This window comes from Salmonella sp. SA15303 (assembly GCF_029962125.1).
Classification (GTDB): Bacteria; Pseudomonadota; Gammaproteobacteria; order Enterobacterales; family Enterobacteriaceae; genus Salmonella; species Salmonella enterica.
The window spans coordinates 230,686-1,153,431 of sequence record NZ_CP123924.1 but is presented as its reverse complement, the minus strand read 5'-3'; the positions used below and the strand labels follow the sequence as shown (position 1 = coordinate 1,153,431).

Genomic DNA, 922,746 nt, shown 5'->3' with positions numbered 1-922,746 from the left:
AGTACCAATTACTTTATAACAAACAAGCAGATTATAAATATGTTTGCAATGGACATGACTTTACGTATATCACCATGATGGCCTTTCACTCAGAATTTTCCCGTGATAAGAATATAACTCAAGAAAAAGTTGAATCACATTTAAGAATAGCATACTCAGCAACTGCATTTCAAAGAACAAATATTTATAACGAACTTTCGGGCTTAATAGATAGCCATAATATTTAATAAATTACATTCAAAAAAAAATAGCGAAATACACCGTTTCAATACCGAAATGGTGTATTTTTCAGAAAAAAAACCACCTTCATTAAAATTAAATATAACCCATTGTTTTATTAAATAAAAACACGAGTGGATGAACAATCAATGCAAATAACCTCATATATTACCAGACAATATCAATGTACTTCCGGGGTTATTTTTCTTAAAACGGTGATACTGGAGGATCAATTCTGCAAGCTCATCGTCAACAGCATAAAAATACGCTTCCGGTACATCAAGCGCTGCTGCCAGCTTACAGACGAGTTTGAAATCGGGTGCATGGACTTCCTTTTCATACGAACTGATACGCGCGCTTGCGGATTCTTCATCCAGCCCAGCGAGTGCACCCAGTTCCGCTTGCGTCAGATCAGCCCTGACTCTTGAAATCTTTAATCTTTTACCAATCACGATTGCAATCCTGCACCTGAACATGCAGGAATTATCCCTCTCTGGGCAGCAACCATCTTCAGGCATTCCCTTACCTATTCATGTATTACTTGAATTTTGATTACATTTAGAGCAATATTCAAGAATTGCGTGATTTATCACGGTTAAAAAGAGAAAACCGATGAAAAAGTCAACAACCAAAGACTGGCACCCCGCCGACATCGTTGCCGCCTTACACAAGCGCGGTACCAGTCTGGCGAAGCTGTCGCGGGAAGCGGGACTGGCCTCGTCAACATTGTCGAATACCCTGACGCGCCCGTGGCCGAAAGGCGAGTGGCTGATTGCCATCGCGCTCGACATGCATCCATCAGAAATCTGGCCCGGCCGTTACCTCAATTCCAGTAACAAACGTGAACCCCGAAAACCGCTTCACCCGATGACAACAACCGACAACTCCGGGACATAACGACCCGCGCTGTGAGTGGCAGGACGCATTAACCAACGACACCTGACAGGAGAGTTGTTTATGCACACCGAACCACAACCATGCACCATCGCACCACTCGCAGGAGGCCGCCATGTTTCTGGTCTCCCTGGCTGAAGGCTTTATCCACCTGTTCCAGGCCGCAGGCAAAATCTTTCTCGACATGATGACCGGGCTTATCCCGATGCTCATCTGCCTGCTGCTGGCCATCAATTTCCTGATGAAGCTGGTCGGTACCGTCAGAATGGAGAAGGTCGCTGCCCTGCTCGGCCGCTCGCGCATTCTCACCTACGGCGTGTTGCCGGTGCTCGGCTGGTTCTTTATGAGCAGCCCCGGCGCGCTGACGCTCGGTAAGCTCTTACCTGAGAAGAGTAAACCCGGCTATGAAGATGCGCTCGGCACCACCGCCCATCCCCTCACCAGCCTGTTTCCCCACGTAGTGCCATCAGAGCTGTTTGTCTGGCTCGGCGTGGCTGCGGGGGTTAAGGCACTCGGTCTGCCCGTTACTTCACTGGCGCTGCGCTATATCGCCGCCGCCATGCTAATTGGCCTGATACGCGGGATTATCACCGAGTACCTGTTCCTGCGGCTCAGCAGGCGGGGGAATGCGCCATGATGATTTACTGCGCACGTATTACTGCCATCGGGCTGTTTGTCGCCGACGGCCTCACCGACAAGATGCTCATCACCTTCGACAGCAACGGGCCGAAGGACTGTCTCGATTACTCGCTGTCGCTGGAGCCGTCGTTCCGGGAAGAGAGCCTGATGATACTCCCCGGCGACCGCCTGCTGCTGGCAGGGCATGATTATCTGGTGACTGCCGTCGGCAAGGGGGTACAGCAGGCGCTGTTTGAACTCGGTCATCTGACGCTGGTGTTTGACGGTGACCTGAAGCCCTGCCACACCGGGGCGATTCATCTCTCCGGCCCGGTGCCGAAACTCCATGACCTGCACGGCAATCTGGTGATTGAGGAGGGACGGCCATGAACACGGTACTTATTCCTCCCGGTCCCGGCGGCTACGGTAAAGGGCTTTGGCTGCCCGTTGCCAGCGGCAAAAAGGTGCTGTCACTGACCGGGCGCGAGATTCATCCGGTGGCGATAGAAATCGGTGCGCTCACTGAATCGGAAGTGGTGAACGGCTTCTCCGATATCCCGCCTGATAACGACATCCTGTGCGTGGTGATTAACTGCGCCGGGTCCCTGCGCTGCGGCCTGTATCCGCAGAAGGGCATCCCGACCATCAATGTGCTGCCCACCTGGCGCGCGGGGCCGCTGGCGCAGTTTATTAGCGAGGATAACTACGTCTCCGGCGTGACGATAGAGCAACTGGTTCTGGTGGATACGGCCGAAGCGCCGGACGGTGAACCGGAGCCAGTGTCTGTCACGGCACCACGGATTATCACCACTCCGCCGCCTGCACGTGGCGCGGAAAAACTGGTTCGCATGGTCGAGCGTACCGGCACCGCCGTCGGACACGTTATCGCCCTGCTGTTTGCCGCCAGCCGTGAGGCGGTGGACGTGTCGCTGCGCAACGTTATCCCGTTTATGGCCTTTGTCTCACTGCTGATTGCCCTGGTGCAGGAAACCGCACTCGGCAGCCTGATTGCCCACGCCCTGACGCCGCTGGCGAACTCGCTGTGGGGACTGGTGCTGCTGTCGCTCATCTGCGGCATTCCGTTTCTCTCCCCGGTGCTCGGGCCGGGGGCAGCCATCTCGCAGGTCATCGGCGTGATGATTGGCACCCAGATTGGCGCGGGCGCGATATCCCCGGCCTTCGCCCTGCCCGCGCTGTTCGCCATCAACGTGCAGGTCGGCTGCGACTTCGTGCCGGTAGGTCTTTCGATGCAGGAGGCGAAGCCGGAGACCATCGCGAAGGGCGTCCCTGCCTTTCTGCTCTCACGTCAGTTAACGGGGCCGCTGGCGGTCATCATCGGCTGGCTGTTTTCCCTGGGCTTATTCTGAGGACATCATCATGAACAAAATCAGAGCCGCCGTGGTGGGTGCAGGTATCTACGGCAAACACCATATGAACGCGTACCGCCATAACCCGGACACCGTGCTGGTTGCCATCTGCGACACCGATACAGAACGTTGTGACGACCTTGCCATGGCGTACGGGATCCAGGGCTACACACGACTGGATCGGTTACTACAGCAGGAGGCTATTGATATCGTCTCGGTGGCGACACCGGATCCGTACCATACCGAATCCATCCTCACCGCCCTGCGCCACGGTCAGCATGTACTGGCGGAAAAACCGCTCGCCACCTCAGTACGCGAGTGTGAGCTTATCGTGGAGATGGCGCAGCAGCGGGACCTGCTGGTCGGCGTCGATTTCCACAAACGCTGGGACCCGGCAGTAATGCGCATTAAAGCCGAACTGGAAAATCCGGAGACCGGATGCATCCTGCGCGGCCATATCAGCATGGACGACGTGATAACGGTCCCGACGCAGTGGCTGAACTGGGCGGGCGCAAGCTCCCCGGTGTGGTTTCTCGGTTCCCACTGCTTTGACCTGGTGCGCCACCTCTCCGGGCAGGAGGTGGTATCGGTGTACGCCGTCGGACAGAAGCGGCTGATGGTCGAATGCGGCCTCGACACCTTCGACAGCGTGCAGAGCCTGCTGACAATGGCCGACGGCAGTTCGTGGGGGGTGGAAAACTCATGGGTGCTGCCGGAGGGCTTTCCGAAGGACAACGACGGGCGCATCGACATTCTCTGCGAGGCAACCTATATCCGCAGTACTTCCCAACATCGCGGGCTGGAAATCACCACGCCGGCCTTGACGCTCACGCCCAACAGCTATTTCATCAACTACCGCAACGGCGTTGCCAGCGGCTTTGGTATCGACCCGATCAATGATTTTGTGCGGGCGGTCAGACATAAAGCCCCCTACCCGGTCACCGCCGAAGACGGGCTGGCGGTGAGCAGGATCTGCGAGGCGGTACACCGCAGCCTTGAGAGCGGGAAACCTGAAGATGTTTAAACAAACGGCGCAGGGTAGCTCCCTGTGCCAGTTCCATATGATTTTGCTAATTCTACTTACTGGTCTATTCACTCGTCAGGCTTTGGCCCGCAGATATATTAATGTTTTCCATCCTGCCGCAACAAAACCCCACACACGATTGTACGTTTTTTAGTCATTAAGGTGAATAGCGGTATTTTATGGCTATGACCTTTTTCACCTTTCTGCCAATAGTATCATGCTAAACCTCTCATTTATGTTTATTGCGCCAATAATAGTCAACAAGTATTTCAAAAAAGTCCCAAGCAAATTATAATGCTGGAGTTTCATAATGTCCCTTTAAAAACCATTTTAAGAAGAGCTATTATGTCCCTCCCTACAAATTTTAATGATATTCTTCGTTTTTTTGAAAAAGATTACGATACAGCCAAAGAAGATAATGCTTTAAGTGCACGCGGCCAATTTCTGCAACTTTACCCCCTTAATCACCTAAAAAAAATGACGCTTGATGACTATGTCATCGGCAAAGGTACAGCTTCATTTTGTGCTTGTGTTGAAGTAAAAACCAGAACATGGGCAAATATGCAAGGTGCGACGGCGCTCAAATTTGGTATTTATTATGGAAAATCAAAATCAGATCCAACCGTCCGCTATCGTTTTACTCAGAAATTTGGCGATGATGATAGTACTAATAAAGAAGTTTTCGCTAATGTTAAAGACGCTTTACTAGACCTAATACAGTCAGGGAAAGAATTAGATTTTAGAGCGATTGACGAGAACCCCCTATCCCAAATGTTTAAGGCTAAAATATTGAGCCTTTACTTTCCAGAACACTTTATAAACATTTGCAGCAAAGATCATCTTAAAGAAATTGCTATGGAAATGGGTATAAAAGAGCAACAGTTTATTAGTAAATATCAACATTTGTTATTCAAGAAAAAACTAGAGCATAAAATCACCCGAAACTGGAGCAATCCAAAATATATGTCCTTCCTTTATGCCCAGTTCATACGTAAGGATCTTAGCAGCGCTCCTGCTGTGATAGTTAAAAAACCACAAAAAAGAAACCATCCCGAAGTCAATTTCGAAGAAATAACGGACAATCGTGATTTAATAGGCAAAAAAAGCGAAGAATATGCATTAAACTGGGAAAAAAACCGCCTAATCGGTCTCGGCTATTCAAAACTAGCTGAGGAAATAGATGATCGCCGTAATCGTCCAACTTATGGTTACGACTTTCTTTCTTTTAATGCCCCAGGTGATGAGCGATACATCGAAGTTAAATCAATTGGCCGGGATGGAAAAGAGGGAGCATTCCGTTTTTTCCTCTCAGGAAATGAACTCACCGTTTCTAATTTAAGTAACCACAGTAAAAACTATTATTTTTATCTTGTACAGTATGGGAAAGATGGAGAGCCATGCAATCTATATGTAAAACATGCTCAAGATCTTTACACTAATAGTGAAATGTCCCCTTGTGCTTACGTTGTTAGGTTCGATCTGGAAGAACCTGCTTAATAGTTTCGACAACCTCCGGCTCATAACTTTAAAAGTGTGAAATCAGGCGCAGAGTTCCCCCTGCGCCTTCACCTCAGTGATGCTGTAACAACACCTGTGAAATCTTCCTCGCTTCACCTGCCGGATCCGCCGCATGCGTGATCGCTGATCCCACAATCACTACATCCGGGCCTAACAGTGCGTAGTCCTTCACAGTCTGGCTACTGATACCGCCTGCCACGGCAATCCGGGCTTTCCGGCGCACCTTCAACATCGTTATCAAATCATCAATCGGTTTGCGCCCTGCTGCCTGCTGGTCGGTGCCTGTGTGTACCGCCAGCATATCTGCCCCCGCCTCCTCCAGCAGGCGGACTCGTGCGGGGAGATCGTCGACGCAGATCATATCCACCACCACCTGCTTTCCGGCCTCTTTTGCCGCGCGGATGCACGACTGGATCGTCAGCACGTCGGTCACACCTAACACCGTGACATAGTCTGCCCCGGCGTCGAAAAGCAGCTGCGATTCAAAATGGCCGCCATCCATAATTTTCGCATCCGCCAGTACTTCCTTATGCGGGTATTTTTCTTTAATGGCTTTAATCGCGTTCACGCCTTCCCGAATAAGAAAGGGTGTTCCCACTTCAATAATATCAACGTCATCAACCACCTTATCCATAAATACCATCGCTTCAGGCAGGGTTAACTCGTCCAGGGCAAGCTGTAATTTCATGTTGGTTTCCTTGTGTCGAATGACTATTCGAGGTTGGCGTGCAGCGCAAAGCCTTTGGTTAAGCGATATCCCGTCGACTGCGCCAGATTCACAATCATGGCGTCACCCAGCACCATGACCGCCTCTTCAAACAGGCTGCCGCCGGGCAGAATACCTTTCACATTCTCGGGTCCATCCGGCAGTTTGTCGGAATAAGCCGGGATCCTGACCGCCACCCCCGCCAGTTTCCCCAGCGTGGACTCGGGGAAAATGGTCAGCAAGGCCACAGTGCCACCCAGTTGCTTCGCTTTCGTTGCCACATTCACCAGCGAAGCCGTTTCACCCGATGCACTCGCCAGTAACAGCAGGTCGCCTTTTTGCAGCGCAGGCGTGACCACATCGCCGACAACATGCACCTTCAGGCCGATATGCATCAGGCGCATCGCAAAAGCTTTCAGCATCAACAGCGAACGCCCTGCGCCAAAAACAAATACCGCTTTCGCGTCAGCAATGGCCTGCTCCAGACGCGCCAGCGCAGCGCCATCAATCCGCGACATCGCCTGATTCAGGTCGCTACAGGCAACGCCTGCAACAGATTGCGTTTCCATCATGCGTCCTCCTGACAGAGCGGGAATAAATCATCCTCATACTGGAGCATCCCCATGATTTCCCGGACATAGTTATCGACATGCCCCAGAAAATGAAAACGTTCCGGTGCGGCGCGGTAGCGCTGGTAAAGCGGCATATCGAAGGTGATGCCAAGATGCGGGTTCTCTTTGACGGTGGCGAATTTGATGCGCGGAACACGCGGGTAGTAGTGATTCTTGCGCACGCAGAGCTGCCCGTTCTCCTCCACGATGTAGCAGGCCATACCGTGGTAAAACTGCACCGTGTCGTAGTGAACCGTACAGGGTTTATACGCCAGATTGCTGAACACCAGCGGCCCGTCGCCGATATTGATGGAGCAGTGGCCATAATTCGGCGGCACGATAATGCTCTGCCCCTCCTTCACGACGGCCACGATAAGATCGTCTACCACCAGCTCCTGCGGCGCGGCGGCAAAATCCGGCGACTTTTGCAGGATATACGCCGCCGTACCCTTAATTACTTCATACACCTCCGGATGGGTGTTGCGCCGCGTGTCGTTATAGCCGTGATAATGGCCACTGGTTTTCTTACGCTCCTTGCCAATCGTCCCCGGCATGATGATGGTGATGTCGTACTGATACTGGTCAGCAGCAAGCCGTTCCTGATCCTCCGCAAAGCTGAGACCGCGATAAACATCGTAAGCCGGTTCATTACGCAGCCCTTCGGTGAACTCCGGTAAAACCACCGCCATCTGCCCGGCGCTTTTGCGGCCAAAGCCGAGATAGTTTAGCGGCGGTTTCAGCGCCATTACGCCATCATCATCGAGATACAGCGGCAGGCCGCTGTGGTGTAGCTGTTTCATTTTTGCCCCCTGTATACACGTCATACTTCAAGTTGCTGCTACGTTGGCTGCGCGCCTTCATCCCGGTCACATAGTTATCTATGCTCCCGGGAACTCACGCGCTTGCCGCCTTGCTACAACTCGAATTATTTAGTGTATGGGTTCACAATGTCCGGAAACCGGATGCGCTTTAATCGCGCGGATCGCCTCTTTCAGCCGGTCGGATTTCATGCCAAAGACGCTCTGAATGTTGTTCCCGACCTCAACGACGCCCGCCGCGCCAAGCTGTTTCAGCAGCGCTTTGTCCACCAGCGTCTTATCCGTCACGTCAATGCGCAGACGTGACATGCAGGCTTCGATGCTGGTCATATTCCCCAATCCGCCATAGGCCAGAATGATGCCGCTCACCAGGTCGTTCTGTTCGCTTTCCTGCGCCACAGCGGTTTCTTCGACTTCACGGCCCGGCGTCAGCAAATTCCAGCGACGGATGGCAAAGGTAAACAGGACGTAGTACACCGCGCCCATCACCAGCCCGACCGGGAATACCATGTACCAGTGAGGCGCTCGCGGCAGAACGCCAAAGAAGAGATAGTCGATAAGCCCGCCGGAGAAAGAGAGCCCGATGTGCACGCTGAACCACTCCATCAGCAGGAACACCAGCCCCGCCAGGACGGCGTGAATGCCATACAGCACGGGTGCAACAAACAGGAAGGAGAACTCAATCGGCTCGGTGATACCGCAGACGATGGAAGTGATCGCGCCAGAGAGCATAATGCCCTTCACACGCGCTATGTTTTCCGGGCTGGCGCAGCGGTAGATCGCCAGCGCAATCGCCGGAATACAGAACATCTTGATCGGCGTCAGCCCGGCCATAAAGGTTCCGGCGGTAATCGGCACCTGATCTTTCAACTGGGCAAAGAAGATAAGCTGGTCGCCATGCACCACCTGCCCGGCTTTGTTCACGTACTCGCCAAACTGCAGCCAGAACGTCGGCCACCAGACATGGTTAAGACCAAACGGGATCAGCAGCCGCTCGACAAAACCGAACAGGAAGGCGGACACGCCCGGCCCCTGCACCGTCATGGTATTCGACAGGCCATTAATCAGATGCTGAACCGGCGGCCAGACCACCGCCATCACCAGCCCGACAAACAGCGCGGCGAAGGAGGTCACTATCGGCACAAATCGCTTGCCGGAGAAGAACTCCAGCCATGAAGGAAGCTGGATGCGGTAATAGCGTTTATACAGCCAGGCGGCGATAATCCCGATAATGATGCCGCCAAACACGCCGGTCTGCAGCGAAGGGATGCCCAGCACCATCGTGTAGTCACGCACCTGCGCCACCGATTCGGGCGTGATCCCCAGAAACTGGCCGATGGTGACGTTCATAATCAAAAACCCGGCGATCGCCGACAGCCCGGCAATGCCCTGATCGTCACTAAGTCCCACCGCCACGCCGACCGCAAACAGCAGCGGCAGGTTGGCGAAAATCGCACTGCCCGCTTCCGCCATCAGCTTCAGCACGTGAACCAGCCCGTCAGTGCCGAGAAACGGCAGGCTGGCGACAATATTGGGATCCTGAAAGCTAACACCAAAAGCCAGCAAAATACCGGCGGCAGGCAGCATGGCAATGGGGATCATTAACGATCGCCCGATGCTTTGTAACATTTGCAGAAGGTTGAATCTTTTCATCTCGATCTCCTGAGCGCGTCTTTATGACAGGGATTCGCACAACAGCAGGTTCTGCTCCGAACACCTTCAGTATCCGAACCCGAAATGATTAAAAAAACAGCAACCAAAGACGAAAGTTATTTCCGGTTTTCGCTTAAAACCGGAAAATTTATGAGGGCAATCACGCCAGATACCGTCAGAAAGGGATAAAAGAGGAAATCGCGTTCGGCGGGAGGCCATCATATGAGTATCTTCGAGGCGCATTTTCGCAGGCTGCACGCCCGCTACGGCGCAGGTCAGACGCACGAATTACAGATGCAGGAGATCGCCGCCATCTTCGGCTGTTCGGTGCGTAATTGTCGTATTGCGCTAAAAAAGATGCATCAGGAAAAATGGCTCGACTGGCAGCCCCAGCGCGGGCGCGGCAAGCGCTCACGGCTCCATCTGTTAACCTCGCCGGAAAAGCTGTTCAGCCAGAACGTCAATAAGCTGCTGGAGAAGCAGGATTACGGCAACGTGCTGCGGTTTATCGGCAACGACAAGTATCTGCTGGATCGCCTGAGCCTGTGGCGCTTTGGGGTACAGGATAAAAGCAGCGAAACGCGGGTACGCATCCCCTACTATCGCAATCTGGATCCGCTTAACCCACTCGTCCCCCTGCGGCGGACCGAACGCCACCTTCTGCGCCAGTGCCTGAGCGGACTGACGCGCTATGACGCCGTTCAGGGCAGGATCGTCCCCGATATCGCCCACTACTGGACCCATAACGAGGACTTTACCCGCTGGGAGTTCTGGCTAAAATCCACCGCCCGCTTTGCCGATGGCTGTGAGCTGGATGCCAGCGCCGTTCAGCGCTGCCTGCTCGCCGCCAGCCAGAGCCCGCAGTTCGCGCCGATTTTCAGCCCAATCAAAACCATTACCGCTGACGCCCCCTGGCATCTGGTAATTGAAACGCATCATCCGGTCAGACGGCTCGACTGCCTGCTCGCCACCCAGCCGACGATGCTGTTTGATTACCAGCACGGACACATCCGCTGTACCGGCGCTTTCCACCTGCAGGAGCACAGCGACAATTTTATAGTTTTGCGGCGCAATCAACACTGGCATCAGGCGCGCCCCGGACTGGATGAGATCACCATTTTCACCTGGGCTCCGGAGCATATCAGCATGAGCTTTATTCCCCTGCTGCGGGGCGAAGAGGTGCAGGATGACCGCCCGCTCAACGAGCGTAGTCTGGAGCAGAGCTGCTGCTTTGTGCTGCTCGACGGTGACGGTGCCTTTGCAGATGAGGCCGGAAGACGGTTTATCAATTACCTGCTGCAACCTGTCGAACTCCTCAGCCAGACGCAGCTTCCCGACGAATACGCACGCATCCTCTCTGTGGCTCAGGGTATGCTGCCGCAGTGGAATCACCGCCCGGTAGATTTTGGCGGGATCACAGCGCCGTTTAACCTGCGTCAGCCGGTTATTATCAGCACCTTTCAGCAACCGGAACTGGTGGAGCTTGCCGGAGCAATTCGCCGCCTGCTTGAACGCTGGCATATTCGCGCCGAAATACGGATCGACGCATTTGACCACTTTAACAACCAGCTGCGCCCTCCCGCGGATATCTGGCTCAGCAACTTTATGCTCGATACCCTTTCGGTTCCGGCATTTCTGGAATGGCTAGCTTCCACCGCGCTGTTTACACGACTGCCTGAATCCCAGCGACAAAACCTGAACGCGCTGTTACCGACGATTCTAAACAGCGACGATGAACAGGCGTTCGCTACCATTGCCGCCTTTTTCCATGAGATGACCCACCAGCGATATGTCATTCCTTTGCTGCATCACTGGATGGAATTTGCGACTGAGAAGTCATTTACCTGGCGGGATTTAAATACGCTGGGATGGCCGGATTTCAGCCAACTTTGGCTCGAATAATGCTACGCCCGCAAAAGCTCGCTAAAGGGCCTTTAAAGGCCTTTAAGGGTAAGGGAGATAAGTGCGCCATTGTGGCTGTCAATTCGTTTTGTTTAGCTCTTCCTGATTTTCTTCTTGCCTGGGAGAACTGGCATATTTTTTCGTTTCTGGATCCAGAGGAGCTGCGTCCGGCATCAGAGTAACATTCCGCATGGTGCGTTAGATCATTCTGCATACCCAATTCTGTTCGTTTAAGTATTTTAGGTACGGCTGAGATAGCGTGGTTTGAACCATCAGAACAATTAAAATCTACACCCGCAAAGGCTCGCTTTAGCGAGCCTTTGCGGGCGGCATTTCTGGATAATTATCCATGAAAGCCTCACCAGAGATGTAAAAGAATCCTTCCTGCCGCGGCATTCTCTGGACAATATTTTCCCAATCTTCTGATGCTCATGAAACCGCATACTGCATCATGATAATAAAGTTATTTATTATCAATGAATTATGCGGATTAAATCAGCTTGACCATCGCATCAACAATGCTATTTTTACGGTAACTGCCGCAGTCCTGGGACTGCACCCGAGACAGCCACGACCTTAGAGGACTGTGCCTGGCTGCTATGTCAGGTTGGTCAAGCCCTTAACCCCGCAAGCCGGACAATACGGCGGGGGCGTCTCTGACGCAGTCCGGTCGTTGTTGCTGCTATAACCTGTGCCAGTAAGAGGCAGGTTGGTACCGCCTCTTTAGACGGAGCGTATCTCTGCGCCAGTAAACAGGTTGCCTGAAACGGCGGCGCGTCACTTTGGAGGCGAAGCAAAACAAAGTGACGCCGACGCACACCGCTGCGCCAGCCGCCGTCTTATCAGGCTTATCGTTGTATTAACCCTCTGACGCCATCATTTCTGCGTCAAAAAGATAACAAGGAGGAATGAACAGTACCGGAGGCGGACCACGACGATCCGGGGGCATCCCTGCTGAGGCAGGCGGCCTGCACACCGTGCAGTACCGTACCCCACCATACCTCAACTCTCGCCTTCCGGCGCACCGGTATTGTTTAGCATGGCGCAGCTTTCGCTCTCCCATGCATTCCCCACGCGCCGGAAAATATTGCTACCGCATCAGGCGGAGGAGTCAGCATGTCGCGACTGGCGCAGGATATGAAAAAACTGGCGCACCGCGCAGGTGGCAGCCACAAAACCGTCCACGACCGCGAACAGATGGCGCAGCGTTTTGCCCGTCATTTGCTGGCGCAGAATATTCAGGTCACCAGCACCTGCCAGCTCAAAGCCAGACACATCGCGGGATATATTCATGAATGGCTGGCGCAGGGTATTTCTCTGCGAACGCTACAGAATGAGATGGCAATGGTGCGCTCTATTCTGGCTGAAGCCGGACGCACACAACTCAGCCAGTCAGAATTAATCAGCAACCAGTCGCTCGGTATCAGTGGTGCCAGCTGTGACGGGACGCACCGGGCCATTCCGGATGCACTTTACCATCAGGTACTGGACCGGGTTCATCATATCGACGCAGGCCTCGCAGCCAGCCTGCAACTGGCGCGGGTGATGGGGCTGCGCGGTCAGGAAGCAGTACAGTGCTGCCAGTCGCTGAAAACCTGGGATAAACAGCTGGAAAAAGGGGCTGAACGTCTGCCGGTGATCTTCGGCACCAAAGGCGGGCGACCACGCATGACACAGGTGACGGACCGGGAAGCGGTTCGTCAGGCAGTGAAAGAGGCGCTTGGGATTGCCGGGGAGCGTAACGGGCATCTCATTGACAAGCCGGATCTGAAATCTGCAATGGACTACTGGCACAACCATCTCCGCGATACCGGGCTGACGGGGGAATACTCTCCCCACTCCCTGCGCTATGCCTGGGCGCAGGATGCGATCCGCTATTACGAAGAGCAGGGTCTGAGCCATAAAGAGGCGCTGGCGGTAACTTCAACGGATCTGGGCCATGGTGATGGGCGGGGAATATATATTGAGCAGGTATACGGGTATACTGATTGAATCTCACTAATACAAGATGTTTCATTCCTTTTTGTATGTAAAAATTCATAACTACTTTAAAATTTTAAATGCACAATAAAAGTATAGATAGATAATGTGTACTGTTTCCATTTCACCGCACTTGAGTTTAAAATACCAAGATTCATCTAAAACCAAGATTGTGTCATGAAAATTTCATATTTAAAATCATCTCCGTCAATGATTGAAGTTTTAAAAAATAACTATGAAGCATTTATAATTCAAAACTATAAATTCAATCACTTAGGTTTATTTCATGACGAAGACAGTATTTATGCTGTAATACAGAATTACAAAGAATCTAATACTACGTTAGATGAAATACAAGAACTTTACAACTACAGATTTAAAACCGCAGGTGTTCCGGGACCAACGTTTACAGAAGAAGTAAAAGACAACTATATAAAAATAGATCTTAGAAATACATATGAAAAAGTAAGTTTATTTGGCCAACCATTTAACGCATTCGAATTTAATAATAACATACGCATAGCCATACCATCTAAATTTCATCCTTTTCATGTTGACATGAAGTGGTCCGACAACAGTTTTACATTTACCTTCAATAAAGAACTTACTCCTAATGATATTGATGAAATCATTTTAATATGTGAAAGCTTAGGTTTTTATGGTTATAAATACAATATTAAAACAGACCATGAACTACCTGATTATAATCATCAAATAAAGAAAAGTAATACACAAGGAAATCTTACATTAGTTGCGAGTCAATACCTTAGGAATAATCAACCTAAAGAAATCTTGGAGAAATATGAAGAGGATCAAGACTTTTGGACAGAAAAAAGAGCCAATATTTTTTCAGATGTCAATCTAACCAAGGATGAATGTCTTATTGATTCATTCAGAAAGAGTCAAAACAGATGCTTTGTCGATGCCAGTGTATTTCCACGAAATAACATAAGAGAATATATATCACTGTATGACACTGTAATCATTGCAATTCCATTAGCAGATTCACCCAATAGTCAGAGTTTTTATGACATTTTTAAAATAAGTAAGATTGAGCTGTTAGAGTTAGTTCGACGTGGACGTATAAAATTCGTCGCATTCCAAAATCTCCAGCGGTATGATTCAAATTTTTTGGCGGATGTTCTGTCTGTTGATCCAGAATGTGTATTATTTTCAAGAAGATTAGCCGCCGCGACATTATTAGCAATTAGAGAAAAAACAGGATTATTTGGATTCGCATTTGATAGCAGCACTCAATATAACTTATTGAAAGAATGCTACAATTCAAAAGTCGATGCACTTAAAATATTAGCAGAGTCGTTATCGGAAAATATAGCATTTTTTGAGTATGGCATAAATCAAAGAGGTGCATTGGGTATTAGTCAATTTTGTGGGGCAAGCTTTGCAGCCCAAATATATAAATCACGCGGTCGCGATTATGGTATTGAGCTAATGACAAGCGCAATGTCACTTGAGTTCTCACTAGGGCTAGGGGCACATCACTTTCCCTTTGAGCACACAGGTTATTCTGAGGTAAATGCCTGTAAAATCCTTAATGGCATATATAATGGAGTTCAGCAATCACAAAATGAACTTCGAGAAATGGAGATACAGACTTTACTATCAAATATTTTCACTATTAATAACGACATGAATGTTCTCGAGTTAGATGACATCTTAAGCAAATACAGTCGACGTATGATCCCACAAATATTACAAGAGTATGCCCATCTGACACCTGAAGAATTAAGCTTTAAGATATACTCTCTAAATAAAGATATTAAAGCAATTGAAAAGAGGAAGCAAAACTTGTCTATTTTAGACTTGTCAGGTTTTGCCCCAGTAGTTGCAGGGGCAGTAATGGAGTATAAGGGACTATCGGGAGCGGGTTATATTGCGTTGCTACCATGGATTTTCAAATTATTAAAAGTCACCACCAATAATTCAAAGATATTCAGCAATGAAATATTTAGTAATTTAGAAGCTTTAACTTTAAATACTCCAAGAAACACAATGTTGGTACATAAAATAAGACAAGACATGCCTAAATAGTACGTTTTAATTCGATGCATTATACTATTTGCACATCAACCAAGCCCATACGAATATATGGGCCATAACGATGCTTTCACAGGTATGGCCATTTATTTGGCAAATTTTAAATCAGATCGTTTAATCTTTTTTTCTAGTATAGCAACTATTTCTCTTAACTTTTTTATAAGTTCAATAATCGCCCTACATTGCATCCATCACAAATAAAATGAATTGAGAATGAGTTCATTGAAAAAATCTCATCAATTCATAATGTAATTTAGTGATCTTTTGAAGAATAACCCTCGATCTCTATAACAACTTCTAAAGTATACCCACCATTCTGGCTTGCAAAATCCTCTTTGGTAATAGACACATAGCGATTATCTTTCTTTATCATAACTGGGATCTTACTAAATAGCTCATTAATATTAAAGTCATCATCCCCTAATGCTTTTGATATTAATTCTTCCGCAAGCAATGAAATGGTATTTTTTGAACAATTTGATATGGGTGAATTATTTATATTAGCTCTTAACTTGAGTTTCTTAGCAGCATATTCATCTCCATATAAATAATATGCAACACTATCACGAAATAAACCATCATTACCAATCTCAATCATATGACTACATGATATCCAAGTATCAAAACTGAAATGATAATCATTGGTGTCAACTCCTTTTCCAACAAGAAAATCTTTGGCTAAGAATGGTGACCACCCATATTTATTATCTACTTCGGGTGGATTAGATTCGATTTTTTTCCGTAATTTTACGTCTTTTAAACTTGCCTTAATTCCTTCTTTCGTCTTAATTTCATTAATATGTATGTTTCTTACCCAGCGATTAAGAGCATCAAGATCTGTTCTAAAGAAGCAAATCGCTAATTTTTTTGCATAATTAAACAGAGCCTCATCGTCAAAATATATTTTTAATCCTAATAACTTAGTTTCATAAGCTTGATAAAGGTAAAGCATATAAATAAATGGCATAAACGAAAATGATAATAAAACTGGCGTCAGAAGTTCAGTAAGATTAGCCCAAGAAAACGTTACCGAAGGCGACATAATTGAAACAAAAAATGAATGGGCAAAATAAAATATAACGAAAACGCCTAGCACTACCTTTATCGTCGCTCCGATTTTTTCTGTTTCTTTTTTCGTATTAGCTACGACAGCCAGCAACCCTAAAAAAAGCATAATAGGGTATATTATAAACTCTATAGCAAAGGAAAAACTTTGTAGTTCAAGAATAAATGTAAGTAGAGCACTTAATCCAATCGTTTCTTTGATTTGTGATTTAAAATAATACTTACTGCTCTTTATTTTATGTGTTTCAAAGATTGTTACGAAAGCATATGTAATTACCCATACCAAAGTGGTCTTAAGATTATCTGTACTCCAAACACCAATTTCATAAAAAAGCACAATACAAATAGACGTCCAAACAACCGCAAATCCTAATACTGTCAAAATTTGTTTATGGAAAAATGTTTTGATAAGTTGATAAAAAGAATCTCTAATATCCTTTTTACACCAAAGCAGAGCAATGATTATTAACATCCATATAACAAAAGCATACTCTCTACTATTAATGTCCATTTAGTCACCATTACTCAGTTAAATTCATTTCAAAGTTACATTTTATCAAGCCTTTATCATTTTAAACTGAATTACGGTAGGCGTACCAACTTTGTATAAGATAGAATACAACAAGCTTCATGCTTCTTTTTTAGATAGTTTGTTGTTCGTGCCTATCGTACACTTTGCGACTGTTCGTTTTGCATCTATTCCAAGCATCAATCAATACAATAAATTTCAGCACCATAAAGATAATAATAAAAATCAACAAGATACGAAAACCCCTTCCATATCAACATCATCACCACCCTTTTTGCGCCTTCCCTTCCCCGCAAAAAATAAAAATCTCCAACAAACTCAACCATCTCCCCCACCAATTACAAGGACGCCAGCCACTTTTTAGTTGTTTGAAGTTCAATGAAGTCTACTAAGCCCGCACAGCACAAGCTCTGCGGGCTTTTTTACGTCTATTGTCGTCCAGTGAGAATTGCTGAGAACTACGAGTTATGGCACCCTGAATGAGACCCACTAAGAAGGGTCCAAAAATCGAGGGTCCCAAATGGCAAAAATCGCTAAGAAGCTCACTGACACTGAAATCAAAAGCACTAAGCCAGCCGATAAAGAAATCAACTTGTTTGACGGTGATGGTCTGATTCTACGAATCGCTCCTTTGGCGAAGGGAGGGAAGAAAAATTGGTATTTCAGATATGCAGTGCCTGTGACCAAAAAGCGAACTAAGGTGAGCTTAGGAACCTATCCTCATCTTACACTTGCCAAGGCACGAGCTTTACGTGATGAATACTTGTCGTTGCTTGCAAATGGTATAGACCCACTAGTTCATAACACCCAGAAAGCCAATGCCCTAAAAGATGCAACGGAACATACATTTCAAGCAGTAGCCAAGAAGTGGCTTGATGAGAAAGTCAAAACGTCAGGCATCTCCCGGGACCATGCTAACGACATCTGGCGAAGTCTTGAACGAAATATTTTCCCCGGTCTGGGTAATGTGCCAATCAATGAGATCCGTCCCAAGCTCTTAAAACAGCATCTTGATCCAATTGAACAACGAGGAGTACTGGAAACTTTGCGACGGCTCATTTCCAGGTTGAATGAAATCTTCCGTTGGGCGGCTACAGAAGAGCTGACCCGCAGATAATCTGGGCCAACGTTTCAGTAAGCCTAAAAAGCAGAATATGCCAGCCCTACCCCCCTCTGAACTCCCTCGTTTTCTGGCAGCACTGAACAATGCATCTGTCCGTTTAGAAACAAGACTACTGATTGAATGGCAATATAAACAGACCCGTTTTAGTTCCAGGCATTTTTTGAGATCCCGGTCAAATGATTGTGTTGCCGATATTCCTCCGGCGTCATATTGTTCAGTGATTCATGAGGGCGTTCACAGTTATATTCTGACACCCATCTTTCCGTGATTTCCCGCACTTCATTCAGCGTTCTGAACAGATAAAAATCGAGTATTTCTGTACAGTATGTTCGGTTAAAGCGCTCAATAAAAGCGTTCTGCGTCGGCTTACCCGGCTAAATAAATTCCAGTTTTACTGCATGTTGCTCTGCCCATTCAGCCAGTGCAAGTGAGATAAATTCCGGACCATTATCCATGCGTAGCATGACCGGATAGCCGCGATTTGCCGCGATCCTGTCGAGTACACGGACCACGCGCAAGGCTGGCAGATTCAGATCGATTTCAATCGACAATGCCTCACGGTTAAAGTCATCAACGACATTGAACGTGCGAAAACGACGGCCACAGACCAGGGCATCATGCATAAAATCGACAGACCAGCTCTGGTTCAGCGCTTCCGGCGTGGCCAGTGGCGAGGGGTTACGCACCGGCAGCCGTTGTTTGCCCTTACGGCGAAAATCCAGCTTCAGCAGACAATAAATACGGTGGATCCTTTTGTGATTCCACATGTATCCCTGCCGCCGCAGAACCTGAAAAAGCTTCGGAAAACCGTATCGTGGATACCGTTCAGCTGCCGCCTGCAATGCGGTAATAACGGGTTCGTCACGTGTGTTATCCGGACGGTAATGATAAACCGTTCTGCTCAGGTTCAGGCTCCGGCAGGCCTGACGGATACTGAGTCCGAATGCCGTTATCAGATGAGTGACCAGCTCACGCTTAAAGGCTGGTTTTAAAGCTTTTTTTCGATAACGTCTTTCAGCGCCCGGTTCTCAAGGCTCAGGTCGGCAAACATCTGTTTGAGGCGTCGGTTCTCGTCCTCAAGATCTTTTATCTTTTTAATATCAGAAGGTTCCACGCCGCCGTATCTGGACTTCCAGTTATAGTAGGTGGCTTCAGATATACCGGCCTCCCGGCAGGCATCTTTAACGGTTCGTCCGGCTTCAACCGATTTAATTACGGCAATGATCTGATGCTCGGTAAAACGGGCTTTACGCATAGCGATCTCCTTTGTTGGCAGATTGATTATGCCGGAGGATCTCTAAATGTGAATGGCACGATTATGCGGGATACTTACAATGGGGCGTGGAAAAGACTCTTAGGTAATTGTTGTCTGTTGTAGGACATAGCGGCAGGTTAAGCAGTGAAATTAGGAATAGTTAGCTTGGAGTTAGATGCAGACGTTCTTCAGATACTATTTCAGATTCAGTTCGTGCATGTCTGCAGTAACTTCTGCAATATTACCAGCAGACAGTGAGCAAATGTGTGTCTAGGCATAGAATCCGCATCTCCCCACGCCTGCGGGACAGTATCCAGAGCGGACTAAGTTACTTAGATATCTGGCTGGCAACGGAAACGGTGAGAACAATATAAAAATGCATTTATCAAATTTAAATAAAATGATTGCTTATTTTCCCATTACTAATGAGCGCCCAACAGGGCGCTTGTGAATCAGGTCAGATATGGCCGATCTTTACTGACATCAAACAAGTCCAAGAAAAATGTATCGCCTATCCGAATATTAGAACCAATCTTTACATTAGTAGAGTTGTTGCAGAAGAAATCAAAGTGATATCTTGGATGCACTTTACCCCTAGCATTTTTAAGATCATCGTCAAATCTGAAGTATCCGTGATCAACTAAAAGCAATGAAGAAATTGCATCACAATAATTTATTGCCTGCTGAATATCTCTATCAAAGTTATCACATAATTCTACAGCAATGGCCTCGTAAGAAAAGGAGCCATTACCGCAAGTAGCAATTACATTTCTGCATCGGGAAATAAATTCAGCATTAACAGGAAGAGCATAAGCATCATAATTAAAGCAGATATTGCTTTCATACTCGATTACCTGAAAAGGTAAGTTCATAGTAAAAAAACCATCTGTTTTTTTTACCAATATACGCTTATGTGTACCTGTGCTTATTAATAAATCGAAATCCTTTGTTTCTTTATTCCAGGACTCATGACATGTGTTTAATATCTCTGCGGTAACAAGCAGATTTTCTAGGTTAGAAAATGCATCCCTTACAGCACAAAACTTGTCAAGATATTCTGCTGGCACGTTATTGAAAAAGTAAAGGCTCATAGTTTTTTGTTCCTTTCATATTCTATTTCAATCAAGCCTTTAATGTATTCCCCGTCAGCATCATCATCTTCCGCAATTATCCTTTCGACTCGATCAGTTATTTTTGCTATTAGTCGAGGTGTAGACTTCTTGTCTGCGCAATAACTTTTAACCATCTGAGAAATTGAAACCGACTCATCTAGAACAATAAAATCTTTTTGACTTTGTATTTCTTCATCTGAAGGAAGCCTTACATCCATGTAGTTGTTTTCATTGAGAAAGTTCAGACCTTCGAGAATTGTAGGGATTGCCGGATTTTCATTATCATTATTTAAAACTAAGTGACTTTCTAAAAATGACCTCGCCATCATAGTGTAGAGTGCATTTCGAAAATTAGCTCTCTTCACCAGTTTCATGGCAAAACAAATAACAAATGGAAATTCAAGACCTTTTGCATTATTTATATTAGAAATAAAAAGTTTACCATCTTGCTTTGATTTTGTTTCATGTGAGATATTTGAATCCCACCCAAGCTGTTGTTTTACTTTTGATTTTAGCGAATGAATGTACTCATAAATATAACCACCGGCGTCAAGAAAAATAACAGCAATATCTCCTTGCTCTAAAGATGGATTGCGTTCCTTAATATCGATTATAATATCAACTATTTTATCTGGCCCATTATCTGTTCCTTCTAACAAATGAACAGCAGTACTTTTATGATTTTTGGGAATATCTTCAAAACGCCTCAAAGGGTCTCTTGATAAATGGACTCTATCTCCTACTTTTTTATATTTATACCCACAAGAATCCCATTCAGGCTCTTTTAACCAACGCAGAACAGGTTCCTCGTAGAGTCCCATTCCTAAGGCATGAGAAAACATCAAATTCTTAGGATCTGTGCGGTAGCATTTTTTAAGAACGATATCTGCTCGATTCACGTTATCGCTAATCGGCATGAAAATATTTTGGAAAACGTCACCTGCTACATATAATTTTTTAGAAGTAACCATTTCACAGAGATCAATGAAGCTTTGTGGGAAGTCTTGACTTTCGTCGATAAATACGTAATCAAGTGCCTTTTTATCAGCTCTCCCACTATTATTTATATCTGCAATGGCTTTCTTACATAGGGCATCAAAATCGCCATTACCAAATCCCCCAAATGGAATTTCGTAATAATGGCATATATATCTGTACATTCCAGAAAAAGGTTCTTTAGTCAAACCCCAAGAGTTGAAGCAAAAAAGTTTTGTACCCCATTCTATCTGTTTTTCGACTCGCATAAAATCGAAAAACTCAGGGATTCTGGTTCTCATTGTGGAAGCGAGAATTTTATTAAAGCAAGTAAATGCAATTCTAGAATCAGGGTTTTTTGAATAAATCTCTTTTAATTTGTGTAAAAGTAATTCAGTTTTACCTGAACCAGCTAATCCTTGTATTACACTCTTTTTTCCAAAGCCACTCTGGAAGACAAACTTTGTTTGATCCGTATCAAATAAAATAATTTTGGATTTTATTGTATCTAATAAATTATTTGCTTCAAGGTTAATTCTTGATGTGTCGTTAATACTACCAACAATAAGTGAGATAATTAAATCAATCACCCTACTTTCTTTAGTTTCGACTTCCAGTTTTTTGAAATCGATATCATTACGAGAAAGCGATTCAAATAAAATTTGCCACGATTTTTTCCTGCCGATCTTATCTCGATACTTGAATTTCTCCGCTAAATAAGAAACATCTTCGAGAAAATCTTCCTGATACTCCTCAAAAAGATCATCGTCATCCCCAAAATCTATAAAAAAAGGTTTTATACCAGAAGAAAATACTGCAATCGCTCGGTCATAATCATACTTTACATCCTCATTAGATAGAGGTCTGCAAAGAATATATGTTTGTTTTTTATGCTGCTCAGCATAGCTGTTTATTATTACATCAACACCAGCACTTTGAGCCAGAGCTAATGCATCCTGAGAGTAAAAGCAGTAGTTGGACATTAAACTTCCTCTTTAGCGGGTTGTCTACTCATTTCAAATTCTTAGTTGTGTGCTGTGCGAGCTAATGACTGTCTTTGTTCTGAATCATACTCTTTACACAGAAAAAAAACACTTTGCAGCTTCGTTAAGGTGGCTCGCGTTCCGATAAACTTTAGCCTGCTCTGCAATGTCGTATCGTAAGTTATTCGTTGGGATGAGAGGGTAAACCTACCTGATCTTACCCAGCAATAGTGGACACGCGACTAAGTGAGTAAACTCTCAAGTAAGAGGTGACTCACATGACAAAACCAGCATTAACCACCAAAAAGCCACGCAAGCAGCACACGCCTGAATTTCGTCAGGAAGCCCTGAAACTGGCTAAGCGCATTGGTGTTGCCGCTGCAGCCCGTGAGCTCAGCCTGTATAAATCACAGCTCCACAACTGGCGAAGCAAACAGCAAAATCAGCTCTCTTCTTCTGAACGCGAGCAGGAGATGTCCGCTGAGATCGCCCGTCTGAAACGTCAACTGGCAGAACGGGATGAGGAACTGGCCATTCTCCAGAAGGCCGCGACATACTTCGCGAAGCGCCTGAAATGAAGTATGTCTTCATCGAAAAACATCAGGCTGAGTTCAATATCAAAGCCATGTGCCGTGTATTTCAGGTTGCCCGTAGCGGCTGGTACGTCTGGCATCAGCGTCGTCATCAGATAAACCGGCGTCAGCGGTTCCGCCTTGTCTGTGATAACGTCGTCCGGGAAGCATTCAGTGACGCAAAACAACGCTATGGTGCGCCACGCCTGACGGATGAGCTTCGTGCTCAGGGTTACCAGTTCAACGTGAAAACCGTGGCGGCCAGCCTGCGTCGGCAGGGGCTGCGGGCGAAAGCCTCGCGCCGGTTCCGTCCGGTCAGTTACCGCAAACATGGTCTGCCAGTCTCAGAGAATCTGCTGAAGCAGGACTTTTACGCCAGCGGCCCGAATCAGAAGTGGGTGGGTGACATCACGTATCTTCGCACTGGTGAAGGCTGGCTTTATCTGGCCGTGGTTATCGATCTGTGGCCGCGGTCAGTCATTGGCTGGTCGATGTCCTCGCGGATGACAGCACAGCTTGCCTGCAATGCGTTACAGATGGCGCTGTGGCAGCGTAAATGTCCGGAAAATGTCATCGTGCATACAGACAGAGGCGGTCAGTACTGTTCAACGGATTACCAGAGCTTACTGAAACGCCATAATCTGCGGGGAAGTATGAGCGCCAGAGGTTGTTGTTACGACAATGCCTGTGCGGAAAGCTTCTTCCATACGCTGAGGGTGGAATGTATCCACGGAGAGGACTTTGTCAGCCGGGAAATAATGCGGACAGCAGTGTTTAATTATAGTGAGTGTGATTACAATCGGTGGCGTCGTCACAGTGCCTGTGGCGGTCTCAGTCCGGAACAATTTGAAAACCAGAACCTCGCTTAGGGTTGTGCCCATATTACGCGGGTAGGATCAAGCTTCCTTCAGTCTTTTGGGGATCATACCGTGCACCTTATAGGGATTTCACGGTAATATTTAGTAATGCTCAAGTTCTTTTATTTTTAGATTTCATAAAGATAGAAACCATAACATTAAAGGGGGGTACTAACACGACCAATTAACTTATTATGCACCTTTTCCACTGCACCCGTTTTCCCCCATATAGCTTCAGCATTGCATCAGCAAAGCTGTCATCCAGCGCGTAGAATTAACCTTCAGGCAAATTGAGAACTTCAGCAAATCGACAAACCAGTTCGAAGTGAGTTGGGTTATCAACCCACAAATAGCATTAAATTAGACACTATGTAAAACTTGGAACCCCTACAGTATCACAGAAGGCGTTGGCGTACCCATTGAGCCAAATTTGAGCCTTCATAAAAGGCCTGGTAAATTTTGGGATTATTGGGATCGATAGCTACGGCCTCTTACATCGCTTCAACTCGTTCGGCAAGCATGAATGAAGAGTAATCATCACCAGACGACAATAGTGTAACTGCCCTCTTTCCTGGACTGTTCCGGTATCCCAGGAGAAAGTACTTTATCAGTGTTCATCTCTCTTATGATGCCCGTGAACCCAAATGCGTCGCGGAACCTACTTTTACCTTCTTCTGACAAGAGCAAGAGTCTGGCACGATGAATACCTTCCATGACCTCCGTTCATTAGGTCCCCTCCGGTAGCCCCCTAAGTTTTACTTTTCTCACGGAATTTTTTATTACCGTAGGCGTTATTCAGCGTAGTCCGAAGACGTGATCCTGCTCACCCAGTCAAACATAACTTGCATATGATTGCCATTGGATGTCCTCACACCAACCTGACACGCATTTACGCCTGTCGTTTTGCCAGTCAAAACCTGTCCATACTTCATATAGATTTTGATACCGACTCCCTGTTTATAGCACTTATTGCAAATCGAGAAATAATCTCTTCTTGATGGAGTATATTGCTGAAGATTAAATCCGTCAGCCGGCACCAGCGAAAGATTAAAAGCGTCATTACCTGATAATTCTTCAAGAATTGCCAGAGACTCTAGTTTAACTTCAATGCGCTTATTTCCTTTAGGTTTATCCGAAGCCAGAATCAAATTTTCCTTCGGATTAAACTTCGCAATGTAGCCTGTGATTATCCGGGCATTATTACTCACCAATCGAACAGGGATATCATTAAAACGTAGAAATTGAACTCGACGAGCAAGCATAGAATAATCCCGCGGCCATATTTCAGCTTCTCGCCCGTAGGAAATATCATTTACAGCCATACATTCCATAAATATATATTCATCTATGCTAAATGAAAAAGCCCCGAATTCACGGGGCTGAATAAAACGAAATAAATTAACGTAACAGAGACAGCACGTTCTGCGGGACCTGGTTAGCCTGCGCCAGAACGGAAGTACCGGCCTGCTGCAGAATCTGCGCGCGAGACATGTTGGAAACTTCGGTCGCGTAGTCGGAATCTTCGATACGGCTACGCGCTTCAGACAGATTGTTTACGGTATTGCCCAGGTTGGTGATAGCAGAGTTGAAACGGTTTTGTACCGCACCCAGATCAGAGCGCAGCGCATCCACCTGCGCCAGCGCGGCATCAATTTTCTGCAGCGGGTTTTCGGTGGTTTTAGCGGCTGCTTCCGCCAGCTCTGGTTGTGCTTTGAAATCATGACCAGCGGCTTTGCTGGCATTGTAGGTTTTACCGTCGATAGTAACGACTTCGGTTTTACCGTCTACGCCACCCAGTTGGTTAGCCGCTGTTTTGGTAGTGCCGTCAGCAGCAGTATAACTTGTGGTTTTAGCTTTAATTGCTCCTGTCGCTTCATCGTAATCTGCGGCGTAATACTTATCGCCAGCTTTAAGCGCATAACCGCCTTCAATTGTCTTACCATTTTTATCGGTATAAGACATTTTGACCAACTCAGCGCCATTAGCATCGGTAGCGTCAACGCCGCCAGCAATTAAGGCATTTTTAGCATCTGCTGAAACAACTGCCGGTGTATCTTTTAACTCCTGTACTTCTGTTTTAGTTGTCGCACCAGCAGGCATTGTGGTTTTAGTTGCGCCAGCCGCAAGGGTTACTGTACCGTCAGTAGCAACGTTAACTTCATAATCGCCATTTTTGGCGGCATCAGCACCAGTAAAGCCACCAATAGTAACAAAGTACTTGTTATTATCTGCGTCAAATTTAACCGCACCACCGGTTACAGAAGCCGTACCATTCGTACCACCCGTAGCCGCTTTAATAGCTGCATCATCAAGACCCGATACATCCAGTGTAGTACCATTATTGGCATAAGCTTTCGTTGTTACTGCTGTATCTTTCACATCATACGCTTTCTGCACGTTCAGTGAGTCCAGACCCAGGGTCTGAGAGTTGATCTGCTTCAGATCGATATCGATAGTTTCACCGTCGTTGGCGCCAACCTGGATGGTCAGGGTGTTGTCCTGCGCCAGGACTTTCACGCCGTTGAACTGAGTCTGGCCGGATACACGGTCGATTTCGTTCAGGCGCTGGGTGATTTCAGCCTGGATGGAGTCGAGGTCAGACTGGGAGTTGGTGCTGTTAGCAGACTGAACCGCCAGTTCACGCACACGCTGCAGGTTGTTGTTGATTTCGTTCAGCGCGCCTTCAGTGGTCTGCGCAATGGAGATACCGTCGTTAGCGTTACGGGAAGCCTGAGTCAGACCTTTGATGTTCGCGGTGAAACGGTTAGCAATCGCCTGACCTGCCGCATCGTCTTTCGCGCTGTTGATACGCAGACCAGAAGACAGACGCTCGATAGCGGTGCCCAGTGCGGACTGGGATTTGTTCAGGTTATTCTGGGTCAGCAGCGACAGACTGTTAGTGTTGATTACTTGTGCCATAAAATTTTCCTTTTGGAAGGTTTTTGATAACCAATGTTATGCCAGGCTTACCTGTGTCATCCAGGTTATCGACACTTGAGGCATAAACTTTACTATTTTTTCTGTCCGTAATTGCTTACATCTAACATTTTGATTAAAAAGCCTTTCCAGGTGAATACTGTGTCTGGTAGTGTTTTGAGCGATGTCGTCTATAGCTGGATGTAACATAGGCCTTATCGTGAGCGCGTTACACTATATATGTTAATACGTTGAATTTTTTCTCTTTTTAATTAGATGCTGTCTTTTTTGTATACCCTTTCGGTTTATTTATGCCACACGCCTGTATTACAAAAATGTTATATCCATCCTGTTGTAATTTTTATTTTAATTCATTCGTTTTTTTATGCGGCTTGCCGGAAAATATCTGTATAAGGTAGATACGCCAATACCAAAAATAATAGCTAGTTGCTGCCGAGGATGGCCTTTCTCTAATAGCCGACTAATCTGTTCCTGTTCATGTTTGTTGATCGCCCGAGGGCGCCCTCCCAGTCGTCCTTGCGCTCTGGCGGCAGCCAGTCCGGCAAGGGTTCGCTCGACAATTAATTCTCGCTCCATCTCGGCCAGTGCTGACATTACATGAAAAAAGAATCGCCCCATCGCGCTACTGGTATCAATACTATCGGTTAAAGAATGGAAGTGAGCTCCACGTTCATGTAATTCTGATATTAACGCCACCAGGTTTTTCACGCTGCGGCCCAGTCTGTCTAATTTCCAGACGACAAGAGTATCGCCTTTATTTACATACTTTAACGCTCGTTTCAGGCCGGGGCGGTTTGCAATCTTGCCACTGATACGGTCCTCAAAAATGCGGTCACAATTTGCACTAGTAAGCGCATTACGCTGTAAATCGATATTTTGGTCAATTGTTGACACCCGAATATACCCAATAGTAGCCATGATTTTCTCCTTTACATCAGATAAGGAAGAATTTTAGTCGCTTTTCTCATGGAGGATTGCTTTATCAAAAACCTTGGTTTTCAAGAACCAATAAATCGTGTGGCTGATGCGCTATAAAAATCGCAGAGCGGTGACGATATTCCGCATAAGGAGCTGTTCGTTCGCAACATTCGAACGGTGACGTTAAAGCCGGTTTCATTGGCTAATGAAGACGAAGGGGACAAAATTCCTACAGAGTTGATACCACAGAGATAGTCCAGGCTCGCAGGTGATACGGGATTTAACGCCGGAAAGTCTGCACAGAACACGATCTGCCGCCGGACACCATTAAATTGCCCCGCAACGTGTTATCAATACTACTCCCTACGTTTCCCGTTACCTTGCTGTCGGTACGTTTACCTCATTGTCTGAAAGGTTATTTGCGAAGTTATCATTAATAATCCACGGGCGTCTGGTATGCGAATCCAGTTCCCCAATCCTGGCGCTTTGCCTGTGCGACCATACACGCGTAAATAAGCCTGAAACCAAACTTCACCGCTTAACGCTCTCATCTTTCCCGATTTTTACGCAAAAAATCATCACATGATCAAGTGTCATATTAGTTATTGCATTTTACAAATGATATTGGTAATTATTATCATTCTCATTAACGACTTGTTCGATTTATGACGTGGAGAGAGAGGATTTCTCATGCGTATTCTGTTTGTCGGTCCACCACTGTATGGACTGCTATACCCTGTGCTGTCTCTGGCGCAAGCGTTTCGTGTTAATGGCCATGAAGTACTGATTGCAAGCGGTGGCAAATTTGCACAGAAAGCAGCCGAAGCTGGGTTGGTGGTATTTGACGCTGCGCCTGGTTTCGATTCGGAAGCGGGTTATCGCCGTCAGGAGGCATTACGAAAAGAAAATAACATTGGAACAAAAATGGGGAACTTCTCATTCTTCAGCGAAGAGATGACTGACCCGCTGGTCGCGTTCGCCGGGCAGTGGCGACCAGATCTCATCGTCTACCCTCCCCTTGGGGTCGTTGGACCACTGATTGCCGCTAAGTATGACATTCCGGTAGTGATGCAAACCGTCGGCTTCGGTCATACGCCCTGGCACATCAAAGGCGTGACGAAATCACTTTCTAACGCCTACCGCCGCCATGGGGTCAGCGCGCCACCAAGAGATCTGGCGTGGATAGACGTCACACCGCCCAGCATGAGCATACTGCAAAATGACGGAGAGCCGGTTATCTCCATGCAATACGTCCCGTATAACGGCGGCGCCGTCTGGGAAGAATGGTGGGAACGTACACCTGATCGCAAGCGTCTTCTGGTCAGCCTCGGCACCGTCAAACCGATGGTGGATGGCCTGGATCTGATTTCCTGGGTAATGGATTCTGCCGGCGAAGTAGATGCCGAAATCATCCTGCATCTTCCGGCAAACGCCCGCTCGGATTTACGTTCACTGCCGCCGAATGTCCGTCTGGTCGACTGGCTTCCGATGGGCGTTTTCCTTAACGGCGCCGACGGTTTTATCCACCATGGCGGCGCAGGCAACACCCTGACGGCGCTGCATGCCGGCATTCCGCAGATAGTCTTTGGCCAGGGTGCCGACAGACCCGTCAATGCCCGCGCCGTGGTCGAGCGCGGATGCGGCATTATTCCCGGTAAGAGCGGGCTTACGAGCAGCATGATTAATACCTTCCTCGGTAATCGCGCGCTTCGCGAGGCGTCGCAGGAGGTCGCGGCGGAAATGGCGGCCCAGCCTTGCCCGACCGAGGTGGCAAAAAAACTGATCGCCATGCTGCAACACGGCTAACCGCGGCAGCGCAATGACAATATGGCGGCTGAACCCAGCGTGTGTCGCCATATCTCATCTTTCACCGATAAGGAGGCTTAATGCCCGCGACTCATTCCCCCATGCCCGCTCGTGCCTGGATAGTTCGCCTTGCCCGCGTGTGTTGGGAACGTAAAACACTGAGCATCATTGTCATCGTAGCATCAGTATCGACCATTTTACTGGCTGCGCTGACGCCGCTAATAACGCGTCAGGCCGTCAATGACGCGATAGCAGGCGATACGACCCACCTGCCGTTACTTGCCTGCGGCCTGCTGTTAATTGCCCTTTTTGATTTTATCGGGAATTACGTGCGCCGCGGCTATGCCGGAGAACTCTCGCTGTGGGTTCAGCATACGTTACGTAGCCGTGCGTTCGACAGTATTCAAAAACTGGACGGCGCAGGCCAGGACGCCTTGCGTACCGGGCAGGTCATTTCGCGTACCAACAGCGATCTTCAACAGGTACACACCTTGCTACAAATGTGCCCGGTGCCGCTGGCGGTACTCACTTACTATGTGGCCGGTATCGCGGTGATGCTATGGATGTCGCCATCCATGACGCTTATCGTGATTTGCGTACTGGCCGCCCTTGCCATTACCGCCCTGCGCGCCCGTCGCCGTGTTTTCGCGCAAACGGGGCTTGCCTCAGACCGGCTGGCGCACATGACGGAACATATGCGCGAAGTATTGGAACAGATCTCAGTGGTGAAGTCCTGCGTGGCGGAGTTGCGCGAAACGCGTTGGCTCGATGGTCAGTCGCGGCAGATGGTGCGGGTACGCATCGGCGCCGCTATCTCGCAGGCGATGCCGGGCGCAACCATGCTGGCGCTACCGGTGATAGGGCAAATCGTCCTGCTGTGCTATGGCGGCTGGTCGGTAATGAATGGGCGCATCGATCTGGGAACCTTCGTTGCGTTCGCGAGTTTTCTCGCTATGCTGACCGGCCCTACCCGCGTACTGGCATCGTTTTTGGTTATCGCACAGCGCACACAGGCGTCGGTGGAGCGCGTCTTCGCGCTTATCGACACGCGTTCTCGCATGGAAGACGGTACTGAGTCGGTTGAAGGTCAGATTATCGGGCTGGACGTGGAGAAGATGAGTTTCCACTACGACAACGGTAACCGTATCCTCAATGAGATCTCGTTTTCCATTCACGCCGGTGAAACCGTGGCAGTGGTTGGCGCCTCCGGCTCCGGAAAATCAACATTGCTGATGTTGCTGGCGCGCTTTTACGATCCCACCTCCGGCGGGGTGTGGCTCAACACCACTGCGGGTCAACAGAATATTCGCGACCTGAAACTGACGGCGCTTCGTCGTCGCGTTGGCGTAGTTTTTGAAGACGCGTTTCTGTTTGCCGGTACGGTGGCGGAAAACATCGCCTATGGGCACCCGCAAGCGACTCAGGACGACATTCGACGCGCCGCCGATGCCGCAGGCGCCAGCGGGTTCATCAATGCGCTACCGCAGGGGTTCAACACCCGACTGGCCGAACGCGGAAGCAACCTCTCCGGCGGCCAACGCCAGCGTATTGCGCTAGCCCGGGCACTGATTACCGCGCCGGAACTGCTGATTCTCGATGACACCACCTCGGCGGTCGATGCCGGTACTGAAGCGGAAATTAACACGGCTCTTGGTCGTTATGCCGATAATGAGCATATGCTGCTGGTGATTGCACGCCGCCGTTCAACACTGCAGTTAGCCGATCGGATCGTCGTGCTGGATAAAGGCCGCGTCGTGGATATCGGTACCCAGGCGGAGCTGGATGCAAGGTGTCCGACGTTTCGCTCGCTGATGAGCGGCGAGGGGGATTTTCTCGCCCTTGCCCCGGCAGAACAACGTACGCTATGGCCAACAACGCAGGCGGTAAAATCCGACGACGCGCATGAGCGCCAGACACCCGCCGGAAAAGGTTTTGTCGACCGGATGACGCGCGTTCCAGAACGCGCCGTACAGATGGCGCTGGCAGGCCACGGGCGTCAAGTCTCATCGCTGCTGACGCCAGTAGCCTGGATGTTCGTCATCGCCGCCCTGCTTATCGCGCTTGATTCCGCCGCAGGCGTTGGCGTGCTGGTGCTTTTGCAGCGCGGTATTGACTCAGGCGTTGCCGCAGGGGATATGTCGACTATTGGCATATGCGCCCTGCTCGCGCTGTGCCTGGTGGCGATCGGTTGGTGCTGCTATGCGCTGCAAACGATCTTCGCCGCCCGCGCGGCAGAGTCGGTACAGCATACGGTACGCTTACGCAGCTTCAGCCACCTGCTACGCCTGAGTCTTCCCTGGCACGAGAAGCACATCGACTCGCGTCTTACTCGCATGACCGTCGACGTTGATTCACTCGCCCGATTTCTGCAAAACGGTCTTGCCAGCGCGGCCACCAGCATCGTGACGATGGTCGCTATCGCCGCGGCAATGTTCTGGCTTGACCCCATTCTTGCGTTAACGGCATTAAGCGCCGTGCCTGTAGTGATGCTGGCGACGTGGATTTACCGCCGTTTGAGCTCGCCTGCCTACGCCCAGGCACGGCTGGAAATTGGTAAGGTGAATAGTACGCTTCAGGAAAAGGTCTCCGGTATGCGGGTAGTTCAGTCACACGGCCAACAACAGCAGGAAGCCGCCAGGCTACGGGCGTTATCAGACAACTTCCGCGCCACCCGCGTGCGGGCGCAAAAATACCTTGCCGTTTATTTTCCGTTCCTGACCTTCTGCACCGAGGCTGCCTATGCCGCCGTGCTTTTAATCGGGGCGAGCCGGGTCGCCGGAGGCGAAATGACGCCCGGGATACTGGCGGCGTTCTTCCTGCTACTGGGACAATTTTATGGCCCGGTACAGCAGTTGTCAGGCATTGTTGATTCCTGGCAGCAGGCGACCGCCAGCGGCAAACATATCAATGCGCTATTGGCGACTGAGGAAACGGAGAATATTGAACCGTCCTCCATAACACCTGGCACTGGCGCGCTACGTCTGGAGGCATTGACATTCCTCTATCCCGAAAAAACGCAACCTGTGCTTGATAATCTCTCGCTCATTATTCCGCCAGGAACGGTAGTCGCGGTGGTCGGACGTAGCGGCGCTGGCAAATCGACGCTGATCAAGCTGCTGGCCGGGCTCTACTCTCCCGGTAGCGGACAAATCCGTGTCGGTGAGCGCTTAATTGATGCCGCGTCGCTTAGTGATTATCGTCGCCAGACGGGGCTGGTCACTCAGGATGTCGCATTATTTAGCGGCGATATTGCCGAAAATATCCGCTATCCGCGGCCAGACAGCAGCGACACGGAGGTGGAGAGCGCGGCGCGACGGGCGGGACTCTTTGAAACTGTGCAACATCTGCCGCTGGGGTTTCGTACTCCGGTCAATAACGGCGGCACGGATCTGTCCGCGGGCCAGCGTCAGTTGATTGCCCTCGCCCGCGCCCACCTGGCGCAGGCGCATATTCTGCTGCTCGACGAGGCGACAGCGCGTATCGACCGTAGCGCCGAGGAGCGCTTAATGACCTCGCTGACCAGGGTGACGCATACCGAGAAACGCATCGCGCTTATCGTCGCGCACCGGCTGACCACCGCTCGCCGCTGCGATGTGATTGTCGTAATCGATAAAGGATGTATCGCTGAATATGGCAGCCATGAGCAGTTGATAGCGGCTCATGGCCTGTATGCTCGTCTGTGGCGGAACAGCATCGGCCAGACACGCGATACGCAAGGAGAGGTCATAGGATAGTTTTTATCGCCACGATTTACGCAAAAGAAAGCCCGCAAGCGGCTGTTCATGTAACAGCCGCTTTAGCTATTGATACTGACCGAAATATAAACGAGATGGAATACAAAGAATGAGACTGAGCCCGCCCGTCGCTCCTGTCGCTATACAGACCGCTACGCGCCTTCGCCGTCAACTCGCCGCCGGAAGCCAGGTTGACGCTTCTCACTTCTGGCGAGAAGCAAACTCGCTCGCACTGCCGCTGGTGACAGCCATTAACGGCGCAGACGATGAACGGGAAGTCACCTTCCTGTGGCGTGCCGCCTCTCCTCTGCGGGGGGTTTATGTTCGCCTGAACCGTGTCACCGATAAAGATAACGTGGCGAAAGGTATGATGACGCAACTGCCCACAACGGATATCTGGCATCTGACGCTTCGCTTACCGGCGTCCTACTGCGGTTCCTATACGATGGTCGAAATACCACCGGAAACCCCGGGCGAGACGGTGTTGCAGCTTGGAAGCCGTTTCGCCTCCCTTGTCGGGAAGGCGGATCCGCTGAACAGCGCGCCGGGAATAAATGTTCGGGGCAATGCGCAGGAATCCGTTCTGGCGCTGGATCATGCCCCGGCACAGGAGGAGTGGTCAGGCTGTCGCGCTTACGCCGGGCAGCTTTTCACCTCAGAGCATCGGCTCGCCGGACAACGTCGCCGTGTGCGGCTGTATCTTCCTGACGTTCCTGTCGTACAACCGCTGGGCTTGCTGGTACTCACGGATGGCGAGATCTGGTTCGACCATCTTGGGGTAAGCGCCGCCATTGACGCCGCCATCCGCAGCGGACGCATCGCGCCGGTGGCCGTACTCGGCATTGATAACATCAACGCGCGTGAACGCGTCGCAATACTCGGCGGTCGCCGCGAGCTGGTGCTCGACATTGCCGAACGCCTGCTGCCAACCCTTCGCGCCAAATACCCGGAACGGCGGTGGGCGGACCGTACACAAACGGTGCTGGCAGGGCAAAGCCTTGGCGGCGTGACCGCGCTGATGGCGGCCCGCCACGCGCCAGAGAGCTTCGGCCTGGTGCTGAGCCACTCCCCCTCAATGTGGTGGACGCCGGACAACCGCAACCGCCCGAACCATTTCAGCGCAGAAGAGCGCTCATGGGTCAGCGAACATGTGTTATCCGCGCCCTCGCCAGCCGTACGTACGCATCTGTGCGTGGGATCGCTGGAAGGTTCGACGGTCCCGCAGGTCAAACAGTTGCATGAAAAATTGCGCGCCGCCGGCGTCGAAAGCCATTACAGCGTGTACACCGGCGGTCACGATTATGCCTGGTGGCGCGGCGCGCTGATTGACGGATTACGTCTACTGCCCCGATAAAACTTCACCTGCCAAAAAGGAATAACATCCGATGTATGGTCGCCAGTACCACAACAAGCGCTATCGCATGGCGCTATTTTTAGTGAGTTTTTGTTTTAGCGCGCTGAGTTATGCGCAGCCGGATATGCAGCCATTAGGGCCGAATATCGCTGATAAAGGTTCGGGATATTACCATTTCAGGGTCAATGACTTTCAATCTGCCGATGGCGCAAGACATTACCGGGTATGGACCGCTATCCCCAATAAAGCCGCCCCGCCGTCGGGTTATCCTGTCTTATATATGCTGGACGGCAACGCAGTGATGGACAGACTGCCGGAGACGCTGCTCAAACAGCTGGCAGACCACTCGCCGCCGGTGATTGTAGCGATTGGCTATCAGACTAACCTGCCGTTTGATCTTAACGGCAGAGCTTATGACTATACGCCGGCGCCGGGAATCGATCGCGATGACAGTGAAAATAACCCGCGTTTTCATCGTAAAACCGGCGGCGGGCCAGCGTTCCGCCAGCTACTGGAGAGACATATCGCGCCGCAGGTGGAACAAGGAATAACCATCAACTCCGAACGGCGCGGGGTATGGGGACATTCTTATGGCGGCCTGTTCGTTTTAGACTCCTGGCTGTCGTCATCCTTCTTTCATATCTATTACAGCGCCAGCCCGTCACTCAGCAGGGATAACTTTGTCCTGTTGAATCGCCTTACGACAGTGAAGCCGTCGCTGTTCTGCCATAAAAAACTCATCATAATGGAAGGTTCAGCGTCGAATGGGGATAGCAGGCAACGCCAGATGGCCGAGCTCCTACAAAAAGTTCAGGAGACCGTGAGAACGCTTGAGAACAACGGCGTTAACGCGGCCCTGCAGCATTACCCGGGCCTGGGCCACGGGCCCATGTTTAACGCCTCTTTTCGCAGTGCATTGCTGGATATCAGTCGCGAACCGGCAAGCCAAAAACCACGCTGCCATTAACCCGCCGCCAGAATATGCCCGCCAGCGGCGGGCATAATCCATCAAAACGAGGCCGTCACACCGGCATAATAAGCCCGCCCCGGTTCGTTATAGGTATTTGCCCCTTCGGCGGAGCGATAGATCTGTTTATCGAAGATATTGCTGATACCGACATTAAGACGCAGGTTCTTATTGATATCGTAGTTAACGTTAGCGCCGACCAGTGAGTAAGCCCCCAGCGCTTTCCCGGACAATCCTTTGGTCTCTTCACTACGCGACTCCGCATGTGTTCGCGGTTTTTGCTTGCCGTATAACGTCCAGTTGACGTTAGCGGAGAGCGCGCTGGTGATAGTCCAGTCGAGGAAGGTATTCACCGTATATTTCGGGATTATCGATAAGGGATTGCCGGTATCTTTTTGCTCAGAAGCAATCATATAAGTCGCATTGGTATTCCAGTTCAGACGGTCCGGCATCAGCGGAACAGCCATGCTGGCTTCAATACCTTCAATCAGCGCTTTACCGCCGTTCTGCCACTGCAATACATAAGCGCCAGATGCGCTTCTGCCAATAATCTGATCACCTGCGACAATCTTATTCTGATAATCGTTACGGAAATACGTTACGCTTGCGTGATAATCGTCTACGGTAAATTCCAGCCCAATCTCTTTATTGATACTAATTTCAGGATCGAGGTTCTTATTACCAACCAGGTAACAGCCGCCCGACGTAATATCTTTTGGACAACCGTTGCCTTTCGAATAGAGTAAATACCCCTCACTGGTTTGATACAAGTTCGGAGCCTTAAAGGCACGGGCAATACCGGCTTTCACCTTGACGTATTCACCTAACTCCTGGGAAAGGTTAAGACTGGGACTAAAATTACTCCCGGATTCGCTCAAATAGTCAAAACGCAGACCCGGAATAATATTGGTACCGGCCATAGGTTCGATATTATCTTCAACGTACAGCGCACTGATTTCCGATTTATTTTTGCTGCTACGGTTAGCCGCCGAACCGGGAATCCCGGCGATATTGCTATCCTTAACCGTCAGACTGGTAGAGGAAGGATCGTTCAGCTCATCGCGGTTCCACTCCGCGCCGACGGTGAGCGTTTGCTCAAATAACCATATCACCGGGACATTCACCTCGCCGCTGGTGCGATACGAGGTCAGGCGGTTAGTGGTGAACGTCTGGTCGTTGGTAATACGCCCCTCGCCGCCGCCGGAGAGCCCCTCATTCATGCGGGTGTTATCGGTTTTTTCATAGTAGAACCCCAGGCGGCTTTGCCCCCAGTCCCAGATGCCGTTATGAGTTAGACCGTAATTCTGCCGGTACAGGCGATTGGTCTCCCGCCCGGACTGCGCCAGACTTTTGGTAACCGCGTTTGAAGTACTGTTTTGCGTATCGCCAGCATAAATATTCCCCTGCCGACTATATCCCGCTTCAAAATCAAGGATTTGCTGCGGGGTCATTTTCCATGAGAAGACGCTATTAATATCTTTATTGGTGACCCCCTCCCGTCCGGCGGCATTTTTGGTACCGGCGGAGGAGTTAATATCCCAGCTATCGGCATCGGTTCTGTTGAGATTACCGTACAGGCGCATCGTCAACGTATCACCAGCCAACGGACCGCTAAGGCTAAAGTTACCCCGCCGGGTGTCACCTTCTTTGCTGCTTTCCGGCTGGTTGGTATAGAGCGACAGCGAGCCGTGCCAGTCGTTAGTCGGACGTTTGGTGATGATATTCACCACCCCGCCAGCGGCACCGGAGCCATAGCGCGCGGCGGCGGGCCCACGGATCACTTCAATACGTTCTACCATCTCCGGCGGTACCCAGTTCGTATCGCCACGGGTGTCGCGTTCTCCGCGCCAGCTATAGCGAACCGAATTTCGCGACGTCACCGGCACGCCGTCAATCAGCACTAAGGTATTTTCCGGCCCCATACCACGAATATCAATTTGTCGGTTATTTCCGCGCGTCCCCGAGGCGCTATTGCCGGTAAGATTAACCCCAGGCATCTTACGAATAATATCGGCAAGATCGTTAACGGGAGGATTCTTTTGAATATCGTCACGAGTAATAATCGAAACGCCCGGCTGTTGCTTTAATACTTGCTCGGCGGTGGATTCAACCACCATCGTTTCGCCGTTGTCGTCAGTAGATTCTGCTGCTGATAATGGACTATTAACCCCTGTAGAAACCACGGTTATTAACCAGATGAACTTCTTAACTCTCATACCCATTCCCTAAATAATGTCTAAAGTAGCGCTGTTGCCCTCAAGCTCACATCCTTGCCAGGTTACGTCTATATAGTAATTATTATCATATGCTAATGATAATAATTATCATTCAATTAAGGAAAAGGCAATCTTTCGACCACAAAAATCTGGTAATAAAAAAACGGAAACGGGATTTTGCAATATGACTCTCTGTCCGGGCTCCGCTTTGCCAGTAAATCCGGGAAGGGGGGCAGAATGCGCCTACTGAACGGAGGTTTTACAAAACAGAAATAGATAAAATAAAACTATTTTTCAGATCGTTAATCACAAGAAACACCCAGGTAAGATGGTATAGCACGGTTCAGGGTTCACCGCCGCTTCCCTGCCGACGGCGAACCATTCTTACAGTTTGCCAGCGACTTTCCGTCTGGGTAATGGCGGGATCGGATACGATTGTAGCCATTCGATATTTGATGATGAAAGTGATGTTGGCACCAACATACAAAGCGCCTGGTAATATTTATCAGGCGCTTTGCAGACAGAAAACCATCAAACATCAGTTTCTCGTTCTCCAGGAACTACTGGAAAATATGGCAACCCACAGTTATTGGGTTTTACTGTCGGGTCTTGCCAGGGATTTTGTGTTACCCCCAGGTCTTTTAAAAGACCGCGTAACAGCACTAAATCCCTGGGTGTCATTTTTTGCTTTGGTTCACCCTCTTTAGGTGGACGAATATCCTCCTGACTAGTACATGTAACACAATAACCTTTTAACTCTATCCACTTAGGCTTAGGGGGGGCCTTAGGATCGGGAGGCGTCGAGCTGACAACGCACGAACAGGCACTTATACATCCAGGCATAGCGTTTTCCTTTTCAAACAATTCGCTTTAGTTGGAAGTTCTACTTGAGAAAATAGGAATGGTTATTCAGATATTTTTACCGTCGCATACTCCTGTAATAATAAAAGATACTGTAAATAATTTACTCTCAGCTACTATTCAGTAGCAGATTGTTATTCTTACATTGCTTTTATTTCAGATTTACGTCAAAAAGGGCTAAATATTTTCACTATAAAATTCGTTAAAGAGTGTTTGTGTGCTTGTAGACATTGTGGCGTCTTCAGTACGCAAATCGGTTAGTGTACAATCTTTAAAACAGGTATTGTTTAAATTAGCCTCAGCCAAATCAGCCCCGTCCAGGTTCGTAGAAATGAAACTCGCCTTTCGCAGGTTTGCCCGGGTTAAGACAGCGCCTTCCATAATTGCAGCCATTATAGTAGCACCCTGTAATGTCGCACCGCTCATATCAGCACGTATAAGGGTTGCGCCTGAAAGATTAGTGTGATCCATATTTGCACCGGAGCAATTACATTCTATCATGCTACAGCCTAACAGACTCGCGTGTTGTAAATTGGCGCCAGTAAGATTAGCGTGATCGAGGGTAGCGCCACACATAATGCTATCTTCCAGACAGGCGTTCTTGAAATTACTGTCGCCTAGTGATGTTCCCGATAGATTTGCGCCCTTAAAATTTGCACCTTCACAATCCGCCATAAACAGCACTGCCCCCTCTAAATTTGCGCCGCTTAAGTCTGCGTCACATAAATTTTCTGACGTCAGATTTGCTCCGGTAAGGACAGCGCCTTTAAGATTCATGCCTCCCTGGGCAGTTAATATTACAGAATCCTGAGGGAGAGAAAATTCGCATCTGAATAGTAAAGCTCGGCATATTTTTTCAAAAGAGGCAAGCGGAATTTCTCTTGTCTCAGAATGGTCGCCTTTACTGACTCGTACAATAACTTGTCCAGCTTCGTTATTCTCACCAGGAAGATTAAATTCGACACGACACCCATCCATATCATCCAGGATGATGTTTTCTGGCAACGGAGCACCTCTGTCAGGCATTGTACTTTTCAATGTCTCAGCCATAGTCTCTATCAATTCCTGATATTGTGTTTCATTTCTCCGACGTATCCCACCACAGGTAAAAAAGTTAATGATATATTCCAGAATGGTTTTGGGCGAGGTAGCTTGCCGCATAGCAGCAGAAGTCCCCGCGCCAAAAGCAGATTTAGCCATACCAGCCAGACTATCGAGTGAACGCTCCATATATTTTCTCCCAGAGACAGCAACACAGTGCATGATAAAATTTATCATATAGATTTGCATTTAGAGATAAGGTGAATACCCCCTTTACGTCTGGTTACATAATAACGTATCACGACGCGTTGCTGTCTGGCTTACACAATAGCAGCCAAATAAATATATTGGCTTATACTCGTCATACTTCAAGTTGCATGTGCTGCGGCCGCGTTCCCTCACCCCAGTCACTTACTTTAGTAAGCTCCTGGGGATTCGCTCGCTTGCCGCCTTCCTGCAACTCGAATTATTTAGAGTATATAACATCATTTAAAATAATAAACACGGCATTCGTTTTAATACTACGTTCTGGACTCATCCCACTCATTAGCAGAAAACCTATTAAAAAGCGTGTTCAGGCATTTTATTACCGCCATTGATAAACTGTTTAACAACATCGTCTGTACAGACCTTCTTCGTTGCCTTTACGTTTAACTCAATCAGGCTACCGTCTCGGTTATAAGTCTATCGAGTAGTAGAGCCGTAGTATGACGATGCAGCAAAGTGATATGGAAAGATATAATCCATTATTAATGTTAAAAGAAGTCATGGCGCAGACGCCTTATCGCCATAAACGCTGGGGAGAGCGTAAGTTTCGCTATAAATTTTTATTACGTTGCCTTATTAACCCCGTAACGACAATTAAATACTTCAATGAATTATGCCATCTGTCTCAGCCCAGAACGCTGATTATTCATCGTCCACTGTTGCCGGCAAAAATCCAGCGGCCCTATTTGTATACCGGGCTTAGCATACGTTGCCGGGCAAAAGCTATTCTGGAACACTACCAGTTCGTTCAGTCCTTTCCGGAAAGTAAAATTAAAAAGATCCTCCTGTCCGAGGAACAAATCTTACTCGCTCACCTGGAAGGAAAAAACGGTGCTCTGGTAGATATCTACTGCGGTCCCTGTGGCTATGACAGAGAAGGTGAACTGACATTAACGCTGTGCTTCAATGATACGCCGTTGGCACGTTTATCATTTTCCTTTATCCGCCATGAAGGGAAGCAAATAGCGCTGGTTGCCGGGTTACAAGGGCCCAGTAAACATATCGGCCCACAAGTCATACGTAACGCCACCAAAGATTGTTACGGTCTCTTTCCTAAACGGATGCTGTATGAAGCATTTGCGACATTGATGCAGGCCTGTAATGTCGACGAGATTTATGCGGTCAGTGAAAACAACCATGTTTATCGTCAACTCCGGTACTTATTCCAGAAGAAAAAAACTTTTGTGGCCAGCTATAGTGAATTCTGGGAGTCGCTAAACGGCGTTAAGAAAGGTGCCTTATATCATCTGCCATCACAGGTGATGCGTAAAGCGCCTGAAAGTATCCCCAGCAAAAAACGCGCAGAGTATCGGAAACGCTATCATATTCTGGATACAATAATACAAGAGGTCAACAGCCTCTCCCGGTAGAACTATTTCATACGCGGATGTGCAGATCCTGCTACCGTTCAGCGGATCTTTTGAAATCTGTATCGCTACTGGATGGTTAAATACAGAATGGCTTGCGAGTGAATAGCGCGGCATTAAACCGTCGCTTTCACTCATGTTATGATCAACATCTTAATCTTATTCCCTTCACCATAACGTCATCGATTAGCATGTTAACCATTAAATACAAGCTAAACATTTGTCACATTTTTATTTGGTTAAGCAAAAAAATAATACAAAATAGCATTTTCAGTAAGCTAAGTCAGGAGTTTTGGTGAAAATACAAGAAGTTAAGCGTATATTAACCCGCTGGCAACCGTCTTCCTTTTCCCTATACCGGGAGGTGTTTACGCAATACGGCGGTAGTATCAATATGCACCCAGATATTGTGGATTATTTCATGAAGCGCTATAACTGGCATTTTAAATTCTTCCACTATAAAGAAGATGATAAGATTAAAGGCGCCTACTTTATCTGTAATGATCAGAATATTGGTATCCTGACGCGCAGAACCTTCCCGCTATCTTCAGATGAGATACTTATTCCGATGGCGCCAGATTTACGCTGCTTCTTGCCCGATCGTACTAACCGACTTTCGGCGTTGCATCAGCCACAAATACGCAATGCCATATGGAAACTCGCCAGAAAGAAACAAAATTGTCTGGTCAAAGAAACGTTCTCTTCTAAGTTTGAAAAAACACGCCGTAATGAATATCAGCGGTTTCTTAAAAAAGGCGGAAGTGTAAAAAGCGTTGCTGATTGTTCTTCTGATGAACTGACTCATATTTTTATCGAGTTATTTCGGTCTCGTTTCGGCAATACTTCATCCTGCTATCCCGCTGATAACCTTGCCAACTTTTTTAGTCAACTGCATCACCTTCTGTTTGGGCATATTCTTTATATTGAAGGGATACCCTGTGCATTTGATATTGTACTGAAATCTGAAAGCCAGATGAACATCTACTTTGACGTATCTAATGGTGCAATTAAAAATGAGTGCAGGCCACTCAGTCCCGGCAGCATACTAATGTGGCTAAATATTAGCCGTGCCAGACATTACTGCCAGGAAAGACAAAAAAAATTGCTTTTTTCCATCGGCATACTAAAGCCTGAATGGGAATATAAGCGCATGTGGTCGACCCCCTATTTTACCGGAAAATCGATTTGCTAAAAAGAAAGCCTGGACGTAAATATGTTTTTTACGTCCAGATTTTTCATAAATCCTGATGAACTGATAAAAAACGAAAATTTAATCAGAATTTAAAAAATAAGTTAACCACCATATAATCATAATGACAATTACTCGAAATTCACTTACACTATACTCGGTTTTATGGAATTGATTAACACGGTATGTTACAGATAACGTGCTAAAAAGCGTGCAGCGGTTATACATTTTCATATGTGTGTGTCATTAACCTGGCGTCAGGAACAGATGATGATGACAACTACCCTTTTATCTCTTCTGGCCTGGCATACCGTCAGTAGATTAAAGGAGTAGCCTTGCTTTATGGCATTACAAAAATGCGGGTGGGGTCTATGCTCAATGTATACGTTATTTGTAACAACGCTCTTGTGCATAAACAATACGTTATTGCCAACAGCACTGAACGGGTACAGTGGTTCTTGCTGACAACAGGCTTAAAGATCGCCTTAACACGGGATACCTGATAACTGGATTATATTATGACACATGCAGACTGGCTGATTCTTGGGTATACAACTGTTATTATTATTTTTGGTATTGTATGTTATATCGGATTGCTTAAATTGATAACGAAAGGCAAGCATGAAAAATAACGCACTTACCGGGAAGAATATACTCTCAGGAGATAAAATGCTTCGGCAATGATATGACACCACTGCCGAAATGCTATTTTTAAAGAAATCAATCAGGTATTGAGGGTGATTTTATCATAGCCGCGCCAGCGATAATTCAACACCGAGAGCAGCCAGAATAGCACAAAAGCACCCACTACCCAGAAGCCCACATTCCCCATATGATCGTTAAGCGTGCTGACGGTCTGCCAAAATGTTCCGCTTAACTGTAACGCATCATCAATCAACCCCAGCGCCTCAAGCCCGCCAATCGCCAGCGCGACAATGACGGATGCGGCGGTAATGGTCATATTATAATAAAGCTTACGTAATGGATGCGAGAAAGCCCAACCGTAAGCGCCGACCATGACAAAGTTATCCAGGGAATCTACCAGCGCCATCCCGGCGGTAAACAGCACAGGAAAAATCATCATTGACCAGAGAGATAGCCCCTGGTTAGCTGCTGAAGCGGAAATGCCCAGCAACCCAACCTCGGTTGCGGTATCAAATCCCAGACCAAACAGAAAACCGACAAAATACATATGCCAACTGGAAGTGACCAAACGAAACGTACGCTGAAATATACGCGTCATCAGCCCGCCAGGTATCGCCTCGTCATGCGCCCTCACTGACTCGCCGCGGGTAACCGAGCGAAATTGCCGCCAGACGTTGAACAAAATAAACAGGTTAAGCAGGGCCATCGCCAGCAGAAAAAAAGCGGAAACAGCCGTACCAATCAACGAACCATATTGATGCAAAACATCAATACGATCGCGAAATGCCATCGACGTCACAACAATCGCCAGACATGCCAGAACGACAATGGTCGAATGACCCAATGAAAAAAACGCCCCCACGCCTAAAGGCGTTTTACCCTGCTGCATCAGTTTACGGGTGACGGTATCGATGGCTGCGATATGATCGGCATCAACCGCATGACGCAGCCCAAAGCTATACGCCAGTATGGCTGCGCTTAGCATGACGGCATGGTGATGAAAAACACAGAACGCCCAAATCCAGGCCAGGATGTTAACCCCGACAAGAAAGACGGTTAATGCTATTCCCCGTCGTTTAGTATGATTATTCATGCCCCTGCACCCACTATATTTTTAATTAACGCTACGGTTTGTAGGGGGAATGTATGATCATTTGATTAAAACGTCACACCTCAAGATGCGACTTTTTGTAAACGTGCTTTACCGCTGACACATTTGTCCGCATTACTGCGGAACAAGGCTTAAAAAGCGTATCCGAACGTATAACCCTCCCAACGCTTCGCTACGGGAAAAATGGGGATGAGTACGGTGCAGGCGTGCGATATCATTGACCAAAGCCAGACCAATGCCCGCCCCGGCCACATTTCCTACGTTATCGAGCCGGTGGAACGGCTGTAGCGCCAGATGGATGTGTTCATCATCGATGCCGGGACCGCTATCTTCGACAACCAGCGTCACGGCATCGCCATCCCGTTCAAGCCGCGCGGTGACGATGCCTTGCTCAGGCGTGTATTTCAGCGCATTATCCAGCAAGTTTCCGCATAGCTCGCTAAGCAGTACCTCATCCCCCTCGATCCACATCGCTTCCTGTTCGCCTTCGTAGCCCAGGTCGATATGTTTACTGCGCGCCTGCGCCAGACGGGTAAAACAGCCGCTCTGTACGATATCGTACAGATTCACCGGGGAAAAACGCCGCTCGCCCTGCTCTTTATGCTTTACCGCAGAAAGTTGCAACAATCTTTCCGTGAGCTGAATGGTGCTATCCAGCGTTACGCTCATCGCCTGCAGACTTTCGTACCAGTGATGAGGGTGCTGGCTGGCTAACGCCACCGCCGCCTGCGTTTTTAACACCGCCAGCGGCGTTTTTAACTGGTGAGAAGCATCGGCGCTAAAGCGTTCCTGCCGGGAGAGGATGCCGCGGAGCCTGTCAATGTAGCGATTAAACGCCACGATTAACAAGCGTGTTTCCGACCACGGCAGCAGTTCCGGCAGCGGCGTTAACAGACCCGGTTCGCGGCGTACCATTAATGACGAAAGTTGACGCATAGGGCGCAGGATCCGGCGTAATAACCAGCCAACCAGCACCAGGGTCAGCAACACCAGCAGACCCTGTGAGATCCAGGAAGAGAACAGCAGTTGGCCCGCCAGATAACGACGGGACTGCAGCGTCTCTGCGACATAAATCTCCGCCATGCCGATAATGCCGCCTTCGTTGACCGGCTGTAGCAAACGCGCCACGCGGATCGCCTCGCCGCGATACTCGGTATGATAGAACCACGCCAGCGCCGGATAAAGCCGGGTACGGGGCGTAGCGGGCGGCATGACGGGCAGATCGTCATAACCGGAAATGACCTTTCCGGAAGGGTCGACGACTTTGTAATAGAGTCGATCATTCATATTAAGCTCGAAGCTATCCAGCACCACCCAGGGCACGTTAACTTCCAGATGGTTATTGCGCACCACCAGCCGTTCCGATACCGTTCGCGCCGAGGAGAGCAACGTACGATCATAAGCCTGAGTGGCGGCCTGTAGCGCATTGACATAACTGTTAAACGCCGACAGCCCCCATAGCAGAATCAGCGGCAACCCCAGGAACAGTAAGAGTTGCAGGTACAACGATTGCGGCTTAACCCACTTCATCGCCGCGCTCCAGCACATAACCCAGGCCGCGCAGCGTCGTAATTCGTACATCGCTTCCCTGAAGTTTTTTACGCAGTCGATGAATATAAAGTTCAATGCTTTCAGGGCTTACCTCATCGTTCAGGCTGAACACCTGTTCAAAAAGCTGCTGACGCGAAACTGGTCGCGTTCGTCGGTACATCAATACGGTTAAGAGCGCCTGCTCACGCGGCGTCAGCGCTAACGGCTGCCCCTGTAACAGAAAATACCCTTCATCATGAAAGATCAATTCCCCCAGTTGCTGAACTTCATGAACCTGCCCAGCGCTGCGTCGGAGCAAGGCCCGTAAACGGGCATCCAGCTCTTCCAGTTCAAAGGGTTTCGGCAGATAGTCATCCGCGCCGACGTTGAGACCTTTTACGCGATCCGCCACCGCGCTTCGCGCCGTGAGCAGCAAAACGGGCAAGGTCTGACCGCGTTTACGCAGCCGTTGCACCACCTCCAGTCCATCCATTCCCGGCATATTGATATCCAGCACCGCCAGCGCGTACATTTCACTGTGCAGAAGATGGTCAGCCGCCAGGCCGTCAAATACGCAGTCCACGGCAAAGCCGTTTTGCACCAGCGCTTTCTCCAGCCAGTGAGCCAGCTCACGGTTATCTTCTGCCAATAAGAGACGCATATCACATCCTGTAAAGTTTCTGCCGCATTGAAAGGGAATTGAAAGGTTATTGTTTTAACAATCACGCAACCGAACTGCTACATGTCGGCTCACATAATCACAAAAATCTTCTTCCGAACCTGAAAAATCCGGACGTCCGGCGTGAGGATAAAAAATGAAAAAACAATTACTTCGTACCCTTACTGCAAGCATTTTATTAATGAGTACCTCTGTTCTGGCGCAGGAGGCGCCGTCGCGAACGGAATGTATCGCGCCAGCCAAACCTGGCGGCGGTTTCGACCTCACCTGTAAGCTGATTCAGGTGAGTTTGCTGGAGACTGGCGCTATCGAGAAACCCATGCGGGTAACGTATATGCCCGGCGGCGTCGGCGCTGTGGCCTATAACGCGATAGTCGCCCAACGCCCTGGCGAACCCGGGACTGTGGTCGCCTTTTCCGGCGGTTCGCTGCTCAACCTGTCGCAGGGGAAATTTGGTCGCTACGGCGTGGATGATGTGCGCTGGCTGGCAAGCGTGGGCACTGATTACGGCATGATCGCCGTGCGTGCGGATTCTCCGTGGAAAACGCTGAAAGATCTGATGACGGCGATGGAAAAAGATCCCAACAGCGTGGTCATTGGCGCTGGCGCCTCTATTGGCAGCCAGGACTGGATGAAGTCGGCATTGCTGGCGCAAAAGGCGAACGTCGACCCGCACAAGATGCGCTACGTTGCCTTTGAGGGCGGCGGCGAGCCGGTGACGGCATTAATGGGCAACCATGTTCAGGTTGTCTCCGGCGATCTCAGTGAAATGGTGCCTTATCTGGGCGGCGACAAAATCCGCGTGCTTGCCGTCTTTTCAGAAAATCGTCTGCCGGGCCAGCTTGCCAATATCCCTACCGCTAAAGAACAGGGCTACGACCTGGTGTGGCCGATTATTCGCGGCTTCTACGTCGGGCCCAAAGTCAGCGATGCCGATTACCAGTGGTGGGTGGATACCTTCAAGAAGCTCCAGCAAACCGACGAGTTTAAAAAGCAGCGCGATCTGCGCGGCCTGTTTGAGTTCGACATGACCGGCCAGCAGCTCGATGACTACGTGAAAAAACAGGTTACTGATTACCGTGAACAGGCGAAAGCCTTCGGACTCGCGAAATAATCGCGGAGGCAATGATGAGCGATCGTATCTTTGCGGGTATCTGGCTGTTGCTCTGTATCGCCGGGCTATTCATCGCCTGGCAGATCCAAAGCGAATACAGCTATGAACCCGTCGGCCCCCGCCCTTTTCCGCTGGGGATTATCGGCCTGATGGCGCTCTGCGCGCTGGCGCTGTTATTGCGCCATCCCGACACGGTGAGCTGGCCGCGCCGCCATGTTCTGCAAAAGCTAATTACCATGATCATCATCCTGTTGATGTATGCCTGGGGATTCGAATGGCTGGGTTTTCCCATCGCCACCGCGCTTCTCACCATGGTTATCGGGATGCTGTTCGGCGCCACGATTCCGGCGGCGGGTATCTCCGGCGCGGTATTGGGCATTCTGCTGTGGTATGCCTTTGACCGGCTGCTTGATGTCACCTTACCTCTCGGCGCCTGGCTGAGTTAACGGAGCAACGATGGATACCTGGATATATCTTTCTCAGGGCTTTGCGGTGGCGATGACGCCGGAAAACCTGGTTATCGCGTTGATTGGCTGCTTCGTGGGCACGATCGTCGGTCTGCTGCCGGGTCTGGGACCGATCAACGGCGTGGCAATCTTACTGCCGCTGGCCTTTGCGTTGCATCTGCCTGCGGAGTCGGCGCTAATTCTGCTGGCGACGGTGTACATTGGCTGTGAGTATGGCGGCAGGATCTCCTCCATATTGCTCAACGTCCCCGGCGATGCGGCGGCGATCATGACGGCGCTGGACGGTTACCCGATGGCGCAGCAAGGGAAAGGCGGCGTAGCGCTGTCGATTTCCGCAGTCAGCTCATTTTTCGGTTCATTAATCGCTATCGGCGGCATCATTCTGTTCGCCCCTTTACTGGCGCAATGGTCGCTGGCCTTTGGGCCGGCGGAATATTTCGCCTTAATGGTTTTTGCCATCGCCTGTCTTGGCAGCATGATGGCGCAAAACCCGCTTAAATCATTTCTGGCAGCGCTGATCGGTCTTGGCCTTGCGACCGTCGGCGTGGACGCCAACACCGGGGTTTATCGCTTTACCTTTGACAGCGTTCATCTTTCCGACGGCGTACAGTTTATCGTCGTGGTGATCGGCCTGTTCTCGGTATCAGAAATACTTTTAATGCTGGAACATACCAGCAGCGGGCAAACAATGGTCCGCAAAACGGGTCGAATGTTGTTCAACCTGAAAGAAGGCGCGCAGTGTATCGGCACCACCCTGCGTTCTTCGGTAATCGGCTTTTTTGTCGGCGTATTGCCCGGCGCCGGGGCGACCATTGCCAGCGCCATTACCTATATGACCGAGAAAAAACTCAGCGGCAACAGCGATAGCTTCGGCAAAGGGGATATTCGCGGCGTCGCGGCGCCGGAGGCGGCAAACAACGCCTCTGCCTGCGGCTCCTTCATCCCGATGCTGACGCTGGGCGTTCCCGGTTCCGGCACTACGGCAGTGATGATGGGGGCGCTGACGCTGTACAACATCACGCCAGGCCCGGCGATGTTCACCGAACAGCCGGATATCGTCTGGGGACTCATCGCTGCGCTGCTGATTGCGAACGTGATGCTGCTGATCATGAATATCCCGTTGATCGGTCTGTTCACCCGTATGCTCACCATTCCGCTGTGGTTCCTGGTACCCGCCATCGCTGCCGTATCGGCGGTAGGGGTGTATGCGGTACACAGCACCACCTTCGATCTGGTGCTGATGGTCGCGCTCGGCGTGTTAGGGTACATTTTACGTAAAATGCACTTCCCCATGTCACCGCTGATCCTGGGGTTCGTACTGGGGGAAATGCTGGAGCAGAACCTGCGTCGCGCACTCTCCATCAGTAACGGCAATATGGCGATTTTGTGGCAAAGCGGCGTTGCCAAAGCCCTGCTGATCATGGCGATCATGGTCATTGTCGTACCGCCAGTGTTACGTCTGCTCCGTAAACACAGCCGTAAACCGCAGGTTGACGCCGGTTAATTGACTGCTGAAATACGTTGTACTTGTCCGGCCTACGCGCTCATGTGTCAGGCCGGGCAACCCCGCCAGCATCACTTTCCCCATAACGCTCTCATTTTACACCCCTTCTTGCCGTTGTCAGGCTCGTGGCGCCGTTAACCTCACCCTTTGCATTGTTAAATATTTGTTGTTTTTGATCACAATAATTAAACAAAAGCGGTTATTTCATACGCGTTCCTGGAAAATGTCGATATTTTTAATTTATGGCTACGAAATGAGCATCGCCATGTCTCCCTGACCATCTACCGAGAGGAATGATTCTGATGAATGCACTGACTGCCGTAAAAGCGAACACAGATGATTTAGCCCAACGCCATACTGGTTTCACCCTTGCCCCTTCGGCGCAGTCGCCGCGCCTGCTGGCGTTAACGTTTACGGCGGATACCACAAAACAATTTCTTCATCAGGTTGCGCAGTGGCCGGTGCAGGCGCTGGAATACAAATCTTTCTTACGTTTTAAAATCGGCAAGATCCTCGACGATCTGTGCGGCAATCAGCTACAACCGCTGTTGATCAAAACGCTCCTCAACCGTGCACAAGGCGCGCTGTTGATCAGCGCCGAAGGGATCGATGATGTCGCACAGGCAGAAGAGATGGTCAAACTGGCGACGGCGGTGGCGCATCTTATTGGTCGCTCCAACTACGATGCGATGAGCGGCCAGTACTACGCGCGTTTCGTGGTCAAAAACGTCGACAACTCCGACAGTTATCTGCGCCAGCCCCACCGCGTAATGGAACTGCACAATGACGGTACCTATGTTGAGGAGGTGACCGACTACGTGCTGATGATGAAAATCGACGAACAGAATATGGAAGGCGGTAATTCGCTGTTGCTGCACCTTGATGACTGGGAACATCTGGAGTCGTTTTTTACCCATCCGCTGGCGCGTCGCGTCATGCGCTGGGCGGCGCCGCCAAGCAAAAATGTTAGCCATGACGTCTGGCACCCGGTGTTTGATGTCGACCAACAAGGCCGCCCGGTCATGCGTTATATCGACCAGTTCGTCCAGCCAAAAGACTTTGAAGAAGGCGTCTGGCTCAGCGAGCTTTCAGACGCGCTGGAAACCAGTCAAAACATCCTCTCCGTACCGGTACCGGTCGGCAAATTCCTGTTGATTAACAATCTGTTCTGGCTACATGGACGCGATCGTTTTACGCCGCATCCTGACTTGCGTCGCGAACTGATGCGCCAGCGCGGTTACTTCGCCTACGCCGCCAGCCATTATCAAACTCACCAATAAGCGCCACGGCGAAGGAATTACGCGGATGTATGATTTTGTGATTATCGGCGGCGGCATTATCGGCATGTCGACCGCCATGCAACTTATTGATGTCTACCCGGATGCGCGCATCGCGTTGCTGGAAAAAGAGTCCGCGCCAGCCTGCCACCAGACCGGGCATAACAGCGGCGTGATCCATGCCGGGGTGTACTACACGCCCGGCAGCCTCAAAGCGCAGTTTTGTCTGGCAGGCAATCAGGCGACCAAAACCTTTTGCGATCAAAACAACATCCGCTACGACACCTGCGGCAAAATGTTGGTCGCCACCTCGGAGCTGGAAATGGCGCGGATGCGCGCGCTATGGGAGCGGACGGCGGCCAACGGCTTAGAGCGCGAGTGGTTAAGCGCGGCGGAGCTGCGTGAACGCGAACCCAATATCATTGGCCTGGGCGGGATTTTTGTCCCTTCCAGCGGGATTGTCAGCTATCGCGATGTCGCGACGGCCATGGCGAACCGCTTTCAGGCCAAAGGCGGCGAGATCATCTACCATGCCGAGGTCAGCGCGCTAACAGAACATGCCGCTGGCGTTGTCATTCGCACCTCGCAAGGTCGGGAAATAGAAACCGCTACGCTTATCGGCTGTGCAGGACTGATGGCGGATCGGCTGGTCAAAATGCTGGGCGTGGAGCCCGGTTTTATTATCTGCCCTTTCCGCGGCGAGTACTTTCGTCTGGCCCCGCGACACAACCGGATCGTTAACCATTTGATCTACCCGATCCCCGATCCGGCAATGCCGTTTCTCGGCGTCCATCTTACCCGCATGATCGACGGCAGCGTTACGGTCGGGCCGAATGCGGTGCTGGCGCTTAAACGCGAAGGCTACCGTAAGCGCGACGTTTCCTTCACCGACACCCTGGAGATTTTCCGCTCCGCCGGCATTCGCCGCGTACTGCAAAACCATCTGCTTTCCGGACTGGGCGAGATGAAAAACTCGCTGTGCAAAAGCGGCTATTTGCGGCGAGTACAAAAGTATTGCCCCAGCCTGACCGTCAACGATCTCCAGCCCTGGCCGGCAGGCGTGCGGGCGCAGGCGGTTTCACCGGACGGCAAACTGATTGATGATTTTCTGTTTGTCACAACGCCGCGTTCCATTCACACCTGTAACGCCCCCTCCCCGGCGGCGACATCCGCGATACCTATCGGCGCGCATATCGTCAGCAAAGTTCAGGCGCTACGCGCAAGCCAGAGCAACCCCGGACGTACGCTGCGTGCGGCACGCAGCGTGGACGCATTACACGCCGCATTTACCCGTTAACCCTTCAGACAGGAAGCAATTATGCAACTTAACGACTCTACCCTGTTCCGCCAGCAGGCCTTTATCGATGGCGACTGGCGCGACGCGCGCGGCGGCGATGTCATCCCCGTGAGCAACCCCGCCAACGGGAAACCGCTTGGCAATGTGCCCAAAATGGGGGCGGAAGAGACGCGCGACGCCATCAACGCCGCCAATCGCGCCCTGCCCGCCTGGCGCGCGCTCACCGCCAAAGAGCGAGCCAATATCCTGCGTCGCTGGTTCAATCTGATGATGGAACATCAGGACGATTTGGCGCGTCTGATGACGCTGGAACAGGGTAAACCGCTGGCGGAAGCGAAAGGCGAAATTAGCTACGCCGCCTCGTTTATTGAATGGTTCGCCGAAGAGGGGAAGCGTATCTATGGCGACACGATTCCAGGCCATCAGGCCGATAAACGGCTGCTGGTGATTAAACAGCCCATCGGCGTCACCGCCGCGATTACCCCGTGGAACTTTCCCTCGGCAATGATCACCCGTAAAGCCGGCCCCGCGCTGGCCGCAGGCTGCACAATGGTACTCAAACCCGCCAGCCAGACGCCGTTTTCCGCGCTGGCGCTGGCGGAACTGGCCCAGCGCGCCGGAATTCCCGCAGGCGTATTTAACGTCGTTACCGGTTCGGCAGGCGATATCGGCGGCGAGCTGACCAGCAACCCGCTGGTACGCAAACTGTCGTTTACCGGCTCGACGGAGATTGGCCGCCAGCTAATGGAACAATGCGCCAAAGACATTAAAAAAGTGTCGCTGGAATTGGGCGGCAATGCGCCGTTTATCGTCTTTGACGATGCCGATCTGGATAAAGCCGTCGAAGGCGCGCTGGCTTCGAAGTTTCGCAACGCCGGGCAGACCTGTGTCTGCGCCAATAGATTGTATGTTCAGGACGGCGTTTACGATCGTTTTGCGGAAAAACTCAACCAGGCGGTAAATAAGCTCGCGGTCGGTGACGGCCTGCAAGCCGACGTCGCTATCGGGCCGCTGATTGATGAAAAAGCCGTGGCGAAAGTCCAGGAACATATCGCCGATGCGCTGGAAAAAGGCGCCCGCGTCATTACGGGCGGTGAAGCGCACAAATTGGGCGGCAACTTCTTTCAACCGACCATTCTGGCGGATGTTCCTGATAACGCGAAAGTCGCCAAAGAAGAGACATTCGGGCCGCTCGCGCCTCTGTTCCGCTTCAGCGACGAGGCGGACGTCATCAGGCAGGCTAACGATACCGAGTTCGGCCTGGCAGCCTATTTTTATGCACGCGATTTAAGCCGCGTTTTCCGCGTCGGCGAAGCGCTGGAATACGGCATCGTCGGTATTAATACCGGCATTATCTCCAACGAAGTCGCGCCTTTCGGCGGCATTAAGGCCTCCGGATTAGGCCGAGAAGGTTCCAAATACGGCATCGAAGATTATTTAGAAATCAAATATATGTGCATCGGCCTTTAACAGGAGAGTCGCTAATGAATACCAATAACGCTTTAATGCAGCGCCGTCATAACGCCGTTCCTCGCGGCGTGGGGCAGATTCACCCGATTTTCGCCGAGCGGGCGGAAAATTGTCGGGTGTGGGATGTCGAAGGCCGTGAGTATCTCGATTTCGCGGGCGGCATTGCCGTCCTGAACACCGGTCATTTACATCCGGGCATTGTTTCAGCGGTCGAAGCGCAGTTGAAGAAATTGTCCCATACCTGTTTTCAGGTGCTGGCCTATGAACCGTATCTGGCGTTGTGCGAACGCATGAACCAGAAGGTACCGGGCGATTTCGCCAAAAAAACGTTGCTGGTCACGACCGGTTCAGAAGCGGTTGAAAACGCGGTGAAAATCGCCCGCGCGGCGACAAAACGCAGCGGCGCTATCGCGTTTAGCGGCGCTTACCACGGTCGTACCCACTACACGCTCTCTCTGACCGGGAAAGTACACCCGTACTCTGCTGGTATGGGATTGATGCCAGGCCATGTCTACCGCGCGCTTTATCCTTGCCCGCTACACAACATCAGCGACGACGACGCGATCGCCAGCATTGAACGCATCTTTAAAAATGATGCCGCGCCGGAAGATATCGCCGCCATTATTATTGAGCCGGTACAGGGCGAAGGCGGATTTTACGCCGCCTCTCCCGCGTTTATGCAGCGACTGCGCGCGCTATGCGACCAACACGGCATTATGTTGATTGCCGACGAAGTGCAAAGCGGCGCGGGCCGGACCGGTACGCTGTTCGCCATGGAACAGATGGGCGTTGCGGCAGATATTACCACGTTTGCGAAATCGATCGCCGGCGGCTTTCCGCTGGCAGGCGTTACCGGCCGGGCAGACGTGATGGACGCTATCGCGCCGGGCGGGCTGGGCGGCACCTATGCCGGAAACCCGATTGCCTGCGCCGCCGCGCTGGCGGTACTGGACATTTTCGAGCAGGAAAATCTACTGCAAAAGGCGAATACGCTTGGCAAAACGCTGCGCGATGGCCTGATGGAGATAGCGGAAACGCACCGTGAGATTGGCGACGTGCGCGGACTGGGCGCCATGATCGCCATTGAGTTGTTCGAAAATGGCGACCCCGGCAAACCGAACGCGGCTCTGACCGCCGACATTGTGACCCGCGCCCGCGAGAAAGGGTTAATTCTGCTCTCCTGCGGTCCTTACTACAACATCTTGCGCATCCTCGTTCCACTCACTATTGAGGCCTCGCAGATTCGGCAAGGCCTGGAGATTATCGCCCAGTGCTTTGATGAGGCGAAACAAGCGTAATGTCCAATAAGCAGCGTCGGGTGGCGACGTAACTGTCTTATCCGGCCTACAAAAACCGTTTCGATTGTAGGCCGAATAAGCCAGGCGCCATCCGGTAAACGAGCGCAATAACAATAAAGAGGTTTTAGGATGGGGCAATTGTCAGAATCACATGCATTAGGGGGCGGGCTGAAATCACGCCACGTCACCATGTTATCGATCGCCGGCGTCATCGGCGCCAGCCTGTTTGTCGGTTCCAGCGTGGCGATTGCGGAGGCCGGCCCTGCGGTACTGCTGGCCTATCTGTTCGCAGGACTTTTAGTCGTCATGATTATGCGAATGCTGGCTGAAATGGCCGTCGCCACACCGGATACCGGATCTTTTTCCACCTATGCGGATAAAGCGATCGGCCCCTGGGCCGGGTATACCATCGGCTGGTTATACTGGTGGTTTTGGGTGCTGGTTATTCCGCTGGAGGCCAATATTGCCGCCATTATTCTGAATTCATGGATACCGGGTATTCCGGTATGGCTATTTTCATTAGTGATTACGCTTGCCTTAACCGGAAGCAATTTATTGAGCGTCAAAAATTACGGCGAGTTCGAATTCTGGCTGGCGCTATGTAAAGTAATTGCCATTCTGGCGTTTATCGCGCTGGGCGCGACGGCGATTAGCGGTTTTTATCCGTATGCTGAGGTAAGCGGTATCTCCCGGCTCTGGGATCACGGCGGTTTTATGCCTAACGGCTTCGGCGCGGTGTTAAGCGCCATGTTGATCACCATGTTCTCTTTTATGGGCGCGGAAATCGTTACTATTGCTGCCGCGGAATCCGATACGCCGGATAAACATATCGTACGCGCCACCAATTCTGTTATCTGGCGAATTTCCATCTTTTACCTGTGTTCCATTTTTGTGGTGGTGGCGCTGATCCCGTGGAATATGCCGGGTCTGAAAAGCGTAGGTTCGTACCGTTCGGTACTGGAGCTGCTTCATATTCCGCACGCAAAATTCATTATGGACTGCGTGATTTTATTGTCGGTGACCAGTTGTCTGAACTCCGCATTATATACCGCCTCCCGGATGCTCTATTCCCTTAGCCGCCGCGGCGATGCTCCTGCGATAATGGGAAAAACTAACCGTAGCAAAACGCCCTGGGTAGCGGTTCTCCTCTCTACCGGCGCGGCCTTTTTAACCGTTATCGTCAATTATTACGCCCCGGCAAAAGTGTTTAAATTTCTTATCGACAGTTCCGGCGCCATCGCGCTGCTGGTCTATCTGGTGATTGCGATTTCGCAATTGCGAATGCGTAAAATTCTGCTGGCGCAGGGCGGAGAAATTAAGCTGAAAATGTGGCTTTATCCGTGGCTCACCTGGCTGGTTATCGGCTTTATCTGCTTTGTCCTGGTGGTGATGCTATTTCGACCGGCACAGCAACTAGAAGTCATTTCAACGGGGCTGTTAGGGCTGGGCATAATAGGTACTGTCCCCATTATGTCTCGCTGGAAAAAACTGATAAGGTGGCAAAAAGCCCCCCTGCAAAACCTACGTTAGTTATTCCCGGCGTCAGCCGGGAAGCTTCTCAGGAGTAAAAGATGACCGCCCTTTCCCAACCGACGGCCATAGATGGCTATCGCTGGCTTAAAAATGACATTATTCGCGGCACTTATCAGCCGGATGAGAAACTGCGGATGAGTTTATTAACCGCCCGCTATGCGCTCGGCGTAGGGCCGCTGCGTGAGGCGCTGTCGCAACTGGTGGCGGAACGGCTGGTCACCGTGGTGAATCAAAAAGGCTATCGCGTGGCATCCATGTCAGAGGCGGAACTCCTCGATATTTTTGACGCGCGCGCCAATATGGAAGCGATGCTGGTACGCCTGGCGATTGAACGCGGCGATGATGCGTGGGAGGCGGAGATCCTGGCGCGAGCGCATATGCTCAGCAAACTGGAAGCCAGCGATGCCAGTGAACATATGCTCGATGAATGGGATCAGCGCCACCAGGCGTTCCATTCCGCCATTGTCGCCGGGTGCGGCTCCCACTATCTGCTACAGATGCGCGAACGCTTATTTGACCTGGCGGCCCGCTACCGCTTTATTTGGTTACGTGAAACCGTTCTGTCCGTCGAGATGCTGGAAGATAAACATATCCAGCATCACACGCTAACCGAAGCGATACTGGCGCGCGAGGCGGCACGCGCCAGCGAATTAATGCGTCAGCATTTGCTGACGCCGATTCCCATTATTCGCCAGGCGATGGCAGGGAAAATGTAGCCTGGCGCGACCTGATAGCCATTATTCTTCAGGAATACGCAACACTTGTCCCGGATATATTTTTTCCGGGCTTTTCAGCATCGGTTTATTTGCCTCGAAAATTTTATTATACAGATTGGCGTTACCATACACTTGCTTTGAAATAGCGCTCAGGGTGTCGCCTGATTTTACGGTATAAAACTGACTTTCAGCCGCCGGCGTCGTGGTTTTAACCTGATCGTCAACGCTGCTAATCCCGGCGATATTCCCCACGGCAACCAGAATTTTTTCTTTTGCCTCCTGACTCAGCCCATCACCCGTCACTGTCGCTTTTCCATCAGCTATTTGCACATTCACTTTGTCAGCGTCGGGTATTCCCGTTTTATTTAAATGTTCCTGGACTTTTTTCGCCTGATCGTCCTTATCATGATTAGCGGTTACCGCGTCCCAGAGTTTTTCACCTGCATCTTTTACAAAATTGAAAAGTCCCATATTCACCTCGCTTGTCAAAAATACACACAAAGAAAAGTGTAGCAGAGGGAATGAGGTTATCCTGATAAGCGGCGCTTATGCGCCGCCGGTGGCCGGTAATTAATGACGCATCTGAACCCAAAATGCGTGGATAAGCCCCGGAATATATCCGAGTAATGTCAGCAGGATATTAAGGATAAATGCCCAACCGAACCCTTTTCCTAAAAGTACGCCGAGCGGAGGCAAAATAATCGTAAATACAATTCTCCAGAAACCCATATACACTCCATACAAGCAAAATTAGTCATTGTTTAAAAAGAGATTTTATCTCTAAGCATAGTCAGTTTACCTGAGCCTGCCAGTCGCGCGCCGCGCTTTTACCCTCCTTTACGCTCTTTACGCTGGCATTAGGTTGATGTTTATTTTAGAATTAACTAAATTTAGAAAATACTTAAATAACTATGACAGAGCTTGAACAACTTCAGGCCAGCGCAGAACAGGCGGCGGCCCTGCTCAAAGCGATGAGCCACCCAAAAAGATTACTGATTTTATGTATGCTTTGCGGTTCGCCAAAAACCAGCGCAGGCGAACTGGCGCGCATTACCGGGCTAAGCCCCTCCGCGACGTCGCAACATCTGGCGCGGATGCGGGAAGAAGGGCTGATTGATAGTCAACGCGATGCCCAGCGCATTCACTATTTCATTAAAAATGAGGCGGTTAATACGATTATCGCCACGTTAAAGAATCTCTATTGTCCATAAGGAGGCACGATGTCCATTGGGATAGTTTCCCCCCGTGAGGCGCAAGCGCTGATAGCGCAAGGCGCGAAACTGATTGATGTGCGCGACGCCGATGAATATCTGCGCGAGCATATTCCACATGCGCAACTGGCGCCGCTCTCCCGGCTTGAACAGGGCGATTTGCCCGCCAACCTGCGAGCGGAACAGATTATTTTTCACTGTCAGTCAGGTAAACGAACCAGCAGCAATGCAGCAAAACTACAGGCCATTGCCGCCCCTGCTCAGGTCAGTCTACTGGAAGGCGGTATCGACGGATGGAAAGCGGCAGGATTGCCCGTCACAGAAGACAAATCGCAACCGTTGCCGCTGATGCGTCAGGTGCAAATCGCCGCCGGCGGGTTGGCGTTGCTTGGGGTTATTATGGGCTATACGGTCCACGGCGGCTTTTTCCTCATTAGCGGTTTTGTCGGGGCCGGGTTAATGCTGGCAGGCATGACCGGCTTCTGCGGAATGGCGCGACTACTGGAAAAAATGCCCTGGAATACCCGTACTCATTAAGCGGTACCTTCACCACGCGTCGGTAAGTGTGTAGTAGACTGAAGGCGGGTTTATACCATTGTTCAACAGGAGGGCGTGATGTTCACACCAGGCGATATCGTACAGCCCCGAATGGGTGGGCCGAAACTGAAAGTGATTGAAGTCAACGAGGATCATATTGTCGCGGTACAGGTCGGTAATGAACCGGGCGAAAAATTGATCCTCAAAGCGGCAGATGTCACCCCCTATTGCGAAGAGGGCGATTTTGGCGTGTGCTGATTTATCAAAATGAGCATGGCGCAACGTTCCCTGAGTCCCGGTTAATAGAGACAGGAAACGAAGCGCCATCTGTTAAAAGCTATCCGTGATTAGATTAAGAAATCATCCAGAGATTTCCCCGCCGCCAGCGCCTGGGCAATCGGTTTAGGCGTACGACCTTGTCCGGTCCAGGTTTTTTCTTCGCCATTGAAATCAGTAAAACGATATTTTGCCGGACGCGGCTGGCGCTTTTTAGCAGAACGCGGCATTGCTGAATCCATGGCAAATAACTCTTCCGGGTTAATACCGTCTGCTTTCATCAGCTCCAGAAAGGCATTAATTTTCTCCTGCTTCTCGGCAAGCTGGCGTTGCTGCAATTCTTCTTCTTCGCGTCTTTCTTTAGTGACAACCCTGAATTTTTCGAGCATTTCTTCAAGAACGTCAATGGAGAATTCGCGAGCCATAGCGCGCAGCGTGCGGATATTATTTAAGTTCTGTAACATCAAATTCATATCAATAAAAACCTTTTAACGCAGAAAACAAAAAACTATTACAGGCGGTATTGTATGCGATTGTTGATTATATTTCCAGATCCTAAAGTTCATACAGATATACACAGCATAACTCGATTAATTATATTAATCTGTTAACCAGAAGGTTATATTCATTACCCCCTGCGTGTTTCAGGTTATTCTGCCTACGGTATATCTGTAGGTTTCCCGTTTGGCTGTTTATAGCGTATTGCGTATCTCAGTAACCGCGGTGACCCTCACGGTGGCTGACCTTATACAGAAGTGAATATTTCAGCACAATAAGAGATTAACCATTCAAAAATCATCATCAGAGCTTTATGCTAAAAATCAGTCTGCAATGGCTATAATTATGCTGAGAAAAGTAGAGCGCGTGCCGTTAGCCGAGAATACATCGCATCTGACAACATTTGGAATGTGGCTGAAAATCGCCAGAAAAACAATGCATTATAATGCATTGATTTAAAAGTAATTAATGACTAACAACAACGAAAATCTCGCCGCGAGCAAAAAACACACAATCACAGAGTATTTTATCGACAAAAAGCCTATAAATAAAAATATTACACTAGTTGATAGTTATTATATAGGGATATACTCTATGCAAAGACAAAAGTGCTTTATGATTTCACTACCAACCATCACCTCATTCTGATCGATACGCTACAAGGAGCATTAACATGTTCTCTCCACAGTCACGCTTGCGTCATGCCGTAGCAGACACGTTTGCGATGGTTGTTTACTGTTCTGTTGTGAACATGTTGATCGAGATATTCCTCTCCGGAATGAGCTTTGAGCAGTCGCTTTCTTCCAGGCTGGTGGCGATACCTGTCAACATTTTGATTGCATGGCCATACGGCGTTTACCGCGATCTGATTATGCGCGTCGCGCGTAAGGCAAGCCCGGCGGGATGGGCCAAAAACCTGGCGGATGTATTGGCTTATGTCACCTTTCAGTCACCCGTTTATATTATCATCTTGCTGACCGTCGGTGCCGGCTGGCATCAGATAGTGGCCGCCGTGAGTTCAAACATTGTTGTTTCAATGTTAATGGGCGCGGTTTATGGCTACTTCCTGGATTATTGTCGCCGCCTGTTTAAAGTGAGCAGCTATCATCAGGCTAAGGCGTAAGTTAGCGTCGCGACTGGCATTGCCAGTCGCGCTTTTAGTCGGTTTTTTCGTCGCCAAAAAGCCCATTCAGATAACGTTCTAACGCTATTCGGGAGCTAAAGCCGTGGGGAATACCGTAATGTTCGTGGGTCTCGCCGCCTAAATAGAGCGGAAAGTTTTGGTAATGATCGCAGGTTTTAATATCCGAAGCCGGGTCAGCCAGTGATGAGCTACGGTCTTTTAATCTGGGGTGAATGATCAGCGCGGTACGCCCCATACGCGCCTCGCGGTTAACATAAACATAATTCTCGCCGCGTCGATAACCATACGTCTTATTCGTCACCACATCGACGGTAAACCCTGCCTTTTCCAGTACCCGCGCCACCTCGTCAGGTCGTAAATACATATTTTATCCTCATTCTCTTGTACTGCGGGCTTACCTTACCCGATAGCGCGTTATCAACGCTTTCAGAAAAGTCCAGAAACGCATGATATCGCCGTAACAAGCCTCAGCAGGTAAAAATATGAACTACACTGAAAGCTACATCGAAATCAATGGAGGATCATATGCTTAACAAACCGAACCGAAACGACGTCGATGATGGTGTTCAGGATATTCAGAATGATGTCAATCGATTAGCCGACAGTCTGGAAGATGTCCTTAAATCCTGGGGAAGCGATGCGAAAGACGAAGCCGAGGCTGCGCGACGTAAAGCACAGGCGTTGCTGAAAGAGACCCGGGCGCGGATGCAGGGTCGTACTCGCGTAAAACAAGCCGCCTGTGATGCGATGGGGTGCGCGGATACGTTTGTGCGTGAAAAACCCTGGTGTAGCGTAGGAACCGCCGCAGCGGTGGGGATTTTTATCGGGGCGCTGCTTAGCCTGCGTCGCTAACGACGTGCGCTGCCGGATGGCGACATACTTTATGGGGCCTGCATCATTGCCGCAGGCCCAGGTCGCGCCATTCGGCGAAACGGTTACTGTATCGCCTGTCGAAGCTGACATGCGACCTGTTTCGCCATGCCAGCGGAAGTAATATTGGTAAACGACAGTAAAATGCCCCCCTTTCCTGACGAAACCACTCGCCAACGGCTTAGCGCCTGTACCGCCAGTCCGGCCTGATTCGCTTTTGCTACCTGCGCTTTATCATCACCTTCAACCTCAATAACCAATTGAATACCGCCTTTCTGTAATGTCACGACAAATCCCTGTTCTGCCAGCGCCTCTTCAATCCATAACCGTCGCTGAGCATAATGTTGACGCATCTTTTTCAGATGCCGCCAGAAATGGCCATCACGGATAAAATCAGCCAGCGTGTGCTGCCATAACAACGGTACGCTACAGGGCATCAGCGACGCCTGCTGGCGGAAATGCTCAATCTGCTTTATCGGCACCACCAGCCAGGCGGTACGTAATGCCGGAAAGAGCGACTTACTGAACGTTCCGGCGTAAATCACTCGCTGCGGGGCATCCAGACTCTTGAGCGGCGGAAGTGGTTTACCGTGATAACGAAATTCGCTGTCGTAATCATCTTCAATAATCCAGGCCTGCACATTCGCCGCCCATGCCAGAAGTTGCCGTCGGCGAGTTAACGACAGCGCCACCCCCAACGGACTTTGGTGGGCGGGCGTCACCAATGCAAAGCGCCCCTGCGGGCAATCCCGCATCCCCGCCGCGACATTCAGCCCATCGGCATCGACCGGAATCGGCGCCAGCGTAATCCCCTCCTGCGTTATCACCGGGCGAATTAACGGAAAGCCGGGATCTTCCACCCACATGCTGTCTCCCGGCACAGACAATGTACGCAGGATTAGCCGCATAGAATCCGCATAACCGGAGGTAATAAATACCTGTTCCGGCAGACATTCAATGCTACGCGAAACCCGCAGGTAATCGACTATCGCCTGGCGCAAAATCGCCTCGCCGCAGACGTCGCCTAATGCCAGATCGAAGCATGTCTGCGTGCGCAACCGACGCCCCATTACTCGCGCCCACTTCTCGCGTGGAAAGAGATCCAGCGCCGGTAACCCCATCTGAAAGGGTTTCGGTTCCGGACTTTCTCCGGCAAAAACAGCGGGTATCGGCGGCGCCGTCTCAAACCGTAGAGCGTTGCTCACAAACGTGCCTGCCTGGCCACGTCGCTCCAGCCAGCCCTGCGCCACCAGCTCGCCATAGGCATTTTCCACCGTGGCGCGAGAAACGCCCAGTTCCTGCGCCCACGTCCTACTGGAAGGCAAACGCGTTCCGGGCGCGAGTTCTCCTTGCTCAATGGCCGTTTTTAACTGACGAGCGATGTGCTGATAGCGCGGCATATGGTCTGCTTTTTCTGTAAAAATATGGCTCTCTTTTACAGACCATTATAGTGCTACAGTGCTCGTCATCAACACGAGGAGAAACATGATGACAACGTTACGCCAACCCTATTATGAACTGAGCCCGGAGGTTTACAGCGCTCTGGTGCAGGCGAAAAACGCGTTGGAAAAGAGCACGCTTGACCCCACGCTGATGGAGCTGATTTACCTACGTGTTTCGCAAATAAATGGTTGTGCATTTTGCCTGGAGATGCACAGTAAAGCGCTGCGTAAGGCTGGCGTGAATCAAGCTAAATTAGATGCGCTGGCAGGATGGCGGGTAAGTCACCATTTCAGCGAGCAAGAGTGCGCGGCGTTAGCCTGGGCGGAATCGGTGACGCACATTGCTGAAACCCACGCCGAAGATAATATTTACCTGCCGCTGCTCGATCATTTCAGCGCGCGTGAAATCAGCGATCTGACCTTCGCCATCGGTTTAATGAACTGCTTTAACCGTCTGGCGATCGGTATGCGAATGTGACGCATTGTTGCCGGATGGCGCTGATGTCAGCCAACTCTGTTATGCGTGAACCTGCAGGCCGGATCGGGCGTTCACGCCGCCATCCGGCAAAAATTAGCCATGCCTCCCCTACCCCGCGGCGTTCATCAGCGGCGTTAAAATCAATCGAAAATTCCCATATCTTGTATGGTTGAATCTTAATTCAACTACATCTAGTATTTCCTGTATCAACACACGACAATCCGACGCGTTTCATCGCGCCGTTTTCTCATTTTAAATGGAAATACGAATCATGAGCATTACTATTTACACTCGCAATAACTGTGTTCAGTGCCACGCCACAAAGCGGGCGATGGAAAGCCGTGGATTTGAATTTGAGATGGTGAACGTCGATCTGGTGCCGGATGCAGCGGATACGCTCCGGGCGCAAGGATTTCGTCAATTACCGGTGGTGATGGCGGGCGATTTGAGCTGGTCTGGCTTCCGCCCGGACATGATTAACCGTCTGCACCCGACACCCCACGCGGCAAACGCATGAGCGCGCTCGTCTACTTCTCCAGCAGCTCTGAAAATACGCACCGCTTTATGCAGCGTCTGGGGCTGCCTGCCACGCGTATTCCGCTCAATGAGCGGGAGCGAATTCAGGTAGACGAACCGTACATTCTGGTTGTGCCGTCATACGGCGGCGGCGGGATGGCCGGTGCGGTGCCGCGACAGGTGATCCGCTTTTTAAATGATGAACACAACCGGGCGCGCATTCGCGGCGTTATCGCCTCCGGTAATCGCAATTTCGGCGATGCCTGGGGATGCGCTGGCGATGTGATAGCACAAAAATGCGGCGTCCCCTGGCTGTACCGCTTTGAGCTCATGGGCACACAACGCGACATCGATAATGTCCGAAAAGGAGTAAATGAATTTTGGCAACAACTACCCCGGAGCGCGTAATGCAGGAAACCATGGATTACCACGCCCTGAACGCGATGCTGAATCTTTACGATAAAGCAGGCCATATTCAGTTCGACAAGGACCAGCAGGCGATCGACGCCTTCTTTGCCACCCACGTCCGCCCGCATTCCGTGACGTTTGCCAGCCAGCATGAACGTCTGGGGACGCTGGTTCGGGAAGGGTATTACGATGACGCCGTCCTCGCGCGTTACGACCGCGCCTTCGTCCTTCGCCTGTTCGAGCACGCCCATGCCAGCGGCTTTCGCTTCCAGACGTTTCTTGGCGCCTGGAAGTTCTATACCAGTTACACGCTGAAAACCTTCGACGGCAAACGTTATCTGGAACACTTTGAAGATCGGGTGACAATGGTGGCGTTGACGCTGGCGCAGGGTGACGAAACGCTGGCCACCCAACTGACCGATGAAATGCTTTCTGGTCGCTTTCAGCCCGCTACCCCGACTTTTTTAAATTGCGGCAAACAGCAGCGTGGGGAACTGGTCTCCTGCTTCCTGCTCCGTATCGAAGACAACATGGAGTCGATCGGGCGGGCGGTGAATTCGGCGCTGCAACTCTCCAAACGCGGCGGCGGCGTCGCGTTTTTACTCTCCAATCTGCGCGAGGCGGGCGCGCCGATCAAACGCATTGAGAATCAGTCTTCCGGCGTGATCCCGGTGATGAAAATGCTGGAAGACGCGTTTTCGTATGCCAACCAACTTGGCGCGCGCCAGGGGGCCGGCGCGGTTTATCTCCATGCGCACCATCCGGATATTCTGCGTTTTCTGGATACCAAACGAGAAAACGCTGACGAAAAAATCCGGATCAAAACGCTCTCTCTCGGCGTGGTGATCCCGGATATCACCTTCCGGCTGGCGAAAGAAAACGCGCAAATGGCGCTCTTTTCGCCCTATGACATACAACGACGCTACGGCAAACCGTTTGGCGATATCGCCATTAGCGAACGGTACGATGAATTAATTGCCGATCCGCACGTGCGCAAAACCTATATTAACGCCCGTGACTTTTTTCAAACACTGGCGGAGATTCAGTTCGAATCCGGGTATCCCTACATCATGTTTGAAGATACGGTAAACCGCGCGAATCCCATTGCTGGTCGCATTAATATGAGCAACCTGTGCTCAGAAATTTTACAGGTCAATAGCGCTTCCCGTTACGACGATAACCTTGACTATACCCACATCGGGCATGACATCTCCTGCAATCTCGGCTCGCTGAATATCGCTCACGTCATGGATTCACCGGACATTGGCCGTACCGTAGAAACCGCTATTCGCGGCCTGACGGCGGTGTCGGACATGAGCCATATACGCAGCGTGCCCTCAATAGCCGCCGGTAATGCCGCCTCTCATGCCATCGGTCTGGGCCAGATGAATCTGCATGGCTATCTGGCGAGGGAAGGTATTGCCTACGGTTCGCCGGAGGCGTTGGATTTCACCAATCTCTATTTTTACACCATTACCTGGCATGCCGTGCATACTTCAATGCGGCTAGCCCGCGAACGCGGCAAAACCTTCGCCGGATTTGCGCAGTCGCGCTATGCCAGCGGCGACTATTTTACGCAGTATTTACAGGACGACTGGCAACCGAAAACAGCGAAAGTCAGGGCGCTATTTGCCCGCAGCGGCATTACGCTGCCCACACGAGAAATGTGGCTAAAGCTGCGCGACGATGTGATGCGCTATGGCATCTATAACCAAAATTTGCAGGCGGTGCCGCCGACCGGTTCGATTTCTTACATTAATCATGCGACCTCCAGCATTCATCCGATTGTGGCCAAAATTGAGATTCGCAAAGAGGGCAAAACCGGGCGTGTGTATTACCCCGCGCCGTTTATGACCAATGAAAACCTGGACATGTATCAGGATGCTTACGATATCGGTCCGGAAAAAATTATTGATACCTATGCCGAGGCCACGCGCCACGTCGATCAAGGGCTGTCGCTCACCCTGTTTTTCCCCGATACCGCCACGACCCGCGATATCAACAAGGCGCAGATCTATGCCTGGCGAAAAGGTATTAAGTCCCTGTATTACATCCGGCTTCGCCAGTTGGCGCTGGAAGGTACTGAAATTGAAGGCTGCGTATCCTGCGCGCTATAAGGAAAGCCATATGAAATTATCTCGTATTAGCGCCATCAACTGGAACAAGATCCAGGACGACAAAGATCTGGAGGTATGGAACCGGCTGACCAGTAACTTCTGGCTGCCGGAAAAAGTGCCGTTATCGAATGATATTCCGGCCTGGCAGACGCTGAGCGCCGCCGAACAGCAGCTCACCATTCGCGTGTTTACGGGACTTACGCTGCTCGACACTATCCAGAACATCGCAGGCGCGCCGTCGTTAATGGCAGATGCCATCACGCCGCATGAAGAGGCAGTGCTGTCGAACATCAGCTTTATGGAAGCGGTACACGCCCGCTCTTACAGTTCTATTTTCTCCACGCTGTGCCAGACGAAAGAGGTTGATGCCGCCTACGCCTGGAGCGAAGAAAACCCACCGCTTCAGCGTAAGGCGCAGATTATTTTAGCTCATTACGTCAGCGATGAACCGCTAAAGAAAAAGATTGCCAGCGTCTTTTTAGAGTCTTTTCTGTTCTATTCCGGCTTCTGGTTGCCGATGTATTTCTCCAGCCGCGGTAAGCTCACGAACACTGCCGACCTGATTCGTTTAATCATTCGCGATGAAGCGGTTCACGGTTATTATATTGGCTATAAGTATCAGATAGCGCTACAAAAACTATCGGCAATCGAGCGTGAAGAGTTAAAGCTTTTCGCGCTGGATTTGTTGATGGAACTGTACGACAACGAAATCCGCTACACAGAAGCGTTATATGCGGAAACCGGCTGGGTTAACGACGTCAAAGCCTTCTTGTGCTACAACGCCAATAAAGCCTTAATGAACCTGGGTTATGAGGCGTTATTTCCGCCGGAGATGGCAGACGTGAATCCCGCAATCCTTGCCGCGCTCTCGCCGAATGCCGACGAAAACCATGATTTCTTTTCCGGCTCAGGTTCATCTTATGTGATGGGGAAAACAGTCGAAACCGAAGACGAAGACTGGAATTTTTAACCTTACGGGCATGGGAAATAACGTTACATTTCCCATGCCTTTATTTCAAGCAATAGGGAGTCAAATCGCGCAAATATTACAACATGTCCTACACTCAATACGAGTGACATTATTCACCTGGATTCCCCCAATTCAGGTGGATTTTTGCTGGTTGTTCCAAAAAATATCTCTTCCTCCCCATTCGCGTTCAGCCCTTATATCATGGGAAATCACAGCCGATAGCACCTCGCAATATTCATGCCAGAAGCAAATTCAGGGTTGTCTCAGATTCTGAGTATGTTAGGGTAGAAAAAGGTAACTATTTCTATCAGGTAACATATCGACATAAGTAAATAACAGGAATCATTCTATTGCATGGCAATTAAATTAGAAGTGAAGAATCTGTATAAAATATTTGGAGAGCATCCGCAGCGTGCCTTCAAATATATTGAAAAGGGACTATCGAAAGAGCAAATACTGGAAAAAACGGGGCTATCGCTTGGCGTTAAAGACGCCAGTCTGGCCATTGAAGAAGGCGAGATATTTGTCATCATGGGATTATCCGGCTCGGGTAAATCCACAATGGTACGCCTTCTCAATCGCCTGATTGAACCCACCCGCGGACAGGTACTGATTGACGGCGTTGATATTGCCAAAATATCAGACGCTGAGCTTCGCGAGGTGCGCAGGAAAAAGATTGCGATGGTCTTCCAGTCATTTGCGCTCATGCCGCATATGACCGTGCTGGATAATACGGCATTCGGTATGGAATTAGCGGGCATCGCGGCGCAAGAGCGTCGCGAAAAAGCGCTGGACGCCTTGCGTCAGGTGGGGCTTGAGAATTACGCTCACGCCTACCCGGATGAACTTTCCGGTGGGATGCGTCAGCGTGTTGGGCTTGCCCGCGCGCTGGCAATCAACCCTGATATCTTATTAATGGATGAAGCGTTTTCCGCCCTCGATCCATTAATTCGTACCGAAATGCAGGATGAGCTGGTGAAATTACAGGCGAAACATCAGCGCACCATTGTCTTTATTTCCCACGATCTTGATGAGGCTATGCGTATTGGCGACAGGATTGCCATTATGCAAAATGGCGAGGTCGTACAGGTTGGTACGCCGGATGAGATCCTGAATAATCCGGCAAATGATTATGTCCGCACGTTCTTCCGTGGCGTGGATATTAGTCAGGTCTTTAGCGCCAAAGATATTGCCCGTCGCAGCCCGGTCGGATTAATTCGTAAAACGCCAGGTTTCGGTCCCCGTTCGGCACTGAAATTATTACAGGACGAAGACCGTGAATATGGTTACGTCATTGAGCGTGGCAATAAATTCGTGGGCGTCGTGTCCATCGACTCATTAAAAGCGGCATTAAGCCAGGCGCAAGGGATTGAAGCGGCGCTTATCGACGACCCTTTAGTCGTTGATGCGCAAACCCCACTCAGCGAGTTGCTCTCTCACGTCGGCCAGGCGCCCTGCGCGGTGCCGGTTGTCGATGAAGAACACCAGTATGTTGGCATTATTTCAAAACGTATGTTGCTACAGGCTTTAGATCGCGAGGGGGGTAACAATGGCTGATCAAACGAATCCGTGGGATACCGCACAGGTGGCCGATACTACGACGCAAACGGCTGATGCCTGGGGAACACCGGCAGGCGTAGCCACGGACGGCGGCAGTACCGACTGGTTGAACAGCGCGCCCGCGCCAGCCCCTGAACACTTTTCTCTTCTGGACCCGTTCCATAAGACGCTGATCCCGCTGGATAGCTGGGTCACAGAGGGAATCGACTGGGTCGTCACCCATTTCCGTCCCCTTTTTCAGGGGATTCGTGTGCCGGTGGATTACATCCTCAACGGCTTTCAGCAACTGCTGCTGGGAATGCCCGCCCCTGTGGCGATTATTCTCTTTGCGCTGATTGCCTGGCAGGTTTCCGGCGTGGGCATGGGGATCGCGACGCTGATATCGCTGATCGCCATCGGCGCGATCGGCGCCTGGTCGCAGGCGATGATTACCCTGGCGCTGGTATTGACCGCCCTGTTGTTCTGCGTCGTGATCGGATTACCGATGGGAATCTGGCTGGCGCGCAGCCCGCGCGCAGCCAAAATAGTTCGTCCGCTGCTGGATGCGATGCAGACCACGCCCGCGTTTGTCTATCTGGTGCCGATTGTCATGTTATTCGGCATCGGTAACGTGCCGGGCGTGGTGGTGACGATTATTTTTGCTCTACCGCCGATTGTACGCCTGACGATCCTGGGCATTAACCAGGTGCCTGCCGACTTAATTGAAGCGTCGCGCTCGTTCGGCGCCAGCCCGCGCCAAATGTTGTTCAAAGTGCAACTACCGCTGGCGATGCCCACCATTATGGCAGGCGTTAATCAGACGCTGATGCTGGCTCTCTCGATGGTCGTCATCGCCTCGATGATTGCGGTCGGCGGACTTGGCCAGATGGTACTACGCGGCATTGGTCGTCTTGATATGGGGCTGGCAACCGTCGGCGGCGTCGGCATTGTGATTCTTGCCATCATTCTGGACCGTCTGACGCAGGCCGTCGGGCGCGACTCGCGTAGCCGCGGTAACCGTCGCTGGTATACCACCGGTCCTGTTGGGCTAATCACCCGCCCTTTCGTTAAGTAACTCTCCTGACGCCCGGTGACATTGCGCTTACCGGGCTTACAACTCCCTACCATAATTAAAGGAACAACGATGCGACATACCGTGATATTTGCCTCAGCGTTTGCCACCCTTGTCACCGCCAGCGCTTTCGCTGCCGACCTGCCTGGCAAAGGCATTACCGTCCAACCTATCCAAAGCACGATTTCTGAAGAGACCTTCCAGACGTTACTGGTCAGTCGGGCGCTGGAAAAGTTGGGTTATACCGTAAATAAGCCGAGTGAAGTCGATTACAACGTAGGCTACACCTCCATCGCCTCTGGCGATGCGACGTTTACCGCCGTGAACTGGCAACCGCTGCATGATGATATGTATGCCGCAGCAGGCGGAGACAACAAGTTTTACCGCGAGGGCGTCTTCGTCTCCGGCGCTGCGCAGGGCTATCTGATCGATAAAAAAACCGCCGAGCAGTACAACATCACCAATATCGCTCAGCTAAAAGATCCGAAAATCGCCAAAATCTTCGATACTAATGGCGACGGAAAAGCGGACATGATGGGCTGCTCGCCGGGCTGGGGCTGCGAAGCCGTAATCAATCACCAGAATAAAGCGTTTGATTTGCAAAAAACCGTTGAGGTCAGCCACGGTAACTATGCGGCGATGATGGCTGATACCATTACCCGTTTTAAAGAAGGCAAGCCGGTGCTGTATTACACCTGGACCCCGTACTGGGTGAGCGATGTAATGAAGCCGGGTAAAGATGTCGTCTGGCTACAGGTGCCGTTCTCCTCCCTGCCAGGCGAACAGAAAAATATTGATACTAAACTGCCGAACGGCGCGAACTATGGGTTCCCGGTTAATACCATGCATATTGTCGCCAATAAGGCATGGGCGGAGAAAAATCCGGCGGCGGCGAAACTGTTCGCCATCATGAAGCTGCCGCTGGCGGATATCAACGCGCAGAACGCCATGATGCATGCCGGTAAATCGTCTGAAGCCGATGTTCAGGGCCACGTAGACGGCTGGATCAACGCCCACCAGCAGCAGTTTGACGGCTGGGTGAAAGAAGCGCTGGCCGCGCAGAAATAAGATCGTTTTTTATGCCGGATAAGGCGCAGTTCATGCGCCGCTATCCGGCCAACGCAATCTCTCCTCAAAGCGCACGATTCATCACGTCACCGTTCCCCTTTATTCATCAACATCCGCTATGATTGTTTTCCCAGGAAATAATTATCTGAATCACGATTACCATAATGACGAAACCCACTCATGAGCTTAGCCCGGCGCTGATCGTTTTAATGTCTGTGGCCACGGGTCTGGCGGTCGCCAGCAACTACTATGCCCAGCCGCTGCTTGATACCATCGCGCATCACTTTTCGCTTTCCGCCAGCTCCGCAGGGTTTATCGTTACCGCCGCGCAGTTGGGCTATGCCGCTGGCCTGTTGTTTCTGGTGCCGCTCGGCGACATGTTTGAACGCCGAACGCTGATTGTCTCCATGACGTTGCTGGCGGCTGGCGGAATGCTGATCACCGCCAGCAGTCAGTCGCTTAGCATGATGATACTCGGAACGGCCTTAACCGGACTGTTCTCCGTGGTGGCGCAGATTCTGGTTCCGCTGGCCGCCACACTTGCGACGCCCGCCACCCGCGGTAAAGTGGTCGGCACCATTATGAGCGGCCTGTTGCTGGGGATCCTGCTGGCGCGAACGGTCGCCGGACTGCTGGCAAACCTCGGCGGTTGGCGCACCGTATTTTGGGTAGCGTCGGCGCTGATGGCGCTGATGGCCGTCGCGTTATGGCGCGGACTGCCAAAGCTCAAATCCGACACCCATCTTAACTACCCGCAACTGTTGGGTTCTGTATTCAGCCTGTTTATTCACGATAAGCTGCTGCGTACCCGCGCACTGCTGGGCTGTCTGACCTTTGCTAATTTCAGCATCCTCTGGACATCAATGGCCTTTTTGCTCGCCGCGCCGCCGTTTAGCTACTCCGAGGGGATGATTGGCCTGTTTGGCCTGGCGGGGGCCGCCGGCGCTTTAGGCGCGCGTCCGGCTGGCGGATTTGCCGATAAAGGTAAATCTCACCTCACCACCACGTTCGGCTTACTGCTGCTGTTACTCTCCTGGCTGGCTATCTGGCTTGGGCACACCTCGGTACTGGCGCTGATTATTGGCATTCTGGTACTGGACCTCACCGTTCAGGGGGTACATATCACCAATCAGACGGTCATCTATCGTTTGCATCCGGATGCGCGTAACCGGCTCACCGCCGGCTATATGACCAGCTACTTTATCGGTGGCGCCGCGGGGTCGCTGATTTCCGCCTCCGCCTGGCAACATGCCGGCTGGGCCGGCGTTTGTCTGGCGGGTGTCACGGTAGCCTTACTTAATTTACTGGTCTGGTGGCGAGGTTTTCACCGACAGGAAGCCGTAAATTAAGCGGATAGTGAGCGTTTACCTTTGTTTAAGCTCCTTAGGGTGTTAAGGAGCTCCCCAGTCTGTTAAGGTTATGCTATTCATTTATCATGGTTATTTTTATACCGGTGAAGAATAATATAATTCTATGGAAAGCCCTGCATCCCCATCTGCTCCCAGGCCAATAGCGCCCGTTCAAGGATTCGAAGGTCGTTCACCGATAGCTATCCGTGATATTCCGGTGGCTTTTGCATCGGGTTGTAAGGCCGTTTACCCGGCTTTCGCCCCTCCCGCTTATCGTTCTCTCCTGATTTTTTCATGCAGGCACTCACGCTTTTCTCGTCATTCCTGGATTTGCCGCAGGCGGCGCTTTACCGGGCCCAATGTTCCCGCTGACGTCTCAGTCTGCGTATCATTGGTTGCTTTATAGCCTGAAAGAATGATTTTGTATTAATAATACATTTACTTTATTTGTCACTGTCGTTACTATATCGGCTGAAATTAATGAGGTCATGCCCAAATGGATAGTTCGTTTACGCCCATTGAACAAATGCTAAAATTTCGCGCCAGCCGTCACGAAGACTTTCCTTATCAGGAAATTCTTTTGACTCGTCTTTGTATGCACATGCAAGGCAAGCTCCTGGAAAACCGCAATAAGATGCTGAAGGCTCAAGGGATTAACGAGACGTTGTTTATGGCGTTGATTACGCTGGAGTCTCAGGAAAACCACAGTATTCAGCCGTCTGAATTAAGCTGCGCGCTGGGTTCATCTCGCACCAATGCGACACGCATTGCAGATGAGCTGGAAAAACGCGGCTGGATTGAGCGTCGTGAGAGCGATAACGACCGCCGTTGCCTGCATCTGCAATTAACGGAGAAAGGCCAGGCATTTTTGCAAGAAGTGCTTCCGCCTCAGCATCATTGTCTGCATCAACTCTGGTCATCACTTAGCACAGCCGAAAAAGATCAACTTGAGCACATCACTCGTAAACTCCTGACGCGTCTTGATCAAATGGAGCAGGAAGGCACTGTTCTTGAGGCGCTGCGCTAAAGCGCCGACCCGCTCAAAAATCCAGATTAATAACAGGAAAGCGGACAGGCCGGCACGCGTTACTGCTGGCCTTTCTGACAACAGGTCGGCTCAGCCGATGTGAATAATAAGATCGTGGAGAACAACATGAGCGCAAATGCGGAGATCCAAACCCCGCAGCAACCGGCTAAGAAGAAAGGCAAACGCAAAACAGCGCTGCTACTTCTTACCTTGCTCTTTGTTATTATTGCCGTGGCATATGGAATTTATTGGTTTTTAGTATTGCGTCATATTGAAGAGACAGATGATGCTTACGTGGCAGGGAACCAGGTTCAAATCATGGCGCAGGTGTCAGGCAGCGTGACGAAAGTCTGGGCTGATAACACCGACTTTGTAAAAGAGGGCGATGTTCTGGTCACGCTCGATCAGACTGACGCCAAACAAGCGTTTGAAAAAGCCAAAACGGCGCTGGCCTCCAGTGTGCGCCAGACGCACCAGTTGATGATTAACAGCAAGCAGTTGCAGGCGAATATCGACGTGCAAAAAACCGCCCTGGCGCAAGCGCAAAGCGACCTTAACCGTCGTGTGCCGCTGGGTAATGCCAATCTTATTGGCCGGGAAGAGCTGCAACACGCCCGCGATGCCGTCGCCAGCGCGCAGGCACAGCTGGATGTCGCCATTCAACAGTACAATGCCAACCAGGCAATGATACTCAACAGTAATCTGGAAGATCAGCCCGCGGTTCAACAAGCGGCGACCGAAGTGCGTAACGCCTGGCTGGCGCTGGAGCGTACTCGCATCGTCAGCCCAATGACTGGTTATGTCTCCCGCCGCGCCGTCCAGCCTGGCGCGCAAATCAGCCCCACCACGCCGCTGATGGCCGTGGTGCCTGCAACCGATCTGTGGGTGGACGCTAACTTTAAAGAAACCCAATTAGCGAATATGCGCATTGGGCAGCCAGTGACGGTGATTACTGATATTTATGGCGACGACGTAAAATACACCGGTAAAGTCGTCGGTCTGGATATGGGAACAGGCAGCGCCTTCTCCCTGCTGCCCGCGCAAAATGCGACGGGTAACTGGATTAAAGTGGTTCAACGTCTGCCGGTACGCGTCGAACTGGACGCCCGCCAGTTAGAACAACATCCGCTGCGTATTGGTTTATCGACGCTGGTCACCGTGGATACCGCTAATCGCGACGGTCAGGTACTGGCCAGCCAGGTACGAACGACGCCGGTTGCCGAAAGTAACGCACGCGAAATTAATCTCGCGCCGGTCAATAAACTGATCGACGACATCGTACAGGCTAACGCGGGTTAATCCTGAGGTGCGTGTGATGCAACAGCAAAAACCGCTGGAGGGCGCGCAGCTCGTCATCATGACGATCGCGCTGTCGCTGGCGACATTCATGCAGGTGCTGGACTCCACCATTGCCAACGTGGCGATTCCGACCATCGCCGGGAACCTGGGTTCTTCCCTAAGCCAGGGGACATGGGTTATCACCTCTTTCGGGGTGGCGAACGCTATCTCGATTCCCTTAACCGGCTGGCTGGCGAAACGTTTTGGCGAAGTCAAACTGTTCATGTGGTCGACGGTCGCCTTTGCCGCGGCCTCCTGGGCCTGTGGCGTATCCAGCAGCCTGAATATGCTGATCTTCTTCCGCGTGGTGCAGGGCGTGGTCGCCGGGCCGCTGATTCCGCTCTCGCAAAGCCTGTTGCTGAATAACTATCCGCCTGCAAAGCGCTCCATTGCGCTGGCGCTCTGGTCAATGACCGTCATTGTCGCGCCGATTTGCGGCCCGATTCTGGGGGGCTACATCAGTGATAATTACCACTGGGGATGGATTTTCTTCATCAACGTTCCGATTGGCATCGCCGTCGTCCTGATGACGTTACACACGCTGCGCGGACGTGAAACGCATACCGAACGGCGACGTATTGACGCCGTCGGGCTGGCGCTACTGGTGATTGGCATCGGCAGCCTGCAAATTATGCTCGATCGCGGTAAAGAGCTGGACTGGTTCTCCTCGCAGGAAATTATCATCCTGACCGTGGTCGCCGTCATCGCCATCAGTTTCCTGATCGTCTGGGAACTGACCGACGATCACCCTATCGTCGATCTTTCTCTTTTTAAATCGCGTAACTTCACGATTGGCTGCTTGTGCATCAGCCTTGCCTATATGCTCTATTTCGGCGCCATTGTTCTATTGCCGCAGCTTTTGCAAGAGGTGTACGGCTATACCGCAACGTGGGCAGGTCTGGCGTCAGCGCCAGTCGGTATTATTCCGGTAATTTTGTCGCCGATTATCGGACGCTTCGCGCATAAACTGGATATGCGCAGGCTGGTCACGTTCAGCTTCATTATGTACGCCGTCTGTTTTTACTGGCGCGCCTGGACGTTCGAACCGGGTATGGATTTCGGCGCTTCCGCATGGCCGCAGTTTATTCAGGGATTTGCCGTCGCCTGCTTCTTTATGCCGCTGACCACCATTACGCTCTCCGGGTTACCGCCAGAACGGCTGGCGGCGGCATCAAGCCTGTCGAACTTCACGCGAACGCTGGCAGGTTCCATCGGCACCTCGATTACCACCACTATGTGGACCGATCGTGAGTCGCTACACCATGCTCAGCTCACCGAGTCGGTTACGGCGTATAATCCAAACGCTCAGACTATGTACGATAAACTGGAAGGCTTAGGGATGACGCACCAACAGGCGTCAGGCTGGATAGCCCAGCAAATCACGAATCAGGGGCTGATTATTTCCGCCAACGAAATCTTCTGGATGTCGGCGGGGATCTTCCTGGTGCTGCTCGGCCTGGTGTGGTTCGCCAAACCGCCCTTCGGTGCGGGCGGCGGCGGTGGCGGCGCGCACTAACTATCTGATAAAAGGGATCTGCGGATCCCTTTTTTAGTAGACCAACAATCAGAAGAAATATTTGAATCTCAGACGCCCGCCGTAACGCGCATCTTCACTGTTATCGCCATTATTCGGATTGGCCTCTACCCATGAAGCATAGGCACCGAGGTAGATGTTAAAGTTTTTCATATCCATCACGTTGGGGAATAAATATGAGGCATGAATAGTGTGAATGTCATAATTGCCGGGATCGGTGACCCAGCAATCGTCCTCACAAACGGCATCGATATTGGTAGCATTAAAGGCTTCGATTTTGTTATGCGCATAGATATAACCCAGTTCAAATCGATGCCACAACGCATTCACCCCGGCGGTAAAATCTGTCTCATCGGTCGCGTCCATATAGGCGGTATTCAGGTTAATCACTGCGCCATCTTCCGGGTCAGTTTTTTGACCATTCCAGGTCATGGTAAAACCATAGCCCGTACGATCTGACTGATCGATCCACTTCCCATTCTCATAATAGCCATAGGCGTTGTTAACGACGTTACTTTCCATCGCTATCGCCGTTGAAAAACGCCCGTTTTGCCAGGCGATAACCGGACGGACGTAAGCCACGTTTTTATCGTTGCTTAAATCCATTCCGTGGTACTGCTTCTCGGTATATAACGTACTGCCATTTTCCAGCAATGTGTTAACTTCGAAATACCAGTTGTCGATGGTTTTACTCAGCAGGAAGTTACCCCCGCTGTCGCTACGTCCCCGTCCTTCTTTCATCATATAGATATAGCCGTAACCGTCACTGTAAAGATCGTTCGCTGTATTCCCCGAATATTCAATAAACGTATCCTGATTCAGCGGGAACATATCGTAGGCTTCAAAACGACCAACCTTAATTTTCCAGTCATTCTCACGACCAAAGAAGAAAACGGCATCATCAAGGTTCATTTTTCCGGTCAGGTCCGCCAGAGGCTGTACAGAGAATCCGGCAAAATTACCGTTGTCCAGCCGCTGGTAGCCATCAAAGCCCAGCAACAGGCGTCCGTTAATATCCCAGCGTTCATTGGTTCCCGGTGCCCAATCTTTATTCGCTGACGTTCTCGTCGATGTCAGACTACCGGAACGGCTTGCCGCATCCATATTAAATTCGACATCGCCATAGAACTTAATATCGCTGAATCCGGATAAAGTCAGCTTCGGCGGCGTTTTATCTGCTGCAATGGGCTCGGCGGACTGGACATTCACCGTCGGCGTAGCGGCGACCTGCTGCTGTTTCAACGAGCGAATTTGCGCCTCGGCATCGGATGCCCGTTTTTCAGCATTAACAACACGTTGCTCCAGTTCAGCCAGACGCTGCTCAATAGTGATATTATTCGCTGCCCAAAGGTTATGAGAAAAGCAAGCACCGATCATCAGCGCTAAATATTTAGCCTTCATTTTTTATCCCTTAAGTTTGATGTATACCAGATAAGATTTGCTAAAAACCCCATCGACCGGCTATTAGTAGAGTCTTGTTATTACCTGGATATCTGGCGCATTCCATTATGTTTTTCTATTAATTATTTATGATTTTTAGTTTATGTGATCAATACACTCTGGCATCGTGAGTTATCCGCCTTTTCTGTTTACCAGATCACATTTTATTATTTAACAGGCCAGGCATTACTTAATTTAAAATGTATTCTCGCCGCAAATATAATAAACGCAAATTATATTAAGCAATAAAAAACCCCGGCCATAAACCGGGGTTAATTTAAATACTGGAACCGCTTACAAATAAGACTAAATATGCAGTTCCTGCAGTTTTTCTTTCGGCAGCGCCAGCTCTTTATTGCTGTTCACGCGCACATCACGCTCCAGAATATGACGGGCAATGTCCTGCGCTTCACTGAGCGAGTGCATCTGATACGTACCGCACTGGTAAACGTTCAGCTCCGGGATCTGGTTTTGATCCTGCACTTTCAGCACATCCGCCATCGCCGCTTTCCAGGCGTCGGCAACACGCTGCTCGTCCGGCGTGCCAATCAGGCTCATGTAAAAGCCGGTGCGGCAGCCCATCGGCGAGATATCGATAATCTCAACGCCGTTACCGTTGAGGTGGTCGCGCATAAAGCCAGCAAACAGATGCTCAAGCGTATGAATCCCTTTTTCCGGCATCACTTCTTTGTTCGGAATGCAAAAACGCAGATCAAACACGGTGATTGCGTCGCCATGCGGGGTGTTCATCGTTTTTGCAACCCGGACCGCCGGCGCTTGCATCCGGGTATGATCGACTGCGAAGCTATCTAATAATGGCATTTAGTCACCTCCGATAATTTTTTAAAAATAAACTGAACTCTTTGTTCCGGGGCGAGTCTGAGTATATGAAAGACGCGCATTTGTTATCATCATCCCTGTTTTCAGCGATGAAATTTTGGCCACTCCGTGAGTGGCCTTTTTCTTTTGGGTCAGGCGTGTTTTGCAAGCCACGCGGCAAACGGCTCGGTATCCGCCGCCTCAATCTCCTGCTGACGACGTACTGAAGCGTCACGTTCAGCAATAAACTCTTCTTCCTGTAAAATCTCCAGCGGCTCTTCGCGTAACAGATTACGGTAAGCCTCACCGAACGCTTTCCCGGTGCCGCCAATGCCTTCATCAATCATAGACCGTAGGATCCGGGCGGAGAATGTCAGTTCAGGATTATCAAAGCAGGCGACCAACTCGTCACACACCTTTTGATACTCCTCTCCCCCGTGGATACTGTCCAGCGTTTGCGCCACGCGTTTCAGATCGCGGAAAAGATCTTTCCCGACTTTGGGCAGCGGGAACTGCGCAGTTTCACAGCCAATGCCTAACGTCAGGCCCGGCTTACGCCCTTCCAGAATAACGCGATTCCAGTTAGTACGCGTACATAACAGCTCATCGCTACTCATTTCCGGCGCATCGGCCAATACGCACCAGACCATAAACAGATCGAGGAAGCGCACCTGTTGCTCGTCTACGCCGATCGGTGAGAACGGATTAATATCGAGAGAACGAACTTCAATATACTCAATACCACCACGCAGAAGCGCGTCAGAAGGCGATTCGCCGCTGCGCGTCACGCGCTTGGGACGAATGGGCGCGTACAGCTCATTTTCAATTTGCAGAACGTTGCTGTTAATCTGTAGCCGCTTACCGTCTTTTTCCACACCAATCCGTGCGTACTCCTCGGAAGGGGTTTTAATCGCGCGCTTCAGACCTGCAACGTATTCATGCAAATCGTTAAACGTAATTCCGAGATTGCTTTGCGACTTATTGGTATAGCCCAAATCACTCAAACGCAGCGACGTCGCATACGGCAGGTAGTACATGCCGCAGTCCGTTTTTTCAAACGGTAATGTGGTTGGCTTTCCTTGCAGGAAAGAGGAACAAATGGCCGGAGACGCGCCAAACAGATAGGGGATGACCCAGCCAAAACGGTAATAGTTGCGAATCAGACGAAAATAGCCGGCAGAAATTTTTTCTTTTGCCGCTTCGCCTTCCGTAACGCCGCATTTCGCCTGCCAGAACGCCATCGGTAATGAAAAATTGTAATGTACGCCGGAGATGGTTTGCATCAAAGCGCCATAACGATTTTTCAGCCCTTCGCGATAGAGCGTCTTAAAACGCCCGGTATTGGATGTGCCGTACTGCGCCAGCTCTATGTCCTGCCCTTCCGCAATATAGCAGGGCATACTTAATGGCCACATCCGCTCATCGCCCAGTTTCCTGGCCGTATACCGATGGAGATCGCGCATAAAGGTGAGCATATGCTGGATATCGCCATCGACTGGCGTAATAAACTCCAGTAGGGCTTCCGCAAAATCTGTGGTAATCCATTTATGGGTCAGCGCTGAACCTAACGCTTCAGGATGACCTGTTGTCGCCAGCGTGCCATCAGCATTGACACGCAGCGTTTCGCGCTCTAACCCGCGCTGTATCCCCTTTAACGCCTGAGGATGTTTTTCCAGCCAGGCCAGAGCCTGTGATACGTCCGGGATCAAATTGACCTCCCGCCTGTCCAAATCGTTTTAATAAGCATAACTGTAATGGCGGCCATACATGCCAAACCTACAATTATTACCACCACATCATGCCCTGAACCGTCGCCGCTGCGAGCGCAACATAGCGCAGCGCCTTACCAAGACACAAAAAAAAGATCGTCCGCCCCCACGGGATGCGCATCCATCCCGCTAACAGGCACAACAAATCACCGATGACCGGCATCCAGCTTAATAATAGTGTGGCTGCGCCATAACGCTTTAGCCAGCCAGTCGCTTTTTCCTGCCAACGCGACGTTTTGCGCAGCGGAAAGAAACGCCCAAGAATAACGTTAGTTACCCCTCCAAGGCTATTACCCATTGTTGCTGTTAAGACTAAGACCCAGGGATGGCTGACGCCGGAGACCAGCATAGCAACCAAAACCACCTCAGAATTACCGGGTAACAGCGTCGCGCTGAGAAAACTACTGGCAAACAGAGACAGGAGCGACAGTCCGTCACTCACAATAGTCGGACATCCACGGCATCCATTCCCGCCGCCCGCGCCGCCTGTAAACCAAAATCGGCATCTTCAAATACCACGCACTGCGTCGGCATGACGCCCATCCGCTGGGCGCACAGTAGGAAGGTGTCAGGCGCAGGTTTGTGATGCTGTACGTGATCTGCCGCCACAACCGCATCAAAATAACGACGCAGCCCCAGATGCGCTAACAGGGCTTCCGCGATAGCGCTTTCGCTACCGGTACCGACCGACATGGGACGCCGCCCATGCCACGCTTTAACCACCTCAACCAGCGGCAGCGGTTCTACGCAGTCCAGCAGGATGCTTTTTACCGCGTCGGTTTTCTCACGCGCCAGTGACAGGGGATCAAGATCGGCATGGTTAAGCTCAATGATTGACTGGGCGATAAGCCAGGTTGGCGAACCGTTAAGCGCGACCATTGCCTGTTCATCAAAACGAAGACCATAGCGCCCCAAAACCTCACGCCACGCTTTGCGATGCGTGGGTTCGGTATCCAGGAGAGTACCGTCCATATCAAAAATCAAACCAGCATAACGTGCGTACATCGTGTTCTCGCAAACCGAATAACCAGACAGTACTTTATCGCAATTGGTTGATTTTGTCGCTAATAGAGATGAAGAGGTATATTCAGGATAAGGGGGAAAAGCGATTGCAGGGCAGTAACGTATCCGGGAGGATTACTCGCCCTTCGGGCCGTTGCTGATGCAACGTTATCCTTCTGATGCCAGCGGTGATTACCGCTATCTTATCTGCATCTTCATCGCTGAAAGTATGGAGAATATGGTGCATCCGGGAGGATTACTCGCCTTACGGCTCGCCCTTCGGGCCGTTGCTGACGCAACGTTATCCTTCCTGGTGCCAGCGGTGATTATAACTATCTTATCTGCATCTTCATCGCTGAAAGTACGGAGAATATGGTGCATCCGGGAGGATTCGAACCTCCGACCGCTCGGTTCGTAGCCGAGTACTCTATCCAGCTGAGCTACGGATGCATTGGAAATGATGTTTACTACAAGATTTGATGTCGCATTTACTGCCACACTAAATAAGATGGTGCATCCGGGAGGATTACTCGCCTTACGGCTCGCCCTTCGGGCCGTTGCTGACGCAACGTTATCCTTCCTGGTGCCAGCGGTGATTACCGCTATCTTATCCGTATCTTCATCACTGAAAGTACGGAGAATATGGTGCATCCGGGAGGATTCGAACCTCCGACCGCTCGGTTCGTAGCCGAGTACTCTATCCAGCTGAGCTACGGATGCATCGGAAAACTTGCTTTACTGCCGATATTGATACCGCGGTGAAAGCCGTATCAAGTAAGAGATGGTGCATCCGGGAGGATTCGAACCTCCGACCGCTCGGTTCGTAGCCGAGTACTCTATCCAGCTGAGCTACGGATGCATCGGGAAACTTACTTTACTGCAGATTTTGATACCGCGGTGAAAGCCGTATCAGGTAAGAGATGGTGCATCCGGGAGGATTCGAACCTCCGACCGCTCGGTTCGTAGCCGAGTACTCTATCCAGCTGAGCTACGGATGCAAATGGCGGTGAGGCGGGGATTCGAACCCCGGATGCAGCTTTTGACCGCATACTCCCTTAGCAGGGGAGCGCCTTCAGCCTCTCGGCCACCTCACCACACGCCTCTTACGAGTGCTTCGAAGAACTTGTTCTGCTCATCGTCGCTGCGTGGCGCACATATTACTTTCTGGGACTTATAAGTCAAACAATTTTTCCAGAGCTTTTATCGTTTGCACACTTCACGCTCAATTAGTCTGTAAAAAAGCCAAAAAGAGTGTTTTATCAACAGATAATTTGATGACACGCTGGCCGCCAAAAGCGCACCATATCAACAGTGAGGTTGAAAAAAGTCATGAAGGGACAACGCGGGCGAGCGAGAAGAGAGGCTGCGTCTCACCCGAAAAGTGAGACGCGAAAACCTTAGTAACTGGACTGCTGGGATTTTTCAGCCTGGATACGCTGGTAGATCTCTTCACGATGGACAGAAACTTCTTTCGGGGCGTTCACGCCAATACGCACCTGGTTGCCCTTCACCCCTAAAACTGTCACGGTGACCTCATCGCCAATCATGAGGGTCTCACCAACTCGACGAGTCAGAATCAGCATTCTTTGCTCCTTGAAAGATTAAAAGAGTCGGGTCTCTCTGTATCCCGGCATTATCCATCATATAACGCCAAAAAGTAAGCGATGACAAACACCTTAGGTGTAAGCAGTCATGGCATTACATTCTGTTAAACCTAAGTTTAGCCGATATACAAAACTTCAACCTGACTTTATCGTTGTCGATAGCGTTGACGTAAACGCCGCAGCACGGGCTGCGGCGCCAACGAACGCTTATAATTATTGCAATTTTGCGCTGACCCAGCCTTGTACACTGGCTAACGCTGCAGGCAGAGCTGCCGCATCCGTACCACCGGCTTGCGCCATGTCCGGACGACCGCCACCCTTACCGCCCACCTGCTGAGCGACCATCCCAATCAATTCCCCTGCTTTAACCCGGTCGGTCACATCCTTCGACACGCCCGCAATCAGAGAAACCTTACCTTCAACAACCGTTGCCAGTACGATAACGGTAGACCCCAGTTGATTTTTCAGATCATCAACCATGGTTCGCAGCATTTTCGGCTCAATACCAGCAAGCTCGCTAACCAGGAGCTTCACGCCGTTGAGATCGACCGCTTTACTGGAAAGATTTGCACTCTCCTGCGCTGCGGCCTGGTCCTTCAACTGCTGCAACTCTTTTTCCAGCTGACGTGTACGTTCCAGCACGGCACGCACTTTGTCGCCCAGATTCTGGCTGTCGCCCTTCAGCAGCTGCGCAATATCGTTTAAGCGATCGCTTTGCGCATGAACGGTGGCCATAGCGCCTTCACCGGTTACCGCCTCAATACGACGAATGCCCGCTGCGGTGCCGGACTCAGAGATAATACGGAATAGACCGATATCACCGGTACGACTGGCGTGAGTACCGCCGCACAGTTCAGTAGAGAAATCGCCCATGCTCAGAACGCGTACACGTTCGTCATATTTCTCGCCAAACAGCGCCATGGCCCCTTTCGCCTTCGCCGCGTCGAGATCCATGATGTTCGTTTCAATCGGCAGGTTGCGGCGAATTTGCGCATTCACCAAATCTTCAACCTCACGAATCTCCGACGGCTTCATCGCTTCATTGTGCGAGAAGTCGAAGCGCAGCACTTTATCGCTAACCAGCGAACCTTTCTGCGCAACGTGTGTCCCAAGCACCTGGCGCAACGCCGCGTGCATCAGGTGCGTGGCGGAGTGGTTCAGACGGATACGTGCGCGGCGCGCTTCATCTACGTCAGCCTGTACCGCATCGCCCACTTTCAGAGCGCCCGCAGACAATTTGCCGAGGTGACCAATCGCCTGACCATATTTTTGCGTGTCGTCCACAGCGAAAGTAAATCCAGCGCCTTTCAGCTCGCCTTTATCGCCAACCTGACCGCCTGATTCCGCATAGAATGGGGTCTGATCCAGCACGACAACCGCTTCCTGTCCCGCGTTAATCGCTTCAACCGCTTTACCATCGACAAACAGCGCAGTCACTTTGCCGTTCAGTTCCAGATGGTCATAACCTTTAAATTCAGAAGCGCTATCAACGCGGATCATCGCGTTGTAGTCCGCGCCAAAACCGCTAGCTTCGCGCGCGCGACGGCGTTGCTCTTCCATAGCGGCTTCAAAACCGGCTTCATCGACTTTGATGTTGCGCTCACGGCAGACGTCCGCCGTTAGATCGACCGGGAAACCATAAGTATCATACAGACGGAAAGCGGTTTCGCCGTCCAGGGTGTCGCCCTGCAATTTCGCCAGTTCTTCATCCAGCAGCGCCAGACCGCGCTCCAGCGTACGGGCGAACTGCTCTTCTTCCGTTTTCAGAACCTGTTCGACCTGCGCCTGCTGACGTTTCAACTCTTCGCCTGCGGAGCCCATTACCTCAATCAGCGGCCCAACCAGCTTGTAGAAGAAGGTCTCTTTCGCGCCCAGCATGTTGCCGTGACGAACCGCGCGACGAATAATGCGACGCAGCACATAGCCACGGTTTTCATTCGACGGCAGCACGCCATCGGCAACCAGGAATGCGCAAGAACGGATGTGGTCGGCGATAACGCGCAGCGATTTATTACCCAGATCGGTGGCGCCAGTGACTTTCGCTACCGCTTCAATCAACGTGCGGAACAGGTCGATGTCATAGTTAGAGTTAACGTGTTGCAGTACCGCGGCAATACGCTCCAGCCCCATACCGGTATCTACAGACGGTTTCGGCAATGGTTCCATCGTCCCGTCAGCCTGACGGTTGAACTGCATAAAGACGATGTTCCAGATCTCAATATAGCGATCGCCGTCTTCTTCCGGGCTTCCCGGAGGGCCGCCCCAGATGTGGTCGCCATGATCGTAGAAGATTTCGGTGCACGGACCGCAGGGACCGGTGTCGCCCATCTGCCAGAAGTTATCCGATGCGTATGGCGCGCCTTTATTGTCGCCGATACGGATAATACGCTCGCGCGGGATGCCGACTTCTTTTTCCCAGATCTCATAGGCTTCGTCGTCGGTTTCATAGACGGTGACCCATAAACGCTCTTTTGGCAGAGCAAACCAGTTTTCACCGGTCAGTAATTCCCATGCGAACTGAATGGCGTCGTGTTTGAAGTAATCGCCGAAGCTGAAGTTGCCCAGCATTTCGAAGAAAGTATGGTGACGTGCAGTGTATCCGACGTTTTCCAGATCGTTGTGTTTACCTCCCGCGCGTACGCAACGCTGGGAAGTGGTTGCACGGGAATAATTACGTTTATCGAGCCCAAGGAAAACATCCTTGAACTGGTTCATCCCGGCATTGGTAAACAACAGAGTGGGGTCATTGTTAGGCACCAGGGAACTGCTGGCAACTACCTGATGCCCTTTACTATGGAAAAAGTCGAGAAACGCCTGACGGATCTCAGCGGTGCTCTTGCTCATAATTATCCTGAAATCAAGCTACACTTCATCCTTCAGGCCGCCTCTGCGTTGGCTGCGAGTTTCCCGGTCACGCGTTCCCGAGGCTCACTTGCCGCTTTGATGCGGCTTGAATGATTTTGTGTATTTAAGGAATATTCGTCGCAGACGCTGTTCGCCGTTAAGCAACCCGCGTCCAGACGGAAAAAGTGGGAATAAGATAAGTTTTCTTTACCGGGAAGTAAAATCCCGTATGCGCTCAATCTGCAAAATTTCGCCATATTTGCTGGATATTGTCCATCAGATACCCGCGATAGAGCAAAAAGCGCTGTACCTTAACCTTTTCTGAAAAGTTTGAAGGGAGCGGCTCGCCATATTTGCGAACGGCCTGTTCACGTGCCATTTCACTCCAGTCAATTTCACATTCTCGCATCGCTTTTTCAGTCGATTCACGGGAAATGCCTTTCTGATTCAACTCCTGGCGAATACGCGCCGGGCCATAGCCTTTGCGGCTACGACTGGCGATAAAGCGCATCACGAAGCGCTCGTCATCAAGATAGTGATGTTCGTGGCACCAGGCGATCACGCGTTCATAATCGTCTGCCGTCGCATCAATCTCTTCCGGCCCATTTTTGCCCATCACCGGCGCGGAGAGTTTACGCCGTAATTCCTGCTCGCTGTGATCGCGGACAGCAAGAATACGTACCGCACGATCAAGGAGACGAGCATAAGCGGGACGGCGCGATGTGGGTTCACTCATAAAAAACCTTAACAGGGAGAAATGCCAAAAGGGCCGCATAAATGCAGCCCTTGATGGTAATTTAACGTTTTGCTGAATGGCGGCTTCGTTTTGCCCGCCCCACCATCACCTGATGATTAAAAATCTTCGTTGGTTTCTGCAACGCCTTCGCTATCGTCAACGGCGAAATCGGGCGTGGCATTCTGATTACTCAACAGTAATTCACGAACCCTTTTCTCGATCTCTTTCGCTGTCGCCGGGTTCTCTTTCAGCCAGGTAGTCGCGTTCGCTTTACCCTGGCCAATCTTCTCGCCGTTGTAGCTGTACCATGCGCCCGCTTTCTCGATCAGCTTCTCTTTCACGCCCAGGTCAACCAGTTCGCCATAGAAGTTGATGCCTTCACCGTAGAGGATCTGGAACTCGGCCTGCTTAAACGGCGCGGCGATTTTGTTTTTCACCACTTTCACACGCGTTTCGCTACCCACGACATTATCGCCCTCTTTCACCGCGCCAATACGACGGATATCAAGACGAACAGAGGCGTAGAATTTCAGCGCGTTACCGCCGGTGGTGGTTTCCGGGTTACCGAACATCACGCCAATCTTCATACGGATCTGGTTGATGAAAATCAACAGCGTGTTGGACTGTTTCAGGTTCCCCGCCAGCTTACGCATCGCCTGGCTCATCATACGCGCCGCGAGGCCCATGTGAGAGTCGCCGATTTCGCCTTCGATTTCCGCTTTCGGCGTTAGCGCCGCTACGGAGTCGACCACAATGACGTCCACCGCGCCTGAACGCGCCAGCGCGTCACAGATTTCCAGCGCCTGCTCGCCGGTATCCGGCTGAGAGCAGAGCAGGTTATCGATATCGACGCCCAGCTTGCGTGCGTAAACAGGGTCAAGCGCGTGTTCCGCATCGATAAACGCACAGGTTTTACCTTCACGCTGCGCAGCGGCAATCACCTGCAGCGTCAGGGTCGTTTTACCGGAAGATTCCGGCCCGTAAATTTCGACGATACGCCCCATCGGCAGACCGCCCGCACCGAGTGCGATGTCCAGTGAAAGCGAACCGGTGGAGATAGTTTCCACATCCATAGAACGGTCTTCACCCAGACGCATGATGGAGCCTTTACCAAATTGCTTTTCAATTTGGCCCAGTGCTGCCGCCAACGCTTTCTGTTTGTTTTCGTCGATAGCCATTATTACTCCTGTCATGCAACTTGGTATTGAACCGGATAGTGAATTCGTACTGTTGAAGCAATTATACTGTATGCTCATACAGTATCAAGTGTTTTGTAGAAATTGTTGCCACAGGGTTTGTAGCGCGTATGTCGTCGCCTGTCGACGCACCGATTCACGGTCGCCGCTGAAGCATTCCCGACGCGTAATCCCTTCTCCACTGACGCTGGCGAAAGCAAACCACACCGTACCAACCGGCTTTTCTTCACTGCCGCCATCCGGCCCGGCAATCCCGCTAATAGCGACAGCAAAATCGGCGCGAGCGGCCTTCAGCGCCCCGATCGCCATTTCGACCACTACGGGTTCGCTGACCGCGCCATGCTGCGCCAGAGTCTCTTCACGCACGCCAATCATCTGCGCTTTGGCTTCATTACTATAGGTGACAAAGCCGCGTTCAAACCAGGCGGAACTTCCGGCGATGTCGGTAATGGCTTTCGCCAGCCAGCCGCCGGTACAGGACTCTGCTGTCGTTACGGTCGCCCCGCGCGCTTTTAACGCCAGCCCGACCTGCTCGCTAAGCCGCATCAGTTCACTGTCAGTCATCATGACCTCTGTCAGTTAGAAATCCTGCCGCACAAGATAGCACTTTCTCACCAGAGATGGGGACGAGCTGTCGATTTTACGAGTCGGATTCCGAAAAAATGCCAGCAGGTTATTTATGCAGAATGAAAGAGGTAGCACTTGACTAAATAGCAGTACCATGTCGCTAAATTTACACGTACGGAGAGAAAGCAAGGATGTCACTCAAAAAAACGGAAAGCACACAGCACAAACTGAAACAAACCTGTCAACTACGGCTGTGGTTAATTGTGGGTGGAGTATGTTCATTAGGAATGGGAGTACTGAATATATTGTCGTCAGGCTATTTTGAACCGTATGACGGCGGTCAAATTATCTTAGGCCTGGGATGTCTGGGATATAGTCTGGCACTATCAAAGAAGATATCCCACTTGCAGGCAGAGAATCAGCCCAAAAAGCCATAATAATAGCGGAGGGGGTGCTCCCCTCCCTAAGCGTAAATTAGCGCACCCGCGCCAGCGCTACCGCCTGGCCCAGTTGCCAAACCGCCATCGCATAATGCGTGCTGTGGTTATATCGGGTAATTGTGTAGAAGTTCGGCAGGCCGTACCAGTACTGGTATCCCGTACCGATATCCAGACGCAGCAGGCTGGCTTCCTGATGATTGCCCAACGATTGCTGCGGCGTTAAGCCTGCGGCGGCAAGCTGAGAGATGCTGTATTTTGTTTTGAAACCATTCGCCAACCCAGGCGCCTGACCACTCGCCGGCACCGCAACCATATCGCCTTTCACCCAACCATGCGCCTTGAAATAGTTCGCCACGCTGCCGATGGCATCTACCGGATCCCACAAGTTAATGTGCCCATCACCATTGAAATCGACCGCATATTCTTTATAGGAAGATGGCATAAACTGGCCGTAGCCCATCGCGCCCGCAAAGGAACCTTTCAGATTGAGCGGATCGTCTTGCTCATCGCGCGCCATGAGCAGGAAGGTTTCCAGCTCGCCGGAGAAATATTCCGCCCGGCGCGGATAGTTAAATGACAGCGTCGCCAGCGCGTCCAGAATCCGCGTTTTCCCCATGATACGTCCCCAGCGGGTTTCCACGCCGATGATGCCCACGATGATCTCCGGCGGTACGCCGTATACCTGCCAGGCGCGGTTCAGCGCGTCTTCATACTGATTCCAGAACGCGACGCCGTTTTGCACGTTATCCGGCGTAATAAATTGTTTGCGGTAGCGCAACCAGGCGCCATTTGGTCCGGCGGGCGGCTGAGTGGTCGGCGCTTGTCTGTCCATCAGACGCAGGACGTAATCCAGTCTTTTAGACTGCGAGAGGATCTCTTGCAACTGCTGACGGTCGAAACCGTGTTTACTGACCATTTTATCAATGAACTGCTGCGCATTAGGGTTGTTGGCGAAGTCGCCGCCCATTTGCATGACGTTATGCTGCGGCTCAAGCAGAAAGCCGCCGGAAGGCGTGCCCGTCGTCGCTTGAGTCTCGGAAGATTTTGGCGTGCTGCTACAGGCAGCAAGCAATACGCAAAGTGGAAGTAACGCTACATAACGACGCTTGAACATGAGACATCCATTAAACAAATTCAGCCAGGGAGAAGTATGGTAAAGCATCCCCCGCCGCACAAGGAAGCGGCACAAGAGAATAAATCACCTTTCTCCTCTTTTCAGTTTGTATACGCTCCCTCACTCCCACAATCTTTCAATTTAAAATATTTTTCTTTTATTTTGCGATCACAATAACACTTTTAAATCTTTCAACATGATTACAATGAACAGGAAATTAGCAAGAAAACTAAAAACCCTACAGGAGAGAACAATGATCGAAACCATTACACATGGTGCGGAGTGGTTCATCGGGTTATTCCAGAAAGGCGGAGAGGTGTTTACCGGTATGGTGACAGGTATTCTTCCGCTACTGATAAGCCTGCTGGTTATCATGAATGCGCTCATCAATTTTATCGGCCAGCAGCGTATTGAGCGTTTTGCCCAACGTTGTGCCGGAAATCCGCTATCTCGTTACCTGCTTTTACCGTGTATCGGGACATTTGTTTTTTGTAATCCGATGACCCTGAGTTTGGGACGCTTTATGCCGGAGAAGTACAAGCCGAGCTATTACGCGGCGGCCTCCTATAGCTGTCACTCCATGAACGGTCTGTTTCCGCATATCAATCCCGGCGAACTGTTTGTTTATCTGGGGATCGCCAGCGGACTCACCACGTTAGGGCTTCCTCTCGGCCCGCTCGCGGTGAGCTATCTGCTGGTAGGTCTGGTGACGAACTTCTTCCGCGGTTGGGTCACCGATCTCACCACCGCTATTTTTGAGAAAAAAATGGGGATTCAACTTGAGCAGAAAGTTCATCTGACAGGAGCGGTATCATGACACGGGTTCGCATTGAGAAAGGCGCCGGCGGCTGGGGCGGCCCGCTTGAACTGGACGTTACGCCAGACAAAAAGATCGTCTATATCACAGCCGGTACGCGCCCGGCGATCGTCGACAAACTGGCGCAACTAACAGGCTGGCAAGCGGTGGACGGCTTTAAAGAAGGCGAACCGCCGGAAGCGGAGATCGGCGCGGCCATTATCGACTGCGGCGGTACGCTGCGCTGCGGTATCTATCCGAAACGCCGGATTCCAACCATTAATATTCACTCGACGGGTAAGTCCGGCCCACTGGCGCAGTATATTGTTGAGGATATTTATGTCTCCGGCGTAAAAGAAGAAAACATTACTCTTGTCGGCGAAACGCCTGCCAGTCCCCAGCCTGCCAAAACGACATTAGGACGTGACTACGACACCAGCAAAAAAATCACCGAGCAGAGCGACGGGCTGCTGGCAAAAGTCGGTATGGGAATGGGCTCCGCCGTGGCGGTACTGTTCCAGTCCGGTCGCGACACCATTGATACGGTCCTGAAAACAATCCTGCCGTTTATGGCGTTCGTTTCGGCGCTGATCGGCATCATTATGGCCTCAGGTCTTGGCGACTGGATCGCCCACGGCCTGGCGCCATTAGCCAGCCATCCACTGGGGCTGGTGACGCTGGCATTGATCTGCTCGTTCCCGCTGCTGTCGCCCTTTCTCGGCCCTGGCGCGGTTATCGCTCAGGTCATTGGCGTCCTGATCGGCGTTCAGATAGGCCTGGGCAATATCCCCCCGCATCTGGCGCTTCCCGCCCTGTTCGCGATTAACGCGCAGGCGGCCTGCGACTTTATCCCGGTCGGCCTGTCGCTGGCGGAAGCGAAACAAGACACCGTTCGCGTCGGCGTACCTTCTGTGCTGGTCGGACGCTTCCTGACTGGCGCGCCCACGGTACTTATCGCCTGGTTTGTTTCCGGCTTTATCTATCAATAAGAGGTTCAGACATGAGCGTGATTTATCAAACCACCATCACCCGTATCGGCCAGAGCGCGAAGGAAGCGCTCGGCGAACAGATGCTGATTACGTTTCGGGAAGGCGCGCCGGCGGATATCGAAGAATTTTGCTTCATCCATTGTCATGGCGAACTGACCGGCGCGCTGCAGCCTGGCGCGCGGTGTGAATTGGGTCAACATTGCTATCCGGTCACGGCGGTCGGCAGCGTAGCCGAGCAAAACCTGCGTGAACTGGGGCATATCACTTTGCGCTTCGATGGTCTGCGTGAAGCGGAATTTCCCGGCACCGTACACGTTGCGGGGCCTGTACCGGACGATATCGCGCCGGGCTGTATTTTGACGTTTGTCGCTTAAGGAGAAAAAACATGAATCAAGTTGCCGTTGTCATTGGCGGAGGCCAGACCCTGGGGGCATTCCTTTGCCGTGGGCTTGCAGAAGAAGGATACCGCGTGGCGGTCGTTGATATTCAAAGCGATAAAGCCGCGAATGTCGCCCAGGAAATTAACGCCGATTTTGGCGAAGGTATGGCGTACGGTTTTGGCGCCGACGCCACCAGCGAGCAGAGCGTGCTGGCGCTTTCCCGCGGCGTAGACGAGATTTTCGGGCGCGTCGATCTGCTGGTTTACAGCGCGGGTATCGCCAAAGCGGCGTTTATCAGCGATTTCCAGTTGGGCGATTTTGACCGCTCGCTACAGGTGAATCTGGTGGGCTATTTCCTCTGCGCCCGTGAGTTTTCCCGCCTGATGATCCGCGACGGCATTCAGGGGCGCATTATTCAGATTAACTCTAAATCCGGCAAAGTGGGCAGTAAACACAACTCCGGCTACAGCGCGGCGAAATTCGGCGGCGTGGGGTTAACCCAGTCTCTGGCGCTGGATCTGGCGGAATACGGCATTACCGTACACTCGTTGATGCTCGGCAACCTGTTGAAATCGCCGATGTTCCAGTCACTGCTGCCGCAATACGCCACTAAACTGGGCATTAAGCCCGATGAGGTGGAACAGTATTACATTGATAAAGTACCGCTCAAACGCGGGTGTGATTATCAGGATGTGCTGAACATGCTGTTATTTTATGCCAGCCCGAAAGCGTCTTATTGCACCGGGCAGTCGATCAACGTAACCGGCGGTCAAGTGATGTTCTGACCGTGAATTGCCGGATGGCGCCGTAGGCCGGATAAGACGGTTACGCGCCATCAGGCAAAACAACAGGAGCACATTATGGTTTCCACTCTGATTACCGTCGCCGTTATCGCCTGGTGTGCGCAGCTGGCGCTGGGCGGCTGGCAGATTTCCCGCTTTAATCGGGCTTTCGATAAACTTAGCCAACAGGGGCGGGTCGGCGTCGGGCGCTCCGGCGGGCGTTTTAAGCCCCGGGTGGTGGTTGCCGTGGCGCTGGACGAACAGCAGCGGGTGACGGACACTTTATTGATGAAAGGCCTTACGGTATTCGCCAGACCGGTTAAAATTGCCGCAATGCAAGGAAAACATTTGCATGAATTACAGCCTGATGTGATCTTTCCCCATGATTCGCTCGCGCAGAATGCACTATCATTGGCGCTTAAACTGAAACATGGGTAATTTCGTTGTGAATGCGTATAGCTTGCGAAATTATCATTTTGCAACCAATACCCTAAATAATTCGAGTTGCAGGAAGGCGGCGACGCAGCGAATCCCAGGAGCGTACATCAGTACGTGACCGGGGTGAGCGAGGAAAGCCAACGCACATGCAGCGTGAAGTATGACGGGTAAATACATAAGTCAGGGTAATCACGCCTATGAAACCTCGTCAGCGTCAGGCCGCGATTCTGGAGCACCTGCAAAAACAGGGAAAATGCTCGGTTGAAGAACTGGCCCAGTACTTTGACACGACAGGCACCACTATCCGTAAAGATCTGGTCATTCTGGAAAATGCCGGAACCGTCATCCGCACCTATGGCGGCGTGGTGTTGAATAAAGAAGAGTCCGATCCGCCTATTGATCACAAAACGCTTATCAACACCCACAAAAAAGCGCTGATAGCCGCAGCCGCTGTGAAATATATCCATGATGGCGATTCCATTATTCTGGACGCCGGAAGTACCGTGTTACAGATGGTGCCGTTGCTTTCGCGTTTTAGCAACATCACGGTGATGACCAACAGCCTCCATATTGTTAACGCGCTATCGGAACTGGACAACGAACAAACTATCCTGATGCCCGGCGGCACCTTCCGTAAAAAATCGGCGTCGTTTCACGGTCAACTGGCGGAAAACGCCTTTGAGCAATTCAGCTTTGATAAACTTTTCATGGGAACTGACGGTATTGACCTGAATGTCGGTGTGACCACGTTCAATGAGGTTTACACCGTCAGTAACGCAATGTGCAATGCAGCACGCGAGGTGATTCTGATGGCGGACTCCTCAAAATTTGGTCGTAAAAGCCCCAATGTGGTGTGCAGTCTGGAAACCGTCGACAAACTGATCACGGACGCGGGGATCGATCCGGCATTTCGTCAGGCGCTGGAAGCAAAAGGGATTGAAGTAATCATAACCGGAGAAAGCAATGAGTGATGCACTACTAAACGCGGGCCGTCAGACCTTAATGCTGGAGCTACAGGAAGCCAGCCGTCTGCCGGAGCGTCTGGGCGATGATTTTGTCCGCGCCGCCAATATCATTATTCACTGTGAAGGCAAAGTGATCGTTTCCGGTATTGGTAAATCAGGTCATATTGGTAAAAAAATCGCCGCGACGCTTGCCAGTACCGGTACTCCCGCTTTTTTTGTTCATCCGGCGGAAGCACTGCATGGCGATCTGGGGATGATTGAAAGCCGCGACGTGATGTTATTTATCTCCTATTCCGGCGGCGCAAAAGAACTCGACCTCATCATCCCGCGTCTGGAAGATAAATCCGTCGCGCTGCTGGCGATGACCGGTAAACTTCACTCTCCGCTGGGGCGAGCGGCAAAAGCCGTTCTGGATATTTCCGTCGAGCGTGAAGCCTGCCCGATGCATCTGGCGCCGACATCCAGTACCGTCAATACGCTGATGATGGGCGATGCGCTGGCGATGGCGGTCATGCAGGCGCGCGGTTTTAACGAAGAAGATTTCGCCCGTTCGCATCCGGCTGGCGCACTGGGCGCGCGTTTGCTCAATAATGTGCATCACCTGATGCGCCAGGGCGATGCAATACCGCAGGTGATGCTTGCCACCAGCGTGATGGATGCCATGCTGGAACTTAGCCGTACCGGGCTGGGGCTGGTGGCGGTTTGCGATGAGCAACATGTTGTGAAAGGCGTCTTTACCGACGGCGACCTGCGTCGCTGGCTGGTGGGCGGCGGCGCGCTCACCACGCCGGTAAGCGAAGCCATGACGCCCAACGGTATTACGCTCCAGGCGCAAAGCCGCGCCATTGACGCCAAAGAGCTCCTGATGAAACGCAAAATTACCGCCGCGCCAGTGGTCGATGAAAACGGCAAACTCACCGGCGCCATTAACCTGCAGGATTTCTACCAGGCGGGGATTATCTAATCCTTCAGTCCCAGACGCTTCGCCAGCCGATGCAGGTTGGCGACGTCGGTTTCCAGCGCCCGCGCGCTGGCCGCCCAGTTATGATTATTTTGCGCCAGCGCCTGGCGAATCATCTCTCGCTGGAAGTTCTCCGTCGATTCGCGCAAATTGCGGCAAGTCGGCAGCGCCAGAAAGCTTTCCGCAGGCGGCGCGGGTAAAACGTCCTCTGACAAGGCAAAATGCTGTGCCTCCAGTATCACCTCATCCCCTGCCCGGGTCGCTCTCGCCAGTACAACCGCACGGTGAATGGCATGTTCCAGCTCCCGGACGTTGCCCGGCCAGCCATAGTTGAGCAAATGGCGACGTGCGCCGGGACTCAGTACCACGCGGGACAGCCCCAGCCGCAGTCGGCACTGCTCGCAAAAATAGCCCGCCAGCAGCACCACATCATCGCCGCGCTCGCGCAGCGGCGGCACAAAGAGCGGGAAAACGCTCAGGCGATGGAACAGATCGGCGCGAAAACGCCCTGCCAGCACCTCTTCACGCAGGTCACGGTTGGTCGCCGCCAACACCCGCACGTCCACGCGCAGGCTACGATCGTCGCCGACGCGCTGAATATCGCCATACTGCAACACGCGAAGTAGCTTAGCCTGTAGCGCCAGCGACAGTTCGCCAATCTCATCCAGAAACAGCGTACCGTTATCCGCCATTTCGAACTTACCGCTACGATTACTGATAGCCCCGGTAAAAGCCCCTTTTACATGACCAAACAACTCGCTCTCCGCCACGCTTTCCGGCAGCGCGGCGCAGTTGAGATAGACCAGCGGATTAACCGCTCTGGGGGAGCCCTGGTGAATAGCTTTCGCCACCAGCTCTTTACCGGTCCCCGTTTCACCGCCGATCAGCACGTTAAGATCGGAGCCCGCCACAATCTCGATCTCTTTTTTCAACTGCGTCATCGCCGGCGACAGGCCGATCATGTGCGTCTCTTTTATCGGTTCAAACACGCCTGACGACCCCGGCAGCATGTTCTGGCTTTCCAGTTGTTCAATTAACAGCGCATTACTCAATGCCCCGGCGGCCAGCGCGGCGACAAGCCGTAGTTCTTCATCGCTAAATACCTCGAACTGCTCCGGCGTCATAGCATCAAGGGTCAGCGCACCGATGAGGTTCTGTCCGGCAAACAGCGGCAGACCAACACAGGCGTGGACTTTCAGGCTTTCCTGTCCGGGAATTAACCCGTCATACGGATCGGGTAAATCGCTATCAGCCGGAAAACGCACCACGTCCCCCGCGCGGGCGATGGCTTCCAGGCGCGGATGCCCTTCCAGGGTAAAACGTCTGCCGAGGACGTCCTGCGCCAGGCCATCAATCGCCAGTGGAATAAATTGTCGTGATTCATAGCGCAGCAGCGCCGAGGCGTCGCACGCCAGCACCTGACGCAGCGTAGTAATCAGCCGCTGAAAACGATCCTGATGCCCAATGCCGCGTTGTAACTCAATGGCGATGCCCGCCAATACCTCCACGGAAAAACTCATGGTTACCTCATTGTCATTTTGACAACCTATAGTGTCATATTGACAGCATCATTTATAGTCTTTTTGACTACATCAAAAATACAAAACAAATATAACTCAATACAAATCAATAAGATGAAAAGTTGGCACACTAGCTGCAATAAGCAAAACAACTTTTTGTAAACGTTGAATGAATTGAGGTGGTTATGTCTATTCTGGTTAAAAATAATATTCATTGGGTTGGCCAGCGCGACTGGGAAGTACGTGATTTTCACGGCACTGAATACAAAACGCTGCGCGGCAGCAGCTATAACAGCTATCTCATTCGTGAAGAAAAGAATGTGCTGATCGATACCGTCGATCATAAGTTTAGCCGTGAGTTTGTGCAAAACCTGCGCAGTGAAATCGACCTCGCGGATATCGACTACATCATCATTAACCATGCCGAAGAAGACCATGCAGGCGCGCTGACCGAACTGATGGCGCAGATCCCGGACACGCCTATCTACTGTACCGCCAACGCCATTGACTCTATCAACGGCCATCACCATCACCCGGAATGGAATTTTAAGGTGGTGAAAACCGGCGATACGCTGGATATCGGCAACGGCAAGCAGTTGATCTTCGTGGAAACGCCGATGCTGCACTGGCCGGACAGCATGATGACCTATATGACCGGCGACGCGGTGTTATTCAGCAACGACGCCTTTGGTCAGCACTACTGCGACGAGCGCCTGTTCAATGATGAAGTGGACCAAACTGAACTGTTTGAACAATGCCAGCGCTACTACGCCAATATCCTGACGCCGTTCAGCCGTCTGGTAACGCCAAAAATTACCGAAATCCTCGGCTTCAACCTGCCGGTGGATATGATTGCCACCTCACACGGCGTGGTATGGCGCGACAACCCAACGCAAATCGTGGAACTGTATCTGAAATGGGCGACAGATTATCAGGAAGATCGTATCACTATTTTCTACGATACCATGTCGAACAATACTCGCATGATGGCGGATGCCATCGCGCAGGGTATCAACGAAGTGGACCCCAACGTGGCGGTCAAAATCTTTAACGTCGCCCGCAGCGATAAAAATGAAATATTGACCAACGTCTTCCGTTCGAAAGGCGTGCTGGTCGGCACTTCTACCATGAACAACGTGATGATGCCGAAAATCGCTGGTCTGGTGGAAGAGATGACCGGCCTGCGCTTTCGCAACAAACGCGCCAGCGCCTTCGGTTCTCATGGCTGGAGCGGCGGCGCGGTGGATCGACTGTCCACGCGCTTACAGGATGCCGGTTTTGAAATGTCCCTGAGTCTGAAAGCGAAATGGCGTCCGGATCTGGATGCGCTGGAGTTGTGCCGTCAGCACGGTCGCGACATCGCGCGTCAGTGGGCGCTTGCTCCGCTGCCGGAAACCACACAGCAAATCGCGCCAGTCGAAGAAACCATAACCTGCACCGCCGCAGACCTCGGCCCCAAAATGCAATGCAGCGTATGCCAGTGGATTTACGACCCTGCGCTGGGCGAGCCGTTGCAGGATGTCGCGCCGGGTACGCCGTGGAACGACGTGCCGGATAACTTCCTGTGCCCGGAATGTTCATTAGGTAAAGACGTGTTCGACGTACTGGCGACGGAGGCAAAATGAGTCGGGGGATCATCATTATTGGGTCGGGCTTCGCCGCCCGTCAGCTCGTCAAAAATATTCGTAAACAAGATGCGCATGTGCCGTTAACCCTGATTGCGGCGGACAGCATGGATGAGTACAACAAGCCCGATCTCAGCCACGTTATCAGCCAGTCGCAGCGCGCCGATGATCTCACCCGCCAGTTAGCGGGGGAATTTGCTGAACAGTTTAATCTGCGACGGTTCCCGCATACCTGGGTTGCTGACATTGATGCCGATGCCCATGTGGTGAAAAGTCAGGATAAGCAGTGGCAGTACGACAAGCTGGTACTGGCGACCGGAGCGACAGCCTTTGTGCCGCCGATTGCAGGACGTGAGTTAATGCTTACTTTGAATAGCCAGCAGGAGTACCGCGCCTGTGAGACACAACTGCGCGACGCGCAGCGAGTGCTGATTGTCGGCGGCGGTCTCATTGGCAGTGAATTAGCGATGGATTTCTGCCGCGCCGGGAAAACGGTAACGCTGATGGATAACGCCGCCAGCCTTCTCGCCTCACTGATGCCACCGGAAGTGAGCAGTCGCTTACAGCATCACCTGACCGATATGGGGGTGCATCTGCTGCTGAAATCGCAGTTGCAAAAACTGGAGAAAACCGAAGCCGGTATCCGCGCTACGCTGGTAAGCCAGCATAGTATTGAGGTCGATGCGGTGATTGCCGCCACCGGCTTACGCCCGGAAACCGCTCTGGCGCGCCGCGCCGGAGTAGCCGTCAACCGCGGCGTCTGCGTGGATAGCTATCTACAGACCAGTCACCCGGATATTTATGCGATCGGCGATTGCGCGGAGATCAACGGTCAGGTGCTGCCCTTCCTGCAACCGATCCAGTTAAGCGCGATGTACCTGGCGAAAAATCTGCTCGGCGGCAACGCGCCGCTGAAGCTACCGGCGATGCTGGTCAAAGTCAAAACGCCGGAACTGCCGCTGCATCTGGCGGGAGAAACTCAGCGCCGCGATTTGAGCTGGCATATTACCGCAGAATCTGACGGTATGATTGCCAAAGGCATGAGCGGAGAAGGCCAACTACGCGCCTTTGTGGTGAGTGAAGACCGCATGAAAGAGGCCTTTGCACTGCTAAAAACGTTGTCGGTATAAGCCTGTGATGCCGGATGGCGCCGCTTCGCGTCTTATCCGGCCTACGAGTGAGCATCTGTTTACAGGCCGGATAAGGCGCAGCCGCCATCCGTCGCCCTACACTTCACTTAACGCTCGCGCTGCGGCAATCACGCCCTGTCCAAACGACAGCCCGCCGTCGCCCGCTGGTAACCGCTGCGGAAATAACAATTTAAAATCAGAAAGATAAAAGGCAAGACGCGCGCGAAGTAAGCGGTTGTGTATCACCCCGCCGCTGAAGACCAGAGTGGTTATCCCCCGCGCCGTAGCCTGCTGGCGCATTAGCGTGGCAAACCCGCACGCCAGCGCATCATGAAAAGCCCAGGCGCGTTGCGCAGGCGTGGCCTGCCAGTTCAACCATTGCCGCCAGAAAACGGCGACGTCCAGTTGAGCGCCGTTAAGCGGCATCGTTACCGGATGCTCAACGTTAGCGCATTGAGAGGCCAGCGCCTCCAGCGCGCAGGCGGCCTCGCCCTCATAGCTAAGCGATGCTGGCGCGCAGCGAAGCGCGGCAGCCACCGCGTCAAACAACCGCCCGCAGGAAGAGGCCAACGGGGCATTGACGCCGCGCTCAATGGCGCGCGCCAGGACATTCCAGTTTTGCTGTTGCAGCCCCGCTGTCTCCGGGTAATCCTGCCAGTCCGGCACAAAGCGCAGGCACTGCGCCAACAGATTACGCCACGGATGTTTGGCAGCCAGATCGCCTCCCGGCAGCGCCACGGCGGGTAAACCACCTAAATGTTCGCATTCGCGATAATTGACCCGCAAACATTCTCCGCCCCATAGCGCGCCATTCTCACCCATGCCGATACCGTCTACCGTCAGGGCAATCACCTCTCCGCCGTCCAGCGGCCAACCATGCTCGGCCAGGCAAGCCGCCGCATGGGCATGATGGTGTAACACCGTCTCTGTCGGCAGACGCATCTCACTGGCCCACTGACTGGAAACATAGCCCGGATGCGCATCACAGACGATACGCTCTGGCGTAAAATCGTAGATTGACTGGATCAGACGCAATGCCTCGCGCCACTGCGCCTGGATACCGTCATCGCTGAGATCGCCTAAATGTTGGCTGACAACCGCCTGTGCGCCGCGTACCAGACAGAACGTGTTTTTCAGATCCGCGCCCAGACAAAGTATCGGCGGCACATCGCGAAATCCGGGCGGCAACGCAATCGCGTCCGGCACGTATCCCCGCGAACGACGCAGCATTTCGCCGCTGTCGCGTACGACAGAGTCGTCCATGCGCTGTACAATGTCGCGATTGTGCAACAGAAAACCATCGGCAATATCGTGTAAATCGTCCAGCGCCTGTTCGTTGGTGATGGCGGGCGGTTTGCCGCTCAGGTTGCCGGATGTCATCACCAGCGGGTAATTGAGCTCCTGCAACAAGAGGTGTTGCAATGGGTTGGCTGGCAGCATCACACCCACCTCCGTAAGTCCTGGCGCGATGCCCTCACTCAGCGAAGGTACATACTGCTTATCCACCAGTACAATCGGGGCCGCTGGCGTGGTCAGCAGCGAACGCGCCGCGCTCGGCAGCGTTTGCGCCGTGGGCAACATCACCGCCAATGGTTTCGCCGGACGATGTTTACGCGCCCGCAGCATCGCCACTGCGTTAGCGTTGCGCGCATCGCAGGCCAGATGAAAACCACCCAGCCCTTTAACGGCAATAATGCCTCCGGCGTTCAGTTGGGCGACCGCCGCCTGCAAAGCCGCCTCTTTTTCCGCTCGTTCATGTTGGCTCCGCCACTCAAGATGCGGCCCGCATGACGGACAGGCAACGGGCTGGGCATGAAAACGGCGATCGTACGGATCGCGGTATTCGCTGTCGCATTCCGGACACAAGGGAAACGCCGCCATCACCGTAAATGGCCGGTCATAGGGCATAGCGCGAATAATGGTGAAGCGTGGTCCGCAGTGGGTGCAATTGATGAAAGGATAACGGTAGCGCCGCTCGCCTGGGGTATTCATCTCGGCAAGACATGCCGGGCAGGTCGCCGCATCCGGCACGATTTGCGTGTTCATCGAACCGCCTGCGCTCTGACGAATGGTGAAATCCGTCGGCGCGCGCTCCCATACCAACGACGCGTGTTCAACGCTGTCAATGCGCGCCAGCGGCGGGCAATCCTGATAGAGCGCGGCAATAAATTGCGACGGCTCTTCCAGCAGCCGAACGACGACGCCGTCGCCGTCATTACACACGTCGCCGTGTAATCGCAACTGCTGCGCCAGCTGCCAGACAAAAGGACGAAAACCGACGCCCTGTACTTTGCCCCGAATGCGTAGCTGTACGCCGGAAGGTGTGTCTATCGCCATCTTATTTTCCCGCCATCATCGAACCCGGATGCCTGATGGCGCGACGCTTATCAGGCCTACAACCGCACGGACCGTAGACCGGATAAGGCATTGATGCCGCCATCCGGCAATGCTTTGTGGCGTATTCTACGCGCAATCGCAGAAATCAGAAAAGCAGCGATGCCGTTGAATCCAGCGCCGCGCGACGGCGTTTTTCCGCGCTCAGCTGTTCAAGCTTATTGCGGTCCACGCAGATTAGGGCGTGCGTTGGGCAAGCGGCCATACAGGCCGGACCGGCTTCACGGTGGTGACACAGATCGCACTTGTTGGCTTCGGCTTTTTCGGCACGCACGTTCAGCCCCGCGCCGCTATTGCGAACCACCGGACGTACCACCACTTCCATGGCGCCGTAAGGACATGCCACTACGCAAGTTTTACAGCCAATGCAGCGTTCCTGCATCACATGAACAAAGCCTTTGTCACGGCTGATGGCGCCATTCGGGCAAACGTTGGCGCACGGCGCGTCTTCACACTGGCGACACAGCGTTGCCGTGGAAACGTTCACGCCTTTGATGACATGGATACGAGGTAAAAAGGTTTCAGGGGTCAGCGATGCGCAATCCTGATTTTCCTGATGGGATACGACGCAAGCCACTTCACAGGTACGGCAACCAATGCACTTACTCGCGTCTGCAATGATGAAACGGTTCATCAAATTCTCCAGCAATAACAGATGATGTGCCGATATATACACGAATCGTGCCAATTTTTATTTCATTGTTATTTAAGAATATTATTTCTATTTTCGTGAGCATTTACGTGTCATCGTCACAAGTGTCGATGACACGTAATGTCGCCAGTGGTGGTCAAGATTTGCAGTGATAGCCAGCCAACTCTGCACCGCAACTGGCATCAATCCTGATTAACGCCTGGCAATACGTTACCGCGTATTAAACAGCGCTGCGTAAGGGAAAGATCGTCCGTTTGCGGATTCCTTCCGGCAATAGGTTTGATAATTAATTTACGACCAGGATAGTGATTAAAACGGGTCAGCGCCGGATAACTCAACCGGCCAAACCAGCCGTGTACGCGCTGCCAGCGGGCGTCCTTCACCTGATATAAATTGGTTATCCAGTAGCCTGAGTCAAATTGCATATCCAACAGTTGCGTGCGCCCATTGCCCTGTAAATCAAGCAAATCATCAACGCCAGTATCGGTCGCGGTATAAAACCCCCACGGTTCAAAGACGCAGGGGCGGCCATTCTTGAGAAAGGTGAAAATGATGTATTGCGCGCTCGGCGCCAGGCCCAACCCAGGATTGCCCAACCAGATAACCAGATCCTGAATGCCGTTACGATCGAGGTCAGCGCGATAAAATTGCGCATTACCCGCCAAATTAATCAGCCTTCCAACCGGGACAACCCACGAATTACCGGCTCTGTCTTTTCCGCTAATCCGCCATTCGTTATCTTTTTTCGGCTCCGGCAGTAGCGTCACGCCACTGACTCCGACCTGGCGAAAGTGCCAGGTCTGGTCGGGCGATACAGAATAAGGCAGGGTCAACAGCGGCTTCAGCGCACGCTTTTGCGCATATTCACCGTCGCTCATCGGCAGGTAACCGACAACACCGGTGGCCAGTGCGCGTGCGGCGAGGCAGAGAAATAGCAGTCCGCTCCATACGATAATCTTCACGTCCTTCTTACAACCTTTGCCGTGTAACACAAATTCTCCCTAAATATGTGCGCATTTTACGCCTCCGGCGCTTCCAGCGCGGCAAATCCGCCGTTTCCCTGCCAGCCTTCCAGGCGCTGATAGACGATGTTTACCGCGTCCTTAATCGGTTGAGTCATCGGATAATAAAACCCGACGATATCCGGCTGGATACCAACAAAAATCACCTCCCCGACATCCTCTTTCAGCTGATCGATAAGGTAGTTGAGCGGCATATTGTGGGTGGTCATCATAAACATTTCGGCGATATCATCCGGATCGATGATGCGGATCTCGCCCGGATTAAGTCCCATATCGGTGGCGTCGACAATCAACAGACGCTGCGGGCGCAGTTCGCGAATCGCCACAATGTCGTTTTCCGGCGCGCTGCCGCCATCGATGACAACCCAGTTGCCCTTCGGCTGCGCCGCGCACATTTCCGCCAGTAACGGGCCTGCGCCGTCGTCGCCCATCATGCTGTTGCCGACACAGAGTAAAACGTCAGTCACGAAGCCTCCTCACCATCAGATAGATGGCGCTTTCCTGATGAATGTCATACAGCATACTGAGCATCAGTTTGCTCCATTCTTGCTGCTGCGGGGTCTGCGCGGCGCGCGCCTCATCAAACGCGCGCGCCAGCATTTGAACATGGTTGAAATCGATGACGATCTCGCCATACTTCGGCACGCCTTCCATTTTACGCCGGGCATCGCTACCGGCTTCCAGGGTGGCGATCCACGCCAGATACTCATCCCATGGGCAGGTGAGTGCGGCCTCCAGACAATCGATAACCCCCAGGTGGTGACCAATCGCCAGGCTGTAATAGACAACCTGCTGCGCCTCGGCAGGCGTCGCATCGTTCTCATCAATAAACTTACGGCTCAGTTGACTGAACACCACCTGTTCGCTCATCGGATACGCGCCTCTTCAACAACATGATTGAGATGGGTGACAATTTCGGTTAAACGCGGATCGTTTTCCGCTTCCAGCCAACGCGCCACTTGCTGCTCGCCCTGCCCCAACTGTGTCAGGTAATCATCGGCGATCTGACGACCATAGCGATAACCCGCCAGCCGGCGCGCCGCGCGATCCACCTTCACGCGCAGCGGCTGCACCATATCCGGATGCAGGATCTCTGCGGGCTGATCGTCCAGCTCACCCGGCGCGCGGGCGTGGATTTTCTGCTCCAGCAGGCCAAGCGCCATTGCAAATCCGTACAGCGTGGCGGCAGGCGTTGGCGGGCACCCCGGAATGTACACATCCACCGGGACGATTTTGTCGGTACCGCCCCAGACGCAGTAGAGATCATGGAAGATGCCGCCGCTGTTGCCGCAGGCGCCGTAAGAGATACAAATTTTCGGGTCCGGCGCCGACTGCCAGGCGCGCAGCGCCGGAGAGCGCATGGCGCGGGTCACCGCGCCGGTAAACAGCAGAATATCGGCATGACGCGGCGACGGTACTACTTTGATGCCGAAACGCTCGGCATCAAACAGCGGCGAAAGCGTCGCAAAGATTTCGATTTCACAGCCGTTACAGCCGCCGCAGTCCACGCGGTAAACGTATGCCGAACGCTTAATATTTTTCAGTAAAGACGCCTTCATGCTGGCGATGGATTCATCCACCGTCATCGGTACCGGAATGCCGTTGGCGTCACGCGGGCCTAATAAATTGCTCATTAGCTGACCTCTTTCATATGGCGAGTCAGTTCAATACGGTCGGACGGCACCAGGCATTTCTGACGCTTACAATCCGGGCAGGTCTCAAAGCTTTCGCGGTGGTTTTCCGCGCGGCTGTCGCCGTTGTGCGCAAGCAGCGCAATGGCGTAGTCGATCTCTTTCTGTACCGCGAAAGGACGATTGCACACGCGGCAGTTGCACAGCGCAAAGCGGGACTGTTGCAGGAAATCTTCTTTCTTCCACACCGCCAGTTCGTACTCTTGCGACAGTTTAATCGCCGCCGTCGGGCACACCTCTTCGCAGCGACCGCAGAAGATACAACGGCCAAGATTGAACTGCCACGCCAGCTCATTGGTCGCGAGATCGGTTTCCACCGTCAGCGCGTTCGACGGGCAGGCATTAACGCAGGCGGCGCAGCCGATGCACTGCTGCGGATTATGTTCCGGCTTGCCGCGGAAGTTTTTATCAACCGCAATCGGCTCCAGCGGATAAGACGAGGTCGCCGTGCCGGTTTTGATAACTTTTTTGATAAAGGTAAACATGGCGATTCCTTATTTCAGCGGCGAGTTTTTACGCTCAATGCTGTAGCGCTCAAGTTCTTTGTACGGCACGACTTTGCTCTTCTTCTTACGCACATCGACCACGGTCATCCGGTCGGTACAGGAGTAGCACGGGTCGAGGCTGCCGATAATCAGCGGCGCGTCGGAGACGGTGTTGCCGCGCAGCATATAGCGCAGCGTCGGCCAGTTGGCGTAGGTCGCCGCACGGCAGCGCCAGCGGTACAGCTTCTGGTTGTCGCCGGTCATGCTCCAGTGGATATCGTCACCACGCGGCGCTTCAGCGAAGCCGAGCGCAAAACGGTGCGGAATATAGGTAAAGCCTTCCACCATCAGCGGGCCGCCCGGCAGATTATCCAGACCGAAATCGATCATATTCAGCGAGGTGTAAACTTCGTTGATACGGACTTTCAGACGAGAAATCACATCGCAGCCCTGCTCGCTGTGCACTTCCATCGGCAGCAGGCCATAGCCCACAAACGGGTGGTCGGCGCGGGTGTCGCGGGCGTGACCGCTGGCGCGCACCATCGGGCCGACATTACTGAAGTCACGGGCAATTTCCGGGTCCAGACGGCCGATACCCACGGTACGCTGTTCCATATTCGGCGTGCTCAGCAGCATGTCCACCAGCTCCTGCACGTCACGACGCATCTGCTGCGCCAGTTGACGGGTCTGGATCATGTCCTCTTTGAGCAGATCGCGGCGAATCCCGCCGATCAGGTTCAGTCCGTAAGTTTTGCGCGCGCCGGTAAGGATCTCTGCCATTTTCATGGAGGTTTCACGCACGCGGAAGAACTGCATAAAGCCGGAGTCAAAACCGGTAAAGTGGCAGGCGAGGCCTAGGTTCAGCAGGTGCGAGTGCAGACGCTCCACTTCCAGCAGAATGGCGCGGATCATCTGCGCACGCTCCGGCACCTGAATGCCCATCGCGTTTTCCACGGAAGTGGTGTAGGCAGTGCTGTGCGCGAAGCCGCAGATACCACACACGCGATCCGACAGGAAGGTGACTTCGTTATAACCCATGCGGGTTTCCGCCAGTTTTTCCATACCACGGTGGACGTAGAACAGGCGGTAGTCGGCGTCGATAATGTTTTCGCCATCGACGAACAGACGGAAGTGGCCCGGTTCATCGGAGGTGACATGCAGCGGGCCAATCGGCACCACGTTATTTTTCTTGTCACCCAGCTCGTTAATGAACTCGTAGGTTTCCGCATCGGTGGTCGGCGCCGGGCGCTGACGATAATCCATACTGTCTTTACGCAGCGGATAGAGTTCATCCGGCCAGTCGTCCGGCAGCACCAGACGGCGCTCGTCCGGCAGACCGACCGGGATTAAACCGTACATGTCGCGTACTTCGCGCTCACCCCACACGGCAGCCGGCACGCGCGGCGTAACGGATGGGAATTCCAGCTTATTGGCATCCACTTCAACGCGAACGGTAATCCAGCACTTCGTGCCCTGCTCCATCGACAGCACGTAATAAACGGCATAGTGGCCGCACAACTGGCGTTCGTCATTACCGAACAGCACCGACAGCCACCCACCCTGCTGGTAGTAAAGAAACTCCACCACTTCCGGCAGATAGTTTACTTTCACCGTAATAGTCAGCTGATCTTTGGTCTGCCAGGCTTCGTCCAGCACGACGCCCGGAAACGCCTGGTGCAGCGCCGCAAGGTATTGTTGACCTAATTTTTCTTCAGACATGCTCAAACTCTCTTAAATCACGCCGCCAGCAAGGAGACGAAGGCTAAAAACGCAAACCCAAAACCGGCCCAGGTCACGCGTGAAGTGGCGCAAAAACGCAGTCGCGCCATGCTGTTTTCAAACAGGGCGATCACCAGTACGCCAACAATCAGCTTGACGACGGCAATCACCAGCGCCAGCAGCAGTCCGCCTGCGCTGAAGGTTTCCATCTGTCCCCACGGCAGAAACACGCCGACGAACATTTGCAACACCACCAGTTGTTTAAGGCTGATGCCCCATTTCAACACCGCAAAGCCGCTACCGCTGTATTCGGTCAACGGCCCTTCCTGCAACTCCTGCTCCGCTTCCGCCAGGTCGAACGGCAGCTTGCCCATTTCGATAAATGTGGCGAAGGTGCAGGCGCACAGCGCCAGAATCAGCGGAATACTGCGCGCGACAGGCCAGTGATAAATGGTATCGGCGATATTGCTGATATGAGTTGAACCCGCCACCTGCGCGGCGACCCACAGACCCAGCAGCAGAATCGGCTCCACCAGCACGCCGAGCATCGCTTCACGGCTGGCGCCGATCGCGGTGAACGGGCTGCCGGTATCCAGGCCTGCAATAGAGAAGAAGAAGCGCGCGATGGCGAACAGGTAAATCAGGGTGATTAAATCACCCAGTTGCGGCAACGGAGATCCAACGGTGACGACCGGCAGCGCGGTGGCGATAGTCAGCATCACGCCGACCATCACAAACGGCGTCAGGCGAAAAACCCAGCCAGAATCAGCGGGCGCAATACTCTGACGACCGAGCAGTTTGATAATGTCGCGGTACTCCTGCAACACGCCCGGCCCTCGGCGATTGTGTAGACGGGCGCGCACCACGCGAGTAATACCGGACAGCAATGGCGCAACGGCAAATAGCACCAGCGCCTGAATTAACGGATAAAACACACTCATTTTCAGGCTCCTCGTGAAACCACAATCACCACCAGCACCGCCAGCTCAATCAGCGCCAGACGACGGAACAGCACCGCGGCCGCCGCGTTCTGCCAGCCCGGAATCAACGATACCGGGTTGAGCCACTTACGCAGTTTGAGTACCGGGGCAAAGGCCTCTTTCACCGGCATGGCAAAACCGTGCGCGGTAATCACCATCGACTGCTCATGGTCGTAGCCGCACACCCAGGCCGCGCCGCGAGAACGCGACGGCAGACGGTTGCCTTTGAACATCGCCATAATGATGAACGGCAGTAGCGGACAGGCGACCAACAGCAGCGTGATCATCGGCTGCGATACGGTGGTGTGCGCGGTTTCCAGCGGCAACGGTACCGCAGTGGAAATCATCGGCAACAGCCACGGCGCGGCAACCCCGCCCAGTACACAGCAAATCGCCAATGCCACCACGCTGACGCCCATCAGGATCGGCGCGCAGCTGGCATTTTCAGCTTCCTTCGTGCGCGGCGCGCCAAGGAACGTCACGCCATACACTTTCGCCATACACATCACCGCCAGCGCGCCGGTAATCGCCAGGCCAACCGCCAGCAGCGGTCCTAACAGACGACCAACAAACGCACCGCTGTTGCCCAGTTTGAAGAAGGACTGATAAATCACCCACTCGCCGGCAAAGCCGTTCAGCGGCGGCAGCGCCGCCATCGCCATCAGACCGACCAGCATGGCGATAGAAATAACCGGCATCCGTTTACCAATACCGCCCAGTTTTTCGATATCGCGATGACCGGTACGGAACCAGATGCTGCCCGCGCCCAGAAACAGCACGCTTTTGAACAGGCTATGGTTCAGCAGGTGATAGAGCCCGCCGGTCAGACCCAGCGCGATCAGTACCGGCTGATTGAGAGCAATCCCGGTAACGCCTGCGCCCAGACCGAGCAAAATGATGCCGATATTTTCCAGCGTGTGATAGGCCAACAGGCGCTGAATGTTATGCTCCATCAGCGCGTACAGACCGCCGACAAAGGCGGTGATCATCCCTAGCACCAACAGCGCCACGCCCCACCACAGCGGCGCATTGCCGCCAAGCAGAGATAGCGTGAGGATACCCAGCAACCCGATTTTCATCACCACGGTCGAGAACAGCGCGGCGGCGGGAGCGCTGGCGTTGGCGTGCGCCTGCGGCACCCAACCGTGTAGCGGGATAATCCCGGCCAGCAGACCAAAACCGATAACGCCGAGCAGCCAGATATCGGAGCCCAGCGGCAGTTGCTGAGCGCGTTGATCCAGCAGCCCCAGATCCAGCGTGCCGTAGCGCTGCCACACCAGCCAACAGGCGATTGCCAGCAGCAGCGTACCGAGACGGCCCAGCGCAAACCACAGTTTGCCCTCTTTGCTACCGCCGGTGAGGAACACGGCGCAGAGCGCCATGATTTCCGCCATCACCACCATCGTCCCCAGATTACTGGCGACCACGGCGCAGACGGCTGCCGCCATCAGCAGGTTGATTAACAGCCCGTTGGCTTTTACCTGTGGATGGCGATGCCAGTCGATATTGAACAGGCTGACGAACAGACCGCACAGCCCCAGCGTAATCAGCCAGATAGCATTCAGCGGCGTAATTTGCAGCATGTGGCCGGTAAACGGCATCACGCCGCTAACCGTAACGGCGCTGGTCAGCGCGGTGAACCCCGCGCCTGCCGTACACAGGCTGCCGACCGCGCCGCCGATACCGGCAATCCAGCCGCTCAGCGCTTTATGAAACGAAAACAGAAACGCCAGAACGGCGGCGGCGGCAAACCACGCGACGCCGCTAGTAATCAGTGAAAGTGAACTCATTATGCATCCCCACTCTGAGCCTGCTGAAACAAGGTGAGATCGCCAAAATCGGTATTAAACGTCAGCTCACGTTTACGTTTGCTGGCGCGGGCGATATCCGTGTTCTCCACCAGGTGTAGCGCTTTAGTCGGGCACATCCGCACACAGGCCGGGCCTTGCTCGTCAAAGCTGCACAGGTCGCATTTCACCGCGATAGCGCGTACGCCCGGCACCCAGTCGAGCAACGTACTGACGCGCGCAGGCGCTGGCGGCGCGGGCGGCGCTTTCGGCGTATTGGCGTTCGCCGGAATATGCAGCGGACGGCTGCCGGAAAACTCAATAGCGCCAAACGGACAGGCAATACCACACAGTTTGCAGCTCACGCACAGGCTTTCATTAAGCTGGACAGCGCCGTCAACGCGATTAATCGCGTTAACCGGGCATACCGTGGCGCATGGCGCATCTTCACAGTGGTGACAAAGCTGCGGCGCAGATTCTTTTTCATTCAGCATCACTTTCAGGCGCGGCATTGACTGCAGGCCATGCTGGCGATGCGTCTCTGAACAGGCGGCCTCACAGGTGTGGCAGCCGATACAGAGAGTGGAGTCAGCAATTACAAAACGATTCACCAGGCATTCCTCAGGTGATTGTCATTTTTGACGAAAACATGCCGTTGAAATGTCATTTTCGACACTTATCGACACGCCCATCCCCAAAACATTCATGACATGGCGCAACGCCACATCGCGAATCAAAGCGGGCAACGCCTCAGGCTTATACCGCCGGGCTGTGTCCCTTTACCAATTGACGCAAATTAACCGGCGAGTTGGTTTCTACAGCGGTATAGAGGCTGTCGTAAACGCTGGCGATTTTTTCCAGATAGTGCTCCAGCACCTGCTCGCGATCGCGGTTGTTAACCCGTTCATCAACCTTGCCGTCGATATCGAGCTGCGCCTGTGCAATCAATTGTTTATCTTCGCCATCTTTGGTTTCAACGTAGTACTCAATGGTGTGGCTGTTAAAACCATCCGCCAACGCGACGTAAATACGAAAGTGCTCAAACAGGACAAAGCAAAGATCCCTTTCCGGCGCGCAGCTCATTGCGTGATGCAGGCGCGCTTTCGAGAGGGTGATCCCCTGAACCAGCGAGTTGCAGTAAATATGCCACTGGTCCTGTAGGCGACGATGCCGTTGCGCGATGTAATCGGCCTTTTCGCTTATTTCCCAAATAGTCATGTCAGGTTACCCGTTTAACAGAGATGCCTGCGTTAAGCATTTTCCATGCCAATTTTTAACTTATTGTTTTTAATGGCAGACGCGCACAGTTACTGCCGTTTCGACGCGGTGACGACATGTCATTTCGTCATCGTCGACATTAACCTGCCAGGGGATAAAAATATTGGCATAAATATTGCTTTACAGGGGCAACCACTACGGGAGGCGATATGCACGAAATCACCCTCTGCCAACGGGCACTGGAATTGATTGAACAACAGGCTTCAGCATACGGTGCAAAACGTGTGACAGCCGTCTGGATCAAAATTGGCGCATTTTCTTGCGTGGAAACCAGCGCTCTTTCCTTTTGTTTTGATCTGGTATGCCGCGGCACGATAGCAGAAGGTTGTAAACTGCACCTCGAAGAACAGGAAGCCGAATGCTGGTGTGAGCATTGTCAACAATATGTCACGTTGTTAACCCACCGTGTACGTCGTTGTCCGCAATGTCATAGCGATACGCTGCGAATTGTGGCCGATGACGGCTTACAAATTCGGCGCATAGAGATTGATGAAACTGAAGATTAATGCCGGATAGACGCTCGCGTCGCCATCCGGCAGAAAGCCTGTAACAAGAAAAAGATCAGGAGTAAGCGATGTGTACGACTTGCGGTTGCGCTGAAGGCAACCTTTATATAGAAGGCGATGAACATAATCCGCACTCAGCGTTTCGTAGCGCGCCCTTTGCCCCAGCGGCTCGCCCGGCGCTGAATATTACCGGCATTAAAACGCCTGACTTTGCCCCAAGTCAGACCGCAGAAGGCGATCTGCATTACGGCCACGGCGAAGCCGGAACCCACGCGCCTGGTATGAGTCAGCGGCGGATGCTTGAGGTTGAAATCGACGTGCTGGACAAAAATAATCGTCTGGCTGAGCGCAACCGCGCCCGTTTCGCCGCCCGCCAGCAACTGGTGCTCAACCTGGTGTCCAGCCCCGGGTCCGGTAAAACCACCTTGCTGACTGAAACGCTGATGAAATTGAAAGACCGTGTATCGTGCGCGGTGATTGAAGGCGACCAGCAGACAGTGAACGACGCCGCCCGCATCCGCGCTACCGGCACGCCCGCCATTCAGGTCAACACCGGTAAAGGCTGCCATCTTGACGCGCAAATGATCGCCGACGCCGCGCCGCGCCTGCCGCTGGATGACCATGGTATTCTGTTTATCGAAAACGTCGGTAATCTTGTCTGCCCGGCCAGCTTCGATCTGGGCGAAAAGCATAAAGTCGCAGTGCTTTCCGTGACCGAAGGTGAAGATAAGCCGCTGAAATATCCCCATATGTTTGCCGCTGCGTCGCTCATGCTGCTCAATAAAGTCGATCTGCTGCCCTACCTCAATTTTGACGTTGAGAAGTGCATCGCCAGCGCGCGTGAAGTGAACCCGGAGATTGAAATTATCCTGATTTCCGCCACCAGCGGCGAAGGCATGGATCAGTGGCTGGCCTGGCTGGAGGCGCAGCGATGTGCATAGGCGTTCCGGGTCAAATCCGCGCCATTGACGGCAATCAGGCAAAAGTTGACGTCTGCGGCATTCAGCGCGACGTCGATCTCACATTAGTCGGCAGTTGTGATGAAAACGGTCAGCCGCGTCTGGGTCAGTGGGTGCTGGTCCATGTCGGATTCGCCATGAGCGTCATTAACGAAGCGGAAGCGCGCGACACGCTCGACGCGCTACAAAATATGTTTGATGTTGAGCCGGACGTCGGCGCACTGCTGTATGGTGAGGAGAGATAATGCGTTTTGTTGACGAGTACCGTGCGCCGGAACAGGTAATGCAGCTCATTGAACACCTGCGTGAACGCGCCGCCCTTCTTCCTTACACTGCCGAACGACCGCTGCGCATTATGGAAGTCTGCGGGGGTCATACCCACGCGATTTTTAAATTTGGTCTCGATCAGTTACTGCCCGAAAACGTGGAGTTTATTCACGGCCCCGGTTGTCCGGTCTGCGTGCTGCCAATGGGACGCATCGACAGTTGCGTGGAAATCGCCAGCCATCCGGAGGTGATTTTCTGCACCTTTGGCGATGCCATGCGCGTGCCGGGGAAACAGGGTTCTCTGTTGCAGGCTAAAGCGCGCGGCGCGGATGTGCGTATTGTTTATTCTCCGATGGACGCGCTGAAGCTGGCGCAGGATAACCCGACCCGCAAAGTGGTATTTTTCGGGCTGGGCTTTGAAACCACCATGCCGACCACCGCCATCACGCTGCAGCAGGCAAAACAGCGTGACGTGCGAAACTTCTACTTTTTTTGCCAGCACATTACGCTGATCCCGACGCTGCGTAGCCTACTGGAGCAGCCGGACAACGGCATTGACGCCTTTCTTGCGCCAGGCCACGTCAGCATGGTCATCGGCACCGAGGCGTACCAGTTTATCGCCGCCGATTTTCATCGCCCGCTGGTGGTGGCTGGATTCGAACCGCTTGATCTACTGCAAGGCGTGGTCATGCTGGTTGAGCAGAAAATAGCGGCCCTAAGCCAGGTTGAAAATCAATACCGTCGCGTGGTGCCGGATGCCGGAAACATGCTGGCGCAGCAGGCCATTGCCGATGTGTTCTGCGTTAATGGCGATAGCGAGTGGCGCGGTCTGGGCGTGATTGAATCCTCCGGCGTCCACCTGACGCCGGAGTATCAGCGCTTTGACGCCGAAGCGCATTTCCGCCCAGCGCCGCAGCAGGTCTATGACGATCCGCGCGCCCGCTGCGGCGAAGTGCTGACCGGCAGATGCAAGCCGCATCAGTGCCCGCTATTTGGTAAAACATGTAATCCAGAGACCGCGTTCGGCGCGCTGATGGTCTCTTCCGAAGGCGCATGCGCCGCCTGGTATCAGTATCGTCAGCAGGAGTGTGAAGTTTGAACAATATACAACTCGCCCACGGCAGCGGCGGCCAGGCTATGCAACAGTTGATTAATAGCCTGTTTATGGAGGCCTTTGCCAACCCGTGGCTGGCGGAACAAGAAGATCAGGCGCGTCTGGAGCTGGCGCAGCTGACGGCGGAGGGCGACCGTCTGGCGTTTTCTACCGATAGCTATGTGATCGATCCGCTCTTTTTCCCCGGCGGCAATATCGGCAAACTGGCGATTTGCGGTACGGCGAACGACGTTGCGGTGAGCGGCGCGATCCCCCGCTATCTCTCCTGCGGCTTTATCCTTGAAGAAGGGCTGCCGATGGAGACGTTAAAAAGCGTGGTCAATAGCATGGCGGCGACCGCGCGGGAAGCGGATATCGCCATTGTAACCGGCGACACCAAAGTTGTGCAGCGCGGCGCGGCGGATAAATTATTTATCAACACTGCCGGCATGGGGGCGATTCCCGCCGATATTCGCTGGGGCGCGCAAACGCTGAGCGTTGGCGATGTGCTGTTAGTCAGCGGTACGCTTGGCGATCACGGCGCCACTATCCTCAACCTGCGTGAGCAACTGGGACTGGATGGCGAGCTGGCGAGCGACTGCGCAGTATTAACGCCGCTTATTCAGACGCTGCGTCATATTGACGGAGTGAAGGCATTGCGTGACGCCACGCGCGGCGGCGTGAATGCGGTCGCCCATGAGTTTGCGGCGTCCTGCGGTTACGGTATTGAATTGTCCGAATCCGCACTGCCGCTCAAACCTGCCGTGCGCGGCGTCTGCGAGCTGTTGGGGCTGGATGCCCTGAACTTTGCCAACGAAGGAAAACTGGTGATTGCCGTTGAACGGCAGGCCGCAGATCGGGCGTTGGCGGCATTACGCGCGCATCCGCTGGGACGTGATGCGGCGCTGATTGGCGAAGTCGTGGAACGCAAAGGCGTTCGCTTAGCCGGACTCTATGGCGTGAAGCGAACCCTTGATTTGCCACACGCCGAACCATTACCTCGTATATGCTAGCAGCCTGTTGACAGCATACTGTAAGCCGGATAAGACGCATTTGCGTCGACATCCGGCATTAACGCTGCATGAACGCCTGATGGCGCTTTGCTTATCAGGCCTACGGAGTGTGTGACCAGCGAGTTTGCGGTCAGCCATCCGGCAATAACTTACGACTTATACCTATAATTCATTTACCGTTTTCGCACCGTTTTGCGGTATTTTCCTGGAAAAGCAACATGTCGTATACACCCATGAGCGATCTTGGACAGCAAGGCTTGTTCGATATCACTCGTACCTTATTGCAGCAGCCCGATTTGGCGTCGCTCAGTGAAGCGCTTTCGCAACTGGTAAAGCGTTCAGCGCTCGCCGACAGCGCCGGCATTGTGCTATGGCAGGCGCAGTCGCAACGCGCACAATATTATGCGACGCGAGAAAATGGCCGTCCTGTTGAATATGAAGATGAAACCGTACTGGCGCACGGCCCGGTACGTCGCATCCTTTCTCGCCCCGATGCATTGCACTGTAATTTCCATGAGTTTACCGAAACCTGGCCGCAGCTTGCCGCGAGCGGCCTCTACCCTGAATTTGGTCATTACTGTCTGCTTCCTTTAGCCGCGGAGGGCCGTATTTTCGGCGGCTGCGAATTCATCCGTCAGGAAGATCGCCCCTGGAGTGAAAAGGAATATGACCGTCTGCATACGTTTACCCAAATTGTCGGCGTGGTCGCCGAGCAAATTCAAAACCGGGTAAACAATAACGTCGATTATGATCTGTTGTGCCGCGAACGCGATAACTTCCGTATTCTGGTTGCGATTACCAACGCCGTCCTGTCGCGTCTGGATATTGATGAACTGGTAAGCGAAGTCGCAAAAGAGATTCACCACTATTTCAATATCGACGCGATCAGCATCGTGTTGCGCAGCCATCGCAAAAATAAGCTGAATATCTACTCCACCCACTACCTTGATGAGCATCATCCGGCGCACGAACAGAGCGAAGTCGACGAAGCCGGCACGCTCACGGAGCGCGTCTTTAAAAGTAAAGAGATGCTGCTTATCAACCTCAACGAACGCGATCCGCTTGCCCCCTACGAACGCATGCTGTTCGATACCTGGGGCAATCAGATCCAGACGCTTTGCCTGCTGCCGTTGATGTCCGGCAAGACGATGCTTGGCGTGCTCAAACTGGCCCAGTGCGAAGAAAAAGTGTTTACCACCGCCAACCTCAAGCTGCTGCGTCAGATTGCCGAACGGGTAGCCATTGCCGTGGATAATGCGCTGGCCTATCAGGAAATCCACCGACTGAAGGAACGCCTGGTCGACGAAAACCTGGCGCTCACGGAACAGCTTAATAACGTCGACAGCGAGTTTGGCGAGATCATCGGACGCAGCGAAGCGATGTACAACGTGCTAAAGCAGGTTGAGATGGTGGCGCAGAGCGACAGTACCGTGCTGATTCTGGGCGAAACGGGAACCGGTAAAGAGTTGATTGCCCGCGCCATTCACAACCTGAGCGGACGTAGCGGGCGCAGGATGGTAAAGATGAACTGCGCCGCGATGCCGGCGGGGCTGCTGGAAAGCGATCTGTTTGGTCATGAGCGCGGCGCGTTTACCGGCGCCAGCGCGCAGCGGATTGGCCGTTTCGAGCTGGCGGATAAAAGCTCGCTGTTTCTGGATGAAGTGGGCGACATGCCGCTGGAGCTACAGCCTAAGCTGCTGCGCGTCCTTCAGGAGCAAGAGTTTGAACGTCTCGGCAGCAATAAACTGATCCAGACCGACGTGCGGCTGATCGCCGCGACTAACCGCGATCTGAAAAAAATGGTCGCCGATCGCGAATTCCGTAACGATCTCTACTATCGGCTGAATGTTTTTCCGATCCAGCTTCCTCCGTTGCGCGAACGTCCGGAAGATATTCCACTACTGGTCAAAGCGTTCACTTTCAAAATCGCCCGCCGAATGGGGCGTAATATCGACAGCATTCCCGCCGAAACGCTGCGCACGCTTAGCAGCATGGAATGGCCGGGGAACGTTCGCGAGCTGGAGAATGTCGTCGAGCGCGCCGTGCTGCTGACGCGCGGCAATGTGCTACAACTGTCGCTGCCGGATATTACCGCCGTAACGCCCGATACCTCGCCTGTTGCGACTGAAAGCGCCAAAGAAGGCGAAGATGAATATCAGCTTATTATACGCGTGCTGAAAGAGACCAATGGCGTAGTGGCTGGACCAAAAGGCGCGGCGCAGCGTCTGGGGCTTAAACGAACCACCCTGCTGTCGCGTATGAAGCGATTGGGTATTGATAAAGACGCGTTAGCGTAACGGGTTGCCGGATCTGATCCGGCCTGGAGATGATGCGCGCCGTAGGCCTGGCGCTTCCCCTTCACTTCTTGCGCTGATATTTTTCCGGCAATTCCGGAACGGGGCGCTTATCGTCGATAAGGTGCCGCACGGTCAGGACAGGATGCCGCCAAAGCATTCGCGGACCTGCCCAACGCATAATCTGCTTCATCTCCTCGCGTTTAGCCGGCTGATAGCAGTGCACCGGGCACTGCTTACAGGCGGGTTTTTCCTCGCCAAATACGCATTTATCAAGACGTTTTTGCGCGTAGGCGAACAGCGCGTCGTAATGCCCCTGCACCGTTGACGCCTGTGGGCACTGGCTTTCATACAGCGCGATCATTTTTTTGATCGTCAGTTTTTCACGAGCGATACGTTTACCAGGCATCGTGCTCTCTCCGAACATTAAGGTGTATTTATTTTACACCTTATCCCTCTTTAGCACTATCACTGCATATTGTCGCCATTTCGCAAATAAGAATTATTTTCATTTATCCATACCTTGTGCTATATAACATAGCAAAGGCTATATTCGATGATTAATTAACCACATTGTTGCGAGGGATACTATGACGAATCTACATCGTCTGAAAACACTCCTGATTGCCGGTATTGTCGCGATACTCGCGCTATCGCCAGCCTATGCAAAAGAGAAATTTAAAGTTATCACCACGTTTACCGTTATTGCCGACATGGCGAAAAACGTGGCGGGCGACGCAGCGGAAGTCAGCTCGATTACCAAACCCGGCGCTGAAATCCATGAGTATCAGCCAACGCCCGGCGATATTAAACGAGCGCAGGGGGCACAGCTTATCCTCGCGAATGGTCTGAACCTGGAGCGATGGTTCGCCCGCTTTTATCAGCACCTTTCCGGCGTGCCGGAAGTCGTCGTCTCCACCGGCGTCAAACCGATGGGCATTACCGAAGGCCCGTATAACGGTAAACCGAACCCGCACGCCTGGATGTCGGCAGAAAACGCGCTGATTTATGTCGATAACATTCGCGACGCCCTGGTGAAGTACGATCCGGATAATGCGCAGATCTATAAGCAAAATGCCGAACGCTATAAAGCGAAAATTCGCCAGATGGCCGATCCGTTGCGTGCCGAACTGGAAAAAATTCCCGCCGATCAGCGCTGGTTGGTCACCAGTGAAGGCGCGTTCTCTTACCTGGCGCGCGATAACGACATGAAAGAGCTTTATCTCTGGCCAATTAACGCCGATCAACAGGGGACGCCAAAACAGGTGCGTAAAGTGATTGATACCATTAAAAAGCACCATATTCCCGCCATCTTTAGCGAGAGTACGGTTTCCGATAAACCGGCCCGTCAGGTCGCGCGTGAATCCGGCGCGCATTATGGCGGCGTGCTGTATGTCGATTCTCTGAGCGCCGCTGACGGCCCTGTGCCAACCTATCTGGATCTGCTGCGCGTCACGACCGAAACCATCGTCAACGGCATTAACGACGGACTGAGGAGTCAACAATGAGTCAATCTGCGATTACCGTTGATCAAGTCACGGTGACGTATCGCAACGGTCATACCGCCCTACGGGACGCCACTTTTCAGGTGCCTGGCGGTTCAATCGCCGCGCTGGTAGGCGTAAATGGTTCCGGTAAGTCTACGTTATTTAAAGCGTTAATGGGCTTTGTGCATCTTGCGCAGGGCGATATCACTATCCTGCAACAGTCAGTCAACAAGGCACTGAAAAAAAACCTCATTGCTTATGTTCCGCAATCGGAAGAAGTGGACTGGTCATTTCCGGTGCTGGTAGAAGATGTGGTGATGATGGGACGCTACGGCCATATGGGCTGGCTACGCCGTCCCACTGCGCATGATCACGCCTGTGTTGACGCCGCGCTGGCGCGGGTGGATATGCAGGAGTATCGTCACAGGCAGATTGGCGAGCTGTCCGGCGGGCAGAAAAAACGTGTGTTTCTTGCCAGGGCCATCGCTCAGGATGGACAGGTGATCCTGCTGGATGAACCTTTTACCGGCGTGGATGTAAAAACCGAAGCGCGAATCATCGATCTACTGCGGGAACTGCGCGATGAAGGCCGCACGATGCTGGTCTCAACGCATAATCTCGGCTCCGTCACCGAGTTTTGCGACTATACGGTAATGATTAAAGGAACCGTACTGGCCAGCGGCCCTACCGAAACCACGTTTACCGCCGCGAATCTGGAACAGGCGTTTAGCGGCGTTCTACGTCATATCGCGTTAAGCGGAGGTGAAGAGCACATCATCACCGATGACGAGCGCCCCTTTATTTCCCGGCGCGTGGCCAGCGGAGGAAAATCGTCATGAACTGGCTTGTTGAGCCGTTTGGCTACCAGTATATGCTCAACGCGATGTGGGTCTCCGCGATGGTGGGCGGTCTGTGCGCGTTTCTCTCCTGCTATTTGATGCTCAAAGGCTGGTCGCTCATTGGCGATGCGCTATCTCACTCTATTGTGCCTGGCGTCGCTGGCGCCTGGATGTTAGGGCTGCCCTTCTCGCTCGGCGCGTTTCTTTCCGGCGGACTGGCGGCAGGCAGTATGCTCTTTCTTAACCAACGCTCACGCCTGAAAGAAGACGCGATTATCGGGCTTATCTTCTCCTCTTTTTTTGGCGTCGGCCTTTTTATGGTGTCGCTCAATCCGATGTCGGTGAATATCCAGACGATTATTCTCGGCAACGTGCTGGCGATCGCACCAGCGGATATTGCGCAACTGGCGATTATCGGCGCAGTCTCGCTGACGATTCTGCTGTTAAAGTGGAAAGATCTGATGGTCGTCTTTTTCGATGAAACCCATGCGCGTTCTATCGGGCTTAATCCGGGTCGACTAAAGCTGTTGTTTTTCACTCTATTGTCCGTCTCTACCGTGGCGGCCCTGCAAACCGTTGGGGCGTTCCTGGTGATCTGTCTCGTCGTCACGCCGGGCGCGACGGCCTGGTTACTCACCGACCGTTTTCCACGTCTGCTCATGATTGCCGTCGTGATTGGCAGCCTGACCAGTTTTCTGGGCGCATGGCTTAGCTACTGGCTGGATGGCGCCACGGGTGGAATTATTGTCGTCATGCAAACCTTACTGTTCATCACAGCCTTTATTTTCGCCCCGAAACACGGTCTGTTAGCCAACCGTCGACGCGCCCGCCTGCAGAAGGAGCCGACATGTTCTTAACAACGTTACTGGAACCCTTTCAGTTTGATTTTATGGTGAACGCCCTTATGGTTTCGGTCATTGTGGCGATTCCCTGCGCCTTACTGTCCGTGTTTTTAGTGTTAAAAGGCTGGGCGTTAATGGGCGATGCAATGAGTCATGCGGTATTCCCCGGGGTCGTGCTGGCATATATTGTGGGGATCCCCCTGGCGATTGGCGCTTTCATTGCCGGATTATTTTGCGCTATCGCCACCGGCTATCTGGACGATAACAGCCGCATCAAACGTGATACGGTGATGGGCATCGTCTTTTCCGGGATGTTTGGCGCAGGTCTGGTGCTCTATGTTTCTATTCAATCGGAAGTGCATCTGGATCACATCCTGTTTGGGGATATGCTGGGCGTATCGCTGGGGGATATCGTACAAACGTCAGTTATTGCACTGGGTATTGCGTTAATCATAGGGCTGAAATGGAAAGATCTCCTGCTACACGCTTTTGACCCGCACCAGGCGAAAGCCAGCGGGCTGAATACCACACTACTGCATTATGGCCTGCTATGTATGATTGCGCTGACTATCGTCGCCACGCTGAAATCGGTGGGCATTATTCTGTCAATCTCACTGCTTATCGCCCCCGGCGCAATTGCCATTTTGCTGACGCGACGCTTTGCGCGCGCGCTGGGATTAGCGGTGAGTCTGTCAGTTATTACCGCTTTTGCGGGCGTTTATCTGTCTTTTTATCTTGATAGCGCGCCAGCGCCGACCATCGTGGTATTATTTGCCATCGTGTTTATTGCGGCATTTATTTACGCAACATGGCGCGACAGGCGTAATGAAATCGTACCAGAGGCGCAAGGTTAACACTTTTTTGCCTGCTATTCAGGAAACATACGGTCATAATATAGAGTAGTCTTATGGCGCTGGAAGGATTTCCTCTGGCAGGCAACCTTATAATTTCATTACGGTTTAAGTAAAGACTTATATTCAGCTATCCTTTTTTTATGAGCGGATAGGTGATGCTGCCAACTTACTGATTTAGTGTATGATGGTGTTTTTGAGGTGCTCCAGTGGCTTCTGTTTCTATCAGCTGTCCCTCCTGTTCAGCTACTGACGGGGTGGTGCGTAACGGCAAAAGCACCGCCGGACATCAGCGCTATCTCTGCTCTCACTGCCGTAAAACATGGCAACTGCAGTTCACTTACACCGCTTCTCAACCCGGTACGCACCAGAAAATCATTGATATGGCCATGAATGGCGTTGGATGCCGGGCAACCGCCCGCATTATGGGCGTTGGCCTCAACACGATTTTCCGCCATTTAAAAAACTCAGGCCGCAGTCGGTAACCTCGCGCATACAGCCGGGCAGTGACGTCATCGTCTGCGCGGAAATGGACGAACAGTGGGGATACGTCGGGGCTAAATCGCGCCAGCGCTGGCTGTTTTACGCGTATGACAGGCTCCGGAAGACGGTTGTTGCGCACGTATTCGGTGAACGCACTATGGCGACGCTGGGGCGTCTTATGAGCCTGCTGTCACCCTTTGACGTGGTGATATGGATGACGGATGGCTGGCCGCTGTATGAATCCCGCCTGAAGGGAAAGCTGCACGTAATCAGCAAGCGATATACGCAGCGAATTGAGCGGCATAACCTGAATCTGAGGCAGCACCTGGCACGGCTGGGACGGAAGTCGCTGTCGTTCTCAAAATCGGTGGAGCTGCATGACAAAGTCATCGGGCATTATCTGAACATAAAACACTATCAATAAGTTGGAGTCATTACCGAGCGGATATAGAGAGTTTTTTATCGTTTAGCATAACGGCATTGTTATCGAATCGCTCATAAAGCGTTTCATTCTTTTTGTTTACTATACTGCTTCCCGCCGCCGGATTGGCCTCCACATATTCATTTAATCGTTGTGCGCCTTGAGTATGTTTGTAAAAACTCACCGGCAGATAGCGGTCTGCTTTATCGGACGGGAGAAAAGGTTCTTCACCACACAGACGTTCACAAATATTATCTTCATGAATTTTTACTAAGTTCATAAATTCAAGCTGAAGTTTTTTGGCGAGCGCCAGGCTAAAAATACCGCATTCAGAAGAGCTTCGTTGAATGTCCAGCTCGACCATAGCAAAATAACAATCAGGCAGTTGTTCACGTTCAAGAGCTGCTTTGGTCCTCAACGCCAGTAAAGCAGGTCCAAAAGCGCTACACGCTGCTGGTTCGAACAAAATCACCGATGTCTTTCCGTCCATAACTCTAAAATCGACGACTGAAATATGGATACCTGAACTTCCCATATTTACGAGAAATCGGGCAGATTCAACGCCTTCCATTCTGGTCTCCTTTATAGAGGAAACAAGCTCATGGACTGACATAACAAATTTAAGATTTAACTCTGGATACTTCTTATTGGCCTGTGCAACAAGAAAAGGCATCATTTCGAGATCGGTTTCCTCGTAACTGATATGAATCCAGCTGCCATCTATAATTTCACTTTCCAGACGCTCAACAATACAGGTCAATGCTTCGGTGTTTAGCTCCCCGCTGACGTCAGGCTGAGGCGATAAACTCGCCCCCATATTACGAGTCGTAGGACTTAGCATACTTTTCCCTCCACATGATAGCTCCTGCACCGAAAATATCATCTTTAACTTTTCAGATTCAATATATTGCCTGCAAAAATATGCCTCAATGATTGAGCCAGGCTACCAACCACCTCCGGATGATTATATATAAGAATTACTACTCAAAAAATCTTTTTTATAATAAAAGCTCAACACATGGTCATAAATGATAAAAAATATTTTAATTCATTCCTACCGCAATCGGTAACGCGCAATTATCGTCAGGTACAGCAGGGTTATGTGCAAAAGCAGTGCGCTGTAAATGCGCGTCTAGTTTCAGTCCCCGGAACAGCGATAGCGGTGAAGAGTCCATCCCCAAACGATACATAACCTTCTTACGATAAATACTGACGGTTTTTGTTCCCAGACCAAATTTTTTCGCCAGTTCAATTGCCGGATGTCCGGAGGATAATAATATCAGCAGCGCATATTTCGCCTGCGTGACACCGGGAGGTAGATTCCACCAGGCGTATTGATTGATATTAAACAATACCTCTTCCGGCGTCTCGCCGGCATTAAAAGCATACGTAGCAGCCACGGTTTTCTTTTGTGGCCTGTGGCAGAAACGCAGCCAGGCTTCCGGAAGACGGAGCTTCTCTCGCTCCGAGCGGATAGCGCAGGATAGTTCGTCTTTTAAAACATAATCCATAACGCCAAAATATTGCAGCACACAGCGATCGATATAATACAAGCGATCTGCCACTACCAAAACTTTACGGTTCTGCAACCGCGTCAGCAACGCATGAAAAAGATAAACATGCTCATGCGGGTTCAAAGCTAAAATCAGCCCGGCGTCCGGCATATCGGATAGGGAATGCAAAAGTGCAGTTAATGAGTTACACGTTTTAACGCACTTTTCCGGATATTTTTGCTTAAAAATAGACTGTAGGGCATAACAATTAGTCCAGTTAATACCGTATATAATTACATTTCTCATTTATTTATCCTTTTTTGAAAACTGACCACAGCTTCGGTAATGATTTTTCTTCCTGGGCGACTACTGCGCAAGTAGATAACGCCTTCTTACTACAAAGGTAATAAGACCAGATACGTTATTACATGCGCAATGTCGTTACCGAAATGAATTCCTTTTACAAATCTGATAATGATTAAATTTGCTGTTTTACTTTACTGTAATCTCTTAGAGTACAACGATTGCCCGGCGCCTGGTGGCCATGTATGTCTGACAATGAACGCTTTCGATTCCCTTTCATTAACTACATATCACTGGTGTAGCGATACTGAAATATACACTACGATTAAAAAAATATTTGGTATCTGTAACGCAAACAGATAGTAACGTTTAAAATAATTTCACAAATCAATGGTTCATTGTACGCATAAAGCTAAGCGGTGTAATCTTAAAATGCCGTTTAAAAATAGCGATAAAATAAGAAGGCGTATCATAGCCACACATCGTCGCGACTTGTGAAATATTTCCAGCCCCCATACGTAATAATTTTATAGCCTGATTCATACGAGCATCCAGGTATATTTTACTAAAACTCACCTCTTCAGCGGCCAGTTTTCGCTTCAGACTTGATACGCTCATAAACAGCTTTCCTGCCACCTCAGCCTGTGACCATTTGCGGGTGAGATCGCTGATAATAATGTTATAAACTTTCTCTTTTGTCGTAATTTTTATTGCTCGCTCAAGGAAATCAAACCCACCGGGCTTACGTACAAATGCCGATATAAGATACATCAATGAGAAATATGAATAATCATGATCATCAATACTCACATTACTACAAACCCGTGGACATGCCACACCATGCAAAATAGAGTCAAAAGTATCACTCATCCCTGGCAACAAGTCCGCATGAAAAAAATACTTTGGTTTCGTTTTTAATGATAGCTCTCGATCATTATAGTTTCTTGTACTGTAAAAAACTTTGTAGAATTTTTGCATTAAGTCATAGGAAACTTCCAGTGAAGAAAAATCAATATGCCCTTCTATTTCGCTCATACTAAGCGTGATTGTTTGATCTTTTTCCAATAAAAATAAACACGGCGCAGATCGTTCGATGAACTCCCCAAATTCGTTTTCAATTCGCAAACTGCCTTTATTAAGTTTAAACAATAAGCAGTTTGCGACATAATAGTCTCTTACGTCAGCTAATCCATTTATTAATGGAAATTTGTTCGGCTGTTGAAGGTGATTATTGCTAATGGCCTCAACTGATTTATTCATTGAAGGCAATACCATATTTTATCCTGTGTGCTATAAGGAACTCAAAATCGTTATATTCTTATAAACAAATAATTAAAACTCACAGAGATGATTTAAATCCGATTTTTTTATTATTATAGCCAATAATTACATTCCAACGCGCGTTCATTTCGTCACAAAAAGATACCCTTACAAACTTTATACACAATTTTGTAATGAAAGCTTACAATATTAATATAATCATTTCAGAATAAAACGACTGGCAGACATCTTAATAATCCATATACATCAATAAGATAGACACACTGGCATGGTGCATTTTCTGCATTATTTGCTGATATATACACCATACCTTATCACAAATCGCCAGCAATGGGGGTTCACCAGTCAATTGCCTCTTTGTTTTCCCCGCCCGATAAAATAATCTCCTGCATCCAGGAGGTCATTTGTGACTGTGCGTTCATTGAACCAACTAATACCCCGTTTAAAGCCTCATATAAATGGGTGCCCGGTTCAACTTTTGCTAACATGTTTTGTAGCATAGCCGTTTGCTGCTCAAAAGAAACAAAAGCCGAATCACCACTGTTAGGATCTTTGAAGGCATTCATCTCTTGATAAATGCTATCTTTAAGCGTTTCAGAAGAGGCTGACTCAGGAAGCGCCAAAAGTCGTTGGTAGAATGCATCATAAAGATCAACGTCGCCGCCATTGCTTAAAGGCGCGCTATCCATATTATTCAGCATAGCGGCCCTGGCACTCAACGAAACCACACCCGTCGCTTCAGTATCTGCTGTCGGGACCAAATAAGAAGTCGGAATCGTACCCGGTATCACCTTATAACCTCCGCTTGCGTTTTTGTCTTCCATTCATCAATAAGTGCGTTAATGGCGTTATCAGAAATTGTCCGGCAGTCTTGTGGAAGTTCATCAAGATGATGCTTAATGACGCCTACTGCCGTTTCAACAAATTGTTCAGGTGAAAATTCTGCGATCTGATCGCCGCAACTCATGATAAAGCGCTGTTCCTGGTGATATTTAAGATTAAAAGTGCCTGGCCAGTTCTCCATAAGCAACACCATCAGTTTTTGGTGATCTTTTTTCGCATTAACTGGCAGTGTTAAAAAAAGTTGCCCCTCAGGCTTATCGAAATCCCTTAGCCACTCATCCAGGACGGTTAAAAGCGTTTCGGGATGGTCGACCGCAGCTGAAAATAACTCGCGGGCATAAATCTGTATTTTTTCCATCCACTTCCAGGCCATTGTCTGATTATCAGTAAGATAAGCGGCGACCTGCTGTAACGCGTCTATCATTCCCTGCTCGTAACCTTCCTGATAGGCGTACATCCGCAAGGTCTTTGCCTCTTCTTCCGCCTCTCGCAAAATACGCTTAGCCCGTTGATGCGCCTGCTGTTCTAATCTTTCAATAGAGAAATAACGTTCCAGCGTTTTACGCTTTATCAGTATCCCCTCAACAGGCGAAAGCGGGGACGGTATTGGGATATTTTTGAGCATATTGTAAGGCCAGTAGCAAAATTGACATTTCTACAGCATCCTGCTTCAATGCCTCCTCAATAAATGGAGGAAAAAGCAAAGGAAAACGCTGTGCTAAAGATTCAGGTAAAAATTCATTTAGGGCATTTAACTGTGCATACCCGACGCTAAGTAAAAACCGGTGATTCGGCGCCTTATTGCAGACAGATAAACTTGTTCCCTGATGCATTGCCAAAAATGCTTGCGCCCAATCCGGCAGGCCAAGCAAGGCTCCCTGCCTTGCCAGATCGGCTCTCAGTTTATGGCAACCGAGTAAATACGCTACTTGCGGCAGTCGGCGCCACTGACGCAGCCACAGCTGCGTCAGTGAGTTTTGAATACACTCCTTTTCTCCGTTCTTAAGCCGCCATGCCGCCAGTATTAACTCATTTGCCGCCGCCCTGGCGGCGGGTCTGACAATCATTTCCGGCGCTATCTGCAACCGCTGAGGATGGATATACGATAACGGATCAAAAATGATTCTTTGCCAGATAATGGGTAATGGCTGCCTATTCATTTGACGATTTCGCCTTATCATCAGCCGTTATGCCTTTCTTATTGCGGGCATAATGGTTTTTGTAATACCAGACGCCAAAGCCTGCTGACATCACGGATAACAAAATAATCAAAACAATCCAACTGGTTGCAAAAGAATTACGTTTTACTGGTGTGCCGGGAGCCTGTAATTGGGCATCAGAACGTTCTGACAACACAACAGAAATGTTGTCATAATCCACATCGGCAAAACTATTCTTTAAGAAACGCTTGATATCGCTGATCTGATGCGCAAGCGGCGAACCTCGTTCATATACGGCTAATGCCGACAGATGAACAGGTTTTGGCGGGCGGCCATTTTCACCAGCATCAATATCATAACTAATATGGACCCTGGCGGAGAGCACGCCCTCCATCGTCTGTAATGACTGTTCCAGTCGCTGTTCAATAGCCGAATATAACCTGGCCTTTTCAGCTCGCGGAGACGATACCAGCGAATCCGCCGGGAACATCTGCGCTATTTCCACCCGTGGCCGGGGAGGAAGCTGATAAGTTTTAATCCAGTACACCGCAGCGGTAAAATCAGGCTCAGCAACGGTAATGCTATAGCCCAATTTTCCGCTATCAATTTTATTCGCCTCTATATTGTGCATTTGCAGAACGGCAATGACCTCATTAGCCTGTTCCTGGTCCAGTCCTTTTAAAAGATCCTTATCCTTACAGCCGGCAAGGGTCATTACCAGCAGAAAAGTATATAGATATCGACGAATCATGAGCGTAATAGCGTTTCAACAGCCCCGACTCCTTTACGAGTAAGGGTACTGACCATAGAAACATACAGGTTATAATCTGAAATCATCTCTTGCGAAATAGCCAGCTCTTTAGGATCCGTCACCAGATTAGGGTCCTCAATCCTGTTGGTAATCGTCTGTTTATCCACAGCCGTGGCAATCGCCGAACCAGAAAAAGCCTGGAGTAGCCGGTCATCCAGCGAGACAATGTCCGTTTCCATAGACCTGATATTGACCGCCTGCCCTATAACGGCATTCTCAGGGACAATAGTTGCAATCGACATAATCCACCTTATAACTGATTAACGGAAGTTCTGAATAATGGCAGCATCAATATCCTTAAAGACTTTTACCGTGTTCGATTGCGCGTTACGGTACAAGTTATATTCCGAGAGCTTACTCTGATACGCCGCCAGTAGCGCCGGATCGGAGGGTTTTGCTGCTAATTTATCCAGCGCCTCTGTTACCTGCGTTTGTAGATTATCAACGCCCGTATCAAATTTTGCTGAGACGTCATCCAGATAGCCTGACCAAGGTGTTGCCATAATGACTTCCTTATTTACGTTAAATTAAAGTGGGCTTGGGAAATACCAATGGCCTGGGCTCATTTTGATATAACCTTCCGCCCCGTACTGAAATGAGCGCCCCTTGAGCCAGTCATCTTTTAATTCGATCGCAAACTGCACATAGCGTCCTCCCCATGTGCGGTAATAGCTATCGACAAATTGACGGGCTCTGAGTATTTCTACATCATCGAGCGCCCCCTGAATAACAAACGTTACGCCCCCCTTATGATTCCTGCGGGAATAAGGTAACGCCTGCTGTTTTAGCCCCGCTTCCGCCTGGCCTGCTGCGGTAACATCGTCCATCAACGTGATGTTAACCGAATCCGCGTAAGGCATTAGCGCTCTCAGCTTTTGACTTAACACCTCGAGCTCTTTCTTGCTCATCGTGTTTCGCTGGCGGCTTAGCCAGAAAACGGGTTTACGCGGCTCATCGAAATGAATCCGATAATAAGCCAGCTGCGGATAATAGGTATCCAGCCAGATAGAGATACGCTTATTTTCTTCGTTTTCGTTAATCACTCGCGCATTTTTATCATAATCGCCCCTCGCTAAAACCTGACGAGCCCACAACGTATCTCTTTCATTTTGCGCAGCGACATAGAGCATTTTGTCCCGGCCTGGCAACACCTGAAAACGCTCCTTCTCCTGCCCCAATAACGAATCGAGCTCTGCGGCCTGCCGCTGCGGCGAGTTAAGTATCCATAACGTCCCCACAGTCCCAATTCCCAATATAAAAAACCCGGCCAGTGCTGCTACAATTCCGTTTTTAAAACGCGGCTCGTTCTTTTTTGCAGACGTTTCTAACTTCTCAGGCTGCTCGGGCACCCACGGCTCGCTTTCCGGGCGAATCAGGATAAGCAATTCACCGACCTGTATTGGCGTATTTAATTGCACCGAACGAGATTCAGAATTTCCTTCTTTCAGCTCATGGAGTATAATTTCGGTCGCATCCGTATCCACCTGGATTTCAAAATTTACTCCGCCATGGTCCAGCGGGATAAAAAAGCTATCGGCAGGTATATCAGGGAGTTGACCTGAAGCAGTGAGCGCATCACTCTGACCTACCACAAAGAGTGTTCGGCCTGTCAGCAATGGAAACTCACAGCCGTTCAGTGAGCTGTTAAGTAATCGAACTATGTATGGCCCTGGGCTTGTTATCGTCTTCTCTTTTGATGTTTCCATATATACTGTTAGCGATGTCTGTCGTTCTCGATAGCAGCAGATTACCGCACAGGACACAGGGATTCCTGATGAAAATAGAATGAAAAGTGAGAAATAAAATCAATTTATTCTGTATAATGCGTCTCAACACATATTAAAAGAACCATCATCCCCATTGGGGCTTAAACTACTGTAGATAAATTACCCAAATTTGGGTTCTTTTGGTGTAACAATCAGACCATTGCCAACACACGCTAATAAAGAGCATTTACAACTCAGATTTTTTCAGTAGGATACCAGTAAGGAACATTAAAATAACATCAACAAAGGGATAATATGGAAAATGTAACCTTTGTAAGTAATAGTCATCAGCGTCCTGCCGCAGATAACTTACAGAAATTAAAATCACTTTTGACAAATACCCGGCAGCAAATTAAAAGTCAGACTCAGCAGGTTACCATCAAAAATCTTTATGTAAGCAGTTTCACTTTAGTTTGCTTTCGGAGCGGTAAACTGACGATTAGCAATAATCACGATACGATTTACTGTGACGAACCTGGGATGTTGGTGCTCAAAAAAGAGCAGGTAGTTAACGTGACGCTTGAAGAGGTCAATGGCCACATGGATTTCGATATACTCGAGATACCGACGCAACGACTTGGCGCTCTCTATGCACTTATCCCAAACGAGCAGCAAACCAAAATGGCGGTACCCACAGAGAAAGCGCAGAAGATCTTCTATACGCCTGACTTTCCTGCCAGAAGAGAGGTATTTGAACATCTGAAAACGGCGTTCTCCTGTACGAAGGATACAAGCAAAGGTTGCAGTAACTGTAACAACAAAAGTTGTATTGAAAATGAAGAGTTAATTCCTTATTTTCTGCTGTTCCTGCTTACTGCTTTTCTCCGACTCCCGGAGAGTTATGAGATCATCCTTAGCTCGGCTCAGATAACGTTAAAGGAGCGCGTTTACAACATTATATCTTCGTCACCCAGTAGACAGTGGAAGCTTACGGATGTTGCCGATCATATATTTATGAGTACGTCAACGCTCAAACGGAAACTTGCAGAAGAAGGTACCAGCTTTAGCGACATCTACTTATCGGCAAGAATGAATCAGGCAGCAAAACTTTTACGCATAGGCAACCATAATGTTAATGCTGTAGCATTAAAATGTGGTTATGATAGCACGTCCTACTTCATTCAATGTTTCAAAAAATATTTTAAAACTACGCCATCGACATTCATAAAAATGGCGAACCATTAACATTTTTTGTATCTGTCACTTAAGTAAAGATTTTTATTAAAATTGTAATAATTTAAAATTCAGACTGCGCATTAACACGCTCTATCAGGATGGGAGGCTATTCAATATCATTGTTCTGTCCGGAAGACAGCTTATACTGATATCTATGGTAATTTAAAGTAAGGCTGATTATATAACACGATTTTTGTGAACTTGTCATCGCTATGATGACTGGTAAAACGATATTGCCTTATTCACAGCGTAAGAATTCGTCCAGATGACACTATCTCCTTCCGGCTTTAACCCTGTGGATTAAGGCCGGCATTTTATTCATATTTATACATCATCCGTTCCCTCTGAGAACTATTTGCCTGAACGGTTTATACCGAAACAGTCACGCTTGTTAGCTTTCTGCCAGGCATACCTCCTCTCTTCCTCCTGATATCGATATAATGCCTGGAGCCAGCCTGAGGATGATACTGCTCATAACCCTCCTGCCTTTTTGACGCTATAACTGAAGGGAGTAAAGAAAAGACGATATCATTATTTTGCAAAAAAATATAAAAATAAGCGCACCATTAAAAACAGTCTTTCATTTATATTTTGGAACCTAAGACAAATTACACTCTTAAACTTTCAACGAATGGTCATTTAGTGGAAATCTTCGAGAAAAATGGTTCTGATGGTGTAATTATCAGACCATTAACCATGAAGATATAATAAGCAGCATTTACACCCCAAAAAAATGCAGTAAGATAGCTACAAAACTAATCTCTATTGCAATGAGGCCAAGTTAAATATGTAAATATTTAGATGCCCGGCGCTGACTCTCTCTGCACCAGGATATACGGCAGCGTCCATTCGATAATCACAGTTAGTTATAACAATATTATTACCAACATGTCAGTTATTTAAAGCACAGGCATAAGCTAAATAATCAAATGTTAAAAACATATAAACCCGAGCCCGTAGAATATGACATTAAGCTCATAATAAAAGCTCAACCTGACCGTTAGTACTAACAGCAGAATTACTGAAACAGTAGATTCTATCCTAACGACTTGTATTAGTTATTATAACTTTTCACCCTGTAAGAGAATACACTATTATCATGCCACATTTTAATCCTGTTCCTGTATCGAATAAAAAATTCGTCTTTGATGATTTCATACTCAACATGGACGGCTCCCTGCTACGCTCAGAAAAGAAAGTCAATATTCCGCCAAAAGAATATGCCGTTCTGGTCATCCTGCTCGAAGCCGCCGGCGAGATTGTGAGTAAAAACACCTTACTGGACCAGGTATGGGGCGACGCGGAAGTTAACGAAGAATCTCTTACCCGCTGTATTTATGCCTTACGACGTATTCTGTCGGAAGATAAAGAGCATCGTTACATTGAAACACTGTACGGACAGGGCTATCGGTTTAATCGTCCGGTCGTAGTGGTGTCTCCGCCAGCGCCGCAACCTACGACTCATACATTGGCGATACTTCCTTTTCAGATGCAGGATCAGGTTCAATCCGAGAGTCTGCATTACTCTATCGTGAAGGGATTATCGCAGTATGCGCCCTTTGGCCTGAGCGTGCTGCCGGTGACCATTACGAAGAACTGCCGCAGTGTTAAGGATATTCTTGAGCTCATGGATCAATTACGCCCCGATTATTATATCTCCGGGCAGATGATACCCGATGGTAATGATAATATTGTACAGATTGAGATAGTTCGGGTTAAAGGTTATCACCTGCTGCACCAGGAAAGCATTAAGTTGATAGAACACCAACCCGCTTCTCTCTTGCAAAACAAAATTGCGAATCTTTTGCTCAGATGTATTCCCGGACTTCGCTGGGACACAAAGCAGATTAGCGAGCTAAATTCGATTGACAGTACTATGGTTTACTTACGCGGTAAGCATGAGTTAAATCAATACACCCCCTATAGCTTACAGCAAGCGCTTAAATTGCTGACTCAATGCGTTAACATGTCGCCAAACAGCATTGCGCCTTACTGTGCGCTGGCAGAATGCTACCTCAGCATGGCGCAAATGGGGATTTTTGATAAACAAAACGCTATGATCAAAGCTAAAGAACATGCGATTAAGGCGACAGAGCTGGACCACAATAATCCACAAGCTTTAGGATTACTGGGGCTAATTAATACGATTCACTCAGAATACATCGTCGGGAGTTTGCTATTCAAACAAGCTAACTTACTTTCGCCCATTTCTGCAGATATTAAATATTATTATGGCTGGAATCTTTTCATGGCTGGTCAGTTGGAGGAGGCCTTACAAACGATTAACGAGTGTTTAAAATTGGACCCAACGCGCGCAGCCGCAGGGATCACTAAGCTGTGGATTACCTATTATCATACCGGTATTGATGATGCTATACGTTTAGGCGATGAATTACGCTCACAACACCTGCAGGATAATCCAATATTATTAAGTATGCAGGTTATGTTTCTTTCGCTTAAAGGTAAACATGAACTGGCACGAAAATTAACTAAAGAAATATCCACGCAGGAAATAACAGGACTTATTGCTGTTAATCTTCTTTACGCTGAATATTGTCAGAATAGTGAGCGTGCCTTACCGACGATAAGAGAATTTCTGGAAAGTGAACAGCGTATAGATAATAATCCGGGATTATTACCGTTAGTGCTGGTTGCCCACGGCGAAGCTATTGCCGAGAAAATGTGGAATAAATTTAAAAACGAAGACAATATTTGGTTCAAAAGATGGAAACAGGATCCCCGCTTGATTAAATTACGGTAAAATCTGAGAGAGGAGATATGCATTATTTTTTTATCATCGTAATCTGGTTGCTTAGCATAAATACGGCATGGGCTGATTGCTGGCTTCAGGCTGAAAAAATGTTCAATATTGAATCCGAACTACTTTACGCTATCGCCCAGCAGGAATCGGCGATGAAACCTGGCGCCATTGGTCATAACCGAGATGGTTCAACCGATCTTGGCCTGATGCAAATTAACAGCTTCCATATGAAAAGGCTGAAAAAAATGGGGATTAGTGAAAAACAGTTGTTACAGGACCCCTGCATTTCTGTCATTGTGGGCGCCTCCATTTTATCAGATATGATGAAAATCTACGGTTATAGCTGGGAGGCCGTTGGCGCTTATAATGCCGGGACGTCGCCGAAACGATCGGATATAAGGAAACGTTATGCTAAAAAAATTTGGGAGAATTACAGAAAATTAAAAGGAATGTCAGCAGAAGAGAAAAACAAAAGACTTTCTATCGCGGCAAACAAATAATTATACAGAAATAGCTTACTTTCAGATAGTTCTAAAAGTAAGCTATGTTTTTATCAGCTTGCCGTCGTCATAAGCAACTGGGCTTGCATTGCTTTTAGTTGTACAAACTGTGAGGCGTCTTCCAGCATTCTATTGTTCCGTGAATCCCGGAAATCTGCACGTACCTGCTCCAGATTACTATGAGGATTATCCTTAAGTACAAGGGCCGCCGCCATCGTTCCGGTTCTTCCCACTCCGCCCAGACAATGAATCATCGGTAAATGCTTATCTGATGAACTACGCCCCGGCGCGCCATTTTGGTTACTATTTTTCACCCTATCCGCCAGGTATTCTAACTGATCCGTAGACGGTAACGGCTGGTGATCTGGCCAATTTTTCACATGCAATACCGGGATTGTATACCGCTTTTCCCCGCAGGACAGTTGCATATTGTATTGGTCTATCGCTTCTCCCTGACTGGCTGAGCTCACTTTTTGGCTGTTGGTATGCACCTCGCCAAAGGTGTAGCTCCCTCTGAAATAGGGTGGTAATTGTTTTGCCTGCATCTGATCTTCCGACGTTAACACCACCAGGCACGAGCATTCTTTTTCAAGAAGCATTTTCATATGCGCTTCCAGCGCATCCGGCGTATTTTTTGGGTACGAACCGGCTAATGCCACAGGCTTACCGTCAAAAGTTAACGTATTCACTGGCACAGGCATTCCATCGCTCAGTTTCACCTGGGTTTGCTGATTAATTGGAATGCTGCTGACCGCAAATCGTGCCAGGCCCAGTGTCGGTCCGCTCATCGTCTGTGGCATTGGCGCGCCGGCTTCTATTTTCTCAAGTTCAGCTGTAACATTTTTCAGTTCTTTAGCAATAACGTGAATTTTTTTTACAGCCTGGGTTAATTCATGAGTAGAGGCTTTATCAACCCACCTCTCAACCTCTCCTCCACAGGTTCCCCATTGTGAGAACCGGGCTACACCGACCTGAATATTTGTTAACGTTGTAACATAATCATTAAGTTGTTTAGCCTCTGGAATTTTATTTAAATTCTGTAAATTCGTCATTAATGAACGCAGCGGGCCGTTACCTGAAGCCATCTCCTGGAAGTTTTCTCGCAGGCTATTTCCATCCATTTGTTCCAGTTGCGGTAATGTTCTTTTAAGTCCCTTTAGCGCGATATCGAGTAAAGGTTGCTTACTTTCTGCTCCAACATCGTTATTTTTTTCTGCCACTTTTGTATCGCCGCCTTTTATGACTAAAGCGGCATTCCTGACACCAACATTATCCTTGCTCTTAATAAGGTTTATAAACCCTTCGTCAGCAGCTTTTACACACTCCGTGATCTGCACTGCTAAACGTTGGGTAAGGGGTTTGTTCATATTTATACGGGACATTAACAGTGCGTCATTAACCGCTGTTTCCCCATATTTTTCCGTTAGTGCATGGAGAAATGTCTGTAAAATCTTTTGGTCCTGTACTCTGATATTTTCCGTATGTTTTTGCACCACTTCAGTGTTTTTAAATAACGGCATTTTTCCAAGCCAGGTTAATACTTTTGACGAAAATTTTTCAGGCGCAACATATGCCTTATCAGTATTTTCCTTAGCAATATAAAGTCGGGCATCATTCGACACACCAACTTTTGAAAACGAAGACAACGTTAAATTATTCAATTTTCTCTCCTCATACTTTAGCATATTCCTGCAGTATGTTTTTGAGCGCTTCCTGCTGATTCACAAATGACTCAAGCTGCGATATAATATGGTAAGTATTTGTCAGATCGGTAATTGCATGTATAAGCAACAACGTCTCTGCGGCATCAATATACGCTAACGTACCTTCATTATTCGCAGCCAGTTCACCATTAATCACCATAATCTGCCGCCAGATAGAATCGCCACAAACAGGCGATAACGGTATAATCATACCGTTCAATAACCAGATATCATCTTTAGCTTCAATAGACGTAAAAATATCGCTATCGAGTAATAATAAGCACTGATTGTTGTCGTCAAAAGTGAGCGGTAAACCCAATTTCTCACCAATATTAGCGATAATATCCTGGTGTGCTTGCAATTTACTTTCCTCTTGAATTATATCTTTTATAAGATTGCTTCTTCAAATTTAATCTGGTTACACAATGTCTTGATACTTTTTCGCGCCCATCGCCGGGCGCAATATTTCTCTCCTTTAATCCAGTAGAATAGCCATTCACTACGCATCGGAACACATATCAGCAGCTCCTTCGGATCATTTTCAACATGACGTAACTTGCCTTTAATAACAAAACGCGAACTGTCAGCAATATCATCATATATTGCAGCCATACCTGAACCGGGTACTACATGTGTGATGATTTTCATAACAATTAATCTTATTCAATTGTTGTCAAGCGAGAGAAAAATACTACACCCTGGACTCAAGACTTTTTTTAACAACACGGCATATATCCGCAAAGGTCATCATATCAGGAAGATCGTTTTCATTGCAACTAATGTCAAACTCCTCACTAAGACCAAATACAATATCAATTAAATCCAATGAGTCAGCGTAAAGATCCTCAACCAGATGGGTCTGACCATTGATACTATCAACATCAACGGCAATACAAGAGGTGATCACTTTTTTGACTCTTGCTTCAATATCCATATTCATCGCATCTTTCCCGGTTAATTAACGCTGCATGTGCAAGCCATCAACGGTAGTAATAACCCGATCCACGCCAGGTTTATTCAGGTATGACTCGTAAGCCGGGCCAGCTCGCCAGCTACCGTCTCCGATAAGGCCGTCCAGCACATTACTTAACACATAGTCAGTTTCCCCTTTTAGCCTGGTCAGCCCCGCCTCTCTGGCAAACTGCAGTGCAATCTCAGCCAGTTTTTCTTTTTGTGGATGATGAGTAATGACCTCTTTGAGAGTCTCCATTTTCGCTTTCAATTCTGGGTGCTTGTCAATATCGCTACATTGCGCTTTCAACGCTGCACTCTTTATCGTGTCATTGGGTAATATTTCCGCACGCAAGCCGTCAAACGCTCTGCGTACAGGGAACGGTGTGGAGGTATCTGGCTCCAGGGCTTTACGTATCACACCCAAAAACGTCTCACGGGCGTCGAAATGCATTGAATGCATATTCGTAACGCTCGGTACTGTTGAGAGGAAACTATTTTGCTTAAACTTCAAACCAGAAAATGGGCCAGTCTTATCTGTCTGACTATTATCATTATCGGTCGTACCGGCTTTATTACCTGTAATTACCGTCGTGTCTGATTGTAAGGTATCGGTTTTAACATTCTCGACGCCAGCCAGTTGACTGGCAAGCGGCTTCACATTCACAATCTCTGCCGTCTGGCTTTGCTGTTTATTATCATCAACGCCGTGCACCGTGGCCTGTACCGGCTTGCCGATAATGCTCTTGCTGGTTACGCCATCGACTTCATCAAAAGAGGTTGTTTCACCCGTAGTGCCCTTTTCTGACGTGACCACCTTTCCATCTTTACTTTCGGATGAAGCGTTGGTCACAGCCTCTGCCGTCGCATGAGCCGTGACGTCAATTTTACCCGCGATGCCATGGTCAATTGCCCCTGTGCTGGCGCTGTGTGCCGTCTCCGTTTGATGCGTAGTCGAATCCACACGCGAATGACTATGACTTACGTTGCTGCTGTTAGTCGAATGGTGTGACTCGCCATTGCGTTGGCTGTTATCAATAAATGTTCGGCTATTATCAATCGTCTTCCGGCTATTATCATGGTTGCTATTATCGATATGGCGCTGGCTATTATCGACATGGCTTCGGCTATTGTTAATATGCTTACTGTTATCCACGCTATGGTTACTGCTATCAATATTAATATTGATATTAATACCCGTAGGTTCTGCTTTTTTCCCACCATCAGGTACTGGTCCAGCCGCAGGCTCCGGAATTTTAGGGTCAGGCAGTTTATCTGCAGGAATTTGTGCAAAAACATTACGTAGCAGCAGGGGTATCAACGTTTGCATTTCAAGGTGCCGGGCTTCCCGTCCTACGCTGGTACCCTGCTCTTGCGTTAATTTTTGGTGGCACATATCAAGCGCCTCAACAGCCTTCGCCGCCGCTTTGTCAACAAGGTGCGTAAGATTGCTGCGGGTTAACGGATCTAACGTACAGCCAAAGTTATGTTCAATGCAGCTGGCAATATAGGGCATCACCTCCTGCATAACAAGATTCGTCGATAATTTACTTAATTCACCGCCAGTGTTATTTTTGATAATATCTAACAGCTGCTTTTCCAGGTTTTCCAGCTTCGCTTCCGCTTTCTTTGTTTCTGGCAGCCATGGCCCAAAAGCTGACTTTTCTTTCAGGCCATCTTTTATGATTTGCGCGGTATACTCTGCCCCCACCTTCATCAGTAGCGTCTTCGCCTCAGGAGAATCACTGGTGGCGTTGAGCGCTGAACGAAAGAGCCCGGCAAACTCCATTATCGCTTTCTTACCGGCGACATTATTTGAATTGGTAAAAACTTCTTTTAACGCCTCAGCGTCTTTCCCGCATTTAAACAATGCATCCAGACTCGCCTGTTTGATCAGCGCGGGAAAATCTTCCAGTTGCGGGCCTTTAATTTCCCCTGACAGCGTCGCTGTGGCACTTTCTCTGACTGCGGAAAGATTCGCCGCAAGATTCGTGGCCTGCGTTTTGATCTCGGTCTGCATACCTGGCATTATGACGGGGGGCTGAGTCCTTACACTTGTAACCATTATTAATATCCTCTTCTGTTATCCTTGCAGGAAGCTTTTGGCGGTTTCCAGGCTGCTACTTATCGTACTGCTCAGCACTTTTACCAGGTTGTCGTACAATGAATTGGCATTGCTATATTTTTGCGTCAGCGTCTGTAATGTGGTTTTCATATTTTCTTCCTGCGCTTTAAAACCCGACTGCCAGGCTTGATATTTGGCGTTATCCATTTCGAGTTTTGAGTCTTTTCCCGGCGCGCCTAAACCATCAATATCCTGAACCATTTTTTGTAATGGCGTCAGATCAACGGTGACGACATAACCGGATCCATAAGATTTCAGGCAGCTATTCGGTAAATTCAATTCACTGAGCCACTGTCTCGCTTCCGCTTCAGTGGCTACTTTAACGCCGCTGCCTGACTGCGCTGGAAATAAAACGGTATTACTGTTTATTTGATTATATTTATTGACTAAACTGTTTAAATCATTTTTGAGTGAGGTAACATCTAGCTTAACGGTATTACCGTCCTTACCTGGTAATAACCAGCCTCCCATTTTGGAAAGAATATCACTGAAGGCCTGATAAAAATCGGTATAGACTGCGACAACGTTTTCATAAACGCCCAGATAGCTGTCACCTATCGCCGATATATTTTGGGAAACCATATCCCAAATCTCAGCATCAGAAATGGTTGTTCTCGGCTGCGCCATAGGCGAAGCGCTAAATAAGGCCGACGTCGGCGCAGAAAACGCGCTCCGCAGGTTCTCATTTTGTTCTGCGGATAATGACACGCCGGACTTCGCCAGCGCATTCAGGCTGCTGGTCAACTGCTGGCGCGCCAGCGTGCGCTCGTCATTATTCTCTTCAGAGATCGGTGGCGTTGACTGCAGCGTCTGCTGTGCCTGGTGGATTTTAGTAGCCGCCTGCGATAATGAAATGATATCTGTACCGCGATGTTCTGTGGTAGACGGTACCACGGCAGTCTCGACGTGCTCGCTCGCCGAGGGAGTCTGCGGCCGTTCGGCAACGATCCCCGGATGAGGAGAAGCGGAATAATTTTGAATATTAAGCATAATATCCCCAGTTCGCCATCAGGAGCGCGATTAAATCACACCCATGATGGCGTATAGATGACCTTTCAGATTAAGCGCGAATATTGCCTGCGATAGCAGCGAGTGCGGATGCTTTCGACTGGTTAATGCTCTCCATTGTTTTCAGCATTTCCTGAATCAGGCTGGTCGATTTACGTGAACTTTCACGGGCTTCGTCCGATGCGGTGCTGGCAACCCGGTTATTCACCTGGCTAATTTGCTGCTCGGAACGTTCCTGAGTAGCGGCGTACTGCCCGGACGCCCCTGCAATACCACCGACCGTGACCGAGTTCTTCATAATCAGATCGCCCGTCATCTGCATCTTGCGCGCATCGATTCGGGTCATATCCATGGTATTCTGCTCAAGACGAATATCGGATTCGACAGACTCAAGACGTTTCGACAGAATAGCCTGATGTTCAGGGGAGATTTGTTTATTACTGTCTTTAATACCCAGACTTTCCGTGGCGCTGGTTCCGGCATTAGATTTAAGCGTCGCATCATTAAGATTTTTCGTCGCATCGGTACCGGTTTTCTTCATATTTAACGATTTCAGAGAATCGACGCCTTCAGCACCGAGTTTGACGCTATTCTGCCCGTTCAGCACGTTTTTAATACTGTGGCTTTCAGTGGTCAGTTTATCGATCTTCGCGGCATTATGTTTAAGCGCGCCTCTTTCATTCTGCAGCCCCTTATATTCCAGTTTGGCGCCCACGCCAGTGATCCCCAACTGAAGCGCGCTCTGGGAAATACTACCGGACAACGCATTCATCCCTTCGCGCATCATGGAGCTTGCCGTCGTTTTAGCTGCATCAAAACTGACTAATGACAACTTACCAGACAGTTTGCTATCAGCCTGGTTCAACGTCAGCATTAACGTATTCGCGGCAGCCAACAGCGCAACGGCACTGGAAGACATTCCGCTAATATCAAAAAACTTTCCGACTTCTGCCTGCTGCTCGCGTAACTGGGTTTGCACAACCTCATTCGCTTTAGTCGTGACATTATTTGCCAGAGCATTCAAATCCTGATTCATGTCGGTATTTTGAATACTGGCTTTTAAAAAGGACGTGATCGTTCCGGGGGTTTGCGTTAATACCCCTGGCGCAGGCGCGCTCAGTGTAGGACTCAACCCCAGGTCACTGACTTTACTGCTGCTAATACCAATACTATTCAGAATATCTTTAGCGCTAACGGATTGCGAAGCTGTCTGTGAACTATTCTCAACAGAATGATTATTTAAATAAGCGGCGGGATTTATTCCCACATTACTAATTAACATATTTTTCTCCCTTTATTTTGGCAGTTTTTATGCGCGACTCTGGCGCAGAATAAAACGCGAAGCATCCGCATTTTGCTGTACCGCAGAAGACATGGCTTTTTGCAGTTCCGCCGTTACCTTCTGGTTTTCACCAAATATTTCTACGGATTGTTTAAGCCACTGCTGAATCTGATCCATGGCAAAACGGGCGAGCATAAAATCAGCAAGCGCCTCGCTGGCATTTTTAATAAATACGCCCTCGGCAACACCACCGGCTGACTGGGCTGCGGTATTCGTGACTTCCATGCCCAACGCCACTTTATTTAGGGTATTACCTACCAGCTCTTTACTTAAGGCATTCGTTTGCAGGCCCATCTTGCTACCCACATTACCCAGACCGCTAGTAATACGTTGCATCCCCTGGGTAAAGAGTTTGCTGCCGTTTTGCGCCAACTGTTTCAGCACGTTAGGCACCAACTTCTTAATCGTTTCGCCCATCATTTTGCTCAGCGCGTTACCCAGTTTCGCCGCCGCGCCTTTCCCGACAACTGCGACCACCACAATGACCGCCACCATGGCAATAGCGGCGACAATCGCACCAACAATGCTGCCGGCCATCTCTGCCGTTTTCTTATCGACGCCTAATCCTTCCAGCGCTTTGGTAATCGCCTTGCCAATCAGCTCCATTAACGGCTTCAGCACATGCTCCATAATCGGGTTTAGCGCCTGCTGAATAAACGACACTCCCGTCGCCGCCTTCACAATTTCATCGGCCACCATTACCGCAAGTCCCACCGCAGCCAGCGCCAGACTCGCCCCACCGGTAAAAACAGCGGCCACAACGCTGACAATGGTTAGCAGCGCGCCGAGGACTTTCCCGATACATCCCATAATGCGGTTCGTTTCCTCGGCTTTGCGCGTCTCTTCCTGGAATTCAGCCGATTTCTTTTCCATCTCCGCCTGACGCCCTTCCTGCAAGGCGTTGAAAAGCGCAAGATCGTTTTGCAGGCTTTCTTCCGTATTTTTGCCCACAATCTCAATAAACATGGCCATGAGCATAGTGAGGCGGGCGACATTTGACAGATTATCCTGCTCACCCTGGGAAACCTGATTCTGAGAGGCGGCATTAGCCGTTCCCTGGAATTTGGTCAGAATGTTATCCGCTTTCTCGGCTTTCGCTTTGGCGTCTGTGCCTGCTTTAACCGTCGCATCCGTGGCCTTATCTAAGGCCTCTTTCGCCTCTGTCGCTTCTTTTCCGGCCTGTTCTACCGCGGCTTCAGCTTGTGCATAGCCGGGGTCAGCCGGGTCCAGCGATTGCAATTTATTTTGCGCCTGCGTCAGTTTTTTGGTCGCAGCGTCATAAACACTCTTGGCGGTATCCGTCTTTTTGATACTGGCTTCATAGAGATCCGTCGCCTCCTGAGCCTCTCCCAGAGCCGTCTGGAATTCTTTCGATACCTGAATCCCCATCTCTTTTTGTGACTCAATCATCGCCTGCCATACCGCCAGACGAGACTCCAGTTGAGACAGCGAAACATCGCCCAGTAGGGTCATTAACTTGCCAAGCAGTAATGTCAATTGCCCTTCGCTGGAGAGTTTTTCCCGGGCGGCGTCCGTAGGCGGCTTTAGACCCACCGTATTAATAGCGCTCTCGCCGGACTTTGTTCCGGCTTTAAGGTCGCCCGCTTTCGTTGCCACCACATCTTTAAAAGCTTTATCCGCCGCTTTTAAAAAGTCCGTGTTCTTACGAACGCCTTCAAAAGCCGCCTCAGCGAGGCGCGGATTTTGGGTATATCCGCTACGGCTAATGCTACTTGCGTCATTTACCATAATTATTCCTTTTCTTGTTCACTGTGCTGCTCTGTCTCCGCCGTTTTTAGCGCCTCCAGATAGACCAACGCTTTTGCCCGCAGAGACTCATCTTCAGTACGTTCATTGACAAGTTCAAAACACTGTCTGGCTTTTGCTGCCTTACGCATTAATAATTGACACTGCCCGGTAAAAAAAACGGGGCGATAATCATTTTTAAGTAACGTAAACGCTACTGCATAAAGGTCACATGCTTTCTGAAATTGTTTTTTCAGTTGGCATACTGCCGCCAGTCCCATGGTGTAATCGGGATTGTAAAAATCATAAATGCATAAGAAACGAAAGAACGTCTCAGCTTCATCCAGTCGTCCCTGGTTATAAAACTCATAAGCATGAGCATATAAACCGTCCATCATATCTTGAGGGATCCCATGAACGTCTTTTAGCGTGGCGCCTTCACTAACGGCATCCCAAATCATTTCCGCAACACGTTCTTCGCTGACATTATTTTGATAATCCATTACTTACTCCTGTTATCTGTCACCGACTTTGTAGAACTTAACGACTGCGTTTATCTGATGCAGTTATTAAACCCCGACGGTGGTTAGTGAACATTCAAAAAACGCCCAATGAATACATCGCTACTGCCTTACGCGGCTCAATGCCGTACCTCGTTTTCTTGTGGCTGAATAACGTCTTTGCCCGCGTTTTCTACCTCTTCCAGCCAAACCAGAAGACGTAAAACTTCATCAATTTCTTCCAGACTCACCAGATCATAACGGCGATGGGTTTTGAAAAGACTGCGCGCCAGTTTGATATCGACGATCACAGGTACGCCAACCTTCTCCGCATAGGCGCGGACGGCCAGTGCGCGCTGATTCGTTTCATACACCGAGATCATCGGAATCGGCATCAATTCGGGTTTAAAATAAATCCCGATCGTAATATGCGTGGGGTTGGCAACAATCAGGCGTGAGTTTTCAATATCAGATTTCACCTGTTCAGACAGAATTTCCATATGAACTTCACGTCTTTTAGATTTAACCTCTGGGTTCCCTTCCTGCTCCTTCATTTCACGCTTCACTTCTTCCTTATCCATTTTCATATCTTTCATGGTCAGGAAATATTCCGCAATAGCATCCAATAATAAGACAATCAATGCGCAAGCAAGGCAAGTTAATACCAATGCGAGGAGAAGTTCACGCCAAATGACGGCAATACCTACAATATTGCCATTTAGCTGAGAAAAGATTTCAACCTTATATTTCTTCCAGCAAATGATGGCGGCCACCACAAAGGATGAGAGATACAGTAGGGTTTTGACCGTATCTTTAACCGTGCGCATACTAAAAAGTTTTTTTGCCCCTTCTACCGGGTTTAACGCCGATAAATTAGGCTTTAATGCTTCTGTCGCCAGCACAAAACCGGCCTGTAATAACGCCGGTAATGCGGAACACACTAAGCAGAGCAGCATAAATGGAATCAGATATTTTAACCCTATCCCAAAAACGGCCAAACTGTAGTCAGCCATGCTCTGATCAAAATTATCCGCAATAATGATCTTAATTATCCCCATAAACTCATTAAATGAGCCATACGACACCAGATAGGCAATTCCTCCCAGCGTCAGGCAGGCGATAATGAGATCTTTACTTTTAAATGACTGGCCTTTTTTAGCGGAGTCTTCCAGCCGTTTTTTAGTCGGTTTTTCTGTTTTATTCGAGGACATGCGTCGCCCCTCGCTCGTAAAACCAACTGCTTAACCCTGTGGCCTGGAAAGAGAGTCGCAGTACATTGTCCGGTAGTACCGGAGAGAAATAAAGCAGCATAATTAAAACGGCAATACCGCTTTTTACCGTCAGTGAAATCGCAAAAGCGTTCATTTGCGGAGCAAAGCGCGACAATAAACCCAGGAATACTTCTGACAGCAACAGCACTAATACCACCGGACTGGCCAGAACCAAGGCGTTTTGAGCCACCTGATTAATAAACGTTAATAGCGGCGGTAATGAAGGCGTGCACTCGTTCATCGGATCGCATAGCTGATAGCTTTTATTTAACACGTCAACCATCGTGACCAGACCGCCGTTTTGTAAATAAACGACAGCGGCAAACATATTCAGGAAATTAGCCATTTCCGAGGTATCAATACCGTTTGCCGGATCGATACTACTACTTAGCGTTGCCCCTCGCTGGTTATCGATAATACAACCCAGTGCATGCATAACCCAAAAAGGCCATGACAGCAGACAGCCCAGCATGACGCCTACCGCCGCTTCTTGCAGAACTAACGGGATCATCGCCACCGATAAAAACGGCGGCGCCTCGTTCAATGTATGCGGCCATACTCCCAATGCCACCAGGATGATAATGGCGTTTCTCGGCGCACCGCTTAATACCCCGCTATTCAAAAACGGCAGGAAGAAAAAAATCGGCGCCACGCGAGCAAACCCTAGCGCCGCAGACGCAACCAGGTGATGAATTTCAAAGTACAACGCGTAAAACATTTTTTACCCCTTAGCCAACGCCAGGAATATCACCTGACGCCCGTAAGAGAGTAAAACTTCGCCATACCAGCCAGACAGTAAAAACAAGCATAAACACACGCCAAGTAATTTAATGCCAAAAGGCAGCGTCTGTTCCTGTAATTGCGTTACCGTCTGGAATAACCCTACCAGGAGGCCGATAATCGTTGCGACAATCGTCGGCCACCCTGACAGGATCAAAACAAGATAGAGCGCCTTATTACCTGCAAACACTAAATCATCCATTTAACTATCCCGTCTCGTAATGATGTCATGTTGCAATGTCCATATACTGTAATATCAATCCCTTAGACAGTAAGGTCCAGCCATCAAGCGCGACAAAAAGCACCAGCTTAATAGGTGTAGATATCGTCACCGGACTCATCATCATCATCCCCAGCGCCAGTAGCACGCTGGATACCACCAGGTCGACGACGACAAAGGGCAAATAAAGATAAAAACCAATTTTAAACGCGCTTTTTATTTCGCTCAGCGCATAAGCAGGTAATAACGCAAATATTGAAGGTTTTTCAATTTCATCTTTGTCACGCTTTACCGTCTCGGTCTCTTCTCCATACTGACGCTTCAGTTGCGCGTTTTCAAAAAACTGAACTAACTCGCGATCTGAATATTTGATCAGATAATCGCGATAACCATCCAGACCTTCATCAACGTGTTTACTTAATGATGAAATATCATTAAAGGTGACATCTTCGTCCTCAAAATAGACGTAGGCATCATGCATTATGGGCCACATAACAAACATAGAAAGCAGCAATGCGACGCCGTTAAGCGTCATATTTGAAGGTATCTGCTGTAATCCCAGGGCGTTACGCACCATGACAAATACAATAGAAAATTTAACGAAACAGGTTCCTGACGCAATAATAAATGGCAACAGGGTGGAAAATGCCAGTAAGGCAATTAATGAGATATCATTCCCCATTACCAGACTCGCTCAGCCATTCATGGATCTCAACGCCTAAGGTGTCATTCATCTGTACCAGTTCGCCATTACCCAGCAAAACACCATTCGCCATAATTTCAACGTTAAGTTCAGCATTGGTCGGCAGTGATAATAGCTGTTGCTGCCCCATGGCTTCGAGTTCGGCGAGGGTAACGTTCTTACGATACAAAACAAATTCCAGTTTGACGGGCAATTGATTCAAGCCAGGCAGAGTTTCTGCAGTTTCAGTTGTATTATTTTCTTCTTCGATATGTTGAATATCTAACGTTTCCACAATAATTCCCCCTTCAACACGGTTGAAATGACCTAACTTTTTCGCGTAGCAATAAACTTCCGCACGGGAAGTACGAATCAGGAGTACATCTCCGATCCCGATTCGGCCCAGCAACGAACGCTGCGTATCACTGCTACCGATTACAAAGCGCAACGGCCAACGCAGCATTTTCGGCCTGCCGCCCCCGACTGCAGGCAGTTCAGGAAGATGCTCAAACCACAGGCCGCCCCGATCGCTCATAATGTGCAACAATTTCCCTTCCGGCAGCGCGCTTCCCGGTACGGGGTTCTCTACGCATAAACGCCGACAGGACAAATGCGGCACGGGCAACTCAAACGGTCGCTCTGTTGCAGCAAGCCAGGGAACGACCAGGTGCTCAGCGCCAGCAGAAACCGCCGCCCCAGCCAGAGCGGGAGAGACATGCTCAAGCCAGTCCCCAGGTTTAATCCAGGCCGACCACCGTTTTTCTGCATCGCTCAACCGAACCCACATTCCCTGTCGCGTCGGATATTCCAGCGTCGCTTCCCGGCCATGGCGCTGGCATTCTGTCGCGGTTTGCGCCAATAGCCATTCGCGACGATCAATCTGTCTCACACGCAATGACATCAGGCGTCATCCTCCTCGCCAGATTGCTGTCTGTGCTGTTGCTGCTGCGGATTTTGTTGATCGTCTCGCGTCAGGTGCCAGCGCTGGGGATTACCGTTTTGCCATTGATCATGCAAACGATGTTCAACCTGCGTATTTGACGGTATTAACGAAAACTCCCCTGCTTGCCGCGCCTGAATATTGACGGAATAGTCATTTCCCCAGCGCTGAAAACGGTAAGTCAGCGAGCTATCCTCTCCTTTCACGCCATCGGCAGTGGGAAAAATAGTCATCATCGGCTTTGATTGCGCCGCTAAAGGCATTTTTTCATCGCCGCCGGTTAATTGGCTAAGATCGGCGATAGTGGTTGGTTGCAGCGGAAGCTGAGAAACATCTTTAACCTTTTTATGATCTTTATCTTCAGGCTTACCGGTATTGGCTGCGGCCATTCGGGCAGGTGCGACATCCCGCGCCAGCGGCGCGCCCTCTTTACGAACGCCTTCGCCCGCGATGGCTTTATTATCCCCAGGCAATGCCTTGATATTATCGTCAGAGATTCCCGTGGCGTTATCGGTTACTTCACTAACGGATTCCACAGCTTTTAAATCAGCAGATAATTTTTTACCGCTTACGCTTTCTAACGGCCTATTTTTAGACGATAGCAACGCTGCGGATTTATCTACTTTGGCCTCCGCAGAGATCAAACCGACAGATTTTTCAGCAGTGACTTTCAACAGTTTTTCAGCAATCCTGAGTTCGCTTTTTCCGTTATGATGCAGACCAGAAACGTTGCCATTGTGATGTTCTGATTTCGCTGGCGCGCCATGTCGCCATGCCGCCAGTAATAACGGTAAAGCCGTTTCTTTATGCATTACGAAAGCATCGCCATAGTCGCGATCTTTTTTATCACCGGAATATTCTGTCTTATGTTTTTCCACCGCTTTTTTTAATGCTTCTGATAAACCGCCAACCTCATCCTGCTGCGGCAGTAAAATGTTCCCGGATGAACTGACAGCTGACACATCGCCCATTAAATTATCTCCTCTGACTCGGCCTCTTCCTGCTGTATCTCTCGCTGGATATAGAATCTTTTCTGACGGATTATCCAGCGTTGATAGTTCCCTTCTTTGCGCAACCAATATTTACTTTTTTTCTGAAACTCTTCCCTTTTCTTTTCCAGCTCGCTCCGTTTTTCCTGAATTTGTATAATCTGGAGTTCTAAATCTTTTATCTGCCGGCGAACAATAGACTGCTTACGTAATAACGTATAAATTTCCTCACGACTGAGCTGTCTGTTTTCTGCACGCAGCGTATCTAATAACAATTTCAGACCCGCTATTTGTTCAAGGATCGCCTCCTCCTCGGCCTGCAGCCCGCGGTCCTCATCCTGATAGCGAAGTAATATCGACTCACACTGTGAATGAAATACCGTACAGCGCCGCTGCAATACTTTAATTCTGGTCAGCGAATGCATTCATACCGCTCAACGTGTCATCAAAGGATGAATACTGCGCTACCGGCTGGCATAACCAGGCTTTCAGGCTATCCCGCATCTGCATCGCCCGATCGTTATCGATATTTTCGCCAGGACGATATTCTCCCAAGTCAATGAAAAGCTGGAGCTCTTCCAAACGCGTCATTAATTTACGCACGGCAGATGCCTGTTCAGCATGTGTCGGCGTCGTGACTTGTCCAAAAACGCGGCTTACGCTTTTCAGTACATCGATTGCCGGGTAATGTCCCTGCCCGGCCAGCTTTCTGCTCAGATACAGGTGACCGTCAAGGATAGAGCGAATTTCATCCGCCATCGGGTCCGCCTCTTCCTCGCTTTCCAGCAGTACCGTATAAAAGGCAGTAATGCTTCCCTCGCTGGTCGCCCCTGGGCGTTCCAGCAAGCGGGGCAAATTATCGAATACGGAGGCGGGATAACCTCGACGAGCCGGACGCTCTCCCGACGCCAGTGCCACGTCTCGCAAAGCACGCGCATAACGGGTCATGGAATCGATAAAAAGCACGACCCGTTTTCCCTGGTCGCGAAAATATTCCGCTACGGTTGTCGCCAGTTGCGCCGCATTGCAGCGATCGACCGAGGGGAAATCGGAAGTGGCAAAAACCAGCACGCATTTTTCTTTCTTATGCGAAGCGCGCAACATATCCACGAATTCAGTGACCTCACGGCCTCGTTCACCGATAAGACCGATAACAAAGACATCCGCCTCCGTTTGCTCGATCAGCATATGCATCAGCATGGTCTTACCGCATCCTGCGGAGGCAAAAATGCCCATTCGCTGGCCTACGCCACAGGTCAATAACCCGTCAATCGCGCGCACACCGGTAATCAGCGGTTCACGGACGCCAACGCGTGAAGCGTAAGACGGCGGTGCGACATCAATAACGCGTTCTTCGCTAATCGGCGCCACTTCAGGGGTAAAACGCTCAACGATTTTCCCTGTCGGATCCAACACCGCGCCTAATACCGAGTATCCCACCCACGCCGATAACGCACGTCCAGTGGGATAAAGCACGACATCGCGGCTCAGCCCCTGGGCATTGCCGATAAGGCTCAGCACGGTGCGTTCCCGCTGTAAGCCAACCACCTGCGCACGTGCAACAACCTGTTTTTGGTGCCAGCCACGGCGTATTTCACACAGTTCGCCAATGGCCACATCGCGCAATTCCGCCTCAATAATTGGGCCGGTTATTTTTTGTGGGTAGGCCAGATATTGCAGTAAACGAGGTGTTTTCATCTCATTAGCGACCGACTAAAAACTTCCAGATAGTTGTAAAACCCATTCAAGGCAGTAGAGAACTTTTCACCGTCAGATAAAAAATCCGGATGCACTAAGGCTTTAAGCGTTAGCTCCCCATTCTGCTCCCCCAGTAGTAATTGCCCGCCGCGGGCAAAATGGCATCCTTCCATTATGGTCATTAAGATTTCATAAGCCCGCTGTTGTAATACCACCATGCTGTCAGCACCCAATTGCGCCCAGATCCATACATCATCGTCCTTGACGCTGATACAGATACTTGGCAATGCAAATAAATCCAGAACAATTGTTGAATGGCTATCTATTCCTCCAATTAATGAAGGATCGCAACCACTTACTTCCAGTGCGGAACGAACTAATTCAGCGATATCCAAATGTTGCATAGATCTTTTCCTTAATTAAGCCCTTATATTGTTTTTATAACATTCACTGACTTGCTATCTGCTATCTCACCGAAAGATAAAACCTCCAGATCCGGAAAACGACCTTCAATCATTTTCTTAATAAATCGACGGACATCGACAGACGTAAGGAGGACAAGATCTTTATGTGCAATCAATAAATCATCCAACTTAAGTGTAATGAGATCCATCAAATTAGCGGAGGCTTCCGGGTCAAGGCTGAGGAAGGTACTGCCAGAGGTCTGACGGATCCCTTTGCGAATAACATCCTCAACTTCAGCAGATACCATTACTGCTCGTAATTCGCCGCCATTGGCGAATTTATGACAAATATAACGCGCCATTGCTCCACGAATATGCTCCACAAGGTTAATGACATCTTTTTCTCTTGGCGCCCACAATGCGAGCGCTTCCATAATTAACTTCATATTACGCACGGAAACACGTTCGCTTAACAAACGCTGCAAAACTTCAGATATACGTTGTACCGTGGCATGTCTGAGCACTTCTTTAAGTAAATCAGGAAATTTCGCTTCCAGTTGGTCCAGCATATGTTTTGTTTCCTGAATACCGAAATATTCATTGACGTTGCGCGCCAGCGTCACCGCCAGACAGTGGTAAAGCTCATCAAGCGCGTTCCGCAACACATAGCCAAGCTCCCGGAGTTTCTCCCCCTCTTCATGCGTTACCCAGAAATACTGACTGCTACCTTGCTGATGGATTGTTGGATTAATACCAAAGGACACGACTTCATCGGAATAATTTACCACTCGCATCAAATCAAAATAGACCGTAAATTGTTCAACACGGATCTCATTAATCAACAATACGATGCTGTTATCGTCCAGGCCCTCGCCATCGCGTAACAATACTTCCGGCAGGCGCACGCCATAATCAATAAAGAACTGACTACGTAGACGCTCCGCAAGTTGAGCTTTTTCCAGATCTTCACGCCGGCTCTTCGGCACAAGTAATATCAACGGTACGGTCTCTGTAGAGACTTTATCGAGATCGCCAATCAGTCCTAACGACGACCCTTCTTTTTCCTCAATACTGAGCGGCTGCTCGCCTTTGCTGGTTTTAGGTTTGGCGGCGCTACGTTTTGCTTCACGGAATTTAAAATAGAAGAGTACGCTTAAAACCACCGATAAAATAACAAAAACCGGCAGTGGGAATCCCGGCAGAGTTCCCATTGAAATGGTCAAAATAGCCGTAACAACCAATACAAATGGGTTGTTCAACAGCTGCGTCATGATATTCCGCCCCATATTATCGCTATCGCCATTTACGCGGGTCACGATAAAACCGGCACTAATCGCAATCAACAATGCGGGGATCTGGGCGACAAGACCATCACCAATGGTCAGCATGGTATAAGTAGACAGGGCGGAGGACAAATCCATACCATGGCGAGTCATCCCCACCGAAATACCGCCAATAAAGTTCACAAAGATAATAATGATGCCGGCAATAGCGTCACCTTTGATAAACTTCATCGCACCGTCAAAGGAACCGTAAAGCTGGCTTTCCCTTTCCAGTACGCTTCGCCGTTCGCGCGCGGCATCCGCATCAATAATACCGGCCTTCAAATCGGCATCAATACTCATCTGTTTACCGGGCATACCATCCAGAGAAAATCGGGCCGCGACTTCCGCGACACGTTCTGAACCTTTGGTAATAACGATAAACTGGACCACGGTGACAATAGAGAAGACAACAAAACCCACCGCCAGGCTATCGCCAATAACGAATTGCCCGAACGTGGCGATAATTTCACCGGCATCGGCTTCAATCAAGATAAGACGACTGGTACTGATCGATAATGCCAGACGAAAGAGCGTGGTAATTAACAGTACCGCAGGAAACGTTGAAAAACTGAGGATTCTGTCAATGTAGAACGACCCCATAAACACCAATATCGCCAGTACGATATTCAGTGCGATCAGGAAATCAACCAGATAGGTAGGTAATGGAATGACGAACATAGAAATGATCATCACCATTAGTACCAGAATCAGTAATTCAGGTCGTAAACGAGCACTGTTAAGTAGAGAAAGCAGCACTATAGGTATCCTGTTAATATTAAATTAAGACAGCTTTTCAATAGTACGACGCTGTTCTGCCATTTCATGCTTGTAGGCAATATCGGTCATACTACGTAACGCCATTAACAATTCTTCCTGCCAATATTCTTCATAAAAGAGTGAAGAGGGTATGGCTTTACATACTTGATAAAATATCTGCAAAAAGGATGCATGTTCTTTATGACTAAGCAATAACGCATTCAAACCTATAATATCGGCTAACAGCGAATCCACTTCATGTGGCTGTTGCAATAGCGAAAGCATCAGTAGTAACCACGACGACTCCTCCGCATTAAACGCTTTGGTAAACGAATACGACAACAATGTACTCACAAACAGTAGGTCAGCGGAGCGCAACATTTTAAGTTGCGTCAGGCGTCGTAAAAGCTGGCCAAACTCCAGGCGCGAACAGCTGGCGTCATTCGCGTCAATATCGGTTAATAGCGAACCCTCAATAAAATCCAGTACCACCAGTCGACGTTGATAGCCATAACTGGCTATCCAGTCAGAGTAAATCTCCACTTCATGTGATTCACTCTGGATAAATTGCCGATAGCTGGCGCGCAATAAGCCTGGTTTTAACGATAATGTTTTCCCAAAAAGCCGGGCCTTCAACGCACAATTAATCCCTGCCTTGAGGGTCTTCGGATCGGTTTGCTCTTCAACGTGCTTAAGTAACGACTCCAGCTTTTTCCGCACGATCTCTTCCAGGTCTTTACGACGAAGCAATTCGCGTAACACAAGGACTAAATCACTGGGGTCAGGAAATAAGCTACGCGCCTGACGTAAAAAATCTTCTAACGCGCCGCCATGTACGCTAATTAGCTTTAAGATTTGCTTCGCCTTCGGTAAAGCCTCATCCTCCAGCACGCGTTCAAAACTGTTAGATAAATTACTGGATTTTTTTTCATAATCGCGACGGTTACGAAATTGCGCCAGCGCCGCTGACATTTCGTCCGTCGACTGGACAAATTTTTGTACTTCCGCCCCTGGAGACGAATCCTCTGCGGCCTGTTGTATTTCCGCCTGTTGCGCATCAGTATGCTGGGTCGCATCCTGATGAGATGTCTGCCGGGACAATATTCTGGAAAATGAAATACCGGAGGTTGAGCCAGGAATCATTTAATTGCCTCCTGACCTCTATCCAGATAAACACGAACCCATTTCTGTAACTTATCGTCCCCACTCCAGGCACCGCTTTGCTTCAGAATATTGTTTACCGATTCGCTGGCATCCGGCGTTAACGGGTCGACAATTTCTTTTGGTTCAATCATGAACACACGAACAACATTACTTTTATTCTTACTGGAATAACGGAACAGGCTACCAATAAGCGGTAATTTGCCTAAAAACGGAATACTTTGGACAGTATCGGTATTTGCATCCCGTGTATAACCCCCGACCAGCAAACTTTTTCCGTGCGGCACTCTCGCAATAGTGCTAATTAACGTTCGCCCGACTTCGGGTAACGCATCTACGGAGGTGGTAGTATCAGATTGCGGCGTCTTATCGTTGCCATCTTCAATGTCCAGCGACATTTCTATCTGACCATCTGCGGAAAAACGGGGCAGCACTCGGATCATTGTTCCGTATGTTACATGCTCAAGCGCCACATTACGTTCCCCAATCAGCTTGGTGTAAAACGTTCTGTTGTTATCAAAAATAGCGGGAACATTTTCCTGAGTCAGTAATACCGGGCGCGAAACCACCGTCGCCTGTTTCTTCTCTTCTAACGCATTGACCGCGGCGATGAATCGACTGCCATCGAGGGTACTTATTGAAGACTGGTTTAATGACACGCCAAGTTTGTCCCCAATAGTTATGCTGCCGCTCCATGAAGTGCCCAAACGCTCCAGATCGCTTTTATTAAGATCGACAATCCACAGGGATAATTCTACGTGACGTTTGGCGACATCCAGCGCTTTAACCAGCATTTCGATAAAATGCACCTGCTCAGCCGTTCCCTTTACTAACAAACTGTTGGTATCCGGATAGGCCACGATTTTAATATTGCCCGCCGCGGCATTTTGCTTTAAAGCTTCCTGCAGACTCATGCCACCGGCATAATTTGCTGCTTTACCTTTTTCTCCATTCGCTGAAAACGCTGGCATCGCCGGGGGTTCGCTACTGACAATATTACCTAAGGGTTGCTCTTCTCCCTGCAATAACCTTTCAATGGCCGTAGCAATACCGGGAATAACCATTTTCTGATCGCGCAGATTATAGGTACGATCGCCCACGAAGGTATTGTTCAGACGCATCACCCCTATTTTCTGGCGTCCCAGCTCAATACCATCGTTTTGCTTGTCCATCATGGTGGCGGCGTTGACCACCATATCAACATAGACGGGTGGCCCTGAAACATAGAATGTTCCTTTACGGTTATCGCCACGTAGCGGGTAATTTTTGTTATATAAACCTGAGCGTTTTAGAAAATTGTTGAACTCATTGAGTGAGACGTTGCGTAAAGAAACCACGGCATTGCGCATTTCACTGGCGTCATAAATATAGATAGCCTGCCCATCGAAATACCAAATCAGCCCCAGTTGTAGGGAAAGCTTCTCCAGTAATGCGTTAGGATCGTGAAACTCAAAGTTGCCCGTAATTTTTTTTCGTGCCGCCATTTTGCTAACAATGACAGGCTCCTTTAGCTGTAGCGCCATGGCATCGAAAAATGTCCGCAGGCTATCGTCTTTCGCAACAAACCCACTTCCCGTTACAGGTATTTTTTCACTAGAATAACCAGGTGTAACCAGAACAAGCGCGGCACATGCCAGCACTCTGGCCAAAAGAATATGTGTCTTCATTTGTCTGCCAATTGAATAATATTTGATAATTTCCGCGGCGAAACGCCGATCAGCTCTTTGATCTCACTAGAAAAATGTGAAGGCGATGAGTAACCATGATTAACGGCTAATTGGGTGATGTTCTCGTGGCCTTCTACACTATTCAGCAGCGATTGCGCCATACGCCAGTTTCGTAATTCACTCTTCGCTTTTCCGCCCAACGCTCTGCTGCACAAACGACGAAAATGGGTATAAGAAACGCCATAGTCTTCTCCCAGCATTCTCATCGTGTTGCCGCTGGTTGACTGAGCGAGTAAATAGCCAACCAACCAGTAACTCTCGCTTTTTCGTAACAGCGCCAGTACCTTATTGAAGGCCGGAGAAGGCGTAATAATTTGCTGCAAAAACCAGTACTCGCAGCGTTTACGATCTTGCCAAATAGCGCGAAACTCAGGACTCAGCAAAACCCATTTATCGGATTCAGCATATGTCGTGTCCACTAATCCTGCGCCATCGATAAATGCCAGTAATTTGCTGAGTACTTCAATTTTTAACGGTCGAAAAACCAGGTCTCCTGATACTGGTGCGACAACGGCCTGCTCGCAAAAAAGCAGCGCGCCTTCCTGAATCAGGCAATTTTCATTGTGTCGGCTTTCAGAAAATGACATATGCAGCTTTTGCGCGGAACACGTCTGTATAAACCATGCTTCCGGGCTGCGGATTTTCCGCTTCTCTCCTTCTTTAAGTACTTCCTGCGTATTTAGCATAGTTGTCAGCACCAGTTAAAAATCATTTTAATATGTAAACAATACCGGGAGCGGGTGGCAAAATCCTGATGCAATCATTATGAAACTGATGCCGCCCGCTAATTAAATTGGCCAACTTGCACAGTGTTTGCTGATTTAAAATAGAAAATTAGCTCATAGTGTATAAATTCTGGCTTATTGTTCTGCAGCAGCAAAAATTCAGATATTGTCATCTGGATGGAGAATTAATTATTTATATCAGGAGTTTTTTTTGCTAGCATTCCTGAAACGCATTCGCCCCCTTATAACTATTGTCAGATAACGTTCTGACGGTTGTGTAAAAACATGGCGCCTCATTCTTCTGTAGTTGGAGTTAATATGAAAAAATTTTATAGCTGTCTTCCTGTCTTTTTACTGATCGGCTGTGCTCAGGTGCCCCTCCCTTCCTCCGTGAGCAAACCGGTACAGCAACCTGGCGCTCAGAAAGAGCAACTGGCCAACGCAAATAGTATTGATGAGTGTCAGTCTCTTCCGTATGTGCCGTCAGACCTTGCGAAGAATAAATCATTATCAAACCATAACGCTGATAATTCCGCATCAAAAAATAGCGCAATCAGCTCAAGCATTTTTTGCGAAAAATATAAACAAACCAAAGAACAGGCGCTCACCTTCTTCCAGGAACATCCACAATACATGCGTTCGAAAGAAGATGAAGAGCAACTCATGACCGAATTTAAAAAAGTTTTGCTTGAACCCGGAAGTAAGAATTTAAGCATATATCAGACGTTACTTGCTGCCCATGAAAGACTGCAAGCCTTATAAGGCCATATCACCGTTGGCTGAACTCATCATGATATAATTAAGACCATATTTTGCATTGCCACTTAATATCAATATAATTATTATAGCTATGGTCACTTTTACGGTTGGCCATTTGTCTCTTACGTTGCATTTATCAATCTGCTTTTTGATACAGCAGCACCTCGCTGCTGCTTTTTTTATTTGTGATAAAGAACGGCCTCCCAGACTTGGGAAATAGCCGAAACTTATACTGACAAACTATCGTCTCGTATATCGCGATAAACTGACATCCCCCTCCTGCCCCACATGTTGGCATTCTTACGATACCCCATCCACTTTTCGCGGATAACGCTCTTTTTACCCGTGACAGCGTATTGACGACCAGGCTAGTATAGCGGCAGAAACGTCCCGATGCCTGGAATGAATGGCAAACAGTCTATAAGGTGATTGAATGGATACGACAGAAGAACTAAACGGAACCTACTTCTACCACGGACAATCGAACCTGTCAGCAGGTGAACTATTTGATGTAATTTTCATTGAGCAATTTTGTGATGAACTTGGGATTGGCATTGAGTCAGGTGCTGCTATCCTCGCCGGGCAACCGTGGTTAAAAACCAGAACGAAACCGGGAGAGGCAATCAAAGGGACAAGTGTTATCTCCAGGTATGGGAGAATGCTTTTACGAAATGCACGAACTCCTTTTGGTATTAGAGTTCCTACACCCGTTGGTATAAGAATGCGAAAAACAAATAATCTTGCCGCAGTCATAGCACGATATGTTCCATGGTTAGGTTGGGTTGGTCTTGTGAATTCAATTTACCAGGTATCAAGGAGAACTCAGGCAAAATACAACCTAATAGCACGCCCTAAAGATCGTATACAATGGACATCCTTTTGATGGACACAATTCAGCAAGAGGTGTTAGCACTCTTCCGTGAAGAGATTCCCGGATATTTAGACAGCAATTGGAAAGAAATCCCATTAGAACTTGATTCTGATTTATTTGAAGCTCCAGGCGATGACCTGCATGAAGCTTTGGATAAATTTGAAAAAAAATTTAATGTAGATTTATCACAAGTTAAATGGTCGTGTTATTTCCCTTGGGAGAATACTCCACTGCTTACACGATGGTTTAAATTAAAACGGGAAGATGTAGAACGAACTCGTAAGCCTTTAACAATCAGAATGTTTTCTGAATCAGCGAAAGCTGGGAAATGGCTTTATGATTAATGAAAAATATGTCGAATTAATCAGGAGCTAATTACTATGAATTTTGTTAATCGATTAAAATTAAAAGTAGTAAATTTCATATACTTTTCAAATTAAAATAATGTGTTGTATCTACCTTTCGACCACCAGTAACTCTGACGCCATCCGTTTTAAATTGACCATTTGGTTCTGGTGGTATATCGCGAGTAGATATTTCTGAAGTGCTTGACTATTCACTCTTTTTTAGCCTGCATGTATGGTGGCGACGATGCTGTTACATAGGTACCGGTATATTACCAAATTGATTCTGCCAGATATCCCGCCTCACGTAGAGCATTCATAATTTTATTCGCTAATTCATACTGATATTCATACGAGGTATTCTCCATGGAAAATACCGTTAATTCATATTTATAATACAGCCAACCATCATTCTCATTTATCAACTTAGGATTACAGTCATAATTTCTTTCTATTGTAATCATTGTATTTTCGTATCTTAAATATAATAAGTTCACTTTTATTATGTCTGGAATCCCTTGGGATAAAAAATCAATTAACTCATATTTATCCAGATCAGACTCAACAACGATTGTGAATTCAGAGTTAACTTCTTCCATTATGGAACCTCAATATATGGGCCTCTATTAAACGGTGATGATTGTTTCATTACCGATACCTGTATTTTTGTTACATCATCCGGATGAAAGTGTAGGATATACATCCTCCCATATGCCACCTTCATCACCAGGGCCTAATGCACGCCGTTGAGCCTTTGTTGATTTTTAACCTTCTGATCTTACTCAGCAATAGTGGACACGCAACTAAGTGAGTAAACGCTCAAGCAAGAGGTGACTCACATGACAAAACCAGCATCAACCACCAATAAGCCACGCAAGCAGCACACGCCTGAAAGCCCTGAAACTGGCGGAACGCATTGGGGTGGCCGCTGCCACCAGCGAGCTTAACCTGTATAAATCACAGATCTACAGCTGGCGAAACTCAGCTCTCTTCTTCTGAACGTGAGCAGGAGATGTCCGCCGCTTAGGGTTGTGTCCCTATTACGCGGGTAGGATCAATCAAGCAGTTACGGCAAAAAAGAGAATCATGGATATATTTAGCAAACTCCCTGATGATACGTAATCAGTGAGATTAAAATAATGCAATCGCGATAAACCGAAGTTAATCCCCTGTTTAAAGACAGTGAGCGACCTTCTTGCCATGCCTGGACTATATCAGCCTCATATGTACGCCTTGAAAGCGTACAGATATGTATTATAATTGTACATATTGTTCATAAACAGGAGGATGAAAACCATGCCTCAGATAGCTATAGAATCTAACGAAAGGCTGTCGTTACGTGTATCGACGGATGCCAAAAAGTTGATAGTCCGCGCTGCGGCAATCCAGCAAACCAACCTGACGGATTTTGTGGTCAGTAACATACTACCTGTCGCACAGAAGATTGTTGATGCCGCCGAACGGGTATATCTGACGGAGCGCGATACTAAAATGATCATGGAAATTTTAGATAACCCGCCAGCGCCGAATGAAAAGCTTCTTGCCGCTGCTTTCGCCCTGCCGGACATGAAGAAATGATGTTTACAGACTGGCATGAGGCCGCGATAGGGAAAACCCACAATCGAATGAATTTTGATTGTGGGGATGCCGATCTGAACCAATTCCTGCAACGCCATGCACGACAAAATCATGAGAAAGGGACAACGAAAACCTATGTTGCGCTTGATAATTCGGATGTTACACGTATCCACGGCTTTTACTCAGTCAGTCCTGCATCACTGATATATGCACAGGTTCCCGGCGCAATCAGCAAAGGATTAGGGAGATACGATGTGCCGGTGTTTCGTCTGGGTCGTTTAGCCGTAGACAAATCTATGCAGGGGCAAGGGCTGGGAGCACAACTTTTGTTATCTGCCGGAAAGCGTTGCATACAGGCGGCTTTGCAGGTCGGTGGCGTAGCCCTACTTATTGATGCCAAAAATAAACAGGTCTGCGACTGGTACAAAGGATTTGGCGCAGTACCATTAAACGATCAACCCCTTTCCTTGTTGCTGTCGTTTAAAACGCTTTATGCTGCTTTATCTGCATCTGGTAGGTTATGACAACATGAGGCTTTGTTGAATAATTCAGAATCGGCCAACGATAAGGATACAGGACTCCCACCGGAGCACTCGTTATACGAGCCTGACGCTGGTCGGCATTGCCAACAACGTCATCCGGTTCAGCGCTTTGACCATCGCCATCGCTTCACCCACCTGCGCGTCATAGTTCCGCAGGCTCAGATGGCCGCCCAGCAAGGTTTTGATACGGAACATCGCTGTTTCCACTACTGAACGACGGTGATAGCCCACTTTCTTTTCCAGACCTCATTGCTGCCGCTCCGATGTTGATTTTAAACTTTTGCTTTGCCATCGGAACCCGATGCTGAAACGACAGTAACGATTAGATCCGCCAATCTCTTTATTCAACAAAGCCCCTTCGGGATAGAGCTTCCGCTGAGCGGGAAAGTATGCCTTTGCAATTAATCAATAAAGTGTTGCGCGAGAAATCGTGCATCTTTCAAGCACATCGTCTACTTTAATTAACCGATTCATAAAATATATATTATCTGTTCATTTCTAGCCTGTAGGATATTTTAATAACTGTATATTTTAAACAATAAAAATTAATATTGGCCTACTTTTTTGTTATAATACCAGACTCCAAAATTGTGCTATAGGAACATCATGGAATTAATTCGTTATGCTGACATCAACAGCGATCTCTATCGCCACATTTGGGTCGTTGGTGATATTCATGGATGTTACTCCTTATTGTTAACCAGACTGGCTCAATTAAATTTCTCTCCTGATACCGATCTCTTGATCTCCACTGGAGATAACATTGATCGAGGAAAAGAAAACCTTGAAACACTGAGACTGTTAAATACCCCATGGTTTATTTCTGTAGTGGGTAATCATGAAGCTATGGCGCTTGACGCTTTTGAAACACAGGATGGCAATTTCTGGTATGTAAACGGTGGTTACTGGTACGACTCGGTCACCGAAAAAGACAGGCAAGAAGCCACTGAGCTATTACTAACTTTTAAGCAGCGTCCTCACATCATAGAAGTTGAAACGTCCTCAAAGAAGTACGTGATTGCCCATGCCGATTATCCAGATGACAGCTACGATTATGGGAAGCAAGTTGATATTGATAGCGTTCTATGGTCACGCGATCGTCTGCTTGGTTCGTTACAGGGGAATATCCATCCAATACGCGGTGCGGATACTTTTATCTTCGGCCATATGATTGTTGACTACACAACAACATTCGCCAATCAAATCTACATTGACACCGGTTCTTTCTGTTCAGGCAATCTGTCTTTTTTTAAAATAAAGTAATCTGGAAATAGAATTATATAATATCAACCCTCCCTGCATTATGGGCAATGATATAGCCTTCAATAAGTACCATTGCCCATTCGTAATAGCGTCTAAATTTCGCGTTTTTCTGCCCATTTCAGCATTAAGATCGCAGGCCAAAAAAACGAAGCCGTAATCCGACGCAGGTAGTTACTCGATCGCCTGAGAAGAGTAAAGATCGCACAGCTCCAGATACCTATCGGAAGAAAACGCAATAACCGTGGTGGCGAAATGGATCGGCTTGCCTTCATGCAACACAATCTTGATTACAGTCTCGAGTTCGGAAGCATCCGTTTCCCTCTTAATTTTGTTGAAATTTCTCTTTGTTGCGAGCATGGTCTGAACTAATTGCCTGGCAGCTTGCCTTGTTTCGTCAATATTTGGAAAATCGAACACATTTCCAACTTTTACTTTCAAGACAGAACTTGGCTTCCTACCCTCACTGACATTACGATCTGACGAGGCTACTCTTCGCTGGATTACGTAGGTTTTTTTCGTCAAACTGGCTTTTACCCCGAAACCAGCAGGAGCTTCTCTGTGGTCATCGAAAACAGTGTAGAGTTTTTGAGCTGGGTTAGCTTCGAAAACGATTTTTCCAGAGCGACTGAGTGCAGGCTTAACATTGATACTTAACTTGTTGATAATGAAAGGCTGGCTGAGAGTTGTTTTCAAAGTATCACCCCTGTTGTAGTCCAGGAATGATGAGAATGTAACCTGTCACATTTTAGGCTACAGGTGAGCTACAAATTTATGGGTTTATGTGAGTTTATAAGGGTTTTACCTGGGGCCACATGAGCACTTGAAAGAATAAAAAAACGAGTAAAATCAATATGAATGAGTCATTTGATAAGGACTTCTCCAACCACACCCCGATGATGCAGCAGTATCTCAAGCTGAAAGCCCAGCATCCGGAGATCCTGCTCTTTTATCGTATGGGAGACTTTTACGAGCTGTTTTATGACGACGCAAAGCGTGCGTCGCAGTTGCTCGATATTTCGCTGACCAAACGCGGCGCATCGGCTGGCGAACCTATCCCTATGGCGGGTATCCCGCACCACGCCGTAGAAAACTACCTCGCGAAACTGGTCAATCAGGGCGAATCCGTCGCTATTTGCGAACAGATTGGCGATCCGGCCACCAGCAAAGGTCCCGTTGAACGTAAGGTCGTGCGTATCGTTACGCCTGGCACTATCAGCGATGAAGCCCTGTTACAGGAGCGTCAGGATAACCTGCTGGCGGCTATCTGGCAGGATGGTAAAGGTTACGGTTACGCCACGCTGGATATCAGCTCCGGGCGCTTTCGTCTGAGCGAACCCGCCGACCGTGAAACGATGGCCGCAGAGCTGCAGCGCACCAATCCCGCCGAACTGTTGTATGCCGAAGATTTTGCTGAAATGGCGTTAATAGAGGGACGCCGGGGTCTGCGCCGTCGCCCGTTGTGGGAGTTTGAGATTGATACCGCCCGCCAGCAGTTAAATCTGCAGTTCGGTACGCGGGATCTGGTCGGTTTCGGCGTCGAAAATGCCTCGCGTGGATTATGTGCGGCAGGCTGCCTGTTACAGTACGTAAAAGATACCCAGCGCACCTCCCTGCCGCATATTCGTTCCATTACGATGGAACGCCAGCAGGACAGCATCATTATGGATGCCGCGACCCGCCGCAATCTGGAAATTACCCAGAACCTGGCCGGTGGTGTCGAAAATACCCTCGCCGCGGTGCTTGACTGTACCGTGACGCCAATGGGTAGCCGAATGCTTAAACGCTGGCTGCATATGCCGGTACGAAATACCGACATATTACGTGAACGCCAGCAGACCATCGGCGCCTTGCAGGACACCGTCAGCGAACTGCAACCGGTGCTGCGTCAGGTCGGCGATTTGGAGCGTATCCTTGCGCGTCTGGCGCTGCGCACCGCGCGTCCGCGCGATCTCGCCCGAATGCGTCACGCCTTCCAGCAGCTGCCGGAATTGCACGCTCAGCTTGAAACCGTTGACAGCGCGCCGGTACAGGCGTTGCGTAAAAAAATGGGCGATTTCGCCGAGCTGCGCGACCTCCTGGAACGCGCCATTATTGACGCGCCGCCGGTACTGGTCCGCGACGGCGGCGTTATTGCGCCCGGCTACCATGAAGAGCTGGACGAATGGCGCGCGCTGGCGGACGGCGCCACCGATTATCTCGATCGTCTGGAAATTCGCGAGCGCGAGCGTACCGGGCTGGATACGCTGAAAGTCGGCTATAACGCGGTACATGGTTATTACATTCAGATTAGCCGTGGTCAAAGCCATCTGGCGCCCATCAATTATGTGCGTCGCCAGACGCTGAAAAATGCCGAACGCTACATTATTCCTGAGCTTAAAGAGTACGAAGATAAAGTTCTGACCTCGAAAGGCAAAGCGCTGGCGCTGGAAAAACAGCTATATGACGAATTGTTTGATCTGCTGTTGCCGCATCTGGCCGATTTACAGCAGAGCGCCAACGCGCTGGCGGAGCTGGATGTGCTGGTTAACCTGGCCGAACGCGCCTGGACGCTGAATTACACCTGCCCGACATTTACCGATAAACCCGGTATCCGTATTACCGAAGGTCGCCACCCGGTGGTTGAACAGGTACTGAATGAGCCGTTTATCGCTAACCCGCTCAATTTATCGCCGCAGCGCCGGATGTTGATCATTACCGGCCCCAATATGGGCGGTAAAAGTACCTATATGCGACAAACGGCATTGATTGCCCTGCTGGCCTATATCGGCAGTTACGTTCCGGCGCAAAACGTGGAAATCGGCCCCATCGACCGTATTTTTACCCGCGTCGGCGCAGCGGACGACCTGGCCTCCGGGCGTTCGACCTTTATGGTGGAGATGACCGAAACCGCGAACATTCTGCATAATGCCACGGAAAACAGTCTGGTATTGATGGATGAAATCGGGCGCGGTACCTCCACGTATGACGGGCTGTCGTTGGCCTGGGCCTGCGCGGAGAATCTCGCGAATAAGATTAAAGCGTTAACGCTGTTCGCTACCCACTACTTCGAGCTGACCCAATTACCGGAGAAAATGGAAGGCGTGGCGAACGTCCACCTGGATGCGCTGGAACACGGCGATACTATCGCGTTTATGCACAGCGTGCAGGACGGCGCGGCAAGTAAGAGCTATGGCCTGGCGGTCGCGGCGCTTGCGGGCGTCCCTAAAGAAGTCATCAAACGCGCGCGCCAGAAACTCCGCGAGCTGGAAAGCATCTCGCCCAATGCGGCGGCAACGCAGGTGGACGGCACGCAAATGTCGTTGCTTGCCGCCCCGGAGGAGACATCGCCTGCCGTTGAAGCGCTGGAGAATCTCGATCCGGACTCCCTGACGCCACGCCAGGCGCTGGAGTGGATCTATCGGCTGAAAAGTCTGGTGTAAACGTGTCAGACCCGATAGCGCCGCGCTATCGGGTCTGCGCGCCGGAACAGGCTTTTCAGGCTGTGACTGTCGTTTCGTGTAAATGACGCCAGACTATCCGTCCTCTTTCCCTTTTTAAAATGACCGTCGACCAGCGTACCGTCTCGGCCTGGCCCGGCAGTTGCTGTCGCTCACGATAACGCAGCGCGGCGCCTTCCGGCCACTCCGCCACAAGGTCAATGTGCTCAACCACGATAACCAGACCCGGGCGACACGCGCGCTGCGCCTGGAAAAAAGCGCCCAGCGCCGGATAATCCAGACAAACACCGCCTGGCGTTATCATCGTAAAATCAGCAGCGAAACGCGCTATCAACGCCTCCAGGCTACCCACCCCCTTACTAAGCCAGTTCTCAATCGCCGCATGGGCATGAATAATTTCTTCTTTATATGGATTCATGATCTTTCCTTTTTCAGGCACAGAAGCGCCTGTCTATTGTTTAGACAGACAGCGTAAATAAGGGGCAGCAGGGTGATACCGGCGGCGGCAATAAAGGTCCAGCGATAAGCAACCTCAAGCGACATAACGCGCTGGAGCGCATTTAACAGCAGCGTCAACAGCGTCGCGCCAAGGAAAAAGCTGATCTGACGATTAAGATTCCATAGCGCGCTGGCGTCAGGCATGTCCCGGCGAGCAATAGTCAGGAAAGCGCCACTCTGCGCGGTACTGCTGCACAAACTGCCGCCAGCGCCCATTAAGGCGAATATCATCATCAGTACACGGTGCGATGTCGCAGGCGTAACGTTAGTTAAAAGCAGTATCCCTGCGGCCTGAAGAAGACAGCCGACGATAATCAGCGGACGCGGCCCAAGCCGATTGAAGTAACGTCCGGTAAGCATAATGGCGACAAATGAAGCGATCGACCAGGGGATCATCAGCGACCCCGCCGCCGCAGGCGATAGCTGCGCGACGTTCTGTAGATAAAACATCCCGACCACGCTGATACCAATGAACATACCCGGCACACACAGATAGACGATCATGGCAAAACGCAGCAGCCTGTCCGTCAACAACGGCAGATGGAGCAATCTTGCTGACGCCATTGTCGTCGACGCGACATTCAGCCAACGATAAGCGAGCAATAAGGTGAGAACGGCCACCGGCAGCGTGGCAAAGAATATCCAGCGCCAGCCGCACGTTTCCACCAGCAGCCCGCCAATCGCAGGCGAACATGCCGGCGCCAGTAGCGCCACCATCATGACAACCGATGACACGCCAGCGCGTTCATGCGGTTTAAACTGTTGCCAGGTTAACGCCTGACCAACCGGGATCAATAAGCCACCGCCCGCCCCCTGCACAATACGCCAGAAAACAAGGCTGTGTAATGAATCGGCAAAACCTGCGGCAGCGGCGGCAACGCTAAACAGAATGAGCGAAAATATGATCAGCCGTCGTGCGCCGAGATAACGCGAAAGAAACGCGCTAAACGGAACGATCAGCGTTAATCCTGCGATATAACCGTTACTCACCCATGCCAGCGCCGATATGGACGTATGCAGATCCACGGACATCGCAGGAAAAGCCACGCTGGCAATAAACAGATTAATCAGATCAAGAAAGAAGCCGAGCAGGTAAACCACTGCCACTTTACTGCGATACGTCATTATGCATCCTCCGTCAGAGGCGCTAATGTAGCCGTCCGGAGAAAGCCAGATAAGTCCGCGCTTCAACGATATACTGTCAAAATAATTTTGACAGTAAAGGAGCTCGCCATGCTCAATTTGCAGCGTATGTCGCTGTTTATCGCCGTGGTAGATAGCGGCAGCTTCACGGCCGCCGCCGCCGCATCGGGCCAAACAAAAGCGGTAGTGAGTTTTAATATTCGGCAGCTTGAAAAAGAGCTTGGCGTAACGTTACTGCTACGTTCCACCCGACGATTGACGCTCACAGACGCCGGCGTCCTCTTTTACCAAAAAGGCGTGAATTTACTCAACGCAGCGAAAAATTTGCAGGATGAAGTGCGTGCCAGCCATAGTGGGCTGGGCGGCGAGTTACGTATTACCACTACGCCCGAGTTTGGCGAACAGGTGATCATTCCGTTACTGGCGCAGTTTAGTCAGCGCCATCCCGATCTCCGTATTCGGCATATGTCCTCATCACATCATGCCGATTTAATTGCCGAGCGCTTTGATGTGGCGATTCGGCTTGGCTCGCTGGCCGACTCCCGCTATCGCGCCGCGCTGATATCCCGCTTTACCATTCTGCCGGTCGCCGCGCCGCAGTGGCTCGCCCGCAACCCCGTGTCGTCGCTGGAGTCGTTGGCTCAGGCGGAATGGATTATTCATGAGCGATTACCTACGCCGCTACGGTGGACAGTAACGAGTAATCATGGCCAACACTCACGCCTGGAGATAAGCAAAGCCGGCAAAATTTCTGTCGACAGCGCGCGCTCGCTGATGGCCTTCGCTCTCGCGGGAAGCGGCGTCGCATTACTGCCGCAATGGTTAGTCAACACCGCACTGGAGGATGGAACGTTAATTCACGTGTTACCCGACTATCATTTTCCCCGTCAGGGCATTTATGCCGTTTACCCGGACGCCCGCCATGTATCGACAAAAGTACGCGCATTTATTGATTTTTTACGTTCGCAATGGGATTGCGGGGAGCACGCCCCATCATCGTAGCCAGTCCGGGAGCATTGCGCTCCCGGACGGATAATACTGTCTTAATCCTTAACTACCAGCTTGTCTTTGATCCCCTGCGCCTGCCAACGCACCCACAGCATAATTGCCGCCAGAACAACAATCGGCAGTAACGGATCGAGCCAACTACCGCCGGAACCGAACAGCAGGTTAATCAGCGCCACGCCGGTGCCGCCAATCGCCCAGGCAATGGTCGTCGGTACAGACCAAACCACCATCTGCTGTTTGACATCAGAGACGCCCATCATGCGGTTAACCACCCAGAACAGGCTATCGTTGAAGTAGCCGAAGAACAGCGACCCCATCGTTGCGGCCTGAGCGGCAAGCAACATATTGATGCCGGGGATCTGCGCCAGGATCGGCGCGGAAATCGAGGCGGCAGTGATCATCGCCACCGTCCCCGATCCCTGAATCAGGCGTACCAGCGTCGCCACGATAAACGGGATCAGGATCGGCGAGATCGGCAGGTTGGCAACCTGCTCCGCCAGCTGTTGCCCCGCGCCGCTGTCGCGCAGGATCGCGCCCAACGCGCCGCCAGCGCCCGTGACCAGTAAGATAATCCCGGCGCTTTGCAAGCCCTCTTCCAGACGCTCTGCGGTGGTATGTTTATCCATGCGCGGCACCAGCGTATACACCGCCAGCAGAACGCTGATGGCCAACGCGATCACCGGACTTCCCACAAAGTTGATTGCCTGTACCACCGGATGCGTCGCCAGGCCGGACCATCCTTCTACAGTGGCGAGGGTGGAACAGATAGCCTTCAGGAAGATCAGCACGATCGGCACCACAATAGGCAGCAGAGAGAGCGTCAGGCTCGGCAGCTCCTTTTGCTCTTTCTCTTTATTGTACTGCTCCAGCGCGGCATTGACTTCATCGGCGTTCAGCGTGCGCGGCACGAAATCAGGGTAGCGTTTATCCAGCCACTGCGCATAGAACACAATGCCGATCACACAGGGCACCGCCAGCGCCATCCCGGTCAATAACATTGCGCCGATGTCGACGTTAAAAATCCCGGCTACCCCCAGCGGACCGGGCGTCGGAGGTACCGTATGGTGAGTGACCACCAGCCCGCCCGCCAGCGCGACGCCCAGCGTCAGTAGCGAACGCTTACCGCTTTTCGCCAGCGCTTTCGCCACCGGATAAAGAATGACAAAAGCGGAATCGACGAAAATGGGGATGCTGACAATATAACCCGTGATCGCCAGCGCCCACTCTTCACGGCGTTTCCCCAGCCATTTGATAAAGCTCCAGGCGATACGCTCCGCCGCGCCGGAAACCTCCAGCAAGCGCCCCATCATTACGCCGAGACCAATCACCAGGCCAATGCTGCCCAGCGTCGTACCGAATCCGCTGGTGATGACAGAGAGCGTTTTATCAATGCCCATTCCCCCCAACAGACCGGCAATACAGGCCGCCGCCAGCATCGCGATCAGCGCATGAACACGGGTGCGTAACACCAGCCATACCAGCACGAAAACGGCAACGATCAGACCGATAATTGGGGTCGGTAAACTTGTCATGACCTCCCCTCCATATCATCTTGTCGAAAGCGTTCGATAATGTCATCGAAGCGTTTATCGGCGACAAAACCTAACGCCAGCGCACGCTGGTTATCGATACGTCCCGGCCAGGAGGCAACAATTTTCTCGACGCCTTCGTCGCGCTGATGCGTAACCCGATCGCGCGCCGCCTGGCCGCCCGCCTGACACAACGTTTCCAGCATCTCGCCCACGGTTACGCTGATCCCGGGTAAGTTGATGCTGCTCGCCTCGCCAGGCGCGGGTAACGTTGCGGCCAGCGACAGGTTATGGATCACCGTCGCCGGGCTGGAAATCCACAGCCGCAAACTTTCCGACACCGGGCAGACGGTCGTCTCGCCCTGCAACGGTTCACGAATAATCGCGCTGACAAAAGAAGAAGCGGCGCGGTTTGGTTTACCCGGGCGAACACAGATCGTCGGCAAACGCAGCGCCAGCCCATCCACATAGCCTTTGCGGGTATAGTCGTTGACCAACAGTTCACAGGCGGCCTTCTGCGCGCCATAAGACGAGCGCGGCGTGAGCGCGGTGGTATCGGTGACGCATTCCGGCAGCGTACCGCCATAAACGGCAAGCGAGCTGGAGAAGACAAAACGAATTTTCTGCGGTTGTCGACGACACGCCTCAAGTAACTGGCGGGTAAGATCCAGGTTAACTTTCCATCCCAGATCGAAATCGTCTTCCGCATGACTGCTGACAATCGCAGCGAGATGATAAACAACAGAGGTATTAGCGGTAATCACACTCTCCAGCACGCCCGGCTGGGTTAAGTCAGCCTCCAGGCAGCGTAAACGAGGGGAATCTGATAACCGTGCAGGCATTTTTAAATCAACAAGAAGCAGTTCGTTAAACGCCAGCGATGAGTTTAATAAGGCGCTTGCGAGTTTCTGGCCTAAAAAGCCGCCCCCGCCGGTAATGATAATCTGCATCCGGATGTCCTCTTTATTGCTGTGTAGGGTAGTTCAGGGTTAGCGCCAGGCGTTAAACCAGCCAAGCCCGTCCTGAGTGGTATTCCGTGGTTGGTATTCGCAGCCTATCCAGCCGCGATAACCTACGTCATCGAACAGCCGGAACAGCCATGGGTAGTTGATCTCGCCATCATCCGGTTCATGTCTGTCCGGTAGCGAGGCGATTTGTACATGGGCATAGCGGCCCGCATACTCGCGAATCAGGTGACTCAAATTGCCATCCACTTTTTGCGCGTGGAAAGTGTCGAGCTGGATGAACACATTCGGGCGGTCAACCTCTTCTGCGATGCCCAGCGCCTGATATTGGCTGGAAAAGAGGTAGCCGGGTTTAACGCCGGGACTCAGCGCTTCGATCAAAATACGTTTATCGTGGGCGGCAAACCGGTCGGCGGCATAACGCAAATTATCGATAAACGTGGCGCGATAACGTGCGCCATCAGCGCCATCCGGCACGACGCCCGCCATGATGTGAACCTGCTCGCATTCCAGCGCCAGAGCGTATTCCAGAGCCAGATCGATATCGGCGCGCGCGTCGTGTTCGCGCCCCGGTAGCGCGGCACGTCCCCATTCGCCCGCCGCGGTATCGCCCGCCGAAGTATTAAACAGCGCCAGCGTCAGATTATGACGCGATAGCTGGGCTTTAATCTCGCTGGCGGCAAAGTCATAGGGGAACAGAAACTCAACGGCCTGAAAACCGGCTTCAGCAGCGGCGGCAAAACGCTCGATAAACGGCGCTTCGGTAAACATCATCGACAAATTGGCGGCAAAACGCGGCATCGGGTTATCTCCTTAACTGCGCAATTTCTTCGGTGGTTAAATAACGAATCGGGCGTTCGCCAAGGATAAAAATCAGCTTTGCCGTCTCTTCCAGCTCCTCGGTATTATTAGCGGCTTCCTGCAAATTCTCCCCGCACACGACCGGCCCATGATTAGCCAGTAAAAAGGCCTGATGCCGGGCCGCCAGCGCAGCCAAATCGCGGGCAATTCGGTCATCCCCCGGGCGATAGTAGGGAACCAGCGGAATGTCGCCCATCCGCATCACCACATAGGGGGTAAACGGGCGAATCACATTTTGCGGGTCCAGCCCTTCGAGACAGGAAAGCGCCGTTGACCAGGTGCTGTGCAGATGTACCACGGCCTTGCAGCAAGGGTTATTGCGATACAACGCCAGATGAAAACGCACCTCTTTAGACGGTTTATCGCCGCTGAGCCATTCGCCCTGCGGGTCCACTTTGGATAGCCGCTGCGGGTCGAGATTACCCAGACACGAACCGGTGGGCGTCGCCAGAATATTGCCGTCCGGCAGTAACAGCGAGAGGTTGCCTGCCGAGCCGGTGGCATAGCCGCGCTGGAAAAACGAGGCGGCTATCCTGACCATCTCTTCTCGCAAAGCGTGCTCTTCTTTTGCCAGTATCGTCATACCTGAAACTCCCTTTGAGCGCGGATGAAAAAGGATTCATCGCCAAAATTACCTGACTTTAGCGCCAGCGAGACTGGCGCATGGAGCGCGTTGACCCACGGCACGCCGGGTGAAATGCACGGTCCGATGTGAAAACCGGTAATACCGAGGCTTTGTGTCACCACGCCCGAGGTTTCGCCGCCCGCCACAATAAACCGGGTGATACCGCCTTCCGCTAAGCGAGCAGCCAGCAGGGAAAAGAGCGCCTCTACCGCATGGCTGGCTTCGGTAGCGCCATATTGCTGCTGGATGGCGGCCAGCGCCTGCGTGGAGGCGGTGGCGCTAATCATTGGCGCCAGTTCGCTGTCCTGACTGAGCACCCACTGCGCCAGCGCTTCAGCGTAGGCCTCGCGCGTCTCGGATGACAGGCAGCGCGCCACATCAACGTCGCGTGTGGGAGCATGTTGTCGATAGAAAGCCACCTGCTGATTCGTCATTTGCGAACAGGAACCGGAAAGCACCACCGCGCGGCCGCTCAGCGGATAGCCTGCGGAACGGGCCTGAGAAACGCCGTGCTTCGCCCACTGACGCGCCAGCCCCATTGCCAGCCCGGAACCGCCGGTCACCAGCGGAGCATCACGCAAAACCTCGCCCTGGATTTCCAGGTGCCGCTCATTGAGCGCGTCAAGTACTGCGTAGCGATATCCTTCCTGCTGTAAACGCGACAGCGCCGCACGGGTCGCGGCAACGCCTTCATCAAGCGTCTGAGCTGGAATAACGCCGCAGCGCCCTTGCGCCTGCGCTTCCATCAGACGCGGCAGGTAGCTGTCGGTCATCGGATTGATTGGGTGGTGGCGCATACCGGACTCCGCCAGCAAGTGGTTCATGACAAACAGATAGCCCTGATAAACCGTGCGTCCGTTAACCGGCAGCGCGGGAGAAATCACGGTAAATGAGGTATCCAGCGCCACCATCAGCGCATCGGTGACCGGGCCGATATTGCCTTCGGCGGTACTATCGAAAGTCGAGCAATATTTGAAATAGACTTGCTGGCAGCCCTGTTTTTTCAGCCATACCAGCGCCGCCAGCGATTGTTTTATCGCCTCTTGCGCCGGGCATGAGCGGGTTTTCAGGCTGATAACCACCGCGTCGCACCCTTCCGGTTGCGTCCCGGTTGGGACATCATTGATCTGCACTGTCGGCATCCCGTTTTCGACCAGAAAACTGGCGATGTCGGTCGCGCCGGTAAAATCATCGGCAATGACGCCAATTTTTAACATGACGGCTCCTCAGGCGTGACGCCAGGCAGAGTAATCCCCGAGAAAATTTTGATCACAGCGCTGTCATCCTCTTTGCCATAACCGGCGTTACTGGCGCTGGTGAACATATTTAACGCCGTAGAGGCCAGCGGTAAGGGGAAGCGCAGCGCTTTCGCCGTGTCGGCAACCAGCCCCAAATCTTTGACAAAAATGTCGACGGCCGAACGCGGGGTATAGTCGCCGTCAACGACATGCTGCATACGGTTTTCAAACATCCAGGAGTTGCCGGCGGCATGGGTCACGACGTCATACATCACGTCCAGAGGAATACCGGCCCGCGCGGCCAGCGCCATCGCTTCGGCCGCCGCCGCAATATGCACGCCAGCCAGCAGTTGATGAATGATTTTGACGGTTGAGCCTGCGCCCGGCGTATCGCTGATGCGATAAACGTTGCTGGCAACGGCGTCCAGCACAGGCTTCAGGCGGGTAAACGCCGCCTCGCTCCCGGAGGCCATCACCGTCATTTCGCCCTGCGCCGCTTTTACTGCACCGCCGGAAACCGGCGCATCCAGCATGTTAAGATTCAATGCCGTCAACGCCGCGGCGATCTCTTGCGCGTCGGCGCTTGAGATCGTGGACGAAACCATCACCGCGCTTCCGGGTTTCATCAGATGGGCGACGCCATCCTCACCGAATAACACCTGTCTGACCTGGGCGGCATTGACGACCAGAATGACTAACGCATCCACGACGCCGGCGAACTCCCTGGCGCTGGCGGCAGCCCCACAAGCCCCTTCAGCGAGCAGATTCGCGCACGCTTGCGGGTTAAGATCGGCCCCCCATGTGGAAAGCCCGGCGCGCAGGCATGAACGCGCAGCGCCCATTCCCATTGAGCCAAGCCCCACAATGCCGACATGAAAATCGGTTCCTGTTGTCATTATCACTCCATGTTAATTTACGTGATATTATGTTTTGTTATGTGAATATAGGCGTTTTTGTAAACAATTGCGGTGAGTTGTTTCACAAAAAATAACAAAATGTGTTATTTTTTGTGAAGGCAATCCTCATAGAACTTCACACGCTGTGACGAGAAATCGCGTAAAATCGCGACAGGACTAAAGAAAGGAGCAGACGTTGATACCTACTGAGCGTCGACAAATCATTCTTGATATGGTAGCGGAGAAAGGCATCGTCAGTATCGCTGAACTGACCGAGCGCATGCATGTATCCCACATGACTATCCGCCGTGACTTACAAAAACTGGAGCAGCAAGGCGCGGTAATCCAGGTCTCTGGCGGCGTGCAATCATCGACTCGCGTGGCGCACGAACCCTCGCATCAGATCAAAACCGAACTGGCGACGCCGCAGAAAGCGGCAATTGGCAAACTGGCCGCCAGCCTGGTACAGCCAGAAAGCTGTATCTACCTTGATGCAGGTACGACCACGCTGGCGATTGCCAGGCAGCTGGTTACGATGAATAAACTTACGGTGGTGACGAATGATTTCGTTATCGCCGATTACCTGATGGACAATAGCAATTGCACAATTATTCACACTGGCGGGGCGGTATGCCGGGAAAACCGGTCGTGCGTCGGTGAAGCCGCGGCGACGCTTTTGCGCGGGCTGATGATTGACCAGGCCTTTATTTCCGCCTCTTCCTGGAGCGTGCGCGGTATTTCAACGCCGGCAGAAGATAAAGTCACGGTGAAACGGGCCGTCGCCAGCGCCAGCCGCCAAAAAATTCTGGTGTGCGACGCGACCAAATACGGCCAGGTCGCGACGTGGCTGGCGTTACCGCTGGCGGAATTCAACCAAATCGTCACCGATGACGGCCTGCCGGAAAGCGCAATTCGGGCGCTGGCCAAAGTGGATATCTCACTGCTGATGGCCAAACAATAGCGAAGCGGCGCAAGCCGCTTACGTCATCATCTTGCGTACCAGTTGCGTAAACTGTTCGCGTTCTTCAGCGCTCAGTCGCCCCAAAAACTCATCGTCAACGCGATCCCCCAGTGGTATCGCGGCGGTGAGCAACGTTTGGCCCTGAACGGTGAGATAGACAAAACGCCGACGTTTATCCAGCGGATCGTTTTCTCGTTTTACCAGCCCACGATTTTCCATCCGGCTTAACATCTCCGCCAGCGTCGCTTTAGTGCTGACCGCCGCTTCGGTCAGATCGACCTGTTCAATACCCGGATGTTCAGCAATAACGCGCATCACCGCATATTGAGGTTTGGTGAGCTCCGGTAGTTCATGCTGCCAGCGTGCGGTATGTTGCTGAAAAAGTTGGCGTAACAGATGAAACGCGGTGTTTCGTAACTCCATGAGCGCTCCGGATAAATTAACTTTTTCTATCATAACGACTTATGCACGGTTTTTTAATGACGAATGCTTTAGCTAAACGTGCGCAGGCGTCGGGAGCGATCTTGTCGCAAAGGCCGTGTGGGCGTATTTTGATCAAAATGTTCGTATACGAACGATATTTGAGGTAAGAAATGAGATTGATTGTGGGGATGACCGGTGCGACCGGCGCGCCGCTTGGCGTCGAGCTACTCCAGGCATTGCGGGCGATACCTGATGTTGAAACGCATCTGGTAATGTCAAAGTGGGCGAAAACCACTATTGAACTGGAGACGCCCTACACGCCCGCTGAGGTAGCCGCCCTGGCAGATTATTGTCATAGCCCGGCCGATCAGGCGGCGACCATTTCCTCCGGCTCATTTCGTACCGACGGCATGATTATTATCCCCTGCAGTATGAAAACACTGGCGGGGGTTCGCGCCGGCTATGCCGAGGGGCTGGTGGGACGCGCTGCCGATGTCGTGTTGAAAGAGGGTCGCAAGCTGGTGCTTGTGCCGCGGGAAATGCCGCTCAGCACGATTCATCTGGAAAACATGCTTGCGCTTTCTCGTATGGGGGTGGCGATAGTGCCGCCCATGCCCGCGTTCTACAACCTGCCGCAAACCGTTGACGATATTATCCAGCACATCGTAGCGCGCGTTCTCGACCAGTTTGGTCTGGAGCATACGCGCACGCGCCGCTGGCAAGGACTGCGACAGACAGCAAATTTTTCACAGGAGAATGGATAATGGCATTTGATGATTTGCGCAGTTTTTTACATGCGCTGGATCAGCAGGGACAACTGCTGAAAATCAGCGAGGAAGTGAATGCGGAGCCGGATCTCGCAGCCGCTGCCAACGCAACGGGACGCATCGGCGATGGCGCGCCCGCGCTGTGGTTTGACAATATTCGTGGTTTTACCGACGCCCGCGTGGCGATGAATACCATCGGTTCCTGGCAGAACCATGCCATCTCACTGGGTTTGCCGCCTAACACGCCGGTTAAAAAACAGATCGATGAATTTATTCGCCGCTGGGACAATTTTCCGGTAGCGCCGGAACGGCGGGCGAATCCGGGCTGGGCGGAAAATACCGTCGACGGCGACGCGATCAACCTGTTTGATATCCTGCCGCTGTTTCGTCTGAACGACGGCGACGGCGGATTCTATCTGGATAAAGCCTGTGTGGTATCACGCGATCCGCTCGATCCCGATAACTTCGGCAAGCAGAATGTCGGCATCTACCGCATGGAAGTTAAAGGCAAGCGTAAGCTGGGTCTGCAACCAGTGCCGATGCATGATATCGCATTGCACCTGCACAAAGCTGAAGAGCGCGGGGAAGATCTGCCGATTGCGATCACGTTGGGTAACGATCCGATCATTACCCTGATGGGCGCAACGCCGCTGAAATACGATCAGTCAGAGTATGAAATGGCAGGCGCGCTGCGTGAAAGCCCCTATCCTATCGCCACCGCGCCGCTGACCGGTTTTGATGTGCCGTGGGGATCTGAAGTCATTCTTGAAGGGGTCATCGAAAGCCGTAAACGTGAAATTGAAGGACCGTTCGGCGAATTTACCGGCCACTATTCCGGCGGTCGCAACATGACCGTGGTGCGTATCGATAAGGTCTCTTACCGCAGCAAACCCATTTTTGAATCGCTCTATTTGGGTATGCCGTGGACGGAAATCGACTACCTGATGGGGCCGGCGACCTGCGTGCCACTGTATCAACAGCTGAAAGCCGAATTTCCGGAAGTGCAGGCGGTAAACGCCATGTACACCCACGGCTTGCTGGCCATCATCTCGACCAAAAAACGCTACGGCGGCTTTGCCCGTGCGGTGGGCCTGCGAGCGATGACGACGCTGCACGGTCTGGGATATGTGAAGATGGTGATCATGGTCGATGAAGATGTCGATCCATTCAATCTGCCACAGGTGATGTGGGCGTTGTCGTCGAAAGTGAATCCGGCAGGCGATCTGGTACAGCTACCGAATATGTCCGTCCTGGAACTGGATCCGGGCTCAAGCCCGGCGGGGATTACCGACAAGCTGATCATTGACGCCACCACGCCGGTTGCGCCAGATAACCGTGGTCACTATAGCCAGCCGGTTGTTGATTTACCGGAAACTAAAGCCTGGGCTGAAAAGCTGACCGCCATGCTGGCCAACCGTAAATAAGGAGTAACCGATGATTTGCCCACGCTGTGCCGATGCACATATTGAACTCATGGCGACTTCGCCGGTAAAAGGAGTCTGGACGGTATATCAGTGTCAGCATTGTCTGTATACCTGGCGCGATACCGAACCGTTACGCCGTACCAGCCGCGAACACTATCCACAAGCGTTTCGCATGACGCAAAAAGATATTGATGACGCGCCAATGGTGCCGAGTATCCCGCCGCTGCTGGCAGAAGACAAACGGTAAAAAAAAGGCCAGTCGACAGACTGGCCTTTTTTTGACAAGGGTACTTACTCGCGGAACAGCGCTTCGATATTCAGCCCCTGCGTCTGCAGAATTTCGCGCAGACGGCGCAGGCCTTCAACCTGAATCTGACGAACACGTTCACGCGTAAGACCGATTTCACGGCCTACATCTTCCAGTGTCGCAGCTTCATATCCCAGCAGACCGAAACGGCGCGCCAGCACTTCACGCTGTTTGGCGTTCAGTTCGAACAACCATTTGACGATGCTCTGTTTCATATCGTCATCTTGCGTGGTGTCTTCCGGACCGTTCTCTTTTTCATCGGCCAGGATGTCCAGCAACGCTTTTTCGGAATCACCGCCCAGCGGGGTGTCTACCGAGGTAATGCGCTCGTTGAGACGAAGCATACGGCTGACGTCATCAACCGGTTTATCCAGTTGCTCTGCAATTTCTTCCGCACTCGGTTCGTGGTCCAGTTTATGCGACAACTCACGTGCGGTGCGCAGGTATACGTTCAGCTCTTTAACAATGTGAATCGGCAAGCGAATCGTACGGGTTTGGTTCATGATCGCCCGTTCGATTGTCTGGCGAATCCACCAGGTTGCGTATGTTGAGAAGCGGAACCCGCGTTCCGGGTCAAACTTCTCGACTGCACGGATAAGCCCCAGGTTGCCCTCTTCAATCAGGTCCAGCAACGCCAGTCCACGATTGCCATAACGGCGGGCAATTTTTACCACCAGACGCAGGTTACTCTCAATCATGCGACGGCGAGAAGCGACATCTCCACGCAGTGCGCGACGCGCAAAATAGACTTCTTCTTCGGCTGTTAACAGTGGTGAATACCCAATCTCACCAAGGTAAAGCTGAGTCGCGTCCAACACACGCTGTGTGGCCCCTTGCGATAACAGCTCTTCTTCAGCCAGGTCGTTATCACTGGGTTCCTCTTCACTCAAGGCTTTTTCGTCAAAAGCCTCTACTCCGTTCTCATCAAATTCCGCGTCTTCATTTAAATCATGAACTTTCAGCGTATTCTGACTCATAAGGTGGCTCCTACCCGTGATCCCTTGACGGAACTAGCAAGTCAAAGCCTGGTTCCGCCGCTTTATCGCTGCGGTAAATAACGCAGCGGGTTTACGGATTTCCCCTTGTAACGAATTTCAAAATGCAAGCGTGTAGAGCTGGTGCCGGTGCTACCCATAGTAGCGATTTTTTGCCCCGCCTTAACTTCCTGTTGTTCCCGGACCAGCATCGTATCATTATGGGCGTAGGCACTCAGGTAATCATCGTTATGTTTGATGATAATAAGATTACCGTAACCACGCAGTGCGTTACCGGCATATACGACGCGCCCATCAGCGGTTGCGACGATAGCCTGTCCCTTACTGCCTGCAATGTCGATCCCTTTATTGCCCCCTTCGGAAGCGCCAAAGTTTTCGATCACTTTGCCATCCGTCGGCCAGCGCCATGCGGAAATCGGCGCGCTGGTTGACGTACTGCTTGCATTTGGTTCGGTCGTGCTTACCGTTGGTGCCGTTACAGGCGCTGTGACAACCGTCCCAGCAGGCTTGTTGTTTGGCAACATTTTGTTAGCACTTTGTTCACCTGAGCCCTCAGAATACGTAATTGTTGGTTGAGACGCAACTGCAACGGTGGAATTTTGTGCAGACCTGGTCACAACTCCTTGCTGTGCTGCATCCGCCTGGGTGATCGCATTTCCGCCAGTAATTGGCGTACCGGATGCGTTACCAACTTGCAAAGTTTGCCCTACATTCAGGCTATACGGGGCAGAAATACTGTTTCTCTGGGCCAGATCGCGGAAATCGTTCCCGGTAATCCAGGCGATGTAAAAAAGCGTATCACCCTTTTTCACGGTGTAAGTACTGCCACCCGTATAGCTACCTTTCGGAATATTCCCATACTGGCGATTGTATACGATTCGCCCATTTTCCATCTGCACGGGTTGTTCCGTGACCGGTTGAGTTTGCATGGGCTGCGTTACAGGACGCTGAACGGGTTGAATTTGCGGCGCTTGTTGCGGCGTTTGTTGCGTCGTCGCGCCCATTTTTGGCGGCGGTGTGATCAACATCCCGGAATTGGTATTTGATGACGAACCACTGTCCACAGACGTGACCGGCGCCGGAGGGTTTGACGAACTGGTACAACCTGCCAGCCATAGTGAAACCAGTGATAGTGCCGCAATGCGACTAACGGTGAATTTTGGGCTTCCCGCGCTCATTTATCCCCCAGGAAAAAATTTGGTTAACAACCAGTGACGTAAGAACCGTGCAACGCATTAAGTGAACACGGGAAAATGTGTTCACGATACGCTTAACCCACCGGGAATAACCAGGAAAACTCCAGGTATTCGTTTCGGCTTCATCAGGCGTAAGAGTGGGTGTTTGCAGGGCAAACTAGGCCAGCTCTCCCTTGACTAACGGGACGAAGCGAACGGCCTCCACGGTATCGATAATAAATTCGCCGCCCCGGCGACGCACGCGTTTCAAAAACTGCTGCTCATCGCCCACGGGCAGAACAAGAATGCCGCCTTCATCCAACTGTGCCATGAGCGCGGTAGGAATTTCCGGCGGCGCGGCCGTCACAATGATAGCGTCAAATGGCGCACGCGCCTGCCAGCCTTGCCAGCCATCGCCATGACGGGTAGAAACATTATGTAAATCGAGCTGCTTCAGGCGGCGACGCGCCTGCCATTGCAGCCCCTTAATCCGCTCAACGGAGCAAACGTGATGTACCAGATGCGCCAGAATCGCCGTCTGATAGCCGGAACCGGTACCAATTTCCAGCACCCTGGATTGCGGCGTCAGTTCGAGCAGCTCCGTCATTCGCGCCACCATATAGGGCTGCGAAATCGTCTGACCCTGGCCTATCGGCAAAGCGATATTTTCCCAGGCCTTATGTTCAAACGCTTCATCAATAAATTTCTCGCGCGGCACTGCAGCAAGCGCATTAAGCACCTGCTCATCTCTGATGCCCTGCGCGCGCAATTGTTCAAGAAGAGCCTGTACACGTCCACTTACCATTGCGTGCCAACTCCCACGCTGTCTAACCAGTCTGAAACCACATCATGCGCGCTGTGCGCGGTTAAATCCACATGCAACGGCGTGACGGAGACGTAGCCTTCATCCACCGCCGCGAAATCGGTATCCGGCCCGGCATCGTATTTATCGCCCGGCGGGCCAATCCAGTACAATGTATTACCGCGCGGATCTTCCTGCGGGATTACTTTATCCGCTGGATGGCGGCTACCACAGCGAGTCACGCGAATGCCTTTAACCTGCGCTAACGGTAGATCCGGGACATTCACGTTGAGAATACGCCCGGTACGCAACGGCTCCCGGCTTAACCCTCGCAAAAGCGCGCAAGTCACGGCCGCAGCCGTATCATAATGCTGATAGCCGTTAAGGGAGACCGCTAATGCCGGAAAGCCGAGATGACGACCTTCCATCGCCGCGGCGACAGTACCGGAATAGATCACATCATCGCCCAGATTCGGACCCGCGTTAATACCGGAAACGACAATATCCGGACGCGGACGCATTAAGGCATTAACGCCCAGATAGACGCAATCGGTCGGCGTCCCCATCTGTACAGCGATATCGCCATTATCAAAGGTAAAAGTACGAAGCGAAGATTCCAGCGTGAGGGAATTAGACGCGCCGCTGCGGTTACGATCCGGGGCTACGACCTGTACATCAGCAAACTCACGCAGCGCTTTCGCCAGCGTTTGTATACCGGGCGCGTGAACCCCGTCATCGTTACTCAGCAATATGCGCATAATCACCCATTGTGTTGATCAGTTCCCTTACTACGCTGGTGGCAAAACTGCCTGCGGGCAGCCAGAAACGTAACTCGACGGTAACGTCATCCCACCAGTTCCAGCTTAATTGTTGCGGATAAAGCAGCATCGCTCTGCGCGACGCCTCTACTTTTTCGCGCAGCAACAGCGATTGCAACACCGTTTCCTGGGCAATGGCATCTTGCTCAAACGCCAGCGCCGCACGCTGTGTTCCCCACTCTCCGCTGCCCGGCAACAACGCTGTAATCATCAGCTCTTTTTCGTCTACCCGGCGCTGCAATTCAGGCAGTTCTTCAGATGTCGCGACGAACCAGCTTCCACGCCCCGCTAATTGTAGCGCATCGCCGTCAACAACTTGATTAAAGTCTGGTTTCTTCAGCCGCTGGTGAACAATTTGATTAAACAACGCGCTACGCGCCGCCGACAACCAAAAACTGCGTTTATTGCGATCGCGCACCGGCGCGTTACTTTGCGCCCAGCGCAGCGCGCCCTGCAAGTTGCTGCCGCCAATGCCGAATCGTTGTGCACCAAAATAGTTCGGCACGCCGCCATCGCGAATCGCCTGCAATCGTGTTTCGACATCGCGGCGATCGCTTATTTCACGCAACACCAGAGTAAAGGCATTGCCTTTCAGCGCGCCTAAACGCAGCTTACGCTTGTGACGCGCGTATTCCAGCACTTTACAACCTTCCAACTGAAAGGCGCTGAAATCGGGCATCTCTTTCCCCGGCACGCGCGCGCACAGCCACTGCTCGGTAACGGCGTGTTTATCTTTTTGCCCGGCAAAGCTCACTTCGCGAGCGTGAATTTTCAGGAATTTCGCCAGCGCGTCAGCGACAAAACGGGTATTGCAACCGTTTTTCAAAATACGCAGCAAAATGTGCTCGCCTTCACCATCCGGCGTAAAGCCTAAATCTTCAACCACCACAAAATCTTCCGGATTCGCTTTCAGCAATCCGCTACCTTGTGGTTTTCCGTGCAGCCAGGTGAGATTGTCAAACTCTGTCATTTCGCCGCCTTCATCAGCAACGCGACCGCTTCGCAGGCAATGCCTTCTCCGCGTCCGGTAAATCCGAGCTTTTCCGTCGTCGTCGCCTTCACGTTAACCTCATCCATATGGCAGCCGAGATCTTCGGCGATAAAGACGCGCATTTGCGGAATATGCGGCAGCATTTTCGGCGCCTGCGCAATAATGGTGACATCCACGTTGCCGAGGGTGTACCCCTTCGCCTGAATACGACGCCAGGCTTCACGCAGTAGTTCGCGGCTATCCGCTCCCTTAAATGCCGGATCGGTATCCGGGAAGAGCTTGCCGATATCGCCAAGCGCCGCCGCGCCCAGCAGCGCATCGGTCAGCGCATGTAACGCCACATCGCCATCGGAATGCGCCAATAGCCCTTTTTCATAAGGGATACGCACGCCGCCAATAATAATCGGCCCTTCTCCGCCAAACGCGTGTACGTCAAAACCGTGTCCAATTCGCATTATGCTTTCTCCTGGTGGATGGTTCGGGTCAGATAAAATTCCGCCAGCGCCAGATCTTCCGGACGGGTGACCTTGATATTATCCGCGCGACCTTCTACCAGCGCCGGATGAAAACCACAATATTCCAGCGCTGACGCTTCGTCGGTGATGGTCGCGCCTTCATTCAGCGCACGCGTCAGACAATCGTACAAGAGTTCGCGGGGGAAAAACTGCGGGGTGAGCGCGTGCCATAAATCGGCGCGCTCTACGGTATGGGCAATAGCGTTCTTCCCCGGTTCGCCGCGTTTCATGGTGTCGCGCACCGGACTGGCGAGGATACCGCCGACCCGGCTGTTTTCGCTGATAGCCAGCAACCGCGCAAGGTCATCCTGATGCAAACAGGGTCTTGCCGCGTCGTGCACCAGCACCCACTGCGCCTTTGCAACGGCCTGTAACCCGGCCAAAACGGAATCAGCGCGTTCGTTGCCGCCATCCACAACGGTGATTTGCGGATGATTCGCCAGCGGAAGTTGGGCAAAGCGATGATCGCCAGGGCTGATAGCAATAACAACGCGTGTCACCCGAGGATGCGCCAGCAGCGCATGAACTGAGTGCTCCAGAATGGTTTTATTACCGATTGAGAGATACTGCTTAGGACATTCTGTTTGCATTCGGCGGCCAAATCCGGCCGCCGGCACCACGGCGCAAACGTCCAATAAAGTGGCTGCCATGTTAAATCCCTGGATGGTTTATCGATGAGTTTGCCCCGCCGTTGCCGCGCGTTTTGAGGCGTCAGGCACCAGACGATAGAAGGTTTCGCCCGGTTTGGTCATGCTAAGTTCGTTGCGCGCGCGCTCCTCTATCGCTTCCTGGCCGCCATTGAGATCGTCAATTTCGGCAAAAAGCTGATCGTTACGCGCTTTAAGTTTGGCGTTTGTCGCCTGCTGCGCGACCACATCATCGTTGACGCGGCTATAGTCATGTATGCCGTTCTTACCGAACCACAGCGAGTACTGTAGCCAGACCAGTAAAGCCAGCAACAGCAGCGTTAGTTTACCCATCCTGCCCCCTGAAAAACGGCATCATCATCCCATAACGTCCTCTGTGACTCCACATTCAGGACGGGATTGCCGCGACAACGCCGGCAAATGTACCACATTTGCCGGATGTTACGTATACCCGAGTAAGGAGAACATAATCTCATTGTTGGTTACGGTTTGAATTATGACCGGAGGCGCAGTGATAACCCGTCTACCCTAATAGCCATATAAATAACGCGCCGAACAGCGCGCCTACGGCCAGTAGAGTAAACATGATGCTAAAAAGTATTTTGCCCTTTACCAGCAGATGCAACGCAATGCCGATAATCACCGATACCGGCATTAACGCGAGGAAAAAGGGCCAGGTATAGAGGAAAAAAAACAGCGTGTTAGGGCCATAAAGCAGAAAAGGGATCCCCAACGCCAGCAGCCATGACACAAAGCCGACCACCGCCCCCGGAAATGCACTGGTGGCGTCATCGTCGACCATGAAGGCGTCTGACCTTGTGAAAGTAATGTTATGGCTATTACGCATATTAAATCCTGTAACCTTGACCATACCGGGCATACAAGCCCGGTGGTGTCTCAGGATCTGATAATATCGCGCCGTCTCAGCAGGTCTAATAATTGGGAAACCAAATTTGTTACTAATTGTTCACCATTAAGATGAACCTGTGGCGAGTCAGGCGCTTCGTAAATGGCGTCGATGCCGGTAAAGTTACGCAACTCGCCCGCACGCGCTTTTTTATACAACCCTTTAGGATCGCGCTGTTCACAGATAGCCAGCGGCGTATTGACATAAATCTCGATAAAACGATCGTGGCCGACGCGCTCTTTTACCAGTTGCCGCTCGGCGCGGTGCGGAGAAATAAATGCCGTCAAAACAATCAGGCCGGCGTCCGCCATCAGGCTGGCCACTTCGCCTACCCGCCGGATATTCTCCTGGCGATCGGCATCGCTAAAGCCTAAATCACGGCACAAACCGTGGCGCACATTATCACCATCCAACAGGTAGGTACTGACGCCACGCTGATGTAACGCCTCTTCCAGCGCGCCGGCCACCGTTGATTTTCCCGAACCGGAGAGTCCGGTAAACCACAGCACCACGCCACGGTGGCCGTGGAGCTGTTCACGGGCGGCGACAGTAACGGGATGAGAGTGCCAGACCACGTTCTCATCATGCAGCGCCATGTTTATCTCCCAGCAAATCTCGGGCGTCCCAGTGCGGAAAATGACGGCGTACCAGCGCATTCAGCTCCAGCTCAAACGCACTGTATTCCACGGGCGGCGTCGCTCCGCGTTCATCCAGTTCCCGCACCATGCCAGCGCCCACGGTAACGTTAGAAAGTCGGTCGATAAAAATCAGCCCGCCCGTCACCGGATTTTGCTGATAAATATCCAGCGCGAGCGGCTCATCGAATGTCATCTCCACCAGACCAATACCGTTTAACGGCAGACTTTCGACGTCTCGTTGGGTCAGATTGTTGATATCAATCTGATAGCGAATAGCCTCGATACGCGCGCGGGTTTTCTTACCCGCAAGTTTAACGTCGTAGCTTTGGCCCGGCGCCAGCGGCTGTTCCGCCATCCATACCACGTCGATCGCAGCGTGCCGCGCAGGTGCCAGCGTCTCGTTTGCCGCCAGCAGCAGATCGCCGCGGCTAATATCAATGTCGTCGTTGAGTACCAGGGTAATGGCTTCGCCCGCACAGGCTTCTTCTTTGTCGCCATCAAAAGTAACGATACGCGCCACGCTGGATTCCACGCCGGACGGCAGCACTTTAATGCGCTCTCCGACTTTGACGCTACCAGACGCCAGAGTGCCGGCATACCCCCGAAAATCAAGATTTGGGCGATTAACGTATTGTACTGGAAAGCGCATCGGTTGACGGTCTACCGCACGCTGTATGTCTACCGTTTCCAGGACTTCCAACAGCGTCGGGCCGCTGTACCAGCGCATATTGGCGCTCTGCGCGGCGACATTATCCCCTTCCAGCGCCGAAAGCGGGACAAAGCGAATGTCCAGATCGCCCGGCAACTGTTCAGCAAAGGTCAGGTAATCTTCACGAATACGGGCGAAGGTCTCTTCGCGGTAGTCAACGAGATCCATTTTGTTGATTGCCACCACCAGGTGTTTGATCCCCAACAGAGTGGAGATAAAGCTATGGCGACGCGTCTGATCCAGCACGCCTTTACGCGCGTCGATCAGTAGGATCGCCAGATCGCAGGTGGACGCCCCGGTCGCCATATTACGAGTATATTGTTCATGGCCCGGCGTGTCGGCGATAATAAATTTTCGTCTTTCCGTGGAGAAATAGCGGTACGCGACGTCAATAGTAATGCCCTGCTCACGCTCGGCCTGTAGCCCATCTACCAGCAGCGCCAGATCGAGTTTTTCTCCCTGCGTGCCATGACGTTTACTGTCATTATGCAGAGAAGAGAGCTGATCTTCATAAATTTGCAGAGTATCGTGCAGCAAACGACCTATCAGCGTACTTTTACCGTCATCAACGCTGCCACAGGTTAAAAAACGCAGCAGGCTTTTGTGCTGTTGGGCAATCATCCAGGCTTCGACGCCGCCTTCATTGGCGATTTGTTGTGCAAGTATGGTGTTCATGGCGGCTCCTTAGAAATACCCCTGACGTTTTTTAAGCTCCATCGACCCCGCCTGATCGCGGTCAATCATCCTCCCCTGGCGCTCGCTGGTGGTAGAAACCAGCATCTCTTCGATAATTTCCGGCAGCGTTTGCGCGTGGGATTCCACCGCCCCGGTGAGCGGCCAACAGCCAAGTGTACGGAAGCGCACCATCCTTTTTTTGATGACTTCGCCAGGCTGGAGATCGATACGATCGTCATCCACCATCATCAACATGCCGTCACGTTCCAGAACCGGGCGTTCAGCAGCCAAATACAGCGGCACGATGTCGATGTTTTCCAGCCAGATGTATTGCCAGATATCCTGCTCTGTCCAGTTGGAGAGCGGGAAGACGCGTATACTTTCGCCTTTATTAATCTGACCGTTATAGTTACGCCACAACTCTGGCCGCTGATTTTTCGGGTCCCAGCGATGGAAACGGTCACGAAAGGAGTAAATACGTTCTTTCGCACGGGATTTTTCCTCATCGCGCCGTGCGCCGCCGAACGCGGCATCAAAACCGTACTTATTCAGCGCCTGCTTTAACCCTTCGGTTTTCATAATGTCGGTGTGTTTAGCGCTACCGTGAACGAACGGATTGATGCCCATCGCCACGCCTTCCGGATTTTTATGTACCAGCAATTCGCAGCCGTATGCGTTGGCGGTACGATCGCGAAAGGCGTACATCTCACGGAATTTCCAACCGGTATCAACGTGCAATAGCGGGAACGGCAACGTACCCGGATAAAACGCCTTACGCGCCAGATGCAGCATGACGCTGGAGTCTTTACCAATGGAGTACAGCATGACCGGATTAGCGAATTCCGCTGCCACTTCACGGATAATGTGGATACTTTCCGCCTCCAGTTGCCGCAGGTGGGTGAGTCGTTTTTGATCCATAACCGTTCCTTTGCAATACCGTTTTTTGCTAAACATTTCGATTACACGACTATAGGGAGCGCAGGAGAGTGAATGAAATGACGAATTGGAATGAGTAGTTCCTCAAAGGAATAACGCGGCCCAAAAACCAATATCAAAAAATGCTTAACGTACCGGATTGCCAGCATTTAGGAGCAAATGAAATTGTATTAACACGATCGCGGTTTCATACTAGCCACGTAAAATTTTGTTCTGTATTTAAGGACTCATTATGTTTTCCGCAACGCGCCGCTTTGCCGTCATTCTGGCGCTCGGCGTAGGCTTTATCCTTCCTGCACAAGCAGCATCACCAGGGCCTGGTGAAATAGCGAATACTCAGGCACGACATATCGCCACCTTTTTTCCCGGGAGAATGACGGGCTCCCCCGCCGAGATGTTGTCTGCCGATTATTTACGCCAACAATTTACCCAGATGGGATACCAAAGCGATATTCGAACGTTTAATAGCCGATTTATTTATACCACGAAGGATAATCGCAAAAACTGGCATAACGTGACGGGCAGTACGGTCATCGCCGCCCATGAAGGGCGCGTGCCGCAACAGATCATCATTATGGCGCATCTGGATACGTACGCTCCGCAGAGCGACGCTGATGTCGATGCCAATCTGGGCGGTTTAACGTTACAGGGAATGGATGATAATGCCGCGGGATTAGGCGTTATGCTGGAACTGGCGGCGCGTCTGAAAGATATACCGACCCATTACGGGATTCGTTTTATCGCCACCAGCGGGGAAGAAGAGGGAAAGCTAGGCGCGGAAAATTTACTCAAACGAATGAGTGACGCTGAGAAGAAAAATACGCTGCTGGTCATTAATCTCGATAACCTGATTGTTGGCGACAAGCTCTATTTTAATAGCGGGAAAAATACGCCGGAAGCGGTGCGTACACTGACCCGCGATCGGGCATTAGCGATTGCGCGCCGTTATGGCATCGCCGCCAACACCAATCCGGGACGCAATCCATCCTACCCCAAAGGAACGGGTTGCTGTAATGATGCGGAGGTTTTCGATAAAGCGGGAATATCTGTGCTTTCTGTTGAGGCGACGAACTGGAATCTGGGTAAAAAAGACGGATACCAGCAACGCGTGAAAAATGCCTCCTTCCCGAACGGTAATAGCTGGCACGACGTACGGCTTGATAATCAACAGCATATTGACAAGGCGCTGCCAGGGCGGATTGAGCGCCGTAGCCGCGATGTAGTGCGGATAATGCTGCCGTTGGTAAAAGAGCTGGCGAAGGCGGAAAAAACGTCCTGATATGCTGGTGAAACGTGTTTATCCCCGCTGGCGCGGGGAACATTTTTCAGCCCTTGTCGACTGCGGAACGCCCCTCGGTTTATCCCCGCTGGCGCGGGGAACACGCGAAATAGTGGGGAAAAACCCCTGGTTAACCCGGTTTATCCCCGCTGGCGCGGGAAACACTAGGCCTTGATACCATCGCTCGCACCTCGTCACGGTTTATCCCCGCTGGCGCGGGGAACACGTTTATTACTGCTTAGTTAATTAATGGGTTGCCGGTTTATCCCCGCTGGCGCGGGGAACACAGGCGAATAATCTCTAATAGTCTCAATTCGTTCGGTTTATCCCCGCTGGCGCGGGGAACACTAAATCTGGCGTCGAGACATTCGAAATAGTGCCGGTTTATCCCCGCTGGCGCGGGGAACACTCTTTTGATTTTGCTGCGATGTTATAACCAGACGGTTTATCCCCGCTGGCGCGGGGAACACTATCCACATATACCCGCAATCATATTCAAGAACGGTTTATCCCCGCTGGCGCGGGGAACACAATCACTGCGGGGGTATTTAGCGGAAACGGCTCGGTTTATCCCCGCTGGCGCGGGGAACACGATCGAGTAACGTGCGCTGGAACGCGTCGGCGCGGGGAACACAATTAAAGCCGAGGGTGGCACCGCGCCTTATTCGGTTTATCCCCGCTGGCGCGGGGAACACGCACCTCGAAACGGTTTTAAAACACTACCGTTTCGGTTTATCCCCGCTGGCGCGGGGAACACTGGACCGATGGGGCCAACATCGCCGAACGTGGCGGTTTATCCCCGCTGGCGCGGGGAACACGTTACGTTCGGTAAATGGAAAGCGGCGAATATCGGTTTATCCCCGCTGGCGCGGGGAACACCCAGAAAGTGCCGGTAGTGCCTGATGAACGACCGGTTTATCCCCGCTGGCGCGGGGAACACCGCGCCCACTTCCGTAAAATACAGATAATCCACGGTTTATCCCCGCTGGCGCGGGGAACACGGCAGCGGGCGAGGCAAACACATTCGGGGCGTCGGTTTATCCCCGCTGGCGCGGGGAACACGGTAATTTCTCATCTAACAGCCTGTACGCCTCAGGTTTATCCCCGCTGGCGCGGGGAACACTCTTTATCGTCAATGCGAAATTTTCCGCGACGCGGTTTATCCCCGCTGGCGCGGGGAACACTCCCATTCACCAACAACAATATCGCCCTGCAACGGTTTATCCCCGCTGGCGCGGGGAACACTCTCGGTCTCGGTCTCGGTCTCGGTAGTGACGCGGTTTATCCCCGCTGGCGCGGGGAACACACTTCCTTCAGTCTTAACGATAATCCGCAACGCGGTTTATCCCCGCTGGCGCGGGGAACACGCAAAATAGCGATGAGCTGGCTACGCCCACTGGCGGTTTATCCCCGCTGGCGCGGGGAACACAGCCGGCGCGAGCCTGGAGGGTTGAATAATGGCGGTTTATCCCCGCTGGCGCGGGGAACACCAATCTCGCATTCGTTACCCCACCTGCATTTTCGGTTTATCCCCGCTGGCGCGGGGAACACGAGGGGATAGGAGTTACGATCCAGCCTGGTTGCGGTTTATCCCCGCTGGCGCGGGGAACACGTGGTTGCAGACCAATCAGCCCGCCAGCGGTTCGGTTTATCCCCGCTGGCGCGGGGAACACCAGCACGAAAAATTATTTACTGTCGTTGCTCACGGTTTATCCCCGCTGGCGCGGGGAACACGAAGGTACGGGGAAAACAAAGATTACTCGTTCCGGTTTATCCCCGCTGGCGCGGGGAACACACTAAAACTATATATTTGTTCTAAAAGCCCTTTTTTACTACATAACAAACTACCAACGGTAAGATAACAATTCCTTATTATTAAAGAACATTCAACTTATTGATTTTCAACAGGAAGAAAAGAAACCAAACGCAGTCCATCCAAATCTACCGGAATACGTCTGTTTTCACCCCAGGTCTGGAACTCAAAACCAGACTCAGTATTTGTTGCCCAGGCCATTACTACGTTTCCGACTCCGCCAAGCTGTGTGATCTGTTGCCAAATCATTTCCCGAATACGCTTCGAGGTATCGCCAACATAAACACCTGCACGAACCTCGAGTAACCAGACGGCAAGACGTCCCCGCAGGCGCGGCGGTACGTTTTCCGTGACCACAACCACCATACTCATCAACCATGCCCCCGATGGCCGCTATCACCCAGTGATTCAGGTTCCGGTATTGCTGGCGGCAACATATCCGGCGCAGGCTGAGGTGGTTCAATTTCACCGGCAGCGAGCACCTCTTCGATCAGTGGGATCAATTTTCCGGTCAGCTTCGAACTGCGAAAAATATCACGGCAGGCCAGGCGCACTTCTTTATCAGGTTCCGCCGGGTGACGAGCAGCGATCTCAAATGCTTTGGGCACCACCGATTCAAATTTGATGATATCGGCAATGTCATAAACAAAAGAAAGCGGCTTACCACTATGGATAAAACCGATAGCTGGCGCATATCCCGCCGCCAGGATAGCCGCTTCTGAAATCCCGTACAGGCACGATGTCGCCGCGCTAATACATCGGTTGACGACATCCCCCTTCTCCCAGTCTTTCGGATCATAGTTACGACCATGCCACTTCACGCCATACTGCTTCGCCAGCAATGCATAGGTCGCCCGCACACGGGATCCTTCAATACCGCGCAGTTGCTCAACGGAACGACGGGCGGGCGGCGGTTCGCGAAAACGCAGTTCATACATTTTGCGCACCACCTTCAGCCGCAGGTCATCATCTAACGCCAGCTTTGCCTGATAAAGCAACTTATCGGCTCGTGCGCCGCCGGGTTGTCCGGAGGAATAAACCCGCACTCCCGCCTCGCCCACCCACACCAACAGCGTTCCCACCGTCGATGCCAGACGCACAGCCGCATGGGAAACCCGCGTTCCCGGTTCCAGCATGATACAAGCGACCGAACCAACGGGAATATGCGTGCGGATTCCCGTTTTATCGATCAGCACGAATGCCCCATCCAGCACGTCAATCTGACCGTACTGGAGGAAGATCATTGAGGTTCGATCTTTTAACGGGATCGGGTTGAGCGGCACGAACGTCACGCGTCGTCTCCAGGTTTGATCATCATCATTCCGCAGCCAAACGCCCGGCTTTTACCGAACCCCTGCGCCAGACGTTGCAGGAAAAGCGCGGGTTCGTTAATCACCAGCACGCCGGTATAGTCCACGCTGCTAAACTGAATCATCTGCCGATCTTTCCCGCGACGTATCTGCTGCTGCCGATAAGCATCAACGCTCGCCTCGCGCAGAGTAAAGCCATTTTGCTCCCCCTGGCGCGCCAACCACGTCAGCGCCGCCTGCTGCTGATAAGACCAAATATCCTGGCTATCACCCTGCGTTTTACGCTGGCGTTTCGCCTCCATCAGCAAATCGTGACGCTTGCCGTTTTTGCAAACCGTCGGATTGGCGCGCAGGTTAAACCGCAGCGTCTGCCCCGCGCTCAGCGTTGGCGCAAATGGGCGAGTCTGCACGTCAAAAATCGCGCTGGCGGCAGGCTGTTCCTGTGAGAGAACAAAAAAGCGAAACGCGCCCTGTAACTCTTCGCGGCGATAAAGAAACTGCCGTTCCTTGCTGCCGGGAAAGAGATCCCATAACCACTGGTGCATCACGTACTCGCCGCGCTCCACCAGATGCAAGAGCTGTGCCGGCGAAAGCTCGCTGGTGTGCAGCGTTATTCTTGAGAGATACACGCGTCCTCCTTGCGGAGCCACGGCCCCTGATTCACGCTACGTTCACCGAACAGCCATTGCTGGCGGCTCAACGGCATGTCGCGACGACGTAAAATTTTGCTCGCCGTTAAGCCATCGTGTTCACCTTCCCACCAGCATTCGTTCTGTAATCTGGGGAGAGGCAGTTTCAGCGCATTGAATTGATCCTGATACCAACGATATGCTTCACGCAGGACACCCGCCGCACTCCCTTCCAGCAGTTGCGGCGCAAGCGGCAACGCCAGAGGGTGACTTTTGCGCCCCAGATACAGCGGGAATACAGGATGTTGTAGCGACGTCTGAAGCTGCGCCAACGTGTAAGGCGCGTCCGGCGTCGCGCTGACAGCGATCATCCACCAGGCGTCGGTGTAGTAGTCGCGTCGGGAAATCAGCGCGCTCAGTAATTCAGGATCCTGCAACTCTTCACGGCGGCTGAAGTAACGTGCCTTACGTACCTCTTTCGGCATCTGCACCGTGTGATAATCCCGCGCCCAGCGCGGGTTGCCACTGGCGCACAGCAAAAATTGGTAATGACGATTGAAGGCGTTTAGCCGTTCCTCCTCATCGCGGCGAATTCCCAGCGCCGCAGCTAATAACCCCAACAGCGCCGAGCGCGAGGGTAGCTCATGGCTGTGGCGCACTTCGCCTGGCGCATCCACGCCCCAGGAGGCCATCGGCCCGTGAAGCTGAAAAACCAGATATTGGCTCATAAGCCGCCCCTTACGCGCAGATGAAGTCAAGCACGTCTTCCATGCTTCCCTGCTGATTCATCACGTCGAAACTGGCGGTATCAGTCCGCTGGCCATAAACCTTATTCATATTCTTATGCAGCGATGTAATACGCTTAACCGCAACGTTCAATTGGTCTGTACCGTTGATCGGTTCATAAAACGCGGCCGCCAGTGAACGTGGTTGGTCGGTGCCTTTTTCGGCCAGCGCCCACGAGGCATAGGCACGGCTGGCAAAGCTGTTCTGTTTGCCGGTCGGCGACACTTTCAGCGCCGCTTCAGTAAAGGCGCGCAGCGTTTTGTTTGCCAGTTCTTCATTGTCGTTCAGGTTTTTCACCAGCAGATCTTTGTCGATGCAGATATAGGTGTAAAACAGCGCGGAGCCAAAGCCGGTTTCGCCGAGATGGCCTGCGCCTGCATCTTCTGCCGATGCCTGGCGTAGGTCATCCACAGCGGTAAAGAAATCGTCTTCGATGATCGTTTCGCTGACGCCGAAGGCGTGGGCGACCTGGCAGGCGGCTTCCACGTTAAAATCAGTTTTCTTCGCTAACATCCGGCCAAACATGGCAATATCGACGGCCATGCGATCGTGACGTAACAGTTCTGCTTCCTCTTCTGTTGCCGGACGTTTTTCTTCTGCCAGACGGCGCGCCAGCGCTTTCACGGCCTCAAACTCAGCAGGGCTGATATGCACCAGTTGCTCGGTTTCAGCATTCGTCAACTCATCTTTGGGTTTCTTATCCTCTTTTACCTTGCCAAAGCAGTTGGCGATGTTCTTGACGTACTCAACCGCTTTTTTGGCGTCAATGCCGCTATCAACGAGGATTTGCGCCGCCTCACGAGCAATGCGACCAGTACGAATACCAATATGGCCAGCTAATGCCTGTTCAAATAACTCAGATGTACGCCAGGCGCGTTTCAGGCTCTGAGAGGAGATACGCAGACGTGTTGCTCCGCCAAGCACCACGGTTTTTGGCGCACCGGTATCATCACGGTTCAGGTTAGCGGCGGGGTAAGCGGTCAGTAAATGGAGCTGAATAAACGTTGTCATAAAGATATCCCTGTTAATCTTGTTCGTTATCGGTATCGCCATCGCCGGCCTGGTAGTATTCCAGCGCCCAGCGGATACGAAGAAATTCGGTTGGCCGCTGCTGGCGGCGATGGTGGTTCAGCAAGTCATTCTGCTCCTGGCACCAGCAGAAAATATCGTCTGCAAGAGAAAACAGGTTGACCGAACCATCTAACAGCTTCACCGCACGCCGTAACTGGCGCAGCAGTTCATCCGGCGTTTTTACCGCTAATAGGTGGGAGAAGCGTAATTTTGACATCACCGGAGTGTCGCCACCTTTCTTCTGTCCAAGCTGCGCAGCAAAACTCTTTTGCTCATCAATAAATTTGATATGTGCAGCCAGTGCCGCTGTGATTGCCAATGCAGTAACATTCCAGGGTGCTTTGTTTTTCCATAAAGAATGTGTTTGCATTAACAATGAATGAAGCCCCTCAGCCAAACAGGCATCATTCACCGTTTTACTACGTCGTAAGCTGGCACGTAATCCACGTTTTTCTTGTAGTTCCTCATGCCACTGACGCAAAGTGGCTTTATCATCTTTCGTCACAACACTCATTCAGCAGCCTCCTGTTTCTTTGCTTTGGCGGCTTTTGCACTTTGTTTTTCCGCCGATGTCGTAAAATATTTCTTGCGCGCGGTCATGATGCGTTCCAGATCGCTGCTCTCGTAGGGGTTGGTAAAGACGTGATCATCGAAGTAATGACGGGTAAACAGCCAAAGTTCTCTTTGCCATTTATTCAGCCTTTCGTCCGGCTTGTGGCCGTTTTCCAGATCGTGAATCAGGTTGAGAAAACGTCCCTGCGTCAGGTTCCAGAAATCAATGTCGATAAAACTGAAATCACCGCGAGCACCCTTCGCATCGGCAAACCAGGCCTCTTTGAGCGCGCTGCGAAGCAGGCTCAACAGGCGGGCCGCAGTTTGCACGGCCTTACGTAAATCAGGGATCAGACCTTCCGTCATCAGCAACGGGAAGTGATGCTCATACCAGCAGCGGATTTTCATATTGTCGAAATCCGCGCCAAAGCCCCAGATCCCCGCTTTAACGTCAGTCAGCGAGCGGGCGTTAAACACCTTGACTACCTGCGCGGGAGATTCGTAATTCGCTTCCGTCTGGTTGTTCTGACTTAATCCCAGCCAGTCGCGCCAGATAAGGCCGCCGGGCTGCGGTTTAACGGAAAAGAAGGCGTTTTGATCTTTTACCGGGGCGCGATAAGGCGTCAGCGGGTGCCGCCAGCCATCGTAGTTAACGCCGTAGTTCTTGACGGTCATAAAGCCAAGAAGCTCATCGCTTTCAGCGCCGCAAATATCGCAGCAACCTGACTGTAAGGTGGCAAAATCCAGGCGGATACGACGCGGCATCCCCCAGTACGCCTGGAGTTTATTGACCTGCTCCGGCGTGGTAACGGCATTCGCCTGCTCGCTGGTCCGCGTCGCGGCAAGCCACGGGAAAACGGTCGCATCACACTGGTCTGGTAAAGGCAGATCCGCAGTATCCTGCGGCATCACGTTGAGCCACAGCTTGCGCCAGAGCGGCGTTTGCCGCTCGCCCTGATATTCCTGCAATTCAACCAGCGTGGTCAGTGGCCCGCCGCCGCGCAGCCCGGTACGATAGCCTTTGCCGCCCGCAGGCGCGTTAAGCTGCAACGAGAACAGCGCCAGCGCCGCGCAGTGCGGACAAAAACGTTCCGTTACGCCGCGTTTGACAAAATGATCTTTATTGAACTTCGTGGTTTGCGCGCCAGGTATTTCCGGCAACAATGAGGCAATAGAGACTTTTTCGCCGCTTAACGGTTCAAAATCCTGCATAAAAGACGGCGTTTCCGCGCCAAACTGAAAAGCGTGTTCTAACGGTGCTAATGCCTTATGGAGCACATCGGCATGCAATCCATCAAACCAGATATCCTCCCAATTTTTGTATCTTTTCGGCGCGATACTGCATTGCAGCAATCCCAACAGAAACTGCCAAGCCGCTCCCTGTAAATCTGCTCGCGTTGCGGCGATGTCCACCACGTTTTCATCCGCCAGATCGACGGGGGCCAGCTTGCCCGTGGAACCGTCTTTGAAACGGACGGGGAGCCAGGGCGTTGTTAAAAGTGAAAAATTGTCCATATCTGTATTCGTTATTCCCCCATCATGCCAATCAATCCCTCATTCGCCGAATAACCACAAGCGGCAAAGTCCGTCACCACAATCACCGTGGCAAAATCCTTATCCTGATGCTGTTGCGCACACCACTTACGCAAGGGTTCGCCGTCTAATTTTTCAAACTCGTCTTTATGTTTATTCCACCAGCTCTGACGTACTCGCAGCACGCTCATCTCCCAGGCGTGTTCACCGCTGGCATAAGGGGTTACGACGCTATCCACGATTTTCGCCAGCCACAGCGTGACAGACTCTTCCGCCAGCCGCGTTGACATTTTCTCCGGTAAAGAATCGCTAATTTCAGCACAGTAGCCCGGCGCAAAGTTAAGCAGCATCTGGCCGGCAAATGCCCGGTCGCAATAAAATTTGCCTTCCTGCAATTGCTCGGTTTTTGCAAATCCAACCGGCATGTTGACATCCTCGCCGTAGACCGACTCAATCAACAATCGGGCAGATTGCGGCATCCGAATCGTCCCCTGCTCACGTAATATGCGCTGTGTCAGCCACATGCGCCCATGATCGGGATAGACATAGGCGCTGTTACGCATGGCGCTGGATAACCAGTTCTCTCGCGGCGCGTCATCCCACTCCGGAGCAAGAATGCGCAGCACTGGCGTCTCTCGCTCATCCTGCCCACTCTTTTTCACCAGACCGTTACGATCGCGAATATGACGCTGTAGTCGACCGGCCCGCTGAATTAATAAATCCACCGGCGCTAAATCAGAGATCATCTCATCGCAGTCAATATCCAGACTTTGTTCGATGACCTGCGTGGCGATAATGACCTTACCGGCACGTTGCGCGCCGCTCTGTTTGCCAAAGAGATTCAGCGTCTGTGACTCAATCCGCTGACGATCGTAAAAAGCAAAGCGACTATGGAAGAGTAAAAGGTTTTCCGTGACGACGACCTTACTCAGTTGAAGCTGGCGATAGATACGAATCGCATCATCAACGGAGTTACGTATCCAGGCGATACAGTTTCCTTTTTCCACTGCTTCACCTATACGTTCAAGACACGCCTCTTCACTATGTAGCCAGCCAATATCTACGCAACGCTCAACCTCTTTGCGTGTATCAACCCGCTGAGAAATCAGCTCTGTTTGTGTGACCTGAGTCAGCCAGGGATAATCGTCATGGCCTAGCAACGGCGCCTGCACACTACGCCTCACCCCACGGGAAAATGCCGCCACCAGCTTATCTCGCTGCTGCTGCGATAGCGTCGCAGATAACAGAATAGTGGCGTTGCCATTACTGGCCTGCCGTTCGATCAAACCTTCAAGTATTCGGGACATCCAGGCATCACAGGCATGGATCTCATCAGCCAGTAAGATCTTGTTGCTAAGACCCAGTAACCGCAGGTTGTTATGTTTAAATGGCATTACCGCCATCATCGCCTGATCCAACGTGCCTACGCCAACCTCCGCCAACAACGCTTTTTTATTGCTGTCGGCAAACCAGGCGGCGCATCCCTGACTATAAGGCTGCGCTTCATCGGGTTCTTCCGTACCAGAAAGAGTGACCGACCATATTGACTGATTGAAACGATCCATTAAGCGACGCGCGCTATGCGCCAGAATCAGGCTGGGACGGGAGTCCGGCTGATACAGCGCCAGCCAGGTGTTCGCCATACGTTCAAACATCGCGTTGGCTGTCGCCATTGTCGGCAGTCCAAAATAGAGTCCCTGCGCTTTACCTGCCGCCATCAGTCGATGAGCTAATATGAGCGCCGCCTCTGTTTTTCCGGCCCCGGTGACATCTTCAAGAATAAAGAGTTGGGCGCCATCCACGTTGATATCCAGCTCAAGCGCCTTTTGTTGTAACGGTGTGGGATGCTGAATAAAAGGGAAAAGCGTTTCTATGCCCGTAAAGGCAGACACATTCGCCGCTGAGGGAAATAGCGTGATGGCAGTTTGTGCTTTAGCGAGAGCTTGCTGCCAGTAGGTATCAACAGGCATTTTTTCCGCAGTACGCGGAAAATAACGGCTGGCAGAACCAGTCCAGTCAGCCAGTACAACCGCAGCGGAAATAAACCAGGAAAGTTGCTGAAATTGGTCGATACCCTCATCTTCATCCCAGGCTTCAGGCAAAGTAATTAAAGGAAAGAGCGCTTTTATTCTCAGAAGAAAATCTCTTGCCGCGTCTTTATCCTGCTGGCGAAAATGGTCCAGCTCCTGGATTGCCTCTGGAGGGCGTCCATGATGACCTGTAGTGACTGGCATCCAAAGCGCCATAACGCGCTTACTTTTACGAACTGAAAGCGAAGAAGGAGGAAACAATTCAGGGCATTCACTTAGCCAGGAGTTCCACAACATGTATCCCAGCGTGGTATGCGCGATTTTTTCATAATGCCGTGTAGGCTCATTAAAGATATTTAAAGCCTCATGACGGTATAGTTGCTGGAAGGAATGAGCAAACTTTCCAATATCATGCCAACATAAAATCCAGGCAAAAAATTGCGCCGCCTGCTCCTTATCCTGGATGCCTAATTTTTTTAGATAGTGGTCAATAAAATAAATATTATTTATCACCATCCAGTAACCCACAGCCGCAACATCTAAAGAATGCCAGCAAAGCAAATGGTAATCATCACCGCCGTCAGTTTCTCCTCGTCGAGACTTTCCCCAATAGTGATATATCGACACGTAAACTCCAGCATGTGGATAATAAAAGCACTCTACGCCTTTTTAATGGTCTTTTTTGTTGATATACCTCACAAAAATTGCACTTCCTGAGATTATATTTAAATATGCCCGCTCAATTTTATATATTCTTCAGAAATATTTACCCCACGAATAATTATTATAAATTTTTCCGCCTTTTTCTTCTGGAAGAAGCGCTCAAAGAGGCTTCCTCCAATGCCTTCTGCATAAACCAAAATTTAAAAAAAACGACCATTTGCGGCGAATCATCTACCTTTTGTCTGAATTATCGTCACCACAAAGGATTACCAACCATAAATGTGCTGTATTAATAATGTCGTTCAAATTCTCTCCTGTAGTAAACTTTATCTGTTTAATAAAAAAGAGAGAATTGAACGATATATTTTACTCCGGATATTGAATAATATAAATTTGAAGGAAAATATTATGCCAGTCACTTTAAGCTTCGGTAATCATCAAAATTATACGCTTAATGAAAGTCGGCTTGCTCATCTGTTAAGCGCAGATAAAGAAAAAGCAATCCATATGGGGGGTTGGGATAAAGTCCAGGATCATTTTAGAGCGGAAAAAAAGGACCATGCGCTGGAAGTGTTACACTCCATCATTCACGGGCAGGGCCGTGGTGAACCTGGAGAGATGGAAGTTAACGTAGAGGATATAAATAAAATTTACGCCTTTAAACGGCTACAACATCTGGCCTGCCCGGCTCATCAAGATCTGTTTACTATCAAGATGGACGCTTCTCAGACACAATTTTTACTTATGGTCGGCGACACGGTGATCAGCCAAAGCAATATTAAGGACATCCTTAATATATCAGATGATGCAGTGATAGAATCTATGAGTAGAGAGGAGAGACAATTATTTTTACAAATATGTGAGGTGATTGGTTCGAAGATGACCTGGCACCCGGAATTACTTCAGGAGTCGATTTCAACTCTACGAAAAGAAGTGACGGGAAATGCACAAATCAAAACGGCGGTTTATGAGATGATGCGTCCCGCAGAGGCTCCAGACCACCCGCTTGTCGAATGGCAGGACTCACTTACTGCAGATGAAAAATCAATGCTGGCCTGTATTAATGCCGGTAACTTTGAGCCTACGACTCAGTTTTGCAAAATAGGTTATCAGGAGGTACAAGGTGAAGTCGCTTTTAGCATGATGCATCCGTGCATCTCCTATTTACTACATAGCTATTCACCGTTTTCAGAGTTTAAACCAACAAATTCTGGTTTTTTAAAAAAACTTAATCAGGATTATAACGACTATCATGCAAAAAAAATGTTTATTGATGTAATTCTTGAAAAACTATATCTAACCCATGAACGTTCTTTGCACATTGGTAAAGATGGGTGCAGTCGTAATATATTACTGACATAAAGATAGTCAGTAATATAACCAATTTAAAATCCGGCTGCCTGCCGGATTTTTCATAGCAGCAAGTATAATCATACCGCGTAAGGACAATTACCCTTCATGCAGCCCGCACTCGCGCTTCAGCCCGAAGAAGCGTGTCTCTTCTTCCGCCATACCCGGCTCCCATTTGCGGGTGGTGTGCGTATCGCCCACCGACAGATAGCCCTGATCCCACAGCGGATGGTATTTCAGGCCATGCTTTTGCAGGTACTGGTAAACGGTGCGATTATCCCAGTCGATAATCGGTAGCACTTTAAACACGCCGCGCTGGATAGCGAGAACGGGTAAATGCGCGCGGCTGCCGGACTGCTCGCGACGCAGACCCGCAAACCACGTCTGCGCTTTCAGCTCTTTTAGCGCCCGGTTCATCGGCTCGACTTTGTTGATCTCATTGTATTTCTCAATGCCCTCAACGCCCTGCTCCCACAGCTTGCCGTAGCGCGCTTCCTGCCAGGCCGGACTTTCGCCCGCGCGGTAAACTTTCAGGTTGAGTTTGAGTTTGTCCGTTAGCTCATCAATAAACTGGTAGGTTTCCGGGAACAAATAGCCGGTATCGGTGAGGATCACCGGGATATCCGGGCGAATCTGGTTCACCAGGTGCAGGCTCACCGCCGCCTGGATGCCAAAGCTTGAGGAGAGCACGTATTCGCCGGGCAGATTTTCCAGCGCCCAGGCCACGCGTTCTTCGGCGCTCAGTTTTTCCAGTTGGGCGTTGGTTTCCGCCAGAGCCATTACGCGATCGACTTTTGGCAATTCATTCAATGCGTTGAGATCGAGTTGGGACATGAGTTCCTCACTGTTTGCCTTGCCTGATGGCGCTGTGCTTATCAGGCCTACACAGACGCCATCCGGCAATTCAGGTTATTCCCAGAAATCACGCGCGGGATCGAGCACCGGGCGAATGATGCCCGCACGCACCGTAAAGTCGCCGAAGCCTTCACCCGCTTCACGCTCTTTCGCCCAGCGCCCAATCAGTTCATCCAGCGAGGCCAGAATATCCGGCTCGGCGATATTTTCTTTATACATCCGTGGGATACGACTCCCGATGCGGTTGCCACCAAGATGCAGGTTATAACGACCAGGCGCTTTCCCTACTAAGCCAATTTCCGCCAGCATCGCGCGGCCACAGCCGTTCGGGCAGCCGGTCACGCGCATCACGATATGCTCATCAGGAATGCCGTGTTTTTCCAGAATCGCTTCCACTTTGTCCGTGAACGACGGCAGGAAACGCTCGGCTTCCGCCATTGCCAGCGGGCAGGTTGGGAACGACACGCAGGCCATTGAGTTTTCACGCTGCGGTTTCACCGCATTCATCAACCCGTGGTCGCGCGCCAGCGTCTCGATCTTCGCTTTCTGGCTTTCCGGCACGCTGGCAATAATCAGGTTCTGGTTAGCGGTGATACGGAACTCGCCCTGATGAATCTTCGCGATCTCCAGCAGGCCGGTTTTCAGCGGACGCCCCGGATAATCCAGGATACGGCCGTTCTCAATAAACAGCGTCAGGTGCCATTTATCATCAATGCCTTTCACCCAGCCAATCCTGTCGCCACGCCCGGTAAACTCATACGGGCGGATCGGCTCAAATTTGATCCCCGCGCGACGCTCGACTTCCGCTTTAAATGTCTCCAGTCCCACGCGCTCAAGGGTGTATTTGGTTTTGGCATTTTTCCTGTCGGTACGGTTACCCCAGTCGCGCTGCGTCGTCACTACCGCTTCGGCCACCGCCAGGGTGTGCTCCAGCGGCAGATAGCCAAACTCGCTGGCCGTACGAGCGTAGGTTTTCTTATTACCATGCTCAATAGACAGACCGCCGCCCACCAGCAGGTTAAAGCCGACCAGCTTGCCGTTCTCGGCAATCGCCACAAAGTTCATGTCGTTGGCGTGCAGATCGATATCATTTTGCGGCGGGATCACCACCGTGGTTTTAAATTTACGCGGCAGATAGGTCTGCCCGAGGATCGGTTCTTCATCGGTGGTCGCGACCTTCTCCTGATCGAGCCAGATCTCCGCATACGCACGGGTGCGCGGCAGCAGATGTTCGGAGATCTTCTTCGCCCATTCGTAGGCTTCAGCATGCAGCTGAGACTCGTACGGGTTAGAGGTACACAGCACGTTACGGTTCATGTCGTTGGCGGTTGCCAGCGCATCCAGCCCCACCGAGTGCAGCATCTGGTGCACCGGCTTAACGTTCTTCTTCAGAATGCCGTGGAACTGGAAGGTCTGGCGGTTGGTCAGACGGATACTGCCGTAAATCGTGTTATCCGCCGCGAATTTATCGATCGCCTGCCATTGCGTCGTAGTAATCACCCCGCCCGGCAGGCGGCAGCGCAGCAGCATCGCGTGGCGCGGCTCCAGCTTCTGCGCCGCACGCTCGGCGCGAATATCGCGGTCATCCTGCTGATACATGCCATGAAAGCGTATCAGCAGGAAGTTATCGCCTTTAAAACCGCCGGTGAGACCGTCGTTCAGATCTTCCGCAATGGTGCCGCGCAGATAGTTGCTTTCCAGCTTCATGCGCTCGGCATCGGACAGTTTACCTTCGACCACCAGTGGGCCTGGATGTTTTTCGCTCATTAGTAGACATCTCGCTGATAACGGCGCTCTACGCGCAGCTCACTTAAATATTCATCTGCCGATTCGAGGTCCATACCGCCGAATTCAGCGATCACTTCCAGCAATGCTTTTTCGACATCTGCGGCCATGCGCCTGGCGTCGCCGCAGACATAAATATGCGCGCCATCATTGATCCAGCGCCACAGCTCGGCGCCCTGTTCACGCAGCTTGTCTTGTACGTAAATTTTTTCTTTTTGATCGCGTGACCAGGCGAGATCGATACGGCTTAACACCCCCTCTTTCACGTAGCGCTGCCACTCCACCTGATAGAGGAAATCTTCGGTAAAGTGCGGGTTGCCGAAGAACAACCAGTTCTTACCTTCCACCCCTTCCGCCGCGCGCTGTTGCATAAAGGAGCGGAACGGCGCGATGCCGGTACCGGGGCCAATCATGATCACCGGCGTTTCCGGGTTAGCTGGCAGGCGGAAGTTATCGTTATGCTCAATAAAGACGCGAACTTCGCCCTCTTCTTCCACGCGGTCGGCGAGGAAGCTGGAAGCGCCACCGGCGCGGGCGCGGCCTTCAATGTCATAACGAACCACGCCAACGGTGATATGCACTTCGCTCTCCACTTCAGCCTGTGCGGAGGCGATGGAGTACAGACGCGGCGTTAGCGGACGCAGCAGGTCGATTAGCGCCTGAGCATCCAGCTGTGCCGGAGAGAAACGCACCATATCAACAATGGGCGTGGTCGCGGCGTAATGCTGGAGCTGCGCTTTGTCGCCCACTAATGGCAACAGCGACTCACTGCGCGTCAGGGTCGCGTAGTTCTCAACAATGTTGGCGGTATTCACCGTCAGCTCGAAGTGCCACTCCAGCGCTTCGGCGAGCGGCAGGGTTTTACCGTCAACCGTCACCGGCTCATCGCCCTTCAGCCACAGCAACTCAACCAGCTCCTTCACCAGAGCCGGATCGTTCTGATACCAGACGCCCAGCGCATCGCCCGGCTGATAGCGCAGGCCGGAGTCGCCTAAATCAATCTCAATATGACGCACATCTTTTTCCGAGTTGCGACCGGTGATTTTCTGATTCACGGAGAGGGTCGCGATCAGCGGCGCGTCTTTAGTATAGGGGCTGGTGTGGATGTCGTTTACCGCGCCAGTAGCGACGGATTGCGAAGGTGCCGCGACAGGTGCGCGAGACTTCAGAACATCAACCACGCGGGCGCGCCATTCGCTGGCAGCTGCCTGATATTCAACGTCAGCATCGACACGGTCGAGCAGACGTTCACCGCCCAGTTCCGCCAGTTTGCTGTCGAAATCTTTTCCGGACTGGCAGAAAAATTCATAAGAGGTGTCGCCGAGGCTAAACACGGCAAAAGCGGTGTTTTCCAGTTTCGGCGCTTTTTTGGAGAACAGGAATTTATGCAGCGCGACGGCCTCTTCCGGCGGCTCGCCTTCTCCCTGGGTGGACGTCACTATCACCAACAGTTTTTCACTGGCAATCTGTTTGAATTTGTAGTCGCCGGCGTTCACCAGTGTCACATTAAGGTTGGCCGCCAGCAGATCATCACGCAGCGCTTCCGCCACACGACGCGCATTGCCGGTTTGCGAAGCGGAGATAAGCGTAACCCGCGGCATCTTCCGCTCAGGAACAGGCGTGACGGCAACAGCGCCTGAGCGCGGGTTCAGTACGCCCCAAAAATAGCCGGAGACCCAGGCAAGCTGTTCGGGAGTAAGGTCGGTTGTCGCGGCCTGAAGGCGCGCCAGTTGCTCCGGATTAAGCGGAAGCAACCCAGTCAGTGGAGCCGGTGTCGTCATGCGTCGTTATGTTCCAGTAAGCAAAGCGGATCTATACACAAAATCATTCAAGTTCGCCGTAAGCTGATCGCGCCCCAGGAGCGTACATAAATACGTGACTGGGGTGAGTAAACGCAGTCAACACAGATGCGGCTTGAAAGATGAAATGTATAAGCGATAAATCCCAAACTGAGGATAAGGTTAACGGTGAGAGGAATAACAATTAAAGAAGGGTTGGAAATAACAAATAACCAAATGAACTAACCTGTTTTAGTTATCGTTATTAACGCCAAAATCGATTTTATAATTGATTGATAATTATTAAATTTTCTGGAAATTCTTAAATTAATTGCCCGTCACAAGGCGGAGAATGGTTTTAGTTAATGATAAAAAATGCGCTTTCCGGTACCCTACGGCGGTTTTTTTATTGCCTGAGAGTTCATCATGTCCACCACGTTGTATAAAGATTTCACCTTTGAAGCCGCTCACCGCCTGCCTCACGTGCCTGAAGGGCATAAGTGCGGCCGCCTGCACGGACACTCGTTTATGGTGCGTCTCGAAATTACCGGTGAAGTCGATCCGCATACCGGTTGGATTATGGATTTCGCGGATCTCAAAGCGGCGTTTAAACCGACTTACGATCGTCTTGATCACTACTATCTGAATGATATTCCAGGGCTGTCCAATCCCACCAGCGAAGTGCTGGCAAAATGGATTTGGGATCAGGTTAAGCCCGTCGTGCCGCTACTGAGCGCCGTGATGGTGAAAGAGACCTGTACAGCCGGCTGCGTCTATCGCGGCGAATAAGGTTTATTAACGCGTGGGCTGGATGTCAAATTGATTCCAGCCTATCCACACGACGTTTCATCAGTGAAAACAGTCCAGCGCGTGGTGTTAAAAGCGCAGTACATCACCGGTTGCAGGTGCGGTTATTTCCGGTAGCCACAACCGCCCCCAGGCCCCTGTACAGTGACAACCGCATAGTTTTTCAGGTTTATGTTCTTGCAGAAAGCGCCTGACTCGCCACAGCGTGAACGGTGATGCGCAGCGGAGATGAAATCCGCCGACAAGCGCGTAAATCCGCTTTATACCAGTAATATTCTGACAGTGCCGGACAATATTTGCGATCCCCCGATGCCCGCATCCCGTAATGATGACTAATCCTTTTGTCGATTGGTAAATCAGTACGCCCTCATCCAAAATAGAGTCCGGCTCCGCATCGTGGCCGCCAAAAATGCCGTAGGCTTCAGGCGCGACCACCGGTATTTCCCCTGACCAGATAAAGTTTTCGCCAATCGGCAGGGGGTCACGCGTGTACATCATTCGATAGCGTGAATAGTCCACCTCACACGACAATTTTTTTATTTTTCGGGTAATACCAAGAAAAGTCATTGCTGCATAACGTTCACGTGCAATATCGGGATGGCAGATGATTCGACTGCTATCAGGAAGCCACGGCACGCCGCCGCAATGATCGTAATGACCATGCGAAAGCACCACAGCAGACACATCGGACAGGTCGATCCCCATCGCCAACGCGTTTTGCATAAAACTGCCATCAGGGCCGGTATCGAACAAGATAGACGTAGACTCATCCTCGACCAACAGGCTTAACCCTGGCCGGACCTTCAACGATTTATCCGCTCCAGCTCCCTTATGATTTTCGAGCAATACCCTGATCCTTAACGCCATGGCCTTCTCCTGTCTAAAAGCCTCCCCGGGAAAACGCGGCCTTTTTACTTTACAGGTTTGTAGCTGCCATTACTGGTACACAGATTATGATTATGCAACGGCTATCCTTGTTGGCGCGGGGAACACATCTTCATATTGCGTGACGCTGCCGATGAACGCGGTTAATCCCCGCTGGCGCGGGGAACACTCTTTATCAGCTAACCATTTCCAGAACTCGTCCGGTTTATCCCTGCTGGCGCGGGGAACACTATAATATGAATTAATTTTTGCGCATAACCTGCGGTTTATCCCCGCTGGCGCGGGGAACACTGCCCGTTCTGCCTCTTCGCACTCTCGATCAACGGTTTATCCCCGCTGGCGCGGGGAACACTGCGTAATGGGCTACCTGAACTTCACATATCCCGGTTTATCCCCGCTAGCGCGGGGAACATATTAAGCGCGCAAAGTTTGGGTTAATTGGACACGGTTTATCCCCGCTGGCGCGGGGAACACCGTATTCGTCACACAGCCCCGTCCAGAAATGACGGTTTATCCCCGCTGGCACGGGGAACACTAACGAACTGAATAAAATGTCAGAAAGTGACGCGGCTTATCCCCGCTGGCGCGGGGAACACGCAGCTTAGCGACGAAATTAAAACCGAACTCACCGGTTTATCCCCGCTGGCGCGGGGAACACTGCCAGTGACTACAGAAGCGTCGCTATCGGGGCGGTTTATCCCCGCTGGCGCGGGGAACACACCGATAAACAACCGCATAGCCTCTTTCGTTTCGATTTATCCCTGCTGGCGCGGGGAACACTGCTCAATAACGTCGTAAATAGCGTAAGCTGGCGGTTTATCCCCGCTGGCGCGGGGAACACTATTTCGCCTTCGGCACTGACGTCACCGTCAACGGTTTATCCCCGCTGGCGCGGGGAACACGTCGCGTTCGTTGCCGGTATAGACCAGCGTCACGGTTTATCCCCGCTGGCGCGGGGAACACGTCGCGTTCGTTGCCGGTATAGACCAGCGTCACGGTTTATCCCCGCTGGCGCGGGGAACACATCGAATCGAAACCCCAGCCACAGAAATAATTCGGTTTATCCCCGCTGGCGCGGGGAACACATCGAATCGAAACCCCAGCCACAGAAATAATTCGGTTTATCCCCGCTGGCGCGGGGAACACGCTCATGTCAAACGCCATCAGCGTTCCGGCATCGGTTTATCCCCGCTAGCGCGGGGAACACAATCGCCAGCCTCGGAAATATTCCATCCTCCGCGGTTTATCCCCGCTGGCGCGGGGAACACAGGAACTAAACAGCCTGACCGTTGAGGATCTGCGGTTTATCCCCGCTGGCGCGGGGAACACACCGGACAAATCTTTTTTTTCCTGTTCCTGTTCGGTTTATCCCCGCTGGCGCGGGGAACACGGGCGGTCCCCGGCCTCAATACCGCGCTGACGCGGTTTATCCCCGCTGGCGCGGGGAACACTTGAGGTGCCGCTTGCCGTTCTTCTGTTTTTTCGGTTTATCCCCGCTGGCGCGGGGAACACGGGCACTATGAACGGATCGGCGCTGATGCCGGCGGTTTATCCCCGCTGGCGCGGGGAACACGGTAAAGCCACACCATTTTTTATTGACCTCGCCGGTTTATCCCCGCTGGCGCGGGGAACACCTAGGAGGCGTAATGAATACTACGTATCAAAACGGTTTATCCCCGCTGGCGCGGGGAACACGTGGTGGCCTCAAATAAATTCGAGCGCTGGAGCGGTTTATCCCCGCTGGCGCGGGGAACACTCGACGTGGACGAGGAGTTACTCAACCGCTGCCGGTTTATCCCCGCTGGCGCGGGGAACACAGCGCCACATGGCCCACCGGCACCACCCGATCCGGTTTATCCCCGCTGGCGCGGGGAACACAAATGACCAAATCAGAAATCTTCACCAAAGCCCGGTTTATCCCCGCTGGCGCGGGGAACACTAATGGCCACAGTAAGTCAAACGGTTCTGGAACGGTTTATCCCCGCTGGCGCGGGGAACACGAGTCCGGGGGTTATATAGTTATTTAATGAGCCGGTTTATCCCCGCTGGCGCGGGGAACACTCAACTGTCAGTTCGTCGTTAGCCAGTAATTCCGGTTTATCCCCGCTGGCGCGGGGAACACCTGAAAACGCATGGAATCCGGTATAAACAGTCCGGTTTATCCCCGCTGGCGCGGGGAACACGATGTAACTGATAGCGAAATATATTGGGATAACGGTTTATCCCCGCTGGTGCGGGGAACACGAAACGTAAACAGGGTAAGATACAACTCTGCACGGTTTATCCCCGCTGGCGCGGGGAACACTGTAAAGGGTGGTCTGGAAGGGGATCGGCAAACGGTTTATCCCCGCTGGCGCGGGGAACACACTAAACGGATATAATTGTTTATAAACTACTTTTTGTCAGCACCACATTCTACCAACATAATCGCAACAATTTAAATTATTAAAGAACAGCTAATTTGCTGATTTTGATGCAAAAAAGTTCATAGAATGATTTTTTCTTTAAATTTACCAAAATAGCGTGATCCGTGCATCGCTATGGAAAAATTTATCAGCGCTTTTATACACTCATCGAAATTCACATAGAGAAAATAAACAATGCAAGGTAATGGATGAGTCACAGACGGCATCGGCAGGCCGTCTGTAAGATTAGTAATGCATCAGGCGATATTTAAATATTTATGCGTTTGCATAGACAGCCGCCAGTTACGTGCAATACACGTTTCAATACACAGACGCGTCGCGTCTTCTTTCTGGCTAATGGGCTGCAAAGCAATCACACGCGGTTTATCATCGCTCAACGTGGCTAACAGTTCATCCAGCGCCTCAATATCACGAACTCGCCCAACGGGATGCTTGATTTCATTGGCGCGCTCCAGCGCCTGGGAAAGCACGTCATATCCCCCGCGCATATTCACTTTTGGTGAAACCGTGACCCAGGTGTTAGGCGTACAGCGCACTTCGTGCGTCCCGCTGGTTTCAATCTGACAACTAAAACCACTCTTTTCAAGCAGATCGGTGAGCGGCATGAGGTCGTGAATACAGGGTTCGCCACCGGTGATGACAACGTGACGCGCGGTATAGCCCTGACGATTAATTACTGCCAGCAAGTCTTCACTGCTCGCAGCACCCCATTTGTCGCTCTCTTTGGTTTTTGCCAGAATGCTGAACAGAGACACTTCCCGATCGCTCAGTTTATCCCAGGTATGCTTAGTATCACACCAGGCACAGCCGACCGGACATCCCTGTAAACGAATAAAAATAGCGGGGACGCCGGTAAAATAACCCTCGCCTTGTAGGGTCTGGAACATCTCGTTAATCGGGTACTGCATAGCGTTCTCTATTAAGGGGATAATCGTTAATTATTGCAGATTTCGTCTGCCCGGTCATGCACAGCGGCTGCGCTATTGAACAGATACAAAAAAACCCGCCGAAGCGGGTTTATACGTTAAGAGGTAAAAGCAGGATTACGCCTGGCCTTTGATCTCTTTACGACCGTTATACGGTGCTTTTTCGCCCAGAGCTTCTTCGATACGAATCAGCTGGTTGTATTTAGCAACACGGTCAGAACGGCTCATAGAACCGGTTTTGATCTGGCCTGCAGCGGTACCAACAGCCAGGTCAGCGATGGTAGCGTCTTCAGTTTCGCCAGAACGGTGAGAGATGACAGCAGTATAGCCAGCGTCTTTCGCCATCTTGATTGCAGCCAGAGTTTCGGTCAGAGAACCGATCTGGTTGAATTTGATCAGGATGGAGTTAGCGATGCCTTTCTCGATGCCTTCTTTCAGGATTTTGGTGTTGGTTACGAACAGGTCGTCACCAACCAGCTGGATTTTGTCGCCCAGTACTTTGGTCTGGTATGCAAAACCGTCCCAGTCAGACTCGTCCAGACCATCTTCGATGGAAACGATCGGGTACTGTTTGGTCAGTTCTTCCAGGAAGTGGGTGAATTCTTCGGAGGTGAACGCTTTGTTGCCTTCGCCAGCCAGAACGTATTTACCGTCTTTGTAGAATTCAGATGCTGCGCAGTCCATCGCCAGGGTGATGTCTTTACCCAGCTCGTAACCAGCCGCTTTAACCGCTTCAGCGATAACAGCCAGCGCTTCAGCGTTGGAACCCAGGTTCGGCGCATAGCCGCCTTCGTCACCCACAGCGGTGTTCATGCCTTTGCCTTTCAGCACTTTTGCCAGGTGATGGAAAACTTCAGAACCCATACGGATGGCTTCTTTAACCGTTTTCGCGCCAACCGGCTGGATCATGAATTCCTGGATGTCGACGTTGTTGTCAGCGTGCTCGCCGCCGTTGATGATGTTCATCATCGGAACCGGCATGGAGTATTTGCCCGGCGTGCCATTCAGTTCAGCAATGTGCTCGTACAGCGGCATACCTTTAGCGGCAGCAGCAGCTTTGGCGTTAGCCAGAGAGACAGCCAGAATGGCGTTTGCACCGAAGTTAGATTTGTTTTCAGTACCGTCCAGGTCGATCATGATTTTGTCGATGCCAGCCTGGTCTTTAGCGTCTTTGCCAAGAATAGCCTGAGCGATCGGGCCGTTAACCGCGCCAACAGCTTTGGTTACGCCTTTACCCAGGAAACGGGATTTGTCGCCATCGCGCAGTTCCAGCGCTTCGCGGGAACCAGTAGAAGCACCTGACGGAGCCGCCGCCATACCTACGAAACCACCTTCCAGGTGTACTTCAGCTTCAACAGTCGGGTTACCACGGGAGTCGATGATTTCACGACCGATGACTTTAACGATTTTGGACATTAGGTTTTCCTCAAGTCACTAGTTAAACTAAAACTTCAGACAAACGGTGCACCGCTGAGGGTGCACCGCCGTTCTAACTTTTTTACTTCGCCTGACGTTTCTGATGCTCGTTGGCGGCTTTAACAAAGCCAGCGAACAACGGATGTCCATCACGCGGCGTGGAAGTAAATTCCGGATGGAACTGACAGGCCACGAACCACGGATGATTCGGTACCTCAATGATCTCGACTAACTGATCATCACCGGAACGGCCTGCGACACGCAGACCCGCTGCTTCAATTTGTTTCAACAACATATTGTTGACTTCGTAACGATGGCGATGACGTTCAACAATCGTCGACGCGCCGTACAACTGACGTACCAGACTGTCATCGCTAAGCTGGCACTGCTGCGCGCCCAGGCGCATGGTGCCGCCCAGATCGCTTTTCTCGCTACGGACTTCAACGTTACCGTCTTCATCGCGCCACTCGGTAATTAACGCCACAACCGGGTACTTACAGTCTGGCACAAATTCCGTTGAGTTGGCGTTGTCCATGCCGGCCACGTTACGAGCGAACTCAATCAACGCAACCTGCATCCCCAAGCAAATGCCCAGATAAGGAATATTGTTTTCACGCGCATAGCGCGCAGTGGCGATTTTACCTTCAACGCCACGATAGCCGAAGCCGCCGGGGATCAGGATAGCGTCCAAATCTTTCAGAATTTCGACGCCGCGCGTTTCAACATCTTGCGAATCGATCAATTTGATGTTGACGGTAACGCGGTTTTTCAGACCACCGTGTTTCAGCGCTTCGATCACCGACTTATAGGCATCCGGCAGTTCAATATATTTGCCGACCATGCCGATAGTCACTTCGCCTGCCGGGTTCGCTTCTTCGTAAATGACCTGTTCCCATTCAGACAGGTTAGCTTCCGGACAGTTCAAGCTGAATCGTTTACAAATATAATCATCAAGCCCCTGAGATTTCAACAGGCCCGGAATTTTATAAATGGAATCGACATCTTTCATTGAAATAACGGCTTTTTCCGGCACATTACAGAACAATGCAATTTTTGCACGCTCGTTGGCAGGAACCGCGCGATCGGAACGACAAATCAGAATATCGGGCTGAATACCGATAGACAGCAGCTCTTTCACGGAGTGCTGAGTCGGTTTAGTTTTCACTTCGCCCGCAGCCGCCAGGTAAGGTACCAGCGTCAGGTGCATAAACAGCGCGTGTTCACGACCGATATCTACCGCCAATTGACGAATCGCCTCAAGAAACGGCAGCGATTCGATATCACCGACGGTACCGCCGATTTCCACCAGTACCACATCGTGGCCTTCGCCACCTTCCAGCACGCGCTCTTTAATCGCGTTAGTGATGTGAGGGATGACCTGTACGGTTGCGCCCAGATAGTCGCCACGGCGTTCTTTACGCAGAACGTCGGAGTAGATGCGGCCAGTCGTGAAGTTGTTGCGGCGAGACATCTTGGTGCGGATGAAACGCTCGTAGTGCCCCAGGTCCAGGTCGGTTTCAGCGCCGTCTTCAGTAACGAACACTTCCCCGTGTTGGATTGGGCTCATAGTACCCGGATCGACGTTGATGTACGGATCCAGTTTCATGATGGTCACGTTGAGACCACGGGCTTCCAGAATGGCTGCGAGGGAGGCTGCGGCAATGCCTTTACCCAGAGAGGATACGACCCCGCCGGTCACAAAAATATAGTTCGTTGTCATGCGGAACCTGAGAAGTTAGGTTTAAAAGACGATGGAATAACCAGGACGGGAAAGCAGTATACCCGAACATGACCTACGCCACAAACTTTCATTATTCCTCCTCTTCGTCAGGCTGACATTCACACAGGGAGGGAGAAAATAGCCCCTTTGAGGTAAATGTTTTTGACGTAAATCAAGCGCTTGTTATTTAAAAAATCACACAAATCGCTCTTGACCGCCTAAAACCTTTAGAGATCAATTTCCTGGCGTTTTACTTCCTGCCAAACTTCTTCCATTGTTTCCAGGTCCACCCCGGTCATTTCCAGGCCTCTGGCTGCGACAATACGTTCAACTTCGCGAAAACGACGTTCAAATTTATCGTTCGCTTTTTGCAAAGCGAGCTCCGCTTTCGTACCTAAATGACGCGCCATGTTGACCGTGGCAAAGAGCAAATCGCCCATTTCCTCTTCCAGTTTAGCCTGATCAACAACCGCCTGCCGCGCCTCGAACATCACCTCATCGATCTCTTCATAGACCTTATCGACGACCGGTCCCAGCGTCGTCCAGTCAAAGCCCACGTTTGAACACCGTTTCTGGATTTTTTGCGCGCGCATTAAGGCCGGGAAGCTGCGCGGAATATCGTCCAGCGCGGAATGCTGCGCTTTTTGCGCGCGCTCTTCCGTTTTGATTTGCTCCCAGCGAACTAATGCTTCTTCGCTATTATCCGCGGAAAGCTCGCCAAAAACATGCGGATGGCGGCGCTCCAGCTTGTCGCTGATGGCAGCGCAGATATCATTAAAATCGAAGCGGCCTTCTTCCTGCGCCATCTGCGCGTAAAACACCACCTGGAACAACAGGTCGCCCAGTTCGCCGCGCAAATCGTCAAAATCCTCACGCGCAATCGCATCCAGTACTTCATAGGTTTCTTCCAGCGTATAAGGCGCGATGCTGGCGAAGGTCTGCTCTTTATCCCACGGGCAGCCGTTTTCCGGGTCGCGCAGGCGCTGCATGAGGGTGAGAAGACGGTCAATTTGATGGTTAGTTGTCATGGTTTTTAATCGGTTGTAAATACCAGCGACAATTGTAACGTATTATTCTTAACCATTCACGCACAGAGACACTACGACAACGCCTATATAATAAAATATATTGTTAACAGGTGTTGAATGCTACCTTTCCCGTATAACTTTAAAATTATTAATCGATACACAACAATATAATAATCATATAACTAATTTATTAAAAAAACAGATATTTGCACCAGACGTTATAAATAACATCAATTAAGTAAAAAAATCATGCAAACACTATAAGCACCCCACCCAAAGAGCCTTCCCTTTCAAAAAAAAATAAATTATTTCACTTTTACGGAAAAACGAGTAGCATGCACGCCAGTTTAATATTCAAAAAAGACCGCTTTTTTGTTTTTTCTGGAACATACATGAAATAAATATATTGAAAGTATTACATATAATATTCTATGAGCAGGTACGATCATTCAGCTCATAAGAATATACTCATAGAAATGTAGAAATATAATATTTTTATTATGACCTATTTTTACCCAAAGCCCGCAGCATGGCTCTATGCCGCATATCCCTTGGTATACGCGTACAAAATGTTGCCATAAAACACGTTAATTAAGGATAACACGATGAAGTCATCTCATTTTTGTAAACTGGCAGTAACTGCATCTTTAGTTATGGGAATTGTCTCCGGCGCTCAAGCCGCGGGTAGCAACACAGCAAAGGTCACTTTCCTTGGTAATATTGTTGATTCCCCCTGCTCTCTCACACTTGTTTTTTAGATAAAAAGGCTATAACCAATTTACATGCTTACCAGCATCCTGATTCTGGCTCAGAATACGTATCACGATAACTTCCGTAACTGATTGTATAAAATAGATAATATGCCTTTTAAACGGTAAGGCATAAATGTATTCACCCAGTTCAGGTCGAGGCGTGCCAATGTTATTGGCACTCATAATGCTGAATATTTCTGATAGATGATTAATATATCGATCGGCCTGTATTTCGCCAAAATGCTGCCAGCCGTAATGCCAGATATTTTCCAGATCTTCACTGGCCTTTGGCGTTAATTTTACCATTCTCATCGGGTTTGATCATCCCTGTTTTGACCTTCCGTAAAAAGGCATCCTTTTCCCAGGCCTGCGGCTCTCCGCTGTTCAGACCTTCAGCCAGAAGTTCACGTAACGCCTGAAGTCGTGACTCGGCCTGTTTTTCCCTCAGCAGACGAAGAGACTCTCTGATCACTTCACTTTGTGTTCTGTAATCACCTGATTCTATGAGCGATTCAATAAACTCGCGCAGTTCATCGCCAAGATCAACGGTCATTGTTCTGGCCATAACAGCCTCCACTGTAAGTATAAATCTTACATAAGAGTACACCGGAAATGAAATGTACGTCAAAAACATACCCCATATCTCATGCTTATGGGGTTGCTAATGCGGCTTTGCTGAACGAGTAGCAAAGCCGCTACATGATTACTGTCTGGGGTTTACCCCCCGTGCAGTCGCCGTGCATCAATCACATCCGGCACCTGGTTCAGCTTACCGAGCACCCGGCCCAGCACCTGCAGGTTGTAGATCTCGATGGTCATATCAATGGTGGCGATCTGCTGTTTAATGTCGCTGCGGCTGGCGACGCCCAGCACGTTGACTTTTTCGTTAGCCAGAATGGTGGTGATATCGCGTAGCAAGCCGCTGCGATCGTTGGCCTGGACGCGCACCACCAGCGAATATCCCGCCGAGTAGCTCTCGCCCCATACCGCCTCTACGATCCGCTCCGGCGCATGGGAGCGCAGTTCCGCCAGCTGTTCGCAGTCGGCCCGGTGCACGGAAATCCCTCGCCCTTGAGTAATGAAGCCGACAATTTCATCCCCCGGAATCGGCTGGCAGCAGCGGGCGATGTGGTGCATCAAATTACCCACGCCTTCTACCACCACGCGCCCGTCGTCTTTACGACGATTTTGCGGCGCGTATGTTTTTTGCTGAAGCTGTTTCAGCGCCGCTGCATCCTGCTCCTCTGCACTCGGCTTATTGAACTGTGATTGCAGGAAATTCACCATCTGATTAAGACGGATATCGCCGCCGCCTATCGCCGCCAGCAACTCTTCCAGCTCATTAAAGTTGTAGCGCGGCAGCAGATGTTTTTCGGCCTCTTTCAGGCTAATCCCCAAATGCGCCAGCTCATCGTCGAGGATCTGCCGTCCAGCCTGGATATTTTTGTCACGATCCTGCTTGCGGAACCAGGCGTGAATTTTCGAGCGTCCGCGGCTGGTCGTCACATAGCCCAGGTTTGGATTCAGCCAGTCGCGGCTGGGATTCGGCTGCTTCTGAGTGATAATTTCAATTTGATCACCCATCTGCAACTGATAGGTGAATGGCACAATACGGCCGCCGATTTTAGCGCCAATGCAGCGGTGCCCAACATCGCTGTGGATGTGGTAAGCAAAATCGAGCGGCGTAGATCCGGCAGGCAAGTCAACCACGTCGCCTTTTGGCGTAAAAACGTAGACCCGATCGTCAAACACCTGGCTGCGCACTTCATCCAGCATTTCGCCGGAATCGGCCATCTCTTCCTGCCAGGCGATCAGCTTACGCAGCCACGCAATTCTGTCTTCATGACCGGAGCGCACGCCGCCGGACGCGGCGCCTTCTTTATACTTCCAGTGTGCCGCCACGCCCAGTTCGGCGTCTTCATGCATCTGTTTGGTACGGATCTGGATCTCAACGGTTTTACCGCCCGGTCCCAGGACCACGGTGTGGATAGACTGGTAACCGTTCGGTTTCGGGTTAGCGACATAATCATCGAATTCATCCGGCAGGTGACGATAGTGCGTATGCACTATCCCCAACGCGGCGTAGCAGTCCTGCAGACGTTCAGCGACAATACGCACGGCGCGCACGTCAAAGAGTTCATCAAACGCCAGATGCTTTTTCTGCATTTTGCGCCAGATGCTATAAATATGTTTTGGTCGTCCGTAGACCTCCGCCTGCACGCCTTCGTTTTTCATTTCGGCGCGCAGATGTCCAACAAACTCTTCGATGTAATGTTCGCGATCGAGACGGCGCTCATGCAGCAGTTTGGCGATGCGTTTGTATTCCGCCGGATGCAGGTAGCGGAAACAGTAGTCTTCCAGTTCCCACTTCAGTTGCCCGATGCCCAGACGATTGGCGAGCGGCGCATAGATGTTGGTACATTCTTTCGCCGCCAGCACGCGCTCATCTTCCGGCGCCTCTTTCACTTCGCGCAAATGAGCGATTCGCTCGGCCAGTTTGATCACCACGCAGCGGAAATCATCCACCATCGCCAATAACATTCGACGGACGTTATCAACCTGCTCCGAAGAAACAGAGTCGTTATGAGTGGCGTTTAGCTGACGGATCGCCGCCATATCGCGCACGCCATGAATCAGGGTAACGATAGATTTGCCGACGCTTTCGCGCAGTACATCTTCGCTGACTACGTTGGCGTCGGCCAGAGGGAACAGTAGCGCCGCCCGCAGCGTGTCGATATCCATACTCAGCGTGGAAAGAATTTCTACCATCTCCACGCCACGCCACAGCAACAGATCCGCATCCGGATGTCCTTGTGTCTGTTGCAGGCAATACGCCCAGGTTTCGGCTAAGCGCTCACACGACTGCTGGCTGGAAATTCCCAGGCTTGCGATCCACTTATTCGGATCAAATTCACCAGCTTTATTAATATGTGCACTTCTTACCGCGACCATCGTCCTCTCCTTAAGGGACCAGGCCTACCGAAGTCGGTAAGCCGGTAATCATTACATGCGCTCGAACAGAACCATTGATTCCAGATGTCCTGTGTGCGGGAACATGTCGAGCATCGCTAAACGCGTAACCTCATATCCCGCATTGACCAGCGCTTCACTATCGCGCGCCAGCGTCGCCGGGTTACAGGATACATAAACAATGCGAATAGGTTTTAATTTTATAATATGTCGCATCACTCCTGTAGCCCCCGCACGCGCAGGATCGAGTAAGACTTTGTCAAAGCCGTTTTTCGCCCACGGCTGCTTCGTGACATCTTCCTCCAGGTTCTCATGGAAGAATGTCACATTATGTAAACCATTGCGGATGGCGTTTTCACGGCCTTTTTCTACCAGCGCCGGAACGCCCTCAACCCCAATCACGCTTGCCGCGCGCGTTGCCAGCGGCAGCGTAAAATTCCCCATTCCGCAGAACAGATCCAGGACACGATCCTCGGCGCGCACATCAAGCCACTCCAGCGCGCGGGCGACCATTTGCTGGTTTACCGCCTCATTAACCTGAATAAAGTCTCGCGGACTGAAGGCTAAACGTAAGCCGTGCGAATCATACCAGGGCGCCTCGCCAGATACCGTTTCCAGTATCTCGCTAAACGGCGCCAGAAACAGAGACAATCCCTCAGAATGCGAAAAGCGTTCCAGTTTTTCTTTATCCGCCGCACTTAATGGCGCGGTATGGCGCAGAATCATCAGCGTACCGCTTCCCGCCTGTACCAGCTCAACATGCCCAAGATGTCGGGTGCCGTGTAAACTCGCCAGACACGCCCTGATTCGGGGCAGCAATGCTGCAAGCTGGGGCGCCAAAACGGGGCACTGTTCGACATTGACGATATCGCTGGAACCCGCTTTGCGAAATCCCATTTGCAGCGGTTTATCCGGCGGGCAATTCAGACTTAACCGCGCACGACGCCGATAACCCCAAGGCGCGCCGGCGATGATGTCATTCACCTCGTGTTTCATCAAACGCGCCAGCGCCGCGCTTTTGCTGCGTTGTTGCAGGGCGATGCTGACATGCTGTTGCTGACAACCGCCGCAGACGCCAAAATGCGGGCAGCGCGGCGTTTCTCGTTCCGGGCTATCATTCAAACGGCGCGAAACGCGTGCGCGGGCAAATTGCTTTTTATCTTCTGTAATAATGACTTCTGCGCTTTCCTCAGGCAATAAACCGGGGATAAACAGCGCTTTTCCGTTATGACGGGCTACGCCCTGACCAAATGAATCGAGGTCATTGACTTTAACGGTTATGATCTGACGCGTCGTCACGCGCCGTTTTGCAGAGTAGAATTGCGCCATCGACCAGCTTTTTCTCAATTTAACAGTGTGACCCTAATTGTCCCATAACGGAACTCCATGACCAACTACAGCCTGCGCGCACGCATGATGATTCTGATCCTGGCCCCGACCGTCCTGATAGGTTTGCTGCTCAGTATCTTTTTTGTAGTGCACCGCTATAACGACCTGCAGCGTCAACTGGAAGATGCCGGCGCCAGTATTATTGAACCGCTCGCCGTCTCCAGCGAATATGGTATGAACTTACAAAACCGGGAGTCTATCGGCCAACTTATCAGCGTCCTGCACCGCAGACACTCTGATATTGTGCGGGCGATTTCCGTTTATGACGATCATAACCGTCTGTTTGTAACGTCTAATTTCCATCTGGACCCCTCACAGATGCAGCTTCCCGCCGGAGCGCCGTTTCCACGTCGTCTGAGCGTTGATCGCCACGGCGATATTATGATTCTGCGCACCCCAATTATCTCGGAGAGCTATTCGCCGGACGAGTCAGCGATTGCTGACGCGAAAAATACCAAAAATATGCTGGGGTATGTGGCGCTTGAACTGGATCTCAAGTCGGTCAGGCTACAGCAATACAAAGAGATTTTTATCTCCAGCGTGATGATGCTTTTTTGTATTGGCATTGCGCTGATCTTTGGCTGGCGGCTTATGCGCGATGTCACCGGGCCTATCCGTAATATGGTGAATACCGTTGACCGCATTCGCCGCGGACAACTGGATAGCCGGGTGGAAGGATTTATGCTGGGCGAACTGGATATGCTGAAAAACGGCATTAATTCCATGGCGATGTCGCTTGCCGCCTATCACGAAGAGATGCAGCATAATATCGATCAGGCCACTTCGGACCTGCGTGAAACCCTTGAGCAGATGGAAATCCAAAACGTTGAGCTGGATCTGGCGAAAAAGCGTGCCCAGGAAGCGGCGCGTATTAAGTCGGAGTTCCTGGCGAACATGTCGCACGAACTGCGAACGCCGCTGAACGGCGTCATTGGCTTTACCCGCCTGACATTAAAAACGGAGCTGAATCCCACCCAGCGCGACCATCTGAACACCATTGAGCGTTCCGCGAATAATCTGCTGGCGATCATTAATGACGTGCTTGATTTCTCCAAGCTGGAAGCCGGTAAGCTCATTCTGGAAAGTATCCCTTTTCCACTGCGTAATACGCTGGATGAAGTGGTTACGCTGCTGGCTCACTCGTCGCATGATAAAGGGCTGGAGTTGACGTTAAATATTAAAAACGACGTCCCGGATAATGTGATTGGCGACCCGCTGCGCCTGCAACAGGTCATTACTAATCTGGTGGGTAATGCCATTAAGTTCACCGAGAGTGGCAATATCGACATTCTGGTAGAAAAGCGGGCGCTCAGTAACACCAAAGTACAGATTGAAGTGCAGATCCGCGATACGGGGATCGGCATTCCGGAACGCGACCAGTCGCGACTGTTTCAGGCGTTTCGCCAGGCCGATGCCAGTATTTCTCGCCGTCACGGCGGCACCGGGCTTGGGCTGGTGATTACGCAAAAGCTGGTCAACGAAATGGGCGGGGATATCTCTTTCCACAGCCAGCCTAATCGCGGCTCGACCTTCTGGTTTCATATTAATCTTGATCTTAACCCAAATGTCATTATTGACGGGCCGTCGACCGCGTGTCTGGCCGGGAAACGGCTGGCTTATGTCGAACCGAATGCTACCGCCGCGCAATGTACCCTGGATCTACTGAGCGACACGCCGGTGGAGGTGGTTTACAGCCCGACCTTCTCCGCGCTGCCGTTAGCGCACTACGATATTATGATTTTGAGCGTTCCGGTGACCTTCCGCGAGCCGCTCACCATGCAGCATGAACGTCTGGCGAAAGCAGCGTCAATGACGGACTTTCTACTGCTGGCGCTACCTTGCCATGCGCAAATTAACGCCGAAAAGCTGAAACAAGGAGGCGCGGCGGCCTGTCTGTTAAAACCATTGACGTCAACGCGCCTGTTGCCAGCGCTGACGGAATATTGCCAGTTGAATCACCATCCTGAACCGCTGCTAATGGATACCAGTAAAATCACCATGACGGTTATGGCGGTTGATGATAATCCCGCTAATCTGAAGCTTATCGGCGCGTTACTGGAAGATAAAGTCCAGCACGTAGAGCTTTGTGATAGCGGACATCAGGCGGTGGATCGGGCGAAACAAATGCAGTTTGATCTGATTTTGATGGATATTCAGATGCCGGATATGGACGGCATACGCGCCTGCGAATTGATTCACCAGCTTCCTCATCAGCAGCAAACACCGGTTATTGCCGTTACGGCACATGCGATGGCCGGGCAAAAAGAGAAGTTGCTCAGCGCGGGCATGAACGACTATCTGGCTAAACCGATAGAAGAAGAGAAGTTGCATAATCTGTTGCTGCGCTATAAACCTGGCGCCAACGTAGCAGCGCGCCTGATGGCGCCGGAACCAGCTGAATTTATCTTCAATCCGAATGCAACGCTCGACTGGCAGCTTGCGCTCCGCCAGGCTGCCGGTAAGCCCGATCTGGCGCGGGATATGCTGCAAATGCTGATTGATTTTCTGCCGGAAGTGCGCAACAAAATTGAAGAACAACTGGTGGGAGAAAATCCCAACGGCCTGGTCGATCTGGTCCATAAGCTACACGGGAGCTGCGGCTATAGCGGCGTACCGCGGATGAAGAACCTTTGCCAGCTTATTGAGCAACAGCTTCGCAGCGGCGTCCACGAAGAGGAGCTGGAGCCTGAGTTTCTGGAGCTGCTGGATGAGATGGATAATGTCGCGCGTGAAGCGAAGAAGATATTAGGCTGATATTCGCCGGATGGCGGCGTGACCGCCTTATCCGGCCTACAACTCAGCGTAACTGTTGCCCCGCTTTCAGCGTTGCAGCCACGTTGCGCGCGGTCATTCGTACGTTTTCACTCGCATTCTTCAGCGCGTCCTCCAGCGTGCAGATGGTATAAATCACGCTGAAAACCGCATCAAGCCCATGTTCATGAACCACGCTAACGTCCGCCGTCAGGCTACCCGCAATACCAATTACCGGCTTGTTATACCGTTTGGCGATGTTTGCCACGCCAATAGGGACTTTACCGTGAATGGTCTGGCTGTCGATGCGTCCCTCGCCGGTGATGACTAAATCAGCATCCGCAAGACACGCTTCCAGATGAAGCGCATCGGTGACAATCTCAATGCCACGCCGTAGCTGCGCGCCGCAAAACGCGTATAACGCCGCCCCCATGCCGCCTGCCGCGCCGCCGCCTGCCAGATCCAACACATCGACATGCAGATCGCGGGCAATCAAATGCGCATAGCGAGTCAATGCCGTATCCAGGCGTTCAATCATTTCCGGCGTTGCCCCTTTTTGCGGACCAAAAACCGCAGACGCGCCCTCTTTGCCGGTAAGGGGATTCGTGACATCGCAGGCGACCTCTATATGGCACGCCGACAAACGCTTATCCAGGCCGCTGATATCAATGCTGGCGAGTGTTTCCAGCCCAATGCCGCCTTGCGCAATATCATTGCCCTGCGCATCCCGTAGCCTGGCCCCCAGCGCCTGTACCATCCCCGCGCCGCCATCGTTGGTGGCGCTACCGCCGATACCAATAATGATATGCTCAACGCCCGCATCCAGCGCATGACGGATCAGCTCGCCGGTTCCCCATGACGTGGTCTTCAACGGATCGCGTTGCGCGGGCGGCACCTGCTCCAGCCCGCTGGCGGCCGCCATTTCAATGAACGCGGAACGCGCATCGCCGGAAAGCCCATAAAACGCATTGACGCGATGCCCCAACGGCCCGGTGACCTCAACATGCACGATTCGACCCGCCGTCGCTTCAACCATCGCTTCGACAGTACCTTCTCCGCCATCAGCCAGCGGCAATTTCAGGTAATCGGCGTCAGGCCAGATCTCGCGAAATCCTTGTTCAATGGCGGTCGCTACCTCAAGAGCACTCAAACTTTCCTTATACGAGTCTGGTGCGATCACTATTTTCATAAGTCGTCCTTACGCATGTTGATCCTGTTAAGCATACACCCAGAGAAGAACCGGTTCCTTACGGAACCGGCTCTGACTTAACGCACCATGCAAGGACGCTTATTATCAAACGTCCAGCCAGGAATTAAGTACTGCATTCCCATCGCGTCGTCACGCGCGCCTAAGCCATGTTTTTGATAGAGCTCATGCGCTTTCATCACCTGATCCATATCGAGCTCAACGCCCAGACCCGGTTTGGTCGGTACTTGCACCATGCCGCCTTTAATTTCAAACGGTTCTTTAGTCAGACGTTGGTTGCCTTCCTGCCAGATCCAGTGGGTATCGATCGCGGTGATCTTGCCCGGCGCCGCCGCGGCAACATGGGTAAACATCGCCAACGAAATATCAAAGTGGTTGTTAGAGTGCGAGCCCCAGGTCAGACCGAACTCATGGCACATTTGCGCCACGCGTACAGAGCCTTGCATAGTCCAGAAGTGCGGGTCCGCCAGCGGGATATCGACGGATTGCAGCGACAGCGTATGCCCCATTTGACGCCAGTCGGTCGCTATCATATTGGTGGCCGTCGGTAATCCGGTCGCGCGACGGAATTCCGCCATCACTTCACGACCAGAAAAACCCTGCTCCGCGCCGCACGGATCTTCTGCATAGGCCAGAGAACCTTTCAGGTATTTACCAATGCTGATCGCTTCGTTCAGCGACCAGGCACCGTTTGGATCGAGCGTAACGCGCGCTTGTGGGAAACGTTTCGCCAGCGCCACGATTGACTCGGCCTCTTCTTCGCCCGCCAGCACGCCGCCTTTCAGTTTGAAGTCGTTGAAGCCGTATTTTTCATAGGCAGCTTCCGCCAGACGCACTACCGTTTCCGGCGTCATCGCCTCTTCATGGCGCAGACGATACCAGTCGCATTGCTCATCCGGCTGGCTCTGATACGGCAGCGGCGTGGCCTTGCGATTGCCGACAAAGAACAGATAACCCAGCATTTCGACTTCGCTGCGCTGCTGACCGTCGCCTAACAGCGAAGCGACGTTGACGCCCAGGTGTTGGCCCAAAAGGTCAAGCATTGCCGCTTCAATGCCAGTCACCACATGGATAGTGGTACGGAGATCGAACGTTTGTAAGCCGCGTCCGCCCGCATCGCGATCGGCAAACTGGTTGCGAACGGCGGTCAGGACATTTTTATATTCACCCAGCGTTTTTCCCACCACCAGTGGGATCGCATCTTCCAGCGTTTTGCGAATTTTTTCGCCGCCCGGAATCTCGCCAACCCCGGTATGGCCGGAGTTATCTTTAATAATGACGATGTTGCGCGTGAAGAACGGGGCGTGCGCGCCGCTCAGGTTCATCAGCATACTGTCATGACCCGCAACCGGGATAACCTGCATTTCAGTCACTACAGGCGTCGTAAATTGAGTACTCATAACTGTGTCCTTATTCAGAATTAGTGACGACCAAAAACAGGGCGTTTGCGGTCAAAAGTCCAGCCGGGGATCAGGTATTGCATCGGGCCTGCATCATTACGCGCGCCGCCTGGCAGCTTTTTATACGCGTCATGCGCTTTTCGCACCTGTTCCCAGTCAAGCTCCACGCCCAGTCCTGGCGCATCCGGAACGGCAATTTTGCCGTTTTTAATTTCCAGCGGATTTTTAGTCAGGCGGCAATCGCCCTCCTGCCAGATCCAGTGCGTATCAATAGCGGTGGGTTTGCCTGGCGCCGCCGCGCCGACATGGGTAAACATCGCCAGTGAAATATCAAAATGGTTATTCGAATGGCAGCCCCAGGTTAGCCCCCAGTCATCATACAGTTGCGCCACGCGAACGGCGCCGGTGAGGGTCCAGAAATGCGGATCGGCAAGAGGAATGTCTACCGCGTTGAGCATCACCGCGTGTCCCATTTCACGCCAGTTGGTGGCAATCATATTGGTCGCTACCGGCAGTCCTGTCGCGCGGCGGAACTCCGCCATGACTTCACGACCAGAGAATCCTTGCTCCGCGCCGCACGGATCTTCCGCGTAGGTCAGTACATCATTCAGCCCTTTGCACAACGCAATGGCTTCATCCAGTAGCCAGGCGCCGTTCGGATCCACGGTAATACGCGCGTCCGGGAAGCGTTTTTTTAGCGCGCGAACAGTATCAATCTCTTGTTCGCCCGGCAGCACGCCGCCCTTGAGTTTAAAATCTTTAAAGCCGTAGCGATCCTGAGACGCTTCCGCCAGCCGCACGACCGCGTCGCTGTCCAGCGCTTCCTGATGACGCAGGCGATACCATTCATGACTGCCCGGCGTGCTTTCCAGATACGGCAGATCGGTTTTAGTGCGATCGCCAATATAGAAGAGATAGCCCAACACGGTGACGGCATCGCGCTGTTTACCGGGTCCTAACAGTTCACAGACCGGCACATTAAGCGCCTGCCCCAGTAGATCAAGCAGCGCCGCTTCCAAAGCTGCCACCGCGTTAACCCGCAGTTCAAACGTCCATGCGCCTTTACCAAAGGTGTCAAAATCAGCAGCCTGGTTGCCTTTATGCACCTGCTGCACCACTTTGTTCAGGCGGGCGACTTCCTGGCCTAATACCATCGGAATAGCATCGACCAGCGTCTGATAAATCACTTCTCCGCCCGGCGCCTCGCCGACGCCAGTATGCCCGGCGTTATCGGTGAGGATGACGATGTTACGGGTGAAGTACGCGTTATGCGCGCCGCCGATGTTGAGTAGCATACTGTCATGTCCGGCAACCGGAATGACCTTCATGTCCGTAATAACGGGACTGGATTGCGTTGTCATGATAATTGTCCTGCGACAGGTTTCAGTTCAATACGCTTAATATCGCCTACCAGCACCAGATAGCTGATGATGGCCACCAGGGCATGTACGCCGACATAGATCAACGCGCCGTTGAAGGAACCGGTGGTGCCAACGATGTAACCAATCGCGATTGGCGTCACAATACCGGAAATATTGCCGAACATATTAAACAAGCCGCCGGAAAGACCGCTGATCTCTTTCGGCGCGGTATCCGCCATTACTGCCCAGCCCAACGCGCCGATACCTTTACCGAAGAAGGCCAACGCCATAAAGCCGATGATCATCCATTCCACGTTCACATAGTTACAGAACACCATGACCATTGACAGCAACATCCCCAGCACAATCGGCGTCTTGCGCGCGATATTCAGGGAGCCGGTACGACGCATCAGCCAGTCGGAAATGATGCCGCCCAACACGCCGCCGATAAAGCCGCAGACCGCAGGAACCGAGGCGACAAAGCCCGCTTTGAGAATCGACATGCCGCGCGCCTGGACCAAATAGACCGGGAACCAGGTAATAAAGAAATAGGTCAATGCGTTAATACAGTACTGACCGATGTAAACGCCAATCATCATACGAGAGCCCAGCAGCTGTTTGATCTGGCCCCATTTGACGCTAAACGGTACTTTCGCTTTGGTGTCTTTCTGATCCATATTGATCAGCGCGCCGCCTTCTGCGATGTACTCCAACTCTTTCTTATTTACGCCCGGATGGTTATTTGGTTCATGGATAACTTTCAACCAGATAAAGCTGATGATGATCCCTAACCCGCCCATAAAGAAGAAGACATGCGACCAGCCCACTTCGTGCGTCAGCCAGCCCATAATCGGCGCGAAAATAACCGTGGCAAAGTATTGCGCGGAGTTAAAGATGGCCACCGCCGTTCCCCTCTCCTGCGCCGGGAACCAGGCTGCAACAATGCGACTGTTGCCCGGGAAAGAAGGCGATTCCGCCAGACCAACCAGGAAACGAAGCGTAAAGAGGGCGACAATAATGCCGAAACCACTAAAGATATCGACAAAACCCTGCAACAGGGTGAAGACTGACCAAATGAAAATAGACCAGAAATAGACGCGTTTGGAACCAAAGCGGTCCAGCAGCCAGCCGCCCGGGATCTGCCCGATAACATAGGCCCATGAAAAAGCAGAAAAAACATAGCCCATGCCTACCGGATCAAGGCCGATATCTTTGGCCATTTCTGAGCCGGCAATGGACAATGTGGCGCGGTCGCCGTAGTTGAAGGATGTGACGATAAACAGCATCACCACTATCCAGTAGCGGGCGTTCGTGCGTTTCTCCGCACTGCTCGCCGCGTGACTTAATGAACTCATTGTTGCACTCCTGAAATTTCGCGTTAGCTACGCTCACTCTGAACTGCACAACCGGTAGGGAATCAGAGATAACGTTTCCTTGTTGCAGCTTTTATTAGGTCGTTTGCTTTGCACGCTGCATGCTTTTATTCACTGGCAGGAGAAGTATAAAAAGCGCGCCACACACACTCACCGTGCAACAACACAGTATTTTGGCGATGAATTACGCCTGTTTATGGCAAAAGCCCAGGACAGTGGAAGCCACTTCACGGAAATGAAATCAGAAGGCGTCGGCGTCGACGCAGGAGGAGTAAAAAGAGAAGAATGTGAAACAGGTCGCTTGATTACATGAAAACGCCCGTAAAAAACTGCTGCTTTTGCGGGCATATGCACAAAGCTAACACGATTCAGTTACTTTACACTGTGTACAGGTCATGATTTTGCTTACTGGCAACGCAAGCAAACGAAAAGGTACCCTCCCGTAGGGGGGAGGGATTTACCTCAGGAAAGTAAAGTTCCCCAGTTTTCAACCCAGGGATTGGACTGGCTCTCCGGCTCCGGATGTTCGCTGGCGTCAATGAATAACATCTCCCCCACCCGCTGCGCGCTTTGCTCTTGCAACAGGGCATCAAACTGTTTGCCGCCATTACAGAAATTGGGGTAGCTGCTATCACCTAACGCAATCACCCCGTAACGCAGGTTTGGTTGAAAACCGACTGTATCTTTAATGCCGTGAAAGAGCGGCGCAATGCTATCCGGTAGATCGCCCTGCCCGGTCGTCGAGGTAACGACCAGCGCAACCTTATCCTGATATTGCTGCCAGTCGGACAGTTCAGGATCTTCAAACACGGTCGCGCTGTGGCCCTGTCTGGCGAGGATCGCTTCCGCTTCTTCCGCCACCAGCAGTGAGTTGCCATACATGGTCCCGACAAAAATACCAATTTCCGCCATTATGCGTATCTCCCTGAATTATGTCAGATGAGTCTCATCCTGCCGGGACGCCGCCGTAAACTCAACCCTTTCATTGTCAGGGAGAAGTCCACGCCAGCCAAACTGCGTCAGCGCCTGCATCCAGGTTTCATCCAACCCGGCCTGAATTATCAACGGCTGTCCGGTGAAGGGGTGCGTCAGTTCAAGACGACTGGCATGAAGCATCAGGCGACGACAGGCAAAATGCTCTGCGGCGCTGCGGTTTTGTCGCAAATCGCCATGTTTACTGTCGCCGATGATAGGATGACGCAGATGCGCCAGATGACGACGAAGCTGGTGCTTGCGTCCCGTTTTTGGTTCCAGCTCAACCAGGCCATAACGCGTGGTGGGATAACGCCCGGTCGGCACCGCCATTTCGACCGTCGCCAGCCCGCGATACTGCGTTACGGCCGGCTGGGGCGCTTTATCTTCGCGGGCGAATTTATCGGCAATTTTATCGCGCTCTTCCACCAGCGGATAATCCAGTACCGCGTCATCCATCAGCCAGCCGCGCACAATGGCATGGTAGCGTTTACGGATGTGGTGCTGCTCGAACTGCTGCGCCAGACGGCGTCCCGCTTCGCTGGACAGCCCCATTAACAGTACGCCCGACGTGGGCCTGTCGAGACGGTGGGCGGTAAAAACATGCTGGCCGATTTGGTCGCGCACCGTTTGCATGACCACGACTTTTTCGTCGCGATCCAGCCAGCTCCGGTGAACAAGCCAGCCTGCGGGTTTATTCACGGCAACCAGCCACGGGTCTTGATAGAGGATCTCCAGCATCAGGATTTATCGCGGGCGAATAGCGCATCCAGATCCTGCAAAACCGCCAGGATCGTCTCCCGCTGCGGATGATCCGCCGCCAGCGCCATTTCATAATAAGGGGCGACGGCAAACGCCTCGGGCAGCGGCTGCGCATTATCAAGTAGGGTATGCATACGTGGGATCAATACCCATTGCAGCCATTCCAGCGGTTCCATGGTATCCATAAAAAATGGTTGGGTGCTGGTAAACAGGTGCGCCTGCGGCGCATCCTGCCGCCAGTGGCGATGCTCGCGCAGCAGCGTTTCAAGCGTATGTAACTGCTGACGCACACGGTCATGAGTCGTCATGTTAAAAACCTCAATGATGAAAATCTGGCGCGAAGAATAACAAAAAAAAGGGAGCACTGTATAAACAGTGCTCCCGGTTCGTTTCGCAGCATTCCAGCTACTTTTCGTGCTCCCTGCTCATCCGTGACAACTTTTCCTGTGACCTTACGGCCTGTTCATCCTGAACGTTTGCATCCTGCGCACATCGCCCGATGTGATAGCTTCTTCCTGAAGCGTCCCTGGTCATCCAGACCCGCCGAACATCCTGATCGGCTCTCGTTCTCCGTCCTGGAGGTGTCCTTTAACGCATCCTGCGCTTTCCACTTTGCTTCATCCTGAAGCCTTTCCTTGTAACACCATCCTGGCGTGTCCTGCTGAAGCGTCATCATCCTGACGTTCGCTTCGTTGTACGACTCCCTGTCGACGAAGATAGAATCGCCTGTTTCACCTTGTCTTACAAGACGCTTACAGACAATACCTTAAGTAAATTTTCATATGAAAGTGCGCAAAAACATTTTAATTAGTTGTTTTATATAGACTTACATAAGAAAACGGGGCTCAGTATCCGCTGATATCCTGGCGATCTCCTACAGACTTTGTAAGAGATCTCTCACACCTGTTAGGGCAAACGATTACAGAAGAGGATTAAGTTGCGTAAGGAATTCCGCAAGCGTTGCGGCAAGAACGGTACGATTGCGGGTGCCCAGCGTTTCTTTAATCACCTCGCCGGACAGATTACAGACCGAAATGACCTCAAGCTCATTTTCCTGCGTCGCAATAAAAAGCGTGGGAGGAAGCTTGAGCCGCTTTTGCGTGACCAGGTGGCCTATCAGATTTTCCTGCACGCGCCGAAAGTCATCCTGACTCCAGGTTTGCAGTAGCGTAAGCTTTTCATCCGCAAACTGCGCGGGCATGTCGCCAGCAAACTGCGTGGTGTAAAACGCGTGGAGCGCAGGTTGTACCATAATATCAAAGGCGCGTTCAACCGCGTTTACATTTTCTTCGCCTTCAAAAGGTTGCGGCTGCCAGTAAACGGCATCGCGGGTTGAAGAAATAATGCACGGAGAAGGTACGCCATACAGTTCTTCGCTCAACGGCCAGCTACCGTGTTTTTCTTGCCACGCGTCGCAGTAACGCGTCGTAAAGGCTTTCAATGCCTGCGCTGTCAGTTCGTCCACCAGTTTCTCTCTTCATAAAAGCCAGGATACACTTGGCGCATAGTGTATCTGGTTTATGACGGTGAAACATGTCTTCTTATGAAAACCATCAGGCTCTTGATGGCCTGACTCTCGGAAAATCAACGGATTACCGGGACAATTATGACGCCAGCCTGCTGCAGGGCGTACCGCGCAGTTTGAATCGCGACCCGCTCGGATTAACAGCCGATAATTTGCCGTTCCACGGCGCGGATATCTGGACGTTGTATGAACTTTCCTGGCTTAACAGCCAGGGTCTTCCGCAGGTCGCCGTCGGGCATGTCGAACTGGATTACACCAGCGTTAATTTAATCGAATCCAAAAGCTTTAAACTGTATCTGAACAGCTTTAACCAGACGCGCTTTGACACCTGGGAGACGGTTCGCCAGACGCTGGAGCGCGATCTGCGCGCCTGCGCGCAGGGCAACGTTAGCGTGAGGCTTCATCGTCTTGATGAGCTGGAAGGACAGCCTGTCGCCCATTTCCACGGCGCCTGTATTGACGATCAGGATATCAGTATCGACAACTACCAGTTTACTACCGACTATCTGCAACATGCGGTCAGCGGCGAGAAGCAAGTAGAAGAGACGCTGGTCAGTCATCTGTTGAAATCCAACTGCCTGATCACCCACCAACCGGACTGGGGCTCGATACAAATTCAGTATCGCGGGCGCAAAATCGACAGGGAAAAACTGCTGCGTTATCTGGTCTCCTTCCGTCACCATAATGAATTTCACGAGCAGTGCGTAGAGCGTATTTTCAATGACATTCTGCGCTTCTGCCAGCCGGAAACGCTAAGCGTTTATGCGCGCTATACCCGCCGCGGCGGGCTGGACATTAATCCCTGGCGCAGCAATACCGATTTCGTGCCCGCCACGGGCAGGCTGGCGCGACAGTAATTTTTTTGTCAATTTTGCGTGCCGGATTGCGCATGTAAGGTTGTGAAAGGTCATCAGCCAGGGCTATTGTAATCAACAGGGAATGGCGTGTTGCGTCCCATAAGGAGTTTACTTGATTACACATATTAGCCCGCTTGGCTCAATGGATATGTTGTCGCAACTGGAAGTGGACATGCTGAAACGCACGGCCAGTAGCGACCTGTATCAACTGTTTCGTAACTGTTCACTTGCCGTTCTTAACTCCGGCAGCCTGACCGACAACAGCAAAGAGCTGCTGTCCCGCTTTGAAAATTTCGATATTAACGTACTGCGCCGCGAGCGCGGCGTGAAGCTGGAATTGATTAACCCGCCTGAAGACGCTTTTGTTGACGGGCGGATTATTCGTGCGCTACAGGCTAACCTGTTCGCGGTGCTGCGCGACATTCTCTTTGTGAATGGGCAGATCCACAATGCCGGCCGTTTCCAGCATCTGGATCTTGAAAGCTCAACACATATCACCAATCTGGTGTTCTCCATTTTGCGCAACGCCCGGGCGCTGCACGTCGGCGAAGCGCCAAACATGGTGGTATGCTGGGGCGGCCACTCAATTAACGAAAACGAGTACCTGTATGCCCGTCGCGTCGGCACGCAGTTGGGATTACGCGAGCTGAACATCTGCACCGGCTGCGGCCCTGGGGCGATGGAAGCCCCCATGAAGGGCGCGGCGGTCGGTCACGCACAGCAGCGCTATAAAGACAGCCGCTTTATCGGCATGACTGAACCTTCCATTATTGCGGCTGAACCGCCTAACCCGCTGGTGAACGAACTGATCATCATGCCGGATATCGAAAAACGCCTGGAAGCGTTCGTCCGTATCGCACACGGTATCATCATCTTCCCGGGCGGCGTGGGTACGGCGGAAGAGCTGCTTTATTTGCTGGGGATTCTGATGAATCCAGCCAATAAAAATCAGGTGCTGCCGCTGATCCTGACCGGACCAAAAGAGAGCGCCGATTACTTCCGCGTGCTGGATGAGTTTATTACCCATACGCTGGGCGAAGCGGCCCGCCGTCATTACCGCATCATCATTGACGATGCGGCGGAGGTAGCGCGGCTGATGAAGAAAGCGATGCCGCAAGTGAAAGAGAATCGCCGCGATACTGGCGACGCCTATAGTTTTAACTGGTCGATGCGTATTGCACCGGATCTGCAGGTGCCGTTTGAGCCGTCGCATGAGAATATGGCCAACCTGAAACTGTACCCGGATCAGCCGGTTGAGATTCTGGCGGCGGATCTGCGGCGCGCCTTCTCCGGTATTGTCGCGGGGAACGTGAAGGAGGTCGGGATACGCGCCATTGAAGCTAATGGTCCGTATAAAATCCACGGCGATCGAGAGATGATGCGTCGCATGGACGATCTGCTGCAGGGATTCGTCGCGCAGCATCGTATGAAATTGCCGGGTTCCGCCTACATCCCCTGTTACGAGATCTGCGCTTAACGCTTATGCCCGGTTGCCGCCAGCAGCCGGGCGCTTCTCCCATTCCTTTCATTGCGGTATGGCGATTCACGTATGCCTTCATTTTTTATGATGATCATCAGAGGCATAGCCCGCATTGTTTTATAAACACCATTTATAATTCACCATAAATAGATTGCCAGGCAAACGTTTACCTGACTCCTCTTACCGTGATTTATCGGTTCAAACTCTCATTCTTCGCAAGAATCCACTAAAAACCTTGATTTTTATAGTCAAACCTCCGTATCTTGCGCCCCAATCTTTCCGGCCTTATATCGTTAATGGTAGCCTTCGCGCCCGGAAATTCGTTATGACGTTTTTTTAATAGATTAATGGTCCAAATTTATCCATGTAAGAAGCGGATTATTGCATTTGAGATCGGGATCACTGATAGATTCATCACTTAAATGTATCTTTCCGCCCGAAAATTATTACGGCGAAAAATTATATAAAAAGCGTCCCTAAGCAGATTTCATTTTACGATCAGGTCTTTTTTCATTGGATTAGACCAGCAACCTGATTTTTAGCATCCTCCAGGAGAAATAGATGGAAACCACTCAGACCAGCACTATTGCTTCGATTGACTCTCGAAGCGCATGGCGCAAAACGGATACCATGTGGATGCTGGGCCTTTACGGCACGGCTATCGGCGCGGGCGTTCTGTTCCTGCCGATCAACGCAGGCGTCGGCGGCATGATTCCGCTCATCATCATGGCGATTCTCGCTTTCCCGATGACCTTTTTCGCACACCGTGGTTTAACCCGCTTCGTGCTGTCCGGTAAAAATCCGGGTGAAGACATCACTGAAGTCGTTGAGGAACACTTCGGTATCGGCGCAGGTAAACTGATTACCCTGCTTTACTTCTTCGCGATTTACCCCATCCTGCTGGTTTACAGCGTGGCGATTACTAATACCGTGGAAAGCTTCCTGACCCACCAGTTAGCGATTAATCCGCCGCCGCGGGCGATTCTTTCCCTGATCCTGATTGTTGGCATGATGACCATCGTGCGCTTCGGCGAGCAAATGATCGTTAAGGCGATGAGTATCCTGGTATTCCCGTTCGTCGCTGCGCTGATGCTGCTGGCCTTGTACCTGATCCCGCAGTGGAACGGCGCGGCGCTGGAAACTCTGTCCTTTGATTCCGCCGCGTCTACCGGTAACGGTCTGTGGATGACGCTGTGGCTGGCGATTCCGGTGATGGTTTTCTCTTTCAACCACTCCCCGATCATCTCCTCCTTCGCGGTTGCGAAGCGTGAAGAGTACGGTGAAGGCGCTGAGAAGAAATGTTCTAAAATTCTGGCCTTCGCCCACATCATGATGGTGCTGACCGTGATGTTCTTCGTCTTCAGCTGCGTGCTGAGCCTGACGCCGGCAGATCTGGCAGCGGCAAAAGAGCAGAACATCTCTATTCTGTCTTACCTGGCGAACCATTTTAACGCGCCGATCATCGCCTGGATGGCGCCGATCATTGCGATGATTGCTATCACCAAATCCTTCCTCGGCCACTACCTTGGCGCGCGTGAAGGCTTTAACGGGATGGTGATTAAATCGCTGCGTGGTAAAGGTAAATCCATCGAAATCAACAAACTGAATAAAATTACCGCGCTGTTCATGCTGGTCACCACCTGGATTGTGGCGACGCTGAACCCCAGCATCCTGGGCATGATTGAAACCCTGGGCGGCCCGATCATCGCGATGATTCTGTTCCTGATGCCGATGTATGCCATCCAGAAAGTACCGGCAATGCGTAAGTACAGCGGTCATATCAGCAACGTATTCGTTGTGATTATGGGCCTGATTGCCATCTCCGCTATTTTCTACTCACTGTTCAGCTAAGTCCTTTAGCGCCGCTTACCGCGGCGCTTCTCTATGATACAACCGCAATGGATGCCCTATGATTAGCGTATTCGATATTTTTAAAATCGGCATTGGCCCTTCCAGTTCTCACACCGTCGGACCAATGAAAGCAGGCAAGCAGTTCACGGACGATCTGATTGCCCGCCATATTCTTACAGATGTCACCCGCGTCGTGGTGGATGTCTACGGCTCTCTGTCATTGACGGGTAAAGGCCACCACACTGATATCGCCATTATTATGGGCCTGGCGGGGAATCTGCCGGACACCGTCGATATCGACGCCATTCCGTCCTTTATCCAGGATGTGAACACCCATGGGCGTTTACTACTGGCTAATGGGCAGCATGAAGTCGAATTTCCGGTCGATAAGTGCATGAATTTCCACGCCGACAACCTGTCTCTGCATGAGAACGGGATGCGTATTACCGCGCTGGCGGGCGATAAGGTGCTCTACAGCCAAACCTACTACTCCATCGGCGGCGGCTTTATCGTCGATGAAGAGCACTTTGGTTTGACGAATAGCGAACCCGTTAACGTACCGTACCCTTACAAAACCGCCGCGGATTTACAGCGCCACTGCCAGGAGACGGGTTTGTCGCTCTCCGGTCTGATGATGCAAAACGAACTGGCTCTGCACAGTAAAGAAGCGCTGGAGCAGCACTTCGCCAGGGTCTGGGAGGTAATGCGCAGCGGTATTGAGCGCGGTATCACCACCGAGGGCGTATTGCCGGGCAAACTGCGCGTTCCGCGTCGCGCGGCGGCGCTGCGTCGGGTGCTGGTCAGTCAGGATAAGACAACCACCGATCCGATGGCGGTCGTCGACTGGATCAATATGTTCGCTCTGGCGGTGAACGAAGAGAATGCCGCAGGCGGACGAGTAGTCACTGCCCCGACTAACGGCGCATGTGGTATTGTTCCGGCGGTGCTGGCGTACTATGACAAGTTTATCCGCGAAGTAAATGCTAACTCGCTTGCTCGCTATATGCTGGTCGCCAGCGCGATTGGCTCGCTGTATAAGATGAACGCCTCTATTTCCGGCGCCGAAGTGGGTTGTCAGGGAGAGGTCGGCGTGGCCTGTTCCATGGCGGCAGCGGGTCTGGCCGAGCTGCTGGGCGGTAGTCCGGCGCAGGTGTGTATCGCCGCAGAAATCGCCATGGAGCATAATCTGGGGTTAACTTGCGATCCGGTTGCCGGTCAGGTACAGGTTCCCTGCATTGAGCGTAACGCAATTGCTTCAGTCAAAGCGGTCAACGCCGCGCGTATGGCGCTGCGCCGTACCAGCGAACCGCGTGTATGCCTCGATAAAGTGATTGAGACCATGTACGAAACCGGTAAAGACATGAACGCTAAGTACCGCGAAACTTCGCGCGGCGGCCTGGCGATGAAGATCGTTACCTGCGATTAATTCTCAGCACATTTTAGGATCTGTAGGCCGGATAAGGCGCTCGCCGCCATCCGGCTTTTGTTGCCTGATGGCGCCTCGCTTATCAGGCCTACGGATAGCGCTATTTCGCAATGCTCGCCTCCCCCCGCCGTGAATGTTACCCTACGCGCAGGTTTGTAAGGGAGAACACCGTGGCTGCTCATCTGCTTATCGTCGACGCGCTCAATTTGATTCGCCGTATTCACGCCGTTCAGGGATCGCCCTGTGTGGAAACCTGCCAACACGCGCTCGATCAATTGATTATTCACAGCCAGCCAACCCATGCCGTAGCGGTATTTGATGACGACGCGCGCAGCAGCGGCTGGCGTCATCAGCGTTTGCCGGACTACAAAGCAGGACGTCCGCCGATGCCTGACGATTTACATAATGAAATGCCCGCCCTACGCGCCGCGTTTGAACAGCGCGGCGTACGCTGTTGGGCATCAGATGGTAACGAAGCGGACGATCTGGCGGCGACGCTGGCGCTAAAAGTTACCGAAGCCGGACACCAGGCAACCATTGTGTCAACCGATAAAGGCTATTGCCAGTTGCTCTCTCCGGGATTGCGCATTCGCGACTACTTCCAGAAACGCTGGCTGGACGCGCCGTTTATTGAAAAAGAGTTTGGCGTACTTCCCCGGCAGTTGCCGGATTACTGGGGTCTGGCAGGAATCAGTAGTTCGAAAGTCCCCGGCGTTGCCGGTATCGGCCCCAAAAGCGCGACCCAGCTATTGATTCAGTTTCAAAATCTGGAGGGAATTTACGCCCATCTGGACAAGGTGCCGGAAAAGTGGCGCAAAAAGCTTGAGACGCATAGAGAAATGGCATTTCTCTGCCGCGATATTGCACGTCTGCAAACCGATTTACATATCGACGGAAACTTACAGCAGCTACGGCTGGCGCGGTAGTTTTGTTGCCGGATGGCGGCGTGAACGCCTTATCCGGCCTACAGAACTGCACGAAATGTAGAGCGGATAAGCGCAGCGCCATCCGGCAAAATTACCAGGCGGTATGATACAGTTCGACAATGTCCGCCAGACTCGCTTCACGCGGATTGCCGCCCGTACAGACATCATCGAACGCCGCCTGCGCCAGCGCCGGGATATCCTCTTTTCGAACGCCGACATCACGCAAATGCAGCGGAATTCCCACATCGCGATTTAGCGCAAATACGGCTTCCACTGCGGCATTACGCGCCTCTTCAAGACTCAACCCTTCTACCTTCACCCCCATCGCCCGGGCGATATCACGGAATTTCTCGTTGGTAGACCCGGCATTAAAACGCATCACATGCGGAAGCAAAATAGCATTCGCGACGCCATGCGGCGTGTTGTAAAACGCGCCCAGCGGATGCGCCATCCCATGCACCAGCCCCAGCCCCACATTGGAAAACCCCATCCCGGCAACGTATTGCCCCAGCGCCATCGCCTCACCGGCCTCTTTTTCTCCGGCTACGGCGCCGCGCAGCGCGCCAGCAATAATCTCAATGGCTTTGATATGTAATGCATCCGTCAGCGCCCATGCGGCCCGGGTAATATAGCCTTCAATAGCATGGGTTAGCGCATCCACGCCCGTTGCCGCTTTCAGCGCGGGCGGCATACCGTCCATCATATCGGCATCGATAAATGCCGCCTGCGGAATATCATGTGGATCGACACAAACGAATTTGCGCCGTTTCTCTTCATCGGTAATCACATAATTGATAGTGACTTCCGCCGCGGTTCCCGCCGTTGTCGGGATCGCCATAATCGGCACGCTGGGTTTACGGGTCGGCGATAGCCCTTCCAGACTGCGCACATCGGCAAATTCCGGATTGTTACTGATAATACCGATCGCTTTGCAGGTATCCTGCGGAGAACCGCCGCCAATGGCGATGAGATAGTCCGCGCCACTTTGGGTAAAGACCTTAAGCCCTTCCTGGACAACGGAAATCGTAGGATTAGGGATCACGCCCGCATAGATCTCCCACGCCAGCCCTGCGGCATCCATTCTGCTTGTCACTTTATCGACCACACCGCATTGCACCAGCGTTTTATCGGTAACAATCAGCGCTTTATGATAACCGCGGCGCGTCACCTCATCGGTTAATGCGTCCACCGCTCCCCGGCCAAACCATGCCGTTTCATTCAGAATCATTCTGTTCGCCATCGCCTGTCTCCTGACATCACTCTTCAATACGTAATCCGTAAGTTTTAAATTTCTCCAGTACGATAGCGATCGCCTCGTCATCCAGTACCGGTACCGGATCGACAATGGCCAGCGTACTTAAATAGAGCTGCGCCAGCACTTCCACTTCATGCGCCAGCCACAACGCTTTGTCTAAATTTTCTTCACAAGCGATAAGCCCGTGATGCTGTAACAGCGTCGCTTTACGATTTTTAAGCGCCACGGCAACATGGTCAGAAAGTTCGCGGGTGCCAAAAGTGGCGTAGGGCGCGCAGGGAATAGAGTTTCCCCCCGCGGCGGCAATCATGTAGTGAATCGCCGGAATCGGGCGATTGAGGATCGAGACTGCCGTACAATGGACCGCGTGGTTATGTACCACGGCATTGGCGTCAGGGCGCGTCTGGTATGCCGCCATATGAAAACGCCACTCGCTGGAAGGCAGCTTGCCCTGCTCATGCTGACCGTCTGCATCAATAAAGACAATGTGCGACTCTGTCAGCTTCTCGTAGGGGATCCCCGTCGGCGTAATCAGCATTCCGCCCTGATAACGTACGCTCACGTTACCTGCCGTCCCCTGATTTAACCCTAACCGCGTCATTTCCAGACAGGTATCAATAATCTGCCGCGCCAGTCTATTTCGTTCCATTATTTACCTCTCTCTGTGATTCAAAATGAGACAACAAAACCGCCTTTCGCATCACGCTGCTGTCCTGTTGAAATAATCGAATAGTTAGCAACTATCATCATACTGAATAAAGAGAAGGGAATTTAAATAACAATATTTTGTGATACACATCAATTAATTCGCCACGATAAACCAGACGACTGCCATTTCTCTCGCCGATAAATGCCCGCTCTTAATAATATTTTTCAAAACGGGCAAAGATGAAAAATAAGTCACCGCTGACCGTTTTCGTAGCAATAATTTAATTCGGGCATTCAGCCTGTGGTTTTTTAAATTAAACATCTCAAACGGTCATTTTTTTATGAAAATTAAAGTGATGATAATCACAGAACGCTATGCTCTCAGGTATAAATGTGACCGCCATCATATTAAAAGGCCTTTTTTATTTGAAAATGACTCCATGAGTTCATTCCGGACGCCAATTTATTACCGGTAAGAAAAGCGAACTCACCTAATTTAACGGTCTGGTGACCAGAACCGACCGCACGCAAAAGCTTCTGAACCGATGAGGATGCTATGGGAAACACAACAATACAAACACAGAGTTTTCGTGCTGTGGATGCAGAGCAAAGCAAAAGCAAGCGCTACATTATTCCATTCGCCTTACTTTGCTCGCTATTTTTTCTGTGGGCCGTCGCCAATAATCTGAATGACATTTTATTACCGCAGTTTCAACAAGCTTTTACGCTAACTAACTTCCAGGCCGGACTTATTCAGTCAGCCTTTTATTTCGGTTATTTCGTCATTCCAATTCCCGCTGGGATTTTGATGAAAAAACTCAGTTATAAAGCAGGGATTATCACCGGGCTTTTTTTGTATGCTGTTGGCGCCGCATTATTCTGGCCTGCCGCCGAGATAATGAATTACACATTATTTTTAATTGGCCTGTTTATCATCGCCGCCGGTTTAGGCTGCCTTGAAACTGCAGCCAACCCTTTTGTGACGGTATTAGGTCCAGAAAGCGGCGGACATTTCCGGCTTAATCTGGCGCAAACTTTTAACTCCTTTGGCGCTATTATCGCCGTTGTGTTTGGGCAAAGCCTTATTTTGTCTAACGTGCCGCATCAATCGCAAGAAGCGCTTGATAAAATGACGCCGGATCAGCTTAGCGCCTATAAACACAGCCTGGTGTTATCGGTACAAACGCCATACATGATTATCGTCGCCATCGTATTAGTAGTTGCGCTGCTGATTATGCTGACCAAATTTCCGGCCCTGCAAAGTGACGATCATAGCGATGCTAAACAAAGCTCTTTCTTATCTTCTCTCTCCCGACTCATCCGTATCCGCCACTGGCGCTGGGCGGTGCTGGCGCAGTTCTGCTACGTGGGGGCGCAAACCGCCTGCTGGAGCTATCTGATCCGCTACGCCATTGAGGAGATCCCTGGAATGACGCCCGGTTTCGCCGCCAATTACCTGACCGGCACGATGGTGTGCTTCTTTATCGGCCGTTTCACCGGGACCTGGCTTATCAGCCGCTTCGCGCCGCATAAAGTGCTGGCCGCCTACGCCCTGTTTGCCATGCTCCTGTGTCTGATTTCCGCCTTTAGTGGCGGACATATCGGCCTGCTGGCGCTGACGTTGTGTAGCGCATTTATGTCAATCCAGTACCCGACCATCTTCTCGCTGGGTATCAAAAATCTGGGACAGGACACTAAGTACGGCTCGTCTTTTATCGTCATGACCATTATTGGCGGCGGTATTGTCACGCCAGTAATGGGCTTCGTTAGCGACGCCGCAGGCAAAATCCCGACCGCCGAACTGGTTCCGGCATTGTGCTTTGCCGTCATCTTCATTTTTGCCCGTTTCCGTTCACAAGCGGCGACAAACTGAACATTTATCCGAATAACGTGAGGAATCTGTCATGAAAAAAATCAGCTTACCGAAAATCGGTATCCGCCCGGTGATTGATGGACGTCGTATGGGCGTACGCGAGTCGCTCGAAGAGCAAACCATGAACATGGCGAAAGCGACGGCGGTGCTCATCACCGAGAAAATCCGCCACGCCTGTGGGGCACAGGTGGAGTGCGTCATTGCGGATACCTGTATTGCCGGAATGGCGGAATCCGCCGCCTGTGAAGAAAAATTCAGTAGCCAGAACGTGGGCGTGACCATTACCGTTACGCCGTGCTGGTGCTATGGCAGCGAAACCATTGATATGGACCCGATGCGTCCGAAAGCCATCTGGGGCTTTAACGGCACAGAGCGTCCTGGGGCGGTTTACCTTGCCGCGGCGCTGGCGGCGCACAGCCAGAAAGGCATTCCGGCGTTCTCCATTTATGGCCATGACGTGCAGGATGCCGACGATACCTCCATTCCTGCCGACGTCGAAGAAAAACTGCTGCGTTTTGCGCGGGCAGGGTTAGCGGTAGCCAGTATGAAAGGCAAAAGCTACCTCTCCGTCGGCGGCGTGTCGATGGGGATCGCGGGTTCCATTGTCGATCATAACTTCTTTGAATCCTGGCTGGGCATGAAGGTGCAAGCGGTAGATATGACCGAGCTGCGCCGCCGTATCGATCAAAAAATTTATGATGAGGCCGAACTGGAGATGGCGCTGGCGTGGGCGGATAAAAACTTCCGCTACGGCGAAGATCAGAACGCCTCGCAGTATAAGCGCAATGAAGCCCAGAACCGCGCGGTGCTAAAAGAGAGCCTGCTGATGGCGATGTGTATTCGCGATATGATGCAGGGCAACAAGACTCTGGCGGACAAAGGGTTAGTTGAAGAATCGCTGGGCTACAACGCCATTGCCGCCGGCTTTCAGGGCCAGCGCCACTGGACCGATCAATACCCGAACGGCGATACCGCCGAAGCGCTGCTCAATAGTTCTTTTGACTGGAACGGCGTACGCGAACCGTTTGTCGTCGCCACCGAAAATGACAGTCTGAACGGCGTAGCGATGCTGTTTGGCCATCAACTCACCGGTACCGCGCAGATATTCGCCGACGTGCGAACCTACTGGTCGCCGGAAGCCGTAGAACGCGTCACCGGCCAGGCGCTTAGCGGACTGGCGGAGCACGGCATTATTCACCTGATTAATTCCGGTTCTGCCGCTCTGGACGGTGCCTGTAAACAGCGCGACAGCGAAGGCAAGCCGACCATGAAACCACACTGGGAAATCAGCCAACAAGAGGCGGATGCGTGTCTGGCGGCCACCGAATGGTGCCCGGCGATTCACGAATACTTCCGCGGCGGCGGCTACTCATCCCGTTTCCTGACCGAAGGCGGCGTGCCATTCACCATGACCCGCGTGAATATCATCAAAGGTCTGGGACCAGTACTGCAAATCGCCGAGGGCTGGAGCGTCGAACTGCCGAAAGCGATGCACGATCAGCTTGATGCCCGCACCAACTCTACCTGGCCTACTACCTGGTTTGCGCCGCGTCTTACCGGCAAAGGCCCGTTTACCGATGTCTATTCGGTGATGGCGAACTGGGGCGCTAACCACGGCGTACTCACCATCGGCCATGTAGGGGCAGACTTTATTACTCTCGCCGCGATGCTGCGTATCCCGGTATGTATGCACAACGTGGAGGAGGCGAAGATCTACCGTCCTTCCGCCTGGGCGGCTCACGGTATGGATATCGAAGGCCAGGATTATCGCGCCTGCCAGAATTATGGCCCGCTGTATAAACGTTAATGCGGCTTAGCCCGGTGGCGCAGGTTTACCGGGACTACGGGCGCGTGAACCGTAGGCCGGATAAGCGTAGCGCCATCGGGCGGCGTTTATGGAGTTATCTATGAAACAAGACGTTATCCTGGTTCTCGACTGCGGTGCGACTAACGTTCGGGCGATCGCCGTTGATCGCCAGGGGAAAATTGTCGCCCGCGCCTCAACCGCTAACGCCAGCGACATTGCCGCAGAAAATAGCGCCTGGCATCAGTGGTCGCTGGACGCCATCCTGCAACGTTTCGCCGACTGCTGCAGGTCACTCTCCAGCGCCCTGTCGGAGTGTGTTGTTCGCGGTATTACGGTGACTACGTTCGGCGTCGATGGCGCGCTGGTCGATGCGCAGGGTAAGCTGCTCTACCCGGTCATCAGTTGGAAATGCCCGCGAACCGCTGCCGTGATGGAAACTATTGAGCGCTTTATCTCGCCCCGGCAATTGCAGACGCTCTCCGGCGTCGGCGCGTTCAGCTTTAACACGCTGTATAAACTGGTCTGGCTTAAAGAGAATCATCCGCGCCTGCTGGAACAAGCTCACTGCTGGCTGTTTATCTCGTCGCTGATTAACCACCGTCTGACCGGCGAGTTTACAACCGATATCACTATGGCAGGCACCAGCCAGCTACTGGATATCCATCAGCGCGACTTTAGTCCGGAAATCCTGCAGGCGACGGGCCTGGCGCGCCGCCTGTTCCCGCGTATCGTGGAAGCAGGCGCCCCGATAGGCACGCTACAGACAGACGCGGCCAGGCTACTCGGGCTCCCGGCGGGTGTGCCGGTGATCTCTGCCGGACACGATACTCAGTTCGCGTTATTCGGCGCTGGCGCGCAGCAAGGTGAACCGGTGCTCTCCTCCGGAACATGGGAGATTCTGATGGTACGCAGCGGTCAGGTGGATACCTCGCTGCTCAGTCAGTATCCGGGCTCGACCTGTGAACTGGACAGTCAGTCGGGGCTTTATAACCCCGGAATGCAGTGGCTGGCCTCCGGCGTACTCGAATGGGTACGAAAACTGCTGTGGACGCCAGAAACACCATGGCAAACGCTGATCGACGAAGCGCGCGCTATTCCCGCTGGCGCGGAAGGCGTACGGATGCAGTGCGATCTGCTCGCCTGCCAAAATGCAGGCTGGCAGGGCGTGACGCTCAATACCACCCGCGGCCATTTCTATCGCGCCGCGCTGGAAGGCCTGACGGCGCAACTTCAGCGTAATCTGCGCACGCTGGAGAAAATCGGCCATTTTAACGCCACAGAACTGTTACTGGTTGGCGGCGGCAGTCGCAACGCTTTATGGAATCAAATTAAAGCGAATCAGCTTGATATCCCTATCAAGGTGCTGGACGACGCGGAAACCACCGTGGCCGGCGCTGCCATGTTTGGCTGGTACGGCGTAGGCGAATTTAGTAGCCCGGAGCAGGCGCGCGCGCAGGTCAATTATCAGTATCGCTATTTCTGGCCGCAAACCGAACCCGAAATTATTGAGGGAGTATGAAATGCTAAAAACCATTTCACCGTTAATTTCCCCGACACTGCTCAAAGTGCTGGCCGAGATGGGCCACGGGGACGAAATCATTTTTTCCGACGCTCACTTTCCCGCGCATAGCCTGGGCCCACAGGTGATTCGCGCCGATGGTCTTAGCGTCAGCGATCTACTGCGGGCAATTATTCCGCTCTTTGAGCTGGATAGCTACGCCCCGCCGCTGGTAATGATGGCCGCCGTGGAAGGCGACACGCTCGACCCCAGCGTTGAAGCGCGCTATCGCGATGCTTTGTCATTAGAAGCGCCGTGCCCGGATATCGTTCGTATCGACCGTTATGCGTTTTATGAGCGGGCGCAAAAAGCGTTTGCGATCGTTATCACAGGTGAGTGCGCGAAGTACGGAAATATTCTTTTAAAAAAAGGGGTAACGCCGTAATCTCTTGCCGGTGCGCCCGCATGACGCGGGCGTTCATCGAATGATGGGGTGAGAAAAATGAAAGCGGCACGCCAACAAGCGATAGTCGATCTGCTGATCAATCATAAAAGTCTGACCACCGAAGCGCTGGCCACCCGGCTTAACGTCAGTAAAGAGACCATCCGCCGCGATCTCAGTGAACTACAGACGCAGGGAAAAGTGCTGCGTAATCACGGACGAGCTAAATATATTCATCGTGAAAATCAGGACAGCGGCGATCCATTCCATATCCGCCTGAAAAGCCATTATGCGCACAAAGCCGATATTGCCCGTGAAGCGTTAGCGTGGATAGAAGAAGGAATGACGATTGCGCTGGATGCCAGTTCAACTTGCTGGTATCTGGCCCGCCAGTTGCCGGATATTCCCATTCAGGTTTTTACCAATAGCCATCCTATCTGTCAGGAGCTGGGAAAACGCGAACGCATTGCGCTGATAAGTTCCGGCGGCCAGCTTGAACGTAAATATGGCTGTTACGTTAACCCGTCGCTTATCTCACAGCTAAAATCGCTTGATATCGATCTGTTCATCTTTTCCTGCGAGGGGATCGACGGCGGCGGCGATCTGTGGGACTCCAATGCGATCAACGCCGATTTTAAATCTATCCTGCTCAGGCGCGCCTCGCAGTCTTTATTATTGATTGATAAAAGTAAATTTAATCGTTCAGGAGAGGCGCGCATCGGCCATCTGGATGACGTGACGCATATTGTTTCAGATGCGCCGCAATCGTAGACCGGATAAGCGTGCGTCATCCGGCGCTGATGACGCGCCGGACGACGGCAACGCGTTTTTATCGCTCGTCGCGACGTCCGCCAACAGCCGCCCACAACCGACGCACGTGTACCGTCACTTCTTCGCGATCGTGATAAAGCTGACGCGCCTGGATCTGCGCATTAACGCCGTGCTCATCCAACTGCGCCTGAAGATACGCCAGGTTATGCGACACCTCTTCATAGCGTTTTTTCATCGGCAGTTTAAGGTTAAAAATCGTCTCCCGACACCAGCCGTTCACCAGCCACTGCGCCATTAACGCGGTGACTTTGGCCGGCTTCTCCACCATATCGCAGACCATCCATGAAATATTATTCCGGTTCGGACGGTACCTGAAGCCATCCTCACGCAACCAGGTCACCTGTCCGGTGTCCATCAGGCTTTGCGCCATCGGGCCGTTATCTACGGAGTAGACCCACATATTGCGCTTCACTAACTGGTACGTCCATCCGCCGGGACAGGCGCCCAAATCCACCGCATACATGCCGTTCGCCAGACGTTCATCCCACTCATCTTCCGGGATGAAAACGTGGAGCGCCTCTTCCAGTTTCAGCGTTGAGCGGCTCGGCGCATCAGACGGAAACTTCAAACGCGGGATGCCCATATAAAACGGTGAATTGTTATGCGCGAACGAATAACCGGTATAGCAGCATCCTGGCGCGATAAAAAAGACATGAACGACCGGACGCTTCGGCGTTTCATAATTCGTCAATACGCCCGCATCACGCAAAGCCGCGCGCAGCGGCACCGTAAATTTGCGGCAGAACTTCATCAGTTCTTTACTTTCATTGGTGTCGGCGACTTCAACTCGCAGCTCGCCGCCCTTTTCCACTACGCCCTGCAACATGCCGACAATCGGCGTAATTCTGTCTTCCGGCGGTAAATGTTGCAGCAGTTCACCCACCACAAACCACTGGCGGGCGAAAATCAGCGAACTGAACGGCAGTTCTGAAATCAGCTTTTCGCCATCTTCCGGCTGGTAGCATTCATAAATGACATAGCCTGCGTTCTCTTTTACGCGTGCAAAACCAAATATTTCCCGTTTTCCCGCTTTATCGGTAATTTCTGCAGCGCACTCTTTTTCAAACCCCGGACGGCAAAGCAATACAACTTTATTCATGGCTCGCGCCCTTACGTTTCATACGAATGGCGCCAATCAGTAATAGCGCCCAGCCCACCAGGAAACTGACGCCGCCGACAGGCGTGATATACGCCCACAAGCGCAGATGCGAAAGCGCAAGGCAGTACAGACTGCCGCTAAACAGCACCGTGCCCAGCGCCAGAAAAACGCTGCTCCAGTAAAACCAGATGCTGATACGGCGCTGCATCGCCACCGCCAGGCCAAAGATCGCCAGCGTATGGAACGCCTGATATTGCAGGCCGGTCTGAATCCAGCCCATTTCAACCACGCCCAGGGTTTTACTCAAAACATGCGCCCCGAACGCGCCCAGAGCAACGTAAATAAAACCGCTGATAGCGGCGACAATCAGCATAAAACGGCTGGTCATGGTCATACCCTAAGTTAATTATTGTTCGTAACGAAAACGGAATTTTTCTTGCTCCGTCGCCGCCTTCGCCAAAATCCACTGACGGAAGGCGGCTATTTTACCCAGTTCTGCCTGGCTGTCATGACAAACCAGATAAAAAGCATTCTTACTCACCAGAACATCGTTAAATGGGCACACCAGTCGCCCGGCTTCAATTTCCGACTGCGCCATAACATTATTCGCCAGCGCGATCCCCTGTCCGTGAATAGCGGCCTGTAGCACCATCGCGCTGTGGCTAAATATCGGCCCTTGCTGAACGTTAATATGGTTGAGCCCTAACTGACGAGTATAGGCCTGCCAGTCACGCCGGGAGGCGTCGTGCAATAGCGTGTGTTTCGCCAGATCTTCCGGCGTTTTTAACGGTTTTTCGCCTGTGAGTAATAAAGGAGAACAGACGGGCAGTAAATATTCTGCGTATAATTTTTCGACGCGCAAGCCCGGCCAGTTTCCCCGGCCATAAAAAATCGCGACATCGACATCGTCTGCCAGTTTATCTTCCTGACGGTCAACGGCTTGTATCCGAACGTCAATTCCCGGATAAGCTGAGTTAAAGCTGGAGAGCCTGGGCACCAGCCACTGGATGGCAAAACTGGGCGGTAAACTCACCGTCAGCGCCCCTTTGGCACTGCGCGCCTGGAGCTTACGCGTTGCTTCCGTGAGCTGGGAAAATATCTCTTTAATGTCGAGAAAATAGCTTTGGCCTTCTTCCGTCAGCAGCAGCGAACGATTGCGGCGGCGGAACAGTTTTAGCCCCAAAAAATCCTCAAGTGACTTAATTTGGTGGCTTACTGCGGCCTGCGTCACAAAAAGTTCTTCCGCTGCTCGCGTAAAGCTCAAATGGCGCGCGGCAGCATCAAAAACGCGTAACGCATTTAAAGGAGGTAATCGTTTTGACATGGCCTCTGGACTTAATGTCGAATGAATTTAACAAATAGGTAACAACATGTAACCTATTAGTTTTTTTAATCTGAGACATTATAAATTGTCCGTTGAGGTTCTACCAGCAAATACCTATAGTGGCGGCACTTCCTGAGCCGGAACGAAAAGTTTTATCGGAATGCGTGTTCTGATGGGCTTTTGGCTTACGGTTGTGATGTTGTGTTGTTGTGTTTGCAATTGGTCTGCGATTCAGACCACGGTAGCGAGACTACCCTTTTTCACTTCCTGTACATTTACCCTGTCTGTCCATAGTGATTAATGTAGCACCGCCATATTGCGGTGCTTTTTTTTGTATAACAAACGGTTAGTTTTCCAGAGCCACCATCTCTTTCACGTCAGTACGATTGATCTGCTGTTTGTTGCCATTAGCGTCTTTATACGAAATCATACCGGTATCGTTATCGGTCTGGGGTTTACCGTCGGTCACAATGCTACGTCCATCATTGGTGTGCATAACGTAATTAGGACCGGAACAGGCGCTCAGGGCAAAAGTCAGCATACATGCAGAGATAATTGCGGCAGTCTTTTTCATCTTCTTCTCCTTAAAGCTGTTTGTGCTATTTAAAGCGGACTCCGTAACAGGCTTAAACATTCGCCTAACATTATTCAGCATAACCTCCTTTACATAATTCGCCAGGATATACAGACGATTCCGATGGTTAGGACAAACCTTGTATCAGCCGCGCTTTTACGCCACGATCGGTAAACTGAACCGAGGAATATCATGAACGCTTTTAATCCCACGCAGTTTCGCGCGCAGTTTCCCGCGCTAGCCGATGCGGGTGTTTATCTCGATAGCGCCGCTACGGCATTAAAGCCACAGGCAGTCATTGACGCCACGCACCAGTTTTATTGTTTGAGCGCCGGTAACGTTCATCGTAGCCAGTTTGCGCAGGCGCAGCGCCTGACGGCGCAATATGAAGCGGCCAGAGCAAAAGCGGCGCGGCTGTTAAACGCGCCCGATGAAAAAAGTATCGTCTGGACACGCGGCACCACCGAAGCGATCAACATGGTGGCGCAGTGTTACGCCCGTCCTCGTCTGCGCCCCGGCGATGAAATTATCGTTAGCGTCGCCGAGCATCACGCCAACCTTGTGCCCTGGCTGATGGTGGCGCAACAAACCGGCGCGCAGGTCATAAAACTGCCGCTTAATGACCGACGTCTTCCTGATGTTGAGCGTCTGCCGGAACTGATCACGTCGCGCAGCCAGATTCTGGCGCTGGGGCAAATGTCGAACGTAACGGGCGGCTGCCCGGATCTCGCAAGCGCTATCAGCACCGCTCACGCAGCGGGAATGGTCGTGATGGTAGATGGCGCGCAAGGCGCGGTACACTTCCCGGCGGATGTCCAGCAGCTTGATATCGATTTTTATGCTTTTTCCGCTCACAAACTGTATGGTCCAACCGGTATCGGCGTGCTGTACGGTAAGCCGGAGCTTCTTGAGGCGATGTCGCCCTGGCTCGGCGGCGGCAAGATGATCCGTGACGTTAGCTTTGAAGGCTTCACCACTCAAAGCGCTCCCTGGAAACTGGAAGCGGGGACGCCGAACGTCGCCGGGGTCATCGGCCTGAGCGCTGCGCTGGAATGGCTGTCCGATATCGATATTGAACAGGCCGAAAACTGGAGCCGCGGGCTGGCGACGCTGGCGGAAGACGCACTGGCGAAACGTCCGGGCTTTCGTTCGTTCCGCTGCCAGGACTCCAGCCTGCTGGCCTTTGATTTTGTCGGCGTGCACCACGGCGATATGGTGACGCTGCTGGCGGAATACGGTATTGCGCTCCGGGCCGGGCAACATTGCGCCCAGCCATTGCTGGCGGAACTTGGCGTCACAGGGACTCTGCGCGCCTCTTTTGCGCCGTATAATACCCAACATGATGTGGATGCGTTGGTTAACGCCGTTGACCGCGCGCTGGAACTGCTGGTGGATTAATGACAAACCCTCTTTATACCGGACACCCGTTCGGCACAACTGTAACGGAAGAGACGTTACGCGCTATCTTTCTCCCGCTGACCCAGTGGGAGGATAAATATCGTCAGTTGATTCTGTTAGGAAAACAGCTCCCCGCTCTGCCGGATGAATGCAAAGCGCAGGCGAAAGAGATAGCCGGCTGCGAGAACCGCGTCTGGCTGGGCTTTACCCGATCAGATAACGGAACGATGCACTTTTTCGGCGACAGTGAGGGGCGGATTGTCCGCGGCCTGCTGGCGGTATTGCTCACCGCGGTGGAAGGAAAAAACGCCGCCGAATTACAGGCTCGTTCACCGCTGGCGCTGTTTGATGAGCTGGGTTTACGCGCCCAGCTTAGCGCCTCACGCAGTCAGGGGCTGAACGCGCTGAGCGAAGCGATTGTTGCCGCAACGCATAAGCGTTGAAATAGCGTAAATATTCTGTCGCCTGACAGCGCCGTCCGCGGCGGTCAGGCGATGCAGATAAAATAATCCAGTCACTTTATTAGTTTCGGCGTCAGATTTCCCTGATAAACATTCTTTTGATTTTTATCAGCTATCACAATGAAATTACAATGTTAGAATCCATGTTAAAACGGCGTGAAGATTTTAGAGTAAATAAAGCCACTCGATGTAGCGTAGCAGGTGAATTGGAAAATTCATACGTATCGGGTGAAGTTATAACAGGATATGGATAAGTGGAAAAATATCTGCGTAGCGGTACCATGTTTGTGGTACTGGCATTTATATTATGGGGGTTAACACCTTTATATTATCAATATTTATCAGGGGGAAATCTCGCACAAATATTGATATACCGGGTGTTCTGGTCAATTCCATTATTACTGGCAGTAAGATTGTTATTTCGGCAGCGAACGCGATTTCATGATGCCTGGAAAGATAAAAAATCTTTTTTCTTCTGCATGATCGCCGGACTTTTGATGATTGTATCATGGTCATCTTTTATTTATGCGCTAACCCATCATCTGGTGCTTGATGCCAGCCTCGGCTATTTTATCAACCCGCTATTTGTTATTGCGCTGGGATGCATTTTTCTTAAAGAAAAACTGTCGTTGTTTCAGGCCATCGCCGTTTTTTCCGGTGTCTGCGGCCTGACTTTTCAAATTATCATGCTACGGCATTTCCCGGCGCTGGCGCTAACCATGGGATTATCATTTGCGCTATATGGCCTGGCGCGAAAGTTTATACATTATGATGTGATGACATCGATAACGATTGAAACATTATGGGCATTGCCTGTCTCACTATTAATTTTTCTCTTTAGCGATACTGGACCAATTATATCCGCTAATACTCCTTTCTTTTTGTATGTCATGACGGCGCCAGTGACGATCATTCCACTGGTATTATTTGCCATCGCGTTAAATCACACCTCGTTGATTGTCACCGGACTGGCGCAATATATAGAACCGTCTTTACAGTTCTTACTTGCCATTATGATATTTGGCGAGCACATTAATTACGCGGAACTGCTCTGCTTTTGTGCAGTATGGTTCGGGTTGTTTCTATGCATATCTGAAAATTTATATTCCCATTATCTCCGCGCCCGTCTGAAACCGGTGTTCGGCAGGGTACAGCGCTTCTTTCGCTAACGAAGGGCGCAGGGCCGGATACGCGTCTGCGTGACACTCCGCCCCGTCCTTTTATTCTTGTCGCGCCGCTTTAGCCATGATCTTCTTCAGCGCATGGGAAACGGCGACAAAACCGAACGTTGCCGTCACCATCGTCGCCGCGCCGAAGCCAGAGGCGCAATCCATCCGTTTTGGCCCTTCTGCGGTAGCTTTCATCGCGCATACGGAACCGTCCGCCTGTGGGTAAACCAGCGCTTCGGTGGAAAAAACACAGTCCACGCCCAGCTTACCTTTACTGTTCTTCACTACGCCAAAATTATGTTTCAATCTCTCACGCAGTTTTGCCGCCAGCGGATCCTGGATGGTTTTCGCCAAATCAGCGACCTGGATTTGTGTCGGATCGATCTGCCCGCCTGCGCCGCCAGTGGTCACTAAAGGAACCTTATATCGGCGACAGTACGCAATCAGCGCGGCTTTTGGACGAACGCTGTCAATGGCGTCAATGACATAGGTAAAACCCGCGTTCATATAACCCGCCACATTATCCGGCGTGATGAAATCATCGATAACCGTTACCCGGCACTCCGGGTTAATTTGCCGAATCCGTTCGGCCATCACTTCCGCTTTCGCCAACCCGACGTTATCACGCAACGCATGGATCTGACGGTTCGTATTGGTCACGCAGACATCGTCCATATCAATCAGCGTAATCGCGCCGATGCCCGTACGCGCCAGCGCCTCTGCCGCCCATGATCCCACCCCGCCGATTCCTACGACGCAGATATGCGCCTCAGCAAACCGCTGCAGCGCTTTTTCACCGTACAGACGCGCGGTGCCGCCAAAGCGTTGGCGCCAGGCATCACTTATCACCACTGACATATGACCTCAGAATAAAAAAAGGTGAGGTTATTCCTCACCCCTGCTCACTATTTTCAGGCCCGATAGCGATCGCGTTATCGGGCAATCCGGTTGTCGCAGAATACCACAATCAGCCGCTAAACACGTTACCGGCGCCCGGCGCGCTTTTTAACACCCAGACGCGACCATAGTGATTATACCATCCGGCACGATGTCCGGCATCCGGGCCGATCCCCTGGTAAATATCAAAGTGCTGGCCTTTAATCGCTCCGCCGACATCCAGCGCGACCATCAAACGTAGCTCATACTGACCGCTAAATTTACCGTTGTTATCCAGCAACGGTACTTCCGCCAACAAGGTCGTGCCAGGCGGAATGATGCTGCGGTCGGAGGCGACGGATGCTCGCCCAATCAGCGGTACAGCGCTGGCACCTTTGACCGGCGCAAAAGATTGCGGCTTAAAGAAGACGAACGACGGGTTCTGCTCCAGTAATTCACGCACTTCCGCTTCGCTGTGCTTCTCTCCCCATTCGCGTATAGCCTGCATCGACATATCTTCTTTTTTCACTTCACCGCGATCGATAAGCACTTTACCAATACTGCGATAAGGCCAGCCATTTTTACCGGCATAACTAAAGAAGTTCAGCGGACTACCATCACCGAAATCAATATAACCGCTGCCCTGGACATCCATAATAAAGTTATCCATCAGCGAATTACTCCAGGCCAGGATGTACTTATCGCTCAGCGCGCCTGCGTAGATCTGGGCGCGGGACGGTAAGCGCCCGCGTTTTGGCGGCATACTATAGATAGGGTACTGGAACGCGCCCTGGCGCGTATGGCGAGCCTGAACGACGGGCGTATAGTAGCCCGTGAACTGGACGTTACCGTAGTTGTCGGTGCCTTCCATCTGCCAGGCATCGATACCAAACTGGCGCATAGTGCGCGTATCGCCTCCGGAACGTAACCAGTTCTGGACAGCGTTATAGACGTTGCTTTGATTGGTGTATAAACGCGGCGACGCGGAACGGATCTGGTCGACCTGCTCGGCAAAGTCACCAGCATTAATCGGCGCACCCACTGCGTCCGGCTGGTTTACCAGGGAGAAGGGCTGGGTAAATTTCCCGTCCTTATATTGCTGACCGCGATCGGTCGGTTTTGATGAACAGGCAGCCAGCATTGCCAGCATTACGCCTGTCGCCACATATTTTGCCCAACGTCCTTTCATGGTGTCTCGTCTTCTGCGTAATCGAAAGTGCCCGGTGAAGATAACAAACCGTCCGAAGTAATGAAATGCGATCGCGATCTCATTATGTAAATTCGTTTAAAAATCGCGCTATCTGCGGTGTATTTGCGCAATTCATGAGAAATTAGCGATTTATATGAAAAAAGGGTTGCAACAAAAGCTCAGCGGAGTATAGTGCGCATCCACGGACGCGGGGTGGAGCAGCCTGGTAGCTCGTCGGGCTCATAACCCGAAGGTCGTCGGTTCAAATCCGGCCCCCGCAACCAATTACAATGAGAATGCAAGTTTAGACGGACGCGGGGTGGAGCAGCCTGGTAGCTCGTCGGGCTCATAACCCGAAGGTCGTCGGTTCAAATCCGGCCCCCGCAACCAACTTAATGAACACCCTTACGGGTGTTTTTTTGTATCTGTCGTCTGGTCCGCAACGACAGTGCGGGCAGCAGCATCCTACTTACCCGCGCAATAAACTCGCCGTCATCTCAGGTTAACTTCTTCTCGCCAGCGTCGCCCCATCGGCAAAATACGCTTTAATGCCCGCCAGAATCGACTCTGCGACCTGTTGCTGGAACGTCGCAGTCTTGAGCTTGCGTTCTTCTTCAATGTTACTGATAAACGCCGTCTCGACCAGAATAGACGGAATATCGGGCGCCTTTAACACCGCAAACCCCGCCTGCTCGACCTTGTTTTTATGCAGGTCATTAATTTTACCAAGCTGCTTCAACACCGCTTTACCGAATTTCAAACTATCGGCAATGGTCAGCGATTGCACCATATCGAACATCGTATGGTCGACATAACGGTCACCGCTTTTGCTCACGCCGCCAATTAAGTCCGAGGCGTTCTGCGTTTGCGCCAGATATTTCGCCGCGGTACTGGTGGCGCCTTTGGTCGATAGCGCGAATACGGATGAACCGCTAGGCTGCCGGCTGGTGAAGGCATCCGCATGAATAGAGACAAACAGGTCGGCGCGCTGTTTCTGCGCTTTCGCCACCCGGACTTTTAACGGAATGAAGATGTCTTCATTGCGCGTCATATAGACCTTCATGTTGCCTTCTTTTTCGATCAACGCGCGCAGGCGGCGGGCTATCTGGAGCACCACGTCTTTTTCACGCGTTTTGTATTTGCCTATCGCGCCGGGGTCTTCGCCGCCGTGTCCCGGATCAAGCATAATAACAATGGGGCGGTCGCGCCCCGCTTTACCGGGCTGCGGCCCGCTTTGCGAAGGCGGCACCTGCTTATCCAGATCGCCTTTATTGTAGTCTTCCAGCAGCGCCAGCAGCGGATCCTGCATATCCTGCGCATTGGCAGGATAAAGATCCATCACCAGACGTTCTTTAAAGCCTGCCACAGGCGCCAGCGCAAATAGCTGCGGCTTCACGTTTTGTTTTAGCTCAAAGACCATACGCACAGTCTTAGGATCAAACTGCCCTACCCTTGCGGATTTGATATACGGATCGTCGCTGCGAATCTGCGCGCCAATGCCTTTAAGCACCGAGTTCAGATTCACATCCTCAATATCTACTACCACGCGGTCCGGGTTACTTAAGGCAAATTGTTTATATTTCAGCAGACGATTCGACTCTACCGTGACGCGGGTATAGCTGGACGCAGGCCAGATACGCACCGCAACGACCTGGCTTACGGCAGCCAGCCCGACCTGGCTCACGCTTAATAGCCACATGGCGCCCGCGCCTTGTAGTAAACGGCGACGGCTGATTGCTGAATTGGCTCCCGACATGCTTCTCCCGAGCAAAAACTAAATAGAGATCATACAAAGTTCATCCAAATTGACCGGAAACTTTAGCGAATGACGCATAATCTGTCATCTATAAAAGGGTAAACATTCTTTTTATATTCACGGCATTACTAAGAAAAGCGATCGGACCGCATAAAATTTACGCTTGCACAGAGGGTAAAAACAGAATAAAAATACACTAATTTCGAATAATAATTCACTAGTGGGGCGCGCAATGATAAAGGAACGTAAAACCGAACTGGTAGAAGGGTTTCGCCATTCAGTTCCCTATATCAACACCCATCGCGGAAAAACCTTTGTCATTATGCTCGGCGGCGAAGCCATTGAGCATGACAATTTTTCCAGCATCGTTAGCGATATCGGGCTACTGCATAGCCTCGGTATTCGCCTTGTCGTGGTGTATGGCGCGCGACCGCAAATCGACGCCAATCTGGCCGCGCATCATCATGAACCGATCTACCACAAAAACACACGGGTGACGGACGCCAAAACACTGGAGCTGGTGAAACAGGCCGCCGGTTTACTCCAGCTTGATATTACCGCCCGTCTGTCGATGAGTCTGAACAATACGCCGTTGCAGGGCGCGCACATTAATGTCGTCAGCGGCAATTTCACCATTGCGCAGCCGCTGGGCGTTGATGATGGCGTGGACTACTGTCATAGCGGCCGTATCCGGCGCATTGATGAAGATGCGATCAACCGCCAGTTGGATAACGGCGCGATCGTTCTGATGGGGCCGGTCGCCGTCTCAGTGACCGGCGAAAGTTTTAATCTGACTTCAGAAGAGATTGCCACTCAACTCGCCGTTAAACTGAAAGCGGAAAAAATGATCGGTTTCTGTTCTTCTCAGGGCGTTACCAATAGCGAGGGCGGCATCATTTCTGAACTCTTCCCGAATGAAGCGCAGGCGCGGGTGGAAGAGTTGGAAGCGCAGGGCGATTACAACTCCGGAACCGTACGTTTTTTGCGCGGCGCGGTAAAAGCCTGTCGTAGCGGCGTTCGTCGTTGCCATCTGATCAGCTATCAGGAAGATGGCTCGCTATTACAGGAATTGTTCTCGCGTGATGGTATCGGTACGCAGATCGTCATGGAGAGCGCCGAGCAGATCCGCCGCGCCACCATCAACGATATTGGCGGTATTCTGGAGCTTATCCGCCCACTGGAACAGCAGGGCATTCTGGTACGCCGTTCCCGTGAACAACTGGAGATGGAGATCGATAAATTTACCATTATTCAGCGCGATAATATGACTATCGCCTGCGCGGCGCTGTATCCTTTTGTGGATGAGAAAATAGGCGAAATGGCCTGCGTAGCGGTACATCCGGATTACCGCAGCTCATCGCGTGGAGAAGTGCTTCTGGAGCGGGTTGCCGCCCAGGCGCGGCAAATGGGGCTGCGTAAATTGTTTGTTCTGACGACGCGCAGTATTCACTGGTTCCAGGAGCGCGGTTTTACGCCTGTCGATATAGAGTTACTGCCTGAGAGCAAGAAAAAAATGTATAACTATCAGCGACGTTCAAAGGTGCTGATGGCAGATTTAGGATAACAAGGGGGGCCTGATGGCGCTGCGCTTATCAGGCCTACGCTCGAAAGCATCATTTGGAGGCCGGATAAGACGCTACGCGTCGCCATCCGGCGAGAACTCGTCTTATCCGGTACGACTGACTTCATCAAATAAGGTGGCTAGCCCGCTGCGCCGCTCCGTACGCGTCACAATCGCGCCTGCCAGGATCCGTTCATCGGCATACAGCGATAACCGCCGCCGCGCCCGCGTAACAGCGGTATACACCAGCTCCCGCGTCACGACCGGCGAACGTTGGCTGGGTAAAATCAGCGCGGCGTGATCAAATTCAGACCCCTGTGATTTATGTACCGTCATCGCCCAGGTTGTATCATGTTCCGGCAGACGGCTGGGCTGAACGGACTTGATCGTGCCGTCCGGCATCACAAACCAGACGCGTAACCCCTGCCCGCGATCGAGCGCAATACCAATATCGCCGTTAAATAACCCCAGCGCGCTATCGTTGCGCGCAATCATTACCGGACGCCCTTCATACCAGCGAGAGTGCGGATGCCGCTGAATTTTTCGTTGCTGCACCATCGCCTGCTCAATGCGGTCATTCAGTCCCCTCACGCCAAATGGGCCTTCGCGCAGCGCACAAAGCAGTTGATACTCATTGAAAGCCTGAAGGATTGCCTCCGGCGCCGCTTTTTCATGCAGCAACCGCAGGTAGCGACCATAGCCCGCCAGCGCTTCATCCAGCATCCCGGCATAATCGTCGCTGCTTTGCAATGTACGCTTCTCTATATCGCTAAACCCCTGCTGAAAAACAGCCTGGATTGCCGACCTGTCGCCGCAGTTAATCGCCGCCGCCAGCTTGCCGATGCCAGAATCGCTGCCGAAACGGTAGCTCTTTTGCAATAAACAGAGGCTATCGCGTAAAGACGCGGCTTGCATTCCGGCCCCCGCCGGAATGGCGCTCCCTGTGAGTCGACTTAGCTGTCGGGCGCGTTCCGCCGTAAACCCTGCGTTGACATAGGCGCAAATATCGCCCAACACAGCGCCCGCCTCAACGGATGCCAACTGATCGCGATCGCCAAGAAAAATGACCCGCCCGTGCGGCGGCAGAGCGTCAATCAAACGTGACATCATCGGCAAATCAATCATTGATGCTTCATCGACCACCAGCACGTCCAGATGCAGCGGGTTGCCCGCATGATGGCGTAATCGCTGGCTGCCGGGCTGTGCGCCCAGCAGTCGGTGCAGCGTACTGGCGTCCTCCGGTATACGCTTTTTCTGCGCATCGGTAAGAGGAAGCTGACGCAACGCCGCGCCGAGCGACTCCGTCAGGCGTGCGGCCGCTTTCCCGGTCGGCGCCGCCAGCCGGATACGGCAACGTTCGCCATCCGCCATTTGAATTAATGCCGCCAGCAGCTTCGCGACGGTGGTGGTTTTACCGGTACCGGGACCGCCTGAAATCACGGAGATACGGCGAGTTAGCGCTACGGCGGCGGCCACCTTTTGCCAGTTCACCTCCTCTGTCGGAGGGAATAGCGCGTCCAGAATACGGGATAACTGATCTTCATCTACGGCGATGGCCTGGTTAACCTCGTTAAAAAAGCGCGCAACCGTACGTTCGTTGCACCACATGCGATTCAGGTAGAGACGATCGCCGCACAGAATTAACGGCGCGGGGCTATCGCCGCAGCTAACCGCCGCAGACGCCAGTAACCGCTTTTTCCAGTCGATTGGCGTAGGCGTTTCGCTTATCCAGGCGACCAGTAAGGGATGCGCCTCCTCCGTTAACGTTAAACGCGACAACGGCAGACACACGTGACCTTCACCTGCGTCATGACTAAGCAGCGCTGCCGCCAGCGTCACGGCGGGATCGTCGTTACCGGCGACGGTTAAAGCAAACTGGGCATCAATGGGCCGTAAGAGTTTTTGTTCAACGGCCTCCAGCAACCGCTCCTGGATTGTCATTGCGCCTCCTCACTCATTTCACCTGCAAACATATCATCCAGTTGGTTAATTAACGCCGCCGCAGGACGAGTGGTAAAAATACCCTGCTGCGGACGTTCGCTATCCACCCCGCGTAAAAAGAGATAGATGACACCGCCGAAATGGCGTTCATAGTCGTAATTCGCCATGCGATGACGAAGGTAACGGTGCAATGCCAGCGTATAAAGCTGGTACTGCAAATCATAGCGATGCGCCTGCATCGCCGCAGCCATCGCCGTCTGGGTATAAGCGGCGCTATCCTCGCCCAGCCAGTTAGATTTATAGTCGAGCAGGTAATAGCGCCCCTCATAACGAAAAACCAGGTCGATAAAGCCCTTTAACATGCCGCGAACCTGCATGAAATCCAGCGCAGGGCAACCTGCTGAAAGCGGGTCGTACCGACGAATCAACGCATCCAGCTCTCCGGCGGTAAGCGGCTGGGCAATCGGCAGATAAAACTCCATTTCGACCTGTTTTTCACGCTCGGTCAGCACGCTCAGACTAACGCCCGTCTCGTTAAGGGGAACGTGTAACACGGTGTCCAGCCAGCGGGTAAGTACGGGCTCCCATCGCGTTTCAAAACCACTCAGCTCCAGTTTTTCCTGTACCCATTGGGGGTCTATCGGTTGAGTAAAATCAAGCTCTTCAAACAGGCTGTGCAAAAATGTTCCCGGCGATGCCCCGCGAGGAAAGTGATGCGGCGTCATTGCCGGCGCTTCCGCCGCTTCGCCAACGCCTGCGGCGTCAATGTCGAGACGAGGAATAAGATCTTGCGCCACGCTATGTCCCCGCTGCTGCAAACCGGAATAACTGGTGACGCGCCAGCTATCATAAAGCAGGCGTTGCAGCGTTCTGGCGCTGAGTTCCGCGTGCGATGCAGCGGCAATTTGCCAGCGGTCGTTATCCGTATTGCCTGGCGTTCGACACACGATATCCTCGTCGCATAGCGCCTCAATACAGGCGCGAAGGCCTGCGGCATCCATCGGTTCGCCTTTTTGCAGGAGTCGCCCAAGCGCGCTTTGGTGCACATCCGTCTCGCCTTTCTTATCACTGCGACGCCGCACCAGCGGCGCGACGCCGAGGCTGCAATGCCACACTGCACGAGTCAGCGCGACATAAAGTAGGCGCAGGTCTTCCGCCAGGCGCTCGGCTTCCGCCAGTGCTACGCTCTCTTCGGCGTGACTAAGGTCCAGCACCGCCTCGTAGGAGTGCCTGTCGTGATAAAAAGCCTGGTCCTGCACGCGGAAATGGGTGATAAAAGGTAACCAGACCAGCGGGTATTCCAGACCTTTCGATTTATGAATGGTGACGATTTGCACCAGATGCTTATCGCTTTCCAGACGTAGTTGCTGGCTGGAAGCATTGCTATCGGGTTCAAGGATATGTTGCGCCAGCCAACGCACCAGCGCATGTTCGCTTTCCAGCTGCGAACCGGCTTCCTGTAACAGTTCGCTAATATGCAGAATATCCGTCAGCCGACGTTCGCCTCCCGCCGTCGCCAGCAGGTTTTCAGCAATATTGCGCGCCGACATTAGCGCGCGCAGCATAGGCATCACGCCGCGTTTATGCCAAATCTGTCGGTAGCCATCAAACTCTTCAACAACCGCATCCCACGCATTTTCATCATTGTTAAGCGTTTCGATATCCAGCGCGGTAAGGCCCATCATTGATGTCGCCAGAGCGCTACGCAGCGTATTCTCACGTTCGGGCGCCATCACCGCCTGCAACACCCACAGCATTTCCTGCGCTTCGAGCGTTTCGAATACGCTGTCGCGGTTAGAAAGATAGACGGAGGGGATCGCCAGTAAGGTCAGCGCATCCCGTATCAGCGCGGCTTCCCGCCTGCTGCGCACCAGCACGCTGATATCCGAGGCGCGAACGGGCCGCGACGAATCGCCGTTCGTCAGCAGCGCGTCGCCCGTTTGCCCGGCACGCAGCCAGTCGCGAATTTGCGTGGCGCACACCTGCGCCATATAACTTTGATAATCGCCCGAACCGCAGCTTTCCCCCTCCATTAGCCACAGGGTCATCGCCGGTTGAGGCGCGTCATTCACTTTAAATTGCAGCGACTGGTTTCTGGGCGCAAACTTTACCGGACTGAAGGGAATATCGCGGAACATAAAGGCGTCGTTCATCTGACTGAACAGCTTGTTAACGCTATTCACCATCCCCGGCGCGGAGCGCCAGTTAGTGTCAAGCGTATAGTGCGCGCTCACTTCGCTGCGAGCCTTCATGTAGGTAAAGATATCCGCGCCACGAAACGCATAAATCGCCTGTTTAGGATCGCCAATCAGCAATAGCGCCGTATCGGGTTGATGTCGCCAGATACGGCGAAAAATACGGTACTGTTGTGGGTCGGTATCCTGAAATTCATCGATCATCGCCACCGGAAAACGGGTACGAATCGCCGCAGCCAGCGCCTCGCCGCTTTCACTACGCAGCGCGGTATCTAAACGGCTGAGCATATCGTCAAACCCCAGCTCGCCGCGCCGGCGTTTTTCCTGAGCCACCGTTTCACGGATCTCTGAGAGCGCTCGGGTAAGAACCAGATCTTTAATCGATAGCGGTTCGCCTAACAGGTTATCGATGGCGACAAACAATGGGTGCTGGGGCGTCACGCCGCCAGCTTTGGTGCGCTCAGCTAAAAAACGCTGTGAAAATTTTCCCAACGCCTCGGGTAATTGATAGTTTTTCGTCTCTTCTTGCGCCCACGCGGTGATCTTTTCGATCCATTTCGCCTGATTGCCGCGGTTGAATTTTCTGCGATCGATGCCGGATGATTCGATCAGCGCGTCCAGCTCGCTAACCGCCTCACACCACTGCTGCTTCACCTGGTTGATGCGCGCCAGGATCTGTTCATGACGCGATGCCAGCGTCTCCTCCTGCGATGGCGGCGCTTTAATGACCGGCGCTTCGCCCTGCAGATAACGATCGATATCCTTTAAGAGCGCCTTCGGTCCCTTCCACACGTCAAACACCACCTGCGCGATGTCGCGCGGCAGCGGATAGCAATGACGCCGCCAGAAATCGGCGCAGGCCTGATAACGCAACAAAGATTCGTCTTCAATAAGCTGTTGCTCAAACAACATACCGGATTCGAAAGCGTTCAGGCTGAGCATACGCTGGCAAAAACCGTGGATGGTAAAGACCGCGGCCTCGTCCATTTGTCGTTCCGCCAGTAATAACCACTGCGCGGCCTGCTTTTTATCGCTAATTTCTTCCAGCAAGCGGGCATACAGCGGATTATCCGTGCTTTCCCGCAGACAGGCGATGCGCAACTCATGGATATTACTGCGGATTCGCCCACGCAGCTCTTCAGTGGCGGCCTCCGTAAAGGTTACCACCAGCAGTTCTTCAACGGTCAACGGACGGGGAAATGCGGCACTGCCGCCTAAACCGAGCAATAACCGCAGATACAGCGCCGCGATAGTAAACGTTTTGCCTGTGCCCGCTGATGCTTCAATCAGACGCTCGCCTGTCAGGGGCAAGCGTAGAGGATCAAGAGTCTCGGCGACATCATTCATTCTTTTCGCTCATTAGAGGTAACGTTTGCTGCAATGCGCTGACGTTATCCCACACTTTCCAGCCTGTCGGATGCACGTATTCTGCTTTTCCATTCTGGCTACCGGCAATCTGTGACAATATTGCCATACCTTGTGGTTCCACCACCGCCTGGTGGAAGAAGTCGGCAAGCTTTTGTGGCGTCAGCAATTTTATCTGAGCGATGATTTTATCACGCGAGTCAAAGCGCATATTACCCCGATCGAAATCCTTGCTTAAGCGGGATGCTTCTTCGCCCAACGTTTGCGGCGCCTGGCGCATTTGCGTAATGATCGCCTGCTGAATTTGGGCGAACTCTTCCGGCTTCATCGCCCTCAGCTTCGCCTCGGCGTCAGGGAAAAATGCCTGATAGCGTTGCCACAGGTAAGAGGGCTGTTTATCGTTGCTCTGTAGCAGGAATCCCATTCCCCACTGACGGCCAACGCTCATCGGAAAGGCGAAAACGGCGTATCCCAGTTGCTCTTCGGTTCGTAGCTGATTGTAAAACCACGGTTGAACAATCTGACCTAACATCGCGCTGTAGGCGGCGCTGACATACTCGTCGTAGCCGACCGGGACAAAGACCGCGGCTAACGCGGAGTCGGTGCTACTGCCCGCTTTTTCAAATATTACGGACTGCTTTTTCTCAACCACCACGTCTTTGTTACGACACCACGCCGATCCGTTCGCCGCGAGCTGTTTTTGGACATCTTGCGCCAGAGAGGTCGCCTGGGCTTCGCTCATATTTCCTATAACCAGAAATTCCGGACGAGCGCCCGTTTTTAACGCATTACGATAGGCCATCACCTCTTTCAACGTAATGGACGGCAGCAAAGCGCGACGTTCATCACGGGAAAAATAAGGCACCTGCGAAATCATCTGCACCGGCATAATCGCCTGTTCGTAGGCTTTTCCCTTCTCCGCAGAATCCATCATCTGCGTATACCAGGATTTCGCCTGCGCCAGCTGTTCCTCCGTGGCGTCGTAGCTAAAATATCCTTCCAGCAACGCCAGGAAAAGCTGCGGTAAACGCTGGGTATAACCGTTCGCAGTGACCATCAGACCATTGTTGGCGTTAGTGGAAAAGCTAATGCCGCCCACTGCCGCCTGGTTGCTGAGCTGATCGAGCGCCATTCCCGCCAGATAATCATTAAGGGCGAACAGTACCTGATTGCGGGCGCTGTCCATCGCCTGCGGATTACGCAATACCACGCTCACGTCAGCTTTTGGCTCGCTGGCGAAATAACGACTCGGCGCATAAACCACGCGCAAATCCGCTTTATCGACAATCAGTTCTGGCCGCACGTAGTTTTTGTCATTCTTAACAAGCGTGAAATCATCAGGAATATAGGGGTTTAACTCCGGCAGCGACAACGCAATGCCCTGTGCTTTTTGCTGCCAGTTTTTAAACGCCTGTTCGCTAATCTTATCGACCTGATAAGGCGCATCCACAAAATACGCCGTCTTATTATGGGGTTCCTGGGGACTGATGTACCAGATGCGCGCATTCTGCGGCGTCATCATCGCCAGGCGATTTTTGATAGCGGCAGGATCGTAACGATCGGCGATATTCGCCGCATCCAGCGTATGCGCTACCGGGACGCGGATCATAGTGTCCGCCAGCCATTCGACATAGTCCATATCGCGGGTAATCGACGGATAGCGGAAGTCGAGATCCAGCACATGCGCCAGCTCGTCAAAGTAACGTTTGTCTATCCCTTTTTCACGTAACGTATTGAGATAGCTGAAGATAGCTGCGACAACTTCATCACGATTGGCCAAACCTTTATCGGTCAGCGTTGCCGAAATGGCAAATACGCCGCTGTTACCATTAACAATCGGATCGGAATCCGCGCTAATACCTTCGACCAGTCCTTGTTTTTGCAGCCAGTCAGAGAGCGTCCCTGGGCTACGATTGCCAATTAGATAAGAGACCAGTTCATCGGTCTTGCTGCGGAACTGCGCGCTATTGTTATCAATACGAAACTCCACGCGCAGCACTTTACGCGGTAGTGCCGGCACGTAATGAATAATGATACCCTTCTGCGCCTCGGTGATGACAGGTACGGTAATTTCCGGTTTTTTAATCTGTTTATTCGGCACGCGGCCATAGGTTGCGGCGGCAATACTCGCCAGTTCCGGCAAGGGTTTATTACTGTAAATCACTGCCTTCATCAGATTAGATGAATAGTATTTTTCATGAAAAGCGATCAACGCCTGTTGCACCGGATTTCCCGGCTTATCGCTTAACGTTTCCAGATTGCCGCCAGAAAAGTGCGAGCCTGGATGCGCCGGGTTAATGGTTTCGGCGCTTACCTGCGCCATACGCATACCGTCGCGGGTGCGCGCCATCGTCAGCTCGGCATTCACCGCGTTTCGTTCGCGTTCGGCATACTTTTTATCGAGCAATGGCGCGGCAATGGCGTCGGCCAGGCGATCTACGGCGCCTGGTAGCGCGTCGTTTTCAACCTCCAGGTAGAAGGCTGTTCGATAAGGCGCGGTGCTGGCGTTGTGGCTACCGCCATGTCTTTTAAGGTATTCGGCAAGGCTATCCGCCTGCGGATATTTTTTTGACCCCATCAGGCACATATGCTCAAGATAATGAGCAAGCCCCTGATGAGCCTCAGGATCTTCAAGCGATCCAACGGGTACCACTAACGCTGAAAGCGACTTTACAGCCTGCGGATCGGATACCAGCAACACCACCATGTCATTATCAAGACGTATCGCCTGATACTGCCGGGTATCTTTATCGCTTTTACGGATAGTTTCTTGCAGCGGTTGCCAACCGATATCCGCCTGAACTGCAGGCCCCCAGAGGGCGACCAATAACAATAACGCTTTGAACCAGGTGCTGCGGGGCATTCACGGACCTCATCATTAACTTTCATTCCCACTCATCTGTATGGCCACGTAAACCATCGACCTGAGCAGAACGGGATATTATTGTGCTGAACCAGGCAGCATCTTTTTATCAGTAATCAGTCCGTGACGAAGAGCGCATCATAGTCGAAGCCTTTTAATTGCGCGATTTTCATACAATCAACGAGACTGATTAAAACGAAACAGCGGTAACAGGTAATGTCGGGACTGCGCAATGATAGCCTGCAACGTTTCAGATTCCAGCTGACGCCAAAGACGTTGATACCAGATATCTTCGCCTTCGCCGCTCACCATCATGTTGCCTTCATAAGCCTGTAAAAACTTTGTCCTGGCCTTCTGTAAGGTATCATCGTCGTCTAACATGACATCATTTTCAGCGTCATAACAGGCTTTTATCCATGCGCCGCCGCTTTCCGGCAGTACCAATAGCGGAGAAGACATGCCTTCCCGGTAGCCTTCAATCAGTTGCGCCAGGTAAGCCATTGCCTGCGTTTTATCAAGAGGCGGAAATCGCCACTCTCCCTCTTTGCGCAAAAACAGGCGACTTTCGCCACTCCCGCCGCTGGCACAATAGACAAGGTGTTCCAGCCAAAGTTGCACACCTTGCGCCACGCTGATTAAAGCGGGACGCCAGCGCAATAATCCATCCTCCTGTACCTGCGGTAGCCAGCCGGTTAGCTGAACGCCATTGCAAAGCAGATCCACTTCCAGGCTTTGGCTCGGCTTACGGCAGGCGATGACCCGGCTTGCCAGTTGCTGCATCTCCTGACATTGCGCATCCCAGAATATTTCGCCAAACGCGCCGTAAGGCAACTCTCCCGCAGCCCGGAAACGGCGGAACAAGCGTTCGGCGTCGTCCTCTTCAACCAGCGTATTGAGCAACTGTTGGTTAAGTTGATATCGCGTCAATCCCTCTAATTCAAACGGTTCCGCATCAGGAATCTCACTCTCTTCCGAGCGGAAATTAACCTGAAGCCGCATCTGAAAAAATGCGCGTACCGGATGGGCCCAAAAACGCTGCAGACTTTCCAGAGTCAATGTTTCCGGCATCGTAAAAGGAAGCGGCTGCACAAAGTCAGAATGCGCTTTTCCCGATTGACTCGCCGCGGGCAACCACTCTCTGGCATAACTTTGCTGTTCGCCGGGTTGGTAATTTTGCGCATCAAAAGGCATACGGGTATGCAGACGCGTAATATGCGCTTTGACTCGTGCTTCGCTCTCATCACAGGTCAGCGTTTCGTCGCCCGGCAAATAGTGGCTTTGTCCGATGTAATCCACCAATTCTTGCACCAGTACAGAGGGAAAGCGTTCGCTATTATCCTGGATGGAGCGACCGATGTAGCTGATATACAGCGTCTGCTGCGCCGAGATTAACGCTTCCAGAAACAGGTAGCGGTCATCGTCGCGACGGCTACGATCCCCGCGCATGGGTTTTTGGCTCATCAGGTCAAAGCCCAACGGCGCAAGCTGGCGCGGGTATACGCCGTCGTTCATTCCCAGCAGGCAAACGACTCTGAACGGAATGGAACGCATCGGCATCAGCGTACAAATATTGATGGGGCCCGCCAGGAAGCGCTGGCTAATACGTTCCTGATCCAGACGCTGCGCCAGTTCATCCCGCAGTAGCGAAATCGGTACCGCGTCGCCATATTCCGCCGCAACGCCTTCGGCGATAATGGCCTGCCACTGCTGTTCAATCAATGTCATTGCCGCTTCCGTGTCCGCATCGGGCAGGAAGAAATCATTGAGCATGTCGCGACAAACGGGCAGCCACTCTTCCAGCGGTCGCTCCTGCGCCAGACCGCGCCGCCAGATATTAAGCTGCATCAGCAGCGAAGCCAGATGCCCGACCAGCTCAGCAATCAGACCGCTGGATTCGTCATAAGGCAGAACCGACTGCCACTCGCCCTGGGCGCTTTCCATCGCATACCCCAGCAGCATACGCGTCAGGCCAAATTGCCATGTATGCTGCCCTGTGGCAGGAAGTTCCAGCTCGCGTACGTTGTCATCGTCAATTCCCCAGCGAATGCCTGACTCATTGACCCACAAGCGCAAATAACGCAGCCCTTCTTCGTTGATCGTAAAGCGGGCAGCCAATACCGGTACGTCTAACAACGCCAGAACATCCTCGGAGACGAAGCGGCTGTCCGGTAACGAAAGCAGGCTGATAAATGCCTGTAACACCGGATGTGACTGACGCGCCCGCCGATCGGAAATGGCATAAGGCAGATAGCGCTCCGTTGGCGCGCTACCAAATACCGCCTGGATAAACGGGCTATAGCTGTCAATATCAGCCACCATAACGATAATGTCGCGCGGCGTTAGCGTCGGATCGGCTTCCAGCATCGCCAGCAGGCGATCGTGCAGTATTTCCACCTCGCGCTGCGGGCTGTGACAAACGTGAAAAGAGAGGCTGTTATCCTCGGGATCGAGCAGACGCTTATTGTCGCTGCGCGAATACTCCTCAAGATTTACGCCCGCCACCGCATGGCTTTCCAGTTCAAGAATATCCGCCTGAATCCGATGCAAAAGATTATCTGGCGTAATATCAACAAACGCATCCAGTTCCTGGCTGTTTTCCAGTTCAGATAGCAGGTAGATATAATCCCGCCCCAGTTTTCCCCATGAGGCCAGTAGCGGATTACCGATATCCTGTTCACCGTCGCTGTTAAATAAGGCTTCCGGATTCTGGTTTTCACGGAACAACGGTAAATGACGGTCTTCAAAACTGTGACGACGCTGGCGAGCCATGAGTTTTGCCAGCCAGGCTGGGTCTTTAATATCCCCCCAGTAATACCGACACGGATTAGTAAAAAGGAGATGGATTTCAATATGTTTACCCAGCGCCTGCAATGCTCTGAGATACACTGGCGGTAACGCGGAAATGCCGCAAATAAAAACGCGGGACGGCAACCCTGGCGGGCAGGCGGTCGCGCTCTCCAGCGTCTGAATAAAGCGTTGGTAGAGATTGGCGCGATGCCAGCGCGGCTGCCCCAGCGCGGCGGTATATTCCACCAATGCTTTCCACAACGGCGCCTGCCAGTTTTGCGCCTCCCCCAGACCTTCCACGGTTTTTCCCGCTTCCCACTGCGTAAGCCAGTCAGGCCGATAAACCAGATACTGATCGAACAGGTCGGCGGCGCGCGCGGAAAGCTGAAAGAGTTTGCGTTTATCGGTGTCGTCGGTCAGATAATGGCGCAGCAGTACAAACTCATCCTTATCCAGCAACTGCGGCAGCAAGGTCATCAGTTTCCAGCTCATGCTTTGTTTGCTGAAAGCGCTTTCTTTGGGGATATCCGGCAACACGCGGACAAACATCTCCCAGATAAAACTCGCCGGTAACGGAAAAGCGATATTCGCCGCAATACCAAACTTTTGTGAAAGGGTCATCTGCAGCCACTGCGCCATACCCGTGCTTTGCACCAGAATCATTTCTGGTTCAAAGGGATCATCCAGCCGCTCGCGTTCGACGATGAACTCCATCAACGCTTCCAGCACATCCAGACGATTGGAGTGGTAGACCCTTAACATAATTACTCCTGACGATTAACGATTTGGACAATGCAAGCGCGTCATCTGCCCCTGCCTGCCAGAGGGTGAAACCATCGTGACGCTGATGCTGACACATCCCGATTGCGTTGTCTGCATCCGGTTGGCCTTCCAGTCCTCAGCAGGCGAAAATGGATACAGCGCCGTTTGCTGCCACGCCTGCCGCCAGATCTGGAGATACTGGTGTCGTAATGCAAAACTGTGCATTAATACCCGCTGATAGCCTGACAGCGCGGTGACGATCATTACCATTAGAACCATCGCCACTAAAACTTCCGGGAGGCTAAACCCGCGTTGTAAATTCAGGGGATGCGACATAACGCCACCTCTTTTAACGGACAAAAATCGCTCCAGCCGTGGGGAGAAAAGACAATGCTTCCCTGAATGACGTTTCCCAAACGCCATAACGTCATGCCGTCATCTTGCGCCGCCATCACCACCTCATCCCCCGATAATCTCCGCAAACAGACTCTCGCTCCTGAAGAGGAATAGCGCCGACATTCCATTTCGGTTACGCCTGACCATAGCTGCCCCCGTCCCCATTCCAGCGCCGACTGCACAAGCGCCTGGCGTTGTATCGCCAGGCTCTGCGTCGTCACGCGGGCGGCATAGCTGGCCTGCTGCTGATTTACGCCTTGCAGTAGCAGACTGCCCAGAATCAGTATTAAAAGCGCCAGTATTAGCGAAGAAGCGCCACGTTCCCGATTCACAGATTAAATCCCGTTACGCTGTATTGCGCGTCAATAACCGTCTGAGGCTCGGCTTTGCTGGCGCCGCGCAGATGCAGCATGAGCACTGGCGAGAATCCCGTTATATCCCGGCGCTCAACGGTAAACGCCGTGATGAGTACCGTATTGGGATCGGTCATTTTTTCCCATCCCTTACCCTGGCAAGATGTTGCTCCGCGTAATGTCTCCAGAACGTTATCCTTCACACGAAACCCGGTCTGGTCGGCCTCTTTCGCCGGTATGGTATCCCAGACACCGTTATTATTCCCGTCCCACTGAACGATGACGCATTGCCCCTGTTCGGCAAGATGTAACCCTTCGCCAATACAGTGACCATGACAGTAACCCGCACGTTGAAGATGCTTCGCTACGGTATAGGTTCGCTGCCAGATTTCATCTTCCAGCGATAACTGTCGCGTGTTGTGCCAGATTTCACGCTGTAGCGCCGGTAAAAATCGTGCGGACCCAAGCAGTAAAATGGAACCTATCGCCATCGCCAGCACAACTTCCAGTAGCGAGAACCCCCGCGTGGTTATTGACACGTGGCGGCCTCATTACGCTCGCATAGCCTGATTCGCCCCCAGGAGGAGACGACCAGACGCCACTCTCCGGCAGCGTTTTTCAGTACGATGTGCCCTGCCCATGCCGTATTGCGCAAGCCAAAGAAGGCTAACGACGGCGTGATATCGGCAAGGACGACATCACGCCAGTCGGGCGTAAACACAAAGGGGGAAGATGGCGTACACGATGTTTGCGTAGCAACAGAGCTGACAAAGCACCATGAACCGCCTTCGCTGACCACGCGAAGAATGTGATCGCGGTTATGCCAGTGAGCGTCCTCACGAAGTTGCAGCAGGTAATCCCGCACCTGACATGCGGTTTGCCACAGGCGCTGTTGCTGCTGCCAGCGTTGCCAGCCATAAAGTCCTGTGGCGCTGAGAATGATAATGAGCGACATCGCGACCACCGTTTCAATGAGCGTATAGCCCTGTTGTTTTTTCATGTCGGCAGTATGGCGGGCGGAAGAAAAATAACGAGCGCCAAATACAGATTGTTCGGCACGTTACGGAAAAAAGTTCATGTCTTGCAGCGCGTTGCAAAATTTCAGGAATCCGCGCCGAAGATTGAGACGAAGGGTAAAAAAAACCGACGCGCAATGACGTCGGTTATGGCAGGATCGTCAGCGCTTAGATAGCGACCGGCGCTTTAATACCGGGGTGCGGATCATAGCCTTCAATTTCGAAATCATCGAACCGGTAGTCAAAAAGCGAATCGGGTTTACGCTTAATGACCAATTTCGGCAGCGCGCGCGGTTCACGGCTTAATTGCAGGTGCGTCTGCTCCATATGGTTGCTGTACAGGTGCGTGTCGCCGCCGGTCCAGACAAAATCGCCGACGTCCAGGTCGCACTGTTGCGCCATCATATGCACCAGTAACGCGTAGCTGGCAATGTTGAACGGCAGACCGAGGAACACATCGCAGGAGCGCTGATAAAGCTGACAGGAGAGTTTTCCATCTGCGACATAAAACTGGAAAAAGGCGTGACACGGCGCCAGCGCCATCTTATCCAGCTCGCCGACGTTCCACGCAGAAACGATAATACGACGAGAGTCCGGGTCGTTTTTAAGCTGGCTTAAGACCGTGGCGATCTGATCGATATGGCGGCCATCCGGTGTTGGCCATGCACGCCACTGCTTACCATAAACCGGGCCTAAATCGCCGTTCTCATCGGCCCATTCGTCCCAGATGGTGACATTATTTTCGTGCAGGTAAGCGATGTTGGTATCGCCCTGCAAAAACCATAGCAGTTCGTGAATAATTGAACGTAAATGGCAGCGTTTCGTCGTCACCAGAGGAAAGCCTTCCTGCAGGTTAAAACGCATCTGATGGCCAAAAATGGAAAGCGTGCCGGTGCCGGTACGGTCGTTTTTCTGTGTGCCTTCATCCAGCACTTTTTGCATCAGTTCTAAATACTGTTTCATGGTTCCTCAGGAAACGTGTTGCTGCGGGCGGCGGCGATATGCCCAAACCATCATGATCGCGCCAGCGATAATCATCGGGATAGAGAGAATCTGCCCCATGCTGATGTACTGTACCCACGCGCCGGTAAATTGCGCGTCCGGCTGGCGGAAGAATTCAACAATGATACGAAACGCGCCATAGCCAATCAGGAATAATCCGGAGACTGCGCCCATCGGACGCGGTTTGCGAATAAAGAGATTAAGGATGATAAACAGCACCACGCCTTCTAATGCCAGTTCATACAACTGGGAAGGGTGGCGCGGCAATACGCCGTAGGTATCAAAAATAGGCTGCCATTGCGGATGTGACGGCAGCAACGCAATATCTTCCGCGCGTGAGCCAGGAAAGAGCATGGCAAACCGGAAGTCAGGATCGACGCGCCCCCACAATTCACCGTTGATAAAGTTGCCCAGACGCCCGGCGCCCAGGCCGAACGGAATTAACGGCGCAATAAAATCAGACACCTGAAAGAACGAGCGCTTCGTGCGCCTGGCGAAGATAATCATCACCAGTATCACGCCGATAAGCCCGCCGTGGAAGGACATGCCGCCGTCCCAGACGCGGAATAAATAGAGCGGGTTATCCAAAAACAGAGGGAAGTTATAAAACAGGACATAGCCAATACGCCCCCCCAGGAAGACCCCCAGGAAACCTGCATAGAGTAAATTTTCAACTTCGTTTTTGGTCCAACCGCTTCCCGGACGGTTAGCACGACGCACCGCCAACCACATCGCGAAAACGAACCCCACCAGATACATCAAGCCATACCAGTGAAGCGCGACGGGCCCAATTGAGAAAATGACCGGATCAAAGTCCGGAAAATGCAGATAGCTACTGGTCATCTGTCACCACAATTTCTTGTTATTTCGCTGAAGAGATAGCGATTGATAAGCGCGCCTGCGCGTTGCAGACGCTCCAAAGGTGCGAATAATAGCACAAGGGTTAAAAGCGAGATGCCGATTACCGTTAAAAGATATGTATACGCATTGTCTTTCATCTTGCAGGCGTGTTGTCTGCGCCGTGAATCCACAGTCACTCTCTTTTCCCGCTCCAGTCGTTACAACCCTCCGCGAATCAATCCCCCCATCCCGCGGCGCTCCATAAACGCCGCCACCTGATGACGCACTTCGGTCGCCATCTGCGCCTCAAGGCTGCGTCTGGCAAGGGTTTGCGCGTCTTCAAAATCGATATGCCGCAGCAGATATTTCACACGCGCTACCGAACGGCCATTCATCGAAAGATGGCGATATCCCAGACCGATAAGAATCGCCACGCACATCGGATCGCCCGCCATCTCGCCGCACAAGCGAAGATCGAGGCCATTTTTTTCGGCTTCCTGCGCAATCATGCTCAGTGCGCGCAGCATAGCCGGATGCAGACTGTCGTAAATACTGGCCACGCGGGTATTGTTGCGATCTACCGCCAGGATATATTGCGTTAAATCGTTGGTGCCGACCGAGATAAAGTCGATCCGGTTAGCCAGATGCGGCAGCATAAATACCATTGATGGCACTTCCAGCATAATGCCGATACGCGGTTTCGGGATCGCATAGCCGATCATCTCCTCGACCTCGCGCCCGGCGCGTTCGATCAGACGTCGCGCTTCATCGACTTCATCAATACTGGTGACCATCGGCAACAAAATGCTGAGGTTGCCAGTCGCCGCATTGGCGCGCAGCATCGCGCGGACCTGGATCAAAAAGATCTCCGGCTGATCCAGCGTAATGCGGATCCCGCGCCAGCCCAGACACGGGTTCTCCTCGCTGATCGGCATATAGGGCAGTTGCTTATCCGCTCCCACATCCAGGGTCCGCAGCGTCACCGGTTTATCGTTAAACATTTGCAGCATCCCTTGATACTGCGCCACCTGCTCTTCTTCCGAGGGAAACCCGCTTTGCAGCATGAAGGGAATTTCAGTACGGTACAAGCCGATACCGTCGATCCGACTGCCTAACTTTTCCTCATGCTCGGGGCTGAGCCCGGCATTCAGCATCACTTTGATACGCTCGCCGCTTTTCAGTTGGGCGGGAAGATTGACGTCGTCCTCCGCCAGACGACTGAGTTCTATCTCTTCACTAATGAGCCGCTGATATTCCTGAATAAGCACGGGTTCAGGATCGACCAGTAATTCACCGCGATAGCCATCCACCACCAACGTACGGCGATGTAGCACCGAAGGCTGGATATCAGCGCCCATGACAGTCGGGATACCGAGCGCGCGCACCATAATCGCCGCATGCGAGTTTGCCGCGCCGTCGCGCACCACAACGCCCGCCAGCCTGTCCTGCGGCAGCTCCGCCAGGGTGGTCGCCGACAGCTCATCCGCGACCAGAATAAAACGTTCCGGCCAGGCGTTTGGCCCCTGAACTGAATCATCAAGGTGGAATAACAGCCGCTGCCCCAGCGTGCGTAAGTCTCCCGCACGTTCTTTGAGGTAGTTATCGGTTAGCGCCGCAAATTGCTCGGCAAATTTTTCGATGATTTTTTTAACGGCCCACTCCGCAACAGCGCCTTTGTCGACCTCGGCGAAGAGTTCGCGACGCAGTCTGGCGTCTGAAAGCAGGTGTGAGTACAGATCGAAAATGGCCGCCGTCTCTTTTTGCGCGCCGGCGGCAAAGCGTTTGCTGTATCGTCGGAATTCGTTCGCCGCCTCTTCCAGCGCGCCGGTCAATCGTTCGCGTTCAAGAGAGGTATCCAGCGTAGACGCTTCGTAAACCTGTTCCATCAGCGGCATGGTCGCGTCTTGCCAGCCCGTTGCGATAGCCACGCCCGGCGACGCAGGAAGCGCACGAATTCGCGTCTGCCGGTATTGCCCGAACAGCGCTGTGACCTGCGACTGTGACAGGATAGCCGCCATTTGCGTAGCGAGCGTGACGAGGAAAGACTCTTCGCTTTCATCGTACTGGCGCAATTCGCGCTGCTGTACGACCAGCACGCCGAGAAGTTGGCGACGCTGAATGATCGGCACGCCGAGAAACGCGCGAAAACGCTCCTCTTTTACCGAAGGAATGTATTTAAAGCTGGGATGTTTTTGCGCATCGGCAAGGTTAATGGGTTCCGCCAGTCTGCCCACCAGACCGACGATCCCCTCATCAAACGCAAGCGCAACGGTTCGACCACGCGGTTTTTTCAACCCCCGCGTCGCCATCAGGTAATAACAGCGTCGGTCATGATCGGCCAGGTAAACCGAACAAACCTCTGTATCCATCGCAAGACAGATATCCGTGACCAGAATATTCAGCGCCTCGTTCAGACGCGGCGCACTGGCCACTTTTTCGACTATTTCGCGCAGGCGAGTGAGCATAATTTGCGTGGCTTAACCTCTTTTACGTCGATAAGCAGGCGCGCTTTGTAGCTTAGGGGGATTATCCTGAAGCGCCATGACAACACTTGCAAACTCTTTCATTACCCTGCGGTAGACATCGCGTTTAAATGACACCACTTGTCGAACCGGATACCAGTAACTTACCCAGCGCCAGCCGTCAAACTCCGGCGTACTGCTGGTTTGCATATTGATTTCGGCGTCGGCGCTCATTAACTGCAAAAGAAACCACTTTTGTTTCTGGCCGATACATACCGGCTTTGTGTCCCAACGCACCAAACGTTTTGGTAACTTGTAACGCAACCAGTTGCGAGTAGAAGCAAGGATCCGCACATCTTTACGGCTTAACCCAACTTCTTCAAACAGTTCCCGGTACATCGCCTGTTCTGCCGACTCCCCTGGATTTATCCCGCCCTGCGGGAACTGCCAGGAGTGCTGACCAAATCGCCGGGCCCACATCACCTGCCCCTGACGATTACAAATTACGATACCTACATTTGGGCGGTAGCCATCGTCATCAATCACCGGACTACCTCAACATAAACCTTATATATGAACGATTGTTTCATACTCCAGTGAGGCGGTAAACCACTCTGTAATAGTGACACAGCCTAATAACAATTGAATAACTCACAGTAAATAGCCGAGTTATAAACAGATGATGACGCCCTTGCGCCATTTTATTCACCTTTTCTGTGGATATAGTTGTGAAGAAGTATGGAATTACCACGGGAAAACCCAGAACAGTCTGAATTCCTCATGCTGGAGACAGTAAAAATAGTGCCTTATATTCATTGCGTTATAGACCAATCTTACATGCCACCTTCATAAAGCGTGACCAGCATCACATCTAAGATCCTTATGCTGATGAAAGATCAACCAGCGTCGGTTTTATCCACAGATTGTGCCAATAACTTACGCACTATTTGTCTGAATTTTCGATTTTCGTCGCACGTCAAGGCTGTAAATGGAAACAGTAGTGGTGGTTTTACACAGTTATCCCAACTTTCTGTGGATAACATAGTGTAAGATCCTGTTTATTGTCAGTGACCAGAATTGGAAAACCCGCTTCAGTGTTGCGCAACACGAAGAAACAACACAAAAAAGGCAATAAAAATCAGTCTATTGAATATAAGACACAGAAAAAGATAAACTCTGCCCATACGGTATAAAATTACTGCTCATTTTTTGACCTAAGGTAATGGTAATGTCCGCTCTTTGTCCGCTACTGACTCCGCCTGCTTCGGAAGCATTGCTGTTAGCCCAGGCGCGGCAGCTTTCCGGCTATACGTTAGGCGAGCTGGCGACGATAGCCGGCATTACCACGCCTAAAGATTTGAAGCGAGACAAAGGCTGGATCGGCGTCTTGCTGGAGATCTGGCTCGGCGCCAGCGCCGGGAGCAAGCCGGAGCAGGATTTCGCCGCGTTAGGCGTAGAACTGAAAACCATCCCGGTGGATAGTCTGGGTCGTCCTCTGGAAACAACCTTTGTTTGCGTGGCGCCGTTAACCGGTAACAGCGGCGTGACCTGGGAGACAAGCCACGTACGCCATAAACTGAAGCGCGTACTATGGGTCCCGGTCGAAGGCGAGCGTAGCATACCGTTAGCCGAACGCCGCGTAGGTTCGCCGCTACTCTGGAGTCCGAGTGAAGAAGAGGACAGGCAGCTACGCCTCGACTGGGAAGAGCTGATGGACATGATAGTGCTGGGCCAGGTGGAACGCATTACCGCCCGTCATGGCGAAGTCTTGCAACTGCGACCCAAAGCCGCCAATGCCAGGGCGCTCACCGAGGCTATCGGCGCGCGCGGGGAACCTATTTTGACGCTACCGCGTGGATTTTATCTGAAAAAAAATTTTACGCAGGCGCTGCTGGCTCGCCATTTTTTATTGCAGAATCCGTAACGTCCATTACACGCAAATGCGCCTCCGCTATGGCTACGCGTCGGACCGACGCTCGATAAACGTAAGCGTATTGTCGCCGCTATTTTACACCGTTCCTGGTTGCGCAAATTCAGCCTGGGCTTTCGCCCGTCACTCGACGGGCCTATAATTACCGCTTCTTTTTTTGGCAGGACTTTGTTCGATGTTATTTGCATGGATAACCGATCCTAATGCCTGGCTGGCGCTCGGTACGCTGACGCTGCTGGAGATTGTACTTGGGATCGACAACATTATTTTTCTTTCTCTGGTGGTAGCAAAACTTCCTACGGCGCAACGGAACCACGCACGGCGGCTTGGGTTGGCGGCGGCGATGGTCATGCGCCTGGCGCTGCTGGCGTCAATCGCCTGGGTCACTCGTCTGACTAATCCGCTGTTTGAGCTTTTCGGCGAAGCGATTTCCGCCCGCGATCTCATTCTTCTACTGGGCGGGTTATTTTTAATCTGGAAAGCCAGCAAGGAGATCCATGAGTCCATCGAAGGCGAAGAAGAAGGGTTAAAAACCCGGGTTTCTTCTTTCCTGGGCGCAATAGTGCAGATTATGCTGCTGGATATTATTTTCAGCCTTGATTCAGTTATCACAGCGGTTGGTCTCTCCGATCATCTGTTTATTATGATGGCGGCAGTCGTTATTGCCGTGGGTGTCATGATGTTTGCGGCACGGCCCATCGGCGAGTTTGTTGATCGCCATCCGTCGGTAAAAATGCTGGCGCTCTCCTTTCTGATCCTGGTTGGCTTTACCCTGATTCTGGAAAGTTTCGACGTTCACGTTCCGAAAGGGTATATCTATTTCGCCATGTTCTTCTCTATCGCAGTAGAGAGCCTGAACCTGTTGCGTAATAAAAAGAATCCGCTGTAATCCTGTTTCGCTCCCCCGCCGGGGAGCGAATACTCACTTTATTTCCTTTCTTCTCACAGATTAAGATTTTGCTGCTTCCGACATGCAGAGCTGCGCGTTATTACTAGACTATTATCAGACATATGATTAACAGACTATTATCAGATGCAGGCTACGTGAGGACAAACGGATGAAAAAGTGGGCAGTTGTAATTTCCGCAGTAGGGTTGGCTTTTGCGGTATCCGGATGCAGCAGCGATTATGTAATGGCGACGAAAGATGGTCGTATGATCCTGACCGATGGAAAACCGCAAGTTGACGATGATACCGGTCTGGTCAGCTATACCGATGCACAGGGAAACGAGATGCAAATCAACCGTGACGAAGTGTCTCAAATCATCGAACGTTAAGCGGTGGCCTGTGATCGAGGTCAGCGTTCTGCAAGCCTTCAGGCTGCGTCCCGTAACGGTGCGTGGCGACCACGCCCGGTAACAATTACGCCGCGCAGCCTGCAATTTTACTTTCCCTTTTGCCTTCCCTCTGCCATTTTTATTGTCCTTTGTCGGGAATTTCTGACTTCATAATAAAAAGGAAACGGCTATGCACTATCACCGTATACCCCACAGCTCGCTCGAAGTAAGTACGCTAGGGCTGGGCACAATGACATTTGGTGAACAAAACAGCGAAGCCGACGCTCACGCACAGCTCGACTATGCCATCGCAAATGGCATTAACCTTATCGATGCCGCCGAGATGTATCCGGTACCGCCGCGCCCGGAAACACAAGGGCTGACGGAGTCCTATATCGGTAACTGGCTCGCCAAACGCGGCAACCGTGAAAAACTGATCATCGCCAGCAAAGTTAGCGGACCGGCACGTAATAATGATCAAGGCATCCGGCCTCATCAGGCGCTGGATCGTAAAAATATTCGCGAAGCGCTACACGACAGTTTGACCCGATTGCAGACCGACTATCTGGATTTGTATCAGGTGCACTGGCCGCAGCGCCCCACTAACTGCTTCGGTAAACTCGGCTATAACTGGACGGACTCCACGCCAGTAGTAAGTCTACTGGAGACGCTAGACGCGCTAAGTGAGTTTCAGCGAGCGGGTAAGATTCGTTATATTGGCGTTTCAAATGAGACAGCGTTTGGCGTTATGCGCTATCTGCATCTGGCGGAAAAACATGACCTGCCGCGTATTGTCACGATCCAGAACCCCTATAGCCTGTTAAACCGCAGCTACGAGGTCGGGCTGGCGGAAGTCAGCCAGTATGAAGGTGTTGAATTGCTCGCCTACTCCTGTCTGGCGTTTGGCACATTAACCGGTAAATACCTGAACGGGGCCAAACCCGCAGGCGCGCGGAATACCTTGTTCAGCCGCTTCACACGTTACAGCGGCGAACAGGCGCAAAAAGCCGTTGCCGCCTACGTCGATATCGCGAAGCGTCACAATCTTGATCCGGCGCAGATGGCGCTGGCCTTTGTTCGCCGCCAGCCGTTTGTCGCCAGTACGTTACTGGGCGCAACCACGATGGCGCAGCTCAAGACGAATGTGGAAAGTCTGCATCTGACGTTAAGCGAAGAGGTTCTGGCGGAGATTGAGGCGGCGCATCAGGTTTATACCTACCCGGCGCCGTGATGGTCAGTGCCCGGTGGCGCTACGCTTCCGGGCTTACAGAGACAATGTAAGCCCGATAACACGCACTCGCCGCCCGGCATATTCACTCAGTATGATGCCTGCCGGCGCTGCCAGATCCACAGCGCCGCGATCGCCAGCGCGAACAGCACGCCAAAGCCGATACCTATCGCCACTGCCGGAACGCCAACCAGCACCGCCAGCGAGTACAGTCCCAGCATTAATAGCATGGCGCTATTCTCGCCCAGATTTTGTACGGCAATGGCATTCCCGGCGCCAACGCTCTTCTTACCGCGCTCCTGGAGCAAAGCGTTGAGCGGCACCACAAAAAAGCCGCCCAGCATACCTATCAACAGCAACAAGGCATAAGCAGGCAGCAATGCGTGCTGTAATGAGAAGATCGCAACCACAACGCCAATCAAAATCCCGGCGGGCATACAGCGCGATACGGTCTCCAGCGTCACCAGTTTTGCCGCCGCGCCCGCGCCGACCACAATGCCTACCGCCACCATGGCGTTCAGGTAAGTCGGCGTGGCGTTATCCGTAATCCCCAGCGCCACCGGCACCCACAGCACCAGCAGAAAACGCAGCGTCACGCCTGCGCCCCAGAATAGCCCGGTCCCCACCAGCGAAAAACGCGTTTCACCGTTACGCCAAAGGACAACGCAAGCGCTGAAGAAGCTACGCGTCATCGCCGACAACCGCCAGGATTGTCCTGGACGCGCCGCCACAAGCTTCGGGATAAACAGGTTCGCCGCCACTGCGCCAGCGTAGGCCAACGCGCAGGCAACCAGCGCGGCGATGACATGCCAGTCGGCTAATACGCCGCCCGCGACAGAACCGAGCAAAATCGCCGCAATCGTAGAGGCTTCCATCAGACCATTGGCTTTCACCAGCTTATCACCCGTCGTCAGTTCACCCAGAATACCGTATTTCGCCGGAGAATAAGCCGCCGCGCCGATCCCGACCAACGTATAACCGACAAAAGGATTTACGCCGAGGCAGATACCTGCCGCTCCCGCCAGTTTAAGACCATTGGCGACCATCATCACCCGGCCTTTGGCAAAGCTGTCCGCTATCTGGCCGACAAACGGCGCAAAAAGAATGTAAGCGCCCACAAACACCATTTGCAAAACAGGCTGGCTCCAGTCCGGGTAAAACTGAGCTTTCAGCAGTGCCAGCGTCGCAAACAGCAGCGCATTATCGCCAAAAGCCGAGAGAAACTGCGCGACAATCACCGACAGCATCCCTTTCGACCAGATGGAGGTGTTAGTACGTACTGACTCACTCATGATGTTGTTCCGGCGCATCCACCCAACTTTTCAGCGTCACAAAATCGGGTTTCCCGCTGCCAAGCAAGGGAAGCTGTTTCAGATAACGGATATCACGCGGGACGGCAAGTTCCGGAATACCGTGTTCACGGGCATAGTGCTGTAATTTTTCTCGGGTGAGTTCGCTGTCAGTCGTAAACAGTACCAGCGCTTCACCTTTGCTGGCATCGCTTTTAATGGCGGTAGCGTGCATTTTGTCCGCCGAAACGCCAAGCGCCAGTTGCTCGACCATCTCCAGCGAGACCATTTCGCCAGCAATTTTCGCAAAGCGTTTCGCGCGCCCCTGAATCTGCACAAAACCATTTTCATCGAAGCGTACAATATCGCCCGTGTCGTACCAGCCGCGCTCAGTTTCGCCTCTGGCGTTTTCCGCCGACGGCACCTCCAGCACGCCCGGTTTTTCCACGCGCAGATAGCCATTCATGATATTCGGCCCTTTCAGCTGTAGCCGACCGCCGTTTTCAATACCGGGCACCGCCAGCAGACGCGCGTCCATGCCAGGCAGAATGCGGCCAACAGTGCCAGGCTTAGCCGCCATCGGCACGTTAATCGAGACTACTGGCGCGCATTCCGTTACCCCGTAGCCCTCAAGAATGCGCAGACCGAATTTATCCTGCCACAGTTGTTTGGTACTCTCCTGAAGTTTTTCCGCACCGGCCACCACATAGCGCAGGCGATAAAAATCATACGGATTGGCAAAGCGCGCATAGTTGCCGAGGAAGGTTGACGTACCAAACAGCACGGTACAGTTACGGTCATAGACCAGTTCCGGCACAATGCGGTAGTGCAGCGGACTTGGATAAAGAAACACTTCCGCGCCGGTCAACAACGGCGTAAACAGGCCCACCGTCAAACCGAACGAGTGAAAGAGCGGCAGCGCCGACATAAAACGGTCATTGGCGGTGAAATCCGCAATCGTTTTTATCTGCTCGACATTCGCCAGAATGCTTTTATGGCTGTGCACCACCCCTTTCGGGTGCCCTTCCGAGCCGGAGGTAAAAAGAATGATCGCCGCGTCTTCCGGCTGCTGTTTTACCTGCGCCAGTCGCGGCGCCAGGAGGTGGGCAAAAATCCACATCTTGTCGGCGGGTGTGACGTCCGCTTTTAAATCTTCCAGGTAAACCCAGCGAACCTGCGTTAGCTGCTCCGGCAGGTGCCACAATTTACCTTTATCGAGGAACTGGCGGGAGGTAAAAATCGTTTTAATTTCCGCCGCGGTAATCGCGCTGGTCAGCCCTTTTACCCCCGCCGTATAGTTCATCATGGCCGGAATGCGGCGACGAGAAACCGCGCCGAAAATCACCGCCGCGCTGATGGCGGCATTCGGCAGCATTAAACCGATTTTCTCGCCCTCAACGCTGTACTTTTCCAGAATCCGGCCAACAAAAAGCGTCTTGGTCAGTAACTTACGATACGTATCCGGCGTAAAGTTAATGTCCTCAATACAGTTTTTACCCGCGCCGTAACGATATTGCGCCGCCAGCAACGATTCGTATAACGTCTCGCGCGGGCGCACCGCCATACGCGCTTCCATCATGATCTGGTGCAGCATCTCACCCGCTATCTTACGTCTGTCGCGCGCGCGCGGCGCTTCCGGCATCGGTATTTGCGTCGGCGGTAAAATATGAAGCTGAATGCGGGGGAATAAGCGCCGTTTAACCAGACCTTTCAGGCGACTGAAAGGGGTCAGCTCCGCGCCGTCAATGCGGAGCGGAATGACGGTTGCGCCCGATTTTGCCGCCACAAAGCCTGCGCCGTCATAAATTTTCATCAGCGAGCCGGTCACGGAAATCCGCCCTTCCGGGAAAATCACCACTGGACGCCCCTGTTCCACCAGACGCACCAGGTGTTTAATGGACATGGGTTTAGTGGGGTCGAGCGGCACAAAATCGATCAGCGGCGTTAACCAGCGCATATACCATTGCTGGCTGATGGAGGTATATACCGCAAAGACAGGCCGTACCGGCAAAAACAGCGCCAGTAGCATACCATCGATAAATGAAACGTGATTGGGGGTAATTAAGACCCGGTTCCCCTGTAGCGCCCGGACATCGCCAGTGACGCGCACACGATAAAGCACGCGAAACAGGTTACGGAAAAATCCAAACAGCATTTCAACTCCCTTTGGCCGACAATTCGCTAAAACATGAATTGTGGCAGATTACACGAGTTGCGTAACAGGAGCGATAGCAAAATAGGTTCGAAAAAAAACCTGCGCATCCGCGCAGGTTGGTGCAAGAGACAGGTACGAAGAGCGTACCGAATAATCTCACCAATCAATACCTCTGGGATCTTGATTGTGGGCTTCGCGCGTCTGCATCGCCAGTCCGAAAACGCAAAGGAATAAACGGAAATGCAACGAGTTGTGTAAATTATCCGTTACTGTTACAGGTTCAGGCGAAACAAAAAAAAACCTGCGCATCTCTACGCAGGTTGGTGTAATTCGTGTGATCAACAATGACGTTGATTCCACCTATCAATACCTCTGGGATCACCACTCTATCAACCTGACTCGCTGGCCTGCCAGCAGACAATCGCAACAGCGCTTCGCAAACTGTAACGAAAGATTTGTATTGTCACTTTACAGACGCATTTCTCCCGTGCAGGTCACATTTGCCCGACACGGCGGGGCAAGAGGCTTGAACAGACGTTCATTTTCCGTAAAACTGGCGTAATGTAAGCGTTTACCCACTATAGGTATTATCATGGCGACCATAAAAGATGTAGCCCGACTGGCCGGTGTTTCAGTCGCCACCGTTTCTCGCGTTATTAACGATTCGCCAAAAGCCAGCGAAGCGTCCCGGCTGGCGGTGACCAGCGCAATGGAGTCCCTGAGCTATCACCCTAACGCCAACGCGCGCGCGCTGGCACAGCAGGCAACGGAAACCCTCGGTCTGGTGGTCGGCGACGTTTCCGATCCTTTTTTCGGCGCGATGGTGAAAGCCGTTGAACAGGTGGCGTATCACACCGGCAATTTTTTACTGATTGGCAACGGGTATCATAACGAACAAAAAGAGCGTCAGGCTATTGAACAGTTGATTCGTCATCGTTGCGCAGCGTTAGTGGTACACGCCAAAATGATTCCGGATGCGGACCTGGCCTCATTAATGAAGCAAATCCCCGGCATGGTGCTGATTAACCGCATTTTACCGGGGTTAGAACACCGCTGTGTCGCGCTGGATGACCGTTACGGGGCATGGCTGGCGACCCGACATCTGATCCAGCAAGGTCATACGCGTATTGGGTATATCTGTTCCAATCACACTATCTCTGATGCCGAAGATCGCCTGAGGGGCTATTACGATGCGCTGGCGGAAAGCCATATCCCGGCTAACGATCGGCTGGTGACGTTCGGCGAACCGGATGAAAGCGGCGGCGAGCAGGCGATGACTGAGTTATTAGGTCGCGGCAGAAATTTTACCGCGGTGGCCTGCTATAACGACTCGATGGCGGCCGGCGCGATGGGAGTATTAAATGATAATGGCGTGGGGGTGCCGGGCGAAGTATCGCTCATCGGTTTTGATGATGTACTGGTCTCACGCTATGTGCGTCCCCGACTGACCACCATTCGGTATCCGATCGTCACCATGGCGACACAGGCGGCGGAGCTGGCCTTAGCGCTGGCAGGGAAATGCCCTACGCCAGAAGTAACTCATGTATTTAGTCCGACACTGGTACGCCGACATTCGGTGTCCACGCCGACGGATACCGGGCACCTGTCGACAACCGATTAATCAGGGTAGCATGATGGCGACAATGCTGGATGTTTCCCGCCATGCGGGCGTATCAAAGGCCACCGTCTCACGAGTGCTGAATGGGACGGGGCAGGTAAAAGAAAGCACGCGCCAGAAAGTGTTTACGGCGATGCAGGCTCTGGACTATCGCCCCAACCTGCTGGCACGCTCGCTGGCAAATCGCACCAGCAACAGCATCGGTCTGGTCGTCTCTACGTTTGACGGCTTCTATTTTGGCAGTTTGTTGCGCCGGGCGTCGCGCCAGGCGGAGTTTCATAACAAGCAGTTGATCGTCACCGATGGTCACGATACGCCGGAACGAGAGCAGAAAGCCGTACAAATGTTGGCCGACAGACAGTGCGACGCTATTATTCTTTACACTCGCTATATGGATGAGCCGGCGATTTTGTCGTTGATTGACGCCACGGAAATGCCGCTGGTGATTATTAATCGCAACGTCACTCAGGCCCGCGATCGCGCTATTTTCTTCGAGCAGGAGACGGCGGCATTCCAGGCGGTGGAATATCTGATTACGCAGGGCCATCGCGATATCGCCTGTATTACGCTGCCTGTTCATACTCCCACTGGCACATCACGCGTAGCGGGTTATCGCAAGGCGCTGGAAAAGTATGGTATTCCCTGGCAACCGGCAAAAGTGAAATACGGCGATTACACGCTGACGCGCGGCTATGACGCCTGCCGGGAATTACTGGAGGAAGGCGTCACGTTTAGCGCGCTATTCGCCTGTAATGATGACACGGCGCTGGGCGCGGCAAAAGCGCTGCGCCAGGCCGGATTACGCATCCCGCAGGATGTGTCGCTGTTTGGTTTTGACGATGCGCCGGGCGCAACCTGGCTTGAGCCGGGGCTTTCAACAGTCTATTTACCCATCGAGGATATGATAGCCACCGCGATCGATCAGGCCGTTCGTCTGGCGAACAGCGAGCCAGTCGCCCCGATCCCGCCCTTTACCGGCACGCTGATTCTGCGCGAGTCCGTCGCCGCGGGCCCGTTTTTTCAACGTCCAGTCTAATGATGCGCTTCAGAGCATCTCCAGCGCTAACAGCTCTTCAATGGTTTGACGACGGCGGATCAGCCGCGCCTGTCCATTGTCAAACAGTACTTCCGGCAGGAGCGGGCGGCTGTTGTAATTCGATGACATAGACGCGCCGTACGCGCCGGTATCGTGCAATACGAGGTAATCGCCGGGGATGACCGCAGGTAAGGCGCGTGTTTCAACCATTCCCCCTTCCTGCTGCGTAAAAACATCGCCTGATTCGCATAGCGGCCCGGCGACCACCGTCTCGACCCACGGGCCATTTTCAAGCGCGCGACCATCCGCCGCCAGCGCCGAAATACGGTGATAGCTACCGTACATCGCCGGGCGCATCAGATCGTTAAAACCCGCATCTACCAGCACGAAATGGCGGCTTCCCATCTGTTTTACGCTACGCACCTGCGTTACCAGCACGCCCGATTGCGCCACCAGAAAACGTCCGGGTTCGATCTCAAGTTTGACCGCATGTCCCAGATGGCGGGCGATTTGCTCGCGCGCCGCGTTCCACAGACCATAGTAATGGCGCGTATCAACGGGCTCTTCTCCCTCACGATAAGGTATCGAGAGTCCGCCGCCTGCCGAAATCGCGTCCAAATCCTGACCACATTCCAGCACCTGGCGAACCATCGCGCCGCAAACCTGCTCCAGATGACCATAATCGACGCCGGAACCAATGTGCATATGGATACCGACAAGTTTCAGTCGGTATTTCTGCATTACCGCCAGCGCCGCCGGAAGATCGCTATGCCAGATGCCGTGTTTGCTGTTTTCGCCCCCGGTGTTGGTTTTCTGGCTGTGCCCGTGACCAAAGCCAGGATTCACGCGCAACCAGACGCGATGCCCAGGCGAAACCTGACCAAGCTGCGTCAGCATATCTACCGAACCGGCATTGACCGGAATATGCAGTTCGCTGACGCGCGCCAGCGTGGCGGCGTCAATCACATCGGCGGTAAAAACGATATCATCAGGGCACGTTTGCGGATCGTAGCCCGCCGCCAGCGCACGTTCGATCTCTCCCAATGAAACAGAATCGACCTTGACGCCCTGCGCGCGCATTAAGCGCAGGATATGAATGTTCGAACAGGCTTTTTGCGCAAAACGCACGACGTCAAACTGCTGCAGGGCGGCTATCTGACGGCGAATAATGTGCGCGTCATAGACCCAGACCGGACAGCCGAATTCAGCAGGCAATCTGAGCAAATTTTCAGCGTTAAGGTCAGTTTCAGCGTGATAATGCGGCAATGACATAACAAACTCCGGAACAGGCTTTTTAACGATTACGCCATACCTTAGAAAGAATAAAAAATATCGTTTTATTGTCAGTCTATGCAAAAATGATATGGGATAAATGATTCAGGGAAACGTATGGCTGCCGTTAAGTTACGTCACATTGAAATTTTTCATGCCATAATGACCGCCGGAAATCTCACCGAAGCGGCGCGGCTGCTGCATACCTCGCAGCCTACCGTCAGTCGCGAGCTGGCGCGTTTTGAGAAAGTGCTGGGATTAACGCTGTTTGAGCGCACACGCGGGCGCTTACATCCGACGGTGCAAGGGCTACGCCTGTTCGAAGAGGTACAACGCTCCTGGTATGGGTTGGATCGCATCGTCAGCGCGGCGGAAAGTCTGCGCGAGTTCCGTCAGGGCGAACTCTCTATCGCCTGCCTGCCGGTCTTTTCACAATCCTTTTTGCCGCCGCTACTACCGCCTTTTCTGGCGCGTTATCCGGATGTCAGCCTGAATATTGTGCCGCAGGAGTCGCCGTTGCTGGAAGAGTGGCTCTCCGCTCAACGCCACGATTTAGGGCTGACGGAGACGCTTCATGCCCCGGCAGGAACAACCCGTACCGAGTTACTAACGCTAAATGAAGTGTGCGTACTGCCCTGCGACCATCCGCTTGCCGCCAAAACGGTACTGACGCCAGACGATTTTCAGGGGGAAAACTTTATCAGCCTCTCCCGCCTGGACAGCTATCGACAGTTGTTGGATACGTTATTTGCCGAACATCAGGTGAAGCGCAGAATGGTGGTGGAAACGCATAGCGCGGCCTCCGTCTGCGCGATGGTGCGCGCCGGGGCGGGCGTTTCGATCGTTAACCCGCTGACCGCGCTGGACTATGCCGCCAGCGGCGTCACCGTTCGCCGCTTCAGCATTGACGTGCCCTTTACCGTCAGCCTGATTCGCCCGCTACACCGCCCCGCCTCCGCGCTGGTTGACGCCTTCAGTAAGCATTTACAAACGCATCTTTCGCGCCTGGTCGAACCGCTGGAGGTTATTCTGGGGCCGATGACGAAAGCATAAAGCTCACGGCATCTGCGGCATGAATTGCCGTGGTATCGAAAACCGGTAGCGCGCTTTGCGTCTGGGGAACAAGCAAACCTATTTCAGTGCAGCCAAAAATAACGCCCTGCGCGCCTTGCGCAGCCAGTTGTTCGATAACCTGTAAATAATAGTGGCGCGACGCGTCAGTGAATGTCCCCTGACAGAGCTCGTCAAAAATGACCTGATTGATACGCGCCCGATCGTCCGCCTCCGGCACGATGGTCTCAATCGCAAATTGCTGTTCCAGCCGCCCGCGATAAAAATCCTGCTCCATCGTATAGCGGGTCCCTAATAGCGCCACGCGATGCAACCCCTGACGGGCGATGGCTCGCCCGGTAGCATCCGCGATGTGTAGGAAAGGCAGAGAACAACGAGATTCAATAATGTGCGCGATTTTATGCATGGTGTTGGTACACAGCACAATACCTTCTGCGCCCGCCTGCTGTAACCCCTGCGCGGCCTGCGCCAGGATATCGCCCGCTTTATCCCACTCGCCGCGGCGTTGACATACTTCAATATCGTGGAAATCTACGCTATGCAGCAGTAAGCTCGCCGAGTGCAGGCCTCCCAGCTGCTGTTTAATGCCTTCATTGATTAAACGGTAATAAGGGATAGTCGATTCCCAGCTCATACCACCCAACAGTCCGATCGTTTTCACTGCGCTCTCCTTTTTGTAAAGCATTATGGCAGTGAAGCAAACTTACACATCCGTTTCCAGTCTATTTTTCATCATGCCGGATAACAGGCGTCATCCGGCATGGGAGGGGTGATTACACGCCAATATTTCTTAGCTTCTCGCCCGCCATCAGCTTGCGTTCGATGTGCTCCAGGGTGACATTTTTGGTTTCCGGAATCAGCCAGAAAGTGATGCCGATAAAAGCGATATTCAGCGCGGTGTAGAGCCAGAATGTACCTGCCGCGCCAATGCTGTCCAACAGAGTCAGGAATGTCGCGCCGATGATCATGTTCGATCCCCAGTTTGTCGTGGTTGAACAGGTAATGCCAAAATCACGGCATTTCAGCGGCTGGATTTCCGAACACAGTATCCACACCACCGGAGCGGCGCTCATCGCGTAACCGGCGATACACATCATCGTCATCCCAACGGAAAGCCAGGAGAGACCGCTTGATGCCGTACCGTTATCAAACTGCATCAGGCAGTAGCCCAACACCAATGTCCCTAACGCCATTACGCTGAAACCGATTTTTAACGCCGGTTTACGCCCGGCCTTATCGACCGTAAAGACGGCGATAAACGTCGCGAACATAAAGGTCAGTCCGACCACCAGCGTGGCGATCATTTGCTGTTCCGTGGTGGTAAAGCCGGCCATTTTAAAAATGCGCGGCGCATAGTACATAATGATGTTCATGCCGGTGAACTGCTGCATTGCCTGTAGCAGCATACCGAGGAACACGGCGCGGCGAACATTGCGGTTAGCTTTAAATAATGCCCACCCGCCCTGCTTGAGTTTGAGGCTTTCCCGAATCTCATTCAGTTCATCACGGGCTTTTTCCGAGGTATCGCGCAGCATACGCAGCACCTCTTCCGCTTCAATATGGCGACCTTTTTGCGCCAGCCAACGCGGACTATTCGGCAGGAATACCACGAGAATAATGAGCAACACCGCAGGCAGCGCCAGCACGCCCAACATCGCGCGCCAGTTGCCGCTGTAGCTGAATGCCGTATCGGATAAAAAAGCCAGCACAATGCCTAACGTCACCATCAGTTGATACATACTGATCATTTTGCCGCGAACATTTTCACTTGCCATTTCAGAGAGATAAAGCGGCGCGGTATAGGACGCAATCCCTACTGCTACGCCCAGTATCACGCGGGCGCCAATCAATACTTCCACGCTGGAAGCAAACGCCGACCCCAGCGAGCCGAGCACGAACAAAATCGCGCCAGCCATCAGGCTATACTTACGCCCCAGCCGGAATGAAAGCCAGCCGTTAAATAATGCGCCAATTGCCGCGCCAAGCATCATACTGCTGACGACCCATTCCTGCAGCCGGCTGGTCAGTACGAAATGGTCGGTAATAAAAGGCAGCGCCCCGGCGATAACGCCGATATCCAGACCAAATAACAGTCCCGCTACCGCTGCAGAAACCGAAACAAACATATTCATACGTCGTGTGTCGCGAAGCGAACGCGGCGTTAAAGCAGAGTCATGATTAATAGAGACCATATTTTCCTGCCACAACAGAGTAAGACATAGCCTGAAAGTACGGGATACTCTTCCTCAAGTGTCAGGCTGGAAACGGCATAAATATGGATTAAATGGCTACGCTATAGCGATATGTGATGGATATTACACTTTTTAAATTTAACGCCGTTGCCGGGTATTTTTTCAAACCACCAATATTTCAATAAGTTAAAGCATTGATCATAGCTATTATTTAACAATATATGGATTAAGTTAAACCCACAATATGGACTATGCTAATGAGATCATAAAAAAACCCTGTACCAGGACAGGGCTTTATCAGTTTTTCGGCCAAAGCGTCGATTTTCCCAGAAACGCATTTGTCAGTAGCGGATTAACGCGCCAGCCAACCGCCATCTACCGCTATGGTATAGCCGTTAATATAATCAGCAGCGCTGGATGCCAGGAAGACTACCGGCCCCATTAAATCGCCCGGTAGTCCCCAACGTCCAGCCGGAATACGGTCGAGAATTTCGGCGCTACGTTGTGCATCAGCGCGCAATTGCTGGGTATTATTCGTGGACATATAGCCCGGCGCGATGGCGTTCACATTGATATTGTGTTTCGCCCACTCGTTCGCCATCAGACGCGTTATTCCCATTACGCCGCTTTTCGACGCGGTATAAGACGGAACGCGAATGCCGCCCTGGAAGGAGAGCATAGACGCGATATTAATAATTTTGCCGCCGTTGCCCTGGGCAATAAAAAGTTTTGCCGCCGCCTGAGACATAAAGAACACGCTCTTGATGTTCAGGTTCATGACGTCATCCCAGTCTTTTTCCGTGAAATCAATCGCATCTTCACGACGGATCAAACCCGCGTTATTCACCAGAATATCAATATGACCGTATTCTGCCACCGCCCGTTCCAGTAATGCCGGAATACCATCGATTTGACGCAGATCGGCTGTCAGGCTTAAAAAACGACGTCCAAGAGCGGTGACGCGCGCAATAGTTTCCGTCGGTTCAACAATGTTAATACCGACAATGTCACAGCCCGCTTCCGCCAGCCCTAACGCCATCCCCTGCCCCAATCCGGTATCGCACCCCGTCACAACCGCGACTTTACCTTCAAGAGAAAATGCATTCAAAATCATTGTTAATCCTTATTTTTGTCATGCCTGTCACGCACAGGCGTTATCACCGGTCGCGACTAGCGCAGATCTTGTACCGCAACGTGATCCATGTCATCGAAGACCTGATTTTCTCCCACCATGCCCCAAATAAACGTATAGGCTTTGGTGCCAACGCCAGAATGTATTGACCAGCTTGGGGAAATAACCGCCTGTTCATTACGCATCACAATATGACGGGTTTCCTGAGGCTGCCCCATCATATGGAAAACGCAACTGTCCTCTTCCATATTGAAATAGAGGTAAACTTCCATACGGCGCTCATGGGTATGGCATGGCATGGTGTTCCATAGATTACCGGGCGCCAGTTCGGTGAGTCCCATGCTGAGCTGACAGGTTTCCAGTACATCCGGTACGAAGTATTTATTGATGGTGCGACGGTTACTGGTGAGGTTATCGCCTAAGGTGACGGGCGCAACGTCGGCAGGCGACACTTTTTTCGTCGGATAAGCGGTATGCGCTGGCGCGCAGTTGTAATAAAACTTCGCCGGTCTGCTCGCCTCATTGCTGACGAAGACCAGCTCTTTCGCCCCTTTACCAATATACAGAGCATCACGATGACCAATATCATGGCGCTGCCCGTCAACGATAATGGCGCCCGCGCCGCCAATATTAATGACGCCCAGCTCGCGGCGGTCCAGTAACCGGGAAACGCCAAGCTGTTTACCCACCTCTCCGCCGATTTCAACAGAATGGCTGACGGGCATAATGCCGCCGACAATAATACGGTCGATATGGCTGTAGACCATCGTATATTCATCAGCGACAAAAATATTTTCTATTAAAAACTCGCGTCGCAGCGCCTGGGTGTCCAGCGTTTTAGCGTGCTCGCTATGGATGCTTTGCCTTACGTCCACTTTTCCCTCCAATGATAAATCGATCGCAATGGCATAAAATTCAAAACACTGTTTTGATTTATTTAACGGCATCATAGTCGCCTGGATAAAGGTTTTCAACAATAAATAAAACAACGTTTCATTTATATGGTTGGTTATTTTTAAAACTGCTGTAGCGATCACGAACGGCGCTAAAACTTACGCACATGTCTGATTTTCAGACATGTGCGCCAGATGCTGTATGCGGTTACCCAGATAAAAATTGGAGCTTATTTTGGAACGGGGTCTGATGTGCGAATTGAATTAAAAGCGGTATGCGTCTGCAATGCCCGACGCGGCAAGACGTTCTGCGCTATAACGAAAAAGGGGGTTCTGTCACTGGCTTTGCCCTCGTGATAGAGGGCTTTTTACAACGGAATACTGAAGCAGGAAAAGGATGGCTGGCGCAGGATCAGTCGCGTTCAATGGTTAAAGCAACGCCCTGGCCGCCACCGATACACAGCGTCGCCAGACCTTTTCGCGCGTCGCGTTTAACCATTTCGTGCACCAGTGAAACCAGAATTCGACAGCCGGAAGCGCCAATGGGATGCCCCAGCGCAATCGCGCCGCCATTAACGTTTACCCGTCGCTCATCCCATTCCAGCATTTTTCCTACCGACAACGCCTGGGCGGCAAACGCTTCGTTGGCTTCGATAAGGTCGACCTCCGTCAATTGCCAGCCGGCACGCTCCAGACAGCGCCGGGTAGCATATACCGGCGCAATCCCCATTAGCGCAGGATCGACGCCGACGCTGGCAAACGCGCGGATGCGCGCCAGCACCGGCAGCCCCAGCGCCCGGGCTTTCGTCTCGCTCATCATCATCACCGCGGCGGCGCCATCGTTGATTGAGGAGGCATTACCCGCCGTCACCGAACCTAAACTATCAAACGCCGGATGCAGCAGGGCTAACCCCTCCGCACTGGCGTCGGCCCGCGGTTGTTCATCCGTATCGACAATTGCGGTCTGCCCATTACGTTGCGTGACGATGGGGACAATCTCATCTTTAAAACGCCCGGTATCAATCGCGGCCCTGGCTTTTTGCTGCGAACTGAGCGCATAAGCATCCTGTAACTCGCGGCTGATGCCATATTCCCGCGCCAGGTTTTCTGCCGTCACGCCAATGTGATAATCGTTGAAGGCATCCCATAAGCCATCATGTACCAGACTATCCACCAGATTGTCGGCATCAGGCAACGCGCCGGTACGGCTGTCATTGAGGACATGCGGCGCACGGCTCATATTCTCCTGCCCGCCCGCAATAACAATGTCCGCTTCGCCGCACTGAATAGCCTGCGTCGCCAGGTGCAACGCTTTTAAACCGGAACCACAAACGTCATTAATGGTAATAGCGGAAACGGTAGTCGGCAGCCCTCCTTTGATGGCTGACTGGCGCGCCGGATTCTGCCCGGCGCCAGCCGTCAGCACCTGACCGAGGATGACCTCATCGATAGCGTTAGCGTCCACGCCGGTGCGCTCAATTAACGCTTTTACGACCATGCTCCCCAGCTCGACGGCGGAATGACGGGCCAGCGTTCCCTGAAAACAGCCGATGGGTGTCCGTAAAGCCCCCACTATCACAACCTCTTTCATTACCACCTCAGCGCAAAATGACACCGCCATAGTAGAGCATTGTTAAAATTAGTTATCTTGATTGTTTAAAAAAAGTGAGTTTTATCACAAAGGAAATGACACTGATTTGACGGTGACGCAGCTTATTTCTGCTGCAAATGGTAGCGAAGCCAGTTCCCCGCCGTTCCGGGCGGCGTCTTCTTGTTCCACAACAAATCAATAGCAATCGCCCTCGGCCAGCCAGGAACATCCAGCTGCGCCAGCGGTTTTTCCGCCGCAAACTCTTCCACCAGCGCGCAGGGCAATACGCACCAGCCAAATCCCTGAACCGCCATGCTCAACAGCAATAAATAGTTTGGCGCTGACCAGGCCGGGCCGCGCGTAATGTTGGCGTTAGAGTCAAGGTAGGTATTCAGACGCAGCTCGCGCCAGGTATGCAGTTGCTCCCATTGCAGGTTCGTCTGCGACGCCAACGGATGCGTGGTCCCCACATAAACCCCCATCCAGCTTTGAACAGGCAGACGCGTCGCGCCAATGTCTGTGGGATAGTCATCACGCGCTTCAATCAGACCTATCTGGGCACGCCCTTTTTGCAGCAGGTCGATGACATCATCATTTTCTCCGATCAAGCATTCAAACTCGGTATGCGGAAATTGACGATCAAACTGCGCCATTAACTCTTCCAGACTGTCAGGGTGCAGGGTATCAGAGAGGACGAACGTGAGTCTTGCCTCCGTCTCGCCGGATAACGTCAGCGCCACCTCATCCAGACGGTCGCTCGCCGATAAAATAGCCTGAACATAGCTAAGCACCCGTTTTCCTTCTTCGGTCAGAACGGGCTGGCGCGAAGATCGATCAAATAATGAAAATCCCAGATCCGCCTCCAGATGCGCAATGGCGGTACTAATGGTGGACTGGCTTTTACGCAGGCGGCGCGCCGCCGCAGAAAACGAACCGCAAGAGACGGTCTCAACAAATGCCATTAACGCTTCAGGTGAGTAACGCATAACCTATCTACTTTATCGATGGATGTTATCTTTTAGGTATCACATTAAACGATAAAATAGCGGAAATTTCTTTAGCTTGATTAAGAGTAAGGTTTTTTCGTTTATGCAACATGACGCCATACAACGTCGCTCGCTGCCGGAGCGTATTTTCCATGCTGTCTGTTTTGAAGGTATTGCGACTGCAATACTGGCGCCAACGACCGCCTGGCTAATGCAGCGCTCGGTGCTGGAGATGGGCGGCCTGACAATATTGCTGGCAACGACGGCCATGATCTGGAATATCATTTATAACGCTCTGTTTGATCGACTGTGGCCTGCGCATCAGGTGAGACGAACCGCCAAAGTGCGCGCATTCCATGCGTTAGGATTTGAAAGTGGGTTTATTGTCATTGGCGTGAGTATTGTCGCCTGGGTACTGAATGTCAGCCTGCTACAAGCATTCACCCTGGAAATTGGTTTCTTCCTGTTCTTTTTGCCGTACACGATGCTGTACAACTGGGCGTACGATGTTTTACGCCAACGAATAGTGACCCGCCGCCAACAGCGCGTTAGTGCATGATATTGCTCTTTTTTGCCGGGATCGCAACGCTCCCGGCCCTCCTCCTCCACGACATCCATCTGCTTAAAACGCCCCCAACTGACGCTATTTATGGTAAATTGCGCTTCTTTTTGTGTGTTTTATAGTTGATAAATTCAAATAATGTCTAAAATTTGGTCAAAAGATGAGACTCTCTGGAGTTTTGCGTTATACGGAACGGCTGTAGGCGCAGGCACTCTTTTCCTTCCCATCCAGTTGGGATCGGCAGGCGCAATCGTGCTATTTATTACCGCGCTGGTCGCCTGGCCTCTGACATACTGGCCGCATAAAGCGCTGTGTCAGTTTATTCTTTCCTCAAAGACTTCTGCAGGTGAGGGAATTACTGGCGCCGTTACCCATTATTACGGCAAGAAAATCGGCAGTATTATTACTACGCTTTATTTCATTGCGTTTTTTGTCGTGGTATTAATTTATGCTGTGGCGATTACCAATTCCCTGACAGAGCAATTAGCGAAGCATATTCAGATAGATATTCGCATCCGGATGGCAGTTAGCTTCGGCGTAGTACTTATCCTGAATATGATTTTCTTAATGGGAAGACATGCCACTCTTCGCGTAATGGGCTTTTTAGTCTTTCCACTTATCGCTTACTTCTTGTTCCTTTCGCTCTACTTAACCGGAAGCTGGCAACCCTCGTTACTGACCGGGCAGATGTCTTTGGATAGTCACACGTTGCACCAGGTATGGATTTCTATTCCGGTGATGGTTTTTGCTTTTAGCCATACGCCCATTATTTCGACGTTTGCCATCGACAGACGGGAAAATTTTGGCGATCAGGCCATGGATAAATGCAAAAAGATCATGAAGGTCGCCTATCTGATTATCTGCCTGAGCGTGCTGTTCTTTGTCTTTAGCTGCCTGCTCTCCATTCCGCCGTCATACATTGAAGACGCGCGCAACGAAGGCGTTACCATCCTTTCCGCGCTCTCGATGATGCCCAATGCGCCGGCCTGGCTCTCTATTTCCGGTATTATCGTTGCCGTCGTGGCCATGTCGAAATCTTTCCTCGGCACCTATTTCGGCGTCATTGAGGGCGCAACCGAAATGGTAAGAACCACTCTACAGCAGGTTGGCGTGAAAAAAAGCCGGGCGTTCAATCGCGCACTATCTATCATGCTGGTTTCCGGGATTACGTTTATTATTTGCTGTATTAACCCGAATGCCATCTCTATGATTTATGCCATTAGCGGCCCGCTCATTGCGATGATTCTGTTTATTATGCCCACGTTGTCAACGTACCTGATACCGGCATTGAAACCCTACCGTTCAGTAGGTAATTTCATTACGTTGGTCGTCGGTTTACTTTGCGTATCGGTGATGTTTTTCGGCTAAAGTAAAAGATAGCCGGGATATAACTCCCGGCTATTTTATATAAGAATCCAGCACCTTTAATATTACGTCCAGATCTTCTTCACGTCTGGCTTCATCACTCTGATGAACGATATGCTCGGTCAGATGCCCTTTAATCACCTCGCGCATTAAGCCATTTACCGCGCCGCGAATCGCCGCGATCTGTTGTAACACGGCCGCGCATTCATGCGGTTCATCCAGCATTTTTTTTAGCGCTATCACCTGCCCCTGAATCTTGCTGGTTCTGGCTTTAAGCTTTTGTTTGTCCCGGATGGTATGTGACATTACAACACCTCACTAACATTAACGAATACAAATTATAGCATTACGATGCTACTGGGGGGTAGTATTCCATACTGGGGGGGAGTAGAATGACGCCCCACATAAAACAACTAAGAATCATTCTCATGGGTGAATTTTCGACACTTCTTCAGCAAGGAAACGGCTGGTTCTTCATTCCCAGCGCCATTTTATTAGGTATTTTGCACGGGCTTGAACCAGGGCACTCCAAAACTATGATGGCGGCTTTTATCATTGCCATTAAAGGTACGGTTAAACAGGCTGTCATGCTCGGTCTGGCAGCAACGCTTTCTCATACCGCGATCGTCTGGTTAATCGCTCTGGGTGGGATGTATCTTAGCCGGGCATTCACCGCACAATCAGTGGAACCATGGCTGCAGTTAATTTCTGCGATCATTATTCTGAGCACCGCGTGCTGGATGTTCTGGCGGACATGGCGAGGCGAGCAGCAGTGGCTGGCGGGAAACCATCATCACAACCACGACCACGACCACGACCACGACCACGACCACGACCACGACCACGACCACGACCACGACCACGACCACGACCATCATGGTCACATACATCCGGAAGGTGCAACGTCAAAAGCGTATCAGGATGCCCATGAACGCGCCCATGCTGCCGATATTCAACGCCGTTTTGATGGTCAAACAGTGACTAATGGACAGATCCTGCTATTCGGCCTGACCGGAGGGCTTATCCCCTGTCCGGCTGCGATCACCGTTTTACTGATTTGTATCCAGCTTAAAGCGTTTACGCTGGGCGCCACGATGGTGCTGAGCTTTAGTCTTGGCCTAGCATTAACACTGGTGACGGTAGGCGTGGGCGCGGCGATAAGCGTTCAACAGGCAGCAAAGCGCTGGAGTGGTTTTTCGACGCTTGCCCGGCGGGCGCCCTATTTTTCGAGCATTCTGATTGGTCTGGTCGGCGTGTATATGGGAATTCATGGCTATACCGGGATCATGCAGTAAATATGTAACGCTTCTGCTCAGGCCGTATCATTCACGTCGGGTTTCATTCCAGAAGCGTTTTTACTTATCAAACGGTATGAAAGGCCATACATTCAGCGTCCCGCCTGAATTCTGTATTTTACTCCACTACACCACAGGCAAAAAATACCCCACCGCCACCGGGTTTAGCCGGCGTGTCAGTGTTTCTGGATAGGGTCGCCGGAGGCGGGTTATTGCGGAGCGATAAACGGGGTTCGCTGCAGTGATTTACAAAACCGGGTACCAAACAGCAGTTCCCGTAATCGGTTCCGCATTCCCAGCTTCACCAGTAACCGGTATTTGTCCTGCCAGATTTGCTTCTCCTGTGTATTCAGCCTTCCACACAACGCTGACAACCTTCCTCGTCCACGGTAAACTTCCTGAAGCAAGCGTAACTGGGCCAGGCTCACTCCGCATGCCAGTATCTCCCGGTGCATCAACTGATCCATATAGTTCATCAACCGCTTCGGATTGTTAAATATCGGTGGCACTTCCAGAAAGCCCGTCACCGGATCCGGAGATAACAAAAAGGCGTCCAGCGCTCCTGTCCTGCGCAGGCGTGCGCCCCCGGCCCACTGTTCATCCCGCCGCCACCGAATAAGTATCTCCGCCAGTTCCTGCTCCAGCAGCGCCGGGATGCCGCCGTATACCTTCAGTACCACCCGGTCGCTGAAAAACAGCTCATCGCTGATAATCATAACCGGGTAGTCCGGCAGTATCTGTCTCAGGGAATAGAACAAAAAGAGATGTTCACGGGGACGCAGACACAGTATCAGTATGGCCTCCGGTTTCCGACGTAATTGCTGCAACAGAACAGGCTGCCTGTATGCGGTTTCACAGTTGCAGCCCGGCATAAATCTCCGGACCAGGTGTGCCACGGCGATCGTCACCGGCCAGCAGTCACCGTAAACGATAATCTGCCGGGCCGGTATCCGGTTATGTTCCGTCATCCTCATCCTCCTTCTTTTTCAGGATCTTCCCCGCATTTCTGTTACTGCACAGCCGGTTCCACAGTTCATTTGCCATCGACCTGTCACCATTACCGACCCGGCGTTTTGATACCAGCGGCGGTCCGGCTTTTTCACGGCGCGTGGACGGGGTGGGACTGTCAAGAACCCGGATAACATAAATCTCATAGCGTCGTGCTTTATTAGGCAGGGTCTGGTGACGGCAGATGCTGACCACCCGCGATGTTTTGCTTCGCAGATAGGCAATCAGGTAGCTGGCCCGTCTGGCCGTGATGTGAAACGCCTCTGCTATCTGGTTACGCTGAACCCAGTTCTGCTGCAACAGGCACCAGTGTGCCACAATGATATACAGGGGCTCGCCGGCATACTGGCGGACACTTACCGGAATAAAACAGGCATCATGGTTGGTCTGTCCGGGATAATGAATATCGTTACCAGGGGTAAGGTACTGCTTTTTTGCGTGTGTATTATCAGGGCACATAAAACCTCTCCATAACTGGGTAAATGATTTCCCGGAGGTGAAGAACAACTCTTAAATAGTATTTATTATTAATGTGTGTTTATTCGGGATTAGTTCCCCGATAACTCAGTCAGTTCTTTTATTTTTATTATCTGCCCCCCCGATTAGTTATAGGTAACAGTAACGGGTATTGCAGCAGAAAACGTTCCTGTCTTTACACTTCCCCCCGGGGTCGGGGTTATTACTGCAGTATATACCTTCGACACATTACCGGTGACAGCTCCTGTAATAGTAATATCCCCCAGTACTTCTTGTTTATCAAAAGTAATCTCTTTTCCTTTATCATCTTTTATTGAAAGCCGGAGCCCATTAGGCTGACCTTTGTTGGGGCCATCCAGGCTGACAAGATTCAGAGTTTGCCCGGTATCCTGTGTCAGTGCACCTTTCCCGAAGGTGATGGCCAGAGGGATCGTGAATTCCTGTCCCATAGCCGGTCGTAAAACCTGCCTGGCGATCACTGTAAAATTTGCCTGTCTGGTCTGTGAAGGTTCATAAGTCGTATAAATATGCCCAAAGTTGACCTGTAATGGAACAATGTCAACTTTACCCAATCCGTTTCTGAGAATTCTCACATTAAAACCAGATAAAACAAATCCGTTTTGTCTCAAAGAATGATGTAGCCCCCTGAAACACCAGACAGTAGCTGTATCTCCAGATAAGAGATAGGCTTGAATATATGTCTAACACTAACACCAATTTTGAGATGACCGGGATCCTGTTAGGGCAAGAAGTCCGTAAACGTAAAACTCCTCAGGAGAAGATCGCCATTATCCAGCAGACGATGGAGCCGGGTATGAATGTCTCCCATGTCGCCCGCCTGCATGGTATCCAGCCCAGCCTGCTGTTTAAGTGGAAGAAGCAATATCAGGAAGGCAGCCTCACCGCCGTTGCGGCTGGAGAGGAAGTCGTTCCTGCTTCTGAGCTTACTGCTGCTCTGAAGCAGGTCCGGGAGCTTCAGCGCCTTCTGGGCAAGAAGACGATGGAAGTTGAGATCCTGAAAGAAGCCGTGGAGTACGGTCAGTCGCGAAAATGGATAGCGCACGCGCCCTTGTTGCCAAAGGACGGGGAATAGCCATGGTCAGCCGGACCATGGGCGTGTCGCGTGCGCAACTGTCACTGCGGATTAACCGTTCTGCCGACTGGCAGGACAGGCGCTGTAACCGGCGTAATGAAGAAGCAGACGCAGAAATACTGTCGGCTATCCTCAACATTATCAGCGATATGCCGAGTTATGGTTATCGACGCGTGTGGGGCATCCTGCGCAAGCAACGTCGCACAGAGGGACAGCCACCTGTGAATGCCAAACGGCTTTACAGGATAATGAGCGAGCATAACCTGTTGTTGTTGCATCACAAACCAGAGCGACCGAAGCGTGAACATAAGGGCAAGATAGCGGTGGCAGAAAGCGATATGCGCTGGTGTTCAGATGGCTTCGAGTTCGGCTGCGACAACGGCGAAAAACTGCGGGTAACGTTCGCGCTGGACTGCTGCGACCGTGAGGCCATAGACTGGGCAGCAAGCACGGGAGGCTATGACAGTTCGACCGTGCAGGATGTGATGCTGAGGTCGGTGGAAAAGCGCTTCGGCGACAGGCTGCCCGACACAGCGGTGCAGTGGCTGACGGACAACGGTTCAGCATATACCGCGCATGAAACGCGGAGGTTCGCCAAAGAGCTGAATCTGGAGCCATGTACAACAGCGGTGAGCAGCCCGCAGAGCAATGGCATGGCCGAACGGTTCGTGAAGACGATGAAGGAAGACTATATCGCGTTCATGCCGAAACCGGATGTGAGAACAGCCCTGCGAAACCTTGCAGCGGCGTTCACGCATTACAATGAAAATCACCCGCATAGTGCGCTGGGATATCACTCTCCGAGAGAATACCGGCGGCAGCGGGCATCGTTAACTTAAGATACAAAAGCTGTCCGGAAATGGCGGGTCAAGATCAGTTTTGTCTCAAAGAATAAGAAAAAGGTACAATATTTAAAACATTACTTATCCCCGTAAAAGCTGTAACTGCACTACTCTCTGAATATGCTTTTGTATATAAGAAATCCAGTGTTATCCTTACTTTTCGTTCTGTAGTCCCAACAGGTAGTTTTGTGCCAAACTCTTTTCGTAACTCATTTCCTGACTGAGTACTCTTTATTTCATCCCAGGAGAACGAAACAACACTTGAAGCATTTCCTGTTTCTTGAATGGACATTCTGAATCCAAGTCCCATCGCATCTAGTGTCTTGGTAAATTTACTGAAGTAGCCCTGATTAAATACCAGCTGTGGAAATTGCGTGTCATATCCCATGTAACATTTAAAAACTGCATCCTGATTGATTGTATAGATAACCGAATCCGGGCCAGGTTTAAAATCATCGGTTGTCAAATTTATACTTCTTAAATTAATATTCTGACCGGAAGTGACTGCACATTCATTTATACCTAGCTCAACCGCATACACTTTAGTCACACATAAAGAGCACAACATCATCACCAGCACGGTCAGTTTTGTTTTCAGATTAAAAATCCATTCTGTCATGATGTCGCCCCTGCGTCCTTAAACGCGCAGTTCAGGGCATCGCAGGTGTAGCGATTCATCTGCAGTCCCCCGTAATCATCAATATACCCCACCCACAGCGTCCGGGTTTCTGCCGGCAGAACAGCCTTTAAAGGCAGGTTCCCCAGGGGCGGCACCATCACGCCCTCGCGGAAACCGCTGAGCCTGTGGCTACGGTCTGCTCCCAGCCACGCCACAGTGATGTAGTACGGCGTCGGGTTTCTGAGGGTCAGATGTCCCGCATTCCGCTCAGCAGTCAGCTTTCTTTCCGGCTGGTCACTGCTGCTTCTGATAATGGCTTTCGGACGGTAAAACAGTTTCAGCTGGCTCTGCATGGCCAGCTGCAGGACGTTGTCGTCTTCCGGCTTCGGGGGAACGCCCCGCACGTTAAACCAGAACAGTGTTTCCCTGTCCTGAGGGAGCTTATCTGTCAGCCCGCGAACCTGGGTGATACGGACCTGGGATTTCTGTCCGGCATCAATACGCTGCAGCGGCGGCAGCGCCATCAGCGCATCGGTTCTCACCCCGTCAGCATCCGTCACCCAGGACTGCGCCAGGAACGGCGTGGTTTTGTCATCGTTATTCAGCGTGATGGCCACCGTTTTCTGCGGCGCATCCATGATAATACGGGTCCGGTCAACATTGACGGCCGCCGGGCTGTACTGGCTCCATGCCGCCGCCAGTGCGAGTAAAATCACACGGCTTCTTCTGCTGTTTTTCACCTGTTTTCTCCTTTAGACCTGCTCTGTGACAGGGATATTTTTATCTGCAGGGCAGTAACAGCGGCCCCCGGCTGAGTGTCACCGTTTCCGGCAGGGTGAGTCTGCACTGCACCCGGCCATCCCAGGACACATTCAGGGTCCGGCGGTCTTCCCCGCTGAGACCTGTCAGGTAGGCCAGACCGCCATCTCCGACCATCCCCGCGGTTCTGCCGGTTTTCCCGGACACCACCAGGGCGCCAAACGGCGGACTTGCGCCATCAGCCAGCCGGATATGACCGAGCACCTGCTCCCCCTGGTTGGCGTCAATCTTCCGGTAGCCCACCGCGCCCTCCGTCAGCACCTGGCTGATGACGGAGCTGCTGACGTCCACGTCCTCCGGCAGGGCGGCCACATCAACCGAAATATCGCTGCGGCGATAGCTGCTGCCGGCGCTCACCACGCCCACCCCGAAGCGGTTGGTCACCCCGCTGTTGCCGTTCACCGGCACACCGGCCACGTCTCCGGTATCTATCATCATGCGGGGCTCATTCCCGGCCATCGACTGGCTGAAAGCGGCACCGTGGGCGGTGGCAGTCACCGAGCCGTACCAGCTCAGGCCCAGGCTGCGGTACTGTCCGGGCTGCAGGGTGGCGTCCGCTGCCGCTTGGCCCCACGGCAGACGGCTCTGCACGCTGCCGCTGAAGCTGCTGTTGCTGCCGGTGTCATAACGGTTATGACCGGCGCTGATGTTCCATGTAGTGTCCGGGTTATGGAAATCGCTGTAATTCACGGTCTGCTGCAGGCCGCCCCGGTTATCTTTCTGTACGCTGTAACTCACCTGGCGACTGTCTCCCCACGGGATACTGATGGTGGCGTAGACCTGGTTCTGGCTACCCCCGCCGGTGTACTGGTTACGGGCAAACGACACCGAGGCCGAGAGTCCCTGAAGGTCGCCGAGACTGAACACCTTGTTGAGGCTGAGCATGTAGTTATTGTTGGACTGTGCGTTCCAGTAATTGAGCCGGCTTACCGAGAGGGCCGCGCTCATGTTGAGTACCGGAACGGACTGGCTATAAGTCACGGTGTAGCTCTGTTTTTCATGCCATGCATCGCCGCCGTCAGTGGTCCGACGCTGCAGGTACTCCGGCATGGACAGAAAATGGCGGTCCGAGAAGCGGTATCCGACGAACGCCAGGGTACTGCCGGTTTTATCAAACGTTTTGGCATAGTTGATACGGTAGCTGTAACCGGACTGCTTCTGCCCATGCGGCAACCGCGCATCTGAGCGGGTGACGTCCGCAGACAGAGCGCCCAACAGCCCCATATTCTGGCCGATCCCGAGCGCCGCGGACTGGTAGTCGCCGGTGGAGGCAATGAGGCCGCCATACAGCGACGTGTTGTTAAATGCTCCCCAGGTGGCCTCCCCGAGCAGAAAGTCAGGGCTGACCGTGCTGTTGTTATGCGTCCCGCCGTACAGCGGACGTCCGGCGGCCACCTTATAGCGAACCTGTCCCTGGCGTGCCATAAAGGGGACGCTGGCCGTGTTGACCTGCCAGGTCCGGACGCTACCGTCGCTTTCCCGGACGCTGACATCCAGGTTGCCGCTGATATTCTGGCTCAGGTCGGGAAGCTCAAAAGGCCCCGGCGACACCCGGGTCTGGTACAGAATGCGACCATTCTGGCTGACGGTGACCTGTGCATTACTGTTCGCAATGCCGCTAATTTTCGGGGCATACCCCTGAAGAGAGGGCGGCAGCATGCGCTCATCGCTGGCCAAAGTGAGCCCGGCAAAGCGGAAGGAGTCAAAAATAGCGGAGCTGAGGTACGTCTGTCCGAGCGTCAGTTTTGAGCGCAGTGCTGGCAAGGCACGGAACAGATACGTCTGCGGCAGATAAAAATCGGACTGTGATGCGCCCTGCCCACTGTCAAAACGGCTGTACTGGTAATCGCTCCGCAATCGCCAGGCGCCGAGATTAAACCCGGCGGTGCCGTAGAGGCTGTAGCTGGTAGAGGTTTCCCCCTGCTGCGGCATATAGCGGTTGACCATCAGGCTGTAATCAAGCAGGCCGGCGGTGACGCCGTCGCTCCAGCGTGAAGGGGGCACCCAGTCCGGGTCCTGATAACGCATCCAGGCCTGGGGAATAATGAAGGTCAGACGCTGATTTTCAGCGCTGTACCGTACCTGACTGTCAGCGGAGCGCAGCTCAAGGCATTGCCCGTCCGGGATACCGGTAACGGGTTTCAGGCCATGAATAATCTTATCCTTAAGACCCAGCATGGCCACCATGTCTGTTGTCACACAGATGACGGCCGCGTCGAGTCCGGCAACCGGTACAACCCTGACCGGATACTGTTCCCGTACCGGCTGGTCATTGAGCCAGATATCGAGAATATAGTTACCGGGCGCCACATACCCCTCGCGGCTGAAGGCCGTGAGGTCCACGTTAGACAGGTTCCCGCTGTCCAGCAGGCTGGCATTGAACTCCGTGGCCTGCGACTTCAGGACGGAAAATGTCAGGGTAATCAGAATGGCAAGCCGGGTAATTTTCATGGCATGGCGCTTTCGTGTTGTCGTCCGTGTAACAGACAGCCCGCAGGCACAGTCAGATATAAAAGCCGTCCGATCCCCTCCGTGGACGGCTTCTCCCTGTCGTTATTTACCGCGTGAAATCACAGGTATTTCAGGGTGTAGGTGACGGATGCGTTAACATCGCCAGGAGTTGCGGCATCTGTCAGGGCTATCAGGCGGGCAAAGAAGTTGAGTTCGTTATTCCCGGCCTGCAGTTGCTGGGCGTCGCCATCCGGCATCGGGGTATTGGGTGTAATCAGTGAGGTGTTGTCACCTTTCAGAAGCTGCACACCAACATGCTGGGCACTGCCGGTGCTGACGTAAGCTTTACCTGAGGTATCTGCTGTGCCACTGAAAGAGACGGTTACTTTAGACATTTTCCCTGCGGAGCCGGCTATTGTAGTTTCATTCGGATCGAAGGCGCAGTTCTGCAGATGAATGGTGAACGGTTTTGAGTCCGTGGTTGCATTGGCGGTATTCAGTTTACGGTAAGAAATCTGTCCAAACGGAACGGTGATCGCATCGTCGCCCGGTGCGATATCACAGGGTGAGTTGGTGATGGTACCAGTGAAAAGAATTTTACCTGAGCCGAACGGGCCTGCTGTGGGTGTAGTATCGGCGGCAAATACAGAAGCACCATACATCATACCGGCAGCCGCCATGGCAAGTATTATTTTATTACGCATAGATAATATGTCCTTTGGGTGAATGAGAATTATTTTGCAAAGGCTGAAAACAACTCTGAGGGTATTAATGAAAGCGTTCAGAAAAGATTCGTATGAATAATAAACGCCTGGTGTTAAACGAAGCACCTGAACTTTCCATCGAAAAATATTGATTTCAGCTAATGCCTAATCAGTTGTAAGAAAATTCTTATTCAAATTAAAACAATAAAAATAGATCGATACGATCGATGATTATGATCGTAATTTAAGAATAATCATCAAAGAAATACTTTTTAATGTAATTATAAGCGGGTGAATACCTAACAGACAGATATTCGCAGCGGACATGAAATATTTTGTAATATATTATCTGGAATGTATGTTTTGCTTTTCCATTACACTGGATATTTACAAAACATAATACTAATCATATATAACAATGAAATTACTGGTAGCATAAAAAACTGGATATAATGCAAGTAAAAGGCATTTAATTCCAAAACATTAACTTAATAAATCATTATGAACCATCATAAGTGGAAGGAATAAAAAATAATAAATGAAATGATATTCTTCTGTATTTGTGATGGGCATCACAATAGATATAAATGCAGGTACCCTGACATTTCTGAACTTCGCGGATGAAATTTAAAAACAATGCCGACAGCAAAGAACAAACTGGTAATAGCTGTCAGACATAATGCTGCCTGCTGTAATGTATACAGCAGGCTGGGGGATATTAATGCGCGGCGTCGTGCTGCACGGAGTGCGTGGGTGATTCCTGAACTGACTGAGAGTCTACAACTATGCCATCCTGAGCTGATTTCAGTAACAGACCTGCCTGATAGTATTTTCCTTCGTTCATCAAGGAAAGCGCTGTGGTCACATCCTTACGGGTTTGCTGAAGAGGAATGAGTTCCTGATTTTCAATAACACTGACGCCTGCTAGTTTCAGGGCCTCTATAGTCCCTTTTTTATCTCCTTCTTTCATTTTCTGGTTTGCTTTATTAATAGCATCATTTTTCTGGCCCGCAGGGAGATAATCTTCTGCTACCGTAATCGATGAATTTATCCGAATATAGTGGTCTCCTTCAACTGGGGCTTTTTTATCTGATTTGACATACAGATTCCAGTCAGTGCTGTCATCGTTCAGGAGTTTTTCTGCTTGCGCAGCCAGTTGTTCCGCCTTTTGGGTGCGACCATTAAACAACTCGAATCGCGACATTCCGATATCACGCATGGCCTGCCAGGCCTGTCCGGATATCTTGTCATTATTCAGAGTAACGTTATCAGTCATGTTTGTTGCGGCCATAATATTTCCTGAAAACAGGATAACCATCAGCGCAACGCCTGGCATAATATGGCTTTTCATAATCCATCATCTCCACAAAGTAACATTTTTTATCGGATTATCCTATTCAGAACCGGTAACCCACGCCAAGATTAAAACCATTGCTATTAAGGCTTCCGCTGTTATGGGTAGCATCAAAATCCGCTCCCTCATAACCCAGAGTTATAGCGACACTACTGACCGGGGTATAAGCCACGCCAGCAGAATAACCATATCCGACCTTACTGTCAGACTCATTTATCCCGTGATCACGCTGATGCAATAATACGGGGCCCACTTGACTATACAGACTTAACTGGTTATTTATTTTCCATGAGGGGCCTGCAAGCAGGGAGTAATAACGGGTTGTTACACGACCATTACTGCTTTCATCGGAATAGCGCTGGCTTCCATTTAGCCATGCAAATGAGGTTGTCAGCCCCCAGTCCGGTGACATTTCATAGTTGTTTGCCAGCCGTACCCCACGCAACGTCCCGGCGTGATTAGTATGGGACTGGGCGTATCCAAGTGAAAATGTACTGGCATTATCGTCTGCCCATACCGGACTGGCTGCAGCAGACAGCAGAACAATACCGGTACTTCCGGCTAATAGCATTTTGTTCATCTTCTTCTCTCCGGTTATTTTACCTGATGCCTTACTGGCATGTATTAAGTTAAAATCTTTCCGTGATAACAAACTATAAATAAATCTTTTAAATTATGAGCACTGTTACGCCAGCAAATAACTTTATCTCCGGCTGTCGGGAGGCTATTCACGAAAATATATCCAGGCCAGAAACAGTATTTAATAATAAATAAACTGGAAAATAAAAACTGACAAAAATAGAAGTTCACTGATATATACCAAAAATAATTTGAGTTGCTGAAAGGCGGCAAGGGAGTGAGTCCCCGGGAGCATAGATAACGCTGTGACCGGGGAGAGCAACAAATCTGCCGGGAGCAGACTTGAACGTCGCATGCGACGGCCCGTCAGGGCGAGGCCCATGGATGGACTGAGTAATCCGTAGCTAACACATAAGCCACTTGAAGTATGAAGGGTATATAACGGGAAAGAAGGCCTATCGGCCTGGTAAATCAACGTCTGTGATTTAAGTTGCAGGAAACGGCTATGGAGAGGGGGATGCGGCAGTTATCGGGCAGTAACGGCATTGTTCAGTGAGTATCCAGGAAACAAAAAAAGAAGGGAGCGGTACTCCCTTCGTAAACATGTCAGAATACGACATTTTGGTACTCTTTTATTTATTATCTGGCCGTAAAAGTTATGCTGTTGGCAGATATCTCCAGTCAACATAAAAAAATACCACCAGCTAAAAATGTGATGCAAACCACCATTAAGCAGGTAACCAAATTGACTGTGCCACTAAATCCGGAAAAGAGTTTGAATCCGGGGATAACATCTGATGCAGAAATTAGCACCAGTCTTCGATTCGGATACCCGGAATGCGTTCAAATTCGCGGAGATTGTTTGTGACGACGACCAGTCCGCGGCTACCGGCATGGCCAGCAATCATCTGGTCATAAGGCCCGACAGGTGTTCCCTTGCGGGCCAGTTCGGCACGGATTTGACCGGTATGTATCGCTGCCTGTGTATCGTAATCCAAAACCTCAAGGCGGGAGATAAATCCCTCCACGACGGCAAGATTACGCTCCGGCGCCAGGCTTTTTTCAGCACCGTAAATCAGCTCCATTAAGGTGATGGAGCTGATACACATTCGGGATGTATTGAGGTTGAAGCGTTCTCTGATGTGTTCGGGCTTATTTTTGATGGTGAAAATACAGGTATTGGTATCAAGCATGAATTTCAGCATCAAAATCCTTCCCGTTCCTGTACTGCGGGTTGTTCTCTGGTACTCATAAAATCAGTACTGGCGCCTTCGCCATCGAACCAGCTGTCCCAGGATTCTCCGACTGGAGTAATGATTCTGCTTCTGCCAACCGCAATGATTTCGACATGTTTCACATCCTCCGGAAAGGATATCGATTTAGGCAATCTGACTGCCTGGGTCCGGTTACTAAAAAAAAGTGTTGTGTGCATAACTGCCTCCTTTCTGGATATACAACGCGTATATCCATTATGAGTAGAGGCGATGTATATGTCAAAGAGATATACAGGAAAAAATAATCCAGTCACATGACGCGCACTCCGCAGGGCATCCTTGTCCGACTCCGGCATTTCTGAATACATCCAATGAAGGAAATACCATGCAAACAATGCATAAAAAACATATGTGCCCATGGCTTCTGCCCGGTTTGCTCGGTCTGGCTCGGTGTGCGCCAGTACCGCATACTTACGCAGCCATCATTGAGGCAGGATTTTATCCGGAAGGTACAGATCTCCAGCTTGTTCTTAAGATAATTGAGACCGCGCGACAGGAAATCCGTCTGATGGACTATTCCTTCACCTCTTGGGAGGTGGTCCGGTTCGAACATTCAGTGAGTACAAAATTCTCCATGTCAAAGTGATCGTCAGCGACGACCGCCACACCGAGGTGGACGCGTCAGAATCGCTGATCGGACACGTCGCAATCTACACTCTGACTTATAAGCCAGCCTGAAGGGGCATGTTGGCTTTGACGATCAGGCAAAAAACAACGGCGAATAAAGTCGTATGATGATCTTCACATTTATCATCATCAGCGTTCATATTACTCAACCTGTAATCAACCTCTGGCGTTTTTCTGTATCCATCACAACCATTTCCGGTAAAGGTAAAAAAGGGATTTGAACCTTTCCGGAGATGATAATGAAGGTAAATGCATGGACAATTTTGCTTATGTCGGCGCATCTGACGGCCTGTGCCGTCCCTGGCACAGAAAAATATCAGACCAGCATGGACAGCGTTACGGCAGAAAAAATAAGCCGGATTATCCAGTCGGATGTCATTCCTTATAAAGGCGAAAACCATGGAGAAGTTATCAGCCGCGTATCGTCTGCTTTTCTCGGAACACCTTATCAGGCGGATACGCTCATCGGTGGGCCCGGCATCCCCGAAGTCCTTGTAGCGAATTTCAACGGCGTGGACTGCTTTACCCTGGCTGATTACGTTGAAGCCCTGGCCCGCAGCGATAATCAGAAATCGTTTCTGCATAATCTTGCCAGGACTCGCTACGCCGCGGGCAAAGTTGCTTATCTCAGCCGCCGGCACTTCTTCTCTGACTGGTTCGCCGCAGCACCGCGTAATGCACGGGATGTAACGCCGGATATCAGCCCTGATTATGTCGTTGTTGACAAGCAGCTTAACCATAAACCTGATGGCGGCGAGTACATTCCTGGTCTGGGCATCCATCCTCGTAAAATAAATTACATTCCCGGAAGAGCCATCAACCAGCAGGTCATGAACCACCTAAAAAACGGGGATTATATCGGTGTCTACTCCCCGCTTGACGGGCTGGACGTTTCACATGTGGGTATCGTAGTTCGCCATGATGAACAGGTGTGGTTCAGGAACGCCTCCTCATTGGCCGCAAACAGAAAAGTGGTGGACACACCGTTTATGGAATACATGCATTCCAGACCGGGCATCGTTGTGCTGCGGGCTGAATGATAAAGTCATTACCGGAGTCGCCAGCTGATAATAGCCGTCCGACATAGGTATTGAAACCCTGTGTACTGTGGGGCCGACACGGAAAATTGCTGTAAATTCGTGGATTTAGTAAATACTAGAAGATATTTGTCTGGAGCGGGCGAAGGGAATCGAACCCTCGTATAGAGCTTGGGAAGCTCTCGTTCTACCATTGAACTACGCCCGCTTTGAGATGCGTAAAGCATTATAAACCTTACGCTCTGGTTGGCAAGAGACTTACTGGCTGACTGGCGATTAATTCGCCGTCAGCACTTCGGTTTACTCCCCTGCGGCGGCAGATAACGCAGCGGATCGATGGCCGTCGCCCGGTAGCGAATCTGGAAGTGTAGTCTTACGGATGCGGCATCCGTGCTGCCCATCGTAGCGATTTTTTGCCCCGCTTTAACGCTTTGTCCATTATTAACCAGCATGGTGTCATTATGAGCGTAAGCCGTAATGTAATCTTCATTGTGCTTAATCATGATGAGATTGCCGTAACCGCGCAGCTGGTTCCCGACATAGACAACTTTACCCGCTCCCGCCGCATAAACAGGCGTTCCGCGCGCGCCCGCAATATCGATCCCCTTATTTCCGCCCTCCGCGGTGGAATAAGGTAAAATCACTTTACCGTTAGCAGGCCATACCCAACAACGCTGCCCCACCGGCGGCCAGGAGGATTTTGGCACCGAAGATGACGGTCTGACCGCAGCAGTTTTTGTTGCTGTTTTATTGCTGGTTTTGCGTGTTGAAGTGCTACTCTTTGCGCTGCCGCGCACTTTAATTCGCTGCCCCACCTCAATAGTATAAGGCGGAGAAATGCCATTCAGTCGGGCCAGTTCTTTCACGCTGGTTCCCGTAGCGCGCGATATACGATACAACGTATCGCCGCGCTTAACGGTATAGACGGAGCCGGAATACGTTCCTGAGCCGGAATTACTGGAACACCCCGCCAGCAGCAGCCCTGTGCATAACAGCACCGCAATACCCAGGCTATTTTTGTTCAGGCGTCCTGCGCTCAAAACCATTCCTCACTCTATTGACAGACGCCTTATGATAGCAGCCAAATGCCGTATGCCCAATCCATTGACGCCGGAAAGGGGCCGCGTGGATGATGATGCCGCGAATATCCGATATGCCAGCATAATATCGACTCACGGCACAATGGCGCTCGTCTGCGTTCTGTCAGGGCCTGTTTTGGTAATGCCTTTCTTTCTGTTATGCGCTACGCTGATCGTCTGAGTATATGGCCTGGCCATGCTGCCGGGTCATTTTAATTTTCAGGAGCTTTCATGACTGAGGAACATGTCGTTTTATTGGATGAGCAGGATAAGCCTTCCGGCACACTGGAAAAGTATGCGGCTCATACGCTTAATACGCCTTTGCATCTGGCTTTCTCCTGCTGGCTATTTAACGAAGATGGTCAGTTGCTGGTAACACGACGGTCGCTGAGCAAGAAAGCCTGGCCAGGCGTGTGGACGAATTCGGTTTGCGGTCATCCGCAACAAGGCGAAACCACCGAAGAGGCGATCATCCGCCGTTGTCGGTTCGAACTCGGCGTGGAAATTACCGATCTCACCCCCGTCTATCCGCACTTCAGCTATCGAGCGACAGATCCAAACGGTATTGTGGAAAATGAAGTCTGTCCGGTATTTGCCGCGCGGGCAACCAGTGTGTTACAGGTTAACAGCGAAGAGGTGATGGACTATCAGTGGAGCGAATTTAAAAGCGTATGGAAAAGCCTTCTCGCTACGCCGTGGGCATTTAGCCCGTGGATGGTCATGCAAGCGTCAGACGAACAAGCGCGTGAACGACTGCTCAATTACTGCCAGCGTTAAAGATTGCCTGATGGCGCTACGCCTGAACGAAGAGATGCCGGATGGCGGCTGATGCCCCATCCGGCAATTTACATCTTATTTCACCGGACGCATCGCCGGGAACAGAATAACGTCGCGAATCGTGTGGCTGTTAGTAAACAGCATCACCATACGGTCGATACCAATTCCCAGACCCGCTGTCGGCGGTAAACCGTGTTCCAGCGCCGTCACGTAGTCTTCGTCGTAGAACATGGCTTCGTCGTCGCCCGCCGCTTTTGCATTAACCTGATCCAGGAAACGCTGCGCCTGGTCTTCCGCATCGTTCAACTCGCTAAAGCCATTGCCGATTTCACGACCGCCGATAAAGAACTCGAAGCGGTCAGTGATTTCCGGGTTCACATCATTACGACGCGCCAGTGGAGACACTTCAGCCGGATATTCGGTGATGAAGGTCGGCTGAATCAGATGCGCTTCAGCGACTTCGTCAAAGATCTCGGTGACGATACGGCCCAGACCCCAGCTCTTCTCGACGTGAATGCCGATGCTTTCAGCAATCGCCTTCGCGGAATCGAAGTTGTCCAGATCAGCCATATCTGTTTCCGGACGATATTTCTTGATCGCTTCACGCATGGTCAGTTTTTCGAACGGCTTACCGAAGTCAAACACTTCATCACCGTACGGAACCTGGGTGGTGCCCAGAACATCCTGCGCCAGCGTACGGAACAGAGACTCCGTCAGCTCGATCAGGTCTTTGTAGTCCGCATACGCCATATAGAGTTCCATCATGGTGAACTCAGGATTATGGCGCACGGAGATGCCTTCGTTACGGAAGTTACGGTTAATTTCGAATACGCGTTCGAAGCCGCCAACCACCAGACGCTTGAGGTACAGTTCCGGCGCGATACGCAGGTACATGTCCAGATCCAGCGCGTTGTGATGGGTGATAAACGGACGGGCAGACGCGCCGCCTGGGATCACCTGCATCATCGGCGTTTCGACTTCCATAAAGCCGCGAGCAACCATAAACTGGCGAATACCGGCCAGGATCTTCGAACGGGTTTTGAAGGTGTTACGGGATTCATCGTTAGAGATGAGATCCAGATAACGCTGGCGATAGCGCGCTTCCTGGTCCTGCAGGCCGTGGAATTTATCCGGCAACGGACGCAGCGCTTTCGTCAGCAGGCGCAGTTCGGTGCAGTGGATAGACAGCTCGCCGGTTTTGGTTTTGAACAGCTTACCTTTCGCGCCGAGGATATCGCCAAGATCCCACTTCTTGAACTGCTCGTTGTAAACGCCTTCCGGCAGATCATCGCGCGCCACATACAGCTGAATGCGGCCGCCTACGTCTTGCAGGGTAACAAAAGAGGCTTTACCCATAATACGGCGAGTCATCATACGGCCCGCGACGGACACTTCAATATTCAGCGCTTCCAGTTCTTCAGCTTCTTTCGCGTCAAACTCTGCGTGCAGTTGGTCTGAGGTACGGTCACGACGGAAATCGTTCGGGAACGGGATACCCTGCTCACGCAGTGCAGCCAGCTTCTCGCGACGTGCCTTCATTTCATTGTTAAGATCGACTACCTCGTCAGCGCCCTGTGCGTTTTGTTCAGACATGTTGATTCCTCATAGCCCTGCTTTCAAACTTGCTTCGATAAATTGATCCAGACTACCGTCCAGTACCGCCTGTGTATTGCGGGTTTCCACCCCAGTACGCAGGTCTTTAATGCGGGAATCGTCCAGGACATAGGAACGAATCTGGCTTCCCCAGCCGATATCGGACTTAGTGTCTTCCATCGCCTGTTTTTCAGCGTTCTTTTTCTGCATCTCCAGTTCATAAAGCTTCGCTTTCATCTGCTTCATGGCCTGGTCTTTGTTTTTGTGCTGCGAACGGTCGTTCTGGCACTGCGTCACGATTCCGGTTGGAATATGGGTGATACGCACGGCGGATTCCGTACGGTTAACGTGCTGACCGCCTGCGCCAGACGCGCGATAGACGTCGATACGCAGATCCGCCGGGTTAATGTCGATATCGATATCGTCGTCCACTTCCGGGTACACAAACGCGGAGCTAAACGAGGTATGACGGCGACCGCCGGAGTCAAACGGGCTTTTACGCACCAGACGATGTACGCCGGTTTCAGTGCGCAGCCAGCCATAGGCATATTCGCCGGAGATTTTGATAGTCGCGGACTTAATACCGGCGACTTCCCCTTCCGATTCTTCAATGACTTCTGTCTTGAAGCCGCGCGCTTCCGCCCAACGCAGATACATACGCAGCAACATGCTGGCCCAGTCCTGCGCTTCAGTACCACCGGAACCGGCCTGAATATCGAGATAGCAATCGGCGCTATCGTACTCGCCGGAGAACATCCGGCGGAATTCCAACTGCGCCAACTTCTCTTCCAGCGTATTCAGTTCCGCGACGGCTTCGTTAAACGTCTCTTCGTCGTCAGCTTCTACCGCCAGTTCCAGCAGCCCGGAAACGTCGTCCAGCCCCTGAGTCATTTGATCAAGCGTATCGACGATCGCTTCGAGCGATGAACGCTCTTTTCCCAGCGCCTGCGCGCGCTCAGGTTCGTTCCAGACATCCGGCTGTTCCAGCTCGGCGTTTACTTCTTCCAGACGCTCTTTCTTAGCATCGTAGTCAAAGATACCCCCTAAGAACGTTGGTGCGTTCCGTGAGGTCCTGAATGCGGTTATTCACCGGGTTAATTTCAAACATGGTCTGATTTCTTTTATTTGACTTGTCAAAATGCGGTTATAAGGGCGAAATATTAGCGGATTTCGCCCCTTAATTACAGCGAAAGTGTTGTTAAATCGCCCCGATCATAGCGGCCAAATATCATCGATAATAATCTGTAAACTACGGTTGCCGCGAAACTCGTTAATGTCCAGTTTATAAGCCAGTTCTACCTCCCGCACGCCGTTATCCGGCCAACAGGTCGTATCAATATTAAATGCGATGCCATCCAACAGCGGGCCGCCGCCGACAGGCTCCACCATCACCTTGAGGTGACGCTCGCCCACCAGACGCTGCTGTAGCAGACGGAAACGACCATCGAATAACGGTTCCGGGAACATTTGCCCCCACGGTCCGGCATCCCGCAACAGTTGCGCCACTTCCATAGACATCTCCGCCGCGCTTAATGGACCATCGGAGATCACCTCGCCTTGCAACAGGGCAGGATCGAGCCATTCCGTCACCAGCTCGCCAAACCGTTGCTGAAACTGCTCGAATTTATGCTCTTCCAGCGACAATCCCGCCGCCATCGCATGACCGCCGAACTTGATCATCAGATCAGGGTAAAGGGTATCCAGCCTTTCCAGCGCATCGCGCATATGCAGCCCCTGAATCGAACGGCCTGAGCCTTTTAGCGTGCCGTCGCCCGCAGGCGCAAAGGCGATCACCGGGCGGTGAAAACGCTCTTTAATGCGCGACGCCAGAATTCCGACCACGCCCTGATGCCATTCAGGATGATACATCGCCAGACCGCCCGGAAGCGTTTCACTACTGCGCTCAAGCTTTTCGCACAGGATAAGCGCTTCCGCCTGCATCCCCTGCTCTATTTCTTTGCGCGTCTGGTTAAGCGCATCCAGCTCGCTGGCCAGAACACGCGCTTCGCCGAGGTTATCGCACAACAGTAACGCCACGCCAACGGACATATCATCCAGCCTGCCGGCGGCATTCAGGCGAGGCCCCAACGCGAAGCCTAAATCACTGGCGGCAAGCTGCTGCGGATCGCGATTCGATATCTCCAGCAACGCTTTAATTCCCGGACGGCATTTCCCGGCACGAATACGACTTAGCCCTTGCCAGGTCAGAATACGGTTGTTAGCGTCCAGCGGCACAACGTCTGCTACCGTACCCAACGCCACTAAATCCAGCAGCTCCGCCAGATTCGGCGGCGCGATGTTGCGCTCGTCGAACCATCCTTTGTCGCGCAAAAATGTTCGCAACGCCAGCATCAGGTAAAACGCCACGCCGACGCCCGCCAGCGACTTAGACGGGAATTCGCAGTCGCGCAGATTGGGATTAATAATCGCTTCGGCATCCGGCAACGTGTCGCCTGGCAGGTGGTGATCGGTCACGATCACCGGAATCCCCAACGTCTTTGCATGCGCTACGCCGGCGTGGGATGAAATGCCGTTGTCTACGGTGACGATAAGCTGCGCGCCGCGCGCCTTCGCCTGATCGACCACTTCCGGGCTTAAACCGTAGCCGTCTTCAAAGCGATTAGGCACCAGATAACTGATGTTGTCACATCCCAACGCACGCATTCCCAATACGCTTAGCGCAGTACTGGTCGCGCCGTCGGCGTCAAAATCGCCAACAACAATAATGCGGGTACCTTCGCGAAAGGCGTTGTAGAGGATCTCCACCGCGTTATCTATGCCGCTAAGCTGTTGCCAGGGCAGCATTCCTTTCACGCTGCGCTCCAGTTCGCGGGCGCTACGAACGCCCCGGCTGGCATATAAACGTCGTAGTAATGGAGGAAGATCGGCGGGGAGTTCCGCCGTCTCATCAGCCTCGCGCCGACGAAGTTGTCTCTGTTGTTTCACGCGTATTATTTACCACTGGTCTGTTTTTGATGCTCATCAAGAAACGCTTTCATCTCTTTCGGTCCCTGATAGCCAGGCACCACATAGCCGTTACTCAATACAATGGCTGGCGTACCGCTAACGCCCAACTGCACGCCCAACGCATAATGATCAGCAATGTTCACGTCACAGCTTGCCGGTTTCACGCCCTTACCTGCCATGGCGTCATCAAACGCTTTGTTTTTGTCTTTGGCGCACCAGATAGATTTCATATCCTGCTCCGCCTGGCTTTCCAGCCCCTGGCGCGGAAAAGCCAGATAACGTACCGTGATCCCCAGCGCGTTATAATCTTTCATCTCTTCATGTAGCTTATGACAATAGCCGCAGGTGATATCGGTAAAAACAGTAATGACATGTTTCTCATCCGGCGCTTTATAGACGATCATCTCTTTTTCCAGCGCATTTAGCTGGCTCATCAGCAGTTTGTTCGTCACGTTTACCGGATGCGCGCCGCTCACGTCATACATCGGCCCTTGAATAATATGTTTGCCGTCATCAGTGACGTACAGTACGCCGCTGTGAGTGAGGACGGTTTTCATCCCTGCCACTGGCGAGGCCTGAATTTCCGTACTCTGAACGCCCAGCTTAGCCAGCGACTGACGGATAGCCGCATCATCCGCATGGGCCACGCCTGAAAACACCGCCGCCAGTAAAGTGAACATCATAAAACGCTTTTTCATAAACTATCCTTTCCTGTCAGCACTCATGCCCGCGGATGGTGCTGTTGATGAAGTTGACGCAAACGCTCCGTTGCGACATGCGTATAAATTTGTGTCGTCGAAAGATCGCTATGCCCAAGTAGCATTTGTACAACGCGCAAGTCGGCGCCGTGATTCAGCAAATGCGTGGCGAAAGCGTGACGTAAAACATGCGGCGATAGTTTTTCGCTATCGATTCCAGCCAGTACCGCATAATGTTTAATACGGTGCCAGAAGGTCTGCCGCGTCATCTGCTGCGCACGCTGGCTGGGGAATAATACGTCAATCGATACGCCATTGAGTAACCATGGACGCCCATGCTCCAGATACGTTTCCAGCCAATATACCGCCTCTTCACCTAACGGCACCAACCGCTCTTTATTGCCTTTACCGATAACCCGCACCACGCCCTGCCGCAGACTGATATCGCTCATTGTCAGCCCCACCAGTTCCGACACGCGCAAACCGGTGGCATACAGCACTTCCAACATAGCTTTATCGCGCAGCTCCAAAGGTTGATCAATAAGCGGCGCCTGCAAGAGCCGTTCAACCTGCGCCTCGCTAAGATCTTTCGGTAAACGCTGCGGAAGCTTAGGCGAGGCCAACTGCGCGCTCGGATCATCCTCACGATACTTTTCACGGTACAGATGCTGGAAAAAGCGCCGCATAGCGCTTAACAGGCGTGCGGAGCTGGTCGCTTTGTATCCGCCCTCCACACGTTCAGCCAATAGCGTTTGTAAATCATCAGCCTGCGCCGTCGCAAGCGTTTTTCCGCGATGATGCAACCACGCAACGACCATCGATAAATCGCGACGATACGCGCTTAATGTATTTTCCGCCAGATTTCGTTCCAGCCACAGGGCATCCAGAAACTGCTCAATACGCGCTAAATCCTGTTCCATTCGCGCTCCCTACTTCACGCTTACTTTTGGTGCATTATGCCTCATTGTGCCGTGAATGCAGCGATTCTGTTACACTACCCGCAACGCTATAGCAGAATCGAGATGTAACGTAATGAACATGGGTCTTTTTTACGGTTCCAGCACGTGCTACACCGAGATGGCCGCAGAGAAAATTCGCGATATCCTCGGCCCGGAGCTGGTGACATTACATAACCTCAAGGATGACGCCCCCGCCTTAATGGAGCAGTACGACGTGCTCATTTTAGGCATCCCCACCTGGGATTTTGGTGAAATTCAGGAGGACTGGGAAGCCGTCTGGGAGCAACTGGACGATCTCAATCTGGAAGGCAAAATCGTTGCGCTTTACGGTATGGGCGACCAGCTCGGCTACGGTGAGTGGTTCCTGGATGCGCTGGGTATGTTGCATGACAAACTTGCCCTCAAAGGCGTTAAATTTGTCGGCTACTGGCCCACAGAAGGCTACGAATTTACCAGCAATAAACCGGTCATTGCGGATGGGCAACTGTTTGTCGGCCTGGCGCTGGATGAAACGAACCAGTACGATCTCAGCGATGAGCGTATACAGACCTGGTGTGAACAAATTCTCGGCGAAATGGCCGAACACTACGCCTGAAACCTTACTCGCTGTACTTCCCTCTCGACGGAACCGCGTTTACGCCGTTCCGTTAGTGTTGGCCTGATATCGGCTGCTGTAACAGTATCCGACGCAACTCACGCCATTCCGCTTCTTCCATGCTATCCGCCGCCAGCCATAAATGCTGATGACGTCCAGACTCTGCGCGTAAACGCAACACCATCCCGCTCTTCAGTAACCAGGGCGGACGCAAGAGCGTCCAGTCCTGCCCCTGCCAGCGTAAGCGCCCGTCCATGAGTAGCTTGATCTCTCCCTGGCAGGTATTAATCCTGCGCTGGCTACGTACACAGTCAAACACGACCAGCGACAGTAGTATCATCCATAACGGGGTATAACTCAGCGGCCAGGGCATCAATAAAATCACCGCGGCAACCAGCCCATGAATGAGCAATGAGATCCACTGAGCGCGCCATGAGACGCGTAAATCAGATTGCCACAGGACCACGTTCCCGATTCCGTGTCTGAATGAGTCGGACCATCTGTTCCAGTTCAGCGTCAGCCGGTTTACCGTGATTCATTAACCAGTTAAATAAATCCGGGTCATCACTCTGCAACAAACGGACAAAAATACGCTTTTCTTCATCACTTAAACTATCGTACTCATGTTCAAAAAACGGCATGATGGAAATATCAAGTTCGCGCATACCGCGACGACATGCCCAGTGAATACGTGCTTTATTGTGAATATCCATGTTCTTCCTGCCTCGCGAAAATGAAGTACCGGGCTATTGTAACGTGTTTTTGGCGTTGTTTTACGGGAATCTCAGTAATCTGGAACGCGATCGCGAAATAAAAGGCTGGGAATCAATATGTTCATCCATTTTGGATACCGCCTCGCAAAACGATCAATCCGCTCTCAATGGGCTATTTAAAGCACTTGCAATGACCGATGGCTCTTTTACCATTAACCATTATTGTTGCAGCTAACCAGGACATTATTTATGGCTTTTATCTCCTTTCCACCACGTCATCCTTCATCGTCAGCCCGCCTGCCGCTGACGCTGATCGCGCTTGACGACTGGGCGCTGTCGACCATTACCGGCGTAGACAGTGAAAAGTATATTCAGGGCCAGGTCACCGCTGACGTAAGCCAGATGACTGAACAGCAACACCTTCTCGCCGCCCACTGCGATGCTAAAGGTAAGATGTGGAGCACTCTGCGCCTGTTCCGTGAGCGCGACGGTTTCGCCTGGATTGAACGCCGTAGCGTGCTTGAAGCGCAATTAACGGAGCTGAAAAAGTACGCCGTATTTTCCAAAGTGGTCATCGCGCCGGATGACGAACGCGTATTGCTTGGCGTGGCCGGTTTTCAGGCCCGCGCGGCGCTGGCTAATGTCTTTAGCGAACTGCCCAATAGCGAAAATCAGGTGGTCAGAGACGGCGCCTCCACGCTGCTATGGTTTGAACATCCTGCGGAACGATTCCTGCTTGTCACCGATGTCGCGACGGCCAACATGTTAACGGAGAAGTTGCATGGCGAAGCCGAACTGAATAACAGCCAACAGTGGCGGGCGTTGGATATTGAAGCAGGCATTCCGGTGATTGACGCGGCGAACAGCGGTCAGTTTATCCCCCAGGCGACTAACCTACAGGCGCTGGGCGGCATCAGCTTCAAGAAAGGCTGCTACACCGGACAGGAGATGGTCGCACGGGCAAAATTCCGCGGCGCCAATAAACGCGCGCTTTGGTTGCTGGCGGGCAAAGCCAGCCGGGTACCGGAAGCAGGAGAAGATCTGGAGCTACAGATGGGCGAGAACTGGCGTCGTACCGGCGCTATTCTGGCGGCGACGCAGTTGGACGATGGTCAGTTACTGGTTCAGGCCGTCATGAATAACGATTTAGAAGCCGAAAGCGTCTTCCGCGTTCGCGACGATGCCAACACCCTGCATATCGTCCCGCTGCCCTACTCGCTGGAAGAGTGATATCACGTTAAAAGCCGGATAGCCTGATAGCGCAACGCCATCAGGCTCGCACGTGCTGTTCTCGTAGGCCGGATAAGGTGCGACAGCGCCGCCATCCGGCACGGGCATCCGGGAATTATGCCTGTCCCACATACAAATAGATGGCCAGGAAGTGGCACACGCTGCCACCCAGCACAAAGCCATGCCAGATGGCGTGGTTATAAGGTATGCGTTTGCAAACATAGAAAATTACGCCCAGCGAGTAAACGACGCCACCTACCGCCAGCAGCGTCACGCCGCCTATCGCCAGCTTAATCGCCAACTGATAAACCACTATCAGCGACAGCCAGCCCATTGCCAGATACGTAACCAGCGAAAGCACTTTAAATCGGTGCGCAATCGTCAACTTGAAGAGGATACCGAATAGCGCCAGGCTCCAGATCACAATCATTAGTCCGCGCGCCAGCGGCGAATCCAGACCTACCAGCAGAAATGGCGTATAGGTTCCGGCAATGAGCAGATAGATAGCGCAGTGATCAAATTTCTTTAACCAGATTTTTGCCCGCTGATGAGGAATGGCATGATAAAGCGTTGAGGCAAGAAAAAGCAGGATCATGCTCCCGCCATATAAACTGTAGCTGGCGATAGCCGTCATACCCGCATTCGCCTCTACCGCCTGAACCAACAACAGCACCAGGCCGACAATACCAAATACCAATCCAATGCCGTGGCTAATACTGTTGGCGATTTCCTCAGCCAGCGAATATCCCTGCGTCATTAATGGTTTTTGCACCATAACTTACTCCGGAGAAACGTTCATAACGATGAACTGCGCCTCTAGCGTAACTGAGAATGGTTCCAGTGAACACATGTTAGCTAAAATAAATTCGCAAAATTAAATTTTGTTTATTATTCAATAAGTTAATTACAAAAACTCAACTAACACGCGTTCATATTTATCAAAGGCATTTAAAATCAATCACATAAAATTGCGTCTGGTTGGGATAGATTTCAGCAATGACCCGTTTCAGCTCATCAAGCGACATATTTTCCTGTTGCGCATGTTTTTCGTTCAGCGTATCCAGCGTCACAGTTGACGTTCCTGTCACTTCGATTGTGCAAAAATAGCCATCATCTTCGAACCGCCCCACGCGTAGCACATCGCCTGCTTTAAAGTGGGACTCGGAGGCATCACGAATAGTGATGGTTTTACGCCCTGCCAGAATGTCATTCTGGAAACGTTGAAAGAAAGTAATGTCGTTTGGCTGCATGTGGTTATCCCCCTGAATATGGCCCCTTGAAGTGGATGTTACGATCTGAATGTGTTCTTGCTCCGACACGCGAGCATCCTGGAATTTTGCGTACGCTTTACATGCCACTTGGTGCAGAATGAATGATAACAGACTAAATAAATTGAGATTATGCAACAATGAGAAAACTCACCTTGCCAAAAGATTTTTTATGGGGCGGCGCGGTTGCTGCACACCAGGTTGAAGGCGGCTGGAATAAAGACGGTAAAGGCCCCAGCATCTGCGACGTGCTAACCGGCGGCGCACACGGCGTGCCACGCGAAATCACCCAGAATGTCGTTGCTGGCAAATACTATCCGAACCACGAGGCGGTGGATTTTTACGGACATTACAAAGAAGACATCCGTCTTTTCGCCGAAATGGGGTTCAAATGCTTCCGTACCTCTATTGCCTGGACGCGTATCTTCCCGAATGGCGACGAATCCCAGCCAAACGAGGCCGGTCTGAAATTCTACGACGACATGTTTGATGAGTTACTCAAATACAACATCGAACCGGTCATTACCCTTTCTCACTTTGAAATGCCATTACATCTGGTACAGCACTACGGCGGCTGGACCAATCGTAAAGTGGTTGATTTCTTTGTCCGTTTTGCTGAAGTCGTGTTTGAACGCTACAAACATAAGGTCAAATACTGGATGACCTTCAACGAAATTAACAACCAGCGAAACTGGCGCGCGCCGCTGTTTGGCTACTGCTGTTCCGGCGTGGTGTATACCGAGCATGAGAATCCAGAAGAAACCATGTATCAGGTCTTACATCATCAGTTTGTCGCCAGCGCGCTGGCGGTAAAAGCGGCACGTCGCATTAACCCACAGATGAAAGTTGGCTGTATGCTGGCGATGGTCGCGCTGTATCCTTTCTCCTGTAAACCAGAAGATGTGATGTTTGCTCAGGAGTCGATGCGTGAACGCTACGTCTTTACCGATGTGCAGCTGCGCGGCTATTACCCGTCCTATGTGTTGAACGAGTGGGAGCGCCGCGGATTTAACATCAAAATGGAAGATGGCGATCTTGAAGTGCTGCGCGAAGGCACCTGCGATTATCTTGGTTTCAGTTATTACATGACCAACGCGGTCAAAGCCGAAGGCGGTAGCGGCGATGCGATTTCCGGTTTTGAAGGCAGCGTACCGAACCCCTATGTTAAAGCATCTGACTGGGGCTGGCAGATTGACCCGGTGGGCCTGCGTTATTCATTGTGTGAACTGTACGAACGCTATCAAAAGCCGCTGTTTATTGTCGAAAACGGTTTTGGTGCTTACGACAAAGTAGAAGAAGATGGCAGCATCAACGACGACTACCGAATTGACTACCTGCGCGCCCATATTGAAGAGATGAAAAAAGCGGTGACTTACGATGGTGTCGACCTGATGGGCTACACGCCGTGGGGCTGCATCGACTGCGTGTCGTTCACCACCGGTCAGTACAGCAAGCGCTACGGCTTCATCTACGTGAACAAGCACGATGACGGTACGGGCGATATGTCGCGTTCGCGTAAGAAGAGCTTCAACTGGTACAAAGAGGTGATTGCCAGCAACGGCGAGAAGCTTTAACTCCTGCACGTTACCCGCCAGTCGGCGGGTAACACTTTGAACGAGTCTTACCAGGTCTTACCTATTTTAAATTCCCAGCGTACATCTTCCATTTTGGTTGGCGACTTCGCTTCCTGCATTACCGGGAAGAAGGCTCCGGCACCAAACCATAATTTCAGTGAATCGACGGCAATATTAAATGACGGACCAACAACCCATTCGGTAGTTCCAGAATGGTTATTAATTACGCTGCCATTAGACAGTTTTTTCGTTCCAGAGGCATTATTGCTGTAGGCACTTTCCAGACCAAGATCCAGCGGTAAATCGCTAAACATATACCGCACCTGGGTATTCCACTGGAATTCGTTACCTCGTTTCACGTCCTGGTTACCGCGCTCAAATGGTCCCTGATATACAAAACCCATATCCCCTTTAATGTTAGGAGTAAATAATTTTGTTAAAGTGAGTGTTACTCTTCCTCCCCAGGCGCTATTCCCAGGCAAATGATTATCTCCATCTTGCCCGGTGGGTAGTAATACTGCCCCACCTACCGTAACCCAAAACGGATCACCTCTTCGCTGGCTCATTAAAGCATAATTGACCCCCACCGATTGGTCGCCCATTCCCTCTATGTGCTCAGGAGACAGATTGTCTCGTTTGTTATTGATATAGGAACCCACAGTTGATAATTCCAGTCTGTCGGTCAAACCGTAACGAATCTTCAATAACCATATCTGGGAGTAAACATCCGGACTTCCATGCCCCTCGATTTGATGATCTTTATCGCGAAATGAGCTATTCATGGCGGTTAATAACTTTCCTTCCGGCAATACTGAACCACCAGAAATAGCGGTATTAACTGGTGCACCTAATAGATTACTGGGATTATTTTCTCCGTTAGCTGCCATTGCATTCATTAATAGAAAATATGTCATTAATGGCAGAAATATAAATCGTTTCATTATTCCCTCCAGGTATAAAAAACAAAGTGCTAAGTTAATAAATATTTACGTTATTTATGCTTATCTTTAATTTATAATTTAAATTAATAACTTGATGAATTTAATATACGGAAATTTTTGTAACTATATTGAGAGGTAAATAACGATTCCGGAGAGAAACTATTTGTAACCACATGTAAATATACCGTGTTATTTTTATTAAATAACAGCAAGGTAAAAATGATGCACAATGAATCATTAGACTCTAAAAAACCGGTAATTTAATTCTGGCTAATACACTGATACAAACGCCAGGTTGCCTGACAGGAGCCAACGATTTACTGTAATATATTGAATTAGTAACACTTTGTAGCCTGAATAAGGCGCTCACACTGCATCCGACACAAACAAAGCGCATTTTATTAACAAGCTGAAAAGGCGCCGAAGCGCCTTTAGAAGACAGTCGAATCAGTAAATTACTGGTAGTCGCTAATCGGTACGCAGGAGCAGAACAGGTTGCGGTCACCATAAACATCATCCAGACGTTTCACCGTCGGCCAGTATTTGTCTGCCACGCCTGCCGGGAATACGGCAACTTCACGGCTGTACGGATGCGCCCACTCGGCGACCAGTTCGCTCTGAATGTGCGGCGCGTTCACCAGCGGGTTATCTTCCAGCGGCCAGACACCCGCTTTCACCTGGTCAATCTCTGCGCGAATAGCCAGCATCGCATCGATAAAGCGATCCAGCTCGGCCTTACCTTCAGATTCCGTCGGCTCTACCATCAGCGTGCCCGCCACCGGGAACGACATGGTTGGCGCATGGAAACCATAGTCGATCAGACGCTTGGCAATATCCAGCTCGCTGATGCCGGTTTCTTCTTTCAATGGGCGAATATCAAGAATACATTCGTGCGCCACACGGCCATCGCGACCGGTATACAGTACCGGATAGGCATCTTTCAGACGGCTGGCAATGTAGTTAGCGTTAAGAATCGCGACCTGACTTGCCTGCTTCAGGCCTTCTGCGCCCATCATGCGGATGTACATCCAGCTGATTGGCAGAATGGAGGCGCTGCCGAACGGCGCCGCAGACACCGCGCCCTGACGGGTGAGCATCCCTTCAATTTGCACCACGCTATGACCCGGTACGAACGGTGCCAGATGCGCTTTCACGCCGATCGGTCCCATGCCTGGGCCACCGCCGCCGTGCGGAATGCAGAAAGTTTTATGCAGGTTAAGATGCGAAACGTCCGCGCCAATAAAGCCCGGTGAGGTAATGCCGACCTGAGCGTTCATGTTCGCGCCGTCAAGGTAAACCTGACCGCCGAACTGGTGCACAACTTCACACACCTCACGGATCGTTTCTTCATACACGCCGTGGGTGGACGGATAGGTCACCATGATGCAAGAAAGGTTCGCAGCATGTTGTTCTGCTTTTGCCCGCAGATCGTCCAGGTCGATGTTGCCGTTCTTATCACAGGCGACTACCACCACCTGCATTCCTGCCATATGTGCAGAAGCAGGGTTAGTGCCGTGAGCAGAGGCCGGAATCAGGCAGATATCGCGATGACCTTCGTTGCGGCTTTCGTGATAGTGACGAATCGCCAGCAGCCCCGCGTATTCCCCCTGTGCGCCGGAGTTAGGCTGCATACAGACGGCGTCGTACCCGGTGAGTTTCACCAGCCAGTCAGAAAGCTGGCTAATCATCTGATGATATCCTTCGGCCTGTTCCGGCGGGCAGAACGGATGCAGTTCAGCGAATTCCGGCCAGGTGATAGGAATCATCTCGGCGGCGGCGTTCAGCTTCATGGTGCAGGAACCCAGCGGGATCATCGCCTGGTTCAGCGCCAGATCTTTACGCTCCAGCGAGTGCATATAGCGCATCATCTCGGTTTCGCTGTGGTAACGGTTAAATACCGGATGCGTCAGAATCGCATCGTCACGCAGCATACTTTGCTGAATGGAACGGCTATCAAGCGCCACGTCTTTATCCAGTGTTTCAATGTTCAGACCGTGGCTGTCGCCCAGCAAAACATTGAACAACTGCGCCACATTCTCACGGGTGGTGGTTTCATCGAGCGTAATACCCACCGCGTTATGAATATCGCTGCGCAGATTGATCTCTGCCGCTTCCGCACGCGCCAGTACCGCAGCTTTATCAGCCACTTCCACACACAGGGTGTCGAAGTAGTGCGCATGACGCAGCTTTAAGCCTTTCTGTTGCAGACCTGCCGCCAGAATATCGGTCAGGCGGTGGATACGATTCGCAATGCGCTTCAGACCGACCGGACCATGATAAACGGCATACAGACTGGCGATGTTAGCCAGCAGTACCTGCGAGGTACAAATGTTGGAGTTCGCTTTCTCACGGCGGATATGCTGCTCGCGAGTCTGCATCGCCATGCGCAGTGCGGTATTGCCCGCCGCATCTTTTGAGACGCCGATAATACGGCCTGGCATGGAGCGTTTAAATTCGTCTTTGGCGGCAAAGAACGCCGCATGCGGGCCACCGTACCCCATCGGTACGCCGAAGCGTTGCGCAGAGCCGAAAACAATGTCCGCGCCCTGTTTGCCCGGAGCCGTCAGCAGCACCAGCGCCATAAAATCGGCGGCGACGCTGACCACAACTTTACGGGATTTCAGCTCAGTAATCAGTGCGCTGTAGTCGTGAATTTCGCCCGTGGTGCCTACCTGTTGTAACAGCACGCCAAACACATCCTGGTGATCCAGTGCTTTCGCCGCGTCATCCACAATGACGTCAAAGCCAAAGGTTTCGGCGCGAGTACGCACGACGTCCAGAGTTTGCGGATGGACATCAGAGGCGACAAAGAACCGGTTGGCATTTTTCAGTTTGCTGACGCGCTTTGCCATCGCCATCGCTTCAGCGGCGGCGGTCGCTTCATCCAGCAGCGAGGCGGAAGCCATGTCCAGCCCTGTCAGGTCCAGCGTCACCTGTTGGAAGTTGAGCAGCGCTTCCAGACGCCCCTGAGAGACTTCCGGCTGATAAGGAGTGTAGGCGGTGTACCAGCCTGGATTTTCCAGCATGTTGCGCAGGATAACCGGCGGTAGCTGCACGGCGGTGTAGCCCATGCCAATGTACGACGTGAAGCGCTTGTTACGCCCGGCGATGGCTTTTAATTCCGCCAGTGCGGCATATTCGGTTGCCGCCTCTCCAACCTGCGGCGGAGTCGCGAGCTGAATGTCTTTCGGCACAATCTGACCTGTCAGCGCGTTTAACGACTCGGCGCCAACCGCATTCAGCATCTCTTGTTGCTGTGCGGCGTCCGGTCCGATGTGGCGTTCAATGAAAGCGCCGCGGTTTTCAAGCTGGCTTAACGTCTGTGTCATGGGCGATGGTTCCTGAAACGTGCAGTGAATCGTGATTGTCTCTAACTCAATTGCCCGGTGGCGCTGACGCTTACCGGGCCTACGCGTGCGAAAACGAATACGCAAAATCATTCGCGTTGCAGTGAGTAGGCCGGATAAGCATTAGCGCCATCCGGCACAACATTATTCGTCTTCTAACAATGCCTCATACGCGGTGGCATCCAGCAGCGATTCAAGTTCGCTTTCATCGCTGGCTTTGATTTTAAAGATCCAGCCACCGGTATACGGTTCGCTGTTCACCAGCTCCGGGGAGTCGCTCAGCGCATCGTTTACCGCCACGATCTCGCCGCTTACCGGCGCATAAATGTCGGACGCCGCTTTTACGGACTCCGCCACGGCGCAGTCGTCGCCCGCGCTTACGGTCGCGCCGACTTCCGGCAGATCAACAAAAACCATATCGCCCAACAGCTCCTGAGCGTGTTCAGTAATGCCAACGGTGTAAGTGCCATCCGCTTCTTTACGCAGCCATTCGTGTTCTTTGCTGTATTTCAGTTCTGCGGGTACGTTGCTCATCAATTAATCTCCAAAAAAGGATGAATCACGCGACGGCTTTGCCGTTACGCACAAAAACAGGTTTAGTCACTTTTACCGGCATTTCACGGTTACGAATTTGTACAATCGCCGTCTCGCCGATGCCCGCCGGAACGCGCGCCAGCGCAATGCTGTAGCCCAACGTTGGGGAAAACGTCCCGCTGGTGATAATGCCTTCTTGCTGATTGCCCTGCGCATCGGTAAAACGCACCGGCAATTCATTACGCAATACGCCCTTCTCGGTCATCACCAGACCGACAAGCTGCTCATGGCCTTTTTCACGCTGCATCTCCAGCGCCTCACGGCCAATAAAGTCGCGGTCAGCAGGTTCCCAGGCGATAGTCCATCCCATATTAGCCGCCAGCGGAGAGATACCTTCATCCATCTCCTGACCGTACAGGTTCATGCCTGCTTCCAGACGCAGCGTGTCGCGCGCGCCAAGACCGCACGGCTTCACGCCCGCCTCCACCAGCGCACGCCAGAAATCCGCCGCTTTTTCATTCGGCATGGCGATTTCATAGCCTGCTTCGCCGGTATAACCGGTGGTGGCGATAAACAAATCGCCCGCCTGAACGCCGAAGAACGGCTTCATACCTTCTACTGCATGGCGCTGTTGGTCAGTAAACAGAGTCGCCGCTTTTTCCTGCGCATTCGGCCCCTGTACCGCAATCAGCGACAGGTCGTCACGAACGGTGATGTCGATGGCATAAGGTTCAGCGTGTTGGGTAATCCAGGAGAGGTCTTTTTCGCGGGTGGCGGAGTTAACAACGAGACGGAAGAAATCTTCAGTGAAGTAGTAGACGATAAGGTCATCAATCACGCCGCCCGATGCGTTAAGCATACCGGAGTAGAGGGCTTTACCCGTCTTCGTTAGCTTCGCGACGTCGTTTGCCAGCAGATAACGTAGAAACTCTCGTGTGCGGCTGCCATGAAGATCGACAATGGTCATATGCGATACATCAAACATCCCGGCATCGGTGCGCACAGCGTGGTGTTCATCAAGCTGAGAGCCGTAATGCAGGGGCATCATCCAGCCATGAAAATCGACCATGCGGGCGCCGCATAGCGTGTGTTGTTCGTACAAAGGCGTCTGTTGGGCCATCTTTTCCTCGTTGAATTAGCGGGGGCTAACAACCATTTTCATGGGAAATCTTCGCCACGAAACCTGGCATCGACGCCCTTTTTCCTGCGCCGACGCAAACGTTCTCTTGCTCCTGAACTTACCACCGAACCAGGCGCTAAACCATAAGGCTGAATTTACCATCACATTAGCTTATGACTAAAAAACGCCAAAACCCCATCAGCACAAAAAACCACTATTACGCTAAATAACCTCCATAAAAATGAAGCTGATACGATTTATCACAACATAAATTAATATTAAATGTGGAAAAAATGTCGAAAATCTCGTTCGCAAAAAATAGTGGCATTAGAAAATATAATGCGAAATAAGCGGTGAAATTAGATTATTTCAAACGAGGAAAGCCCCCCGGCGCGATAGCCGGGAAAGCAAAGTGTGACGGGTTTCAAACTCTTGCTGGCGTGCAGTCAGACGCTTAACGAAGCCATTGCGGAAGGTCGTTTAGCCCCATTGCCTGGCGAAGCAGTTGGGGTTTGACGCCGGGGAGCGTGTCCGCCAGTTTCAGTCCGATGTCGCGCAGCAATTTTTTTGCCGGGTTTTCGCCGGCAAACAGGTCACGAAAACCTTGCATCCCGGCAAGCATCATCGCCGCACTATGTTTACGGCTACGCTCATAACGACGGAGATAAAGATGTTGGCCAATGTCTTTGCCCTGGCGCTGAAGCCGGCGCAGATCGTCCACCAGTTCGGCCGCGTCCATAAAGCCGAGGTTGACGCCTTGCCCTGCCAGCGGATGGATGGTGTGCGCGGCATCACCGACCAACGCCAGACGATGCGCGGCAAACTGGCGAGCATAGCGGCCCGTCAGCGGAAAAACCTGCCGTTCGCTTTCCAGGCGGCATAAGCCCAGCCGATTATCGAAGGCGATAGTCAACGCCTGGTTAAACGCCTCGTCGCCGCTCTGTTGCATACGCTCCGCATCCTGCGGAGAAAGCGACCAGACAATGGAACACAGATGCGGATCGCTTAACGGCAAAAACGCCAGAATACCTTCACCATGAAACACCTGGCGAGCAACCGCGCCGTGCGGCTCTTCGGTGCGGATAGTCGCTACCAGCGCATGGTGACGGTAGTCCCAGAAAGTTAAGGGAATATCCGCTTTGTTACGCAGCCAGGAGTTGGCGCCATCCGCGGCAATCACCAGACGCGCGGTTAACATCGCGCCGTCTTTTAAAGTCAGGAAGGCGTCGTTCTCTCCCCAGGCAACCTGCTGTAACTCCGCTGGCGCCATTAAGGTGATATCCGCCGCTTGCTGCGCTTTTTGCCACAATGCGTAGTGAATGACGCTGTTTTCAACAATATGCCCCAGATGGCTATATCCCATGCTTGCGTCATCAAACGTAATACGGCCAAAGCTGTCTTTATCCCAGACTTCCATACCGTGGTAGCAACTTGCCCGTCGCGCCACAATGTTTGACCATACGCCAAGACGGGTAAGCAGTTTTTCGCTGGCGGCATTAATCGCCGACACCCGAAGCTGAGGCGGCGCATCGTTCGCCAACGGCTGGGGGACAACGTGATCCAGTACCGCAACGCGCAAACCGCTCCCCTGCAAGCCGCAGGCGACAGCCAGTCCCACCATGCCTCCGCCAACTATTGCTACATCAACACTTTGCACTATTTACTCCTGGAAACCGGAACAATCAAAACCGTAGGCCGGATAAGGCGAAGCCGCCATCCGGTATTTTTACGAACACGATGCCGGATGGCGGCGTGAACGCCTTATCCGGCCTACAGATCGGCTTAACGCGCAACCCAACCTAAGGTCCGCTGTGCCAGCGCATCGCGCGCAGGTGGTAATAATTCCATCGCCATTAAACCGATATTGCGCCCAATAACCAGCGGCGCCCAACGATTTGCAAACAGATGGACCAGACCGTTCGTTACGCCAATCGTCGTATCCCGGTCAACCTGACGACGCTGCTGATAGCGCGATAACACGTGCCAGGCGCCAATATCCTCGCCCGCGTCCTGTGCCGCGACCAGCGTTTCCGCCAGGCTCATGACATCGCGCAGACCGAGATTAAACCCTTGTCCGGCGATAGGATGCAACGTCTGCGCCGCATTGCCGACCACGACAGTCCGGTGAGAAAACACTTTCGCCGCCGTAGTCAGGGCAAGCGGATACGCGCTGCGCTTACCGGCCTGAGTAATTCGCCCCAGCCGCCAGCCGAACGCGGCCTGCAATGCATGGCAGAACTGCGCGTCGGACCAGCTCAGCACCTCATCGCGCTGGTCGAGCGGGTGACACCAAACCAGCGAACATCGGCCATGCGACATCGGCAACATCGCCAGCGGGCCATTGGGGGTAAAACGTTCAAAGGCGCGTCCCTGGTGCGGGATAGCGGTTGCGACATTCGCTATCACCGCTAACTGTTCGTAAGGCTCCTGATGCCAGTCAACGCCGCAGGCTGACGCGAGCGCGGAGTGGGTACCGTTAGCCGCCACCAGCACGCTGCCAGCTATCACATTGCCGTTTTCCAGAGTGACGTTAACCTGCTGTTGGGTACGCGACACGCTGGCTACGCGCTCCGGGCAGTGCAGCGTAACGCCTGGCGCTTTACGCAAGAGCGCAAACAGACGCAGCCCGATATCATGCAGCTCCGCAACGTGCCCCAACGCTGCCAGACTGTAGTCCTGCGCGTCGAGAGTCACAAATCCGGCATGGCCGCGATCGCTGACGTGTACGGTGTTGATTGCCGTTGCGCAATCGGAAATCGCCTGCCAGACGCCAATTCGCGCCAGTTGCTGACAAGTGCCCGCCGCCAGCGCAATCGCTCTGGCGTCAAAGCCGGGATGACCGTCGGCTTCAGGCGCTTTCGCTTCAATCAGGTGTACCGGCAACGTCCCATGACTGAACTGAGAGATGGCCAGCGCCAGCGTCGCGCCTGCCATGCCGCCGCCAACGATAATGACGCTCATTGCTGCCGCGCCGCCGCCATTAATGCCTCAATGTCATCCGCCTTCTTCACAACGCCAGCGGTCAGGTTTTCATTACCGGTTTCGGTAATGACAATGTCATCTTCAATTCGAACGCCAATGCCGCGATACGCTTCCGGCACGTCGGCATCCGGCGCGATATAGAGGCCTGGCTCTACGGTCAGCACCATGCCCGGCTCCAGGATGCGGGAGCGATCCGGCCCATAAACGCCGACATCATGAACATCCAGCCCCAGCCAGTGGCTCAAGCCATGCATAAAGAAAGGACGATGCGCATTTTCGGCAATCAGTTGATCAACCTCTCCTTGCAAAATCCCCAGCTTCACCAGCCCGGTTATCATGATGCGCACGACTTCGCCGGTCACCTCCTGAATAGAGGTACCAGGACGGAACAGTCGCAGGCTGGTCTCCAGCGATTCCAGAACGATGTCATAAATTTCACGCTGGGCTAGCGTAAATTTCCCGTTCACCGGGAAAGTACGCGTGATATCGCCCGCGTAACCTTTATATTCACAACCTGCGTCGATAAGCACTAAATCGCCGTCGCGCATTTCACTTTCGTTTTCAGTGTAATGCAGGATACAGCCATTTTCGCCGCTGCCGACAATGGTGTTATAGGAGGGATAGCGCGCGCCGTGGCGATTAAATTCGTGGTGAATTTCTCCTTCCAGCTGATACTCAAACATCCCCGGACGGCATTTTTCCATCGCGCGGATATGCGCCAGCGCGCTAATTTCCCCGGCGCGGCGCAGGACAGCAATCTCTTCCGGCGATTTGAACAGGCGCATCTCATGGACGATCGGTCGCCAGTCAGTCATGGTGGCCGGCGCGGTCAGATTCTGGCGGGAGCCTTTACGCAGCTTCTCCAGCGCAGCCAGAACAATCTCGTCGGCATACGCATATTCGCCCTGCGCGTGGTACACCACATCCAGACCATTAAGCAACTGAAAGAGTTGCTGGTTGATTTCGCTAAACGCCAGCGCCCGGTCAACGCCCAGTTTTTCCGGCGCGGCATCCTGTCCTAAACGGCGACCAAACCAGATTTCCGCCGTCAGGTCGCGAACGCGGTTGAACAAAACGCTGTGGTTGTGGGTGTCATCACTCTTAATCAGTACCAGCACGGCTTCCGGTTCGTTAAAACCGGTGAAATACCAGAAGTCGCTACTCTGGCGATACGGATATTCACTGTCTGCGCTGCGCGTCGCCTCCGGCGCGGCAAAGATCAGCGCGGCGCTGCCGGGCTGCATTTGCGCCAGTAATGCCTGGCGACGGCGTTGGTATTCCTGCTGAGTCATGACATGGCCTCCATTTCGTTTTTTCTTAGTGTAGCGTCGGTTTACGCACTTCCGGCGCGGTCGGCTGTTGGCGCGTGAAAGTGTCATGACATAACAGCGCCGCAACACGGACATATTCGATGATCTCTTCGAGCGACATCTCCAGCTCTTCCTGATCTTCGCTCTCATCATAACCAAGCTGCGCAATATTACGCAGGTCGTCAATCGCTTCACCCGTTTCGCCGGTGACTTTATCAAGTTTAGGCTGCGTTACGCCGAGGCCAAGCAAAAAGTGGTTAACCCACCCGGCTAAGGCATCTGCGCGATCGAATACGCTGACATCGTCGCCTTCAGGCAGATAAAGCTGAAAAAGAAAGCCGTCGTCTTCCAGCGCGTCGCTGGTCGCCGCGTGCATTTTGCGCAGCGCCTGAGCAAGCTCATGCCCGAAGGCCAGACCTTCGTTCGTCAGGTCGTGCAACAGCGGCTGCCATGAGCTGTCGTTGTTGCCGCCGCAAATCATCCCGCTGATTAAACCATGCATTTCAGCCGGGGTCAGACCGGCCCCTTGTTGATTCAAAAACCGGTTCATTTCGTTGTAACCAGGCATTTCGTTCTGTATAGACATAAGCATTCGTCATCAAAGGGAGGATATTCATGATATGCTACCACTTTGGACCCTGGTGAACCAGAAAAGGGCTTGTATCTTCACACCAGGGTAGCTATAGTGTCGCCCCTTCGCGGACCCTGGGTCTGGAGACGAAGGCAGCGCAGTCAATCAGCAGGAAGGTGGCATGTCTGCACAACCCGTCGATATCCAAATATTTGGCCGTTCACTGCGAGTGAATTGCCCGCCTGACCAAAGGGATGCGTTGAATCAGGCTGCGGACGATCTGAATCAGCGGTTGCAAGATCTGAAAGTTCGCACTAGAGTCACAAATACTGAGCAGTTGGTTTTCATTGCCGCATTGAATATCAGCTATGAGTTAACTCAGGAAAAAGCGAAGACCCGCGATTACGCGGCGAGCATGGAACAACGTATTCGGATGCTACAACAGACCATCGAACAGGCGTTGCTTGATCAAGGTCGCATAACCGAAAAAACGGGCCAAAACTTTGAATAACACTTTTCGCTTTACTATGGTAAAGTGATTGTGAAAACAGAATTTCTCTGAGATGTTTGCAAGCGGGCCAGTCCCCTGAGCCGATATTTCATACCACAAGAATGTGGCGCTCCGCGGTTGGTGAGCATGCTCGGTTCGTCCGAGAAGCCTTAAAACTGTGACGACACATTCACCTTGAACCAAGGGTTCAAGGGTTACAGCCTGCGGCGGCATCTCGGAGATTCCCCTTCTGACTGGCGACAGCCATGACGCAACTTCCCGAACTCTCTTTATCACGACAAGAAATCCGCCGGATGATTCGGCAACGTCGCCGTGCGCTAACGCCAGAGCAGCAACGCCGTTTTGGTCAACAGGCCGCCGCCCGAATGCTCAGCTTTCCTCCCGTCGTGATGGCGCACACTGTCGCCGTGTTTCTCTCCTTTGATGGCGAACTCGACACCCAGCCGCTGATTGAACAGCTATGGCGAGCGGGCAAGCGCGTCTACCTTCCGGTTCTTCATCCCTTCAGCCCTGGCAACCTCCTGTTCCTGCACTATTATCCGCAGAGTGTGCTGGTGACCAACCGCTTAAAGATTCAGGAGCCACGGCTTGATGTCCGCGACGTATTGCCGCTGGCAAAGCTGGATGTGCTGGTAACGCCGTTAGTCGCGTTTGACGAAGACGGGCAGCGCCTGGGGATGGGCGGCGGATTTTATGACCGTACGTTGCAAAACTGGCAGCAGCATAAGATCCTACCTGTGGGCTACGCGCATGATTGCCAGTTAGTGGAAAAGTTGCCGGTTAAAGAGTGGGATATCCCGCTGCCTGCGGTGGTGACGCCGTCCAAAATTTGGGAGTGGTAGCCGTGTTTTGTCGATTGACAGCGTCGCTTTTTTGACCTAAATTTCTCGGTGAAGGGTGAGGGAGGCGAACCTCCCTCCTGCGTACTCACTGTTAATATGCTGGGCAAGCGATGATTAACAGGATCAGCAGCATGATGACGTATCTCATCATCGTCCCTTTCCTTTTTAGAGCCCCTGCCTCGGTAGGGGCTTTCCCGTTTCAGCGCTATGCTGAGCCCTTATCGTAAATTCCTTTTATTGCTGTACAACACGCAACGCTGCCTTTAATTACCAATTGCGGCAAGGCTCGAAAACAGAATGTATGCGTTACACGAAGAGATGTTAAGGCAGGGAAACCAGAGAAAGGATGGGCAGGTCATCTCCTGCCCATTTAGCGGAAATTAGTACAGCAGACGGGCGCGAATGGTGCCCGGAATCGCCTTCATCGCCAGCAGCGCTTTCTCCGCCACATCGCCATCGGCTTCTATATCAATTACCACATACCCCATTCGGGCGGAGGTTTGCAGATACTGTGCGGCAATGTTAACGCCCTGCTCGGCAAAGATCTGGTTAAGCGCGGTCAATACGCCCGGGCGGTTTTCGTGGATGTGCATCAGGCGACGACCACCGTGCAGCGGCAGCGACACTTCCGGGAAGTTCACGGCGGACAGCGTCGAGCCGTTATCCGAGTACTTAATCAGTTTTCCTGCGACTTCCAGACCGATGTTTTCTTGCGCCTCCTGCGTCGAGCCGCCGATATGCGGCGTCAGGATCACGTTATCGAATTCGCACAGCGGAGAGGTAAACGGATCGCTATTAGTGGCCGGTTCCGTCGGGAAGACGTCGATAGCCGCCCCCGCCAGATGTTTCGTCGCCAGCGCGTCGCACAAAGCCGGGATATCTACCACCGTACCGCGCGCGGCGTTAATCAGCAGCGAACCCGGCTTCATCAGGGCAATCTCTTTTGCGCCCATCATGTTTTTGGTGGAGGCGTTTTCAGGTACGTGCAGACTGACCACATCGCTCATATTCAGCAATTCAGACAGATGCTGCACCTGAGTTGCATTACCGAGCGGCAGTTTATTTTCAATATCATAGAAATAGACATGCATCCCCAGCGATTCCGCCAGAATGCCCAACTGCGTTCCGATATGGCCGTAACCGATAATGCCAAGCTTTTTACCGCGCGCTTCGAACGATCCCGCCGCCAGTTTATTCCATACGCCGCGGTGCGCTTTGGCGTTCGCTTCCGGCACGCCGCGCAGCAGCAGCAATAGCTCGCCAATCACCAGCTCCGCCACGGAACGGGTATTCGAGAATGGCGCGTTAAAGACCGGAATACCGCGTTTTGCCGCCGCATTTAAATCCACCTGGTTGGTGCCGATGCAAAAACAGCCAATCGCCACCAGCTTCTCTGCGGCGTTAATCACTTCTTCTGTCAGATGAGTACGGGATCGCAGACCGATGAAGTGGGCATCGCGGATGGACGCTTTCAACTGTTCAGCGTCCAGCGCGCCCTTGTGATATTCAATGTTGGTGTAACCTGCCGCACGAAGGCTTTCCAGCGCCTTTTGATGCACCCCTTCAACCAGCAGAAATTTAATTTTATCTTTCTCCAGCGATACCTTTGCCATTTCCCCGATCCTGTCTTTTTTGCCATCTGATGTTGTGTGTGGATTTGCATCCGTCCTTCAACATATCAAAAAAAATTATCACGGCAATATGAACGTTTGCGCCAGCGTCGTGAAGGAATCGCATACAGCGGGAAATAGCAGATGAAAATACCGGGAATAACTTTTTCTTTGGAGGGATCGGCAGGGCAAACGATTAAACGTGATACATGTCACCAAATTTGCCCTGACCGAATTTTTTACGCGGCAGGAAATACGCCTGGCGGGATCATTTTACGATGGTTTTCACCCCGTCCGGCGTGCCGATCAGTGCGACATCGGCGCCACGGTTGGCGAACAACCCTACGGTCACGACGCCCGGAATCGCGTTAATGGCGTTTTCCAGCGCGATGGGATCAAGGATTTCCATACCATAAACATCCAGAATCACGTTGCCGTTATCCGTGACCACGTTCTGACGGTACTCCGGACGCCCGCCCAGCTTCACCAGTTGACGAGCGACCGCGCTGCGCGCCATCGGAATCACTTCGACCGGCAACGGGAATTTGCCAAGAATATCCACCTGTTTAGAGGCATCCGCAATACAGATAAATTTCTCTGCCACGGAAGCAATAATTTTCTCACGGGTTAATGCCGCGCCGCCGCCTTTGATCATCTGCATATGACCGTTGATTTCGTCCGCGCCGTCGACATAGATGCCCAGGCTATCCACTTCGTTGAGATCAAACACATGAATACCGAGGCCTTTGAGTTTTTCAGTCGAGGCGTCCGAGCTGGAGACCGCGCCTTCAATCTGGCCTTTCATTGTGCCCAGCGCATCAATAAAGTGTGCGGCCGTTGAGCCTGTACCAACGCCCACAATGGTGCCGGGCTGTACATACTGAAGTGCCGCCCATCCTACCGCTTTTTTCAGTTCATCCTGCGTCATAGATCGTTTCGCCTGTGGTGTGAAAATACAGCCGCATTATAGAACATTGTCGGGAAAAATCTCCGTGTCCGTACACAGGCTACGGATTTCATCTGTACCGACGGCAAATTTATGTCATAGTGCGGAAAAAAATAACAGGAGCATGACACAACAATGAAACGTCCGGACTACAGAACACTACAGGCGCTGGATGCCGTTATACGTGAACGAGGATTCGAGCGCGCCGCCCAGAAGCTGTGCATCACGCAATCCGCCGTCTCACAGCGCATAAAACAGCTTGAGAATATGTTCGGACAACCTTTGTTGGTGCGTACCGTTCCTCCTCGCCCCACGGAGCAAGGGCAAAAATTACTGGCTCTGCTGCGTCAGGTTGAACTGCTGGAAGAAGAGTGGCTGGGCGATGAACAAACCGGCTCTACGCCGCTGCTGCTGTCGCTGGCGGTTAACGCCGACAGTCTGGCGACCTGGCTGCTTCCGGCGCTGGCGCCGGTACTGGCGGACTCCCCTATCCGTCTCAATTTACAGGTGGAAGATGAAACGCGCACGCAAGAACGTCTGCGGCGCGGCGAGGTGGTGGGCGCGGTGAGTATTCAGCATCAGGCGCTACCCAGTTGCCTGGTGGACAAACTGGGCGCACTCGACTATCTGTTTGTCGCGTCAAAGCCGTTTGCCGAGCGCTATTTCCCCAATGGCGTTACCCGGTCGTCGCTGCTAAAAGCGCCCGCCGTCGCGTTCGACCATCTGGATGATATGCATCAGGCCTTTTTGCAACAGAATTTCGATCTACCGCCCGGCAGCGTGCCGTGCCATATCGTTAATTCATCCGAAGCATTTGTACAGCTTGCGCGTCAGGGCACGACCTGCTGCATGATCCCTCACCTGCAGATTGAGAAAGAGCTGGAAAGCGGCGAGTTGATCAACTTAACGCCTGGTTTGCTGCAGCGCCGGATGCTTTACTGGCACCGCTTTGCCCCGGAAAGCCGGATGATGCGCAAAGTGACCGACGCGCTGCTGGAGTACGGGCACAAGGTGCTGCGTCAGAATTAGCCTCTCTATGAATGCCGGATGGCGGCGTGAACGTCTTATCCGGCCTGCATGACCCATTATTCCCTCGTCACTTCTTTGAAGTTCATCACAAAATCATTGCGTTCAGGCGGCAAAAAACGACGCGCCATTGGCTATTTTTTGCTGGCGACAAGGCGATTCAAAACGCTCACCGTATTAGCAAATCTTCATTTCAATGCGTAATACGGAGCAAAAAACGAGAACACCGGGAGAAAACGCGGCCTGGAAGCGCCCAGGCCGGGTGAGATTACTGCGTGCTGGCGGCCGTTGTCGACGTCTGCCCTGTTCCAGGTTCAAGCTGGAATACCACATCGACCTGATCGTCGAACTGAATGGTCGGCTGCTCGTAAGTTTCCTGCGCAGATACCGGCGCAGCATCTGCGGCTTTCATCATTCGCACCACCGGACTCGGCTGATAATTAGAGACATGGTAACGAACGCTGTAAACCGGCCCCAATTTGCTGTTAAAACCGGCTGCCAGCGCTTGCGCCTGATGAATCGCGTCATCAATGGCGGCTTTGCGGGCCTTGTCTTTATAGGCGTCCGGTTGCGCCACGCCCAGCGATACCGAACGAATCTCGTTCAGACCCGCCTTCAGCGCGCCGTCCAGCAGAGAATTAAGTTTATCTAACTGACGCAGCGTCACCTCAACGGTTCGCACCGCACGATACCCTTTCAGAATGCTTTTACCGTTTTGGTAATCATAATCCGGCTGCGTGCGCAGATTCGCCGCGCTAATGTCTTTTTTCGCAATCTGATTTTGCTCAAGGAAGGAAAGATATTGCGCCACGCGCTCATCGGCCTGCTTCTTCGCCGTCGCCGCGTCCTTCGCCGCGACGTTCACTTCAATCGCTAAGGTGGCGATATCAGGCACAGCATCGACGCTTGCCGTACCGGAAGTCACGATGTGCGGGCCTTCCGGCAATTCGCTTGCCTGCGCCGACATTGCACTTAAACCCACTAATGCCGCCAGGGCCATCACTTTGAACTTCACAGTCTCTCCTCCATATTGCAGTCATTGCCCTGATATACAGGGCGCATGCAGGCAAGCTTAGCGGATATCGGCCTGTTGTCCATCAGACAACGCTTAGTTGAAAAGCGCGTGCATATGCGCGACGCCTTCCCGCGCCAGTTGGAAGGCGATAAGCCACATCACCACCCCAACCAGAATGTTGATAATGCGTTGAGCTTTCGCCGTACGCAGTCGAGGCGCAAGCCAGGCCGCCAGTAGCGCTAACCCAAAAAACCATAAGAACGACGCGCTAATCGTGCCGAGGGCGAACCAGCGCTTTGGCTCCATAGCCAGTTGTCCGCCGAGACTGCCCAACACGACAAACGTATCCAGATAAACGTGCGGATTCAGCCACGTTACCGCCAGCATCGTAGCAATAATTTTCCAGCGCCCCTGCTTCATAACCTCGGCGCTGGCCAGCTCCAGATTACTGCTCATTGCCGTTTTCAGCGCGCCAAAACCGTACCATAACAAGAACGCGACCCCGCCCCATGTGACCAGCGCCAGCAGCCACGGCGACTGCATCAGCAACGCGCTACCGCCAAAAATACCGGCGCTAATCAGGACTAAATCACTTAACGCGCAAAGCAGCGCTATCATGAGGTGGTACTGGCGACGAATTCCCTGATTCATCACAAACGCATTTTGCGGGCCAAGCGGAAGGATCATGGCGGCGCCAAGGGCAAACCCTTGAAAATAATAAGATATCACGTTAACTACCCTGAGCTGTTTTTCTTAAAGGCAGACTATAGCGCGGGAATATTATTAGCGGAAATTGATAATTTTAATCACTAATAAGAAAAGCTAATAAAGAGACTGAATAACGGATAGCGGCTACGCTTATCCGCTCAATAACCAGAGAATACTGGAGGCGGATAAGCGCAGCGCCGGCAGGCAGCGCGGGAGAAAATTACTCCGCGGCGTTATCTTTCACGCGTTTAAAATTGACGTCCATCTGCGGGTACGGGAAGCTAATACCAGCGGCGTCGAATTCACGTTTAATACGTTCCAGCACGTCCCAGTAGACATTTTGCAGGTCGCTGCTTTTACTCCAGACACGCACCACAAAATTAATTGATGAGGCGCCCAGCTCATTCAAACGCACCGTCATTTCGCGATCTTTTAAAATACGATCGTCGGACTCGATAATCGTCGTTAGCAGCTGTTTCACCTGATCGATATCCGAATCGTAGGCCACCCCAATAATGAATTCGTTACGGCGAACCGGCTCACGAGAATAGTTGATGATATTTCCCGCGATAATTTTGCCATTCGGAATCACAATAATTTTGCCGTCTACCGCGCGCATTGTCGTGGAAAAGATTTGCACGTTCAGTACCGTACCGGCAACGCCGCCCAAATCGACATACTCACCGGCGCGGAACGGACGGAACATAACCAGCAATACCCCAGCCGCAAGGTTAGAAAGCGATCCCTGTAATGCCAGGCCAACGGCTAAACCAGCGGCGCCCAGTACGGCAATAACCGAGGCGGTTTGAACCCCCACGCGACCCAGAGCCGCAATCAGCGTAAAAGCGATAACCCCATAGCGCACCAGCGCAGAAAGAAAGTCGGCCACTGTCGCATCAATATGACGCGCACGCATCAGACGATTTACCGTATTGGAGATCACGCGCGCTACAATCAAGCCGATGATGATAATAGCGATAGCCGCAACAATATTCACAGCATAGCTGAGCAATAACGCCTGGTTGCGTACCAGCCAGGTGCCCGCACCATTTATGCTGTCGACAACATTCAAATCTTCCATTCAATATTCCTTGGTCATAGCAAAACAAGCAAATGAGATCATTCTCACGAAAAGAACTTTTTAAAGGTAAACAAAAACAGAAGAATATGCCATTTTTCGGCATCATCCCAAAAAAGGCAGGTACATTGTGAGTTGGCCGGATGAAAGCGCTAACTAACGCCGCTCTCCGGAAATAACGATAATAAATATCCTCCGGCATAGCCGGAGGTTTTTCAGATGCGCCTATAAGGCTCTCTTACCAGCCGCGCCCTAACAGGCGCATACGATCTGACATTTGCATCAAACTTCGTTACTTACGGCCCGTAAACGGGCTGCCCGGATACGGGATCGATAATTGCTCACCCATTTTATCCTCTTCAAGCTGGTGCTTTATGTAGTCCTGTATCTTCGCCGTGTTCTTACCCACCGTATCGACATAGTACCCTCTGCACCAGAACTCCCTGTTCCTGTATTTGAATTTTAGATCCCCAAACTGCTCGTAAAGCATCAGACTACTTTTACCCTTCAGATATCCCATGAAACTCGACACACTCATCTTCGGCGGGATCTCCAGAAGCATGTGAATATGATCTGCACAACATTCTGCTTCCAGAATTCGTACGTTTTTCCATTCACACAATTTTCTTAATATGCTGCCTACTGCCCTACGCTTCTCTCCATAGAACGCTTGTCTTCGGTATTTGGGCGCGAAAACTATGTGATATTTACAGTTCCATCGGGTGTGCGCTAAGCTCTTTTCGTCCCCCATTGGGACCCCCTTTTGATTTCTTGTTGAACTTTTGCAGTTGCCAGACCGCAAGATGTTTTAACAAATCAAAAGGGGTTTTAATAACTGGCTTAAAGCTGAAAGCTTTCCGGAACCCCCAGCCTAGCTGGGGGTTTTCCATAGACAAAAAAATGGCTTCCCAAGGGAAGCCATTTCAATCAGCAGACTATATTACAGAACGTCAATCGCGTTCAGTTCTTTAAATGCTTTTTCCAGACGAGCGATCATCGAAGTCTGGCCAGCACGCAGCCATACGCGCGGGTCATAGTATTTCTTGTTCGGCTGATCTTCGCCTTTCGGGTTGCCCAGCTGACCTTGCAGATACGCTTCGTTTTCTTTGTAGTAGTTCAGAACACCTTCCCAGGTTGCCCATTGGGTATCGGTATCGATGTTCATTTTCACTACGCCGTAGCTTACGGAGTCTTTGATTTCCTGAGCAGTAGAACCGGAACCGCCGTGGAAAACGAAGTTCAGGCTGTTGTGCGGCAGGTTGTGTTTCTTAGAAACATAGTCCTGAGAATCACGCAGAATGGTCGGGGTCAGAACCACGTTACCCGGCTTGTAAACGCCGTGTACGTTACCGAAGGAAGCGGCAATGGTGAAACGCGGGCTGATTTTGCTCAGTTCAGTGTACGCGTAATCAACGTCTTCCGGCTGGGTGTACAGAGCAGAAGCGTCCATGTGGCTGTTGTCCACGCCGTCTTCTTCACCACCGGTGCAACCCAGTTCGATTTCCAGAGTCATGCCAATTTTGGACATGCGCGCCAGGTATTTGGAGCAGATTTCGATGTTTTCGTGCAGAGACTCTTCAGACAGGTCAATCATGTGAGAAGAGAACAGCGGTTTACCGGTAGCCGCAAAGTGTTTTTCACCCGCGTCCAGCAGGCCATCGATCCACGGCAGCAGTTTCTTCGCGCAGTGGTCAGTGTGCAGGATAACCGGAACGCCGTAGTGTTCAGCCATCTGGTGAACGTGATGCGCGCCAGAGATAGCGCCCAGGATTGCCGCGCCCTGAGGTACGTCAGTTTTCACGCCTTTACCCGCGATGAAGGAAGCGCCGCCGTTGGAGAACTGAACGATGACCGGTGCTTTAACTTTTGCAGCGGTTTCCAGAACAGCGTTGATGGAATCAGTGCCCACGCAGTTAACTGCCGGCAGAGCAAAATTGTTTTCTTTTGCTACCTGGAACACTTTCTGTACGTCATCACCAGTGATCACGCCTGGTTTTACGAAATCAAAAATTTTAGACATGTTTCGTTGTCCTGTATCGTCGGGCTTTGGGAAAAAACACGGGCCGCCCTGAATGTCAGATCGGCGATAAATCAACGGGCAGGAATCCCTGCCCGTAACGATTACTTCTTAGCGCGCTCTTCGAGCATCGCTACGGCTGGCAGAACTTTACCTTCCACGAATTCGAGGAATGCGCCGCCGCCAGTAGAAATGTAGGAAATTTTGTCAGCAATGCCGAACAGGTCGATTGCCGCCAGGGTGTCGCCGCCGCCAGCGATGGAAAACGCTTCGCTATCAGCGATGGCATTCGCCACGATTTCAGTCCCTTTACGGAAGTTCGGGAACTCAAACACGCCAACCGGGCCGTTCCACAGAATGGTTTTGGCATTCTTGAGGATTTCAGCCAGCTGCTGAGCGGAAGCATCGCCGATATCCAGGATCTGCTCGTCTTCTTTCACGTCGTTAACGGATTTCAGAGTCGCCGGTGCGGTTTCGGAGAACTCGGTGGCAACGCGAACATCGGTCGGAACCGGGATATCGCAAGTGGTCAGCAGACGTTTTGCTTCGTCAACCAGGTCAGCTTCGTACAGGGATTTACCGACGCTGTGGCCCTGAGCGGCAACGAAGGTGTTGGCGATACCGCCGCCGACAATCAGCTGGTCAGCGATTTTAGACAGGGAATCCAGAACGGTCAGTTTGGTAGATACTTTAGAACCACCAACGATAGCCACCATCGGACGAGCCGGTTCTTTCAGCGCTTTACCCAGCGCATCCAGTTCAGCGGCCAGCAGCGGGCCTGCGCACGCAACATCAGCAAATTTGCCGATACCGTGGGTAGAAGCCTGCGCGCGGTGCGCAGTACCAAAGGCGTCCATCACGAATACGTCACACAGGGCGGCGTATTTTTTAGACAGCGCTTCGTCGTCTTTCTTTTCGCCTTTGTTAAAGCGAACGTTTTCCAGAACCACCAGCTCACCTTCGGCCACGTCAACGCCGTCCAGGTAATCTTTGACCAGGCGAACCGGGTTAGACAGTTTGTCTTTCAGGTAGTTAACAACCGGCAGCAGAGAGAATTCTTCGTTGTACTCGCCTTCGGTAGGACGACCCAGGTGGGAAGTTACCATCACTTTCGCGCCCTGTTTCAGAGCCAGTTCGATGGTCGGCAGAGAAGCGCGGATACGCGCGTCGCTGGTCACTTTCCCTTCTTTAACAGGTACGTTCAGATCCGCACGGATAAAAACGCGTTTCCCGGCCAGATCCAGATCGGTCATCTTAATTACAGACATGGTGAATCCTCTCAATGATGCTTAAAGTTTTGTCGACGCTGACGCGTCGAGCCTGAAACCAACTGCGGCCATCGCTAACGTGGTGTCGAGCATCCTGTTAGCAAAGCCCCATTCATTATCGCACCAGACCAGCGTCTTGATCAGGTGGGCGCCACTGACCCGGGTTTGCGTGCCATCAACAATGGCGCTGTGCGGGTCGTGGTTAAAATCTATCGAGACCAACGGTGATTCCGTATAGTCAACTATACCATGAAATGCACCTTGTGCTGCTTTTTGCAGCAACTGGTTGACTTCACTGGCTTTTACTGGTTTTTTCACCGTTACGCTTAAATCGATCGCCGTCACATTAATGGTTGGAACGCGCACCGCAATCGCCTCAAAACGGTCGTTAAACTGCGGGAATATACGCGTAATGCCTGCCGCCAGTTTTGTATCTACCGGGATAATCGACTGGCTGGCCGCGCGCGTGCGCCGTAGATCGGAGTGATACGCGTCGATCACCTGCTGATCGTTCATCGCAGAGTGGATCGTCGTGACGGTACCAGACTCGATGCCGTAAGCATCATCCAACAATTTAATGACGGGAATTATGCAATTCGTGGTACAGGACGCGTTTGAGACAATACGATGTTCCGCACGCAGTTGGTTCTGGTTCACGCCAAAAACGACGGTGGCGTCAAGATCGTTGCTGCCCGGATGAGAAAAGAGCACTTTCTTCGCGCCAGCGGCAATATGCGCCTCGCCATGCTCCCGGTTGCCATATACGCCCGTACAATCCAACACAACATCCACGCCCAGTTCGCGCCACGGCAGATCCGCCAGCGTTCTTTCATGCAGAATACGAATGACATCGTCACCGACAAAAAGCTGCTCGCGCTCGTGGCGAACCTCCCATGCAAAACGCCCGTGGCTGGTATCGTATTTCAACAAATGCGCCATGCCTGCGGCATCCGCCAGCTCGTTGATGGCCACCACGGTAATTTCCGCGCGACGTCCGGATTCATACAAAGCACGAACCACGTTACGCCCGATGCGACCAAAGCCATTAATCGCTATGCGTACGGTCATAGGTCTCCTGCAAGGCTATCCCGATTCAGATGAGGCTGACAGAGTAATGCAGCTCATCGTCGAGTAAAACCTCACCTGTCGCAAACTGCGACTGATTGGTTAATTGTCGAACATTTAATTAACTGAAACGCTTCAGCTAGAATAAGCGAAACGGGGAATAAAAGGAATGTTTGTCCAGTCGAAGAAGACAGTTATCTGACCTGCATCACATTTCATGGCCGCTTACGCTGCAATTTATTCCATATTTAAGAATCACCAGTACATCCGTCAGATCTTTTCATCGTCGCGTCACAAATACTGATTTATATCAGAAAGCGCTGTCGCCAGCGTCTATATTATCAGCGCCACGTCCGAGTCTCGGAGTCCTGTAACGATGACTGTATCTCACCACAATGCCTCTACAGCGCGCTTTTACGCGCTTCGTCTGCTTCCCGGCCAGGAAGTGTTTTCCCAATTACACGCCTTTGTGCAACAGAACCAATTACGTGCCGCCTGGATAGCAGGGTGTACCGGCAGTCTGACCGATGTTGCGCTGCGTTATGCCGGGCAAGAGGCGACCACATCGCTCACCGGCACGTTTGAAGTTATCTCGCTAAACGGCACGCTTGAATTGACCGGCGAGCATCTGCATCTCGCGGTATCGGATCCCTACGGGGTTATGCTCGGCGGCCATATGATGCCAGGGTGTACCGTGCGTACCACGCTGGAACTGGTTATCGGCGAGCTGCCAGCGCTGACGTTCAGCCGTCAACCGTGCGCCATTTCCGGTTATGACGAACTGCATATTTCTTCCCGTTAATTGACGACTCTTTAAGAGGTACTTTATGGCGCGTCGCCCGTTTTCCAGCCAGTCCCTGGTGCTGATTGTCATCGCTATTGCCATCAATATGATTGGCGGACAGCTTATTAGCATGTTGAAGCTGCCTATTTTTCTCGACTCGATCGGCACCTTAATTAGCGCGGTGCTGTTAGGGCCGTTCATCGGCATGTTGACTGGGCTTCTAACCAACTTGCTGTGGGGGCTGCTTACCGATCCTATCGCTGCCGCGTTTGCCCCGGTAGCGATGGTTATCGGTCTGGTCGCCGGGTGGCTGGCGCGCGCAGGCTGGTTTCGTACCCTGCCCAAAGTGATCGTCAGCGGGGTCGTCATTACGTTAGCGGTGACGCTGGTCGCCGTACCGCTTCGTACCGCGCTTTTTGGCGGCGTTACCGGCAGCGGCGCTGATTTATTCGTCGCCTGGATGCATTCAATGGGCCAAAACCTGGTGGAGTCGGTCGCGATTACCGTCATAGGCGCTAATCTGGTCGATAAAATTCTGACGGCGATCATCGTTTGGGTGCTGCTGCGTCAGCTACCGTTACGTACGACACGGCATTTTCCTGCGATGTCAGCCGTACGCTAAATGCATCCGTTTACCTCGTTAACCTTATGGGCGCTGGCGGCCTGCACCACGCTGCTACTCCCTGCGCAGACCGTGCTCCCGGTTTATAGCGCGGCGGCCTTCCTCTGTCTGCTGGCGCTGAAATCAACGCGGCGGCGGGCGAAGTATGTCGCCTGGCTGATGCTGTCTTTAGGGTTTGGGCTATGGCTGGTACATGGCGGTTGGCTAACGGAATGGATAAGCGGGCAGCCTCGCGATCCGCAGCGCTGGGTATATGCCGTTACGCTATGGCTACGTCTGCTGGCGATCGTGTCGACGTCGCAGCTATGGATGCAGTATGTGCCGGTTCAGCGGTTTATTCGCGCCCTGTTCGCTTCACGTCTGCCGCCCGGCATCGCTTACCTGTTCGCTGGCCCTCTGCTGGTCGTCGAACAGCTCAAACGACAACTGACGATCGTTCATGAAGCCCAGCGCGCGCGTGGCGTACCGCTGGATGAAGGCTGGTATCAGCGGCTACGGGCAATGCCTGCGCTGATCGTGCCGCTTACGCAAAATGCGCTTAACGATCTGACAATACGCGGCGCGGCGTTGGATATGCGGGGGTTTCGGCTGCATCGAGCCCGAACCACGCTGTGGGCGCCGAAAGATAGCGTGTTACAACGGGTTGCGCGGTATGGCATGGTACTGCTAATACTGGCGGAAGCGGGAGTATGGATATGGTTACGTTAGAGCAGTTTCGTTATCTTCCGTCCGATGCGACACGCCCGCCGGCATGTTTTGATTTCCACTATTCAACACCCGGAATAGTAGCGATAGTCGGCGATAACGGCAGCGGAAAAAGTACGCTGGCGCAACTGATGGCTGGCTGGTATCCGGATTATCTCCCCGGTGATATTGACGGCACAGGCTTACTGCTTGGCGTCCCTATCGGGCGGCTCCCGCTGGTAGAACAGTCGCCCACCATCCAATTGGTGCAGCAATCGCCTTATTTACAGCTTTCCGGCTGTACCTTTAGCGTAGAGGAAGAGGTGGCGTTTGGCCCGGAGAATCTCGGCCTCCATGAAGCGGAGATTCTACGGCGCATTGACGAGGCGCTGACCCTGACAAACTGCCAGTCGTTACGCCATCGCCATCCCGGCACGCTCTCCGGCGGCGAAACGCAGCGGGTAGTAATTGCCAGCGCGCTTGCCATGCAGCCCAGACTGTTAATTCTTGATGAAGCCTTCAGTCGGCTGACGTCAGCGGCCACCGGGATGCTGCTGGAACGGTTACAACAGTGGGCGCTGGAACGTCATTCTCTCATTGTGCTTTTTGAGCGTAATCATTTTCCTTTTCTGACGCGATGCCAGCGGGTATGGCAATTGCGCGACGGAGCGCTAACCCCATTATGTTGACGTTAAATCAGGTCGCTTATCGCTGGCCGGATGCCGCAGCCGACTGTTTGCACGCTATCTCGCTTAAACTTCGTGACGGCGAATGGCTGGCGTTGACCGGCGATAACGGCGCGGGAAAATCAACGCTGTTACGGATTATGGCCGGCCTGCTTTCCCCCGCTTCCGGCTCGGTAACGCTTAATGGAGAGCCGATTGCGCAGCTTAAAAATCGTCAACGCGCCGCCGCTATCGGCGTACTCTTTCAGGAAGCGGAAAACCAGATTTTCCACAGCAATGTCGCGCAAGAGGTCGCTTTTGGGCTGAAACTACAACGCTTATCGGCGGAGGAAATTTCACGGCGCACGCAGGCCGCGCTGCGGTTATGCCAGCTAACGGACGTCGCCGAGGCACACCCGCTTGATCTGCACGCCGCACAGCGCCGGATGGTGGCGGTCGCCAGTCTGGAGGCGATAGCGCCGCCTGTGTTATTGCTGGATGAACCCAGCCGGGATTTTGACGCCCACTGGCTAACCGTATTTGAACACTGGCTGGCGACATGCCGGGCACGGGGAACCAGCGTCGTCGCGATTAGCCATGACGCTGCGTTTACCCGGCGTCATTTTTCACGGGTGGTACGGCTGGAAAACGGCAGGTTGTCAAAGGGAGAATAAAAAACGGGTCGCCGAAGCGACCCGTTTTATGCCGTATTAAGGATTACAGCAGTGCTTTCGCTTTGGCGATCACGTTGTCCACCGTGAAGCCAAACTCTTCAAACAACAGCTCTGCCGGAGCAGACTCACCGAAGGTGGTCATCCCGACAATAGCGCCGTTCAGGCCGACGTATTTGAACCAGTAGTCAGCGATACCCGCTTCAATCGCCACACGCGCAGAGACCGCCTTCGGCAGCACGGATTCACGGTAAGCCGCATCCTGCTTGTCGAACGCGTCGGTGGACGGCATGGAAACCACGCGCGCCTTCACGCCTTCGGCAGTCAGTTTTTCGTAAGCGGCAACCGCCAGCTCAACCTCTGAACCGGTCGCAATGAAGATAATCTGCGGCTGGCCCGCACAATCTTTCAGTACGTAACCACCGCGGGCGATATTCGCCAGTTGCTCTTCAGTACGTTCCTGCTGCGCCAGGTTCTGACGGGAGAGGATCAGCGCGGTTGGGCCATCCTGACGCTCTACGCCATATTTCCACGCCACCGCGGATTCCACCTGGTCGCACGGACGCCATGTGGACATGTTCGGCGTTACGCGCAGGCTTGCCACCTGCTCGACCGGCTGGTGCGTCGGGCCATCTTCGCCCAGACCGATGGAGTCGTGGGTGTACACCATCACCTGACGTTGTTTCATCAACGCTGCCATACGCACTGCGTTACGGGCATATTCGACGAACATCAGGAAGGTGGAGGTGTACGGCAGGAAACCGCCGTGCAGGGCGATACCGTTGGCGATAGCGGTCATACCGAATTCGCGCACACCGTAATGAATGTAGTTACCTGCGGCATCTTCGTTAATCGCTTTCGAACCGGACCACAGGGTCAGGTTAGAAGGAGCCAGGTCAGCGGAGCCGCCGAGGAATTCCGGCAACAGCGGACCGAAGGCTTCGATGGTATTCTGGGACGCTTTACGGCTGGCGATTTTGGATGGATTCGCCTGCAGTTTAGCGATGAACTCATTCGCTTTCGCATCGAAGTCAGCCGGCATGTCGCCTTTCATACGACGAGTGAATTCAGCAGCTTCCTGCGGGAAGGCTTTCTCATAAGCCGCGAATTTCTCATTCCATGCAGACTCTTTCGCCTGGCCGGCTTCTTTCGCATCCCACTGGGCGTAGATTTCAGACGGGATTTCGAACGGCGCGTATTTCCAGCCCAACTGTTCGCGGGTCAGCGCGATTTCCGCGTCGCCCAGCGGCGCGCCGTGGGAATCGTGGGTACCCTGTTTGTTCGGCGAACCGAAACCGATGATGGTTTTGCACATCAGCAGGGACGGTTTGTCAGTCACGGCGCGAGCTTCTTCCGTGGCGCGTTTAATGGCGTCGGCATCGTGACCGTCAATGCCACGGATAACGTGCCAGCCGTAGGCTTCAAAACGTTTCGCGGTGTCATCGGTGAACCAGCCTTCAACATGACCATCGATAGAGATACCGTTGTCATCATAGAACGCGATCAGTTTGCCCAGTTTCAGAGTACCAGCCAGAGAGCACACTTCGTGAGAAATGCCTTCCATCATGCAGCCGTCGCCCATAAAGACGTAGGTGAAGTGGTCAACGATATCGTGGCCAGGACGATTAAACTGCGCCGCCAGAGTTTTCTCGGCAATCGCCATCCCGACGGCGTTGGCAATACCCTGACCCAGCGGGCCAGTAGTGGTTTCAACGCCAGCGGTGTAGCCCACTTCCGGGTGACCAGGGGTTTTTGAATGTAGCTGACGGAAATTCTGCAGCTCGGACATCGGCAGGTCATAACCGGTGAGGTGCAGCAGGCTGTAAATCAGCATTGAGCCGTGGCCATTGGACAGCACGAAGCGGTCGCGGTCGGCCCAGGACGGGTTGGTCGGGTTGTGGTTCAGGAAATCACGCCACAGGACTTCGGCAATGTCAGCCATACCCATCGGGGCACCCGGGTGACCGGACTTGGCTTTCTGTACTGCGTCCATGCTCAGCGCACGAATAGCATTGGCAAGCTCTTTACGTGAGGACATTTTGACTCCAGATCGGATGTTGAAAGGCCATGCCCGTAACGACTTGACGACAGCGCGTTTTGGGCTACGCCGGAAAATTTGCCAACAATTTACCCCAAGCCGCGCGTCATGTACATGGAACATCCTTTTACCGCTTCAGAAATCTCCGGATCATGCTCGTATGTTGCGCAATTAGCTAACTTGCCTGCCATGCTTTTCTTTATACTTAACCCAGGCGCTAATTCATCTGCAACGGGCGCATTTCAAAATAATATTGATTCGTATGGAAGAGAAAAATGAAAATTCGCGCTTTACTGCTTGCTTTGGGCATGGCGACGGTGCTGACCGGTTGCCAGAATATGGACTCTAATGGACTGCTTTCTTCGGGCGCTGAAGCTTTTCAGGCCTATACGTTAAGCGATGCGCAGGTAAAAGCGTTGAGCGATCAATCCTGTCAAGAGCTCGACAGTAAAGCGAAAATCGCGCCGGCGAGCAGCGAATACACTAAACGACTGGCAAAAATTGCCGCCGCGCTGGGGGATAACATTAACGGCCAGCCGGTGAACTATAAGGTTTACGAGACGAAAGACGTCAACGCGTTTGCCATGGCGAACGGTTGTATCCGCGTCTACAGCGGACTGATGGATATGATGACCGACAACGAAGTTGAAGCCGTGATCGGCCATGAAATGGGCCATGTCGCGCTGGGTCATGTAAAGAAAGGGATGCAGGTCGCGCTGGGCACTAACGCCGTTCGTGTTGCGGCGGCATCGGCAGGAGGCGTAGTCGGCAGCCTGTCGCAATCACAGCTTGGCGATCTTGGCGAAAAACTGGTGAACTCGCAGTTCTCTCAGCGTCAGGAGTCCGAAGCGGATGATTATTCTTACGATCTGTTGCGCAAACGCGGTATCAGTCCGGCAGGACTCGCCACCAGCTTTGAGAAACTGGCAAAACTGGAAGCGGGTCGTCAAAGCTCGATGTTCGACGATCACCCGGCGTCCGCCGCACGCGCACAGCATGTGCGCGATCGTATGAGCGCGGACGGGATCAAATAATCCCCGAACAGTGCCGGATGGCGGCGTGAACGCCTTATCCGGCCTACAAGCATCAATCAGCTGTAGGCCGGATAAGCGCAGCGCCATCCGGCAAAACAACTTACTCGCCCTTCTTCGCCGCCTGGATATAGAGCATTTCTAATGCCAGCGTCGCGGCCGCCAGAGCGGTGATCTCCGACTGATCGTAAGCCGGCGCGACTTCCACTACATCCATACCGACAATGTTCAGATCTTTCAGACCGCGTACCAGTTTAATGGCGCGATCGGAGGTCAAACCGCCGATCACCGGCGTACCGGTGCCAGGCGCAAACGCCGGGTCCAGACAGTCGATATCAAAGGTCAGATAGACCGGCATATCGCCGACGATCTGTTTCACCTGAGCGAGAATATCATCCACGCCGCGATCGTTGACCTGGCAGGCATCCAGCACGGTAAAGCCATTGTCTTTGTCAAACTCAGTACGAATACCGATCTGTACCGAATGATGCGGATCGATCAGGCCTTCTTTCGGCGCGGTGTAGAACATCGTGCCGTGATCGAATTCGCAGCCGTTAGCGTAGGTATCGGTATGCGCATCAAAATGTACCAGCGCCATTTTGCCAAAATGTTTCGCGTGGGCGCGCAGCAGCGGCAGCGTGACGAAGTGGTCGCCGCCGAAAGAGAGCATACGCTTGCCTGCAGACAGCAGTTTTTCAGCGTGCGCCTGTAATTTTTCGCTCATTTCACGGGCATCGCCAAACGCATACACCAAATCGCCGCAGTCCACGACGTTCAGGCGCTCGCGCATGTCAAAATTCCACGGGAAACGGTGATGTTCCCAGGCAAGGTTGGTCGACACCTGACGGATCGCCGCCGGGCCATGACGGCCGCCAGCGCGACCGGACGTTGCCATATCAAACGGTACGCCAGTGATCACCCAGTCGGCATCGCTGTCATACGGCTGGAAGTTCATTGGCAGACGTAAAAAACCAAACGCATTAGAAACCAGTGAGTTATCGTACTGATGACCTAAGGTGCTCATGGCAAAAACCTCTTCTTAGTCAATATAAAAAAACCCTCCCGCGTCGTTAGGCCCGACGAGGAAGGGTTTGAATTTGTTTACGGCTCAAAGTTTACTCTGACAGACCGCATTATTGAAGTCAGTTTAGCCAGGTACAGTAGACAACGCCCGAAAAAAATATATATCCAGCGCAAATCAGTAGGCTCATACGTCCATCGCGGTCAGTTAAGAGGCCTTAGGGATTTGCCGCTGTAAAAACTCAAGCACTAATGCGTAAAACAGCGGTGTTTTTCCTGGCGTCTGGAAAATGGCGTGACCGCTACCGGGAATGAGGGTCATCTCCGCCTGAGGCAGCAGCCGGTACAGCTCGGTAACTTCTTCAACGGTGAAAAATTCATCCCGGTCGCCGTCCAGTAATAGCACAGGAATGTGGATTTTTTTCACCTCTTCTTCCGCCAGCGATGTGGGCGTTGTCCACATTGGCCAGACACCTTTGAGGAACGTGCGCCAGTAGTCTTTTTGCTCTGGATGATGCATGTTCTGATAAAATTTAACCATCCCGGGCGCATCCGAAGCCATTTTATCCAGATCGCGATCCGTCAATTGCCCCTGAGGCATTCCTTTACCATAAAAAATTTCCATCCCCTGCATGTAATGGGTCGTAGCAAAGCGATGCGTTGCGCCGCCGACGATAGCAGCGCGCGCTAGATCCGGGTATCGGCTGGTTAACTTCAGAACGACCATGCCGCCATCGCTGTAACCCATCACCAGCGGTTTTTCCAGCTTCAGCGCTTTAACAAAAGCCGCCATATCTTCCGTCATCAGATCATAGCTAAACGTTCCTTGCGGGTTATTGGTTAATCCATGTCCACGACTGTCCGGCATGATGACGCGAAAATATCGAGATGCCTCTTTCGCTAATCCCTGCCAACTTTTCGCCGTCAGACCACCACCGTGAATCAACAGCAGCGGAGGCCCCTCGCCCTCTTCAACGTAATGAATTTTGATACCATTCGCTTCCACAAATTTATCTTTGTCCATCGTTGTTGCTGAAGCATTTATTAAAAATATAATATTGATAATAAAAATAAATGCTAATTTAAAAATATGATTCATAACACCTCGCCAATCACTTTCCGTGTAAAAGACCATATTATTCAGATTGAACAAAAATAACATCAAAATCGATTTGTATCATTTTCACTTATTTACCGGGGAGACCCCGCATCCTCTTTTTACAGAACGTAAAAAGCCTTTCCGCGATTAACCCCAACGCGAAAAGGCTCTGAAGTCAGAAAAGTGCCACCTTATTCATTCTGGCTGTAATTCAGGATGACTTGAAGGTCTCTTCCTGAATTGCATTTAGCGCTTTCTTTATTCCTTCGCCTGACAAGACTAGCTTGACTCGCTAAATGCCGTGGCCGGAATTTTCACAATCGCTTTTTTAACCGGCGCAGGTTTACCACGCGTACAAAGCGGACGGTGGACCTGGTTGGGATAAAAAAGCGCGAAATCGCCAGGATTTAATGTAACGAACTGCTCATTAGCGACACATTCAGGAAAGATGATGTCATCAGGAAGATGCTCAAGCTCCTTTATCCTGGTATCAATTTTGTTGGAATAGCCAATCTCCTCATAACCGCTTAGTAAAATCTGAACATCGATATATTTTTTATGAAGTTCAGCTTTGCGGTTTAACGAAGAGTGTGTTTCTCCTTCGCTTATCATAAGAAATGACTCCGGGAAAGAAAGTTCATATCTACCAGCAGGCTGATCTTCAGCTATCTTCACCGCTTCGATGATAAGTTTTTTAATAATGTGGTTAACGTAAGGTAATAAAGTAAGCTGCTCTATATTTCCATATAGCATACTATAGTTATCCTAAATAATGGTCGTGATTATAATTATCAGCCAATCAGGTACTGGTAAATACCTTCAGCCACAGGAATACCTTCTTTTAAACATTTTTCTTTATAGGCGATTTGCGGATCGTTTGGCGCCAGCACTTTATCAACACCGGGCATCGGTTTTACAGCCCTTAGCTCATTGACCATTGTGCTCATTATTGAGGAAAACAGCGGATTGCCCAACATCTGCGGATCAATAACGATAACCAGACTCGCTAACTTGCGCATCTTGTCATAGTCGCCATACATCCGAACAATATGGTTGCTAAAGTTTGCCCCCATCAGGACGCCCGTGAGCGCATCAATCGCCAGGGCAATACCAGAACCTTTGTGTCCGCCAAAGGGCAGCAGATTTTCAATTTTATGCGGATCGGTAGTGATATGTCCCTCTTTATCCAGCGCCAGACCATGACCTATTGGTTTCCCGGTTTCTTTGGCGTGCAGAATTTTACCAAACGCAATGGCGCTGGTCGCCATATCGACGATCATCGGATGGCTGTCTTTAACGGGGAAGCCGAAGGCGATTGGGTTAGTCCCCAGAAAGCGCTCCGCGCCGCCATACGGCGCAACACAGGTATCCGTTTGCGTCATGGCGATAGCCACCATTCCCTGGCTTGTCGCCTGCTCAATGAACCACGAGAGCGCGCCGCAGTGGGACGTATTTTTGACGCTGACGAAACCCAGCCCCGTCTCTCTCGCCAGACTAATAGCGTGATCTGTCGCCTTTATCAGCGCGCAGTGTCCCATTCCATCATCAGAGTCCAGAATAGCGACTGAAGGCGAAATCTGTTCGATGCTGAATGTTGCTTTTGGATTGAGCCCGCCTGCGTTCAGGCGGGTACAATAGTGCTCTACGCGAATAACGCCGTGGGAGTGAACGCCGGTAATATCGGCATGAACCAAAACGTCGGCTACCTGCTGCGCCGTTTGCGCGTCAAGACCCGCCTGGGTGAGTTTATTAAACGCCAGCGCTTTCAATTCATTTTCTTTGACTAATATTGTTGACATAACTATCCCGCTATTAAAATTTGATAACGCCTTTAACCAATTTTTTGTTTTCTACCACGTTCTTCTGGTACTGGTTGCCGAACGTATAGAAATCGAATTCCTGGTTTTTCATCATTGTTTCGCTAATAGCGCCCTGAGCCATTAGCTCAATGACACATTCGAAGTCTTCCCGCGTCGCGTTACGGCTGCTCAATAGCGTGGTCTCTTTTTTATGGAAGGTCGGATCGTCAATGACGAGCTCGCCGATATACAGCCCGATGAAGACGATTTTTCCGCCGTGACGAATCAGATCGACAGCGCGGCTCATGGAGGATTTATTGCCGGTGGCATCAAGCACAGTGCCGGCTAATTCACCGGAGAAACAGGCTTTCAGCGCATCAATATAGTCGTCTGACGACGGATCGAGCGTTGCAACGCCTACCTTTTCGGCGACCAGACGACGGCGTTCGGCGTCAATATCAGCTACCGCGACGCGAGCGCCTTTGGCTTTTGCTATCGCGGCGGCGGCCAGCCCAATCGGCCCGGCGCCGACCACCACAATGTTTTGCTGCGGCTTCACGTCAGCGCGGCGTACTGCATGGGCGCTGATGGCGAAACACTCAACCAGCGCGCCCGCGCTGTCAGTGAGGTTATCCGACAGTTCAACCAGATTTTGTTCACGAACGGCCAGATATTCGCTAAAGCCGCCGTCCTGGTGAACACCATACAGCGAGACGTTCTCACAGCAGTTGGTTTTTCCTTCCCGGCAGGCTGCGCAAGCGCCGCAAGGAATACAGGGAATAACGCTATAGCGTTGGCCGACCTTCGCCGTGCTGCACGATTTACCTAACATTTCAGCCACGCCGCAAATTTCATGACCCAGCACGCGCGGATAGGCAAAAAAGGGCTGGCGACCGGCAAACGCATGGATATCGGTGCCGCAAATACCAACCGCTTTAATTTTTAACAGTACTTCATCGTCTTTTAAATGAGGAATATCCCTTTCAATGTATTCGATATTTCCCGGATTATTACAGATAAGCGTTTTCATACTTAACCCTTTGAAGATAAACGGTGAATGGTGGCCGTGACGCCATGTAATTCAATATGGTTAAAGGCCTGCTGAATGTTGTTTAAAAAGTCTGCGTTGTCGCTGGCCAGCGTTCCAAAGATGCTATTTATCTGCAGCAAAGACAGCGCTTGTTCCCATCGCGTGTTTTTATTTTTAATAGCCGCATTGAAGGTATCATTGAGCGGGTCGGCCACGCTCTGCCCCTGAGAGAGCGTATTAATGACGTAATGGAGCCAGCCCGCAATCAGCGTCGCTAACGCCCTGCCCTTAACACCGCGCGCCTGGAGCGTCAGATAAGGATCGACGGCCCGCTGAGGCAGCTTCTGAGAACCGTCCATCGCAATCTGTCCGGTCTTATGTTTAATATTCGGGTTGCTGAATCGATCAATGAGCAACTGCGCATATTGATGTACATCTACCGCCAAATTCGGGCGCAGCGATTTTGCCTGCTCTTCCGTCATTAAATGATGTACGGCGGTTTTAAAAGCGTCGTCTTCCATGCACTGATAGATAAACTCATATCCGGCCAGGCTGCCGTTATAGGCGAGAAACGAATGGCTGCCATTCAGCATACGAAGTTTCATTTCTTCATAGGGAAGCACGTCCGAGACGAACATCGCCCCTGCTTTATCCCAGTCAGGACGACCGGCAACGAAATTATCTTCGATAACCCACTGACGGAAATCCTCGCATACGATGCCGCAGGGATCGGCAAAACCGATCTGGTCTTTAATCATGTCAAATTGCTCTGGCGTCATTGCCGGCACGATGCGATCGACCATGGTGCCAGGAAAGGTGACATGCTTCGCTATCCAGGCCGCCAGTTGCGGATCGAGATTATCGGCAAACGTAACGATCGCCGTTTTGGTCAAATGACCGTTTTCCGGAATGTTATCGCACGACAGTACACTAAACGGGGGAAGCCCTTGCTGGCGGCGTATCCGTAGCGCTTCGACGATCAGTCCGAGTGCTGACCGGGGATGTTCAGGATCGGCAAGATCGTGTTTGATGAGCGGATGGCTGAGATCGAGCGTTCTGGACCGTGGATCGGTGCAGTAACCTTTTTCCGTTATCGTCAACGAAACAATTTTTACCTGCGGCTCAGTCAGCTTCTCGATCGCCGCCTGAATACCTGACTTCGGCGTATGCAACGCGCCGGTGATGGTACGAACCAGGCGACTATTGATGGCGCTGGCTGACGTTTCCACCACTGAAAACAGCCCCTGTTGCGCATTTAGCGCATCCACCAGCTCCGCATCGCCGAACAGATTCAGTTCAAAAATCCCCCAGCGGTTGCCGGTTATCTCATTCGTGAGATCGTTATAAACAGCCTGATGACCACGGTGAAAGGCGCCAAATCCAATATGTACGATGTTGGCTTCCATTCCCTGACGTGAATAAGTCGTTTTGAATTGGTGCCTTGCGGCGTCTAACTGGCGAGCTATGGTGTCCATGAATTTTTCCCACTCCTGTTTTGTTTACCAATTCTGCTTAAACACCATACCAAAATCCGTGAATATGATCACACTCATGGCACCAGATTCTTTACCATGGTATGCTGACTAATAGCCAATGAATAAAAATAATTTATTTATCAATTAGTTATAAAAAGCACTTCTCAGGATAAATTTTACGATTCACAAAAGCGTGATTTTGATTAGAAAAATCGGCCACAAATTGGCATACCACCCATACAACCCGTAATCATTAAACCACATGAAAAACAATATCTTATTGAATAACACGCCCGCTGCAAGTGTATATGTCACGCATGATTGGTTCAATAATTACCCGAAATACAGCAAACCAAACCTGATAATTTGTCTAGTGAATTAATGAACTCAATTTATTATCAGCATCAACATTAACCTAAGAACATCAGTTACGGTTTTGATCATCCGGGTCGCTGCTAAAGCGATGAGGAGTGAGCCGCCTTTAGACGTAATTGGCAAATTAATCCATTGATTTAAAACAGGAAAAAATTGATGAAGACGCGGATTAGGCACGTTGAAACAAAGCTTTCAAAGCCCCTCTGGCCGAGGTCTTAGTTGACGTGAAACATGGCATAATAGCCATTTCGAACTGGTAACCACGACGATTACGCTGGAAGACGGTTCAACTGGCACCGGATATACCTATACCGGCGGAAAGGGAGGGTATGCAATTAAAGCGATGATCGACCACGATCTTGCCCCGGTACTGTCAGGGAAAGAGGCGCTGCGATTGACGATATCTATGACTTTATGGAATAGCATATTCACTATGTGGGTTGCGGAGGCATCGCGTCGTTTGCGATGTCTGCGATGTCTGCGGTGGATATCGCCCTTTGGGATTTGAAAGGCAAACGTGAAAAACTGCCGCTGTGGAAAATGGCTGGTTGAAGGCGGCGCGTCTGTCGACGAATAGCGGTCGTTTGGTATGCTCGCTCGGTATGCAGGAATTACACGTCAGACTGGTTTCCGCATTCGAGACTGGCTGACTGGAGGTTCACAGTTTCCCAATCGATCAATATACCAAACATCCGCTGGTGGTCGACAATTATCGCGCCGTGGCACCGGACACCTACGGCATTGGCGTAGAGTTTGACTGGGATAAGCTGAGCGTTTACGAAGCCTGATTCCCTCTCTCCGGGCTTGTTTTTGGCGGCAGGCCCGGTTAATCGCTGACAAAAATGTCATCCGCCTGAAAATAGCCGTCAGGTGGCGAAGAAAAAATCATCAAAATCTTCCAGCGAATCATCCTGTTGGAAGATTTTTACCAGCTCATTTTTACTGTTTTCAAGATGGGTCCACGAAGCCTGTCTGGCCTGCTCAGCATCGCGTTTTTGCAATGCAAGGAAGATACTACGGTGATCTTCCACCCATTTCATTCTTAACTCTTTCTTATGTAAATACTTATAGTTTAACTGCTTCCAGCGCGGATTTTCGGTCCTGACAGCCCGCCACAGCTCGGCAGATTGTTTCATTAATACACGATTTTGCGTGGATTCCGCGATGATATTGTGGAACTGGCGATCCAGTTCTTCAAATTTGTCGCTGTCGCCGCCAATCTGCTTTTCCTGCTGCTCAATAATACGTTTAAGCTGCTTAAGTTCATTAAATCTGATTTGCGTAGCGGCAAAACCGGTGATGTTACTTTCGATGACCTGCCGGGCCTGTAGCAATTCAAAGGGGCCAATGTCTGAGTAAGGCAAGAGCGCTTTTTGATTGATTTTTTCCAGACTATCAATAAAGTAAGTGCCTGCGCCTTGCTTAACCTCTACCACTCCCTTCAGCTCAAGCATAATAATCGCCTCACGAATCGTCGTGCGGCTGGTTTGAAAACGCTCGCTGAGTTCTCTCTCCGCCGGAAGTCGCTCGCCAGCTTTAAATACCCCTGAATAGAGTAGTTCTTCTATTTGCAGCCCTATATCAAAATAGCGCCGCTTGGTTAAAATTTGTTCCATGCACATACCTATGTAGACAGCAATTGCTCCACTTGAGGGTAGTGTAAACAAATCCTAATGTTTATGGTAAACAATTTCCCTGCCAGAGAGTGGTCGTTTCTTTCCCGCAACCTACGGCTATGCGCGTCACACAGTCCTTCCCCACCAGACTCGGCAGGAAAGGTGCTGATTCCCATAACGCATATTTGACGTTTGATGCCGGGTTTATTTGCGGCAGGGCGGCGGCGCATACCCGTTGTTGTCCGCCGGGAAAGCCTGCGAGGAACAAGGCGGTAGCGTATTTGTTGCTTTACCCTGCAATGCAAAAGCGGCAAAGCCGATGACGCCGATGTTGCGTACATCGCCCTGCGCGGAGTGGGCCGCATAAGCGTCAGCTACGTCGGCGAACTGGAATGCCGCCTCAGTGTGTTTATCTTTGCGAAACCCTTTAATCGCCAGTGAATCGCCGGCGTTAACAATATAGCCATGATGATTCAGCGAGCCTGCTTTTCCGTTCAACACGTCCAGGCCATCAACCGTTGCGACGATTTCGTAATTGGTATCATGACTGTAATTACGAATATATAACTGATAGTTCATCCCTGATCTTGCAGGAATACTATATTGCCATTGTCCCATTGATGCGTTGTAGCGACGAGTAATTGGAATCGAATTAAAATTAGCGTCGCGCACAGCATATTCAAGATCGCTGATACGTATACTATAAACTTTATCGTAACCTGACGGATATTGAGTGGAGTAATTTATTATCACCATTTCGGCAGGTTCTCGATCGGCACGTTCTACCGAAACGCTTTGTACCGATGAATGCACGTCGCCGCCCCAAGCGGTGCCGACGTCGGATGAAGAGCCATTATTAGATTGCATTCCGCTGGAACAACCGCCTAACAGCAAAAACAAGCCAACAATGACGGCATTAAATTTAAATTTGCTCATACTCACACCCCTTTTTAATTATTAGGGGGATTGTAGGCCCATAAGATTACATAGAGAAGCGACGCGCTGATAATTAAGAATTTATAAAATATAAAAGGGTCGATTTAAATAATTAAATCGACCCACAAGTGGAATACTCTTAATTACTCATCTTCAAGATAAGTATAACCGTACAGTCCCGCTTCAAATTCCTCAAGGAACTGCTGCTGCAACGCATCGTCCAGATCCGTCTGTTTTACCTGGTCGCGGAAATGCGTTAACAGCGTTTTCGGATCCAGTTGCACATATTGCAGCATATCCGCAACGGTATCGCCTTCGTCCGACAGTTCAACCTCGACGCTACCATCCGGGAAGACAAACACGTCAACCGCTTCAGTATCGCCAAACAGGTTGTGCATGTTACCGAGGATCTCCTGATAGGCGCCGACCATAAAGAAGCCGAGCATCGGTGGATTCTCTGGATCGTATTCCGGCATCGGCATCGTCGTGGCGATACCGTCGCCATCGATATAGTGGTCGATAGCGCCATCGGAATCACAGGTAATATCCAGCAGCACGGCACGACGTTCCGGTACCTGATCTAACCCTTCCAGCGGCAGCACCGGGAAGAGCTGATCGATTCCCCACGCGTCCGGCATTGACTGGAACAGCGAGAAGTTGACGTACATTTTGTCCGCCATTCGCTCTTGCAGTTCGTCGATAATCGGACGATGCGCACGGTTTTGCGGGTCCAGTTGCTTCTGCACTTCATGGCACATGCTGAGATAAAGTTGCTCCGCCCAGGCGCGCTCCTGCAAACTAAACGCGCCGGAAGAGTAGCCGATATGAATATCGTGCAGATCCATTTGGCTATCATGCAGCCATTCACGCAGCGAGCGGCGAGTGCCAGGCTTATGCATCTCCTGCCAGGTTTCCCACAGATTTTGCAGCGCACGCGGCGCATCTTCAGCAGGGGCAGTCGGATCCGTGTATTCGTTACGCTCCACGCCGATAATGTTAGAGACCAGTACCGTATGGTGCGCAGTGACGGCGCGGCCAGACTCGGTAATCACCGTCGGATGCGGTAAACCATGCTCTTCGCAGGCATCGCCAATCGCCCAGATGATGTTATTGGCATATTCGTTCAGGCCATAGTTCACCGAACAGTCGGACTGCGAGCGGGTACCTTCATAATCCACGCCCAGACCGCCGCCCACGTCGAAGCACTGGATATTCACGCCCAGCTTATGCAGCTCAACATAGAAACGCGCGGACTCGCGCACGCCGGTCGCGATATCGCGAATGTTCGCCATCTGCGATCCCAGGTGGAAGTGCAACAGTTGCAGACTGTCCAGACGCCCGGCGTCACGCAGGGTCTCCACCAGTTGCAGCACCTGCGTCGCCGCCAGGCCGAATTTTGATTTTTCGCCGCCGGAGGATTGCCACTTACCGGACCCCTGAGAGGCCAGACGCGCACGTACGCCCAGACGAGGAACCACGTTCAGGCGCTCGGCTTCTTCCAGCACAATCGCGATTTCAGACATCTTTTCGATGACCAGATAAACCTTATGGCCCATCTTCTCGCCAATCAACGCCAGCCGAATGTATTCACGGTCTTTATAACCATTACAGACGATTACGCTACGGGTCATGCCGGCATGCGCCAGCACCGCCATCAATTCCGCTTTTGACCCCGCTTCCAGCCCCAACGGTTCACCGGAATGGATAAGGGACTCGATCACGCGGCGATGCTGATTGACCTTAATCGGATAAACGAGGAAGTAGTCGCCGTTATAACCGTAAGATTCACGCGCACGCTTAAACGCCGCGTTAATTGAACGCAAACGGTGTTGCAGGATCTGCGGGAAGCAAAACAGCGCCGGCAGACGCTGACCTTGCGCTTCGCGCGCTTTCACCAGTTTGGCAAGATCGACACGCGCTTCCGGTACGTCGGGATCGGGGCATACGCTAATATGGCCCAGCTCGTTGACGTCGTAGTAGTTATTGCCCCACCAGGCAATATTGTAAGTGCGCAGCATCTTGCTGGCTTCCTGGGAGCTCATTGCAACCTCCTGCATGGAGCGTAGTACACCCTGTTCGCCTGCTGACGAAGGCGAACCCATAGACATGTCGTCAGACATAGCGAACCTCAATTTTTATTAGCAAGTGTAAAACAGTTGACTACTATCGCAATCCGAAGACGCGATAACAACCCATAGACAAGCGGATTTTCCAGCAGATAGCGCTGATGCTCCGCCTGCGCGACCGGTTTCTTTTTCATATCATTGTAAACACGTAACCGAACTCACAGATAACGGTTCGGCGAAACCACGAGAAAACTCTTGCGTTAACAAGAGCGCCCTTGTTCAGTCTTCAGCGCCATTGCCGGCTCTGGAATCCTGAGAAGCGCCGAGATGGGTATAACATCGGCAGGTATGCAAAGCAGAGATGCAGATTGCGGGGGACATGCGCGCACCAGAACGATGCGACAGATTCAGCAGAATACAACGGTTCATTATCTCGTATCACCTCCACGGCCGCCTCGTAAGACGAACCCACAAGCCAAAGCAACGTTTTAACCCGGCTGGAAGTGGCGACACGAAGAAAACGTCGTGTGCTTTTGTATGAGCCGCGCGTCGCGTTTTATACCCAGAACGCAGAAAAAAAGCAAAGCATAAATGCGCATAATGTCAGCATTATCAGAAACGTTTACCGCCTGATTTTGACCGACATTGCGACGGCCTTCAAAAAAAGCTGGAAATTGGGCGAAGAAGTGACCTAAAATAGCCGTCCAGATGTTAATCCATCCATACTGATTAACACTCAGACTGCCAGTGTCAGCAACCTTCAGACTCATGGTAGAATCTTCTGTCATGACTATTCCGCACAACAGTTTGAGCTAACTAAATTCTCCTTAGGTGAAATTAAATATGGCAAAACACCTTTTTACGTCTGAGTCCGTATCAGAAGGGCATCCTGACAAAATCGCAGACCAAATCTCTGATGCCGTGTTGGACGCTATCCTGCAACAGGATCCGAAAGCACGCGTCGCCTGTGAAACCTACGTTAAAACCGGCATGGTTTTAGTTGGCGGTGAGATCACCACCAGCGCCTGGGTCGATATCGAAGAGATTACCCGTAATACGGTGCGCGAAATTGGCTATGTGCATTCCGACATGGGCTTTGACGCCAACTCTTGCGCGGTACTGAGCGCAATTGGCAAACAGTCTCCGGATATCAACCAGGGCGTTGACCGCGCAGACCCGCTGGAACAAGGCGCGGGCGACCAGGGCCTGATGTTTGGCTACGCGACAAATGAAACCGACGTACTGATGCCTGCGCCAATCACCTACGCGCACCGTCTGGTACAGCGTCAGGCTGAAGTGCGTAAAAATGGCACCCTGCCATGGTTGCGTCCGGATGCAAAAAGCCAGGTCACTTTCCAGTATGACGACGGCAAAATCGTCGGTATCGACGCCGTGGTTCTCTCTACGCAGCACGCAGAAGATATCGACCAAAAATCGCTGCAAGAAGCGGTGATGGAAGAGATCATCAAACCCATTCTGCCGTCTGAATGGTTAAATACGTCCACTAAGTTTTTTATCAACCCAACCGGGCGTTTTGTTATCGGCGGCCCGATGGGCGATTGCGGTCTGACCGGTCGTAAGATCATCGTTGATACCTACGGCGGTATGGCGCGTCACGGCGGCGGCGCCTTCTCCGGTAAAGATCCGTCTAAAGTTGACCGTTCTGCAGCTTACGCTGCGCGTTATGTCGCGAAAAACATCGTGGCGGCAGGTCTGGCGGATCGCTGTGAAATCCAGGTCTCCTACGCTATCGGCGTAGCGGAGCCGACGTCCATCATGGTGGAAACGTTCGGTACTGAAAAAGTGCCTGCTGAACAGTTGATTCTGCTGGTGCGCGAATTCTTCGACCTGCGCCCGTACGGCTTGATTCAGATGCTGGATCTGCTGCACCCGATCTACAAAGAAACTGCGGCTTACGGCCACTTCGGTCGCGAAAACTTCCCATGGGAAAAAACCGACAAAGCGCAACTGCTGCGCGATGCTGCCGGTCTGAAATAATCGCCCGCGCCTGACGCTGTTTTTCAGTCAGGGAAACCATACCGTACTTATCAAGGCCAGCGCTCTGCTGGCCTTTATCATTGCTGATACACGCAACGTTATCAGATATTCCAGCGTGAATTTATACTGACCTTTTTGTGATGCGCAGCACAATCCACTCTCCCCTTTCGTTTCTTCGACTACACTTTTTATCATTCAGTTTCAGTCATCATGAAAGCGGTTACATTCATTTTCATTAAGAACTGACTACATCACTATCGGTATGCTAATTCTGCGATGAAAATATTACATAATTTTTCAACTTTGTCTAAATACCAGGCGATTGATATGGTTATAAGATTATTAAAACTATTATTTTTCAGATAATTAAATAATCACCGAGATAAATAGCAGTGTAAACGATTACACCATTGTGATTAGCCTCACATCTTTTTACTGCGTACTCACCTACTCTTAACATCGATAAAATTGCTAACCCAACCGGAGGGCATAATGCCTGACAATAAAAAACAAGGGCGTTCCAACAAGGCCATGACATTTTTTGTCTGCTTTCTTGCAGCCCTGGCAGGATTACTTTTTGGCCTGGATATCGGCGTTATCGCCGGTGCTTTACCCTTCATTACCGACGAGTTTCAGATTACCGCACACACTCAGGAATGGGTGGTCAGCTCCATGATGTTTGGCGCGGCCGTCGGCGCTGTCGGCAGCGGCTGGCTCTCCTTTAAGCTGGGTCGTAAAAAAAGCCTGATGATCGGCGCTATCCTGTTCGTCGCCGGTTCGCTGTTCTCCGCTGCGGCGCCTAACGTTGAAGTCCTGATTATTTCTCGCGTGCTGCTGGGTCTGGCCGTCGGCGTCGCTTCCTACACTGCACCGTTGTACCTGTCCGAGATCGCGCCGGAAAAAATTCGCGGCAGTATGATCTCAATGTACCAACTCATGATCACCATCGGGATTCTGGGCGCTTATCTGTCCGATACCGCGTTCAGCTACAGCGGCGCATGGCGCTGGATGCTCGGCGTGATCATCATCCCGGCTATTCTGCTGCTGATCGGCGTCTTCTTCCTGCCGGACAGCCCGCGCTGGTTTGCGGCGAAACGCCGTTTCCATGATGCTGAACGCGTCCTGTTGCGCCTGCGTGACACCAGTGCGGAAGCAAAACGTGAGCTCGATGAAATTCGCGAAAGTTTGCAGGTTAAACAGAGCGGTTGGGCGCTGTTCAAAGAGAACAGCAACTTCCGCCGCGCCGTGTTTCTTGGCATTTTGTTGCAGGTCATGCAGCAATTTACCGGGATGAACGTCATCATGTATTACGCGCCGAAAATCTTCGAACTGGCGGGGTACACGAATACCACGGAGCAGATGTGGGGCACCGTTATTGTTGGTCTGACTAACGTGCTGGCAACCTTCATCGCTATCGGCCTGGTTGACCGCTGGGGCCGCAAGCCGACCCTGACGCTGGGCTTCCTGGTCATGGCGATTGGTATGGGGATTCTGGGTACGATGATGCACATCGGCATCCATTCGCCGTCTGCGCAATACTTCGCTATCGCTATGCTGCTGATGTTCATCATTGGATTTGCGATGAGCGCTGGTCCGCTGATTTGGGTACTGTGCTCCGAAATCCAGCCGCTGAAAGGCCGCGATTTCGGCATCACCTGCTCCACCGCGACCAACTGGATCGCCAATATGATCGTCGGCGCAACGTTCCTGACCATGCTGAACAATCTGGGTAACGCCAACACCTTCTGGGTCTATGCGGGCCTGAACGTACTGTTTATCCTGCTGACCCTGTGGCTGGTGCCGGAAACCAAACACGTTTCGCTGGAACACATTGAACGTAACCTGATGAAAGGTCGTAAACTGCGCGAAATCGGCGCCCACGACTAATCCCTCCACGCTTCCTCCTGCCACAGGAGGAAGCGTTTTTCTTGCAGTCCCTCTTCCGTCGCACTATTCTCTGCCGCTATGAAAACCCCTCGTCTCCCTATCGCTATCCAGCAGGCCGTGATGCGTCGTCTGCGGGAAAATCTCGCCCAGGCGAACCTCAAGCTCGATAGACATTATCCGGAGCCGAAACTGGTGTATACGCAACGCGGCACCTCGGCGGGCACCGCCTGGCTGGAGAGCTACGAAATCCGCCTCAACCCGGTGTTACTGCTGGAAAACATCGACACCTTTATAGCAGAGGTCGTGCCGCATGAACTGGCGCATCTGTTGGTGTGGAAGCACTTCGGACGCAAGGCTCCGCATGGCAAGGAATGGAAGTGGATGATGGAAAGCGTGCTGGGCGTTCCGGCCAGACGTACTCATCAATTTGCGCTGCAATCCGTACGGCGCAACACCTTTCCCTACCATTGCCAATGCCAGCAACATCAACTCACCGTCCGCCGTCATAACCGCGTAGTACGCGGCGAAGCGGTTTATCGTTGCGTTCACTGCGGTGAACCACTGGTCGCCGGGTAGTTCCCGAAACGTCCGGGAACTTTCCTGAGCGGACTGATTGCATACAGACACAACTTTCGTTACGTTGCGGGCTCGTTTTGCTATGGAGTGTGCAATGTACCGTAATTTTTCTTTTGCCGCTGCGTTGCTGGCCGCAGCGTTTTCAGGCCAGGCCCTGGCCGATGGCATTAACAATTTTTCTCAGGCCAAAGCGGCGAGCGTCAAAGTCAATGCTGACGCGCCCGGCAGCTTTTACTGCGGGTGCCAAATCCGCTGGCAGGGTAAAAAAGGCGTCGTAGACCTGGAGTCCTGTGGCTATAAGGTGCGTAAAAACGAGAATCGCGCCAGACGCATTGAGTGGGAGCACGTTGTCCCCGCCTGGCAATTCGGTCATCAGCGCCAGTGCTGGCAGGACGGCGGGCGAAAAAACTGCGCTAAAGACCCGGTCTACCGCAAAATGGAAAGCGATATGCATAACCTGCAACCCGCGATTGGCGAAGTGAATGGCGATCGCGGCAACTTTATGTATAGCCAGTGGAACGGCGGCGAAGGTCAGTACGGGCAATGCGCCATGAAAGTGGATTTTAAAGCGAAAATCGCCGAGCCGCCCGCCCGCGCCCGTGGCGCAATCGCCCGCATTTATTTTTATATGCGCGACCAATACCAACTGAAACTTTCCCGCCAACAAACGCAGCTTTTTAACGTCTGGGATAAGCAGTACCCCGTTACCGCCTGGGAGTGCGAGCGCGATGCGCGTATCGCGAAGGTCCAGGGTAATCATAATCCCTATGTGCAACGCGCTTGCCAGGCGCGAAAGAGCTAACCTACACTAGCGGGATTCTTGTTAACCCATGCCCTGGATAGCCAAACGCCGGGGCCATGACGCGGATTTTTTTATTATGCGTATTCCCCGCATTTATCACCCTGAATTGTTGACGTCCGGTACGCAGATTTCGTTATGCGAAGATGCGGCCAACCATATTGGTCGTGTACTGCGCATGGGACCGGGACAAGCGCTACAGCTGTTTGACGGCAGCAATCAGGTATTCGATGCTGAAATCATTAGCGCCAGTAAGAAAAGCGTTGAAGTGCAAGTGATGAAAGGCGAAATCGACGATCGTGAATCGCCGCTGCATATCCATCTGGGCCAGGTGATGTCGCGCGGTGAAAAAATGGAATTTACTATCCAGAAATCGATCGAACTGGGTGTAAGCCTCATTACGCCACTGTTCTCTGAGCGCTGCGGCGTTAAACTGGATAGTGAACGTCTGAACAAAAAGCGCCAGCAGTGGCAGAAGATCGCCATCGCCGCCTGCGAACAATGCGGGCGTAACCGGGTGCCGGAAATTCGCCCGCCGATGGCGCTGGAAGCCTGGTGCGCCGAGCAAGATTCCGGGCTGAAGCTCAATCTTCATCCGCGCGCCCATGCCAGCATCAACACTCTGCCGCTGCCGGTTGAACGCGTCCGACTGCTGATCGGCCCGGAAGGCGGGCTGTCGGCGGACGAAATCGCGATGACCGCGCGCTATCAGTTTACTGATATTCTGTTAGGACCTCGCGTTCTGCGTACTGAGACAACCGCGCTCACCGCCATTACCGCGCTACAGGTGCGTTTTGGCGACTTAGGATGAAGCGTTAACGGAGAAAATAATGATCAAGCTCGGCATCGTGATGGACCCCATCGCACACATCAACATCAAGAAAGACACCAGTTTCGCTATGCTGCTGGAAGCCCAACGTCGTGGTTATGAACTTCATTATATGGAGATGGCCGACCTTTATCTGATTAACGGCGAAGCCCGCGCCCGCACGCGAACGTTGAGCGTGGAGCAAAATTACGATAAATGGTACGAGTTCGGCAGCGAGCAGGAGATTAAACTCGCCGATCTGGACGTCATTTTGATGCGCAAAGATCCGCCGTTTGATACCGAGTTTATTTATGCGACCTATATTCTGGAACGCGCTGAAGAAGAAGGGACGCTGATCGTCAACAAACCGCAAAGCCTGCGCGACTGTAATGAAAAACTGTATACTGCCTGGTTTGCCGACCTGACCCCGGAAACGCTGGTAACGCGCAATAAAGCGCAGCTCAAAGCATTTTGGGAAAAGCACGGCGATATCATTATGAAACCGCTGGACGGTATGGGCGGCGCGTCCATTTTCCGCGTTAAGGAAGGCGATCCTAACATAGGCGTTATTGCCGAAACGCTGACCGAGCTGGGCAACCGCTACTGCATGGCGCAGAACTATCTGCCCGCTATCAAAGATGGCGATAAGCGCGTCCTGGTCGTCGACGGCGAGCCAGTGCCTTACTGCCTGGCGCGTATTCCGCAGGGCGGCGAAACCCGCGGCAACCTGGCGGCTGGTGGTCGCGGCGAACCCCGTCCGTTGAGCGAAAGCGACTGGGAAATCGCCCGCCGCGTTGGGCCGACGCTTAAAGCCAAAGGGCTTATTTTCGTCGGTCTGGATATTATCGGCGACCGCTTAACGGAAATTAACGTGACCAGCCCAACCTGCGTGCGTGAAATTGAAGCGGAATACCCGATCTCTATCACCGGGATGTTGATGGACGCCATCGAAGCGCGTCTGGCGAAGTAAAGGTTTATTGCCCGGTGGCGTGCGCTTACCGGGCCTGAGCAATTACGCCGCCCCGGTCGGATAAGGCGGCGCATCAGCATCGCCATCCGGCAATCTATTGCCCGATAAGGCAGCCGTCCTTTGGCAAAAGACGGCTTATATGAGTGACAACCGTCCGCTTTCCCCACATACTGAACGCTGTCGTTTTTTTGAACCAGGAAACAGAACCTCTGACAATGAATTTACAGCATCACTTTCTTATTGCCATGCCTGCGCTCCAGGACCCGATTTTCCGCCGTTCCGTGGTGTATATTTGCGAGCACAACCAGGACGGCGCTATGGGGATTATTGTTAATAAGCCTTTGGAAAATCTGCAAATTGAAGGGATTCTGGAAAAACTAAAAATTACGCCGGAACCGCGCGATTCGGCAATTCGTCTTGATAAAGCCGTGATGCTCGGCGGCCCGCTGGCGGAAGATCGCGGATTTATTCTCCATACTCCGCCGTCACGTTTCGCCTCCAGCATTCGTATCTCAGACAATACCGTGATTACCACCTCCCGCGATGTGCTGGAAACGTTAGGTACCCAACAACAGCCTTCCGATGTGCTGGTCGCGCTGGGCTACGCCTCCTGGGATAAAGGCCAGCTTGAACAAGAGTTGCTTGATAACGCCTGGCTTACCGCGCCCGCCGATCTCAATATTTTGTTCAAAACGCCCATTGCCGAGCGCTGGCGCGAAGCGGCAAAACTTATTGGCATTGATATTCTGACCATGCCTGGCGTTGCGGGGCACGCCTGATGAGCGGCACCTTACTGGCCTTTGACTTCGGCACAAAAAGCATCGGCGTTGCAATAGGACAACGCATTACCGGCACCGCCCGTCCGCTTCCGGCAATCAAAGCACAGGACGGCACGCCCGACTGGACGCTCATTGAACGTTTGCTGAAAGAGTGGCAGCCGGACGAAATTATTGTCGGGCTACCGCTCAATATGGATGGCACTGAACAGCCGCTGACGGCGCGCGCACGTAAATTCGCCAACCGTATTCATGGGCGTTTCGGGGTAACTGTCACGCTGCACGATGAACGACTCAGCACCGTTGAAGCACGCTCCGGTCTGTTTGAACGAGGTGGGTATCGCGCGCTGAACAAAGGCAAAGTGGACTCGGCCTCCGCCGTGATTATCCTCGAAAGCTATTTTGAACAGGGGTATTAAAGCCGTTTTTGTCAGCAGGCGGGTAACGCGGTCACGGTTGCCAGGCTTACTGGGCAATAAGCTGGTTTAGTGCCTTCAGCGCCTGTAAACGCGCAGCCGCCTCCGCCTCATCAATCCGCCACATTCCCGCAAAGGCCAGCGCTGCGGCGTGCTTGCCTAGCGGTTGCGCCATAGAAACTTCACCATCAGCGTGATGCCACAGTACGTATCCCCGCTGGCGCTGCTGCGCCACATGCGGCGCCAGATTACGCCATTGCTCCGGAGTAAAACGCTGCATTAGCGCCTCATCGCTTTCTGCCGCCAGTAACGCCACCCCAGGTACCGACTGCCAGGCAGGGTACATGCGAAACCCCGCCAGCGCCTGACTTCCCTGCGAACCCGGCGTAGAGTGATAAATATAGATAATCTGGTCTTCCCATAGCACGCCTAATGCCACCACGATGTCTTTGGGCGCATGGCGCTCAAGGATAGGCAACGCATGGGAGAACAGCGCTGAACCGCGAATCGCCTGCGCCGCCAAAGCATGAATGCCTGGCCCGGGTAAATAGCGTCGGTGCTCATCCTGCATCGTGAGTCCAATAGAGGCCATCGTCATTAACAGGCGATTAACGCGCGTGGTATTAATATCCATCAGCCGGGCAAGCTCGCGACATCCGATAGCACGGTCGCTGGAGACCAGATATTGCAGACAGCGAATGCCATCTATCAGGCTTTGATTCGGTTGTGATGACATCGTTAAATGGCTTCGCTGTGGTTTTAACAAAGCTGCGATTTTAACGCCGGTTCGCCAGGATACAAGCCTGCATGCCGTTCAATCCACCGCGCCAGTCAACACTTTACAACCCCCCTACGCCGCCATCTTCGCTACAGTCGTCCCTGCGCCTGACGCCATTGCGCGCTCTGGGCGAATGTCATCATCCCCTGCTGCTGCCCGGTTTGTATCACGTGGGCCAACTGATGGAGTTTGCCTTCACGGATCAAATTCCCTGTGGCTGGCGTATTAATCAGTAATTCAAACAACGCCACGCGCCCATCCTGTCTGTCGACCTCCAGTTTTTGTGATAGTACGGCGCGCAGACTACCCGCCAGTTGGCTGCGTACCGGTTCTTTTTCCTGCGCCGGAAAACTATCCACTAATCTTTCCACCGCCTGCGCCGCACCGCGAGTATGCAGGGTTGCCAGTACCAGATGCCCCGTTTCCGCCGCCGTCAGCGCCAGGCGAATGGTCTCGCTGTCACGCAGCTCTCCCAGCAAAATGACATCAGGATCTTCACGTAACGCTGCGCGCAGCCCGGCGGCAAAAGTGGCGCAATGCTGGCCGATTTCCCGCTGCTGTATCAGGCAACGCTTGCTGGTGTAACGGTACTCAATAGGATCTTCCAGCGTCAGGATGTGTTTATCGGCATGTTGATTAAGATATCCCACCATCGCCGCCAGCGTGGTGGACTTCCCGCAGCCAGTAGCGCCAGTGACCAGAATCAGTCCGTTCTCGCTGGCAAGCAGTGCGGGTACTATCGGCGGCGTCTGGATTTTCGCCAGATCAGGACAGCGCTCGGGCAATAGCCGTAGCGCCAGCGACGTTCCCTGTTGATGTGTGAACGCACTGGCGCGCAGGCGCCGCGTGCCAGACAGCGAGACGGCGAAATCAAGCTGGCCGTGCGTTCGCCACTGATATTGTTGCGCATCATTAAGCCAATCAAGCAGAAGCCTGTCGACATCAGGCGCGGTAAAAGGCGCGTTCTCCATGCGTCCTTGTTTGCGCCATCGCGCAGGCCAGGCGTTACACAGGTGTAGATCCGAGACGTTATGCTTTACACTAAGCGTCACAATTTCTTCCATATTCATATAAACATCCTCGGAAAATGAACGATATCGCGCATAACCTGGCATACATCCGGGACAAAATCTCCGCCGCGGCGACGCGTTGCGGCCGCTCTTCAGAAGAAGTTACGTTGCTTGCAGTGAGTAAAACCAAACCTGCGAGCGACATCGCAGAAGCCATTGCCGCCGGACAACGGGCATTTGGTGAAAATTATGTACAAGAGGGGGTGGAAAAAATCCGCCACTTTCAGGAAGCGAAAGTGGAAGGCCTGCACTGGCACTTTATTGGCCCTTTACAGTCCAACAAAAGTCGGCTGGTGGCCGAGCATTTTGACTGGTGTCATACCATCGATCGCTTGCGTATCGCCTCGCGGCTGAGCGAACAGCGTCCGGATAATCTGCCGGCGCTAAATGTTCTGATCCAAATTAATATCAGCGATGAAAACAGCAAATCAGGCATTCCGCTGGCGGAACTGGATGAGCTGGCCGCTGCGGTGGCTACACTGCCGCGTCTGCGGCTTCGCGGACTGATGGCGATCCCGGCTCCAGAGTCAGATTATGTAAGGCAGTTTGAAGTCGCACGTCAAATGGCTGTAGCATTTGCCGGGCTGAAAGCGCGCTACCCTGACGTTGATACCTTATCTCTGGGTATGAGCGACGATATGGAAGCCGCGATTGCGGCAGGTAGCACAATGGTGCGCATCGGCACCGCTATCTTTGGTGCTCGTGATTACACAAAAAATTAAGGAAAACTGAGGAACGCCATGAATACGTTGACCTTCCTGCTCTCAACGGTAATTGAGCTGTATACCATGGTGCTATTATTGCGCGTGTGGATGCAGTGGGCCCGCTGTGACTTTTACAACCCTTTTTCCCAGTTCGTGGTGAAAATTACGCAGCCCATCATCGGACCGCTGCGTCGTATTATCCCGCCAATGGGGCCGATTGACAGCGCTTCCCTGCTGGTGGCGTTTATTCTTAGCGTTATTAAGGCGATAGTGCTGTTTAAGGTAATTACGTTTCAGGCGATTATCTGGATTGCCGCGGTGCTTATCTTGCTTAAAACAATCGGCCTGCTGATCTTCTGGGTGCTGCTGGTCATGGCTATCATGAGCTGGGTGAGCCAGGGTCGTAGCCCGATTGAATATGTATTGATTCAGCTTGCCGAGCCGCTGCTCAGCCCGATTCGCCGTATACTGCCTGCGATGGGCGGCATCGACTTCTCGCCGATGGTTCTGGTGCTGCTGCTGTATGTCGTTAATATGGGGATCGCTGAAGTCTTACAAGCGACAGGCAACATGTTGCTGCCGGGGCTGTGGATGGCGTTATGAGTGCTGTGACTCGCTGCGAAGACGGTCTGGTGTTACGGCTTTATATTCAGCCGAAAGCCAGCCGCGATAGTATTGTGGGTTTACATGGCGACGAGGTGAAAATCGCCATTACCGCCCCACCGGTTGACGGTCAGGCAAACAGCCATCTGACCAAGTTTCTCGGTAAACAGTTTCGCGTGGCGAAAAGTCAGATCGTCATCGAAAAAGGCGAGCTGGGCCGTCACAAACAGGTAAAAATTATTCACCCGCAACAGATCCCGCCGGAAATTGCGGCGTTAACTGAGTAGGTACTCCATGCAAAAAGTTGTTCTCGCAACCGGCAACGCCGGTAAAGTGCGCGAGCTCGCGTCGCTGTTAAGCGATTTTGGGCTTGATGTGGTAGCGCAAACGGAACTGGGCGTCGATTCCGCGGAAGAAACCGGCCTGACGTTTATTGAAAACGCGATTCTCAAAGCGCGCCATGCCGCCAAAATGACCGGCCTGCCCGCCATTGCCGATGACTCCGGTCTGGCCGTTGACGTTTTAGGCGGCGCGCCGGGTATCTATTCCGCGCGCTATTCTGGCGAAAACGCGACAGATCAGCAAAATCTGGAAAAACTGCTGCATACTCTACGGGATGTTCCGGACGACAAACGCCAGGCGCGATTCCATTGTGTACTGGTTTATTTGCGTCATGCGGAAGATCCCACACCGATAGTCTGTCACGGTAGCTGGCCTGGCGTCATTACTCGCCAGGCGGCCGGAAATGGCGGATTTGGCTATGATCCCATTTTCTTCGTACCGTCTGAAGGCAAAACCGCCGCAGAACTGACCCGTGAAGAAAAAAGCGCGATTTCCCACCGTGGACAAGCGCTCAAGCTGCTGCTGGATGCGTTACGCAATGGCTAAACTACCGCCGCTCAGTCTTTATATTCATATTCCCTGGTGTGTACAAAAATGTCCATATTGCGACTTCAATTCCCATGCGTTGAAGGGCGAGGTGCCACATGACGACTACGTCCAGCATCTGTTAAACGATCTGGATGCCGACGTCGCTTGGGCGCAAGGGCGTGAAGTAAAGACCATTTTTATTGGCGGCGGTACGCCAAGCCTGCTTTCCGGGCCGGCGATGCAAACGCTGCTGGACGGCGTGCGTGCGCGCCTGAATCTGGCGGCGGATGCGGAAATTACTATGGAAGCGAACCCCGGCACGGTCGAAGCCGACCGCTTCATCGACTATCAGCGCGCCGGCGTAAACCGGATCTCCATTGGCGTGCAGAGCTTTAGTGAGCCTAAGCTGAAACGTCTTGGCCGTATTCACGGTCCACAAGAGGCGAAGCGGGCAGCAAGACTGGCAAATGGGCTTGGGCTACGCAGCTTTAACCTCGACTTGATGCATGGATTGCCGGACCAAACGCTGGAAGAGGCGCTGAACGATTTGCGACAGGCAATTGCGCTTAATCCGCCGCATCTCTCATGGTATCAATTGACGATTGAACCCAACACTCTGTTCGGTTCGCGTCCGCCGGTTTTACCGGACGATGACGCTCTGTGGGATATCTTTGAGCAGGGCCACCAGTTATTAACCGCCGCGGGCTATCAGCAATACGAAACGTCGGCCTATGCCAAACCCGGTTATCAGTGCCAGCATAATCTGAACTACTGGCGCTTTGGCGACTATCTGGGGATTGGCTGCGGCGCCCACGGTAAAGTCACCTTCCCGGACGGCAGGATCCTGCGCACCACCAAAACCCGTCACCCACGCGGTTATATGCAGGGACGTTACCTGGAAAGCCAGCGTGACGTGAGTGATGACGATAAACCCTTTGAATTCTTTATGAACCGTTTTCGGTTGCTGGAGCGCGCGCCTCGCGCCGAATTTGTCGATTATACCGGGCTTACGGAAGCGGTTATTCGTCAGCCAATCGACGAGGCTATTGCCCAGGGCTACCTGACCGAATGCGAGCAATACTGGCAGATTACCCGGCACGGTAAACTGTTTTTAAACTCTCTTCTTGAGTTGTTTCTCGCGGAATAACAAGGATAAGCCTGTCGCGCCAGTGGGTAAAATACCTGATGGCGCGACGCTTACCGACCTGTGGCGGTTAATGCGCCGCCGGCAAACGCATTATTTAATAACCCCTTTACGACGCAAATCGTCCGTATCTTTTTTCCAGCGCTCGTAACCGTCATTAATATCCATAATTTTCACACGGATATCACTCTGTTGCATCTGAAGTTTCTGTACCGCTATATTCAGCGGATATTGCCCTTTCTCTAACGTTATCCAGTCATTCTGCGCTTTTCGACGCAGCTCTTCTGATTTCAAAAATACCTGCCGCCGTTGCTCGTGTATGTCTAAATCTCTTTTCTGCTGAATAGCCGCTTCATTGCACGGCTCACTCTGCTTACGGCACGCGTCTAATGCCGGTTGATAGACCTCTTTTTCGTATTTCTCGGCATATACGCTGCTATCGTTGGCTTTTACATAATCATCGCGCTCTTTTAACGTCTTTTTAAACGCCTCGGCGCGGGTCAACGGTTTCCCATCAGCGCCTTTTCCCCAATACGCGTCCGCTTCTTTTTTAGCTACCGCTATTTTCTTATCCAGGGCAGAGAGTTGTTCTTCAAGACCGGGGATCGACGCTTTCTGCGCACGCCAGGAGGCTTCAATGTTGCCAAACCGATAGTTAAAGTCATCACTGTTGACGATCAGGTATTTATCATTCGTTTTAATGTCGTCAATAGCCCGGCCCTGATCGCTGGCTGCCATTTGTAATGAGTAATAGTTCACCGTCCAGCCAGAGGCTGGCGTCCCTTTACTGGTTAACATGGCAGAAAATTTAACGGGACGATCTTTGGTCCAGGTTTTTTCAACAAAATAATAATCCGCCGCCATACCAACGCCGGTATACATATCTTCACGGGAAGAAATATCCCCTTCGGCAGACCAGGTGGCCTGATTGCCCGTCGAATCAAGATTTTTTAAGGTAATGGAATCCAGTTTAAGTATGCCGTGGTACTGCTTACTAAACTGTTCTTTTAAGATGTTATCGGAGGGTTGAGCAACCTCTGCCCAACTATAGCCTGAAATCAGGGCAAACAGCGCTGCGCCAGCAATCCATTGTCGAACCACTTGTGGACCTCCCGTCCAGAGACATGACACCCACGATTATCATAACCATGATGATAATTAGCAAGATAATAGTGTTGGTTGTGCGAGAGGTCTTCCAAAGATAGCCCCGGCCTTCCGACCGGGGCATTATCTTTAATACTGATTGAACATCGTCTGGATCTGTTTTGGATCTTTAGTCTGGGTTAACGCCAGTTGCAGTAAGACACGCGCTTTTTGCGGGTTCAGCGTGCCGGAAGCGACAAAGCCGTATTTTGCATCGTCAACTTCCGCATCCTGCGTGGTTGCGCCAGTCGGCACTCGTGAAGAACGCACCACTACCGTACCGTTGTGCGCGGCGGTCGCCAGGGTATCAAAGACCGTTTTATACAGGTTGCCGTTACCCACTCCTGCGCTCACGATCCCGTCATAACCCGCGTCTACCAGCGCTTTTGCCGGCAGATCGGACGCATTCGCATAGTTATAAACGATACCGACTTTCGGCAACGCGGTCAGCTTCGACACGTCGAACGGGGTGGAGGTGGTATGTTTACGCTCTGGCGTACGCTGGTAGTCAATTTTACCGTTGTGGATATAACCCAGCGGGCCGTAGTTAACCGCTTTAAACGTCGCCACGTCAGTCGTATTGGTCTTAGTGACGTCGCGTCCGTCCATGACGGTATCATTCATTACCACCAGCACGCCGCGGTTGGCAGACTGTTTATCAGCCGCTGTTACTACCGCATTATAGAGGTTGAACGGGCCATCTGCGCTCATTGACGTGGAAGGACGCATCGCGCCGACCAGTACCACCGGTTTATTGCATTTCACGGTCAGATCGAGGAAATAAGCGGTCTCTTCCATCGTATCAGTACCGTGGGTGATCACGAAACCGTCGGTGCTGTCGCACTCGGTATTGATTTTTTTCGCCAGCGTGAGCCAGACTTCATCGTTCATATCCTGCGAGCCAATGTTAACGACCTGCTCGCCTTTCACTACCGCAATGTCCTTCAATTGAGGAACGGCATCCACCAGATTTTCGACGCCGACTTTACCTGCCGTATAATTTGATTTTGTTGCTGAATCACCACCGCCAGCGATCGTTCCGCCGGTCGCTAAGATGGTGATATTCGGTAAAGCGAACGCTGCGCCGCTGAAACCCATTACCAGAGCAGCTAATGCCGTTTTCCTGAAAAACTCCATGTTATATCTCCAGTTATGTCAACTGGTCGCATTATCTCTATATTGCAGACGAATAATGTGACGCCATACGATTAACCAGCGATATATATCCGACAGAGAGTATTTTTTAGAGATGGATAACAAAATGCAGGAAAAAACAGAATAAATATCCTCCGGCATAGCCGGAGGTTTTTCAGATGCGCCTATAAGGCTCTCTTACCAGCCGCGCCCTAACAGGCGCATACGATCTGACATTTGCATCAAACTTCGTTACTTACGGCCCGTAAACGGGCTGCCCGGATACGGGATCGATAATTGCTCACCCATTTTATCCTCTTCAAGCTGGTGCTTTATGTAGTCCTGTATCTTCGCCGTGTTCTTACCCACCGTATCGACATAGTACCCTCTGCACCAGAACTCCCTGTTCCTGTATTTGAATTTTAGATCCCCAAACTGCTCGTAAAGCATCAGACTACTTTTACCCTTCAGATATCCCATGAAACTCGACACACTCATCTTCGGCGGGATCTCCAGAAGCATGTGAATATGATCTGCACAACATTCTGCTTCCAGAATTCGTACGTTTTTCCATTCACACAATTTTCTTAATATGCTGCCTACTGCCCTACGCTTCTCTCCATAGAACGCTTGTCTTCGGTATTTGGGCGCGAAAACTATGTGATATTTACAGTTCCATCGGGTGTGCGCTAAGCTCTTTTCGTCCCCCATTGGGACCCCCTTTTGATTTCTTGTTGAACTTTTGCAGTTGCCAGACCGCAAGATGTTTTAACAAATCAAAAGGGGTTTTAATAACTGGCTTAAAGCTGAAAGCTTTCCGGAACCCCCAGCCTAGCTGGGGGTTTTCCATAGACAATAAAAAGGCGCAGATACGATCTGCGCCATTGTTTAAAAAGGAAAGATTACTTCAGGCTGCCAACCAGCGCTTTGCGGCTATCTTCTAAGGTCACTACGCGGCTACAGACATCTTTGCCAAACTGCTGGAAATCTTTCTCCTGGTTTTTCCATTCGTTCTGGATAGCGGTTTGCAAACCACCTAGACTGCCCATCACGCCCTGTAAAGGATTGCCGCCGCCTTTAAGCACCGCTTTGGCGCCCATTTCGTTAATGCTGTCCTGCAAAATACCGCCCATCGCCTGATTCACCAACTGCTGACCGTCGGCACGCACCTGGTCGATAGCCTTATAGTGGAACGTCAGGCCGTCCGTACGATGTTCGATAATGCGGTTCATTTGCGCTTTTAATTGCGCATCAAGCTTCGTCAGACGGCTACGCATGTTGCTGCTTTCGCCCACCTCTTTAGCGATGATTTTATCCAGCGCCACGCGGCCTTTTTCGACGCGCGATCGGGCGCCCTCATCAATCCACGGCAGCGCGCTTCGCAGTTCCGCCTGGTAATCTTTCGCCTGCTCGCGCTGCGCGGCGCTAAGGGTGTACTGCTTACCGTTGTACATCACATTGCCGTCCGGCGTGATCACCAGGTTGCCGTTTTCACCTTTCACCTGCACCGTTTGTGGACTCAGGATCACATCGTCACGCGGCGTGACGCTGCATTTGTAATCTGCATGAGCGGCCATCGCCGTAAACGTTAGCACTGTCGCCAGCAGCGTTTTGCGCATCATAACTTTCCCTCAAGACAAAGCGGGCCGGCATTTGCCGACCCTGTACTTATTAGTCCCACCAAACGTCGAAAAGTTCGCTGGTTCGGACTTCTTCAAGGTTGCGCGCTTCCAGCCACTTACGCACAATCGCCTGATGTTCTTCGGTACATTTACCGATTTCCTGCATACAAATCAGCCCTTCCCAGGCCAGGTAGCCGCTGCCGTCAAACGCCAGTTTATTAGGCTCAATAACGTCATTAATAAAGTCATCGACAGTCTTATCGACCTGCTCTTCAGATGTACCTTCCGGAAAACGCCATGCCACCGAAAATCCTAATTCCTGGAATTCGTCAATGTGCATTTTTTTACGCAGACGACGACTACGGTTCTTTGCCATTATTTCACCCTCTCGAACATTAAGTCCCATACGCCATGACCAAGACGATGGCCACGTTGTTCAAATTTCGTTACCGGGCGCGATTCCGGGCGCGGTACATAATCATTGCTCTCTGACAGATTTTTGTACCCGTCGATAGAAGACATGACTTCAAGCATGTGTTCCGCATACGCTTCCCAGTCGGTCGCCATATGGAAAACGCCGCCCAATTTCAGCTTGCTCAATACCAGTTCAGCAAACGGCACCTGAACGATACGGCGTTTATTATGACGCGCTTTATGCCACGGGTCAGGGAAAAAGAGCTGAACCATCGATAAAGAATTGTCAGGAATCATTTTATGCAACACTTCTACCGCGTCATGGCACATGACGCGCAGGTTTTCAACGCCCTCTTCATTAGCGGACGCCAGACACGCGCCGACACCGGGTGAATGCACTTCAATGCCGAGGAAATTCTGCTCCGGGCGCGCTTTCGCCATCGCCACGAGAGACGCCCCCATGCCAAAACCAATCTCCAGCGTCACCGGCGCTTCGCGACCAAACAACGTGGCGAAATCTACCGGCGCTTCGCTGAACTCGACGCCCATCACCGGCCAGTAGTTTTCCAGCGCGTGCTCTTGCCCCTTTGTCAGTCGCCCCTGGCGACGAACAAAACTACGAATACGGCGCAGCGGGCGACCGTTTTCATCAAATTCCGGTGAAATGACGTCGTTTTTCATAAAAGTGTAGTCTGCTGTGTTTGAGTTCTGAAAACGGGCATTATCCAAAGTTAGTTGCCGGATGCAAGCATGAAGCGCACTGCGGAAAGTTCCGGTTTACACCCTGCGGCCTCTGTGCTGCAATCTTGCCCCCGGCAATAATGAATGAGTTTCCATGCAAGCGTCTCAATTTTCAGCCCAGGTTCTGGACTGGTACGACAAATACGGGCGGAAAACGCTGCCCTGGCAAATTAACAAGACGCCTTACAAAGTATGGCTCTCGGAAGTCATGTTGCAACAAACGCAGGTGACGACGGTGATTCCTTACTTTGAGCGATTTATGGCGCGCTTTCCGACAGTGACGGATTTAGCGAATGCGCCGCTGGATGAAGTGCTCCATTTATGGACCGGGCTCGGCTATTACGCCCGCGCGCGTAATTTGCATAAAGCGGCGCAACAGGTGGCGACGCTTCACGGTGGAGAATTCCCGCAAACTTTTGCCGAAATCGCCGCGCTACCCGGCGTCGGGCGCTCAACCGCCGGCGCGATTCTCTCCCTCGCGTTAGGTAAACATTATCCGATTCTTGATGGAAACGTTAAACGTGTGCTGGCTCGCTGTTATGCTGTTAGCGGCTGGCCTGGAAAAAAAGAGGTGGAGAATACGCTGTGGACGTTGAGCGAGCAAGTGACGCCCGCACGCGGCGTGGAGCGTTTTAATCAGGCGATGATGGATCTGGGCGCGATGGTTTGTACGCGTTCAAAGCCAAAGTGCACCCTGTGTCCGCTGCAAAACGGTTGTATCGCCGCTGCGCATGAAAGCTGGTCACGCTATCCGGGCAAGAAACCGAAACAGACGTTGCCGGAGCGGACGGGTTACTTTTTATTGTTACAGCATAATCAGGAGATTTTCCTGGCGCAGCGTCCTCCCAGCGGTTTATGGGGCGGACTCTACTGCTTTCCGCAGTTCGCCAGAGAAGATGAATTACGTGAATGGCTGGCGCAACGGCATGTTAACGCTGATAATTTGACCCAGCTTAATGCGTTTCGCCACACATTTAGCCATTTCCATCTGGATATTGTGCCTATGTGGCTTCCCGTGTCGTCACTGGACGCCTGCATGGATGAAGGCAGCGCGCTCTGGTATAACTTAGCGCAACCGCCGTCAGTCGGACTGGCGGCCCCCGTGGAGCGCTTGTTACAGCAGTTACGTACCGGAGCGCCAGTTTAACGCCCCGGTCGATGAAGAGGATGACTTATGAGCAGAACGATTTTTTGTACTTACCTGCAACGCGACGCTGAAGGGCAAGATTTTCAGCTCTACCCTGGCGAACTGGGAAAACGTATCTATAACGAGATCTCTAAGGACGCGTGGGCGCAGTGGCAGCATAAGCAGACCATGTTGATTAACGAGAAAAAGCTCAACATGATGAACGCCGAGCACCGTAAGCTGCTGGAACAGGAGATGGTGAGCTTCCTGTTCGAAGGCAAAGACGTTCATATCGAAGGTTATACGCCGGAAGATAAAAAATAGGCCCGTTGCTGAATGACGCTGCGCTTATTCGGCCTGTGAGTTATGCCGGATAAGCCCTTAGCGTCGCTGCCCGGCAACATGGCATAACGACAACACAACATGCACTCCCGGAATGATGAAAAAATTACTCGCGCTTGCTGTTATTGCGCCGTTGCTCATCTCCTGCTCCAGTTCGACCAAAAAAGGCGAGACGTATAATGAAGCCTGGGTCAAGGATACCAACGGCTTTGATATTTTGATGGGGCAATTTGCCAACAATATTGAAAATCTGTGGGGATATAAGGAAGTCCTGATTGCCGGGCCGAAAGACTACGTCAAATATACCGATCAGTTCCAGACCCGTAGCCACATCAACTTTGATGATGGGACCATTACCGTTGAAACCATCGCCGGGACGGAACCTACCGCACATCTGCGCCGGGCTATTATTAAAACGTTGCTCATGGGTGACGACCCAACCTCCGTCGATCTTTACTCCGATGTCGATGACATAAAAATTTCTAAAGAACCCTTCCTGTATGGTCAGGTCCTCGACAATACCGGCCAGCCTATTCGCTGGGAAGGCCGCGCCACGACATTCGCGGATTACTTGCTGAAAACGCGGCTCAAAAGCCGCAGTAACGGCCTGCGTATTATTTACAGCGTCACCATTAATCTGGTGCCGAACCACCTTGATAAACGCGCGCATAAATACATTGGCATGGTACGCCAGGCCTCCCGTAAATACGGCGTTGACGAGTCGCTGATTCTGGCGATTATGCAAACGGAGTCCTCGTTTAACCCGTATGCGGTCAGCCACGCGGATGCGCTGGGCCTGATGCAGGTAGTGCAACACAGCGCCGGGAAAGATGTTTTCCGTTCTCAGGGTAAGTCCGGCACGCCAAGCCGTAACTTCCTGTTCGACCCCGCCAGCAATATCGATACCGGCACAGCGTATCTGGCAATGTTGAATAATGTCTATCTGAGCGGTATTGAGAATCCGACGTCGCGGCGCTATGCGGTCATTACCGCCTACAATGGCGGCGCAGGCAGCGTATTACGCGTATTCTCGAACGATAAGATTCAGGCCGCGAATATGATTAACCGCATGTCGCCGGGGGATGTGTACCAGATATTAACCACCCGACATCCATCTGCGGAGTCGCGCCGCTATCTGTATAAGGTGAATTCCGCCCAGCGATCGTATCGCCGCCGATAAACCATCGCATCCCGCCTCTGGTTGGCAAATGACAGAGGCGGGAAAGGTAAAAGTGTTAACTCCGTCACCCTTTTGCTTTGCAATCAGAAATTGTTTGCAAATATTTGTCACAGGTAACAAAAAAAGCCCGCCTCTCATTGATAGAATCACACCAAATCACAACGGCAAATGTGCCTTTTAAAACATTCATCCGCTCTCAGGTGTGAGGAAATTAACATGAATCTTAAGCTGCAGCTTAAAATACTCTCTTTTCTGCAGTTCTGTCTGTGGGGAAGCTGGCTCACTACCCTGGGCTCGTATATGTTCGTCACCTTAAAATTTGACGGCGCATCTATTGGCGCAGTTTATAGTTCACTGGGGATTGCCGCCGTCTTTATGCCGACCTTGCTAGGCATTGTGGCTGACAAATGGCTGAGCGCGAAATGGGTCTATGCCCTGTGTCATGTCGTCGGCGCCATCACGCTATTCATGGCCGCGGAAGTCACTACGCCTGGGGCGATGTTCTTTGTGATCCTGCTTAACTCGTTGGCCTATATGCCGACGTTGGGCTTGATCAATACTATATCGTATTACCGCCTGCAGTCTGCCGGCATGGATATTGTGACTGACTTCCCGCCTATCCGTATCTGGGGCACCATTGGCTTTATTCTGGCGATGTGGGGCGTGAGTTTCTCCGGTTTCGAGCTGAGCCATATGCAGCTTTATATCGGCGCGACGCTTTCCGTTCTGCTGGTACTGTTTACCTTTACCCTGCCGCACATTCCGGTGGCGAACCAACAGAAAAACCAGAGCTGGACATCAATGCTGGGCCTTGACGCTTTTGCGCTGTTTAAAAATAAGCGGATGGCGATTTTCTTCATCTTCTCCATGATGCTGGGCGCGGAACTGCAGATCACTAACATGTTTGGCAACACCTTCCTGCATAGCTTTGATAAAGATCCGCTATTCGCCAGTAGCTTTATCGTGCAGCACGCCTCGGTGATGATGTCGATTTCGCAGATTTCTGAAACGTTATTCATCCTGACCATTCCGTTCTTCCTGAGCCGCTATGGTATTAAGAACGTTATGCTTATCAGTATTGTGGCGTGGATGCTGCGTTTCGGCCTGTTCGCTTATGGCGACCCGACGCCGTTCGGTACCGTTCTGCTGGTACTGTCGATGATTGTGTACGGCTGCGCCTTCGACTTCTTCAACATTTCTGGCTCGGTGTTTGTCGAAAAAGAAGTACGCCCGGAAATCCGCGCCAGCGCGCAGGGGATGTTCCTGATGATGACCAATGGCTTCGGCTGTATCCTGGGCGGCATTGTGAGCGGTAAAGTGGTGGAGTATTACACTCAAAACGGCATTACCGACTGGCAGACCGTGTGGCTCATCTTCGCAGGCTACTCGCTGGTGCTGGCCTTCGCGTTCGTAGCCTTGTTCAAATACAAACACGTTCGCGTTCCGGCAAGTTCGCAACCCGTTGCACATTAATCCTTGCCCTGTTTCGCAGGCCGGATAAGGTGTAAATGCCTTATCCGGCCTGCAGGCAACGTTACTTTAAAACATATCCGTACAAGCGTTGAATTCCATCGGCATCGGTCTCGCTATATACCCCCTGCAATTCCGGCGAAAAACCAGGCAACAGATTGATGCCCTCTTCCAGCGCCAAAAAATAACGCTGCGCCGCGCCGCCCCAAATCTCCCCCGGCACCACGCACAGTACGCCCGGCGGGTATGGCAATGCCCCCTCGGCAGCAATACGCCCGCCCGCCTCGCTGATACGCACCAGCTCTACATCGCCGCGAATAAAGGCGCTGTTGGCATCCTGTGGGTTCATCGCCACATGCGGCAGGCTTTCTTTGCGGAACATCGCTTTTTGCAGATCCTTAACGTCAAAGCTAACGTACAGGTTGTGCATCTCCTGACATAGCTCACGCAGGGTGTAATCGCGGTAGCGCACCGGGTATTTCTGAAAAACCGTCGGCAATACATCCGCAAGCGGCGTATCGTCTTCAATGTGCCGTTCAAATTGCGCCAGCATCGCGACCAGTCGCGCCAGCTTCTCTTCGCTCTCGGCGGGTGTCAGCAAGAACAGAATCGAGTTGAGATCGCACTTCTCAGGCACAATACCGTTCTCACGCAGATAGTGGGCGAGAATGGTCGCCGGGATGCCGAATTCGGTGTATCGCCCACTATCGGCATCAATACCTGGCGTGGTCAGTAACAGTTTACAGGGGTCGACAAAATACTGGTCATCCGCATAGCCCTCAAAGCCATGCCATTTCGCCCCGGGTTCAAAACTGAAGAAACGACGATTGCTGGCAATGGTCTCCGTCGGATATGCCTGCCACGGCTTGCCGTCAACCACCAGTGGGATAAAGGGCTGAAGCAGTTTGCAACGGGCGAGAATGGCTTTACGCGCGTCAATGCCCAGCGCAACGCACTCCGCCCACAGGCGGCGACCGCTCTCCCCTTCGTGGATTTTGGCATTGACATCCAGCGCCGCAAACAGCGGGTAGAACGGACTGGTTGAAGCATGCAACATGAAGGCGTTGTTCAGGCGTTTGTGCGGGCAAAAACGCGCCTGGCCGCGAATATGGTTATCTTTTTTGTGGATCTGCGAGGTTTGTGAGAACCCCGCCTGTTGCTTATGTACCGATTGGGTCACAAAGATCCCAGGGTCGTTTTCATTAAGCTCCAGCCGCAACGGCGAGGTATCCGCCATCATATTGATAAACTGCTCATAGCCTACCCACGCGGAGTCAAACAGAATGTAATCGCAGAGATGCCCGATTTTATCCACCACCTGACGGGCGTTGTAAATAGTGCCGTCATAGGTACCCAGCTGAATGATCGCCAGGCGGAACGGACGCGACGCATCGGCGCTTTCCGGCATCACGTCACGAATCTGGTCGCGCAGGTACGTTTCATCAAAACAGTGCGCATCAATGCCACCGATAAAACCAAACGGGTTACGCGCCGCTTCAAGATAGACTGGCGTCGCCCCGGCCTGAATCAGGGCGCCGTGGTGGTTGGATTTGTGATTATTACGATCAAACAGCACCAGATCGCCGCGCGTCAGCAGGGCGTTGGTGACCACTTTATTCGCCGCCGAAGTCCCATTCAGCACAAAGTAGGTTTTATCCGCATTAAACACTTTTGCCGCAAATTTCTGCGCGTGTTTGGCAGAACCTTCATGTATTAGCAGATCGCCAAGTTTCACATCGGCGTTACACATATCCGCACGAAACAGGTTTTCACCAAAAAAGTCATAAAAATGGCGGCCTGCGGGATGTTTTCTAAAAAATTCGCCATGCTGGTGCCCCGGGCAAGCAAAAGTACTATTCCCCATGTCGACATACTGGGTCAGGGTGCCATAAAAGGGCGGCAGAAGTTCCGCTTCGTAGCGACAGGCAGCGTTTTCCAGCTCCAGCCATTCCTGCGCGTTCCCGACTATTACCGCCGTAACGCCGACAGGCGCGCTGACGGGTTCATCCGCAAGCATAAACACCGGCAGGTGAAAACCGGTGCGTTTAAGCAACGCCAGAATACCGCTACGGCTGTCGGCAGTGGTAATGACGACTGCGGCCACATCGGTAAAGTCGGTACTGTCCAGCGCCACTACGTTTCGGTGGGTGGAGAGACGGGGAATGAGTTCACCGCTGGCGGCAATATTCATTGATTTCATAAGCGCAAATATCCGTTTCGGGAGTAGAGTAACCCCAGACAAGGCCCGATGCCTTGCCCAACGAGATGCCGGGTCAAACTGGATACCAGCTCCGACCGCCAGACATCAGTAAAAACAGACTGTTTCTGATTTTACTGTTGTCCTGCAGTGAGCGTGCGCTGCCCTCACCGCATAGCGGGGATGACAAAAAAAGGAAAGAAAGGGGCAAACCTCGCGCAGTCAGGCGACAGTGAAGACAATATAAAGGCGCTATGTTCATCCCGGCGAGCCCCATGCTGGCAGGAGAAATTTCGCGCAATCATGGCACCTTTCACCAGGCGGCGCAAGGTAAAATCAGCGCTCTATACGTCACAGATAATCAAGCTATTAACAGCTTAATCGCGTGATAATAAGGCAATTTGAAAGACAAATAACAGGAGTCATTGTGGTAATTGGACCTTTTATTAACGCTGGCGCAATTTTATTCGGCGGCGTTATTGGCGCGCTGTTAAGTCAGCGTCTGCCAGAACGGATTCGCGTCTCAATGACGTCTATTTTTGGTCTGTGCTCTCTGGGAATTGGCATTCTGCTGGTGATGAAGTGCGCTAATCTTCCGGTGATGGTGCTGGCGACGCTGGTCGGCGCGCTTATCGGCGAGTTTTGTTTGCTGGAAAAAGGCATTAATGGCGCAGTCGCGAAAATCCAACAATTATTTATGGCATCGGGTAAGAAGCCGACACACGACTCATTTATTCAAAGTTACGTCGCTATCATTGTACTTTTTTGCGCCAGCGGCACCGGTATTTTCGGCGCGATGCATGAAGGGATGACCGGCGATCCAAACATTTTGATCGCTAAATCTTTTCTGGATTTTTTCACTGCCATTATTTTCGCCTGTTCGCTTGGCATCGCCGTTTCGGCGATTTGCGCGCCGATGTTGATTATCCAGTTAACGCTTGCCGCCTGCGCCACCCTCATTCTTCCACTGACCACGCCGGCAATGATGGGCGACTTTAGCGCCGTGGGTGGACTGCTGCTGGTGGCTACCGGCTTGCGTGTATGTGGAATCAAAATGTTTCCGGTAGTGAATATGCTCCCGGCGCTGTTGCTGGCGATGCCGATCTCCGCCGCATGGGCGATGTTTTTTGCCTGATTCTGCGTGCAATAACAACAAAGTGGTGATAGATTGTGCAGTCTACGTTGATTTGAAGAAATTTCGTTGACGAAGCGAGGCGATTACGGTTTAATGCGCCTCGTTGCCCGGATAGCTCAGTCGGTAGAGCAGGGGATTGAAAATCCCCGTGTCCTTGGTTCGATTCCGAGTCCGGGCACCACTTTCCCTTTTTTATGCTTTCTTATGAATTCCTCGATGTCTTCAAGTCAATAAGTTTGAACATAGACTCTTTCCAGAAATTATTGCCATATGATCTCCATTAGACCAATATAAACGGATGCGTGATCATAATAAAGGCAGTAATAGTAAGTTTTAACATTAAACATACTGCGAAATTTCAATTAAGTTTCCATCAGGGTCCCTGATGTAGATAGACATTATCTCGCCTGTGGCTCCAGTTCTCTCAACCGGGCCTTCAACAATGGAAATGCCTGCCTGTAAGATCTCAGACACAACATCATTTATCGGTGTCGATGTAATAAAACATAAATCGGCAGATCCCGGCGTTGGTCTACTCGCTTTTGGTTCGAACTCCATTTCTTGCTGATGGAGGTTAATTTTTTGCGCTCCAAATATTAACGCTTTTCTGTTTTGTTTAAATGTTACCGCAGAAAAACCAAGTACCTCTTCGTAGAATCTTATTGTGGTTGATATATCAGATACCGTTAATACAAGGTGATCAATTCTGTCAATTATCATTTGAATAGACTCATGATGTTTATATTTTAGGGATGCTACATTAAAAAATAGCATTAACCTACTTTTAAATCAGATGCATTTTTTTTGCATCTACTCTAAGTTGCTGCCGAAAATTGGGATGTGCCAATTCAATGATGCTGAGCGCACGCTCGGTTGAAGAGAGCCCCTTCAGGTTTACGGAGCCAAATTCAGTGACTATCCAGTGCGTATCCGTTCGTGGGGTTGTTACAGGCCCCTCAAGGCGGGGAACAATACGAGAAATCGTATCATTCGCGGCCGTTGAGCGGGTCGTAATAATGGAACGACCTCCTTTAGATGCATATGCGCCTCTGACAAAATCCAATTGCCCTCCTGAAGCGCTGTACTGGTGTCCAAGCAAATATTCAGAGTTACAGGCACCAGTGAGATCGATTTGTAAGGTAGCGTTAATGGAGACAACATTCTCATTTTGCGCAATGATCCCCGGATCGTTAACATAATCGACAGGCCGACTAAAAAAAGAGGGGTTGTCGTTGAGATAGTCATACATATCCTTTTGTCCCATAGCAAAAGTAAATACAGACATTCCCCGGTCGATATTTTTACGCTGATTGGTAACGACGCCTTGTTGAATCAAACTTACCAACCCCGGATTCAGCGCCTCTGTATGGACCCCCAGATCATTATGTTCCTTGAGCGCATTACAGATGAGCTCCGGTAATGCGCCGACCCCCATCTGGAGACAAGCGCCATCTGGCACAAGAGAAGCGATAATCTGACTGATAGCAATATCTTCGGCTACGGCAGTACGTATTGGTAGTTCAATTAAAGGGACATGGTTTTCAACAATGGCGTCAATTTCTGAAATATGGATTGCAGCACCTTCTCCATGAACGCGCGGCATATATTTGTTAACTTCGACAATAAGCTTTTTAGCTGTCCTCGCAATCCGGGTGGAATAATCGTTTCCAGTTCCAAAATTAAAATAGCCATACTTATCCATAGGGGACACGGTGTGAATAAAGGTATCAATACCAATATCATCAGCTAGTAATCGCGTCGCCTGATGAAAATTTGAAGGTACATAGTTAACTATTTTTCGCCCGGAACTCTCAATCCCCTGACGTATTAAAGCCCGTTCAATACCGGTAATAAACATACTGTAGAGATGAATATAGTCACTTAGCTCATAACGGAAAATAGTGTTCCCGGCAATGCTGGCTGTTTCATAACAGTAAACCCGCAGATCGTTGATTTCTCCCCTTTTCGCTCGCTTTGCCAGCGCATTCAGCAAAGCTGGAGGCTCTGCTGCAAACATTCCCATAGAGAGGTGACTGCCGGAGGTAATTAAAGTAACCGCCTCGTCAGGCGTCACGCATTTTTCGGCATACACTGCATTAACATTCATCATGACTCTAAACCTCAGGGCGATTTCTCAATAAGCGGCGTCTTCTTCAGGCGAACATCCACAGCAATAAACTAACATTGTTCGTTCGAAGCGCATGACCTCTACACCATTCTGGTTAATACCACATGTCCGAACGGTAACGATGCCTTGTCCCGGGCGACTATTTGACAGGCGTTTGCTGAGTACAGTGCTTTCAGCATAAAGTGTATCCCCTGCGAAAACCGGATGGACGGCTTGTACCTTATCCCAGCCAAGATTGGCCACGACCTTGGCGCTGACAGTACGCACGCTCATACCGGTTAAAAGCGCCAGAGTGAACGTTGAATCAACCAGTAACTTTTTCCATTCCGTTTTGCTGGCGTAAGCCGCATCGAAATGGACCGGCTGCACATTGAGAGTGAGCAGGGTAAACCACACATTATCGGCGTCCAGAACCGTCCGGCCGGGACGATGTTCAAAAACATCACCGGGATGAAAATCCTCCCAGTAAAGACCCGAAATTTCTCGGTAGCGCCCCTCGCTAATGGTTTTATAAGCGGGTAATAACGTGTTCATAATCAATTCCTCTGTTAATAAAATCAGGAAAAGATCCCTGCCCGGGCGAGTAATCTCCGGGCCTGACGGGCAACGGCTGCATCTATCATCATGCCGCTAACGATCCCGACGCCTTTGGCATTCTCTGTCAGTACTGCACGAGCATGATTAATTTCTGCCGTTGTAGGAGTAAATGCGGCGTTGATTACACTAATCTGAGCGGGGTGAATAGCCGATTTTGCAGAAAAACCAAAACTGAGCGCCTGCAGCGTTTCCTCTTTCAGACCTGAAAAATCGCCTATATCAAAGAAGGGAGCATCTATTGCAAGAAGCCCTTTCATAGCGCAGGCAGCCACTATTCTGGCCCGCGCCAGCGCAAGAGGCTCCCAGGCGGGTGTGGCGCCAATGTCAGCCGCCATATCTGCGGCGCCAAACATCAACCCGCAGAGTCTGGGGGTGGCGTCCGCAATAGACTCTACGGCATTAAGCCCAACAACTGACTCAATAATGCCAATAAGGCGAGTATCAGAACCAGCCATCATGATAAGACTATCCACGATTTGCAGGTGCGCGGCTGACTCTGTTTTTGGAAGAATAATGTAATCAGGAAAAAAACGGCATTCCAGTAACATATGCAGGTCTTCAATGCCAGCATGAGTATTCATTCCATTAATTCTTAATGCTATTTTCAGCGATGAGTTTGGTCGGGATGAAAGGAACTGCATCGCAATTTTCCGGGCCTGCGCCTTGTCATTCGGGGTGACGGAGTCTTCAAGATCGATAATAGAAATGTCCGCCGCACTTTCAACTGCTTTTATGAAACGTTCTGGTCGAATTGCTGGGGTAAAAAGCCAGCTACGTGTCGGTGTATGAGAAATATCGGGCATATTGCACCTCCTGTTAACCTCACTATGCGCTCGCTGGTTTCATTCTTCCAATATATGATGGTGCCATTCTTAATTGCTTTTGGAGATGAGGATGGAACTGCGCCATATTCGCTATTTTCTCGCCGTCGCTGAAGAGCGGCATTTCACGCGGGCTGCGACAAAATTAGGCATAGGTCAGCCGCCGCTAAGCCAACAGATTAAGGATCTGGAAAGAGAGCTGGGAGCGCAGCTATTCCGGAGAGTGCCTCATGGCGCGGAATTAACCGAGGCTGGAAAAGCATTTTATGATGTTGTTAAAGGGATGCCTGCTACCGCGACAAGAGCCGTGCTGGCGGCGCAGCGTGTCGCCAGGGGGGAGTCGGGCGTGTTAAGGGTGGGTTTTACTGCCTCTGCGGCATTTAACAGTGTGGTGCCCGGCGCAATCCGTACTTTCAAGCGGGCTTATCCTGACGTTCGTTTGCAGCTTGAGGAAGGAAATACAACCCAACTGGCTGATGAATTGAATGAAGGATCGCTGGATGTTGCCTTTCTGAGACCCGGTTTTACAGGCAATGAACGGTTCCAGCTCAGGTTACTGTCTGAAGAGCCAATGGTTATTGTGCTGGCAGAAACGCATCCTGCTGCGGCGTGTAAACAGATTGCACTCTCGATTCTCAAAGATGAGTTTTTTTTACTCTTCCCACGTGAAATCGGCCTGTCGCTTTATGACGCAGTGATCAAGGCCTGCGGTAAAGCGGGCTTTGAACCGAAAATTGGTCAACTCGTGCCGCAAATTTCGTCAGTCATTAACCTTGTGTCGGCAGAGATGGGCGTGTCGATGGTTCCAGATTCAATGAGACAGGTTAATGTCAAGGGAGTAGTATACCGCCCCGTTGCAGACCAGATGCCCGTCGCAAAACTGGCTCTGGCATACCGGCGCGGCGATACATCGCCAACGCTGAGAAACTTCATCCTGAAAGTCACTGGCTGAATGCGGTTATGTGAGCGTTGAATAATCATTTGAAACGTAACCAATAATTATTGGTCCGATTTTGTGTCTAAAGGAATCGCTAACGGAGCAGGAACTGGCTGCAATGTCTGTGGATCGACAGCCAGATAACGCCCGGTTTTACTGTCGATACCCACATAATCGATAAGCTTGCCTTTGGCATAAAGCACCATTGTCTGTTTTGCAAATGCCTCATATGCGCTGCTCAGTATTTTCACTTTATCCGCATAATTTGCTGCGAGATTATGCGTTTCCAGGGGGTCACGTTGCAGGTTGAATAATTCCCATGGCGCATTACCCGCCTGTGGGAATACTGTGACAAGACGACGCAATTTCCATTCCCCATCTATCCAGGCCGCCTGATTATGGAGTTCAACACCATATTGTGTGCGAGGCGCGTGCAGACTTTCACCGGTCAGATAGCGTTTAAAACTCACGCCGATCATTGGCAGTGTCGGTCTTTCAGATAATGATTTACTGGCATCAATACCTGCAAATTCATAGAGCGTGGGCGCAACATCATACGCCGCCATCGTGGCGTTATCTATGGCGCCATGATGGATGATACCAGGACCGGAAATCATAAAACTGGTATTAATTCCCCCCTGACCGCTGGTCGTTTTGTGATAGCGACCATAAGGCGCATTGCTGACATCAGCCCAGTGGGGACCATAAGAGATAAATGAATTTTTACGACCAATATTTTCGTAACGATTATCGAATTGCTTCCAAAAATCCGGTTCAGATTCATAGTGAAAGCCCTCCGCCGGATTCACACCATTATCACTTAAGAAGACCAGAATCGTGTTTTTATCGCGCCCGGTCTTTTTTAACGTCTCAATAACGGTGCCGATCTGTGCATCCATATTGGCGATCATAGCAGCGTAAACCTGCATCACCTTCGCCGTATATTTCTGCTGTTCCGGGGTCATCGCCTGCCATTCTTTATCAAGTTCCAGTCCTGGCAGAGGTATGTCATCACGCAGGAAACCCAGTTTCTTCAAACGAGCAATACGCTGACGATAGACGTCTGCATAGCCCTGTTCATACTGACTTTTAAAACGACTAATCCATTCATCCGGCGCCTGCAGAGGATCATGTGGCGCAGTAAAGGCCAACCACGCGAAGATAGGTTGTTCCCGTGGCGTCTCGCTGATCCAGCGATTAATCTGGCTGGCATAGGCTTCGCTGGAGTAAAAACTGGAGGGCAGTGAAATGCGCTGATTGTCACGGGTATAATAGGTATGAAATATCTCCACGGTTCCCAGCGGCACGGCATCATCAAAGTGACTGGCGCCTCCCCCCATCAAGGCGAAAGAATGACGAAAGCCCCGATCTTTTGGCGTCGAGCCTGGCGTAAAACCAAGATGCCATTTACCCGCCATCAGCGTATTGTAACCAGCATCTTTAAAGCGTTCAGCCATGGTCGTCACCCGATCAGTCAGGCGCAATTCATAGCCTTCCTTACCTATGGTATTTTCATACCACCACATACCGCCTATACCCGCTTGCTGACTGGTGTTCCCGGTTAATAGCATCGCACGGGCGGGAGCAGACATGGGAGACGTGTAATATTGACTCATCCGCACGCCGTTCTCAGCCATCGCCTGCAAATTAGGCGTTGGGATTTCCCCACCGAAGGGAGTGATATCAGAATATCCCATATCATCAGCGATAATCACGATAATATCAGGACGTTCGTTTTGCGTACTGTGCGCCGTACCGGAGAAGATAATGCTAAGTGTGGCAAGTGTTACTTCTTTTTTCACGGCTTATTCTCCATTTCAGACTACGGATGTTGTACAAGAGCGGCGGGCAAATGCGGCAAGAGGAACCATCAGCCCGAAAATCTACCCATAACGTCAGCACGCCAGGCTTTCAGTCCATTCAGATCCCGGGGCCAGGCGCGTAGCGGAGCCAGAATCTCCGTGAAAAAAGAGTAATAGCCGCTACAAAGTCGGTTGTAGCCGGCACTGTTGATATGTGCGGGGCAGCCTCCCTGGCAGACTATTTTCACAGAACACCGTTGACACTCCCGGCGCTGGCTTTTCTTAATACCAAAGGGAAGCCGGGTTGCGGAATCTACGGCTGGCGCTAACGTATTATTAGCAAGCTGTCCCAGGTAATGCTGGCTATTAATCAGATGATCGCAGGCATAGAGTTTGCCGTCCGGCTCCATGACCAGATTCGTTCCGCAGCGGGCGGAATGGACACAGGTGGCGCTGATATGCGTAAAATATTGTGCCCATGCCTGTTCAATGTTGATCACAAAAACCCGTCCCATATCGCCGCGTTTGCGCCATTGACGCCAGATATCAATCATGAAACGTCCCCAGTTATCCGCACTCAATTGGTAACGTTGCTGTAGGGCGTTGCCTTCGTTCATCAGTGGCTGAAATTGCAGATAACGAACGCCAAGGCTAACAACATGATCGTAGATGGCTGCCGCATGGCGAGCCATGTCATCATGCACGACAATCAGTACATTAAAATCGACTCGATAGTGTTGTAACAATGTGATTCCCCGCAACACCGCCGGATAGCTGGCCTCGCCGCGTTTGCCCGGACGATGATGATTTTGCAAGTCTTCACTGCCCTCAAGACTGATGCCAATAGTAAAATTATTGTCGCGAAACAGACGGCACCAGGCATCGTTTAACAACGTCGCATTCGTTTGCAGACTATTACTGATCGTCACGCCGTCAGGCGCATATCGTTGTTGAAGCGCTATTACCTTTTTATAAAAACCGATTCCGGCTAAAAGCGGTTCACCGCCTTGCCAGACAAAATTAATTTCACGCGCACTGGCAGGTTGCGCCGCAATATAGCGACAAATAAAAATCTCCAGCGTTGATTCATTCATTTTTTCTACGGGCGTTTCGCCCTGTGGATAATAACAATAGCGGCAGGCCAGATTACATGCAGGGCCTATGGGCTTTGCCAGAATATGAAAGGGTATCTGCGCGCGATATTCCGTCATTACGGGGATTTGTTGTTGCCGTAATGTGTTGAGATTCAACATTATTCTGTCCTGTAGTTATCATTTCTGATGCGGAGACATGACTCACATTTCGCAATAGCGTTCGTCTGGCGCTGCGGGCAGAATGCCGAGAGCAGGCTGTATCTATTGATACGCCGGTTTTCTGCATAGCGCATGACGCTATTGAAACGTTATTTAGCAAATCCTGTCTGAGCCAGAAATTAAGTCTCTGTTAACCTGCGCTATTACAGAAAATCATAGAACAGTCGTCTCAAAAGAATATCGTCCTGAAGGACGAGAACTCACGGCATTTTCAGGAGATGAGTCAACCGCGACAGAAAAAAATCATATTAATAATTTTAAATTATTTTTTAGAAAACCAGACAGGATTTAAATTAAAATCATTTATTTTCAAGATGTTATAAAAAATACCGCAACATACGTCACATTATTAACATGTGAATGATTGTGTTAACCGAATGTAAATTGTATGTTTCAACATACCACTATTTTACTGCGCCCCGACGCGCTCATCCGGATGGAAGGAGATAACATGTCAGCCTTATCAACTACTGGCCATAATGACGGGATCACTCTCCATTGCTTACAGAGCATTGCGCAACTCATTCCTCTGTCGTCGGCGGTTTTTTATCGTGTTAATGCTTATTTAAAGCCAGAAGCCTATGTTTTACATAACATTTCTAATAGCACACACCAACAATATCTGGAGCATTTTCAACCATTAGACCCGCTATCGCCTTCCCGGTTCGGCCAACAGGTTGTTACCGTAGCGACGATGACGCCCGGTATCTGTGCCCGACATCGCCATTATTATCATGAATTTATGCTACCTAATCATGTGTGCGACATGATTGAGATCTTTATTCGTCGGGGCCATCGTATTATCGCGGGCATTTCATTAATGCGCGATATACCTTTTTCCAGCGAAGAGCGTTTGCGAGCCCAGGCAGTACAACCATTACTGGGACTGGCGATTCATGATTCTCTTCAGGAAGACAACGATCTGGAGTCAATATTGACCGCCAAAGAGCGTGAAATTGTGGGAATGGTCTGCGAAGGGGCCAGCAACAAATTGATTGCCCGTCAGTTGAATATTTCTCTCTCAACAGTGAAAACGCATTTACGTAATATTTTTGCTAAAACAGAAGTGATAAATCGCACGGAACTGGTTTCCCGAACCAGAATGTCTTCGGTACAACATGCACAGCATATGTGAAAGCGTGCTTTTTAACCCGCGTCAATTGCGGGTCTTTTCCCCATTGTCATATATGCCTGAATTAATACCACTCTCTGATCTGATGCCTCAATAAAATGTCATATTATCTGGCGTCGGTATCCTGTTGCAGCCATTGATTCATGGCCTGATTGATCATATTTATCACACTAAGCAGAAGAACACGCTGGTGCCGCTCAAGCCGCAGATAACGGCGCAGCGGCGGCATTTTACAAACTACTTCGCTAGCAGCCCATAGCTCAATGCTGCAATACCATTCCTTATGATGTAAAACCAGCGTAAACCGACGATAATCCAGTTCACTCAGTGCCTGTTGTAAATTGGGGAAACAATTAAGATAGTTAATCAGCCCGGCGGTACTTTTGCTGCCAGTAAAAATGACGGGATAACGTTTCAGCCATCCGGGCTGATGAACGCGAATTTTGCCCTGCAAAGGATAATTGATTGTGCCTTTCACCCTGAATTCACAACTGTGAATACTGGCCATGAATAACCGTTTTTGCTGAGCATGGCAGATAACCTGGGTAAATGCATTCAGATGCAGCACGGCGCTATGTTCGGTCAATTTTTCACAACGCCAGCCGCTCAAATCACGTAACACCATGTTCATTAATGTGCTCTTAAACCAGGGGACGGAGGACATCTGGCGTCATCTCTTCATTGTTTCGCTTTTCATAATTGCCCATAGCCCGTTCCACGACCTCTTCTACCGGAAGCGGGAGGAAAGGATTAACCCGTTGCACACATAATGTCCAGAATAAGGCATAGGCGGCAGTCAATCCAAGCATAATACCGAATGGTATAAGTACATCCCGACTGTTCATTCCTGGAGGCGCGATATTAATAATGGCGATAATAATACCCACGCTCGAAATAATCTGAGGTAAGGGAAACCAGGGGGCCCGGTAAGCGCGTGGTAAATCGGGGCGCCGAATACGTAAGATAACGACCGATAACGTTACCAGCAGATAAGCTACTCCCCAGGCGCAGACCGCAGCGAGGATCAGCGGAACAATGTGGTCGATATCACCGTTCAGATACCAGGCATGTAAACAGGGAATCGCAACACCGAATGCGATGGCGATGACCGGTGTTTTAAAGCGGGGGTGCAACCAGGTCAGAAACCGCGGCAAAGCGCCGTCCAGCGCCATGCCGTATATAATACGCGGTACTGCCGCCATTAGCGTATTAATCGTCGCACATCCCGCTAACAACAACCCCACGCCCAGCCAGTATTGCCCGACATGTCCCATGACACGATTGGCAAAGGCGGGAATAGCCATCGGCGTATCCAGTAAAAAGATATGGTTTGCCGCATCGACCACCACATTATTTACCTGCCGGTTAATCGCAGCGCCATAGAGGAACATACAACCTGCCACCGCTAAAAGGCCAAGCGCCATCGCTCTGGGAATCGTACGATGCGCTTTTTTAATTTCCGGCGCCATTGGCGTGACCAGTTCACAACCGACGAACATAAACATCGCCATGCCAATATAACCAAACAGACCAGAAAGATTACTGACATCAAGCGGTGCGCCAAACCACCCGGAATGATGAGTGACCGGGGATAACAGGATCCCGCATAAACCGAAGATGGTCAGGGTAGTCCACATACCGAATGTAAGAAACACTTCCACCTTGCCAAATACTTCAACACCAATGGCATTCAGTAACCCGAAAACCACTACCATGCCGACGCCAACCATCCAGGTATTGTGCTGCATGGCCACGTGTTCGCTAACAGACTCAAAGTTCACCAGCGCCATGACGCCAGCGAGAATCGTTTCTGCCGTGCCGGCAAAAATGTGTACGATCAGGTAAGCGCAAAGCGCACCGGTGATAGCGAAAAAACGCCCCATCCCGCAGGAAATATAGTCGAAGACGGAGCCAGTCGTGGGAATAAGCGTTGCCGCTTCGGCAAAGGTGGTAATCTGCGCTTGCATCATAATAAATGCCAGTAATACCGCAAGAGCAAAGGTATCTCCCCCTGAGCCAAAACCACTGGTCACGGTCAGGATCACCGGGCTTGCCATAATCAGCCCGACGGAGCTGGCAAGCGTCGTGGGGAAACCAATAACGCCACGTTCAAGATGGCTGGCAAGTCTGTTTTTAAACATGGTCAACCTCTTCACTATTATTACAACAATAAATTACCGCTCCGGAATAACGCTTATTTATGGCAGGCACCGTATCTAACAGGTATCGTCCTGAAGAGGGATAACGGTAAATAACGTTGTGACGCCGTCCCCGCATGCGCTAATAGCAAGTGGGGAGCGCGTTATTCTCCCCAGTGATGCCAACGCTACTGACGAACAATTAAAGGATTCAACCCTGCTTATGGCTTTCAACTTTTGCCAGATAATGTTTTACAAAACGGGGCGTTAAAACTTTCCATGCCACTTCGGTTCCCTGTTCAACAAACCAACTATCGCCTGGTGAAAAACGTATCGGTTCCTGACCCGCAACAGTGAGTTCCACTTCCCCTTCCAGCACGGTTGCGTGCTCGGTAAAGGGATAAATCATAGTGAAACCGCCGCGGGTCGATGAAAACAGTCCACAGGTAAATACGTCCTCAGGTTTACCGTAAATCATCGCAACGGCGACCTGGGGATCGCCTTCTGTTGGCAACGCCCCCAACAGGCTGACACTCCCGATTGGCTGTAATTCAGGAACAGGTTGATTGAGTTTAAAAGCTTGCATTAATGTTCTCCTGGTTAATTCCGGCCTTTCCAGAAACCGGCTGTTTGATGTATCAGTTTTCCCGCACTGACCAGCAATAGACGTAGACTGTCGCGACCATAAATTGTCGCGTGGGGAATGCTACTCATCAGACGATACCGCTCGGAACCGCCATTTATTCCTTCGGCCAGGATTTTGCATACAATATGGGAAGGCGTGACGCCAAATCCGGAATAACCCTGAACATAAAAAACATTATTGTGCTCACGAAGCGTGCCAATCTGCGGAAACAGATTCGCGCTACAGGCCATCGGTCCGCCCCAGGCAAAATCGATTTTAACGTCTTTCAAATAAGGAAAGACCTCCGTCAACAGAGTGCGGTTCCAGGCAGCAAAATCGTGCGGGGTATATTCAAGAAACCTTGTGGCGCTGCCAAACAGCAGACGGTTTTCTTTTGTGAGACGGTAGTAATTTATCACCGGGCGGATATCACTAAAAGCCCCGCGCAAGGGACTGATCCGCTCAACAAGCTCGCTGGAGAGAGGTTCTGTAGAGACCTGATAAGAATAAGTAACCAGCGTTTTCTTATAAATTTCTGGTTCCAGATTATTGAGAAAACTATCACAGGCCCACAGCAATTTGGCCGCTTTTACGCTGCCCATCGCAGTACGTACCCGCACAGTTTTACCGTAACTGACCTCAACCACAGGTGAATATTCGAATATCTTCACCCCCAGCGAATTCGCAGCCTGAGCGGAGCCCAGCAATAAATTCAGCGAGTGGACATGCCCTCCCCCCATATGCTTGAGAACACCGCAGTAGACGTCGGAACCGATAACCTGCTGCACGTCTTTACCGGTATAGAGTTCAATATCGTCTTCCGGCGTAGCGGCTTTGAATTCTTTTTCCCATTGTTGCAGCGTTTTTAACTGCCGCTGGTTGTAGGCCAGATAACCATATCCGGGGACAAAATCAGCATCAATATGGTATTTACGAATTCGCTCCCGAATAATGCCTGCGCCGAGGTTCGAGATTTTAAACAGCGTCTCCATTCCCGCTGCGCCTACATATTTTTTAACGGCTTCGATGTCGTGACCTATACCGGCCATCACCTGACCGCCGTTTCGCCCGGTGCCGCCATACCCAAGATGGCGGGCTTCCAGAACGACAACATTAGTGATCCCCTGCTCCGCCAGTTCCAGCGCGGTATTGATGCCTGAAAAGCCACCGCCAATGATCACCACATCGGCATCAATATCGTCTTGCAGAGCAGGAAAATGCAACGGGTATTTTTTCGTCGCGCCGTAGTAATTCAACGCATCGATTTTTGTATTCATCGCGTTACCTTGTCATCACGCTTGACTAAGACCGCTATCACAGCACGGTAACGTTTTACAAAATATCGTCCGGAAGAATGACGTTCTTTGGAACGATATTCAGTTCCAGGCAAGTATGTTGAGATGGAAAAACGTACATTCCTGACCTACAGGCACTTCTGATGAGCGACGTGACATTACTTGCCGAAGTAACGACTTTTTTACGCCAACGACACGGACAATTTATTGCAGGTGAACGTCAGGCCGGAAACGGCACGAACTTCTCGGTCACTAACCCAGCCACCGGCAAAATCATCGCCGACGTTGTGTCGGCAACCCCTGCGCAGGCAGAAGAGGCCATGCAGAGCGCCAGACGGGCGTTTGATGTCTGGCGTAAAATGCCAACGTTACAACGCGGCGCATTACTGCTGAAACTGGCTGATACTCTTGCCGCTCATCGTGAAGAGTTAGCTCAACTGGAAAGCGTCTGTTCAGGTAAAACGATTATGCTGTCGCGCGGTCTTGAACTCGATCAGTCAGTGGCCTTCCTGCGTTACTTTGCCGGTTGGGCAGGAAAAATAACCGGTGAAACGCTGAATGTCTCCCTGCCATCAATGGGAGAAGAGAGATACACAGCGTTTACCCAACGCCAACCCATTGGCGTGGTCGTCGGTATTGTGCCGTGGAATTTCTCAATTATGATTGCTATCTGGAAACTGGCCGCAGCGCTGGTATGTGGCTGCACCATCGTCATTAAACCAAGTGAATATACCCCGCTGACACTGCTGCGAGTCGCTGAGCTGGCTAAAGAGGCAGGTTTCCCTGATGGCGTAATTAACGTGGTAAACGGTGCTGGCGGTGAGATAGCGCAACAGCTGATCGCGCATCCAGATTGCGCCAAAGTGAGTTTCACCGGGTCAGTCGCGACAGGTGAGAAAGTCCGGCGTTCGGCAACATCGTCAGGAAAACGCGTTACCCTCGAACTAGGAGGGAAAAATGCGGCGCTGTTTCTCAATGATCTCACGGCACAAGCCATGGTCAACGGTATTCTTGAAGCCGGTTATCTGAATCAAGGGCAAATTTGTGCTGCCGCAGAGCGTTTTTATCTGCCCCAGGAAAAACTGGATACGGTCATGACGCTCCTCAGACAACGGTTATCGGAGATCGTGCCCGGCTCGCCTTTAGATGAAAAAACGGTGATGGGCCCGCTGGCGAATCAGGTTCAGCTTGAAAAAGTGCTGCGTCTGATTCAACGTGCACGGGAAGAAGGGGATACCATTGTTTATGGCGGTGAAACTTTACCCGGCGAAGGGTACTTTTTACAGCCGACAGCGGTAAAAGTGCGTAGTAAAAACAGTACGCTGATGCACGAGGAGACCTTTGGCCCTGTCTGTAGCTTTATCGGTTATCAGAATGAAAAAGAGGCGCTTTCGCATATCAACGATTCGCCATTCGGCCTTGCTGCAAGTGTGTGGTCGGAAAATATATCTAAGGCATTACGCTACGCTGAAGATATTGATGCTGGCATGGTGTGGGTCAATATGCATACCTTCCTCGATCCCGCGGTACCCTTTGGAGGGATGAAAGGATCGGGCATAGGTCGTGAATTTGGCAGCGCGTTTATTGATGACTATACCGAACTTAAATCTGTCATGGTCCGTTATTAACCATCCTGAAAATGATGCAGGCAGATCAACCATACCGAAAGGTGGACTGTCTGCCTGATTATCAGGTTCGCTCGCTGCGTTTTTTTGCTTTTGGGATAATGTTAAACGCCCGGCCCGGCGTTCCTTCCTGCATTACTAGCGCCATCTACCGTTAGAGTAGGCTATCTCCAGCCTTAACGGTTCAGACTCATCCTGTAACATCGCTTCCAAAGACAACGCCAGCGTCTGATGATGGGCATCTTTTACACTGACTTTCAGCATATTGATGCTCGGTTCATAACGTAAAATAGCAGCGCGAAGCTCACGGCAAAACCAGTTGAGAACCCGTTTGTCACCCACATTCACCTCGTGCCATTCCGGCATACCCCGAGTGAGCAGCGGCGGTAATGTCTCGCCACCTGGCACGGCGCAAGAGTTGAATAAACACATTAACTTGCGTCGTACCAATTCATGTGGGCTTATCCCCTCAACCAAGAGCCTGTCGAATAGCGCGACCGGAATGGTTGGTGTCATCATCATTTCCCTATCTGGTTCATCGCCAGATCCCATACTGACGTTCTGGACTCCTGCTGAGCGCCGTCTGATTTCTCGGCAGTGATTTGCCATTCGATTTTCGTGAAGTTCAGCGACATCGTTTCCACCGGCTTACCGCCGGCGCCGCCGCTAACACTGAGTTGTGATATCAGCACGTTTGTCAGGGTATAAACGATAAGCGACCGCATTTTGCCGTCGTCATTGCGGCACAACGTCAGCACCGCGGTTCTAATTAGCCTCCCGCTACAGCAGTACTCATTGAGCACAGGCGTGGCGAGGTCGACAAATTTGGTGAGCGACATTTCACCAACATGCGCGCGCCCGGAAGTCCGCTCAGTGAGGCTAACATCGTTATTTACCTGCATTGCCACATTGTGGCTATAAGACATGATCTCTATCTGATCTTCAAAGCCTTCAACCTGGCTTTCGCCTTTGATATTGTCGAGCTTTAAAAAAATCGCATCCATGATTTATCTCCTTGTTGATCAGGTGGCAGTTCAGCAGCCAGACGAATACCGGCGGCCAGCGCTTGTGACTCTTATTAAAAGCGCAACGACCAAAAAACACAGCGTGAAAAGCGCCAGGTTTGCAGGGATTTTGCCGACGTTTACCCACGTCTGATGAACGTTATTCCGCTGGTTGCAAAGCAATAGAGGGTTTTGGCCCGCTGTGGCCAAATACAATTGAGGTTATACTGAACGCTCTCTGCCATATTCAATCCCTTTTATCGCAAAGTATCCCTGGTGCCGGTATCACAGCGTCGTTATTCAAAAATTGACATTTCAGAATAATAATCAGCTATATATAAAAAACACATCAAAAAGCAAATATCAACTTAATTTTTACTTATTTAATAAAAAAATCCAAATTGATTTACATCAATTAACACACACAAAAACATTAAAAATCAAAGGGTTAAATGAAAATTAATCACTATGGAAATTTTATTTTTCTTAATACTCACATTATAAATGTTATTTGCTTATTATCCTGTGAAAACTAAAAAATGATTTAAATCAAAAAACAAACTATTCTCGTTGATTAACGTTTTGACCGAAATAAAAAAGATTTTATACGTCCCGGGATAGTCTCCCTTTCTGATGGACAATATGCATTAACGAGCGGGCAAACAGGTAACTTCTGCCCGGGTAATCCGTTACCCGACTGATATTAACATTGTCATGAGGTGATATCATTTGCCCGGCCAGCCATAATCATCCGGAACCGGCGCTACGCCACGAACATCAGGACGGAGCATTTTTTGTCGATCCTCTTCGTCATCCACCCAGACACTGGCTATCTCTTCACAGGTTGCAAACCATACGCCATCATGCCCTTTAATATGTTCAATCAAACGTAACAACATCATCATATGATGCCCATGACCGATTATCTGCGGATGAAGAGCCATCGCATATAAACTGTTTTCCTGATGGTGATAAGCATAGGTAAAAATATCCTTCCAGCGTCGCAGAACACCGTCAGTATCGCTCATCCCCTCCTGGTTGCCGGTATACGCCAGTGCGGGAAAATCATCCAGATACCAGCTAACAGGAATTTCCAGAATCGCGCTGGCCGGGCCTGCGATATTTCCCGTCTCCCAATTCACCTGCCAACGTTGAGGATGGTAAGGCACAAGATCTCTCGCCATCAGGCTACTGTCATAGAGAAAACCGGCTTCCTCCAGAAGATCCAGCGTATTCTCGCTATAATCCCAATAGGGAGAACGGTATCCCACAGGGCGTATGCCGAAATGTCTTTTATAACAGGCGAACGCCAGATCCATAAGTCGGCGTTCTGTATCACGATTCACCAGCGTCGGATTTTCATGATAGTAGCCATGGTGAGCGATTTCATGCCCGGCATCAAAAATTGCTTTAATGATTTCCGGGAAGGTGTCTACAGTGTGTCCGGGAATAAAAAAGGTGGTTTTGATATTATTTTCTTTGAACAATTTCAGAAGCCTTGGTACGCCAACTTGAGCACCAAACTCTCCTCGTGACATAAAGGATGGCGACGGTCGATTAAATCCGCCCAGCCATAAAGACTGAGCATCTACATCAACACCAAGATTGACCGCAATCCTTTTACCCTCAGGTAATTTTAAATATCCCATAACGACCTCCAGCTAATACATAGAAGGGACACATTCTGTTATTTAATGTGTGATGGCCAGATATTATATATGCCTGCTTTTCTGCGTCTGTCCTTGAACGTTGTTGCTGCCCCCCCAAGTCTATTTTCATATAGAACATCGAGGTTAATTTCTCCTGAAATGACATCCTCTTGATTGACGTGCGCCTCTGCGATAATACCTTGTGGATTTTTCCACACGACATCACAGGGGCTTAAAATTGAACTTCGGGCCCAGCAGCCTGGCAGTGGCCCGCCCGGGTTTCCTCCCAGGCAACAGTGAACAAGATAAATTTGATTTTCAATACAACGTGCGTGGCAACAATGCCTGACTCGCCAAAATCCCTGTTCAGTAAACGTAGCGGAAGGCGTTAAAATTAACTCCACACCCTGTTCCGCCAGCGTCGCGGCACACTCCGGTATTTCTGCTTCATAACAAATATTAAAACCCACCTTTGCAAATGGCAGTTGAAAAACAGCCATTTTATCGCCTTCCTGAGTATACCAACCCCGTTCAGCCGGGAAGATATGCGTCTTACTGTGAGCATAATGTTCGCCATCGGGTCCCCATATATGCGCAACATTCTCATAGCGATCTGCTCCAGTCTGCTCCAGATGAGAGCCAGCAATAATGAACTGTCCTCTTTCTTTCGCTTCCTGTTGAAAAAGCTGCTTATAGGCATCCGTGAACTGATCAATTAAAGTAAGGTGTGAAATGGGTCTTTCTTGCCATTTTTTCAATAGTGTAAATAGCTCAATGGTAAATAGCTCCGGGAAGATAACGACATCAGCTCCCTGACTTTTATTAAGAAGTATCCTTACCTTTGTTATGAAATCTTCAAAAGTGTTTATTTCGGTAACAATATACTGACAGGCTGAAACAGTAAAATTACGTGGCATCGTGATATCCCCGGCATGAAATTTAAACTTAAATTAACGTATAGCGCATGGAGAATATTAGGGAGTGGACATTACGACATCAGGTTATTTTTTGTGAAGCTGCGAAAAATATATGGAGAAAAGAGTAGAAGCATTGAACCTTTATTTACATAAAGGGGACTTTATCGATGATCGCAGCGAGACAGAGAGTCGATAAAAATCCAGGCGAAAAACAATAACCCTTACCACAATATTATTTTCAGCATCTGAAAATAATCAGGCAAACTAAATGATAACGCGCTGGTATAAAACCAACGCGTATTTTTACCGATAAGGGTAATGAAGACGGCCACCCGAAGGTGGCCGTTAGAACCCGGTAGCGCTTCGCTTATCAGGCCTGTGAAACCGAGACAGCTTTAGCGGTGAGACGCCAGCGGCTGTTCCGTCATTGGCGGGTGGTGCTTTTCCGGATCTTTAATCAGTACCCACAGGATGATGGCGCCGATAATATCGAACAGACTGAGTGCAATGAAGAACGGGCCGTAACCGATAATAGCGACCAATGCCCCCATAAACAGGTTGAAGCTTAACTGTCCCATCCATGCCGCAGATCCTGCCAGACCGGCAACCGTCGCGACCTCATTTTTCTTGAACAGGTCAGCGCTCATGGTAATCACGACGGTAGACAGCGTCTGGTGCGCAAAACCGCCAATACTCATCAATGCAATGGCGACATACGGGTTAGTCGTAATGCTGACAAAACCGATCGAAATCATCAAAACAGCGCCGATGGTAAAGCTACAACGACGCGCATTGATCGTGGTCATGTGCATCTTTTCCATGAAGAACTTCGCCAGGAAACCGCCTGCAACGCAGCCGAAGTCCGCCGCCAGGAACGGCAGCCAGGCAAACATGGCGATCTCTTTTAACGGCAGATGCATCACGTTAATCAGATACAGCGGCATCCAGAAACTCAGCGTTCCCCATGCCGGGTCAGCAAGAAAACGGGTAATCGCCAATGCCCAGAAGTTACGCTTTTTAACGATCTCTTTAACGGCCGGTTTTTTATTATCGTCCTGGAGATAGCTTTCCTGGCCGTCTTCGATATAACGCAGCTCTTTGTGGGTGATCCACGGGTGTTTATTTGGCGAGTTATAAATCAGGAACCAGGTGATGGCGAACAGCACGCCGATCCCACCGGTAATCACAAACGCCATTTCAGTACCGATGCCGCTATCAGCAAAGGTCAGCATCGCCCAGACCACCAGCGGCGGCGCCAGCATCGCGCCAATTGAAGTACCGATATTAAACAGGCCCCCCGCAATACCGCGTTCTTTCGTCGGGAACCATTCGGCGCTGGCTTTAATCCCGGCCGGAATCGCTGACGCTTCGGTTAGCCCCATCAGACCACGCAGAAATGCCAGACTTATCCAGCCGCCGGCCAGCGCGTGCGCCATGTTGATCAGCGACCACAACAAGGCAAAGATAAAGAAGCCGATTTTCAGTCCGATGACATCCATCAAATAGCCGGTGATCGGCTGCGCAATGGTGTAACAAAGCTGGAAGGCGCTCACCACCCAGGAATATTGTTGCTCATCAAAATGGAGTTCTTTCATCATCGCTGGCGCCGCAACGCTAAGCGAGCTACGGGACAGGTAGTTTACGATGGTCCCTACGCAGACCAGGCCGATAATCCACCATCTTAATTTTGTCATCTTCATGATAAAGCCTCGTTAAAAAACATTAGCTCCGCGCCGTCTGACCTGTAGCGGGAAAACTGAAATCACAAAAATTGGTTGACCAATCAATATTTTCTCATCCGGACCGGTCAAAATCTGGCGGCAACTCCCGCCTTTAATATTCTTGAAATAAATACATCAACTCATTTCAAGTTGAATGGTGAATGCTTTCCACCCAGCAAAAATTGACACAGATCAAATAAATAAAATTGGCAGACCGTGAATGATGATATTTGTGATTTGGTTAGCCAATTTAGACAATAAGGTTGACATGAGAAAAATTTTGGTTGAATTTAGGGGGCAGAACGGGTTTACAAAGCACGTTTCGAAGTTGGCTGGCAATGGGTCAACCACGAAGACGTTATCGCAAGAAGAGGAAACGAGATATGAAACAAACCTGGCGCTGGTACGGACCTAACGACCCGGTAACGCTGTCAGATGTACGCCAGGCTGGCGCAACCGGCGTGGTAACGGCGTTACACCATATCCCGAATGGAGAAATTTGGTCGGTAGACGAGATCCAGAAACGTAAAGCTATCGTTGAAGAGGCGGGTCTGGAGTGGTCTGTGGTAGAGAGCGTACCTATCCACGAAGATATCAAAACCCACACCGGTCAGTACGATTTATGGATCAAAAACTACCAGCAAACGCTGCGTAACCTGGCGCAATGCGGTATCTATACGGTTTGCTATAACTTTATGCCGGTACTGGACTGGACACGTACGGATCTGGAATACGTATTACCGGATGGTTCCAAAGCGTTGCGTTTTGACCAGATTGAATTCGCCGCGTTCGAACTGCATATCCTGAAGCGTCCGGGAGCAGAAGCCGACTATACGGCAGAAGAGATTGCTCAGGCAGAGCGGCGTTTCGCCACCATGAGCGAGGAAGACAAAGCACGTCTGACCCGCAACATTATTGCCGGTTTACCTGGCGCGGAAGAAGGCTATACGCTGGATCAGTTCCGTCAACACCTGGCGACGTATAAAGATATCGATAAAGCAAAACTGCGTGAACATTTTGCCTATTTTCTGAAAGCCATTATTCCGGTTGCCGACGAGGTTGGCGTGCGTATGGCCGTTCACCCTGACGATCCGCCGCGCCCTATTCTCGGCCTGCCGCGCATTGTCTCTACCATTGAAGACATGCAATGGATGGTGGAAACCGTTAATAGCATGGCGAACGGCTTCACCATGTGTACCGGATCTTACGGCGTGCGCGCCGACAACGATCTGGTTGATATGATCAAACAGTTTGGTCCGCGCATCTACTTTACGCATCTGCGCTCTACGCTGCGCGAAGAGAATCCGAAGACCTTCCACGAGGCCGCCCATTTGCACGGCGATGTGGATATGTATGAAGTCGTTAAAGCGATTGTGGAAGAAGAGCACCGTCGTAAAGCCGAAGGTAGCGACGATCTGATCCCAATGCGCCCGGACCACGGTCATCAGATGCTGGACGATCTGAAGAAGAAAACGAATCCGGGTTATTCCGCCATTGGCCGTCTGAAAGGGCTTGCGGAAGTCCGCGGCGTCGAACTGGCTATCCAGCGCGCTTTCTTTAGCAAATAACCTTCTTTCGCATGGCGCGACGCGTCATGCGATTTCCCCTACTCAATGCAATAGCAACATGCCTCGCCCCGGAGATCGCGGGCGAAGACGTCGAATGACAGGAGTTTGCAATGGAACAGAATATCGCCACCGCCCAGGTTTCCGTCGCCCGCCCAAACTGGGACAAATCACGTCTGGTATCCCGTATTGTGCATCTGGGCTGCGGGGCGTTTCACCGCGCGCACCAGGCGCTCTTTACCCATCATCTACTGGAAAAGAGCGACAGCGACTGGGGCATTTGTGAAGTGAACCTGATGCCGGGTAACGACGCGCGGCTGATCGCGAACCTGAAAGCGCAAAATCTGCTGTACACCGTTGCAGAACGCGGCGCAGAAAGCACCGAACTGAAAATTATCGGTTCAATGAAAGAAGCGCTACACCCTGAATTCGACGGTCATGCAGGGATTCTGGCGGCAATGGCGCGCCCGGAAACCGCCATCGTCTCCTTAACCGTGACCGAAAAAGGCTACTGCACCGACCCCGCCAGCGGCGAGCTTGATGTCAATAACCCGCTGATCCAAAACGATCTTGCCCATCCACAGCAGCCTAAATCCGCCATTGGCTATATTGTCGAAGCGCTAAACATGCGCCGGGAGCAAGGACTGAAAGCTTTTACCGTGCTGTCGTGCGATAACGTGCGCGAGAATGGTCACGTCGCGAAGGCTGCCGTCCTCGGCCTGGCGAAAGCTCGCGATGCCGCCCTCGCCGCATGGATTGCCGACAATGTGACCTTCCCCTGCACCATGGTTGACCGCATTGTTCCGGCAGCGACCGAAGAGACGCTACAACTGGTTGCCGACCAGTTAGGCGTTTATGATCCCTGCGCTATCGCCTGCGAACCCTTCCGCCAGTGGGTCATCGAAGATAACTTTGTGAATGGTCGCCCGGACTGGGATACCGTCGGCGCGCAATTCGTTGCAGATGTCGTACCGTTTGAGATGATGAAGCTGCGTATGCTTAACGGCAGTCACTCTTTCCTCGCCTATCTGGGTTATCTCGGCGGGTATGACACTATCGCCGATACTATGACTAACCCGGCTTACCGTCGCGCGGCGCTGGCGCTGATGCTTGATGAACAAGCGCCGACGTTGTCAATGCCGGAAGGCACCGATCTGGAAGGGTATGCGAATTTGTTGATTGCGCGTTTCACTAACCCCTCGTTGAAACACCGCACCTGGCAGATCGCGATGGATGGCAGTCAGAAACTGCCGCAGCGTTTGTTGGACCCGGTACGTCTGCACTTGCAACAGGGCGATGACTATCGCCGCCTGACGCTGGGCGTCGCCGGATGGATGCGTTATGTCGGCGGTGTCGATGAGCAAGGTAAAACCATTGATGTCGTCGATCCGCTGCTTGCACAGTATCAGGCGATTCATCAGCAATATCAGACGCCGGAAGAACGCGTTCGCGGGCTACTGGCCATCGAGTCTATCTTTGGCAACGACCTGCCGAAGAACCACGAATTTGTGCAAGCCGTTACCGACGCTTACCAACAGCTATTGCAGAATGGCGCGAAAGCCACGGTAGAAGCGCTGGCTAAGTAAGGAGATAAATCATGGCTACGTTTATGACTGAAGATTTTCTACTGAAAAACGACATTGCCCGCACGCTGTACCATAAATACGCCGCGCCCATGCCGATTTATGACTTCCACTGCCATTTAAGTCCGCAGGAAATCGCCGACGATCGCCGTTTCGATAACCTCGGTCAGATCTGGCTGGAAGGCGACCACTATAAATGGCGAGCGCTACGAAGCGCAGGCGTGGATGAGTCGCTGATCACCGGCAAAGAGACCAGCGATTATGAAAAATATATGGCCTGGGCCAATACCGTACCAAAAACGCTGGGTAATCCGCTGTATCACTGGACGCACCTTGAACTACGCCGTCCATTTGGCATTACAGGTACGCTGTTCGGACCGGATACCGCAGAAAGTATCTGGACGCAGTGTAATGAGAAACTGGCGACGCCGGCCTTTTCCGCGCGCGGTATTATGCAGCAGATGAATGTGCGGATGGTCGGAACCACCGACGACCCGATAGATTCTCTGGAATATCACCGCCAGATAGCCGCCGACGACAGCATTGATATTGAAGTCGCGCCAAGCTGGCGCCCCGACAAAGTTTTCAAAATCGAACTGGACGGCTTTGTCGATTACCTGAGGAAACTGGAAGCGGCGGCAGATGTCAGCATTACCCGTTTCGACGATTTACGTCAGGCGCTCACTCGCCGCCTCGACCATTTCGCCGCCTGCGGCTGCCGCGCGTCGGATCATGGCATTGAAACGCTGCGATTTGCGCCGGTGCCCGACGACGCGCAGCTTGACGCCATTCTGGGCAAACGTCTGGCTGGCGAAACGCTGAGCGAACTTGAGATCGCCCAGTTTACCACGGCGGTGCTGGTCTGGCTGGGCCGCCAGTACGCCGCGCGCGGCTGGGTGATGCAGCTACATATTGGCGCGATCCGTAACAATAATACCCGAATGTTCCGCCTGCTGGGGCCGGATACCGGCTTTGACTCCATTGGCGATAATAACATTAGCTGGGCGCTCTCCCGTTTGCTCGACAGTATGGATGTGACCAATGAACTGCCCAAGACTATCCTCTATTGCCTGAACCCACGTGATAACGAAGTCCTGGCGACCATGATCGGTAACTTCCAGGGGCCGGGAATTGCCGGAAAAGTGCAGTTTGGTTCCGGCTGGTGGTTTAACGATCAGAAAGACGGTATGCTGCGCCAACTGGAGCAACTGTCGCAAATGGGACTGTTAAGTCAGTTTGTCGGGATGCTGACCGACTCCCGCAGTTTCCTTTCTTATACGCGACATGAATATTTCCGTCGTATTCTCTGTAACCTGCTGGGACAGTGGGCGCAGGACGGAGAGATTCCTGATGATGAAGCGATGCTAAGCCGTATGGTTCAGGATATCTGCTTCAATAATGCCCAACGTTATTTCACGATTAAATAATCGCTATTAATCTGTGAGCACAGGTTTCAGGTATTTTGAGAGGCAGGAAGGCGGTAAGAGAGTGAGAAATTTAGCAGTAACGCACTTTTCCAGCCAAAGTCTGGCCGCCGATAAAAAGCAAAGAGGTTACTGATTAATCCCGAATCACTTACTAAGGTAAGTGATTCGGGTAAACAAACACAGCCATCTTCTGCGTCATGCTTTTTTTCTCTGTCCGGAATAACTCCAGTGCAGAAAGAGTGATACATCAGTCCTGTTGATGATGGATCCTGTGGGTTATACGGTAATAACTTATGACTTCACAGTGTGGTTTCTTTTAACAAATCGACAGCCAGCATTTCCAGCTGGTTAACCACCTCATTACTGGATCGCTCCATTCTGTCGAGTTCTTGCGACATCGCATTCATATCGCCTGCGGCAAAATAGTTCAGCGCAGAGTGACCAGCGGTATGCACCTCTTTATGCGGCGCTTCCAGACTACGGAAACTGTAGTAATTGCTAAACTGCTGCCCTTCAAAACCGTAGTACCATTTCCCCAGCCGACACTGATCGTGCATCGTTATTTTACTGTTTATGTCTTTATTTAAGAGTAATTTGTAGACTTCCATTTTCCAGATAACATGGTCAACTTTGACAATATTCAAAAACTGCACCGTAGAGATGTACTGCATGACCGATTTCATGCTCAGCGATTTATCGATGACGATGCCAATAGACTCCACAATTTGATTTATGTTAGTCGTAATATTATCAATAACCGGCTGTTGGTTATCCAGCACCTCACTCACTCTGGCCGTATTATCTTTGATTACAGAGGTTAACGTACTGACGCTTTTCGAACTGTGTTTAACATCTTCGGACAGGTTTTTCACCTCTTTCGAAATAACGCTAAAACCACGCCCGGCATCCCCTACGCGCGCGGCCTCGATCGCGGAGTTAATCGCTATCAAATTGGTCTGGTTAGCGATCTTCTGTATCTCTTTAATACACGCATTAATTTGCGTTAAGGAGGTATTTAAGTCGCCCATACGACAGCCAATATCCGATGAAGTCGTGCCAATTTCGGTGATAAATTCCACGAGCGATTTTAATGAACTTCTGGCTTTATCATTCTGTTCATTAAGTTCATTAATGCGTTCTTTTTCAATGTTGAGCTGCTCACAGGATTTAATGATGGCATTACGAATGATATCGATCGTCGAGATCCCCATCAGAATTTTTTGACACAGTATCCGCTCATAAGGCTCAGGAGTATCCACCACCACGTCAGACGCATTAGCGCCAGATTCTGCTGCTGGCGGCGGTATTTTGACAACATTATTATTCCAGTGGCGCAAGCCTAATACTTTTTTAAACATATACCATTCTCCTTATTATATGTGGACATCCTGATCTATGCCTGGATAAAGTATTATCAACTCATGCTAACATAATGAAAAATCGGCTGTCATCTGCCATAACCATACGCTCACCAGAATAAGACAAAACGTCCACCAAACTTAAATAATTACAAGGTAAACTATTCAACAATACCATTAATAGTCATGATGGAAGTCGCTTCGCTTTATACGGAAATATTATTTACAAGGCTGACAATAATAGCTGAATAATAATTAACTGCATTTACTTAGGTGTATCTATATCTCGGCCCGAAGATTGCAAACAGGGTTTAAACGCAAACTTTTGCAATAGAAAAATAACCTAACGTAAACTTTTTATATGACCAATAATATCATTTGGACTCATCAATATATTATGCTGTCCGTTTACCAGCCAAACAGGCATGACCTAAATCCAAAGGAATGGGGGCAGCGTAACCAGCCGCAAAAAGTATCGATTAGTCGAAAATCAGGAAACGGATGCGCCAACGAGGCGAGCGTCACCGCCTGCGTCAGAAAAGTTAAGAATAATTTGTGATATTATTTCTCATATGTTACCAGTAAATGGCAGGCTGATAGCCCTTCGCTGGTAAACACAACAGGCGGGATATCGGCACCCACGCCGATATCCCGACGAGAATGACCCCGTTACGCTTTGATGACGATTAACGGTTCAATATCGCTCTCTTTTTTAATGACTAATGAATCATCGCCGCGCAGGCACGTACCGCCGTAGTTACCGCCCACGGTAAACGTACAGACCTGAATATACTTCCCGGCGACCTTCGGCAGGCACCACAACTGCTGATAGATATTTTTCTGCGTGGCGAACTTGCCGCTGGTTTTATCCAGTAGCTCTTCCTGATGGCTCACCAAATCGATATTACTACCGCAACGTCCGGCTATCGGTTTTACCGCATAGCCGGTCTGCACCAGCTCATCGTTAACGGTAAAATCCGTGTCGAGCAAATAGCGATGATGCGGGAACAGCGACCACAGGATAGGCAGGATCGCTTTGTTGCCCGGGATCACCGTCCACAGCGGTTCAAACACCAACACTTCCGGGCGCAGTAATACATCAATCAGCCGGACTTCATTTTCCGGGTGCCCGGTACGAATAGGCACTGCGGCATACTCCGTCTCGCTGACTTCGCGTATCTGCTCCATCGCCGTTTCCCACGCCCAGGTTTTCCAGACACAATTCACCAGCCGTCCGTCGCCATCGATCAACTGCCCGGCGTCATCCCAGCGCAACTCGCCCAGCCCGCGGAGGATTTTGCTCGCGAAGCCGGCCTGATGCAGCGCCTGCTGCATAAACTGCGCGTGATAGTCCTCCTCGATATCATCATCCTGCATGATATGGACGAAAGGACGCGCTTTACTGTGTTTCCAGGCGCCTGCCAGCTCGTTAATTAAGCCCTCTGCCGGGTTATGCCCTTTACCGGTATAGCCCTGCTCAGCCCATTTTTCGAGAATTAATCCCGCTTCGGTATGGCATGATGCGGAATCGGCATTGTATTCATAGACTTTCAGCCCGCGTTCATCCATGCAGAAATCCATACGACCGGTGATCATATGGTGACGACGGCGCTGCCAGGAGAGGCGCAGACGCGGCCAAAGAATTTTGGGGATATCGAATAGCGCCAGCAGATTATCGTCTTTTAAAACTTTGTCCGTGGCGTGCAGGTACATCAAATGCAACTCATTGGTCGCTTTGATAAGCTCCTGTTCAGCGCTCTCGGTGATGGTAAAATACTGGTACGGGTCCTGATTGATAACGTGCCCGTTCGCCTGTACATAGGCTTTTTGTAACGGATCGCGCTCATCCAGCCACTGACCGTCAAACTGACCTTTCTCTGGCAGTCTTGCGCCGCGAATCGCCAGCGACTGATTCGCGATGTCAGGCTGTGACAAACTGTATTGCGTGTCGTCGGTCTGGATCATCCAGCCTAAAATCGTCGTGTCATCAAAGGTGTCGCGCAGGGTGTAACACCCGTTTTCTACGACCATTTCCAGTTCGCGAGTCCACTGCTGCCCTGGCGGCAATGGCGTGTGGATAACGTTTTGCTCAGCAATACGAATTTTGTTATCCAGGAGTTGGGTGATAATCGCGACGTGCCCGGTTTCGTTAAACTCGCCGCCCTTTTGCCAGATGAGCAGCGCCCCGGCCTCCGGCGCGCGCGGCGAACCGTTCGGGAAGGCCTGCAAAGGCAAAATATTGTCATTCACGACCTCGCGCAGAAAACGTAGCGAGAAGATTTCCCAGGCCATGCCGACGTCAGTAAAAACAACGCCATAATTCAGAAAGAGAAAACGGCGGGCAAATTCCACGCACTGCCATTTATGCCCCATGTATTCATCGTCGATGTAGCTACGAAAAGCTGCGTCGTCGTCGTCCCACGGATCGAGGGAATTGTAATCTGAAGAGTAGATCGCTACGCCGCCGGGGGCGTAACCCAATAATGTCCCGAAGGGGGCATCCTGACTGGTGGTTCCTTTGCTCATGCACTTACCTCAAAACAAGACCGCCTGAGCAGCCTGGCGTGATTTCGCTCTGATTGTCTGCTCTGTGACACTAACCGGACAGAGGTCGACATAATCATACACCTCAATAAGGCACACTGAGGCCAGAAGGTTAAAATTTCACTCGCCGGAATGTCCCAATCGGTTAAATGTCCGGTTAGCAAGCTGCTACACTGCTTCAACACCACCACTGTGAAGGCAGGTCAATATGGCAGATAATACTTATCAACCCGCAAAAGTCTGGACGTGGGATAAATCCGGCGGCGGCGCGTTCGCTAACATTAATCGCCCGGTTTCCGGCCCGACGCACGACAAAACGCTGCCCGTCGGCAAACATCCGTTACAGCTTTATTCGCTGGGGACGCCTAACGGCCAGAAAGTGACTATTATGCTGGAAGAGCTCCTGGCGCTGGGCGTGACCGGCGCCGAATATGACGCCTGGTTGATTCGCATCGGCGAGGGCGATCAGTTCTCCAGCGGCTTTGTTGACATCAATCCGAACTCAAAAATCCCGGCGCTGCGCGATAACTCACACAACCCGCCGATTCGAGTTTTTGAGTCGGGCGCAATTCTTGTTTATCTGGCGGATAAGTTTGGCCATTTCCTGCCGCAGGATCTGGCTAAGCGCACAGAAACCCTTAACTGGTTGTTCTGGCTACAGGGCGCGGCGCCGTTCCTCGGTGGCGGTTTCGGTCATTTCTATCATTATGCGCCGGTAAAAATTGAGTACGCCATTAATCGCTTCACCATGGAAGCCAAGCGTCTGCTGGACGTGCTGGATAAGCAGTTAGCTCACCACCCGTATGTCGCGGGAGAAGAGTACACTATTGCCGATATGGCCATCTGGCCGTGGTTCGGCAACGTGGTGCTGGGGAATGTCTATGATGCAGCGGAGTTTCTGGATGCCGGAAGTTATCAAAACGTACAACGCTGGGCGAAACAGGTAGCCGAACGTCCGGCGGTAAAGCGGGGGCGCATTGTCAACCGGACCAACGGCCCATTGAACGAACAGCTTCACGAACGCCATGACGCCAGCGACTTCGAAAACCATACCGAAGATAAACGTCAAAGTTAAACCATAATGCCGGATGGGGTAGTAATGTCGTCATCCGGCATGGTATTCCCTGCTGACGCTTCGCTTATCAGTTCTGCGAGTGCGTCATATTCGGCGCTTCACTAAACCCATGTTGCATGAGAATCAACCTCGCCCGTGCTGACAGTAAAAAGTCGGCAAGCGTTTTTCCCTGCTCGCTCAGGCAGGCAAAGCCATATTCAGCCACGGGATTATAAGGTTCCGGGATATCAACCACTCGCAGCGAATTAACCTGCCGTAGCCAGGGAGCATAGCTGGCATAGCCGATAAAGATATCGGTGTAATCATGATTGATGAGCCATTCCGCTGCCAGCCGGCCCGCCGGTAACGGCAAAGTCTGCCTGCCGCCAACCAGCGCTACCGCGCGTTTTCGGACCGCTTCGCCCTCCTTGCCCATCCGCGAAAAAAGCTGCTGCGTATAATCGCCGGAAGGATCGCAACCTGCTGTTGAGGTGCCGATCCGCAGATCCCGCCGGGTTAATAGCGACAACCAGTCCTCGCCTTCACGCATCGCCTGTGCCCGCACGCTCAGGCACAAACGGTTCGTCGTAAAAGGCGCGACCCGCAGCGCCCGCCCGCTTTCCAGCAGCGCCTGCGGATGCGCCAGGTTCGCCGAAGCAAAAAAGTCGCACGCTTCGCCCGCTTCGATGCGTTCACGTAACAGCCCCGCCGGACCGAAATCACATACCGCATCCGCCTGAAACGCCGCCATTAGCTGCGGCCAGACGACGCGCAAGCTCCCCGCAGCCAGTATTCGCATTATTGTACGCCCTGATAGTCAGTACGGTAAAAACGTTGATACCAGTCGTTAGCGGCCTTTTGCATGTCAATATCGTGGAATTTTTCCGGATAGAGTTTTTTCGCCATCCACAGTTCGCCGATTCCCACCGCCTCCGGCATCGGATATCCCCAGGCTTTGGCATAATCCGGCATCAGGTAAACCCGATGATGCTTCACCGCGTCAATGACCTGCCACTGGGGATTGTGCAGGATCTCATTGACGACCTTTGGATAGCGATTCTGGACAAAGATCACCTGTGGATCCCAGGCGATCACCTGCTCCATTGTCACCTGCTTAAAGCCTTTCACCGAGGATGCCGCTACATTCAGCGCCCCCGCATGGGCCATCATCAGACCGGTGTATTTACCGGAACCGTAGGTGGTCAGCTCCGGATTCGCCATATAGGCGCGAACTCGCTCATTTTCAGGGACCGACTGCAAACGGTCGCTGACCATCTTGCGACCTTTATCCATCGCCTCAATCAGCGCTTTCGCCTCTTGCGGTTTATTGACGATATCGCCAATCAGCGTTATTCCTTCACGCAGCCCGCGATTATAAGCCTGCTCTTCATCGGCCAGGGTCGGGTTCATTTTAGCCTGCTCGCCAGCAATATCATGGCGCAGCGAAATCGCCACTACCGGAATGCCAAGACGGCTGATCTTGTCGATCATCTCCTGCGGAGCGTAATTCGTGACAAACACCACCTGCGGGCGCAGCGCCACCAGTTTTTCAGGATCAACGTGCGTTAGATCGCCCAGCGAGGCTTTTTGCGCCAGTTCCGGCGCCAGACGCGCATAGCCGTCGCCTAATTGCTGTTTCCAGTTCGCCATGACCCCAACGATTTTGTCAGTGGCATTCATCTGTACAAGGAGATTGAGCGTTTGATGCTGGAGCACCACCACTCTGTCGACGGTGTCCGGAACCGTGACCTGGCGGCCAATTTGATCGGTAAAAGTACGCGCCGCCTGTGACATTAACGGCCAGCAAAAAAGCAACGCCAGCAGAGAGAGCTGGCGCAAAAATTTATTCATAGGTTTCGCCCCATAATCGATATATAAATAATTATATAACGATTATAGAGCGATATAATAGAGGTGATTAAGGGATCACGCGCTGGTGATGTCGTACTCCATGCGGCGCAGCGCATCTAACGTGGCTTTCGCTTCGTCTTCGTCAATGATGCTCATGGCAAAACCAACGTGTACCAATACCCATTGCCCTATCAGATCGGCTGGCTTACCTTCACAAATCAGAGCAATATTGACATCACGTTTGATGCCACACACTTCCACCTGCGCAAGCTGGTGAATATCATCTCCGACGGCCAGCACCTGACCGGGGACGCCAATACACATAATTAACCACCTGAAATAAAATGCGGGTTATTCGACCTCAATACTTTTTACTTTCAACGAATCGCCGGTATCCACCCGCAGGCGATCGCCATGACAATGCGGACATTGCGCGTCATGCCTGAGAATTTCCACCACCTGACTGCAATCCCAGCACCAGGCCTGGGCCGGTCTGTAGTCGATGTGCAATTCGCACCCTTGCGCTAAAGTCCCCTGGCAGGCGATGTCAAAGCTGAAACGAACCGCGCGCTCTTCAACGCACGAAAGCGCGCCTATCTCCAGCCATACGCCGGTGACGCGCGCCACGCCGTGCTGTTCTGCCTGCTGCTGAATAATTTCAACGGCGCTTTGGCAAAGAGACAGCTCATGCATTCTCACAGCTCCGACGGCCAAACAGCAACGCACGCCGGCTTGTCTGCGGCGCATCAGGATTGCTTACCGGCAGGGATAACAGCATCCGCGCGCAGTCATCCGCCAGCCGGACGCCCTCTTCCGGCGACAGGCTACGGGAAAGCGGCGACATCAACGAGCAGGCAAGATATTGTGAAACGCCTTCCAGTTCGCCAACGGTAAAGGTCATCGTGCCATAAGGCAGTTGCAGACCGAGTTTTTCACCGACGGTACGCCCGGACCAGATCTGGTCCGGGCCAGGGAAGATTAATGCGCTTAACATCCACGGCGTAATTACCGTGCCCGTCCATTGTCCTTCAAACAACGTAAAATCAGAGACATGCACAGGCATAGTCGGATGCAGAAACGAAAGATCGTGCATCGAACGATGGGCTATCTCTTCAAATGCCGCCTGAACCCGGGCGACGGGCGCCGTGTCGAATCCGGAAAACGTTTCAGACATGCGCCGTCTCCTTAGGAATTGCTTCGACGCCGGATTCACGCAGCGCAGCAAGAACCTGCTCAAGCGCAGGTTCAATCATCGCTTCTACGGTTGGCGTTAAGCCGATGTGCGGTTCCAGCGACTGTGGAATAACGCCGACCAGGGTCAGTTTCTTCGGAAACTCGCCGGTAAAGCGGAGGGCCGACAATACGTCGGCCAGTCCAAGCTGATGGGGGGAGATTTTGTTGGTGAACAGCGCCGGAACTTCATCGTCGCGCAGTACCATAATGGTTCCCGGCGCGTTCTTTTTCGACACGATGGCGTCGGCAATGATCAAATGATCACGATTCGCCATATCGCCAAGAAGTTCCATTCCCGCCGTACCGCCATCCAGAATCTCAACGAAATCCGGCAGGGTGTATCGTTGCTCTAACGCTTCAACAATACGCACCCCGATGGCTTCATCGGTCAGCAAAATATTGCCGACCCCTAAGACTAATATCCGCATTACAAAACCTTCACCGAGACCACTTCATTGCCATCGGCGTCCACCACGTGTACCGCGCACGCCATGCAAGGGTCGAAGGAGTGGATGGTACGTACCACTTCCAGCGGCTTCGCCGGATCGGCGATCGGCGTACCGACCAGCGACTGTTCGTACGGCCCCACGTCATCGTTGAAGTTACGCGGACCTGAGTTCCAGGTCGATGGCACCACCGCCTGATAGTTACTGATAATGCCGTCTTTAATCACCATCCAGTGAGACAGCATACCGCGCGGCGCCTCCAGGAAGCCCACGCCTTTGAACTCGCCCGTCGCCGGAATGTTCGGCTTCACAAACGTGGTGTAATCGCCTTTGCCGATATTTACAATCAGCGCGTTGTATTGATCCTGCAATACGTTTTGCAGTTCACAACAGTGAACGGTACGCCCGATGATACGACCCAGCGTAGAGTGAAGTTGCGCCATTTCCAGCGTTTTGCCGGTCAGCTTCTGATAAAGCGCAATGATTTCATTGAGCTTGGTCTGCGTGGATTCACGACCTGCAGCCAGTTTACACAGCATGTTCGCCAGCGGCCCGACTTCGACGGTTTTGCCGTAGAATGTCGGCGACTTGACCCATGAGTATTTACCGTCATCCGACCAACCGTCGTAAGCCGGGATCGTAGTGCCTTCCCACGGCGCCTGCGGCGCTTCATCTTTGTACCAGGCGTGCTTCGCGCTCTCCTGAATACCTTTAATCAGGAACTCGTCGGAGTGAGAGGTGATCGGACGGTATGTCGACAGATCGGCATTGGTAATGTAACCGCCCGGGAACAGGAAACTGCCGTTTTTACCGTCGGTCGGGAATTCCGGCGCGCTCAGGTAGTTCACCGCGCCTTTGCCGCGCTCCAGCCATTCCGGATAGTAGGCCGCGATGACTGCGGTATCCACTTTATACACCTGCTCGACAAAATCGCTCAGCTTATCGATAAACGATTTGATGTACATCAGGCGTTCAAGGTTCAACGTACCGATGCTGTCGAGATTGATCGGGTTCGCCACCCCACCGACCGCCAGGTTCTGGATATGCGGCGATTTACCGCCCAGCAACGCCACCACGCGGTTAGCGTCACGCTGACATTCCAGCGCCTGCAGATAGTGAGCGACCGCAATCAGGTTGACCTCCGGCGGTAACTGCATTGCCGGGTGCCCCCAGTAGCCGTTGGCGAAAATACCTAACTGACCGCTGGCGACAAGATCCTTGATCTTGTTCTGAACTTTCGTGAACTCTTGCGCGCTGTTCAGGTGCCAGCTCGACACGCCATCCAGCATCGCAGAAGCTTTTTCCGGATCGGCTTTCAGCGCAGAGGTAATGTCCACCCAGTCCAGCGCAGAGAGCTGGTAGAAATGGACAATGTGGTCATGGGTGGTATGCGCCGCCAGAATAATATTACGGATATACTGCGCGTTGACGGGAACATCAATATTCAGCGCGCTTTCTGCCGCACGAACGGAGGAGATCGCGTGAGTTGTCGTACAAACGCCGCAAATACGCTGCACAATCATCCACGCATCGCGCGGATCGCGGTTCTTCACGATCTCTTCCATACCGCGCCACATGGTGCCGGACGCCCAAGCTTTGGATACGACGCCGTTCTCAATTTCGCAGTCAATGCGTAAATGACCCTCAATACGGGTTACCGGATCAATAGTAATTCTCTGGCTCATGCTTTGCTCGCCTCATGACGATTATGATCGTTTTGTTTTAAAGGAGGAAGTATCGGCAGTAGACGAATGAGTACGATGTATGCACAAATCTCAATAGCCACAAAACCAATAGAAATCAACAATTCTTCCCAGGTTGGGAAGTAGTGGTAGCCGCCACCCGGGTTGAATGCCACCAGCGAATAGGTCAGACGCCACGTCGCGCAACCCAACAGCGCGCTCAGCGCCGACAGGTACAGCATACGAGAGTCATTACGCAGTTTCGCCACACGCAGTACCACTAACGGGAAGACCATCAGGACGACTTCAATCCAGAACATAGCGGAGTAAAAATCGCCGGCAAACGCATAGGACAGCTTGTCGCGATAAATCAGTTCGCCAAAGCGCAGGACGACGAAAATCGCCAGCAGCACGCTGATGGTATTCGTCAGCTTAACAAACAAATTTTTCTCATCCGGACCGTTTCCTTTCAGGCCTGCCTGAACCAGCGACCCCTCAAATATGACAATGGAGAAGCCCATGATAAACGCGGTCAGAACCGAGAACAGCGGCAGCATTTCATAGCTTTGCCATAGCGGATGCACTTTATAGCCCGCCGAGATCATCAATGACCCCATTGAGGACTGGTGCATCGTCGGCAGCAGCGCGCCCAGCGCGATAATAAAGAACATCACCTTATTCAGACGCTTGAGCGACACTTTCCAGCCCAGACGTTCAAACAGGGCAGGCGCAAACTCCAGCGCCATCACGCCGATGTAGATGGTCATACAGACCGCCGTCTCAAACAGTACCGAGTTCACGTTGAAGTGACCTGGAATGTAGAAGTACGGCAGGTTCCAGTAACGACCGACGTCGATAGTGATCGACAGGCCGCCCAGCGAGTAACCAAACAAGCTTGCCAGCAACGCCGGGCGCACCAACGGATGGTATTGCCCACGGTTAAAGACATACACCGCCCATGCCAACGCCCAACCGCCGCAGGCAAAGCCGGTGCCGATCAACAGGTCAAAGGCAATCCAGACGCCCCACGGGAAACCGCCGTTCAGGTCGGAAACGGAGCCCAACCCGAAGACCAGACGCTTCACGATAAGGAGCATACACAGGACGATTAACGGTCCAAAAATAATGACCGGTTTACTGATGATTTTTCCGCCCAGCGGTTTTGGATCATGACTCATGATCGTCTCCTCCATCGTGATGGTCGTTTTTGCTATTACGACGAACCAGCACGGTTAAGCCCGCCAGCGCAGCCAGGGGTAGTATCATGCCTTTATAAAGCGTGTGTTGAACATGCTCGGAGCGCGCTCCGGTTGAAAGGTCATCCAGCTTCGGCAGATCCAGATCTTCATAAGGAACGCCTGTCAGCACCAGCACCTGAGTACCACCGCCCTCTTTTTCACCGTAGAGGTGTGGGTAGTATTTAGGCACCGTATGCAGATAGGTGTCGTCCGTTTTCAACGTCTGGCGCGGATAGTGATATTCACTGCCTGGTTTGAGGGCCAGACGTTTTTTCGCTTCCGCCATCAGCTCTTCACGAGTACCAAAAATGACGGCCCCTGCCGGACAAACTTCCACACACCCAGGCAAACCGCCTTTATCCAGACGCTCAACGCCTTTCTGGTTACACAACTCACACTTGTGAAGCGCGCCAAACGGGTTGTTGTAGTCGTACTTAGGTACGTTGTACGGGCAGGCAACCATACAGTAACGGCAGCCGGTGCAGACATCTTTGTCATAGTGGACGATGCCGGTTTTCGGATCTTTTTTCAGCGCCGACACCGGGCAAACGGAAACGCAGTTAGGATCGACGCAGTGCATACACTGTTTCTTGATGTAGGCATAGCCGTTCTCTTCCTGATCTTTGTTCACGCCCGTACCGCTACGCCATACCTGAATAATGTTATTGGTATACGGCGACAGCTTGTCGTTGTTCGACCAGGTCTGCTCCCCTTCCGGGTTACGCGCCGGGAAGTTGATATCCTGACACTTTGTGACGCAGGCCTGACAGCCCACGCACAGAGTGGAGTCATACAGCATACCCAGCGAACCTGGAATCGGCGGACGGTTTTCTGCAGCCGCATGGCTGACAGACGGCGCGGCGCCCAACAGCAATGCTCCACCGGAGGCTGCTTTAATAAAGTCACGTCTGTTCACGGTTATTCTCCCCGTGAGTCAGCGTTATCTTTCTTTTGCTGACGCCCCAGTTCACGTACCGCCATCACGCTGACGCCGGCAACCAGACCGACTACGCCGCCAAGCAGACCGACAGCGCCCGCAGAGATATTGCCGCCTTCTTTCATATTGACGTCAGGTTTCTCTGAACGCGGAGTTTGGTTTTCGACATGAGCAAGCTGGTGAATGCCCTTATGGAAGCCGATACCTTCTTCGTTACAGCCATAGCAAGGATGACCGATCGCCACTGGCCAGACGCCGCCAACGTCACAGAACTGTAACGTAGAACAGTTGCCCCAGGTTTCCGGCCCTTTACAGCCAAGATGGTAGAGACACCAGCCCTGACGGTGGCCTTCGTCGCCAAATTCTTTGGCAAAACGGCCTGCGTCGAAGTGTGGACGACGTTCGCAATGCTCATGAATCAGACGGCCATAGGCAAAGGTTGGACGATTTTTCGCATCCAGCTTCGGCGGCGTGCCGTAAGTGATGATATGCGCGACGGTCGCCAGGAAGTTATGCGGGTTTGGCGGACAACCTGGAATATTGATAACCGTTTTGCCCGGTAAGACTTCCTGCAGACTGACAGCGCCGGTTGGGTTTACGCCAGCCGCAGCAACGCCGCCCCATGCCGAGCAGGAACCGATAGCGATAATCGCGGCTGCGCCATCAGCGGCTTTGCGGATGTGATCCACGATCGGCTCGCCGGCAACCATGCAGTAGATACCGTTATCTTTTAGTGGGATAGAACCATCCACCACCAGAACATATTGCCCTTTATACTTCTCCAGAGCGTTATGTTTGTTTTCTTCGACCTGGTGACCGAATGCGGCGGAAAGTACCTCGTGGTATTCCAGAGAGATAGTCTCCAGAACGAGGTTTTCAACGGTTGGGTGTGTAGCACGAAGCAGTGATTCGGTACAACCGGTACACTCCTGAGCGCCAATCCAGATAACGGGCGGACGCTGTGGATTGGATACCGATTCTGCCATTTCTGCGGCGGCTTTGCTACTGAGCCCCATAGTAGCGGCCAGTGCTGCACAAAGCTTCATGAAATCACGACGGTTAATGCCGTGAGAAGTGATGAGAGTATTATCTCCAGTCATTTTATAGTTATTCCGTTACGAAGACCTGGCTTTTATTTTGCACTGTTCGCGAAGAAGTTATTGCGATCGGTACGCCATTTACCACACTTTTTTTATGGTTATGTGCGCCATAATACTTCGACGGAACAGTAAAACGAAGGGAAGAGGCGATAGTGTAATTAATTAAAGCAAGATAATACCCCTGTTGGATCAACCTTCGAGTCGATAACCGGCCATAAAGAAGCGAACCGCCATCCCGGAATGATTCTCTTTAAAGAAATCCATCACCATTTCTTTATCCAGACCATAGCGACGCGTCAGAATTCCGGCCTCCCACGCGCTAAGTTGACGATCGCCGGTCTTTTCGAACATACGGTGTGTAAAACCCAATACAAAGCCACGTTTATACTCAGAACAGAAATTCACCGCATGATGCGCGCTATATGCATATGGCGCGTGCAACCCAGCCATTAACCCTTTCCCAAAATGATTATTCATCTGACCTCCTTAGTCGCTATATAATAAATTATATAGCGACTAGTTAAATGAAGGCCAGCGCATTACGCGCTTTTTTGCTTCACATCAGAAGGAAACCCATTCATCAGTAGACTGTGCGGGAGCCGACGCCATTCTCTGAACGCCAGGCGCCGCTTTCGCCGTTACGCGTTGTTGCGGCTCACTAGCGGAAAGCCGGAACTGCTGTACGGAGCGTTGCAAATCCTCCGTCTGCCGTTCCAGCGCCGCCGCCGCCGCGGAAACCTGCTCAACCAGCGCGGCGTTTTGTTGCGTAACGCTATCCATTTGCGTGATCGCCACGCCAACCTGAGAGATACCTTTACTCTGCTCTTCGGAGGCGGACGCGATCTGTTTCATAATCGTCGTCACTTCCGTGACGCCGCGCAGGATGGCGTCCATCGTCGCGCCGGTCTCCTGGACCAACTGCGCGCCCTGCGCTACGCGACGTACCGATTCGCCAATTAAGGCTTCAATTTCTTTCGCCGCCCCCGCGCTGCGGCTGGCCAGGTTACGTACCTCACCGGCGACCACCGCGAAGCCGCGTCCCTGCTCGCCCGCTCTGGCCGCTTCTACCGCTGCGTTCAAGGCCAGAATATTGGTCTGGAAAGCAATACTATTAATCACGGTAGTAATTTCGGCGATCTGCTGCGAACTGGCGGAAATACCGTTCATTGTTTCTACCACATCGGAAACCAGTTCACCGCCTTTTCCTGCCGTTAGCGAGGCGGCATCCGCAAGCTGACTCGCCTGGCGAGCGTGTTCGGCGTTCATTTTTACCGTTGCGGTAAGCTGTTCCATGCTGGCGGCCGTCTCTTCCAGCGCAGCGGCCTGTTCTTCCGTTCGGGAAGAGAGATCGTTATTACCGGTAGAAATTTCCGTCGCGCCGCGCCAGATATTGTCGCTTCCGGCGCGGATCGTACTCACGGCTTCGCGTAAACTGTCCTGCATCGCGCGCAGTAGCGGCACCAACCGGCCTACGCAGTTACGCCCCAACGCTTCAATCGGCTGGCTAAGATCGCCTTGCGCGATGCGCTGAAATTGCTGACGGATGCGCTCCAGCGGTTTCACCATCATTGCAACCAGATAGCGATCGGTAAAAATCAGGATAGCAATGCCCAGAATCACCGCCGTGATAAGCAGGATGCGGATGGTATAGGTTTTACCATCGACCATCACACGTGTGTTATCCAGCATGGCGCCAGCTTCATGACTAAACCGTTCCGCGCTGGCGCCGAACGCGCGACTGAGTGCGGGCGTGACCGTACTGGCATGTTCGCTCCAGGCGGTTAGCGATCCTTGCTGCGCCAGTTGCATTTGAGGAACGACGCCTTTCTCCAGCAAGGCCTGCCAGTTGGACAACACCTCCCTTGAGATATCAGGGTTCATCGGCCCTGGCGATAGCGCTTTCATCTCCTCCAGCTTCTGACGCATATTCTCGAGCGACTGCCGGGCGGGCGCAAAATCGGGCGTGCCGCCGCCGATTTTTACATCCATCGCGCGGCTAAGGCGGGTAACAAAGCGGAAATATTGATCGTTACCCTGGCTTAGCACCGTCATTTGCCGCACAAGATGCCGGTCAATATCATTTCCTTCCGAAACTTCGGATAAAGCATGGACGCTGTATAACCCCACCCCCGACCAGAGTAGACAAAAAAGTCCCAGTATCGTCAGCATGACCATACGAATAGTAAAGTTTTGCAGCAAACGCATATGAATTTCCTTGCTGAATATAAGAGATTAGTCATCAGACGATGACGCACTCTCGTTATCGGCAAGGCGCGGAGAATATATAATGCATTCTCCATTTTTTTACAGTTATCGCCGTTTACGTACCCGCAGATGTTATATATCTGTGAACGCAGAGAAAATCTTTCAGTGTTATTACTGAGTAAATGAATAGATGTAGTAAAAATATTGCGTAAGGCTGCAGGGAGACGGTTATCCACCGTTAAAGAAGCGCTGTTTTACAGCCGGGCTCAGCATCCTTTGCCCGACTGCCCCGCCGTGGACGGCGGCTCAATGGTTATGCCGCGTCAATCTGTCCAGATAGCCCATCACAAACGCCGACAGGACAAAGGTCAGATGGATGATGACATACCACATTAATTTGTTATCCGGGACGTTTTTCGCGTCCATAAACACGCGTAACAGGTGAATGGAAGAGATAGCGACTATCGATGCCGCCACCTTATTTTTTAGCGACGTCGCATCCATTTTCCCCAGCCAGTTCAGCTTCTCCTTGCCCGCAGAGATATCCAGCTGAGAGACAAAGTTTTCATACCCGGAGAACATGACCATTACCAGCAACCCGCCGACCAGCGTCATATCAACCAGCGATAACAGCACCAGGATCAGATCGGCCTCCGCCAGGGCAAAAACGTTCGGCAGAACGTGTAGAATTTCCTGGAAAAATTTTAGCGCTAAAGCGATCAGCGCCAAAGAGAGGCCAAAATACACCGGCGCGAGCAGCCAGCGAGACGCATACATTACATTTTCAAGAAAGCGTTCCATAGGGACCTGTCAGGTAACTAAAACCAGCAACAGTATATCTCAACCATGCAACATCAGATCAACATGCCAGTTAAGAGCCTATCCCACCAGGCGTTATTGGCGCAGCCAGTTTGGACACGGACAGCGCGCAAAAACCGGAGCGTACACGTAGTACGTGAGGTTTGACTCGCTACGCTCGCCCTTCGGGCCGCCGCTAGCGGCGTTCAAAACGCTAACGCGTTTTGGCGAGCACTGCCCAGGTCCAAAATGGCAAGTAAAATAGCCCTAATGGGATAGGCTCTAAATCTCATCCGGGTTAACCTGCGGGCGCTGATATTCCGGCCATACCAGCGCGACCAATGCCGGGTAGGCTTCAAGACTGAACTCGCGAAAACACTGGCGTAAATTAAGGACGTCCAAATCCGAATACGGCACCTTTTCTCCGTTCAGACAACGCTTCTTAATATTGTCGTAATACTTATAAACGGCAGAGTTAAGGTCGCTGCAACGACGCTGTGCGTCAAATAATCCTGGCGTTTCATTCAACTCAGTCATTGTCATTCGTTTTATCGTTGCATGAAGGAAATCGATATATTCATGGTTAACGCGCCAGTACCATACCGGCGTTATCGAATTCATTAATACTGAGAAATGATCTTCGCCCTCTTCCTTTGTCATGGGTTCAGTTTGATTTAAATTTACGGTTTTTCCACCAGGACGTTTTTTATTAACCTCCCACATCAGGAAGAGTATCGCGCCGGTCAGTAATAGCAATATAATAACAGAATAAAAAATACTGTTCATAGCAGGCTCCATTTTTTTTGATTTTAAAATTACAGCATGTTATTGTCAACGAAACCTACACTATTAAAAATAGTATACCACTGATCGTAAAGGATATTTAGTCATGCTTCCTGAGCATCTGGTTTCCTCTCATTTTCGCCTGTCATCGCCGCTCCCTGAAGCCACAGAAAACAGTAAAAATTTGCCTAAGGGAAAGACAAAACTCAGCGATTACGAGCCCGATATTTTAATTAGCGCTAACGCTGCCGGGCAACACAGAAACGTATTATTTGAAGAACGCGACCGTCATATTAAAGAACGTCTGTATTGTGTGGCTAAAATTGAAACGTTTGCCCGCCTGATAAACGCACTACAGGCAGAAGGCGATATTGATGCCCAAACGCTAAGTAAAATACTGGCGGATAAAACCGCAATGATAAATGAAAAAGGCGATGCCATTTGGCTTAATTTAATCACTCGCGAAACCAATATGCCGCTATTTTATTCACTGGAAGATAAAGATGAAAGAAGTTGAAGACAATAACGTTTATTTGGCTTTAGACAACCATAAAAGTGATGAATTTATCTTAAAGCAAAATCTTGCAGCGCTAATCGCCAGCAAAAATGCCACGCTGGAAAAGGTAACGCAGGAGGTGGTATCCATACCGGCGGCGTTAGTACGCCTGAAGTGGCAAAACCGACGGGAGATGTATGCGTTACAGGTCAAAGAGGAGATTTATGGCGCGACCATCAATGCCATTATCGAGCAGCATCCTGAATTACGAGACAAAATTATGTCTCGTCTTGAAAGTGACTGGCAGCATCTGCTGGCTCGCGAGACGGCAACCCTACGTCTGACGCGTAAGCTTTCCGATGGCGACTACCGGACGCGCAACGTCACCACCGTCGCACGGCAAGAAAAATAACCTTCATGGCTAGTTAACTCTGTTGTGAATACGGGCGAAGCATAAGGATCGTTCTGATTCTCCCTCTTACGGTAGTAAAAGTGTCTACGCTTAAAGGGTGTTCAACCTGAAGGGAGAAGCTCAATGTCTCATCTATACGACCCTACCACGCAGTATTACACCGGCGAGTATCCTAAGCAAAAACAGCCGGCGCCCGGCGTCCAGGCGAAAATGACGCCTGTTCCTGACTGTGGTGAAAAAAGTTATGTCGGCAGTGGTCGCCTTAAAGATCGTAAGGCGCTGGTGACAGGGGGCGACTCCGGGATTGGGCGCGCTGCCGCTATCGCTTACGCGCGTGAAGGCGCAGATGTCGCGATCAACTACCTGCCAGCGGAAGAAGAGGACGCTCAGCAGGTTAAAGCGCTGATTGAGGAGTGCGGCCGTAAAGCGGTGTTATTGCCAGGCGATCTTAGCGACGAATCTTTCGCCCGTTCGCTGGTCCATAAGGCGCGTGAAGCGCTGGGCGGGCTGGACATTCTGGCGCTGGTAGCCGGTAAACAGACGGCAATCCCGGAGATAAAAGATCTGACCAGCGAGCAATTTCAGCAAACCTTCGCCGTTAACGTTTTTGCCCTGTTCTGGATAACCCAGGAAGCGATTCCGCTGCTGCCAAAAGGCGCCAGTATTATCACAACGTCGTCTATCCAGGCGTATCAGCCCAGTCCGCACCTGCTGGATTATGCGGCAACCAAGGCGGCAATCCTTAATTACAGCCGCGGCCTGGCGAAACAGGTGGCGGAAAAAGGAATTCGCGTGAATATTGTCGCGCCTGGCCCTATCTGGACAGCGCTGCAAATTTCCGGCGGCCAAACACAGGATAAAATTCCGCAGTTTGGCCAGCAGACGCCAATGAAGCGGGCCGGTCAACCGGCAGAGCTGGCGCCGGTGTATGTCTATCTGGCAAGCCAGGAATCAAGTTACGTTACCGCAGAAGTGCACGGCGTGTGCGGCGGGGAACATTTAGGCTAACGCATGAAGTCGATTAAGGTGGCGCAATTCTGTTAAGCAAGGCGCCATCTTAGGCAATAAAAAAAGCCGGGTGGCGACTTCGCCTTACCCGGCCTACAGCGTCAGCAGAATACTTATTTCGCTTTCGCGGTCTCTTCGCCGACCAGACCAATTTTGAGATAGCCCGCCTGATGCAGCATATCCATCACTTTCATCAGGGTTTCATACTCTACGGTTTTATCCGCGCGGAAGAAAATCGTAGTATCCTTTTTCCCTTCCGTCAGGGCCGTTAGCTCGGCAATCATCGTATCATCCGTCACCGGATCGTTACCGATAAACATGGTGTTATCCGCTTTCACCGACAGATAAACCGGTTTTTCCGGACGCGGCTGTGGCGTACTGGTAGAAGCGGGCAGATTCACCTTGACGTCCACCGTCGCCAGCGGCGCAGCCACCATAAAGATAATCAGCAGAACCAACATGACATCGATAAACGGCGTCACGTTGATTTCATGCATTTCGCCGTTGTCATCCAGGTTCTCGTTAAGACGCATTGCCATGACGCATTACCCTACCCGTAATTTCTGCGCGGCGCGTACCGGCTGCGCACTGGCGCTCGCATTCAGATCGAGATCGCGGCTTTGCAGCAGCAATACCTGCGCCGCCACGTCGCCCAGCGTCGCTTTGTAACTGCCTATCTGACGTGCGAAGATGTTGTAAATGACGACCGCCGGGATCGCGGCTACCAGCCCAATCGCCGTCGCCAGCAGCGCTTCCGCAATACCAGGAGCAACCACCGCCAGGTTGGTGGTCTGCGTTTGCGCAATACCGATGAAGCTATTCATAATGCCCCATACGGTGCCAAACAACCCGACGAAGGGGGAAATGGCGCCGATCGTCGCCAGATAACCGTTGCCTCGTCCCATGTAGCGGCCAACTGCCGCTACGCGACGTTCCAGACGGAAGCCGGTACGTTCTTTAATCCCTTCGTTATCTTCGCTGCCCTGAGAGAGTTCCAGTTCATTCTGCGCTTCATTGATGAGCTGTGCGCTGAGGCTTTTTGCGCTGAAACCTGCCGCAATGTCGGAAGCCTGATCTAAAGAGCGCGCATCGGCTAATTGCAGTTGTTCGCGCTTTAAGCGGCGCTTTTGCGTGAAAAATTCAACGCTTTTACTGAAGAAGATAGCCCAGGTGACGACTGACGCCAGAATCAAACCAATCATCACGCACTTCACGACAATATCGGCGTGCTGATACATGCCCCAGACGGAAAGATCCGTCTGCATCAAATTATTACCCACTCTGTATCTCCAGGACGCAAATCACAAAATCTGAGCATAATAATATCAAAACAACGTCGAATTGATAGTCGTTCTCATTACTATTTACATACTGCCGCACCTTTACTGCTTTTTCTTTGCGCTTACGCATTAAAAAAGCCACCTGTTTTTATTTTGGCAAAATTTTCATCTGTATCACACGTCGCCAGGGTGCAGATGGTTATATTCATGCTAGTTTAGACATCCAGACGGTTAAAATCAGGAAACGCAACATGACGGATAAACAGTTGGATACCAAACTGGTAAACGCAGGACGCAGCAAAAAATACACGCTTGGCTCAGTGAATAGTGTGATTCAACGCGCTTCTTCACTGGTGTTTGACACCGTCGAGGCCAAAAAACACGCTACCCGCAATCTCGCCAACGGCGAATTATTTTACGGACGCCGGGGAACGCTGACCCACTTTTCGCTCCAGGAAGCCATGTGTGAACTGGAAGGCGGCGCCGGATGCGCGCTCTTCCCGTGCGGCGCGGCGGCGGTCGCCAACACCATTCTGGCATTCGTTGAGCAGGGCGACCACATCCTGATGACCAACACAGCTTATGAACCCAGCCAGGATTTCTGCAGCAAAATTCTCGGCAAACTGGGCGTGACGACAAGCTGGTTCGACCCGCTCATCGGCGCTGATATCACGCAACATATTCAGCCGAACACGAAAGTCGTATTTCTGGAATCCCCCGGTTCTATTACCATGGAAGTACATGATATTCCGAGCATTGTCAGTGCGGTCAGACGCGTCGCGCCAGAAGCCGTCATCATGATTGATAATACCTGGGCGGCTGGCGTTCTGTTCAAAGCTCTGGAATTCGATATTGATATCTCTATCCAGGCGGGCACTAAGTATCTGATTGGTCATTCTGATGCGATGGTCGGTACTGCCGTTGCAAATGCGCGCTGCTGGGAACAATTGCGGGAAAACGCCTATCTGATGGGGCAAATGCTCGACGCCGACACGGCTTATATGACCAGCCGCGGTCTGCGCACACTCGGTGTCCGACTGCGCCAGCATCAAGAAAGCAGCCTCAAAATCGCCGCATGGCTGGCGAACCATCCTCAGGTCGCGCGCGTTAATCATCCGGCCCTGCCGGGTAGCAAAGGTCATGCGTTCTGGAAACGAGACTTTACAGGCAGCAGCGGCCTGTTCTCCTTTGTGCTCAATAAAAAGCTGACCGAGGCAGAATTATCAGCCTATCTGGATAACTTTTCGCTGTTCAGTATGGCCTACTCCTGGGGAGGCTACGAATCGCTGATTATTGCTAATCAGCCGGAACAGATCGCCGCAATTCGTCCCGCAGGCGGCGTAGATTTTACCGGTACGCTGGTCCGGGTGCATATTGGTTTAGAGAGTGTTGATGATTTGATCGCTGATTTAGCCGCCGGCTTCGCCAGAATTGTGTAAAGTTGCCGGGGATGGACATATATGCAGACAATTTCCGTGGAAAAGTCTGCGTTTGTTGCGTCCGGGATCAAGGCATCCCGGACGATTCAGGAGTACAATAGGCGAATAAAAGCATAAATGCTGTTCCACAGGAAAGTTCATGGCTGTCATTCAAGATATTATCGCTGCGCTCTGGCAACATGATTTTGCCGCGCTGGCGAATCCACACGTTGTTAGCGTCGTCTACTTTGTCATGTTCGCCACGCTATTTTTAGAAAACGGTCTGCTGCCAGCGTCATTCTTACCTGGCGATAGTCTGCTGCTGCTGGCAGGCGCGTTGATCGCCCAGGATGTGATGCATTTTTTGCCGACGATTGGCATTCTCACCACCGCGGCCAGTCTCGGCTGCTGGCTAAGTTATATCCAGGGACGCTGGCTCGGTAATACGCGTACCGTCAAAGGCTGGCTGGCGCAGCTTCCGGCAAAATATCATCAGCGCGCCACCTGTATGTTTGACCGTCACGGTTTGTTAGCGTTGCTTGCCGGGCGCTTTCTGGCGTTTGTCCGCACTCTGCTGCCAACAATGGCGGGTATTTCCGGCCTGTCCAACCGCCGGTTTCAGTTTTTTAACTGGTTAAGCGGCCTGCTGTGGGTGACTGTCGTGACCAGCTTCGGCTACGCGCTCAGTATGATCCCGTTTGTTAAGCGCCATGAAGACCAGGTAATGACATTTTTAATGATCCTTCCCGTCGCGCTACTGGTCGCCGGGCTGTTAGGTACGCTGGTCGTGGTGATTAAAAAGAAATACTGTAACGCCTGACGTATCCATAATCGGCCAGGATGGCCCGGTTACGCTTCGTTGACCCGTGGCGGGATGCCCCACTTAGCTCCCTTGCATTGTCCGCATTCTTGCCGCATCTTCGCCCGGCGTAACGCCAAAATAACGTTTAAACTCCCGGCTAAACTGCGATGCGCTCTCATAGCCGACCCGCATCGCCGCGGCGCTGGCCTTCATACCGTCGTGAATCATCATCATCCGCGCTTTATGCAGTCGGTAGCTTTTTAAATACTGCAACGGCGAGGTGCTGGTGACCGCCTTAAAATTATGGTGAAACGCCGACACGCTCATGTTCGCTTCTGCCGCCAGTTGCTCAACATTCAGGTTCTCGGTGTATTTCATTTCGATCTGTTTAAGTACGCGACTGATCAGGCTAAAGTGCGTCTGGCGACTAACCAGCGCAAGCAGCGCCCCGCCGCGCGGCCCCATCAGCACATGATAAAGAATTTCGCGAATAATCTGTTTTCCCAGAATCCGCGCATCCAGCGGGCGCTCCATCACATCCAGCAATCTTTCCACCGCACATAAAATCTCGTCCGACAGCGTGGCGGAGTTAATCCCACTGGCCGCCATCGGCAACTGGAAACGCTCATCTTCGCCAATGTCCATGAGCAACTCTTGCAGTTGCAGCACATCAATGTCGAGCCGAATGCCGGCCAGCGGTACCTCCGGCGTCGCCCAGGTCTCGCATTCAAAAGGGAGCGGCACGGTCAGTAAGAGATATTCATTAGCGTCATAACGAAACTTGCGCTTGTTAATATAGCCAATTTTATGGCCGGAAAAGAGAAATATGATGCCAGGCTGATACATGACCGGCGTGCGCGGCCCCGGTTCAACACCATACAACAGACGAATGCCCGCCAGCCGCTCGCTGATTATTTTATCATTATTTTTTAAATGATTAATTTTATCCGCCAACTGTAAGCAAATTGCTTCACGATTCATAACGCGCCATTTTTTCATCAAATCCACTCCGCTGGATTGTGCGCATTTTTAGCGATTTTCTCCAGCATTCTGGAGAAATAGGCAAAACATTGGCAGAAATGTGCATTGAGAGACATCCCTCACAAGACCACAATGATGACCATCAGGCAGACAGCCGCCTGCCCTCTTTTTACCCACATAAGGGAATGAGCAATGAACAATTTCAAATTACATACCCCTACCCGCATTCTGTTTGGTAAAGGCGCTATCGTCGATCTTCGCGATCAAATCCCGCAGGACGCCCGCGTGCTGATTACCTATGGCGGCGGTAGCGTGAAAAAGACCGGCGTACTGGCGCAAGTTCAGGAAGCGTTAAAAGGACTGGATGTTCGGGAGTTTGGCGGTATTGAACCGAACCCGTCCTATGAAACGCTGATGAAGGCCGTGCAGCTTGTGCGCGACGAAAATATTACCTTCCTGCTGGCCGTTGGCGGCGGTTCCGTACTGGACGGCACCAAATTTATCGCCGCAGCGGCGCAGTATACGGACGGCGTCGATCCGTGGCACATTCTGGAAACCGGCGGTACTGAGATTCGTAGCGCAATCCCGATGGGGTCTGTGCTGACCCTACCGGCAACCGGCTCAGAATCGAACGCCGGCGCAGTCATTTCCCGTAAAACCACTGGCGACAAACAGGCCTTCCACTCCTCGTTCGTGCAACCGGTGTTTGCCGTACTGGACCCGGTCTACACCTATACATTGCCGCCGCGCCAGGTTGCGAACGGCGTCGTGGATGCTTTCGTCCATACCGTTGAGCAGTACGTCACTTACCCGGTTAACGGCAAAATTCAGGATCGTTTCGCCGAAGGTATTTTACTCACACTGATCGAAGAAGGTCCCAAAGCGCTGCAAGAGCCTGAAAACTATGACGTCCGCGCTAACGTGATGTGGGCCGCTACTCAGGCGTTAAATGGCCTGATTGGCGCTGGGGTTCCGCAGGACTGGGCGACGCATATGCTGGGCCACGAGCTTACCGCGATGCACGGTCTCGATCATGCCCAGACGCTGGCTATCATTCTGCCTGCGCTATGGAACGAAAAACGAGACGTTAAACGTGCAAAACTCCTGCAATATGCTGAACGTGTATGGAATATCACCGACGGTTCCGACGACGAGCGTATTGATGCCGCCATTGCCGCCACCCGCCGTTTCTTCGAACAGATGGGCGTGCCTACCCACCTGTCCGATTACGGTCTGGATGGCAGCACTATTCCGGCGCTACTGGCTAAACTTGAGGCGCATGGATGCATAAATTTAGGTGAAAATCAGGATATTACGCTGGATGTCAGCCGTCGGATTTATGAAGCGGCGCGCTAAGGTTTTTTCGCCTCTGACTTTCGTTTTTGGCCATTTCGTCCAGACTTAAGTCACTTAGTCTCGCCGGACCCGACTCCGGCGAGCCAATTAAAAGAGGAACACATCATGGCTAATCCAACCATTATCAGGCTACAGGATGGCAACGTAATGCCACAACTTGGGCTGGGAGTCTGGAAAGCAAGCAATGAAGAGGTGATCGCGGCGATTCATAAAGCGCTGGAGGTGGGCTATCGATCGATTGATACCGCCACAGCATATCAGAATGAAGAAGGCGTCGGCAAAGCGCTAAAAGCAGCGAGCGTAGCGCGGGAAGAGCTGTTTATCACCACCAAGTTGTGGAATGACGATCAAAAACGTCCCCGCGAAGCCCTGCAGGAGAGTCTGAAAAAACTGCAGCTTGATTATCTCGATCTCTATCTGATGCACTGGCCTGTACCGGCTATCGATCACTATGTCGACGCCTGGAAGGGCATGATCGCGCTGCAAAAAGAGGGGCTGGTAAAGAGTATCGGGGTCTGTAACTTTCAGATCCATCACCTCCAGCGTCTGATCGATGAAACCGGCGTTACCCCTGTGATCAACCAGATCGAGCTTCACCCCTTGATGCAACAGCGCCAGCTACATGCGTGGAATGCGACGCATAAAATCCAGACCGAGTCCTGGAGCCCGCTGGCGCAGGGTGGCGAAGGCGTATTCGATCAGAAAGTGATTCGCGAACTGGCGGATAAATACGGCAAAACGCCCGCCCAGATTGTTATTCGCTGGCATCTGGACTGCGGGCTGGTCGTCATTCCGAAATCCGTCACCCCTTCCCGTATCGCGGAAAACTTTGCTGTCTGGGATTTCCGTCTCGATAAAGATGAATTAGGCGAGATCGCAAAACTGGATCAAGGAAAACGCCTCGGTCCCGATCCGGATCAGTTCGGCGGTTAAGCCGGATTTATCGCACGCCATGCCCGACGATGTCGTCGGGCTTTTTTGCATTCCGAAACATTAAGAAACAATTACGCGCATTTAACAGTATATTTCCCCCACACACAAGCGCAGAATTATTCTGATTTTGTGAATAATTATTCATATTTATTATGAATTTACTTAATGCATATAAAATATTTATGGATGTGTGATTGTGGCGGAAAAAAAATCTCAGGGCGTCAAATGGCTCCCATTCATTCTTATTCTGGTTATCGCCGCCGGACTGTGGCAGCTAACGCCCCCTTCCGGGTTAAGCGCGCCGGCCTGGCATTCCGCGATTATTTTTGTCGCGACGATCGCCTCTATCGTGGCGAAAGTGCTGCCTATTGGCGCGGTCGGTATTATTGGTATCACCGTCTTTGCGCTCGCCTATGCTGCCGGCGACAAAACGGCCAGCGGCGCGATTACCACGGCCTTGAGCGAGCTGAACAGTTCGCTGATCTGGCTTATCGTCGTCGCCTTTATGATTGCCCGTGGGTTTATCAAAACCGGGCTGGGTCGGCGTATCGCCCTACAAATGATCCGTCTGTTAGGTAAACGAACGCTGGGTCTGGCTTATGGTCTGGCGTTTGCCGATCTGATCCTCTCTCCCGCGATGCCCAGTAACACCGCGCGCTGCGGCGGCGTGATTTACCCGATCGCCGACTCGCTGGCGCGCAGCTTTGATTCACATCCGGAAGATGAGTCTCGCAGCAAAATCGGCACCTTTCTGATCACCTGTATTGGCAATGTTAACGACGTCACTGCCGCACTGTTTATGACCGGTTATACGGGTAACCTGCTGGCGGTAAAACTGGCGGCGAACGCCGGCGTTACGTTGAGCTGGGGAAGCTGGTTTATCGCCGCGCTCCTGCCTTGCCTGGTCTCTTTTCTTATCGTCCCGCTGCTGGTCTACTGGCTGACCCGTCCGGAAATTAAACATACGCCGGATGCGCCGGATTTGGCGCGCAAAGAGCTGGCGCAAATGGGCAGTATGACGCGCGGCGAGTGGCTCATGCTGGCGACCGTCGGCGTGTTGCTGGTGCTATGGATTTTTGGCAGCTCGCTCGGCGTGGATGCCACGACGGCCTCTTTTGTCGGTCTCTCTATTTTATTACTGAGCGGCGTGCTCACCTGGGAAGACGTTAAAAGCGAAAAAGGCGCCTGGGATACGTTGATTTGGTTTGCCGCGCTGCTGATGATGGCTAACCAGTTGAAGAAACTAGGATTCACCAGCTGGTTTGGCAACCTGATTGGCGACAGCATCGGCAGCACGATGCATGGAACCAGTTGGATAATCATCCTGCTGCTGCTTAACGCAGCCTATTTTTATACCCACTATTTTTTCGCCAGCGGCAACGCGCAAATCGCCGCGCTGTATGCGGTATTTCTGGGCGTCGGTCTGCATCTGAATATACCGGCGGCGCCGATGGCGCTCATGCTGGCGTTTACCAGCAGCCTGTACTGCTCTCTTACGCAGTATACCCACGCACGCGGCCCCATTCTTTTTGGCGCCGGCTATGTACCGACGGGCGTCTGGTGGCGAACGGGATTTATTATCAGTCTCTTTAATCAGGCGGTCTTTTTGACAGTCGGCCTCGCATGGTGGAAAGTGTTAGGGTTGTATTAAACGCTTAACGCATCGATAAGCCCCTCGGTTAACGGAGAAATGGAATGACCTGCATTTTCTGTCAAATAGTTGAAGGTAAAGCACCTTGTCATAAAGTTTGGGAAGATGAGCATCACCTGGCTTTTTTGTCGATTTTTCCGAATACCGATGGGTTTACCGTAGTGATCCCGAAAAAACATTACCCCAGCTACGCGTTCGATCTACCGCCGCAGGCGTTAGCGGACCTGATGCTGGCGACCCAAAAAGTGGCGAAGAAACTGGATAAGGCTTTCCCGGATGTCAGTCGTACGGGAATGTTCTTCGAAGGTTTCGGCGTAGACCATGTGCACAGTAAATTAAGCCCCATGCACGGTACTGGCGATTTAACCCACTGGAAACCGATTGAATCGCGGCAGAATAAATTTTTCGAACAGTATGAAGGATATCTGTCGTCACACGATCATGAACGGGCTGATGATGAAAAACTGGCCGCGCTGGCGGCCAGAATTCGTGAGGCATAAATACGGAGCACTTCTGCCGGATGGCGGTGTAAGCACCTTATCCGGCCTACAAAACTGTGCTATTCATAGACCTGATAAGCGCAGCGCCGTCAGGCATTATACCTTAGATTATATACTTCTTATCTATTTTAATATATCAACCCTGGTAGGTTAAATATTACGGCGCGTGGCTAAATATTTCGTACAAAAACCATCCAGGAATAGCGGCAATAACACCCATTAAAATTATCCCTGCAAGAGTCATTTGCCTGTCTTCACGTTTTTCCATATTACATGCTTTAATAGCCATTATGAATATAACAACAGCTATTATAGCAATTACGATAAAACAGGGAATAATAATCATACCCATGATATCCCCTCCTCTGGGGCTGTATACAAGCATCATGCCTTAATCATTAAGGTAATATATAATTAATTTATACAATCAATAATATTTAAATAAAATATAAAGCTCCCCGTAATTTAGCAATTACTAAAGATCGACACAATATATTTAGATGTCTGTTACTTCCAGAAACATTAGCTTCCAGAAGCAACAGATTCAAAGGTAATTAACGCCCTGCGCCTTTCCCGCGCTTCTTATTCGCAGCAAGCCCCTGCCGCTGATGTTCCACCGGCGTATGCTTGGTCAACGCCGGGCGCGTGTTGCGGTTCTGGCGACGCGCTTCGCGCATCTCTTCAATGGTCGGCGCAGGCACCAGACACTCACGGCGACCGCCAATCAAATGCTTTTTCCCCATCGCTTCCAGCGCCTGGCGAATCAGCGGCCAGTTCGCCGGATCGTGATAACGCAGCAGCGCCTTATGCAGGCGACGCTGCCTGTCTCCCTTCGGCACCACCACATCTTCACTCTTATAACCAATTTTACCCAGCGGGTTTTTGCCGGTGTAATACATGGTGGTCGAATTTGCCAACGGCGACGGGTAGAAGTTCTGCACCTGATCCAGACGGAAGCGGTGGCGCTTGAGCCACAGCGCCAGATTCACCATATCCTCGTCCCGCGTGCCCGGATGCGCGGAGATAAAATATGGGATCAGATACTGCTCTTTTCCGGCCTGTTTAGAGTAAAGGTCAAATAACTCTTTAAAGCGATCGTAGCTGCCCATACCCGGCTTCATCATTTTCGACAGCGGACCTTCTTCAGTATGCTCCGGCGCAATCTTCAGATAGCCGCCCACATGATGGCTCGCCAGCTCTTTAATGTAGCGAGGATCTTCTACGGCGATGTCGTAGCGCACGCCGGAGGCAATTAAGATTTTCTTAATGCCTTTCAGCTCACGGGCGCGGCGATAAAGATTGATCGTCGGCGTATGGTCAGTATCCATATGCGGACAGATATCCGGATAGACGCATGACAGGCGACGACAGGTCTGCTCCGCACGCGGCGACTTACAGCGCAGCATATACATGTTCGCGGTAGGACCGCCCAGATCGGAGATCACGCCGGTAAACCCCGGCACCGTGTCGCGGATCGCTTCGATCTCGTTGATGATAGAGTCTTCTGAACGGCTCTGAATGATGCGCCCTTCATGTTCAGTGATCGAGCAGAAAGAGCAGCCGCCAAAGCAGCCGCGCATGATATTGATCGAAAAGCGGATCATCTCATAGGCCGGAATACGGGCATTGCCGTAAGCCGGGTGCGGCACACGCTGATACGGCAGCGCAAACACGCTATCCATCTCTTCAGTGGAGAGCGGTATGGCGGGCGGGTTGATCCAGACATAGCGGTCGCCGTGTTTTTGCATCAGCGCCCGCGCGCAGCCAGGGTTAGTTTCGTGATGCAGAATACGCGACGCATGGGCGTACAGCACCTTGTCGCCTTTCACCTTTTCAAAGGATGGCAGCAGGATATAGGTTTTTTCCCACGGCTTCGGACGCGGCGGCTGCACGGTAATCGCTTTAGCTTCCTGCTTTTTCGGCGCGACCGGCTTGTTATCCGCGCACGGCAGATCCTCGCCATAGGGATGGGGAATTGGATCGATTTTACCCGGCGTGTCCAGACGAGTGGAGTCGACGCCGCTCCAGCCTGGCAGCGCTTCTTTAACCATAATCGCAGTGTTACGCACATCACGAATCTGATCGATGGTTTCGCCCATTGCCAGACGATGCGCCACTTCCACCAGCGGACGCTCGCCGTTGCCAAACATCAGCATGTCGGCTTTGGAATCGACTAACACTGAACGACGCACAGTATCAGACCAGTAGTCGTAATGCGCGGTACGGCGCAGACTGGCCTCAATGCCGCCAAGGATCACCGGGACATCTTTCCACGCTTCTTTGCAACGCTGGGTATAGACCAGCGTGGCGCGGTCCGGGCGTTTGCCCGCGACGTTATCCGGGGTGTAGGCGTCATCGTGGCGCAGCTTACGGTCAGCGGTGTAACGGTTAATCATCGAGTCCATGTTGCCGGCGGTGACGCCGAAGAACAGGTTCGGTTTTCCCAGACGCATAAAGTCGTCTTTGCTGTTCCAGTCCGGCTGGGCGATGATCCCCACGCGGAAGCCCTGCGCTTCCAGCATACGACCGCAAATCGCCATGCCGAAGCTCGGATGGTCGACGTAGGCGTCGCCGGTTACCAGAATAATGTCGCAGCTATCCCAGCCAAGTTGATCCATCTCGTCACGTGACATCGGCAAAAACGGCGCCGGCCCAAAGCAGGCGGCCCAGTACTGCGGCCAGGAGAAAAGGTCGCGATCCGGTTGGATCAGGGAGATAGCGCTCATAATGCTTCCAAAACGATTGGCAAAAAAATAATCAAAGGTCGGGGATTATAAGCCGTATCTATAGCGAAAATGAAGGAGATTATCGCCTTATATGCAGGACTGGCGCGAAATAGAAACAACTTTCAACGGCCTGGCCTGAGGTGTTTGAAATTGGTCTTATGAATATCTTCAAATTGGTATGCAATTAATTATACCCACGTCTAAAAACGCAGTATCGTCATAACAACAAAAAGTAAAAAAACATCACATTATCAGTAATATATAAAAAAACTTCGCTGAATTGCTCACGACACTGTTTTTACCATGACTTTCTTCTGTGAACCAGATCTCTTTCTTTGGTCTATTGATTAAATTAAATTGGCTGACAGAATTCAGGGGATAAAGAACACCATCACCACGCCTTTCCCCAACGCAACACCTTACGTATCAGCAGGTTATTAATTAATCAACGATAACCACAGGAATCCCAACCTATAAGGAAGCAGATATGAAAAACACACGTTCATTCACAACATCAGCGGTATTACTGGCCGGCTGTTTGCTACTGGCATTTCCAGCGCTCGCCAAAACCACGCTGAAACTGAGCCACAATCAGGATAAAAGCCACGCCGTTCACAAAGCGATGAGCTATCTGGCCGACAAAGCGAAAGCCTATTCGGACGGCGAATTAAATATTCGTATTTACCCCAACGCCACGCTGGGCAACGAACGTGAATCGCTGGAATTGATGAACTCCGGCGCTCTGCAAATGGTGAAAGTCAATGCGGCATCGCTGGAGTCTTTTGCGCCGGAATATAGCGTGTTTAGCCTGCCGTTTTTATTCCGCGACCGCGATCACTACTACAACGTACTGAAAAGCGACTTAGGGAAACGCATTCTCGCGTCCTCCGAAAGCAAAGGCTTCGTCGGCTTAACCTGGTACGACGGCGGCGCCCGCAGTTTTTACGCTGGTAAGCCCATCACTCAACCCGACGATTTAGCCGGTATGAAAATCAGAGTGCAGCAAAGCCCCAGCGCTATCGCGATGGTGAAAGCTCTCGGCGGCGTGCCGACGCCGATGGCGCAAGGCGAACTCTATACCGCGCTCCAGCAAGGCGTGGTCGATGGCGGCGAAAACAACCCCGTGGTTTATGCCGATATGCGTCATGCGGAGGTGGCGAAATTCTATTCCCGCGACGAGCACACGATGGTGCCGGATGTCCTGGTCATCAGTACCAAAGTACTTAACAAATTGAGCGATAAAGAGCGGAAGGCGTTATATAAAGCCGCAGATGAATCCATGCAGCAAATGAAAGATGTCATCTGGCCCGCCGCGGAAAAAGAGGCTTATGAGAGCATGAAGGCCATGAACGCGACTGTTGTTGATATTGATAAATCCGCGTTCAAACAGCGTGTTAAGCCCTTGTTTGATGAGTTCCGCGCAAAAGACGCTCAGTCAGCGAAGGATCTGGAATACATCGAGAATATGTAAATCTGCCGGGCAGGGTTCTCCTGCCCTTTACAGGATGTAATATGCGAATACTCACCAATGCACTGAACAAAATACTGGCCGGGTGCTGCTGTATTATTCTGGCGGTCATGGTTGCCTGCGTATCCTGGCAGGTGGCGGCGCGCTTTATATTCAACGCGCCAAGCAGCACGCTCGACGAATTCACCCAGATTCTTTTTATGTGGATGATTCTGTTAGGCGGCGTCTATACCGCCGGATTAAAAAAACATTTAGCTATCGATTTGTTAGCGCAAAAACTCTCCCGAACGCCCGCCCTCATGCTCGACAGTATCATTCAGGTGATTATTACCGTGTTCGCGCTGATTTTTATGGTGTACGGCGGTGATATTATTGTTGAAAAAGCGGCGCACGTCAGCCAAATGTCCCCGGTATTAAAATGGCCTATGGATAAAGTCTATTGGGTCATGCCGATTAGCGGCGTCATCCTGGTGTACTACACCATTGTGAACGTTATTGATAATTATCATCAGCGCCATCTTCGCTAACGAGGGATATATGGACTTTGAATATATTTACCCAATAATTGTTTTATTTGGCAGCTTTGCCATTATGCTGGCGGTCGGCGTTCCTATTACATTCGCTATCGGGCTGTCGTCCTTATTCTCAATCCTGATAGCCCTTCCCCCGGATGCGGCAATCTCGGTTATTTCGCAAAAAATGACCGTCGGTCTCGATGGCTTTACGCTGCTGGCGATCCCCTTTTTTGTGTTAGCCGGCAATATCATGAATACCGGGGGAATCGCCCGGCGCCTGGTGAATCTGGCTCAGGCGTTAGTTGGCCGCCTTCCCGGTTCGCTGGCGCACTGCAATATTCTGGCGAACACCCTGTTTGGCGCGATATCCGGCTCGGCGGTCGCTTCTGCGGCCGCGGTGGGCGGCATCATGTCGCCATTACAGGAAAAAGAGGGCTACTCTCCGGCGTTCTCTACGGCGATCAACGTCGCTTCGGCGCCGATTGGCCTGATGATCCCGCCCAGCAATGTGCTAATTGTCTATTCGCTGGCTAGCGGCGGCACCTCTGTCGCCGCCCTGTTTTTGGCGGGCTACCTGCCCGGCATCTTAACCGCGCTGGCTTTAATGACGGTAGCGGCGCTGTATGCCCATCGCCACCATTACCCGGTTGCCGAACGCATCAACCTGCGGCAGTTTCTGTCGGTATTCCGCGATTCGTTGCCCAGCCTGTTGCTGATATTTATTATTATCGGCGGCATTATCGGCGGCGTATTTACGCCAACAGAGGCCTCTGCGATCGCGGTAATCTATAGCCTGGCGCTGGCGGCCATTTATCGAGAAATTAATGTGAGTAAGTTGCGCGATATTCTGCTGGATTCGGTAGTAACCAGCTCTATTGTTCTCTTACTGGTCGGCTGCTCAATGGGAATGTCATGGGCGATGACCAATGCTGATGTTCCTGAACTGATTAATGAAATGATTACCAGCGTGTCCGAAAATAAATGGGTCATCTTGCTGATTATCAATCTCATTTTGTTATTCGTCGGGACGTTTATGGATATTACCCCGGCTATTCTAATCTTTACGCCTATTTTCCTTCCCATTGCTCAACATCTGGGAATCGACCCTGTCCATTTTGGCATTATTATGGTTTTCAATTTAACCATCGGACTGTGTACGCCCCTGGTAGGCACTATTTTGTTCGTCGGTTGCAGTATCGGCAAAATCAGTATTGATAAAGTCGTCAAACCGCTATTACCGATGTTTCTGGCACTCTTTGTGGTCATGGCGATGATTTGCTACTTCCCGCAGTTGAGTCTGCTGCTTCCCACGCTGTTTGCTCCTTCCTGAAAACCCTGACGGGTCTGCGCTATTCAGACCCGTACTCGGACGCTTTACGACGCTGGATTCACCAGCATTTGCCCAATCGAGCCGCGGTCAGCCATTTCCAGCGTCTGGCTGTTGAAATAGAACGGGAAGTGCGGCCAGGACGGCTGACCGTAATAGACCAGCAGTTCGACTTGCCCATCCACCCAGACGGTATCTTTCCAGCCTCTATCTTCCGGGAACGGCATAGCGCCGTTGACGTTACGAATCAGGAAAGAGACGCCCTCAATATGGAACGACTGCGGCATATCGGCGCGTACCGTCCAGCGCTCCCAGGTGCCTTGTTGGGCGGTAATATCAATGCGATTCACATCCCACAGTTGGCCGTTAATCCCCGGATCGTCGCCAAGACTGATGTCCCGACTGCGGACAGGCGCGCCGCTCATGATCTCCGTCGGCAACAGACGCATCGGCAGATTATCGGTCACCAGCGGCAGCAATCCGGTTGGCCGTAACGTCAGCACCAGGGTCGAAACCAGAATACTGGAAGGCTCAAAGAAACCGCGAATCCGATCGACTATGCTGGCCGCTTCCCCGCAGGTGATCGAGACTTCGTCGCCGTTGGTCATATCAACCAGGATTTCACGTCGCTCGCCGGGCGCCAGTGACAACTGTTTGACGGAAACCGGCGCAGGTAAAAAGCCCTGATCGCCTGAAATCACATGCAGCGCCCGGCCATCGCTCATCTGAAGCTGATAGCGCCGCGAGTTCGAGGCGTTCAACAACCGTAACCGCACCCAGCCGCGGGACACTTCGACATAGGGGCTTTGCGCGCCGTTCACCAGCAGCGTATCGCCGACAAAACCACCGCTTCCCGGTTCGCTGTACTCCGGCGTCCCAAAGTTATCCAGCCGTTTATCCTGGATAATGACGGGAAAATCATCCACGCCGTAATGGTTCGGAATGGGCAGCGTTTTACTGATGTCGTCTTCGACCAGCCACATTCCTGCCAGGCCGTTATACACCTGCTGCGCGGTGCGGTTAGGCGTGTTAGCGTGATACCACAGCGTCGCGGCGCTCTGACGAATCGGCAACACCGGCGCCCAGTCCGCGTTCGGCGACATCATACGCGCCGGGCCACCCATCAGCGGCCCCGGCACCAGTAAACCAGCAACCGTCATGGAGACATTTTCCGCCAGGCGGTTGCTATAGATGAGTTTAACGTCATCGCCTTTCCAGACGCGGATTGTCGGCCCCAGATAACGACCGTTCACTCCCCAGACCGGCGCGCGCGTGCCTTGCGTAAAGGACCAGTGCGCTCGCTGTAGCGTCATAAACAACGGCTGCCCGCGACGGGACTCCAGCAACGGCGGAACAGGCAACGGCTGTTGCTGACCGGCAGCATTCGCCCTGAGGGGAATCGCGCCTGCACATAGTGCGATTCCCGATGCCTGAAGAAACTGACGCCGACTGAATGACATATAAGCTCCATGTAAAACAGGCTAAAGAGTTGTGCCTGAAAAAATGATTTCTACAATAACAGAGTAAGGCTGCTTAAACCTTACCGGTCGCTTCACGTTCCGCAACCTCTTTATCAAGTTCCGCGATTTTTTGCTCCATTAACGCACGGCAGTGGGCCGCCAGCTCGCGAACCTGATCTTTACCATATTCGCTGACGTCGACTGGCGGCAGCATTTCCACAATAACCAGTCCGTTGTTCAGGCGGTTTAGATTGACTTTGTTAGAGGTGTTGGAAACGCAGACAGGAATGATCGGCACACCAGCCGCGATAGCCGCATGAAACGCGCCGGTTTTAAACGGCAGCAGACCGCGTCCCCGGCTACGCGTACCTTCAGGGAACATCCAGATAGAAATACGGCGCTTTTTAAAATGGTTAACCACTGCCGCAATGGTGCTATGCGCTTTGGCGCGGTTATTACGGTCAATCAACAGATTACCGGTCAGCCAGTACAGTTGCCCAAAAAACGGGATCCAAAGCAGGCTTTTTTTCCCCACCGTCACCGTTGGCGGCTGCACAATATTCGCCGCCGTGACCATATCATAATTATTCTGATGGTTAGCAATATAGATAGCATTGCCATAGTTTTCCGCGTCGGCGGGTTTGCGGCACTCCACTTTCAGGCCAAACAGCGGGGCCAGACGGCCGAACATATGTCCAAACGTCGCCACGTGTTTTGGGTTACGTGGGCTGAAAAGGCAGTAAATAGAACCGAAAACACAGACCAGAATGGAGTAAATAACGGTAACAATAAGACGAAAAATATATAGCATAACAACCTCTGAAGGCCTAAGAGCCCGGCATTCTACGTCACCTGAAATTCAGGTTAGGATTTTGGTAAGTGTGGCTCTCTGGAAAAACGTATTGTTAATCGCAATGCACGAATAAACAACGGTTTTACGGGAAATTTTAATGTTAATCCGATCTGAAACCGTAGGCCGGATAAGACGCTACTGCGTCGTCATCCGGCAACGGCAGAGCGCCGGATGGCGGCTTAGATGCCTTGTCCGGCCTACGGGCGCCCCTGTCTTACTCTTCGCTGTCGCCATGACTTACGCGATGCGGCGAATCAATCTCAATGCGATCGATACGCTGCAGGCCGCGCATTAATGTGCCACGGCGTCCGCGTTCACCGACCACCTTTTGTAACTCTTCAGGGCGCAGTTTGATTTTGCGCTTCCCGACATGGATAGTCAGAGTGCTTTGTGGCGGCAGCACGTACAGGTGCGCCAGTCCATCATCGCCTTTCGCCGCTTCTGCAGAGGGGATATTAATGATCTTATTCCCTTTGCCTTTCGACAGCTGCGGCAGAGAGTCTACCGGGAACATCAACATCCGTCCGGCCTGGGTAATCGCCAGCAGCATATCGTGCTCGTCTTCAATCACCAGCGGCGGCATGACGTGCGCATTTTCCGGCAGTGTAATCAATGTCTTACCGGCACGGTTACGGGCAACCAGATCGTTAAACGTACAAACGAAGCCGTAGCCCGCATCCGACGCCATCAGCAGTTTCTGGTCATCGCCTTCCATCAGCATATGCTCTACGGTCGCCCCCGGCGGCAGCGTGAGTTTGCCGGTCAGCGGCTCGCCCTGCCCACGCGCCGACGGAAGCGTAATGGGATCAATAGCATAGCTGCGCCCGGTGGTATCAATAAACACCACCGGTTGATTGCTCTTACCTTTCACCGCGGCTTTAAAGCTGTCGCCCGCTTTATAGTTAAGCCCCGGCGCATCAATATCATGACCTTTGGCGCTGCGCACCCAGCCCATCTGCGACAGCACGATAGTCACCGGTTCGGACGGCAGCATATCGTGTTCGCTCATCGCTTTAGCTTCTTCGCGCTCACGCAGCGGAGAACGGCGATCGTCGCCATAGGCATCGGCGTCCGCCTGTAGTTCTTTTTTCAGCAAGGTATTCATTTTGCGTTCGGACGCGAGAATGCCCTGCAACTGGTCCCTCTCTTTTTCCAGCTCGTCCTGCTCGCCGCGAATTTTCATCTCTTCCAGTTTGGCGAGATGGCGCAGTTTCAGTTCGAGAATCGCTTCCGCCTGGGTTTCGCTGATGCCGAAACGCGACATCAGCGCGGGTTTTGGCTCGTCTTCGCTACGGATAATCTCAATCACTTCGTCGATGTTGAGAAACGCCACCAGCAAACCTTCGAGGATATGCAGGCGCTTAAGCACTTTCTCCAGACGATAGTTCAGACGACGGCGCACCGTGTCGCGGCGGAACGCCAGCCACTCGGTGAGGATCTCCAGCAGGTTTTTCACCGCCGGACGACCATCCAGACCGATCATGTTCAGGTTAATACGGTAGCTTTTTTCCAGATCGGTGGTGGCGAACAGATGGTTCATCACCTGTTCCATATCCACACGGTTGGAGCGTGGCACAATCACTAAACGCGTCGGGTTTTCGTGATCCGATTCATCGCGCAGATCGTCCACCATCGGCAGTTTTTTATTACGCATCTGCGCAGCAATCTGCTCCAGCACTTTCGCGCCAGAGACCTGATGCGGCAGCGCGGAAATTACCACAGCGCCGTCTTCTTTGGTCCATACCGCGCGCATACGCACGGAGCCCCGCCCGTTTTCGTAAATTTTACGAATTTCCGCACGTGGGGTAATGATCTCCGCTTCGGTCGGGTAATCCGGCCCCTGAACGATATCCAGCAACTGATCCAGCGTCGTTTTCGGCTGCTCAATCAGCGTAATCGCCGCTTTCGCCACTTCGCGCAGGTTGTGCGGCGGGATATCTGTTGCCATGCCCACCGCAATACCGGTGGTGCCGTTCAGCAGGATGTTCGGCAGACGCGCCGGTAACATTTTCGGTTCCTGCATGGTGCCGTCGAAGTTTGGCACCCAGTCCGCCGTCCCCTGACCGAGTTCGCTTAACAGCAGCTCGGCGTATTTGGACAGGCGGGATTCGGTATAACGCATCGCCGCGAATGACTTCGGATCATCCGGCGCGCCCCAGTTCCCCTGGCCATCGACCAGCGGGTAACGGTAAGAGAACGGCTGCGCCATCAGCACCATGGCTTCATAGCAGGCGCTGTCGCCATGCGGGTGATACTTACCCAGTACGTCACCAACGGTACGGGCGGATTTTTTAAATTTAGCGGTGGCGTTCAGCCCCAGCTCTGACATCGCATAGACGATGCGGCGCTGTACCGGCTTCAGGCCGTCGCCAATAAACGGCAACGCACGATCCATGATCACGTACATGGAGTAGTTTAAGTAGGCGTTTTCCGTAAATTCATGTAGCGCAAGGCGCTCTGCCATATCGCTCATTAACAGGGGATCCTCAATCTGCATGCTGACCGTTCGGACGGCAATATTGCCGCAGATAATACCCTATCTCACGGTCTGAGTCACAAACCGTGAGACAGGTGGCGAGGAAGTTAACGAAGCGGCAGATAGATATCCGTCAGCAGCTCATGTTCCGCGACCTCATGGACGAAATTCAGGTACTGGAAGAAGACCGGAAAATCGCGCGGCGTCTCACCGCTGGCGGGTAGCCATTCGCGGAATAAATACCACACGCTCTCCGGGAGGCTGTCGAGCGATCCCTGATGGCGCACCACCGCGCAGCGCCCGCCAGGAATCTCGCTATTCACCACGCCAACGTCATTTTCGGCTATCGGCTGGCGGACGCTGCCGCAGATATCAAAGCGGAATTGAGCCGGCGGCGTCGTCTGCGGGTCGTGCCAGGCAATACCAAAAGTTTGACTGCTGGCAATCGGCGACTGGCCCGTTTCGCGTCGCCATGCAATAAATTTCGCCGCGCTGGCGTTGACCTTATCCGGATGCCCCAGATGCGTCAGCATCGCGACGCGGGTAGGTGGAAATTCAACGATTTTTACGTCCATGACATGCTGCTCCTGTAACGCAAGTTTAGGAACGCGCTGGTGCCAGGCCAGCCAGTCCGGCGATTGCCGAAACCGGCGCGGGCTTTGACCAAACGCGGTTTTGAAAGCACGTGTGAACGACTCCGGATTCTGAAACCCGGCATCCAGCGCGATATCGATAACTTTATCCTGCGGGTTAAACGCCAGCCGCCATGACGCGCGGCGCAAACGCAACCACTGGATATAGCGATAGAGCGGAAGCCCGCTCCAGGTGGTAAACTGCCGGTGAAAATGAAACGGCGAGCTGTGCGCCATCCGGCTTAACGCCTCAATCGACAGAGGCTCATCCAGATGACGCTCAATGTGGTCGCAAACGCGCCGCAGACGTTCGGAATAAGCCGCGCTGATCAGGTCATTCATCACTGCCTCCTTGTGGCCTATTCTGCCCACCGGGCGGCTGTGAATCCTGACCGATCTTGCGCAATGTGGGATTACGGATTCACTTTACGAATCTGTTTTACGTCGATTTCGACAGAGTTCCAGTCTTTATCCACTTCGCCCTGAATTTCAACGGTATCCTGCGGGGTTACGGTCAGGCCGTTCCAGCGCTTGTGGTCAATGTCCACATTGATAGTACCGGTCGCATCTTTAAACACATACAGATCGTCGGAAATGCGCTCGACGATATTCCCGCGCAGCGTTACCCACGCATCGTCACGCAGCGATTTAGCGCTCTCTACCGTCGTGCTGCTGCCGTTCGGGCCGACAAATCCGCCGCCTTGCGTTTGCGTCGCCGACGGGCCGGAGAAACCGCCCTGCTGAGCCGCCAGAACCGGGGTAGAACACAGTGCCATAACGGCAACGATTGCAGCTAATTTTTTCATGATTACTTTTCCCTTTCATGTCGTTTCAGATCCATTTAATAAGGTAATCCTTAACAACTTCTTAAGGCAAAAAAAGAATCTTTTTTTCTGTACATCGCCTGCGGCGACAAGGTTAACTGACGGCAACGCGAGTTACCGCAAGGAAGAACAGATGCGAATTTTACTGGTAGAAGATGACACACTTATTGGCGATGGCATAAAAGCGGGCCTGAGTAAAATGGGTTTCAGCGTCGACTGGTTTACCGAGGGACGTCCGGGCAAAGAGGCGCTTTACAGCGCGCCTTATGATGCGGTTATTTTAGATTTGACGCTGCCAGGCATGGACGGACGGGATATTTTGCGCGAATGGCGCGAAAAGGGTAAACAGGAACCGGTACTGATCCTGACGGCGCGCGACGCGTTAGCAGAGCGCGTCGAGGGGCTACGTCTGGGCGCCGATGACTATTTATGTAAACCTTTCGCGCTCATTGAGGTCGCCGCCCGTCTGGAGGCGCTGGTACGCCGCGCCAGCGGTCAGGCCAGTAGCGAATTGCGCCACGGCCAGGTGACGCTCAATCCAGGCAATCTCGTCGCGACGCTTGCCGGCGAACCACTGGCCCTAAAACCAAAAGAGTTCGCGTTGCTGGAACTCTTACTGCGCAACAAAGGTCGCGTGCTGCCGCGCAAGCTTATTGAAGAGAAGCTGTATAACTGGGATGACGACGTGTCCAGCAATGCAGTGGAAGTCCATGTTCATCATTTACGCCGCAAGCTCGGCAGCGAATTTATTCGCACCGTGCACGGCATCGGCTACACCCTGGGTGACGCATGAAATTGACGCAACGTCTCAGCCTGCGCGTCAGGCTGACGCTTATTTTCCTGATTCTGGTCTCCATCACCTGGGCAATCTCCAGTTTTGTGGCCTGGAGAAAGACGACGGATAATGTCGACGAGCTGTTTGACACACAGTTGATGTTGTTCGCCAGACGGCTTAGCACCCTCGATCTTAACGAGATCAACGCCCCGCAGCGCATGGCGCATACGCCAAAGAAATTAAAACATGGGCATATCGATGACGATGCGCTGGCGTTCGCCATCTTTTCCGCTGACGGCAAAATGTTGCTGCATGATGGCGACAACGGCCAGGATATTCCGTATCGCTATCGCCGGGAAGGTTTCGACAATGGCTATCTGAAGGATGACAACGACCTCTGGCGTTTTTTGTGGTTGAACTCGGCGGACGGCAAGTATCGTATCGTCGTCGGTCAGGAGTGGGATTACCGCGAAGATATGGCGCTGGCGATCGTGGCGGCGCAATTAACGCCGTGGCTGATCGCCCTTCCCTTCATGCTGCTAATTTTATTACTCCTGCTTCACCGCGAGCTCAGACCATTGAAAAAACTGGCGCAGGCGCTACGCTTCCGGTCGCCGGAATCGGAAACGCCGCTCGACGCCAAAGGCGTACCGAGCGAGGTTCGCCCACTGGTCGAAGCGCTTAATCAGCTTTTTAGCCGCATCCACTCCATGATGGTGCGCGAACGGCGATTTACCTCCGACGCCGCCCATGAATTGCGCAGCCCGCTGGCCGCGCTGAAAGTACAAACCGAGGTGGCGCAGCTCTCGGGCGACGATCCGCTATCGCGTGATAAAGCGCTGACCCAGCTCCATGCGGGGATCGATCGCGCCACGCGACTGGTCGATCAGCTACTGACGTTATCGCGTCTCGACTCGCTCAATAATTTGCAGGATGTAGCGGAGATTTCGCTGGAAGAGCTGCTGCAGTCCGCGGTAATGGATATTTATCATCCGGCGCAGCAGGCGAATATCGACGTGCGTTTACAGCTTAACGCCCATGACGTCATACGTACCGGCCAGCCGCTACTCTTAAGCCTGTTAGTGCGTAACCTGCTGGATAATGCGATTCGCTACAGTCCGCAGGGCAGCGTCGTCGACGTTACCTTACATGCCCGCAGCTTCACCGTCAGAGATAATGGCCCCGGCGTAGCGCCAGAGATTCTGACGCATATCGGCGAGCGTTTTTACCGCCCGCCAGGCCAAAGTGTGACCGGCAGCGGTCTGGGATTATCAATCGTCCGCCGCATCGCTACGCTGCACGGCATGACGGTGTCGTTTGGCAACGCCGCGGAAGGTGGATTTGAGGCCGTAGTAAGTTGGTAACAGAGACTTTTGCCAAAAACGCAAAAGACTTTGCACATTTTGCTAATTTCACCGCACCGCCCGTCAGCGTAGAATCAGCAGCAAACGCATTTCTTGAGGACACAAAATGAGTAACATCCTGATTATCAACGGGGCGAAAAAATTCGCGCACTCCAACGGCCAGTTGAATGACACCCTGACCGAAGTTGCCGATGGGCTGCTGCGCGATCTGGGTCATCAGGTTAAGATCGTCCGCGCCGACAGCGACTATGACATTAAAGAAGAGGTGCAGAATTTCGTCTGGGCTGACGTGGTGATTTGGCAGATGCCAGGCTGGTGGATGGGCGCGCCATGGACAGTAAAAAAATATATGGATGATGTCTTTACCGAAGGTCACGGTACGCTCTATGCCAGCGATGGCCGCACGCGTTCCGATGCCGCTAAAAAGTACGGTTCCGGCGGTCTGGTGCAGGGGAAAAAATATATGCTGTCACTGACGTGGAACGCGCCGATGGAAGCATTTACCGAAAAAGATCAGTTTTTCCACGGTGTAGGCGTAGATGGCGTCTATCTGCCATTCCATAAAGCCAACCAGTTCCTGGGCATGGACGCGCTGCCAACGTTTATTGCCAACGACGTGATTAAAATGCCGGATGTTCCGCGCTATACCGCAGAATATCGCAAGCATCTGAGCGAAATTTTTGCTTAACTGGTCATCCTGGAATTAGAAGGAGTTAACCATGCTTACCGTCATTGCCGAAATTCGCACGCGTCCGGGCCAACATCACCGTCAGGCCGTCCTCGACCAGTTTGCGAAAATTATTCCAACCGTTCTTAAAGAAGAGGGGTGCCACGGTTACGCGCCGATGGTGGATCATGCCGCGGGCGTGAGTTTTCAGACTCTGGCGCCTGACTCGATCGTGATGATTGAACAGTGGGAAAGCGTTGCGCACCTTGAGGCACATCTGCAAACCCCGCATATGAAAGCCTACAGCGACGCGGTAAAAGACGATGTGCTGGAAATGAATATTCGTATTCTGGAATCCGGCGTTTAAGTTATTACCCTCGTCTGACGTCGCCCTGATGCGATGCGCAAGTGTCGCCATCAGGCTGCGGCGTCATGTCGGATTCGCTTATCCGGCCTGCGGCATGCAGACCAGATAAAGCGTGCAACAACCGTTACACGTCGAGATCCGCGAGATCGCCTTTTTCCTGTAGCCAGTTGCGTCGATCTTCAGAACGTTTCTTCGCCAGCAGCATATCCATCATCGCATTAGTACGCTGATCGTCTTCATCGCTAATGGTGAGCTGCACCAGGCGGCGAGTATTCGGATCAAGCGTGGTTTCGCGTAACTGCATCGGGTTCATTTCTCCCAGGCCTTTGAAACGCTGTACGTTCGGCTTGCCTTTCTTACGCTTCAGTTGTTCCAGTACGCCCGCCTTCTCTTCTTCCGTCAGCGCGTAATAGACCTCTTTACCCAAATCGATACGGTATAGCGGCGGTAGCGCGACGTAGACATGACCATTCTTCACCAGCGCGCGGAAGTGTCTGACAAACAGCGCGCAAAGCAGAGTAGCGATATGCAAACCATCGGAGTCCGCATCCGCCAGGATACAGATCTTGCCGTAGCGCAGCTGACTCAGATCGTCGCTGTCCGGATCGATACCGATCGCCACGGAAATATCATGCACTTCTTGCGAGGCCAGCACTTCATCGGAAGAGACCTCCCAGGTGTTAAGGATCTTACCTTTGAGCGGCATGATCGCCTGATATTCGCGATCGCGCGCCTGCTTGGCGGAACCGCCCGCCGAATCCCCTTCCACAAGGAACAGCTCGGTCCGATTAAGATCCTGCGCGGTACAGTCCGCCAGTTTCCCCGGCAACGCCGGGCCGCTGGTGAGCTTTTTGCGCACCACTTTTTTTGCGGCGCGCAGTCGCCGCTGCGCGCTGGCAATCGCCATCTCTGCCAGTTGTTCCGCCGCCTGCACGTTCTGGTTCAGCCACAGGCTGAAGGCATCTTTCACCACGCCGGAAACAAATGCCGCACATTGACGCGACGACAGACGCTCTTTGGTCTGCCCGGCAAATTGCGGGTCCTGCATTTTCACGGAAAGCACATAAGCGCAGCGATCCCAGATATCTTCCGCCGACAGTTTGACGCCGCGCGGCAGAATATTGCGGTATTCGCAAAATTCGCGCATCGCGTCGAGCAGGCCCTGGCGCAGACCGTTGACGTGCGTCCCCCCCTGCATGGTCGGGATCAGGTTGACGTAGCTTTCCGTCAGTAATTCGCCGCCTTCCGGCAGCCACAATAGCGCCCAGTCAACCGCTTCCGTTTCACCGTTAAAATTACCGATAAACGGCTTTTCCGGCAGCGTCGGCAGGCCGTTTACCGCTTCGCCCAGATAGTCGTTCAGACCATCCTGGTAGCACCAGCGCTGCTCGCTGTTATTCACTTCATCTTTAAAAGTGATTTCCACGCCGGGACACAGCACCGCTTTTGCTTTCAGAACGTGCATTAAGCGAGAGACAGAAAAACGCGGGCTGTCGAAGAAACTTTCGTCCGGCCAGAAATGGACGCTGGTTCCAGTATTACGTTTACCGCAGGTGCCGACAACCTGCAAATCCTGCACTTTTTCGCCGTTTTCAAACGCGATGTTATAGACCTGACCGTCGCGGCGCACGGTCACTTCCACGCGCTTTGACAGGGCATTTACTACCGAAATCCCCACCCCATGCAGACCACCAGAGAACTGATAGTTCTTATTGGAGAATTTACCGCCGGCATGAAGCCGACAGAGGATCAGTTCTACCGCCGGAACCCCCTCTTCCGGATGGATATCCACCGGCATCCCGCGTCCGTCGTCAATCACTTCCAGCGATTGATCGGCATGTAAAATGACATCCACGCGTTTGGCGTGACCTGCCAGTGCTTCATCCACACTATTATCAATCACTTCCTGACCCAAATGGTTGGGGCGGGTCGTATCGGTGTACATCCCCGGGCGGCGGCGTACCGGCTCAAGCCCAGTGAGTACCTCAATGGCATCAGCGTTATAAGTTTGCGTCATGGTTTAATTAGCAATTCGAATTGATTGTCAGCAACTGTGCAGTCCAAGAAAATCGACAATCTGGTTGAAATAATCTTCGAAGCCCGTGAATGCGTGATTACCACCCTCGGTCACTGTCTGACGGCAGGAGGCGTAATATGCCACCGCCTGGCGGTAATCCAGCACTTCATCGCCCGTCTGTTGCAGTAGCCAGATCAGGTCCGGCGCTTCCAGCGGGTCAATCTGCATGACTTTAAGATCATAAATATGGCGAGACTCTAGCACATATTGCTGCCCGGTGTAGGGGTTCTCGTTCTGACCGAGATAGTCGGTCAGTAATTCAAAGGGCCGCACGGCGGGATTCACCACCACAGCCGGCAGCATAAAACATTGCGACAGCCAGGTGGCGTAATAACCACCCAGCGACGATCCTACCAGCCCTAATGGCGCACCGCCATGCTCAAGCACGAGAGATTCCAGCAACTCCGCCGCATCGGCAGGATACGGCGGCAGCTGAGGGACGATCATCTCAACATGCGGATGACGCTCCGCCAGCCAGTTTTTTAGCTGGCACGCTTTTGCCGAGCGAGGGGAACTGTTGAATCCGTGCAAATAGAGAAGCGTAGACATCAGTATCCTTCCGAAGCGGTATCGGGTCGGAACCGGGTATCCTGCAGGCGATGCACTTCCGTCTCCAGGACGCCGTTCGCCCGGAGCTCCAGCGTACGCCAGCCCGGCGCGATAGTATCCAGCGTAAAGTTCGCGCAGTGCGGTTTGAACTGTACGCAGGTTGACGGCGACGCCAGCAGACGGCGACCGTTCCAGTCAAGATCCAGCTCCTGGTGAATATGTCCGCATAACAGATATTTTACACGCGGGAAATTTGCCAGCACGCTATCCAGCTCACCGGCATTACGCAAGCTGTGCTGATCCAACCAACTGCACCCTGCCGGCAACGGATGGTGGTGCAACAGGAGCAATGTCTGTCTCTCTGGCGCATCGGCGAGCTTACGCTCAAGCCATTCCAGTTGGAACTCGCTCAGTTCGCCATGCGGAACGCCAAACACCTGGCTATCCAGCAACAAAATCTGCCATTGTTCACCGATTAACACGCGTTTAGCCGGGGAAATCCCCGCCTCTTGCAGCGCGCTGTACATTGCCGGCTGAAAATCATGATTGCCCGGTAGCCAAACGCAAGGCGCGCGAAAGCTTGCGATACCCTCAGCAAAATGCTGATAAGCCGCAGCGGATTGATCCTGCGCCAGATCGCCGGTGGCCACGATCAGATCATATTCATACTGTTGCGCCCGAATAGCCTCCAGCACGGCCTGGTAACTTTCCCAGGTATTGACGCCTAACAGCGTTTCATGCTTTTCGGCAAACAGGTGAGTATCTGTAATTTGTAAAATCCTGACTCGGGCCTCACCAGCCAGAGGTAGGGTTAACAGGCTTTCCAAATGGTGTCCTTAGGTTTCACGACGCTAATAAACCGGAATCGCCATCGCTCCATGTGCTAAACAGAATCGTAGCCAGTCGGCCAGAAACTGATTAATTTGATGCTTTTCGTCGCGTTGATGCAACTTTTTATTTGGATAATCATACCGCGCTTTGAAGCGAAAGATCTGCTGGCTTGAACACACTTCAGCCACCATCGCATCATGGTAGAGGCGCACCGTCAGCGACGGCAGGCTCCAGTAGGTGATGGCTGGCGTCGTTTGCTCGATCGTTACAAGCGTAGTGTATCGGGTCGATTCCACAATCGTTAACCGATATTGTACGTTGCCCACCTGATAGCTCACCGTTTCACCGGGGGCGTCATTGCGCGGCAGCAGGCGGCGCAATTGCGAAAAATTGGTTTCGCACAAACGCATCATTTCTGGGAAGTCAGGTGTATAACGCTTCATTTTTTCCACTCGTTTTTTAACTCTTGATGATGCAACTGAAGCCATTGCAAAGCGATGACTGCGGCTGCGTTGTCGATTTTCCCCTCTTCTACCCACTGGTATGCCTGTTCCCGGCTTACCACATGAACCCGAATATCTTCGTTTTCATCCGCCAGACCATGAATACCTACCGCGGTCGTGGCGTCCACTTCACCCACCAGAATAGATGAGCGCTCGCTGGTTCCTCCTGGACTCGCCAGGTAACTGATGACCGGTCGGGTGCGGCCCACGGTCAGCCCTGCTTCTTCCATCGCCTCCCGCCGGGCGACCGCCTCAATGGTTTCGCCTTCTTCTATCATGCCGGCGACCATCTCCAGCAGCCACGGCGTAACGCTTGTGTCATATGCGGCAATACGAATCTGTTCGACCAGCACCACCTCGTCGCGTTCAGGGTCAAAGGGTAGCAAGACGGCGGCGTGCCCGCGCTCAAAAATTTCGCGCTTTACCTCGCCACTCATTTCTCCGTTGAATAAACGATGGCGGAATCGATACACATCCAATGAAAAAAAACCGCGATAGCGCGTTTCCCGTGCAATAATTTCTACATCGCTTTTGGTGAAAGTAACTGGCAAGTTGTCTGATTTACGCATTGTGCTGCCCTGCTAGCAATAATGATTAAATGATGAATTTCCAGGGTGGTTGACTGCTGTTTTATCACCCTTGTGGTAAATTGGTGCCAATTAAGGCTCGTATGGCACGTAACGCCAACTTTTTGCAGTGGCGGATTCTGCTAGAATCAGCAATTATTTTTACAAATTGATCAGCGCTAAATACTGCTTCACAACAAGGAATGCAAATGAAGAAATTGCTCCCCATCCTTATCGGCCTGAGCCTGTCGGGGTTCAGCACACTAAGCCAGGCAGAGAACCTGATGCAAGTTTATCAGCAAGCACGCCTGAGCAACCCGGAATTGCGTAAATCCGCTGCCGATCGCGATGCTGCATTCGAAAAAATTAACGAAGCGCGTAGTCCTTTACTGCCGCAACTGGGTTTAGGTGCCGACTACACCTACAGCAACGGTTATCGCGATGCGAACGGTATCAACTCCAATGAAACCAGCGCTTCTCTGCAATTAACGCAGACGCTATTTGATATGTCGAAATGGCGTGGGCTCACCCTGCAAGAAAAAGCAGCAGGCATTCAGGATGTCACCTATCAGACCGATCAGCAGACGCTGATCCTCAATACCGCGAACGCGTATTTTAAGGTATTGAACGCTATTGATGTGCTTTCCTATACCCAGGCGCAAAAAGAGGCTATCTACCGTCAGTTAGATCAAACGACGCAACGTTTTAACGTGGGTCTGGTCGCCATTACCGACGTGCAAAACGCCCGTGCGCAATATGATACCGTACTGGCGAATGAAGTGACCGCCCGCAACAACCTGGATAACGCGGTAGAAGAGCTGCGCCAGGTAACCGGCAATTATTACCCGGAGCTGGCGTCGCTTAACGTCGAGCATTTTAAAACCGACAAACCCAAAGCTGTTAATGCGCTGTTGAAGGAAGCGGAAAACCGTAACCTGTCGCTGTTGCAGGCGCGTTTAAGTCAGGATCTGGCGCGCGAGCAAATCCGTCAGGCGCAGGATGGTCACCTGCCGACGCTGAATTTAACGGCCTCAACCGGCATTTCTGATACCTCTTATAGCGGTTCTAAAACCAACTCCACCCAGTACGACGATAGCAACATGGGGCAGAATAAAATCGGCCTTAACTTCTCCCTGCCGCTGTATCAAGGTGGGATGGTTAACTCGCAGGTAAAACAGGCGCAGTATAACTTCGTCGGCGCAAGCGAACAGCTGGAAAGCGCGCACCGTAGCGTGGTGCAGACCGTACGTTCTTCCTTTAACAATATTAACGCCTCCATCAGCAGCATCAACGCGTATAAACAGGCGGTCGTTTCCGCGCAAAGTTCTTTGGATGCCATGGAAGCCGGTTACTCGGTCGGTACACGTACCATTGTTGACGTACTGGATGCCACCACCACTCTGTATGATGCCAAGCAGCAACTGGCCAACGCGCGTTATACCTATTTGATTAATCAGTTAAATATCAAATATGCGCTCGGTACGCTGAACGAGCAGGATCTGCTCGCGCTTAACAGTACGTTGGGTAAACCTATCCCGACGTCGCCGGAAAGCGTAGCGCCGGAAACGCCAGATCAGGATGCTGCCGCAGACGGTTATAATGCTCATAGCGCCGCGCCAGCAGTACAGCCGACCGCCGCTCGCGCCAACAGCAATAACGGCAATCCATTCCGGCATTGATAAGTTATTCGCTGGCGCTGCGCTTATCAGACCTGTGCCCTTGTAGGTCTGGTAAGCGCGGCGCTACCTGTCATAAAGCCGCACCTGAACGTAAGACAACGTAAAGATCCTGCTATTCCGCCGCATTCTCGCCTTTTCTCGCTTCAATTTCGACCAGTCATCCTCTATTCTGAAGGCATGTTGTATTTACCACTGGGTCCTGGAAGACAAATATGAAACGGACAAAATCCATCCATCACGCATCATTTCGCAAAAGCTGGAGCGCGCGGCATTTAACGCCGGTCGCCCTGGCGGTTACGGCTGTTTTTATGCTGGCTGGCTGTGAAAAAAGCGATGAAACCGTATCGCTGTATCAAAACGCTGATGACTGTTCAGCGGCGAATCCGGGCAAAAGCGCGGAGTGTACAGCCGCGTATAACAATGCGCTGAAAGAGGCCGAACGTACTGCGCCTAAGTACGCTACACGCGAAGATTGCGTCGCCGAGTTTGGCGAAGGTCAGTGCCAGCAAGCGCCCGCACAGGCTGGCATGGCGCCGGAAAATCAGGCGCAGGCCCAACAATCCAGCGGCAGTTTCTGGATGCCGCTTATGGCAGGTTACATGATGGGGCGTCTGATGGGCGGCGGCGCAGGCTTTGCGCAACAGCCGCTGTTTAGCTCGAAAAACCCGGCCAGCCCTGCATACGGCAAATATACCGATGCGGCAGGTAAAAACTACGGCGCGGCGCAACCGGGCCGGACAATGACCGTACCAAAAACCGCGATGGCGCCGAAACCTGCCACCACAACAACCGTTACCCGCGGCGGTTTTGGCGAATCCGTCGCCAAACAGAGCACCATGCAGCGTAGCGCTGCCGGTACTTCAACACGTTCGATGGGCGGCTGATACGCATGGAAAGAGTCAGTATTACCGAGCGCCCGGACTGGCGCGATAAAGCGACTGAATACGGGTTTAATTTTCACACTATGTATGGTGAACCGTACTGGTGTGAAGACGCTTATTACAAGTTAACGCTCGCCCAGGTGGAAAAACTGGAAGACGTTACCGCCGAGCTGCACCAGATGTGCCTCAAGGTAGTAGAACGCGTCATCGCCAGCGATGAGCTGATGACGAAGTTTCGTATTCCAAAACATACCTGGGGTTTTGTTCGCCAGTCCTGGCAAACGCAACAACCGTCGCTCTATTCCCGCCTCGATCTGGCCTGGGACGGTATCGGCGAGCCTAAGCTGCTCGAAAATAATGCCGACACGCCAACATCGCTGTATGAAGCGGCGTTTTTCCAGTGGATTTGGCTGGAAGATCAGATCAACGCGGGCAATCTGCCGGAAGGCAGCGATCAGTTTAATAGCCTGCAGGAAAAGCTGATTGAACGCTTTGCTGAACTTCGCGAACAGTACGGTTTTCAGTTGCTGCATCTCACCTGCTGTCGCGATACGGTTGAGGATCGCGGCACCATTCAGTATTTACAGGATTGCGCGGCCGAAGCGGAAATCGCCACCGAATTTCTCTATATCGACGATATTGGTCTGGGGGAAAAAGGCCAATTTACGGATCTGCAGGATCAGGTCATTGCGAACCTGTTCAAGCTCTATCCGTGGGAATTTATGCTGCGCGAGATGTTTTCCACCAAGCTGGAAGATGCCGGCGTGCGCTGGCTGGAACCGGCCTGGAAAAGCATTATCTCCAATAAAGCGTTGTTGCCGCTGTTGTGGGAGATGTTCCCGGACCATCCGAATCTGTTGCCTGCGTATTTCGCCGAAGACGAACATCCGCCAATGGATAAATATGTCGTGAAACCGATCTTCTCCCGCGAAGGGGCGAACGTATCGATTATTGAAAACGGTAAAACGATCGAATCCGTGGAAGGCCCGTATGGCGAAGAGGGTATGATCGTGCAACAGTTCTATCCGCTGCCAAAATTCGGCGACAGTTACACCCTGATTGGTAGCTGGCTGATTAACGATCAACCCGCCGGAATTGGTATCCGTGAAGATCGGGCGCTGATCACCCAGGATCTCTCCCGCTTCTATCCGCATATTTTTGTCGAAGGATAGATTTTCCTGTAAGCCCGATGCGCGTAGCGCCATCGGGCAATCATTCCGCGCCTTATCCGGCCTACCCCACCTGCACCGACAACATACTTATACTGCCCATCTCAATACCGTCGACCGGGATGGTGATAGGTTCCTTGCCGTCCCAGGCGCCAAGTACATACAGCAAAGGCAAAAAGTGCTCCGGCGTCGGGTTCGATAAGGCGCCCCCTTCATGTTGCAGATAATTCACCAGCGGGTGCTGTTCTACCGGCCCCTGCCACGTCAGGTTGGCTTTCACAAAGTCATTAAATGACGCCGCCCAGGGATACGGTATATTGTCACCGTGCCAACGCACAGTCCGCAGGTTATGAACCACATTCCCGCTGGCCACCAGCATCACGCCTTCGTCACGCAGCGTCGCCAGTTTACGGCCCACCTCAAAATGCCATGCCGCCGGTTTGGTACTATCAACACTAAGCTGCACCATCGGGATATCCGCATTCGGATACATCTTGATCAATACGCCCCAAGAGCCGTGATCAAATCCCCACGCTTCTTTATCGAGCGCGACGGGAACGGGAGCCAACAGTTCAACCAGACGCTGCGCCAGCGCAGGCGATCCAGGGGCCGGATAATGCGTGTCATACAGCGCCTGCGGAAAACCGCCAAAATCATGGAGAGTTTGCGGCCTTTCCATCGCTGTGACGCCAGTCCCACGGGTATACCAGTGCGCCGACACCACCACTATCGCCTGTGGTCGCGGCAGGGCTTCCCCCAATCGCCGCCAGGCGCGGGTATAATCATTATCGTCCAGCACGTTCATCGGGCTGCCATGCCCCAAAAACAATGCTGGCATACACGTTAAAGACATGATGTTATCCTTACAGGAAAGACATTTTGTTAACATCACCATACGCTTTCTTCACAGAGGAAGAACTCAGATAACTATGATGAAGATCATCAGTTATTTTGAAGGTCAGGTTCGGACGGCAAATTGATAAGGAGTAATGGATGTCAGTACCACTTATTCTGACCTTACTGGCGGGCGCTGCCACCTTTATTGGCGCGTTTCTTGGCGTTCTTGGCCAAAAACCGTCTAACCGCGTGCTGGCTTTTTCGCTGGGCTTCGCCGCAGGGATCATGCTGCTCATCTCGCTGATGGAGATGCTGCCCGCCGCGCTTGATACCGAGGGGATGTCGCCTGTACTGGGCTACGGAATGTTTATTATCGGCCTGTTGGGCTACTTCGGGCTGGACCGCCTGCTTCCTCACGCTCATCCGCAGGATCTGGTGCAAAAAAGGCAGCAGCCGCTTCCCGGCTCGATAAAACGCACTGCGATTTTATTGACGCTCGGCATTAGCCTGCACAACTTTCCGGAAGGGATCGCCACCTTTGTCACTGCCAGCAGCAATCTTGAACTGGGTTTCGGCATCGCACTGGCGGTGGCGTTGCACAATATTCCTGAAGGTCTGGCGGTTGCCGGCCCGGTTTATGCCGCGACGGGCTCAAAACGTACCGCGATTTTTTGGGCCGGTATCTCCGGCATGGCGGAAATTCTTGGCGGCGTACTGGCGTGGCTGATTTTGGGCAGCCTGGTTTCACCGATCGTTATGGCGGCTATCATGGCGGCAGTCGCCGGCATTATGGTGGCGCTCTCCGTCGATGAACTGATGCCGCTGGCAAAAGAGATCGATCCTAACAATAACCCCAGCTATGGCGTGCTTTGCGGTATGTCCATCATGGGGCTCAGTCTCGTCATTTTGCAGACGATAGGTATCGGTTAAGAGAAACGTCGCGCCGGATGCAGGCCTTTAGCCAGGCAACATCCGGCTGCCCGTCAAGGATATGCGCTATTTCTGCTCATTCATCACGCTGTCGCCTTCGCTCGTCTGGCGAAAACGTTTCGTTCGCGCTTCAAGTAATGCATCTCTGTCTTGCCGAAACGCTCTGCAATAACGCTTCATATGGCAAATATACCCTACTACCACCAGAACGATTAATATTATCCAATACCAGGCAATAAACATCCTTTTTACCCTTAAAATTTAACATCACTAAACATTTAACGTTAAAATTTTACATACCCTTATTTTGACGTATTCATATACTGGCATATTTGTGGAACAAATAAATGATTTTGATCATATAAATCAGTGGTGAAACACAATAATGAAAGAGGTATTAAGCAGAAAACAATGTCGATAAGATCACACTTCGTACTAATTTATATTGTTCTTAAAATATCACACTCCTACTATCGACTCACTCAGGCAATTAAAAAATATTGATACAGAATATACTTTAAAATAAGTAACAGCATCATGACTTATATTTAAAGACCAATCATTTACCTCATTTATTATTCATAAAAACATAGTATATTCAGAAGTATTATATTTAGAAGTTGTATATAAGGAGATATATCCATGTTTGACCAATACCGGAAAACAATACTTGCCGGTGCCGTCGCACTGACATGCGGACTCACCGCAGCCAGTACGTTTGCCGCAGGTTTTCAACCGGCACAGCCCGCAGGAAAATTAGGCGCAGTCGTTGTCGATCCTTACGGAAATGCCCCTCTCACCGCGCTGGTGGAATTAGATAGCCATATTATTTCAGACGTTAAAGTTACTGTACATGGCAAAGGGGAAAAAGGCGTTCCTATTACTTATACCGTTGGGAAAGAGTCTTTAGAAACCTATGACGGTATTCCTATTTTTGGCCTTTATCAGAAATTTGCCAACAACGTCACGGTAGAATATAAAGAAAACGGCAAAGCCATGAAGGATGACTATGTGGTGCAGACGTCCGCCATCGTCAACCATTATATGGATAACCGTTCTATTTCAGATCTCCAGCAAACGAAAGTTATTAAAGTCGCGCCAGGATTTGAAGATCGCCTTTATCTGGTAAATACCCATACCTTTACGCCGCAGGGCGCTGAATTTCACTGGCACGGCGAAAAAGATAAAAATGCGGGCATTCTTGATGCCGGCCCGGCGGGCGGGGCTTTGCCTTTCGATATCGCCCCTTATACGTTTGTGGTCGACACCCAGGGTGAATATCGCTGGTGGCTGGATCAAGATACCTTCTACGACGGCCACGATATGAATATCAACAAACGCGGCTACCTGATGGGTATTCGTGAAACGCCTCGCGGCACCTTTACCGCGGTGCAGGGCCAACACTGGTACGAGTTTGACATGATGGGGCAAATTCTTGCCGATCACAAACTGCCGCGCGGGTTCCTGGATGCGTCTCATGAATCCATCGAAACCGTGAACGGCACCGTACTGCTGCGCGTCGGCAAACGCGATTACCGCAAAGAAGACGGCATACATGTTCATACGATTCGTGACCAAATCATTGAGGTTGATAAGTCTGGCCGCGTAGTAGACGTTTGGGATTTAACCAAAATCCTCGACCCTATGCGTGATGCGCTGCTCGGCGCGCTGGATGCGGGCGCAGTATGCGTGAACGTCGATCTGGCCCATGCCGGACAGCAGGCGAAACTCGAACCGGATACGCCGTATGGCGATGCGCTTGGCGTTGGTGCCGGTCGTAACTGGGCGCACGTCAACTCTATCGCTTATGACGCGAAAGACGACTCCATCATCCTTTCTTCCCGCCATCAGGGTATTGTAAAAATTGGTCGCGATAAGCAGGTGAAATGGATACTGGCACCGTCTAAGGGCTGGAATAAGCAGCTAGCCAGTAAATTGCTGAAACCGGTAGACGATCATGGTAAGCCGTTGACCTGTGACGAAAACGGCAAGTGTAAGGATACCGATTTCGATTTCACCTATACCCAACATACGGCATGGCTTTCCAGCAAAGGCACGTTAACGGTCTTTGATAACGGCGATGGTCGCGGCCTGGAGCAACCGGCTCTACCGACCATGAAATATTCCCGTTTTGTCGAATATAAGATCGATGAGAAGAAAGGCACCGTACAACAAGTTTGGGAATACGGTAAAGAACGTGGATATGATTTCTATAGTCCTATTACCTCGGTTGTTGAATATCAAAAAGACCGCGACACCATGTTCGGCTTTGGCGGTTCTATTAACCTGTTCGACGTTGGTAAACCCACAGTCGGCAAACTGAATGAGATTGACTATAAAACGAAAGAAGTGAAAGTTGAAATTGATGTGCTGTCGGATAAACCCAACCAGACTCACTATCGTGCATTACTGGTTCATCCAACGCAAATGTTTAAATAAATAACGGGAAGGAATTAATATGTCATCTAAATGGATTACCTCTTTATTTAAAAGCGTAGTATTAACCGCGGCATTGGTCACTCCTTTTGCGGCATCGGCTTTTACCGAGGGCACAGATTATATGGTTCTGGAGAAACCGATTCCTAATGCGGATAAAACGCTGATTAAGGTATTTAGCTACGCCTGCCCTTTCTGCTACAAATATGACAAAGCCGTAACAGGTCCGGTTTCTGATAAAGTAGCCGATCTCGTTACGTTCACTCCGTTCCACCTGGAAACAAAAGGCGAATATGGCAAACAGGCCAGCGAAGTATTTGCAGTCCTGATCGCCAAAGATAAAGCTGCCGGGATTTCGTTATTTGATGCTAAATCACAATTCAAAAAAGCGAAGTTCGCCTGGTATGCGGCTTACCATGATAAGAAAGAGCGCTGGTCAGATGGGAAAGATCCGGCGGCATTTATTAAAACCGGGCTGGACGCCGCAGGCATGAGCCAGGCTGATTTTGAAGCGGCGCTGAAAGATCCTGCCGTTCAGGAGACGCTGGAAAAATGGAAAGCCGCCTATGACGTTGCCAAAATTCAGGGTGTTCCGGCTTACGTCGTCAACGGCAAGTACCTTATCTATACCAAAAACATCAAATCCATCGATTCTATGGCTGAACTCGTTCGGGAACTGGCCACTAAAAAATAAGCAGGGAAACGATTATGGATTTTATTAAGGGATTATGGCGAGACCTACGCGCAAGACCAGTGGATACGCTGGTGAGATGGCAGGAACAGCGCTTTCTGTGGCTGTTAATGGCCATCGCGATGGGAGGATTAATTATCCTGGCGCACTCGTTCTTCCAAATCTACCTCTACATGGCGCCGTGCGAGCAGTGTGTTTACATCCGTTACGCGATGTTTGTGATGGTAATTGGCGGGGTGATTGCGGCGATAAATCCCAAAAATATCGTGCTGAAGCTGATTGGCTGCATCGCGGCGTTTTATGGCAGCATTATGGGCATTAAGTTTTCTATTAAGCTTAATGGTATCCATCATGCGGTACATAATGCGGACCCCGATTCACTTTTTGGCGTGCAAGGATGTTCGACTGACCCGACCTTTCCTTTCAACTTACCGTTGGCGGAATGGGCGCCGGAGTGGTTTAAACCTACCGGAGACTGCGGTTATGACGCGCCTATCGTCCCTGATGGCGTAACGCTCAGTAGCGTACAGCAGTGGTTTGTCGATCTCTACCAGCAGTCCGAAGGCTGGTATCTGCTTCCGCCCTGGCACTTTATGAACATGGCGCAGGCATGTATGTTGGCCTTTGGGTTGTGCCTGATTCTGCTGCTGGTGATGAGCGGCGCCTGGGCATTGAAACTGGCCAGAGGAAAATAACCTGAATAGATAAACCAAAGCAGAGGTCTGCATTCAGGCCTCTGCTTTTCTCACAATAATTTTACCATTCAGCTTATTCGTCGTTCTTTGAAACTGAACGATATGGCACCGAAGGAATACAAAAAAGCCGATGACATCTCATCGGCTTTTTTCAACCATGATCCGTTCGATCAGCTGGCTTTGCGCTCATGCGCCTGGCGGTAAGCCACCAGATCTTCAATCGTGACCACCGCCATATTATGCTGGCCTGCAAACGCGATACACTCCGGCGCGCGCGCCATCGTCCCATCGTCGTTAGTCAACTCGCACAGTACGCCTGCAGGTTTAAAACCGGCCAGCGTCATCAGATCGATGGTCGCCTCCGTATGACCGCCGCGCGTCAGCACGCCGCCCGCCTGAGCGCGCAGTGGGAAAACGTGCCCCGGACGGTTAAGATCGGACGGTTTTGCGCCATCCTTAATTGCCGCACGCACCGTAGTGACACGGTCAGCGGCGGAAACGCCGGTGGTCACGCCTTCTGCGGCTTCAATGGTCACGGTAAAACCGGTGCCGTAGGCGCTGGTGTTGTTTTCCACCATCATTGGCAAGTCGAGCTGCTTACGACGGTCTTCAGTAATACACAGGCAAACAATACCGCTACCGTGACGAATGGTTAACGCCATCTGTTCTACGGTCATCGTCTCTGCGGGGAAAATCATATCGCCTTCGTTTTCACGATCTTCATCATCAAGCACCATCACACCGCGTCCTTCACGCAGCGCATCCAGTGCAAGTTCAACACGTTCAAAAGGCGTACCAAAAGAGGAAAGTAGCGTCTGATTCATGGTAAAAAAACCTCATTAACATTATGGTTACCAGAATCAGGGCAGTCTTAGGAGTGCCGACAAGCGGCAAAAAAATAACGTGAGCGGGTCCATGCCCGACTGGATCGTTACCCTCTCCCATCCGGACTTTAACCGTCGGCCCCGGAATTACACCGGATCTGCTGACCTTTTCGCTATGGCAAAAAGCGCTCGCGGGCTTTCAACCTGCTCTCCGCGTTCCGTCACGGCGCGCCGTGATGAGAAATGCGTTAAACATCGCTGATTTACCGCCGGTGGGGAATTTCGCCCCGCCCTGAGAATAAGCGGGTTAACTATAACGCTATTGATTACCTTCATCAACGCCTTTACTCCGTATGACGTCACACAATTCTGGTTTATGGCGTCCACATATCGCACTACAATAAGAGCTAACACTTATCAGTTCAGGGAAACCACAATGATTGACCCGAAAAAAATTGAGCAAATCGCACGCCAGGTTCATGAGTCAATGCCGAAAGGTATTCGCGAGTTCGGGGAAGATATCGAGAAAAAAATCCGTCAAACGCTGCAATCTCAGCTGACGCGTCTCGATCTGGTGAGCCGCGAAGAGTTTGATGTCCAGACTCAGGTCTTGCTGCGCACCCGGGAAAAACTGGCGCTGCTGGAGCAACGCCTCAGCGAACTGGAAGCTCGCGACAAGCCTGAAGAAGTAAAACCTGCGCCCGCCATTCCGCCAGTCGATCCACAACAAGAGTAAAAACGTGAACGGGCCTGACGGCCCGCTCATATAAGATCTGAATAATGCCCTGCACCTGTAAAGGGAGCCTGCATTAGTGTTCTAATTCTAACCTTTTCGCCTGAGTCGCCTGCTGGCAGTAAAGCGCGTAACGCTTGCAAAACCAGTCGCGATGCTCCTCGTCCATATTGCCGGTTACCGCCTGGATATCAACAGGACGCCCCTCCGCCTGCATTCTGGCAAAACTGCGCGCCAGAAAATCGAAATTATTTAATGAATAGACGTTATTGTTGTTCATCAGCATACCCTCCAGTTATTGAATTCTGTTAAGGCTATATGCTTTTTCTGATTTCAGTATTTCCCTATATGTACGGCGGTTTTATACATAACGTGCGCAAATTTAATGCGCAAAATCACAATATTCACCAAAGATAACGACGGATAAATCGCTTTTCGGACTTAAGGAGATATGGGTCACATGATATTGTAACGCAATGAAATAACAAGCATGAAAATTATCACGCGAACATCCTTCTGAAGGCGGCGACAAGGATAGAAAATATGACCTTATTTGCGGAGTATAACAGCCCCTATCTGTTTGCCATCGCGTTCGTTTTCTTTATCGGCGTGCTGGAGATGATTTCGCTGATTTTTGGCCACTTTCTTTCAGGCGCGCTCGACGCCCATCTCGATCATTATGACGCCCTGTCATCCGGCCCTGCGGGCCAGGCGCTTCATTATCTGAATATTGGACGCGTTCCCGCCCTGGTCGTCCTCTGTCTATTGGCCGGTTATTTCGGCCTCTTCGGTATCCTCATCCAGCATGGCGGGATCATGCTCTGGCAAGCGCCGCTCAGCAATCTGCTGCTGGTCCCGTTGAGCATTGTCCTGTCGGTCTTTGCCGTGCATTACAGCGGAAAAATCCTCGCGCCCTGGCTACCCAGAGATGAAAGCTCCGCCCTCCGGGAAGAGGAATTTATCGGCGGCATGGCGATTATTACCGGCCACGCCGCCGTCGCCGGTACACCTTGCGAAGGAAAATTTACCGATAAGTTCGGCCAGATTCACTATTTACTGCTGGAACCCGAAAAGGGAAAAGAATTTAAAAAAGGAGACAAGGTGCTGATTGTCTGCCGACTTTCCGCAACGCGTTATTTGGCTGAGCGTACCTTCTATGTTTAATTGAGAGGAACTTACATAATGGATGATGTTTTTGGCATATTGCCATCATGGATGTTTACCGCCATCGTTGCGGTTATCGTCTTACTAATTATCGGGATCATTTTTGCTCGCCTCTATCGCCGCGCATCTGCGGAACAGGCATTTGTCCGTACCGGGCTTGGCGGGCAAAAAGTGGTGATGAGCGGCGGCGCTATTGTGATGCCAATCTTTCACGAAATTATTCCGATCAATATGAATACCCTAAAACTTGAAGTCAGCCGTGCTACCGTCGACAGCCTGATCACCAAAGATCGTATGCGCGTTGACGTGGTCGTCGCTTTCTTCGTACGTGTAAAACCCTCTGTTGAAGGTATTGCCACCGCCGCACAAACGCTTGGCCAGCGAACGCTGTCGCCGGAAGATCTGCGTATGCTGGTTGAGGATAAATTCGTTGACGCCTTACGCGCTACCGCGGCCCAGATGACGATGCATGAGCTACAGGATACGCGTGAAAACTTCGTTCAGGGCGTACAAAACACCGTTGCGGAAGATTTGTCGAAAAACGGCCTGGAGCTGGAAAGTGTCTCATTAACCAACTTTAACCAAACGTCCAAAGAGCATTTCAATCCAAACAATGCCTTTGATGCCGAAGGTCTGACGAAACTGACGCAGGAAACCGAACGCCGCCGTCGTGAACGTAATGAAGTGGAACAGGATGTGGAAGTGGCGGTGCGCGAAAAGAACCGCGACGCGCTTGAGCGCAAGCTGGAAATCGAGCAACAAGAAGCCTTTATGACTCTGGAGCAGGAGCAACAGGTTAAAACCCGCACCGCCGAACAAAACGCTAAAATTGCCGCTTTTGAGGCCGAGCGCCATCGTGAAGCAGAACAGACGCGCATTCTTGCTGAGCGGCAGATCCAGGAGACGGAGATCGAACGTGAGCAAGCAGTACGGTCCAGGAAAGTTGAGGCCGAGCGTGAAGTACGTATTAAAGAGATCGAACAGCAACAGGTGACAGAAATCGCCAACCAGACGAAATCTATCGCCATTGCCGCCAAATCCGAGCAGCAATCGCAAGCGGAAGCGCGCGCCAACGACGCGCTGGCCGATGCGGTTCGCGCCCAGCAAAACGTAGAAACCACCCGCCAGACCGCCGAAGCGGATCGCGCCAAGCAGGTCGCTCTGATCGCCGCGGCGCAGGATGCGGAAACCAAAGCGGTCGAACTGACCGTTCGGGCAAAAGCAGAGAAAGAAGCGGCAGAATTGCAAGCCGCCGCTATCATCGAACTGGCGGAAGCAACGCGTAAAAAAGGTCTGGCGGAAGCCGAAGCGCAACGGGCGCTGAATGACGCTATCAACGTACTATCTGACGAACAAACCAGCCTCAAATTTAAACTAGCGCTCTTACAATCGTTGCCTGCTGTTATTGAGAAGTCTGTTGAACCGATGAAATCCATCGACGGCATTAAGATTATTCAGGTCGATGGCCTCAATCGCGGCGCGACGGCGGGCGACGTCGCCGCTGGCGGCGCTAACGGGGGAAACCTGGCGGAACAAGCGTTATCTGCCGCGCTCACCTATCGTACCCAGGCACCGCTGATCGATTCGCTGTTAAACGAGATTGGCATCGCTGGCGGCTCGCTAAAGGCGCTGACCACGCCGTTGGTTTCATCGGCAACGGATGAGATTAATCGCGAAGCAACGATAAAAGAGCAATAACCCCCCGCCATATCTCCTGTCCCTGGTCATAAGACCGGGGATTTTTTTATCTTTTTTCCACCTTGTCTGTACAAAGCGTTATGACCAGCAGGCCATTTTGCGTGGGCGATCCAGTAACGCAAAATCGGCGGGAGAAAGCCCTTGCGCCAGACAGGCCACTCACCAACAATCGCGATGTCAGCAAGGGGCTGAAACGGGAAAGCCCCTCCCGAGGAAGGGGCTTTAATAAGGAAAGGGTTATGATGCACCAGGTCATCATACTGATTGTTCTGTTACTGATAAGTTTCGCAGCTTACTAACAGACAATCAGAGGGGGGGAGAGATCCCCTCTCACCCTTATTCCTTTACTTTAGGTCGAAAAAAAAGCAGCGTCAACCGCGAGATACGCGTCGAAACAAAATGTCCGACGCGCCTTCAAAATCAGCGCCCGCCGCGTCTGTAACGCCTGATGACGCGGTTTTACTTCTCGCTCTCGGTCTGGATCTTTTTGATGATATTGGTCGTGGAACAACCATCTTCGAAGTTCAGCACCATGACTTCACCGCCGTTGGCCCAGACCTCTTCGCTGCCCGCGATCTCTTCCGGCTTATAGTCGCCGCCTTTTACCAGCAGATCCGGCAGAATACCGGCAATCAGTCGTTGCGGCGTATCCTCTTCAAAAGAGACAACCCAGTCGACCGACTCCAGCGCGCCTAGCACGATCATACGCTGTTCGAGCGGATTAACCGGACGGCTTTCGCCCTTCAGGCGTTTAGTCGAGGCGTCACTATTGACCGCAACAATCAGGCGGTCGCCCAGTTTGCGCGCGTTCGCCAGATAAGAGACATGGCCCGCGTGCAGAATATCGAAAACGCCGTTGGTCATGACCACTTTCTCGCCACGCTTACGCGCGCTGGCGACGGCCTGTCTCAACTCCTCTTCGGTCATAACGCCGAAGCCGGTATCCGCGCGTCCGCGCACTGCGTTTTCCAGCTCAATAGGGGAAACCGTTGACGTCCCGAGTTTACCTACCACTACGCCCGCCGCCGCATTGGCGAAATAACACGCCTCTTCCAGGGTATTTCCCGCCGCCAGCGTCGCCGCCAGCACGCCGATCACCGTATCGCCCGCACCGGTAACATCATAAACTTCCTGCGCCTGCGTCGGCATATGTAGCGGCGCTTTATTCGGTTGCAGCAGCGTCATTCCCTGTTCGGAACGCGTGACCAACAGCGCGGAAAGGTCGTAATCAGCAATGAGTTTCATGCCGCGTTCAACCAGTTCGTCTTCGCTTTTACATTTCCCCGCGACCGCCTCAAATTCAGAAAGGTTTGGCGTCAGCAGCGTGGCGCCGCGGTAACGTTCAAAATCCGTTCCTTTCGGATCGATGAGCACCGGCACGCCCGCCTGGCGCGCCAGGGAAATCATAGTCTGCACGCTGGTCAGAGCGCCTTTGGCATAATCGGACAATACCAGCGCGCCGATCGATCCCAGCGCCTGGTTGATACGCTCATGCAACGGCTGCGGGTCCACGCCCTCAAAGCCTTCTTCAAAATCAAGACGAATGAGCTGCTGATTACGTGATAGTACGCGCAGTTTGGTAATCGTCGGATGCGTCGGCACAGAAACGAAGTCGCACTTCACATTGACCTCCGCCAGCGTTTTGCTCAGCGCGCGCGCGGCGTCATCAATACCCGTCAGGCCGACCAGACGGGCGTTCGCTCCCAGAGACGCAATGTTCATCGCCACGTTCGCCGCGCCGCCCGGGCGTTCCTCAACGGTATTTACCTTAACCACGGGCACCGGCGCTTCCGGTGAAATACGGCAAGTGGGGCCATACCAATAGCGATCCAGCATTACATCACCCACAACCATGACGCCTGCACGTTCAAACGCTGGCAGATTTACTTTCATTCCTGTCTCCTGAGAGATTCAAAATTTGCGCGCGATAATAGCATAATTCAAACGGCTACCAGCCACTTCCGCCAGCTTGCCTGCACCAGCGCGCGCTCTTTGCTAAAACACGTCTGCGCCACATGACCGGGAAGCTCCTGCAACGCCAGGTGGTGCAGTTCATCACGCAGTGTGGTGTAGGCTACCGTCAGCGCCTGCGCCTCGTGTTCATCCATAATGCCGTTTTGCGCCAGAAGCTCCAGGATGCGCACGTTATCAGACCAGCGCGTTAATTTAGGTTTTTCATGAGCGTAGCGCAGTACCAGATATTGCGCGATAAACTCAATATCCGTAATACCGCCTTCATCAGCTTTAATATCAAAACGATCACGATGCTTATTGCCGAGATGCGCCCGCATTTTCTCGCGCATTTCACGCACTTCAGTCTGCAATGTCTTGCCGTCGCGCGCCGTCGTCATGATAGTGCGGCGCACCGCATCAAACTGTGAGGTAAGCTGCGGGTCGCCATATACCACGCGAGCGCGTACCAATGCCTGATGTTCCCAGGTCCAGGCTTCATGCTGCTGATAATCGGCAAACGCGTCCGCTGAAGTCACCAGCATTCCCGCCGCGCCAGAGGGGCGTAGACGCGCATCCACCTCATACAAAATGCCGGAGGAAGTGCGCGTACTGAACAGATGCATAATGCGCTGCGCCAGGCGCAGATAAAACTGCCGCCCGTCGATTTCGCGTTCGCCGTTGGTCATGACGTCCATCGGACAGTCATGCAGGAAGATGAGATCCAGATCGGAACTGTAGCCCAGCTCCCATCCGCCCAACTTGCCATAACCGACAACCGCAAACCCCCGCCCCTGGCGCTCGTCCAGATGCGCTGGCTGACCATAACGCGCAACCATTTGCGTCCACGCCTGCTGCACCACAGCATCAATCATCGCCTCCGCCAGCCATGTGAGGTGATCGCTTACTTTCATCACCGGCAGCGTACCGGCAATATCCGCCGCCGCAATCCGCAAAAGCTGTGCCTGTTTAAACTGGCGTAATGCCTCCAGTTGTTGTTCTTCGTCCTCTTCCGGCACGCGCAGCAAATATTGGCGTAATTCGTCGCGGTAAGCGTCGGTAGCCGTCGGCTGATAAAGCGTGCCGGGGTCGAGCAGTTCATCAAGCAACAACGGATAACGCGCCAATTGGCTCGCTATCATTGGCGAAGCGGCGCAGAGCATAATCAGGTGTTTCAGCGCGCCGGGAAATTCGCTCAGCAGCTCCAGATAGGTGGTGCGAGTGACAATCCCCGCCAGCAACGGCGTTATCCGCGATAGCGTAACAGCGGCGTCTTCGCGAGAACAGACATCAGCAAGCAGGTGCGGCATCAGTTGGTCCAGCACTTGCCGCCCGCGCGGGCCGATAGGGCGTTTATCCAGTTCCTTACGGAAGTCAGCGATGAGGGTCAGAACCTGTCGCCGCTCCTCATCGGCTAAATGCGCCAGCACTGGCGTCGAATCATCCTCCTGTAGCGCATCCTGCCATACTTCACGCCACGGCTCTGAACGTTCTTCCTCCTGCGGGGTATCGGCTTCATCATCGCCAATTAATTCGTTGAATACGCGGCGTACATTAGCCATATGATCCGTCAGTTCACCAACAAGCTGCGGCCAGTTCTCCGCCTTCATTCCCCAGGCCAGCCGCGCCCGATTCAGATCGTCGGCAGGCAACGTTTGCGTCTGTTCGTCATTGATGCTTTGCAGCAGATTCTCCAGACGACGTAGAAAAAGATAGGCCACGCGCAGTTGCGCCACGTCATTCTCAGGCAGCAAATGCAGCGCAGCGATAGCATCCAGCGTCGGCAGTAACGAACGCGACTGTAGCGACGGCTCGCGTCCGCCGCGGATGAGCTGGAATACCTGCACGATAAACTCAATTTCACGAATACCGCCCGCGCCAAGTTTAATGTTGTCTTTCAAACCGCGGCGTCGCACTTCGCGGGCGATCATCCCTTTCATATTACGTAGCGACTGGATGACGCTGAAATCGATATAGCGGCGGAAAACGAAAGGCCGCAGCATGGCGCGTAATTCACGAGACCAGGCGTCGTCGTTATCGCCCATTAGCCGCGCTTTCACCATGGCGTAGCGTTCCCAGTCGCGTCCTTGCTCCTGATAGTAATCCTCCAGCGCGGCAAAACTCAGTACCAGCGGGCCGCTGTCGCCAAACGGTCGCAGGCGCATGTCCACCCGATAGACAAAACCGTCCATTGTGGGCTGATCCAGCGCTTTGATCAGCCGCTGCCCGAGACGCGTAAAAAACTGGGCGTTATCGAGTTCACGACGCCCGCCCCGGGTCTCGCCATGTTCCGGCCAGGCGAAAATCAGATCGATATCAGACGAAAAATTCAGTTCGCCGCCGCCCAGCTTGCCCATGCCTAAAATCAACAGCGGCTGCGGAACGCCCTGCGGGTTACAGGGGGTTCCCCATTCGCGGCAACAGGCGGCATACAGCCAGTCGCGCGCCCCCACAATGAGCGTCTCCGCCAGATGGCTCAACTGTTGTAAAATAGTCTCATCGTCCACCAGCGACAGCGTCTGCGCCCAGGCGATGCGTACCATGATGCGACGACGAAAAAACCTCAGTTCACGCATCAGCGAGGCGTCGTCACAGACACCTGCCAACGCCTCCTGTAACCAGCCAGCATAATGTCGCCATTCATCAGCCTGCGGCGATGCGGATTCCAGTTCGGCAAGCCACTCCGGATGCGCTATCACGCTATCCAGCGCAAAATCGCTAAATGTAAGTACTGACTTCGCCTGCACGCTAAGCGATGTCTCAGTAAATCCTTCTGGTAGGCGCTCAACAACGGTCTGCCAGTACTGCGATAAGGGTGAAGAGAGCGGCGTCATTTAGGGGATATCCTTTAAATAATGCCGGGTGGCGGCGTTTCGCCTGATCCGGCCTACAAGTCCGCATACCGTAAGCCTGATAAGCGCAGCGTCATCAGGCGCTTTCTACGGTTCTGATTATCGTTTTCCGCTGTGCAACCAGAACGGCTGCTGGTTGATGGCCTCATTACGGAAATGTTCAATTTCAATACGTTGCCCGGTAATAATGGCGTGACGCAATCCCTGCCAGTTCTCCAGCCATGCCTGCGCGACCATCGCATCATAATACCCGGCCAGCAGTAAAACGCTGTCAATATCGCGAGTCAAACGCGGCAACTGGTCGCGATATTTATCACCCAGCGGTTGTCCAAAAACTTTTTTTAATTCAGCAGCATGACGAGAAAGATGAATGTCGGCGAAACGCTTAAAAGAATCGGCCATTTTGGCCTGCGCCTTCGCGTCCAGAAATGGCTGCCAGGCTTTCGTCACCAGCCATTCCGTCAATGCCAGTTTCGCCATCGCCGTTTGCGTACTATAAACGGCTGTGACGGCGGACACCGCGGATGTCATCGTCGCTTCCGCCTGGGTAAGTAGATCACGTAAGTGAGCGCTCGCTTTACGCGGAACAATGCCACCAAAGAGCATTAAGGCATGGCGCACCAACCCCATAGCATCCAGCACGTGTTCTTTCGCCGACTTGTCGCCGCGCAGCCAGAGCTCTTCATGGTACTGCCACTGTGACAACGCCAGATCCAGCGAGGCCTCCAGCCCTTGCTCTACCGTGGCTTTCGCGGCGGTCCGCAGAATTGTCGTTGGTGTATTCTCTCGCGGCGCATTCCCCTGCGCCAGGTGATAACCTCGCGCCGCCTTACTCAGACTGCCCTGACGCAAACCGGTTTGCGACAGCAGTTGCTTCGCCAGTTTTAACACGGCGCGCGTATCGCCGCGAAGCAACTCAAGCTCCAGCTCACAAATCGGTTCGGCAAACTCGCCCGCTTTTACGTCGCCGAGATCGAGCGCAATTTCAATCCTGCTGCCGTCAACGTCCAGACACCATTTTTCCCGGTAAAAATCGGTACTGAACAGCGGCTGTACGCTTGATGCCAGGCCGGCGGGCAGGTTGCCATCCGGCCAGACCTCCGCCGGAAGTTGCGTCAGATCCAGCACGGGTTCGCTTAGCGCGACATTGTATTCGGGTCGCTGGTGCAGCCCCCCCGTTACCCGGCCGGCAATTTTCATGGTCATTTCATAGCGCCCATTTTCACCACGAATACGCAGCCCCATATCATGGCGGCGTAGCCAGTTATCAGGCGTTTCGAAGTAGATATTCAGCAACTGGCTGGGCGCATGATGCTCGCCGCCGAGCGTATGAAGATGATTTCGCAGCGCATCTACGGCGTCGTGATTGACGATAAACTTTAATTCGATTTCCTGAGCCATGGCCTTGTACTTATGGGTTATGTCACATCTGGGAAGATTCTTGGCGAACTTACCCGCATTATTTTTGTCAGTAGATAGTATTTTGCGCCAAATTGCCATGCAACGAGCAATTTGACGGGCGTAAAAGTTTGACGTAGCGGCAAAGGCGACACAGATGATTCCGATTGATGTCGACTACTTTGCGTAGCGACACTGATGCCGTTACTATCGTTCCACTTTCTCTGACAATAACGACAGCCTGATGCCAAAATTACGCCTGATTGGACTAACTTTACTTGCGCTTAGCGCCACCGCCGTCTCTCATGCTGAAGAGACGCGTTACGTTTCTGATGAACTGAATACCTGGGTCCGCAGCGGTCCGGGAGATAATTATCGCCTTGTGGGTACCGTCAACGCCGGCGAGGAAGTCACGCTCTTACAGAGCGATGCCAACTATGGTCAAATCAAAGACAGTTCTGGTCGTACTGCCTGGATACCGTTAAAAGAACTGAATACCACGCCAAGCCTGCGTACCCGCGTGCCGGATCTGGAAAATCAGGTCAAAACGTTGACTGATAAACTCAACAATATTGATACCACGTGGAATCAGCGCACCGCCGATATGCAGCAGAAAGTGGCGCAAAGCGACAGCGTCATCAACGGGCTAAAAGAAGAGAACCAGAAGCTGAAAAACGAGCTGATTGTCGCGCAGAAAAAAGTTAGCGCCGCGAATCTGCAACTGGATGACAAACAGCGCACCATTATTATGCAGTGGTTTATGTATGGCGGCGGCGTATTGGGTATTGGCTTGCTGTTAGGGCTGGTGCTGCCGCATATGATCCCAAGCCGTAAACGCAAAGACCGCTGGATGAACTAAATCGCCTTCTCTGCGGCACTGTCTTATCATTAGAGGATGATCGTTTTTAAAAGGAAAGTGGCGTGAAGATTTATCTGGTCGGTGGTGCGGTTCGGGATGCGTTGTTAGGGCTACCGGTTAAAGATAAAGATTGGGTCGTTGTCGGCGCCACGCCGCAGGAGATGCTTGATGCGGGCTACCAGCAGGTAGGCCGTGATTTTCCTGTGTTTCTCCATCCGCAAACTCACGAAGAATACGCGCTGGCGCGTACTGAGCGTAAATCCGGTTCCGGCTACACGGGCTTCACCTGTTATGCCGCGCCGGACGTTACCCTGGAAGCCGATCTCCAGCGTCGCGATCTGACCATTAATGCTCTGGCGCGCGACGATGCCGGCCAGATTATCGACCCTTACCACGGGCGCCGGGATCTGGAGGCACGTCTACTGCGCCATGTCTCTCCCGCGTTTGGCGAAGATCCCTTGCGCGTATTGCGCGTGGCGCGTTTTGCTGCCCGTTACGCTCATCTTAGTTTCCGTATCGCCGATGAAACACTGGCGCTAATGCGCGAAATGACCGCGGCAGGCGAGCTGGAACATCTGACGCCGGAACGGGTATGGAAAGAGACGGAAAATGCGCTTACCACCCGCAATCCGCAGGTTTACTTCCAGGTATTGCGCGACTGCGGCGCCCTGCGCGTCCTGTTTCCGGAAATCGACGCCCTGTTTGGCGTACCCGCGCCGGCAAAGTGGCATCCGGAAATTGATACCGGAGTTCATACGTTGATGACGCTGTCGATGGCCGCCATGCTCAGTCCGCAGCTTGATGTCCGTTTCGCCACGCTTTGTCATGATCTGGGCAAAGGCTTAACGCCGAAAAACCTCTGGCCGCGCCATCATGGCCACGGCCCGGCGGGCGTGAAACTGGTCGAACAGTTATGCCAGCGTTTGCGCGTCCCCAATGACCTGCGTGATTTAGCTAAACTGGTCGCCGAATACCATGATCTGATCCACACCTTTCCGATACTCCAGCCGAAAACGATCGTTAAGCTGTTTGACGCCATTGATGCATGGCGTAAACCGCAGCGCGTCGAGCAGATTGCGCTGACCAGCGAAGCCGATGTCCGTGGACGTACCGGATTTGAAGCGTCGGATTACCCGCAGGGGCGCTGGCTGCGCGAAGCCTGGCAGGTGGCCCAAGCGGTACCGACGAAAGAGGTGGTGGAGGCCGGATTTAAGGGCATTGAGATTCGCGAGGAGCTGACGAAGCGACGAATTGCAGCGGTCGCCAACTGGAAAGAGAAGCGCTGCCCGAACCCCGCCAGCTAAACGCCATCCGGCACGATAAATTGCCTGATGGCGCTGCGCTTATCAGACCGACAAAACAGTTAGGCCGGACAAGGCGGTACTCCGCCATCCGGCACGGTCAATCATCAGAAGAAGACAACGTAAACGGCAGCCGCCACCACAAAGCGGTAAATCGCAAACGGAATAAACGAGATACGCTTAATCAGTTGCAGGAAGGTCTTGATAGCGATCAGCGCCACCACAAACGCCGTCACAAAGCCCACCGCGAACATTGGAATATCCGCTGCGGTCAGGAATGACCAACTTTTGTAGAGATCCAGAACCGTTGCGCCCATCATCATCGGCACAGCCAGTAAGAACGAGAACTCAGAGGCGGCGTAACGGCTGACGCCCATCAGCATCCCACCGGAAATGGTCGCTCCGGAACGCGAGAAGCCCGGCCACAGCGCCAGACACTGGAAACAGCCAATCATAAACGCCTGACGATACGTCATATCATCCAGCCCCGGCGCGCGCGGTTCTTTCGGCTTCAGGCACTCGGCGGCAATCAGCAACAGACCGCCTACCACCAGCGCGTACATCACGTTAATTGGGTTAAATAGCGACTTGATCGTGTCATGAAAGACTAACCCCAGCACCACCGCCGGAATCATGCCCAGCAGGATGTGAATCAACGTTAATCGACCTTTACTTTCACCTTCACGCTGTAGCGGGCGGCCAAAGTGAATACCGATGAGACCAAACAACCGCCGCCAGAACATCACCACGACCGCCAGAATAGATCCAAGTTGAATCACCACTTCGAATGTCTTGGCCGTATCGCCTTCAAACCCCAGCAGATGACCCACAATAATCATATGGCCCGTGCTGGATACCGGCAAAAACTCCGTCAATCCTTCGACCACACCCAAAATTGCCGCTATCAGCAGCGAGTGCATATCGCTCATCAATAAACCCCTAAAATGAAAAACACTGCAAAAATGGATCTCGCGTTAAGACCCCATATATAACCGTTTGGTTTAAAAAATATAAAATTATTTATTTTTATTTCAGATTATTGCCACGCTCAATAATTACCCCTACGTTCGCCGCGCGCGCGACGGCGCCAGGCTTACTCAGTTTGATGCGAACCCACGGAGAATTGAATCGGCTAAGCAGCAGATCCGCCACCTCTTCCGCCACACGCTCGACCAGAGCAAAACGCCCGCCTTCAACATGATTTATCACCGTGTCGGCGATATCCGCGTAACTTAGACAATCTGCGACATCATCGCTTTTCGCCGACTTGCGGTTATCCCATGCCATTTCGATATCGAACACCAGTTTTTGCTCGATAGTCTGTTCCCAGTCGTAAACACCGATAGTGGTGATTACCGAAAGTTGCTCTATAAATACAATATCCATCACGACCTGCCTGCTTTTTGGCTAACCCGGATACCACTTCCGGCGAAATGTGCGTATTATCCACAGAAATAGTAAATAAAACGACACTTTCAATACGGAACAGCTTATGAGTGCAATCGCGCCTGGAATGATCCTCTTCGCGTACCTCTGCGGCTCAATTTCCAGTGCCATTCTGGTTTGCCGCATCGCCGGGCTGCCCGATCCGCGAGAAAGCGGCTCCGGCAACCCGGGCGCGACGAACGTATTACGAATCGGTGGCAAGGGAGCGGCTGTCGCGGTACTTATTTTTGACATCCTTAAAGGTATGTTGCCCGTCTGGGGCGCGTATGCGTTAGGCGTTACCCCTTTCTGGCTGGGGCTTATCGCTATCGCCGCCTGTCTGGGGCATATCTGGCCGGTCTTTTTTGGCTTTAAAGGTGGGAAAGGCGTAGCAACCGCGTTTGGCGCCATCGCGCCCATCGGCTGGGATTTAACCGGCGTCATGGCAGGCACCTGGCTGCTGACGGTCCTGTTAAGCGGTTATTCATCGTTAGGGGCGATTGTCAGCGCCTTGATTGCGCCGTTTTACGTCTGGTGGTTTAAACCGCAGTTCACCTTCCCGGTATCGATGCTGTCATGTCTCATTTTGCTGCGCCATCATGACAACATCCAGCGTCTGTGGCGTCGCCAGGAGACGAAAATCTGGACGAAGCTGAAAAAGAAACGCCACAAAGATTGAGCTGGAGCTGCGTCTGGAAGAGGGCCGCAACCGTCTGGGGATCGGCCCACAAGGGTTGACCGGCAATAGCTCGGTTGATGGGCTTACATATCGAATCCGCCGCGCGTCACCCTTCCACCATTGGCGTGGTTAGGCGCGATTTTCGGCCTGATCTTCCTGGTGCTGCTGATCGTCTCCAGGCTGTTGTGGATGCCCGTCGTTTTGCTGTAAACCCGTTGGGGCGGCATGATGTCGCCCCCTTTCTCCGCTTTTACGCCGCCGGCAGCTCGGCCAGCGGCCAGCGCGGACGTACCGTTACGCCAAGATCCGCCGTAACGCCCGCCTTAAACCGCACCATTCCGGCATAGGCGATCATCGCCCCGTTGTCGGTACAAAACTCCGGACGCGCATAGAACACTTCGCCGCGGCGTTTTTGCATCATTTCGGCAAGCTTCGCGCGCAGCGTGCGGTTAGCGCTGACGCCGCCCGCCATGACCAGACGCTTAAAACCGGTGCTTTCCAGCGCGCGCTTGCACTTGATCATCAGCGTATCCACGACCGCATCTTCAAAAGCGCGCGCGATATCAGCGCGAGTTTGTTCGTCGCCGCCATTACTACGAATGGTGTTAGCGGCAAAGGTTTTCAGACCGGAAAAACTAAAATCCAGCCCCGGACGATCGGTCATCGGGCGCGGAAAGACAAAACGCCCCGCCGTCCCCTGCGACGCCATTTTCGACAGCATCGGGCCGCCAGGATAATCCAGCCCCAACAATTTGGCGGTTTTATCAAACGCTTCACCGGCGGCATCGTCAATCGACTCTCCCAGCAGTTCGTACTGACCGATTCCGGTCACGCTAATGAGCTGCGTATGTCCGCCGGAGACCAGTAGCGCCACAAACGGGAATTCCGGGGGATTATCTTCCAGCATTGGCGCCAGCAGATGACCTTCCATATGGTGTACAGGAATGGCCGGCACATTCCAGGCAAATGCCAGTGAACGCCCGACGGTTGCGCCGACCAGCAGCGCGCCGACCAGGCCCGGGCCTGCGGTATAGGCCACCGCGTCGATATCGCTCGCCGTCAGACCGGCTTCTTTTAATGCCGCCTGAATCAGCGGCACGGTTTTACGCACATGATCGCGGGAAGCCAGTTCAGGCACTACGCCGCCGTAGTCAGCATGTAATTTCACCTGACTATACAATTGGTTGGCTAACAGACCCTTTTTGTCGTCGTAAATAGCGATGCCGGTTTCATCGCAGGATGTTTCAATACCCAGTACACGCATGACTTGTTTTACCTCGCTCTAATACCGCGCAGTGTAGGTCGAATGCGGGTGGATGTATACCCTCAGTCCCGACTTCGTGTATACTCCCTCCCCTTATAAAAGTCCCTTTCAAAAAAGGCCGCGGTGCTTTACAAAGCAGCAGCAATTGCAGTAAAATTCCGCACCATTTTGAAATAAGCTGGCGTTGATGCCAGCGGCAAACCGAATTAATCAAAGGTGAGAGGCACATGCCGGTAATTAAAGTACGTGAAAACGAGCCGTTCGACGTAGCTCTGCGTCGCTTCAAGCGTTCCTGCGAAAAAGCAGGTGTTCTGGCGGAAGTTCGTCGTCGTGAGTTCTATGAAAAACCGACGACCGAACGTAAGCGCGCTAAAGCTTCTGCAGTGAAACGTCACGCGAAGAAACTGGCTCGCGAAAACGCACGCCGTACTCGTCTGTACTAATCTTTTGAGAGCGGGCTGCTCTCAATTCAGATCGAGTTGTAGTTGTAAGGCCGTGCTTCCGAAAGGAATGCGCGGCTTGTTTTCGTTTATGCATTAGCATATACACAAAATCATTCATGCTGCGTCCAGGCGGCAAGAGAGTAAATCCCCGGCGCTTACGCAAGTCAGCGACAGGGGTGAGCAAACGTAGCCAACACTACGGCAGCCTGAAGAATGACGTGTATAAAAGGGGCATATGGCTGGACGAATCCCACGCGTATTCATTAATGACCTGCTGGCGAGAACCGATATCGTCGATCTGATCGACGTGCGCGTAAAACTCAAGAAACAGGGCAAGAACTATCACGCGTGTTGTCCATTCCATAATGAGAAAACCCCTTCTTTCACCGTAAACGGTGAAAAACAGTTTTATCACTGCTTTGGATGCGGCGCGCATGGCAATGCGATCGACTTTTTGATGAATTACGACAAGCTCGAATTTGTCGAAACCGTCGAAGAATTAGCGGCCATGCATAACCTGGAAATTCCCTATGAAGCAGGCACCGGGCTTAGCCAGATAGAGCGCCATCAACGGCAAAACCTCTATCAGTTGATGAATGGTCTGAATGACTTTTATCAGCAGTCGCTTACCCATCCTGCGGCAAAACCTGCGCGTGACTATCTGCAAAAGCGCGGTCTGAGCGCTGAAATTATTCAGCGTTTCGCCATTGGCTTCGCGCCGCCAGGGTGGGATAACGCGTTAAAGCGCTTCGGTAATAACAGCGATAACAAGGCATTGTTGCTGGATGCCGGGATGCTGGTCAATAACGAGCAGGGCAGCACTTACGATCGTTTCCGTAATCGGGTCATGTTCCCTATTCGGGACAAACGCGGCAGGGTGATTGGTTTTGGCGGTCGAGTACTGGGGAACGACACGCCGAAATACCTTAACTCTCCGGAAACGGACATTTTCCATAAAGGCCGCCAGCTATATGGTCTTTATGAGGCTCAGCAATATAGTGCTGAACCGCAACGCTTGCTTGTGGTCGAAGGTTATATGGATGTCGTCGCACTAGCGCAATACGACATTAACTATGCGGTCGCTTCGCTGGGTACCTCAACCACGGCAGACCATATGCATATGTTATTCCGGGCGACGAACAACGTAATTTGCTGTTACGACGGCGACCGGGCTGGCCGTGATGCCGCCTGGAGAGCGCTGGAAACAGCAATGCCTTATATGACCGACGGTCGGCAGGTACGCTTTATGTTTTTACCTGACGGCGAAGACCCGGATACGCTGGTGCGTAAAGAAGGCAAGGCGGCTTTTGAAGCGCGGATGGAGCAGGCGCAGCCGCTCTCTACGTTTCTGTTTAATAGCCTCCTGCCGCAGGTGGATTTAAGCTCGCCGGATGGCAGCACGCAGTTAGCCGCACTGGCGCTGCCGCTCATTAATCAGGTGCCTGGCGACGCACACCGTATTCAGTTGCGCCAGACGTTGGGGCTGAAGTTAGGCATTTTCGATGATAGTCAGCTTGATCGTTTAGTGCCAAAACAGGCGGAAAGCGGCGTTTCCCGCCCGGCTCCGCAGCTAAAACGCACGACCATGCGTATACTGATAGGATTACTGGTGCAAAACCCGGATCTCGCGCCGTTAGTGCCGCCCTTAGACGCGCTGGATCAGAATAAGCTGCCTGGACTTGGCTTATTTAAAGAATTGGTCAAAACTTGTTTGGCTCAGCCAGGTCTTACTACCGGACAACTTCTGGAACTCTACCGTGGCACAAATGATGCTGCGACCCTTGAAAAATTATCGATGTGGGACGATATAGCAGATAAGGCGATTGCCGAAAAGACCTTTACCGACTCACTCAACCATATGTTTGATTCGCTGCTGCAACTGCGACAAGAAGAGCTGATCGCTCGCGATCGCACTCACGGTTTAAGCAGCGAAGAACGCCGAGAGCTCTGGACGTTAAACCAGGAGCTGGCCAGAAAATGAATTTAACGGCTTAAATGCCGCATATCGATCGGGAAGCCCCCGACAGCCGCAGTGAGAGGCAGCGGCCAAAATATAAGTATGCCCTCGCTTTAAATGTCGACAGCTATACCGTCGACACCAATCAAACGAATAAGTGTGGATACCGTCTTATGGAGCAAAACCCGCAGTCACAGCTGAAACTTCTTGTCACCCGTGGTAAGGAGCAAGGCTATCTGACCTATGCTGAGGTCAATGACCATCTGCCGGAAGATATCGTCGATTCAGATCAAATTGAAGATATCATCCAAATGATCAACGACATGGGTATTCAGGTAATGGAAGAAGCGCCTGATGCCGATGATCTGCTGCTGGCTGAAAATACCACCAGCACCGATGAAGATGCGGAAGAAGCTGCTGCACAAGTTCTGTCCAGTGTTGAGTCTGAAATCGGTCGTACGACTGACCCGGTACGCATGTATATGCGTGAAATGGGTACTGTTGAACTGTTGACCCGGGAAGGCGAAATCGACATCGCTAAACGTATCGAAGACGGGATCAACCAGGTTCAATGCTCCGTTGCCGAATACCCGGAAGCCATTACCTATCTGCTGGAACAGTACGAGCGCGTTGAGGCTGAAGAGGCTCGTTTGTCCGATCTTATCACCGGCTTTGTCGATCCGAACGCGGAAGAAGAGATGGCGCCGACCGCAACTCACGTCGGTTCTGAACTCTCCCAGGAAGACCTGGATGATGACGAAGACGAAGATGAAGAAGACGGCGACGATGACGCCGCCGATGACGACAACAGCATTGACCCTGAACTGGCACGCGAAAAATTCGCTGAGCTGCGCGCGCAATACGTCGTTACGCGCGACACCATCAAAGCGAAAGGCCGCAGCCATGCTGCCGCGCAGGAAGAGATTCTGAAGCTGTCTGAAGTGTTCAAACAGTTCCGTCTGGTACCGAAGCAATTCGACTATCTGGTCAACAGTATGCGCGTGATGATGGATCGCGTGCGTACCCAGGAACGTCTGATCATGAAGCTCTGCGTCGAGCAGTGCAAAATGCCGAAGAAGAACTTTATCACGCTGTTTACCGGTAATGAAACCAGCGAAACCTGGTTCAATGCCGCTATCGCGATGAACAAACCGTGGTCGGAAAAACTGCACGATGTCGCGGAAGAAGTGCAACGCTGCCTGCAAAAACTGCGGCAGATTGAAGAAGAGACCGGTCTGACCATCGAACAGGTGAAAGACATCAACCGTCGCATGTCCATCGGGGAAGCGAAAGCCCGCCGTGCGAAGAAAGAGATGGTTGAAGCGAACTTGCGTCTGGTTATTTCTATCGCTAAGAAATACACCAACCGTGGCTTGCAATTCCTTGATCTGATTCAGGAAGGCAACATCGGTCTGATGAAAGCGGTAGATAAGTTCGAATACCGTCGCGGCTACAAATTCTCCACCTATGCAACCTGGTGGATCCGTCAGGCGATCACCCGTTCTATCGCCGATCAGGCGCGCACCATCCGTATTCCGGTGCATATGATTGAGACCATCAACAAGCTCAACCGTATTTCTCGCCAGATGCTGCAAGAGATGGGCCGCGAGCCAACGCCGGAAGAGCTGGCTGAACGGATGCTGATGCCGGAAGATAAAATTCGTAAGGTGCTAAAGATTGCCAAAGAGCCAATCTCCATGGAAACGCCGATCGGCGACGATGAAGATTCGCATCTGGGTGATTTCATCGAGGATACCACCCTCGAGCTGCCGCTGGACTCTGCCACTACCGAGAGCCTGCGTGCCGCCACTCACGACGTTTTGGCTGGCCTGACCGCTCGTGAAGCGAAAGTGCTGCGTATGCGTTTCGGTATCGATATGAACACCGACCACACGCTGGAAGAAGTGGGTAAACAGTTCGATGTTACCCGCGAACGTATCCGTCAGATCGAAGCGAAGGCGCTGCGTAAACTGCGCCACCCGAGCCGTTCTGAAGTGCTGCGCAGCTTCCTCGACGATTAATTCGCCGCACACGTATAAACGCCGCCGCAAGGCGGCGTTTTTTTATCAGGCCATGCGCAAGCGCCCTATTTGGCCTGCAGAATTTCTACACAGCGCGAGTATTCGCGCCCTCATTCCCCATTGCTATAGCCCACGCATAATGAGCGCTTGATCCAGTTCGCGATAGGCCTCGACCAGTTTTTCCGTTTTAATTCGGTTTAAGCCGCTGGGATTCGGCAACACCCACACCATCGTCGCGCCAATGGCGATCTTTTGTTTACCCCAGGCGATACCGCGCTGGCTGAACCCCTGTTCAAAAGCCTGTTTACCAAGCACCGCCAGCGCCGCGGGCTGGTAGTCCTCTATTTTTTCAATCAGGTTTCGTCCGCCGCTACGTAATTCATGCAACTTCACCTCAGTCGCTTGTACCGTCGGTCGGTCGACGAGTTTCGTTACCCCGCAGCGAAAATCCAGTAATTTTTCCGCCTCTTCCGGTTTCAACTGTCGATCGGTGAAACCGGCCAAATGAATAACTTTCCAAAAACGATTCGCGGGATGCGCAAACGGAAAGCCGGTATTCGCCGAGGAGAGTCCCGGATTGATGCCGCAAAAAACCACCCGTAGCCCTGGCGCCAGTATGTCCTTAACCATTATTACTCCTGAGCAATACAACGTTCTTTAAGTATAACGGGTTGAAAACACATTGTTTATAAAAACAGCACCCGCACGGTTACGGCTGGATTACAGCGTAAAGTTACATTATAATCCACCGCCACGGCCCCTTAGCTCAGTGGTTAGAGCAGGCGACTCATAATCGCTTGGTCGCTGGTTCAAGTCCAGCAGGGGCCACCAAATTTTAGCTTTAAAATCATATAATTAAGCCACTCTAAAGAGTGGCCTTTTTGTTTCTGACAGGGCTCACCCCATACCGCTATTTACGATGCCAATAGGCTGCCGCACGTACCAGGTGTGGATCAAACCCCTTTTCAAAGCACTGACTTAAACGTTTTACCGTTTTGCCTTCGCCAGTAATCCAGATGAAATAGTCTGATTCTGGTATTGTCAGCTGCGACAGGCGCGTTTGCATTGCCTGTTCATCGCCGCCAACAACATATTCCACAGTAATATCCGTCAAATGGGCGAGATAATCGCGGTATGCCGCATCCTGAATGCTCACCAGCGCGGTTACCGCAGGGCGCACAGGCAGACGGCTAAGCGATTCCAGACGACGACGTAGCGCAGGCATACCGGACTCATCGCAGACATAAACCTGACAGGCATACTCTTCCGGCACCACCAGCGAACCGCGCGGCCCGCCGATCGTCAGTGTATCGCCTTCACGGGCTTCCATTGCCCAACGGCTGGCTACGCCGCCATCGTGGATAAAGAAATCCAGCGCCAGCTCGCGACGCGCCTCGTCATACAGCGGCGTGTAATCCCTGGAGACCGGGCGAACGCCCTCCCCCCAGATAATGCCTTCCTCAGTGACTGTCGGAGGCGTAAAGCGACAGCCTGGCTCAGGGAAAAAAACTTTCGTGTGATCGTCAAAGCCCAGGGAGATGAAACCGTCCAGCGCCTCGCCGCCAAGTACGATCCGCTGAAATCCTGCGCTAATACGTTCTACCCGCAGAACGATCAGCTCGCGAAAACGCAGCTCATTACGAACACGCTGTGGGTAGCGTACGGATGATGTCGTCATTTTTTGCCTTCGTGAAGTAATACGATATATCTAAATTAAAGTTTTAAATGATAATGATTGTTAATCAGTAAAAATGCAACTGTTTTTTGATAGTGTTCTGGCAACACATCGCTAATCACAACTTCAAAATAAAACGTTATAAATTAATAGATTATATCAACAATCGCTTTTATCCTTGCTAAAAACCATCATTTAGATATAAATTAGATATATCTAAATAAGCAGGAGGCAATGATGCAAAATCAACATGAAGGGTGTTGCAAAAACCGGGATCATATGCACGATGGTTGCTGCAAAGATCGAGAACATCAGCATGAAGGCTGCCATAGCGCGCATCAGCATGAGAACGCCAGTTGCGGCGGCGAGCACCGTCACGGACACGGCTGTGGTCGTCATGGACAGGGCGGTGGTCGACGTCAGCGATTTTTTGGCCACGGGGAACTTCGGCTGGTCATTCTTGATATCCTGACCCGGGACGCCAGCCACGGCTATGAACTGATTAAAGCGATAGAAAACCTGACGGGGGGCGGCTATACGCCAAGCGCTGGTGTGATCTACCCTACGCTGGATTTTTTACAGGATCAGCAATTTATCACGATTAGCGACGAAGAAGGCGGGCGGAAAAAAATCGCGATTACCGCGAACGGCGCGCAATGGCTTGATGAAAATCGCGAACACCTGACGCATATTCAGGCGCGGCTAAAAGCCCGTTGTGTGGGCATGGAGTTACGTAAAAATCCGCAGATGAAGCGGGCGCTGGATAACTTCAAGGCCGTGCTGGATCTGCGGATAAACCACAGCGATATCAACGACGCGCAAATCAAACGCATTATCGGCGTGATTGATCGCGCGGCGCTGGAAATCGCCGAACTGGATTAAGCGGGCTGCGTGTCCTCTTCGCGGACGCGGAACACGTTAACCAGCTCTTTTAAATGTAACGCCTGTTCGTTCAGCGACGCCGCGGCGGCAACAGACTCTTCCACAAGGCAGGAGTTTTGTTGCGTGGCGGCGTCAATCAGGCCAATCGCGCTGTTAATCTGCGAAATACCGTCAGTTTGCTCACGGCTGGCCTGCCCAATCTCGCGTAATATCACATCCATCTCTTCGACGTTATCCACCATGCCATTAATCAGGGCGCTGGCTTTCTCCACCAGGTGCATCCCTTCCTGAGTCTGACTGGTTGAATCTTCAATCAAATTACGGATTTCACTGGCTGACGAGGCGCTCTTTTGCGCCAACTGGCGAACCTCTCCGGCGACAACGGCAAAACCACGTCCATGTTCGCCCGCACGCGCCGCTTCAACCGCCGCGTTCAGCGCCAGAATATTGGTCTGAAAGGCAATGGAATCAATGATATTGATGATATCCGACATACGATTTGCCGTATCGTTAATGACGCGCATTTTCTGCGTCACTTGATTCATCATCTCCCCATTGTTTTTCACTACGCTGGCGGCGCCGGCAGAGAGTTTGGTCGCTTCACTGGTATGGTCAGCTGTGTTTTTAACCGTGGCGGTAATCTGTTCCATCGACGCCGCCGTTTCTTCAACCGAGCTGGCCTGTTCTTCCGTACGCGCGGCCAAATCCTGGTTACCGGCGACAATTTGCGCCGCCGCCGTGGAGATACTCTCCGAACCGTTTTGCACTTCCTGTACGATATCCAGCAGACGCGTTTTCATCGCCATTAATGCTTGCAGTAGTACGCCTGTTTCATCTTTATAGTCGGTGGTGATATGGCGAGTCAGATCGCCATCGGCAATCGCCTCGGCAAAGCGTACCGCTTCATCAAGCGGTCGGGTAATGGAACGTACGATATACCATCCCATTACGCATCCGGCAGCGATGCTTATCAGCGCCAGGGTAATTAACAGCGTCCGGTTAGTTTTAAAATCTCCTTCGACCTGCACGCCCGCGTTGTGCATCTGCGCATCCTGAACGGCGATAAGTTCCTGAACTTTGTCCTTATAGACCTTTTGCACTTGCACCGTTCTGGTCATCATCTCCTGAATGGCCGCCTGACGATTATGGCTTTGAATATCTTGCAAAATACGGAATCTGGACTCCAGGTATTGCTGGCGCGCTTCACGGATCTCGGTAATGATTTTCTGCGAAGCCGCATCGTGACGATTGCTGGAAAGCTCATCCAGTAACGCCGTAATACGCTGGCTTATTTCATCCAGCTCTTTCTGCGAACTCTGGCTCCAGCGCCCCTCTTCATCCAGTAACATGAGCTGCTGCGCGATGATGAAATCATTAAAATTATCGATTAACAGATTGGCTTTCACCGTGGTGGGATAATCATTGGTAATAATGTTCTGCATACCCGTATTAGCCCGATCAAGGCTAAACAAAGACAGAGCGGAACTCACCACCATGAGAACAATGAATAAGCCAAAGGCCATAAATAATTTTGAACGTATTTTAATGTTATGCAAAAACATATTTTCTCCCTGGGATTGCATATCCTCATACAGGAAGATTTATCGGCAATAATGTTACTAACTTTATGATATTGATCGCTTTTTATTTCGGAACATTATTAGTAAGTAATATTTATTGTTCACAGAAAGATGAACCAAAAGTGACATAAATTGGCACTAATAATGAAAGAAATACGCTAAAAGGTTAACCATTTCTTATTTATTAACTGAGTTTATACCTATTAATAGGTAGACAAGGGAGAAGGAATAAATATCACATTATTTTTAACATCACAGGCCACTGATACTCTCTATGATGGCAGGCACCGCCTTCTATCAGAGCGCATCCGCCCGGTAAGCCTGTTGCTACCGGGCGGATGTCATTACCATTGCTACCTACAAATAAACTTAATGCAGTACCGTGACCGCATCCTCCAGCCGGCTGGCACGGTGTTTTACCATTGCGGAGACTTGTGCGCTCTCTTCCACCAGCGCCGCATTTTTCTGGGTTATGCGGTTCAACTCGTCCACGGCGCGGGTCAGGCTGGAAAGCCCATCTGTCTGTTCCTGCGTCGACTGACTGATACGTGCGATAAGCAGGGTGACATTTTGCACCTGAGCTACAATGTCATCCATGGTACGGCCTGCGGCGTGAACCTGCTCGGAGCCTGACTGCACCTTTGTTGCGCTGGCATCAATTAATTTACGAATATCGTTCGCCGCATTAGCGCTGCGGCTGGCAAGATGGCGTACCTCGCCAGCAACCACGGCAAACCCTTTCCCCTGCTCGCCCGCTCTCGCCGCTTCTACCGCCGCATTCAGCGCCAGGATATTCGTCTGAAAAGCGATATCGTTAATTAGCGTGGTGATCGTCCCGATACGTTGCGTACTGTGAGCGATATCATCCATCGTTTTAATCACCGTATCCATCGCCTCACCTCCCTGAGTCGCCGCGCTACTGGCCGCCATGGAAAGCTTATCCGCAGCGGAAGCCGTCTCGGAATTGAGCTTCACGGACTCCGCCATCTGGTTCATGGTCGTTACCGTTTCCTGAACATTCTCCACGGTCTGACGGGTGTGTTCGTTCAGATCATTATTACCCTTCGCCAGCCTTTCACTGCCGTTTCTGACGCTGGAAACCTGACTTGATACGTCATTGATCAGCCAGCGGCACATCAAGCCAAGCTGCCCCACGGCCCTCAGCGTCAGCCCCAACTCATCGCTACGATTAAGATGTTGTACGCTGTTGCGTTCGCCGGTCGCCACTTTCAGCGCCTGCGTCGCCACATTTTCAATGGGACGCACAATTTGCCATTCCAATAGCGCCGTACCTGCCAGCATCGCCAACGCGCCCAACAGCAACGCCTGCCATGAGGCATCCGTACCGAACAACGCCAACGCCAGCATTACGGCCATTAGCCCCATAATGCTACGCACTCGCCAGCGAACAGGCATAGCGGGCAGTTTGCCCAGCAAACCCTGACGAACCACCAGGCCTTTATGAATTCGTTTACTACACCGCCCTTCATTTAGCGCCTGATATAAAGGCTCGACGGCGGCAACCTCATCATCCGTGGCGCGGGTACGGATCGACATATATCCAGTCACACGCCCTTCACGTATCATCGGTACCGCGTTGGCCCGCACCCAATAATGGTCGCCGTTTTTACGCCGGTTTTTCACAATGCCGCTCCACGGTTCGCCCTGTTTTAGGGTGTACCACATATCTGCGAAGGCAGCTTTCGGCATATCCGGATGACGCACCAGATTATGTGGCTGCGCCAGTAACTCGTTTAACTGATAGCCGCTCACTTGGACAAAAGTGTCATTGGCGTGAGTGATATAGCTTTCCAGGTCGGTCGTAGACATCAGAGTGGTATCATCATCCAGCGGGGTATTTAGCTGGCTGACGTAGGGATGAGAAGACATGATAGCGTCCTGTGCAGGTTATCTGGATGTTAATTTTTCGCTCAGATGTTATTTCGGCGCTAATCTATTTATCTTTAGTTGTTAAAATTGCTCTGGATCGCAATTTGCGATTAATCCTTAATATTTGTACGATTTTCACCTCATCCTGCGCCTTATTTTCATTATGAAATTGTTTAGCGTGGACAACCTTTTTCTTTAAAATCTGCCCTGGCTCACCTTTTTCTCACGCCGCCGCTAACGCAACACACCGTAAACCGTAAAACAAGATCTGCTCAAAATGCATCCAATTGTTAACGCATGATATTAAATGTTGTGTAAATGTGATTATTCCTGGTGTTTATCCCGATTTTCACTATGGGCTTAGACCCCCGCTAATCCCTGCAATACTTAATTCAGTATCATGTGATACACGGCCCTCTGGAGCTCATTTTGAACAGGTTACCTTCCAGCGCATCGGCTTTGGCCTGTAGCGCGCACGCACTGAATCTCATCGAGAAGCGAACGCTAAACCATGAGGAAATGAAAGCACTAAACCGAGAGGTCATTGACTACTTTAAAGAGCATGTAAATCCAGGATTTCTGGAATACCGGAAATCTGTTACCGCCGGCGGGGATTACGGAGCCGTAGAGTGGCAAGCGGGCAGTTTGAATACGCTTGTCGACACCCAGGGGCAGGAGTTTATCGACTGTCTTGGGGGGTTTGGCATCTTTAACGTGGGGCACCGTAATCCTGTTGTGGTATCCGCCGTCCAGAATCAACTCGCAAAACAACCTCTCCACAGCCAGGAGTTACTTGATCCCTTGCGGGCGATGCTGGCAAAAACGCTGGCGGCGCTGACACCGGGGAAACTCAAGTACAGCTTTTTCTGTAACAGCGGCACCGAATCCGTCGAAGCGGCGCTAAAACTGGCAAAAGCGTATCAGTCGCCGCGCGGCAAGTTTACCTTTATCGCCACCAGCGGCGCATTTCATGGCAAATCATTGGGCGCGCTCTCCGCCACGGCCAAATCCACCTTCCGCAGACCCTTTATGCCTTTACTGCCGGGCTTCCGCCATGTGCCGTTTGGCAATATCGACGCGATGAGCATGGCATTTAGCGAAGGCAAAAAAACGGGCGACGAGATAGCAGCCGTGATTCTGGAGCCTATTCAGGGTGAAGGCGGCGTGATCCTGCCGCCGCAGGGATACCTGACAGAGGTACGTAAGCTCTGTGATGAATTCGGCGCTCTGATGATTCTGGATGAAGTACAAACCGGCATGGGGCGTACCGGCAAGATGTTTGCCTGCGAGCACGAAAATGTGCAGCCTGATATTCTGTGTCTGGCGAAAGCCCTGGGCGGCGGCGTGATGCCGATTGGCGCCACCATCGCGACTGAGGAGGTGTTTTCGGTTCTGTTCGACAATCCCTTCCTGCATACCACCACTTTTGGCGGTAATCCGCTGGCTTGTGCTGCCGCGCTGGCGACCATTAACGTCCTGCTGGAGCAAAATCTCCCGGCCCAGGCGGAACAAAAAGGCGATACGCTCCTGGATGGTTTTCGACAACTTGCGCGTGAATATCCCAATCTGGTACACGATGCGCGCGGCAAAGGTATGTTGATGGCCATTGAATTTGTCGACAACGAAACGGGCTACCGTTTTGCCAGTGAGATGTTCCGTCAACGCGTGCTGGTCGCTGGTACGCTGAATAATGCGAAAACAATTCGTATCGAGCCACCGCTCACGCTAACCATTGAACTGTGCGAACAGGTATTGAAATCAGCGCGTAATGCGCTGGCGGCAATGCAGGTGAGCGTTGAAGAGGTTTAAAAACGATGCCGGATGGCGCTGTGCTTATCCGGCCTGTTTTCCCCGGGTCGCGGCCTCTTTTTTGAATCCCATCACAATCACCACATTCCCCTTTTCCCTTTTACCTCGCGACGGCTACAGTAGTAACTCATCCGACCACATAACAATAATTTTACATACTGGATACGCTTATGAGCTACCCGTCGCTGTTCGCCCCGCTCGATCTGGGCTTTACTACTCTCAGAAACCGTGTGCTGATGGGATCGATGCACACGGGTCTGGAGGAACATCCTGATGGCGCTGAGCGCCTGGCGGCATTTTATGCCGAGCGCGCGCGACACGGCGTAGCGTTAATCGTCACCGGCGGTATTGCGCCCGTTCCCTCCGGGGTCGTGATGACCGGCGGCGCGATGCTGAACGATGCCAGCCAGTTAACGCCTCACCGCGTGGTGACCGATGCCGTACATGCGCAAGGCGGTAAAATCGCGCTGCAAATTCTGCACACCGGGCGTTACAGCTATCAGCCGCACCTGGTCGCGCCGTCGGCAATTCAGGCGCCAATCAACCGCTTTATGCCGCATGAACTGACGCATGATGAAATCTTGCAGTTAATCGACGACTTCGCGCATTGCGCGCAACTGGCGCGGGAAGCAGGCTACGACGGCGTAGAGGTGATGGGATCAGAGGGCTATCTGATTAATGAATTTCTCACGCGGCGAACTAACCATCGCGATGACGAATGGGGCGGCGACTATGCCAGCCGTATGCGCTTCGCGGTTGAGGTAGTACGCGCGGTACGCCAGCGGGTAGGGAACGACTTTATTATTATCTATCGCCTGTCGATGCTCGATCTGGTGGAAAATGGCGGCACGTTCGACGAAACGGTACAACTGGCGCAAGCCATTGAAGCCGCAGGCGCAAGCCTAATTAATACCGGCATTGGCTGGCATGAGGCGCGAATCCCGACCATCGCCACGCCAGTACCGCGTGGCGCCTTTAGCTGGGTGACGCGGAAACTCAAAGGTCATGTGTCGGTTCCGCTGATCGCGACCAATCGCATTAACGATCCGCAGGTCGCCGAGACGATCCTGACGCGCGGCGATGCCGATATGGTGTCGATGGCGCGTCCCTTCCTTGCCGATGCCGAATTCCTGACTAAAGCGCAATCCGGACGCGCAGATGAGATCAACACCTGTATCGGCTGTAATCAGGCCTGTCTGGATCGGATCTTCATCGGCAAAGTGACCTCCTGTCTGGTGAACCCGCGCGCCTGTCACGAAACCCACATGCCGATAACGCCGGCCATACGCAAAAAGAACCTGGCCGTTGTCGGCGCAGGCCCGGCGGGGCTGGCTTTCGCGATTAACGCCGCGTCGCGCGGCCATCATGTCACGCTGTTTGACGCTCAGAGTGAAATTGGCGGTCAGTTTACTATCGCCAGGCAGATCCCGGGTAAAGAGGAGTTTTACGAAACGCTGCGCTACTACCGTCGAATGATCGATGTTACTGGCGTTACGCTGAAACTGAACCAACGGGTGAACGCAGAGGATCTTCAGCCGTTTGACGAAGCGATCCTCGCTTGTGGAATAGTACCGCGCCGCCCGCCGATAGACGGTATCGATCATCCAAAAGCATTGACCTACCTGGAGGTATTGCGCGATAAGGCGCCGGTTGGTAAGCGAGTGGCGATCATCGGCTGCGGCGGGATCGGTTTTGACACGGCCATGTATCTGAGCCAGCACGGCGAATCCACCAGCCAAAATATTGCTGAATTTTGTACGGAATGGGGAATTGATACCAGCCTGCAACAGGCAGGCGGTCTGCGCCCGGAAGGCCCGCGCCTGGCACGTAGTCCACGGCAAATCGTCATGCTGCAACGCAAAACCAGCAAGCCGGGCGAAGGGTTAGGTAAAACCACCGGCTGGATCCATCGCGCGACGTTACTGGCGCGCGGCGTGAAGATGATCCCGGCGGTCAGTTACCAGAAGATCGACGACGACGGATTACATCTCTTGATCGGCGGCGAACCGCAGTTGCTGGAAGTGGATCATGTGGTGATCTGCGCCGGACAGGAACCTCGCCGCGAGCTGGCGGACCCGTTACGCGCCGCAGGTAAAACGGTACATCTTATCGGCGGATGCGATGTCGCGATGGAGCTGGATGCCCGACGGGCGATTGCCCAGGGCACCCGACTGGCACTGGAGATTTAACGACTTTGCCTGATGGCGCTACGCTTATCGGGCTTACGCCGTCATACCGGTTTTATAGGCCGGTATGACGCTTGAGCGCCTTATCGACGGCGTCCCTGCTTCACCGCTTTCAAAATGACAAATTTATTGTTGGTTGCTATCGTCGCGCAATTACCGAAAATCTTCTTCAGCTTGTGGAAATAGTCCAGATGGCGGTTCGCCACAATATACAGTTCGCCGTTGATTTTCAGGCAGCGGCGGGCGTGATGGAACATCTCCCAGGCGATATTGTCCGTCAGCGCATGTTTCTGGTGGAACGGCGGATTGCAGAACACCGCGTTAAAACGGAACGGCTCCACGCCGGAGAGCGCGTTGTTGATCATAAATTCGCAGCGTTCGAATGCTTCCGGCAGGTTCGTTTCTACATTCAAACGGCTGGAATCTACCGCCATCGGCGATTCATCGACAAATACTACGTTCGCCTGCGGATTTTTCGCCAGTAAGCTCAGGCCAATCACCCCATTGCCGCAGCCGAGATCGACAATCTCCCCGTCGAGGTTTTCCGGCAAATGCTGCATAAAGAAGCGCGCGCCGATATCCAATCCGGTACGAGAAAACACATTCGCGTGGTTGTGAATCGTCCAGCCTGTATCTTCCAGTTTCCAGCTTAGCGTTTGCGGCGCGTCGGCCAGTTGCGGATGACTGAAGGTACAGTTAATCAGGCGCGCTTTCTTCCACGCCAGCGTCGTCGTGGTTGGGCCCAGCACTTTTTCAAACAGTTCCAGCGTAGAGGTATGAATATCACGCGCTTTCGCGCCGGCGATAATACGCGTTTGCGCCGTAACGACCTTACGCAAAGCGCGTAACTGCTGTTCCAGCAACGCCAGCGTTTTCGGTACCTTAATCAATACCACGCCCGGCGCCTGCGGGTAGTCAGCGGTACTGTCGAGAAACGTTACGCTGGACTCCGCGATGCCGTTATGGCGTAAATTCTCTCGCGTACCCAGTTCGCTTAAATACGAATCGCCAATACTGTATGGCGAATGCTCCGCCAGCGCACAGCTTAGCGCGCCAAACGTATCATTCAGGATCAGCACCGGGCCGCGAATTTCCGTCTCATCCAACTGTTGCAGCAGATACTCATCGGCCGCCTCCCACGCCAGAAGCGGGTTAACATCATCCGTTTGCGGAAAACGTTTCAGCGTCAGTGAACGGAAACCGTCGTCTACGTGGCTCATTAGGCCTCCTGAATGGTAAAATTGCGGCGTTATCCCTGAAAAGGGTGCGTGAGTATACACTTTTTATCAGCAACATGGAGCTTTGATGACCTCACTAACTTACCTTCAGGGGTATCCGGAACATCTCCTTGCCCAGGTGCGCGCCTTAATCGCCGAGCAGCGCCTGGGAGCAGTGCTGGAAAAACGTTATCCCGGCGCGCATGATTACGCCACTGACAAAGCGCTATATCACTATACTCAGGAACTGAAAAGTCAGTTTCTGCGCAATGCGCCGCCCATTAATAAAGTGATGTATGACAGCAAGATCCATGTGCTGAAAAATGCGCTGGGACTGCATACCGCTGTCTCGCGCGTTCAGGGCGGCAAGCTCAAGGCAAAGGCGGAGATCCGCGTCGCCACCGTGTTTCGTAACGCCCCGGAGCCATTCTTACGGATGATTGTGGTTCACGAGCTGGCGCACCTGAAAGAGAAAGATCATAACAAAGCGTTTTATCAGCTCTGCTGCCATATGGAGCCGCAGTACCATCAACTGGAGTTTGATACGCGACTGTGGCTGACGCATCAGGCGCTGTCGGCACAATAAATTCTGAAAATGCCCCTTCCCCCGTATCTTTTTAACGGCGTGGGCATAAAATCGGCGCGTTCACATTTCGCTCATTGCCTGCCGCCACGTCAAGGATGACGATCTGTAGAGGGTATTTTTTATCCACCGCCAACGGAACCGCGCAACGACCATGCTCTCACAATGTGCCCGTTTTATCCGCCGCCTCTGTTTTACACGCCGGGCCTTAACAGTGGCGTGTTTTCTGCTTGTCGCAGCAGGCGTCGCGCTTTTCTATTCCAACTGGCTTATCGTCAACGCCTCACAGCATCTGACATGGAATGACATTCAGACCGTTCCCGCCCGCAACGTCGGGCTGGTGTTAGGCGCCAAACCCGGCAATCGGTATTTTACCCGGCGGATTAATACTGCCGCCGCGTTGTATCACGCCGGTAAAGTGAAGTGGCTGTTAGTCAGCGGCGATAATGGCAAAAAAGAGTACGATGAACCTTCGGCGATGCAGCAGGCGCTGATGGCGAAAGGTGTGCCGGAGGCGGCCATTTTTTGTGATTATGCCGGATTCTCCACGCTGGACTCCGTGGTTCGCGCCCGGAAAGTGTTTGGCGAAAGCCGCATTACGATTATCTCGCAAGCATTTCATAATCAACGGGCGATCTGGCTGGCGCAACAATATGGCATTGACGCTATCGGCGTTAACGCGCCGGATCTGAATAAAAGGCACGGAACCTACACACGACTTCGGGAAAAGCTGGCGCGGGTTAGCGCAGTGCTGGATGCCAAAATTTTGCATCGTCAGCCTAAATATCTGGGCGCTGGCGTCACTATTGGGGCTGATAGCGCACACGGGTGCCCTTCTCGCCAGTAAAATGCCAGAGTGCGTCGCAGCGCACTGGCAAGGGCGGAAAGGCGTGCTACATTGACGAAAAATCCCTTTCTGGAGTCCGCTGACGTTTATGATACGTTTCGCTGTAATTGGGACTAACTGGATCACGCGCCAGTTTGTCGACGCCGCCCATGAAACCGGCAAATTCAGGCTCGCCGCCGTTTACTCCCGTAGTCTTGAACAGGCGCAGTCTTTCGCAAATGATTATCCCGTCGAGCATCTGTTTACCTCGCTGGAAGCGATGGCGCAAAGCGACGCGATTGAGGCGGTTTATATCGCCAGCCCGAATTCCCTGCATTTCTCCCAGACGCAGCGCTTTTTGCAGCATAAAAAACATGTCATGTGCGAAAAGCCGCTGGCTTCTAACCTGGCGGAGGTTGATGCCGCTATCGCCTGCGCGCGCGATAATCAGCGGGTACTGTTTGAAGCCTTTAAAACCGCCTGCCTGCCCAATTTCCTGCTGCTGCGGGAATCGTTGCCGAAAATCGGCAGAATGCATAAAGCATTACTAAATTACTGCCAGTACTCTTCACGTTATCAGCGCTATCTGAACGGTGAAAATCCGAATACGTTTAATCCGGCCTTCTCCAATGGTTCGATTATGGATATCGGGTATTACTGTCTGGCGTCGGCGATCGCGCTATGGGGCGAGCCGCGCAGCGTTCAGGCGTCGGCGAATTTATTGGAAAGCGGAGTAGATGCGCACGGCGTCGTGGTTATGGATTACGGCGATTTTAGCGTCACGCTACAGCATTCCAAAGTCAGCGACTCGGTACTGGCCAGTGAAATTCAGGGCGAGAGGGGATCGCTGGTCATTGAAAAGCTGTCGGAATGCCAGAAAGTGTGTTTTGCGCCGCGCGGCGCGCTGATGCAGGATCTGACCCAGCCTCAGCATATTAATACCATGCTGTATGAAGCCGGGGCGTTTGCCCAGCTTATTGAAAACCACGCCGTGGAACATCCGGGGTTGTCGCTAAGTCGCGCCACGGCAAAATGGCTGACAGAAATACGCCGTCAAACCGGGGTCATCTTCCCGGCGGACGATCTGACCCATCCCCTTACTGCGTAAAATTATGTAAATCATATGTTACAGGTCATTGACTCTACGCGTGGCCTGTCATACTTTGTTACGCGCAAAGGGGAGTAACTTCATTGCCGGTCGATCGTCATTACGATGTGTGCAAAACCACATCCGGTCACCGGGCAGCCATAAAGGAATGCGTCAGCGTATTCCTTTATTGTTGTAAGTGAGACCTTGCCGAATGGCAAGGTCTATGCATAAAAGCAACGGCTAATGCCATTCGGCGTTAGCCGTTTTTTTTTTTTGCATAGGGAGAAATAATGAATACTGTTGGTACGCCATTATTATGGGGTGGATTCGCGGTTGTTGTGGTGATAATGCTATCCATCGACCTGTTGTTGCAGGGACGCCGTGGCGCACATGCGATGTCGATGAAACAAGCGGCAGGATGGTCAATCCTGTGGGTAACGCTCTCGCTACTGTTTAACGCCGCTTTCTGGTGGTATCTGGCTGAAACGCAAGGGCGCGAAGTTGCTGACCCGCAGGCATTGGCGTTCCTTACCGGCTATCTGATTGAGAAGTCGCTGGCCGTAGATAACGTCTTTGTCTGGCTGATGCTGTTTAGCTATTTCTCCGTCCCTCCGGCTCTGCAACGCCGGGTGCTGGTGTATGGGGTTCTTGGCGCGATCGTGTTGCGTACTATCATGATTTTCGCCGGTACCTGGCTTATCACTCAGTTCGAATGGCTGCTGTATGTGTTCGGCGCCTTCCTGCTGTTTACCGGCGTAAAAATGGCGCTGGCGAAGGAAGATGAATCCGGCATTGGCGAAAAACCGATGGTGCGTTGGCTGCGCGGGCATCTGCGCATGACCGATACGATCGAGAACGAGCACTTTTTCGTACGTAAAAACGGCCTGCTGTATGCCACGCCGCTGCTGCTGGTGCTGATTATGGTTGAGTTCAGCGATGTGATCTTCGCCGTTGACAGTATTCCGGCGATCTTTGCGGTCACCACCGACCCGTTCATCGTACTGACCTCTAACCTGTTTGCCATCTTAGGACTGCGCGCGATGTACTTCCTGCTGTCCGGCGTGGCGGAACGCTTCTCGATGCTGAAATATGGTCTGGCGGTCATTCTGGTCTTTATCGGCATTAAGATGCTGATCGTCGACTTCTACCATATTCCTATCGCGATTTCGCTGGGCGTAGTGTTTGGTATTCTGACCATTACGCTGGTGATTAACGCCTGGGTTAACCATCAGCGCGATAAGAAACTACGAGCGCAATAATCTTTTATCGGGGTAAACCTGCCCCGTCAAAAACGCCCGACAGCGCACACCTGTCGGGCGTTTTTGTTTAACATGTCACAATACTGTTAATATAAAGTTATAAAACATGATCACAGCAAAAAATCCAGGATATTTCGCTTCCCGAACCTTCAACTTTCCTTATACTCAACCAGGCAAACACTTTGTTACATCCTGAAAGATGCGCCGTAAGAGCGTGCAGGGGATGACCAGCAACACAATACAAGGAATATGAAATGGCTACGCAACGAGCATCAGGGCTACTGCAGCGTTTAGCGCAAGGCAGTCTGGTTAAACAAATTTTAGTGGGTCTGGTACTGGGGATTTTACTGGCATGGATTTCTAAGCCTGCGGCAGAAGCGGTTGGCTTGCTTGGCACCCTGTTCGTCGGCGCCTTAAAAGCGGTCGCCCCCGTTCTGGTGCTGATGCTGGTAATGGCCTCGATCGCCAACCACCAGCACGGCCAAAAAACCAATATTCGCCCTATTCTCTTTCTTTACCTGCTAGGCACCTTTTCAGCCGCGCTGGCGGCCGTTGTGTTCAGCTTCGCCTTCCCTTCAACGCTGCATCTGTCCAGTAGCGCCCAGGATATCGTGCCGCCGTCCGGCATTGTAGAAGTCTTGCGCGGTCTGCTGATGAGCATGGTGTCGAACCCCATCGACGCGCTGCTGAACGCTAACTATATCGGGATTCTGGTATGGGCCGTCGGTCTGGGATTTGCCCTGCGTCATGGTAATGAAACCACCAAAAACCTCGTGAACGATATGTCTAACGCCGTGACCTTTATGGTGAAACTGGTGATCCGTTTCGCGCCAGTCGGTATTTTTGGTCTGGTTTCATCAACGCTTGCAACCACCGGCTTCTCCACCCTGTGGGGCTATGCGCACCTGCTGGTCGTCTTGATTGGCTGTATGCTGCTGGTCGCGCTGGTGGTCAACCCGCTGTTGGTATTCTGGAAAATTCGTCGCAACCCTTATCCGCTGGTGTTCGCCTGCCTGCGTGAAAGCGGCGTTTATGCCTTCTTTACCCGCAGCTCTGCCGCCAATATTCCAGTGAATATGGCGCTGTGCGAAAAGCTGAATCTGGACAGGGATACTTACTCCGTTTCCATTCCGCTGGGCGCCACTATCAATATGGCCGGCGCGGCAATTACCATTACGGTTCTGACGTTGGCGGCAGTCCATACGTTAGGCGTCCCGGTGGATCTGCCTACAGCGCTGCTGCTGAGCGTGGTGGCCTCGCTGTGTGCTTGCGGCGCCTCCGGCGTGGCAGGCGGTTCATTGCTGCTGATCCCGCTGGCGTGCAACATGTTTGGCATCCCGAACGATATCGCGATGCAGGTAGTAGCGGTCGGCTTTATTATCGGCGTATTGCAGGATTCGTGTGAAACGGCGCTGAACTCGTCTACCGATGTTCTGTTCACTGCGGCAGCCTGCCAGGCAGAGGACGAACGTCTGGCGAATAACGCCTTGCGTAGCTAAGTGATTATCGATGCCGGATGGCGTATGCCATCCGGCGTAACGATAGATCTGAATCTCCCAATCCATAGGCTGTGATGGAAAGCGAATTGATGTTCACGCGCAACATCCTCGCGTAACGTTATATGTAGATGGCGTCTGCCGCGGCGCTCGGTCAGCGTAAAGTATAAAGTGTCAGCCTGTGTAAATCCTCTCGCCACCCTCCCTTGCGATAAGCAAAATCAAAGCTCAACGACGCGTAATTTCTATAACGGACTTCGTTGACCTTTGTTACAATTAGATGCATTTTGAATTTTTGTGTGTTAGTGCTTGCTTACTTCACAACTTAACAAGGAATAGTTCAGGCCGCGAATTTGCCGTTTCCGCAACGCTGATAAAAACTCCAACTCTGTTGCGGCAGTGCAAACCTCAGATCACCGGCGTGACGTTAACCGATTCTCCAGGAATACTGAATGGAACTACTGACTCAATTGCTGAATGCCCTGTGGGCTCAGGACTTTGAAACACTGGCCAATCCTTCCATGATTGGCATGTTATATTTTGTGTTATTTATGATTTTGTTTCTGGAAAATGGGCTGCTCCCTGCCGCCTTTTTGCCTGGCGACAGCCTGTTGATCCTGGTCGGCGTGCTGATCGCCAAAGGCGCGATGGGTTATCCACAAACCATTTTGCTGCTTACCGTCGCGGCCAGCCTGGGTTGCTGGGTCAGCTATATTCAGGGCCGCTGGCTGGGGAATACCCGCACCGTGCAAAACTGGCTCTCTCATCTCCCCGCACATTATCATCAACGCGCCCATCACCTTTTCCATAAACACGGCCTGTCGGCACTATTGATAGGCCGTTTTATCGCGTTTGTCAGAACGCTGCTGCCCACCATTGCCGGCATATCCGGTCTGAATAACGCGCGCTTTCAGTTCTTCAACTGGATGAGCGGCTTGTTGTGGGTGCTTATCCTGACGTCGCTGGGCTATCTGCTGGGCAAAACGCCCGTCTTTATGAAGTATGAAGATCAGTTAATGTCATGCCTGATGCTGCTGCCCGTGGTGCTGCTCTTTTTTGGCCTGGCGGGTTCACTGGTCATGCTGTGGAAAAAGAAGTATGGGAGCCGGGGATAACTTATGCTTAAACCACGCATAACTGCCCGACAACTCATTTGGATCAGCGCTTTTCTACTGATGCTGACCATACTCATGATGACGTGGTCAACGCTGCGTCAGCAAGAGTCGACGCTGGCCATTCGCGCGGTTAACCAGGGCGCCAGTATGCCAGACGGCTTCTCAGTTCTGCATCATCTGGATGCGAACGGCATTCATTTTAAAAGCATTACGCCTAAAAATGACATGTTGCTCATTACCTTCGATTCCCCTGCGCAAAGCGCCGCAGCAAAAACAGTGCTTGATCAAACGTTACCACACGGTTATGTCGTCGCTCAGCAGGACGATGACAACGAAACGGTACAGTGGCTGTCCCGCTTACGGGAAAGCTCACACCGCTTTGGCTAATCTCCAGGAATCCGAATCATATCACTCACTTTGGTGATTTCATTGTTTAATGACTATGATTAATAAAGCGGTGTTTAACCCACCGCGTTATTATCGGGATCACCGCCCCGGACAACGGGTCCGAACATAAGGGAAAGTTCAGGAATGAAATACCGCATCGCTTTGGCTATCACGCTTTTTACACTTAGCGCCGGTAGCTACGCTAATTCGCTTTGTCAGGAAAAAGAGCAGGATATACAAAAGGAAATTAGCTACGCTGAAAAGCACAACAATCAGCGCCGTATTGAGGGTCTGAACAAGGCGCTCAGCGAAGTACGCGCCAATTGTACTGACAGCAAGCTGCGCGCCGAGCATCAGAAAAAGATCGCTGAGCAAAAAGAAGAGGTAGCCGAACGCCAACGTGATTTAGCCGAGGCAAAAGCAAAAGGCGATGCGGATAAAATAGACAAACGTGAACGTAAGCTGGCCGAGGCTCAGGATGAGCTAAAAAAACTTGAGGCCAGAGACTACTAAATTAACGCCGAATGTAAATACTCACTCACCTGGAGAAAACTATGTCGAAAGATAACACTACGGAACATCTGCGCGCTGAGTTGAAATCCCTGACCGATACGCTTGAAGAAGTGCTGAGCTCTTCGGGCGAAAAGTCGAAAGAAGAGTTGAGTAAGATTCGTAGCAAAGCCGAGCGCGCGCTGAAAGAGAGCCGTTACCGCCTGGGCGAAACGGGTGATGTGATTGCCAAACAGACTCGCGTCGCCGCCGCCCGCGCCGATGATTATGTGCGCGAAAATCCCTGGACAGGCGTAGGCATTGGCGCCGCTGTCGGTCTGGTGTTGGGCGTACTGCTGACGCGTCGTTAATTATGGCGGACTCTCGACAGGCACAAGGACCAGGCAAAAGCGTACTGGGTATCGGGCAGCGGATTGTCACCATTATCGTTGAGATGGTGGAAACCCGGCTGCGACTGGCGGTAGTAGAACTGGAAGAAGAGAAAGCGAACCTCTTTCAGCTTTTGCTGATGGTAGGTCTTACCATGCTCTTCGCGGCGTTTGGCTTAATGAGCCTGATGGTTCTGGTCATCTGGGCTATCGATCCTCAGTACCGTTTGAACGCGATGATCGCTACCACAGTTGTGCTGTTAGTGCTTGCGCTAATCGGCGGCATCTGGACTTTGCGCAAAGCGCGTCAGTCCACGCTATTGCGCCATACGCGGCACGAACTGGCTAACGATCGGCAAATTCTGGAGGACGATCAGTCGTGAGCAGCAAAGGCGAACGCGAAAAACGTAAAGCGCTGCTTCTCAGTCAGATCCAGCAGCAACGGCTGGATCTGTCCGCCAGCCGTCGCGACTGGCTGGAGACCACCGGCGCGTACGATCGCGGCTGGAATACGGTGTTAAGCCTGCGCTCCTGGGCGCTGGTCGGTAGCAGCGTAATGGCCATCTGGACCATCCGTCATCCTAATATGTTGGTACGCTGGGCGAAACGCGGCCTGGGTATCTGGAGCGCCTGGCGCCTGGTAAAAACTACCCTCCGTCAACAACAGCTCCGCGGTTAATATCTTTTCTTTTATAGCATCGCGCCATCAGGTTATCACCTGGTGGCGCGATACTTTTATGCATATCGTCTCTTTAGCAATCACTCAAATTTTTTGAAAAAATTTGGCAATTTTCCTTGCTAACAATTCCTGCACGCCACGTTTATGATTCTCTCCAGCGATAACAATGATGCGCCAAACCGCGTCATTGCTCATGAAAATAGCAGCAGCCGCCGAATCGGCCCCCTGGAGAATAAAATGAAAAAATTAGAAGATGTTGGTGTACTGATAGCGCGTATTTTAATGCCAGTTCTGTTTATTACCGCAGGATGGGGAAAAATTAGCGGCTATGCGGGCACACAGCAGTATATGGAAGCGATGGGCGTACCAGGATTCCTGCTGCCGCTCACCATACTGCTTGAGTTCGGCGGCGGTCTGGCGATTCTGCTGGGGTTCCTCACCCGCACCACTGCGCTTTTCACCGCTGGTTTTACGTTGCTGACGGCATTGATCTTCCATAGCAATTTTGCAGAAGGTGTAAACTCGCTGATGTTTATGAAAAACCTGACCATTGCCGGCGGATTCTTATTACTGGCGTTAACCGGGCCTGGCGCGTTCAGCCTTGACCGTCTGCTGAATAAAAAGTGGTAAGCAATCTATACTCAATTAAAAAAGCGAGGGAATAGCGCCTCGCTTTTGTCATCTGAAGGAGAGAGACATGGGACAACTGATCGATGGCGTCTGGCACGATACCTGGTATGACACCAAATCTTCCGGGGGGAAATTTCAGCGTTCAGCGTCGGCTTTCCGCAACTGGCTTACCGCTGACGGCGCGCCCGGACCTTCCGGCGAAGGCGGATTCGCCGCAGAAAAAGATCGTTACCATCTGTACGTTTCCCTTGCCTGCCCCTGGGCGCATCGCACGCTCATTTTCCGTAAACTGAAAGGTCTGGAGCCGTTTATTCCGGTTTCCGTCGTGAATCCATTGATGCTGGAAAACGGCTGGACGTTTGATGATACTTTTCCGGCGGCCACCGGCGATACCCTCTATCAGCATGAATTTCTCTACCAGTTGTATCTGCACGCCGATCCACACTACAGCGGCCGCGTCACCGTACCGGTCTTATGGGATAAAAAAAATCATACTATCGTCAGCAACGAGTCCGCCGAAATCATTCGTATGTTTAACTCCGCCTTCGATGGGCTGGGCGCTAAAGCCGGGGATTACTATCCCCCCGCGCTGCAAAGCAAAATTGACGAGTTAAACGGCTGGATTTATGACAACGTTAATAACGGCGTTTATAAAGCAGGCTTCGCCACCAGCCAGCAAGCGTATGATGAAGCGGTAGACAAGGTATTTACTGCGCTGGCGCGCCTGGAACAGATTCTCGGACAGCACCGCTATCTGACGGGCGACCAGTTGACCGAGGCGGATATCCGCTTATGGACGACCCTGGTACGCTTTGATCCGGTTTACGTGACTCATTTCAAATGCGACAAATACCGAATCAGCGACTACCTGAATCTGTACGGTTTCCTGCGCGATATCTATCAAATATCGGGCATTGCTGAAACTGTTAATATGGACCATATTCGTCACCACTATTTCCGTAGCCATAAAACGATTAACCCCACGGGTATCATTTCTGTCGGACCGTGGCAGGATCTGCTCGAACCTCACGGGCGCGACGTGCGCTTTGGCTAATTTCAGGCGTCCTCCGGGACGCCTTATTAATAAATACCACAAATATTTACCAGCATTTCATTCGCGGCTATTCTTAGTTTGATTACTTTAAAAACAAGTGATTGAACCATTATTGAGGCGAAAATGGATTGGTATTTAAAGGTTTTAAAAAATTATCTGGGATTTGGCGGCCGCGCGCGACGCAAAGAGTACTGGATGTTTATTCTGGTCAATATCATCTTTACCTTTGTGTTGGGCCTGCTGGACGCCATGCTTGGCTGGCAACGCGCCGGGGGTGAAGGCGTTCTGACCACCATTTACGGCGTTCTGATCTTTTTACCGTGGTGGGCCGTGCAGTTCCGTCGTCTGCATGACACTGACCGCTCCGCATGGTGGCTACTGTTGCTACTTATCCCCATTATCGGCTGGCTTATCATCATCGCGTTCAACTGCCAGAATGGTACGCCGGGCGACAACCGCTTCGGCCCCGATCCGAAACGTTTTTCCTGATGGCGGCGCGGCGCCGCTTTTAAAGCGCCGCGCGCTATTTATTTTCCGGCGAATAGCTTAGGTATTTCCCGCAGGCACCAGGCTTTTGCCTCCCCCATACTGTCGCGCCGCCAGGCCATAATAATATCGATTTCGCTGGTCGATTCCGGGCTGACCACGCGTAGCCGCCCTTCGGCAATATCCTGTTCCACCATCGAATATGGCATGGTCGCGACGCCAAGCCCGGCCAGCAGCGCCTGACGTTTATCTTCAATCGTGCTTACCGTCAGACGTGGCTGCTTATCCAGCAGTTGCACCGTTAATACCGGCCGCTCGCGCGCGGTATCCGCTACCGCTACGCCGCGGTATTTAACCCGCGTCACTTCCGAAAGCGGCTCCGGCTCCTGATGAATAGGGTGGTCAGGCGCGGCGACATACACATTCATTAACGTATACAACTTACGGGAGTTAATTTCCGACGACGATCGAAAATGCATATCCGGAGCGATAACGATATCCGCCCGTCCCTGCTCAAGCCGCTCCCATGCGCCAGCCAGTACTTCGGTAATCAATGAAAGCTGCGTATTGGCTTTAGCGGCCAGCCGGTCGATCAGTGGAAAAAAAGCAGGCGTCGGTACCAGAGCTTCAGTGACTAGCGTCAGATGCGTTTCCCAACCGCGGGCCAACGCTTCAGCATCCGTCGTTAACTTGTCTGCCGCTTCCAGCAATACCCGCCCGCGTTCCAGCAGCATACGTCCGACGTTGGTGAATTTTGTACGATGGCCGGAGCGATCGAACAGTACAACGTCCAACTCTTCTTCCAGCTTCTGCATGGTGTAACTCAGCGCGGAGGGCACACGCCCCAACTCATCAGCCGCTGCGGCAAAACTGCCCCGGCGGTCAATGGCGTCCATCACACGCAATGCTTCAAGCGTCAGCGCTCTCTCTTTAGCCATAACGTTCTCATTCAGGAAATTTGAACATACCGGGCAGAATATCTGGCTAACAATGCAGCGTCCAGCCCCTTAACATAAAAGGAAGTAAAGAGAGGTTAATAACGATGATTACGACCCGAACCGCCAAACAATGTGGACAGGCAGACTACGGATGGCTACAGGCCCGCTATACCTTCTCCTTTGGACACTATTTCGACCCTACACTGCTAGGCTACGCGTCGTTGCGCGTACTGAACCAGGAAGTGCTGGCGCCGGGCGCCTCTTTTCAGCCTCGAACTTACCCAAAGGTGGATATTTTAAACCTGATTCTGGACGGCGAAGCGGAATACCGCGACAGCGACGGCAACCATGTACAGGCTAAAGCGGGCGAAGCGTTACTGCTCGCCGCGCAGCCGGGCATTAGCTACAGCGAACATAATATCAGCAAAGTTAAGCCGTTAACCCGAATGCAACTGTGGCTTGACGCCTGTCCTGAACGGGAAAACACGCTGGTACAAAAAATCCCACTCCTGGCGGCGCAACAACAGCTTCTTGCCTCGCCCGACGGTGAGCAAAACAGCTTACAACTGCGCCAACAGGTCTGGGTACATCATATTACGCTGGAGAAAGGCGAATCGCTTAATTTCCAGCTTCACGGGCCGCGCGCCTATTTGCAGTCGATTCACGGTACGTTCCACGCGATGACGCACAACGAAGAACGCGAGGCGTTAACCTGCGGAGATGGCGCATTTATTCGTGATGAACCTAACATTACGCTGGTTGCCGATACGCCGCTGCGCGCATTACTGGTAGATTTACCGGTGTAGCCAGCCAGAAAAGGAGTCGCAAGATGAGCAAAAAATCGGCGAAGAAACGTCAGCCCGTGGTAAAACCTGCCGTACAGGAGGCGATGAGCGCCGCTGTGCCGCTGGGCTATGAAGAGATGCTAACCGAACTGGAAGCCATCGTGGCGGACGCCGAAGCCCGGCTGGCAGAAGAAGAGGCCGCAGCCTGAAATCATGCCGGATGGCGGCGCAAGCGCCCGATCCGGCTGATAACGGGTAGACCCGATAAGCGCAGCGCCATCGGGCAACACGCTGCCCCGACGTCATGCCGGGGCGTTATTATTAATGCGCTTTACTGGCCATAATCTCGATGATCTGCTTGTCGGTCTGCTGCATTGAGCGACACGCCAGCGAACACAAATTCGAAATAGATTGTTCGACATTGTGCGCCACAATCCCTTCGTTTCCGGTCACCGCCGTATCATCCAACGCCATCAGTACGGCTTTCCACGCCGCCGACGCGCTGGTAGAGACTTTCATCGCGCAGCTATTCGACGCGCCATCGCAAATCATCCCGCTGACATCACCAATCATACTGCTGATAGCCATTGCGATAGTGTCGTAACGACCATCTATCAGCCACGCCATACCCGCTGCCGCGCCCATCGCCGCCGTAGTTGCCGCGCACAGCGCCGACAAACGCGGAAGCTGATGGTGAATATAGATAGCGCTCAAATGCGATAACATTAGCGCGCGCGCCAGGCGCTCGTCATCGGCGCCGACATGTTCAGCAACCACCATGACTGGCACCGTGGCGGTAATCCCCTGGTTGCCGGAGCCGGAGTTGCTCATCGCGGGCAACGTGGCACCGCCCATTCTGGCGTCTGACGCCGCGCTGGTACGGATCAAAATCGCCGTGGAGAGATCTTTCGCCAGCAGACCGCGATCGCACTGTTTGGCCAGCGTCGAACCGATATGCAGCCCCCAGGAACCACGCAGTCCCTCCTGCGACAACGCGCCGTTTAGCCTGGCCGCATCGAGAATAAAGCGGATAGCGTCAAAGGGCACCGCATTCACAAACGCCAGGATCTCTTCCAGCGAGGTATGAGACAGCACTCCCAGTGGCGAGGTTTTTTCTTCTTCCTGCGCATTATCGGCCTGGGTAAATACCACACCCTTGTCGGTTTCTATCCGCACAATATTTGTATGATCGCCGACGATCGTGACACATGCCCAGCTATCGCCGCTATACACTTTCGCCCGTGAAAACAGAATATCGTTACATGGCTCCTGCAACATCACCGCGACATGTCCAGCGGCCAGCATCGCTTTTGCATCGGCAACGGCTTTAGCGGAAGCGTCTTTTAACACCTCCAACCCGGCTTTCGCATCACCGCCCAACGCGCCCAACGCCGCGGCGATCGGTAGCCCTACCATTCCCGTTCCTGGAACGGTAACGCCCATACCATTTTTCATCAGATTGGGCGAAACCCACGCGTCAATGCGTTCAACTGTGCCGTTAAGTTCAGCCGCCGCCGCCGCTGCCGCCAGCGCCAGTGAAATTGGCTCAGTACACCCCAGCGCCGGTTTTACTTCTTCCTGTACGGCCAGAATAAAACTTTGCCACAATGGATTTATTTTAGATTCAAACATAACAACAACCTTAATCTCAGGTATATCAAGAGAATGCCAGGAACGGAGAAACGCATAGCAGCAGACCGGTAATAATAATCAGGTACAACGAAGCGCCTTTATATTTGTGCAATGCGGGAACCTTGTAGACCAACCATGCCGGAATTAAACAGCCCACCATACCGAAGATAGGGCTACAAATAGAGGTGAAGCTCAGTACCGGCGCGTTGAGCACAATGGCGCTCCAGGCCAGCAAAATAGCGAAAATCATAATGCCGCGCTGTACCAGATTTTCCTTAATCTTCTCGGCGGGCATTTTACGGCGCAGGATATTCATCACAATGCCTTGCGTCGCTTCGCGGAATCCTAAATAAACGCCAAAGAAGGCGGTCATGACGGCAAAGATGTTCAGAATTACGCTAACCACTTTGACCCAGCCAGCGCCATCGCCGCTAATAAATTGCGCGGCGATCGCCAGGGCGGAAATATTCTGCTCGTAGGCTTTCACCGCTTCGTCATGCCCCATCGCCAGGGTGAAGGAAACCGCATAGAAAAATACGGTAACGAACAGGATGCCAAACGCAATATTCATGGCACGCAGCGCTTTATGGCGTGCGACCTCAATAGATTTTTCGCGTGAACGGTAAGAGATCACCATTGGGCTTAACGTCTGGATAAATAAAATCGAGGTCAGCGTAAATGGCAGGGTAATAATGGCGTTTTTAATCAGCAGGGCCATCGGCGGCAGCGCGCCAATGTTATACAGATGCCACATACCCACCATAGAGACGCCCAGCGCCGCCACTACCAGTAGCTTGGTCAGCACCATGCCAGTGGAGATTTTGAACAGTAATTTTTCACCGCGTGAGGAAATCGCCACCAGGATGCAGATCAGCACCAGACCATAAAATGGACTATCGGAAAGCAATCCTTCCGTTACGCCGAAAGTATGCAGATAAGAGGCGCTGTCGTTAGTAATCGCCGTAGAATAGACGAACATCCAGATGACGAGCATCACAAAGTACAGCGCGCCTAATAAAATACCCCAGTTTTTGCCCAGATAGCCGCTGATCACGCTGGGGTAGTCTTTACATTCCGGGGATTCCGCCAGCGTATTAATAAACAGCCGCTGGAACAGGTACATGGCCGGATAGCCAATAATAGAAGAGAGTAAAAAGACCCAAAGTCCCATCAGGCCAACCTGGACAGGAAGAAAAACGATCCCTGCGCCAATCGCCATCCCGATACTCATAATGACCCAACCGGTGTCGGTACTATCAAATTTGATGGCTTCACGCCATTCGCTTTCAGTCATCCCTGCCCGACGCGCCGGGGCTGATGCGTCGAGGATTACGCTGGTATTACTTGCCGATTCCATAAAATTCTCGCTCAATGTGTAGGTAGAGGTTTTTTTTATTTTTCGTGCCGCAGCAAGGCGATATGCAGAACGTGAGGTGCAGGTACTTTCTTGTAATAAGAAAATCATACGCGCACGATAAGAGAAAAACTTACCAATAAAACGCCTGCATTTCTTGTGGGTTAAGAATTCTTTTCTATTTACTATTGGTTTAATGTTGTTATTTTCTCTATTTGACGCGTATCACAACAAAAAAGGGCGCACTTTGGTGCGCCCTTTTCTCAACTTCTGTCTTCTACGTTATCCCATAGCCTGCTCACTCTGCGCCTGTCGGGCCTATCCACAAACGACTTTAATCGCCAGACCGCCGCGCGACGTCTCGCGATATTTGTCGTTCATGTCTTTACCCGTTTCGTACATGGTTTCGATTACTTTATCGAGCGAAACCCGCGGTTCAGAGGTACGGCGTAGCGCCATTCGCGCCGCATTTACCGCTTTAACGGCGTTAATCGCATTACGTTCAATACAAGGGATTTGTACCTGACCCGCCACCGGGTCACAGGTGAGGCCAAGGTTATGCTCCATCGCAATTTCCGCCGCAATACAGACCTGCGCCGGGCTGCCGCCCAGCAGTTCTGTCAGCCCCGCCGCCGCCATCGAACACGCGACGCCAACCTCGCCCTGACACCCCACTTCCGCGCCGGATATCGAGGCGTTCATCTTGTACAGCATACCAATCGCCCCCGCCGACAGCAGATAACGGGCGATAGAGTTGGCATTGACCGGACGACGGAATTTGTCGTAATAGGCCAGCACCGCAGGAATAATGCCGCACGCGCCGTTGGTCGGCGCGGTGACCACTCGCCCGCCCGCCGCGTTCTCTTCGCTCACGGCCAGGGCGAACATGTTAATCCAGTCAATAACGTTCATCGGATCGCGGGAGAGATTATCGCTGGAGACCAGCAGACGCCGTAACGCTACCGCGCGGCGTGGAACGTTCAGCGGCCCCGGCAGCACGCCCTCAGTATTCATGCCACGTTCAATTCCGGTCGCCATCACCTGCCAGATGCGGGCAAAGCCAGCGTCAATCTGCTCTTTGCTCCGCAACGCCAGTTCATTTTGCATCATCAGGCCGGAAACCGAGAGCCCCTGTCTTTCACACAGCGTCAACAGTTCGCTGGCGGAATGAAAATCATACGGCACCGATTTTTCTACGTCGTGCGACTGACCAAAACGCTCCTCTTCGACAATAAAGCCGCCGCCAATAGAGTAATACGTTTTGTGTAAAAGCGGCGCTTGTCCGTTCCAGGCGGTAATACGCATACCGTTTTCATGGCGCGCCAGGGTTTCAGCGTGAAAGAAAATACTGTCGGCGACGGGAAAATCCACCACATGCGCGCCACCCGCCACCGATAAACGGCTGCTGCGGGCAACCTCCTGGATAAACGCCGGAATGCTATCAATATTGACATCCTGCGGCGTATTGCCCGCCAGGCCCATAATGACGGCGGTATCGGTCGCGTGGCCTTTGCCCGTCAGCGATAGCGATCCGTAAAGATCAACCGTGATGCGCGTCGTTCGCGGCAGGTCGCCGCTGTCGATCAGCCGATCGATAAAACATTTTCCTGCATTCATTGGCCCTACGGTATGGGAGCTTGAAGGTCCAATGCCAATCTTAAAAATATCAAATGCGCTAATCATATCTCCCCCTAAGATTACCGTTCAGCGAAGATCCGTCGCGGGGCGATCCACACGATCGCCCCGTTCACGTTACATCGCCTGAGTAAAGGTGCGCGAAATAACGTCCTGTTGCTGTTCACGCGTCAGCGCATTGAAGCGCACGGCATAGCCGGAAACGCGGATCGTCAGGTTCGGGTAGTTTTCCGGATGTTCAATCGCATCCAGCAACATTTCACGGTTCATGACATTGACGTTCAGATGCTGCCCGCCTTCTACCTGTGCTTCATGATGGAAATAGCCGTCCAGCAGGCCGACAAGATTGGTTTTCCGCACCGCATCTTCTTTCCCGAGCGCCGCAGGCACAATCGAGAAGGTGTACGAAATACCGTCTTTGGCGTAGGTAAACGGCAGTTTCGCCACCGACGTCAGCGAGGCCACCGCCCCTTTGCGGTCACGACCATGCATCGGGTTCGCCCCCGGCGCGAACGGCGTTCCGGCGCGGCGTCCATCCGGCGTATTGCCGGTCTTCTGCCCGTACACGACGTTCGAGGTGATGGTCAAAATGGACTGCGTCGGCACCGCATTGCGATACGTCGGCAACACGCTAATTTTTTGCATAAAGCGTTTCACCAGGTCGCAGGCGATGCTGTCCACGCGCTCATCGTTGTTGCCGTACTGCGGATACTCGCCTTCAATAGCAAAGTCGATGGCAAGGCCGTTTTCGTCGCGGATCGGCTTCACCTGAGCGTACCTGATGGCGGACAGGGAATCCGCCGCCACCGACAGTCCGGCGATGCCGCACGCCATCGTCCGATACACATCACGGTCGTGCAGCGCCATCAGCGAAGCTTCATAGCTGTACTTATCGTGCATGTAGTGAATGATGTTCAGCGCGCTAATGTACTGCACCGCCAGCCAGTCCATAAAATGGTCGAGACTCTCCATTACCGCGTCATAATCCAGCACCTCATCCGTTAACGGCGCGGTTTTCGGCCCGACCTGGATTTTCAGTTTCTCATCAACGCCGCCATTGATAGCGTACAGCAACGTTTTGGCAAGGTTGGCGCGCGCGCCGAAGAACTGCATCTGCTTACCGATGACCATCGGGCTGACGCAACAAGCGATGGCGTAATCGTCGCTGTTAAAGTCGGTACGCATTAAATCGTCGTTTTCATACTGCAAAGATGAGGTCACGATGGAGACCTGCGCAGCATATTTCTTGAATGCCACCGGCAACGCTTCTGACCACAGTATGGTCAGGTTCGGCTCCGGCGCTGGCCCCATCGTGTGCAGGGTATGCAGATAACGGAAAGAGTTCTTCGTCACCAGCGTGCGGCCATCGAGCCCCATCCCGCCAATAACTTCGGTGGCCCAGATCGGATCGCCGGAAAAGAGTGAATCAAATTCCGGCGTGCGCAGGAAGCGCACCATGCGGATCTTCATGATGAAATGGTCGATCAGTTCCTGCGCCTGCTGCTCTGTCAGAAGGCCCGCGTTGAAATCGCGCTCAATGTAGATATCAAGGAACGAGGCGGTTCTTCCCAGCGACATTGCACCGCCATTTTGCGATTTTACCGCCGCCAGATAAGCGAAGTAGAGCCACTGTACCGCTTCCTGCGCGTTCCGCGCCGGGCGGGAGATATCGTAGCCGTATTTCGCCGCCATCTCCTGCATTTGCAGCAGCGCGCGACGATGCTCCGCCAACTCCTCACGCAGGCGAATCGTCGCCTCAAGATTCTGTCCCTGCTCCAGATTCGACTGCAGATCGGCGAATTGCAGCTCGCGTTCGCGCACCAGATAACGGATGCCATACAGCGCGACGCGACGATAATCGCCAATAATGCGCCCGCGACCATAACCATCCGGCAAACCGGTTAATACGCCGGATTTACGGCAGCGCAGCATATCCGGCGAGTAAACATCGAATACGCCCTGATTATGGGTTTTCCGCAGGTCGGTAAAGGTATATTCAAAATCGGCGTCCATTTCGCGGCCATAGGCGTGGAATGAACTTTTGATCATGTTAACGCCGCCAAACGGATGCAAAGCGCGTTTAAGCGGCTTATCCGTTTGTAAACCGACGATTTTTTCCAGCTCTTTTTCAATATATCCCGCATCGTGCGCGGTAATCGTCGTCGCGATGTTGGTATCGAAATCCACCGGCGCATGGGTCGCGTTCTCGATACGTATTCCCGCCATCACCTTTTCCCACAACGCCGTGGTCGCTGGCGTCGCGTCGGCGAGAAAAGATTCATCCCCCTCATAGGGCGTATAGTTATGCTGAATAAAATCACGGACATTAATTTCTTCTTTCCAGTCCGTACCTTTAAAATCACGCCATGCTTCGGCATACAGCATATCGCTAGTATCGATATTTACCTTCATGAAAAATAATCTCTCTACAGAACAGCCGTTAAGTTATGCAAATTCCACTGGTGCTTTCACGTTGCCTAAATGAATGGCATCAAGGGCAATCATTTTCTCTTCATTCGTGGGAATAACAGCGCAAATAACCTGAGAAGGGTTAGCGGAAATAATGCGCTCGCCGTGAGAATTCGGCTGCTTATTCATTTCAACGTCTAACGTAAGCCCCAGCACGCCCAGATGTTCAATGACCAACTGGCGAATTAATACTGAATTTTCACCAATACCGCCGGTAAAAATAATGCCATCCAGCCGATGTAACGATGCCGCGTGTCCGGCAATGTGACGGGCGATACGGTGGACAAACGTTTTTATCGCTAACCGGGCGCGCTCATGTCCTTCGTGCCAGGCTTTTTCCAGGACTCTAAGGTCGGATGACAACCCGGAGATGCCGAGCAAACCGGACTCTTTATTCACCACTCGCTCCAGATCGCTCAACGTCTGCCCGGTTTCTTTGGCTATCCACGCCATCGCGCCGAAATCAACGTCGCCGCTGCGAGTCCCCATCATCAGCCCCTCAAGCGGCGTCATCCCCATTGAGGTATCCACGCTCTGACCATTGCGTACCGCGCAGATAGACGCCCCATTGCCCAGATGCGCGACAATCAGGCCTGAGTTTTTTTCATCAAGGTCAAGCAGTTCATACGCGCGCCGCGAAACATAGCGATGCGACGTACCGTGAAAGCCGTAGCGACGCACACCCAGGCTGGAAAAATATTCCCACGGCAATCCGTATAAATAGGCTTCCGGTGCCAGCGTCTGGTGGAAACTGGTATCAAATACCGCCACCTGACGCACGGCCGGGAAAAGGCGCCGCGCCGCGTCAATGCCGCTTAAATTAGCGTAATTATGCAGCGGCGCTAAAGGTGATACCCGACGAATATTATCGATAATCTCATCGGTAATAATGACGGACTGCGTAAATAGCTCTCCACCGTGCGCGATACGGTGGCCAATTAATGCCACGCTATCCGTTAAATCACGTTTTTCCAGCTCAAAGGCAATGGCTTTTAACGCGTCCTCATAATTAGAGTGCGAGAGGTTTATCGGCTTATCGCCATTAATAGATAAAAAGGCGTTTTCAGTATTCATTCCATCTGCTATTCCCGCCATTAAAACATCACAGGTAGCGACATCCAGTACAGAGAATTTGATAGAAGATGATCCGCAATTAATGACCAGAACGACCGGAAATTCATTCATGTAGTGCCTCCGTCGATGTCAGCCTGCGTCCGCGCCCTGGGGCGGAACGCAGGCTAAACGTGAGGATTAGAACAATTTGTAGACAATATTCAGGATGGTCAGCAGACCAATCAGGGTGACGAACACGTTATCCAGACGACCACGGTACTTCGCCAGCGACGGCGCTTTACGAATGGCGTACATCGGCAGCAGGCATAACAGCGAGGCGATAATCGGCGCGCCCATCGCTTCAATCAGGTCCAGAATGTTCGGGTTTGCGTAAGCTACGACCCAGGTAGACCCCATAATGAAGATCATGCTGATGGTGTTAAGCTTGCCCATAGAGACTTTGGTTTTATCGCCTTTATAACCAAATTTCAGCACCAGGCCGTTCAGCCCTTCCAGCGTCCCCAGGTAGTGGCCGAAGAAAGATTTGAAAATAGCAACCAGCGCGATGATAGACGCGCCATACTCCAGCACCGTTGCAAAAGTGGATTTTGTCCCCGACAAAGAGGCGAAATGGTTGGCCAGGTAGGAAAGTACCGGAATGTTCTGCGCTTTCGCATCCGCCATGTTCTGTGGAGAGAGCGTAAACAGGCAGCTAAAGGCGAAGAACATCACCACGGCGACCATCAGCATACTGGCGCGCGAGATGATCTGTGAACATTTACGCTCGGTAAATTCGCGGCCAAACTCTTTCTCATACTCTTCCCGCTTAGACACTACGAAGGAAGAGACGATGGGCGAAAAGTTAAAGGAGAACACCATGATAGAGATGCCCAGCCACACCGTAACCAGTATGCCATCGTGCCCGGTCAGCGCGATATTACTGAGATCAACCTGATCGATAACCGCCGAGTTCCAGTAAGGAATCAGCGATAATGAGATTAGCACCAGGCTGGCGATAAACGGCCATACCAGGTAACTCATCACCTTAACCATCAGATCTTTACCAAACCAGATCACAAAGGCCATCAGCAGCAGCAAGAACAGCGCCACGAAACCGCGATTCAACGCTGGCATCTGCAGCTGGTTTTCCCAAAACGTCATGAACGTGTTAGTGATGGTGACGCCATAAATCCACAGCAGCGGACAAATCGCAAAGAAGTAAAGGAACGTGATAACTACCCCGCCCGTTTTACCAAAGTGCTCTTCGACCGTTTCCGTAATATTGCCGGACGGATTAGATCCGGATAAACACAGACGCGCCAGCGCCCGGTGACAATAGAACGCAATGGGGTAAGCTAAAACCAGCATCAGCAGAATGGGGATAAGCCCGCCAAACCCGGCGCGGATAGGGAAAAACAGCACCCCGGCGCCAATGGCGGTACCAAATAAACCCAGCGTCCACGTCGTGTCCGATTTACGCCATGACGACTGTTTTGCCTGGCTGGATACAATGCTATCAGTAGTACTCATATCCTATCCTCACGAAAAGATTAAGCGTCAACTAAACCCGTAATTTGTGATACCCGAGAAAGATCGATATTGCCGCCAGAAATAATACTGACTGTTTTTCTGTTCTGAATATGGCTATCTAATTTCCCGCTTAATAGTGCGGCGCAGGCCAGAGCGCCAGCGCCTTCAGTAATAACCTTATTGCGCTGAATTAAAGCGATCATGCTGTTACGAATTTCATCTTCGCTAACCAGAACAATGTCATCGATTAATTCACGAACGATTTCATAGGTTAAATTACCCGGGCGGGAGACATCACAACCATCCGCCAGGGTGCCGGTCGTTCGGTGCGTGGTTATTTCGCCAGCGTAATAAGACGCCGCCATACCGTGAACATTTTCGGCCTGTACGCCGATAACTTTAATAGTCGGGTTAATCGATTTAATCGCAATGGCAATACCTGCAATTAAACCGCCGCCGCCAATAGGCACGATGACATTATCGACATCGTACAGATCTTCCATAATTTCCAGACCAATAGTGCCCTGCCCGGCAATAACTTTTGGATCGTCGTAAGGCGGAATAAAAATGCGGCCTTCGGTTTCGACAATTTCACTCACCTTAGCAATGGTGTCATTGAAGTTGTCACCGTGGAGCACCACTTCCGCCGAATAATCACAGGTGGCCGCCACTTTTGACTTTGGCGCGCCCTTCGGCATCACGACTTTGCCGTCAATACCCAGCATTGCGCAAGAAAGAGAAACGCCCTGTGCATGATTACCTGCGGAACAGGCCACGACGCCTTTACGTTTTTCCGCCTCCGTTAACGAGCTAAGTTTGTTAAAAGCGCCACGAATTTTAAATGAACCCGTACGCTGCATATTTTCAAACTTGAGAAATATTTCGCCTTTGCAACGTTCACTAAAATAGTTAGAGCGAGGCATTCCCGTTTTATATATCTTCCCCGCCAGTCTTTTTTTCGCTTCGAGGATATCTTCAATTGCAACCGGGAGATCGTATGTAATGTGCATTATAACCTCTTAACCTGGGTATTAAAAATAAGTTACCGTTGCCCACTGTTCAAAAGAAACAGGTGGCGTCAATTTCGCTAAATATGTTTATTCCATATCATTCAATTTCTATTAACTGCCTGCGTCTGCATCCATTATATGATGAATATTGCTTAGCCAATTCCACTAATACTGAAGCGGCTTTTTTGATACGATAATTTTTAGACCATACCGCCGCATAACGTGCGACGGGTAACGTGTCTTTTATGGGTATCGTGATAAATTGATTAGAGCCAAAAGGCGTGGTCATATCGCAGGGAATAACAGTTAAGAAATCAGCATTGAGAACAAGATTATATATTGTGACAACGGAATCTGTTTTAACAATGTTTTCGATGCTGATGCCATTTCGTTGTAGAGTGGTGAGTAATTCGCTGTAGTAGCCCATATTCGTTTGCGGCAACACCCACTGTTCGTCTTTTAACGATTCCAGTGTGATGGTGCCGGTGCATGTTCGGGACTTGCTGGCTACCAGGACAAACTCTGATTCAAACAGCGGCTCGACATGCAGATCCTGTAGTTGCATTTCATTACTGAGCGTACCGATAGCAAAGTCCAGCCGCCCGTCGCGCAGGGCCGGCAGGAATGAAGAGAGCTGGGCTTCGTACATGGATACCTGCGCTTTTGGAAATACCTCTTTGAACTTATGAATCATATCGGACATGAAGGTAAAGCCAATCAGCGAAGGAAAACCAAACGAGACGTCGACAACGGTATTGCACGTCATACTGTTCATCTCGTTGATCATGTTTTTCATTTCGCGGGTGATAGATTCAGACCAGGAAAGCAGTACCTGTCCCGCTTCGGTCAACGTAACGCCGGTATTTTTACGTACAATTAGCTCAACGCCAAAATAGGCCTCAACATCGCTAATGATTTTACTGACGGCGGGCTGGGTTAACCCTAACGATTTTGCGGCAGAACCGATAGAACCACTTCTAATGACTTCCTGAAAGACCACCAAATGCTGTGTTTTAGGGAGAACAAGAGTATTCATATCTACCGCTCTGAAATAACATTGTGAACGGCAGGAAGTGTAGCAAATTAAATCTTAAAGGTTATGTGCGACCACTCACAAATTAACTTTCCGCAATTTTTACATGGTCTTTATTAAATAAAGAAAACCTATTACTTCAATGAGTTACAAAAATAAGACAGTAACTTAGCCTGATTTCAATCAAAAAAAATGGTCGGGATAACGATATATTATGGCGATAACCAGCCTATTTTATCTCCTATTTTCGACATCCCATGAAGACGATATTTCAATCAATTACGGGACATTTTATCGACAATTCCAGCGTTAAATTTAAAACGTAATTTCTCAAATTTAAGTATAAACCGAAGGTAAATGCGCTTAAAAACCGTTACGCGTCACATTTTTTTACCTTATTTGTTTGTAAAGAAACATTTAATAAAATTTTAACCAAAATATTTCATACATTTAATTTTCATTTACAACAAATAATTTACACCGATTTCTTGCTGTTTTTCAGGATGTAATTTTGTGAAAGAAATCGATTGCTTTTCACTTCAACTAAAAAGAGCACAATCCATAGCGTTTTGTGTTTCTCATCACAAAAACGAATAATATTATGTCACCACGGCTGTCAATTAATTGCCGGATGGTGACGCTGGCGTCTTCTGCAACCTCTATACCCTTCACCGGCCTGATAAGCAAAAACCCGCCGAAGCGGGTTTTATGAAGAGGTGAAACTGACCGATAAGCCGCTTTCTTTCGGGTATAGCGTCGTGGACAGTCATTCATCCTGCCGCCCTGTAAAAGCAAAAACCCGCCGAAGCGGGTTTTATGAAGAGGTGAAACTGACCGATAAGCCGCTTTCTTTTGGGTATAGCGTCGTGGACAGTCATTCATCCTGCCGCCCTGTAAAAGCAAAAACCCGCCAGCTTACACTGACGGGTTTTATGAAGAGATGATACTGACCGATAAGCCGCTTTCTTTCGGGTATAGCGTCGTGGACAGTCATTCATCCTGCCGCCCTGTAAAAGCAAAAACCCGCCAGCTTACACTGACGGGTTTTATGAAGAGATGATACTGACCGATAAGCCGCTTTCTTTCGGGTATAGCGTCGTGGACAGTCATTCATCCTGCCGCCCTGTAAAAGCAAAAACCCGCCGAAGCGGGTTTTATGAAGAGGTGAAACTGACCGATAAGCCGGGTTCTGTCGTGGACAGTCATTCATCTAGGCCAGCAATCGCTCACTGGCTCAAGCAGCCTACCCGGGTTCAGTACGGGCCGTACCTTATGAACCCCTATTTGGCCTTGCTCCGGGTGGAGTTTACCGTGCCACGGACTGTTACCAGCCGCGCGGTGCGCTCTTACCGCACCCTTTCACCCTTACCTGATCCCACTTGCGTGGGCCATCGGCGGTTTGCTCTCTGTTGCACTGGTCGTGGGTTTCCCCCCCAGGCGTTACCTGGCACCCTGCCCTATGGAGCCCGGACTTTCCTCCCCTCCGCCCGTCTCCCCGAAAGGACGACGACGAAGCGGCGACTGTCTGGTCAGCTTCGGCGCGCAGTATAGAGGGTTCGCGCGACTTTGTCACCCTGCGCTGCGCATTCCTATCGCCAGAGCGGCAGCAACATTTCTGGATGCCCGATAAATATTGTCAAAAGCGCCCCGAAAAGCCTCCTCCAGCGTCACGATGCGCGTGAGTACGCTAAAGACAGCGTCGATGCCATAATGATGCACTATCCCTACATCGTGCGTCAGGCTGCCGGCAATGCCAATCACTGGCTTATGATATTTTTTCGCCACATTCGCGACGCCAATCGGCACTTTACCGCGAATACTTTGGCTATCAATCCGCCCTTCTCCCGTCACCACCAGCGTACAGTCGTGGATATGCTCCTCCAGGTTCAGTGCCGCCGTGACAATTTCGATCCCGCTGCGTAATTCCGCACCGAGAAAAGCCATTAACGCCGCCCCCATACCGCCTGCCGCGCCTGCGCCGGGCGCCGCCTTTACGTCGACATTCAGCGATTTTTTTATGATGTCGGCATAGTGAGCAAGATTTCTGTCCAGCTCAACAATGTTCTCTTCGGTCGCGCCTTTCTGCGGCCCAAAAATTCGTGATGCGCCGTTGTCGCCGATCAGAGGATTAGAGACATCGCAAGCGACACGAATCGCGCAGAGTTTTAAACGGGGATCGAGCTCTGAAATATCAATGTCGCTTAGACAATGAAGGCTTCCGCCACCGTAACCGATATCCGCGCCGTTTGCATCGCGCAGTTTTGCGCCCAGCGCCTGCATCATCCCTGCGCCGCCGTCATTTGTCGCGCTGCCGCCAATGCCGATAATGATATTGCTTGCGCCGCTTTCCAGCGCCTGCAATATCAGCTCCCCCGTTCCCCGCGAGGTAGTAATCAAAGGGTTGCGTTTTTCTGGCGGAACCAGCGCCAGTCCGCTGGCCGCCGCCATTTCAATAAACGCGGTTTTACCATCCCCGGACATTCCCCAGCAGGCTTTCACTTTTTCACCCAACGGCCCGGTCACCCATGCGGCGCGTTCAACGCCCTGCGTCGCGGCAATCATGGCTTCGACCGTTCCTTCGCCGCCATCGGCAACCGGAACAGAGACATATTGCGCATCGGGGAAAATTTCCCGAAATCCTTTTTCTATCGCCTGCGCTACCTCGGCGGCAGAAAGGCTTTCTTTATAGGAGTCGGGGGCAATTACGATTTTCATAGTGGTAGCCTGTTACTGCACAACGCCGGATGGCGTTTCACTTATCCAGCCTGAAATTCAGGCCCGGATCGCTACACGCCATCCGGGCACAACGTCGTTAGCGAGTGACTTCCACTTTCGCCAGTTTTTCGTAGTAGCACGCCAGCGCGCTATGGTCGTCATTACCGTGTCCATCCGCGCGTAACGCCTGCATCATTTCCATAACGGCGGCGGTCAGCGGGAGCTGCGCGCCAACGCCGTGGGAGGTATCCAGCGCATTCGCCAGATCTTTAATGTGCAGATCGATACGGAAACCTGGCTTAAAGTTTCGGTCCATGACCATCGGCGCTTTCGCATCCAGTACCGTGCTGCCAGCCAGACCGCCGCGAATCGCCTGATAGACCAGATCCGGGTTGACGCCCGCTTTAGTCGCCAGCGTCAGCGCTTCAGACATGGCGGCGATATTCAACGCCACGATCACCTGGTTAGCCAGTTTTGTGACGTTGCCTGCGCCGATATCGCCGGTATGCACCACGGAACCCGCCATCGCTTTCATCAGGTCGTAGTACTTGTCGAAAATGGCTTTATCGCCCCCCACCATCACCGACAGCGTGCCATCAATCGCCTTCGGCTCGCCGCCGCTGACCGGCGCATCCAACATCTCAACGCCATTCGCCTTCAGCGCATCGCTGATTTCACGGCTTGCCAGCGGCGCGATAGAACTCATATCAATCAATACGGTTCCTGGCTTCGCGCCTTCGATGATACCGTTCTCGCCCAGCGCAACCTCTTTCACATGCGGAGAGTTAGGCAGCATCGTGATGATGACGTCACACTGTTCAGCGATCGCCTTCGCCGTAGAGGCCGTTTCCGCGCCTGCGGCAATGACGTCAGCAATCGCTTCAGGATTACGATCGGACACCACCAGCGAATACCCTGCTTTTAGTAAGTTTTTGCTCATGGGCTTACCCATGATGCCTAAGCCAATAAAGCCAACTTTCATCGTCATAGCGTTCTCTCTTTCCATACCAGGATTATTTTTTAAAGGTGTCGGCAAGCTTCTGCGTGCTGGCGCGGAATGCGCCTAAATCGCTGCCAACGGCGACAAAGGTCGCGCCCCATTCCAGATAACGGCGGGCATCCGCCTCTACCGACGCCAGAATGCCGCACGGTTTACCGTGCGCTTTAGCGCGGGCGAAAATATGTTGAATCGTCTGCTGCACGTCAGGGTGAGAAGCATTGCCGAGATGACCCAGCGCGGCGGCCAAATCGCTTGGGCCGACAAAAATGCCATCAACGCCTTCCGTTGCGGCGATGGCATCAACATTGTCGACACCCAACTGGCTTTCGATTTGAACAATAATGGTGATGTTTTTGTTCGACTGCGCAAAGTAATCAGGCACCGTACCGAACATATTCGCGCGGTGAGAAACGGAGACGCCGCGAATGCCTTCCGGCGGGTAACGCGTCGAGGCGACGGCGCGAGCCGCTTCCTCTTGCGTTTCAACAAAGGGGATCAGGAAGTTATAAAACCCAATATCCAGCATCCGTTTGATAATGACCGGTTCATTGGTTGGCACACGTACCACAGGCGCGCTGGCGCTGCCTTTCAATGCCATTAGCTGCGGAATTAAGGTGGTCACATCGTTCGGCGCATGTTCGCCATCCAGCACCAGCCAGTCAAATCCCGCCAGACCGAGAACTTCGGTGGTGATTGGGCTTGCCAGTGCAGACCAGCAGCCAATCTGCACCTGTTGCGCCGCTAGCGCCGCTTTAAACTTATTCGGGAAAATAGCGTTATTCATCGCTTATACCTTCGCTTATTTCTTTAATTCTCTACATGTGATGCCGCCACCATAACTTATAGCAACGACAATAAAATGCTTATCTGAAATCAGAATGGGTCTCCGCATTCTATTTCTAATGTGGTACACATCCTGTAGCACAATATACCGTTCTGATATCTTTATCGTCTTTTATTATTATCATGGTATTTTCAAATAACTCGTCAGATACACTGAATTCGCCATTCAGTATAAACAGCCTATGGCGGATAATCATTGTGCAAACGCTCATTAAAAAGGGATTATTTAACGCTTATTTTTGAGCATACGCCCATGATACTGGGCGCTAATGCACACATTTACGCTTTACCCGGCCTACATAAAAAATTTCATAATTTGCGGTGATCTGGATCACATTCTTATATTTATACTCCTGTCATTCTTATTTCATTATGCATGAACTTTATTTCTTATATTGAGATTTAACGATTTAACCATAACCAAAATAGATAATCCTATTTCTATCATCCAGGCTGGAGAATGTTGAACAATGGCCAATATCGAAATTCGCCAGGAATCGCCATCGGCGTTTTATATAAAAGTACATGAAACCGATAATGTCGCAATTATTGTTAATGACCACGGTCTTAAAGCCGGAACACGTTTTCCGGATGGCCTGGAACTGACTGAACATATTCCGCAAGGCCATAAAGTTGCTCTGACGGATATCCCCGCTCACGGCGAAATCATCCGTTATGGCGAAGTCATCGGTTATGCGGTACGCGACATCCCGCGCGGAAGCTGGATCGACGAGTCGCTGGTTGAACTGCCAAAAGCGCCGCCGCTGAATACGCTACCGCTGGCGACCAAAGTACCGGAACCGCTGCCGCCGCTGGAAGGCTATACGTTTGAGGGCTATCGTAACGCCGATGGCAGCGTCGGCACCAAAAATCTGCTTGGCATTACCACCAGCGTGCACTGTGTGGCGGGCGTGGTCGATTATGTGGTGAAAGTGATTGAGCGCGATCTCCTGCCCAAATACCCGAATGTCGATGGCGTTGTAGGGCTAAACCATCTGTACGGCTGCGGCGTGGCAATCAACGCGCCGGCGGCGGTCGTGCCGATTCGCACGATTCATAATATCGCGCTCAACCCCAATTTTGGCGGCGAAGTGATGGTGATTGGCCTCGGTTGCGAAAAACTGCAGCCGGAACGGCTGCTGGAAGGCACCGAGGATGTTCCCGCCATCGCCGTTGAAAGCGCCAGTATTGTGCGTTTACAGGACGAGCAGCATGTCGGCTTTAAATCAATGGTCGACGATATTTTGCGGGTCGCCGAACGCCATCTGACGAAACTGAACCAGCGCCAGCGCGAAACCTGCCCGGCCTCCGAGCTGGTCGTCGGGATGCAATGCGGCGGCAGCGATGCGTTTTCTGGCGTCACGGCAAACCCGGCGGTGGGTTATGCTTCCGATCTGCTGGTACGCTGCGGCGCGACCGTCATGTTCTCGGAGGTCACCGAAGTGCGCGATGCCATTCATCTTCTGACGCCGCGCGCCATCAACGAAGCCGTGGGTAAACGCCTACTGGATGAAATGGCCTGGTACGATAACTACCTTGATATGGGGAAAACCGATCGCAGCGCTAACCCGTCCCCCGGCAACAAAAAAGGCGGCCTGGCGAACGTCGTGGAAAAAGCGCTGGGCTCTATCGCTAAATCGGGTAAGAGCGCCATTGTCGAAGTATTGTCGCCGGGCCAGCGCCCCACCAAACGCGGCCTGATTTACGCCGCGACGCCCGCCAGCGATTTCGTCTGCGGCACGCAGCAGGTCGCTTCCGGCATTACCGTACAGGTCTTTACCACCGGACGCGGCACGCCGTACGGGCTGATGGCGGTGCCGGTCATTAAAATGGCGACGCGTACCGAGCTGGCGAACCGCTGGTATGACTTAATGGATATCAATGCAGGCACCATCGCCACGGGTGAAGAGACAATCGAAGATGTGGGCTGGAAGCTATTTCACTTTATTCTCGATGTCGCCAGCGGCCGGAAAAAGACTTTCTCAGATCAATGGGGATTGCATAACCAGCTGGCAGTGTTTAACCCCGCACCTGTGACCTGATCTATTCTGGAAAGCGCCTCGCAAAACATGGCTTAAGGGCCATGTTTTCATATGTTTGATAAACTGCGCCATGTTCATACCGGATATGGCAAAAACACCTAACCCACCATAAAACCATTCAAATTCAATAAATTGAAATTCTATGCCAAGCGCAACCTTACGTTTCTCACTAATTTGAGTCGCAGCACATGCAATTTGAGGTATGTCGAATATAACGACAGCCTATTAATCACCTTTACTTAATTCTGCTGCCTCATCAATTCTTTAATTTGTGCCAGCGTGGACGTGCCTTCCATCGGCCCACGCGCAGAGATAGCCAGCGATCCTGCGGCATTAGCATGGGCTAAAGCATCGGGTACGGAATATCCCGCAAGAAACAGGCTGACAAAGGTTGCGCCAAAGCAATCGCCAGCGCCTGTAGGATCAACCACCTTCACCGGATACCCAGCCACATGATGTTGTTCGTCTTTTGAATAGTAACTGGCTCCACGGGCGCCACGTTTAATGATGACATGGGCAATTCCACGCTTGTGAAGCCTTGCGACAATTTTCTCTTCATCGCGGGATTTGCTCAGGCCGAAATAATCCAGTTCGCCATCGCTTGGCAGGAAGAAATCCGTGTAATCAAGAATATATTCAAAGGCCTGCGACATTTCGCGGATCTTTAGCATCTCTTTACGGATATTAGGATCGAAAGAAATTGTGCCACCATTTTCTTTTACAATGCTAATCGCCTTGCGTACGGCATCGATCAAACGAAAGGAAAATAATGACGATCCCATAATATGAAAGTGGCGATATTGCCTGAGTAATGTTTCATCAAGGTGGTCGGCACTCAGCAAACCGCACGCACTGTCCGGCATGTTGAAAATAAAATCTCGCTGGGCCTGGCTTCGGTAGCTGACAAAAGCACTACCTGTTGTGGCGTTCGGCAGTACGGAAATTCCCTGTACATTTACGCCATCGCGCGACAATCGGGTAATATTCATAACGCCAAAGGCATCGTTGCCAACACAGCTAAACAACAATGAACGAAAACCAAGTTTAGCAACCTGATCGGCAAATATGGCAGGCGCCCCACTGGGATACGGCCCCCAAAATTCCCCCGGTGAGGAAAATCCCTGGTTCTCTTTTTTTGCCAGAAACTCGACGAGCAATTCACCCAATGTTGCGATTGTTATGTTCATGCGTTGTCCTTCATCTTGCCTGATGCAGGGTCGGGTTTATCCAGGTCAGACATTCGTTATTGGTATAGCTGTTGGTTAAGCCGTCGGCCAGAAACCGTGAGTGGTACTCAGCGGCGACAATCTGTGGCGTAATAATCGCGCTCAGCGTATTCAGTTTTCCTACCGGATAACGCGCCACATCATGAATCGGACGCTGCGCCACCACGGCAATACTCTGTCCACTAAGGCGCAGGCATTCACTTAGCAAAGCAGCTGCACTTTCGTTTTTCACGTTGAGCGTGCCATCCTCGCTGATATGGTCCACCATCACCAGACAACATGACGGTTGAAATTGTTGCAAAGATTGGATGGCGATTTCGCCCCCCAACGCCTGACCACTATGCCCCAGTACACCGCCCAACAACACAATTTCACCATCGATATAATCACGGGCCGGTGCAACATGGCTAAGATCGTTGATGATAAGGCACAGATCCCGATAATCGCCCAGGAAAGGAAGCGCTTTACGCAACACCTCTCCGGCCCCCAGAAACACGGTATCGTCGTCGCAGACCAGACGGGCAACTTGCTTAGCCAGTTCAAGCTCTACGCTATGCTCTAACGCCTGCGACTGCACCACTTCATGGCTTACCGCTGCTCTGACGGGTTGGGCCGTGTAAATCGCTCCGCCAAAGGAGCGTTTCAGATAGCCTTGCTGCTCCAGGTAATTGAGATCATTACGGATCGTTACCCCTGAAACCGATAACATTTCAGCCAAATCGTCTACTTTTATTTCGCCGTTTTTACGGACGATTTCGGCAATGTCCAGACGCCTTTTCAACAGGCTGGTAGATGGTTTTGCCACAACATACCCTTTTTTTCCGCTTCGTCGGGAAGTTATCCCGTGCTTTAACTTTCATTTTTAAACTTCTGACAGGGGATGTCAATTTTGCACCACGTCACCGAATGCTCAATGGAAAACATCACAATAAAATCAAGTAATTATAGAATTTTCATATCTTCCATTTACTTACAAAACAAAATTTAAATCCACACTTTTTCTTTCATTTAAGAAAAATTATCCTGCTTTTGTGTTGATGATCACAATCATGTGTGGCAATGATCGTTACATTACTTTCAAAACGAAGGTTATTTTTATTTTAAACTTTAATTTCGAAAGTTATAAACGGAGACCACTATGTTCATTATTTCCAGTAAAAATATGCTCCAGAAGGCCCAGCATGCAGGCTATGCCGTGCCAGCCTTTAACATCCATAACCTGGAAACCTTGCAGGTGGTGGTAGAAACCGCCGCAGAAATGCGCTCACCGCTGATCGTTGCCGGAACACCAGGCACGTTTAGCTATGCCGGAATGGGTAACATTGTGGCGATCGCGGGCGATCTGGCTCGTGAATACAATCTGCCACTGGCCATTCATCTGGATCATCATGAATCGTTAGCCGATATTGAAAGCAAAGTTATGGCAGGGATCCGTTCAGTCATGATCGATGGTTCCCACTTTCCCTTTGAAGAGAATGTGGCGCTGGTGAAAAGCGTGGTCGATTTTTGCCATCGCTACGACACCAGCGTGGAGGCAGAACTGGGCCGCCTTGGTGGGATCGAAGATGATTTAGTGGTAGACAGCAAAGATGCCCTTTACACCAATCCACAGCAAGCACGTGAGTTTGTGGCGCGCACCGGCATTGATTCGCTGGCGGTTGCTATCGGCACGGCACACGGCATGTATGCCGCTGAACCTAAACTTGATTTTGAGCGACTGGCAGAAATACGCGCTCTGGTGGATATCCCTCTGGTATTGCATGGGGCATCTGGTTTGCCGGAAAGCGATATTCGCCAGGCCATCAGCCTTGGGGTATGCAAAGTCAATGTTGCCACCGAACTGAAAATCGCCTTCTCCGACGCCTTAAAAGAGTATTTCCTACAAAACCCGAAAGCCAATGATCCCCGCCACTATATGCAACCAGCAAAACAGGCGATGAAAGAGGTGGTACGCAAAGTAATTCATGTTTGCGGCTGTGAAGGGCAACTGTGAGGAATCGCCTGTGATCTACACGCTAACACTTAATAGCGCGATTGATATGAATATATTTAGCGATCCTTTACAGCCAAATATTGTCAATCGCACTCACCACACCGAGTTTTGCCCAAATGGTAAAGGGGTAAATGTTGCGCTGGTTCTGGATCACTTTCAAATACCTGCGCATATATTAGGCATTTTTGGTGGTTTCACCGGGCATTATATTGTAGAAAGCCTGCGTACCCGAAAAATGCCAGTCACACCAGCATGGGTAGAAGAACCCACGCGGATTAATATTTTCATTCATGACGGTAAGCAGGAATATAAACTGGTCAACCCTGGCTCATATATTCCAGATGAATGTAAACAACAAATTATCACGATTATTTCGCAACTGCCCGATGCAGACTATCTGGTGATAAGCGGCAGCCTGCCACAAGGTATTGAAAGCCGCTTTTACGCAGAAATCATGCATATTTGTCAGCAAAAAAATATCGGCGTAATTTTAGATATTAGTCATCCGTCATTACGTCAGTTACTGGAGTTCAAACCGTTATTAATTAAACCAAATGATGAAGAGGTTAAAGCAATATTCGGTTTAACTGTCTCTGACGACAATGATGCGAAAAATACTCTAACCACTTTACATGCACTTGGTGCACAAAATGTTCTGCTAACCCTTGGCGCTAAAGGAATGTATTTCTCCAATGGGATTGATTACTGGTTTTGTAGCGCGCCAACGGTTGATTTGGTGAGCTCCGCCTGTGCAGGCGATGCTGCACTGGCCGCCTTTCTCAGCCAGTGGTTATCTACAGGAGAAGTGGAATATGCCTTATCTCTTGCCAGTGCAACAGGAGCTGATGTCGCAAGTTCTGCCGGACTAGGCCAACTTGCGGCAATAGAAACCTTACTTTCGCAAATCCACGTCAGAAAGCTGTAGGTTAAATTACAATATAAGGTCTGCTTATGAAAAAGATCATTGCAGTGACCGGCTGCCCTACCGGTATTGCGCATACATTTATGGCTGAAGAAGCCTTAAAAAATGCCGCGAAAAAATTATCTGTTGAAATAAAAGTTGAAACCAATGGTGCCAGTGGCGTTGAAAATGCTATTCAACCTGCTGATCTGGTAGATATTGCCGGAGTCATTATTGCGGCGGATAAAGATGTCTTACCTGATCGCTTTAATGGTTTACCGGTTATTGAAGTACCGGTAAAAGAAGCAATCCATCATCCTGCGGAGCTGATTAACAAAGTTATTAATGGTGAAGCCCCAATACGTAAAGGCGAATCAACCACCAGCACGGAAATTATCGAAAAAGAATCACTGGGGCGACAAATTTATAAGCACCTGATGAGTGGTGTTTCAAATATGCTACCTTTTGTAGTTGCCGGAGGCATATTAATTGCGGTGTCGTTTTTATGGGGGATTTATTCCGCTGATCCTAATTCAGCTGAATACAATGCAACCGCCGCAATGCTAATGAAAATCGGTCAGCAAGCCTTTTCGATTATGGTTCCGGTCTTTACCGCTTATATTGCATTCTCTATTTCTGGCAGACCAGGGATGGTGGCTGGATTTGTCGGCGGCTTACTGGCAAATGCTACCGGCGCAGGATTTCTTGGTGGGATAATTGCCGGATTCGCCGCCGGTTACCTGATGTTATGGGTAAAGAATCGACTCGAAGGCTTACCGCGTCAGTATGAAGGCCTGAAATCGATTTTTATTATGCCGCTCATTGGCGTACTGGTTATTGGCGTGTTGATGTCGCTGCTTGGGCAACCTGTCGCAGCTATCAATAATAGCATGATGAACTGGCTGGCATCGCTACAGGAAGCGAATCCAATATTGCTGGGTATTGTGGTGGGTGCAATGTGCTCCTTTGACTTTGGCGGCCCGGTAAACAAAGCCGCTTATGTCACCGGCACGCTTTTACTGGGCCAAGGCAACTTCTACTTTATGGCTGGTGTGTCTGCCGCATGTATTACTCCACCACTGGTAATTGCTCTGGCGACCACCTTCTTTCCAAAAGGTTTTAGCGAGGAAGAACGTGCCGCAGGCATGGTTAACTATATCCTCGGTTGTACACACATCACTGAAGGCGCGATTCCTTTCGCAGCGAAAGATCCTTTGCGTGTCATCCCGATGATGATGATTGCTTCCAGCATTTCCGCAGTACTTAGCTACAGCTTGCGTATTCAGGTTCCGGCTCCTCACGGCGGCTTCTTAATTTTACCTTTGGTGAGTCAGCCGCTGGCCTGGGTGTTATGTATCCTTGCGGGCTCTGCATGTGGTGCGGTGATGCTTGGCCTATGGAGATTGTGGGCTGTGCGCAAAAATTCAGTCAACACAACTCCTGTAGCAAAGGCTGGAGGTCAGAATGCAGCTCTGTGAACACGATATTTTTATCAGCGATGAGCGCCTCGATAAAGTCACCGCTCTGCACCGTGTGGTGGAAAAGTTATCTGCGGCTGGCAATACCACGACTGACTATTTACGCGGCATGTTGGATCGCGAAGCACAGATTTCCACTTATCTGGGAAATGGAATCGCGATCCCACACGGTACGCCAGAGTCTCGCGATGCGGTATTACAAACCGGTGTAAAGGTAATCGTTTTTCGCCACGGCGTTGACTGGGGTGACGGCAATACCGCGTATCTGGTCACCGGAATTGCCGCGCGCTCCAATGAACATCTTGAGATTTTGCGCCAACTGACTCGCGTGCTCAGCGATGACGCTATTCTGCAAGCACTGGCTAAAGCCGAATCCCCCAGTCAGGTTTTAGCGCTACTGACTGGATCGACGACCAATACGCCAGCAGCCGTGGAGTTGCAGGAGGGTGAGCAGGCAACGTTTGTCATCCATAATCCGCATGGTTTACATGCCAGACCCAGTGCGGTACTGGTGAAGTTTATCAAACAGTTTCAAAGCCACATTACGGTAGAAAATCTGGATAACGCCTCCGGCCCGGTGGACGGGAAAAACCTGATGCGAGTGGTGTCGCTCGGCGCGAAAAAGGGGCATCGCTTGTTGTTCCGGGCGCAGGGCGAAGATGCACAGCAGGCACTACGTGAAATCGGGGAGCTTATCGCCTCTGGTGCAGGCGAGATGATCACCGTTCCCGTTACCCCACCACCAGAAGTCATGCAGCCAAAGCGCAGTTGGCTATCTCGATTGTTTAATTAGCCTTCATTTGTTCCTCCGTGCCCGCTCCGGCGGGTACGGTTTTTCATGACAAAGTGAAGTTACAGACATTACACACCATTTCGTTACCTTACATTTCCTTTCGCAACTTTCATTTATCAGATCAAAATCACAAAACAACATTACGAAAGCCTATAAATTCTTTCGAAGAAGAAAAACGAAAGAACTCGGAGATAAAAGTGAAAGAAATAATTGCTCGTCATAAAGCAGGAGAACATCTGGGCATCTGTTCAGTTTGTTCTGCTCATCCCCTGGTTATCGAATCAGCTCTGCTTTTCGATCTCAATACTGACAACAAGGTATTGATTGAAGCCACATCCAATCAGGTGAATCAGTTTGGCGGTTATACCGGAATGAAACCGGCTGATTTTCGTGATTTTGTTTATGGCATTGCTCAGGAAGTGGGATTTCCACGTGAGCGGTTGATTCTTGGTGGCGATCATTTAGGGCCTAACTGCTGGCAGAACGAACCGGCAGCGGCGGCAATGGAAAAGTCGGTTGAGTTAATAAAAGCGTATGTCGCCGCTGGTTTTAGCAAAATTCACCTGGACGCGTCAATGTCCTGCGCTGACGACCCGACACCGTTGGATCCGATGGTCGTTGCACGCCGTGCCGCCGTGCTTTGTAAAGCAGCAGAAGGGACCGCAAACGAAGAACAAAAATGCCATCTGACTTATGTCATCGGCACGGAAGTGCCCGTTCCTGGCGGTGAAGCCAGTACCATCGGCAGCGTTCATGTCACCCGCGAAGTCGATGCTGCACGTACGCTGGAAACTCACCAAATCGCGTTTCGTGAATCAGGTCTGGAAGAAGCACTGTCACGCGTGATCGCCATTGTGGTACAGCCGGGCGTTGAATTTGATCATACCCAGATTATTCATTATCAGCCGCAGGCGGCACAGGCGCTCTCCGCATGGATAAAAGAAACGCCGATGGTCTATGAAGCGCATTCGACTGATTATCAGACGCGGCAGGCCTACCGTGCGCTGGTACGCGATCATTACGCCATTCTGAAGGTCGGCCCGGCGCTCACTTTCGCGCTGCGCGAAGCCATTTTCGCACTTGCGCAAATGGAAAACGAGCTGATCTCCCCGGAACAACGTAGTCGGGTACTGGAGGTCATTGATGAAGTTATGCTAAACGAACCGGGCTACTGGAAAAAATACTACCGTCCAACCTGGAGCCAGGCGATGGTCGACATCCACTTTAGTTTGTCTGACCGTATTCGCTATTACTGGCCGCACCCGCGTATTCGTCAAAGCGTAGAGAAGTTAATCGCCAATCTGAACAACGTCACATTGCCGCTGGGATTAATTAGCCAGTTTATGCCCGTACAGTTTGAACGCCTGTCTGAGGGCGTGCTCACCCCTACGCCGCATAACCTGATTATTGACAAAATTCAGGATGTTCTGCGCGCTTATCGCTTCGGTTGCACGCCGGATGTCGCCTGAATAATGGAGAATTTATGAGCCAACTATTTGTCCGAACCGGAATCACATTCGACTCGAGCCAACAGGCGCTGGCGCACATTGGCAAAGAGATGCTGGCGAAAGGCGTGGTACATGATAGTTATCCGCAGGCGCTGGTGGAACGTGAAGCGTCTTTTCCTACCGGCATTGCGCTGGAGCGTCACGCCGTCGCTATCCCTCATTGCGAGGCCGTTCATGCGAAATCACCCGCTATCTATCTGATTCGTCCAGATAAGCCGGTCATGTTTCAACAGGCGGATGATGACGAAGAGATTGCCGTTTCGTTAATCATCGCCTTAATCGTTGAAAACCCGGCGGCACAGCTAAAACTTCTGCGCCGCCTGTTTAGTGAGCTACAGAACCCAAGCACCCTCGATGCCCTGTTAAGCGCGCCGGATGCCGAACTGGCGATACGCTTTCAGGAAACCATCCTTGAGCCTGAGCAGTGCGTCCAGGTTTGATAATAAATTGATAATAATGAGGAATACCCTATGAAACGTAAAGTAATTGTGGCCTGTGGCGGTGCGGTTGCAACCTCAACGATGGCTGCGGAAGAAATTAAAGAGCTGTGTGATGCCAACCATATTGAGCTCGACTTAGTGCAATGCCGGGTCACCGAAATCGAAACCTATATGGACGGCGCCGATCTTATCTGTACCACTGCCAGGGTCGATCGCGCCTTTGGCAATATTCCCGTCGTTCACGGTATGCCTTTTGTTTCCGGCGTGGGTATTGAAGCATTACAGCAAAAAATTCTGTCCATTCTCATGGGGTAACGTATGTTTAGCGAAATAATGCGTTATATCCTCGACTTAGGCCCAACGGTGATGCTGCCTCTGGTGATCATCGTGTTCTCTAAACTGCTGGGAATGAAGCTTGGGGATTGTTTTAAATCGGGTTTGCATATTGGTATCGGCTTCGTGGGTATTGGTCTGGTCATCGGCCTGATGCTGGATTCTATCGGCCCCGCGGCGAAAGCCATGGCGGAACATTTCCAAATCAATCTCCACGTTATTGACGTCGGCTGGCCGGGTTCATCGCCCATGACCTGGGCGTCACAAATCGCGCTGGTCGCGATCCCTGTCGCCATCGGGGTTAACGTCCTGATGCTAGTGACCCGCATGACCCGCGTGGTGAATGTCGATATCTGGAATATCTGGCACATGACCTTCACGGGCGCCATGCTGCATCTGGCGACCGGTTCATACTGGCTGGGGATTCTGGGCGTTGTGGTTCATGCCGCCTTTGTCTACAAACTGGGGGACTGGTTTGCCAAAGATACCCGCGACTATTTTGGCCTCGAGGGGATTGCTATCCCACACGGCTCATCCGCGTACCTGGGCCCCGTGGCGGTGCTCGTTGATACCATTATCGAGAAAATTCCGGGTCTCAATCGTATTCACTTTAGCGCAGACGATGTCCAGAAACGCTTCGGACCGTTTGGCGAGCCGGTGACTGTCGGCTTCGTGATGGGGCTGGTGATTGGTGTACTGGCAGGCTACGACGCCAAAGCCGTTCTGCAACTGGCGGTCAAAACCGCAGCGGTGATGCTGCTTATGCCACGCGTCATTAAACCTATTATGGATGGCCTAACGCCTATCGCGAAACATGCGCGTAAACGTCTACAGGCTAAATTTGGCGGGCAGGAGTTCCTGATAGGCCTTGATCCAGCGCTACTGCTCGGTCATACCTCTGTTGTCTCCGCGAGCCTGATATTCATTCCGCTGACCATCCTGATTGCCGTCTTAGTACCGGGGAACCAGGTGCTGCCGTTCGGCGACCTCGCCACCATCGGTTTCTTTATTGCGATGGCGGTCGCGGTACACCAGGGCAACCTGTTCCGCACGCTGATTTCAGGTGTCATTATTATGGGTATCACCCTGTGGATAGCCACCCAGACGATTGGCCTGCATACCCAACTGGCTGCCAATGCCGGAGCGCTAAAAGCTGGCGGACAAGTCGCCTCGCTGGATCAGGGCGGTTCCCCCATCACCTGGCTGCTGATTCAACTTTTTACCTGGCAGAATATCGTCGGCTTCGCCGTCATTGCCATTATCTATCTGGCCGGCGTACTGCTGACCTGGCGTCGCGCCCGACAGTTTGTCGCGGCTGAGAAAGCCACGGCGCTACAGCAAAGTCAAATCGCCTCTTAATTTTAGGGGAGCAATCGCTCCCCTCACCTTCCTGGAGAATGTTATGAAATCAGTGGTTATTCACGCTGAGGGAGACGTGCGCGTTGAAGAACGTCCCTTACCACAACTGCAAGCCGAGGACGATGTGTTGGTCAAGGTCGTTAGCTCAGGGCTTTGCGGGTCGGATATCCCGCGTATTTTCGCGCAGGGCGCCCATTATTATCCTATTACGTTAGGTCATGAATTCAGCGGCTACGTTGAATCCTACGGCACAGGCGTAACGGATATGCAGCCCGGCGATGCCGTCGCTTGTGTCCCGCTTCTTCCCTGCTTTCACTGTCCGCAATGCGAACGCGGTTACTTTTCTTTATGCAAACAGTATCAGTTTGTAGGATCGCGCAGCGAAGGCGGTAATGCGGAATATGTGGTGGTCAAACGGGCCAATCTTTTCCGCTTGCCTTCTGATATGCCGATTGAAGATGGCGCGTTTATCGAACCGATTACCGTGGGCTTACACGCCTTTCATCTGGCGCAGGGCTGCGAGGGGAAAAACGTAATTATCGTCGGTGCCGGGACAATTGGCCTGCTGGCCTTACAGTGCGCGCGGGAACTGGGCGCGCGAAGCGTAACGGCGATTGATATCAATCCGCAGAAACTGGAACTGGCGAAAGCGCTCGGCGCAACGCATACCTGTAATAGCCGGGAAATGACCGCCGACGACATCCAGACCGCGTTGTCCGACATTCAGTTTGATCAACTGGTTCTCGAAACGGCAGGAACTCCCCAGACCGTCTCGCTGGCTATCGATATCGCCGGGCCGCGCGCGCAACTGGCGCTGGTGGGGACGTTACATCACGATCTCACCCTGACAACGCGTACATTCGGGCTAATTTTGCGTAAAGAGCTCACGCTCCTCGGCAGTTGGATGAACTACTCCGCGCCATGGCCAGGAGAAGAATGGGAAACCGCAGCGCGCCTGTTGGCTGAAAAACGTCTTCAACTGACCCCTCTCATTGCCCATCGCGGCGATGCGGAAAGCTTTGCAGAAGCAGTCAAAGCGCTTAATGGCGCGCCCATGCAGGGCAAAATTTTACTTCAACTTTCCTGATGGTACGAGCCAGCAACCTGCACTGGCTCACATTTCCTTTCGAAATTTAGCGTTCACCTTTCGCAATCCTTCGTTTAAACTAGTTACAGTTAATTATCAGGCAAATCAATATGAACTCATTTGAGCGAAGAAATAAAATTGTCGACCTGATTAATACGCAAGGCAGCGTGCTGGTGATGGACCTTTCAAATACCTTTGGTATTTCTGAAGTGACTATCCGTGCTGACCTGCGTCTGCTGGAAGAGAAAGGCCTTGTCACCCGTTTTCATGGCGGCGCGGCAAAACCGGGAAGTCATCTGGCGGAAGGCGACAATCAGGAAGTCATTCTGGAAGATCGGTATCAACTCGCCAGCGATCCGAAAAAGCGGATTGCCCAGGCGGCTGCGGCAATGGTTGAAGAAGGAATGACCATCATTCTGGATAGCGGGAGCACAACATTACTGATTGCGGAAGCGCTCGCGCGAAAAAGCAATATTACGGTGATCACTAACAGCTTGCCTGCCGCTTTTACGCTATCAGAAAATAAAGATCTCACGCTGGTGGTCTGCGGCGGTACGGTACGGCATAAAACCCACTCAATGCACGGCACGATTGCGGAACGATCGCTACACGGCATCAGCGCCGATTTAATGTTTGTCGGGGCGGATGGCATTGATGCGACAAACGGTATTACCACGTTTAACGAAGGTTATTCCATTAGCGGCGTCATGGCGGCGGCGGCACACAAAGTTATCGCGGTACTGGACGCGACCAAATTTAACCGTCGCGGCTTTAACCAGGTATTGCCGATGGACAAGATCGACTGTGTGATAACCGATGACACCATCAGCAAACAGGATAAAGCGGCATTAGCGAAAACAGGCGTGGAATTAATGATCGTCTAAAAAGGAGTCGGTTATGCGTTGCTGATCGCGAGAGTAAGCCCGAAGGAAAGGTCCGGCCCGCTATCACCGCCCAATGCCCCCATCAATTTACCCACATCAATCACCTGATTGAGTATTAACACGATGGCGATAAAAGGCGGTTCCCGGGCGCTCGCTTTTATTCTTCCTGCTGCTCCAGCGCATACTTATACAGCGCATTTTTCTTCACGCCGTGAATTTCTGCTGCCAGCGCCGCCGCTTTTTTCAGCGGCAGTTCTGCCTGTAGCAGCGCCAGCGTGCGCAGCGCGTCGGCGGGCAGGTCGTCTTCTTGCGCTTTATGGCCTTCGACAATCAGCACCATTTCGCCTTTGCGACGGTTTTCATCTTCTTTGACCCACGCCAGCAGCTCGCCGACCGGCGCGCCGTGAATGGTTTCCCAGGTTTTGGTCAGCTCACGCGCCAGCACCACATAACGGGATTCTCCCAATACCGCGACGATATCTTCCAGGCTATCTAACAGGCGGTGGGTTGACTCATAAAAAATCAGCGTTCGCGGTTCCGTTTCAATGGCTTTTAGCGCATCACGGCGGCCTTTGGATTTCGCCGGTAAAAAGCCTTCATAGCAGAAACGGTCGGATGGCAGGCCAGCGGCGCTCAGGGCGGCAATCGCCGCACACGGCCCCGGTAGCGGCACCACGCGAATCCCCGCTTCGCGACAAGTACGCACCAGGTGGTAGCCCGGATCGTTAATCAGCGGCGTACCGGCGTCGGAAACCAGCGCAATGTTCTGCCCTTCTTTTAGCTTCGCGACCAGCGTTTCCGCTTTTTGTTGTTCGTTATGGTCGTGCAGCGCGAACAACCGGGCATTAATCCCAAAATGTTGCAGCAATAAACCGGTGTGACGAGTATCTTCGGCGGCAATCAGATCTACAGCCTGTAACACCTCCAACGCACGCTGGGTAATATCCGCCAGATTACCGATAGGAGTAGGTACAATAAAGAGTTGGCCCTGAGAATTATCCGCCGATTCGTTTTGTTTCATTGTGTCGTCCGTATTGCCGATTTAATATTGAGCATTGCGTAAAAAAATATCACTGGATACAGTATGGTACCCTCAACATTTTCTCGTTTGAACGCCGCACGCGCGCTGCCTGTCGTCCTGGCTGCGCTACTTTTCGCCGGGTGCGGCACCCAGGCGCCAGATCAAAGCGCAGCCTATATGCAGGGTTCAGCGCAAGCTGACTCCGCCTTTTACCTGCATCAGATGCAGCAAAGCGCAGATGATAGCAAGACCAACTGGCAATTACTCGCCATTCATGCACTGCTGAAAGAAGGAAAAAGCCAGCAGGCCGTCGACCTGTTCAACCAACTCCCGCAAAATCTGAACGATACCCAGCGTCGCGAACAGTCTTTATTAGCGGTAGAAATCAAACTGGCGCAAAAAGATGTCGCAGGCGCGCAGGCCTTGCTGGATAAACTAAAACCCGCCGACTTTGCGCCAAATCAACAAGCGCGTTACTGGCAGGCGCAGATCGTTGCCAGCCAGGGACGCCCGTCGCTTACCCTGTTGCGGGCGTTAATCGCCCAGGAACCGCTACTGGCGGCGAAAGATAAACAAAAAAATATCGACGCCACCTGGCAGGCGCTCTCCGCCATGACGCCGGATCAGGCCAGGACGTTAGTTATCAACGCTGATGAAAATGTGCTTCAGGGCTGGCTGGATCTGCAACGCGTCTGGTTTGACAACCGCAACGATCCAGACATGCTGAAAGCTGGGATCGCCGACTGGCAAAAACGCTACCCGCAAAATCCGGGGGCGAAAATGCTGCCGACGCAGCTCGTCAATGTACAACGTTTCAAACCGGCTTCCACCAGCAAAATCGCTCTGCTGCTGCCGCTGAACGGTCAGGCTGCCGTGTTTGGCCGTACCATCCAGCAAGGTTTCGAAGCCGCGAAAAACCTCGGCACCCAGGCGGTGGAGATGCAGCCTGCCGCCGCTCCTGACGCGCCGGTCGAACCTGGCGTGGAGGAGACGCAACCACAAATGACCAACGGCGTCGCCAGTCCGTCGCAGGCCTCGGTGAGCGATCTGACTGATGACGCTCCAGCCCAGTCCGCTACGCCAGTCAGCGCGCCACAAACTCCCCCTGCTACAGCAAGCGCGCCGGCGGATCCCTCCGCTGAATTAAAAATCTACGATACCTCTTCCCAGCCGTTGGATCAGGTGCTTGCTCAGGTTCAGCAAGACGGCGCCAGTATCGTGGTCGGGCCGCTGTTGAAAAACAATGTGGAAGCGCTGATGAAAAGCAACACGCCGCTCAACGTGCTGGCGCTCAACCAGCCGGAAACGGTACGTAGCTTCCCTAATATCTGCTATTTCGCGCTCTCTCCAGAAGATGAAGCCCGTGACGCGGCGCATCATATTTATGACCAGGGCAAGCAGTCGCCGCTGCTGTTGATTCCACGCAGCGCGCTTGGCGATCGCGTGGCGAACGCCTTCACCCAGGAGTGGCAAAAACTGGGCGGCGGCATCGTGTTACAGCAAAAATTCGGCTCCGTAGCCGAGCTGAAAATGGGCGTGAACGGCGGCGCGGGTATCGCGTTGACTGGCAGTCCAGTCGCCGCCAGCGTGCCTGCGCAGCCTGGCGTCACCATTGGCGGTCTGACCATCCCTGCGCCGCCGACCGACGCGCAAATCACCGGCGGCGGACGCGTAGACGCGGTCTATATTCTGGCTACGCCGGAAGAGATTGGCTTTATCAAACCGATGATCGCCATGCGTAACGGCACCCAGAGCGGCGCGACGCTGTATGCCAGCTCTCGCAGCGCGCAAGGCACCTCCGGCCCCGACTTCCGTCTGGAAATGGAGGGTTTACAATACAGTGAAATTCCTATGCTGGCAGGCGGCAATATGCCGTTGATGCAGCAGGCGCTGAGCGCTGTACATAACGACTATTCTCTGGCGCGGATGTACGCCATGGGCGTGGATGCCTGGACGCTGGCGAACCACTTTTCGCAGATGCGTCAGGTGCAGGGGTTTGAGATCAATGGCAATACCGGCGCATTAACCGCCAGCCCGGATTGTGTGATTAACAGGAAGTTATCATGGCTCAAATACCAGCAAGGGGAGATTGTTCCCGCCAGCTAACGCGTAAACAGGCTGGCGACGCGTGGGAAGCTGCCGCGCGTCGCTGGCTGGAAAGCAAAGGACTGCGGTTTATCGCCGCCAACGTGCGCGAGCGCGGCGGCGAAATCGATCTGATCATGCGCGACGGAAAAACGACGGTTTTTGTTGAGGTCCGCTATCGGCGCTCCGGGCTTTATGGCGGCGCGGCGGCTAGTGTGACCCGCAGCAAGCAACACAAATTATTACATACTGCCCGCTTGTGGCTCGCCCGCCAGAATGGGAGTTTTGATACTGTGGATTGTCGGTTCGATGTGTTAGCCTTCACCGGAAATGAGATTGAGTGGTTTCGGGATGCGTTTAACGACCACTCATAATTGAAGATTTTAAGGATTAGCGTGCTCGAAAGAATCAAAGTTTGCTTTACAGAAAGCATTCAAACTCAAATTGCTGCGGCGGAAGCGCTTCCGGATGCCATTTCCCGCGCCGCCATGACGCTGGTTCATTCCCTGCTTAACGGCAACAAAATCCTCTGTTGTGGAAACGGGACGTCCGCGGCCAACGCACAGCATTTTGCTGCCAGCATGATTAACCGCTTTGAAACGGAGCGACCCAGTTTACCCGCCATTGCACTAAATACCGATAATGTGGTCTTAACTGCGATCGCTAACGATCGCTTGCACGATGAAGTTTATGCAAAACAAGTCCGGGCGCTGGGACATGCAGGCGATGTTTTATTGGCGATCTCTACGCGTGGTAATAGTCGCGATATCGTAAAAGCCGTTGAAGCAGCCGTCACACGTGACATGACCATTGTGGCGCTAACCGGGTATGACGGGGGTGAGCTGGCCGGACTATTAGGGCCGCAGGATGTCGAAATTCGTATCCCTTCACACCACAGCGCGCGCATTCAGGAAATGCATATGCTGACGGTAAACTGCCTGTGCGATTTGATCGATAACACGCTTTTTCCTCACCAGGATGATTAAGGAGTACACATGAAGGCATTTTCGCCGCTCGCAGTCCTTATTTCTGCGTTGCTATTGCAAGGTTGCGTCGCCGCCGCGGTAGTGGGTACGGCAGCCGTCGGCACCAAAGCCGCAACCGACCCGCGTAGCGTGGGCACCCAGGTGGATGACGGAACGCTGGAACTGCGTGTCAGCAGCGCGCTGTCGAAAGATGAGCAAATCAAAAAAGAGACGCGCATCAATGTCACGGCTTATCAGGGCAAAGTTTTGTTAGTGGGCCAGTCGCCAAACAGCGAACTCTCCGCACGCGCTAAACAGATAGCGATGGGCGTTGAAGGCACCACCGAGGTCTATAACGAGATTCGCCAGGGTCAGCCTATCGGCCTGGGGACCGCCTCTAACGATACCTGGATCACCACGAAAGTTCGCTCACAGCTACTGACCAGCGATCAGGTAAAATCGTCAAACGTGAAAGTCACCACCGAGAATGGCGAAGTGTTCCTGCTGGGCCTGGTGACTGAACGTGAAGGTAAAGCGGCAGCAGACATCGCCAGCCGGGTGAGCGGCGTGAAACGCGTGACCACCGCCTTTACGTATATTAAGTAACCGGTGTGCCGGGTGGCGATAAGAATGTGTAAACCGCGTCGCCATCCGGTAAATCATCCGGCTTCGCTACTCCGCTTTTTCCCGCAGTTGCGATGAGGTCAGAATCGTCACGCCTTCTTGTGCTGGCGCCAGCGCTTCCGCCAGCATGGCCCGCGCCACATCCCGCGCATCGATCGATTTCCAGTTTCCTGGCAACAGCCGGAATAGCGGAGCGAAAAGCGTTTCATTCACCCGCCGCGTTGTTCTGTCGCCGAGCAGCATAGAAGGTCGGGCAATCGTCAAACGAGGCCAATTTTGCGCGATTAACGCCTCCTCCATTTCTCCTTTCACCCGATTGTAGAAAAACGGAGAGTGCGCGTTTGCTCCCATTGCGCTGACCACCACCATGTGCTGCGCACCCAGTCGACGTCCGGTCAGCGCAGTATCAACCACCAGCGTATAATCCGCATGAATAAACGCCGCTTTACTTCCCGCTTCACGCCGGGTCGTGCCCAGGCAGCAAAAAACAATATCTACCGGGTCGGTCACCTGAGCTAACGCATCGGTAAGCTGCGGATCGTGAGGGTTATAAACGCCGACAATATCCGTCAGCGGGCGACGCGTCGGCGCGGCGATAGCGCTCACCTGCGGCGTGTTGATTAACATTCTCAGCAGATGTCCGCCGACCAGTCCGGTCGCGCCGGTAATCAGTACCTGACTCATCCTCGCTCCTTTACAGATTTGTCCACCTTGCACTCTCGGCCCTATCGACCAGGCTTAATAGTCTACGAGGTAAGTATCCATCATTGTGGAAAATTTGCCTTACCCGACGCCACCACTGCGGAGGAAACGCATGAGTAAGAAAATTGCCGTTTTGATTACCGATGAATTTGAAGATTCAGAATTTACCTCGCCGGCAGCAGAATTCCGTCAGGCCGGCCATGAGGTCATCACCATCGAAAAAGAGGCGGGTAAAACGGTGAAAGGAAAAAAAGGCGAGGCCAGCGTCACCATTGATAAGGCTATTGATGACGTTCGTCCCGACGAGTTCGACGCCTTGCTATTGCCGGGAGGTCATTCGCCGGACTACCTGCGCGGCGACAGCCGTTTCGTGGATTTTACCCGCGATTTCGTTAACAGCGGTAAACCGGTTTTTGCCATTTGCCACGGCCCGCAGTTGTTGATCAGCGCCGATGTCATTCGTGGCCGCAAACTCACGGCGGTGAAACCGATTATTATCGATGTGAAGAACGCGGGCGCGGAATTTTACGATCAGGAAGTCGTCGTCGATAAAGATCAGCTGGTGACCAGCCGCACGCCTGACGACCTGCCGGCATTTAACCGCGAGGCGCTACGCCTGCTGGGCGCGTGAGTCACGTAACCAGTGCAGTTTTTTACCAAACCCCAGCGTGTTGTCGGTGAATTTAATTTCATCCAGCCGGATTTCCCATACCGGCGCTGGCAGCACCCTGGCGACCGGGAAGCGACGAAGGTAAGCTTTACGCGCGGCGTCGCTCTCCTGCCCCTCCAGACGGCGAATTTCCCCTTTAAACTGCACGCCGCGAATGCGCGCCACCGTTTTCGGCTGCCCATTGACCGTTCCCGCAACTGGCGCGCACGCGCCGGACATTTGCGCATGGCGGGTTTTATCATCCGTTAACAGATACAGTGCGACGTTTTGCGCATCGAACAAATAAAACGCATTGGCGCACCACAGCTCTCCCTCATGGTGTACGCACCAGGTCACCACGTGTTGTTTCGCCAGCCAACGGCCAATAGCGGTAAGTGTGTCCATCTTTATTCTCGCTTATACTGGGAACCTGAAAATTATCATGCTGATGGCGACAATGACCCCCTGGTATCTGTATCTGATTCGTACTGCAGACAATGCGCTTTACACCGGAATAACCACCGATGTGGCGCGTCGTTACAGGCAGCATCAAACGGGAAAAGGCGCAAAAGCATTACGGGGAAAAGGCGAGTTAACGCTGGCGTTTGCGGCGCAGGTCGGCGATCGCTCGCTGGCCCTGCGCATAGAGTATCGCATCAAACAGCTCACAAAGCGCCAGAAAGAGCGCCTTGTGACGGAACGCGAAGCGTTTGAGGCGCTGCTGTCCAGCCTGCAAACGCCGGTGCTTAAAAACGATTGAAGTGGTCGTGATACTCCACCAGCCCCGTCACGCCCTCCAGCGCATCCTCAGCCAAACGGTGTACCTGGAAAGCGCTTTCCGTACCGGGCCAACGGCAGTGAAGATCGTAATGTGCGGCCAGTTCAAAACCGAAGCGGCTATATAACGCCGGATCGCCCAGCGTCACGACCGCCGCGTAGCCGAACTCGTTGAGCGAATCCAGCCCTTCATACACTAACTGGCGCGCCAGCCCTTGCCCGCGATACTTTTCATCGACCGCCAGCGGCGCCATGCCGACCCACTGTAAATCTTCGCCCTGCACATCAACCGGGCTAAAGGCGACATAGCCCACCACCTGACCTTCATCATCCGTGGCCACCAGTCCGAGCGTCAGAAAACCATCTTCACGCAAATCGTGAACCAGCTTCGCTTCCGCATCGCTTTCGAATGAACGGCGTAACAGCGCATCAATACCAGGCGCATCAATAGGAATTTCTACTCGAATTAGCATGGTTCACCTACCGAGGTCTGTTTGGTTTCCGGCGAGTTTTTCATTCCCGCCTCAACAAAATCCGCCAGTTGCAGCAGCATAACGCGTAACGCTTTCGGCATCTGCTCCAGTTCGATGGCGTCCATCAGATTCTTCACATACAACCCTAACTCAGTATCGCCTTCAATGACCAGTCGACGCTGGAAAAAGAGCGTATCCGGATCCTGTTTACGGGCGGCGATCATTAGCAGATCGCTGGCGTCGGCGCTAAAACTGACGTCAGCATCCGCCTGCTGGCTAACGATCAGCTTTTCATTTTCAACCGTGGTATACCATTTTAAGTCGATGTCACGAACATGAATGCTTAACCAACGACCTTCGAGGAATTCCAGCTCTCCATCGGCCAGCGCCTGACGAAACTGCCAGCTCAGAACCTGTTCCAGAACCTGGCGCTTTAGCGCAAAGGGCGTCAGTTTAACCGGTACACTCATCAGAGACGGGCCAGCATGGACTAAGCGTGAACGCAGTTTATCTAACACGAGCTTTACTCCCTGTTTCAATAGTCCTGTTATTTTGCCATATCCAATAAATCACATGGCGGCGTAAATCAACAATTGGGTCTGATTTTCTACCCCATTATTGGTGTTACCAATACGCCTTTAACTGCCTTAAATCAAAAATTGTCGCAGCAAGGTTAACTAAAATCCCTGTTCGTTAACAATTTTGCGTCTCAGACGTAACCCTCAGGATAAATTATGGAGCTGCTCTGCCCTGCCGGAAATCTCCCGGCGCTGAAGGCGGCCATCGAAAACGGCGCTGACGCCGTTTATATCGGGTTAAAAGACGATACCAATGCCCGTCATTTTGCCGGCCTTAACTTTACCGAAAAAAAATTGCAGGAAGCGGTGAGTTTTGTTCACCAGCATCGCCGCAAATTACACATCGCCATTAATACTTTTGCGCATCCGGACGGCTATGCCCGCTGGCAGCGCGCCGTGGATATGGCGGCGCAGCTTGGCGCCGACGCGTTGATTCTCGCCGACCTCGCTATGCTGGAATATGCCGCAGAGCGTTACCCGCATATTGAGCGCCATGTTTCCGTTCAGGCCTCGGCAACCAACGAAGAGGCGATTCGCTTTTATCACCGCAACTTTGATGTCCACCGTGTAGTACTGCCGCGTGTACTGTCGATTCACCAGGTAAAACAACTAGCCCGCGTCACGCCGGTGCCGCTGGAGGTATTCGCGTTTGGCAGCCTGTGCATTATGGCGGAAGGTCGCTGCTATCTTTCTTCCTACCTGACGGGGGAGTCGCCCAATACCGTCGGCGCCTGCTCGCCCGCCCGCTTTGTCCGTTGGCAGCAAACGCCGCAGGGGCTGGAATCGCGCCTGAATGATGTCCTGATTGACCGTTACCAGGATGGCGAAAACGCGGGCTACCCAACGCTGTGCAAAGGCCGCTATTTAGTGGACGGCGAGCGCTATCACGCGCTGGAGGAGCCAACCAGCCTGAACACGCTGGAACTGCTGCCGGAGCTCATGGCGGCGAACATCGCTTCGGTGAAGATCGAAGGCCGCCAGCGCAGCCCGGCCTATGTCAGCCAGGTGGCGAAAGTGTGGCGCCAGGCGATCGATCGCTGCAAAGCCGCCCCGCAAAACTTCGTTCCACAGCGCGACTGGATGGAGACGCTCGGCGCGATGTCCGAAGGCACCCAAACCACGCTTGGCGCATATCACCGTAAATGGCAGTGAGAGGAGCTATGAAATATTCCTTAGGACCGGTGCTTTATTACTGGCCGAAAGAGACGCTGGAAGATTTTTATCAGCAGGCCGCAAAAAGCAGCGCTGATGTCATTTATCTGGGCGAAGCGGTGTGCAGCAAGCGTCGCGCGACCAAAGTCGGCGACTGGCTGGAAATGGCGAAATCCCTCGCCGCCAGCGGTAAGCAGGTGGTGCTCTCCACCCTGGCGCTGGTACAGGCGTCATCTGAATTAAGCGAGCTGAAACGCTATGTGGACAACGGCGATTTTCTGCTGGAAGCCAGCGATCTTGGCGTGGTGAATCTGTGCGCCGAGCGCAAACTGCCGTTTGTCGCCGGCCATGCGCTGAACTGCTACAACGCGGTCACGCTGCGCCGGTTGCTGAAAGAAGGCATGGTACGCTGGTGTATGCCGGTGGAGCTGTCCCGCGACTGGCTGGTGAATTTGCTTAATCAGTGCGATGAACTGGGCATCCGCAATCAGTTTGAAGTGGAAGTGTTGAGCTACGGGCATCTGCCGCTGGCCTACTCCGCTCGCTGCTTTACCGCCCGTTCGGAAGACCGCCCGAAAGATGAGTGCGAAACCTGCTGTATCAAGTATCCAAACGGTCGTGACGTGCTCTCGCAAGAGAATCAGCAGGTGTTTGTGCTTAACGGTATTCAGACCATGAGCGGCTATGTCTATAACCTTGGCAACGAACTGACGTCGATGCAGGGATTGGTCGATATCGTGCGGCTGTCGCCGTTGGGGACGGAGACATTTGCCATGCTTGATGCCTTTCGCGCTAACGAAAACGGCGGCGCGCCATTACCGCTTGCCGCGCATAGCGACTGTAACGGCTACTGGAAGCGGCTGGCAGGTCTGGAGCTACAGGCCTAGCCGGATGGCGGCATAAATACCTTGTCCGGCCTACAAATAGCGATCCCGTAGGCCCGATAAGCGCAGCGCCATCGGGCATTGTTTTTGCCGTCAGTCTCATAAAGCTCACTTTGTTAACAACATTCGCTAATCTTTAATGCAGTATTAAAAGATTAACCGGTAACAAAGTGAGCCGTTATGACTGACAAAACTATTCCGTTCTCGGTGCTGGATCTGGCGCCGATCCCTGAAGGATCTTCGGCAAAAGAAGCCTTCACGCACTCGCTGGATCTCGCACGGCTGGCTGAAAAGCGCGGTTATCACCGCTACTGGCTGGCAGAACATCACAACATGACCGGTATCGCCAGCGCGGCGACCTCGGTATTGATTGGTTATCTGGCAGCCAATACCACAACATTACATCTTGGCTCCGGCGGCGTGATGCTGCCTAACCATTCACCGCTGGTGATTGCCGAGCAGTTCGGCACGCTGAATACGCTCTACCCGGGACGTATCGACTTAGGGTTGGGACGCGCGCCGGGTAGCGATCAGCCGACGATGCGCGCGCTGCGTCGCCATATGAGCGGCGATATCGATAACTTTCCACGCGATGTCGCAGAGCTGGTGGACTGGTTCGACGCTCGCGACCCTAATCCGCATGTGCGCCCGGTGCCCGGCTACGGCGAGCAGATCCCGGTCTGGCTGTTGGGATCCAGCCTGTATAGTGCGCAACTGGCGGCCCAGCTTGGCCTGCCGTTCGCCTTTGCTTCGCATTTCGCGCCGGATATGTTGTTCCAGGCGCTGCATCTGTACCGTACCCAGTTCAAACCTTCAGCGCGGCTGGAAAAACCGTACGCGATGGTGTGTATCAATATTATCGCCGCCGACAGCAACCGCGACGCCGAATTCCTGTTTACCTCCATGCAGCAGGCTTTCGTGAAGCTACGCCGTGGGGAAACCGGCCAACTGCCGCCGCCGATTGAGAATATGGAGACCTTCCGGTCGCCATCCGAGCAGTATGGCGTGCAGCAGGCGCTGAGTATGTCGCTGGTCGGTGATAAAGCGAAAGTCCGCCACGGGCTGGAATCCATCCTGCGGGAGACCCAGGCGGATGAAATTATGGTAAACGGGCAGATTTTCGACCACCAGGCACGCCTGCATTCGTTTGATTTAGCGATGGATGTTAAGGAAGAGTTGTTGGGCTGATTTTATAACGCCGATTTTCAACGGTGATGGTTGGCAATCGGCGATTTTTTTCGAAGTAATCATAGCCGGGCTTCAACATACGCCAGAAATTATATTCCGGCCATGCTTGCGCCTGGCGCATATTTTCGTCATTCATCGTAAATGGGAAGATATGGACAGGCACGCTCTTCTGCCCGCTGTTTAGCGCCTGCGCCACCAGTTGATAAATCTCTTCAATACCGGCATCGGTCATGGCATAGCAACCGGCCGAAACGCAGTTCCCGTGAACCATAATGAAATCACCGGTGTAGCCATTTGCCCGATCGTAAGCATTCGGGTAGCCAATATTAAATGCCAGATGATAGCGGCTGTTTGGGTTAAGCAACCCTTTGTTGGTGGCATAAAAGCCTTCCGGGCTTTTACCGTCTCCCTGTTTATGTTTTGGCCCTAAGCCACCAGACCATGCGCATATAGTCCAGGTTTTGTAGAGTTTGTAAGGCTTGTTATTGGCGCTTGCCCACAGTTCCAGCTTATCTTCCGCTTTCAGAATGCGGATAAATAACTGGTCGCCGGGGTGAATGATTTTTAAAGACGATGCGACAGGTTTTTCCACTGGCAGGTAAACGTCTTCATCGTACGGAGTGAGCCAGAAAAATTTTAAAATAAAAGCGATAAACAGGCTCAATAATACAATAGCGAGTAGTCCTTTACGCCCCATTTTCGTATTCCGCTTATTCTGAACCAGTTCAAGTATATATTTTCCTATGATATGAAATAGAGGAAAGGTCCAGTTCTGTACTTTTATAAAATAGTAATCGTTTTATCATGGCCGAACAGGGATATGAATAAATCGACTTATTACCAGAGAAAATCATCATGAGTGAACCTGCTTCCTTTTTTCTTCATGCACATATTACCGAGAGTAACCTCAAGAAATTTTTCCATTCACCGGCAACAAATATTAAAGACTATGACGACTGGTTGCCATGGTTTACTGAGGAGCAAAGGTTGTACGGCGATCCTGCAAAAATGCTTAACAATCTTGCCACATGTAATTCTGGTGAAAGTGAAAAGAATATTTATGCTGAACATATCAACTTTAATAAAGAAACACAGATAGTCACGATGGATCACATATTTCTCTCAGAGAGCTATGAAATCTTCATGCCACTCATGGCCTGTGTGCGGGGAATCGAGAAATTTATTACGCCAGGGGAAAATAATTTTGCGCTAATTTATTATTACTGGTGGGGTTCGGAGATCGCCATCGCGCTCGAATTTGACGCCAATGGTAGCAGAATAACGGCAAATCCTAAGGCAGAAAATTTAACTATCGCCGATGCTTTTTTCGATGAACACGGGGAAGCACTCGCCGAAGAACTTTATAATAAACAGGGTTTTATTTGATACCATTTCGCGGACTTGTGAAATATTGCCGGATGAAAACAGCTCATCCGGCTCGTTCAATTACTGGTACACCGGCAACAAATTAAAGCTCGATAAAATATGCACCAGTGCGTTCCCGACGCCAAATAGCAGAATCAGTACAATCATCGGTTTACCGCCCCAGACGCGGAATTTCGGGCTGCCGAAACGTTCGCGAGATTTACGTGCCAACAGCGCAGGCACAATGGCCGCCCAGATAGTTGCAGCTAAACCTGCATAGCCAATGGCGTACAGAAAACCGTTCGGGTACAGCAGGCCACCAATCATCGGCGGCAGGAAAGTCAGCAGCGCCGTTTTAAAACGTCCCATTGCCGAGTCATCAAAACCAAACAGATCCGCCAGATAGTCAAACAGCCCCAGCGTCACGCCAAGGAAGGAACTGGCGACCGCAAAGTTAGAGAACACCACCAGCAGCAGATCCAGGCTGCGGCTGTTCAGCACGCCGCTCAACGCCTGTACCAGCACATCAATATTGCCGCCTTTCTGCGCAATGCCGATAAATTCCGGACGCGGGATGTTGCCCATCGTCCCCAGCAGCCAGACGGAATAGAGCGCTAGTGCCAGTAACGTCCCATAAATCAGGCATTTGACGATGGTACGCGGATCTTTGCCGTAATATTTCATCAAGCTCGGTACGTTACCGTGATAACCAAAAGAGGCCAGACAAAATGGCAGCGTCATCAGCAGGTACGGCGTATATGACGCGTGGCTTTCAGCCACGTTAAACAACGTGGCAGGCTGAACGTGCCCCAACAGGCTGCCGAAGGTCAGGAAGAAAGTAATCACTTTCGCGCCCAGCACAATCGCCGTCATCCGGCTGACCGCCTTCGTACTCAGCCACACGACAAACGCCACCAGCAGCGCAAAGGCAAAACCTGCCGCTCGCGCCGGAACGTTCAGCGACATCTCAGCAAAGGTATGATGCAGAATTGAGCCGCTCGCCGAGATATAGGCGTAAGTCAGGATGTAGAGCACAAAGGCAATAGAAATGCCGTTGACCACGTTCCAGCCTTTCCCCAACAGATCTTTGGTGATGGTGTCGAAACTCGAACCAATGCGGTAGTTAAGGTTGGCTTCGAGAATCATCAGCCCGGAGTGCAGCATACAAAACCAGGTAAAGACCAGCGCCGCCATCGACCAGAAGAACCACGCCCCGGACATGACCACCGGCAGGGAGAACATCCCCGCGCCAATGATGGTGCCGCCGATAATCACCACGCCGCCAAGCAGCGAAGGTGACGTTTGGGTGGTGGTAAGTGTTGCCATTCAGCTCTCTCTCCAGTCATTTATAGTGTGACTATCTCTCAATACGCTGCACTGTACCAGTACACGAGTACAAAAGAAATAAAAAAAGCCCCGATTGTGACGATCGGGGCTGTATATTTTACTTTACGCTGTGAATGCGCAGGTCAGCGTGAGTTACGCATCACCGCCGAAACGACGGCGACCGGTAGAGTCATCACGACGCGGACCACGGCTTTCACGACGTTCGCCGCTGAAGCGACGACCATCACCACGACCACCTTCACGACGTTCGCCGCTGAAATTACGACCGCCTTCACGACGTTCGCCACTGAAGCTACGACCACCGCCGCGACGTTCGCCGCCCGCGTGCGGAACCGCATCACCCAACAGCTGCATATTCATCGGCTTGTTCAGAATGCGGGTACGCGTGAAGTGCTGGAGCACTTCGCCCGGCATACCTTTCGGCAGCTCGATGGTGGAGTGAGACGCGAACAGCTTAATGTTGCCAATGTAACGGCTGCTGATGTCGCCTTCGTTAGCGATAGCGCCCACGATATGACGAACTTCAACGCCGTCATCACGGCCCACTTCAATGCGGTATAACTGCATATCGCCAACGTCACGACGTTCACGACGCGGACGTTCTTCACGATCGCCACGCGGGCCACGGTCATTACGATCGCGCGGACCACGGTCGTCACGGTCACGGAATTCACGCTTAGGACGCATCGGCGCATCCGGCGGCAGGATCAGCGGACGCTCGCCCTGCGCCATTTTCAGCAGTGCGGCGGCCAGCGTTTCGAGATCCAGCTCTTCACCTTCGGCAGACGGCTGGATTTTCGCCAGCAGCGCACGGTACTGATCCAGATCGCTGCTTTCCAGTTGCTGCTGAACTTTCGCGGCGAATTTTTCCAGACGGCGTTTACCCAGCAGTTCTGCGTTCGGCAGTTCCACTTCCGGAATGGTCAGCTTCATGGTGCGTTCGATGTTGCGCAGCAGACGACGCTCGCGGTTCTCAACGAACAGCAGCGCGCGACCGGCGCGACCCGCACGGCCGGTACGACCGATACGGTGAACGTAGGACTCGGAGTCCATCGGAATATCGTAGTTCACCACCAGGCTGATACGTTCAACGTCCAGACCACGTGCCGCAACGTCGGTAGCGATCAGGATGTCCAGACGACCATCTTTCAGGCGTTCCAGAGTCTGCTCACGCAGCGCCTGGTTCATATCGCCATTCAACGCGGCGCTGTTGTAGCCGCTACGTTCCAGCGCTTCTGCTACTTCCAGGGTCGCGTTTTTGGTACGCACGAAGATAATCGCCGCATCAAAGTCTTCCGCTTCCAGGAAACGCACCAGCGCTTCGTTTTTACGCATGCCCCAGACAGTCCAGTAGCTCTGGCTGATGTCAGGACGGGTAGTCACGCTGGACTGAATGCGCACTTCCTGCGGCTCTTTCATAAAGCGGCGGGTAATGCGACGAATCGCTTCCGGCATGGTGGCGGAGAACAGAGCGGTCTGATGACCTTCCGGGATCTGCGCCATAATAGTTTCAACGTCTTCGATGAAGCCCATACGCAGCATTTCGTCGGCTTCATCCAGCACCAGACCACTCAGTTTAGAGAGGTCGAGGGTGCCGCGTTTTAAGTGATCAAGCAGACGTCCCGGCGTACCGACAACGATCTGCGGCCCCTGACGCAGGGCGCGTAACTGCACGTCATAACGCTGACCGCCGTACAAGGCAACCACGTTTACGCCGCGCATGTGTTTAGAGAAATCCGTCATGGCTTCGGCAACCTGTACCGCCAGTTCGCGGGTTGGCGCCAGCACCAGAATCTGAGGTGCCTTCAGCTCAGGATCAAGATTGTTGAGCAGCGGTAAAGAGAACGCTGCGGTTTTGCCGCTACCGGTCTGGGCCATGCCCAGCACGTCGCGACCGCCCAGCAGATGCGGAATGCACTCTGCCTGGATTGGAGATGGTTTTTCGTAACCCAGATCGGTAAGGGCTTCAAGGATAGGAGCCTTCAGCCCCAGATCTGCAAAAGTGGTTTCGAATTCAGCCATGTAGTACGTGTGCCTCAAAATTAATGGCGGCCAGTCTACATAACTCATCATGAAATTGATCTGCAATTTTCATTGAAAAGTGTGAACCGGCTCAAAGTAGGTGTATTAACGAACAACAACGCCCTCACCCGCGAAGGTGATGGCAATCAAAAAGATTACGGGCTGATATGTTCGTCAGCTATTGCTGGTCCGATTCTGCCAGGTCATCTTGGTCCTGGCCCAGGAGCGATAATTCCAACAATGCGTATCGGTGCTCAACAAAGTTATGAACGTTGTTGGCCACCGCCAGTTTGAACAGAGCCGTGGCGCTGTCCAAATCCCCCAGACTTAGGTAATACTTACCTAAATAGAAGTTGGTTTCACTGAGATGCTCAGCGAGCGAGGTGTTATCCGTTGCGTCCGCCTTGAGCCTTTCCATCAGCGTTGCTTCGCTAATGTCGCCCAGGTAGAACTCGACAATGTTCCATCCCCATTGCTCTTTATCCGATTTTTCGAAGCGTGCTTTTAACGCTTCTTTCGCCTGCTTCTCATTAAGCTTCTGCTCAACAAGATACAGCCACAGGCTGCGGTAAGGATCATTGGGATCGTCTTGATAAAACGCCAGCAGATCATCTTGCGCTAACTTATCACGGCCGCCGTAATACAATGCGATACCGCGGTTTAAGTGCGCGTAGTTGTAAGTTGGATCAAGCTCTAGTACAGAATCAAACGCTTCATAGGCAGCATCAAAATTGCCTGCCTGCGTTAAATAAATGCCTAAGTAATTGAATACTTCAGGCATATCCGGTCTGATTGCCAGCGCTTGTGAAAAATCATTTCGCGCTAATGCCCTCAAACCAAGACTATCATACAACACTCCGCGCTCATATAAAAGCTGTGCGCGTTCGTCATCGGTTAAAGCCCGACTGGCAAGAATCTGTTCCATACGCGCCAGAATCACTTCCTGCTGTAAAGTCGGTTGCAATGGTACTGCGAGGACTTCACTTTTACGCCAGGCGGAATTACTGCATCCTGCAAGCGTAAGTGCTGTCGCAACGAAACACCAGCGCAAAAAAGGCTTCATTTCCCACTCCCGAAGACAACGATTGAATGAACGTCCTGTTCCCCGGTGGCTCAACAAGGCGTCCAGCCAGGTCTAAAGCCCTCCGCACTGCGGAGGGCAAAAGGCTACCTTACTCGGCCTGTTCGCTCGCCGGAGCTTCCGGCGCAGCCGCAGGTTGAGACTGCTCGGTTGCTTCTTTAATGCTCAGACGTACACGGCCCTGGCGGTCAACTTCCAGAACCTTAACCGGGACTTCCTGACCCATCTGCAGATAGTCGGTCACTTTCTCTACACGTTTATCCGCGATTTGAGAGATGTGAACCAGACCTTCTTTCCCGCCGCCGATGGCAACAAACGCGCCAAAGTCAACGATACGGGTCACTTTACCATTGTAGATACGGCCGACTTCGATCTCTGCGGTGATCTCTTCGATACGACGGATAGCGTATTTCGCTTTTTCACCGTCGGTCGCCGCGATCTTCACAGTACCGTCATCTTCGATTTCGATGGTGGTGCCGGTCTCTTCAGTCAGCGCGCGGATCACAGAACCGCCTTTACCGATCACGTCTTTGATCTTGTCCGTGCTGATCTTGATGGTATGGATACGCGGCGCAAATTCAGAGATATCGCCGCGCGGCGCGTTGATCGCCTGTTCCATCACGCCCAGGATGTGCAGACGCGCACCTTTAGCCTGGTTCAACGCAACCTGCATGATCTCTTTGGTGATACCTTCAATTTTGATATCCATCTGCAGCGCAGAGATACCGTCGCGGGAACCCGCCACTTTGAAGTCCATATCGCCCAGGTGATCTTCGTCGCCCAGAATGTCAGACAGTACAACGTAGTTGTCGCCTTCTTTCACCAGACCCATAGCGATACCTGCTACGGCGGCTTTAATTGGCACGCCAGCGTCCATCAGCGCCAGAGAAGCGCCGCACACGGAAGCCATAGAAGAAGAACCGTTGGATTCGGTGATTTCAGACACCACGCGAACGGTGTACGGGAATTTATCCATGTCCGGCATCACTGCCAGCACGCCGCGCTTCGCCAGACGACCGTGACCAATTTCACGACGCTTCGGAGAACCGACCATGCCGGTTTCGCCTACGGAGTACGGAGGGAAGTTGTAGTGGAACAGGAAGCTGTCAGTACGCTCGCCCATCAGTTCATCAAGCACCTGCGCGTCACGGGCAGTACCCAGAGTTGCGGTAACCAGCGCCTGCGTTTCACCACGGGTAAACAGAGCGGAACCGTGAGTACGCGGCAGTACGCCAGTGCGCACGTCCAGACCACGGATCATGTCTTTTTCACGGCCATCAATACGCGGCTCGCCTGCCAGTACGCGGCTACGCACCACGTTTTTCTCGATAGCGTGCAGGATTTCGCCCAGCTCGTTAGCATCCAGAGTTTCATCTTCTGCAATAAGCTGCTCGATGGTTTCGGATTTGATTACGTCAACCTGAGCATAGCGCTCTTGTTTATCGGTGATGCGGTACGCGTCGCTCAGACGAGATTCAGCCAGCGCAGCAACACGCGCGTTCAACGCGTCGTTGACGGCTTCCGGCTGCCAGTCCCAACGCGGTTTACCGGCTTCTTTCACCAGATCGTTGATCGCCTGGATAACAACCTGCTGCTGCTCGTGACCGAATACCACCGCGCCCAGCATAGTGTCTTCGCTCAGCAGTTCAGCTTCGGATTCCACCATCAGCACAGCCGCTTCGGTACCGGCAACCACCAGGTCCAGCTTGCTTTCTTTCAGCTCGTCCTGGGTTGGGTTCAGCACGTACTGGTCATTGATGTAACCTACGCGCGCCGCGCCGATTGGGCCGTTGAACGGAATGCCGGACAGCGACAGCGCAGCGGATGCGCCGATCATGGCAACGATGTCTGGGTTAACCTGCGGGTTAACGGAAACGACGGTCGCAATAACCTGCACTTCGTTAACGAAGCCTTCCGGGAACAGCGGACGAACCGGGCGGTCAATCAGACGCGCAATCAGGGTTTCGCCTTCGCTTGGACGGCCTTCACGACGGAAGAAGCTGCCCGGGATACGACCAGCAGCGTAGGTACGCTCCTGATAGTTAACGGTCAGTGGGAAGAAGTCCTGGCCTGGCTTGGCTTTTTTCTGGCCGACAACGGTAACGAATACGGCGGTGTCATCCATGCTTACCATAACAGCGGCAGTGGCCTGACGCGCCATCATGCCAGTTTCCAGCGTAACGGTATGCTGACCGTACTGGAATTTACGAACGATCGGATTAAGCAAAATAATATCCTTTCCAATTTTTGACGGCATAATACGCGCCGTCGTTAATACCCGATCTTCTGCGCATCCTCGCGACTAATGACAACCCTAACCCTGATATGGGTAAAGCCTCTCATTAGCCGCGCGAACCTCTGCAACGGAAGATCATTCATAGCAACAATACATTAGTTTCCAGCGAATTGCTGCCATCTGCTGGAAAAAAGGGGCCATGAAGGCCCCCTCTTTCTGAAACTCGAAAGAATTAGCGACGCAGACCCAGACGCTCAATCAGCGCGGTGTAGCGTGCAACATCTTTACGTTTCAGGTAGTCGAGCAGTTTACGACGCTGAGAAACCATACGCAGCAGACCACGACGGCTGTGGTGATCTTTTTTATGCTCTGCAAAGTGACCCTGCAGGTGGTTAATCTGTGCAGTCAACAGAGCAACCTGAACATCGGTAGAACCGGTGTCGTTTGCGTCACGACCGAACTCAGAAACGATTTTAGCTGTAGCTTCAGTACTTAGAGACATTTTAAAACTCCAAAGTATTTAAGAATGAGAGGACGCCGATCTCTAATTCAGCGATCCCAGTGTACGCCGCGTAAACTGTTAAATAATTTACGCGACGTTAAGCGGCGGTATTCTACTCGCAGCGCTCTCTTATCGCAAGACGAAGCGACATTACGCTGGGTACTCTACTACCAGCCGACGAGGCGCGACACGGCCTTCGTCGTCAATTTCGCCCATACCGATAAATTTATCGTCTTCACCTTCCGTCACACGAACCAGTCCCTTCAACGGCGCGCCCGTGGTACGAACCGGGTTGCCATTTTTGAAGTATACCGAAGATGTTAACGGCAGATTAACAACAGGGTAGTCCGAAGCTGGACTGTCCATTGGCATCAATAATGGATCGAGCAACTGCGCCGCCGGAACGCCCTGCTGCTCCGCCTGTGCTACCAGCGTCTGCAAATGCTCCAGCGTCACCATACGATCCACCGGATACTTGCTGACCGTCAGACGACGCAGGTACGTTACGTGCGCGCCACAGCCCAGTTTTTCACCTAAATCATCAATAATGGTACGAATATAGGTGCCTTTGGAGCAGTGAACTTCCAGCTCCAGCTCGTTACCTTCATGGCGAATAAACAGCAGCTCATAGACGGTAATCGGGCGGGCTTCGCGCGGCACTTCGATACCCTGGCGGGCATATTCGTACAGCTTCTTGCCCTGATACTTCAGCGCCGAATACATCGAGGGAATCTGTTCGATATCCCCACGAAAGGTCTCCAGCGCGCTCGCAAGCTGCTCAGCGCTGAAAGTCACCGGACGCTCCTGCACGATTTGACCATCGGCGTCAGAAGTATCCGTGCGCTGCCCCAGACGGGCAATAACACGATAGCGTTTGTCAGAATCCAGCAGGTACTGCGAAAATTTGGTCGCTTCGCCGAGGCAAATCGGCAACATGCCGGTCGCCAGCGGGTCCAGCGCGCCGGTATGCCCGGCGCGGTTGGCATTGTAGATGCGCTTAACTTTCTGCAGCACGTCATTGCTGGACATACCCTGCGGCTTATCCAGCAGCAGAACGCCGTGAATGTCGCGGCCACGACGACGAGGACGACTCATCAGTCCTCCTTGCTGTCGTCCGGGTTCACACGACGTTCTTCGTCATGTTTCACCACGTTAGTCACCAGGTTGGACATACGCATCCCTTCCACCAGCGAGTTGTCGTAGAAGAAGGTCAGTTCCGGTACGATGCGCAGACGCATCGCTTTACCCAGCAAGCTGCGGATGAAACCAGACGCTTCCTGCAACGCTTTGATGCCCGCTTTTACTGCGTCTTCATCTTTGTCGTTCAAAAAGGTGACAAACACTTTGGCATAGGCCAGGTCACGGGACATTTCGACACCGGAGACGGTAGTCATCATGCCCAGGCGCGGGTCTTTAATTTCGCGCTGCAGGATGATTGCGATCTCTTTTTGCATCTCTTGCGCTACGCGCTGAGGGCGACCAAATTCTTTCGCCATAATAAATTCTCCAGAATAAAGACAAAAAAGGGGCCATAAGCCCCTTTTTAAATTTCTTGCCGGGTGGCGCTTCGCTTACCCGGCCTACGCCTAATCATCTTCTAAGGATTTTGGATTGCAACAAGGCGGCAAGCTCGTAAATCCCCGGGAGCATAGATAACTATGTGACCGGGGTGAGCGAGCGCAGCCAACGCCGTTGCGGCCCAAAAGACGACGAAGATTAAGCGATGGTACGTTGGATCTCGATAATTTCGAATACTTCAATCATATCGCCAACGCGAACGTCGTTGTAGTTCTTCACGCCGATACCACATTCCATGCCGTTACGGACTTCGTTAACGTCATCTTTGAAGCGGCGCAGGGATTCCAGCTCGCCTTCATAGATAACCACGTTGTCGCGCAGTACGCGGATTGGGTTATGGCGTTTAATCGTACCTTCGGTAACCATACAGCCCGCGATCGCGCCGAATTTCGGCGATTTGAACACATCGCGCACTTCAGCCAGACCGATGATCTGCTGTTTCAGTTCCGGAGACAGCATACCGCTCATCGCCGCTTTCACTTCGTCGATCAGGTTATAGATGACGGAGTAGTAACGCAGATCCAGGCTTTCGGATTCGATCACTTTACGCGCAGAGGCATCAGCACGAACGTTGAAGCCAACCAGAATGGCGTTAGATGCCGCCGCCAGGGTCGCGTCGGTTTCGGTGATACCACCTACGCCAGAACCGATGATCTTCACTTTCACTTCGTCGGTAGACAGTTTCAGCAAGGAGTCGGAAATCGCTTCCACGGAACCCTGTACGTCAGCCTTCAGCACGATGTTCACTTCGTGAACTTCGCCTTCGGTCATGTTGGCGAACATGTTCTCGAGTTTAGATTTCTGCTGACGAGCCAGTTTAACTTCACGGAATTTACCCTGACGATACAGAGCAACTTCACGCGCTTTCTTCTCGTCACGAACGACGGTCACTTCGTCACCGGCAGCCGGAACGCCGGACAGGCCGAGGATTTCCACCGGAATGGACGGACCCGCTTCCAGCACTTCCTGACCCAGTTCGTTACGCATCGCACGCACGCGACCGTATTCGAAGCCACACAGCACGATATCGCCCTTATGCAGCGTACCTTCACGAACCAGCACGGTAGCCACCGGACCACGACCTTTATCCAGGAAGGATTCGATCACCGCACCGCTCGCCATACCTTTACGTACCGCTTTCAGTTCCAGAACTTCGGCCTGCAGCAGGATAGCGTCCAGCAGTTCGTCGATACCGGTACCTGCTTTCGCAGACACGTGAACGAACTGGCTCTCGCCGCCCCACTCTTCCGGCAGAATGCCGTACTGGGACAGTTCGTTCTTAACGCGATCCGGATCGGCTTCCGGCTTATCGATTTTGTTCACCGCAACCACGACCGGCACACCTGCCGCTTTCGCGTGCTGGATAGCTTCGATAGTCTGCGGCATCACGCCGTCGTCTGCCGCTACCACCAGAACCACGATATCCGTTGCCTGGGCGCCGCGAGCACGCATAGAAGTAAATGCGGCGTGACCCGGGGTATCCAGGAAGGTGATCATCCCGTTGTCAGTTTCAACGTGGTAAGCACCGATGTGCTGGGTAATGCCGCCCGCTTCGCCAGAGGCTACTTTCGTGGAACGAATGTAGTCCAGCAGAGAGGTTTTACCGTGGTCAACGTGGCCCATGATGGTCACAACCGGTGCGCGCGGTTCAGCCGCAGCGCCGGTATCACGGTCGCTCATTACCGCTTCTTCCAGTTCGTTTTCACGACGCAGGATAACTTTGTGGCCCATCTCTTCGGCAACCAGTTGTGCGGTTTCCTGGTCGATAACCTGGTTGATGGTGGCCATAGCACCCAGCTTCATCATCGCTTTGATGACCTGAGAGCCTTTAACCGCCATCTTGTTCGCCAGTTCGCCAACGGTGATGGTTTCACCGATCACCACGTCACGGTTAACGGCCTGAGCGGGCTTCTGGAAGCCTTGCTGTAAAGAAGACCCTTTACGCTTGCCGCCTTTACCGCCGCGAACCGCAGCACGCGCTTCTTCGCGATCGGCTTTGGATTCGGCATGTTTGCCTTTTTTCGCCGGACGCGCCGCTTTTGCATTACGGCCACGACCACGACCGCCTTCTACTTCACGATCGTTTTCGTCTTCGGCCTGGCGCGCGTGCTGAGAAGTGGTGACATGATAGTCACTGGTGTCTTCTACTGGCTCAGGCGTTGCGGTCCATTTGTTTTCTTCCGCCATGCGGCGAGCTTCTTCTGCTACACGACGCGCTTCTTCTTCGAGTTTGCGACGTGCTTCTTCTTCCGCTTTACGCTTCAGCTCTGCAGCTTCATTCTCACGGCGGGCTTTTTCGGCCTGGGCGGTTTTGGTCATATCGTCAGTCTGTTGATTGCTCACTTTGTCTTTTTCCGCAGCTTCACGTTTCGCTTTTTCAGCGGCTTCACGCTTAGCTTGTTCTGCGGCCTCGCGTTCAGCTTTTTGTTGCGCCTCGCGTTTGGCCTGTTCTTCTGCCTCACGACGGGCTTGCTCTTCCGCTTCACGCTGCGCCTGCTCTTCCGCGGCCAGGCGTTCAGCCTCTTGCGGATCGCGTTTCACAAAGGTGCGCTTCTTGCGGACTTCGATTTGTACCGATTTACTTTTTCCACCGGTACCTGGAATATTCAGGGTGCTGCGCGTTTTACGCTGCAGCGTCAGTTTATCGGGACCAGAAACCGCTTCGCGGTTCAGGTGCGCCAGTAAAGTCTGTTTTTCTTGTGCGGACACAGAGTCGTCAGCAGATTTCCGGATACCTGCATCAGCAAACTGCTGTACCAGGCGATCCACGGAAACCTGTCTCTCTGCGGCCAGCGCTTTTAGGGTTACATCTGTCATGCTGTTCCTTCCTGCTACAGTTTATTACGCTTCGTCGCCGAACCAGCAAATATTACGGGCAGCCATAATCAGCTCACCGGCTTTTTCGTCGGTCAACCCTTCGATATCAGCCAGATCATCAATGCCCTGGTCGGCGAGATCTTCCAGCGTACAAACACCACGAGCCGCCAGTTTGAAAGCCATATCGCGATCTAATCCTTCCAGATTCAGCAGATCGTCAGCCGGTTTGTTATCACCGAGGCTTGCTTCCTGGTCCTGCGCCAGAGTGGCCAGTGCGTTTTTAGCACGCTCGCGCAGTGCTTCAACGGTCGGCTCATCAAGGCCGTCAATTTCCAGCAGTTCTTTCATTGGCACATAGGCCAGTTCCTCGAGCGTGGAGAAACCTTCTTCTACCAGAACGGTCGCGAACTCTTCATCAATATCAAGATATTTAGTAAAGATCTCGATAGCTGCATGTGCTTCAGCCTGATGTTTAGCCTGCAAGTCATCAACGGTCATTACGTTGAGTTCCCAGCCGCTCAATTGCGAAGCCAGGCGGACGTTCTGACCATTACGTCCGATCGCCTGCGCCAGATTACCGGCTTCAACGGCGATATCCATGGTATGTTTATCTTCGTCCACCACGATAGACGCGACGTCTGCCGGCGCCATCGCATTAATGACGAACTGCGCCGGGTTATCATCCCACAGCACGATATCAATACGCTCACCGCCCAGTTCGGTAGAGACCGCCTGAACGCGCGCGCCGCGCATCCCCACGCAAGCGCCGACCGGATCGATACGTTTATCGTTGGTTTTCACTGCGATTTTCGCACGAGAACCCGGATCGCGAGCCGCCGCTTTAATTTCAATCACTTCTTCGCCGATTTCCGGCACTTCGATGCGGAACAGTTCGATCAGCATTTCCGGCTTGGAACGGGTGACGAACAACTGCGCGCCACGCGCTTCCGGTCGAACAGCATACAGCACGCCGCGAATACGGTCGCCAGGGCGGAAGTTTTCGCGCGGCAGCATATCTTCACGCAGAATCACCGCTTCAGCGTTACCGGCCATCCCTTCGGATTTAATTTCCAGAGAGATATTGTCGCGGTTCACTTTCTTCACCACGCCAGTGACGATTTCGCCTTCCTGGTCGCGGAACTGATCGACAACCATCGCCCGTTCAGCTTCACGGACCTTCTGCACGATAACCTGTTTCGCAGTCTGCGTGGTGATACGGTCAAAGGTGACAGATTCAATCTGATCTTCAACATAGTCGCCGACATTCAGGCTTTCGTCTTCAAAACGCGCCGCTTCCAGCGTAATTTCCTTCGTCGGCATGGTCACTTCTTCAACGATCAACCAACGGCGGAAAGTATCAAAATCACCGCTTTTACGATCGATTTCTACACGAACATCGATCTCCTGCTCATATTTTTTCTTTGTTGCTGTCGCCAGCGCACTTTCCAGCGCTTCAAAAATTTTTTCGCGTGGCAGCGCTTTTTCGTTGGAGACGGCTTCAACAACAGCCAAAATTTCTTTGTTCATCGCGGGCTTTTCACCTCATCCAGACTGTTAAAAGTGGGGAACCAGGTTCGCCTTCTGGATATTACTCAGCGCGAACACTTCATCTTTGCCTTCGACTGTGACGGTAATCATTTCACCGTCCACCGCTTTGATAATGCCCTGCCACTTGCGACGGTTCTGTACCGCCATGCGAAGAACCAGCGCGACTTCTTCACCCTGGAAACGCGCATAATGATCGGCAGTGAACATAGGACGGTCGAGACCCGGTGACGAGACTTCAAGGTTGTAAGCCACGGAGATAGGATCTTCAACGTCCAGCACCGCGCTTACCTGGTGGCTCACATCAGCACAATCATCAACATTGATGCCATCTTCACTATCAATATAGATGCGCAGTGTGGATGTGCGACCGCGAATAAATTCGATGCCGACCAGCTCGTAGCCTAAGGCTTCAACTGGCGCTGTAATCATCTCTGTTAATTTTTGCTCTAATGTGGACAAGCCCACCCCCAAGACATAAAAAAAGGGCCTAAAGCCCAGTTATTCTGTAGTCAGATAACAAAAAACCCCGATAAATCGGGGCTTTAGATAACTGAACCCTATAACCGCAACGGCGGTCTGGTGTACCTTCCGAAAGAATTTTTTTCAAATCCAGCTACGAAGGACATAATCTTCACAGTATATTTGAAAAAGAACTCTAAGGGAAAGTGGTTGCGGGGGCCGGATTTGAACCGACGACCTTCGGGTTATGAGCCCGACGAGCTACCAGGCTGCTCCACCCCGCGCCTGAAACGTGGCAAATTCTACTCGTTTTGGGCAAAATTTGCAAATACTGCTGGGATTTGGTACCGAGGACGGGACGTAAAATCTGCGCACAGTATAGTGACCTGGCATGAGTTATGTCAACCCTATTCCCAATATGCAGATGAATGAATATCACTCTTCGTTATACTCATCCCACCTCTCCGGCTTATACACGCATGTCACAACGTTATTTCAGTAAACCTTCACTAAACGCTTCCTGTCTCTGCTAAAAGATGATTAAATGAAAACTCATTTATTTTGCATAAAAATGCACTAAAGCAGAAACCGATCTCATTATCAGTCAATCAAGCAGGGTTCTATTCTATGACGACGATTCTTAAGCATCTTCCAGCAGGTCAACGTATTGGTATCGCTTTTTCCGGCGGTCTGGACACCAGCGCCGCGCTGCTGTGGATGCGACAAAAAGGAGCTGTCCCATATGCCTATACTGCGAATCTGGGACAACCGGATGAGGATGACTATGACGCCATTCCTCGTCGCGCAATGGAGTATGGCGCAGAGAATGCTCGCCTGATTGATTGCCGCAAGCAGTTGGTTGCAGAAGGGATCGCAGCGATTCAGTGCGGCGCTTTCCATAATACGACTGGCGGACTGACCTATTTCAATACCACGCCGCTGGGCCGTGCCGTAACCGGCACGATGCTGGTCGCCGCGATGAAAGAAGACGGCGTGAATATCTGGGGCGACGGCAGTACCTATAAAGGCAACGATATTGAACGTTTCTATCGTTACGGCCTGCTGACGAATGCTGAATTACAGATTTACAAACCGTGGCTGGATACCGACTTTATCGATGAGCTGGGCGGCCGTCATGAGATGTCTGAATTTATGATTGCCTGCGGTTTCGACTATAAGATGTCAGTCGAAAAAGCCTACTCCACCGACTCCAACATGCTCGGCGCCACGCATGAAGCGAAAGATCTGGAGTTTCTTAACTCCAGCGTCAAGATCGTCAACCCGATTATGGGCGTGAAGTTCTGGGACGAGAGCGTGAAGATCCCGGCAGAAGTTGTGACCGTCCGCTTCGAGCAGGGTCACCCTGTTGCCCTGAACGGTAAAACCTTCAGCGATGATGTTGAGATGATGCTGGAAGCGAACCGCATCGGCGGCCGTCACGGCCTGGGTATGAGCGACCAAATTGAAAACCGCATCATTGAAGCAAAAAGCCGCGGTATTTATGAAGCCCCCGGAATGGCACTGCTGCACATCGCTTACGAGCGTCTGTTGACCGGTATTCACAACGAAGACACCATTGAGCAATATCACTCTCATGGTCGTCAGTTGGGCAAACTGCTGTATCAGGGCCGCTGGTTCGACTCGCAGGCGCTGATGCTGCGTGACGGCCTGCAACGTTGGGTCGCCAGCCAGATTACCGGTGAAGTGACGCTGGAACTGCGTCGCGGCAACGACTACTCCATCCTGAACACCGTGTCCGACAATCTGACCTATAAGCCAGAACGTTTGACCATGGAAAAAGGCGATTCCGTGTTCTCACCGGACGATCGTATCGGTCAGCTGACCATGCGTAATCTGGACATTACCGATACCCGCGAGAAACTGTTCGGCTACGCGAAAGCCGGTCTGTTAACCGCCTCTTCCGCGACCGGTCTGCCGCAGGTTGAGAATCTGGAAAACAAAGGCAAATAAGCCCGCGTCGTTGATGCAACAGGCCGCGAAAGCGGCCTTTTTTGTGAATATCACCCCAGGTTGATGCAAATGGCTGATTTGCCGGTTAATCTAACTGGACAACATTTCGCACCCTGTCAAAGCATTGTGCAGCCATGTCTTTTTCAGTCATCATTATATAGTCAATGCCCCCGCCAAAATCCGGCCCAGCGACAGCCAGTAATGCTGTTGTAGAATGAATTTCTTCATCCCAGCTAAAAAGCTGTCGCCACCTTGTATCATTTTGATTCAGTTCATCTTCCACACTACGTTGGAGAGGAATTGTCCACCCTCCCAGAAGATCGCCGGAATAGCAGGCATCAACTCGATACGGGTTATCCTGTTCGTAATCACTTAACGCGTCATACCATGATTCATACGCTTTCTGCTGCGTAACGCTTAACCCCTCGCAGACTGACGAAACACTGATAACGGAAAGAGGTTCCAGGCACTCAACCTGTGTACACAATTGCCATGGTTCACGAAATTCAATCTTATTGTAAAAAGCCAGCAAGTCATCTGGCACAGCTAGCGTGCTCAATGTATCTACCTCAACATCGTGCCAGAAAACAAAGGGCTGCCGATCTTCCCAGGTAACATCGACAAAGAAGCTCAATAACCCCCGCCTGGGAAGCAGTGGATCAAACCCCGGGAGTAACGCCAGGTCACTCAAGTTTAGTTGGGCAACGAAAGCAAGCGGAAAATCAACCAACTGATTCTCTATGCGGATGTCAATTTCGGTTAATAACCGCTGCTGCACTAACCGATACTTTTCCTCGTCAAAATCTTCCGCTGGCTGCCCAAGCAGCTTACGCCCTTCATTGAGCAGCTCATAACTCATTTTCATTTCATGAACAAACCTGGCATTTCGCGTTTTTTCAGCTTTCAGCTTTAGTACGCGAGATGTGGCATTAACCGATTTTTTTCGTATAGGCCAGCTTTGTCCTAATGGCCAGTCGGGTAGACCGCCCAACCGCGATGCCCCCACCTTTACTGTTTCCATATCCCGCAGACAACGTTTAAATGCAATAGCAGCACGTGCCTGTTGCACGACTTTCTCCTGAATAGCAGAGCTCAAATTGGATGTGCGCAATTCAGCAATCAATCCAGCACGATCGAAAAATAAACTCATTAATCTCTTCCTTAGATATTCGGCTCAGTGCAAAGGAAGATTAGATAAAACTACTTGAGCAAAAGATATGGAGGGGGATAACAGATACAAGCATTTCAGATTATAGCTGAGCAACTACTGGCTTCAATGAACGAAGATGATCTCGTAATCGGTGGAGTGAACCTGACGCAGGGAGATCACCAGAGAGGACATACATGAGTATGTATGTAGGGCTATCTCAACGTATTGACGGGGCCATGCCAGGGACGCGTGTAAGCGTGCTTCAACCTCCTCTCTGAGAGCAGTTTCAACAGACGAAAAAAAATACGCTTTTCAGCGTCTTTCTTTCGGAATATTGGTACCGAGGACGGGACTTGAACCCGTAAGCCCTATTGGGCACTACCACCTCAAGGTAGCGTGTCTACCAATTCCACCACCTCGGCACGGATACTGCTATTAGCGCGGGATATCGCTGGTCGGCTGGGCCGGTGCAGCAGGTTGAGTCTGCTCGGTCTTCGCCGGCGCGCTCAGATTTTCCCACTCGCTTCCTTTATTGGTTTTGTTGCTATTGATATTACCCAACACCAGACTGATGATGAAGAACAGCGTCGCCAATACCGCCGTCATTCGGGTCATGAAGTTACCAGAACCACTTGAACCAAATAGCGTAGCGGAAGCGCCTGCTCCGAAGGAGGCTCCCATATCAGCGCCTTTACCTTGCTGCAGCATGATCAGACCTACAAGGCCAATTGCCACAATAAGGAAAACAACTAAAAGAGCTTCGTACATAATCAACCTGTTCCTTGCGGAGTTGCCGCATACCAATGCTTCTACCAATAAAGCGGGATTTTTACTGTTTCCCACTGAAGCGGGTGTGAATACTAACCAAAGCGAATGACCTTCGCAAGGGCAATTTAAGCGCATTGTATCAACTGCGGAAAAAAACAGCAAAAGCGTTGTTTTTTGCGGGCCGTAAGGCGGCAACCGCCGCCTTTTTAGTCACTTAAACGCTTAAACGGCTTTTACCGCATCCGCGATACGATGGGCGAATGCCGTAACCTGCGCTTCATCCTCGCCTTCCACCATCACGCGAATCAGCGGTTCGGTACCGGATTTACGTAGCAGTACCCGCCCACGATTGCCGAGCGTGGCTTCTACGTCCGCCGTTACCGCTTTCACCGCTTCATTTTCCAGCGGATCGCCGCTACCGGCGGTGTAACGCACGTTAACCAGAATCTGCGGGAACATTTTCATACCGCTGCACAGATCGTGCAGACTCATATGATTACGCACCATCGCCGCCAGAACTTGTAGCCCCGCTACAATACCGTCGCCAGTGGTCGTTTTATCCAGCAGAATAACGTGACCAGAGTTTTCCGCGCCGATGCGCCAGCCTTTTTCCTGCAATTTTTCCAGCACGTAGCGGTCGCCCACTTTCGCCCGGGCAAACGGAATGCCAAGCTGCTTGAGCGCCAGCTCCAGCCCCATATTGCTCATCAGCGTCCCCACCGCGCCGCCGCGCAGTTGCCCCTGGCGCAGCCCTTCGCGCGCGATGATATACATGATCTGATCGCCATCGACTTTATTGCCTTCATGGTCAACCATGATGACCCGGTCGCCGTCGCCGTCAAGCGCGATGCCGAGGTCCGCCTTCTCCGCCAACACGCGCGCCTGCAACGCGCGCACGTCGGTCGCGCCCACTTCTTCGTTAATGTTGACGCCGTTTGGCTCACAGCCAATAGCGATAACGGTCGCGCCCAGCTCGCGCAGCACATTCGGCGCGATATGGTAGGTAGCGCCGTTGGCGCAATCCACAACCACTTTCAGGCCATTGAGGCTCAGTTCGTTCGGGAAGGTGCCTTTACAGAACTCAATATAGCGTCCGGCGGCATCGACGATGCGGCTCGCTTTCCCCAGCTCGGCGGAGTCTACGCAGGTGATCTCTTTTTCCATTTCGGCTTCGATGGCTTCTTCCACATCGTCAGGCAGTTTCGTACCGTCGATAGAGAAGAATTTAATGCCGTTATCATAGAACGGGTTATGCGAAGCCGAGATAACGATACCCGCCTCCGCGCGGAAAGTCCGCGTCAGATAGGCGACGGCTGGCGTTGGCATAGGTCCGGTAAACGAGGCCGACAGTCCCGCAGCGGCAAGGCCCGCCTCCAGCGCGGACTCCAGCATATAGCCGGAAATACGCGTATCTTTACCGATAATGATTTTACGCGAGCCATGACGCGCCAGCACTTTTCCGGCAGCCCAACCCAGTTTAAGCACGAAATCAGGTGTTATGGGGGCATTGCCTACACGTCCGCGAATCCCATCGGTACCGAAATATTTACGATTACTCATAGCGTTTGTTTCCCTTTGCAGACAGAGTGGCTTCCACCACCCGCATTGCCTCTACGGTTTCTTTGACGTCATGGACGCGAATGATCTGCGCGCCCTGCATCGCGGCAATTACCGCGCACGCAAGGCTACCGTTCAGACGGTCTGATGGTCCCACGTTAAGTAACTGACCAACCATCGTTTTACGTGACATGCCCACCAGCAGCGGCAGGTTAAAATGATGAAACTCACCCAGTCGCGCCAGTAAGGTATAATTGTGAGAGAGATTTTTACCGAAACCGAATCCTGGGTCGAGCAACAATTTCTCTTTTGCGATGCCGGCCTTCTCACAACGTGCTATTTGCTCAATAAAGTAGCGATTCACCTCGGCAAAGACATCGTCATATTTCGGCGCCTCCTGCATGGTTTTGGGGTTGCCCTGCATGTGCATAAGACTGACCGGCAAGCCGGTTTCCGCTGCCGCTTCCAACGCGCCGGGTTCGGAGAGTGAACGGACATCATTGATAATATGCGCGCCCGCCCTTGCCGCTTCACGGATCACCTCGGGTTTAGAGGTATCCACAGAAATCCACACTTCAAAACGTTGCGCGATTGCTTCCAGTACCGGAATAACGCGATCCAGCTCTTCTTCCACGCTCACTTCTGCCGCGCCTGGTCGCGTTGATTCCCCCCCCACATCAATAATTGTCGCCCCGGCATTCACCATTAAATTCGCATGTTTCACCGCCTCAATCAGCGTGTTATGCGCGCCGCCGTCGGAGAACGAATCCGGCGTTACGTTCAGGATACCCATAACATGCGGATGAGTGAGATCGAGCGTGGCGCCCTGAGCGAAGAGTTTCATGGTCAAAATCCCTGTTTTATTTATGGTGAGTTAAAAAAAGAAAAACCCCGGGGCAAGCCCCAGGGTTTCGGTGAGCGCTAAACATAATGTTGTACAACAAACGTTTATTTGTCGCCCAGCTGCTCTGACATCGTGTTGCCCGGGTTCGGCGTGCGTGGTTCATCAACCGGACGCGGCGCCTGAGGCGTACCATTGCTGTCAGAGTTATTGGTGCCGTTTGGATCTTCCCAGCCCGCAGGCGGACGCACTTCACGACGCGCCATCAGGTCATCAATCTGCGGCGCATCGATGGTTTCATATTTCATCAGCGCATCTTTCATCGCGTGCAGAATATCCATATTGTCAGTCAGGATCTGACGAGCGCGATTGTAGTTACGTTCAATCAGCGCTTTCACTTCCTGGTCGATGATACGCGCAGTTTCATCAGACATATGTTTCGCTTTTGCGACGCTACGGCCGAGGAATACTTCGCCCTCTTCTTCCGCATACAGCAACGGACCGAGTTTCTCCGAGAAGCCCCACTGGGTGACCATGTTACGCGCCAGGTTAGTCGCGACTTTAATGTCGTTCGACGCGCCGGTAGAAACATGCTCAACGCCGTAGATAATCTCTTCCGCCAGACGACCGCCGTACAGCGTGCTGATTTGGCTTTCCAGCTTCTGACGGCTGGCGCTGATCGCGTCGCCTTCAGGCAGGAAGAAGGTCACGCCCAGCGCACGACCGCGCGGGATAATCGTCACTTTGTGCACCGGATCGTGTTCCGGCACCAGGCGACCGATAATCGCGTGGCCCGCTTCGTGGTACGCGGTCGACTCTTTCTGCGCTTCCGTCATCACCATGGAGCGACGTTCGGCGCCCATCATGATTTTGTCTTTCGCTTTCTCGAACTCAACCATCGACACAACGCGCTTGTTACCACGAGCTGCAAACAGCGCCGCTTCGTTGACCAGGTTCGCCAGGTCCGCACCGGAGAAGCCCGGCGTACCGCGCGCAATGATCGCCGCATCAATATCCGTCGCTAACGGTACGCGACGCATATGCACCTTCAGAATCTGCTCACGACCGCGCACATCCGGCAGGCCTACCACCACCTGACGGTCAAAACGGCCTGGACGCAGCAGCGCCGGGTCCAGAACGTCCGGACGGTTAGTTGCGGCGATAACGATGATACCTTCGTTACCTTCGAAGCCGTCCATCTCAACCAGCATCTGGTTCAACGTCTGCTCACGTTCATCGTGACCGCCGCCCAGACCAGCGCCACGCTGGCGACCTACGGCGTCGATTTCATCGATGAAGATAATGCACGGCGCCGCTTTCTTGGCCTGTTCGAACATGTCACGCACACGAGACGCGCCGACACCGACGAACATTTCCACAAAGTCAGAACCGGAAATCGTAAAGAATGGCACCTTCGCTTCACCCGCAATGGCTTTTGCCAGCAGGGTTTTACCGGTACCCGGCGGGCCGACCATCAGGACACCTTTCGGAATTTTACCGCCCAGCTTCTGGAAACGGCTCGGTTCACGCAGGTATTCAACCAGTTCCGCCACTTCTTCTTTCGCTTCGTCACAACCCGCGACGTCAGCAAACGTGGTTTTGATCTGATCTTCCGTCAGCATACGCGCCTTGCTCTTACCGAACGACATGGCGCCTTTGCCACCGCCGCCCTGCATCTGACGCATGAAGAAGATCCAGACGCCGATCAGCAACAGCATCGGGAACCAGGAAATGAAGATAGAAGCCAGCAGGCTTGGCTCTTCAGGTGGTTCGCCAACAACCTTGACGTTTTTAGTCAGCAGGTTATCAAGCAGCTTCGGATCATTAATCGGAATGTAAGTCGTGTAACGGTTACTATCTTTCTTGGTAACGTTGATCTCACGTCCGTTGATACGCGCTTCGCGAACCTGGTCCTGATTGACCTCTTGCAGGAAGGTAGAGTAATCCACCTTACGGCCATTAGACTCGCTGGGCCCAAAGCTCTGGAATACTGACATCAGCACAACGGCAATGACCAGCCAGAGTATTAGGTTTTTCGCCATGTCACTCAAGGGATTAACCTCTTATTACAACTGTGTTAAAAACAGCGTCAGGATACTCTATATCCAGTTTCTTTCAAACCTTACGTCTGAAATCTGCCGGTTATCACTTTCGCCCGGTCGCTACAATGTACACTTCACGCGAACGCGCACGCGAAGAGTCCGGCTTACGAACTTTAACCTTCGTAAACAGGGAGCGAATTTCCCTTAGATACTCATCGAAACCTTCGCCCTGGAACACCTTCACTACAAAACTTCCGCCTGGCGCCAGCACATCGCGGCACATCTCTAACGCCAGCTCCACCAGATACATGGCGCGGGGGATATCCACCGCCGGTGTTCCGCTCATGTTTGGTGCCATATCCGACATGACAACTTGTACTTTACTGTCACCCACGCGTTCCAGTAACGCTTTCATGACAAGTTCATCACGAAAATCGCCCTGAAGAAAGTCCACACCAACGATAGGATCCATAGGTAAAAGATCACAAGCGATGATGCGGCCTTTGCCGCCAATCTGCGTGACCACATACTGTGACCAGCCTCCTGGCGCAGCGCCGAGATCGACTACCGTCATTCCCGGCTTAAAAAGTTTGTCACTTTGCTGTATTTCATCAAGTTTAAACCAGGCACGGGAGCGTAGCCCCTTTTTCTGCGCCTGTTGAACATATTTATCGCTAAAGTGTTCCTGAAGCCAGCGGCTTGAGCTGGCAGAACGCTTTTTACCTGTCATTTAACTTTCCCGTCGGGGCAGTTCATCGTAGCCAATGGCGTAAATTTCTACACGCCTATTTGGCGATATAAGGGAGATGGCGGTAGAATGACCCGTTTTCAATCCCAACGTAAGCAAAAATATACGATGAATCTGAGTACTAAACAAAAACAGCACCTAAAAGGTCTGGCACATCCGCTCAAGCCTGTTGTTATGCTTGGCAATAATGGTTTGACCGAAGGGGTACTGGCCGAGATTGAACAAGCGTTAGAGCACCATGAACTTATCAAGGTGAAAATCGCCTCGGAAGATCGCGAAACAAAAACCTTGATCGTGGACGCTATCGTGCGCGAAACCGGCGCCTGTAACGTACAGGTCATCGGTAAAACGCTGGTGCTGTATCGCCCAACTAAAGAGCGTAAAATCTCGCTGCCGCGTTAAGGATATCCTAAAGTCGAACACAAAATCTGTGTAAAACGAGGGGTTTTCCACGAGCAGGAGAGCAAAATGCCACGCTCTCTCCGTTGATAAAAGGCCGCTATGCGGCCTTTTTCCTTTCTTTACAATACACCAACAATTTGCGTATTGAGTACTGCTTAAAGGTATTCCACTTTAAGCACTTCGTATTCCACATCGCCGCCAGGCGTTTTGATCACCACGACGTCATCCTGCTCTTTGCCGATCAGGCCGCGAGCGATTGGCGAGTTTACCGAAATGAGATTTTGCTTAAAATCCGCCTCATCGTCGCCAACAATGCGGTAGGTCTGCTCTTCGTCGGTGTCCAGGTTCAGCACCGTGACGGTAGCGCCGAAAATCACGCGACCATTGTTCGGCATTTTAGTGACATCAATCACCTGCGCATTCGACAGTTTTGCTTCGATATCTTTAATGCGCCCTTCGCAGAAACCCTGCTGTTCGCGTGCAGCATGATACTCCGCGTTTTCTTTTAAATCGCCATGTTCGCGCGCTTCGGCGATAGCGGCGATGATTTCAGGACGGCGCACAGATTTCAGAAAATCCAGCTCTTCGCGCAGTTTTTCGGCTCCGCGTAAGGTCATCGGAATAGCTTGCATTTGTTATACCTCTTGAACATTCCTGTAGGGGGCAATGAACTCTACCCCGGCTGCTAAGCCAGCCCCGGCATATGCCATACCAGGGTCAGAAGCAAAAAAACACCAACCCGGGCGCGCAGTCCCAGGTCAGCTACAATTTCCTCTTTGATAACCATTTTACCCTGGAGTTCCCTATGGGTCATCGTTTACTTTTTAGGGCGTTGCGCCGTAGTATGACGGCTTGTTTCCAGGGTGTTAGCGCGAGATTATGCGATTTTCCAGATTTATCATCGGATTGACCACCAGTATAGCGTTCAGCGTTCAGGCCGCGAATATTGACGAATACATCAAACAGCTTCCGGCCGGCGCCAACCTCGCGCTGATGGTGCAAAAGATTGGCGCGCCCGCGCCGGCTATTGATTATCATAGTCAGCAGATGGCGCTTCCCGCCAGTACCCAAAAGGTGATTACCGCGCTGGCGGCGCTGATTCAACTCGGCCCGGATTTCCGTTTTACGACCACGCTGGAGACTAAAGGCAACGTCGATAACGGCATCCTGAAAGGTGACGTAATTGCGCGCTTCGGTGGCGATCCAACGCTAAAACGTCAGGATATTCGCAATATGGTCGCGACGCTGAAAAAGTCCGGCGTCACGCAAATCGACGGCAATGTGCTTATCGACACGTCGATTTTCGCCAGCCACGATAAAGCGCCAGGCTGGCCGTGGAACGACCTGACGCAGTGTTTCAGCGCGCCTCCCGCCGCCGCCATTGTTGACCGCAACTGTTTTTCTGTGTCGCTTTATAGCGCGCAAAAACCAAACGATTTAGCCTTTATTCGCGTGGCCTCTTATTATCCGGTAACGATGTTCAGCCAGGTACGGACTCTACCGCGCGGTTCGGCAGACGCGCAGTATTGCGAGCTGGATGTTGTGCCTGGCGATTTGAACCGTTATACGCTTACCGGCTGTTTACCACAGCGCGCCGACCCGCTGCCGCTGGCCTTTGCTATTCAGGACGGCGCCAGCTACGCGGGTGCGATCCTCAAGCAGGAACTGAAAGAGGCCGGGATAACTTACCGCGGCACGCTGCTGCGCCAGACGCAGGTTAACGAGCCCGGAACGATCGTCGCCAGTAAACAGTCGGCGCCACTGCACGATCTGCTTAAGATTATGCTGAAAAAGTCAGACAACATGATCGCCGATACTGTTTTTCGGATGATTGGTCATGTCAGGTTTAACGTGCCTGGCACCTGGCGGGCGGGATCGGATGCCGTTCGCCAGATCCTGCGCCAACAGGCGGGAATTGATATCGGCAATACCATTATTGCCGACGGTTCCGGTCTTTCTCGCCATAATCTGATCGCTCCCGCCACGATGATGCAGGTGCTGCAATATATCGCCCAACACGATAACGAGCTGAACTTTATCTCTATGCTGCCGCTGGCGGGCTATGATGGTTCATTACAATACCGCGCCGGGCTGCATCAGGCGGGCGTAGACGGTAAGGTTTCAGCGAAAACCGGATCACTGCAGGGCGTGTATAATCTGGCGGGCTTTATTACCACCGCAAGCGGGCAACGGATGGCATTTGTACAATATTTGTCCGGCTACGCGGTTCCACCTGCCGATCAGCGTAATCGCCGAATCCCGCTGGTACGCTTCGAGAGTCGGTTGTATAAGGATATTTATCAGAATAACTGAGTGCATTTATTGCCGGATGGCGGCGCTAACGCGTCTTATCTGGCCTACAAAGAACATAATAAAACGGGCCGCAAATGCGGCCCGTTGGCTTTTGTAGGCCGGATAAGCGTAAGCGCCATCCGGCTACGAGATTAACGTTTGTAGATGAACTCGACGCCTTCTTCGTCGTCTTCATCCCAGTCGTCATCCCAGTCATCGTCTGCGTCTTCTTCCACTTCAGCCAGCTGCTGGCGATGATAATCGTCCCACATGAACTCGACTTTTTCCGGCTGTTTTGCTTCTTCAGCCTGCGCGATCGGATTCTCGATGATAAAGGTCATCACATCCCAGCAGAGATCTTTCACCCCCAGCTGACTGGCAGCGGAAATCAGATAGTATTTCCCTTCCCAGCCCAACGCTTCGGCGATCGCTTTCGCTTTCTCTTCCGCTTCGGTTTTATCCATCAGATCGATCTTGTTGAACACTAACCAGCGCGGTTTAGCCGCCAGATCCTGGCTGTATTTTTCCAGTTCGCCAATAATGATACGGGCGTTTTCCACCGGATCGGAACCGTCGATCGGATCGATATCAATGAGGTGCAGCAGTACGCGGCAACGTTCGAGGTGCTTCAGGAAGCGAATCCCCAGGCCTGCGCCTTCCGCCGCGCCTTCGATCAACCCCGGAATGTCGGCCACCACAAAACTCTTTTCGCTGTCCATACGTACCACGCCCAGGCTCGGCACCAGCGTGGTAAACGGATAGTCCGCGACTTTCGGTTTTGCTGCCGATACCGCACGAATGAACGTTGATTTACCAGCGTTTGGCATCCCCAGCATCCCGACATCCGCCAGCAGCATCAGTTCCAGCAGCAGGTCGCGCTTATCGCCCGGCGTACCATTGGTTTTCTGGCGCGGCGTACGGTTAACCGAGGATTTAAAACGGGTATTGCCTAACCCATGCCAGCCGCCCTTCGCGACCAACAGACGCTGACCGTGTTTGGTCATGTCGCCCATCGTTTCACCGGTTCCCTGGTCGATAACGCGCGTACCGACCGGCACTTTGATGGTCACGTCTTTACCGCGTTTACCGGTACAGTCGCGGCTCGCGCCATTCTGACCACGTTCAGCGCGGAACGATTTTTCAAAGCGGTAATCGATCAGCGTATTCAGGTTTTCATCGGCTTCCATCCAGACGTCGCCGCCGTCGCCGCCATCACCGCCGTCCGGGCCGCCTTTCGGGATATATTTTTCGCGGCGGAAGCTCACACAGCCATTACCGCCATCGCCTGCAACGACCAGAATCGATGCTTCATCAACAAACTTCATTTTATTCTCCGTAAATCATTCGCCTGAGCGGGGTTGCGAAACCACCGTTTCATGCTTGCGTAAACCGCCCCAAATACGATGACCAATGGCGGAATACATCGCGCCCGCAACCACGACAAACGCACCGAGATAACCTAAAAGGTTTAACATCGGTCTGGCGAAGAAATCGGGCCAGGCCATAGATAAAAGATCTGAAAACAGCAGGGTAAATAGCGGTGTAAGCGTGATTATCGCGCTCACCTGCGCCGCCTGCCAACGCGCCATCGCTTCCGCCAGGGCGCCATATCCTACCAGCGTATTTAGCCCGCAGAAAATCAAACAGGCGAGCTGCCAGTCGCTCAGTTGCGCTATCACCATCGGTTTTGCCAGCGGCAAGAGCGCTATCGTACATAAAGTGTACAGTAAAAACAGGATCTGCTGCGAGGCCAGACGTCGCAATAATACTTTTTGCGCCACGCCATAGCTCACCCACACCATCGCCGCGCCTACGCCAAAAATAACGCCCCAGGTGTAGTCGGTCAGTCGGGTAAAAATCTCGATCAGACTGGTGTTAAAAAACATCACCAGCCCGCTCAATAACATCAGCGCGCCAATCACCTGCGTACCGCGCATCTTTTCTTTCAGAATAAAGACGCTGGCGACCATCATGCCAACCGGCGAGAGCTGGCCGATAACCTGCGACGCGGTTGGGCTTAAATATTGCAGGGAAGAACTGAACAAAATGAAATTACCGAACAGTCCGCAGGTCGCTATCGCCAATAACACCAACCAGCGCGGCTTACGAAAAATACGCAGCGGCGGCAGCTTTCTTTTTACTGCCAGTATCGCCCCGAGGCCAATACTGGCCATTAAGAAGCGGTAGAAGACAATGGTTGAAGGCTCCATCACCTCCAGCACTTGCTTCATTGCTATTGGCAACGCTCCCCAGCACATCGCGGTAGTGAGCGCTAAAAGAATGCCAATGCCTGCCTGCTGCTTCATGCCGTGTTCCCTGCAAAGACCCGTTAACGGCATTCGCACAGCCACACGGGTATATTTTAGTCGGCCATCGAATGTAAAAAGCCCCGCAACAGGTGCGGGGCTTTCATCCGTTACCGGACCACAAAAAACTTACTCAGCAACGATGCTGATGTATTTACGGTTTTTCGGGCCTTTAACTTCGAATTTCACTTTACCGTCTGCTTTAGCAAACAGAGTGTGGTCACGACCGCAACCAACGTTGGTGCCAGCGTGGAATTTAGTACCACGTTGACGAACGATGATGCTGCCTGCCAGAACTGCTTCACCGCCAAAACGTTTTACGCCCAGACGTTTAGCTTCAGAATCGCGACCGTTACGAGTCGAGCCGCCAGCCTTTTTATGTGCCATTTAATCTGCTCCCCTAATCTTAAGCGCTGATGCCGGTAATTTTCACATCAGTGAACCACTGACGATGGCCCTGCTGCTTACGGTAGTGTTTACGGCGACGAAACTTAACGATTTTAACTTTCTCGCCACGACCGTGGGCAACAACTTCAGCTTTGATTACGCCGCCATCAACGAAAGGAACGCCGATTTTGACTTCTTCACCGTTTGCGATCATCAGAACTTCAGCGAACTCGATAGTTTCGCCAGTTGCGATGTCCAGCTTTTCCAGGCGAACGGTCTGACCTTCGCTTACTCGGTGTTGTTTACCACCACTTTGGAAAACCGCGTACATAAAAAACTCCGCTTCCGCGCACACCTTTCAATGATTCAGAGCGCGCTATAAATATTCACAATAGGGCGCGAATATTACGCAAATTGCACGGCTTTGACAAGTGCTACCATCAATACATGAAGAAAAAAAACACAACGCATACGGTAACGTTTATCTGCGGCGTTTTTTCAGTACAATCAGGGTATATTTCTAACCATAAACCCTACGTTACCTCATTCAGACATGGGATAATCGGGGCGATAAGCCCGGCTTTTGCGATGAATTTAGAAAAAATCAACGAGTTAACCGCGCAAGATATGGCGGGTGTCAATGCGACAATCCTTGAACAGCTTAATTCCGACGTTCAACTGATTAATCAGCTAGGATATTACATTATTAGCGGCGGCGGAAAACGCATTCGTCCGATGATTGCCGTTCTTGCCGCGCGCGCGGTGGGTTATCAGGGTAACGCGCACGTGACTATCGCCGCTCTGATCGAGTTTATCCACACGGCGACGCTGCTACATGATGATGTGGTGGATGAATCCGATATGCGTCGCGGCAAAGCGACGGCAAATGCCGCTTTCGGTAATGCCGCCAGCGTGTTGGTCGGCGACTTTATCTATACCCGCGCCTTCCAGATGATGACCAGCCTCGGCTCGTTAAAAGTGCTGGAAGTGATGTCGGAAGCGGTCAACGTGATTGCAGAAGGCGAAGTGCTGCAATTGATGAACGTGAATGACCCGGACATTACCGAAGAAAATTACATGCGGGTGATTTACAGTAAAACGGCCCGTCTGTTCGAAGCTGCCGCCCAGTGCTCCGGTATTCTCGCTGGTTGTACGCCTGAGCAAGAGAAAGGGTTGCAGGACTATGGTCGCTACCTTGGTACGGCTTTCCAGCTCATTGACGATCTGCTGGATTACAGTGCCGACGGCGAGCATCTCGGTAAAAATGTGGGTGATGACCTCAATGAGGGCAAACCTACCTTACCGTTGCTTCACGCCATGCGCCACGGTACGCCAGAACAGTCAGCGATGATCCGTACCGCTATTGAACAAGGTAATGGCCGTCATCTTCTGGAACCGGTTCTGGAAGCGATGACCACCTGCGGCTCGCTGGAATGGACGCGTCAGCGAGCGGAAGAAGAAGCCGACAAAGCGATATCCGCGTTGCAGATATTGCCGGATACCCCATGGCGTGAGGCGCTAATCGGTCTCGCACACATCGCGGTGCAGCGCGATCGTTAATGCCGTTCTCTTATCCCGCGTACTGCGCGGGATATCCCATTAAGTTCTAATAAACTCCAGATACCCTATCGCCTGTTTTTCACATACTCATCCAGGATTTCCCCTGGCATATTCTGAATATTGCCGCCACTTACATGAACTTTTTAGAACATTCCTTCACGAAGCGTTATAGTATCGAACGTCGTCGGGTTGTTAAAACCGTAAGTGATTAATCTAAGGAGTGATGGATGTATGGAAAGCAAGCTTATTGACTGGCATCCGGCCGATATCATTGCCGGACTACGTAAAAAAGGGACTTCAATGGCCGCTGAGTCACGTCGGAATGGATTGAGTTCATCCACGCTGGCCAATGCATTAACGCGCCCATGGCCGAAAGGAGAGTTGATTATCGCGAAAGCATTGGGAACGGAACCCTGGGTTATTTGGCCATCGCGTTATCACGATCCGCGCACGCATGAGTTTATCGACAGAACGCGGCTTATGAGAGCGCGTAATAAAAACAAACAGAATGTAGAGTAAGTGCCTGTAAAACAACCCCCGCATCGCGTTCGCGGGGGTTGTTCAGCGTACAGAAGGTTATTCGCCTTTCACGCGTTCAATATTCGCGCCTAGCGCGCGCAGTTTGTCTTCGATGCGCTCATAACCGCGATCGATGTGATAAATGCGATCCACAATCGTCGTGCCTTCCGCAATACAGCCCGCCAGCACCAGGCTCGCAGATGCCCGCAGATCTGTCGCCATGACCTGGGCGCCAGAGAGCGTTTCTACGCCATGGCATATGACGGTATTGCTTTCAATTTCCGCACGCGCGCCCATGCGGCTGAGTTCAGGCACGTGCATAAAGCGGTTTTCAAAGACGGTTTCAGTGATAAAGCCCGTCCCTTCCGCCACCAGGTTCAGCAACGTGAACTGCGCCTGCATATCGGTCGGGAATGCCGGGTGCGGCGCGGTACGGACATTGACCGCCTTCGGTCGTTTGCCGTGCATGTCCAGACTAATCCAGTCCTCGCCCACTTCGATATCCGCGCCAGCATCGCGCAGTTTCGCCAGTACCGCGTCCAGAGTGTCCGGTTGCGCGTTACGGCAGAGGATTTTGCCGCGAGAGATCGCTGCCGCCACCAGGAAAGTCCCCGTTTCGATACGATCCGGCAGCACACGATAAACGCCGCCGCCCAGACGCTCTACACCCTCGATCGTAATACGATCGGTGCCCTGCCCGGCGATCTTCGCCCCCAGCGTAACCAGGAAGTTAGCGGTGTCGACAATTTCCGGCTCGCGCGCGGCGTTTTCAATGATGGTCGTCCCTTCCGCCAGCGTAGCGGCGCACATAATGGTGACGGTCGCGCCGACGCTGACCTTATCCATCACGATATGCGCCCCTTTAAGACGCCCTTCTACGGAGGCCTTTACGTAGCCCTCTTCCAGCTTGATGGTCGCACCCAGTTGTTCCAGACCGGTAATATGCAGATCAACCGGACGCGCGCCGATAGTACAGCCCCCCGGCAGAGAGACTTGTCCCTGACCAAAACGGGCAACCAGCGGCCCCAGCGCCCATATCGAGGCGCGCATGGTCTTAACCAGATCATAAGGCGCGCAGAACACGTTCACCTGGCTGGCGTCAATGTGTACCGATCCATTGCGTTCCACTTTCGCGCCTAATTGGCTCAGGAGCTTCATCGACGTATCCACGTCTTTCAGTTTTGGAACGTTTTGGATCTCTACCGGTTCTTCTGCCAGCAGAGCGGCGAACAGGATCGGCAGCGCGGCGTTTTTGGCGCCGGAAATTGTGACTTCGCCCTGGAGCGTCGTTGGCCCCTGTACACGAAATTTATCCATTATTGTATTCTCAGTTAAGCATTCATCTCCGCTACCGGCAGGTTACCCGTAGCTTAAAATCCGTTAAGTTTACGATCGCGCGCCCATTCCGCCGGGGTATATGCTTTGATCGATACGGCATGGATACGGTTGTCCGCAATGTACTCCATTAGCGGCCCATAGACCGTTTGCTGTTTCTTGACCCGGCTCATGCCGTCAAACATCTCGCCCACGGCAATAACCTGAAAGTGACTGCCATCGCCGGAGACGTGGACTTCCTGGAGGGAGAGGGCATTCATCAGCACACTCTGAATTTCATGATTTTCCATGGGTTCTTTATTCGTCAAATAGTGAAAACAGCCCAACATCTTAGAGCAAAGTCGCGCCGTCTTAAATAAGCAAAAGATTACGCTGATAAATCAGCGCGGTAAAAGTGCCGGATGGTGCTGCTAACGCAACTTATCCGGCCTACGGGGATCATGCGAAGTGTAGGCCGGATAAACCATCCGGCATTCATTACATACGGGGAAGTACGTCTTCGGGCAAGTTATATAATTGCGCCAGCGCGTAAACCTTGTCGTTAACGCCAGACAGCGACACGGCATTGCCCTGCTTTTTTGCCTGGTTCACAAGGTGCGCCAGCAGCGCCAGTCCCCCCGTATCTACCCTGGAGATCTGGCTCAGGTCGATACGGGTAACGCCATTCATCGCTTCTACGCGCGCGTCCCATAGCGGCGCCAACACGTCCTGATCCAGCTCTCCCGCCAGCACCAGAGTGTCCGCCTCACGCGTCCAGGTGAGTTGCGGCGTCATTACTGTTTCTCGTCCAAAGTAATTTTCTGTTGAGAGATAGATTTCAGTTGTGCGGTCAGGCCGTCGATGCCTTTAGTACGCAGCAGGTCGCTCCACTCATTTTGCTTGGTGGTGATCATGCTGACGCCTTCCGCAATCATGTCATACGCCTGCCAGTTGCCGGTCTGGGTGTTTTTTCGCCACTGGAAATCCAGGCGTACCGGCGGACGACCGTTGGGATCGATAATCGTTACACGGATAGGCACAATGGTCGCATCGCCCAGCGGTTGCTCAGGCGCTATCTGGTAAGTCTGACCGTGGTACATCGCCAGCGCCTGACCGTATGCCTGTTTCAGGTATTCGCGAAACGCTGCAAAATAGGCTTCACGCTGCGCCGGGGTCGCCTCTTTGTAGTAGCGGCCCAACACCAGCGCGCCGGCATATTTTACCTGCACGTACGGCAGAAGTTCCTGATCAACAACGTCTCGCAGGTAATCCGGATTGGCACGAATTTTCGGCTGTTCGTTTTTCAGGCGATCAAAAGTTTTCTGCGCCGCCTCGTTCATCAGTTTATAAGGATTGCTCTGATCCGCTGCCGTTGCTGCGCTTAATGGCGCAATGACCAGCAGGGCCACCATCATCAGTCGTTTAAACATGCCTCAATTCTCCTGAGATTATTTCGTTTCGCCCGCGGGCGTTGTGGCTTCAGTATGACCTTCCGTTGCGGCTGGCGCATCGCCAGAATTCTTATTGTCGTCGCCTTTGCTGTTATAAAGGAACTGGCCAATCATATCTTCCAGCACCATTGCAGACTTGGTGTCCTGAATCGTACTCCCATCTTTGAGGATAGACGTTCCCAGCTCAGGATCTTCAAAACCGACGTTTAATGCCAGATATTGCTCCCCCAGCAGTCCGGAAGTTCGAATACTCAACGAGCTGGTATCGGGAATATGGTTATAACGCTCTTCGATGTCGAGCGTTACGCGCGGCAGGTATGTTTTCGGATCAAGCGAGATATCTTCAACCCGCCCGACAACCACCCCGCCGATGCGTACCGGGGAACGCACTTTCAGACCGCCGATGTTATCGAAGGTCGCATAAACCTTATAGGTCGGCTCCGTGCGCATAGAGGTCACATTTGCCGCCTTCAGGCAAACAAACAGCGCCGCCAGCAACGCTACCAGCAAAAAAACGCCTACCCAAATTTCATTTTTTTTCGTTTGCATGAACTCAATTCCCAAACATCAGTGCGGTCAGCACAAAATCCAGCCCCAGAACGGCCAACGATGCGTGAACCACGGTACGCGTCGTTGCCCGGCTAATCCCGGCAGAAGTCGGTATTGCGTCATAACCGTTGAATAACGCAATCCATGTTACCGTAATGGCGAACACCACGCTCTTTATCAGACAGTTCACCAGGTCCATACGCCAGTCGACGGCATTCTGCATCGCGGACCAGAAGAACCCGGCGTCGATTCCCTTCCAGCTTACGCCGACCAGCGAGCCGCCCCAGATACCGACCGCCACAAAGATAATGGTCAGTAGCGGCAATGAAATCACGCCCGCCCAAAAGCGCGGCGAAATCACCCGGCGCAATGGATCGACCGCCATCATCTCCATACTGGAGAGCTGCTCCGTCGCCCGCATCAGGCCGATTTCCGCCGTCAACGCCGACCCGGCCCGCCCGGCAAACAGCAACGCCGCGACCACCGGCCCCAGCTCGCGCAGCAGCGAAAGCGCCACTAACATGCCAAGACTGGTCTCCGCGCTGTAAGTGGTCAGAACCAGATAGCCTTGCAGCCCCAGCACCATACCGATGAATACGCCGGAGACAATAATGATAAGCATTGACAAGACGCCCACATTATAAAGCTGGCGCACCAGCAGCGGCGCATGTTTGCGAAACTCCGGCTTACCGATAATCGCATTGAATAACATTAACCCGGCGCGCCCGAACGTCCTGACGGTTTTGATCCCGCTGTGTCCGAGTGCTGCCAGCGCATTTAACAGCATGAGTGGCTTAACTCCCTGTTTCGAGTAAATCAAGGTGATAGTCGCCCGCCGGATAGCGGAACGGAACCGGCCCGTCGGCAATGCCGTCAAGGAACTGACGCACGCGCGGGTCCGTATTCTCCTGCAACGCCTGAGCGCTACCGTGAGCGACGATTTTTTTGTCCGCCATGATCCAGGCGTGATCAGCAATACTGAGCACCTCTGGCACATCATGCGAGACCACCACGCAGGTCACGCCCAGCGCGCTGTTCAATTCTGAAATCAGCTTCACCAGAACGCCCATGGTAATCGGGTCCTGGCCGACAAACGGCTCATCGAACATGATGAGATCCGGTTCCAGAGCGATGGCGCGCGCCAACGCGGCGCGGCGCGCCATCCCACCGGAGAGCTCGGAAGGCATCAGTTTTGCCGCGCCGCGCAGCCCGACAGCTTCCAGTTTCATCATCACGACGCTTTTTAGCAGCGGCGCGGGTAAATTGGTGTGCTCCCGTAGCGGATAGGCCACATTGTCAAACACGTTCATGTCGGTAAACAGCGCTCCCGACTGAAACAGCATACTCATACGTTTGCGGACGGTGTAGAGCCGCGAACGGGACATGGCCGGCACATTCTCGCCATCAAATAAGATCTCGCCCTTATCCGGCGGGATCTGTCCGCCAATCAGGCGCAACAGCGTGGTTTTACCGATGCCCGACGGCCCCATGATCGCCGTGATCTTCCCGCGCGGCACCGTCAGGGAAATATTATCGAAAATGCAGCGTTCGCCACGGGAAAAGCTGACGTCGCGCATATCGACTAAATTGGCCGCAGACTGACCCATTGATTCATCCTTCGTATTGCCTTGTTGAGGTAACCATGGCGCTGAATTTAACCATGGGTTCGACATAATTACAGAATATTAACTGACAGGGTTAGCGAAAGCTGGCATTCGTTTTACTTTTTAGCCGCATAAAGTCAAAATTAGGACTTCGTTACGGCTTCCAGATATCCCTTCCAGGGGACCGGCGAGTATACCTGAAGAAAGGACTTTAGATGCTTTTAGCGATGGCGCTACTCATAATTGGTTTGCTTCTGGTGGCCTACGGCGCCGATCGTCTGGTGTTTGCGGCCTCTATTTTATGCCGTACATTCGGTATTCCCCCGCTGATCATCGGGATGACGGTTGTGAGTATCGGCACCTCGCTGCCGGAAATTATTGTGTCGGCCGCCGCATCGCTACACGGTCAGCTCGATTTGGCCGTCGGCGCGGCGCTCGGTTCTAACATCACCAATATTTTGCTGATCTTAGGGCTGGCGGCGCTGGTTCGTCCATTTACCGTGCATTCCGATGTTCTACGTCGCGAATTGCCGTTAATGTTATTTGTTAGCGTGGTAGCCGGTTCCGTACTGCATGACGGACAGTTAAGCCGCAGTGATGGTATCTTTCTCCTGCTTCTGGCTGTGCTATGGCTGTTATTCATTGTTAAAATCGCGCGTCTGGCCGAACGCCAGGGGAATGACAGCCTCACCCGCGAACAACTGGCGGAGCTGCCGCGCGAAGGCGGGCTCCCCGTCGCGTTCTTATGGCTGGGCATTGCGCTGGTCATCATGCCGATGGCGACGCGCATGGTAATCGATAACGCTACGGTGCTGGCGAACTATTTCGCCATGAGTGAATTAACGCTCGGTCTGACAGTCATCGCCGTCGGCACCAGTCTGCCAGAGCTGGCGACGGCGATTGCCGGCGTGCGAAAAGGCGAAAATGATATTGCCGTTGGTAATCTCATTGGCGCCAATATTTTTAATCTCGCTATCGTGCTGGGACTGCCTGCGCTGATCGCGCCGGGGGAGATCAATCCGCTGGCGTTTGGGCGTGATTATAGCGTGATGTTGCTGGTTAGCGTGGTTTTCGCTTTACTTTGCTGGCGGCATCCGCGTCAGATTGGTCGGGGCGCAGGTATACTGCTGACCGGCGGGTTTATCGTATGGCTGGCGATGCTCTATTGGCTATCGCCACTTCTTGTTGGATAACTGGAAACGGATTATGTCGCATTTAGCGTTGCAACCGGGGTTTGACTTTCAGCAGGCAGGCAAAGAGGTCCTGGAAATTGAACGTGAAGGCCTGGCGGAGCTTGATCAATATATCAACCAGCATTTCACGCTGGCCTGTGAAAAAATGTTCAACTGCACCGGAAAAGTGGTGGTCATGGGGATGGGGAAATCCGGCCATATCGGACGGAAAATGGCCGCCACGTTCGCCAGTACCGGCACCTCTTCCTTTTTTGTACATCCGGGCGAAGCCGCGCACGGCGATTTGGGGATGGTTACGCCGCAGGATGTGGTTATCGCTATCTCCAACTCCGGCGAATCCAGCGAGATCGCGGCGCTAATACCGGTACTTAAACGTCTGCACGTGCCGTTAATTTGCATTACCGGGCGACCGGAAAGCAGCATGGCGCGTGCGGCAGATGTGCATCTGTGTGTTAAAGTGCCCAAAGAAGCGTGTCCGTTAGGACTGGCGCCTACCAGTAGTACCACCGCAACGCTGGTGATGGGCGACGCGCTCGCTGTGGCGTTGTTAAAAGCGCGCGGCTTTACCGCCGAGGATTTCGCTCTGTCGCATCCTGGCGGCGCGCTGGGACGTAAGCTACTGCTGCGCGTAAGCGATATTATGCATACTGGCGATGAGATCCCGCATGTTAATAAACATGCCACCCTGCGTGATGCGCTATTAGAAATTACGCGTAAAAATCTCGGTATGACCGTCATTTGCGATGAATCCATGAAGATCGACGGTATCTTCACCGACGGCGATTTACGTCGCGTATTCGATATGGGCGGCGATATGCGCCAGTTGGGGATCGCCGAGGTGATGACGCCAGGGGGCATTCGCGTGCGTCCCGGTATTCTCGCTGTCGATGCGCTGAATTTAATGCAGTCCCGCCATATCACCTCCGTACTGGTTGCTGATGGCGACCAGTTACTCGGTGTGTTACATATGCATGATCTCCTGCGTGCAGGCGTCGTGTAGAAACTCAAGGATAATTAACGATGAGTAAAGCAGGTGCGTCGCTTGCGACCTGTTATGGCCCCGTCAGCCCCCATGTCATGACCAAAGCGGAGAATATCCGCCTGCTCATCCTGGACGTGGATGGCGTATTGTCTGACGGCCTGATTTATATGGGCAATAACGGCGAAGAGCTGAAGGCTTTCAACGTTCGTGACGGCTATGGTATTCGCTGTGCTTTGACCTCCAATATCGAGGTTGCCATTATTACCGGACGAAAGGCTAAACTTGTAGAAGATCGCTGCGCCACGCTGGGGATTGTCCATCTTTATCAGGGACAGTCGAATAAGTTGATCGCCTTTAGCGATCTGCTGGAAAAACTGGCCATTGCGCCGGAAAATGTTGCCTATGTCGGCGATGATCTGATTGACTGGCCAGTGATGGAAAAAGTGGGGTTAAGCGTTGCCGTTGCGGATGCGCATCCACTGCTGATCCCCCGCGCTGACTATGTGACGCACATTGCCGGCGGGCGCGGCGCGGTACGTGAGGTGTGCGATTTGCTGCTGCTGGCGCAGGGCAAGCTGGATGAGGCCAAAGGGCAATCGATATGAGTAAAACCAGACGTTGGGTTATCATTCTACTGTCGCTGGCCATTCTGGTACTGATTGGTATCAATCTGGCGGATAAAGACGATCCTGCTGCCGTGATGGTCAACAGCAACGATCCCACGTATAAAAGCGAGCATACGGATACCGTCGTGTACAGTCCGGAAGGCGCGTTGAGCTATCGTCTGATCGCGCAGCACGTTGAATATTTTTCCGATCAGGCGGTCTCATGGTTTACGCAACCGGTATTAACCACCTTTGATAAGGATAAAGTGCCGACATGGTCGATCAAGGCCGATAAAGCCAAATTGACTAACGATCGGATGCTCTATCTGTATGGCCATGTTGAAGTCAACGCCCTGGTGCCTGACGCTCAATTACGCAGAATTACCACCGATAACGCGCAGATTAATCTGGTGACGCAGGATGTTACCTCGAACGATCTGGTGACGTTATACGGCACAACATTTAACTCCAGCGGACTGAAAATGCGCGGTAACTTACGCAGCAAGAACGCCGAGCTGATTGAAAAGGTTAGAACCTCTTATGAAATTCAAAACAAACAAACTCAGCCTTAATCTTATGCTTGCCGGCTCGCTGCTGGCCGCCAGCATTCCGGCTTTCGCCGTCACGGGCGATACCGAACAGCCTATTCATATTGACTCGGATCAACAGTCGCTGGATATGCAAGGCAACGTCGTGACCTTTACGGGCAACGTGGTGATGACCCAGGGCACGATTAAGATCAACGCCGATAAAGTCGTGGTTACCCGCCCTGGCGGCGAACAGGGGAAAGAGGTGATCGACGGTTACGGCAATCCGGCCACCTTCTACCAGATGCAGGACAACGGTAAGCCGGTGAAAGGCCACGCTTCCCATATGCACTACGAGCTGGCGAAAGATTTTGTGGTGCTGACCGGCAACGCTTATCTGGAGCAGCTTGACAGCAACATTACCGGCGACAAAATCACCTACCTGGTGAAAGAGCAGAAAATGCAGGCCTTCAGCGAGAAAGGCAAACGCGTCACCACCGTTCTGGTGCCGTCGCAGTTGCAAGACAAAAACAAAGGCCAGACTCCGGCGCAAAAGAAGAGTAACTAATTCGTTATGGCAACATTAACTGCAAAGAATCTGGCGAAGGCCTATAAAGGCCGTCGCGTAGTGGAAGATGTCAGTCTGACCGTTAACTCCGGGGAGATTGTCGGGCTGCTCGGTCCAAACGGCGCGGGTAAAACCACCACCTTTTATATGGTCGTCGGTATCGTGCCGCGTGACGCAGGCAATATCATCATCGATGATGAAGATATCAGTCTGCTGCCGCTGCACGCGCGCGCGCGCCGCGGTATCGGCTATTTGCCGCAGGAAGCCTCTATTTTCCGCCGTCTCAGCGTATTTGATAACCTGATGGCGGTACTGCAAATTCGTGACGATTTGACCGCAGAACAGCGAGAAGACCGCGCCAACGAGCTGATGGAAGAGTTTCATATCGAGCATCTGCGCGACAGCATGGGACAGGCGCTGTCCGGTGGTGAACGCCGTCGTGTAGAAATAGCCCGCGCGTTGGCCGCTAATCCCAAATTTATCCTGCTGGATGAACCCTTTGCCGGCGTTGACCCGATTTCCGTTATCGACATCAAACGCATTATCGAGCATCTGCGCGATAGCGGGCTCGGCGTGCTGATCACCGATCATAACGTCCGTGAGACGCTGGCAGTCTGTGAACGCGCCTATATCGTGAGCCAGGGCCACCTTATTGCCCACGGTACGCCGACAGAAATCCTGCAAGACGAACACGTTAAGCGTGTATATCTTGGGGAAGACTTCAGACTCTGATAGGGTAGAGGGCTATGCTGCTCTAGCGGGAGAAAACGACTCTGAATATGAAGCAAGGTTTGCAACTCAGGCTTAGCCAACAACTGGCAATGACGCCTCAGCTACAACAGGCCATCCGTCTGTTGCAGTTGTCTACGCTGGAACTTCAGCAGGAACTCCAGCAAGCGCTGGAAAATAACCCGCTGCTTGAGCAAACCGATCTTCATGACGAAATCGACACCCAGCAACCTCAGGATAACGATCCTCTCGATACCGCCGACGCGCTCGAACAAAAAGAGATGCCGGAAGAGCTGCCGCTTGACGCCAGTTGGGATGAAATTTACACCGCCGGGACGCCGTCCGGCCCCAGCGGCGATTATATCGACGATGAGCTGCCCGTCTATCAGGGCGAAACGACGCAGTCGTTGCAGGATTATCTGATGTGGCAGGTTGAGCTAACGCCCTTCTCGGATACCGATCGCGCTATTGCGACATCCATTGTCGACGCGGTAGATGATACCGGCTATCTCACCGTATCCCTGGACGAAATTCGCGAAAGCATGGGCGATGTAGAGGTGGATCTCGATGAGGTTGAAGCCGTTCTGAAGCGCATTCAGCGTTTTGATCCGGTAGGCGTCGCGGCAAAAGATCTTCGCGACTGTCTGCTGATCCAGCTTTCACAATTCGACAAATCCACGCCGTGGCTGGAAGAGGCGCGGCTCATTATCTGCGATCATCTTGATCTGCTGGCCAACCACGATTTCCGCACGTTGATGCGCGTTACCCGACTAAAAGAAGAGGTGCTGAAAGAGGCGGTAAACCTGATTCAGTCGCTCGATCCCAGACCCGGTCAATCGATCCAGACCGGCGAGCCGGAGTACGTTATCCCGGATGTGCTGGTACGCAAGCATAACGGTCGCTGGACGGTGGAGCTTAATAGCGACAGTATTCCCCGTTTACAGATTAACCAGCACTATGCCGCCATGTGCAATAGCGCGCGCAACGATGCCGACAGCCAGTTCATCCGCAGTAATTTACAGGATGCGAAATGGCTGATAAAAAGCCTTGAAAGCCGTAACGACACGCTGCTGCGCGTCAGTCGCTGCATCGTCGAGCAACAGCAAGCCTTTTTTGAACAGGGCGAAGAATATATGAAACCGATGGTACTGGCGGATATCGCCCAGGCCGTCGAGATGCACGAATCCACCATATCCCGCGTGACCACGCAGAAGTATCTGCACAGCCCGCGCGGTATTTTTGAACTCAAATATTTCTTTTCCAGCCACGTCAATACCGAAGGCGGAGGCGAAGCCTCTTCCACCGCGATTCGCGCGCTGGTGAAGAAGTTAATTGCGGCGGAAAACCCCGCGAAACCACTGAGCGACAGCAAGTTAACCTCTCTGCTGTCAGAACAAGGTATCATGGTGGCGCGCCGCACTGTTGCGAAGTACCGAGAGTCTTTATCCATTCCGCCGTCAAACCAACGCAAACAGCTGGTTTGACCCAACCGATAAGGAAGACACTATGCAGCTCAATATCACCGGACATAATGTCGAAATTACTGAAGCCCTGCGTGAATTTGTGACGACAAAATTCGCCAAACTTGAACAGTATTTTGAGCGGATTAATCAGGTATACGTGGTGTTGAAAGTGGAGAAGGTCACGCACATCTCGGATGCGACGCTACACGTTAACGGCGGCGAAATTCACGCCAGCGCGGAAGGCCAGGATATGTATGCCGCCATTGACGGCTTGATTGATAAACTGGCAAGGCAGTTAACCAGGCATAAAGATAAACTGAAACAACACTAATTGTCCGGGCAGTTAGCCAGTGCAGGACGGCCTGTTGTGTGACACAACGGGCCATTTGTACAGTTAGCGCTCCGAACCTGGCCATCAACCTGACAGGACAGGTTCTTAGGTGAAATTATGATAAATAACGATACGACTCTACAACTGAGCAGTGTACTTAACCAGGAGTGTACGCGTAGCGGCGTTCATTGTCAGAGTAAGAAACGCGCGCTGGAAATCATCAGCGAACTGGCGGCAAAACAGCTCAGTTTACCTCCTCAGGTCGTGTTTGAAGCCATTCTGACACGCGAAAAAATGGGCAGTACCGGTATTGGTAATGGTATCGCCATCCCGCACGGGAAACTGGAAGAAGATACCTTACGCGCCGTCGGCGTGTTCGTTCAGCTCGAAACGCCGATCGCGTTCGACGCCATCGATAACCAGCCGGTCGATCTCCTCTTCGCCCTGCTGGTGCCCGCCGATCAAACTAAAACGCATCTGCACACGCTGTCGCTGGTGGCGAAACGTCTGGCGGATAAAACGATCTGCCGCCGCCTGCGCGCGGCGCTGAATGATGAAGAGCTGTATCAAATCATTACTGACACCGAAGGTGAGCAGAATGAGGCATAACAACTCAATGGCATTTCTTTCTGTCGTTGTGAGGAGAAACGGTACATGGTACTGATGATCGTCAGCGGGCGTTCCGGATCAGGTAAATCTGTCGCTCTGCGCGCGCTGGAAGATATGGGATTTTACTGCGTGGATAACCTCCCCGTCGTGCTGTTGCCCGATCTGGCGCGAACGCTGGCCGATCGCCAGATTTCCGCCGCCGTCAGCATTGATGTGCGCAATATGCCTGAATCACCTGAGATTTTTGAACAGGCGATGAATAATCTGCCTGGCGCTTTCTCGCCGCAATTGCTGTTTCTTGATGCCGACCGCAATACCTTGATTCGCCGCTACAGCGACACGCGCCGTTTGCATCCGCTTTCCAGCAAAAATCTTTCTTTAGAGAGTGCGATCGATAAAGAGAGTGACTTGCTGGAGCCGTTACGCTCACGTGCGGATCTGATCGTCGACACTTCAGAAATGTCCGTCCATGAGCTGGCGGAGATGCTGCGTACCCGGCTGTTGGGCAAACGCGAGCGCGAACTGACGATGGTATTTGAGTCCTTCGGCTTTAAACATGGTATCCCGATTGATGCGGACTATGTGTTCGATGTCCGCTTTCTGCCCAACCCGCACTGGGACCCAAAACTGCGCCCCATGACCGGGCTTGATAAGCCGGTAGCCGCGTTTCTTGACCGACACACAGAAGTTCACAATTTTATCTATCAGACTCGCAGCTATCTTGAGCTATGGTTACCGATGCTGGAGACCAACAACCGCAGCTACCTTACCGTCGCTATCGGTTGTACCGGCGGGAAACACCGTTCGGTGTATATTGCAGAACAGCTGGCAGACTACTTCCGCTCGCGCGGTAAAAATGTCCAGTCTCGCCATCGCACGCTGGAAAAACGCAAAACATGACCGTAAAGCAAACTGTTGAAGTCACCAATAAGCTGGGCATGCATGCCCGGCCTGCCATGAAGCTTTTCGAACTGATGCAGGGTTTTGACGCCGAGGTACTATTACGCAATGACGAAGGCACCGAAGCGGAAGCAAATAGCGTCATCGCTCTGTTAATGCTCGACTCCGCCAAAGGGCGTCAGATCGAAATTGAAGCCACCGGCCCGCAAGAAGTTGAAGCGCTGGCGGCGGTTATCGCGCTGTTCAATTCCGGCTTTGACGAAGACTAAACCTCCCCCTCTATACCCTATTTCCCCCAACGCCGTCCCGGTATTTGATGACAGTCACCCCAAAACCGGGCGTGTTACGCCTGCCTGCCTCTTGTCCCGCAGCCCCGCCCTTTCGTAAGATTTGTACATTTCGTGCGCTTTACCTATGCATAAAAACATTAAGAAAACCTTAAAAAATTTCGTTTAGGTTTTGTTTAAGTTCTTTGTCCATACTAAATTTATGTGAATAAATTTTTCCAGGACTTGCCATGATCCTCTTATCGAAACAGACTCCGCTGGGCGCTGGTCGACATCGTAAATGCTATACGCATCCGGATAATGCCCGGCGTTGCATAAAAGTTATTTACAACCGTGACCACGGCGGTGATAAAGAGATTCGGCGTGAACTGAGCTACTATGCACATCTGTCCCGCTACCTGACGGACTGGAGCGCTATCCCCCGTTATTACGGCACGGTAGAAACCGATTGCGGCACCGGCTATGTCTACGACATGATTACCGATTTCAACGGCGCGCCCTCTATTACCCTGACCGAGTTCGCCGCGCAATGTCGTTATGAAGAGGATGTCGCTGTCCTGCGGCGGCTACTGAAAAAACTGAAACGTTACCTGCTGGATAACCATATTGTGACGATGTCGCTGAAGCCGCAAAATATCCTGTGCCAGCGTATCAGCGAGTCAGAAGTGGTTCCGGTGGTTTGCGACAATCTGGGGGAAAGTACCTTTATCCCGCTGGCGACCTGGTCAACATGGTGCTGTGAACGCAAACTGGAGAGAGTGTGGCAGCGGTTTATCGCCCAGCCTGCGCTGGCCGTTGCCCTGGAGAGGGACGCGCAGCCAAAAGACAAGAAACGGCTGGCGCTTACTTCTCACGAAGCTTAATGGCCTGTGCTTATCAGGCCTGGACGACACAGATCGCAGGCCGGATAAGGCGTTCGCGCCGCCAATCGGCAAAATTAATTAAGCTGGTTGCGCGTCATAAAAGATTCCCCGCCCAGTTGTCGCATCTGGCGCATAATCCACGCCTGCCGGCTACGCACATAGCCAGACGGCGCATTCGCCTTATAGCGTAACGGATTTGGCAATACCGCCGCCAGCAACGCGGCTTCAGACACACTCAAGCGACTGGCAGGTTTATGAAAATACCGTTGTGCCGCAGCCTCCACGCCGAAAATACCATCGCCAAACTCCGCGATATTCAGATAAACCGTGAGGATGCGCTTTTTGCTCCAGACAGTTTCAATGCCCAGCGTTAGCCCAGCCTCCAGACCTTTGCGCAGCCAACTGCGTCCATCCCATAAAAAGAGATTTTTCGCCGTTTGCTGCGAAAGCGTAGAGGCGCCGCGAATACGGCTCTCATTCCGCTCATTATGCGCCAGCGCTTTTTCAATCGCCGGAACATCAAAGCCCCAGTGCTCAGGGAACTTCTGGTCTTCCGCCGCAATTACCGCCAGCCCCATCCACGGCGAGATATCCGCCATACTGACCCAGTCAGAATGCGCCACATAACCGAACTCTCCGCCGAGCCAGGCGCTAATCTGCCGTTCCGCCATCACCGCCGAAAAAGGCACCGGAACCACGCTAAACAGCGCAATGCCGCCGCCCCAAGAGACGGCGAGCGCAGCAAGGATACGTAAAAGTAGACGGCGCAAAAACGTTAACGGCGCGATGCGTCGTTTGCTCATTCCGCCAGAACCAGCACACGCGACACTAATTTATCAATGCCGCTTGCCGCCTGGGCGATATCCTGCGCCAGCATATAGGCAGGGGTGGTCACGACCTTGTTATCCTCGTCCACAACGATATCATCAACCGGGCAAGGTACGTGTTCGGCGCCCATCTCTTCAAGTACTTCAGCGGTATCAATATCCGTCCCTATTGTCAGACGTAGCGGGAAGTCAAAGATTTTCGGCAACATTGCAGGCGCGATACAGATGAATCCCAGCGGCTTGCCGGACTGGTGCATGGCCTTCGCCAGCGCGACGACATCGCTATCCACCCGGCATTCGCTCCCCTGGCTGGCGAAATTACTCAGGTTCTTCGCCGCACCGAAACCACCAGGCACAATGAGCGCATCCAGCTCCTCTGGCTGAGCCTGGGACAGGGGACGAATATCGCCCCGCGTAATACGAGCCGCCTCAATCAGGACGTTACGCGTTTCCGCCATCGCTTCGCCGGTCAGGTGATTAATAACATCCGCTTGTGGTTTATCCGGCGCGAAGCAGATAGCCTGCGCGCCGCTGCGGGCAATGGCCAACAGCGTCAGAACGGCCTCATGAATTTCGGTGCCGTCATAGACGCCGCATCCGCTGAGCACTACGCCAATTTTTTTCATGGTGAACATCCTCCTGCAACCGACTCAAGCCCATTAATAATTTTGATTAAAATGCTACGCTTCACACATTTAAATGATTCATGTAACAAATCATTTAGGATTTGCTATCTTAACTGCGTGCGGCCTGAAAACAGGACTGCGCCTTTGACATCATCATAATAAGCACGGCGCAGCCACGATTTCCCTGGTGTTGGCGCAGTATTCGCGCACCCCGGTCAAACCGGGGTCATTTTTTTTCCGCGTTTGCCACCCAGGCTTTCAGCACCGCGACATCGTGCTGCCACTCCTGCTTCATCTCTTCAATCCATTCCGCGACATTATCTTCCCAGGCGGGAAGATCCGGCGACTGGATTTGCTGGCCAAGCTGTTGCAGATGACGCAGCCCTACCGAACCGGCGGCGCCTTTAATCTTATGCCCTTCCTCAACGACGCCTTTTTTGTCACGCGCCGTCAGATTGGACTCCAGCACGCTTAAATAGCCAGGCATCATTTTTTCAAATACCGCGAGACCGTCAGTGATCAATTTAGGCCCAACCAACTCGATGTATTGTTCCAGCATCGGGATATCCAGCAGCGCTTGCGCTTTATCGCTCTCTTCAGGCGTCACGGTACTCTCCTCTTTATCGGTGGCATCCCAGAATTTTTTAATCATCGCGGTTAAGGCCGGCACCGACAGCGGCTTACTCAGCACATCGTCCATACCAGCGTCCAGATACTCTTTTTTATCTTTCAGAACGTTAGCCGTAAGCGCTACCAGCGGCGGTAAATCTTCCCGCGTGTGGCGACGGGTCAGTTCTCTGGCGATATCCAGACCCGTCATATCCGGTAGCTGAATATCCAGTAAGACCAGGTCGTATTCTCCCGGCACGAACATCTCCAGCGCCGCCTTGCCGGTCATCGCGACATCCACGCTGTTCCCCAGTTTTTCCAGTACCGAACGCGCCACGATCACGTTCAGTTCAATATCTTCGACCAGCAGAACATGCAGCGCGGGCAGCGGCATGTCGTCTTCATCAAAGGCGTCCTCCACCTCTTCCGCCACCGCTGGCGCATGAACCGTTAGCGTAAAGGTCGATCCTTTGCCCGGCAGACTGGAAACGGTAATATCGCCGCCCATATTTTTCGCCAGCCGACGGGAGACCGCCAGCCCGATACCGGTCCCCGTCGCCGGTTTGCCGCCGTTACTGTCTTTCACCTGATAATACATGGCGAAAATTTTATCCTGCTCATCCTGCGGAATGCCGATCCCGGAATCTTCCACTTCAAAGTGCAGCATGTCGCCTTCATCATAGCGCGCCCGCACCGTCACCTGGCCCTGCTGAGTAAACTTCACCGCATTGCTGATCAAATTCCATAAAATCTGGCGCAGACGCGTTCCGTCGGTAATGACTTTGTGCGGCAACGGCAGCGTCGGCTCAAGCACAAAACGTAGCCCTTTTTGCTGCGCCTGCAAACCGGAAAGGTTTTCCAGATCGGCCATAAAGCTGGTGAAATCAATGGGTTGGTTATCAAGCTGAACCTTACGCCGCTCCATCTTATCCATATCAATGATATCATTGAAAATATTGCCTAACGTCACGGCGGAGACATGGATTGTCTTAAGGTATTTTTCCTGTTCGGCGGTGAGATCGGTATCCAGCAGGATGCGGCTTAAACCGACGATGCCGTTAAGCGGGGTGCGCAGCTCATGACTGATGGTAGAGATAAACGTGGTCTTGTCGCGGCTGGCGCGCTCCAGCGCGTCCTGATAACGCTTACGTTCGGTAATATCACGACCAAATCCCATCAGGCCATGACGTTTACCGACACGGTCGTAATAAGGCACTTTACGAATTTCAAAGCAGGCCTTTCGTCCGTCCGGGTAATCCAGCCACTGTTCGTAGGTCAGGGAGACGTTATGGCGGAATACTTTTTCGTCGGTTTCAATGACTTTCTCCGCCGCTTCGGGAGAGTACACATCTTCCGGCTTCAAATGCACCAGCTGTTTTTCGCTCTTGCCGGTTAGCAATTCCATTGCGCGGTTACAGCCGGAAAATTCTTTATCCTCATTACGATAAAAAACCAAATCCGGCGAGGCGTCCAGAAAGGAGCGCAGAAAAGAGGATTGCTGTTCTAGCTGGATTTGCGCTTCTTCACGCTCTTTAATTTCTACTTTTAGCTGTTCAAATGTCTCTTGCAGCTCCGCTTCCGCTTTTTCGCGATCGGCAATTTCCTGATTAAGCTGGGCAATATTGTCCTTCAACTGTACGTTAAGCTTGAGATCGCGCTCGCGCATCTCCTCCAGCTTTTGCACCAGACGCGACAGTCGCTGCCTTGACTCTTCCAGTTGTTCAACAACAACGGATAAGAAATAGACCGCCCAGGGCGTAATTAACAGGCCAAAAAAGATGGAACGAATAACGTCGATACTTTCAACCTGACCATGCAGCACCATGGTCACCGCCATCTGCACGACAATCGCCAGCACCACCAATGCCAACGCCAGGAGCATGGAAAAGCGCACCAGACCCAATTTCATCATCAGGTCGACATAGTATTGCGCCAGCATACGAATTTGCTTCATAGAGGATTCCTTCACCACAACTTCGCACATAATACCCAATTATGGGAACCGCGTTGAATATTGTGCGAAATATGCGTAGCGCCCCTCATCACGCTACGCTACAGGTGGTATCCAGGGACGGGCCAGCGCAGAGCCCTGTACGCCATGCTCATTCAGGTATTTGTCCAGCTCAACCATCCCCGTCCAGCGATTCTCGCACCACAGCGGGGCAAGCAGCGTCGGACGGCGAGCGCTGGCTGAAATTCGGTGATAAATCACCTCCGGCGGCGTATGACGAATCATCTCACCTGCCGTTAGCGTGTAGTCGTCCAGTTCGATGCCGTTCAGCCGCCCCGCTTCCCAGGCTTTGGCCATCGTACTGCCTTTCACAATATGCAGCGGATGCAGTTTAATACCGTCAACGCCCGTCTCCACCACACGCTCCATGGTTTGCAGGCATTCTGCCTGCCCTTCTCCCGGCAGCCCCACAATCAGATGCGCACACACTTTCAGCCCGCGCTCCCGGGCAATCCGGGTGGTACGCTGATAGCAGGCGAAGTCATGCCCGCGGTTAATTCGGTGCAGGGTTTTATCGTGCGCGGTTTGCAATCCCAGTTCCAGCCATACCTCGTAGCCTTGATCTTTATATTCACACAGTAAATCTACTACTGCCTGCGGGACACAATCCGGACGCGTACCGACGCATAACCCGACGATACTGGCCTGGCTGACCGCCTGTTGATACATGGAACGCAGCACCTGCACTTCCGCAAAGGTGCTGGTGTAGGCCTGGAAATAGGCCAGATAACGTTTAGCGCGGTTCACCAGATGCGCCTGATGCGCAAGCTGCTCGGCAATCGAATGATGCTGCTGCGCCTCATCGGCAAAAGAGGCGACATTACAGAAGGTGCAACCGCCACGCCCGATGGTGCCGTCGCGGTTAGGGCAGCTAAAACCGCCATGAAGCGTCAGCTTATGAACCTTTTGCCCATACCGACGTAAAAGATCCCCACCAAACATATTGACTAATTTCTGTAACTGCATAATCTGATAGACCGCCTCTTAAAAAGAGGCCAAAGCCTGCCATTTTTAGTCTCCTTTGGCGATGACCTGGATCAATCGTCCCGGAAGGCTTTTACCCATTGCATAATCAAGCAAAATAAACGATATTTCATTCATAATCCCGCTGATGATTTTTCCTGATATTCCCCTCTTTTTTCAGCGTCTGCTGGGTCATCGATAAAAACAGTAGCATTCAATACTGCTCACGCTTAAAACAGCATAAAATGCCAAGATTTTTGAAAAAGAAAGGTCAGATAACGTCTGGCGAGCGGCTCTTATAGTGAGACAGATCACAGGCTTTCTGCCGCTCCGTATTAGCAGCCCCTCTATAAAAAACCTTTTAATTTCAATATATTCAAAAAGTTATCTGTGCTACAGCACACTTTTGCATAAATCAGTTTGCCATTTGACCTGGGTGTGGATTCCCGATAAGTTGGGGATCCGCTGGAAGCTTTCTGGATGAGCCGTCTGCTCATCATATTTATGCAGTAATTGAGATTCCCTCTTAACCGTATTTACCAATGCGCAAAGGACACAAAGAGGGCGAATGCGAGGTAAGCGTATGATGCGCCAGCCCCGTCGCCATGCTCTTGCTGTGCCCGCGCGCCGTCGGTTGGGAGAGCGTCCCGTAGAGCCTGGGGAGGTTCACTGATATGTTGTACGATAAATCCCTTGAGAAGGATAACTGTGGTTTCGGCCTGATCGCCCACATAGAAGGCGAACCTAGCCACAAGGTAGTGCGTACCGCCATACACGCGCTGGCCCGGATGCAGCACCGTGGCGCGATCCTTGCCGACGGTAAAACCGGCGACGGTTGCGGCTTGCTGTTACAAAAACCTGACCGTTTCTTTCGCATCGTGGCCGAAGAGCGCGGCTGGCGCTTAGCCAAAAACTACGCCGTCGGGATGATATTTTTGAATAAAGATCCTGAACTGGCCGCCGCGTCACGCCATATTGTCGAAGAAGAATTACAGCAGGAAACCCTGTCGATTGTCGGCTGGCGCGATGTGCCAACCAATGAAGGCGTGCTCGGTGAAATCGCCCTCTCCTCCCTGCCGCGTATTGAGCAGATTTTTGTCAACGCTCCGGCGGGCTGGCGTCCGCGTGATATGGAGCGCCGTCTGTTTATCGCCCGCCGACGCATTGAAAAACGCCTGCAGGACGACAAAGATTTCTACGTATGCAGCCTGTCGAACCTGGTCAACATTTATAAAGGTCTATGTATGCCGGCGGATCTGCCGCGCTTCTACCTGGATCTTGCGGATCTGCGTCTGGAATCGGCCATCTGCCTGTTCCACCAGCGCTTTTCCACTAACACCGTGCCGCGTTGGCCGCTGGCGCAGCCGTTCCGCTACCTGGCGCATAACGGCGAGATTAACACTATCACCGGCAACCGCCAGTGGGCGCGCGCCCGTACCTATAAATTCCAGACGCCGCTGATCCCGGATTTACAGTCCGCTGCGCCGTTTGTTAACGAAACCGGTTCGGATTCCAGCTCGCTGGACAACATGCTGGAACTGCTGCTGGCAGGCGGGATGGACATCATCCGCGCCATGCGCCTGTTGGTGCCGCCCGCCTGGCAGAACAACCCCGATATGGACCAGGATCTGCGCGCCTTCTTTGACTTTAACTCCATGCATATGGAGCCGTGGGACGGTCCGGCAGGCATCGTGATGTCCGACGGGCGCTTCGCCGCCTGTAACCTTGACCGTAACGGCCTGCGCCCGGCACGCTACGTCATTACCAAAGATAAGCTGATCACCTGCGCCTCCGAAGTCGGTATCTGGGACTATCAGCCGGATGAAGTGGTCGAGAAAGGCCGCGTCGGCCCAGGCGAGCTGATGGTGATCGACACCCGCGGCGGACGTATTCTGCATTCCGCGGAAACCGATGACGATCTGAAAAGCCGCCATCCATATAAAGAGTGGATGGAGAAAAACGTCCGCCGCCTGGTGCCGTTTGAAGAGCTGCCTGATGAAGAAGTTGGTAGCCGCGAACTGGACGATGACCTGCTCGCCAGCTATCAGAAACAGTTTAACTACAGCGCCGAAGAGCTGGACTCGGTTATCCGCGTATTGGGCGAAAACGGCCAGGAAGCCGTCGGTTCAATGGGCGACGATACCCCCTTTGCCGTGCTCTCCAGCCAGCCGCGTATTATTTACGACTACTTCCGCCAGCAGTTCGCGCAGGTCACTAACCCGCCTATCGACCCGCTGCGTGAAGCGCACGTCATGTCGCTCGCCACCAGCATCGGTCGCGAAATGAACGTCTTCTGCGAAGCGGAAGGTCAGGCCCATCGCCTGAGTTTTAAATCGCCAATTCTGCTGTACTCCGATTTCAAACAGCTCACCACCATGAAAGAGGAGCATTATCGCGCTGACCGTCTGGATATCACCTTCGACGTGACCGAAACTACACTGAACGCGACGGTTAAGGCGCTGTGCGATAAAGCGGAACAGATGGTGCGCAACGGCACCGTGCTGCTGGTCCTCTCGGATCGCAATATCGGTAAGAATCGCCTGCCGGTCCCCGCGCCGATGGCGGTGGGCGCGGTGCAAACGCGTCTGGTAGAACAAAGCCTGCGCTGCGACGCCAACATCATCGTAGAAACCGGAAGCGCCCGCGATCCGCATCACTTTGCGGTACTGCTCGGCTTTGGCGCAACGGCTATCTATCCGTACCTGGCCTACGAAACGCTGGGGCGTCTGATTGATACCCAGGCCATCGCCAAAAACTACCGTACCGTGATGCAGAACTACCGTAACGGCATCAACAAGGGGCTGTACAAGATTATGTCCAAAATGGGCATTTCGACCATTGCCTCTTACCGCTGCTCCAAACTGTTTGAAGCGGTCGGACTGCACGATGATGTGGTAAACCTGTGCTTCCAGGGCGTGGTCAGCCGTATCGGCGGCGCGAGCTTTGATGACTTCCAGCAGGATCTGCTGAATCTCTCCAAACGCGCCTGGCTGGCGCGCAAACCCATTAGCCCGGGCGGCCTGCTGAAGTACGTCCACGGCGGCGAATATCACGCCTATAACCCGGATGTCGTGCGTACCCTGCAACAGGCGGTACAGAGCGGCGAGTACAGCGATTATCAGGAATACGCCAAACTGGTCAATGAGCGTCCGGCGGCAACGCTGCGCGATCTGCTGGCGATACATCCAGACGGCGAGGCGGTGACTATCGACGAGGTTGAGCCCGCCAGTGAGCTGTTTAAACGCTTTGATACCGCAGCCATGTCTATCGGCGCATTAAGTCCGGAAGCGCACGAAGCGCTGGCGGAAGCGATGAACAGCCTCGGCGGCAACTCCAACTCCGGCGAAGGCGGCGAAGACCCGGCGCGCTACGGCACCAATAAAGTGTCGCGTATCAAACAGGTGGCCTCCGGTCGCTTTGGCGTGACGCCGGCCTACCTGGTCAATGCCGATGTGATTCAGATTAAAGTCGCGCAGGGCGCGAAACCGGGCGAAGGCGGTCAGTTGCCGGGGGATAAAGTCACTCCGTATATCGCTAAACTGCGCTATTCAGTGCCGGGCGTGACGCTGATCTCCCCGCCGCCGCACCACGATATCTACTCTATCGAGGACTTAGCGCAGCTCATTTTCGACCTCAAACAGGTCAACCCGAAGGCGATGATCTCCGTGAAGCTGGTGTCCGAACCGGGCGTCGGCACCATCGCGACCGGCGTGGCGAAAGCCTATGCGGATCTGATCACCATCGCTGGCTACGACGGCGGTACCGGCGCCAGCCCGCTCTCTTCGGTGAAATATGCGGGCTGTCCGTGGGAACTCGGACTTGTTGAAACCCAGCAGGCGCTGGTCGCCAACGGTCTGCGTCACAAGATTCGTCTGCAGGTGGACGGCGGTCTGAAAACCGGCGTCGATATCATTAAAGCGGCAATTCTCGGTGCGGAAAGTTTCGGCTTCGGCACCGGCCCGATGGTGGCGCTGGGCTGTAAATACCTGCGCATTTGCCATCTGAACAACTGCGCAACCGGCGTGGCGACGCAGGATGAAAAACTGCGTAAGAACCACTATCACGGCCTGCCGTTCAAAGTAACCAACTACTTTGAATTTATCGCCCGCGAAGTGCGCGAGCTGATGGCTTCGCTTGGCGTGACCCGCCTGGTGGATTTGATTGGCCGCACCGACCTGCTGAAAGAGCTGGATGGCTTTACGGCGAAACAGCAGAAGCTGGCGCTGTCTCGTCTACTGGAAACCGCTGAACCTCATCCGGGTAAAGCGCTGTACTGCACCGAAAATAACCCGCCGTTTGATAACGGCGTGCTGAATGCGCAACTGTTGCAGCAGGCGAAACCGTTTGTCGATGCGCGCCAGAGCAAAACCTTCTGGTTCGACATCCGCAACACCGATCGTTCCGTCGGCGCGTCGCTTTCCGGCTACATCGCACAGACCCACGGCGATCAGGGGCTGGCTTCCGATCCGATTAAAGCACACTTCAGCGGTACCGCAGGCCAGAGCTTTGGCGTGTGGAACGCGGGCGGCGTAGAGTTATATCTGACTGGCGATGCCAACGACTATGTCGGTAAAGGTATGGCAGGCGGTTTGATCGCCATCAGACCGCCGGTAGGTTCCGCCTTCCTCAGTCATAAAGCCAGCATCATCGGCAACACCTGCCTGTATGGAGCGACCGGTGGCCGTCTGTACGCGGCGGGGCGCGCGGGCGAACGTTTCGGCGTGCGTAACTCCGGGGCGATTACCGTAGTAGAGGGCATCGGCGACAACGGCTGTGAATACATGACCGGCGGCATCGTCTGCGTGCTGGGTAAAACCGGCGTTAACTTCGGCGCGGGGATGACCGGCGGCTTCGCCTATGTGCTGGACGAAGATGGCGAATTCCGTAAACGCGTGAACCCGGAACTGGTAGAAGTACTGGACGTTGATTCGCTGGCTATCCACGAAGAGCATCTGCGCGGCCTGATCACCGAGCACGTGCAACATACTGGTTCGCAACGCGGCGAAGAGATCCTGTCCAGGTGGTCAAGCTTCTCAACCCAATTCGCGTTAGTTAAGCCCAAGTCCAGCGATGTCAAAGCCCTGTTGGGCCACCGTAGTCGTAGTGCGGCAGAATTGCGCGTGCAGGCGCAGTAAGGAATTGAAATGAGCCAGAATGTTTATCAATTTATCGACCTGCAGCGCGTTGATCCGCCGAAGAAACCGCTGAAGATCCGTAAGATCGAGTTTGTTGAAATCTACGAACCGTTTTCTGAAGGTCAGGCGAAAGCCCAGGCGGATCGCTGTTTGTCCTGCGGTAACCCCTACTGCGAGTGGAAATGTCCGGTACATAACTACATCCCGAACTGGCTGAAACTGGCTAACGAAGGGCGTATTTTTGAGGCGGCTGAGCTATCGCACCAGACCAACACCCTGCCGGAAGTGTGTGGCCGCGTCTGCCCGCAGGACCGCCTGTGCGAAGGCTCCTGTACGCTGCACGATGAGTTCGGCGCAGTGACCATCGGTAACATTGAGCGCTATATCAACGATAAAGCGTTCGAAATGGGCTGGCGCCCGGATATCACCGGCGTGCGCCAGACGGACAAACGGGTAGCGATTATCGGCGCAGGTCCGGCAGGGCTGGCGTGCGCCGACGTGCTGACCCGCAACGGCGTGAAGGCGGTGGTCTTTGATCGCCATCCGGAAATCGGCGGCCTGCTGACCTTCGGTATTCCAGCTTTCAAACTGGAAAAAGAGGTGATGACCCGCCGTCGCGAGATCTTCACCGGCATGGGTATTGAGTTCAAACTTAATACCGAAGTGGGTCGTGATGTACAGCTTGAAGATCTGCTGAAAGATTACGATGCGGTATTCCTTGGCGTCGGCACCTATCAGTCGATGCGCGGCGGGCTGGAAAATGAAGATGCGGACGGGGTTTTCGACGCTTTGCCGTTCCTGATCGCCAATACGAAGCAGATCATGGGGTTTGGCGAAACCAGCGACGAACCGTATGTCAGTATGGAAGGCAAACGCGTGGTGGTGCTGGGCGGTGGTGACACCGCAATGGACTGCGTACGTACCTCCATTCGTCAGGGCGCAACGCACGTAACCTGTGCCTATCGTCGTGATGAAGAGAACATGCCGGGTTCCAGACGCGAAGTGAAAAACGCGCGCGAGGAAGGTGTCGAGTTTCAGTTTAACGTCCAACCACTGGGCATTGAAGTCAATGCCAACGGCAAAGTGAGCGGCGTAAAAATGGTGCGCACTGAAATGGGCGAACCGGATGCCAAAGGCCGTCGGCGGGCGGAGATCGTCGCCGGTTCCGAGCATGTGGTTCCGGCTGATGCGGTGGTGATGGCGTTTGGTTTTCGTCCACACAGCATGGAATGGCTGGCGAAACACAGCGTGGAACTGGACTCGCAGGGACGAATTATCGCGCCGGAACGCAGCGATAATGCTTTCCAGACCAGCAACCCGAAAATCTTCGCCGGTGGCGACATCGTGCGCGGTTCCGATCTGGTGGTGACGGCGATTGCCGAAGGCCGTAAGGCGGCTGACGGGATTATGAACTACCTCGAAGTGTAACCCTTCCGGCTCCCCGCTTACTGCCTTGGCTGATGGCTGGGGAGCCGATATTCCTCTCCTCAATATCTCTCCTGCCGATTCTGGAAACCCGCTCGTAAATCGAGATGTAATGCCATGTAAAATCCGTTCATGGATTGATCCGTTTACGCCTGAAACGTATTGATAGCGTTCTAATTTCACAATGAAACTATCACGTAAGGGATGACATGACGAATCCAACTTTAGCGCCACAGTCTGATGAATATCAGCAAATTCATAACGGAATTGTTCAACTGCTGGACACAGCGCGGACACAAACCGTTCGCAGCATCAACACCATCATGACAGCAACCTATTGGGAAATGGGTCGACGCATTGTTGAATTTGAACAAGGCGGTGAAGCCAGAGCTGCTTATGGTGAACAGCTAATTGATCGTTTATCACAGGATTTAAGCCAAAGATATAAACGAGGTTTTTCTGCCAGTAATCTATGGCAATTTAAAAAGTTTTATCTTTATTTTCAAAAAATTGAGATTCTCCAGACAGTGTCTGGAGAATCTCTCCATTTGGCGCAACTGGCTAAATCTTTCCCACTCCCCTGGTCGGCGTATGTCCGCCTCTTGTCGGTAAAAAATCCCGATGCCCGCACTTTTTACGAGAAAGAGACGCTACGTAACGGCTGGTCCGTACGGCAGCTCGACAGGCAAATCGCCACTCAATTTTACGAACGAACACTACTGTCCCACGACAAATCCGCCATGTTGCAGCAGCCTGCACCCGCCGGGCCAAACGTTTTGCCGGAGCAAGCCATACGCGACCCGTTCATTCTGGAATTTCTTAACCTGAAGGACGAGTATTCCGAATCAGATCTCGAAGACGCGCTGCTCAGCCACCTGATGGACTTTATGCTGGAGCTCGGTGACGATTTTGCTTTTGTTGGCCGCCAACGCCGACTACGCATAGACGATAGCTGGTTCCGCGTCGACCTGCTGTTCTTCCATCGTCGCTTGCGCTGCCTGTTGCTCGTTGACCTGAAGGTAGGCAAATTCGGTTATGCGGATGCCGGGCAGATGAATATGTACCTGAACTATGCCAAAGAGCACTGGACAATGCCCGGAGAAAACCCGCCAGTCGGCCTGGTTTTGTGCGCAGGGAAAGGCGCGGGGGAAGCGCATTACGCGCTGACTGGCCTGCCAAACACCATCATGGCGAGCGAATACAAAGTGCAGCTGCCCGACGAAAAATTACTCACAGACGAACTTATTCGTTCGCAAACCATGCTGGAAACTCAACTCACACGCGGTGGTTCACTGACAACGGAGAAAAACTAACGAACCATTAATGCCATGAATAATTATCAAAAAAATATCACACGAAAACGTTTGCTTTATTCTGAGAACTGTATATTATGCGGCGGATTTTTTGGGCAAAATTCATGGAGGCGTTGTGTCGCAGGACAACAATTATAGCCAGGGCCCCGTCCCTCTGGCGGCGCGGAAGGGCGTGATTCCACTGACGTTTGTCATGTTGGGTTTAACGTTTTTTTCCGCCAGTATGTGGACCGGAGGGACACTCGGCACCGGTCTTTCTTATAATGATTTCTTCCTCGCAGTTTTCTTCGGTAATCTCCTCCTCGGTATCTACACTGCATTTCTTGGCTACATCGGCGCAAAAACCGGACTCTCCACCCACCTCCTTGCACGTTACTCCTTTGGCGTTAAAGGCTCATGGCTTCCCTCGCTACTGCTAGGCGGTACTCAAGTGGGCTGGTTTGGCGTTGGCGTAGCGATGTTCGCTATTCCGGTCAGTAAAGCGACGGGCATTGATGCCAATATTCTGATTGCCGTTTCGGGTCTACTGATGACCCTGACCATTTTTTTCGGCATCTCGGCGCTGACCATTTTGTCTATCGTTGCCGTACCCGCGATCGTTATTCTGGGCAGCTACTCCGTCTGGCTGGCGGTCAGCGGCGTGGGTGGGCTGGAGCATTTAAAAACGATAGTGCCGCAGACGCCGCTGGATTTTTCCAGCGCGCTGGCGCTGGTGGTGGGCTCGTTTGTCAGCGCCGGTACATTGACCGCCGACTTCGTCCGCTTCGGGCGTCATGCCAAAAGCGCCGTACTGATTGCGATGGTCGCTTTTTTCCTCGGCAACTCGCTGATGTTTATCTTTGGCGCGGCAGGCGCTGCCGCCGTCGGTCAGGCGGATATCTCTGACGTGATGATAGCGCAGGGGCTGCTGCTGCCCGCGATTGTGGTGCTTGGCCTGAATATCTGGACCACCAACGATAACGCGCTGTACGCATCGGGTCTGGGCTTCGCCAATATTACCGGTCTTTCCAGCCGTACGCTGTCGGTGGTGAACGGGATTATCGGTACCGTGTGCGCGCTGTGGCTTTACAATAATTTTGTCGGCTGGCTGACGTTCCTGTCATCTGCCATCCCACCGATTGGCGGAGTGATTATTGCCGACTATCTGTTGAACCGCCGCCGCTATGCCGACTTCAACACCGTGCGCTTTATTCCCGTTAACTGGATTGCTATTCTTTCCGTCGCGCTGGGCATCGCCGCCGGACATTATGTTCCGGGTATTGTGCCCGTCAACGCCGTACTCGGCGGCGTCTTCAGCTATATCCTGCTGAATCCACTTTTCAACCGCAGCCTTGCTAAATCACCAGAGGTCAGCCATGCAGAACAATAACATCACTATTCGTCAGACGCGTCTGCAGGGACACGAAGGATTATGGCAGATTACGATTGAAAACGGGCGCTTTAGCCGGATTGAGCCTCAGGAAGCCGCATCGTTACCGCAGGGCGAAGTGCTTGATGCCGAAGGCGGCCTGGCTATTCCACCGTTTGTTGAGCCACATATCCACCTGGATACCACGCAAACGGCGGGTGAACCGAGCTGGAACCAGTCCGGCACACTGTTTGAAGGGATTGAGCGCTGGGCAGAACGTAAAGCAATGCTCACGCATGAAGATGTGAAAGCGCGCGCGATGCAGACCCTGAAATGGCAGATGGCTAACGGCATCCAGTACGTTCGTACTCACGTTGACGTTTCAGATCCTACGCTCACCGCGCTGAAAGCCATGCTGGAAGTGAAGCAAGAGGTTGCGCCGTGGGTAGACCTGCAAATTGTCGCCTTTCCGCAAGAAGGTATTCTGTCTTATCCCAACGGTGAAGCGCTGTTAGAGGAAGCCGTGCGTTTGGGCGCTGACGTTATTGGCGCCATTCCGCACTTTGAGTTCACGCGGGAATATGGCGTTGAATCGCTGCACAAAACCTTCGCCCTGGCGCAGAAATACGATCGCTTGATCGATGTGCACTGCGACGAAATTGATGACGAGCAGTCTCGCTTTGTCGAAACGGTCGCGGCGCTGGCGCATCGTGATGGCATGGGGGCGCGCGTGACCGCCAGCCATACCACGGCTATGCACTCGTACAACGGCGCGTATGCGTCACGCTTGTTCCGCCTGTTGAAAATGTCGGGGATTAACTTCGTCGCCAACCCGCTGGTGAATATTCATCTGCAAGGACGGTTTGACACTTACCCGAAACGTCGTGGCGTCACGCGGGTGAAAGAGATGCTGGAAGCGGGGATCAACGTCTGCTTTGGCCATGATGACGTCTTCGACCCGTGGTATCCATTAGGCACCGCCAATATGCTGCAGGTGCTGCATATGGGGTTACACGTTTGCCAGTTGATGGGGTATGGGCAAATCAACGACGGGTTAAATCTGATCACTATCCACAGCGCAAAAACTTTGCACCTGCAGGACTACGGTCTGAGCGTCGGCAATGCCGCGAATCTGGTTATCTTACCCGCTGAGAATGGATTCGACGCGGTACGTCGCCAGACGCCTGCCCGTTACTCGATTCGCCACGGGCGGGTAATTGCCGAGACGGTGCCGAGCCAGACGACGCTGCACCTGACCCAGCCGGAAGCCGTGACGTTTAAGCGTTAAACCGTCATACCCGCGCTCTCCGGCACATTCACCACGCAGCCCGTAAGGGGCTGCGTTCGGAAGACTGCTCCGGCAAGAGATTCAGGCCGCCAGCAGACTGGCGCGTACTTTCACTACCACTTTCTTGATGTCATCCGGCTCACCCACTGCACATCCCGGTTTATGCGGTTCTCCTGGCATAAACACAGCAAACATCCCCGCTTGCAGCGTAATAGTCTGCTCGTCGGCAATTTGACTACAAAGCTGGTAATCCTCTTCAACGTGCATCCCCTCGCACTGGCGAGCGGCACCGGACATCCCAAACGCAATACGCTCGACGCCGGTTAGTAGTAGCTGAATATCAATGTATTGTTCATGCAATTCCGCTTTCTTCTCGGCCGGCATTTGCGTCGTTAACTGCATTACATTCATAAAGACATTGTCGCCCTGCAATTCATAGCGCCCCGGCGCTTTCTCCTGCGGCCTTGCCGCCAGCGCGAGAGTCAAGGCATCCAACAATCGCGGATGCAACCCGCAAGAAGGCAACGACTGTACTTCCCCCATCATCATAATGTGTCTCCTTGAGCTAACAACGCAGCGCCTAATAATCCTGCGTCATGCCGATAGCGAGCGGCGCTCAGCGCCACGTGATAAGGCGCAGGCTCTTGCATCAAAAACGCGCGAACCTGCTCCAGGTATCCCTCAGCTAACCCTACGCTGCCGCCAATGACCACACACTGGCAGTCGGTAGTCGCTTTCACATCGGCGATCATTCGCGCTATTACCTGCGCGGATTGGCTTACCAGATGTCGCGCCTGCTGATGACCTTCGCCAGCGCGAATAAATAGGGTTTTGGCGTCGCATCCCGCCAGATCGTCCCGCGCCGCCGCGGCCATCCCTCGTCCAGAGGCGATGGCCTCTACGCAGCCAACGCGTCCACAGCCGCATACGGGCCCGTGTGGGTCCGCCAGGGTGTGTCCCAGGTGCCCGGCCAGACCGCCTTTTCCGGTAAGGAGCTTGCCGTCGCAGACAACGCCGCCGCCAACGCCGGTTGAAACGGTGATAAATACCATATCGCGGATATCATCAGGGAGCGCGTGATACTCCGCCCAGGCCGCCGCCTGCGCGTCGTTCACCGCCAGCGTCGGCAGGCCAGCGATCGTTTCCAGTGTTTGTACTAACGGAAAGTGTAGCAAGCCGCCCAGATTATGGGGGTTTAGCGCCAGCAGCATCCCTTCCTGAATGATCCCGGTAGAAGCTATCGCTACCTGACGCGCCTCTGCCCGTAGTGGTTCAACCAGCGCCTTTAATGCTTCACGTAACGCATCCGGCGTTTTGCTCGCGGGGGTCGGTAGCTCGCGACGCTGGCTAATGCGCAAGTTTTTGTCGATGAGCGCGGCGGCAAGTTTAGTCCCGCCAATATCAATTGCTAACGTAGTCATGACGCCGCCTTTTTTAATGCGTCGTTATACCATCCACAGATATGTTCCAGACGGGTAATGGCGGACCCCACCGTCACCGCCCATGCGCCATAGCGGATCGCCTCCGCTGCCAGTGCTGGCGAGTTATAGCGCCCTTCGGCTATTACCCGGCATCCGGCGTCATGCAACGCTTTGACTAAGGGCAGATCGGGTTCCTCCGGCGTATCGGGGGTGGTGTAGCCGGACATTGTCGTGCCGATAATGTCCGCGCCCAACCGTTGGCAGGCGAGACCATCGTCCACGGATGAGCAGTCGGCCATCGCCAGTAGATGGTGGTGATGAATGCGCGCCAACAACGCCTCAACGGCTACCGGCCGTTGCCGAGCGGTTCCATCAACGGCGATAATAGCTGCGCCAGCCTGCGCCAGCGCATCTACATCGTCGAGAAAAGGGGTAATGCGCACTGGAGAGTCGTCCAGATCGCGTTTGATAATGCCGATAATGGGTACCGAAACGAGCGAGCGGGTCATACGCAGGTTGTCTATGCCTTCAATACGCACCGCAACCGCGCCCGCCTGTTCCGCCGCCAACGCCATTGCCGCTACAATCTCCGGCTTATCCAGCGGACTGCCCGGAACGGGCTGGCAGGAGACAATCAGGCCGCCAGAAGCGGCAATATTTTTATCCAGTTGTTCAAGTAACGACATACTACTCCCTTACAAATATTGCCCGGTTTAAAACCGGGCAAGCGGATTAACTTTTCGTTTTTACAAAGGCACCTTTACCACTGCCAAGCGGTACGGCTCCGCTGAACGGTTTGTCGTCAATAGCATCGTGGGTGCGTAACGCTTCCGGACGTAGCCAACGCTGTACGCGAGACGGCATATCAAGCCCAATAAGCAGGATCACGACAAACGTCAGGCTGAAAGAGAGCGATGCCAGCGCAGTGCCCAGATCCAGACGTTGAGCGATCAGCGCTCCCAGGATCGGCGCCAGCGCGCCGCCGAGCGCGCCGACGTTATAAGTAAAGCCCAGCCCCGCCGCGCGCTGATCGGTATCGAAGTAACCGCCGATCAGTTTCGGCAGAATCCCGGCAATCCCCTGCCCCAACATCTGTTGGAAAAACAGTAGCAGACCCAGAACCCAGACGTTTGTGCCGCCAATCGCAAAGACCGGAATAATGAGGATTTGCGAGGCCAGCAGGCTACAGACATATGCTTTACGCGTTCCCAGCCAGTCGCCAAGAAAACCGCCTACGCAGCAACCAACCGCCGCGCCAAATCCGCTAAAGAACAGGACATTCGCTACCGTATGCGGATCGTAGGCCAGCTCGGTTTTCAGATAAGTGGGTAATAGCGCCTGAATCGGCCAGGAATAGAGGAAAGCAAACAGTACCACCAGCATCAGCATGACGCCAGTGGGCCAGCGTTTACCGCTGCTCTGCACCATAAAGCTGATAAAGATAACCGCGCACAGTAGTCCCAGCCCCGCCACAATCGCAGCATTTTGTAGGTTACCGGCAAAACAGAACCACAGCGCAGCGGCGGCGGCGAAAGTCATTAAAATGTTGATGATGCGATGTTCGCCCCGATAAAGAATGTCGACCATCGTACGTACCGGCGCTTTACCCGCGTGTTTCTCTTTCCAGTCTTCCGCTTCCGGAATGTTTTTCCGCAGCCAGAGGGCGAAGATAATTGGCAAAATGCCAATGAAAAACAGCGCGCGCCAGCCCCAGACAGGCACCACCAGGCTGTACACCTGCGCGGCAACGACCGCGCCGACGGAGAAGCCGGAAATCAGAAAACCGCTGGCTTTATTGCGTAAATGTTTTGGCCAGCTTTCAATCACATAGGTCGCGCTGGAACCATATTCGCCCGCCATGCCCATACCAATCACCAGTCGGGCGATGAACATGGTGGTGTAACCGGGCGCAAACCCGCAGGCCAGGGTTCCCACCGAAAACAGGATGATGCTGCTGACCATCGCCAGACGACGCCCATAGCGATCGCCCATCGCGCCCAGTAATAACCCGCCGAACCAGCGAGAGATAAAAGCCGCAGAAATCAGGCTTGCCGCCTGTACCGTCGTCAGCCCAAATTCGCTTTGTACCTCAGTCAGTACAAGAGCAATCAACACAAAATCAAAACCATCAAGCAGATATCCCAGCCAGGCAGCGGAAAATGCCCGCCACTGCGCCCGGTTGAGATGGCGATACCACGGGATGTTTTGGGTAGAAGTACTCATTTTACTCTCCCGACGATTTTTGTTGTCGTTATGCCGAATGGCGGCTCCGCCTTATCCGGCCTACTGTTCACACTGGTGTAGGCCGGGCAAGCGTAGCGCCCCCGGCATTATGCTGTTACGCCTTTTCTTCCATCAGTTGTTGAGCCAGCGCCTTGAGCGCCGGCAGGTATTTTTCATCAACAGGCGCAAACGGTTTACGACACAGCGGCACCGATAGCACGTCCATATAATGCAGGACCGTTTTCAGGCCGCGGAATACGCCGGTTTTAATCAGTAAATCAATAACCTTATTGCACTCGGTTTGCAGACGCTGCGCTTTCGCCACATCGCCCTCACGCAATGCCTGAACAATCCCCTGATAACGCCAGCCCATAATGTTGTATGTGCTGCCGATACCGCCGTCCGCGCCCGCCAGCAGACCGGAAGCGAAGATTTCGTCATAACCGTTGTACAGCACCAGATCCGGATGCGCGCGGCGGATCTGCTCCATCTGGAAGAGATCGCCGGAGGTTTGCTTCAGCGCGCTCACGCCCGGTAATGTCACCAGCGTATTGATCTGATCGAGGGTAAGTTTTACGCCGCTTAACGCCGGAATGTTGTATACCACCATCGGCAATCCATCTGCGGAATCAATGATTGCCCGATAATGGTCACAGTGCTCTTCAAAACTGAAAGGGTAATAAAAAGGCGTCACCGCAGAGACCGCATCAAAACCGTAACGCTTTGCGGCGCTGGCAAGCTGCTGGCTTTCTGCGGTGCTTACTGTCCCGACATGGGCGATCAACGTGATTTTTCCCTTCGCCTCTTCGGCGACAATCTCCAGTACCTGCTCTCTTTCAGCAAGGCTCTGTACAAATGCTTCCCCGGTGGAACCGCCAACGTACAGCCCGTCGATACCCTGCCCGATGTTAAAACGCACCAGACGGCGCAGGCTTTCGCTATCCAGTTGCTGCTGATGATCAAATGGGGTCAACAACGCCGCCATTACGCCTTGCAATGCTTTTGCCATACCTACCTCTACGGATGATGAATATATTAACTACCTACCTTTATACCTGTTATACCAGATCAAATAAGCAGCAAATAATACAGAACGCTTATAGTGCGATCTGCTTCACTAAACCGGGATCGGAGGTGCGATCGCTACCGCATTTTTTGACTTTTTTTACCGAGCGCGTGCCAGGTAGCGGAAACGCTATTGAGGTGGGTTTGCAGAGCGCGATCCGCTTTATCGGGATCTCGCTGGCGAATGGCATCAACAATCACAATATGCTGTTGATAACTCACGTTATTATGTTCATGCAGCTCACGATCGGGAACGCTTGGGCGAGCGGCGATTAGCCAGTCCAGCAGAGCAACATGAATAGCCATAAAGATCGGATTGCCGGGAATTTCAGCCAGCACCCGGTGAAACTCGACATCCGAACGAATAAACAGCGCGTTGTCATCCAGCGACTGGCTATTAATTTCCAGCGCTTTCGTTAACAACGCGATCTGCTCGTCGGTGGCATGTTCCGCCGCATAGCGTACCAGGCTGGATTCAAAGAAAAGCCGTAGCTGTTCAAAGTGAGCGATGCCGCCAGGATGAGTAAGAAAATCTTTCGCCATACCCGACAGTTCACTGATGATGGTATCAGCAGAGGGGCGCGAGACGCGGGCGCGTTCGCCGTTATTGATTTGCACCAGACCTTTACGCTTCAGCGCAGCTAACGCTTCACGCACGGAGGGACGTCCCACATTGAAGAAGGCCATTAATTCACGTTCAGACGGTAGCTGTTCTCCCTCGCCAAACTCATGACGGCGGATCATCTGCTCCAGCTCTTCCTCAACCATTTCAGACAGTTTTTTACGCGCCAGCGGGCGGCGGCGCAAACTACGCCCGAGGGATGTCGGAGAATCTTCTGCTTGCGAATCAAATGCGTTCATAACGTCCATTCATGAGTGGTCGGTGGCAAATAATAGCAAGCTTATCGTAACACAGCTTTAAAAGCAGGGTGAACCCGAGAGGAGACCAAACAAAACAGGCCCTTCAGGGCCTGTTGATTATTTTACTACACGCAGCGCCGGACGTCCGCCACGCGGCGGAGGCGGCTCGTCATCAGGACTACTGTCGTCATCGTGGTCGGGCTTATCACCATCAATGACGGACATCACGGTCTCGCTTTCCGCGCCTGCGGTATTGTCATCATCATTTAAGCTGACAACGTCTTCATCATAGGCGGCTTCAGGCTCAAACATGGTGCCTGCGCCATTTTCACGGGCGTAAATCGCCAGCACCGCAGCCAAAGGCACAGAAACCTGACGGGGAACGCCGCCGAAGCGCGCATTAAAACGCACTTCATCATTAGACAGCTCCAGATTACCTACCGCTCGCGGCGCAATATTGAGGACGATTTGCCCATCGCGCGCATATTCCATAGGGACATGCACGCCAGGCAGCATCACATCCACCACCAGATGCGGGGTCAACTGGTTATCCAGCAACCACTCGTAGAAAGCACGCAACAGATAAGGACGACGCGGCGTCAACTGTGACAAATCCATACAGGTTAACCCCGACCGAGGCGCATTTCACGTTCAGCTTCGGTTAAAGAAGCCAGGAAAGAATCACGTTCAAAGACGCGGGTCATATAGCCTTTCAGCTCTTTCGCCCCTGCGCCGCTGAATTCAATACCCAACTGCGGTAAACGCCACAGGAGAGGCGCCAGGTAGCAATCAACCAGGCTGAATTCGTCGCTCAGGAAATACGGTTTCTGACCAAATACTGGCGCAATCGCCAGCAGCTCTTCACGCAGTTGTTTACGTGCAGAGTCGGCCTCGGAAGCAGACCCGTTTACGATGACGTTCATCAGCGTATACCAGTCTTTTTCAATACGGTGCATGTACAGACGGCTTTCACCGCGCGCGACCGGATAAACCGGCATCAGCGGCGGATGAGGGAAACGCTCATCCAGATATTCCATAATGATGCGAGATTCCCACAGGGTCAGCTCACGATCCACCAGTGTCGGAACGCTTTGATTCGGGTTGAGGTCAATCAGATCCTGAGGTGGATTGTCCTTTTCCACATGTTCGATCTCAAAACTAACACCCTTTTCAGCCAACACAATGCGGACCTGATGGCTATAGATGTCAGTAGGACCAGAAAACAGCGTCATTACCGAACGTTTGTTGGCAGCGACAGCCATGAAAACCTCCAGGTATATTCAGAATTTTTACTGCTACCAGCCACAATGTGACCAGCCAGATGTTATGTCACCCAGGGCGAAAAAAGCCATCATTGCTCAGAAACGAGACAAAAAATGAACATTCCCCGCTATTTGGGCAGAAAATTGGATGATAGTTTACCAGATTTTGTGACCTTTGTGGTGAGTCGATTCTGGAAATGAGGAAAAAGAGATATTCCTGGTCTGAAATGCTCGCCCCACCTGAGATATTGTCTTTCGCCTGTTATGCCTGTACTACCGGTGCGCCCCAGCCATCAAAACTGCCGCCATGTTTTTCAGCCAGATCGGTAAGCTGGCAAGTGATTTCTGTCATATGCCATTGTTGCGGAGCATCGGTGCTGATAAAAGACGCCATAAACCCCTGTTGCGGGTCATTCATTCGAATACTGACCAGCGTTATGCCATACGGTAATGCAGCAATATCTTGCGCCAGGTCGCGCGCTGCGACCTCTGTAGGCAATGTCGCATAATAATCAATAGCGCGCGGAAGCGTCAGATCATCACCTTGTTCCTGTAATCCCCGGCACACACGGGAATCGTGTATCCAGTTCCAGTCGTATCGGGTTGGATACAAGAACTGGCGGTAAAAGTTTCCTTTATCATTGTGACTCTCTCTATAACTAAAAGAGATTTCCGGGCCACCAGCGAGCAATTTATCCAGCGTCTTTTCCCAGTTAAGATCCTCTTCCGACATGAACACAAAATCGCGCCAGCCTTGTTGGGTAACCACACCCACCAGCCAGATCGGAAACGTCTTCCCCTTTTCATCAAGCCAGTCCTCTATACGATTTAAACTCTGTGTTTCATCGGGCTGCGGTAAACCATTTTCATAACAGTTGGTGTAATGAACACGTAAGAACCCGGTATGGATAAGGCGATCAAATTTTTCATCCTGAATGGCGCCGATATCCACACGTATACCCGTAACATGGTCATCCACCGTTGTTATAAAGAATTCCCATTTATTCGACAGCATTAACGACTCTTTCTTAGTAAACAATGAGTTAAAAAATCCCACTGTGACTTCCTTTTCTCTGAGCGTGCATGAAAAATGAATAAGATGAGAATAATGCTAAAGATAGGGAGGAAAAGAGACTGGATTCGGACTTTAGCCATAAAAAAACCCGCCGAAGCGGGTTTTTTCGCTAACAGTTGTCTGCCGAAGCAGAACCCCATTAACGTTTGGAGAACTGCGGACGACGACGTGCTTTACGCAGGCCGACTTTCTTACGTTCAACCTGACGAGCGTCACGAGTAACGAAGCCAGCTTTACGCAGTTCGCCACGCAGGGACTCGTCGTACTCCATCAGAGCGCGGGTGATACCGTGACGGATCGCACCAGCCTGACCAGAGATACCACCACCTTTAACAGTGATGTACAGATCCAGTTTCTCAACCATGTCGACCAGTTCCAGCGGCTGACGAACTACCATGCGGGCAGTTTCACGACCGAAGTACTGTTCCAGAGAACGTTGGTTGATAACGATTTTACCGTTGCCCGGTTTGATGAACACGCGAGCTGCGGAACTTTTGCGGCGACCAGTGCCGTAGTATTGATTTTCAGCCATTGCCTATAATCCCGATTAGATGTCAAGAACTTGCGGTTGCTGTGCCGCGTGGTTGTGCTCGTTGCCCGCGTAAACTTTCAGTTTACGGAACATAGCACGACCCAGCGGGCCTTTTGGCAGCATGCCTTTAACCGCGATTTCAATCACACGCTCAGGACGGCGGGCAATCATCTCTTCAAAGGTCGCTTGTTTGATACCACCGATGTGGCCGGTGTGGTGATAGTACACTTTGTCAGTACGCTTGTTGCCGGTTACAGCAACTTTGTCAGCGTTCAGAACGATGATGTAATCACCGGTATCTACGTGCGGAGTGTATTCCGCTTTGTGCTTACCGCGCAGGCGACGAGCCAGTTCAGTAGCCAGACGGCCCAGAGTTTTACCGGTCGCGTCAACAACATACCAGTCGCGTTTTACGGTTTCTGGTTTAGCTGTAAAAGTTTTCATTAAAAGCTTACCCAAATAAATAAGTTACACGTTGGTGAACACCCAAACGTTTTAAATAGTTGAGGTTCACACGACAAAGTCCGGTAAACCTACCCCCTCGGATATGTTTGGCCGGCACAGAGAAAGTTTGGGAAAAAACTCTCTTGTAACGTGGGGTCGCAGGATTATAGAGAAGTCCAGGTCAAAGATCGACCCCTTTTTGCGATTTGCCGCGGGTTTTGTTCAGGCCTGGTTCACCCTCCGGTCGGGGAGGTTGCACAGATATAATACCGCATAATGCCGGAGCGCTGCGCTTGTCCGGCTTACGGCATATGCTCCCGCTTGAGATACTCCGCACTCTGCATCTCTTGCAGGCGCGACAGACAGCGCTGAAATTCAAACTTGAGCCGCTCCCCCTGATAAATTTCATATAACGGCGCGGCAGCGCTGACCACCAGCTTAACGTGGCGCTCGTAAAACTCATCCACCAGCGCAATAAAGCGGCGCGCTTCGTTCTCCATCAGCGGCGTCATGACCGGCACGTCAAACAGCAGAACCGTGTGAAATAACCTTGAGAGCGCAATGTAATCATGCTGGCTGCGGGCCTCGACGCACAGCGTAGCGAAAGAGACCGCTAGCGTTTGGTTTTCAACGCCCAGGGTGGATAAAGAGCGATGATTGATTTCCAGCGTCGGAGCGTGCTCGCGCGCGGCCCCCGCTAACGCCAGCCACAGTTTATCCATTTGCCGCCGGGTTTCATCATTAAGCGGCGTTAGCCATAAATGGGCCTGCGTCAGCGTCCGCAGCCGGTAATCGACGCCGGCGTCCACATTCATAATGTCGCAGTGCTGTTTAATGGCATCGATAGCCGGCAGGAAGCGGGCGCGTTGCAAACCGTTGCGGTAGAGTTCATCCGGCGGAATATTGGAGGTCGCGACCAGCGTAATGCCGCGTGCAAACAGCGCTTTCATTAAACCGCCCAGCAGCATGGCGTCGGTAATATCGGTGACGAAAAACTCATCGAAACACAGTACGTCCGTCTCGGTTTTAAACCGATCGGCAATAATGTCTAACGGATCGATCTGTCCCTGTAACGCGGTAAGCTCTTCATGCACGCGCAGCATAAACCGATGAAAATGCAGGCGTAGTTTTCGCTCGCCCGGCAGGCTGTGGTAGAAGAGATCCATGAGCCAGGTTTTGCCGCGACCCACGCCCCCCCACATATACAGCCCGCGAACCGGTATTTGCGCGTCCGGTTCGTTTTTGCCTAATAATTTCCCCAGTCGCGCTATCAGACCGCCGGGTGGCGTAGCCGACGATTTTTTCGCGGTGAGCGCCTGATAAAGGGTTTCCAGACGGTCGACCGCCTCTTTCTGTACGTCGTCAGGCTGATGGGTGCCTTCGTTGAGTGCCTGGAGATAACGCGATGTAGGGGAAAGGCTTTGCATAATGTTATTGTTATTCCTTGAAAATCGATGTGCCGTCGTTCACGGCTGACGAAAAAAAGGCCGTTCTACACTACGCGATATGCTGTCGGGATTCCACTTCTACGGAATTAGCGGTTATAGTGGCATAATCAGGCGCGGGCATGGAGCCTGGAGCCAACACCCTACGGAAACATAAGACAACGGGAGATGTTCATGACCTGGGAATATGCGCTAATTGGATTAGTCGTCGGTATCATCATTGGTGCCGTGGCCATGCGTTTTGGTAATCGTAAGTTACGTCAACAGCAGGCATTGCAGTACGAACTGGAAAAAAACAAAGCTGAGCTGGAAGAGTACCGTGAAGAGCTGGTTAGCCACTTTGCCCGCAGCGCGGAACTGCTGGATACCATGGCGCATGATTACCGCCAGCTGTATCAGCATATGGCGAAAAGCTCCAGCAGCCTGCTGCCGGAAATGTCTGCGGAGTCGAATCCGTTCCGTAACCGTCTGGCGGAGTCTGAGGCGAGCAACGATCAGGCGCCAGTACAAATGCCACGTGATTATTCTGAAGGCGCGTCTGGCCTGTTACGTAGCGGCGCAAAGCGCGATTAATCGCACGCCGTTAAGAAATTTATCGGGCGCATCGCTTGCGCCCTCTCTCTATCTTTCCTGTCCCAGCTATTATCATTGTTACCAGGCTGAAAATTCAATAACATCAATCTGTTTTGAATTGTCTATCCGTTCATTCAAGGTACGAGAGCAGCATCCATGAAAAAACACACCCAGCTGTTAAGTGCATTAGCGTTAAGTGTCGGGTTAACTCTTTCGGCGCCGTTTCCAGCCCTTGCATCGATACCAGGCCAGGTGCCAGGCCAGGCGACGCTGCCAAGCCTTGCCCCTATGCTGGAGAAAGTGCTGCCTGCTGTCGTCAGCGTAAAAGTCGAGGGAACCGCCGCCCAGAGCCAAAAAGTGCCGGAGGAGTTTAAAAAATTCTTTGGCGAGGATCTGCCAGACCAGCCGTCCCAGCCGTTTGAAGGACTCGGTTCGGGGGTGATTATCGATGCCGCGAAAGGCTATGTATTAACCAATAATCATGTGATTAATCAGGCACAGAAGATCAGCATTCAACTGAATGACGGACGCGAATTCGACGCGAAGCTGATCGGCGGCGACGACCAGAGCGATATCGCTCTGTTACAAATTCAGAATCCCAGCAAGTTAACGCAAATTGCCATCGCCGATTCCGACAAACTCCGCGTCGGCGATTTCGCCGTGGCGGTCGGTAATCCGTTTGGTCTTGGACAAACCGCCACCTCCGGGATTATTTCAGCGCTGGGACGCAGCGGGCTTAATCTGGAAGGGCTTGAGAACTTTATTCAAACCGATGCCTCTATTAACCGCGGCAACTCCGGCGGCGCGCTGCTTAACCTGAACGGCGAGCTGATCGGGATTAATACCGCGATCCTCGCGCCAGGGGGCGGGAGCATCGGCATTGGCTTTGCTATTCCTTCCAATATGGCGCAGACGCTGGCGCAGCAGTTGATTCAGTTCGGCGAAATCAAACGCGGATTGCTGGGAATTAAAGGCACTGAAATGACCGCTGATATCGCCAAGGCATTCAAACTGAACGTTCAGCGTGGCGCTTTTGTCAGCGAGGTTTTACCCAATTCAGGTTCGGCGAAGGCCGGGGTGAAATCCGGAGACGTGATTATCAGTCTTAACGGTAAGCAGCTGAATAGCTTTGCCGAACTGCGTTCACGTATCGCCACCACCGAACCGGGCACGAAAGTGAAGCTGGGCCTGCTGCGCGATGGTAAGCCGCTGGAGGTGGAAGTCACGCTGGATTCCAATACCTCTTCTTCCGCCAGCGCCGAAATGATCGCCCCGGCGTTGCAAGGCGCAACGTTGAGCGACGGCCAACTGAAAGACGGGACGAAAGGCGTTAAGGTTGATAGCGTCGAAAAAAGCAGTCCTGCCGCGCAGGCCGGTTTGCAAAAAGATGATGTTATCATCGGCGTTAATCGCGATCGCATCAGTTCTATCGCCGAAATGCGCAAAGTGATGGCGGCAAAACCGTCCATCATTGCTCTTCAGGTAGTACGCGGCAACGAGAACATTTATCTATTGCTGCGCTAATCCTGTCTTAAACCGGGCATCAGCCTGCGATGTGATGTCCGGTTAACTCATGGTATGCTGCTGCCGTTCCCTTTTTTAACGACGCCTCCATCATGTTTGTGAAGCTCTTACGTTCGGTCGCAATAGGTTTAATTGTCGGCGCTATTCTGTTGGCCGTGATGCCTTCTTTGCGCAAAATTAATCCTATCGCCGTCCCGCAATTCGACAGTACCGATGAGACGCCAGCCAGTTATAATTTTGCGGTTCGCCGCGCCGCGCCTGCCGTCGTCAATGTCTATAACCGCAGTATGAACAGTACCGCGCATAATCAACTGGAGATCCGCACGCTGGGTTCCGGCGTGATCATGGATCAACGCGGTTATATTATTACCAACAAACACGTGATTAACGATGCCGATCAGATTATCGTCGCGCTACAGGATGGCCGCGTCTTTGAAGCGCTACTGGTTGGCTCCGATTCGCTTACCGATCTGGCGGTGCTGAAGATCAACGCCACTGGCGGGCTGCCTACCATCCCGATTAATACAAAGCGTACACCGCATATTGGCGACGTCGTACTGGCTATCGGCAACCCATATAATCTGGGACAGACCATCACCCAGGGGATCATCAGCGCAACGGGTCGTATCGGCCTGAACCCGACGGGGCGACAGAATTTTCTCCAGACCGACGCCTCGATTAACCACGGTAATTCCGGCGGCGCGCTGGTCAACTCGTTAGGCGAACTGATGGGGATCAACACCCTCTCTTTTGATAAGAGTAACGATGGCGAAACGCCGGAAGGCCTTGGTTTTGCGATTCCCTTCCAGCTAGCCACGAAAATTATGGATAAGCTTATCCGCGACGGTCGCGTGATTCGCGGCTATATCGGTATTGGCGGACGAGAAATCGCGCCGCTGCACGCGCAGCAGGGTAGCGGCATGGACCCGATTCAGGGCATTGTCGTTAATGAAGTGACGCCAAACGGCCCCGCCGCGCTTGCCGGTATTCAGGTTAATGATTTGATTATTTCGGTCAATAATAAACCCGCCGTGTCCGCGCTGGAGACGATGGATCAGGTGGCGGAAATCCGCCCGGGCTCCGTCATTCCGGTCGTGGTAATGCGGGATGATAAGCAGCTCACGTTCCAGGTGACGGTGCAGGAATACCCGGCGTCGAACTAAAACGACGCGGCTTTTGCCCGCGTCGTTCGACGACTAGTCAATAAAGACTGGCCCTGCCGGAAAATGCGCCAGGAAACTCGTGAAGATCAGCAGAGCGGGGAGACTTTTCTCCCCGACGGCTTCTTCACGCAGCGCCTTATCCAGTACAAGCAGGCTATGCTCCCCCCCTTCCCCCAAAATGCCGCCCATCCAGAGCAGTCGTTGCGCCTGTTGACGCGCATACTGCGATGCGCTTTTCCAGGCGACCAGATGCAGCAACGTTTGTAACAGCAGGACCCGAGACGCGTGACCATCGCGTTGCAATCGCCTGAATACGGGTAATGCAATACTACGTACCGTCGAGAAACCGCTCGCCGCCTCCCCCTCAATCGGCGATAAACCAACAGCCGCCTGTTTGACGAAATCGCATAACTGATTGTGTGTTAATGGCCGCTCGCCTGCGCTCATATACCCTGCGGCAAAACAGAGTAACCCGATACCCTGAGCCCAATCGGTTGATGGCAGAATCCCCTGCGGAACATTCGGTGCCGACGTCTGTGCGGCACAAAGCCCCTCGTCGTAACACTGTGCAAAACGTTGCTCATATATTGCTGAGTTGACGCCAGACCACGGCAGTAAATGCAGCGCTGGCTCAAGCTCAGTTATCTGATTCACCGTCTCAACAACATAATGCAAGATGGTTTCTCTGGATGGCATGGATGTACCTTGCCGAAACGCAACCATTTCACTCATTACTGTGTCCTCATTTTGCGGGAACAGAATCACTGCTCCCGATTAGATTGGATTACATCGCCAGCACGTACTTGAGCATCACGCCCGCCGCAATGGCCGAGCCAATCACCCCGGCCACGTTCGGCCCCATCGCGTGCATCAGCAGGAAGTTCTGCGCGTCTGATTCCAGGCCCACTTTGTTCGATACGCGTGCCGCCATCGGCACCGCCGACACCCCCGCCGAACCGATAAGCGGGTTGATTTTGTTCTTACTGCACAGGTTCAGCAGCTTCGCCATCAGCACCCCGGCCGCCGTCCCAATCCCGAACGCAATCACACCCAGCAGCAGAATGCCCAGCGTCTGCGGTTGCAGGAACTTATCCGCCACCAGCTTCGCGCCCACCGACAGCCCGAGGAAAATGGTGACGATATTAATCAGCCCGTTCTGTACCGTGTCGCTCAGACGCTCCACCACGCCGCTTTCGCGCATCAGGTTGCCAAAACAGAACATCCCCAGCAGCGGCGCCGCGTCCGGCAGCAGCAGGGCCACCAGCATGAGCAGCACCACCGGGAAGAGGATTTTTTCCCGCTTACTCACCGTGCGCAGCTGCACCATGCGGATTTTCCGCTCCGTCTCGCTGGTCAGCGCCTTCATAATCGGCGGCTGGATTAACGGCACCAGCGCCATATACGAGTACGCCGCCACCGCGATGGCCCCCAGCAGCTCCGGCGCCAGCTTGCCCGACAGGTAAATCGCCGTCGGGCCGTCCGCGCCGCCGATAATGCCGATGGCCGCCGCCTGCGGCAGGGTGAAGCTGATAAGGCCGAAGTAGTTCAGCGTCAGCGCCCCGAGCACCGTGGCGAAGATACCGAACTGCGCCGCCGCCCCCAGCAGCAGGGTGCGCGGGTTGGCCAGCAGCGGGCCGAAGTCGGTCATCGCGCCGACGCCCATGAAGATGACCAGCGGCGCGACACCGGAACCAATCGCCACTTTGTAGAACAGCGCCAGTACGCCAGGCGTGTAGCCCATGTCCACCGCCAGGTTCTCCATCTGGCCCTGCACCGACGGTAGCGCCAGCGCTAACGCCTCTTTAATGGCATGCACGTCCGGCGCGCAGTTCAGCTTCGCGGCAATCACCGCCAGTTGCCCGGCGTCGTGGTGCGCCAGCAGGCTTTCCAGCGCGGTCAGCGCCATACCCGCTTCCGGGATGTTGGAGAGCAGCCCGCCGAAGCCAATTGGCAGCAGCAGTAACGGCTCGAACTTCTTCGCAATCGCCAGCCACAGCAGCAGCAGGCTCACCAGCAGCATGATGGCCTGGCCTGCGCCAAGGTGCATCAGCCCCATGCCCTGAAGCAGGGCGTTCAGACTTTCCATTTCAGTTCTCCGTTACGCCAGCGTCATCAGGGTGTCGCCGACGGAGACCGCGTCCCCGGACTTCACCGCGATACCGCGTACCGTCCCGGCCTGCGCGGCGCGGATTTCGGTTTCCATCTTCATGGCTTCCAGAATCAGCAGCACGTCGCCTTCGGCCACCGTCTGGCCCTCGGTGGCAATCACCTTCCAGATATTCCCCGCCAGCGGCGCGGTGACCGGGGTGCCGGCGCCTGCCGGGGCGGTGGCAGGAGCAGAAGAGGCAGCAGGTGCAGCCGCAGTGAGCTGGCTGATATCGCCGCCGTCGCTGACTTTCACCACAAAGGCTTTGCCTTCCACTTCCACGGTGTAGATACCGGAAGCTGCGGCTTTTGCCGGGGCAGCGGCAGGCTGCGCGGCTTCCGCCTGCGGCAGTGGCTCAAACGCCGCCGGATTATGGCGGTTCTCAAGGAATTTGAGGCCGATTTGCGGGAACAGCGCCACGGTGAGCACGTCGTCAATGGCGTTTCCCGCAAGCTGAATGCCCTTCTCCTGCGCCTGGCGCCTGACGTCCGCTTCCAGTTCAGCCAGCTCCGGCTTCAGCAGATCCGCCGGACGGCAGGTCACCGGAGCGCCCCCTTCCAGCACGCGGGCCTGTAACGCGGCGTTAACCGGCACCGGCGTGTGGCCGTATTCGCCTTTCAGTATCCCGGCGGTTTCCTTCGCGATGGTTTTGTAGCGCTCGCCGGTCAGGACGTTGAGCACCGCCTGGGTGCCGACAATCTGCGAGGTGGGGGTCACCAGCGGGATAAAGCCGAGGTCCTCGCGCACGCGGGGGATTTCCGCCAGCACCTGGTCCAGTTTGTCCGCCGCGTTCTGCTGCTTCAGCTGGCCTTCCAGGTTAGTGAGCATTCCGCCCGGCACCTGGGCCACCAGAATGCGGCTGTCGTAGCCCTTCAGCTGGCCTTCAAAGGCGTGATACTTTTTGCGCACCTCGCGGAAGTACGCGGCGATATTTTCCAGCTTCAGGATATCCAGCCCGGTGTCGTGTTCCGTGCCGGCAAGCGTTGCCACCAGCGCTTCGGTGGCCGGGTGGCCGTAGGTGGCGCTCATGGACGAAATCGCCGTGTCCACGCCGTCGACGCCCGCCTCGATAGCCTTCAGCAGGGCCATCTCCGCCATCCCGGTGGTGGCGTGACAGTGCAGGTGCAGGCGCACCTCAAAACGTTTTTTGATTTCGCTGACCAGCTCATACGCCGCCATCGGTGTAAGAATGCCGGACATATCCTTGATGGCAATCGAGTCAACGCCGGTCTCTAACAACTGTTCGGTTAAATCCAGCCAGGTCTGCAGGGTGTGCGCCGGGCTGGTGGTGTAGGAGAGTGTGCCCTGGGCGTGCGCGCCGTGGCTGCGTACTGCCTGCAGGGCGGCTTTCATATTGCGCGGGTCGTTCATGGCATCGAAGACGCGGAACACGTCCATGCCGTTTTTCACTGCCCGCTCAACGAAGCGTTCCACCACGTCATCGGCGTAGTGGCGGTAGCCGAGCAGGTTCTGGCCGCGCAGCAGCATCTGCAGCGGGGTTTTGGGCATGGCTTTTTTGAGCTCGCGCAGGCGCAGCCACGGGTCTTCGCCGAGAAAACGAATACAGGCGTCAAAGGTGGCGCCGCCCCAGCACTCCAGCGACCCGTAGCCCACGTCATCGAGCGCGGCGGCAATCGGCAGCATATCGTCAAGGCGCAGGCGGGTGGCGAACAGAGACTGGTGAGCGTCACGCAGGACGACATCGGTAATGGCAATGGTCATGGATCCCTCCGGGAATTAAGCATTAAGGCGGTGATGGTGGTGGATAGCGGCGGCAATGACCGGCTTTAAGCGGGTGAAGTCGTCCACGACGGGCGCGGCGGCGGCAGGTGCCGCCTTCGGCGCCGGAGCCGGTTCAGGGAAGAAGCGGTTGACGGCGGCGGACATGCCGCGGATGGCGAAAATCAGCAGGAACAGAAACGCCAGCACGAACCCCATGCCGAGGAACATCAGGGTGAAGCCTTCACCTAATAGCAGAGCTGCATTAGTCATAAAATAGCCTTCAGGCAGGAGGCACGATAATGGGGCTATTTATGACGATGAAATAATAAGGGTGGATTTCCCTGAGCCGCCCCGGCCAGAGCCCTTGGTTATTATTATCGTCATAACGTATTACCACCATTATCGTGCAATTTACGTAATCAGGTTTATTTGATGAAACTTACGTTCTGGCATATTTCATCAGCGACGATCTCTTTACGCTGATTAAAAATAATTTTGTTCTGTTCAAACAGATTATTCCCATGGGTATCAATAGAAACAATCAGCGGGCCAAACTCTTTAACCCGACAGACCCACAGCGTTTCCGGCATCCCCAGATCGCGCCATTGGGCATCTTCAATTTCTTCCACGCACACGGCGGCTACAACCGCACAACCGGCAGGGAATACGCAGTGCAGCGCTTTGTGTTCAGCACAGCCCTCTTCGGTACCTTTACCCATACCGCCTTTACCCACAATTAATTTCACGCCAGTCTGCGCAATAAACTCTTTTTCGAATTTCTCCATACGCATGCTGGTGGTTGGGCCAACGGAGACCATTTCAAACTTATCGTCTTCGCCTTTAATTGGGCGGACAATGGGGCCAGCGTGTAAAATAGCGCCGCCGCGAACATCTACCGGAAGTTCGCGACCACCTTCAATTAAACGGCGATGGGCTACGTCACGGCAGGTAACAATATGACCGTTGAGATAAATAATATCGCCAGCCTTAATATCCGCTAAATCTTCATCTTTAATTGGCGTAGTCAGGATTTTTTTAGTCATCAGAAATTCACTCCGCTGTGAGACGTAATGGTGTAATTCAAATCTTTATCGAAAACGATATGCCCTTTACGGTGCGACCAGCAGCCGACGTTTACCGCCACGCCGATGGTAGAAGGATGACGCGCGGTGTTTTCAATGTTCACGCCCATAACGGAGGTATTACCGGACATCCCCTGCGGCCCCAGGCCAATTTTGTTAATGCCGTCTTCCAGCATTTTTTCCAGCGAGGCTGCACGCTCATTCTCGTTATGCGAACCGATCGGACGCATCAGCGCTTTTTTCGATAGCAGTGCCGCCGTTTCAACAGAGGTCGCTACGCCCACGCCAACCAGCAGCGGCGGACAAGCGTTGAGGCCGTAGCTGGTCATCACATCCAGTACAAAGCGGGTCACACCTTCATAGCCTGCACCCGGCATCAGCACCATCGCTTTCCCCGGCAGAGAACAACCACCGCCCGCCATATAGGTATAAATGCTGCACTGATCGGAATTGGGAACGATTTCCCAGAAGACCGTCGGCGTACCTTTACCCACGTTTTTACCGGTGTTGTATTCATCAAAAGTTTCTACGCTGTTGTGGCGCAGCGGAGAATCTACAGTTGCTTTGATCACCGCCTCACGCAACAACGCTTCCAGCTCGCCAATCAGCGGAAAGTTCGTCCCGCACTCCACCAGAAACTGAATGACACCGGTGTCCTGGCAGGAAGGTCGATCCAGCTCTTTCGCCAGACGCTGGTTCTCAATCATGGTAGTAAAGATGACGTCGGCCAGTTTACTGGTCTCTTTCTTATGCAAATCTTCCAGTTTTGCAGTGACATCATCAGGCAAAACTTTGCCGGTATATCCCACAAACTTGGCCATAACGTCGGTCATATGGGATATCTGTTCACTTTTGCTCATAAATGCTCCTTAGTCAGAACAGCTTCCGTTAATTACGGATGAAAAGGGAAAAGGATTGGCAGCAGGATCAAGCTGACAATGGTTGAAACGATAATCAGGGGGATACCGGCCTTAGCGTAGTCGACAAATTTATAGCCACCCGCGGAGAGCACCATCATGTTGGCAGGCATACCGATAGGGGTTGCGTAGGCGCAGGAACCGCCAATGACCGTCGCCATCAGAACCGCACGCGGGTCGGCCCCCATGCCTGCGGCAATGGACAAACTCACCGGCACCAATAGCGCTGTCGTTGCGGTATTGGACATAAAGTTGGTCATCACAACGGATAAGGCGAAAACGGCGATCAGCAACATGAACGGTGAGGAGTTTTGCCCCAGCATGCCGATTACATAGTCCGCAACCAGCTTGCCTGCCCCGGTCATTTCCAGCGCTTTTGCCAGCGCCAGGGTGCCGCCAAAGATAAAAATAGTCTGTGAATCAATAGCTTTATAGGCCTGTTTTTCCGTGAGTACGCCGCTTACTACCAGCACAAGAGCGCCAATACAACCGGTCACGGCCAGGCTGACACCGATCTTCTTCTCAAAGATCATGCCGAGGATCGTTGCGATCAACACCACGAGTGAGAGCCGTTGTTTCCACTGTGGAACATGGCTGTAGTCACGTTGCACCCCGACGCTCCCCACCTCACCGCCGGTCGCATTATTCGGCAGAAAGCGATAGCCAATAGTCAGGAAGTAGAGAATGCCGCAGATGAGCATCGGGAGACCGATTTTTGCGTATTCAAAAAAGCCAAAGCCGCCGCCAATATTCTGTAGCGCAGACTGCGCGATAAGATTTCCCGGCGCGCCAATTAACGACAGGTTACCGCCCAACGCAGCGGCAAAAACCAGCGGCATCAGTAGACGAGAACGCGAGAAGCCCGATTTTGCCGCCACGCCGATCACCACCGGAATCAAAACCGCAGCGGTACCGGTGTTAGAGAGGACGCCAGACATCAAACCCACCACCACCATAATGGTGAAGATCAGCTGTTTTTCTGTTTTCGCGAAGCGCGTGATGACGCCGCCCACTTTGTTTGCCATACCGGTCTCGAACAACGCACCGCCCACGATAAACATCGCGACAAAGAGGATGACGTTAGTGTCGATAAAGCCAGCAAAGGCCTGTTTGATATTCAGAACGCCGGTGATAACTAAGGCCACGCAGACAATCATGGAAGTGACGGCCAGTGGCACTTTTTCCCATACAAACATGACGATAGCGAACACCAATAAACATAAGGTAAGGGTAATGGGTTCCATATTTATAATTATCCAATCAATGATATATGATATTGTATCCAATGTTGACAGGGAGAAATTATTCCCATACAAAAACTAAGTCAAATCGTTTCTCAGGAAAGATGCAGGAGTGGGATCTACATCAAGATCGTGGTTAGATCGTTACTGGACGTGATTAATAGAATTGAAGAATTGGTTGAAGCGCCTGCGATGCTCACGCAGGCGAAAAGATCAGGCAGAAGGGTCACCAACATAGCGGGTCAGCATATTCTCCATTGAGCGAATAATGTGTTCGCGCATGCGCTGGCGTGCCAATGTTTCATCATGAAGTTCAAGAGCTTGCAGAATACTTTTATGTTCCTGAATGGAAATCACGGCATACTCTTCTTCGGTGACCTTATGGCCCATCGACAGGCCGTTCCACATATTACAGAGCAACATTTTCATTTTTTCGTTGCCAGCAACATTCCATATTTCCATATGAAATGCCTGATTCAGGTCGGAGTATTCCGCCGAGTTATTTTCCGCGAGAGCCTTTTCAGCGGCATAATGCACCTGGGCTATCCGCGAGATATCGGAGCCAGGACGAGAAGCTTTAGCCACCGCCTCACTTTCTAACAGCGCGCGAATTTCATAGTGTTCACGGATCGTTTGTTCATTGATGCCCAACACCACCGCCCCTTTATTAGGGCGCACTTTTATCAGCCCATCCGCCGCCAGAATCTGAAACGCCTCGCGCACTGGCATACTGGACACGCCGACCATTCCGGCAATGCCTTCTAACGTAATCTCCTGCCCTTCCACTAACTCCCTCGAAAGAATCGCTTTACGCAGCACTGCCGCGACCTGTTCTTTCGCTGAAAGAAGCTTAATCTTCCCTAACTTAGGCTTCTGCACTTTCCCAATCCTTCATATGTTGACGCATTATTTCTGCTAAAGAGAGGAAATAACGCTGCATAACTTGCCCAATCTCATCACGCCGCCCCTGGCGTATGACGTCAGCCAGTTCAGCGAAAAGCTGCGCCGACTCCTGATTATCTTTTTTCAGATGCAAAATAACATAAGAGACATAACCGTCCAGGAACTGCTGATACACCTTTTCCAGATAGCGGTTATTCACATAAGAAATCAGCATCGCATGACACTCCAGTTCGCAGGATTTGTCTTCTGCGACAGCCAGCGCTTGCGCACGTATCAGGAGGGCATCGCCTACTTCGCTGGGTATCAGCGAAAACATTTCGGCGGCCATCGCGGCAATCACGCGAAAAATATGACTCACGCGATCGGCCTCAAGATGCGCGACCTGCATGTGCCTGTTGGGCAGTCGGATTAAAAAACCTTCCTGTTCGAGTGACTGTAGCGCTTCTCGAACCGGCATTCGTGAAAGACCGAGCTGCTCCGCAATACTTTCCTGCGCGAGTTCTTCTCCCGCTTTTATATTGCCGGAAAGAATTTCATAGCGAAGCATTTGCGTAATGTGATCGCGGGTTTGCGTTCTTTGGATCTTTTTCACGACGTTCTCGTTAATAACCGATAAGACGTGAGGAGTTTAGCAGATTTAGTGCTTGATTTCGTGGCTTGTTTACAGTCAAAGAAGCCGGAGCAAAAGCCCCGGCATCGGGCAGGAACAGCTTATTTATTAATAAAATCTTCACCCAACTGAATATCTTTTTTCAGCGTATCCAGCATAGCGTCCAGCGAATGTTGCTCGAAAGCGCTCAGTGTGCCGATGGATTTACGCTCTTCTACGCCGTTTTTACCCAGCAGCAGCGGCTGAGAGAAGAAACGGGCATACTGACCGTCGCCTTCCACATAGGCGCATTCCACCACGCCCTTCTCGCCCTGCAGAGCGCGAACCAGAGAAAGACCGAAACGCGCGGCAGCCTGGCCCATAGAGAGGGTTGCCGATCCGCCGCCGGCTTTCGCCTCGACGACTTCAGTACCGGCGTTCTGAATACGTTTAGTCAGCTCGGCCGCTTCTTGTTCGGTAAAACTTACGCCTGGAATCTGCGACAGCAGCGGCAGAATCGTCACGCCGGAGTGCCCGCCAATCACCGGCACTTCAACTTCCGTTGGCAGCTTACCTTTCAGCTCTGCAACAAAGGTATTAGAGCGGATGATATCCAGCGTGGTAACGCCAAACAGTTTGTTTTTGTCGTATACGCCTGCTTTTTTCAGCACTTCCGCCGCAATCGCAACGGTGGTGTTCACCGGGTTGGTGATAATGCCCACGCACGCTTTCGGGCAGGTTTTAGCGATCTGCTGCACCAGGTTTTTCACGATGCCGGCGTTAACGTTAAACAGGTCGGAACGGTCCATACCCGGCTTACGCGCCACACCCGCAGAAATCAGTACTACGTCAGCGCCTTCAAGCGCCGGGGTTGCGTCTTCACCGGAGAAACCTTTGATTTTTACAGCGGTGGGGATGTGGCTCAAATCAACGGCCACACCGGGAGTCACTGGAGCGATGTCGTACAGGGAGAGTTCTGAACCTGAAGGCAGTTGGTTTTTTAAAAGTAATGCCAGCGCCTGACCGATACCACCAGCAGCGCCGAGGACTGCGACTTTCATCCTAAACTCCTTATTATATGATTAGCTAAGTGTCTATTGCTCCGCGGCGGCGACCTTAATTCACAAATTCAATGATTACAATCCTCACTCATCAAGAATGCGGAGTCGCGCAATTTTGGCTTTTATGCATTTAATTTGCGTAATCCGGATCGGCTGCAACCAGAGAGCAACGTTCTACAGGTGGTGACAATATACCCTACTACCCTCTCAAAACAACATCATTTTGATAACAATTAATTTACTTTTAATCTTATTTGCGAGGCGTGACACAGGCATGTTTCTTGATAACGAAATTTGATAAAATTCCGCTCTTTCATAACATTATTTCAGCCTTAAACAAGGCAGACTGTTTGCATAAAAATTCATCTGTATGCACAATAATGTTGTTTCTACCGCCATATTACGGGTGACTTATGCGAAGCTCGGCTAAACAAGAAGAACTAGTAAGAGCGTTTAAAGCGCTCCTCAAAGAAGAAAAATTCAGCTCACAGGGCGAAATCGTCCTCGCGTTGCAGGATCAGGGCTTTGAAAATATCAATCAGTCCAAGGTCTCGCGCATGTTGACTAAATTCGGCGCAGTGCGTACACGTAACGCAAAAATGGAAATGGTGTACTGTCTTCCGGCTGAACTGGGCGTCCCAACAACATCCAGTCCGTTGAAAAATCTGGTGCTGGATATCGACTATAACGACGCTGTCGTGGTGATTCATACCAGCCCCGGCGCGGCACAACTCATTGCACGCCTGCTGGATTCACTGGGGAAAGCAGAAGGTATTCTCGGCACGATTGCCGGCGACGATACTATCTTCACTACGCCTGCCAGCGGCTTTTCCGTAAGAGATCTGTACGAAGCCATTCTGGAACTTTTTGAACAAGAGCTTTAGTCCCACTTCCTCCGTCGTCGTACGGCGGAGGCACCTTTTTGTCCTCTCCCCTCGCCGCTTTCCTGTACGCCTATCATTTGGCAAATCATGCCCTTAAACATTCACCACATGAATGATAAATCAAAAAAACGCACAAAATGTCAAATTTATTAAGCAATTGATTTTCTTTTATTTTTTAAACGACAGCGGCGAAAAACAGCAATTTTAATTCCATAACGTTATAAAAAATAAAATTTTTAATGTTTTTAAAAAGCAGAAACAATTAGCGTGGTATTAATTAATCGCGTGATTAGTGTATACTTAATTTTGTGATGAGGGTCACGAAACAAAGTCCCCAGTAAAGGAATTCGACGAGGTAAAAATCATGAAAATCAAAACCACTGTTGCAACATTAAGTATTCTGTCCGTTCTCTCTTTTGGCGCTTTCGCCGCAGAACCTATCAGCGCAGAGCAAGCGCAAAACCGTGAAGCAATCGGATCGGTTTCAGTCAGCGCTATCGGCTCATCGCCTATGGATATGAACGCCATGCTGAGCAAAAAAGCGGATGAACAAGGCGCTACGGCCTACCACATTACCGAAGCGCGTAGCGGCAGCAACTGGCACGCCACTGCCGAACTGTACAAATAAAATTCACCTGCCATCGCATATAACGTGTCCTTGCTTCGCGGAGATATCGCATAAGAAAAGCCCATTAATCCGCGAGGTTGACCCTATAAAGGAATAAAAGATCATGAAAACGAAATACATTATCGCATCACTCGGCCTGGCCACTCTGCTCTCTTTCGGCGCAAATGCCGCAGTACATCAGGTCAACGCGGAACAGGCGCAGAATCTGCAACCGATGGGCACCATTTCCGTCTCGCAGATTGGTAGTACGCCAATGGATATGCGCCAGGAGATCGTCGCTAAAGCTGAAAAAGCAGGCGCTAATAGCTATCGCATCATCGAATTAAAAGAAGGTGATAACTGGCACGCCACCGCCGAGTTGTATAAGTAAACCCTCGTCGTCTAACCCGACGACTTGCCCCCGCCTGCCGGGGGCTTTTTTATGCTTTTTCAATGCCGGACATTAAACCGTAGCCGCCCCTCCAGCTCTTCTTCCGCTTCATCAAAGAGTAAAATCAGCGCCCCGTAGCGCCTGCGCAGTTTATCAGGCAGGTGAACGAACTCAATCTCTAGCGGTAGGGGTAAGATATCGCTCATTACCGCATCCCATAATGTATCAAGATCGCTTACTTTCTCACTGGCAAGACCAAACGTCTGCGTAAACTCGCGATAAAAATCGCTTTGGTTTTTAATATCATTAAAATCAAAAGTATAGACATTCATAGCCAGCCACCATCCCCGACAGACAATTGTCTGTTTTACTACTAAGCATCATTATGCAGAGGTTTCACTTCCAGAAACGCTTTTAGCCCCGGAGCACTCTTGCGCTGTTTTTGTATCTCAAATAAGTATAGTCATAAAAAAACCGACGCTTTTGGCATCGGTTCTTGTGGGTTAGCTATCGGTAAGCGCGTTCTGGTATTTATGTAACATACCCGTCAGGCGTTTAACCGGTTCCGTCACCTGCGGCGGCGCCTCCCAGATACGTAATTTCTCCTGATAGATATCCAGCTCATCCAGCAACTGACCAAAGTAGCGTCGCCGTTTATCATCGCTTCCGGCGGAAATAACATGGTCTGCGGTACGACGAAGCTGACGGTGGAACACTGACAGATCTTCATTAACCGGTATCGGCGCGTCGCGCAGACGTTGATGAGCAATGATCATCGTTAGCGCCAGGCGGAACTTCGGCAAATCGCCAGGAAATTTATTCATCAGCAAAAAGAGTTGCTGATATAACGCAGGCAGACGGTTTTCTTTACGGCGTACCACGTTGGTCGTCATTGCCGAGACCGCAGCGGAAACAAACTGATTAAGCAGCACGCGACCGGTTCGATCTTTGGATTTATCACGCACCAGCAGGATGACGATAAACGCCAGCATACAGCCGACAATTTGCCCCAACGCGCTGTCGAGGAACTGGCTGAAATGGAACGTCATCGGATTATCCAACACAATAATGTTAATCGTACTGGCCAGCGCCCCCATCGACCCCAGACGCCGTTTCTGGACCTCAATGCCGATAAAGAACCCCAATACCGCCAGGCTCAAACATAACAACAGCATACTTTGCTGCGTATTGGGAATAATCACCAGGAAATAGAGCAATCCCAGCGGCAACGCCGCCAGAGTGCCATAAATAAAATCGATGCAGACCATGCGCGGATTGGGTAAACGCATCGCCAGCGAGGTCACCACGGCAATCATCACCATCGCGCCATTACCCGATGTCCAGCCGGTCCATAGCCAGAATAATGTCCCCAGAATGCAGGAAAGCGTGGTGCGCCAGAAGTTCACCATCGCATGGTGACGTTCAGCGGATTCCACTTTAACTACGGGCTCGCCTTGCAGGATCTCTTCTTCCGTCGCGCTGATTTTGGTGTTACTGATCACGCCGCGTTTAAGCAATAGATAGCGCGTCGCAGCGCCTACCCAGCTATAAAGCGTGACGGGCGTTTCGCGCTCGCCAGTCCAGACAATGACACGCCGCATCCGTTTTAACTGTCTGTGGACGTCCTGTACCGTTTCAACCGGCGTCTCGAACAGTTCCCGGAATGTATCGGTAATCAGTTCCGGCCGCGTGTTTTGAATAAGATAAGTTTCACAGGATTGCGTAATCAGCGTGAGCGAAAGCGTATTCAACGCTTTCAGGCGGCGGTTAGCGCGTACCCAGCGCGAAGATTCCATATTCAGATTACTTCGCATCCCCTCCAGCGCCGCCGTGCGTCGCACCAGATCGCCCCAGGCGTTGTCGACTTCTTCGCTGTCGCCATGCTTAATACAAAGCTGCATTAGCTGATATTGCGCTACCAGTAAACTGTCCAGTTCGCGATCAACCTCCTGCTTTATCGATCGCGGCGAGAAAAGCAGATCCGCTAAAATAGCGCAGCCAATGCCGATAACGATTTCGCTACAGCGCTCAAGCGCAAATTGCGGCGTGAGCAGCGGCTCCGTCTGAATGGTAATCACAATGATCAGCGCAGTATAACCTGACAGTCCCCACGCATAAGAGTTTTCGATCCGTACTAAAGAGGAGATCCAGGTACAAAAACCGGCCCAGACACAGCACACCAGAATCATCAATAACGGCGCGCGGATCATAGAGATAATAATGATAAGCGCGGCGATACAGCCAATAAACGTCCCGATAATACGCAACATTCCGCGATAACGGATAGCGCCGGAATAGGGTTCTCCGCCGGCGGCAAATGCCGGGCCTGCCGCCACGATCGCGGCGGTCAGCACCGCCCAACGCGGCGTCTCCAGTTGAAAATGGAAGCCGATAAATAATGCCAGCACAATGGCGCACGCCAGCTTTACCGCAAAACGAATGTGCTGGTTGGCAATGGAGAAAATGCCCATGACGATTAACCGAATTCGCGCAGCCGGTGCGCCAGTTTACGGAAGAAGGAGTCCTGGCTTGCGTCACGATCCTGCTTACCGGTGATCACGACGGTTGCCGTCGTACCGGCAGGCCACAAATTCCCCTGCTGCTCGTCGAGCCGGATGCGCACCGGAACACGCTGGGCCAGACGCACCCATTCGAGGTTAGAGTCTATCGTCGCCATCCCTTTCGCATCGCTGGTACTGCTGGCATTCGTTACCCCTGCCGCCACGCTATCGACGGTACCTTTTAATACCCGGTTGCTGCCAAGCGGCGTGATTTCGGCACGATATCCCGGACGCACGCCTTCCAGCTTGGTCTCTTCCATATAGGCCTGCACGTAAAAAGAGTTCTTTTTCACCAGGGCGACGGCCGTGGAACCGCGGGTAATAAATTCACCGGCATAAACATTGAGGTTAGTCACCCAGCCGTCAGCAGGCGCGCGAATAACGGTGCGCTCCAGATCGAGTTTAGCCAGGTCGCGCGTCGCCTGGGCTTTAGCCAGTTGATGCAGTACCGTCTGCAAGACGTTGTTCGCCTGATCGATCTCTTCCCGGGACATCGCCTGTACGCCGAGGCGATTACGGCGACCGGCTTCCTGGCGTTTTTCCTGCGCCAGTACCTGATAATAGGCTACATCAGCTTCCGCTTCCGCCAGCGCTTTTTGATAGCGTGGCTGATCGATGGTAAACAGGACCTGATCCTTTTTCACCAGTTGGTTATCATGCACGTTTACATGGGTAATCAGGCCCGCGACATCCGGGGCAATAGCGACGACATCGGCGCTAAAACGCGCGTCGCGCGTCCAGGGAGATTCGGTGTAATACACCCAGGCGCGGAAAATGGCGATAAAGGCCAGAATAACCAGTACGAGGGTAATGGCCGTACGGGAGAGTTTTCTTGTTAGTGTTTTCACTTCAACCTCAAACGAACAGGCGCGATATTAAATAAAACAGACAACAATACAGCGCGGTATTGAACAGAGCCGGATGCCAGACAAAATCATAGATGCCCGTCGGCACAAGCATCCGACGCACCAGCCAAAAAATAGCCAGTGACAAAAGCAATTCGAAAAATATCGGTGGGAAGGAAAGACCAAACACCACGATAACGGGAAACAGACTCATGTTGACCTTGATTTCTGAGAGAGAGCAGGCGATAGATTGTTAAGCTACATCGCCGCAGAGAAGGGCAAGAGACGCCAGGCGAGAGCGACATAGCTCTTATTCGAATAATAGTATATTAACGTAATTGTTATGCTGTTATCTATATTATGTGATCTAAATCACTTTTAAGCCAGAGTGAATAATGGAACGATTAAAACGAATGTCGGTATTCGCCAAAGTTGTCGAGTTTGGCTCTTTTACCGCCGCAGCCAGACAGCTGCAAATGAGCGTATCGTCCATCAGCCAGACTGTGGCGAAACTGGAAGATGAGCTTCAGGTTAAATTGCTCAACCGCAGCACACGCAGCATTGGGCTCACCGAAGCTGGAAAAATCTATTATCAGGGCTGTCGTCGTATGCTGCATGAAGTGCAGGATGTTCACGAGCAGCTTTACGCTTTTAATAACACGCCTATCGGTACATTGCGTATCGGCTGTTCTTCAACCATGGCGCAAAATGTGCTGGCCGGGCTTACCGCAAAATTATTAAAAGAGTATCCCGGTCTGGCGGTCAATCTGGTGACAGGAATTCCGGCCCCGGATTTAATTGCCGACGGGCTGGACGTGGTGATCCGCGTGGGCGCGCTGCAAGACTCCAGCCTGTTTTCCCGTCGACTCGGCGCGATGCCGATGGTTGTGTGCGCCGCCAAGCCGTACCTCGCTCAGTACGGCGTCCCGGAAAAACCCGCCGATCTCAGTAGCCATTCCTGGCTGGAATATAGCGTGCGCCCGGATAATGAGTTTGAACTTATCGCGCCGGAAGGAATTTCTACCCGACTGATTCCACAGGGGCGGTTCGTCACTAACGATCCGATGACGCTGGTACGCTGGCTGACCGCCGGAACCGGAATCGCTTATGTGCCGCTGATGTGGGTGATCGATGAGATCAATCGTGGCGATCTGGAGATCCTGCTGCCTCGCTATCAGTCCGATCCCCGTCCGGTGTACGCGCTGTACACCGAAAAAGATAAGCTGCCGCTTAAAGTGCAGGTAGTGATTAACGCGTTAACTGACTATTTTGTCGATGTCGCACACCTGTTTCAGGGAATGCACGGGCGAGGGAAAGAAAAATAAAAACACCGGGTAATTGCTGAAGACGATTGTAGGTCAGATGCCACCCGACGCAGACATTGCCTGATGGCGCTGCGCTTATCAGGCCTGGGCGGCACACACCACAGGCCTGATAAGGCGGACAGTTATGCGGTGCCGCCAACCGTCAGGTTATCGACTTTCAGCGTCGGCTGGCCTACGCCTACCGGCAGACTTTGACCCTCTTTACCGCAGACCCCCACCCCGTTATCCAGCTTAAGGTCGTTGCCGACCATGGAGATCTGTTGCATCGTTTCAATGCCTGATCCAATCAACGTCGCGCCCTTCACCGGCGTCGTGACTTTGCCGTTTTCAATCAGATACGCTTCCGAGGTAGAGAACACAAACTTGCCGGAGGTGATATCCACCTGACCGCCGCCAAAGTTAGGCGCATAGATGCCGTATTCAACGGATTCGATAATTTCCTGCGGCGTTGACTGCCCCGCCAACATATAGGTATTCGTCATACGCGGCATCGGCAGATGCGCATAAGATTCGCGACGCCCGTTACCGGTCGGCGCAGCGCCCATCAGGCGCGCGTTCAGCTTGTCCTGCATGTATCCTTTCAGTACGCCATTTTCAATCAATACGTTGTACTGGCCTGGCGTACCTTCATCATCGATAGCAACGGAGCCGCGACGGTTCATCATTGTGCCGTCATCCACTACGGTGCAAAGCGCGGAGGCAACCTGCTCGCCGATCTGACCGCTAAATACAGACGTCCCACGACGGTTAAAATCACCTTCCAGCCCGTGCCCGACCGCTTCGTGCAGCAATACGCCCGGCCACCCGGCGCCCAGAACCACCGGTAACGTCCCCGCTGGCGCAGCGACCGCGGAGAGATTAACCAGCGCCATGCGTACCGCTTCTTTCGCCCACGCGTCAGCGCGAACCTCGCCGTCGAGATCGGCAAGAAAATACTCATAACCAAAGCGACCGCCGCCGCCGCTGGCGCCGCGCTCGCGTTTACCGTCTTCTTCCACCTGCACGCTAACGGACAAACGCACCAGTGGACGGACATCCGCCGCCAGCGTCCCGTCGGTCGCCGCCACGAGGATTAATTCATATACGCCGGTCAGGCTGGCGTTAACTTCCTGCACGCGTTTATCGGCTTCTCGCGCCGCTTTATCAACGCGTCTGAGGATATCCAGCTTCTCTTCGCGGCTCATACTTTGCAGCGGATCAAGGGTGGTGTAGAGCGGCTGATGCGCTACGGCGGCGAGCGTTTTTACCTTGCCTTCGCCGTTCTCGCGTACAATGGTTCGCGCTGCCTGCGCACTCTGCTCCAGCGCCAGGAGGCTTATCTGATCAGCATAAGCAAAACCGGTTTTTTCGCCGCTAATGGCGCGAACGCCAACGCCCTGGTCGATATTATATGAACCATCTTTAATGATGCGGTCTTCTAAAACCCAGGATTCGTGATAGCTCGACTGAAAATAGAGGTCGCCATAATCAAGACGGCGTTCGGCCAGTTGGCCCAAAATAGCGAACAGATCCTGATGGTTCAGGCCATTCGCCGCTAGCAATTGTTCACTTACCAGGTTCAGACTCATCGTTTTTGCTACTCATTGATTTCTGCCGGATGGCGGTTCACGCCTTATCCGGACTACGTTGTTAGATTGTGCAAACCGGATAAACGCAGCGCCGTCCGGCATGACTATTTACTGAGAGTGGGGCAATTCCTCGCCCCCGTCAAATCATTGCTGGCTTTCTTTTCTCGGTTGGCGCAGAACTTCGTTGATCTGCGGCGCATCGACCGGACCGGTAATGCGATAACGCAGAATGGAGACCTTGCTCCATAGCGGCCCCAACACTTTACTGGCGGCAAATACCGCCGCGCCGACAATCGGGTTAACGGCAAACGCGGCGGCGACGCCCACGGTGGCGGAAATTTCCGGCGCGACAACGGCCTCCATATCAAGACGACGACGCACCAGATCAACAGAACCTTTCATTGCAATATCCGCTTCCAGCCCATCCACCAGCGTATCGTCAGTATGTAGGACGCCATCTTTAATCCACGCGGTACTATGAATAGAGTCGAAATAGAAGCCCTCGCTAAAGGTATCTCTGAAGTCAAACCGCAGCTTACGCAGCAACGCATCAAAACTGAGCAGCCGCAGTAGCTGTCCGGCATGACCGCTACTGAGATCAGTAAACTCGCCTTTACCCAGACGCGTGCGTAAAATCCCGTTGAGCGTGGCTTCATCAGGTTGCCAGGGCGGGTTTCGCCAGTGCAGATCGTAATCTACGTTAAAAGACGCGTTCTGGATTGGCGTCGAGATACCGAAGAACCCGGCAGCCGTGTCGAGGTTACTACCATGCAGACTACCTTTCAGCGAGGTTCGTTCATTACCCGGCGCATTCACCCACTCGCCGTTCGCTTTCAAACGGGCGAATCCGGTATCGATCAGGCCATTCGCCAGAGTCAGCGTATTGCCTTTGATGGCGAAATCGCCATCAATACGCCCATATTTTTGCCCCCATAGCCAGCACTCTTCGCAGCGAAGCTGTAAGTCCGGCCAGCCACGGAAGCTAATCGTGTTCGCCGAAGCCAACGGCGATGTCGGCGTTGGTGACGAGGCGTGCGTTTTTGCGACGCCAGGGTTGTAGTACAGGTACTTAATGTTCGCCAGCCACGGCGCATGGTTGCGCATGAGCAGCGTGGCGTTCACCTCACGGCCCTGCGCTTCAATTTTTGTTCCGTTCAGCGAGGGGGCTGAAACGACGCTCAAATTGTTCCACTGCTGACCGCCCAGCGATAGCGCGGGAGTACGCAACGTGACGCGTTGAGGAAACTCGGCCGAACTGCTCACGTTATCCGCCGCGCCTTTCTGGAATAACGCCAGCCATTGCGCGCCATCCAGCGCCGGCAGATTGAGCTCAACGCCTTGTTGAGCAGGTAATGGCGGAATCGTCCGGCTGTCCGTCGTCCAGATAGCCCGATCCAACGTCAGCTTCTGATTTAATAACCAGCGGCTGTTAAAGTGATTTTTACTCCCTGCGCTCCCCGTTAGCGCAAAACTTTTCAGGTTGCCGTCAGCCTGAATGTTCACCGGAATGGCTTCGCCTGCGGGTTTATTTAGCGGAGAAGGTAAGTGACTGCTCACATTTCTCAGATCGCCATTCAGCTCGATGTGATAAGTGGTGTCAGCGTGATACGGAAGATCGATGCCGACTTTACCATTCCACGTCACGCTGCCGCTCAGGGCGTCATTCAGTTGCGGCGGTAAGACGCCCATACGCGTTGGCTGCCAGTTACCGTTCAGGTTGACGGCGACCTGATAGGCTTTTGCCCCTTCCGTCGTACTGAAATCCAGGTTCAGCGGCTGATTAAACCAGTTTGCCGTCAGCGGCCCGCTTTTTAGCGCGCCATTCACAAAGCTGAATTTACCGTTCAGATTTTTGAGCGTGCTGTTTAGCGGCTTAATAAACAGACTGTTATTACGCAACGAGACATCACCCTCAGCGGTAACCTGTTCGCCATCCAGCGGAATATCAAGATGTAAGCGAGCATTCACATCGCCATCTAACTGGAGCTCCGCCAGCGTCGAGCCAAGCGAGTCTTTTAGTGGCGTCTCGTCGAAATAAGGCCCAACGGCTTTTCCCGGCCCGTTAATATCGGCATCAATGAGCAGTTTCTCTTTGGAATAATCCGGAATCGCCGCCGCGAGTTTGCTGGCCTTCACCCCGCCCAAATCGACGCTATCCGAACGCATCCACAGGCCGTCGTTCAGGAAATCCAGTTCAATGTTGAGATTTTTTAGCGCCGGCCAGTCGGGTTGAAAGGCAAACGTCGCATTGCGTAGCGGCACCAGCACTTCAAACTGACCTTCGTTATGCTTATAGGGAAAGAGGTGCGGGTTACCACCGTAAACCAACGTGGCGTTATCCGCCTCGCCGCCCTGAATTGCGCCGCTAAGGTAATCGACCAGCGCTTTGCCCATCAGGTTTTCCGGAAAATAGCGCCACGCCTGAGATCCATCGTCGGTACTGATTCCGGCCAGAATACCCAGCCACGGTTCGTCGCCCGTCGGTTGCAGATAGCGGAACCCGCCGCGCGCGTGTACCGCCTTTGCTTTGACGTCAATGTCGCGGCCATCAAGCTGAAAGCCGTTCTCATTCTTCAACCAACTAAGCGTCGCGACGCCGTTTTCAATTTCCAGCGGCGCGCGAAAAACGGTTTCATAGGGCATCTTAGCCTGCTGCATCGCAACCTTCATCTGCCCGTCTTCTACGCTTCCCGCCAGCGTACCGGAAAAATGTTCCGCGCCGGGCAACAGCTTCCACTGTTTCCAGGCAAGATTTTCCCACGATGCCTGAAAACGCGTTTTTTCGGTGGCCTGTAGCGGAATATCCAGCGCCAGTGTGGCGATCTTTCCGCTCGGCTGCGTAGCCTGCCATATTTCGCCCAGCACAGGCGACAGTTTAGCCGCCAGCGGACGTAATGCTTCCAGCCCCGCCAGTTCAAGATTACTGGCGCGAATGCGTAGCTCATCGCTACGTGTGTGATTCTCGCCGCCGACGTCCTGCTGCGGGAGCCAGGCCACGGTTAAGGCTCCGCTCGGCCAGGGTTTACCATCAAGCGTAATCCGTGTGTCCGGAATATAAAACTGCCAGCCCGGCTGCTCACGGCTAATCTGCGCCGTCAGGTTATCGACAGACAACGTGTGCGTCGTGTTATCGCCCAACCAGCTTGCGCCGCCCTGTTTCAGCCAGACGTCTCCTCCGGCGATTTCACCTTTACTGAGCGTCATCCAGCCTTCCAGACTGAAACGCGCCGTCTGGAGCGCCACATTATCCTGCATCCATTTGCCCAGCCACGGCTTGACGTCAATATCGTCGGCCTGTAACCAGACTCTGCCGTTATTTAGCAAACCGTCGTCATCGCGTAAATCCATCCGCACCTGCATCACGCCGTGCTGCCCGGTCAGGCTGGAGAGACTGACCTCGCCTTCGGCGCGGTGCCGCTCTTTGCCGTTTAGCCAGGTAAGCTGTGGGATCGCCAGCTCCGCGCGTTGTCCGGAAAGCGTCAGAAAACTGATTTGGCTATCGCGCAGATCGAAATGATCGAACTGCCGCAGGAAAAGATCGCTTAAACGGCTGGTTTCGATGCCTTCGCCGTCGCTGCTTTGAAGAGGCGTGTTGGTGCGGAAATTGAGTTGCCAGAAGGTCAGGTCGCGAAACTGCCAGCGCATATGCAACAGGCTTTGCCAGACGTCCAGCGCCAGCGTAACGCGTTTTATCGACAGTTCGCCGCCATCTTTCAGGGCGGCATGAATATTATGCGCTTCCAGCGTAGGGCCAAAATTTTGCCAGCTTGCGGAGAGTTGGCTGGCGGCCACCGGCACGCCGGTCACAGACTCAATTTTATTCAGGATAGCCGGACGCCAGGCGTCAAGATGAGGCAACGCCAGGCGCAGCCCGCTAACCAGCAGCGCTGCAATGACGATGAGCGCGGCTCCAGTGAGCAATAAAATCCCCGGCAATCGCCTCACGCGTCTCTCCTTGTCTGCCAAAAAATACGACTCACAACCTTGCTTTGCCGGACGGCGGCGTGAACGCCTTATCCGGCCTGCAAATACTCGTACGGGTCGCGGTCTTTTACATCATTACGACGTCAAACTGCTCCTGGTTATAAAGCGGTTCGACCTGAACTTTAACCTGTTTGCCGACAAAGATTTCGACTTCCGCCAGCGCGTGTGATTCTTCGCCTTTCAGCGCTTCCGCCACCGCAGGAGAAGCATAAACCAGGAAGCGATCGGAGTCATAAGCGTGATGAACACGTACAATTTCACGCATGATCTCATAGCAGACGGTTTCCACCGTTTTTACCGTCCCGCGGCCATGACAGGTTGGACATTCGTTACAAAGCACATGTTCCACGCTTTCACGAGTCCGTTTACGGGTCATTTCCACCAGCCCCAGCGGCGAAAAACCGTTAATACTGGTTTTCACGCGATCCTTACTTAACGCCTGTTCCAGCGAATGCAGCACCCGGCGGCGATGATCTTCATTATTCATGTCGATAAAATCGATAATGATAATGCCGCCCAGATTACGCAGGCGTAGCTGGCGGGCAATGGCCTGAGTCGCTTCAATATTGGTATTAAAAATGGTGTCGTCGAGATTACGGTGTCCGACAAACGCGCCGGTATTGATATCTACCGTCGTCATCGCTTCGGTTTGGTCGATAATCAGATAACCGCCAGACTTGAGTTCAACCTTACGCTCCAGCGCGCGCTGGATCTCATTTTCCACGTCATAAAGATCGAAGATCGGCTGATGGCCACTGTAATGCTCCAGCTTACTGGTCATTTCCGGGATGTATTCTGCGGTAAACTCCAGCAGCGACTCATAGGTCAGACGTGAGTCGACGCGAATTCGGTCCAACTGCGCATCGGCGAAATCGCGCAGCACGCGCTGCGCCAGCGCCAGTTCGCCATACATCTGGTAGCGCGTTTGCGGACGCTTTTTGCGCTCCATTACTTTCGTCCAGACGCGCTTGAGATAGGCGGCGTCAGACGCGAGATCCTCTTCACACACGCCTTCCGCTGCGGTACGAATAATAAACCCGCCCTGTTCGTCGCAGTATTCCGCCACCACCTTTTTCAGGCGCTCGCGTTCACTTTCGCTTTCGATGCGCTGGGAAACGCCAACGTGTGACGCGCCGGGCATAAAAACAAGGTAACGGGAGGGCAACGTGATGTCCGTGGTCAAACGCGCGCCTTTCGTGCCGAGCGGATCTTTCACTACCTGCACCATCAGATCCTGTCCCTGACGCACCAGTTCGGAGATATCGCGCACGGTAAACTGTTTTTGCTCGTCGCCCGCCACGCATTCGGTATGCGGCATAATGTCGGAAGCGTGAAGAAATGCGGCTTTATCCAGCCCAATATCTACAAAAGCCGCCTGCATACCTGGAAGTACACGACTTACACGACCTTTGTAGATATTGCCTACGATTCCGCGTCGCGCTTCGCGCTCAATATGGATTTCCTGAAGAATACCGCCATCAATGTACGCCACGCGCGTTTCCGATGGCGTTACGTTTACCAACAATTCAGCCGTCATGTTTATCCCTTTTATCACGCAGTGCGTTAAAATGACTCAACAACTCATACGTTTCAACCAGCGGTAAGCCGACCACGGCGTGATAGCTGCCATTTATCTTCCTGACAAAACAGCCACCCCGCCCCTGAATACCGTATGCACCTGCTTTATCTAAAGGCTCGCCGCTGGCGACATAGCCAGTAATATCCTGCGCAGAAAGCGTGCGGAAAGTCACCTCCGTTACCACCAGACAATCCAGCGTCTGCTGCGAGTCCGCAAGCGCAACAGCAGTCATCACCTGATGCGTATTTCCGGAAAGCAAACGCAGCATTTCTGCGGCATGAGCGGCGTCGCGCGGCTTTTCCAGCACCTCGCCGTTTAACACGACTATCGTATCCGCGCCCAACACCGGCAGATCACGGGGAACCAGCGCCACGCCAGCCTGCGCCTTTTCGCGCGCCAGCCGAACAACATACTGCTGCGCGCTTTCCTGAGCACGCCGTTGCTCTTCAATACCAGGCACGACCTGCTCGAATGAAAATCCAAGTTGAGTCAATAATTCCTGGCGACGCGGGGAACCGGAAGCAAGATACAGAGTTGTCATATCGACCTTTATTGCACAGCAAACTGCTGGCGTACTTTACGCATCAGCAAAAAGAGCCAGGGCCACAGCACGCCATTGACTACACTACTCCAGAACACTTCCGGTCTGAAAGAGACGTTGATCACTAAAAACTCGGCCCAGAAAACAATAATGTCCACGGCCAGTGAAAGCAACATTACCACCAGCGCCTGCTGCCAGAGCGCCAGGTTACGGAAGAGCTGGAATTTCAGAGCGACCAGATAGGCGACAATACTCATCGACAGAGCGCGCACGCCAAGTGTGGAACCGCTGATGAGATCAAGTATGGCACCCATCACAAATCCCGTCCCCACATTTACGCGGTGCGGCAGGGCCAGAATCCAGTACAGTAAGATGAGCAAAACCCAGTTTGGCCGGAAAACAATGATGTCGTCCGGCCAGGGCATGATTTGCAGCAACAGCGCAATAAGAAACGAGAGCCAGATAACCCAGCGCCCCTGGCTACGATAGCTCGCCACCATTACCCTCCCGGCGCACGCGCAGGCGGCGTGGTCGCGCCCGAAGGCGATGGTTGCGTTGATACCGGCGCCGTCTGGCCCGCAGATGGCTGAGTAATCCCCGTCGCCGGGTCCGGCACTGGCGCCGGCGGCCCCATCGCATCCGGAGAAGGCAACACCTGCGGCATCATCTGCATCAGGCGCTCATTGGCGACGCGGTGAACCTCTTCCGGCGTCATCGGATTGGCGCCGTTACGATCGGCTCCCCACAACAGCAGCAGATAGCGTAAACGCTGCAAACCCGCGGTTGGACGTGCCTGAATGACGGTATAGGCGCGCTGAGTGTCCAGCTTGACGGAGGAGACCACCGCCACCGGATACCCTTCCGGGAAACGCCCACCAAGTCCGGACGTTACCAGCACATCGCCAACGCGAATATCGGTATTGGCGGGCAGATGTTCAAGCTGAAGATCGTCAGTGCAGCCGTTACCGGCGGCAATCACGCGGATGTCATTGCGCAGTACCTGAATCGGCAGCGCATGAGTCGCATCGCAAATCAGCAGTACGCGACTGGTCAGTTTCGCCACGGCGACAACCTGCCCTACGACGCCTTTGTCGCTAATGACCGGTTGACCTTCATATACGCCATTAACGCTGCCTTTATCGATAACGACCTGATCGCTGTAAGGATCGTTAACCGTTGAAATAACCTGAGTCACCATTTTCTGCTCGTCCTGACGCAGCGGCGACCCCAGCAGCTCGCGCAACCGCGCGTTCTCCTGTTTGTACTGCCCCAGCATCAGCAGGTCGCTGTTTTTTAGCAGTAATTCCTGGCGCAGCGCCCGATTTTCCAGCTCAAGCTGGTCGCGAGAAGCCAGCGTTTGCGACACGCTGTCGAGCAGTTCACGAGGGCCGTTTGAAATAAAATAGAAAGGACTGACGGCAGTGTCCATGTACGTTCGGATTTGACTGAACGTCCCCAGGCGGCTGTCGGCAATGATAACGCCGAGCGCCACCAGCACCGCCAGAATAAGGCGAATCTGTAGCGACGGGCCACGGCTAAAAATTGGCTTCATAGGCTATGCGTATTCTCGCGTCGGAGAGGCAGGACAATCCAGGGATAATCCTGCCCGTATCCAACTACTCTTCGCTGAACAGGTCGCCGCCGTGCATATCGATCATTTCCAGCGCCTTGCCGCCGCCGCGCGCCACACAGGTCAGCGGATCTTCAGCAACCACGACAGGAATGCCCGTCTCTTCCATTAACAGACGGTCAAGGTTACGCAGCAGCGCGCCGCCGCCGGTGAGCACCATACCGCGCTCGGAGATGTCTGACGCCAGCTCCGGCGGACACTGTTCCAGCGCCACCATTACCGCGCTGACGATACCGGTCAACGGTTCCTGCAACGCTTCCAGAATCTCGTTTGAGTTCAGGGTAAAGCCGCGTGGAACGCCTTCCGCCAGGTTACGGCCACGCACTTCGATCTCGCGGACTTCGTCGCCCGGATAAGCGGAACCGATTTCGTGTTTAATACGTTCTGCGGTGGCTTCACCAATCAGAGAACCGTAGTTACGACGAACGTAATTAATGATGGCTTCGTCGAAACGGTCACCACCAATACGGACAGAAGAAGAGTAAACCACGCCGTTCAGGGAGATCACGGCAACTTCAGTGGTACCACCACCGATATCCACAACCATTGAACCGGTTGCTTCAGAAACTGGCAGACCTGCGCCGATCGCGGCCGCCATCGGCTCTTCGATCAAAAAGACTTCACGGGCGCCTGCGCCCTGAGCGGATTCACGAATTGCGCGGCGTTCTACCTGCGTCGCGCCGACCGGCACGCATACCAGTACGCGCGGGCTTGGGCGCATAAAGCTGTTGCTGTGCACTTGTTTAATAAAGTGCTGGAGCATTTTTTCGGTCACAAAGAAGTCAGCGATAACGCCGTCTTTCATCGGACGGATCGCAGCGATATTGCCCGGCGTACGGCCCAGCATCTGCTTCGCATCATGACCGACTGCAGCCACGCTTTTCGGCGAACCGGCACGATCCTGACGAATGGCCACAACGGAAGGCTCATTCAATACGATGCCTTGTCCTTTTACATAAATGAGGGTATTCGCGGTACCCAGGTCAATGGACAGGTCATTGGAAAACATGCCACGAAATTTTTTCAACATACTAAGGGATAATCCTGAAAGCTGGGGCGGAAAACAAAATCCGCTTACTTTACCAACCACACGCAGCAGCGACAAGGCGCAAAAATCATCTGCTACGGTGAAAATTAGTGCAGTTCGTTTCCTTTGTTACAAATCTCGGCCTGAGTCCCTCAGGGCTGAAAAAATCAGCAGCAATCCTCGCCTTCGTTTGCAACCTGTCAAAGGTCATTCACCTGCATATTTGCTGCAACAATCTGGCGAGCAGACAAGCACACCCCCATGAGGCGCAGCGCGCGTTATTCTACGTGAAAACAAATTAAACGGCAGGTTAAACCGAGTATCTTTGCGAATATTTTTTCACGTTTGTGTCAAGTAGTTGGGAGGAGGCAAAAAAATCACCCTGCCCGCCAGCCACGCCGCGTTTTGTCAGCGTCTGCCACTCGCCGCGCGAACGGACGCCTGTCGCGTAAACCTGCGTAGGCGTGCCCGCGCAGGCCTCTACCAGACTTTGAACCAGAAGCTGGTTTTCCGTTCGCTTCTCAATGTTTCTGACCAGACTCGGATGCAGCTTGAGTAATTCCACATTGAGCGCTTTAATCCAGCTCGTGCTAACCAGCGTCAAACCCGCCTGTGTCACCGCCACCCGAACGCCAAGCGCATTGACTAAGCGAAGGATGGGTTGTAACCGACTGATGTGTTGACAAACATCTGCCTCCGCAAGTTCAATAATTATGCGATTTCGCTGTGATTTTTCACACTGCATTAACGTATCGCGCAACCAGCGCTGAAAACGCGGACGAATCAGCGACTCAACCGTCAACTGCATTGCCAGATTTTCATCCGGCCAGTAGCCCAGCAACGTAATCAGGCGGCTAATTTGTAATCTGTCATACTCTTCCGATAAACCAAATTGCAACACCATCGGCATATACTCCGCCGAGCTCACCTCTTCTTTACCGTCATAGATGCGACACATCAATTCCCGATGATGTACGCGACCTTCTCGCGTGACCGCTGGTTTTTGATAAAGTCGCGGTCCACCCCGGTTCAGCATCTGCTCAATCAATGTGCGCCAGCGCACATTGCCGCGCCCTTTTTCCGGCAGAGTGTCGTCGTAGATAGCCCAGCTATTTCCCCCCTGCAGGGCGGCATTCCGCGCCGCGGCTTCAGCATGTTCCATCACCTGCTCGGTGGACTGTCCGCTGCGCCAGGCGCAAATGCCGATATGTACCATATCGTCACGATCGAGCATTTTGTTAGCCGGTAGCGCATCGACAGCTTTTAAAAGTTGTCCGGCAATACTTTCCGCTTCTTTCAGCGTTCGATGCGGTAGCAGCACGGCAAAGTCGCTGCGGTGATAACGCGCCAGCAGCGAGCCAGGGTAACGCATAATAAATGTCGATAGCAGATTGATAAGCATAAACATCTGCTCTTCCGCCTGATTGCCTCCCAGGCTGTCGCGCAGAAGATTGAAGTCTGGCAAGCGGATCATCATCACCACGCCATGCACTCCCACTTTTTCCTGATCTTCCAGCAGCGTCGCCAGTTGGTTATCAAAGAACAGACGGTTACCGAGTCCGGTTTTGGTGTCCTGCGCGGCGTAGGAGCGAATGAGGGTGTCCAGGCGGCTACGCTGTTCGTGAGCAAACTGAATTTCGGAAAGCAATACATCAAGCGCGCTACTGGTGCGCGCTGGCCATTCGTAAACAGAACCGCGGACATTCGCCCCGCGTTCGCCGTTCAGAATACGCGTTGAGCGAATTTCCAGAAGCTCTTGCCCGGAAAGCTGCCGCTGCAGCCAGCGCACCGATAAAAACAAAATCAGAACGATAAAACCGATCGCCAGCGTTAGCGGCGCCGTGGTGATCAGTGAGTGAAAATAGTTACCCATCGGGTCCTGATAAGCCAGACGTAGCGACATTCCTGGATGTTTTATCAGCGGTACGACCAGCTCGCGATACATGTCGCTGGTGCCGGCTGGCCGATAACCTCTGGCACGAGAATGGCTGTAGACGCTGCGCTCCCCCTGCAACAGATCGACACGCACAATATCGGAAGCGATCATGAGTTCGTCGATTTGCGGCGTCAGCGAGACAATATCATGGGTCACCAGGTGCGTATCAATGGCTGTCGCCGTCGCCTGCACACGGCTGACATACTTATACTGTACGGCGTTATAAAAGCTTAGCGAGCAACCTATCAGAGTCACGAAGATCGTTAACCCCGTGAGCAGCGTGATAAAAGCTGAGAATTTCGTCGTTAATCGCATCCTTGAGTTAACTCCGACGGTTATAAACAGTATGAAAAAGCGAATCTGAAGGCGGAATTCGCCACGGCGCGCAATGAAGCAGGCATACTACCAAAATGGATCTATCTGGCAATTTATTGCGTTGCATCGGCATCACGTTTTAATTAGCGAGTATAGTCTTCGTAGCTATTTTTCCAATCTACCATGTAAAGTGAGGACAGGTTATGCAGGCGTTGATCTTAGAACAGCAGGACGGTAAAACCCTCGCATCCGTGCAACATCTCGAAGAGAGTCAACTGCCGGCAGGTGATGTGACGGTGGATGTCCACTGGTCCAGCCTGAATTATAAAGATGCTCTGGCTATCACCGGAAAAGGGAAAATTATCCGTCATTTTCCGATGATTCCTGGTATTGATTTCGCCGGCACCGTTCACGCAAGCGAAGATCCTCGCTTTCATGCAGGCCAGGAAGTACTACTGACTGGCTGGGGCGTGGGCGAAAACCACTGGGGCGGCCTGGCCGAACGCGCACGCGTTAAAGGCGACTGGCTGGTCGCGCTGCCTGCGGGACTGAGCAGCCGTAACGCCATGATCATCGGCACCGCCGGTTTTACCGCCATGCTGTGCGTCATGGCGCTTGAAGATGCAGGTATTCGCCCGCAAGACGGTGAGGTTGTCGTCACCGGTGCCAGCGGCGGCGTGGGCAGCACTGCCGTTGCATTACTGCATAAGCTGGGCTATCAGGTTGCAGCAGTATCAGGACGTGAAAGCACCCACGGCTATCTTAAGAGCCTGGGAGCTAACCGTATTCTCAGCCGCGATGAGTTTGCTGAATCTCGCCCGTTGGAAAAACAGCTATGGGCCGGTGCAATTGATACCGTTGGCGATAAAGTGCTGGCGAAAGTGCTGGCACAGATGAACTATGGCGGTTGCGTGGCCGCCTGCGGCCTGGCGGGCGGCTTCGCGCTGCCGACCACCGTTATGCCATTCATTCTGCGTAATGTGCGTTTGCAAGGGGTAGACTCGGTGATGACCCCACCGGCACGTCGCGCAGAAGCCTGGGCGCGTTTGGTTAAGGATCTGCCGGAATCGTTCTATGCTCAGGCCGCCACAGAGATTACGCTGGCGGATGCGCCGAAGTTCGCCGATGCCATCATCAATAATCAGGTTCAGGGCCGTACGCTGGTGAAGATAAAATAACGTCACGTATAAAAAAATTTACACTTAATTAACTATTTATTTTTACACATTGACACACTCCCTGTCATATTCACTACACGCCATGTTGTGGTGGGTAGACCGGGAGTCTGTGATGAAAAAGATACGTCCATTAACAGAAGCCGATGTGACTGCGGAATCGGCTTTTTTTATGCAGCGCCGACAGGTGCTAAAAGCATTAGGCATCAGCGCGGCCGCCTTATCCTTACCCTCAACGGCGCAGGCCGATCTCTTCAGTTGGTTTAAAGGCAACGATCGTCCGAAAGCGCCTGCCGGTAAACCGCTTGAGTTTAGTCAGCCTGCCGCCTGGCGAAGCGATTTAGCGTTAACGCCGGAAGATAAGGTGACGGGCTACAACAATTTCTATGAGTTTGGCCTTGATAAAGCCGACCCGGCGGCCAATGCCGGAAGTCTGAAAACCGAACCGTGGACGTTGAAAATCAGCGGGGAAGTCGCGAAGCCATTTACGCTGGATTACGACGATTTAACACATCGTTTCCCATTAGAAGAGCGTATCTATCGAATGCGCTGCGTCGAAGCGTGGTCCATGGTCGTGCCGTGGATTGGTTTCCCTTTATATAAGCTACTCGCGCAGGCACAGCCCACCAGCCACGCTAAATATGTGGCATTCGAAACGCTATACGCGCCGGATGATATGCCAGGACAGAAAGATCGCTTTATTGGCGGCGGACTGAAATACCCTTATGTCGAAGGGCTACGTCTGGACGAAGCCATGCATCCGCTGACTCTGATGACCGTTGGCGTCTATGGTAAGGCGTTACCCCCGCAAAACGGCGCGCCTATTCGACTCATCGTTCCATGGAAGTATGGTTTTAAAGGTATTAAATCTATTGTCAGCATTAAACTCACCCGCGAACGTCCGCCAACCACCTGGAATTTGTCGGCTCCCAACGAATATGGTTTTTATGCCAATGTGAACCCGCATGTGGATCATCCACGCTGGTCTCAGGCTACCGAACGCTTTATTGGTTCAGGCGGTATCCTTGATGTGCAAAGGCAGCCGACGCTGCTGTTTAACGGCTACGCCAATGAAGTCGCTTCGCTGTATCGCGGTCTCAATTTGCGGGAGAATTTTTAAGTGCGTCTGACAGCAAAACAGATAACCTGGCTAAAAGTTTGTCTGCATCTTGCCGGTTTTTTGCCGCTTCTGTGGCTCTTTTGGGCGATAAATCACGGTGGACTCAGCGCAGACCCGGTAAAGGATATCCAACACTTTACCGGCAGAACCGCGCTCAAATTTTTGCTCGCCACCTTGCTGGTTTCACCGCTGGCGCGCTACGCTAAACAGCCATTATTGATACGCACACGCCGCCTGTTAGGATTATGGTGTTTCGTTTGGGCTACGCTGCATTTAACCAGCTATGCCTTACTGGAACTGGGGATACATAACCTGGCGCTGTTAGGAAGCGAGTTGATTTCACGCCCTTATTTGACGCTTGGGATCATTAGCTGGCTGGTGTTATTGGCGCTGACGTTGACCTCAACGCAATTTGCGCAGCGTAAATTGGGCAAACGCTGGCAAACACTGCATAACGTCGTCTATCTTGTCGCGATCCTGGCTCCCATACATTACCTGTGGTCGGTAAAGATTTTATCACCGCAACCGGTCATCTACGCGGCATTAGCGTTAGCCCTTTTAGCGTTGCGTTACCGGAAGTTTCGCCAGTGGTGGCGCTAGTTTGGTGAACTGTGCGGTCGATTGCAAAACGCAAAACAGGTAATGTCCTTTTTATGTTTCGGGTTGATTATCTTCCCTGATAAGACCAGTATTTAGCTGCCAATTGCGACGAAATAGTTATAATGTGCGACTTTACATTGCCCAACGGCGATTTTCGTTCGCAGAAAGGGTGACAATCGAGCAATGAAGGTATATTTTGTTTTTTGCCCGAAAATGGCAGAAGATAGCCACACAATGACTGGCAAATCATGAATTTCACCTTCGGGTGCTACGGCATAACAGGCAAATCAAAGATGCGCGGTATTTTACCCGCGGCAGTCATTCACATGCTTTACAGACGGCGCTAAAACGCCTGTCACAATCACACTAAACAAAGAGTACGGAACCCACTCATGGATATTCGTAAGATTAAAAAACTGATCGAGCTGGTTGAAGAATCAGGTATCTCCGAACTGGAAATTTCTGAAGGCGAAGAATCTGTTCGCATCAGCCGCACAACGGCAAACGCCGGTTTTCCGGTGATGCAGCAGGCTTATGCGGCGCCGATGATGCAGCAACCCGCTCTGTCTAACGCTGTCGCGCCAGCGGCTACTCCAGCAATGGAAGCGCCTGCCGCAGCGGAAATCAGTGGTCACATCGTACGCTCCCCAATGGTTGGTACTTTCTACCGCACCCCAAGCCCGGACGCGAAAGCGTTCATCGAAGTGGGCCAGAAAGTGAACGTGGGCGATACCCTGTGCATCGTTGAAGCCATGAAAATGATGAACCAGATCGAAGCTGACAAAGCAGGTACTGTGAAAGCGATTCTGGTCGAAAGTGGTCAACCGGTAGAATTTGACGAGCCACTGGTCGTCATCGAGTAACGAGGCGAACATGTTGGATAAAATTGTCATCGCCAACCGCGGCGAGATCGCACTACGTATTCTTCGAGCCTGTAAAGAACTCGGCATCAAGACCGTCGCTGTGCACTCAAGCGCGGATCGCGATTTAAAACACGTATTGCTGGCGGATGAGACGGTCTGTATTGGTCCGGCACCGTCCGTAAAAAGTTATCTGAACATCCCGGCTATCATTAGCGCCGCTGAAATCACCGGCGCGGTGGCAATCCACCCGGGTTACGGCTTCCTTTCTGAGAACGCCAATTTTGCCGAGCAGGTTGAACGCTCCGGCTTTATCTTTATCGGCCCGAAAGCGGACACCATCCGCCTGATGGGCGATAAAGTGTCCGCGATTACCGCAATGAAAAAAGCGGGCGTGCCGACCGTACCAGGATCTGACGGCCCGCTGGGCGACGATATGAATGCGAACCGCGCTCATGCCAAACGTATTGGCTATCCGGTGATCATCAAAGCGTCCGGTGGCGGCGGCGGCCGTGGTATGCGCGTGGTTCGTAGCGATGCTGAACTGGCGCAGTCCATCTCCATGACCAAAGCGGAAGCGAAAGCGGCTTTCAGCAACGACATGGTATACATGGAAAAATACCTGGAAAATCCACGCCACATCGAAATTCAGGTGCTGGCGGACGGCCAGGGCAACGCTATCTATCTGGCGGAACGCGACTGTTCCATGCAGCGTCGCCACCAGAAAGTGGTTGAAGAAGCCCCGGCGCCAGGCATTACGCCGGAACTGCGTCGCTATATCGGCGAACGCTGCGCGAAAGCGTGCGTAGACATCGGCTATCGCGGCGCAGGGACGTTCGAATTCCTGTTCGAAAACGGCGAGTTCTATTTCATCGAAATGAACACCCGTATTCAGGTTGAACACCCGGTGACTGAAATGATTACCGGCGTCGATTTGATCAAAGAGCAGTTGCGCATCGCGGCGGGTCAGCCGCTGTCGATCACACAGGACGAAGTTGTCGTTCGAGGCCATGCGGTAGAATGCCGTATCAATGCCGAAGATCCGAACACCTTCCTGCCAAGCCCAGGCAAAATCACGCGCTTCCATGCGCCTGGCGGCTTTGGCGTTCGCTGGGAATCTCATATCTACGCGGGCTACACGGTGCCGCCGTACTATGATTCCATGATCGGCAAACTCATCTGCTACGGTGAAAACCGCGACGTGGCGATTGCCCGTATGAAAAATGCCCTGCAGGAACTGATTATCGATGGTATCAAAACCAATATCGATCTGCAGACCCGCATCATGAATGACGAGCACTTCCAGCACGGTGGAACCAACATCCACTATCTGGAGAAAAAACTCGGTCTTCAGGAAAAGTAATCGCACGTTAATCTCAAAAGGCCGGTGAATCCGGCCTTTTTTATTTCTGGGGATAGCGATGCCCCATCATGTACAATTCCCGCTTTCTTCACCCATAAGGGACAAAAAATGGACGCTCGTTTTGTTCAGGCCCATAAAGAGGCGCGCTGGGCGCTGTGGCTGACCCTTTGCTATCTGGCGGCATGGTTAGTGGCTGCTTACTTACCTGGAGACTCGCCGGGAATCACCGGTCTGCCGCACTGGTTCGAGATGGCCTGCTTATTGACGCCGCTGGTCTTTATTTTGCTGTGCTGGGCGATGGTGAAATTCATTTATCGCGATATTTCGCTGGAGGATGACGATGCAGCTTGAGGTCATTCTACCGCTGGTAGCCTATCTGGTCGTGGTCTTCGGGGTCTCGATTTACGCTATGCGCAAGCGTACCGCCGGCACCTTTTTAAACGAATATTTTCTTGGCAGCCGTTCGATGGGCGGGATCGTGCTCGCGATGACGCTTACCGCCACCTATATTAGCGCCAGTTCATTTATCGGCGGTCCCGGCGCGGCTTATAAATACGGTCTGGGCTGGGTCTTGCTGGCGATGATCCAGCTTCCCGCCGTCTGGCTTTCACTGGGTATTCTGGGTAAAAAATTCGCTATCCTGGCGCGTCGCTATAATGCCGTCACGCTTAACGATATGCTATTCGCTCGTTACCAAAGCCGCCTGCTGGTGTGGTTGGCAAGCCTGAGTTTATTGGTCGCGTTTATTGGCGCAATGACCGTACAATTTATCGGCGGCGCGCGACTGCTGGAAACCGCGGCGGGAATTCCCTACGAAACCGGCCTGCTAATATTTGGCGTCAGTATCGCACTCTATACGGCGTTTGGCGGCTTTCGCGCCAGCGTACTTAACGATACGCTACAGGGCCTGGTGATGCTGGTCGGCACGATAGTGCTGCTGGTGGGCGTGATCCATGCGGCGGGCGGTCTAAGTCAGGCCGTTGACACGCTGCACGCTCTCGACCCCAAACTGGTAACGCCGCAGGGCGCCGATGACATACTTTCTCCCGCCTTTATGACCTCTTTTTGGGTACTGGTCTGTTTTGGTGTGATTGGCCTGCCGCATACGGCGGTGCGCTGCATCTCCTATAAAGACAGTAAAGCGGTACACCGGGGCATTATTATCGGTACGATTGTCGTGGCGATTTTAATGTTCGGGATGCACCTTGCCGGCGCGCTGGGTCGCGCGGTGCTTCCGGATCTGACGGTGCCGGATCTGGTGATCCCAACGCTAATGGTGAAAGTTTTGCCGCCGTTTGCCGCCGGGATCTTCCTCGCTGCGCCAATGGCGGCGATCATGTCAACAATTAACGCCCAACTGCTGCAAAGTTCCGCGACGATCATTAAAGATCTCTATCTCAACCTGCGCCCCGATCAGATGCAAAATGAGATCCGGCTGAAGCGTATGTCGGCAGCGATTACATTACTGCTAGGCGCGCTGTTGCTGCTGGCCGCATGGAAACCGCCAGAGATGATCATTTGGCTCAACCTGCTGGCGTTTGGCGGCCTGGAAGCGGTGTTCTTATGGCCGCTGGTATTGGGCCTTTACTGGGAGCGGGCAAACGCGGCAGGCGCATTAAGCGCCATGATCGTGGGCGGCGTGCTATATGCCCTGCTTGCCACATTTAATATTCAGTACCTGGGCTTTCATCCGATTGTGCCCGCGTTACTGTTAAGTTTATTGGCTTTTCTGATCGGAAACCGATTCGGCTCTTCCGCTTCGCAAGCCACCGTATTGTCTACTGATAAATAAAGAGTTTTGCCATGCCATGGATCCAATTGAAACTGAATACCACCGGCGCGAATGCTGAAGAGCTGAGTGATGCGCTGATGGAAGCGGGCGCCGTTTCCATTACCTTTCAGGATACGCACGATACGCCGGTTTTTGAGCCGTTGCCGGGCGAAACCCGTCTGTGGGGCGATACCGATGTGATCGGTCTGTTCGACGCCGAAACCGACATGAAAGACGTTGTCGCGATTCTGGAGCAACATCCGCTGCTGGGTGCCGGATTTGCCCATAAAATCGAACAACTGGAAGATAAAGACTGGGAACGCGAATGGATGGATAATTTCCATCCGATGCGTTTTGGCGAGCGTCTGTGGATTTGTCCCAGCTGGCGTGACATTCCGGACGAGAATGCCGTCAACGTGATGCTCGACCCGGGACTGGCGTTCGGTACGGGTACGCACCCCACCACCTCTTTATGTCTGCAATGGCTGGACGGGCTCGATCTCAACGGCAAAACCGTGATCGACTTTGGCTGCGGTTCAGGCATTCTAGCGATTGCCGCGCTGAAACTGGGAGCGGCAAAGGCGATTGGTATTGATATCGATCCGCAAGCTATTCAGGCCAGTCGCGATAATGCTGAACGCAACGGCGTGTCTGACCGGCTGGAGCTGTACCTGCCGAAAGACCAGCCAGAAGCCATGAAAGCCGACGTGGTCGTCGCTAACATCCTGGCAGGCCCATTACGCGAACTGGCCCCGTTAATCAGCGTACTGCCCGTTGAGGGCGGTCTGCTGGGGCTTTCAGGTATTCTCGCCAGCCAGGCGGAAAGCGTCTGCGATGCTTACGCCGAGCTTTTCACTCTCGACCCGGTCGTCGAAAAAGAAGAATGGTGCCGCATTACTGGCCGTAAGAAATAATTCTTGTCAGCGTGGTCGCCCGGCCACGCTTTTCTCCACACAACTGCCTTAACGCCTTTCAGGCACCGAGACATCATTAAATTCATCAAATGAATGCCTGAAATAACTTCTTTGTCACTATCCGTCTGGATAAACAGCTGCTACCAGCGGACAAAAGATACTGGCGTTTTAACGGGTCGCAGCCATCGCCCTCGTACTTAGTAATGCTGTCCGGGTTGTTCTGCAGCATCCGCTAACCCTCTCTTCAGCGCAGCTGGAAAAATTTATCCGTGCCATTCATGAACACAAAAGCGCATCTGTGCGCCCCCTTCCGACTGGCAATGGAGAAAAATCACGCGCAGCGGGAAGTGATCTTGTCCTGAAACGAGACGGCGATCCCATTCATTTGGGGTAATTAGCTTATAAAAAAAGCAGATTATTCCGCTTATCTTGTTTCTGGACGAAGAAATAGAGAGAAGTTACGGGAATTTGTAAGCGCGTACAAAACCGCCGACAATAAATAACCCTATGATTTTAATGAATTATAAATTTATTTTGCTGTTTTTAAGCACGATTCATTGATCTACAACAGTGGATTGTTCAAAGTTTGGCCTTTCATCTCGTGCAAAAAATGCGTAATATACGCCGCCTTGCAGTCACAGTATGGTCATTTCTTAACTCATGCGCATCGGACAATATCAGCTCAGAAATCGCCTGATCGCAGCGCCCATGGCTGGCATTACTGACAGACCTTTCCGGACGCTGTGCTATGAGATGGGAGCAGGATTGACAGTATCCGAGATGATGTCTTCTAACCCGCAAGTGTGGGAAAGCGATAAATCTCGTTTACGGATGGTGCACGTTGATGAGCCAGGAATTCGCACGGTGCAAATTGCCGGTAGCGACCCTGTTGAGATGGCCGATGCCGCACGTATTAACGTGGAAAGCGGCGCCCAGATTATTGATATCAATATGGGGTGCCCGGCGAAGAAAGTGAATCGTAAGCTGGCAGGTTCAGCCCTCTTGCAGTACCCGGATTTAGTGAAGTCTATACTCATCGGGGTCGTAAACGCAGTGGACGTTCCTGTGACTCTCAAGATTCGCACCGGCTGGGCGCCGGAACACCGTAACTGCGTAGAGATTGCCCAACTGGCTGAAGATTGTGGTATTCAGGCTCTGACCATCCATGGCCGCACCCGCGCCTGTTTGTTCAACGGAGAAGCTGAATACGACAGTATTCGGGCAGTTAAGCAGAAAGTTTCCATTCCGATTATCGCGAATGGCGACATTACTAACCCGCATAAAGCCAGAGCTGTTCTCGACTATACAGGGGCGGATGCCCTGATGATAGGCCGCGCAGCTCAGGGAAGACCCTGGATCTTTCGGGAAATCCAGCATTATCTGGACACTGGGGAGCTGCTTCCGCCGCTGCCGCTGGCAGAGGTAAAGCGCTTGCTTTGCACGCATGTTCGGGAACTGCATGACTTTTACGGTCAGGCAAAAGGGTACCGAATCGCGCGTAAACACGTCTCCTGGTATCTCCAGGAGCACGCTCCAGACGACCAGTTTCGGCGCACATTCAACGCTATTGAGGACGCCAGCGAACAGCTGGAGGCGTTGGAGGCATACTTCGAAAATTTTGCGTAAACAGAAATAAAGAGCTGACAGAACTATGTTCGAACAACGCGTAAATTCTGACGTACTGACCGTTTCTACCGTTAACTCTCAGGATCAGGTAACCCAAAAACCCCTGCGTGACTCGGTTAAACAGGCACTGAAGAACTATTTTGCTCAACTGAATGGTCAGGACGTTAATGACCTGTATGAGCTGGTACTGGCTGAAGTAGAACAGCCCCTGTTGGACATGGTGATGCAATACACCCGTGGTAACCAGACCCGTGCTGCTCTGATGATGGGCATCAACCGTGGTACGCTGCGTAAAAAATTAAAAAAATACGGCATGAACTAATTTCGATTAGCTAACTGCTTGTTTAAAAAGGCGCTACTCGGCATGGGGAAGCGCCTTTTTTATACGCATCACATGGAATTTGGTCATGAAAGCGGAATGTGAACCTCAGTACTTTGGCGATGAATCGAAGAAGATTATTCACGGTGACGCGCTAACAGAACTTAAAAAACTGCCTTCTGAAAGCATTGACTTAATTTTTGCCGATCCGCCTTACAATATCGGAAAAGATTTCGACGGTATGGTGGAGTCCTGGGACGAAGCGTCTTTTCTGGCCTGGCTGTATGAATGCATTGATGAGTGCCACCGCGTACTGAAGAAACACGGCACCATGTACATCATGAATAGCACAGAAAATATGCCGTATATCGATCTCAAATGCCGAACGCTTTTTACCATCAAAAGCCGTATCGTCTGGTCCTATGATAGTTCCGGGGTGCAGGCGAAAAAATACTTTGGTTCTATGTATGAACCGATCCTGATGATGGTAAAAAACCCGAAAAGCTATACCTTTAACCGTGATGCGATTCTGGTCGAAACCACTACGGGCGCTAAGCGCGCGCTAATCGATTATCGAAAAAACCCGCCCCAACCATACAATCAGAAAAAAGTGCCGGGCAACGTCTGGTCATTTCCTCGCGTACGTTATCTGATGGATGAATATGAAAACCATCCTACGCAAAAGCCCAGCGCGCTGTTAAAACGGATCATACTGGCCTCTTCTAACCCGAGCGATACCGTATTGGACCCTTTCGCGGGCAGTTTCACCACAGGCGCTGTCGCAGCGGCGTCAGGTCGTAAGTTTATCGGTATTGAACTCAATAATGAGTACGTAAAAATGGGGCTCAGAAGATTGAGCGTCACTTCGCATTATTCAGAAAATGAACTTGCAAAAGTCAAAAAGAGAAAAACACAAAACCTGTCCAAAAAGCAGCGAAATGTCGGGATAAACGCGCTATCTTCAGAGAAGTAAAAGCATTGTAAGTCCGCTTTTCAGCGTCAAAATTTCATGTATATTCCCAGCACGCATGGGCATGAATACACAGGATTTGACGATGATACGTAAGTATTGGTGGCTGGTTGTTTTTGCCGTCTCCGTTTTTCTTTTTGATGCGCTTTTGATGCAATGGATCGAATTGATGGCAACTGAACAGGATAAGTGCCGAAACATGGATTCGGTTAACCCTCTCAAATTGATCAATTGTACCGATCTGGAGTAGCGAACCGGGCGATTTAACCTATGATTATTTATCACCCGGATTTCTTTTATCCCTTATAAAAACAGGGAATTAAAACACGTTGAGGATAAAAGAAGGGGTGATACTGTCTCGTCCTGTTCTTTTCCTGCATAACCAATGAGCTAATGATACATGCCGGTTAGTGAGTACAACCACATCCTTGTGGCGGTTTCATTTGCTGTCGCTATTTTTGCGTCCTATACCGCATTAAATATGGCCGGACGCGTAGCCGGAAGCGCCCGATCAAACGCCAGAATATGGCTAATGGGCGGCGGCTTCGCGCTGGGCGTCGGTATTTGGGCGATGCATTTTGTCGGGATGCTGGCGATGGATCACGCGATGAACATGCGCTTCGATCCGTTCCTCACCGGCCTCTCCATGCTGATCGCGATCGGCTCCTCCCTGTTTGCGCTATGGCTGGTCAGCGCTGAAAAACTGCGCCTGCGCCGTTTACTGCCGGGCGCGCTGGTGATGGGACTGGGCATCAGCGCAATGCATTATACCGGGATGGCGGCGCTGCAATTTGCTTCCATTATCGTCTGGAATAGCGCGTGGGTTGCCCTCTCTATCATTATCGCGCTACTGGCGTCCTGCGGCGCGCTGTGGCTCACGTTCCGCCTGCGTCATGAGGGAACAGATGTCGCCCTGAGGCGAGCAGGCGCCGCGGTATTAATGGGGATAGCTATCGCCGGCATGCATTACGCCGGCATGAAGGCCGCACACTTTCCCCAAAACTGGCCGATGGAGCATCGTGGCGTCGATAGCAACTGGCTGGCTGTTCTTGTCAGCGTGGTCGCGCTGACTATCCTGGGTATTACTCTGCTGGTTTCTTTATTTGACGCCCGGCTTCAGGCCCGTACCGCACTACTTGCCTCTTCGCTGGCGCAGGCGAACCAGGAACTGGCGCAGTTGGCGCTGCATGATACGCTCACCCGTTTACCAAACCGGGTGCTTCTTGAGGATCGTCTGGAACAGGCCATCAGCAAAGCGAATCGGGAAAACACGTCTTTCGCGCTACTGTTTATGGATCTGGATGGCTTTAAAACCGTTAATGACGCTTATGGTCATGATATCGGCGATAAGCTACTGGTAGCGGTCACGCATCGTCTGAACCAACCGCTGAGCGGGCAGTTTACCCTGGCGCGGATTGGCGGCGACGAATTTGTGCTGCTTGCAGAAGTCAGCGCGCCTGACGAAGCGGCTTCCCTTGCCAGCGCGCTGGTACATTCGATAGATGCGCCCTTTACAATAGATCCGTACGAACTGGTCGTCACCCTTAGCGTGGGAATAGCGCTCTATCCGCTGGACGGAAAAAACGAACGGGAACTGATGTTCAACGCCGATGCCGCAATGTACCACACGAAACATACGGGGCGTAACGGATACCATTTCTTTCAGCCATCAATGAATATGCTGGCGCAAACCCAACTTCAGCTAATGAATGACCTGTGGCTGGCGCTGGAAAGACAAGAGCTCAGGCTAGTGTATCAGCCTAAATTTCAGGCTCCTGCCGGCCCTATTGTAGGATTTGAGGCCCTGTTGCGCTGGTATCATCCAAAACAAGGCGTACTGAATCCTGACCAGTTTTTACCGCTGGCGGAAAAAACGGGTCTTATCGTCACTATCGGTAGCTGGGTGATAGACGAGGCGTGTCGACAGCTCCGCGAGTGGCACTTACAGGGATACGACTTATGGTCAGTGGCGGTAAATCTGTCCGCCTTACAATTTGAGCAGCCCGGGCTTGTGGACACCATTACGCGGAGCCTGGCCCGACACAGTATCCGTCCCGATTTATTGATTCTGGAAATCACCGAAACCACGGCGATGAACAAGCCAGAGCAAAGCGTCGCTATACTCACCAGATTAACGGAAATGGGGGTTAAGGCCTCTATTGACGACTTTGGCACCGGTTATTCCAGCCTTCTCTATCTGAAACGTCTTCCGGCGTGCGAACTAAAAATTGATCGCGCTTTCGTACATGAACTCAGCGAGGCAGGCGACGGCGCGACCATTGTTGCGGCTATTGTCGCGCTGGCGAAAGCGTTAAATCTGCAAATTGTGGCAGAAGGGGTAGAGAATGAAACGCAGCAACAATTTTTGACCCAGTTAGGATGCCATACGCTTCAGGGGTTCCTGCTTGGCAAGCCGCGTACGGCAGAGGAAATTGCTCGCGATATTCGGGATCCTGCCAATATATTCACAAGGTCAATATATAATATCAACTCAAAATAATCTCAGGCTTCTTCCGCCTGTTGTTCATTTGGCATTAATTGCCTCACACTGCCATCCGGGCTTAGCATTTTTAATACATTATCGACTAATGCAGGCGCCTGCTTATAAAGATCATAACTTGTGGGATTCATTAACCAGTTTTTTACTATTCCGCTAAAACTACCATGCAGAATAATTAATATGACATCCAGATCAAGACTGCCTGAGATCAGTTTTTTATCCATACATCGCTGTAATACTTCAAGCAGCGACTGATGATGGAAACCCATCTTCTCCCGAATGGCCTGTTCCGATATCATACCATTATGGAATTCACATTTATGATATAAAATCTGCATTAATGCCTGCTGACGAGGCACTGCCGCAATATATTGTAAGGCTGCAATAAATTTCTCTCGTAGATCCTGTAAAGGATTATCATTCCAGCATCCCGTAAGCCTATCCTGAATAAGTTCGCGTAAAGGTGGTTGCTGTAACCAAACCTCATTAAACAACTGCGTTTTATTCTCAAAGTGCCAGTAGATGGCGCCCCGCGTGACATCAGCGGCATCAGCGATATCATTCAACGTCGTGTTGGCAACGCCGCGCAAGGCGAACTGCGCAATAGCGGTTTCAATCAAATGTTGCCGCGTTTTAAGCGCATCCGCCTTCGTTTTCTTCGCCATAATTAAGATATCCTGGACCATAAAAACGATAAATACGCTGATAAAATACTCAGCACAAAAAACAACTTTATCATGTCCTTTTTAGTCAGACGAGAGACAGCTATTTTTATTTCGCACAATATCGCCAAATCAATAATAAAAACAAATAAATTAATAAAACACATTCATATAAAATATATATTTCTATTTATGTTATTCAACATCATGATTTTACTAATCGGGACATTATGAAACGACAGGGAATAGTTCTTTTTTTTTGCTTTTATGTGCCGTGAACCCCATCCCAAAATAAGTATTGCTTACATCACAAGCTAATAATTTGTAGGATACCCCACTGCTATTCTATTTTTCGCGCGTTAACGCCTTACCGTTATCCGGTGAATAACGAGCTTTCGGTTTTTTAAGGAACAGTAATGACGAAACATGCCAGGTTTTCACTCCTGCCCTCATTCATCATATTCTCTGCTGCGCTGCTGGCCGGTTGTAATGACCAGGGAGATACCCAGGCTCATGCCGGCGAGCCGCAAGTCACCGTCCATGTGGTCGAAACAGCGCCGCTAGCCGTAACGACCGAACTTCCCGGACGTACGTCCGCATTTCGCATTGCGGAGGTTCGCCCCCAGGTGAGCGGGATCGTGCTTAAAAGAAACTTCACCGAAGGTAGCGATGTAGAGGCCGGGCAGTCGCTCTATCAGATCGATCCTGCCACTTATCAGGCTGATTATGACAGCGCTAAAGGCGAACTTGCTAAAAGCGAAGCGGCTGCGGCTATCGCGCACCTGACGGTCAAACGCTATGTTCCACTGGTCGGCACAAAATATATCAGCCAACAGGAATATGATCAGGCGATTGCCGACGCCCGCCAGGCCGATGCCGCCGTTGTGGCGGCAAAAGCCGCTGTTGAAAGCGCGCGTATTAACCTTGCGTATACCAAAGTCACCTCACCCATCAGCGGGCGTATAGGAAAATCTAATGTGACTGAAGGCGCGCTGGTGACTAATGGTCAGTCAACTGAACTGGCTACCGTGCAACAACTCGATCCGATTTATGTCGACGTGACGCAATCAAGCAACGACTTTATGCGACTCAAGCAATCCGTCGAACAAGGTAACCTGCATAAAGACAGCGCCAGTAGCACGGTTCAACTGGTAATGGAAAATGGTCAGGTCTACCCGATTAAAGGCACGCTGCAATTTTCCGACGTTACCGTAGATGAAAGCACCGGCTCTATCACGCTCAGGGCGGTGTTCCCTAACCCGCAACACAGTCTGCTTCCCGGTATGTTTGTTCGCGCCCGCATTGATGAAGGCGTCCAGCCCAATGCCATCCTTGTCCCCCAGCAGGGCGTAACCCGCACGCCGCGCGGCGACGCAATGGTGATGGTGGTTAACGATAAAAGCCAGGTCGAAGCCCGCAATGTCGTGGCGGCGCAGGCTATTGGCGATAAATGGCTCATCAGCGAAGGGTTAAAACCGGGCGATAAGGTCATCGTCAGCGGCTTACAAAAAGCGCGACCGGGCGTCCAGGTGAAAGCCACTACCGATGCTCCTGCAGCGAAAACGGCGCAATAAGGTAACCGTACATGGCAAACTTTTTTATTAGACGTCCTATTTTCGCCTGGGTTCTGGCCATTATCCTGATGATGGCTGGCGCACTGGCAATAATGCAACTTCCCGTTGCGCAGTATCCAACCATTGCGCCGCCAGCGGTTTCTATTTCTGCAACCTATCCTGGCGCGGATGCGCAGACGGTACAGGATACGGTTACTCAGGTTATCGAACAAAATATGAACGGTATCGATAACCTGATGTATATGTCCTCTACCAGCGACTCTGCTGGTAGCGTGACCATCACCCTGACCTTCCAGTCCGGAACCGATCCGGATATCGCGCAGGTTCAGGTGCAAAATAAATTGCAGCTCGCCACGCCTTTACTGCCGCAAGAAGTCCAGCAGCAGGGGATTAGCGTTGAAAAATCCAGCAGCAGCTTTTTGATGGTCGCCGGGTTCGTCTCAGATAATCCGAACACTACCCAGGACGACATCTCTGACTATGTCGCCTCTAACATTAAGGATTCTATCAGCCGTCTGAATGGTGTGGGCGACGTTCAGCTATTTGGCGCACAGTACGCCATGCGTATCTGGCTGGATGCGAATCTGCTAAATAAATACCAGCTCACGCCAGTTGACGTCATCAACCAGTTAAAAGTACAGAACGACCAGATTGCGGCAGGCCAACTGGGCGGCACGCCAGCATTACCGGGCCAGCAGCTTAACGCCTCAATCATCGCCCAAACGCGTCTGAAAGATCCGGAAGAGTTCGGCAAAGTTACGTTGCGCGTCAATACCGACGGCTCTGTCGTCCATCTCAAAGATGTCGCGCGTATTGAGCTTGGCGGTGAAAACTATAACGTTGTAGCGCGCATTAACGGTAAACCGGCCTCCGGTCTCGGTATTAAACTGGCGACCGGCGCTAACGCGCTGGATACCGCAACCGCAATCAAAGTGAAACTGGCGGAGCTGCAGCCTTTCTTCCCTCAGGGAATGAAGGTGGTTTATCCTTATGACACAACGCCCTTCGTAAAAATATCTATCCACGAAGTGGTAAAAACGCTGTTTGAAGCGATTATTCTGGTGTTCCTGGTAATGTATCTGTTCTTACAGAATATCCGGGCAACCCTGATTCCTACCATCGCTGTTCCTGTCGTGTTGCTAGGCACTTTTGCGGTACTCGCCGCCTTTGGCTATTCCATCAATACCCTGACGATGTTTGGTATGGTACTGGCGATAGGGCTGTTGGTTGACGATGCGATAGTGGTCGTAGAAAACGTTGAACGTGTAATGATGGAGGATAACCTTTCTCCCCGAGAGGCGACGGAAAAATCCATGTCGCAGATTCAGGGAGCGCTGGTTGGTATCGCGATGGTACTGTCTGCGGTATTTATCCCGATGGCCTTTTTTGGCGGCTCGACCGGGGCAATTTATCGCCAGTTCTCTATTACTATTGTTTCAGCAATGGCGCTATCCGTTCTGGTTGCGTTGATTCTGACGCCAGCACTGTGCGCTACGCTGCTTAAACCCGTATCTGCTGAACATCACGAGAAAAAAAGCGGCTTCTTTGGCTGGTTCAATACCAGGTTTGACCACAGCGTTAACCACTATACTAACAGCGTAAGCGGCATCGTGCGTAATACGGGTCGCTATCTCATTATCTATCTACTTATTGTAGTCGGAATGGCGGTTCTGTTTTTACGCCTCCCGACCTCCTTCCTGCCGGAAGAAGATCAGGGAGTATTCCTGACCATGATTCAGCTCCCCTCTGGCGCTACGCAAGAACGTACGCAGAAAGTGCTGGATCAAGTCACTCATTACTACCTGAATAATGAAAAAGCGAACGTCGAAAGCGTGTTTACCGTAAACGGCTTTAGCTTTAGCGGTCAGGGACAAAACTCAGGGATGGCATTTGTCAGCCTTAAACCCTGGGAAGAGCGTAACGGTGAAGAAAATAGCGTCGAAGCCGTTATCGCCAGAGCGACACGCGCCTTTAGCCAGATTCGCGACGGGTTGGTGTTCCCCTTCAACATGCCGGCAATTGTCGAGTTAGGTACCGCAACAGGTTTCGACTTCGAACTGATTGATCAGGGAGGACTCGGTCACGATGCGTTAACAAAAGCGCGTAATCAACTCCTGGGTATGGTCGCGAAGCATCCTGATCTATTAGTGCGCGTACGCCCGAACGGGCTGGAAGACACGCCACAGTTCAAGCTGGATGTCGATCAAGAAAAAGCGCAGGCGCTCGGCGTTTCGCTGTCTGATATCAACGAAACCATCTCCGCGGCGTTGGGCGGCTATTACGTTAACGACTTTATCGATCGCGGACGAGTGAAAAAAGTATACGTTCAGGCTGACGCTCAGTTCCGTATGCTGCCGGGAGATATCAACAATCTTTATGTTCGCAGCGCTAATGGCGAGATGGTGCCCTTCTCTACCTTTAGCTCAGCACGGTGGATTTATGGTTCGCCACGCCTGGAACGCTATAACGGGATGCCGTCAATGGAACTGCTCGGCGAAGCAGCACCCGGACGAAGCACCGGTGAAGCCATGTCGTTAATGGAAAACCTGGCTTCACAGCTACCAAACGGTATTGGCTATGACTGGACAGGTATGTCGTATCAGGAACGGTTGTCAGGTAACCAGGCGCCGGCGCTGTACGCAATCTCACTCATTGTCGTTTTCCTCTGCCTTGCCGCTCTGTATGAAAGCTGGTCAATTCCGTTCTCGGTAATGCTGGTCGTACCGCTCGGCGTGGTTGGCGCTCTGCTTGCAGCGTCATTGCGCGGTCTGAACAATGACGTTTACTTCCAGGTTGGCTTGTTAACCACTATTGGCCTTTCTGCTAAAAACGCCATCCTGATTGTCGAGTTCGCCAAAGATCTCATGGAAAAAGAAGGACGTGGATTGATTGAAGCGACGCTGGAAGCATCCCGTATGCGTTTACGTCCTATTCTAATGACCTCGCTGGCCTTTATTCTCGGGGTAATGCCGTTAGTTATCAGTCGTGGCGCAGGTAGTGGTGCACAGAACGCAGTAGGCACAGGGGTTATGGGGGGAATGTTAACCGCAACCTTATTAGCTATCTTCTTCGTGCCGGTATTCTTCGTTGTTGTAAAACGCCGATTTAATCGCCATCATGATTAACCGGTAAACAGAGGCGTCTTCGGACGCCTTTTTAAACGGTACGTCTTTATCTCCGCTATTCCCCCTCTCCGCTTACCTCTGCATTCTCCATAGTTTTTACAATTCACATGAATTGAGATGATTCCTCATGTCGGCCATTTTTTCTGTGGTGGTAAAATAACTCTCGTTTTCGCAGCGGTTAGAGCCAGCATTACGTTGCTGTACTTCGCGAAACGCTGATTAATGAGGTAACACCATGAAAAGACTAATTCCAGTTGCATTGCTTACCACCTTATTGGCAGGTTGTGCACATGATTCTCCCTGCGTACCGGTTTATGACGATCAAGGGCGGCTGGTTCATACCAATACATGTATGAAAGGTACAACGCAGGATAACTGGGAGACAGCAGGCGCTATTGCTGGCGGCGCTGCGGCGGTAGCAGGGTTGACGATGGGTATCATTGCGCTTTCTAAATGATACATGCAGGCGCGGCAATGCCGCGCTTTCAGTAATAATATAAAGGTCGTAAGGATACTCAGCGACGTAATCTGTTCAGCCTGTCCCCCGAAAGTTAACACGATAAAACGCTCTCTTTTCTTACTCGCCCATCCCGATGGTATTTATTCTATTCCTTGTCCGATGCAGACAAAATTATAGCTTGATAGCATCGTAAGCCGCATTACAAACAGGCTTTATACAGTAAGACTTAGAGCGTGATCATTAGGCGTAATTATTACAGACAGTCTGGATATAAACCGGAACATACACGTAATACATGAGGATTTTGAGCACTGTCCCTAGGCCAAACTGGCAAATAAAATAGCCTAATGGGCCAGATTTTTAGTCCTCAGCGAATATCTCTATTGCTTATTAGAGGCGTAAGTAAAAGCCGTTTGTACATCTACTTCAGCACGGTTCACATTCGATGGTTCAGGCGGATATATGGTGGGAAATCACGTTGACTAAAACGGTTTTTATCCACTCTACGAAGATGTTTAAAACGCGTCGGCGTCATTATCCGATAACTTTTTCCATAGAGAGATAAATGCAAAAAGGCCCAGTCTTTCGATTGGGCCCTTTGCTTTATTTGATGTCTGGCAGTTTATGGCGGGCGTCCTGCCCGCCACCCTACGGGCCGTTGCTGCGCAACGTTCAAATCCGCTCCCGGCGGATTTGTCCTCCTCAGGAGACTACTCACCGACAAACAACAGATAAAACAAAAGGCCCAGTCTTTCGACTGAGCCTTTTGTTTTATTTGATGTCTGGCAGTTCCCTACTCTCGCATGGGGAGACCCCACACTACCATCGGCGCTACGGCGTTTCACTTCTGAGTTCGGCATGGGGTCAGGTGGGACCACCGCGCTACTGCCGCCAGACAAATTCTTTTTCAAATACCGAACTTTAACCGTATTAAGTGGTGCTGATACCCAGAGTCGAACTGGGGACCTCACCCTTACCAAGGGTGCGCTCTACCAACTGAGCCATATCAGCACACTAAATTTGATGCCTGGCAGTTCCCTACTCTCGCATGGGGAGACCCCACACTACCATCGGCGCTACGGCGTTTCACTTCTGAGTTCGGCATGGGGTCAGGTGGGACCACCGCGCTAGTGCCGCCAGGCAAATTCTGTTATCAGACCGTTTTTACGTTCTGATGTAATCTGAATCAGTGCTGAAAATCGTCTCTTAACCGCCAAAACATCTTCGGCGTTGTAAGGTTAAGCCTCACGGTTCATTAGTACCGGTTAGCTCAACGCATCGCTGCGCTTACACACCCGGCCTATCAACGTCGTCGTCTTCAACGTTCCTTCAGGAGACTCTAAGTCTCAGGGAGAACTCATCTCGGGGCAAGTTTCGTGCTTAGATGCTTTCAGCACTTATCTCTTCCGCATTTAGCTACCGGGCAGTGCCATTGGCATGACAACCCGAACACCAGTGATGCGTCCACTCCGGTCCTCTCGTACTAGGAGCAGCCCCCCTCAGTTCTCCAGCGCCCACGGCAGATAGGGACCGAACTGTCTCACGACGTTCTAAACCCAGCTCGCGTACCACTTTAAATGGCGAACAGCCATACCCTTGGGACCTACTTCAGCCCCAGGATGTGATGAGCCGACATCGAGGTGCCAAACACCGCCGTCGATATGAACTCTTGGGCGGTATCAGCCTGTTATCCCCGGAGTACCTTTTATCCGTTGAGCGATGGCCCTTCCATTCAGAACCACCGGATCACTATGACCTGCTTTCGCACCTGCTCGCGCCGTCACGCTCGCAGTCAAGCTGGCTTATGCCATTGCACTAACCTCCTGATGTCCGACCAGGATTAGCCAACCTTCGTGCTCCTCCGTTACTCTTTAGGAGGAGACCGCCCCAGTCAAACTACCCACCAGACACTGTCCGCAACCCGGATCACGGGTCCACGTTAGAACATCAAACATTAAAGGGTGGTATTTCAAGGTCGGCTCCACGCAGACTGGCGTCCACGCTTCAAAGCCTCCCACCTATCCTACACATCAAGGCTCAATGTTCAGTGTCAAGCTATAGTAAAGGTTCACGGGGTCTTTCCGTCTTGCCGCGGGTACACTGCATCTTCACAGCGAGTTCAATTTCACTGAGTCTCGGGTGGAGACAGCCTGGCCATCATTACGCCATTCGTGCAGGTCGGAACTTACCCGACAAGGAATTTCGCTACCTTAGGACCGTTATAGTTACGGCCGCCGTTTACCGGGGCTTCGATCAGGAGCTTCGCTTGCGCTGACCCCATCAATTAACCTTCCGGCACCGGGCAGGCGTCACACCGTATACGTCCACTTTCGTGTTTGCACAGTGCTGTGTTTTTAATAAACAGTTGCAGCCAGCTGGTATCTTCGACTGACTTCAGCTCCATGAGTAAATCACTTCACCTACGTGTCAGCGTGCCTTCTCCCGAAGTTACGGCACCATTTTGCCTAGTTCCTTCACCCGAGTTCTCTCAAGCGCCTTGGTATTCTCTACCTGACCACCTGTGTCGGTTTGGGGTACGATTTGATGTTACCTGATGCTTAGAGGCTTTTCCTGGAAGCAGGGCATTTGTTGCTTCAGCACCGTAGTGCCTCGTCGTCACGCCTCAGTGTTAAAGTGAACCGGATTTACCTGGAACACACACCTACACGCTTAAACCGGGACAACCGTCGCCCGGCCAACATAGCCTTCTCCGTCCCCCCTTCGCAGTAACACCAAGTACGGGAATATTAACCCGTTTCCCATCGACTACGCCTTTCGGCCTCGCCTTAGGGGTCGACTCACCCTGCCCCGATTAACGTTGGACAGGAACCCTTGGTCTTCCGGCGAGCGGGCTTTTCACCCGCTTTATCGTTACTTATGTCAGCATTCGCACTTCTGATACCTCCAGCATGCCTCACGACACACCTTCACAGGCTTACAGAACGCTCCCCTACCCAACGAACGTATCCCTAAGCCAACTCGACTTTAATGAACGCTTTGACGTCGCTTCGCTCCGTCAATCGTCAACTCCGTAAAGTTGTCTTGGGTGATACGTTCGCTGCCGCAGCTTCGGTGCATGGTTTAGCCCCGTTACATCTTCCGCGCAGGCCGACTCGACCAGTGAGCTATTACGCTTTCTTTAAATGATGGCTGCTTCTAAGCCAACATCCTGGCTGTCTGGGCCTTCCCACATCGTTTCCCACTTAACCATGACTTTGGGACCTTAGCTGGCGGTCTGGGTTGTTTCCCTCTTCACGACGGACGTTAGCACCCGCCGTGTGTCTCCCGTGATAACATTCTCCGGTATTCGCAGTTTGCATCGGGTTGGTAAGCCGGGATGGCCCCCTAGCCGAAACAGTGCTCTACCCCCGGAGATGAATTCACGAGGCGCTACCTAAATAGCTTTCGGGGAGAACCAGCTATCTCCCGGTTTGATTGGCCTTTCACCCCCAGCCACAGGTCATCCGCTAATTTTTCAACATTAGTCGGTTCGGTCCTCCAGTTAGTGTTACCCAACCTTCAACCTGCCCATGGCTAGATCACCGGGTTTCGGGTCTATACCCTGCAACTTAACGCCCAATTAAGACTCGGTTTCCCTCCGGCTCCCCTATACGGTTAACCTTGCTACAGAATATAAGTCGCTGACCCATTATACAAAAGGTACGCAGTCACACCCCGAAGGGTGCTCCCACTGCTTGTACGTACACGGTTTCAGGTTCTTTTTCACTCCCCTCGCCGGGGTTCTTTTCGCCTTTCCCTCACGGTACTGGTTCACTATCGGTCAGTCAGGAGTATTTAGCCTTGGAGGATGGTCCCCCCATATTCAGACAGGATACCACGTGTCCCGCCCTACTCATCGAGCTCACAGCACATGCGCTTTTGTGTACGGGGCTGTCACCCTGTATCGCGCGCCTTTCCAGACGCTTCCACTAACACACATGCTGATTCAGGCTCTGGGCTCCTCCCCGTTCGCTCGCCGCTACTGGGGGAATCTCGGTTGATTTCTTTTCCTCGGGGTACTTAGATGTTTCAGTTCCCCCGGTTCGCCTCATTAACCTATGGATTCAGTTAATGATAGTGTGACGAATCACACTGGGTTTCCCCATTCGGAAATCGCCGGTTATAACGGTTCATATCACCTTACCGGCGCTTATCGCAGATTAGCACGTCCTTCATCGCCTCTGACTGCCAGGGCATCCACCGTGTACGCTTAGTCGCTTAACCTCACAACCCGAAGATGTTTCGTAAAACATTCTCGTGTCGCGAAAATTTGAGAGACTCACGAACAACTTTCGTTGTTCTGTGTTTCAATTTTCAGCTTGATCCAGATTTTTAAAGAGCAAATATCTCAAACGTGACTCGTAAGTCAGTTTTGAGATATTAAGGCAGGTGACTTTCACTCACAAACCAGCAAGTGGCGTCCCCTAGGGGATTCGAACCCCTGTTACCGCCGTGAAAGGGCGGTGTCCTGGGCCTCTAGACGAAGGGGACGTATCAGTCTGCTTCGCAAGACGCCTTGCTATTTACTTTTCATCAGACAATCTGTGTGAGCACTGCAAAGAACAGTTCTTTAAGGTAAGGAGGTGATCCAACCGCAGGTTCCCCTACGGTTACCTTGTTACGACTTCACCCCAGTCATGAATCACAAAGTGGTAAGCGCCCTCCCGAAGGTTAAGCTACCTACTTCTTTTGCAACCCACTCCCATGGTGTGACGGGCGGTGTGTACAAGGCCCGGGAACGTATTCACCGTGGCATTCTGATCCACGATTACTAGCGATTCCGACTTCATGGAGTCGAGTTGCAGACTCCAATCCGGACTACGACGCACTTTATGAGGTCCGCTTGCTCTCGCGAGGTCGCTTCTCTTTGTATGCGCCATTGTAGCACGTGTGTAGCCCTGGTCGTAAGGGCCATGATGACTTGACGTCATCCCCACCTTCCTCCAGTTTATCACTGGCAGTCTCCTTTGAGTTCCCGACCTAATCGCTGGCAACAAAGGATAAGGGTTGCGCTCGTTGCGGGACTTAACCCAACATTTCACAACACGAGCTGACGACAGCCATGCAGCACCTGTCTCACAGTTCCCGAAGGCACCAATCCATCTCTGGAAAGTTCTGTGGATGTCAAGACCAGGTAAGGTTCTTCGCGTTGCATCGAATTAAACCACATGCTCCACCGCTTGTGCGGGCCCCCGTCAATTCATTTGAGTTTTAACCTTGCGGCCGTACTCCCCAGGCGGTCTACTTAACGCGTTAGCTCCGGAAGCCACGCCTCAAGGGCACAACCTCCAAGTAGACATCGTTTACGGCGTGGACTACCAGGGTATCTAATCCTGTTTGCTCCCCACGCTTTCGCACCTGAGCGTCAGTCTTTGTCCAGGGGGCCGCCTTCGCCACCGGTATTCCTCCAGATCTCTACGCATTTCACCGCTACACCTGGAATTCTACCCCCCTCTACAAGACTCAAGCCTGCCAGTTTCGAATGCAGTTCCCAGGTTGAGCCCGGGGATTTCACATCCGACTTGACAGACCGCCTGCGTGCGCTTTACGCCCAGTAATTCCGATTAACGCTTGCACCCTCCGTATTACCGCGGCTGCTGGCACGGAGTTAGCCGGTGCTTCTTCTGCGGGTAACGTCAATTGCTGCGGTTATTAACCACAACACCTTCCTCCCCGCTGAAAGTACTTTACAACCCGAAGGCCTTCTTCATACACGCGGCATGGCTGCATCAGGCTTGCGCCCATTGTGCAATATTCCCCACTGCTGCCTCCCGTAGGAGTCTGGACCGTGTCTCAGTTCCAGTGTGGCTGGTCATCCTCTCAGACCAGCTAGGGATCGTCGCCTTGGTGAGCCGTTACCTCACCAACAAGCTAATCCCATCTGGGCACATCTGATGGCAAGAGGCCCGAAGGTCCCCCTCTTTGGTCTTGCGACGTTATGCGGTATTAGCCACCGTTTCCAGTAGTTATCCCCCTCCATCAGGCAGTTTCCCAGACATTACTCACCCGTCCGCCACTCGTCAGCGAAGCAGCAAGCTGCTTCCTGTTACCGTTCGACTTGCATGTGTTAGGCCTGCCGCCAGCGTTCAATCTGAGCCATGATCAAACTCTTCAATTTAAAAGTTTGATGCTCAATGAATTAAACTTCGTAATGAATTACGTGTTCACTCTTGAGACTTGGTATTCATTTTTCGTCCTAGGACGTTAAGAAACCGTATCTTCGAGTGCCCACACAGATTGTCTGATAAATTGTTAAAGAGCAGGTGCGACGCGGCTTGCAGCTCACCGTCGCGAGGTGGCGTATATTACGCTTTCCTCTTTCAGAGTCAACCCTGAATTTCAGGATTTTTCTCTTCAACCGACCGGCTGTTTGTGTGAAGTGATTCACATCCGCCGTGTCGATGGAGGCGCATTATAGGGATCCCATTTTTTTGCACAAGCGTTTTTTGGATCTTTTTTTCTGTTTGTTGATTTTTCATCCCTTTCGCTCCATTCCTGCGCAAAGTGGCGATTTTTTGATGCTATCTCCCCTTGCACAACGCCGTTAAAGCAACCAAAGTCTTCATGACTATTCATTTATGATGAGGTAGACATGTCTGACACATTACGTCCTTATAAGAATCTTTTTCCTGGTATCGGTCAGCGCGTGATGATCGATACCAGCAGCGTGGTTATTGGCGATGTCCGTCTGGCGGATGATGTCGGGATCTGGCCGCTTGTGGTGATTCGCGGCGATGTGAATTACGTTGCGATAGGGGCTCGTACGAACATTCAGGATGGCAGCGTTCTTCACGTAACCCACAAGTCTTCATCCAATCCACACGGCAACCCATTAATCATTGGCGAAGATGTTACCGTTGGCCATAAAGTTATGCTGCACGGCTGTACCATCGGTAACCGCGTACTGGTCGGTATGGGCTCCATTGTGCTGGATGGCGCGATAATAGAAGATGACGTAATGATTGGCGCGGGAAGCCTGGTGCCGCAGCACAAACGGCTGGAAAGCGGCTATTTATATCTTGGCAGTCCGGTAAAACAGATCCGCCCCTTGAGCGATGCTGAGAGATCGGGCCTGCAGTACTCCGCCAATAACTATGTAAAGTGGAAAGACGACTATCTTTCTCAGGATAACCATATCCAACCGTGATCATCTTCCTGCTGGGCCAGGATTAATGCTTCCGCCTCTTCTTCCAGGTCCCAGCGATACTCACGAAAAATGGCCAGCCATTGCTCCGCTGTTTCTCCACCAAAGCGATACGCCAGTACATCTTTTTTTATTGCACACGTGAGTTGCATCCCATTAACCAGGGCGGGAAAGATGATAGCACTGGCGGCAGTATCCCATTCTTCGCGGTCAGGAAATTGTATGGCCTGGTTCACGCTAATAATTCCTGCTGTAGCTGCTCAATCACTGGCTCGACCTGCGGTAATACACCGTGCCAAAGCAAAACGGCATGTGCAGCCTGCCCCACCAGCATTCCCAGCCCATCTGCGTAGCGTTTTGCGCCCTGTTGTACACACCAGGAGAGAAATGGCGTATTCCCTTTTTGATAGAACATGTCATAGCAACAGAGGGAAGGGTGAATAAGTGACGCTGGTATCGCCGGGATTTCGCCCCGTATGCCGCTGGAGGTCGCATTAATAATTAGGTCAAACTCACAACCATCCAGCTTGTCCATATCCGTGGCATGAACGCTGCCGGTATGAGCAAAGATTTTCGCCAACGCTTCGGCACGTGAAGCTGTACGGTTGGTGATAGTGACCGCGCAATCCAAAGAAAGCAGAGGTAACAGCACGCCCCGGGATGCGCCGCCCGCGCCAATCAGCAAAATACGCAATCCTGGGCGGATAAAATTTAAACGTTCGAGATCGCCTAATAAACCGATACCGTCAGTATTGTCGCCAAGCAAACGACCATCTTCCAGCCGTTTTAATGTATTGACGGCTCCCGCCAGCGATGCTCGTTCCGTTAACTCATCCGAACGCGCAAACGCCTCCTCTTTAAAAGGTACTGTGATGTTTGCGCCTTTTCCCCCTGCCGCGAAAAAGGCATCAAGCGTATTAATGAAATTATTAATAGGGGCCAGCACGCGACCATAGGGGTGAACAATATCTAGCTGCTGAGCAAATTGCTGATGAATAAATGGCGATTTGCTGTGCGCAATCGGATTTCCAAAAACAGCATAGGTTTCCATCATATTACCCCTGTCGAAACAGTTCGCCCGTCAGAGCATCGCGAATTTCTGAAGGATTTAAACGCCCACCCGTTGCGCCTTCAACCACCGGAAAATCATCACCAAATTGCGCACGCACCTCTTCAACGGTACGGCATGGCGGTAATCCGCTCAGATTGGCGCTGGTGGAAACCAGCGGTTTGCCATACGCATTGCATAGCGCGACCACCAGCGGGTGGTTGGTAACACGAACGGCCAGGGAATCAAAACGTCCCGTGAGCCACCGCGGCGTTGTCGCGGGCGCAGGAAAAACAAACGTTACCGGCCCGGGCCAGCAATCAAATACCGCTTTACGCTGTGCGGCGGTAAGTATGCTGTCATCAATATAAGGTTTTAACTGCTCAAAGCTGGCGGCAATCAAAATGAGTCCCTTATCGACGGGCCGTTGTTTTAACGCCAGCAGGCGCGTAACGGCTGTTTCACTATCGGGATCGCAGCCGACGCCGAAAACGGCTTCTGTTGGATAAGCGATGACATTTTCTTTATTCAGGAGATCTACCGCTGCGGCGATAGATCCTATTGGCAGGTTATTATTCACTTGTTTATTCCACCGGAACCGGCTTTCCACATTGTTTACTGGCGCAAAAGCGCTTCACGCCCTGCGCGGTTTTCTTTTCGATGAGTAGCGGATAATGGCACTCGGGGCATTCCCCTGCAACCGGTGTGAAGTTAATGACAAACTGACATTCCGGGTAGCGATCGCAGGAATGAAAGATTTTACCGTAACGAGAACGGCGCTGGACCAAATGTCCTTGCTGGCAGGCTGGACAGGCAATCGCCGTTTCATCCGGTTTATCAATAACCACTGTATGTTCACATTGCGGATACTGACTGCATCCGATGAACATGCCAAAGCGCCCCTGACGCAACACCAGCACGGCGCCACACTCAGGGCACAGTTGCCCCTCCAGAATTTTAACGATATGTCCGTCCGCCTGACTTTTCAGCGGACGAACGTAATCGCATTCCGGATAGCGAGAACAGCCGAGAAACGGACCATGTTTCCCGGAACGAATTACCAGTTCGGCCCCGCACTGCGGGCAGGGCTCATTTTTACGCACCGAAAACAGTGCTGATTTAGCCATATTCACTCATGCAGCATTAACACCTATCAATGCAGCATACCTTCATTTACCTCAAAGAGTAATTCTTCCATTTGCTGATAGGCGTTTTCACAGCCCGGAATGTTGAATAACACCATCAAAATAACCCATTTCAAGTCTTCCAGGTCAAACTCTGCGGTATCCAGCGCCAGCACACGCTCAATCACCATTTCTCGTGTTTCGAGGTTTAGCACCTGAATCTGCTCAAGGAATAACAGGAACCCCCGGCAACTAGCATCAAGCCTTTCACACTCTTCAACCGTATAAATGCGCATTGAAAGAGGGTCGGAAGCAAGTTGCATGGGTTCCGCGAGGCCATCCTGATAGTCAGCGAGTTTTTCCAGCCACAGCAGCGCATTGTAGATGTCTTCGCGATCAAACCCAGCGTCGGTGAGATCACGCTCCAGTCTGTCCTGATCCACGCGCAGCTCGGCTTCGTTATGGATGTATGTTTCAAACAAATACATTAGTACGTCGAACATGGCTTGCCCTCCTTAATCGGACATAGCCGCCGGGTACAGCTGCGATCCATCCTGCTAACTCCAGTTCGAGTAGCTGAGCCACTACCGCTGGCACAGGTTGGCCGGCACGTTCAGCGACGACGTCAACAGGTGTTACCTCATCTCCTACGTTAGCCAGGAGCTCAGGAAATGGCAATGCCGCCTCATCCTGATTTAGTGAATAAAGTGAATTTTCCGCCGTAGTTGGCAACCAGTGTAAGCCGTATTGCAAATTTTCCAGAATATCCTCCGGCGTCGTCACAAGCGTGGCCCCTTGTTTAATTAACCAGTGCGTGCCTTCGCTTCCCGGACTACCGATAGGACCTGGTAATGCAAAAACGTCCCGCCCCTGTTCAAGCGCGCAGCGCGCCGTCACCAACGAACCGCTGCGCAACGCCGCCTCGATTACCAGCACGCCTTTGCTCAGTCCGCTGATGATACGGTTTCTGCGAGGAAAATGTTGCGGTAGCGGAGGCGTTGAAAGCGGAAATTCTGAGACCACTGCGCCGCCGGTGGCAATCAAGTTTTCAGCCAGCATGGCATGTCGGCGAGGATAAATCTTTGCCAAGCCATTCCCTAACACCGCTACACTTTTTCCCCCCATACTCACCGCGGCGTTGTGTGCTACGCCATCAATTCCCCGGGCAAGGCCGCTGGTGATCGTCAAACCGCTTTTCGCAAGGCTTTCGCAAAGCAGACGTCCCCAGCGTTCTCCATACCAGGAGTGGCTCCGGCTCCCTACGACGGCAAGTTGGCAGGTATGCAGACAGGCAGGATCGCCGTCAATAAAAATAGCGCCGGGATAATCGTCAATAGCACGCAGTTGGGGAGGATAAATCTCACTATCCGCACACAGAAAATGGTGCTGCGGTAGTTCAAGCCAGCGTAATGTCTCATCAAGCACACCTGCTGGAAGCTGTAAAAAACGTTCAGCTTGCCGCGCGGTAAGACCAGCCTCCTGAAGGTGCGTGCGATTTATCTGAGGCTGGCGAATAAGCGAGTTCGCCATGTTCAACATCGCCTCGCCATAAAGGTCGCCGACGTACATTAAACGTAACCAAATTTCGGTACGGGCCATCCTTTCCCTCCCCTGCCACAAGCAGTCTGAACAATCTTTGCGATTGGTCACTGATGCTGTCAATCAGGTGGGGATTTGTCTAGAATAGAGGTAATAATCTTTTCAACTCCTGAACACAACTCTGGATAATTATGTCAGTTTTGCAAGTGTTACATATTCCGGACGAGCGCCTTCGCAAAGTCGCAAAGCCGGTTGAAGAAGTGAATGCAGAAATTCAGCGTATCGTCGATGATATGTTCGAAACGATGTACGCGGAAGAAGGTATCGGTCTGGCCGCAACGCAGGTCGATATCCACCAGCGGATCATCGTGATTGACGTTTCGGAAAACCGCGACGAGCGCCTGGTACTCATTAACCCGGAATTGCTGGAGAAAAGTGGCGAAACGGGTATAGAAGAAGGCTGTCTGTCGATTCCGGAACAGCGCGCTTTAGTGCCGCGCGCCGAGAAAGTGAAAATCCGCGCGCTGGATCGCGACGGCAACCCGTTTGAGCTTGAAGCGGATGGTTTGCTGGCAATTTGCATTCAGCATGAGATGGATCATCTGGTCGGTAAACTGTTTATCGATTATTTGTCGCCGCTGAAGCAACAACGTATTCGTCAGAAAGTAGAAAAACTCGACCGCCTGAACGCCCGGGCTTAAAGGACAAGAACCAACGTGTCAGATTCACTACGTATTATTTTTGCGGGTACACCTGACTTTGCAGCGCGTCATCTCGACGCGCTGTTAACTTCTGGACATAACGTTGTCGGCGTATTTACCCAACCCGATCGTCCAGCAGGTCGCGGCAAAAAGTTGATGCCCAGCCCGGTAAAAGTGCTGGCGGAAGAAAAAGGCCTGCCCGTTTTCCAGCCCGTGTCGCTTCGTCCTCAGGAAAACCAGCATCTGGTGGCTGACTTACATGCCGACGTCATGGTTGTCGTAGCATATGGTCTGATTCTCCCAAAGGCAGTGCTGGATATGCCCCGTCTCGGATGTATCAACGTTCACGGTTCGCTGCTTCCACGCTGGCGCGGCGCGGCGCCTATTCAGCGCTCACTCTGGGCAGGCGATGCGGAAACCGGCGTCACAATTATGCAGATGGATGTAGGGCTGGATACCGGCGACATGCTGTATAAACTTGCGTGCCCGATTACCGCAGAAGATACCAGTGGCTCACTGTATAATAAGTTGGCTGAACTTGGCCCGCAGGGGTTAATTACCACACTAAAACAACTGGCGGACGGCACAGCGACGCCTGAAGCGCAGAATGAAGCGCTGGTCACTCATGCGGAAAAGCTCAGTAAAGAAGAAGCGCGTATCGACTGGTCTCTCTCCGCAGCACAGCTGGAGCGTTGCATTCGCGCCTTTAATCCGTGGCCAATGAGCTGGCTGGAAATCGACGGCCAGCCGGTAAAAGTCTGGCAGGCGTCCGTCATTGAGGACGCCACGCAGTCGCTGCCGGGAACCATTCTGGCCGCGACGAAACAGGGCATTCAGGTTGCAACAGGCAAGGGGATATTAAATTTGCTTTCGCTTCAGCCTGCCGGCAAAAAAGCGATGAGCGCCCAGGATCTGTTAAATTCACGCCGGGAATGGTTTATTCCTGGTAACCGTCTTGCCTGACGGTCACGTCTTTATAAGCCCGGTGTTACCGGGCATTTTTATTTTATACATATGAAAAAACAAAACAATTTACGTAGTCTGGCAGCACAGGCCGTTGAACAGGTCGTCGAGCAGGGACAATCATTAAGTAATGTGCTCCCGCCGCTGCAACAAAAAGTCGCCGATAAAGACAAAGCGCTACTTCAGGAGCTGTGCTTTGGCGTACTGCGCACCCTTTCACAGCTGGAATGGCTGATCAATAAGCTGATGTCTCGTCCAATGACCGGCAAGCAGCGTACAGTGCATTACTTAATTATGGTCGGCTTTTATCAGTTGCTGTACACCCGCGTTCCTCCCCATGCGGCGCTGGCTGAAACCGTTGAAGGCGCGGTCTCCATCAAACGTCCGCAGTTGAAAGGGTTAATTAACGGCGTCCTGCGCCAGTTCCAGCGCCAGCAGGAAACGTTGCTTAATGAGTTTGCGACCAGCGATGCGCGCTTTTTACATCCAGGTTGGCTGGTAAAGCGTTTGCAAAATGCTTACCCCACACAGTGGCAACACATTATTGAAGCGAATAACCAGCGTCCACCGATGTGGCTACGTGTAAATCGTACACACCACACCCGCGACGGTTGGCTTGGCTTACTTGAAGACGCAGGCATGAAGGGATATCCCCATCCCGATTATCCCGACGCTGTACGTCTGGAAACGCCAGCTCCGGTACATGCTTTACCCGGTTTTGCTGAGGGTTGGGTAACTGTCCAGGATGCCTCTGCGCAGGGATGTGCGGTTTTTCTCGCTCCTCAGAACGGTGAGCACATTTTAGACTTGTGCGCCGCGCCCGGCGGTAAAACCACGCATATTCTCGAAGTGGCCCCCGAAGCAAACGTGTTGGCGGTTGATATTGATGAACAACGACTCTCCCGCGTTTACGACAACCTAAAGCGTCTTGGGATGAAAGCGACCGTTAAACAAGGGGATGGACGTTATCCCGCCCAATGGTGCGGCGAGCAGCAGTTTGACCGTATTCTGCTGGATGCGCCCTGCTCCGCAACCGGCGTCATTCGCCGTCATCCAGATATCAAATGGCTGCGTCGCGATCGCGATATCGCGGAACTGGCGCAATTACAGGCGGAAATTCTTGATGCCGTCTGGCCGCGCCTGAAGCCCGGCGGGACGCTGGTTTACGCCACCTGTTCCGTACTGCCGGAAGAAAACCGCGATCAGATCAAAACCTTTTTACAACGCACTCCCGATGCCGCGCTCAGCGAAACGGGAACACCTGATCAGCCAGGACAGCAGAATCTGCCGGGCGGCGAAGAAGGTGATGGGTTCTTTTACGCTAAGCTAATCAAGAAGTGATGAGATAACGGGCCACGACTGATGAAAATTATCATACTGGGCGCAGGGCAAGTTGGCGGAACACTGGCGGAAAACCTGGTCGGCGAAAACAACGACATCACGGTGGTTGATACCAACGGCGAACGGTTACGCAGTTTGCAAGATAAGTTCGATCTACGCGTAGTTCAGGGGCATGGTTCGCATCCCCGCGTGTTGCGCGAAGCGGGCGCTGACGATGCGGATATGCTGGTCGCTGTCACCAGTTCAGATGAAACTAATATGGTTGCCTGCCAGGTAGCCTATTCACTCTTCAACACTCCAAACCGTATCGCCCGCATTCGATCCCCGGACTATGTTCGCGATGCGGATAAACTCTTTCATTCTGAAGCGGTTCCGATTGATCATCTGATCGCGCCGGAGCAGTTGGTTATCGATAATATTTATCGTCTGATCGAGTATCCGGGAGCATTACAGGTTGTAAACTTTGCTGAAGGGAAAGTCAGTCTGGCAGTAGTAAAAGCCTACTATGGCGGTCCACTAATAGGTAACGCGCTCTCGACAATGCGAGAACATATGCCGCATATCGATACTCGCGTTGCCGCAATTTTCCGCCATGACAGACCAATCCGTCCTCAGGGCTCGACTATCGTGGAAGCAGGGGATGAAGTCTTCTTTATTGCGGCTTCACAGCATATCCGTGCAGTAATGAGCGAATTACAGCGTCTGGAAAAACCCTACAAGCGCATCATGCTGGTGGGCGGCGGCAATATCGGCGCCGGGCTGGCAAGGCGTCTGGAAAAAGACTATAGCGTTAAATTGATCGAACGCGATCAACAACGCGCCGCAGAACTGGCTGAGAAACTGCAAAACACGATCGTCTTTTTTGGCGACGCTTCCGATCAGGAATTGCTAGCGGAGGAGCATATTGATCAGGTCGATCTCTTTATCGCGGTCACTAACGATGATGAAGCCAATATCATGTCCGCGATGTTGGCCAAGCGGATGGGCGCCAAAAAAGTGATGGTGCTGATTCAGCGCCGCGCTTATGTCGATCTTGTGCAGGGTAGCGTTATAGATATTGCGATTTCTCCGCAGCAGGCCACCATCTCTGCATTACTGAGCCATGTGCGTAAAGCGGATATCGTCGGCGTTTCCTCACTACGTCGCGGGGTTGCCGAAGCCATCGAAGCCGTCGCGCACGGCGATGAAAGCACTTCCCGCGTGGTTGGCCGCGTCATTGACGAAATTAAACTGCCGCCAGGCACCATTATTGGCGCGGTGGTGCGTGGAAATGATGTCATGATCGCTAATGACAATTTGCGCATTGAACAAGGCGATCACGTCATTATGTTTTTGACCGATAAAAAGTTTATTACCGACGTCGAACGTCTGTTCCAGCCAAGTCCTTTCTTCCTCTAATTTAAGGGGCGCTCATTCAGCGCCCTTTTTAATTCCCTTTATTTATCAAGGTTTAATTTATTTCGCTAAACAGAAGCCGTAAATGGAAAATGCCTTAGCATTTGTTAAACTTATAACGTCAGCTGCATAGGGAGAATAAAAATGAGTTTTATTAAAGAATTTCGCGAATTCGCGATGCGCGGGAATGTTGTGGATTTGGCAGTGGGTGTCATTATTGGCGCGGCATTCGGTAAGATTGTTTCTTCACTGGTTGCCGATATCATTATGCCGCCGTTGGGATTGTTAATCGGCGGGATCGACTTTAAACAATTTGCTTTTACGTTACGCGAAGCGCAGGGAGATATTCCGGCGGTCGTCATGCATTACGGCGTGTTTATCCAGAACGTATTTGATTTTGTGATTGTGGCCTTTGCTATCTTTGTTGCCATTAAGCTTATCAACAGACTCAACCGTAAAAAAGCAGAAGAGCCGGCAGCTCCGCCAGCGCCTTCTAAAGAGGAAGTGTTATTGGGCGAAATCCGCGATCTGCTGAAAGAACAAAATAACCGTTCTTAATAAGCAGAAGGCCAGTGGTAAAAAAGTTACTTACTTTCTTGCCACTGGCCTCCCAGTTCCCTCGATTACCGTGTTTACCTTTGCGCAGATAGCTTCCTTTGCCTTTCTTATTTTTTTCAACGCGTTGCCTGAAAAGGGGATCGTGCAGTAATGCCTCAATGGCATTGTCCTTTATCTGCCCTTTCTTATGTTGATAACGACTCATAATGTCTCCCGATTGTATAAATTAACGGCGCGAGTGTAGCCCCGCCGGTTCAATAAATCAACATCCTGATTTCGCTCCACTGGCCCCCTGTTCCAGGGCTTCCAGAATGGAACAATAGACGCTACTGTGGGCCGTTCCGCAACAAGCATCATTAAGCCTTTGTAACGAACGCTGCATCGTTTGCAGTTCCGCAATCCTGGCTTCAACCTCCTGCAATCGCTCTTGCACAATACTTTTTGACTCCTGACAGGTATGGTGCTCAGGATCAATTCGGATCGATAAAAGCTCGCGGATCGAGTCGAGCGTGAAACCCAACTGCCGCGCATAACGAATAAACTTGAGACGCTGCAGATCGTTTTCGGTATACAGACGAAACCCGCCTTCAGTACGTACCTCATGATCCATCATCTGTTGCTTTTCATAGTAGCGAATGGTATCAGGCGTTACGTCTGCCAGCTTTGCCAGCTCACCAATGCGATACATACAAGCTCCGTTAATTATCGTTGATTTTATGCAGCAGTTTTTCTGCATACTCACCGTGTAAAAAGTCGGTACTCAACCCAGCCTGCCGAAGTTTTAGTTCAAGCAGCGAGAGCTGGCGACTAACCTGATGGTATCGAGGGTCATCTTCCCGGATACTGTTGAGGATATCAAGTAACTGAATAGCATCTCTGCGCTGCTCCAGTTCAGGGGGAAGACAGCCCGCATTCTTGAGTAAGCGATAACCCGCACGAAGTTCCGCCGGCACATGAGAATCATCATCCAGAATAAGCGGCTCGCCACGGCCAGGCAAATTATCAAACTCGCCTTTACGCTGTGCCTCGATAATATGACGCTCTGCCCACTGGTCAAGTAACCACATACGTCGCTCCAGGGATTGAACGAAAAGAATACAATTATTGTAGATATGTGGGGTTCAGGAGGGTATAAAAAAACCCGCCGAAGCGGGTTTTTTTACGTTACTACAGATTACTCTGCAGCAGCTTCTGTTTTCTCTGAACGATCAACCAGCTCGATGTATGCCATCGGCGCGTTGTCGCCTGCACGGAAGCCACACTTCAGAATGCGAGTGTAACCACCGGCGCGGCTCGCGAAACGCGGGCCCAGCTCGTTAAACAGTTTTGCCACGATCTCGTTATCACGAGTACGGGCGAATGCCAGACGACGATTAGCAACGCTATCAGTCTTGGCAAGAGTAATCAGCGGCTCAACTACGCGACGCAGCTCTTTCGCTTTAGGCAGGGTCGTCTTGATGATTTCATGACGAACCAGTGAACCTGCCATGTTGCGGAACATAGCCTGGCGATGGCTGCTGTTGCGGTTCAGTTGACGACCACTCTTACGATGGCGCATGACCTTATCCTTCTCAGTAAAACCTTAACCTGTGATCCGGTTACTCGTCAGCGATGCTTGCCGGTGGCCAGTTTTCCAGGCGCATACCCAGAGACAGTCCACGAGAAGCCAGCACGTCTTTAATCTCGGTAAGAGATTTTTTACCCAGGTTAGGCGTCTTAAGAAGCTCAACCTCGGTACGCTGTACCAGATCACCGATATAGTGGATAGCTTCTGCCTTGAGGCAGTTAGCAGAGCGGACAGTCAATTCCAGATCGTCAACAGGGCGCAGCAGGATCGGATCGAATTCTGGTTTCTCTTCTTTCACTTCCGGTTGACGTACATCACGTAAATCAACGAAAGCTTCCAGTTGTTCAGCCAGGATGGTTGCCGCACGACGAATCGCCTCTTCAGGATCGATTGTGCCGTTGGTTTCCATTTCGATGACCAGCTTGTCCAGGTCGGTACGCTGTTCTACACGCGCTGCTTCAACATTGTAGGCAATACGCTCTACAGGGCTGTAGCAGGCGTCGACCAGCAGACGGCCGATTGGGCGCTCATCTTCTTCCGAATGAATTCGGGTAGAAGCCGGCACATAACCACGACCGCGCTGAACTTTGATACGCATACTAATAGACGCGTTTTCATCGGTCAGGTGGCAGATCACGTGCTGCGGCTTGACGATTTCGACATCCCCATCATGGGTGATATCGGCTGCAGTCACAGGGCCAATGCCAGATTTATTCAAGGTAAGAATAACTTCATCTTTACCCTGAACTCTCACCGCCAGCCCTTTCAGGTTGAGCAGGATTTCCAGGATGTCTTCCTGAACGCCTTCTTTGGTGCTGTACTCATGTAGTACACCATCAATCTCAACCTCGGTCACCGCGCAACCCGGCATCGATGAGAGCAGAATACGGCGCAGTGCGTTACCCAGAGTATGGCCGAAGCCACGCTCTAAAGGCTCAAGGGTCACCTTGGCGTGCGTCGAACTCACTTGCTCGATATCTACCAGGCGCGGTTTTAGAAACTCTGTCACAGAACCCTGCATTGTGTCCTCTCTTTGGTACTAAGCTTTACTTGGAGTAAAGCTCGACGATCAGGTGTTCGTTAATGTCCGCAGACAGATCAGAACGCTCAGGCTTACGCTTGTACGTACCTTCCATCTTGCCAGCATCAACTTCCAGCCAGGTTGGCTTTTCACGCTGCTCAGCCAGCTCCAGAGCGGCTTTCACGCGAGACTGCTTCTTCGCTTTCTCACGAATGCTAACAACGTCATTCGGACTAACCTGATAAGAAGCGATGTTAACAACACGACCGTTTACCATAATTGCTTTATGGCTAACCAGCTGACGTGCTTCCGCACGAGTGGCGCCGAAGCCCATACGGTATACAACGTTGTCCAGACGACCTTCCAGCAGAGCCAACAGGTTTTCACCGGTGTTGCCTTTCAGACGTGCTGCTTCTTTGTAGTAGTTACGGAACTGACGCTCCAGCACACCGTAAATGCGGCGAACTTTTTGCTTTTCACGCAACTGCACACCATAGTCAGACAGACGCGGCTTACGCGCACCGTGCTGGCCAGGAGCTTGTTCAATTTTACACTTGGTATCGATCGCGCGAACGCCAGACTTAAGGAATAAGTCGGTGCCCTCACGACGGCTCAGCTTGAGCTTAGGACCCAAATATCTTGCCATTTTCTTTCTCCAACTAACCTGGAAAACGAAGCGTTATACGCGACGTTTTTTCGGCGGACGACAACCGTTATGAGGGATCGGAGTCACATCAGTAATATTAGTGATGCGGAAACCAGCGGCGTTCAGAGCACGAATAGTAGATTCGCGGCCTGGACCCGGACCTTTAACCATAACTTCCAGATTCTTGATACCGTATTCTTTCACGGCGTCAGCGCAACGCTCTGCTGCAACCTGAGCTGCAAACGGAGTGGATTTGCGAGAACCACGGAAACCGGAACCACCGGCTGTTGCCCAACCCAGCGCATTACCCTGACGATCGGTAATAGTCACGATGGTGTTGTTGAAAGAAGCATGGATATGAGCCACGCCGTCAGAGACTTGTTTTCTTACACGTTTACGTGCGCGAACTGGTGCCTTTGCCATTATTCAATCACCCCGATTATTTCTTGATCGGTTTGCGCGGACCCTTACGGGTACGAGCGTTGGTCTTGGTACGCTGACCGCGAACCGGGAGACCACGACGATGACGCAAACCGCGATAGCAACCAAGATCCATCAGGCGCTTGATGCTCATGCTGATTTCACGGCGCAGATCACCTTCAACGACAAATTTGGCAACTTCGTCACGCAGCGTGTCGATTTGTTCTTCAGACAGCTCACTGATCTTAACATTTTCAGCGATACCCGCTGCAGCCAGGATGGCTTTAGAACGGGTCTTGCCGACACCGTAGATCGAAGTTAACGCGATCACGGCGTGTTTCTGATCAGGAATGTTAATGCCTGCTATACGGGCCACTATGCACTCCTACTATTTAATATGTACGTACCATGCTGAAAAGCCCGTTTTCAGGATACTCAAATGGAAACGTACAGACATACAAAAGATTGGCTGGCTAATCTAGCCAGCTCAACCCAACTTTGCAAGAAAAATATGCGAAAAAATCAGCCTTGGCGCTGTTTATGCTTCGGCTCGGCACTGCAAATCACACGGATGACACCATCACGCTTAACGATTTTGCAGTTACGGCATAATTTCTTGACGGAAGCACGAACTTTCATTTTTACTCTCCGTAACTTCTCAGGCGACCAATTAACGGCCGTAGCCTTTCAGGTTCGCCTTCTTCAATGCAGACTCATACTGACTGGACATCATCAGAGTTTGCACTTGAGCCATAAAGTCCATAATCACGACAACAACGATAAGCAGTGAGGTCCCACCGAAGTAGAACGGCACTTTCATTGCATCACGCATGAACTCCGGGATCAGGCAGATAAAGGTAATATACAGCGCACCAACCAGGGTCAGGCGGGTCATTACTTTATCGATATACTTCGCCGTTTGCTCTCCCGGACGAATTCCTGGTACAAATGCACCGGACTTCTTCAGGTTATCTGCTGTTTCACGCGGGTTGAAAACCAACGCCGTGTAGAAGAAACAGAAGAAGATGATTGCAGACGCATAGAGTAACACATAAAGCGGTTGCCCAGGCTGCAAATACAGCGAAATTGTTGTCAGCCAGTTCCAACCAGTACCGCCCCCGAACCATGACGCGATGGTCGCCGGGAACAGAATAATACTGGAAGCGAAGATTGCCGGGATTACCCCCGCCATATTCACTTTCAGCGGTAAATGTGTGCTCTGTGCAGCATAGACACGACGACCTTGCTGACGTTTGGCGTAGTTTACCACAATACGGCGTTGACCACGTTCAACGAATACTACAAAGAACGTCACTGCAAATACTAATACTGCAACCAACAGCAACACGAGGAAGTGCAGGTCGCCTTGACGCGCTTGCTCGATAGTATGGGCAATGGCTGGCGGGAGTCCCGCAACGATACCAGCGAAGATGATGATTGAGATACCGTTACCGATACCGCGCTCAGTAATCTGTTCGCCGAGCCACATCAGGAACATCGTCCCTGTAACCAGACTTACAACAGCGGTGAAATAGAATGCAAAGCCTGGATTCATCACCAGGCCCTGCATACCAGGCATATTCGGCAAACCGGTAGCAATACCGATCGACTGGAATATCGCCAGCACCAGAGTACCGTAACGGGTGTACTGGCTGATCTTACGACGACCAGACTCCCCTTCTTTCTTAATTTCTGCCAGCGTTGGATGAACCACCGTCAACAGCTGGATAATGATCGACGCCGAAATATACGGCATGATCCCCAGGGCAAAGATAGAAGCACGGCTGAGAGCACCACCAGAGAACATGTTAAACATTTCAATGATGGTGCCTCGCTGTTGCTCAAGCAGTTTGGCAAGTACAGCGGCATCAATACCAGGGATCGGAATAAAAGAGCCAATACGGAACACAATCAGCGCGCCGATAACAAACAGCAGTCTGCGTTTCAGCTCACCTAAGCCACCTTTGGCACTTTGAAAATCTAATCCCGGTTGTTTAGCCATCTGCTACTTATTCCTCGATTTTACCGCCAGCAGCTTCGATAGCAGCACGAGCGCCTTTAGTAACACGCAGGCCACGAACAGTTACCGGAGTAGTGACTTCGCCAGCCAGGATCACTTTCGCGAACTCGATCTGGATACCGATAATGTTTGCCGCTTTCAGCGTGTTCAGGTCTACAACGCCGCCTTCTACTTTCGCCAGGTCAGACAGACGAACTTCGGCTGTAATCGCTGCTTTGCGAGAAGTGAAGCCGAATTTCGGCAGACGACGGTACAGAGGCATCTGACCACCCTCGAAACCGCGACGTACGCCACCGCCAGAACGAGACTTCTGACCTTTGTGACCACGACCACCGGTTTTACCGAGGCCAGAACCGATACCACGACCCAGGCGTTTACCCGCCTTTTTGGAGCCTTCGGCCGGAGACAGAGTATTTAAACGCATCTCTTACTCCTCAACTTTAACCATGAAGGAAACCGCGTTGACCATACCACGAACAGCAGGAGTATCCTCGCGCTCTACGGTGTGGCCAATACGACGCAGACCCAGGCCAAGCAGCGTTGCCTTGTGTTTCGGCAGACGACCGATTGCACTGCGGGTTTGAGTAATTTTAATAGTCTTTGCCATGGTTTATTTCCCCAGAATTTCTTCAACGGATTTACCACGCTTGGCAGCGACCATTTCTGGAGAATTCATATTTTCCAGGCCATCAATAGTTGCACGAACCACGTTGATCGGGTTGGTGGAACCGTATGCTTTAGCCAGAACGTTATGAACCCCAGCAACTTCCAGAACGGCGCGCATTGCACCACCGGCGATGATACCGGTACCTTCGGAAGCTGGCTGCATGAATACACGAGACCCCGTGTGAACACCTTTAACCGGGTGCTGCAGGGTGCCGTTGTTCAGCGCGACGTTAATCATATTGCGACGGGCTTTTTCCATCGCTTTCTGGATCGCTGCTGGAACTTCACGCGCTTTACCGTAACCAAAACCTACGCGACCGTTACCATCGCCTACTACAGTCAGAGCTGTGAAGGAGAAAATACGACCACCTTTAACGGTTTTAGATACGCGGTTTACCGCGATCAGCTTTTCCTGCAGTTCGCCAGCTTGTTTTTCGATGTGAGCCATCTTACACCTCTACCTTAGAACTGAAGGCCAGCTTCACGGGCAGCATCTGCCAGTGCCTGGACACGACCATGATATTGGAACCCGGAACGGTCAAAGGACACATCTTTGATGCCTTTTTCCAGAGCGCGTTCAGCGACAGCTTTACCCACAGCTGCAGCCGCGTCTTTGTTACCGGTGTACTTCAGTTGTTCAGCGATAGCTTTTTCTACAGTAGAAGCAGCTACCAGAACTTCAGAACCGTTCGGTGCAATTACCTGTGCGTAAATATGACGCGGGGTACGATGTACCACCAGGCGAGTTGCGCCCAGCTCTTTGAGCTTGCGGCGTGCGCGGGTCGCACGACGGATACGAGCAGATTTCTTATCCATAGTGTTACCTTACTTCTTCTTAGCCTCTTTGGTACGCACGACTTCGTCGGCGTAACGAACACCCTTGCCTTTGTAAGGCTCAGGACGACGGTAGGCGCGCAGATCTGCTGCAACCTGGCCGATCACCTGCTTATCAGCGCCTTTCAGCACGATTTCAGTTTGAGTCGGACATTCAGCAGTGATACCTGCCGGCAGCTGATGGTCAACCGGGTGAGAGAAACCTAAAGACAGGTTTACTACATTCCCTTTAACCGCTGCACGATAACCTACACCAACCAGCTGCAGCTTCTTAGTGAAGCCTTCGGTAACACCGATAACCATTGAGTTCAGCAGGGCACGCGCGGTACCAGCCTGTGCCCAACCGTCTGCGTAACCATCACGCGGACCGAAGGTCAGTGCATTATCTGCATGTTTAACTTCAACAGCATCGTTGAGAGTACGAGTCAGCTCGCCGTTTTTACCTTTGATCGTAATAACCTGACCGTTGATTTTGACATCAACGCCGGCAGGAACAACGACCGGTGCTTTAGCAACACGAGACATTTTTTCCTCCGATTAGGCTACGTAGCAGATAATTTCGCCACCAAGACCAGCCTGGCGCGCTGCACGATCAGTCATAACACCTTTAGAGGTAGAAACAACTGCGATACCCAGACCGGCCATAACTTTCGGCAGCTCATCTTTACGTTTGTAGATGCGCAGACCTGGGCGGCTGACACGCTGAATGCTTTCTACAACAGCTTTACCCTGGAAATACTTAAGAGTCAGTTCCAGTTCCGGCTTGGTGTCGCCTTCAACTTTAAAATCTTCAATAAAACCTTCTTCCTTCAGCACGTTGGCAATTGCCACTTTCAGCTTGGAGGAAGGCATGGTGACCGCAGCTTTGTTCGCGGCCTGACCGTTACGGATACGGGTCAGCATATCCGCGATCGGATCTTGCATGCTCATCTGTCTTTACTCCCGTGATTCAATTGGTGACAATTACCAGCTAGCCTTTTTCAGACCCGGAATTTCACCGCGCATAGCGGCTTCACGGACCTTAATACGGCTCAACCCGAACTTCCGCAGGAAAGCGTGCGGACGACCAGTTTGACGGCAGCGGTTACGCTGACGTGACGGGCTGGAATCACGCGGCAGAGTCTGCAGCTTAAGAACCGCATTCCAACGATCTTCGTCGGTTGCGTTCACATCAGAGATGATCGCTTTCAGTTCAGCGCGTTTCGCGAAGTATTTATCAGCTAAAGCTACGCGTTTTACTTCGCGTGCTTTCATTGATTGCTTAGCCATTTAGTAACCCTACCTTACTTGCGGAACGGGAAGTCAAAGGCAGCCAGCAGAGCACGGCCTTCTTCGTCAGATTTCGCAGTAGTGGTAATGGTAATATCCAAACCACGAACGCGGTCGACTTTATCGTAGTCGATTTCTGGGAAGATGATCTGCTCACGGACACCCATGCTGTAGTTACCACGACCGTCGAATGACTTAGCGGACAAGCCACGGAAGTCACGGATACGAGGAACAGCAATAGTGATCAGGCGCTCAAAGAACTCCCACATGCGTTCGCCACGCAGAGTTACTTTACAGCCGATCGGATAGCCCTGACGGATTTTGAAGCCTGCAACAGATTTGCGTGCTTTGGTGATCAACGGTTTTTGACCGGAGATTGCTGTCAGGTCTGCTGCTGCGTTATCCAGCAGTTTCTTGTCAGCGATCGCTTCACCAACACCCATGTTCAGGGTGATCTTCTCGACCCGAGGGACTTGCATGACAGAATTGTAGTTAAACTCAGTCATGAGTTTGTTAACTACTTCGTCTTTGTAGTAATCATGCAGTTTCGCCATCGTACTACTCCAAATTACTTGATAGTTTCGCTGTTAGACTTGAAGAAACGGACTTTTTTGCCGTCTTCGAATCTAAAGCCTACACGGTCAGCCTTGCCGGTTGCCGCATTGAAGATTGCAACGTTAGAAACCTGAATTGCAGCTTCTTTTTCAACGATGCCGCCCGGTTGGTTCAGAGCCGGAACCGGCTTCTGGTGTTTCTTAACCAGGTTGATACCTTCAACAATGACCTTGCCGGAAGACAGGACATTCTTAACTTTACCGCGTTTACCTTTATCTTTACCGGTTAACACGATAACTTCGTCATCACGACGGATTTTCGCTGCCATGATTCGCTCCTTAGAGTACTTCTGGTGCCAGAGAGATAATTTTCATGAACTTCTCGTTACGAAGTTCACGAGTTACCGGCCCAAAAATACGCGTACCGATAGGCTGCTCGCTGTTATTGTTTAAAATAACGCATGCATTACCATCGAAGCGAATGACAGAACCGTCCGGGCGACGAACACCCTTCTTGGTGCGCACCACTACCGCCTTCAGCACATCACCTTTTTTGACCTTACCACGCGGAATCGCTTCTTTGATGGTGATCTTAATGATGTCGCCTACGCCTGCGTAGCGACGGTGCGAGCCACCCAGAACCTTGATACACATTACGCGACGTGCACCGGAGTTGTCGGCGACGTTCAGCATAGTCTGTTCTTGGATCATTTTAGTGCTCCGCTAATGTCAACTACTACTGAGACCCGAAAATCAGGTCGTTAAAAAAACCCCATATCGAGGGCGCGGCATTATAACACCGCAAATCAGATATGGGTAGAAAAAATAAACGGCCCATCGCTGAGCCGTTTATTCGTTGAGAATGCGTACTGTATTACAGAACCGCTTTCTCTACAACGCGAACCAGAGTCCAGGATTTGGTCTTGGACAGCGGACGGCATTCGCGGATTTCAACCACGTCGCCGATACCGCATTCGTTGTTCTCGTCATGTACGTGCATTTTGGTCGTACGCTTGATGAATTTACCGTAGATCGGGTGTTTCACAAAACGTTCGATAGCAACAACAATGGATTTCTCCATTTTGTCGCTAACCACGCGACCTTGCAGAGTACGGATTTTATCGGTCATTACGCACCCGCCTTCTCAGTCAGTAAAGTCTTAACGCGTGCGACATCACGACGCACTTGCTTCAACAGGTGAGACTGTTGCAGCTGGCCACTTGCAGCCTGCATACGCAGGTTGAACTGCTCACGCAGCAGGTTCAGTAGCTCGGTGTTCAGCTCTTCAACGCTCTTCTCACGCAGCTCTTTTGCTTTCATTACATCACCGTCTTAGTTACAAAGGTGGTTTTAATCGGCAGTTTCGCTGCTGCCAGCTTGAATGCTTCACGGGCCAGCTCTTCCGGTACGCCGTCCATTTCATACAGGACTTTACCCGGCTGAATCAAGGCAACCCAATACTCCACGTTACCTTTACCTTTACCCATACGCACTGCCAGCGGCTTTTCAGTGATCGGTTTGTCCGGGAATACACGGATCCAGATCTTACCTTGACGCTTAACTGCACGGGTCATAGCACGACGTGCTGCTTCGATCTGACGGGCAGTCAGACGACCACGGCCAACAGCTTTCAGGCCGAAGCTGCCGAAGCTAACATCCGCGCCTGCAGCCAGACCACGGTTGCGGCCTTTGTGCATTTTACGGAATTTTGTACGCTTTGGTTGTAACATCAGCGACGCTCCTTATTTACGGCCTTTACGCTGCTGCTTTTTCGGTTGAGCAGCCGGTTTTTCCGGTTGTTCAACAGCAGCCATACCACCCAGGATCTCGCCTTTGAAGATCCACACTTTAACGCCGATTACACCATAAGTGGTGTGCGCTTCAGAGGTGTTGTAGTCGATGTCAGCACGCAGAGTGTGCAGCGGTACGCGACCTTCGCGGTACCATTCGGTACGTGCGATTTCCGCGCCGCCCAGACGGCCGCTAACTTCAACTTTGATACCTTTAGCGCCCAGACGCATGGCGTTCTGTACAGCACGCTTCATCGCACGACGGAACATAACGCGACGTTCCAGCTGAGAAGTGATGCTGTCAGCAACCAGTTTAGCGTCCAGTTCAGGTTTACGAACTTCGGCGATGTTGATCTGTGCAGGAACGCCAGCGATATCCGCTACGACCTTACGCAGTTTTTCTACGTCTTCACCTTTTTTACCGATAACGATACCCGGGCGAGCGGTGTGAATAGTCACACGGATGCTCTTAGCCGGACGCTCGATAACGATACGAGATACAGACGCTTTAGCCAGTTCCTTCGTCAGGTACTGACGTACTTTAAAATCGCTGTCCAGGTTGTCAGCGAATTCTTTGGTGTTCGCAAACCAGGTAGAGTTCCATGGTTTTACAATACCCAGGCGAATACCATTAGGATGTACTTTCTGACCCATTGCTAGTCTCCAGAGTCTCAGCGATCGGACACAACCACAGTGATGTGGCTGGTGCGCTTCAGGATGCGATCTGCACGACCTTTTGCACGCGGCATAATGCGCTTCATGCTCGGGCCTTCGTCTACGAAAATTTTCGTAACTTTCAGATCGTCAATGTCAGCGCCATCGTTGTGTTCAGCGTTAGCAATGGCAGATTCCAGAACTTTCTTGACCAGTACAGCCGCTTTCTTGTTGGTGTAGGTCAGAATATCCAGAGCCTGCGACACTTTCTTACCGCGAATCAGGTCAGCAACAAGGCGAACCTTCTGAGCAGAAGAACGAGCATGGCGATGTTTAGCGATAGTTTCCATCTCTTCCTCCTACCTTATTTCTTCTTCGCTTTTTTATCAGCAGCGTGGCCGCGATAAGTACGAGTCGGTGCGAATTCACCCAGTTTGTGACCGACCATTTCGTCGGAAACAAATACCGGAACGTGCTGACGACCATTATGGACAGCGATGGTCAAACCGATCATGTTAGGAAAGATCGTTGAACGACGGGACCAGGTGCGCAGGGGCTTCTTGTCTCCGCTTTCCACCGCTTTCTCTACCTTCTTCAGCAAGTGCAGGTCAATAAAAGGACCTTTCTTGAGAGAACGTGGCATGGCTTATCCTCTAAAATTATTTGCTACGGCGACGTACGATGAATTTATCAGTACGCTTGTTGCTGCGGGTCTTCTTACCTTTGGTCTGAACGCCCCACGGAGTTACCGGGTGCTTACCAAAGTTACGACCTTCACCACCACCATGTGGGTGGTCTACTGGGTTCATCGCAGTACCGCGAACGGTAGGACGAACGCCACGCCAGCGTGCAGCACCTGCTTTACCCAGAACGCGCAGCATATGCTCAGCATTGCCAACTTCGCCCAGGGTTGCACGGCAGTCTGCTTCGACTTTACGCATTTCACCAGAACGCAGACGCAGGGTGACATAAGCGCCATCGCGAGCAACGATCTGAACGTAAGTACCAGCGGAACGTGCCAGCTGACCGCCTTTACCTGGTTTCATTTCTACGTTATGAACGGTAGAACCAACCGGGATATTGCGCATCGGCAGGGTGTTGCCTGCTTTGATTGCAGCATCAACGCCAGACTGAATCTGGTCGCCAGCTTTCAGGCCTTTCGGGGCCAGGATGTAACGGCGTTCGCCGTCTTTGTACAGAACCAGCGCGATGTTCGCGGAACGGTTCGGATCGTACTCAAGACGTTCAACAACTGCCGGGATACCGTCTTTGTTGCGTTTGAAGTCAACAATACGATAAGCCTGTTTGTGACCACCACCGATATGACGAGTGGTGATACGGCCATTGTTGTTACGACCACCGGATTTGCTGTTTTTTTCAACCAGCGGAGCAAAAGGTTTGCCCTTGTGCAGCTCTGGGTTGACCACTTTAACGACGTGGCGACGACCCGGAGATGTCGGTTTACATTTAACAACTGCCATTGTATTACTCCTCCGACTTACTCAGCGCCGCCGACGAAGTCCAGATTCTGGCCTTCTTTCAGGGTGACGTAAGCTTTTTTCCAGTCGCTACGACGACCGATACGCTGTCCGTGACGTTTAACTTTCCCTTTAACTACCAGGGTGTTAACGACTTCGACTTCGACTTCAAACAGTTTCTGCACAGCAGCTTTGATTTCTGCTTTGGTCGCGTCTTTAGCAACTTTGAGAACGATGGTGTTGGTTTTTTCCATCGCAGTAGACGCTTTTTCAGAAACGTGCGGTGCGCGCAGCACCTTCAGCAGACGTTCTTCACGAATCATGCCAGCATCTCCTCAACTTGCTTAACAGCATCAGCAGTCATTACGACTTTGTCGAAGGCGATCAGGCTAACCGGGTCGATACCAGTCGCATCGCGTACGTCAACCTTGTGCAGGTTACGTGCGGCCAGGAACAGGTTCTCGTCCAGCTCACCGGTGATGATCAGCACATCTTCCAGAGCCATGTCTTTCAGTTTCTGTGCCAGCAGCTTAGTTTTCGGCGCTTCTACAGAGAACTTCTCGACAACGATCAGACGATCCTGACGTACCAGTTCGGACAGGATGCTTTTCAGCGCGCCGCGGTACATCTTCTTGTTAACTTTTTGACTGTGGTCCTGCGGACGAGCAGCGAAGGTCACGCCACCGGAACGCCAGATCGGGCTCTTGATAGAACCTGAACGCGCACGGCCAGTGCCTTTCTGGCGCCACGGTTTTTTACCGGAACCAGTTACTTCAGCACGAGTCTTCTGAGCACGAGTACCCTGACGAGCACCAGCTGCATAAGCAACAACAACCTGGTGAACCAGCGCTTCGTTGAAATCACGACCGAAGGTAGTTTCGGAAACAGTCAGCGCGCTCTGCGCGTCTTTCAATACTAATTCCATTGCTATCCCCTTACGCCTTCACAGCTGGTTTAACGATCAGGTCGCAACCGGTTGCACCCGGAACACCACCCTTAACCAGCAGCAGGTTGCGCTCAGCGTCAACGCGTACTACGTCAAGGCTCTGAACGGTTACGCGCTCATTACCCATCTGACCTGCCATTTTCTTGCCTTTGAACACTTTGCCCGGAGTCTGGTTCTGACCGATAGAACCCGGAACGCGGTGAGACAAGGAGTTACCGTGAGTAGCGTCCTGGGTACGGAAGTTCCAGCGCTTAACGGTACCAGCGAAACCTTTACCTTTAGAGGTACCGGTTACGTCAACTTTTTTAACGTCAGCAAACAGTTCAACGCTGATGCTCTGACCTACGGTGTATTCTTCGCCTTCAGCCAGACGGAATTCCCACAGACCACGGCCAGCTTCTACGCCAGCTTTAGCAAAGTGACCCGCTTCCGGCTTGGTGACACGGTTAGCTTTTTTAGCACCCGTAGTAACCTGAACAGCGCGGTAGCCATCGTTAGCCAGGTCTTTAACCTGAGTAACACGGTTTGCTTCAACTTCGATTACGGTTACTGGGATAGAGACGCCATCTTCAGTGAAGATGCGGGTCATACCCACTTTTTTACCGACTAAACCAATCATTGTATCAACCTCTCAATCGCTCGATGACCTGATTAACCCAGGCTGATCTGCACGTCTACACCGGCAGCCAGGTCCAGACGCATCAGAGCATCAACGGTTTTCTCGGTTGGCTCAACGATGTCAACCAGACGCTTGTGAGTGCGAATTTCGTACTGATCGCGCGCATCTTTGTTAACGTGCGGAGAGATCAGAACGGTAAAGCGCTCTTTGCGGGTCGGCAGCGGGATCGGACCGCGAACCTGCGCACCAGTGCGCTTGGCAGTCTCGACGATTTCCGCGGTTGATTGATCGATCAGACGATGATCAAACGCTTTCAGGCGGATACGGATTCTTTGGTTCTGCATGAGACCAGAGCTCCAATTATTTTATAAACGAAAATGATTACTCCTCACACCCATTACGATTGATGGGAGAGTGTAACCGTTCTTACGTAGCTCCCCGATTGGGAGCATTGTTAAATAGCCAAATCGGCTATTCGAGGTTCAAATCGAACCTGCCGTCAATTACGACAAGCCCGCGCATTATACGTAAATCTCAGCCTGACGCAAGTGTCGGATAGAAATTAAGCGCTTTATTCTTATGCGAGCACGATTCCAGATGGTACGCATGGGATGGCGACGCGCATCTTTTCTTTGGAAGGCATCAGGCAAACCTGGCAATACGTCGTTGTCGCTGTCGCATAAATCTATAAAGGTGAGCGCAAGCCTTGACGAGGATTTGCTTATGTTTGTTGCCCTCCCCTTTCTCATTTTTTATGCGTCGTTCTCTTTATTACTTGGCATATACGACGCGCGTACCGGTCTGCTGCCTGACCGGTTTACTTGTCCATTGCTGTGGGGTGGTCTGCTTTATCACCAGATTTGCCTGCCGGAGCGTTTACCGGATGCGCTTTGGGGCGCTATCGCCGGCTATGGCGGATTCGCGTTAATTTACTGGGGCTATCGCCTGCGTTATCAGAAAGAGGGGCTTGGATATGGCGACGTCAAGTACCTCGCTGCCTTAGGGGCGTGGCATTGTTGGGAAACACTGCCGTTACTGGTTTTCCTTGCCGCTATGTTGGCCTGTGGCGGGTTTGGCGTCGCGCTACTGGTGAGAGGTAAATCGGCATTAATAAACCCGCTACCTTTTGGGCCATGGCTGGCGGTGGCGGGTTTCATAACAGGTTGGAAAGTTTTCTTTCCAGACGGTTAATCGGTAACCTTAATTTGTGATTGCAGATAATTTTGCATACCAAGTTTGGCAATCAAATCCAACTCAGTTTCCAGCCAGTCGATGTGGCCTTCCTCGTCGGCAAGAATTTCAATCATCATATCCCGGCTGACATAATCATGAACGCTATCGGCATAGGCTATTGCCTCACGTAGATCTTTTGCGCCTTCCAGTTCGAGCCGGAGATCCGATCGTAGCATCTCTTCGACATCTTCACCGATGCCCAGCTTGCCCAGATCCTGTAGGTTCGGTATGCCTTCCAGAAATAAAATACGCTCAATATACTTATCAGCGTGTTTCATCTCATCAATGGATTCATGGTACTCAACATCATTAAGCCGGGTCAGCCCCCAGTTTTTGAACATACGGGCATGAAGAAAATACTGATTAATTGCGACAAGCTCATTTCCCAATAGTTTATTGAGATAATTTATGATTTTAACATCACCTTTCATTTTATAGTCCCTCCGCTTCCACTCTCTAGAGCGTAGATGGGGCTACAGGGATGTCAAAAAAAAGAGTGTGACTCAGGCGATCTCTTTAAATTCCGGCATTTGCGTTAACTCATCCTGCATCACTTCTCGCGCGGCGCGAATACACTTACCACATTGATTTCCCACAGGAATAAATTTACGCAACTGTTGAAATGACTGTGGATGAAATTGTCGTACAGCCTGGCGGATTTTTTTATCGCTTATACCATTACACAAACAAACGTACATGATCGCTCCCGTTCAATTTCCGCACAAAGTGTAAATGAGAATGGTTATGATTACAATAGCACAAAGCGATTTACGCCACGGGAGAAGCGTTAAAAAGGGTGAATAAATATAACAGCGGCTAAATAGCAGGCAACAAAAAGGGCGCCGAAGCGCCCTCTTCAATTCAAAACTAATTAACGAGTAATTAGCCCAGAACTTTAGCAACAACGCCCGCGCCAACGGTACGGCCGCCTTCACGGATTGCGAAACGCAGACCGTCGTCCATCGCGATCGGGTGGATCAGGGTAACAACCATTTTGATGTTGTCGCCCGGCATTACCATCTCTACGCCTTCCGGCAGTTCGATGGTACCAGTCACGTCAGTAGTACGGAAGTAGAACTGCGGACGGTAGCCTTTGAAGAACGGAGTATGACGGCCGCCTTCATCTTTGGACAGAATGTACACTTCAGATTCGAACTTGGTGTGCGGCTTGATGGTGCCCGGCTTAGCCAGTACCTGACCACGTTCGATTTCTTCACGTTTGATACCACGCAGCAGAACACCTACGTTCTCACCGGCACGGCCTTCGTCCAGCAGTTTGCGGAACATTTCAACGCCAGTACAGGTAGACTTCTGAGTCTCTTTGATACCAACGATTTCAACTTCTTCGCCCACTTTGATGATACCGCGCTCTACACGACCGGTAACAACGGTACCACGACCGGAGATGGAGAATACGTCTTCGATCGGCAGCAGGAACGGCTTGTCAATCGCACGCTCTGGTTCCGGAATATAAGAATCCAGGAAGCCAGCCAGTTCGATGATTTTCGCTTCCCACTCTGCGTCGCCTTCCAGCGCTTTCAGAGCAGAACCACGAACGATCGGAGTGTCGTCGCCCGGGAAGTCGTACTGAGACAGCAGTTCGCGAACTTCCATCTCAACCAGTTCCAGCAGCTCTTCGTCATCAACCATGTCGCATTTGTTCAGGAACACGATGATGTACGGAACGCCTACCTGACGACCCAGCAGGATGTGCTCACGGGTCTGCGGCATCGGGCCGTCAGTCGCAGCAACAACCAGGATCGCGCCGTCCATCTGAGCAGCACCGGTGATCATGTTTTTAACATAGTCAGCGTGCCCCGGGCAGTCTACGTGTGCGTAGTGGCGGGTCGGGGTATCGTATTCAACGTGAGAAGTGTTGATGGTGATACCACGCGCTTTTTCTTCCGGCGCGTTATCGATCTGGTCGAATGCGCGAGCGGCACCGCCGTAGGTTTTAGCCAGTACGGTAGTAATGGCAGCGGTCAGCGTTGTTTTACCATGGTCAACGTGGCCGATAGTACCGACGTTAACGTGCGGTTTTGTACGTTCAAATTTTTCTTTAGACACGGCTATATTCCTTACTATAGCGCTCTCCCCTTCAGGAGAGAGCACGGGATTTTGGTTTTTAACCCTGCGGCTTATTTACCACGGGCTTCGATTACGGCCTGAGCAACGTTGTTCGGCGCATCATCATACTTCAGGAATTCCATAGTGTACGATGCGCGACCTTTGGTCAGAGAACGCAGCTGAGTTGCATATCCGAACATTTCAGACAGCGGTACTTCAGCGTGGATCTTAACGCCTGTAACTTCAGATTCCTGACCTTTGAGCATACCACGACGGCGGCTAAGGTCGCCGATAACGTCACCGGTATTCTCTTCAGGTGTTTCTACTTCAACCTTCATGATCGGCTCAAGCAGAACTGGTTTTGCTTTCTTAAAGCCTTCTTTAAAGGCGATAGACGCAGCCAGTTTAAACGCCAGCTCAGAGGAGTCAACGTCATGGTAAGAACCGAAGTGCAGACGCACACCGAGATCAACTACCGGATAACCAGCCAGCGGGCCAGATTTCAGCTGCTCCTGGATGCCTTTATCAACGGCCGGGATGTATTCGCCAGGAATTACACCACCTTTGATGTCGTTGATGAACTCGTAACCTTTCGGGTTAGAGCCCGGCTCCAGCGGGTACATGTCGATAACAACATGACCATACTGACCGCGACCACCAGACTGTTTCGCGTGTTTACCTTCGATGTCGGTAACTTTCGCGCGAATCGCTTCGCGGTAAGCAACCTGAGGTTTACCCACGTTAGCTTCAACGTTGAATTCACGCTTCATACGGTCAACGATGATATCCAGGTGAAGTTCACCCATACCAGCGATGATGGTCTGGTTAGATTCTTCATCAGTCCATACGCGGAATGACGGGTCTTCTTTCGCCAGACGGCCCAGAGCCAGACCCATTTTTTCCTGGTCAGCTTTGGTTTTCGGTTCTACCGCGATGGAGATTACCGGCTCAGGGAATTCCATACGTTCCAGAATGATCGGGTTTTCCGGATCACACAGGGTGTCACCGGTAGTCACGTCTTTCAGGCCGATAGCAGCCGCGATGTCGCCCGCGCGAACTTCTTTGATCTCTTCACGTTTGTTGGCGTGCATCTGAACGATACGACCGAAACGCTCACGTGCGGTTTTCACGGAGTTCAGTACGGTATCACCAGAGTTAACCACACCGGAGTACACACGGAAGAAGGTCAGGTTACCCACAAACGGGTCGGTAGCGATTTTGAACGCCAGCGCAGAGAACGGCTCGTCGTCGCTTGCGTGACGCTCAGCCGGAGTATCTTTACCGTCGTCCAGAATACCGTTGATCGCAGGTACGTCTACCGGGGATGGCAGGTAATCAATTACCGCATCCAGCATCGCCTGAACACCTTTGTTCTTGAATGCAGAACCACAGGTTACCAGGATGATTTCGTTGTTCAGAACGCGCTGACGCAGAGCTTGTTTGATCTCTTCTTCAGTCAGTTCTTCACCACCCAGGTATTTTTCCATCAGCTCTTCAGAAGCTTCTGCGGCGGACTCGATCAGGTTCTGGTGCCATTCGTTAGCCAGGTCCTGCATGTCAGCCGGGATATCTTCGTATTCGAAGGTAACGCCCTGGTCGGCATCGTTCCAGTTGATGGCTTTCATTTTCACCAGGTCAACAACGCCGGTGAAACCTTCTTCAGCACCAATTGCCAGCTGCAGCGGAACCGGGTTCGCGCCCAGACGGGTTTTGATCTGACCAACAACTTTCAGGAAGTTCGCGCCCATGCGGTCCATTTTGTTAACGAACGCAATACGCGGAACTTTGTATTTGTTTGCCTGACGCCATACGGTTTCAGACTGCGGCTGAACACCACCAACTGCGCAGTAAACCATTACCGCACCATCGAGAACACGCATGGAACGTTCTACTTCGATAGTGAAGTCAACGTGCCCCGGGGTGTCGATGATGTTGATGCGATGCGGTTCATACTGCTTAGCCATACCAGACCAGAATGCAGTAGTCGCTGCGGAGGTGATAGTAATACCACGCTCCTGCTCCTGCTCCATCCAGTCCATGGTAGCTGCGCCGTCATGAACTTCACCGATTTTGTGGTTTACACCGGTGTAGAACAGAATACGTTCGGTAGTAGTGGTTTTACCGGCGTCGATGTGCGCACTGATACCGATATTACGGTAGCGTGCGATGGGTGTTGTACGAGCCATTTGATTCCTCGTTGATATCTTTAGGCGTTCAGTTAAGTTATCCAAAACGGGCGACTTACCTGAAGCGCCCGCCTGGTGACTATGACTCCGAAGGGATTACCAACGGTAGTGTGCGAACGCCTTGTTGGCTTCTGCCATACGGTGAACGTCTTCACGTTTCTTAACTGCAGTACCTTTGTTGTCTGCAGCATCAGAAAGTTCGTTCGCCAGGCGCAGAGCCATGGATTTATCACCGCGTTTACGAGCAGCTTCTACGATCCAACGCATTGCCAGAGCATTACGACGGACCGGACGGACTTCAACTGGTACCTGATAAGTAGAACCACCTACACGGCGGGATTTAACTTCTACAGTCGGGCGAACGTTTTCGAGAGCGACTTCGAAAGCTTCCAGTTCAGATTTACCAGAACGCTGAGCCAGGGTCTCCAGCGCGCTGTATACGATTGATTCTGCAGTAGATTTTTTACCATCTACCATCAGGATATTGACAAATTTAGCCAGCAGTTCTGATCCGAACTTCGGATCCGGCAGAATTTTACGCTGACCAATGACGCGACGACGTGGCATGGAAATACTCCGTTGTTAATTCAGGATTGTCCAAAACTCTACGAGTTTAGTTTGACATTAATTTAAAACGTTTGGCCTTACTTAACGGAGAACCATTAAGCCTTAGGACGCTTCACGCCGTACTTAGAACGAGCTTGCTTACGGTCTTTAACGCCGGAGCAGTCAAGCGCGCCACGAACGGTGTGGTAACGAACACCCGGGAGGTCTTTAACACGACCGCCACGGATCAGGATCACGGAGTGCTCCTGCAGGTTGTGACCTTCACCACCGATGTAGGAAGTCACTTCAAAACCGTTAGTCAGACGAACACGGCAAACTTTACGCAGTGCGGAGTTCGGTTTTTTAGGAGTGGTAGTATATACACGAGTACATACGCCACGTTTTTGCGGGCATGCTTCCAGCGCAGGCACGTTGCTTTTCGCAACTTTGCGAGCACGTGGTTTGCGTACCAGCTGGTTAACTGTTGCCATTAAATAGCTCCTGGTTTTAGCTTTTGCTTCGTAAACACGTAATAAAACGCCCTCACACAATATGAGGACGCCGAATTTTAGGGCGGTGTCGAAAAGGTGTCAAGAAATATACAACGATCCCGCCATCACCAGGCCATCTGGTTGGCATACTTAACCGTGAGTCTGACAAACTCAGTATAGTCAACCCTGACGACACTGTCTGAAATTTGACCACCCAGGCCGCGGGCGTCAATGTCTTCTTTCAAGGCATAGACCGTTATGGGGGCATCGCGCAGACTTTCAAGGAAGCGGTTACCTTCAATCGCGACGGTAACGCCATCCTGGAGCAGCAAAAGCGCATCGCCCTCTTTTAGCAGGCGCAGCAAAGCGGGAAAATCAACGCTCGAAGCGCAATGAGGTAAGGTATGCAGCATAAACGCCTCAGAATCTCAGGATGACATCATAGTTGCCAAGCTCGCGGCGTAACGCCACGGGTTCCAGCGGCGTGGCGTCTACCACAAAATTAATGTTCTCCAGACCACGCTCGCGCAGCGATGCCGCGCAGATCCAGCATTGATCAATATCGTACAAATCAAAGAGCTTGAAAGTAGCAATATAGTCACGCGCCAGTACAGCGTCTGGTTTTTGTCCGGGTAATAACTGAAAGACGCCGTCGCTGATAAAAAAGACGCCCAGCGCTTCCGTTAGCGCTGACGTCGCCAGCAGCGCATCCAGCCCTTCACGACCTGAGGCGCTGCCGTGCGGCGCGGTGGAAAAGACAAATGCAATACGTTTCATTAAAACTGCACCACCCGATCGCAGGTGAGAGATGCCTCCGCCAGCGCGCCCAGGCCGCTTAGCGTAAAGCCCGGCTGAAGATTGGCGGACGGCAACGCCAATCTGCCGGCTTCAGTTTCATCAATAATACCGCGACGAAGCGCCGCCGCGACACAGATGTTCAGCGCTACGCCATGCTGCGTATTCAATTTCTGCCAGGCGCGTACCAGATCATATTCATCGCTCGCCGGCGAGGTCAGGAGATTGGCGTTATAGACACCTTCCCGATAGAAAAAGACGCTGGCTAACTCATGCCCCTCATTGAGCAGCGCGTGGGCGAACTGCAATGCGCTGCTGGCCTGCTGGGTGCCATATGCCGGCCCGGTGACCATAATGGCATAACGCATTATTTATCCTGCCCCTGAAAGTCGCCGCTTTTGAACTGGCGAATATAGAGGTAAACCGTGTGTTTTGAGATATTCAGACGATCGGCTACCTGGTTAATGGCGTCTTTAATATCGAAAATGCCTTTTTCGTACAGGTTAAGGACGATCTGACGATTTTTCGCATTGTTAGAAACATTACGATCGGCATTCACTTCTTCGATCGTGAACTCCAGCGTCTGGGTGACTAAATCTTCGACTGAGGAGGCAAAATTAACCGCTGAGCCGACTTCCGGCGTTTCCGGCGGAATAAAGGTATTCATAATCTGTGAAAATGGCACATCGAGATTCATGTTGATGCACAGTAGACCAATGACGCGCTGCTCGCGGTTGCGAATGGCAATCGTCAACGACTTCATCAAGACACCGCTTTTCGCGCGCGTGAAATAGCATTTCGACACGCTACTGTCCGCCCCTGTCATGTCGTGCAACATACGCAACGCCAGGTCGGTAATCGGCGAGCCAATTTTACGGCCCGTATGTTCGCCATTGGCAATACGAATGGCTGAACATTTTAGATCCTGCAAAGAGTGCAATACGATTTCACAATGGGAACCTATAAGCATCGCTAACCCGTCCACTACCGCTTCGTAGGATTTCAGAATATCGAAGTCGGTTTGCTCGAAGGGACGCTGATCCAGCAAATCAAGTTCACTGGTTTCGTTGGTTAAAAGCGACCTGGACATGAAAAAAAACACTCCTTTTCAGGAGCCTGTCGTTATGTTTTCAGGGCAGGCTCATTATTTACGCGGATGATTAAATTAATACAGTGAGGGTTCATCTTTCCAGTACTAATTTGCTCGTCTATTTCAGACTACGTGTGCGTTGGCGGTCATTCAGCCTACGGTCTCGCCCTTAACGACCAGCGCAAGCGCCGTTATCCGCAAATCAAATTATGGTGAGTAATATATCCGGCCTGAATAAAAAAAACCGCCGCTATTACAAGCGGCGGCTCTCAGTTTTTATTTTTTAGCAGCATCTGCGGCTTTAGCGTCAGCCGCATCGGCAGGTTTAGCATCCGCTTTCGGCGCTGGTTTGATATCCAGCAGCTCTACGTCGAATACCAGGGTTGAGTTTGCCGGGATCCCCGGAACGCCCGTTTTACCGTAGGCCAGCTCAGGTGGGATAACCAGCTTGATCTTGCCGCCTTTCTTAATATTTTTCAGACCTTCAGTCCAGCCAGGGATAACGCCGTCCAGACGGAAGGAGAGCGGTTCGCCGCGCGTGTAAGAGTTATCAAACTCTTTACCGTCGATCAGAGTACCTTTGTAGTTCACCACAACGGTATCGCTATCTTTCGGCGCCTCGCCTGTGCCTTCTTTCTCTACTTTGTAAAGCAGGCCGGTAGAGGAGGTTTTCACACCTTTCTCTTTAGCAAAAGCGTCGCGGAACGTTTTACCTTTTGCTTCGTTATCGGCAGCGTCTTTTTCCATCTTCGCCTGAGCAGCGCTCTTCACGCGTGCTTCAAACGTCTGCAGCGTTTGCTCAATTTCCTGATCGGACAGTTTGCTCTTATCGGCAAAGGCATCCTGAACGCCGGCAATCAACTGATCTTTATCCAGTTTGATGCCTAACTTTTCCTGCTCTTTAAGCGAATTTTCCATGTAACGACCCAGCGAGGCGCCCAGCGCATAAGCCGCTTTTTGATCGTCGTTTTTAAATGCTGCTTTGCTATCAGCGGTAGCTGCCGGTTTCGCCGCATCAGCAGCAAAAGTGATCGGTGCGTGCATAGCAACGGCCATCGTAGTTGCCAGCAGCGTGGCTTTAAACAGTGATTTCATCCATATCTCCAGGGCCGGGGCATCTCGCCCCATGTTAACTTACGTAAGAAGCGTACTATAAATCGTTGCAGAACAAATCAACATACGAACACGCCCTATTATCACTTCTTTTCAGACTCTTTTTGTTTAAATTAGTTTCGTAGTGCGCGTAATGGTTGCTGTGAAAGCCGGTAAAGTTAAGTAGAATCCGCCGACGGAGACAACATAAAGAGGTACATCATGCAGGATATCACGATGGAAGCTCGTCTGGCTGAACTGGAAAGCCGTCTGGCGTTCCAGGAGATTACCATAGAAGAACTAAACCTGACGGTAACCGCACATGAAATGGAGATGGCGAAGCTGCGCGATCATCTGCGTTTGCTCACGGAAAAGTTAAAAGCCAGTCAGCCGTCAAATATCGCCTCTCAGGCAGAAGAAACGCCGCCGCCGCATTATTGAGACGAAAAAAAGCGGGGTTAACCCGCTTTTTTTGTGCCCGATGATTTATCGAACCAATGATAATACCCTAAGGATTTCGAGTCACAGCAAGGCTGCAAGCTTGAAAATTCCCCGGGAGCATAGATAACTATGTGACCGGGGTTTGAAAGCGTAGCCAACACCGCGGTGGCTTGAAAGACGACGGGGATTAATGGCAGCCGCAGCCGCCTTTACCACCACCGCCGCAGCAGCCTTCGCCGCCGTGCTCGTGACCATGGTCATGACCATGACCGCCACAGCAGCCGTCTTCACCGTGATCGTGGTGGTGATCGTGCGCGCCATGAACATGACCGTGAGCCAGTTCTTCTTCAGTCGCTTCACGAATCGCAACAACTTCTACGTTAAATTTCAGATTCTGGCCCGCCAGCATGTGGTTACCATCAACCACAACGTGATCGTCTTCCACTTCGGTAATCTCTACCGGTACCGGGCCCTGGTCGGTTTCCGCCAGGAAACGCATCCCTACCTGCAGTTCATCAACGCCCATAAAGACGTCTTTAGGCACACGCTGCACCAGATTTTCGTCATACTGGCCGTAAGCGTCGTTCGCGCCAACAGCGACATCAAATTTGTCGCCAACTTCATGGCCTTCCAGCGCGGTTTCCAGACCAGAGATCAGGGAGCCGTGACCGTGCAGGTAATCCAGCGGCGCACTCACCGGAGACTCATCAACCAACACACCGTCTTCTGTACGTACCTGATAGGCCAGGCTGACCACCAGGTCTTTTGCTACTTTCATGATATCTCCTGAGCATGGGAAGAATAGTGGCGCAGATTGTAGCGGAATTCTGCAGCCGTGTACCCCTTAGCTTAAAAAAACCTGCGGCATATCGCTAGTCCGGATGAAAAATCCCGATCACTTGCTCTTCTTTGCGAACATGCTCGCGGACGTCTTTATCCGCTTCCCGCATTTGATGCCCGCACTTAACGCATTCAACAATATCGACATTATTTTCACGCCACATCGCCATTGTATCCTGCGCCTGACAGGCCGGACATTTCGCGCCTGCAATAAAACGTTTACGGATTGCCATTGTTTTACCCCTACTCAAATTCATCCCAGCCATCCAACTGGCGCCGTTCCTGTTGCATTTCCCGCTGAAAAATCTCCTCCAGTTCGCGTCGGGCCTCTCTGGCGCGCGAAATCTGTACCATGTCGCTATGCTCCGGGATCAGTTCCCGCAACATTCGCATATCCAGCCGACGAAAATGCAACTGCGCGCGTTGCGCCTGATGCGGATGCATACCTAACGACACCAGAGTTTTACGTCCCAGTTCCAGCGCGCTGGAAAACGTTTCACGGGAAAACTGCGTGACGCCAGCCTGTAATAACTCATGGGCCTCCACACGTCCACGCGCTCGCGCAAGAATATGCAGATGAGGAAAATGCTGCTGACACAGCGCCACCAGCTTCATCGTGTCTTCCGGTTCATTACACGTGATGACTATCGACTCCGCCGCTTCCGCGCCCGCAGAACGCAGCAGCTCGACTTGTGTAGCGTCGCCGTAATACACTTTATAACCATATTTGCGCATCAGATTAACGGCGCCGATATCGCGTTCCAGCACGGTGATACGCATCTTATTCGCCATCAATAAGCGAGCGATCACCTGACCAAAACGGCCAAAGCCGACGACAATCACCTGGGGCTTATCATCCTCAACCCACGGCTTTTCATCATTCTCTTCCGGGCCATTAAGGCGGCGCGATAACCACTTATCAATCCCTTTCATCAGTAGCGGCGTGGTCATCATTGATAATGTGACAGTCACCAATAATAACGCCATCTGATCGCCCTGAAACAGGCGCTGAGAAGAGGCGGTAGAAAAGAGCACAAAAGCGAACTCGCCCCCCTGACTCAGCACGCTGGCAAACTGCATCCGTTCAGAACTTCTTATTCCATATAGCCGCGCCAGCAGATACAGCGTCAACATTTTTATGACGACCAGAATAACAACGCTCGCCGCCACCCACAGTAAATGGGTATAAAGTACGCCGAGATTTAGCGACATACCGACGGAGATAAAGAACAGCCCAAGCAGTAAACCTTTAAAGGGATCGATAGCATTTTCCAGCTCATGCCGGTATTCGCTCTCTGCCAGTAAAACGCCGGCAATGAAGGTTCCCAGGGCCATCGACAGTCCCAGCGCATCCATAAATAAGGCGGCGCTCAACACCAGCAACAGCGTCGCGGCAGTGAAGACCTCCCGCACGCCAGACGCAGCAATAAAACGAAATACCGGGCGCAGCAGGTAACGACCGCCAATCAGCATTACCGCGAAAGCCAGTACCTTCATTGCCACTTTAAACCAGTCGAAATGCTCGTCGGCCGATCCCGCCAATAAAGGCACCAACGCCAGTGCGGGGATCACCGCTAAATCCTGAAACAGTAAGACGGAAAACCCTAACTGCCCGGACTCGCTACGATTCATGCCTTTCTCGCGCATCAGTTGTAGCGCCATCGCCGTCGAAGACATCGCCAGGCCAATCCCGCCGACGACCGCCGCCTGCCATAAGAAATCAGCAAGCATCAATAATCCCGCCAGCACCGCCGCGCTTAACAGCACCTGAGCAGCGCCGACGCCGAAGATAGAGCGCCGCAGTTGCCAAAGCCGGGACGGATTGAGTTCGAGACCAATGATAAACATCAGAAACACGACGCCCAGTTCGGAAAAGTGCAGGATCTCGTCAACGTCGCTGATAAATCCCAGCCCCCACGGACCGATGGCGATTCCCGCCAGCAAATACCCTAGCACCGCGCCGATGCCCAGCCTGGCGGCTAACGGCACCGCCGCTACCGCTGCGAAGAGGAACAACACTCCCGCGGTCAATAAATCAGCACCTTCCATCAATAGCCTCCCGCGCTCACAGGATTCGCCAGCCACTCGCCATAGGCTTTCGCATGACTGGCCAGCGTCTGCGGCGACTGGCGGCGCGCCCAGTACACAATAATGGGCGGCATCCAGTGCATCCGGCACATGGCCGCGGTCAGTTCAAAAGGGCGGAGTACATCGCTCATTGGATAGCGGTTTAGCGCGTCATACCGGTAAGCGCTCTCCGGCTCGCCGGTCGTAATCACGCTACGCCAGTACTTTCCCACCAGTTGGTTTCCCCCTGGTCCGCTGGCGAACCCCCGACTCAAAACGCGATCAAGCCATTCTTTCAGTAAAGCCGGACAGCTATAGGTGTAAAGGGGATGCTGAAAAACAATGACGTCGTGCTCACGTAACAGGGCTTGTTCATAGGGCGTGTCGATAAAAAAATCAGGATAGCGCGCATAAAGATCGTGCACGGTTACGTTATTGTGCTGTATGGCCGGTTTAAGCAGTACCCGGTTAGCAACCGAGTCCTGAGATTCCGGATGGGCATACAACAGCAAGACTTTCGCTGGCTGAGACATCAATCCCCCTCCCGGTTGTTTTGGGTCGATACATGCCATTCTTCAGGCCGCTTCTACGTTGACAGCGTTTGTTCAACTCAGGAACGTACTCTATGTCCGCCGCTGGGGATTAATGAGAGATATTCTTGTCCCTCACCAAAGGCGGCCTGAATGATTTTGTGTATCGTTGTTGTTTTGAGCTACCATTGCGCTCCAGCGCGGCGGTACGCCCGAATATTACATTATCATAATGATAAATTAACATAGTCTGAACATACGGCGCCTTATGATTGTTTTCTCCTCGTTACAAATTCGTCGCGGCGTGCGCGTCCTACTGGACAATGCCTCGGCTACCATTAATCCAGGCCAGAAAGTCGGCCTGGTGGGTAAAAACGGCTGCGGTAAATCTACCCTGCTGGCATTGCTAAAAAATGAAATCAGCGCCGATGCCGGGAGTTTTACCCTGCCCGGAACCTGGCAATTAGCGTGGGTGAATCAGGAAACACCTGCGTTGCCTCAGCCAGCGATTGAGTATGTCATTGACGGCGACCGTGAATACCGGCAGCTGGAGGCGCAGCTTAACGACGCCAACGAACGTAACGACGGACATGCTATCGCCTCCATACATGGCAAGCTGGACGCCATCGACGCATGGACCGTTCGTTCGCGCGCCGCCAGCCTGCTACACGGTCTCGGCTTCTCTAACGATCAGCTGGAACGTCCGGTCAGCGACTTTTCCGGCGGCTGGCGGATGCGCCTTAACCTGGCCCAGGCGCTGATTTGCCGTTCCGATTTACTGCTGCTCGACGAACCGACCAACCACCTCGATCTGGATGCCGTCATCTGGCTGGAAAAATGGCTGAAGAGCTATCCGGGCACCCTGATTCTGATCTCCCACGATCGCGACTTTCTTGACCCGATAGTGGATAAAATTATCCATATCGAACAACAGACTCTGTTCGAGTACACCGGCAACTACAGCGCGTTTGAAGTTCAGCGCGCCACGCGCCTGGCGCAACAGCAGGCGATGTATGAGAGTCAGCAGGAGCGTGTGGCGCATCTGCAAAGCTACATCGACCGTTTCCGCGCTAAAGCGACCAAGGCCAAGCAGGCGCAAAGCCGTATCAAGATGCTGGAGCGTATGGAGCTGATTGCGCCGGCTCATGTCGACAACCCGTTCCATTTCAGCTTCCGCGCGCCGGAAAGCCTGCCGAACCCGCTGCTGAAGATGGAAAAAGTCAGCGCAGGTTATGGCGATCGCATCATTCTGGAATCCATCAAGCTGAACCTGGTGCCCGGCTCGCGTATCGGCCTGCTGGGTCGCAACGGCGCGGGGAAATCGACGCTGATCAAGCTGCTGGCGGGCGAACTGGAACCGTTGCACGGTGAAATCGGCCTCGCCAAAGGCATTAAGCTCGGCTACTTCGCCCAGCACCAACTGGAGTTCCTGCGCGCCGATGAATCCCCGCTGCAACATATGGCGCGTCTGGCGCCGCAGGAACTGGAGCAGAAGCTGCGCGACTATCTCGGCGGCTTCGGTTTCCAGGGCGACAAAGTAACGGAAGAGACGCAACGTTTCTCCGGCGGCGAGAAAGCGCGCCTGGTACTGGCGCTGATCGTCTGGCAGCGTCCAAATCTGCTGTTGCTCGATGAACCGACCAACCACCTGGATCTCGACATGCGTCAGGCGCTCACCGAAGCGCTGATTGATTTCGAAGGCGCATTGGTCGTCGTGTCGCACGACCGCCACCTGATTCGCTCCACCACTGACGACCTCTATCTGGTTCACGACAAAAAGGTCGAACCGTTCGACGGAGACCTGGAAGATTATCAGCAATGGCTGAGCGACGTGCAGAAACAGGAAAACCAGGCCGACAACGCGCCGAAGGAAAACAACGCCAACAGCGCTCAGTCACGCAAAGATCAGAAGCGTCGCGAAGCCGAGCTACGCACTCTGACGCAACCGCTGCGTAAAGAGATTACCCGTCTGGAAAAAGAGATGGAAAAGCTCAACGCCCAACTGGCGCAGGCGGAAGAGAAGCTTGGCGACAGCAGCCTGTATGACCCAAGCCGTAAAGCGGAGATGACCGAGTGTCTGCAACTGCAGGCCAGCGCCAAATCCGGGCTGGAAGCGTGTGAAATGGCATGGCTTGAGGCGCAGGAGCAGCTTGAGCAGATGATGCAGAACGACTAAGAGCCTATCCCATTAGGCTATTTTATTCGCCATTTTAGGGCCGGGCAGTGCTCGAAATCCTCACGTACTATGTGTACGCTCCGGTTTCTGCGCGCTGTCCGGCCCCAAACTGGCTTCAACAATTACGCCTACGGGGATAGGCTCTAACGCACGGGGCGGACGATGAACCTGTCTATCACCGATGACATTACCTTCCGCAAGCTCACCATCTTAATGATGCTTGTGGAGAAGGGCAACATCGCCCGTACCGCCGAGGCGCTAAACACGCTGGAAGAGAACGTTCGTGGTCCGCTGTTCGTCCATAAAGGCCTCTTAGGTACTCGCCCCGGTATAAAGATTACCGTTGCGGTCAGCAGCACCGGAACAGAAGCCTGCGTTATGTGATTTAGCGGCAAAGGTTGCCGTGATTTATTTTCGTCAGCGCGTCGTTCACGCCAAATAATGTAAACGTCACCTCATCAACGCCAAGATTTTTCAGACGCGCAGTGTGTTTTTTAATATAAGCCTGCGCCGTTTCTTCGGATTCAAACAAGTAAATACCGCCAGCTTGCTGGTTTTTCTCGCTTTCTGTCCAGATTTTCCAGATGAAGCCCGGCTCCTCATTGATAGACTCCGCCAGCCCGACCAGTTGCTGAGTCATCTCCTCGCCAAAAGGGCCGCTAAAGTTAAAATGGATCTGTAAAAGTGTCTTCGACATGCCTTCTCCTTGAGTCGCATAACTATCGTGTTGCCACACTACCACGATTAATTCGGCTGATGCAGAGGTTCACGCGATTTCTGTGGGGTATTGCGCGCGCCTTGCATACTGCCCTCTCTGGTGAAATGAGGCGCAATTTTATTTCGCCAGACGACCAATTGAACGTAAAATCACATATTGACTAATCTGTGAACCTTATGCGCGGTATAGTATTGTTTCCAATTATCAATTGTTCTGGTGCTATGGTTGAGATCACGTCCACAGAAATGACCCCGCCTGTCAATGACTCGCATGAATTTATTCCCATGCGTGGCATTCGTAATCGCCATTTACAAACTATGCTGCCGCGTTTAATCCGCCGCAAAGTGAAGTTCAACGCCCACTGGCAGCGGCTGGAGCTACCGGACGGCGATTTTGTCGATCTGGCATGGAGCGAAGATCCGCAACAGGCAAAGTATAAACCGCGGCTGGTGGTCTTTCACGGTCTGGAAGGCAGCCTGAACAGCCCCTATGCCCACGGGCTGATTGAGGCGGCGCAAAAGCGCGGCTGGCTAGGCGTGGTGATGCACTTTCGCGGCTGTAGCGGCGAGCCCAACCGTCTGAATCGTATTTACCACTCCGGTGAAACGGAGGATGGAGCCTGGTTTTTACGCTGGCTACAGCGGGAGTTCGGCGCCGTTCCGACAGCCGCCGTGGGCTATTCGCTCGGCGGTAATATGCTGGCGTGCCTGCTGGCGAAAGAAGGCCGCGATATTCCCATCGAGGCGGCGGTAATTGTTTCTGCACCTTTCGTTCTCGAAGCCTGTAGCTACCACATGGACAAAGGGTTTTCCCGCGTCTATCAGCGTTATTTGCTTAATCTGTTAAAAGCGAATGCGTCACGCAAGCTGGCGGCGTACCCCGGGTCGCTGCCGGTGAATCTGGCGCAACTGAAATCAATGCGCCGTATTCGCGAGTTTGACGACCTGATCACCGCGAAAATTCACGGCTTTGCCGACGCCATCGACTACTATCGTCAGTGTAGCGCCATGCCGTTGCTTAACCAGATTGCTAAACCGACGCTGATTATTCACGCTAAAGACGATCCGTTTATGGATCATCATGTGATCCCTAAAGCGGAAGATCTGCCCCCGCAGGTGGAGTATCAGCTGACTGAGCATGGCGGACACGTAGGATTTATCGGCGGTACGCCGTTGCGCCCTGAAATGTGGCTGGAACGCCGAATTCCTGACTGGCTGACAACGTACCTGGAGGCGTCATCATGATCATTCCCTGGCAGGGGCTCGCCCCCGACACGCTGGACAACCTGATCGAAAGCTTTGTGTTGCGCGAAGGCACCGATTATGGTGAACATGAACGTTCGCTTGAACAAAAAGTCGCTGACGTAAAACGCCAACTGCAATCCGGCGAGGCCGTGCTGGTATGGTCTGAATTACATGAAACGGTCAATATTATGCCGAAAAAGCAGTTTCGCGAATAAAACGCCTTTGCCGACAATACATTATTACTAAAGCTCAATCATGGAGTTGCCATGTCAGCCAAACATCCGGTGATAGCAGTAACAGGGTCAAGCGGCGCGGGGACCACCACCACCAGCCTCGCGTTTCGTAAAATTTTCGCGCAGTTAAATCTGCACGCCGCCGAGGTGGAAGGCGACAGTTTTCATCGTTACACCCGCCCGGAAATGGATATGGCGATCCGCAAAGCGCGTGACGCCGGGCGGCATATCAGCTATTTCGGGCCTGAAGCCAATGACTTCAGCCTACTGGAACATACCTTTATTGAGTACGGGCAGACGGGTAAAGGCCAGTCGCGTAAATATCTGCATACCTATGATGAAGCCGTACCGTGGAATCAGGTTCCCGGCACGTTTACGCCCTGGCAGCCGCTACCCGAACCGACCGATGTGCTGTTTTATGAAGGACTGCACGGCGGCGTCGTCACCCCGCAACATGATGTCGCGCGTCATGTTGATCTGTTGGTTGGCGTGGTGCCTATCGTCAACCTCGAGTGGATTCAGAAACTGATTCGCGACACCAGCGAGCGCGGACACTCCCGTGAAGCGGTGATGGATTCCGTGGTGCGTTCCATGGACGACTACATCAATTACATTACGCCGCAATTCTCGCGTACCCATATCAACTTCCAGCGCGTACCGACCGTCGACACGTCCAATCCGTTCGCCGCAAAGGGTATTCCCTCGCTGGATGAGAGTTTTGTGGTGATCCATTTCCGCAATCTGGAAGGGATCGATTTTCCCTGGCTCCTGGCGATGCTCCAGGGCTCGTTCATTTCTCACATTAATACATTAGTGGTGCCGGGCGGCAAAATGGGGCTGGCGATGGAGCTGATTATGTTGCCGCTGGTGCAGCGATTAATGGAAGGCAAAAAAATCGAATAACCGCGGTGAAATGCCCGATGGCGCTACGCTTATCGGGCCTACGAGATAAAAACGGGTAGGCCGGATAAAGCCACGCCGCCATCCGGCATCACATGTTACGCCGCAATCACTTCATACGAATGGGTAATATTGACCGCTTTTTCCAGCATTAGCGCCACCGAGCAATATTTTTCCGCGGAGAGATCGACAGCGCGCGCGACGGCAGCCTCTTTCAGATCGCTGCCGGTAACGATAAAATGCAGATTAATGTGCGTAAACAGGCGCGGCGCGTCTTCCCGGCGCTCGGATGTCAGCTTCACTTCGCAGTTGGTGACATTCTGACGGCCCTTTTGCAGGATTGATACCACATCAATAGCGCTACATCCGCCAGCCGCCATTAATACCATCTCCATCGGACTCGGCGCTTTGTCACCGGAGTTGCCATCCATTAAAATCTGGTGGCCGGAGGAGGACTCTCCGAGGAACGTGAGCCCTTCAACCCACTTTACACGCGCTTGCATATTTCGTAACTCCAATGTTTCAATTTTCCTGAAAGATTACGCGCATACAACAAAAGTCGCAATGGAAGGCGACCTGGGTCATGCTGAAGCGAGACACCAGGAGACACACGGCGAAAGCTATGCTAAAACAGACAAGATGCTACAGTAATACATTGACGTACTGCATGTATGCAGAGGACATCACATTACAGGCTACAATCTATTTTCGTAGCCCCCTTCCCAGGTAGCGGGAAGTATATTTTTGCAACCCCAGAGACAGTGCCGTTTTCTGGCTCTGGAGACAGCTTATAACAGAGGATAACCGCGCATGGTGCTTGGCAAACCGCAAACAGACCCGACTCTTGAATGGTTCTTGTCTCATTGCCACATTCATAAGTACCCGTCAAAGAGCACGCTGATTCACCAGGGTGAAAAAGCAGAAACGCTGTACTACATCGTTAAAGGCTCCGTGGCAGTGCTGATCAAAGATGAAGAAGGGAAAGAAATGATCCTTTCTTATCTGAATCAGGGTGATTTTATTGGTGAACTGGGCCTGTTTGAAGAAGGCCAGGAACGCAGCGCCTGGGTACGTGCGAAAACCGCATGTGAGGTCGCTGAAATTTCCTACAAAAAATTTCGCCAATTAATCCAGGTCAACCCGGATATTCTGATGCGCCTCTCTTCCCAGATGGCTCGTCGCTTACAAGTCACCTCTGAAAAAGTAGGTAACCTCGCCTTCCTTGACGTCACCGGGCGTATCGCTCAGACGCTGCTGAATCTGGCGAAACAGCCCGATGCCATGACGCACCCGGATGGGATGCAGATCAAAATCACTCGTCAGGAAATCGGCCAGATCGTCGGCTGCTCCCGCGAAACCGTTGGTCGTATTTTGAAAATGCTGGAAGATCAAAACCTGATCTCCGCGCATGGCAAGACCATCGTCGTCTACGGCACCCGTTAATTCCGTCAGAATGGCGCGTTTTATCATGCGCCATTTTTGTTTGCATCGATGTGGCGAAGACTGATTTATCACCCAGAGATTAATTACGCACTACGGCAAACGCTGGTGCTGTGCCTGCCTGTGGCTGTTGGTTTATTAATAGGCCAGCTACACCTGGGCTTGCTTTTCTCTCTCGTTCCCGCCTGCTGCAACATTGCAGGTCTGGATACCCCGCACAAACGCTTTTTTAAACGCCTGATCATCGGCGCGTCGCTGTTCGCCGGATGCAGTCTGGTAACGCAACTTCTGCTGGCGGAATCCATCCCCCTGCCGTTGATCCTGACCGGCCTCACGCTGGTGCTTGGCGTGACGGCGGAAATTAGCCCGCTTCACGCGCGGCTACTGCCAGCATCGCTGATTGCCGCCATCTTTACCCTGAGCCTTGCGGGATACATGCCCGTCTGGGAGCCGCTGCTCATTTATGCGCTGGGCACGCTATGGTACGGCGTGTTTAACTGGTTTTGGTTCTGGCTATGGCGCGAACAGCCGCTGCGCGAGTCATTGAGTTTGTTATACCGTGAACTGGCCGATTATTGCGAAGCGAAATACAGCCTGCTCACCCAACATATCGATCCGGAAAAAGCGCTGCCTCCCCTGCTGATACGCCAGCAAAAAGCGGTCGATCTCATTACCCAGTGTTACCAACAGATGCATATGCTTTCGGCGCACAACAATAATGATTACAAGCGTCTACTACGGGCTTTTCAGGAAGCGATGGATTTGCAGGAGCACATCTCCGTCAGCTTGCATCAGCCGGAAGAGGTACAGAAACTGGTAGAACGCAGCCATGCGGAAGAGGTGATTCGCTGGAATGCGCAAACGGTCGCCGCCCGTCTGCGCGTGCTGGCGGATGACATTCTTTATCATCGTCTGCCGACGCGCTTCTCCATGGAAAAACAGATTGGCGCTCTGGAGAAGATCGCCAATCAGCATCCTGAAAATCCGGTAGGCCAGTTCTGCTATTGGCACTTCAGTCGAATCGCCCGTGTGCTGCGTACTCAGCGACCGCTGTACGCCCGCGACCTGATGGCCGATAAACAGCGTCGTTTGCCGCTACTTCCGGCGCTGAAAAATTATATGTCTCTTAAATCGCCGGCGCTACGCAACGCCGGACGCATCAGCGTGATGATGAGCATCGCCAGTCTGATGGGCAGTGCGTTGCACCTGCCTAAACCGTACTGGATACTCATGACGGTGCTGTTTGTCACCCAAAACGGCTATGGCGCGACGCGCGTACGTATTCTGCACCGTTCGGTCGGAACGCTGGTCGGCCTGGTGATTGCCGGCGTCACGCTGCACTTACATATTCCCGAAAGCATTACGCTGGCGGTCATGCTGGTACTAACGCTGGCAAGTTATCTGATTATTCGTAAAAACTACGGCTGGGCGACGGTCGGCTTTACGGTGACGGCGGTATACACCATCCAGTTACTGACGTTAAACGGAGAGCAGTTTATTGTGCCGAGGCTGATCGATACGCTGATTGGCTGTTTAATTGCCTTTGGCGGCATGGTCTGGCTGTGGCCGCAATGGCAAAGCGGGCTATTACGTAAAAACGCCCATGATGCGCTGGAAGCCGATCAAGAAGCTATCCGACTGATCCTCAGTAACGATCCGCAGGCCACCCCGCTCGCTTATCAAAGAATGCGGGTCAACCAGGCGCATAACACGTTATTCAACTCGTTAAATCAGGCAATGCAGGAACCCGGATTCAATACCCACTATCTGTCGGATATGAAACTATGGGTCACGCACAGCCAGTTTATTGTCGAGCATATCAACGCTATGACGACGCTGGCGCGGGAACACACCATGCTGACGCCGGATCTGGCGCAGCGCTATCTGGAATCTTGCGAGATTGCGATTCAGCGCTGCCAGCAGCGCCTGGAGTACGACAGGCCAGGCGGCTCCGGCGATGTCAATATTCTGGAGTCGCCGGACATGCCGTCACATGGCTTATTGAGCACTCTGGAACAACATTTACAGCGCATCATCGGCCATCTGAACACCATGCACACCATTTCGTCGATGGCCTGGCGTCAGCGTCCGCATCACGGTATCTGGCTGAGTAAGCGGCTACGGGATACAAAAGGTTAAGACCGACCGCCGGATGCGCTACGCTTATCCGGCAATCCGCCATCAGGCCACCACCTTCCCTACCGCCTGCGCAAAGCGCTGCATTCCTTCATGGATATCCGCCTCTTCCACCACCAGCGACGGGGCAAAACGCATCACGTCGGCTCCGGCATTGAGCACCATCACGCCGGCCTCCGCGCCTGCGTACAGAAAATCGCGCGCCCGACCTTTGTACTTCGGCTTCAGTTCCGCGCCAATCAGCAGCCCCATGCCGCGAATATCGCTGAAAATGTCAAATTGCTCGTCAATCGCCTGCAAATGTTGCACAAACTGTTGCCGCTTAGTGTGAATGCCTTGTAGTACCTCTGGCGTATTAATAATATCGAATGCCGCGCCAGCCACCGCACAGGCCAGCGGATTGCCGCCATAGGTTGAACCATGCGAACCTACATGGAAGGCCGAGGCTATTTCCTGCGTGGTCAGCATGGCGCTCACCGGAAAACCGCCGCCTAACGCTTTGGCGCTGGTGAGGATATCCGGCGTGACGCCGTAGTGCATATAGGCAAACAGGTCTCCGGTGCGCCCCATCCCACACTGCACTTCATCAAACACCAGCAACGCCTGATGCTCGTCACACAGGTCGCGTAACCCTTTGAGGAATTCCGGTGTAGCCGCCTGCACGCCGCCTTCACCCTGAATCGGCTCGACCACCACCGCGCAGGTGTGGTCATCCATTACCGCTTTCACCGCATGAAGATCGTTGAAGGGAACGTGAATAATATCGGCGGGTTTCGGCCCAAAGCCGTCGGAATATTTCGGCTGCCCGCCTACAGAGACGGTAAACAAGGAACGGCCATGAAAAGCGTTATGGAAGGCAATGATTTTCGTTTTGAACGGGCTATGGCGCACGCAGGCATAATGACGCGCCAGTTTAAAAGCGGTTTCGTTCGCTTCGGTGCCGGAATTCATAAACAGCACGCGCTCGGCAAACGTGGCGTCGATCAGTTTACGTCCCAGACGCAACGCTGGTTCATTGGTAAAAACGTTACTGGTATGCCACAAGGTTTCCCCCTGGGATTTCAGCGCCTCGACCAGCGCCGGATGGCAATGGCCCAGCGCAGTCACTGCAATCCCGCCGGCGAAATCAATATACTCTTTGCCCTGCTGATCCCATACTCGGCTGCCTTTACCTTTGACCGGAATAAAGTCCGCCGGTGCATAAACAGGCAGAATCACCTCATCAAAAGTTGCGCGCGTAATAGCCGTTTGTTCAGTTGCCATATCATTACCACCCGGTTAAGTAGAAATGCCAGTGAAATTATAATCACAAAATATGAATAAAAAATCACTCAATAGCAACCACAAATCAACGCCGGAGGAAATTTTTCAGCAGAGCGTGTCCTTGTTCGCTGAGAATACTTTCCGGGTGGAACTGCACGCCTTCCAGATCCCACTCGCGGTGGCGAATGCCCATAATCTCCTGCGTTTCGCTCCAGGCGGTGATCTCAAAACACTCAGGCAACGTGGCAGGGTCGACAATCAGCGAGTGGTAACGTGTCACGGTTAACGGGCTGGGCAATCCCCGAAACACGCCCTGTCCATTATGCGTAACAGGTGACGTTTTACCGTGCATCACTTTCGCTGCCCGCACTACCGACGCACCAAAGGCCTGCGCCATCGCCTGATGACCCAGGCAAACGCCCAGCATCGGAATACGTCCGGCATAATGGCGGATGACCGCCAGTGAAATGCCAGCGTCATTCGGCGTACAGGGGCCAGGAGAGATAACGATTTTTTGCGGGTTCAAAGCGTCAATGTGCGCCAGCGTTAGCGCATCATTGCGCCGGACCTGCACTTCCGCGCCCAGTTCACAAAAATACTGGTAGAGGTTCCAGGTAAAGGAATCATAGTTATCGATAAGCAGGATCATGGCGGCTCCGGGTGAGTAGAACCGCACTATTTTACTCAGTTTCGCGAGCTTCGCTTATCGCTTTCTGAAAAATCGCCCGCAAAGCGGAGAGATCGCCCATCGCGCCGCTCTGGTTCGCCTGCTTCCATGTTTCAACCGCAATACCTTGCCAACTCAGCGCGTAGCCTGCATGTAGCGCCAGTTGTTCAAAGAAGATGCGCTGCGCCAACCCGCTCCCAAAACGAAACGGATGAAGCACATTAATTTCACAGTAGTAATGCGCCAGCCGCTCGACAAACTTCTCGTGCGCCAGACCAACCAGGTAGCCCTCTTCTTCCAGATCCTGCATCAGAGCGTTGCCCTCTTTTTCGATATAGGCAAAGTGGCAAAAACGGGTATCGCCCTGGTAAATATCGACCTCCCGCAGTTGCCCTGCCCAGTCGAAAATATCCTGATAGAGCTGGCGATGAATCGCGCACAGATGAGGCAAGCCGCGTACCAGCGGCCCCAGTTCAATCGTAGCGGCGCGGAGCGCGGTCATTTCGTATGCCGCTTGCGCCAGTCGCTGGGCCTGATGAATCCCCAGCCGATTACGCATCACATTCAGCCCCGGATAGAGGTACGGATCGCGTCCTTCGCCAAATTTATCGCTCATAGTGCCTCCGAAGCTCGTCAAGACGTACCAGCGCTTCGTCGGCAGTCAGGGTTACTAAGGGGATCTCAATACCTTCGAGACGGCGGCTTTGCTGGAAGTTAACGTTGCGCCGTTGCTCCCAAAAGCGTGACTTTTGTTTATCGGTAAGTTTCTTCACCTGGCCTCCCTGAATATGCCTGTGCTTGACCACAAGTATAAGCAGCAATTTCAGGTTACGCTGAGACAGGGAGAAAACGCGGGCGGCTCGCACCCGCGCAGGCATGTTTTATGGCAGGACTTTCGCGGAAAGGATAACGACTGGTTTTGTCGGCACATTCTGATAAGGCCCGACATCGTGCGTCGGTACCTGTGAGATTTTATCGGCGACATCCATACCTTTTACCACTTTACCAAATACCGCATAGCCAAAGTCGCGCTGGCCGTGGTCGAGAAAAGCGTTATCCGCGACGTTAATAAAGAACTGGCTGGTGGCGCTGTCTTTATCTGCGGTGCGCGCCATCGCGATCGTGCCGCGAGTATTACGCAGACCGTTGTCGGCTTCATTCTTAATAGGCGGATTCGGTTTCTTCTGCTGCATCTGCTCGTTAAAACCACCACCCTGAATCATAAAGCCAGGAATAACGCGGTGAAACGTAGTGTTGTTATAGAAACCACTGTTGACGTAATCGACAAAGTTTTTCACAGAAACCGGCGCTTTCTGGCTGTTCAGCTCCAGCTCAATATTCCCGGCGGAGGTGGTTAACAGCACATGAGGATCGCCTTTTGCTGCCAACGCTGCGGGAGAAAGAGCAGAAAGAGCGAAAACAGCTGCGACAGCCGCCAGAGTCGATTTGAGCATGAGATTTCCTTAAAGAGAGCAGAAATAAAGCAAGTGGAATGATTTTAAAGAGCCTTCCTGGGCCAGGCCAGCCCTTTACCTAATTTTACGTATATGAAACAAATGTAACGTTACGACGCAACGCCGTATTCTTGCAATATGATGTGACAAACATCACATTAAAAAATGCAATGAACATTACTATCACTAATAATTATTTAAATGCATCACAAAAGCGCCTAAAATCTGCCCGCTTAACGCGCCCTCCACGCGCTTCACTTCTCTTCAAGGCCAGACATGACTAACAGCAACCGCATCAAGCTCACATGGATCAGCTTTCTTTCCTACGCCCTGACCGGGGCGCTGGTGATTGTCACCGGGATGGTGATGGGAAATATCGCAGACTATTTTCATCTGCCCGTTTCCAGCATGAGTAACACCTTTACTTTTCTGAACGCCGGGATTTTGATCTCGATCTTCCTCAATGCGTGGCTGATGGAAATCATCCCGCTGAAAACACAGCTACGCTTTGGTTTTATCCTGATGGTGCTGGCGGTGGCCGGGCTGATGTTCGGCCATAGCCTGGCGTTGTTCTCAGCGGCGATGTTTGTGCTGGGGCTGGTCAGCGGGATCACCATGTCGATTGGCACCTTCCTGATTACGCAACTTTATGAAGGGCGTCAGCGCGGTTCCCGACTGCTGTTTACCGACTCCTTCTTCAGCATGGCGGGGATGATTTTTCCTATGGTCGCCGCCTTCCTGCTGGCGCGTAGTATTGAGTGGTACTGGGTCTACGCCTGCATCGGCCTGGTCTACCTGGCGATTTTCATCCTGACCTTCGGCTGTGAATTTCCGGCGCTGGGTAAACATGCGCAGCACTCTCAGGCGCCTGTCGTCAAAGAAAAATGGGGCATTGGCGTACTGTTTCTGGCCGTCGCCGCGCTGTGCTATATCCTCGGTCAATTAGGCTTTATCTCCTGGGTGCCGGAATACGCCAAAGGCCTCGGCATGAGCCTGAATGACGCCGGGGCGCTGGTGAGTGATTTCTGGATGTCCTATATGTTTGGCATGTGGGCGTTCAGCTTTATCCTGCGCTTTTTCGATCTGCAACGCATTCTGACCGTACTGGCGGGTATGGCGGCGGTACTGATGTATCTGTTTATTACCGGCACGCAGGCGCATATGCCGTGGTTTATTCTGACGCTGGGCTTCTTCTCCAGCGCCATTTATACCTCCATCATTACGCTGGGATCGCAGCAAACGAAAGTGGCCTCGCCTAAGCTGGTTAACTTCATTCTGACCTGCGGCACCATCGGAACAATGCTGACCTTCGTCGTCACCGGCCCGATTGTAGCGCACAGCGGCCCACAGGCGGCGTTACTCACCGCGAATGGTCTGTATGCGGTGGTCTTTGTGATGTGCTTTGCGCTCGGCTTTGTATCCCGTCATCGTCAGCATAGCGCGCCGGCTACGCATTGATAATCCTTGCCGGATGGCGACATCGCCCTCCGGCACTCTATCCCCCCTCCTGACGGGGTAGGCCTGTTGGTCTAAAAACCCCTCATTTTGTATGTTATTTGTACAAACCTGAAAAGCCTGACAATTCCGCCACTTATAAAAATCCAGACAAATCAGCCATATACCCATTAAGAGGTATATAAAGGTGAATTTGATTTACATCAATAAGCGGGGTTGCTGAATCGTTAAGGTAGGCGGTAATAGAAAAGAAATCGAGGCAAAAATGAGCAAAGTCAGACTCGCTATTATCGGTAATGGTATGGTCGGCCACCGCTTTATTGAGGATCTCCTTGATAAATCCGACGCTAGCCTGTTCGACATTACCGTGTTCTGTGAAGAACCCCGTAAAGCCTATGACCGTGTCCACCTGTCATCCTACTTCTCTCACCACACCGCGGAAGAGCTCTCTCTGGTGCGTGAAGGATTTTACGAGAAGCACGGCGTAAAGGTACTGGTTGGCGAACGCGCAATTACCATTAACCGTCAGGAGAAAGTGATTCACTCCAGCGCGGGTCGTACCGTTTATTATGACAAGCTGATCATGGCGACCGGTTCCTATCCGTGGATCCCGCCGATTAAAGGCTCCGAAACCCAGGATTGCTTCGTTTACCGTACCATTGAAGACCTCAACGCTATCGAAGCCTGCGCCCGTCGCAGCAAGCGCGGGGCGGTGGTCGGCGGCGGTCTGCTGGGGCTGGAAGCCGCTGGCGCGCTGAAAAACCTCGGCGTGGAAACGCACGTCATTGAATTTGCGCCAATGCTGATGGCAGAACAGCTCGATCAGATGGGCGGCGAGCAGCTACGTCGCAAGATCGAAAGCATGGGCGTGCGTGTACACACCAGTAAAAACACGCAAGAGATTGTTCAGCAGGGTAACGAAGCGCGTAAGACTATGCGTTTTGCCGACGGCAGCGAGCTGGAAGTCGATTTCATCGTCTTCTCTACCGGTATTCGCCCCCGCGACAAGCTGGCTACCCAGTGCGGTCTGGCCGTCGCGCAGCGCGGCGGGATCGTGATTAACGACACCTGCCAGACGTCCGACCCGGATATCTACGCTATCGGCGAGTGCGCCAGTTGGAACAACCGCGTTTACGGTCTGGTCGCACCAGGCTATAAAATGGCCCAGGTCGCCGTTGACCACATCCTCGGCAGTGAAAACGCCTTTGAAGGGGCGGATCTCAGCGCCAAGCTGAAGCTGCTGGGCGTGGACGTCGGCGGCATCGGCGACGCGCATGGCCGCACGCCGGGCGCGCGTAGTTACGTTTACCTCGATGAAAGCAAAGAAGTCTACAAACGTCTAATTGTCAGCGAAGATAACAAAACGCTGCTCGGCGCAGTACTGGTCGGCGACACCAGCGATTACGGCAATTTGCTGCAACTGGTACTGAACGCCATCGAACTGCCGGAAAACCCGGATTCGCTGATCCTGCCGTCGCACGCGGGCAGTGGTAAACCCGCTATCGGCGTGGATAAACTGCCGGACAGCGCGCAGATCTGCTCCTGCTTCGATGTGACTAAAGGCGATCTGATCGCCGCTATCAATAAAGGCTGCCATACCGTGGCGGCGCTGAAAGCGGAAACCAAAGCCGGAACCGGCTGCGGCGGCTGCATCCCGCTGGTGACGCAGGTACTGAACGCCGAACTGGCGAAACAGGGTATTGAAGTCAACAACAACCTGTGCGAGCACTTTGCTTATTCTCGTCAGGAACTGTTCCACTTAATCCGCGTGGAAGGTATCAAAACCTTTGAAGAACTGCTGGCGAAACACGGTAAAGGCTACGGCTGCGAAGTGTGTAAGCCGACCGTCGGTTCGCTGCTGGCGTCGTGCTGGAACGAATACATCCTCAAGCCGCAGCACACGCCGCTACAGGATACTAACGATAACTTCCTAGCGAATATCCAGAAAGACGGTACTTACTCGGTGATCCCGCGCTCGGCGGGCGGCGAAATCACCCCGGAAGGTCTGGTGGCCGTGGGTCGTATCGCCCGCGAGTTTAACCTCTATACCAAAATCACCGGTTCTCAGCGTATCGGCCTGTTTGGCGCGCAAAAAGACGATCTGCCGGAAATCTGGCGTCAGTTGATTGAAGCCGGTTTCGAAACCGGTCACGCGTATGCCAAAGCGCTGCGGATGGCGAAAACCTGCGTCGGCAGCACCTGGTGCCGCTACGGCGTGGGCGACAGCGTCGGTTTCGGCGTGGAGCTGGAAAACCGCTACAAAGGCATTCGTACCCCGCACAAAATGAAATTCGGCGTCTCCGGCTGTACCCGTGAATGTGCGGAAGCGCAGGGCAAAGATGTGGGTATCATCGCCACGGAGAAAGGCTGGAACCTGTACGTCTGCGGTAACGGCGGGATGAAACCGCGTCATGCGGATCTGCTGGCAGCCGATCTCGATCGCGACACGCTGATCAAGTACCTCGACCGCTTTATGATGTTCTACATCCGTACTGCCGACAAACTGACCCGTACCGCGCCGTGGCTGGATAATCTGGAAGGCGGCATCGAGTACCTGAAATCGGTCATCATCGACGATAAGCTGGGCCTGAACGAACATCTGGAAGAAGAGATGGCGCGCCTGCGCGCAGCGGTGGTCTGCGAGTGGACAGAAACCGTTAACACCCCATCCGCACAGGTTCGCTTTAAGCACTTTATCAACAGCGACAAACGCGACCCGAACGTCCAGGTTGTGCCTGAACGTGAACAGCATCGTCCGGCCACGCCGTATGAACGTATCCCGGTCACTCTGGTGGAGGAAAACGCATGAGTCAGTGGCAAAACATCTGCAAAATCGATGACATCCTGCCGGGAACCGGCGTCTGCGCGCTGTCAGGCGGCGAGCAGGTGGCAATTTTCCGTCCTTACCATAGCGATCAGGTGTTTGCGATCAGCAACATCGACCCGTTCTTTGAGGCCAGTGTGCTGTCTCGTGGGCTGATTGCGGAACACCAGGGCGAACTGTGGGTCGCCAGCCCGTTGAAAAAGCAGCGCTTCCGCCTGAGCGATGGTTTATGCATGGAAGATGAGCAGTTTTCTGTGAAACATTACGACGCGCGGGTAAAAGACGGCGTGGTGCAGTTGCGCGGTTAATTATTTTTGGGAGGCGCAACGCCTCCCCTTTTTTGTATTTTTTTTCATTTTAATTGTTATCACAAAATCATTTGTACTGCATCGCGGCGGCAACTGAGCAACAAATTCGTCAGGAACGAATTTGAACAGCCGCTGGCTGCCTTCGGTGAGGGACAAGGATGTCCCTCATTAATCCCCAGGAGCATAGTTCACTATGTGACTGGGGTGAGCGAGGGCAGCCAACAAAGAGGCAGTGCAAAGGATGAAGTGAGAAAAGGATAATCAAATGTTTACAGACACTATCAATAAGTGTGCGGCTAACGCTGCGCGCATCGCACGCCTGTCGGCGAATAATCCGCTCGGCTTCTGGGTCAGTTCGGCAATGGCCGGGGCTTATGTCGGTCTCGGCATCATTCTTATTTTCACCCTCGGCAATCTGCTCGACCCGTCCGTACGTCCTCTGGTGATGGGAGCCACCTTCGGTATCGCCTTAACGCTGGTCATCATCGCCGGTTCCGAACTGTTTACCGGCCACACCATGTTCCTGACGCTGGGCGTCAAAGCAGGCACCATCAGCCACGGTCAAATGTGGGCTATCCTGCCGCAAACCTGGCTCGGCAACCTGGTCGGTTCCGTGTTTGTCGCCCTGCTTTACAGCTGGGGCGGCGGCAGTTTATTGCCGGTCGATACCAGCATCGTTCACTCAGTCGCGCTGGCGAAAACCACCGCGCCCGCCACGGTACTGTTCTTCAAAGGCGCGCTGTGTAACTGGCTGGTTTGTCTGGCAATCTGGATGGCAATCCGCACCGAAGGCACGGCAAAATTTCTTGCTATCTGGTGGTGTCTGCTGGCGTTTATCGCTTCCGGCTACGAGCACTCCGTCGCGAATATGACGCTGTTCGCCCTCTCCTGGTTTGGTCATCACAGCGACGCCTATACCCTGGCCGGAATTGGTCATAACCTGTTGTGGGTGACACTCGGTAATACTTTGTCCGGTGTCGTATTCATGGGATTGGGTTATTGGTATGCTACGCCAAAATCGGAGCGTCCGGCTCCGGCAAAAATCAATCAGCCAGAGGCTGCTGCCAATAATTAAGGGGTAATGTCGTGGACCATTTGCCTATATTTTGTCAATTACGCGACCGCGACTGTCTGATCGTCGGCGGTGGCGATGTCGCAGAACGCAAAGCACGGTTACTGCTGGAAGCAGGCGCACGTTTAACGGTCAATGCGCTAACCTTTATTCCACAGTTCACCGTATGGGCAAATGAAGGCATGTTGACTCTGGTTGAGGGACCGTTCGACGAAACGCTTCTCGACTCGTGTTGGCTGGCGATCGCGGCCACTGACGACGATACCGTCAACCAGCGCGTCAGCGACGCGGCGGAGTCACGCCGTATCTTTTGCAACGTGGTGGATGCGCCGAAAGCCGCCAGCTTTATCATGCCCTCCATTATTGACCGCTCGCCGCTGATGGTCGCCGTCTCCTCGGGCGGCACCTCCCCGGTGCTGGCGCGTCTGCTGCGCGAGAAACTGGAATCGCTGCTGCCGCAGCATCTGGGGCAGGTCGCGCGCTATGCCGGGCAACTCCGCGCCCGAGTGAAAAAGCAGTTTGCCACGATGGGCGAGCGTCGTCGCTTCTGGGAAAAATTTTTCGTCAATGACCGGCTGGCGCAGTCGCTGGCGAATGCCGATGAGAAAGCGGTTAACGCGACAACCGAACGCCTGTTTAGCGAACCGCTGGATCACCGTGGCGAAGTCGTGCTGGTCGGCGCCGGGCCGGGCGATGCCGGACTGCTGACGCTGAAAGGGTTACAACAAATCCAACAGGCGGATATCGTGGTTTACGATCGCCTCGTCTCCGACGACATTATGAACCTGGTACGCCGCGATGCCGATCGGGTCTTTGTGGGGAAACGCGCGGGTTACCACTGCGTCCCACAGGAGGAAATCAACCAGATCCTGCTGCGTGAAGCGCAAAAAGGTAAACGCGTGGTACGCCTGAAAGGCGGCGATCCCTTTATCTTTGGTCGCGGCGGCGAAGAGCTGGAAACGCTGTGTCATGCCGGTATTCCTTTCTCGGTAGTGCCGGGGATTACCGCGGCTTCCGGCTGCTCCGCCTACTCCGGTATTCCGCTAACTCATCGCGATTACGCCCAGAGCGTACGTCTGGTCACGGGTCACCTGAAAACCGGCGGCGAGCTGGACTGGGAAAACCTGGCGGCAGAAAAACAGACGCTGGTGTTCTACATGGGGCTGAATCAGGCAGCGACTATCCAGGAAAAACTGATCGCATTCGGTATGCAGGCCGATATGCCGGTTGCGCTGGTAGAAAACGGTACCTCCGTGAAGCAACGCGTCGTCCACGGTGTGCTGACGCAGCTCGGTGAATTAGCGCAACAGGTTGAAAGCCCGGCGCTGATTATCGTTGGTCGCGTGGTAGCCTTACGCGATAAATTAAATTGGTTCTCTAATCATTAATTAAAATAACGCCCTGTTATTCAGGGCTTTATTTTACAACTACTCGTAATCTCAAATTATTTTTACTTAAAAGTGAATTAAGAAACTAACTTTAAATACACCGGACAAATTTAAATAATAATAATTCTGCCTAAAAACCCTTTTACTCGTCAAATTCACCTCTTATTCATTCATACAATAAATAACACCGTTAAGCACTCAATTTGACCTGACCTGGTTATCGGGTGATAAAATAAACACTAAAGCATAATTTTTCTTCTGGCCATTTCATCATTGCCTGTACCGCTCTCTGCATATGTTTAGTACGCAAGGAAAATATTAATTAAGGATGAACCCTATGCAAAAGAAAAAACTTATTTCTATCGCTATCGCTTTAACGCTACAAAGTTATTACATTCCGGCCATCGCCGCAGAAAATAACGATGATGAAAAAGAATGTCCCAGTAATATCTCCTCCCTGCCTAAAGAAAAACGCGCAAAACTCTCACCGACCTGCCTTGCTACACCTGAAAATGATAATCACTGGGGCTGGGTTGCTGGCGGCGTTGCTGCATTGGTCGCAGGTGTGGCTATTGGCGTTGAAAATAACGGTGGCGGAGATTCTAATCATTCTTATACCCCCCCTAAGCCCGATAATGGCGGCGACGTCACCCCGCCCGACGATGGCGGCAACGTCACCCCGCCCGACGATGGCGGCAACGTCACCCCGCCCGACGATGGCGGCAACGTCACCCCGCCCGACGATGGCGGCGATGACAATGTGACCCCGCCCGACGATAGTGGCGATGACGATGTGGCCCCGCCTGACGATAGCGGCGATGACGATGTAACCCCGCCCGACGATAGCGGCGATGATGATGTGACCCCGCCCGACGATAGCGGCGATGGCGATGTGACCCCGCCCGACGATAGCGGCGATGACGATGTAACCCCGCCCGACGATAGCGGCGATGACGATGTGACCCCGCCTGACGATAGCGGCGATGACGATGTAACCCCGCCCGACGATAGCGGCGATGACGATGTGACCCCGCCCGATGATAGCGGCGATGACGATGTAACCCCGCCCGATGATAGCGGCGATGACGACGACACGCCCCCAGATGACTCTGTTATTACCTTCAGCAACGGCGTCACCATCGATAAAGGCAAAGACACCCTGACCTTCGACAGCTTCAAACTGGATAACGGCAGCGTTCTTGAGGGTGCCGTGTGGAATTATTCAGAACAGGACAACCAGTGGCAGCTCACCACCGCGGACGGTAAAACGCTGAACGTCACCGGCTGGGACGTGACCGACGCCAATGCCGCCGTGATTGAAGGCACCCAGGAAAACGGTCTCTACTGGAAGTACGACAGCCGGGGCTATCTGATTATTGCCGACGATAACACCACCGTTATCAGCGGCGATGACCAGGCGCATAATTCCGATCGCGGCATGGATATCAGCGGCCAGGATCGCACCGGCGTGATTATTTCCGGCGATAGAACCGTCAACACGCTCACCGGGGACTCCAGTGTGACCGACGGTGCCACCGGCATGGTTATCTCCGGTGACGGCACCACCAACACCATTTCGGGCCACTCCACGGTGGACAACGCCACCGGCGCGCTGATTTCCGGCAACGGCACCACCACCAATTTCGCCGGTGACATTGCCGTGAGCGGCGGCGGCACCGCCATCATCATCGACGGCGACAACGCCACGATTAAGAATACCGGTACCTCTGACATCAGCGGCGCAGGCTCCACCGGCACCGTCATTGACGGCAATAACGCCCGCGTCAACAATGACGGTGATATGACCATCACCGACGGAGGCACCGGCGGCCACATTACCGGCGACAACGTGGTTATCGATAACGCCGGGAGCACTACCGTCAGCGGCGCAGACGCCACGGCGCTGTATATCGAAGGCGACAACGCGCTCGTTATCAACGAAGGTAATCAAACTATCTCTGGCGGCGCCGTCGGTACGCGCATTGACGGCGACGACGCCCATACCACCAATACCGGTGATATCGCGGTGGATGGCGCGGGCTCTGCCGCCGTGATTATCAACGGCGACAACGGCAGCCTGACCCAGGCGGGCGATCTGCTGGTCACCGACGGCGCGATGGGCATCATCACCTATGGCACCGGAAATGAAGCAAAAAATACCGGCAACGCCACCGTACGTGATGCGGACTCGGTGGGTTTTGTGGTTGCAGGCGAAAAAAACACCTTCAAAAACAAAGGGGATATTGACGTCAGCCTTAACGGCACCGGCGCGCTGGTGAGCGGCGATATGTCGCAGGTTACGCTGGATGGCGATATTAACGTTGTCTCAGTCCAGGACAGCGAAGGCGTGTTTAGCTCAGCGACAGGGGTGAGCGTGAGCGGCGACAGCAACGCCGTTGATATCACCGGCAACGTAAATATCAGCGCCGACTACGGGCAGGATGATCTGGCTGCCGGGGCTCCCCCGTTAACCGGCGTTGTCGTCGGCGGTAACGGCAATACCGTTACCCTTAATGGCGCGCTGAATATTGATGACAACGATCTGTCCGCCACCGGCGGACAATACCTGGACGTTGTTGGCCTGAGCGTAACAGGTGATGATAACGACGTTGAGATTGACGGCGGTATTAATATCACCCACAGCGAGGATCCACTTGATGGAACCTCTGCAGACATTACCGGCATCAGCGTCAGCGGTAACAGTACCGTTACGCTAAACGGTCATTCTACCATTGATACCAACACGGTAGTGGGGGGGCACGTTGTACTGGCGCGGGTCAACAACGGCGGCTCCCTGATTCTGGGTGATGACTCAGTTGTTGACGTTAATGTCAGTTATATACCCACAGGCTATTACACCTACAACGCGTTGCTGATGGCTGATGGCGAAGGCACATCAATTGAAAATAAAGGCGATATTACAAGCCATGGCGTGTATTCCGTCATTCGCGCAGATAACGGCTCGGAAGTCAGCAACAGCGGAGATATTCTGGTCTACGCGACCAGTAGCAACAGTAGTGAGGATCGTGCAGCCATCACAAGGGCTAGTGGCGAGGGATCGGCTGTTCATAACAAAGCCGGCGGCGATATCACCCTCATTTCTGATCAGACGCCGCAGGGCAGTGGCGGTATTGAAGTATACCCATTGAAATGGTACACCCACACCTTTTACGCCATGATGGCTTCGGATTATGGCGATGTCGTTAACGATGAGGGCGCCACGATCCATTTGCAGGGGGCAGGTGTATATGGCGTTACCGCCAGCCGAGGTAAAGCACTAAACGAAGGCAATATCTATCTGGATGGCCTTGTCCCGACGCTGGACGATGAAAATAACATCACCAGCACCAGCTACTGGCAGCCATCATCGCTCTATCTCACCAGCTCAGGAATGGTGGCGGGTTCCACCGATGCCGATGGCGACGCCACCGCCATCAACACCGGCAACATTACCGTCAACAACGCCGGGTTCGGCATGATGGCGCTTAATGGCGGCACCGCCATTAACCAGGGCGTGATCACCCTGACCGCCGATGACGGCGTGACCGGTCAGGCAGACGAGCTGGTCGGGATGGCGGCGCTCAACGGCGGCGTCGTCGTCAACGACACCAGCGGCGTGATTAACATCGACGCCGATTACGGCCAGGCGTTTCTGAGCGACAGTTCCAGCTACATCATCAATAACGGCTCTATCAACCTTAACGGCAGCCCGATGGATGATACTGATTCACACATGGGCGGCACGCCAACGGACAAAATCTGGATTCAGTCTCTGCCCGGCAGCGGCGACAGCGACACCAGGACCTCCGACACAGGTTTCTTCACCGCCGGTACGCTGGCCAACTACGGTACTGAAACCCTGAACGGCGATGTGGACGTTAACGGGGGCTGGCTGTACAACGAAGCGGGCGCCTCGCTCACCGTCAACGGCACCGTGACGATTAACGGCGGGGCTAACGCGCTGGCTAACTACGGGACGCTGGACGCGGACGCTATTTCCACCTGGCACAGCCTCTTTAATGAAGCGGACGGCAGCATCACCACCGATCTGTTAACCCTTAATGGCGACGTCACTTTTTACAATAACGGCGATTTCACCGGCTCCATAGCGGGCACCAGCTACCAGCAGGAAATCGTCAATACTGGCGATATGACGGTGGCGGAAGATGGCAAATCGCTGGTCAGCGGCAGCTTCTATTTCTATAACGAAGAGGACGCTACGCTTACCAACAGCGGCAGCGCGGTGGAAGGCGGCGAGAACACCATCATCAATCTGACGCGCGCCAACGATTCGCTGACCCAGGTGAACAGCGGCACCATCACCGCCACTAACGGTTACAGCGCCATCACCACGGTCAACGGCAGCAATGACCCCAAATGGATCTGGAACACCGCAACCGGCGTGATTAACGGTATTAACCCGGATGCGCCGCTAATCAATTTGGGCCGCGGCTATAACTTCGGCAACCAGGGCACTATCAACGTGCAGGGCGATAACGCCGTGGCGATTAGCGGCGGCACCAGCAGTTATGTCATTAACCTGGTCAATAGCGGCACCATCAACGTCGGTACCGAGCAGGGCAAGGAGGACGGCACCAACGGCACCGGGCTTATCGGCATCAAGGGCAACGGTAATGCCACCACCATAAACAACACCGCAGACGGCGTGATCAACGTTTACGCGGATGACTCGTATGCGTTTGGCGGCAAGACCAAAGCCATCATCAACAACGGCGAAATCAACCTGCTGTGCGACAGCGGCTGCGACATCTACGCGCCGGGTACTACGGGCACGCAGAACGACCATAACGGGACAGCGGACATCGTCATCCCGGATGCGACTACCGCCCCGACCGAGGGCAGCATCCCGACGCCGCCAGCGGATCCCAACGCGCCGCAGCAGCTCTCCAACTATATTGTTGGCACCAACGCCGACGGTAGCTCCGGTACGCTGAAAGCCAATAACCTGGTGATTGGCGACAACGTGAAGGTGGATACCGGCTTTACCAGCGGTACGGCGGATACCACCGTGGTGGTGGATAACGCCTTCACCGGCAGCAATATCCAGGGCGCGGACAACATCACTTCCACCAGCGTGGTGTGGAACGCCCAGGGTAGCCAGGATGCCGACGGCAACGTTGACGTCACCATGACCAAAAACGCCTATGCCGATGTGGCGACCGACAGCTCGGTAAGCGACGTGGCGCAGGCGCTGGACGCCGGTTACACCAACAACGAGCTGTACACCAGCCTTAATGTGGGGACTACCGCCGAGCTGAACAGCGCACTCAAGCAGGTGAGCGGTGCTCAAGCCACCACGGTATTCCGTGAAGCGCGTGTACTCAGCAACCGCTTTACCATGCTGGCCGACGCCGCGCCGCAAATTAAAGATGGTCTGGCGTTCAACGTGGTGGCGAAAGGCGACCCACGTGCGGAGCTGGGCAACGACACCCAGTACGACATGCTGGCATTACGCCAGACGTTGGATCTCACCGCCAGCCAGAATCTGACGCTGGAGTACGGTATTGCGCGTCTGGATGGCGACGGTTCGAAAACTGCGGGCGATAACGGCCTGACAGGCGGCTACAGCCAGTTCTTTGGCCTGAAGCACAGCATGGCGTTTGATGAAGGTCTGGCGTGGAACAACAGCCTACGCTATGACGTGCATAACCTCGACAGCAGCCGTTCTGTTGCCTATGGCGATGTCAACAAAATTGCCGATTCCGACATGCGTCAGCAGTACCTTGAGTTTCGCAGTGAAGGGGCGAAAACTTTCACCATGATGGGCGATGCGCTGAAAGTCACGCCGTATGCCGGGGTGAAATTCCGTCACACCATGGAAGATGGCTACAAAGAGCGCAGCGCCGGAGATTTTAACCTGTCGATGAACTCTGGCAACGAAACGGCGGTAGACTCTATTGTCGGCCTGAAGCTGGATTACGCCGGGAAAGACGGCTGGAGCGCCACCGCTACCCTGGAAGGTGGCCCGAACCTGAGCTACAGCAAGAGCCAGCGTACAGCGTCATTACAGGGTGCGGCGGGTCAATCGTTCGGCGTGGATGACGGTCAAAAAGGCGGCGGCGTTAATGGTCTGGCAACCATCGGCGTGAAATACAGCAGCAATGATACCGCGCTACATCTGGATGCCTACCAGTGGAAGGAAGACGGTATCAGCGATAAAGGCTTTATGCTTAACGTTAAGAAAACATTTCGTTAAATAAACGACATTATATAACACTAATAAATATCCTCCGGCATAGCCGGAGGTTTTTCAGATGCGCCTATAAGGCTCTCTTACCAGCCGCGCCCTAACAGGCGCATACGATCTGACATTTGCATCAAACTTCGTTACTTACGGCCCGTAAACGGGCTGCCCGGATACGGGATCGATAATTGCTCACCCATTTTATCCTCTTCAAGCTGGTGCTTTATGTAGTCCTGTATCTTCGCCGTGTTCTTACCCACCGTATCGACATAGTACCCTCTGCACCAGAACTCCCTGTTCCTGTATTTGAATTTTAGATCCCCAAACTGCTCGTAAAGCATCAGACTACTTTTACCCTTCAGATATCCCATGAAACTCGACACACTCATCTTCGGCGGGATCTCCAGAAGCATGTGAATATGATCTGCACAACATTCTGCTTCCAGAATTCGTACGTTTTTCCATTCACACAATTTTCTTAATATGCTGCCTACTGCCCTACGCTTCTCTCCATAGAACGCTTGTCTTCGGTATTTGGGCGCGAAAACTATGTGATATTTACAGTTCCATCGGGTGTGCGCTAAGCTCTTTTCGTCCCCCATTGGGACCCCCTTTTGATTTCTTGTTGAACTTTTGCAGTTGCCAGACCGCAAGATGTTTTAACAAATCAAAAGGGGTTTTAATAACTGGCTTAAAGCTGAAAGCTTTCCGGAACCCCCAGCCTAGCTGGGGGTTTTCCATAGACAATAAAGGCCGCTTATTATTAAGCGGCCTTTTTAAATCATATCCCCTGGTAAAGATAAAGTCCTTATTTGGACTACCTGGATGATTCATTAATTGCTATCGTACTATACGCTAAATAGATCTTATATTTATTCCACCAGTAGTGCTCGTTTTATCAACAAGGATTTTGAAATGTTTAAATTTGTAAAAATTGCCGTTGTGGCAGGGGTTCTGGCGACGCTCACTGCTTGTACTGGTCATATCGAAAACAAAAAAAATAACTGCAGCTACGATTATTTGCTGCACCCTGCAATTTCTATTTCTAAAATTATTGGCGGTTGCGGCCCGGCTGCCGATCAATAATAGAAACGACTGCGCAGATACAAAAAAACCGGGATTTTCCCGGTTTTTTTACAGGTCTGATAAACGGTACGGCACAGGTGCCTTGTCCAACTTACGCTCGTTGGTAGGCCCGATAAGCTAGCGCCATCGGGCACGCAATAACCCTTACGGTTTCGCCACAAAGCCAATGGCTTCGTAAACGGCTTTCAGCGTTTCGGCCGCACGTGCGCTGGCTTTTTCCGCCCCGTCTTTCATCACCTTCTGCAAGAACGCTTCGTCGTTGCGGAAACGGTGATAGCGCTCCTGCAACTCAGACAACATTCCGGAAACCGCCTCCGCCACTTCGCCTTTCAAATGGCCATACATTTTACCTTCAAACTGTTTTTCCAGTTCAGGAATGCTCTGACCGGTCACGGCGGAAAGAATATCCAGCAGGTTAGAGACACCCGCTTTCTCTTTCACATCATAACGCACCACCGGCGGCTCGTCGGAGTCAGTGACCGCACGTTTGATTTTCTTCACTACCGATTTCGGATCTTCCAGCAAGCCGATCACGTTATTACGGTTATCGTCCGATTTGGACATTTTCTTTGTCGGCTCCAGCAGCGACATCACGCGCGCGCCGGATTTGGGAATAAACGGTTCCGGTACTTTGAAAATATCGCCATACAGCCCGTTAAAACGCTGGGCGATATCGCGGCTCAGTTCCAGATGCTGCTTCTGATCTTCGCCTACCGGCACCAGATTGGTTTGGTACAACAGAATGTCTGCCGCCATCAGCACCGGGTAATCAAACAGGCCGGCGTTAATGTTTTCCGCATAGCGCGCAGATTTATCTTTAAACTGCGTCATACGGCTCAGCTCGCCGAAATAGGTATAGCAGTTCAGCGCCCAGCCAAGCTGCGCATGTTCCGGCACATGGGACTGAACGAAAATAGTGCTCTTTTCAGGATCAATACCACATGCCAGGTACAGCGCCAGCGTATCCAGCGTCGCTTTACGTAGCTGCTGCGCGTCCTGACGCACGGTAATAGCATGTTGGTCTACGATGCAGTAGATGCAATGATAGTCATCCTGCATGTTTACCCACTGACGCAATGCCCCCATATAGTTGCCAATGGTCAATTCACCTGAGGGCTGTGCGCCACTAAAAACGATGGGCTTAGTCATTTTTTATTTCCTGGTTATCGCTATGCGGAAGCCCAAGTGCGGGCAAAAGATCGTTAAAACTGTCATAAATGACGTCCGGCTCGCTAAGAGCGATCGCTTCGCCATAATTGTAGCCGTATGTCAGGCCAACCGAAGGGCAGCCCGCCGCTTTTGCAGCCTGAATATCATTACGCGAATCGCCGACAAAAAGCATCTGCTCCGGCATCATGCCCAGCCGGCTTGCCACCAGCAACAGCGGCTCCGGATGCGGCTTCTTATTTTGCACATCATCGCCGCCGATAACCACACTAAAGTATTTGGCGATATCAAGCGATTCCAGCAACGGCGCGACGAACGGCGTCGGCTTATTCGTCACCAGACCTAATGACAATCCGCTGGCGTGCAGCGCGCCCAGCGTGTCGGCGACATGGGGAAATAAAACGGTGCCCTCTTCCGCCACTTCGCCATAATACCTGTCGAACAGCTTACGCAGAATACGTACCTGTTCCTCGGCAGGAATATCTTCATCAACGGGCGGTTTACCCATCGTCTTACGCAGCGTGGCGCGCTCCTCGCGAGCCCAGGTCAGCGCGCGTTCCATCAATACGTCTGCGCCGTTACCAATCCAGGTAATCACGCGCTCCTCGCCCGCGACCGGCAGTTCCAGCGCATACAGCGCCATATCCACCGCCGCGGCAAGACCCGGCGCGCTATCCACCAGCGTGCCGTCAAGATCAAAGGCGACGCCCCGAATATTCTGCAACTTATCCATGAGTTACCTTTGCCAGCTCACTGCGCATTTCATCAATCACTTTTTTATAGTCGGGTTTATCGAAAATTGCCGACCCCGCAACAAACATGTCCGCACCTGCTGCGGCGATCTCGCCGATATTGTTCACCTTCACGCCGCCGTCCACTTCCAGGCGAATGTCGTAACCGGACGCATCAATGCGGCGACGCACTTCGCGCAGTTTATCCAGCGTCTGCGGAATAAAAGACTGGCCGCCGAAGCCTGGGTTCACGGACATCAGCAGGATCACATCCAGTTTGTCCATGACGTAATCGAGATAACTGAGCGGCGTTGCCGGGTTGAATACCAGCCCCGCTTTACAGCCGTGTTCTTTAATCAGCTGTAGCGTGCGGTCAACATGTTCGGAGGCTTCCGGGTGAAAGGTAATGATGCTCGCGCCAGCGGCGGCAAAGTCGGGCACGATACGGTCGACTGGCTTGACCATCAGGTGGACATCAATAGGCGCGGTAATACCGTACTGACGCAGGGATTTCAGCACCATCGGGCCGATAGTCAGGTTCGGCACATAGTGATTATCCATGACGTCAAAGTGTACAACATCAGCACCGGCAGCCAGCGCTTTGGCGGTGTCTTCACCCAGGCGAGCAAAATCAGCCGACAGAATTGAGGGGGCAATCAAATACTGTTTCATCCGCTTCTCCTTGAGAATTATTTTCTTGCAGGCGTTGCGACTCCTGGTTGGTACAGAGCCAGCAGTTCGTCCACCTTTTTACGTGTGCCGCCGTTGCTGCTTATACTGCGTCTAACTTTGACGACATGCAATTTTGCGAGTTGATACCACTCGCGTGTGAGCGCCGTATCATGGTTGGAAATGAGCACCGGTATCCGGTTACTGACCAGATTCTCAGCGATTTCCGCCAGATGCGCTTGTTGCGTCAGGCTAAAACTATTGGTGTGATACGCTGTGAAGTTAGCCGTGGCGGACAACGGCGCATAAGGCGGATCGCAATAGACCACCGACGACTTGTCCGCACGCGCCATACTGTCTGCGTATGACTCACAGTAAAAGAACGCATTCTGCGCTTTTTCTGCAAAGTGGTACAACTCCGCTTCCGGGAAGTAAGGTCTTTTATAACGACCAAACGGTACATTAAATTCCCCGCGTAAGTTATAGCGACAGAGTCCGTTATAACCGTAGCGGTTCAGATATAAAAACAGTACCGCCCGACGAAAGGGGTCCTGGCAGGTGTTGAACTCCTCGCGGAGTTGGTAATAGACCTCAGCCTGGTTAGTTTCAGGCATAAACAGCTCGCGCGAAGCCTGTACATACTCGTCAGTACGTAACTTCACGATGTTATAGAGGCTAATAAGGTCGCTGTTGATATCGGCGAGGATATAACGAGAAAAGTCGGTGTTAAGAAACACCGATCCGGCACCCACAAAAGGTTCGACAAGGCACTCGCCTTTTGGCAAATGTCGTTTGATATCATCAAGCAGAGGGTATTTTCCCCCTGCCCACTTCAAAAAAGCGCGATTTTTTTTCATGCTGACTAACTAATTACACCTTCTCCGGCTGTGGAGAAAGCTCCGACAGCATCCTGCGCTTTAGGCTGTGCCGCGTTGCTTTACGGCGCATTTGACGGTAGCAAATGCGCCCCTCGCGCCTGTCCTGAACAAAAATAGCTGTCAGCGACACTCACAGGCAATTGCAGGACACAGCCTGGATTATTTCAGATCGGCCTGAACCTGATGCAACGGTTTTGCCCACGGGTTTTTCGCCTGCACATCGGCAGGTAAGGTGGACACCGCACGTTTAGCATCTTCTTTCGAAGCATACATCCCCGTTACCAGCACATACCACGGTTGTCCATTACGCGTCGTCTCGTATACCACATAATTTTTCAGGTTCTCTTTCTTCGCCCAACCGTTCAGGTTGTCGTAATTTGAAGAACTACTGAGCTGCAATGTGTAGTGGCTGGATGGCGCGCTCTTTAATGCGCCAACGTTGCCGGCGCTTTTCCCGCCGCCTGCGACAGGCGTCGTCGAGGCTTGCGCTGGCTTCGCGGTTTGTACCGGCGCAGCGCTTGCCGTCGCTGTCGGCGCAGCCGTCGTGGTGGTCGCTTTCGGCGTCGCGGCTGGCGCTGCCGGTTCCGTGCGTTTCACTGGCGCGACCGGTTTCTTCGGTTCCGCAGTGGTGGTTTTCGCCGTGGTCTGCGGTTTCTTAGGTTCAATGACGGCCTGTTTACGTTCCGGACGCGTGGTATGACGCTCGGCAGGTTCGCTAACCGCCGCCTGACGCGTCGTGCTGCCATTGCGAACTGGCGCGACGGTTGCAGGCTCTGTCGGCAACGTAGAGTTCACCGCAACATTGTTCATCTGCTCTGGATTCTGCGTCAGCGCATTATTCAGATCGCCCTGCACTTCCACGCGCTGCTGACCGTCAGCGACCACAGGCGACTGTCCCTGCGTCGGCGTTGAAGAAATCGGCGGCAACGAAATATCCTGCGACGTATTGCCCGCGGTTTGTTCTGCGGAGGTGGCGCCCGGCGCAGGCTGGGTCGCATTCGCCTGGTCGGCGGCGTTACCGGAAAGATCGATACTCTTTTCGCCAGAGGCCGACGGCTCGCTGGAAGACGTTGAGGGGGCTTTCAGCGCGGAGCCGATACCGATAATCAACAGCAGCAGCACCAGTACGCCAACGCCCATCATCATGTACTGACGAGAGGCTGGCTTATGGGCCGCTTTTTTACGCTTACGTGGGCGGCGTTCAACACGCTCTTCGTCCACCGTATCGTCTTCATCGGATTCGTACTCTTCTTCAACTTCAGGTTCTTCACTACGCGCTTTACGCGTACGCGTCGGACGGCGATCGTCGGCATCCAGATCAACGTCATCAAAGTTGATCTGCGGTTCACTATCGCGTTCTGAAGATTGACGAGAACGACCAGTACGACGATCGCTGGGATCGGGTTTCAGCTCGTCTTCTGGTTTGAATTCATCCATTTAACACCCCACTCAAAGGTTAATGCTTACGACATTGCACATAACCTGAAGCTAAAAGACTGACAGCTACGCAATATCAGTCTGACCTTTCTTGTTGTTACGCCTGCTGACAGTCAGCAATCGCGCTAAGAACGACTTCGTGCGACACTCCGCCGCGCACTTCACTTTTCCCTATGGCCAGCGGAAGCACTAAACGCAGCTCCCCCGCTAACACTTTTTTATCTCGCAGCATGTGCGGCAAATAGTCCTGCGCGGACATCTCGCAAGGGCCATTGACTGGCAACCCGGCCCGTTCGAGTAGCGCGATGATGCGCTGCGTATCAGCAGAACTGAACTGCCCCAAACGCTCGGATGCGCGCGCAGCCATCACTATACCTGCGGCAACGGCTTCACCATGTAACCAATTGCCATATCCCATTTCCGCTTCAATGGCGTGGCCAAAGGTATGTCCAAGATTCAGTAAAGCACGTAAGCCCGCTTCACGCTCGTCGGCGGCAACAACTTCGGCTTTCAGCTCGCAACAACGGCGAATACAGTACGCCATCGCCGGGCCGTCCAGACGCAATAGCGCATCCAGATTACCCTCAAGCCAGGTGAAGAAGTCTGCGTCGAGTATAATGCCGTATTTGATCACCTCTGCCAGCCCCGATGCCAGTTCGCGTGCGGGAAGCGTTTTCAGGCAATCAAGATCGACAACCACAGAAGCGGGTTGGTAAAACGCGCCAATCATGTTTTTGCCAAGGGGATGGTTGACGGCGGTTTTCCCGCCCACGGAAGAATCAACCTGCGACAGTAAGGTAGTTGGTACCTGGATGAAACGTACGCCTCGCTGGTAGCTGGCCGCCGCAAAACCGGTGAGATCGCCAATCACGCCGCCGCCAAGCGCGACCAGAGTGGTATCACGACCATGCGGTTTTTTCAGTAACGCCGTAAACACCGTATCCAGCACCGTCAGGCTCTTATACTGCTCGCCGTCAGGAAGAATCACGCTGTCTACGTTAACGCCCGCCCGTTCGAGTACGCCGCGAACCTTGTCCAGATAAAGCGGCGCCAGGGTTTCGTTGGTCACTAACATGACCTGATCGCCTGATTTCAGCGGCAAGAATGAAGCTGGTTCGTTAAACAAACCAGCCGCGATGGTGATCGGGTAACTACGTTCCCCGAGAGTGACTGTAATCCTCTCCATGACGAGACATCCACCTTAGTTACTTGTGCCCGCTTACCCAGCGTATTCTGCTTGAATTAGTTGCTTTCCAGCATATGAATAATCTGGTTTGCCACAACCTTAGCGCTTTGATCGTCGGTGCGAATGGTGACGTCGGCAATCTCTTCGTACAGCGGATTGCGTTCGTTAGCCAGCGCTTCCAGAACTTCGCGAGGCGGTGCTTCAACCTGCAACAGCGGGCGTTTTTTATCACGCTGCGTGCGCGCCAGTTGTTTTTCGATGGTCGTTTCAAGGTAGACCACGACGCCACGCGCGGAGAGACGGTTACGCGTTTCACGCGATTTTACAGAGCCACCGCCGGTTGCCAGCACAATACCCTGTTTTTCCGTCAATTCGTTGATAACTTTTTCTTCACGATTACGGAAGCCGTCTTCACCTTCAACATCGAAGACCCAGCCCACATCAGCTCCGGTTCGTTTCTCAATCTCTTGATCAGAATCGTAAAATTCCATATTGAGTTGTTGAGCTAACTGGCGCCCAATAGTGCTTTTTCCGGCACCCATAGGCCCAACCAGAAAGATATTGCGTTTCTCTGCCATTTTTTCGGTACTACTAAGACTATTCGTTAATGGTAAACCCGCTTCACAGACACCCAGCGCAGCAGGACATGAACTGAAACCTCATAAGATATTGCGAGAGTCAGACTGAAAATTATCTCAATACTCAAGCGGGTTTGGCAACTGAATAAATCACCAAGCCTGATTGTTGCAAAACCCGAGTTAGCGTTGCCGAATGGCGACCAGAACAACATATCCGGCCTACAAATTGCTCTACTTTCAAACAATTGTGCGCAATCCGCAGAACCAATACGTCTGCATCAGCGGACATTCAGCCGTTTATCATCGGTCTTATGCACACCTTCGGCAAGGCAAAGCGCATTAATCAATGCGTAAGCAACGAAAAGCACGACTCTCAAATCGGTACTCCTTGTATGCTAAATACATCCGCACGTCAAATCCCGCAGATGCGTTCAGTGCAAAAACAGCGCTTTTTTATGCATAAATTATTCTGTCGCCACCAGTCTGGGGGTGATAAACACCACTAATTCGCGTCGCTCGTCCTCTTTACCGTCATGGCGGAAGAGCTGACCAAGCCAGGGAATATCCCCCAACAGCGGCACGCTATCGCTACCCGATTTATTTTTTCGCGAAAAAATACCGCCCAGCGCCAGCGTCTCGCCGCTTTTTACCTCTACCTGCGTTTCAATTTCCTGTTTATCTATCGCCAGCACTTCGCCGTCAGCCTGTTGTAGTACCTGACCGGGGACATTCTGGCTGATATGTAACTTCAGGCGGATGCGCCCTTTTTGCAAAACGGTGGGCGTCACCTCCATTCCCAGCACCGCTTCTTTAAATTCCACGGAGGTCGCGCCGCTTTCGCCGCTGGAAACCTGATAAGGAATTTCGCTGCCTTGCTTGATACTGGCTGGCTGCAGATGGGAAGCCAGCAGCCGGGGGCTGGCGATAATATCCAACTGCTGCTTTTGCTCCAGCGCTGACAGCTCCAGATCCAGCAAGCGTCCGTTAATGCGCCCGATGTTAAACCCGACGCGTGAGGTGGCGGCGGCGACAGATAAATCACTGGAAAGCGTCGTCACGTCACCCACCGAGCCCGCTTGCGTCGCGTCAGCCAGCGTCCACTTTACGCCCAGTTCCCGTAGACTCTTTTCGTTAATGGTAACGATATGCGCCGCCAGCTCCACCTGCGCCACCGGCAGATCCATTTGCGATACCCATTTTTCCAGCTCCGCAAGGGCCGCGCGGTTATCGCGCAACAGCAGGCGGTTGGTGCGCTTATCTACCATGATGGTTCCCTTCGCGCTCAGGAGTTTCTCGCCCGCTTTCGCCAGTTCGCCGGCATCGGCGTATTGCAGGTTAATGCTGCGGTTTTCCAGCGGTAAATTAGCCTGAAGCCTTAACCGCTCGGCATCCTGCCGCGCACTGTATTCTTTCTGCCAGGCCTGTGAATGAACATGGAGAATATTCCCCTCCTGACGCAGCACCAGCCCCGCGCTATTGACCACCGTCTGTAGCGCCTGTTTCCACGGCACATCCGTCAGATGTAGCGATAATGTCCCGCTGACGTCCGGCGACACCACCAGATTCTGCCGCTCCTGCTCGGCTAAAGTCTGCAAAACCTGCACCACAGGGACGTCGTCAACCACCAGCGTCACTTTCGCCGCTTTTCCCGCCTGCGCGGCGGGCATCAAGGCTATCAGTATTATGGCTATCCATCGCTTCATTGTCCGCTCCCTGACGTAGCCACCGCCACTGCGGCGGCGCACAATTTTTACCGGTCGTTAACGTTAAGGCTTCCGCCGTCAGGCGGACAATCGTCCAACCGTTTTCCAGCGTCTGCCCTTCTTCCACTCGTCGCCATTTTTGCTGGCTGTCTTTAAGAATGCCTGTCCATCGCTCGCCTTTACGCACCGCGCCCTGATACCGCCACTGCGAGAGTTCCGCTATCCGGCAGCGATCTTCCTGCGGGCGGAAGGGATCGCGCATTCCCGTCAACGTCAGCAAACAAAAACAGAGCAATACACCGCGGCTAGCCTTCATTCGCCAGGCGCTCCAGTTGCAGCGTCATCAATAATTCCGCCCCCTCTTTACGCAATGAAAACCGACTTACGCTCATCTCGCTTTCGGCCAACCGGACAAACAGCGACGGCACCGCATCCCAGGACGTTTTCAGCGCCATTTCTCCCCCCTGCGCCGATGGCTGCCAGTGCAGCAAACGCAGGGGAGGCGCCTGGAAATCTAACGGCGAAAAAGGACGCGGATTTTCCACGGTGCGCCCGAACAGCGGTTCAGCCGCGACGCTCAGACGGCGCAGATGACGCCACTGTTGCCGGGCGGCCTCGCGCTGCTGGCTTAACCGCGTTTGTTGCGTATGCAGCGTCTTCCAGCCGGGGTAGCCCACAGATAACGCAACCGTCAGCGTCAGGCACAGCACGCCTGCACACCAACAAAAAACCCGACCACGGCGCGACATCCCGTACCAGATATCAAAGAGCGCGTTCACGGGCGGCGCTCCTCGTTAACTGATAATGGAACTGCCAGCGCCCTTGCGCATCCTGCCGCGTGGCGCCCGTGCGGTTTAGCGGAAAACTGACATAGTGACGAAGCGATGTCTCAAGCGTGAGCAGGGCGTCAAACGTTCTCGCCAGCCCTTCCAGCTCTAGCGTCTCTTGCTGATAATTGAGGCTTGTCAGCCATGCCTGTTCTGGCAACAGGTTGGCAAGGTCAGTCAAGATAGATTGCCATGCTTGCGTCAGTTCACGCTGCGCCTGACGTTGTAATCGCGCCTGTTGCTGTCGCTGACGCTGCTGCAACTGCGGTATGTTCGCCGCAAGCGCCGTCGTGCGTCCGTTTTCCGCCGTCAGTAGCAGTTCATTAATCCTCCCCTCCTGCCAAAAAACCAACCGGGCGATCGTCGCGAGGCTTGCTATCAGCAGCAGGGACGCGCCCCATACCACGCACCACAGCCGCAGACGCGCTACGTAATGTTGGCGCCGCCAAGGGAGCAAATTGACAGAATGCGCCATCAGCGTATCTCCCCTATGGCTAAACCCAGCGCAATCGCAAAGCGATAACCGTCCGGCGGAACCGGCGGTTGGCGGACGGTTACGGCGCGCCAGGGGTCGAATTCGCCCTCGGCGCATAACGAAATATGTTCCGGCACGACGGATAATGTTGCGGCAAGGTCATGCAGCGTCGTCGCCTCGCGCGCCGATTTACGCCCCCACGCATAGCGCGTCGCCCACAGCCACTGGCTCTCATCGCGCCAGACCAGACATTGCCGCCCCGAAGGTATAAACGGCAGCAAGCGCTGTAACGCGCAGGCATCGGGCGTTACAGCAGCGATGCGCACATTGAGCGTTTGCGCCAGCGTTAACAGCGCTGAAATTTCTTTGCTTTGCACGGCGGTAACGTTGAACGCGGGGCTCAGCGCATCGTCCTGAAAGTCGAAACGCAATAAGTCCGGATCCATATCCAGCTCACGCGCCATCGTTTGTGAAAGCCATGCGACTTGCTCACGTTCCCGCAGACGCATCGGCGGATGTGGAAAAGCGCGTTGCAATGTCCGATTTGCGGGAAAAGAGAGATAAATACGGTGACGTAGCGGCAGCTCGCGGCTCCAGGGTCGCAGTACGTGAGCCAGCGATTGCGGGTCAGGAATCGTACCCTCTGCCGTGGAGGCGTTCATCAGCGGCAGTCGCCACCAACGTTGCAGGGACCAGCCCGATGCGCCGCGAATAACGGCGATGGCCAGCGCTTCATGCTGCTGAATATGCAATCCTATTTGCCAGGTTTTAAAAGCCATAACGGTCGATCTCCTTATCACCCGTCGCGTTAACGGGTATATCAATGCGTCTGGCTTGCCTTTATACTACCGCGCGTTTGTTTATAAACTGCCCAAATGACACTAAATGGGAAATCTCCAGTGAAGTTCGTAAAGTATTTATTGATCCTTGCAGTATGTTGCATCCTGCTGGGAGCAGGCTCGATTTATGGCCTTTATCGCTATATTGAGCCACAGCTACCTGACGTCGCGACATTGAAAGATGTGCGTTTGCAAATTCCGATGCAGGTTTACAGCGCGGATGGCGAACTTATCGCGCAATATGGCGAAAAACGTCGTATTCCCGTTACGCTCGATCAAATTCCGCCGGAAATGATCAACGCCTTTATCGCCACCGAAGATAGCCGCTTTTATGAGCATCACGGCATTGACCCGGTAGGTATTTTCCGTGCGGCCAGCGTCGCGCTCTTCTCCGGTCACGCATCGCAGGGAGCAAGTACCATTACCCAGCAACTGGCGCGAAACTTCTTCCTTAGCCCCGAACGCACGCTGATGCGCAAGATCAAGGAAGCGTTTCTGGCGATTCGTATTGAGCAGTTGCTGAATAAAAATGAGATCCTCGAACTCTATCTGAACAAGATCTATCTCGGCTACCGCGCCTATGGCGTTGGCGCGGCGGCACAGGTCTACTTTGGTAAGACGGTCGACCAGCTTAGTCTAAGCGAAATGGCGGTTATCGCCGGGCTACCGAAAGCGCCTTCTACCTTTAACCCGCTCTACTCGATGGATCGGGCGATAGCGCGCCGTAACGTAGTGCTTTCGCGAATGTTAAGCGAGGGATATATCACTCAGGCGCAGTACGATCAGGCACGTAGCGAACCTATCGACGCAAATTATCACGCGCCGGAAATCGCCTTCTCCGCGCCTTATCTGTCGGAAATGGTGCGCCAGGAAATGTATAACCGTTATGGCGAAAGCGCCTACGAAGATGGTTATCGTATTTACACGACCATCACCCGCAAAGTGCAGCAGGCCGCGCAACAGGCGGTGCGTAATAACGTGCTGGACTATGACATGCGCCACGGTTATCGCGGCCCGGCGAATGTGCTATGGAAAGTGGGCGAAACAGCGTGGGACAGTAAAAAAATTACCGATACGTTGAAAGCGTTGCCGACCTACGGACCGCTGCTTCCCGCCGTGGTCACCAGCGCTAATCCGCAAGAGGCGACCGCTGCGCTTGCCGACGGTACGTCCGTTTCGCTACATATGGAAGGAATGCGTTGGGCGCGACCTTACCGCTCGGATACACAGCAGGGGCCGACGCCGCGTAAAGTTACCGATGTCGTCCAGACAGGTCAGCAAATCTGGGTTCGTCAGGTGGATAACGACTGGTGGCTGGCGCAGGTACCGGAAGTGAACTCCGCGCTGGTTTCGCTTAACCCGCAAACAGGCGCGGTACTGGCGCTGGTCGGCGGTTTCGATTTTAATCAGAGTAAATTTAACCGCGCGACGCAAGCTTTGCGTCAGGTGGGGTCGAACATCAAACCGTTCCTCTACACCGCCGCAATGGATAAAGGGCTGACGCTCGCCAGTATGCTCAACGATGTGCCGATTTCCCGCTGGGACGCCGGGGCAGGTTCAGACTGGCGTCCGAAAAACTCCCCGCCGCAGTACGCCGGACCGATTCGTTTACGCCAGGGGCTGGGGCAGTCGAAAAACGTGGTGATGGTACGCGCCATGCGCGCCATGGGCGTCGACTATGCGGCGGAGTATCTGCAACGCTTCGGCTTCCCGGCGCAGAATATCGTGCATACCGAATCGCTGGCGCTGGGCTCCGCCTCCTTCACGCCGATGCAGGTTGCGCGCGGTTATGCGGTGATGGCGAACGGCGGTTTCCTGATCGACCCGTATTTCATCAGCAAGATTGAGAACGATCAGGGCGGCGTGATCTTCGAAGCGAAACCGAAAATCGCCTGCCCGGAGTGCGATATCCCGGTCATTTACGGCAATACGCAGAAATCCGACGTGCTGGAAAACACCAATGTGGAAGAGGTCGCGGTTTCGCAAGAGCAGCAAAACAGCGCCGTACCGATGCCTGAGCTGGAACAGGCAAACCAGTCGCTGGTCGCGCAAAACGGCACGCAGGAGTACGCGCCGCATGTGATCAATACGCCGCTGGCGTTTCTGATCAAAAGCGCGCTGAACACCAATATCTTCGGCGAACCCGGCTGGATGGGTACCGGCTGGCGTGCGGCGCGCGACCTTAAACGTCGCGATATCGGCGGCAAAACCGGTACGACCAACAGCTCGAAAGACGCATGGTTCTCTGGCTATGGTCCTGGCGTCGTCACTTCCGTATGGATCGGCTTTGACGATCACCGCCGTGATTTAGGCCGCACCACCGCTTCCGGCGCGATCAAAGATCAAATCTCCGGCTATGAGGGCGGCGCGAAGAGCGCGCAACCTGCATGGGACGCCTATATGAAAGCCGTGCTGGAAGGCGTGCCGGAACAGCCGCTAACGCCGCCGCCGGGCATCGTCACGGTGAATATCGACCGCAGTACCGGACAACTGGCGAGCGGCGGTAACAGCCGTGAAGAGTATTTCATCGAAGGCACGCAGCCGACACAACAGGCGGTACACGAGGTGGGAACTACCATTATTGATAATGGTGAAACACACGAACTGTTCTGATCAAAAAAGGCGCTCCGGCGCCTTTTTTATTGTGTTTAGCGGATGACGGCGAACGGGGAGACAAACTTTCCGTTGGCTTGATCAACGCCGCGCCATCAGGCAATTCGGCCCTGCGCTTTCAACCACTCGCGTACCAGAAACAGCGCGCTGACGTTGCGGGCCTCGTTAAAATCGGGGTCTTCCAGCAGATCCATTAAATGCGCCAGCGGCCAGCGAACCTGCGGCAATGGCTCAGGCTCGTCGCCTTCCAGCGACTCCGGATAGAGATCTTCCGCCACCACGATATTCATTTTGCTGGAAAAATAAGAGGGCGCCATGCTGAGTTTTTTTAAGAAGGTCAGGTTATGCGCGCCAAACCCGACCTCTTCTTTGAGCTCCCGGTTCGCCGCTTCAAAAACGGTCTCACCCGGGTCGATCAATCCTTTCGAGAAGCCCAGCTCATAGGATTCGGTTCCCACCGCATACTCACGAATAAGAATCAGATGCTCATCAACGATCGGCACAATCATTACCGCCTCACGGGTTGATGGTCGCATACGTTCATACACGCGACGCACGCCGTTGCTGAACTCCAGATCCACGCTTTCTACGTTAAACAGTCGGGATTGTGCGACGGTTTCCACTTTCAGAATGGTGGGTTTTTGTAATGATTTGCTCATTGTGAGAATCTTTGCAGTGTAATCTGTGGTCATTGTGCGACATACCGCACGGTTTCGGCAATGCGAATTGCCGTTTATTTACATTTATGTAACGTAATAAAAATTAATTCTTATTTCAAATTAAAAGTCAATAGGTTGAAATAACTCCAGGAATTTGCTGATATTCCGTTTTTGGTGGTATTGCTATGATTTGCCTTCACTGGGATGCGCTTTACAATGCTCAAGTTCAACTCCACGCTTGCCGATAGCCAACCACAGAAAAATGTTTATTGGACAGGGTGCGACTGACCACGCCTGACAGACTTAGTAAGATGGGGAAAGCATGAGCACCATTCTGATTTTTATAGCTGCTTTGCTGGCCTGCTCTCTACTGGCAATATGGCGGTTCCGGGTAAAGTCCAGACGAGGGAGCTTACCGTGGATCAGCGCCTTTCAGGACGCGCAAACGCGTAAACTGTTGCCCGAAGAGCGCAGCGCGGTAGAAAACTATCTCGATAACCTTAGCCAGATCCAGCAAGTTCCGGGGCCGACAGGCGCCAGTGCTGCGCCCATCTCACTGACGCTGAACGCGGAAAGCAACAGTGTCGTGATACTGACCCACTCCATCACCCGCTACGGCATTACCACTGACGATCCTAATAAATGGCGCTACTACCTCGACTCCGTCGAAGTCCATCTGCCGCCTTTCTGGGAACAGTACATCAATGATGAAAACAACGTTGAGCTGATCCTCACGGATACGCTGCCGCTGGTGATCTCTTTAAACGGCCATACGCTGCAAGAGTATATGCAGGAGTCGCGTGGCTACGCGCTACAGAATACGGCCTCTACGCAGGCGTCGATTCGCGGCGAAGAGAGCGAGCAGATTGAGCTGTTGAATATCCGTCAGGAGACCCACGAAGAATATGCGCTCAGCCGCCCGGCTGGCTTGCGCGAAGCGTTGTTAATCGTCGCCTCCTTTTTGTTATTCTTTTTCTGTCTGATAACGCCAGACGTTTTTGTACCGTGGATGATAGGCGGCGCTATCCTGCTGCTGGCAGCCGGACTTTGGGGGCTTTTTGCGCCGCCGTCGAAAAGCGCGCTGCGGGAAATTCACTGTCTGCGGGGAACGCCCCGCCGCTGGGGACTGTTTGGGGAGAATAATCAGGAGCAGATTAACAATATTTCGCTGGGCATCATCGACCTTATTTACCCTGCCCACTGGCAACCTTACATTACGCAGGATCTTGGGCAACAAACGGATATTGATATTTACCTTGATCGCCATGTCGCCCGCCAGGGCCGTTTTTTATCCCTGCATGATGAAGTGAAAAACTTCCCGTTGCAGCACTGGTTACGCAGCACTGTTATTGCTATCGGTTCGCTGCTGGTGTTGTTTATGCTGCTGTTCTGGATCCCGCTGGATATGCCAATCAAGTTCACGCTATCGTGGATGAAAGGCGCGCAAACCATTGAAGCGACAACGGTAAAACAGCTTGAAAAAGCTGGCGTGCGGGTGGGCGATACGCTGCACCTGAGCGGTAAAGGAATGTGTAATATTCATTCCGGCGCGACCTGGAGCGGCCAGTCTAACTCACCGTTTATGCCATTCGATTGCTCGCAAATCATCTGGAATGACGCGCCTGCGCTACCGCTGCCGGAATCAGACCTGGTGAATAAAGCGATGGCGCTAAGCCAGGCGGTAAATCGTCAGCTCCATCCAAAACCCGAAGACGACTCGCGTGTAAGCGCATCTTTACGCTCCGCGATCCAAAAATCGGGCATGGTATTATTAGATGACTTTGGCGATATTGTTCTGAAAACCGCTGATTTGTGCGCGGCGGAAGACGAGTGCGTGCGCCTGAAAAATGCGCTGGTTAATCTCGGTAACAGTAAGGACTGGAACGCGCTGGTGAAACGCGCGAACGCCGGCAAACTGGACGGCGTCAACGTGCTGCTACGCCCCGTAAGCGCAGAGTCGCTGGAAAATCTGGTCACGACCTCAACGGCGCCGTTTATTTCTCGCGAGACCGCGCGTGCCGCCCAGTCGCTGAATAGCCCCGCTCCCGGCGGATTCCTGATCGCCAGCGATGAAGGCAGCGAACTGGTTGATCAGACCTGGCCGTCAACGCCGCTGTATGACTATCCCGCGCAGGAACAGTGGAGCGCCTTCCAGCGTCTGGCGCAAACGCTCATGCAGACGCCATTTAGCGCCGAGGGCATTGTCACCAGCGTGTATACCGATGCCAACGGCACGCAGCATATCAGCCTGCATCGTATCCCCGATAAATCCGGCTGGTGGCGTTACCTCGGCACCACGCTGCTGATGCTGGCAATGATAGTGAGCGCGGTCTACAACGGCATTCAGGCGTTCAGGCGTTATCAACGCCACCGTACCCGTATGGCGGACATCCAGGAATACTATGAAAGCTGCCTCAATCCCAGGTTAACCGTCTCTCCGGAAAATCTCATCTGATAGCGCCGCCGTGCGACAGGGTATGCTACCCTGTCGCGCAAATTGCGTTACCCTGGAGTTCCCCATGCATATTGATATTGACTGGCAAAACGTGGATACCGTTTTGCTGGATATGGACGGCACGCTGCTCGATCTCGCGTTCGATAACTATTTCTGGCAAAAGCTGGTACCGGAAACCTACGGCGCGCAGCAGGGTATTTCGCCGCAGGACGCGCAGGAATATATTCGCCAGCAGTATCATGCCGTACAGCATACGCTAAACTGGTACTGTCTGGATTACTGGAGCGAGCGTCTGGGTCTGGATATTTGCGCCATGACGACGGCGCAAGGGCCGCGCGCCGTTTTGCGCGACGATACCGTACCGTTTCTGAATGCGTTAAAAGCCAGCGGAAAACGTCGGATTCTGCTCACCAATGCGCATCCACATAACCTGGCGGTGAAGCTGGAGCATACCGGTCTGGCCTCACACCTTGATTTATTACTTTCCACCCACACATTTGGTTATCCCAAAGAGGATCAGCGGTTATGGCGCGCTGTCACTGAGGAAACGGGAATAAGCGCAGAGAAAACGCTGTTTATCGATGACAGCGAACCGATTCTCGACGCCGCCGCCCGGTTTGGTATTCGCTACTGTCTTGGCGTGACGAATCCTGATTCCGGCCTGGCGGAAAAGCACTATACGCGCCATCCGTCCCTGAACGACTACCGCCGTCTGATCCCCTCGCTGATGTGAAGGAGACGCCATGAAAGAAAAGTCCTCCGTTGAGGTCAGACTGGATAAATGGCTGTGGGCCGCGCGTTTTTATAAAACCCGCGCGATGGCCCGCGAGATGATTGAAGGCGGTAAGGTGCATTACAACGGCCAGCGCAGTAAGCCGAGCAAAATCGTCGAGCTGAACGCAACCCTTACCCTGCGTCAGGGAAATGACGAACGGACGGTGATCGTTAAAGCCATCACCGAACAGCGCCGTCCGGCCAGCGAAGCCGTCGCTCTGTATGAAGAGACGGCGGAAAGCGTGGAAAAACGCGAAAAAATGGCGCAGGCGCGCAAGCTTAACGCCCTGACCATGCCGCATCCGGACAGGCGACCGGACAAGAAAGAGCGCCGCGACCTGTTACGATTTAAACACGGCGACAGCGAATAACTGTCACCCGCAAGAGAGATGATTATGCCGCAACATGACCAATTACATCGTTATCTGTTTGAAAACTTTGCCGTTCGCGGCGAGCTGGTAACCGTTTCGGAAACCTTGCAACAGATCCTCGACAATCATAACTATCCGCAGCCGGTGAAAACCGTACTGGCCGAACTGCTGGTCGCCACTAGCCTACTGACCGCGACGCTGAAGTTTGCTGGTGACATTACGGTACAGCTCCAGGGCGACGGGCCGTTAAGCCTGGCGGTGATCAATGGCAATAATCAGCAGCAGATGCGCGGCGTAGCTCGCGTTCAGGGCGATATCCCTGACAATGCGGATCTCAAAACGCTGGTTGGCAACGGCTATCTGGTGATCACCATTACGCCGGAAGAGGGTGAACGCTATCAGGGCGTGGTGGGTCTGGAAGGCGATACTCTGGCGGCGTGCCTGGAAGATTACTTCCTGCGCTCCGAGCAGTTGCCGACGCGCCTGTTTATCCGTACCGGCGATGTCGACGGTAAACCGGCGGCAGGTGGAATGTTGCTTCAGGTGATGCCGGCACAGAACGCGCAGGCGGAGGATTTCGACCATCTGGCTATGTTGACGGAAACCATTAAAAGCGAAGAGCTGCTGACGTTACCGGCAAATGACGTGCTGTGGCGTTTGTATCACGAAGAAGAAGTCACGCTCTACGATCCGCAAAATGTTGAATTCAAATGCACCTGTTCACGCGAACGTTGCGCGGGCGCGCTGAAAACATTGCCGGATGAAGAAGTGGACAGCATTCTGGCGGAAGAAGGCGAAATCGATATGCACTGCGATTACTGCGGCAATCATTACCTGTTCAATGCGATGGATATCGCGGAGATCCGTAACAACGCCTCTCCTGCCGATCCACAGGTTCATTAATCGCCTTTCAGTCGACAACATCATTGCCTGATGGCGCTCGCTTATCTGGCCTACAGCATCCCGCTCCGTAGGCCGGATAAGGCATTTATGCCGCCATCCGGCAAAAAGCTTACTCGTTGTAGTAATCCACATCCAACCGCTGACCATCAACAATGATATCGCGCCAGGCTTTGGGGGCTGAGTCTAACCGATGCCCGGCAATCGCGTGCAACAGTTGCGTCTTAGAAAACCCGTCCGGCAGTCGGGCGAACGCTTTCTGCGTCCATTTCCCCTCTTTTAAGCCGTAGACCTGGCTCTCGGCAACAATAAAGTTATACAGCACCTGCTCAGGCTGACCGTCGCCGTTAAGATCCTGACTCACCAGCACGCAGGCATCCGGTTCAAGGCAGGAATCGTCCGAATAACTCTGCTCTTTGACAAACGCCCAAAATGCGGCATCCGGCTTCTGGCTACCGGGCGCAATCATCACCACCCGCGCTAAATCGTCCGCCGTCGGAGAGACCTTATTTCTCTGCAAAAACGTCATCAGTTCACGATTGCGCTTTCTGTTCTGCGTAAACGCCTCGTCATCCCGCAACGATTTCAGCGCTTCCTGGCCAGGTTTGCCGCTGTGATCCAGCATATACAGGCTGATCTGATCCGCAGTAATTTTACCACTATGGTAACGCGCCATATGGCTGTTGACGCTAATACGCCAGACATCAAGTACAGGCGAGGCCAGCAACAGCAATATCACCAGCGTCAACAAAGAGACGCTCAGTATCACCTTGCCTTGCCACTCACCAGGGTCGCGTCCGCGGCGTAACAGACCGATCAGATAACCGAAGGACCATACCAGCAAGACAGACACCGTCAGCGCACCATACAGACGATCCGGCGTCCAACCGTATTGCTGAATGCGTACCCATAACGCCCAGCCCGCCAGCAGCATATATATCGGGGCAACGCACAGCGAGGCGCTAATCATGCCGCGTAGTACGCGCGGATAGGGTAATACGCGCTTTTGCGGTTCGTTGACAATCGCCACGAGGAGCAGCAGCATCAGCGTCAGCGTGGATAGCAGCCCCGCAGCGGAAACACGCGCAGAAATCGCCTCCAGTCCGGTAAAGGGTAACGTCACAATAAACAGCAATGCCAGCAGCGACACCACTGGCAGTAAACCCGTCGCGATCAGCGTCAGCAGCTTTTGCACCGCCGCCACAAGGCGCGACTGCGTGCGGGCGAGAATGACCGCCAGCGCCGTAATCAGGCCGATGGTCACATAAATAAAGGCTTCAGTTTCAAAGAAAAGGGTGCTGAAAAAGCGGATGCCCACCAGCCTGAATAGCGCGCTCCAGAGCAGAAGCACCAGCCAGAACAGTCCGTTAGCGACCAGGACGATAAACAATGTCAGTACGTTATGCCATAACCGCAGATAAAACTGGGGATAACGCGCCGAACCGGTTTGCGAATGTAACTGATATTGCATCCAGGGTAAGACCAGCATCGCCATCAACACAAGCCGGAGACCATACAGCCAGAGGAGCTCGGCCAGGCGCCATTTCTCCACCGTCTCAACCTGCCATTTCAGCCAGCCGCTCATTGCCAGCACGACCACAAAGATCAGCCCCAGCCAGCCCCACAGCGCGCGCTGTTTAAAAGAGACCACGGTAAGCAATAGCATTGACGACAACGCTATCGTCGCAGGCATACCATAGAACAGCCAGTCGCTATTTTGTGGTACCAGCCAGGCCATCAGCAGGTAGCACAAGACGCCCTGCAGCAAACCGGTGAGCAACATCCCCCAGCGAGTAGTATGTGAAAGCGCTACACTTTCCATGTCGTTATCCAGAATGATGAGAAAGCCGCATTATTGCACCATCTGTTCACCGCCAGGCGTCGTCATGCATAATTCAGAAAAAAACGCAGAGAGGTGAATCGATATTGTTAATGTTGGTGTTACGTAACTTTCTTACATGAATGCGATTACAGTCACATTATGTCGGTCAAAAACACTTCCTTTTAACGTTTTCAGAACATTTTCCACAACAAAAGTAGGTTTCCTGCCATAATAACCGCCGCTGCGTGACAGGAGTCACAGTGTTTTTCGTCAATCGTGATTTTGTCCAGATACGTAAATCTATGAGCCTTGTCGCGGTTAACCAACCTCAAAAAACCTTACTATTTTCGGTAATATATATTGGCTAAGGAGCAGTGATATGCGCGTTAACAATTTAACCCCGCAAGATCTCAAGGCTTATGGTATCAACGACGTCCAGGATATCGTTTACAATCCCAGCTACGACACCCTTTATCAGGAAGAACTTAATCCTGGTCTGGAAGGCTATGAGCGTGGCGTGTTAACTAACCTGGGCGCTGTTGCCGTTGATACCGGTATTTTTACCGGTCGTTCGCCTAAGGATAAGTATATTGTTCGCGACGACACCACGCGTGATACGCTGTGGTGGTCCGATAAGGGTAAAGGTAAAAACGATAATAAGCCGCTTTCCCAGGAAACCTGGCAACACCTGAAAGGTCTGGTGACGCATCAGCTTTCTGGTAAACGCTTATTCATTGTTGATGCGTTCTGCGGCGCAAATGCCGATACGCGTCTTTCCGTGCGCTTTATTACGGAAGTCGCCTGGCAGGCCCACTTCGTTAAAAATATGTTCATTCGCCCAACGGACGAAGAGCTGGTAGGCTTCAAACCTGACTTTATTGTCATGAACGGCGCGAAGTGCACCAACCCGCAGTGGAAAGAGCAAGGGCTGAACTCGGAAAACTTCGTGGCGTTCAACCTGACTGAACGTATTCAGCTTATTGGCGGCACCTGGTACGGCGGCGAAATGAAAAAAGGGATGTTCTCGGTAATGAACTACCTGCTGCCGCTCAAAGGTATCGCCTCAATGCACTGTTCCGCCAACGTGGGTGAAAAAGGCGATGTCGCGGTCTTCTTCGGCCTTTCCGGTACCGGAAAAACCACTCTCTCCACCGACCCGAAACGTCGTCTGATTGGCGATGATGAGCACGGTTGGGATGACGACGGCGTGTTCAATTTTGAAGGCGGCTGCTACGCCAAAACCATCAAACTGTCGAAAGAAGCGGAGCCAGAAATTTATCATGCGATTCGCCGTGATGCGCTGCTGGAAAACGTCACCGTGCGCGAAGACGGCACCGTTGATTTCGACGATGGTTCCAAAACCGAAAACACCCGCGTCTCTTACCCGATCTATCATATCGATAACATCGTTAAGCCCGTGTCCAAAGCAGGTCACGCCACCAAGGTTATCTTCCTGACGGCGGACGCCTTCGGCGTGTTGCCGCCGGTTTCCCGTTTAACCGCTAACCAGACGCAGTACCACTTCCTGTCAGGTTTCACCGCTAAACTGGCCGGCACCGAACGCGGCGTCACCGAACCGACCCCCACCTTCTCCGCCTGCTTCGGCGCCGCGTTCCTGACGCTGCACCCAACGCAGTATGCTGAGGTGCTGGTGAAACGTATGCAGGCAGCAGGCGCGCAGGCTTATCTGGTTAACACCGGCTGGAATGGCACCGGCAAACGTATCTCCATCAAAGATACGCGCGCAATTATCGACGCCATTCTGAACGGTTCTCTTGATAACGCGGAAACCTTCCGTCTGCCGCTGTTCGATCTGGCGATCCCGACTGAACTGCCAGGCGTGGATACCCACATTCTCGACCCGCGTAACACCTACGCGTCGCCGGAACAATGGCAGGAAAAAGCCACCGCGCTGGCGAAACTGTTCATTGAGAACTTCGAGAAGTATACGGATACCCCGGCAGGCGAAGCGCTGGTTAGCGCCGGACCGAAGCTGTAAGGAACAGGCCGGATGGCGGCTTTGAACGGCGTCATCCGGCGTTGAGAAGAAAGGGAGGGTAATACCTCCCTTTCTTATGCCTCTTTTGTCGTCCCCTGGACGCGAGCCACAGGAACCGGTAGCCAGGCGCGAATCGACAATCCGCCACGCTCGCTGGTGCCAATCTCCAGCATCCCGTTATGGTTATCGATAATGCGCTGCACAATCGCCAGCCCCAGCCCTGTGCCGCTGGTGCTACGGGCGCTGTCGCCACGCACAAAAGGCTGGAACAGATGTTTACGCTGCTCCGGCTTAATGCCCGGCCCGTCATCTTCTACCTGAAACCAGGCGCGATGCGACTCGGTGCCGCTGCTGACCTTAATCCAGCCGTTGCCATAGCGGGCAGCATTGACCACCATATTCGCCACCGCGCGCTTAATCGAGAGCGGGTGCATTTTCACCTGGATGCTGCCTGCCTGAAGCGCAGTGTTAATCTCACGCTCATAGCCGCTTTCCGCCGCAATCACCTCGCCCAGCACGGAATTGAGATCCGCCATCTCCATTGGCATTTCCTGACCGGTACGCAGATAGTCAATAAACTGTTCGATAATGGCGTTACACTCTTCGATGTCTTTATTGATCGACTCCGCGAGATAACCGTCTTCCTCGCCCATCATCTCCGTCGCCAGACGAATACGGGTCAACGGCGTGCGCAAGTCGTGGCTGACGCCCGCCATCAATAGCGTACGGTCATCGGCCAATTGCTTCACGCCGGCTGCCATATGGTTAAACGCCCGGGTCACAGAGCGCACTTCAGAGGCGCCATATTCACGCAGCGGCGGCGGAATAATTCCCTTCCCTACCTGCAAGGCGGCATGTTCAAGATCCACTAACGGTCGATTCTGTATACGAATAAACAGCCACGCGCCGCCTATCGCCAGGAGCATGATCGCCAGCGTGTAACGGAAAAGCGGAGAAAAATCGCCCTGATGAATCTCGGTCAGCGGCACGCGCACCCAGATATTGGGCGACAGCCAGGTTTTGAGCCACACGACGGGCGAGCTTTTGTTGACCTCAACGCGCACTTCCGTCGGGCCGCCTAATTGCTGCGCCATCTGGTGGCTTAAGAATTCGTAGTGTTGCGCCCAACGCAACCCGGCCTCTTCGGCGGCTTCGTTGGTGTAGAGAGAGATCCCCAGCTCGCGATAGATTTCCCGGCGAAACGCAGGCGGCACGACTAACTGCGTGCCGTCCTCCAGTTGCAGCTTATCGGTCATCAGCATACGGACTTCGTAAGCCAGAACCTTATTAAACTGCTGGAGGCTCGGCAAAATCGCGAAGTTCAGCACCACCAGGTAGGTCGTCACCAGGCTGACGAACAGCAAGGTGACGATGAGCAACAGCGTGCGGGCAAATGAACTTCGCGGTGAGAAGCGCATTCGCCTCATGCTTTAGAACCGTCCGGTACAAAGACGTAGCCCAGGCCCCAGACGGTCTGAATATAACGCGGATGTGCCGGATCTTCTTCCACCATACGGCGCAGGCGGGAGATCTGGACGTCGATGGAGCGTTCCATCGCGGAATACTCGCGGCCACGGGCCAGATTCATCAGCTTATCGCGAGAGAGCGGCTCGCGCGGATGGCTGACTAACGCTTTCAGTACCGCAAACTCCCCGCTGGTCAGCGGCATCGGTTCATCTTCACGGAACATCTCGCGCGTACCGAGGTTCAGTTTAAACTTACCGAACGCGATAACGGCCTCTTCCTGCGACGGCGCGCCGGGCAGTTCGTTTGCCTGACGACGTAACACGGCGCGAATACGCGCCAACAGCTCGCGCGGGTTAAACGGTTTAGGAATGTAGTCATCGGCGCCGATTTCCAGCCCGACGATACGGTCAACCTCTTCACCCTTCGCCGTGACCATAATGATCGGCATTGGATTACTTTGACTACGCAGGCGACGACAAATCGACAGACCATCTTCACCTGGCAGCATTAAATCCAGTACCATGAGATGGAAAGATTCACGGGTCAGCAGACGATCCATCTGCTCAGCGTTAGCGACGCTTCGAACCTGGAAGCCCTGCTCGGTCAGATAACGTTCCAGTAGCGCCCGCAGACGCATATCGTCATCAACCACCAGAATCTTATAATTCTCTTGCATTGTCTGTACTCCCAAAGGTTCGCAACAAATGTAAGTGTGTATTCTTAAAAAAGCTCACGTGAGTCACCAGCAAATTCTGGTATGAATTTCAGGCTAAATTGTTACAAAGCATATTTAACAGCAGCTTAAATATACAATTAATCGGCAACCCCATTATTTATTCTGTCGGGACGATCACGTTATACCCCGTGTGCGCAATATCGACAGCAAAGGTAAATCAACGAGATGAAAACGCCCCTGATCACCCGCGAAGGGTACGAAACACTCAAACAAGAGCTCAATTATCTCTGGCGTGAAGAGCGCCCGGAGGTCACCAAAAAAGTGACCTGGGCTGCGAGTCTGGGCGACCGCAGCGAGAATGCCGACTATCAGTATAATAAAAAGCGCCTGCGTGAGATCGACAGACGCGTCAGATATCTGACCAAATGCATGGAAAATCTCAAAATCGTGGATTATTCCCCGCAGCAGGAGGGCAAAGTCTTCTTCGGCGCCTGGGTGGAAATTGAAAATGATGACGGCGATACGCTGAAGTTCCGCATTGTCGGCTACGATGAAATTTTCGGACGTAAGGATTACATCTCTATCGACTCGCCGATGGCGCGGGCGCTACTGAAAAAAGAAGTGGGCGATCTGGCGGTGGTCAGCACCCCTGTCGGCGAAGCAAACTGGTACGTCAATGCGATCGAATACGTCAAATAAGACAAGAAGAATCCTAAGCCCCCGCTGATGGCTGGCATTTTTGCCAGCCAATCCGTATAACTATCCCCTGATTTTTATCCTGAAGACGAAGCTAACCCATGATGAATGATTCTTTCTGCCGCATTATTGCGGGTGAAATCCAGGCAAATGCCGGGCAGGTTGAAGCTGCCGTTCGCCTGCTTGACGAAGGGAACACCGTGCCGTTTATCGCACGTTATCGTAAAGAAATCACCGGCGGTCTGGATGACACGCAGTTGCGTAACCTGGAAACGCGTCTGGGCTATCTGCGTGAGCTGGAAGACAGGCGTCAGGCCATCCTCAAGTCCATTTCCGAACAAGGCAAACTGACCGATGAGCTGGCTGGCGCCATCAACGCTACGTTAAGTAAGACCGAGCTCGAAGACCTCTACCTGCCCTATAAACCTAAACGCCGCACCCGTGGACAAATCGCCATTGAAGCCGGCCTTGAGCCGCTGGCCGATCTGCTCTGGAACGAGCCGTCCTACGATCCTGACGTGGAAGCGGCAAAGTACATTGATGGCGACAAAGGCGTGGCGGACACCAAAGCCGCGCTCGACGGCGCACGCTACATTCTGATGGAGCGCTTTGCCGAAGACGCCGCATTGCTGGCGAAAGTACGTGATTACCTGTGGAAGAACGCCCATCTGGTCGCCACCGTCGTGAGCGGCAAAGAGGAAGAAGGGGCAAAATTCCGCGACTATTTCGACCATCATGAGCCCATTGCTAACGTCCCGTCTCACCGTGCGCTGGCCATGTTCCGTGGTCGTAACGAAGGCATTCTGCAACTTTCGCTCAATGCCGACCCACAGTTTGATGAGCCGCCAAAAGAAAGCTACTGCGAGCAAATCATCATGGATCATCTCGGCCTGCGGCTGAATAACGCCCCGGCGGATAGCTGGCGCAAAGGCGTAGTGAGCTGGACGTGGCGTATCAAAGTCTTAATGCACCTCGAAACCGAACTGATGGGCACCGTGCGCGAACGTGCGGAAGATGAAGCGATTAACGTGTTTGCCCGTAACCTGCACGACCTGCTGATGGCAGCCCCCGCAGGCCTGCGCGCCACGATGGGCCTTGATCCTGGCCTGCGTACCGGCGTAAAAGTCGCTGTCGTTGACGGCACCGGCAAGCTGGTGGCGACGGATACCATTTATCCGCATACCGGTCAGGCGGCCAAAGCGGCTACCGTGATCGCCGCGCTGTGCGAAAAATACCATGTCGAACTGGTCGCGATTGGCAACGGTACGGCCTCGCGTGAAACCGAACGCTTCTATCTCGACGTACAGAAACAGTTCCCGAACGTGACGGCGCAGAAAGTGATCGTCAGCGAAGCGGGGGCGTCCGTGTATTCCGCTTCTGAGCTGGCGGCGCAGGAGTTTCCGGATCTCGACGTCTCCCTGCGCGGCGCAGTCTCTATCGCCCGTCGTCTGCAGGATCCGCTGGCGGAACTGGTGAAAATCGATCCGAAATCCATCGGCGTCGGCCAATATCAACACGATGTCAGCCAGACGCAGCTGGCGCGTAAGCTGGATGCGGTGGTCGAAGACTGCGTAAACGCCGTCGGCGTCGATTTGAATACCGCCTCCGTGCCGCTGCTGACCCGCGTCGCGGGCTTAACGCGCATGATGGCGCAAAACATCGTCGCCTGGCGCGATGAGAACGGTCAGTTCCAGAATCGCCAGCAACTGTTGAAGGTGAGCCGTCTGGGGCCGAAAGCGTTTGAGCAGTGCGCGGGCTTCCTGCGTATTAACCACGGCGATAACCCGCTGGATGCCTCCACCGTCCACCCGGAAGCCTATCCGGTTGTCGAACGCATTCTGGCGGCGACGCAGCAAGCGCTAAAAGATCTGATGGGCAACAGCAACGAATTGCGTCACCTCAAGGCCGCTGATTTTACCGACGATAAATTCGGCGTGCCGACCGTGAGCGATATCATCAAAGAGCTGGAAAAACCGGGCCGCGACCCGCGTCCTGAATTTAAAACCGCGCAATTCGCCGATGGCGTCGAAACCATGAACGACCTGCTGCCGGGGATGATTCTGGAAGGGGCGGTCACTAACGTCACTAACTTCGGCGCGTTTGTCGATATCGGCGTTCATCAGGATGGCCTGGTCCACATCTCTTCCCTGTCGACTAAGTTCGTCGACGATCCACACACCGTGGTAAAAGCTGGCGACATCGTGAAGGTGAAAGTGCTGGAAGTGGATCTGCAACGTAAGCGTATTGCGCTGACGATGCGTCTGGACGAACAGCCCGGCGAAACCGCCGCTCGCCGCGGCGGCGGCGCCGATCGCGCTCAGGGCAACCGCCCGGCATCAAAAGCGGCGAAACCGCGCGGTCGTGACGCCCAGCCAGCCGGTAACAGCGCCATGATGGACGCGCTGGCAGCCGCAATGGGAAAAAAACGCTAATCGGGTAATACGCAGGCCGGGTTACTTCTTATCCGGCCTGCGATTTTGCAATACGTCCAACCCTTTCTTTTTTAATTAACAATTAAATCTTACCCATTAGAATCTGTTAATTAATTTCCTTCTGCTATCCGCACTATTAATTATCACTTTATTAACAGATGAAACCTTAATTAAACATTAAAAACGGTGAATATTTGCACATTAGAGGTATTTGCAAAAAGACAAATAAATGTTGAGCCATATCAACATCGGCGCAAATTATCGCTTATTTGTACATTCCGTCACATTTTAATCGTTGAAGATAGAAACCATTCTCATTATCATTGTGTTGTTGATTATTTACTCTTTCCTTCGTTGGCTAAACATCGGGTCTCCTGCCGCCCCCCTGAGCGCCGCATGAGGTATACATCCAGTTAGTAAGAAACAAGTAGGTCGTATGCAATTCACTCCTGACACTGCGTGGAAAATCACCGGCTTTGCGCGTGAAATCAGCCCGGCGTATCGTCAAAAACTGCTTTCGCTCGGCATGTTGCCCGGCTCTTCATTTAATGTCGTCCGCGTCGCGCCCTTAGGCGATCCGATCCATATCGAAACACGACGCGTGAGTCTGGTTTTGCGTAAAAAGGATTTGGCGTTAATAGAAGTGGAAGCGGTTTCCTGTTAATACAGTGAGTCTATAAAAATGAAAAAATTAACCATTGGTTTAATTGGTAATCCTAATTCCGGCAAGACCACCTTATTTAACCAACTCACCGGCGCGCGTCAGCGCGTGGGGAACTGGGCGGGCGTCACCGTCGAGCGTAAAGAGGGCCAGTTCGCGACAACTGACCACCAGGTCACGCTGGTAGATTTACCCGGCACCTATTCTCTGACGACCATCTCGTCACAAACCTCTCTCGACGAACAGATCGCCTGCCACTACATCCTGAGCGGCGACGCCGACCTGTTGATAAACGTTGTGGACGCCTCCAATCTGGAGCGCAACCTCTATTTGACGCTGCAACTGCTGGAGCTGGGTATTCCCTGTATTGTCGCGCTCAACATGCTGGATATCGCCGAAAAACAGCAGGTTCGTATTGATGTCGACGCTCTGTCCACGCGTCTGGGTTGCCCTGTCGTACCGCTGGTATCGACTCGCGGCCGCGGTATCGAGGCGCTGAAACTGGCCATTGACCGTCACAACGCTAACGACAACGTCGAACTGGTGCATTATGCCCAGCCGCTGCTGCGCGAAGCAGGTTTCCTGGCCGACGCGATGGCCCAGGAGATGCCTTTACAACAGCGCCGCTGGCTGGGTCTGCAAATGCTGGAGGGCGATATCTACAGCCGGGCTTACGCAGGCGAGGCGGCGCAAAACCTGGACACCTCCCTGGCCCGTCTGAAGGACGAAATGGACGACCCGGCGCTGCATATCGCCGACGCCCGTTACCAGTGTATCGCCGCTATTTGCGACGTGGTCAGCAATACCCTGACAGCCGAACCCAGCCGCTTCACCAGGGCGGTCGATAAAATTATCCTGAACCGCTTCCTCGGCTTACCGATTTTTTTGTTCGTGATGTACCTGATGTTCCTGCTCGCCATTAACATCGGCGGCGCGTTGCAACCTCTGTTTGATGCCGGTTCCGTCGCCATCTTTATTCATGGCATTCAATGGATTGGCTACACGCTGCACTTCCCGGATTGGTTAACCATCTTCCTGGCGCAAGGTCTTGGCGGCGGGATCAATACCGTCCTGCCGCTGGTGCCGCAAATCGGGATGATGTACCTGTTCCTCTCCTTCCTTGAAGACTCCGGTTATATGGCGCGCGCGGCCTTCGTCATGGATCGCCTGATGCAGGCGCTGGGACTACCGGGTAAATCCTTCGTGCCGCTGATTGTCGGCTTCGGCTGTAACGTACCTTCCGTGATGGGCGCCCGCACGCTTGACGCTCCGCGCGAACGCCTGATGACCATCATGATGGCGCCGTTTATGTCCTGTGGCGCGCGCCTGGCGATTTTCGCCGTCTTTGCCGCCGCCTTCTTCGGGCAAAACGGCGCGCTGGCGGTCTTCTCGCTATACGTGCTGGGTATTGTCATGGCGGTATTAACCGGCCTGATGCTGAAACATACCATTATGCGCGGCGAAGCCTCTCCGTTTGTGATGGAGCTGCCGGTTTACCACGTACCGCATATCAAGAGCCTGATCATCCAGACCTGGCAACGCCTGAAAGGTTTTGTACTACGCGCCGGTAAAGTCATTATCATCGTGAGTATTTTCCTGAGCGCGTTTAACAGTTTCTCGCTGAGCGGCAAAATCGTCGATAACATTAATGACTCCGCCCTCGCCTCTGTAAGCCGGGTCATCACACCAGTCTTTAAACCGATCGGCGTCCATGAGGATAACTGGCAAGCGACCGTGGGTCTGTTTACAGGCGCCATGGCGAAAGAAGTTGTCGTCGGTACGCTGAACACGCTCTACACCGCCGAAAATATTCAGGACGAAGCGTTTAATCCTGCTGACTTTCACCTCGGCGATGAACTGCTGGGCGCGGTTGACGATACCTGGCAAAGCCTGAAAGACACCTTTAGCCTGAGCGTACTGGCTAACCCGATCGAAGCGAGTAAAGGCGACGGCGAAATGGCGACCGGCGCGATGGGCGTGATGGATCAAAAATTCGGCAGCGCCGCGGCGGCGTACAGTTACCTGATTTTCGTCCTGCTTTACGTACCGTGTATCTCGGTAATGGGCGCTATCGCCCGCGAGTCCAGCCGCGGCTGGATGGGCTTCTCCATCCTGTGGGGGCTGAATATCGCCTATTCGCTCGCCACGCTGTTCTACCAGGTTACCAGCTTCAGTCAGCACCCGACGTACAGCCTGATCTGTATTCTGGCAGTGATCGTCTTTAACGTTGTGGTGTTAAGCCTGTTACGCCGCGCCCGCAGCCGTGTAGACATTGAACTGCTGGCAACCCGCAAAAACGTAAGTTCCTGTTGTTCGGGCACTGCGGGCAATTGTCACTAAGGGATGTAAAAAATGGCTTCATTGATACAGGTTCGCGATCTACTGGCGCTACGGGGGCGTATGGAGGCAACGCAGATCAGCCATACGCTGCACGCTCCGCAGCCCATGATCGACGCCATGCTGAATCAACTGGAGATCATGGGTAAAGCGGTACGTATCCCGGAAGAACCGGACGGCTGCCTTTCAGGCAGCTGTAAAAGTTGTCCGGAAGGTAAAGCCTGCCTGCGCGAATGGTGGACCTTGCGTTAGCCTTCGTCGGGTAGCGACGTAACGCGTCCTATCCGGCCTTTATTCCGCGTTATGTTGCCTGGTACGCGTCACGCTGCCGGGCAATTTTGCGTCATGTCTTCCACAAAGATGAAAGCGTTACCGCCGTGCGCATTTGTCTCCCCATGCGCCTCGCAAGCGCACTAATCCTCTACTGCAATCAGCCCGGTCTGCGCGTAGTGTCACGCCATTGAACTTCACCGATGATGGATCGATATGGCGACCTCAACAACATCCACGCCGCATGACGCGGTATTCAAACAGTTTTTATGCCACCCCGATACTGCACGGGATTTTTTGGAAATTCATCTCCCGACGACATTACGTCAAATCTGTAATCTGAATACGTTACGGCTGGAGTCCGGTAGCTTTATTGAAGAGGATTTACGCCCCCATTATTCCGATATTCTTTGGTCGCTGGAAACAAGTGAAGGTGAAGGTTACATTTACGTGGTTATTGAACATCAGAGTACGCCGGACGCGCATATGGCATTTCGGCTGATGCGTTACGCAATGGCTGCAATGCAACGGCACCTGGAGGCCGGGCATAAGACGTTGCCGTTAGTGGTGCCAATGCTGTTTTATCACGGAAACCGCAGCCCGTATCCGTTCTCATTATGCTGGCTGGATGAATTTGCCGACCCGGTGATGGCGCGTAAGCTATACGCCACCGCCTTTCCTCTGGTCGATATTACGGTCGTGCCGGACGACGAGATTATGCGACACCGACGGGTCGCGCTGCTGGAACTCATACAAAAACACATCCGCCAGCGCGATCTGATGGGGCTTGTCGAACAGCTGGTCGCCCTGCTGGTTAAGGGATACGCTAATGACACCCAGCTTCAAAGTTTGTTTAATTACATGATGCACACTGGCGACGCCGCGCGCTTCAATACGTTTATCCGCCAGGTGGCTATGCGTATCCCACAGCATAAGGAGAAGATCATGACTATCGCAGACAGATTACGTCAGGAAGGACATCGTAACGGGTTACAGCAAGGCAAGCAGGAAGGCCAACGGCTCGCCGCATTGCGCATTGCCCGCTCCATGCTAAACGATGGTTTCGATCGCGATACCGTGCTTAGGGTTACCGGGCTGGCGCCTGCCGATCTGGCGTCTGAAAGTCATTAATCTTGCAGAATGGTCCGGGCCCGGCAACGCCCTGGTTACAGCGATGATTTTAGCGTCATCAGCGCCTGACAAAACGCCGCCGGATGCGAGATAAACGGCGCATGGGCCGCCTTCGCCATTATCTGTGATGTACTGTGCGGCCATAACGTATCGAGCAAAGGCGCGATTTTACGCGGCACCAGACCGTCCAGATAACCATACAAACGCAAAAACGGCATGTTCACATTTTTAAGCGCTTCTCGTAGATCGACCGTTTTTAAGATTTCCAGTCCGCCATTGAGCACCTCTACATCCGGCATAGGCTGCGCCAGCACTACGCTTTTTAAGGTGCGGGCATCCTGACGCGCCGTCTCCGTCCCTAACGTTTGCAGCGCCAGAAAACGCTCCACCGTGCGCTGAAAATCGTCGCTAAGCTGCTGCTGGAATCCGCCGAGGATTTCTGGTTTTATTCCCGGCCACCCCTCACGCGCGCTAAAGCATGGCGAAGAGGCGACAGTCACCAGCGCCTGGACGCGTTCAGGGTGGGTGAGCGCCATCTGACTCGCCACCAGGCCGCCCAGGCTCCAGCCAAGCCAGATAGCCTGGTCCGGCGCGTTTTTCGCTACCTGCGCCGTCATCTCTTCAAGCGTCATGGCGCCAAACCCCGAGCTGCGACCATAGCCCGGCAAGTCGACCAGATGCAGCGTAAAATGCGAGCCGAGTTCCTCGCGAATGCAATGCCATACCTCCGCGTTCAATCCCCATCCGTGCAGCAGCACAAGATGACAATTTCCCTCGCCGTAGGTCTGCCACCAGATGTCATTCATCAGTTACTGTTCTCTTTTGTCTAACAAGGATGCACCTATGCTAACAGTACCGGGATTATGCTGGCTATGCCGAATGCCGCTGGCGTTAAGCCACTGGGGGATTTGTTCCGTATGCGCGCGCGCCGTCCGCCAGCGCGTCAGCGTGTGTCCGCAATGTGGATTACCCGCCAGGCATCCTTCGCTCCCCTGCGGTCGCTGCCTGCAAAAACCGCCGCCCTGGCAGCGTCTGGTGAGCGTCAGTAACTATACGCCGCCCTTGAGTTTACTGGTGCATCAGCTTAAATTTACCCGCCGTAACGAAATTGCCGCCGCTCTGGCGCGTCTACTGTTGCAGGAAGTCCTCATGGCGCGCCGCAGCACTGGCTTGCAGCTTCCCGACAGAATCGTCAGCGTTCCGCTCTGGTCGCGCCGACACTGGCGGCGGGGATTTAACCAAAGCGATCTGTTATGCCAACCGTTAGCGCACTGGCTGGGCTGCGCGTGGGACAGCCAGACCATCACGCGGGTACGGGCGACCGCAACACAACATCATCTCAGCGCCAGGTTACGGAAACGCAATTTGAAAAACGCGTTTCGCCTTGAATTGCCGGTACAGGGTCTCCATATGGTTATTGTGGATGATGTCGTCACTACCGGAAGTACCGTCGCGGAAATCGCGCAACTGCTTTTGCGCAACGGCGCAGCGACTGTCCAGGTATGGTGCCTGTGTCGAACCTTGTAGAGCCTCGATGATGGGCGTATTATAACCAACTAAAATAGTCAACTATTAGGCCATTACTATGATCCGTATTTCCGATGCTGCACAAGCGCACTTTGCCAAACTGCTGGCAAATCAGGAAGAAGGGACGCAAATCCGCGTATTTGTCATTAATCCCGGCACTCCTAACGCAGAGTGCGGCGTTTCTTATTGTCCGCCCGACGCCGTAGAAGCCACCGATACTGCACTGAAATTTGACCTGTTGACCGCTTATGTCGACGAGCTGAGCGCGCCCTATCTGGAAGACGCGGAAATTGATTTCGTGACCGACCAGCTAGGTTCTCAACTTACATTGAAAGCGCCAAACGCGAAGATGCGCAAAGTGGCCGATGACGCGCCGCTGATGGAGCGCGTGGAATATGCTCTGCAATCGCAGATTAACCCGCAGTTGGCGGGCCACGGCGGTCGCGTCTCGCTGATGGAAATTACCGATGAAGGCTATGCAATTCTGCAGTTTGGCGGCGGTTGTAACGGTTGCTCGATGGTTGACGTCACGCTGAAAGAAGGGATCGAGAAACAGTTGCTGAATGAATTCCCGGAACTGAAAGGGGTTCGCGATCTGACCGAACACCAGCGCGGCGAGCACTCCTACTACTAAGATTTTCCCCGCATCCATGCCCGATGGCGCTTGCGCCTGTCGGGCCTTGTCTGCCCCACCGTAGGCCGAATAAGGCGTATACGCCGCCATCCGGCGCTATCAGCCACATCTCAGAACGATGGTCCTTCTTCTTTCGCCGATAACATGACCTGTGTCTCATAATTTAAATTTTGCCTGCCAGGGTCATTTTCAACACCCACATGTTACCCGTATCATTCTTATGGGCACCTAACATCCATATAACATCTGACTACGCTCATTCGTTTCAACGGTAATCAGTATTGGTGCTATTGCGACTCTGTTCCCGTCGGGAACAACAGGAATTTGTCGTCGAAACAATGACGTTACCCATAACAAAGTAAAGGCCAGGTAAATCATGCCATTAGTCATCGTTGCTATCGGTGTTATCTTGTTACTTCTTCTGATGATCCGCTTCAAAATGAACGGATTTATCGCCCTTGTCCTGGTAGCGCTCGCTGTCGGGTTGATGCAGGGAATGCCGCTGGATAAAGTCATCGGCTCCATCAAAGCCGGTGTCGGCGGTACGCTTGGCAGTCTGGCCCTGATTATGGGGTTCGGCGCCATGCTGGGCAAAATGCTTGCCGACTGCGGCGGCGCTCAACGTATCGCCACTACCCTGATCGCGAAATTTGGTAAAAAGCATATTCAGTGGGCCGTAGTGTTAACCGGCTTTACCGTCGGCTTCGCTCTGTTCTATGAAGTGGGCTTCGTTCTGATGCTGCCGCTGGTATTCACCATTGCCGCAGCAGCGAATATCCCGTTACTGTACGTCGGCGTGCCGATGGCCGCGGCGCTTTCCGTCACACACGGCTTCCTGCCGCCGCACCCGGGCCCAACCGCAATCGCCACGATTTTCCATGCCGATATGGGTAAGACGCTGCTGTTTGGTACGATTCTGGCAATCCCGACCGTGATCCTTGCCGGACCGGTTTACGCCCGTTTCCTGAAAGGTATCGATAAGCCGATCCCGGAAGGCCTGTACAGCGCGAAAACTTTTACGGAAGAAGAGATGCCGGGCTTTGGCGTCAGCGTCTGGACGTCGCTGGTTCCGGTTATTCTGATGGCGATGCGTGCGATTGCCGAGATGATTCTGCCAAAAGGCCACGCTTTCCTGCCCGTTGCCGAGTTCCTGGGCGACCCGGTAATGGCTACGTTAATTGCCGTACTGATTGCGATGTTCACCTTTGGCCTGAACCGCGGGCGTTCAATGGATCAGATTAACGATACGCTGGTCTCTTCCATCAAAATTATCGCCATGATGCTGCTGATCATCGGCGGCGGCGGCGCGTTCAAGCAGGTGCTGGTCGATAGCGGCGTGGATAAATACATCGCTTCAATGATGCATGAAACCAATGTCTCTCCGCTGTTAATGGCGTGGTCTATCGCGGCAGTGCTGCGTATCGCGCTGGGCTCCGCGACTGTCGCGGCGATTACCGCAGGCGGCATTGCGGCGCCGCTGATCGCCACTACCGGCGTTAGCCCTGAACTGATGGTTATCGCAGTCGGTTCCGGGAGCGTGATTTTCTCTCACGTCAACGACCCGGGCTTCTGGCTGTTCAAAGAGTATTTCAATTTGACTATCGGCGAGACCATTAAATCCTGGTCGATGCTGGAAACGATCATCTCCGTCTGCGGCCTGATCGGCTGTCTGCTGTTGGGTATGGTGGTTTAAGCGAGACAGCTTGTAGGCCGGATAAGGCAGCAATGTGCGCCAGGATTGCCTGATGGCGCTGCGCTTATCAGACCTACGTGCTCTCACCATAATAAAGCCGGGGAAATCCCCGGCTTTATTACTTCTTCTTCGCGGCCGCTTTTCGGCGCTTATCCAAATCCTTAATCAGCTTGTTTACGCCCTCATCGGCAAACATCTGCTCCAGCGTGGCGGTGAGCTTCCGCCGCCAGTTTTTATACTGATCGCTGGTGCCCGGTACGTTAACCGGATCGGCCATATCCAGCCAGTCCTCCGGCTGAAGCCCCAACAGACCGCTGTTACTGTCGGCGATATAGCGCTGAAGTCCGCGATTTAGCGTTGGCGTCATCGACATTAACGATGCCTTATGCCCGGCGCGTTTTGGCAGACAGCCATATTTATGCAGCGCGTCCAATAGCCCCTGTTTCGCCCGCTCGCGATCCTCATACAGCCCGCGCAGAATCACTTCATCCGGATAAAGCCCCAAAGCTTTACCCAACGTCAGGTCACCGCATTCCCAATAGCCGCGCAGCGTGGGGAGATCGTGCGTCGAGGCGACAGCCATCGATTGTTGCGGATACGCGCCTGGCGCGCGGAAGTTTTTCTCAAGGTCATTTTCAAACCACAGCACTTTATAAGAATAGACCCCGCTATCGCGCAGCTTGCCGACAATCTCAACTGGCACCGTCCCCAGATCTTCGCCTATCACCATACAACGGTGACGTTGGCTCTCCAGCGCCAGAATAGAAAGCAAATCATCTACCGGATAATGGACGTAAGCCCCCTGATCCGCTGTTTCGCCATACGGTATCCACCACAGACGCAGCAACGACATGACATGGTCAATGCGCAACGCGCCGCAGTTTTGCATATTGGCGCGCAGCAGGTCGATAAAGGGCTCATACGCCCGGGCGACAATGATATGCGGGTCCATTGGCGGCAGCCCCCAGTTCTGACCGAGCGGGCCGAGGATATCCGGCGGCGCGCCGACAGATGCTTTCAGGCAGTACAGCTCCCGGTCGCACCAGGTTTCCGCGCCGCCTTCCGCTACGCCAACCGCCAGATCGCGGTACAGACCAATCGGTAGTTTAAAACTCTGGCAGGTATCCCAGCAGGCGGCGAATTGGCGCCAGGCCAGCCACTGAAGCCAGAGGTAAAACTCCACCTCTTCGCGGTGCGCTTCACAGAATTGTTTTACCGCGGGAGACTCTACCGACTGGTACGCCTCCGGCCAGGCTGGCCAGCCCCAGCGCTGCTCATCCTCTTTCACCTGATACGCATGCAGCGCGTCGAATGCCGCCTGCCAGTAAAGGCTCTCGCCTTCGCGGGCGATAAAGTGACGAAACTCCGCCATTTGCGCATCGTCGCGAGCGGCAAAGCGCGTCCACGCCATCCGCAGCGCCGTGATTTTCAGCGCGGTAACGGTAGCGTAATCCACCCATTGCGCATCGCGCGCCTGTCGCAGCTTTTGCTGTGTGGCGGGCATTTGCCACCATGCCTGCGCCTCTTCGCTCAGGCGGAAATCTTCGACGGCGTTGACGTCGATATATATCACGTTCAGCCAGCGACGAGACGAGGGGCTGTAGGGACTGGCGCTCTCCGGATTCGCCGGATAAAGCGCGTGGATCGGATTCAGGCCGATAAACGCGCCGCCGCGTGTCGCCACGTCGACCAGCATCGACTTCAAATCGCCGAAATCGCCAATACCCCAGTTTTTTTCTGAACGCAGAGTATAAAGCTGGACGCAGGCCCCCCACAGTTTTTTCCCTTCCAGCAGCGCCTGCGGCTCATAGCATCGCGGCGGGGCGACGATAATCCGGCAGTGCGTACGCTGTTCATCCTGGGTCAACGTCAGGGTGTGGTAGCCCTCCGGCAACGTAGCCGGCAGGTTAAGTTTTTTACCGCCCGTCACGCGCCCTTTGTAATGCTCGCCCTCTTCCGTAGTCAGCAGCCAGGCAAACTCGCCGCGCCCCTCTACCGGCAACGCCATTTTTTTACCCGCGGTATAAACCTTCACATTCGGCACGACCGCCTGTGGTCCTGTTGTCGTGCCGTGCATCGCCGCCAGCAAACGTCTCTTGGTTTCAGCGCCAATAGACTGCGGTTTGCCATGAGCATTGATGTAACTGGGGCTGATCCCCGCCGCCAGCGCGGCACTATCGAGACGTTTATTTTCCATCGCGCTCCCTTAGCGTTTTGCCTGCCAGATACGGGCCTGATAATCGCGAATAGAGCGATCGGAACTGAACATACCGCAGCGCGCGGTATTGAGGATCGCGGCGCGCGTCCACGCTTCCTGGTCGCGATACAGCGCATCCACCTGCTTTTGCGCCTCGACATAAGCGGCGAAGTCCGCCATGACCAGGTACGGATCGCCCCCCTGTTTGCCGAGGCTATGCAGCATCTGGTCAAAGGCATGTTTATCGCCATCGCTGTATTGACCGCTTTCCAGCTCTTTTAACACCGCATCCAGCACTTTGTCTTTTTTACGCCATTTCACCGGATCGTAGCCTTTGGCTTTGAGCGCCTTGACCTCTTCCACAGTATGGCCAAAGATAAAGATATTCTCTTCACCCACCTTTTCAGCGATTTCAACGTTAGCGCCGTCCAGTGTTCCCACGGTCAACGCCCCGTTCAGCGCCAGTTTCATGTTGCCGGTGCCGGACGCCTCTTTCCCGGCGGTAGAAATTTGCTCGGAAATATCCGCCGCCGGAATGAGCATTTCCGCCGCCGAGACGCAGTAATCCGGCAGGAAAACCACCTTCAGCTTATCACCCACCGCCGGGTCGTTATTAATGGCTTCCGCAACCTTATTGATAGCAAAAATGATGTTCTTCGCCAGGTAATAGCCCGGCGCCGCCTTCGCGCCAAACAGGAATACGCGCGGTACGCGGTCAGCCTGCGGGTTTTCGCGGATCTCTTTGTACAGCGCCAGAATGTGCAACAGGTTCAGGTGCTGACGTTTGTACTCGTGCAGACGTTTGATTTGAATATCAAAAATCGCGTTGCTTGAAATCTCAATCCCGGTACGGGCCTTGATGAATTTCACCAGCCGCTCTTTGTTCGCCCGCTTGATGTCGCGATACTGCTGACGGAACTTCGCATCGTCAGCGTATTTTTCGAGGTTGATCAACTGGTCGAGATCGTTAGCCCACTCTTTTTTCAGCGTTTTATCCAGCAACGCCGCAAGCTGCGGATTGCACTGTTTGATCCAGCGACGCGGTGTAATGCCGTTGGTGACATTGTGGAATTTGTTCGGCCAAAGCTGGTGATATTCCGGGAACAGATCTTTCACCACCAGATCGGAGTGCAGCGCCGCCACGCCGTTGACCGCAAAGCCGCTGACCACGCACATATTGGCCATGCGTACCTGACGGTCATGCACCACCGCCAGTTTTGCCCATACCTGCTTATCGCCAGGCCAGGTGTTATCGACCAGCGTCTTAAAGCTGTCGTTAATCTGCTTGATAATCTGCATATGACGCGGCAACAGCGCTTTGATTAACCTCTCATCCCAGCACTCCAGCGCTTCTGGCATCAGGGTGTGGTTGGTGTAGGCGAAGGTTTTGCTGGTGATAGCCCAGGCGTCATCCCAGCTCAGCTGGTGCTCGTCAATCAGCACGCGCAGCAGTTCCGGAATGGCGATGGTCGGGTGAGTATCGTTCAACTGAATGACCTCGTAATCCGCCAGCTCATGCAGTTTGCGTCCGGCCAGATGATGGCGACGCAGAATATCCGCTACCGAGCAGGCGCACTGGAAGTATTGCTGCATCAGACGCAGTTTTTTACCCGCCGTGTGGTTATCGTTGGGATAAAGCACCTTCGTCAGTTTTTCCGCATCGATACCCTGCTGTTCCGCCCGCAGGAAAGCGCCGTCGTTGAATTTGGTCAGATCAAACGGATGCGCGTGGGTCGCCTGCCACAAACGCAGCGGTTGCGCGACGCCGTTACGATAGCCTAACACAGGCAGATCCCAGGCCTGGCCTGTAATCACAAAACCTGGCTCCCAGCGCCCTTCTTTGGTGACTTTACCGCCGATCCCAACCTGGACGTCCAGCGCCTCGTTGTGGCGGAACCACGGATAGCTGCCGCGATGCCAGTCATCCGGCGCTTCCACCTGCTTGCCCTCAACAAATGACTGACGGAACAGCCCATACTGGTAGTTCAGACCATAGCCCGTAGCGGACTGCCCGACAGTGGCCATCGAATCGAGGAAGCAGGCGGCCAGACGTCCCAGACCACCGTTGCCGAGCGCCGGATCGACTTCCTCTTCCAGCAGATCGGTCAGATTAATATCGTGCGCTTTCAGCACATCGCTAACGTCCTGGTACCACCCCAGATTTAACAGGTTATTTCCCGTCAGGCGGCCAATCAAAAATTCCATCGAAATGTAGTTCACATGACGCTGGCCTTTCGTCGGCTGCACTACCGGTTGCGCGCTCAGTAATTCCGCCAGTGCGCCGCTAACGGCCTGCCACCACTGACGAGGCGTCATGTCGGACGCCGACAGTAAACCGAAACGCTGCCACTGACGCGTCAGGGCGGCCTGGAATTGATCTTTATTGAAGGTTGGCTGTGACATAGGAAATCCGTCCTCGGGTAATAAAACAACGTTATCGCTAGTTTGCCAGGCTCGATGTTGACCTTCCTCCTCCCGGCAATGATTAGGGAGGGAGGAGGAGCGGGGATGAGCATAAAAGTGTGATCGCCGCCACTTACCCCTGTATAAACGCGCCGATTCCTGTCAACGACACCCAGTGTTACGCATAATCAAATGAATAAACAGAAATAACAGTAAATCGCGAAGGGGTATTTTCGAAGATTATATGAACGCCGAAATAGTTTCTTACCTGAAATATTCAGCAGCGGGAGGTTCACTAACTTAACATAATTAATTAAACGCCTGGTATCGCCATTGTGTTAAATCCGGATGATGTCCAGGACATTATTTACAATAACGGAAATATGACCTCAGCCCAGCTCTGACGCTCGTTTCAACCGCGCCGAATACTTTTTTAATACCGTTATTTAGAATTGTGACAGAGTGCAAATTCAGACACATAAAAAGTCTGCTTAGCTTGCATTAAAATGCTTTCTGGCCGACCTTATATCTATTAATTACGAAGCGCAAAAAAAATCGCAGTTCCCCCCATTTCCCACAGTGAAGTGATTGCTATGTTGATTCCGTCTAAATTAAGTCGTCCGGTTCGTCTCGACCATACCGTGGTTCGTGAGCGGCTGTTGGCTAAACTTTCCGGCGCGAACAATTTCAGGCTCGCCCTGGTAACCAGTCCTGCTGGCTATGGGAAAACCACGCTTGTCTCACAGTGGGCGGCGGGCAAAAATGAATTAGGCTGGTACTCTCTCGACGAAGGCGATAACCAGCAAGAGCGATTCGCCAGTTACTTAATTGCCGCTATCCAACAGGCCACCGGCGGACACTGCTCGACCAGCGAAGCGATGGCGCAAAAACGTCAGTACGCCAGCCTGACGTCTCTCTTCGCACAGCTCTTTATTGAACTGGCGCAGTGGCATCGCCCGCTTTATCTGGTGATTGACGACTACCATTTGATTACCAATCCGGTGATTCACGACGCGATGCGCTTTTTCTTACGGCATCAGCCGGAAAATTTCACCCTGGTGGTGTTATCGCGTAATTTGCCGCAACTGGGCATCGCTAACCTGCGCGTGCGCGATCAGCTGTTGGAAATCGGCAGCCAGCAGTTGGCTTTTAACCATCAGGAAGCAAAGCAATTTTTTGACCGTCGTCTTTCGTCGCCCATTGAAGCCGCTGAGAGCAGCCGCATGTGCGACGATGTGGCAGGTTGGGCCACTGCGCTACAGTTGATCGCCCTCTCCGCGCGCCAGAACCATACCTCTGCGCATCACTCCGCCCGCCGTCTTGCCGGGATTAATGCCAGCCACCTTTCTGATTATCTGGTGGACGAAGTACTGGATAACGTGGATGTCAGCACCCGACATTTTTTACTTAAAAGCGCGATTTTACGCTCAATGAATGACGCGTTGATCGTGCGCGTGACCGGCGAAGAAAACGGCCAGATGCGGCTGGAGGAGATTGAGCGCCAGGGGTTATTCCTGCAACGCATGGACGACACGGGCGAATGGTTCAGCTATCACCCGTTGTTTGGTAGCTTTCTGCGCCAGCGTTGCCAGTGGGAATTGGCGGCGGAACTGCCGGAGATCCACCGCGCGGCCGCGGAAAGCTGGATGGAACAAGGTTTTCCCAGCGAAGCTATTCATCATGCGCTGGCGGCGGGTGACGCGCAAATGCTGCGCGATATCCTGCTTAACCATGCGTGGGGGCTGTTTAATCACAGTGAACTGGCGCTGCTGGAAGAGTCATTAAAAGCGCTGCCGTGGGAAAGCCTGCTGGAAAATCCGCGGCTGGTGTTGTTACAGGCCTGGCTGATGCAAAGCCAACACCGCTACAGCGAAGTGAATACGCTGCTGGCGCGCGCCGAGCAAGAGATCAAAGGGGTCATGGACGGCACACTGCATGCTGAATTTAACGCGCTGCGCGCCCAGGTCGCCATCAACGACGGCAATCCGGAAGAGGCTGAGCGGCTGGCGAAACTGGCGCTGGATGAGCTTCCTCTCGCCTGGTTTTATAGCCGTATTGTCGCGACCTCCGTTCACGGCGAAGTGCTGCACTGTAAAGGCGATCTCAGCCAGTCTTTATCGCTGATGCAGCAAACCGAACAAATGGCGCGCCATCATGACGTCTGGCATTACGCGCTGTGGAGCTTAATTCAACAAAGCGAAATTCAGTTCGCCCAGGGATTCCTGCAGGCCGCATGGGAAACGCAGGAGAGAGCCTTCCAGTTGATCAAAGAGCAACATCTGGAACAACTGCCGATGCATGAGTTTCTGGTACGTATCCGCGCGCAATTGCTGTGGGCGTGGGCGCGCCTTGACGAAGCGGAGGCCTCGGCGCGCAGCGGTATCGCTGTGCTGTCCACCTTCCAGCCGCAACAACAGTTGCAGTGCCTGACGTTACTGGTGCAGTGCTCGCTGGCGCGCGGCGATCTGGATAATGCCCGTAGTCAGCTTAACCGACTGGAAAATTTATTAGGCAATGGCCGTTATCACTGCGACTGGATCTCTAACGCCGATAAGGTGCGTGTCATTTACTGGCAGTTAACCGGCGACAAAAAATCCGCCGCCAACTGGTTACGTCATACGCCCAAACCGGCGTTTGCCAATAACCATTTTCTGCAAGGGCAATGGCGGAATATCGCCCGCGCGCAGATCCTGCTGGGCGAATTCGAGCCTGCGGAAATCGTGCTGGAAGAGTTAAATGAGAATGCCCGTAGCCTGCGCTTAATGAGCGATTTAAACCGCAATCTGCTGTTACTCAATCAGCTTTACTGGCAATCCGGGCGGAAAAACGACGCCCAGCGCGTATTGCTTGATGCCTTACAGCTTGCCAACCGCACCGGATTTATCAGCCATTTTGTGATTGAAGGCGAAGCCATGGCGCAACAATTGCGTCAGCTTATCCAGCTTAATACGCTACCGGAGATGGAGCAGCATCGCGCGCAGCGCATCCTGCGAGAGATTAACCAACATCACCGGCATAAATTCGCCCATTTTGACGAAGGCTTCGTCGAGCGCCTGCTTAACCATCCGGATGTCCCGGAGCTTATTCGCACCAGCCCGCTCACCCAGCGTGAATGGCAGGTGTTAGGGCTTATCTATTCCGGTTACAGCAACGAACAGATTGCCGGCGAACTGGCGGTGGCCGCGACCACCATTAAGACGCATATCCGCAACCTCTACCAGAAACTCGGCGTCGCGCACCGTCAGGACGCGGTACAGCACGCGCAGCAGTTGCTGAAGATGATGGGGTATGGGGTTTAAATTAATGCCTGATGAGCTTATCAGGCCTACGATCACGCGCAGAGTGTAGGCCTGATAAGACAGTCTCTTTAACACAGCTCCAGTTGGATATGGTTCTCCGTCAACACCTGCATCACGCCCGGCGGCGGCAGGGTATCGGTGTAGACCGCATCGACCATACTAATGCTGCCCATGTTTACCATCGCGTTACGGCCAAATTTAGAGTGATCCACCACCAGCATCACGTGGCGCGAATTTTCGATAATCGCGCGCTTGGTGCGTACCTCATGGTAGTCAAATTCCAGCAACGAGCCGTCGCTATCAATACCGCTAATACCGAGAATGCCGAAATCGAGACGGAACTGGGCGATAAAGTCCTGCGTCGCTTCGCCAATAATGCCGCCGTCGCGGCTGCGGAGTTCGCCGCCGGCGAGGATAATACGAAAATCCTCTTTCGCCATTAGCGTGTTCGCTACGTTCAAATTGTTGGTCACGATCCGCAAATTACTGTGCCCTAACAGGGCGTGCGCTACGGCTTCCGGCGTCGTGCCGATATCAATAAACAGCGTTGAACCATTGGGGATCTGGGCCGCGACTTTGCGAGCGATGCGCTCTTTTTCTTCCGTTTGCGTCGCCTTACGATCGTGCCACGGCGTGTTCACCGAGCTGGAGGGCAACGCCGCGCCGCCGTGGTGGCGCAAAATCATATTCTGTTCCGCCAGATCGTTAAGATCCCGACGAATGGTTTGCGGGCTGACAGAAAAATGCTCCACCAGCTCTTCCGTACTGACGTACCCCTGTTTTTTTACCAGTTCAATGATCGCGTCATGCCGTTGTGTTTGTTTCATGAATAATCTCTGAAAGTAACCAACCTTGCGCCGGATAGCGGCATTCGCCCTACCCGGCCTGGAAAAATATCTCGACCACAGGCCGGATACGCCTCACGTTCGTTTTCGCGCATTCAGCGTATCAACAAAGGCCATCGCTAAACCGACGATAAGCCCGGCGATGTGCGCGCCGTTCGCCATAGACATGCCAAACCAGTCAAACCAACCAGCGACTATCCACAATAATGCAAAAATAATTAAGCCGCGCTGGAGGTAAATTCCGCTTTGCGGATCGCGCTCTCCGCGCAGCCACACGTACCCCATCAGCGCATAGACGACGCCAGACAGTCCGCCAAACCACGGGCCGCTAAATTTCTGCTGTACATAGCCGCTTAGCAGCGCGCTTATCACCGTAATGACGATTAATTTACCGCTGCCCAGGCGCTTCTCTACCGCCCCGCCGAGATACCACCACCACAGCAGGTTAAAAAGAATATGCATCAGTGAGAAGTGCATAAAGATATGGGTGAAGTAGCGCCAGAATTCAAATTTTAAAACCGGATCGAACGGCCACGCCAGCCACACCATCACCGTTTGATCGCCGATGAGACTCATCGCGATATAGACCAGCACGCAGGCGAGCATCACGATCCAGGTAACAGGGCCGGCTCGTTCACGCAGCGTGGCGAGAAAGGGAAAACGGCGATAGCGTAGCCCGCTGTTAGTCTGCCCGGACTGCCAGCTAGCCGCCAGATAACGCGGATCGCCGGGATTTTCTATAAACCGCGCCAGCTCGACCCGCACACGTTCGGCCTGCGATTCATCTGCCAACCAGATATCGCTTTGATTATGTTGCTGAATAGTAAGAATGACGCCCTGGGTGGCCATGTAATCAACAAATGCCTGCGCCACGCGAGGATTCGCAAAGGAAGTAATCATCAACATTATTGCTGTCGCTTAGTCCATACAAAAGAAGACAGTATATATACCCTTCTCGTCGGAGGCTGCATCTTTATGGGATTACGCGCCATTCGCGACATTGGCAGGGAAACGGCGATGCCAGGCCTCAAACCCGCCGTCAATGCTGTAAACCGCATCATAGCCTTGCTGGAGCAGATACTGCGCGGCGCCTTTACTACTGTTGCCGTGATAGCACATTACCATCACGGCGGTATCGAAACCATGCTCACGCATAAACGCGCCCAGCGTATCGTTAGTCAAGTGAAACGCCTGCGGCGCATGACCCATGGCATAACTTTGCGGATCGCGAATATCGACCAGCACCGCCGCGCCCTGGTGCAGTTTCTGATACGCCTCTTCTACAGTGATACATTCAAATTGTTCCATGAATCGCTCTTTCATTATTGCCGGTGAAGCCAATTAAGGCATTTTATCGCCCAGTGTACGTTGACGGAGTAGCTTAACGCCATAATGTTATACATATCACTCTAAAATGTTTTTTCGATGTTACCAATAGCGCGTTTCTTTGCTATTATGTTCGATAACGAACATTTTTGAACTTTAACGAAAGTGCAAGAGGGCAGCATGGAAACCAAAGATCTGATCGTGATAGGCGGGGGCATTAACGGTGCAGGCATCGCGGCTGATGCCGCCGGACGCGGTTTGTCCGTACTCATGCTGGAAGCGCAGGATTTGGCCTGCGCGACCTCTTCCGCCAGTTCGAAACTTATCCACGGCGGCTTACGCTACCTTGAACACTACGAGTTCCGTCTGGTCAGCGAAGCGCTGGCAGAACGTGAAGTGCTGTTGAAAATGGCGCCGCACATCGCCTTCCCGATGCGTTTTCGTCTGCCGCACCGCCCGCATTTACGTCCGGCCTGGATGATCCGTATCGGTCTGTTTATGTACGATCACCTCGGCAAACGTACCAGTTTACCCGGTTCCACCGGTGTGCGGTTTGGCGCAGATTCGGTGCTCAAACCGGAAATCGTGCGCGGATTCGAATATTCCGACTGCTGGGTAGACGATGCGCGTCTGGTGCTGGCTAACGCACAGATGGTGGTGCGTAAAGGCGGCGAAGTCCTTACCCGTACTCGCGCAACCGCCGCTCGTCGGGAAAATGGCCTGTGGATTGTCGAAGCGGAAGATATCGACACCGGTAAAAAATATGTCTGGCAGGCGCGCGGACTGGTTAACGCCACCGGACCGTGGGTCAAACAGTTCTTCGACGAAGGGATGCACCTGCCGTCACCGTATGGCATCCGCCTGATCAAAGGCAGCCATATCGTCGTGCCGCGCGTCCATAATCAGAAGCAGGCGTATATTCTGCAAAACGAAGATAAGCGTATCGTCTTTGTCATTCCGTGGATGGAAGAGTTTTCGATCATTGGCACAACCGATGTCGAATATAAAGGCGATCCGAAAGCGGTAAAAATTGAAGAGAGCGAAATTAATTACCTGTTGAAGGTTTATAACGCGCACTTCCAGAAACAACTGGGGCGCGATGACATCGTCTGGACGTACTCCGGCGTCCGTCCGCTGTGCGATGATGAGTCCGACTCACCGCAGGCGATCACTCGCGATTATACCCTTGATATTCATGATGAAAACGGCAAAGCGCCGCTGCTTTCCGTGTTTGGCGGTAAGCTCACGACCTACCGTAAGCTGGCCGAACATGCGATGGAAAAACTGGCGTCTTATTATCCAGGCATCGGGCCGGCATGGACCAAAACGTGCGTACTGCCCGGCGGCGACATCGACGGCAGCCGCGAAGATTACGCGGCGAAGCTGCGTCGTCGTTATCCGTTCCTGACGGAATCGCTGGCGCGTCACTATTCGCGCACTTACGGCAGCAACACGGAGTGGATTCTCGGCGAAGCCACGTCGCTGCTTGATTTAGGCGAAGATTTCGGTCATGAGTTTTACGAAGCGGAACTCAAGTACCTGGTGGATCACGAATGGGTGCGCCGTACTGAAGACGCTATCTGGCGTCGCACCAAAGAAGGCATGTGGCTGACCGCCGAACAGCAGTCCCGCATCACCCAGTGGCTGGCGGCGTATGTTGAGAAACACCAACTTTCACTGGCGTCGTAATAAAATCCGGGGCGGTTTATACCGCCCTTTTTCGCCACATACCGCATTCACTCGCCGGATTTTGTACAGCCGGGCATATGATTAGTGATACGGTAGCGATCGACACTTATTTTGGTAATAAAGAAGGGTTTTGCGCGCGCTTCGCTATTCCAGAGAGTTTTCCCCGTTTTACACCAGCTTTTATGAGGAAAGTTGGCATAATGAACCACGCTCTCCTCCCCCAGCACGCTTTCAAAATGCGCGCGTTTATCACCGTCGGCCACGCTAAAGTCAGCATAAAAAAGATTGCTGTCCAGGTTAAACGTCATTTCTATTTCACTGGCGGAAGATGGAAAGAACACAGGTAGCCAGGTCCAGATACCGGATTGCTCGGGTATAGCGGCATAATCAGGAAAATAGCTTACCTGGCGATCATCGCAGGCGGTCAGCACAGCGACGATGATTAATGCTGCGCCACACCGGAGGACCTGATTAATCAGCTCAGCAACAATATCTTTATGCCACGAAGTGGATTCACGCCGTGCAATACGAATATCAGCGCCGCTGGCCGGGTCTACGCCTACCCGTTCCACATATAATTTAACATCTTCCATTTAGTCCCTTTATTTCGCGGCCGGATACAGCGGCACATATCCCACATCCTGTACCAACTGCTGCCCCTGCGGGCTTAGAAACCAGTCCACCAGCTTTTGTGTTTCCGCTGTGGGGTGTTCACGGGTGACCATATAAACATCAACCGTGTACGGGTAACTGCCGTTACGAATATTTTCAACCGTCGGCGCAACATCGTTTATCGCCAGTAATTTAATCTCTTTATTGCTGTGCATCTGCGTAGCGTAATAACGAAAGGTATAGCCAATGGCGTTGTGCGTATTGCGATACTCAGCCACGATATCCACCATTTCCCCCATCGCGGTTGCCACTGATGTTGTTTGCGCTGGCATCAGCTTTGTTCCTTTCATTACCTTCGCCAGCATCGCCGTTTGGCTGCCAGAGTTTTCCGGTCGCTGCCAGGGCTTAATGTCGATTGCCTCTCCGCCTACCTCATTCCAGTGGGTGATTCTTCCGCTAAAAATGCCGCGAATTTGTACATCACTCAACGATGACACGGGATTGTTTTGGTTGACGATAAACACAAACGCTTCACGTGCAAAGGGGGTGTAAACCAGTTTTACGCCACTGGCCTCGGCCAATTGCTTTTGAGCAGTGGAAGGCTGGGCGACAAAAATAAGATCGGCATTGCCGTTAAGGATATTTTGATAGGCTTCAATGGTTCCCTGGTTTTCAAGGTAGTCTTCAGGGCAGATATCATCCGGAAAGCGCGTAAGCGCATAAAAAGCCGAGGCGTATAACGGCAAGCCAGCCGTTGCGCCATCGAGCCGCGGCCAATTTTGAGTGAGCAAAAGTGTCGGTTCATCGCGCAGCCCGGTTAGCTTGTTGCCCCATGTGTGCGCCTGATAATCGCGGAAATAAAGATATTCACTGCTCTCGGGAGCGGGATACTTCACGGCATAAAGATGTGACTGGTATACGGCACAGCTCCCGAAAAACAGCAGGCAAATCACCAGCAGGTTACGACAAGTGTAGCCCGCACCGCCGCGTAGCACTCCCCAACGCGCACCGCCATACCCTAATGCAAAACAGAGCTGCGAGCCAACCGGGATGAGCAACACTGCCCATACCCAGCCATTGAAAAAGGATATTACGCTGGGTACTAACCAAAGCGTTTGCACTACCTGGGCGATGGGTTTACGCCCTATCGCGCGAATATTAAGATCGGTGAGAAACATCAGGATGACCCACCCCATCAGCACCACCAGAGCAGGCATAAGCAGGCAGCAATCACGCCATTCTGGATTTACCTCTGATGCATTTCCCTTTCCCCATATTCGGCCACAAAGAAAAATTAACCCTGCGCCCAGAAGCGCTACCGGGATAATGGTCGCCTCCTCAATAGATCGCGCGACGGGGATATTATTTTCAAGAACGCTAATGTACGCCCACATTCCCCCCACGATAATCGTAATAATGTTCACCAGCAGCGGCACGCCGATAAACGCCATTATGATTGACAAAAAAAGCCAATTAGCATTTTTCATTTTTCTATCCGCTAATCCCTGCGATAACGGAAGTATAAACCCGGTAGTCCTGAGCCCACCCATGCATTTTTCTGAAATCGCGACGTTAAAACATTCACGATAGCGGCAGACAGAAGTTGAAAGTTCCGGCTGCCGTTTTTTATTTACAGGCTCACATTAACCTGCAAGATCGATCTTTTTCCGCGCCTGCCCAACAGCATCGGCGGCCCGCAATGCCGCCTGCACAGCCTCCGGCGTAATGGTAAACGGCTCGTTGTGTATCGTTTCCCCAGTTTGACAAGACGCCCTGGCAACGGCCAGCAGTTCATCATCGCTAACGCCAGCCAGACCAATATCCGCCAGCGTGGTGGGCAAGCCTATATCTTCACAAAATTGATAAACCTCCTCGATAAGCTCAGGCGCTCTATCGGTGAGCATAAGCATTGCCAGCGTGCCAAACGCAACCTTTTCCCCATGCCAGTATTTGTGCGTGGCGGGCAGTACTGTCAGACCGTTATGAATGGCGTGCGCCGCCGCCAGCCCACCGCTTTCAAAACCAAGCCCGGATAATAGCGTATTCGCTTCGATAACATGTTCGAGCGCCGGAGTAACCTGATGTTGTTCACAGGCAAGTTTCGCCAGGCGTCCATAGCGCATTAAGGTGGTGTAGCAAAAGCGCGCCAGCTCAAATGCGGTCATCGGTCCTGGCCTGGTGGTCATATTGCCGGCCCCTTTGATGCGGCAATCTTCCGCTTCAAACCAGGTTGCCAGCGCATCGCCTATCCCGGAAACCAAAAAGCGTACCGGCGCGGCAGCAATAATACTGCTGTCCACCAGCACAAGCGTCGGGTTACGTGGAATCATCAGGTAGCGTTTGAATTTCCCTTCTGGCGTATAGATAACAACCAGTGAACTGCACGGCGCATCCGTTGAGGCCAGAGTAGGAACCACGGCAATAGGCAGCCGCAGGCTGGCGCCGGTTGCTTTTGCCGTATCCAGGGTTTTCCCGCCCCCCATACCAACAATCACATCGGCGCCAATTTCCTGCGCGCGTGCGGAGATGCGAGCAATTTCCTCATCACAGCACTCGCTACTGAACACTTCGATATCAAATTCAATCACCCCGTGCAGTGCTGTTGCAACTGTATCCCGGTAGGTGTTGTGAACAACAGGATCCTGCAAAATCAGCGCCTTATGACCGAGTGCGGCCAATTCCTGCGGGAGATGCGTTGTCAACGCTCCTTTACCCTGAACATATCGTGACGGAAAGATCGCGGTAGTAACCATTGTTTCTCCTTAAAAAGCATTAAAGTTCAATATACAGAACACAAATTCCACATAAAGAATTTAATGCTGTTTACTCTGAACGCACAATGACCAGGTGAGAGCATAATCTTATCCTGTGAGGCAGCGCACAATTTTGGCGATGTATTAGACCGATGAGCAGTTTCCATTGGGTTATCCGCTCTTTCTCACCTTATCTCCGTTCATTTTTGAAGCAAATCACAAAATATAACCTTCCTTAGAGTATGGAATTGACGCTGTATGAATACGTCGGCATAGTGTCAATATACAGAACAGCAGTTCCATATACAGAACACATTTTTGATACTAAAGGGATGCAATGATGAGCATTGAAATAGAGAAACCGACCACACGAGGGCGCTGGCTGCATATTATTCCAGCCACGATCCTCGTTTATATCGTGGCCTATATGGACAGGACCAATATCGCCATTGGGATCGCAGGCGGCATGGATGAAGATTTAGGCATGACGGCTTCTTTTGCCGGTCTGGTAGCCGGGATCTTCTTTATTGGTTATATCTTCCTGCAAATTCCCGGCGGTCAGATAGCCGAGCGGCTAAGCGCCAAAAAGTTAATTGCCTGGACAATCGTCGCCTGGGGTGGCTTTGCCCTGCTGACCGGTTTTGTTCAGACACCGACGCAGTTGTTGATTATTCGCTTTGTGCTCGGCGTGGCGGAAGGTGCTGTGTATCCCGCCATTCTGGCGCTGATTGGCCACTGGTTCCCAAATGAGGAGCGCGCCAGGGCTATCGCCTATTTCCAGATGAACCTGGCCGTCGCTTCTATTATTACCGGGCCGCTTTCCGGCTGGCTTATTGAAACCTACGGCTGGCGGGAGATGTTTATCATCGAAGGCTTGCTCTCTCTGGGACTGCTCTTTGTCTGGCTACCTTTGGTTTCCGATCACCCGCATCAGGCAAAGTGGCTGGATCCGAAAGAGCGCGCCTGGATCGAACAAAAATTGCTGGCCGATCGCGCGTTGAGTATTGGCGGAGAACAAAGCAGCATTCGCGGCGTATTAAAAAGCATCAACCTGTGGAAGCTTGTCGGTATCTATTTCTTCGTACAGGTCGGCTTCTATGGCTTCGCGCTATGGATGCCAAATCTGATTAAACACCTGACCGGCAGCGGCATGACCATCGTTGGGGTACTCACTGCGGCGCCTTACGTTCTGTGCATCATCGGTCAGTATTACATCGCCAAATGGTGTGATAAAACGATGAATCGCCGCCTTTACACGGCTATTCCTCTGCTGGGTTTCGCGGTCTGCCTCGCCCTCTCCTTATTACTGAAAGATAACGTCTGGCTCGCCTACGGCATGATGGTTATTTGCGGGTTCTTCCTGCAAGCCTATGCCGGTCCATTCTGGACGCTGCCGCCATTACTCTTCGCCCCCAACGTTCTGGGCGGCGTGCGCGGCACGATCAACGCCCTGGGCAACATCGGCGGCTTTATCGGTCCGTACCTCGTCGGGCTGTTAACGGTGACGTTCTCGCAAACAGCAGGAATGACCGTACTGGTTGCCGCCCTGCTTATCGCCGTTGGACTGCTTTTCAGCTTACCTTCTGTTACCGCTCGTCCTGCAGGTAGCAGCAACACCCCTAACACCTCGACGCCGGGTGCGTCACTTAAACAGGAAGGAATCGCCAAATGAGCCAAAAATGTCAACATGCTCGCGACCTGTGGTCGCAGCTCGACGCCCTGCGTCTTGGAATGAATTACAGCAAAGAAGATGTCAATAAACTGCAGGTCCTGGTGGATGATTGCTATGGTGAAAGTCATCCGGGCAGTTTCCATCTTAACCAACTGGGCGATGAAGCCGTGCTGGGTGTTCATGAAAGCGGCGGTCGCGCGGTCCGTCACCATGTGACGGATATCTGCGACGGCTGGGGTCAGGGCCACGATGGGATGAACTACATCCTGGCATCTCGCGAAGCCATTGCCAACATGGTCGAAATTCATGCCTCAGTGGTGCCTTATGATGCCGGTATTCTGATCTCAAGCTGCGATAAATCTATCCCGGCGCATCTGATTGCCGCCGCACGCCTGAACCTGCCGCTACTGCATATTCCCGGCGGTTCTATGCGTCCGGCACCGAATATGAGTACTTCTGACCTCGGTGGGATCACTGCTAAGTTGAAGAAAGGCGAAATCGGCATTCAGCAAGTGGAAGCCATGCAGCAATGCGGTTGCCCCACCGCCGGAGCCTGCCAGTTTATGGGAACGGCCAGTACCATGCAGTGCATGTCGGAGGCCTTGGGGCTGGCCCTGCCAGGCAGCGCTTTGCTGCCATCGACCCTGGCGGAAATTCGCCGCGTTGCCAGAACTGCAGGCCACCAGGCGCTGTATCTGGCGGAGAAAAATATCACCACCCATAAGATCCTGACTCCTGCGGCGTTTGAAAATGCTATCAAAGTCCATGCTGCTATTGGTGGCAGCACCAATGCGATGATCCACCTTCCGGCCATCGCTCATGAACTTGGATGGGAGCTGAAGCCCGAACTGTTTGATCGGATCAATAACGAAATCCCTTATCTGACCAATATTCAGCCCAGCGGTGAATACGTTACCGAAATGATGTGGTTCGCTGGCGGCGTGCCAATGGTGCAATGGTATCTGCGCGATTATCTGGATCTTGATGTGCTTACCGTGACTGGCCGTACGCTCGGCGACAACCTGGAAATGCTCCATCAATCCGGCTTCTTTACCCGCAACCACGGTTACCTCAACAATTACAAAGTCAGTCCGGAGGAGGTGATCCGTAAACCAGAAAATGCCACCAAAAAAGGGTCGATTGCGGTACTGAAAGGCAACATCGCGCCTGAAGGAGCGGTCATTAAATACGCGGCCTGTGCGCCGGATATGCACCACCATACCGGTCCTGCTCGGGTCTTTAACTCCGAAGAAGACGCTCAGCAGGCCATCATCCATAACCATATCGAACCCGGCGACGTCATTTTCATTCGCTACGAAGGCGCAAAAGGCTCTGGCGCACCGGAAATGCTGATGACTACCGATGCCATAGTGTATGACAAACGCCTCGACGGAAAAGTCGCATTGATTACCGACGGTCGTTTCTCTGGAGCGACCAGCGGGCCATGTGTCGGACACGTCTCGCCAGAAGCCGCTGATGGGGGGCCGATTGCCCTGGTGGAAGATGGTGATTTAATCGAAATGGATGTGAAAGGCCGCAAGCTCAATATTGTAGGGATCGACGGGATGCCTAAAACAGAAGAGGAAATACGCCGCTGTCTTGAAGAGCGTCGAGCAAGCTGGAAGAAACCTGATTATTCAAACCGTCGCGGCGTCTTTAAACAGTTCACCGCTAATGCAACATCATTAATGGCCGGAGCCTGGCTTAAATAATATCCCTGGCGGGCTACGGCTCGCCTGTTTTAAGGATCAATACATGACTCAGATTACGAAATTTCACGGCGTATTTCCGCCAGTTCCGACCATTGTTAATGCGCAGGGAGAGTTAGATAAAGTCGGCATGGCAACCTTGCTGGATCATCTTATTGCAAGCAAGGTCAATGGCGTATTACTGCTGGGCAGTGGAGGGGAATTTTGCCATATGACCAATGCGCTGCGTCTGGAAACCGCAGAGTTTTGCGTCCGTCATATTAACCGCCGTATTCCAGTACTATTAGGTATTAGCAGCACCAGCACGCAGGAAGTGATTGAGTATGGTCAGCATGCCGACCGACTCGAAGTCGATGCCGTGCTGGTACTCAATCCCTACTATGCCAGATTGACCGATGAGTATATTTATCATCATTTCAAAACCGTGGCTAATAACATAAAAAGCCCGGTGATTCTCTACAACTTTCCAGCATTGACGGGACAGGACCTTAGCGTTGATTTAATTACCCGGCTGGCGCAAGATCACCCCAATATTATCGGCATTAAGGATACCGTTGATAATATCAGCCATATTCGTGAAATCATCAATAATGTCAGGCCAGTGCGTCCGGACTTCGTTATTTTCTCCGGCTATGATGAATATATGATGGATACGCTTATCTTAGGCGGCAACGGCGGGATCCCAGCGACAGCGAACTTTGCGCCACAGCTAACCTGCGGGATCTACCGCGCGTGGTGTGAAAAAGAGTATGAGACCATGTTCGGATTACAGCGCAGGCTGTCCGCGCTTTCCACTATTTACAGCCTGGATTCACCTTTCTTCGGGATAATCAAAAAGGCAATTCAGCTTAGCGGAGTCGATATTTCAACTCATGTAATGCCCCCCGTTTTGCCGGCAAATGAAGAACATATTTCGAATTTGAAGCAGATCTTACAGCGTGCGGGACTTTAAGCGATGACGAAAGCGGGCTTCTTGCCCGCTATGTCTTTTTATTTCAGCACATCAGACGCGTCAGGCTACGGCTGGCATCCATCATCAGCGTAGCAAGCGACTCGCGTTTATCATCGGGGATCTGGAACGTAACGCCGGATACGCTCAGGGCGGCGATCACTTTCCCCTGCGTATTGAATACCGGCACCGCAATGCAGCGCACGCCAAGGGAGTCTTCTTCGTTATCATAACCCCAGCCGCGACGGCGAATTCCTGCTAACTCCTGCTTAAGGATATTCACATCCGTGATCGTCGTATCCGTAAAACGCGTTAATATCTGATCTGGAGGCAGCAACTCCTCCAGCTCTTCCCCGCTAAGCCATGCAATCAGCACCTTTCCCAGCCCTGAGCTATGTAATGAGAGGCGCTTGCCCTCCCAGCTTCGAATCACAATAGCCTGTGGGCTTTCGACTTTCAGAAGGTAAATAGGGGCATCGCCCTCCAGAACGCCAAGATGGCAGGTCAGGCCGGTGTTATCGCGAATCTCTTCAAGAATCGGTAACGCGATTTTTTTAATATCGTACTGTTCCGCCGCTTTATTACCTAATTCATACAGGCGTAGCCCCAGATAATACTTGTCTTTTTCCTGGCGTAATAACCCATGCTCCACCATGCCGTTGAGCAAAGATGAGGTACTGCTTTTCGCAATCCCTGAATTTTGATGGATCTGGGTAAACGTTGCGCCATCGCACTCCAGAAGGTAAGCAAATACGCGCATAATTTTATCGAGAGCCGGAATAGATGTCGTAATCTTTTTCATATTATTATCAATTAATTATGGATTTTTCTGCTAATACTATACACCAGTACTCGACCCTTTTTCCATGACAGAGACCAAGTGCCGCTAACAGATTCAGCAGACGAATATCGGCATACCCCCCGAATATACCACGATAAAAAACGGGGCCGTTTGGCCCCGTTCTCAAGCGTTAAACCGCTACAACCGCACCGGATCAATATGCCAGATATTTTCGGCATACTCTTTGATGGTTCTGTCCGATGAGAAGTAGCCCATATTGGCAATGTTGAGCATCGCTTTCGTCGTCCATTCTTCCGGGCGACGATACAACTCATCCACCTTATCCTGGCAGTCCACGTAGCTGCGGTAGTCCGCCAGCACCTGATAGTGATCGCCAAAGTTAATCAGCGAATCTACCAGATCGCGGTAACGGCCTGGCTCTTCCGGATTAAAGACGCCGCTACCAATCTGCGTCAGTACCTGATGTAGCTCTTCATCTTTTTCATAATAGTCGCGAGGCTTATAACCCTGCCTGCGCAACGCTTCCACCTCTTCGGCAGTATTACCGAAGATAAAGATATTCTCCTCGCCGATATGCTCCTGCATCTCTACGTTCGCGCCATCCAGCGTACCAATGGTGAGCGCGCCGTTCAGGGCAAATTTCATATTACTGGTGCCGGAAGCTTCTGTCCCTGCCAGCGAAATCTGCTCAGACAGGTCGGCAGCGGGAATGATCACCTGCGCCAGGCTGACGCTGTAGTTCGGGATAAACACTACTTTCAGCTTGTCGCCAATCTGCGGATCGTTGTTAATCACTTTCGCCACGTCGTTGATCAGATGAATAATGTGTTTTGCCATGTAATAGGCGGAAGCCGCCTTACCGGCAAAAATATTCACCCGCGGCACCCAGTCGGCCTCCGGATTTTCTTTAATGCGGTTATAGCGGGTAATGACATGCAGTACATTCATCAACTGCCGCTTGTATTCGTGAATACGCTTAATCTGCACGTCGAATAACGCTTTAGGGTTCACCACCACATTCAGTTGTTGCGCTATCACTACCGCCAGCCGTTTTTTATTTTCCAGCTTCGCCTGACGCACCGCATGATTGACCAGCGGATAATCACAATGCTGCTTCAGCTCGCTGAGCTGGCTAAGATCGGTACGCCAGGTACGACCAATATTCTCATCCAGCACGTCAGAAAGCGGCGGGTTTGCCAGCGCCAGCCAGCGGCGCGGCGTAACGCCGTTAGTGACGTTACAAAAACGGGTCGGGAAAATCTTCGCAAAATCCGCGAACAGCGACTGCACCATCAGGTTGGAATGGAGTTCAGAAACGCCGTTGACTTTATGGCTGACCACCACCGCCAGCCAGGCCATCCGTACCCGGCGACCGTTCGACTCATCAATAATCGACGCGCGTCCAAGCAGGCTGGTATCGTTGGGATATTGCTCCTGCACCGTTTTCAGGAAATAGTCGTTAATCTCGAAGATAATCTGCAGGTGACGGGGCAGAATTTTCCCCAGCATATCGACAGGCCAGGTCTCCAGCGCCTCGCTCATCAACGTATGGTTGGTATAAGAGAAGACCTGACAGCACACCTCAAACGCGTCGTCCCAGCTAAATTTATGTTCATCAATCAGCAGGCGCATCAGCTCAGGAATTGACAGCACCGGATGCGTATCATTGAGGTGAATGGCGATTTTATCCGCCAGATTCTCATAGGTTTTATGCAGTTGATAATGACGGTGCAGGATATCCTGTACCGTCGCCGAGACCAGAAAATACTCCTGGCGCAGGCGTAGCTCTCGTCCGGAATAGGTGGAATCGTCCGGATAGAGCACCCGTGAAACGTTCTCAGAGTGGTTTTTATCTTCCACCGCCGCAAAGTAGTCGCCCTGGTTGAATTTACCGAGGTTGATTTCACTACTGGCCTGCGCATTCCACAGCCGCAGTGTGTTAGTGGCGTCGGTGTCGTAACCGGGGATGATCTGATCATACGCGACGGCCAGAATCTCTTCCGTCTCAATCCAGCGCGCTTTTTTACCTTCCTGCTGAATGCGCCCGCCAAAAAGCACCTTATAGCGCGTATTGTGGCGCTTGAACTCCCACGGGTTGCCATATTCCAGCCAGTAATCCGGAGACTCTTTTTGCCGCCCGTCGACAATATTCTGCTTAAACATGCCGTAATCGTAGCGAATGCCGTACCCGCGGCCCGGTAATCCTAGCGTCGCCAGCGAGTCCAGGAAGCAAGCCGCCAGCCGTCCTAAGCCGCCGTTGCCAAGCCCTGGGTCATTCTCTTCATCGATCAGCTCTTCGAGATCTAAGCCCATGGCCTCCAGCGCGCCTTTAACGTCGTCATAAATGCCCAACGAGAGCAGCGCGTTAGAGAGAGTACGACCAATCAAAAACTCCATCGACAGGTAATAAACCTGCCGGGTTTCCTGCGATAATTGGGCTCGATTAGAACGCAGCCAGCGCTCCACCAGACGATCGCGCACCGCGAACAACGTGGCGTTCAGCCATTCGTGTTTATTGGCAATGACCGGGTCTTTACCAATCGTAAACATCAGCTTATAGGCAATAGAATGCTTAAGCGCCTCAACGCTGAGAGTGGGCGATGCATAAGTAAACGGAGCATTCATATAAATGATTCCTGGATGACTATTTCAAGCGATAGTACAGCTCGCGGTATGATTTCGCGGCAACTTGCCAGCTAAAATCCATCGCCATCGCCTGCCGTTGTACAAACCGCCAAAGCGAAGGCCGTGACCACAACACAAAAGCACGCCGAATCGCGCGTAGCAACGACCAGGCATTACTGTCTTCAAAGACAAAACCGCTGGCGATACCGTCCGCCAGATTTTCCAGCGAACTGTCGGAGACCGTATCGGCCAACCCCCCGGTACGCCGCACCAGAGGCAGCGTGCCATACTTTAAGCCATATAACTGCGTTAAGCCGCACGGTTCGAAACGACTGGGCACCAGAATAACGTCCGCGCCGCCCATAATGCGATGCGAGAAAGCTTCGTGATAGCCGATCTGTACGCCAACCTGCCCTGGGTGTTCCGCCGCCGCCGCGAGGAACCCTTCCTGAAGCACCGGATCGCCCGCGCCGAGTAGCGCCAACTGCCCGCCCTGCTCCAGCAGCCCCGGTAACGCCTCCAGCACCAGATCCAGACCTTTCTGGTTGGTCAGACGGCTTACCACGGCGAACAGCGGCACTTTGTCGTTAACCTTCAACCCCATCGCAATTTGTAGCTGACGTTTGTTTTCCGCCTTCTCTTCCAGGGTATCGCGCGTGTAGCGCGACGCCAGCAGCAGATCGGATTCCGGGTTCCAGATCTTCTCATCCACGCCGTTCAGTATGCCGGACAAGCGCCCTTCCAGATGACGCTGACGCAGCAGGCCTTCCATACCATAAGCAAACTGCGGTTCAGTAATTTCACGCGCATAGGTCGGGCTCACCGCCGTTATATGGTCGGCATAGTACAAACCGGCCTTCAAAAAGGAGAGTTGTCCGTTGAACTCCAGCCCATGCATATTAAAGAATGACCACGGCAGTTCGATGTCATCCATATGCTTTGCATAAAACATGCCTTGATAGGCCAGGTTGTGTACGGTAAAGACCGATTTCGCCGGCCGCCCGCGCGCCGCCAGATAGGCGGGCGCCAGCCCGGCGTGCCAGTCATGGGCGTGCACCACGTCGGGGCGCCAGAATGGATCAAGTCCGCAGGCCATTTCACAGCCGACCCACCCTAACAGGGCAAAGCGCAGCACGTTATCGGTATAGGCATATAAATTCGTATCGTGATAGGGACTGCCTGGACGCTCGTACAGATGCGGCGCGTCGATCAGATAAATGCCCACGCCGTTATAATGCCCGAACAGCAGCGATATCTTACCTGCGAAAGTATCGCGGCGGCTCACCACATGCGCGTCGGGTATCCCCCGACGGATATCGGGAAACCCTGGAAGCAGAACGCGAACATCAACACCATCCGCAATTTGTGCCGCAGGCAACGCGCCTATCACATCCGCCAGCCCCCCAGTCTTCAGCAGGGGGAACATCTCTGAACATACATGTAAAACCTGCATTATCGCTCCTGTTTGACCTGCAGTTTGCGCAGCATTTCACGCGTGACCAGTACAATACCTTCTTCTGAACGGTAGAAACGACGAGCGTCCTCTTCCGCATTTTCACCAATCACCATGCCTTCCGGGATAATACAGGCACGGTCAATAACACAGCGACGTAAACGGCAGGAGCGCCCTACCCAAACCTCAGGTAACAACACTGCCGAATCAATATTACAAAAAGAATTTATTCTCACCCGTGGGAAGAGCACAGATTGCACCACCACCGAACCGGAGATAATGCAGCCGCCGGAGACCAGCGAGTTCAGCGTCATACCGTGGCTACCGGAGCGGTCCTGCACGAATTTCGCAGGCGGTAGCGATTCCATATGCGTACGGATAGGCCAGTTCTGGTCATACATATCCAGCTCCGGCGTCACCGAGGCTAAATCCAGGTTCGCCTTCCAGTAAGCTTCCAGCGTACCTACATCGCGCCAGTACGGTTCGGCTTGTGGATCGGACTGCACGCAGGAGAGCGGGAAAGGATGCGCGTAAGCCATACCTTCGCGGGTGATTTTGGGGATAATGTCTTTACCGAAATCGTGGCTGGAAGCGTCATCTTTATCGTCTGCCGCCAGCAATTCATACAGGTAATCGGCGTCAAAAACGTAAATGCCCATACTGGCCAGCGATTTGCTGGCGTCACCAGGCATTGCGGGGGGATTCGCCGGTTTTTCGACAAAATCAATAATCTTGTCGCTTTCATCGACCGCCATCACGCCGAACGCCGTCGCTTCTTTGATCGGCACCGGCATACAGGCCACCGTGCAACGCGCGCCCTTTTCAACGTGATCGATCAACATACGCGAGTAGTCCTGCTTGTAGATATGATCGCCTGCCAGGATGACGACATATTCCGCTTTATAGCGACGAATAATATCCAGGTTCTGGGTCACCGCGTCTGCCGTGCCGCGATACCAGTTTTCGCCCTTCATACGCTGTTGGGCTGGCAGCAGATCGACAAATTCGTTCATCTCTTCGCTAAACAGTGACCAGCCGCGCTGAATATGCTGCACCAGCGTATGGGACTGATACTGAGTGATCACGCCGATACGGCGAATCCCGGAGTTCAGACAATTAGATAAGGCGAAATCGATGATGCGGAACTTCCCACCAAAGTGGACGGCTGGTTTGGCGCGTTTGTTCGTTAAATCTTTTAGACGCGTGCCGCGGCCGCCGGCCAGGATTAGGGCAACAGATTTCAATGGCAGCTGGCGCGCCAACATTACACGATCGTTCTTCTCTAAACTCACCATGATTAACTCCTTTTTTATCCTCTCTGGAACACACACAGTCCATGCGCAGGTCCCTGCCAGACCGCCGTTATCACCGGATTATCCTCTCCAGCGAATGGGGGAACGGCGCGCCATTCCCCTTCGGGTAAAACTATATCTGTCACCTCAAGCGTGGCATTTATCGCAATCAGAAAACGGTCCGACAACAGAATTTGCATCAGCTTAGGCCCGTTTTGCCACTCATCCGCACTCAAGGGTTGCGCGTTTTTATTCAGCCAACGCACGTTGCCATCGCCTTCTTCCCACCAGCTATTGCCGGTTAAAGCCGGTATCTGCTGACGCAAACGAATCAGCGCGGCGGTAAACGTGGTTAACCCACGATTTGCCTGCTGCCAGTCCAGCCAGGTTAAGGCATTATCCTGACAGTAGGCGTTATTGTTGCCATGCTGGCTATGGCCGTGTTCATCGCCTGCCAGCAGCATCGGCGTTCCCTGAGAGAGCAGTAGCGTCGCCAGCAGGGCATGAATGCTGTCGCGCCGCCGCTCCATTAAATCAAGCGGACCGCCTAATCCTTCTTTACCATGATTGTCGCTGTAATTGCTGTTGGTGCCGTCGCGATTTTCCTCACCGTTCGCCTCATTGTGTTTCTGATTGAAACAGACGCAGTCCCGGAGCGTAAAACCGTCATGCGCCGTGAGCAGATTGACAGAGGCGCCGGGCGCGCGGCCATTGCGTTTAAACACATCGCTGGAAGCGGCGAAACGACAGGCAAACTCCCCGGTCGTCAGGTTACGCGGCAACCAGAATCGGCGGGCCGCATCGCGAAAATGATCGTTCCACTCGGCAAACGGTGGCGGAAAATTCCCGACCTGATAGCCGCCCTCGCCAATATCCCACGGTTCAGCAATCAGCTTGACCGTTGATAACACAGGACACGCTTTAATCGCGGCAAACAGCGGCGCATCCTGGCGAAACGTCGGCGTGCGCCCCATGACGGACGCCAAATCAAAACGAAAACCATCGACATGACAGGTTTCCACCCAATAGCGCAAACACTCGCACGCGTATTCCACCACGCCGGGATGGCTTAAATTGAGCGTGTTGCCGCACCCCGTCCAGTTGTGATAATCGCCATCGTCCCTTATCCAATAATAGCTACGGTTATCAATTCCGCGCAGGGAGAAGGTTGGACCGTCCAGATCCAGCTCGGCGCTATGGTTTAATACGATGTCCAGAATGACCTCAATCCCCGCACGATGCAGCGCTTTCACCGCATCGCGAAACTCGTCCAGCGCCGTCTCGGGCGAACTGGCCCAGGCGGGATGCAGCGCGAACATCGCCATCGGGTTATAACCCCAATAATTGGTCAGCCCCATACGTTGCAGGCGCGGCTCGCTGGCAAACTGCGCCACCGGCAACAGTTCCAGCGCCGTAATGCCAAGCTGTTTGAAGTACGCCACCATGACCGGATGACCGAGCGCTTTATAGGTACCGCGTATCTCCTGGGGGAGCTCCGGATGCAGGTAGGTAAGCCCTTTGACATGCGCTTCATAGATGACCGTTTTTCCCCACGGCGTGCGCGGCGCGGCGTCATCTTCCCAGTCATAATGGTCGCTGATTACCACGCTTTTCGGCGCCACCGCCGCGTTATCGCGGTAGTCCGGTTCATCGTGTCCGCCGTGCAACAGCGGATGATCTTTTAGTTCGCCCTCGACCCGGCGCGCATAAGGATCAAGCAGTAACTTCGCCGGATTAAACCGATGCCCCTGCGCTGGCTGCCACGGGCCATGTACGCGATAGCCATAGCGCAAACCTGGCCTGGCGCCGGCCAGATAACCATGCCAGACATCGCCGCGACGTCCTGGCAGGTCATAGCGACGCTCATTCCCTCGGGAATCAAAAACGCACAGCTCTACGCGCTCCGCATGGGCGGAAAAGAGCGTGAAATTCACGCCATGACCGTCATACGTTGCGCCATGCGGCGTTGCTTCGCCGATCGCAAGCTGCGTCATTCCCCCTCCCGCATCAGCCAGATCGTCGCCAACGGCGGTAACGTCAGGTTAAGAGAGTGCTGACGGCCATGGCTTTCGATCTCATCGCTGTGCACCACGCCGCCATTGCCGGTGTTGCTACCGTGATAATGCATCGAATCAGTATTGAGAATTTCACGCCAGCGTCCCGGCTGGTTGATGCCAAAGCGGTAGTCGTGGCGAGGAACGGGCGTAAAGTTGCTGGCGACGATGATCTCGTTACCGGCTTTATCACGGCGTACAAAAATCAGTACCGAGCGTTCATTGTCATCGACCACCAGCCACTCAAAGCCGTAAGCATCAAAATCCAGCTCATGCAACGCTTTATGGTGGCGATAGGTGTGGTTGAGATCGCGCACCAGACGCTGAACCCCGTGGTGCCAGTTATCGCCCCCCTCCAGCAGGTGCCAGTCGAGGCTGGCGTCATGGTTCCACTCGCGTCCCTGGGCAAACTCATTCCCCATAAACAGCAGTTTCTTGCCGGGGAAGGCCCACATCCAACCATAATAGGCGCGCAGGTTGGCGAATTTTTGCCACGCATCGCCCGGCATACGATCGAGAATGGATTTCTTGCCGTGAACCACCTCATCGTGCGACAGCGGCAGAACAAAGTTTTCGGTATGGTTGTACAACATACCAAAGGTCAGCTTGTCGTGATGATACTGGCGGTACACCGGGTCCAGCTTCATGTAGTCCAGCGTGTCGTGCATCCAGCCCAGATTCCACTTGTACCAGAACCCCAGCCCACCCGTTTCCGGTGGACGCGTCACGCCAGAGAAGTCTGTCGACTCTTCCGCCATGCTGACCGCGCCGGGCACCTGCTCGCCAATAATGCGGTTGGTATTACGCAGAAACTCAATGGCTTCCAGGTTTTCACGACCGCCGAACTCGTTCGGTATCCACTCGCCCTCTTTGCGGCTGTAGTCGCGGTAGATCATAGAGGCCACCGCATCGACACGCAGCGCATCAATCCCAAAACGCTCCATCCAGTACAGGGCGTTACCCACCAGATAATTACTGACTTCACGACGACCATAGTTGTAGATCAGCGTATTCCAGTCCTGGTGATAGCCCTCGCGCGGGTCGCTGTGCTCATAGAGGTGGGTGCCGTCAAACTCCGCGAGGCTAAATTCATCGGACGGGAAATGGCCCGGCACCCAGTCGAGAATGACGTTAAGGCCCGCCGCATGGGCCGCATTGATGAAATAACGGAAGTCGTCTCGCGTACCAAAGCGGCGGGTCGGCGCGTAGAGGCCGGTCGGCTGGTAGCCCCAACTGCCGTCAAACGGATGTTCGTTGACCGGCAAGAGTTCAAGGTGAGTAAAGCCCATCCATTTGGCGTAAGGCACAAGCTGATCCGCCAGCTCACGATAGCTCAGCCAGAAATTGTTATCCGTATGGCGGCGCCATGAACCTAAATGCACCTCATAAATCGAGATCGGCGCATCAAACTGATTGGCTTTTTGTCGTTCTTCGCCTGGCGTCACTTTCTCCGGCAGTCCGCAAATCATCGACGCCGTTTCCGGACGCATCTGCGCCTCAAAAGCATAGGGATCGGCTTTAATGCGCAGATTACCGTTCGCATCAAGCAGCTCGAATTTATACAGTTGTCCATTATGCGCGCCGGGGATAAACAGCTCCCAAATACCGCTCTCTTTGCGCAGACGCATCGGGTGGCGACGCCCATCCCAATAGTTGAATTGCCCGACAACCGAAACGCGACGAGCATTAGGCGCCCAGACGGAGAAACGGGTGCCGGTGACGCCATCCATCGTATCGGCGTGCGCGCCCAGCGTTTCATAAGGACGCAGGTGGGTGCCTTCCGACAATAGCCAGGCATCCATTTCCTGTATTAATGGACCAAAACGGTAAGGATCGTCGATGAGGTTCTGCTGTCCGTGCCAGGTCACGGCGAGCTGATAGCGAAAGAAATTTTTACGTCGGGGTAAAACGCCGCAGAAAAAACCGCGAGCGTCGAGACATTCCAGTTTGCCGACTTTACGTCCGGTTTTGGGCTCAATCACCCATACGTCGGTGGCGTCAGGTAAGAGGGCGCGGACTTCTAGTCCGGCTTGGGTCTGGTGCATTCCGAGTACGGAAAAAGGGTCCGCAAAATGTCCTGCAATTAGCGCATTAATCACGTCTCTATCGATACGACTGGACATGGTTTGTCATCCTGTTTTGTGGCGTCACTCCATCTCACTGAATTCAACATCAGGTAGTGACACTTCTTTGACCTGAACGGCGCAGCACACTGTGCATCCTATCTGCGTCGTCCTACCTTCAGGTTAGGCTTAATACCCGTGGGATTAAGCTACCCTTAAAGAATAGCCAATGCTCTGCTTAACTCCTGATAAAAATGAAACATCTGCGTTTACTCCTGTATTACGCAAAAAAAGGGTGACGATGCACCCCTGGTTTAACACAAATTTCCCCGCCGGATGGCGGCGCTGACGCGCCTTATCCGGCCTACAGAACCACACGCAGGCCCGATAAGCGCTGCAATAGCCACTACGCCAACTGGCGCAGCATTCGACGCAGCGGCTCGGCGGCGCCCCATAACAACTGGTCGCCTACGGTAAACGCCGACAAGAACTCTGGCCCCATGTTCAGCTTACGCAGACGACCAACCGGCGTAGTCAACGTGCCGGTCACCGCCGCCGGGGTTAATTCGCGCATAGTGATATCACGATCGTTCGGCACCACTTTCGCCCACGGATTATGTGCCGCCAGCAGTTCTTCCACCGTCGGAATGGATACCTCTTTTTTCAGCTTGATGGTGAACGCCTGGCTGTGACAGCGCAGCGCGCCGACGCGCACACACAAACCATCAACCGGAATCACAGAGGCAGTATTGAGAATCTTGTTGGTTTCCGCCTGGCCTTTCCACTCTTCGCGGCTCTGGCCGTTATCGAGCTGTTTGTCGATCCAGGGGATCAGGCTTCCCGCCAGCGGTACGCCAAAGTTATCAACCGGCAGCTCGCCGCTGCGGGTCAATGCCGTAACTTTGCGTTCAATATCAAGAATTGCGGAAGACGGCGTCGCCAGTTCATCGGCGACATGGCCATACAACTGACCCATCTGGGTTAACAGCTCGCGCATATGGCGCGCGCCGCCGCCGGAGGCGGCCTGATAGGTCGCGACGGATACCCAGTCAACGAGATTATGGGCAAAGAGACCGCCCAGCGACATCAACATCAGGCTAACGGTACAGTTACCGCCCACAAAGGTCTTCACGCCATTGTTCAGGCCGTCGGTAATCACGTCCTGGTTGACCGGGTCGAGAATAATAATGGCATCATCTTTCATGCGCAGCGTAGAAGCCGCATCAATCCAGTAACCCTGCCATCCGCTTTCGCGCAGCTTTGGATAAATTTCGTTGGTATAATCGCCGCCCTGGCAGGTCACGATGATATCGAGCGCTTTTAGCGCATCCAGATCAAAAGCGTCCTGTAGCGTGCCGGTGGAGGTGTCGCCGAAGGTGGGCGCCGCCTGTCCAAACTGGGAGGTAGAAAAGAAAACAGGGCGAATAGCGTCGAAATCGCGCTCCTCTACCATGCGTTGCATGAGAACAGAGCCGACCATTCCGCGCCAGCCGATAAAACCAACATTTTTCATAGCGTTTTTTTCCTGCAAAGAGATGTGCTGTGTATGCGCGCCAGTATCCTGTGGCGCATCCTTCACCATACAAAAAGCAGCCAAAGTCGCAAGTGAAATTAATCAATGATAGCGAAGCCATCAGTAATGCGACTTATCCTGCCTTACCGCGCAAGCAGAAAGTCCAGTGGCGATTATCAGGGAATTTGCGTTAGGAAGGGAATCATTTCCGTCGCTGTTTTATTGATCCTAATTATGGATCAGCGTAGAAATTTGCCTGCTTTTATGCGCGTACTGAAACATGGCGAGGCAAAATGTCGTTGGGCGATTGCCATGCACACCTCAATAAAAAAACCGGGTAGCGATTACGCCTTACCCGGCTTACGGTGTCGATATGTGCCCGTTTCCAGGCCCGGTAAGCACCGCGCCACCGGGCAACAAGACTCAGCTCAGCAGTTGGAAAGCAATCATCCCGACAATCGCGCCGACCGTACCGAGGATAGTTTCCATCATCGTCCAGGTTTTTAACGTCTGCGCTTCGGTCGCGCCGGTAAATTTACCGAACAGCCAGAAGCCAGCGTCGTTAACATGAGAAACCACAATTGAACCGCCGGCGATACAGATAGAGAGCGCAGCCATCTGCGCGCCGGAGAAATTCAGTTGCTCTATGACCGGCATCACCAGACCGACCGCGGTTAAACACGCCACGGTCGCGGAACCCTGAATGATGCGCACTGCCGCCGCCAGCACAAAGCAGGTAATGGCAATCGGCAGTCCCATACCGGTTAACGCTTCGCCCAGCGCCGGGCCGACGCCGGAGTCAACCAGTACCTGTTTGAACACCCCGCCTGCGCCAATCACCAGCAGGATAATGCCCGCCGGTTGCAGCGCGTGGCCACAGATTTCCATCACTTTGTCTTTCGGCATCCCCTGACGCATCGCCAGGCCATAAATCGCTACCAGACAAGCGACCAGAATCGCAGTGAAGGGGTGACCGATAAACTCAAACCATTCGTAAGCGGTGGAACCTTCCGGCACAAAACGCGCGGCGATCGTTTTCAGCCCTACCAGCACCAACGGCAGCAGGATCAGCGACAGGCTGAAGCCGAAAGAAGGCATTTTGCCTTCGCCCAGATGCGGCTCGGTAATGTCTTCCGGTACATGCAGTTCAACGTAACGGCTGATGAAATTGCCCCACAGCGGCCCGGCGATAATCATGCCCGGAATGGCTGCGCACAGGCCAATCAGGATCATCCAGCCAAAGTCAGCGTGCATTTGGGATGCCAGCAGCATCGGCGCAGGTCCCGGCAGCAGGAACGCTGCGGCAGCCGCCACGCCCGCAAACAGCGGAATGACCAGCTTCACCAGGTTCGTTCCGGTGTGGCGCGCCATTGAGAACGCCACGCTTATCAGCAGCACAATCGCCACTTCAAAGAACAGCGGTAGCGCGCAAATCAGACCGGCCAGGCCAATGGCATAATGCGCGCGGCTATGACCGAAAGATTTCAGCATCTTGACGGCAATCTGATCGACCGCGCCGGTCTCGTGCAGAATCTTGCCGAACATCGCCCCCAGCGCGACCACAATCGCCAGGAATCCCAGCGTGCCGCCCATCCCTTTTTCCATGGTCGCGGCGATTTTATCAAGCGGCATCCCTGAAAAAAGCCCCGCGCCCATCGAGACGACCATTAACGCGACGAAGGCGTGCATACGCGCCTTCATCACCAAAAACAGCAGCAGTAAGACGGAACCGACGGCGGTTAAAACCAGTGTTAATGTACTCACAGCGTACTGCCTTTATTGATGACCTCAATGGTGCTCGCCACGACGCCTTCCAGCGGCTGGTCGATATCCACCACCAGAACATCGCGTTCGTCGGCACCCGGCTCTTGCAGCGTTTCAAACTGCGTCACCAGCATTTGGGTTTTGAAGAAATGACCTTTGCGCGCTTTCAGACGGCTTTCAATGACGTCGAAATCACCTTTCAGGTAGATAAAGGAGAGGTTCGGGTTTCCCTCGCGCAGCAGGTCGCGATAGTGTTTTTTCAGTGCGGAGCAGACGATCAGCGAGATTTTATTGGTACGCTGCATCGCGAAAGCGGCGTCGTTCAGCGCCTGTAACCACGGTTTGCGGTCATCATCATTCAACGGCTCGCCGGAAGCCATTTTTTCAATATTGCAGCGCGGATGCAGAAAATCGCCGTCCAGAAACGCGGCATGAAGCTGATGCGCCACGGCGCTTGCGACAGCGGATTTACCGCTGCCTGATACGCCCATCAGAACGTAAACGTGGTGATCATGATTAGTCGTGCTCAAAGCGGGCCCCCACTCTACAAGTTGCAAAATTTGTTACGGGTAACTGTTATCGGTAACATTGTCCAACCGCACCATTCACGACGCAATGACCATTCGTGCCAAAAGTGAATAAGTGTGAGCTACTTCAAAGTTGTCAGACTAAATAGATCCGCCCGGTGACAAGGTGAAACCTAAATCTAACATTTTCGGCGTGACCGTTTCGCCGCGAATGCGGGCCAACAGACGTTCCGCGCCAATGCTGCCCATTCGCTCGCGTGGCGTCAGGACGCTTGCCAGACGCGGTTCCATCACCTGGCCGATGTCATGACCGTGGAACCCGGCGATCGCCATGTCGTCCGGGATTTTTAGCCCCAGGCGCTGGCATTCGAAGGCCGCCCCCACCGCCAGGTCATCGTTGGTGCAAAAAATACCGTCAAGCTGTGGGTATTCGCGTCGCGCCTGGCGCATGAGTTCGATACCGGAAGAGTAGGATGAAGATTGCTCCATCATCACACTGTAAGGAACCAGCCCTGCGTCCCGCATCGCCTGTTCATAGCCCTTCTGCTTGATGATAGTACGTTCGTCGAGGCGCGCCCCCAGATAGGCGATATGACGATGACCACGCGCGATAATCGCGGCGGTCATCTGACGGGCGGCCTCGAAGTTATCAAAACCGACGGCAATATCGAGACACGGCGACTGGCTGTCCATCAGTTCCACCACCGGAATCCCGGCGACTTCGATCATTTTTAAGGTGCGCGGCGTATGGGTACGCTCAGTGAGGATCAGGCCGTCGATATTCCAGGAGAGCATCGATTCCAGGCGCTCCTGCTCCATCTCCGGTTTATAGCCGTAGTGCGCCAGCATGGTTTGATAACCATGCGCGTCGGTGACAGCCTCAATGCCGCGTAACACTTCCGCAAAGACCTGGTTGGTTAAAGACGGCAGCAGAACGCCAATGGCGCGACTGGTGGCGTTGGAAAGAATGTCAGGCGCGCGATTAGGAATGTACCCGAGCTCATCAAGCGCAGCCGCAATTTTACCCCGCAGCGCGACGGAGACCTGCTCCGGATTACGCAAAAAACGGCTGACCGTCATTTTGGTCACGCCCACACGGTCGGCCACATCCTGAAGTACGGGTCTTTTCTTTTTCATCGTCCTGAAAGGTATAAAAGGGATAGATTTGCCCAGTTTACCACGGACATGCGGAATTAATGACAAACGATGAAAAGCCGGATGGCAACGCTTTCGCGTCTTATCCGGCCTACAAAAGGTTACAGCACGTTAAACTGGCGGCAAGTCAAACAGCAACACTTCACTGTCGCTGTCGGCATGAATCGAGATTGCCTGCTCATCCCAAATCGCCAGGCCGTCGCTGGTGGTGGCTTTGGTGCCGTTAATGGTCACGTTACCTTTTACCACCTGGATCCAGACGCGGCGCTCAGCGGCAATCTGATGCACCGACTGCTCATCTTTGAGCAGCGCCCAGCGGTACAGCTCCATATCCTGGTGGACCTTCAGCGAACCATCGCGAGCATCTGGCGAAAGCACCAGTTGCTTGCCCTGCGCGGCGTCGAAGCGGCGCTGTTCGTAGCGCGGCGTGATGCCGGTTTCTTGCGGAATGATCCAGATCTGGTACAGCCGCAGACGATCCGTTTTGCTCGGGTTGTACTCGGAGTGGCGAACGCCGGTCCCGGCGCTCATAATCTGGAATTCACCGGCCGGAACCTGTTCTTTATTGCCCATACTGTCCTGGTGTTCTACGGCGCCTTCCAGTACATAGGTCAAAATTTCCATGTCTTTATGCGGATGCGTGCCGAAACCCTGGCCTGCGTCGATCACATCGTCGTTAATCACACGCAGCGCCGAGAACCCCATAAAGTTCGGATCGTAATAATCGGCAAAAGAAAAGGTATGCCAGGAGTCAAGCCAGCCATGATTCGCATGACCGCGGTCGTTTGCTTTGCGTAAGTAGATCATTGTGTTCACCCCCAGATGTTTTCGATGGAATAAGTGTGGACTCATTCCGTCCGGGATCATAGAGGGTGAAAATTGACTCCTCTGTTCAAAAAATATGAATAAGCGCAGAGGAGTCTGTAAGGGCTATTTAGCCAGGGTTATCGTCGCAGGCGTTGCCTGTTCGAAGGCACGTTCGAGGATTTCCAGGTTGGTAAGAACTTCAGATTCCTTGACGTAATTAGGCGTACCGACGGTCAACGTCTGGTACAGCGCATCATAGACGCGACCATAGTCACCCGTTTCCGGTTTCACCTCTTCTTTCACCGTAACGCCGTCGTCATTGACATACTCCAGCACGCCGACGGATTCGTCAGCGGCGAAACCGGGTTCACCAGGCATAATGTTCGCTTTCAGGCTGGTTTCTTGTTGATCGATACCGTATTTCACAAACGAACCTTTGGTGCCGTGAACAATAAACTTCGGATAGTCGATTTTCACCAGATGGCTGGTTTTCACAATGGCTTTCAGGTCACCGTAGAACAATTGCGCTTCAAAGGTGTCATCCGGATTCGCTTTATTACGCAGGCTACGAATGTCATACGCGACATGATCCGGGCGGCCAAATAGCGAAATAATTTGATCCATAGTGTGGACGCCAAGTCCGTAGAAAGCGCCATCCTGCGGCAGGCCCGGTTTGGTTTCCGCCACGGGTCGGTAGTAGTCAAAATGGCTTTCAACTTCGACAATCTTGCCCAGTTTCCCGCTCTCAATCGCTTTTTTAGCAGTGAGAAAACAGGAATCAAAACGCCGATTCTGATACGGCGTGACGGTCAGTCCTTTGCTTCGCGCCAGGTCGAACAACACTTTTGCCTCCGCCAGCGTCGGCGTGAAAGGTTTCTCAACCAGCACATTTTTACCCGCTTCCAGCGCGCGTTTAGCGTATTCGAAATGGCTGTCAGCATGCGTACAGACGATCACCAGTTTTACCTGCGGATCGCCCAACACCTCATCCAGATCGCTGGTGAAGTGAATATGCGAATACTGCGGCGCCTGCTCTTCCGGTTTAGCGTGACGACGGAAAATATGCGCGACATGCCAGGTATCTTTCCGATTCAGAACATAGGGGAGATGGTAACGGGTGGTACTTTTGCCGAATCCAATAAATGCGCAGTGTAAGGTCATGAGACGATCCTTTTGAAGATGATTGTCTACACCATAGCGTAAAGCGTGAGGAGACTGAATGTTGGATTCTTTGCCGGATGCGGCGTTGCCTTTTTGGGCCTACAAAAGCAGATGCCTCAAGATCGGCCGTCGGCGTCGCGGTCAGTTTGTTCACGGCAAGCGCGCAGGGCCCGGAGCGTACTAAATGTACGTGAGGAGCACGAGCACTTCCCGGGGACAAAATGACAAGTAAGCCAGGCTGAAACAAAACCCAAAAAAAAAGCCAGCAAAAGCTGGCCAAAATAATACTGGAAGCAATGTGAGCAATGTCGTGCTTTCAGGTTCTCCGTAGGGGTTCCCCTGAATGCAAGGCAATAATAATCATTCTCATTCGCAGTTGTCTACTTCTTTTTGCAAAAAAAATGCGGTTGACGGAATTTTCTTTCTCAGCGAGTGTAAATACACAATTAACCCTGCAGGAGATAAGGAATGAGTGAAATAGTGATACGCCACGCTGAACCGAAAGATTACGATGCCATTCGTCAGATCCACGCCCAGCCGGAGGTGTACCACAACATGCTACAGGTTCCTCATCCTTCCCTCGAAATGTGGCAGGCGCGGCTAACCGAGCAAGCCGGGGTTAAACAACTGGTTGCCTGCATTGACGATATTGTCGTTGGCCATCTTTCTATTCAGGTCACCCAACGTCCTCGCCGCAGCCACGTGGCCGATTTTGGCATCTGCGTGGATGCCCGGTGGCACAATCGCGGCATTGCCAGCGCGCTGATCCGCACGATGATCGACATGTGCGACAACTGGCTGCGCGTTGACCGTATTGAGTTAACGGTGTTTGTTGATAACGAGCCCGCCGTGGCGGTGTATAAGAAGTACGGCTTTGAAATCGAAGGCACCGGTAAGAAATACGGCCTGCGCAACGGTGAGTACGTTGATGCGTACTTTATGGCGCGCGTGAAATAACGCTTCCCCGCCCCACCCTGTGGGGCGAAACGTCACAAACCTTCACAACATTCCAGTTATTGCAACCTACTTCCCCTATATCAAAACAATAACCATCTGAATTTCATGGTTATTACCACTTTAAGCTTTATCACCGTTTTTTCCGTAATTTTAGCAATATTAATATTACATTTTTGTTTTTTTTTGGTTTCTGCCATCACTTTATGGTGACAATCACAACAATATACTCCTCCCGGGACTAATTTAACCACGGTGAGGTAAAAAATGAAATTTGAACGCCATCATAGAATATTGAAGGAACTCAGTATTTCGGGAGTTGTAAAAGTTTCAAATCTGGCGAAAAGTCTCAAGGTAACAAAGGAAACTATTCGTTCAGATCTCAATGAACTTGCCGGACAGGGATATCTTACTCGCTGTCATGGTGGTGCATTTATTACCCTTGATTCTCTTGATAACGTCGCAAAAAATGAAATTGCTTATGTGCTGGAAAAATATGAATCAGCGCAGAAAATAAAAAAAGGTCTCTCTGCCATGAAAAATAATGTATGTGTTATTGGCTCGTTCAATGTTGATATTATCAGTTATCTACCGAGATTACCCTCAACGGGAGAATCATTGCTGGCCGATAAATTTATTTTTTCACCCGGCGGTAAGGGATGTAATCAGGCATTAGCAGCAAGCTATGCCGATTCTGATGTGCATTTTATTACTAAAGTCGGCTCAGATCATTTTAGTGATTACGCCATTAATTTTATAAACTCATCAAAAATCCATAAAAGTGTTATCTACCAGACCAAAGAAACACAAACAGGTACAGCAACCATCATGGTGAATGGAGATACCGGAGATAACGTCATCGCTATCTACCCTGGCGCCAACATGACAATTTCCCCTGATGAAATCACCATTCAGAAAGAAGCCATTGTTCATTCAGATATTGTTCTTGTCCAACTGGAGACGAATTACGAAGCGCTGCAGCAAACAATTCGTCTCGCACAAAAAAATGACATACCGGTCATCATCAATCCAGCGCCGTACAATGACATGGTTAACACCATCATTGATAACATTGATTATATTACGCCAAATGAAACGGAAGCAGGCCTGCTGGCCAATATGGCGGTTAATGATATCGAATCAGCCAAATGCGCGGCCAAAATTATTCATCAGAAAGGCGTCAAAAATACCATTATTACATTAGGTAGCAAAGGTTCGCTTGCTTATGATGGCACACAATTCATCTATTCCCCGGCATTTCCGGCAGTTGTAAAAAATACGGCGGGAGCGGGTGACGCTTTCAATGGCGCCCTCGCATCTGGTCTTGCAAAAGGAAAGTCACTGGCATCCGCATTGTGCTACGCCAGCGCATTTGCCTCACTTGCGGTTGAAACGCCTAATGCCTCTGATATGCCGGAAAACGACTCCGTTCTTCATCGTATTCAGGGTTCACATTACAAACAAACTATCTCTACTCACTAAATCAAGGAGCAGACTATGAACAATACGCAGAAAAAACTAAAGGTGCTCTTTATTGGAGAATCCTGGCATATTCATATGATTCATTCAAAAGGTTATGACAGTTTCACCTCCAGTAAATATGAAGAAGGCGCTACATGGTTACTGGAATGCTTGAGGAAAGGCGGCGTTGATATTGATTACATGCCTGCCCACACGGTACAAATTGCCTTTCCAGAGAGTATTGACGAATTAAACCGTTACGATGTTATTGTTATTAGCGACATTGGTAGTAATACCTTCCTGTTGCAAAACGAGACATTTTATCAGCTAAAAATAAAACCAAACGCTCTGGAGTCCATTAAAGAGTACGTCAAAAATGGCGGTGGACTACTCATGATTGGTGGCTATCTGTCGTTCATGGGTATTGAGGCAAAAGCCAATTATAAGAACACCGTTCTTGCTGAGGTTCTGCCAGTTATTATGCTTGATGGCGATGACCGGGTAGAAAAGCCCGAGGGTATCTGTGCTGAGGCTGTCTCACCTGAACATCCTGTTGTTAACGGGTTCTCAGATTATCCGGTATTTCTTGGATATAACCAGGCCGTCGCCAGAGACGATGCCGATGTCGTATTAACAATAAATAATGACCCATTGTTAGTGTTCGGTGAATACCAACAGGGTAAAACCGCCTGCTTTATGAGTGACTGCTCCCCACACTGGGGAACCCAGCAGTTTATGTCATGGCCGTTTTATACCGACCTGTGGGTCAACACGCTTCAATTCATCGCCAGAAAATAAAAAACAATGGAGTAACGAAAGTTACTCCTTTTATAAAATATAAGGATTGATGTATGAACAAGAATAAGTACTCAACCCCCTTACTGATGCTTGCCACCATCTTAGCCGGTATGCTTTCCCCGATGCAGTCTGCCGTTAATGGGCAGTTAGGACATTGGTTACAAGACGGTAATGCTTGCGCAGTAATCTCGTTTGCCAGCGGTCTGGTCGTCATGTTTTTTATTATTATTGCGCGCAAAGAAACACGCCAGCAATTCGCCTCAATCCCTACTCTGATTAAAAAGAGAAAAATCCCGCTATGGAATTGGTTTGCAGGATTATGCGGGGCGATGGTCGTATTTTCTGAAGGCGCATCCGCCAGCGCGCTGGGCGTTGCCACCTTTCAAACGGCATTAATTTCCGCCCTGCTCCTTTCCGGACTGCTGTGCGACCGTTTTGGCATCGGTGTGGAGGAGAAGAAATATTTTACGCCATGGCGCATTACTGGCGCATTGTTCGCCGTTATCGCCACCATTTTTGTCGTGTCGCCACAGTGGCACTCAACCTCGTTTATCCTGCTCGCTATCCTCCCCTTTTTGGCAGGGTTACTCGCTGGCTGGCAGCCTGCGGGGAATGCGAAAGTCGCCGAGGCAACGGGCTCCATGCTGGTGTCCATTACATGGAACTTCATCGTCGGCTTTTGTGTCCTGGGCGCGGCGCTGGCGATACGTATCGCATTAGGCCATGTCACCATCCAGTTACCCGATACATGGTGGATGTATCTCGGTGGTCCGCTGGGTCTGCTGTCCATCGGGCTAATGGCGATTCTGGTGAGAGGCTTAGGGCTATTGATGCTGGGCGTAGCGTCAACAGCAGGCCAACTGCTTGGCTCAGTGCTAATTGATGAATTGATCCCTTCATTAGGCAATACGGTCTACCTGGTCACCATCATCGGTACGCTGTTCGCGTTAGTCGGTGCGATTGTGACCACCATCCCTGAATACAGAGCATCCAAAATGGCGCAAAGAATAGAGGTGTCAGAATGAAAGGTTTCCTGCAAACCGTAACAGGCCCGGTGGCGCATACGGATATGGGGCTGACGCTACCGCATGAACATCTGTTTAACGATCTGTCTTCGGTCGTAGACGAGCCACATTATGCTTTTTCACAGCAACTGGTGGGAAAGAAAGTCAGTGCTGACCTGCAGTGGGGACTGAAACACGACCCATACTGCTGCGCCGATAACATGGACCGCAAAGAGATTGATGATGTTATCTTCGAAATCAATAACTTTATGTCTTTGGGCGGCAGGACGATTGTCGACGCCACCGGATCAGAATCCATTGGACGGGACGCCTCAGCGCTGCGAGAAGTTGCCTTAAAAACGGGTTTGAATATCGTTGCGTCATCCGGACCTTATCTGGAGAAATTTGAAAGTACCCGGATCCATAAACCTGTTGAGCTGTTAGCCTCACTCATTGATAAAGAACTGAATCAGGGTATTGGCGAGACGGATATTCGCGCTGGCATGATCGGTGAAATCGGCGTATCCCCCGCGTTTACCCAAGCGGAGCGTAACAGCCTGCGGGCAGCGTCTCTGGCACAATGTAACAACCCCCACACGGCAATGAATATCCATATGCCGGGGTGGCTGCGGCTGGGGGATGAGGTGCTGGATATCGTGCTGGAAGAAATGAACGTCTCTCCGGCAAAAGTCTCGCTGGCGCATTCGGACCCTTCAGGAAAAGATGTCGTCTATCAACGTAAAATGCTCGACCGTGGCGTATGGCTTGAATTTGACATGATTGGTCTGGACATCACCTTCCCAAAAGAAGGTGTCGCGCCGGGCGTTCAGGAGACCGCAGATGCAGTAGCGAATCTGATTGCACTGGGTTACGCCGACCAAATCGTTTTAAGCCATGATGTTTTTCTCAAACAGATGTGGGCGAAAAATGGCGGAAATGGCTGGGGGTTTGTCCCGAATGTCTTCCTCGCCTATCTGGCTGCTCGCGGAGTAGACAACGATACTCTGCGCAAGCTTTGTATTGATAATCCAGCCCGATTACTCACGGCATAATCTGCAAATAGCCCGGTGTCTGACACCGGGCCTGGAATTAAAAATCAGTATCCCGCCGTTAAATCATCCACCGAACGCGGGTCGGAAGCGCCATACAGTTCACCATCCGGTCCAACCATAATACTTTGGGTGCTGCCCATCGCTTCTTTCAGCGCCACTTTCTGCCCTTTCTGTTCCAGCAACTTTAGCGTATCGGGGCTGAAGCCCTTTTCTACCCGCAGTTCGTCCGGAAACCATTGATGATGGAAACGCGGCGCGTTGGTCGCTTCGGCGACGTTCATGCCAAAATCAATGCTATTCACTACCATTTGCAGCACAGTAGTGATGATTCGACTCCCGCCAGGGCTGCCGGTCACCAGCCAGGTTTTGCCCTCTTTAACGACGATAGTGGGCGACATCGACGACAGCGGACGCTTCTTCGGACCGACCGCGTTAGCATCGCCGCCCACCAGGCCATAAACATTAGGTACACCGGGTTTAGCAGAAAAATCATCCATTTGATTATTCAGCAGAATACCGGTATTTCCCGCCACAATTCCTGTGCCGAAGGTGGTGTTCAGGGTATAGGTCACCGCCACAGCATTGCCGTCTTTATCCACCACCGAGAAGTGGGTGGTCTGGTTGCTTTCATACGGGGCGAGCTTGCCCGGTTTTATCTGGCTGGAAGGTTTGGCCTTGTTGATATCAATTTGATCGGCCAGCGTTTTCGCATAGGCTTTGTGGGTCAGCGCCTGCCACGGCACTTTCACAAAGTCCGGATCGCCCAGATACTCTGAGCGGTCAGCGTAGGCGTATTTTTCCGCTTCCGCCATGATTTGCATGGCATCGGCGCTGCCAAAGCCGTACTTCTTCATGTCGAAATTTTCAAGAATATTAAGGATCTGTACGATGTGAATACCGCCCGAGGATGGCGGCGGCATGGAGAAGACCTGATACCCGCGATAGTCACCGCTGATTGGCGTACGCTCAACGGCTTTATAGTTGGCTAAATCCTCTTTGGTCATCAGACCGCCGTTCTTCTGCATTTCTCCGGCTATTTGGTCAGCAATCGCCCCTTTATAAAACGCATCCGGGCCGTTTTCGGCAATCATTTCCAGGCTTTTCGCCAGATTCTTCTGGACCAGCTTATCGCCTTTTTTCAGCGGCTCGCCGTCTTTCCAGAAAATGGCTTTGCTGTTCTCATGGTTGAGGATCACTTCGCTGCCGTAAGTTTTTAAGTCGTTGGCCAGCGCATCGTTAACCACAAAACCCTCTTCCGCCAGCTTCATCGCCGGACGCACCACTTTATTCAGCGGCATCGTGCCGTATTTCTCCAGCGCCAGCGAGAACCCCGCCACGGTACCCGGCGTACCGGATGCCAGATGCGACGTCAGCGACTTTTTCGCATCGGCGTTACCCTGATCGTCGAGGAACATATCACGGGTCGCGCCAGCAGGCGCCATTTCACGAAAATCGATCGCCGTGGTAGCGCCATCTTTAGTGCGCAGCAGCATAAATCCCCCGCCGCCCAGATTTCCGGCTTGCGGATGCGTGACAGCCAGCGCATAGCCCACGGCGACGGCGGCATCCACGGCATTACCGCCCTGCTTTAAGATATCCACGCCAACCTGCGTCGCCATTGCATCCACCGAGGCCACCATCCCTTGCGTCGCCCGCACAGGATGAAAGACATCTTCTTCAACACCATAGGAGACTGGCGGCGCGACGGGAGGATTGGCCACCGCGCTAAACGTCCCCCCGGCCAGCAGAGCGGCGATCGCCACCCAGCGCATAAACGTTGGTTTCATCGTTGTTTTTCTCCAGATAAATGGGTGTATGTCCCGTTTAATCCTGGCCCACAACGCTTAAAAAATCATCATCATGGCGAAATAGAGGTACACTTAAAAAGAGGCCTCATCGGGAGGAGACGACAATGAAACGCTTACTACTTATTACGGCTTTGTTACCCTTTGCTGTATTGGCCCAGCCAATTAACACTATGAATAATCCTAATCAGCCAGGTTATCAGATCCCCAGCCAGCAGCGTATGCAGACGCAGATGCAAACGCAGCAGATTCAGCAGCAGGGTATGTTGAAACAACAGATGCAAACGCAGGCGCGCAGCCAGCAGCAAAATCTACAGTCGCAGTTGAATGCCAATACGCAGCGGGTTCAGCAGGGACAGCCGGGCAACGGTATGCTCGGTCAGCAAACGCTGCCCAATACGCAGGGCGGAATGCTCAGCGGCAGTGGAAATCCGGACCGGATGCTAAACCATTCCCAGCCAATGTTGCAGCAGGACAGCGGGACGCCGCAGCCTGACATCCCGCTGAAAACCATCAGCCCTTAAAACTGACGGCCCTTAAAACTGAAAGTGAGGGCCGATGTCATCAATGCGATCGGTGCAGATACAATCCACGCCCCAGCGCAGCAGCTCTGCCGCCCGCTGGGGCTGATTGACGGTATACACCAGAATCCGCAGACCCGCGGCTTTAATCTCTTGCACTCGCGTCTCATCGAGTAATTTATGGTTGAGATGGAGGGAAACACAGCCCAGACGGGTCGTCAGTTCACGCCAGTCTTCACGCCATTTATCCAGCAGTAACCCGCGCGGCAGTTCAGGTGCTGCCGCCTGCGCCGCTTCCAGCGCCTCTATCTCAAAGGAAGAAAGCAGCGGCGGCGTCATCCCGGCCCACAGTTCGCGGGCGGCCAACGCCACGACGCGTCCTGTTAGCCTTCCGCTCCCCGTTGTCGGTTTGATCTCAATATTCGCCATCATGCCGTGTTTACGGCAGCGCTCCGCCACCTGCGAGAGCAGCGGCAGCGGCTCGCCTTTAAATTCGCCGCTAAACCAACCGCCAGCGTCCACACGCAATAAATCCTGCCAGTTCAACTCGCCCGCCACGCCCCAACCATTGCTGGTGCGCTCCAGGTTATCGTCATGCAGCAGGAAAATTTCGCCGTCTTTCGACAGCTTGGCATCAAACTCAATCATGGTGTGCCCGTATCGCGCGCCCACGTCAATCGCCGCCAGAGTGTTTTCCGGCGCCAGTTTACCGCCGCCGCGATGGGCGACAATGTGGGGATAAGGCCAGTTACTCATACACGTTGTCCTGTTTCGCCATCAAAAAGATGTCGCTGATGTTCCGGCAGATGCAGCCATAGCGTACTGCCCGCCGCCGGGCGCTGCTGATGCGCCAACCGCACCACCAGTTTCTGATCGCCCCAGCGCCCATGCGCCAGATTATCCGCGCCCAGAATCTCCAGCGTATCTACCGTTAGCGGCACGCCGCCTTCCGCCTGCGAGCTTAACGCAATATGCTCCGGTCGGATACCCAGCGTCATGTTACGTCCGGCATGACCCCGATAGTCCGCACCTATCGGTAACGCCAGACCGCCAGGCAATTCGAAACGGTCGCCGGAAGCGCTGATAACGCCATCCAACAGGTTCATCGCCGGGCTGCCGATAAAGCTCGCCACGAAGCGACTGGCCGGTTTTTCATATACCTCTACCGGCGTGCCAATCTGTTCTGCGACGCCTTTATTCATCACCATCACCCGCTGGGCCAGCGTCATCGCCTCTACCTGATCGTGAGTAACATAGAGCGAGGTGGTACGAAGACGACGATGCAGATGTTGTAACTCCAGACGCATCTGCACGCGCAGCTTGGCGTCGAGGTTAGAGAGCGGTTCGTCGAATAAAAAGACTGCCGGCTCGCGGACGATCGCGCGCCCCATTGCCACGCGCTGCCGTTGACCGCCGGAAAGCTCGCGTGGACGGCGTTTAAGCAGGCCGTCCAGCTCCAGAATGCGCGCCGCCTCCCGCACACGTTCTTCAATATGCGCTTTGCTCATACCACGAATTTTTAGTCCCCACGCCATGTTCTCCTCTACGCTCATATGGGGATAGAGAGCATAGTTCTGAAATACCATCGCGATGCCGCGATCTTTGGGCTCCATCTCGGTGACCCGTTTGCGATCAATCCAGATATCGCCGCTGGTCACGCGTTCCAGACCAGCCACCATCCGCAACAACGTTGATTTGCCGCAGCCGGACGGCCCGACCATCACGATAAATTCGCCATCCGCCACGTCCAGCGTCAGCGGTTGAATGACCTGGGTTTTGCCGTCCCAGCTTTTGGTTACTGCCTGTAGTTTTAAACCAGCCATTTTATTTCTCACTATCGACCAGGCCACGCACAAACGCGCGCTGCATGGCTAACACAATTACGACCGGAGGGATAAGGGTGAGCAGCATTGCCGCCATCACCTGGTTCCATTGCGTGGTACCTTCGCCGGTGGCGATCATCCCTTTGATACCCGCTACGGCAGTGCCAAGATTCACGTCGGTGATAATCAACAGCGGCCACAGATACTGGTTCCAGCCGTAGATAAAGGTGATGACGAATAACGCCGCCAGGTTGGTTTTTGACAGCGGCAACACGATGTCGCGGAAAAAGCGCATCGGCGACGCGCCGTCAATACGGGCCGCCTCCACCAGTTCATCCGGAAGCGTCATGAAGAACTGACGAAACAGGAAAGTGGCGGTAGCGGACGCCATCAGCGGTAGCGTCAGACCAGCATAGCTGTCGAGCATTTTCAGGTTGGCGATCACTTCTACCGTCGGGAAGATACGCACTTCAACCGGCAGCATCAGGGTGATAAAAATCATCCAGAAGAACAGGTTACGCAGGGGAAAACGAAACCAGACGATGGCGAATGCGGAAAGCATAGATACCGTGATTTTGCCTACCGTAATGCTGAACGCCATAATGAAACTGTTAAGCATCATCAGCCAGAATGGCGCGCTATTAACACCGACGCCGTTGACCCAAATAGTTTTGATATTCTCCAGTAACTGCGTGCCGGGAAGCAGCGTCATCGGCGTCTCAAACACCGCACGGTCGTCCAGCGTCGCCGCGACAAACGCGACATACAGCGGAAACAAAATGACCGCGATCCCCAGAATCAGCATGGTATGGCTGAATATTGTCAGCCCGCGACGATTCTCTATCATTGGTAACGCACCTTACTTTCCACATAGCGGAACTGCACCACCGTCAGAATGATGACGAGGAACATCAACACTACCGACTGCGCGGCGGACGCCGAGAGATCCAGGCCGGTAAACCCTTCGCGATAAATCTTATAAATCAGCGTCGTAGTGGCTTGTACCGGCCCGCCGGCGGTCGCGGCGTCGATCACCGGGAAGGTGTCGAAAAAGGCGTACACCAGGTTGACCACCAGCAGGAAGAAACTGACCGGCGCAATAAGCGGCAAAGAAAGCCGGAAGAAACGACGAATCGGCCCGGCGCCGTCAATGGCCGCCGCTTCCACCAGCGAGCGGGGAATGGATTGCAGCGCGGCAAAGAAGAATAAAAAGTTGTAACTAATCTGCTTCCAGACTGACGCAAATACCACCAGGAACATCGCCTGACCGCTGTTTTGCGCGTGGTTCCAGTCATAGCCGAATTCGCCAAGGAAATGGGTGATTAATCCCCGCCCCGGGTTAAACAGGAAAATCCACAATACGGCGGCGACGGCGGGCGCGACGGCATAAGGCAGCAGCATCAGCGTCTGATAAAAACGGCTGCCGCGCACCACGTAATCCACCAGGGCGGCGAAAAACAGCGAGACCAGCAGGCCGCTAAACGTGACCAGCGCGCTGAATTTAATCGTCGTCCAGAAGGCGTCGAGATAATAACTGTCGTGAAAAAGCGCGACGAAATTCTCCAGCCCGACAAATTGGCTGGAAAAACCAAACGGATCGACGCTTTGCAGCGAATACCACAGCGCTTCGCCCGCAGGCCAGATAAAGAAAATAACGGTGATAACCAACTGCGGGGCAACCAGTAAATACGGCAGCCAGCGCGAGCGGAACACCGGACGGGATGATGACATGAAGGTTCTTTTCCTGGAAGGTGCCGGATGGCGGTGCATGCACCTTATCCGGCACTTATACACTTAAGATTTGCTCGCTTTCTCAAAACGACGCAGCAACTGATTCCCGCGATCCACTGCGGTATCCAAAGCCTGTTGTGGGGTTTTCTTCCCGGTCCAGACGCTTTCCAGCTCTTCGTCCACGATGGTACGAATCTGCGGCATATTGCCCAGACGCAAGCCTTTGGTGAAGGGTAACGGCGGCTTATTCAACATCTGGCGAGTGGCGATATCCGCACCGGGGTTTTTATCGTAATAACCCTGCTCGCGGGTCAGCTCGTAGGCGGCGGTGGTAATCGGCAGGTAGCCGGTTTTTTGATGCCATTCAGCAGCGTTTTCCGGTTTTGCCAGGAAGTCGAGGAATTTGGCGACGCCGGTATAGGTTTCTTTATCTTTACCCTGCATGACCCATAGGCTGGCTCCGCCGATAATGGCGTTTTGCGGCGCGCCCTTGATATCAGCGTCGTACGGCATCATACCCACGCCATAGTTAAATTTGGCATACTGGCGGATATTGGCGAGCGAGCCGGAGGACGCGGCTGTCATCGCGCAGTCACCGTTATAAAACTTCTCGGTAGACTCGTCCTTACGCCCAACATAGCTAAAATCGCCTTTCTTATTCATCTCTTCCAGCAGCGCGATATGTTTCACCTGCTCTGGCTTATTAAACTCCAGCACCGCATCTGTACCGTCAAAGCCATTGTTTTTACTGGCGAAGGGGAGACCGTTCCAGGCGCTGAAGTTTTCCAGTTGGATCCAGCCTTGCCAGCCGCTGGCGTAACCGCATTTCATGCCTGCCGCTCTCAATTTCGCGGTATAGTCAGCCAGCTCCTGCCAGGTTTTCGGCGGCTGCTCCGGATCTAAACCGGCTTTCTTAAAGGCGTCTTTGTTGTAGTACAGTACCGGCGTGGAGCTGTTAAAGGGCTGGGAGAGCAGATGCCCGCTTTTAGCATCGGTGTAGTAGCCTGCAACGGTCGGTACAAACTGGGACTCGTCAAAGTTAATACCGGCGTCTTTAAACACTTCATAAACCGGCTTAATGGCTTTCGAGGCCATCATGGTCGCCGTCCCAACCTCATAAACCTGCAATATTGCCGGCGCGTTGCCGGTACGGAATGCCGCGATCCCGGCGCTCAGGTTCTGTTCATAGTTCCCCTTATAGACCGGAACGATTTTGTAATCCGGATTGGCCTGGTTGAAACGTTGCGCCAGTGAATCAACTTCTTTGCCTAACTCCCCTTCCATTGAATGCCAGAATGGAATAGTGGTGACGGCCAACGCCTGACCCGTAAATGCCAGACTCAGCGCCAGTCCTAAAGCTGTATGTCGTAACGATATCATCGGTTATCTCTCTTTTTGTGCCGGGATGCGCGATATCACGCGTTTTATGTTCGCGGGGGTAACATGACATGCTCGAATGACAGAAAAATAACTTTTTTATTACAAAAAAAAGATAGTAAGGCGACAGAGAGATGGCAAGGCAGCGAAAGCGCCGGAAAAGAAAAGTGGGAGCTACGGCACGGATAGGTACGACATTATTCTCGGGGGCGGCGCACATGCCGTAACCCAACCAGGCGGAGCGTCGCCGGGATTAACGTCTCAGGCACGTAAGCGAACGGCAATTTGCTCCAGCGTAAGCCGCCCTGCCGCCGCATCGACTGTCATATCGACAAAATCCGGATTCGCAGCGAGTGAGATCCCGTTACGCTTTAAAAACAGCAGCGTAATAAATAAGGCGGTACGTTTGTTACCATCATTGAAGATATGCCCACGGGATATAGCGAGCAAATGCATTGCCGCCAGCAGCCACACGTCGGTCACCCCTTCATATTCGATTTGCTTGAGTACCCGGTACATTAGCGCTTCCGCGCGGCCAGGATCAGGCATGCCTGTTACACCAGGCGTAACGCGGAGAAGCCTGTCGTGAAACTGAATTATCTCTTCCGCTGAGATAAGTTGTAGGGTCATTTATCCGCCAGCTCCCTGAGCTCATTGCCATGAACCGCCATAATGGCAGCAAACTCATCATCCATTCGCGCCGTCTGATAACGCTCAAACTCCTCGGCGCTGATGATCACTGCGGACTTATGCCCACGACGCGTGATGGTAACAGGCCCCCCCGTCACCGCACTTTCCAGGACTTCGGCCAGATTTTGCCGCGCTTCGCTATAGTTAACCGTACGCATAAACATCTCCCCAGTTGTACATGTTTATTGTACAACAAACATGTACAAAAAAAGAGCCATCAGGCTCTTTTGAAAAATTTTACCGCTTGCCGTTACCGGGGGCGGCGCACGCGCTTCCCCCCTGGCACAGTCTAACCGCCCAGATAGGCGCTGCGCACCGCTTCGTTCGCCAGCAGTGCATCACCGGTATCGGATAGCACCACGTGGCCGTTTTCCAGCACATAACCGCGGTCGGCGAGCTTCAGCGCCTGGTTGGCGTTCTGCTCGACAAGGAAGATGGTCATACCCTGCTCGCGCAACTGCTCAATGGTGTCGAAGATCTGCTGGATGATGATCGGCGCCAGCCCCAGCGACGGTTCATCCAGCAGCAATAGCCTCGGCTGGCTCATCAGCGCGCGGCCAATCGCCAGCATCTGCTGTTCGCCGCCGGACATGGTGCCCGCTCGCTGGATACGGCGCTCATGCAGGCGCGGAAACAGCTCGTACACCCATTTGATACGCTCCTGAAACCGATCGCGCTCGGCAAAAAAACCGCCCATCGCCAGGTTCTCTTCTACCGTCATCCGCGAGAAGACGCGCCGCCCTTCCGGCACTATCGCCACCGCTTCACGCATGATTTTCGCCGTCTGCCAGTCGGTTATGTCTTTACCGTCAAACACCACCCGTCCGCTGGAGGCGCGCGGATCGCCGCACAAGGTGCCAAGCAGCGTCGTTTTCCCCGCGCCGTTAGCGCCAATCAGGGTAACGATTTCCCCCTGGTTGATGTGCAGACTGACGTCGTGCAGCGCCTGAATCTTGCCGTAGTGGGCGCTGACTTTTTCAAACGTTAACATCGTTTTTTCCATCTTATGCCTCACCCAGATAAGCGCGGATGACGTCCGGGTTGTTGCGGATCTCTTCCGGCGTGCCGTTCGCCAGCGGCGTGCCCTGGTTCACCACGTAAATGCGATCGGAAATGCCCATCACCAGCTTCATATCGTGTTCAATCAGCAAGATAGTGGTGTTGTGATGGTTACGTAGTTCGGCAATCAGCTCATCCAGCTCTTTGGTCTCTTTCGGGTTAAGGCCAGCCGCCGGTTCGTCGAGCATCAGAATTTCTGGCTGCGTCACCATGCAGCGGGCAATCTCCAGCCGGCGCTGGTCGCCGTAGGCCAGATTACTGGCCTGGCGGTTGGCATGTTCCAGCAGGCCAATACGCTCAAGCCAGGTCGCCGCGCGGTCCAGCGCTTCGCTTTGCGCGCGGCGGAAAGCGGGCGTTTTCAACAGGCCGGAAAAGAGGCCCGTTTTCAGTTGCTGGTGCTGCGCCACCAGCAGATTTTCAATCACCGTCATTTCGCGAAACAGGCGCACATGCTGGAAAGTGCGTACCACGCCCATGCGGGCGATCTGCTGGCCCGGCAATCCTTCCAGATGCCGCTCGCGCAACGTGATCGTACCGCCTGTCGGCTTATAAAAACCGGTCAGGCAGTTAAACACCGTCGTTTTACCCGCGCCGTTAGGGCCAATCAGCGACACAATTTCCCGCTCACGCAATTCCAGCGATACATTGTTGACCGCCAGCAAACCGCCAAAGCGCATCATCAGGCCGTTAACCGCTAATAATGGCTGACTCATGCCTGCTCTCCTTTCGCCTGACCACTTTTCAGCTTCAACTGCGGACGCGTCATCGGCAGCAATCCCTGCGGGCGCCAGATCATCATCAACACCATCAAACCGCCGAGCATCAACATGCTGTATTCGTTGAAGTCGCGCATCAACTCGCGCGACACCACCAGCAGAACCGCCGCCAGGATCACCGCAAACTGCGAGCCCATTCCGCCCAGCACCACAATCGCCAGCACGAAGGCGGATTCGGCGAAAGTGAAGGATTCCGGGCTGACAAAGCCCTGGCGGGCGGCAAACAACGTCCCGGCGAAACCGGCAAACGCGGCGCTGATAGTAAAAGCGGTCAGCTTGATGCGCGTCGGGCTTAAACCTAATGAGCGACAGGCGATCTCATCTTCACGCAACGCTTCCCACGCCCGGCCCAGCGGCATACGCAGCAGGCGGTTAATGACAAACAGCGACAGGACCACCAGCAACAGGGCCACCAGATAGAGGAAAATGACCCGGTCGGATGGGTCGTACTTCACGCCAAAGAAATTGCTGAAGGTATCCCAGCCGCCTTCGCGGGTGCTGCGGCTAAACTCCAGACCAAACAGCGTCGGTTTCGGGATCTGGCTGATGCCGTTCGGGCCGCCGGTAATTTCAGTGTTGTTGAGCAGCAGGATACGGACGATTTCGCCGAAGCCGAGCGTCACAATCGCCAGATAGTCGCCGCGCAGACGCAGTACCGGGAAGCCGAGCAGGAAACCAGCAGCGGCGGAGACCAGTCCCGCCAGCGGCAGGCAGGTCCAGAAACCCAAACCATAATAGTGGTTGAGCAGCGCAAAGGTATAAGCGCCGATGGCGTAAAAGCCGCCGTAGCCCAATACCAGCAGACCGGACAGCCCCACCACCACGTTCAGCCCCAGACCGAGGATGATATAAATCATGGTCATGGTGGCGATATCGACGCTACCGCGCGACACCATAAACGGCCATGCCACGGCGATAACCAGCAGCGCCATCAGAAACAGCTTTTGCTTAACGGTAGAGCCATCGATCGCCGGCAGAATAAACTTCGGTCCGGAGACGTGCTTCACCGCTTTCTGGAACATCGGACGCAGCAACTGAAAGAAAAAAACCACTGCCGTACCGATAAAGATCCACTGCCAGCGGATGTCGGCGGCGGTATCCACCACCAGTTTGGTGCCGTCCAGCTCCAGTTGTACGCCCATGAAGACGCCAGCCAGAACGAAGAACATCGCCGCAGAGAACAGAGCCATCGCAATATGCATCGGTTTCATACTTTCTCTACCTCCGGACGCCCCAGGATACCGGTCGGCATCACCAGCAGTACCAGAATCAGCAGAGCGAACGATACGACATCTTTATATTCGGTACTTAAATATGCAGACGAGAGCGCTTCGGCGACGCCCAAAATCAGACCGCCGATCATCGCGCCCGGAATGCTGCCAATCCCGCCCAGCACCGCCGCGGTGAACGCTTTCATCCCGGCCATAAAACCGATGTAGGGGTTAATTACGCCATAGAACTGACCGAGCAGCACGCCCGCCACCGCCGCCATTGCCGCGCCGATAACAAACGTTAGCGCAATGACGCGGTCGGTATTAATGCCGAGCAGGCTGGCCATTTTCAGATCCTCCGCGCAGGCGCGGCAGGCGCGGCCCATCCGGGAGTAGCGAATGAAAATGGTGAGCGCCAGCATAGCCAGAAAGGTGACTATCCAGATAACCGCCTGCATGGTGGTGATGGACGCGGAAAAGTTTTCGCTGCTGCCCACAATCCACTGGCCGTTAAACAGGCTGGGTAACGCCACGTCGCGCGAACCTTCCGTCAGGCTGACGTAGTTTTGCAGGAAGATGGACATCCCGATGGCGGAAATCAGGGCAATCAGGCGCTTGGAGTTGCGCACGGGCCGGTAAGCGACTCGCTCGATACTCCAGCCGTAGGCGCTGGCAATAATAATCGCACCGATAAATCCAGCGGCCACCAGGAGCCAACTGGTGTCTATTCCCATCATCATTAGCGCGGCGATGATCATAAAAGAGACGTAGCTGCCGATCATATACACCTCGCCATGAGCGAAGTTGATCATGCCGATAATGCCGTACACCATCGTATAACCGATAGCAATCAGCGCGTAGGTGCTCCCCAGCGTGACGCCGTTAAACATCTGCTGCAAGAAATAGAGAAACTGCTCGGACATAAGGTAACCTTTTTAAACCCGCCCGGCGTGCGGGCGGTGGGATAACTTATCTTCTGGCATTACTTCGCGACGGTTGACGAGCCGTCGGCGTGCCACTGGAAGACGCCAAATTCAAATCCCTTAAGATCGCCTTTTTCATCCCATTTCAGCGGCCCAATAACGGTATCAGCCCCGTTAGCTTTAAGATCTTTCACCAGATCCAGCGGAGCATGGCTGGCGCTACGCGTCATTGCGGTCGCCAGTGACTGGACGGCGGCGTAGGTGATCCAGACGTACGGACCGCTGGGATCTTTCTTGTCGGCTTTCAGCGCTTCGACAATCGCTTTATTCGCCGGGTCCTGGTCATAACGTTTTGGCATCGTCACCAACATGCCTTCCGCCGCACCGCCCGCAATATTGGACAGCGACGCGTTACCTACGCCTTCCGGCCCCATAAATTGCGTTTTCAGGCCATTAGCCCGCGCCTGGCGTAGCATCTGCCCCATTTCCGGGTAGTAGCCGCCGTAATACACAAAGTCGATATTCTCTTTTTGCAAGCGGGCAATCAGGGCGGAGAAATCTTTTTCGCCAGCGGTAATACCATCAAAAAAGACAATATTGGCATTGCCCTGCTTCAGGCCATCCTGCACGGAGCGCGCCAGTCCTTCGCCGTATTGCTGTTTATCGTGAATGATAGCGATGCGCTGCGGTTTCACCGTTTCCAGGATGTATTTCGCGGCTGTTGGCCCCTGGGAGGAGTCCAGGCCGGCGGTACGCATAATGTACTGATAGCCGCGCTGGGTCAGCTCCGGGTTAGTCGCCCCCGGGGAGATCATCAGAATACCTTCATCTTCATAGATATCGGATGCTGGCTGAGTAGAAGAAGAACACAAGTGACCAATAACGTACTGAATACCGTCGTTAACGATTTTGTTGGCCACCGCCACCGCCTGTTTTGGATCGCAGGCATCATCGTACTCTACGCCGACCAGCTTATCGCCTTTAATCCCGCCTTTCGCGTTGATGTCTTTAATGGCCTGGCGCGCGCCGTTAAATTCCATATCGCCCCATTGCGCTACCGGGCCGGACATCGCCCCGACTATGGCGACTTTAATATCATCTGCCATTGCCCCCTGCGAGACTGCTAATGCAACAATCCCTGCGATTATTGTTTTCGCTTTCCGTTTCATGTGCCTGTATCCCCATTCGTGATGTTATATGTTTTGTTTTTTGCTGGTTAAAAAGCAGACTGTACTTTTTATAAATGGTGCGCTTTTTACTGACTCATTAATGAGTTAGCGCAGCATTTAAAGCATAATAAGATTAAAATCTCTATTTTTCAGTCTATTAAGAAAAGATAATATTCTGCTTTTCGCTATAGATAAACAAAAAAAAGCATGCTTGTCAGCATAAAATAACGGCATATTAAGCGGAATAATTCACTAGCATTCAGGGAATTATGCTGCCTGTTTTCCATTCTCTAATGCTTCAAACTGTAATTATCGTTGTTAAAAAATTAATAACCTGGTAAATGACACAAAAAAGAGAAAGCATCTGGCCTGCCTGTTTCGGTACACTGATCGCATCTTTTGAAATCGGGACAAGCCGTCGATGAAGCTGACCATTCTTCGTTTAGAACACTTTAGCGCTCAGGATCAGATCGATCTGGGCAAAATCTGGCCGGAATATTCCGCCTCCTCATTAAGCGTAGATGAAACGCACCGGATTTATGCCGCGCGGTTTAATGAGCGTTTGTTGGGCGCCGTAAGAGTGACGCTGAGCGGAACGCAGGGCGCGCTGGATTCCTTACGCGTGCGTGAAATCACCCGTCGCCGCGGCGTCGGGCAATACCTGGTAGAAGAAGTCATCCGCGATAATCCCAACGTCTCGTCGTGGTGGATGGCGGATGTCGGTGTTGAAGACCGCAGCGTGATGGCCGCGTTTATGCAGGCGTTAGGTTTTACCGCCCAGCATGACGGCTGGGAGAAGCGCTAAAAGAAAGCCGGATGGCGCTGACGCTTATCCGGCCTACATGCCGGGAGAAAAGATAAAAACCACCTCGCAATTTTCCAAGAATTTCGCGTTGCAGGCAGGCGGCAAGTTATGAAATCCCCGGGAGCTTACATAAGTAAGTGACCGGGGTTGAATAACGTAGCCAACGCACCTGCAGCGCGAAAGGCGCCAGAAAATCACTTAGCGTCTGTCGCCGTACCATTCGCATGCCAGTCAAACACGCCGAACTCAAATCCTTTCAGATCGCCTTTCTCATCCCACGACAGCGGTCCCATTACGGTGTCGACCGTGGCGCCTTTCAGGTATTTGGCGATTTCCGCCGGATCGTCGGAGTGGTTCAGGCCCGCCTGCAACGATTGCAGCGCGGCGTAGGTGGTCCACACGAATGCGCCGCTAGGATCTTGTTTCTTGGCTTTGATGGCATCCACAATCGGTTTGTTCGCCGGGACCTGGTCGTAGTTCTTCGGTTTGGTGACCAGTAAGCCTTCCGCTGACTCTCCGGCGATGTTAGACAGCGACACGTTCGCCACCCCTTCCGGCCCCATAAACTGGGTTTTCAGCCCTGCGGCGCGGGACTGGCGCAAAATCTGCCCCATTTCCGGGTGATAACCGCCGTAGTAGACAAAGTCGATATTCTCTTTCTTCAGGCGCGCAACCAGAGTGGAGAAATCTTTTTCGCCAGCGGTGATGCCGTCAAAGAATACGACGTTAACGCCGCCTTTCTTCAGACCGTCCTGCACCGCGCGCGCCAGCCCTTCGCCGTACTGCTGCTTATCGTGGATAATCGCGATGCGCTGCGGTTTTACCTTCTCCAGAATATACTTTGCCGCCGTTGGCCCCTGGTCAGAGTCCAGACCGGTGGTGCGCAAAACCAGCTTATAGCCGCGCGCGGTCAGCTCCGGCGCGGTCGCCGCCGGGGTTATCATCAGGATGCCTTCGTCTTCGTAGATATCAGACGCTGGCTGTGTGGAAGAGGAACATAAGTGACCGATAACATACTTGATGCCGTCGTTCACCACTTTGTTAGCGACAGCTACCGCCTGTTTCGGGTCGCAGGCGTCGTCATATTTCACCGCGACGAGCTTATCGCCTTTAATACCGCCTTTCGCATTGATATCGGCAATTGCCTGCTCCGCACCGGTAAATTCCTGGTCGCCATACTGCGCCACCGGACCGGACATCGCGCCGACAACCGCGACTTTAATGTCGTCGGCGAATGCCATATGGCTTAATGACAGGGCGATACATCCTGCCAATAACGTTTTACCCTTCATATTCATCCTGATAATCCCCATTATTCTGGTTGTTACGTGTGTTGTGGTGTCATTGTTCAGCACTTTATTTCGATTATTGGCTAGCTACCCGTGCTTTAGCAGCATACTCTGCTAAAACATACCCGATTTTTATTATTTTGGAATAGCTAAATTTACATCCAGATAACAGATTTGTGTCGGTGGGGGAGAGGAAGGGTCCGTAGGCCCGATAAGCGAAGCGCCATCGGGCAAACGTATTGCCGGATGGCAGCGTAAACGCCTTATCCAGCCTACAAAAAACAAAACCCCCGAATTCACATTCGAGGGTTCATTGGCAATTCGCGAAGATTACGCTTCGATCGCAGCGCGAAGCTTTTTCATGGCGTTCTTTTCAAGCTGGCGCACACGCTCAGCGGAGACGCCGTAACGATCGGCCAGCTCCTGCAACGTAGACTTATTGTCTTCGTCCAGCCAGCGAGCGCGGATAATATCCTGGCTACGCTCGTCGAGCCCCTGCATCGCGTCGGTCAGTCGGTTGGCGGCCTGCTCTTCCCAGTTATCGTCTTCAATGCCGTCGGCAAAGTTAGACGATTTATCCTGCAGATACAGCACCGGCGCCATTGGCTGGCTGTCGGACTCATCGTCCGAAGACATGTCAAACGTCATGTCCTGCGCCGCCATACGCGACTCCATCTCACGCACGTCTTTACTGGAAACACCCAGTTCGCGCGCCACCATTTCAACCTCATCCTGATTAAACCAGCCCAGACGCTGCTTGGTTTTACGCAGATTAAAGAACAGCTTACGCTGCGCTTTCGTGGTTGCAACTTTAACGATACGCCAGTTACGCAGCACGTATTCGTGAATTTCTGCTTTAATCCAGTGTACGGCGAAAGAAACCAGGCGCACGCCTACTTCCGGGTTAAAACGACGTACGGCTTTCATCAGGCCGATGTTGCCTTCCTGGATCAAATCCGCCTGCGGCAGACCATAGCCCGCATAGTTACGAGCAATATGAACAACAAAGCGCAGGTGAGACAGGATCAGCGTTTTAGCTGCTTCCAGATCGCCCTGGTAATGCAGCCTTTCAGCCAATGCCCGCTCCTCGTCAGCCGATAACATCGGCCACGCGTTCGCCGCCCGGATATAAGATTCCAGGTTGCCAACAGGGGCTAAAGCTAAATTTTGCATTTCTTTGGTCATTCAAATCCTCTCAATCAGTATTGCCTGGCACCGTCAGCGAGCAACAACCGTGCCAAAGCCGATGAGCAACGAGAATATCACCCACTCTTTTATCAGACAGTGATTTTATCCACAAGTTCAATGTAACACTGTGCATAATTTGCACAAATCTTGTGACATAAAGATGACGCGCGGGGAAGAGACAACAGGGACTCTTTCCCTGCGAACGGAAGCCCATTGCAGGGAAAGATTATACCACGATTTTATCAATCGGGAGTAAAGTGACGTAAATGTTGCACCGTGGCCAGCCAGGCGGCGATCCAGCCAATCATGGAACAGACCAGCAGCAGCAACAGGCACTCATCGAACGATAAGCCATTGAGATCAAACTTCGTGCCGAAGACCTGCGCCACTTCAGTCACCGCCGATGATAAACGCATCACCAAAATTTCAGACAATATCAGTGACAGAAACGCGCCGGAAAAACCGAGCAACGCGCCGCCATAGAGGAACGGACGCAGGATAAAGCCATCGGTCGCGCCAATCAGCTTTTGCACGTTAATGGTGTCGCGACGGGCAAAAATGCTCAGGCGCACGCTGTTGCCGATAACGAGGAAGACCGCCGCGACCATCAGCACGCCGATCATCGCCGATACGCGGCCCACCAGCCCGGTGAGCGCCGCCAGGCGCGCAAACCAGCTATCATCCATGCGGACTTCGTCAATGCCGTTAATCTGCGAGATACGGTCGCGCAGCGTATTAAGCGAGGCGGTACTTTGAAAGTCCAGCTTGGGGATCACCACCGCCACCGCCGGTAGCGGGTTCTCTTCCAGCATATCCAGCGCGCCGCCAAAACCCGACCAGTTGCGGAATTCTCCCAGCGCGTCCTCACGGGACAGGTAGTTGACCTTCTCAACGCCCTGCTCGGCCTGAAGCTGCCCAACAACCCGCGCCGCCGCGTCATCATCCAGCGTTTTTTGCAGATAAACGGTGATCTGCGGCGACGGATAATACTGAGTCGCCGCCTGGTTGACGTTCTTATAGACCATGTAACAGACGCTGGGCAGCGTCAGGGAGATGGCGATCACCATCACCGTCAGAAACGTCGCCAGCGGTTTGCTTTTCAGATCTTGCAGCGCGCCGTGCCAGGCATAGCGCACCTGCTCATTAAAGACGTTCGTTTTACGTGAGTTCGGTTTCGGCGTCGGCTTCTGGCGTCCTGGCGCGTTGCGCCCGCCGCCTGTTCCGCCGCGAGACTTACGCAGTCGATCCAGCCGTCCGCCGAACTGCCTGATTTGGTTAATCGCGTCGCGCCTATTCATTGGCCAGGCCTCCATGCAGATGTCCATCGCTCAGGACGAGCTGCCTATAGGAACGACGGGAGATAAGTCCAATATCGTGCGTAGCCATCAGTACCGTCACCCCTACGCGGTTAAACTCTTCAAACAGACGTAAAATCCCTTCCGACAACGCGTCGTCCAGGTTCCCGGTCGGTTCATCCGCCAGCAATACCGCTGGCTTATTGACCACCGCGCGGGCGATGCCCACGCGCTGCTGTTCGCCTCCGGAGAGTTGAATCGGGAAGTTTCTCGCTTTGTCCAGTAGTCCAACCTTATCCAGCGCCGCCGACACACGACGACGGATATCATCGCCGCTGGCGCCGGCAATGATTAACGGTATCGCCACATTGTCATAGACCGTGCGATCCATCAGCAGATGGTGATCCTGGAAAATCATCCCAATCTGGCGGCGCAAAAACGGCACTTCGCGGTTTTTCAAGCGCGTAATATCATGCCCGCTGAAGAAGATTTTGCCGGCGCTGGGCCGCTCAATCCCACAGATTAGCTTCAGCAGGGTACTTTTCCCCGCGCCGGAGTGGCCGGTCAGAAACGCCATCTCGCCTGGCCGCATATGGAATGTCACTCCCTGCAGCGCTTGTCTCCCGCCGAGATAGGCCTTGCTGACATGTTCAAAGCGAATCATTGTTAATCCTCTCGGGCAAAAAGTGCCTCAATAAAATCGTCCGCCTTAAACGGACGCAAATCCTCGATACGTTCGCCCACGCCAATGTAACGGATAGGAATGCCAAACTGGTCAGCTACCGAGAAAATCACCCCGCCTTTCGCCGTACCGTCCAGCTTGGTCAGGGTAATACCGGTTAAGCCTACCGCTTCATGGAACAGTTTGGCCTGGCTTACCGCGTTCTGTCCGGTGCTGGCGTCAATGGTCAGCATAACTTCATGTGGCGCTTCTTCGTCCAGCTTTTTCATGACGCGAACGATTTTTTTCAGCTCTTCCATCAGGTGCGACTTGTTCTGCAGACGCCCTGCCGTATCGGCAATTAACACATCCACATTACGCGCCTTCGCGGCCTGGATAGCGTCAAAAATCACCGAGGCGGAGTCCGCGCCGGTATGCTGGGCGATAACCGGAATATTGTTACGCTGTCCCCAGACCTGTAGCTGTTCGACCGCCGCCGCGCGGAAAGTATCCCCCGCCGCCAGCATCACTGATTTACCCTGCTGCTCAAACTGGCGCGCCAGTTTACCGATAGTGGTGGTTTTACCCACGCCGTTCACGCCAACCATCAGAATAACAAAAGGCGTTTTACCTTCAATATTAAGCGGTTCGTCTACCTTCGCCAGAATCTCGCCCATCTCGTCTTTCAACAGACCATACAGCGCCTCGGCATCTTTAAGCTGTTTGCGGCTGGCGCCTTCCGTCAGATTAGCGATAATCTTACGCGTGGTTTCCACCCCGACATCAGCGATGAGCAACTGCTCTTCCAGCTCCTCGAACAAATCATCGTCGATTTTCTTGCCGCGGAACAGACTGATAAATCCGGAACCGAGATTTTCTTTGGTTTTCAGCAGACTGCGTTTCAGGCGGGCAAAGAAACCTTCTTTAGTCGGTTTTTCCTGTTCCTGAACGATCGCTTCCACCGGCGCGTCTTCTTCCGCCGGCGGAACAACCATCACCGCCTCTTCCGCCGCCTGAGCGGCCAGCGCCTGCGCTTCCAGCTCTTCGTCGGTGAATTTCGCCGCGTTTTCGCCCTCTTCTTCTACCGCGGCAATGACCTCTACGGTTTCCGCTTCGGCCTGCCACTCTTCCGGCGAGATAGCCTCGTCTTTGACCTCTTCCGGCAGCGGCAATTCCTCGCGTTCCACTGCGATCTGCGGCGCTGCCGTCTCAATGGCCGCCGCGGGCTCCGGCTCTACCGGCTGCGGTTTTTCGCTCTCCTGAACTTTCTCAGTAACGTCCACCACCTCTTCCGCAAAGGCTTCTGTTTCTGCTTTGCTGTGCGCGGGCGTTTGCGCGTCTACGTCTGCCGCCGTTTCAACAGGGGGCTCAACCGGTCGTTGTTCCTCAACAATCTGCTGTTCTTCGGTCTGTTCCTGCTTCTGCTCTTTATCACCGAAGCCCAACCAGGAAAAGAAGCCACGTTTTTTCTGTTTTGCCATCTGCGACTACACCCCTCGCGGCGCTATATACATGGAAGCTAAAAAAATGATGAAATAGTCTATCACTTAACTTAATTCACATCACCGCCTGGAATAACTTGCAACAGGCGGTTCGAGCAAGAGAAATGAAAAAACCGACTCACTCTGGCAGCGGCCAAATCCGCATTATTGGCGGGCAATGGCGTGGCCGTAAATTACCGGTTCCGGACAGCCCGGGTCTGCGTCCCACCACCGATCGCGTGCGCGAAACGTTATTTAACTGGCTGGCTCCGGTAATGGTAGACGCCCATTGTCTGGATTGCTTTGCCGGCAGCGGCGCGCTGGGTCTGGAAGCGCTATCACGTTATGCGGCCCAGGCAACGTTACTGGAAATGGATCGCGCCGTATCGCAGCAGTTGCAAAAAAATCTGGCGACGCTGAAAGCCAACAATGCTCGCGTCGTCAATACCAATACTCTGACCTTCCTCAGCCAGCCGGGGACGCCGCATCACGTCGTCTTTGTCGACCCGCCGTTTCGTAAAGGGCTGCTGGAAGAGACGTTACAATTGCTGGAAACCCAGGGATGGCTGGCCGACGACGCGCTAATCTACGTAGAAAGCGAGGTGGAAAACGGTCTGCCGCCCGTTCCGGCGAACTGGACATTGTATCGAGAAAAGGTGGCCGGACAGGTCGCTTATCGTCTGTATCAGCGCGACGCGCAAGGAGAAAATGATGTTGATTAATCTGGGCCGCTTATTAATGCTCTTCGTGTGGGCATTTTTGATTCTTAATCTGGTGCATCCCTTCCCGCGCCCGCTCAATATCTTCGTCAACGTGGCGTTGGTGTTCATGGCGCTGATGCACGGTATGCAACTGGCGCTGCTGAAATCAACGATACCGAAAGCGGGTCCGCAGATGACGACGGGAGAGAAAATCCGCATTTTCCTGTTCGGCGTGTTTGAGCTGCTGGTCTGGCAGAAGAAGTTTAAGAACAAAAAATAACGTTTGCTGCCGGATGACGGTTTATTCGTTATCCGGGGTACGGCTAACAAACCCGACGAACCGCGTTCCCTTATAGCTCAGCGTACCTTGATCGCCCACCGTCAAAGCGTGGTACTGCTGCGCTTGTAAACGGAACGTTTTTTCCAGACCGCCATTGAGCGGCTTAAAACTGACCTCATAGCGCATACTGGTTCCCGCCGGGATCACTTCCTGCTGGCGAGAGCGTCGGTCATTAACCGGCTTCTCCCGTTTATTGCTGACCACGACCTGCTTTTGCTGTAACGGCGCCGCCTCATTAGCGGCTTTTTCCCGCCGTTGCTGAACGAAGCGGAACGACGCGGCAACTACGATTAATGCAATGATTATAATGAAGAAAAGCGGTGGCTTACTCATACTGTTAACCTGTCAGAAAATGCGGAAATAAGCATACCCTGCCCGTTATAGTGTTGTCATCTGACCGTCACGGCCTCTACACTGAATAATAGAGCCGCAAGCATACCGTTTGCGAAAAAATAACGAATTCAAGGAATTAAGATGCTTTGGTCGTTTATCGCTGTCTGCCTGTCCGCATGGCTGTATGTGGACGCCTCCTATCGCGGGCCAGCCTGGCAACGCTGGGTTTTTAAGCCCGTCACGTTATTACTGTTGCTGTTACTGGCCTGGCAAGCGCCGATGTTTGACGCCATCAGTTATCTTGTGTTGGCCGGACTGTGCGCCTCGCTGGTCGGCGATGCGTTAACGCTCTTACCGCGTCAACGCCTGCTGTACGCCGTCGGGGCATTTTTCTTATCGCATCTGCTCTACACCATTTACTTTGCCAGCCAAATGACGTTGTCGTTCTTCTGGCCGCTGCCGCTGGCGTTACTGATAGTCGGCGCGTTGCTTATCGCCGTTATCTGGACGCGACTGGAGGAGCTACGCTGGCCGGTATGTACTTTTATCGCCATGACGCTGGTCATGGTCTGGCTGGCGGGCGAACTGTGGTTCTTCCGCCCAACGGCGCCAGCCCTTTCGGCCTTTACCGGCGCGACGCTGCTGTTCATCGGCAATATCGTCTGGCTGGGTAGCCATTACCGCCGCCGTTTCCGGGCGGATAACGCGATTGCCGCCGCCTGCTACTTTGCAGGACACTTCCTGATTGTTCGCTCGCTGTACCTGTAAATAATAGCGCTTGACTCTGGAGTCGACTCCAGAGTGTATCCTCCGGTTAATGAGAAAATTATCATCAACCGGAGGACGTTATGTCGACCCCTGATACCGATGGCAAAAAAGTCCCGCCCTTTACCTCCTTCAGATTAGCCCCGGCAATACAGAAGGCCGATAGCTGCTGCTGCGAAGAACATTGCGCGTCCAGCGCGCCTGTTTCTACTGCCATGGCAGGCACGCGCTATACCTGGAAAATCTCCGGCATGGACTGCGCCGCCTGCGCCCGAAAAGTGGAGAATGCGGTACGCCAAATTCGCGGCGTCAACCAGGCGCAAGTGCTGTTCGCCACCGAAAAGTTAGTGGTCGATGCCGACGCCGACCTTCGCGCGCAAATTGAACACGCCGTACAGAAGGCGGGTTATACCTTGCGTAGTGAAGATTCGCGCGACGCCGCACCTGAATCTCGTCTTAAAGAGAACCTGCCGCTTATTACGCTGATCATTATGATGGCGATAAGCTGGGGGCTGGAGCAATTTAACCACCCGTTCGGCCAACTGGCCTTTATCGCCACCACCCTGGTCGGTCTGTATCCTATTGCCCGCCAGGCGCTGCGACTGATGAAAAGCGGCAGTTGGTTCGCTATTGAAACGCTGATGAGCGTCGCCGCCATTGGCGCGCTGTTTATTGGCGCGACGGCGGAGGCGGCAATGGTATTGCTGCTGTTCCTCATCGGCGAGCGCCTGGAAGGATGGGCCGCCAGCCGCGCCCGTAAAGGCGTCAGCGCGTTAATGGCGCTTAAACCGGAAACGGCGACCCGTCTGCGCGACGGCGTACGGGAAGAGGTCGCTATTAATACCCTGCGACCGGGCGATATTATCGAAGTCGCCGCCGGGGGGCGTTTACCCGCCGACGGTAAACTGGTTTCCGGTTTCGCCAGCTTTGATGAAAGCGCGCTCACCGGCGAGTCTATCCCGGTGGAGCGCGCAACGGGCGACAAAGTCCCGGCAGGCGCGACCAGCGTTGACCGTCTCGTCACCCTGGAGGTGCTATCTGAACCTGGCGCCAGCGCGATTGACCGTATCCTGACGCTGATTGAAGAGGCGGAAGAGCGCCGTGCGCCCATTGAGCGGTTTATTGACCGTTTCAGCCGCATCTATACGCCAGTCATTATGGTCATCGCGCTGCTGGTGACGCTTATTCCGCCGCTGATGTTCGATGGCGGCTGGCAGGAGTGGATTTATAAAGGGCTGACGCTGCTGCTCATCGGTTGCCCGTGCGCGCTGGTGATCTCCACGCCCGCGGCCATTACCTCCGGGCTGGCGGCGGCGGCACGGCGCGGCGCATTGATTAAAGGCGGCGCAGCGCTGGAGCAACTGGGCCGTATCACGCAGGTCGCCTTTGATAAAACCGGTACGTTGACCATTGGTAAACCACGGGTGACGGCGATTCATCCGGCAAGCGGTATCAGCGAAGCTGAACTGTTGGCGCTGGCGGCAGCCGTAGAACAAGGCGCTACGCACCCGCTGGCACAGGCTATTGTCCGCGAAGCGCAGACACGCGATCTGGCGATCCCGACGGCGGAATCGCAGCGAACGCTGGCTGGCACCGGGATTGAAGCGCAGGTTAACGGCGAACGTATTCTGATTTGCGCGGCGGGAAAACAGCCTGCGGCAGCGTTTGCCGGGCAAATTAGCGAACTGGAAAACGCCGGGCAGACGGTGGTTCTGGTGCTGCGTAACGAGACCGTTGTTGGCGTCCTCGCCCTCCAGGATACGTTGCGTGACGATGCGCGCGACGCCATCCGCGATCTGCATCAGTTAGGCGTTAACGGCGTGATTCTGACTGGCGATAACCCACGGGCGGCGGCAGCGATTGCCGGCGAGCTGGATCTGGCGTTTAAAGCCGGGCTACTGCCGGAAGACAAGGTGCGGGCAGTCACCGCCCTTAACCAACAAGCGCCGCTGGCCATGGTGGGCGACGGCATTAACGATGCGCCCGCGATGAAAGCCGCCAGTATCGGAATTGCGATGGGCAGCGGTACTGACGTCGCGCTGGAAACGGCTGACGCCGCCCTTACTCATAACCGTCTGCGCGGGTTAGCGCAGATGATTACGCTGGCGCGCGCTACCCACGCGAATATCCGGCAGAACATCACCATTGCGCTGGGGCTGAAAGCTATTTTCCTGGTGACGACGCTACTGGGTTTTACCGGGCTATGGCTGGCAATCCTGGCGGATACGGGAGCCACGGTATTGGTGACCGCCAACGCGCTACGTTTGCTGCGTAAAAACTAATCTTCTCCCGCCCGGCGGCGTCGTGTCGCCGGGTTATCCCGCGATATTCCTTTCTTTGTTCATATTATTCACGCGAAAATTATTTATTTTCTATTACTTATCAAACCATTAATCAGAAATAGCGTGATTTGATGTAAGGTTAATTTTTATCCAACCGATATTGATCATACCGTCTACAAAATAAGGAATGTTAGGCACTATGAAAAATATCAAAGTCATCACCGGCGTTATCGCGACGCTGGGCATATTTAGCGCCTTATTGCTGGTGACAGGAATACTGTTTTATTCCGCCGTCAGCAGCGATCGGCTGAATTTCCAGAATGCGAGCGCACTGAGTTACCAACAACAGGAACTGGGCGGCAGTTTTCAGACATTGATCGAAACCCGCGTCACCATTAACCGCGTGGCGATACGCATGTTAAAAAATCAGCGCGATCCCGCCTCACTGGACGCCATGAACACGCTGTTAACCAACGCTGGCGCGTCGCTCAACGAAGCGGAAAAACATTTCAACAACTACGTGAACTCCGAAGCGATCGCGGGCAAAGATCCGGCGTTGGATGCCCAGGCCGAAGCCAGCTTTAAGCAGATGTATGACGTTTTGCAGCAGTCTATCCACTATCTTAAAGCCGATAATTACGCCGCCTATGGCAACCTTGACGCGCAAAAAGCGCAGGATGACATGGAGCAGGTATATGACCAGTGGCTCTCTCAAAATGCGCAATTAATAAAATTAGCCAGCGATCAGAATCAGAGCAGCTTTACCCAGATGCAATGGACGCTGGGGATAATTCTACTTATCGTACTCATCGTGCTGGCGTTTATCTGGCTGGGGCTGCAACGCGTTCTACTCCGCCCGCTGCAACGGATTATGGCGCACATTCAAACGATCGCCGACGGCGATCTTACCCATGAGATAGAGGCTGAAGGACGCAGTGAAATGGGCCAACTGGCCGCCGGTCTCAAAACGATGCAGCAGTCGTTAATCCGTACCGTCAGCGCGGTGCGCGATAACGCAGACTCTATCTATACTGGCGCAGGCGAAATTTCCGCCGGCAGCAGCGACCTCTCTTCCCGTACCGAACAGCAGGCCTCGGCGCTGGAGGAGACCGCCGCCAGCATGGAACAGTTAACCGCCACGGTACGGCAAAACACCGATAACGCACGACAGGCGACGGGTCTGGCGAAAACCGCATCAGAAACCGCGCGTAAAGGAGGACGCGTGGTGGATAACGTAGTGAGCACCATGAACGATATCGCCGAAAGCTCGGAAAAAATTGTGGACATCACCAGCGTGATTGACGGTATCGCCTTCCAGACTAATATCCTGGCGCTGAACGCCGCGGTAGAAGCCGCCCGCGCCGGCGAACAGGGGCGAGGATTCGCGGTCGTGGCCGGAGAGGTACGCACGTTGGCCAGCCGTAGCGCGCAGGCCGCCAAAGAGATCAAAGTACTGATTGAAAACTCCGTGTCGCGCATTGATACCGGCTCTACGCAGGTACGCGAAGCGGGAGAAACCATGAAAGAGATCGTCAACGCCGTGACCCGCGTGACCGATATTATGGGCGAAATCGCCTCTGCCTCCGATGAGCAAAGCAAAGGCATTGAGCAGGTGGCGCAGGCGGTATCGGAAATGGACAGCGTGACGCAGCAAAACGCCTCGCTGGTAGAAGAATCCGCAGCAGCGGCGGCGGCGCTGGAAGATCAGGCTAACGAACTTCGTCAGGCGGTCGCCGCGTTCCGCATCCAGAAACAGCCTCGTCGGGAGGCGTCGCCAACGACGTTAAGCAAAGGTTTAACGCCACAGCCCGCCGCAGAACAGGCGAACTGGGAAAGCTTCTAATCAGAATAGTATCTGCCGTGCAGTTAATGCGCTTTACGCAATAAATAACGGTACGGCAGACCCTCCGTCTCTTGCGCCAGCAAATCGTGTTCCATAAAGGTACAGAACCCCGGAATATCACGCGTCGTCGCCGGATCGTCGGCGATAATCAGCAATGTTTCGCCAGTTTGCATGTTGCGCACCGTTTTGCGCACCATCATTACCGGTTCAGGGCAACGCAGCCCCAGGGCGTCAAGCGTATGGTCAGGGGAGGAAAACAGATCGCTCATCTTCGTCTCAATGGTAGAAAAACGGCGATATTTTACGCCCATCTTCGTCAGTAAGCCAGGCAGGTTAACGATTGCGTGAAAATTAGCCATTGCAATGCCAGCGCAAAACAGTATTATGCGGCGGTTCTTTATTGGGTTCCCTCACCCCATCCAACAAAAAGGTCACAATATGACTCCGTTTACACAATCACAGCGCATAAAAGCGTTGTTCTGGCTATCGCTATTCCATTTACTGGTGATCATTTCCAGTAACTATCTGGTGCAGCTCCCCATCACTATTTTTGGTTTCCACACGACCTGGGGCGCGTTTAGTTTTCCTTTTATTTTTCTCGCCACCGATCTTACCGTGCGTATTTTTGGCGCACCGCTGGCGCGCCGCATTATCTTCGCCGTCATGATCCCTGCGCTGCTGGTGTCATATGTGGTGTCATCGCTGTTCTATATGGGCGCCTGGCAAGGTTTCGCCGCGCTGGCGAACTTTAATCTGTTTGTCGCCCGTATCGCCGCCGCCAGCTTTATGGCCTACGCGCTGGGACAGATCCTTGATGTCCATGTGTTTAACCGCCTGCGCCAAAATCGTCGCTGGTGGCTGGCGCCGACCGCTTCAACGCTATTTGGCAATATCAGCGATACCCTTGCCTTTTTCTTCATTGCGTTCTGGCGAAGCCCCGATGCCTTTATGGCCGGGCACTGGATGGAAATTGCGCTGGTGGATTATTGCTTTAAGGTGCTCATCAGCATTATTTTCTTCCTGCCGATGTACGGCGTTCTACTGAATATGTTGCTGAAAAAGCTGGCAGATAAATCTGAAATTTCCCCATTACCGGCAAGTTAAAGGTTCGTTTTCCGAGTTGTGATAAGATGAGCGAATGAGCCGTTATGGCCGTTTATCGAAAGGAAGAAGTCAATGCGCAATTTGGTTAAATATGCCGGTATTGGCCTGCTGGTTATGGGGCTTGCGGCCTGTGATAACAACGATACAAAAGCGTCGGCAGAAAGCGCCGCCGCGGAAAGCCAGGCATCCGGTCAGCCCATCAGCCTGATGGATGGCAAACTCAGTTTCTCGCTGCCGGCGGATATGACCGATCAAAGCGGTAAGCTGGGCACCCAGGCGAATAATATGCACGTTTATTCTGACCCGACGGGCCAGAAAGCGGTGATTGTTATCGTCGGCGATAATACCGATGAAGCGTTGCCGGTGCTGGCAAACCGCCTGCTTGAGCAACAGCGTAGCCGCGACCCGCAGCTTCAGGTCGTCACCAATAAGTCTATTGAGCTCAAAGGCCATACGTTGCAACAACTGGACAGCATTATCTCCGCGAAGGGCCAGACGGCGTATTCTTCCATCGTGCTGGGCAAAGTGGATAACCAATTGCTGACGATTCAGGTCACGCTGCCTGCGGACAATCAGCAAAAAGCGCAAACCACGGCTGAAAACATCATCAATACGTTGGTTATTAAGTAACCTTTACGACGATGATGCGGCCTCCGGCAGTGCAGACGGAGGCCGTTTTTTTAAGCGCCAGGTCAGCAATAGCGCCATCGCTACCAGCCCGGCCGCCGCCAGATAAATCACCGGCACGCCCGCCCAGGTCATCACCAGCCCTGCCAGCGGCCCGGTAACCCCCAAAGACATATCCATAAAGACGGTATAGGTCGCCAGCGCCGCACCCTGGTTCTGCGGCGGCACGGCTTTGACGGCCACCACGCCCAGCGCCGGAAAGACCAGAGAAAAACCCATCCCCGTGAGTAAAACGCCGATTTTTGCCATCCACGGCATGGCTGCCGTTCCCACCAGTAACAGACCAATAATCTCCACGCCAAAGCAGATCATGGCGACATTCAACCCGCCTAAACGATTGATGCCGTTAGGGAACAGCAAACGCGTGCCGACAAACGCGACGCTAAATAACGTGAGCGCAAAAGCGGCGCCATCCCAGCCTTTAGCATCATAAAATAAGGTAATAAACGTCGCGATGACGCCAAACCCTGCCGAGGCCAGCGCCAACGCCATACCATACAGCCAGACACGCCCCAGCACCGCGCGAAACGGTAGCGGCTTGCCTTTGTTCGCCTTCACCGACGGACGTGGAAGGGCTAACAGTACCGCCAACAGCGCCACGCCCATCACCGTTAGCGCCAGTCCCTGTAACCCGCCCCAGGCATAACACAGCACGCCCAGCGGCGCGCCCATCGCCATTGCGCCGTAGGTGACGATACCGTTCCAGGAGATGACCCGACCAATATGCAACGACCCGACGACGCCGACGCCCCACAGTGTCGAACCGGTGCCGGCAAAACTTTGCCCAATCCCTAAAATCACGCGACCCAGCCCCAGTAGCAACAAACTGATCATCGGCCAGGCGCTGGCGATATCCGCCAGCAGGTAGCCGAGTCCGCTTAAAAAACAGCCGCATAAGCCAAAGACAACGATTTTTTTCGGCCCTAATACATCCGCATACCGCCCGGCATGGGGACGGCTTAACAGAGTGGCGAAGTATTGCAGGCTGATAATAAGCCCCGCCCAGAACGCGCTGAATCCCATCGCATCATGCACATAGCCGGGCAAGACGGCGAGCGGCAGGCCGATGGTCAGGTAGCTGGCAAAGTTAAACATCACAATGGAGACAATACGCAGATTGAGGCGCAATCCGTTTAGCGCCGGTTCAGCGACGGGTTCGGGCATGAGTATCACCGCATTTTTACAACATGTTTTCTTTTCTATCATGGCGCGCGGTGAAAATCAGTAGTGAGATTCAGATTATCGGTATCAGGGCAGCCGCTACACTTAGAAAAAAACACAACAAGGAAAACTTCATGGCAACCGCTCAACCCGACAAAACGGGTATGCATATTCTGCTGAAACTGGCCTCCCTGGTTATTATTCTCGCCGGGATTCATGCCGCGGCGGATATTATTGTACAACTCTTGCTGGCGCTCTTTTTCGCCATTGTTCTTAATCCATTAGTGACCTGGTTTATTCGTCGGGGCGTGAAGCGACCGCTGGCGATTACTATCGTGGTGGTCGTCATGCTGATCGTGCTTACCGCGCTGGTGGGTGTGCTTGCCGCATCGCTTAATGAATTTATCGCTATGCTGCCTAAATACAGCAAGGAGCTGACGCGTAAGGTCTTACACCTTCAGGAGTTAATGCCCTTCCTGAATTTACATATGTCTCCGGAACGTATGCTCCGCGGGATGGATTCCGATAAAATCATGCTCTTCACCACAACATTAATGACCGGCGTATCGGGCGCGATGGCAAGCATTGTGCTGCTGGTGATGACCGTGGTTTTTATGCTGTTTGAGGTGCGTCACGTGCCTTATAAATTACGTTTCGCGCTAAACAATCCACAAATCCATATTGCCGGCCTGCACCGCGCCCTGAAAGGCGTCTCGCATTATCTGGCGCTGAAAACGCTGCTCAGTTTATGGACGGGCGCGATTATCTGGCTGGGACTGGCGTTAATGGGTATTCAGTTTGCGCTAATGTGGGGCGTACTGGCCTTTTTGCTCAATTACGTTCCTAATATCGGCTCGGTGATTTCCGCCGTTCCCCCCATGATTCAGGCGCTGTTATTTAACGGTTTTTACGAGTGCGTACTGGTCGGCGCGCTCTTTTTGGTGGTCCATATGGTGATTGGCAACATTATGGAGCCACGCATGATGGGCCATCGTCTGGGAATGTCCACGCTGGTGGTATTTCTTTCGTTATTGGTCTGGGGATGGCTATTAGGCCCGGTCGGGATGCTCTTGTCCGTTCCTTTGACCAGCGTCTGCAAAATCTGGATGGAAACCACTAAAGGCGGCAGCAAACTGGCGATCTTACTGGGGCCAGGCCGACCGAAAAGCCGTTTACCGGGATGAGGCGACAGATGCTACAATCTCCTCTTCTTCATAGGCAACGTTGGTCCTGATATGTACCAGGTCGTTCTGGGAAAAGTGTCAACATTAAGCGCAGGTCAATTGCCCGACGCGTTAATCGCTCAGGCGCCGCAGGGCGTTCGCCGGGCAAGCTGGCTGGCCGGGCGCGTGCTGCTTTCCCGTGCGCTCTCGCCGCTACCGGAGATGGTGTATGGCGAACAGGGTAAACCGGCTTTTTCCGCCGGAGCGCCGCTGTGGTTTAACCTCAGTCATAGCGGCGACACTATTGCTCTGTTGCTTAGCGACGAAGGTGAAGTCGGCTGCGATATTGAAGTGATCCGCCCGCGCGATAACTGGCGTTCGCTGGCAAATGCGGTATTCGGCCTCGGCGAACATGCTGAAATGGAAGCGGAACGTCCGGAGCAACAACTGGCGGCATTCTGGCGTATCTGGACGCGTAAAGAAGCCATCGTAAAACAACGCGGCGGCAGCGCCTGGCAAATCGTCAGCGTGGACAGCACGTTGCCCTCTGCCTTGTCGGTCAGCCAGTGTCAGCTCGATACGCTCAGTCTGGCAGTCTGTACCCCCACACCGTTTACGCTGACGCCGCAGACGATAACGAAAGCGCTATGACACATTAATTTTTCCCTCTGGCGGCGGACGTGTGTTACAAAATGCGGAGCTTCCCATGCGCCGACGCGCCATACCAAAAGGTTTAAGTCAGATGCAACGTGTCACCATCACCCTCGATGACGATTTACTGGAAACGCTGGACAGCCTGAGCCAGCGACGCGGCTATAACAATCGCTCCGAAGCGATCCGTGATATTCTGCGCGGCGCTCTGGCGCAGGAGGCCACTCAGGAACACGGCACACAGGGTTTCGCGGTACTTTCATATGTTTATGAACATGAGAAACGGGATTTAGCCAGCCGCATCGTCTCCACCCAGCATCATCATCATGATTTATCCGTCGCCACGCTGCACGTCCATATCAACCACGATGACTGTCTGGAGATCGCCGTTCTGAAGGGCGATATGGGCGACGTACAGCATTTTGCCGATGATGTTATCGCCCAGCGCGGCGTGCGCCACGGCCACTTGCAGTGTTTGCCGAAAGAAGACTAACGCCGGGGGCGCTTCGCTTGCCCGGCCTACGTTCGCACGTCTGTCGTTTGTAGGCCGGATGAGGCGCAGCCGCCATCCGGCAATAATGTTTACGCCATTGTGCCAATCGTTTTTCTGAAGCGTAACAGCGCTATCAGGAAGAACACGCCGCCTATCGCCAGCAGGGTCAGGAACTGCGGCCAGACGATACTCAAACCTGCGCCGCGATAAAGAATAGCCTGGGCAAGGCTGACAAAATGCGTCGTCGGCATGGTCAGCATAATATCCTGCACCGCCTGCGGCATACTTTCGCGCGGCGTGGAACCGCCGGAGAGCATTTGTAGCGGCAACAGCACCAGAATCATTAATAACCCCAGCTGCGGCATCGAACGGGCGATGGTGCCCATAAAAATCCCAATTGAAGTGGTGGCGAACAGGCTCAGCGCCACGCCCAACATAAACAATGGGATCGATCCTTCAATCGGTACGCCAAGTACGCCTTTCACCATCAGCATCAAAGACAAACCGGAAACCACCAGCACGACCAGCCCCATCGACCACACTTTCGCCATCATGATCTCAAAGGGCGTGACCGGCATCACTAACAGATGCTCTACCGTGCCGTGTTCTCGCTCGCGGATCAGCGCCGACCCGGTCAGCACTATCGCCAGCATGGTAATGTTGTTGATAATCGCCATCACGCCGCCAAACCACGCCGGGTCGAGATTCGGGTTAAAGCGCATCCGAATCTCCAGCGACACCGGCTGAACGTTATCTCCCCGCGCGCGCGCCACAAAGCTGTTGACCTCGCCGCTAATAATATTCTGGATATAACTGTTGCCGGTAAACGCCTGGCTCATGCGCGTCGCATCGACGTTAACCTGAATATCAGGCTGACGTCCGGCCAGCACATCACGCTGGAAATTCGGCGGAATATTGACCGCAAAGGTATAGCGTCCGGCATCCAGTCCGGCATCCATTTCCGTTGCCGTAATCATCTCCGGCGGCAGAAACCACGGGCGGTAAAAACTATTCACAATACGGTTCGACAACTGCGACTGATCCATATCGGCGATGGCGATAGGGGCAAGATGCAACGAACCGGGCAGGACGGTAGCAGAGGAGTAAACCGAAATCGTAAAGGCGAAGACGATCAGCGCCAGCATCGCTTTGTCGCCCAGCAGACTGCGCAGTTCTTTGACGCCGAGGTTATAAATATTACGTAATCCGCGCATTACCCCTCCTGTTTTTTCAGCAGCAGAATGCTCAGACCCATCACCACCGGGACGGCAATCAGTAACGGCATAAATAACGGCCAGAGATCGGACAGATCCAACGCTTTGGAAAACGTCCCGCGCGCGATCGTCAGAAAATGACTGGTCGGGTAGATCTCGCCGATCCATCTTCCCGGTCCTTCCAGCGAAGCCACCGGATCGATCATGCCGGAAAATTGTGTTGCCGGAATGAGGGTAATAATCGACGTCCCAAAAATAGCGGCGATTTGGCTCTTCATAAACGTGGAGATCAGCAGCCCCAGACCGGTGGCGATGATGACATAAAGCAGCGCCGCGAGGGTAAGCGTGAGAAAGCTGCCTTTCAGCGGCACGCCGAACACAAAGACCGACAGCGCGCACAGTAGCAAGAAGTTCAGCATACCCAGCGCGATATACGGCAGTTGTTTACCCAGCAAAAATTCGCTGCGCGTCGTCGGCGTTACGTACAGATTAATCATCGACCCCAGCTCTTTCTCCCGCACCACGCTCAGGGCGCTAAGCATTGACGGGATCATCATGAGCAGCAGCGGAATGACCGCCGGAACGATAGCGGGCAGACTTTTCACATCCGGGTTATAGCGATAGCGCGTTTCAATATTGAGCAGCCCGACCTGTTTAACCGGGTTCGGCTGACGACTTGCCGCCTCCTGCAGCCAGCTTTGGTGCATCGCCTGAACGTACCCCTTCACCGTCTCGGCGCGGCTGGGCATGGCGCCATCCACCCAGACGCCAATCTGCGCTGGCGTACCGCGAGCAATATCGCGGCCAAAATTAGGCGGGATCTCAATGGCAACCGCCAGCTCTCCCGAACGCATCCGCCGGTCAAGCTCGTCATAGCTGGCGAGCGGCGGCTGTTCGATAAAATAGCGGGATCCCGCCAGATTGAGCGACCATGCCTGACTACTGACGGTCTGGTCACGATCGAGGACGGCAAAACGCAGGTTCTCCACGTCCATACTGATGCCATAGCCCATAATCAGCATCAGAATTACCGTTCCCAGCAGCGCCAGCGTCGAGCGTACCGGATCGCGGCGTAGCTCCAGCGCTTCGCGGCGACTGTAGCTGAACAAACGCCGGAAGCTCAATCCCTGCCGCGACGGTTTACCTGACGCGGCGGGCGTCTGGGATGGCGGTATTGGGGTTTCAGGCGCCGCTCCCGCAGCTTCCTGTAGCCAGGAAATAAACGCCGCCTCCAGATTGGCCGCGCCCCGCTGTTGCACCAATTCCTGCGGCGTACCGCTGGCGAGCACTTTACCGGCGTGCATCAATGACATTCGGTCGCAACGTTCCGCTTCGTTCATAAAATGGGTCGAGATAAAAATCGTCACCTTATCCTGACGCGAAAGATCGACCATAAGCTGCCAGAACATATCCCTGGCGACCGGATCAACGCCGGACGTTGGCTCATCAAGAATCAGCATTTCCGGGCGATGGATCACCGCTACCGCCAGCGATAAACGCTGGCGGATACCGAGCGGCAACGAAGCGGGGAGCGTATCTTCCACCTCCGTTAGCATAAAGCGTTCGATCATCTGCGCGACGCGCGCCGGGATCTCCGCTGGCGGAATATGAAACAGGCGGGCATGAAGTTCCAGATTCTGCCGCACGGTGAGTTCGTTATAGAGCGAAAAAGCCTGCGACATATACCCGACCCGGCGACGGGTGTCGATGTCGTTCGGGTCTACCGGCTGGCCAAATAGCCAGGCCTGGCCTTCGCTGGCGGGAAGCAGACCGGTCAGCATTTTCATGGTGGTCGATTTGCCGCAACCGTTTGAACCGAGGAAGCCAAAAATCTCGCCGCGCGGAATACGGAAATTAACATGGTCAACCGCGACGAACTTACCGAAGCGCATGGTCAGATCTTTCGCCTCAATGGCAATCTCTTCCTGCTCAGCGTGATACGGCGGGATCACCACCGGCTTATGCGCCTGGCGCTGCGCTTCTGGCAACAGGGCGATAAACGCCTGTTCCAGCGTCGCGCTATGGGTTTTTGCCCGCAGTTGCTGCGCGCTGCCGGTTGCCAGTATCTCGCCCGCATTCATCGCCACCAGCCAGTCAAAACGCTCCGCCTCTTCCATATAGGCCGTTGCGACCAACACGCTCATATTGGTCTGGCGCTGGCGGATACTGTCGATTAAGTCCCAGAACTGAGCGCGGGAGAGCGGGTCCACGCCGGTGGTAGGCTCATCAAGAATCAGCAATTCCGGGTCATGAATCAGAGCACAGCACAACCCCAGCTTTTGTTTCATCCCACCGGACAGCTTCCCGGCAGGACGGTCACGAAACGGCGCCAGGCCGGTGCTGTTCAGCAGCTCGGTAATACGCGCTTCGCGTTCAGCTTTGTCATGACCAAAGAGACGAGCGAAAAAATCGACGTTCTCATAAACCGATAACGTGTGATAAAGGTTTTTCCCCAGCCCCTGCGGCATCCAGGCGATGCGCGGACAGACGTCGCGGCGATGTTTCGCATCGCGCATATCGCCGCCCAGGACGATAACGTTCCCTTGCTCAATCACCCGCGCGCCAGAAATCAGCGACAGCAGGCTCGACTTACCCACCCCGTCCGGACCAATCAGCCCGACCATACTACGGGCGGGAATGTCCAGCGTGATATTGTTCAGCGCGACCGTTTTTCCGTAATGCTGGCTCACCCCCTCAAGCTGCGCCACGGGAGGAACAGGCACCAGCGTCAGCGACGTCATTGCGACAGCCTCACGCTTAGAGCGTCAGGCCAGGGCACGCGCTCATCCAGACGAACCCAGGCCATTCCCGGCAAACCGGTTTTGACATATTCCAGATGCTGTCGCAGCAGCTCTGGCGGAATACGCGCTTTGACGCGGAACATCAGCTTCAGCCGTTCATCGTGGGTTTCCACGGTTTTGGGCGTGAACTGCGCCACGCTGGCGACAAAACTGATCGTCGCCGGAATACGCAGATCCGGCGCGGCGTCCAGCACCAGTCGCGCTTCGCCGCCGATCTTCAACAACCCAGCCTGTTCGGTCGGCAGGAAAAATGTCATATAAACGTCGCTGAGATCGACCATGTTCAACACCCGGCCGCCAGCCGATAACACTTCGCCCGGCTCCGCAACGCGGTACTGCACGCGTCCATCGCGCGGCGCTTTTAATTCGCTGTCGTCGATGTCGGCGACAATACGCCGCTCGGTCGCCTGCGCCGCTTCCACGCGCGTTTGCGCCTGGATAATACTGGTACGCGCCGCCTCAATCGCCGCTTTTGCCGCAGATACCTGCGCTTTGGCGGTCTCCAGGGCGGCGCGCGCGCTTTCCGCCGCCGCGCGATCGTCATCTAACTGTTGTACAGATACCGCGCCACGCTGCGACAGCGAACGGGAACGCACGTGACGTTTAGAGACGGAGTCCAGCTCAGCTTCCCGCTGTTTGACGACCGACTGCGCGGCGCGCATTTCACTCTGGCGTTGCTCCAGCAAGGCACGGGCGGCGGCAACCGCGCTTTCGGCCTCTTTAATCTGCGCAATCGCCTCCAGCCGCTGCTCCTGCAGCACGCGGGTATCCATTTTCGCCAGCACCTCGCCCTGACGAACGAACTGCCCTTCCGAAACGAGGATGGTATCAATACGCCCGGCAATCTTAGTGGCAATATCCACTTCGGTGGCTTCAATTCTGCCGTTGCTGGCGGCAAACCCCTCCGGTATTCCCGCAGGGCGCAGCATCCACCAGGCTATCGCGGCCACCGCCACAAGAATCCCCGCTCCCCACCACACCAGATGACGCTTCATTTTGTCCATAATCGACCCGCCGTAATCCCTGTTGTCTAACCATGCGTGTCACAAAGTCCGCCGGGCGTGCGCTCAGCGGGGGTTTCCATTCGGGATAAGAATGAAAAAAGAAAAGGGGCCAGACGACGAACAGACGCCGATGAAGCGCTCGCCGTCAAAGGGAGTGAATGATGTAGGTACCCGGAAAAGAGGGAGTAATGTTGTCATCATCAGCGTTCCTGGCCGTAAATGAAACACGCATACTCATAACTGCTATAAATCGATACTAACACCTCTGTCCGGGATGTCTATTCGCTTATTGTTTGTAATGGTACTTAGCGTTTTGCCGCCAAATCCTGCGCACAGGCCCAGGCGCTCGACCAGGCCCACTGGAAGTTATAGCCGCCCAACCAGCCGGTGACGTCCATCACTTCGCCAATAAAATAGAGACCCGGCACGCGGCGCGCTTCCATAGTCCGCGATGATAGTTCGTTTGTATCCACGCCGCCCAGCGTCACTTCCGCTGTCCGATAGCCTTCGGTGCCGTTAGGCTGCACTTGCCAGGCCGTAAGCGTGTCAACCAACGCCTGCTGGTCACGAACGTTCAACTGCCTGAGCGATACATCCGGGATCTGCCCCAACTGTTGTAAACACTCCACCAACCGTTTCGGCAGATGCATCGCCAGCGTGTTCTTCAGACTCTGGTTCGGGTGCGCGTTACGCTGTTCATTGAGAACGTCTTCCAGCGAGAGATCCGGCAATAAGTTAATGCTCACTAACTCGCCCGGTTGCCAGTAGCTGGAAATCTGTAAAACGGCGGGGCCGGACAGCCCACGATGGGTAAAAAGTAGGTTTTCCCGAAATACCGTGCCATTGCGGGCGGTAATCACGCAGGGCACAGAGACGCCAGACAGCGTCTGGAGCTGTTCTAACAGCGGCTTATGTAGCGTAAAGGGCACCAGCCCGGCGCGCGTCGGCAACACTCTGAGACCAAACTGTTCGGCGATTTTATAGCCAAACGGCGATGCGCCAAGCCCCGGCATCGACAGGCCGCCGCTGGCAATCACCAGCTTTTGCGTAGTCACCGTCTCGCCGTTCAACGCCAGTATGAAACCCGACTCATCACGCTCGACGCTCAATACCTCGCTACGCAGGCGCATCGTTACGCCGCCTTTGTCGCACTCGGCAACCAGCATATCGACAATGCGTTGGGCGGAATCATCGCAAAAAAGCTGTCCCAGCGTTTTCTCATGCCAGGCTATCCCATACCTGTCGACCAGATCGATAAAATCCCACTGGGTATAGCGGGCTAACGCTGATTTACAAAAATGGGGGTTCTGGCTCAAATACGCAGCAGGCTCAACATAAAGATTAGTAAAGTTGCAGCGCCCACCGCCGGACATGAGGATTTTACGTCCTGGCTTCTTGCCATTATCGATGAGCAGCACGCGGCTACCCGCCTGTCCTGCCTGCGCGGCGCAAAACATGCCCGCTGCGCCAGCGCCTATAATAACGGCATCAAACCTTTCCACGTCGCCTTCCTCTCTCAAATTCGGGCGGGAATTGTAAAGTTTCCTCAGTGGTCGCACCAGCGCGAAAAGCGCCTGAAAATGGTATTTATCTGAAATATATAAGATAATTCTTTAGTGATATCAAACAAAGCACGAAGTACATCAAAAAAAGTCTATATTTCACTTTGCCCGCGCCGCCAAAGTCACTGATAATGCGCCGCGTTCATGTCCTCAAAATGGCGTAACGTCCTATGCTACATTTGTTTGCTGGCCTGGATTTACATACCGGGCTTTTATTATTGCTTGCTCTGGCTTTTGTGCTGTTCTACGAAGCGATTAACGGCTTCCATGACACAGCCAATGCAGTCGCAACCGTGATTTACACCCGTGCGATGCGTTCGCAGCTGGCGGTTGTCATGGCGGCGGTGTTTAACTTTTTTGGCGTTTTGCTGGGGGGTCTCAGCGTGGCGTATGCCATTGTGCATATGCTACCGACGGATCTCCTGCTCAACATGGGTTCCGCGCACGGCCTCGCTATGGTCTTTTCCATGTTGCTGGCGGCGATTATCTGGAACCTCGGTACCTGGTATTTCGGGTTGCCGGCGTCCAGTTCCCACACGCTGATTGGCGCCATTATCGGCATCGGTTTAACCAATGCGATGATGACCGGCACGTCAGTGGTGGATGCGCTTAACATCCCGAAAGTTATCAATATTTTCGGTTCACTCATTATCTCCCCTATTGTCGGTCTGGTATTCGCCGGCGGTCTGATTTTCTTGCTGCGCCGCTACTGGAGCGGTACTAAGAAACGCGCCCGTATCCACCTGACGCCAGCCGAACGTGAAAAGAAAGACGGCAAGAAAAAGCCGCCGTTCTGGACGCGTATCGCGCTGATCCTCTCCGCTATCGGCGTGGCGTTTTCGCATGGCGCGAACGATGGTCAGAAAGGCATTGGCCTGGTCATGCTGGTGCTGATTGGCGTCGCGCCTGCGGGTTTCGTGGTCAATATGAATGCCTCCAGCTACGAAATCACCCGTACGCGCGATGCTATCAACAATGTCGAAACGTACTTTGAGCAGCGTCCTGACCTGCTGAAAGCCGTCACCGGCGTTGACCAACTGATTCCCTCTCCGGAACCGGGCGCGACTGAACCGACTGAATTCCACTGCCATCCGGCTAACACCATTAACGCGCTTAACCGTGCGAAAGGGATGCTGGCAAACGTGGAAAGCTACGACAAGTTAAGCGTTGAACAGCGTAGTCAGTTGCGTCGCATTATGCTGTGCATTTCCGACACGACCGACAAAGTCGTGAAATTGCCTGGCGTAAGCAGCGATGACCAGCGCCTGCTGAAAAAGCTGAAGACCGATATGTTAAGCACCATTGAGTATGCGCCAGTGTGGATCATTATGGCAGTGGCGTTGGCGCTGGGTATTGGTACGATGATCGGCTGGCGTCGCGTGGCGACCACTATCGGCGAGAAAATTGGTAAAAAAGGCATGACGTATGCGCAGGGAATGTCGGCGCAGATGACGGCGGCAGTCTCTATCGGTCTTGCCAGCTACACCGGTATGCCAGTTTCTACCACTCACGTACTCTCCTCTTCAGTGGCGGGAACCATGGTCGTTGATGGCGGCGGGTTGCAGCGTAAAACCGTGACCAGCATTCTGATGGCCTGGGTATTTACGTTACCGGCGGCGATTATTCTTTCCGGCGTGCTGTACTGGCTTTCCCTGAAGATTATTTAAGCCAAATGGGCCGGATAGCGCTGTCGCTAATCCGGCCTGTCAGGATGAAACGACACAGGCCTGATAGGCCGCTATAAGCGGCGTCATCCGGAGGCTTATCTAATACGAGCGGGTCAGGAAACTGGCCCGCTTTTTTTATTCAGTGCCAAATCATGAGCGCAATCAAGCTCACCACCACCAAACCGCATAACGCGCTGGTCAGCAGAAACTGGCGGCGCACGCGTTCACAACGGCGAATAAATTCTTCATCATGATGATCGCGATAGCGCTGAGCGTAGATATACCATACCAGGCGCACCTGTTTGTTGGGCTGACCATGCGTGGTAAAGAAGCCGCCGCCATCGACATATTGATAGAGCAAAGGATCGCAACCACGAAGTACCACTAACAGTGCGCGTAGCGATGAGAAATAGCGCGCCATATTAACAATGCAAACGACACATAAAGCCCAGAATAGTGAGACGGTGCTTATCATATCTCCTCCCCGGCGACCCGCCCACGGAGTTCCTCTCCGGGACTACCGCTCCCCGATACCCTGCCAGACAATCAGTGAAAGAGTACTACGAAAGCCGTCCATATTAGCGCTCCGCATTCGAACGGCTCTTATACACATTGTAGGAGATCAGTTAATTTTTTTACCAGAAGGTTAATCACTATCAATGCAATTCCCTAGAAATTTTGTTTAACTAACTGGCAAGCAAGGCAGATTGACGGATTATCCTGGTCGCTATAATGTAAGGATAGTTATGGTAAACGGCTGAGCTAGCCCCGCGCATAGAGTTCGCAGGACGCGGGTGACGCGGCGGCATAAGAAACGCCAGTAGCTCAATGGTCATCGACAACTTATGGAAGGAGTAACACTATGGCTTATAAACACATTCTTATCGCAGTTGATCTCTCCCCGGAAAGTAAAGTTCTGGTTGAAAAAGCGGTCTCTATGGCGCGCCCCTACAACGCGAAAATCTCCCTCATCCACGTTGATGTGAACTATTCTGACCTGTACACCGGTCTGATTGACGTCAATCTGGGCGATATGCAGAAACGTATCTCCGAAGAAACCCACCACGCGCTGACCGAGCTGTCTACCAACGCTGGCTACCCTATCACTGAAACCCTGAGCGGTAGCGGCGATTTGGGCCAGGTGCTGGTTGATGCCATCAAGAAATACGATATGGATCTGGTCGTTTGCGGTCATCACCAGGACTTCTGGAGCAAACTGATGTCTTCTGCGCGCCAGCTGATCAACACCGTTCACGTTGACATGCTGATTGTGCCGCTGCGCGACGAAGAAGAGTAATACTTGCCGTGCCGGCTGGCGGCTAAGACCGCGTCTGGTCTATAGTCAATCAGGTTGGCCTGAACCATCAGGCAAATTCCGGCTATCAACAACAACGCCCGCTTATGTGGGCGTTTTGTTTATCCCCCCTTCTTCGCAGTACTCAGTACATCATTCCATCACACCAAACATAATTAGTGTGATCCACTAATTAGTTTGCGTATCATTTGTATAATAACCTATTGATCAGGCTAATAACCGCAGTCTATATCAGGGTAAGTCTTTTCGGCGCGTTTTGATATACGCGCTCATACGTTTCGGGATGGCATTAAAAGGCGAAGGAATATGAATACAACTGCACCTACGGGCTTGCTGCAGCAACCTCGTCCATTCTTCATGATCTTTTTTGTAGAATTATGGGAACGATTTGGCTATTACGGCGTCCAGGGCATCCTGGCGGTCTTTTTCGTTAAACAATTGGGTTTTTCTCAGGAACAGGCCTTTATTACCTTTGGCGCTTTTGCAGCACTGGTTTATGGCCTGATCTCCATCGGCGGCTATGTTGGCGACCATCTGTTAGGGACTAAACGCACCCTGGTCCTGGGCGCAATTGTGCTGGCGATTGGCTATTTTATGACCGGCATGTCGCTATTAAATCCCGATCTGATTTTTATCGCACTGGGTACGATTGCCGTGGGCAACGGGTTATTTAAAGCCAATCCCGCCAGCCTGCTCTCTAAATGCTATCAGCCTAAAGATCCCCGGCTGGATGGCGCTTTCACCCTGTTTTATATGTCGATTAACATCGGTTCTTTGTTATCGCTATCGCTGGCGCCGGTGATTGCCGATAAATTTGGCTATGCGGTGACCTATAATCTGTGCGGCGCTGGTTTAATTGTTGCGCTTCTGGTGTACTTCGCCTGCCGTGGCATGGTGAAAAATATCGGTTCTGAACCGGATCATAAACCGCTACGTTTTCGCAATTTGCTGCTGGTACTACTCGGCACCGTCGTCATGATTTTCCTCTGCGCCTGGCTGATGCACAACGTTAAGATTGCCAATCTGGTGCTCATCGTCCTTTCTATCGTCGTCACTATTTTCTTCTTTCGCGAAGCGTTTCGTCTGGATAAAACCGGCCGCAATAAAATGTTCGTGGCGTTTATTCTGATGATTGAAGCCGTGCTGTTTTACATTCTGTATGCGCAGATGCCTACCTCGCTGAACTTCTTTGCGATTAATAACGTGCATCATGAAATTCTTGGATTCGCCATTAACCCGGTGAGTTTTCAGGCGCTGAACCCATTCTGGGTGGTCGTCGCCAGTCCGGTACTGGCAGCGATTTACACCCGGCTGGGTAGCAAAGGCAAAGATCTGACTATGCCGATGAAGTTTACGCTCGGCATGTTCCTCTGCGCGCTGGGTTTTCTGACCGCCGCCGCCGGGATGTGGTTTGCCGATGCGCAAGGATTGACGTCGCCGTGGTTTATCGTGCTGGTGTATCTGTTCCAGAGTCTGGGCGAGTTGTTGATTAGCGCGCTGGGGCTGGCAATGGTCGCCGCTCTGGTGCCGCAGCATCTGATGGGCTTTATTCTGGGAATGTGGTTCCTGACCCAGGCCGCCGCCTTCCTGCTCGGCGGTTATGTGGCGACCTTCACTGCCGTACCGGAAAACATCACCGATCCGTTGCAGACGCTGCCCATTTATACCGGCGTCTTTAGCAAAATTGGTCTGGTAACGCTGGCGGTCACCGTGGTGATGGCCATTATGGTGCCGTGGTTAAACCGAATGATTAATACGCCAGGTACCGAACAGTAATACTCAGTGCCGGATGCGGCTTACGCCTTATCCAGCCTACAAATAATTGAGAATCGTAGGCCCGATAAGCGTAGCTCCATCGGGCAATCCGTTACTCCGTCAGAGGGGTTCCGGCATAAATATCAAACCGATGCCCTTTGGTGACGATGGCGTTGGGCGTCGCGACATCCGCCAGCGGCGGCGCATAATCGGGACGTTTAACCACCACGCGTTTGGTCGCCAACTGACGCGCCGGTTCCAGCAGTCCGTCGGCGTCTAAATCCGGCCCCACCAACGACTGAAACACCCGCATCTCTTTCTTCACCAGCGCGCTTTTCTGCCGGTGAGGAAACATCGGATCGAGGTAGACCACCTGCGGGCGCGGCGTGATATCGGTCAACGCCGTCAGGCTGGAAGCATGAATCAACTGCAAACGCTCCTGAAGCCAGCCGCCAATGTCCGCATCGGCGTAGCCGCGCGTCAGACCGTCATCGAGCAGCGCGGCAACCACCGGGTTACGCTCCAGCATCCGCACGCGGCAACCGACGGACGCCAGCACAAACGCATCGCGCCCCAGTCCGGCCGTGGCATCAACCACATCCGGCAGGTAATCGCCTTTGATACCGACGGCTTTCGCCACCGCTTCGCCGCGCCCGCCGCCGAACTTGCGCCGGTGCGCCATCGCGCCGCCGACAAAATCGACGAAAATACCGCCGAGCTTCGGTTCGTCGCGCTTGCGCAGCTCCAGATGTTGCGGCGTCATCACCAGCGCCATCGGGTTGTCTTCGTCATGCTCCAGTCCCCAGCGGGCAGCCAGAACAGATAAGGCGCCGTCTGTGGCGCCCGTTTCATCCATTAAGCAGATTTGCACGTAAAATCAGCCTTTAATCCCGTAATGCTCCAGCATCGCGTCCAGTTGTGGTTCACGGCCACGGAAGCGTTTAAAGAGTTCCATCGGCTCTTCAGAACCACCGCGAGTCAGGATGTTATCAAGGAACGACTGACCGGTCTCACGGTTGAAAATGCCTTCCTCCTCAAAGCGGGAATAAGCGTCCGCCGCCAGTACGTCGGCCCACAGATAGCTGTAGTAGCCTGCCGCATAGCCGCCAGCAAAGATATGGCTGAACGCATGTGGAAAGCGACCCCATGTCGGTGACGGCACCACGGCGACCTGTTTTTTAATTTCAAAGAGCGTCTCAAGAATTTTCGCTCCTTGCTGTGGATTAAATTCCGCATGCAGACGGAAATCAAACAGACCGAACTCCAGCTGACGCAGAATAAACAGCGCCGCCTGATAGTTTTTCGCCGCCAGCATTTTATCCAGCAGTTCCTTCGGCAGCGGTTCGCCGGTCTCATAGTGGCCGGAGATAAACGCCAGCGCTTCCGGCTCCCAGCACCAGTTTTCCATAAACTGACTTGGCAGTTCGACCGCGTCCCACGGCACGCCGCTGATACCGGAGACCCCGGCGGTCTCAATGCGGGTCAGCATATGATGCAGGCCATGACCAAACTCGTGGAACAGGGTGATCACTTCGTCATGGGTAAACAGAGCGGGTTTACCGTTCACCGGACGGTTGAAATTACAGGTCAGATAAGCGACCGGCTTTTGCAATGTGCCGTCCGCTTTACGCATCTGGCCGACACAGTCGTCCATCCACGCCCCGCCGCGTTTGTGTTCGCGCGCGTACAGGTCAAGGTAGAAGCTGCCGCGCAGCTCGTTATTTTCGTCATACAGTTCAAAGAAACGCACTTCCGGGTGCCAGACATCAACGTCAGTACGCTCTTTGGCAGTGATGCCGTAAATACGTTTCACCACTTCAAACAGGCCATTCACGGCTTTGTTTTCCGGGAAGTACGGACGTAGCTGCTCATCGCTGATGCTGTACAGGTGCTGTTTTTGCTTTTCACTGTAGTACGCGATATCCCACGGTTGCAGCTCCTCAACGCCAAATTCGGCTTTGGCGAAGGCGCGCAGCTGGGCCAGCTCTTTTTCCCCCTGCGGACGGGCGCGTTTCGCCAAATCGGTTAAGAAATCGAGCACCTGCTGCGGATTTTCCGCCATTTTGGTGGCCAGCGATTCATGGGCATAATTTTCGAAGCCCAGCAGTTGCGCCAGTTCATGGCGCAGCGCAAGAATTTCTTCCATCACCGGGCTGTTATCCCACTTACCGGCGTTCGGCCCCTGATCGGAGGCGCGAGTGGAATAGGCGCGATACATCTCTTCGCGCAACGCCTGGTTGTCGCAGTAGGTCATGACCGGCAGATAGCTCGGGATATCCAGGGTCAGCAGGTAACCTTCCTGCTCTTTGGCTTCCGCCTGGGCTTTAGCTGCCGCCAGAGCGCTTTCCGGCATTCCCGCCAGCTCGGCTTCATCGGTGATGAGCTTCGTCCAGCCCATAGTGGCATCGAGCACATTATTGCTGTACTGGTTGCCCAGCTCAGACAGGCGAGTGGCGATTTCGCCGTAACGCTGCTGTTTCTCTTTCGGCAGGCCGATGCCGGACAGTTCAAAATCACGCAGCGCGTTATCAACCGCTTTCTTCTGCGCGGTATTCAGAGTGGCGTAATGATCGCCGTCGCGCAGGTCGCGGTACGCGTTGTACAACCCTTCATGCTGGCCAACCCAGGTGCTGTATTCCGACAGCAGCGGCAGCGTCTGTTCGTAGGCTTCACGCAGCTCCGGACTATTTTTCACCGAGTTTAAGTGGCTAATTGGCGAGAAAATACGCCCCAGAACATCGTCGGCTTCCGCCAACGGCTGGCAGAGGTTTTCCCAGCTATACGGCGCGCCATGCGCCACAACGCCTTCTACCGCCGCCCGGCAATCGGCCAACGCTTTGGTGACCGCAGGCACCACATGCTCCGGTTTAATTGCAGAAAAAGGCGGCAGTGAAAAAGACGTTAGTAATGGATTGGTCATATGCGCAGTCCTGTAGAAGAAGGTGAGTGGAGCGCGCTTTTGGCGCTCTCGCGATGAGATCTAGAATGGGGGATAGTAAGGGGAATTTCAATGATGGACAGCGTACAGACGTGGGTATCGCTGCAATAAGCCGCCCCTTTAACATCATCCCGGCTTACGTTTTATAAGCCGGGTGACAACGTCAGCGCGTTTTTCTCGCCATCTCGTAAGCAGCGGACAGATCCAGACGCTGCCAGAACTGTTGATCCTCGGTCTCGCCCGACAACGGATATCCTGCCGGTAACGCCGTCTCTTCCATTAACGCCTGACGCTGCGCTGGCGACAGGTTCGGCAGCGCTGTCTGTAGCAGAACATCGGCGCCTTTTGGTATTTTCAACGGCTGATGCTCGCCTTTCTGTTGCGGCAGGTTATAAGTCATGGTGAAGCGGTAGAAGGTATGCATGGCCGGATCGCGGTACGGATCGTCTTTTCCGGTCGATGCCGCGCATTCGACAATCGTCGTACCGCACTCTTTCACCAGCGCCTCACGCAGTTGAGCGCGAGCTTCGTTGAATAACGTACGGTAATACGGATCGTTAAGATAATGCGCGACATTACGCTGCGCGACCATCCGCGCGCCCATCACATCCAGCGGATAGTGTACGCCAAGGACCAGGCGAGAATAGCCATAACGCGCGCCACGAATCACCAGCGCATCAAAGCGTTCCGGGATCATTTCCGCCATCAACAGCGCATCCGTATAACCGGTATTCGTGTGTCCGCTGGGGAAAGCACCGCCACCTGCGGTATAAGGATGACCATCTTTTACCACCACATCATCCGGCGTCAAATGGATAGTATTACCCGGCACCTGGTAAGGACGCGGGTAATGAAAATATTTTTTCGCCGCGCCGGTGCTGACTTCCGAGGCTTTAATCAACGCCGCCGCTTTGCCCAACTCACCTTTATCATAAGCGGCGAGAAATGCCCGCCCCAGCCGCGGCCCCATTGCGTCGCTCAGGAAATAGAGATACTCCACGCTTTCCGCATCCGCCAGCGCCTGGTGACGGGTATTAACATCGGCATCGTGATTAATCGCCGTCACCGTCGCCAGATTGTCTTTCAATACTGCTTCCGGCAATGTATTGAAGGCGGAAAGTAGGGTAATCCCCATCTGTTGATTCTCAGTAGTATGAAAATCATAACCGCTAGCCTGTAACCAGGCATTATCCGCCTGGATGGAATTCTGTCGCATCTGAGCCAGGGCGTCGCGAGTCAACGCGGCGGTATCGCCTTGTAATGCCTTACGCAACTGTGTCAGCCATTGAGCCTCAAGGTCATTAAAGGCGACGCTCGCCGAGTCGGGCGTCACGCTTTTCGCTATCGACTCCGCCTGGGACAGGGGAATATCTTTCGCCAGTGCCGGCATCGCCAGCGCCAGAGATGACGCCAGTACAGTAATGTGTAGTTTCATTATGGTTCCTTTCATTAAAAATAACGCCAGGTCAAAACTACTACCTTGCCCACAGGCGATGCTGGCCTGCGCAGTTGACGGTTTGATGATACGAACACGTCTTGCAATACTTTCACAACGCGCGAAACAACATGGCGGTACTGGGGTAATCTCTACGGATCTGCGGTAAACTATCGGCTAACTTGTTTACTTCCCGGAATATCTGCATCCATGCTCAGTTATCGTCACAGCTTTCACGCTGGCAACCACGCCGACGTCCTTAAACATACCGTTCAGAGCCTGATCATCGAGTCGCTAAAAGAGAAAGAAAAACCGTTTCTCTATCTGGACACGCACGCGGGCGCGGGGCGTTATCAGTTGGGCAGCGAACATGCTGAACGTACCGGAGAGTATCTGGAAGGCATCGCCCGTATCTGGCAGCAGGACGATCTGCCCGCCGAACTGGAACCGTATATTAGCGTCGTAAAACATTTCAACCGCAGCGGGCAGTTACGCTACTATCCGGGCTCTCCGTTAATCGCCCGCCAGTTGCTGCGTGAGCAGGACAGTCTGCAACTCACGGAATTGCATCCCAGCGACTTCCCACTGTTGCGCGCGGAGTTTCAAAAAGACAACCGCGCCCGCGTGGAACGCGCTGACGGCTATCAGCAACTGAAAGCCAAATTGCCGCCGGTTTCCCGCCGCGGTCTGATCCTCATTGACCCGCCTTATGAAATGAAAACCGACTACCAGGCGGTAGTCAGCGGCATCAGCGAGGGTTATAAACGTTTCGCCACCGGGACATACGCGCTATGGTATCCGGTGGTGCTCCGCCAGCAAATTAAGCGCATGATTCATGAGCTGGAGGCCACCGGCATCCGTAAAATCCTGCAAATTGAGCTGGCGATCCGCCCGGACAGCGATCAGCGCGGGATGACGGCGTCCGGTATGATCGTGGTTAACCCGCCGTGGAAACTGGAGCAGCAGATGAACAACGTGCTACCGTGGCTGCACAGCAGGTTGGCGCCAAACGGTCACGGACACACTTCGGTAAGCTGGATCGTGCCGGAGTAATCACAGCCATCGGTGGAACCTTTCACCTTCAGGTATACAATCGCGAATATTTTGGCGGGTAGCGCAGAATCTATCCGTCCGACAACGAACATAAAGGAGCGGTCATGACCAAACACTATGATTACATCGCTATCGGCGGCGGCAGCGGCGGTATCGCCTCGATTAACCGCGCCGCTATGTACGGCCAGAAATGCGCGCTCATCGAAGCCAAAGAGCTGGGCGGCACCTGTGTTAACGTGGGCTGCGTGCCGAAGAAAGTGATGTGGCATGCCGCGCAGATTCGTGAAGCGATTCATCTGTATGGCCCGGACTACGGTTTTGACACCACGATTAATCAGTTCGACTGGAGCAAGCTGATTGCCAGCCGTACCGCGTATATTGACCGCATCCATACTTCATACGACAACGTGCTGGGCAAAAATAACGTGGATGTGATTAAAGGCTTTGCCCGCTTTGTCGATGCCAAAACCATTGAAGTGAACGGCGAAACCATCACCGCCGACCATATTTTGATCGCTACCGGCGGCCGTCCGAGCCATCCTGAGATTCCAGGCGTGGAATACGGCATTGATTCCGACGGTTTCTTTGCGCTATCTGCCTTGCCGGAGCGCGTCGCGGTGGTAGGCGCAGGTTATATCGCCGTTGAACTGGCTGGCGTTATCAACGCGCTGGGGGCGAAAACGCATCTGTTTGTCCGTAAACATGCGCCGCTGCGCAGTTTTGACCCGATGATTAGCGAAACGCTGGTTGAGGTGATGAACGCCGAAGGCCCGCAACTGCATACTCACGCCGTGCCGAAAGCGGTGGTGAAAAACGCCGACGGCAGTCTGACTCTGGAACTGGAAGATGGCCGCAGTGAAACCGTTGATTGCCTGATCTGGGCCATTGGTCGCGAACCGTCGACCGACAATATTAATCTGGCGGCAGCGGGCGTGAAAACCAATGAAAAAGGTTACATCATTGTCGATAAATTCCAGAATACCAACGTTGAAGGCATTTACGCCGTTGGCGACAATACTGGCGCGGTAGAACTAACGCCAGTCGCCGTCGCCGCCGGTCGCCGTCTCTCCGAGCGCCTGTTTAACAACAAGCCGGAAGAGCATCTGGACTACAGCAACATCCCGACCGTGGTCTTTAGCCATCCGCCTATCGGCACCGTCGGGTTAAGCGAGCCGCAGGCGCGCGAGCAGTACGGCGACGAGCAGGTGAAAGTCTATAAATCATCGTTTACCGCTATGTATACCGCGGTAACGACACACCGCCAGCCGTGCCGTATGAAGCTGGTCTGCGTCGGGCCGGAAGAAAAAATTGTGGGTATCCACGGTATCGGCTTCGGCATGGATGAAATGTTGCAGGGCTTCGCAGTGGCGCTGAAGATGGGCGCTACCAAGAAAGACTTCGATAATACCGTCGCTATTCACCCGACCGCATCGGAAGAGTTTGTGACCATGCGTTAATATCTTGTGCGCCCATCTTCAAGGGTGGGCGCACAAGCCTGCATGATTAATACGTACTGAAATAACTCTGGATCAGTTCCGGATTACGCGTCTGAGTTAATGCCGTCATCAGCAAGACTCGCGCCTTCGCCGGGTTGAGCGAGTCAGACACCAGCCCTGGCTGCCCTTTATCCAACGGTACGACGCCGTTTCCGGTGCGGGAAGCGCGCACCACGATAATCCCGGCTTTCTCCGCTTTTTTAATCCCCGCGTCGCTGCGTACCGAGACCGAACCTGCGCCGGTTCCGGCATAAATAATACCGTCCGCGTGATGGGCGATCGCCGCATCATACATATATTCCGGGTCGTCCTGATAGCCGTAAATAATCACCACATTGGGTAATTTTTTGATATTACGTACGTCAAAAACAGATCGCAGGGTATGAATTTTTTCCACCCGCGTTTCGAACTGTGGCTGACCATTAACGATGACCCCCAGATAGCCCTCTTCCGGCGCTTTAAAGGTATCCAGAGTCGTGGCATTAGTTTTCGTCACAAAGCGCGCCGAACCAATACGATCGTTTAAAACCACCATCACACCGCGTCCCTTCGCATTCGGGTCAGCAGCCACCGTGACCGCTTCCAGCAGGTTCATTGCGCCATCGGCGCTGATTGCCGACGCGGGCCGCATTGCAGCGGTAAACACCACCGGTTTGTCGCTTTTCACGGTCAAATTAAGAAAGTAGGCGGTTTCATCGAGCGTGTCAGTGCCATGAGTAATAACCACACCGTCAACATCGTCCCGCGCCAATAACGCATTCACCTTCTGTGAAAGTTTCAGGATGATATCGCTGGTCATATTTTCGCTACCAATATTCGCCACCTGCTCGCCGTCAACGCGAGCGATATTATTCATTTCCGGCACGGCATTTATTAATGTTTGCACGCCAAGTTCACCAGATTTATATCCGGCGGTTTGCGTATTATTGGCTGCCGTCCCGGCGATAGTACCACCTGTCGCGAGAATAACAATATGCGGTAGTGACGTTGTGCTAAATACACAGTGGCTGATGAGCAGCAACACGGTGGCCATGAAAACTCTAATTTTCATTTTCTTCCTCTGAATTAAAAATAATAAGTGGCGTGTGCTATAAAAACATGAATAACAATCAGGCCAGAACCATTTTTCCTATTAACAGCCCGACAATGACCGAGACAATCACGTTAACTAATCCCGGACGCATAAAACTATGGTTAAGCACATATTTGCCAATACGCGTCGTACCGGTATCGTCAAACGCCAGCGCCGCCAGACACTGCCCCGCCACCGGAATAAAGAAATAGCCGTTAACGGCAGGCCAGGAGCCGATTAATGCATAAGCGGGCAACCCTAACGCCAGCCCCAGCGGCAACAGAATTAACGTCGTTGCCGCCTGGCTGCTGACCATAGCGGACACAAAAAACATCATAATGGCGATAAGCCAGGTATGCTGTTGCAATAGAGTTTGCACTTCTGCCTTAATCAACGCGATATGACCATTCACGAACGTCTCACTCATCCAGGCCAGGCCGAAGGCGCAGACAATCGCCAGCGCGCCCGCCCGAAATACCGTACCGCTGATAATTTGATCGACCTGCGGTCGGCATAACAACACAATCAGGCAGGCAAAAGAGAGCATCGTAATCTGGATAGCGGCGGACATCGAAAGCGGTTGTAGCCCTTTCGCTGTTTCCACCATGGGCCGCAGCGCCGGAATCAGTCCTAACAGAACGATAACGATCGCACTGGTCAGAAATAACGCCACCGACAATTTGGCGCGCGAAGTGACCACCGTATTTTTACTTTCTTTCTGCGCAGGTTTAATTAACCCTTCAGCAAGCCGACGTTGATATTCCGGATCGTCTTTTAACTCTTTTCCTTTATTAAAGGTCGCTATTGCCCCCATCGCTACGCCGATTAACGTGGCGGGCACGCAAATCATCATAATGGTTGAAATAGAGACGCCCAACGGCGCCATTAAACCAATCATCGCCGCCATGGCGGCAGATATAGGACTGGCGGTGATCGCCTGTTGCGATGCGATAACGGAAATAGATAAAGGACGTTCCGGTCGAATACCTGAATCCCGTGCGACTTCAGAAATAACCGGTAGCAAGCTATAAACGACATGCCCCGTTCCTGACATAAAAGTGAAGATATAACAGATAAACGGCGCTAATAACGTAATGTAACGCGGGTGGCGACGCAGAATTTTTTCCGCCAGTTTGACCAGTAAATCCAGCCCGCCGGAGGCCTGTAAAGAAGCGGCCGCCAGGACAACAGAAAGAATAATCAGAATAACATCAATCGGTGGCGTAGAAGGCGTCAGGCCAAAAATAAAAACCATCACGCCGACGCCTAACCCGCCGACCATCCCTAAAAATACGCCGCCGATCCTGGCGCCTATCATCAGGGCCACAAGGATAAAACATAATTCCGTCCAAAACATACTTCCTCCTGGGTTATCTGGAGTGAGTGTCGCTTTACATTGAGGGACGTAACCTATTGTGCAAACGGTTTACCAAAACCAAATGCGCCGTAATGAGATAACACCTGCGCCGCCGATTTCCCGCCCTGCCGCATGGCGCGTAACACGCTTTCTTTATCGGGTTCCGCCATACCCGATTGCAAAATGGAAAGCAAAAAACCGGTTAAGAAGGCGTCGCCTGCGCCCAGCGTATCGACAGGTTCGATATAAGCAGGTTGCCACTCCAGATAATCCGCGCCGGAAAAATAATAAACTTTTTCATGCCCGCAGGTGGCAATAATATGCCGACAGCCATAACGATAAAGTTTATTGAGTTTTACTTTGATTTCATCTGGCGATAACCCGCTACAGGAGATAAATCCGTAATCTACCCACGGGCATACCTTTTCAAAATAGTCGTCTGTACCGCGCCCGGAAAAATCAAAAGAGAGTAAGACGGTTTGTTGTTTAATTTTCTCCAGTTCCGATTCCAGGTGGCCGTTAATACTGGAATGGACTAAGGTAAATTGTGATATATAGCGAAGATCGTCGTCAGACAGACTAAAAGGATGTTCCCGCAATACGCCGTTTTTGTTGCTGGCGACAAATTGCCGATCGCCATGCGAGAGACGGATACAGGCATACCCATTTTCGCCGGTATAATGGCGGCTGTGAGAGATGTCTATCTGTAGCTGGTGTAATACATCCTGTACGTGCTGCGCGGCGTCGTCATTGCCAAACGCCCCCATAAACGCGCTGGGGATGTCTGCTAATTTCGCATAGACAGCAAAATTTAATGCATTACCGCCGGGGTACATGATGCCGGAATGCAGGTATTTATCGACAACGTTGTCGCCAATACCCAATACGCTGATGCTCATCATTATTCCTTGTTTGTCTTTACAATAAAAAGCGTCCCTGCTTTTTTATCCATCCTGATGTAATTAATATTCCACTTTCCACATATAGCGGCGCGTCGTTAACGGATGCTGACGCGCCTCAGCTAACGCCCGATTGTAAACGGGATAAACGTTATTAAAGAGAGAGTGGTTAAAGTAATCAATAACCGTGGTTTTAATGGTCGATAGCCCCAGTTCTTTCGCATCGACAACTTCAATCCGGCGGCCATATTTTTTCAGGAAGTTTAACGCGCGTTCATCCACCGCCCGCGTATTGCCCTCGGAAAACTGGAAGAAGAAAGGCGTATTCGCATCGGTAATTTCAAACGGCCCGTGGAAAAACTCACCGCTATGAATACAGGCGGAATGTATCCATTGCATTTCCATAAAGATGCAGATGCTCTGTAGGTAGGCTGCGCCATAGCCCGCGCCGCTGGCGACGGTATAAATGACTTTATCGTCTTTATATTCCTGCGCGAACGCCTGCGCACGCTCCGCTACCTGCTCGCAAGCGCGCCAGACGATACGGTTGATTTTGCTGACGCCATCCTGAAAATCGTCGTAGTGCGCATACCCTTCCGTCTGCTGGAGCAGTTCGACCGCACTCAGCAGGCCTTTCATCGTTTTCTCTCCGGCAATATCTTTACCGTCGCCAAACGTGTACGTTTCCACATAGTCGCAATGCGCCACCAACGGTGAATCCATTATCCAGGTTAAACCAATGACCGGCGCGCCGTGCTGACGGGCGATTTCAGCCGCTTTAATTGTCTCTGGCGTATTACCTTTGTGGGAGGCGACAACCACAACGGCATTTTCTCCCAGCGCTACCGGCGGGTTGTTAATAAATTCTCCGCTGTTATACAGACCGACAGTCAACGCTTTCGCTTCTTTTTCTAAAAATGCTTTCGCCGGATAGAACGCCGCATAAGAACCGCCGCACGCCACGTAATAGACGTGTTTAACGCCTCCTTTCTCTGCCTGGCTGGTCACAATATTGCTAACTGTCTCTTTCATACCCATCATGCTTTCCTCTGGTTCCATCAATGATACAGGCGAGGATTCGCCATAAATGACTCATAATGTATTATTATTTTTATATGACATTTAAAGACATTTGATCAAGATGGAAACCAAAAAAATCGGGATCCGCGATCTGGATCCCGATTCAGCCTGCTCTTCGTTAGCGTAATGCTGACATCATACGGTAAACCGTATTTTATCGCCGACAATCAACTGTTGCGAAACGCAGGAGAGTTCTCCTTTGTTATCAATCATTTCACTTTTTATCAGGATCAGCGGATAACCCTCGTTGACGCCAAGATAATGGGCGACTTCAAAGCTGGCATAAACCAGTTCGATCATCTTACGGGAGTGGGTAAACCATAAATGGTATTTCTCGCGTAAGCATTCATACAAAGAGTGATTATTAAGATCTTCGTCCAGCAAAAACGCAAAACGTGGGGGAAGATGTACGGTTTCCAGCGATACCGCCACATCGTCGGCATAGCGGATACGTTCAATGACGACCGCTTTTTCGCCATCGTTCATATTCAGTAACGCTTTTGTCTCATCGTCTACCGATTCAAAAACGGATTTGATGGTGCGTGACCCCGGGCGACGTCCCTGGGACTGGCATAACTCGCTGAAACTCATGATGCCGGTCATGCTGCGCTGAAATTTCTCACCAGAGACAAAGGTGCCTTTGCCGGAGACACGGGTCAGCAAATTTTCACGCGTCAGCGCATCCAGCGCCTTACGGACCGTGACCCTGCTCACCTGCCAGCGCACGCTCAGTTCATTTTCCGTCGGGATCTGCTGGCCTGGTTTATACTCTCCACGCGCAATAGCCTCTTTTAAGGCGGCTTCAAGCTGCTTATAAAGCGGTTTGGCGCTTTTACTGTCGGGTTGCTCGATCATTTGTATCCATTTGTATTATCATGATGCCATAGCTTGTATTATAACTATTTACGTTACCTTTGCTTGTGAATCCACGCCATGCGGTGACGTAGTGATACCGCTATGAAACGAATGTTCTGATTTTAGGTCTGGGGCGGGCGTCATGAAAATAGGATTTTCGCAATACTATTCAGTAAGTTATGAAGTGTTTTTCTTGAGAGACAAATTGCAAAATGTGATCTATCGCACACTTTGCCACTCAGGTATCGAAGCGAATGTCTACGCTTAATAGACAGCCGGGCAACACCCGTATCTTTTACGACGCAAGCCGGAGGTCCTTGTCATTATGCTCAACCAGAAATTAAACCCCACGCCTTCTGAAGATCTGACTATTGATGTCGATCTGCTTTATGAAACAGACCCGTGCGAGTTAAAGCTGGATGAAATGATCGAGGCGGAACCGGAGCCGGAGATGATCGAGGGGCTTCCCGCCTCTGACGCCCTGACCCCTGCCGATCGGTATCTCGAACTGTTCGAGCATGTACAGTCAACAAAACTGTTTCCAGACAGTAAAACGTTCCCGGACTGCGCGCCGAAGATGGACCCGCTTGATATCCTGATCCGCTACCGTAAGGTCAGACGCCACCGTGATTTTGACTTACGCCGCTTCGTCGAGAACCATTTCTGGCTACCGGAAACCTTATCCAGCGAGTATGTCTCTAATCCCGAAAACTCGCTCAAAGAACATATTGACCAGCTTTGGCCGATACTGACGCGCGAACCGCAGGATCATATTCCGTGGTCTTCGCTGCTGGCGCTGCCGCAATCCTATATCGTGCCGGGAGGCCGTTTTAGCGAAACCTATTATTGGGACTCTTATTTTACCATGCTGGGTCTGGCGGAAAGCGGGCGCGAAGACTTACTTAAATGTATGGCGGATAATTTCGCCTGGATGATTGAAAACTATGGCCATATTCCCAACGGCAACCGGACCTATTATCTGAGCCGTTCGCAGCCGCCGGTTTTTGCCCTGATGGTTGAACTGTTCGAAGAAGATGGCGTGCGCGGCGCGCGGCGTTATCTCGACCATCTCAAAATGGAATACGCCTTCTGGATGGACGGCGCCGAATCGCTGGCGCTCAACCAGGCTTATCGCCACGTTGTGCGGATGCCGGACGGTTCCCTGCTGAACCGCTACTGGGACGATCGCGACACGCCGCGCGACGAGTCGTGGCTGGAAGATGTCGAAACTGCAAAACACTCCGGTCGTCCGCCCAATGAAGTCTACCGGGATTTGCGCGCCGGGGCGGCGTCCGGCTGGGACTATTCTTCACGCTGGCTACGCGATGCGGGCCGGCTTGCCAGCATACGTACGACCCAGTTTATCCCTATCGATTTGAACGCTTTTCTGTATAAACTGGAGAGCGCTATCGCCAATATTTCAGCACTGAAAGGCGAACGTGACACCGAGGCGCTATTTCGCCAGAAAGCCAGCGATCGACGCGCCGCCGTGAACCATTATCTGTGGGATGATGAAAACGGCTGTTATCGGGACTATGACTGGCGACGCGAAGAAATGGCGCTCTTTTCCGCCGCCAGTATCGTGCCGCTGTATGTCGGTATGGCGAACCACGAGCAGGCCGACCGTCTGGCAAATGTGGTACGCAGCCGTCTGTTAACGCCCGGCGGGATTATGGCGACCGAATACGAAACCGGCGAACAGTGGGATAAACCGAACGGCTGGGCACCGCTGCAATGGATGGCGATTCAGGGCTTCAAACGGTATGGCGACGATATGCTGGGCGATGAAATCGCCCATAACTGGTTAAAAACAGTGAACCATTTTTATCAGGAGCACCATAAACTGATCGAGAAATACCATATTTCCGGCGGTACGCCCCGCGAAGGCGGCGGGGGCGAGTATCCGCTACAGGACGGGTTCGGCTGGACCAATGGCGTGGTGCGCCGCCTGATTGGCCTTTACGGAGAGCCTTAACCTGCTCCGGCCTCAGTGAATCGCATCATAAATGGCTGACTGAATTTTCAGCCATTTTTTATTGTCTGCGCTGGGCCGGGCCTGAGCGCGCAATCGGGCCTGCTCCGTATCGTGCTGCTGGCGCGTCACAACAGCCGGAACGGTGCAAAACGTTTGCAAATAGGTTTTATGCATCGCGGTCAGCGGCGCGCCGCTCGACATGTCATGACTTAACGTTGTGATAAATCGTCGGCAGGGTTTGACCTCATCCATCAGCGCGGGATAACGCAACAACAGTTGCAGCACCTCGGTATGTCCTGCCGCAAACGCCTGCTCCGTCCACGCGAGCTGCCAGTTCATTCCGCCCTGGAGGAACAGCGCCGTCACCCGCGTATCATTGCGCTCTATCGCCGCCCGCATGGTAAACGCATCCCAGGTAATCCCCATATGATTGAGCGTTTCCCGCGCGGAAGGCGCCTCGCGCGGCGGTTCATCCTGCGCCATTGCGGGAGCTTGCCCGTTATCGGAGCCTGGCGACGACGAACTAAATAGCCAGAACGCGCCCGCCAGTATCGCCAGCGTCATGACGCCAACCGCGCCCCACAAAGCGCCGGAAATAAGTTGCTCACGCTCTTCAGGCGTACGCGGAGGCCGCTTACGCGGTGGTTCTATGCTCTCGCTAATCTCATGCTTATCTCCCCCGGCCTGCCGATCTTTAAGCCGCGCGGTTTCCCAGAACTGGCGCAATTCACGTTCATCCGCCAGCAGAAACGAAGCGGGATTCACGCGGGTACGTTTTTCGGCATAGGCGCGCTGGATGGGCCGAACGATTTGCTGATACTGAACGTTTAGCAGCATAAGCTGCGCTGAGGTAAGCGGCTGCCTGGCGATAACCTCGTTTCGCGCAAGGCGGCAATCATCCAGAAACATACGCAGAGTGGTGCGCGACTCGGCGAACAGCGTTAACGCTGAGGCATCATTAAAAATTCTGACGTAATGACGGGCAAACAATTTTTTATCGACCACCATAAGCGCCAGTTCGCTGAACAACATGCCCTCCAGCGCATGTTGATCTTCTCCCTGTTTTAACCACTGGCGCAAACGGTCCGGGCCGAAATGTTGCTTGAGGTAGTGATTCAGCGACGCCCGATCCGGCCATGCGCGCGCAATAAGCGCTTTTAACGTCAGTTCTATCGCCCGAAGCTGACGCTGCGCCTCAAGATGCGCCTCCTGGTCGGGTTCTTCCAGCTCAGTTTGATACGTCAGTAGCGGCTGCTGCTGACGTAGATGCTCCAGCGAGGTGACAAAACGCAACGCGGCAAGGAGTTGATTTTCGCTCACCTCTTGCCCGCTGTCATACTGGGGAACATGCTGCTGAAGGTGACGCAGTTGCAGCATAAACTGGCTCAACTGCGCGTCATTTATCCGCAATTTTTTCGCCACCGCGCCCCAACCGCCCAGGTTAAGACGCGCCTGCTCAAGTTGTTCCATGAACCACCGGGGCTCTTTTCCCTCTGTGGTATGAATACCCAGCAGCAGCAGGATTTCTATTGATGCCTGGCGGATAATCCCCAGGCTATGTTCAAAAGGCGCGCGTGTCGCCTGCGAAGCGCTATTCGTCATTATCTTCCCTAAAAAGACGATCCCGCGACGAGATCTTCGTTTTCTTTTAATTATGTTTTTTCATAGATATAACAGATTTAGCCACATTTCAGTGACTTAATCTTAATGATTGCAAATTTATAAGAAGATCGGTTACTAACCAAAAACATCAGTTTTTCATTCTGTCAACGCGGCGTGACGCTGAACGGCATAGACCTTTTCCCTGCCTGCGTTTGGCCGTCTGACCGCTAGCCACGCGTGCAGCACACTTTATAATCGCGCTTTTTATGAGAAAGATGCCATGCCGCACATTTCATCTCGCTTTAGCTCCGCCTGCATCGCGTTTATTAAACAGTGGCAGGGTCTGTCGCTGGAAAAGTATCGCGATCGGCAGGGTAACTGGGTGATTGGTTACGGGCATATGTTGACGCCGGATGAGACGCTGACGTTCATTACGCCCGACCAGGCGGAGGCATTCTTGCTGGATGACCTCAATAGCTGCGATATTCTGCTACAGAATTGCTTGCCGGAACTTAACGATCGGTTTCAACGCGAAACGCTTATTGCGCTGATGTTCAGCATCGGACATCAGCGTTTTTTATCATTAATCAATACGGGTGATATTTCACAGCCAGAAATAAGCGGACTGCGAATTTAACGTCGTTAATTCGATTCATTTAACATCATGGCGGCCTGGGTACGATTTTTTACATCCAGCCGCCGGTAAAGCGACTCCAGATGCGCTTTAACCGTCCCGGTACTAATATTTAACGCCCGCCCAATTTGTTTATTTGATTCTCCTGCGGCAAGCATCTGTAAAATTTCCCGCTGGCGGGCGCTTAACGCTTTTATATCACGGGACTCCAGCTCCGTTGAATTTAACCAATCCCCCGGTAAAAACATCATCCCGCGAGCGACAGCATTGAGCGCAAGGACAAAGGTTTCAGCATCAGAATCGCGTGGCACCACGGCCTGAACGTTAAATTGCATGACTTCATGCAGCCACTTTTGACTGCCATCCATCGCCGTGATAATAATCTTCACCTCCGGAAATTGCTGCGCGGTTCTTTGTAACACCTCGCGGCAAAACTCAGCATCCAGGCCGCTATCCAGCATGACCAGCGCATCCGGCGCGCTTTCTATTTTTTGCCAGAGTTCTTCTGCCTGACCGACACTCTGGATACTTATTCCTGGAATGTGCTGCTGCAAACTGATTTTCATTCCATGAATAAATATTGACTGCCTGTCAAACATGATTACCTGCATTACTTTTCTCCACCTGGGTAAGATAATAGTCTCAAGATGAGGAAGGGTATTACCCGTAGGGTAAAATAAGAAGTCGCCATTTGGTATAGGCCATTTTACCGATAGTCATTGGTTGAGGAAGGGAAAGGTTATGAATATTTACAGCTTCAACATCGGGATTACAGAATTCGCTAAAATTAGCCTTTTAAAGTAAGGAATATCTTATTAGCGCGAACAGCTAAGGCTAATTTGAATATTAATTTAATGAAGAGTACGCCTGGCGCGTCACAAAGGAAATATCTGCTTTTCGCCTGATGTGTTACAAAAAATAAAGTAGCACATTTTGTTAAAAAATAGCCAATCCGCCTGAAAACCGCGACGATGGGTCAATGACAATACCGTGTATGTACATGCATTTCTCTGCCCCACTGCACCCGCTGTTATCGGCGTGTTTTACCGCCCTCGCCCCGTTTATCGGCTTTTTGGCGCTAAAATGCCTGGCCGGAAGGCGATAAATCCGCCGCGCAACGCGATCAGACGTATTCGTCACGCGAGCAATGATTGCGAAAGGGCTTATTAGGTGCTAGAAAATCAATAAAACCAGCCGCTTCAGCGTCACTGTTTCAATAAGAACAATAATAGAGCCTGATGATGGATAAAATATATGCAATGAAATTGTTTGTACGCGTGGCGGAACGGGAAAGTTTTTCCCGTGCAGCAGAGGATATCGGCCTTCCCAAAGGCAGCGTCTCACGGCAAATACAAGCGTTAGAACATCAACTGGGCATCCGCCTGCTCCACCGCACCACCCGGCGGGTACAGCTTACTCAGGACGGAATGGTTTACTACGAACGGGCAAAAGATCTGTTGAGTAACCTGGATGAACTGGAGGGTCTTTTCCAGCCTGATCCCGCCAGTATCAGTGGCAAAATACGGGTAGATATACCGCCATGTCTCGCAAACAGCCTCATCATGCCGCGCCTGCCCACTTTTTTGCATCAGTATCCCGGCATTGCGCTGGAACTTTGTAGTAGCGATCGACAGGTCGATTTACTACGGGAAGATTTCGACTGCGTGGTGCGCACAGAGCCGCTACATGCGCCAGGGATACTGACGCGCCCACTTGGCAAACTGAGGAGGGTGAACTGCGCCAGCCCACAATACCTGGCACGCTTTGGGTATCCAGAAAACCTTGACGATCTCGCCTCACATGCGATGGTGCATTATTCATTGACCCCGGGAGTCTCTTCACCGGGTTTTGCCTTTGAAACTCCCCACGGTATGCAGTGGGTAAAAACCGGCGGAATGCTAACGGTAAACAGTACAGAGACCTGGCATACGGCCTGTCTGGCAGGATTAGGAATCATTCAGACGCCGCGCATTGCTGTACGGGAGGCGTTACGCGCCGGAACGCTCATTGAAATTTTACCGCAATATCGCGCCGCTCCACTGCCGGTGACGCTGCATTATCCCCATCGCCGTAATCTTTCCCGCCGGGTACACCTGTTTATGGTATGGCTGACGGAAACCATTAAAGAGGCCGCAGAGTAGCCGCATTTTCAGCATCCACCGGGGAGAAGCTATACTGACATATTCTATTAATGATGAAGGACTACCGACCTGATGACGCAGGAAAATGACGTAAAACGCCCTATTCAGGAACTGGAGCACGACCCGATACAAAAAATAGAAACGCAGCCGCATGACGCCCCGGAAAAAAACGAAAAGGCAAATCAGGCGTTGCATTCCGTCACCACCCTGATGCAAAAAATTCAGCGTCAACCAATGGTGGCCCACCTCATTCGCGCGACCGAACGTTTTAACGATCGACTGGGTAATCAGTTTGGCGCGGCTATCACCTACTTTTCGTTTCTGTCGATGATCCCGATAATGATGGTGTCCTTTGCCGCGGCAGGTTTTATCCTCGCCTCGCACCCTAATCTACTGGAAGATATTTTCAGCAAGATATTGATGAATGTGAGCGATCCTACGCTGGCGTCCACGCTTAAAAATACGATTAATACGGCGGTTCAACAGCGTACCACGGTAGGGCTGGTCGGACTGGGTATCGCGCTCTATTCCGGCGTTAACTGGATGGGCAACCTGCGGGAAGCGATTCGCGCCCAGTCACGGGACGTCTGGGAGCGCAAGCCGCAGGATCAGGAGAAAATCTGGCTCAAATATCTGCGCGATTTTATCTCGCTGATTGGATTATTAATCGCTTTAATCATTACGCTGTCCATTACTTCCATCGCCGGTTCCGCCCAGCAGATGATCATCTCCGCCTTGTATCTCGACAGCATCGAATGGTTAAAACCGGCCTGGCATTTGATCGGTCTGGCCATCTCTATTTTTGCCAACTATCTGCTTTTCTTCTGGATTTTCTGGCGACTGCCTCGCCATCGTCCCCGTAAAAAAGCGTTGATTCGCGGGACATTTATTGCCGCTATCGGTTTTGAGGTGATTAAAATCATTATGACTTATACGCTGCCGTCACTGGTGAAATCGCCTTCCGGCGCGGCGTTTGGCTCCGTACTCGGTCTGATGGCCTTCTTCTACTTTTTTGCCCGCCTGACGTTATTCTGCGCGGCCTGGATAGCCACCGCCGAATACAAGGACGACCCGCGAATGCCGGGTAAAACGCAACGCTAGTCTGCGGCTTGCTGCCGAATGGCACGCACGGCGTCGTCATTCGGCCTACTGATGTGTAGACCCAGGCCGGGCAAGCAAAGCGTACCCGGCGGTACAATCAGGCACGTCCTTCCGCCTCATCTCATTGTTTCAGCATATAAATCCAGTAATTAACTTTTATTTAACCAGAAACCAGTTTTATCCACCAATTCTAAAATTATGTGAAGCATTTCATAGACGCAAAATGGCTGGCTTAAACATTATCCCCTTTTTGCGCTTTTTTTGACCATTTTTAGCTTTTGTTACACATTGAAATATAACTTTTGCTGTGCGTAATATGGCTATTCGTTCGCTAAAAATAAGAAAATAGTATGCAAGCAACCGCCACAACACTCGACCATGAGCAGGAACATGTTCCGGTAAACTCACGCAATAAAGTCGTTATTGCCTCGCTTATCGGCACCGCGATTGAGTTCTTCGACTTCTATATTTACGCCACCGCAGCGGTGATCGTGTTCCCCCTTATCTTCTTCCCCCAGGGCGATCCCACTGCGGCAACGCTACAATCGCTCGCCACCTTCGCTATCGCGTTTGTGGCGCGTCCGATTGGCTCTGCGCTATTCGGTCACTTCGGCGACCGGGTAGGCCGCAAAGTCACGCTGGTGGCTTCGCTGCTGACGATGGGGATCTCCACGGTCATTATCGGTCTGTTACCGGGCTACGCGACGATAGGTATTTTCGCGCCGCTGCTGCTGGCGCTGGCGCGTTTCGGTCAGGGACTGGGGCTGGGCGGCGAATGGGGCGGCGCAGCGTTATTAGCGACGGAGAATGCGCCGCCGCGCAAACGCGCGCTGTATGGCTCCTTCCCGCAGTTGGGCGCGCCGATCGGCTTCTTTTTTGCCAATGGCACCTTCCTGTTGCTCTCCTGGCTGCTGACCGACGAGCAGTTTATGAGCTGGGGCTGGCGCGTGCCGTTTATCTTCTCGGCGGTGCTGGTGATTATCGGCCTGTATGTGCGCGTGTCGCTGCATGAAACGCCGGTGTTTGCGAAAGTCGCCGCAGCGAAAAAACAGGTAAAAATACCGCTGGGCACGTTGCTGACGAAGCATGTCCGCGTAACCGTTCTCGGCACGTTTATTATGCTGGCGACCTACACGCTGTTCTATATCATGACCGTCTATTCCATGACTTACAGCACGGCCGCCGCGCCGGTGGGGCTTGGCTTGCCGCGCAATGAAATACTGTGGATGCTGATGATGGCGGTGATTGGTTTCGGCGTGATGGTGCCCATCGCCGGCCTGCTGGCGGACGCATTTGGCCGTCGGAAAAGCATGGTCATCATTACCACGCTCATCATTCTCTTCGCGTTGTTCGCCTTTACCCCGCTGCTGGGTTCAGGCAATCCAGCGCTGGTATTCGTGTTCCTGTTGTTAGGCCTGAGCCTGATGGGGCTGACCTTCGGCCCAATGGGAGCGCTGCTGCCGGAGCTATTTCCGACGGAAGTGCGCTATACCGGCGCATCGTTTTCCTACAATGTCTCATCGATTCTGGGCGCTTCCGTCGCGCCGTATATTGCCGCATGGCTGCAAAGCCACTACGGGCTGGCGGCGGTAGGGGTTTACCTGGCGTCAATGGCGGCGCTGACGCTGATTGCACTGCTGTTAACCCATGAGACGCGTCATCAGGCGTTGTAATAGGGCGCCGGATGGCATCATCCGGCGCTACGTTTCACGTTACTGCTTCATCTGCGTTAAAATCGTCCGGCACTGATTGGCTTCGCCTTCAGAGGGCGAAATTAGCGCCAATAGCGCGGCGGCGGGCGTTACCAACGTCGCCAGCGCTGCCGCAACCGCGCCGCGCGCAATCAGCGGGCCGGGCTTGACGCCCGCCTGCGGATTTTTAAATGTCCCGCGCACGTACAGCGGCGATCGCAGCGTAATAATACGAATCCCCTTACTTTCCGGATCAATGGTTAAATCGAGCTGTTCAGAGGCGAAGCTCGCCGTACCGGTCACGTTAATCAACGCATTTTCTGTATCAAAAGCAAAAATTTGCGGTCGCGCCACGCCGTTCGTAATATTGAGATTCGCCGCCGCGCAGTTAACCCGCACTTCGTCATCGCCAAAAATCTGCCCGACAATATAGTTGCCGACGTTCAGCCCCACGATTTCCATCAGGTTGCGGCTAATCAATCCATCATTCATCAATAACTTCAGATTGCCGTTACTGTTGCCAAGCAGCGCGGCGACCGAGTTGCCCGTCCCGCGAATATCCGCATCGCCGTTCAGCTCGCCCAGCGTTTTCTGCATCAGCTCCACATCCGGCATCAGTTCTTTAAGCTTCAGCCGACGCGCCTGTATATCCGCCCGCCCCTGCATTGGCTTTTTATCCCCTTCCAGATGGATGTTGGAGACAATACTGCCGCCTGCCAGACCAAACTTCAGCGGCTGTAGACGTAAGTCGGCGTTTTTCAGGATGATATGGGTCGAAAGATCGCTAATCGGTAGACTGCCGCCATGTTCAATACGTCGGCCTTTAAACCGGACATCGGCGTCCATAACGTCCCATTTGTCGGTTTCAAAGCGATCGTAAGGCAACACTTTATCCGCCGGCTGAACATTCTTCTCGCCTTTGCGCTGTTCAGACCGTTTCGACTGCTCAGCGTCTTTCCCGGAATCCACGCCAATCAGCGGCCCAAGATCGGCCAGGCGTAACTGGCGCGATTCGACATCGCCTTCCAGTTTAGGGCGCGGTTTACCGGTGGTATAAGTGAGGGAGCCGTGGATATCACTGTCGCCAATGCGCCCGTTAAAACCGCGATAATCAAATACTGATGACTTTTCGGCGTCAATTTTCGCCACCAATCGCCCATCGGTCTCAAACGGCGGCGTATCCGGCAGCAGCACGCCGGTTAAATCATATAAATCGCCCAGTGAATCGCCAGAGAATTTAAGCCGCAGATCGACGCCGCCCATTTTCATCGGTTCGTTCACCACGCCGCTAAAAGCCACCCGCGTATTACCAGAGCGGAAATCGGCCTGCACAGGAAAAGGCGTACTTTCGCTGCGTAGCGCCAGCATACCGCCTATTTTCCCCGTACCGGTCAACGGTTCCCCGTTATAACGCCCCTGCGCCTTCAGGCCGAAGACATAGTCGCCCACGGTGGATTTGTCTGCTTTGCCTTTCGTTCCCGTCACTTCGCTGAACGGCAACGGTTTGCCTAACGGATCGATCAGAATAGTGATATCCGCCTTGCTGACCTTATCATCGATCGCGATTCGCCCCTGGTCGAAGAGAATATTATCCAGCCGGAAGGACCAGGCGGAAGGTTTAGCATTGGGGTCCGTATTCTTGTCTTGCGCGAGGTTAAAGGTCCAGTTATTGGTTTTCTCGGACAGACGAATAAGACGCGCGTCGGGTTTCACCAGTTTGATCCACGGCAGCCAGACGGTTTTGGTCAGGAGCGCCAGTGGGGCAAGCGTCGCCTCAACGCGTGGCAGATGCACCATCGTGACTTCCGGAATATCTGGCGGATTGCCGAGAATGACGTCTTCCGCGTGAACATGCGGCCACGGTACCCAGCTTCGCCAGCCGGTCTCCTGTTTTTGGCGTTCCCACACCACGCCTAAATCGCCGCGAATAGCGAAAGGCCGGTTCAATTCGGTAGAGACTTTCTGGTTGATGGTCGGTTTGAGGCGGTTCCAGTCAAATGTTGCGATCAACAAAATCACTATGGCGATCAACAACAAGAAAGTCCCTGTGATGGCGGCGGTTATTTTGCCTGCTTTAGTCATGTGTTATTTCCTCACTTCTTCCCTTGCCTGTCCTAAAGATAGTTCAGCCAGACGAAAAAGGAGGATGACCGCGCCTCGTAATACCACGTATTACGGGAACAGTCTGGCGTTACAGGGTCAGAATCACCTCTTCGAGCGATATCAGCGGCACGGGTCGAGAAAGAAAATAGCCCTGGGCGGCAAAGGCGGGCGAACGCTGCACATCACGCCACTCTTCCAGCGTCTCCACGCCCTCGACAATAACGCCGCGGCAGTAGCGGTTCATCAGTTGCAGCAGCAGAGTGAACAGGTTGCGTCCCTCCGGGGACTGACGCAGCATGACGAACAGCTCGCGCGCCACTTTAATGTAGTCATAACGCACTTCGCTCAGCGCTGAAAAATTGGCCATACCGGTACCAAAATCATCCAGCCACAGCGGGCCGAACTCACACATCGAGGCGAAAGAGGAGTCTTTCGGCAAACGAATATGTTCCACCAGTTCGAAACGCAGCCAGGGTAAGCGCTCCATCGCTGCCAGAATGTCCGGCTGTCGTCGCATGGCAATCAGCGTAGGGCCGTCGACATTGACCGATGCCAATAAGTGATGGCGAGTGAAAAAATCCGCTTTTTGTTCGAGCTGATGAAGTTGTTCTTTCACTACGTCAATGCGGTGTCGAACCGCTAACTCCGCGAAATAACGATCCGGGGCAATACGTCTGGAAGGGTTATCAGGATGGGTGACGACAGTGAGAAGTTCAACCGCCATCAGACGGCCATCCGTCTGGTATATCGGCTGGTAAGTATAGGCACGCTCGCATTGCAGCCAATAGCGCCGTTCCTGCAAATTCTCTATACCTGCATCAGGAACGCGTAGCTGCTGGATAACCTGCTTTATCATCTCAGTTGTCCTGTTAATGGGAGTGTGACTGTCCGGACTCGTCAAAGGTTATCGGCGTTCAGGCAGAGAACTTTACCCTCGGTCCCTGGCAAAATAAAAACAGCCCCCGAAACTTGTCAAAAATACGCACTTGCTCAAAAAAATAATGGACCGATGTTTTAATATTATTGACCACTAAACATCCACAGCGCACACTAACGCTAATTTTTACAGATCAGGTTCACGACTATGTCTAAAAAGATTGCCGTGATTGGCGAATGCATGATTGAGCTGTCGCAGAAAGGCGCTGATGTTCAGCGCGGCTTCGGCGGCGACACGCTGAATACCTCCGTTTATATTGCCCGTCAGGTCGATTCTGCCGCTCTGGCCGTTCACTATGTGACGGCGCTGGGTACCGACAGTTTCAGCCAACAGATGCTGGAGGCGTGGCAGCATGAAAATGTGGATACCTCGCTAACGCAGCGGATGGAAAATCGCCTGCCAGGCCTCTATTACATCGAAACCGATGACACTGGCGAGCGTACCTTCTACTACTGGCGTAACGAAGCGGCAGCGAAATTCTGGCTGGAGAGCGAGCAGTCAGCGGCTATCTGCGAGACGCTGGCGACCTTCGATTATCTCTACCTGAGCGGCATTAGCCTCGCGATTTTAAGCCCGACCAGCCGTGATAAGCTGCTGTCTTTATTGCGTGAATGCCGGGCCAACGGCGGGAAAGTCATTTTTGATAATAACTATCGCCCGCGTTTATGGACAAGTCGCGAAGAAACGCAGCAGGTCTATCAAAAGATGCTGGAATGTACTGATATCGCCTTCCTGACACTGGACGATGAAGACGCGCTATGGGGTCAGCAACCAGTGGAAGAGGTCATTGCCCGCACCCATGCGGCAGGCGTGCAGGAAGTGGTGGTAAAACGCGGGGCGGACTCTTGCCTGGTCTCGATTCAGGGCGAGGCGCTCATTGACGTTCCGGCAGTGAAACTGCCGAAAGAGAAAGTGATAGACACCACTGCCGCAGGCGACTCCTTCAGCGCCGGTTATCTGGCCGTTCGTTTGACGGGCGGCAGCGCGACGGATGCCGCGAAGCGCGGACACCTGACGGCCAGCACGGTGATTCAGTACCGTGGGGCCATTATTCCGCACGACGCGATGCCGCAGTAAGTCATTCGCTCTTGCCCGGTGGCGCTGCGCTTACCGGGCCGACAGGCGGCAGCTTACTGTGCCGCCGGTGTCTCCGTCACTTCCGGATGCGCCTCATCTGCTTCAACAGCGGCGGCAGTAGTCGGGACCATGATTTCATCCCACGTCGCCTTTAACGCCTTCATATTAAATTCCGGCTCGCCTTGCGGTTGCAGCAAAATTAATGCCATCTCCTGCGATAGCTGCTGACGTAAATTCTGATTGAGCATATCAACGGTCAGGCTGTTGAGGAAATTCTGGCGCAGCTTCTGATACTGCTCCGGCGCGATATCCACCACTTGATTCTGCAGCGAGCGCATACGCTGTCCAGTCAAAATGTCAGTATCGGTACGCGCGTAGGTCGCGAACAGCTTTTGCAATTCGAGATTTTTCTGCGCCACCAGCGCAGTAAACTCCTCTTCCGACAAACCTTTGTCGCGTACTTTCGCCAGTTCATTCGCCACCAGGCTCAAATTGGTATTGAGCTTATCATTAGGTGATTCAATGTTGATGGCGCACTGCGCGCGCAGAAACAGAACCCGGCAGTCAAACCCCAGACCAATATCTTTCGCGTTATTTTTAGTAAGCTCTTGCTGGATATGCCAGAACAGCGCTTCGCGCGCCAGATCCGCCTGCCAGTAGCGCAACAGCGCCGCCGACTCGCGAATCGGTTGCCACGGCGTATCCCACATAATGGAGAGACGATCCTGGCGCACCGCATCGGTCATAATGCTCACTGATTCCGCCCGCAGCGGCGAAAGCGTCGGCACCGGGGCGGGCGTTTCGCGTTTACCTTTCAGCGTACCGAACGTTTTATTGATCTGCTCGGCGACGGAGCGCGCATCAATGTTGCCGACAACAATCAGCGTCATGGCATCCGGGGTGTACCATTTTTCATAGAAAGCCTGAATTTTGGCTGCGTCTACCGGCTGCTTTAACGGTTCCGCGGGATCGTGCCCCAATAACGCCGACCCTTTCAGCCGATAACGCCACCAGCCCTCTTTAGTATCTGCTGGCCACGTCGCAACCATATCTTCGCTGCTTAACGCATGATTCACCGTCTCTGGCGTAATGGTTAATTTACCGGAGACGTTAGCCAGATAGGTCAGCGCTTCTTTCAGCAGATCGTTACGGTTATTGGGTAAACTGAGGTTATAGAGCGTGGAATCATAAGAAACAATAACGGGCGGCATGGGACGTTTCGGATCAAACCCTTGCTGCCATAAAGAACGTGCCTGTGCGGCATCCAGACCACCGCTTTGCGTCAGCGCGATACGGGGAATCGCATGGCTGAACCCGCTCTGTTGCGTACTTTCGGTGAGCGAACCGGTATTAACCTGGAGACGAACTTCAATACGATCGCTGGGGCGCTGAGGCGTAGCCAACACTTGCCACTGTAACCCATTAGCCAGCGTCCCCTGTTGCCATGCCGGATCGGGCTGGAGCGCATCTGCCTGCACATAGCCGGCAGAGGCCAACATCAACAGACTGCCCGCTAAGAGTCGAATTTTTGTGCCCTGCATGTGAACCCCTGATCAACAATCCTGGTAATAAAAAGACAGCCCCGGCAGGGATGCCTGAATATGACGTAAAAACACTTCGTGTTAGACCGCGAGAACCTAAAAATGTCACGGAAGAAGTGAAATAATCCCTAAGCATCATGCTGTATGCTTTGGGCGCAGGGGTCAATTATGCGCAAACACCCGCAGTCCTGGAAGGGACTACGGGCATAAGTGGCGAGATTAGGAGGAAATTTCGTGCGTTTTGCCATCCGGCGCACGATTATTAAGCACATCGTCCAGCTTTTGGTGATCTAACTCTTTCACCCATTTGGCAACCACCACCGTCGCCACGCCGTTACCCACCAGGTTAGTCAGCGCGCGCGCTTCGGACATAAAGCGGTCGATACCGAGGATTAACGCCAGTCCCGCAACCGGTAAATGGCCTACGGCGGAGATAGTGGCCGCCAGCACAATAAAGCCGCTTCCGGTCACGCCCGCGGCGCCTTTTGACGATAGCAGCAGCACGACCAGCAGCGTTATCTGGTGGAAGATATCCATATGGCTGTTGGTCGCCTGGGCGATAAACACCGCCGCCATCGTCAGGTAGATAGAGGTGCCATCGAGGTTGAACGAATACCCCGTCGGGATCACCAGCCCTACAACCGACTTACGGCACCCCAGTTTTTCCATCTTATCGAGCATACGCGGCAACGCTGACTCGGAAGAGGAGGTGCCGAGCACAATGAGTAATTCTTCCCGGATATAGCGAATAAATTTAAAAATGCTAAAGCCCGTTACCCGTGCAATCGTCCCCAGCACCACCACCACGAAGAGAATACAGGTGATATAGAAGCAGATAATGAGCTGCCCCAGTTGCACCAGAGAACCGACGCCGTATTTACCGATGGTGAAGGCCATCGCGCCGAATGCGCCAATCGGCGCCAGGCGCATGATCATATTGATGATGCCGAAAATGACCTGCGAAAAACTCTCAATCACATTGAAAATGAGCTGGCCTTTGCTGCCCAAACGGTGCAGCGCAAAACCAAACAACACCGCAAACAGTAAGACCTGCAGAATGTTGCCGCTGGCAAACGCGCCGATCACGCTACCCGGTATGACATCCATCAGGAAGGCAATAATGCCCTGCTCCTTGGCTTGTGCGGCATAAACGGCCACCGCCTGCGCATCCAGCGTTGCCGGATCGACGTTCATCCCGGCGCCAGGCTGCACAACGTTGACGATGATAAGACCGATAATCAGCGCAATCGTACTGACAATTTCAAAGTAAAGCAGCGCGACCGCGCCGGTACGGCCCACCGCTTTCATGCTTTCCATGCCTGCGATGCCCGTCACGACAGTACAGAAAATGACAGGAGCGATGATCATCTTAATGAGCTTAACGAACGCGTCGCCAAGCGGTTTCATTTGTGCGCCCAGTTCAGGATAGTAATGGCCAAGGAGAATACCAATGGCGATTGCTGTCAGGACCTGAAAATAAAGACTTTTGAACAGAGAGGTTTTCATAGGGTGTCCTTGAAGTAAAAACCACAGGTCTTGTAAGGTTATGAGTAACCTGCGGCCTTAAAATAACACCCACACAACATGACAGAAATGCGCCAGGATCATAATTGAAACAAAAATGTTAAAAAGTTTGAGCTGGCTCGCACAAGCGCGACCTTTTTTAACTTTTGTAATCAGGATTTTCGTGCGACAGATACCGTTCTTCAAAGATATCCGCGGGAACGGGCCGAGCAAACAGGAAGCCTTGCGCGACGTTGACTCCCGCCTGTTCCAGCCACGCGCGTTGCGCCTCGTTCTCCACGCCCTCGGCAATCAATTGTAAATTAAGACTGCGGGCCATCAGGATAATCGCCGTCACCATACTGTGATCATCCGGTAACCCATCGACAAACATTTTATCAATTTTAAGGATATCGACCGGTAGCGACTTCATATGCTGTAACTGGCGCAGCCCCGCGTAACCCATGCCAAAATCATCCAGTGCGATACGCACGCCAGCATTACGTAACGGACGTAAGATAGCGACGGCAGCGTGTGGATCGTCGATACGGCGGCTTTCAGTGACCTCAAGAATCAGCGTACCCGGTTGAATACGATAGCGGTTTAACAATTCCAGCAGATCCGACACCATGCCAGGGTGCATGAGCTGTAACGCGGAAAGATTGACGGAGAGCGGCAATGTCACGCCGCGCTCCTGCCAGGCGGCAAGCTGGCGACAGGACTCTTCCAGCACCCAATAGCCCACCGTGACCATCAGGCCGCAGGATTCAATGCGCTCAATCAGCCCCTCCGGTAATTCCCAGCTACCGTCCGGCTGCTGCATACGTAACAAGGCTTCGGCGCTTAATACGTTGCCGCTGCGCATTTCGACCTGCGGCTGCAGCCAAATGGCAAACTGATGGTTATCCAGCGCGGTAAGGATATCGCTCTCTTCGGTAAGGCGCTGTTGAGCGGCCTCCATCTGCGCCGGGTCAAAGAACTGGATCTGATTTTTACCTTTTCGGCGCGCGGTAAACGCGGCGGAGACGGCGCGACCATAGAGCGCTTCGGCGGTCAGATCGCCATAATACATCGCAATGCCAATACTGCAGCTTGGGCGCAGTTGAATACCCTGGATGGGCAGTCGTTCATTAATGATAGTGAGTATTTGCTGACCTAATGTGATGGCGTGCCACGGCTCTTTAACGCCGTGGGCGATAATGGCAAAGTCATACCCGCTGACCTGCGTAAGCACCATGCGCGGCGCCAGCACCGACTTCAGCTTCTCAACCAGCGTCAGTAATAGAATCTCCCGCTGCGTTTCTTGCAGCACGCCTGCCGTGTCACGCAACGTTTCGCACGTCACGATGATAAGCGCGGTGGTCTGTTGGCGGGTGATAACCTGTTCCAGCAATGCCATTAAAAAGGCTTTATTGGGCAGCTCGGAAACCGGAAAACGCATCGCGTTGTCCGTTTGCTCCTCGCGTTGACGCTGCATAAGCTGCTGGTTGAGGTTATAGCTGCGCACCAGCATCCCAATTTCATCATCCTGATGCAGACGCGGCAACGCCAGCTGATGTCCGATCAGCTCCTGCTGCGGAATGTCGTTCAGCTCGCGGGCGATTTTGCGCAGCGGATGCACAATCAGGCGGTTTACGCACCAGGCGATGGCCACCGTCAGGATCAGCGATAAAAGTAAGTAAATGGTCACTAACGTAGAGAGCGCGCTCATGACGAACTTGTACATACGGTACGAATCCGCCTGCAATACAAGGTAGGCCAGCGGTTGCGGATTGGCAGGACGCTCCAACGAATAAACCGGCAAAGAAATTTGTACCGGCAGTTCGAAGAGACGCGTCACCATAACCGGGACGGGGCGTTCAGGAATGAAGCGCTTACGCAACGCCTGGAACTGATTCGGCAATACCACATCGGCGCGACTCACCACGCCCGCAGGTTTAATACTTTCCAGAATGGTTTCCGCGCCGGGGAGATCCGCTTTTAAAATCGCGGAAGAAAGAGGTTCCCGAACAGATCGCGCGATGCTTTCCAGTTGCGTAGCCGTGTTGTAGCGGTTCTGCTGTACCAGATGGAACAACAAAACGGTGCAAAAGACAAAAACAAACATCATGACAACGGCCGCAACCATTGCCATCTGTTTAATTGTTAACGAGCGGCTGACGCGCAAATTGACTCTCCCTGGATATCCCGGACTGCCGCCTGAGTATACCCGATTGCAGCGGCATTAAGAGAGGCTGTATCTGAAAAGGACTTTTCTGAATAACGGTTAATGATAGCGTCTGATGGCGCTGCGCTTCTCAGGCCTACGACGCCTGTCAATTCGTAGGCCTGACGCAATGATTACCAGTCAGCGTAAGGCACCAGAGGCTGCGGCGGTAAATCCATATCCCCCTGCCAGCCCGCCGCGGAATAACGAACATACAGCAGCAGATGACTGGGGGTATAGTCTTTCGCCTGCTGAATATCGACAGCCGTACCCACAAACCAGTTGGCAGTGACCCGGCGTTCAATGAGCGCCCGCGCGGTATAGCCAAATCCCTGGCTGCTGCCGCCGCCGTTGGTCTGGTCACGCGCATCCTCCTGATAATCTGCCGGGATCAAATTCATCAGCGGATAACGCGGCATGGTACGGTTGCGGGAGTGCGACCAGGATACCGAGCCGCCTAACTCCCACGACCAGTTTTCCGTACGCTGCCGCCACATCACCGGCACCGCAAACGACAGGTATTCCTGCGGGCTATAATAACCGCCCTGACCCAGTGAATAACCGCTCAGATCTTTGTCGTAATGCCAGATCATGTTATTCAGCCCGACGGTAACACGGCGGTTATTCTCGTTAATCACCTTATAGTAATAACCGGTCATCCAGCGCACGCGCCAGTTATCTTCTACATTTTTACCGCTCAACTGGTCGCCGCTGAGCGACGCCCAGACACCGTTTGCTTCGCCTTTATCATAGCTGAGACTGACGCCGCCGCCGTTGGCCCGCACGCCGCCCCATTTGGTGCCGGTATTGCTGCTGGCATCCTTTTGCCCGCCAAACGCCAGCAGCGAGCTGGAGATCGGGCGACGATGCGCGTTCAGGGTATAACCCAACGGCCCGATATCGTCGCTATAGCTGACGCCGCCAACCACATCAACGACATTAAAGCCCATCGGCGTCGTGCCGATATCCCAGCGCCAGGTCTCATTCTGCCAGCCGACCGCCACGCTCGCGCCCGTATCGGCCTGGCTACGATGTCCGCTGCATTTCTCCAGCGTACAGGTACCCCAGTTATTATCGTATTTTCCATCCGCATCCGTAGAGAAGCGGCCAACATCCATATTCACCATATCAGTACGAAAGAACGCCCGTCCGTCCGACCAGGGCGCATCCACCTGAAGCATCGTGGTATGCGCCTTCAGATCGGAGTAACCGCCAGTCCCGCTCGACCCCCAATAATCGTGCGCCAACGTGACATTGAGATCCTGCTGACGGTACAACTCCGCCGCATCGCTACGCACGCCGCGTTTTAGCCAGTCGTCTTTTTCATCATTGCGCGTCAGGCGGGTAAAGGTATCGTTATCCTGGGGACGAACCGGCGTAATCGCCGCGGCGACCATTGCGTCTTTGTAGGTCTCCAGCGCCCGCTGCGGCTCGCCCGTTTGCGCCTGAAAAGCGGCGGCGTCACGCAATACCATCGCGCTTTCCATTGATGGCGGCTGTGCTTTTGCCTGCGGCGTAATGCGGTTGAAGGTCCGCGCCGCCGCCGTGATATCGCCAAGCTGGAGCTGCGCCAGCGCGACGCGGCGCTGCATGTTAATAGAGGTGATTTGCGACGCAGGCAGCGCCGCCAGCTGAGCGCGCGCCGCAGCGTTATCGCCCTGTGCGATGTCGATTTCCACCCGCCCCAGCATGGCATCGACATTACCCGGTTCCCGCGCCAGAACGGCGTCATAAGCGGCGCGGGCCGCCGCATTATCGCCACGCTGCTGCGCCCAGTCCGCCAACGTTAACGCAATGCGCGTAGAGGGCGGCTGCTGACGTAACAACGCTTCCGCTTCGCGTTCTTTGCCGCTATCGCGCAAGCGGTTAGCGCTTTCCAGCACCTGGTTACTTTGCAATCGGCCCGCCAGTTCCTGAATATTGCTGTTCCACTGGCTGGTCGGCAGGGTATTGAGATGCGCCAGCGCCGCCCGGTCCCGATCGCTGCCGGAAAGATAAAGCCCATAAGCATAGACCTGTTCCGGATCGTTTGGCTTCTGCTGCGCCAGAGAGCGCATTTGCGCATCGGCCTGAGCGTGCTGCCCGGCCTGCCACAGATCGCGTGACAGTCGGTACGTCACCCACACGCTCCCCGGATCTAATGCCAGCCGACGACGGTGCAGTTCTGCGGCCTGCGCCCATTTGCCCTCGCTTTCCAGCGTTTCCGCCTGCTGCGCCAGACGGTCATTTTCCAGACTGCGTTCGATATCGTCGATACTGCGCCGCTGGCTGGCGGAAAGAGAAGCGATAAACGCGGCGGCTTTTTGCGGCGACTGCTGGCGATAAAGATTCGCCAGCCCGCGTACAGCATTGGTATTACCGCTATCCATACGCAGCGTCTGCTGATAATAACGTTCGGCGGCGGCATTATCTTTGCGCGCCATCGCCACATCCCCCAGCCCCAGTACCGCGTAGCTGTCGGTGTTATCCACTGCTCGCGCCTGCTGATAGAAACGCTCCGCCTGGGCCAGATTATTCGCTTTTAAGGCCGCGTCGCCCTGCTGAATTAACAGCCAGTAGCGATTGACCTTCAGCAGACTCTCCCACTTATCGCGGCTGCTGCTGTGCGGCGCCATCGCCAGCGCCTTTTCAAACTGCGCGACGGCGCGGGCGCGATCGCCACGCTGTGAGTATGCCTGCCCCAGCGCGCCGACCGCCTCGCTGTCGTCCTGCCGGGCGCTCACCGCCTGCTGCAATTGCGCAATGGCCTTACCGCCTTCTCCGGCATTAACCGCCGCGATGCCCTGCGAGCGCGCACGGAACGCCGGATCGGCTAACTGTTTTTGCTGCTCGCTAAGCTGGGCGCGGGCGGCAGACACGCTATCGCCTTCGCTAAACTGCGTCAGATAGTCTTGCAACGCTTTTACGCTGGCGTCGCTAACCGGGAGATCTTTTATCTGCTGGTACCAGATGGCGGAGGCCGCGCTGCGTCCCGTACTGGATTTCGCCATCTGTTTAAGCACCGCGAATCCCTCATCGCGCCGCCCGCTGGCGAACAACAGTTGCGCCAGCGCATTTTGCAGAGCGTTATTACCCGGACTGACGGCATTGATTTTCTGTAGCTGGTTAATCGCTTCGTGACGGCGGGCGGGCAATTTCGCCACGGTCGTCCAGTATTCGACCGCCAGTTCGCCCTCCGGCGGATAACCTTTAAACAGCTTGTCGTAGCTGGCGATCGCTTGTTCAGTATGGCCGGTCGTCGCCAGTAAACGCGCCTCCTGCAAAGACTGGCGTCCTTGCGGCGTGGAGAGCAGCATCGCGGTGCGGGAAGATTGATACGCCGTCGACTCCGGCGCCAGTTGCGCCAGCCGGTCAAGTAGCTTCTGTGCCCCGTCGCTATCCCCCTGGCGCAACAGATAGCGGAAACGGGCGGCGATAACCTGTGGATCATTGGGGTCGATCAGCTCCAGGCGATAGAGCGACTGACGGACTAAGTCCTCACGGTGCGTGGCCTCGCCCAGCCGAACCTGCTCCAGCAACTGTTGCTGCGCGGAGGTCGCTGCGCCGGCAAGCGGTGTTAGCGCCATACCAAGCGATAAACCCAACAATGCCCGAGAAACGCCCCTTTTGCCAGGTAAGGCGTTTCGACCGCCAGCCGGCAAAAAAGCGTGCATGAGACTTAACGTGAACTTACGCATTCCTGGCCCCAGTCAGGTAATAATTCACCTTTGACGGTGAAGCGAAAACGGTGCTGATCCCAGCCTTGTCCAAAGAGAGTCAGCACATAGTTGTAATAGGCATCGCTGCCAGGAAAATGGTCTGCGACCCGCTGTCGCTGCACGGCCTGGGCGTCGCGATTTTGCAGGAAAGGCAGTAAGGCGGCGGAAAACCCGACCGGCCCCGTCCCTTGCGCATTCCCGCTGACGACATCCACTTTCTCCGGTGGAACGCCGTTTTTCATCGTTAACGTCGCCATCGGTTTAAATCGCGCCAGTAAACGCGCTTTTTGCGGATCGCCATCATGCATCATTCCCGCCCATAAATAGACGCGAATCGCATCGTAGCTACTGATCAGCGTCTTTTCCGCTTTCAACTGCCAGCCTTGCTTGCTTTCATAACGCACCCAGTCCGGCGAGAAACCTTTCGGCGCGGTTTCCAGCAAAAGCCGCAAATTGGTTTCCCGTAACGTCGACCACGGCGCGCCAAAACGGCTAAAGTATTGCGCCAACTGCGGCGGCAGATAGCTTGGGTTAAAACGCCAGCTATTCGCCTCGGCAAAGCCGATTTTGCCAGGTAGCAGCATTGAGCCCAGCCCCGGCACATTCAGGACCTCTTCGCGGGCGATGCGTTTTAGCAACGCCGTGCCCACCTCGGTATAACGCGTCTCTTTCCACAGACGACCGGCCTCCAGCAGCGACCATGCCATCCAGATATCGCCGTCGGACGCGGAGTTGCTGTCCAGCACCGACCAGGTGTCGGGATCTTTTTGCCCCCACAGCCAGGCGGGCAGATGTTCACGCAACGATCCCTGCGCCAGATTGTTTTGCGTCCAGTTAAACAGTTGCGCGAACGCCGGTCGATCGTTCGCTGCCAGGGCAAAGAACATGGCGTAGCTTTGCCCTTCGGAGGTGGTAATTTTTCGCGCATCGCCCGGATCGATAACGCGTCCCTGCTGGCTAATGTAATCTTTCTTGAACTGTTCCCACGCAGGCCAGCTACAGGCTGCCTGCGCATTTATTGCCGTCAGCATGACGAGCATCGTTATCCATCCGCGCAGCATAGTCATCATGCGTTACTCATGGTCAGGGTCGAGACGACGGCGACTGAGAATACGTAGCAGACGCCACAATACCCACGCCAGTAATACCACACTGAGGGCCGCCAGTACCGCCAGCAGCACCGGGTGATTCGCCAGCGCATACCACAGCCGCTCAAACCACGGCAGATGTCCGACGTAATAGATATCGCCAACGCGCAGACTGTGAACGCCGGACTCGCGGATCACCGCCACGGAACCAAACATCGCGGCGCGTTTACCGCTGTCGTTCACGGCGTCGTTCAGTAGCTGGTAACCGCGCGGGCTGTCAGCCAGCAGAGCAATCACGCTGCGCTGATCGTTAAACGGCGACTGGAAGCCCACCACCGCCGCCATCGGGCCGCTGGCGGTGACGGTGGACTGCGCATCCGCCGCGCGATCGGCCTCATCCGGCATAATCGACGGGAAAGCGGTCTGCCGCATCGGGGTTTTTACCCAGCTTTGTGTCGCCTGCACCAACAGATCGATACGCTTATCGTCTTTTAGCTTGCCCGGAATAGCGCTAATAATCAGCAGATCGGCGTCTTTGTCGGCTATCTGAGCGCTATCATCGGTGATTGTCAGATTAATTGCCGGGAAACCGGTCTGTCCGCCAATGGCGCCGACCGTATTCAGCAGCGTTTCCATTTGCGCTTCGGTTGGGGTCTTCGGCATCACCGCCAGCGTGTCAGACAGGTCGGCCATCCGGCTGAACGGGAAACCCGCATTGGCGAACGCGCGTAAATCCGGCATCGCGATAAAGTGGTAATATTTCGAAAAATCGATAGTGGAGTCATCCCCTATCACCACATGATTCGGTACCGGCTGGAAGGTAATACAGTTGTCCACCGACCCGCCCGGCATCGGATTCATATAGCGGAAGTCAAAACGTAGTTGGTTCATCGCCCCCAGTTTGAGCGCCGGAATAGACACATCCGTTTTACCATCCAGCAGTCCCTGAAGTACCGGCAGGCGCAACAGGAGTCGATTAGTTTCCTGCGTGCTGTTAAGGCTAAAGGCTTGCAGGAACTGGTTATTCAGACTGATATCCAGCCGTGAACTGTCTTTGGTCGGCGGCGAGGTATAACGGTAGTTGAGATCCATATCAATACCGTTGCTACGCAGCAAATAGAGGTCCGGCGGCAGATTCAAAGAAACGTTGATGGGCGCCGGCTCCAGCCCACTCGACTGGAGCTGCTCTTCATAGGTTTTCAGCTCGCCAAAAGTGACCGGGCGATCGGTACGCACCCAGTTCGGCGCATCATACGGTTTGCGCGCCAGCAGCGGTTTTACATCGTTGACCACCACGCTGGAACCACGGAAGAGAATATTCCCTTGTGCGATACCTTTTGCCGCCTGCAACAGGTCTTTATCATCTCGACCAAACACAACCAGCAACTTCACATACGGATTATCCGGATGGCTCATCATCTCGATAACCGGCGCGTTAACCGCAGGATGATCGCGCAGGAAATCGGGGCGTCGATCGTTGGTGGCGAACACGATCGCATTGCGATCCGGCAGGTGATTATACAACACCGGGAAGCGCTGACCGCGCCAGCCCGCCCGCGATCCAAACCAGGACGCGACAATAGAAGCCGCCTGCTGCTGCGCCAGATCCGGCATATCAGCAAACACTATCGGCAACGTCACTGGACGGTTATCCCGCGGATCGAAAAACGGCACCGGGAAGTGGGACAGATCGTTATTCACCGCCAGCATGTTATAGGTCAGATCCAGGGCGCTATTTCGCCCGATGTCTAACCACAGAGTACTGCTGGCCGGGTTTTCACACACGTCGCGATAGTGGCCGACAAACTCCAGCCGCACCCGGTTAAAGTCGGTGATAAATAGCGGATTGATAGGTACCTGCGCCAGCGTCTTTTTCCCCAACTGCTCTTTTGTCACCGGCAGTACGCCCATCAGTTCATCATTGAGATAAACCTTGAGCTGCGACTGAACCGGCAGGAGCGACGGCGAGGGCGTATATTCCAGATTCAGCACCGCTTTCGACGCCACTTCATCGCTGCGCATACCAAATTCAATGCCGCCGTTAGGGTTAACGCCACGCAGCGCCATACTACCCGGCGGCGGCGCGATTTGCGCAAAGGTCAGCTTGACCTCGCGCGAAGGCGCGGTCTGCGCCACGACGGGCGCCTCAGTTGCGGGCGACGGCGCAGGCTCGGTGGGTTCAGCATTTATCAATGGCGGCGTAGCAGGCGCCGCCGCCGTCATGAAAGCAGGAAACGCGCTTAATCCTATTACCGCCGCACACATCCAGGACAATTTTCTTTTCATCGCATTATCATCATTGTTGAGCCTGAGCCATAACCCGATCCGACGGCTGTATCGCCGCTTGCCGCTCCGGGCGACGCGGAATAAACGATACAATCCAGGCAATTAACGCCGTCAACGATCGGAAAATTACTTTTACTGAAGGCGGCGCGAATTCCGCGAGGTGGCGATATCCGCGGAAGCCCAGCTTCAGAATATCCAGCAAGCTTTCCAGCGGTTTATCTTCCGGGAAGCTATCTTGCCAAAGCGCCCACGTATCGGCGCGCGCGAAGGTACACTGCACAAAATCAATATGTTGTTTGGTGGTGAGCGGCATCAGTTGTAGCCCGACCTCATTGCCCGTTACGCGCACCACCTGCGTTGGAAAGACATATTCCTGCTGCCCGCGTTTAAGCAACAGATTCACTTTCTGCCCTTCCAGCACCTGCGCCTGACCGTTGATCTTGATGCCTAACCCGCCGTCGGAGAAGTCATGTACGGTACAGGAGAACAAATGTCCATCTTCGCGGGCGATGGCCCCCGGCATGGCAATCTCGACCCGATGCGCGCGCCTGACCTGTTTACTCTCTACCGAAACCGCAACCGCGCCGCCGAGAATGACCAGGTTATAGAAGACCCACACCAGGCTAACGATGACGGTCAGCGTTTCATTTTCCGGCCCGTAATAGTATCGCCATACGCCCGCCGCCACGCCGAGCAGGTTAAGCAAGACAAGGAAGATATACGGACGCGAGATTACCCAGTCGACGTACTTCTCTTCCACCAGCCCGCCTTTCGCCGTGACGTTAAATTTCCCTTTGTGCGGATTGATCAACGCGACCAGAGTCGGCGGTGCGATATACCATGCCAGTACCGTTTCATAGATTTCACTCCAGAAAGAGTGACGATACTTGCCCTGAATCTTCGAGTTAGTCAGGCTGGCGTGGACCATGTGCGGTATCACAAATAGCGCAATCATCAACGCAGGCGCATAAATGATATAGGCGTGCAGCAGCAGAAAAGCCAGCGGCGCGGTCAGAAAGATCAGGCGCGGAATGCCGGACAAGAAATGGAACATCGCGTTGAGGTAGCACAGCCGCTGCGCCAGTTTTAAGCCTTTACCAAACAGAGGGTTATCGAGGCGGAAAATTTGCACCATACCCCGCGCCCAACGAATACGCTGCCCGATATGCGCCGACAGGCTTTCCGTCGCCAGCCCCGCCGCCTGCGGAATGCGCATATACGCTGAGGTATAACCTCGCCGGTGCAGCCGGAGCGAAGTATGCGCATCTTCCGTCACCGTCTCAACGGCGATACCGCCAATCTCATCCAGCGGCTTACGGCGAATCACCGCGCACGATCCGCAAAAGAAAGTGGCGTCCCACATATCGTTACCGTCCTGCACCAGTCCGTAAAACAGCGTGCCTTCGTTAGGCGTTTTACGAAAACGTCCCAGGTTGCGCTCAAACGGGTCCGGGGAGAAGAAATGATGCGGCGTCTGCATCATCGCCAGCTGTTTTTCTTTCAGGAACCAGCCCATTGTCATTTGCAGAAACGAGCGTGTCGGCACATGGTCGCAATCGAAGATCGCCACAAACTCGCCTTTCGCGTGTTTTAGCGCATTGTTGATGTTGCCGGCTTTGGCGTGTTCATGCGTGGTGCGGGCAATGTAATGCACGCCAACATGTCGGGCAAAATGACGAAATGATTCACGCCCGCCGTCATCAAGGATCCAGATATTCAGCTTGTCCTTCGGCCAGTCAATGCCAAGCGAAGCGTAAATGGTATTTTTGACCACATTAAGGTCTTCGTTATAGGTCGGTACAAAAATATCCACCGTCGGCCACTGCGACATTTCTTTCGGCAACGGCACCGGTTGACGATTTAACGGCCACACCACCTGGAAGTACCCCAGCACCAGCACAATCCAGGCGTAGGTTTCCGCAAACAGCAGAATCAGCCCGCACACCAGACTGACCGGGTCGTCCCAATTTAGCGTCGAGGTATAGCGCCACCAGATATAACGACAGGAGACCGTTAACGACAGCACGATGAGCATCAGCGCGGAAAAGCGTCCCGGCATACGTCGTACCAACAGCGCAACGCCCCACAGCAACAGCAGAAAGATAAATTGCGATAGCGGGTTAAATGGCTGCGTAATACAGATCAGCGCCAGTATCAGTGAAAAGGTCACGATAACGCCCAGAATAAAACGCCGGGCGCCGTTGCTAAGATGTCCCAGCTCTTTTTCCTTTTCCAGGTGCGTTGTCTTTTGGCGCACCCGTTCCGGTAAGGTATCCATCCATTGATGGTAACGTCCACGAACGTCCTTCAGGCGCGCAAATGACCGCCAGCGCGGTTCATGACGTTCTTTAGTCGACGAGATCATCACCAGCCAGAGGGTCTGAATGAGGTAACGGGCCGGGTCCAGCGGGCGCGGGCGTGCGGCGTTAATATGCGGATAAAGCGCTTTATGCCCGTCGCGAATACGCTGCCAGCGCGGATGCTCAAGCGGAAACACTATCCACGCCAGAATCGTCCACAGGCAGCCGAGCGCTGCGCTAAACGGCGACGCGCCGTGGCGGCGGTAACCCTGATAGCGCTCGCTCAAACGCGCGCTAACCGGCGGGATAAGCAGCCACCGGGAAAGGGCGCTCATCGCAGGCTCCCGGCGGACGTTTTGTCGCCCGCATCATGCAGCAGGCACCAGTTCGCCAGCGTTAACACCTCTTCGGCGGCTAACGAATCGCTGCGATATTCGCCTAACGGCTGTTTCGACGCCATGCACTCCGCCATCGCCTCATCGCGATGGATCACAATGGGCAGCAACCGGCGCTGGCTTTGCAGCCAGACCTGGTACAGATCGTCCTGTAACTGACTGCCAATGCGTAAGTCATTGATCAGAATATGCGCTCCGGCAGGCAACGCCTGCTGATGAAGGCGAATATGGCAGTTAGCGTCAACCCGGGCTATCGCCAGCGTATGGTCGCAGAGGCTCACCAGTTGCCGTGTCAGCGGTGACGCGCCGTAGGGCAAGTCCAGTAAAATCCAGCTATAACGCCCGCTCGCTTTCAGCGCCTGGATAGCCGATCCGATCTCTCCCAGCGTCTCCTGCCAGGACTGCGGATTTTCCCGCTCTTGCGCGGTGAGCTGTCCAAACGGCAGTAGATCAAGCTGTGAGGTATAACGTAATCCGGCATCGCGCCAGTCCTGGCCGTCCAGCAACGATCGCGCCCAACCGCCCTGATGGACGAAGTCGACGTTAAACGACATGCGCAGCAGGTTATCGGGGCTGGCGTCAATCACCAGGACATTTTCCCCTAAGATTTGTAACGCCCAGGCGAGTGCTGCGGTGAGAGATGTGGTTCCCACCCCGCCGCGCACGCCCTGCAGTCCCAGAATCGCCATTCATGGCTTCCTTAATGAATGTGGTTGCGCAAATTCAGCCAGGAGCGGCCATCTTTTAATCGCCGCCGCCAACTGTTCGCGTTGGGAAATATCGGTATAATCTATTTCGGGTAGTGAAAACGCCTGGCTTAATGCCAGAAAATCATTTTGAAAAGTGTAGCCCAACGTTGGATCGGACTGAGCGCCAGGTTCATTGTTATACATTCTGGTTGCTCCTTTTTAAATATTTCTCACTGGCAGCATTACGCCCCGTCGTCAATACGGGAGAACGCGCATTTTTCATCTTTCCGTGACATCATTTATAATGTGTAAAAATGCAAAGCGCAGAGTTACAGGGCATCCTGCCGGGCAAATTGATTCACATGCTAAATCTGATGCGTTTTAATTTCAATGTTAGGTTTATTTCTGTGCTTTCGCTAGTAAACTGATAAACAGTTAAAATAGTGACATGAGGGACACTGTGGACCCCGTATTTTCTCTCGGCATCTCATCATTATGGGATGAACTGCGCCATATGCCAACCGGCGGCGTCTGGTGGGTTAACGCCGATCGCCAGCAAGATGCCATCAGTCTGGTGAATCAAACGATTGCGTCACAAACGGAGAATGCAAATGTCGCCGTCATCGGCATGGAAGGCGATCCTGGCAAAGTAATCAAATTAGATGAATCTCACGGTCCGGAGAAAATCCGCTTATTTACCATGCCGGATTCAGAAAAAGGGCTATACTCTTTGCCCCACGATTTGCTTTGTTCTGTTAACCCGACGCATTACTTTTTCATTCTTATTTGTGCAAATAACACGTGGCGGAATATAACGTCAGAAAGCCTGCATAAATGGCTGGAAAAAATGAATAAATGGACTCGTTTTCATCACTGTTCATTGTTGGTTATTAACCCTTGTAATAATAGCGATAAACAGTCCTCGTTGTTGATGGGCGAGTATCGCTCACTTTTTGGCCTCGCCAGTTTACGTTTTCAGGGCGACCAACATTTGTTCGATATTGCCTTCTGGTGTAACGAAAAAGGCGTCAGCGCCCGACAGCAGTTATTGCTGTGTCAGCAGGACGAACGCTGGACGCTATCCCATCAGGAGGAGACGGCAATTCAGCCGCGTAGCGACGAAAAACGCATTCTTAGCCACGTCGCCGTCCTTGAAGGCGCGCCGCCGCTCTCGGAACACTGGACGCTTTTCGACAATAACGAAGCGCTATTCAACGACGCGCGCACGGCGCAGGCCGCGACAATTATTTTTTCGCTTACACAGAACAACCAAATCGAGCCGCTTGCTCGTCGCATTCATACTTTGCGGCGCCAGCGGGGAAGCGCGCTGAAAATTGTCGTGCGCGAAAATATCGCCAGTTTGCGCGCCACCGATGAGCGCCTGCTGCTGGGCTGCGGCGCGAATATGATCATTCCCTGGAACGCCCCGCTTTCACGCTGCCTGACGCTTATTGAAAGCGTGCAGGGGCAGCAGTTCAGCCGTTACGTACCGGAAGACATCACCACGCTACTGTCGATGACGCAGCCGTTGAAACTGCGCGGTTTTCAGCCGTGGGATACCTTCTGCGATGCCATCCATACGATGATGAGCAACACCCTGCTCCCCGCCGACGGGAAAGGCGTTCTGGTCGCGCTGCGCCCGGTGCCGGGCATTCGGGTTGAGCAGGCGTTAACATTATGTCGGCCAAACCGAACCGGCGATATTATGACCATCGGCGGCAACCGTCTGGTGCTGTTTTTATCATTCTGCCGGGTCAACGATCTGGATACCGCGTTAAACCATATTTTCCCTTTGCCGACGGGCGATATTTTCTCTAATCGTATGGTCTGGTTCGAAGATAAACAAATCAGCGCCGAGCTGGTGCAGATGCGCTTATTGTCGCCGGAACTGTGGGGAACGCCGCTACCGCTGGCAAAACGCGCCGACCCGGTAATAAATGCCGAACACGATGGCCGCATCTGGCGTCGTATTCCTGAACCCCTGCGATTGCTCGACGACACCGCGGAGCGTGCATCATGATGACCATCAGCGATATCGTGCAAATTATTCTTTTTTGCGCGCTGATTTTCTTTCCGCTGGGGTATCTGGCGCGCCATTCGCTACGCCGTATCAGTGATACGACCCGGCTGCTATTTGCCAAACCTCGTTATGTAAAACCAGCCGGAACTCTGCGCCGCGCTACGAAAGTCAAGGCAGACAAAAAATGACTCAGCATACTCAAACTCCTTCAATGCCTTCTCCGCTCTGGCAATACTGGCGCGGTCTTTCCGGCTGGAACTTCTATTTTCTGGTCAAGTTTGGCCTGCTGTGGGCAGGCTATCTGAATTTTCATCCTTTACTGAATTTGGTATTCATGGCGTTTCTGCTCATGCCAATACCAAAGTATCGCCTTCACCGGTTGCGCCACTGGATTGCCATTCCCGTCGGCTTCGCGCTGTTCTGGCATGATACCTGGCTGCCCGGCCCGCAAAGCATTATGAGCCAGGGGACGCAGGTGGCGGAATTCAGCTCCGGTTATCTGCTCGATCTGATCGCCCGTTTTATTAACTGGCAAATGATCGGCGCCATCTTCGTACTGCTGGTTGCCTGGCTATTTTTATCACAGTGGATTCGGGTCACGGTGTTTGTGGTCGCCATCATGGTATGGCTGAATGTACTGACATTAACCGGCCCGGTTTTTACGCTGTGGCCGGCAGGCCAGCCAACCGATACGGTGACGACAACTGGCGGTAACGCGGCCGCTACCGTCGCGACAGCGGGCGATAAGCCGGTCATCGGCGATATGCCTGCGCAAACCGCGCCGCCGACGACCGCGAATCTGAACGCCTGGTTGAACACCTTCTATGCCGCGGAAGAAAAGCGGAAAACGACGTTCCCGGCGCAACTTCCGCCTGATGCGCAGCCGTTCGACCTATTGGTCATCAATATCTGTTCGCTCTCCTGGTCGGATGTCGAAGCGGCAGGCCTGATGTCACATCCGCTATGGTCGCACTTTGACATTTTGTTTAAACACTTTAATTCCGGTACGTCTTACAGCGGCCCGGCGGCCATTCGTCTGCTGCGCGCCAGCTGTGGTCAACCTTCGCATACCCGACTTTATCAACCAGCCAATAACGAATGTTATCTGTTTGATAATCTGGCGAAACTGGGCTTTACTCAGCATCTGATGATGGATCATAACGGTGAATTTGGCGGCTTCCTGAAAGAAGTTCGCGAAAACGGCGGTATGCAGAGCGAACTGATGAACCAGTCCGGCCTGCCAACCGCCCTGCTGTCATTCGACGGCTCGCCGGTATATGACGATCTAGCGGTCCTGAACCGCTGGTTGACAGGGGAAGAACGTGAAGCCAATTCCCGCTCCGCGACTTTCTTTAACCTGCTGCCGCTGCACGATGGCAACCACTTCCCCGGCGTCAGCAAAACGGCGGATTATAAAATCCGCGCGCAGAAACTGTTCGATGAACTGGACGCCTTCTTTACCGAACTGGAGAAATCCAGGCGTAAGGTGATGGTAGTCGTCGTACCGGAGCACGGCGGCGCGCTGAAGGGCGACAGAATGCAGATCTCAGGCCTGCGCGATATTCCCAGCCCCTCCATCACCAACGTCCCGGCGGGCGTGAAATTTTTTGGCATGAAAGCCCCGCATGAGGGCGCGCCGATTGATATTAATCAGCCGAGCAGCTACCTGGCGATTTCCGAACTGGTCGTACGCGCCGTGGACGGTAAGCTCTTTACCGAAGACAGTGTGAACTGGAACAAGCTGACCAGCAATCTGCCGCAAACCGCGCCGGTTTCAGAAAACGCTAATGCGGTGGTGATTCAGTACCAGGGTAAGCCCTACGTTCGTCTGAATGGCGGCGACTGGGTGCCTTACCCGCAGTAAACCGAAAAAGGCCGCAAGGTTTCCCCTGCGGCCTGGTTCGGGCGCATGTTGCCATTACGGCGGACAGACGCTCAAAACGCGTTACTTCCTGTCACGTAGCCAGTTGACGATCACACTGGCGATAATGCCAGCAATGATCGGCGCTGCCAGATCGTGCCAGAAGACCACGCCCAACTGCGTAAGCGTCATATAGCCGCCTTGTTGCAATGGCAACCGTTCGCGGCTATCCTTAAAGTGTTTGGGTTCAAGTTAGCCCCCGTCAGGTTGCCAGGTTTATACCAGTCAACGTGCGGGGGTTTTCTCTATCCAGCAACCTATGCCGCCGGGGATCAAACCCCCGCAACATTGCGCCTCACCGGGTAAACCCGGCTTGCTGCTGATATTACGGCAAAATCCCCGTCCCGGCACGGCGCTAACGTGCAATCTGCGTGACGCTTCGCAGACGATTACTTTTATTTGCCAGAATACATTCAGCATTTCTGAGGCTGGCAGTCAGCCGCTCAATTCTGTAAATTATGCCTCCTCGCGGCCAGTCCCGGTGATACCGAAACCCTCGTTCAGCATCCTGCGTCTATGACATATTCGCCTGTTGCGCCAGAGGAATGGCTAAAAGCAGGTATTACCGACGAACTTATCCGTCTTTCAGCGGGACCTGAAGATCCCGACGATATTATTCATGACCTTGAACGCGCCAGCAGAAAAGCAGCATTCTGACGATTGCTCGGCGAACCGCTGTCACCGGTTTGCCGCATCGGGTATCAAGGCACTATAGCCTGGTTATAGGCAGCATTCTTTATGAGAGAGCTGCGTATATTTTGGGCAGGGGGCTCTATGCAGGACGACACATTACCATTAAATAACAGTAACGCTACGACCACACCGCTTTCAACGAGATTACCGTTTACAAAATATGATTTTGGCTGGGTGCTCTTGTGTATCGGAATGGCGATCGGCGCCGGTACCGTCTTAATGCCAGTGCAAATCGGTCTCAAGGGGATCTGGGTATTTATTACCGCTTTTATCATCGCCTATCCCGCTACCTATATTGTGCAGGATATTTATCTAAAAACGTTATCTGAAAGCGAAACCTGTGACGATTATACGGATATTATCAGTCACTATCTTGGCAAAAACTGGGGCATTTTTCTCGGTGTAATCTATTTTCTTATGATTATCCACGGGGTGTTTATTTATTCCCTGTCGGTGGTGTTTGATAGCGCCTCCTATATCAAAACCTTCGGCCTTACTGAGGCCGATCTTTCGCAGTCTATTATCTATAAAGTCGCGATTTTCGCCGTGCTGGTGGCGATTGCCTCCGGCGGGGAAAAGTTATTATTTAAAATTTCCGGCCCGATGGTGGTGGTAAAAGTCGGGATCATTCTGATATTCGGTTTCGCGATGATCCCACACTGGAATCTTGATAATATTTCCGCCTTTCCCGCCGCATCGGTTTTCTTTCGCGACGTACTGCTCACTATCCCATTTTGCTTCTTTTCTGCGGTCTTCATTCAGGTGCTAAACCCAATGAACATCGCCTATCGTAAGCGCGAACCTGACCGTGTGCTGGCCACCCGGATGGCGATTCGCACGCATCGCATTAGCTATATTACGCTGATTGCCATTATTCTCTTTTTCTCGTTCTCGTTTACCTTTTCGATTAGTCATGAAGAGGCGGTATCAGCATTCGAGCAGAATATTTCCGCCCTTGCGCTGGCAGCTCAGGTAATCCCTGGCCATATCATCCACATTACCTCTACCATCCTCAATATTTTTGCCGTACTTACCGCGTTCTTTGGTATTTATTTAGGTTTTCACGAAGCGCTTAAAGGTATTGTACTGAATGTATTGAGTCGTATTATGGATGTCAAAAACGTCAACCCACTGTTACTGACATCTGGAATCTGTGTCTTTATCGTGGTTACTCTGGTTATTTGGGTTTCGTTTCGCGTCTCAGTATTGGTCTTTTTCCAGTTAGGCAGTCCGCTTTATGGCATTGTCGCGTGTATTATTCCCTTTTTCCTGATTTATAAAGTAGCGCAACTGGAAAAATTACGCGGCCTGAAAACCTGGCTTATTCTGTTATATGGAATATTGTTGTGCCTGTCGCCGTTATTAAAATTGATTGAATAAGTCGTACCGGAGAGCCATGCCCGGTGGCGCTACGCTTACCAGGCCTACAGGTACGGTGTAGGCTTGATAAGGCGCAGCCGCCATCCGGCATAAAACGCAATTAACTCAGCGGTTTCTGCGGATTTTCATCCTGATCGACGGCAAAGCAGGCCACCAACTGGCCGTCGTACTCTTTAAGCTGCGGCTGTAACTGCGTACAGGGTCCGAAGCGACGGCTGCAGCGGGCGTTGAAGGCGCAGCCCGGCGGCGGGTTCAGCGGGCTCGGCAACTCGCCGGTCAGCTTAATCCGCTCACGGCGATCGTCCGGATTCAGCCGTGGCGTGGCGGAGAGCAACGCCTGGGTATAGGGATGACGTGGATTGTTAAAAATCTGCTCTTTGGTCCCTTTCTCCACGCAGCGGCCTAAGTACATGACCATCACTTCATCGGCGATGTGTTCCACCACCGACAGGTCGTGCGAGATAAAGACATAAGACAGCCCCATATCCTGTTGCAAATCCATCATCAGGTTCAGCACCTGGGCGCGCACCGACACGTCGAGCGCGGAGACCGGTTCGTCGGCAATCACTACGTCCGGATCAAGCATCAGACCGCGGGCGATAGCGATACGCTGACGCTGGCCGCCGGAGAACATATGCGGATAGCGGTCGTAGTGCTCGGTTTTCAGCCCCACCTTCGCCATCATCGCCAGCGCTTTTTCACGACGCTGCGCTTTACTCAGGCTGGTATTGATCAGCAACGGCTCTTCCAGAATTTGCCCCACTTTCTTGCGTGGATTCAGGGAACCGTAGGGGTTCTGAAACACAATCTGAATTTTCTGCCGCCGCAGTTTCTGCGCGTGCGGATCGTGTTTAAGCAGATCCTGCCCCTGGTAATAAAGCTCGCCGCCGGTTGGCGTTTCAATCATCGTCAGCAGGCGACCCAGTGTGGATTTTCCACAACCGGACTCCCCCACTACGGCCAGCGTTTTACCGCGTTCGAGATTAAACGACACGCCGTCCAGCGCTTTTACCAGCCGTTCCGGAGAAAAGATCCCCTTCTTCACCGGATAGTGTTTTTTCAGGTCGATAGCCCGCAACAGCGGCTGTTGCAAGGTGGCCTCATGCGTACTCATAGTGTGGGCCTCCCGGCATCATCGAGTGGGTAATGACATTTTGACTGACGTCCATCGTCCAGTTGGTTGAGAGCAGGTTCTTCCGCACGACATCTGTCCGTGGCGTAGGGGCAGCGCGGGTTAAGCAGACAGCCCGTCGGTCGGTCATATTTCCCCGGCACCACGCCCGGCAGCGACGCCAGGCGCGCTTTGTCCTGAGCAAACTCTGGTAACGCGCGTAGCAGTGCCTGGGTGTAGGGATGACGCGGCGCGCGGAAAATATCCTGCGCAGCGCCGGTTTCGACGACCTGCCCGGCGTACATGACGATAATTTTGTGCGCCGCTTCCGCCACCAGCGCCAGGTCATGGGTAATCAGCACCAGCGCCATGTTCTCTTTTTGCTGCAACTCCAGCAGCAGCTCAATGATTTGCGCCTGAATGGTCACATCCAGCGCCGTGGTCGGTTCATCGGCAATTAACAGCTTTGGTCGACAGGCTATGGCCATCGCAATCATCACACGCTGACTCATGCCGCCAGAAAGCTGGTGCGGATAGACATCCAGACGAGAAGCCGGATCGGGAATACCCACCTGGTTCAACAGGTCAATCGCTCGCTGACGACGGGTTTTCTTGTTCCCGCCCTGATGTACCTTGATGGCTTCCATAATCTGAAAGCCAACGGTATAGCAAGGATTGAGGCTGGTCATCGGGTCCTGGAAAATCATCGCCACTTCAGCGCCCACCAGGTTGCGACGTTCCTTCTCGGAAATGCGCTTCAGATCCTGTCCGTTAAAGAGCAGGTTTTCCGCCATCACGCGGCCTGGGTAATCGATAAGCCCCATAATTGCCAGCGAGCTGACGGATTTGCCGGAACCAGACTCGCCGACAATCCCGACCACCTCACCCTGCTTCACGCTGTAGCTAATGCGGTCGACGGCTTTGAACGGTGTCCCTTCGTCGCCGAAGTGCACCGATAATTGATCTACATTTAATAACGCCATCTCGAACCTCTTACTGCTTCAGTTTGGGATCGAGCGCGTCACGCAGACCGTCACCCATCAGGTTAAATGCCAGTACCGTCAGCAGAATCGCCAGCCCCGGGAAGGTCACGACCCACCAGGCGCTTTGCGCGAACTGCAGAACGTCAGAGAGCATGGTGCCCCATTCCGGCGTAGGCGGCTGTGCGCCCATGCCAAGAAAGCCGAGGGCAGCCATATCGAGAATGGCGTTAGAGAAGCCCAGTGACGCCTGAACGATCAGCGGCGCAAGGCAGTTCGGGAAAATATTGACGAACATCTGACGCATCGCGCCTGCGCCCGCCACGCGGGAGGCAGTCACATAATCGCGGTTCACCTCTACCAGAACCGCCGCGCGGGTTAAGCGGACATAGTGCGGCAGCGCCACAAACGTCAACGCCAGCGCAGCGTTGCCGATGGAGGGGCCGAAGATCGCCACCAGCACCAGCGCCAGCAGCAGGCTCGGCAGGGCCAGCATAATATCGACCACGCGCATGATGATGTTATCGACCAGACCGCCGAAGTAGCCCGCGACCAGGCCGAGAATAATCCCCATTACCAGCGACAGGACGACCACCAGACAGCCGACCAGCAGTGACAAACGCGCGCCATACATCAGGCGCGAGAGGACATCGCGACCAACATCATCCGTTCCCAGAATATGCGCCCAACTGCCGCCTTCCTGCCAGACCGGCGGCGCCAGCAGCGCATCGCGGAACTGCTCTGCCGGGTTGTACGGCGCAATAAAGTTGGCAAACACCGCAATCAGGATCACGATGAGAACATACGCCAGCCCGACGACCGCGCCTTTATTGCGTTTGAAATAGTGCCAGAACTCCCGCAATGGCGTCATGGGCGCCGGTGCGGCATTAACATTATTTTCAGTAACCTGTGACATGATGGCCCCTTACTTCTTATGCCGAATACGCGGGTTCACCACGCCGTACAGCAGGTCTACCAGCAGGTTGACGAGAATAATCATCGTCGCTACCAGTAACACGCCGCCCTGCACTACCGGATAATCGCGGCGTTGCAGCGCATCGATCAGCCAGCGCCCCAGACCGGGCCACGAGAAGATAGTTTCTGTCAGAATCGCGCCTGCCAGCAGCGTCCCGACCTGCAGGCCGATCACGGTGACGACTGGCAGCATGGCGTTACGCAGAGCATGGACGATAATGACGCGCATCCTGGTCAACCCTTTGGCGCGTGCGGTACGGATGTAATCCTCCCCCAGCACTTCCAGCATCGACGAACGGGTCATACGCACAATGACGGCCAGCGGGATTGTGCCGAGCACCATCGCAGGCAGGATCATATGCGCCAGCGCATCAATAAAGTTACCCTCTTCGCCCCAGATAGCGGTGTCGATCAGCATAAAGCCCGTCAACGGATTGGTATCATCAAGGAACACCATATCGCTCACGCGCCCGGAAACCGGCGTCAGGTTCCAGTGGACGGAGACCAGCATGATCAGCATCATGCCCCACCAGAAGATAGGCATAGAGTAACCGGTCAGCGCCAGGCCAACGGCAGTGTGATCGAAGATAGAACCGCGCTTCACTGCGGCCAGCACGCCCACCGGAATCCCCACGGCGACGGCAAAAATCATGGCGCAGACGCCAAGTTCCAGCGTCGCTTTAAAGCGAGGCACAAACTCGTCCCATACAGGGATTCGGCTTTTCAGCGAGATGCCTAAATCGCCATGCATCACCCCCCAGATATAATGGAGGTACTGCTGCCACATCGGTTTATCAAGACCGAGTTCAGCCAGCAGTTGAGCATGACGCTCAGGGGAAATACCTCGCTCACCCGCCATGATCATCACCGGATCGCCGGGGATCATGTGGACAAAGGCAAAGGTGAGAAGGGTAATACCGATAAACGTCGGGATAACGAGTCCCAAACGTCGGAGAATGAACTGCAACATAACCCGAATTCTCTCTCATGACCCACGGCCTGGAACCGTGAGTCTGTATTGCTCACAAATCTTATCCCACGCAAACTGCATCGCGGATAAAGCATTACGCCGGATGGCGCTG

865 protein-coding genes, 14 tRNA genes, 4 rRNA genes, 2 other RNA genes, 11 pseudogenes, 3 CRISPR repeat arrays and 1 riboswitch (1 of these 900 only partly in view) are annotated in these 922,746 nt (G+C 52.5%); of the genes and pseudogenes, 357 read left to right on the top strand and 539 right to left on the bottom strand.

From position 1 onward, the window contains the following. Positions 1-227, top strand: partial view of a DUF4435 domain-containing protein gene (locus QEN31_RS05560; RefSeq protein WP_010989064.1) — the end only. Its footprint begins 592 nt before the window's first position; only the last 227 of its 819 coding nucleotides appear in the window; the start codon falls outside the window, past its left edge; it ends in the stop codon at positions 225-227. Positions 228-380: 153 nt separating this feature from the next. Here QEN31_RS05560 and QEN31_RS05555 read toward each other — a convergent pair whose 3' ends face one another. After that, positions 381-737: a helix-turn-helix domain-containing protein gene (locus QEN31_RS05555; RefSeq protein WP_010989065.1), complete on the bottom strand. Its 357-nt coding sequence runs from the start codon at positions 735-737 to the stop codon at positions 381-383. A gap of 94 nt (positions 738-831) precedes the next feature. Here QEN31_RS05555 and QEN31_RS05550 point away from each other — a divergent pair, with 94 nt between their 5' ends. The 6 genes from QEN31_RS05550 (at position 832) to QEN31_RS05525 (ending at position 5,619) form a co-directional block, all read left to right on the top strand. Continuing rightward, entirely contained in the window at positions 832-1,116 is a 285-nt protein-coding gene (locus tag QEN31_RS05550; RefSeq protein WP_000749979.1) for a helix-turn-helix domain-containing protein, read from the top strand. Between the two features lie 112 nt (positions 1,117-1,228). Further along, positions 1,229-1,750 carry a PTS glucitol/sorbitol transporter subunit IIC gene (gene srlA, locus QEN31_RS05545; protein ID WP_000480483.1) on the top strand — a complete coding sequence of 174 codons (522 nt, stop codon included), beginning with the start codon at positions 1,229-1,231 and terminating at the stop codon, positions 1,748-1,750. Then, positions 1,747-2,121, top strand: coding sequence for a PTS glucitol/sorbitol transporter subunit IIA (locus QEN31_RS05540; protein ID WP_000973738.1), 375 nt, complete (start codon positions 1,747-1,749; stop codon positions 2,119-2,121). Before srlA (QEN31_RS05545) ends, QEN31_RS05540 begins: the two co-directional genes overlap by 4 nt. Beyond that, positions 2,118-3,098: a PTS glucitol/sorbitol transporter subunit IIB gene (gene srlE / locus QEN31_RS05535; protein ID WP_001098984.1), complete on the top strand. Its 981-nt coding sequence runs from the start codon at positions 2,118-2,120 to the stop codon at positions 3,096-3,098. The genes QEN31_RS05540 and srlE (QEN31_RS05535) overlap by 4 nt, the downstream gene beginning before the upstream one ends. A gap of 10 nt (positions 3,099-3,108) precedes the next feature. Further along, complete coding sequence (locus QEN31_RS05530; RefSeq protein ID WP_001033832.1) at positions 3,109-4,122, top strand: Gfo/Idh/MocA family protein; 1,014 nt, start codon at positions 3,109-3,111, stop codon at positions 4,120-4,122. A gap of 294 nt (positions 4,123-4,416) precedes the next feature. Beyond that, complete coding sequence (locus tag QEN31_RS05525; RefSeq protein WP_000889012.1) at positions 4,417-5,619, top strand: DUF3883 domain-containing protein; 1,203 nt, start codon at positions 4,417-4,419, stop codon at positions 5,617-5,619. A 73-nt stretch (positions 5,620-5,692) separates the two neighbouring features. Here QEN31_RS05525 and hxlA read toward each other — a convergent pair whose 3' ends face one another. The 4 genes from hxlA to ptsG all read right to left on the bottom strand — a co-directional run bounded on the left by hxlA (position 5,693) and on the right by ptsG (position 9,428). Beyond that, complete coding sequence (gene hxlA / locus QEN31_RS05520; protein WP_000776032.1) at positions 5,693-6,328, bottom strand: 3-hexulose-6-phosphate synthase; 636 nt, start codon at positions 6,326-6,328, stop codon at positions 5,693-5,695. A 23-nt stretch (positions 6,329-6,351) separates the two neighbouring features. After that, a complete protein-coding gene (gene hxlB, locus QEN31_RS05515; protein WP_001682344.1) occupies positions 6,352-6,915 on the bottom strand; it encodes a 6-phospho-3-hexuloisomerase in 564 nt (187 codons plus the stop codon). Continuing rightward, complete coding sequence (locus QEN31_RS05510; RefSeq protein ID WP_000811366.1) at positions 6,915-7,757, bottom strand: glucose-6-phosphate isomerase family protein; 843 nt, start codon at positions 7,755-7,757, stop codon at positions 6,915-6,917. Before QEN31_RS05510 ends, hxlB begins: the two co-directional genes overlap by 1 nt. A gap of 129 nt (positions 7,758-7,886) precedes the next feature. Further along, positions 7,887-9,428 (bottom strand): glucose-specific PTS transporter subunit IIBC, encoded by a 1,542-nt coding sequence (gene ptsG, locus QEN31_RS05505; RefSeq protein WP_000819716.1) that lies wholly within the window; start codon positions 9,426-9,428, stop codon positions 7,887-7,889. Positions 9,429-9,650: 222 nt separating this feature from the next. On the opposite strand from ptsG, the gene QEN31_RS05500 reads away from it, so the two are divergent. The 3 genes from QEN31_RS05500 to QEN31_RS05490 all read left to right on the top strand — a co-directional run bounded on the left by QEN31_RS05500 (position 9,651) and on the right by QEN31_RS05490 (position 15,362). Next, positions 9,651-11,330, top strand: a complete 1,680-nt coding sequence (locus QEN31_RS05500; RefSeq protein ID WP_099949621.1) for an SgrR family transcriptional regulator — start codon at positions 9,651-9,653, stop codon at positions 11,328-11,330. 1,116 nt (positions 11,331-12,446) lie between these two features. Further along, positions 12,447-13,322, top strand: coding sequence for an integrase domain-containing protein (locus QEN31_RS05495; protein ID WP_000088556.1), 876 nt, complete (start codon positions 12,447-12,449; stop codon positions 13,320-13,322). 165 nt (positions 13,323-13,487) lie between these two features. Beyond that, positions 13,488-15,362, top strand: a complete 1,875-nt coding sequence (locus QEN31_RS05490) for a membrane protein (RefSeq protein ID WP_001521074.1) — start codon at positions 13,488-13,490, stop codon at positions 15,360-15,362. A gap of 259 nt (positions 15,363-15,621) precedes the next feature. Here QEN31_RS05490 and QEN31_RS05485 read toward each other — a convergent pair whose 3' ends face one another. Then, positions 15,622-16,905, bottom strand: a complete 1,284-nt coding sequence (locus QEN31_RS05485) for a membrane protein (RefSeq protein ID WP_010989066.1) — start codon at positions 16,903-16,905, stop codon at positions 15,622-15,624. Positions 16,906-17,482: 577 nt separating this feature from the next. Here QEN31_RS05485 and QEN31_RS05480 point away from each other — a divergent pair. Then, positions 17,483-18,079, top strand: a complete 597-nt coding sequence (locus QEN31_RS05480) for an integrase arm-type DNA-binding domain-containing protein (RefSeq protein WP_001682341.1) — start codon at positions 17,483-17,485, stop codon at positions 18,077-18,079. A gap of 149 nt (positions 18,080-18,228) precedes the next feature. On the opposite strand, the pseudogene QEN31_RS05475 reads toward QEN31_RS05480, so the two are convergent. The 3 genes and pseudogenes from QEN31_RS05475 to QEN31_RS05465 form a co-directional block, all read right to left on the bottom strand. Continuing rightward, positions 18,229-19,340, bottom strand: a pseudogene (locus tag QEN31_RS05475) (IS3 family transposase). Between the two features lie 452 nt (positions 19,341-19,792). Beyond that, positions 19,793-20,431, bottom strand: coding sequence for a hypothetical protein (locus QEN31_RS05470; RefSeq protein ID WP_000061088.1), 639 nt, complete (start codon positions 20,429-20,431; stop codon positions 19,793-19,795). After that, entirely contained in the window at positions 20,428-22,410 is a 1,983-nt protein-coding gene (locus QEN31_RS05465; RefSeq protein WP_000073810.1) for a DEAD/DEAH box helicase, read from the bottom strand. The genes QEN31_RS05470 and QEN31_RS05465 overlap by 4 nt, the downstream gene beginning before the upstream one ends. Positions 22,411-22,688: 278 nt before the next feature. On the opposite strand from QEN31_RS05465, the gene QEN31_RS05460 reads away from it, so the two are divergent. Continuing rightward, a protein-coding gene (locus QEN31_RS05460; protein WP_085983317.1) for an IS3 family transposase occupies positions 22,689-23,851 on the top strand; the annotation gives its coding sequence in 2 pieces (ribosomal slippage) (positions 22,689-22,953 and positions 22,953-23,851; 1,164 coding nt in all). Positions 23,852-24,630: 779 nt separating this feature from the next. Here QEN31_RS05460 and fljA read toward each other — a convergent pair. The 3 genes from fljA to hin all read right to left on the bottom strand — a co-directional run bounded on the left by fljA (position 24,631) and on the right by hin (position 27,694). After that, positions 24,631-25,170 carry a phase 1 flagellin gene repressor FljA gene (gene fljA, locus QEN31_RS05455; RefSeq protein WP_000388997.1) on the bottom strand — a complete coding sequence of 180 codons (540 nt, stop codon included), beginning with the start codon at positions 25,168-25,170 and terminating at the stop codon, positions 24,631-24,633. Between the two features lie 67 nt (positions 25,171-25,237). Next, positions 25,238-26,758: a FliC/FljB family flagellin gene (locus QEN31_RS05450; RefSeq protein WP_000079794.1), complete on the bottom strand. Its 1,521-nt coding sequence runs from the start codon at positions 26,756-26,758 to the stop codon at positions 25,238-25,240. A gap of 363 nt (positions 26,759-27,121) precedes the next feature. Next, complete coding sequence (gene hin, locus QEN31_RS05445; RefSeq protein ID WP_000190912.1) at positions 27,122-27,694, bottom strand: flagellar phase variation DNA invertase Hin; 573 nt, start codon at positions 27,692-27,694, stop codon at positions 27,122-27,124. 690 nt (positions 27,695-28,384) lie between these two features. Here hin and iroB point away from each other — a divergent pair. The 4 genes from iroB (at position 28,385) to QEN31_RS05425 (ending at position 35,555) form a co-directional block, all read left to right on the top strand. Then, the gene (gene iroB / locus QEN31_RS05440; protein WP_001221110.1) at positions 28,385-29,500 is read left to right on the top strand and encodes a salmochelin biosynthesis C-glycosyltransferase IroB; all 1,116 of its coding nucleotides are present in this window, start codon (positions 28,385-28,387) and stop codon (positions 29,498-29,500) included. 80 nt (positions 29,501-29,580) lie between these two features. Then, complete coding sequence (iroC, locus tag QEN31_RS05435) at positions 29,581-33,234, top strand: salmochelin/enterobactin export ABC transporter IroC (RefSeq protein ID WP_001111809.1); 3,654 nt, start codon at positions 29,581-29,583, stop codon at positions 33,232-33,234. A 109-nt stretch (positions 33,235-33,343) separates the two neighbouring features. Then, complete coding sequence (locus QEN31_RS05430) at positions 33,344-34,588, top strand: esterase family protein (RefSeq protein WP_001239941.1); 1,245 nt, start codon at positions 33,344-33,346, stop codon at positions 34,586-34,588. A gap of 31 nt (positions 34,589-34,619) precedes the next feature. After that, positions 34,620-35,555, top strand: a complete 936-nt coding sequence (locus QEN31_RS05425) for an alpha/beta hydrolase (RefSeq protein WP_000274378.1) — start codon at positions 34,620-34,622, stop codon at positions 35,553-35,555. Between the two features lie 41 nt (positions 35,556-35,596). Here QEN31_RS05425 and QEN31_RS05420 read toward each other — a convergent pair whose 3' ends face one another. The 3 genes from QEN31_RS05420 to pipB2 form a co-directional block, all read right to left on the bottom strand. Beyond that, positions 35,597-37,771, bottom strand: a complete 2,175-nt coding sequence (locus QEN31_RS05420) for a TonB-dependent siderophore receptor (protein WP_001521281.1) — start codon at positions 37,769-37,771, stop codon at positions 35,597-35,599. Positions 37,772-38,302: 531 nt separating this feature from the next. Continuing rightward, positions 38,303-38,635, bottom strand: coding sequence for a hypothetical protein (locus QEN31_RS05415; protein ID WP_014343883.1), 333 nt, complete (start codon positions 38,633-38,635; stop codon positions 38,303-38,305). Positions 38,636-38,809: 174 nt separating this feature from the next. Beyond that, on the bottom strand, positions 38,810-39,862 hold the full coding sequence (gene pipB2, locus QEN31_RS05410; RefSeq protein ID WP_001738474.1) for an SPI-2 type III secretion system effector PipB2: 1,053 nt from the start codon (positions 39,860-39,862) through the stop codon (positions 38,810-38,812). 518 nt (positions 39,863-40,380) lie between these two features. On the opposite strand from pipB2, the gene QEN31_RS05405 reads away from it, so the two are divergent. After that, on the top strand, positions 40,381-41,310 hold the full coding sequence (locus QEN31_RS05405; protein ID WP_000178733.1) for a VirK family antimicrobial peptide resistance protein: 930 nt from the start codon (positions 40,381-40,383) through the stop codon (positions 41,308-41,310). Between the two features lie 292 nt (positions 41,311-41,602). Next, positions 41,603-42,499: an antimicrobial resistance protein Mig-14 gene (locus QEN31_RS05400; RefSeq protein ID WP_000701506.1), complete on the top strand. Its 897-nt coding sequence runs from the start codon at positions 41,603-41,605 to the stop codon at positions 42,497-42,499. A 721-nt stretch (positions 42,500-43,220) separates the two neighbouring features. Here QEN31_RS05400 and QEN31_RS05395 read toward each other — a convergent pair. From QEN31_RS05395 to tctD, 3 genes are all read right to left on the bottom strand, one after another. Then, positions 43,221-44,234 (bottom strand): HoxN/HupN/NixA family nickel/cobalt transporter, encoded by a 1,014-nt coding sequence (locus QEN31_RS05395; RefSeq protein WP_001059352.1) that lies wholly within the window; start codon positions 44,232-44,234, stop codon positions 43,221-43,223. Between the two features lie 132 nt (positions 44,235-44,366). Beyond that, on the bottom strand, positions 44,367-45,782 hold the full coding sequence (locus tag QEN31_RS05390) for a sensor histidine kinase (protein ID WP_000872348.1): 1,416 nt from the start codon (positions 45,780-45,782) through the stop codon (positions 44,367-44,369). Next, positions 45,769-46,443: a transcriptional regulator TctD gene (gene tctD, locus QEN31_RS05385; protein WP_001237934.1), complete on the bottom strand. Its 675-nt coding sequence runs from the start codon at positions 46,441-46,443 to the stop codon at positions 45,769-45,771. Before tctD ends, QEN31_RS05390 begins: the two co-directional genes overlap by 14 nt. 154 nt (positions 46,444-46,597) lie before the next feature. Here tctD and QEN31_RS05380 point away from each other — a divergent pair, with 154 nt between their 5' ends. The 9 genes from QEN31_RS05380 to csiR all read left to right on the top strand — a co-directional run bounded on the left by QEN31_RS05380 (position 46,598) and on the right by csiR (position 57,137). Continuing rightward, on the top strand, positions 46,598-47,575 hold the full coding sequence (locus tag QEN31_RS05380; protein ID WP_000744413.1) for a Bug family tripartite tricarboxylate transporter substrate binding protein: 978 nt from the start codon (positions 46,598-46,600) through the stop codon (positions 47,573-47,575). 11 nt (positions 47,576-47,586) lie between these two features. Beyond that, positions 47,587-48,021 carry a tripartite tricarboxylate transporter TctB family protein gene (locus QEN31_RS05375; protein WP_001574835.1) on the top strand — a complete coding sequence of 145 codons (435 nt, stop codon included), beginning with the start codon at positions 47,587-47,589 and terminating at the stop codon, positions 48,019-48,021. A gap of 10 nt (positions 48,022-48,031) precedes the next feature. Beyond that, positions 48,032-49,546, top strand: coding sequence for a tripartite tricarboxylate transporter permease (locus QEN31_RS05370; RefSeq protein WP_000382035.1), 1,515 nt, complete (start codon positions 48,032-48,034; stop codon positions 49,544-49,546). Between the two features lie 302 nt (positions 49,547-49,848). Next, positions 49,849-50,826 (top strand): glutarate dioxygenase GlaH, encoded by a 978-nt coding sequence (glaH, locus tag QEN31_RS05365; protein WP_000993096.1) that lies wholly within the window; start codon positions 49,849-49,851, stop codon positions 50,824-50,826. A gap of 25 nt (positions 50,827-50,851) precedes the next feature. After that, positions 50,852-52,120, top strand: a complete 1,269-nt coding sequence (gene lhgO, locus QEN31_RS05360) for an L-2-hydroxyglutarate oxidase (RefSeq protein WP_000271907.1) — start codon at positions 50,852-50,854, stop codon at positions 52,118-52,120. Positions 52,121-52,141: 21 nt separating this feature from the next. Continuing rightward, positions 52,142-53,590, top strand: a complete 1,449-nt coding sequence (gene gabD / locus QEN31_RS05355) for an NADP-dependent succinate-semialdehyde dehydrogenase (protein WP_001176529.1) — start codon at positions 52,142-52,144, stop codon at positions 53,588-53,590. Positions 53,591-53,604: 14 nt separating this feature from the next. Continuing rightward, a complete protein-coding gene (gene gabT, locus QEN31_RS05350) occupies positions 53,605-54,888 on the top strand; it encodes a 4-aminobutyrate--2-oxoglutarate transaminase (RefSeq protein WP_001095556.1) in 1,284 nt (427 codons plus the stop codon). A gap of 129 nt (positions 54,889-55,017) precedes the next feature. Continuing rightward, entirely contained in the window at positions 55,018-56,418 is a 1,401-nt protein-coding gene (gabP, locus tag QEN31_RS05345) for a GABA permease (RefSeq protein WP_000531282.1), read from the top strand. Between the two features lie 41 nt (positions 56,419-56,459). Beyond that, a complete protein-coding gene (gene csiR, locus QEN31_RS05340; protein WP_000126152.1) occupies positions 56,460-57,137 on the top strand; it encodes a DNA-binding transcriptional regulator CsiR in 678 nt (225 codons plus the stop codon). Positions 57,138-57,158: 21 nt separating this feature from the next. On the opposite strand, the gene lysM is transcribed toward csiR, so the two are convergent. Then, positions 57,159-57,608 (bottom strand): peptidoglycan-binding protein LysM, encoded by a 450-nt coding sequence (lysM, locus tag QEN31_RS05335; protein ID WP_000522406.1) that lies wholly within the window; start codon positions 57,606-57,608, stop codon positions 57,159-57,161. A 99-nt stretch (positions 57,609-57,707) separates the two neighbouring features. Beyond that, positions 57,708-57,866: a YqaE/Pmp3 family membrane protein gene (locus tag QEN31_RS05330; protein WP_000508175.1), complete on the bottom strand. Its 159-nt coding sequence runs from the start codon at positions 57,864-57,866 to the stop codon at positions 57,708-57,710. Between the two features lie 182 nt (positions 57,867-58,048). Here QEN31_RS05330 and QEN31_RS05325 point away from each other — a divergent pair, with 182 nt between their 5' ends. The 3 genes from QEN31_RS05325 to QEN31_RS05315 all read left to right on the top strand — a co-directional run bounded on the left by QEN31_RS05325 (position 58,049) and on the right by QEN31_RS05315 (position 59,143). Then, on the top strand, positions 58,049-58,348 hold the full coding sequence (locus QEN31_RS05325; protein WP_000137432.1) for an ArsR/SmtB family transcription factor: 300 nt from the start codon (positions 58,049-58,051) through the stop codon (positions 58,346-58,348). Between the two features lie 9 nt (positions 58,349-58,357). After that, positions 58,358-58,885, top strand: coding sequence for a rhodanese family protein (locus tag QEN31_RS05320; RefSeq protein ID WP_000022009.1), 528 nt, complete (start codon positions 58,358-58,360; stop codon positions 58,883-58,885). A 78-nt stretch (positions 58,886-58,963) separates the two neighbouring features. Then, the gene (locus QEN31_RS05315) at positions 58,964-59,143 is read left to right on the top strand and encodes a hypothetical protein (protein WP_000494942.1); all 180 of its coding nucleotides are present in this window, start codon (positions 58,964-58,966) and stop codon (positions 59,141-59,143) included. A gap of 89 nt (positions 59,144-59,232) precedes the next feature. On the opposite strand, the gene stpA is transcribed toward QEN31_RS05315, so the two are convergent. Next, complete coding sequence (gene stpA, locus QEN31_RS05310; RefSeq protein ID WP_001051100.1) at positions 59,233-59,634, bottom strand: DNA-binding protein StpA; 402 nt, start codon at positions 59,632-59,634, stop codon at positions 59,233-59,235. 698 nt (positions 59,635-60,332) lie between these two features. Between stpA and alaE the strand changes: the two genes are divergently transcribed. Then, entirely contained in the window at positions 60,333-60,782 is a 450-nt protein-coding gene (gene alaE, locus QEN31_RS05305; RefSeq protein ID WP_000492669.1) for an L-alanine exporter AlaE, read from the top strand. A 34-nt stretch (positions 60,783-60,816) separates the two neighbouring features. Here alaE and QEN31_RS05300 read toward each other — a convergent pair whose 3' ends face one another. Next, positions 60,817-61,167 (bottom strand): DUF2002 family protein, encoded by a 351-nt coding sequence (locus tag QEN31_RS05300; RefSeq protein WP_000281305.1) that lies wholly within the window; start codon positions 61,165-61,167, stop codon positions 60,817-60,819. Between the two features lie 161 nt (positions 61,168-61,328). On the opposite strand from QEN31_RS05300, the gene QEN31_RS05295 reads away from it, so the two are divergent. Beyond that, complete coding sequence (locus tag QEN31_RS05295) at positions 61,329-61,655, top strand: DUF883 domain-containing protein (protein WP_001519557.1); 327 nt, start codon at positions 61,329-61,331, stop codon at positions 61,653-61,655. A gap of 83 nt (positions 61,656-61,738) precedes the next feature. Here QEN31_RS05295 and pdxR read toward each other — a convergent pair whose 3' ends face one another. Beyond that, entirely contained in the window at positions 61,739-63,073 is a 1,335-nt protein-coding gene (gene pdxR, locus QEN31_RS05290) for a MocR-like pyridoxine biosynthesis transcription factor PdxR (protein WP_001138459.1), read from the bottom strand. 88 nt (positions 63,074-63,161) lie between these two features. Here pdxR and QEN31_RS05285 point away from each other — a divergent pair, with 88 nt between their 5' ends. The 12 genes from QEN31_RS05285 to emrB all read left to right on the top strand — a co-directional run bounded on the left by QEN31_RS05285 (position 63,162) and on the right by emrB (position 76,513). Next, positions 63,162-63,593: a carboxymuconolactone decarboxylase family protein gene (locus QEN31_RS05285; protein ID WP_000209813.1), complete on the top strand. Its 432-nt coding sequence runs from the start codon at positions 63,162-63,164 to the stop codon at positions 63,591-63,593. Positions 63,594-63,864: 271 nt separating this feature from the next. Continuing rightward, the gene (gene nrdH, locus QEN31_RS05280) at positions 63,865-64,110 is read left to right on the top strand and encodes a glutaredoxin-like protein NrdH (RefSeq protein WP_000028870.1); all 246 of its coding nucleotides are present in this window, start codon (positions 63,865-63,867) and stop codon (positions 64,108-64,110) included. Next, positions 64,107-64,517, top strand: coding sequence for a class Ib ribonucleoside-diphosphate reductase assembly flavoprotein NrdI (gene nrdI / locus QEN31_RS05275; protein WP_001275401.1), 411 nt, complete (start codon positions 64,107-64,109; stop codon positions 64,515-64,517). The genes nrdH and nrdI overlap by 4 nt, the downstream gene beginning before the upstream one ends. Next, positions 64,490-66,634, top strand: a complete 2,145-nt coding sequence (gene nrdE / locus QEN31_RS05270; protein WP_000246626.1) for a class 1b ribonucleoside-diphosphate reductase subunit alpha — start codon at positions 64,490-64,492, stop codon at positions 66,632-66,634. Before nrdI ends, nrdE begins: the two co-directional genes overlap by 28 nt. A gap of 10 nt (positions 66,635-66,644) precedes the next feature. Continuing rightward, complete coding sequence (nrdF, locus tag QEN31_RS05265) at positions 66,645-67,604, top strand: class 1b ribonucleoside-diphosphate reductase subunit beta (RefSeq protein ID WP_000777903.1); 960 nt, start codon at positions 66,645-66,647, stop codon at positions 67,602-67,604. A 354-nt stretch (positions 67,605-67,958) separates the two neighbouring features. Then, positions 67,959-69,161, top strand: a complete 1,203-nt coding sequence (gene proV, locus QEN31_RS05260) for a glycine betaine/L-proline ABC transporter ATP-binding protein ProV (RefSeq protein ID WP_000985529.1) — start codon at positions 67,959-67,961, stop codon at positions 69,159-69,161. Next, the gene (gene proW, locus QEN31_RS05255) at positions 69,154-70,218 is read left to right on the top strand and encodes a glycine betaine/L-proline ABC transporter permease ProW (protein ID WP_000775022.1); all 1,065 of its coding nucleotides are present in this window, start codon (positions 69,154-69,156) and stop codon (positions 70,216-70,218) included. The genes proV and proW overlap by 8 nt, the downstream gene beginning before the upstream one ends. Positions 70,219-70,287: 69 nt before the next feature. Then, on the top strand, positions 70,288-71,283 hold the full coding sequence (gene proX / locus QEN31_RS05250; protein ID WP_001216622.1) for a glycine betaine/L-proline ABC transporter substrate-binding protein ProX: 996 nt from the start codon (positions 70,288-70,290) through the stop codon (positions 71,281-71,283). Positions 71,284-71,447: 164 nt separating this feature from the next. Then, a complete protein-coding gene (locus QEN31_RS05245; protein ID WP_000165758.1) occupies positions 71,448-72,632 on the top strand; it encodes an MFS transporter in 1,185 nt (394 codons plus the stop codon). Between the two features lie 496 nt (positions 72,633-73,128). Further along, the gene (gene mprA, locus QEN31_RS05240) at positions 73,129-73,659 is read left to right on the top strand and encodes a transcriptional repressor MprA (RefSeq protein WP_000378431.1); all 531 of its coding nucleotides are present in this window, start codon (positions 73,129-73,131) and stop codon (positions 73,657-73,659) included. 126 nt (positions 73,660-73,785) lie between these two features. Then, a complete protein-coding gene (gene emrA, locus QEN31_RS05235) occupies positions 73,786-74,958 on the top strand; it encodes a multidrug efflux MFS transporter periplasmic adaptor subunit EmrA (protein WP_001275603.1) in 1,173 nt (390 codons plus the stop codon). Between the two features lie 16 nt (positions 74,959-74,974). Next, positions 74,975-76,513 (top strand): multidrug efflux MFS transporter permease subunit EmrB, encoded by a 1,539-nt coding sequence (gene emrB / locus QEN31_RS05230; protein ID WP_001187300.1) that lies wholly within the window; start codon positions 74,975-74,977, stop codon positions 76,511-76,513. 48 nt (positions 76,514-76,561) lie between these two features. On the opposite strand, the gene QEN31_RS05225 is transcribed toward emrB, so the two are convergent. From QEN31_RS05225 to pncC, 15 genes are all read right to left on the bottom strand, one after another. Further along, a complete protein-coding gene (locus QEN31_RS05225; protein ID WP_000645139.1) occupies positions 76,562-77,932 on the bottom strand; it encodes a carbohydrate porin in 1,371 nt (456 codons plus the stop codon). A 345-nt stretch (positions 77,933-78,277) separates the two neighbouring features. Then, positions 78,278-78,793 carry an S-ribosylhomocysteine lyase gene (luxS, locus tag QEN31_RS05220; RefSeq protein WP_001130194.1) on the bottom strand — a complete coding sequence of 172 codons (516 nt, stop codon included), beginning with the start codon at positions 78,791-78,793 and terminating at the stop codon, positions 78,278-78,280. A gap of 149 nt (positions 78,794-78,942) precedes the next feature. Continuing rightward, positions 78,943-80,499, bottom strand: coding sequence for a glutamate--cysteine ligase (gene gshA / locus QEN31_RS05215; RefSeq protein WP_000611821.1), 1,557 nt, complete (start codon positions 80,497-80,499; stop codon positions 78,943-78,945). Positions 80,500-80,575: 76 nt separating this feature from the next. Beyond that, entirely contained in the window at positions 80,576-81,001 is a 426-nt protein-coding gene (locus tag QEN31_RS05210; RefSeq protein WP_001279499.1) for a YqaA family protein, read from the bottom strand. Continuing rightward, positions 80,998-81,564 carry a fructose-1-phosphate/6-phosphogluconate phosphatase gene (gene yqaB / locus QEN31_RS05205; RefSeq protein WP_000271296.1) on the bottom strand — a complete coding sequence of 189 codons (567 nt, stop codon included), beginning with the start codon at positions 81,562-81,564 and terminating at the stop codon, positions 80,998-81,000. The genes QEN31_RS05210 and yqaB overlap by 4 nt, the downstream gene beginning before the upstream one ends. Before the next feature lie 370 nt (positions 81,565-81,934). Then, positions 81,935-82,011: transfer RNA gene (locus QEN31_RS05200), tRNA-Arg, on the bottom strand. A gap of 193 nt (positions 82,012-82,204) precedes the next feature. Further along, positions 82,205-82,281, bottom strand: a tRNA-Arg gene (locus QEN31_RS05195). Between the two features lie 62 nt (positions 82,282-82,343). Next, positions 82,344-82,420: transfer RNA gene (locus QEN31_RS05190), tRNA-Arg, on the bottom strand. A gap of 62 nt (positions 82,421-82,482) precedes the next feature. Next, positions 82,483-82,559: transfer RNA gene (locus QEN31_RS05185), tRNA-Arg, on the bottom strand. Between the two features lie 3 nt (positions 82,560-82,562). After that, positions 82,563-82,655: transfer RNA gene (locus tag QEN31_RS05180), tRNA-Ser, on the bottom strand. 303 nt (positions 82,656-82,958) lie between these two features. Beyond that, entirely contained in the window at positions 82,959-83,144 is a 186-nt protein-coding gene (gene csrA / locus QEN31_RS05175; RefSeq protein ID WP_000906486.1) for a carbon storage regulator CsrA, read from the bottom strand. A 234-nt stretch (positions 83,145-83,378) separates the two neighbouring features. Further along, positions 83,379-86,009 (bottom strand): alanine--tRNA ligase, encoded by a 2,631-nt coding sequence (gene alaS / locus QEN31_RS05170; protein WP_099949620.1) that lies wholly within the window; start codon positions 86,007-86,009, stop codon positions 83,379-83,381. A 235-nt stretch (positions 86,010-86,244) separates the two neighbouring features. Beyond that, positions 86,245-86,745: a recombination regulator RecX gene (gene recX, locus QEN31_RS05165; protein WP_001294864.1), complete on the bottom strand. Its 501-nt coding sequence runs from the start codon at positions 86,743-86,745 to the stop codon at positions 86,245-86,247. A 116-nt stretch (positions 86,746-86,861) separates the two neighbouring features. Then, entirely contained in the window at positions 86,862-87,923 is a 1,062-nt protein-coding gene (gene recA / locus QEN31_RS05160) for a recombinase RecA (RefSeq protein WP_000963150.1), read from the bottom strand. Positions 87,924-88,007: 84 nt separating this feature from the next. After that, positions 88,008-88,505: a nicotinamide-nucleotide amidase gene (pncC, locus tag QEN31_RS05155; RefSeq protein ID WP_000132239.1), complete on the bottom strand. Its 498-nt coding sequence runs from the start codon at positions 88,503-88,505 to the stop codon at positions 88,008-88,010. Positions 88,506-88,699: 194 nt separating this feature from the next. Between pncC and QEN31_RS05150 the strand changes: the two genes are divergently transcribed. Continuing rightward, positions 88,700-88,945, top strand: a complete 246-nt coding sequence (locus QEN31_RS05150; protein WP_001519391.1) for a hypothetical protein — start codon at positions 88,700-88,702, stop codon at positions 88,943-88,945. Between the two features lie 37 nt (positions 88,946-88,982). Here QEN31_RS05150 and mltB read toward each other — a convergent pair whose 3' ends face one another. Next, the gene (gene mltB / locus QEN31_RS05145) at positions 88,983-90,062 is read right to left on the bottom strand and encodes a lytic murein transglycosylase B (RefSeq protein WP_000476820.1); all 1,080 of its coding nucleotides are present in this window, start codon (positions 90,060-90,062) and stop codon (positions 88,983-88,985) included. 253 nt (positions 90,063-90,315) lie between these two features. On the opposite strand from mltB, the gene srlA (QEN31_RS05140) reads away from it, so the two are divergent. From srlA (QEN31_RS05140) to gutQ, 7 genes are all read left to right on the top strand, one after another. Then, the gene (gene srlA, locus QEN31_RS05140; RefSeq protein ID WP_000573333.1) at positions 90,316-90,879 is read left to right on the top strand and encodes a PTS glucitol/sorbitol transporter subunit IIC; all 564 of its coding nucleotides are present in this window, start codon (positions 90,316-90,318) and stop codon (positions 90,877-90,879) included. Beyond that, the gene (srlE, locus tag QEN31_RS05135; protein WP_000199033.1) at positions 90,876-91,847 is read left to right on the top strand and encodes a PTS glucitol/sorbitol transporter subunit IIB; all 972 of its coding nucleotides are present in this window, start codon (positions 90,876-90,878) and stop codon (positions 91,845-91,847) included. The genes srlA (QEN31_RS05140) and srlE (QEN31_RS05135) overlap by 4 nt, the downstream gene beginning before the upstream one ends. A gap of 11 nt (positions 91,848-91,858) precedes the next feature. Further along, on the top strand, positions 91,859-92,221 hold the full coding sequence (gene srlB / locus QEN31_RS05130; protein WP_000111553.1) for a PTS glucitol/sorbitol transporter subunit IIA: 363 nt from the start codon (positions 91,859-91,861) through the stop codon (positions 92,219-92,221). 11 nt (positions 92,222-92,232) lie between these two features. Further along, positions 92,233-93,012 carry a sorbitol-6-phosphate dehydrogenase gene (gene srlD / locus QEN31_RS05125; protein ID WP_001077372.1) on the top strand — a complete coding sequence of 260 codons (780 nt, stop codon included), beginning with the start codon at positions 92,233-92,235 and terminating at the stop codon, positions 93,010-93,012. A gap of 75 nt (positions 93,013-93,087) precedes the next feature. After that, a complete protein-coding gene (gene gutM, locus QEN31_RS05120) occupies positions 93,088-93,447 on the top strand; it encodes a transcriptional regulator GutM (protein WP_000255198.1) in 360 nt (119 codons plus the stop codon). A gap of 197 nt (positions 93,448-93,644) precedes the next feature. Further along, positions 93,645-94,418, top strand: a complete 774-nt coding sequence (gene srlR, locus QEN31_RS05115) for a glucitol operon DNA-binding transcriptional repressor SrlR (protein WP_000804536.1) — start codon at positions 93,645-93,647, stop codon at positions 94,416-94,418. After that, entirely contained in the window at positions 94,411-95,376 is a 966-nt protein-coding gene (gutQ, locus tag QEN31_RS05110; protein ID WP_001278201.1) for an arabinose-5-phosphate isomerase GutQ, read from the top strand. The genes srlR and gutQ overlap by 8 nt, the downstream gene beginning before the upstream one ends. Here the strand turns inward: gutQ and norR are convergent. Next, the gene (gene norR / locus QEN31_RS05105; protein ID WP_000010814.1) at positions 95,373-96,893 is read right to left on the bottom strand and encodes a nitric oxide reductase transcriptional regulator NorR; all 1,521 of its coding nucleotides are present in this window, start codon (positions 96,891-96,893) and stop codon (positions 95,373-95,375) included. The two genes, gutQ and norR, sit on opposite strands and share 4 nt — an antisense overlap. 185 nt (positions 96,894-97,078) lie before the next feature. Here norR and norV point away from each other — a divergent pair, with 185 nt between their 5' ends. After that, positions 97,079-98,518 carry an anaerobic nitric oxide reductase flavorubredoxin gene (gene norV / locus QEN31_RS05100; protein ID WP_000026015.1) on the top strand — a complete coding sequence of 480 codons (1,440 nt, stop codon included), beginning with the start codon at positions 97,079-97,081 and terminating at the stop codon, positions 98,516-98,518. Further along, complete coding sequence (gene norW / locus QEN31_RS05095; RefSeq protein WP_000086354.1) at positions 98,515-99,648, top strand: NADH:flavorubredoxin reductase NorW; 1,134 nt, start codon at positions 98,515-98,517, stop codon at positions 99,646-99,648. The genes norV and norW overlap by 4 nt, the downstream gene beginning before the upstream one ends. A gap of 96 nt (positions 99,649-99,744) precedes the next feature. On the opposite strand, the gene hypF is transcribed toward norW, so the two are convergent. The 12 genes from hypF to hycA all read right to left on the bottom strand — a co-directional run bounded on the left by hypF (position 99,745) and on the right by hycA (position 111,596). Further along, entirely contained in the window at positions 99,745-101,985 is a 2,241-nt protein-coding gene (gene hypF / locus QEN31_RS05090) for a carbamoyltransferase HypF (protein WP_000963438.1), read from the bottom strand. A gap of 145 nt (positions 101,986-102,130) precedes the next feature. Further along, positions 102,131-102,676 carry an electron transport protein HydN gene (gene hydN, locus QEN31_RS05085; RefSeq protein WP_001078791.1) on the bottom strand — a complete coding sequence of 182 codons (546 nt, stop codon included), beginning with the start codon at positions 102,674-102,676 and terminating at the stop codon, positions 102,131-102,133. A 200-nt stretch (positions 102,677-102,876) separates the two neighbouring features. Beyond that, complete coding sequence (locus tag QEN31_RS05080; protein WP_000902280.1) at positions 102,877-103,686, bottom strand: hypothetical protein; 810 nt, start codon at positions 103,684-103,686, stop codon at positions 102,877-102,879. Positions 103,687-103,712: 26 nt separating this feature from the next. Then, on the bottom strand, positions 103,713-104,183 hold the full coding sequence (gene hycI, locus QEN31_RS05075; protein WP_000132984.1) for a hydrogenase maturation peptidase HycI: 471 nt from the start codon (positions 104,181-104,183) through the stop codon (positions 103,713-103,715). Next, entirely contained in the window at positions 104,176-104,586 is a 411-nt protein-coding gene (locus QEN31_RS05070; RefSeq protein WP_000003726.1) for a formate hydrogenlyase maturation HycH family protein, read from the bottom strand. Before QEN31_RS05070 ends, hycI begins: the two co-directional genes overlap by 8 nt. Further along, positions 104,583-105,350 (bottom strand): formate hydrogenlyase subunit HycG, encoded by a 768-nt coding sequence (hycG, locus tag QEN31_RS05065; RefSeq protein WP_000067419.1) that lies wholly within the window; start codon positions 105,348-105,350, stop codon positions 104,583-104,585. Before hycG ends, QEN31_RS05070 begins: the two co-directional genes overlap by 4 nt. Further along, positions 105,350-105,892: a formate hydrogenlyase subunit HycF gene (gene hycF / locus QEN31_RS05060; protein WP_000493767.1), complete on the bottom strand. Its 543-nt coding sequence runs from the start codon at positions 105,890-105,892 to the stop codon at positions 105,350-105,352. Before hycF ends, hycG begins: the two co-directional genes overlap by 1 nt. A 9-nt stretch (positions 105,893-105,901) precedes the next feature. Then, positions 105,902-107,611, bottom strand: a complete 1,710-nt coding sequence (gene hycE, locus QEN31_RS05055; protein ID WP_001288155.1) for a formate hydrogenlyase subunit HycE — start codon at positions 107,609-107,611, stop codon at positions 105,902-105,904. 17 nt (positions 107,612-107,628) lie between these two features. Next, positions 107,629-108,552 carry a respiratory chain complex I subunit 1 family protein gene (locus tag QEN31_RS05050; RefSeq protein ID WP_099949619.1) on the bottom strand — a complete coding sequence of 308 codons (924 nt, stop codon included), beginning with the start codon at positions 108,550-108,552 and terminating at the stop codon, positions 107,629-107,631. Positions 108,553-108,554: 2 nt separating this feature from the next. After that, positions 108,555-110,381 carry a formate hydrogenlyase subunit 3 gene (gene hycC / locus QEN31_RS05045; protein ID WP_000097040.1) on the bottom strand — a complete coding sequence of 609 codons (1,827 nt, stop codon included), beginning with the start codon at positions 110,379-110,381 and terminating at the stop codon, positions 108,555-108,557. Continuing rightward, positions 110,381-110,989, bottom strand: a complete 609-nt coding sequence (hycB, locus tag QEN31_RS05040; RefSeq protein WP_001079164.1) for a formate hydrogenlyase subunit HycB — start codon at positions 110,987-110,989, stop codon at positions 110,381-110,383. The genes hycC and hycB overlap by 1 nt, the downstream gene beginning before the upstream one ends. A gap of 145 nt (positions 110,990-111,134) precedes the next feature. Then, positions 111,135-111,596 carry a formate hydrogenlyase regulator HycA gene (gene hycA / locus QEN31_RS05035; protein ID WP_000158074.1) on the bottom strand — a complete coding sequence of 154 codons (462 nt, stop codon included), beginning with the start codon at positions 111,594-111,596 and terminating at the stop codon, positions 111,135-111,137. Between the two features lie 209 nt (positions 111,597-111,805). On the opposite strand from hycA, the gene hypA (QEN31_RS05030) reads away from it, so the two are divergent. The 6 genes from hypA (QEN31_RS05030) to flhA all read left to right on the top strand — a co-directional run bounded on the left by hypA (QEN31_RS05030) (position 111,806) and on the right by flhA (position 117,791). Beyond that, positions 111,806-112,162, top strand: coding sequence for a hydrogenase maturation nickel metallochaperone HypA (hypA, locus tag QEN31_RS05030; protein ID WP_000544461.1), 357 nt, complete (start codon positions 111,806-111,808; stop codon positions 112,160-112,162). A gap of 68 nt (positions 112,163-112,230) precedes the next feature. After that, on the top strand, positions 112,231-113,103 hold the full coding sequence (gene hypB, locus QEN31_RS05025; protein ID WP_099949618.1) for a hydrogenase nickel incorporation protein HypB: 873 nt from the start codon (positions 112,231-112,233) through the stop codon (positions 113,101-113,103). Further along, positions 113,094-113,366, top strand: a complete 273-nt coding sequence (hypC, locus tag QEN31_RS05020) for a hydrogenase 3 maturation protein HypC (RefSeq protein WP_000334871.1) — start codon at positions 113,094-113,096, stop codon at positions 113,364-113,366. Before hypB ends, hypC begins: the two co-directional genes overlap by 10 nt. Continuing rightward, on the top strand, positions 113,366-114,487 hold the full coding sequence (gene hypD, locus QEN31_RS05015; protein WP_001212958.1) for a hydrogenase formation protein HypD: 1,122 nt from the start codon (positions 113,366-113,368) through the stop codon (positions 114,485-114,487). Before hypC ends, hypD begins: the two co-directional genes overlap by 1 nt. Next, positions 114,484-115,494, top strand: a complete 1,011-nt coding sequence (gene hypE, locus QEN31_RS05010; RefSeq protein WP_001059953.1) for a hydrogenase expression/formation protein HypE — start codon at positions 114,484-114,486, stop codon at positions 115,492-115,494. The genes hypD and hypE overlap by 4 nt, the downstream gene beginning before the upstream one ends. Before the next feature lie 218 nt (positions 115,495-115,712). Beyond that, positions 115,713-117,791, top strand: a complete 2,079-nt coding sequence (gene flhA / locus QEN31_RS05005; RefSeq protein WP_000122692.1) for a formate hydrogenlyase transcriptional activator FlhA — start codon at positions 115,713-115,715, stop codon at positions 117,789-117,791. A gap of 61 nt (positions 117,792-117,852) precedes the next feature. Here the strand turns inward: flhA and QEN31_RS05000 are convergent, their stop codons facing one another. Next, positions 117,853-118,197, bottom strand: a complete 345-nt coding sequence (locus QEN31_RS05000; RefSeq protein WP_001117947.1) for a nitrous oxide-stimulated promoter family protein — start codon at positions 118,195-118,197, stop codon at positions 117,853-117,855. Between the two features lie 181 nt (positions 118,198-118,378). Between QEN31_RS05000 and sitA the strand changes: the two genes are divergently transcribed. From sitA to QEN31_RS04975, 5 genes are all read left to right on the top strand, one after another. Beyond that, positions 118,379-119,296, top strand: a complete 918-nt coding sequence (gene sitA / locus QEN31_RS04995; protein ID WP_000182930.1) for an iron/manganese ABC transporter substrate-binding protein SitA — start codon at positions 118,379-118,381, stop codon at positions 119,294-119,296. Next, the gene (gene sitB, locus QEN31_RS04990) at positions 119,293-120,114 is read left to right on the top strand and encodes an iron/manganese ABC transporter ATP-binding protein SitB (protein ID WP_000083153.1); all 822 of its coding nucleotides are present in this window, start codon (positions 119,293-119,295) and stop codon (positions 120,112-120,114) included. Before sitA ends, sitB begins: the two co-directional genes overlap by 4 nt. Beyond that, the gene (gene sitC, locus QEN31_RS04985) at positions 120,111-120,971 is read left to right on the top strand and encodes an iron/manganese ABC transporter permease subunit SitC (protein ID WP_001104336.1); all 861 of its coding nucleotides are present in this window, start codon (positions 120,111-120,113) and stop codon (positions 120,969-120,971) included. The genes sitB and sitC overlap by 4 nt, the downstream gene beginning before the upstream one ends. Further along, positions 120,962-121,810: an iron/manganese ABC transporter permease subunit SitD gene (sitD, locus tag QEN31_RS04980; RefSeq protein ID WP_000480208.1), complete on the top strand. Its 849-nt coding sequence runs from the start codon at positions 120,962-120,964 to the stop codon at positions 121,808-121,810. Before sitC ends, sitD begins: the two co-directional genes overlap by 10 nt. Before the next feature lie 206 nt (positions 121,811-122,016). Beyond that, a protein-coding gene (locus tag QEN31_RS04975; RefSeq protein WP_095033700.1) for an IS1-like element IS1B family transposase occupies positions 122,017-122,714 on the top strand; the annotation gives its coding sequence in 2 pieces (ribosomal slippage) (positions 122,017-122,266 and positions 122,266-122,714; 699 coding nt in all). A 10-nt stretch (positions 122,715-122,724) separates the two neighbouring features. Here the strand turns inward: QEN31_RS04975 and avrA are convergent. The 10 genes from avrA to prgH form a co-directional block, all read right to left on the bottom strand. After that, positions 122,725-123,594, bottom strand: a complete 870-nt coding sequence (gene avrA / locus QEN31_RS04970) for a type III secretion system YopJ family effector AvrA (RefSeq protein ID WP_327258375.1) — start codon at positions 123,592-123,594, stop codon at positions 122,725-122,727. Between the two features lie 160 nt (positions 123,595-123,754). Beyond that, positions 123,755-124,510 carry a transcriptional regulator SprB gene (gene sprB / locus QEN31_RS04965; protein ID WP_001246659.1) on the bottom strand — a complete coding sequence of 252 codons (756 nt, stop codon included), beginning with the start codon at positions 124,508-124,510 and terminating at the stop codon, positions 123,755-123,757. A 384-nt stretch (positions 124,511-124,894) separates the two neighbouring features. Next, positions 124,895-125,782, bottom strand: coding sequence for an invasion transcriptional regulator HilC (gene hilC, locus QEN31_RS04960; RefSeq protein WP_000243999.1), 888 nt, complete (start codon positions 125,780-125,782; stop codon positions 124,895-124,897). 344 nt (positions 125,783-126,126) lie between these two features. Beyond that, entirely contained in the window at positions 126,127-126,579 is a 453-nt protein-coding gene (locus QEN31_RS04955) for a type III secretion system effector protein OrgC (RefSeq protein ID WP_000612175.1), read from the bottom strand. Then, positions 126,576-127,256: a type III secretion system linker protein OrgB gene (gene orgB / locus QEN31_RS04950; RefSeq protein ID WP_000916654.1), complete on the bottom strand. Its 681-nt coding sequence runs from the start codon at positions 127,254-127,256 to the stop codon at positions 126,576-126,578. The genes QEN31_RS04955 and orgB overlap by 4 nt, the downstream gene beginning before the upstream one ends. Beyond that, positions 127,213-127,812 carry an oxygen-regulated invasion protein OrgA gene (orgA, locus tag QEN31_RS04945; RefSeq protein WP_001574876.1) on the bottom strand — a complete coding sequence of 200 codons (600 nt, stop codon included), beginning with the start codon at positions 127,810-127,812 and terminating at the stop codon, positions 127,213-127,215. Before orgA ends, orgB begins: the two co-directional genes overlap by 44 nt. Continuing rightward, positions 127,784-128,542: a type III secretion system inner membrane ring lipoprotein PrgK gene (gene prgK / locus QEN31_RS04940; protein ID WP_000621238.1), complete on the bottom strand. Its 759-nt coding sequence runs from the start codon at positions 128,540-128,542 to the stop codon at positions 127,784-127,786. Before prgK ends, orgA begins: the two co-directional genes overlap by 29 nt. Continuing rightward, positions 128,539-128,844 (bottom strand): type III secretion system inner rod protein PrgJ, encoded by a 306-nt coding sequence (gene prgJ / locus QEN31_RS04935; protein ID WP_000020431.1) that lies wholly within the window; start codon positions 128,842-128,844, stop codon positions 128,539-128,541. The genes prgK and prgJ overlap by 4 nt, the downstream gene beginning before the upstream one ends. Before the next feature lie 18 nt (positions 128,845-128,862). Then, entirely contained in the window at positions 128,863-129,105 is a 243-nt protein-coding gene (gene prgI / locus QEN31_RS04930) for a type III secretion system needle filament protein PrgI (protein WP_000235228.1), read from the bottom strand. Positions 129,106-129,129: 24 nt separating this feature from the next. Beyond that, positions 129,130-130,308 (bottom strand): type III secretion system inner membrane ring protein PrgH, encoded by a 1,179-nt coding sequence (gene prgH / locus QEN31_RS04925; RefSeq protein WP_000450192.1) that lies wholly within the window; start codon positions 130,306-130,308, stop codon positions 129,130-129,132. Between the two features lie 315 nt (positions 130,309-130,623). On the opposite strand from prgH, the gene hilD reads away from it, so the two are divergent. The 3 genes from hilD to iagB all read left to right on the top strand — a co-directional run bounded on the left by hilD (position 130,624) and on the right by iagB (position 134,805). Further along, complete coding sequence (gene hilD / locus QEN31_RS04920; RefSeq protein WP_000432699.1) at positions 130,624-131,553, top strand: transcriptional regulator HilD; 930 nt, start codon at positions 130,624-130,626, stop codon at positions 131,551-131,553. A 1,090-nt stretch (positions 131,554-132,643) separates the two neighbouring features. Continuing rightward, positions 132,644-134,305 carry a transcriptional regulator HilA gene (gene hilA / locus QEN31_RS04915; protein WP_001120085.1) on the top strand — a complete coding sequence of 554 codons (1,662 nt, stop codon included), beginning with the start codon at positions 132,644-132,646 and terminating at the stop codon, positions 134,303-134,305. A gap of 17 nt (positions 134,306-134,322) precedes the next feature. Beyond that, complete coding sequence (gene iagB, locus QEN31_RS04910; RefSeq protein WP_000558928.1) at positions 134,323-134,805, top strand: SPI-1 type III secretion system invasion protein IagB; 483 nt, start codon at positions 134,323-134,325, stop codon at positions 134,803-134,805. A gap of 53 nt (positions 134,806-134,858) precedes the next feature. Here iagB and sptP read toward each other — a convergent pair whose 3' ends face one another. The 22 genes from sptP to invF form a co-directional block, all read right to left on the bottom strand. Further along, positions 134,859-136,490 carry an SPI-1 type III secretion system effector GTPase-activating protein SptP gene (gene sptP / locus QEN31_RS04905; protein WP_000922300.1) on the bottom strand — a complete coding sequence of 544 codons (1,632 nt, stop codon included), beginning with the start codon at positions 136,488-136,490 and terminating at the stop codon, positions 134,859-134,861. Continuing rightward, a complete protein-coding gene (gene sicP, locus QEN31_RS04900; protein ID WP_001147852.1) occupies positions 136,477-136,869 on the bottom strand; it encodes a chaperone SicP in 393 nt (130 codons plus the stop codon). Before sicP ends, sptP begins: the two co-directional genes overlap by 14 nt. A gap of 26 nt (positions 136,870-136,895) precedes the next feature. Further along, a complete protein-coding gene (locus QEN31_RS04895; RefSeq protein WP_000692254.1) occupies positions 136,896-137,156 on the bottom strand; it encodes a hypothetical protein in 261 nt (86 codons plus the stop codon). Between the two features lie 43 nt (positions 137,157-137,199). Next, positions 137,200-137,448 carry an acyl carrier protein gene (locus tag QEN31_RS04890; protein ID WP_001055577.1) on the bottom strand — a complete coding sequence of 83 codons (249 nt, stop codon included), beginning with the start codon at positions 137,446-137,448 and terminating at the stop codon, positions 137,200-137,202. Between the two features lie 18 nt (positions 137,449-137,466). Continuing rightward, positions 137,467-139,524: an SPI-1 type III secretion system effector SipA gene (sipA, locus tag QEN31_RS04885; protein WP_000258811.1), complete on the bottom strand. Its 2,058-nt coding sequence runs from the start codon at positions 139,522-139,524 to the stop codon at positions 137,467-137,469. Between the two features lie 18 nt (positions 139,525-139,542). After that, the gene (sipD, locus tag QEN31_RS04880; RefSeq protein ID WP_000932246.1) at positions 139,543-140,574 is read right to left on the bottom strand and encodes an SPI-1 type III secretion system needle tip complex protein SipD; all 1,032 of its coding nucleotides are present in this window, start codon (positions 140,572-140,574) and stop codon (positions 139,543-139,545) included. A gap of 70 nt (positions 140,575-140,644) precedes the next feature. Further along, complete coding sequence (gene sipC, locus QEN31_RS04875) at positions 140,645-141,874, bottom strand: SPI-1 type III secretion system needle tip complex protein SipC (RefSeq protein ID WP_000909019.1); 1,230 nt, start codon at positions 141,872-141,874, stop codon at positions 140,645-140,647. Between the two features lie 27 nt (positions 141,875-141,901). Continuing rightward, positions 141,902-143,683 (bottom strand): SPI-1 type III secretion system needle tip complex protein SipB, encoded by a 1,782-nt coding sequence (sipB, locus tag QEN31_RS04870; RefSeq protein ID WP_000245788.1) that lies wholly within the window; start codon positions 143,681-143,683, stop codon positions 141,902-141,904. A gap of 2 nt (positions 143,684-143,685) precedes the next feature. Beyond that, positions 143,686-144,183, bottom strand: a complete 498-nt coding sequence (gene sicA, locus QEN31_RS04865) for a SycD/LcrH family type III secretion system chaperone SicA (RefSeq protein ID WP_000386309.1) — start codon at positions 144,181-144,183, stop codon at positions 143,686-143,688. Positions 144,184-144,320: 137 nt separating this feature from the next. Further along, positions 144,321-145,391: an SPI-1 type III secretion system export apparatus protein SpaS gene (gene spaS, locus QEN31_RS04860; RefSeq protein WP_000097719.1), complete on the bottom strand. Its 1,071-nt coding sequence runs from the start codon at positions 145,389-145,391 to the stop codon at positions 144,321-144,323. Then, on the bottom strand, positions 145,378-146,169 hold the full coding sequence (spaR, locus tag QEN31_RS04855; RefSeq protein ID WP_099949617.1) for an SPI-1 type III secretion system export apparatus protein SpaR: 792 nt from the start codon (positions 146,167-146,169) through the stop codon (positions 145,378-145,380). The genes spaS and spaR overlap by 14 nt, the downstream gene beginning before the upstream one ends. 3 nt (positions 146,170-146,172) lie before the next feature. Then, positions 146,173-146,433 (bottom strand): SPI-1 type III secretion system export apparatus protein SpaQ, encoded by a 261-nt coding sequence (spaQ, locus tag QEN31_RS04850; protein ID WP_000342503.1) that lies wholly within the window; start codon positions 146,431-146,433, stop codon positions 146,173-146,175. 25 nt (positions 146,434-146,458) lie between these two features. Beyond that, the gene (spaP, locus tag QEN31_RS04845) at positions 146,459-147,133 is read right to left on the bottom strand and encodes an SPI-1 type III secretion system export apparatus protein SpaP (protein WP_000526016.1); all 675 of its coding nucleotides are present in this window, start codon (positions 147,131-147,133) and stop codon (positions 146,459-146,461) included. After that, the gene (gene spaO, locus QEN31_RS04840; protein ID WP_000058734.1) at positions 147,123-148,034 is read right to left on the bottom strand and encodes an SPI-1 type III secretion system protein SpaO; all 912 of its coding nucleotides are present in this window, start codon (positions 148,032-148,034) and stop codon (positions 147,123-147,125) included. The genes spaP and spaO overlap by 11 nt, the downstream gene beginning before the upstream one ends. Then, positions 148,034-149,044, bottom strand: a complete 1,011-nt coding sequence (spaN, locus tag QEN31_RS04835) for an SPI-1 type III secretion system protein SpaN (RefSeq protein WP_000503098.1) — start codon at positions 149,042-149,044, stop codon at positions 148,034-148,036. Before spaN ends, spaO begins: the two co-directional genes overlap by 1 nt. After that, positions 149,044-149,487 (bottom strand): SPI-1 type III secretion system protein SpaM, encoded by a 444-nt coding sequence (spaM, locus tag QEN31_RS04830; RefSeq protein ID WP_001520714.1) that lies wholly within the window; start codon positions 149,485-149,487, stop codon positions 149,044-149,046. The genes spaN and spaM overlap by 1 nt, the downstream gene beginning before the upstream one ends. Then, positions 149,465-150,760, bottom strand: coding sequence for a SctN family type III secretion system ATPase InvC (gene invC / locus QEN31_RS04825; protein ID WP_000856766.1), 1,296 nt, complete (start codon positions 150,758-150,760; stop codon positions 149,465-149,467). The genes spaM and invC overlap by 23 nt, the downstream gene beginning before the upstream one ends. After that, positions 150,757-151,164 (bottom strand): SPI-1 type III secretion system chaperone SpaK, encoded by a 408-nt coding sequence (gene spaK / locus QEN31_RS04820; protein WP_001164066.1) that lies wholly within the window; start codon positions 151,162-151,164, stop codon positions 150,757-150,759. The genes invC and spaK overlap by 4 nt, the downstream gene beginning before the upstream one ends. 23 nt (positions 151,165-151,187) lie before the next feature. Further along, positions 151,188-153,245: a type III secretion system export apparatus protein InvA gene (gene invA, locus QEN31_RS04815; protein ID WP_000927219.1), complete on the bottom strand. Its 2,058-nt coding sequence runs from the start codon at positions 153,243-153,245 to the stop codon at positions 151,188-151,190. A 24-nt stretch (positions 153,246-153,269) separates the two neighbouring features. Continuing rightward, the gene (gene invE / locus QEN31_RS04810; RefSeq protein ID WP_000612171.1) at positions 153,270-154,388 is read right to left on the bottom strand and encodes a type III secretion system gatekeeper InvE; all 1,119 of its coding nucleotides are present in this window, start codon (positions 154,386-154,388) and stop codon (positions 153,270-153,272) included. Continuing rightward, positions 154,385-156,073, bottom strand: coding sequence for a type III secretion system outer membrane ring protein InvG (invG, locus tag QEN31_RS04805; RefSeq protein WP_000848113.1), 1,689 nt, complete (start codon positions 156,071-156,073; stop codon positions 154,385-154,387). Before invG ends, invE begins: the two co-directional genes overlap by 4 nt. After that, positions 156,070-156,720 carry a type III secretion system transcriptional activator InvF gene (gene invF / locus QEN31_RS04800; RefSeq protein ID WP_001674874.1) on the bottom strand — a complete coding sequence of 217 codons (651 nt, stop codon included), beginning with the start codon at positions 156,718-156,720 and terminating at the stop codon, positions 156,070-156,072. Before invF ends, invG begins: the two co-directional genes overlap by 4 nt. Positions 156,721-157,176: 456 nt before the next feature. Here invF and invH point away from each other — a divergent pair, with 456 nt between their 5' ends. From invH to QEN31_RS04785, 3 genes are all read left to right on the top strand, one after another. Continuing rightward, the gene (invH, locus tag QEN31_RS04795) at positions 157,177-157,620 is read left to right on the top strand and encodes an SPI-1 type III secretion system invasion lipoprotein InvH (protein WP_000715092.1); all 444 of its coding nucleotides are present in this window, start codon (positions 157,177-157,179) and stop codon (positions 157,618-157,620) included. Between the two features lie 430 nt (positions 157,621-158,050). Next, positions 158,051-158,500 carry an STM2901 family protein gene (locus QEN31_RS04790; protein ID WP_000381610.1) on the top strand — a complete coding sequence of 150 codons (450 nt, stop codon included), beginning with the start codon at positions 158,051-158,053 and terminating at the stop codon, positions 158,498-158,500. Then, positions 158,485-158,832 carry a DUF1493 family protein gene (locus QEN31_RS04785; protein ID WP_001669174.1) on the top strand — a complete coding sequence of 116 codons (348 nt, stop codon included), beginning with the start codon at positions 158,485-158,487 and terminating at the stop codon, positions 158,830-158,832. The genes QEN31_RS04790 and QEN31_RS04785 overlap by 16 nt, the downstream gene beginning before the upstream one ends. A 272-nt stretch (positions 158,833-159,104) precedes the next feature. Here QEN31_RS04785 and QEN31_RS04780 read toward each other — a convergent pair whose 3' ends face one another. Beyond that, the gene (locus tag QEN31_RS04780; protein WP_000393302.1) at positions 159,105-159,431 is read right to left on the bottom strand and encodes a hypothetical protein; all 327 of its coding nucleotides are present in this window, start codon (positions 159,429-159,431) and stop codon (positions 159,105-159,107) included. A 240-nt stretch (positions 159,432-159,671) separates the two neighbouring features. On the opposite strand from QEN31_RS04780, the pseudogene QEN31_RS04775 reads away from it, so the two are divergent. The 3 genes and pseudogenes from QEN31_RS04775 to QEN31_RS04765 form a co-directional block, all read left to right on the top strand. Next, positions 159,672-159,850 (top strand): annotated as a pseudogene (locus tag QEN31_RS04775) (IS3 family transposase); the annotation flags it as partial. A gap of 269 nt (positions 159,851-160,119) precedes the next feature. Next, positions 160,120-160,410 (top strand): type II toxin-antitoxin system TacA family antitoxin, encoded by a 291-nt coding sequence (locus QEN31_RS04770; protein ID WP_000855692.1) that lies wholly within the window; start codon positions 160,120-160,122, stop codon positions 160,408-160,410. Further along, entirely contained in the window at positions 160,407-160,934 is a 528-nt protein-coding gene (locus tag QEN31_RS04765; RefSeq protein ID WP_000971655.1) for a GNAT family N-acetyltransferase, read from the top strand. Before QEN31_RS04770 ends, QEN31_RS04765 begins: the two co-directional genes overlap by 4 nt. Before the next feature lie 72 nt (positions 160,935-161,006). Here the strand turns inward: QEN31_RS04765 and QEN31_RS04760 are convergent. Then, positions 161,007-161,221 (bottom strand): annotated as a pseudogene (locus tag QEN31_RS04760) (IS5/IS1182 family transposase); the annotation flags it as partial. Between the two features lie 337 nt (positions 161,222-161,558). Between QEN31_RS04760 and pphB the strand changes: the two are divergent. Next, positions 161,559-162,215, top strand: coding sequence for a protein-serine/threonine phosphatase (gene pphB / locus QEN31_RS04755; protein WP_000420452.1), 657 nt, complete (start codon positions 161,559-161,561; stop codon positions 162,213-162,215). Between the two features lie 171 nt (positions 162,216-162,386). On the opposite strand, the gene QEN31_RS04750 is transcribed toward pphB, so the two are convergent. Further along, positions 162,387-162,908, bottom strand: a complete 522-nt coding sequence (locus QEN31_RS04750) for a hypothetical protein (RefSeq protein WP_000858988.1) — start codon at positions 162,906-162,908, stop codon at positions 162,387-162,389. 158 nt (positions 162,909-163,066) lie between these two features. Here QEN31_RS04750 and mutS point away from each other — a divergent pair, with 158 nt between their 5' ends. Next, positions 163,067-165,634 carry a DNA mismatch repair protein MutS gene (gene mutS / locus QEN31_RS04745; protein WP_001005807.1) on the top strand — a complete coding sequence of 856 codons (2,568 nt, stop codon included), beginning with the start codon at positions 163,067-163,069 and terminating at the stop codon, positions 165,632-165,634. A gap of 55 nt (positions 165,635-165,689) precedes the next feature. Here the strand turns inward: mutS and QEN31_RS04740 are convergent, their stop codons facing one another. Beyond that, on the bottom strand, positions 165,690-166,070 hold the full coding sequence (locus QEN31_RS04740; protein ID WP_001070479.1) for a DUF4440 domain-containing protein: 381 nt from the start codon (positions 166,068-166,070) through the stop codon (positions 165,690-165,692). Continuing rightward, positions 166,067-167,275 (bottom strand): MFS transporter, encoded by a 1,209-nt coding sequence (locus QEN31_RS04735; RefSeq protein WP_000222406.1) that lies wholly within the window; start codon positions 167,273-167,275, stop codon positions 166,067-166,069. The genes QEN31_RS04740 and QEN31_RS04735 overlap by 4 nt, the downstream gene beginning before the upstream one ends. 87 nt (positions 167,276-167,362) lie before the next feature. On the opposite strand from QEN31_RS04735, the gene QEN31_RS04730 reads away from it, so the two are divergent. Further along, positions 167,363-168,295, top strand: a complete 933-nt coding sequence (locus QEN31_RS04730; protein ID WP_000216297.1) for a LysR family transcriptional regulator — start codon at positions 167,363-167,365, stop codon at positions 168,293-168,295. Positions 168,296-168,336: 41 nt separating this feature from the next. Here QEN31_RS04730 and QEN31_RS04725 read toward each other — a convergent pair whose 3' ends face one another. Genes QEN31_RS04725 through ltnD form a run of 6 tightly spaced genes read right to left on the bottom strand, consistent with a single transcriptional unit; the run spans position 168,337 to position 174,415 of the window. Next, positions 168,337-169,833 (bottom strand): GntP family permease, encoded by a 1,497-nt coding sequence (locus QEN31_RS04725; RefSeq protein WP_080111500.1) that lies wholly within the window; start codon positions 169,831-169,833, stop codon positions 168,337-168,339. Then, positions 169,830-170,780 (bottom strand): D-erythronate dehydrogenase, encoded by a 951-nt coding sequence (denD, locus tag QEN31_RS04720; protein WP_001165740.1) that lies wholly within the window; start codon positions 170,778-170,780, stop codon positions 169,830-169,832. Before denD ends, QEN31_RS04725 begins: the two co-directional genes overlap by 4 nt. A gap of 39 nt (positions 170,781-170,819) precedes the next feature. After that, on the bottom strand, positions 170,820-171,596 hold the full coding sequence (locus QEN31_RS04715; protein ID WP_001136888.1) for an HPr family phosphocarrier protein: 777 nt from the start codon (positions 171,594-171,596) through the stop codon (positions 170,820-170,822). A gap of 4 nt (positions 171,597-171,600) precedes the next feature. Continuing rightward, positions 171,601-172,239 carry a 3-oxo-tetronate 4-phosphate decarboxylase gene (gene otnC, locus QEN31_RS04710; RefSeq protein WP_000153636.1) on the bottom strand — a complete coding sequence of 213 codons (639 nt, stop codon included), beginning with the start codon at positions 172,237-172,239 and terminating at the stop codon, positions 171,601-171,603. Beyond that, positions 172,236-173,498: a 3-oxo-tetronate kinase gene (gene otnK / locus QEN31_RS04705; protein ID WP_000912488.1), complete on the bottom strand. Its 1,263-nt coding sequence runs from the start codon at positions 173,496-173,498 to the stop codon at positions 172,236-172,238. The genes otnC and otnK overlap by 4 nt, the downstream gene beginning before the upstream one ends. Continuing rightward, positions 173,492-174,415, bottom strand: coding sequence for an L-threonate dehydrogenase (gene ltnD / locus QEN31_RS04700; protein ID WP_000206958.1), 924 nt, complete (start codon positions 174,413-174,415; stop codon positions 173,492-173,494). Before ltnD ends, otnK begins: the two co-directional genes overlap by 7 nt. 196 nt (positions 174,416-174,611) lie before the next feature. On the opposite strand from ltnD, the gene ygbI reads away from it, so the two are divergent. After that, a complete protein-coding gene (gene ygbI / locus QEN31_RS04695; protein ID WP_000613185.1) occupies positions 174,612-175,376 on the top strand; it encodes a DNA-binding transcriptional repressor YgbI in 765 nt (254 codons plus the stop codon). Positions 175,377-175,394: 18 nt separating this feature from the next. Here ygbI and QEN31_RS04690 read toward each other — a convergent pair whose 3' ends face one another. Continuing rightward, a complete protein-coding gene (locus QEN31_RS04690) occupies positions 175,395-175,799 on the bottom strand; it encodes a MarR family winged helix-turn-helix transcriptional regulator (protein WP_000423344.1) in 405 nt (134 codons plus the stop codon). A gap of 170 nt (positions 175,800-175,969) precedes the next feature. Between QEN31_RS04690 and QEN31_RS04685 the strand changes: the two genes are divergently transcribed. Genes QEN31_RS04685 through QEN31_RS04675 form a run of 3 tightly spaced genes read left to right on the top strand, consistent with a single transcriptional unit; the run spans position 175,970 to position 178,237 of the window. Further along, positions 175,970-176,563, top strand: coding sequence for a non-oxidative hydroxyarylic acid decarboxylases subunit B (locus QEN31_RS04685; protein ID WP_001237182.1), 594 nt, complete (start codon positions 175,970-175,972; stop codon positions 176,561-176,563). After that, on the top strand, positions 176,563-177,990 hold the full coding sequence (locus QEN31_RS04680; RefSeq protein WP_099949616.1) for a non-oxidative hydroxyarylic acid decarboxylases subunit C: 1,428 nt from the start codon (positions 176,563-176,565) through the stop codon (positions 177,988-177,990). The genes QEN31_RS04685 and QEN31_RS04680 overlap by 1 nt, the downstream gene beginning before the upstream one ends. A gap of 10 nt (positions 177,991-178,000) precedes the next feature. Then, positions 178,001-178,237 (top strand): non-oxidative hydroxyarylic acid decarboxylases subunit D, encoded by a 237-nt coding sequence (locus QEN31_RS04675; RefSeq protein WP_000562964.1) that lies wholly within the window; start codon positions 178,001-178,003, stop codon positions 178,235-178,237. A gap of 44 nt (positions 178,238-178,281) precedes the next feature. On the opposite strand, the gene rpoS is transcribed toward QEN31_RS04675, so the two are convergent. Both rpoS and nlpD read right to left on the bottom strand, forming a co-directional pair. After that, complete coding sequence (rpoS, locus tag QEN31_RS04670; protein ID WP_000081498.1) at positions 178,282-179,274, bottom strand: RNA polymerase sigma factor RpoS; 993 nt, start codon at positions 179,272-179,274, stop codon at positions 178,282-178,284. Between the two features lie 62 nt (positions 179,275-179,336). Beyond that, a complete protein-coding gene (gene nlpD / locus QEN31_RS04665; RefSeq protein ID WP_223149274.1) occupies positions 179,337-180,419 on the bottom strand; it encodes a murein hydrolase activator NlpD in 1,083 nt (360 codons plus the stop codon). Here nlpD and QEN31_RS04660 point away from each other — a divergent pair. Beyond that, positions 180,349-180,507 (top strand): peptidase, encoded by a 159-nt coding sequence (locus QEN31_RS04660; RefSeq protein ID WP_223148970.1) that lies wholly within the window; start codon positions 180,349-180,351, stop codon positions 180,505-180,507. The two genes, nlpD and QEN31_RS04660, sit on opposite strands and share 71 nt — an antisense overlap. Before the next feature lie 138 nt (positions 180,508-180,645). On the opposite strand, the gene QEN31_RS04655 is transcribed toward QEN31_RS04660, so the two are convergent. The 10 genes from QEN31_RS04655 to cysD form a co-directional block, all read right to left on the bottom strand. Beyond that, the gene (locus QEN31_RS04655; protein ID WP_000253545.1) at positions 180,646-181,272 is read right to left on the bottom strand and encodes a protein-L-isoaspartate(D-aspartate) O-methyltransferase; all 627 of its coding nucleotides are present in this window, start codon (positions 181,270-181,272) and stop codon (positions 180,646-180,648) included. Next, a complete protein-coding gene (surE, locus tag QEN31_RS04650) occupies positions 181,266-182,027 on the bottom strand; it encodes a 5'/3'-nucleotidase SurE (protein ID WP_001221538.1) in 762 nt (253 codons plus the stop codon). The genes QEN31_RS04655 and surE overlap by 7 nt, the downstream gene beginning before the upstream one ends. Next, on the bottom strand, positions 182,008-183,057 hold the full coding sequence (truD, locus tag QEN31_RS04645; RefSeq protein ID WP_099949615.1) for a tRNA pseudouridine(13) synthase TruD: 1,050 nt from the start codon (positions 183,055-183,057) through the stop codon (positions 182,008-182,010). The genes surE and truD overlap by 20 nt, the downstream gene beginning before the upstream one ends. Next, on the bottom strand, positions 183,054-183,533 hold the full coding sequence (gene ispF, locus QEN31_RS04640; protein ID WP_001219245.1) for a 2-C-methyl-D-erythritol 2,4-cyclodiphosphate synthase: 480 nt from the start codon (positions 183,531-183,533) through the stop codon (positions 183,054-183,056). Before ispF ends, truD begins: the two co-directional genes overlap by 4 nt. Continuing rightward, a complete protein-coding gene (gene ispD / locus QEN31_RS04635) occupies positions 183,533-184,243 on the bottom strand; it encodes a 2-C-methyl-D-erythritol 4-phosphate cytidylyltransferase (protein WP_000741650.1) in 711 nt (236 codons plus the stop codon). The genes ispF and ispD overlap by 1 nt, the downstream gene beginning before the upstream one ends. A gap of 18 nt (positions 184,244-184,261) precedes the next feature. Next, positions 184,262-184,573: a cell division protein FtsB gene (ftsB, locus tag QEN31_RS04630; RefSeq protein ID WP_000517480.1), complete on the bottom strand. Its 312-nt coding sequence runs from the start codon at positions 184,571-184,573 to the stop codon at positions 184,262-184,264. 190 nt (positions 184,574-184,763) lie between these two features. Next, a complete protein-coding gene (locus QEN31_RS04625; protein ID WP_001537530.1) occupies positions 184,764-185,087 on the bottom strand; it encodes a DUF3561 family protein in 324 nt (107 codons plus the stop codon). A gap of 50 nt (positions 185,088-185,137) precedes the next feature. Further along, positions 185,138-185,743 (bottom strand): adenylyl-sulfate kinase, encoded by a 606-nt coding sequence (gene cysC / locus QEN31_RS04620; protein WP_001173663.1) that lies wholly within the window; start codon positions 185,741-185,743, stop codon positions 185,138-185,140. After that, complete coding sequence (gene cysN / locus QEN31_RS04615) at positions 185,730-187,169, bottom strand: sulfate adenylyltransferase subunit CysN (RefSeq protein ID WP_001092263.1); 1,440 nt, start codon at positions 187,167-187,169, stop codon at positions 185,730-185,732. Before cysN ends, cysC begins: the two co-directional genes overlap by 14 nt. Positions 187,170-187,178: 9 nt before the next feature. Beyond that, positions 187,179-188,087, bottom strand: coding sequence for a sulfate adenylyltransferase subunit CysD (gene cysD, locus QEN31_RS04610; protein WP_000372384.1), 909 nt, complete (start codon positions 188,085-188,087; stop codon positions 187,179-187,181). Positions 188,088-188,337: 250 nt separating this feature from the next. Here cysD and QEN31_RS04605 point away from each other — a divergent pair, with 250 nt between their 5' ends. Further along, positions 188,338-189,384, top strand: a complete 1,047-nt coding sequence (locus QEN31_RS04605; RefSeq protein ID WP_000490481.1) for an aminopeptidase — start codon at positions 188,338-188,340, stop codon at positions 189,382-189,384. Between the two features lie 14 nt (positions 189,385-189,398). Continuing rightward, positions 189,399-189,976: direct repeats of the CRISPR family, unit length 29 nt; unit sequence CGGTTTATCCCCGCTGGCGCGGGGAACAC. Between the two features lie 73 nt (positions 189,977-190,049). Beyond that, positions 190,050-191,179: a CRISPR direct-repeat array (repeat unit 29 nt; unit sequence CGGTTTATCCCCGCTGGCGCGGGGAACAC). 96 nt (positions 191,180-191,275) lie between these two features. Here the strand turns inward: QEN31_RS04605 and cas2e are convergent. The 8 genes from cas2e to QEN31_RS04565 are packed head-to-tail and all read right to left on the bottom strand — an operon-like array spanning position 191,276 to position 199,735. After that, positions 191,276-191,569, bottom strand: coding sequence for a type I-E CRISPR-associated endoribonuclease Cas2e (gene cas2e, locus QEN31_RS04600; RefSeq protein WP_001518648.1), 294 nt, complete (start codon positions 191,567-191,569; stop codon positions 191,276-191,278). Then, on the bottom strand, positions 191,569-192,489 hold the full coding sequence (cas1e, locus tag QEN31_RS04595) for a type I-E CRISPR-associated endonuclease Cas1e (RefSeq protein WP_000144832.1): 921 nt from the start codon (positions 192,487-192,489) through the stop codon (positions 191,569-191,571). Before cas1e ends, cas2e begins: the two co-directional genes overlap by 1 nt. Continuing rightward, on the bottom strand, positions 192,486-193,136 hold the full coding sequence (gene cas6e / locus QEN31_RS04590; protein ID WP_000281486.1) for a type I-E CRISPR-associated protein Cas6/Cse3/CasE: 651 nt from the start codon (positions 193,134-193,136) through the stop codon (positions 192,486-192,488). The genes cas1e and cas6e overlap by 4 nt, the downstream gene beginning before the upstream one ends. Next, a complete protein-coding gene (gene cas5e / locus QEN31_RS04585) occupies positions 193,118-193,864 on the bottom strand; it encodes a type I-E CRISPR-associated protein Cas5/CasD (RefSeq protein ID WP_000085114.1) in 747 nt (248 codons plus the stop codon). Before cas5e ends, cas6e begins: the two co-directional genes overlap by 19 nt. 10 nt (positions 193,865-193,874) lie before the next feature. After that, positions 193,875-194,933 (bottom strand): type I-E CRISPR-associated protein Cas7/Cse4/CasC, encoded by a 1,059-nt coding sequence (cas7e, locus tag QEN31_RS04580; RefSeq protein WP_000206415.1) that lies wholly within the window; start codon positions 194,931-194,933, stop codon positions 193,875-193,877. A 13-nt stretch (positions 194,934-194,946) separates the two neighbouring features. Continuing rightward, a complete protein-coding gene (casB, locus tag QEN31_RS04575) occupies positions 194,947-195,507 on the bottom strand; it encodes a type I-E CRISPR-associated protein Cse2/CasB (RefSeq protein WP_000117946.1) in 561 nt (186 codons plus the stop codon). Continuing rightward, a complete protein-coding gene (gene casA / locus QEN31_RS04570) occupies positions 195,504-197,060 on the bottom strand; it encodes a type I-E CRISPR-associated protein Cse1/CasA (protein ID WP_000368584.1) in 1,557 nt (518 codons plus the stop codon). The genes casB and casA overlap by 4 nt, the downstream gene beginning before the upstream one ends. Positions 197,061-197,071: 11 nt before the next feature. After that, complete coding sequence (locus tag QEN31_RS04565) at positions 197,072-199,735, bottom strand: CRISPR-associated helicase/endonuclease Cas3 (RefSeq protein WP_000029738.1); 2,664 nt, start codon at positions 199,733-199,735, stop codon at positions 197,072-197,074. Positions 199,736-200,179: 444 nt separating this feature from the next. Between QEN31_RS04565 and sopD the strand changes: the two genes are divergently transcribed. Further along, entirely contained in the window at positions 200,180-201,133 is a 954-nt protein-coding gene (sopD, locus tag QEN31_RS04560) for an SPI-1 type III secretion system effector SopD (protein WP_001145543.1), read from the top strand. Between the two features lie 87 nt (positions 201,134-201,220). Here sopD and cysH read toward each other — a convergent pair whose 3' ends face one another. The 3 genes from cysH to cysJ all read right to left on the bottom strand — a co-directional run bounded on the left by cysH (position 201,221) and on the right by cysJ (position 205,542). Next, complete coding sequence (cysH, locus tag QEN31_RS04555; protein ID WP_000080404.1) at positions 201,221-201,955, bottom strand: phosphoadenosine phosphosulfate reductase; 735 nt, start codon at positions 201,953-201,955, stop codon at positions 201,221-201,223. 75 nt (positions 201,956-202,030) lie between these two features. Beyond that, positions 202,031-203,743 carry an assimilatory sulfite reductase (NADPH) hemoprotein subunit gene (gene cysI, locus QEN31_RS04550; protein WP_001290660.1) on the bottom strand — a complete coding sequence of 571 codons (1,713 nt, stop codon included), beginning with the start codon at positions 203,741-203,743 and terminating at the stop codon, positions 202,031-202,033. Next, on the bottom strand, positions 203,743-205,542 hold the full coding sequence (gene cysJ / locus QEN31_RS04545) for an NADPH-dependent assimilatory sulfite reductase flavoprotein subunit (protein WP_000210927.1): 1,800 nt from the start codon (positions 205,540-205,542) through the stop codon (positions 203,743-203,745). Before cysJ ends, cysI begins: the two co-directional genes overlap by 1 nt. Positions 205,543-205,965: 423 nt before the next feature. Here cysJ and queD point away from each other — a divergent pair, with 423 nt between their 5' ends. Then, positions 205,966-206,328 (top strand): 6-carboxytetrahydropterin synthase QueD, encoded by a 363-nt coding sequence (gene queD / locus QEN31_RS04540; protein ID WP_000108313.1) that lies wholly within the window; start codon positions 205,966-205,968, stop codon positions 206,326-206,328. Positions 206,329-206,415: 87 nt separating this feature from the next. Here the strand turns inward: queD and QEN31_RS04535 are convergent, their stop codons facing one another. The 5 genes from QEN31_RS04535 to mazG all read right to left on the bottom strand — a co-directional run bounded on the left by QEN31_RS04535 (position 206,416) and on the right by mazG (position 214,747). Next, positions 206,416-207,213, bottom strand: coding sequence for an MBL fold metallo-hydrolase (locus QEN31_RS04535; RefSeq protein WP_001208013.1), 798 nt, complete (start codon positions 207,211-207,213; stop codon positions 206,416-206,418). Positions 207,214-207,371: 158 nt separating this feature from the next. Then, positions 207,372-209,597: a CRISPR direct-repeat array (repeat unit 29 nt; unit sequence CGGTTTATCCCCGCTGGCGCGGGGAACAC). A gap of 296 nt (positions 209,598-209,893) precedes the next feature. After that, positions 209,894-210,565, bottom strand: a complete 672-nt coding sequence (gene queE, locus QEN31_RS04530) for a 7-carboxy-7-deazaguanine synthase QueE (RefSeq protein ID WP_001199961.1) — start codon at positions 210,563-210,565, stop codon at positions 209,894-209,896. 135 nt (positions 210,566-210,700) lie between these two features. Then, complete coding sequence (eno, locus tag QEN31_RS04525; protein WP_000036734.1) at positions 210,701-211,999, bottom strand: phosphopyruvate hydratase; 1,299 nt, start codon at positions 211,997-211,999, stop codon at positions 210,701-210,703. An 82-nt stretch (positions 212,000-212,081) separates the two neighbouring features. Next, entirely contained in the window at positions 212,082-213,719 is a 1,638-nt protein-coding gene (gene pyrG / locus QEN31_RS04520; RefSeq protein ID WP_000210863.1) for a glutamine hydrolyzing CTP synthase, read from the bottom strand. A gap of 227 nt (positions 213,720-213,946) precedes the next feature. Further along, a complete protein-coding gene (mazG, locus tag QEN31_RS04515) occupies positions 213,947-214,747 on the bottom strand; it encodes a nucleoside triphosphate pyrophosphohydrolase (protein WP_000210449.1) in 801 nt (266 codons plus the stop codon). A 605-nt stretch (positions 214,748-215,352) separates the two neighbouring features. Between mazG and QEN31_RS04510 the strand changes: the two are divergent. Next, positions 215,353-215,496: pseudogene (locus QEN31_RS04510) on the top strand (fimbrial protein); the annotation flags it as partial. 18 nt (positions 215,497-215,514) lie between these two features. On the opposite strand, the gene QEN31_RS04505 reads toward QEN31_RS04510, so the two are convergent. From QEN31_RS04505 to rlmD, 4 genes are all read right to left on the bottom strand, one after another. Then, positions 215,515-215,811 (bottom strand): type II toxin-antitoxin system RelE/ParE family toxin, encoded by a 297-nt coding sequence (locus QEN31_RS04505; RefSeq protein WP_001532579.1) that lies wholly within the window; start codon positions 215,809-215,811, stop codon positions 215,515-215,517. After that, a complete protein-coding gene (locus QEN31_RS04500) occupies positions 215,777-216,133 on the bottom strand; it encodes a type II toxin-antitoxin system ParD family antitoxin (protein ID WP_000480218.1) in 357 nt (118 codons plus the stop codon). The genes QEN31_RS04505 and QEN31_RS04500 overlap by 35 nt, the downstream gene beginning before the upstream one ends. Before the next feature lie 83 nt (positions 216,134-216,216). Continuing rightward, on the bottom strand, positions 216,217-218,451 hold the full coding sequence (gene relA / locus QEN31_RS04495) for a GTP diphosphokinase (protein WP_099949614.1): 2,235 nt from the start codon (positions 218,449-218,451) through the stop codon (positions 216,217-216,219). Positions 218,452-218,502: 51 nt separating this feature from the next. Further along, positions 218,503-219,798, bottom strand: coding sequence for a 23S rRNA (uracil(1939)-C(5))-methyltransferase RlmD (gene rlmD, locus QEN31_RS04490; protein WP_000046849.1), 1,296 nt, complete (start codon positions 219,796-219,798; stop codon positions 218,503-218,505). A gap of 57 nt (positions 219,799-219,855) precedes the next feature. Here rlmD and barA point away from each other — a divergent pair, with 57 nt between their 5' ends. Further along, positions 219,856-222,612, top strand: coding sequence for a two-component sensor histidine kinase BarA (gene barA, locus QEN31_RS04485; protein ID WP_000186400.1), 2,757 nt, complete (start codon positions 219,856-219,858; stop codon positions 222,610-222,612). 43 nt (positions 222,613-222,655) lie between these two features. On the opposite strand, the gene QEN31_RS04480 is transcribed toward barA, so the two are convergent. From QEN31_RS04480 to gudP, 4 genes are all read right to left on the bottom strand, one after another. Then, positions 222,656-223,798, bottom strand: a complete 1,143-nt coding sequence (locus QEN31_RS04480) for a glycerate kinase (RefSeq protein WP_000706479.1) — start codon at positions 223,796-223,798, stop codon at positions 222,656-222,658. 77 nt (positions 223,799-223,875) lie between these two features. Next, the gene (gene gudD / locus QEN31_RS04475) at positions 223,876-225,216 is read right to left on the bottom strand and encodes a glucarate dehydratase (protein ID WP_000107113.1); all 1,341 of its coding nucleotides are present in this window, start codon (positions 225,214-225,216) and stop codon (positions 223,876-223,878) included. Positions 225,217-225,236: 20 nt separating this feature from the next. Beyond that, positions 225,237-226,577 (bottom strand): enolase C-terminal domain-like protein, encoded by a 1,341-nt coding sequence (locus tag QEN31_RS04470; RefSeq protein WP_099949613.1) that lies wholly within the window; start codon positions 226,575-226,577, stop codon positions 225,237-225,239. Then, positions 226,574-227,932 carry a galactarate/glucarate/glycerate transporter GudP gene (gudP, locus tag QEN31_RS04465; RefSeq protein WP_000097015.1) on the bottom strand — a complete coding sequence of 453 codons (1,359 nt, stop codon included), beginning with the start codon at positions 227,930-227,932 and terminating at the stop codon, positions 226,574-226,576. Before gudP ends, QEN31_RS04470 begins: the two co-directional genes overlap by 4 nt. Before the next feature lie 79 nt (positions 227,933-228,011). Here gudP and QEN31_RS04460 point away from each other — a divergent pair, with 79 nt between their 5' ends. Then, complete coding sequence (locus tag QEN31_RS04460) at positions 228,012-228,263, top strand: hypothetical protein (protein ID WP_001626563.1); 252 nt, start codon at positions 228,012-228,014, stop codon at positions 228,261-228,263. A 149-nt stretch (positions 228,264-228,412) separates the two neighbouring features. On the opposite strand, the gene QEN31_RS04455 is transcribed toward QEN31_RS04460, so the two are convergent. From QEN31_RS04455 to syd, 4 genes are all read right to left on the bottom strand, one after another. After that, entirely contained in the window at positions 228,413-228,862 is a 450-nt protein-coding gene (locus QEN31_RS04455) for a flavodoxin (RefSeq protein ID WP_000807739.1), read from the bottom strand. 18 nt (positions 228,863-228,880) lie between these two features. Next, positions 228,881-229,663 (bottom strand): tRNA pseudouridine(65) synthase TruC, encoded by a 783-nt coding sequence (gene truC / locus QEN31_RS04450; protein WP_000890027.1) that lies wholly within the window; start codon positions 229,661-229,663, stop codon positions 228,881-228,883. Further along, positions 229,663-229,992 carry a YqcC family protein gene (locus tag QEN31_RS04445; RefSeq protein ID WP_000207016.1) on the bottom strand — a complete coding sequence of 110 codons (330 nt, stop codon included), beginning with the start codon at positions 229,990-229,992 and terminating at the stop codon, positions 229,663-229,665. Before QEN31_RS04445 ends, truC begins: the two co-directional genes overlap by 1 nt. A gap of 611 nt (positions 229,993-230,603) precedes the next feature. Next, complete coding sequence (gene syd / locus QEN31_RS04440) at positions 230,604-231,149, bottom strand: SecY-interacting protein (RefSeq protein ID WP_000343990.1); 546 nt, start codon at positions 231,147-231,149, stop codon at positions 230,604-230,606. A 68-nt stretch (positions 231,150-231,217) separates the two neighbouring features. Here syd and queF point away from each other — a divergent pair, with 68 nt between their 5' ends. The 5 genes from queF (at position 231,218) to xni (ending at position 237,749) form a co-directional block, all read left to right on the top strand. Then, entirely contained in the window at positions 231,218-232,066 is an 849-nt protein-coding gene (queF, locus tag QEN31_RS04435) for an NADPH-dependent 7-cyano-7-deazaguanine reductase QueF (RefSeq protein WP_000100459.1), read from the top strand. A 112-nt stretch (positions 232,067-232,178) separates the two neighbouring features. Next, a complete protein-coding gene (gene ppnN / locus QEN31_RS04430) occupies positions 232,179-233,543 on the top strand; it encodes a nucleotide 5'-monophosphate nucleosidase PpnN (protein ID WP_000627973.1) in 1,365 nt (454 codons plus the stop codon). Between the two features lie 564 nt (positions 233,544-234,107). After that, positions 234,108-235,397, top strand: coding sequence for an HAAAP family serine/threonine permease SdaC (gene sdaC / locus QEN31_RS04425; RefSeq protein WP_000450462.1), 1,290 nt, complete (start codon positions 234,108-234,110; stop codon positions 235,395-235,397). Positions 235,398-235,455: 58 nt separating this feature from the next. Next, positions 235,456-236,823 carry an L-serine ammonia-lyase II gene (gene sdaB, locus QEN31_RS04420; RefSeq protein WP_000626384.1) on the top strand — a complete coding sequence of 456 codons (1,368 nt, stop codon included), beginning with the start codon at positions 235,456-235,458 and terminating at the stop codon, positions 236,821-236,823. A 170-nt stretch (positions 236,824-236,993) separates the two neighbouring features. Continuing rightward, positions 236,994-237,749 carry a flap endonuclease Xni gene (gene xni / locus QEN31_RS04415; RefSeq protein ID WP_064239782.1) on the top strand — a complete coding sequence of 252 codons (756 nt, stop codon included), beginning with the start codon at positions 236,994-236,996 and terminating at the stop codon, positions 237,747-237,749. 91 nt (positions 237,750-237,840) lie between these two features. Here the strand turns inward: xni and fucO are convergent, their stop codons facing one another. Next, positions 237,841-238,989 carry a lactaldehyde reductase gene (fucO, locus tag QEN31_RS04410; RefSeq protein WP_000013563.1) on the bottom strand — a complete coding sequence of 383 codons (1,149 nt, stop codon included), beginning with the start codon at positions 238,987-238,989 and terminating at the stop codon, positions 237,841-237,843. 16 nt (positions 238,990-239,005) lie between these two features. Then, positions 239,006-239,653 (bottom strand): L-fuculose-phosphate aldolase, encoded by a 648-nt coding sequence (fucA, locus tag QEN31_RS04405; RefSeq protein ID WP_000440828.1) that lies wholly within the window; start codon positions 239,651-239,653, stop codon positions 239,006-239,008. A gap of 555 nt (positions 239,654-240,208) precedes the next feature. Between fucA and fucP the strand changes: the two genes are divergently transcribed. From fucP to fucR, 5 genes are all read left to right on the top strand, one after another. Continuing rightward, the gene (gene fucP / locus QEN31_RS04400) at positions 240,209-241,525 is read left to right on the top strand and encodes an L-fucose:H+ symporter permease (protein ID WP_000528622.1); all 1,317 of its coding nucleotides are present in this window, start codon (positions 240,209-240,211) and stop codon (positions 241,523-241,525) included. Between the two features lie 31 nt (positions 241,526-241,556). Then, complete coding sequence (gene fucI / locus QEN31_RS04395; RefSeq protein ID WP_023170953.1) at positions 241,557-243,332, top strand: L-fucose isomerase; 1,776 nt, start codon at positions 241,557-241,559, stop codon at positions 243,330-243,332. 100 nt (positions 243,333-243,432) lie between these two features. Then, positions 243,433-244,851: an L-fuculokinase gene (gene fucK / locus QEN31_RS04390; RefSeq protein WP_000806780.1), complete on the top strand. Its 1,419-nt coding sequence runs from the start codon at positions 243,433-243,435 to the stop codon at positions 244,849-244,851. A gap of 1 nt (position 244,852) precedes the next feature. Continuing rightward, a complete protein-coding gene (fucU, locus tag QEN31_RS04385) occupies positions 244,853-245,275 on the top strand; it encodes an L-fucose mutarotase (protein ID WP_000920848.1) in 423 nt (140 codons plus the stop codon). A 57-nt stretch (positions 245,276-245,332) separates the two neighbouring features. Then, positions 245,333-246,043 (top strand): L-fucose operon activator, encoded by a 711-nt coding sequence (fucR, locus tag QEN31_RS04380; RefSeq protein ID WP_000642330.1) that lies wholly within the window; start codon positions 245,333-245,335, stop codon positions 246,041-246,043. 58 nt (positions 246,044-246,101) lie between these two features. Here the strand turns inward: fucR and rlmM are convergent, their stop codons facing one another. The 4 genes from rlmM to QEN31_RS04360 form a co-directional block, all read right to left on the bottom strand. Then, the gene (rlmM, locus tag QEN31_RS04375) at positions 246,102-247,202 is read right to left on the bottom strand and encodes a 23S rRNA (cytidine(2498)-2'-O)-methyltransferase RlmM (protein ID WP_001045494.1); all 1,101 of its coding nucleotides are present in this window, start codon (positions 247,200-247,202) and stop codon (positions 246,102-246,104) included. Then, positions 247,195-247,590, bottom strand: a complete 396-nt coding sequence (locus QEN31_RS04370; protein ID WP_000203913.1) for a DUF423 domain-containing protein — start codon at positions 247,588-247,590, stop codon at positions 247,195-247,197. Before QEN31_RS04370 ends, rlmM begins: the two co-directional genes overlap by 8 nt. A gap of 18 nt (positions 247,591-247,608) precedes the next feature. After that, entirely contained in the window at positions 247,609-248,526 is a 918-nt protein-coding gene (gene gcvA / locus QEN31_RS04365; protein ID WP_000044409.1) for a glycine cleavage system transcriptional regulator GcvA, read from the bottom strand. 346 nt (positions 248,527-248,872) lie between these two features. Further along, positions 248,873-249,100, bottom strand: a complete 228-nt coding sequence (locus QEN31_RS04360) for a YgdI/YgdR family lipoprotein (protein WP_000750393.1) — start codon at positions 249,098-249,100, stop codon at positions 248,873-248,875. Between the two features lie 192 nt (positions 249,101-249,292). Between QEN31_RS04360 and csdA the strand changes: the two genes are divergently transcribed. From csdA to rarD, 3 genes are all read left to right on the top strand, one after another. Beyond that, a complete protein-coding gene (gene csdA, locus QEN31_RS04355; RefSeq protein WP_020437826.1) occupies positions 249,293-250,498 on the top strand; it encodes a cysteine desulfurase CsdA in 1,206 nt (401 codons plus the stop codon). Beyond that, positions 250,498-250,941, top strand: coding sequence for a cysteine desulfurase sulfur acceptor subunit CsdE (csdE, locus tag QEN31_RS04350; RefSeq protein WP_000184199.1), 444 nt, complete (start codon positions 250,498-250,500; stop codon positions 250,939-250,941). The genes csdA and csdE overlap by 1 nt, the downstream gene beginning before the upstream one ends. A gap of 299 nt (positions 250,942-251,240) precedes the next feature. Next, complete coding sequence (gene rarD / locus QEN31_RS04345) at positions 251,241-252,128, top strand: EamA family transporter RarD (RefSeq protein WP_014343890.1); 888 nt, start codon at positions 251,241-251,243, stop codon at positions 252,126-252,128. 51 nt (positions 252,129-252,179) lie between these two features. Here rarD and tcdA read toward each other — a convergent pair whose 3' ends face one another. Both tcdA and mltA read right to left on the bottom strand, forming a co-directional pair. Next, positions 252,180-252,986 (bottom strand): tRNA cyclic N6-threonylcarbamoyladenosine(37) synthase TcdA, encoded by an 807-nt coding sequence (gene tcdA / locus QEN31_RS04340; RefSeq protein WP_000117748.1) that lies wholly within the window; start codon positions 252,984-252,986, stop codon positions 252,180-252,182. 109 nt (positions 252,987-253,095) lie between these two features. Then, the gene (gene mltA / locus QEN31_RS04335; RefSeq protein WP_000678621.1) at positions 253,096-254,193 is read right to left on the bottom strand and encodes a murein transglycosylase A; all 1,098 of its coding nucleotides are present in this window, start codon (positions 254,191-254,193) and stop codon (positions 253,096-253,098) included. Positions 254,194-254,400: 207 nt separating this feature from the next. Here mltA and QEN31_RS04330 point away from each other — a divergent pair. Then, positions 254,401-254,477: transfer RNA gene (locus QEN31_RS04330), tRNA-Met, on the top strand. Between the two features lie 29 nt (positions 254,478-254,506). After that, positions 254,507-254,583: transfer RNA gene (locus QEN31_RS04325), tRNA-Met, on the top strand. Between the two features lie 112 nt (positions 254,584-254,695). Here the strand turns inward: QEN31_RS04325 and amiC are convergent. After that, the gene (gene amiC / locus QEN31_RS04320) at positions 254,696-255,949 is read right to left on the bottom strand and encodes an N-acetylmuramoyl-L-alanine amidase AmiC (RefSeq protein WP_000011919.1); all 1,254 of its coding nucleotides are present in this window, start codon (positions 255,947-255,949) and stop codon (positions 254,696-254,698) included. A 232-nt stretch (positions 255,950-256,181) separates the two neighbouring features. On the opposite strand from amiC, the gene argA reads away from it, so the two are divergent. Beyond that, entirely contained in the window at positions 256,182-257,513 is a 1,332-nt protein-coding gene (gene argA, locus QEN31_RS04315) for an amino-acid N-acetyltransferase (protein ID WP_000588968.1), read from the top strand. Between the two features lie 102 nt (positions 257,514-257,615). On the opposite strand, the gene recD is transcribed toward argA, so the two are convergent. The 12 genes from recD to rppH all read right to left on the bottom strand — a co-directional run bounded on the left by recD (position 257,616) and on the right by rppH (position 276,038). Next, positions 257,616-259,451, bottom strand: coding sequence for an exodeoxyribonuclease V subunit alpha (gene recD, locus QEN31_RS04310; protein ID WP_000155146.1), 1,836 nt, complete (start codon positions 259,449-259,451; stop codon positions 257,616-257,618). Then, positions 259,448-262,993: an exodeoxyribonuclease V subunit beta gene (gene recB / locus QEN31_RS04305; RefSeq protein WP_001000536.1), complete on the bottom strand. Its 3,546-nt coding sequence runs from the start codon at positions 262,991-262,993 to the stop codon at positions 259,448-259,450. The genes recD and recB overlap by 4 nt, the downstream gene beginning before the upstream one ends. Then, positions 262,986-265,874 (bottom strand): pitrilysin, encoded by a 2,889-nt coding sequence (ptrA, locus tag QEN31_RS04300; protein WP_001138242.1) that lies wholly within the window; start codon positions 265,872-265,874, stop codon positions 262,986-262,988. Before ptrA ends, recB begins: the two co-directional genes overlap by 8 nt. A gap of 177 nt (positions 265,875-266,051) precedes the next feature. Beyond that, complete coding sequence (recC, locus tag QEN31_RS04295) at positions 266,052-269,423, bottom strand: exodeoxyribonuclease V subunit gamma (protein ID WP_000946832.1); 3,372 nt, start codon at positions 269,421-269,423, stop codon at positions 266,052-266,054. Between the two features lie 15 nt (positions 269,424-269,438). Further along, positions 269,439-269,759 (bottom strand): prepilin-type N-terminal cleavage/methylation domain-containing protein, encoded by a 321-nt coding sequence (locus QEN31_RS04290; protein WP_000019291.1) that lies wholly within the window; start codon positions 269,757-269,759, stop codon positions 269,439-269,441. Further along, a complete protein-coding gene (locus tag QEN31_RS04285) occupies positions 269,744-270,151 on the bottom strand; it encodes a DUF2509 family protein (RefSeq protein ID WP_001078532.1) in 408 nt (135 codons plus the stop codon). The genes QEN31_RS04290 and QEN31_RS04285 overlap by 16 nt, the downstream gene beginning before the upstream one ends. Then, on the bottom strand, positions 270,148-270,711 hold the full coding sequence (locus QEN31_RS04280) for a prepilin peptidase-dependent protein (RefSeq protein ID WP_000029153.1): 564 nt from the start codon (positions 270,709-270,711) through the stop codon (positions 270,148-270,150). Before QEN31_RS04280 ends, QEN31_RS04285 begins: the two co-directional genes overlap by 4 nt. Further along, complete coding sequence (locus QEN31_RS04275) at positions 270,702-271,172, bottom strand: prepilin peptidase-dependent protein (RefSeq protein ID WP_000744668.1); 471 nt, start codon at positions 271,170-271,172, stop codon at positions 270,702-270,704. Before QEN31_RS04275 ends, QEN31_RS04280 begins: the two co-directional genes overlap by 10 nt. A 184-nt stretch (positions 271,173-271,356) precedes the next feature. Then, complete coding sequence (gene thyA, locus QEN31_RS04270) at positions 271,357-272,151, bottom strand: thymidylate synthase (protein ID WP_000816247.1); 795 nt, start codon at positions 272,149-272,151, stop codon at positions 271,357-271,359. 6 nt (positions 272,152-272,157) lie between these two features. Further along, positions 272,158-273,033 (bottom strand): prolipoprotein diacylglyceryl transferase, encoded by an 876-nt coding sequence (gene lgt, locus QEN31_RS04265; protein WP_000204645.1) that lies wholly within the window; start codon positions 273,031-273,033, stop codon positions 272,158-272,160. 215 nt (positions 273,034-273,248) lie between these two features. Then, entirely contained in the window at positions 273,249-275,495 is a 2,247-nt protein-coding gene (gene ptsP, locus QEN31_RS04260; protein ID WP_064239710.1) for a phosphoenolpyruvate--protein phosphotransferase, read from the bottom strand. A 12-nt stretch (positions 275,496-275,507) separates the two neighbouring features. Continuing rightward, positions 275,508-276,038 (bottom strand): RNA pyrophosphohydrolase, encoded by a 531-nt coding sequence (gene rppH, locus QEN31_RS04255; protein WP_000564481.1) that lies wholly within the window; start codon positions 276,036-276,038, stop codon positions 275,508-275,510. 682 nt (positions 276,039-276,720) lie between these two features. On the opposite strand from rppH, the gene mutH reads away from it, so the two are divergent. The 4 genes from mutH to QEN31_RS04235 all read left to right on the top strand — a co-directional run bounded on the left by mutH (position 276,721) and on the right by QEN31_RS04235 (position 279,930). Continuing rightward, complete coding sequence (gene mutH / locus QEN31_RS04250; RefSeq protein ID WP_064239711.1) at positions 276,721-277,416, top strand: DNA mismatch repair endonuclease MutH; 696 nt, start codon at positions 276,721-276,723, stop codon at positions 277,414-277,416. A 181-nt stretch (positions 277,417-277,597) separates the two neighbouring features. Next, on the top strand, positions 277,598-278,311 hold the full coding sequence (locus QEN31_RS04245) for a TerC family protein (RefSeq protein WP_000895635.1): 714 nt from the start codon (positions 277,598-277,600) through the stop codon (positions 278,309-278,311). Positions 278,312-278,480: 169 nt separating this feature from the next. Then, the gene (locus QEN31_RS04240; protein WP_000758662.1) at positions 278,481-278,699 is read left to right on the top strand and encodes a YgdI/YgdR family lipoprotein; all 219 of its coding nucleotides are present in this window, start codon (positions 278,481-278,483) and stop codon (positions 278,697-278,699) included. A 190-nt stretch (positions 278,700-278,889) separates the two neighbouring features. Then, a complete protein-coding gene (locus QEN31_RS04235) occupies positions 278,890-279,930 on the top strand; it encodes an NADP(H)-dependent aldo-keto reductase (protein ID WP_000558960.1) in 1,041 nt (346 codons plus the stop codon). A gap of 86 nt (positions 279,931-280,016) precedes the next feature. Here the strand turns inward: QEN31_RS04235 and lplT are convergent, their stop codons facing one another. Together lplT and aas are read right to left on the bottom strand one after the other, a co-directional pair. Next, positions 280,017-281,219: a lysophospholipid transporter LplT gene (gene lplT, locus QEN31_RS04230; RefSeq protein WP_000004686.1), complete on the bottom strand. Its 1,203-nt coding sequence runs from the start codon at positions 281,217-281,219 to the stop codon at positions 280,017-280,019. Continuing rightward, the gene (aas, locus tag QEN31_RS04225) at positions 281,212-283,371 is read right to left on the bottom strand and encodes a bifunctional acyl-ACP--phospholipid O-acyltransferase/long-chain-fatty-acid--ACP ligase (RefSeq protein ID WP_023204006.1); all 2,160 of its coding nucleotides are present in this window, start codon (positions 283,369-283,371) and stop codon (positions 281,212-281,214) included. The genes lplT and aas overlap by 8 nt, the downstream gene beginning before the upstream one ends. Positions 283,372-283,963: 592 nt before the next feature. Between aas and galR the strand changes: the two genes are divergently transcribed. Together galR and QEN31_RS04215 are read left to right on the top strand one after the other, a co-directional pair. Then, positions 283,964-284,992 (top strand): HTH-type transcriptional regulator GalR, encoded by a 1,029-nt coding sequence (galR, locus tag QEN31_RS04220; RefSeq protein ID WP_000201030.1) that lies wholly within the window; start codon positions 283,964-283,966, stop codon positions 284,990-284,992. Between the two features lie 10 nt (positions 284,993-285,002). After that, positions 285,003-286,025 (top strand): LacI family DNA-binding transcriptional regulator, encoded by a 1,023-nt coding sequence (locus QEN31_RS04215; protein ID WP_000968339.1) that lies wholly within the window; start codon positions 285,003-285,005, stop codon positions 286,023-286,025. Between the two features lie 9 nt (positions 286,026-286,034). Here QEN31_RS04215 and lysA read toward each other — a convergent pair whose 3' ends face one another. After that, entirely contained in the window at positions 286,035-287,297 is a 1,263-nt protein-coding gene (gene lysA, locus QEN31_RS04210; RefSeq protein ID WP_000056581.1) for a diaminopimelate decarboxylase, read from the bottom strand. A 117-nt stretch (positions 287,298-287,414) separates the two neighbouring features. Between lysA and QEN31_RS04205 the strand changes: the two genes are divergently transcribed. Next, positions 287,415-288,350 carry a LysR family transcriptional regulator gene (locus tag QEN31_RS04205; protein WP_000741775.1) on the top strand — a complete coding sequence of 312 codons (936 nt, stop codon included), beginning with the start codon at positions 287,415-287,417 and terminating at the stop codon, positions 288,348-288,350. Here the strand turns inward: QEN31_RS04205 and QEN31_RS04200 are convergent. The 6 genes from QEN31_RS04200 to QEN31_RS04175 all read right to left on the bottom strand — a co-directional run bounded on the left by QEN31_RS04200 (position 288,322) and on the right by QEN31_RS04175 (position 295,162). Continuing rightward, positions 288,322-289,029 (bottom strand): aspartate/glutamate racemase, encoded by a 708-nt coding sequence (locus tag QEN31_RS04200; protein WP_000848629.1) that lies wholly within the window; start codon positions 289,027-289,029, stop codon positions 288,322-288,324. The genes QEN31_RS04205 and QEN31_RS04200 overlap by 29 nt on opposite strands. A 112-nt stretch (positions 289,030-289,141) precedes the next feature. Then, positions 289,142-290,560, bottom strand: coding sequence for an arabinose-proton symporter AraE (araE, locus tag QEN31_RS04195; RefSeq protein WP_000253647.1), 1,419 nt, complete (start codon positions 290,558-290,560; stop codon positions 289,142-289,144). A gap of 352 nt (positions 290,561-290,912) precedes the next feature. Then, the gene (kduD, locus tag QEN31_RS04190; RefSeq protein WP_000602494.1) at positions 290,913-291,674 is read right to left on the bottom strand and encodes a 2-dehydro-3-deoxy-D-gluconate 5-dehydrogenase KduD; all 762 of its coding nucleotides are present in this window, start codon (positions 291,672-291,674) and stop codon (positions 290,913-290,915) included. A gap of 56 nt (positions 291,675-291,730) precedes the next feature. After that, positions 291,731-292,567 carry a 5-dehydro-4-deoxy-D-glucuronate isomerase gene (gene kduI, locus QEN31_RS04185; protein WP_000383274.1) on the bottom strand — a complete coding sequence of 279 codons (837 nt, stop codon included), beginning with the start codon at positions 292,565-292,567 and terminating at the stop codon, positions 291,731-291,733. Positions 292,568-292,997: 430 nt separating this feature from the next. Next, complete coding sequence (locus tag QEN31_RS04180) at positions 292,998-294,176, bottom strand: acetyl-CoA C-acetyltransferase (protein ID WP_000665984.1); 1,179 nt, start codon at positions 294,174-294,176, stop codon at positions 292,998-293,000. Positions 294,177-294,298: 122 nt separating this feature from the next. Beyond that, the gene (locus tag QEN31_RS04175) at positions 294,299-295,162 is read right to left on the bottom strand and encodes a LysR family transcriptional regulator (RefSeq protein ID WP_001270777.1); all 864 of its coding nucleotides are present in this window, start codon (positions 295,160-295,162) and stop codon (positions 294,299-294,301) included. A gap of 103 nt (positions 295,163-295,265) precedes the next feature. On the opposite strand from QEN31_RS04175, the gene QEN31_RS04170 reads away from it, so the two are divergent. Both QEN31_RS04170 and QEN31_RS04165 read left to right on the top strand, forming a co-directional pair. Further along, on the top strand, positions 295,266-295,721 hold the full coding sequence (locus tag QEN31_RS04170) for a multidrug/biocide efflux PACE transporter (protein WP_017465480.1): 456 nt from the start codon (positions 295,266-295,268) through the stop codon (positions 295,719-295,721). A gap of 141 nt (positions 295,722-295,862) precedes the next feature. Continuing rightward, the gene (locus QEN31_RS04165) at positions 295,863-297,092 is read left to right on the top strand and encodes an amino acid permease (protein WP_000036837.1); all 1,230 of its coding nucleotides are present in this window, start codon (positions 295,863-295,865) and stop codon (positions 297,090-297,092) included. 30 nt (positions 297,093-297,122) lie between these two features. Here QEN31_RS04165 and rcnR read toward each other — a convergent pair whose 3' ends face one another. Beyond that, positions 297,123-297,395, bottom strand: coding sequence for a Ni(II)/Co(II)-binding transcriptional repressor RcnR (gene rcnR, locus QEN31_RS04160; protein WP_000019953.1), 273 nt, complete (start codon positions 297,393-297,395; stop codon positions 297,123-297,125). Between the two features lie 122 nt (positions 297,396-297,517). Here rcnR and QEN31_RS04155 point away from each other — a divergent pair, with 122 nt between their 5' ends. Next, a complete protein-coding gene (locus tag QEN31_RS04155; protein WP_000503706.1) occupies positions 297,518-298,384 on the top strand; it encodes a nickel/cobalt efflux protein RcnA in 867 nt (288 codons plus the stop codon). A 209-nt stretch (positions 298,385-298,593) separates the two neighbouring features. Here the strand turns inward: QEN31_RS04155 and QEN31_RS04150 are convergent, their stop codons facing one another. From QEN31_RS04150 to QEN31_RS04140, 3 genes and pseudogenes are all read right to left on the bottom strand, one after another. Continuing rightward, the gene (locus tag QEN31_RS04150) at positions 298,594-299,352 is read right to left on the bottom strand and encodes a transcriptional regulator (RefSeq protein ID WP_000134791.1); all 759 of its coding nucleotides are present in this window, start codon (positions 299,350-299,352) and stop codon (positions 298,594-298,596) included. After that, positions 299,339-299,851, bottom strand: coding sequence for a CaiF/GrlA family transcriptional regulator (locus tag QEN31_RS04145; protein ID WP_000336259.1), 513 nt, complete (start codon positions 299,849-299,851; stop codon positions 299,339-299,341). The genes QEN31_RS04150 and QEN31_RS04145 overlap by 14 nt, the downstream gene beginning before the upstream one ends. A 143-nt stretch (positions 299,852-299,994) precedes the next feature. Continuing rightward, positions 299,995-300,567: pseudogene (locus QEN31_RS04140) on the bottom strand (hypothetical protein); the annotation flags it as partial. Between the two features lie 26 nt (positions 300,568-300,593). On the opposite strand from QEN31_RS04140, the gene QEN31_RS04135 reads away from it, so the two are divergent. After that, a protein-coding gene (locus QEN31_RS04135) for an IS3 family transposase (protein ID WP_087776199.1) occupies positions 300,594-301,801 on the top strand; the annotation gives its coding sequence in 2 pieces (ribosomal slippage) (positions 300,594-300,915 and positions 300,915-301,801; 1,209 coding nt in all). 37 nt (positions 301,802-301,838) lie between these two features. On the opposite strand, the pseudogene QEN31_RS04130 reads toward QEN31_RS04135, so the two are convergent. The 8 genes and pseudogenes from QEN31_RS04130 to vapB all read right to left on the bottom strand — a co-directional run. Beyond that, positions 301,839-302,423: pseudogene (locus QEN31_RS04130) on the bottom strand (hypothetical protein); the annotation flags it as partial. Continuing rightward, a complete protein-coding gene (gene stdC / locus QEN31_RS04125) occupies positions 302,420-303,163 on the bottom strand; it encodes a fimbrial biogenesis chaperone StdC (protein WP_000798504.1) in 744 nt (247 codons plus the stop codon). The pseudogene QEN31_RS04130 and the gene stdC, both read right to left, overlap by 4 nt. A 40-nt stretch (positions 303,164-303,203) precedes the next feature. Beyond that, on the bottom strand, positions 303,204-305,693 hold the full coding sequence (gene stdB / locus QEN31_RS04120; RefSeq protein ID WP_000705483.1) for a fimbrial outer membrane usher protein StdB: 2,490 nt from the start codon (positions 305,691-305,693) through the stop codon (positions 303,204-303,206). Between the two features lie 119 nt (positions 305,694-305,812). Continuing rightward, positions 305,813-306,397: a fimbrial protein gene (locus QEN31_RS04115; RefSeq protein WP_001244638.1), complete on the bottom strand. Its 585-nt coding sequence runs from the start codon at positions 306,395-306,397 to the stop codon at positions 305,813-305,815. A gap of 718 nt (positions 306,398-307,115) precedes the next feature. Further along, positions 307,116-307,748, bottom strand: coding sequence for a YfdX family protein (locus tag QEN31_RS04110; protein ID WP_000835265.1), 633 nt, complete (start codon positions 307,746-307,748; stop codon positions 307,116-307,118). A gap of 46 nt (positions 307,749-307,794) precedes the next feature. After that, on the bottom strand, positions 307,795-308,331 hold the full coding sequence (locus QEN31_RS04105) for an STM3031 family outer membrane protein (RefSeq protein ID WP_001038506.1): 537 nt from the start codon (positions 308,329-308,331) through the stop codon (positions 307,795-307,797). An 805-nt stretch (positions 308,332-309,136) separates the two neighbouring features. Continuing rightward, on the bottom strand, positions 309,137-309,535 hold the full coding sequence (vapC, locus tag QEN31_RS04100; RefSeq protein ID WP_000911336.1) for a tRNA(fMet)-specific endonuclease VapC: 399 nt from the start codon (positions 309,533-309,535) through the stop codon (positions 309,137-309,139). Further along, positions 309,535-309,762, bottom strand: a complete 228-nt coding sequence (vapB, locus tag QEN31_RS04095) for a toxin-antitoxin system antitoxin VapB (RefSeq protein ID WP_000557549.1) — start codon at positions 309,760-309,762, stop codon at positions 309,535-309,537. Before vapB ends, vapC begins: the two co-directional genes overlap by 1 nt. A gap of 176 nt (positions 309,763-309,938) precedes the next feature. Here vapB and QEN31_RS04090 point away from each other — a divergent pair, with 176 nt between their 5' ends. Continuing rightward, on the top strand, positions 309,939-310,190 hold the full coding sequence (locus QEN31_RS04090; protein ID WP_001540858.1) for a hypothetical protein: 252 nt from the start codon (positions 309,939-309,941) through the stop codon (positions 310,188-310,190). A 274-nt stretch (positions 310,191-310,464) separates the two neighbouring features. After that, positions 310,465-311,271 carry a DUF1460 domain-containing protein gene (locus QEN31_RS04085; RefSeq protein ID WP_010989071.1) on the top strand — a complete coding sequence of 269 codons (807 nt, stop codon included), beginning with the start codon at positions 310,465-310,467 and terminating at the stop codon, positions 311,269-311,271. A 131-nt stretch (positions 311,272-311,402) separates the two neighbouring features. Here the strand turns inward: QEN31_RS04085 and QEN31_RS04080 are convergent. Then, a tRNA-Gly gene (locus QEN31_RS04080) sits at positions 311,403-311,476 on the bottom strand. A 79-nt stretch (positions 311,477-311,555) separates the two neighbouring features. After that, positions 311,556-312,314, bottom strand: coding sequence for an amidase activator ActS (actS, locus tag QEN31_RS04075; RefSeq protein ID WP_000244329.1), 759 nt, complete (start codon positions 312,312-312,314; stop codon positions 311,556-311,558). Positions 312,315-312,578: 264 nt separating this feature from the next. Here actS and idi point away from each other — a divergent pair, with 264 nt between their 5' ends. Beyond that, a complete protein-coding gene (idi, locus tag QEN31_RS04070; protein WP_000133994.1) occupies positions 312,579-313,124 on the top strand; it encodes an isopentenyl-diphosphate Delta-isomerase in 546 nt (181 codons plus the stop codon). Between the two features lie 75 nt (positions 313,125-313,199). Here idi and lysS read toward each other — a convergent pair whose 3' ends face one another. The 5 genes from lysS to xerD form a co-directional block, all read right to left on the bottom strand. Then, positions 313,200-314,717, bottom strand: coding sequence for a lysine--tRNA ligase (lysS, locus tag QEN31_RS04065; RefSeq protein WP_000003339.1), 1,518 nt, complete (start codon positions 314,715-314,717; stop codon positions 313,200-313,202). A 9-nt stretch (positions 314,718-314,726) separates the two neighbouring features. Then, positions 314,727-315,825 (bottom strand): peptide chain release factor 2 gene (gene prfB, locus QEN31_RS04060; protein WP_010989230.1). Its coding sequence is split into 2 segments (ribosomal slippage): positions 314,727-315,749 and positions 315,751-315,825, totalling 1,098 coding nucleotides; the frame shifts between segments, so codons are not numbered across the junction. Between the two features lie 104 nt (positions 315,826-315,929). Further along, a complete protein-coding gene (recJ, locus tag QEN31_RS04055) occupies positions 315,930-317,663 on the bottom strand; it encodes a single-stranded-DNA-specific exonuclease RecJ (RefSeq protein WP_000813394.1) in 1,734 nt (577 codons plus the stop codon). Positions 317,664-317,668: 5 nt separating this feature from the next. Next, entirely contained in the window at positions 317,669-318,382 is a 714-nt protein-coding gene (gene dsbC, locus QEN31_RS04050) for a bifunctional protein-disulfide isomerase/oxidoreductase DsbC (protein WP_000745625.1), read from the bottom strand. Between the two features lie 23 nt (positions 318,383-318,405). Beyond that, positions 318,406-319,302: a site-specific tyrosine recombinase XerD gene (gene xerD / locus QEN31_RS04045; RefSeq protein WP_000434302.1), complete on the bottom strand. Its 897-nt coding sequence runs from the start codon at positions 319,300-319,302 to the stop codon at positions 318,406-318,408. Between the two features lie 112 nt (positions 319,303-319,414). Here xerD and fldB point away from each other — a divergent pair, with 112 nt between their 5' ends. Beyond that, positions 319,415-319,936: a flavodoxin FldB gene (fldB, locus tag QEN31_RS04040; RefSeq protein WP_001055885.1), complete on the top strand. Its 522-nt coding sequence runs from the start codon at positions 319,415-319,417 to the stop codon at positions 319,934-319,936. A 52-nt stretch (positions 319,937-319,988) separates the two neighbouring features. Here fldB and QEN31_RS04035 read toward each other — a convergent pair whose 3' ends face one another. Both QEN31_RS04035 and sdhE read right to left on the bottom strand, forming a co-directional pair. Continuing rightward, positions 319,989-320,402 (bottom strand): protein YgfX, encoded by a 414-nt coding sequence (locus QEN31_RS04035; protein WP_000244756.1) that lies wholly within the window; start codon positions 320,400-320,402, stop codon positions 319,989-319,991. Further along, positions 320,383-320,649 (bottom strand): FAD assembly factor SdhE, encoded by a 267-nt coding sequence (gene sdhE / locus QEN31_RS04030; protein ID WP_000351186.1) that lies wholly within the window; start codon positions 320,647-320,649, stop codon positions 320,383-320,385. Before sdhE ends, QEN31_RS04035 begins: the two co-directional genes overlap by 20 nt. A gap of 249 nt (positions 320,650-320,898) precedes the next feature. On the opposite strand from sdhE, the gene ygfZ reads away from it, so the two are divergent. Further along, positions 320,899-321,879 (top strand): tRNA-modifying protein YgfZ, encoded by a 981-nt coding sequence (gene ygfZ, locus QEN31_RS04025; RefSeq protein ID WP_099949610.1) that lies wholly within the window; start codon positions 320,899-320,901, stop codon positions 321,877-321,879. 115 nt (positions 321,880-321,994) lie between these two features. Here the strand turns inward: ygfZ and trhA are convergent, their stop codons facing one another. Beyond that, positions 321,995-322,654 (bottom strand): PAQR family membrane homeostasis protein TrhA, encoded by a 660-nt coding sequence (gene trhA / locus QEN31_RS04020; RefSeq protein ID WP_000250289.1) that lies wholly within the window; start codon positions 322,652-322,654, stop codon positions 321,995-321,997. A 163-nt stretch (positions 322,655-322,817) separates the two neighbouring features. Further along, positions 322,818-323,129 carry a N(4)-acetylcytidine aminohydrolase gene (yqfB, locus tag QEN31_RS04015; RefSeq protein ID WP_001182976.1) on the bottom strand — a complete coding sequence of 104 codons (312 nt, stop codon included), beginning with the start codon at positions 323,127-323,129 and terminating at the stop codon, positions 322,818-322,820. Positions 323,130-323,287: 158 nt separating this feature from the next. Here yqfB and bglA point away from each other — a divergent pair, with 158 nt between their 5' ends. Continuing rightward, the gene (gene bglA, locus QEN31_RS04010) at positions 323,288-324,721 is read left to right on the top strand and encodes a 6-phospho-beta-glucosidase BglA (protein ID WP_001230141.1); all 1,434 of its coding nucleotides are present in this window, start codon (positions 323,288-323,290) and stop codon (positions 324,719-324,721) included. A gap of 47 nt (positions 324,722-324,768) precedes the next feature. Here bglA and QEN31_RS04005 read toward each other — a convergent pair whose 3' ends face one another. The 8 genes from QEN31_RS04005 to QEN31_RS03970 all read right to left on the bottom strand — a co-directional run bounded on the left by QEN31_RS04005 (position 324,769) and on the right by QEN31_RS03970 (position 335,541). Then, a complete protein-coding gene (locus tag QEN31_RS04005; protein WP_000819369.1) occupies positions 324,769-325,662 on the bottom strand; it encodes a transporter in 894 nt (297 codons plus the stop codon). 455 nt (positions 325,663-326,117) lie between these two features. Next, positions 326,118-328,991 carry an aminomethyl-transferring glycine dehydrogenase gene (gene gcvP / locus QEN31_RS04000; protein WP_000194975.1) on the bottom strand — a complete coding sequence of 958 codons (2,874 nt, stop codon included), beginning with the start codon at positions 328,989-328,991 and terminating at the stop codon, positions 326,118-326,120. Between the two features lie 162 nt (positions 328,992-329,153). Continuing rightward, a complete protein-coding gene (gcvH, locus tag QEN31_RS03995; protein WP_000073211.1) occupies positions 329,154-329,543 on the bottom strand; it encodes a glycine cleavage system protein GcvH in 390 nt (129 codons plus the stop codon). A 25-nt stretch (positions 329,544-329,568) separates the two neighbouring features. Beyond that, positions 329,569-330,663, bottom strand: a complete 1,095-nt coding sequence (gene gcvT, locus QEN31_RS03990) for a glycine cleavage system aminomethyltransferase GcvT (protein ID WP_000068738.1) — start codon at positions 330,661-330,663, stop codon at positions 329,569-329,571. A gap of 454 nt (positions 330,664-331,117) precedes the next feature. Then, entirely contained in the window at positions 331,118-332,320 is a 1,203-nt protein-coding gene (gene ubiI / locus QEN31_RS03985; RefSeq protein ID WP_001192144.1) for an FAD-dependent 2-octaprenylphenol hydroxylase, read from the bottom strand. A 125-nt stretch (positions 332,321-332,445) separates the two neighbouring features. Next, positions 332,446-333,624, bottom strand: a complete 1,179-nt coding sequence (gene ubiH / locus QEN31_RS03980) for a 2-octaprenyl-6-methoxyphenyl hydroxylase (protein WP_000111140.1) — start codon at positions 333,622-333,624, stop codon at positions 332,446-332,448. Beyond that, complete coding sequence (gene pepP, locus QEN31_RS03975; RefSeq protein WP_000193679.1) at positions 333,621-334,937, bottom strand: Xaa-Pro aminopeptidase; 1,317 nt, start codon at positions 334,935-334,937, stop codon at positions 333,621-333,623. The genes ubiH and pepP overlap by 4 nt, the downstream gene beginning before the upstream one ends. Before the next feature lie 25 nt (positions 334,938-334,962). Further along, positions 334,963-335,541, bottom strand: coding sequence for a YecA/YgfB family protein (locus QEN31_RS03970; protein ID WP_000027236.1), 579 nt, complete (start codon positions 335,539-335,541; stop codon positions 334,963-334,965). 166 nt (positions 335,542-335,707) lie between these two features. Here QEN31_RS03970 and zapA point away from each other — a divergent pair, with 166 nt between their 5' ends. The 3 genes from zapA (at position 335,708) to QEN31_RS03955 (ending at position 336,879) form a co-directional block, all read left to right on the top strand. Then, positions 335,708-336,037, top strand: coding sequence for a cell division protein ZapA (zapA, locus tag QEN31_RS03965; protein WP_001276011.1), 330 nt, complete (start codon positions 335,708-335,710; stop codon positions 336,035-336,037). A gap of 41 nt (positions 336,038-336,078) precedes the next feature. Then, a non-coding RNA gene (gene ssrS / locus QEN31_RS03960) (6S RNA) lies at positions 336,079-336,262 on the top strand. 20 nt (positions 336,263-336,282) lie between these two features. Next, positions 336,283-336,879, top strand: a complete 597-nt coding sequence (locus QEN31_RS03955) for a 5-formyltetrahydrofolate cyclo-ligase (RefSeq protein ID WP_001520956.1) — start codon at positions 336,283-336,285, stop codon at positions 336,877-336,879. Positions 336,880-337,259: 380 nt separating this feature from the next. On the opposite strand, the gene serA is transcribed toward QEN31_RS03955, so the two are convergent. Further along, positions 337,260-338,492 carry a phosphoglycerate dehydrogenase gene (gene serA / locus QEN31_RS03950; protein WP_001151627.1) on the bottom strand — a complete coding sequence of 411 codons (1,233 nt, stop codon included), beginning with the start codon at positions 338,490-338,492 and terminating at the stop codon, positions 337,260-337,262. Positions 338,493-338,757: 265 nt separating this feature from the next. After that, a complete protein-coding gene (rpiA, locus tag QEN31_RS03945) occupies positions 338,758-339,417 on the bottom strand; it encodes a ribose-5-phosphate isomerase RpiA (RefSeq protein WP_000189741.1) in 660 nt (219 codons plus the stop codon). 153 nt (positions 339,418-339,570) lie between these two features. Here rpiA and argP point away from each other — a divergent pair, with 153 nt between their 5' ends. Further along, the gene (gene argP, locus QEN31_RS03940; RefSeq protein WP_099949609.1) at positions 339,571-340,464 is read left to right on the top strand and encodes a DNA-binding transcriptional regulator ArgP; all 894 of its coding nucleotides are present in this window, start codon (positions 339,571-339,573) and stop codon (positions 340,462-340,464) included. A 265-nt stretch (positions 340,465-340,729) separates the two neighbouring features. On the opposite strand, the gene QEN31_RS03935 is transcribed toward argP, so the two are convergent. The 7 genes from QEN31_RS03935 to epd all read right to left on the bottom strand — a co-directional run bounded on the left by QEN31_RS03935 (position 340,730) and on the right by epd (position 347,615). Continuing rightward, the gene (locus tag QEN31_RS03935; protein WP_000669854.1) at positions 340,730-341,476 is read right to left on the bottom strand and encodes an oxidative stress defense protein; all 747 of its coding nucleotides are present in this window, start codon (positions 341,474-341,476) and stop codon (positions 340,730-340,732) included. Between the two features lie 93 nt (positions 341,477-341,569). Beyond that, positions 341,570-342,205: an arginine exporter ArgO gene (argO, locus tag QEN31_RS03930; protein ID WP_000626863.1), complete on the bottom strand. Its 636-nt coding sequence runs from the start codon at positions 342,203-342,205 to the stop codon at positions 341,570-341,572. 199 nt (positions 342,206-342,404) lie between these two features. Further along, on the bottom strand, positions 342,405-343,265 hold the full coding sequence (locus tag QEN31_RS03925) for a small-conductance mechanosensitive channel MscS (RefSeq protein ID WP_000389833.1): 861 nt from the start codon (positions 343,263-343,265) through the stop codon (positions 342,405-342,407). 289 nt (positions 343,266-343,554) lie between these two features. Next, a complete protein-coding gene (gene tnpA, locus QEN31_RS03920) occupies positions 343,555-344,013 on the bottom strand; it encodes an IS200/IS605-like element IS200F family transposase (RefSeq protein ID WP_000502119.1) in 459 nt (152 codons plus the stop codon). A 189-nt stretch (positions 344,014-344,202) separates the two neighbouring features. Beyond that, the gene (gene fbaA / locus QEN31_RS03915; RefSeq protein WP_000034386.1) at positions 344,203-345,282 is read right to left on the bottom strand and encodes a class II fructose-bisphosphate aldolase; all 1,080 of its coding nucleotides are present in this window, start codon (positions 345,280-345,282) and stop codon (positions 344,203-344,205) included. 101 nt (positions 345,283-345,383) lie between these two features. Continuing rightward, the gene (pgk, locus tag QEN31_RS03910; RefSeq protein ID WP_000111274.1) at positions 345,384-346,547 is read right to left on the bottom strand and encodes a phosphoglycerate kinase; all 1,164 of its coding nucleotides are present in this window, start codon (positions 346,545-346,547) and stop codon (positions 345,384-345,386) included. 21 nt (positions 346,548-346,568) lie between these two features. Next, positions 346,569-347,615 carry an erythrose-4-phosphate dehydrogenase gene (epd, locus tag QEN31_RS03905; RefSeq protein ID WP_000218338.1) on the bottom strand — a complete coding sequence of 349 codons (1,047 nt, stop codon included), beginning with the start codon at positions 347,613-347,615 and terminating at the stop codon, positions 346,569-346,571. Between the two features lie 373 nt (positions 347,616-347,988). On the opposite strand from epd, the gene QEN31_RS03900 reads away from it, so the two are divergent. From QEN31_RS03900 to QEN31_RS03880, 5 genes are read left to right on the top strand one after another with little or no spacing between them, the layout of a single operon-like run. Continuing rightward, positions 347,989-348,414 (top strand): PPC domain-containing DNA-binding protein, encoded by a 426-nt coding sequence (locus QEN31_RS03900; RefSeq protein ID WP_000218569.1) that lies wholly within the window; start codon positions 347,989-347,991, stop codon positions 348,412-348,414. A gap of 25 nt (positions 348,415-348,439) precedes the next feature. Beyond that, positions 348,440-349,018: an ECF transporter S component gene (locus QEN31_RS03895; protein WP_000124001.1), complete on the top strand. Its 579-nt coding sequence runs from the start codon at positions 348,440-348,442 to the stop codon at positions 349,016-349,018. After that, positions 349,019-349,726 carry an energy-coupling factor transporter transmembrane component T gene (locus QEN31_RS03890; protein WP_000553271.1) on the top strand — a complete coding sequence of 236 codons (708 nt, stop codon included), beginning with the start codon at positions 349,019-349,021 and terminating at the stop codon, positions 349,724-349,726. Beyond that, entirely contained in the window at positions 349,714-350,391 is a 678-nt protein-coding gene (locus tag QEN31_RS03885) for an ABC transporter ATP-binding protein (RefSeq protein ID WP_001520421.1), read from the top strand. The genes QEN31_RS03890 and QEN31_RS03885 overlap by 13 nt, the downstream gene beginning before the upstream one ends. After that, positions 350,385-351,041, top strand: coding sequence for an ABC transporter ATP-binding protein (locus QEN31_RS03880; RefSeq protein WP_000956930.1), 657 nt, complete (start codon positions 350,385-350,387; stop codon positions 351,039-351,041). The genes QEN31_RS03885 and QEN31_RS03880 overlap by 7 nt, the downstream gene beginning before the upstream one ends. A gap of 43 nt (positions 351,042-351,084) precedes the next feature. Here QEN31_RS03880 and tkt read toward each other — a convergent pair whose 3' ends face one another. Then, on the bottom strand, positions 351,085-353,076 hold the full coding sequence (tkt, locus tag QEN31_RS03875; protein ID WP_000098655.1) for a transketolase: 1,992 nt from the start codon (positions 353,074-353,076) through the stop codon (positions 351,085-351,087). Positions 353,077-353,351: 275 nt separating this feature from the next. Here tkt and QEN31_RS03870 point away from each other — a divergent pair, with 275 nt between their 5' ends. After that, positions 353,352-354,110: a M48 family metallopeptidase gene (locus QEN31_RS03870; RefSeq protein WP_000701830.1), complete on the top strand. Its 759-nt coding sequence runs from the start codon at positions 353,352-353,354 to the stop codon at positions 354,108-354,110. A gap of 12 nt (positions 354,111-354,122) precedes the next feature. Here the strand turns inward: QEN31_RS03870 and QEN31_RS25335 are convergent. The 7 genes and pseudogenes from QEN31_RS25335 to QEN31_RS03840 form a co-directional block, all read right to left on the bottom strand. Further along, positions 354,123-354,207 (bottom strand): annotated as a pseudogene (locus tag QEN31_RS25335) (hypothetical protein); the annotation flags it as partial. A gap of 3 nt (positions 354,208-354,210) precedes the next feature. Then, the gene (gene speB, locus QEN31_RS03865; RefSeq protein WP_000105550.1) at positions 354,211-355,131 is read right to left on the bottom strand and encodes an agmatinase; all 921 of its coding nucleotides are present in this window, start codon (positions 355,129-355,131) and stop codon (positions 354,211-354,213) included. A 204-nt stretch (positions 355,132-355,335) separates the two neighbouring features. Beyond that, complete coding sequence (locus tag QEN31_RS03860; protein WP_014344408.1) at positions 355,336-356,292, bottom strand: alpha/beta fold hydrolase; 957 nt, start codon at positions 356,290-356,292, stop codon at positions 355,336-355,338. 213 nt (positions 356,293-356,505) lie between these two features. Beyond that, positions 356,506-356,979 carry a YhcH/YjgK/YiaL family protein gene (locus QEN31_RS03855; protein WP_000965538.1) on the bottom strand — a complete coding sequence of 158 codons (474 nt, stop codon included), beginning with the start codon at positions 356,977-356,979 and terminating at the stop codon, positions 356,506-356,508. A gap of 38 nt (positions 356,980-357,017) precedes the next feature. Continuing rightward, complete coding sequence (locus tag QEN31_RS03850) at positions 357,018-358,025, bottom strand: Ldh family oxidoreductase (protein ID WP_000104231.1); 1,008 nt, start codon at positions 358,023-358,025, stop codon at positions 357,018-357,020. A 13-nt stretch (positions 358,026-358,038) separates the two neighbouring features. Then, the gene (locus QEN31_RS03845; protein WP_000853913.1) at positions 358,039-359,055 is read right to left on the bottom strand and encodes a zinc-binding alcohol dehydrogenase family protein; all 1,017 of its coding nucleotides are present in this window, start codon (positions 359,053-359,055) and stop codon (positions 358,039-358,041) included. Positions 359,056-359,057: 2 nt separating this feature from the next. Continuing rightward, positions 359,058-360,530, bottom strand: a complete 1,473-nt coding sequence (locus QEN31_RS03840) for a mannitol dehydrogenase family protein (protein WP_000379524.1) — start codon at positions 360,528-360,530, stop codon at positions 359,058-359,060. A gap of 840 nt (positions 360,531-361,370) precedes the next feature. Here QEN31_RS03840 and QEN31_RS03835 point away from each other — a divergent pair. Continuing rightward, complete coding sequence (locus tag QEN31_RS03835; RefSeq protein WP_001275591.1) at positions 361,371-361,457, top strand: hypothetical protein; 87 nt, start codon at positions 361,371-361,373, stop codon at positions 361,455-361,457. A 314-nt stretch (positions 361,458-361,771) separates the two neighbouring features. Here QEN31_RS03835 and QEN31_RS03830 read toward each other — a convergent pair whose 3' ends face one another. From QEN31_RS03830 to QEN31_RS03805, 6 genes are all read right to left on the bottom strand, one after another. Continuing rightward, positions 361,772-362,572, bottom strand: a complete 801-nt coding sequence (locus QEN31_RS03830; RefSeq protein WP_001576357.1) for a FadR/GntR family transcriptional regulator — start codon at positions 362,570-362,572, stop codon at positions 361,772-361,774. A 153-nt stretch (positions 362,573-362,725) separates the two neighbouring features. Further along, complete coding sequence (locus QEN31_RS03825) at positions 362,726-363,457, bottom strand: hypothetical protein (RefSeq protein WP_000032793.1); 732 nt, start codon at positions 363,455-363,457, stop codon at positions 362,726-362,728. A 143-nt stretch (positions 363,458-363,600) separates the two neighbouring features. Beyond that, positions 363,601-365,577, bottom strand: a complete 1,977-nt coding sequence (gene speA, locus QEN31_RS03820; RefSeq protein WP_001278580.1) for a biosynthetic arginine decarboxylase — start codon at positions 365,575-365,577, stop codon at positions 363,601-363,603. A gap of 8 nt (positions 365,578-365,585) precedes the next feature. Then, positions 365,586-365,717, bottom strand: a complete 132-nt coding sequence (gene yqgB, locus QEN31_RS03815; protein ID WP_000729109.1) for an acid stress response protein YqgB — start codon at positions 365,715-365,717, stop codon at positions 365,586-365,588. An 85-nt stretch (positions 365,718-365,802) separates the two neighbouring features. Then, a complete protein-coding gene (locus QEN31_RS03810) occupies positions 365,803-365,952 on the bottom strand; it encodes a hypothetical protein (RefSeq protein WP_001751809.1) in 150 nt (49 codons plus the stop codon). Positions 365,953-366,011: 59 nt separating this feature from the next. Next, a complete protein-coding gene (locus QEN31_RS03805) occupies positions 366,012-366,311 on the bottom strand; it encodes a hypothetical protein (protein WP_001540882.1) in 300 nt (99 codons plus the stop codon). Positions 366,312-366,366: 55 nt separating this feature from the next. Here QEN31_RS03805 and metK point away from each other — a divergent pair, with 55 nt between their 5' ends. The 8 genes from metK to ruvX all read left to right on the top strand — a co-directional run bounded on the left by metK (position 366,367) and on the right by ruvX (position 373,756). Beyond that, entirely contained in the window at positions 366,367-367,521 is a 1,155-nt protein-coding gene (gene metK / locus QEN31_RS03800) for a methionine adenosyltransferase (RefSeq protein WP_001062140.1), read from the top strand. 492 nt (positions 367,522-368,013) lie between these two features. After that, on the top strand, positions 368,014-369,408 hold the full coding sequence (galP, locus tag QEN31_RS03795; RefSeq protein WP_001113171.1) for a galactose/proton symporter: 1,395 nt from the start codon (positions 368,014-368,016) through the stop codon (positions 369,406-369,408). A gap of 78 nt (positions 369,409-369,486) precedes the next feature. Next, a complete protein-coding gene (locus tag QEN31_RS03790; protein ID WP_000856775.1) occupies positions 369,487-369,984 on the top strand; it encodes a SprT family zinc-dependent metalloprotease in 498 nt (165 codons plus the stop codon). A 94-nt stretch (positions 369,985-370,078) separates the two neighbouring features. Next, on the top strand, positions 370,079-370,786 hold the full coding sequence (gene endA, locus QEN31_RS03785; protein WP_000286122.1) for a deoxyribonuclease I: 708 nt from the start codon (positions 370,079-370,081) through the stop codon (positions 370,784-370,786). Between the two features lie 76 nt (positions 370,787-370,862). Continuing rightward, the gene (gene rsmE / locus QEN31_RS03780) at positions 370,863-371,594 is read left to right on the top strand and encodes a 16S rRNA (uracil(1498)-N(3))-methyltransferase (RefSeq protein WP_001222489.1); all 732 of its coding nucleotides are present in this window, start codon (positions 370,863-370,865) and stop codon (positions 371,592-371,594) included. Between the two features lie 19 nt (positions 371,595-371,613). Next, complete coding sequence (gene gshB, locus QEN31_RS03775) at positions 371,614-372,561, top strand: glutathione synthase (protein ID WP_000593248.1); 948 nt, start codon at positions 371,614-371,616, stop codon at positions 372,559-372,561. A 215-nt stretch (positions 372,562-372,776) separates the two neighbouring features. Next, on the top strand, positions 372,777-373,340 hold the full coding sequence (locus tag QEN31_RS03770) for a YqgE/AlgH family protein (RefSeq protein ID WP_001053171.1): 564 nt from the start codon (positions 372,777-372,779) through the stop codon (positions 373,338-373,340). Next, entirely contained in the window at positions 373,340-373,756 is a 417-nt protein-coding gene (gene ruvX / locus QEN31_RS03765) for a Holliday junction resolvase RuvX (RefSeq protein ID WP_000017096.1), read from the top strand. Before QEN31_RS03770 ends, ruvX begins: the two co-directional genes overlap by 1 nt. A gap of 46 nt (positions 373,757-373,802) precedes the next feature. Here the strand turns inward: ruvX and QEN31_RS03760 are convergent, their stop codons facing one another. Both QEN31_RS03760 and QEN31_RS03755 read right to left on the bottom strand, forming a co-directional pair. After that, complete coding sequence (locus tag QEN31_RS03760; RefSeq protein WP_000098329.1) at positions 373,803-374,489, bottom strand: IclR family transcriptional regulator domain-containing protein; 687 nt, start codon at positions 374,487-374,489, stop codon at positions 373,803-373,805. Between the two features lie 131 nt (positions 374,490-374,620). Continuing rightward, complete coding sequence (locus tag QEN31_RS03755; RefSeq protein WP_001055649.1) at positions 374,621-375,601, bottom strand: type IV pilus twitching motility protein PilT; 981 nt, start codon at positions 375,599-375,601, stop codon at positions 374,621-374,623. Positions 375,602-375,618: 17 nt separating this feature from the next. Here QEN31_RS03755 and QEN31_RS03750 point away from each other — a divergent pair, with 17 nt between their 5' ends. The 5 genes from QEN31_RS03750 to hemW are packed head-to-tail and all read left to right on the top strand — an operon-like array spanning position 375,619 to position 378,925. Then, positions 375,619-376,323 carry a YggS family pyridoxal phosphate-dependent enzyme gene (locus QEN31_RS03750; protein ID WP_000997812.1) on the top strand — a complete coding sequence of 235 codons (705 nt, stop codon included), beginning with the start codon at positions 375,619-375,621 and terminating at the stop codon, positions 376,321-376,323. 18 nt (positions 376,324-376,341) lie between these two features. After that, complete coding sequence (locus QEN31_RS03745; RefSeq protein WP_001094848.1) at positions 376,342-376,908, top strand: YggT family protein; 567 nt, start codon at positions 376,342-376,344, stop codon at positions 376,906-376,908. After that, on the top strand, positions 376,905-377,195 hold the full coding sequence (gene yggU / locus QEN31_RS03740; RefSeq protein ID WP_001277201.1) for a DUF167 family protein YggU: 291 nt from the start codon (positions 376,905-376,907) through the stop codon (positions 377,193-377,195). The genes QEN31_RS03745 and yggU overlap by 4 nt, the downstream gene beginning before the upstream one ends. Positions 377,196-377,202: 7 nt before the next feature. Then, the gene (locus tag QEN31_RS03735) at positions 377,203-377,796 is read left to right on the top strand and encodes an XTP/dITP diphosphatase (protein ID WP_001174769.1); all 594 of its coding nucleotides are present in this window, start codon (positions 377,203-377,205) and stop codon (positions 377,794-377,796) included. Continuing rightward, positions 377,789-378,925: a radical SAM family heme chaperone HemW gene (gene hemW, locus QEN31_RS03730; protein WP_001096518.1), complete on the top strand. Its 1,137-nt coding sequence runs from the start codon at positions 377,789-377,791 to the stop codon at positions 378,923-378,925. The genes QEN31_RS03735 and hemW overlap by 8 nt, the downstream gene beginning before the upstream one ends. Positions 378,926-379,015: 90 nt before the next feature. Here hemW and QEN31_RS03725 read toward each other — a convergent pair whose 3' ends face one another. The 6 genes from QEN31_RS03725 to trmB all read right to left on the bottom strand — a co-directional run bounded on the left by QEN31_RS03725 (position 379,016) and on the right by trmB (position 383,916). Next, positions 379,016-380,023: a DUF1202 domain-containing protein gene (locus QEN31_RS03725; protein WP_000252197.1), complete on the bottom strand. Its 1,008-nt coding sequence runs from the start codon at positions 380,021-380,023 to the stop codon at positions 379,016-379,018. 132 nt (positions 380,024-380,155) lie between these two features. Next, positions 380,156-381,202: an L-asparaginase 2 gene (ansB, locus tag QEN31_RS03720; RefSeq protein ID WP_000394189.1), complete on the bottom strand. Its 1,047-nt coding sequence runs from the start codon at positions 381,200-381,202 to the stop codon at positions 380,156-380,158. 249 nt (positions 381,203-381,451) lie between these two features. After that, positions 381,452-381,910: an IS200/IS605-like element IS200F family transposase gene (tnpA, locus tag QEN31_RS03715; protein ID WP_000502119.1), complete on the bottom strand. Its 459-nt coding sequence runs from the start codon at positions 381,908-381,910 to the stop codon at positions 381,452-381,454. A 191-nt stretch (positions 381,911-382,101) separates the two neighbouring features. Beyond that, a complete protein-coding gene (locus QEN31_RS03710; protein WP_000984838.1) occupies positions 382,102-382,821 on the bottom strand; it encodes a DUF2884 domain-containing protein in 720 nt (239 codons plus the stop codon). Between the two features lie 49 nt (positions 382,822-382,870). Beyond that, positions 382,871-383,197: a YggL family protein gene (locus tag QEN31_RS03705; RefSeq protein ID WP_001107574.1), complete on the bottom strand. Its 327-nt coding sequence runs from the start codon at positions 383,195-383,197 to the stop codon at positions 382,871-382,873. Continuing rightward, entirely contained in the window at positions 383,197-383,916 is a 720-nt protein-coding gene (trmB, locus tag QEN31_RS03700; RefSeq protein ID WP_000786895.1) for a tRNA (guanosine(46)-N7)-methyltransferase TrmB, read from the bottom strand. The genes QEN31_RS03705 and trmB overlap by 1 nt, the downstream gene beginning before the upstream one ends. A 154-nt stretch (positions 383,917-384,070) precedes the next feature. On the opposite strand from trmB, the gene mutY reads away from it, so the two are divergent. From mutY to QEN31_RS03680, 4 genes are all read left to right on the top strand, one after another. Then, positions 384,071-385,123 (top strand): A/G-specific adenine glycosylase, encoded by a 1,053-nt coding sequence (gene mutY / locus QEN31_RS03695; RefSeq protein WP_001148956.1) that lies wholly within the window; start codon positions 384,071-384,073, stop codon positions 385,121-385,123. Positions 385,124-385,150: 27 nt separating this feature from the next. Further along, positions 385,151-385,426, top strand: a complete 276-nt coding sequence (locus QEN31_RS03690; protein WP_000091706.1) for an oxidative damage protection protein — start codon at positions 385,151-385,153, stop codon at positions 385,424-385,426. A 112-nt stretch (positions 385,427-385,538) separates the two neighbouring features. After that, the gene (gene mltC / locus QEN31_RS03685; RefSeq protein WP_000976289.1) at positions 385,539-386,624 is read left to right on the top strand and encodes a membrane-bound lytic murein transglycosylase MltC; all 1,086 of its coding nucleotides are present in this window, start codon (positions 385,539-385,541) and stop codon (positions 386,622-386,624) included. Positions 386,625-386,840: 216 nt separating this feature from the next. After that, positions 386,841-388,097: a nucleoside permease gene (locus QEN31_RS03680; protein WP_001049804.1), complete on the top strand. Its 1,257-nt coding sequence runs from the start codon at positions 386,841-386,843 to the stop codon at positions 388,095-388,097. A gap of 61 nt (positions 388,098-388,158) precedes the next feature. Here QEN31_RS03680 and QEN31_RS03675 read toward each other — a convergent pair whose 3' ends face one another. After that, positions 388,159-390,294, bottom strand: coding sequence for an ornithine decarboxylase (locus QEN31_RS03675; RefSeq protein ID WP_000839738.1), 2,136 nt, complete (start codon positions 390,292-390,294; stop codon positions 388,159-388,161). 424 nt (positions 390,295-390,718) lie between these two features. Between QEN31_RS03675 and QEN31_RS03670 the strand changes: the two genes are divergently transcribed. Further along, positions 390,719-391,426 (top strand): DUF554 domain-containing protein, encoded by a 708-nt coding sequence (locus tag QEN31_RS03670; RefSeq protein WP_000234466.1) that lies wholly within the window; start codon positions 390,719-390,721, stop codon positions 391,424-391,426. 105 nt (positions 391,427-391,531) lie between these two features. Beyond that, positions 391,532-391,607: transfer RNA gene (locus tag QEN31_RS03665), tRNA-Phe, on the top strand. A gap of 158 nt (positions 391,608-391,765) precedes the next feature. Here the strand turns inward: QEN31_RS03665 and QEN31_RS03660 are convergent. The 4 genes from QEN31_RS03660 to ripC all read right to left on the bottom strand — a co-directional run bounded on the left by QEN31_RS03660 (position 391,766) and on the right by ripC (position 394,954). Next, the gene (locus QEN31_RS03660; protein ID WP_000582675.1) at positions 391,766-392,146 is read right to left on the bottom strand and encodes a VOC family protein; all 381 of its coding nucleotides are present in this window, start codon (positions 392,144-392,146) and stop codon (positions 391,766-391,768) included. Between the two features lie 64 nt (positions 392,147-392,210). Beyond that, on the bottom strand, positions 392,211-393,536 hold the full coding sequence (gene ripA, locus QEN31_RS03655; protein WP_000982337.1) for an itaconate CoA-transferase RipA/Ict: 1,326 nt from the start codon (positions 393,534-393,536) through the stop codon (positions 392,211-392,213). A gap of 24 nt (positions 393,537-393,560) precedes the next feature. After that, positions 393,561-394,088 carry a (R)-specific enoyl-CoA hydratase RipB/Ich gene (gene ripB, locus QEN31_RS03650; protein WP_001094307.1) on the bottom strand — a complete coding sequence of 176 codons (528 nt, stop codon included), beginning with the start codon at positions 394,086-394,088 and terminating at the stop codon, positions 393,561-393,563. A 23-nt stretch (positions 394,089-394,111) separates the two neighbouring features. Then, a complete protein-coding gene (ripC, locus tag QEN31_RS03645) occupies positions 394,112-394,954 on the bottom strand; it encodes an itaconate degradation C-C-lyase RipC (protein ID WP_001112897.1) in 843 nt (280 codons plus the stop codon). 91 nt (positions 394,955-395,045) lie between these two features. Here ripC and ripR point away from each other — a divergent pair, with 91 nt between their 5' ends. Then, positions 395,046-395,924 carry an itaconate degradation transcriptional regulator RipR gene (ripR, locus tag QEN31_RS03640; RefSeq protein ID WP_000423170.1) on the top strand — a complete coding sequence of 293 codons (879 nt, stop codon included), beginning with the start codon at positions 395,046-395,048 and terminating at the stop codon, positions 395,922-395,924. Positions 395,925-395,971: 47 nt separating this feature from the next. Here the strand turns inward: ripR and QEN31_RS03635 are convergent, their stop codons facing one another. Then, the gene (locus QEN31_RS03635) at positions 395,972-397,711 is read right to left on the bottom strand and encodes an arylsulfatase (RefSeq protein ID WP_000712459.1); all 1,740 of its coding nucleotides are present in this window, start codon (positions 397,709-397,711) and stop codon (positions 395,972-395,974) included. 68 nt (positions 397,712-397,779) lie between these two features. Then, complete coding sequence (locus tag QEN31_RS03630) at positions 397,780-398,964, bottom strand: anaerobic sulfatase maturase (protein ID WP_000933432.1); 1,185 nt, start codon at positions 398,962-398,964, stop codon at positions 397,780-397,782. 511 nt (positions 398,965-399,475) lie between these two features. Here QEN31_RS03630 and QEN31_RS03625 point away from each other — a divergent pair. After that, positions 399,476-400,159: a helix-turn-helix transcriptional regulator gene (locus tag QEN31_RS03625; RefSeq protein WP_001275362.1), complete on the top strand. Its 684-nt coding sequence runs from the start codon at positions 399,476-399,478 to the stop codon at positions 400,157-400,159. A gap of 103 nt (positions 400,160-400,262) precedes the next feature. Here the strand turns inward: QEN31_RS03625 and QEN31_RS03620 are convergent, their stop codons facing one another. From QEN31_RS03620 to QEN31_RS03605, 4 genes are all read right to left on the bottom strand, one after another. Next, on the bottom strand, positions 400,263-400,820 hold the full coding sequence (locus QEN31_RS03620; protein ID WP_000100106.1) for a DUF3156 family protein: 558 nt from the start codon (positions 400,818-400,820) through the stop codon (positions 400,263-400,265). Then, positions 400,798-402,297: an APC family permease gene (locus QEN31_RS03615; protein ID WP_099949608.1), complete on the bottom strand. Its 1,500-nt coding sequence runs from the start codon at positions 402,295-402,297 to the stop codon at positions 400,798-400,800. The genes QEN31_RS03620 and QEN31_RS03615 overlap by 23 nt, the downstream gene beginning before the upstream one ends. 208 nt (positions 402,298-402,505) lie before the next feature. Then, complete coding sequence (locus QEN31_RS03610; protein ID WP_001147546.1) at positions 402,506-402,880, bottom strand: cupin domain-containing protein; 375 nt, start codon at positions 402,878-402,880, stop codon at positions 402,506-402,508. A 14-nt stretch (positions 402,881-402,894) separates the two neighbouring features. Next, positions 402,895-404,196 (bottom strand): NAD(P)/FAD-dependent oxidoreductase, encoded by a 1,302-nt coding sequence (locus QEN31_RS03605; RefSeq protein ID WP_001092814.1) that lies wholly within the window; start codon positions 404,194-404,196, stop codon positions 402,895-402,897. A 161-nt stretch (positions 404,197-404,357) separates the two neighbouring features. Between QEN31_RS03605 and QEN31_RS03600 the strand changes: the two genes are divergently transcribed. After that, positions 404,358-405,842 carry an NAD-dependent phenylacetaldehyde dehydrogenase gene (locus QEN31_RS03600; RefSeq protein ID WP_001286388.1) on the top strand — a complete coding sequence of 495 codons (1,485 nt, stop codon included), beginning with the start codon at positions 404,358-404,360 and terminating at the stop codon, positions 405,840-405,842. A 135-nt stretch (positions 405,843-405,977) separates the two neighbouring features. Here the strand turns inward: QEN31_RS03600 and iraD are convergent, their stop codons facing one another. From iraD to QEN31_RS03575, 5 genes are all read right to left on the bottom strand, one after another. Next, entirely contained in the window at positions 405,978-406,358 is a 381-nt protein-coding gene (iraD, locus tag QEN31_RS03595) for an anti-adapter protein IraD (protein ID WP_000988938.1), read from the bottom strand. Then, a complete protein-coding gene (locus tag QEN31_RS03590; RefSeq protein WP_000338754.1) occupies positions 406,358-406,843 on the bottom strand; it encodes an Hcp family type VI secretion system effector in 486 nt (161 codons plus the stop codon). Before QEN31_RS03590 ends, iraD begins: the two co-directional genes overlap by 1 nt. Positions 406,844-407,568: 725 nt before the next feature. Continuing rightward, the gene (locus QEN31_RS03585) at positions 407,569-408,492 is read right to left on the bottom strand and encodes a polysaccharide deacetylase family protein (protein ID WP_000540889.1); all 924 of its coding nucleotides are present in this window, start codon (positions 408,490-408,492) and stop codon (positions 407,569-407,571) included. Between the two features lie 38 nt (positions 408,493-408,530). After that, complete coding sequence (locus QEN31_RS03580; RefSeq protein ID WP_001137806.1) at positions 408,531-409,409, bottom strand: carbon-nitrogen hydrolase family protein; 879 nt, start codon at positions 409,407-409,409, stop codon at positions 408,531-408,533. A gap of 395 nt (positions 409,410-409,804) precedes the next feature. Further along, entirely contained in the window at positions 409,805-411,109 is a 1,305-nt protein-coding gene (locus QEN31_RS03575) for an MFS transporter (protein ID WP_000784371.1), read from the bottom strand. A gap of 404 nt (positions 411,110-411,513) precedes the next feature. On the opposite strand from QEN31_RS03575, the gene uxuA reads away from it, so the two are divergent. The 3 genes from uxuA (at position 411,514) to uxaC (ending at position 415,705) form a co-directional block, all read left to right on the top strand. Beyond that, positions 411,514-412,698 (top strand): mannonate dehydratase, encoded by a 1,185-nt coding sequence (gene uxuA, locus QEN31_RS03570; RefSeq protein ID WP_000815487.1) that lies wholly within the window; start codon positions 411,514-411,516, stop codon positions 412,696-412,698. Positions 412,699-412,808: 110 nt separating this feature from the next. After that, positions 412,809-414,281 carry a fructuronate reductase gene (locus QEN31_RS03565; protein WP_000437132.1) on the top strand — a complete coding sequence of 491 codons (1,473 nt, stop codon included), beginning with the start codon at positions 412,809-412,811 and terminating at the stop codon, positions 414,279-414,281. Positions 414,282-414,292: 11 nt separating this feature from the next. Then, positions 414,293-415,705 (top strand): glucuronate isomerase, encoded by a 1,413-nt coding sequence (gene uxaC, locus QEN31_RS03560; protein ID WP_000190182.1) that lies wholly within the window; start codon positions 414,293-414,295, stop codon positions 415,703-415,705. Positions 415,706-416,004: 299 nt separating this feature from the next. Here the strand turns inward: uxaC and QEN31_RS03555 are convergent, their stop codons facing one another. Together QEN31_RS03555 and gss are read right to left on the bottom strand one after the other, a co-directional pair. Beyond that, positions 416,005-417,063, bottom strand: coding sequence for a methyl-accepting chemotaxis protein (locus QEN31_RS03555; RefSeq protein WP_000475246.1), 1,059 nt, complete (start codon positions 417,061-417,063; stop codon positions 416,005-416,007). Between the two features lie 669 nt (positions 417,064-417,732). After that, positions 417,733-419,589, bottom strand: a complete 1,857-nt coding sequence (gene gss, locus QEN31_RS03550) for a bifunctional glutathionylspermidine amidase/synthase (protein ID WP_000033690.1) — start codon at positions 419,587-419,589, stop codon at positions 417,733-417,735. Between the two features lie 226 nt (positions 419,590-419,815). Between gss and yghU the strand changes: the two genes are divergently transcribed. Continuing rightward, positions 419,816-420,682 carry a glutathione-dependent disulfide-bond oxidoreductase gene (yghU, locus tag QEN31_RS03545; protein ID WP_000774852.1) on the top strand — a complete coding sequence of 289 codons (867 nt, stop codon included), beginning with the start codon at positions 419,816-419,818 and terminating at the stop codon, positions 420,680-420,682. A 67-nt stretch (positions 420,683-420,749) separates the two neighbouring features. Here yghU and QEN31_RS03540 read toward each other — a convergent pair whose 3' ends face one another. The 14 genes from QEN31_RS03540 to QEN31_RS03475 form a co-directional block, all read right to left on the bottom strand. After that, the gene (locus QEN31_RS03540) at positions 420,750-421,460 is read right to left on the bottom strand and encodes a molybdate ABC transporter substrate-binding protein (protein ID WP_001220944.1); all 711 of its coding nucleotides are present in this window, start codon (positions 421,458-421,460) and stop codon (positions 420,750-420,752) included. Beyond that, a complete protein-coding gene (locus QEN31_RS03535) occupies positions 421,460-422,512 on the bottom strand; it encodes an ABC transporter substrate-binding protein (RefSeq protein ID WP_001032007.1) in 1,053 nt (350 codons plus the stop codon). The genes QEN31_RS03540 and QEN31_RS03535 overlap by 1 nt, the downstream gene beginning before the upstream one ends. A 75-nt stretch (positions 422,513-422,587) precedes the next feature. Continuing rightward, positions 422,588-422,836, bottom strand: coding sequence for a hydrogenase maturation factor HybG (gene hybG / locus QEN31_RS03530; protein ID WP_000334887.1), 249 nt, complete (start codon positions 422,834-422,836; stop codon positions 422,588-422,590). 27 nt (positions 422,837-422,863) lie between these two features. Next, positions 422,864-423,205 (bottom strand): hydrogenase maturation nickel metallochaperone HypA, encoded by a 342-nt coding sequence (hypA, locus tag QEN31_RS03525; protein ID WP_000544945.1) that lies wholly within the window; start codon positions 423,203-423,205, stop codon positions 422,864-422,866. Further along, positions 423,198-423,686: a hydrogenase-2 assembly chaperone gene (hybE, locus tag QEN31_RS03520; RefSeq protein ID WP_099949607.1), complete on the bottom strand. Its 489-nt coding sequence runs from the start codon at positions 423,684-423,686 to the stop codon at positions 423,198-423,200. The genes hypA (QEN31_RS03525) and hybE overlap by 8 nt, the downstream gene beginning before the upstream one ends. Continuing rightward, a complete protein-coding gene (locus tag QEN31_RS03515; RefSeq protein ID WP_001221960.1) occupies positions 423,679-424,173 on the bottom strand; it encodes a HyaD/HybD family hydrogenase maturation endopeptidase in 495 nt (164 codons plus the stop codon). The genes hybE and QEN31_RS03515 overlap by 8 nt, the downstream gene beginning before the upstream one ends. After that, positions 424,173-425,876 carry a hydrogenase 2 large subunit gene (gene hybC / locus QEN31_RS03510; protein ID WP_000083045.1) on the bottom strand — a complete coding sequence of 568 codons (1,704 nt, stop codon included), beginning with the start codon at positions 425,874-425,876 and terminating at the stop codon, positions 424,173-424,175. The genes QEN31_RS03515 and hybC overlap by 1 nt, the downstream gene beginning before the upstream one ends. Continuing rightward, positions 425,873-427,051, bottom strand: a complete 1,179-nt coding sequence (hybB, locus tag QEN31_RS03505) for a Ni/Fe-hydrogenase cytochrome b subunit (RefSeq protein WP_000017678.1) — start codon at positions 427,049-427,051, stop codon at positions 425,873-425,875. The genes hybC and hybB overlap by 4 nt, the downstream gene beginning before the upstream one ends. Then, the gene (gene hybA / locus QEN31_RS03500) at positions 427,041-428,027 is read right to left on the bottom strand and encodes a hydrogenase 2 operon protein HybA (RefSeq protein ID WP_001081721.1); all 987 of its coding nucleotides are present in this window, start codon (positions 428,025-428,027) and stop codon (positions 427,041-427,043) included. The genes hybB and hybA overlap by 11 nt, the downstream gene beginning before the upstream one ends. Before the next feature lie 2 nt (positions 428,028-428,029). Then, the gene (gene hybO / locus QEN31_RS03495; protein ID WP_000145429.1) at positions 428,030-429,148 is read right to left on the bottom strand and encodes a hydrogenase 2 small subunit; all 1,119 of its coding nucleotides are present in this window, start codon (positions 429,146-429,148) and stop codon (positions 428,030-428,032) included. Between the two features lie 189 nt (positions 429,149-429,337). Beyond that, on the bottom strand, positions 429,338-429,625 hold the full coding sequence (locus QEN31_RS03490; RefSeq protein ID WP_001059119.1) for a DUF2623 family protein: 288 nt from the start codon (positions 429,623-429,625) through the stop codon (positions 429,338-429,340). A gap of 84 nt (positions 429,626-429,709) precedes the next feature. Continuing rightward, positions 429,710-431,353 carry a methyl-accepting chemotaxis protein gene (locus QEN31_RS03485; protein ID WP_001238434.1) on the bottom strand — a complete coding sequence of 548 codons (1,644 nt, stop codon included), beginning with the start codon at positions 431,351-431,353 and terminating at the stop codon, positions 429,710-429,712. A gap of 306 nt (positions 431,354-431,659) precedes the next feature. Beyond that, positions 431,660-432,154: a TIGR00645 family protein gene (locus QEN31_RS03480; RefSeq protein WP_000439335.1), complete on the bottom strand. Its 495-nt coding sequence runs from the start codon at positions 432,152-432,154 to the stop codon at positions 431,660-431,662. Positions 432,155-432,433: 279 nt separating this feature from the next. After that, on the bottom strand, positions 432,434-432,937 hold the full coding sequence (locus QEN31_RS03475; protein ID WP_001736383.1) for an ESA_00282 family adhesion-associated protein: 504 nt from the start codon (positions 432,935-432,937) through the stop codon (positions 432,434-432,436). Positions 432,938-433,040: 103 nt separating this feature from the next. Between QEN31_RS03475 and QEN31_RS03470 the strand changes: the two genes are divergently transcribed. From QEN31_RS03470 to QEN31_RS03460, 3 genes are all read left to right on the top strand, one after another. Beyond that, the gene (locus QEN31_RS03470; RefSeq protein ID WP_064239872.1) at positions 433,041-433,451 is read left to right on the top strand and encodes a hypothetical protein; all 411 of its coding nucleotides are present in this window, start codon (positions 433,041-433,043) and stop codon (positions 433,449-433,451) included. Continuing rightward, a complete protein-coding gene (locus QEN31_RS03465; RefSeq protein ID WP_000665657.1) occupies positions 433,438-433,842 on the top strand; it encodes a hypothetical protein in 405 nt (134 codons plus the stop codon). Before QEN31_RS03470 ends, QEN31_RS03465 begins: the two co-directional genes overlap by 14 nt. A 123-nt stretch (positions 433,843-433,965) precedes the next feature. Then, the gene (locus tag QEN31_RS03460; RefSeq protein WP_000019032.1) at positions 433,966-434,850 is read left to right on the top strand and encodes an SDR family oxidoreductase; all 885 of its coding nucleotides are present in this window, start codon (positions 433,966-433,968) and stop codon (positions 434,848-434,850) included. 113 nt (positions 434,851-434,963) lie between these two features. Here QEN31_RS03460 and exbD read toward each other — a convergent pair whose 3' ends face one another. Together exbD and exbB are read right to left on the bottom strand one after the other, a co-directional pair. Then, a complete protein-coding gene (gene exbD, locus QEN31_RS03455) occupies positions 434,964-435,389 on the bottom strand; it encodes a TonB system transport protein ExbD (protein WP_001251476.1) in 426 nt (141 codons plus the stop codon). Positions 435,390-435,395: 6 nt separating this feature from the next. Further along, positions 435,396-436,130 carry a tol-pal system-associated acyl-CoA thioesterase gene (gene exbB / locus QEN31_RS03450; protein ID WP_000527859.1) on the bottom strand — a complete coding sequence of 245 codons (735 nt, stop codon included), beginning with the start codon at positions 436,128-436,130 and terminating at the stop codon, positions 435,396-435,398. Positions 436,131-436,381: 251 nt separating this feature from the next. Between exbB and metC the strand changes: the two genes are divergently transcribed. After that, complete coding sequence (gene metC, locus QEN31_RS03445; RefSeq protein ID WP_000130262.1) at positions 436,382-437,569, top strand: cystathionine beta-lyase; 1,188 nt, start codon at positions 436,382-436,384, stop codon at positions 437,567-437,569. A gap of 139 nt (positions 437,570-437,708) precedes the next feature. Beyond that, positions 437,709-438,368 (top strand): DedA family general envelope maintenance protein YghB, encoded by a 660-nt coding sequence (gene yghB / locus QEN31_RS03440; protein ID WP_000268444.1) that lies wholly within the window; start codon positions 437,709-437,711, stop codon positions 438,366-438,368. Positions 438,369-438,431: 63 nt separating this feature from the next. Here yghB and QEN31_RS03435 read toward each other — a convergent pair whose 3' ends face one another. Next, positions 438,432-439,331 carry an AraC family transcriptional regulator gene (locus QEN31_RS03435; protein WP_001078198.1) on the bottom strand — a complete coding sequence of 300 codons (900 nt, stop codon included), beginning with the start codon at positions 439,329-439,331 and terminating at the stop codon, positions 438,432-438,434. A 192-nt stretch (positions 439,332-439,523) separates the two neighbouring features. On the opposite strand from QEN31_RS03435, the gene yqhD reads away from it, so the two are divergent. The 4 genes and pseudogenes from yqhD (at position 439,524) to QEN31_RS03415 (ending at position 443,771) form a co-directional block, all read left to right on the top strand. Beyond that, positions 439,524-440,687 (top strand): alcohol dehydrogenase, encoded by a 1,164-nt coding sequence (gene yqhD / locus QEN31_RS03430; protein ID WP_001058719.1) that lies wholly within the window; start codon positions 439,524-439,526, stop codon positions 440,685-440,687. A 105-nt stretch (positions 440,688-440,792) separates the two neighbouring features. Then, a complete protein-coding gene (gene dkgA / locus QEN31_RS03425) occupies positions 440,793-441,620 on the top strand; it encodes a 2,5-didehydrogluconate reductase DkgA (protein WP_000013100.1) in 828 nt (275 codons plus the stop codon). 165 nt (positions 441,621-441,785) lie between these two features. Beyond that, positions 441,786-443,271 (top strand): annotated as a pseudogene (locus QEN31_RS03420) (DASS family sodium-coupled anion symporter). 44 nt (positions 443,272-443,315) lie between these two features. Beyond that, entirely contained in the window at positions 443,316-443,771 is a 456-nt protein-coding gene (locus tag QEN31_RS03415; protein WP_000128242.1) for an HIT family protein, read from the top strand. A 157-nt stretch (positions 443,772-443,928) separates the two neighbouring features. On the opposite strand, the gene QEN31_RS03410 is transcribed toward QEN31_RS03415, so the two are convergent. Further along, entirely contained in the window at positions 443,929-444,123 is a 195-nt protein-coding gene (locus tag QEN31_RS03410) for a hypothetical protein (protein WP_000525382.1), read from the bottom strand. A gap of 202 nt (positions 444,124-444,325) precedes the next feature. Next, complete coding sequence (locus QEN31_RS03405) at positions 444,326-446,497, bottom strand: YgiQ family radical SAM protein (protein ID WP_001274458.1); 2,172 nt, start codon at positions 446,495-446,497, stop codon at positions 444,326-444,328. Positions 446,498-446,984: 487 nt separating this feature from the next. On the opposite strand from QEN31_RS03405, the gene QEN31_RS03400 reads away from it, so the two are divergent. Genes QEN31_RS03400 through QEN31_RS03390 form a run of 3 tightly spaced genes read left to right on the top strand, consistent with a single transcriptional unit; the run spans position 446,985 to position 449,810 of the window. Further along, positions 446,985-447,968: a TRAP transporter substrate-binding protein gene (locus QEN31_RS03400; protein WP_000799367.1), complete on the top strand. Its 984-nt coding sequence runs from the start codon at positions 446,985-446,987 to the stop codon at positions 447,966-447,968. 41 nt (positions 447,969-448,009) lie between these two features. Then, positions 448,010-448,492 carry a TRAP transporter small permease gene (locus tag QEN31_RS03395; protein WP_001221827.1) on the top strand — a complete coding sequence of 161 codons (483 nt, stop codon included), beginning with the start codon at positions 448,010-448,012 and terminating at the stop codon, positions 448,490-448,492. Positions 448,493-448,502: 10 nt separating this feature from the next. Next, complete coding sequence (locus QEN31_RS03390) at positions 448,503-449,810, top strand: TRAP transporter large permease (RefSeq protein ID WP_099949606.1); 1,308 nt, start codon at positions 448,503-448,505, stop codon at positions 449,808-449,810. A 44-nt stretch (positions 449,811-449,854) separates the two neighbouring features. Here the strand turns inward: QEN31_RS03390 and ftsP are convergent, their stop codons facing one another. The 5 genes from ftsP to QEN31_RS03365 all read right to left on the bottom strand — a co-directional run bounded on the left by ftsP (position 449,855) and on the right by QEN31_RS03365 (position 456,034). Continuing rightward, positions 449,855-451,267 (bottom strand): cell division protein FtsP, encoded by a 1,413-nt coding sequence (gene ftsP / locus QEN31_RS03385; protein WP_000010658.1) that lies wholly within the window; start codon positions 451,265-451,267, stop codon positions 449,855-449,857. A gap of 73 nt (positions 451,268-451,340) precedes the next feature. Further along, positions 451,341-452,078, bottom strand: coding sequence for a 1-acylglycerol-3-phosphate O-acyltransferase (plsC, locus tag QEN31_RS03380; RefSeq protein WP_000965730.1), 738 nt, complete (start codon positions 452,076-452,078; stop codon positions 451,341-451,343). Positions 452,079-452,334: 256 nt separating this feature from the next. Beyond that, positions 452,335-454,593 (bottom strand): DNA topoisomerase IV subunit A, encoded by a 2,259-nt coding sequence (gene parC / locus QEN31_RS03375; protein WP_001281908.1) that lies wholly within the window; start codon positions 454,591-454,593, stop codon positions 452,335-452,337. A gap of 110 nt (positions 454,594-454,703) precedes the next feature. Next, positions 454,704-455,570 carry an AraC family transcriptional regulator gene (locus tag QEN31_RS03370; RefSeq protein WP_000998789.1) on the bottom strand — a complete coding sequence of 289 codons (867 nt, stop codon included), beginning with the start codon at positions 455,568-455,570 and terminating at the stop codon, positions 454,704-454,706. A 71-nt stretch (positions 455,571-455,641) separates the two neighbouring features. Next, positions 455,642-456,034 carry a YgiW/YdeI family stress tolerance OB fold protein gene (locus QEN31_RS03365; protein WP_000731552.1) on the bottom strand — a complete coding sequence of 131 codons (393 nt, stop codon included), beginning with the start codon at positions 456,032-456,034 and terminating at the stop codon, positions 455,642-455,644. A 151-nt stretch (positions 456,035-456,185) separates the two neighbouring features. On the opposite strand from QEN31_RS03365, the gene qseB reads away from it, so the two are divergent. The 4 genes from qseB to QEN31_RS03345 all read left to right on the top strand — a co-directional run bounded on the left by qseB (position 456,186) and on the right by QEN31_RS03345 (position 459,225). Beyond that, on the top strand, positions 456,186-456,845 hold the full coding sequence (gene qseB / locus QEN31_RS03360) for a quorum sensing response regulator transcription factor QseB (RefSeq protein ID WP_001221574.1): 660 nt from the start codon (positions 456,186-456,188) through the stop codon (positions 456,843-456,845). Beyond that, the gene (gene qseC, locus QEN31_RS03355) at positions 456,842-458,191 is read left to right on the top strand and encodes a quorum sensing histidine kinase QseC (RefSeq protein WP_000779328.1); all 1,350 of its coding nucleotides are present in this window, start codon (positions 456,842-456,844) and stop codon (positions 458,189-458,191) included. Before qseB ends, qseC begins: the two co-directional genes overlap by 4 nt. A 106-nt stretch (positions 458,192-458,297) precedes the next feature. Beyond that, positions 458,298-458,879: an NAD(P)H-dependent oxidoreductase gene (locus QEN31_RS03350; protein ID WP_000065416.1), complete on the top strand. Its 582-nt coding sequence runs from the start codon at positions 458,298-458,300 to the stop codon at positions 458,877-458,879. A gap of 31 nt (positions 458,880-458,910) precedes the next feature. Next, a complete protein-coding gene (locus QEN31_RS03345) occupies positions 458,911-459,225 on the top strand; it encodes a putative quinol monooxygenase (RefSeq protein ID WP_000958587.1) in 315 nt (104 codons plus the stop codon). Positions 459,226-459,349: 124 nt separating this feature from the next. On the opposite strand, the gene parE is transcribed toward QEN31_RS03345, so the two are convergent. From parE to nudF, 5 genes are read right to left on the bottom strand one after another with little or no spacing between them, the layout of a single operon-like run. After that, positions 459,350-461,242 (bottom strand): DNA topoisomerase IV subunit B, encoded by a 1,893-nt coding sequence (parE, locus tag QEN31_RS03340; protein ID WP_000195318.1) that lies wholly within the window; start codon positions 461,240-461,242, stop codon positions 459,350-459,352. Between the two features lie 27 nt (positions 461,243-461,269). Next, entirely contained in the window at positions 461,270-461,851 is a 582-nt protein-coding gene (gene yqiA / locus QEN31_RS03335) for an esterase YqiA (protein WP_000105725.1), read from the bottom strand. After that, positions 461,851-462,678, bottom strand: a complete 828-nt coding sequence (gene cpdA, locus QEN31_RS03330) for a 3',5'-cyclic-AMP phosphodiesterase (RefSeq protein WP_000444735.1) — start codon at positions 462,676-462,678, stop codon at positions 461,851-461,853. The genes yqiA and cpdA overlap by 1 nt, the downstream gene beginning before the upstream one ends. A gap of 24 nt (positions 462,679-462,702) precedes the next feature. Further along, positions 462,703-463,125 (bottom strand): DUF1249 family protein, encoded by a 423-nt coding sequence (locus QEN31_RS03325; RefSeq protein ID WP_000833405.1) that lies wholly within the window; start codon positions 463,123-463,125, stop codon positions 462,703-462,705. Next, positions 463,122-463,754 carry an ADP-ribose diphosphatase gene (gene nudF / locus QEN31_RS03320; RefSeq protein WP_001231952.1) on the bottom strand — a complete coding sequence of 211 codons (633 nt, stop codon included), beginning with the start codon at positions 463,752-463,754 and terminating at the stop codon, positions 463,122-463,124. Before nudF ends, QEN31_RS03325 begins: the two co-directional genes overlap by 4 nt. A 200-nt stretch (positions 463,755-463,954) precedes the next feature. Here nudF and tolC point away from each other — a divergent pair, with 200 nt between their 5' ends. From tolC to QEN31_RS03305, 3 genes are all read left to right on the top strand, one after another. After that, the gene (gene tolC, locus QEN31_RS03315) at positions 463,955-465,430 is read left to right on the top strand and encodes an outer membrane channel protein TolC (RefSeq protein WP_014343899.1); all 1,476 of its coding nucleotides are present in this window, start codon (positions 463,955-463,957) and stop codon (positions 465,428-465,430) included. Between the two features lie 212 nt (positions 465,431-465,642). Then, positions 465,643-466,314, top strand: coding sequence for a DUF1190 family protein (locus QEN31_RS03310; RefSeq protein WP_000831524.1), 672 nt, complete (start codon positions 465,643-465,645; stop codon positions 466,312-466,314). Between the two features lie 5 nt (positions 466,315-466,319). Continuing rightward, the gene (locus QEN31_RS03305; RefSeq protein WP_000442833.1) at positions 466,320-467,483 is read left to right on the top strand and encodes a glutathionylspermidine synthase family protein; all 1,164 of its coding nucleotides are present in this window, start codon (positions 466,320-466,322) and stop codon (positions 467,481-467,483) included. A gap of 61 nt (positions 467,484-467,544) precedes the next feature. On the opposite strand, the gene ygiD is transcribed toward QEN31_RS03305, so the two are convergent. Further along, a complete protein-coding gene (gene ygiD / locus QEN31_RS03300) occupies positions 467,545-468,333 on the bottom strand; it encodes a 4,5-DOPA dioxygenase extradiol (RefSeq protein ID WP_001520560.1) in 789 nt (262 codons plus the stop codon). Positions 468,334-468,473: 140 nt separating this feature from the next. Between ygiD and zupT the strand changes: the two genes are divergently transcribed. Then, a complete protein-coding gene (gene zupT, locus QEN31_RS03295) occupies positions 468,474-469,247 on the top strand; it encodes a zinc transporter ZupT (protein WP_000115874.1) in 774 nt (257 codons plus the stop codon). Positions 469,248-469,313: 66 nt separating this feature from the next. Here the strand turns inward: zupT and QEN31_RS03290 are convergent, their stop codons facing one another. Further along, positions 469,314-469,490 (bottom strand): hypothetical protein, encoded by a 177-nt coding sequence (locus tag QEN31_RS03290; RefSeq protein WP_000469259.1) that lies wholly within the window; start codon positions 469,488-469,490, stop codon positions 469,314-469,316. Positions 469,491-469,889: 399 nt separating this feature from the next. Here QEN31_RS03290 and QEN31_RS03285 point away from each other — a divergent pair, with 399 nt between their 5' ends. Genes QEN31_RS03285 through dsbI form a run of 3 tightly spaced genes read left to right on the top strand, consistent with a single transcriptional unit; the run spans position 469,890 to position 473,069 of the window. Beyond that, complete coding sequence (locus QEN31_RS03285) at positions 469,890-471,686, top strand: aryl-sulfate sulfotransferase (RefSeq protein WP_000460255.1); 1,797 nt, start codon at positions 469,890-469,892, stop codon at positions 471,684-471,686. Positions 471,687-471,705: 19 nt separating this feature from the next. After that, positions 471,706-472,377, top strand: a complete 672-nt coding sequence (locus QEN31_RS03280; RefSeq protein ID WP_000096230.1) for a thiol:disulfide interchange protein DsbA/DsbL — start codon at positions 471,706-471,708, stop codon at positions 472,375-472,377. Between the two features lie 14 nt (positions 472,378-472,391). Then, complete coding sequence (gene dsbI, locus QEN31_RS03275) at positions 472,392-473,069, top strand: protein-disulfide oxidoreductase DsbI (RefSeq protein ID WP_000345576.1); 678 nt, start codon at positions 472,392-472,394, stop codon at positions 473,067-473,069. A 170-nt stretch (positions 473,070-473,239) separates the two neighbouring features. Here dsbI and ribB read toward each other — a convergent pair whose 3' ends face one another. Further along, entirely contained in the window at positions 473,240-473,893 is a 654-nt protein-coding gene (gene ribB / locus QEN31_RS03270; protein ID WP_001076978.1) for a 3,4-dihydroxy-2-butanone-4-phosphate synthase, read from the bottom strand. 105 nt (positions 473,894-473,998) lie between these two features. After that, positions 473,999-474,197, bottom strand: a riboswitch (FMN riboswitch). A 132-nt stretch (positions 474,198-474,329) separates the two neighbouring features. On the opposite strand from ribB, the gene ubiK reads away from it, so the two are divergent. Beyond that, complete coding sequence (gene ubiK, locus QEN31_RS03265; protein WP_000566825.1) at positions 474,330-474,629, top strand: ubiquinone biosynthesis accessory factor UbiK; 300 nt, start codon at positions 474,330-474,332, stop codon at positions 474,627-474,629. Positions 474,630-474,702: 73 nt separating this feature from the next. On the opposite strand, the gene glgS is transcribed toward ubiK, so the two are convergent. Then, complete coding sequence (glgS, locus tag QEN31_RS03260; protein WP_000928927.1) at positions 474,703-474,912, bottom strand: cell surface composition regulator GlgS; 210 nt, start codon at positions 474,910-474,912, stop codon at positions 474,703-474,705. 257 nt (positions 474,913-475,169) lie between these two features. On the opposite strand from glgS, the gene QEN31_RS03255 reads away from it, so the two are divergent. The 3 genes from QEN31_RS03255 (at position 475,170) to QEN31_RS03245 (ending at position 477,787) form a co-directional block, all read left to right on the top strand. After that, positions 475,170-475,790, top strand: coding sequence for an OB-fold-containig protein (locus tag QEN31_RS03255; RefSeq protein ID WP_000171739.1), 621 nt, complete (start codon positions 475,170-475,172; stop codon positions 475,788-475,790). An 18-nt stretch (positions 475,791-475,808) separates the two neighbouring features. Then, on the top strand, positions 475,809-477,488 hold the full coding sequence (locus QEN31_RS03250; RefSeq protein WP_000342878.1) for a flotillin family protein: 1,680 nt from the start codon (positions 475,809-475,811) through the stop codon (positions 477,486-477,488). Positions 477,489-477,727: 239 nt separating this feature from the next. Then, on the top strand, positions 477,728-477,787 hold the full coding sequence (locus QEN31_RS03245) for a type I toxin-antitoxin system Ibs family toxin (RefSeq protein WP_001804776.1): 60 nt from the start codon (positions 477,728-477,730) through the stop codon (positions 477,785-477,787). Between the two features lie 160 nt (positions 477,788-477,947). Here QEN31_RS03245 and hldE read toward each other — a convergent pair whose 3' ends face one another. The 3 genes from hldE to QEN31_RS03230 all read right to left on the bottom strand — a co-directional run bounded on the left by hldE (position 477,948) and on the right by QEN31_RS03230 (position 483,691). After that, complete coding sequence (hldE, locus tag QEN31_RS03240) at positions 477,948-479,381, bottom strand: bifunctional D-glycero-beta-D-manno-heptose-7-phosphate kinase/D-glycero-beta-D-manno-heptose 1-phosphate adenylyltransferase HldE (protein ID WP_000867682.1); 1,434 nt, start codon at positions 479,379-479,381, stop codon at positions 477,948-477,950. Between the two features lie 47 nt (positions 479,382-479,428). Next, positions 479,429-482,272, bottom strand: a complete 2,844-nt coding sequence (gene glnE, locus QEN31_RS03235; RefSeq protein WP_000188309.1) for a bifunctional [glutamate--ammonia ligase]-adenylyl-L-tyrosine phosphorylase/[glutamate--ammonia-ligase] adenylyltransferase — start codon at positions 482,270-482,272, stop codon at positions 479,429-479,431. A 117-nt stretch (positions 482,273-482,389) separates the two neighbouring features. Continuing rightward, positions 482,390-483,691, bottom strand: a complete 1,302-nt coding sequence (locus QEN31_RS03230) for a CYTH domain-containing protein (RefSeq protein WP_000046230.1) — start codon at positions 483,689-483,691, stop codon at positions 482,390-482,392. A 241-nt stretch (positions 483,692-483,932) separates the two neighbouring features. On the opposite strand from QEN31_RS03230, the gene QEN31_RS03225 reads away from it, so the two are divergent. Continuing rightward, entirely contained in the window at positions 483,933-484,547 is a 615-nt protein-coding gene (locus tag QEN31_RS03225) for a TIGR04211 family SH3 domain-containing protein (RefSeq protein WP_001125344.1), read from the top strand. A 62-nt stretch (positions 484,548-484,609) separates the two neighbouring features. Beyond that, a complete protein-coding gene (locus QEN31_RS03220; RefSeq protein ID WP_000708443.1) occupies positions 484,610-485,851 on the top strand; it encodes a multifunctional CCA addition/repair protein in 1,242 nt (413 codons plus the stop codon). 104 nt (positions 485,852-485,955) lie between these two features. Here QEN31_RS03220 and bacA read toward each other — a convergent pair whose 3' ends face one another. Next, positions 485,956-486,777 carry an undecaprenyl-diphosphate phosphatase gene (gene bacA / locus QEN31_RS03215; protein WP_001281933.1) on the bottom strand — a complete coding sequence of 274 codons (822 nt, stop codon included), beginning with the start codon at positions 486,775-486,777 and terminating at the stop codon, positions 485,956-485,958. Positions 486,778-486,874: 97 nt separating this feature from the next. Next, a complete protein-coding gene (gene folB / locus QEN31_RS03210; protein WP_000355776.1) occupies positions 486,875-487,234 on the bottom strand; it encodes a bifunctional dihydroneopterin aldolase/7,8-dihydroneopterin epimerase in 360 nt (119 codons plus the stop codon). A gap of 106 nt (positions 487,235-487,340) precedes the next feature. On the opposite strand from folB, the gene plsY reads away from it, so the two are divergent. Together plsY and QEN31_RS03200 are read left to right on the top strand one after the other, a co-directional pair. Further along, positions 487,341-487,952, top strand: coding sequence for a glycerol-3-phosphate 1-O-acyltransferase PlsY (gene plsY / locus QEN31_RS03205; protein WP_099949605.1), 612 nt, complete (start codon positions 487,341-487,343; stop codon positions 487,950-487,952). Next, a pseudogene (locus QEN31_RS03200) lies at positions 487,936-488,080 on the top strand (fumarate hydratase); the annotation flags it as partial. The gene plsY and the pseudogene QEN31_RS03200, both read left to right, overlap by 17 nt. Here QEN31_RS03200 and QEN31_RS03195 read toward each other — a convergent pair. Continuing rightward, entirely contained in the window at positions 488,036-488,179 is a 144-nt protein-coding gene (locus tag QEN31_RS03195; RefSeq protein ID WP_001135050.1) for a hypothetical protein, read from the bottom strand. The pseudogene QEN31_RS03200 and the gene QEN31_RS03195 sit on opposite strands and share 45 nt — an antisense overlap. Before the next feature lie 23 nt (positions 488,180-488,202). Continuing rightward, complete coding sequence (tsaD, locus tag QEN31_RS03190; RefSeq protein WP_001264394.1) at positions 488,203-489,216, bottom strand: tRNA (adenosine(37)-N6)-threonylcarbamoyltransferase complex transferase subunit TsaD; 1,014 nt, start codon at positions 489,214-489,216, stop codon at positions 488,203-488,205. A 227-nt stretch (positions 489,217-489,443) separates the two neighbouring features. Here tsaD and rpsU point away from each other — a divergent pair, with 227 nt between their 5' ends. From rpsU to rpoD, 3 genes are all read left to right on the top strand, one after another. Next, positions 489,444-489,659 (top strand): 30S ribosomal protein S21, encoded by a 216-nt coding sequence (gene rpsU / locus QEN31_RS03185; RefSeq protein ID WP_001144069.1) that lies wholly within the window; start codon positions 489,444-489,446, stop codon positions 489,657-489,659. 235 nt (positions 489,660-489,894) lie between these two features. Further along, complete coding sequence (dnaG, locus tag QEN31_RS03180; protein WP_000918865.1) at positions 489,895-491,640, top strand: DNA primase; 1,746 nt, start codon at positions 489,895-489,897, stop codon at positions 491,638-491,640. 149 nt (positions 491,641-491,789) lie between these two features. Further along, entirely contained in the window at positions 491,790-493,637 is a 1,848-nt protein-coding gene (gene rpoD, locus QEN31_RS03175) for an RNA polymerase sigma factor RpoD (RefSeq protein WP_064239875.1), read from the top strand. A 123-nt stretch (positions 493,638-493,760) separates the two neighbouring features. Here the strand turns inward: rpoD and mug are convergent, their stop codons facing one another. Further along, a complete protein-coding gene (gene mug, locus QEN31_RS03170) occupies positions 493,761-494,267 on the bottom strand; it encodes a G/U mismatch-specific DNA glycosylase (RefSeq protein WP_000237776.1) in 507 nt (168 codons plus the stop codon). 125 nt (positions 494,268-494,392) lie between these two features. Between mug and QEN31_RS03165 the strand changes: the two genes are divergently transcribed. Then, a tRNA-Ile gene (locus QEN31_RS03165) sits at positions 494,393-494,468 on the top strand. A 79-nt stretch (positions 494,469-494,547) separates the two neighbouring features. On the opposite strand, the gene QEN31_RS03160 is transcribed toward QEN31_RS03165, so the two are convergent. Continuing rightward, positions 494,548-495,315 carry a siderophore-interacting protein gene (locus tag QEN31_RS03160; RefSeq protein WP_000213760.1) on the bottom strand — a complete coding sequence of 256 codons (768 nt, stop codon included), beginning with the start codon at positions 495,313-495,315 and terminating at the stop codon, positions 494,548-494,550. 231 nt (positions 495,316-495,546) lie between these two features. On the opposite strand from QEN31_RS03160, the gene QEN31_RS03155 reads away from it, so the two are divergent. Next, positions 495,547-496,194, top strand: coding sequence for a PadR family transcriptional regulator (locus QEN31_RS03155; protein WP_000983441.1), 648 nt, complete (start codon positions 495,547-495,549; stop codon positions 496,192-496,194). Here the strand turns inward: QEN31_RS03155 and QEN31_RS03150 are convergent. Beyond that, entirely contained in the window at positions 496,191-497,756 is a 1,566-nt protein-coding gene (locus QEN31_RS03150) for a methyl-accepting chemotaxis protein (protein ID WP_000478472.1), read from the bottom strand. The genes QEN31_RS03155 and QEN31_RS03150 overlap by 4 nt on opposite strands. Before the next feature lie 387 nt (positions 497,757-498,143). Next, positions 498,144-499,664, bottom strand: coding sequence for a methyl-accepting chemotaxis protein (locus tag QEN31_RS03145; protein WP_000094651.1), 1,521 nt, complete (start codon positions 499,662-499,664; stop codon positions 498,144-498,146). Between the two features lie 429 nt (positions 499,665-500,093). On the opposite strand from QEN31_RS03145, the gene ygjG reads away from it, so the two are divergent. Both ygjG and QEN31_RS03135 read left to right on the top strand, forming a co-directional pair. Further along, on the top strand, positions 500,094-501,473 hold the full coding sequence (gene ygjG, locus QEN31_RS03140) for a putrescine aminotransferase (RefSeq protein WP_001520281.1): 1,380 nt from the start codon (positions 500,094-500,096) through the stop codon (positions 501,471-501,473). 170 nt (positions 501,474-501,643) lie between these two features. Next, a complete protein-coding gene (locus QEN31_RS03135) occupies positions 501,644-503,662 on the top strand; it encodes an NADPH-dependent 2,4-dienoyl-CoA reductase (protein ID WP_000121523.1) in 2,019 nt (672 codons plus the stop codon). Between the two features lie 80 nt (positions 503,663-503,742). Here the strand turns inward: QEN31_RS03135 and rlmG are convergent, their stop codons facing one another. Continuing rightward, positions 503,743-504,879: a 23S rRNA (guanine(1835)-N(2))-methyltransferase RlmG gene (gene rlmG / locus QEN31_RS03130; protein ID WP_000019989.1), complete on the bottom strand. Its 1,137-nt coding sequence runs from the start codon at positions 504,877-504,879 to the stop codon at positions 503,743-503,745. An 85-nt stretch (positions 504,880-504,964) separates the two neighbouring features. Between rlmG and QEN31_RS03125 the strand changes: the two genes are divergently transcribed. The 14 genes from QEN31_RS03125 to QEN31_RS03060 all read left to right on the top strand — a co-directional run bounded on the left by QEN31_RS03125 (position 504,965) and on the right by QEN31_RS03060 (position 515,362). Then, positions 504,965-505,462 (top strand): M48 metallopeptidase family protein, encoded by a 498-nt coding sequence (locus QEN31_RS03125; RefSeq protein ID WP_000202966.1) that lies wholly within the window; start codon positions 504,965-504,967, stop codon positions 505,460-505,462. 151 nt (positions 505,463-505,613) lie between these two features. Continuing rightward, the gene (locus tag QEN31_RS03120; RefSeq protein ID WP_000951049.1) at positions 505,614-506,306 is read left to right on the top strand and encodes a SanA/YdcF family protein; all 693 of its coding nucleotides are present in this window, start codon (positions 505,614-505,616) and stop codon (positions 506,304-506,306) included. 88 nt (positions 506,307-506,394) lie between these two features. Next, a complete protein-coding gene (locus tag QEN31_RS03115; RefSeq protein WP_000617687.1) occupies positions 506,395-507,393 on the top strand; it encodes a Gfo/Idh/MocA family protein in 999 nt (332 codons plus the stop codon). A 272-nt stretch (positions 507,394-507,665) separates the two neighbouring features. Next, on the top strand, positions 507,666-508,634 hold the full coding sequence (locus QEN31_RS03110) for a TerC family protein (protein ID WP_001098833.1): 969 nt from the start codon (positions 507,666-507,668) through the stop codon (positions 508,632-508,634). Between the two features lie 254 nt (positions 508,635-508,888). Continuing rightward, positions 508,889-510,133, top strand: coding sequence for a serine/threonine transporter SstT (gene sstT, locus QEN31_RS03105; RefSeq protein WP_000235363.1), 1,245 nt, complete (start codon positions 508,889-508,891; stop codon positions 510,131-510,133). A gap of 449 nt (positions 510,134-510,582) precedes the next feature. Continuing rightward, positions 510,583-511,245 (top strand): DedA family general envelope maintenance protein YqjA, encoded by a 663-nt coding sequence (gene yqjA / locus QEN31_RS03100; RefSeq protein WP_000422143.1) that lies wholly within the window; start codon positions 510,583-510,585, stop codon positions 511,243-511,245. 3 nt (positions 511,246-511,248) lie between these two features. Next, a complete protein-coding gene (gene mzrA / locus QEN31_RS03095; protein WP_000917516.1) occupies positions 511,249-511,632 on the top strand; it encodes an EnvZ/OmpR regulon moderator MzrA in 384 nt (127 codons plus the stop codon). A 144-nt stretch (positions 511,633-511,776) separates the two neighbouring features. Then, positions 511,777-512,145, top strand: a complete 369-nt coding sequence (locus QEN31_RS03090; RefSeq protein WP_000877297.1) for a DUF1090 domain-containing protein — start codon at positions 511,777-511,779, stop codon at positions 512,143-512,145. Positions 512,146-512,186: 41 nt separating this feature from the next. Further along, complete coding sequence (locus QEN31_RS03085) at positions 512,187-512,492, top strand: DUF883 family protein (RefSeq protein WP_000031219.1); 306 nt, start codon at positions 512,187-512,189, stop codon at positions 512,490-512,492. A 2-nt stretch (positions 512,493-512,494) separates the two neighbouring features. Continuing rightward, positions 512,495-512,893, top strand: coding sequence for a phage holin family protein (locus QEN31_RS03080; protein ID WP_000785626.1), 399 nt, complete (start codon positions 512,495-512,497; stop codon positions 512,891-512,893). Continuing rightward, complete coding sequence (locus QEN31_RS03075) at positions 512,890-513,189, top strand: YqjK-like family protein (RefSeq protein ID WP_000095496.1); 300 nt, start codon at positions 512,890-512,892, stop codon at positions 513,187-513,189. The genes QEN31_RS03080 and QEN31_RS03075 overlap by 4 nt, the downstream gene beginning before the upstream one ends. A 237-nt stretch (positions 513,190-513,426) precedes the next feature. Continuing rightward, positions 513,427-513,819 carry a DoxX family protein gene (locus QEN31_RS03070; protein WP_001592732.1) on the top strand — a complete coding sequence of 131 codons (393 nt, stop codon included), beginning with the start codon at positions 513,427-513,429 and terminating at the stop codon, positions 513,817-513,819. Positions 513,820-513,886: 67 nt separating this feature from the next. Next, positions 513,887-514,873, top strand: a complete 987-nt coding sequence (locus QEN31_RS03065) for a glutathione S-transferase family protein (protein ID WP_000531161.1) — start codon at positions 513,887-513,889, stop codon at positions 514,871-514,873. A gap of 123 nt (positions 514,874-514,996) precedes the next feature. Further along, a complete protein-coding gene (locus QEN31_RS03060) occupies positions 514,997-515,362 on the top strand; it encodes a DUF805 domain-containing protein (protein WP_000384139.1) in 366 nt (121 codons plus the stop codon). Between the two features lie 38 nt (positions 515,363-515,400). Here the strand turns inward: QEN31_RS03060 and yhaJ are convergent, their stop codons facing one another. Further along, entirely contained in the window at positions 515,401-516,297 is an 897-nt protein-coding gene (gene yhaJ, locus QEN31_RS03055) for a DNA-binding transcriptional regulator YhaJ (protein WP_001041026.1), read from the bottom strand. A 104-nt stretch (positions 516,298-516,401) separates the two neighbouring features. Between yhaJ and QEN31_RS03050 the strand changes: the two genes are divergently transcribed. Both QEN31_RS03050 and QEN31_RS03045 read left to right on the top strand, forming a co-directional pair. Beyond that, positions 516,402-517,103, top strand: a complete 702-nt coding sequence (locus QEN31_RS03050) for a pirin family protein (RefSeq protein ID WP_000633547.1) — start codon at positions 516,402-516,404, stop codon at positions 517,101-517,103. 23 nt (positions 517,104-517,126) lie between these two features. Then, positions 517,127-517,291: a hypothetical protein gene (locus QEN31_RS03045; RefSeq protein WP_000039324.1), complete on the top strand. Its 165-nt coding sequence runs from the start codon at positions 517,127-517,129 to the stop codon at positions 517,289-517,291. Positions 517,292-517,403: 112 nt separating this feature from the next. Here the strand turns inward: QEN31_RS03045 and QEN31_RS03040 are convergent, their stop codons facing one another. From QEN31_RS03040 to tdcA, 8 genes are all read right to left on the bottom strand, one after another. Continuing rightward, complete coding sequence (locus QEN31_RS03040) at positions 517,404-518,714, bottom strand: L-cysteine desulfidase family protein (protein WP_000463090.1); 1,311 nt, start codon at positions 518,712-518,714, stop codon at positions 517,404-517,406. A gap of 25 nt (positions 518,715-518,739) precedes the next feature. Further along, positions 518,740-520,071 (bottom strand): amino acid permease, encoded by a 1,332-nt coding sequence (locus QEN31_RS03035; RefSeq protein WP_000443187.1) that lies wholly within the window; start codon positions 520,069-520,071, stop codon positions 518,740-518,742. A 315-nt stretch (positions 520,072-520,386) separates the two neighbouring features. After that, complete coding sequence (gene tdcG, locus QEN31_RS03030) at positions 520,387-521,751, bottom strand: L-serine ammonia-lyase (protein WP_000622080.1); 1,365 nt, start codon at positions 521,749-521,751, stop codon at positions 520,387-520,389. A 69-nt stretch (positions 521,752-521,820) separates the two neighbouring features. After that, the gene (gene pflB / locus QEN31_RS03025; protein WP_000867323.1) at positions 521,821-524,115 is read right to left on the bottom strand and encodes a formate C-acetyltransferase; all 2,295 of its coding nucleotides are present in this window, start codon (positions 524,113-524,115) and stop codon (positions 521,821-521,823) included. 33 nt (positions 524,116-524,148) lie between these two features. Continuing rightward, positions 524,149-525,357 carry a propionate kinase gene (tdcD, locus tag QEN31_RS03020; RefSeq protein WP_001001861.1) on the bottom strand — a complete coding sequence of 403 codons (1,209 nt, stop codon included), beginning with the start codon at positions 525,355-525,357 and terminating at the stop codon, positions 524,149-524,151. Positions 525,358-525,423: 66 nt separating this feature from the next. Further along, entirely contained in the window at positions 525,424-526,755 is a 1,332-nt protein-coding gene (gene tdcC / locus QEN31_RS03015; protein WP_000108129.1) for a threonine/serine transporter TdcC, read from the bottom strand. A gap of 20 nt (positions 526,756-526,775) precedes the next feature. Further along, complete coding sequence (gene tdcB, locus QEN31_RS03010) at positions 526,776-527,765, bottom strand: bifunctional threonine ammonia-lyase/L-serine ammonia-lyase TdcB (protein WP_000548367.1); 990 nt, start codon at positions 527,763-527,765, stop codon at positions 526,776-526,778. A gap of 97 nt (positions 527,766-527,862) precedes the next feature. Continuing rightward, the gene (gene tdcA, locus QEN31_RS03005; RefSeq protein ID WP_001094907.1) at positions 527,863-528,801 is read right to left on the bottom strand and encodes a transcriptional regulator TdcA; all 939 of its coding nucleotides are present in this window, start codon (positions 528,799-528,801) and stop codon (positions 527,863-527,865) included. 713 nt (positions 528,802-529,514) lie between these two features. On the opposite strand from tdcA, the gene QEN31_RS03000 reads away from it, so the two are divergent. Next, positions 529,515-529,742 carry a hypothetical protein gene (locus QEN31_RS03000; protein ID WP_024799110.1) on the top strand — a complete coding sequence of 76 codons (228 nt, stop codon included), beginning with the start codon at positions 529,515-529,517 and terminating at the stop codon, positions 529,740-529,742. A gap of 218 nt (positions 529,743-529,960) precedes the next feature. On the opposite strand, the gene rnpB is transcribed toward QEN31_RS03000, so the two are convergent. From rnpB to garL, 4 genes are all read right to left on the bottom strand, one after another. After that, positions 529,961-530,335, bottom strand: an RNA gene (rnpB, locus tag QEN31_RS02995) — RNase P RNA component class A. A gap of 32 nt (positions 530,336-530,367) precedes the next feature. Then, a complete protein-coding gene (gene garK, locus QEN31_RS02990; protein ID WP_000706458.1) occupies positions 530,368-531,513 on the bottom strand; it encodes a glycerate 2-kinase in 1,146 nt (381 codons plus the stop codon). Positions 531,514-531,610: 97 nt separating this feature from the next. Continuing rightward, positions 531,611-532,501 (bottom strand): 2-hydroxy-3-oxopropionate reductase, encoded by an 891-nt coding sequence (garR, locus tag QEN31_RS02985; protein WP_064239855.1) that lies wholly within the window; start codon positions 532,499-532,501, stop codon positions 531,611-531,613. A gap of 25 nt (positions 532,502-532,526) precedes the next feature. Beyond that, positions 532,527-533,297: a 2-dehydro-3-deoxyglucarate aldolase gene (gene garL / locus QEN31_RS02980; protein ID WP_099949604.1), complete on the bottom strand. Its 771-nt coding sequence runs from the start codon at positions 533,295-533,297 to the stop codon at positions 532,527-532,529. Between the two features lie 529 nt (positions 533,298-533,826). On the opposite strand from garL, the gene garD reads away from it, so the two are divergent. Beyond that, complete coding sequence (garD, locus tag QEN31_RS02975; RefSeq protein ID WP_001273723.1) at positions 533,827-535,398, top strand: galactarate dehydratase; 1,572 nt, start codon at positions 533,827-533,829, stop codon at positions 535,396-535,398. 239 nt (positions 535,399-535,637) lie between these two features. Here the strand turns inward: garD and QEN31_RS02970 are convergent, their stop codons facing one another. Further along, positions 535,638-536,585: a sugar kinase gene (locus QEN31_RS02970; protein ID WP_001027807.1), complete on the bottom strand. Its 948-nt coding sequence runs from the start codon at positions 536,583-536,585 to the stop codon at positions 535,638-535,640. Between the two features lie 10 nt (positions 536,586-536,595). After that, positions 536,596-537,429 carry a DeoR/GlpR family DNA-binding transcription regulator gene (locus QEN31_RS02965; RefSeq protein ID WP_001118363.1) on the bottom strand — a complete coding sequence of 278 codons (834 nt, stop codon included), beginning with the start codon at positions 537,427-537,429 and terminating at the stop codon, positions 536,596-536,598. 333 nt (positions 537,430-537,762) lie between these two features. Between QEN31_RS02965 and QEN31_RS02960 the strand changes: the two genes are divergently transcribed. From QEN31_RS02960 to QEN31_RS02915, 10 genes are all read left to right on the top strand, one after another. After that, positions 537,763-538,617, top strand: coding sequence for a tagatose bisphosphate family class II aldolase (locus tag QEN31_RS02960; protein WP_000469985.1), 855 nt, complete (start codon positions 537,763-537,765; stop codon positions 538,615-538,617). A gap of 10 nt (positions 538,618-538,627) precedes the next feature. Continuing rightward, a complete protein-coding gene (gene pfkB / locus QEN31_RS02955) occupies positions 538,628-539,542 on the top strand; it encodes a 1-phosphofructokinase (protein ID WP_001520582.1) in 915 nt (304 codons plus the stop codon). Between the two features lie 26 nt (positions 539,543-539,568). Continuing rightward, entirely contained in the window at positions 539,569-540,996 is a 1,428-nt protein-coding gene (locus tag QEN31_RS02950; RefSeq protein WP_000719916.1) for a PTS fructose transporter subunit IIC, read from the top strand. After that, on the top strand, positions 540,983-541,789 hold the full coding sequence (locus QEN31_RS02945) for an HPr family phosphocarrier protein (RefSeq protein WP_001175242.1): 807 nt from the start codon (positions 540,983-540,985) through the stop codon (positions 541,787-541,789). The genes QEN31_RS02950 and QEN31_RS02945 overlap by 14 nt, the downstream gene beginning before the upstream one ends. 197 nt (positions 541,790-541,986) lie before the next feature. Further along, positions 541,987-543,258: a tagatose-bisphosphate aldolase subunit GatZ gene (gene gatZ, locus QEN31_RS02940; protein WP_000658628.1), complete on the top strand. Its 1,272-nt coding sequence runs from the start codon at positions 541,987-541,989 to the stop codon at positions 543,256-543,258. 14 nt (positions 543,259-543,272) lie between these two features. Continuing rightward, positions 543,273-543,737, top strand: a complete 465-nt coding sequence (gatA, locus tag QEN31_RS02935) for a PTS galactitol transporter subunit IIA (RefSeq protein ID WP_000080445.1) — start codon at positions 543,273-543,275, stop codon at positions 543,735-543,737. A 30-nt stretch (positions 543,738-543,767) separates the two neighbouring features. Continuing rightward, entirely contained in the window at positions 543,768-544,052 is a 285-nt protein-coding gene (gatB, locus tag QEN31_RS02930) for a PTS galactitol transporter subunit IIB (protein WP_000824294.1), read from the top strand. A 3-nt stretch (positions 544,053-544,055) separates the two neighbouring features. Beyond that, positions 544,056-545,429 carry a galactitol-specific PTS transporter subunit IIC gene (locus QEN31_RS02925; protein WP_000490601.1) on the top strand — a complete coding sequence of 458 codons (1,374 nt, stop codon included), beginning with the start codon at positions 544,056-544,058 and terminating at the stop codon, positions 545,427-545,429. Positions 545,430-545,472: 43 nt separating this feature from the next. After that, positions 545,473-546,516 carry a galactitol-1-phosphate 5-dehydrogenase gene (gene gatD, locus QEN31_RS02920; protein WP_000844174.1) on the top strand — a complete coding sequence of 348 codons (1,044 nt, stop codon included), beginning with the start codon at positions 545,473-545,475 and terminating at the stop codon, positions 546,514-546,516. A 110-nt stretch (positions 546,517-546,626) separates the two neighbouring features. Next, entirely contained in the window at positions 546,627-547,400 is a 774-nt protein-coding gene (locus QEN31_RS02915) for a DeoR/GlpR family DNA-binding transcription regulator (RefSeq protein WP_001083896.1), read from the top strand. A gap of 157 nt (positions 547,401-547,557) precedes the next feature. On the opposite strand, the gene rsmI is transcribed toward QEN31_RS02915, so the two are convergent. Next, a complete protein-coding gene (rsmI, locus tag QEN31_RS02910; protein ID WP_000812288.1) occupies positions 547,558-548,421 on the bottom strand; it encodes a 16S rRNA (cytidine(1402)-2'-O)-methyltransferase in 864 nt (287 codons plus the stop codon). Between the two features lie 63 nt (positions 548,422-548,484). Here rsmI and QEN31_RS02905 point away from each other — a divergent pair, with 63 nt between their 5' ends. From QEN31_RS02905 to dolP, 4 genes are read left to right on the top strand one after another with little or no spacing between them, the layout of a single operon-like run. Then, complete coding sequence (locus tag QEN31_RS02905; protein ID WP_000249229.1) at positions 548,485-550,527, top strand: penicillin-binding protein activator; 2,043 nt, start codon at positions 548,485-548,487, stop codon at positions 550,525-550,527. After that, positions 550,485-550,880 (top strand): YraN family protein, encoded by a 396-nt coding sequence (locus tag QEN31_RS02900; protein WP_000057285.1) that lies wholly within the window; start codon positions 550,485-550,487, stop codon positions 550,878-550,880. Before QEN31_RS02905 ends, QEN31_RS02900 begins: the two co-directional genes overlap by 43 nt. A gap of 21 nt (positions 550,881-550,901) precedes the next feature. After that, the gene (gene diaA / locus QEN31_RS02895; RefSeq protein WP_000893481.1) at positions 550,902-551,492 is read left to right on the top strand and encodes a DnaA initiator-associating protein DiaA; all 591 of its coding nucleotides are present in this window, start codon (positions 550,902-550,904) and stop codon (positions 551,490-551,492) included. Between the two features lie 9 nt (positions 551,493-551,501). Beyond that, positions 551,502-552,077: a division/outer membrane stress-associated lipid-binding lipoprotein gene (dolP, locus tag QEN31_RS02890; RefSeq protein WP_000643280.1), complete on the top strand. Its 576-nt coding sequence runs from the start codon at positions 551,502-551,504 to the stop codon at positions 552,075-552,077. 66 nt (positions 552,078-552,143) lie between these two features. On the opposite strand, the gene QEN31_RS02885 is transcribed toward dolP, so the two are convergent. After that, positions 552,144-552,779 carry an NAD(P)H-binding protein gene (locus QEN31_RS02885; protein WP_001521094.1) on the bottom strand — a complete coding sequence of 212 codons (636 nt, stop codon included), beginning with the start codon at positions 552,777-552,779 and terminating at the stop codon, positions 552,144-552,146. Between the two features lie 130 nt (positions 552,780-552,909). Here QEN31_RS02885 and yhbO point away from each other — a divergent pair, with 130 nt between their 5' ends. Beyond that, positions 552,910-553,428, top strand: a complete 519-nt coding sequence (yhbO, locus tag QEN31_RS02880; RefSeq protein ID WP_000037599.1) for a protein/nucleic acid deglycase — start codon at positions 552,910-552,912, stop codon at positions 553,426-553,428. On the opposite strand, the gene QEN31_RS02875 is transcribed toward yhbO, so the two are convergent. After that, the gene (locus QEN31_RS02875) at positions 553,408-553,851 is read right to left on the bottom strand and encodes a YhbP family protein (protein ID WP_000380404.1); all 444 of its coding nucleotides are present in this window, start codon (positions 553,849-553,851) and stop codon (positions 553,408-553,410) included. The two genes, yhbO and QEN31_RS02875, sit on opposite strands and share 21 nt — an antisense overlap. Before the next feature lie 37 nt (positions 553,852-553,888). On the opposite strand from QEN31_RS02875, the gene QEN31_RS02870 reads away from it, so the two are divergent. Then, positions 553,889-554,206 (top strand): GIY-YIG nuclease family protein, encoded by a 318-nt coding sequence (locus tag QEN31_RS02870; RefSeq protein WP_000928379.1) that lies wholly within the window; start codon positions 553,889-553,891, stop codon positions 554,204-554,206. Here QEN31_RS02870 and QEN31_RS02865 read toward each other — a convergent pair. Beyond that, positions 554,193-554,696, bottom strand: coding sequence for a GNAT family N-acetyltransferase (locus tag QEN31_RS02865; protein WP_000908562.1), 504 nt, complete (start codon positions 554,694-554,696; stop codon positions 554,193-554,195). The genes QEN31_RS02870 and QEN31_RS02865 overlap by 14 nt on opposite strands. Then, positions 554,690-555,214: a ubiquinone anaerobic biosynthesis accessory factor UbiT gene (ubiT, locus tag QEN31_RS02860; protein ID WP_000884721.1), complete on the bottom strand. Its 525-nt coding sequence runs from the start codon at positions 555,212-555,214 to the stop codon at positions 554,690-554,692. The genes QEN31_RS02865 and ubiT overlap by 7 nt, the downstream gene beginning before the upstream one ends. Positions 555,215-555,430: 216 nt before the next feature. Here ubiT and ubiU point away from each other — a divergent pair, with 216 nt between their 5' ends. The 3 genes from ubiU (at position 555,431) to QEN31_RS02845 (ending at position 558,498) form a co-directional block, all read left to right on the top strand. Continuing rightward, on the top strand, positions 555,431-556,426 hold the full coding sequence (ubiU, locus tag QEN31_RS02855) for a ubiquinone anaerobic biosynthesis protein UbiU (RefSeq protein WP_000421309.1): 996 nt from the start codon (positions 555,431-555,433) through the stop codon (positions 556,424-556,426). An 8-nt stretch (positions 556,427-556,434) separates the two neighbouring features. Further along, on the top strand, positions 556,435-557,313 hold the full coding sequence (locus tag QEN31_RS02850) for a U32 family peptidase (RefSeq protein ID WP_000877721.1): 879 nt from the start codon (positions 556,435-556,437) through the stop codon (positions 557,311-557,313). Between the two features lie 177 nt (positions 557,314-557,490). Then, positions 557,491-558,498: a luciferase-like monooxygenase gene (locus tag QEN31_RS02845; protein WP_000130437.1), complete on the top strand. Its 1,008-nt coding sequence runs from the start codon at positions 557,491-557,493 to the stop codon at positions 558,496-558,498. On the opposite strand, the gene QEN31_RS02840 is transcribed toward QEN31_RS02845, so the two are convergent. Continuing rightward, entirely contained in the window at positions 558,476-559,195 is a 720-nt protein-coding gene (locus tag QEN31_RS02840; protein WP_000532745.1) for a L,D-transpeptidase family protein, read from the bottom strand. The two genes, QEN31_RS02845 and QEN31_RS02840, sit on opposite strands and share 23 nt — an antisense overlap. Before the next feature lie 158 nt (positions 559,196-559,353). On the opposite strand from QEN31_RS02840, the gene QEN31_RS02835 reads away from it, so the two are divergent. Further along, positions 559,354-559,884, top strand: a complete 531-nt coding sequence (locus QEN31_RS02835; RefSeq protein ID WP_001294027.1) for a hypothetical protein — start codon at positions 559,354-559,356, stop codon at positions 559,882-559,884. Between the two features lie 60 nt (positions 559,885-559,944). Here the strand turns inward: QEN31_RS02835 and mtr are convergent, their stop codons facing one another. From mtr to QEN31_RS02775, 12 genes are all read right to left on the bottom strand, one after another. Beyond that, the gene (mtr, locus tag QEN31_RS02830) at positions 559,945-561,189 is read right to left on the bottom strand and encodes a tryptophan permease (RefSeq protein ID WP_000224386.1); all 1,245 of its coding nucleotides are present in this window, start codon (positions 561,187-561,189) and stop codon (positions 559,945-559,947) included. A 153-nt stretch (positions 561,190-561,342) separates the two neighbouring features. Beyond that, positions 561,343-563,232: an ATP-dependent RNA helicase DeaD gene (deaD, locus tag QEN31_RS02825; protein ID WP_000807248.1), complete on the bottom strand. Its 1,890-nt coding sequence runs from the start codon at positions 563,230-563,232 to the stop codon at positions 561,343-561,345. Next, positions 563,225-563,305 (bottom strand): protein YrbN, encoded by an 81-nt coding sequence (yrbN, locus tag QEN31_RS02820; protein WP_010723222.1) that lies wholly within the window; start codon positions 563,303-563,305, stop codon positions 563,225-563,227. The genes deaD and yrbN overlap by 8 nt, the downstream gene beginning before the upstream one ends. Positions 563,306-563,410: 105 nt before the next feature. After that, positions 563,411-564,295, bottom strand: a complete 885-nt coding sequence (nlpI, locus tag QEN31_RS02815; protein WP_000802069.1) for a lipoprotein NlpI — start codon at positions 564,293-564,295, stop codon at positions 563,411-563,413. Positions 564,296-564,404: 109 nt separating this feature from the next. Further along, positions 564,405-566,540 carry a polyribonucleotide nucleotidyltransferase gene (pnp, locus tag QEN31_RS02810; protein WP_001670767.1) on the bottom strand — a complete coding sequence of 712 codons (2,136 nt, stop codon included), beginning with the start codon at positions 566,538-566,540 and terminating at the stop codon, positions 564,405-564,407. A gap of 241 nt (positions 566,541-566,781) precedes the next feature. Next, positions 566,782-567,051 carry a 30S ribosomal protein S15 gene (rpsO, locus tag QEN31_RS02805; protein WP_000059465.1) on the bottom strand — a complete coding sequence of 90 codons (270 nt, stop codon included), beginning with the start codon at positions 567,049-567,051 and terminating at the stop codon, positions 566,782-566,784. 150 nt (positions 567,052-567,201) lie between these two features. Then, the gene (gene truB / locus QEN31_RS02800; RefSeq protein WP_000089674.1) at positions 567,202-568,146 is read right to left on the bottom strand and encodes a tRNA pseudouridine(55) synthase TruB; all 945 of its coding nucleotides are present in this window, start codon (positions 568,144-568,146) and stop codon (positions 567,202-567,204) included. Further along, positions 568,146-568,547, bottom strand: coding sequence for a 30S ribosome-binding factor RbfA (gene rbfA / locus QEN31_RS02795; RefSeq protein ID WP_001040199.1), 402 nt, complete (start codon positions 568,545-568,547; stop codon positions 568,146-568,148). The genes truB and rbfA overlap by 1 nt, the downstream gene beginning before the upstream one ends. A 220-nt stretch (positions 568,548-568,767) precedes the next feature. Then, a complete protein-coding gene (infB, locus tag QEN31_RS02790) occupies positions 568,768-571,446 on the bottom strand; it encodes a translation initiation factor IF-2 (protein WP_000133064.1) in 2,679 nt (892 codons plus the stop codon). A 24-nt stretch (positions 571,447-571,470) separates the two neighbouring features. After that, entirely contained in the window at positions 571,471-572,973 is a 1,503-nt protein-coding gene (gene nusA, locus QEN31_RS02785) for a transcription termination factor NusA (protein WP_001031038.1), read from the bottom strand. A gap of 27 nt (positions 572,974-573,000) precedes the next feature. Next, positions 573,001-573,453, bottom strand: a complete 453-nt coding sequence (gene rimP, locus QEN31_RS02780; RefSeq protein WP_000105461.1) for a ribosome maturation factor RimP — start codon at positions 573,451-573,453, stop codon at positions 573,001-573,003. A 207-nt stretch (positions 573,454-573,660) separates the two neighbouring features. Continuing rightward, positions 573,661-573,737 (bottom strand) — tRNA-Met (locus tag QEN31_RS02775). A gap of 343 nt (positions 573,738-574,080) precedes the next feature. Here QEN31_RS02775 and argG point away from each other — a divergent pair. Further along, positions 574,081-575,424 carry an argininosuccinate synthase gene (argG, locus tag QEN31_RS02770; RefSeq protein ID WP_000207657.1) on the top strand — a complete coding sequence of 448 codons (1,344 nt, stop codon included), beginning with the start codon at positions 574,081-574,083 and terminating at the stop codon, positions 575,422-575,424. Positions 575,425-575,509: 85 nt separating this feature from the next. Here argG and QEN31_RS02765 read toward each other — a convergent pair whose 3' ends face one another. The 7 genes from QEN31_RS02765 to rlmE form a co-directional block, all read right to left on the bottom strand. Beyond that, a complete protein-coding gene (locus QEN31_RS02765; protein ID WP_000051504.1) occupies positions 575,510-576,574 on the bottom strand; it encodes a DUF1963 domain-containing protein in 1,065 nt (354 codons plus the stop codon). Between the two features lie 335 nt (positions 576,575-576,909). Continuing rightward, positions 576,910-576,996: transfer RNA gene (locus QEN31_RS02760), tRNA-Leu, on the bottom strand. Positions 576,997-577,009: 13 nt separating this feature from the next. Then, complete coding sequence (gene secG, locus QEN31_RS02755; protein ID WP_000272680.1) at positions 577,010-577,342, bottom strand: preprotein translocase subunit SecG; 333 nt, start codon at positions 577,340-577,342, stop codon at positions 577,010-577,012. Positions 577,343-577,564: 222 nt separating this feature from the next. Then, complete coding sequence (gene glmM, locus QEN31_RS02750) at positions 577,565-578,902, bottom strand: phosphoglucosamine mutase (RefSeq protein ID WP_000071169.1); 1,338 nt, start codon at positions 578,900-578,902, stop codon at positions 577,565-577,567. Beyond that, positions 578,895-579,743 carry a dihydropteroate synthase gene (folP, locus tag QEN31_RS02745; RefSeq protein WP_000764711.1) on the bottom strand — a complete coding sequence of 283 codons (849 nt, stop codon included), beginning with the start codon at positions 579,741-579,743 and terminating at the stop codon, positions 578,895-578,897. Before folP ends, glmM begins: the two co-directional genes overlap by 8 nt. A 104-nt stretch (positions 579,744-579,847) precedes the next feature. Further along, positions 579,848-581,782: an ATP-dependent zinc metalloprotease FtsH gene (ftsH, locus tag QEN31_RS02740; RefSeq protein WP_001107481.1), complete on the bottom strand. Its 1,935-nt coding sequence runs from the start codon at positions 581,780-581,782 to the stop codon at positions 579,848-579,850. Positions 581,783-581,885: 103 nt separating this feature from the next. Then, a complete protein-coding gene (rlmE, locus tag QEN31_RS02735; RefSeq protein WP_000145974.1) occupies positions 581,886-582,512 on the bottom strand; it encodes a 23S rRNA (uridine(2552)-2'-O)-methyltransferase RlmE in 627 nt (208 codons plus the stop codon). Positions 582,513-582,638: 126 nt separating this feature from the next. On the opposite strand from rlmE, the gene yhbY reads away from it, so the two are divergent. Beyond that, positions 582,639-582,932, top strand: coding sequence for a ribosome assembly RNA-binding protein YhbY (gene yhbY / locus QEN31_RS02730; protein WP_001592995.1), 294 nt, complete (start codon positions 582,639-582,641; stop codon positions 582,930-582,932). A gap of 155 nt (positions 582,933-583,087) precedes the next feature. On the opposite strand, the gene greA is transcribed toward yhbY, so the two are convergent. Beyond that, on the bottom strand, positions 583,088-583,564 hold the full coding sequence (gene greA, locus QEN31_RS02725) for a transcription elongation factor GreA (RefSeq protein ID WP_001148008.1): 477 nt from the start codon (positions 583,562-583,564) through the stop codon (positions 583,088-583,090). A gap of 247 nt (positions 583,565-583,811) precedes the next feature. On the opposite strand from greA, the gene dacB reads away from it, so the two are divergent. Continuing rightward, positions 583,812-585,245: a serine-type D-Ala-D-Ala carboxypeptidase gene (gene dacB / locus QEN31_RS02720; protein WP_001212680.1), complete on the top strand. Its 1,434-nt coding sequence runs from the start codon at positions 583,812-583,814 to the stop codon at positions 585,243-585,245. A 131-nt stretch (positions 585,246-585,376) separates the two neighbouring features. Here the strand turns inward: dacB and cgtA are convergent, their stop codons facing one another. The 4 genes from cgtA to rplU form a co-directional block, all read right to left on the bottom strand. Beyond that, a complete protein-coding gene (cgtA, locus tag QEN31_RS02715; RefSeq protein WP_000673556.1) occupies positions 585,377-586,549 on the bottom strand; it encodes an Obg family GTPase CgtA in 1,173 nt (390 codons plus the stop codon). A gap of 15 nt (positions 586,550-586,564) precedes the next feature. Next, positions 586,565-587,530, bottom strand: a complete 966-nt coding sequence (locus QEN31_RS02710; protein ID WP_000813052.1) for a DMT family transporter — start codon at positions 587,528-587,530, stop codon at positions 586,565-586,567. 129 nt (positions 587,531-587,659) lie between these two features. Continuing rightward, positions 587,660-587,917, bottom strand: a complete 258-nt coding sequence (gene rpmA / locus QEN31_RS02705; protein WP_000940593.1) for a 50S ribosomal protein L27 — start codon at positions 587,915-587,917, stop codon at positions 587,660-587,662. Positions 587,918-587,936: 19 nt separating this feature from the next. Then, complete coding sequence (gene rplU, locus QEN31_RS02700) at positions 587,937-588,248, bottom strand: 50S ribosomal protein L21 (protein ID WP_000271396.1); 312 nt, start codon at positions 588,246-588,248, stop codon at positions 587,937-587,939. A 257-nt stretch (positions 588,249-588,505) separates the two neighbouring features. Here rplU and ispB point away from each other — a divergent pair, with 257 nt between their 5' ends. Then, on the top strand, positions 588,506-589,477 hold the full coding sequence (ispB, locus tag QEN31_RS02695) for an octaprenyl diphosphate synthase (protein WP_001047354.1): 972 nt from the start codon (positions 588,506-588,508) through the stop codon (positions 589,475-589,477). 231 nt (positions 589,478-589,708) lie between these two features. Beyond that, positions 589,709-589,996, top strand: coding sequence for a DNA-binding transcriptional regulator SfsB (gene sfsB / locus QEN31_RS02690; RefSeq protein WP_000444168.1), 288 nt, complete (start codon positions 589,709-589,711; stop codon positions 589,994-589,996). Positions 589,997-590,053: 57 nt separating this feature from the next. Here the strand turns inward: sfsB and murA are convergent, their stop codons facing one another. The 7 genes from murA to mlaF all read right to left on the bottom strand — a co-directional run bounded on the left by murA (position 590,054) and on the right by mlaF (position 594,917). Beyond that, entirely contained in the window at positions 590,054-591,313 is a 1,260-nt protein-coding gene (gene murA / locus QEN31_RS02685; protein WP_000357288.1) for a UDP-N-acetylglucosamine 1-carboxyvinyltransferase, read from the bottom strand. Positions 591,314-591,366: 53 nt separating this feature from the next. Continuing rightward, positions 591,367-591,621, bottom strand: coding sequence for a BolA family iron metabolism protein IbaG (ibaG, locus tag QEN31_RS02680; protein ID WP_001518349.1), 255 nt, complete (start codon positions 591,619-591,621; stop codon positions 591,367-591,369). 187 nt (positions 591,622-591,808) lie between these two features. Beyond that, positions 591,809-592,105 carry a lipid asymmetry maintenance protein MlaB gene (gene mlaB, locus QEN31_RS02675; protein ID WP_000188843.1) on the bottom strand — a complete coding sequence of 99 codons (297 nt, stop codon included), beginning with the start codon at positions 592,103-592,105 and terminating at the stop codon, positions 591,809-591,811. Beyond that, entirely contained in the window at positions 592,105-592,740 is a 636-nt protein-coding gene (mlaC, locus tag QEN31_RS02670) for a phospholipid-binding protein MlaC (protein WP_000476475.1), read from the bottom strand. Before mlaC ends, mlaB begins: the two co-directional genes overlap by 1 nt. An 18-nt stretch (positions 592,741-592,758) precedes the next feature. Further along, entirely contained in the window at positions 592,759-593,310 is a 552-nt protein-coding gene (gene mlaD, locus QEN31_RS02665) for an outer membrane lipid asymmetry maintenance protein MlaD (protein WP_001193591.1), read from the bottom strand. A 4-nt stretch (positions 593,311-593,314) separates the two neighbouring features. After that, positions 593,315-594,097: a lipid asymmetry maintenance ABC transporter permease subunit MlaE gene (mlaE, locus tag QEN31_RS02660; protein WP_000925786.1), complete on the bottom strand. Its 783-nt coding sequence runs from the start codon at positions 594,095-594,097 to the stop codon at positions 593,315-593,317. Between the two features lie 7 nt (positions 594,098-594,104). Continuing rightward, a complete protein-coding gene (gene mlaF, locus QEN31_RS02655; protein ID WP_000531566.1) occupies positions 594,105-594,917 on the bottom strand; it encodes a phospholipid ABC transporter ATP-binding protein MlaF in 813 nt (270 codons plus the stop codon). A gap of 212 nt (positions 594,918-595,129) precedes the next feature. Between mlaF and QEN31_RS02650 the strand changes: the two genes are divergently transcribed. The 12 genes from QEN31_RS02650 (at position 595,130) to yrbL (ending at position 603,971) form a co-directional block, all read left to right on the top strand. Next, positions 595,130-596,107 (top strand): calcium/sodium antiporter, encoded by a 978-nt coding sequence (locus QEN31_RS02650; protein ID WP_000922736.1) that lies wholly within the window; start codon positions 595,130-595,132, stop codon positions 596,105-596,107. Between the two features lie 13 nt (positions 596,108-596,120). After that, positions 596,121-597,107, top strand: a complete 987-nt coding sequence (gene kdsD / locus QEN31_RS02645) for an arabinose-5-phosphate isomerase KdsD (protein WP_000018617.1) — start codon at positions 596,121-596,123, stop codon at positions 597,105-597,107. Positions 597,108-597,127: 20 nt separating this feature from the next. Then, positions 597,128-597,694 (top strand): 3-deoxy-manno-octulosonate-8-phosphatase KdsC, encoded by a 567-nt coding sequence (gene kdsC, locus QEN31_RS02640; RefSeq protein ID WP_000030021.1) that lies wholly within the window; start codon positions 597,128-597,130, stop codon positions 597,692-597,694. After that, entirely contained in the window at positions 597,691-598,266 is a 576-nt protein-coding gene (lptC, locus tag QEN31_RS02635; RefSeq protein ID WP_000047845.1) for an LPS export ABC transporter periplasmic protein LptC, read from the top strand. The genes kdsC and lptC overlap by 4 nt, the downstream gene beginning before the upstream one ends. After that, positions 598,235-598,789, top strand: a complete 555-nt coding sequence (gene lptA / locus QEN31_RS02630; protein ID WP_000669770.1) for a lipopolysaccharide ABC transporter substrate-binding protein LptA — start codon at positions 598,235-598,237, stop codon at positions 598,787-598,789. Before lptC ends, lptA begins: the two co-directional genes overlap by 32 nt. A gap of 6 nt (positions 598,790-598,795) precedes the next feature. After that, on the top strand, positions 598,796-599,521 hold the full coding sequence (lptB, locus tag QEN31_RS02625) for an LPS export ABC transporter ATP-binding protein (RefSeq protein WP_000224104.1): 726 nt from the start codon (positions 598,796-598,798) through the stop codon (positions 599,519-599,521). 47 nt (positions 599,522-599,568) lie between these two features. Continuing rightward, positions 599,569-601,002 carry an RNA polymerase factor sigma-54 gene (gene rpoN, locus QEN31_RS02620; protein WP_000809020.1) on the top strand — a complete coding sequence of 478 codons (1,434 nt, stop codon included), beginning with the start codon at positions 599,569-599,571 and terminating at the stop codon, positions 601,000-601,002. Between the two features lie 22 nt (positions 601,003-601,024). Next, positions 601,025-601,312, top strand: a complete 288-nt coding sequence (hpf, locus tag QEN31_RS02615) for a ribosome hibernation promoting factor (RefSeq protein ID WP_001176589.1) — start codon at positions 601,025-601,027, stop codon at positions 601,310-601,312. A gap of 117 nt (positions 601,313-601,429) precedes the next feature. Next, positions 601,430-601,921, top strand: coding sequence for a PTS IIA-like nitrogen regulatory protein PtsN (ptsN, locus tag QEN31_RS02610; protein ID WP_000609332.1), 492 nt, complete (start codon positions 601,430-601,432; stop codon positions 601,919-601,921). A 45-nt stretch (positions 601,922-601,966) separates the two neighbouring features. After that, positions 601,967-602,821 (top strand): RNase adapter RapZ, encoded by an 855-nt coding sequence (rapZ, locus tag QEN31_RS02605; protein ID WP_000243749.1) that lies wholly within the window; start codon positions 601,967-601,969, stop codon positions 602,819-602,821. Beyond that, a complete protein-coding gene (gene npr, locus QEN31_RS02600; protein WP_000216797.1) occupies positions 602,818-603,090 on the top strand; it encodes a PTS phosphocarrier protein NPr in 273 nt (90 codons plus the stop codon). Before rapZ ends, npr begins: the two co-directional genes overlap by 4 nt. A 248-nt stretch (positions 603,091-603,338) precedes the next feature. Next, positions 603,339-603,971 carry a PhoP regulatory network protein YrbL gene (gene yrbL, locus QEN31_RS02595; RefSeq protein ID WP_000602196.1) on the top strand — a complete coding sequence of 211 codons (633 nt, stop codon included), beginning with the start codon at positions 603,339-603,341 and terminating at the stop codon, positions 603,969-603,971. A gap of 74 nt (positions 603,972-604,045) precedes the next feature. Here the strand turns inward: yrbL and mtgA are convergent, their stop codons facing one another. The 4 genes from mtgA to QEN31_RS02575 form a co-directional block, all read right to left on the bottom strand. After that, positions 604,046-604,774, bottom strand: coding sequence for a monofunctional biosynthetic peptidoglycan transglycosylase (gene mtgA / locus QEN31_RS02590; RefSeq protein ID WP_064239853.1), 729 nt, complete (start codon positions 604,772-604,774; stop codon positions 604,046-604,048). Continuing rightward, complete coding sequence (gene elbB / locus QEN31_RS02585) at positions 604,771-605,424, bottom strand: isoprenoid biosynthesis glyoxalase ElbB (protein ID WP_000719821.1); 654 nt, start codon at positions 605,422-605,424, stop codon at positions 604,771-604,773. Before elbB ends, mtgA begins: the two co-directional genes overlap by 4 nt. Before the next feature lie 226 nt (positions 605,425-605,650). Continuing rightward, the gene (gene arcB / locus QEN31_RS02580) at positions 605,651-607,987 is read right to left on the bottom strand and encodes an aerobic respiration two-component sensor histidine kinase ArcB (protein WP_000809815.1); all 2,337 of its coding nucleotides are present in this window, start codon (positions 607,985-607,987) and stop codon (positions 605,651-605,653) included. Between the two features lie 93 nt (positions 607,988-608,080). After that, the gene (locus tag QEN31_RS02575) at positions 608,081-609,010 is read right to left on the bottom strand and encodes a TIGR01212 family radical SAM protein (RefSeq protein WP_001176879.1); all 930 of its coding nucleotides are present in this window, start codon (positions 609,008-609,010) and stop codon (positions 608,081-608,083) included. A 671-nt stretch (positions 609,011-609,681) separates the two neighbouring features. Here QEN31_RS02575 and gltB point away from each other — a divergent pair. The 5 genes from gltB to QEN31_RS02550 all read left to right on the top strand — a co-directional run bounded on the left by gltB (position 609,682) and on the right by QEN31_RS02550 (position 619,516). Next, the gene (gltB, locus tag QEN31_RS02570) at positions 609,682-614,142 is read left to right on the top strand and encodes a glutamate synthase large subunit (RefSeq protein WP_064239852.1); all 4,461 of its coding nucleotides are present in this window, start codon (positions 609,682-609,684) and stop codon (positions 614,140-614,142) included. A gap of 9 nt (positions 614,143-614,151) precedes the next feature. Next, on the top strand, positions 614,152-615,570 hold the full coding sequence (gltD, locus tag QEN31_RS02565) for a glutamate synthase subunit GltD (protein ID WP_000081628.1): 1,419 nt from the start codon (positions 614,152-614,154) through the stop codon (positions 615,568-615,570). 206 nt (positions 615,571-615,776) lie between these two features. Beyond that, the gene (locus QEN31_RS02560; protein WP_000184314.1) at positions 615,777-616,880 is read left to right on the top strand and encodes a PDDEXK nuclease domain-containing protein; all 1,104 of its coding nucleotides are present in this window, start codon (positions 615,777-615,779) and stop codon (positions 616,878-616,880) included. A 115-nt stretch (positions 616,881-616,995) separates the two neighbouring features. Beyond that, positions 616,996-618,249, top strand: coding sequence for a cytosine permease (gene codB, locus QEN31_RS02555; protein ID WP_000076258.1), 1,254 nt, complete (start codon positions 616,996-616,998; stop codon positions 618,247-618,249). Next, positions 618,236-619,516, top strand: coding sequence for a cytosine deaminase (locus tag QEN31_RS02550; RefSeq protein WP_001180685.1), 1,281 nt, complete (start codon positions 618,236-618,238; stop codon positions 619,514-619,516). Before codB ends, QEN31_RS02550 begins: the two co-directional genes overlap by 14 nt. 81 nt (positions 619,517-619,597) lie before the next feature. Here QEN31_RS02550 and nanQ read toward each other — a convergent pair whose 3' ends face one another. The 12 genes from nanQ to zapE form a co-directional block, all read right to left on the bottom strand. Continuing rightward, positions 619,598-620,065 carry an N-acetylneuraminate anomerase gene (nanQ, locus tag QEN31_RS02545; RefSeq protein WP_000979907.1) on the bottom strand — a complete coding sequence of 156 codons (468 nt, stop codon included), beginning with the start codon at positions 620,063-620,065 and terminating at the stop codon, positions 619,598-619,600. Continuing rightward, positions 620,062-620,937: an N-acetylmannosamine kinase gene (gene nanK, locus QEN31_RS02540; RefSeq protein ID WP_000208970.1), complete on the bottom strand. Its 876-nt coding sequence runs from the start codon at positions 620,935-620,937 to the stop codon at positions 620,062-620,064. The genes nanQ and nanK overlap by 4 nt, the downstream gene beginning before the upstream one ends. Further along, positions 620,934-621,623, bottom strand: a complete 690-nt coding sequence (locus QEN31_RS02535) for an N-acetylmannosamine-6-phosphate 2-epimerase (protein WP_000054439.1) — start codon at positions 621,621-621,623, stop codon at positions 620,934-620,936. The genes nanK and QEN31_RS02535 overlap by 4 nt, the downstream gene beginning before the upstream one ends. 46 nt (positions 621,624-621,669) lie before the next feature. After that, positions 621,670-623,160, bottom strand: coding sequence for a sialic acid transporter NanT (nanT, locus tag QEN31_RS02530; RefSeq protein ID WP_000108071.1), 1,491 nt, complete (start codon positions 623,158-623,160; stop codon positions 621,670-621,672). 115 nt (positions 623,161-623,275) lie between these two features. Next, positions 623,276-624,169, bottom strand: coding sequence for an N-acetylneuraminate lyase (nanA, locus tag QEN31_RS02525; RefSeq protein ID WP_001029665.1), 894 nt, complete (start codon positions 624,167-624,169; stop codon positions 623,276-623,278). A 134-nt stretch (positions 624,170-624,303) separates the two neighbouring features. After that, complete coding sequence (gene nanR, locus QEN31_RS02520) at positions 624,304-625,095, bottom strand: transcriptional regulator NanR (protein ID WP_000382926.1); 792 nt, start codon at positions 625,093-625,095, stop codon at positions 624,304-624,306. A gap of 108 nt (positions 625,096-625,203) precedes the next feature. Next, positions 625,204-625,704 carry a ClpXP protease specificity-enhancing factor gene (gene sspB / locus QEN31_RS02515; protein ID WP_000366112.1) on the bottom strand — a complete coding sequence of 167 codons (501 nt, stop codon included), beginning with the start codon at positions 625,702-625,704 and terminating at the stop codon, positions 625,204-625,206. Between the two features lie 5 nt (positions 625,705-625,709). Further along, positions 625,710-626,348 carry a stringent starvation protein SspA gene (gene sspA / locus QEN31_RS02510; RefSeq protein WP_000257298.1) on the bottom strand — a complete coding sequence of 213 codons (639 nt, stop codon included), beginning with the start codon at positions 626,346-626,348 and terminating at the stop codon, positions 625,710-625,712. Between the two features lie 262 nt (positions 626,349-626,610). Further along, the gene (locus QEN31_RS02505; protein ID WP_001739021.1) at positions 626,611-627,363 is read right to left on the bottom strand and encodes a DUF695 domain-containing protein; all 753 of its coding nucleotides are present in this window, start codon (positions 627,361-627,363) and stop codon (positions 626,611-626,613) included. 199 nt (positions 627,364-627,562) lie between these two features. After that, positions 627,563-627,955 carry a 30S ribosomal protein S9 gene (gene rpsI / locus QEN31_RS02500; protein WP_000829815.1) on the bottom strand — a complete coding sequence of 131 codons (393 nt, stop codon included), beginning with the start codon at positions 627,953-627,955 and terminating at the stop codon, positions 627,563-627,565. A gap of 15 nt (positions 627,956-627,970) precedes the next feature. Continuing rightward, a complete protein-coding gene (rplM, locus tag QEN31_RS02495; RefSeq protein ID WP_000847559.1) occupies positions 627,971-628,399 on the bottom strand; it encodes a 50S ribosomal protein L13 in 429 nt (142 codons plus the stop codon). Positions 628,400-628,701: 302 nt separating this feature from the next. Beyond that, the gene (gene zapE, locus QEN31_RS02490; protein WP_001191222.1) at positions 628,702-629,826 is read right to left on the bottom strand and encodes a cell division protein ZapE; all 1,125 of its coding nucleotides are present in this window, start codon (positions 629,824-629,826) and stop codon (positions 628,702-628,704) included. 192 nt (positions 629,827-630,018) lie between these two features. Between zapE and zapG the strand changes: the two genes are divergently transcribed. From zapG to degS, 3 genes are all read left to right on the top strand, one after another. Further along, positions 630,019-630,417, top strand: a complete 399-nt coding sequence (gene zapG, locus QEN31_RS02485; protein WP_001519074.1) for a Z-ring associated protein ZapG — start codon at positions 630,019-630,021, stop codon at positions 630,415-630,417. Between the two features lie 156 nt (positions 630,418-630,573). Then, the gene (gene degQ, locus QEN31_RS02480; protein WP_000716692.1) at positions 630,574-631,941 is read left to right on the top strand and encodes a serine endoprotease DegQ; all 1,368 of its coding nucleotides are present in this window, start codon (positions 630,574-630,576) and stop codon (positions 631,939-631,941) included. Between the two features lie 92 nt (positions 631,942-632,033). Next, entirely contained in the window at positions 632,034-633,104 is a 1,071-nt protein-coding gene (degS, locus tag QEN31_RS02475) for an outer membrane-stress sensor serine endopeptidase DegS (protein ID WP_000497705.1), read from the top strand. Between the two features lie 33 nt (positions 633,105-633,137). Here the strand turns inward: degS and QEN31_RS02470 are convergent, their stop codons facing one another. The 10 genes from QEN31_RS02470 to mdh all read right to left on the bottom strand — a co-directional run bounded on the left by QEN31_RS02470 (position 633,138) and on the right by mdh (position 642,765). Then, the gene (locus tag QEN31_RS02470) at positions 633,138-633,869 is read right to left on the bottom strand and encodes a triphosphoribosyl-dephospho-CoA synthase (RefSeq protein ID WP_000600161.1); all 732 of its coding nucleotides are present in this window, start codon (positions 633,867-633,869) and stop codon (positions 633,138-633,140) included. Positions 633,870-633,888: 19 nt separating this feature from the next. Next, positions 633,889-635,190, bottom strand: coding sequence for an oxalacetate decarboxylase subunit beta (locus tag QEN31_RS02465; RefSeq protein ID WP_021265610.1), 1,302 nt, complete (start codon positions 635,188-635,190; stop codon positions 633,889-633,891). A 12-nt stretch (positions 635,191-635,202) separates the two neighbouring features. Further along, positions 635,203-636,972 carry a sodium-extruding oxaloacetate decarboxylase subunit alpha gene (gene oadA, locus QEN31_RS02460; RefSeq protein ID WP_000150416.1) on the bottom strand — a complete coding sequence of 590 codons (1,770 nt, stop codon included), beginning with the start codon at positions 636,970-636,972 and terminating at the stop codon, positions 635,203-635,205. Between the two features lie 15 nt (positions 636,973-636,987). Beyond that, positions 636,988-637,242: an oxaloacetate decarboxylase subunit gamma gene (locus tag QEN31_RS02455; protein WP_000180114.1), complete on the bottom strand. Its 255-nt coding sequence runs from the start codon at positions 637,240-637,242 to the stop codon at positions 636,988-636,990. Between the two features lie 155 nt (positions 637,243-637,397). Next, positions 637,398-638,015, bottom strand: coding sequence for a L(+)-tartrate dehydratase subunit beta (ttdB, locus tag QEN31_RS02450; RefSeq protein ID WP_000162405.1), 618 nt, complete (start codon positions 638,013-638,015; stop codon positions 637,398-637,400). Next, positions 638,015-638,914, bottom strand: a complete 900-nt coding sequence (gene ttdA, locus QEN31_RS02445; RefSeq protein WP_000045349.1) for a L(+)-tartrate dehydratase subunit alpha — start codon at positions 638,912-638,914, stop codon at positions 638,015-638,017. Before ttdA ends, ttdB begins: the two co-directional genes overlap by 1 nt. Positions 638,915-638,946: 32 nt before the next feature. Next, positions 638,947-640,215: an SLC13 family permease gene (locus QEN31_RS02440; RefSeq protein WP_000433394.1), complete on the bottom strand. Its 1,269-nt coding sequence runs from the start codon at positions 640,213-640,215 to the stop codon at positions 638,947-638,949. Positions 640,216-640,425: 210 nt separating this feature from the next. Beyond that, positions 640,426-641,091: a GntR family transcriptional regulator gene (locus tag QEN31_RS02435; RefSeq protein WP_001171579.1), complete on the bottom strand. Its 666-nt coding sequence runs from the start codon at positions 641,089-641,091 to the stop codon at positions 640,426-640,428. Next, entirely contained in the window at positions 641,078-641,707 is a 630-nt protein-coding gene (locus QEN31_RS02430; RefSeq protein ID WP_000723776.1) for a GntR family transcriptional regulator, read from the bottom strand. The genes QEN31_RS02435 and QEN31_RS02430 overlap by 14 nt, the downstream gene beginning before the upstream one ends. A gap of 119 nt (positions 641,708-641,826) precedes the next feature. Further along, complete coding sequence (gene mdh / locus QEN31_RS02425) at positions 641,827-642,765, bottom strand: malate dehydrogenase (RefSeq protein ID WP_000861586.1); 939 nt, start codon at positions 642,763-642,765, stop codon at positions 641,827-641,829. 413 nt (positions 642,766-643,178) lie between these two features. Between mdh and argR the strand changes: the two genes are divergently transcribed. From argR to yhcN-B, 3 genes are all read left to right on the top strand, one after another. Continuing rightward, a complete protein-coding gene (argR, locus tag QEN31_RS02420) occupies positions 643,179-643,649 on the top strand; it encodes a transcriptional regulator ArgR (protein ID WP_001257852.1) in 471 nt (156 codons plus the stop codon). A gap of 364 nt (positions 643,650-644,013) precedes the next feature. After that, positions 644,014-644,277 (top strand): peroxide/acid stress response protein YhcN, encoded by a 264-nt coding sequence (yhcN, locus tag QEN31_RS02415; RefSeq protein ID WP_000695693.1) that lies wholly within the window; start codon positions 644,014-644,016, stop codon positions 644,275-644,277. Positions 644,278-644,380: 103 nt separating this feature from the next. Next, complete coding sequence (yhcN-B, locus tag QEN31_RS02410) at positions 644,381-644,647, top strand: DUF1471 family stress response protein YhcN-B (protein WP_000853277.1); 267 nt, start codon at positions 644,381-644,383, stop codon at positions 644,645-644,647. A 59-nt stretch (positions 644,648-644,706) separates the two neighbouring features. Here yhcN-B and QEN31_RS02405 read toward each other — a convergent pair whose 3' ends face one another. From QEN31_RS02405 to aaeX, 4 genes are all read right to left on the bottom strand, one after another. Further along, the gene (locus tag QEN31_RS02405; RefSeq protein WP_001103887.1) at positions 644,707-644,979 is read right to left on the bottom strand and encodes a barstar family protein; all 273 of its coding nucleotides are present in this window, start codon (positions 644,977-644,979) and stop codon (positions 644,707-644,709) included. A gap of 171 nt (positions 644,980-645,150) precedes the next feature. Beyond that, positions 645,151-647,118 (bottom strand): p-hydroxybenzoic acid efflux pump subunit AaeB, encoded by a 1,968-nt coding sequence (gene aaeB / locus QEN31_RS02400; protein WP_000510913.1) that lies wholly within the window; start codon positions 647,116-647,118, stop codon positions 645,151-645,153. A gap of 5 nt (positions 647,119-647,123) precedes the next feature. Then, complete coding sequence (aaeA, locus tag QEN31_RS02395) at positions 647,124-648,056, bottom strand: p-hydroxybenzoic acid efflux pump subunit AaeA (RefSeq protein WP_000855134.1); 933 nt, start codon at positions 648,054-648,056, stop codon at positions 647,124-647,126. A 7-nt stretch (positions 648,057-648,063) separates the two neighbouring features. Further along, positions 648,064-648,267, bottom strand: a complete 204-nt coding sequence (gene aaeX / locus QEN31_RS02390; RefSeq protein ID WP_000051840.1) for a p-hydroxybenzoic acid efflux pump operon protein AaeX — start codon at positions 648,265-648,267, stop codon at positions 648,064-648,066. A 181-nt stretch (positions 648,268-648,448) separates the two neighbouring features. On the opposite strand from aaeX, the gene aaeR reads away from it, so the two are divergent. Beyond that, positions 648,449-649,378 carry an HTH-type transcriptional activator AaeR gene (gene aaeR, locus QEN31_RS02385; protein ID WP_000440300.1) on the top strand — a complete coding sequence of 310 codons (930 nt, stop codon included), beginning with the start codon at positions 648,449-648,451 and terminating at the stop codon, positions 649,376-649,378. Between the two features lie 122 nt (positions 649,379-649,500). On the opposite strand, the gene tldD is transcribed toward aaeR, so the two are convergent. The 8 genes from tldD to csrD all read right to left on the bottom strand — a co-directional run bounded on the left by tldD (position 649,501) and on the right by csrD (position 661,958). After that, on the bottom strand, positions 649,501-650,946 hold the full coding sequence (gene tldD / locus QEN31_RS02380) for a metalloprotease TldD (protein ID WP_000055936.1): 1,446 nt from the start codon (positions 650,944-650,946) through the stop codon (positions 649,501-649,503). Between the two features lie 144 nt (positions 650,947-651,090). Next, a complete protein-coding gene (gene yhdP / locus QEN31_RS02375; RefSeq protein ID WP_001253500.1) occupies positions 651,091-654,891 on the bottom strand; it encodes an AsmA2 domain-containing protein YhdP in 3,801 nt (1,266 codons plus the stop codon). 106 nt (positions 654,892-654,997) lie between these two features. After that, positions 654,998-656,467, bottom strand: coding sequence for a ribonuclease G (gene rng, locus QEN31_RS02370; RefSeq protein WP_000123188.1), 1,470 nt, complete (start codon positions 656,465-656,467; stop codon positions 654,998-655,000). After that, a complete protein-coding gene (locus QEN31_RS02365) occupies positions 656,457-657,050 on the bottom strand; it encodes a Maf family protein (RefSeq protein ID WP_000210306.1) in 594 nt (197 codons plus the stop codon). Before QEN31_RS02365 ends, rng begins: the two co-directional genes overlap by 11 nt. Before the next feature lie 8 nt (positions 657,051-657,058). Continuing rightward, on the bottom strand, positions 657,059-657,547 hold the full coding sequence (mreD, locus tag QEN31_RS02360; protein ID WP_000179403.1) for a rod shape-determining protein MreD: 489 nt from the start codon (positions 657,545-657,547) through the stop codon (positions 657,059-657,061). 2 nt (positions 657,548-657,549) lie between these two features. Then, positions 657,550-658,602 carry a rod shape-determining protein MreC gene (gene mreC / locus QEN31_RS02355; RefSeq protein ID WP_000802538.1) on the bottom strand — a complete coding sequence of 351 codons (1,053 nt, stop codon included), beginning with the start codon at positions 658,600-658,602 and terminating at the stop codon, positions 657,550-657,552. Positions 658,603-658,666: 64 nt separating this feature from the next. Next, positions 658,667-659,710, bottom strand: a complete 1,044-nt coding sequence (gene mreB, locus QEN31_RS02350) for a rod shape-determining protein MreB (RefSeq protein ID WP_000913396.1) — start codon at positions 659,708-659,710, stop codon at positions 658,667-658,669. Between the two features lie 307 nt (positions 659,711-660,017). After that, complete coding sequence (gene csrD, locus QEN31_RS02345; RefSeq protein ID WP_001241377.1) at positions 660,018-661,958, bottom strand: RNase E specificity factor CsrD; 1,941 nt, start codon at positions 661,956-661,958, stop codon at positions 660,018-660,020. A 203-nt stretch (positions 661,959-662,161) separates the two neighbouring features. On the opposite strand from csrD, the gene acuI reads away from it, so the two are divergent. The 13 genes from acuI to QEN31_RS02280 all read left to right on the top strand — a co-directional run bounded on the left by acuI (position 662,162) and on the right by QEN31_RS02280 (position 675,176). Then, the gene (gene acuI, locus QEN31_RS02340) at positions 662,162-663,136 is read left to right on the top strand and encodes an acrylyl-CoA reductase (NADPH) (RefSeq protein WP_001148246.1); all 975 of its coding nucleotides are present in this window, start codon (positions 662,162-662,164) and stop codon (positions 663,134-663,136) included. A 112-nt stretch (positions 663,137-663,248) separates the two neighbouring features. Continuing rightward, complete coding sequence (gene msrP, locus QEN31_RS02335; RefSeq protein WP_000723876.1) at positions 663,249-664,253, top strand: protein-methionine-sulfoxide reductase catalytic subunit MsrP; 1,005 nt, start codon at positions 663,249-663,251, stop codon at positions 664,251-664,253. After that, on the top strand, positions 664,254-664,853 hold the full coding sequence (gene msrQ, locus QEN31_RS02330; RefSeq protein WP_001240053.1) for a protein-methionine-sulfoxide reductase heme-binding subunit MsrQ: 600 nt from the start codon (positions 664,254-664,256) through the stop codon (positions 664,851-664,853). It abuts the gene before it with no gap. Between the two features lie 392 nt (positions 664,854-665,245). Further along, the gene (accB, locus tag QEN31_RS02325) at positions 665,246-665,716 is read left to right on the top strand and encodes an acetyl-CoA carboxylase biotin carboxyl carrier protein (protein ID WP_000354626.1); all 471 of its coding nucleotides are present in this window, start codon (positions 665,246-665,248) and stop codon (positions 665,714-665,716) included. Between the two features lie 10 nt (positions 665,717-665,726). Then, complete coding sequence (accC, locus tag QEN31_RS02320; RefSeq protein ID WP_000884627.1) at positions 665,727-667,076, top strand: acetyl-CoA carboxylase biotin carboxylase subunit; 1,350 nt, start codon at positions 665,727-665,729, stop codon at positions 667,074-667,076. A 108-nt stretch (positions 667,077-667,184) separates the two neighbouring features. Next, positions 667,185-667,427, top strand: coding sequence for a YhdT family protein (locus QEN31_RS02315; protein ID WP_000340018.1), 243 nt, complete (start codon positions 667,185-667,187; stop codon positions 667,425-667,427). Next, the gene (gene panF, locus QEN31_RS02310) at positions 667,417-668,868 is read left to right on the top strand and encodes a sodium/pantothenate symporter (protein WP_001175741.1); all 1,452 of its coding nucleotides are present in this window, start codon (positions 667,417-667,419) and stop codon (positions 668,866-668,868) included. The genes QEN31_RS02315 and panF overlap by 11 nt, the downstream gene beginning before the upstream one ends. Before the next feature lie 11 nt (positions 668,869-668,879). Continuing rightward, positions 668,880-669,761, top strand: coding sequence for a 50S ribosomal protein L11 methyltransferase (gene prmA / locus QEN31_RS02305; protein WP_001145849.1), 882 nt, complete (start codon positions 668,880-668,882; stop codon positions 669,759-669,761). Between the two features lie 660 nt (positions 669,762-670,421). After that, entirely contained in the window at positions 670,422-671,387 is a 966-nt protein-coding gene (gene dusB, locus QEN31_RS02300) for a tRNA dihydrouridine synthase DusB (protein WP_001219664.1), read from the top strand. Between the two features lie 25 nt (positions 671,388-671,412). Continuing rightward, positions 671,413-671,709 carry a DNA-binding transcriptional regulator Fis gene (gene fis, locus QEN31_RS02295; RefSeq protein WP_000462905.1) on the top strand — a complete coding sequence of 99 codons (297 nt, stop codon included), beginning with the start codon at positions 671,413-671,415 and terminating at the stop codon, positions 671,707-671,709. 85 nt (positions 671,710-671,794) lie between these two features. Then, positions 671,795-672,679: an adenine-specific DNA-methyltransferase gene (gene yhdJ / locus QEN31_RS02290; protein WP_000642611.1), complete on the top strand. Its 885-nt coding sequence runs from the start codon at positions 671,795-671,797 to the stop codon at positions 672,677-672,679. Between the two features lie 82 nt (positions 672,680-672,761). Then, the gene (locus tag QEN31_RS02285; RefSeq protein ID WP_000620015.1) at positions 672,762-672,926 is read left to right on the top strand and encodes a DUF2556 family protein; all 165 of its coding nucleotides are present in this window, start codon (positions 672,762-672,764) and stop codon (positions 672,924-672,926) included. 150 nt (positions 672,927-673,076) lie between these two features. Continuing rightward, on the top strand, positions 673,077-675,176 hold the full coding sequence (locus QEN31_RS02280) for a putative bifunctional diguanylate cyclase/phosphodiesterase (RefSeq protein WP_001145331.1): 2,100 nt from the start codon (positions 673,077-673,079) through the stop codon (positions 675,174-675,176). A 2-nt stretch (positions 675,177-675,178) separates the two neighbouring features. Here the strand turns inward: QEN31_RS02280 and envR are convergent, their stop codons facing one another. Further along, positions 675,179-675,841: an acrEF/envCD operon transcriptional regulator gene (gene envR, locus QEN31_RS02275; RefSeq protein WP_001085725.1), complete on the bottom strand. Its 663-nt coding sequence runs from the start codon at positions 675,839-675,841 to the stop codon at positions 675,179-675,181. A 413-nt stretch (positions 675,842-676,254) separates the two neighbouring features. On the opposite strand from envR, the gene QEN31_RS02270 reads away from it, so the two are divergent. The 3 genes from QEN31_RS02270 to QEN31_RS02260 all read left to right on the top strand — a co-directional run bounded on the left by QEN31_RS02270 (position 676,255) and on the right by QEN31_RS02260 (position 680,994). Continuing rightward, positions 676,255-677,412 (top strand): efflux RND transporter periplasmic adaptor subunit, encoded by a 1,158-nt coding sequence (locus tag QEN31_RS02270; RefSeq protein WP_000160383.1) that lies wholly within the window; start codon positions 676,255-676,257, stop codon positions 677,410-677,412. A gap of 11 nt (positions 677,413-677,423) precedes the next feature. After that, positions 677,424-680,537, top strand: coding sequence for an efflux RND transporter permease subunit (locus tag QEN31_RS02265; protein ID WP_001273286.1), 3,114 nt, complete (start codon positions 677,424-677,426; stop codon positions 680,535-680,537). Positions 680,538-680,772: 235 nt separating this feature from the next. Then, positions 680,773-680,994 carry a membrane protein gene (locus QEN31_RS02260; protein ID WP_000825645.1) on the top strand — a complete coding sequence of 74 codons (222 nt, stop codon included), beginning with the start codon at positions 680,773-680,775 and terminating at the stop codon, positions 680,992-680,994. Positions 680,995-681,777: 783 nt separating this feature from the next. Here the strand turns inward: QEN31_RS02260 and rrf (QEN31_RS02255) are convergent. The 7 genes from rrf (QEN31_RS02255) to QEN31_RS02225 form a co-directional block, all read right to left on the bottom strand. Next, positions 681,778-681,893: ribosomal RNA gene (gene rrf / locus QEN31_RS02255) — 5S ribosomal RNA — on the bottom strand. A gap of 39 nt (positions 681,894-681,932) precedes the next feature. Then, positions 681,933-682,008 (bottom strand) — tRNA-Thr (locus QEN31_RS02250). A 14-nt stretch (positions 682,009-682,022) separates the two neighbouring features. Further along, a 5S ribosomal RNA gene (rrf, locus tag QEN31_RS02245) occupies positions 682,023-682,138 on the bottom strand. Positions 682,139-682,231: 93 nt separating this feature from the next. Further along, positions 682,232-685,221 (bottom strand): 23S ribosomal RNA (locus QEN31_RS02240). Positions 685,222-685,412: 191 nt separating this feature from the next. Next, positions 685,413-685,488: transfer RNA gene (locus QEN31_RS02235), tRNA-Glu, on the bottom strand. Between the two features lie 85 nt (positions 685,489-685,573). After that, a 16S ribosomal RNA gene (locus QEN31_RS02230) occupies positions 685,574-687,115 on the bottom strand. Together the 16S, 23S and 5S rRNA genes with 2 tRNA genes alongside form the textbook arrangement of a ribosomal RNA operon. Before the next feature lie 208 nt (positions 687,116-687,323). Continuing rightward, on the bottom strand, positions 687,324-687,476 hold the full coding sequence (locus QEN31_RS02225) for a hypothetical protein (protein WP_000795911.1): 153 nt from the start codon (positions 687,474-687,476) through the stop codon (positions 687,324-687,326). Between the two features lie 113 nt (positions 687,477-687,589). Here QEN31_RS02225 and QEN31_RS02220 point away from each other — a divergent pair, with 113 nt between their 5' ends. Further along, entirely contained in the window at positions 687,590-688,144 is a 555-nt protein-coding gene (locus tag QEN31_RS02220) for a gamma carbonic anhydrase family protein (RefSeq protein WP_001285640.1), read from the top strand. Here the strand turns inward: QEN31_RS02220 and QEN31_RS02215 are convergent. From QEN31_RS02215 to dprA, 6 genes are read right to left on the bottom strand one after another with little or no spacing between them, the layout of a single operon-like run. Continuing rightward, positions 688,120-688,377, bottom strand: a complete 258-nt coding sequence (locus QEN31_RS02215) for a DUF1488 domain-containing protein (RefSeq protein ID WP_001070571.1) — start codon at positions 688,375-688,377, stop codon at positions 688,120-688,122. The two genes, QEN31_RS02220 and QEN31_RS02215, sit on opposite strands and share 25 nt — an antisense overlap. Then, a complete protein-coding gene (aroE, locus tag QEN31_RS02210) occupies positions 688,374-689,192 on the bottom strand; it encodes a shikimate dehydrogenase (protein WP_000451193.1) in 819 nt (272 codons plus the stop codon). The genes QEN31_RS02215 and aroE overlap by 4 nt, the downstream gene beginning before the upstream one ends. Before the next feature lie 4 nt (positions 689,193-689,196). Next, entirely contained in the window at positions 689,197-689,769 is a 573-nt protein-coding gene (gene tsaC / locus QEN31_RS02205) for an L-threonylcarbamoyladenylate synthase type 1 TsaC (protein ID WP_001063609.1), read from the bottom strand. A 4-nt stretch (positions 689,770-689,773) separates the two neighbouring features. Further along, positions 689,774-690,316 (bottom strand): DNA topoisomerase family protein, encoded by a 543-nt coding sequence (locus QEN31_RS02200; RefSeq protein WP_001129708.1) that lies wholly within the window; start codon positions 690,314-690,316, stop codon positions 689,774-689,776. A gap of 26 nt (positions 690,317-690,342) precedes the next feature. Beyond that, the gene (gene smg / locus QEN31_RS02195; protein ID WP_000460663.1) at positions 690,343-690,816 is read right to left on the bottom strand and encodes a DUF494 family protein Smg; all 474 of its coding nucleotides are present in this window, start codon (positions 690,814-690,816) and stop codon (positions 690,343-690,345) included. Next, positions 690,788-691,912 carry a DNA-protecting protein DprA gene (dprA, locus tag QEN31_RS02190; protein WP_000124529.1) on the bottom strand — a complete coding sequence of 375 codons (1,125 nt, stop codon included), beginning with the start codon at positions 691,910-691,912 and terminating at the stop codon, positions 690,788-690,790. The genes smg and dprA overlap by 29 nt, the downstream gene beginning before the upstream one ends. A 131-nt stretch (positions 691,913-692,043) precedes the next feature. Between dprA and def the strand changes: the two genes are divergently transcribed. From def to mscL, 5 genes are all read left to right on the top strand, one after another. Beyond that, complete coding sequence (gene def, locus QEN31_RS02185; RefSeq protein WP_000114987.1) at positions 692,044-692,553, top strand: peptide deformylase; 510 nt, start codon at positions 692,044-692,046, stop codon at positions 692,551-692,553. A 15-nt stretch (positions 692,554-692,568) separates the two neighbouring features. Beyond that, positions 692,569-693,516 (top strand): methionyl-tRNA formyltransferase, encoded by a 948-nt coding sequence (fmt, locus tag QEN31_RS02180; RefSeq protein WP_001285165.1) that lies wholly within the window; start codon positions 692,569-692,571, stop codon positions 693,514-693,516. A gap of 51 nt (positions 693,517-693,567) precedes the next feature. Beyond that, positions 693,568-694,857 carry a 16S rRNA (cytosine(967)-C(5))-methyltransferase RsmB gene (gene rsmB / locus QEN31_RS02175; protein ID WP_099949601.1) on the top strand — a complete coding sequence of 430 codons (1,290 nt, stop codon included), beginning with the start codon at positions 693,568-693,570 and terminating at the stop codon, positions 694,855-694,857. A 21-nt stretch (positions 694,858-694,878) separates the two neighbouring features. Then, a complete protein-coding gene (trkA, locus tag QEN31_RS02170) occupies positions 694,879-696,255 on the top strand; it encodes a Trk system potassium transporter TrkA (RefSeq protein ID WP_000691374.1) in 1,377 nt (458 codons plus the stop codon). Between the two features lie 141 nt (positions 696,256-696,396). After that, on the top strand, positions 696,397-696,810 hold the full coding sequence (gene mscL / locus QEN31_RS02165) for a large-conductance mechanosensitive channel protein MscL (RefSeq protein ID WP_000008119.1): 414 nt from the start codon (positions 696,397-696,399) through the stop codon (positions 696,808-696,810). Position 696,811: 1 nt separating this feature from the next. On the opposite strand, the pseudogene QEN31_RS02160 reads toward mscL, so the two are convergent. The 31 genes and pseudogenes from QEN31_RS02160 to rpsJ all read right to left on the bottom strand — a co-directional run. Next, a pseudogene (locus tag QEN31_RS02160) lies at positions 696,812-697,015 on the bottom strand (alternative ribosome-rescue factor A); the annotation flags it as partial. A gap of 57 nt (positions 697,016-697,072) precedes the next feature. Continuing rightward, positions 697,073-697,498 (bottom strand): Zn(2+)-responsive transcriptional regulator, encoded by a 426-nt coding sequence (gene zntR / locus QEN31_RS02155; protein WP_000285585.1) that lies wholly within the window; start codon positions 697,496-697,498, stop codon positions 697,073-697,075. Positions 697,499-697,508: 10 nt separating this feature from the next. Then, entirely contained in the window at positions 697,509-697,877 is a 369-nt protein-coding gene (locus tag QEN31_RS02150) for a DUF1992 domain-containing protein (RefSeq protein ID WP_000266515.1), read from the bottom strand. Between the two features lie 107 nt (positions 697,878-697,984). Then, positions 697,985-698,368: a 50S ribosomal protein L17 gene (gene rplQ, locus QEN31_RS02145; RefSeq protein WP_001216370.1), complete on the bottom strand. Its 384-nt coding sequence runs from the start codon at positions 698,366-698,368 to the stop codon at positions 697,985-697,987. Positions 698,369-698,408: 40 nt separating this feature from the next. Then, positions 698,409-699,398, bottom strand: a complete 990-nt coding sequence (locus tag QEN31_RS02140) for a DNA-directed RNA polymerase subunit alpha (RefSeq protein ID WP_001162094.1) — start codon at positions 699,396-699,398, stop codon at positions 698,409-698,411. Between the two features lie 25 nt (positions 699,399-699,423). Beyond that, complete coding sequence (rpsD, locus tag QEN31_RS02135) at positions 699,424-700,044, bottom strand: 30S ribosomal protein S4 (protein ID WP_000135226.1); 621 nt, start codon at positions 700,042-700,044, stop codon at positions 699,424-699,426. Positions 700,045-700,077: 33 nt separating this feature from the next. Further along, positions 700,078-700,467 (bottom strand): 30S ribosomal protein S11, encoded by a 390-nt coding sequence (gene rpsK, locus QEN31_RS02130; protein ID WP_001029758.1) that lies wholly within the window; start codon positions 700,465-700,467, stop codon positions 700,078-700,080. Positions 700,468-700,483: 16 nt separating this feature from the next. Beyond that, positions 700,484-700,840, bottom strand: coding sequence for a 30S ribosomal protein S13 (gene rpsM, locus QEN31_RS02125; RefSeq protein ID WP_000090780.1), 357 nt, complete (start codon positions 700,838-700,840; stop codon positions 700,484-700,486). A 146-nt stretch (positions 700,841-700,986) separates the two neighbouring features. Beyond that, on the bottom strand, positions 700,987-701,103 hold the full coding sequence (rpmJ, locus tag QEN31_RS02120) for a 50S ribosomal protein L36 (RefSeq protein WP_000868187.1): 117 nt from the start codon (positions 701,101-701,103) through the stop codon (positions 700,987-700,989). Between the two features lie 31 nt (positions 701,104-701,134). After that, positions 701,135-702,466, bottom strand: a complete 1,332-nt coding sequence (gene secY / locus QEN31_RS02115) for a preprotein translocase subunit SecY (RefSeq protein WP_001118864.1) — start codon at positions 702,464-702,466, stop codon at positions 701,135-701,137. A gap of 7 nt (positions 702,467-702,473) precedes the next feature. Then, complete coding sequence (rplO, locus tag QEN31_RS02110) at positions 702,474-702,908, bottom strand: 50S ribosomal protein L15 (RefSeq protein ID WP_001238917.1); 435 nt, start codon at positions 702,906-702,908, stop codon at positions 702,474-702,476. Positions 702,909-702,911: 3 nt separating this feature from the next. After that, positions 702,912-703,091, bottom strand: coding sequence for a 50S ribosomal protein L30 (gene rpmD, locus QEN31_RS02105; protein ID WP_001140434.1), 180 nt, complete (start codon positions 703,089-703,091; stop codon positions 702,912-702,914). Positions 703,092-703,094: 3 nt separating this feature from the next. Beyond that, a complete protein-coding gene (gene rpsE, locus QEN31_RS02100; RefSeq protein ID WP_000940121.1) occupies positions 703,095-703,598 on the bottom strand; it encodes a 30S ribosomal protein S5 in 504 nt (167 codons plus the stop codon). Positions 703,599-703,612: 14 nt separating this feature from the next. Beyond that, a complete protein-coding gene (gene rplR, locus QEN31_RS02095; protein ID WP_000358956.1) occupies positions 703,613-703,966 on the bottom strand; it encodes a 50S ribosomal protein L18 in 354 nt (117 codons plus the stop codon). A 9-nt stretch (positions 703,967-703,975) separates the two neighbouring features. After that, entirely contained in the window at positions 703,976-704,509 is a 534-nt protein-coding gene (gene rplF, locus QEN31_RS02090) for a 50S ribosomal protein L6 (RefSeq protein WP_000091939.1), read from the bottom strand. 12 nt (positions 704,510-704,521) lie between these two features. After that, a complete protein-coding gene (gene rpsH, locus QEN31_RS02085) occupies positions 704,522-704,914 on the bottom strand; it encodes a 30S ribosomal protein S8 (RefSeq protein WP_000062611.1) in 393 nt (130 codons plus the stop codon). A gap of 33 nt (positions 704,915-704,947) precedes the next feature. Next, positions 704,948-705,253 (bottom strand): 30S ribosomal protein S14, encoded by a 306-nt coding sequence (gene rpsN / locus QEN31_RS02080; protein ID WP_001118932.1) that lies wholly within the window; start codon positions 705,251-705,253, stop codon positions 704,948-704,950. Between the two features lie 14 nt (positions 705,254-705,267). Next, positions 705,268-705,807 (bottom strand): 50S ribosomal protein L5, encoded by a 540-nt coding sequence (gene rplE, locus QEN31_RS02075; RefSeq protein ID WP_001096206.1) that lies wholly within the window; start codon positions 705,805-705,807, stop codon positions 705,268-705,270. A 14-nt stretch (positions 705,808-705,821) separates the two neighbouring features. Next, positions 705,822-706,136, bottom strand: coding sequence for a 50S ribosomal protein L24 (rplX, locus tag QEN31_RS02070; protein ID WP_000729185.1), 315 nt, complete (start codon positions 706,134-706,136; stop codon positions 705,822-705,824). 10 nt (positions 706,137-706,146) lie between these two features. Continuing rightward, the gene (gene rplN, locus QEN31_RS02065; RefSeq protein ID WP_000613954.1) at positions 706,147-706,518 is read right to left on the bottom strand and encodes a 50S ribosomal protein L14; all 372 of its coding nucleotides are present in this window, start codon (positions 706,516-706,518) and stop codon (positions 706,147-706,149) included. A 163-nt stretch (positions 706,519-706,681) separates the two neighbouring features. Beyond that, on the bottom strand, positions 706,682-706,936 hold the full coding sequence (gene rpsQ / locus QEN31_RS02060) for a 30S ribosomal protein S17 (RefSeq protein ID WP_000130101.1): 255 nt from the start codon (positions 706,934-706,936) through the stop codon (positions 706,682-706,684). Continuing rightward, complete coding sequence (gene rpmC / locus QEN31_RS02055) at positions 706,936-707,127, bottom strand: 50S ribosomal protein L29 (protein ID WP_000644742.1); 192 nt, start codon at positions 707,125-707,127, stop codon at positions 706,936-706,938. The genes rpsQ and rpmC overlap by 1 nt, the downstream gene beginning before the upstream one ends. Next, positions 707,127-707,537, bottom strand: a complete 411-nt coding sequence (gene rplP, locus QEN31_RS02050; protein WP_000941208.1) for a 50S ribosomal protein L16 — start codon at positions 707,535-707,537, stop codon at positions 707,127-707,129. The genes rpmC and rplP overlap by 1 nt, the downstream gene beginning before the upstream one ends. Before the next feature lie 12 nt (positions 707,538-707,549). Continuing rightward, positions 707,550-708,251 (bottom strand): 30S ribosomal protein S3, encoded by a 702-nt coding sequence (gene rpsC / locus QEN31_RS02045; protein ID WP_000529945.1) that lies wholly within the window; start codon positions 708,249-708,251, stop codon positions 707,550-707,552. A gap of 17 nt (positions 708,252-708,268) precedes the next feature. Beyond that, positions 708,269-708,601, bottom strand: a complete 333-nt coding sequence (rplV, locus tag QEN31_RS02040) for a 50S ribosomal protein L22 (RefSeq protein ID WP_000447529.1) — start codon at positions 708,599-708,601, stop codon at positions 708,269-708,271. 14 nt (positions 708,602-708,615) lie between these two features. Further along, on the bottom strand, positions 708,616-708,894 hold the full coding sequence (gene rpsS / locus QEN31_RS02035; RefSeq protein ID WP_001138115.1) for a 30S ribosomal protein S19: 279 nt from the start codon (positions 708,892-708,894) through the stop codon (positions 708,616-708,618). Positions 708,895-708,910: 16 nt separating this feature from the next. Further along, positions 708,911-709,732: a 50S ribosomal protein L2 gene (rplB, locus tag QEN31_RS02030; RefSeq protein WP_000301869.1), complete on the bottom strand. Its 822-nt coding sequence runs from the start codon at positions 709,730-709,732 to the stop codon at positions 708,911-708,913. A 17-nt stretch (positions 709,733-709,749) separates the two neighbouring features. Further along, positions 709,750-710,052: a 50S ribosomal protein L23 gene (rplW, locus tag QEN31_RS02025; protein ID WP_000617546.1), complete on the bottom strand. Its 303-nt coding sequence runs from the start codon at positions 710,050-710,052 to the stop codon at positions 709,750-709,752. Then, positions 710,049-710,654 carry a 50S ribosomal protein L4 gene (gene rplD, locus QEN31_RS02020; RefSeq protein ID WP_000424395.1) on the bottom strand — a complete coding sequence of 202 codons (606 nt, stop codon included), beginning with the start codon at positions 710,652-710,654 and terminating at the stop codon, positions 710,049-710,051. The genes rplW and rplD overlap by 4 nt, the downstream gene beginning before the upstream one ends. Positions 710,655-710,664: 10 nt before the next feature. Next, complete coding sequence (rplC, locus tag QEN31_RS02015) at positions 710,665-711,294, bottom strand: 50S ribosomal protein L3 (RefSeq protein ID WP_000579838.1); 630 nt, start codon at positions 711,292-711,294, stop codon at positions 710,665-710,667. Positions 711,295-711,326: 32 nt separating this feature from the next. Then, positions 711,327-711,638, bottom strand: coding sequence for a 30S ribosomal protein S10 (gene rpsJ / locus QEN31_RS02010; protein ID WP_001181005.1), 312 nt, complete (start codon positions 711,636-711,638; stop codon positions 711,327-711,329). Between the two features lie 379 nt (positions 711,639-712,017). Here rpsJ and hopD point away from each other — a divergent pair, with 379 nt between their 5' ends. Beyond that, positions 712,018-712,485: a prepilin peptidase gene (gene hopD / locus QEN31_RS02005; RefSeq protein WP_000495848.1), complete on the top strand. Its 468-nt coding sequence runs from the start codon at positions 712,018-712,020 to the stop codon at positions 712,483-712,485. On the opposite strand, the gene bfr is transcribed toward hopD, so the two are convergent. From bfr to fkpA, 11 genes are all read right to left on the bottom strand, one after another. Beyond that, a complete protein-coding gene (gene bfr / locus QEN31_RS02000; RefSeq protein ID WP_000675530.1) occupies positions 712,482-712,958 on the bottom strand; it encodes a bacterioferritin in 477 nt (158 codons plus the stop codon). The genes hopD and bfr overlap by 4 nt on opposite strands. A gap of 72 nt (positions 712,959-713,030) precedes the next feature. Continuing rightward, positions 713,031-713,225: a bacterioferritin-associated ferredoxin gene (gene bfd / locus QEN31_RS01995; RefSeq protein ID WP_000289082.1), complete on the bottom strand. Its 195-nt coding sequence runs from the start codon at positions 713,223-713,225 to the stop codon at positions 713,031-713,033. A gap of 184 nt (positions 713,226-713,409) precedes the next feature. Beyond that, a complete protein-coding gene (gene tuf / locus QEN31_RS01990; protein WP_000031748.1) occupies positions 713,410-714,594 on the bottom strand; it encodes an elongation factor Tu in 1,185 nt (394 codons plus the stop codon). Positions 714,595-714,665: 71 nt separating this feature from the next. Beyond that, positions 714,666-716,780: an elongation factor G gene (gene fusA, locus QEN31_RS01985; protein ID WP_000124693.1), complete on the bottom strand. Its 2,115-nt coding sequence runs from the start codon at positions 716,778-716,780 to the stop codon at positions 714,666-714,668. A gap of 96 nt (positions 716,781-716,876) precedes the next feature. After that, on the bottom strand, positions 716,877-717,347 hold the full coding sequence (gene rpsG / locus QEN31_RS01980; RefSeq protein ID WP_001138042.1) for a 30S ribosomal protein S7: 471 nt from the start codon (positions 717,345-717,347) through the stop codon (positions 716,877-716,879). 95 nt (positions 717,348-717,442) lie between these two features. Then, positions 717,443-717,817 (bottom strand): 30S ribosomal protein S12, encoded by a 375-nt coding sequence (gene rpsL / locus QEN31_RS01975; RefSeq protein ID WP_000246815.1) that lies wholly within the window; start codon positions 717,815-717,817, stop codon positions 717,443-717,445. 125 nt (positions 717,818-717,942) lie between these two features. After that, on the bottom strand, positions 717,943-718,230 hold the full coding sequence (tusB, locus tag QEN31_RS01970) for a sulfurtransferase complex subunit TusB (protein WP_000903400.1): 288 nt from the start codon (positions 718,228-718,230) through the stop codon (positions 717,943-717,945). A 7-nt stretch (positions 718,231-718,237) separates the two neighbouring features. Then, positions 718,238-718,594: a sulfurtransferase complex subunit TusC gene (gene tusC / locus QEN31_RS01965; RefSeq protein WP_000820704.1), complete on the bottom strand. Its 357-nt coding sequence runs from the start codon at positions 718,592-718,594 to the stop codon at positions 718,238-718,240. Beyond that, on the bottom strand, positions 718,594-718,980 hold the full coding sequence (gene tusD / locus QEN31_RS01960) for a sulfurtransferase complex subunit TusD (protein ID WP_001268010.1): 387 nt from the start codon (positions 718,978-718,980) through the stop codon (positions 718,594-718,596). The genes tusC and tusD overlap by 1 nt, the downstream gene beginning before the upstream one ends. After that, positions 718,980-719,702 carry a helix-turn-helix transcriptional regulator gene (locus tag QEN31_RS01955; protein ID WP_000091471.1) on the bottom strand — a complete coding sequence of 241 codons (723 nt, stop codon included), beginning with the start codon at positions 719,700-719,702 and terminating at the stop codon, positions 718,980-718,982. Before QEN31_RS01955 ends, tusD begins: the two co-directional genes overlap by 1 nt. A gap of 276 nt (positions 719,703-719,978) precedes the next feature. Further along, entirely contained in the window at positions 719,979-720,797 is an 819-nt protein-coding gene (gene fkpA / locus QEN31_RS01950) for an FKBP-type peptidyl-prolyl cis-trans isomerase (RefSeq protein ID WP_000838227.1), read from the bottom strand. Between the two features lie 219 nt (positions 720,798-721,016). Between fkpA and QEN31_RS01945 the strand changes: the two genes are divergently transcribed. Further along, a complete protein-coding gene (locus QEN31_RS01945) occupies positions 721,017-721,235 on the top strand; it encodes a protein SlyX (RefSeq protein WP_001152701.1) in 219 nt (72 codons plus the stop codon). Between the two features lie 187 nt (positions 721,236-721,422). Here the strand turns inward: QEN31_RS01945 and slyD are convergent, their stop codons facing one another. The 4 genes from slyD to kefG all read right to left on the bottom strand — a co-directional run bounded on the left by slyD (position 721,423) and on the right by kefG (position 724,675). Beyond that, positions 721,423-722,013, bottom strand: a complete 591-nt coding sequence (gene slyD, locus QEN31_RS01940; protein ID WP_000861341.1) for a peptidylprolyl isomerase — start codon at positions 722,011-722,013, stop codon at positions 721,423-721,425. Between the two features lie 94 nt (positions 722,014-722,107). Continuing rightward, positions 722,108-722,308, bottom strand: coding sequence for a YheV family putative zinc ribbon protein (locus QEN31_RS01935; protein WP_001007735.1), 201 nt, complete (start codon positions 722,306-722,308; stop codon positions 722,108-722,110). Positions 722,309-722,318: 10 nt separating this feature from the next. After that, on the bottom strand, positions 722,319-724,124 hold the full coding sequence (gene kefB / locus QEN31_RS01930; RefSeq protein WP_000398133.1) for a glutathione-regulated potassium-efflux system protein KefB: 1,806 nt from the start codon (positions 724,122-724,124) through the stop codon (positions 722,319-722,321). Next, positions 724,124-724,675, bottom strand: a complete 552-nt coding sequence (kefG, locus tag QEN31_RS01925; protein ID WP_000081820.1) for a glutathione-regulated potassium-efflux system ancillary protein KefG — start codon at positions 724,673-724,675, stop codon at positions 724,124-724,126. Before kefG ends, kefB begins: the two co-directional genes overlap by 1 nt. A gap of 265 nt (positions 724,676-724,940) precedes the next feature. Between kefG and QEN31_RS01920 the strand changes: the two genes are divergently transcribed. Continuing rightward, positions 724,941-726,848, top strand: a complete 1,908-nt coding sequence (locus QEN31_RS01920; protein WP_000634766.1) for an ABC transporter ATP-binding protein — start codon at positions 724,941-724,943, stop codon at positions 726,846-726,848. Positions 726,849-727,010: 162 nt separating this feature from the next. Next, entirely contained in the window at positions 727,011-727,232 is a 222-nt protein-coding gene (locus QEN31_RS01915; protein WP_001054041.1) for a hypothetical protein, read from the top strand. A 1-nt stretch (position 727,233) separates the two neighbouring features. On the opposite strand, the gene QEN31_RS01910 is transcribed toward QEN31_RS01915, so the two are convergent. After that, complete coding sequence (locus tag QEN31_RS01910; RefSeq protein WP_000047690.1) at positions 727,234-727,545, bottom strand: monooxygenase; 312 nt, start codon at positions 727,543-727,545, stop codon at positions 727,234-727,236. Positions 727,546-727,742: 197 nt separating this feature from the next. Between QEN31_RS01910 and QEN31_RS01905 the strand changes: the two genes are divergently transcribed. The 3 genes from QEN31_RS01905 to QEN31_RS01895 are packed head-to-tail and all read left to right on the top strand — an operon-like array spanning position 727,743 to position 729,946. Next, positions 727,743-728,810, top strand: a complete 1,068-nt coding sequence (locus tag QEN31_RS01905) for a hydrolase (protein ID WP_001214111.1) — start codon at positions 727,743-727,745, stop codon at positions 728,808-728,810. Then, a complete protein-coding gene (locus QEN31_RS01900; protein WP_000586568.1) occupies positions 728,807-729,025 on the top strand; it encodes a YheU family protein in 219 nt (72 codons plus the stop codon). The genes QEN31_RS01905 and QEN31_RS01900 overlap by 4 nt, the downstream gene beginning before the upstream one ends. Before the next feature lie 51 nt (positions 729,026-729,076). Further along, on the top strand, positions 729,077-729,946 hold the full coding sequence (locus QEN31_RS01895) for a phosphoribulokinase (RefSeq protein ID WP_001274690.1): 870 nt from the start codon (positions 729,077-729,079) through the stop codon (positions 729,944-729,946). A 95-nt stretch (positions 729,947-730,041) separates the two neighbouring features. Here QEN31_RS01895 and QEN31_RS01890 read toward each other — a convergent pair whose 3' ends face one another. Continuing rightward, complete coding sequence (locus tag QEN31_RS01890) at positions 730,042-730,446, bottom strand: OsmC family protein (RefSeq protein WP_001148919.1); 405 nt, start codon at positions 730,444-730,446, stop codon at positions 730,042-730,044. Positions 730,447-730,753: 307 nt separating this feature from the next. Here QEN31_RS01890 and crp point away from each other — a divergent pair, with 307 nt between their 5' ends. After that, positions 730,754-731,386, top strand: a complete 633-nt coding sequence (gene crp / locus QEN31_RS01885; protein WP_000242758.1) for a cAMP-activated global transcriptional regulator CRP — start codon at positions 730,754-730,756, stop codon at positions 731,384-731,386. A 48-nt stretch (positions 731,387-731,434) separates the two neighbouring features. Then, complete coding sequence (locus QEN31_RS01880; RefSeq protein ID WP_000269311.1) at positions 731,435-733,522, top strand: YccS/YhfK family putative transporter; 2,088 nt, start codon at positions 731,435-731,437, stop codon at positions 733,520-733,522. Positions 733,523-733,564: 42 nt separating this feature from the next. Here QEN31_RS01880 and argD read toward each other — a convergent pair whose 3' ends face one another. The 5 genes from argD to ppiA all read right to left on the bottom strand — a co-directional run bounded on the left by argD (position 733,565) and on the right by ppiA (position 736,903). After that, positions 733,565-734,782: a bifunctional acetylornithine/succinyldiaminopimelate transaminase gene (gene argD / locus QEN31_RS01875; RefSeq protein ID WP_000190023.1), complete on the bottom strand. Its 1,218-nt coding sequence runs from the start codon at positions 734,780-734,782 to the stop codon at positions 733,565-733,567. 85 nt (positions 734,783-734,867) lie between these two features. After that, the gene (gene pabA / locus QEN31_RS01870) at positions 734,868-735,431 is read right to left on the bottom strand and encodes an aminodeoxychorismate synthase component 2 (protein ID WP_000601880.1); all 564 of its coding nucleotides are present in this window, start codon (positions 735,429-735,431) and stop codon (positions 734,868-734,870) included. Positions 735,432-735,462: 31 nt separating this feature from the next. Then, positions 735,463-736,065 (bottom strand): putative adenosine monophosphate-protein transferase Fic, encoded by a 603-nt coding sequence (locus QEN31_RS01865; protein WP_001280671.1) that lies wholly within the window; start codon positions 736,063-736,065, stop codon positions 735,463-735,465. Continuing rightward, positions 736,055-736,222: a YhfG family protein gene (locus QEN31_RS01860; RefSeq protein WP_001521109.1), complete on the bottom strand. Its 168-nt coding sequence runs from the start codon at positions 736,220-736,222 to the stop codon at positions 736,055-736,057. The genes QEN31_RS01865 and QEN31_RS01860 overlap by 11 nt, the downstream gene beginning before the upstream one ends. Positions 736,223-736,330: 108 nt before the next feature. Beyond that, positions 736,331-736,903: a peptidylprolyl isomerase A gene (gene ppiA, locus QEN31_RS01855; protein ID WP_000920478.1), complete on the bottom strand. Its 573-nt coding sequence runs from the start codon at positions 736,901-736,903 to the stop codon at positions 736,331-736,333. A gap of 276 nt (positions 736,904-737,179) precedes the next feature. Between ppiA and tsgA the strand changes: the two genes are divergently transcribed. The 6 genes from tsgA to bigA all read left to right on the top strand — a co-directional run bounded on the left by tsgA (position 737,180) and on the right by bigA (position 750,167). After that, positions 737,180-738,361, top strand: coding sequence for an MFS transporter TsgA (gene tsgA / locus QEN31_RS01850; RefSeq protein ID WP_000185211.1), 1,182 nt, complete (start codon positions 737,180-737,182; stop codon positions 738,359-738,361). 262 nt (positions 738,362-738,623) lie between these two features. Further along, positions 738,624-741,167 (top strand): NADPH-nitrite reductase large subunit, encoded by a 2,544-nt coding sequence (gene nirB / locus QEN31_RS01845; protein WP_000049249.1) that lies wholly within the window; start codon positions 738,624-738,626, stop codon positions 741,165-741,167. Further along, positions 741,164-741,490 carry a nitrite reductase small subunit NirD gene (nirD, locus tag QEN31_RS01840; protein ID WP_000084814.1) on the top strand — a complete coding sequence of 109 codons (327 nt, stop codon included), beginning with the start codon at positions 741,164-741,166 and terminating at the stop codon, positions 741,488-741,490. The genes nirB and nirD overlap by 4 nt, the downstream gene beginning before the upstream one ends. 265 nt (positions 741,491-741,755) lie before the next feature. Further along, entirely contained in the window at positions 741,756-742,565 is an 810-nt protein-coding gene (gene nirC / locus QEN31_RS01835) for a nitrite transporter NirC (protein WP_000493569.1), read from the top strand. 11 nt (positions 742,566-742,576) lie between these two features. Further along, a complete protein-coding gene (gene cysG / locus QEN31_RS01830; RefSeq protein ID WP_000349895.1) occupies positions 742,577-743,950 on the top strand; it encodes a siroheme synthase CysG in 1,374 nt (457 codons plus the stop codon). Positions 743,951-744,287: 337 nt separating this feature from the next. After that, positions 744,288-750,167, top strand: a complete 5,880-nt coding sequence (gene bigA, locus QEN31_RS01825; RefSeq protein ID WP_442985484.1) for an autotransporter adhesin BigA — start codon at positions 744,288-744,290, stop codon at positions 750,165-750,167. Positions 750,168-750,298: 131 nt separating this feature from the next. Here the strand turns inward: bigA and tnpA (QEN31_RS01820) are convergent, their stop codons facing one another. After that, positions 750,299-750,757, bottom strand: a complete 459-nt coding sequence (tnpA, locus tag QEN31_RS01820) for an IS200/IS605-like element IS200F family transposase (RefSeq protein WP_000502119.1) — start codon at positions 750,755-750,757, stop codon at positions 750,299-750,301. Between the two features lie 313 nt (positions 750,758-751,070). Here tnpA (QEN31_RS01820) and QEN31_RS01815 point away from each other — a divergent pair, with 313 nt between their 5' ends. Beyond that, positions 751,071-751,241 (top strand): YhfL family protein, encoded by a 171-nt coding sequence (locus QEN31_RS01815; protein ID WP_000472323.1) that lies wholly within the window; start codon positions 751,071-751,073, stop codon positions 751,239-751,241. Positions 751,242-751,385: 144 nt separating this feature from the next. Here QEN31_RS01815 and trpS read toward each other — a convergent pair whose 3' ends face one another. The 12 genes from trpS to QEN31_RS01755 form a co-directional block, all read right to left on the bottom strand. Further along, entirely contained in the window at positions 751,386-752,390 is a 1,005-nt protein-coding gene (trpS, locus tag QEN31_RS01810) for a tryptophan--tRNA ligase (RefSeq protein ID WP_000165562.1), read from the bottom strand. Next, on the bottom strand, positions 752,383-753,141 hold the full coding sequence (gph, locus tag QEN31_RS01805; RefSeq protein WP_000359655.1) for a phosphoglycolate phosphatase: 759 nt from the start codon (positions 753,139-753,141) through the stop codon (positions 752,383-752,385). The genes trpS and gph overlap by 8 nt, the downstream gene beginning before the upstream one ends. Then, entirely contained in the window at positions 753,134-753,811 is a 678-nt protein-coding gene (rpe, locus tag QEN31_RS01800) for a ribulose-phosphate 3-epimerase (protein WP_000816284.1), read from the bottom strand. The genes gph and rpe overlap by 8 nt, the downstream gene beginning before the upstream one ends. A gap of 17 nt (positions 753,812-753,828) precedes the next feature. Then, positions 753,829-754,665, bottom strand: coding sequence for an adenine-specific DNA-methyltransferase (gene dam, locus QEN31_RS01795; protein ID WP_000742132.1), 837 nt, complete (start codon positions 754,663-754,665; stop codon positions 753,829-753,831). 180 nt (positions 754,666-754,845) lie between these two features. Continuing rightward, the gene (gene damX / locus QEN31_RS01790) at positions 754,846-756,123 is read right to left on the bottom strand and encodes a cell division protein DamX (RefSeq protein ID WP_000343156.1); all 1,278 of its coding nucleotides are present in this window, start codon (positions 756,121-756,123) and stop codon (positions 754,846-754,848) included. Positions 756,124-756,220: 97 nt separating this feature from the next. After that, entirely contained in the window at positions 756,221-757,309 is a 1,089-nt protein-coding gene (gene aroB / locus QEN31_RS01785; RefSeq protein ID WP_000439824.1) for a 3-dehydroquinate synthase, read from the bottom strand. 56 nt (positions 757,310-757,365) lie between these two features. Continuing rightward, positions 757,366-757,887 carry a shikimate kinase AroK gene (aroK, locus tag QEN31_RS01780; RefSeq protein WP_000818621.1) on the bottom strand — a complete coding sequence of 174 codons (522 nt, stop codon included), beginning with the start codon at positions 757,885-757,887 and terminating at the stop codon, positions 757,366-757,368. Positions 757,888-758,351: 464 nt separating this feature from the next. Beyond that, complete coding sequence (hofQ, locus tag QEN31_RS01775; protein WP_000832815.1) at positions 758,352-759,590, bottom strand: DNA uptake porin HofQ; 1,239 nt, start codon at positions 759,588-759,590, stop codon at positions 758,352-758,354. Beyond that, a complete protein-coding gene (locus QEN31_RS01770) occupies positions 759,505-759,906 on the bottom strand; it encodes a HofP DNA utilization family protein (protein ID WP_327258371.1) in 402 nt (133 codons plus the stop codon). Before QEN31_RS01770 ends, hofQ begins: the two co-directional genes overlap by 86 nt. Continuing rightward, entirely contained in the window at positions 759,896-760,369 is a 474-nt protein-coding gene (locus QEN31_RS01765) for a HofO family protein (RefSeq protein ID WP_000992487.1), read from the bottom strand. The genes QEN31_RS01770 and QEN31_RS01765 overlap by 11 nt, the downstream gene beginning before the upstream one ends. After that, the gene (locus QEN31_RS01760; protein ID WP_000951390.1) at positions 760,353-760,892 is read right to left on the bottom strand and encodes a PilN domain-containing protein; all 540 of its coding nucleotides are present in this window, start codon (positions 760,890-760,892) and stop codon (positions 760,353-760,355) included. The genes QEN31_RS01765 and QEN31_RS01760 overlap by 17 nt, the downstream gene beginning before the upstream one ends. Beyond that, positions 760,892-761,671: a hypothetical protein gene (locus tag QEN31_RS01755; protein WP_000874739.1), complete on the bottom strand. Its 780-nt coding sequence runs from the start codon at positions 761,669-761,671 to the stop codon at positions 760,892-760,894. The genes QEN31_RS01760 and QEN31_RS01755 overlap by 1 nt, the downstream gene beginning before the upstream one ends. Before the next feature lie 120 nt (positions 761,672-761,791). Between QEN31_RS01755 and mrcA the strand changes: the two genes are divergently transcribed. Then, on the top strand, positions 761,792-764,344 hold the full coding sequence (mrcA, locus tag QEN31_RS01750; protein WP_174221831.1) for a peptidoglycan glycosyltransferase/peptidoglycan DD-transpeptidase MrcA: 2,553 nt from the start codon (positions 761,792-761,794) through the stop codon (positions 764,342-764,344). Between the two features lie 95 nt (positions 764,345-764,439). Here the strand turns inward: mrcA and nudE are convergent, their stop codons facing one another. Next, complete coding sequence (nudE, locus tag QEN31_RS01745) at positions 764,440-765,003, bottom strand: ADP compounds hydrolase NudE (RefSeq protein WP_000045725.1); 564 nt, start codon at positions 765,001-765,003, stop codon at positions 764,440-764,442. Between the two features lie 322 nt (positions 765,004-765,325). Here nudE and igaA point away from each other — a divergent pair, with 322 nt between their 5' ends. The 4 genes from igaA to hslO all read left to right on the top strand — a co-directional run bounded on the left by igaA (position 765,326) and on the right by hslO (position 769,506). Next, the gene (gene igaA, locus QEN31_RS01740; RefSeq protein WP_000104094.1) at positions 765,326-767,458 is read left to right on the top strand and encodes an intracellular growth attenuator protein IgaA; all 2,133 of its coding nucleotides are present in this window, start codon (positions 765,326-765,328) and stop codon (positions 767,456-767,458) included. A 64-nt stretch (positions 767,459-767,522) separates the two neighbouring features. Then, entirely contained in the window at positions 767,523-768,191 is a 669-nt protein-coding gene (yrfG, locus tag QEN31_RS01735; RefSeq protein ID WP_001520508.1) for a GMP/IMP nucleotidase, read from the top strand. A gap of 10 nt (positions 768,192-768,201) precedes the next feature. After that, positions 768,202-768,603: a ribosome-associated heat shock protein Hsp15 gene (gene hslR, locus QEN31_RS01730; RefSeq protein WP_000660723.1), complete on the top strand. Its 402-nt coding sequence runs from the start codon at positions 768,202-768,204 to the stop codon at positions 768,601-768,603. A gap of 24 nt (positions 768,604-768,627) precedes the next feature. After that, entirely contained in the window at positions 768,628-769,506 is an 879-nt protein-coding gene (gene hslO, locus QEN31_RS01725; RefSeq protein ID WP_001669339.1) for an Hsp33 family molecular chaperone HslO, read from the top strand. A gap of 109 nt (positions 769,507-769,615) precedes the next feature. Here hslO and QEN31_RS01720 read toward each other — a convergent pair whose 3' ends face one another. Beyond that, complete coding sequence (locus QEN31_RS01720) at positions 769,616-771,325, bottom strand: DUF4153 domain-containing protein (RefSeq protein WP_000446437.1); 1,710 nt, start codon at positions 771,323-771,325, stop codon at positions 769,616-769,618. Positions 771,326-771,704: 379 nt separating this feature from the next. Here QEN31_RS01720 and pckA point away from each other — a divergent pair, with 379 nt between their 5' ends. Further along, the gene (pckA, locus tag QEN31_RS01715) at positions 771,705-773,324 is read left to right on the top strand and encodes a phosphoenolpyruvate carboxykinase (ATP) (protein ID WP_001265689.1); all 1,620 of its coding nucleotides are present in this window, start codon (positions 771,705-771,707) and stop codon (positions 773,322-773,324) included. A 74-nt stretch (positions 773,325-773,398) separates the two neighbouring features. On the opposite strand, the gene envZ is transcribed toward pckA, so the two are convergent. Both envZ and ompR read right to left on the bottom strand, forming a co-directional pair. Beyond that, a complete protein-coding gene (gene envZ / locus QEN31_RS01710; RefSeq protein WP_001253818.1) occupies positions 773,399-774,751 on the bottom strand; it encodes a two-component system sensor histidine kinase EnvZ in 1,353 nt (450 codons plus the stop codon). Continuing rightward, positions 774,748-775,467, bottom strand: a complete 720-nt coding sequence (gene ompR / locus QEN31_RS01705; protein WP_001157751.1) for an osmolarity response regulator transcription factor OmpR — start codon at positions 775,465-775,467, stop codon at positions 774,748-774,750. Before ompR ends, envZ begins: the two co-directional genes overlap by 4 nt. 225 nt (positions 775,468-775,692) lie before the next feature. Between ompR and greB the strand changes: the two genes are divergently transcribed. The 6 genes from greB to QEN31_RS01675 all read left to right on the top strand — a co-directional run bounded on the left by greB (position 775,693) and on the right by QEN31_RS01675 (position 782,994). Further along, positions 775,693-776,166, top strand: coding sequence for a transcription elongation factor GreB (gene greB, locus QEN31_RS01700; protein ID WP_064239724.1), 474 nt, complete (start codon positions 775,693-775,695; stop codon positions 776,164-776,166). Between the two features lie 98 nt (positions 776,167-776,264). Then, positions 776,265-778,595 carry a Tex family protein gene (locus QEN31_RS01695; protein ID WP_099949598.1) on the top strand — a complete coding sequence of 777 codons (2,331 nt, stop codon included), beginning with the start codon at positions 776,265-776,267 and terminating at the stop codon, positions 778,593-778,595. A gap of 436 nt (positions 778,596-779,031) precedes the next feature. Further along, positions 779,032-779,259 (top strand): ferrous iron transporter A, encoded by a 228-nt coding sequence (gene feoA, locus QEN31_RS01690; protein WP_001160955.1) that lies wholly within the window; start codon positions 779,032-779,034, stop codon positions 779,257-779,259. An 18-nt stretch (positions 779,260-779,277) separates the two neighbouring features. After that, complete coding sequence (feoB, locus tag QEN31_RS01685; protein ID WP_000736983.1) at positions 779,278-781,596, top strand: Fe(2+) transporter permease subunit FeoB; 2,319 nt, start codon at positions 779,278-779,280, stop codon at positions 781,594-781,596. Between the two features lie 12 nt (positions 781,597-781,608). Beyond that, positions 781,609-781,845, top strand: coding sequence for a [Fe-S]-dependent transcriptional repressor FeoC (gene feoC / locus QEN31_RS01680; protein ID WP_000157590.1), 237 nt, complete (start codon positions 781,609-781,611; stop codon positions 781,843-781,845). 234 nt (positions 781,846-782,079) lie between these two features. Then, positions 782,080-782,994, top strand: a complete 915-nt coding sequence (locus tag QEN31_RS01675) for an Rpn family recombination-promoting nuclease/putative transposase (RefSeq protein ID WP_000235955.1) — start codon at positions 782,080-782,082, stop codon at positions 782,992-782,994. Between the two features lie 35 nt (positions 782,995-783,029). On the opposite strand, the gene bioH is transcribed toward QEN31_RS01675, so the two are convergent. Then, positions 783,030-783,800, bottom strand: coding sequence for a pimeloyl-ACP methyl ester esterase BioH (gene bioH / locus QEN31_RS01670; protein ID WP_000998145.1), 771 nt, complete (start codon positions 783,798-783,800; stop codon positions 783,030-783,032). Positions 783,801-783,837: 37 nt separating this feature from the next. Between bioH and gntX the strand changes: the two genes are divergently transcribed. The 3 genes from gntX (at position 783,838) to gntT (ending at position 786,848) form a co-directional block, all read left to right on the top strand. Next, positions 783,838-784,521, top strand: coding sequence for a DNA utilization protein GntX (gene gntX / locus QEN31_RS01665; protein ID WP_000958742.1), 684 nt, complete (start codon positions 783,838-783,840; stop codon positions 784,519-784,521). Positions 784,522-784,579: 58 nt separating this feature from the next. Beyond that, positions 784,580-785,155: a Fe-S biogenesis protein NfuA gene (gene nfuA, locus QEN31_RS01660; protein WP_000619387.1), complete on the top strand. Its 576-nt coding sequence runs from the start codon at positions 784,580-784,582 to the stop codon at positions 785,153-785,155. A 376-nt stretch (positions 785,156-785,531) separates the two neighbouring features. Beyond that, the gene (gntT, locus tag QEN31_RS01655; protein WP_001131737.1) at positions 785,532-786,848 is read left to right on the top strand and encodes a gluconate transporter; all 1,317 of its coding nucleotides are present in this window, start codon (positions 785,532-785,534) and stop codon (positions 786,846-786,848) included. Between the two features lie 118 nt (positions 786,849-786,966). On the opposite strand, the gene malQ is transcribed toward gntT, so the two are convergent. Both malQ and malP read right to left on the bottom strand, forming a co-directional pair. Then, the gene (gene malQ, locus QEN31_RS01650) at positions 786,967-789,045 is read right to left on the bottom strand and encodes a 4-alpha-glucanotransferase (protein ID WP_023198065.1); all 2,079 of its coding nucleotides are present in this window, start codon (positions 789,043-789,045) and stop codon (positions 786,967-786,969) included. A gap of 9 nt (positions 789,046-789,054) precedes the next feature. Further along, entirely contained in the window at positions 789,055-791,448 is a 2,394-nt protein-coding gene (gene malP, locus QEN31_RS01645) for a maltodextrin phosphorylase (protein ID WP_052934555.1), read from the bottom strand. 593 nt (positions 791,449-792,041) lie between these two features. Here malP and malT point away from each other — a divergent pair. Then, positions 792,042-794,747 (top strand): HTH-type transcriptional regulator MalT, encoded by a 2,706-nt coding sequence (gene malT / locus QEN31_RS01640; protein ID WP_000907030.1) that lies wholly within the window; start codon positions 792,042-792,044, stop codon positions 794,745-794,747. Between the two features lie 68 nt (positions 794,748-794,815). Here the strand turns inward: malT and QEN31_RS01635 are convergent, their stop codons facing one another. The 3 genes from QEN31_RS01635 to glpE all read right to left on the bottom strand — a co-directional run bounded on the left by QEN31_RS01635 (position 794,816) and on the right by glpE (position 796,900). After that, positions 794,816-795,574, bottom strand: a complete 759-nt coding sequence (locus QEN31_RS01635; protein ID WP_000815085.1) for a DeoR/GlpR family transcriptional regulator — start codon at positions 795,572-795,574, stop codon at positions 794,816-794,818. 93 nt (positions 795,575-795,667) lie between these two features. Beyond that, entirely contained in the window at positions 795,668-796,498 is an 831-nt protein-coding gene (gene glpG / locus QEN31_RS01630) for a rhomboid family intramembrane serine protease GlpG (RefSeq protein ID WP_000928701.1), read from the bottom strand. Between the two features lie 75 nt (positions 796,499-796,573). Further along, on the bottom strand, positions 796,574-796,900 hold the full coding sequence (gene glpE, locus QEN31_RS01625) for a thiosulfate sulfurtransferase GlpE (protein ID WP_000434524.1): 327 nt from the start codon (positions 796,898-796,900) through the stop codon (positions 796,574-796,576). Positions 796,901-797,098: 198 nt separating this feature from the next. Here glpE and glpD point away from each other — a divergent pair, with 198 nt between their 5' ends. Then, positions 797,099-798,607, top strand: coding sequence for a glycerol-3-phosphate dehydrogenase (glpD, locus tag QEN31_RS01620; protein WP_000448178.1), 1,509 nt, complete (start codon positions 797,099-797,101; stop codon positions 798,605-798,607). Between the two features lie 47 nt (positions 798,608-798,654). Here glpD and QEN31_RS01615 read toward each other — a convergent pair whose 3' ends face one another. The 3 genes from QEN31_RS01615 to QEN31_RS01605 form a co-directional block, all read right to left on the bottom strand. Beyond that, positions 798,655-799,200, bottom strand: coding sequence for a hypothetical protein (locus QEN31_RS01615; RefSeq protein ID WP_000390367.1), 546 nt, complete (start codon positions 799,198-799,200; stop codon positions 798,655-798,657). A 9-nt stretch (positions 799,201-799,209) separates the two neighbouring features. Next, a complete protein-coding gene (locus tag QEN31_RS01610; protein WP_077951206.1) occupies positions 799,210-800,769 on the bottom strand; it encodes a PstS family phosphate ABC transporter substrate-binding protein in 1,560 nt (519 codons plus the stop codon). 93 nt (positions 800,770-800,862) lie between these two features. After that, entirely contained in the window at positions 800,863-801,972 is a 1,110-nt protein-coding gene (locus tag QEN31_RS01605) for a glycerol dehydrogenase (protein ID WP_000258838.1), read from the bottom strand. Between the two features lie 337 nt (positions 801,973-802,309). Here QEN31_RS01605 and QEN31_RS01600 point away from each other — a divergent pair, with 337 nt between their 5' ends. Genes QEN31_RS01600 through QEN31_RS01590 form a run of 3 tightly spaced genes read left to right on the top strand, consistent with a single transcriptional unit; the run spans position 802,310 to position 806,305 of the window. Then, complete coding sequence (locus QEN31_RS01600; protein ID WP_001518078.1) at positions 802,310-803,644, top strand: MFS transporter; 1,335 nt, start codon at positions 802,310-802,312, stop codon at positions 803,642-803,644. Next, positions 803,641-805,356, top strand: a complete 1,716-nt coding sequence (ilvD, locus tag QEN31_RS01595) for a dihydroxy-acid dehydratase (protein WP_000078494.1) — start codon at positions 803,641-803,643, stop codon at positions 805,354-805,356. Before QEN31_RS01600 ends, ilvD begins: the two co-directional genes overlap by 4 nt. 43 nt (positions 805,357-805,399) lie before the next feature. Continuing rightward, entirely contained in the window at positions 805,400-806,305 is a 906-nt protein-coding gene (locus QEN31_RS01590; RefSeq protein ID WP_000192193.1) for a dihydrodipicolinate synthase family protein, read from the top strand. Between the two features lie 43 nt (positions 806,306-806,348). Here the strand turns inward: QEN31_RS01590 and QEN31_RS01585 are convergent, their stop codons facing one another. From QEN31_RS01585 to asd, 7 genes are all read right to left on the bottom strand, one after another. Further along, a complete protein-coding gene (locus QEN31_RS01585) occupies positions 806,349-807,104 on the bottom strand; it encodes an IclR family transcriptional regulator (RefSeq protein WP_000724553.1) in 756 nt (251 codons plus the stop codon). Between the two features lie 177 nt (positions 807,105-807,281). Continuing rightward, the gene (gene glgP, locus QEN31_RS01580; protein ID WP_000993428.1) at positions 807,282-809,729 is read right to left on the bottom strand and encodes a glycogen phosphorylase; all 2,448 of its coding nucleotides are present in this window, start codon (positions 809,727-809,729) and stop codon (positions 807,282-807,284) included. A 19-nt stretch (positions 809,730-809,748) separates the two neighbouring features. Beyond that, on the bottom strand, positions 809,749-811,182 hold the full coding sequence (gene glgA / locus QEN31_RS01575) for a glycogen synthase GlgA (RefSeq protein ID WP_001197669.1): 1,434 nt from the start codon (positions 811,180-811,182) through the stop codon (positions 809,749-809,751). Further along, the gene (glgC, locus tag QEN31_RS01570) at positions 811,182-812,477 is read right to left on the bottom strand and encodes a glucose-1-phosphate adenylyltransferase (protein ID WP_000253995.1); all 1,296 of its coding nucleotides are present in this window, start codon (positions 812,475-812,477) and stop codon (positions 811,182-811,184) included. Before glgC ends, glgA begins: the two co-directional genes overlap by 1 nt. Before the next feature lie 14 nt (positions 812,478-812,491). Next, a complete protein-coding gene (glgX, locus tag QEN31_RS01565; RefSeq protein WP_000192491.1) occupies positions 812,492-814,468 on the bottom strand; it encodes a glycogen debranching protein GlgX in 1,977 nt (658 codons plus the stop codon). Continuing rightward, positions 814,465-816,651, bottom strand: coding sequence for a 1,4-alpha-glucan branching enzyme (gene glgB / locus QEN31_RS01560; RefSeq protein ID WP_000098543.1), 2,187 nt, complete (start codon positions 816,649-816,651; stop codon positions 814,465-814,467). Before glgB ends, glgX begins: the two co-directional genes overlap by 4 nt. Before the next feature lie 346 nt (positions 816,652-816,997). After that, the gene (gene asd, locus QEN31_RS01555; protein WP_000799940.1) at positions 816,998-818,104 is read right to left on the bottom strand and encodes an aspartate-semialdehyde dehydrogenase; all 1,107 of its coding nucleotides are present in this window, start codon (positions 818,102-818,104) and stop codon (positions 816,998-817,000) included. 126 nt (positions 818,105-818,230) lie between these two features. On the opposite strand from asd, the gene QEN31_RS01550 reads away from it, so the two are divergent. After that, entirely contained in the window at positions 818,231-818,611 is a 381-nt protein-coding gene (locus tag QEN31_RS01550) for a MarC family protein (RefSeq protein ID WP_001737361.1), read from the top strand. On the opposite strand, the gene gntU is transcribed toward QEN31_RS01550, so the two are convergent. The 5 genes from gntU to QEN31_RS01525 form a co-directional block, all read right to left on the bottom strand. Further along, positions 818,528-819,868 carry a gluconate transporter gene (gene gntU / locus QEN31_RS01545; protein WP_000105958.1) on the bottom strand — a complete coding sequence of 447 codons (1,341 nt, stop codon included), beginning with the start codon at positions 819,866-819,868 and terminating at the stop codon, positions 818,528-818,530. The genes QEN31_RS01550 and gntU overlap by 84 nt on opposite strands. Next, entirely contained in the window at positions 819,865-820,398 is a 534-nt protein-coding gene (gene gntK, locus QEN31_RS01540; protein ID WP_000108342.1) for a gluconokinase, read from the bottom strand. Before gntK ends, gntU begins: the two co-directional genes overlap by 4 nt. A 138-nt stretch (positions 820,399-820,536) precedes the next feature. Further along, a complete protein-coding gene (gntR, locus tag QEN31_RS01535) occupies positions 820,537-821,532 on the bottom strand; it encodes a gluconate operon transcriptional repressor GntR (protein ID WP_000730239.1) in 996 nt (331 codons plus the stop codon). A gap of 129 nt (positions 821,533-821,661) precedes the next feature. Continuing rightward, entirely contained in the window at positions 821,662-822,357 is a 696-nt protein-coding gene (locus QEN31_RS01530; protein WP_000639789.1) for a pirin family protein, read from the bottom strand. Positions 822,358-822,480: 123 nt separating this feature from the next. Beyond that, positions 822,481-823,518, bottom strand: coding sequence for an oxidoreductase (locus tag QEN31_RS01525; protein WP_000172397.1), 1,038 nt, complete (start codon positions 823,516-823,518; stop codon positions 822,481-822,483). A 468-nt stretch (positions 823,519-823,986) separates the two neighbouring features. Between QEN31_RS01525 and yhhY the strand changes: the two genes are divergently transcribed. From yhhY to QEN31_RS01500, 5 genes are all read left to right on the top strand, one after another. Then, a complete protein-coding gene (gene yhhY / locus QEN31_RS01520) occupies positions 823,987-824,475 on the top strand; it encodes an N-acetyltransferase (protein ID WP_001290276.1) in 489 nt (162 codons plus the stop codon). A gap of 264 nt (positions 824,476-824,739) precedes the next feature. Further along, positions 824,740-825,954 (top strand): PfkB family carbohydrate kinase, encoded by a 1,215-nt coding sequence (locus QEN31_RS01515; protein WP_000667440.1) that lies wholly within the window; start codon positions 824,740-824,742, stop codon positions 825,952-825,954. 15 nt (positions 825,955-825,969) lie between these two features. Then, positions 825,970-826,731, top strand: a complete 762-nt coding sequence (locus tag QEN31_RS01510; protein ID WP_001066509.1) for a glutamine amidotransferase — start codon at positions 825,970-825,972, stop codon at positions 826,729-826,731. Between the two features lie 53 nt (positions 826,732-826,784). Further along, the gene (locus QEN31_RS01505) at positions 826,785-827,756 is read left to right on the top strand and encodes a DMT family transporter (protein ID WP_001038948.1); all 972 of its coding nucleotides are present in this window, start codon (positions 826,785-826,787) and stop codon (positions 827,754-827,756) included. Continuing rightward, positions 827,753-828,787, top strand: a complete 1,035-nt coding sequence (locus QEN31_RS01500) for a phosphotriesterase family protein (RefSeq protein WP_000675710.1) — start codon at positions 827,753-827,755, stop codon at positions 828,785-828,787. The genes QEN31_RS01505 and QEN31_RS01500 overlap by 4 nt, the downstream gene beginning before the upstream one ends. A gap of 44 nt (positions 828,788-828,831) precedes the next feature. Here the strand turns inward: QEN31_RS01500 and ggt are convergent, their stop codons facing one another. After that, on the bottom strand, positions 828,832-830,574 hold the full coding sequence (gene ggt / locus QEN31_RS01495; protein WP_099949596.1) for a gamma-glutamyltransferase: 1,743 nt from the start codon (positions 830,572-830,574) through the stop codon (positions 828,832-828,834). A 125-nt stretch (positions 830,575-830,699) separates the two neighbouring features. Between ggt and QEN31_RS01490 the strand changes: the two genes are divergently transcribed. Beyond that, positions 830,700-831,116 carry a DUF2756 family protein gene (locus QEN31_RS01490; protein WP_000826041.1) on the top strand — a complete coding sequence of 139 codons (417 nt, stop codon included), beginning with the start codon at positions 830,700-830,702 and terminating at the stop codon, positions 831,114-831,116. Positions 831,117-831,128: 12 nt separating this feature from the next. Here the strand turns inward: QEN31_RS01490 and ugpQ are convergent, their stop codons facing one another. From ugpQ to livK, 12 genes are all read right to left on the bottom strand, one after another. Then, complete coding sequence (gene ugpQ / locus QEN31_RS01485; protein ID WP_000073548.1) at positions 831,129-831,869, bottom strand: glycerophosphodiester phosphodiesterase; 741 nt, start codon at positions 831,867-831,869, stop codon at positions 831,129-831,131. Further along, on the bottom strand, positions 831,866-832,936 hold the full coding sequence (locus QEN31_RS01480) for a sn-glycerol-3-phosphate import ATP-binding protein UgpC (protein WP_000907838.1): 1,071 nt from the start codon (positions 832,934-832,936) through the stop codon (positions 831,866-831,868). The genes ugpQ and QEN31_RS01480 overlap by 4 nt, the downstream gene beginning before the upstream one ends. 1 nt (position 832,937) lies before the next feature. Further along, positions 832,938-833,783 carry a sn-glycerol-3-phosphate ABC transporter permease UgpE gene (gene ugpE / locus QEN31_RS01475; RefSeq protein ID WP_000572196.1) on the bottom strand — a complete coding sequence of 282 codons (846 nt, stop codon included), beginning with the start codon at positions 833,781-833,783 and terminating at the stop codon, positions 832,938-832,940. After that, positions 833,780-834,667 carry a sn-glycerol-3-phosphate ABC transporter permease UgpA gene (ugpA, locus tag QEN31_RS01470; protein WP_000099303.1) on the bottom strand — a complete coding sequence of 296 codons (888 nt, stop codon included), beginning with the start codon at positions 834,665-834,667 and terminating at the stop codon, positions 833,780-833,782. Before ugpA ends, ugpE begins: the two co-directional genes overlap by 4 nt. Before the next feature lie 63 nt (positions 834,668-834,730). Next, positions 834,731-836,047, bottom strand: coding sequence for a sn-glycerol-3-phosphate ABC transporter substrate-binding protein UgpB (gene ugpB, locus QEN31_RS01465; RefSeq protein WP_099949595.1), 1,317 nt, complete (start codon positions 836,045-836,047; stop codon positions 834,731-834,733). Between the two features lie 258 nt (positions 836,048-836,305). Further along, positions 836,306-836,674, bottom strand: a complete 369-nt coding sequence (locus QEN31_RS01460; RefSeq protein ID WP_001521773.1) for a type II toxin-antitoxin system death-on-curing family toxin — start codon at positions 836,672-836,674, stop codon at positions 836,306-836,308. After that, positions 836,671-836,892: a type II toxin-antitoxin system Phd/YefM family antitoxin gene (locus QEN31_RS01455; protein WP_001520924.1), complete on the bottom strand. Its 222-nt coding sequence runs from the start codon at positions 836,890-836,892 to the stop codon at positions 836,671-836,673. The genes QEN31_RS01460 and QEN31_RS01455 overlap by 4 nt, the downstream gene beginning before the upstream one ends. 131 nt (positions 836,893-837,023) lie before the next feature. Further along, positions 837,024-837,737, bottom strand: a complete 714-nt coding sequence (gene livF / locus QEN31_RS01450; RefSeq protein WP_000416114.1) for a high-affinity branched-chain amino acid ABC transporter ATP-binding protein LivF — start codon at positions 837,735-837,737, stop codon at positions 837,024-837,026. Position 837,738: 1 nt separating this feature from the next. Continuing rightward, complete coding sequence (livG, locus tag QEN31_RS01445; RefSeq protein ID WP_000082083.1) at positions 837,739-838,506, bottom strand: high-affinity branched-chain amino acid ABC transporter ATP-binding protein LivG; 768 nt, start codon at positions 838,504-838,506, stop codon at positions 837,739-837,741. Continuing rightward, positions 838,503-839,780 carry a branched chain amino acid ABC transporter permease LivM gene (livM, locus tag QEN31_RS01440; RefSeq protein ID WP_000803766.1) on the bottom strand — a complete coding sequence of 426 codons (1,278 nt, stop codon included), beginning with the start codon at positions 839,778-839,780 and terminating at the stop codon, positions 838,503-838,505. Before livM ends, livG begins: the two co-directional genes overlap by 4 nt. Next, positions 839,777-840,703, bottom strand: a complete 927-nt coding sequence (gene livH, locus QEN31_RS01435; protein WP_000003007.1) for a high-affinity branched-chain amino acid ABC transporter permease LivH — start codon at positions 840,701-840,703, stop codon at positions 839,777-839,779. Before livH ends, livM begins: the two co-directional genes overlap by 4 nt. Positions 840,704-840,762: 59 nt before the next feature. Continuing rightward, positions 840,763-841,872 (bottom strand): high-affinity branched-chain amino acid ABC transporter substrate-binding protein LivK, encoded by a 1,110-nt coding sequence (gene livK / locus QEN31_RS01430; protein ID WP_000822976.1) that lies wholly within the window; start codon positions 841,870-841,872, stop codon positions 840,763-840,765. Between the two features lie 421 nt (positions 841,873-842,293). On the opposite strand from livK, the gene panM reads away from it, so the two are divergent. Together panM and QEN31_RS01420 are read left to right on the top strand one after the other, a co-directional pair. Continuing rightward, the gene (panM, locus tag QEN31_RS01425) at positions 842,294-842,677 is read left to right on the top strand and encodes an aspartate 1-decarboxylase autocleavage activator PanM (protein WP_000778873.1); all 384 of its coding nucleotides are present in this window, start codon (positions 842,294-842,296) and stop codon (positions 842,675-842,677) included. After that, a complete protein-coding gene (locus QEN31_RS01420; RefSeq protein ID WP_001517957.1) occupies positions 842,655-842,789 on the top strand; it encodes a hypothetical protein in 135 nt (44 codons plus the stop codon). The genes panM and QEN31_RS01420 overlap by 23 nt, the downstream gene beginning before the upstream one ends. 82 nt (positions 842,790-842,871) lie before the next feature. Here the strand turns inward: QEN31_RS01420 and livJ are convergent, their stop codons facing one another. The 5 genes from livJ to ftsY all read right to left on the bottom strand — a co-directional run bounded on the left by livJ (position 842,872) and on the right by ftsY (position 848,591). After that, positions 842,872-843,975, bottom strand: a complete 1,104-nt coding sequence (gene livJ, locus QEN31_RS01415) for a branched chain amino acid ABC transporter substrate-binding protein LivJ (RefSeq protein ID WP_001521443.1) — start codon at positions 843,973-843,975, stop codon at positions 842,872-842,874. Between the two features lie 321 nt (positions 843,976-844,296). Continuing rightward, positions 844,297-845,151, bottom strand: coding sequence for an RNA polymerase sigma factor RpoH (rpoH, locus tag QEN31_RS01410; protein ID WP_000159621.1), 855 nt, complete (start codon positions 845,149-845,151; stop codon positions 844,297-844,299). A gap of 245 nt (positions 845,152-845,396) precedes the next feature. Then, complete coding sequence (gene ftsX, locus QEN31_RS01405) at positions 845,397-846,452, bottom strand: permease-like cell division protein FtsX (protein WP_001081707.1); 1,056 nt, start codon at positions 846,450-846,452, stop codon at positions 845,397-845,399. Then, complete coding sequence (gene ftsE / locus QEN31_RS01400; protein WP_000617729.1) at positions 846,445-847,113, bottom strand: cell division ATP-binding protein FtsE; 669 nt, start codon at positions 847,111-847,113, stop codon at positions 846,445-846,447. Before ftsE ends, ftsX begins: the two co-directional genes overlap by 8 nt. Positions 847,114-847,115: 2 nt before the next feature. Beyond that, positions 847,116-848,591, bottom strand: coding sequence for a signal recognition particle-docking protein FtsY (gene ftsY, locus QEN31_RS01395; RefSeq protein WP_001118686.1), 1,476 nt, complete (start codon positions 848,589-848,591; stop codon positions 847,116-847,118). Positions 848,592-848,716: 125 nt separating this feature from the next. On the opposite strand from ftsY, the gene rsmD reads away from it, so the two are divergent. Both rsmD and QEN31_RS01385 read left to right on the top strand, forming a co-directional pair. Continuing rightward, positions 848,717-849,313: a 16S rRNA (guanine(966)-N(2))-methyltransferase gene (gene rsmD / locus QEN31_RS01390; RefSeq protein ID WP_099949594.1), complete on the top strand. Its 597-nt coding sequence runs from the start codon at positions 848,717-848,719 to the stop codon at positions 849,311-849,313. Beyond that, entirely contained in the window at positions 849,303-849,572 is a 270-nt protein-coding gene (locus tag QEN31_RS01385; RefSeq protein WP_000906757.1) for a DUF1145 family protein, read from the top strand. The genes rsmD and QEN31_RS01385 overlap by 11 nt, the downstream gene beginning before the upstream one ends. 21 nt (positions 849,573-849,593) lie before the next feature. Here the strand turns inward: QEN31_RS01385 and QEN31_RS01380 are convergent, their stop codons facing one another. Next, a complete protein-coding gene (locus QEN31_RS01380) occupies positions 849,594-849,965 on the bottom strand; it encodes a DUF2500 domain-containing protein (protein ID WP_000042853.1) in 372 nt (123 codons plus the stop codon). A 141-nt stretch (positions 849,966-850,106) separates the two neighbouring features. On the opposite strand from QEN31_RS01380, the gene QEN31_RS01375 reads away from it, so the two are divergent. The 3 genes from QEN31_RS01375 (at position 850,107) to tcp (ending at position 854,855) form a co-directional block, all read left to right on the top strand. Then, positions 850,107-850,733: a lysoplasmalogenase gene (locus QEN31_RS01375; RefSeq protein ID WP_000964735.1), complete on the top strand. Its 627-nt coding sequence runs from the start codon at positions 850,107-850,109 to the stop codon at positions 850,731-850,733. An 80-nt stretch (positions 850,734-850,813) separates the two neighbouring features. After that, entirely contained in the window at positions 850,814-853,012 is a 2,199-nt protein-coding gene (zntA, locus tag QEN31_RS01370) for a Zn(II)/Cd(II)/Pb(II) translocating P-type ATPase ZntA (protein ID WP_000106641.1), read from the top strand. Between the two features lie 199 nt (positions 853,013-853,211). After that, on the top strand, positions 853,212-854,855 hold the full coding sequence (tcp, locus tag QEN31_RS01365) for a methyl-accepting chemotaxis citrate transducer (RefSeq protein ID WP_000789683.1): 1,644 nt from the start codon (positions 853,212-853,214) through the stop codon (positions 854,853-854,855). A gap of 23 nt (positions 854,856-854,878) precedes the next feature. Here the strand turns inward: tcp and tusA are convergent, their stop codons facing one another. After that, positions 854,879-855,124, bottom strand: a complete 246-nt coding sequence (tusA, locus tag QEN31_RS01360; RefSeq protein WP_001541054.1) for a sulfurtransferase TusA — start codon at positions 855,122-855,124, stop codon at positions 854,879-854,881. Positions 855,125-855,293: 169 nt separating this feature from the next. On the opposite strand from tusA, the gene QEN31_RS01355 reads away from it, so the two are divergent. Together QEN31_RS01355 and QEN31_RS01350 are read left to right on the top strand one after the other, a co-directional pair. After that, positions 855,294-855,959 carry a 7-cyano-7-deazaguanine/7-aminomethyl-7-deazaguanine transporter gene (locus QEN31_RS01355; protein WP_000187489.1) on the top strand — a complete coding sequence of 222 codons (666 nt, stop codon included), beginning with the start codon at positions 855,294-855,296 and terminating at the stop codon, positions 855,957-855,959. Between the two features lie 72 nt (positions 855,960-856,031). Then, positions 856,032-856,589, top strand: coding sequence for a DcrB family lipoprotein (locus tag QEN31_RS01350; protein ID WP_001245277.1), 558 nt, complete (start codon positions 856,032-856,034; stop codon positions 856,587-856,589). A 3-nt stretch (positions 856,590-856,592) separates the two neighbouring features. Here QEN31_RS01350 and QEN31_RS01345 read toward each other — a convergent pair whose 3' ends face one another. Further along, positions 856,593-857,852: an MFS transporter gene (locus tag QEN31_RS01345; protein ID WP_001576500.1), complete on the bottom strand. Its 1,260-nt coding sequence runs from the start codon at positions 857,850-857,852 to the stop codon at positions 856,593-856,595. An 89-nt stretch (positions 857,853-857,941) separates the two neighbouring features. Here QEN31_RS01345 and QEN31_RS01340 point away from each other — a divergent pair, with 89 nt between their 5' ends. The 3 genes from QEN31_RS01340 to nikR all read left to right on the top strand — a co-directional run bounded on the left by QEN31_RS01340 (position 857,942) and on the right by nikR (position 860,114). Continuing rightward, positions 857,942-858,991, top strand: a complete 1,050-nt coding sequence (locus QEN31_RS01340) for an AI-2E family transporter (RefSeq protein ID WP_000179589.1) — start codon at positions 857,942-857,944, stop codon at positions 858,989-858,991. A gap of 51 nt (positions 858,992-859,042) precedes the next feature. Next, positions 859,043-859,621, top strand: a complete 579-nt coding sequence (acpT, locus tag QEN31_RS01335; protein WP_099949593.1) for a 4'-phosphopantetheinyl transferase AcpT — start codon at positions 859,043-859,045, stop codon at positions 859,619-859,621. A gap of 91 nt (positions 859,622-859,712) precedes the next feature. Continuing rightward, positions 859,713-860,114, top strand: coding sequence for a nickel-responsive transcriptional regulator NikR (gene nikR / locus QEN31_RS01330; RefSeq protein WP_001190057.1), 402 nt, complete (start codon positions 859,713-859,715; stop codon positions 860,112-860,114). An 89-nt stretch (positions 860,115-860,203) separates the two neighbouring features. On the opposite strand, the gene QEN31_RS01325 is transcribed toward nikR, so the two are convergent. From QEN31_RS01325 to QEN31_RS01315, 3 genes are read right to left on the bottom strand one after another with little or no spacing between them, the layout of a single operon-like run. Next, positions 860,204-861,328, bottom strand: a complete 1,125-nt coding sequence (locus QEN31_RS01325) for an ABC transporter permease (protein ID WP_001214750.1) — start codon at positions 861,326-861,328, stop codon at positions 860,204-860,206. Beyond that, positions 861,328-864,069: a ribosome-associated ATPase/putative transporter RbbA gene (gene rbbA, locus QEN31_RS01320; RefSeq protein ID WP_000202926.1), complete on the bottom strand. Its 2,742-nt coding sequence runs from the start codon at positions 864,067-864,069 to the stop codon at positions 861,328-861,330. Before rbbA ends, QEN31_RS01325 begins: the two co-directional genes overlap by 1 nt. Next, on the bottom strand, positions 864,066-865,133 hold the full coding sequence (locus QEN31_RS01315) for an HlyD family secretion protein (RefSeq protein ID WP_000359836.1): 1,068 nt from the start codon (positions 865,131-865,133) through the stop codon (positions 864,066-864,068). The genes rbbA and QEN31_RS01315 overlap by 4 nt, the downstream gene beginning before the upstream one ends. A gap of 91 nt (positions 865,134-865,224) precedes the next feature. Here QEN31_RS01315 and QEN31_RS01310 point away from each other — a divergent pair, with 91 nt between their 5' ends. Beyond that, positions 865,225-865,356, top strand: a complete 132-nt coding sequence (locus QEN31_RS01310; protein WP_001518607.1) for a hypothetical protein — start codon at positions 865,225-865,227, stop codon at positions 865,354-865,356. Between the two features lie 82 nt (positions 865,357-865,438). Here the strand turns inward: QEN31_RS01310 and QEN31_RS01305 are convergent, their stop codons facing one another. Then, positions 865,439-866,635 (bottom strand): NAD(P)/FAD-dependent oxidoreductase, encoded by a 1,197-nt coding sequence (locus QEN31_RS01305; protein ID WP_000439219.1) that lies wholly within the window; start codon positions 866,633-866,635, stop codon positions 865,439-865,441. A gap of 230 nt (positions 866,636-866,865) precedes the next feature. On the opposite strand from QEN31_RS01305, the gene pitA reads away from it, so the two are divergent. After that, positions 866,866-868,362: an inorganic phosphate transporter PitA gene (pitA, locus tag QEN31_RS01300; protein ID WP_000902764.1), complete on the top strand. Its 1,497-nt coding sequence runs from the start codon at positions 866,866-866,868 to the stop codon at positions 868,360-868,362. A gap of 139 nt (positions 868,363-868,501) precedes the next feature. On the opposite strand, the gene uspB is transcribed toward pitA, so the two are convergent. Then, positions 868,502-868,837, bottom strand: coding sequence for a universal stress protein UspB (uspB, locus tag QEN31_RS01295; RefSeq protein ID WP_000626193.1), 336 nt, complete (start codon positions 868,835-868,837; stop codon positions 868,502-868,504). 387 nt (positions 868,838-869,224) lie between these two features. Between uspB and uspA the strand changes: the two genes are divergently transcribed. Further along, positions 869,225-869,659, top strand: coding sequence for a universal stress protein UspA (gene uspA / locus QEN31_RS01290; protein ID WP_000323565.1), 435 nt, complete (start codon positions 869,225-869,227; stop codon positions 869,657-869,659). A 324-nt stretch (positions 869,660-869,983) separates the two neighbouring features. Then, positions 869,984-871,453 (top strand): dipeptide/tripeptide permease DtpB, encoded by a 1,470-nt coding sequence (dtpB, locus tag QEN31_RS01285; RefSeq protein WP_001098277.1) that lies wholly within the window; start codon positions 869,984-869,986, stop codon positions 871,451-871,453. 91 nt (positions 871,454-871,544) lie between these two features. Here the strand turns inward: dtpB and rsmJ are convergent, their stop codons facing one another. From rsmJ to QEN31_RS01270, 3 genes are all read right to left on the bottom strand, one after another. Next, the gene (gene rsmJ, locus QEN31_RS01280) at positions 871,545-872,303 is read right to left on the bottom strand and encodes a 16S rRNA (guanine(1516)-N(2))-methyltransferase RsmJ (protein ID WP_001165134.1); all 759 of its coding nucleotides are present in this window, start codon (positions 872,301-872,303) and stop codon (positions 871,545-871,547) included. A gap of 6 nt (positions 872,304-872,309) precedes the next feature. After that, positions 872,310-874,352: an oligopeptidase A gene (prlC, locus tag QEN31_RS01275; protein WP_000184178.1), complete on the bottom strand. Its 2,043-nt coding sequence runs from the start codon at positions 874,350-874,352 to the stop codon at positions 872,310-872,312. Positions 874,353-874,533: 181 nt separating this feature from the next. Beyond that, entirely contained in the window at positions 874,534-875,805 is a 1,272-nt protein-coding gene (locus tag QEN31_RS01270) for an acid phosphatase (protein ID WP_000766151.1), read from the bottom strand. Positions 875,806-876,015: 210 nt separating this feature from the next. On the opposite strand from QEN31_RS01270, the gene QEN31_RS01265 reads away from it, so the two are divergent. Both QEN31_RS01265 and gorA read left to right on the top strand, forming a co-directional pair. After that, complete coding sequence (locus QEN31_RS01265; protein WP_000954235.1) at positions 876,016-876,858, top strand: 23S rRNA (adenine(2030)-N(6))-methyltransferase RlmJ; 843 nt, start codon at positions 876,016-876,018, stop codon at positions 876,856-876,858. Positions 876,859-876,962: 104 nt separating this feature from the next. After that, on the top strand, positions 876,963-878,315 hold the full coding sequence (gene gorA / locus QEN31_RS01260) for a glutathione-disulfide reductase (RefSeq protein ID WP_000160774.1): 1,353 nt from the start codon (positions 876,963-876,965) through the stop codon (positions 878,313-878,315). Positions 878,316-878,361: 46 nt separating this feature from the next. Here gorA and fraE read toward each other — a convergent pair whose 3' ends face one another. The 5 genes from fraE to QEN31_RS01235 form a co-directional block, all read right to left on the bottom strand. Beyond that, positions 878,362-879,405, bottom strand: a complete 1,044-nt coding sequence (gene fraE, locus QEN31_RS01255; RefSeq protein ID WP_000702755.1) for a fructose-asparagine asparaginase — start codon at positions 879,403-879,405, stop codon at positions 878,362-878,364. A 58-nt stretch (positions 879,406-879,463) separates the two neighbouring features. Further along, the gene (locus QEN31_RS01250) at positions 879,464-880,783 is read right to left on the bottom strand and encodes an anaerobic C4-dicarboxylate transporter family protein (RefSeq protein WP_000498935.1); all 1,320 of its coding nucleotides are present in this window, start codon (positions 880,781-880,783) and stop codon (positions 879,464-879,466) included. Positions 880,784-880,836: 53 nt separating this feature from the next. Beyond that, a complete protein-coding gene (fraD, locus tag QEN31_RS01245) occupies positions 880,837-881,682 on the bottom strand; it encodes a fructose-aspartate kinase (protein WP_000028429.1) in 846 nt (281 codons plus the stop codon). A gap of 63 nt (positions 881,683-881,745) precedes the next feature. Next, positions 881,746-882,723 (bottom strand): 6-phosphofructose-aspartate deglycase, encoded by a 978-nt coding sequence (gene fraB / locus QEN31_RS01240; RefSeq protein ID WP_010989080.1) that lies wholly within the window; start codon positions 882,721-882,723, stop codon positions 881,746-881,748. A gap of 174 nt (positions 882,724-882,897) precedes the next feature. Then, a complete protein-coding gene (locus QEN31_RS01235; protein ID WP_000572568.1) occupies positions 882,898-883,617 on the bottom strand; it encodes a GntR family transcriptional regulator in 720 nt (239 codons plus the stop codon). A gap of 325 nt (positions 883,618-883,942) precedes the next feature. On the opposite strand from QEN31_RS01235, the gene QEN31_RS01230 reads away from it, so the two are divergent. Beyond that, the gene (locus QEN31_RS01230) at positions 883,943-885,592 is read left to right on the top strand and encodes an alpha,alpha-trehalase (protein ID WP_000934257.1); all 1,650 of its coding nucleotides are present in this window, start codon (positions 883,943-883,945) and stop codon (positions 885,590-885,592) included. A gap of 12 nt (positions 885,593-885,604) precedes the next feature. Here QEN31_RS01230 and QEN31_RS01225 read toward each other — a convergent pair whose 3' ends face one another. Further along, positions 885,605-887,194: an STY4199 family HEPN domain-containing protein gene (locus QEN31_RS01225; protein WP_000185023.1), complete on the bottom strand. Its 1,590-nt coding sequence runs from the start codon at positions 887,192-887,194 to the stop codon at positions 885,605-885,607. A 280-nt stretch (positions 887,195-887,474) separates the two neighbouring features. On the opposite strand from QEN31_RS01225, the gene QEN31_RS01220 reads away from it, so the two are divergent. Next, on the top strand, positions 887,475-887,831 hold the full coding sequence (locus QEN31_RS01220) for a glycoside hydrolase family protein (RefSeq protein ID WP_001120249.1): 357 nt from the start codon (positions 887,475-887,477) through the stop codon (positions 887,829-887,831). A gap of 5 nt (positions 887,832-887,836) precedes the next feature. Here the strand turns inward: QEN31_RS01220 and QEN31_RS01215 are convergent, their stop codons facing one another. Then, entirely contained in the window at positions 887,837-888,439 is a 603-nt protein-coding gene (locus QEN31_RS01215) for a helix-turn-helix transcriptional regulator (protein ID WP_001196084.1), read from the bottom strand. A gap of 630 nt (positions 888,440-889,069) precedes the next feature. On the opposite strand from QEN31_RS01215, the gene QEN31_RS01210 reads away from it, so the two are divergent. From QEN31_RS01210 to QEN31_RS01200, 3 genes are all read left to right on the top strand, one after another. Then, on the top strand, positions 889,070-889,969 hold the full coding sequence (locus tag QEN31_RS01210) for a LysR family transcriptional regulator (RefSeq protein WP_000358042.1): 900 nt from the start codon (positions 889,070-889,072) through the stop codon (positions 889,967-889,969). Between the two features lie 72 nt (positions 889,970-890,041). Further along, a complete protein-coding gene (gene yhjD / locus QEN31_RS01205) occupies positions 890,042-891,070 on the top strand; it encodes an inner membrane protein YhjD (protein ID WP_000191231.1) in 1,029 nt (342 codons plus the stop codon). Positions 891,071-891,420: 350 nt separating this feature from the next. Next, on the top strand, positions 891,421-892,743 hold the full coding sequence (locus QEN31_RS01200; protein WP_001148983.1) for an MFS transporter: 1,323 nt from the start codon (positions 891,421-891,423) through the stop codon (positions 892,741-892,743). Positions 892,744-892,782: 39 nt separating this feature from the next. Here QEN31_RS01200 and QEN31_RS01195 read toward each other — a convergent pair whose 3' ends face one another. Continuing rightward, entirely contained in the window at positions 892,783-894,843 is a 2,061-nt protein-coding gene (locus QEN31_RS01195; protein ID WP_000158675.1) for an AsmA family protein, read from the bottom strand. Positions 894,844-894,952: 109 nt separating this feature from the next. After that, on the bottom strand, positions 894,953-895,720 hold the full coding sequence (pdeH, locus tag QEN31_RS01190; protein WP_000595626.1) for a cyclic-guanylate-specific phosphodiesterase: 768 nt from the start codon (positions 895,718-895,720) through the stop codon (positions 894,953-894,955). A gap of 228 nt (positions 895,721-895,948) precedes the next feature. Here pdeH and QEN31_RS01185 point away from each other — a divergent pair, with 228 nt between their 5' ends. Further along, on the top strand, positions 895,949-896,878 hold the full coding sequence (locus tag QEN31_RS01185; protein ID WP_000037583.1) for a sugar kinase: 930 nt from the start codon (positions 895,949-895,951) through the stop codon (positions 896,876-896,878). Positions 896,879-896,931: 53 nt separating this feature from the next. Here QEN31_RS01185 and QEN31_RS01180 read toward each other — a convergent pair whose 3' ends face one another. The 9 genes from QEN31_RS01180 to bcsR form a co-directional block, all read right to left on the bottom strand. Then, complete coding sequence (locus tag QEN31_RS01180; protein ID WP_001163182.1) at positions 896,932-898,419, bottom strand: M16 family metallopeptidase; 1,488 nt, start codon at positions 898,417-898,419, stop codon at positions 896,932-896,934. A gap of 219 nt (positions 898,420-898,638) precedes the next feature. Next, positions 898,639-899,925, bottom strand: a complete 1,287-nt coding sequence (gene dctA, locus QEN31_RS01175; RefSeq protein ID WP_000858228.1) for a C4-dicarboxylate transporter DctC — start codon at positions 899,923-899,925, stop codon at positions 898,639-898,641. A gap of 157 nt (positions 899,926-900,082) precedes the next feature. Further along, positions 900,083-902,089, bottom strand: a complete 2,007-nt coding sequence (gene hmsP / locus QEN31_RS01170) for a biofilm formation regulator HmsP (protein ID WP_001266339.1) — start codon at positions 902,087-902,089, stop codon at positions 900,083-900,085. Between the two features lie 173 nt (positions 902,090-902,262). Next, a complete protein-coding gene (gene bcsC, locus QEN31_RS01165) occupies positions 902,263-905,805 on the bottom strand; it encodes a cellulose synthase complex outer membrane protein BcsC (RefSeq protein ID WP_001225195.1) in 3,543 nt (1,180 codons plus the stop codon). After that, a complete protein-coding gene (bcsZ, locus tag QEN31_RS01160; RefSeq protein ID WP_000988810.1) occupies positions 905,787-906,896 on the bottom strand; it encodes a cellulose synthase complex periplasmic endoglucanase BcsZ in 1,110 nt (369 codons plus the stop codon). Before bcsZ ends, bcsC begins: the two co-directional genes overlap by 19 nt. 3 nt (positions 906,897-906,899) lie before the next feature. After that, positions 906,900-909,200, bottom strand: a complete 2,301-nt coding sequence (gene bcsB / locus QEN31_RS01155) for a cellulose biosynthesis cyclic di-GMP-binding regulatory protein BcsB (protein ID WP_000823813.1) — start codon at positions 909,198-909,200, stop codon at positions 906,900-906,902. Positions 909,201-909,210: 10 nt separating this feature from the next. Beyond that, positions 909,211-911,835: a UDP-forming cellulose synthase catalytic subunit gene (gene bcsA, locus QEN31_RS01150; RefSeq protein ID WP_001275340.1), complete on the bottom strand. Its 2,625-nt coding sequence runs from the start codon at positions 911,833-911,835 to the stop codon at positions 909,211-909,213. Next, positions 911,832-912,584: a cellulose biosynthesis protein BcsQ gene (bcsQ, locus tag QEN31_RS01145; RefSeq protein ID WP_000996125.1), complete on the bottom strand. Its 753-nt coding sequence runs from the start codon at positions 912,582-912,584 to the stop codon at positions 911,832-911,834. Before bcsQ ends, bcsA begins: the two co-directional genes overlap by 4 nt. Beyond that, the gene (gene bcsR / locus QEN31_RS01140; RefSeq protein ID WP_000282616.1) at positions 912,585-912,788 is read right to left on the bottom strand and encodes a cellulose biosynthesis protein BcsR; all 204 of its coding nucleotides are present in this window, start codon (positions 912,786-912,788) and stop codon (positions 912,585-912,587) included. Positions 912,789-913,032: 244 nt separating this feature from the next. Here bcsR and bcsE point away from each other — a divergent pair, with 244 nt between their 5' ends. From bcsE to bcsG, 3 genes are read left to right on the top strand one after another with little or no spacing between them, the layout of a single operon-like run. Continuing rightward, positions 913,033-914,604, top strand: coding sequence for a cellulose biosynthesis c-di-GMP-binding protein BcsE (gene bcsE / locus QEN31_RS01135; protein WP_001205771.1), 1,572 nt, complete (start codon positions 913,033-913,035; stop codon positions 914,602-914,604). Next, positions 914,601-914,792, top strand: coding sequence for a cellulose biosynthesis protein BcsF (gene bcsF / locus QEN31_RS01130; protein ID WP_000988321.1), 192 nt, complete (start codon positions 914,601-914,603; stop codon positions 914,790-914,792). Before bcsE ends, bcsF begins: the two co-directional genes overlap by 4 nt. Next, complete coding sequence (gene bcsG / locus QEN31_RS01125) at positions 914,789-916,468, top strand: cellulose biosynthesis protein BcsG (protein ID WP_099949592.1); 1,680 nt, start codon at positions 914,789-914,791, stop codon at positions 916,466-916,468. The genes bcsF and bcsG overlap by 4 nt, the downstream gene beginning before the upstream one ends. 81 nt (positions 916,469-916,549) lie before the next feature. Here the strand turns inward: bcsG and QEN31_RS01120 are convergent, their stop codons facing one another. Continuing rightward, positions 916,550-916,657 (bottom strand): type I toxin-antitoxin system toxin Ldr family protein, encoded by a 108-nt coding sequence (locus tag QEN31_RS01120; protein WP_001669334.1) that lies wholly within the window; start codon positions 916,655-916,657, stop codon positions 916,550-916,552. Positions 916,658-917,029: 372 nt separating this feature from the next. On the opposite strand from QEN31_RS01120, the pseudogene QEN31_RS01115 reads away from it, so the two are divergent. Next, positions 917,030-917,182: pseudogene (locus QEN31_RS01115) on the top strand (PLP-dependent transferase); the annotation flags it as partial. Positions 917,183-917,299: 117 nt separating this feature from the next. Then, entirely contained in the window at positions 917,300-918,598 is a 1,299-nt protein-coding gene (locus QEN31_RS01110) for an aromatic amino acid transport family protein (protein WP_001150163.1), read from the top strand. A gap of 100 nt (positions 918,599-918,698) precedes the next feature. Here QEN31_RS01110 and dppF read toward each other — a convergent pair whose 3' ends face one another. Genes dppF through dppB form a run of 4 tightly spaced genes read right to left on the bottom strand, consistent with a single transcriptional unit; the run spans position 918,699 to position 922,634 of the window. Next, positions 918,699-919,712: a dipeptide ABC transporter ATP-binding subunit DppF gene (dppF, locus tag QEN31_RS01105; RefSeq protein ID WP_000103563.1), complete on the bottom strand. Its 1,014-nt coding sequence runs from the start codon at positions 919,710-919,712 to the stop codon at positions 918,699-918,701. Beyond that, positions 919,709-920,692: a dipeptide ABC transporter ATP-binding protein gene (gene dppD / locus QEN31_RS01100; protein ID WP_001196509.1), complete on the bottom strand. Its 984-nt coding sequence runs from the start codon at positions 920,690-920,692 to the stop codon at positions 919,709-919,711. The genes dppF and dppD overlap by 4 nt, the downstream gene beginning before the upstream one ends. Positions 920,693-920,702: 10 nt before the next feature. Continuing rightward, positions 920,703-921,605, bottom strand: coding sequence for a dipeptide ABC transporter permease DppC (gene dppC / locus QEN31_RS01095; protein WP_000084690.1), 903 nt, complete (start codon positions 921,603-921,605; stop codon positions 920,703-920,705). A 9-nt stretch (positions 921,606-921,614) separates the two neighbouring features. Further along, complete coding sequence (dppB, locus tag QEN31_RS01090; RefSeq protein WP_000938843.1) at positions 921,615-922,634, bottom strand: dipeptide ABC transporter permease DppB; 1,020 nt, start codon at positions 922,632-922,634, stop codon at positions 921,615-921,617. Positions 922,635-922,746: the final 112 nt, after the last annotated feature.

Bases quoted from the DNA above. Each gene is read 5' to 3' on its own strand.
- QEN31_RS05555 (WP_010989065.1), bottom strand. From the start codon at position 737: ATGCCTGAAGATGGTTGCTGCCCAGAGAGGGATAATTCCTGCATGTTC.
- QEN31_RS05550 (WP_000749979.1), top strand. From the start codon at position 832: ATGAAAAAGTCAACAACCAAAGACTGGCACCCCGCCGACATCGTTGCC.
- srlA (WP_000480483.1), top strand. From the start codon at position 1,229: ATGTTTCTGGTCTCCCTGGCTGAAGGCTTTATCCACCTGTTCCAGGCC.
- QEN31_RS05540 (WP_000973738.1), top strand. From the start codon at position 1,747: ATGATGATTTACTGCGCACGTATTACTGCCATCGGGCTGTTTGTCGCC.
- srlE (WP_001098984.1), top strand. From the start codon at position 2,118: ATGAACACGGTACTTATTCCTCCCGGTCCCGGCGGCTACGGTAAAGGG.
- QEN31_RS05530 (WP_001033832.1), top strand. From the start codon at position 3,109: ATGAACAAAATCAGAGCCGCCGTGGTGGGTGCAGGTATCTACGGCAAA.
- QEN31_RS05525 (WP_000889012.1), top strand. From the start codon at position 4,417: ATGCTGGAGTTTCATAATGTCCCTTTAAAAACCATTTTAAGAAGAGCT.
- hxlA (WP_000776032.1), bottom strand. From the start codon at position 6,328: ATGAAATTACAGCTTGCCCTGGACGAGTTAACCCTGCCTGAAGCGATG.
- hxlB (WP_001682344.1), bottom strand. From the start codon at position 6,915: ATGGAAACGCAATCTGTTGCAGGCGTTGCCTGTAGCGACCTGAATCAG.
- QEN31_RS05510 (WP_000811366.1), bottom strand. From the start codon at position 7,757: ATGAAACAGCTACACCACAGCGGCCTGCCGCTGTATCTCGATGATGAT.
- ptsG (WP_000819716.1), bottom strand. From the start codon at position 9,428: ATGAAAAGATTCAACCTTCTGCAAATGTTACAAAGCATCGGGCGATCG.
- QEN31_RS05500 (WP_099949621.1), top strand. From the start codon at position 9,651: ATGAGTATCTTCGAGGCGCATTTTCGCAGGCTGCACGCCCGCTACGGC.
- QEN31_RS05495 (WP_000088556.1), top strand. From the start codon at position 12,447: ATGTCGCGACTGGCGCAGGATATGAAAAAACTGGCGCACCGCGCAGGT.
- QEN31_RS05490 (WP_001521074.1), top strand. From the start codon at position 13,488: ATGAAAATTTCATATTTAAAATCATCTCCGTCAATGATTGAAGTTTTA.
- QEN31_RS05485 (WP_010989066.1), bottom strand. From the start codon at position 16,905: ATGTTAATAATCATTGCTCTGCTTTGGTGTAAAAAGGATATTAGAGAT.
- QEN31_RS05480 (WP_001682341.1), top strand. From the start codon at position 17,483: ATGGCAAAAATCGCTAAGAAGCTCACTGACACTGAAATCAAAAGCACT.
- QEN31_RS05470 (WP_000061088.1), bottom strand. From the start codon at position 20,431: ATGAGCCTTTACTTTTTCAATAACGTGCCAGCAGAATATCTTGACAAG.
- QEN31_RS05465 (WP_000073810.1), bottom strand. From the start codon at position 22,410: ATGTCCAACTACTGCTTTTACTCTCAGGATGCATTAGCTCTGGCTCAA.
- fljA (WP_000388997.1), bottom strand. From the start codon at position 25,170: ATGGAATGTATGGCTGTAAATGATATTTCCTACGGGCGAGAAGCTGAA.
- QEN31_RS05450 (WP_000079794.1), bottom strand. From the start codon at position 26,758: ATGGCACAAGTAATCAACACTAACAGTCTGTCGCTGCTGACCCAGAAT.
- hin (WP_000190912.1), bottom strand. From the start codon at position 27,694: ATGGCTACTATTGGGTATATTCGGGTGTCAACAATTGACCAAAATATC.
- iroB (WP_001221110.1), top strand. From the start codon at position 28,385: ATGCGTATTCTGTTTGTCGGTCCACCACTGTATGGACTGCTATACCCT.
- iroC (WP_001111809.1), top strand. From the start codon at position 29,581: ATGCCCGCGACTCATTCCCCCATGCCCGCTCGTGCCTGGATAGTTCGC.
- QEN31_RS05430 (WP_001239941.1), top strand. From the start codon at position 33,344: ATGAGACTGAGCCCGCCCGTCGCTCCTGTCGCTATACAGACCGCTACG.
- QEN31_RS05425 (WP_000274378.1), top strand. From the start codon at position 34,620: ATGTATGGTCGCCAGTACCACAACAAGCGCTATCGCATGGCGCTATTT.
- QEN31_RS05420 (WP_001521281.1), bottom strand. From the start codon at position 37,771: ATGAGAGTTAAGAAGTTCATCTGGTTAATAACCGTGGTTTCTACAGGG.
- pipB2 (WP_001738474.1), bottom strand. From the start codon at position 39,862: ATGGAGCGTTCACTCGATAGTCTGGCTGGTATGGCTAAATCTGCTTTT.
- QEN31_RS05405 (WP_000178733.1), top strand. From the start codon at position 40,381: ATGACGATGCAGCAAAGTGATATGGAAAGATATAATCCATTATTAATG.
- QEN31_RS05395 (WP_001059352.1), bottom strand. From the start codon at position 44,234: ATGAATAATCATACTAAACGACGGGGAATAGCATTAACCGTCTTTCTT.
- QEN31_RS05390 (WP_000872348.1), bottom strand. From the start codon at position 45,782: ATGAAGTGGGTTAAGCCGCAATCGTTGTACCTGCAACTCTTACTGTTC.
- tctD (WP_001237934.1), bottom strand. From the start codon at position 46,443: ATGCGTCTCTTATTGGCAGAAGATAACCGTGAGCTGGCTCACTGGCTG.
- QEN31_RS05380 (WP_000744413.1), top strand. From the start codon at position 46,598: ATGAAAAAACAATTACTTCGTACCCTTACTGCAAGCATTTTATTAATG.
- QEN31_RS05375 (WP_001574835.1), top strand. From the start codon at position 47,587: ATGATGAGCGATCGTATCTTTGCGGGTATCTGGCTGTTGCTCTGTATC.
- QEN31_RS05370 (WP_000382035.1), top strand. From the start codon at position 48,032: ATGGATACCTGGATATATCTTTCTCAGGGCTTTGCGGTGGCGATGACG.
- glaH (WP_000993096.1), top strand. From the start codon at position 49,849: ATGAATGCACTGACTGCCGTAAAAGCGAACACAGATGATTTAGCCCAA.
- lhgO (WP_000271907.1), top strand. From the start codon at position 50,852: ATGTATGATTTTGTGATTATCGGCGGCGGCATTATCGGCATGTCGACC.
- gabD (WP_001176529.1), top strand. From the start codon at position 52,142: ATGCAACTTAACGACTCTACCCTGTTCCGCCAGCAGGCCTTTATCGAT.
- gabT (WP_001095556.1), top strand. From the start codon at position 53,605: ATGAATACCAATAACGCTTTAATGCAGCGCCGTCATAACGCCGTTCCT.
- gabP (WP_000531282.1), top strand. From the start codon at position 55,018: ATGGGGCAATTGTCAGAATCACATGCATTAGGGGGCGGGCTGAAATCA.
- csiR (WP_000126152.1), top strand. From the start codon at position 56,460: ATGACCGCCCTTTCCCAACCGACGGCCATAGATGGCTATCGCTGGCTT.
- lysM (WP_000522406.1), bottom strand. From the start codon at position 57,608: ATGGGACTTTTCAATTTTGTAAAAGATGCAGGTGAAAAACTCTGGGAC.
- QEN31_RS05330 (WP_000508175.1), bottom strand. From the start codon at position 57,866: ATGGGTTTCTGGAGAATTGTATTTACGATTATTTTGCCTCCGCTCGGC.
- QEN31_RS05325 (WP_000137432.1), top strand. From the start codon at position 58,049: ATGACAGAGCTTGAACAACTTCAGGCCAGCGCAGAACAGGCGGCGGCC.
- QEN31_RS05320 (WP_000022009.1), top strand. From the start codon at position 58,358: ATGTCCATTGGGATAGTTTCCCCCCGTGAGGCGCAAGCGCTGATAGCG.
- QEN31_RS05315 (WP_000494942.1), top strand. From the start codon at position 58,964: ATGTTCACACCAGGCGATATCGTACAGCCCCGAATGGGTGGGCCGAAA.
- stpA (WP_001051100.1), bottom strand. From the start codon at position 59,634: ATGAATTTGATGTTACAGAACTTAAATAATATCCGCACGCTGCGCGCT.
- alaE (WP_000492669.1), top strand. From the start codon at position 60,333: ATGTTCTCTCCACAGTCACGCTTGCGTCATGCCGTAGCAGACACGTTT.
- QEN31_RS05300 (WP_000281305.1), bottom strand. From the start codon at position 61,167: ATGTATTTACGACCTGACGAGGTGGCGCGGGTACTGGAAAAGGCAGGG.
- QEN31_RS05295 (WP_001519557.1), top strand. From the start codon at position 61,329: ATGCTTAACAAACCGAACCGAAACGACGTCGATGATGGTGTTCAGGAT.
- pdxR (WP_001138459.1), bottom strand. From the start codon at position 63,073: ATGCCGCGCTATCAGCACATCGCTCGTCAGTTAAAAACGGCCATTGAG.
- QEN31_RS05285 (WP_000209813.1), top strand. From the start codon at position 63,162: ATGACAACGTTACGCCAACCCTATTATGAACTGAGCCCGGAGGTTTAC.
- nrdH (WP_000028870.1), top strand. From the start codon at position 63,865: ATGAGCATTACTATTTACACTCGCAATAACTGTGTTCAGTGCCACGCC.
- nrdI (WP_001275401.1), top strand. From the start codon at position 64,107: ATGAGCGCGCTCGTCTACTTCTCCAGCAGCTCTGAAAATACGCACCGC.
- nrdF (WP_000777903.1), top strand. From the start codon at position 66,645: ATGAAATTATCTCGTATTAGCGCCATCAACTGGAACAAGATCCAGGAC.
- proV (WP_000985529.1), top strand. From the start codon at position 67,959: ATGGCAATTAAATTAGAAGTGAAGAATCTGTATAAAATATTTGGAGAG.
- proW (WP_000775022.1), top strand. From the start codon at position 69,154: ATGGCTGATCAAACGAATCCGTGGGATACCGCACAGGTGGCCGATACT.
- proX (WP_001216622.1), top strand. From the start codon at position 70,288: ATGCGACATACCGTGATATTTGCCTCAGCGTTTGCCACCCTTGTCACC.
- QEN31_RS05245 (WP_000165758.1), top strand. From the start codon at position 71,448: ATGACGAAACCCACTCATGAGCTTAGCCCGGCGCTGATCGTTTTAATG.
- mprA (WP_000378431.1), top strand. From the start codon at position 73,129: ATGGATAGTTCGTTTACGCCCATTGAACAAATGCTAAAATTTCGCGCC.
- emrA (WP_001275603.1), top strand. From the start codon at position 73,786: ATGAGCGCAAATGCGGAGATCCAAACCCCGCAGCAACCGGCTAAGAAG.
- emrB (WP_001187300.1), top strand. From the start codon at position 74,975: ATGCAACAGCAAAAACCGCTGGAGGGCGCGCAGCTCGTCATCATGACG.
- QEN31_RS05225 (WP_000645139.1), bottom strand. From the start codon at position 77,932: ATGAAGGCTAAATATTTAGCGCTGATGATCGGTGCTTGCTTTTCTCAT.
- luxS (WP_001130194.1), bottom strand. From the start codon at position 78,793: ATGCCATTATTAGATAGCTTCGCAGTCGATCATACCCGGATGCAAGCG.
- yqaB (WP_000271296.1), bottom strand. From the start codon at position 81,564: ATGTACGCACGTTATGCTGGTTTGATTTTTGATATGGACGGTACTCTC.
- csrA (WP_000906486.1), bottom strand. From the start codon at position 83,144: ATGCTGATTCTGACTCGTCGAGTTGGTGAGACCCTCATGATTGGCGAT.
- alaS (WP_099949620.1), bottom strand. From the start codon at position 86,009: ATGAGCAAGAGCACCGCTGAGATCCGTCAGGCGTTTCTCGACTTTTTC.
- recX (WP_001294864.1), bottom strand. From the start codon at position 86,745: ATGAGTGAACCCACATCGCGCCGTCCCGCTTATGCTCGTCTCCTTGAT.
- recA (WP_000963150.1), bottom strand. From the start codon at position 87,923: ATGGCTATCGACGAAAACAAACAGAAAGCGTTGGCGGCAGCACTGGGC.
- pncC (WP_000132239.1), bottom strand. From the start codon at position 88,505: ATGACTGACAGTGAACTGATGCGGCTTAGCGAGCAGGTCGGGCTGGCG.
- QEN31_RS05150 (WP_001519391.1), top strand. From the start codon at position 88,700: ATGTCACTCAAAAAAACGGAAAGCACACAGCACAAACTGAAACAAACC.
- mltB (WP_000476820.1), bottom strand. From the start codon at position 90,062: ATGTTCAAGCGTCGTTATGTAGCGTTACTTCCACTTTGCGTATTGCTT.
- srlA (WP_000573333.1), top strand. From the start codon at position 90,316: ATGATCGAAACCATTACACATGGTGCGGAGTGGTTCATCGGGTTATTC.
- srlE (WP_000199033.1), top strand. From the start codon at position 90,876: ATGACACGGGTTCGCATTGAGAAAGGCGCCGGCGGCTGGGGCGGCCCG.
- srlB (WP_000111553.1), top strand. From the start codon at position 91,859: ATGAGCGTGATTTATCAAACCACCATCACCCGTATCGGCCAGAGCGCG.
- srlD (WP_001077372.1), top strand. From the start codon at position 92,233: ATGAATCAAGTTGCCGTTGTCATTGGCGGAGGCCAGACCCTGGGGGCA.
- gutM (WP_000255198.1), top strand. From the start codon at position 93,088: ATGGTTTCCACTCTGATTACCGTCGCCGTTATCGCCTGGTGTGCGCAG.
- srlR (WP_000804536.1), top strand. From the start codon at position 93,645: ATGAAACCTCGTCAGCGTCAGGCCGCGATTCTGGAGCACCTGCAAAAA.
- gutQ (WP_001278201.1), top strand. From the start codon at position 94,411: ATGAGTGATGCACTACTAAACGCGGGCCGTCAGACCTTAATGCTGGAG.
- norR (WP_000010814.1), bottom strand. From the start codon at position 96,893: ATGAGTTTTTCCGTGGAGGTATTGGCGGGCATCGCCATTGAGTTACAA.
- norV (WP_000026015.1), top strand. From the start codon at position 97,079: ATGTCTATTCTGGTTAAAAATAATATTCATTGGGTTGGCCAGCGCGAC.
- norW (WP_000086354.1), top strand. From the start codon at position 98,515: ATGAGTCGGGGGATCATCATTATTGGGTCGGGCTTCGCCGCCCGTCAG.
- hypF (WP_000963438.1), bottom strand. From the start codon at position 101,985: ATGGCGATAGACACACCTTCCGGCGTACAGCTACGCATTCGGGGCAAA.
- hydN (WP_001078791.1), bottom strand. From the start codon at position 102,676: ATGAACCGTTTCATCATTGCAGACGCGAGTAAGTGCATTGGTTGCCGT.
- QEN31_RS05070 (WP_000003726.1), bottom strand. From the start codon at position 104,586: ATGAGCGAACAGGTGGTGTTCAGTCAACTGAGCCGTAAGTTTATTGAT.
- hycG (WP_000067419.1), bottom strand. From the start codon at position 105,350: ATGAGCAATTTATTAGGCCCGCGTGACGCCAACGGCATTCCGGTACCG.
- hycF (WP_000493767.1), bottom strand. From the start codon at position 105,892: ATGTTTACCTTTATCAAAAAAGTTATCAAAACCGGCACGGCGACCTCG.
- hycE (WP_001288155.1), bottom strand. From the start codon at position 107,611: ATGTCTGAAGAAAAATTAGGTCAACAATACCTTGCGGCGCTGCACCAG.
- QEN31_RS05050 (WP_099949619.1), bottom strand. From the start codon at position 108,552: ATGAGTGTGTTTTATCCGTTAATTCAGGCGCTGGTGCTATTTGCCGTT.
- hycC (WP_000097040.1), bottom strand. From the start codon at position 110,381: ATGAGTTCACTTTCACTGATTACTAGCGGCGTCGCGTGGTTTGCCGCC.
- hycA (WP_000158074.1), bottom strand. From the start codon at position 111,596: ATGACTATTTGGGAAATAAGCGAAAAGGCCGATTACATCGCGCAACGG.
- hypA (WP_000544461.1), top strand. From the start codon at position 111,806: ATGCACGAAATCACCCTCTGCCAACGGGCACTGGAATTGATTGAACAA.
- hypB (WP_099949618.1), top strand. From the start codon at position 112,231: ATGTGTACGACTTGCGGTTGCGCTGAAGGCAACCTTTATATAGAAGGC.
- hypC (WP_000334871.1), top strand. From the start codon at position 113,094: ATGTGCATAGGCGTTCCGGGTCAAATCCGCGCCATTGACGGCAATCAG.
- hypD (WP_001212958.1), top strand. From the start codon at position 113,366: ATGCGTTTTGTTGACGAGTACCGTGCGCCGGAACAGGTAATGCAGCTC.
- flhA (WP_000122692.1), top strand. From the start codon at position 115,713: ATGTCGTATACACCCATGAGCGATCTTGGACAGCAAGGCTTGTTCGAT.
- QEN31_RS05000 (WP_001117947.1), bottom strand. From the start codon at position 118,197: ATGCCTGGTAAACGTATCGCTCGTGAAAAACTGACGATCAAAAAAATG.
- sitA (WP_000182930.1), top strand. From the start codon at position 118,379: ATGACGAATCTACATCGTCTGAAAACACTCCTGATTGCCGGTATTGTC.
- sitB (WP_000083153.1), top strand. From the start codon at position 119,293: ATGAGTCAATCTGCGATTACCGTTGATCAAGTCACGGTGACGTATCGC.
- sitC (WP_001104336.1), top strand. From the start codon at position 120,111: ATGAACTGGCTTGTTGAGCCGTTTGGCTACCAGTATATGCTCAACGCG.
- sitD (WP_000480208.1), top strand. From the start codon at position 120,962: ATGTTCTTAACAACGTTACTGGAACCCTTTCAGTTTGATTTTATGGTG.
- avrA (WP_327258375.1), bottom strand. From the start codon at position 123,594: ATGATATTTTCGGTGCAGGAGCTATCATGTGGAGGGAAAAGTATGCTA.
- sprB (WP_001246659.1), bottom strand. From the start codon at position 124,510: ATGAGAAATGTAATTATATACGGTATTAACTGGACTAATTGTTATGCC.
- hilC (WP_000243999.1), bottom strand. From the start codon at position 125,782: ATGGTATTGCCTTCAATGAATAAATCAGTTGAGGCCATTAGCAATAAT.
- orgB (WP_000916654.1), bottom strand. From the start codon at position 127,256: ATGCTCAAAAATATCCCAATACCGTCCCCGCTTTCGCCTGTTGAGGGG.
- orgA (WP_001574876.1), bottom strand. From the start codon at position 127,812: ATGATAAGGCGAAATCGTCAAATGAATAGGCAGCCATTACCCATTATC.
- prgK (WP_000621238.1), bottom strand. From the start codon at position 128,542: ATGATTCGTCGATATCTATATACTTTTCTGCTGGTAATGACCCTTGCC.
- prgJ (WP_000020431.1), bottom strand. From the start codon at position 128,844: ATGTCGATTGCAACTATTGTCCCTGAGAATGCCGTTATAGGGCAGGCG.
- prgI (WP_000235228.1), bottom strand. From the start codon at position 129,105: ATGGCAACACCTTGGTCAGGCTATCTGGATGACGTCTCAGCAAAATTT.
- prgH (WP_000450192.1), bottom strand. From the start codon at position 130,308: ATGGAAACATCAAAAGAGAAGACGATAACAAGCCCAGGGCCATACATA.
- hilD (WP_000432699.1), top strand. From the start codon at position 130,624: ATGGAAAATGTAACCTTTGTAAGTAATAGTCATCAGCGTCCTGCCGCA.
- hilA (WP_001120085.1), top strand. From the start codon at position 132,644: ATGCCACATTTTAATCCTGTTCCTGTATCGAATAAAAAATTCGTCTTT.
- iagB (WP_000558928.1), top strand. From the start codon at position 134,323: ATGCATTATTTTTTTATCATCGTAATCTGGTTGCTTAGCATAAATACG.
- sptP (WP_000922300.1), bottom strand. From the start codon at position 136,490: ATGCTAAAGTATGAGGAGAGAAAATTGAATAATTTAACGTTGTCTTCG.
- QEN31_RS04895 (WP_000692254.1), bottom strand. From the start codon at position 137,156: ATGAAAATCATCACACATGTAGTACCCGGTTCAGGTATGGCTGCAATA.
- QEN31_RS04890 (WP_001055577.1), bottom strand. From the start codon at position 137,448: ATGAATATGGATATTGAAGCAAGAGTCAAAAAAGTGATCACCTCTTGT.
- sipA (WP_000258811.1), bottom strand. From the start codon at position 139,524: ATGGTTACAAGTGTAAGGACTCAGCCCCCCGTCATAATGCCAGGTATG.
- sipD (WP_000932246.1), bottom strand. From the start codon at position 140,574: ATGCTTAATATTCAAAATTATTCCGCTTCTCCTCATCCGGGGATCGTT.
- sipC (WP_000909019.1), bottom strand. From the start codon at position 141,874: ATGTTAATTAGTAATGTGGGAATAAATCCCGCCGCTTATTTAAATAAT.
- sipB (WP_000245788.1), bottom strand. From the start codon at position 143,683: ATGGTAAATGACGCAAGTAGCATTAGCCGTAGCGGATATACCCAAAAT.
- sicA (WP_000386309.1), bottom strand. From the start codon at position 144,183: ATGGATTATCAAAATAATGTCAGCGAAGAACGTGTTGCGGAAATGATT.
- spaS (WP_000097719.1), bottom strand. From the start codon at position 145,391: ATGTCCTCGAATAAAACAGAAAAACCGACTAAAAAACGGCTGGAAGAC.
- spaR (WP_099949617.1), bottom strand. From the start codon at position 146,169: ATGTTTTACGCGTTGTACTTTGAAATTCATCACCTGGTTGCGTCTGCG.
- spaQ (WP_000342503.1), bottom strand. From the start codon at position 146,433: ATGGATGATTTAGTGTTTGCAGGTAATAAGGCGCTCTATCTTGTTTTG.
- spaP (WP_000526016.1), bottom strand. From the start codon at position 147,133: ATGGGGAATGATATCTCATTAATTGCCTTACTGGCATTTTCCACCCTG.
- spaO (WP_000058734.1), bottom strand. From the start codon at position 148,034: ATGTCATTGCGTGTGAGACAGATTGATCGTCGCGAATGGCTATTGGCG.
- spaN (WP_000503098.1), bottom strand. From the start codon at position 149,044: ATGGGCGATGTGTCAGCTGTCAGTTCATCCGGGAACATTTTACTGCCG.
- spaM (WP_001520714.1), bottom strand. From the start codon at position 149,487: ATGCATTCGCTGACCAGAATTAAAGTATTGCAGCGGCGCTGTACGGTA.
- invC (WP_000856766.1), bottom strand. From the start codon at position 150,760: ATGAAAACACCTCGTTTACTGCAATATCTGGCCTACCCACAAAAAATA.
- spaK (WP_001164066.1), bottom strand. From the start codon at position 151,164: ATGCAACATTTGGATATCGCTGAATTAGTTCGTTCCGCACTGGAAGTA.
- invE (WP_000612171.1), bottom strand. From the start codon at position 154,388: ATGATTCCTGGCTCAACCTCCGGTATTTCATTTTCCAGAATATTGTCC.
- invG (WP_000848113.1), bottom strand. From the start codon at position 156,073: ATGAAGACACATATTCTTTTGGCCAGAGTGCTGGCATGTGCCGCGCTT.
- invF (WP_001674874.1), bottom strand. From the start codon at position 156,720: ATGTCATTTTCTGAAAGCCGACACAATGAAAATTGCCTGATTCAGGAA.
- invH (WP_000715092.1), top strand. From the start codon at position 157,177: ATGAAAAAATTTTATAGCTGTCTTCCTGTCTTTTTACTGATCGGCTGT.
- QEN31_RS04790 (WP_000381610.1), top strand. From the start codon at position 158,051: ATGGATACGACAGAAGAACTAAACGGAACCTACTTCTACCACGGACAA.
- QEN31_RS04785 (WP_001669174.1), top strand. From the start codon at position 158,485: ATGGACATCCTTTTGATGGACACAATTCAGCAAGAGGTGTTAGCACTC.
- QEN31_RS04780 (WP_000393302.1), bottom strand. From the start codon at position 159,431: ATGGAAGAAGTTAACTCTGAATTCACAATCGTTGTTGAGTCTGATCTG.
- QEN31_RS04770 (WP_000855692.1), top strand. From the start codon at position 160,120: ATGAAAACCATGCCTCAGATAGCTATAGAATCTAACGAAAGGCTGTCG.
- QEN31_RS04765 (WP_000971655.1), top strand. From the start codon at position 160,407: ATGATGTTTACAGACTGGCATGAGGCCGCGATAGGGAAAACCCACAAT.
- pphB (WP_000420452.1), top strand. From the start codon at position 161,559: ATGGAATTAATTCGTTATGCTGACATCAACAGCGATCTCTATCGCCAC.
- mutS (WP_001005807.1), top strand. From the start codon at position 163,067: ATGAATGAGTCATTTGATAAGGACTTCTCCAACCACACCCCGATGATG.
- QEN31_RS04740 (WP_001070479.1), bottom strand. From the start codon at position 166,070: ATGAATCCATATAAAGAAGAAATTATTCATGCCCATGCGGCGATTGAG.
- QEN31_RS04735 (WP_000222406.1), bottom strand. From the start codon at position 167,275: ATGACGTATCGCAGTAAAGTGGCAGTGGTTTACCTGCTCGGCTTCTTT.
- QEN31_RS04725 (WP_080111500.1), bottom strand. From the start codon at position 169,833: ATGACAAGTTTACCGACCCCAATTATCGGTCTGATCGTTGCCGTTTTC.
- denD (WP_001165740.1), bottom strand. From the start codon at position 170,780: ATGCAGATTATCATTACCGGCGGGGGCGGCTTTTTAGGCCAGAAACTC.
- QEN31_RS04715 (WP_001136888.1), bottom strand. From the start codon at position 171,596: ATGCCGCGTTTTGCCGCCAATTTGTCGATGATGTTTACCGAAGCGCCG.
- otnC (WP_000153636.1), bottom strand. From the start codon at position 172,239: ATGACGATACTGGCAAAAGAAGAGCACGCTTTGCGAGAAGAGATGGTC.
- otnK (WP_000912488.1), bottom strand. From the start codon at position 173,498: ATGTTAAAAATTGGCGTCATTGCCGATGATTTTACCGGCGCGACCGAC.
- ltnD (WP_000206958.1), bottom strand. From the start codon at position 174,415: ATGACAACAGGAACCGATTTTCATGTCGGCATTGTGGGGCTTGGCTCA.
- QEN31_RS04690 (WP_000423344.1), bottom strand. From the start codon at position 175,799: ATGGAGTTACGAAACACCGCGTTTCATCTGTTACGCCAACTTTTTCAG.
- QEN31_RS04685 (WP_001237182.1), top strand. From the start codon at position 175,970: ATGAGATTGATTGTGGGGATGACCGGTGCGACCGGCGCGCCGCTTGGC.
- QEN31_RS04680 (WP_099949616.1), top strand. From the start codon at position 176,563: ATGGCATTTGATGATTTGCGCAGTTTTTTACATGCGCTGGATCAGCAG.
- QEN31_RS04675 (WP_000562964.1), top strand. From the start codon at position 178,001: ATGATTTGCCCACGCTGTGCCGATGCACATATTGAACTCATGGCGACT.
- rpoS (WP_000081498.1), bottom strand. From the start codon at position 179,274: ATGAGTCAGAATACGCTGAAAGTTCATGATTTAAATGAAGACGCGGAA.
- QEN31_RS04655 (WP_000253545.1), bottom strand. From the start codon at position 181,272: ATGGTAAGTGGACGTGTACAGGCTCTTCTTGAACAATTGCGCGCGCAG.
- surE (WP_001221538.1), bottom strand. From the start codon at position 182,027: ATGCGCATATTGCTGAGTAACGATGACGGGGTTCACGCGCCCGGTATA.
- truD (WP_099949615.1), bottom strand. From the start codon at position 183,057: ATGACAGAGTTTGACAATCTCACCTGGCTGCACGGAAAACCACAAGGT.
- ispF (WP_001219245.1), bottom strand. From the start codon at position 183,533: ATGCGAATTGGACACGGTTTTGACGTACACGCGTTTGGCGGAGAAGGG.
- ispD (WP_000741650.1), bottom strand. From the start codon at position 184,243: ATGGCAGCCACTTTATTGGACGTTTGCGCCGTGGTGCCGGCGGCCGGA.
- ftsB (WP_000517480.1), bottom strand. From the start codon at position 184,573: ATGGGTAAACTAACGCTGCTGTTGCTGGCTTTACTGGTCTGGCTACAG.
- QEN31_RS04625 (WP_001537530.1), bottom strand. From the start codon at position 185,087: ATGCGTAATAGCCATAACATTACTTTCACAAGGTCAGACGCCTTCATG.
- cysC (WP_001173663.1), bottom strand. From the start codon at position 185,743: ATGGCGCTGCATGATGAGAACGTGGTCTGGCACTCTCATCCCGTTACT.
- cysN (WP_001092263.1), bottom strand. From the start codon at position 187,169: ATGAACACCATACTTGCACAACAAATCGCCAATGAAGGCGGCGTCGAA.
- cysD (WP_000372384.1), bottom strand. From the start codon at position 188,087: ATGGATCAAAAACGACTCACCCACCTGCGGCAACTGGAGGCGGAAAGT.
- QEN31_RS04605 (WP_000490481.1), top strand. From the start codon at position 188,338: ATGTTTTCCGCAACGCGCCGCTTTGCCGTCATTCTGGCGCTCGGCGTA.
- cas2e (WP_001518648.1), bottom strand. From the start codon at position 191,569: ATGAGTATGGTGGTTGTGGTCACGGAAAACGTACCGCCGCGCCTGCGG.
- cas5e (WP_000085114.1), bottom strand. From the start codon at position 193,864: ATGAGCCAATATCTGGTTTTTCAGCTTCACGGGCCGATGGCCTCCTGG.
- cas7e (WP_000206415.1), bottom strand. From the start codon at position 194,933: ATGACAACGTTTATTCAGCTCCATTTACTGACCGCTTACCCCGCCGCT.
- casB (WP_000117946.1), bottom strand. From the start codon at position 195,507: ATGAGTGTTGTGACGAAAGATGATAAAGCCACTTTGCGTCAGTGGCAT.
- casA (WP_000368584.1), bottom strand. From the start codon at position 197,060: ATGGACAATTTTTCACTTTTAACAACGCCCTGGCTCCCCGTCCGTTTC.
- sopD (WP_001145543.1), top strand. From the start codon at position 200,180: ATGCCAGTCACTTTAAGCTTCGGTAATCATCAAAATTATACGCTTAAT.
- cysH (WP_000080404.1), bottom strand. From the start codon at position 201,955: ATGTCCCAACTCGATCTCAACGCATTGAATGAATTGCCAAAAGTCGAT.
- cysI (WP_001290660.1), bottom strand. From the start codon at position 203,743: ATGAGCGAAAAACATCCAGGCCCACTGGTGGTCGAAGGTAAACTGTCC.
- cysJ (WP_000210927.1), bottom strand. From the start codon at position 205,542: ATGACGACACCGGCTCCACTGACTGGGTTGCTTCCGCTTAATCCGGAG.
- queD (WP_000108313.1), top strand. From the start codon at position 205,966: ATGTCCACCACGTTGTATAAAGATTTCACCTTTGAAGCCGCTCACCGC.
- QEN31_RS04535 (WP_001208013.1), bottom strand. From the start codon at position 207,213: ATGGCGTTAAGGATCAGGGTATTGCTCGAAAATCATAAGGGAGCTGGA.
- queE (WP_001199961.1), bottom strand. From the start codon at position 210,565: ATGCAGTACCCGATTAACGAGATGTTCCAGACCCTACAAGGCGAGGGT.
- eno (WP_000036734.1), bottom strand. From the start codon at position 211,999: ATGTCCAAAATCGTTAAAGTCATCGGTCGTGAAATCATCGACTCCCGT.
- pyrG (WP_000210863.1), bottom strand. From the start codon at position 213,719: ATGACAACGAACTATATTTTTGTGACCGGCGGGGTCGTATCCTCTCTG.
- mazG (WP_000210449.1), bottom strand. From the start codon at position 214,747: ATGACAACTAACCATCAAATTGACCGTCTTCTCACCCTCATGCAGCGC.
- QEN31_RS04505 (WP_001532579.1), bottom strand. From the start codon at position 215,811: ATGAGAATGGTAAAATTAACGCCAAAGGCCAGTGAAGATCTGGAAAAT.
- QEN31_RS04500 (WP_000480218.1), bottom strand. From the start codon at position 216,133: ATGTTTTTGACGTACATTTCATTTCCGGTGTACTCTTATGTAAGATTT.
- relA (WP_099949614.1), bottom strand. From the start codon at position 218,451: ATGGTCGCGGTAAGAAGTGCACATATTAATAAAGCTGGTGAATTTGAT.
- rlmD (WP_000046849.1), bottom strand. From the start codon at position 219,798: ATGGCGCAATTCTACTCTGCAAAACGGCGCGTGACGACGCGTCAGATC.
- barA (WP_000186400.1), top strand. From the start codon at position 219,856: ATGACCAACTACAGCCTGCGCGCACGCATGATGATTCTGATCCTGGCC.
- QEN31_RS04480 (WP_000706479.1), bottom strand. From the start codon at position 223,798: ATGAAAATAGTGATCGCACCAGACTCGTATAAGGAAAGTTTGAGTGCT.
- gudD (WP_000107113.1), bottom strand. From the start codon at position 225,216: ATGAGTACTCAATTTACGACGCCTGTAGTGACTGAAATGCAGGTTATC.
- QEN31_RS04470 (WP_099949613.1), bottom strand. From the start codon at position 226,577: ATGACAACGCAATCCAGTCCCGTTATTACGGACATGAAGGTCATTCCG.
- gudP (WP_000097015.1), bottom strand. From the start codon at position 227,932: ATGAGTTCATTAAGTCACGCGGCGAGCAGTGCGGAGAAACGCACGAAC.
- QEN31_RS04455 (WP_000807739.1), bottom strand. From the start codon at position 228,862: ATGGCGGAAATTGGTATTTTTGTCGGGACCATGTATGGCAACTCACTG.
- truC (WP_000890027.1), bottom strand. From the start codon at position 229,663: ATGCTGGAGATCCTCTATCAAGACCCGTGGCTGGTTGCCGTGAATAAA.
- QEN31_RS04445 (WP_000207016.1), bottom strand. From the start codon at position 229,992: ATGACGACTCATGACCGTGTGCGTCAGCAGTTACATACGCTTGAAACG.
- queF (WP_000100459.1), top strand. From the start codon at position 231,218: ATGTCTTCTTATGAAAACCATCAGGCTCTTGATGGCCTGACTCTCGGA.
- sdaC (WP_000450462.1), top strand. From the start codon at position 234,108: ATGGAAACCACTCAGACCAGCACTATTGCTTCGATTGACTCTCGAAGC.
- sdaB (WP_000626384.1), top strand. From the start codon at position 235,456: ATGATTAGCGTATTCGATATTTTTAAAATCGGCATTGGCCCTTCCAGT.
- fucO (WP_000013563.1), bottom strand. From the start codon at position 238,989: ATGGCGAACAGAATGATTCTGAATGAAACGGCATGGTTTGGCCGGGGA.
- fucA (WP_000440828.1), bottom strand. From the start codon at position 239,653: ATGGAACGAAATAGACTGGCGCGGCAGATTATTGATACCTGTCTGGAA.
- fucP (WP_000528622.1), top strand. From the start codon at position 240,209: ATGGGAAACACAACAATACAAACACAGAGTTTTCGTGCTGTGGATGCA.
- fucI (WP_023170953.1), top strand. From the start codon at position 241,557: ATGAAAAAAATCAGCTTACCGAAAATCGGTATCCGCCCGGTGATTGAT.
- fucK (WP_000806780.1), top strand. From the start codon at position 243,433: ATGAAACAAGACGTTATCCTGGTTCTCGACTGCGGTGCGACTAACGTT.
- fucU (WP_000920848.1), top strand. From the start codon at position 244,853: ATGCTAAAAACCATTTCACCGTTAATTTCCCCGACACTGCTCAAAGTG.
- fucR (WP_000642330.1), top strand. From the start codon at position 245,333: ATGAAAGCGGCACGCCAACAAGCGATAGTCGATCTGCTGATCAATCAT.
- rlmM (WP_001045494.1), bottom strand. From the start codon at position 247,202: ATGAATAAAGTTGTATTGCTTTGCCGTCCGGGGTTTGAAAAAGAGTGC.
- QEN31_RS04370 (WP_000203913.1), bottom strand. From the start codon at position 247,590: ATGACCAGCCGTTTTATGCTGATTGTCGCCGCTATCAGCGGTTTTATT.
- gcvA (WP_000044409.1), bottom strand. From the start codon at position 248,526: ATGTCAAAACGATTACCTCCTTTAAATGCGTTACGCGTTTTTGATGCT.
- QEN31_RS04360 (WP_000750393.1), bottom strand. From the start codon at position 249,100: ATGAAAAAGACTGCCGCAATTATCTCTGCATGTATGCTGACTTTTGCC.
- csdA (WP_020437826.1), top strand. From the start codon at position 249,293: ATGAACGCTTTTAATCCCACGCAGTTTCGCGCGCAGTTTCCCGCGCTA.
- csdE (WP_000184199.1), top strand. From the start codon at position 250,498: ATGACAAACCCTCTTTATACCGGACACCCGTTCGGCACAACTGTAACG.
- rarD (WP_014343890.1), top strand. From the start codon at position 251,241: ATGTTTGTGGTACTGGCATTTATATTATGGGGGTTAACACCTTTATAT.
- tcdA (WP_000117748.1), bottom strand. From the start codon at position 252,986: ATGTCAGTGGTGATAAGTGATGCCTGGCGCCAACGCTTTGGCGGCACC.
- mltA (WP_000678621.1), bottom strand. From the start codon at position 254,193: ATGAAAGGACGTTGGGCAAAATATGTGGCGACAGGCGTAATGCTGGCA.
- amiC (WP_000011919.1), bottom strand. From the start codon at position 255,949: ATGTCGGGAGCCAATTCAGCAATCAGCCGTCGCCGTTTACTACAAGGC.
- argA (WP_000588968.1), top strand. From the start codon at position 256,182: ATGATAAAGGAACGTAAAACCGAACTGGTAGAAGGGTTTCGCCATTCA.
- recD (WP_000155146.1), bottom strand. From the start codon at position 259,451: ATGACAATCCAGGAGCGGTTGCTGGAGGCCGTTGAACAAAAACTCTTA.
- recB (WP_001000536.1), bottom strand. From the start codon at position 262,993: ATGAATGATGTCGCCGAGACTCTTGATCCTCTACGCTTGCCCCTGACA.
- ptrA (WP_001138242.1), bottom strand. From the start codon at position 265,874: ATGCCCCGCAGCACCTGGTTCAAAGCGTTATTGTTATTGGTCGCCCTC.
- recC (WP_000946832.1), bottom strand. From the start codon at position 269,423: ATGTTAAGGGTCTACCACTCCAATCGTCTGGATGTGCTGGAAGCGTTG.
- QEN31_RS04290 (WP_000019291.1), bottom strand. From the start codon at position 269,759: ATGTCGCATCCCCTGAATTTACAACGCGGGTTTAGCCTCCCGGAAGTT.
- QEN31_RS04275 (WP_000744668.1), bottom strand. From the start codon at position 271,172: ATGAAAAAACAACAGGGCTATACGCTCATTGAAACGGTGGTCGCGATG.
- thyA (WP_000816247.1), bottom strand. From the start codon at position 272,151: ATGAAACAGTATTTAGAACTGATGCAAAAAGTGCTGGATGAAGGCACA.
- lgt (WP_000204645.1), bottom strand. From the start codon at position 273,033: ATGACCAGTAGCTATCTGCATTTTCCGGACTTTGATCCGGTCATTTTC.
- ptsP (WP_064239710.1), bottom strand. From the start codon at position 275,495: ATGCTCACTCGCCTGCGCGAAATAGTCGAAAAAGTGGCCAGTGCGCCG.
- mutH (WP_064239711.1), top strand. From the start codon at position 276,721: ATGTCCGCTCTTTGTCCGCTACTGACTCCGCCTGCTTCGGAAGCATTG.
- QEN31_RS04245 (WP_000895635.1), top strand. From the start codon at position 277,598: ATGTTATTTGCATGGATAACCGATCCTAATGCCTGGCTGGCGCTCGGT.
- QEN31_RS04240 (WP_000758662.1), top strand. From the start codon at position 278,481: ATGAAAAAGTGGGCAGTTGTAATTTCCGCAGTAGGGTTGGCTTTTGCG.
- QEN31_RS04235 (WP_000558960.1), top strand. From the start codon at position 278,890: ATGCACTATCACCGTATACCCCACAGCTCGCTCGAAGTAAGTACGCTA.
- lplT (WP_000004686.1), bottom strand. From the start codon at position 281,219: ATGAGTGAGTCAGTACGTACTAACACCTCCATCTGGTCGAAAGGGATG.
- aas (WP_023204006.1), bottom strand. From the start codon at position 283,371: ATGCTGTTTGGATTTTTCCGTAACCTGTTTCGCGTGCTTTATCGTGTG.
- galR (WP_000201030.1), top strand. From the start codon at position 283,964: ATGGCGACCATAAAAGATGTAGCCCGACTGGCCGGTGTTTCAGTCGCC.
- QEN31_RS04215 (WP_000968339.1), top strand. From the start codon at position 285,003: ATGATGGCGACAATGCTGGATGTTTCCCGCCATGCGGGCGTATCAAAG.
- lysA (WP_000056581.1), bottom strand. From the start codon at position 287,297: ATGTCATTGCCGCATTATCACGCTGAAACTGACCTTAACGCTGAAAAT.
- QEN31_RS04205 (WP_000741775.1), top strand. From the start codon at position 287,415: ATGGCTGCCGTTAAGTTACGTCACATTGAAATTTTTCATGCCATAATG.
- araE (WP_000253647.1), bottom strand. From the start codon at position 290,560: ATGGTCTCTATTAATCATGACTCTGCTTTAACGCCGCGTTCGCTTCGC.
- kduD (WP_000602494.1), bottom strand. From the start codon at position 291,674: ATGATTTTGAATGCATTTTCTCTTGAAGGTAAAGTCGCGGTTGTGACG.
- QEN31_RS04180 (WP_000665984.1), bottom strand. From the start codon at position 294,176: ATGAAAGAGGTTGTGATAGTGGGGGCTTTACGGACACCCATCGGCTGT.
- QEN31_RS04175 (WP_001270777.1), bottom strand. From the start codon at position 295,162: ATGCGTTACTCACCTGAAGCGTTAATGGCATTTGTTGAGACCGTCTCT.
- QEN31_RS04170 (WP_017465480.1), top strand. From the start codon at position 295,266: ATGCAACATGACGCCATACAACGTCGCTCGCTGCCGGAGCGTATTTTC.
- QEN31_RS04165 (WP_000036837.1), top strand. From the start codon at position 295,863: ATGTCTAAAATTTGGTCAAAAGATGAGACTCTCTGGAGTTTTGCGTTA.
- rcnR (WP_000019953.1), bottom strand. From the start codon at position 297,395: ATGTCACATACCATCCGGGACAAACAAAAGCTTAAAGCCAGAACCAGC.
- QEN31_RS04155 (WP_000503706.1), top strand. From the start codon at position 297,518: ATGGGTGAATTTTCGACACTTCTTCAGCAAGGAAACGGCTGGTTCTTC.
- QEN31_RS04150 (WP_000134791.1), bottom strand. From the start codon at position 299,352: ATGACGGAACATAACCGGATACCGGCCCGGCAGATTATCGTTTACGGT.
- QEN31_RS04145 (WP_000336259.1), bottom strand. From the start codon at position 299,851: ATGTGCCCTGATAATACACACGCAAAAAAGCAGTACCTTACCCCTGGT.
- stdB (WP_000705483.1), bottom strand. From the start codon at position 305,693: ATGAAAATTACCCGGCTTGCCATTCTGATTACCCTGACATTTTCCGTC.
- QEN31_RS04115 (WP_001244638.1), bottom strand. From the start codon at position 306,397: ATGCGTAATAAAATAATACTTGCCATGGCGGCTGCCGGTATGATGTAT.
- QEN31_RS04110 (WP_000835265.1), bottom strand. From the start codon at position 307,748: ATGAAAAGCCATATTATGCCAGGCGTTGCGCTGATGGTTATCCTGTTT.
- QEN31_RS04105 (WP_001038506.1), bottom strand. From the start codon at position 308,331: ATGAACAAAATGCTATTAGCCGGAAGTACCGGTATTGTTCTGCTGTCT.
- vapC (WP_000911336.1), bottom strand. From the start codon at position 309,535: ATGCTGAAATTCATGCTTGATACCAATACCTGTATTTTCACCATCAAA.
- vapB (WP_000557549.1), bottom strand. From the start codon at position 309,762: ATGCACACAACACTTTTTTTTAGTAACCGGACCCAGGCAGTCAGATTG.
- QEN31_RS04090 (WP_001540858.1), top strand. From the start codon at position 309,939: ATGCATAAAAAACATATGTGCCCATGGCTTCTGCCCGGTTTGCTCGGT.
- QEN31_RS04085 (WP_010989071.1), top strand. From the start codon at position 310,465: ATGATAATGAAGGTAAATGCATGGACAATTTTGCTTATGTCGGCGCAT.
- actS (WP_000244329.1), bottom strand. From the start codon at position 312,314: ATGGTTTTGAGCGCAGGACGCCTGAACAAAAATAGCCTGGGTATTGCG.
- idi (WP_000133994.1), top strand. From the start codon at position 312,579: ATGACTGAGGAACATGTCGTTTTATTGGATGAGCAGGATAAGCCTTCC.
- lysS (WP_000003339.1), bottom strand. From the start codon at position 314,717: ATGTCTGAACAAAACGCACAGGGCGCTGACGAGGTAGTCGATCTTAAC.
- dsbC (WP_000745625.1), bottom strand. From the start codon at position 318,382: ATGAAAAAGCGTTTTATGATGTTCACTTTACTGGCGGCGGTGTTTTCA.
- xerD (WP_000434302.1), bottom strand. From the start codon at position 319,302: ATGGAACAGGATTTAGCGCGTATTGAGCAGTTTCTGGATGCCCTGTGG.
- fldB (WP_001055885.1), top strand. From the start codon at position 319,415: ATGAACATGGGTCTTTTTTACGGTTCCAGCACGTGCTACACCGAGATG.
- sdhE (WP_000351186.1), bottom strand. From the start codon at position 320,649: ATGGATATTCACAATAAAGCACGTATTCACTGGGCATGTCGTCGCGGT.
- ygfZ (WP_099949610.1), top strand. From the start codon at position 320,899: ATGGCTTTTATCTCCTTTCCACCACGTCATCCTTCATCGTCAGCCCGC.
- trhA (WP_000250289.1), bottom strand. From the start codon at position 322,654: ATGGTGCAAAAACCATTAATGACGCAGGGATATTCGCTGGCTGAGGAA.
- yqfB (WP_001182976.1), bottom strand. From the start codon at position 323,129: ATGCAGCCAAACGACATTACTTTCTTTCAACGTTTCCAGAATGACATT.
- bglA (WP_001230141.1), top strand. From the start codon at position 323,288: ATGAGAAAACTCACCTTGCCAAAAGATTTTTTATGGGGCGGCGCGGTT.
- QEN31_RS04005 (WP_000819369.1), bottom strand. From the start codon at position 325,662: ATGAAACGATTTATATTTCTGCCATTAATGACATATTTTCTATTAATG.
- gcvP (WP_000194975.1), bottom strand. From the start codon at position 328,991: ATGACACAGACGTTAAGCCAGCTTGAAAACCGCGGCGCTTTCATTGAA.
- gcvH (WP_000073211.1), bottom strand. From the start codon at position 329,543: ATGAGCAACGTACCCGCAGAACTGAAATACAGCAAAGAACACGAATGG.
- gcvT (WP_000068738.1), bottom strand. From the start codon at position 330,663: ATGGCCCAACAGACGCCTTTGTACGAACAACACACGCTATGCGGCGCC.
- ubiH (WP_000111140.1), bottom strand. From the start codon at position 333,624: ATGAGCGTCATTATCGTTGGCGGCGGCATGGCAGGCGCGACGCTGGCG.
- pepP (WP_000193679.1), bottom strand. From the start codon at position 334,937: ATGACTCAGCAGGAATACCAACGCCGTCGCCAGGCATTACTGGCGCAA.
- QEN31_RS03970 (WP_000027236.1), bottom strand. From the start codon at position 335,541: ATGTCTATACAGAACGAAATGCCTGGTTACAACGAAATGAACCGGTTT.
- zapA (WP_001276011.1), top strand. From the start codon at position 335,708: ATGTCTGCACAACCCGTCGATATCCAAATATTTGGCCGTTCACTGCGA.
- QEN31_RS03955 (WP_001520956.1), top strand. From the start codon at position 336,283: ATGACGCAACTTCCCGAACTCTCTTTATCACGACAAGAAATCCGCCGG.
- serA (WP_001151627.1), bottom strand. From the start codon at position 338,492: ATGGCAAAGGTATCGCTGGAGAAAGATAAAATTAAATTTCTGCTGGTT.
- rpiA (WP_000189741.1), bottom strand. From the start codon at position 339,417: ATGACGCAGGATGAACTGAAAAAAGCGGTAGGATGGGCGGCACTTCAG.
- argP (WP_099949609.1), top strand. From the start codon at position 339,571: ATGAAACGTCCGGACTACAGAACACTACAGGCGCTGGATGCCGTTATA.
- QEN31_RS03925 (WP_000389833.1), bottom strand. From the start codon at position 343,265: ATGGAAGATTTGAATGTTGTCGACAGCATAAATGGTGCGGGCACCTGG.
- tnpA (WP_000502119.1), bottom strand. From the start codon at position 344,013: ATGGGGGACGAAAAGAGCTTAGCGCACACCCGATGGAACTGTAAATAT.
- fbaA (WP_000034386.1), bottom strand. From the start codon at position 345,282: ATGTCTAAAATTTTTGATTTCGTAAAACCAGGCGTGATCACTGGTGAT.
- pgk (WP_000111274.1), bottom strand. From the start codon at position 346,547: ATGTCTGTAATTAAGATGACCGATCTGGATCTGGCCGGGAAACGCGTT.
- epd (WP_000218338.1), bottom strand. From the start codon at position 347,615: ATGACCGTACGCATAGCGATTAATGGCTTTGGTCGCATCGGGCGTAAC.
- QEN31_RS03900 (WP_000218569.1), top strand. From the start codon at position 347,989: ATGACTGTATCTCACCACAATGCCTCTACAGCGCGCTTTTACGCGCTT.
- QEN31_RS03895 (WP_000124001.1), top strand. From the start codon at position 348,440: ATGGCGCGTCGCCCGTTTTCCAGCCAGTCCCTGGTGCTGATTGTCATC.
- QEN31_RS03890 (WP_000553271.1), top strand. From the start codon at position 349,019: ATGCATCCGTTTACCTCGTTAACCTTATGGGCGCTGGCGGCCTGCACC.
- QEN31_RS03885 (WP_001520421.1), top strand. From the start codon at position 349,714: ATGGTTACGTTAGAGCAGTTTCGTTATCTTCCGTCCGATGCGACACGC.
- QEN31_RS03880 (WP_000956930.1), top strand. From the start codon at position 350,385: ATGTTGACGTTAAATCAGGTCGCTTATCGCTGGCCGGATGCCGCAGCC.
- tkt (WP_000098655.1), bottom strand. From the start codon at position 353,076: ATGTCCTCACGTAAAGAGCTTGCCAATGCTATTCGTGCGCTGAGCATG.
- QEN31_RS03870 (WP_000701830.1), top strand. From the start codon at position 353,352: ATGAAAATTCGCGCTTTACTGCTTGCTTTGGGCATGGCGACGGTGCTG.
- speB (WP_000105550.1), bottom strand. From the start codon at position 355,131: ATGAGCACCTTAGGTCATCAGTACGATAACTCACTGGTTTCTAATGCG.
- QEN31_RS03855 (WP_000965538.1), bottom strand. From the start codon at position 356,979: ATGCTATATGGAAATATAGAGCAGCTTACTTTATTACCTTACGTTAAC.
- QEN31_RS03850 (WP_000104231.1), bottom strand. From the start codon at position 358,025: ATGTCAACAATATTAGTCAAAGAAAATGAATTGAAAGCGCTGGCGTTT.
- QEN31_RS03845 (WP_000853913.1), bottom strand. From the start codon at position 359,055: ATGAAAACGCTTATCTGTAATAATCCGGGAAATATCGAATACATTGAA.
- QEN31_RS03840 (WP_000379524.1), bottom strand. From the start codon at position 360,530: ATGGACACCATAGCTCGCCAGTTAGACGCCGCAAGGCACCAATTCAAA.
- QEN31_RS03835 (WP_001275591.1), top strand. From the start codon at position 361,371: ATGTCTGCGATGTCTGCGGTGGATATCGCCCTTTGGGATTTGAAAGGC.
- QEN31_RS03825 (WP_000032793.1), bottom strand. From the start codon at position 363,457: ATGAGCAAATTTAAATTTAATGCCGTCATTGTTGGCTTGTTTTTGCTG.
- speA (WP_001278580.1), bottom strand. From the start codon at position 365,577: ATGTCTGACGACATGTCTATGGGTTCGCCTTCGTCAGCAGGCGAACAG.
- yqgB (WP_000729109.1), bottom strand. From the start codon at position 365,717: ATGAAAAAGAAACCGGTCGCGCAGGCGGAGCATCAGCGCTATCTGCTG.
- QEN31_RS03810 (WP_001751809.1), bottom strand. From the start codon at position 365,952: ATGAACCGTTGTATTCTGCTGAATCTGTCGCATCGTTCTGGTGCGCGC.
- QEN31_RS03805 (WP_001540882.1), bottom strand. From the start codon at position 366,311: ATGACAGAAGATTCTACCATGAGTCTGAAGGTTGCTGACACTGGCAGT.
- metK (WP_001062140.1), top strand. From the start codon at position 366,367: ATGGCAAAACACCTTTTTACGTCTGAGTCCGTATCAGAAGGGCATCCT.
- galP (WP_001113171.1), top strand. From the start codon at position 368,014: ATGCCTGACAATAAAAAACAAGGGCGTTCCAACAAGGCCATGACATTT.
- QEN31_RS03790 (WP_000856775.1), top strand. From the start codon at position 369,487: ATGAAAACCCCTCGTCTCCCTATCGCTATCCAGCAGGCCGTGATGCGT.
- endA (WP_000286122.1), top strand. From the start codon at position 370,079: ATGTACCGTAATTTTTCTTTTGCCGCTGCGTTGCTGGCCGCAGCGTTT.
- rsmE (WP_001222489.1), top strand. From the start codon at position 370,863: ATGCGTATTCCCCGCATTTATCACCCTGAATTGTTGACGTCCGGTACG.
- gshB (WP_000593248.1), top strand. From the start codon at position 371,614: ATGATCAAGCTCGGCATCGTGATGGACCCCATCGCACACATCAACATC.
- QEN31_RS03770 (WP_001053171.1), top strand. From the start codon at position 372,777: ATGAATTTACAGCATCACTTTCTTATTGCCATGCCTGCGCTCCAGGAC.
- ruvX (WP_000017096.1), top strand. From the start codon at position 373,340: ATGAGCGGCACCTTACTGGCCTTTGACTTCGGCACAAAAAGCATCGGC.
- QEN31_RS03760 (WP_000098329.1), bottom strand. From the start codon at position 374,489: ATGTCATCACAACCGAATCAAAGCCTGATAGATGGCATTCGCTGTCTG.
- QEN31_RS03755 (WP_001055649.1), bottom strand. From the start codon at position 375,601: ATGAATATGGAAGAAATTGTGACGCTTAGTGTAAAGCATAACGTCTCG.
- QEN31_RS03750 (WP_000997812.1), top strand. From the start codon at position 375,619: ATGAACGATATCGCGCATAACCTGGCATACATCCGGGACAAAATCTCC.
- QEN31_RS03745 (WP_001094848.1), top strand. From the start codon at position 376,342: ATGAATACGTTGACCTTCCTGCTCTCAACGGTAATTGAGCTGTATACC.
- yggU (WP_001277201.1), top strand. From the start codon at position 376,905: ATGAGTGCTGTGACTCGCTGCGAAGACGGTCTGGTGTTACGGCTTTAT.
- QEN31_RS03735 (WP_001174769.1), top strand. From the start codon at position 377,203: ATGCAAAAAGTTGTTCTCGCAACCGGCAACGCCGGTAAAGTGCGCGAG.
- hemW (WP_001096518.1), top strand. From the start codon at position 377,789: ATGGCTAAACTACCGCCGCTCAGTCTTTATATTCATATTCCCTGGTGT.
- ansB (WP_000394189.1), bottom strand. From the start codon at position 381,202: ATGGAGTTTTTCAGGAAAACGGCATTAGCTGCTCTGGTAATGGGTTTC.
- tnpA (WP_000502119.1), bottom strand. From the start codon at position 381,910: ATGGGGGACGAAAAGAGCTTAGCGCACACCCGATGGAACTGTAAATAT.
- QEN31_RS03710 (WP_000984838.1), bottom strand. From the start codon at position 382,821: ATGATGCGCAAAACGCTGCTGGCGACAGTGCTAACGTTTACGGCGATG.
- QEN31_RS03705 (WP_001107574.1), bottom strand. From the start codon at position 383,197: ATGGCAAAGAACCGTAGTCGTCGTCTGCGTAAAAAAATGCACATTGAC.
- trmB (WP_000786895.1), bottom strand. From the start codon at position 383,916: ATGAAAAACGACGTCATTTCACCGGAATTTGATGAAAACGGTCGCCCG.
- mutY (WP_001148956.1), top strand. From the start codon at position 384,071: ATGCAAGCGTCTCAATTTTCAGCCCAGGTTCTGGACTGGTACGACAAA.
- QEN31_RS03690 (WP_000091706.1), top strand. From the start codon at position 385,151: ATGAGCAGAACGATTTTTTGTACTTACCTGCAACGCGACGCTGAAGGG.
- mltC (WP_000976289.1), top strand. From the start codon at position 385,539: ATGATGAAAAAATTACTCGCGCTTGCTGTTATTGCGCCGTTGCTCATC.
- QEN31_RS03680 (WP_001049804.1), top strand. From the start codon at position 386,841: ATGAATCTTAAGCTGCAGCTTAAAATACTCTCTTTTCTGCAGTTCTGT.
- QEN31_RS03675 (WP_000839738.1), bottom strand. From the start codon at position 390,294: ATGAAATCAATGAATATTGCCGCCAGCGGTGAACTCATTCCCCGTCTC.
- QEN31_RS03660 (WP_000582675.1), bottom strand. From the start codon at position 392,146: ATGATAATTGACAGAATTGATCACCTTGTATTAACGGTATCTGATATA.
- ripA (WP_000982337.1), bottom strand. From the start codon at position 393,536: ATGATGAATGTTAATGCAGTGTATGCCGAAAAATGCGTGACGCCTGAC.
- ripB (WP_001094307.1), bottom strand. From the start codon at position 394,088: ATGAACACGTTATTACCCGCTTATAAAACCATTAGCGAGGGGCGCTAC.
- ripC (WP_001112897.1), bottom strand. From the start codon at position 394,954: ATGCCCGATATTTCTCATACACCGACACGTAGCTGGCTTTTTACCCCA.
- ripR (WP_000423170.1), top strand. From the start codon at position 395,046: ATGGAACTGCGCCATATTCGCTATTTTCTCGCCGTCGCTGAAGAGCGG.
- QEN31_RS03630 (WP_000933432.1), bottom strand. From the start codon at position 398,964: ATGTTGAATCTCAACACATTACGGCAACAACAAATCCCCGTAATGACG.
- QEN31_RS03625 (WP_001275362.1), top strand. From the start codon at position 399,476: ATGTCAGCCTTATCAACTACTGGCCATAATGACGGGATCACTCTCCAT.
- QEN31_RS03620 (WP_000100106.1), bottom strand. From the start codon at position 400,820: ATGTCCTCCGTCCCCTGGTTTAAGAGCACATTAATGAACATGGTGTTA.
- QEN31_RS03615 (WP_099949608.1), bottom strand. From the start codon at position 402,297: ATGTTTAAAAACAGACTTGCCAGCCATCTTGAACGTGGCGTTATTGGT.
- QEN31_RS03610 (WP_001147546.1), bottom strand. From the start codon at position 402,880: ATGCAAGCTTTTAAACTCAATCAACCTGTTCCTGAATTACAGCCAATC.
- QEN31_RS03605 (WP_001092814.1), bottom strand. From the start codon at position 404,196: ATGAATACAAAAATCGATGCGTTGAATTACTACGGCGCGACGAAAAAA.
- QEN31_RS03600 (WP_001286388.1), top strand. From the start codon at position 404,358: ATGAGCGACGTGACATTACTTGCCGAAGTAACGACTTTTTTACGCCAA.
- iraD (WP_000988938.1), bottom strand. From the start codon at position 406,358: ATGATGACACCAACCATTCCGGTCGCGCTATTCGACAGGCTCTTGGTT.
- QEN31_RS03590 (WP_000338754.1), bottom strand. From the start codon at position 406,843: ATGGATGCGATTTTTTTAAAGCTCGACAATATCAAAGGCGAAAGCCAG.
- QEN31_RS03585 (WP_000540889.1), bottom strand. From the start codon at position 408,492: ATGGGATATTTAAAATTACCTGAGGGTAAAAGGATTGCGGTCAATCTT.
- QEN31_RS03580 (WP_001137806.1), bottom strand. From the start codon at position 409,409: ATGCCACGTAATTTTACTGTTTCAGCCTGTCAGTATATTGTTACCGAA.
- QEN31_RS03575 (WP_000784371.1), bottom strand. From the start codon at position 411,109: ATGAAGATGACAAAATTAAGATGGTGGATTATCGGCCTGGTCTGCGTA.
- uxuA (WP_000815487.1), top strand. From the start codon at position 411,514: ATGAAACAAACCTGGCGCTGGTACGGACCTAACGACCCGGTAACGCTG.
- QEN31_RS03565 (WP_000437132.1), top strand. From the start codon at position 412,809: ATGGAACAGAATATCGCCACCGCCCAGGTTTCCGTCGCCCGCCCAAAC.
- uxaC (WP_000190182.1), top strand. From the start codon at position 414,293: ATGGCTACGTTTATGACTGAAGATTTTCTACTGAAAAACGACATTGCC.
- QEN31_RS03555 (WP_000475246.1), bottom strand. From the start codon at position 417,063: ATGTTTAAAAAAGTATTAGGCTTGCGCCACTGGAATAATAATGTTGTC.
- gss (WP_000033690.1), bottom strand. From the start codon at position 419,589: ATGAGCAAAGGAACCACCAGTCAGGATGCCCCCTTCGGGACATTATTG.
- yghU (WP_000774852.1), top strand. From the start codon at position 419,816: ATGGCAGATAATACTTATCAACCCGCAAAAGTCTGGACGTGGGATAAA.
- QEN31_RS03540 (WP_001220944.1), bottom strand. From the start codon at position 421,460: ATGCGAATACTGGCTGCGGGGAGCTTGCGCGTCGTCTGGCCGCAGCTA.
- QEN31_RS03535 (WP_001032007.1), bottom strand. From the start codon at position 422,512: ATGAATAAATTTTTGCGCCAGCTCTCTCTGCTGGCGTTGCTTTTTTGC.
- hybG (WP_000334887.1), bottom strand. From the start codon at position 422,836: ATGTGTATTGGCGTCCCCGGTCAGGTGCTGGCCGTCGGAGATGATATT.
- hypA (WP_000544945.1), bottom strand. From the start codon at position 423,205: ATGCATGAGCTGTCTCTTTGCCAAAGCGCCGTTGAAATTATTCAGCAG.
- hybE (WP_099949607.1), bottom strand. From the start codon at position 423,686: ATGTCTGAAACGTTTTCCGGATTCGACACGGCGCCCGTCGCCCGGGTT.
- QEN31_RS03515 (WP_001221960.1), bottom strand. From the start codon at position 424,173: ATGCGGATATTAGTCTTAGGGGTCGGCAATATTTTGCTGACCGATGAA.
- hybC (WP_000083045.1), bottom strand. From the start codon at position 425,876: ATGAGCCAGAGAATTACTATTGATCCGGTAACCCGTATTGAGGGTCAT.
- hybB (WP_000017678.1), bottom strand. From the start codon at position 427,051: ATGAGTCATGATCCAAAACCGCTGGGCGGAAAAATCATCAGTAAACCG.
- hybO (WP_000145429.1), bottom strand. From the start codon at position 429,148: ATGACTGGAGATAATACTCTCATCACTTCTCACGGCATTAACCGTCGT.
- QEN31_RS03490 (WP_001059119.1), bottom strand. From the start codon at position 429,625: ATGAATAATCATTTTGGGAAAGGGTTAATGGCTGGGTTGCACGCGCCA.
- QEN31_RS03485 (WP_001238434.1), bottom strand. From the start codon at position 431,353: ATGCGTTTGCTGCAAAACTTTACTATTCGTATGGTCATGCTGACGATA.
- QEN31_RS03480 (WP_000439335.1), bottom strand. From the start codon at position 432,154: ATGGAACGCTTTCTTGAAAATGTAATGTATGCGTCTCGCTGGCTGCTC.
- QEN31_RS03475 (WP_001736383.1), bottom strand. From the start codon at position 432,937: ATGAACAGTATTTTTTATTCTGTTATTATATTGCTATTACTGACCGGC.
- QEN31_RS03470 (WP_064239872.1), top strand. From the start codon at position 433,041: ATGCTTCCTGAGCATCTGGTTTCCTCTCATTTTCGCCTGTCATCGCCG.
- QEN31_RS03465 (WP_000665657.1), top strand. From the start codon at position 433,438: ATGAAAGAAGTTGAAGACAATAACGTTTATTTGGCTTTAGACAACCAT.
- QEN31_RS03460 (WP_000019032.1), top strand. From the start codon at position 433,966: ATGTCTCATCTATACGACCCTACCACGCAGTATTACACCGGCGAGTAT.
- exbD (WP_001251476.1), bottom strand. From the start codon at position 435,389: ATGGCAATGCGTCTTAACGAGAACCTGGATGACAACGGCGAAATGCAT.
- metC (WP_000130262.1), top strand. From the start codon at position 436,382: ATGACGGATAAACAGTTGGATACCAAACTGGTAAACGCAGGACGCAGC.
- yghB (WP_000268444.1), top strand. From the start codon at position 437,709: ATGGCTGTCATTCAAGATATTATCGCTGCGCTCTGGCAACATGATTTT.
- QEN31_RS03435 (WP_001078198.1), bottom strand. From the start codon at position 439,331: ATGAATCGTGAAGCAATTTGCTTACAGTTGGCGGATAAAATTAATCAT.
- yqhD (WP_001058719.1), top strand. From the start codon at position 439,524: ATGAACAATTTCAAATTACATACCCCTACCCGCATTCTGTTTGGTAAA.
- dkgA (WP_000013100.1), top strand. From the start codon at position 440,793: ATGGCTAATCCAACCATTATCAGGCTACAGGATGGCAACGTAATGCCA.
- QEN31_RS03415 (WP_000128242.1), top strand. From the start codon at position 443,316: ATGACCTGCATTTTCTGTCAAATAGTTGAAGGTAAAGCACCTTGTCAT.
- QEN31_RS03410 (WP_000525382.1), bottom strand. From the start codon at position 444,123: ATGGGTATGATTATTATTCCCTGTTTTATCGTAATTGCTATAATAGCT.
- QEN31_RS03405 (WP_001274458.1), bottom strand. From the start codon at position 446,497: ATGAGCGCTATCTCCCTGATCCAACCGGATCGCGACCTTTTCTCCTGG.
- QEN31_RS03400 (WP_000799367.1), top strand. From the start codon at position 446,985: ATGAAAAACACACGTTCATTCACAACATCAGCGGTATTACTGGCCGGC.
- QEN31_RS03395 (WP_001221827.1), top strand. From the start codon at position 448,010: ATGCGAATACTCACCAATGCACTGAACAAAATACTGGCCGGGTGCTGC.
- QEN31_RS03390 (WP_099949606.1), top strand. From the start codon at position 448,503: ATGGACTTTGAATATATTTACCCAATAATTGTTTTATTTGGCAGCTTT.
- ftsP (WP_000010658.1), bottom strand. From the start codon at position 451,267: ATGTCATTCAGTCGGCGTCAGTTTCTTCAGGCATCGGGAATCGCACTA.
- plsC (WP_000965730.1), bottom strand. From the start codon at position 452,078: ATGCTATATATTTTTCGTCTTATTGTTACCGTTATTTACTCCATTCTG.
- parC (WP_001281908.1), bottom strand. From the start codon at position 454,593: ATGAGCGATATGGCAGAGCGCCTTGCGCTACATGAATTTACGGAAAAC.
- QEN31_RS03370 (WP_000998789.1), bottom strand. From the start codon at position 455,570: ATGAATGACCTGATCAGCGCGGCTTATTCCGAACGTCTGCGGCGCGTT.
- QEN31_RS03365 (WP_000731552.1), bottom strand. From the start codon at position 456,034: ATGAAAAAATTAGCTGCAATCGTTGCCGTTATGGCACTGTGTTCTACC.
- qseB (WP_001221574.1), top strand. From the start codon at position 456,186: ATGCGAATTTTACTGGTAGAAGATGACACACTTATTGGCGATGGCATA.
- qseC (WP_000779328.1), top strand. From the start codon at position 456,842: ATGAAATTGACGCAACGTCTCAGCCTGCGCGTCAGGCTGACGCTTATT.
- QEN31_RS03350 (WP_000065416.1), top strand. From the start codon at position 458,298: ATGAGTAACATCCTGATTATCAACGGGGCGAAAAAATTCGCGCACTCC.
- QEN31_RS03345 (WP_000958587.1), top strand. From the start codon at position 458,911: ATGCTTACCGTCATTGCCGAAATTCGCACGCGTCCGGGCCAACATCAC.
- parE (WP_000195318.1), bottom strand. From the start codon at position 461,242: ATGACGCAAACTTATAACGCTGATGCCATTGAGGTACTCACTGGGCTT.
- yqiA (WP_000105725.1), bottom strand. From the start codon at position 461,851: ATGTCTACGCTTCTCTATTTGCACGGATTCAACAGTTCCCCTCGCTCG.
- QEN31_RS03325 (WP_000833405.1), bottom strand. From the start codon at position 463,125: ATGAAGCGTTATACACCTGACTTCCCAGAAATGATGCGTTTGTGCGAA.
- nudF (WP_001231952.1), bottom strand. From the start codon at position 463,754: ATGCGTAAATCAGACAACTTGCCAGTTACTTTCACCAAAAGCGATGTA.
- tolC (WP_014343899.1), top strand. From the start codon at position 463,955: ATGCAAATGAAGAAATTGCTCCCCATCCTTATCGGCCTGAGCCTGTCG.
- QEN31_RS03310 (WP_000831524.1), top strand. From the start codon at position 465,643: ATGAAACGGACAAAATCCATCCATCACGCATCATTTCGCAAAAGCTGG.
- QEN31_RS03305 (WP_000442833.1), top strand. From the start codon at position 466,320: ATGGAAAGAGTCAGTATTACCGAGCGCCCGGACTGGCGCGATAAAGCG.
- ygiD (WP_001520560.1), bottom strand. From the start codon at position 468,333: ATGTCTTTAACGTGTATGCCAGCATTGTTTTTGGGGCATGGCAGCCCG.
- zupT (WP_000115874.1), top strand. From the start codon at position 468,474: ATGTCAGTACCACTTATTCTGACCTTACTGGCGGGCGCTGCCACCTTT.
- QEN31_RS03290 (WP_000469259.1), bottom strand. From the start codon at position 469,490: ATGTTTATTGCCTGGTATTGGATAATATTAATCGTTCTGGTGGTAGTA.
- QEN31_RS03285 (WP_000460255.1), top strand. From the start codon at position 469,890: ATGTTTGACCAATACCGGAAAACAATACTTGCCGGTGCCGTCGCACTG.
- QEN31_RS03280 (WP_000096230.1), top strand. From the start codon at position 471,706: ATGTCATCTAAATGGATTACCTCTTTATTTAAAAGCGTAGTATTAACC.
- dsbI (WP_000345576.1), top strand. From the start codon at position 472,392: ATGGATTTTATTAAGGGATTATGGCGAGACCTACGCGCAAGACCAGTG.
- ribB (WP_001076978.1), bottom strand. From the start codon at position 473,893: ATGAATCAGACGCTACTTTCCTCTTTTGGTACGCCTTTTGAACGTGTT.
- ubiK (WP_000566825.1), top strand. From the start codon at position 474,330: ATGATTGACCCGAAAAAAATTGAGCAAATCGCACGCCAGGTTCATGAG.
- glgS (WP_000928927.1), bottom strand. From the start codon at position 474,912: ATGCTGATGAACAACAATAACGTCTATTCATTAAATAATTTCGATTTT.
- QEN31_RS03255 (WP_000171739.1), top strand. From the start codon at position 475,170: ATGACCTTATTTGCGGAGTATAACAGCCCCTATCTGTTTGCCATCGCG.
- QEN31_RS03250 (WP_000342878.1), top strand. From the start codon at position 475,809: ATGGATGATGTTTTTGGCATATTGCCATCATGGATGTTTACCGCCATC.
- hldE (WP_000867682.1), bottom strand. From the start codon at position 479,381: ATGAAAGTAAATCTGCCAGCGTTTGAACGTGCAGGCGTCATGGTTGTG.
- glnE (WP_000188309.1), bottom strand. From the start codon at position 482,272: ATGACGCCGCTCTCTTCACCCTTATCGCAGTACTGGCAGACCGTTGTT.
- QEN31_RS03230 (WP_000046230.1), bottom strand. From the start codon at position 483,691: ATGGCTCAGGAAATCGAATTAAAGTTTATCGTCAATCACGACGCCGTA.
- QEN31_RS03225 (WP_001125344.1), top strand. From the start codon at position 483,933: ATGCCAAAATTACGCCTGATTGGACTAACTTTACTTGCGCTTAGCGCC.
- bacA (WP_001281933.1), bottom strand. From the start codon at position 486,777: ATGAGCGATATGCACTCGCTGCTGATAGCGGCAATTTTGGGTGTGGTC.
- folB (WP_000355776.1), bottom strand. From the start codon at position 487,234: ATGGATATTGTATTTATAGAGCAACTTTCGGTAATCACCACTATCGGT.
- plsY (WP_099949605.1), top strand. From the start codon at position 487,341: ATGAGTGCAATCGCGCCTGGAATGATCCTCTTCGCGTACCTCTGCGGC.
- QEN31_RS03195 (WP_001135050.1), bottom strand. From the start codon at position 488,179: ATGCCGCCCCAACGGGTTTACAGCAAAACGACGGGCATCCACAACAGC.
- tsaD (WP_001264394.1), bottom strand. From the start codon at position 489,216: ATGCGTGTACTGGGTATTGAAACATCCTGCGATGAAACCGGCATCGCT.
- rpsU (WP_001144069.1), top strand. From the start codon at position 489,444: ATGCCGGTAATTAAAGTACGTGAAAACGAGCCGTTCGACGTAGCTCTG.
- dnaG (WP_000918865.1), top strand. From the start codon at position 489,895: ATGGCTGGACGAATCCCACGCGTATTCATTAATGACCTGCTGGCGAGA.
- rpoD (WP_064239875.1), top strand. From the start codon at position 491,790: ATGGAGCAAAACCCGCAGTCACAGCTGAAACTTCTTGTCACCCGTGGT.
- mug (WP_000237776.1), bottom strand. From the start codon at position 494,267: ATGGTTAAGGACATACTGGCGCCAGGGCTACGGGTGGTTTTTTGCGGC.
- QEN31_RS03160 (WP_000213760.1), bottom strand. From the start codon at position 495,315: ATGACGACATCATCCGTACGCTACCCACAGCGTGTTCGTAATGAGCTG.
- QEN31_RS03155 (WP_000983441.1), top strand. From the start codon at position 495,547: ATGATGCAAAATCAACATGAAGGGTGTTGCAAAAACCGGGATCATATG.
- QEN31_RS03150 (WP_000478472.1), bottom strand. From the start codon at position 497,756: ATGTTTTTGCATAACATTAAAATACGTTCAAAATTATTTATGGCCTTT.
- QEN31_RS03145 (WP_000094651.1), bottom strand. From the start codon at position 499,664: ATGTCTTCTCATCCCTACGTCAGCCAGCTAAATACCCCGCTGGATGAT.
- QEN31_RS03135 (WP_000121523.1), top strand. From the start codon at position 501,644: ATGAGCTACCCGTCGCTGTTCGCCCCGCTCGATCTGGGCTTTACTACT.
- rlmG (WP_000019989.1), bottom strand. From the start codon at position 504,879: ATGAGCCACGTAGACGACGGTTTCCGTTCACTGACGCTGAAACGTTTT.
- QEN31_RS03125 (WP_000202966.1), top strand. From the start codon at position 504,965: ATGACCTCACTAACTTACCTTCAGGGGTATCCGGAACATCTCCTTGCC.
- QEN31_RS03120 (WP_000951049.1), top strand. From the start codon at position 505,614: ATGCTCTCACAATGTGCCCGTTTTATCCGCCGCCTCTGTTTTACACGC.
- QEN31_RS03115 (WP_000617687.1), top strand. From the start codon at position 506,395: ATGATACGTTTCGCTGTAATTGGGACTAACTGGATCACGCGCCAGTTT.
- QEN31_RS03110 (WP_001098833.1), top strand. From the start codon at position 507,666: ATGAATACTGTTGGTACGCCATTATTATGGGGTGGATTCGCGGTTGTT.
- sstT (WP_000235363.1), top strand. From the start codon at position 508,889: ATGGCTACGCAACGAGCATCAGGGCTACTGCAGCGTTTAGCGCAAGGC.
- yqjA (WP_000422143.1), top strand. From the start codon at position 510,583: ATGGAACTACTGACTCAATTGCTGAATGCCCTGTGGGCTCAGGACTTT.
- mzrA (WP_000917516.1), top strand. From the start codon at position 511,249: ATGCTTAAACCACGCATAACTGCCCGACAACTCATTTGGATCAGCGCT.
- QEN31_RS03090 (WP_000877297.1), top strand. From the start codon at position 511,777: ATGAAATACCGCATCGCTTTGGCTATCACGCTTTTTACACTTAGCGCC.
- QEN31_RS03085 (WP_000031219.1), top strand. From the start codon at position 512,187: ATGTCGAAAGATAACACTACGGAACATCTGCGCGCTGAGTTGAAATCC.
- QEN31_RS03080 (WP_000785626.1), top strand. From the start codon at position 512,495: ATGGCGGACTCTCGACAGGCACAAGGACCAGGCAAAAGCGTACTGGGT.
- QEN31_RS03070 (WP_001592732.1), top strand. From the start codon at position 513,427: ATGAAAAAATTAGAAGATGTTGGTGTACTGATAGCGCGTATTTTAATG.
- QEN31_RS03065 (WP_000531161.1), top strand. From the start codon at position 513,887: ATGGGACAACTGATCGATGGCGTCTGGCACGATACCTGGTATGACACC.
- QEN31_RS03060 (WP_000384139.1), top strand. From the start codon at position 514,997: ATGGATTGGTATTTAAAGGTTTTAAAAAATTATCTGGGATTTGGCGGC.
- yhaJ (WP_001041026.1), bottom strand. From the start codon at position 516,297: ATGGCTAAAGAGAGAGCGCTGACGCTTGAAGCATTGCGTGTGATGGAC.
- QEN31_RS03050 (WP_000633547.1), top strand. From the start codon at position 516,402: ATGATTACGACCCGAACCGCCAAACAATGTGGACAGGCAGACTACGGA.
- QEN31_RS03045 (WP_000039324.1), top strand. From the start codon at position 517,127: ATGAGCAAAAAATCGGCGAAGAAACGTCAGCCCGTGGTAAAACCTGCC.
- QEN31_RS03040 (WP_000463090.1), bottom strand. From the start codon at position 518,714: ATGTTTGAATCTAAAATAAATCCATTGTGGCAAAGTTTTATTCTGGCC.
- QEN31_RS03035 (WP_000443187.1), bottom strand. From the start codon at position 520,071: ATGGAATCGGCAAGTAATACCAGCGTAATCCTCGACGCATCAGCCCCG.
- tdcG (WP_000622080.1), bottom strand. From the start codon at position 521,751: ATGATTAGCGCATTTGATATTTTTAAGATTGGCATTGGACCTTCAAGC.
- pflB (WP_000867323.1), bottom strand. From the start codon at position 524,115: ATGAAGGTAAATATCGATACTAGCGATATGCTGTATGCCGAAGCATGG.
- tdcD (WP_001001861.1), bottom strand. From the start codon at position 525,357: ATGAATGAATTTCCGGTCGTTCTGGTCATTAATTGCGGATCATCTTCT.
- tdcC (WP_000108129.1), bottom strand. From the start codon at position 526,755: ATGAGTACTACTGATAGCATTGTATCCAGCCAGGCAAAACAGTCGTCA.
- tdcB (WP_000548367.1), bottom strand. From the start codon at position 527,765: ATGCACATTACATACGATCTCCCGGTTGCAATTGAAGATATCCTCGAA.
- tdcA (WP_001094907.1), bottom strand. From the start codon at position 528,801: ATGAATACTCTTGTTCTCCCTAAAACACAGCATTTGGTGGTCTTTCAG.
- garK (WP_000706458.1), bottom strand. From the start codon at position 531,513: ATGAAAATCGTAATTGCCCCCGACTCCTATAAAGAAAGCCTTTCTGCC.
- garR (WP_064239855.1), bottom strand. From the start codon at position 532,501: ATGACGATGAAAGTTGGCTTTATTGGCTTAGGCATCATGGGTAAGCCC.
- garL (WP_099949604.1), bottom strand. From the start codon at position 533,297: ATGAATAACGCTATTTTCCCGAATAAGTTTAAAGCGGCGCTAGCGGCG.
- garD (WP_001273723.1), top strand. From the start codon at position 533,827: ATGGCCAATATCGAAATTCGCCAGGAATCGCCATCGGCGTTTTATATA.
- QEN31_RS02970 (WP_001027807.1), bottom strand. From the start codon at position 536,585: ATGAACATAACAATCGCAACATTGGGTGAATTGCTCGTCGAGTTTCTG.
- QEN31_RS02960 (WP_000469985.1), top strand. From the start codon at position 537,763: ATGTTCATTATTTCCAGTAAAAATATGCTCCAGAAGGCCCAGCATGCA.
- QEN31_RS02950 (WP_000719916.1), top strand. From the start codon at position 539,569: ATGAAAAAGATCATTGCAGTGACCGGCTGCCCTACCGGTATTGCGCAT.
- QEN31_RS02945 (WP_001175242.1), top strand. From the start codon at position 540,983: ATGCAGCTCTGTGAACACGATATTTTTATCAGCGATGAGCGCCTCGAT.
- gatA (WP_000080445.1), top strand. From the start codon at position 543,273: ATGAGCCAACTATTTGTCCGAACCGGAATCACATTCGACTCGAGCCAA.
- gatB (WP_000824294.1), top strand. From the start codon at position 543,768: ATGAAACGTAAAGTAATTGTGGCCTGTGGCGGTGCGGTTGCAACCTCA.
- QEN31_RS02925 (WP_000490601.1), top strand. From the start codon at position 544,056: ATGTTTAGCGAAATAATGCGTTATATCCTCGACTTAGGCCCAACGGTG.
- gatD (WP_000844174.1), top strand. From the start codon at position 545,473: ATGAAATCAGTGGTTATTCACGCTGAGGGAGACGTGCGCGTTGAAGAA.
- QEN31_RS02915 (WP_001083896.1), top strand. From the start codon at position 546,627: ATGAACTCATTTGAGCGAAGAAATAAAATTGTCGACCTGATTAATACG.
- rsmI (WP_000812288.1), bottom strand. From the start codon at position 548,421: ATGAAACAAAACGAATCGGCGGATAATTCTCAGGGCCAACTCTTTATT.
- QEN31_RS02905 (WP_000249229.1), top strand. From the start codon at position 548,485: ATGGTACCCTCAACATTTTCTCGTTTGAACGCCGCACGCGCGCTGCCT.
- QEN31_RS02900 (WP_000057285.1), top strand. From the start codon at position 550,485: ATGGCTCAAATACCAGCAAGGGGAGATTGTTCCCGCCAGCTAACGCGT.
- dolP (WP_000643280.1), top strand. From the start codon at position 551,502: ATGAAGGCATTTTCGCCGCTCGCAGTCCTTATTTCTGCGTTGCTATTG.
- QEN31_RS02885 (WP_001521094.1), bottom strand. From the start codon at position 552,779: ATGAGTCAGGTACTGATTACCGGCGCGACCGGACTGGTCGGCGGACAT.
- yhbO (WP_000037599.1), top strand. From the start codon at position 552,910: ATGAGTAAGAAAATTGCCGTTTTGATTACCGATGAATTTGAAGATTCA.
- QEN31_RS02875 (WP_000380404.1), bottom strand. From the start codon at position 553,851: ATGGACACACTTACCGCTATTGGCCGTTGGCTGGCGAAACAACACGTG.
- QEN31_RS02870 (WP_000928379.1), top strand. From the start codon at position 553,889: ATGCTGATGGCGACAATGACCCCCTGGTATCTGTATCTGATTCGTACT.
- QEN31_RS02865 (WP_000908562.1), bottom strand. From the start codon at position 554,696: ATGCTAATTCGAGTAGAAATTCCTATTGATGCGCCTGGTATTGATGCG.
- ubiU (WP_000421309.1), top strand. From the start codon at position 555,431: ATGGAGCTGCTCTGCCCTGCCGGAAATCTCCCGGCGCTGAAGGCGGCC.
- QEN31_RS02850 (WP_000877721.1), top strand. From the start codon at position 556,435: ATGAAATATTCCTTAGGACCGGTGCTTTATTACTGGCCGAAAGAGACG.
- QEN31_RS02845 (WP_000130437.1), top strand. From the start codon at position 557,491: ATGACTGACAAAACTATTCCGTTCTCGGTGCTGGATCTGGCGCCGATC.
- QEN31_RS02840 (WP_000532745.1), bottom strand. From the start codon at position 559,195: ATGGGGCGTAAAGGACTACTCGCTATTGTATTATTGAGCCTGTTTATC.
- QEN31_RS02835 (WP_001294027.1), top strand. From the start codon at position 559,354: ATGAGTGAACCTGCTTCCTTTTTTCTTCATGCACATATTACCGAGAGT.
- mtr (WP_000224386.1), bottom strand. From the start codon at position 561,189: ATGGCAACACTTACCACCACCCAAACGTCACCTTCGCTGCTTGGCGGC.
- deaD (WP_000807248.1), bottom strand. From the start codon at position 563,232: ATGGCTGAATTCGAAACCACTTTTGCAGATCTGGGGCTGAAGGCTCCT.
- yrbN (WP_010723222.1), bottom strand. From the start codon at position 563,305: ATGAAAATTGCAGATCAATTTCATGATGAGTTATGTAGACTGGCCGCC.
- nlpI (WP_000802069.1), bottom strand. From the start codon at position 564,295: ATGAAGCCTTTTTTGCGCTGGTGTTTCGTTGCGACAGCACTTACGCTT.
- rpsO (WP_000059465.1), bottom strand. From the start codon at position 567,051: ATGTCTCTAAGTACTGAAGCTACAGCTAAAATCGTTTCTGAGTTCGGT.
- truB (WP_000089674.1), bottom strand. From the start codon at position 568,146: ATGAGTCGTCCTCGTCGTCGTGGCCGCGACATTCACGGCGTTCTGCTG.
- rbfA (WP_001040199.1), bottom strand. From the start codon at position 568,547: ATGGCGAAAGAATTTGGTCGCCCTCAGCGCGTAGCGCAAGAGATGCAA.
- infB (WP_000133064.1), bottom strand. From the start codon at position 571,446: ATGACAGATGTAACCCTAAAAGCGCTGGCCGCAGAGAGACAGGTTTCC.
- nusA (WP_001031038.1), bottom strand. From the start codon at position 572,973: ATGAACAAAGAAATTTTGGCTGTTGTTGAAGCCGTCTCCAACGAAAAA.
- argG (WP_000207657.1), top strand. From the start codon at position 574,081: ATGACGACGATTCTTAAGCATCTTCCAGCAGGTCAACGTATTGGTATC.
- QEN31_RS02765 (WP_000051504.1), bottom strand. From the start codon at position 576,574: ATGAGTTTATTTTTCGATCGTGCTGGATTGATTGCTGAATTGCGCACA.
- secG (WP_000272680.1), bottom strand. From the start codon at position 577,342: ATGTACGAAGCTCTTTTAGTTGTTTTCCTTATTGTGGCAATTGGCCTT.
- glmM (WP_000071169.1), bottom strand. From the start codon at position 578,902: ATGAGTAATCGTAAATATTTCGGTACCGATGGGATTCGCGGACGTGTA.
- folP (WP_000764711.1), bottom strand. From the start codon at position 579,743: ATGAAACTCTTCGCTCAGGGCGCCACGCTCGATCTCACTCATCCGCAT.
- ftsH (WP_001107481.1), bottom strand. From the start codon at position 581,782: ATGGCGAAAAACCTAATACTCTGGCTGGTCATTGCCGTTGTGCTGATG.
- rlmE (WP_000145974.1), bottom strand. From the start codon at position 582,512: ATGACAGGTAAAAAGCGTTCTGCCAGCTCAAGCCGCTGGCTTCAGGAA.
- yhbY (WP_001592995.1), top strand. From the start codon at position 582,639: ATGAATCTGAGTACTAAACAAAAACAGCACCTAAAAGGTCTGGCACAT.
- greA (WP_001148008.1), bottom strand. From the start codon at position 583,564: ATGCAAGCTATTCCGATGACCTTACGCGGAGCCGAAAAACTGCGCGAA.
- dacB (WP_001212680.1), top strand. From the start codon at position 583,812: ATGCGATTTTCCAGATTTATCATCGGATTGACCACCAGTATAGCGTTC.
- cgtA (WP_000673556.1), bottom strand. From the start codon at position 586,549: ATGAAGTTTGTTGATGAAGCATCGATTCTGGTCGTTGCAGGCGATGGC.
- QEN31_RS02710 (WP_000813052.1), bottom strand. From the start codon at position 587,530: ATGAAGCAGCAGGCAGGCATTGGCATTCTTTTAGCGCTCACTACCGCG.
- rpmA (WP_000940593.1), bottom strand. From the start codon at position 587,917: ATGGCACATAAAAAGGCTGGCGGCTCGACTCGTAACGGTCGCGATTCT.
- rplU (WP_000271396.1), bottom strand. From the start codon at position 588,248: ATGTACGCGGTTTTCCAAAGTGGTGGTAAACAACACCGAGTAAGCGAA.
- ispB (WP_001047354.1), top strand. From the start codon at position 588,506: ATGAATTTAGAAAAAATCAACGAGTTAACCGCGCAAGATATGGCGGGT.
- sfsB (WP_000444168.1), top strand. From the start codon at position 589,709: ATGGAAAGCAAGCTTATTGACTGGCATCCGGCCGATATCATTGCCGGA.
- murA (WP_000357288.1), bottom strand. From the start codon at position 591,313: ATGGATAAATTTCGTGTACAGGGGCCAACGACGCTCCAGGGCGAAGTC.
- ibaG (WP_001518349.1), bottom strand. From the start codon at position 591,621: ATGGAAAATCATGAAATTCAGAGTGTGCTGATGAATGCCCTCTCCCTC.
- mlaB (WP_000188843.1), bottom strand. From the start codon at position 592,105: ATGACGCCGCAACTCACCTGGACGCGTGAGGCGGACACTCTGGTGCTG.
- mlaC (WP_000476475.1), bottom strand. From the start codon at position 592,740: ATGTTTAAACGACTGATGATGGTGGCCCTGCTGGTCATTGCGCCATTA.
- mlaD (WP_001193591.1), bottom strand. From the start codon at position 593,310: ATGCAAACGAAAAAAAATGAAATTTGGGTAGGCGTTTTTTTGCTGGTA.
- mlaE (WP_000925786.1), bottom strand. From the start codon at position 594,097: ATGCTGTTAAATGCGCTGGCAGCACTCGGACACAGCGGGATCAAAACC.
- mlaF (WP_000531566.1), bottom strand. From the start codon at position 594,917: ATGGGTCAGTCTGCGGCCAATTTAGTCGATATGCGCGACGTCAGCTTT.
- QEN31_RS02650 (WP_000922736.1), top strand. From the start codon at position 595,130: ATGCTTTTAGCGATGGCGCTACTCATAATTGGTTTGCTTCTGGTGGCC.
- kdsD (WP_000018617.1), top strand. From the start codon at position 596,121: ATGTCGCATTTAGCGTTGCAACCGGGGTTTGACTTTCAGCAGGCAGGC.
- kdsC (WP_000030021.1), top strand. From the start codon at position 597,128: ATGAGTAAAGCAGGTGCGTCGCTTGCGACCTGTTATGGCCCCGTCAGC.
- lptC (WP_000047845.1), top strand. From the start codon at position 597,691: ATGAGTAAAACCAGACGTTGGGTTATCATTCTACTGTCGCTGGCCATT.
- lptA (WP_000669770.1), top strand. From the start codon at position 598,235: ATGAAATTCAAAACAAACAAACTCAGCCTTAATCTTATGCTTGCCGGC.
- lptB (WP_000224104.1), top strand. From the start codon at position 598,796: ATGGCAACATTAACTGCAAAGAATCTGGCGAAGGCCTATAAAGGCCGT.
- rpoN (WP_000809020.1), top strand. From the start codon at position 599,569: ATGAAGCAAGGTTTGCAACTCAGGCTTAGCCAACAACTGGCAATGACG.
- hpf (WP_001176589.1), top strand. From the start codon at position 601,025: ATGCAGCTCAATATCACCGGACATAATGTCGAAATTACTGAAGCCCTG.
- ptsN (WP_000609332.1), top strand. From the start codon at position 601,430: ATGATAAATAACGATACGACTCTACAACTGAGCAGTGTACTTAACCAG.
- rapZ (WP_000243749.1), top strand. From the start codon at position 601,967: ATGGTACTGATGATCGTCAGCGGGCGTTCCGGATCAGGTAAATCTGTC.
- npr (WP_000216797.1), top strand. From the start codon at position 602,818: ATGACCGTAAAGCAAACTGTTGAAGTCACCAATAAGCTGGGCATGCAT.
- yrbL (WP_000602196.1), top strand. From the start codon at position 603,339: ATGATCCTCTTATCGAAACAGACTCCGCTGGGCGCTGGTCGACATCGT.
- mtgA (WP_064239853.1), bottom strand. From the start codon at position 604,774: ATGAGCAAACGACGCATCGCGCCGTTAACGTTTTTGCGCCGTCTACTT.
- elbB (WP_000719821.1), bottom strand. From the start codon at position 605,424: ATGAAAAAAATTGGCGTAGTGCTCAGCGGATGCGGCGTCTATGACGGC.
- arcB (WP_000809815.1), bottom strand. From the start codon at position 607,987: ATGAAGCAAATTCGTATGCTGGCGCAATACTATGTCGACCTGATGATG.
- QEN31_RS02575 (WP_001176879.1), bottom strand. From the start codon at position 609,010: ATGCAGTTACAGAAATTAGTCAATATGTTTGGTGGGGATCTTTTACGT.
- gltB (WP_064239852.1), top strand. From the start codon at position 609,682: ATGTTGTACGATAAATCCCTTGAGAAGGATAACTGTGGTTTCGGCCTG.
- gltD (WP_000081628.1), top strand. From the start codon at position 614,152: ATGAGCCAGAATGTTTATCAATTTATCGACCTGCAGCGCGTTGATCCG.
- QEN31_RS02560 (WP_000184314.1), top strand. From the start codon at position 615,777: ATGACGAATCCAACTTTAGCGCCACAGTCTGATGAATATCAGCAAATT.
- QEN31_RS02550 (WP_001180685.1), top strand. From the start codon at position 618,236: ATGCAGAACAATAACATCACTATTCGTCAGACGCGTCTGCAGGGACAC.
- nanQ (WP_000979907.1), bottom strand. From the start codon at position 620,065: ATGATGATGGGGGAAGTACAGTCGTTGCCTTCTTGCGGGTTGCATCCG.
- nanK (WP_000208970.1), bottom strand. From the start codon at position 620,937: ATGACTACGTTAGCAATTGATATTGGCGGGACTAAACTTGCCGCCGCG.
- QEN31_RS02535 (WP_000054439.1), bottom strand. From the start codon at position 621,623: ATGTCGTTACTTGAACAACTGGATAAAAATATTGCCGCTTCTGGCGGC.
- nanT (WP_000108071.1), bottom strand. From the start codon at position 623,160: ATGAGTACTTCTACCCAAAACATCCCGTGGTATCGCCATCTCAACCGG.
- nanA (WP_001029665.1), bottom strand. From the start codon at position 624,169: ATGGCAAAAGCATTGCAAGGCGTAATGGCGGCGTTGTTGACCCCATTT.
- nanR (WP_000382926.1), bottom strand. From the start codon at position 625,095: ATGGACGTTATGAACGCATTTGATTCGCAAGCAGAAGATTCTCCGACA.
- sspB (WP_000366112.1), bottom strand. From the start codon at position 625,704: ATGGATTTGTCACAGTTGACGCCGCGTCGTCCTTATCTGTTGCGTGCT.
- sspA (WP_000257298.1), bottom strand. From the start codon at position 626,348: ATGGCTGTCGCTGCCAACAAACGTTCGGTAATGACGCTGTTTTCTGGT.
- QEN31_RS02505 (WP_001739021.1), bottom strand. From the start codon at position 627,363: ATGCTGTCGAATAAATGGGAATTCTTTATAACAACGGTGGATGACCAT.
- rpsI (WP_000829815.1), bottom strand. From the start codon at position 627,955: ATGGCTGAAAATCAATACTACGGCACTGGTCGCCGCAAAAGTTCCGCA.
- rplM (WP_000847559.1), bottom strand. From the start codon at position 628,399: ATGAAAACTTTTACAGCTAAACCAGAAACCGTAAAACGCGACTGGTAT.
- zapE (WP_001191222.1), bottom strand. From the start codon at position 629,826: ATGCAAAGCCTTTCCCCTACATCGCGTTATCTCCAGGCACTCAACGAA.
- zapG (WP_001519074.1), top strand. From the start codon at position 630,019: ATGACCTGGGAATATGCGCTAATTGGATTAGTCGTCGGTATCATCATT.
- degQ (WP_000716692.1), top strand. From the start codon at position 630,574: ATGAAAAAACACACCCAGCTGTTAAGTGCATTAGCGTTAAGTGTCGGG.
- degS (WP_000497705.1), top strand. From the start codon at position 632,034: ATGTTTGTGAAGCTCTTACGTTCGGTCGCAATAGGTTTAATTGTCGGC.
- QEN31_RS02465 (WP_021265610.1), bottom strand. From the start codon at position 635,190: ATGGAAAGTCTGAACGCCCTGCTTCAGGGCATGGGGCTGATGCACCTT.
- oadA (WP_000150416.1), bottom strand. From the start codon at position 636,972: ATGACCATTGCCATTACCGATGTCGTCCTGCGTGACGCTCACCAGTCT.
- QEN31_RS02455 (WP_000180114.1), bottom strand. From the start codon at position 637,242: ATGACTAATGCAGCTCTGCTATTAGGTGAAGGCTTCACCCTGATGTTC.
- ttdB (WP_000162405.1), bottom strand. From the start codon at position 638,015: ATGACTAAAAAAATCCTGACTACGCCAATTAAAGATGAAGATTTAGCG.
- ttdA (WP_000045349.1), bottom strand. From the start codon at position 638,914: ATGAGCAAAAGTGAACAGATATCCCATATGACCGACGTTATGGCCAAG.
- QEN31_RS02440 (WP_000433394.1), bottom strand. From the start codon at position 640,215: ATGGAACCCATTACCCTTACCTTATGTTTATTGGTGTTCGCTATCGTC.
- mdh (WP_000861586.1), bottom strand. From the start codon at position 642,765: ATGAAAGTCGCAGTCCTCGGCGCTGCTGGTGGTATCGGTCAGGCGCTG.
- argR (WP_001257852.1), top strand. From the start codon at position 643,179: ATGCGAAGCTCGGCTAAACAAGAAGAACTAGTAAGAGCGTTTAAAGCG.
- yhcN (WP_000695693.1), top strand. From the start codon at position 644,014: ATGAAAATCAAAACCACTGTTGCAACATTAAGTATTCTGTCCGTTCTC.
- yhcN-B (WP_000853277.1), top strand. From the start codon at position 644,381: ATGAAAACGAAATACATTATCGCATCACTCGGCCTGGCCACTCTGCTC.
- QEN31_RS02405 (WP_001103887.1), bottom strand. From the start codon at position 644,979: ATGAATGTCTATACTTTTGATTTTAATGATATTAAAAACCAAAGCGAT.
- aaeB (WP_000510913.1), bottom strand. From the start codon at position 647,118: ATGGGCATTTTCTCCATTGCCAACCAGCACATTCGTTTTGCGGTAAAG.
- aaeX (WP_000051840.1), bottom strand. From the start codon at position 648,267: ATGAGTCTGTTTCCCGTTATCGTGGTGTTTGGTCTTTCCTTCCCACCG.
- aaeR (WP_000440300.1), top strand. From the start codon at position 648,449: ATGGAACGATTAAAACGAATGTCGGTATTCGCCAAAGTTGTCGAGTTT.
- tldD (WP_000055936.1), bottom strand. From the start codon at position 650,946: ATGAGTCTGAACCTGGTAAGTGAACAATTGCTAGCGGCGAATGGCCTG.
- rng (WP_000123188.1), bottom strand. From the start codon at position 656,467: ATGACGGCTGAATTGTTGGTAAACGTAACGCCATCGGAAACGCGCGTG.
- QEN31_RS02365 (WP_000210306.1), bottom strand. From the start codon at position 657,050: ATGACAACTCTGTATCTTGCTTCCGGTTCCCCGCGTCGCCAGGAATTA.
- mreC (WP_000802538.1), bottom strand. From the start codon at position 658,602: ATGAAGCCAATTTTTAGCCGTGGCCCGTCGCTACAGATTCGCCTTATT.
- mreB (WP_000913396.1), bottom strand. From the start codon at position 659,710: ATGTTGAAAAAATTTCGTGGCATGTTTTCCAATGACCTGTCCATTGAC.
- csrD (WP_001241377.1), bottom strand. From the start codon at position 661,958: ATGCGATTAACGACGAAATTCTCAGCTTTTATCACGCTGCTCACGGGG.
- acuI (WP_001148246.1), top strand. From the start codon at position 662,162: ATGCAGGCGTTGATCTTAGAACAGCAGGACGGTAAAACCCTCGCATCC.
- msrP (WP_000723876.1), top strand. From the start codon at position 663,249: ATGAAAAAGATACGTCCATTAACAGAAGCCGATGTGACTGCGGAATCG.
- accB (WP_000354626.1), top strand. From the start codon at position 665,246: ATGGATATTCGTAAGATTAAAAAACTGATCGAGCTGGTTGAAGAATCA.
- accC (WP_000884627.1), top strand. From the start codon at position 665,727: ATGTTGGATAAAATTGTCATCGCCAACCGCGGCGAGATCGCACTACGT.
- QEN31_RS02315 (WP_000340018.1), top strand. From the start codon at position 667,185: ATGGACGCTCGTTTTGTTCAGGCCCATAAAGAGGCGCGCTGGGCGCTG.
- panF (WP_001175741.1), top strand. From the start codon at position 667,417: ATGCAGCTTGAGGTCATTCTACCGCTGGTAGCCTATCTGGTCGTGGTC.
- prmA (WP_001145849.1), top strand. From the start codon at position 668,880: ATGCCATGGATCCAATTGAAACTGAATACCACCGGCGCGAATGCTGAA.
- dusB (WP_001219664.1), top strand. From the start codon at position 670,422: ATGCGCATCGGACAATATCAGCTCAGAAATCGCCTGATCGCAGCGCCC.
- fis (WP_000462905.1), top strand. From the start codon at position 671,413: ATGTTCGAACAACGCGTAAATTCTGACGTACTGACCGTTTCTACCGTT.
- yhdJ (WP_000642611.1), top strand. From the start codon at position 671,795: ATGAAAGCGGAATGTGAACCTCAGTACTTTGGCGATGAATCGAAGAAG.
- QEN31_RS02285 (WP_000620015.1), top strand. From the start codon at position 672,762: ATGATACGTAAGTATTGGTGGCTGGTTGTTTTTGCCGTCTCCGTTTTT.
- QEN31_RS02280 (WP_001145331.1), top strand. From the start codon at position 673,077: ATGCCGGTTAGTGAGTACAACCACATCCTTGTGGCGGTTTCATTTGCT.
- envR (WP_001085725.1), bottom strand. From the start codon at position 675,841: ATGGCGAAGAAAACGAAGGCGGATGCGCTTAAAACGCGGCAACATTTG.
- QEN31_RS02270 (WP_000160383.1), top strand. From the start codon at position 676,255: ATGACGAAACATGCCAGGTTTTCACTCCTGCCCTCATTCATCATATTC.
- QEN31_RS02265 (WP_001273286.1), top strand. From the start codon at position 677,424: ATGGCAAACTTTTTTATTAGACGTCCTATTTTCGCCTGGGTTCTGGCC.
- QEN31_RS02260 (WP_000825645.1), top strand. From the start codon at position 680,773: ATGAAAAGACTAATTCCAGTTGCATTGCTTACCACCTTATTGGCAGGT.
- QEN31_RS02225 (WP_000795911.1), bottom strand. From the start codon at position 687,476: ATGAAAAATCAACAAACAGAAAAAAAGATCCAAAAAACGCTTGTGCAA.
- QEN31_RS02220 (WP_001285640.1), top strand. From the start codon at position 687,590: ATGTCTGACACATTACGTCCTTATAAGAATCTTTTTCCTGGTATCGGT.
- aroE (WP_000451193.1), bottom strand. From the start codon at position 689,192: ATGGAAACCTATGCTGTTTTTGGAAATCCGATTGCGCACAGCAAATCG.
- QEN31_RS02200 (WP_001129708.1), bottom strand. From the start codon at position 690,316: ATGGCTAAATCAGCACTGTTTTCGGTGCGTAAAAATGAGCCCTGCCCG.
- smg (WP_000460663.1), bottom strand. From the start codon at position 690,816: ATGTTCGACGTACTAATGTATTTGTTTGAAACATACATCCATAACGAA.
- dprA (WP_000124529.1), bottom strand. From the start codon at position 691,912: ATGGCCCGTACCGAAATTTGGTTACGTTTAATGTACGTCGGCGACCTT.
- def (WP_000114987.1), top strand. From the start codon at position 692,044: ATGTCAGTTTTGCAAGTGTTACATATTCCGGACGAGCGCCTTCGCAAA.
- rsmB (WP_099949601.1), top strand. From the start codon at position 693,568: ATGAAAAAACAAAACAATTTACGTAGTCTGGCAGCACAGGCCGTTGAA.
- trkA (WP_000691374.1), top strand. From the start codon at position 694,879: ATGAAAATTATCATACTGGGCGCAGGGCAAGTTGGCGGAACACTGGCG.
- mscL (WP_000008119.1), top strand. From the start codon at position 696,397: ATGAGTTTTATTAAAGAATTTCGCGAATTCGCGATGCGCGGGAATGTT.
- zntR (WP_000285585.1), bottom strand. From the start codon at position 697,498: ATGTATCGCATTGGTGAGCTGGCAAAGCTGGCAGACGTAACGCCTGAT.
- QEN31_RS02150 (WP_000266515.1), bottom strand. From the start codon at position 697,877: ATGTGGTTACTTGACCAGTGGGCAGAGCGTCATATTATCGAGGCACAG.
- rplQ (WP_001216370.1), bottom strand. From the start codon at position 698,368: ATGCGCCATCGTAAGAGTGGTCGTCAACTGAACCGCAACAGCAGCCAT.
- QEN31_RS02140 (WP_001162094.1), bottom strand. From the start codon at position 699,398: ATGCAGGGTTCTGTGACAGAGTTTCTAAAACCGCGCCTGGTAGATATC.
- rpsD (WP_000135226.1), bottom strand. From the start codon at position 700,044: ATGGCAAGATATTTGGGTCCTAAGCTCAAGCTGAGCCGTCGTGAGGGC.
- rpsK (WP_001029758.1), bottom strand. From the start codon at position 700,467: ATGGCAAAGGCACCAGTTCGCGCACGTAAACGTGTAAGAAAACAAGTC.
- rpmJ (WP_000868187.1), bottom strand. From the start codon at position 701,103: ATGAAAGTTCGTGCTTCCGTCAAGAAATTATGCCGTAACTGCAAAATC.
- secY (WP_001118864.1), bottom strand. From the start codon at position 702,466: ATGGCTAAACAACCGGGATTAGATTTTCAAAGTGCCAAAGGTGGCTTA.
- rplO (WP_001238917.1), bottom strand. From the start codon at position 702,908: ATGCGTTTAAATACTCTGTCTCCGGCCGAAGGCTCCAAAAAGGCGGGT.
- rpmD (WP_001140434.1), bottom strand. From the start codon at position 703,091: ATGGCAAAGACTATTAAAATTACTCAAACCCGCAGTGCAATCGGTCGT.
- rpsE (WP_000940121.1), bottom strand. From the start codon at position 703,598: ATGGCTCACATCGAAAAACAAGCTGGCGAACTGCAGGAAAAGCTGATC.
- rplR (WP_000358956.1), bottom strand. From the start codon at position 703,966: ATGGATAAGAAATCTGCTCGTATCCGTCGTGCGACCCGCGCACGCCGC.
- rplF (WP_000091939.1), bottom strand. From the start codon at position 704,509: ATGTCTCGTGTTGCTAAAGCACCGGTCGTTGTTCCTGCCGGCGTTGAT.
- rpsH (WP_000062611.1), bottom strand. From the start codon at position 704,914: ATGAGCATGCAAGATCCGATCGCGGATATGCTGACCCGTATCCGTAAC.
- rpsN (WP_001118932.1), bottom strand. From the start codon at position 705,253: ATGGCTAAGCAATCAATGAAAGCACGCGAAGTAAAACGCGTAGCTTTA.
- rplE (WP_001096206.1), bottom strand. From the start codon at position 705,807: ATGGCGAAACTGCATGATTACTACAAAGACGAAGTAGTTAACAAACTC.
- rplX (WP_000729185.1), bottom strand. From the start codon at position 706,136: ATGGCAGCGAAAATCCGTCGTGATGACGAAGTTATCGTGTTAACCGGT.
- rplN (WP_000613954.1), bottom strand. From the start codon at position 706,518: ATGATCCAAGAACAGACTATGCTGAACGTCGCCGACAACTCCGGTGCA.
- rpsQ (WP_000130101.1), bottom strand. From the start codon at position 706,936: ATGACCGATAAAATCCGTACTCTGCAAGGTCGCGTGGTTAGCGACAAA.
- rpmC (WP_000644742.1), bottom strand. From the start codon at position 707,127: ATGAAAGCAAAAGAGCTGCGTGAGAAGAGCGTTGAAGAGCTGAACACC.
- rplP (WP_000941208.1), bottom strand. From the start codon at position 707,537: ATGTTACAACCAAAGCGTACAAAATTCCGTAAAATGCACAAAGGCCGC.
- rpsC (WP_000529945.1), bottom strand. From the start codon at position 708,251: ATGGGTCAGAAAGTACATCCTAATGGTATTCGCCTGGGTATTGTAAAA.
- rplV (WP_000447529.1), bottom strand. From the start codon at position 708,601: ATGGAAACTATCGCTAAACATCGCCATGCTCGTTCTTCTGCTCAGAAG.
- rpsS (WP_001138115.1), bottom strand. From the start codon at position 708,894: ATGCCACGTTCTCTCAAGAAAGGTCCTTTTATTGACCTGCACTTGCTG.
- rplB (WP_000301869.1), bottom strand. From the start codon at position 709,732: ATGGCAGTTGTTAAATGTAAACCGACATCTCCGGGTCGTCGCCACGTC.
- rplW (WP_000617546.1), bottom strand. From the start codon at position 710,052: ATGATTCGTGAAGAACGTCTGCTGAAGGTGCTGCGCGCACCGCACGTT.
- rplD (WP_000424395.1), bottom strand. From the start codon at position 710,654: ATGGAATTAGTATTGAAAGACGCGCAGAGCGCGCTGACTGTTTCCGAA.
- rplC (WP_000579838.1), bottom strand. From the start codon at position 711,294: ATGATTGGTTTAGTCGGTAAAAAAGTGGGTATGACCCGCATCTTCACT.
- rpsJ (WP_001181005.1), bottom strand. From the start codon at position 711,638: ATGCAGAACCAAAGAATCCGTATCCGCCTGAAAGCGTTTGATCATCGT.
- hopD (WP_000495848.1), top strand. From the start codon at position 712,018: ATGTTTGTTGCCCTCCCCTTTCTCATTTTTTATGCGTCGTTCTCTTTA.
- bfr (WP_000675530.1), bottom strand. From the start codon at position 712,958: ATGAAAGGTGATGTTAAAATCATAAATTATCTCAATAAACTATTGGGA.
- bfd (WP_000289082.1), bottom strand. From the start codon at position 713,225: ATGTACGTTTGTTTGTGTAATGGTATAAGCGATAAAAAAATCCGCCAG.
- fusA (WP_000124693.1), bottom strand. From the start codon at position 716,780: ATGGCTCGTACAACACCCATCGCACGCTACCGTAATATCGGTATCAGT.
- rpsG (WP_001138042.1), bottom strand. From the start codon at position 717,347: ATGCCACGTCGTCGCGTCATTGGTCAGCGTAAAATTCTGCCGGATCCG.
- rpsL (WP_000246815.1), bottom strand. From the start codon at position 717,817: ATGGCAACAGTTAACCAGCTGGTACGCAAACCACGTGCTCGCAAAGTT.
- tusB (WP_000903400.1), bottom strand. From the start codon at position 718,230: ATGCTGCATACCTTACCTCATTGCGCTTCGAGCGTTGATTTTCCCGCT.
- tusC (WP_000820704.1), bottom strand. From the start codon at position 718,594: ATGAAACGTATTGCATTTGTCTTTTCCACCGCGCCGCACGGCAGCGCC.
- tusD (WP_001268010.1), bottom strand. From the start codon at position 718,980: ATGCGTTATGCCATTATGGTCACCGGGCCGGCATATGGCACCCAGCAG.
- QEN31_RS01955 (WP_000091471.1), bottom strand. From the start codon at position 719,702: ATGTCCAGGTCGCTTTTAACCAACGAAACCAGTGAACTTGATTTGCTG.
- fkpA (WP_000838227.1), bottom strand. From the start codon at position 720,797: ATGAAATCACTGTTTAAAGCCACGCTGCTGGCAACTACGATGGCCGTT.
- QEN31_RS01945 (WP_001152701.1), top strand. From the start codon at position 721,017: ATGCAGGATATCACGATGGAAGCTCGTCTGGCTGAACTGGAAAGCCGT.
- slyD (WP_000861341.1), bottom strand. From the start codon at position 722,013: ATGAAAGTAGCAAAAGACCTGGTGGTCAGCCTGGCCTATCAGGTACGT.
- QEN31_RS01935 (WP_001007735.1), bottom strand. From the start codon at position 722,308: ATGGCAATCCGTAAACGTTTTATTGCAGGCGCGAAATGTCCGGCCTGT.
- kefB (WP_000398133.1), bottom strand. From the start codon at position 724,124: ATGGAAGGTGCTGATTTATTGACCGCGGGAGTGTTGTTCCTCTTCGCA.
- kefG (WP_000081820.1), bottom strand. From the start codon at position 724,675: ATGTCTCAGCCAGCGAAAGTCTTGCTGTTGTATGCCCATCCGGAATCT.
- QEN31_RS01920 (WP_000634766.1), top strand. From the start codon at position 724,941: ATGATTGTTTTCTCCTCGTTACAAATTCGTCGCGGCGTGCGCGTCCTA.
- QEN31_RS01915 (WP_001054041.1), top strand. From the start codon at position 727,011: ATGAACCTGTCTATCACCGATGACATTACCTTCCGCAAGCTCACCATC.
- QEN31_RS01910 (WP_000047690.1), bottom strand. From the start codon at position 727,545: ATGTCGAAGACACTTTTACAGATCCATTTTAACTTTAGCGGCCCTTTT.
- QEN31_RS01905 (WP_001214111.1), top strand. From the start codon at position 727,743: ATGCGCGGTATAGTATTGTTTCCAATTATCAATTGTTCTGGTGCTATG.
- QEN31_RS01900 (WP_000586568.1), top strand. From the start codon at position 728,807: ATGATCATTCCCTGGCAGGGGCTCGCCCCCGACACGCTGGACAACCTG.
- QEN31_RS01895 (WP_001274690.1), top strand. From the start codon at position 729,077: ATGTCAGCCAAACATCCGGTGATAGCAGTAACAGGGTCAAGCGGCGCG.
- QEN31_RS01890 (WP_001148919.1), bottom strand. From the start codon at position 730,446: ATGCAAGCGCGTGTAAAGTGGGTTGAAGGGCTCACGTTCCTCGGAGAG.
- crp (WP_000242758.1), top strand. From the start codon at position 730,754: ATGGTGCTTGGCAAACCGCAAACAGACCCGACTCTTGAATGGTTCTTG.
- QEN31_RS01880 (WP_000269311.1), top strand. From the start codon at position 731,435: ATGTGGCGAAGACTGATTTATCACCCAGAGATTAATTACGCACTACGG.
- argD (WP_000190023.1), bottom strand. From the start codon at position 734,782: ATGGCAACTGAACAAACGGCTATTACGCGCGCAACTTTTGATGAGGTG.
- pabA (WP_000601880.1), bottom strand. From the start codon at position 735,431: ATGATCCTGCTTATCGATAACTATGATTCCTTTACCTGGAACCTCTAC.
- QEN31_RS01865 (WP_001280671.1), bottom strand. From the start codon at position 736,065: ATGAGCGATAAATTTGGCGAAGGACGCGATCCGTACCTCTATCCGGGG.
- ppiA (WP_000920478.1), bottom strand. From the start codon at position 736,903: ATGCTCAAATCGACTCTGGCGGCTGTCGCAGCTGTTTTCGCTCTTTCT.
- tsgA (WP_000185211.1), top strand. From the start codon at position 737,180: ATGACTAACAGCAACCGCATCAAGCTCACATGGATCAGCTTTCTTTCC.
- nirB (WP_000049249.1), top strand. From the start codon at position 738,624: ATGAGCAAAGTCAGACTCGCTATTATCGGTAATGGTATGGTCGGCCAC.
- nirD (WP_000084814.1), top strand. From the start codon at position 741,164: ATGAGTCAGTGGCAAAACATCTGCAAAATCGATGACATCCTGCCGGGA.
- nirC (WP_000493569.1), top strand. From the start codon at position 741,756: ATGTTTACAGACACTATCAATAAGTGTGCGGCTAACGCTGCGCGCATC.
- bigA (WP_442985484.1), top strand. From the start codon at position 744,288: ATGCAAAAGAAAAAACTTATTTCTATCGCTATCGCTTTAACGCTACAA.
- tnpA (WP_000502119.1), bottom strand. From the start codon at position 750,757: ATGGGGGACGAAAAGAGCTTAGCGCACACCCGATGGAACTGTAAATAT.
- QEN31_RS01815 (WP_000472323.1), top strand. From the start codon at position 751,071: ATGTTTAAATTTGTAAAAATTGCCGTTGTGGCAGGGGTTCTGGCGACG.
- trpS (WP_000165562.1), bottom strand. From the start codon at position 752,390: ATGACTAAGCCCATCGTTTTTAGTGGCGCACAGCCCTCAGGTGAATTG.
- gph (WP_000359655.1), bottom strand. From the start codon at position 753,141: ATGGATAAGTTGCAGAATATTCGGGGCGTCGCCTTTGATCTTGACGGC.
- rpe (WP_000816284.1), bottom strand. From the start codon at position 753,811: ATGAAACAGTATTTGATTGCCCCCTCAATTCTGTCGGCTGATTTTGCT.
- dam (WP_000742132.1), bottom strand. From the start codon at position 754,665: ATGAAAAAAAATCGCGCTTTTTTGAAGTGGGCAGGGGGAAAATACCCT.
- damX (WP_000343156.1), bottom strand. From the start codon at position 756,123: ATGGATGAATTCAAACCAGAAGACGAGCTGAAACCCGATCCCAGCGAT.
- aroB (WP_000439824.1), bottom strand. From the start codon at position 757,309: ATGGAGAGGATTACAGTCACTCTCGGGGAACGTAGTTACCCGATCACC.
- aroK (WP_000818621.1), bottom strand. From the start codon at position 757,887: ATGGCAGAGAAACGCAATATCTTTCTGGTTGGGCCTATGGGTGCCGGA.
- hofQ (WP_000832815.1), bottom strand. From the start codon at position 759,590: ATGAAGCGATGGATAGCCATAATACTGATAGCCTTGATGCCCGCCGCG.
- QEN31_RS01770 (WP_327258371.1), bottom strand. From the start codon at position 759,906: ATGAAGGCTAGCCGCGGTGTATTGCTCTGTTTTTGTTTGCTGACGTTG.
- QEN31_RS01760 (WP_000951390.1), bottom strand. From the start codon at position 760,892: ATGGCGCATTCTGTCAATTTGCTCCCTTGGCGGCGCCAACATTACGTA.
- QEN31_RS01755 (WP_000874739.1), bottom strand. From the start codon at position 761,671: ATGGCTTTTAAAACCTGGCAAATAGGATTGCATATTCAGCAGCATGAA.
- nudE (WP_000045725.1), bottom strand. From the start codon at position 765,003: ATGAGCAAATCATTACAAAAACCCACCATTCTGAAAGTGGAAACCGTC.
- igaA (WP_000104094.1), top strand. From the start codon at position 765,326: ATGAGCACCATTCTGATTTTTATAGCTGCTTTGCTGGCCTGCTCTCTA.
- yrfG (WP_001520508.1), top strand. From the start codon at position 767,523: ATGCATATTGATATTGACTGGCAAAACGTGGATACCGTTTTGCTGGAT.
- hslR (WP_000660723.1), top strand. From the start codon at position 768,202: ATGAAAGAAAAGTCCTCCGTTGAGGTCAGACTGGATAAATGGCTGTGG.
- hslO (WP_001669339.1), top strand. From the start codon at position 768,628: ATGCCGCAACATGACCAATTACATCGTTATCTGTTTGAAAACTTTGCC.
- QEN31_RS01720 (WP_000446437.1), bottom strand. From the start codon at position 771,325: ATGGAAAGTGTAGCGCTTTCACATACTACTCGCTGGGGGATGTTGCTC.
- pckA (WP_001265689.1), top strand. From the start codon at position 771,705: ATGCGCGTTAACAATTTAACCCCGCAAGATCTCAAGGCTTATGGTATC.
- envZ (WP_001253818.1), bottom strand. From the start codon at position 774,751: ATGAGGCGAATGCGCTTCTCACCGCGAAGTTCATTTGCCCGCACGCTG.
- ompR (WP_001157751.1), bottom strand. From the start codon at position 775,467: ATGCAAGAGAATTATAAGATTCTGGTGGTTGATGACGATATGCGTCTG.
- greB (WP_064239724.1), top strand. From the start codon at position 775,693: ATGAAAACGCCCCTGATCACCCGCGAAGGGTACGAAACACTCAAACAA.
- QEN31_RS01695 (WP_099949598.1), top strand. From the start codon at position 776,265: ATGATGAATGATTCTTTCTGCCGCATTATTGCGGGTGAAATCCAGGCA.
- feoA (WP_001160955.1), top strand. From the start codon at position 779,032: ATGCAATTCACTCCTGACACTGCGTGGAAAATCACCGGCTTTGCGCGT.
- feoB (WP_000736983.1), top strand. From the start codon at position 779,278: ATGAAAAAATTAACCATTGGTTTAATTGGTAATCCTAATTCCGGCAAG.
- feoC (WP_000157590.1), top strand. From the start codon at position 781,609: ATGGCTTCATTGATACAGGTTCGCGATCTACTGGCGCTACGGGGGCGT.
- QEN31_RS01675 (WP_000235955.1), top strand. From the start codon at position 782,080: ATGGCGACCTCAACAACATCCACGCCGCATGACGCGGTATTCAAACAG.
- bioH (WP_000998145.1), bottom strand. From the start codon at position 783,800: ATGAATGACATCTGGTGGCAGACCTACGGCGAGGGAAATTGTCATCTT.
- gntX (WP_000958742.1), top strand. From the start codon at position 783,838: ATGCTAACAGTACCGGGATTATGCTGGCTATGCCGAATGCCGCTGGCG.
- nfuA (WP_000619387.1), top strand. From the start codon at position 784,580: ATGATCCGTATTTCCGATGCTGCACAAGCGCACTTTGCCAAACTGCTG.
- gntT (WP_001131737.1), top strand. From the start codon at position 785,532: ATGCCATTAGTCATCGTTGCTATCGGTGTTATCTTGTTACTTCTTCTG.
- malQ (WP_023198065.1), bottom strand. From the start codon at position 789,045: ATGGAAAATAAACGTCTCGATAGTGCCGCGCTGGCGGCGGGGATCAGC.
- malP (WP_052934555.1), bottom strand. From the start codon at position 791,448: ATGTCACAGCCAACCTTCAATAAAGATCAATTCCAGGCCGCCCTGACG.
- malT (WP_000907030.1), top strand. From the start codon at position 792,042: ATGTTGATTCCGTCTAAATTAAGTCGTCCGGTTCGTCTCGACCATACC.
- QEN31_RS01635 (WP_000815085.1), bottom strand. From the start codon at position 795,574: ATGAAACAAACACAACGGCATGACGCGATCATTGAACTGGTAAAAAAA.
- glpG (WP_000928701.1), bottom strand. From the start codon at position 796,498: ATGTTGATGATTACTTCCTTTGCGAATCCTCGCGTGGCGCAGGCATTT.
- glpE (WP_000434524.1), bottom strand. From the start codon at position 796,900: ATGGAACAATTTGAATGTATCACTGTAGAAGAGGCGTATCAGAAACTG.
- glpD (WP_000448178.1), top strand. From the start codon at position 797,099: ATGGAAACCAAAGATCTGATCGTGATAGGCGGGGGCATTAACGGTGCA.
- QEN31_RS01615 (WP_000390367.1), bottom strand. From the start codon at position 799,200: ATGGAAGATGTTAAATTATATGTGGAACGGGTAGGCGTAGACCCGGCC.
- QEN31_RS01610 (WP_077951206.1), bottom strand. From the start codon at position 800,769: ATGGGTGGGCTCAGGACTACCGGGTTTATACTTCCGTTATCGCAGGGA.
- QEN31_RS01605 (WP_000258838.1), bottom strand. From the start codon at position 801,972: ATGGTTACTACCGCGATCTTTCCGTCACGATATGTTCAGGGTAAAGGA.
- QEN31_RS01600 (WP_001518078.1), top strand. From the start codon at position 802,310: ATGATGAGCATTGAAATAGAGAAACCGACCACACGAGGGCGCTGGCTG.
- ilvD (WP_000078494.1), top strand. From the start codon at position 803,641: ATGAGCCAAAAATGTCAACATGCTCGCGACCTGTGGTCGCAGCTCGAC.
- QEN31_RS01590 (WP_000192193.1), top strand. From the start codon at position 805,400: ATGACTCAGATTACGAAATTTCACGGCGTATTTCCGCCAGTTCCGACC.
- QEN31_RS01585 (WP_000724553.1), bottom strand. From the start codon at position 807,104: ATGAAAAAGATTACGACATCTATTCCGGCTCTCGATAAAATTATGCGC.
- glgP (WP_000993428.1), bottom strand. From the start codon at position 809,729: ATGAATGCTCCGTTTACTTATGCATCGCCCACTCTCAGCGTTGAGGCG.
- glgA (WP_001197669.1), bottom strand. From the start codon at position 811,182: ATGCAGGTTTTACATGTATGTTCAGAGATGTTCCCCCTGCTGAAGACT.
- glgC (WP_000253995.1), bottom strand. From the start codon at position 812,477: ATGGTGAGTTTAGAGAAGAACGATCGTGTAATGTTGGCGCGCCAGCTG.
- glgX (WP_000192491.1), bottom strand. From the start codon at position 814,468: ATGACGCAGCTTGCGATCGGCGAAGCAACGCCGCATGGCGCAACGTAT.
- glgB (WP_000098543.1), bottom strand. From the start codon at position 816,651: ATGTCCAGTCGTATCGATAGAGACGTGATTAATGCGCTAATTGCAGGA.
- asd (WP_000799940.1), bottom strand. From the start codon at position 818,104: ATGAAAAATGTTGGTTTTATCGGCTGGCGCGGAATGGTCGGCTCTGTT.
- QEN31_RS01550 (WP_001737361.1), top strand. From the start codon at position 818,231: ATGCGACTTATCCTGCCTTACCGCGCAAGCAGAAAGTCCAGTGGCGAT.
- gntR (WP_000730239.1), bottom strand. From the start codon at position 821,532: ATGAAAAAGAAAAGACCCGTACTTCAGGATGTGGCCGACCGTGTGGGC.
- QEN31_RS01530 (WP_000639789.1), bottom strand. From the start codon at position 822,357: ATGATCTACTTACGCAAAGCAAACGACCGCGGTCATGCGAATCATGGC.
- QEN31_RS01525 (WP_000172397.1), bottom strand. From the start codon at position 823,518: ATGACCTTACACTGCGCATTTATTGGATTCGGCAAAAGTACCACCCGT.
- yhhY (WP_001290276.1), top strand. From the start codon at position 823,987: ATGAGTGAAATAGTGATACGCCACGCTGAACCGAAAGATTACGATGCC.
- QEN31_RS01515 (WP_000667440.1), top strand. From the start codon at position 824,740: ATGAAATTTGAACGCCATCATAGAATATTGAAGGAACTCAGTATTTCG.
- QEN31_RS01510 (WP_001066509.1), top strand. From the start codon at position 825,970: ATGAACAATACGCAGAAAAAACTAAAGGTGCTCTTTATTGGAGAATCC.
- QEN31_RS01505 (WP_001038948.1), top strand. From the start codon at position 826,785: ATGAACAAGAATAAGTACTCAACCCCCTTACTGATGCTTGCCACCATC.
- QEN31_RS01500 (WP_000675710.1), top strand. From the start codon at position 827,753: ATGAAAGGTTTCCTGCAAACCGTAACAGGCCCGGTGGCGCATACGGAT.
- ggt (WP_099949596.1), bottom strand. From the start codon at position 830,574: ATGAAACCAACGTTTATGCGCTGGGTGGCGATCGCCGCTCTGCTGGCC.
- QEN31_RS01490 (WP_000826041.1), top strand. From the start codon at position 830,700: ATGAAACGCTTACTACTTATTACGGCTTTGTTACCCTTTGCTGTATTG.
- ugpQ (WP_000073548.1), bottom strand. From the start codon at position 831,869: ATGAGTAACTGGCCTTATCCCCACATTGTCGCCCATCGCGGCGGCGGT.
- QEN31_RS01480 (WP_000907838.1), bottom strand. From the start codon at position 832,936: ATGGCTGGTTTAAAACTACAGGCAGTAACCAAAAGCTGGGACGGCAAA.
- ugpE (WP_000572196.1), bottom strand. From the start codon at position 833,783: ATGATAGAGAATCGTCGCGGGCTGACAATATTCAGCCATACCATGCTG.
- ugpA (WP_000099303.1), bottom strand. From the start codon at position 834,667: ATGTCATCATCCCGTCCGGTGTTCCGCTCGCGCTGGCTGCCGTATTTA.
- ugpB (WP_099949595.1), bottom strand. From the start codon at position 836,047: ATGATATCGTTACGACATACAGCTTTAGGACTGGCGCTGAGTCTGGCA.
- QEN31_RS01460 (WP_001521773.1), bottom strand. From the start codon at position 836,674: ATGACCCTACAACTTATCTCAGCGGAAGAGATAATTCAGTTTCACGAC.
- QEN31_RS01455 (WP_001520924.1), bottom strand. From the start codon at position 836,892: ATGCGTACGGTTAACTATAGCGAAGCGCGGCAAAATCTGGCCGAAGTC.
- livF (WP_000416114.1), bottom strand. From the start codon at position 837,737: ATGGAAAAAACGATGTTAACGTTTGAAAAAGTCAGCGCCCACTACGGC.
- livG (WP_000082083.1), bottom strand. From the start codon at position 838,506: ATGAGTCAGCCATTATTAGCGGTTAACGGCCTGATGATGCGCTTTGGC.
- livM (WP_000803766.1), bottom strand. From the start codon at position 839,780: ATGAAACCGATGCATATTGCGATGGCTCTGTTCTCTGCGGCGATGTTC.
- livH (WP_000003007.1), bottom strand. From the start codon at position 840,703: ATGTCCGAGCAGTTTCTCTATTTCTTGCAGCAGATGTTTAACGGCGTC.
- livK (WP_000822976.1), bottom strand. From the start codon at position 841,872: ATGAAACGGAAAGCGAAAACAATAATCGCAGGGATTGTTGCATTAGCA.
- panM (WP_000778873.1), top strand. From the start codon at position 842,294: ATGAAGCTGACCATTCTTCGTTTAGAACACTTTAGCGCTCAGGATCAG.
- QEN31_RS01420 (WP_001517957.1), top strand. From the start codon at position 842,655: ATGACGGCTGGGAGAAGCGCTAAAAGAAAGCCGGATGGCGCTGACGCT.
- livJ (WP_001521443.1), bottom strand. From the start codon at position 843,975: ATGAATATGAAGGGTAAAACGTTATTGGCAGGATGTATCGCCCTGTCA.
- rpoH (WP_000159621.1), bottom strand. From the start codon at position 845,151: ATGACCAAAGAAATGCAAAATTTAGCTTTAGCCCCTGTTGGCAACCTG.
- ftsX (WP_001081707.1), bottom strand. From the start codon at position 846,452: ATGAATAGGCGCGACGCGATTAACCAAATCAGGCAGTTCGGCGGACGG.
- ftsE (WP_000617729.1), bottom strand. From the start codon at position 847,113: ATGATTCGCTTTGAACATGTCAGCAAGGCCTATCTCGGCGGGAGACAA.
- ftsY (WP_001118686.1), bottom strand. From the start codon at position 848,591: ATGGCAAAACAGAAAAAACGTGGCTTCTTTTCCTGGTTGGGCTTCGGT.
- rsmD (WP_099949594.1), top strand. From the start codon at position 848,717: ATGAAAAAACCGACTCACTCTGGCAGCGGCCAAATCCGCATTATTGGC.
- QEN31_RS01385 (WP_000906757.1), top strand. From the start codon at position 849,303: ATGTTGATTAATCTGGGCCGCTTATTAATGCTCTTCGTGTGGGCATTT.
- QEN31_RS01380 (WP_000042853.1), bottom strand. From the start codon at position 849,965: ATGAGTAAGCCACCGCTTTTCTTCATTATAATCATTGCATTAATCGTA.
- QEN31_RS01375 (WP_000964735.1), top strand. From the start codon at position 850,107: ATGCTTTGGTCGTTTATCGCTGTCTGCCTGTCCGCATGGCTGTATGTG.
- zntA (WP_000106641.1), top strand. From the start codon at position 850,814: ATGTCGACCCCTGATACCGATGGCAAAAAAGTCCCGCCCTTTACCTCC.
- tcp (WP_000789683.1), top strand. From the start codon at position 853,212: ATGAAAAATATCAAAGTCATCACCGGCGTTATCGCGACGCTGGGCATA.
- tusA (WP_001541054.1), bottom strand. From the start codon at position 855,124: ATGAGCGATCTGTTTTCCTCCCCTGACCATACGCTTGACGCCCTGGGG.
- QEN31_RS01355 (WP_000187489.1), top strand. From the start codon at position 855,294: ATGACTCCGTTTACACAATCACAGCGCATAAAAGCGTTGTTCTGGCTA.
- QEN31_RS01350 (WP_001245277.1), top strand. From the start codon at position 856,032: ATGCGCAATTTGGTTAAATATGCCGGTATTGGCCTGCTGGTTATGGGG.
- QEN31_RS01345 (WP_001576500.1), bottom strand. From the start codon at position 857,852: ATGATAGAAAAGAAAACATGTTGTAAAAATGCGGTGATACTCATGCCC.
- QEN31_RS01340 (WP_000179589.1), top strand. From the start codon at position 857,942: ATGGCAACCGCTCAACCCGACAAAACGGGTATGCATATTCTGCTGAAA.
- acpT (WP_099949593.1), top strand. From the start codon at position 859,043: ATGTACCAGGTCGTTCTGGGAAAAGTGTCAACATTAAGCGCAGGTCAA.
- nikR (WP_001190057.1), top strand. From the start codon at position 859,713: ATGCAACGTGTCACCATCACCCTCGATGACGATTTACTGGAAACGCTG.
- QEN31_RS01325 (WP_001214750.1), bottom strand. From the start codon at position 861,328: ATGCGCGGATTACGTAATATTTATAACCTCGGCGTCAAAGAACTGCGC.
- rbbA (WP_000202926.1), bottom strand. From the start codon at position 864,069: ATGACGTCGCTGACGCTGGTGCCTGTTCCTCCCGTGGCGCAGCTTGAG.
- QEN31_RS01315 (WP_000359836.1), bottom strand. From the start codon at position 865,133: ATGGACAAAATGAAGCGTCATCTGGTGTGGTGGGGAGCGGGGATTCTT.
- QEN31_RS01310 (WP_001518607.1), top strand. From the start codon at position 865,225: ATGAAAAAAGAAAAGGGGCCAGACGACGAACAGACGCCGATGAAGCGC.
- pitA (WP_000902764.1), top strand. From the start codon at position 866,866: ATGCTACATTTGTTTGCTGGCCTGGATTTACATACCGGGCTTTTATTA.
- uspB (WP_000626193.1), bottom strand. From the start codon at position 868,837: ATGATAAGCACCGTCTCACTATTCTGGGCTTTATGTGTCGTTTGCATT.
- uspA (WP_000323565.1), top strand. From the start codon at position 869,225: ATGGCTTATAAACACATTCTTATCGCAGTTGATCTCTCCCCGGAAAGT.
- dtpB (WP_001098277.1), top strand. From the start codon at position 869,984: ATGAATACAACTGCACCTACGGGCTTGCTGCAGCAACCTCGTCCATTC.
- prlC (WP_000184178.1), bottom strand. From the start codon at position 874,352: ATGACCAATCCATTACTAACGTCTTTTTCACTGCCGCCTTTTTCTGCA.
- QEN31_RS01270 (WP_000766151.1), bottom strand. From the start codon at position 875,805: ATGAAACTACACATTACTGTACTGGCGTCATCTCTGGCGCTGGCGATG.
- QEN31_RS01265 (WP_000954235.1), top strand. From the start codon at position 876,016: ATGCTCAGTTATCGTCACAGCTTTCACGCTGGCAACCACGCCGACGTC.
- gorA (WP_000160774.1), top strand. From the start codon at position 876,963: ATGACCAAACACTATGATTACATCGCTATCGGCGGCGGCAGCGGCGGT.
- fraE (WP_000702755.1), bottom strand. From the start codon at position 879,405: ATGAAAATTAGAGTTTTCATGGCCACCGTGTTGCTGCTCATCAGCCAC.
- QEN31_RS01250 (WP_000498935.1), bottom strand. From the start codon at position 880,783: ATGTTTTGGACGGAATTATGTTTTATCCTTGTGGCCCTGATGATAGGC.
- fraD (WP_000028429.1), bottom strand. From the start codon at position 881,682: ATGAGCATCAGCGTATTGGGTATTGGCGACAACGTTGTCGATAAATAC.
- fraB (WP_010989080.1), bottom strand. From the start codon at position 882,723: ATGATGGGTATGAAAGAGACAGTTAGCAATATTGTGACCAGCCAGGCA.
- QEN31_RS01235 (WP_000572568.1), bottom strand. From the start codon at position 883,617: ATGATCGAGCAACCCGACAGTAAAAGCGCCAAACCGCTTTATAAGCAG.
- QEN31_RS01230 (WP_000934257.1), top strand. From the start codon at position 883,943: ATGCTCAACCAGAAATTAAACCCCACGCCTTCTGAAGATCTGACTATT.
- QEN31_RS01225 (WP_000185023.1), bottom strand. From the start codon at position 887,194: ATGACGAATAGCGCTTCGCAGGCGACACGCGCGCCTTTTGAACATAGC.
- QEN31_RS01220 (WP_001120249.1), top strand. From the start codon at position 887,475: ATGCCGCACATTTCATCTCGCTTTAGCTCCGCCTGCATCGCGTTTATT.
- QEN31_RS01215 (WP_001196084.1), bottom strand. From the start codon at position 888,439: ATGCAGGTAATCATGTTTGACAGGCAGTCAATATTTATTCATGGAATG.
- QEN31_RS01210 (WP_000358042.1), top strand. From the start codon at position 889,070: ATGGATAAAATATATGCAATGAAATTGTTTGTACGCGTGGCGGAACGG.
- yhjD (WP_000191231.1), top strand. From the start codon at position 890,042: ATGACGCAGGAAAATGACGTAAAACGCCCTATTCAGGAACTGGAGCAC.
- QEN31_RS01200 (WP_001148983.1), top strand. From the start codon at position 891,421: ATGCAAGCAACCGCCACAACACTCGACCATGAGCAGGAACATGTTCCG.
- QEN31_RS01195 (WP_000158675.1), bottom strand. From the start codon at position 894,843: ATGACTAAAGCAGGCAAAATAACCGCCGCCATCACAGGGACTTTCTTG.
- pdeH (WP_000595626.1), bottom strand. From the start codon at position 895,720: ATGATAAAGCAGGTTATCCAGCAGCTACGCGTTCCTGATGCAGGTATA.
- QEN31_RS01185 (WP_000037583.1), top strand. From the start codon at position 895,949: ATGTCTAAAAAGATTGCCGTGATTGGCGAATGCATGATTGAGCTGTCG.
- QEN31_RS01180 (WP_001163182.1), bottom strand. From the start codon at position 898,419: ATGCAGGGCACAAAAATTCGACTCTTAGCGGGCAGTCTGTTGATGTTG.
- dctA (WP_000858228.1), bottom strand. From the start codon at position 899,925: ATGAAAACCTCTCTGTTCAAAAGTCTTTATTTTCAGGTCCTGACAGCA.
- bcsC (WP_001225195.1), bottom strand. From the start codon at position 905,805: ATGCGTAAGTTCACGTTAAGTCTCATGCACGCTTTTTTGCCGGCTGGC.
- bcsZ (WP_000988810.1), bottom strand. From the start codon at position 906,896: ATGATGACTATGCTGCGCGGATGGATAACGATGCTCGTCATGCTGACG.
- bcsB (WP_000823813.1), bottom strand. From the start codon at position 909,200: ATGAAAAGAAAATTGTCCTGGATGTGTGCGGCGGTAATAGGATTAAGC.
- bcsA (WP_001275340.1), bottom strand. From the start codon at position 911,835: ATGAGCGCCCTTTCCCGGTGGCTGCTTATCCCGCCGGTTAGCGCGCGT.
- bcsQ (WP_000996125.1), bottom strand. From the start codon at position 912,584: ATGGCGATTCTGGGACTGCAGGGCGTGCGCGGCGGGGTGGGAACCACA.
- bcsR (WP_000282616.1), bottom strand. From the start codon at position 912,788: ATGTATAACAATGAACCTGGCGCTCAGTCCGATCCAACGTTGGGCTAC.
- bcsE (WP_001205771.1), top strand. From the start codon at position 913,033: ATGAGGGACACTGTGGACCCCGTATTTTCTCTCGGCATCTCATCATTA.
- bcsF (WP_000988321.1), top strand. From the start codon at position 914,601: ATGATGACCATCAGCGATATCGTGCAAATTATTCTTTTTTGCGCGCTG.
- bcsG (WP_099949592.1), top strand. From the start codon at position 914,789: ATGACTCAGCATACTCAAACTCCTTCAATGCCTTCTCCGCTCTGGCAA.
- QEN31_RS01120 (WP_001669334.1), bottom strand. From the start codon at position 916,657: ATGACGCTTACGCAGTTGGGCGTGGTCTTCTGGCACGATCTGGCAGCG.
- QEN31_RS01110 (WP_001150163.1), top strand. From the start codon at position 917,300: ATGCAGGACGACACATTACCATTAAATAACAGTAACGCTACGACCACA.
- dppF (WP_000103563.1), bottom strand. From the start codon at position 919,712: ATGAGTACGCATGAGGCCACCTTGCAACAGCCGCTGTTGCGGGCTATC.
- dppD (WP_001196509.1), bottom strand. From the start codon at position 920,692: ATGGCGTTATTAAATGTAGATCAATTATCGGTGCACTTCGGCGACGAA.
- dppC (WP_000084690.1), bottom strand. From the start codon at position 921,605: ATGTCACAGGTTACTGAAAATAATGTTAATGCCGCACCGGCGCCCATG.
- dppB (WP_000938843.1), bottom strand. From the start codon at position 922,634: ATGTTGCAGTTCATTCTCCGACGTTTGGGACTCGTTATCCCGACGTTT.